This is a genomic window from Micromonospora olivasterospora (genome assembly GCF_007830265.1).
Taxonomy (GTDB): domain Bacteria; phylum Actinomycetota; class Actinomycetes; order Mycobacteriales; family Micromonosporaceae; genus Micromonospora; species Micromonospora olivasterospora.
Window position 1 is genome coordinate 1718050 of sequence record NZ_VLKE01000001.1, and the last position, 922746, is coordinate 2640795.

At 72.2% G+C, this 922746-nt stretch carries 796 protein-coding genes, 11 tRNA genes, 3 rRNA genes, 1 other RNA gene, 57 pseudogenes and 4 riboswitches (2 of these 872 cut by a window edge); of the genes and pseudogenes, 398 read left to right on the plus strand and 470 right to left on the minus strand.

The annotated features are described in order from the left end of the window. From rplD to JD77_RS07905, 26 genes are all read right to left on the minus strand, one after another. Nucleotides 1-335, minus strand: partial view of a 50S ribosomal protein L4 gene (gene rplD, locus JD77_RS07780; RefSeq protein ID WP_145773681.1) — the 5' portion only. It extends 316 nt beyond the left edge of the window; the window shows 335 of its 651 coding nt (coding positions 1-335); its start codon is at nt 333-335; the stop codon falls past the left edge of the window. Continuing rightward, nucleotides 332-997, minus strand: coding sequence for a 50S ribosomal protein L3 (rplC, locus tag JD77_RS07785; RefSeq protein ID WP_145773682.1), 666 nt, complete (start codon nt 995-997; stop codon nt 332-334). Before rplC ends, rplD begins: the two co-directional genes overlap by 4 nt. Nucleotides 998-1008: 11 nt before the next feature. Then, nucleotides 1009-1317: a 30S ribosomal protein S10 gene (gene rpsJ, locus JD77_RS07790; protein WP_007073037.1), complete on the minus strand. Its 309-nt coding sequence runs from the start codon at nt 1315-1317 to the stop codon at nt 1009-1011. 354 nt (nt 1318-1671) lie between these two features. After that, the gene (tuf, locus tag JD77_RS07795) at nt 1672-2865 is read right to left on the minus strand and encodes an elongation factor Tu (protein ID WP_145773683.1); all 1194 of its coding nucleotides are present in this window, start codon (nt 2863-2865) and stop codon (nt 1672-1674) included. A gap of 223 nt (nt 2866-3088) precedes the next feature. Further along, a complete protein-coding gene (gene fusA, locus JD77_RS07800) occupies nt 3089-5185 on the minus strand; it encodes an elongation factor G (RefSeq protein WP_145773684.1) in 2097 nt (698 codons plus the stop codon). Between the two features lie 76 nt (nt 5186-5261). Beyond that, nucleotides 5262-5732, minus strand: a complete 471-nt coding sequence (gene rpsG / locus JD77_RS07805) for a 30S ribosomal protein S7 (RefSeq protein ID WP_077938296.1) — start codon at nt 5730-5732, stop codon at nt 5262-5264. Nucleotide 5733: 1 nt separating this feature from the next. Continuing rightward, on the minus strand, nt 5734-6108 hold the full coding sequence (gene rpsL / locus JD77_RS07810) for a 30S ribosomal protein S12 (protein WP_014440718.1): 375 nt from the start codon (nt 6106-6108) through the stop codon (nt 5734-5736). A 536-nt stretch (nt 6109-6644) separates the two neighbouring features. After that, on the minus strand, nt 6645-7013 hold the full coding sequence (locus JD77_RS07815; protein ID WP_145777465.1) for a hypothetical protein: 369 nt from the start codon (nt 7011-7013) through the stop codon (nt 6645-6647). A 727-nt stretch (nt 7014-7740) separates the two neighbouring features. Then, a complete protein-coding gene (locus JD77_RS07820; protein WP_145773685.1) occupies nt 7741-8109 on the minus strand; it encodes a hypothetical protein in 369 nt (122 codons plus the stop codon). A gap of 117 nt (nt 8110-8226) precedes the next feature. Then, on the minus strand, nt 8227-12114 hold the full coding sequence (locus JD77_RS07825) for a DNA-directed RNA polymerase subunit beta' (protein WP_145773686.1): 3888 nt from the start codon (nt 12112-12114) through the stop codon (nt 8227-8229). A gap of 81 nt (nt 12115-12195) precedes the next feature. After that, the gene (gene rpoB, locus JD77_RS07830) at nt 12196-15627 is read right to left on the minus strand and encodes a DNA-directed RNA polymerase subunit beta (RefSeq protein ID WP_145773687.1); all 3432 of its coding nucleotides are present in this window, start codon (nt 15625-15627) and stop codon (nt 12196-12198) included. 571 nt (nt 15628-16198) lie between these two features. Beyond that, nucleotides 16199-16582, minus strand: a complete 384-nt coding sequence (gene rplL, locus JD77_RS07835) for a 50S ribosomal protein L7/L12 (protein WP_145773688.1) — start codon at nt 16580-16582, stop codon at nt 16199-16201. A gap of 53 nt (nt 16583-16635) precedes the next feature. Further along, nucleotides 16636-17181 (minus strand): 50S ribosomal protein L10, encoded by a 546-nt coding sequence (gene rplJ, locus JD77_RS07840; RefSeq protein ID WP_145773689.1) that lies wholly within the window; start codon nt 17179-17181, stop codon nt 16636-16638. Between the two features lie 353 nt (nt 17182-17534). Then, nucleotides 17535-18224, minus strand: coding sequence for a hypothetical protein (locus JD77_RS07845; protein WP_145773690.1), 690 nt, complete (start codon nt 18222-18224; stop codon nt 17535-17537). After that, on the minus strand, nt 18221-19150 hold the full coding sequence (locus JD77_RS07850) for an ABC transporter ATP-binding protein (protein ID WP_145773691.1): 930 nt from the start codon (nt 19148-19150) through the stop codon (nt 18221-18223). The genes JD77_RS07845 and JD77_RS07850 overlap by 4 nt, the downstream gene beginning before the upstream one ends. Nucleotides 19151-19227: 77 nt before the next feature. Further along, nucleotides 19228-19944: a 50S ribosomal protein L1 gene (gene rplA / locus JD77_RS07855; protein ID WP_145773692.1), complete on the minus strand. Its 717-nt coding sequence runs from the start codon at nt 19942-19944 to the stop codon at nt 19228-19230. Nucleotides 19945-20027: 83 nt separating this feature from the next. Then, the gene (gene rplK, locus JD77_RS07860) at nt 20028-20459 is read right to left on the minus strand and encodes a 50S ribosomal protein L11 (RefSeq protein ID WP_073828960.1); all 432 of its coding nucleotides are present in this window, start codon (nt 20457-20459) and stop codon (nt 20028-20030) included. 183 nt (nt 20460-20642) lie between these two features. Then, on the minus strand, nt 20643-21365 hold the full coding sequence (gene nusG / locus JD77_RS07865) for a transcription termination/antitermination protein NusG (RefSeq protein ID WP_145773693.1): 723 nt from the start codon (nt 21363-21365) through the stop codon (nt 20643-20645). A 38-nt stretch (nt 21366-21403) separates the two neighbouring features. Beyond that, the gene (gene secE, locus JD77_RS07870) at nt 21404-21793 is read right to left on the minus strand and encodes a preprotein translocase subunit SecE (RefSeq protein WP_145773694.1); all 390 of its coding nucleotides are present in this window, start codon (nt 21791-21793) and stop codon (nt 21404-21406) included. Between the two features lie 212 nt (nt 21794-22005). Then, a tRNA-Trp gene (locus JD77_RS07875) sits at nt 22006-22078 on the minus strand. Between the two features lie 126 nt (nt 22079-22204). Continuing rightward, nucleotides 22205-22597 carry a MaoC family dehydratase gene (locus JD77_RS07880; RefSeq protein WP_145773695.1) on the minus strand — a complete coding sequence of 131 codons (393 nt, stop codon included), beginning with the start codon at nt 22595-22597 and terminating at the stop codon, nt 22205-22207. Nucleotide 22598: 1 nt separating this feature from the next. Continuing rightward, nucleotides 22599-23045: a MaoC family dehydratase N-terminal domain-containing protein gene (locus JD77_RS07885; RefSeq protein ID WP_145773696.1), complete on the minus strand. Its 447-nt coding sequence runs from the start codon at nt 23043-23045 to the stop codon at nt 22599-22601. Nucleotides 23046-23165: 120 nt separating this feature from the next. After that, nucleotides 23166-23333 (minus strand): 50S ribosomal protein L33, encoded by a 168-nt coding sequence (gene rpmG, locus JD77_RS07890; RefSeq protein WP_007073056.1) that lies wholly within the window; start codon nt 23331-23333, stop codon nt 23166-23168. Between the two features lie 131 nt (nt 23334-23464). After that, nucleotides 23465-23537: transfer RNA gene (locus tag JD77_RS07895), tRNA-Met, on the minus strand. Nucleotides 23538-23562: 25 nt separating this feature from the next. Further along, nucleotides 23563-23635 (minus strand) — tRNA-Thr (locus JD77_RS07900). Nucleotides 23636-23739: 104 nt separating this feature from the next. Continuing rightward, nucleotides 23740-26292, minus strand: a complete 2553-nt coding sequence (locus JD77_RS07905) for a bifunctional diguanylate cyclase/phosphodiesterase (protein ID WP_145773697.1) — start codon at nt 26290-26292, stop codon at nt 23740-23742. Nucleotides 26293-27348: 1056 nt separating this feature from the next. On the opposite strand from JD77_RS07905, the gene JD77_RS07910 reads away from it, so the two are divergent. Then, nucleotides 27349-27870 carry a hypothetical protein gene (locus tag JD77_RS07910; protein WP_145773698.1) on the plus strand — a complete coding sequence of 174 codons (522 nt, stop codon included), beginning with the start codon at nt 27349-27351 and terminating at the stop codon, nt 27868-27870. 220 nt (nt 27871-28090) lie between these two features. Here JD77_RS07910 and JD77_RS07915 read toward each other — a convergent pair whose 3' ends face one another. Together JD77_RS07915 and JD77_RS34665 are read right to left on the minus strand one after the other, a co-directional pair. Continuing rightward, the gene (locus JD77_RS07915; RefSeq protein ID WP_145773699.1) at nt 28091-28366 is read right to left on the minus strand and encodes a hypothetical protein; all 276 of its coding nucleotides are present in this window, start codon (nt 28364-28366) and stop codon (nt 28091-28093) included. A gap of 153 nt (nt 28367-28519) precedes the next feature. After that, nucleotides 28520-28654, minus strand: a complete 135-nt coding sequence (locus JD77_RS34665) for a hypothetical protein (RefSeq protein WP_281292087.1) — start codon at nt 28652-28654, stop codon at nt 28520-28522. A 276-nt stretch (nt 28655-28930) separates the two neighbouring features. Between JD77_RS34665 and JD77_RS07920 the strand changes: the two genes are divergently transcribed. Beyond that, entirely contained in the window at nt 28931-29368 is a 438-nt protein-coding gene (locus tag JD77_RS07920; RefSeq protein WP_145773700.1) for a hypothetical protein, read from the plus strand. A 94-nt stretch (nt 29369-29462) separates the two neighbouring features. Here the strand turns inward: JD77_RS07920 and JD77_RS07925 are convergent, their stop codons facing one another. From JD77_RS07925 to JD77_RS07950, 6 genes are all read right to left on the minus strand, one after another. After that, nucleotides 29463-30023, minus strand: a complete 561-nt coding sequence (locus JD77_RS07925; protein ID WP_145773701.1) for a hypothetical protein — start codon at nt 30021-30023, stop codon at nt 29463-29465. 123 nt (nt 30024-30146) lie between these two features. Further along, entirely contained in the window at nt 30147-31412 is a 1266-nt protein-coding gene (locus JD77_RS07930; RefSeq protein WP_246140564.1) for a S1 family peptidase, read from the minus strand. Between the two features lie 209 nt (nt 31413-31621). After that, nucleotides 31622-32398 carry a glycosyltransferase family 2 protein gene (locus JD77_RS07935; protein WP_246140565.1) on the minus strand — a complete coding sequence of 259 codons (777 nt, stop codon included), beginning with the start codon at nt 32396-32398 and terminating at the stop codon, nt 31622-31624. Beyond that, nucleotides 32386-33267 carry a GntR family transcriptional regulator gene (locus tag JD77_RS07940; protein WP_246140566.1) on the minus strand — a complete coding sequence of 294 codons (882 nt, stop codon included), beginning with the start codon at nt 33265-33267 and terminating at the stop codon, nt 32386-32388. Before JD77_RS07940 ends, JD77_RS07935 begins: the two co-directional genes overlap by 13 nt. An 89-nt stretch (nt 33268-33356) precedes the next feature. Further along, on the minus strand, nt 33357-33701 hold the full coding sequence (locus tag JD77_RS07945; RefSeq protein ID WP_246140567.1) for a precorrin-4 C11-methyltransferase: 345 nt from the start codon (nt 33699-33701) through the stop codon (nt 33357-33359). Next, nucleotides 33694-33939 (minus strand): hypothetical protein, encoded by a 246-nt coding sequence (locus tag JD77_RS07950; RefSeq protein WP_246140568.1) that lies wholly within the window; start codon nt 33937-33939, stop codon nt 33694-33696. Before JD77_RS07950 ends, JD77_RS07945 begins: the two co-directional genes overlap by 8 nt. Nucleotides 33940-34071: 132 nt before the next feature. Between JD77_RS07950 and JD77_RS34670 the strand changes: the two genes are divergently transcribed. Together JD77_RS34670 and JD77_RS31945 are read left to right on the plus strand one after the other, a co-directional pair. After that, the gene (locus tag JD77_RS34670; protein ID WP_281292088.1) at nt 34072-34200 is read left to right on the plus strand and encodes a hypothetical protein; all 129 of its coding nucleotides are present in this window, start codon (nt 34072-34074) and stop codon (nt 34198-34200) included. A gap of 379 nt (nt 34201-34579) precedes the next feature. After that, on the plus strand, nt 34580-35017 hold the full coding sequence (locus JD77_RS31945) for a GntR family transcriptional regulator (RefSeq protein WP_170286394.1): 438 nt from the start codon (nt 34580-34582) through the stop codon (nt 35015-35017). 91 nt (nt 35018-35108) lie between these two features. Here the strand turns inward: JD77_RS31945 and JD77_RS07960 are convergent, their stop codons facing one another. The 3 genes from JD77_RS07960 to JD77_RS07970 form a co-directional block, all read right to left on the minus strand. Further along, the gene (locus JD77_RS07960) at nt 35109-35723 is read right to left on the minus strand and encodes a hypothetical protein (protein WP_145773704.1); all 615 of its coding nucleotides are present in this window, start codon (nt 35721-35723) and stop codon (nt 35109-35111) included. A gap of 53 nt (nt 35724-35776) precedes the next feature. Continuing rightward, nucleotides 35777-37432, minus strand: a complete 1656-nt coding sequence (locus JD77_RS07965; protein ID WP_145773705.1) for an RNA-directed DNA polymerase — start codon at nt 37430-37432, stop codon at nt 35777-35779. Nucleotides 37433-38144: 712 nt separating this feature from the next. Beyond that, nucleotides 38145-38228, minus strand: a tRNA-Tyr gene (locus JD77_RS07970). Nucleotides 38229-38377: 149 nt separating this feature from the next. Between JD77_RS07970 and JD77_RS07975 the strand changes: the two genes are divergently transcribed. Next, entirely contained in the window at nt 38378-38872 is a 495-nt protein-coding gene (locus tag JD77_RS07975; protein WP_145777470.1) for a YajQ family cyclic di-GMP-binding protein, read from the plus strand. Nucleotides 38873-39133: 261 nt separating this feature from the next. Here JD77_RS07975 and JD77_RS07980 read toward each other — a convergent pair whose 3' ends face one another. The 3 genes and pseudogenes from JD77_RS07980 to JD77_RS35065 form a co-directional block, all read right to left on the minus strand. Then, nucleotides 39134-39448, minus strand: coding sequence for a hypothetical protein (locus JD77_RS07980; RefSeq protein WP_145773706.1), 315 nt, complete (start codon nt 39446-39448; stop codon nt 39134-39136). A gap of 208 nt (nt 39449-39656) precedes the next feature. Next, nucleotides 39657-39875 (minus strand): hypothetical protein, encoded by a 219-nt coding sequence (locus JD77_RS07985; protein ID WP_145773707.1) that lies wholly within the window; start codon nt 39873-39875, stop codon nt 39657-39659. Next, nucleotides 39872-40219 (minus strand): annotated as a pseudogene (locus tag JD77_RS35065) (hypothetical protein); the annotation flags it as partial. The gene JD77_RS07985 and the pseudogene JD77_RS35065, both read right to left, overlap by 4 nt. A gap of 321 nt (nt 40220-40540) precedes the next feature. Between JD77_RS35065 and JD77_RS07995 the strand changes: the two are divergent. Then, a complete protein-coding gene (locus JD77_RS07995; RefSeq protein ID WP_145773709.1) occupies nt 40541-40765 on the plus strand; it encodes a winged helix-turn-helix domain-containing protein in 225 nt (74 codons plus the stop codon). A 993-nt stretch (nt 40766-41758) separates the two neighbouring features. Here the strand turns inward: JD77_RS07995 and JD77_RS08000 are convergent. From JD77_RS08000 to JD77_RS08035, 8 genes and pseudogenes are all read right to left on the minus strand, one after another. Further along, nucleotides 41759-43018, minus strand: a complete 1260-nt coding sequence (locus JD77_RS08000; RefSeq protein ID WP_145773710.1) for an MFS transporter — start codon at nt 43016-43018, stop codon at nt 41759-41761. Between the two features lie 172 nt (nt 43019-43190). After that, nucleotides 43191-44069: a zinc metalloprotease HtpX gene (gene htpX, locus JD77_RS08005; RefSeq protein ID WP_145773711.1), complete on the minus strand. Its 879-nt coding sequence runs from the start codon at nt 44067-44069 to the stop codon at nt 43191-43193. A gap of 209 nt (nt 44070-44278) precedes the next feature. Beyond that, a complete protein-coding gene (locus JD77_RS08010; RefSeq protein ID WP_145773712.1) occupies nt 44279-45769 on the minus strand; it encodes an NADH-quinone oxidoreductase subunit N in 1491 nt (496 codons plus the stop codon). Between the two features lie 85 nt (nt 45770-45854). Beyond that, nucleotides 45855-47357: a complex I subunit 4 family protein gene (locus JD77_RS08015; protein ID WP_145773713.1), complete on the minus strand. Its 1503-nt coding sequence runs from the start codon at nt 47355-47357 to the stop codon at nt 45855-45857. Between the two features lies 1 nt (nt 47358). After that, nucleotides 47359-49289: pseudogene (locus JD77_RS08020) on the minus strand (NADH-quinone oxidoreductase subunit 5 family protein). Further along, entirely contained in the window at nt 49286-49654 is a 369-nt protein-coding gene (gene nuoK, locus JD77_RS08025; protein ID WP_145773714.1) for an NADH-quinone oxidoreductase subunit NuoK, read from the minus strand. Before nuoK ends, JD77_RS08020 begins: the two are co-directional and overlap by 4 nt. Next, a complete protein-coding gene (locus JD77_RS08030; RefSeq protein WP_145773715.1) occupies nt 49651-50175 on the minus strand; it encodes an NADH-quinone oxidoreductase subunit J family protein in 525 nt (174 codons plus the stop codon). The genes nuoK and JD77_RS08030 overlap by 4 nt, the downstream gene beginning before the upstream one ends. Beyond that, on the minus strand, nt 50172-50795 hold the full coding sequence (locus JD77_RS08035; protein ID WP_145773716.1) for a NuoI/complex I 23 kDa subunit family protein: 624 nt from the start codon (nt 50793-50795) through the stop codon (nt 50172-50174). Before JD77_RS08035 ends, JD77_RS08030 begins: the two co-directional genes overlap by 4 nt. Nucleotides 50796-51004: 209 nt before the next feature. On the opposite strand from JD77_RS08035, the gene JD77_RS08040 reads away from it, so the two are divergent. Then, on the plus strand, nt 51005-52042 hold the full coding sequence (locus JD77_RS08040; protein ID WP_145773717.1) for a glutathione S-transferase family protein: 1038 nt from the start codon (nt 51005-51007) through the stop codon (nt 52040-52042). A gap of 141 nt (nt 52043-52183) precedes the next feature. Next, nucleotides 52184-53428, plus strand: a complete 1245-nt coding sequence (locus JD77_RS08045) for a S8 family peptidase (RefSeq protein WP_145773718.1) — start codon at nt 52184-52186, stop codon at nt 53426-53428. 58 nt (nt 53429-53486) lie between these two features. Here the strand turns inward: JD77_RS08045 and nuoH are convergent, their stop codons facing one another. Genes nuoH through JD77_RS08065 form a run of 4 tightly spaced genes read right to left on the minus strand, consistent with a single transcriptional unit; the run spans nt 53487 to nt 55827 of the window. Next, the gene (gene nuoH, locus JD77_RS08050; RefSeq protein ID WP_145773719.1) at nt 53487-54449 is read right to left on the minus strand and encodes an NADH-quinone oxidoreductase subunit NuoH; all 963 of its coding nucleotides are present in this window, start codon (nt 54447-54449) and stop codon (nt 53487-53489) included. Continuing rightward, entirely contained in the window at nt 54449-55186 is a 738-nt protein-coding gene (locus JD77_RS08055; protein WP_145773720.1) for an NADH-quinone oxidoreductase subunit C, read from the minus strand. Before JD77_RS08055 ends, nuoH begins: the two co-directional genes overlap by 1 nt. A 39-nt stretch (nt 55187-55225) precedes the next feature. Then, nucleotides 55226-55417, minus strand: coding sequence for a hypothetical protein (locus JD77_RS08060; protein ID WP_145773721.1), 192 nt, complete (start codon nt 55415-55417; stop codon nt 55226-55228). 44 nt (nt 55418-55461) lie between these two features. Further along, on the minus strand, nt 55462-55827 hold the full coding sequence (locus JD77_RS08065; protein WP_145773722.1) for a hypothetical protein: 366 nt from the start codon (nt 55825-55827) through the stop codon (nt 55462-55464). A 162-nt stretch (nt 55828-55989) separates the two neighbouring features. Between JD77_RS08065 and JD77_RS08070 the strand changes: the two genes are divergently transcribed. After that, nucleotides 55990-57036, plus strand: a complete 1047-nt coding sequence (locus JD77_RS08070; RefSeq protein WP_145773723.1) for a glucose 1-dehydrogenase — start codon at nt 55990-55992, stop codon at nt 57034-57036. 58 nt (nt 57037-57094) lie between these two features. Here the strand turns inward: JD77_RS08070 and JD77_RS08075 are convergent, their stop codons facing one another. Both JD77_RS08075 and JD77_RS08080 read right to left on the minus strand, forming a co-directional pair. Continuing rightward, on the minus strand, nt 57095-58411 hold the full coding sequence (locus tag JD77_RS08075) for a DUF2252 domain-containing protein (RefSeq protein ID WP_145773724.1): 1317 nt from the start codon (nt 58409-58411) through the stop codon (nt 57095-57097). A gap of 214 nt (nt 58412-58625) precedes the next feature. Continuing rightward, nucleotides 58626-59207, minus strand: a complete 582-nt coding sequence (locus JD77_RS08080) for an NADH-quinone oxidoreductase subunit B (protein ID WP_145773725.1) — start codon at nt 59205-59207, stop codon at nt 58626-58628. Between the two features lie 210 nt (nt 59208-59417). On the opposite strand from JD77_RS08080, the gene JD77_RS08085 reads away from it, so the two are divergent. Genes JD77_RS08085 through JD77_RS08095 form a run of 3 tightly spaced genes read left to right on the plus strand, consistent with a single transcriptional unit; the run spans nt 59418 to nt 61886 of the window. Continuing rightward, entirely contained in the window at nt 59418-60344 is a 927-nt protein-coding gene (locus JD77_RS08085; protein ID WP_145773726.1) for a hypothetical protein, read from the plus strand. Between the two features lie 5 nt (nt 60345-60349). Continuing rightward, nucleotides 60350-61000 carry an RNA polymerase sigma factor gene (locus tag JD77_RS08090; protein ID WP_145773727.1) on the plus strand — a complete coding sequence of 217 codons (651 nt, stop codon included), beginning with the start codon at nt 60350-60352 and terminating at the stop codon, nt 60998-61000. 1 nt (nt 61001) lies between these two features. Beyond that, the gene (locus tag JD77_RS08095; RefSeq protein WP_145773728.1) at nt 61002-61886 is read left to right on the plus strand and encodes a hypothetical protein; all 885 of its coding nucleotides are present in this window, start codon (nt 61002-61004) and stop codon (nt 61884-61886) included. A 16-nt stretch (nt 61887-61902) separates the two neighbouring features. Here JD77_RS08095 and JD77_RS08100 read toward each other — a convergent pair. Then, nucleotides 61903-62751 (minus strand): annotated as a pseudogene (locus JD77_RS08100) (aspartate aminotransferase family protein); the annotation flags it as partial. Nucleotides 62752-62796: 45 nt separating this feature from the next. Next, nucleotides 62797-63111 (minus strand): MGMT family protein, encoded by a 315-nt coding sequence (locus JD77_RS08105; RefSeq protein WP_145773729.1) that lies wholly within the window; start codon nt 63109-63111, stop codon nt 62797-62799. Nucleotides 63112-63172: 61 nt separating this feature from the next. On the opposite strand from JD77_RS08105, the gene proB reads away from it, so the two are divergent. Beyond that, nucleotides 63173-64282, plus strand: a complete 1110-nt coding sequence (gene proB / locus JD77_RS08110) for a glutamate 5-kinase (RefSeq protein ID WP_387226876.1) — start codon at nt 63173-63175, stop codon at nt 64280-64282. Nucleotides 64283-64294: 12 nt separating this feature from the next. After that, on the plus strand, nt 64295-65536 hold the full coding sequence (locus JD77_RS08115; RefSeq protein WP_145773731.1) for a glutamate-5-semialdehyde dehydrogenase: 1242 nt from the start codon (nt 64295-64297) through the stop codon (nt 65534-65536). Between the two features lie 78 nt (nt 65537-65614). On the opposite strand, the pseudogene JD77_RS08120 reads toward JD77_RS08115, so the two are convergent. From JD77_RS08120 to JD77_RS08150, 7 genes and pseudogenes are all read right to left on the minus strand, one after another. Then, nucleotides 65615-65914 (minus strand): annotated as a pseudogene (locus JD77_RS08120) (chymotrypsin family serine protease); the annotation flags it as partial. Between the two features lie 147 nt (nt 65915-66061). Then, nucleotides 66062-66978: pseudogene (locus tag JD77_RS08125) on the minus strand (prenyltransferase/squalene oxidase repeat-containing protein). A gap of 7 nt (nt 66979-66985) precedes the next feature. Continuing rightward, entirely contained in the window at nt 66986-68167 is a 1182-nt protein-coding gene (gene moeZ / locus JD77_RS08130; RefSeq protein WP_145773732.1) for an adenylyltransferase/sulfurtransferase MoeZ, read from the minus strand. 107 nt (nt 68168-68274) lie between these two features. Next, on the minus strand, nt 68275-69099 hold the full coding sequence (locus tag JD77_RS08135) for a DUF3152 domain-containing protein (protein WP_145773733.1): 825 nt from the start codon (nt 69097-69099) through the stop codon (nt 68275-68277). An 84-nt stretch (nt 69100-69183) separates the two neighbouring features. Then, entirely contained in the window at nt 69184-70086 is a 903-nt protein-coding gene (locus tag JD77_RS08140; protein ID WP_145773734.1) for a DUF3152 domain-containing protein, read from the minus strand. A gap of 5 nt (nt 70087-70091) precedes the next feature. Next, nucleotides 70092-71096, minus strand: a complete 1005-nt coding sequence (locus tag JD77_RS08145; RefSeq protein WP_145773735.1) for an alpha/beta fold hydrolase — start codon at nt 71094-71096, stop codon at nt 70092-70094. A gap of 26 nt (nt 71097-71122) precedes the next feature. Continuing rightward, nucleotides 71123-72991, minus strand: a complete 1869-nt coding sequence (locus JD77_RS08150; protein WP_145773736.1) for a hypothetical protein — start codon at nt 72989-72991, stop codon at nt 71123-71125. Between the two features lie 976 nt (nt 72992-73967). On the opposite strand from JD77_RS08150, the gene JD77_RS08155 reads away from it, so the two are divergent. Next, a complete protein-coding gene (locus tag JD77_RS08155) occupies nt 73968-74606 on the plus strand; it encodes a TetR/AcrR family transcriptional regulator (protein WP_145773737.1) in 639 nt (212 codons plus the stop codon). Between the two features lie 65 nt (nt 74607-74671). Beyond that, the gene (locus JD77_RS08160) at nt 74672-74899 is read left to right on the plus strand and encodes a DUF3107 domain-containing protein (protein WP_145773738.1); all 228 of its coding nucleotides are present in this window, start codon (nt 74672-74674) and stop codon (nt 74897-74899) included. Between the two features lie 4 nt (nt 74900-74903). On the opposite strand, the gene JD77_RS08165 is transcribed toward JD77_RS08160, so the two are convergent. After that, nucleotides 74904-76361: a transposase gene (locus tag JD77_RS08165; protein ID WP_145773578.1), complete on the minus strand. Its 1458-nt coding sequence runs from the start codon at nt 76359-76361 to the stop codon at nt 74904-74906. A 470-nt stretch (nt 76362-76831) separates the two neighbouring features. Further along, nucleotides 76832-77485, minus strand: coding sequence for a ferritin-like fold-containing protein (locus JD77_RS08170; protein WP_145773739.1), 654 nt, complete (start codon nt 77483-77485; stop codon nt 76832-76834). Nucleotides 77486-77812: 327 nt separating this feature from the next. Here JD77_RS08170 and JD77_RS08175 point away from each other — a divergent pair, with 327 nt between their 5' ends. Beyond that, on the plus strand, nt 77813-79450 hold the full coding sequence (locus tag JD77_RS08175; RefSeq protein ID WP_145773740.1) for a DEAD/DEAH box helicase: 1638 nt from the start codon (nt 77813-77815) through the stop codon (nt 79448-79450). Between the two features lie 373 nt (nt 79451-79823). After that, entirely contained in the window at nt 79824-80240 is a 417-nt protein-coding gene (locus JD77_RS08185) for a helix-turn-helix domain-containing protein (protein WP_145773741.1), read from the plus strand. Between the two features lie 16 nt (nt 80241-80256). Here JD77_RS08185 and JD77_RS08190 read toward each other — a convergent pair whose 3' ends face one another. The 3 genes from JD77_RS08190 to JD77_RS08200 form a co-directional block, all read right to left on the minus strand. Beyond that, on the minus strand, nt 80257-81246 hold the full coding sequence (locus tag JD77_RS08190) for a hypothetical protein (protein WP_387227439.1): 990 nt from the start codon (nt 81244-81246) through the stop codon (nt 80257-80259). Between the two features lie 154 nt (nt 81247-81400). After that, a complete protein-coding gene (locus tag JD77_RS08195) occupies nt 81401-83554 on the minus strand; it encodes a RecQ family ATP-dependent DNA helicase (RefSeq protein WP_145773742.1) in 2154 nt (717 codons plus the stop codon). A gap of 35 nt (nt 83555-83589) precedes the next feature. Then, nucleotides 83590-83844, minus strand: coding sequence for an AfsR/SARP family transcriptional regulator (locus JD77_RS08200; RefSeq protein ID WP_211372508.1), 255 nt, complete (start codon nt 83842-83844; stop codon nt 83590-83592). 143 nt (nt 83845-83987) lie between these two features. On the opposite strand from JD77_RS08200, the gene JD77_RS08205 reads away from it, so the two are divergent. Then, nucleotides 83988-84803, plus strand: coding sequence for a hypothetical protein (locus JD77_RS08205; RefSeq protein ID WP_145773743.1), 816 nt, complete (start codon nt 83988-83990; stop codon nt 84801-84803). A 139-nt stretch (nt 84804-84942) separates the two neighbouring features. Here the strand turns inward: JD77_RS08205 and JD77_RS08210 are convergent. The 3 genes and pseudogenes from JD77_RS08210 to JD77_RS08220 all read right to left on the minus strand — a co-directional run. Next, a pseudogene (locus tag JD77_RS08210) lies at nt 84943-85212 on the minus strand (branched-chain amino acid ABC transporter permease); the annotation flags it as partial. A 2-nt stretch (nt 85213-85214) separates the two neighbouring features. Beyond that, nucleotides 85215-85811, minus strand: a pseudogene (locus JD77_RS08215) (ABC transporter substrate-binding protein); the annotation flags it as partial. A 133-nt stretch (nt 85812-85944) separates the two neighbouring features. Further along, nucleotides 85945-87084: a glycerophosphodiester phosphodiesterase gene (locus JD77_RS08220; protein ID WP_145773744.1), complete on the minus strand. Its 1140-nt coding sequence runs from the start codon at nt 87082-87084 to the stop codon at nt 85945-85947. 140 nt (nt 87085-87224) lie between these two features. Between JD77_RS08220 and JD77_RS08225 the strand changes: the two genes are divergently transcribed. Both JD77_RS08225 and JD77_RS08230 read left to right on the plus strand, forming a co-directional pair. Continuing rightward, nucleotides 87225-88559, plus strand: a complete 1335-nt coding sequence (locus tag JD77_RS08225) for a TrkH family potassium uptake protein (protein WP_145773745.1) — start codon at nt 87225-87227, stop codon at nt 88557-88559. Then, entirely contained in the window at nt 88549-89217 is a 669-nt protein-coding gene (locus tag JD77_RS08230; protein WP_145773746.1) for a potassium channel family protein, read from the plus strand. The genes JD77_RS08225 and JD77_RS08230 overlap by 11 nt, the downstream gene beginning before the upstream one ends. Nucleotides 89218-89323: 106 nt before the next feature. Here the strand turns inward: JD77_RS08230 and JD77_RS08235 are convergent, their stop codons facing one another. From JD77_RS08235 to JD77_RS08265, 7 genes are all read right to left on the minus strand, one after another. Next, on the minus strand, nt 89324-90970 hold the full coding sequence (locus JD77_RS08235; protein ID WP_145773747.1) for a serine/threonine-protein kinase: 1647 nt from the start codon (nt 90968-90970) through the stop codon (nt 89324-89326). Nucleotides 90971-91041: 71 nt separating this feature from the next. After that, nucleotides 91042-92586 carry a fused MFS/spermidine synthase gene (locus JD77_RS08240; RefSeq protein ID WP_145773748.1) on the minus strand — a complete coding sequence of 515 codons (1545 nt, stop codon included), beginning with the start codon at nt 92584-92586 and terminating at the stop codon, nt 91042-91044. A gap of 36 nt (nt 92587-92622) precedes the next feature. After that, nucleotides 92623-93636: a coiled-coil domain-containing protein gene (locus tag JD77_RS08245; RefSeq protein ID WP_145773749.1), complete on the minus strand. Its 1014-nt coding sequence runs from the start codon at nt 93634-93636 to the stop codon at nt 92623-92625. A 204-nt stretch (nt 93637-93840) separates the two neighbouring features. Next, nucleotides 93841-94650, minus strand: coding sequence for an inositol monophosphatase family protein (locus JD77_RS08250; RefSeq protein ID WP_145773750.1), 810 nt, complete (start codon nt 94648-94650; stop codon nt 93841-93843). Next, entirely contained in the window at nt 94643-95095 is a 453-nt protein-coding gene (locus JD77_RS08255) for a response regulator (RefSeq protein WP_145773751.1), read from the minus strand. Before JD77_RS08255 ends, JD77_RS08250 begins: the two co-directional genes overlap by 8 nt. Nucleotides 95096-95108: 13 nt before the next feature. Further along, nucleotides 95109-96860, minus strand: a complete 1752-nt coding sequence (locus tag JD77_RS08260; RefSeq protein WP_246140571.1) for a sensor histidine kinase — start codon at nt 96858-96860, stop codon at nt 95109-95111. Further along, complete coding sequence (locus tag JD77_RS08265) at nt 96857-98101, minus strand: PP2C family protein-serine/threonine phosphatase (protein WP_246140572.1); 1245 nt, start codon at nt 98099-98101, stop codon at nt 96857-96859. Before JD77_RS08265 ends, JD77_RS08260 begins: the two co-directional genes overlap by 4 nt. Before the next feature lie 224 nt (nt 98102-98325). Between JD77_RS08265 and JD77_RS31955 the strand changes: the two genes are divergently transcribed. Both JD77_RS31955 and JD77_RS08270 read left to right on the plus strand, forming a co-directional pair. Then, entirely contained in the window at nt 98326-98694 is a 369-nt protein-coding gene (locus JD77_RS31955) for a hypothetical protein (RefSeq protein WP_170286306.1), read from the plus strand. Continuing rightward, nucleotides 98613-98849, plus strand: coding sequence for a hypothetical protein (locus tag JD77_RS08270; protein WP_145777474.1), 237 nt, complete (start codon nt 98613-98615; stop codon nt 98847-98849). The genes JD77_RS31955 and JD77_RS08270 overlap by 82 nt, the downstream gene beginning before the upstream one ends. 67 nt (nt 98850-98916) lie before the next feature. Here JD77_RS08270 and JD77_RS08275 read toward each other — a convergent pair whose 3' ends face one another. The 3 genes from JD77_RS08275 to JD77_RS08285 form a co-directional block, all read right to left on the minus strand. Continuing rightward, nucleotides 98917-99171 carry a Smr/MutS family protein gene (locus JD77_RS08275; protein WP_013736060.1) on the minus strand — a complete coding sequence of 85 codons (255 nt, stop codon included), beginning with the start codon at nt 99169-99171 and terminating at the stop codon, nt 98917-98919. Between the two features lie 102 nt (nt 99172-99273). Beyond that, a complete protein-coding gene (locus tag JD77_RS08280) occupies nt 99274-99642 on the minus strand; it encodes a tetratricopeptide repeat protein (RefSeq protein ID WP_145773753.1) in 369 nt (122 codons plus the stop codon). A 77-nt stretch (nt 99643-99719) separates the two neighbouring features. Then, nucleotides 99720-100466 carry an ROK family protein gene (locus JD77_RS08285; protein WP_145773754.1) on the minus strand — a complete coding sequence of 249 codons (747 nt, stop codon included), beginning with the start codon at nt 100464-100466 and terminating at the stop codon, nt 99720-99722. Nucleotides 100467-100550: 84 nt separating this feature from the next. Here JD77_RS08285 and JD77_RS08290 point away from each other — a divergent pair, with 84 nt between their 5' ends. From JD77_RS08290 to JD77_RS08300, 3 genes and pseudogenes are all read left to right on the plus strand, one after another. Then, on the plus strand, nt 100551-102188 hold the full coding sequence (locus tag JD77_RS08290) for an ABC-F family ATP-binding cassette domain-containing protein (RefSeq protein ID WP_145773755.1): 1638 nt from the start codon (nt 100551-100553) through the stop codon (nt 102186-102188). 39 nt (nt 102189-102227) lie between these two features. Continuing rightward, nucleotides 102228-102545 carry a hypothetical protein gene (locus tag JD77_RS08295; protein WP_145773756.1) on the plus strand — a complete coding sequence of 106 codons (318 nt, stop codon included), beginning with the start codon at nt 102228-102230 and terminating at the stop codon, nt 102543-102545. A gap of 64 nt (nt 102546-102609) precedes the next feature. Further along, nucleotides 102610-103334: pseudogene (locus JD77_RS08300) on the plus strand (methyltransferase domain-containing protein). A gap of 23 nt (nt 103335-103357) precedes the next feature. Here JD77_RS08300 and JD77_RS08305 read toward each other — a convergent pair. Beyond that, nucleotides 103358-104361 (minus strand): annotated as a pseudogene (locus JD77_RS08305) (LacI family DNA-binding transcriptional regulator). Nucleotides 104362-104510: 149 nt separating this feature from the next. Here JD77_RS08305 and arfA point away from each other — a divergent pair. The 5 genes and pseudogenes from arfA (at nt 104511) to JD77_RS08330 (ending at nt 110124) form a co-directional block, all read left to right on the plus strand. Beyond that, a pseudogene (gene arfA / locus JD77_RS08310) lies at nt 104511-105978 on the plus strand (arabinosylfuranosidase ArfA). A gap of 230 nt (nt 105979-106208) precedes the next feature. Further along, nucleotides 106209-106658, plus strand: coding sequence for a carbohydrate ABC transporter permease (locus JD77_RS08315; RefSeq protein WP_281292170.1), 450 nt, complete (start codon nt 106209-106211; stop codon nt 106656-106658). A 10-nt stretch (nt 106659-106668) separates the two neighbouring features. Continuing rightward, entirely contained in the window at nt 106669-107274 is a 606-nt protein-coding gene (locus JD77_RS08320) for a carbohydrate ABC transporter permease (protein ID WP_145773757.1), read from the plus strand. Further along, nucleotides 107271-108299 (plus strand): glycoside hydrolase family 43 protein, encoded by a 1029-nt coding sequence (locus tag JD77_RS08325; RefSeq protein ID WP_145773758.1) that lies wholly within the window; start codon nt 107271-107273, stop codon nt 108297-108299. The genes JD77_RS08320 and JD77_RS08325 overlap by 4 nt, the downstream gene beginning before the upstream one ends. A 163-nt stretch (nt 108300-108462) precedes the next feature. Then, nucleotides 108463-110124 carry a glycoside hydrolase family 10-like protein gene (locus tag JD77_RS08330; RefSeq protein WP_145773759.1) on the plus strand — a complete coding sequence of 554 codons (1662 nt, stop codon included), beginning with the start codon at nt 108463-108465 and terminating at the stop codon, nt 110122-110124. Nucleotides 110125-110331: 207 nt separating this feature from the next. Here the strand turns inward: JD77_RS08330 and JD77_RS08335 are convergent, their stop codons facing one another. Both JD77_RS08335 and JD77_RS08340 read right to left on the minus strand, forming a co-directional pair. After that, on the minus strand, nt 110332-113166 hold the full coding sequence (locus JD77_RS08335; RefSeq protein WP_145773760.1) for an ATP-binding protein: 2835 nt from the start codon (nt 113164-113166) through the stop codon (nt 110332-110334). A 141-nt stretch (nt 113167-113307) separates the two neighbouring features. Beyond that, nucleotides 113308-113523, minus strand: coding sequence for an FmdB family zinc ribbon protein (locus tag JD77_RS08340; protein ID WP_145773761.1), 216 nt, complete (start codon nt 113521-113523; stop codon nt 113308-113310). Between the two features lie 56 nt (nt 113524-113579). Here JD77_RS08340 and JD77_RS08345 point away from each other — a divergent pair, with 56 nt between their 5' ends. Further along, nucleotides 113580-114953, plus strand: a complete 1374-nt coding sequence (locus JD77_RS08345; protein ID WP_145777475.1) for a lytic murein transglycosylase — start codon at nt 113580-113582, stop codon at nt 114951-114953. A gap of 72 nt (nt 114954-115025) precedes the next feature. After that, entirely contained in the window at nt 115026-116042 is a 1017-nt protein-coding gene (locus JD77_RS08350; RefSeq protein WP_145777476.1) for a GNAT family N-acetyltransferase, read from the plus strand. A gap of 45 nt (nt 116043-116087) precedes the next feature. On the opposite strand, the gene hemB is transcribed toward JD77_RS08350, so the two are convergent. Genes hemB through JD77_RS08375 form a run of 5 tightly spaced genes read right to left on the minus strand, consistent with a single transcriptional unit; the run spans nt 116088 to nt 121764 of the window. Next, nucleotides 116088-117071 (minus strand): porphobilinogen synthase, encoded by a 984-nt coding sequence (gene hemB / locus JD77_RS08355; RefSeq protein ID WP_145773762.1) that lies wholly within the window; start codon nt 117069-117071, stop codon nt 116088-116090. A 13-nt stretch (nt 117072-117084) separates the two neighbouring features. Further along, nucleotides 117085-118665 (minus strand): bifunctional uroporphyrinogen-III C-methyltransferase/uroporphyrinogen-III synthase, encoded by a 1581-nt coding sequence (locus JD77_RS08360; protein ID WP_145773763.1) that lies wholly within the window; start codon nt 118663-118665, stop codon nt 117085-117087. Continuing rightward, nucleotides 118662-119657: a hydroxymethylbilane synthase gene (gene hemC / locus JD77_RS08365; protein WP_145773764.1), complete on the minus strand. Its 996-nt coding sequence runs from the start codon at nt 119655-119657 to the stop codon at nt 118662-118664. Before hemC ends, JD77_RS08360 begins: the two co-directional genes overlap by 4 nt. Then, on the minus strand, nt 119654-120997 hold the full coding sequence (locus JD77_RS08370) for a glutamyl-tRNA reductase (protein ID WP_145773765.1): 1344 nt from the start codon (nt 120995-120997) through the stop codon (nt 119654-119656). Before JD77_RS08370 ends, hemC begins: the two co-directional genes overlap by 4 nt. Next, entirely contained in the window at nt 120994-121764 is a 771-nt protein-coding gene (locus JD77_RS08375; protein ID WP_145773766.1) for a redox-sensing transcriptional repressor Rex, read from the minus strand. The genes JD77_RS08370 and JD77_RS08375 overlap by 4 nt, the downstream gene beginning before the upstream one ends. Nucleotides 121765-122120: 356 nt before the next feature. On the opposite strand from JD77_RS08375, the gene JD77_RS08380 reads away from it, so the two are divergent. Both JD77_RS08380 and JD77_RS08385 read left to right on the plus strand, forming a co-directional pair. Further along, the gene (locus JD77_RS08380) at nt 122121-123416 is read left to right on the plus strand and encodes a sensor histidine kinase (RefSeq protein WP_145773767.1); all 1296 of its coding nucleotides are present in this window, start codon (nt 122121-122123) and stop codon (nt 123414-123416) included. 44 nt (nt 123417-123460) lie between these two features. After that, nucleotides 123461-124117, plus strand: coding sequence for a response regulator (locus JD77_RS08385; RefSeq protein WP_145777477.1), 657 nt, complete (start codon nt 123461-123463; stop codon nt 124115-124117). Here JD77_RS08385 and JD77_RS08390 read toward each other — a convergent pair. The 4 genes from JD77_RS08390 to JD77_RS35075 form a co-directional block, all read right to left on the minus strand. Then, complete coding sequence (locus tag JD77_RS08390; protein ID WP_145773768.1) at nt 124102-124773, minus strand: HAD family hydrolase; 672 nt, start codon at nt 124771-124773, stop codon at nt 124102-124104. The genes JD77_RS08385 and JD77_RS08390 overlap by 16 nt on opposite strands. 82 nt (nt 124774-124855) lie before the next feature. Then, nucleotides 124856-125110 (minus strand): glutaredoxin family protein, encoded by a 255-nt coding sequence (locus JD77_RS08395; protein ID WP_145773769.1) that lies wholly within the window; start codon nt 125108-125110, stop codon nt 124856-124858. Continuing rightward, on the minus strand, nt 125100-125771 hold the full coding sequence (locus JD77_RS35070) for an AMP-binding enzyme (RefSeq protein ID WP_342799640.1): 672 nt from the start codon (nt 125769-125771) through the stop codon (nt 125100-125102). The genes JD77_RS08395 and JD77_RS35070 overlap by 11 nt, the downstream gene beginning before the upstream one ends. A gap of 14 nt (nt 125772-125785) precedes the next feature. Further along, complete coding sequence (locus tag JD77_RS35075) at nt 125786-126487, minus strand: AMP-binding protein (protein WP_342799641.1); 702 nt, start codon at nt 126485-126487, stop codon at nt 125786-125788. A gap of 694 nt (nt 126488-127181) precedes the next feature. Between JD77_RS35075 and JD77_RS08405 the strand changes: the two genes are divergently transcribed. The 3 genes from JD77_RS08405 to JD77_RS08415 all read left to right on the plus strand — a co-directional run bounded on the left by JD77_RS08405 (nt 127182) and on the right by JD77_RS08415 (nt 130381). Further along, nucleotides 127182-128126, plus strand: a complete 945-nt coding sequence (locus JD77_RS08405; RefSeq protein WP_145773770.1) for an ECF subfamily RNA polymerase sigma factor, BldN family — start codon at nt 127182-127184, stop codon at nt 128124-128126. Between the two features lie 388 nt (nt 128127-128514). Then, complete coding sequence (locus tag JD77_RS08410) at nt 128515-129399, plus strand: DUF5667 domain-containing protein (RefSeq protein WP_145773771.1); 885 nt, start codon at nt 128515-128517, stop codon at nt 129397-129399. Nucleotides 129400-129511: 112 nt separating this feature from the next. Then, the gene (locus tag JD77_RS08415) at nt 129512-130381 is read left to right on the plus strand and encodes an HAD family hydrolase (protein WP_145773772.1); all 870 of its coding nucleotides are present in this window, start codon (nt 129512-129514) and stop codon (nt 130379-130381) included. A gap of 40 nt (nt 130382-130421) precedes the next feature. On the opposite strand, the gene JD77_RS08420 is transcribed toward JD77_RS08415, so the two are convergent. The 8 genes from JD77_RS08420 to JD77_RS08455 all read right to left on the minus strand — a co-directional run bounded on the left by JD77_RS08420 (nt 130422) and on the right by JD77_RS08455 (nt 137914). Beyond that, nucleotides 130422-131279: a lysophospholipid acyltransferase family protein gene (locus tag JD77_RS08420; protein ID WP_145777478.1), complete on the minus strand. Its 858-nt coding sequence runs from the start codon at nt 131277-131279 to the stop codon at nt 130422-130424. A gap of 191 nt (nt 131280-131470) precedes the next feature. Further along, entirely contained in the window at nt 131471-132544 is a 1074-nt protein-coding gene (locus JD77_RS08425; RefSeq protein ID WP_145773773.1) for an NAD-dependent epimerase/dehydratase family protein, read from the minus strand. Nucleotides 132545-132659: 115 nt separating this feature from the next. Then, the gene (locus tag JD77_RS08430) at nt 132660-132761 is read right to left on the minus strand and encodes a 30S ribosomal protein bS22 (protein ID WP_007465623.1); all 102 of its coding nucleotides are present in this window, start codon (nt 132759-132761) and stop codon (nt 132660-132662) included. A 220-nt stretch (nt 132762-132981) separates the two neighbouring features. Beyond that, complete coding sequence (locus JD77_RS08435) at nt 132982-133191, minus strand: helix-turn-helix domain-containing protein (RefSeq protein WP_145773774.1); 210 nt, start codon at nt 133189-133191, stop codon at nt 132982-132984. A gap of 222 nt (nt 133192-133413) precedes the next feature. Further along, nucleotides 133414-134598 carry an ABC transporter permease gene (locus tag JD77_RS08440; protein WP_145773775.1) on the minus strand — a complete coding sequence of 395 codons (1185 nt, stop codon included), beginning with the start codon at nt 134596-134598 and terminating at the stop codon, nt 133414-133416. Further along, the gene (locus JD77_RS08445) at nt 134595-135524 is read right to left on the minus strand and encodes an ABC transporter ATP-binding protein (RefSeq protein WP_145773776.1); all 930 of its coding nucleotides are present in this window, start codon (nt 135522-135524) and stop codon (nt 134595-134597) included. The genes JD77_RS08440 and JD77_RS08445 overlap by 4 nt, the downstream gene beginning before the upstream one ends. Beyond that, entirely contained in the window at nt 135521-136963 is a 1443-nt protein-coding gene (locus tag JD77_RS08450) for an efflux RND transporter periplasmic adaptor subunit (RefSeq protein WP_145773777.1), read from the minus strand. The genes JD77_RS08445 and JD77_RS08450 overlap by 4 nt, the downstream gene beginning before the upstream one ends. Nucleotides 136964-136993: 30 nt before the next feature. Next, a complete protein-coding gene (locus JD77_RS08455) occupies nt 136994-137914 on the minus strand; it encodes a proline dehydrogenase family protein (RefSeq protein ID WP_145773778.1) in 921 nt (306 codons plus the stop codon). Between the two features lie 99 nt (nt 137915-138013). Here JD77_RS08455 and JD77_RS08460 point away from each other — a divergent pair, with 99 nt between their 5' ends. From JD77_RS08460 to JD77_RS08470, 3 genes are read left to right on the plus strand one after another with little or no spacing between them, the layout of a single operon-like run. Then, nucleotides 138014-138289, plus strand: a complete 276-nt coding sequence (locus JD77_RS08460; protein ID WP_246140573.1) for a hypothetical protein — start codon at nt 138014-138016, stop codon at nt 138287-138289. 1 nt (nt 138290) lies between these two features. Then, nucleotides 138291-139457 carry a glutathionylspermidine synthase family protein gene (locus JD77_RS08465; RefSeq protein WP_145773779.1) on the plus strand — a complete coding sequence of 389 codons (1167 nt, stop codon included), beginning with the start codon at nt 138291-138293 and terminating at the stop codon, nt 139455-139457. 19 nt (nt 139458-139476) lie between these two features. Then, nucleotides 139477-140046 carry a CGNR zinc finger domain-containing protein gene (locus JD77_RS08470; RefSeq protein WP_145773780.1) on the plus strand — a complete coding sequence of 190 codons (570 nt, stop codon included), beginning with the start codon at nt 139477-139479 and terminating at the stop codon, nt 140044-140046. 39 nt (nt 140047-140085) lie between these two features. Here JD77_RS08470 and JD77_RS08475 read toward each other — a convergent pair whose 3' ends face one another. Continuing rightward, nucleotides 140086-140892, minus strand: a complete 807-nt coding sequence (locus JD77_RS08475) for a sugar phosphate isomerase/epimerase family protein (RefSeq protein ID WP_211372510.1) — start codon at nt 140890-140892, stop codon at nt 140086-140088. 72 nt (nt 140893-140964) lie between these two features. Then, the gene (locus JD77_RS08480; protein WP_145773782.1) at nt 140965-141909 is read right to left on the minus strand and encodes a Ppx/GppA phosphatase family protein; all 945 of its coding nucleotides are present in this window, start codon (nt 141907-141909) and stop codon (nt 140965-140967) included. Between the two features lie 74 nt (nt 141910-141983). Here JD77_RS08480 and JD77_RS08485 point away from each other — a divergent pair, with 74 nt between their 5' ends. Beyond that, entirely contained in the window at nt 141984-142793 is an 810-nt protein-coding gene (locus tag JD77_RS08485) for a DUF3109 family protein (protein WP_145773783.1), read from the plus strand. 5 nt (nt 142794-142798) lie between these two features. On the opposite strand, the gene rraA is transcribed toward JD77_RS08485, so the two are convergent. The 6 genes from rraA to JD77_RS08515 are packed head-to-tail and all read right to left on the minus strand — an operon-like array spanning nt 142799 to nt 148073. Continuing rightward, a complete protein-coding gene (gene rraA / locus JD77_RS08490) occupies nt 142799-143278 on the minus strand; it encodes a ribonuclease E activity regulator RraA (protein ID WP_145773784.1) in 480 nt (159 codons plus the stop codon). Nucleotides 143279-143289: 11 nt separating this feature from the next. Continuing rightward, nucleotides 143290-144495, minus strand: a complete 1206-nt coding sequence (locus JD77_RS08495) for an MFS transporter (protein ID WP_211372511.1) — start codon at nt 144493-144495, stop codon at nt 143290-143292. Beyond that, nucleotides 144496-144888 (minus strand): universal stress protein, encoded by a 393-nt coding sequence (locus JD77_RS08500; RefSeq protein ID WP_145773785.1) that lies wholly within the window; start codon nt 144886-144888, stop codon nt 144496-144498. It lies immediately after the preceding gene. A gap of 55 nt (nt 144889-144943) precedes the next feature. Then, complete coding sequence (locus JD77_RS08505) at nt 144944-146446, minus strand: tripartite tricarboxylate transporter permease (RefSeq protein ID WP_145773786.1); 1503 nt, start codon at nt 146444-146446, stop codon at nt 144944-144946. Beyond that, the gene (locus JD77_RS08510) at nt 146446-147063 is read right to left on the minus strand and encodes a tripartite tricarboxylate transporter TctB family protein (protein ID WP_246140574.1); all 618 of its coding nucleotides are present in this window, start codon (nt 147061-147063) and stop codon (nt 146446-146448) included. Before JD77_RS08510 ends, JD77_RS08505 begins: the two co-directional genes overlap by 1 nt. 5 nt (nt 147064-147068) lie before the next feature. After that, nucleotides 147069-148073, minus strand: a complete 1005-nt coding sequence (locus JD77_RS08515) for a Bug family tripartite tricarboxylate transporter substrate binding protein (protein ID WP_145773788.1) — start codon at nt 148071-148073, stop codon at nt 147069-147071. Between the two features lie 99 nt (nt 148074-148172). On the opposite strand from JD77_RS08515, the gene JD77_RS08520 reads away from it, so the two are divergent. The 3 genes from JD77_RS08520 (at nt 148173) to JD77_RS08535 (ending at nt 151604) form a co-directional block, all read left to right on the plus strand. Next, nucleotides 148173-149828: a sensor histidine kinase gene (locus tag JD77_RS08520; RefSeq protein ID WP_145773789.1), complete on the plus strand. Its 1656-nt coding sequence runs from the start codon at nt 148173-148175 to the stop codon at nt 149826-149828. After that, nucleotides 149825-150499 (plus strand): response regulator, encoded by a 675-nt coding sequence (locus JD77_RS08525; RefSeq protein WP_145773790.1) that lies wholly within the window; start codon nt 149825-149827, stop codon nt 150497-150499. The genes JD77_RS08520 and JD77_RS08525 overlap by 4 nt, the downstream gene beginning before the upstream one ends. Before the next feature lie 247 nt (nt 150500-150746). Further along, on the plus strand, nt 150747-151604 hold the full coding sequence (locus JD77_RS08535) for an NADPH-dependent F420 reductase (RefSeq protein WP_246140575.1): 858 nt from the start codon (nt 150747-150749) through the stop codon (nt 151602-151604). A 56-nt stretch (nt 151605-151660) separates the two neighbouring features. Here JD77_RS08535 and JD77_RS08540 read toward each other — a convergent pair whose 3' ends face one another. The 3 genes from JD77_RS08540 to JD77_RS08550 all read right to left on the minus strand — a co-directional run bounded on the left by JD77_RS08540 (nt 151661) and on the right by JD77_RS08550 (nt 154663). Then, nucleotides 151661-152254 (minus strand): hypothetical protein, encoded by a 594-nt coding sequence (locus JD77_RS08540; RefSeq protein ID WP_145777481.1) that lies wholly within the window; start codon nt 152252-152254, stop codon nt 151661-151663. A gap of 413 nt (nt 152255-152667) precedes the next feature. Further along, nucleotides 152668-153351, minus strand: coding sequence for a response regulator transcription factor (locus JD77_RS08545; RefSeq protein WP_145773792.1), 684 nt, complete (start codon nt 153349-153351; stop codon nt 152668-152670). Between the two features lie 34 nt (nt 153352-153385). Continuing rightward, on the minus strand, nt 153386-154663 hold the full coding sequence (locus tag JD77_RS08550) for a sensor histidine kinase (protein ID WP_211372513.1): 1278 nt from the start codon (nt 154661-154663) through the stop codon (nt 153386-153388). A 213-nt stretch (nt 154664-154876) separates the two neighbouring features. On the opposite strand from JD77_RS08550, the gene phoU reads away from it, so the two are divergent. Then, nucleotides 154877-155530, plus strand: coding sequence for a phosphate signaling complex protein PhoU (phoU, locus tag JD77_RS08555; RefSeq protein WP_145773793.1), 654 nt, complete (start codon nt 154877-154879; stop codon nt 155528-155530). Between the two features lie 48 nt (nt 155531-155578). On the opposite strand, the gene JD77_RS08560 is transcribed toward phoU, so the two are convergent. Then, nucleotides 155579-156346: a phosphoglyceromutase gene (locus tag JD77_RS08560; RefSeq protein WP_145773794.1), complete on the minus strand. Its 768-nt coding sequence runs from the start codon at nt 156344-156346 to the stop codon at nt 155579-155581. Nucleotides 156347-156495: 149 nt separating this feature from the next. On the opposite strand from JD77_RS08560, the gene JD77_RS08565 reads away from it, so the two are divergent. Further along, a complete protein-coding gene (locus JD77_RS08565; protein ID WP_145773795.1) occupies nt 156496-157878 on the plus strand; it encodes an MDR family MFS transporter in 1383 nt (460 codons plus the stop codon). Between the two features lie 617 nt (nt 157879-158495). Here the strand turns inward: JD77_RS08565 and JD77_RS35080 are convergent. The 3 genes from JD77_RS35080 to mshA all read right to left on the minus strand — a co-directional run bounded on the left by JD77_RS35080 (nt 158496) and on the right by mshA (nt 161617). Further along, a complete protein-coding gene (locus tag JD77_RS35080) occupies nt 158496-159374 on the minus strand; it encodes a hypothetical protein (RefSeq protein ID WP_387227485.1) in 879 nt (292 codons plus the stop codon). Between the two features lie 289 nt (nt 159375-159663). After that, the gene (locus tag JD77_RS08575; protein WP_145773796.1) at nt 159664-160215 is read right to left on the minus strand and encodes a type III secretion system chaperone family protein; all 552 of its coding nucleotides are present in this window, start codon (nt 160213-160215) and stop codon (nt 159664-159666) included. Nucleotides 160216-160252: 37 nt separating this feature from the next. Continuing rightward, complete coding sequence (gene mshA, locus JD77_RS08580) at nt 160253-161617, minus strand: D-inositol-3-phosphate glycosyltransferase (RefSeq protein ID WP_145773797.1); 1365 nt, start codon at nt 161615-161617, stop codon at nt 160253-160255. A gap of 202 nt (nt 161618-161819) precedes the next feature. Between mshA and JD77_RS08585 the strand changes: the two genes are divergently transcribed. From JD77_RS08585 to JD77_RS08595, 3 genes are all read left to right on the plus strand, one after another. Next, nucleotides 161820-162584 carry an SDR family oxidoreductase gene (locus JD77_RS08585; protein WP_145773798.1) on the plus strand — a complete coding sequence of 255 codons (765 nt, stop codon included), beginning with the start codon at nt 161820-161822 and terminating at the stop codon, nt 162582-162584. Further along, complete coding sequence (locus tag JD77_RS08590) at nt 162584-163363, plus strand: class I SAM-dependent methyltransferase (RefSeq protein WP_170286395.1); 780 nt, start codon at nt 162584-162586, stop codon at nt 163361-163363. Before JD77_RS08585 ends, JD77_RS08590 begins: the two co-directional genes overlap by 1 nt. A gap of 303 nt (nt 163364-163666) precedes the next feature. After that, on the plus strand, nt 163667-164989 hold the full coding sequence (locus JD77_RS08595; RefSeq protein ID WP_145773799.1) for an IS110 family RNA-guided transposase: 1323 nt from the start codon (nt 163667-163669) through the stop codon (nt 164987-164989). 163 nt (nt 164990-165152) lie between these two features. Here JD77_RS08595 and JD77_RS08600 read toward each other — a convergent pair whose 3' ends face one another. Continuing rightward, nucleotides 165153-166244 carry a UDP-N-acetylmuramate dehydrogenase gene (locus JD77_RS08600; protein ID WP_170286396.1) on the minus strand — a complete coding sequence of 364 codons (1092 nt, stop codon included), beginning with the start codon at nt 166242-166244 and terminating at the stop codon, nt 165153-165155. Nucleotides 166245-166312: 68 nt separating this feature from the next. On the opposite strand from JD77_RS08600, the gene JD77_RS08605 reads away from it, so the two are divergent. The 5 genes and pseudogenes from JD77_RS08605 to JD77_RS08625 all read left to right on the plus strand — a co-directional run. Next, nucleotides 166313-167071, plus strand: coding sequence for a maleylpyruvate isomerase family mycothiol-dependent enzyme (locus JD77_RS08605; RefSeq protein WP_145773801.1), 759 nt, complete (start codon nt 166313-166315; stop codon nt 167069-167071). Nucleotides 167072-167166: 95 nt separating this feature from the next. Beyond that, nucleotides 167167-168528 carry a GH1 family beta-glucosidase gene (locus tag JD77_RS08610; protein WP_145773802.1) on the plus strand — a complete coding sequence of 454 codons (1362 nt, stop codon included), beginning with the start codon at nt 167167-167169 and terminating at the stop codon, nt 168526-168528. Between the two features lie 19 nt (nt 168529-168547). Then, a complete protein-coding gene (locus JD77_RS08615) occupies nt 168548-169555 on the plus strand; it encodes a LacI family DNA-binding transcriptional regulator (protein ID WP_145773803.1) in 1008 nt (335 codons plus the stop codon). 43 nt (nt 169556-169598) lie between these two features. Beyond that, nucleotides 169599-170045, plus strand: a complete 447-nt coding sequence (locus tag JD77_RS08620; protein WP_145773804.1) for a RidA family protein — start codon at nt 169599-169601, stop codon at nt 170043-170045. Between the two features lie 50 nt (nt 170046-170095). Then, nucleotides 170096-170308 (plus strand): annotated as a pseudogene (locus tag JD77_RS08625) (GNAT family N-acetyltransferase); the annotation flags it as partial. A 7-nt stretch (nt 170309-170315) separates the two neighbouring features. Here JD77_RS08625 and JD77_RS08630 read toward each other — a convergent pair. The 3 genes from JD77_RS08630 to JD77_RS08640 form a co-directional block, all read right to left on the minus strand. Next, nucleotides 170316-170876 (minus strand): hypothetical protein, encoded by a 561-nt coding sequence (locus JD77_RS08630; RefSeq protein WP_145773805.1) that lies wholly within the window; start codon nt 170874-170876, stop codon nt 170316-170318. Between the two features lie 190 nt (nt 170877-171066). After that, nucleotides 171067-171579 (minus strand): O-acetyl-ADP-ribose deacetylase, encoded by a 513-nt coding sequence (locus tag JD77_RS08635; RefSeq protein ID WP_145773806.1) that lies wholly within the window; start codon nt 171577-171579, stop codon nt 171067-171069. Nucleotide 171580: 1 nt separating this feature from the next. Next, nucleotides 171581-172384 (minus strand): EI24 domain-containing protein, encoded by an 804-nt coding sequence (locus tag JD77_RS08640; RefSeq protein WP_145773807.1) that lies wholly within the window; start codon nt 172382-172384, stop codon nt 171581-171583. Between the two features lie 51 nt (nt 172385-172435). Here JD77_RS08640 and JD77_RS08645 point away from each other — a divergent pair, with 51 nt between their 5' ends. Beyond that, entirely contained in the window at nt 172436-173422 is a 987-nt protein-coding gene (locus tag JD77_RS08645) for a helix-turn-helix transcriptional regulator (protein ID WP_145773808.1), read from the plus strand. Between the two features lie 63 nt (nt 173423-173485). Here JD77_RS08645 and JD77_RS08650 read toward each other — a convergent pair whose 3' ends face one another. Next, nucleotides 173486-174403: an SDR family oxidoreductase gene (locus tag JD77_RS08650; protein WP_145773809.1), complete on the minus strand. Its 918-nt coding sequence runs from the start codon at nt 174401-174403 to the stop codon at nt 173486-173488. A gap of 77 nt (nt 174404-174480) precedes the next feature. Here JD77_RS08650 and JD77_RS08655 point away from each other — a divergent pair, with 77 nt between their 5' ends. Beyond that, entirely contained in the window at nt 174481-175167 is a 687-nt protein-coding gene (locus JD77_RS08655; RefSeq protein WP_145773810.1) for a nucleotidyltransferase domain-containing protein, read from the plus strand. Between the two features lie 14 nt (nt 175168-175181). Here the strand turns inward: JD77_RS08655 and JD77_RS08660 are convergent, their stop codons facing one another. Then, a complete protein-coding gene (locus JD77_RS08660; RefSeq protein WP_145773811.1) occupies nt 175182-175631 on the minus strand; it encodes a VOC family protein in 450 nt (149 codons plus the stop codon). Between the two features lie 70 nt (nt 175632-175701). Between JD77_RS08660 and JD77_RS08665 the strand changes: the two genes are divergently transcribed. Together JD77_RS08665 and JD77_RS08670 are read left to right on the plus strand one after the other, a co-directional pair. Next, complete coding sequence (locus JD77_RS08665; protein WP_211372514.1) at nt 175702-176328, plus strand: CGNR zinc finger domain-containing protein; 627 nt, start codon at nt 175702-175704, stop codon at nt 176326-176328. 170 nt (nt 176329-176498) lie between these two features. Next, nucleotides 176499-177401, plus strand: coding sequence for a GNAT family N-acetyltransferase (locus JD77_RS08670; RefSeq protein WP_145773813.1), 903 nt, complete (start codon nt 176499-176501; stop codon nt 177399-177401). Nucleotides 177402-177501: 100 nt separating this feature from the next. On the opposite strand, the pseudogene JD77_RS08675 reads toward JD77_RS08670, so the two are convergent. The 8 genes and pseudogenes from JD77_RS08675 to JD77_RS08710 all read right to left on the minus strand — a co-directional run bounded on the left by JD77_RS08675 (nt 177502) and on the right by JD77_RS08710 (nt 184022). Then, nucleotides 177502-178388 (minus strand): annotated as a pseudogene (locus JD77_RS08675) (alpha/beta fold hydrolase). Beyond that, nucleotides 178385-178702, minus strand: a complete 318-nt coding sequence (locus JD77_RS08680) for a DUF2516 family protein (RefSeq protein ID WP_145773815.1) — start codon at nt 178700-178702, stop codon at nt 178385-178387. Before JD77_RS08680 ends, JD77_RS08675 begins: the two are co-directional and overlap by 4 nt. Before the next feature lie 80 nt (nt 178703-178782). Further along, nucleotides 178783-179595, minus strand: a complete 813-nt coding sequence (locus tag JD77_RS08685) for a hypothetical protein (RefSeq protein ID WP_387228822.1) — start codon at nt 179593-179595, stop codon at nt 178783-178785. Further along, the gene (locus JD77_RS08690) at nt 179595-180245 is read right to left on the minus strand and encodes a helix-turn-helix domain-containing protein (RefSeq protein ID WP_145773817.1); all 651 of its coding nucleotides are present in this window, start codon (nt 180243-180245) and stop codon (nt 179595-179597) included. The genes JD77_RS08685 and JD77_RS08690 overlap by 1 nt, the downstream gene beginning before the upstream one ends. A 231-nt stretch (nt 180246-180476) precedes the next feature. Continuing rightward, nucleotides 180477-181436, minus strand: coding sequence for an asparaginase (locus tag JD77_RS08695; protein WP_145773818.1), 960 nt, complete (start codon nt 181434-181436; stop codon nt 180477-180479). A gap of 145 nt (nt 181437-181581) precedes the next feature. Continuing rightward, nucleotides 181582-182427, minus strand: a complete 846-nt coding sequence (locus JD77_RS08700; protein ID WP_145773819.1) for a beta-keto acid cleavage family enzyme — start codon at nt 182425-182427, stop codon at nt 181582-181584. Between the two features lie 57 nt (nt 182428-182484). Next, a complete protein-coding gene (gene ygfZ, locus JD77_RS08705; RefSeq protein WP_145773820.1) occupies nt 182485-183597 on the minus strand; it encodes a CAF17-like 4Fe-4S cluster assembly/insertion protein YgfZ in 1113 nt (370 codons plus the stop codon). After that, nucleotides 183594-184022, minus strand: coding sequence for a Fur family transcriptional regulator (locus tag JD77_RS08710; RefSeq protein WP_145773821.1), 429 nt, complete (start codon nt 184020-184022; stop codon nt 183594-183596). The genes ygfZ and JD77_RS08710 overlap by 4 nt, the downstream gene beginning before the upstream one ends. Before the next feature lie 310 nt (nt 184023-184332). On the opposite strand from JD77_RS08710, the gene JD77_RS08715 reads away from it, so the two are divergent. Continuing rightward, nucleotides 184333-185199, plus strand: coding sequence for an aminotransferase class IV (locus JD77_RS08715; RefSeq protein WP_145773822.1), 867 nt, complete (start codon nt 184333-184335; stop codon nt 185197-185199). 118 nt (nt 185200-185317) lie between these two features. On the opposite strand, the gene JD77_RS08720 is transcribed toward JD77_RS08715, so the two are convergent. Together JD77_RS08720 and mtfM are read right to left on the minus strand one after the other, a co-directional pair. Further along, complete coding sequence (locus JD77_RS08720) at nt 185318-185911, minus strand: heme-binding beta-barrel domain-containing protein (protein ID WP_145773823.1); 594 nt, start codon at nt 185909-185911, stop codon at nt 185318-185320. A 279-nt stretch (nt 185912-186190) separates the two neighbouring features. After that, nucleotides 186191-186295, minus strand: coding sequence for a small membrane protein MtfM (gene mtfM / locus JD77_RS34675; protein ID WP_281292090.1), 105 nt, complete (start codon nt 186293-186295; stop codon nt 186191-186193). A 12-nt stretch (nt 186296-186307) separates the two neighbouring features. Between mtfM and JD77_RS08725 the strand changes: the two genes are divergently transcribed. Continuing rightward, the gene (locus JD77_RS08725; RefSeq protein WP_145773824.1) at nt 186308-186682 is read left to right on the plus strand and encodes a DsrE family protein; all 375 of its coding nucleotides are present in this window, start codon (nt 186308-186310) and stop codon (nt 186680-186682) included. Between the two features lie 176 nt (nt 186683-186858). Here the strand turns inward: JD77_RS08725 and JD77_RS08730 are convergent, their stop codons facing one another. The 6 genes from JD77_RS08730 to JD77_RS08750 all read right to left on the minus strand — a co-directional run bounded on the left by JD77_RS08730 (nt 186859) and on the right by JD77_RS08750 (nt 191256). Further along, complete coding sequence (locus tag JD77_RS08730) at nt 186859-187662, minus strand: hypothetical protein (RefSeq protein WP_246140576.1); 804 nt, start codon at nt 187660-187662, stop codon at nt 186859-186861. A 76-nt stretch (nt 187663-187738) separates the two neighbouring features. Next, nucleotides 187739-188062 (minus strand): DUF1416 domain-containing protein, encoded by a 324-nt coding sequence (locus JD77_RS08735; RefSeq protein WP_145773825.1) that lies wholly within the window; start codon nt 188060-188062, stop codon nt 187739-187741. 1 nt (nt 188063) lies between these two features. Next, nucleotides 188064-188912 carry a sulfurtransferase gene (locus JD77_RS08740; RefSeq protein ID WP_145773826.1) on the minus strand — a complete coding sequence of 283 codons (849 nt, stop codon included), beginning with the start codon at nt 188910-188912 and terminating at the stop codon, nt 188064-188066. Nucleotides 188913-189109: 197 nt separating this feature from the next. Beyond that, nucleotides 189110-189187: an Ms5788A family Cys-rich leader peptide gene (locus tag JD77_RS35085; protein ID WP_311202345.1), complete on the minus strand. Its 78-nt coding sequence runs from the start codon at nt 189185-189187 to the stop codon at nt 189110-189112. A 125-nt stretch (nt 189188-189312) separates the two neighbouring features. Next, the gene (locus tag JD77_RS08745; protein WP_145773827.1) at nt 189313-190101 is read right to left on the minus strand and encodes an LmeA family phospholipid-binding protein; all 789 of its coding nucleotides are present in this window, start codon (nt 190099-190101) and stop codon (nt 189313-189315) included. A 96-nt stretch (nt 190102-190197) separates the two neighbouring features. Further along, nucleotides 190198-191256, minus strand: a complete 1059-nt coding sequence (locus JD77_RS08750; RefSeq protein WP_145773828.1) for a hypothetical protein — start codon at nt 191254-191256, stop codon at nt 190198-190200. 252 nt (nt 191257-191508) lie between these two features. On the opposite strand from JD77_RS08750, the gene JD77_RS08755 reads away from it, so the two are divergent. The 7 genes from JD77_RS08755 (at nt 191509) to pstB (ending at nt 198791) form a co-directional block, all read left to right on the plus strand. Beyond that, complete coding sequence (locus tag JD77_RS08755) at nt 191509-192222, plus strand: winged helix-turn-helix transcriptional regulator (protein ID WP_145773829.1); 714 nt, start codon at nt 191509-191511, stop codon at nt 192220-192222. Nucleotides 192223-192451: 229 nt separating this feature from the next. After that, on the plus strand, nt 192452-193315 hold the full coding sequence (locus tag JD77_RS08760; RefSeq protein ID WP_145773830.1) for a polysaccharide deacetylase family protein: 864 nt from the start codon (nt 192452-192454) through the stop codon (nt 193313-193315). A gap of 67 nt (nt 193316-193382) precedes the next feature. Further along, nucleotides 193383-194309 carry a mycothiol synthase gene (mshD, locus tag JD77_RS08765; RefSeq protein ID WP_145773831.1) on the plus strand — a complete coding sequence of 309 codons (927 nt, stop codon included), beginning with the start codon at nt 193383-193385 and terminating at the stop codon, nt 194307-194309. 357 nt (nt 194310-194666) lie between these two features. Further along, nucleotides 194667-195773, plus strand: a complete 1107-nt coding sequence (gene pstS, locus JD77_RS08770) for a phosphate ABC transporter substrate-binding protein PstS (protein WP_145773832.1) — start codon at nt 194667-194669, stop codon at nt 195771-195773. Nucleotides 195774-195820: 47 nt separating this feature from the next. Continuing rightward, a complete protein-coding gene (pstC, locus tag JD77_RS08775) occupies nt 195821-196912 on the plus strand; it encodes a phosphate ABC transporter permease subunit PstC (protein ID WP_145773833.1) in 1092 nt (363 codons plus the stop codon). Beyond that, the gene (pstA, locus tag JD77_RS08780) at nt 196909-197994 is read left to right on the plus strand and encodes a phosphate ABC transporter permease PstA (protein ID WP_145773834.1); all 1086 of its coding nucleotides are present in this window, start codon (nt 196909-196911) and stop codon (nt 197992-197994) included. Before pstC ends, pstA begins: the two co-directional genes overlap by 4 nt. Nucleotides 197995-198014: 20 nt before the next feature. After that, nucleotides 198015-198791, plus strand: coding sequence for a phosphate ABC transporter ATP-binding protein PstB (gene pstB, locus JD77_RS08785; RefSeq protein ID WP_145773835.1), 777 nt, complete (start codon nt 198015-198017; stop codon nt 198789-198791). Nucleotides 198792-198875: 84 nt separating this feature from the next. Here pstB and JD77_RS08790 read toward each other — a convergent pair whose 3' ends face one another. Next, the gene (locus JD77_RS08790) at nt 198876-199184 is read right to left on the minus strand and encodes a hypothetical protein (protein WP_246140577.1); all 309 of its coding nucleotides are present in this window, start codon (nt 199182-199184) and stop codon (nt 198876-198878) included. 101 nt (nt 199185-199285) lie between these two features. After that, entirely contained in the window at nt 199286-199669 is a 384-nt protein-coding gene (locus JD77_RS08795) for a DivIVA domain-containing protein (RefSeq protein WP_145773836.1), read from the minus strand. A gap of 244 nt (nt 199670-199913) precedes the next feature. Between JD77_RS08795 and JD77_RS08800 the strand changes: the two genes are divergently transcribed. Continuing rightward, nucleotides 199914-200105: a hypothetical protein gene (locus tag JD77_RS08800; RefSeq protein WP_145773837.1), complete on the plus strand. Its 192-nt coding sequence runs from the start codon at nt 199914-199916 to the stop codon at nt 200103-200105. 102 nt (nt 200106-200207) lie between these two features. Here the strand turns inward: JD77_RS08800 and JD77_RS08805 are convergent, their stop codons facing one another. Then, nucleotides 200208-201614 carry an IS4 family transposase gene (locus JD77_RS08805; RefSeq protein WP_145773838.1) on the minus strand — a complete coding sequence of 469 codons (1407 nt, stop codon included), beginning with the start codon at nt 201612-201614 and terminating at the stop codon, nt 200208-200210. A gap of 343 nt (nt 201615-201957) precedes the next feature. On the opposite strand from JD77_RS08805, the gene JD77_RS08810 reads away from it, so the two are divergent. Both JD77_RS08810 and JD77_RS08815 read left to right on the plus strand, forming a co-directional pair. Then, entirely contained in the window at nt 201958-202287 is a 330-nt protein-coding gene (locus JD77_RS08810) for an EamA family transporter (protein ID WP_145773839.1), read from the plus strand. Nucleotides 202288-203282: 995 nt separating this feature from the next. Further along, nucleotides 203283-211085, plus strand: coding sequence for a hypothetical protein (locus JD77_RS08815; protein ID WP_145773840.1), 7803 nt, complete (start codon nt 203283-203285; stop codon nt 211083-211085). A gap of 526 nt (nt 211086-211611) precedes the next feature. Here JD77_RS08815 and JD77_RS08820 read toward each other — a convergent pair. The 3 genes from JD77_RS08820 to JD77_RS08830 form a co-directional block, all read right to left on the minus strand. Then, the gene (locus JD77_RS08820) at nt 211612-212328 is read right to left on the minus strand and encodes a DUF5753 domain-containing protein (RefSeq protein WP_281292091.1); all 717 of its coding nucleotides are present in this window, start codon (nt 212326-212328) and stop codon (nt 211612-211614) included. A gap of 57 nt (nt 212329-212385) precedes the next feature. Continuing rightward, complete coding sequence (locus tag JD77_RS32775; RefSeq protein WP_211372515.1) at nt 212386-213330, minus strand: exo-alpha-sialidase; 945 nt, start codon at nt 213328-213330, stop codon at nt 212386-212388. Nucleotides 213331-213706: 376 nt separating this feature from the next. Then, nucleotides 213707-214216: a VOC family protein gene (locus tag JD77_RS08830; RefSeq protein ID WP_145773842.1), complete on the minus strand. Its 510-nt coding sequence runs from the start codon at nt 214214-214216 to the stop codon at nt 213707-213709. 100 nt (nt 214217-214316) lie between these two features. Here JD77_RS08830 and JD77_RS08835 point away from each other — a divergent pair, with 100 nt between their 5' ends. Both JD77_RS08835 and JD77_RS08840 read left to right on the plus strand, forming a co-directional pair. After that, complete coding sequence (locus tag JD77_RS08835) at nt 214317-214847, plus strand: SigE family RNA polymerase sigma factor (RefSeq protein ID WP_246140578.1); 531 nt, start codon at nt 214317-214319, stop codon at nt 214845-214847. Beyond that, a complete protein-coding gene (locus tag JD77_RS08840; protein WP_145773844.1) occupies nt 214844-216286 on the plus strand; it encodes a hypothetical protein in 1443 nt (480 codons plus the stop codon). Before JD77_RS08835 ends, JD77_RS08840 begins: the two co-directional genes overlap by 4 nt. 277 nt (nt 216287-216563) lie before the next feature. Here JD77_RS08840 and JD77_RS08845 read toward each other — a convergent pair whose 3' ends face one another. From JD77_RS08845 to JD77_RS08855, 3 genes are all read right to left on the minus strand, one after another. After that, nucleotides 216564-216752 carry a hypothetical protein gene (locus JD77_RS08845; RefSeq protein ID WP_145773845.1) on the minus strand — a complete coding sequence of 63 codons (189 nt, stop codon included), beginning with the start codon at nt 216750-216752 and terminating at the stop codon, nt 216564-216566. 331 nt (nt 216753-217083) lie between these two features. Then, complete coding sequence (locus JD77_RS08850) at nt 217084-217509, minus strand: MarR family winged helix-turn-helix transcriptional regulator (protein ID WP_145773846.1); 426 nt, start codon at nt 217507-217509, stop codon at nt 217084-217086. A 104-nt stretch (nt 217510-217613) separates the two neighbouring features. Further along, nucleotides 217614-218447, minus strand: coding sequence for an NUDIX hydrolase (locus JD77_RS08855; RefSeq protein WP_145773847.1), 834 nt, complete (start codon nt 218445-218447; stop codon nt 217614-217616). 276 nt (nt 218448-218723) lie between these two features. Between JD77_RS08855 and JD77_RS08860 the strand changes: the two genes are divergently transcribed. The 4 genes from JD77_RS08860 (at nt 218724) to JD77_RS08875 (ending at nt 223309) form a co-directional block, all read left to right on the plus strand. After that, nucleotides 218724-220145 carry a family 2B encapsulin nanocompartment shell protein gene (locus JD77_RS08860; protein ID WP_145773848.1) on the plus strand — a complete coding sequence of 474 codons (1422 nt, stop codon included), beginning with the start codon at nt 218724-218726 and terminating at the stop codon, nt 220143-220145. Between the two features lie 23 nt (nt 220146-220168). Next, nucleotides 220169-221371, plus strand: a complete 1203-nt coding sequence (locus tag JD77_RS08865) for a family 2 encapsulin nanocompartment cargo protein terpene cyclase (protein WP_246140579.1) — start codon at nt 220169-220171, stop codon at nt 221369-221371. A 5-nt stretch (nt 221372-221376) separates the two neighbouring features. Beyond that, nucleotides 221377-222243, plus strand: coding sequence for a geranyl diphosphate 2-C-methyltransferase (locus tag JD77_RS08870; RefSeq protein ID WP_145773849.1), 867 nt, complete (start codon nt 221377-221379; stop codon nt 222241-222243). Nucleotides 222244-222340: 97 nt separating this feature from the next. Then, nucleotides 222341-223309 (plus strand): Gfo/Idh/MocA family protein, encoded by a 969-nt coding sequence (locus tag JD77_RS08875; protein WP_145773850.1) that lies wholly within the window; start codon nt 222341-222343, stop codon nt 223307-223309. 43 nt (nt 223310-223352) lie between these two features. On the opposite strand, the gene JD77_RS08880 is transcribed toward JD77_RS08875, so the two are convergent. The 3 genes from JD77_RS08880 to JD77_RS08890 form a co-directional block, all read right to left on the minus strand. Continuing rightward, the gene (locus tag JD77_RS08880; protein ID WP_145777488.1) at nt 223353-224360 is read right to left on the minus strand and encodes an inorganic phosphate transporter; all 1008 of its coding nucleotides are present in this window, start codon (nt 224358-224360) and stop codon (nt 223353-223355) included. A 10-nt stretch (nt 224361-224370) separates the two neighbouring features. Then, nucleotides 224371-224997, minus strand: coding sequence for a DUF47 domain-containing protein (locus JD77_RS08885; protein WP_145773851.1), 627 nt, complete (start codon nt 224995-224997; stop codon nt 224371-224373). 118 nt (nt 224998-225115) lie between these two features. Next, on the minus strand, nt 225116-226066 hold the full coding sequence (locus tag JD77_RS08890; RefSeq protein ID WP_211372789.1) for a PPK2 family polyphosphate kinase: 951 nt from the start codon (nt 226064-226066) through the stop codon (nt 225116-225118). A 217-nt stretch (nt 226067-226283) separates the two neighbouring features. On the opposite strand from JD77_RS08890, the pseudogene JD77_RS35090 reads away from it, so the two are divergent. Both JD77_RS35090 and JD77_RS35095 read left to right on the plus strand, forming a co-directional pair. After that, a pseudogene (locus JD77_RS35090) lies at nt 226284-226673 on the plus strand (sigma factor); the annotation flags it as partial. A gap of 113 nt (nt 226674-226786) precedes the next feature. Continuing rightward, nucleotides 226787-227185: a nuclear transport factor 2 family protein gene (locus JD77_RS35095; RefSeq protein ID WP_342799643.1), complete on the plus strand. Its 399-nt coding sequence runs from the start codon at nt 226787-226789 to the stop codon at nt 227183-227185. A 46-nt stretch (nt 227186-227231) separates the two neighbouring features. Here JD77_RS35095 and JD77_RS08900 read toward each other — a convergent pair whose 3' ends face one another. Further along, nucleotides 227232-227738, minus strand: a complete 507-nt coding sequence (locus JD77_RS08900; protein ID WP_145773853.1) for a DUF402 domain-containing protein — start codon at nt 227736-227738, stop codon at nt 227232-227234. A 127-nt stretch (nt 227739-227865) separates the two neighbouring features. On the opposite strand from JD77_RS08900, the gene JD77_RS08905 reads away from it, so the two are divergent. Continuing rightward, complete coding sequence (locus JD77_RS08905) at nt 227866-230028, plus strand: ATP-dependent DNA helicase (RefSeq protein WP_145773854.1); 2163 nt, start codon at nt 227866-227868, stop codon at nt 230026-230028. Between the two features lie 25 nt (nt 230029-230053). Here the strand turns inward: JD77_RS08905 and JD77_RS08910 are convergent, their stop codons facing one another. Further along, entirely contained in the window at nt 230054-231433 is a 1380-nt protein-coding gene (locus JD77_RS08910) for an AI-2E family transporter (protein ID WP_145773855.1), read from the minus strand. Nucleotides 231434-231517: 84 nt separating this feature from the next. Between JD77_RS08910 and JD77_RS08915 the strand changes: the two genes are divergently transcribed. Continuing rightward, the gene (locus tag JD77_RS08915) at nt 231518-231865 is read left to right on the plus strand and encodes a GroES family chaperonin (RefSeq protein WP_145773856.1); all 348 of its coding nucleotides are present in this window, start codon (nt 231518-231520) and stop codon (nt 231863-231865) included. 105 nt (nt 231866-231970) lie between these two features. Then, entirely contained in the window at nt 231971-232126 is a 156-nt protein-coding gene (locus JD77_RS31960; protein ID WP_170286307.1) for a hypothetical protein, read from the plus strand. Between the two features lie 63 nt (nt 232127-232189). Here the strand turns inward: JD77_RS31960 and JD77_RS08920 are convergent, their stop codons facing one another. Next, nucleotides 232190-233641: a PrsW family intramembrane metalloprotease gene (locus JD77_RS08920; protein ID WP_170286397.1), complete on the minus strand. Its 1452-nt coding sequence runs from the start codon at nt 233639-233641 to the stop codon at nt 232190-232192. A gap of 66 nt (nt 233642-233707) precedes the next feature. Further along, nucleotides 233708-233827: riboswitch (SAM riboswitch) on the plus strand. Between the two features lie 47 nt (nt 233828-233874). On the opposite strand from JD77_RS08920, the gene JD77_RS08925 reads away from it, so the two are divergent. Continuing rightward, nucleotides 233875-235134, plus strand: a complete 1260-nt coding sequence (locus JD77_RS08925) for an aminotransferase class V-fold PLP-dependent enzyme (protein ID WP_145773858.1) — start codon at nt 233875-233877, stop codon at nt 235132-235134. A gap of 4 nt (nt 235135-235138) precedes the next feature. Here JD77_RS08925 and JD77_RS08930 read toward each other — a convergent pair whose 3' ends face one another. Further along, the gene (locus JD77_RS08930) at nt 235139-236392 is read right to left on the minus strand and encodes an FUSC family protein (RefSeq protein ID WP_145773859.1); all 1254 of its coding nucleotides are present in this window, start codon (nt 236390-236392) and stop codon (nt 235139-235141) included. A 61-nt stretch (nt 236393-236453) separates the two neighbouring features. On the opposite strand from JD77_RS08930, the gene JD77_RS08935 reads away from it, so the two are divergent. After that, the gene (locus tag JD77_RS08935) at nt 236454-237089 is read left to right on the plus strand and encodes an HD domain-containing protein (RefSeq protein ID WP_145773860.1); all 636 of its coding nucleotides are present in this window, start codon (nt 236454-236456) and stop codon (nt 237087-237089) included. A 161-nt stretch (nt 237090-237250) separates the two neighbouring features. Here the strand turns inward: JD77_RS08935 and JD77_RS08945 are convergent, their stop codons facing one another. After that, nucleotides 237251-237517 carry a DUF4031 domain-containing protein gene (locus tag JD77_RS08945; RefSeq protein ID WP_145773861.1) on the minus strand — a complete coding sequence of 89 codons (267 nt, stop codon included), beginning with the start codon at nt 237515-237517 and terminating at the stop codon, nt 237251-237253. Between the two features lie 35 nt (nt 237518-237552). Between JD77_RS08945 and JD77_RS08950 the strand changes: the two genes are divergently transcribed. Next, nucleotides 237553-238953, plus strand: coding sequence for an FAD-binding oxidoreductase (locus JD77_RS08950; protein WP_145773862.1), 1401 nt, complete (start codon nt 237553-237555; stop codon nt 238951-238953). Nucleotides 238954-239093: 140 nt separating this feature from the next. Here the strand turns inward: JD77_RS08950 and JD77_RS08955 are convergent, their stop codons facing one another. Next, nucleotides 239094-240905: a glycerol-3-phosphate dehydrogenase/oxidase gene (locus JD77_RS08955; RefSeq protein ID WP_145777489.1), complete on the minus strand. Its 1812-nt coding sequence runs from the start codon at nt 240903-240905 to the stop codon at nt 239094-239096. Between the two features lie 78 nt (nt 240906-240983). Here JD77_RS08955 and JD77_RS08960 point away from each other — a divergent pair, with 78 nt between their 5' ends. From JD77_RS08960 to JD77_RS08970, 3 genes are all read left to right on the plus strand, one after another. Continuing rightward, the gene (locus tag JD77_RS08960; RefSeq protein ID WP_145773863.1) at nt 240984-243503 is read left to right on the plus strand and encodes a S8 family serine peptidase; all 2520 of its coding nucleotides are present in this window, start codon (nt 240984-240986) and stop codon (nt 243501-243503) included. 46 nt (nt 243504-243549) lie between these two features. Next, nucleotides 243550-244530 carry a GNAT family N-acetyltransferase gene (locus JD77_RS08965; RefSeq protein ID WP_145773864.1) on the plus strand — a complete coding sequence of 327 codons (981 nt, stop codon included), beginning with the start codon at nt 243550-243552 and terminating at the stop codon, nt 244528-244530. A 69-nt stretch (nt 244531-244599) separates the two neighbouring features. Then, entirely contained in the window at nt 244600-244845 is a 246-nt protein-coding gene (locus tag JD77_RS08970) for a hypothetical protein (protein WP_170286398.1), read from the plus strand. Nucleotides 244846-244945: 100 nt separating this feature from the next. Here the strand turns inward: JD77_RS08970 and groL are convergent, their stop codons facing one another. From groL to JD77_RS08985, 3 genes are all read right to left on the minus strand, one after another. After that, a complete protein-coding gene (groL, locus tag JD77_RS08975; protein ID WP_145773865.1) occupies nt 244946-246568 on the minus strand; it encodes a chaperonin GroEL in 1623 nt (540 codons plus the stop codon). A gap of 316 nt (nt 246569-246884) precedes the next feature. Further along, the gene (locus JD77_RS08980; RefSeq protein ID WP_145773866.1) at nt 246885-247649 is read right to left on the minus strand and encodes a hypothetical protein; all 765 of its coding nucleotides are present in this window, start codon (nt 247647-247649) and stop codon (nt 246885-246887) included. 480 nt (nt 247650-248129) lie between these two features. Continuing rightward, nucleotides 248130-248333 carry a cold-shock protein gene (locus JD77_RS08985; protein WP_007073263.1) on the minus strand — a complete coding sequence of 68 codons (204 nt, stop codon included), beginning with the start codon at nt 248331-248333 and terminating at the stop codon, nt 248130-248132. A 218-nt stretch (nt 248334-248551) separates the two neighbouring features. Here JD77_RS08985 and JD77_RS08990 point away from each other — a divergent pair, with 218 nt between their 5' ends. Beyond that, nucleotides 248552-249019, plus strand: coding sequence for a GNAT family N-acetyltransferase (locus JD77_RS08990; protein WP_145773867.1), 468 nt, complete (start codon nt 248552-248554; stop codon nt 249017-249019). 97 nt (nt 249020-249116) lie between these two features. Here the strand turns inward: JD77_RS08990 and paaN are convergent, their stop codons facing one another. From paaN to JD77_RS09020, 6 genes are all read right to left on the minus strand, one after another. Beyond that, nucleotides 249117-250790, minus strand: coding sequence for a phenylacetic acid degradation protein PaaN (paaN, locus tag JD77_RS08995; protein WP_211372516.1), 1674 nt, complete (start codon nt 250788-250790; stop codon nt 249117-249119). A gap of 52 nt (nt 250791-250842) precedes the next feature. After that, nucleotides 250843-251862: a GNAT family N-acetyltransferase gene (locus JD77_RS09000; protein ID WP_145773869.1), complete on the minus strand. Its 1020-nt coding sequence runs from the start codon at nt 251860-251862 to the stop codon at nt 250843-250845. Nucleotides 251863-252282: 420 nt separating this feature from the next. After that, a complete protein-coding gene (gene thrC, locus JD77_RS09005) occupies nt 252283-253569 on the minus strand; it encodes a threonine synthase (RefSeq protein ID WP_145773870.1) in 1287 nt (428 codons plus the stop codon). A gap of 11 nt (nt 253570-253580) precedes the next feature. Continuing rightward, nucleotides 253581-253712: riboswitch (SAM riboswitch) on the minus strand. A 150-nt stretch (nt 253713-253862) separates the two neighbouring features. After that, nucleotides 253863-254297, minus strand: coding sequence for a DoxX family protein (locus JD77_RS09010; protein WP_145773871.1), 435 nt, complete (start codon nt 254295-254297; stop codon nt 253863-253865). A 108-nt stretch (nt 254298-254405) separates the two neighbouring features. Beyond that, the gene (locus tag JD77_RS09015) at nt 254406-255278 is read right to left on the minus strand and encodes an ABC transporter permease (RefSeq protein ID WP_145773872.1); all 873 of its coding nucleotides are present in this window, start codon (nt 255276-255278) and stop codon (nt 254406-254408) included. Beyond that, nucleotides 255278-258148, minus strand: a complete 2871-nt coding sequence (locus JD77_RS09020) for an alpha/beta fold hydrolase (RefSeq protein WP_145773873.1) — start codon at nt 258146-258148, stop codon at nt 255278-255280. Before JD77_RS09020 ends, JD77_RS09015 begins: the two co-directional genes overlap by 1 nt. Before the next feature lie 138 nt (nt 258149-258286). On the opposite strand from JD77_RS09020, the gene JD77_RS09025 reads away from it, so the two are divergent. Further along, nucleotides 258287-260590, plus strand: a complete 2304-nt coding sequence (locus tag JD77_RS09025; protein ID WP_145773874.1) for an AAA family ATPase — start codon at nt 258287-258289, stop codon at nt 260588-260590. A gap of 15 nt (nt 260591-260605) precedes the next feature. Here the strand turns inward: JD77_RS09025 and JD77_RS09030 are convergent, their stop codons facing one another. The 17 genes from JD77_RS09030 to JD77_RS09105 all read right to left on the minus strand — a co-directional run bounded on the left by JD77_RS09030 (nt 260606) and on the right by JD77_RS09105 (nt 271605). Further along, the gene (locus tag JD77_RS09030) at nt 260606-260965 is read right to left on the minus strand and encodes a gas vesicle protein K (protein ID WP_145773875.1); all 360 of its coding nucleotides are present in this window, start codon (nt 260963-260965) and stop codon (nt 260606-260608) included. Beyond that, a complete protein-coding gene (locus JD77_RS09035) occupies nt 260962-261222 on the minus strand; it encodes a gas vesicle protein (RefSeq protein ID WP_145773876.1) in 261 nt (86 codons plus the stop codon). The genes JD77_RS09030 and JD77_RS09035 overlap by 4 nt, the downstream gene beginning before the upstream one ends. Next, a complete protein-coding gene (locus JD77_RS34680; RefSeq protein ID WP_281292171.1) occupies nt 261219-261644 on the minus strand; it encodes a GvpL/GvpF family gas vesicle protein in 426 nt (141 codons plus the stop codon). Before JD77_RS34680 ends, JD77_RS09035 begins: the two co-directional genes overlap by 4 nt. After that, on the minus strand, nt 261536-262078 hold the full coding sequence (locus JD77_RS34685) for a GvpL/GvpF family gas vesicle protein (RefSeq protein WP_211372517.1): 543 nt from the start codon (nt 262076-262078) through the stop codon (nt 261536-261538). The genes JD77_RS34680 and JD77_RS34685 overlap by 109 nt, the downstream gene beginning before the upstream one ends. Next, entirely contained in the window at nt 262062-262433 is a 372-nt protein-coding gene (gene gvpJ / locus JD77_RS09045; protein ID WP_145773877.1) for a gas vesicle protein GvpJ, read from the minus strand. The genes JD77_RS34685 and gvpJ (JD77_RS09045) overlap by 17 nt, the downstream gene beginning before the upstream one ends. Before the next feature lies 1 nt (nt 262434). After that, a complete protein-coding gene (gene gvpO, locus JD77_RS09050) occupies nt 262435-262782 on the minus strand; it encodes a gas vesicle protein GvpO (protein WP_145773878.1) in 348 nt (115 codons plus the stop codon). Nucleotides 262783-262787: 5 nt separating this feature from the next. Beyond that, entirely contained in the window at nt 262788-263147 is a 360-nt protein-coding gene (locus tag JD77_RS09055) for a gas vesicle protein GvpG (RefSeq protein ID WP_145773879.1), read from the minus strand. Nucleotides 263148-263150: 3 nt separating this feature from the next. After that, nucleotides 263151-263906, minus strand: coding sequence for a GvpL/GvpF family gas vesicle protein (locus JD77_RS09060; RefSeq protein ID WP_145773880.1), 756 nt, complete (start codon nt 263904-263906; stop codon nt 263151-263153). Nucleotide 263907: 1 nt separating this feature from the next. Beyond that, nucleotides 263908-264345: a gas vesicle protein GvpJ gene (gene gvpJ / locus JD77_RS35445; protein WP_145773881.1), complete on the minus strand. Its 438-nt coding sequence runs from the start codon at nt 264343-264345 to the stop codon at nt 263908-263910. A 3-nt stretch (nt 264346-264348) separates the two neighbouring features. Then, nucleotides 264349-265593, minus strand: coding sequence for an SRPBCC family protein (locus JD77_RS09070; RefSeq protein WP_246140581.1), 1245 nt, complete (start codon nt 265591-265593; stop codon nt 264349-264351). Between the two features lie 2 nt (nt 265594-265595). After that, nucleotides 265596-266099 carry a hypothetical protein gene (locus JD77_RS09075; protein ID WP_211372518.1) on the minus strand — a complete coding sequence of 168 codons (504 nt, stop codon included), beginning with the start codon at nt 266097-266099 and terminating at the stop codon, nt 265596-265598. A 289-nt stretch (nt 266100-266388) separates the two neighbouring features. Next, nucleotides 266389-266898 carry a GNAT family N-acetyltransferase gene (locus JD77_RS09080; protein WP_145773882.1) on the minus strand — a complete coding sequence of 170 codons (510 nt, stop codon included), beginning with the start codon at nt 266896-266898 and terminating at the stop codon, nt 266389-266391. Nucleotides 266899-267056: 158 nt separating this feature from the next. Continuing rightward, nucleotides 267057-267848 (minus strand): hypothetical protein, encoded by a 792-nt coding sequence (locus JD77_RS09085; RefSeq protein ID WP_246140582.1) that lies wholly within the window; start codon nt 267846-267848, stop codon nt 267057-267059. A gap of 235 nt (nt 267849-268083) precedes the next feature. Beyond that, nucleotides 268084-268605 carry a DUF3263 domain-containing protein gene (locus JD77_RS09090; RefSeq protein WP_425463560.1) on the minus strand — a complete coding sequence of 174 codons (522 nt, stop codon included), beginning with the start codon at nt 268603-268605 and terminating at the stop codon, nt 268084-268086. Nucleotides 268606-268697: 92 nt separating this feature from the next. Further along, on the minus strand, nt 268698-269717 hold the full coding sequence (locus tag JD77_RS09095; protein WP_145773883.1) for an ABC transporter permease subunit: 1020 nt from the start codon (nt 269715-269717) through the stop codon (nt 268698-268700). After that, complete coding sequence (locus JD77_RS09100; protein ID WP_145773884.1) at nt 269714-270724, minus strand: ATP-binding cassette domain-containing protein; 1011 nt, start codon at nt 270722-270724, stop codon at nt 269714-269716. The genes JD77_RS09095 and JD77_RS09100 overlap by 4 nt, the downstream gene beginning before the upstream one ends. A gap of 95 nt (nt 270725-270819) precedes the next feature. Next, on the minus strand, nt 270820-271605 hold the full coding sequence (locus JD77_RS09105; RefSeq protein ID WP_145773885.1) for a DeoR/GlpR family DNA-binding transcription regulator: 786 nt from the start codon (nt 271603-271605) through the stop codon (nt 270820-270822). A 199-nt stretch (nt 271606-271804) separates the two neighbouring features. Here JD77_RS09105 and JD77_RS09110 point away from each other — a divergent pair, with 199 nt between their 5' ends. From JD77_RS09110 to nagA, 3 genes are read left to right on the plus strand one after another with little or no spacing between them, the layout of a single operon-like run. Continuing rightward, on the plus strand, nt 271805-272734 hold the full coding sequence (locus JD77_RS09110; RefSeq protein WP_145773886.1) for an SIS domain-containing protein: 930 nt from the start codon (nt 271805-271807) through the stop codon (nt 272732-272734). Beyond that, complete coding sequence (locus JD77_RS09115; protein ID WP_145773887.1) at nt 272731-273666, plus strand: ROK family protein; 936 nt, start codon at nt 272731-272733, stop codon at nt 273664-273666. Before JD77_RS09110 ends, JD77_RS09115 begins: the two co-directional genes overlap by 4 nt. After that, complete coding sequence (gene nagA, locus JD77_RS09120; protein WP_145773888.1) at nt 273666-274775, plus strand: N-acetylglucosamine-6-phosphate deacetylase; 1110 nt, start codon at nt 273666-273668, stop codon at nt 274773-274775. The genes JD77_RS09115 and nagA overlap by 1 nt, the downstream gene beginning before the upstream one ends. Before the next feature lie 35 nt (nt 274776-274810). Here the strand turns inward: nagA and JD77_RS09125 are convergent, their stop codons facing one another. Then, entirely contained in the window at nt 274811-276034 is a 1224-nt protein-coding gene (locus JD77_RS09125) for a DUF4032 domain-containing protein (protein WP_145773889.1), read from the minus strand. Nucleotides 276035-276112: 78 nt separating this feature from the next. On the opposite strand from JD77_RS09125, the gene JD77_RS09130 reads away from it, so the two are divergent. Together JD77_RS09130 and JD77_RS09135 are read left to right on the plus strand one after the other, a co-directional pair. Continuing rightward, nucleotides 276113-276871: a phosphatase PAP2 family protein gene (locus JD77_RS09130; protein WP_145773890.1), complete on the plus strand. Its 759-nt coding sequence runs from the start codon at nt 276113-276115 to the stop codon at nt 276869-276871. A gap of 10 nt (nt 276872-276881) precedes the next feature. Then, a complete protein-coding gene (locus JD77_RS09135; protein ID WP_145773891.1) occupies nt 276882-278126 on the plus strand; it encodes an APC family permease in 1245 nt (414 codons plus the stop codon). 46 nt (nt 278127-278172) lie between these two features. Here JD77_RS09135 and JD77_RS09140 read toward each other — a convergent pair whose 3' ends face one another. After that, the gene (locus JD77_RS09140; protein ID WP_211372519.1) at nt 278173-279969 is read right to left on the minus strand and encodes an NAD-binding protein; all 1797 of its coding nucleotides are present in this window, start codon (nt 279967-279969) and stop codon (nt 278173-278175) included. Nucleotides 279970-280054: 85 nt separating this feature from the next. Here JD77_RS09140 and JD77_RS09145 point away from each other — a divergent pair, with 85 nt between their 5' ends. The 3 genes from JD77_RS09145 (at nt 280055) to JD77_RS09155 (ending at nt 282895) form a co-directional block, all read left to right on the plus strand. Continuing rightward, a complete protein-coding gene (locus JD77_RS09145; RefSeq protein ID WP_145773892.1) occupies nt 280055-280534 on the plus strand; it encodes an MSMEG_6728 family protein in 480 nt (159 codons plus the stop codon). Nucleotides 280535-280538: 4 nt separating this feature from the next. Continuing rightward, a complete protein-coding gene (locus JD77_RS09150) occupies nt 280539-282068 on the plus strand; it encodes an FAD-dependent oxidoreductase (protein WP_145773893.1) in 1530 nt (509 codons plus the stop codon). 383 nt (nt 282069-282451) lie between these two features. Continuing rightward, nucleotides 282452-282895: an HNH endonuclease gene (locus JD77_RS09155; protein WP_145773894.1), complete on the plus strand. Its 444-nt coding sequence runs from the start codon at nt 282452-282454 to the stop codon at nt 282893-282895. 149 nt (nt 282896-283044) lie between these two features. Here the strand turns inward: JD77_RS09155 and JD77_RS09160 are convergent, their stop codons facing one another. Together JD77_RS09160 and JD77_RS09165 are read right to left on the minus strand one after the other, a co-directional pair. Then, nucleotides 283045-283815 (minus strand): enoyl-CoA hydratase/isomerase family protein, encoded by a 771-nt coding sequence (locus JD77_RS09160; RefSeq protein ID WP_145773895.1) that lies wholly within the window; start codon nt 283813-283815, stop codon nt 283045-283047. 129 nt (nt 283816-283944) lie between these two features. Then, on the minus strand, nt 283945-286338 hold the full coding sequence (locus tag JD77_RS09165; protein ID WP_145773896.1) for a M4 family metallopeptidase: 2394 nt from the start codon (nt 286336-286338) through the stop codon (nt 283945-283947). 166 nt (nt 286339-286504) lie between these two features. On the opposite strand from JD77_RS09165, the gene JD77_RS09170 reads away from it, so the two are divergent. Further along, entirely contained in the window at nt 286505-287071 is a 567-nt protein-coding gene (locus JD77_RS09170) for an RAD23 family protein (RefSeq protein ID WP_145773897.1), read from the plus strand. Between the two features lie 102 nt (nt 287072-287173). On the opposite strand, the gene JD77_RS09175 is transcribed toward JD77_RS09170, so the two are convergent. The 4 genes from JD77_RS09175 to JD77_RS09190 all read right to left on the minus strand — a co-directional run bounded on the left by JD77_RS09175 (nt 287174) and on the right by JD77_RS09190 (nt 288914). Beyond that, nucleotides 287174-287602 carry an ASCH domain-containing protein gene (locus JD77_RS09175; RefSeq protein WP_145777493.1) on the minus strand — a complete coding sequence of 143 codons (429 nt, stop codon included), beginning with the start codon at nt 287600-287602 and terminating at the stop codon, nt 287174-287176. 120 nt (nt 287603-287722) lie between these two features. After that, nucleotides 287723-288142, minus strand: coding sequence for a VOC family protein (locus tag JD77_RS09180; protein WP_145773898.1), 420 nt, complete (start codon nt 288140-288142; stop codon nt 287723-287725). Between the two features lie 35 nt (nt 288143-288177). After that, complete coding sequence (locus JD77_RS09185; RefSeq protein WP_145773899.1) at nt 288178-288576, minus strand: helix-turn-helix domain-containing protein; 399 nt, start codon at nt 288574-288576, stop codon at nt 288178-288180. A gap of 261 nt (nt 288577-288837) precedes the next feature. Further along, nucleotides 288838-288914, minus strand: a tRNA-Thr gene (locus JD77_RS09190). A 363-nt stretch (nt 288915-289277) separates the two neighbouring features. Here JD77_RS09190 and JD77_RS09195 point away from each other — a divergent pair. Next, nucleotides 289278-290369 (plus strand): ABC transporter ATP-binding protein, encoded by a 1092-nt coding sequence (locus tag JD77_RS09195; protein WP_145773900.1) that lies wholly within the window; start codon nt 289278-289280, stop codon nt 290367-290369. Nucleotides 290370-290442: 73 nt separating this feature from the next. Here JD77_RS09195 and rlmB read toward each other — a convergent pair. Together rlmB and cysS are read right to left on the minus strand one after the other, a co-directional pair. Continuing rightward, nucleotides 290443-291578, minus strand: a pseudogene (gene rlmB / locus JD77_RS09200) (23S rRNA (guanosine(2251)-2'-O)-methyltransferase RlmB). Next, nucleotides 291578-292993 (minus strand): cysteine--tRNA ligase, encoded by a 1416-nt coding sequence (gene cysS, locus JD77_RS09205; protein WP_145773901.1) that lies wholly within the window; start codon nt 292991-292993, stop codon nt 291578-291580. Before cysS ends, rlmB begins: the two are co-directional and overlap by 1 nt. 120 nt (nt 292994-293113) lie before the next feature. Here cysS and JD77_RS09210 point away from each other — a divergent pair, with 120 nt between their 5' ends. From JD77_RS09210 to JD77_RS09220, 3 genes and pseudogenes are all read left to right on the plus strand, one after another. Further along, a complete protein-coding gene (locus tag JD77_RS09210; protein WP_145773902.1) occupies nt 293114-293779 on the plus strand; it encodes an IclR family transcriptional regulator in 666 nt (221 codons plus the stop codon). A gap of 239 nt (nt 293780-294018) precedes the next feature. Next, nucleotides 294019-295338, plus strand: a complete 1320-nt coding sequence (locus JD77_RS09215) for a DUF559 domain-containing protein (RefSeq protein ID WP_145773903.1) — start codon at nt 294019-294021, stop codon at nt 295336-295338. A gap of 503 nt (nt 295339-295841) precedes the next feature. After that, a pseudogene (locus tag JD77_RS09220) lies at nt 295842-296663 on the plus strand (IS5 family transposase); the annotation flags it as partial. A 275-nt stretch (nt 296664-296938) separates the two neighbouring features. Here JD77_RS09220 and JD77_RS09225 read toward each other — a convergent pair. Next, entirely contained in the window at nt 296939-297913 is a 975-nt protein-coding gene (locus JD77_RS09225) for an EamA family transporter (RefSeq protein ID WP_145773904.1), read from the minus strand. Nucleotides 297914-297991: 78 nt separating this feature from the next. Here JD77_RS09225 and JD77_RS09230 point away from each other — a divergent pair, with 78 nt between their 5' ends. Then, nucleotides 297992-298537, plus strand: a complete 546-nt coding sequence (locus JD77_RS09230; RefSeq protein WP_145773905.1) for a CGNR zinc finger domain-containing protein — start codon at nt 297992-297994, stop codon at nt 298535-298537. 25 nt (nt 298538-298562) lie between these two features. Here JD77_RS09230 and JD77_RS09235 read toward each other — a convergent pair whose 3' ends face one another. Next, nucleotides 298563-299171: a GNAT family N-acetyltransferase gene (locus JD77_RS09235; protein ID WP_246140583.1), complete on the minus strand. Its 609-nt coding sequence runs from the start codon at nt 299169-299171 to the stop codon at nt 298563-298565. 125 nt (nt 299172-299296) lie between these two features. Next, the gene (locus JD77_RS09240; protein ID WP_211372520.1) at nt 299297-300706 is read right to left on the minus strand and encodes a class II fumarate hydratase; all 1410 of its coding nucleotides are present in this window, start codon (nt 300704-300706) and stop codon (nt 299297-299299) included. Nucleotides 300707-300825: 119 nt separating this feature from the next. On the opposite strand from JD77_RS09240, the gene JD77_RS09245 reads away from it, so the two are divergent. Further along, the gene (locus JD77_RS09245) at nt 300826-301320 is read left to right on the plus strand and encodes a hypothetical protein (protein ID WP_145773908.1); all 495 of its coding nucleotides are present in this window, start codon (nt 300826-300828) and stop codon (nt 301318-301320) included. Nucleotides 301321-301409: 89 nt separating this feature from the next. Here JD77_RS09245 and JD77_RS09250 read toward each other — a convergent pair whose 3' ends face one another. Further along, nucleotides 301410-301745 carry a hypothetical protein gene (locus JD77_RS09250; protein ID WP_145773909.1) on the minus strand — a complete coding sequence of 112 codons (336 nt, stop codon included), beginning with the start codon at nt 301743-301745 and terminating at the stop codon, nt 301410-301412. 17 nt (nt 301746-301762) lie between these two features. Between JD77_RS09250 and JD77_RS09255 the strand changes: the two genes are divergently transcribed. After that, nucleotides 301763-302110 carry a hypothetical protein gene (locus JD77_RS09255; RefSeq protein ID WP_145773910.1) on the plus strand — a complete coding sequence of 116 codons (348 nt, stop codon included), beginning with the start codon at nt 301763-301765 and terminating at the stop codon, nt 302108-302110. A gap of 72 nt (nt 302111-302182) precedes the next feature. Here the strand turns inward: JD77_RS09255 and JD77_RS09260 are convergent, their stop codons facing one another. The 3 genes from JD77_RS09260 to JD77_RS09270 form a co-directional block, all read right to left on the minus strand. Continuing rightward, nucleotides 302183-303850, minus strand: coding sequence for a fumarate hydratase (locus tag JD77_RS09260; protein WP_145773911.1), 1668 nt, complete (start codon nt 303848-303850; stop codon nt 302183-302185). Nucleotides 303851-303955: 105 nt separating this feature from the next. After that, nucleotides 303956-305416: an outer membrane protein assembly factor BamB family protein gene (locus JD77_RS09265; protein WP_387228747.1), complete on the minus strand. Its 1461-nt coding sequence runs from the start codon at nt 305414-305416 to the stop codon at nt 303956-303958. 118 nt (nt 305417-305534) lie between these two features. After that, nucleotides 305535-306023, minus strand: coding sequence for an Lrp/AsnC family transcriptional regulator (locus JD77_RS09270; RefSeq protein WP_145773912.1), 489 nt, complete (start codon nt 306021-306023; stop codon nt 305535-305537). 138 nt (nt 306024-306161) lie between these two features. Between JD77_RS09270 and hppD the strand changes: the two genes are divergently transcribed. The 4 genes and pseudogenes from hppD (at nt 306162) to hisC (ending at nt 310153) form a co-directional block, all read left to right on the plus strand. Next, a complete protein-coding gene (gene hppD / locus JD77_RS09275; protein ID WP_145773913.1) occupies nt 306162-307367 on the plus strand; it encodes a 4-hydroxyphenylpyruvate dioxygenase in 1206 nt (401 codons plus the stop codon). Nucleotides 307368-307378: 11 nt separating this feature from the next. Further along, nucleotides 307379-308074, plus strand: a complete 696-nt coding sequence (locus tag JD77_RS09280) for an RDD family protein (RefSeq protein WP_145773914.1) — start codon at nt 307379-307381, stop codon at nt 308072-308074. Then, nucleotides 308071-309053: pseudogene (locus tag JD77_RS09285) on the plus strand (RDD family protein). The gene JD77_RS09280 and the pseudogene JD77_RS09285 overlap by 4 nt, the downstream one beginning before the upstream one ends. Then, nucleotides 309050-310153 carry a histidinol-phosphate transaminase gene (gene hisC / locus JD77_RS09290; RefSeq protein ID WP_145773915.1) on the plus strand — a complete coding sequence of 368 codons (1104 nt, stop codon included), beginning with the start codon at nt 309050-309052 and terminating at the stop codon, nt 310151-310153. Before JD77_RS09285 ends, hisC begins: the two are co-directional and overlap by 4 nt. 55 nt (nt 310154-310208) lie before the next feature. Here hisC and JD77_RS09295 read toward each other — a convergent pair whose 3' ends face one another. The 8 genes and pseudogenes from JD77_RS09295 to JD77_RS09330 form a co-directional block, all read right to left on the minus strand. Continuing rightward, nucleotides 310209-310910 (minus strand): COG1361 family protein, encoded by a 702-nt coding sequence (locus JD77_RS09295; RefSeq protein ID WP_145773916.1) that lies wholly within the window; start codon nt 310908-310910, stop codon nt 310209-310211. 440 nt (nt 310911-311350) lie between these two features. Then, nucleotides 311351-311890, minus strand: coding sequence for a hypothetical protein (locus tag JD77_RS09300; RefSeq protein WP_145773917.1), 540 nt, complete (start codon nt 311888-311890; stop codon nt 311351-311353). Between the two features lie 60 nt (nt 311891-311950). Next, nucleotides 311951-312418: a hypothetical protein gene (locus JD77_RS09305; RefSeq protein WP_145773918.1), complete on the minus strand. Its 468-nt coding sequence runs from the start codon at nt 312416-312418 to the stop codon at nt 311951-311953. Nucleotides 312419-312532: 114 nt separating this feature from the next. Next, nucleotides 312533-313786 (minus strand): outer membrane protein assembly factor BamB family protein, encoded by a 1254-nt coding sequence (locus tag JD77_RS09310; RefSeq protein WP_145773919.1) that lies wholly within the window; start codon nt 313784-313786, stop codon nt 312533-312535. A 75-nt stretch (nt 313787-313861) separates the two neighbouring features. Then, on the minus strand, nt 313862-314344 hold the full coding sequence (locus JD77_RS09315) for an SRPBCC family protein (protein WP_145773920.1): 483 nt from the start codon (nt 314342-314344) through the stop codon (nt 313862-313864). A gap of 82 nt (nt 314345-314426) precedes the next feature. Next, nucleotides 314427-314624, minus strand: a complete 198-nt coding sequence (locus JD77_RS09320) for a DUF397 domain-containing protein (protein WP_145773921.1) — start codon at nt 314622-314624, stop codon at nt 314427-314429. Between the two features lie 62 nt (nt 314625-314686). Continuing rightward, nucleotides 314687-315885 (minus strand): annotated as a pseudogene (gene fahA, locus JD77_RS09325) (fumarylacetoacetase). Further along, nucleotides 315882-316733, minus strand: a complete 852-nt coding sequence (locus JD77_RS09330; RefSeq protein WP_145773922.1) for a hypothetical protein — start codon at nt 316731-316733, stop codon at nt 315882-315884. Before JD77_RS09330 ends, fahA begins: the two are co-directional and overlap by 4 nt. A 94-nt stretch (nt 316734-316827) precedes the next feature. Between JD77_RS09330 and JD77_RS09335 the strand changes: the two genes are divergently transcribed. Both JD77_RS09335 and JD77_RS34690 read left to right on the plus strand, forming a co-directional pair. Beyond that, nucleotides 316828-318024 (plus strand): homogentisate 1,2-dioxygenase, encoded by a 1197-nt coding sequence (locus JD77_RS09335; RefSeq protein ID WP_145777495.1) that lies wholly within the window; start codon nt 316828-316830, stop codon nt 318022-318024. Between the two features lie 468 nt (nt 318025-318492). Further along, nucleotides 318493-318615, plus strand: a complete 123-nt coding sequence (locus tag JD77_RS34690) for a hypothetical protein (RefSeq protein ID WP_281292092.1) — start codon at nt 318493-318495, stop codon at nt 318613-318615. A gap of 10 nt (nt 318616-318625) precedes the next feature. On the opposite strand, the gene JD77_RS09340 is transcribed toward JD77_RS34690, so the two are convergent. From JD77_RS09340 to JD77_RS09355, 4 genes are all read right to left on the minus strand, one after another. Next, nucleotides 318626-319639: a tetratricopeptide repeat protein gene (locus JD77_RS09340; protein WP_145773923.1), complete on the minus strand. Its 1014-nt coding sequence runs from the start codon at nt 319637-319639 to the stop codon at nt 318626-318628. Nucleotides 319640-319656: 17 nt separating this feature from the next. Continuing rightward, nucleotides 319657-320136 (minus strand): 2-C-methyl-D-erythritol 2,4-cyclodiphosphate synthase, encoded by a 480-nt coding sequence (ispF, locus tag JD77_RS09345; protein WP_145773924.1) that lies wholly within the window; start codon nt 320134-320136, stop codon nt 319657-319659. A 106-nt stretch (nt 320137-320242) separates the two neighbouring features. Continuing rightward, nucleotides 320243-320947: a 2-C-methyl-D-erythritol 4-phosphate cytidylyltransferase gene (gene ispD / locus JD77_RS09350; protein WP_145773925.1), complete on the minus strand. Its 705-nt coding sequence runs from the start codon at nt 320945-320947 to the stop codon at nt 320243-320245. Nucleotides 320948-321001: 54 nt separating this feature from the next. Then, nucleotides 321002-321487 (minus strand): CarD family transcriptional regulator, encoded by a 486-nt coding sequence (locus JD77_RS09355; RefSeq protein ID WP_007073334.1) that lies wholly within the window; start codon nt 321485-321487, stop codon nt 321002-321004. A 328-nt stretch (nt 321488-321815) separates the two neighbouring features. Between JD77_RS09355 and JD77_RS09360 the strand changes: the two genes are divergently transcribed. Next, the gene (locus JD77_RS09360) at nt 321816-322547 is read left to right on the plus strand and encodes a hypothetical protein (protein ID WP_145773926.1); all 732 of its coding nucleotides are present in this window, start codon (nt 321816-321818) and stop codon (nt 322545-322547) included. Between the two features lie 300 nt (nt 322548-322847). On the opposite strand, the gene JD77_RS09365 is transcribed toward JD77_RS09360, so the two are convergent. The 3 genes from JD77_RS09365 to JD77_RS09375 all read right to left on the minus strand — a co-directional run bounded on the left by JD77_RS09365 (nt 322848) and on the right by JD77_RS09375 (nt 325973). Next, the gene (locus tag JD77_RS09365; protein WP_145773927.1) at nt 322848-323897 is read right to left on the minus strand and encodes a type III polyketide synthase; all 1050 of its coding nucleotides are present in this window, start codon (nt 323895-323897) and stop codon (nt 322848-322850) included. An 88-nt stretch (nt 323898-323985) separates the two neighbouring features. After that, nucleotides 323986-325152, minus strand: a complete 1167-nt coding sequence (locus JD77_RS09370; RefSeq protein WP_145773928.1) for an acyl-CoA dehydrogenase family protein — start codon at nt 325150-325152, stop codon at nt 323986-323988. 44 nt (nt 325153-325196) lie between these two features. Beyond that, entirely contained in the window at nt 325197-325973 is a 777-nt protein-coding gene (locus tag JD77_RS09375; protein ID WP_387228735.1) for a class I SAM-dependent methyltransferase, read from the minus strand. Nucleotides 325974-326018: 45 nt separating this feature from the next. Between JD77_RS09375 and JD77_RS09380 the strand changes: the two genes are divergently transcribed. The 4 genes from JD77_RS09380 to disA all read left to right on the plus strand — a co-directional run bounded on the left by JD77_RS09380 (nt 326019) and on the right by disA (nt 330662). Continuing rightward, a complete protein-coding gene (locus JD77_RS09380; protein ID WP_145773929.1) occupies nt 326019-326861 on the plus strand; it encodes a UbiA family prenyltransferase in 843 nt (280 codons plus the stop codon). 138 nt (nt 326862-326999) lie between these two features. Further along, nucleotides 327000-327797, plus strand: a complete 798-nt coding sequence (locus JD77_RS09385; RefSeq protein ID WP_145773930.1) for a hypothetical protein — start codon at nt 327000-327002, stop codon at nt 327795-327797. A gap of 88 nt (nt 327798-327885) precedes the next feature. Continuing rightward, nucleotides 327886-329334, plus strand: a complete 1449-nt coding sequence (gene radA, locus JD77_RS09390; RefSeq protein ID WP_145773931.1) for a DNA repair protein RadA — start codon at nt 327886-327888, stop codon at nt 329332-329334. 143 nt (nt 329335-329477) lie between these two features. Then, nucleotides 329478-330662 carry a DNA integrity scanning diadenylate cyclase DisA gene (disA, locus tag JD77_RS09395; RefSeq protein ID WP_145773932.1) on the plus strand — a complete coding sequence of 395 codons (1185 nt, stop codon included), beginning with the start codon at nt 329478-329480 and terminating at the stop codon, nt 330660-330662. A 30-nt stretch (nt 330663-330692) separates the two neighbouring features. On the opposite strand, the gene JD77_RS09400 is transcribed toward disA, so the two are convergent. The 3 genes from JD77_RS09400 to JD77_RS09410 form a co-directional block, all read right to left on the minus strand. Then, complete coding sequence (locus tag JD77_RS09400) at nt 330693-331409, minus strand: hypothetical protein (RefSeq protein ID WP_145773933.1); 717 nt, start codon at nt 331407-331409, stop codon at nt 330693-330695. 249 nt (nt 331410-331658) lie between these two features. After that, a complete protein-coding gene (locus JD77_RS09405; RefSeq protein ID WP_145773934.1) occupies nt 331659-332219 on the minus strand; it encodes a peptide deformylase in 561 nt (186 codons plus the stop codon). Beyond that, complete coding sequence (locus tag JD77_RS09410; RefSeq protein WP_145773935.1) at nt 332216-332728, minus strand: glycine cleavage system transcriptional repressor; 513 nt, start codon at nt 332726-332728, stop codon at nt 332216-332218. Before JD77_RS09410 ends, JD77_RS09405 begins: the two co-directional genes overlap by 4 nt. 96 nt (nt 332729-332824) lie before the next feature. On the opposite strand from JD77_RS09410, the gene JD77_RS09415 reads away from it, so the two are divergent. Together JD77_RS09415 and JD77_RS09420 are read left to right on the plus strand one after the other, a co-directional pair. Continuing rightward, nucleotides 332825-333754: an HhH-GPD family protein gene (locus tag JD77_RS09415; RefSeq protein WP_145773936.1), complete on the plus strand. Its 930-nt coding sequence runs from the start codon at nt 332825-332827 to the stop codon at nt 333752-333754. Between the two features lie 269 nt (nt 333755-334023). Then, complete coding sequence (locus JD77_RS09420) at nt 334024-335346, plus strand: IS110 family RNA-guided transposase (RefSeq protein ID WP_145773015.1); 1323 nt, start codon at nt 334024-334026, stop codon at nt 335344-335346. A gap of 181 nt (nt 335347-335527) precedes the next feature. On the opposite strand, the gene JD77_RS09425 is transcribed toward JD77_RS09420, so the two are convergent. The 3 genes from JD77_RS09425 to lysS all read right to left on the minus strand — a co-directional run bounded on the left by JD77_RS09425 (nt 335528) and on the right by lysS (nt 340697). After that, nucleotides 335528-338059: an ATP-dependent Clp protease ATP-binding subunit gene (locus tag JD77_RS09425; protein ID WP_145773937.1), complete on the minus strand. Its 2532-nt coding sequence runs from the start codon at nt 338057-338059 to the stop codon at nt 335528-335530. 662 nt (nt 338060-338721) lie between these two features. Next, nucleotides 338722-339072: a histone-like nucleoid-structuring protein Lsr2 gene (locus JD77_RS09430; RefSeq protein WP_170286399.1), complete on the minus strand. Its 351-nt coding sequence runs from the start codon at nt 339070-339072 to the stop codon at nt 338722-338724. 116 nt (nt 339073-339188) lie between these two features. Beyond that, nucleotides 339189-340697, minus strand: a complete 1509-nt coding sequence (lysS, locus tag JD77_RS09435; RefSeq protein WP_145773939.1) for a lysine--tRNA ligase — start codon at nt 340695-340697, stop codon at nt 339189-339191. A 90-nt stretch (nt 340698-340787) separates the two neighbouring features. On the opposite strand from lysS, the gene JD77_RS09440 reads away from it, so the two are divergent. Then, nucleotides 340788-341528, plus strand: a complete 741-nt coding sequence (locus JD77_RS09440) for a class I SAM-dependent methyltransferase (RefSeq protein WP_145773940.1) — start codon at nt 340788-340790, stop codon at nt 341526-341528. A gap of 14 nt (nt 341529-341542) precedes the next feature. Here the strand turns inward: JD77_RS09440 and JD77_RS09445 are convergent, their stop codons facing one another. The 7 genes from JD77_RS09445 to JD77_RS09475 all read right to left on the minus strand — a co-directional run bounded on the left by JD77_RS09445 (nt 341543) and on the right by JD77_RS09475 (nt 348428). Further along, nucleotides 341543-342301: a type III pantothenate kinase gene (locus JD77_RS09445; RefSeq protein WP_145773941.1), complete on the minus strand. Its 759-nt coding sequence runs from the start codon at nt 342299-342301 to the stop codon at nt 341543-341545. Between the two features lie 27 nt (nt 342302-342328). Next, a complete protein-coding gene (nadC, locus tag JD77_RS09450) occupies nt 342329-343315 on the minus strand; it encodes a carboxylating nicotinate-nucleotide diphosphorylase (RefSeq protein ID WP_145773942.1) in 987 nt (328 codons plus the stop codon). Nucleotides 343316-343358: 43 nt separating this feature from the next. After that, a complete protein-coding gene (locus tag JD77_RS09455) occupies nt 343359-345050 on the minus strand; it encodes an L-aspartate oxidase (protein WP_145773943.1) in 1692 nt (563 codons plus the stop codon). An 80-nt stretch (nt 345051-345130) separates the two neighbouring features. After that, nucleotides 345131-346030, minus strand: coding sequence for a septum formation family protein (locus JD77_RS09460; RefSeq protein ID WP_145773944.1), 900 nt, complete (start codon nt 346028-346030; stop codon nt 345131-345133). 125 nt (nt 346031-346155) lie between these two features. After that, on the minus strand, nt 346156-346581 hold the full coding sequence (gene panD, locus JD77_RS09465) for an aspartate 1-decarboxylase (protein WP_145773945.1): 426 nt from the start codon (nt 346579-346581) through the stop codon (nt 346156-346158). Between the two features lie 21 nt (nt 346582-346602). Then, entirely contained in the window at nt 346603-347451 is an 849-nt protein-coding gene (gene panC, locus JD77_RS09470; RefSeq protein WP_145773946.1) for a pantoate--beta-alanine ligase, read from the minus strand. Continuing rightward, nucleotides 347448-348428, minus strand: a complete 981-nt coding sequence (locus JD77_RS09475; protein WP_145773947.1) for a Rossmann-like and DUF2520 domain-containing protein — start codon at nt 348426-348428, stop codon at nt 347448-347450. The genes panC and JD77_RS09475 overlap by 4 nt, the downstream gene beginning before the upstream one ends. 188 nt (nt 348429-348616) lie before the next feature. On the opposite strand from JD77_RS09475, the gene JD77_RS09480 reads away from it, so the two are divergent. Then, the gene (locus tag JD77_RS09480) at nt 348617-349744 is read left to right on the plus strand and encodes an SAM-dependent methyltransferase (RefSeq protein ID WP_145773948.1); all 1128 of its coding nucleotides are present in this window, start codon (nt 348617-348619) and stop codon (nt 349742-349744) included. Next, nucleotides 349741-350910, plus strand: a complete 1170-nt coding sequence (locus tag JD77_RS09485) for an NADH-quinone oxidoreductase subunit D (protein ID WP_211372521.1) — start codon at nt 349741-349743, stop codon at nt 350908-350910. Before JD77_RS09480 ends, JD77_RS09485 begins: the two co-directional genes overlap by 4 nt. Nucleotides 350911-350955: 45 nt before the next feature. Here the strand turns inward: JD77_RS09485 and JD77_RS09490 are convergent, their stop codons facing one another. From JD77_RS09490 to JD77_RS09505, 4 genes are all read right to left on the minus strand, one after another. After that, nucleotides 350956-352749 (minus strand): hypothetical protein, encoded by a 1794-nt coding sequence (locus JD77_RS09490; protein WP_145773950.1) that lies wholly within the window; start codon nt 352747-352749, stop codon nt 350956-350958. 131 nt (nt 352750-352880) lie between these two features. Continuing rightward, nucleotides 352881-353885: a glycine betaine ABC transporter substrate-binding protein gene (locus JD77_RS09495; RefSeq protein WP_145773951.1), complete on the minus strand. Its 1005-nt coding sequence runs from the start codon at nt 353883-353885 to the stop codon at nt 352881-352883. A 180-nt stretch (nt 353886-354065) separates the two neighbouring features. Next, the gene (locus tag JD77_RS09500) at nt 354066-354788 is read right to left on the minus strand and encodes an ABC transporter permease (protein WP_145773952.1); all 723 of its coding nucleotides are present in this window, start codon (nt 354786-354788) and stop codon (nt 354066-354068) included. After that, nucleotides 354785-355471 carry an ABC transporter permease gene (locus JD77_RS09505; RefSeq protein ID WP_145773953.1) on the minus strand — a complete coding sequence of 229 codons (687 nt, stop codon included), beginning with the start codon at nt 355469-355471 and terminating at the stop codon, nt 354785-354787. The genes JD77_RS09500 and JD77_RS09505 overlap by 4 nt, the downstream gene beginning before the upstream one ends. A gap of 26 nt (nt 355472-355497) precedes the next feature. Between JD77_RS09505 and JD77_RS09510 the strand changes: the two genes are divergently transcribed. Continuing rightward, nucleotides 355498-356487 carry an ABC transporter ATP-binding protein gene (locus JD77_RS09510; RefSeq protein WP_145777497.1) on the plus strand — a complete coding sequence of 330 codons (990 nt, stop codon included), beginning with the start codon at nt 355498-355500 and terminating at the stop codon, nt 356485-356487. A gap of 24 nt (nt 356488-356511) precedes the next feature. Here the strand turns inward: JD77_RS09510 and JD77_RS09515 are convergent, their stop codons facing one another. From JD77_RS09515 to folP, 7 genes and pseudogenes are all read right to left on the minus strand, one after another. Beyond that, nucleotides 356512-357000, minus strand: coding sequence for a hypothetical protein (locus tag JD77_RS09515; RefSeq protein ID WP_145773954.1), 489 nt, complete (start codon nt 356998-357000; stop codon nt 356512-356514). A 65-nt stretch (nt 357001-357065) separates the two neighbouring features. Further along, a complete protein-coding gene (locus tag JD77_RS09520; protein WP_145773955.1) occupies nt 357066-357374 on the minus strand; it encodes a hypothetical protein in 309 nt (102 codons plus the stop codon). Between the two features lie 57 nt (nt 357375-357431). Then, complete coding sequence (locus JD77_RS09525) at nt 357432-358649, minus strand: ABC transporter permease (protein WP_145773956.1); 1218 nt, start codon at nt 358647-358649, stop codon at nt 357432-357434. Between the two features lie 119 nt (nt 358650-358768). Then, the gene (locus JD77_RS09530) at nt 358769-359305 is read right to left on the minus strand and encodes a DUF3180 domain-containing protein (RefSeq protein ID WP_145773957.1); all 537 of its coding nucleotides are present in this window, start codon (nt 359303-359305) and stop codon (nt 358769-358771) included. Between the two features lie 19 nt (nt 359306-359324). Next, nucleotides 359325-359851, minus strand: a pseudogene (gene folK, locus JD77_RS09535) (2-amino-4-hydroxy-6-hydroxymethyldihydropteridine diphosphokinase). Between the two features lie 98 nt (nt 359852-359949). Beyond that, nucleotides 359950-360303: pseudogene (gene folB, locus JD77_RS09540) on the minus strand (dihydroneopterin aldolase); the annotation flags it as partial. Further along, nucleotides 360300-361279 (minus strand): annotated as a pseudogene (folP, locus tag JD77_RS09545) (dihydropteroate synthase). The pseudogenes folP and folB, both read right to left, overlap by 4 nt. Nucleotides 361280-361633: 354 nt before the next feature. Between folP and JD77_RS09550 the strand changes: the two are divergent. The 7 genes and pseudogenes from JD77_RS09550 (at nt 361634) to JD77_RS09580 (ending at nt 370002) form a co-directional block, all read left to right on the plus strand. Further along, complete coding sequence (locus JD77_RS09550) at nt 361634-361948, plus strand: hypothetical protein (RefSeq protein ID WP_145777499.1); 315 nt, start codon at nt 361634-361636, stop codon at nt 361946-361948. A 12-nt stretch (nt 361949-361960) separates the two neighbouring features. After that, nucleotides 361961-362323 (plus strand): hypothetical protein, encoded by a 363-nt coding sequence (locus JD77_RS09555; RefSeq protein WP_145773959.1) that lies wholly within the window; start codon nt 361961-361963, stop codon nt 362321-362323. Between the two features lie 175 nt (nt 362324-362498). Next, nucleotides 362499-365721: pseudogene (locus JD77_RS09560) on the plus strand (ATP-binding protein); the annotation flags it as partial. 1 nt (nt 365722) lies between these two features. Then, nucleotides 365723-367681 carry an MFS transporter gene (locus JD77_RS09565; protein ID WP_145773960.1) on the plus strand — a complete coding sequence of 653 codons (1959 nt, stop codon included), beginning with the start codon at nt 365723-365725 and terminating at the stop codon, nt 367679-367681. Nucleotides 367682-367687: 6 nt separating this feature from the next. Beyond that, nucleotides 367688-368236: a hypothetical protein gene (locus tag JD77_RS09570; RefSeq protein WP_145773961.1), complete on the plus strand. Its 549-nt coding sequence runs from the start codon at nt 367688-367690 to the stop codon at nt 368234-368236. Next, the gene (locus tag JD77_RS09575; RefSeq protein ID WP_145773962.1) at nt 368233-369390 is read left to right on the plus strand and encodes a M23 family metallopeptidase; all 1158 of its coding nucleotides are present in this window, start codon (nt 368233-368235) and stop codon (nt 369388-369390) included. The genes JD77_RS09570 and JD77_RS09575 overlap by 4 nt, the downstream gene beginning before the upstream one ends. Before the next feature lie 12 nt (nt 369391-369402). Beyond that, the gene (locus JD77_RS09580; protein WP_145773963.1) at nt 369403-370002 is read left to right on the plus strand and encodes a hypothetical protein; all 600 of its coding nucleotides are present in this window, start codon (nt 369403-369405) and stop codon (nt 370000-370002) included. A 6-nt stretch (nt 370003-370008) separates the two neighbouring features. Here the strand turns inward: JD77_RS09580 and JD77_RS09585 are convergent, their stop codons facing one another. Continuing rightward, a complete protein-coding gene (locus JD77_RS09585; RefSeq protein ID WP_145777500.1) occupies nt 370009-370566 on the minus strand; it encodes a hypothetical protein in 558 nt (185 codons plus the stop codon). A gap of 216 nt (nt 370567-370782) precedes the next feature. Between JD77_RS09585 and JD77_RS09590 the strand changes: the two genes are divergently transcribed. Further along, complete coding sequence (locus tag JD77_RS09590) at nt 370783-373500, plus strand: FtsK/SpoIIIE domain-containing protein (protein ID WP_145773964.1); 2718 nt, start codon at nt 370783-370785, stop codon at nt 373498-373500. Beyond that, the gene (locus tag JD77_RS33470; protein WP_246140585.1) at nt 373494-374594 is read left to right on the plus strand and encodes a hypothetical protein; all 1101 of its coding nucleotides are present in this window, start codon (nt 373494-373496) and stop codon (nt 374592-374594) included. The genes JD77_RS09590 and JD77_RS33470 overlap by 7 nt, the downstream gene beginning before the upstream one ends. A 100-nt stretch (nt 374595-374694) precedes the next feature. On the opposite strand, the gene folE is transcribed toward JD77_RS33470, so the two are convergent. The 4 genes from folE to JD77_RS31970 all read right to left on the minus strand — a co-directional run bounded on the left by folE (nt 374695) and on the right by JD77_RS31970 (nt 378663). Then, on the minus strand, nt 374695-375369 hold the full coding sequence (folE, locus tag JD77_RS09600; RefSeq protein ID WP_211372522.1) for a GTP cyclohydrolase I FolE: 675 nt from the start codon (nt 375367-375369) through the stop codon (nt 374695-374697). 23 nt (nt 375370-375392) lie between these two features. After that, nucleotides 375393-377402: an ATP-dependent zinc metalloprotease FtsH gene (gene ftsH, locus JD77_RS09605; protein WP_145773965.1), complete on the minus strand. Its 2010-nt coding sequence runs from the start codon at nt 377400-377402 to the stop codon at nt 375393-375395. Between the two features lie 446 nt (nt 377403-377848). Further along, nucleotides 377849-378424: a hypoxanthine phosphoribosyltransferase gene (hpt, locus tag JD77_RS09610; protein WP_130329642.1), complete on the minus strand. Its 576-nt coding sequence runs from the start codon at nt 378422-378424 to the stop codon at nt 377849-377851. Between the two features lie 101 nt (nt 378425-378525). Then, a complete protein-coding gene (locus JD77_RS31970) occupies nt 378526-378663 on the minus strand; it encodes a hypothetical protein (RefSeq protein ID WP_170286400.1) in 138 nt (45 codons plus the stop codon). A gap of 151 nt (nt 378664-378814) precedes the next feature. Between JD77_RS31970 and JD77_RS09615 the strand changes: the two genes are divergently transcribed. Next, complete coding sequence (locus tag JD77_RS09615) at nt 378815-379780, plus strand: GlxA family transcriptional regulator (protein WP_145773966.1); 966 nt, start codon at nt 378815-378817, stop codon at nt 379778-379780. Nucleotides 379781-379808: 28 nt separating this feature from the next. Here the strand turns inward: JD77_RS09615 and JD77_RS09620 are convergent, their stop codons facing one another. The 4 genes and pseudogenes from JD77_RS09620 to dacB form a co-directional block, all read right to left on the minus strand. Continuing rightward, entirely contained in the window at nt 379809-380396 is a 588-nt protein-coding gene (locus JD77_RS09620; protein ID WP_145773967.1) for a gamma-glutamyltransferase, read from the minus strand. Between the two features lie 18 nt (nt 380397-380414). Then, entirely contained in the window at nt 380415-381593 is a 1179-nt protein-coding gene (tilS, locus tag JD77_RS09625; protein ID WP_145773968.1) for a tRNA lysidine(34) synthetase TilS, read from the minus strand. A gap of 10 nt (nt 381594-381603) precedes the next feature. Beyond that, nucleotides 381604-382671 (minus strand): zinc-dependent metalloprotease, encoded by a 1068-nt coding sequence (locus JD77_RS09630; RefSeq protein ID WP_145773969.1) that lies wholly within the window; start codon nt 382669-382671, stop codon nt 381604-381606. Nucleotides 382672-382763: 92 nt separating this feature from the next. After that, nucleotides 382764-384193, minus strand: a pseudogene (dacB, locus tag JD77_RS35105) (D-alanyl-D-alanine carboxypeptidase/D-alanyl-D-alanine endopeptidase). 493 nt (nt 384194-384686) lie between these two features. Between dacB and JD77_RS09640 the strand changes: the two are divergent. Next, nucleotides 384687-385193, plus strand: a complete 507-nt coding sequence (locus JD77_RS09640) for an inorganic diphosphatase (RefSeq protein ID WP_145773970.1) — start codon at nt 384687-384689, stop codon at nt 385191-385193. A gap of 98 nt (nt 385194-385291) precedes the next feature. Here JD77_RS09640 and eccD read toward each other — a convergent pair whose 3' ends face one another. Beyond that, nucleotides 385292-386692, minus strand: a complete 1401-nt coding sequence (gene eccD / locus JD77_RS09645) for a type VII secretion integral membrane protein EccD (protein WP_145773971.1) — start codon at nt 386690-386692, stop codon at nt 385292-385294. 100 nt (nt 386693-386792) lie between these two features. Between eccD and eccCa the strand changes: the two are divergent. The 4 genes and pseudogenes from eccCa to JD77_RS09665 all read left to right on the plus strand — a co-directional run bounded on the left by eccCa (nt 386793) and on the right by JD77_RS09665 (nt 393849). Beyond that, nucleotides 386793-390774 (plus strand): annotated as a pseudogene (gene eccCa / locus JD77_RS09650) (type VII secretion protein EccCa). 74 nt (nt 390775-390848) lie between these two features. After that, nucleotides 390849-392212, plus strand: a pseudogene (mycP, locus tag JD77_RS09655) (type VII secretion-associated serine protease mycosin). A gap of 68 nt (nt 392213-392280) precedes the next feature. After that, nucleotides 392281-393093: a phosphatase PAP2 family protein gene (locus JD77_RS09660; protein WP_145773972.1), complete on the plus strand. Its 813-nt coding sequence runs from the start codon at nt 392281-392283 to the stop codon at nt 393091-393093. 30 nt (nt 393094-393123) lie between these two features. Beyond that, nucleotides 393124-393849 carry a phosphatase PAP2 family protein gene (locus JD77_RS09665; RefSeq protein WP_145773973.1) on the plus strand — a complete coding sequence of 242 codons (726 nt, stop codon included), beginning with the start codon at nt 393124-393126 and terminating at the stop codon, nt 393847-393849. 18 nt (nt 393850-393867) lie between these two features. Here JD77_RS09665 and JD77_RS09670 read toward each other — a convergent pair whose 3' ends face one another. The 6 genes from JD77_RS09670 to JD77_RS09695 form a co-directional block, all read right to left on the minus strand. Continuing rightward, the gene (locus JD77_RS09670; RefSeq protein WP_145773974.1) at nt 393868-395046 is read right to left on the minus strand and encodes a MarP family serine protease; all 1179 of its coding nucleotides are present in this window, start codon (nt 395044-395046) and stop codon (nt 393868-393870) included. 55 nt (nt 395047-395101) lie between these two features. After that, nucleotides 395102-395800: an NUDIX hydrolase gene (locus JD77_RS09675; protein ID WP_145773975.1), complete on the minus strand. Its 699-nt coding sequence runs from the start codon at nt 395798-395800 to the stop codon at nt 395102-395104. After that, a complete protein-coding gene (locus tag JD77_RS09680) occupies nt 395797-396537 on the minus strand; it encodes a TlpA family protein disulfide reductase (protein WP_246140588.1) in 741 nt (246 codons plus the stop codon). The genes JD77_RS09675 and JD77_RS09680 overlap by 4 nt, the downstream gene beginning before the upstream one ends. Continuing rightward, nucleotides 396534-397322, minus strand: coding sequence for an endonuclease III (gene nth, locus JD77_RS09685; RefSeq protein WP_145773976.1), 789 nt, complete (start codon nt 397320-397322; stop codon nt 396534-396536). The genes JD77_RS09680 and nth overlap by 4 nt, the downstream gene beginning before the upstream one ends. Before the next feature lie 62 nt (nt 397323-397384). Then, nucleotides 397385-398551, minus strand: a complete 1167-nt coding sequence (locus tag JD77_RS09690; protein ID WP_145773977.1) for a CapA family protein — start codon at nt 398549-398551, stop codon at nt 397385-397387. A gap of 56 nt (nt 398552-398607) precedes the next feature. Continuing rightward, on the minus strand, nt 398608-399270 hold the full coding sequence (locus JD77_RS09695; RefSeq protein WP_145773978.1) for an adenosylcobinamide amidohydrolase: 663 nt from the start codon (nt 399268-399270) through the stop codon (nt 398608-398610). A 151-nt stretch (nt 399271-399421) separates the two neighbouring features. Here JD77_RS09695 and JD77_RS09700 point away from each other — a divergent pair, with 151 nt between their 5' ends. The 3 genes and pseudogenes from JD77_RS09700 to JD77_RS09710 form a co-directional block, all read left to right on the plus strand. Continuing rightward, nucleotides 399422-400099 carry a Crp/Fnr family transcriptional regulator gene (locus JD77_RS09700; RefSeq protein ID WP_088981720.1) on the plus strand — a complete coding sequence of 226 codons (678 nt, stop codon included), beginning with the start codon at nt 399422-399424 and terminating at the stop codon, nt 400097-400099. Between the two features lie 81 nt (nt 400100-400180). After that, nucleotides 400181-400855, plus strand: coding sequence for a metallophosphoesterase family protein (locus JD77_RS09705; protein ID WP_145773979.1), 675 nt, complete (start codon nt 400181-400183; stop codon nt 400853-400855). Between the two features lie 469 nt (nt 400856-401324). Then, a pseudogene (locus tag JD77_RS09710) lies at nt 401325-401618 on the plus strand (acyl-CoA dehydrogenase family protein); the annotation flags it as partial. Here the strand turns inward: JD77_RS09710 and JD77_RS09715 are convergent. Both JD77_RS09715 and JD77_RS09720 read right to left on the minus strand, forming a co-directional pair. After that, the gene (locus JD77_RS09715; protein WP_145773980.1) at nt 401572-402660 is read right to left on the minus strand and encodes a hypothetical protein; all 1089 of its coding nucleotides are present in this window, start codon (nt 402658-402660) and stop codon (nt 401572-401574) included. The pseudogene JD77_RS09710 and the gene JD77_RS09715 sit on opposite strands and share 47 nt — an antisense overlap. After that, nucleotides 402657-403598 (minus strand): transporter substrate-binding domain-containing protein, encoded by a 942-nt coding sequence (locus JD77_RS09720; RefSeq protein ID WP_145773981.1) that lies wholly within the window; start codon nt 403596-403598, stop codon nt 402657-402659. Before JD77_RS09720 ends, JD77_RS09715 begins: the two co-directional genes overlap by 4 nt. Before the next feature lie 194 nt (nt 403599-403792). Between JD77_RS09720 and JD77_RS09725 the strand changes: the two genes are divergently transcribed. Beyond that, a complete protein-coding gene (locus tag JD77_RS09725; protein WP_145773982.1) occupies nt 403793-404137 on the plus strand; it encodes a hypothetical protein in 345 nt (114 codons plus the stop codon). On the opposite strand, the gene JD77_RS09730 is transcribed toward JD77_RS09725, so the two are convergent. From JD77_RS09730 to JD77_RS09760, 7 genes are all read right to left on the minus strand, one after another. Further along, complete coding sequence (locus JD77_RS09730; protein ID WP_145773983.1) at nt 404124-405611, minus strand: serine/threonine-protein kinase; 1488 nt, start codon at nt 405609-405611, stop codon at nt 404124-404126. The genes JD77_RS09725 and JD77_RS09730 overlap by 14 nt on opposite strands. 30 nt (nt 405612-405641) lie before the next feature. Beyond that, a complete protein-coding gene (locus tag JD77_RS09735; RefSeq protein WP_145773984.1) occupies nt 405642-406079 on the minus strand; it encodes a hypothetical protein in 438 nt (145 codons plus the stop codon). Between the two features lie 103 nt (nt 406080-406182). Then, nucleotides 406183-409803, minus strand: a complete 3621-nt coding sequence (locus tag JD77_RS09740) for an adenylate/guanylate cyclase domain-containing protein (protein ID WP_145773985.1) — start codon at nt 409801-409803, stop codon at nt 406183-406185. Further along, the gene (locus JD77_RS09745) at nt 409800-410597 is read right to left on the minus strand and encodes an MBL fold metallo-hydrolase (RefSeq protein ID WP_145773986.1); all 798 of its coding nucleotides are present in this window, start codon (nt 410595-410597) and stop codon (nt 409800-409802) included. The genes JD77_RS09740 and JD77_RS09745 overlap by 4 nt, the downstream gene beginning before the upstream one ends. Before the next feature lie 120 nt (nt 410598-410717). Continuing rightward, nucleotides 410718-411179 carry a RidA family protein gene (locus tag JD77_RS09750; RefSeq protein ID WP_145773987.1) on the minus strand — a complete coding sequence of 154 codons (462 nt, stop codon included), beginning with the start codon at nt 411177-411179 and terminating at the stop codon, nt 410718-410720. A 5-nt stretch (nt 411180-411184) separates the two neighbouring features. Continuing rightward, nucleotides 411185-411340, minus strand: coding sequence for a Sp36 family protein (gene sp36 / locus JD77_RS09755; protein ID WP_013736319.1), 156 nt, complete (start codon nt 411338-411340; stop codon nt 411185-411187). A gap of 81 nt (nt 411341-411421) precedes the next feature. After that, nucleotides 411422-411877, minus strand: coding sequence for a hypothetical protein (locus JD77_RS09760; protein ID WP_145773988.1), 456 nt, complete (start codon nt 411875-411877; stop codon nt 411422-411424). A 677-nt stretch (nt 411878-412554) separates the two neighbouring features. On the opposite strand from JD77_RS09760, the pseudogene JD77_RS09765 reads away from it, so the two are divergent. The 3 genes and pseudogenes from JD77_RS09765 to bagB all read left to right on the plus strand — a co-directional run. Further along, a pseudogene (locus tag JD77_RS09765) lies at nt 412555-413130 on the plus strand (Rv0361 family membrane protein); the annotation flags it as partial. A gap of 81 nt (nt 413131-413211) precedes the next feature. After that, nucleotides 413212-414189, plus strand: a complete 978-nt coding sequence (gene bagA / locus JD77_RS09770; RefSeq protein ID WP_145773989.1) for an ATPase BagA — start codon at nt 413212-413214, stop codon at nt 414187-414189. A gap of 53 nt (nt 414190-414242) precedes the next feature. Next, nucleotides 414243-415394 (plus strand): ArsA family ATPase, encoded by a 1152-nt coding sequence (bagB, locus tag JD77_RS09775; RefSeq protein ID WP_211372524.1) that lies wholly within the window; start codon nt 414243-414245, stop codon nt 415392-415394. A gap of 6 nt (nt 415395-415400) precedes the next feature. Here the strand turns inward: bagB and JD77_RS09780 are convergent, their stop codons facing one another. Beyond that, entirely contained in the window at nt 415401-415721 is a 321-nt protein-coding gene (locus JD77_RS09780; RefSeq protein WP_145773991.1) for a WhiB family transcriptional regulator, read from the minus strand. Between the two features lie 400 nt (nt 415722-416121). Here JD77_RS09780 and JD77_RS09785 point away from each other — a divergent pair, with 400 nt between their 5' ends. Beyond that, the gene (locus JD77_RS09785) at nt 416122-418575 is read left to right on the plus strand and encodes a penicillin-binding protein (protein WP_145773992.1); all 2454 of its coding nucleotides are present in this window, start codon (nt 416122-416124) and stop codon (nt 418573-418575) included. A gap of 77 nt (nt 418576-418652) precedes the next feature. Here the strand turns inward: JD77_RS09785 and JD77_RS09790 are convergent, their stop codons facing one another. Then, nucleotides 418653-419108, minus strand: a complete 456-nt coding sequence (locus JD77_RS09790) for a GatB/YqeY domain-containing protein (protein WP_145773993.1) — start codon at nt 419106-419108, stop codon at nt 418653-418655. 25 nt (nt 419109-419133) lie between these two features. Between JD77_RS09790 and JD77_RS09795 the strand changes: the two genes are divergently transcribed. Together JD77_RS09795 and JD77_RS09800 are read left to right on the plus strand one after the other, a co-directional pair. Beyond that, nucleotides 419134-420027 (plus strand): metallophosphoesterase, encoded by an 894-nt coding sequence (locus tag JD77_RS09795; RefSeq protein ID WP_145773994.1) that lies wholly within the window; start codon nt 419134-419136, stop codon nt 420025-420027. Between the two features lie 205 nt (nt 420028-420232). Then, a tRNA-Pro gene (locus JD77_RS09800) sits at nt 420233-420309 on the plus strand. Nucleotides 420310-420390: 81 nt separating this feature from the next. Here the strand turns inward: JD77_RS09800 and JD77_RS09805 are convergent. The 3 genes and pseudogenes from JD77_RS09805 to JD77_RS35110 form a co-directional block, all read right to left on the minus strand. Continuing rightward, nucleotides 420391-421776 carry a toll/interleukin-1 receptor domain-containing protein gene (locus tag JD77_RS09805; protein ID WP_170286401.1) on the minus strand — a complete coding sequence of 462 codons (1386 nt, stop codon included), beginning with the start codon at nt 421774-421776 and terminating at the stop codon, nt 420391-420393. Nucleotides 421777-421858: 82 nt separating this feature from the next. After that, a complete protein-coding gene (locus tag JD77_RS09810; protein WP_246140589.1) occupies nt 421859-424288 on the minus strand; it encodes an ATP-binding protein in 2430 nt (809 codons plus the stop codon). A 163-nt stretch (nt 424289-424451) separates the two neighbouring features. Then, a pseudogene (locus tag JD77_RS35110) lies at nt 424452-424682 on the minus strand (HNH endonuclease); the annotation flags it as partial. Nucleotides 424683-424946: 264 nt separating this feature from the next. On the opposite strand from JD77_RS35110, the gene JD77_RS33485 reads away from it, so the two are divergent. Then, nucleotides 424947-425210: a hypothetical protein gene (locus JD77_RS33485; RefSeq protein ID WP_246140590.1), complete on the plus strand. Its 264-nt coding sequence runs from the start codon at nt 424947-424949 to the stop codon at nt 425208-425210. Continuing rightward, nucleotides 425207-425821, plus strand: coding sequence for an MFS transporter (locus JD77_RS33490; RefSeq protein ID WP_246140591.1), 615 nt, complete (start codon nt 425207-425209; stop codon nt 425819-425821). Before JD77_RS33485 ends, JD77_RS33490 begins: the two co-directional genes overlap by 4 nt. A 57-nt stretch (nt 425822-425878) precedes the next feature. On the opposite strand, the gene JD77_RS09825 is transcribed toward JD77_RS33490, so the two are convergent. Both JD77_RS09825 and JD77_RS09830 read right to left on the minus strand, forming a co-directional pair. Then, nucleotides 425879-427588 carry a bifunctional metallophosphatase/5'-nucleotidase gene (locus JD77_RS09825; RefSeq protein ID WP_145773995.1) on the minus strand — a complete coding sequence of 570 codons (1710 nt, stop codon included), beginning with the start codon at nt 427586-427588 and terminating at the stop codon, nt 425879-425881. A gap of 593 nt (nt 427589-428181) precedes the next feature. Continuing rightward, nucleotides 428182-429042, minus strand: coding sequence for a phosphodiesterase (locus JD77_RS09830; protein WP_246140592.1), 861 nt, complete (start codon nt 429040-429042; stop codon nt 428182-428184). 123 nt (nt 429043-429165) lie between these two features. Between JD77_RS09830 and JD77_RS09835 the strand changes: the two genes are divergently transcribed. Continuing rightward, nucleotides 429166-430587, plus strand: coding sequence for a GGDEF domain-containing protein (locus JD77_RS09835; RefSeq protein ID WP_145777505.1), 1422 nt, complete (start codon nt 429166-429168; stop codon nt 430585-430587). A 176-nt stretch (nt 430588-430763) separates the two neighbouring features. Here the strand turns inward: JD77_RS09835 and JD77_RS09840 are convergent. Both JD77_RS09840 and JD77_RS09845 read right to left on the minus strand, forming a co-directional pair. Further along, nucleotides 430764-431822, minus strand: a pseudogene (locus JD77_RS09840) (aspartate-semialdehyde dehydrogenase); the annotation flags it as partial. A gap of 4 nt (nt 431823-431826) precedes the next feature. Further along, complete coding sequence (locus JD77_RS09845; protein ID WP_145773996.1) at nt 431827-433092, minus strand: aspartate kinase; 1266 nt, start codon at nt 433090-433092, stop codon at nt 431827-431829. Nucleotides 433093-433778: 686 nt separating this feature from the next. Between JD77_RS09845 and JD77_RS09850 the strand changes: the two genes are divergently transcribed. Then, entirely contained in the window at nt 433779-434570 is a 792-nt protein-coding gene (locus tag JD77_RS09850; protein WP_246140593.1) for a hypothetical protein, read from the plus strand. Nucleotides 434571-434860: 290 nt separating this feature from the next. After that, nucleotides 434861-436612, plus strand: coding sequence for a 2-isopropylmalate synthase (gene leuA, locus JD77_RS09855; protein ID WP_145773997.1), 1752 nt, complete (start codon nt 434861-434863; stop codon nt 436610-436612). Nucleotides 436613-436653: 41 nt separating this feature from the next. Here the strand turns inward: leuA and JD77_RS09860 are convergent, their stop codons facing one another. Beyond that, nucleotides 436654-438105, minus strand: a complete 1452-nt coding sequence (locus JD77_RS09860; RefSeq protein WP_145777507.1) for an MFS transporter — start codon at nt 438103-438105, stop codon at nt 436654-436656. 136 nt (nt 438106-438241) lie between these two features. Here JD77_RS09860 and JD77_RS09865 point away from each other — a divergent pair, with 136 nt between their 5' ends. Together JD77_RS09865 and JD77_RS09870 are read left to right on the plus strand one after the other, a co-directional pair. After that, the gene (locus tag JD77_RS09865; RefSeq protein WP_145773998.1) at nt 438242-438898 is read left to right on the plus strand and encodes an HNH endonuclease family protein; all 657 of its coding nucleotides are present in this window, start codon (nt 438242-438244) and stop codon (nt 438896-438898) included. Next, on the plus strand, nt 438880-439356 hold the full coding sequence (locus JD77_RS09870) for a hypothetical protein (protein ID WP_145773999.1): 477 nt from the start codon (nt 438880-438882) through the stop codon (nt 439354-439356). Before JD77_RS09865 ends, JD77_RS09870 begins: the two co-directional genes overlap by 19 nt. A gap of 49 nt (nt 439357-439405) precedes the next feature. On the opposite strand, the gene JD77_RS09875 is transcribed toward JD77_RS09870, so the two are convergent. From JD77_RS09875 to ffs, 9 genes are all read right to left on the minus strand, one after another. After that, complete coding sequence (locus JD77_RS09875) at nt 439406-440509, minus strand: ABC transporter ATP-binding protein (protein ID WP_145774000.1); 1104 nt, start codon at nt 440507-440509, stop codon at nt 439406-439408. Beyond that, entirely contained in the window at nt 440506-441621 is a 1116-nt protein-coding gene (locus JD77_RS09880; protein ID WP_145774001.1) for an ABC transporter ATP-binding protein, read from the minus strand. The genes JD77_RS09875 and JD77_RS09880 overlap by 4 nt, the downstream gene beginning before the upstream one ends. A gap of 120 nt (nt 441622-441741) precedes the next feature. Beyond that, on the minus strand, nt 441742-442704 hold the full coding sequence (locus JD77_RS09885) for an ABC transporter permease (RefSeq protein WP_145774002.1): 963 nt from the start codon (nt 442702-442704) through the stop codon (nt 441742-441744). Further along, a complete protein-coding gene (locus JD77_RS09890) occupies nt 442701-443705 on the minus strand; it encodes an ABC transporter permease (RefSeq protein ID WP_145774003.1) in 1005 nt (334 codons plus the stop codon). The genes JD77_RS09885 and JD77_RS09890 overlap by 4 nt, the downstream gene beginning before the upstream one ends. A 79-nt stretch (nt 443706-443784) precedes the next feature. Next, nucleotides 443785-445449 carry an ABC transporter substrate-binding protein gene (locus JD77_RS09895; protein WP_145774004.1) on the minus strand — a complete coding sequence of 555 codons (1665 nt, stop codon included), beginning with the start codon at nt 445447-445449 and terminating at the stop codon, nt 443785-443787. A 333-nt stretch (nt 445450-445782) separates the two neighbouring features. Then, nucleotides 445783-446376 (minus strand): recombination mediator RecR, encoded by a 594-nt coding sequence (gene recR / locus JD77_RS09900; RefSeq protein ID WP_145774005.1) that lies wholly within the window; start codon nt 446374-446376, stop codon nt 445783-445785. A gap of 12 nt (nt 446377-446388) precedes the next feature. Continuing rightward, nucleotides 446389-446697 carry a YbaB/EbfC family nucleoid-associated protein gene (locus JD77_RS09905; RefSeq protein ID WP_246140594.1) on the minus strand — a complete coding sequence of 103 codons (309 nt, stop codon included), beginning with the start codon at nt 446695-446697 and terminating at the stop codon, nt 446389-446391. A 356-nt stretch (nt 446698-447053) separates the two neighbouring features. Next, entirely contained in the window at nt 447054-449699 is a 2646-nt protein-coding gene (locus JD77_RS09910) for a DNA polymerase III subunit gamma and tau (RefSeq protein ID WP_246140595.1), read from the minus strand. A gap of 107 nt (nt 449700-449806) precedes the next feature. Next, an RNA gene (ffs, locus tag JD77_RS09915) (signal recognition particle sRNA small type) lies at nt 449807-449896 on the minus strand. 82 nt (nt 449897-449978) lie between these two features. Here ffs and JD77_RS09920 point away from each other — a divergent pair. From JD77_RS09920 to JD77_RS09950, 7 genes are all read left to right on the plus strand, one after another. Next, nucleotides 449979-450063, plus strand: a tRNA-Ser gene (locus tag JD77_RS09920). A 577-nt stretch (nt 450064-450640) separates the two neighbouring features. Continuing rightward, a complete protein-coding gene (locus JD77_RS09925; RefSeq protein ID WP_145774007.1) occupies nt 450641-451648 on the plus strand; it encodes a helix-turn-helix domain-containing protein in 1008 nt (335 codons plus the stop codon). A gap of 172 nt (nt 451649-451820) precedes the next feature. Then, nucleotides 451821-452066 (plus strand): hypothetical protein, encoded by a 246-nt coding sequence (locus JD77_RS09930; RefSeq protein WP_145774008.1) that lies wholly within the window; start codon nt 451821-451823, stop codon nt 452064-452066. Further along, a complete protein-coding gene (locus JD77_RS09935; protein ID WP_145774009.1) occupies nt 452063-452260 on the plus strand; it encodes a hypothetical protein in 198 nt (65 codons plus the stop codon). The genes JD77_RS09930 and JD77_RS09935 overlap by 4 nt, the downstream gene beginning before the upstream one ends. Nucleotides 452261-452322: 62 nt before the next feature. Further along, nucleotides 452323-452538, plus strand: coding sequence for a hypothetical protein (locus tag JD77_RS09940; RefSeq protein ID WP_145774010.1), 216 nt, complete (start codon nt 452323-452325; stop codon nt 452536-452538). Between the two features lie 2 nt (nt 452539-452540). Beyond that, nucleotides 452541-452798 carry a hypothetical protein gene (locus JD77_RS09945; RefSeq protein ID WP_145774011.1) on the plus strand — a complete coding sequence of 86 codons (258 nt, stop codon included), beginning with the start codon at nt 452541-452543 and terminating at the stop codon, nt 452796-452798. Nucleotides 452799-452892: 94 nt separating this feature from the next. Further along, the gene (locus tag JD77_RS09950; RefSeq protein WP_145774012.1) at nt 452893-453411 is read left to right on the plus strand and encodes a hypothetical protein; all 519 of its coding nucleotides are present in this window, start codon (nt 452893-452895) and stop codon (nt 453409-453411) included. A 390-nt stretch (nt 453412-453801) separates the two neighbouring features. On the opposite strand, the pseudogene JD77_RS35450 reads toward JD77_RS09950, so the two are convergent. Next, nucleotides 453802-454173, minus strand: a pseudogene (locus tag JD77_RS35450) (MFS transporter); the annotation flags it as partial. A gap of 372 nt (nt 454174-454545) precedes the next feature. Between JD77_RS35450 and JD77_RS09960 the strand changes: the two are divergent. The 3 genes from JD77_RS09960 to JD77_RS09970 all read left to right on the plus strand — a co-directional run bounded on the left by JD77_RS09960 (nt 454546) and on the right by JD77_RS09970 (nt 456086). Next, nucleotides 454546-455160 (plus strand): hypothetical protein, encoded by a 615-nt coding sequence (locus tag JD77_RS09960; RefSeq protein ID WP_145774014.1) that lies wholly within the window; start codon nt 454546-454548, stop codon nt 455158-455160. Between the two features lie 32 nt (nt 455161-455192). After that, on the plus strand, nt 455193-455687 hold the full coding sequence (locus tag JD77_RS09965) for a hypothetical protein (protein WP_387226798.1): 495 nt from the start codon (nt 455193-455195) through the stop codon (nt 455685-455687). Nucleotides 455688-455801: 114 nt separating this feature from the next. After that, a complete protein-coding gene (locus JD77_RS09970) occupies nt 455802-456086 on the plus strand; it encodes a hypothetical protein (RefSeq protein ID WP_145774016.1) in 285 nt (94 codons plus the stop codon). A gap of 11 nt (nt 456087-456097) precedes the next feature. Here JD77_RS09970 and JD77_RS09975 read toward each other — a convergent pair whose 3' ends face one another. The 3 genes from JD77_RS09975 to JD77_RS09985 form a co-directional block, all read right to left on the minus strand. Continuing rightward, the gene (locus JD77_RS09975; protein ID WP_145772620.1) at nt 456098-457342 is read right to left on the minus strand and encodes an IS110 family RNA-guided transposase; all 1245 of its coding nucleotides are present in this window, start codon (nt 457340-457342) and stop codon (nt 456098-456100) included. Nucleotides 457343-457727: 385 nt separating this feature from the next. Beyond that, nucleotides 457728-459389 (minus strand): FG-GAP repeat protein, encoded by a 1662-nt coding sequence (locus JD77_RS09980; protein ID WP_246140596.1) that lies wholly within the window; start codon nt 459387-459389, stop codon nt 457728-457730. Nucleotides 459390-459617: 228 nt separating this feature from the next. Further along, nucleotides 459618-459704, minus strand: a tRNA-Ser gene (locus JD77_RS09985). A gap of 75 nt (nt 459705-459779) precedes the next feature. Here JD77_RS09985 and deoD point away from each other — a divergent pair. Next, nucleotides 459780-460487 carry a purine-nucleoside phosphorylase gene (gene deoD / locus JD77_RS09990; RefSeq protein WP_145774018.1) on the plus strand — a complete coding sequence of 236 codons (708 nt, stop codon included), beginning with the start codon at nt 459780-459782 and terminating at the stop codon, nt 460485-460487. Nucleotides 460488-460577: 90 nt separating this feature from the next. Here deoD and JD77_RS32795 read toward each other — a convergent pair whose 3' ends face one another. The 4 genes from JD77_RS32795 to JD77_RS10005 all read right to left on the minus strand — a co-directional run bounded on the left by JD77_RS32795 (nt 460578) and on the right by JD77_RS10005 (nt 462605). Next, nucleotides 460578-461039 carry a nucleoside deaminase gene (locus tag JD77_RS32795; RefSeq protein WP_211372790.1) on the minus strand — a complete coding sequence of 154 codons (462 nt, stop codon included), beginning with the start codon at nt 461037-461039 and terminating at the stop codon, nt 460578-460580. A 238-nt stretch (nt 461040-461277) separates the two neighbouring features. Further along, nucleotides 461278-461808 (minus strand): tRNA adenosine deaminase-associated protein, encoded by a 531-nt coding sequence (locus JD77_RS10000; RefSeq protein ID WP_145774020.1) that lies wholly within the window; start codon nt 461806-461808, stop codon nt 461278-461280. Between the two features lie 136 nt (nt 461809-461944). Beyond that, a complete protein-coding gene (locus JD77_RS31975; RefSeq protein ID WP_170286402.1) occupies nt 461945-462121 on the minus strand; it encodes a hypothetical protein in 177 nt (58 codons plus the stop codon). Nucleotides 462122-462218: 97 nt separating this feature from the next. Then, a complete protein-coding gene (locus tag JD77_RS10005) occupies nt 462219-462605 on the minus strand; it encodes a hypothetical protein (RefSeq protein ID WP_145774021.1) in 387 nt (128 codons plus the stop codon). 80 nt (nt 462606-462685) lie between these two features. Between JD77_RS10005 and JD77_RS10010 the strand changes: the two genes are divergently transcribed. Both JD77_RS10010 and JD77_RS10015 read left to right on the plus strand, forming a co-directional pair. Further along, nucleotides 462686-463462 carry a M23 family metallopeptidase gene (locus JD77_RS10010; protein WP_145774022.1) on the plus strand — a complete coding sequence of 259 codons (777 nt, stop codon included), beginning with the start codon at nt 462686-462688 and terminating at the stop codon, nt 463460-463462. A gap of 86 nt (nt 463463-463548) precedes the next feature. Beyond that, on the plus strand, nt 463549-464613 hold the full coding sequence (locus JD77_RS10015) for a PHP domain-containing protein (protein WP_145774023.1): 1065 nt from the start codon (nt 463549-463551) through the stop codon (nt 464611-464613). Nucleotides 464614-464658: 45 nt separating this feature from the next. Here JD77_RS10015 and JD77_RS10020 read toward each other — a convergent pair. Beyond that, nucleotides 464659-465250: pseudogene (locus JD77_RS10020) on the minus strand (DMT family transporter). Between the two features lie 156 nt (nt 465251-465406). Between JD77_RS10020 and JD77_RS10025 the strand changes: the two are divergent. Next, complete coding sequence (locus JD77_RS10025; protein ID WP_145774024.1) at nt 465407-467077, plus strand: DUF885 domain-containing protein; 1671 nt, start codon at nt 465407-465409, stop codon at nt 467075-467077. Here JD77_RS10025 and nudC read toward each other — a convergent pair. After that, entirely contained in the window at nt 466998-467987 is a 990-nt protein-coding gene (nudC, locus tag JD77_RS10030) for an NAD(+) diphosphatase (protein WP_145774025.1), read from the minus strand. The two genes, JD77_RS10025 and nudC, sit on opposite strands and share 80 nt — an antisense overlap. 151 nt (nt 467988-468138) lie before the next feature. Between nudC and JD77_RS10035 the strand changes: the two genes are divergently transcribed. Then, nucleotides 468139-469977, plus strand: a complete 1839-nt coding sequence (locus JD77_RS10035; protein ID WP_170286403.1) for a VanW family protein — start codon at nt 468139-468141, stop codon at nt 469975-469977. 392 nt (nt 469978-470369) lie between these two features. Here the strand turns inward: JD77_RS10035 and rrf are convergent. The 4 genes from rrf to JD77_RS10055 form a co-directional block, all read right to left on the minus strand. Beyond that, nucleotides 470370-470486: ribosomal RNA gene (gene rrf, locus JD77_RS10040) — 5S ribosomal RNA — on the minus strand. A gap of 85 nt (nt 470487-470571) precedes the next feature. Then, nucleotides 470572-473683: ribosomal RNA gene (locus tag JD77_RS10045) — 23S ribosomal RNA — on the minus strand. 368 nt (nt 473684-474051) lie between these two features. After that, nucleotides 474052-475567: ribosomal RNA gene (locus tag JD77_RS10050) — 16S ribosomal RNA — on the minus strand. Together the 16S, 23S and 5S rRNA genes form the textbook arrangement of a ribosomal RNA operon. Nucleotides 475568-476232: 665 nt before the next feature. Beyond that, nucleotides 476233-476574, minus strand: coding sequence for an SCO4848 family membrane protein (locus JD77_RS10055; RefSeq protein WP_342799644.1), 342 nt, complete (start codon nt 476572-476574; stop codon nt 476233-476235). Nucleotides 476575-476705: 131 nt separating this feature from the next. On the opposite strand from JD77_RS10055, the gene JD77_RS10060 reads away from it, so the two are divergent. From JD77_RS10060 to JD77_RS10075, 4 genes and pseudogenes are all read left to right on the plus strand, one after another. Further along, the gene (locus JD77_RS10060) at nt 476706-476885 is read left to right on the plus strand and encodes a hypothetical protein (protein ID WP_145777508.1); all 180 of its coding nucleotides are present in this window, start codon (nt 476706-476708) and stop codon (nt 476883-476885) included. Between the two features lie 95 nt (nt 476886-476980). After that, entirely contained in the window at nt 476981-478039 is a 1059-nt protein-coding gene (gene trpS / locus JD77_RS10065) for a tryptophan--tRNA ligase (protein ID WP_145774028.1), read from the plus strand. A 343-nt stretch (nt 478040-478382) separates the two neighbouring features. After that, a pseudogene (locus JD77_RS10070) lies at nt 478383-478691 on the plus strand (DALR anticodon-binding domain-containing protein); the annotation flags it as partial. A 127-nt stretch (nt 478692-478818) separates the two neighbouring features. Then, nucleotides 478819-479343 carry a DUF6244 family protein gene (locus JD77_RS10075; RefSeq protein ID WP_145774030.1) on the plus strand — a complete coding sequence of 175 codons (525 nt, stop codon included), beginning with the start codon at nt 478819-478821 and terminating at the stop codon, nt 479341-479343. 124 nt (nt 479344-479467) lie between these two features. Here JD77_RS10075 and JD77_RS10080 read toward each other — a convergent pair whose 3' ends face one another. Beyond that, on the minus strand, nt 479468-479791 hold the full coding sequence (locus JD77_RS10080; RefSeq protein WP_211372887.1) for a hypothetical protein: 324 nt from the start codon (nt 479789-479791) through the stop codon (nt 479468-479470). Here JD77_RS10080 and JD77_RS10085 point away from each other — a divergent pair. The 6 genes from JD77_RS10085 (at nt 479780) to JD77_RS10110 (ending at nt 485253) form a co-directional block, all read left to right on the plus strand. Continuing rightward, nucleotides 479780-480523: a GNAT family N-acetyltransferase gene (locus JD77_RS10085; RefSeq protein ID WP_170286404.1), complete on the plus strand. Its 744-nt coding sequence runs from the start codon at nt 479780-479782 to the stop codon at nt 480521-480523. The two genes, JD77_RS10080 and JD77_RS10085, sit on opposite strands and share 12 nt — an antisense overlap. A gap of 138 nt (nt 480524-480661) precedes the next feature. Further along, nucleotides 480662-480898: a preprotein translocase YidC gene (locus tag JD77_RS10090; RefSeq protein ID WP_145774033.1), complete on the plus strand. Its 237-nt coding sequence runs from the start codon at nt 480662-480664 to the stop codon at nt 480896-480898. A 398-nt stretch (nt 480899-481296) separates the two neighbouring features. Beyond that, nucleotides 481297-483891 carry a sensor histidine kinase gene (locus JD77_RS10095; RefSeq protein ID WP_246140597.1) on the plus strand — a complete coding sequence of 865 codons (2595 nt, stop codon included), beginning with the start codon at nt 481297-481299 and terminating at the stop codon, nt 483889-483891. Then, nucleotides 483888-484319 (plus strand): roadblock/LC7 domain-containing protein, encoded by a 432-nt coding sequence (locus tag JD77_RS10100; protein ID WP_145774034.1) that lies wholly within the window; start codon nt 483888-483890, stop codon nt 484317-484319. The genes JD77_RS10095 and JD77_RS10100 overlap by 4 nt, the downstream gene beginning before the upstream one ends. Beyond that, a complete protein-coding gene (locus JD77_RS10105) occupies nt 484316-484681 on the plus strand; it encodes a DUF742 domain-containing protein (protein ID WP_145774035.1) in 366 nt (121 codons plus the stop codon). The genes JD77_RS10100 and JD77_RS10105 overlap by 4 nt, the downstream gene beginning before the upstream one ends. 11 nt (nt 484682-484692) lie before the next feature. Further along, the gene (locus JD77_RS10110) at nt 484693-485253 is read left to right on the plus strand and encodes a GTP-binding protein (protein ID WP_170286405.1); all 561 of its coding nucleotides are present in this window, start codon (nt 484693-484695) and stop codon (nt 485251-485253) included. A 79-nt stretch (nt 485254-485332) separates the two neighbouring features. On the opposite strand, the gene JD77_RS10115 is transcribed toward JD77_RS10110, so the two are convergent. Both JD77_RS10115 and JD77_RS10120 read right to left on the minus strand, forming a co-directional pair. Further along, nucleotides 485333-486748, minus strand: a complete 1416-nt coding sequence (locus tag JD77_RS10115) for a tryptophanase (RefSeq protein WP_145774036.1) — start codon at nt 486746-486748, stop codon at nt 485333-485335. A gap of 24 nt (nt 486749-486772) precedes the next feature. After that, nucleotides 486773-487903 (minus strand): DMATS family aromatic prenyltransferase, encoded by a 1131-nt coding sequence (locus tag JD77_RS10120; RefSeq protein WP_145774037.1) that lies wholly within the window; start codon nt 487901-487903, stop codon nt 486773-486775. A gap of 336 nt (nt 487904-488239) precedes the next feature. Here JD77_RS10120 and JD77_RS10125 point away from each other — a divergent pair, with 336 nt between their 5' ends. Together JD77_RS10125 and JD77_RS10130 are read left to right on the plus strand one after the other, a co-directional pair. Beyond that, nucleotides 488240-489397 (plus strand): tRNA-ribosyltransferase family protein, encoded by a 1158-nt coding sequence (locus tag JD77_RS10125; RefSeq protein ID WP_145774038.1) that lies wholly within the window; start codon nt 488240-488242, stop codon nt 489395-489397. Between the two features lie 8 nt (nt 489398-489405). Next, entirely contained in the window at nt 489406-490215 is an 810-nt protein-coding gene (locus JD77_RS10130; RefSeq protein WP_170286406.1) for a class I SAM-dependent methyltransferase, read from the plus strand. A 340-nt stretch (nt 490216-490555) separates the two neighbouring features. Here JD77_RS10130 and JD77_RS35455 read toward each other — a convergent pair whose 3' ends face one another. Continuing rightward, the gene (locus tag JD77_RS35455) at nt 490556-490879 is read right to left on the minus strand and encodes a class I SAM-dependent methyltransferase (protein WP_145774040.1); all 324 of its coding nucleotides are present in this window, start codon (nt 490877-490879) and stop codon (nt 490556-490558) included. Between the two features lie 154 nt (nt 490880-491033). On the opposite strand from JD77_RS35455, the gene queF reads away from it, so the two are divergent. The 5 genes from queF (at nt 491034) to queD (ending at nt 494019) form a co-directional block, all read left to right on the plus strand. After that, nucleotides 491034-491405: a preQ(1) synthase gene (gene queF / locus JD77_RS10140; RefSeq protein ID WP_145774041.1), complete on the plus strand. Its 372-nt coding sequence runs from the start codon at nt 491034-491036 to the stop codon at nt 491403-491405. 578 nt (nt 491406-491983) lie between these two features. Next, nucleotides 491984-492157: a hypothetical protein gene (locus JD77_RS31980; protein ID WP_170286407.1), complete on the plus strand. Its 174-nt coding sequence runs from the start codon at nt 491984-491986 to the stop codon at nt 492155-492157. Nucleotides 492158-492316: 159 nt separating this feature from the next. Next, a complete protein-coding gene (gene queC / locus JD77_RS10145) occupies nt 492317-493018 on the plus strand; it encodes a 7-cyano-7-deazaguanine synthase QueC (protein WP_145774042.1) in 702 nt (233 codons plus the stop codon). Between the two features lie 6 nt (nt 493019-493024). Continuing rightward, nucleotides 493025-493663: a 7-carboxy-7-deazaguanine synthase gene (gene queE, locus JD77_RS10150; RefSeq protein WP_145774043.1), complete on the plus strand. Its 639-nt coding sequence runs from the start codon at nt 493025-493027 to the stop codon at nt 493661-493663. Then, nucleotides 493663-494019, plus strand: coding sequence for a 6-carboxytetrahydropterin synthase QueD (gene queD, locus JD77_RS10155; protein WP_145774044.1), 357 nt, complete (start codon nt 493663-493665; stop codon nt 494017-494019). Before queE ends, queD begins: the two co-directional genes overlap by 1 nt. A gap of 32 nt (nt 494020-494051) precedes the next feature. Here the strand turns inward: queD and rsmI are convergent, their stop codons facing one another. From rsmI to JD77_RS33495, 3 genes are all read right to left on the minus strand, one after another. Beyond that, complete coding sequence (rsmI, locus tag JD77_RS10160) at nt 494052-494888, minus strand: 16S rRNA (cytidine(1402)-2'-O)-methyltransferase (RefSeq protein ID WP_170286408.1); 837 nt, start codon at nt 494886-494888, stop codon at nt 494052-494054. 215 nt (nt 494889-495103) lie between these two features. Further along, nucleotides 495104-495985, minus strand: a complete 882-nt coding sequence (fmrO, locus tag JD77_RS10165; RefSeq protein ID WP_425463590.1) for a 16S rRNA (guanine(1405)-N(7))-methyltransferase — start codon at nt 495983-495985, stop codon at nt 495104-495106. A 37-nt stretch (nt 495986-496022) separates the two neighbouring features. Further along, entirely contained in the window at nt 496023-496535 is a 513-nt protein-coding gene (locus JD77_RS33495) for a class I SAM-dependent methyltransferase (protein WP_145774046.1), read from the minus strand. A gap of 139 nt (nt 496536-496674) precedes the next feature. On the opposite strand from JD77_RS33495, the gene JD77_RS10175 reads away from it, so the two are divergent. Beyond that, nucleotides 496675-497652, plus strand: coding sequence for a radical SAM protein (locus JD77_RS10175; RefSeq protein ID WP_145774047.1), 978 nt, complete (start codon nt 496675-496677; stop codon nt 497650-497652). A 72-nt stretch (nt 497653-497724) separates the two neighbouring features. On the opposite strand, the gene JD77_RS10180 is transcribed toward JD77_RS10175, so the two are convergent. The 4 genes from JD77_RS10180 to JD77_RS10195 are packed head-to-tail and all read right to left on the minus strand — an operon-like array spanning nt 497725 to nt 501004. Continuing rightward, nucleotides 497725-498570 (minus strand): inositol monophosphatase family protein, encoded by an 846-nt coding sequence (locus tag JD77_RS10180; RefSeq protein ID WP_170286409.1) that lies wholly within the window; start codon nt 498568-498570, stop codon nt 497725-497727. A gap of 8 nt (nt 498571-498578) precedes the next feature. After that, on the minus strand, nt 498579-499421 hold the full coding sequence (locus JD77_RS10185) for a class I SAM-dependent methyltransferase (RefSeq protein ID WP_170286410.1): 843 nt from the start codon (nt 499419-499421) through the stop codon (nt 498579-498581). Beyond that, entirely contained in the window at nt 499418-500479 is a 1062-nt protein-coding gene (locus tag JD77_RS10190) for a Gfo/Idh/MocA family oxidoreductase (RefSeq protein ID WP_145774049.1), read from the minus strand. Before JD77_RS10190 ends, JD77_RS10185 begins: the two co-directional genes overlap by 4 nt. 57 nt (nt 500480-500536) lie before the next feature. Next, nucleotides 500537-501004, minus strand: coding sequence for a carboxymuconolactone decarboxylase family protein (locus JD77_RS10195; RefSeq protein ID WP_145777512.1), 468 nt, complete (start codon nt 501002-501004; stop codon nt 500537-500539). Nucleotides 501005-501789: 785 nt separating this feature from the next. Between JD77_RS10195 and JD77_RS10200 the strand changes: the two genes are divergently transcribed. From JD77_RS10200 to JD77_RS10255, 12 genes are all read left to right on the plus strand, one after another. Continuing rightward, complete coding sequence (locus JD77_RS10200) at nt 501790-503238, plus strand: NAD(P)/FAD-dependent oxidoreductase (RefSeq protein WP_170286411.1); 1449 nt, start codon at nt 501790-501792, stop codon at nt 503236-503238. Between the two features lie 49 nt (nt 503239-503287). After that, the gene (locus JD77_RS10205; protein ID WP_145774051.1) at nt 503288-505120 is read left to right on the plus strand and encodes a B12-binding domain-containing radical SAM protein; all 1833 of its coding nucleotides are present in this window, start codon (nt 503288-503290) and stop codon (nt 505118-505120) included. After that, nucleotides 505117-506445 carry an aminotransferase class III-fold pyridoxal phosphate-dependent enzyme gene (locus JD77_RS10210; protein ID WP_145774052.1) on the plus strand — a complete coding sequence of 443 codons (1329 nt, stop codon included), beginning with the start codon at nt 505117-505119 and terminating at the stop codon, nt 506443-506445. Before JD77_RS10205 ends, JD77_RS10210 begins: the two co-directional genes overlap by 4 nt. Before the next feature lies 1 nt (nt 506446). Beyond that, nucleotides 506447-507271 (plus strand): APH(3') family aminoglycoside O-phosphotransferase, encoded by an 825-nt coding sequence (locus tag JD77_RS10215; protein ID WP_170286412.1) that lies wholly within the window; start codon nt 506447-506449, stop codon nt 507269-507271. Beyond that, a complete protein-coding gene (locus JD77_RS10220) occupies nt 507271-508179 on the plus strand; it encodes a PIG-L deacetylase family protein (protein WP_145774054.1) in 909 nt (302 codons plus the stop codon). The genes JD77_RS10215 and JD77_RS10220 overlap by 1 nt, the downstream gene beginning before the upstream one ends. Next, entirely contained in the window at nt 508173-509312 is a 1140-nt protein-coding gene (locus JD77_RS10225; RefSeq protein WP_145774055.1) for a radical SAM protein, read from the plus strand. Before JD77_RS10220 ends, JD77_RS10225 begins: the two co-directional genes overlap by 7 nt. Nucleotides 509313-509319: 7 nt before the next feature. Next, the gene (locus tag JD77_RS10230; protein WP_145774056.1) at nt 509320-510072 is read left to right on the plus strand and encodes a TylF/MycF/NovP-related O-methyltransferase; all 753 of its coding nucleotides are present in this window, start codon (nt 509320-509322) and stop codon (nt 510070-510072) included. After that, the gene (locus tag JD77_RS10235) at nt 510069-511130 is read left to right on the plus strand and encodes a zinc-dependent alcohol dehydrogenase (RefSeq protein WP_145774057.1); all 1062 of its coding nucleotides are present in this window, start codon (nt 510069-510071) and stop codon (nt 511128-511130) included. Before JD77_RS10230 ends, JD77_RS10235 begins: the two co-directional genes overlap by 4 nt. Beyond that, nucleotides 511127-512398: a DegT/DnrJ/EryC1/StrS family aminotransferase gene (locus tag JD77_RS10240; RefSeq protein ID WP_145774058.1), complete on the plus strand. Its 1272-nt coding sequence runs from the start codon at nt 511127-511129 to the stop codon at nt 512396-512398. Before JD77_RS10235 ends, JD77_RS10240 begins: the two co-directional genes overlap by 4 nt. Beyond that, on the plus strand, nt 512385-513692 hold the full coding sequence (locus tag JD77_RS10245) for a glycosyltransferase family 4 protein (RefSeq protein ID WP_145774059.1): 1308 nt from the start codon (nt 512385-512387) through the stop codon (nt 513690-513692). Before JD77_RS10240 ends, JD77_RS10245 begins: the two co-directional genes overlap by 14 nt. A gap of 125 nt (nt 513693-513817) precedes the next feature. After that, the gene (locus JD77_RS10250) at nt 513818-515251 is read left to right on the plus strand and encodes a hypothetical protein (protein ID WP_145774060.1); all 1434 of its coding nucleotides are present in this window, start codon (nt 513818-513820) and stop codon (nt 515249-515251) included. After that, nucleotides 515248-516195, plus strand: coding sequence for a hypothetical protein (locus JD77_RS10255; RefSeq protein ID WP_145774061.1), 948 nt, complete (start codon nt 515248-515250; stop codon nt 516193-516195). The genes JD77_RS10250 and JD77_RS10255 overlap by 4 nt, the downstream gene beginning before the upstream one ends. Here the strand turns inward: JD77_RS10255 and JD77_RS10260 are convergent. From JD77_RS10260 to JD77_RS10275, 4 genes are all read right to left on the minus strand, one after another. Next, nucleotides 516125-517801, minus strand: coding sequence for an FAD-dependent oxidoreductase (locus JD77_RS10260; protein WP_170286413.1), 1677 nt, complete (start codon nt 517799-517801; stop codon nt 516125-516127). The genes JD77_RS10255 and JD77_RS10260 overlap by 71 nt on opposite strands. A 92-nt stretch (nt 517802-517893) precedes the next feature. Then, on the minus strand, nt 517894-521292 hold the full coding sequence (locus tag JD77_RS10265) for an MFS transporter (RefSeq protein ID WP_145774063.1): 3399 nt from the start codon (nt 521290-521292) through the stop codon (nt 517894-517896). Beyond that, nucleotides 521289-523259 carry a hypothetical protein gene (locus tag JD77_RS10270; RefSeq protein ID WP_211372526.1) on the minus strand — a complete coding sequence of 657 codons (1971 nt, stop codon included), beginning with the start codon at nt 523257-523259 and terminating at the stop codon, nt 521289-521291. Before JD77_RS10270 ends, JD77_RS10265 begins: the two co-directional genes overlap by 4 nt. Before the next feature lie 374 nt (nt 523260-523633). Further along, nucleotides 523634-524956 (minus strand): cation:proton antiporter, encoded by a 1323-nt coding sequence (locus JD77_RS10275; protein ID WP_145774064.1) that lies wholly within the window; start codon nt 524954-524956, stop codon nt 523634-523636. A 500-nt stretch (nt 524957-525456) separates the two neighbouring features. Between JD77_RS10275 and JD77_RS10280 the strand changes: the two are divergent. Together JD77_RS10280 and JD77_RS10285 are read left to right on the plus strand one after the other, a co-directional pair. Further along, nucleotides 525457-526376: pseudogene (locus JD77_RS10280) on the plus strand (IS630 family transposase). Between the two features lie 193 nt (nt 526377-526569). Next, nucleotides 526570-528162 carry a mucoidy inhibitor MuiA family protein gene (locus JD77_RS10285; protein ID WP_211372527.1) on the plus strand — a complete coding sequence of 531 codons (1593 nt, stop codon included), beginning with the start codon at nt 526570-526572 and terminating at the stop codon, nt 528160-528162. 55 nt (nt 528163-528217) lie between these two features. Here the strand turns inward: JD77_RS10285 and JD77_RS10290 are convergent, their stop codons facing one another. Then, entirely contained in the window at nt 528218-529054 is an 837-nt protein-coding gene (locus tag JD77_RS10290; protein ID WP_145774066.1) for a Vgb family protein, read from the minus strand. Between the two features lie 150 nt (nt 529055-529204). Between JD77_RS10290 and JD77_RS10295 the strand changes: the two genes are divergently transcribed. Next, complete coding sequence (locus tag JD77_RS10295) at nt 529205-529786, plus strand: TetR/AcrR family transcriptional regulator (protein ID WP_145774067.1); 582 nt, start codon at nt 529205-529207, stop codon at nt 529784-529786. Between the two features lie 516 nt (nt 529787-530302). After that, on the plus strand, nt 530303-530710 hold the full coding sequence (locus JD77_RS10300) for a hypothetical protein (protein ID WP_145774068.1): 408 nt from the start codon (nt 530303-530305) through the stop codon (nt 530708-530710). Nucleotides 530711-530896: 186 nt separating this feature from the next. Here the strand turns inward: JD77_RS10300 and JD77_RS10305 are convergent, their stop codons facing one another. Further along, a complete protein-coding gene (locus JD77_RS10305; RefSeq protein WP_145774069.1) occupies nt 530897-531400 on the minus strand; it encodes a cytochrome P450 family protein in 504 nt (167 codons plus the stop codon). A 157-nt stretch (nt 531401-531557) separates the two neighbouring features. Here JD77_RS10305 and JD77_RS10310 point away from each other — a divergent pair, with 157 nt between their 5' ends. Then, the gene (locus JD77_RS10310) at nt 531558-532862 is read left to right on the plus strand and encodes an IS1380 family transposase (protein ID WP_211372528.1); all 1305 of its coding nucleotides are present in this window, start codon (nt 531558-531560) and stop codon (nt 532860-532862) included. Nucleotides 532863-533292: 430 nt separating this feature from the next. Next, a complete protein-coding gene (locus JD77_RS10315) occupies nt 533293-533721 on the plus strand; it encodes a hypothetical protein (protein WP_145774070.1) in 429 nt (142 codons plus the stop codon). A 97-nt stretch (nt 533722-533818) separates the two neighbouring features. Here the strand turns inward: JD77_RS10315 and JD77_RS10320 are convergent, their stop codons facing one another. Further along, nucleotides 533819-534649, minus strand: coding sequence for a PIG-L family deacetylase (locus JD77_RS10320; protein ID WP_145774071.1), 831 nt, complete (start codon nt 534647-534649; stop codon nt 533819-533821). Between the two features lie 91 nt (nt 534650-534740). Between JD77_RS10320 and JD77_RS10325 the strand changes: the two genes are divergently transcribed. Together JD77_RS10325 and JD77_RS10330 are read left to right on the plus strand one after the other, a co-directional pair. After that, entirely contained in the window at nt 534741-535436 is a 696-nt protein-coding gene (locus JD77_RS10325) for a hypothetical protein (protein WP_246140600.1), read from the plus strand. Between the two features lie 184 nt (nt 535437-535620). Then, complete coding sequence (locus JD77_RS10330; protein WP_170286414.1) at nt 535621-536838, plus strand: low temperature requirement protein A; 1218 nt, start codon at nt 535621-535623, stop codon at nt 536836-536838. A gap of 4 nt (nt 536839-536842) precedes the next feature. Here the strand turns inward: JD77_RS10330 and JD77_RS10335 are convergent, their stop codons facing one another. Both JD77_RS10335 and JD77_RS10340 read right to left on the minus strand, forming a co-directional pair. Next, nucleotides 536843-538549, minus strand: a complete 1707-nt coding sequence (locus tag JD77_RS10335; protein WP_246140601.1) for a vWA domain-containing protein — start codon at nt 538547-538549, stop codon at nt 536843-536845. Between the two features lie 147 nt (nt 538550-538696). After that, a complete protein-coding gene (locus tag JD77_RS10340; RefSeq protein WP_145774075.1) occupies nt 538697-539989 on the minus strand; it encodes a serine/threonine-protein kinase in 1293 nt (430 codons plus the stop codon). Nucleotides 539990-540256: 267 nt separating this feature from the next. Between JD77_RS10340 and JD77_RS10345 the strand changes: the two genes are divergently transcribed. The 8 genes from JD77_RS10345 to JD77_RS10380 all read left to right on the plus strand — a co-directional run bounded on the left by JD77_RS10345 (nt 540257) and on the right by JD77_RS10380 (nt 547755). Beyond that, the gene (locus JD77_RS10345) at nt 540257-540958 is read left to right on the plus strand and encodes an alpha/beta hydrolase (protein WP_246140602.1); all 702 of its coding nucleotides are present in this window, start codon (nt 540257-540259) and stop codon (nt 540956-540958) included. 274 nt (nt 540959-541232) lie between these two features. Further along, the gene (locus tag JD77_RS10350; RefSeq protein ID WP_145774076.1) at nt 541233-541529 is read left to right on the plus strand and encodes a GYD domain-containing protein; all 297 of its coding nucleotides are present in this window, start codon (nt 541233-541235) and stop codon (nt 541527-541529) included. 145 nt (nt 541530-541674) lie between these two features. Further along, entirely contained in the window at nt 541675-542241 is a 567-nt protein-coding gene (locus JD77_RS10355) for a sigma-70 family RNA polymerase sigma factor (RefSeq protein WP_145774077.1), read from the plus strand. A gap of 81 nt (nt 542242-542322) precedes the next feature. After that, entirely contained in the window at nt 542323-543081 is a 759-nt protein-coding gene (locus tag JD77_RS10360; RefSeq protein ID WP_145774078.1) for a zf-HC2 domain-containing protein, read from the plus strand. A 110-nt stretch (nt 543082-543191) separates the two neighbouring features. Continuing rightward, nucleotides 543192-543773, plus strand: coding sequence for a copper chaperone PCu(A)C (locus tag JD77_RS10365; RefSeq protein WP_145774079.1), 582 nt, complete (start codon nt 543192-543194; stop codon nt 543771-543773). Continuing rightward, nucleotides 543770-544990 carry a Dyp-type peroxidase gene (locus JD77_RS10370; RefSeq protein ID WP_145774080.1) on the plus strand — a complete coding sequence of 407 codons (1221 nt, stop codon included), beginning with the start codon at nt 543770-543772 and terminating at the stop codon, nt 544988-544990. The genes JD77_RS10365 and JD77_RS10370 overlap by 4 nt, the downstream gene beginning before the upstream one ends. A 32-nt stretch (nt 544991-545022) precedes the next feature. Further along, on the plus strand, nt 545023-545631 hold the full coding sequence (locus tag JD77_RS10375; protein WP_145774081.1) for a copper resistance CopC family protein: 609 nt from the start codon (nt 545023-545025) through the stop codon (nt 545629-545631). 192 nt (nt 545632-545823) lie between these two features. Then, nucleotides 545824-547755, plus strand: coding sequence for a bifunctional copper resistance protein CopD/cytochrome c oxidase assembly protein (locus JD77_RS10380; protein ID WP_145774082.1), 1932 nt, complete (start codon nt 545824-545826; stop codon nt 547753-547755). Here JD77_RS10380 and JD77_RS31985 read toward each other — a convergent pair. The 5 genes from JD77_RS31985 to JD77_RS10400 all read right to left on the minus strand — a co-directional run bounded on the left by JD77_RS31985 (nt 547742) and on the right by JD77_RS10400 (nt 551725). After that, complete coding sequence (locus JD77_RS31985; RefSeq protein WP_170286415.1) at nt 547742-547882, minus strand: hypothetical protein; 141 nt, start codon at nt 547880-547882, stop codon at nt 547742-547744. The two genes, JD77_RS10380 and JD77_RS31985, sit on opposite strands and share 14 nt — an antisense overlap. Before the next feature lie 149 nt (nt 547883-548031). After that, complete coding sequence (gene mraY, locus JD77_RS10385) at nt 548032-549135, minus strand: phospho-N-acetylmuramoyl-pentapeptide-transferase (protein WP_145774083.1); 1104 nt, start codon at nt 549133-549135, stop codon at nt 548032-548034. Between the two features lie 218 nt (nt 549136-549353). Then, nucleotides 549354-550046, minus strand: a complete 693-nt coding sequence (locus JD77_RS10390; protein ID WP_145774084.1) for a GntR family transcriptional regulator — start codon at nt 550044-550046, stop codon at nt 549354-549356. Nucleotides 550047-550077: 31 nt separating this feature from the next. Continuing rightward, nucleotides 550078-550812, minus strand: coding sequence for an N-acetylmannosamine-6-phosphate 2-epimerase (locus JD77_RS10395; RefSeq protein ID WP_211372529.1), 735 nt, complete (start codon nt 550810-550812; stop codon nt 550078-550080). After that, a complete protein-coding gene (locus tag JD77_RS10400) occupies nt 550805-551725 on the minus strand; it encodes an N-acetylglucosamine kinase (protein ID WP_170286416.1) in 921 nt (306 codons plus the stop codon). The genes JD77_RS10395 and JD77_RS10400 overlap by 8 nt, the downstream gene beginning before the upstream one ends. A gap of 164 nt (nt 551726-551889) precedes the next feature. Here JD77_RS10400 and JD77_RS10405 point away from each other — a divergent pair, with 164 nt between their 5' ends. Genes JD77_RS10405 through JD77_RS10420 form a run of 4 tightly spaced genes read left to right on the plus strand, consistent with a single transcriptional unit; the run spans nt 551890 to nt 555976 of the window. Further along, nucleotides 551890-553170 carry an ABC transporter substrate-binding protein gene (locus tag JD77_RS10405; RefSeq protein WP_170286417.1) on the plus strand — a complete coding sequence of 427 codons (1281 nt, stop codon included), beginning with the start codon at nt 551890-551892 and terminating at the stop codon, nt 553168-553170. A gap of 36 nt (nt 553171-553206) precedes the next feature. Continuing rightward, entirely contained in the window at nt 553207-554163 is a 957-nt protein-coding gene (locus JD77_RS10410) for a carbohydrate ABC transporter permease (protein WP_145774087.1), read from the plus strand. Continuing rightward, nucleotides 554160-554975 (plus strand): carbohydrate ABC transporter permease, encoded by an 816-nt coding sequence (locus JD77_RS10415; RefSeq protein WP_145774088.1) that lies wholly within the window; start codon nt 554160-554162, stop codon nt 554973-554975. Before JD77_RS10410 ends, JD77_RS10415 begins: the two co-directional genes overlap by 4 nt. Before the next feature lie 32 nt (nt 554976-555007). Next, on the plus strand, nt 555008-555976 hold the full coding sequence (locus JD77_RS10420; protein ID WP_170286418.1) for a Gfo/Idh/MocA family protein: 969 nt from the start codon (nt 555008-555010) through the stop codon (nt 555974-555976). Nucleotides 555977-556641: 665 nt separating this feature from the next. Here the strand turns inward: JD77_RS10420 and JD77_RS10425 are convergent. Beyond that, a complete protein-coding gene (locus JD77_RS10425) occupies nt 556642-557328 on the minus strand; it encodes a hypothetical protein (RefSeq protein ID WP_145774090.1) in 687 nt (228 codons plus the stop codon). A 503-nt stretch (nt 557329-557831) separates the two neighbouring features. Continuing rightward, nucleotides 557832-558134, minus strand: coding sequence for a MerR family transcriptional regulator (locus JD77_RS10430; RefSeq protein ID WP_145774091.1), 303 nt, complete (start codon nt 558132-558134; stop codon nt 557832-557834). Between the two features lie 1135 nt (nt 558135-559269). Here JD77_RS10430 and JD77_RS10435 point away from each other — a divergent pair. The 8 genes from JD77_RS10435 (at nt 559270) to manA (ending at nt 567333) form a co-directional block, all read left to right on the plus strand. After that, on the plus strand, nt 559270-560283 hold the full coding sequence (locus tag JD77_RS10435) for an SIS domain-containing protein (protein ID WP_145774092.1): 1014 nt from the start codon (nt 559270-559272) through the stop codon (nt 560281-560283). 66 nt (nt 560284-560349) lie between these two features. After that, nucleotides 560350-561378 carry a substrate-binding domain-containing protein gene (locus JD77_RS10440; RefSeq protein ID WP_246140603.1) on the plus strand — a complete coding sequence of 343 codons (1029 nt, stop codon included), beginning with the start codon at nt 560350-560352 and terminating at the stop codon, nt 561376-561378. Between the two features lie 58 nt (nt 561379-561436). Then, on the plus strand, nt 561437-562474 hold the full coding sequence (locus JD77_RS10445; protein ID WP_145774094.1) for an ABC transporter permease: 1038 nt from the start codon (nt 561437-561439) through the stop codon (nt 562472-562474). Continuing rightward, entirely contained in the window at nt 562471-563247 is a 777-nt protein-coding gene (locus JD77_RS10450; protein ID WP_145774095.1) for an ATP-binding cassette domain-containing protein, read from the plus strand. Before JD77_RS10445 ends, JD77_RS10450 begins: the two co-directional genes overlap by 4 nt. Continuing rightward, a complete protein-coding gene (locus tag JD77_RS10455; RefSeq protein ID WP_145774096.1) occupies nt 563244-564053 on the plus strand; it encodes a PfkB family carbohydrate kinase in 810 nt (269 codons plus the stop codon). Before JD77_RS10450 ends, JD77_RS10455 begins: the two co-directional genes overlap by 4 nt. Further along, nucleotides 564050-565408, plus strand: a complete 1359-nt coding sequence (locus JD77_RS10460) for a M20 family metallopeptidase (protein WP_170286419.1) — start codon at nt 564050-564052, stop codon at nt 565406-565408. Before JD77_RS10455 ends, JD77_RS10460 begins: the two co-directional genes overlap by 4 nt. Before the next feature lie 50 nt (nt 565409-565458). Further along, the gene (locus tag JD77_RS10465) at nt 565459-566205 is read left to right on the plus strand and encodes a GntR family transcriptional regulator (protein ID WP_211372530.1); all 747 of its coding nucleotides are present in this window, start codon (nt 565459-565461) and stop codon (nt 566203-566205) included. Between the two features lie 36 nt (nt 566206-566241). After that, nucleotides 566242-567333, plus strand: coding sequence for a mannose-6-phosphate isomerase, class I (gene manA, locus JD77_RS33500; RefSeq protein ID WP_246140604.1), 1092 nt, complete (start codon nt 566242-566244; stop codon nt 567331-567333). Between the two features lie 10 nt (nt 567334-567343). On the opposite strand, the pseudogene JD77_RS33505 reads toward manA, so the two are convergent. After that, nucleotides 567344-567739, minus strand: a pseudogene (locus tag JD77_RS33505) (L-dopachrome tautomerase-related protein); the annotation flags it as partial. Between the two features lie 152 nt (nt 567740-567891). Then, nucleotides 567892-568608 carry a histidine phosphatase family protein gene (locus JD77_RS10480; protein ID WP_246140605.1) on the minus strand — a complete coding sequence of 239 codons (717 nt, stop codon included), beginning with the start codon at nt 568606-568608 and terminating at the stop codon, nt 567892-567894. A gap of 112 nt (nt 568609-568720) precedes the next feature. Between JD77_RS10480 and JD77_RS10485 the strand changes: the two genes are divergently transcribed. From JD77_RS10485 to JD77_RS10500, 4 genes are all read left to right on the plus strand, one after another. Next, complete coding sequence (locus JD77_RS10485; protein ID WP_145774100.1) at nt 568721-568939, plus strand: CbtB domain-containing protein; 219 nt, start codon at nt 568721-568723, stop codon at nt 568937-568939. Between the two features lie 17 nt (nt 568940-568956). Then, complete coding sequence (locus tag JD77_RS10490; protein WP_145774101.1) at nt 568957-569736, plus strand: CbtA family protein; 780 nt, start codon at nt 568957-568959, stop codon at nt 569734-569736. A gap of 276 nt (nt 569737-570012) precedes the next feature. Beyond that, a protein-coding gene (locus JD77_RS10495) for an IS5 family transposase (protein ID WP_425463561.1) occupies nt 570013-570923 on the plus strand; the annotation gives its coding sequence in 2 pieces (ribosomal slippage) (nt 570013-570351 and nt 570354-570923; 909 coding nt in all). 128 nt (nt 570924-571051) lie between these two features. Beyond that, nucleotides 571052-572500 carry an IS4 family transposase gene (locus JD77_RS10500; protein WP_170286341.1) on the plus strand — a complete coding sequence of 483 codons (1449 nt, stop codon included), beginning with the start codon at nt 571052-571054 and terminating at the stop codon, nt 572498-572500. A gap of 16 nt (nt 572501-572516) precedes the next feature. On the opposite strand, the gene JD77_RS10505 is transcribed toward JD77_RS10500, so the two are convergent. The 8 genes and pseudogenes from JD77_RS10505 to JD77_RS33510 all read right to left on the minus strand — a co-directional run. Continuing rightward, nucleotides 572517-573722 carry a cytochrome P450 gene (locus JD77_RS10505; protein WP_145774102.1) on the minus strand — a complete coding sequence of 402 codons (1206 nt, stop codon included), beginning with the start codon at nt 573720-573722 and terminating at the stop codon, nt 572517-572519. Beyond that, entirely contained in the window at nt 573719-574801 is a 1083-nt protein-coding gene (locus JD77_RS10510; protein WP_145774103.1) for a fatty acid desaturase, read from the minus strand. Before JD77_RS10510 ends, JD77_RS10505 begins: the two co-directional genes overlap by 4 nt. Further along, nucleotides 574788-575084 carry an acyl carrier protein gene (locus JD77_RS10515; protein WP_145774104.1) on the minus strand — a complete coding sequence of 99 codons (297 nt, stop codon included), beginning with the start codon at nt 575082-575084 and terminating at the stop codon, nt 574788-574790. Before JD77_RS10515 ends, JD77_RS10510 begins: the two co-directional genes overlap by 14 nt. Nucleotides 575085-575086: 2 nt before the next feature. Then, nucleotides 575087-576010: an acyl-CoA desaturase gene (locus tag JD77_RS10520; protein WP_145774105.1), complete on the minus strand. Its 924-nt coding sequence runs from the start codon at nt 576008-576010 to the stop codon at nt 575087-575089. Further along, complete coding sequence (locus tag JD77_RS10525) at nt 575997-576806, minus strand: acyl-CoA desaturase (RefSeq protein ID WP_145774106.1); 810 nt, start codon at nt 576804-576806, stop codon at nt 575997-575999. The genes JD77_RS10520 and JD77_RS10525 overlap by 14 nt, the downstream gene beginning before the upstream one ends. Nucleotides 576807-576865: 59 nt before the next feature. After that, nucleotides 576866-578407, minus strand: coding sequence for a fatty acyl-AMP ligase (locus tag JD77_RS10530; protein ID WP_145774107.1), 1542 nt, complete (start codon nt 578405-578407; stop codon nt 576866-576868). Between the two features lie 733 nt (nt 578408-579140). Next, nucleotides 579141-580583, minus strand: coding sequence for an amino acid permease (locus tag JD77_RS10535; RefSeq protein WP_145774108.1), 1443 nt, complete (start codon nt 580581-580583; stop codon nt 579141-579143). A gap of 336 nt (nt 580584-580919) precedes the next feature. After that, nucleotides 580920-581600: pseudogene (locus tag JD77_RS33510) on the minus strand (amylo-alpha-1,6-glucosidase); the annotation flags it as partial. Between JD77_RS33510 and JD77_RS10545 the strand changes: the two are divergent. Next, nucleotides 581584-581823: a CbtA family protein gene (locus JD77_RS10545; protein WP_145774109.1), complete on the plus strand. Its 240-nt coding sequence runs from the start codon at nt 581584-581586 to the stop codon at nt 581821-581823. The pseudogene JD77_RS33510 and the gene JD77_RS10545 overlap by 17 nt on opposite strands. Nucleotides 581824-582779: 956 nt before the next feature. On the opposite strand, the gene JD77_RS10550 is transcribed toward JD77_RS10545, so the two are convergent. The 3 genes from JD77_RS10550 to JD77_RS10560 form a co-directional block, all read right to left on the minus strand. Next, nucleotides 582780-583049, minus strand: coding sequence for a superoxide dismutase (locus JD77_RS10550; protein ID WP_145774110.1), 270 nt, complete (start codon nt 583047-583049; stop codon nt 582780-582782). After that, entirely contained in the window at nt 583046-583660 is a 615-nt protein-coding gene (locus JD77_RS10555) for a superoxide dismutase (RefSeq protein WP_145774111.1), read from the minus strand. Before JD77_RS10555 ends, JD77_RS10550 begins: the two co-directional genes overlap by 4 nt. A gap of 448 nt (nt 583661-584108) precedes the next feature. After that, on the minus strand, nt 584109-584333 hold the full coding sequence (locus tag JD77_RS10560) for a hypothetical protein (protein WP_145774112.1): 225 nt from the start codon (nt 584331-584333) through the stop codon (nt 584109-584111). Nucleotides 584334-584461: 128 nt separating this feature from the next. Continuing rightward, nucleotides 584462-584679: riboswitch (cobalamin riboswitch) on the plus strand. Nucleotides 584680-584803: 124 nt separating this feature from the next. Between JD77_RS10560 and JD77_RS10565 the strand changes: the two genes are divergently transcribed. Together JD77_RS10565 and JD77_RS10570 are read left to right on the plus strand one after the other, a co-directional pair. Then, entirely contained in the window at nt 584804-587191 is a 2388-nt protein-coding gene (locus tag JD77_RS10565; RefSeq protein ID WP_145774113.1) for a ribonucleoside-diphosphate reductase subunit alpha, read from the plus strand. 44 nt (nt 587192-587235) lie between these two features. Further along, nucleotides 587236-588231: a ribonucleotide-diphosphate reductase subunit beta gene (locus JD77_RS10570; protein ID WP_387228936.1), complete on the plus strand. Its 996-nt coding sequence runs from the start codon at nt 587236-587238 to the stop codon at nt 588229-588231. On the opposite strand, the gene JD77_RS10575 is transcribed toward JD77_RS10570, so the two are convergent. Beyond that, a complete protein-coding gene (locus JD77_RS10575) occupies nt 588209-588499 on the minus strand; it encodes a hypothetical protein (protein ID WP_145774115.1) in 291 nt (96 codons plus the stop codon). The two genes, JD77_RS10570 and JD77_RS10575, sit on opposite strands and share 23 nt — an antisense overlap. Nucleotides 588500-588654: 155 nt before the next feature. Here JD77_RS10575 and JD77_RS10580 point away from each other — a divergent pair, with 155 nt between their 5' ends. After that, entirely contained in the window at nt 588655-589188 is a 534-nt protein-coding gene (locus JD77_RS10580) for a reverse transcriptase domain-containing protein (RefSeq protein WP_246140606.1), read from the plus strand. Between the two features lie 466 nt (nt 589189-589654). Here JD77_RS10580 and JD77_RS10585 read toward each other — a convergent pair whose 3' ends face one another. From JD77_RS10585 to JD77_RS10610, 6 genes are all read right to left on the minus strand, one after another. Further along, entirely contained in the window at nt 589655-590440 is a 786-nt protein-coding gene (locus JD77_RS10585; RefSeq protein ID WP_145774116.1) for an ABC transporter ATP-binding protein, read from the minus strand. Continuing rightward, entirely contained in the window at nt 590437-591441 is a 1005-nt protein-coding gene (locus JD77_RS10590) for a FecCD family ABC transporter permease (protein ID WP_145774117.1), read from the minus strand. Before JD77_RS10590 ends, JD77_RS10585 begins: the two co-directional genes overlap by 4 nt. After that, on the minus strand, nt 591441-592388 hold the full coding sequence (locus JD77_RS10595) for a FecCD family ABC transporter permease (RefSeq protein ID WP_246140607.1): 948 nt from the start codon (nt 592386-592388) through the stop codon (nt 591441-591443). The genes JD77_RS10590 and JD77_RS10595 overlap by 1 nt, the downstream gene beginning before the upstream one ends. Before the next feature lie 41 nt (nt 592389-592429). Next, nucleotides 592430-593467, minus strand: a complete 1038-nt coding sequence (locus JD77_RS10600) for an ABC transporter substrate-binding protein (RefSeq protein ID WP_246140608.1) — start codon at nt 593465-593467, stop codon at nt 592430-592432. A gap of 30 nt (nt 593468-593497) precedes the next feature. Further along, nucleotides 593498-593680: riboswitch (cobalamin riboswitch) on the minus strand. A 463-nt stretch (nt 593681-594143) separates the two neighbouring features. Next, complete coding sequence (locus JD77_RS10605; RefSeq protein ID WP_145774119.1) at nt 594144-594392, minus strand: hypothetical protein; 249 nt, start codon at nt 594390-594392, stop codon at nt 594144-594146. Nucleotides 594393-594561: 169 nt separating this feature from the next. Then, nucleotides 594562-604557: a hypothetical protein gene (locus JD77_RS10610; RefSeq protein WP_145774120.1), complete on the minus strand. Its 9996-nt coding sequence runs from the start codon at nt 604555-604557 to the stop codon at nt 594562-594564. A gap of 598 nt (nt 604558-605155) precedes the next feature. Between JD77_RS10610 and JD77_RS10615 the strand changes: the two genes are divergently transcribed. After that, complete coding sequence (locus JD77_RS10615; RefSeq protein WP_145774121.1) at nt 605156-605467, plus strand: cation transporting ATPase C-terminal domain-containing protein; 312 nt, start codon at nt 605156-605158, stop codon at nt 605465-605467. A 195-nt stretch (nt 605468-605662) separates the two neighbouring features. Here JD77_RS10615 and JD77_RS10620 read toward each other — a convergent pair whose 3' ends face one another. The 10 genes and pseudogenes from JD77_RS10620 to JD77_RS10665 form a co-directional block, all read right to left on the minus strand. After that, on the minus strand, nt 605663-606820 hold the full coding sequence (locus JD77_RS10620) for an IS4 family transposase (RefSeq protein ID WP_246140609.1): 1158 nt from the start codon (nt 606818-606820) through the stop codon (nt 605663-605665). Nucleotides 606821-607153: 333 nt separating this feature from the next. Further along, nucleotides 607154-607309 carry a hypothetical protein gene (locus JD77_RS31990; protein ID WP_170286420.1) on the minus strand — a complete coding sequence of 52 codons (156 nt, stop codon included), beginning with the start codon at nt 607307-607309 and terminating at the stop codon, nt 607154-607156. Between the two features lie 94 nt (nt 607310-607403). Next, on the minus strand, nt 607404-607592 hold the full coding sequence (locus JD77_RS10625; protein WP_145774122.1) for a hypothetical protein: 189 nt from the start codon (nt 607590-607592) through the stop codon (nt 607404-607406). Nucleotides 607593-607760: 168 nt separating this feature from the next. Further along, nucleotides 607761-608582 (minus strand): annotated as a pseudogene (locus JD77_RS10630) (IS5 family transposase); the annotation flags it as partial. Nucleotides 608583-609110: 528 nt separating this feature from the next. Then, nucleotides 609111-609476, minus strand: coding sequence for a hypothetical protein (locus tag JD77_RS10640; RefSeq protein ID WP_145774123.1), 366 nt, complete (start codon nt 609474-609476; stop codon nt 609111-609113). A 120-nt stretch (nt 609477-609596) separates the two neighbouring features. After that, on the minus strand, nt 609597-610322 hold the full coding sequence (npdG, locus tag JD77_RS10645; RefSeq protein WP_145774124.1) for an NADPH-dependent F420 reductase: 726 nt from the start codon (nt 610320-610322) through the stop codon (nt 609597-609599). A 29-nt stretch (nt 610323-610351) separates the two neighbouring features. Beyond that, complete coding sequence (locus JD77_RS10650; RefSeq protein ID WP_145774125.1) at nt 610352-611761, minus strand: NAD-dependent succinate-semialdehyde dehydrogenase; 1410 nt, start codon at nt 611759-611761, stop codon at nt 610352-610354. A gap of 81 nt (nt 611762-611842) precedes the next feature. Then, complete coding sequence (locus JD77_RS10655; protein ID WP_145774126.1) at nt 611843-612583, minus strand: transglutaminase-like domain-containing protein; 741 nt, start codon at nt 612581-612583, stop codon at nt 611843-611845. A 34-nt stretch (nt 612584-612617) separates the two neighbouring features. Then, nucleotides 612618-613676, minus strand: coding sequence for a TIGR03619 family F420-dependent LLM class oxidoreductase (locus JD77_RS10660; protein WP_145774127.1), 1059 nt, complete (start codon nt 613674-613676; stop codon nt 612618-612620). Then, nucleotides 613673-614503, minus strand: a complete 831-nt coding sequence (locus tag JD77_RS10665; protein ID WP_145774128.1) for an Rv0792c family HTH-type transcriptional regulator — start codon at nt 614501-614503, stop codon at nt 613673-613675. The genes JD77_RS10660 and JD77_RS10665 overlap by 4 nt, the downstream gene beginning before the upstream one ends. 142 nt (nt 614504-614645) lie before the next feature. Between JD77_RS10665 and JD77_RS10670 the strand changes: the two genes are divergently transcribed. The 4 genes and pseudogenes from JD77_RS10670 to JD77_RS10685 form a co-directional block, all read left to right on the plus strand. Then, nucleotides 614646-614957, plus strand: coding sequence for a putative quinol monooxygenase (locus tag JD77_RS10670; protein ID WP_145774129.1), 312 nt, complete (start codon nt 614646-614648; stop codon nt 614955-614957). Nucleotides 614958-614997: 40 nt separating this feature from the next. Then, nucleotides 614998-616359 (plus strand): MFS transporter, encoded by a 1362-nt coding sequence (locus JD77_RS10675; RefSeq protein ID WP_145774130.1) that lies wholly within the window; start codon nt 614998-615000, stop codon nt 616357-616359. Nucleotides 616360-616877: 518 nt separating this feature from the next. Continuing rightward, nucleotides 616878-617411, plus strand: a complete 534-nt coding sequence (locus JD77_RS10680) for a hypothetical protein (RefSeq protein ID WP_211372531.1) — start codon at nt 616878-616880, stop codon at nt 617409-617411. A gap of 58 nt (nt 617412-617469) precedes the next feature. Continuing rightward, a pseudogene (locus JD77_RS10685) lies at nt 617470-617754 on the plus strand (transposase); the annotation flags it as partial. Between the two features lie 395 nt (nt 617755-618149). Here JD77_RS10685 and JD77_RS10690 read toward each other — a convergent pair. From JD77_RS10690 to JD77_RS10700, 3 genes and pseudogenes are all read right to left on the minus strand, one after another. Then, nucleotides 618150-618782 (minus strand): annotated as a pseudogene (locus JD77_RS10690) (transposase); the annotation flags it as partial. 30 nt (nt 618783-618812) lie between these two features. After that, a complete protein-coding gene (locus JD77_RS10695; protein ID WP_145774131.1) occupies nt 618813-626600 on the minus strand; it encodes a hypothetical protein in 7788 nt (2595 codons plus the stop codon). After that, a complete protein-coding gene (locus tag JD77_RS10700; protein WP_145774132.1) occupies nt 626507-628504 on the minus strand; it encodes a hypothetical protein in 1998 nt (665 codons plus the stop codon). Before JD77_RS10700 ends, JD77_RS10695 begins: the two co-directional genes overlap by 94 nt. Before the next feature lie 634 nt (nt 628505-629138). Between JD77_RS10700 and JD77_RS10705 the strand changes: the two genes are divergently transcribed. Together JD77_RS10705 and JD77_RS10710 are read left to right on the plus strand one after the other, a co-directional pair. Beyond that, nucleotides 629139-629486: a cation-translocating P-type ATPase C-terminal domain-containing protein gene (locus JD77_RS10705; protein ID WP_281292173.1), complete on the plus strand. Its 348-nt coding sequence runs from the start codon at nt 629139-629141 to the stop codon at nt 629484-629486. Between the two features lie 162 nt (nt 629487-629648). After that, a complete protein-coding gene (locus JD77_RS10710) occupies nt 629649-630992 on the plus strand; it encodes an IS701 family transposase (protein ID WP_246140610.1) in 1344 nt (447 codons plus the stop codon). Between the two features lie 26 nt (nt 630993-631018). Here JD77_RS10710 and JD77_RS10715 read toward each other — a convergent pair. Then, nucleotides 631019-631819 (minus strand): annotated as a pseudogene (locus tag JD77_RS10715) (IS701 family transposase); the annotation flags it as partial. A gap of 115 nt (nt 631820-631934) precedes the next feature. On the opposite strand from JD77_RS10715, the gene JD77_RS10720 reads away from it, so the two are divergent. Further along, the gene (locus tag JD77_RS10720) at nt 631935-633341 is read left to right on the plus strand and encodes an IS4 family transposase (protein ID WP_145774135.1); all 1407 of its coding nucleotides are present in this window, start codon (nt 631935-631937) and stop codon (nt 633339-633341) included. A gap of 10 nt (nt 633342-633351) precedes the next feature. Here the strand turns inward: JD77_RS10720 and JD77_RS10725 are convergent. Continuing rightward, a pseudogene (locus JD77_RS10725) lies at nt 633352-633828 on the minus strand (IS701 family transposase); the annotation flags it as partial. A 441-nt stretch (nt 633829-634269) separates the two neighbouring features. Between JD77_RS10725 and JD77_RS10730 the strand changes: the two are divergent. The 4 genes from JD77_RS10730 to JD77_RS10745 all read left to right on the plus strand — a co-directional run bounded on the left by JD77_RS10730 (nt 634270) and on the right by JD77_RS10745 (nt 638542). Then, on the plus strand, nt 634270-635511 hold the full coding sequence (locus tag JD77_RS10730; protein ID WP_145773316.1) for an IS256 family transposase: 1242 nt from the start codon (nt 634270-634272) through the stop codon (nt 635509-635511). Continuing rightward, nucleotides 635508-635708 carry a hypothetical protein gene (locus tag JD77_RS10735; protein WP_145773317.1) on the plus strand — a complete coding sequence of 67 codons (201 nt, stop codon included), beginning with the start codon at nt 635508-635510 and terminating at the stop codon, nt 635706-635708. The genes JD77_RS10730 and JD77_RS10735 overlap by 4 nt, the downstream gene beginning before the upstream one ends. 257 nt (nt 635709-635965) lie before the next feature. Continuing rightward, nucleotides 635966-637147, plus strand: coding sequence for a low temperature requirement protein A (locus JD77_RS10740; RefSeq protein WP_145774136.1), 1182 nt, complete (start codon nt 635966-635968; stop codon nt 637145-637147). A 483-nt stretch (nt 637148-637630) separates the two neighbouring features. Then, nucleotides 637631-638542 (plus strand): hypothetical protein, encoded by a 912-nt coding sequence (locus JD77_RS10745; protein WP_145774137.1) that lies wholly within the window; start codon nt 637631-637633, stop codon nt 638540-638542. Between the two features lie 253 nt (nt 638543-638795). Here JD77_RS10745 and JD77_RS10750 read toward each other — a convergent pair. Then, nucleotides 638796-639571 (minus strand): annotated as a pseudogene (locus JD77_RS10750) (transposase family protein). Between the two features lie 789 nt (nt 639572-640360). Here JD77_RS10750 and JD77_RS32800 point away from each other — a divergent pair. Then, complete coding sequence (locus tag JD77_RS32800; protein WP_484213883.1) at nt 640361-640624, plus strand: hypothetical protein; 264 nt, start codon at nt 640361-640363, stop codon at nt 640622-640624. Nucleotides 640625-641210: 586 nt separating this feature from the next. On the opposite strand, the gene JD77_RS10760 is transcribed toward JD77_RS32800, so the two are convergent. The 5 genes and pseudogenes from JD77_RS10760 to JD77_RS10780 all read right to left on the minus strand — a co-directional run bounded on the left by JD77_RS10760 (nt 641211) and on the right by JD77_RS10780 (nt 645668). Next, on the minus strand, nt 641211-641426 hold the full coding sequence (locus tag JD77_RS10760; RefSeq protein WP_211372532.1) for a hypothetical protein: 216 nt from the start codon (nt 641424-641426) through the stop codon (nt 641211-641213). A gap of 469 nt (nt 641427-641895) precedes the next feature. Continuing rightward, nucleotides 641896-642610, minus strand: a pseudogene (locus JD77_RS10765) (IS6 family transposase). 105 nt (nt 642611-642715) lie between these two features. Continuing rightward, nucleotides 642716-644089, minus strand: a complete 1374-nt coding sequence (locus JD77_RS10770) for a DUF6880 family protein (RefSeq protein WP_145774138.1) — start codon at nt 644087-644089, stop codon at nt 642716-642718. Continuing rightward, nucleotides 644086-644460: a hypothetical protein gene (locus tag JD77_RS10775; protein ID WP_211372533.1), complete on the minus strand. Its 375-nt coding sequence runs from the start codon at nt 644458-644460 to the stop codon at nt 644086-644088. The genes JD77_RS10770 and JD77_RS10775 overlap by 4 nt, the downstream gene beginning before the upstream one ends. Beyond that, nucleotides 644457-645668 (minus strand): hypothetical protein, encoded by a 1212-nt coding sequence (locus tag JD77_RS10780; protein ID WP_145774139.1) that lies wholly within the window; start codon nt 645666-645668, stop codon nt 644457-644459. The genes JD77_RS10775 and JD77_RS10780 overlap by 4 nt, the downstream gene beginning before the upstream one ends. Before the next feature lie 88 nt (nt 645669-645756). On the opposite strand from JD77_RS10780, the gene JD77_RS10785 reads away from it, so the two are divergent. Then, on the plus strand, nt 645757-647478 hold the full coding sequence (locus JD77_RS10785) for a hypothetical protein (RefSeq protein WP_145774140.1): 1722 nt from the start codon (nt 645757-645759) through the stop codon (nt 647476-647478). A 72-nt stretch (nt 647479-647550) separates the two neighbouring features. Further along, nucleotides 647551-648144: a hypothetical protein gene (locus tag JD77_RS10790; protein ID WP_145774141.1), complete on the plus strand. Its 594-nt coding sequence runs from the start codon at nt 647551-647553 to the stop codon at nt 648142-648144. 88 nt (nt 648145-648232) lie between these two features. On the opposite strand, the gene JD77_RS10795 is transcribed toward JD77_RS10790, so the two are convergent. Both JD77_RS10795 and JD77_RS10800 read right to left on the minus strand, forming a co-directional pair. Further along, the gene (locus JD77_RS10795; RefSeq protein WP_145774142.1) at nt 648233-648493 is read right to left on the minus strand and encodes a hypothetical protein; all 261 of its coding nucleotides are present in this window, start codon (nt 648491-648493) and stop codon (nt 648233-648235) included. Between the two features lie 590 nt (nt 648494-649083). Then, complete coding sequence (locus JD77_RS10800) at nt 649084-649323, minus strand: hypothetical protein (RefSeq protein ID WP_145774143.1); 240 nt, start codon at nt 649321-649323, stop codon at nt 649084-649086. Nucleotides 649324-649460: 137 nt separating this feature from the next. Here JD77_RS10800 and JD77_RS10805 point away from each other — a divergent pair. Further along, a protein-coding gene (locus JD77_RS10805) for an IS5 family transposase (RefSeq protein WP_425463591.1) occupies nt 649461-650365 on the plus strand; the annotation gives its coding sequence in 2 pieces (ribosomal slippage) (nt 649461-649805 and nt 649808-650365; 903 coding nt in all). Between the two features lie 303 nt (nt 650366-650668). Here the strand turns inward: JD77_RS10805 and JD77_RS10810 are convergent. Genes JD77_RS10810 through JD77_RS10820 form a run of 3 tightly spaced genes read right to left on the minus strand, consistent with a single transcriptional unit; the run spans nt 650669 to nt 653461 of the window. Beyond that, nucleotides 650669-651205, minus strand: a complete 537-nt coding sequence (locus JD77_RS10810) for a NifU family protein (protein WP_145774144.1) — start codon at nt 651203-651205, stop codon at nt 650669-650671. Nucleotides 651206-651209: 4 nt separating this feature from the next. Further along, nucleotides 651210-653162: a ferrous iron transporter B gene (gene feoB, locus JD77_RS10815; RefSeq protein ID WP_145774145.1), complete on the minus strand. Its 1953-nt coding sequence runs from the start codon at nt 653160-653162 to the stop codon at nt 651210-651212. Further along, a complete protein-coding gene (locus JD77_RS10820) occupies nt 653159-653461 on the minus strand; it encodes a FeoA family protein (RefSeq protein WP_246140611.1) in 303 nt (100 codons plus the stop codon). Before JD77_RS10820 ends, feoB begins: the two co-directional genes overlap by 4 nt. Nucleotides 653462-653956: 495 nt before the next feature. Here JD77_RS10820 and JD77_RS10825 point away from each other — a divergent pair, with 495 nt between their 5' ends. From JD77_RS10825 to JD77_RS10845, 5 genes are all read left to right on the plus strand, one after another. Then, nucleotides 653957-654634: a response regulator transcription factor gene (locus JD77_RS10825; RefSeq protein ID WP_145777522.1), complete on the plus strand. Its 678-nt coding sequence runs from the start codon at nt 653957-653959 to the stop codon at nt 654632-654634. Further along, nucleotides 654631-656013: a sensor histidine kinase gene (locus JD77_RS10830; RefSeq protein WP_145774146.1), complete on the plus strand. Its 1383-nt coding sequence runs from the start codon at nt 654631-654633 to the stop codon at nt 656011-656013. Before JD77_RS10825 ends, JD77_RS10830 begins: the two co-directional genes overlap by 4 nt. A 104-nt stretch (nt 656014-656117) precedes the next feature. Next, a complete protein-coding gene (locus tag JD77_RS10835) occupies nt 656118-656657 on the plus strand; it encodes a phosphatase PAP2 family protein (protein ID WP_145774147.1) in 540 nt (179 codons plus the stop codon). A 30-nt stretch (nt 656658-656687) separates the two neighbouring features. Further along, nucleotides 656688-657374 (plus strand): DedA family protein, encoded by a 687-nt coding sequence (locus tag JD77_RS10840; protein ID WP_145774148.1) that lies wholly within the window; start codon nt 656688-656690, stop codon nt 657372-657374. Between the two features lie 33 nt (nt 657375-657407). Continuing rightward, on the plus strand, nt 657408-658157 hold the full coding sequence (locus tag JD77_RS10845) for an ABC transporter permease (protein ID WP_246140612.1): 750 nt from the start codon (nt 657408-657410) through the stop codon (nt 658155-658157). Between the two features lie 201 nt (nt 658158-658358). Here JD77_RS10845 and JD77_RS10850 read toward each other — a convergent pair whose 3' ends face one another. After that, complete coding sequence (locus JD77_RS10850) at nt 658359-659585, minus strand: COG4705 family protein (RefSeq protein ID WP_145774149.1); 1227 nt, start codon at nt 659583-659585, stop codon at nt 658359-658361. A 404-nt stretch (nt 659586-659989) separates the two neighbouring features. Here JD77_RS10850 and JD77_RS10855 point away from each other — a divergent pair, with 404 nt between their 5' ends. Continuing rightward, nucleotides 659990-661348, plus strand: a complete 1359-nt coding sequence (locus JD77_RS10855) for a tyrosine-type recombinase/integrase (RefSeq protein ID WP_246140613.1) — start codon at nt 659990-659992, stop codon at nt 661346-661348. A gap of 475 nt (nt 661349-661823) precedes the next feature. Here the strand turns inward: JD77_RS10855 and JD77_RS35115 are convergent. Continuing rightward, a pseudogene (locus tag JD77_RS35115) lies at nt 661824-662662 on the minus strand (IS630 family transposase); the annotation flags it as partial. Between the two features lie 170 nt (nt 662663-662832). Here JD77_RS35115 and JD77_RS10865 point away from each other — a divergent pair. The 3 genes and pseudogenes from JD77_RS10865 (at nt 662833) to JD77_RS10875 (ending at nt 666794) form a co-directional block, all read left to right on the plus strand. Continuing rightward, nucleotides 662833-663743 (plus strand): IS5 family transposase gene (locus JD77_RS10865; RefSeq protein WP_425463562.1). Its coding sequence is split into 2 segments (ribosomal slippage): nt 662833-663231 and nt 663234-663743, totalling 909 coding nucleotides; the frame shifts between segments, so codons are not numbered across the junction. 376 nt (nt 663744-664119) lie between these two features. Beyond that, complete coding sequence (locus JD77_RS10870) at nt 664120-666072, plus strand: ATP-binding protein (protein WP_145774150.1); 1953 nt, start codon at nt 664120-664122, stop codon at nt 666070-666072. Nucleotides 666073-666162: 90 nt separating this feature from the next. Then, nucleotides 666163-666794 (plus strand): annotated as a pseudogene (locus tag JD77_RS10875) (IS6 family transposase). 92 nt (nt 666795-666886) lie between these two features. Here JD77_RS10875 and JD77_RS31995 read toward each other — a convergent pair. Both JD77_RS31995 and JD77_RS32000 read right to left on the minus strand, forming a co-directional pair. Continuing rightward, on the minus strand, nt 666887-667996 hold the full coding sequence (locus JD77_RS31995) for an ImmA/IrrE family metallo-endopeptidase (RefSeq protein WP_170286422.1): 1110 nt from the start codon (nt 667994-667996) through the stop codon (nt 666887-666889). Beyond that, the gene (locus JD77_RS32000) at nt 667993-668691 is read right to left on the minus strand and encodes a hypothetical protein (RefSeq protein ID WP_170286423.1); all 699 of its coding nucleotides are present in this window, start codon (nt 668689-668691) and stop codon (nt 667993-667995) included. Before JD77_RS32000 ends, JD77_RS31995 begins: the two co-directional genes overlap by 4 nt. A gap of 324 nt (nt 668692-669015) precedes the next feature. On the opposite strand from JD77_RS32000, the gene JD77_RS10890 reads away from it, so the two are divergent. The 7 genes and pseudogenes from JD77_RS10890 to JD77_RS34695 all read left to right on the plus strand — a co-directional run bounded on the left by JD77_RS10890 (nt 669016) and on the right by JD77_RS34695 (nt 679444). Then, complete coding sequence (locus JD77_RS10890) at nt 669016-670137, plus strand: DNA cytosine methyltransferase (protein ID WP_246140616.1); 1122 nt, start codon at nt 669016-669018, stop codon at nt 670135-670137. After that, nucleotides 670134-672008, plus strand: a complete 1875-nt coding sequence (locus JD77_RS10895) for a P-loop NTPase family protein (RefSeq protein ID WP_145774152.1) — start codon at nt 670134-670136, stop codon at nt 672006-672008. Before JD77_RS10890 ends, JD77_RS10895 begins: the two co-directional genes overlap by 4 nt. Beyond that, entirely contained in the window at nt 672008-673555 is a 1548-nt protein-coding gene (locus JD77_RS10900; protein WP_145774153.1) for a BAR domain-containing protein, read from the plus strand. The genes JD77_RS10895 and JD77_RS10900 overlap by 1 nt, the downstream gene beginning before the upstream one ends. A 41-nt stretch (nt 673556-673596) precedes the next feature. Beyond that, nucleotides 673597-678435 (plus strand): helicase HerA-like domain-containing protein, encoded by a 4839-nt coding sequence (locus tag JD77_RS10905; RefSeq protein WP_246140617.1) that lies wholly within the window; start codon nt 673597-673599, stop codon nt 678433-678435. Beyond that, nucleotides 678432-678968: a very short patch repair endonuclease gene (locus JD77_RS10910; protein ID WP_145774155.1), complete on the plus strand. Its 537-nt coding sequence runs from the start codon at nt 678432-678434 to the stop codon at nt 678966-678968. The genes JD77_RS10905 and JD77_RS10910 overlap by 4 nt, the downstream gene beginning before the upstream one ends. A 64-nt stretch (nt 678969-679032) precedes the next feature. Then, a pseudogene (locus tag JD77_RS10915) lies at nt 679033-679218 on the plus strand (IS256 family transposase); the annotation flags it as partial. A 103-nt stretch (nt 679219-679321) separates the two neighbouring features. After that, entirely contained in the window at nt 679322-679444 is a 123-nt protein-coding gene (locus JD77_RS34695) for a hypothetical protein (RefSeq protein ID WP_281292094.1), read from the plus strand. Between the two features lie 313 nt (nt 679445-679757). On the opposite strand, the gene JD77_RS10920 is transcribed toward JD77_RS34695, so the two are convergent. Both JD77_RS10920 and JD77_RS10925 read right to left on the minus strand, forming a co-directional pair. Then, a complete protein-coding gene (locus tag JD77_RS10920; RefSeq protein WP_246140619.1) occupies nt 679758-682325 on the minus strand; it encodes a type I restriction endonuclease subunit R in 2568 nt (855 codons plus the stop codon). Between the two features lie 10 nt (nt 682326-682335). Next, the gene (locus tag JD77_RS10925; RefSeq protein ID WP_246140620.1) at nt 682336-683391 is read right to left on the minus strand and encodes a type I restriction-modification system subunit M; all 1056 of its coding nucleotides are present in this window, start codon (nt 683389-683391) and stop codon (nt 682336-682338) included. Nucleotides 683392-683696: 305 nt separating this feature from the next. Between JD77_RS10925 and JD77_RS10930 the strand changes: the two genes are divergently transcribed. Then, nucleotides 683697-684629: a hypothetical protein gene (locus JD77_RS10930; RefSeq protein WP_145774156.1), complete on the plus strand. Its 933-nt coding sequence runs from the start codon at nt 683697-683699 to the stop codon at nt 684627-684629. A 169-nt stretch (nt 684630-684798) separates the two neighbouring features. Here the strand turns inward: JD77_RS10930 and JD77_RS10935 are convergent, their stop codons facing one another. Genes JD77_RS10935 through JD77_RS10945 form a run of 3 tightly spaced genes read right to left on the minus strand, consistent with a single transcriptional unit; the run spans nt 684799 to nt 686218 of the window. Then, complete coding sequence (locus tag JD77_RS10935) at nt 684799-685215, minus strand: Imm1 family immunity protein (protein WP_145774157.1); 417 nt, start codon at nt 685213-685215, stop codon at nt 684799-684801. After that, on the minus strand, nt 685212-685694 hold the full coding sequence (locus tag JD77_RS10940) for a DddA-like double-stranded DNA deaminase toxin (protein ID WP_145774158.1): 483 nt from the start codon (nt 685692-685694) through the stop codon (nt 685212-685214). Before JD77_RS10940 ends, JD77_RS10935 begins: the two co-directional genes overlap by 4 nt. Then, complete coding sequence (locus JD77_RS10945) at nt 685691-686218, minus strand: DUF6244 family protein (protein WP_145774159.1); 528 nt, start codon at nt 686216-686218, stop codon at nt 685691-685693. Before JD77_RS10945 ends, JD77_RS10940 begins: the two co-directional genes overlap by 4 nt. 645 nt (nt 686219-686863) lie before the next feature. On the opposite strand from JD77_RS10945, the gene lexA reads away from it, so the two are divergent. Both lexA and istA (JD77_RS10955) read left to right on the plus strand, forming a co-directional pair. After that, nucleotides 686864-687646: a transcriptional repressor LexA gene (gene lexA / locus JD77_RS10950; protein ID WP_145774160.1), complete on the plus strand. Its 783-nt coding sequence runs from the start codon at nt 686864-686866 to the stop codon at nt 687644-687646. A 285-nt stretch (nt 687647-687931) separates the two neighbouring features. After that, nucleotides 687932-688723, plus strand: coding sequence for an IS21 family transposase (gene istA, locus JD77_RS10955; RefSeq protein WP_246140622.1), 792 nt, complete (start codon nt 687932-687934; stop codon nt 688721-688723). Here istA (JD77_RS10955) and JD77_RS10960 read toward each other — a convergent pair. Next, on the minus strand, nt 688712-690118 hold the full coding sequence (locus tag JD77_RS10960; RefSeq protein ID WP_145773096.1) for an IS4 family transposase: 1407 nt from the start codon (nt 690116-690118) through the stop codon (nt 688712-688714). The two genes, istA (JD77_RS10955) and JD77_RS10960, sit on opposite strands and share 12 nt — an antisense overlap. A gap of 113 nt (nt 690119-690231) precedes the next feature. Between JD77_RS10960 and JD77_RS10965 the strand changes: the two genes are divergently transcribed. Genes JD77_RS10965 through JD77_RS10975 form a run of 3 tightly spaced genes read left to right on the plus strand, consistent with a single transcriptional unit; the run spans nt 690232 to nt 691915 of the window. After that, nucleotides 690232-690897 (plus strand): Mu transposase domain-containing protein, encoded by a 666-nt coding sequence (locus JD77_RS10965; RefSeq protein WP_246140623.1) that lies wholly within the window; start codon nt 690232-690234, stop codon nt 690895-690897. After that, nucleotides 690894-691655 (plus strand): IS21-like element helper ATPase IstB, encoded by a 762-nt coding sequence (gene istB, locus JD77_RS10970; RefSeq protein ID WP_013289162.1) that lies wholly within the window; start codon nt 690894-690896, stop codon nt 691653-691655. The genes JD77_RS10965 and istB (JD77_RS10970) overlap by 4 nt, the downstream gene beginning before the upstream one ends. Then, on the plus strand, nt 691655-691915 hold the full coding sequence (locus JD77_RS10975; RefSeq protein ID WP_145774161.1) for a hypothetical protein: 261 nt from the start codon (nt 691655-691657) through the stop codon (nt 691913-691915). The genes istB (JD77_RS10970) and JD77_RS10975 overlap by 1 nt, the downstream gene beginning before the upstream one ends. A 143-nt stretch (nt 691916-692058) precedes the next feature. On the opposite strand, the gene JD77_RS10980 is transcribed toward JD77_RS10975, so the two are convergent. From JD77_RS10980 to JD77_RS32805, 4 genes and pseudogenes are all read right to left on the minus strand, one after another. Continuing rightward, on the minus strand, nt 692059-693375 hold the full coding sequence (locus JD77_RS10980; protein ID WP_145774162.1) for an ISL3 family transposase: 1317 nt from the start codon (nt 693373-693375) through the stop codon (nt 692059-692061). 189 nt (nt 693376-693564) lie between these two features. After that, nucleotides 693565-693708: a hypothetical protein gene (locus tag JD77_RS10985; RefSeq protein WP_211372888.1), complete on the minus strand. Its 144-nt coding sequence runs from the start codon at nt 693706-693708 to the stop codon at nt 693565-693567. Between the two features lie 100 nt (nt 693709-693808). After that, nucleotides 693809-693907, minus strand: a pseudogene (locus tag JD77_RS33525) (recombinase family protein); the annotation flags it as partial. 327 nt (nt 693908-694234) lie between these two features. Next, complete coding sequence (locus JD77_RS32805; RefSeq protein WP_211372534.1) at nt 694235-702130, minus strand: hypothetical protein; 7896 nt, start codon at nt 702128-702130, stop codon at nt 694235-694237. Nucleotides 702131-702218: 88 nt separating this feature from the next. Between JD77_RS32805 and JD77_RS11005 the strand changes: the two genes are divergently transcribed. The 6 genes and pseudogenes from JD77_RS11005 to JD77_RS33530 all read left to right on the plus strand — a co-directional run. Next, a complete protein-coding gene (locus JD77_RS11005; protein ID WP_145774163.1) occupies nt 702219-702401 on the plus strand; it encodes a hypothetical protein in 183 nt (60 codons plus the stop codon). 371 nt (nt 702402-702772) lie between these two features. After that, the gene (locus tag JD77_RS11010) at nt 702773-703909 is read left to right on the plus strand and encodes a D-arabinono-1,4-lactone oxidase (protein ID WP_281292174.1); all 1137 of its coding nucleotides are present in this window, start codon (nt 702773-702775) and stop codon (nt 703907-703909) included. Nucleotides 703910-703961: 52 nt separating this feature from the next. Then, nucleotides 703962-706061, plus strand: a complete 2100-nt coding sequence (ligA, locus tag JD77_RS11015) for an NAD-dependent DNA ligase LigA (RefSeq protein WP_145774165.1) — start codon at nt 703962-703964, stop codon at nt 706059-706061. Between the two features lie 13 nt (nt 706062-706074). Beyond that, nucleotides 706075-706167 (plus strand): annotated as a pseudogene (locus tag JD77_RS35460) (IS5 family transposase); the annotation flags it as partial. A gap of 468 nt (nt 706168-706635) precedes the next feature. After that, nucleotides 706636-707115 (plus strand): GNAT family N-acetyltransferase, encoded by a 480-nt coding sequence (locus JD77_RS11030; protein WP_145774167.1) that lies wholly within the window; start codon nt 706636-706638, stop codon nt 707113-707115. 397 nt (nt 707116-707512) lie between these two features. Continuing rightward, nucleotides 707513-707674: pseudogene (locus JD77_RS33530) on the plus strand (helix-turn-helix domain-containing protein); the annotation flags it as partial. Between the two features lie 341 nt (nt 707675-708015). On the opposite strand, the gene JD77_RS11040 reads toward JD77_RS33530, so the two are convergent. The 10 genes and pseudogenes from JD77_RS11040 to JD77_RS11085 all read right to left on the minus strand — a co-directional run bounded on the left by JD77_RS11040 (nt 708016) and on the right by JD77_RS11085 (nt 718403). Continuing rightward, a complete protein-coding gene (locus JD77_RS11040; protein WP_145774168.1) occupies nt 708016-709590 on the minus strand; it encodes an ISL3 family transposase in 1575 nt (524 codons plus the stop codon). Nucleotides 709591-709615: 25 nt separating this feature from the next. After that, nucleotides 709616-710134, minus strand: coding sequence for a hypothetical protein (locus tag JD77_RS32010; protein ID WP_170286425.1), 519 nt, complete (start codon nt 710132-710134; stop codon nt 709616-709618). A gap of 156 nt (nt 710135-710290) precedes the next feature. After that, the gene (locus JD77_RS11050; RefSeq protein WP_145774169.1) at nt 710291-711112 is read right to left on the minus strand and encodes an alpha/beta fold hydrolase; all 822 of its coding nucleotides are present in this window, start codon (nt 711110-711112) and stop codon (nt 710291-710293) included. Nucleotides 711113-711550: 438 nt separating this feature from the next. After that, nucleotides 711551-712342 carry an IS21-like element helper ATPase IstB gene (gene istB, locus JD77_RS11055; protein ID WP_145774170.1) on the minus strand — a complete coding sequence of 264 codons (792 nt, stop codon included), beginning with the start codon at nt 712340-712342 and terminating at the stop codon, nt 711551-711553. Then, entirely contained in the window at nt 712339-712590 is a 252-nt protein-coding gene (locus tag JD77_RS11060) for a hypothetical protein (RefSeq protein WP_145774171.1), read from the minus strand. Before JD77_RS11060 ends, istB (JD77_RS11055) begins: the two co-directional genes overlap by 4 nt. After that, nucleotides 712587-714070: pseudogene (gene istA, locus JD77_RS11065) on the minus strand (IS21 family transposase). Before istA (JD77_RS11065) ends, JD77_RS11060 begins: the two are co-directional and overlap by 4 nt. Before the next feature lie 223 nt (nt 714071-714293). Continuing rightward, a complete protein-coding gene (locus JD77_RS11070; protein WP_145774168.1) occupies nt 714294-715868 on the minus strand; it encodes an ISL3 family transposase in 1575 nt (524 codons plus the stop codon). Between the two features lie 103 nt (nt 715869-715971). Then, complete coding sequence (gene msrA / locus JD77_RS11075) at nt 715972-716547, minus strand: peptide-methionine (S)-S-oxide reductase MsrA (RefSeq protein ID WP_145774172.1); 576 nt, start codon at nt 716545-716547, stop codon at nt 715972-715974. Then, the gene (msrB, locus tag JD77_RS11080; RefSeq protein ID WP_145774173.1) at nt 716544-717008 is read right to left on the minus strand and encodes a peptide-methionine (R)-S-oxide reductase MsrB; all 465 of its coding nucleotides are present in this window, start codon (nt 717006-717008) and stop codon (nt 716544-716546) included. The genes msrA and msrB overlap by 4 nt, the downstream gene beginning before the upstream one ends. A gap of 225 nt (nt 717009-717233) precedes the next feature. Beyond that, entirely contained in the window at nt 717234-718403 is a 1170-nt protein-coding gene (locus JD77_RS11085) for a low temperature requirement protein A (RefSeq protein WP_170286426.1), read from the minus strand. 384 nt (nt 718404-718787) lie between these two features. On the opposite strand from JD77_RS11085, the gene JD77_RS11090 reads away from it, so the two are divergent. From JD77_RS11090 to JD77_RS11105, 4 genes are all read left to right on the plus strand, one after another. Beyond that, nucleotides 718788-720014, plus strand: a complete 1227-nt coding sequence (locus tag JD77_RS11090; RefSeq protein ID WP_246140625.1) for an epoxide hydrolase family protein — start codon at nt 718788-718790, stop codon at nt 720012-720014. A 167-nt stretch (nt 720015-720181) separates the two neighbouring features. Continuing rightward, a complete protein-coding gene (locus tag JD77_RS11095) occupies nt 720182-720961 on the plus strand; it encodes an alpha/beta fold hydrolase (protein WP_246140626.1) in 780 nt (259 codons plus the stop codon). 260 nt (nt 720962-721221) lie between these two features. Next, nucleotides 721222-722040, plus strand: coding sequence for an alpha/beta hydrolase (locus JD77_RS11100; RefSeq protein ID WP_145774177.1), 819 nt, complete (start codon nt 721222-721224; stop codon nt 722038-722040). A gap of 421 nt (nt 722041-722461) precedes the next feature. Then, on the plus strand, nt 722462-722908 hold the full coding sequence (locus tag JD77_RS11105) for a VOC family protein (RefSeq protein ID WP_145774178.1): 447 nt from the start codon (nt 722462-722464) through the stop codon (nt 722906-722908). Between the two features lie 537 nt (nt 722909-723445). Here JD77_RS11105 and JD77_RS11110 read toward each other — a convergent pair. Next, a tRNA-Arg gene (locus JD77_RS11110) sits at nt 723446-723518 on the minus strand. Between the two features lie 36 nt (nt 723519-723554). Continuing rightward, nucleotides 723555-723645: transfer RNA gene (locus tag JD77_RS11115), tRNA-Ser, on the minus strand. Nucleotides 723646-724498: 853 nt separating this feature from the next. Between JD77_RS11115 and JD77_RS11120 the strand changes: the two genes are divergently transcribed. Further along, entirely contained in the window at nt 724499-725533 is a 1035-nt protein-coding gene (locus JD77_RS11120) for a hypothetical protein (protein WP_246140627.1), read from the plus strand. A gap of 79 nt (nt 725534-725612) precedes the next feature. Here JD77_RS11120 and JD77_RS11125 read toward each other — a convergent pair whose 3' ends face one another. Then, on the minus strand, nt 725613-726389 hold the full coding sequence (locus JD77_RS11125; protein ID WP_145774179.1) for a CPBP family intramembrane glutamic endopeptidase: 777 nt from the start codon (nt 726387-726389) through the stop codon (nt 725613-725615). Nucleotides 726390-726680: 291 nt separating this feature from the next. Between JD77_RS11125 and JD77_RS11130 the strand changes: the two genes are divergently transcribed. Continuing rightward, complete coding sequence (locus tag JD77_RS11130) at nt 726681-727799, plus strand: globin domain-containing protein (RefSeq protein ID WP_145774180.1); 1119 nt, start codon at nt 726681-726683, stop codon at nt 727797-727799. Between the two features lie 97 nt (nt 727800-727896). On the opposite strand, the gene JD77_RS11135 is transcribed toward JD77_RS11130, so the two are convergent. Next, the gene (locus JD77_RS11135; protein WP_145774181.1) at nt 727897-729426 is read right to left on the minus strand and encodes a peptide deformylase; all 1530 of its coding nucleotides are present in this window, start codon (nt 729424-729426) and stop codon (nt 727897-727899) included. 348 nt (nt 729427-729774) lie between these two features. Between JD77_RS11135 and JD77_RS11140 the strand changes: the two genes are divergently transcribed. Next, on the plus strand, nt 729775-730560 hold the full coding sequence (locus JD77_RS11140; RefSeq protein WP_145777525.1) for an IucA/IucC family C-terminal-domain containing protein: 786 nt from the start codon (nt 729775-729777) through the stop codon (nt 730558-730560). A gap of 93 nt (nt 730561-730653) precedes the next feature. Here the strand turns inward: JD77_RS11140 and JD77_RS11145 are convergent, their stop codons facing one another. Next, entirely contained in the window at nt 730654-732495 is a 1842-nt protein-coding gene (locus JD77_RS11145) for a DUF6311 domain-containing protein (RefSeq protein WP_246140628.1), read from the minus strand. 210 nt (nt 732496-732705) lie between these two features. Here JD77_RS11145 and JD77_RS11150 point away from each other — a divergent pair, with 210 nt between their 5' ends. After that, on the plus strand, nt 732706-733416 hold the full coding sequence (locus JD77_RS11150; protein ID WP_145774182.1) for a class I SAM-dependent methyltransferase: 711 nt from the start codon (nt 732706-732708) through the stop codon (nt 733414-733416). A 24-nt stretch (nt 733417-733440) separates the two neighbouring features. On the opposite strand, the gene JD77_RS11155 is transcribed toward JD77_RS11150, so the two are convergent. Next, complete coding sequence (locus JD77_RS11155) at nt 733441-733974, minus strand: YbhB/YbcL family Raf kinase inhibitor-like protein (protein WP_145774183.1); 534 nt, start codon at nt 733972-733974, stop codon at nt 733441-733443. 317 nt (nt 733975-734291) lie between these two features. Here JD77_RS11155 and JD77_RS11160 point away from each other — a divergent pair. Both JD77_RS11160 and JD77_RS11165 read left to right on the plus strand, forming a co-directional pair. Further along, a pseudogene (locus tag JD77_RS11160) lies at nt 734292-735032 on the plus strand (class I SAM-dependent methyltransferase); the annotation flags it as partial. Nucleotides 735033-735630: 598 nt separating this feature from the next. Then, on the plus strand, nt 735631-736716 hold the full coding sequence (locus JD77_RS11165; protein ID WP_145774184.1) for a hypothetical protein: 1086 nt from the start codon (nt 735631-735633) through the stop codon (nt 736714-736716). A gap of 9 nt (nt 736717-736725) precedes the next feature. Here the strand turns inward: JD77_RS11165 and JD77_RS11170 are convergent, their stop codons facing one another. From JD77_RS11170 to JD77_RS11180, 3 genes are read right to left on the minus strand one after another with little or no spacing between them, the layout of a single operon-like run. Next, the gene (locus tag JD77_RS11170; protein WP_145774185.1) at nt 736726-737235 is read right to left on the minus strand and encodes a hypothetical protein; all 510 of its coding nucleotides are present in this window, start codon (nt 737233-737235) and stop codon (nt 736726-736728) included. Nucleotides 737236-737253: 18 nt separating this feature from the next. Continuing rightward, the gene (locus JD77_RS11175; protein ID WP_145774186.1) at nt 737254-737949 is read right to left on the minus strand and encodes an HAD family hydrolase; all 696 of its coding nucleotides are present in this window, start codon (nt 737947-737949) and stop codon (nt 737254-737256) included. After that, nucleotides 737946-738812 carry a GntR family transcriptional regulator gene (locus JD77_RS11180; RefSeq protein WP_145774187.1) on the minus strand — a complete coding sequence of 289 codons (867 nt, stop codon included), beginning with the start codon at nt 738810-738812 and terminating at the stop codon, nt 737946-737948. Before JD77_RS11180 ends, JD77_RS11175 begins: the two co-directional genes overlap by 4 nt. Nucleotides 738813-739211: 399 nt before the next feature. Here JD77_RS11180 and JD77_RS11185 point away from each other — a divergent pair, with 399 nt between their 5' ends. The 16 genes from JD77_RS11185 to JD77_RS11255 all read left to right on the plus strand — a co-directional run bounded on the left by JD77_RS11185 (nt 739212) and on the right by JD77_RS11255 (nt 751230). Next, the gene (locus tag JD77_RS11185; RefSeq protein ID WP_145774188.1) at nt 739212-739460 is read left to right on the plus strand and encodes a DUF6284 family protein; all 249 of its coding nucleotides are present in this window, start codon (nt 739212-739214) and stop codon (nt 739458-739460) included. Next, the gene (locus JD77_RS11190; protein WP_145774189.1) at nt 739460-739834 is read left to right on the plus strand and encodes an RRQRL motif-containing zinc-binding protein; all 375 of its coding nucleotides are present in this window, start codon (nt 739460-739462) and stop codon (nt 739832-739834) included. Before JD77_RS11185 ends, JD77_RS11190 begins: the two co-directional genes overlap by 1 nt. Beyond that, complete coding sequence (locus JD77_RS11195) at nt 739831-740508, plus strand: NUDIX domain-containing protein (protein WP_145774190.1); 678 nt, start codon at nt 739831-739833, stop codon at nt 740506-740508. Before JD77_RS11190 ends, JD77_RS11195 begins: the two co-directional genes overlap by 4 nt. Then, entirely contained in the window at nt 740505-740681 is a 177-nt protein-coding gene (locus JD77_RS32015; protein ID WP_170286427.1) for a hypothetical protein, read from the plus strand. Before JD77_RS11195 ends, JD77_RS32015 begins: the two co-directional genes overlap by 4 nt. Then, on the plus strand, nt 740681-740902 hold the full coding sequence (locus JD77_RS11200; protein ID WP_145774191.1) for a hypothetical protein: 222 nt from the start codon (nt 740681-740683) through the stop codon (nt 740900-740902). The genes JD77_RS32015 and JD77_RS11200 overlap by 1 nt, the downstream gene beginning before the upstream one ends. Before the next feature lie 18 nt (nt 740903-740920). Next, nucleotides 740921-741853 (plus strand): conjugal transfer protein TraI, encoded by a 933-nt coding sequence (locus tag JD77_RS11205; RefSeq protein ID WP_145774192.1) that lies wholly within the window; start codon nt 740921-740923, stop codon nt 741851-741853. 92 nt (nt 741854-741945) lie between these two features. Beyond that, nucleotides 741946-742413, plus strand: a complete 468-nt coding sequence (locus JD77_RS11210; RefSeq protein WP_145774193.1) for a DUF3307 domain-containing protein — start codon at nt 741946-741948, stop codon at nt 742411-742413. A gap of 27 nt (nt 742414-742440) precedes the next feature. Next, complete coding sequence (locus JD77_RS32020; protein WP_170286428.1) at nt 742441-742611, plus strand: hypothetical protein; 171 nt, start codon at nt 742441-742443, stop codon at nt 742609-742611. A 97-nt stretch (nt 742612-742708) separates the two neighbouring features. Continuing rightward, nucleotides 742709-744916 (plus strand): P-loop NTPase family protein, encoded by a 2208-nt coding sequence (locus tag JD77_RS11220; RefSeq protein ID WP_145774195.1) that lies wholly within the window; start codon nt 742709-742711, stop codon nt 744914-744916. Nucleotides 744917-745057: 141 nt separating this feature from the next. Continuing rightward, a complete protein-coding gene (locus JD77_RS11225) occupies nt 745058-745309 on the plus strand; it encodes a hypothetical protein (protein ID WP_145774196.1) in 252 nt (83 codons plus the stop codon). Continuing rightward, complete coding sequence (locus JD77_RS11230) at nt 745306-745608, plus strand: hypothetical protein (protein ID WP_145774197.1); 303 nt, start codon at nt 745306-745308, stop codon at nt 745606-745608. The genes JD77_RS11225 and JD77_RS11230 overlap by 4 nt, the downstream gene beginning before the upstream one ends. 146 nt (nt 745609-745754) lie before the next feature. Continuing rightward, complete coding sequence (locus tag JD77_RS11235; protein ID WP_170286633.1) at nt 745755-746702, plus strand: bifunctional DNA primase/polymerase; 948 nt, start codon at nt 745755-745757, stop codon at nt 746700-746702. After that, the gene (locus tag JD77_RS32025; RefSeq protein ID WP_170286429.1) at nt 746699-747475 is read left to right on the plus strand and encodes a DUF6884 domain-containing protein; all 777 of its coding nucleotides are present in this window, start codon (nt 746699-746701) and stop codon (nt 747473-747475) included. The genes JD77_RS11235 and JD77_RS32025 overlap by 4 nt, the downstream gene beginning before the upstream one ends. Continuing rightward, nucleotides 747472-749070 carry a YfjI family protein gene (locus JD77_RS11245; protein WP_145774199.1) on the plus strand — a complete coding sequence of 533 codons (1599 nt, stop codon included), beginning with the start codon at nt 747472-747474 and terminating at the stop codon, nt 749068-749070. Before JD77_RS32025 ends, JD77_RS11245 begins: the two co-directional genes overlap by 4 nt. Before the next feature lie 532 nt (nt 749071-749602). Next, nucleotides 749603-749809: a helix-turn-helix transcriptional regulator gene (locus tag JD77_RS11250; protein ID WP_145774200.1), complete on the plus strand. Its 207-nt coding sequence runs from the start codon at nt 749603-749605 to the stop codon at nt 749807-749809. Beyond that, on the plus strand, nt 749806-751230 hold the full coding sequence (locus tag JD77_RS11255; RefSeq protein ID WP_211372536.1) for a tyrosine-type recombinase/integrase: 1425 nt from the start codon (nt 749806-749808) through the stop codon (nt 751228-751230). Before JD77_RS11250 ends, JD77_RS11255 begins: the two co-directional genes overlap by 4 nt. Nucleotides 751231-751338: 108 nt before the next feature. On the opposite strand, the gene JD77_RS11260 is transcribed toward JD77_RS11255, so the two are convergent. Beyond that, nucleotides 751339-751425, minus strand: a tRNA-Ser gene (locus JD77_RS11260). A gap of 156 nt (nt 751426-751581) precedes the next feature. Between JD77_RS11260 and JD77_RS34700 the strand changes: the two genes are divergently transcribed. Beyond that, entirely contained in the window at nt 751582-751704 is a 123-nt protein-coding gene (locus JD77_RS34700) for a hypothetical protein (protein WP_281292095.1), read from the plus strand. A gap of 9 nt (nt 751705-751713) precedes the next feature. Then, nucleotides 751714-752691, plus strand: coding sequence for an NAD(P)H-quinone oxidoreductase (locus JD77_RS11265; protein WP_145774201.1), 978 nt, complete (start codon nt 751714-751716; stop codon nt 752689-752691). 2 nt (nt 752692-752693) lie between these two features. Here JD77_RS11265 and soxR read toward each other — a convergent pair whose 3' ends face one another. Next, nucleotides 752694-753143, minus strand: a complete 450-nt coding sequence (gene soxR, locus JD77_RS11270; protein WP_145774202.1) for a redox-sensitive transcriptional activator SoxR — start codon at nt 753141-753143, stop codon at nt 752694-752696. A 139-nt stretch (nt 753144-753282) separates the two neighbouring features. Here soxR and JD77_RS11275 point away from each other — a divergent pair, with 139 nt between their 5' ends. Next, a complete protein-coding gene (locus JD77_RS11275; RefSeq protein ID WP_145774203.1) occupies nt 753283-753942 on the plus strand; it encodes a transketolase in 660 nt (219 codons plus the stop codon). Further along, nucleotides 753942-754832, plus strand: a complete 891-nt coding sequence (locus JD77_RS11280; protein WP_145777528.1) for a transketolase family protein — start codon at nt 753942-753944, stop codon at nt 754830-754832. The genes JD77_RS11275 and JD77_RS11280 overlap by 1 nt, the downstream gene beginning before the upstream one ends. Nucleotides 754833-754839: 7 nt before the next feature. On the opposite strand, the gene JD77_RS11285 is transcribed toward JD77_RS11280, so the two are convergent. Beyond that, complete coding sequence (locus JD77_RS11285; protein WP_145777529.1) at nt 754840-755532, minus strand: glycosyltransferase family 2 protein; 693 nt, start codon at nt 755530-755532, stop codon at nt 754840-754842. 122 nt (nt 755533-755654) lie between these two features. Between JD77_RS11285 and JD77_RS11290 the strand changes: the two genes are divergently transcribed. Both JD77_RS11290 and JD77_RS11295 read left to right on the plus strand, forming a co-directional pair. Next, complete coding sequence (locus JD77_RS11290) at nt 755655-757778, plus strand: hypothetical protein (protein WP_145774204.1); 2124 nt, start codon at nt 755655-755657, stop codon at nt 757776-757778. Between the two features lie 227 nt (nt 757779-758005). Next, the gene (locus JD77_RS11295; RefSeq protein ID WP_145774205.1) at nt 758006-759604 is read left to right on the plus strand and encodes a ricin-type beta-trefoil lectin domain protein; all 1599 of its coding nucleotides are present in this window, start codon (nt 758006-758008) and stop codon (nt 759602-759604) included. 83 nt (nt 759605-759687) lie between these two features. On the opposite strand, the gene JD77_RS11300 is transcribed toward JD77_RS11295, so the two are convergent. From JD77_RS11300 to JD77_RS11320, 5 genes are all read right to left on the minus strand, one after another. Beyond that, a complete protein-coding gene (locus tag JD77_RS11300; RefSeq protein ID WP_145774206.1) occupies nt 759688-760284 on the minus strand; it encodes a hypothetical protein in 597 nt (198 codons plus the stop codon). A 56-nt stretch (nt 760285-760340) separates the two neighbouring features. Further along, nucleotides 760341-761843: a sensor histidine kinase gene (locus tag JD77_RS11305; protein ID WP_145774207.1), complete on the minus strand. Its 1503-nt coding sequence runs from the start codon at nt 761841-761843 to the stop codon at nt 760341-760343. Then, nucleotides 761836-762531, minus strand: coding sequence for a response regulator transcription factor (locus tag JD77_RS11310; RefSeq protein WP_145774208.1), 696 nt, complete (start codon nt 762529-762531; stop codon nt 761836-761838). The genes JD77_RS11305 and JD77_RS11310 overlap by 8 nt, the downstream gene beginning before the upstream one ends. 109 nt (nt 762532-762640) lie before the next feature. After that, nucleotides 762641-763150, minus strand: a complete 510-nt coding sequence (locus JD77_RS11315) for a hypothetical protein (protein WP_145777530.1) — start codon at nt 763148-763150, stop codon at nt 762641-762643. Nucleotides 763151-763262: 112 nt separating this feature from the next. After that, nucleotides 763263-764435, minus strand: coding sequence for a thiolase family protein (locus tag JD77_RS11320; RefSeq protein ID WP_145774209.1), 1173 nt, complete (start codon nt 764433-764435; stop codon nt 763263-763265). A 116-nt stretch (nt 764436-764551) separates the two neighbouring features. Between JD77_RS11320 and JD77_RS11325 the strand changes: the two genes are divergently transcribed. Then, nucleotides 764552-764995 carry a PH domain-containing protein gene (locus tag JD77_RS11325; protein ID WP_145774210.1) on the plus strand — a complete coding sequence of 148 codons (444 nt, stop codon included), beginning with the start codon at nt 764552-764554 and terminating at the stop codon, nt 764993-764995. Between the two features lie 59 nt (nt 764996-765054). On the opposite strand, the gene JD77_RS11330 is transcribed toward JD77_RS11325, so the two are convergent. Both JD77_RS11330 and JD77_RS11335 read right to left on the minus strand, forming a co-directional pair. Then, nucleotides 765055-765966, minus strand: a complete 912-nt coding sequence (locus JD77_RS11330) for a rhomboid family intramembrane serine protease (protein WP_145774211.1) — start codon at nt 765964-765966, stop codon at nt 765055-765057. A gap of 64 nt (nt 765967-766030) precedes the next feature. Next, complete coding sequence (locus tag JD77_RS11335; RefSeq protein WP_145774212.1) at nt 766031-766561, minus strand: peptidylprolyl isomerase; 531 nt, start codon at nt 766559-766561, stop codon at nt 766031-766033. An 84-nt stretch (nt 766562-766645) separates the two neighbouring features. Here JD77_RS11335 and JD77_RS11340 point away from each other — a divergent pair, with 84 nt between their 5' ends. Continuing rightward, complete coding sequence (locus tag JD77_RS11340) at nt 766646-767527, plus strand: hypothetical protein (RefSeq protein WP_145774213.1); 882 nt, start codon at nt 766646-766648, stop codon at nt 767525-767527. Nucleotides 767528-767614: 87 nt separating this feature from the next. Here JD77_RS11340 and corA read toward each other — a convergent pair whose 3' ends face one another. Next, nucleotides 767615-768757: a magnesium/cobalt transporter CorA gene (gene corA, locus JD77_RS11345; protein ID WP_145774214.1), complete on the minus strand. Its 1143-nt coding sequence runs from the start codon at nt 768755-768757 to the stop codon at nt 767615-767617. 417 nt (nt 768758-769174) lie between these two features. Next, the gene (locus JD77_RS11350; RefSeq protein ID WP_145774215.1) at nt 769175-770269 is read right to left on the minus strand and encodes an aminotransferase-like domain-containing protein; all 1095 of its coding nucleotides are present in this window, start codon (nt 770267-770269) and stop codon (nt 769175-769177) included. A 203-nt stretch (nt 770270-770472) separates the two neighbouring features. Here JD77_RS11350 and JD77_RS11355 point away from each other — a divergent pair, with 203 nt between their 5' ends. Further along, nucleotides 770473-771291 carry a 3'(2'),5'-bisphosphate nucleotidase CysQ gene (locus tag JD77_RS11355; protein WP_145774216.1) on the plus strand — a complete coding sequence of 273 codons (819 nt, stop codon included), beginning with the start codon at nt 770473-770475 and terminating at the stop codon, nt 771289-771291. A 122-nt stretch (nt 771292-771413) separates the two neighbouring features. Next, entirely contained in the window at nt 771414-772550 is a 1137-nt protein-coding gene (locus JD77_RS11360) for a glycoside hydrolase family 26 protein (protein ID WP_145774217.1), read from the plus strand. Between the two features lie 3 nt (nt 772551-772553). Here JD77_RS11360 and JD77_RS11365 read toward each other — a convergent pair whose 3' ends face one another. From JD77_RS11365 to JD77_RS11380, 4 genes are read right to left on the minus strand one after another with little or no spacing between them, the layout of a single operon-like run. Beyond that, entirely contained in the window at nt 772554-773480 is a 927-nt protein-coding gene (locus JD77_RS11365; RefSeq protein WP_145774218.1) for a glycosyltransferase family 2 protein, read from the minus strand. Continuing rightward, nucleotides 773477-774442, minus strand: a complete 966-nt coding sequence (locus JD77_RS11370) for a sulfotransferase family protein (RefSeq protein ID WP_145774219.1) — start codon at nt 774440-774442, stop codon at nt 773477-773479. Before JD77_RS11370 ends, JD77_RS11365 begins: the two co-directional genes overlap by 4 nt. After that, nucleotides 774430-774966: a glycosyltransferase gene (locus tag JD77_RS11375; RefSeq protein ID WP_145774220.1), complete on the minus strand. Its 537-nt coding sequence runs from the start codon at nt 774964-774966 to the stop codon at nt 774430-774432. Before JD77_RS11375 ends, JD77_RS11370 begins: the two co-directional genes overlap by 13 nt. A gap of 56 nt (nt 774967-775022) precedes the next feature. Further along, complete coding sequence (locus JD77_RS11380; RefSeq protein WP_145777531.1) at nt 775023-775463, minus strand: glycosyltransferase family protein; 441 nt, start codon at nt 775461-775463, stop codon at nt 775023-775025. A 240-nt stretch (nt 775464-775703) separates the two neighbouring features. On the opposite strand from JD77_RS11380, the gene JD77_RS11385 reads away from it, so the two are divergent. After that, the gene (locus JD77_RS11385) at nt 775704-776684 is read left to right on the plus strand and encodes a sulfotransferase family protein (RefSeq protein WP_145774221.1); all 981 of its coding nucleotides are present in this window, start codon (nt 775704-775706) and stop codon (nt 776682-776684) included. Nucleotides 776685-776691: 7 nt separating this feature from the next. On the opposite strand, the gene JD77_RS11390 is transcribed toward JD77_RS11385, so the two are convergent. Beyond that, complete coding sequence (locus JD77_RS11390) at nt 776692-777624, minus strand: core-2/I-branching beta-1,6-N-acetylglucosaminyltransferase family protein (protein ID WP_145774222.1); 933 nt, start codon at nt 777622-777624, stop codon at nt 776692-776694. Between the two features lie 226 nt (nt 777625-777850). On the opposite strand from JD77_RS11390, the gene JD77_RS11395 reads away from it, so the two are divergent. The 11 genes from JD77_RS11395 to JD77_RS11445 all read left to right on the plus strand — a co-directional run bounded on the left by JD77_RS11395 (nt 777851) and on the right by JD77_RS11445 (nt 791737). Continuing rightward, nucleotides 777851-779638, plus strand: coding sequence for a lipopolysaccharide biosynthesis protein (locus tag JD77_RS11395; protein WP_246140629.1), 1788 nt, complete (start codon nt 777851-777853; stop codon nt 779636-779638). Then, nucleotides 779635-780627, plus strand: a complete 993-nt coding sequence (locus JD77_RS11400; protein ID WP_145774224.1) for a DUF3048 domain-containing protein — start codon at nt 779635-779637, stop codon at nt 780625-780627. Before JD77_RS11395 ends, JD77_RS11400 begins: the two co-directional genes overlap by 4 nt. Beyond that, entirely contained in the window at nt 780624-782105 is a 1482-nt protein-coding gene (locus tag JD77_RS11405) for an O-antigen ligase family protein (protein WP_211372537.1), read from the plus strand. The genes JD77_RS11400 and JD77_RS11405 overlap by 4 nt, the downstream gene beginning before the upstream one ends. Then, a complete protein-coding gene (locus tag JD77_RS11410; protein ID WP_246140630.1) occupies nt 782105-783334 on the plus strand; it encodes a hypothetical protein in 1230 nt (409 codons plus the stop codon). The genes JD77_RS11405 and JD77_RS11410 overlap by 1 nt, the downstream gene beginning before the upstream one ends. Then, nucleotides 783331-784191, plus strand: coding sequence for a sulfotransferase family protein (locus JD77_RS11415; protein ID WP_145774225.1), 861 nt, complete (start codon nt 783331-783333; stop codon nt 784189-784191). Before JD77_RS11410 ends, JD77_RS11415 begins: the two co-directional genes overlap by 4 nt. Beyond that, entirely contained in the window at nt 784179-785714 is a 1536-nt protein-coding gene (locus tag JD77_RS11420) for a lipopolysaccharide biosynthesis protein (protein WP_246140631.1), read from the plus strand. The genes JD77_RS11415 and JD77_RS11420 overlap by 13 nt, the downstream gene beginning before the upstream one ends. A gap of 69 nt (nt 785715-785783) precedes the next feature. Then, nucleotides 785784-786818, plus strand: a complete 1035-nt coding sequence (locus JD77_RS11425; RefSeq protein WP_170286431.1) for a glycoside hydrolase family 26 protein — start codon at nt 785784-785786, stop codon at nt 786816-786818. A 249-nt stretch (nt 786819-787067) separates the two neighbouring features. Next, nucleotides 787068-789098, plus strand: a complete 2031-nt coding sequence (locus JD77_RS11430; protein WP_145774227.1) for a hypothetical protein — start codon at nt 787068-787070, stop codon at nt 789096-789098. Between the two features lie 152 nt (nt 789099-789250). Then, a complete protein-coding gene (locus JD77_RS11435) occupies nt 789251-789982 on the plus strand; it encodes a phosphocholine cytidylyltransferase family protein (protein WP_145774228.1) in 732 nt (243 codons plus the stop codon). Beyond that, nucleotides 789970-791037: an iron-containing alcohol dehydrogenase family protein gene (locus JD77_RS11440; RefSeq protein WP_145774229.1), complete on the plus strand. Its 1068-nt coding sequence runs from the start codon at nt 789970-789972 to the stop codon at nt 791035-791037. Before JD77_RS11435 ends, JD77_RS11440 begins: the two co-directional genes overlap by 13 nt. Continuing rightward, nucleotides 791012-791737: a CDP-alcohol phosphatidyltransferase family protein gene (locus JD77_RS11445; RefSeq protein WP_145774230.1), complete on the plus strand. Its 726-nt coding sequence runs from the start codon at nt 791012-791014 to the stop codon at nt 791735-791737. The genes JD77_RS11440 and JD77_RS11445 overlap by 26 nt, the downstream gene beginning before the upstream one ends. Before the next feature lie 68 nt (nt 791738-791805). On the opposite strand, the gene JD77_RS11450 is transcribed toward JD77_RS11445, so the two are convergent. Further along, the gene (locus tag JD77_RS11450) at nt 791806-793071 is read right to left on the minus strand and encodes a glycosyltransferase (protein WP_145774231.1); all 1266 of its coding nucleotides are present in this window, start codon (nt 793069-793071) and stop codon (nt 791806-791808) included. A 24-nt stretch (nt 793072-793095) separates the two neighbouring features. Here JD77_RS11450 and JD77_RS11455 point away from each other — a divergent pair, with 24 nt between their 5' ends. The 4 genes from JD77_RS11455 to JD77_RS11470 all read left to right on the plus strand — a co-directional run bounded on the left by JD77_RS11455 (nt 793096) and on the right by JD77_RS11470 (nt 797806). Further along, nucleotides 793096-793956, plus strand: coding sequence for an Fpg/Nei family DNA glycosylase (locus tag JD77_RS11455; protein ID WP_145774232.1), 861 nt, complete (start codon nt 793096-793098; stop codon nt 793954-793956). A 263-nt stretch (nt 793957-794219) separates the two neighbouring features. Then, nucleotides 794220-795785 (plus strand): sugar transferase, encoded by a 1566-nt coding sequence (locus tag JD77_RS11460; RefSeq protein ID WP_211372538.1) that lies wholly within the window; start codon nt 794220-794222, stop codon nt 795783-795785. 33 nt (nt 795786-795818) lie between these two features. Further along, nucleotides 795819-797042 (plus strand): sensor histidine kinase, encoded by a 1224-nt coding sequence (locus tag JD77_RS11465; protein WP_145774234.1) that lies wholly within the window; start codon nt 795819-795821, stop codon nt 797040-797042. After that, nucleotides 797039-797806 (plus strand): LytR/AlgR family response regulator transcription factor, encoded by a 768-nt coding sequence (locus JD77_RS11470; RefSeq protein WP_145774235.1) that lies wholly within the window; start codon nt 797039-797041, stop codon nt 797804-797806. Before JD77_RS11465 ends, JD77_RS11470 begins: the two co-directional genes overlap by 4 nt. A gap of 36 nt (nt 797807-797842) precedes the next feature. On the opposite strand, the gene JD77_RS11475 is transcribed toward JD77_RS11470, so the two are convergent. Further along, nucleotides 797843-799081, minus strand: coding sequence for a WD40/YVTN/BNR-like repeat-containing protein (locus JD77_RS11475; protein WP_145774236.1), 1239 nt, complete (start codon nt 799079-799081; stop codon nt 797843-797845). Further along, nucleotides 799068-799595 carry a sigma-70 family RNA polymerase sigma factor gene (locus tag JD77_RS11480; RefSeq protein WP_387226304.1) on the minus strand — a complete coding sequence of 176 codons (528 nt, stop codon included), beginning with the start codon at nt 799593-799595 and terminating at the stop codon, nt 799068-799070. Before JD77_RS11480 ends, JD77_RS11475 begins: the two co-directional genes overlap by 14 nt. Nucleotides 799596-799792: 197 nt before the next feature. On the opposite strand from JD77_RS11480, the gene JD77_RS11485 reads away from it, so the two are divergent. The 7 genes from JD77_RS11485 (at nt 799793) to JD77_RS11515 (ending at nt 808319) form a co-directional block, all read left to right on the plus strand. Beyond that, entirely contained in the window at nt 799793-800470 is a 678-nt protein-coding gene (locus JD77_RS11485; RefSeq protein ID WP_145774237.1) for a response regulator transcription factor, read from the plus strand. Then, a complete protein-coding gene (locus JD77_RS11490; protein WP_145774238.1) occupies nt 800467-801525 on the plus strand; it encodes a HAMP domain-containing sensor histidine kinase in 1059 nt (352 codons plus the stop codon). Before JD77_RS11485 ends, JD77_RS11490 begins: the two co-directional genes overlap by 4 nt. Before the next feature lie 370 nt (nt 801526-801895). Continuing rightward, nucleotides 801896-803506 (plus strand): DUF4153 domain-containing protein, encoded by a 1611-nt coding sequence (locus tag JD77_RS11495; RefSeq protein WP_246140632.1) that lies wholly within the window; start codon nt 801896-801898, stop codon nt 803504-803506. A 158-nt stretch (nt 803507-803664) separates the two neighbouring features. Then, on the plus strand, nt 803665-804015 hold the full coding sequence (locus JD77_RS11500; protein ID WP_145777536.1) for a DUF485 domain-containing protein: 351 nt from the start codon (nt 803665-803667) through the stop codon (nt 804013-804015). A 1-nt stretch (nt 804016) separates the two neighbouring features. Then, the gene (locus tag JD77_RS11505) at nt 804017-805657 is read left to right on the plus strand and encodes a sodium/solute symporter (protein WP_145774239.1); all 1641 of its coding nucleotides are present in this window, start codon (nt 804017-804019) and stop codon (nt 805655-805657) included. Nucleotides 805658-805854: 197 nt separating this feature from the next. After that, complete coding sequence (locus JD77_RS11510) at nt 805855-806619, plus strand: ABC transporter ATP-binding protein (protein ID WP_145774240.1); 765 nt, start codon at nt 805855-805857, stop codon at nt 806617-806619. Further along, nucleotides 806604-808319 carry an ABC transporter permease gene (locus tag JD77_RS11515; protein WP_387226299.1) on the plus strand — a complete coding sequence of 572 codons (1716 nt, stop codon included), beginning with the start codon at nt 806604-806606 and terminating at the stop codon, nt 808317-808319. Before JD77_RS11510 ends, JD77_RS11515 begins: the two co-directional genes overlap by 16 nt. A 122-nt stretch (nt 808320-808441) precedes the next feature. Here JD77_RS11515 and JD77_RS11520 read toward each other — a convergent pair whose 3' ends face one another. Further along, nucleotides 808442-808849, minus strand: a complete 408-nt coding sequence (locus JD77_RS11520) for an HAD family hydrolase (protein WP_145774241.1) — start codon at nt 808847-808849, stop codon at nt 808442-808444. Nucleotides 808850-808856: 7 nt separating this feature from the next. Next, nucleotides 808857-809111 carry a hypothetical protein gene (locus JD77_RS11525; RefSeq protein WP_145774242.1) on the minus strand — a complete coding sequence of 85 codons (255 nt, stop codon included), beginning with the start codon at nt 809109-809111 and terminating at the stop codon, nt 808857-808859. 111 nt (nt 809112-809222) lie between these two features. On the opposite strand from JD77_RS11525, the gene JD77_RS11530 reads away from it, so the two are divergent. Further along, nucleotides 809223-809717 (plus strand): SRPBCC family protein, encoded by a 495-nt coding sequence (locus tag JD77_RS11530; RefSeq protein ID WP_145774243.1) that lies wholly within the window; start codon nt 809223-809225, stop codon nt 809715-809717. Between the two features lie 75 nt (nt 809718-809792). On the opposite strand, the gene JD77_RS11535 is transcribed toward JD77_RS11530, so the two are convergent. Both JD77_RS11535 and JD77_RS11540 read right to left on the minus strand, forming a co-directional pair. Next, the gene (locus JD77_RS11535; RefSeq protein WP_145774244.1) at nt 809793-809990 is read right to left on the minus strand and encodes a DUF397 domain-containing protein; all 198 of its coding nucleotides are present in this window, start codon (nt 809988-809990) and stop codon (nt 809793-809795) included. Further along, nucleotides 809987-810772, minus strand: a complete 786-nt coding sequence (locus tag JD77_RS11540; protein WP_145774245.1) for a helix-turn-helix domain-containing protein — start codon at nt 810770-810772, stop codon at nt 809987-809989. Before JD77_RS11540 ends, JD77_RS11535 begins: the two co-directional genes overlap by 4 nt. Nucleotides 810773-811213: 441 nt before the next feature. Between JD77_RS11540 and JD77_RS35120 the strand changes: the two genes are divergently transcribed. From JD77_RS35120 to JD77_RS11600, 12 genes and pseudogenes are all read left to right on the plus strand, one after another. After that, nucleotides 811214-812098, plus strand: a complete 885-nt coding sequence (locus JD77_RS35120) for a flavin reductase family protein (RefSeq protein WP_145774246.1) — start codon at nt 811214-811216, stop codon at nt 812096-812098. 293 nt (nt 812099-812391) lie between these two features. Next, nucleotides 812392-812773: pseudogene (locus tag JD77_RS11550) on the plus strand (DUF485 domain-containing protein). Continuing rightward, entirely contained in the window at nt 812751-814424 is a 1674-nt protein-coding gene (locus JD77_RS11555; RefSeq protein ID WP_145774247.1) for a solute symporter family protein, read from the plus strand. Before JD77_RS11550 ends, JD77_RS11555 begins: the two are co-directional and overlap by 23 nt. Nucleotides 814425-814547: 123 nt before the next feature. Then, nucleotides 814548-815525, plus strand: coding sequence for an NAD-dependent epimerase/dehydratase family protein (locus JD77_RS11560; RefSeq protein ID WP_145774248.1), 978 nt, complete (start codon nt 814548-814550; stop codon nt 815523-815525). Between the two features lie 66 nt (nt 815526-815591). Beyond that, complete coding sequence (locus JD77_RS11565; protein ID WP_145774249.1) at nt 815592-816821, plus strand: LCP family protein; 1230 nt, start codon at nt 815592-815594, stop codon at nt 816819-816821. A 212-nt stretch (nt 816822-817033) separates the two neighbouring features. Then, nucleotides 817034-818209 (plus strand): LCP family protein, encoded by a 1176-nt coding sequence (locus tag JD77_RS11570; protein ID WP_145774250.1) that lies wholly within the window; start codon nt 817034-817036, stop codon nt 818207-818209. A gap of 222 nt (nt 818210-818431) precedes the next feature. Next, nucleotides 818432-819373: an LCP family protein gene (locus JD77_RS11575; protein WP_145774251.1), complete on the plus strand. Its 942-nt coding sequence runs from the start codon at nt 818432-818434 to the stop codon at nt 819371-819373. Between the two features lie 86 nt (nt 819374-819459). Then, the gene (locus tag JD77_RS11580; protein WP_387226361.1) at nt 819460-819771 is read left to right on the plus strand and encodes a rhodanese-like domain-containing protein; all 312 of its coding nucleotides are present in this window, start codon (nt 819460-819462) and stop codon (nt 819769-819771) included. Between the two features lie 13 nt (nt 819772-819784). Next, entirely contained in the window at nt 819785-820576 is a 792-nt protein-coding gene (locus JD77_RS11585; RefSeq protein WP_145774254.1) for a glycerophosphodiester phosphodiesterase, read from the plus strand. Between the two features lie 247 nt (nt 820577-820823). Then, nucleotides 820824-822278, plus strand: coding sequence for a PAS domain-containing sensor histidine kinase (locus JD77_RS11590; protein ID WP_145777538.1), 1455 nt, complete (start codon nt 820824-820826; stop codon nt 822276-822278). Nucleotides 822279-822324: 46 nt separating this feature from the next. Next, nucleotides 822325-822774, plus strand: coding sequence for an ATP-binding protein (locus JD77_RS11595; protein ID WP_145774255.1), 450 nt, complete (start codon nt 822325-822327; stop codon nt 822772-822774). A 69-nt stretch (nt 822775-822843) separates the two neighbouring features. Then, on the plus strand, nt 822844-823728 hold the full coding sequence (locus JD77_RS11600) for a DUF5926 family protein (RefSeq protein WP_145774256.1): 885 nt from the start codon (nt 822844-822846) through the stop codon (nt 823726-823728). A 56-nt stretch (nt 823729-823784) separates the two neighbouring features. Here the strand turns inward: JD77_RS11600 and JD77_RS11605 are convergent, their stop codons facing one another. Further along, nucleotides 823785-824993, minus strand: coding sequence for an arginine deiminase (locus JD77_RS11605; RefSeq protein ID WP_145774257.1), 1209 nt, complete (start codon nt 824991-824993; stop codon nt 823785-823787). Between the two features lie 164 nt (nt 824994-825157). On the opposite strand from JD77_RS11605, the gene JD77_RS11610 reads away from it, so the two are divergent. The 5 genes and pseudogenes from JD77_RS11610 to pheA all read left to right on the plus strand — a co-directional run bounded on the left by JD77_RS11610 (nt 825158) and on the right by pheA (nt 828637). Then, on the plus strand, nt 825158-825898 hold the full coding sequence (locus tag JD77_RS11610; RefSeq protein WP_145774258.1) for a hypothetical protein: 741 nt from the start codon (nt 825158-825160) through the stop codon (nt 825896-825898). A 177-nt stretch (nt 825899-826075) separates the two neighbouring features. Continuing rightward, nucleotides 826076-826534: a hypothetical protein gene (locus tag JD77_RS11615; RefSeq protein WP_145774260.1), complete on the plus strand. Its 459-nt coding sequence runs from the start codon at nt 826076-826078 to the stop codon at nt 826532-826534. Between the two features lie 93 nt (nt 826535-826627). Beyond that, nucleotides 826628-827011 carry an ACT domain-containing protein gene (locus tag JD77_RS11620; RefSeq protein ID WP_145774261.1) on the plus strand — a complete coding sequence of 128 codons (384 nt, stop codon included), beginning with the start codon at nt 826628-826630 and terminating at the stop codon, nt 827009-827011. Between the two features lie 163 nt (nt 827012-827174). After that, on the plus strand, nt 827175-827672 hold the full coding sequence (locus JD77_RS11625) for a hypothetical protein (RefSeq protein ID WP_145777539.1): 498 nt from the start codon (nt 827175-827177) through the stop codon (nt 827670-827672). 9 nt (nt 827673-827681) lie between these two features. Continuing rightward, a pseudogene (gene pheA / locus JD77_RS11630) lies at nt 827682-828637 on the plus strand (prephenate dehydratase). 99 nt (nt 828638-828736) lie between these two features. Here pheA and JD77_RS11635 read toward each other — a convergent pair. From JD77_RS11635 to JD77_RS11645, 3 genes and pseudogenes are all read right to left on the minus strand, one after another. Next, complete coding sequence (locus JD77_RS11635) at nt 828737-829456, minus strand: AIM24 family protein (RefSeq protein WP_145774262.1); 720 nt, start codon at nt 829454-829456, stop codon at nt 828737-828739. Between the two features lie 91 nt (nt 829457-829547). Continuing rightward, nucleotides 829548-829895, minus strand: a complete 348-nt coding sequence (locus JD77_RS11640; RefSeq protein WP_211372800.1) for a metallopeptidase family protein — start codon at nt 829893-829895, stop codon at nt 829548-829550. Between the two features lie 137 nt (nt 829896-830032). Beyond that, nucleotides 830033-830463, minus strand: a pseudogene (locus JD77_RS11645) (OsmC family protein). Nucleotides 830464-830606: 143 nt separating this feature from the next. Here JD77_RS11645 and JD77_RS11650 point away from each other — a divergent pair. From JD77_RS11650 to JD77_RS11660, 3 genes are all read left to right on the plus strand, one after another. Further along, the gene (locus JD77_RS11650) at nt 830607-831398 is read left to right on the plus strand and encodes a hypothetical protein (RefSeq protein ID WP_145774264.1); all 792 of its coding nucleotides are present in this window, start codon (nt 830607-830609) and stop codon (nt 831396-831398) included. Nucleotides 831399-831567: 169 nt separating this feature from the next. Further along, nucleotides 831568-832389 carry an HAD family hydrolase gene (locus JD77_RS11655; protein ID WP_145774265.1) on the plus strand — a complete coding sequence of 274 codons (822 nt, stop codon included), beginning with the start codon at nt 831568-831570 and terminating at the stop codon, nt 832387-832389. Next, complete coding sequence (locus JD77_RS11660; protein WP_145774267.1) at nt 832389-833201, plus strand: HAD family hydrolase; 813 nt, start codon at nt 832389-832391, stop codon at nt 833199-833201. Before JD77_RS11655 ends, JD77_RS11660 begins: the two co-directional genes overlap by 1 nt. Nucleotides 833202-833240: 39 nt before the next feature. Here JD77_RS11660 and JD77_RS11665 read toward each other — a convergent pair whose 3' ends face one another. Further along, a complete protein-coding gene (locus JD77_RS11665; protein ID WP_145774268.1) occupies nt 833241-833843 on the minus strand; it encodes a bacterial proteasome activator family protein in 603 nt (200 codons plus the stop codon). A 73-nt stretch (nt 833844-833916) separates the two neighbouring features. Here JD77_RS11665 and JD77_RS11670 point away from each other — a divergent pair, with 73 nt between their 5' ends. Both JD77_RS11670 and JD77_RS11675 read left to right on the plus strand, forming a co-directional pair. After that, nucleotides 833917-834702 (plus strand): alpha/beta hydrolase family protein, encoded by a 786-nt coding sequence (locus tag JD77_RS11670; RefSeq protein WP_145774269.1) that lies wholly within the window; start codon nt 833917-833919, stop codon nt 834700-834702. Between the two features lie 89 nt (nt 834703-834791). Next, nucleotides 834792-835993: pseudogene (locus JD77_RS11675) on the plus strand (ABC transporter substrate-binding protein). A gap of 125 nt (nt 835994-836118) precedes the next feature. On the opposite strand, the gene ddaH reads toward JD77_RS11675, so the two are convergent. Continuing rightward, nucleotides 836119-836952, minus strand: coding sequence for a dimethylargininase (gene ddaH, locus JD77_RS11680; RefSeq protein WP_342799645.1), 834 nt, complete (start codon nt 836950-836952; stop codon nt 836119-836121). A 59-nt stretch (nt 836953-837011) separates the two neighbouring features. On the opposite strand from ddaH, the gene JD77_RS11685 reads away from it, so the two are divergent. Next, nucleotides 837012-837470, plus strand: coding sequence for an Lrp/AsnC family transcriptional regulator (locus JD77_RS11685; RefSeq protein WP_145774270.1), 459 nt, complete (start codon nt 837012-837014; stop codon nt 837468-837470). A 102-nt stretch (nt 837471-837572) separates the two neighbouring features. Next, nucleotides 837573-839474, plus strand: a complete 1902-nt coding sequence (locus JD77_RS11690; RefSeq protein ID WP_145774271.1) for a beta-propeller domain-containing protein — start codon at nt 837573-837575, stop codon at nt 839472-839474. A gap of 139 nt (nt 839475-839613) precedes the next feature. On the opposite strand, the gene JD77_RS11695 is transcribed toward JD77_RS11690, so the two are convergent. The 3 genes and pseudogenes from JD77_RS11695 to mobA all read right to left on the minus strand — a co-directional run bounded on the left by JD77_RS11695 (nt 839614) and on the right by mobA (nt 841864). Next, entirely contained in the window at nt 839614-840711 is a 1098-nt protein-coding gene (locus JD77_RS11695; RefSeq protein WP_145774272.1) for a T3SS (YopN, CesT) and YbjN peptide-binding chaperone 1, read from the minus strand. A gap of 165 nt (nt 840712-840876) precedes the next feature. Then, nucleotides 840877-841130, minus strand: a pseudogene (locus JD77_RS11700) (DUF6457 domain-containing protein). Beyond that, a complete protein-coding gene (gene mobA, locus JD77_RS11705) occupies nt 841127-841864 on the minus strand; it encodes a molybdenum cofactor guanylyltransferase (protein ID WP_387226357.1) in 738 nt (245 codons plus the stop codon). The pseudogene JD77_RS11700 and the gene mobA overlap by 4 nt, the downstream one beginning before the upstream one ends. A gap of 407 nt (nt 841865-842271) precedes the next feature. On the opposite strand from mobA, the gene JD77_RS11710 reads away from it, so the two are divergent. Further along, nucleotides 842272-845175, plus strand: a complete 2904-nt coding sequence (locus JD77_RS11710) for an ATP-binding protein (protein WP_145774274.1) — start codon at nt 842272-842274, stop codon at nt 845173-845175. A gap of 1 nt (nt 845176) precedes the next feature. On the opposite strand, the gene JD77_RS11715 is transcribed toward JD77_RS11710, so the two are convergent. The 4 genes from JD77_RS11715 to JD77_RS32815 all read right to left on the minus strand — a co-directional run bounded on the left by JD77_RS11715 (nt 845177) and on the right by JD77_RS32815 (nt 849349). Next, nucleotides 845177-845710: a flavin reductase family protein gene (locus JD77_RS11715; RefSeq protein WP_145777542.1), complete on the minus strand. Its 534-nt coding sequence runs from the start codon at nt 845708-845710 to the stop codon at nt 845177-845179. Continuing rightward, nucleotides 845707-847827, minus strand: a complete 2121-nt coding sequence (locus JD77_RS11720; protein ID WP_145774275.1) for a tetratricopeptide repeat protein — start codon at nt 847825-847827, stop codon at nt 845707-845709. The genes JD77_RS11715 and JD77_RS11720 overlap by 4 nt, the downstream gene beginning before the upstream one ends. Nucleotides 847828-847917: 90 nt before the next feature. Further along, entirely contained in the window at nt 847918-849108 is a 1191-nt protein-coding gene (locus JD77_RS11725) for a hypothetical protein (protein WP_145774297.1), read from the minus strand. Between the two features lie 70 nt (nt 849109-849178). Then, nucleotides 849179-849349, minus strand: a complete 171-nt coding sequence (locus JD77_RS32815; protein WP_211372540.1) for a hypothetical protein — start codon at nt 849347-849349, stop codon at nt 849179-849181. A 94-nt stretch (nt 849350-849443) separates the two neighbouring features. On the opposite strand from JD77_RS32815, the gene JD77_RS11730 reads away from it, so the two are divergent. Together JD77_RS11730 and fdhD are read left to right on the plus strand one after the other, a co-directional pair. Beyond that, nucleotides 849444-850121 (plus strand): flavoprotein, encoded by a 678-nt coding sequence (locus JD77_RS11730; RefSeq protein WP_246140635.1) that lies wholly within the window; start codon nt 849444-849446, stop codon nt 850119-850121. A gap of 82 nt (nt 850122-850203) precedes the next feature. Beyond that, the gene (gene fdhD / locus JD77_RS11735; protein WP_145774300.1) at nt 850204-851067 is read left to right on the plus strand and encodes a formate dehydrogenase accessory sulfurtransferase FdhD; all 864 of its coding nucleotides are present in this window, start codon (nt 850204-850206) and stop codon (nt 851065-851067) included. Between the two features lie 419 nt (nt 851068-851486). On the opposite strand, the gene JD77_RS11740 is transcribed toward fdhD, so the two are convergent. Then, entirely contained in the window at nt 851487-852542 is a 1056-nt protein-coding gene (locus JD77_RS11740; RefSeq protein WP_145774302.1) for a DUF4192 domain-containing protein, read from the minus strand. 175 nt (nt 852543-852717) lie between these two features. Here JD77_RS11740 and JD77_RS11745 point away from each other — a divergent pair, with 175 nt between their 5' ends. The 5 genes and pseudogenes from JD77_RS11745 to JD77_RS11765 all read left to right on the plus strand — a co-directional run bounded on the left by JD77_RS11745 (nt 852718) and on the right by JD77_RS11765 (nt 859454). After that, complete coding sequence (locus JD77_RS11745) at nt 852718-853632, plus strand: fructosamine kinase family protein (protein WP_145774304.1); 915 nt, start codon at nt 852718-852720, stop codon at nt 853630-853632. After that, nucleotides 853629-854642: a GTP 3',8-cyclase MoaA gene (moaA, locus tag JD77_RS11750; RefSeq protein ID WP_145774306.1), complete on the plus strand. Its 1014-nt coding sequence runs from the start codon at nt 853629-853631 to the stop codon at nt 854640-854642. Before JD77_RS11745 ends, moaA begins: the two co-directional genes overlap by 4 nt. After that, nucleotides 854639-854886: pseudogene (locus JD77_RS11755) on the plus strand (MoaD/ThiS family protein). The gene moaA and the pseudogene JD77_RS11755 overlap by 4 nt, the downstream one beginning before the upstream one ends. Nucleotides 854887-854900: 14 nt before the next feature. Next, nucleotides 854901-856142, plus strand: coding sequence for a metallophosphoesterase (locus JD77_RS11760; RefSeq protein WP_145774308.1), 1242 nt, complete (start codon nt 854901-854903; stop codon nt 856140-856142). Nucleotides 856143-856266: 124 nt separating this feature from the next. Next, nucleotides 856267-859454, plus strand: a pseudogene (locus tag JD77_RS11765) (UvrD-helicase domain-containing protein). Nucleotides 859455-859597: 143 nt separating this feature from the next. Here JD77_RS11765 and JD77_RS11770 read toward each other — a convergent pair. The 4 genes from JD77_RS11770 to JD77_RS33545 all read right to left on the minus strand — a co-directional run bounded on the left by JD77_RS11770 (nt 859598) and on the right by JD77_RS33545 (nt 862966). Then, nucleotides 859598-860920, minus strand: a complete 1323-nt coding sequence (locus JD77_RS11770) for an IS110 family RNA-guided transposase (protein WP_145773799.1) — start codon at nt 860918-860920, stop codon at nt 859598-859600. Nucleotides 860921-861280: 360 nt separating this feature from the next. Then, nucleotides 861281-861961, minus strand: coding sequence for a prepilin peptidase (locus JD77_RS11775; protein WP_145774311.1), 681 nt, complete (start codon nt 861959-861961; stop codon nt 861281-861283). A gap of 10 nt (nt 861962-861971) precedes the next feature. Beyond that, nucleotides 861972-862373 carry an EamA family transporter gene (locus JD77_RS33540; protein WP_246140636.1) on the minus strand — a complete coding sequence of 134 codons (402 nt, stop codon included), beginning with the start codon at nt 862371-862373 and terminating at the stop codon, nt 861972-861974. Further along, entirely contained in the window at nt 862334-862966 is a 633-nt protein-coding gene (locus JD77_RS33545; protein ID WP_246140637.1) for an EamA family transporter, read from the minus strand. Before JD77_RS33545 ends, JD77_RS33540 begins: the two co-directional genes overlap by 40 nt. A 458-nt stretch (nt 862967-863424) precedes the next feature. Here JD77_RS33545 and JD77_RS32820 point away from each other — a divergent pair, with 458 nt between their 5' ends. The 3 genes from JD77_RS32820 to JD77_RS11800 all read left to right on the plus strand — a co-directional run bounded on the left by JD77_RS32820 (nt 863425) and on the right by JD77_RS11800 (nt 866217). Continuing rightward, nucleotides 863425-863889, plus strand: coding sequence for an LppU/SCO3897 family protein (locus JD77_RS32820; RefSeq protein ID WP_145777543.1), 465 nt, complete (start codon nt 863425-863427; stop codon nt 863887-863889). 504 nt (nt 863890-864393) lie between these two features. Next, complete coding sequence (locus JD77_RS35125) at nt 864394-864810, plus strand: LppU/SCO3897 family protein (RefSeq protein ID WP_145777544.1); 417 nt, start codon at nt 864394-864396, stop codon at nt 864808-864810. A 171-nt stretch (nt 864811-864981) separates the two neighbouring features. Beyond that, a complete protein-coding gene (locus JD77_RS11800) occupies nt 864982-866217 on the plus strand; it encodes an ATP-binding protein (RefSeq protein WP_145774313.1) in 1236 nt (411 codons plus the stop codon). A gap of 24 nt (nt 866218-866241) precedes the next feature. On the opposite strand, the gene JD77_RS11805 is transcribed toward JD77_RS11800, so the two are convergent. Beyond that, nucleotides 866242-866787 carry a GNAT family N-acetyltransferase gene (locus JD77_RS11805; protein ID WP_145774315.1) on the minus strand — a complete coding sequence of 182 codons (546 nt, stop codon included), beginning with the start codon at nt 866785-866787 and terminating at the stop codon, nt 866242-866244. Between the two features lie 147 nt (nt 866788-866934). Here JD77_RS11805 and JD77_RS11810 point away from each other — a divergent pair, with 147 nt between their 5' ends. Further along, the gene (locus tag JD77_RS11810; RefSeq protein WP_145774316.1) at nt 866935-867480 is read left to right on the plus strand and encodes a DoxX family protein; all 546 of its coding nucleotides are present in this window, start codon (nt 866935-866937) and stop codon (nt 867478-867480) included. A gap of 214 nt (nt 867481-867694) precedes the next feature. Beyond that, nucleotides 867695-869140, plus strand: a complete 1446-nt coding sequence (locus tag JD77_RS11815) for a glycosyltransferase 87 family protein (RefSeq protein WP_145774318.1) — start codon at nt 867695-867697, stop codon at nt 869138-869140. 96 nt (nt 869141-869236) lie between these two features. On the opposite strand, the gene JD77_RS11820 is transcribed toward JD77_RS11815, so the two are convergent. From JD77_RS11820 to moaC, 4 genes are all read right to left on the minus strand, one after another. Beyond that, nucleotides 869237-869647 carry a molybdenum cofactor biosynthesis protein MoaE gene (locus tag JD77_RS11820; RefSeq protein ID WP_145777545.1) on the minus strand — a complete coding sequence of 137 codons (411 nt, stop codon included), beginning with the start codon at nt 869645-869647 and terminating at the stop codon, nt 869237-869239. 101 nt (nt 869648-869748) lie between these two features. Then, nucleotides 869749-871008 carry a molybdopterin molybdotransferase MoeA gene (locus JD77_RS11825; RefSeq protein WP_145774321.1) on the minus strand — a complete coding sequence of 420 codons (1260 nt, stop codon included), beginning with the start codon at nt 871006-871008 and terminating at the stop codon, nt 869749-869751. A 205-nt stretch (nt 871009-871213) separates the two neighbouring features. Next, the gene (locus tag JD77_RS11830) at nt 871214-871684 is read right to left on the minus strand and encodes a MogA/MoaB family molybdenum cofactor biosynthesis protein (protein ID WP_145774323.1); all 471 of its coding nucleotides are present in this window, start codon (nt 871682-871684) and stop codon (nt 871214-871216) included. Beyond that, nucleotides 871681-872172 (minus strand): cyclic pyranopterin monophosphate synthase MoaC, encoded by a 492-nt coding sequence (moaC, locus tag JD77_RS11835; RefSeq protein ID WP_145774325.1) that lies wholly within the window; start codon nt 872170-872172, stop codon nt 871681-871683. Before moaC ends, JD77_RS11830 begins: the two co-directional genes overlap by 4 nt. Nucleotides 872173-873010: 838 nt before the next feature. Between moaC and JD77_RS11840 the strand changes: the two genes are divergently transcribed. The 5 genes from JD77_RS11840 (at nt 873011) to JD77_RS11860 (ending at nt 878541) form a co-directional block, all read left to right on the plus strand. Then, complete coding sequence (locus JD77_RS11840) at nt 873011-875542, plus strand: putative bifunctional diguanylate cyclase/phosphodiesterase (RefSeq protein WP_211372542.1); 2532 nt, start codon at nt 873011-873013, stop codon at nt 875540-875542. Then, on the plus strand, nt 875539-876831 hold the full coding sequence (locus JD77_RS11845; protein WP_145774327.1) for a glycosyltransferase 87 family protein: 1293 nt from the start codon (nt 875539-875541) through the stop codon (nt 876829-876831). The genes JD77_RS11840 and JD77_RS11845 overlap by 4 nt, the downstream gene beginning before the upstream one ends. A 59-nt stretch (nt 876832-876890) precedes the next feature. Further along, nucleotides 876891-877523, plus strand: coding sequence for a phosphoribosyltransferase (locus JD77_RS11850; RefSeq protein ID WP_145774328.1), 633 nt, complete (start codon nt 876891-876893; stop codon nt 877521-877523). Between the two features lie 22 nt (nt 877524-877545). Next, nucleotides 877546-877956, plus strand: coding sequence for a TFIIB-type zinc ribbon-containing protein (locus tag JD77_RS11855; RefSeq protein ID WP_145774330.1), 411 nt, complete (start codon nt 877546-877548; stop codon nt 877954-877956). 210 nt (nt 877957-878166) lie between these two features. Continuing rightward, nucleotides 878167-878541, plus strand: a complete 375-nt coding sequence (locus JD77_RS11860; RefSeq protein WP_246140638.1) for a hypothetical protein — start codon at nt 878167-878169, stop codon at nt 878539-878541. Nucleotides 878542-878553: 12 nt separating this feature from the next. Here JD77_RS11860 and JD77_RS11865 read toward each other — a convergent pair whose 3' ends face one another. From JD77_RS11865 to rpsF, 5 genes are all read right to left on the minus strand, one after another. Further along, the gene (locus tag JD77_RS11865; protein ID WP_342799681.1) at nt 878554-882741 is read right to left on the minus strand and encodes a replicative DNA helicase; all 4188 of its coding nucleotides are present in this window, start codon (nt 882739-882741) and stop codon (nt 878554-878556) included. A 751-nt stretch (nt 882742-883492) separates the two neighbouring features. Then, complete coding sequence (gene rplI / locus JD77_RS11870; RefSeq protein WP_145774334.1) at nt 883493-883939, minus strand: 50S ribosomal protein L9; 447 nt, start codon at nt 883937-883939, stop codon at nt 883493-883495. A gap of 14 nt (nt 883940-883953) precedes the next feature. After that, a complete protein-coding gene (gene rpsR, locus JD77_RS11875) occupies nt 883954-884193 on the minus strand; it encodes a 30S ribosomal protein S18 (protein WP_007073789.1) in 240 nt (79 codons plus the stop codon). 41 nt (nt 884194-884234) lie between these two features. After that, nucleotides 884235-884762 carry a single-stranded DNA-binding protein gene (locus JD77_RS11880; RefSeq protein ID WP_176731587.1) on the minus strand — a complete coding sequence of 176 codons (528 nt, stop codon included), beginning with the start codon at nt 884760-884762 and terminating at the stop codon, nt 884235-884237. Nucleotides 884763-884840: 78 nt separating this feature from the next. Then, nucleotides 884841-885131, minus strand: coding sequence for a 30S ribosomal protein S6 (gene rpsF, locus JD77_RS11885; protein ID WP_076468436.1), 291 nt, complete (start codon nt 885129-885131; stop codon nt 884841-884843). A 655-nt stretch (nt 885132-885786) separates the two neighbouring features. Between rpsF and JD77_RS11890 the strand changes: the two genes are divergently transcribed. Together JD77_RS11890 and JD77_RS11895 are read left to right on the plus strand one after the other, a co-directional pair. Continuing rightward, on the plus strand, nt 885787-886578 hold the full coding sequence (locus JD77_RS11890; RefSeq protein WP_145774336.1) for a deoxyribonuclease IV: 792 nt from the start codon (nt 885787-885789) through the stop codon (nt 886576-886578). Next, the gene (locus tag JD77_RS11895) at nt 886575-888713 is read left to right on the plus strand and encodes a hypothetical protein (RefSeq protein ID WP_145774337.1); all 2139 of its coding nucleotides are present in this window, start codon (nt 886575-886577) and stop codon (nt 888711-888713) included. The genes JD77_RS11890 and JD77_RS11895 overlap by 4 nt, the downstream gene beginning before the upstream one ends. 51 nt (nt 888714-888764) lie before the next feature. Here JD77_RS11895 and JD77_RS11900 read toward each other — a convergent pair whose 3' ends face one another. The 3 genes from JD77_RS11900 to JD77_RS11910 form a co-directional block, all read right to left on the minus strand. Continuing rightward, on the minus strand, nt 888765-890306 hold the full coding sequence (locus JD77_RS11900) for a glycosyltransferase family 87 protein (protein WP_145774339.1): 1542 nt from the start codon (nt 890304-890306) through the stop codon (nt 888765-888767). A gap of 117 nt (nt 890307-890423) precedes the next feature. Further along, the gene (locus JD77_RS11905; protein WP_145774341.1) at nt 890424-893318 is read right to left on the minus strand and encodes a transglycosylase domain-containing protein; all 2895 of its coding nucleotides are present in this window, start codon (nt 893316-893318) and stop codon (nt 890424-890426) included. A 191-nt stretch (nt 893319-893509) separates the two neighbouring features. Then, nucleotides 893510-893983, minus strand: coding sequence for a DUF5318 domain-containing protein (locus JD77_RS11910; protein WP_145774344.1), 474 nt, complete (start codon nt 893981-893983; stop codon nt 893510-893512). 175 nt (nt 893984-894158) lie between these two features. On the opposite strand from JD77_RS11910, the gene JD77_RS11915 reads away from it, so the two are divergent. Beyond that, the gene (locus tag JD77_RS11915; RefSeq protein WP_145774346.1) at nt 894159-894794 is read left to right on the plus strand and encodes a PadR family transcriptional regulator; all 636 of its coding nucleotides are present in this window, start codon (nt 894159-894161) and stop codon (nt 894792-894794) included. 24 nt (nt 894795-894818) lie between these two features. After that, nucleotides 894819-895898 (plus strand): inositol-3-phosphate synthase, encoded by a 1080-nt coding sequence (locus JD77_RS11920; RefSeq protein WP_145774348.1) that lies wholly within the window; start codon nt 894819-894821, stop codon nt 895896-895898. Nucleotides 895899-895975: 77 nt separating this feature from the next. Here the strand turns inward: JD77_RS11920 and JD77_RS11925 are convergent, their stop codons facing one another. Together JD77_RS11925 and JD77_RS34710 are read right to left on the minus strand one after the other, a co-directional pair. After that, on the minus strand, nt 895976-896455 hold the full coding sequence (locus JD77_RS11925) for a methylated-DNA--[protein]-cysteine S-methyltransferase (protein WP_145774350.1): 480 nt from the start codon (nt 896453-896455) through the stop codon (nt 895976-895978). A gap of 7 nt (nt 896456-896462) precedes the next feature. Continuing rightward, nucleotides 896463-896594, minus strand: a complete 132-nt coding sequence (locus tag JD77_RS34710; RefSeq protein WP_281292097.1) for a hypothetical protein — start codon at nt 896592-896594, stop codon at nt 896463-896465. A gap of 69 nt (nt 896595-896663) precedes the next feature. Here JD77_RS34710 and JD77_RS11930 point away from each other — a divergent pair, with 69 nt between their 5' ends. Together JD77_RS11930 and JD77_RS11935 are read left to right on the plus strand one after the other, a co-directional pair. Further along, on the plus strand, nt 896664-897176 hold the full coding sequence (locus JD77_RS11930; protein ID WP_145774353.1) for an NfeD family protein: 513 nt from the start codon (nt 896664-896666) through the stop codon (nt 897174-897176). Between the two features lie 26 nt (nt 897177-897202). After that, nucleotides 897203-898699: a flotillin family protein gene (locus tag JD77_RS11935; RefSeq protein WP_145774355.1), complete on the plus strand. Its 1497-nt coding sequence runs from the start codon at nt 897203-897205 to the stop codon at nt 898697-898699. Between the two features lie 67 nt (nt 898700-898766). Here JD77_RS11935 and JD77_RS11940 read toward each other — a convergent pair whose 3' ends face one another. Next, nucleotides 898767-900227 (minus strand): CCA tRNA nucleotidyltransferase, encoded by a 1461-nt coding sequence (locus tag JD77_RS11940; RefSeq protein ID WP_145774357.1) that lies wholly within the window; start codon nt 900225-900227, stop codon nt 898767-898769. Nucleotides 900228-900523: 296 nt separating this feature from the next. On the opposite strand from JD77_RS11940, the gene murJ reads away from it, so the two are divergent. The 7 genes from murJ to JD77_RS11975 all read left to right on the plus strand — a co-directional run bounded on the left by murJ (nt 900524) and on the right by JD77_RS11975 (nt 908978). Beyond that, nucleotides 900524-902095, plus strand: a complete 1572-nt coding sequence (gene murJ / locus JD77_RS11945) for a murein biosynthesis integral membrane protein MurJ (RefSeq protein ID WP_387226984.1) — start codon at nt 900524-900526, stop codon at nt 902093-902095. Nucleotides 902096-902543: 448 nt separating this feature from the next. Next, nucleotides 902544-904148, plus strand: a complete 1605-nt coding sequence (locus tag JD77_RS11950; protein ID WP_145774360.1) for a protein kinase family protein — start codon at nt 902544-902546, stop codon at nt 904146-904148. 43 nt (nt 904149-904191) lie between these two features. Then, the gene (sigM, locus tag JD77_RS11955; protein ID WP_145774363.1) at nt 904192-904971 is read left to right on the plus strand and encodes an RNA polymerase sigma factor SigM; all 780 of its coding nucleotides are present in this window, start codon (nt 904192-904194) and stop codon (nt 904969-904971) included. After that, nucleotides 904968-905984 carry a hypothetical protein gene (locus tag JD77_RS11960; protein ID WP_145774364.1) on the plus strand — a complete coding sequence of 339 codons (1017 nt, stop codon included), beginning with the start codon at nt 904968-904970 and terminating at the stop codon, nt 905982-905984. Before sigM ends, JD77_RS11960 begins: the two co-directional genes overlap by 4 nt. A 245-nt stretch (nt 905985-906229) precedes the next feature. Continuing rightward, nucleotides 906230-907183 carry a thioredoxin-disulfide reductase gene (trxB, locus tag JD77_RS11965; RefSeq protein ID WP_145774366.1) on the plus strand — a complete coding sequence of 318 codons (954 nt, stop codon included), beginning with the start codon at nt 906230-906232 and terminating at the stop codon, nt 907181-907183. 63 nt (nt 907184-907246) lie between these two features. Further along, a complete protein-coding gene (trxA, locus tag JD77_RS11970; RefSeq protein ID WP_145774368.1) occupies nt 907247-907570 on the plus strand; it encodes a thioredoxin in 324 nt (107 codons plus the stop codon). 217 nt (nt 907571-907787) lie between these two features. Beyond that, on the plus strand, nt 907788-908978 hold the full coding sequence (locus JD77_RS11975) for an N-acetylmuramoyl-L-alanine amidase (RefSeq protein WP_145774369.1): 1191 nt from the start codon (nt 907788-907790) through the stop codon (nt 908976-908978). 103 nt (nt 908979-909081) lie between these two features. Here the strand turns inward: JD77_RS11975 and JD77_RS11980 are convergent, their stop codons facing one another. Further along, nucleotides 909082-909747 (minus strand): GNAT family N-acetyltransferase, encoded by a 666-nt coding sequence (locus JD77_RS11980; protein WP_145774371.1) that lies wholly within the window; start codon nt 909745-909747, stop codon nt 909082-909084. 364 nt (nt 909748-910111) lie between these two features. Between JD77_RS11980 and JD77_RS11985 the strand changes: the two genes are divergently transcribed. Together JD77_RS11985 and JD77_RS11990 are read left to right on the plus strand one after the other, a co-directional pair. After that, complete coding sequence (locus JD77_RS11985) at nt 910112-911425, plus strand: aminotransferase-like domain-containing protein (protein WP_145774374.1); 1314 nt, start codon at nt 910112-910114, stop codon at nt 911423-911425. A gap of 8 nt (nt 911426-911433) precedes the next feature. Then, nucleotides 911434-912429: a D-alanine--D-alanine ligase family protein gene (locus JD77_RS11990; protein WP_145774377.1), complete on the plus strand. Its 996-nt coding sequence runs from the start codon at nt 911434-911436 to the stop codon at nt 912427-912429. 413 nt (nt 912430-912842) lie between these two features. Here JD77_RS11990 and JD77_RS11995 read toward each other — a convergent pair. Beyond that, a pseudogene (locus JD77_RS11995) lies at nt 912843-913442 on the minus strand (hypothetical protein); the annotation flags it as partial. A 2207-nt stretch (nt 913443-915649) separates the two neighbouring features. Between JD77_RS11995 and JD77_RS12000 the strand changes: the two are divergent. Beyond that, nucleotides 915650-916162, plus strand: a complete 513-nt coding sequence (locus tag JD77_RS12000; RefSeq protein ID WP_145774378.1) for a DinB family protein — start codon at nt 915650-915652, stop codon at nt 916160-916162. Between the two features lie 32 nt (nt 916163-916194). Here JD77_RS12000 and JD77_RS12005 read toward each other — a convergent pair whose 3' ends face one another. The 8 genes from JD77_RS12005 to rnpA all read right to left on the minus strand — a co-directional run. Next, on the minus strand, nt 916195-916536 hold the full coding sequence (locus tag JD77_RS12005; RefSeq protein ID WP_281292175.1) for a transposase: 342 nt from the start codon (nt 916534-916536) through the stop codon (nt 916195-916197). Nucleotides 916537-916900: 364 nt separating this feature from the next. Continuing rightward, nucleotides 916901-917917 carry a ParB/RepB/Spo0J family partition protein gene (locus JD77_RS12010; protein ID WP_145774380.1) on the minus strand — a complete coding sequence of 339 codons (1017 nt, stop codon included), beginning with the start codon at nt 917915-917917 and terminating at the stop codon, nt 916901-916903. A gap of 27 nt (nt 917918-917944) precedes the next feature. Next, complete coding sequence (locus tag JD77_RS35130; RefSeq protein ID WP_425463592.1) at nt 917945-918964, minus strand: ParA family protein; 1020 nt, start codon at nt 918962-918964, stop codon at nt 917945-917947. A gap of 606 nt (nt 918965-919570) precedes the next feature. Then, the gene (gene rsmG, locus JD77_RS12020; RefSeq protein ID WP_246140639.1) at nt 919571-920395 is read right to left on the minus strand and encodes a 16S rRNA (guanine(527)-N(7))-methyltransferase RsmG; all 825 of its coding nucleotides are present in this window, start codon (nt 920393-920395) and stop codon (nt 919571-919573) included. 4 nt (nt 920396-920399) lie between these two features. After that, nucleotides 920400-921005, minus strand: a complete 606-nt coding sequence (locus JD77_RS12025) for a Jag family protein (RefSeq protein WP_145774382.1) — start codon at nt 921003-921005, stop codon at nt 920400-920402. A gap of 218 nt (nt 921006-921223) precedes the next feature. Then, the gene (yidC, locus tag JD77_RS12030) at nt 921224-922216 is read right to left on the minus strand and encodes a membrane protein insertase YidC (RefSeq protein WP_145774384.1); all 993 of its coding nucleotides are present in this window, start codon (nt 922214-922216) and stop codon (nt 921224-921226) included. Next, nucleotides 922217-922450 carry a membrane protein insertion efficiency factor YidD gene (gene yidD, locus JD77_RS12035; protein ID WP_211372802.1) on the minus strand — a complete coding sequence of 78 codons (234 nt, stop codon included), beginning with the start codon at nt 922448-922450 and terminating at the stop codon, nt 922217-922219. A gap of 50 nt (nt 922451-922500) precedes the next feature. Further along, nucleotides 922501-922746: the 3' portion of a ribonuclease P protein component gene (rnpA, locus tag JD77_RS12040; RefSeq protein ID WP_145774389.1), read on the minus strand. 159 nt of this gene lie beyond the right edge of the window; 246 of the gene's 405 nt are visible here — the last part of the coding sequence; its start codon lies off the right edge, out of view — the gene reads right to left on this strand; its stop codon occupies nt 922501-922503.

The window sequence follows — 922746 nt, forward strand, 5'->3', positions numbered from 1 at the left end:
CCACGCAGGGCGGCGGCCTTCATCTTCTTCGGGGTCCGCTGGCTGTAGTCGCGCGGCACCGGGCCGTGGACCACGCCACCGCCGGCGAACTGCGGCGCGCGGATCGAGCCCTGCCGGGCACGACCGGTGCCCTTCTGCTTGTACGGCTTCTTGCCGCCGCCGGCGACCTCGCCGCGGGTCTTCGTCTTGTGCGTGCCCTGGCGCGCAGCCGCGAGCTGGGCCACCACGACCTGGTGCATCAGCGCGACGTTGGCCTGGACGTCGAACACGTCGGCCGGAAGCTCGACGGAGCCGCTCTTGGCGCCTTCGACGCTGAGGACGTCAACGGTGGTCACTTGGCCACACCGCCCTTCTTCGCCTTGGTCTTGGCCGCGGTACGGACCAGGACCAGCGCGCCCTTGGGACCGGGGATGGCACCACGGACGAGCAGGAGGTTGTTCTCGGTGTCGACCGCTTGGACGGTCAGGTTCTGGACGGTGTAGCGCACGCCACCCATCCGGCCCGCCATCCGGGTGCCCTTGAAGACGCGACCCGGGGTGGCGCAGGCGCCGATCGAGCCCGGCGAGCGGTGCTTGCGCTCGACACCGTGGCTGGCGCGCAGACCGTGGAAGCCGTGCCGCTTCATCGGGCCGGCGTAGCCCTTGCCCTTGGTCTTGCCGGTGACGTCGATGCTGACGCCGGCCGGGAACTCCTCGACCGTGACCTCCTGGCCCGGCGAGTAGTCCGCGGCGTCCGTGGTCCGCAGCTCGACGATGTGCCGGCGCGGCGCCACGTCGGCCTTCGCGTAGTGCCCGCTGACCGGCTTCTTCACCTTGCGCGGGTCGATCGTGCCGTACGCCAGCTGGATCGCGGAGTAACCGTCCTTCTCGGCGCTACGAACCTGGCTCACGACGCACGGGCCGGCCTGCACCACGGTCACGGGGACAACGCGGTTGTTGTCCCAGACCTGGGTCATGCCGAGCTTTGCGCCCAGGATCCCCTTGACTTGCCTGTCCATTTGTCCGGTCCCTACAGCTTGATCTCGATGTCGACGCCAGCCGGCAGGTCGAGGCGCATGAGCGAGTCGACCGTCTTGGGGGTCGGGTCGATGATGTCGATCAGCCGCTTGTGCGTGCGCATCTCGAAGTGCTCGCGCGAGTCCTTGTACTTGTGCGGCGAGCGGATAACGCAGAAACGGTTGATCTCCGTGGGCAGCGGCACCGGGCCAGCGACCTGCGCCCCGGTACGCGTCACCGTCTCGACGATCTTCCGAGCCGAGGAGTCGACGACCTCGTGGTCATAGGCCTTGAGCCGGATGCGGATCTTCTGTCCCGCCATGGTGGCTTCTGTTCCTTCTCTCGATGCCGCTGTGTTGCGGGCGCCTGCGCCGGCTGGCACAGGCCCACTTCCGCCGACCCCCGCGGTCGGGCGTGTCGCGCCCGTGGAACGGGCTCCGCCCCGGAGTCCCAGAGCTTTACCGACCACGCGGTGGGTCAGGGCGCCGATCGCGTGACCGCGACCCGGACGCCGTGCGAGGGTGGCTGGCCGCCAGGGGCAGGCCAACCACCCTACGCGCGACCGTTCTACGACCCGGAGGTCCAGCAGATGCCGGACGCGGGCGGCGAACTGTCGTTACGCAACCTGACTAGTATGCCGCACGACCCGCGGCAACGCTAATCGGGGTTACCGAACTCACTTGATGATCTTGGTGACGCGACCCGCGCCGACCGTACGGCCACCCTCCCGGATCGCGAACTTGAGGTTCTCCTCCATCGCGATGGGCTGGATCAGCTTCACGGTCATCGTGGTGTTGTCGCCCGGCATGACCATCTCGGTGCCCTCGGGCAGCGTGACGACGCCGGTGACGTCCGTGGTCCGGAAGTAGAACTGCGGACGGTAGTTCTGGAAGAACGGGGTGTGCCGGCCGCCCTCCTCCTTGGAGAGGATGTAGACCGTCGCCTCGAACTCCGTGTGCGGGGTGCTGGTGCCCGGCTTGACGACCACCATGCCGCGCTCGACGTCCTCGCGCTTGATGCCACGCAGCAGCAGACCGACGTTCTCACCCGCGCGGGCCTCGTCGAGCAGCTTGCGGAACATCTCGATGCCGGTGCAGACCGTCTTCTGCGACTTCTCGCGGATACCGACGATCTCCACCTCCTCGTTCGGCTTGAGGATGCCGCGCTCCGCGCGGCCGGTGACGACGGTGCCACGACCGGTGATCGTGAAGACGTCCTCGATCGGCATGAGGAACGGCTTCTCGGTCTCGCGCTCCGGCTGCGGGATCGCGGTGTCGACGGCGTTCATCAGGTCCAGGAGCTTGCTGGTCCACTCCGGGTCACCCTCGAGGGCCTTCAGCGCCGAGACCCGGACGACCGGCAGGTCGTCACCCGGGTACTCCTGCGCCGACAGCAGCTCACGGACCTCGAGCTCGACGAGCTCCAGGAGCTCCTCGTCGTCGACCATGTCGCTCTTGTTGAGCGCCACGACGATGTACGGCACGCCGACCTGGCGGGCCAGCAGCACGTGCTCGCGGGTCTGCGGCATCGGGCCGTCGGTCGCCGCGACCACCAGGATCGCGCCGTCCATCTGGGCGGCACCGGTGATCATGTTCTTGATGTAGTCGGCGTGACCGGGGCAGTCGACGTGCGCGTAGTGCCGCGCCTCGGTCTGGTACTCGACGTGCGCGATGGAGATGGTGATACCGCGGGCCTTCTCCTCCGGCGCCTTGTCGATCTCGTCGAACGGCGTGTACGGGTTCAGGTCCGGGAACTGGTCGTGCAGGACCTTGGTGATGGCCGCCGTCAGCGTCGTCTTACCGTGGTCGATGTGACCAATGGTGCCGATGTTGACGTGCGGCTTAGTCCGCTCGAACTTCGCCTTCGCCACTGGTGTCCTCCTGTGGACTTTCTTGGTTCGTTCGCCCCGGCGCGCCGGTCGGCGCTTAGGACTCTGTCGACAGCCTTTCCGACCTGACGGCCGGAGAGCCTTTGTGGGTTCTGCGGCGGTGAAGCCTACAGGCCCGGTCTCACGCAACCCGACCGAGGTGGCCGCGGGCGAGGAGCCCTCCCCCGCGACCCACCTCGAACCATCGGATCAACTCAGGTGAGCGTCACTCACCAGTCGCCTTGGCGATGATCTCCTTCGCCACCGAGGCCGGAACCTCGGCGTACGAGTCGAACTGCATGCTGTAGCTAGCCCGGCCCTGGGTCTTCGACCGCAGGTCGCCGACGTAGCCGAACATCTCCGACAACGGCACCAGAGCCCGGACGATGCGAGCGCCGTGACGCTCCTCCATCGCCTGGATGATGCCCCGCCGGGAGTTGAGGTCGCCGATGACGTCACCCATGTTCTCCTCAGGAGTGGTGACCTCAACGGCCATCATCGGCTCGAGCAGCGCCGGGTCGGCCTTGCGGGCCGCCTCCTTCAGCGCCATCGAGCCGGCGATCTTGAACGCCATCTCGGACGAGTCGACCTCGTGGTACTGACCGTCCACCAGCGTCAGCTTCACGCCGACCAGCGGGAAGCCCGCCAGGATGCCGTACTGCATGGCGTCCTGGGCGCCCGCGTCCACCGAGGGGATGAACTCCCTGGGGATACGGCCACCGGTGACGGCGTTGGCGAACTCGTACGTCGGCGAGTCGTTGTCCAGCGGCAGCGGCTCCAGGGTGATGATGACCCGGGCGTACTGGCCGGAACCACCGGTCTGCTTCTTGTGGGTGAACTCGACCTTCTCCACCTTGCGGCGGATGGTCTCGCGGTACGCCACCTGCGGCTTGCCGATGTTCGCCTCGACGTTGAACTCGCGGCGCATCCGGTCGACCAGGATGTCCAGGTGGAGCTCGCCCATGCCGGAGATGACCGTCTGGCCGGTCTCCTCGTCCAGCTTGACGCGGAAGGTCGGGTCCTCCTCGGCCAGCCGCTGGATGGCGGTGCTGAGCTTCTCCTGGTCGGCCTTGGTCTTCGGCTCGATGGCGACCTCGATGACCGGCTCCGGGAAGGTCATCGACTCCAGGATGACCGGGTTGGCCGGGTCGCACAGCGTGTCACCGGTGGTGGTCTGCTTCAGACCCTGGACCGCGATGATGTCGCCAGCCTTGGCGGAGCTGCGCTCCTCCCGCTTGTTGGCGTGCATCTGGTAGATCTTGCCGATCCGCTCCTTGCGGTCCTTGGTGGAGTTGACCACCTGGGACCCCGACTCGACCACGCCGGAGTAGACCCGGACGTAGGTGAGCTTGCCGAGGTGCTTGTCGGTCTGGATCTTGAAGGCCAGACCGGAGAACGGCTCGGAGGTCGACGGCTTCCGCTGCATCGGGGTCTCGCCGTCGGTCGCGGTGCCCTCGATCGCCGGGATGTCCAGCGGCGACGGCAGGTAGTCGACCACGGCGTCGAGCATCGGCTGGACGCCCTTGTTCTTGAACGCGGAGCCGCAGAGAACCGGGTTGGCCTTGCTGGCGATCGTGGCACGCCGGATGGCGGCCTTGATCTCCTCGACGGAGATCTCCTCGCCCTCCAGGTACTTCTCCATCACCGCGTCGTCGACGTCGGCCAGGGTCTCCATCAGCTTCTCGCGCCACTCGGCGGCGGTGTCGGCGAGGTCGGCCGGGATCTCCTCGATCGCGTAGTCCTCACCCTTCTGGGTCTCCCCGCGCCAGGTGAGGGCGCGCATGCCGATCAGGTCGACGACGCCGATGTGGTCGGCCTCGGTCCCGATCGGGATCTGGAGCACCAGCGGGGTGGCGTTGAGCCGGTCGATCATCATCTGGACGCAGCGGAAGAAGTCCGCGCCGGTCCGGTCGAGCTTGTTGACGAAGCACATCCGCGGGACGTTGTACTTGTCCGCCTGACGCCAGACGTTCTCCGTCTGCGGCTCCACGCCGGCGACGCCGTCGTAGACCGCGACCGCACCGTCCAGCACCCGCAGCGACCGCTCGACCTCGACCGTGAAGTCGACGTGGCCGGGCGTGTCGATGATCTGGATCGTGTGGCCCTTCCACTCACACTTGGTGGCAGCGGAGGTGATGGTGATACCACGCTCCTGCTCCTGCTCCATCCAGTCCATGACGGCAGCGCCCTCGTGGACCTCACCGATCTTGTACGTGATACCGGTGTAGAACAGGATCCGCTCGGTGGTCGTGGTCTTACCGGCATCGATGTGCGCCATGATGCCGATGTTGCGTACGTTGGCGAGCGCGTCTGCGGCGGCCACTTCAATCCCTACTTATCGTCGTCTCGACACAACTGGTTGCGGTTCCGGCGCCGCGCTCGGCGCCGGAACCAGGGTGTTACCAGCGGTAGTGCGCGAAGGCCTTGTTGGACTCGGCCATCTTGTGGGTGTCCTCGCGCCGCTTGACGGCGGCACCGAGGCCGTTGCTGGCGTCCAGCAGCTCGTTCATCAGCCGCTCGATCATGGTCTTCTCGCGCCGGGCGCGGGAGTAGGTGACCAGCCAGCGCAGGCCCAGGGTCGTCGCCCGGGCCGGACGGACCTCGACCGGCACCTGGTAGGTGGCGCCACCGACGCGGCGGCTGCGCACCTCGAGGGTCGGCTTGACGTTGTCCATCGCCCGCTTGAGGGTGACGACCGGGTCGGTGCCGGACTTCTCGCGGCAGCCCTCGAGGGCCGCGTACACGATGCGCTCGGCGAGCTGGCGCTTGCCGCGCAGCAGGATCTTGTTCACGAGCTGGGTGACCAGCGGCGAGTTGTACACCGGGTCAGCGACCAGCGGCTTCCGCGGAGCGGGTCCCTTGCGCGGCATCTCAGCTCTTCTCCTTCTTCGCGCCGTAGCGGCTGCGCGCCTGCTTGCGGTTGCGGACGCCCTGGGTGTCCAGCGAGCCGCGAACGATCTTGTACCGCACGCCGGGGAGGTCCTTCACACGGCCGCCGCGGACGAGCACGATCGAGTGCTCCTGCAGGTTGTGACCCACGCCCGGGATGTAGGCGGTCACCTCGATCTGGCTGCTGAGCTTGACACGAGCGACCTTGCGCAGCGCCGAGTTCGGCTTCTTGGGGGTGGTGGTGTACACACGGGTGCACACGCCGCGCCGCTGAGGGGAACCCTTCAGCGCCGGGGTCTTGGTCTTACTCGTCTTCGCCTGGCGGCCCTTGCGGACCAGCTGCTGGATCGTGGGCACCGGGTTTCTCCGCTCCCTTCGGCCGCCGAAGCGACCGCGCCGTCTGCCGTAGCCGACCGGGTGGTCGACCCTCCTACATTCCGGCCAGGGCCACCTTGCGGAGGTCCCGGCACCCGCGGTCGGGCGTGTCGCCCGGCTCACGGTTCCGGCGCCGTCGCTCGCGCGCGCACCGGGTTTCTGTCACCGGCGCGCGATCGCCGCGCACCGGGTCTTTGACTCTGTCGTGTCGCCGCGCGATCACCGGATCAACCGGGTCCAGCGCACGCACGAGTTGCCCGGGCAAGCCCGGGCACGAGGGGAAAGAGTACCTATCACAGCCGCACAGGTCAAAACGGAGAGGCCCCGGAGATCAGCGTCACCGCCCTGCCGGCCGAACCGTCGCGCCTGCCCACCCGCGATGGGCACCTACGGCAACAAGTGTAACGGCTCTCCCGCGATCCGGCCCGTCACCCCCGCGCGGACCAGATCTCGTCCGCCGGACCTACCCGCCGCCGGGCGAGGGCCGGTCGGTGTCGGGCCTGCCGCCGCCTCTGCGGTCACCCCACTCCCAGCAGCAGCGCCAGCCCCAGCCCGACCAGGCTGAGCACCAGCCCGGCCGCCCCGCAGCTGATCCCCGCCACCGCCAGCCCCCGGCCCGTGAAGCGCACCGCGGGCGGGGGCGCCGGCCGGCGGATCTGCCGCATGCCGAGCAAACCCGCCACGACCGCCCCCGCACCGACCAGCACGCCGAGCACGGTGAACACTCCGGCGGCCCAGACGCCCGCGGAGCCGGCCGCCGCACCGAAGCAGATCGCCAGGACGGACACGAGGATCGAGGCGATCCCGGCGACCAGCGACCCGACGGCGAGCCCGGACGTGACCGGGGGGACGTCGAGGTGCACCACGCCGAAAGGCGTGCCGGGCACCGGCTCGACCCGCTTCGGCGGCCGCGGGGCGTCCCGCGGCGGCGGGGGAACCCGCCCCCAGCTCGCGCCCGGTCCGCCCCAGGCGCCGACCGGCGGTTGCCCGGGGTGCCCCGGGTGCGCGCCGGCTGGCTGCCCCGGCCAGGCCGCCGGCCCCGGGTACGCCCCGGCCGGATGCGCGTACCCGCCGGGCTGCGGGCCGGGGTGCGGCACGCCCAGGTACGGCCCCGGCCCCGGGTACGGCCCCTGACCGACCGCCGGAAACTGACCCACCGACGGCGCGGCGCCGGGCTGCGGCGCGGACCCGGGCTGCGCAAAGGAACCGGCGGGGGAATCGGGACTCCCGGCCGGCGCGGGCGGCGCCCCGGCCGGCTGCGAGGCCGACGGCTCCGCTGGTGCGGACCGCTCGGCCGGTGCCGACGGGGGCGCGGACGGCGGGGAGACCGGTGGCGGGGCGTACTCCACGGAGGCGACCTCCGGAGGGACGCTGGCCGGGGACCCCGCCTCGGGCGTGGGCCTGGCCCACGGGCTCTCCCCCGGTGCCGGCGTGGGGACCGCCGGTTCAGGGGGCGCGGCGGGTCGCTCCGCCGGGTCGCCCGAGGGCGGCGCCGGTTCCGTCACGTGGGCCTCCTGTCGCCGGTCGGTGTCCACCGTCGCGCGACGGACACGGGCCAGGCTACCGCCGCCGGCCCGAGTCGGTGGGTGCGCGTGCGGGCATTCCCCGGCACGGTCAGTCCACGTTCGGGGCGTAGTCGTGCCCGTACGGATCCCCGGCGAGCCGGACCACGCCGACCACCACCGCCACGACCAGCGCCGTCGCGACCAGGACGAGCCCGGCCCAGGCGAGTCGCTCACCCCGGCGCAGCCAGTCCGCCCCGGTGAGGAAGCCCCCCGACGCGTACGCCTCCCGGCGGGCCTGCCGGGACAGCACGAGCGCGAGCGTTGCCGGCACCACCCCGCCGACGAAGAGCCCGGTGAGCGCGCCCATCAGGCCGAGGGCGAAGACCGCGCGGGCCTTGCTGGAGCGGACGGGGTCGGGGTCGAGCGGGTGGCGCGCCCCCTGCTGCGCGACGGGCACCTGCCCGGGTGCGGTCGTCATGCCCCCATCATGCCCGGCCCCGCCGGGAAGCCCAGCCCGCTACCGCCATCTGGCGGTGTCGGGCCGGAAACGCGACGAGACCCCCGACAGGTGCCGGGGGTCTCGTCGTTTTCTGCCTTAGCGGTACGACCCGAAGTCGAAGTCGTCCAGCGGAACCGCCTGCCCGCTGGCCGGCCCGAAGCCGTAGTCGGTCTCCGGGTACCCGGTCATCGAGTAGACCTTGGCCTTCGCCTCCTCGGTCGGCTCGACCCGGACGTTGCGGTACTTGCTGATGCCCGTACCGGCCGGGATGAGCTTACCGATGATCACGTTCTCCTTGAGGCCGATCAGCGAGTCGCTGCGGGCGTGGATCGCCGCGTCCGTCAGCACCCGGGTGGTCTCCTGGAAGGAGGCCGCCGACAGCCAGGAGTCCGTGGCCAGCGAGGCCTTGGTGATACCCATCAGCACCGGACGGCCGGCGGCGGGCTCGCCGCCCTCGGACACGAGCCGGCGGTTCTCCGACTCGAACAGCGCCCGGTCGACCAGCACGCCCGGCAGGAACTCGGTCGAGCCGGAGTCGATGACCGTCACCCGCTTGAGCATCTGGCGGATGATGATCTCGATGTGCTTGTCGTGGATGAGCACGCCCTGCGAGCGGTAGACCTCCTGGACCTCCTGGGTCAGGTGGACCTGGACCGCGCGCGGGCCGAGGATGCGCAGCAGCTCGTGCGGGTCGATGGTGCCCTCGGTGAGCTTCTCGCCGACCTCGACGTGGTCCCCGTCGTGGGCCCGCAGCCGGACCCGCTTGGAGATCTTGTCGTAGACGATCTCGTCGCTGCCGTCGTCCGGCACCACGATGATCTTCCGCGAGCGCTCGCCGTCCTCGATCCGGATGCGGCCCGGGGTGTCGGCGATGGGCGCCTTACCCTTCGGGACCCGGGCCTCGAAGATCTCCTGGACACGCGGCAGACCCTGGGTGATGTCCTCACCCGCGACGCCACCGGTGTGGAACGTACGCATCGTCAGCTGCGTACCAGGCTCACCGATCGACTGGGCGGCGATGATGCCGACCGCCTCGCCGACGTCGACGGTCTTGCCGGTCGGCAGCGAGCGGCCGTAGCACGCCCCGCAGACGCCCAGCTTGGACTCACAGGTGAGCACGCTGCGCACCCGCACCGTCTCCACCCCGGCGGCGACGATCTTGTCGACCAGGATGGAGTTGACGTCCTGGCCCCGCTCGGCGACGACGGTGCCGTCCGGCCCCTTGATGTCGTCGGCCAGGGTCCGGGCGTGCACGCTGGTCTCCGCGTGCTCGTGGACGTACAGCTTGCCGTCGCGCCGCTCGCCGATCTGCATCGGGATGGCCCGGTCGGTGCCGCAGTCCTCCTCGCGGATGATGACGTCCTGCGAGACGTCCACCAGACGACGGGTCAGGTAACCCGAGTCGGCGGTCCGCAGCGCGGTGTCGGCGAGACCCTTGCGGGCACCGTGCGTGGAGATGAAGTACTCCAGCACGGACAGACCCTCCCGGTAGCTGGCCTTGATCGGCCGCGGGATGATCTCACCCTTCGGGTTGGCCACCAGACCACGGATCGCGGCGATCTGGCGGAGCTGGAGCAGGTTACCGCGGGCACCCGAGTTGATCATCTTCCACAGCGGGTTCTCCTGCGGCAGCGCGGTGTCCATCTCCTTGGCGACCTCGTTGGTCGCGTTGGTCCAGATGGAGATCAGCTCGCTGCGGCGCTCCTCGGCGGTGATCAGACCGCGCTGGTACTGGCGGTCGATCTTGTCGGCTTCCTTCTCGTACCGCTCGAGGATCTCCCGCTTGCGCGGCGGAGCGATGACGTCCTCCATGCCGATCGTCACGCCGGACCAGGTGGCCCAGTGGAAGCCGGCCTCCTTGAGCCCGTCCAGGGTGGCCGCGAGGGCCACCTTGGGGAAGCGCTCGGCGAGGTCGTTGACGATCGCGGAGAGCTGACCCTTGCGGATCTCGTAGTTCACGAAGCGGTAGCCCGGCGGCAGCGTCTCGTTGAACAGGACCCGACCGAGCGTGGTCTCGACGGTCACCGGGGCGCCCTCGACCCAGTCCTCCGGCGCGACCCACGGCTCGGCGTTGGCACCGTTGTCGACCCCGACCAGCCCGCGCAGGCGGATCTTCACCGGCGCCTGCAGGTGCAGCTCGCCGCTGTCGAAGGCCATCCGCGCCTCGGCGTCCGAGCTGAACGCCCGGCCCTCACCCCTGCCACCCGGGGTGAGGTGGGTGAGGTGGTACAGACCGATGACCATGTCCTGGGTGGGCATGGTGACCGGCTTGCCGTCGGCCGGCTTGAGGATGTTGTTCGACGACAGCATCAGGATCCGCGCCTCGGCCTGGGCCTCGGCGGACAGCGGCACGTGCACCGCCATCTGGTCACCGTCGAAGTCGGCGTTGAACGCGGTGCAGACCAGCGGGTGGATCTGGATGGCCTTGCCCTCGACCAGCTGCGGCTCGAAGGCCTGGATGCCCAGACGGTGCAGGGTCGGCGCGCGGTTCAGCAGCACCGGGTGCTCGCCGATGACCTCTTCCAGCACGTCCCACACGACCGGCCGCTGCCGCTCGACCATCCGCTTGGCGGACTTGATGTTCTGCGCGTGGTTCAGGTCGACCAGCCGCTTCATCACGAACGGCTTGAACAGCTCCAGCGCCATCTGCTTGGGCAGGCCGCACTGGTGCAGCTTGAGCTTCGGGCCGACCACGATGACCGAACGGCCGGAGTAGTCGACGCGCTTGCCCAGCAGGTTCTGCCGGAACCGGCCCTGCTTGCCCTTGAGCATGTCGGACAGCGACTTCAGCGGACGGTTACCCGGGCCGGTGACCGGCCGGCCCCGACGGCCGTTGTCGAACAGCGCGTCGACGGCCTCCTGGAGCATCCGCTTCTCGTTGTTGACGATGATCTCGGGCGCGCCGAGGTCGATCAGCCGCTTGAGGCGGTTGTTCCGGTTGATCACCCGGCGGTACAGGTCGTTCAGGTCGCTGGTCGCGAAGCGGCCACCGTCGAGCTGCACCATCGGGCGCAGGTCCGGCGGGATGACCGGGACGCAGTCCAGCACCATGCCGAGCGGCGAGTTGCGGGTGTTCAGGAACGCCGCCACGACCTTGAGCCGCTTGAGCGCCCGGATCTTCCGCTGGCCCTTGCCCGTACGGATGGTCTCGCGCAGGCTCTCGGCCTCGGCGTCGAGGTCCATGTTCTGGACCAGCGCCTTGATGGCCTCGGCGCCCATGCCGCCGGTGAAGTACTCGCCGAACCGGTCGCGCAGCTCCCGGTAGAGCAGCTCGTCGGTGACCAACTGCTTCGGATCCAGCTTGCGGAAGGTGTCGAGCACCTCGTCCAGACGGTCGATCTCGCGCTGGGCCCGGTCGCGGATCTGGCGCATCTCGCGCTCTCCGCCCTCCTTGACCTTGCGCCGGACGTCCGCCTTGGCACCCTCGGCCTCCAGCTCGGCCAGGTCGGCCTCGAGCTTGGCGGCCCGCTTCTCGATCTCCGAGTCGCGGCTGTTCTCGGCCTGCCGCTTCTCGGCCAGGATCTCGTTCTCGATCGTCGACAGGTCGCGGTGGCGCGCCTCGACGTCCACGCTCGTCACGACGTACGAGGCGAAGTAGATGATCTTCTCGAGGTCCTTGGGGGCGAGGTCCAGCAGGTAGCCCAGCCGGCTCGGGACGCCCTTGAAGTACCAGATGTGCGTCACCGGGGCGGCCAGCTCGATGTGGCCCATCCGCTCGCGCCGGACCTTGGAGCGGGTCACCTCGACGCCGCAGCGCTCGCAGATGATGCCCTTGAACCGAACCCGCTTGTACTTACCGCAGTAGCACTCCCAGTCCCGCTGCGGACCGAAGATCTTCTCGCAGAAGAGCCCGTCCTTTTCCGGCTTGAGGGTGCGGTAGTTGATCGTCTCAGGCTTCTTGACCTCGCCGTGGGACCACTGACGGATGTCGTCGGCGGTGGCGAGGCCGATCCGCAGCTCGTCGAAGAAGTTGACGTCGAGCACTATGTCCCCTATGTCGTCGTCTGTACTGCTTAGCTATCGGGCGGGGTCGGGAGCCGGCGAACCGGCCCCCGACTGCCCACCTCAGACCTCTTCGACCGAGCTCGGCTCGCGCCGGGACAGGTCGATGCCCAGCTCCTCGGCGGCCCGGAACACCTCGTCGTCGGTCTCGCGCATCTCGAGGGCGACCCCGTCGCTGGAGAGCACCTCGACGTTGAGGCACAGCGACTGGAGCTCCTTGAGCAGCACCTTGAACGACTCCGGGATGCCCGGCTCCGGGATGTTCTCGCCCTTGACGATCGCCTCGTAGACCTTGACCCGGCCCAGGACGTCGTCGGACTTGATCGTCAGCAGCTCCTGCAGGGCGTACGCGGCGCCGTACGCCTGCATCGCCCAGCACTCCATCTCACCGAAGCGCTGGCCACCGAACTGCGCCTTACCACCCAGCGGCTGCTGCGTGATCATCGAGTACGGGCCGGTCGACCGAGCGTGGATCTTGTCGTCGACCAGGTGGTTGAGCTTCAGGATGTAGATGTAGCCGACCGCGATCGGGTCCGGCAGCGGCTCGCCGGAGCGGCCGTCGAACAGCTGCGCCTTGCCGCTGGAGCCGATCAGCTGCTTGCCGTCCCGGTTGGGCAGGGTCGACGCGAGCAGACCGGAGATCTCCTCCTCGCGGGCGCCGTCGAAGACCGGCGTCGCCACATTGGTGTCCGGCTCGGACTCGTGCGCCTCGATGGAGCGCAGCTGGCGCTTCCACTCGGCGTCGTCGCCCTCGACCTTCCACCCCGTCTTGGCCACCCAGCCGAGGTGCGTCTCCAGCACCTGGCCGATGTTCATCCGGGACGGCACACCCAGCGGGTTCAGCACGATGTCGACCGGGGTGCCGTCCTCCAGGAACGGCATGTCCTCGATCGGCAGGATCTTCGAGATGACGCCCTTGTTGCCGTGCCGGCCGGCGAGCTTGTCGCCGTCCTGGATCTTCCGCTTCTGAGCCACGTAGACCCGGACCAGCTCGTTGACGCCCGGGGGCAGCTCGTCGCCGTCCTCGCGGGAGAACGTCCGCACGCCGATGACCGTGCCGGTCTCGCCGTGCGGCACCTTCAGCGAGGTGTCCCGGACCTCGCGCGCCTTCTCACCGAAGATCGCGCGGAGCAGCCGCTCCTCCGGGGTCAGCTCGGTCTCACCCTTCGGCGTGACCTTGCCGACCAGGATGTCACCGGGGACGACCTCGGCGCCGATCCGGATGATGCCGCGCTCGTCGAGGTCGGCGAGCATCTCCTCGCTGACGTTCGGGATGTCGCGGGTGATCTCCTCCGGGCCGAGCTTGGTGTCCCGCGCGTCGACCTCGTGCTCCTCGATGTGGATCGAGGTGAGCACGTCCTGCTGCACGAGGCGCTGCGACAGGATGATCGCGTCCTCGTAGTTGTGGCCCTCCCAGGTCATGAACGCCACGAGCAGGTTGCGCCCGAGCGCCATCTCGCCCTCGTCGGTGCACGGCCCGTCGGCGATGACCTGGCCGGCCTCGACGCGGTCGCCCTCGAAGACCACCGGCTTCTGGTTGACGCAGGAGCCGGCGTTGGAGCGGCGGAACTTGTGCAGCAGGTACGTCCGGCGGTGGCCGTCGTCCTGGTGGACGGTGATGTAGTCGGCGCACAGGTCCTCGATCACGCCGCCCACCTCGGCGACGACCACGTCACCGGCGTCGACGGCGGCCCGGTACTCCATGCCGGTGCCGACCAGCGGCGACTCCGCCTTGACCAGCGGCACCGCCTGGCGCTGCATGTTCGCGCCCATGAGCGCGCGGTTGGCGTCGTCGTGCTCGAGGAACGGGATCATCGCGGTCGCGACGGAGGTCATCTGCCGCGGCGAGACGTCCATGTAGTCCACGGCCTCCGGCGCCACGTCCTCAGTTTCGCCGCCCTTACGGCGGACCAGGACGCGCTCCTCGGCGAACGTACCGTCGGACTTCAGCGGGGCGTTGGCCTGCGCCTTGACGAACCGGTCCTCCTCGTCCGCGGTCAGGTAGTCGATCTGGTCGGTGACCCGACCCTCGACGACCTTCCGGTACGGCGTCTCGATGAAGCCGAACGGATTGACCCGGGCGAAGGTGGACAGCGCGCCGATCAGACCGATGTTCGGGCCTTCCGGCGTCTCGATCGGGCACATCCGGCCGTAGTGGGACGGGTGCACGTCGCGGACCTCGAAGCCGGCCCGCTCGCGGGACAGACCGCCCGGGCCGAGCGCGCTCAGCCGGCGCCGGTGGGTCAGGCCCGCCAGCGGGTTGGTCTGGTCCATGAACTGGGACAGCTGCGACGTGCCGAAGAACTCCTTGATCGCCGCCACCACCGGGCGGATGTTGATCAGGGTCTGCGGCGTGATCGCCTCGACGTCCTGCGTGGTCATCCGCTCGCGGACGACGCGCTCCATCCGGGACAGGCCGACCCGGACCTGGTTCTGGATCAGCTCGCCCACCGTACGCAGGCGGCGGTTGCCGAAGTGGTCGATGTCGTCGGCCTCGTAGCCCTCCTCGCCGGCGTGCAGCCGGCAGAGGTACTCGACGGTGGCGACGATGTCGTCCTCGGTCAGCGTGCCGGTGGTGATCGGCACGTCGAGCTCGAGCTTCTTGTTGAACTTGTACCGACCGACCTTGGCGACGTCGTACCGCTTCGGGTTGAAGAAGAGGTTGTCGAGCAGGGTCTGGGCGTTCTCGCGGGTCGGCGGCTCGCCCGGACGGAGCTTGCGGTAGATGTCGAGCAGGGCCTCGTCCTGGCCGGCGATGTGGTCCTTCTCGAGCGTGGTCATCATCAGCTCGGACCAGCCGAACTTCTCGCGGATCCGGTCGGCCGACCAGCCGATGGCCTTCAGCAGCACCGTGACGGCCTGCCGACGCTTGCGGTCGATGCGAACGCCGACCGTGTCGCGCTTGTCGATGTCGAACTCCAGCCAGGCACCCCGGCTCGGGATGACCTTGACGCTGGAGAGGTCGCGGTCGGAGGTCTTGTCCGGCTGCTTGTCGAAGTAGACGCCCGGGGACCGGACGAGCTGGCTGACGACGACCCGCTCGGTGCCGTTGATGATGAACGTGCCCTTGGGCGTCATCATCGGGAAGTCACCCATGAACACCGTCTGGCTCTTGATCTCGCCGGTGGTGTTGTTGGTGAACTCCGCCGTCACGAACAGCGGGGCGCAGTAGGTAAGGTCCTTCTCCTTGCACTCCTCGATCGAGGCCTTGACCTCGTCGAAGCGCGGAGCCGAGAAGGAGAGCGACATGGTGCCGGAGAAGTCCTCAATGGGACTGATCTCGTCGAGGATCTCCGCGAGACCCGAGCGTGCGTGCGGGTCGTCCACCGACCGGCCCTGCCAAGCCTCGTTGCCGACGAGCCAGTCGAAGGACTCGTTCTGGATGGCGAGGAGGTTGGGGACCTCGAGGTGTTCGGTGATCCTGCCGAAAGAGACTCGGCGGGGCGCGAAAGCGCTCGACGTACGACTGGTCTTCGCAGGGCGGGAAGCTGCCAAGATGCGTCCTTCCGAGGACCGGTGCTGCAGAACGGCTGGTACGCGTGCACTCCAATGACCCCACCAGAAATATCCATAAACGGACATTTCCGAGCAGGGGTCAAGTCGGAAGGCAGCGCAAACTAGCAGTGTAGCCGAGAGGCTAACCGCTGTCCAGCCCGCCCCGCAGGTCGTCGCGGAACGTGCCTCGGGGCCCCTCGAACGGGGCCGCACCGGGCCGCTCGGAACGCGGCGAGCCTACGGACCGCCCGGGTGCGACGGAGGGTGGCACCGCCGCTGCCATTACCCGAGTGGTGGCCGTTGCAAGCGCGGAAGGTCTTGCTGGTGTCAGCGTGCCTGGCGGCCCGGGGCCACGTCAAGGGCCCGTCTCGTCCGGGCCCGTGTTTCCCGCTCCCGGGCGACCGGCCCGGTCCGCCACGCCGCCCGACACGCGGCGTCGATGCCCTGCTCACGCCGCTGCTGCGCGTGCCCACCAGCAACACGGCGGGCGACGACCCGTTCCCGGATCGTCGCCCGCCGCCACGCGGTGTGCCCTGGCTCACGCGAGCCGGACACGCGCCTGGTCCCTCGATTACTTGAGGGTGACCTTGGCGCCCTCGCCCTCGAGCTTGGCCTTGGCCTTCTCGGCGGTCTCCTTGTTGACCTTCTCCAGGACCGGCTTCGGCGCGGCCTCGACCAGGTCCTTGGCCTCCTTCAGGCCCAGGCCGGTCAGCTCGCGCACGACCTTGATGACCTGGATCTTCTTGCCACCGTCGGCGTCGAGGACGACGTCGAACTCGTCCTTCTCCTCCTCGACCGGCGCGGCGGCGGCGGCCGGGGCACCCGCGGCCACGGCGACCGGGGCGGCGGCGGTGACCTCGAAGGTCTCCTCGAACTGCTTCACGAACTCGGAGAGCTCGATCAGCGTCATCTCCTTGAACGCGTCGAGCAGCTCGTCGGTGCTGAGCTTCGCCATGTCTGGCGTCCTTTCCTGAATGCTTGACTAGGTATGTGGTGCGCCGCGGGGCCTCAGGCCGCCTCGGCGCCCTCCTTCTCGCGCTTGTCCTGCAGGGCGGCCGCCAGGCGGGCGGTCTTCGACAGCGGGGCCTGGAACAGGGCCGCGGCCTTGCTCAGGTTGCCCTTCATCGCGCCGGCCAGCTTGGCCAGCAGCACCTCACGGGACTCCAGGTCGGCGAGCTTCGTGACCTCGGCCGCGGAAATGGCCTTGCCCTCGAAGACGCCGCCCTTGATGACGAGCTTCGGGTTGGCCTTCGCGAAGTCGCGAAGCCCCTTCGCCGCCTCGACGACGTCGCCCGAAACGAAAGTCAGCGCGGTAGGACCGGTGAACAGCTCGTCGAGGCCGGAGATGCCCGCCTCGGTCGCGGCACGCTTCGCCAGCGTGTTCTTCGCGACCGTGTAGGTGGTCTCCTTGCCGAGCGAGCGCCGCAGCTGGGTGAGCTGGGCAACCGTCAGGCCACGGTACTCGGTGAGGACCGCCGCGCCCGCGTTGCGGAAGCTCTCGGTCAGCTCAGCGACGGCCGTGGCCTTGTCGGCCCGGATCGGCTTGTCCGCCATGTCCCTCCTCTCTCGTTGCTCCAGGCTGGTCCACCGGGAAGCCGACGGGCTTCGGCGGTTGCGGAGGGACCACGACAACGAGAAAGCCCCGGCGCAGGGCGCACGGGGCGAGGGCCGGCCGGACTCACCGCAGTCGGCGGACCACGGAAACACAGCCGCTTTTCGCTTGCCGCCCTGCGCGGGTCGCCCGTCGAAGCGGGACCTTCGACCGTGCCGGGGCACGGTGACCAGCGGTCTCTGGGTGGTACTTCGCGACAAGGCTACGCCACACCTGCAGCAAGGGCCAAATCGCCCCCGCGTGCTCCCGGTCACGTGGCCCGACGGCACGAGCCCGCCGCCGGACCGGGCGGACGTCAGGCCCGGGCCCGGCGGCGCCAGACGTAGCCGGCCAGGACCACCGCGCTCCACGCCACCGCCCAGGCGCTGAGCAGGGCCACGGCCGCCGCGGACGGGCCCTCGGCGGCGGCCCGGGCGGTCGGCATGACCGGAGGCGCCAGCCAGGGCGCCACCGAGCCGGAGAGGCCGAGAACCACGGCGCCCACCGCACCGAGCGCCAGCACGGCCACGGCGTACCCCGCGCTGCCCGTGACGGCGCGGCTGGCCAGCGCGCCGAGGGCCACCGCGGCGGGCAGGGCGAGCAGGTGTGCCCAGAGCCCGAGCGCCACCCCGACGACCACGGACCGGTCCCCCGGCCCGGTCGGGCCGGCCAACCCGCCGACCAGCCACGGGAACGCCAGTGCCACAGCCACCGTGCCCAACCCCGCCGCGGCCGCCGCGAGCAGCCCCGCGGCCCGCTCCCGCGCCGGGCCGACGGCCACCACGGCCAGCCGGCGCTGCACGTCCGGCTCGACGTCGAGCAGGATCCTGGTCTGCCAGGCCAGCACCGGGAAGAGCACCACCGCCGACACGCCGTAGGCCTCCCCCGGCTCGGCCCGGCCGCCGCCGTAGAGGACGCCGAGGGCCAGCAGGCCGGCCAGCAGCGGGGCGACGGCCCGCCCGGTGCGTAGGAAGCCGGCCAGTCGCATCCGGACCAGCCCGCTCACCGGCGCGCCCGCCCGGGCTCGGCGGCCCGCACCGCCGCGCCCTGCTCGTCGGTCGGCGGCACCGACCCACCCCCAACCTCGACGGAGTCGACGATCGGGGCAGAGCCGGCGGCCGAAGCAGTGTCGACGGCCAGGGCAGAGCCGACGGCCGGATGCTCCCCGGGCGGGACCGGGGCGTCGGGCGGGGCGGCGTCGGAGCGTACCCGTAGGACGTGGTGGCCGTCGGCGCGCAACCGGGCGACGGCGTGGGCGACCCGCGCGGCCGGGACCGCGATCTCCACGACCGCCAGCGGCCCGCCCGGCCCGGCGGACGGCCCCTCCGCGGTGACGGTGCCGTCGGAGACCGTCCAGCGGGCGGCACGGGGCAGCCGGACGGTCTCCCCCCGGTGGTCGCTGATCAGAACCGACCCGCCGGCTGCCAGCACCTCGTCGATCAGGGCGGGGACCAGCTCGCGGGCGGCCGCATCCAGCCCCTCCCAGGGCTCGTCGAGGACGAGCAGGCCCGGCCGACGCAGCATCGCCTGGGCCAGGCCGACCTTCTGGGCGGTGCCCTTGGACAGCTCGGGCAGCCGCACGTCGCGGAACCCGGTCAGGCCCAGCCGCTCGACCCAGCGGTCGGCCGCCGGGCCGGCCTCGGCGGGGCCCAGGCCGGCGACCCGGGCCATCCCGGTGAGGTAACGGCGCACCGTGAACGGCTGGTCAGCCGGGAACCGCTCCGGCACCCAGCCGACGCGCCGCGGGCGGTCGACGACCCGGCCCCGGGTCGGCCGGAGCACCCCGGCCGCGAGCTGGAGCAGCGTCGACTTGCCGACGCCGTTGCGGCCGAGCACCACCGCCGCCTCGCCCGGGCCGATGCCCACGCTCGTCGCCCGCAGCACCCACGGGCCGCGCCGGTGGTAGCGCAGCCAGACATCCTCACACCGCATGCCGCGAGCCTGCCACAGCGGACGAACGAACGGGGCCCCGCCACGAGTCGTGGCGGGGCCCGTCGAGGCAGCCGTGCTCAGCCCTCGGCCGAGCCCTCCTGGAGGTTCTTCACCACGTTCGGGTCGACCGGCACGCCCGGGCCCATCGTGGTGGTGAGGGTGACCTTCTTCAGGTACTTGCCCTTCGCGGCCGACGGCTTGGCCCGCAGCACCTCGTCGAGGACCGCCGCGTAGTTGTCGACCAGCTGGGACTCGGAGAACGAGGCCTTGCCGATGATCAGGTGCAGGTTGGAGTGCTTGTCCACCCGGAAGGTGATCTTACCGCCCTTGATGTCCGAGACGGCCTTGGCGACGTCCATGGTCACCGTGCCGGTCTTCGGGTTCGGCATGAGACCGCGCGGGCCCAGGATCCGCGCGATCCGGCCGATCTTGGCCATCTGGTCCGGCGTGGCGATCGCCGCGTCGAAGTCGAGCCAGCCGCCCTGGATCCGGGCGACGAGCTCGTCGGTGCCCACCTCGTCCGCACCGGCGGCCGCGGCCTCCTCGGCCTTCGCGCCGGCGGCGAAGACGATCACGCGGGCGGTCTTACCGGTGCCGTGCGGCAGGTTGACCGTGCCGCGGACCATCTGGTCCGCCTTACGGGGGTCGACGCCGAGGCGCATCGCGACCTCGACCGTGGCGTCGAACTTGACGGAGGTGGTCTCCTTGGCCAGCTTGACGGCCTCGGCGGGGGTGTAGAGCTTCGACCGGTCGATGACCTCGGCGGCCTTGCGGTAGCTCTTGCTGCGCTGCATTTCTCGATTACTCCTGTGGTCTCTGGCGGGCCGCGGCGTCCGCGCGCCCTCCCACGAACGGGTCCGGTCTCGGGTGGGCGACGTCAGTCGGCGACGGTCAGGCCCATCGACCGGGCGGTGCCGGCGATGATCTTCTCAGCCTGCTCGATGTCGTTGGCGTTGAGGTCGGCCATCTTCTTCTCGGCGATCTCCCGCAGCTGGGCGCGGGTGACACTGCCGACCTTCTCCTTGTGCGGGACGCCGGAGCCCTTCTGCACGCCGGCGGCCTTGATCAGCAGCCGGGCGGCGGGCGGGGTCTTCAGCACGAAGGTGAAGGTGCGGTCCTCGTACACGCTGATCTCGGCGGGGACGATGTCGCCCCGCTGGGACTCGGTCTGCGCGTTGTAGGACTTGCAGAACTCCATGATGTTCACGCCGTGCTGACCGAGCGCGGGGCCGACCGGCGGCGCCGGGGTGGCCTGGCCCGCCGGCAGCTGAAGCGTGAACGTCTTGACGAGCTTCTTCTTCGGAGGCATGTCTCTTCCTGGGGCTTGGAACTGGGAAATGTGCCGGCCGCGGACGCGCACGGTCAGCGCGATGCGACAGCGGCGACGTTCTAGGGTAGCGCAGCGTTCCGCCGCCTCCTTCCGCGAGGTCGGTGGAGGGCGGAACGAGTTCGCCGGCGGGGGCTCGCAGCCCACCGCCGGCGAGCCGGTACGTCAGATCTTGGCGACCTGGTTGAAGTTCAGCTCCACCGGAGTCTCCCGGCCGAAGATCGACACCAGCACCTTGAGCTTCTGCTGGTCGGCGTTGATCTCACTGATGGTCGCCGGCAGCGAGGCGAACGCGCCGTCGGTGACGGTGACCGAGTCGCCGACCTCGAAGTCGAGGACCTTGACCTCGGGCTTCGCCTTCTTCTGCTCGGTCTCGACCGCCGGGGCCAGCCACTTGAGCACCTCGTCGAGGCTCAGCGGCGCCGGGCGGTCGGCCCGGTCGGTCGCCCCCACGAAGCCGGTGACCCCCGGGGTGTTGCGCACGCAGGAGTACGACTCGGCCGTCAGCTCCATCCGGACCAGGATGTAGCCCGGGAAGACCTTGGCCTGGACCTGGGACCGCTTGCCGTTCTTGACCTCGACCTCTTCCCGGGTCGGCACCTCGACCTGGTAGATGTAGTCCTCCATGTCGAGGGACGTGATCCGGGTCTCGAGGTTGGTCTTGACCTTGTTCTCGTAGCCGGCGTACGAGTGCACCACGTACCAGTCGCCAGGCGCGTAGCGCAGCTTCTGGCGCAGCTCCGCCACCGGGTCGTAGTCCTCGTCCGGGGCAGGCTCGGTGGTCGGAAAGTCCGGCTCGCTGGCGGCCTCGACCGACTCGTCACTGGCCGCCGTCGCCACCGTGGACTGCTCGTCCGTGGTCTCGGCGGTCTCGTCGTACTCAGGCACGCTCGCTCACTTCCGTCACTATCGGCTAAGTCAGCCGGTCAGCTGGGGTTGCCGAAGACGAACAGCACGCCCTTTGCGAAGGCGTAGTCCAGGCCGGCCACGATCGTCAGCATCACGGCGACGAAGGTGACCACCACAGCCGTGTAGGTCAGCAACTCCTTGCGGGTCGGCCAGATGACCTTACGCAGCTCGGCGACGACCTCGCGGAAGAACCGCCCGATGCGGGCGAAGAGGCCCACCCGGTCGGTGTCCTTGCGGGTCTTCTTGTCGTCAGCCGACTCGGCCTTGGCCCGCGCCCGGGTGGCCGTACCGCCCCGGGAGACCGGCTCCTCCGCGTCGGTGGCGTCGTCGGCGGCCACGTCGTCGACGGTCTCGTCGTTCAGACGGTCGTCGCCGGCGTCCTCGCTGCGCCGCTTGCTCTCGGCCACTTCGCCCTCCGTCGCGGGAAATCGGGTCGCACACCGGTGCGGTGCGCGCGGCGCTGGTCACGCCGGCCGGACCAACCGTCCCGCGACGGGCCGCGGCCGGCGGATCGACGGACGGGCCCGATTGCCTCGGAACCACCCCGCCGATGCCACCACCACGGGCCGAACGCCGCCGGTTGGCGGCGCGACCCACGGGAACGGTCAGGCCTGAGGCGCAGGGGTGACAGGACTTGAACCTGCAGCCTGCGGTTTTGGAGACCGCTGCTCTGCCAATTGAGCTACACCCCTGTGCGGCACGCTCACCCGACCCGGCCAGCCAGCACCGGGCGGGGTCACTTGCCCCACGGCGGACCAGTGTACGGGTAGCGACGCCACTTTCCCAACCGGTCTGCCATCTCGCGTGGCGGAGCCCCGTCAGCGGGGCGTCCGGATCACCGCCCGGGCCTGCGAGAGCACCTTCTCCCCCCGGCACGTCGCGGTGATGTCGAGCCTGGTCAGGCCCTCCCCCGTGACCTCCTTGACCCTGGCGGTCACCTCGATCTCCGTGCCGGCGTCGTCGTCGGGGACGACCACCGGGCGGGTGAACCGGACCCCGTAGTCGACCACGGCGTCGGGCGCCCCGGCCCACTCGGCGACCGCCCGACCGACGAGGGCCATGGTGAACATCCCGTGCGCGATCACCCCGGGCAGGCCCACCTTCGTCGCGAACCGGTCGCTCCAGTGGATCGGGTTGAAGTCGCCCGAGGCGCCCGCGTAGCGGACCAGGTCGGCCCGGGTGACCCGGAAGGTCTTGGTGGGCAGCTCCATCTCAGGCCTCCCCGCGTACGACGAGCTTGGACCAGACGGTGACGACCGGCTCGCCGGCCGGCGTCCTGACGTCGGTGCGGGTCGTGAGGAAGTCGTGCCCGCCCCGGTGGTTGATGTCCTCGATGGTGTTCACGCAGACCAGTTCGTCCCCGGCCACCACCGGCCGGGCGTACGCGAAGCGCTGGTCCCCGTGGACCACCCGGCTGTAGTCCATGCCGAGGGCGGGATCCTCGATGATCTGCTGGCTGGCGGCCATGGTGACCACCACCGGGAAGGTCGGCGGGGCGACCACGTCCGGGTGCCCCAGCGCCCGGGCGGCGTCGGGGTCGTGGTGCGCCGGATCGGTGGCGCCGACGGCGGTGGCGAACTCGCGGATCTTTTCTCGGCCCACCTGGTAGGGGGCGGTCGGCGGATAGGTCCGGCCGACGAAGGACGGGTCCAAGGGCATGCCCGAGAACCTACACGGAAAGCGCGAAAGCCGACCCGGCGCGGACGGGCGGCCAAGGCCGCGCCATCCGTTGCCGGATCGGCGATCGAGGGTCGTGCTGCCGGCTCGCGCCGGCGATGGTCAGCGGGTCTCGCGGTGGACCGTGTGCCGCCCGTCCCGGGGGCAGAACTTCTTCAGCTCGATGCGGTCCGGGTCGTTGCGGCGGTTCTTGCGCGTGATGTAGTTGCGCTCCTTGCACTCCACACACGCCAAAGTGATCTTCGGCCGGACATCGGTCGCCTTCGCCACGGCGGAGTGCCTTCCTCGCTCAGTCAACAACTACGGCGCCACAGCGTACGCGCTGCTGACGCGGACATGCAAAGTGGGCGCCTGGGGCGCCCCTTCCACCGCCCACCGGAAGCGAGCCCGGAGGACGAGAGTAGCGGTGGCCGGACTTGAACCGGCGACACAGCGATTATGAGCCGCTTGCTCTGCCATCTGAGCTACACCGCCGTGGCGGGTCCAGCCGGACCCTTTGAGCCCCCTTACGGAATCGAACCGTAGACCTTCTCCTTACCATGGAGACGCTCTGCCGACTGAGCTAAGGGGGCCTGCGCGATCAACACCGTGGCCGCGCAGAGGTAAGAGTACACGGCCCGGCCCCGGAGGTGAAATCGGATCCCCCCGCACCCGGGGGGACCGCCGTTACCGCAGGTCAGAGCAGAATCGTGGAGCGATCCGGGACCACCCGCAGCCGAGGGTGCTCCACGCCGCCGGCCGCCTCGGGCTCCGCCTGGGCCCCGAACCAGGCCTCCAACCGCTCGTACGGCAGCGGCCGGCTGAACAGGAAGCCCTGGCCGATCTCGCAGCCGATGTCCTGGAGCAACTCCAGGGTCAACTCGCTCTCCACGCCCTCGGCCACCACGGCCAGGCCGAACTGCTGCGAGAGAGTCACCACCGCGTTGACGATGGCCAGGTCCCCCGGGTCGGTCGCCATGCCCTGCACGAACGACCGGTCGACCTTGACCTCGTGCACGGGCAGCCGCCGCAGGTACGCCAGTGACGAGGAGCCGGTGCCGAAGTCGTCCACGGAGAGCCGTACGCCGAGGTCGCGCAACCGGCGCAGGGCCGGGATGGGGCGGTCCGTGCCGTCCAGCACCCCGCCCTCACGGATCTCGAAGGTGAGCCGCTGCGGCGGCACCCCGTACGCGTCGAGCAGCTCGCGTACCTGGTCGGGGAAGTGCGGGTCGGTGAGCGTACGCGCGGAGAGGTTGACCGCGACGGCGAGCGGCTGCTGGGCGTGGCTCCAGTCCCGGCTGCGCCGCAGCCCCTCCCGGAGCACCACCTCCGTGAGCCGACCGAGCAGACCGGTGTGCTCCGCCACCGCGACGAAGTCCTCGGGGGCGACCTGGCCGTGCGCGGGGTGCTCCCACCGGGCCAGGCACTCCACCCCGACGAGGCGGCGGTCGCGCAGGGTCACCTTGGGCTGGAAGTAGACCTCCAGCTCGCCCTCGTCCAAGGCGCGGCGCAGGTCGCCGGCGAGGCCGAGCCTGCGCAGCGACCGGGACTCCAGGGCCGGGCTGAACAGATGGACGCTGCCCGGCATGGTCTTCGCCGCCATCGCGGCGAGGTCGACCCGTTGCAGCAGGGTGGCGGCGTCGCTGCCGTGGTCCGGGTGCACGGCCACCCCGACGGCCGTGTCCACGTCCAGGGTGAGCGCGTCGAAGACCATCTCGGCGCGGATCTCCTCCCGCAGCCGCGTGGCCAGCGCAAGCGCCGCATCGGCGTTCTCCAGCCGGAGGGTGACCAGGAACTCGTCGCCGCCGGCCCGGCCGACCAGGGCCGAGGACGGCGCGGACGAACGCAGTCGGTCGGCGACCTCGGCGAGGACCTGGTCCCCGGCGGCGTGGCCGAGTGACTCGTTGACCTGACGCAGCCCGTCGACGTCGAACAGCAGGACCGCGACGACCTCGCCCGGTGCCCGGATCTTGACGGCCTCGTCGAGCGCGCCGGTGATCCGCCGCCGGTTGGGCAGCTTGGTCAGCGTGTCGTGGTACGCGTCGTGGCGCAGCCGGTCGACCAGCCGGGAATTCTCCAGGGCCACCGCCGCGTGCGCGGCCACCGTCTCGAACACCGGCACGTCGGACGGCGTGAAGTGACCCACATCACTGAGCCGGTTGACGACCTCCAGGGTGCCGATCACGGCCTCCCCGGAACGCAGCGGCACGATGATCGCGTCCTTGGCGGTGGCCTGCCGCAGCACCGCCAACCCCTCCCGGTCGCCCCCGAGCCGGGCGCCGAGCGCCAGCGTCTGGCGCTGCCGCACGGCACGCTCCCGCAGGGCCGCCGGGATCAGGGAGAAGTCGAGCAGGCCGCGGCCGTCCACCCGGGCGGTCAGCAGCACCTCGGGGTGCCGACCCTGAACGGGCAGCCACAGGGTGGCGTACTCGGCCTGCATCAGCGAGCGGACCCGGCCGAGCAGCGCGTCCGGCAGCGTGCCGTCCTGGCCGCTGCTGGTCATCGCCTGGGTCAGCTCGTAGATGTCGGCGAGAGTGCGGTGCTGGCGCAGGAACTGGGCGTACGCCCGGTAGACCGCGGCGAGGGTCACCGCGAGCGCCCCGAGCAGCAGCATCGACCAGTAGGTGGTGGACAGCGCGAGCAGGGTGATCAGTCCCACCGCCACGTTCACCCCGGCCGCCAGCAGCGGCACGACGGAGGTGCGGATCACCTCCATCCCTGCCTGCCAGCCCTGGAGCAGGGTGATCACGCCTACCACCGCGGCGAGCGTGACCAGGGTGATGGTGCTGACGGCGGCGAAAAGGATGCCCCAGGTGCCGGGCCCGACGCCCCGGATCGGCGGCAGGGCCAGCAGGACCAGCCCGGCGAGCGAGGTCGCGGCGGCCGAACGGGCGACGTTGAAGGCGAACTTGGCCGGGCCGAGCCGGTGTCGGAACTGGGTGATCAGGGCGGCCAGGGTGGCCACCAGCACCAGGGTCAGCGGCGGCAGGTAATACAGTGCCAGGACCAGCGGGATCTCGGTGATCGTCGCCGACAGCGTCTGCCGCCGGATGATGAAGCTCAGCACCGGCAGCTGGGCCGCGACCAGGGCCACCAGGAACAGCACGGCCAAGCCCCAGTCGCCGTACGGCTCTCGCTCGACCAGTGCGATCAGCAGGCAGCAGATGACAGCCAGGAGCGCGAGTGGCCCGGTGATCAGCCAGGCGAGATCGGTCCCCCGCCGTCGTAGGGCTGCCTCACGGCTCGTCATCCTGCTCCCTTGTCGTCACGAGCGGAACTTCACGCCGACGCCTGGCAGCCCCCGCCGTCGCCAAGGCGACGGCGGGTGTCACATGAATTGCGAAGGACCTAGTGCCACTCGAACTCGAGACTCTTCGAGTCGCCTGCGTCCGGGCCCCCGGCGGCGCCCAGGGCACCGATCGCAAGGGCGAAGAGCATCAAGGTCATGCCGAGTAGCCGACCCAGCTTTTGAGTTGGCATCTGGGGTGCTCCTGTCATGAAACGGGCAGCGCGGGGGGCGTGAAGATTCCATGATGGTGCCACACGCGCCGAGGGCAACAAAGCCCTCGGCGCGCCGGCTCAGTCTGGATGGCAGCAAGTCCGACCGATCGGCAGAACGCCCTGCCTGGCGGGGTGATACCCGCGCAGTCCGCACCGGCCGCACCCCGGTGCAGTTGGCGAACACTCGGACTTTCGGCGTCAATGGTTGATTTTTCCTGACTGCCCCCTGAATCAACGAACGGGCCCGGATCGGCCCGGAACGCTCTGCCTCGCTCTGACTACCAGAGCGGCCTTTCCCACCGCTAGCCATCTATCGAAGAATTTAACTACGGTGCACCTCCGCCGTCGTCCGGGGAATTCGCGTATACCCCGTCGGGCACCGGAGGGGACGAGATGGCCAAAACGATCGGCCGGGAAGTGGAGGCGGCCGATCGTCGTACGCGTCACGCATCGACGCCCGGCGAGACTCGGCGCCGGCGGCAGGAGGCCCGCAACGTACCCGGGCGGAATCCCGTCGCCTCCAGCCTCCATCCGTGGAGAACCGGCCCGAACTTCAGGCTCTCATCTCGGCTGCCGTTCCGGCCGGACGCGGGAGGCACCCGGACCTCGTTTGGCCGCCTCGTTACAACCGGGGGCGATCTGCGCCTGAATGCGATGGCGGTCTGCGTGGCCTGCGGCACGACGTGACCGGCTGCGCGACCGAGGGCCATCCGACTGCACCGCCGACGGCCGACGTCCACCACCAGAGCCCACCGCCCCGGGACAACTCCGCGACATCGCCCCCGGGCCGTCAGATCATGTATCGATGACCAGTGGAGACGCGCTAGCCAGCCTCCGGGAGGCCGCCACCCTGTGGAGCGTCGGTTCCGCCCCCGCGACTGATGTGATCGACGCTGCCTGCGCCTGCCTGGTCGCAGGCGTAGACAGCCCGACCCTCCGCATCCTGGCCGGCATCTCGCCCACCCCCGGTAGCGAGAGTGACGAGCTGCGCCGCTGGCTGCGAGACGCACTGGAGGAACTCTCGTTGGCGTACTACCGGGAAGGAAGCCGGGAGGCCGACGAGGAAGGCCTCCGGATCATGGCCGGACGGCTGCTCGCCAAAAGCATCACCGCTCGCGACCTCACGTCCTGGGCATACGGCTTCATCACCTACGACGGAACTCCCCTGGCCCGGGAACTCATCGACCTTGAGAACACGTACGACTACCTTGACGCCGTCCACGAAGGGCGGCAGTACAGCGATACCGCGGCCACTGATGTCGACACGTGCGTGATCGCCGAAGCACGGCGTCTGCTCGGCGACACCAACACAGCCGAGAACGGCTGACCGGCGGACTCTCATCCGAGCGCGGCGCCGACTCCTTCCTGCCGGCATCAGTTCCGGAGCACAATTTGCTGAGCTTCCCGCCGTTCTTCGTCAGCAGGCACGAGTTGGAAACGCACCTCGACGAGAAACCGTCGACAATCAGCCAACTATCGGGCGGCACCGGCCCAGCGGAGGCGACAAGCAAGCCCGGCTGACTCGCCATCGCCGCCCATTCTGCGGATCAACCCGCCTCTGGGACCTCGACGTCAACCTCCATAATTCGCAAGCGGACGCCGGTGACGTTCTGCTCCACCATCTGCTTCAACGCCTGAGCGTTTTCCAGGGAGTCCAGCATCACGAGAACATGCATGACCTCCGGATCGGTGTCGTCCGCTCCCCACCAGCCCCGAACGAACCCCGGACTCTGCCGAGTGACCTCCGCCATGTGCTTGAGCCGGGCCGACCGCTCTCCGGCATCCGTCGAGAGGCCACGCTGCTCTCCGATCACCATCCACATGCGGCTGACGTTACAGGGGTGGCGCGTTCCCACCGGTCGGTCGTGTCGCCAGCCGGGTCACCGAGCGTCATCACGGTCAGCCGCAGAGGTCGAGCGGGGTTGATCCCAACGACAGGTGTACGACACAGCCAGCGGGCAGCGAGGCCCATGGGGTTAGCGTTCGTCTCTTCCTAGGCGCGCGAACTCATCGAGGGAAGCCTTCTTCTGCACCTCGCCGTTCTTCGCGCTGTCGGTGATCAGGACCGATCCGAGCTGCAGGCCGGCCGGATCAGCGAGCCGGAAGGTCACCGAATGGGAGGTGAAGCTGTTGCTGCTGGCGATGCCTCGCAGTCGAAAAGCCTCGCACCGCCCCGCAGAGCCATCGCTCAACCTCCAGCTTGTTAACTTGTCTGCCAAATTCAGACTCCAAGGTAAACGGCACTTGGCAGACAAGTCAACAAGCTTGGTGGGTGTCTCTTCAGTGAGTCTTAGACGAAGGGGGATGTGGACCTGCCCGGAAGGTGTCTCCCGGCGTCTACCGCTCTCCGCCGGTACCAAGCCTCTGCACTGGGTAAGTCGGCCGTTATGCCAGGTCATCAGAGATCAGTAGACGAGGAGCACTCACGTCCGGCGGGGGTCGACGACAGGACCATCGAGGCGCTGGGCGAACTGAGCAAGGCGCTGGAGACAATCCACCGGGTACGCGGTCACCTGTACTCGGCGCACCAGCTCGTCGGCGGCGCGGATCTGACCCTCGACCGGGTGGTAAAGCTGCTCCGTGAGGCAGGGCACGACGAGGTGGCCGGCCGGATCGAGCACGAACTGTTAGGGCGCAACGTGCTACCCGGCCGGTGGACGTTCCAGATCGTGGAGGAGTTCGACGACGGCTACTACGCCGCGTTCCAGGAGATCGAGCGGGACGCGCGGGAGAAGCTAGCCGGTGGTCGCCGGCACATCTACGAGGCCGAGATGAAGCAACGGCGGCGCACCCACGGCATGCCGGGGCACGAACCTACGCCGTAGCAGTGATCGGCAGTCCGTTGGGAAGCATCGAGGCCAAGGCGTACGCTCTGGCCTCGATGATCTTCAGTGTTGTGCGCCGGGCAGCGTGGTCGTGTCACTCGTTCCAGCGCACACCCCAGTATGCGGTGACCTTCCGGAGGTCTCCGCCGTACCTGCTCGCGCCTTCCCGCATCCAGCCGCAGTCAATTAGGCGCACCGATACGGAGCGCTGCTGGGGATAGCCGAAGACGATCGCGTGTTCGATGTTCTGCCCGAGCAGACACATCTCGTTCTGTAGTGGAGCGGTCGGCAGGTTATTCAGGTACGCGGAAAGGTCATCGACATGCTGGGTGAGCTTCCTGCTGGCGTCTAACCGTAGCGGGACCGCACTGTCGTACCGGTAGGTGCAGAGAAAAGCCTCGGTAGCCCCCGTCGGCACCAGATCAGCTTTGCCGCCGGACGGCGACGAGTGCTCGTCCCAGGCGTCAGGGCAACGAGCAGGACCAGCCTCGGTGTTGTCAATGGACGCCGCTTGGACCTGCGCTCGCACCGGATCCTCATTCTCGTACAGCAGAGCGAAGGCCGAGCCGAGGAAGACCACGGCCAAGACCATCGCGGCTATCGTGACGCGTCGCCGCGTGAGCGGGAGTCCTGCATTGCCGGCCATCTGCGCCACCGAGGACCACCCTTCATCGATTCTTACGCCATTGACATCATAGGGCACCTCATGGCCTCGACTCGGGGAAGCAGCCACCGGGACCACCGCTGCTTGATGGCCCCGGTGGGCTTTGAAGGGCCTTCAGGAAGTCGACGAGTTGGTGTTGGGGTAGGCCCCATAGACTCGGATGACGTCCGCCCAGTCCTGGAAGTACATAGTCGTACCCCCGCCGCCGGACACGATGCCCTTCGCTCGCACGCCGGTGCCGTCGAGCGTGAAGACGGGACCGCCGCTGTCTCCGCCCTGCGCTGGGGTGGAACCGTTCACCTGCGTGCTCTTGATCAGGCCGTAGATGGTGTAGTCGCAGTCACCGTCGGAGTCGGGCGCATTGCAGCTGACTCGAAGGTCGGTCGAACTCTGCTGCTTGATGCCGCAGACCGTGCCGCTTTTCATGCCGGACTGGCACACCAACTCGTTCGCCGCCCAGTACCCCCAGCTGCGGACCGCCTTGGTCGTTGATGTGGTGGCCGAGCCGTCAAAGATCAGATACCAGCCGGGCGCATTGATCAACAGTAGGTCAGAGCGCCAATCGTCGTCATACACCGGACCCATCTCTTTGAAGGTCCCGCCGTACGTGCCCTGGTACGCATCGTCCGGCGGAGTGGCACAGTGCCCAGCGCTCAGGACGTAGCTGCGTCCGCCGGCGTGTACGCCGAATCCTGTCGTGCAGCTCATTCGGTGATCAAGTCCTCGCCAGGACTCCCAACGACCGCCTCCGTTCCATGGTGAGGTGTCGTTGAGCCGGCTGGCGAGAAGGCTGAGCGGCTCGACTGCGTCCGTCACCTGTACCGGTACGTCCACCTGGGCCTCCGCGAGGATCTGCTCGACGGAGGCTTCCGAACTTTCGGACTGAATCAGGGCAGCTGGTTCACCATGAGTTACCTCCGGCCCGCGCGTGATCTGGAGACCGCTGCCATCGGGGGCGTAGCTGATCGACTGGATGTCACTACCGCCGTGCAGGTCAATGGCAGCGTGGATCTTTCTGCCAGCAGCATGCAACTCTGCCTCGGAATTGGTGGCAGCCTTGACCCTGACGAGACCGAACGCCCGCCCGGCGTCCAGCGCGGCGGACATGTCGGGGGTCAGTGCCCCCTTCCAGTACAGGGTGAGGCCGCCATCCTCGTACGCCAATCCAGCGAATCCGGAGTCCGGAGTCTGCACCTGGACGTCCCAGATCGCGGTTACCGCAGGTTGGAGCGCGTTCTGCCACCGCATCTCCGCCAAGAGCGCCGGGTCAAGATTATCGGTGGACTGTGGATCCTCGCTGCTGGCACTGGGGCTGGTCGGCGCGGCACTGGCCGCCATAGGTCCGGCCAGCAGCCCCGGCACTACAACAAGGGCCGCCATCGCTGCTGCTAGCGGTGCACGTGTCACGGACAGACGAGAGGGACTGACAGTGGGCATTCTGCTCCTCTGAGCTTCGATAAAGTAGGCGCAGAGTATCGGTGCAGCTACTCCAATGATGCCCGTCGTCCCATATCAATCGATCACGCTGTTTTCGGGCGAACTACTACAATCCAGTCGTTCATGCCGACGGAAACAGCCGGGGCACGTGGCTACGCCGTAGCTCCAAGCGGCAAGCCGTTCGGGATCATCGAGGCCAGGGCGGTGGCTCTGGCCTCGATGATCCTCATTCGCGCCTGGTACTCGGCCGGTTCACGGTGCGCGGCCTGGCTGGTGACCTGGCCGGGCCACTTGCGGTAGAGCAGGCCGTACTCCCGGGTGAAGTAGCCCTCGCTGACCGCGTTGGCGGCGAGCAGAAGGCCGGTGTCCTCCGAGGCGGGCAGGGCCATCCAGCCGCCCAGGGCGAAGACGAGATCCCGCCGCAGGCACAGGGTCGCCGGGTGCACGGATGCGCGGTACTCGTTGGCTTGCCAGAACGACAGGACCGCGCCGCGGGCGATCACCCCGCCGGCCGGGTCCTTGTCCCAGCCAGCGGTTGACCCGTCGGGCAGCAGGTCGAGTACCCGCGAGGTGGTCCAGCCGATCTGCGGGTGTGCGGTGAACGCGGCGATGTCCCGGGCGAGCGCGCCGGGGGTCAGCTGGTCGTCGGCGTCCAGGACCTTTATGAGGTCCCCGGACACCCGGGACAAGGCCAAGGTGCGAGCCACACCAGGCCCACCGGGACGGCCGATGCCGAGACTGATCCGAGGATCATCGGGCAGCGCGTCGACCAGGGCGCCGGTCTGCCCGTCCTCCTGGACGAGCCACTGCCAGTCCCACCCGTCGGGCATCTCCTGCTTGAGCAACGACGCGTAAGCGCCAGCGAGGTGCCCGATGCTGGGCGCGTGGACTGGAGTGATGACCGAGACGATCTGCGTCAAGTTTTCCACCGTTGGAGTTTGTGGGAGTACACAAGCTCTGTGCGGTCACCCGGCATCACCGCATCGGCGACCTCGACGACGCGGCCCGTGGTGTCGACCGAGGTCTTCCGCACGGTGAGCACCGAGACGCCCGGGTCGATGTCCAGCAGCTCGGCCTCATCAGGTGACGGCGGCCGGGCCCGAACCACGTCGTCGATCCGGTCCAGCTCGATGCCCAGCGTGTGGAGCTGGTGCTGCGTACCGCCGGGCCATGGTTCTTTGCTCTCGTCGAGCAGGTCCGGGTTCGCAGCCACCAGGTCGTACGGCAGGTAGGAGTACGACAGCGTCAGCGGCGGGTTCTCGTGGCGGGAGGACGTCCAGTAGACCCGGCGCAGCAGCGGCGTACCCGGCTCGACCTGCAAGGCCGCCGCCATCTCCTCGTCCGCGTCGACGCGGGTGTACTCGGCGTGGAACTTGAGGTCGTCGACGGTCAGGCCGGTGTCGTGCTCGATGGCGCCGGTCTTCAACCGCTCAGCCTCGTCGAGCAGGACCCGATCTTTCTCCCACTGGTACCGCTCGGTGTTGCGACGGCGTACCCGCTGGCGGGGTGCCCGCACGTAGGTGCCGCGCCCCTGCTCGGCCCGGACGAGGCCCCATTCCCGAAGCTGCCGGATCGCGTTGCGCACGCTGGTCCGGGACAGGCCGGACGTGTCGGCCAGCTCGGTTTCGCTCGGCATCAGCGTGCCGGGCGCCAGCTCACCGCTCATGATTTTCGCCCGCAACTCCTCCGCGAGTTGCAGGTAGCGTGGGCGCCAGTCCCGGCCATGCACACCGGTCACCGTACCCCCTAGACGTTCCAACGTCTGCCAGGTGGTCCCGCCGGCGGGCCGCTCGGGCACCGCGGGGACCGTTATCCCTGATCGCGGCGACCGGGTACGACGTGGGCCGGCGGTACGAGGTGCGGCCATGCCCTGACGGCTGTTGGTGTTCACCGGTTCTCTCCCTTCCGTCCGCGCCAACTCGCCGGTGCTCGCATCGCCTGCCGCGCCTCGGTCAGTTCCTCGATGAGCCGGGTCAACTGCGCTTCCGACAGGAGCACGGCCTGTGTCGCGCCGTACCGGGTGGTGTCGAGCTTGACGGCCAGGTCCCGGCGTGCGAATCGGTCGATGAGCAGTTGGACGCTGATCCAGCCGGTCCGCTCCCGGCCGATGGTGGCCATGAAGCCGCGGTGCATCGGGTCGTTCGGTCCGCAGCCCCGGCACCACGCCGGGCAACCGGCCGGCGCAGTCGACGCCGCCTGCCGACTCTCGGCCATGACCTCGCCCTCAGTCATCGCCGGCCTCGTGGTCGCCGCGCGCTTGCACCAGCAAAGCGCCCAGCCGCTCGACCAGTTGAGCAGCCTGCGACATGGAAAGCTCGGCCCAGGCGTTCCCGCCGCGGCACGTCGCGTGAACCGCGATCAGGGGCGCCTGGGCGTCGGCACCGATGAGGTAGGTGACGACCGTGCCGCTCGTCCGGGTGTCACCGAATCGGTAGATCGGGCCGCGATGGCGGCGGGCCATGTGCGTCATGAGCGGGGGCACGAGGTGGCCGCAGCGGTCCGGGGTGCACCAGTCCGGGTGGCTCGTGACCGCGGCCGGTTTGCTCGTCCGCCTCATCGCTGCCACCGCCCACCGTTGCCCCGGTAGGACTGCGCCAGCGTCATGAGCGGCGCGTACCGCATCGCGGGCAGTTCGCGCGTCGGCGCGGCAGACCACCAGTACGCCGGCGCGACAGAGTTCGTCGGACGCCGAACCGGCGAAACGCTGCTGCTGGCAGCCCGGGCCGGCTGACGCCTCCGGGACCACCAGGACGAGAACCAGCCGCGCCGACGATGAGAGCCAGACATCGCACCTCCACAGGTAGGCGGGGACCGGTGGCCAGCCACGGGGGAAGGTGGCCGGCCACCGGCCGGATGAAGGCACGGCGCACCGTCCGACGCAGACGGGTCGGGTATCGCCGAGCCAACTTTGTCCGCGCGGCTACCGCAACCGGTCCGACAGGACGCCGCGCGTCAGATGCGGCCAGGGCCGGCATGGCACCACCCCTGATACAAGCCGTCACTCTGGCCGCACACCCGGAAACGTACCTACAAGTGGACGTGTTGTCCATACGCCGAAACGGGTCATCTGGTTGGCACTTGGTAACACAAGTGCCAGGTACGGTGAGCGGGTGCCCACCCCGCACTACGGACAGCCCCGCTATCGCGTCATCGCGGACGAACTGAGGAAACGCATCGAGAGCGGCGCCATCCCGCCCGGAGCCCTCTTGCCAGCCGAAAGCGTGCTCACCGCCGAGTTCCGAGCCAGTCGCGGCACAATCCGGCAGGCCATCGCTGTTCTTCGAGAAAACGGGTTAGCAACCACCGAACACGGTAGAGGCACTTTCGCAAACGTTTACCCCAGCGACGACACTTCGGGCGGCCGACCCAACGGATTAGAAACCAGGCAACGCGAGGTTATTGCCGGTGCGGAGCTTGCAGCTCTGTTCGGCATCGAGGTTGGAACGGCACTAATCGAGCATGAGAGTGTCATGCGGAAGGGAAAACAAGTAGATACGGTTACCCGAGCCTATCGGCTCCGTCCACCTAGTCAAAATGCTGAGCCTTAGGGCGCATGCTCAGACTTCATCGTGTCGCCCACCCGCATCTGCAAATCCTCACGGCAGCCGTGCAAGCAGGGGCCATCCGCCCGTTAGGCGCTTACGCGGATACCTGGAAGCCAACCATGGCGTCTACCAGATCGTTCACGAGCTCTACGCCTGCTCGCCCAGAAACCGCGAACGCGATCTCGTCCAGACTGCTCCTGAAGAGCCTGGCCCGGCGGGGATTGTAAAGACTAATCTCATCCACCGTCTGGTTGGACGCATACTTCATAGCACAATAAATCAGCACCTGGCGCAAATCAGTTCCTCGGAATGGGCGCGCAACCGTCTTGACCTCAATGAGGTGATCCCCATCCGCCATGTCACCAAAAGCCGAACTCACTACCCCGCAGCCAGGAACGGGGTAAAAGTAGACTGGCCCATGCAGCGTTCCCGCAAGCCTCAACAGATTCTGCTGAATCAGCACAACCTCAAGTCTCTCCGACTCGGCTAGCGGGACATCGCCGAACTGACCACGCGGCAGCAGCGATATCAAATCGCTAGCAGCCCGTTCCGCGGCTTCGTCGTGTTCAAAGAGGGGCGCGTCGACTGCAGCGCGACGAAAAGCAGTTTCTGCAATCACGGCGCTCCTGCGGCCGTCGTGATTTAAGCGCACGGGCCTACCAAAAGGTGACTCGTTCTCATTGATCCAGCGAACGACCTGCTCCATCATAGGCGCATGCTGTCGCCAGATAGAGCCTTGAAGCGAGAATCGGCGAACGGAAATCATACGGGGATCATCCATCCAGGGCTGTTAAAACGATCAGCCGCCCATTTTTGGACAATATCATCGAAAGACCCAACCTCGGGCTTATTCGAGCGCCGCCAATGGCTTCCTTCATCGCCTAACGCATAGCTCGCAACTCTAAACGCCCGCTTAACCCAGGCGTGATCCGTGCCGAAGGAATGCTTCCTCTCACTGAGCCAATACCTTACGTTCCACCTCGCCAGTGCAAGCACAATATCACGCTGAATGTTGGGTGCGGACTTCATCCCATATCCATGGAACGAACTATAGGTTCGGATTAACATCCTTTCATTAAGGCTGTTCCGTCCAGCAGCGAGCACCCTGACGATATAGGCAAGGTTGAGGTCGTTCTTCGCGATGTAATGCTCCGCCTCTACCAGCCCTCTCACCGTCGCCTGAATCTCATCCACCGCGTCTCGATCGTCGATGTCATCGATACACTGACGAACGGCAAGCATAACCTGAGGGATGATAGGGGCAAGCGTCTCTACATTCTCCAAAAGCGATATGATCGCTTGGATCCGGCTTTCCTCATCCATATACCTCAAGGCGCCAACCAGCTTCCTCGTCAGGCTAACATGGATGCGGCCCTTCGTTATCTCGTCTCGCAGCAAGCTCAATACATCGAACTCGGATATCTGGGCCATCATGCGTTCGTAGTCGTCGACGGCAGTCGTAGAGTACGGGTCGAAGTGCAGCCGGAGTCCGAGGAATTTGCCAGCGCTGGCAGAATCCCCCTGCTGCTGCGACTCCATGATGAGTTGATACTCCGCCGACGTCATAATCCGCGTTTTGGCCTTCTGAAGGGAAAACCCCTCGTTTCTCATCAACTTCTCGGAAAGCATTCCGATGCATCGGTGGGCTGACTGCAAATCGTTGACGAAGAAGCGATAGTCGTCTGCATATCGGCAGAACTGTCCCGCATGAGCCTCAGCCAGCAGCAGCCTATCTACCTGATTAAGGACCAATTCCGACAGCAATCTCGCCGCATTCCCCCCGACCGGAAGCCCATAGGAGGTTCCGCCACTTAGCTTGGTGAGTATCGAGATGATCTGCTTAGAGCGTTCCTTGCTCGGATCGTCGATATCCCGTAAGGCGTTCTCAAGTCGGTGGTGGTAGATCCGGGAGTAGAAGTCGGCAATATCTACGCTGACGACATATGCGTGCCTAAGGGCTAGCTCATTGCATCTATCTTGGAACGACTTCCACCCGTCCAGCTTGAACATGCCTAGGCTGGGATCAGGCTCGTAGCGGTAGGAGAAAACTGTCTGCTCCTCAGGGCTGATCCGCGAGTCCTCGATGGCAGGAGCGAGTGACTCTACCACTCCGAGGAGGTAGGCGTTCCAGAGGGGATCTATTTGGGTGGTCCACCTGTAGCCGGCGTAGCCTACTGGAGCCAAAGATGAATGGCTGGTAATGGGCGAACGCGCCAAACTTCCCTGGAAATCCGCGGCTATACCCTCCAAAAGATCAACGATTGATTCTCGACAGTCATGGAAGACGTGGTTTTCGAAAGGAAACGGGAAGACATCCGTATCGCCTTTAGTGGCAACGTTCGCAACAGCTCGCGCAAGGGCCACGCGCTCAATCAGGGGCATTAGAACCTCGAATATCTTTCCCGTCGGACCGACCAAGATAACCCGAGCCCCACGGGAATATCAAGTGGATATCCGGCAAGCGCAAGGCTTCCCGGGTTCCTTTTGGGAGCTTCGCCTGATAGATCTGTTACGTCCAATAGTCGAGTGACGCCACCTATAATCTTTTGTGGATCCAGCAGCAGCGAGATTCAGTTACCAAAGGCGCCACACCAGGCAGATGACCATGCCCGAACCCCATCCTCTGGACTGCCGAATTGCTCTAGTCATGATCAAGGCACCGCGCTTCGCGCGGTGCAGGGGCGGTGAGCCCGGCCGGCGGCAAGCCGCCCCGGCCGCCTCCGGCGCCGGGGCGGTCAGCCACCGACAGCCGCCGGGTACCCGCCCCGCCCTGACCGAGAGAAGGCCGCGATCACGCCAGGCGGTACGGAAGCCGAACGGGTCGGCCTGGTCGCGGCTCGGGGCTTCCGGCTGCCGCGCCAGTCCAACCCCGGGACTGGCTTGCCCCCGGCCTGTCTCCCGCAGCCACCGCGGGCCGCCAGGCAAGCCTCTCAGCCGGCCCGTACGCCCGCGCCAGGCAGCCACCCACCCCGATCCTGGGCAGCGAGCACCAGGCCGTCAGAAGCATGATCGACCCGCCCACGATCTGCCCACAGCGAGTCGTAGAGGACTGGACCCAGCCGGACTCGGCGAGATCAACGACAACGGCCCCCGATCAGCATTCCTGCTGGTCAGGGGCCGTTCTCGCACCTGGTGGCGGGTAGAGGATTCGAACCTCTGTAGCTTTCGCGACGGATTTACAGTCCGCTCCCATTGGCCGCTCGGGCAACCCGCCAGGGCGTCGCCGCCTCGGCGTACCGCGGCAGCGGAGCCAAGGATAGCGGCTGCTCCCCGGCCCCGCGCAACCGGGTACCGTCAGAGGGTCGTACCGCTGGTCAGTGGACGACGCGTACGTGCAGACCGCCGGACAGCAGGAGCATGAGTATGGCAGCGAACCCGTCGTTCGACATCGTGAGCAAGGTCGACCGCCAGGAGGTCGACAACGCCCTCCGCCAGGCGGAGAAGGAGCTCGCGACGCGGTTCGACTTCCGGGGGACCGGCGCGGAGATCTCCTGGTCGGGCGAGGAGGCGATCAGCCTCCAGGCGGAGACCGAGGAGCGGGTCCGGGCCGCCCTGGACGTCTTCAAGGAGAAGCTGGTCAAGCGGAACATCTCGCTCAAGTCGCTGGACGCCGGTGACGCCCGTCCCTCGGGCAAGGTGTTCAAGATCGATGCCAAGGTGATCCAGGGCATCGACTCGGACAAGGCCAAGGCGATCAGCAAGAAGATCCGTGAGGAGGGGCCGAAGGGCGTCCAGGCCCAGATCCAGGGCGACCAGCTCCGGGTCACGGGCAAGAAGAAGGACGACCTCCAGGCCGTCATCGCCCTGCTGAAGGGCGAGGACTTCGGCGTCGCCCTTCAGTTCACCAACTACAGGTAGGGCGGCCTGGGCCGGCCCGCTCAGCGGGCTGGCCACGCCTTGTTACCTGGGCATACGTCGTCACCAGTGGTCGTCGTTGGTTGCTCGCGATCGGCCTCCGACGGCCTGGTGACGGCCTGGGCGTGGCCCTCGTCGACCCCTTGCCCCCCAGCCAACGATCCGAGCAAGCCGACCTGCGATAACAAGCGGCCACGCTGGCGCTTCCGTCCACCGTGGTCCATCGGCGTCCTGCCTTGTTCGTCACGGTCGTCACTCAGTTAGTCACTCGGGCACCTGGGCGACGGGATGTGCTGCAAGGCAGACCTCGCACCGGACGATCGCAGGCGGTATCGGTTTGGCCCATGAATCGCGTGCCGTGAACGCTTGGCTCTCGGCCGGGATGCAGCCCGGCCGCCGGGCCAACTGTCCCGCATGGGCACGCATCCGCCCGCTGCCCTCGAAGTAGAGGTTGCTGTAGTCATCGCGAATCGGCCCATGATCGTGGGTGCGTGCTACCAAGGGATCGACGACCTCAAACCAGGTGACCAGACAACCAGAGTCAACGAGCGGACGCGCCCCTTCATCGTCGGGCTCCATGCGGCGGTGACCTCCCTGGCGTGAAAGACCCACCACTGACCATACGCAGTCGGCAGCGACAATCATGCTGACCGCTTCGGTGTGAACTCTCGGCGGAGCGGTCTGATCAGGTGTCGTCCGAGGCGAACCGGCCTGCTGCGGGCCGTCTCGGTCCGGTGCGGTTGCCACCGTTGCTGTACTCCGCTGCTGTACTGCTGGCGTCAGCTCCTCACCGCAGCCAGCCCAGGAAGCGGCGATGCAGGGCGCCGGCGGGCGCCCACGTCAGATCCTCTGCGGCGCGGGCGAACTGCGCGCCCATGTACAACGCGAGGGACATCGGCGCATCCGCGTACTCCGCTTGCAGTTCCTGCCGGCGGGTCCGGCAGGGCCAGGGCGCGCCGCAGCCGCCGCAGCTCCAGATCGGCAGCACCGGGCCATGGGTGGTCACGCCCGCACCCCAAGGTAGCGCGCCATGATCGTCCGGGCCTGCCGGCTGGTCGCCCACTCCACCTGCCAACACGGGTACGGCACCAGCCGCGACCACCACGCTCGGCAGCCGACGCACATCCCGTCGAGCCCTCGGAACTGTACGGCGAGGATCGCCCGCTCTTGGTCGTCGTTCACCTGGCCTCCCCGTCCGGCCAGTGGCCACGGTTGATCGGGATCCGGTGCCGGGCACGGCAGGGCAGGTCGGCACCGCAGCGGCAGACCCGGCGCCACCTTCGCCAGCACCACACCGGCCGGTGCCGCCGGGCGAGGGTCAGAGCGACCGCCAAGACGTACTCGTCGTACGAGACACGCCGCACCGGGCTCCCTACCGTGTCATCGGAGCTGGCCATCTCGGCGTTCTCGGAAACTGGTGCCGCGACGCCGGAGCCAAATGGGCTGGTCATGCTGCCTCCCGCCGGTTCCCGAACGGTGCCGTGGGTGCCCGGTCGATCGTGATTCGGAGCTGGGCACCCACGGCAGGGCACCCGGCCGCCAAGCTGGGTAGCCCCACGAGCAACTTAGGACGCAATGTGCGCAGAGTCAACAGCTCATGACACATGGCGTTGTAGGTGGGGCCTGACCTGTGATCTGCTTGGACCAGCCGCCAAGCTGGGAGCACCACCAATGTCTGAAGCTGCCTACCTGCAAGTTGCTCGGGACATCCGCGAGCAGATCAGCTCCGGCCACCTGAAGCCGGGCGACAAACTGCCGTCCTTCGCCGCCCTGTGCGAGCACTACAAGGTCAGCAACACCGTCATCCGAGCCGCAATGCTTCTACTCAAAGCCGAGAGGCTCATCGACGGCCGGCAGGGTAAGGGCGTGTACGTCTCGGACCCGCTCCCCGAGTAGGAGCAGCAGAGCAGCCCGACCACAGCAGGCCCGGCCTTCCAGCACGAGCGACACCGGGCCTGATGCCTCGATCTCGCGCTTGTAAGTCCTGGGCGCTCTGTCCGGTATCGTCCGCGCACGTCTCTGACGTCGGGCGTTGATCCGCCGCCGGCTGGCTTCGGCTCACGCTGTTCTGCCCTGTTGCTGTCACCGTTGCTGTCGACAGCAACAGGGCCGACCGCTTCGGTGTGAACGCGGTCGCGGGCCACCGTTGGATGTCCTCGGATGCCGTTCTGCCTTGTACGGGCTGCTCTCCTGCCCTGTGTCGTCTGCTATCGGTCGATGCTGTTGCTCTCGCTGTCTCCTGGCTGCCTCAATCCGCCGTCTGCCGGTTGGCGTTGCGCAGGCGCCGGACACCACCGCGCAACAGCCAACCGCCGCCGTAGCACAGTGGGAATGCCAACCAGGACGGCCGCCATGACCAGCTCTTCGTCCACGAGTACAGTCCAATGCCGAATCCAGCGGCAGCCGCCAACGCGCCCGCCACTGCCAGTAGGAGATGAGCGAGACGCCGCCGACGCATGCCGGCAGTAGACCACGATCCCGCAAGGCCGGCCCAGAGACAGCCCAGGCACCGTCAGTTTGGAAGGTGCCTTGACTTCCAGACAAATCGTTGCAGCGACGCTGGTAGTGAAGTCTGTCGCAGGCTTAGGCCGTGATGGGCCGGGCTGGTAGAGGCCGTTGCTGACCCTTGTTGACCGTCTCGGCGGGCACGCAACGGGCACGGTGTCGACTTGTCACGCCCCAGTTCACCAACTACCGCTGGGACGCGCTCAGCGCGAGAAGATCAGGTACAGGACCAGGGTCACCAGCGCGCTGATCAGGATCGAGCCGAGGCAGCCGACACGGTTCGAGAAGAAGACGAACATGCCCGCCCGCGTACCCGTCGCAAGCGGCCCGCAATCAGGCCACGACGGCCGGCGAACACCGGTTCCGCCAGCCCGGTCGCCGCCGTCAGGCGGCGACGGTCTGCTCGACGCGTACCGCCGCGGTCTCCGCCCGGGCGATCGGCCCAGCGGGGAGCGCGGCGACCACGGCCCCGACGGCGACCGCCGCGCCGGCGAACAGGAACGCCCACGGCACCCCGCCCGCGTGGTCCACGATCAGCCCGGCGACCGCGCCGCCCGCGGCGCTGGCGGCCACGGACATCGTCACCACCCAGGTGTACGCCTCGTTCAGCATCCCGGCCGGGGCGATCCGCCCGACCAGGGTGTTCTCCAGGGTCAGCGCGGGCGCGATGGTGGCCCCGCCGACGACCAGCGCGACGCCGAGCGCCGCCGGGGCGGGCATCACCGCGAAGACGGCGAAGCTGGCGGCCACCGCGGCGAGCAGCCAGGCGAACTGCCGGGTCATGTTCGCGGCCGGCTTGCGGACGCCGAACCAGAGGCCGCCGACGGCACTGCCGATCCCCCAGACCGCCAGGAGCACGCCGGCGAGACTCTCCGGATCCCCGGTGGGTTGGTTTCCGGCGAACGCGGGCACGGTGACCCCGGCGGCGCCGAACGCGATTCCGATGCACGCGACGCAGAGCAGCAGGGCCGGGAAGCCGCCCGCACGAAGCGGGCCGAGGCCCCTGGCGTCGTGTTCGCGCGGGTGTGGCCGCCAGCCGCGCATGGCCCGGCCGAGCGCGACGGCGGTGGTGCCGACCAGGGTGACCACGGCAGAGCCGACCAGGGCCGCCGTCGCGTCGGCGAACAGGACGAAACCGGCCACCAGCAGCGGGCCGAGCACGAAGACGACCTCGAACAGGGAGGTTTCCGCCGCGAGGGCGGTGTTGCGCAGGTGGTACCGGTCGGAGGCGGGGCCGGTGAGGTCGTTCCAGGCGCCCCGGATCGCGGCGGTGAGCGGCGGGTACGTGGCGCCGGCGACCGCGGCGGCGAGGTAGGTCAGGGCGAGGCCGCCGGCGCCGGAGCGGCTCGCCCAGAGCAGCCCGAACAGGGCCAGCGGGTGGGCGACGGCGGTGGCCAGCAGCACCGGGGAGGGGCCGACCCGGTCGGCGATCCGACCGGCGACGGGGCTGAGGGCGGCACCGGCGAGGGCGTAGAGGCCGCCCGCGACCGCCGCGAGGGAGTACCGCCCCGTCACCTCCTCCACCAGGAGCAGCAGCGCCAGCGACGTCATGCCGATCCCGAGCCGGCCGACGATGCCGAGGACCAACAGCATCGGGGCGCCGGGAATCCGCCACACGCCCAGATACTGGCGCAGTGCGGCCACGGTGAACCTCCACGGGATGTAATGAGCGCGGGACGTTTCGACCCTAACGCCACCCCTCGTGCCCCGTGAACCGGTTATGGCGGGTGTCCCGTGGCGTACACGACGATCCGCGTACACGCCGATCCGCCCTTGTCCGGCGGACCGGGCACGGGCGGATCGGCGATCGGGTGGGTCAGCGCTGGAACTGCACGGGGCCGGCGCTGGCGGCCATCCGCTCCAGCCGGGCGACCCGCTCCTCCATCCGCGGGTGGGTGGAGAACATGGCGGCGATGCCGCCGCCCCGCCGGAACGGGTTGTCGATCATCAGGTGGGCGGTGCTGGTGAGCTGTCCCTGCGGGGCCAGCGGGCGTGCCTGCGTGCCGAGGTGGATCTTCCGCAGGGCGCTGGCCAGGGCCAGCGGGTCGCGGGTGAGCCGGGCGCCCGACTCGTCGGCCTGGAACTCCCGGCTGCGGCTGATCGCCAGCTGGATGATCGTGGCTGCGATCGGGCCGAGGATCAGCGTGAGCAGCAGCACCGCCGGGTTCGGCCCGTCCTCGTCGTCGGAGCTGCTCAGCGGGATGAACCAGGCGATGTTCGCCAGCATGGTGATGATGCCGGCGAGACCGGCCGCCACGCTGGAGATGAGGATGTCGCGGTTGTAGACGTGCGACAGTTCGTGCCCGATCACCCCGCGCAGCTCGCGGTAGTCGAGGATCTGGGTGATGCCCTGGGTCACGCAGACCGCCGCGTTGCGCGGGTTCCGGCCCGTGGCGAACGCGTTGGGCTGCGAGGTGGGGCTGACGTACAGGCGGGGCATGGGCTGCCGCGCCTCGGTGGCCAGCTCGCGGACCATCCGGTACAGCTCGGGGAACTGCGCCTCGCTGACCGGTTGCGCCCCCATGGAGCGCAGCGCGAGCTTGTCGGAGTAGAAGTAGGTGACGCCGTTCATCAGCAACGAGGCGACGACGGCGATGACGAGTCCGCCGCTCCCGCCGAACCAGTAGCCGACCGCGAGGATCAGCGAGGTCAACAGGCCGAGCAGCGCTGCGGTCTTGAGACGGTTGTGATGCACGATCGCTCCTTCGGTGCGCGGACCGCGCCGGGTCCGCCGACCGGTTCAACACACCGGTACCCGTCAACCATCCGGCTCATGGCTGGGAAATGCCTGGCAGCGGCTGTGAGTTGGCTGAACGCCCGGGCGGGCCCGACGCTGCCTCGCAGACCCAGGCGCCCCGGCCCGCCGGGCGTCAGCGCCGCCCAGGTCGAGCACCGGGCCGGGCGTCAGCGGCCGGCCAGGTCGAGTACCAGTTGCGGGGCGAGGCCCACCGCGACGGCGACCACCGTGGCGACGGCGAGCGTGACGGCGACCGCGCGGGCGGGCGGCCGCTGGCCGGCCCGGTCGCCGCCGGGCGCGGGCGCGTCGGCGGCTGGGGCGTACAGGAGGGCGGCCAGCCGCAGGTAGTAGGCCAGGCCGAGCACGGCGTTGACCGCCACCACCAGGGCGAGCCAGCCCGCTCCCCCGTCGAGCAGGGCCCGCACCACGGTCACCTTGGCGAACAGCCCGGCCAGCCCCGGCGGGAGGCCGGCGAGGCCGGTCAGGGCCAGCGCGAACGCCGCGCCCACCCAGGGCCGCCGCCGGGCCGCGCCGCGGAGGTCGTCGAGGGTGCCGCCGTCGGCGTCCGCCGGCCGCAACGCCACCACCGCGGCGAAGGCTGCCAGCTCCAGCAGTACGAAGAAGGCGGCGTACGCGACGGCGGCGGCGTACGCGGCCGCGCGGGCGTCCCCGGCCCGCCCGGCGGCCATCGCCAGCGCGCCGAGCGGGGCCAGGATGTAGCCGGCCTGGGCCACCGACGACCAGGCGAGCAGCCGGACCGTCCGGCGCTGGCGCAGCGCGACCAGGTTGCCGACGGTCATCGTCAGCACGGCGACCAGGGCCAGCACCGGGCCGGTCGTGGCCGGCGGAAGGGCGTGCTCGACCACAGCGAGCAGGGCGACCACCCCGCCGAGCTTCGAGGCGGTGGACAGGTACGCGGCCACGGGCAGCGGCGCGCCGTCGTACGTGGCGGGGGCCCAGGCGTGGAAGGGCACGGCGGCCACCTTGAACGCCAGCCCGAGCAGCACCAGCGCGACGGCGGCGGTGGTCAGCGGCACGTCCAGCAGCGCCGGCCGCTCGGTCAGCGCCGCGCCGACCCGGCCCAGGTGCAGGCCGCCCGTGACCGCGTAGAGCAGCGCCGCGCCGAGCAGGGTGAGGGCGGTGGCGACCACGCTCACCACGAAGAAGGTGACGGCGGCCTCGGCGCTGGCCAGGCTGCCCCGGCGCAGGCCGACCAGCACGTACAGCGGCAGGGTCAGCGTCTCCAGCGCCACGATCAGGGTGATCAGGTCCCCGGCCGCGCCGAGCACCACCCCGCCGGTCATGGAGCAGGCGAGCAGGAAGCAGTACTCCCCCACCGGCGTCCGGCCGGCCCGCAGCAGCGGCCCGGACAGCGCGAGCACGCCGAGCGTGAGTAGCGCGAACAGCGCCCCGACAAGGGCCGCCCGGCCGCCGAAGACGTACGAGCAGTCGCCGCCGACGCAGAACGTGCTGCGCCCGTCGCCCGCGCCCACCCAGGCGGCGCCGGCCGCCGTGGCGACCGCGCCGGCGGCCGCCACCGCCACCGTCGCGGCGGCCCGGGCCACCAGCAGGTCGGCCAGCAGCACCAGGACCGCCGTGCCGGCGGCCAGGTACGCCGGAAGCAGCGCCACGTTGTCGACGCTCTGCACGAGGCTCATCGGTTCCCCATGGTTTCAGTTGACCCGCTCACCGGGCCACCTGCGCTCGCGACTGCGGGGCTCCGCTCCGCTGCACTCCTCGCGCTCACCGGACCACCTCTACCAAGGCGGCCACCGGGCCGGACGCCACGCCGAGCACCAGGGTCGGGGCGAGCCCGACGGCGAGGGCGAGCAGCACCAGCGGGGCCCACGCGGTCAGTTCCGCGCCGGCGAGGCCGGGCGCGAGCCGGCCGACCGCCGGGCTGGGCCGGCCGTGGGTGATCCGGCGCAGCAGCCGCAGGAAGTACGCGGCGGTCAGCGCGCCGCCGACCGCGGCCAGCACGCCGAGGACGGTCCAGAACGCGCCGCCCCGCTCGACCGCGGCGACCACCGCGAACGCCTCGCCCCAGAACCCGGCGAGCCCGGGCAGGCCGAGCGAGGCGACGGCGGCGAAGCCGAGCAGCCCGGCGAGCCGGGGCGCGGTCTCCCGCAGCCCGGACAGCTCGGCCAGCGACCCGGTGCCCGTCCTGTCCTTCACGGCCCCGGCCAGGAAGAACAGCAGCCCGGTGATCACCCCGTGGGCGATGTTGCCGATCAACGCGGCCTCGACGCCGGTGGCGGTGAGCGTGGCCACCCCGAGCAGCACGAATCCCATGTGCCCGACGCTGGAGTATGCGATGAGCCGCTTCAGCTCGTCCTGGGCCAGGCAGACCAGGGCGCCGACGAGGACGGCGGCGACGGCGAGCACCCCGAGCACGGGGGCGGCCCAGCGGGCGCCCTCCGGGGCCACCCCGACCGCCACCCGGATCAGGCCGTACGTGCCCATCTTGAGCAGCACGCCGGCGAGCACCACGCTGCCGACGGTGGGCGCCTGGGTGTGCGCGTCGGGCAGCCAGGAGTGCAGTGGCCACAGCGGGCTCTTCACCGCGAACGCCAGCCCGAGCAGGGTGAACGCGGCGAGCTGCGTGCCCCGGGACAGGCCGGCCCCGCCGGTCAGGGCGACGATGTCGGCGGTGCCGGCGGCGGCCACCACCACGTACACGCCGACCAGCAGCAACACCGAGCCGAACAGCGTGTAGAGGACGAACTTCCGGGCCGCCCGCCGCCGGTCGGCGCCGCCCCAGCCGGCGATGATCGCGTACATCGGCAGCAGGACGACCTCGAAGAAGAGGAAGAACAGCACCAGGTCGAGGGCGAGGAACGTGCCGAGGATGCCGACCTCGACCACCAGCAGCAGCGCCACCAGCGCCCGGCCGCTGCCGCCGTCGGGCACCTTCCACAGCGTGTACGCGCAGCAGAGCAGCGTGAGCAGGGCCGTCAGCACCACCAGCGGGTACGAGATGCCGTCGACCCCGACGTGGAAGCGCAGGTCGAGGCCGGGTACCCAGGGCAGGTCGAGCTGGTGCCAGGGCCGCACCGCCGGCGGGGGCCCGTACGTCGTCCAGCCCCGGTCGCCGGCGGCCAGGGCCAGGGCGGCCAGCAGGGTGAGGGCGGCGACCACGGTGCCGACCAGGCGGGCCGCCCGGTCCCGGGGCACCGCCGCGACCACGGCCGCGCCGGCCGCCGGCAGCGCCGGCACGGCGACGAGCAGTACCTGTCCGAACGTCATGTCACCAGCCTCCGAGCAGCACGGCGGCGAGCCCGATCAGCAGCGCGCCGGCCAGCACCCCGGCCGCCGCCCGGGGCAGCGCGGCCCGGTGCAGCCCGGCCAGGGCCCCGCCGAGGCCCCGGGCGGCGCGCCCGCTGCCCTCCACGGCCCCGTCGACGACCCGCTCGTCCCCGGCGCGCACGACGCGGGCCAGGGCGGTCACCGGGCGTACCACCAGGGCGCGCTGGACGTCGTCGAACCGGAACCCGGCGGCGAACACCGGCCCCAGCGCGCCCAGCGCGGCCGCCGGGTCGGCGGCCTGGTCCCGGCGCCAACCCGCCCAGGCCAGGGCGGCGCCGGCGGCCAGCAGGGCCAGCGGCAGCAGCACCCCCGGGCCGAGGTGGGCGAGGTCGTGCCCGAACCCGGTCAGCTCCCCCTCGGTGGCGGGGGCGAGGAGCCGGTCGGTGAACGGGGGCAGGAACGCGGCCAGGCCGAGCAGCGCCGCGGGGACGGCCAGCAGCAGCACCGGCCAGCGCATCGGTGCGGGCGGGTCGTGCGGACGGACCAGCGGCATCCGGGGCTCGCCGAGGAAGGCGCGCAGCAGGAGCCGGGCGGCGTACCAGGCGGTGACGGCGACGCCGAGCAGCCCGGCCAGCCAGACCAGCCAGGCCACCCACGCGGCGGCCGGGCCGGCCCCGTCCAGGGCGGCGGCCCCGGCGGCGGCGAGCACGCCGTCCTTGCTCCAGAAGCCGGACAGCGGGGGCACGCCGGCCAGCGCGCCGAGGCCGACCACGGTGGCCCAGAAGGTCACCGGCATGGCCGTACGCAGCCCGCCCATCCGGGACATCAGCGTGGTGCCGACGGCGTGGATCACCGCCCCGGCGGCGAGGAACAGCAGCGCCTTGAACGCGGCGTGGCTGAGCAGGTGGAACAGGGCGGCGGTCGGCGCGCCGACGGCGAGCGCACCGGTCATGTACCCGATCTGGGAGACCGTCGACCAGGCGAGCACCCGCTTGATGTCGTCCTGGGCGGTGGCGGCGAACGCGCCGAGCAGCAGGGTGACCGCGGCCATCACCCCGAGCACGGCGAGTGCCGCCGGGGCCCGCTCGAAGAGCGGGAAGAGCCGGGCGACCGCGTACACGCCGGCGGCGACCATGGTGGCGGCGTGGATCAGCGCCGAGACGGGGGTCGGGCCGGCCATCGCGTCCGGGAGCCAGGTGTGCAGCGGGAACTGGGCGCTCTTGCCGGCCACCCCGGCGAGCAGCAGCAGGCACGCGGCGGTGAGCGTGCCGGTGGCGTGGTCGTGGGCGAGCACGTCGGCGATCCGGAAGCTGCCCGCCGAGACGCCGAGCAGGGCGATGCCGAGCAGGAAGCCGACGTCGCCGACGCGGGTGACCAGGAACGCCTTCAGCGCGGCGGCCGGCGCCTCGGGCAGCCGGCGGTCGTGGGCGATGAGCAGGTACGAGCAGAGGCCCATCACCTCCCAGCCGACCAGCAGCATGATCAGGTCCCCGGCGACCACGACCAGCAGCATCGCGGCGGTGAACAGGCTGATCTGCGCCGCGTAGGGGGGATAGCGGTGGTCGACCTCGACGTCGTCGTGCGGGCCGCGCCGCAGGTAGGCGACCGAGTAGACCTGCACCGCGAGGGCGACCGCGGCCACCGCCACGGCGACCAGCGCGGCGGCGCCGTCGAGGCGGACGCCGAGGGTCACCCGCAGCCCGCCCAGCTCCACCCAGGTGGTCGAGGTCTCCACCGGGTGGTCGACGAGGGCGAGCAGGGCTACCGCGACCAGCAGCGCGCCGGCCGCGCCGGCCACGCCGAGCGCGACCGCGGCCCGCCGGGCGCGGTCCCGCCGACGGCGGCGCCGCGCGGGGACGGCGGCAGCAACAGCCCGGTCAGGCCCACCACCAGGGGTACGACGGGCAGCAGCGGCCCGAGCACGCCGGTCACCGGGCCACCTCCCCGCCGGCCGCGCCCGCCCGGGTCTCCTCGGGGCGCTCGTCGACCGCCGGCTCGGTCAGCGGCACCTCGTCGACGGCGACGCTGGCCCGCAGCCGGTAGAGCTGGAGCACGATCGCCAGCCCGACGCCGATCTCGGCGGCGGCGAGGACGATCACGAAGAGGGCGAAGACCTGGCCGGCGTGGGGCAGCTGCGCCCGGACGGTCGTGTCGGCGGTGACCAGGACCAGGTTGACCGCGTTGAGCATCAGCTCGACGGCCATCAGGACGAGCACCGCGTTGCGGCGGCGCAGCACGCCGTAGACGCCGAGGCCGAACAGCAGGGCGGCGGTGACGTACGGGATGACGGGTCTCACCGCGACCGCCCGTCCTGCCCGGCGTGGCGGCCGATGTCGGGCCGGGAGAGCACGATCGCCCCGACGAGGGCGGCCAGCAGCAGCACCGACAGCACCTCGAACGGCAGCACCCAGGACCCGAAGACCTGCTCGCCGAGGCGCTCGGCGGTGCCCGGCTCGGGCAGCGCGACCCGGTACCAGCCGAACGCGTCGACCATCAGCCCGGTCAGCCCCAGCCCGACCCCGCCGCCGATCAGGGCGGCCGGCCAGCCCGGACGGTCCAGGTCGTCGGACGCGCCGATCGGGGCCCGGGTCAGCATCACCGCGAACAGCAGCAGCACCACCACGGCGCCCACGTAGATCAGCACCTGGACCCAGGCCACCAGCTCGGCGGTGAGCACCAGGTAGATCCCGGCCAGCGCGCCGAGGCAGACCACCAGGTACAGGCCGGCGCGGACCAGGTGCCGCGTGGTGACCACCAGCGTCCCCGCGCCGACGGCCACCGCGCCGAGGGCGAGCAGGAGCACGTCCGCCCCGGTCATGACGCCGGGCCCCGGTCCGGGGCGGCGCCGGGCTCCGGGCGTACCCGGGAAGGGGCCGGACGCGCGGCGGGGCCCGCGGCCTTGCGGGCGGCGGTGGTCTCCTCCTTCGAGGGTTCGCCGTGCGGGTCGTGGGCCGGCGGCGGCGGGACGGTGCCCATCCACTCCCCGAGGTGGTCCTTGTCGTGCAGCAGGTCCCGGATGTCGTACTCGGCGTACTCGAACTCCGGCGACCAGTACAGCGCGTCGAAGGGGCACACCTCGACGCAGATGCCGCAGTACATGCAGAGCGAGAAGTCGATGTCGAACCGGTCGAGCACGTTGCGCTGGCGGGGGCGGGCGGCGCCGGGCACCGCCACCTCCTCCTTGTGCGAGTCGATGTAGATGCACCAGTCCGGGCACTCGCGGGCGCAGAGCATGCAGACCGTGCAGTTCTCCTCCAGCAGCGCGATGACGCCGCGGGAGCGGGGTGGCAGCGCGGGGGCGACGTCCGGGTACTGCTGGGTGGTGGCGCGGCGGGTCATCGTCCGCAGCGTGACCGCCAGCCCCTTCACCAGCCCCTGGCCCGGGACACTCCGCTCACTCGCGGGTGTCGCCTCGCTGCGCTCACTCATGCCGCCCATCCTGCCCTGTGGCCCCGGCGCGCGCGACCACCACCCGGCGGCGGGCGCGTGGGGCCTCCGGGCTCAGGCCGGCGGCAGCAGCTCGACGCCGAGCTGCTGGAGGAGCTGGAACAGCTCGTTACAGCTCCACGAGGGGCGGCGGGCCGGCCGCGCGGCGGAGGATCGGCCAAGATGGAGCGGGAGACCTCGGGCGGACGCAGGGAGGCGACGTGGGCGACGAGGCAGGCGCGACGACCGGTGGCAAGTACGTCGAGCCGGGCGGGGAGTTCACGCGCGACCAGCGGTACATCGCCACGCGGATCACCGCGGACGGGCGGGACGGCTGGCCGGTCGAGCCCGGCCGGTATCGGCTGGCAGTCAGCCGCGCCTGCCCCTGGGCCAGCCGCCTGATCATCGTGCGCCGGCTGCTCGGCCTGGAGGACGCCCTCTCGATGGCCGTCGCCGGCCCCACCCACGACGCCCGGAGCTGGACGTTCGACCTGGACCCGGGCGGGCGGGACCCGGTGCTCGGCATCGAGCGGCTGGGTGCGGCGTACCACGCGCGCTTCCCCGGGTACGACCGGGGCATCACGGTGCCGGCGATCGTGGACGTGCCGAGCGGGCAGGTGGTCACCAACGACTACGGTCCGATGAGCCTGGACCTGTCGAGCGAGTGGACGGCGTACCACCGGCCGGGGGCGCCCGAGCTGTACCCGGAGCGGCTGCGTGACGAGATCGACGAGGTCAACGCCCTGGTTTTCAGGGACGTCAACAACGGCGTCTACCGGTGCGGGTTCGCCGGCAGCCAGGAGGCGTACGAGCAGGCGTACCACCGGCTGTTCGACCGGCTGGACTGGCTCAGTGAGCGGCTGTCCGGCCGGCGGTACCTGGTCGGCGACACGATCACCGAGGCGGACGTGCGGCTGTTCACCACGCTGGTCCGCTTCGACCCGGTCTACCACGGGCACTTCAAGTGCAACCGGAACAAGCTGACCGAGTTGCCGGTGCTCTGGGCGTACGCCCGGGACCTGTTCCAGACCCCCGGCTTCGGCGACACGGTCGACTTCGACCACATCAAGCGGCACTACTACGAGGTGCACCGGGACATCAATCCGACCGGGGTGGTGCCGCTCGGCCCGGACCTGTCGGGCTGGCTCACCCCGCACGGCCGTGAGGCGCTCGGCGGCCGCCCGTTCGGCGACGGCACGCCGCCCCCGCCGCCCCCGCCCGCCGAACGGCTGGACCCCGCACACACCCCGCTGGGCTGAGGGTCCCGCCCACATCAATCGACACACTCCGCTGGTTATTGCTTTATTCAATCGAAGCTGATCGAATTATGGGGATCCGTGCCGCCGGTCCCCGGGGGGCCGCCGCCGGACACCACAGTCCACAGTGGAGGAGGTGCTACCTTGCGGAAGTCAGGTGGCAGGACCGTACGCCTCGGCGTACTGGCCGGCGTGATCGCCGGTGCGCTCGTCACCACCGTCGGGGCCCCGTCAGCGGCCTCGACCGCGGCGGGGCCGGGCCGGCCCGCGCCCGCGCCGTTGCGGGCGGGTGGGCCGGAGACCGCGCCGGACCGGTACCTCGTGGTGCTCTCCGACACCCCGGCCGGCGCCGACCGCGCCGCACGGACCGCGCGGGCGGCCAGCATCGCCGAACAGGCCGGCGGCACCGTGCTGACCCGCTACGCGCGGGTCCTCGACGGGTACGCCGCCCACCTGCCCCCGGCCGCCCTCGCCGCGGTCCGCGCCGATCCCGCCGTGGCGTACGTCGAGCGGGACAGCCGCGTCCGGGGCGGCGGCGACGTGTCGACGCAGGCCACGCAGGTCAACCCGCCGTCGTGGGGGTTGGACCGCATCGACCAGCGCAACCTGCCGCTGAACAGCACCTTCGGATACACCACGACCGGTGCCGGCGTCACCGTCTACGTGGTCGACTCCGGCATCCGGGCCAGCCACGTCGACTTCGGCGGGCGCGCCAGCGGGGTCTACGACGCGGTCGGCGACGGCAACGGCACCAACGACTGCCACGGTCACGGTACGCACGTCGCCGGCACCGTCGGCGGCGCGACGTACGGCGTCGCCAAGGCCGTGACCATCAGGGCGGTGCGGGTGCTCATGTGCGACAACACCGGCTGGACGTCCGACCTGATCGAGGGCATGGACTGGATCGCCGTCAACCACGCCCCCGTCTCGGTGGCAAAATTCAGCCTCCAGGGCTACGGCACCGCCCCCAACACCGCCGCGCAGAACCTGATCAACTCGGGCGTGCAGGCGGTCTTCATCGCCGGCAACTTCAACACCGACGCCTGCACGAACGGCCCACGCTCCGCCCAGGGCATCACCGTCGCCGCGACCGACAGCGCGGACAACCGGGCGTCGTTCTCCAGCTACGGTACGTGCGTCGACGTCTTCGCCCCCGGCGTGAACATCACCTCCGCCGGCATCGCCTCGAACACCGCGGTCGCCTCCGGCTGGTCGGGCACCTCCATGGCCGCCCCGCACGTCACCGGCTGGCTGGCGCGCTACCGGCAGCAGTTCCCGAACAACACGATGGCGCAGGCCAAGAGCGCGTTGATCACCGCCGCCACCACCGGCGTGGTGAAGAACCCGGGCCCCGGCTCGCCGAACCGCCTGCTCTACGCCGCCCCGTGACCGAGCCGCCCGGCCGACCGAGCCGGGCCAGGAGGGGCCCCCGACCGGGGGCCCCTCCTCACATCGCCACGCGGACGGCGGCCGTGAGGACGAGCTGGCCGAGGGAGAGCGGGACGAGGACCAGCCAGCAGAGGCGCTGGAGCTGGTCCTCGCGCAGCCGGGGATACGCCACCCGGAGCCAGATGATCACGAACGCGACGGCGAAGACCTTGAGCAGGGTCCACAGCCAGCCGAGCTGCGCGTCCGCGAACGGGCCCTGCCAGCCGCCGAGGAAGAGCACGGTGGTCAGCGCCGCGATGACCACGATGCCGACGTACTCGGCGAGCAGGAAGAACGCGAAGCGCAGGCCCGTGTACTCGGTCATGTACCCGAACACCAGCTCGGAGTCGGCGACCGGCATGTCGAACGGGGGCCGCCGGATCTCGGCCAGCCCGGCGACGAAGAACACGACCATCGCGGGCGCCTGCCAGAGCAGCCACCAGGGCTCCCACGCCTCGACGATGCCGGGGAGACTCAGCGTGCCGGCCGCCATCGCCACCGACGCGGCGGCCAGCACCAGCGGCAGCTCGTAGCCGAGCAGCTGGGCCGCCCCGCGCAGCCCGCCGAGCAGGCTGTACTTGTTGGCCGACGCCCAGGCGGACATGAGCACCGCCACCACGCCCACCCCGACGACCGCGAGGACGAAGAACAGCCCGATGTCCAGCGGCTGCCCGACCAGGTCGCCGGGCCCGAGCGGGATCACCAGCAGGGCGAGCAGGTACGGGACCAGGGCCACCACGGGGGCGAGCCGGAAGACGGCGCGGTCCGCCTCGCGCGGGGTGACGTCCTCCTTCTGCACGAACTTGAGCCCGTCGGCGACGAGCTGCGCCCAGCCGTGGAAGCCGCCCGCGTACATCGGGCCGAGCCGGCCCTGCATGTGCGCCATCACCTTGTGCTCGGTCTGCCCCACGATCAGCGGCAGGGTGAGGAAGGCGACCAGCACCCCGGCCACCCGGAGGACCAGTTCCAACCAGGCGGGCATCAGGGCGTACCTCCGGTGTCGTCGTCCGACGGGGTCGCCAGCCCGGGCGCGCCGGGCGGCCGCCGGACGGGGCGGTCCCGGGCCGGGCGGGCCGGGGTGCCACCGCGCGGACCCTCGCCGACCCCGGCCGCGCCGGCCGGCGTGGGCGTCGCGCCCCACTCGCCGGGCGCGGGCACGCCGGGCGGGCGGATCGGGCGGCGGCCGCCGCCGGCCTCGGACTCGCCCGGCTCCTTGGCGCCCGGCCACGGCTTGGCCACCCGGGAGGCGAGCACGAACTCCTTGCGCAGCGGATGCCCCTCGAACTCCGGCGGCAGCAGCAGCGGCGCCAGGTTCGGGTGGCCGTCGAAGCGGACGCCGAACATCTCGTACGTCTCCCGCTCGTGCCAGGCGGCACCGGGGAAGACGTCCACCACCGAGGGCACGCTCGGCGCCTCCCGGGGCACCCGGGTGCGCAGCAGCACCCCGTGCCGGTGGCCCGTCGACCACAGGTGGGCGACCACGTCGAACCCGTCGGCCAGCTCGTCCACCGCCGACAGCCAGTCGAAGAAGTCACAGGCCAGCTCGGCGTCGTCGCGCGCAGCGCGCAGCGCGTCCCGCCAGGCGCCCGGGGGTACGTCGACCGTCGCGCGGGCGTACGCCTGGCCGCCCGAGCACCCCACGGTCACCGCGTCCTCGGCCAACCCGGCCGTTCGCGTCAGCACCGTCCGCGCCCGCTCGGCGACCTCTTCCGGCGTCATGCCCGCGATCCTACGGGTCGACCCGTCCGACGGCCGGTGTCAGGACGACGGACAGCTGACGCGCTGGAACAGGACGCCGGTGTTGGCCTGGCCCCGCCACACCGGATTCAGCTTCAACGGGAGGGCGGGGGGCTGCCACGCCACGAAGAAGTCCAGCCTCCCCCGGTAGCGCCGGCTCTCCGGGTTGGTCGTCAGTTCGCCGTTGAGGAAGTCGCCGACGACACGCTGCACGGACGGGCGGTGGATCAACTGCCCGTGGAGGCCGTACACCTCGATCAGCCGACCAGGCGAAGCGCCGGTAGGCCGCGCCACCAGTCGGCCACGACGCCGCCGCGCGCCAGCATCGGTGCCAGGATCAGCACGGGCACGAGTTCCAGGAACAGGAACCAGGCCAGCGCGAACCGGGAGGCGGCCACCGCGACCGCCGCCCAGGGCAGAAGGACCACGGCGACGAAAACGGCGAACAGCAGGCTGCGCCCGACGAGCCGGCGCAGCGGCGGCCGGGGAACATCCCCGGGCCAGGCGAGCGCGACGCACCCGGTGCAGAGCAGCCCGCGTACGACGACCGCGGCGACCAGTTCCGCCGCGAAGCTGAACCAACTGTCGTGGTAGACCAGCACCCAACGCAGGTCGTGGAACATGCCGAACGGCCAGGCGGCGCTGGACTGGGGCGCGATGGACCGGGTCCGTAGGAAGTGGCCGGGTACCCGCCTCTTCGCCGAGCATGCAGCCGCCGATCGACCGGCCGCACGGGCGTGGCGGTTTCGGCCCGGCGACGGCACCGGCCGGGGAAGAATTGGCCGGTGCGCGCTGTCACCGTCACACCCGGTAACCCGAAGTCGCTGCGCTGCGCCGCGGACTGGCCGGAGCCGGCCACGGACGAGGGCGCGGTCCTGGTCGAGGCGCTCGCGGTGGGCATCTGCGGCACCGACCACGAGATCATCGCCGGGCACTACGGCGAGGCCCCGCCGGGGGTGAAGGACCTGGTGCTGGGCCACGAGTCGCTGGGCCGGGTGCTGGAGGATCCCAGCGGCACCCTGCAACCGGGCGACCTGGTGGCGGGCATCGTCCGGCACCCCGATCCCGTGCCCTGCCCGAACTGCGCCGTCGGCGAGTGGGACATGTGCCGCAACGGGCGGTACACCGAGCACGGCATCAAGGCGCTGCCCGGCTTCGCCCGGGACCGCTGGCGGGTGCAGCCCCAGTTCGCTGTCGGCCTCGACCCGGCGCTGGCCCGGGTCGGCATGCTGCTCGAACCGACCAGCGTGGTGGCCAAGGCGTGGGACCACATCGAGCGGATCGGGAACCGGGCGGAGTGGCAGCCGCAGACGGTGCTGGTGACCGGGGCGGGCCCGATCGGCCTGCTGGCCGCGCTGCTGGCCGTCCAGCGGGGGCTGGCCGTGCACGTCCTCGACCGGGCCACCTCGGGGCCGAAGCCGGACCTGGTCCGGGCGCTCGGCGCGACGTACCACGCGGTACCGGTCAACGAGCTGGACTTCGAGCCGGACGTGGTGGTGGAGTGCACGGGCGCGCCGGTGGTGGTGCTGGACGTGATGTGCAAGGCGGGCATCAACGGCATCGTCTGCCTGACCGGGGTCTCCAGCGGCGGCCGGAAGATCGACTTCGACGCCGGCTCGCTCAACCGGGCCCTGGTGCTGGAGAACAACGTGGTCTTCGGCTCGGTGAACGCCAACCGCCGGCACTGGGACATGGCCGCCGAGGCCCTGGCCCGGGCCGACCGGTCGTGGCTGGAGTCGCTGATCACCCGACGCGTGCCGGTGGGGGCGTACGCCGAGGCGTACACCCCCCAGCCGGACGACATCAAGGTGGTGCTCGACTTCGCCGCGTGAGCCGACGGGCGGTGGCCCGCGGCAGCGCGGCGGGCGGCGGAGCGGCCCGGGCGGGGGGTCAGATTCCGGGCAGCCGGCCGTTGCGGAACAGGTCGACGAAGAGCTGGTGGTCCTCGCGGGCCCGCAGGCCGTACGCGTGGGCGAACTCGACCAGGTGCGCGACGAACCCGTCGGGGTCGGCGTCCACCGCGGCGACGATCGCCTCCTCCGTGGAGTAGTCGACCAGGTCGTGGCTGGACTCGTCGTCGGCCACCGAGTGCATCCGGGCCACGGCCCGGCCCAGGTCGGCCAGCACCCCGGCCAGCTCCTCCGGCTCGTTGACGTCCGACCAGTCCAGGTCGGCCGCGTACGGGGAGACCTCGGCGACGAGCTGGCCGGCCCCGTCCAGCTCGGTGAAGCCCAGCCACGGGTCGGCGTGCGCCTGCAGCGCCCGCTGCGACTCGGCCGTCCGGTGCCCCTGGTGCCGGAAGTACGCGCGGACCCGCTCGTCGTCGACGTACCGGGCCACGGCCGGGACCTGGGCCTGCTTCATGTAGATGACGACGTCGTTCTCCAGCGCCTGGGTGTGCCCCTCCAGCAGCAGGTTGTACGACGGCAGCCCGGCCGAGCCGATGCCCACGCCCTTGCGCAGCACGACGTCCTTGATGTGCGCCTCCACCGGACGCAGCCGGGCGGAGGACTCGGGCAGGGTGCCGAGGTAGTCCTGGAAGGCGGCGCACACCCGGTCGCGGGTGTCGGCGTCGATCTCGTACACGCCGTCGCCGAGGGAGAACCGGCGCTCGTAGTTGTCGATCGTGGTCTGCGCGGCCAGCAGGTCGACCCGGGTGTTGAGCCGGGCCTGCTGGAGCACCCGGCGCAGCACCCCGTCGGCGTTGTCGAGGGTGATCGAGCCGATGGCGTCGTCCCCGCCGGCGGCGATGGCCCGCAGCTCGGTCAGGTACGACCCGGCGAACCCGGTGACCAGGTCGCTGATCGCCCGGTCGGAGAGCGCCTTGGCGTACCCGAGCAGGGCCACGCTGGCGGCGAAGCGCTTCAGGTCCCACGTGAACGGCCCGACGTACGCCTCGTCGAAGTCGTTGACGTTGAACACGAGCTGCCCGGAGGCGTTCATGTACGTGCCGAAGTTCTCCGCGTGCAGGTCGCCGTGGATCCACACCCGGCTGGTGTGCTCGTCCAGGAACGCCTCGTCGGCGAAGTCGCCGCGCTGGTCGGCGTAGAAAAGCGAGGCGCTGCCCCGGTAGAAGGCGAACGGCGACGCGGCCATCTTGCGAAACTTGCGGCGGAACGCCGCCGGGTCGAGCGCCATCGACGCACCGAACTCCTCGGTGAACACGTCGACGATGAAGGCGGAACGCGTGTCCGCGAACTGGGTCATGGCCGCAGGCTAGTCTCGGCGCGCCACGGGCTCGGCCCTGGCCGCCCCGCCGGTGAAGCCAATTAGATTGGCGGACGAGCCGGCGCAGCCCAGACGCATGGGAGCTGCGGGCCATTCTTGGACAGTTGCCGTTCGGCTGGAACGGGAACTGTCCAAGAATCGGAGCTGCGACGAAAGCCGTCGACCAGCACAGACGGCAGAACGTCGGCCCTGACTAGGGGTGGGCGCTGGTCGGCGGACGTACCGGTGGGGCGGTGAGCGATTCCACCGGGCGGGGCGGCTGCCCACCGGCGACGTCGGCCGGCGAGACGAGCGGGTCCGGTCGGGCCACCCCGCCGACGCCGGACCGCTCGGCGGCGATCTTCTCCTGCAGGCGCAGGATGCCGTGCAGCAGCGCCTCCGGCCGGGGCGGGCAGCCGGGCACGTACACGTCGACGGGGATGAGCTGGTCGACGCCCTTGGTCACCGAGTACGAGTCCCAGTACGGGCCGCCGCAGTTGGAGCAGGCGCCGAACGAGATGACGTACTTCGGCTCGGGCATCTGGTCGTACAGCCGCTTGATCGCCGGGGCCATCTTGTCGGTGACCGTGCCGGAGACCACCATCAGGTCGGCCTGGCGGGGGCCGTGGGCGAACGGGATCACGCCGAGCCGCATGAAGTCGTGCCGGCCCATGCTGGTGGCGATGAACTCGATCGCGCAGCAGGCCAGGCCGAAGTTGAACACCCAGAGCGAGTAGCGGCGGCCCCAGTTCAGCACGAACCGGATCGGCTCCCCCAGCACTGCCGGCAGCTGCACGACCGTCCCCTTTCCGCGCCCCGCCCAGTCAACCACAAGCCCGCGTCCGCCGGCACCGGCCGCCGGAGGGGGCGGCGGGCAGGGCGACGGGACTGTCGGCTAGGCGCCAGACTCGCGCCGCAACCGTCCCGGGGGGCATCGAGTGTCATTCCCGTAACCCCGCCGGCGGCACGGGGTCACCGGCGGGCACGGGGATTCGGAGGAACAGACATGACCAGGACCATCACCCGTCGGCTCGTGGCCGGCTTCTTGGGCGCGGGGCTCGGCCTGCTCGGCGCGGCGCCCGCCGCGCAGGCCACCGCGCCGGGCGACACGTCCGTGTCGGTCGGCCGGCTGGTGCTCGACCCCACCGACCGGGGGTACGCCGGCCGCCTGCCGGTGACGGTCACCTACCGGGGGTCGGCGGCGGCCGACCTGGAACTGACGGTCACCGAGCCGGTGCCCGGGGCGTTCGCCGGGTTGACGCCGACCGGCATGTGTTTCACCGGCAGCCCGACCCCGGTGCGCAAGATCTACTGCACGGTGCCCGGAGGCGCCCTCCAGCCGGGCGAGCGGCGCCGGTTCACCGTCGACTTCCGGGTGCTGACCAGCCCGCGGGCCCACGCGATGTCCGCGACCGGCGGTCGGGTGACGGTCGGCGCCGCGAACGGGACCCCGGCCGACGACGCCAGCGACTTCCCGACGCTGTTCCGCTCGACCACCGGTTCGCTGGACGATCCCCGGCCGTACGTCTGGGACACGCTGACCGACGCGTCACTGGCGGTCGGATCCGCCGTCCTGGCCCGGCAGGGGGACGGAACCTGGCTGGGCCGGCTGCCGGTGACCGTACGGGCGGCCGGCGACGCGGCGCACGACGCGTGGCTGGAGCCGACGCTGCCCGCCGGGGTCAGCCTGGCCGGCATCGAGCCGACGGCGGTCTGCGGCAGCAGCTGCGAGGTGGCCGGCGGGCGGTTCATGGAGGGCGAGGAGCGCACGGTCGCGCTGCTGCTCCGGGCACCCGCCGAGGTCACGCCGGGTGACCTCGGCACGGGCTCGGTGCGGCTGGTCGCCACGTTCGGCTGGGGTGACGAGCTGGTCGACGTCGACCCGGCCGACAACACGGCCGCCTTCGGCGTCACCGCGGTCCCGGCCGGCTGACGACGATGACGCAGACGGATGCGCGGCCGTGGGTTGCCCCACGGCCGCGCACCCCCGCCCCGGCCGATGCGGGCATCCCGCGACGAGCACTGACGATCGAGGTGAGCAGCACGGTGCGGGAAGACGCCGGTCCGGGCTTCGACGAGGTGTACCGCCGGCACTTCCAGCCGCTGGTGGTGCAGCTCTACACGTTCGTCGGGGACCTGGGGGAAGCCCAGGACCTGGTGCAGGAGGCGTTCAGCCGGGCCTGGCCACGCTGGCACCGGATCAGCCGCTACGACGACCCGGTGGGGTGGGTCCGCCGGGTGGCCTGGAACGCCGCGGCCAGCCGGTGGCGCCGACTGCGTACGGCACGGCTGTTCCAGCAACGGCAGCGGCTGGAGTCGGTGGACGGCCCCGGCCCGGACCGGGTGGCGCTGGCCGCCGCCCTCCGGGCGCTCCCCGCCGACCAGCGACGCGCGGTGGTGCTGTTCTACATCGCCGAGCTCAGCGTCAACGAGATCGCCGAGGACTGCGGCGTGGCGCCCGGCACGGTCAAGTCCTGGCTGCACCGCGCCCGGACCACGCTGGCGGCGCGGCTCGACGAGCACGATCCTCAGCGACGGGACGGCGGCCGGCCCGGGACGTCCCACGCGGCCCGAAGGACGGTGGACTGAGATGGACCGTCGACACCAGGAAGCGGACCGGCTGGCGAGTGCCTTCGCCGACCTGCGCGCCGCGAGCCTTTCGCGGGTCGGCGAGCCCGACCCGGACGAGCCGCGCCGCCGGGCGTACCGCCGGCGGCGTAGCCGGGCCGTCGTCCCGGGCGTCGCGGCGGCGGTCGTCGCCGTGGCCGGAGCCGTCGGGCTCGTCGGCACCGGCACTCCGCCGCCCCGGACCTCCGGCACCGACGACTCTCCCGCCACCGAGCTCCCTTCGGCCTGGCCGAGCACCGGATCGACCACCCCCGCGCCGGGCCCGTCGGCCACCCAGAGCCAGGTTCCCTCGGCGACGCCCGGGAGCCCGTTCTCCCCGTCGCCGGCACCGACGCCGACGACCGCCGCCCCGACGCCGTCCGCTTCCCGCCCGAGCGGTACGCCGTCGGCGACCTCGACCCGCTACCTCGACCTGTCGATCACGGCACCGCGGTCGGTGACCCTGCAACCGTCCGGCGACGCGTACGCCGGTTGGCTCGACGTCACCATGGCCAACGCCGGCACCCGGACGTACGACAGCGGCGACCTGATCGTGGTGCTGCCGGTGGAGGCGACGATCGATTTGAACGGCACCGGGATCGGCGGCTGCTTCCACCAGGGGCAGGACGACGACACGAAGACGATGTTCTGCACGGGAGACGGGCGGATACCCGCGGGCGGCTCGCGGTCGTACCGGATCGGGGTGCGGGTGGACATCGCACCGGGCGGCCCGGCCCGCACGCTGTCCGGCCTCGCGCTGACGGTCCGCGCGAACGTCGACGGCGGGTTCCCCGCCGACCGCACCCCGGGCGACAACACCGCCCGGACGGACCTGGAACTGCCGGGCCGGGTGACCCGTTCCGGGTGACGCGGGACGCCGGTACTCACCAGACCGGGCGTTGCAGCAGGCCGACGAACTCGGCCAGCAGCCGCTCCCGCAGGGCCGGCGGGGCGGCGTTCAGCAGCGCGTTCACGGGGGCCATCCGGTCCGGCGCGCCGCCCGCGCCGGGCCCGCCCGGCCCCGGCCGGGCCAGGCCGAGGCCGGCGGCGAGGCCGGCGACCAGCTCCGGGGTGAGGGCGTCCGGGGTGAGCGAGGCCGCGCGGGCGGCCAGCTCCCCGGGCAGCTCCACCGGGCCGGCCGCCCGGGCCGCCGCCACCGCCTCGGCCAGGTCCGCGCGGAACTCCGCCACCCCGGGGGCCACCGCGGCGGTCACGGTGAGATGCACGCTGGCCGGCAGGCCGGCGTACGCGAGCTGCGGCTGGGTGTGCCAACCGCGCGCGGTCAGCTCGTCCACCAGCACGAACAGGTCGAGCCCCGGGTCGGCGGAGGTGAGGCAGACCACGGTCGACTCGGGCTCGACGAGCAGCCGCAGCCCGTCCGTACCCCGCACGGCGTCGGCGAGCCCCGCCACCGCGTCCCGGGTCGACGCGGCCAGCCGCAGGTAGCCGTCCTCGCCGAGGTGGCGCAGGGTGGCGTACGCGGCGGCGATCGGACCGCCGGACCGGGTGGCGGCGATCACCGGGTTGACCATGGTGTACCCGGGCCAGTCGGCGTACGCGAAGTACTGGGGGGCGCGCAGCGCCGGGTCGCGGTGCAGCAGCACCGAGACGCCCTTCGGGGCGTACGCGTACTTGTGCAGGTCCACGGAGATCGAGGTGACCCCGGCGACGGCGAAGTCGAACGGCGGCACGGGCGCGCCGAGCCGGCGCAGCCAGGGCAGCGTCCAGCCGCCCAGACCCGTCCATGGCGCCGAATGCTACTCACGCTGTGGGTGAGGTCACACCCCCTCGTTCGGGGACCAACCGGCTGCCGACATGTCCACCCCGGACGGGCGCAGCGGGCAGCCCTCCGCGCGCAGCCGGGCCCGCGCCTCGACCTCGTGCCCGGGTGGCAGCCGGCCGCCCGCGGTCACCACCCGGTGCCACGGCACCCCGCCGCCGTGCCGGGCCATGATCGACCCGACCAGCCGCGCCGACGCCCGGCCCGAGCGCTCGGCGAGCGCGTCGGCGACCGCCCCGTACGACATCACCCGGCCCGGCGGGATGCGCTCGACGAGCCGCAGCACAGCCTCGACGTACTCCTCAGGTGTCATGATCTGCCACGATATGGGATCACCGACGGGCCCGGCAGACCCGAGCGAGCAGAATGGGCGGGTGCGCGAAGCAGTCACCTCAGCCCGGAGGATCGTCGTCAAGGTCGGCTCGTCCTCGCTGACCACCGCGGCCGGGAGACTGGACGACGCGCGGGTCGACACGCTGGTCGACACGCTCGCCGCGCTCGCCGCCGACGGCCGCGAGGTGGTGCTGGTCTCGTCCGGGGCCATCGCCGCCGGGCTCGCACCGCTCGGGCTCCGGCGGCGCCCGCGCGACCTGGCCACCCAGCAGGCCGCCGCCAGCGTCGGCCAGGGCCTGCTGATCGGCCGGTACGCGGCCGGCTTCGCCCGGCACCAGCTGACGGTGGGGCAGGTGCTGCTCACCGTCGACGACGTGACCCGACGGGCGCACTACCGCAACGCGTACCGGACCCTGCGCAAGCTGCTCGACCTGCGGGCCGTGCCGATCGTCAACGAGAACGACACGGTGGCCACCGAGGAGATCCGCTTCGGCGACAACGACCGGCTCGCCGCCCTGGTGGCCGCGCTGGTGCACGCCGACCTGCTGGTGCTCCTGTCCGACGTCGACGCGCTGTGGACCGGCGACCCGGCCCGGCCGGGCTCCACCCGGATCGCCGAGGTCCACGACGAGCGGGACCTGGCCGGGGTCGAGGTGGGCGGCGCGGGCCGCGCCGGGGTGGGCACCGGCGGCATGGTCACCAAGGTCGAGGCGGCCCGGATCGCGACCGGGTTCGGCATCCCGGTGGTGCTGACCGCCGCGTCCCTGGCCGCCGGGGCGCTGGCCGGCGAGGCCGTCGGCACCCTGTTCCACCCCGAGCGGCGGCGGCCGGCCGCCCGGCTCTTCTGGCTGGCGCACGCCACCACGCCCCGCGGCCGGCTGCACCTCGACGACGGCGCGGTCGCGGCGGTGGTACGCCGGCGCAAGTCCCTGCTGCCGGCCGGCATCACCGCCGTGGACGGGGCGTTCACCGCGGGCGACCCGGTCGACCTGGTCGACGCCGGGGGCGCGCCGGTCGCCCGGGGACTGGTCAACTACGACGCGGTGGAGCTGCCCGGGCTGCTCGGCCGCTCGACGGGCGAGCTGGCGGTGGCCCTCGGCCCCGCGTACGAACGTGAGGTCGTCCACCGCGACGACCTGGTACTGCTATAGGAGGAGTGCAGGATGAGCGTGGTGGAGCAGGCGCGCCGGGCGCGGGACGCGGCGGAGGCGCTGGCCGTGGCCACCCGTACGGTCAAGGACGCCGCGCTGGTGGCGATGGCCGACGCGCTCGTGGCGCGTACCCCGGAGATCCTCGCCGCGAACGCGACGGACCTGGCCGCCGGGCGCGAGGCCGGGCTGAGCGCGGCCGTGCTGGACCGGCTCGCCCTCGACGCGGGCCGGGTGGCCGGCATCGCCGACGCGCTGCGCCAGATGGCCGCGCTGCCCGACCCGGTGGGCGAGGTGGTCCGCGGCTCGACCCTGCCCAACGGGCTGGAGCTGCGGCAGGTCCGGGTGCCGTTCGGGGTGGTCGGCATCATCTACGAGGCCCGCCCGAACGTGACCGTGGACGCCGCCGGGATCTGCCTGAAGTCCGGCAACGCGGCGCTGCTGCGCGGCTCCTCCTCGGCGGCGAACTCCAACGCCGCGCTGGTGGCGGTGCTGCGGGACGCGGTCGCCTCGGCCGGCCTGCCGGCGGACGCGGTGCAGCTGCTCGACGCCACCTCCCGCGACTCGGTCAAGGAGCTGATGCGCGCCCGGGGGCTGGTGGACGTGCTGATCCCGCGCGGCGGGGCGTCGCTGATCCGCACGGTGGTCGAGGAGTCGACCGTGCCGGTGATCGAGACGGGGGTGGGCAACTGCCACGTGTACGTCGACGCCGCCGCCGACGTGGCCAAGGCCGTCGCGATCACCCTGAACGCCAAGACGCAGCGCCTGTCGACCTGCAACACGGCCGAGTCGCTGCTGGTGCACGCGGGCGTCGCGGACGCCTTCCTGCCGCCGGTGCTGGCGGCGTTCGCCGGGGCCGGGGTGACGGTGCACGGCGACGCCCGGGTGGCGGCGTACTCGGACGCGGTGGTGCCGGCCACCGAAGAGGACTTCGCCACGGAGTACCTGTCGGCCGACATCTCGGTCGCCGTGGTCGACTCGCTCGACGCGGCGATCACCCACATCCGCCGGTACGGCACCGGCCACACCGAGGCCATCGTCACCGACTCGGCCGGCGCGGCCCGGGAGTTCGTGGCCCGGGTCGACGCGGCGGCGGTCATGGTCAACGCCTCGACCCGTTTCACGGACGGCGGCGAGTTCGGGTTCGGCGCGGAAATCGGCATCTCCACCCAGAAGCTGCACGCCCGGGGCCCGATGGGCCTGCCCGAGCTGACCTCCACGAAGTACGTGGTGACCGGCGACGGCCACCTGCGCTGACCGGGGCGGGGCCGGTACGACGAGGACCCGCACCCCGTGGGTACGGGTCCTCGCTGCGCCGGCCGGGCCGGCGGTGGATCAGTAGACGGTCACGCCGTACGCGCTGGCCGCCTCGGTGACGGGCTGGAAGAAGGTGGTGCCGCCGGTCCTGCAGTTACCGCTGCCGCCGGAGGTGATGCCGATCGCCTTCGTCCCGTCGTACAGCGCGTTCGCGGCGGTGAAGCCGCCGGGGTGGCTCAGCGCCGCGTTGTCGTAGCGGACCAGGGCGTAGTCGTTGCCCGGGAAGCTGGACCCGGCGGTCGGGCCGATGAGCGTGGTCTGGCTGGAGTTGGCGTACCAGGTGCTGACCACGTCGCCGCAGTGCCCGGCGGTGAGGAAAGGCCGCCGGTTGCGTCGGCGTCCCTGCCGCGCCGTCGAGGTCGAGACTCGGGGGGGCGCACCTCGGCGGACACTGTAGCGGAGGATCTACCGTGTTCGACTCGTGCGCAAGGCTTGGTCGTCCATGGACCTGCGTTGACCCGGGAGTCAGCGGCAGGCGCGGATCGCGGCGAGGGTCGTGTGCACGTCGAACTGGGGCCCGTCGTCGCTCTCCCAGCCGCCGTCGCTGCGCTGGGTCTCGGCCAGCCGGCGACGCGCGGCGACCAGCGTCCAGTGCTGCCCGCCCATGCCGACGCGGCACAGGGTTGCCGCCAGCCAGGCGGCGTTGGCCGGGGACAGCTGCGGCATCCGGTCGGCGAGCACCACCTGGATCCGGGCCGACTCGTAGAACATCTCCTGCCGGTGCAGCACCGCCGCGCTCAGCCAGCCCGTGGCCAGGTACGACGGCCAGGTCCCGTCCGGGTGCAGCCGGCCGGCGAGCGCCTGGGCGGCGACGTGCACGACGCCCGCGTACGCGCCGCCGACCCGGTGGTCCAGCGGCCCGGCGGCCCGCGCGTCCAGGCCCGCGACGGTCAGCCAGAAACCGGCGTTGGCGGTCAGGTAGAGACGGGCCTCCTCGTCGCCCGGCCGGGCCCACTCCGGCGCGGCGGGAGCGAGGGCCGGATCCTCCTCCCAGCCGCCGTCGGCGTGCTGGCGGGCGGCCAGCCAGTCCAGCGCCCGGCGAGCGGCCGGTCGGCCAAGGGCGCCGAGGTCGTCCAGCTCCGCGAGCCGGAAGCAGGTGGCGTCTACCGAGGCGACGTCGTCGCCCCAGACCGCCGGCCAGCCGCCGCCGGGCAGCTCGCCGGCCTCGACGCTGTCGAGCAGTTCCGGCGTCGGTGCGGCGCCCGCGCGCAGCCAGGAGAGCCGGGCGCGGTCCACCGCGTCGCCGTGCGCCATTACGAAGCCGATCGCGGCGTCCAAGTCGACCACGCGGTCACGCTACCGGCGCAAACGCGTTCCCACCTCGGATGGTCGGACGACCGACAACCGCGAAAAGGGGCCCCTCCGCGCCGGAAGGGCCCCATCCTTCGCTCAGTAGGCGGGCAGCGACGGATCGACCTGCTTGATCCAGGACAGGACGCCGCCCTGGACGTGCACCGCGTCCCGGAAGCCGGCCGCCTTGACGGCGGCGAGCGCCTCGGCCGAGCGGACGCCGGACTTGCAGTGCAGCACGATCTGCCGGTCCTGCGGCAGCCGGGACAGCGCCTCGCCGGAGATGATCTCGCCCTTGGGGATCAGCGTGGCGCCGGGGATGCGGACGATCTCGTACTCGGCGGGCTCGCGGACGTCGACCAGGAAGATGTCCTTGCCCGCGTCCTGCCACTCCCTGAGCTCCAGTGCGGTGATGGTCGCGTCGACCACCGCCTCCTGGGCCTCCTCGGAGACGGCGCCGCAGAAGTCCTCGTAGTCCTCCAGCAGGTCGGTGACCGTCGGGTTCTCGCCGCAGAGGGCGCAGTTCGGGTCCTTGCGTACCTTGATCTTGCGGTACGTCATCTCCAGGGCGTCGTAGACCATGAGCCGGCCGACCAGCGGCTCGCCGATGCCGGCGAGCAGCTTGATCGCCTCGTTCACCTGGATCGAGCCGATCGACGCGCAGAGCACGCCGAGCACGCCGCCCTCCGCGCAGGAGGGGACCATGCCGGGCGGCGGGGGCTCCGGGTAGAGGCAGCGGTAGCAGGGGCCGTGCTCGGCCCAGAACACCGACGCCTGGCCGTCGAACCGGTAGATCGACCCCCAGACGTACGGCTTGCCGAGCAGCACCGCCGCGTCGTTGACCATGTACCGCGTGGCGAAGTTGTCGGTGCCGTCGACGATCAGGTCGTACTGGGAGAAGATCTCCCGGACGTTGTCCCGGTCCAGCGCGGTGTTGTGGATCTCGACGTTGACCAGCGGGTTGATCTCGCGGATCGACGCGGCGGCGGACTCGGCCTTGGACCGGCCCACGTCGGAGACGCCGTGGATGATCTGGCGCTGGAGGTTCGACTCGTCGACGGTGTCGAAGTCGATGATGCCGAGCGTCCCCACGCCGGCGGCGGCCAGGTACAACAGGGCCGGCGAGCCGAGGCCGCCGGCACCGACACACAGCACCCGGGCGTTCTTCAGCCGCTTCTGCCCCTCGACCCCCACGTCGGGGATGATCAGGTGGCGCGAGTAGCGGCGGATCTCGTCTACGGTCAGCTCGGCGGCGGGCTCGACGAGCGGGGGCAACGACACGGTGGACTCCCCGGGACGACGGACGGTGACGCGCCATTGTCACCCGCCGCGGGGCCTGTCGGCCATGAGCAGTGACACGTCGCCCGACATGCGGGAGCGGGAATAACTCAGACCCCGTCGACCGGCTCGCCCTCGTACCGCGATCCGTCCAGGTAGGGCCAGGGGTTGGCGACGCAGCCGTCCAGCCCGTACGTCTGCTGCTGCATCACCGGCGCGGGCGCCCCCGGCCGGGGGCAGGCCTGGTGCACCTCGCCGAGCTCGTGGCCCACCTCGTGGTTGACCACGTACCTCCGGTAGACGTCCAGCGGGGCGCCGTAGTCGGGGACGGCCTCCATCCAGCGAGCCAGGTTGATGATCACCTGGCCGGGCAGCCGGCAGGAGGTGTACCCGTCCGTGGCCAGCCCGCCCAGCGCGCACATCCGCTCCGAGGTGGCCGGGGTGGCCAGGTAGACCGTGAAGTCGGCCGCCGGGTCGGCCACCCGCTGCACCCGCAGCTCGCCCGAGGCGATCCAGCTGCGCGGGTCGCTGAGCACCTCGTCGACCGTGGCCGCGAACGCGTCCGCGTCCTGCCCGGTGCCGTCCTCGACGGCCACCCGGTAGCGGCGCAGCGGCCCGCCGCCGCCCCGGACCGGCGACTCTCCCTCCGCCGTGGCGAACCGGCCGGCCCCGCTGCTCGGCCAGCCGCGCGGCGTCGCCCGGCCGGCCGCTCCGCCCGGGTCGTCCGGGCCGGTCCGACGCGCGACGTGGGTCGCGTCGGGGCCGGCCGGGCCGGGTGCCGCCCCGCCGCCGAGGAGCAGGGCCGCGGCGGCGACCACCGCCGCCAGCGCGGCGAGGCCGCCGAGCAGGGTACGCGCACCCGGGCGCCGCGACCGGGCACCGTCCGGAGTCGGACGGGCCGAGCCGGACGGCCCGGGTGGGGAGGAGACGCTCATGCCCTCAGGGTGCCAGGCGAACCGGGCGCATTCGGGCCGTTCCGGCGCGTACCGTGAAAATCACTCGGATTGGCGGCGTACCGGTCAGAGCGGCGGACCGGCGTACCGACGGCCGTCCAGGTACGGCCACGGGTTGGCCACGCAGCCGTTGAGGAACAGCGTCTGCTGCATCATCACCGGCGCCGGCCGGCCCCGCTTCGGGCAGCGCTCGTGCCGGTGCCCCAACTGGTGCCCCACCTCGTGGTTCACCACGTACATCCGGTAGACCGCCAGCGGCACCTTCGCCGACACGTAGTGCGGCACCGAGGCCCGCCACCGGTCCAGGTTGATGATCACCTTCCCCGGGGCGCGGCACGAGGTGTACGGCCGACCGCCGACGCGGATGTCCACGCCGCCCGCTGCGCACATCCGGCCCGCCGTGCGGGCGGTGGCGAGGTAGACCGTGAAGTCGTAGCGGGCGTCCCCGGGCACCCGCTGCAACCGCAGCCGGCCGCTGTCCACCCAGCTCCCCGGCCCGGCCAGCGCCTCCTCCACCGCCGTGCCGAAGGCGTGCACGTCCTCCTCCGAGCCCTCCTCGACGGCCACCCGGTAGTGCTGCAGCGTCCCCGCCCGGCCCAGCACCTCCCCGGCCCGGTCGTCGTACCGGAAGCTACCCTGCCCGGCCGAGGGCACCGGGCCGGGCAGCCGGAGCACCGGCGCCGCCTCGACCGGGTCGGGGCTCGCCGATGGCGACGCGGCGGCCACGGTCGGCTCCGGTGCCGGGTCGCCGAACTGGTCCGCCGCGGCCACCACCTCGCGGTCGGCCGGCGGCCCCTCCGACGCCCCGACGTCCAGCGCTGGCCGGGCCAGCAGCAGCGCACCGCCGGCCAGGAGGCTCGCGGCCAGCGCGACCAACGGGCACACGGACCGGCGCCGCCGCCGGGCGGCCCGGGTGGTCGGGTGGTAGGTGGCCGTCGGGAAGCGGTGACGGGGGCGGGGCGCGGACATCCCGGTCAGCCTGCCACGTCGGGCCGCACGGCGCTGTCCTCCGTTACGGCGAGCCGCGCGACGCCGTCCCGCGGCTCGGCCAGCAGCGCCAGCACCGCCCGGGCCACCGTGCGGGGCACCTCGAGTTGGGCCACGTGCCCGACCCCGCCGAGCATCAGCAGCCGGCTGTCCGGGATGACCCGGGCGGCCTGCGGGGCCACCCGCACGTCGACCAGCCGGTCGTGCGTACCGCCGATCACCAGCGTCGGCGCGCGCACCGCCGCGGCGAGCCGCCACAGCGACCCGGCCCCGGGCAGGTACGCGCGCAGGAAGCTGGAGACCAGGCCCCGGAACGTACGGACGTACGCGGCGGCGTGGTGGGCCGTCTCGTAACGCACCCGGATCTCCTCCAGCGCCTCCAGCCGGCGCTGCTCGCTGATCCGGGACAGGTCGGCCACGCAGGACTCCATCACCTGCTGCGCCATCACCTCCGGGTCGAGCCGGGCCAGTCGCCAGGCGGCCAGGCGCTCGCCCCGGGGCACCGCCAGCAGCGGCAGCATCCGGCCCTGCAACGAGCGGCGGAAGTCGAGGAACGGCAACGCCGGGGAGATCAGCGTCAGGGTGCGGACGAGGTCGGGGCGCAGCGCCGCCACCCGTACGGAGACCGCCCCGCCCAGCGAGTTGCCGAACAGGTGCACCGGCCCCCGGCCGGAGTGCTCGATCCAGCGCACCACCCGGTCGGCGAAGGCCGGGACCGTGTACCGCTGCCCCGGCTCGCTGCGCCCGAACCCCGGCAGGTCGATGGCCTGGCCGTCGAGCCGGCCGGCGAGCAGCCCGGCCAGGTCGGTCCAGTTCTGCGACGACCCGCCGAGCCCGTGCACGTAGAGCGCCGGCTCCGCCTCCGGGGCGGTGGCCGGGGTGTCCCGGACGTAGGTGACCGTGCCGTCGAGGCGCACCTCCCGGCCCGGCCACGGCGGCGGACAACCGTGCTCCGGGAGGAGGTGCTCCGGCCCGAGGGTGGCGCGCTTCATGCTCTCAGTCTGCCCGCCGCCGTACGTCAGGCGAGCAGCGCTTCCAGCCGCCGGTTGACCGCCGCCAGGGTGGCCCGGACGACCGCCTGCCGCGGGTCCCCGGCGACCAGCGCCGACCCGGCGAGCTGCTCGACCCAGCCGTCGCAGACCAGCAGCACCACGACGGTCGCCACCTCGCAGTTTCCGAACGGCACCACCGCCGCGTGGTCCACGAAGCACCGCCCCCGGTCGGCCTCCCGCTCCCCGCCGCGCAGCAGCTGGTCCACCGCCGCCGCGGCGGCGACCGCGCAGAGCCGCAGCACGTAGCCGTCGACCGCCGGCCCGGTGGCGTACCCGGCGGCGTTCTCCGTCCCGGCGAGGAGGCGCACCTCCACGTTGGCGTCCAGGCCGTACGTGCTCACCTGGACGTGGTCGATCACCACACGGGGCCCCGGCACCCCGCCGGTGTCCAGCGGTCGCGACGGCGCGGCCTCCGTCATGGTCAGCTGCGCGCCGGAGTACGAGGCGGCGAGCGTCGCGGGGCTGCCGGTGGCGGCTCCGGCCGGGGCGGACGCGGCGGCCGGCGGAACCTGGCCGGCCTCGTCCACGGCCGACCGGCCCCGCTGCATGGTCGTCTGGCGACGCCGGCGCGGCGGGTCCCCCGCCGGGTCGGCCCGGCGCTCGGCCCGGGTCGGCGCGTCGGCGCCCGCACGCCCCTCCCGGCTCCCCGTCCGGGCCTCCGGCCCCCGGTTGTCGGCGCGCGCCTCGGCGGCACGGCGACGCACGGGCGGGGGCGGGCCGCTGGGCAGCCCGGGGACGTTCTGCGGGGCGGCGGCCAGCCCCATCCGCTCCTGGAGCATGCGGGCGACGATCCGGCTCACCTCGGCCGGGTCCGCACCGTCGGCGAGGTCGAGCCGGAGGCTGTGCGCGCCGGCCGGCGTGCGCCGCAGCGAGGCGTCCCGCACCCCGGCCACGCCCCGGACGGCGTCGAGGATCGCGTTGACGTCGAAGCCCTCGGGCCGCTCCTGCGGCGGGGCGGGCTCGTCGTCGCGTCGTAGATGGGTGGCGATGCGGGCGAGTTGGGGGGTCTCGGCGTGGGGCTCCACGGCTGACGGCTCCGGCACGACGGGCACGTCCGGCTCGGCGGGGACGCGCTGCGGCAACACCGCCTGGTCCGGGCCCCGCCGCTGGTCCTCCCGCACGGGGGTGGCCGGGGGTGCCGGGTCGGGCGCGGAGCGGCGGGCCGCGTAGGGGGGCGCGCTCGTCGGGGCGGGCGTGGGGAAGCTGCGGTCGGGCCGCCCGATCCCGCTGGTGGCGGGTCCGGCGGCCGGCCCGGCACCCGCCACGGTCGGTGGGCTGCCGGGAAGGTCGGCGGGCGGCGGGTCCCCGGGAAACCGGGGCAGGCGGAACGGCCGCGCGGACCGTACCTCGGCCGGGTCCACGGCCGCGGTGGGCGGGTCGTCGGCCGGGGCGGACGCGGGGTGTCCCCCGGCCCAGGCCGACCGGTCGACCGGCTCCGGGGCGGGCTGGGCGGCCGGGTCGTACGCGGGGCGCGGCTCGGGCTCGGAGCGGTTGACGTCGGGACGGTTGACGTCGTACGGCCGGGGGGCCTCGGCGCGCAGCGGCTGGTAGGGCCGCGGCGACTCGTCCCGCGCCGGCTCGTACCCCCGGGTCGGCTCGGGCTCGTACCCCCGGGTCGGCTCGGGCTCGTACCCCCGGGTCGGCTCCGGGCCCAGCCGGCGGTCCGGTCCTCGCGGGACCGGCGGCCCGCCGGCTCGTCGTCCTCCCGGGACCGGCGACCGACCGGTGCGCTGTCCTCGCGGGACCGGCGACCGGTTGGTGCACTCTCCTCGCGCGACCACGGCGGCGCCCAGCCCCCGCCCCAGCTCGGTCGGTTCCAGTCGGGGCCGGCCCAACCCGGCTCGGGCGGCGTCCCGCGCTCGTCGGCGCGGTCCGCGGCGGCGGGCGGGTACCCGGCGCGGTCCTCCCCCGGCGGGCGGGACGGGCGGTCGTCGAGCGAGGGGTACGCGGACTCGGCGGGCGGGCGAACGTGGGGATCCGGCTCGTCGGGCGGAAGGCGATCCGCCCAGCCGGACGTGGGGACGGCGGACGCCGCGGGGCCCGGGCCGGACCGATCGGCGACGGAAGCGTGCAGGCCGGGCGGCACCTCGAAGCCGGACGCGGCGGTGCCGACCGGCGGCACCTGCATCGCCGGGGGCGCGGACGACGGGACGCCCGGATCCGACCAGCGGCCGGCGCGGGGCGCCGGCGGTTCCTCCGAGGCGTGTCGGGCGGAACCGCCGTCCGGCTCGGCGGCGCCGTGCTGGCCGGCCGAACGCTCCATGGCCGGGGCGGGCCGCTGCGCCGGGACCGCCAACCGGTCGCTGTCGGTCTCGCGCACCGGCGGCGCGCTCACCGGGGCCTGGCGGACCACCGGCGGCTCCTCCCCGGCGCGACGCACGTCGGGACCGTGCGAGTGGCCGTTGACCCGGCTCGGCGGCTCCGCGTCGGGAGCCGGCAGCGGGGCGGGCAGGTCGCCGTGGCGCGGCGACGAGGCGGCCCAGCCGGAGGCCCCCTCGGCCCGGCGCCACGGCAGGCCCTCCCGCGACCCGGCGCCGTCACCGGACCAACCGGCCGCCGCGGGCGCCCACCCGTTGCCGGAACGGGCCAGGTCATCCTGCTGACCCGTCCCGTCGCCGTGCTCTCCCGGGGTGGCGGCACCGGGTTGCCCTGTTTCACTCACCACGCGCTCCTTGGTCGCCCCCGCTGAGGCTACCGTGTGGTGACAGTGGCGATAAGTTACAGCGGCGGGCCAATTCCGGCCGGGGTCCACGGGCGCCGACCGGTTCGGGGGAAAAGTGCCGGCTCGTACGAACAAACTCGGAGGTTCCCATGACGGCTGTGGGGAACGGCGCTCACACCGCCGGCCGGCCCACGCGCCTGCCCCGCTCGGCGCGGCGCAAGCAGCTGCTCGCGGCGGCGCAGGAGGTGTTCGTCGCGCAGGGCTACCACGCTGCGGCGATGGACGACATCGCCGAGCGGGCGGGGGTCTCCAAGCCGGTGCTCTACCAGCACTTCCCGGGCAAGATGGAGCTCTACCTGGCGCTGCTCGACACGCACTGCGACGCGATCGTGGCCAAGGTCCACGACGCGATGCGCGGCACCAACGACAACAAGGAGCGGGTGAGCGCGTCGGTCCGCGCATACTTCGACTTCGTCGACCACGAGAGCGAGGCGTTCCGCCTGGTCTTCGAGTCCGACCTGCGCAACGATCCGGCCGTCCGGCAGCGGGTGGAGCGGGTCGAGCAGGGCTGCATCGCGGCGATCACCGACACGATCATCTCCGACACCGGGGTCAGCCGGGCGCACGCCGAGCTGCTCGCCTCCGGCCTGGTCGGGGCGGCGGAGACGGCGGCGCAGTTCTGGCTGGCCGAGGGTCGGCAGGTGCCCAAGGCCGACGCCGAGGCGCTGGTCGCCGCCCTGTCCTGGCGCGGCATCGCGAGCTTCCCGCTGCAGGGTGAGTCAGCCTGAACATCCGGCCCCGAGATCGGATAGCCTTCCCACGGCGGCTTTTTCGCCCCAGTTGAGGAGGCACCGTGGAGGTCAAGATCGGCGTGCAGTACGCGCCGCGCGAGCTGGTTCTGGAGAGCGCGCAGTCGCCGGCCGAGATCGAGCAGATCGTGACCGACGCCCTCGCCAAGGGGGAGGGGACGCTCTCCCTCACGGACGAGAAGGGCCGTCGGGTCCTCGTGCCGGTCGGCAAGGTCGCGTACGTCGAGATCGCCGAGGCGTCGCCGCGGGCGGTCGGGTTCACCGTCCGCTGATTCCCTATCGAGGATCGGTTGTCAAGAGGGCGGGTTGCTTGACGGTCCGTGACGGTGTCGCGGAGGATTCGGGTGGGGAAGGTCGCCTCGTTCGTACGCTTCGAGCGTCTTTTTGATCATGTCCCGTGAGGGCTTGGTGAGGGGCCTTCCCCGCCCTGCGCTTGGTGCTGCGCCGCCTGCGGCGGATCTCCTCGGTCACGGTCCACTGCTGCGCGATGATCTGTTTCGCCTGCTGTGGGGTGACCGGCGTGCCGTCGACGTCGCAGATCACGTACGGCATGCGGCGGCGCATCACGGTCCAGAGCCGTTCGGCGAGCCGGGCCGCGACCACACAGCTGGCTTTGAGGTGTTCGGCACCGCGTTCGACCATCTGCTGGTGGTAGATGCGCGCGAGCTGCGGGTCCTGCTTGCGAGCCCAGTCCGCGGCCCGGATCAGAGTGGCCCGGGCCAGCCGGGAGCCGGCCTTGGACATCGGCTGGCCCTTGCGGTCGGTGTCACCGGTCTCTGACGCGCGCGGCGCCAGCCCGAGGTATGACTTGAAGTGCGCCGCGGTGGGGAACCGGGTGGCGTCACCGATGACCGCGGTCATCGCCGGTCCGCCGACCTCGGCCAGGCCGGGCAGGCTACGGGCCAGCTGCATCGGGTCGACCCACCGGTAACAGGTCTCCCGTTCGGCCGCGTGCGCGGCCAGCTCGGTGGTGATGGCGCGTAGTAGCCGCACCTCGGTGGCGATCTCGGCGGCCAGGTCGGTGAACGCGACCGCCGGGTGATCACCGTAGAGGTCGACCGCCGCTTGGGCGGCGACCAGCCACTGCTCGGCGCGCGCCGCGCCCTGGTGGTTGTGGGACGCCTTGACGATCAGCGCGGTCAGCCGGGCCCGGCCCAGCCGCAGCAGGGCACGCGGGTCGGCGTAGCGTTCCAGCACCGCCAGGTCGGCCTTGCCCAGATCACCGGTCAGCGGGGTGCACGGCATCACCTGCCGGACCAGGTCCTTGATCCGCACCTTGTGCTCGGACGCGGCCATGGTCAGCCGGTCACACGCGCGCACCCGCCGGTCCAACGCCGCCGCTGCCGCATCCGGCAGTTCGAGGGGCCGTAGCCCGTCCGGGTCGATCAACGGCAAGCGGGCCAGGGTGTCCGCGTCAATGCCGTTGGACTTCGCATGCCGCGACAGGAACCGGCGCAGATCCGCCGCCTTCGCACTCGACACCCGGAACACCAGGTGCCCCCGAGCGGTGAAGAACACCGCGATCGGCAGCCACGCCGGCCCGGTCGGCTCGATCACCACCTCCAACCGCGTGCCCGGCGCCGCCCCGGCCAACGCCGCGGACTCGATCATCGACAAGCTGTCCACCGTCGGCTCGCACCGCCGCCGGCACACCTCCCGTCCGGCCTCGTCACGCACCCGTACCGTGTGCGCCGACGCGATCCCCAAATCGATACCGACCAACCTGCGCTGCATCTACCGCCTCCCCGGACACGTACACCAGCTACCACTCCGGCGATCCGCGCAGGTCAACACCGCACGACAGCCACGGTCCCAAGGAGGCAGAGCAGTCCGACGACGGCTCCCACTCATGTGCTGCAACCGGACCCGGCCTCGCAGGGCCGGCCCACTTCCCTCATCCGGGACATCCGTGGCCAGACCAGCGGTAGCAATCAGCGGTACGAGGCTCTCCCTCAGACCCCAACTCGTCGCCACCCACCGGACCAACCGGGATGCTCATCCAATCCCAGGACCACCGGGCTGATCAAGCACCGGAGTTCCTTACATGACCCGTCCGGTTCCGGGGGCGGGTGGGCCGAGACGCACCCGCCCCGGCACCGCGCCGGCCCGGTCGGTCGCCTGGCACGGCGACGACCACCAACCTGCCCGCTGCCGGCCGGGCACCGGCGACCTGGGCACCGGCGTCGACCCACTGGGGCCGACGGTCAGTTGTTCAGGCCGACCGCGGTCATCCGCTCGGTGTGCACGGCGGTCAACCGCCCGAACAGCTCCTGCGCATCCACCCGGCCGCCCTGCGCGACGAGCGCCGTGAGCGCGCCCCGGTCGGCCGCGGCGACCCGCCCGGCCTGGGACAGCGCCTCCCCGACCAGCCGTCGGGCCCACATCGACAGCCGGTTCGCCGCCCGCGGGTCCGCCTGGAGCGCGGCCCTGAACTCCGCCGCGGCGAACTCGGCGTACCGGGACTCGTGCAGCACGTCCAGGACCAGCCGCCGGTCCGGCTCGTCGAGCCCGCCGGCGATCTCCCGCAGGAAGTCGTCGCTGATCCCGTCACCGACGTACGCCTTGGTGACCGCCTCCAGCCAGTCCTTCGGCTCGGTCGAGTCGTGGTACGCCTGCAACGGCTCGACGTACGGCGCCATCGCCTCCTCTGGAGGCACGCCCAGCGCGGCGAGCCGGCCGGCGAGGCGCCGGAAGGTGCCGATCTCGGCGGCGGCCATCTCGCTGAGAACGGCCCGGCGGCGCAGGTCGGGCGCGAGCCGGGCGTCGGCGGCCAGCCGGTCGAAGGCGAGCAGCTGGCCAAAGGCCACCAGACCGAGCAGGTCGACCACGGCGGGGCGGTGCGCGTGGGGGTCGGACACGAGCGCAGGCTACCGCCCGGGCGCGCGGCGCAGGGGCCCCGGAGGGCCGACGCCGGCGAGTGACGCAAGTCACAGGGGCTGACCCCGGTCGACGGCACCCATCCCTGGAACAGGAACGACACCCGGACGGTTCAGGTAGTATGTAGCAGTTGCCGTGGGCCACCGACCTGGTCGAAGTACCCGATCCGATCGAGGTCCCGCCCATGGCGCGCGTGCGGCCCGGCCCGGCCCGGCGATCCCCGCCCCCCGACCGTGTGGCCCGCGCCATTACCGACCGCGCCCTGAGGACAGAAGGGGCGCACCACGAGAGGGCACCCCTAAATCCATATGAGCGAGCAGATTTTCGATCCCACAGAGGGCCAGGCGCTGGCCCCGACCGCTCCGGTCCGTCCGGAGGCTCCCACCTTCGCCGCGCTCGGCGCCCGGCCCGAGACCGTCGAGGCGCTGGCCGCGGCCGGCATCACCCGCGCCTTCGCCATCCAGGAGTACGCGCTCCCGATCGCGCTGCGCGGCAGCGACCTGATCGGCCAGGCGCCGACCGGCACCGGCAAGACCCTCGGCTTCGGCGTACCGCTGCTGGAGCGGGTCTTCGCCCCGTCCGAGGGCGGCGACGGCCTGCCCCAGGCACTGGTCGTCGTCCCCACCCGAGAGCTGGGCCTCCAGGTGGCCAAGGACCTGGACACCGCCGGCCGGACCCGGGGCGTCCGGGTGCTGCCGATCTACGGCGGCGTCGCGTACGAGCCGCAGATCGAGGCCCTGCGCCGAGGCGTCGAGATCCTGGTCGGCACGCCGGGCCGGCTGCTCGACCTGGCCAAGCAGAAGCACCTGCGGCTCGACCGGGTGCACGCGCTGGTCCTGGACGAGGCCGACCGCATGCTCGACCTGGGCTTCCTCGACGACGTCGAGAAGATCCTGGCGATGCTGCCGGAGGACCGGCAGACCATGCTGTTCTCGGCGACCATGCCGGACCCGATCGTCGCGCTGTCCCGGCGCTTCCTGCGCCGGCCGGTGACGATCCACGCCGGGCACACCGCCGAGACCGGCCCGTCGCCGCAGACCACGCAGCTGGTCTACCGGACCCACTCGATGAACAAGGCGGAGATCGTCGCCCGCATCCTGCAGGCGCAGGGCCGCGGCCTCACGATGATCTTCACCCGGACGAAGCGGGCCGCCGACCGGCTGGCCGAGGACCTCGACTTCCGGGGCTTCGCGGTGGCCGCGGTGCACGGCGACCTGGGCCAGGGCGCCCGGGAGCGGGCGCTGCGCGCGTTCCGGGCCGGCAAGATCGACACCCTGGTCGCCACCGACGTGGCCGCCCGCGGCATCGACGTCGGCGGCGTCACCCACGTCATCAACTACGACTGCCCGGAGGACCAGGACACCTACACGCACCGGATCGGTCGCACCGGCCGGGCCGGCGCCACGGGCGTCGCGGTGACCTTCGTCGACTGGGACGACATGCCCCGCTGGCGGATCATCGACAAGACGCTGGGCCTGGACATGCCCGAGCCGCCGGAGACGTACCACACGTCGGCGCACCTCTACACCGACCTGGACATCTCCCGCGACATCACCGGCACGCTGCCGACGGCGGAGCGTACCCGGGCGGGGCTGGCGGCCGAGGTCGAGGAGGACCTCGGCGGCCGTTCCCGGCACGGCGAGGGCGGCGGCCGGGGCTCCCGGCGCGGCACGCGCCGCCGGGGCCGGTCCGGCGACGTCGCCGGGCCGGACGCCGAGACGCCGGCCGAGGCGACCGAGGGCACCCGCACGCCGCGCCGCCGGCGCCGCCGCCTGGCCGGCGAGGTCGTGGCCGGCTCGCCGGCCACGGTGATCCCCACCGAGCCCGCCGCGAGCAAGCCGGTCGCGGTCACCGCCGAGGGCGAGCCGGCGAAGCCGCGCCGCCGCCGGCGCCGCCGCGGTGGCGGGTCCGGCGCCGGTACGCCCGTCGAGGCGACCGCCGACTGACCCCGCACCACACGTCGACATCCCCCGTCCCGGGCAGCCCCGGCGCGGGGGATGTCCCGTCTCCGGGGCCCGACGGGACGCTCAGCGGCGGTCGCCGTTGCCGCCCCGGGTGGTGAACCGCTCGGCGTCGGGGGACACCGTCGGGAAGGGCACGACCTTGCCCGGGGTCTCCGCGCCGAGGGCCCCGCCCGTGTTGCCGGCCGCGGCGAAGGCGTTCCAGGAGATGTCGACCAGCAGCCGCCTCAGCTCGGCGTGCCGGATCGCCCGCTCACCGGCGGGGCGGCCGGCACGGGCGGGACGGCTGGTCGCTTGCGCCCGCCGCCCGTGGTACTACGCTCGAAGGCACCCGACCGGGAAGGAAAGCCCCGCAGGGATGAGTCCGTCAGAGGTTTCGCCACAGATGGCCTTCGCGCGATTCGTGCGGCGCGCCATCGACGACGCCCGCGAGGAGCGCGGCTGGACCGTCAGCGACCTGGCGGCGCACACGGGGGTGGGCCGGTCCACGGTCTTCCGGTGGCTGGCCGGCGACTGGCAGGACTACCCCGAGCTGGCCAAGGTGCGCGGCTTCTGCACCGCCCTCGACCTGCCGGTGGCGGCGGCTTTCCGGGCGCTCGGCCTGCCCGACGCCGGCCCGGCCCCGCGTCGGCCCGCCGACGAGACGCCCGTCGAGGCCGACGTCCGGGTCATCCTTCAGCGACTGGCCGATCCGAGGGTGCCGGCCGAGGAGAAGCACCACATCCGCGACCTGCTGCGATACCTGGCCCGCCGGCCGATTCGCCGCGCCGGCTGACCCGCGCCGGGGCCGGTCAGGGCACGGCGAGCGTGAACTCGGCCGTCCGTACCACCCCGCCGACCTGGAAGTCCAGGTAGAGCCGGTAGCGGCCCGGCCCCGGCACGGTCAGCTGGAACGTGACCCCCTCCCCGGGCGGCCCCGCCTCCGGGTGGACGTGCAGGTAGCCCAGGTCCCCCTCGCGCAGCGCCACCAGGTGCCCGTACGCGCCCAGGTAGCGCTCCAGCGTCGGCACGGAGTCGCCGGCGCGGATCTGGAAGCGCAGCGGCCGGGTGACGCCGATCCGGGGCTCGCCGGACCAGCTCACCGTGAACCCGTCCGCGGTCGCCGTCGCGGCGGGCGCGGGCAGGGGCCGGGGCGCGTACCCGCCGGGGACGGCCAGGTCGACGCCGAGGGTGAGCGCGGTCTGGCCGCCGTCGTCGCCGACCACGGTGAAGTCCGCGTACGCCCGCCAGGCGCCCGGCTGCGGCAGGGTCAGCGGCACGGACCAGGTGCCGTCGGCCGCCATCGTGGGGTGCAGGTGCTGGTAGCCGGTGAGGTCCCGGCGCACCACGATCAGGTGCATCGGCTTGTCGTGCACGACCGCGAACCGGGTCACCGGCCGGCCCTGGACGTCGCGGACCTGCAACCGGAACTCGCCCGGCCGCCCGGCGGCGAAGCCCTCGGACAGCGGGGTCAGCGTCCAGCCCCCGGTGCTGACGGCGAGACCGCCGACGTCGGTCGCGCCGCCCCCGCCCACGGAGACGCCGTGCTCGTGCGCCCCGGTGCCCGGCGCGTGCGTGTGGTCGTCGGCCGCCACGGCCAGCCGCGCGGGGTCGGCCGGCGACGGGCTGAGCCGCCCGAGCCCGAACCCGAGCAGGACGGCGAGCACCAGCCCGCCCACCACCAGCGCGAGCCGCAGCGTGCCGCGGTCCACCAGCAACCCGCCCGCGCCCGGCGCGGGAGCCCCGTCCGGCTCGCGGACCACGCCCTGGGCGGGGGCCTCCGGCGCCGACGGGTCAGGCACGGCCGCCGCCCTGCTGATCGGTCATGGGCACACGGTACCGCCGGACCGCCCGCTGGCCGGGCCACGACGGCGGACCGTGGCGGCGGTCGCAATCCGCCCGCCCCGGGAACTTTCCCGGCCTCCCGTGCCGGACCTGGACGAGCGGCCGGGCGGGTCAGCCGGCCACGGCCAGGGCGAGCGGAAGCACGTCGGGCGCGCCGGCCCGGCGCAGCAGCCGGGCCACCATGGTCAGCGTCCAGCCGGTGTCGACCAGGTCGTCGACGAGCAGCACCGGGCCGTCGAGCCCGGCGAGGGCGTCGGCCAGCTCGTCCGGCAGGGCGAAGGCGTCGTGCAGCGCGCGTACCCGCTGGGCGCTGTTGCCGCGCGGCCCACCGGGCCCCGCCCCGCCTGTCGGAACGACCCGCCCGAGCAGCGGCAACCGGCCGACGGCGGCGATCCGCGCGGCGAGCGAGCCGACCAGCTCGGGCCGCCGCCGGGAGCCGACCGCGACCACGCCGACGGGACGGCGCGGCCAGGGGTCGTCGCTGTGCGCCCACGCCTTGAGCACCTCGACCACCGCCGCCGCCACGTCGTCGGGAAGTGCCGCGTCGGTCGCGTCCGGACCGACCAGCTCGCGCAGCCGGCCACCCCAGCCCAGGTCGGACAGCCGTCCCACGGCCCGTCCGGCCAGCGCCTGCTCCGCCGGAGGGATGCGCCCCTTCAGCGGTACGCCCACCGCCTCCAGCCCCGTCGGCCACAGCTTCTTCGGCGCGATCTGGACCCCGGGCCGGCCCAGGTACGCCTGCGCGGCGGCGAGCGCCGGCCCGGACACGTCCGCCGAGAACAGAGGACCGGCGCAGCGGTCGCACCGGCCGCAGTCGCCCGCCCCGGCGTCGTCCAGGCACTCGCGCAGGTACCGCATCCGGCAGTCGGGCGTGGTCGCGTACTCCCGCATGGCCTGCTGCTCGGCGGTGCGCGCCTGCGCGACGCGGCGCAGCCGGGCCTCGTCGTAGCGCCAGGGCTCGCCCGTGGCGAGCCAGCCGCCCCGCACCCGGCGCACCGCGCCGTCGACGTCGAGCACCTTGAGCATCAGCTCCAGCCGGGCCCGGCGCAGGTCGACGATCGGTTCGAGGGCCTGGGTGGACAGCGGCCGGTCGGTGTGCAGGGCGGCCAACACGGCGCGGACCTGTTCCTCCGGCGGGAAGGCGAGCGAGGCGAAGTACCGCCAGATCGCCGCGTCCTCCGCGCCGGGCAGGAGCAGCACCTCGGCGTGCTCGACCGCCCGGCCGGCCCGGCCGACCTGCTGGTAGTACGCGATCGGCGACGGTGGGGCGCCGAGGTGTACGACGAAGCCGAGGTCGGGCTTGTCGAAGCCCATGCCCAGCGCGCTCGTGGCCACGAGCGCCTTGATCTTGTTATCCAGCAGGTCCTGCTCGGCGGCCCGCCGGTCGGCGTCCTCGGCCTGTCCGGTGTACGAGGCGACGGCGTACCCCCGGGAGCGCAGGAACTCGGCGGTCTCCCCCGCCCCGGCGACGGTCAGCGTGTAGATGATGCCCGAGCCGGGCAGCCGGTCCAGGTGGTCGGCGAGCCAGCCCAGCCGGTGCGCCGGGCTGGGCAGGTCGAGTACGCCGAGCCGCAGCGACTCGCGGTCCAGGCTGCCGCGCAGCACCAGGGCGTCCCCCAGTTGCTCGGCGACGTCCTGGGTGACCCGGGCGTTGGCGGTGGCGGTGGTGGCGAGCACCGGGGTCCGCTCGGGCAGGTTGCCGAGGAAGGTACGCAGCCGCCGGTAGTCGGGGCGGAAGTCGTGCCCCCAGTCCGAGACGCAGTGCGCCTCGTCGACGACCAGCAGGCCGGTGGTCGCCGCCAGCCTCGGCAGCACGGCGTCCCGGAAGTCCGGGTTGTTGAGCCGCTCCGGGCTGATCAGCAGGACGTCCACCGCCCCGGCGTGGATCTCGGCGGTGATCTCGTCCCACTCCTCCAGGTTGGCCGAGTTGATGGTGCGGGCCCGGATGCCGGCCCGGGCCGCCGCCTCCACCTGGTTGCGCATCAGCGCGAGCAACGGCGACACGATCACGGTCGGGCCGGCGGGGCCATCGCTTCCACCGGCCGGCCCGGCACCCCCGGCTCGCTCCCGCAGCAGCGCGGTGGCCACGAAGTAGACGGCGGACTTGCCCCAGCCGGTGCGCTGCACGCACAGCACCCGGCGCCGGTCGACCACGAGCGCCTCGATCGCCCGCCACTGGTCCTCCCGGAGCCTGGCGTGCTCGCCGGCCAGCCGGCGCAGCACCGCCTCGGCCCGCTCCCGCACCGCCGCCCGATCCTGGCTCATCCGGCATTTCTACCAGGCGCCGGCGGGCCCGCCGGTCACGAGCCGACGGGGGCCGGCGGCAGGAAGATCAGGATGTCGCGGAGATGGTCGGTCACCGCCTGCGGGCCGTTCGCCGGCGGGTCCTCCGGCCAGACGGCGTCGATGATCTGCCCGGTCGGCACCGGGCGGCCCGCGGAGAGCAGCAGGACGGCCAGCACCGCGCGTTGCTTGCCGGGGCCGATGTCGATCTCCTGGTCGCCGTGCCAGGCCCGCTGGTGACCGAGAATCTCGAAGCGCAGCGTTGCCGACATGCGAATTTCCGCTCCTGACACCCCCGGTCGAGCCGGCGGCAGCCGCACGGCAGTCGGACGGCAGCATAGCGGCAGCGATTCGGCAGGGGCTGCCCACAGCATCGTCTCCGGCAACCGCCAGACGTGCGAGAAAGAGATCTGCCATGACACAGCACACCCGTACCGCCGGGCGCCTCCGCCGGGTCGTCGCCAGCACCGCCGCCGCCCTGGCCGCGACCGTCCTCGTCGCGGGGTGCGCGACGGGGTCCGATCCGGTTGCACCGGCCACGGGGGCCGCGCCGACGCCGAAGGACGCGTTGCTCGCCGCCGTCCCCGAGGACACGGACGGGAGGTTCCGCTTCGCTGGCAAGGATTCCGACACCGACCTCTCCGGCCTGGTCGACCCCGCCGCGAAGGGGGTGGAGCTGACCATGGCCGTCAAGGATGCCGAGTTGGGCCTCACCACCCGGATGACGTTCCGGGTCGTGTCGGAGCAGGTCTGGATGAAGGTGAAGTTCACCGGCGGGGAGGGCCTGACCGGCCTGCCGAAGCTGCCGGACCGCTGGCTGGAGCTGGACCGCGCCAAGCTCACCGACGCCGAGGCCGCGCCGGTCTGGGACGGCGCGGACGTGGGCAACGCGGGTCCGCTGATCGAGGCCGCGACGGCGGTCGAGGAGAAGGGCGACCGGAAGTACGCCGGCACGATCGACCTGACCGCCGGCGCGGCGGCCGAGGTGCTGGAGGCCGAGCAGATGACGGCGCTCGGCGCGGCGGCGAAGGCGGTGCCCTTCACGGCCGAGGTGGGGCCGGACGGCAACCTCAGCCGGCTGACCCTCCAGGTGCCGGCCGCCGGGGAGCGCAAGGCGTACGCGTACGTCGTGGAGTACAGCGACTACGGCAGCGCGCCACAGGTGACCGCCCCCACGGGCGCCGCCGCCCAGAAGGCCCCGAAGGCCGCGTACGACCTGCTCAACGGCTGACCGAGGGGGCGCTCGGGGCGGGGCGCGGCCACACGGGGGTCCGCGCCCCGCCCCCGTTCCCTCCCGCCTCCCTCGTTGATCAAGAGGTTTGCGTCAGCCTGCGCGAGCAGAGTGACGCAAACCTCTTGATCAACACGGCTCAGCGGCGGCTGGGGAGGGCGCGGAGCAACGGGGCCAGGCGGGACCGCAGGCTGGCCAGGCCGCCGGGGAAGAAGTACACCGCCAGGATGAAGACCGTGCCCAGGACGAACAGGGGCTGGCTCAGCGGGCGGCTGAGGATCGCCGGCAGGCTCTCCACCGCGTCGCTGGTGCCGAAGGCGGTGAGGCGATGGTCCAGGTACATGTAGAGGATGCCGCCGAGCACCGGTCCCCACCGGGTGCCCGGCCCGCCGAGCACCACCATGACCAGCCGCCCTGCTGGTCGAGGGTCTGCCACATCGCGGGGGCGGTGGTGCCGGCCCAGGCGACGAAGAGCAGGTCGGGCTTGGCGGCCTTGATCTGGCTGGCGAACGGGGTGAACTCCGTGGCGCTGGCCGGCGCGCGGACGCTGCTCACGGTCGCCCCGGCGCCGCCGATGACGGCCTTCACGGCCGCCTCGTTGGCGTCACCGAACGCGCCGTCCTGGGCGAAGACGACCACCTTCTTGCCGGTCGGGTCGCCGATGAACGACTTCGCGGTCACCACGTCCTGGTAGGACTGCCGCCCGGAGCGGAAGGTGTACCTGTTCGCGGCGGTCACCGCGTCGGTCGCGGCCGGTCCGGAGATGAACAGGACCTTGTTCTGGGCGGCGATCGGGGCCACCTGCAGGGCCACGCCCGACGAGGTCGAGCCGGCGATGATCTTCGCGCCCTTGCCGATCAGGTCCTTGGCCGCGGAGACCGCCTTGGCCGGGTCGCCCGCGTCGTCGACCTCGGTGACCTCGATCTTCCGGTCGCCGACCTTGCCCGTGCCGTTGGTGGCGAAGTCCAGGCCGGCCTTGAACCCTTCGATGTACCCAGCTCCCTTGCCCCCACCCCCGCCCCAGTCCGGCGATCAAGAGGTTTGCGTCGTCCCTGGGGCCGGAACCTGACGCAAAGCTCTTGATCGCCGGCCCCGGACGGCGGGCCGGGCGGGCCGGCGAGGGGTGCGGAATCAGGTCTGGTCAGCGGGCGGGCAGGCCGGCGCGGGCGGCGACGGCGGTGTCCGGGTGGTCGGAGAAGACGCCGTCGAGGCCGAGGCCCAGGAACAGCTCGTACTCGGCGGTGACGTCGCCGCGGGCGTTCGGGTCGGCGCCGATGCGGAAGTCGGCCGGCAGGAACTGGTTCTCCGCCCGGAACGTCCAGGCGTGCACGACCAGCCCGGCCCGGTGGGCGTCCCGGACCAGGGTCGTCGGCGCGAGCAGCTTCCCGGCGGCGTCCCGGGGGACGATCAGGTTCTTGTGCGCGCCCACCCCGTCGGCGTAGGAGGCGATCCACCTCAGGCCGGCGGCCGAGGCCAGGTCCGCGTAGGTGCGGGGGTCGCCCGCGACGGTGAAGTCGTACGGCCGGCCCGAGGCGTCCATCAGCTGGGCGAGCTTGACGTCGATCATCTTGTCCAGCTTGCGCAGGTTGGCCGTCTCGAAGGACTGGATGATCACCGGGTCGTTGCGGTGGGTCAGCCTGTTGGCCCGCAGCACCGTGACCAGCGGCTCCTCCAGCGGCAGCCCGATCGAGGCGAAGTAGCTGGGGTGCTTGGTCTCCGGGTAGATGCCGATGGCCCGGCCCCTGTTCCGGCTCTCGGCGCGGGCCAGGTCGATGACCTCCTGGAGGGTGGGCACCTCGAAGCGGCCGTCGAAGGCGGTGTTGGCCACCCGCACCTGCGGCAGCCGCTCCTGCGCGCGCAGCGTCTTCAGCTCGGCCAGGGTGAAGTCCTCGGTGAACCAGCCGGTCACCGCCACCCCGTCGATGGTCTTCGTCGCCCTGCGGGCGGCGAACTCCGGGCGGGCGGCCACGTCGGTCGTACCGGAGATCTCGTTCTCGTGCCGGGCGACGAGCTGTCCGTCCTTCGTCGAGACCAGGTCCGGCTCGATGTAGTCGGCGCCCATCCGGATGGCCAGCCGGTACGCCTCCAGCGTGTGCTCCGGCCGGTAGCCGCTGGCGCCCCGGTGGGCGATCACGAGCGGCCGGTCGGTGGCCCGGGACCGCTCGGGGCCGGGCTGCGGGTCGGCCGAGGCGCTCACGGCCGGCGCCACCACGGCCGGCGCCACCACGGCCGCCGCGAGCAGCGCGCCGGCCAGGCCGAAAGCGGAAAGGGTACGTCGCAACGCCGTCTCCTGTCGTCGAGGGATGGCGCTCAGCAGACCGGGTCCGGTTGACGGCCAGTTGGTCGCGGACTGACCGGGAGGTGAATCTCCGGGATGGGCGTTTCGGCACCCAGGCTCGGCCGGAAAAGGAAGATTGTTCCGTGCGCCGGTTTCTTCGTCATCCCGTGCGGCTGGTGCCGTTCGGCTTCCTGGCGGCGATCCTGCTCGGCACCGGCCTGCTCATGCTGCCGGCCGCGACGAGCACGCACCGGTTCACCCCGCTGTCCACCGCCCTGTTCACGGCGACGTCGGCGGTCTCGGTGACCGGCATGGCGATCAACGACACCCCGAACTACTGGAACGGCTTCGGGCTGGTGATGATCACCGTGCTCACCCAGGTCGGCGGCCTGGGCATCCTCACCGGCGCCGCCCTGGTCGGCCTGGCGGTGTCCCGCCGGCTGGGCCTGCGCAACCGGCTGCTGGTGCAGGCGGAGACCGTCGAGTTCGGCATCGGCGACGTCGGCTGGCTGCTGGTCCGGATCGCGGGCACCGTACTGGCCTGCGAGGCGGTGATGACGGCGATCCTCACCGGGCGGCTCTGGTGGACGTACGACTACCCGCCCGGGCGCGCGCTCTGGTACGGCGTGTTCCACGCCGTGCAGGCGTTCAACAACGGCGGCTTCGCCCTCTACTCCGACGGGCTGCGCGGCTTCGCGCGGGACCCCTGGATCTCGCTGCCGCTGGCGCTGGGCGCGATCGTCGGCGGCCTGGGCTTCCCGGCGCTGTTCGAGGCGGTACGCCGGTGGCGGCGGCCGGGCACGTGGCAGATCGCCACCAAGCTGACCGTCTGGGGCACCGTGGTACTGCTGGGGGCCGGATTCGTCTACCTGCTGTTCGCCGAGTGGGGCAACCCGCGCACCCTCGGCACGTACGACGTGGCCGGGACAGCGCTGGCCGCGTTCGCCCAGGTCGCGCTGAGCCGGACGGGCGGCTTCGACGTGATCGGCGTGGCGCAACTGAGCCAGGTGAGCTACCTGCTGCTCATCGTGCTGATGTTCATCGGGGGTGGCTCAGCCAGCACGGCCGGCGGGATCAAGGTCTCGACGTTCTTCCTGCTCGCCTTCGTGATGTGGGCCGAGCTGCGCGGCGAGCCGGACGTCACGGTGGGCCGGCGCCGGGTCGCCGAGTCCAGCCAGCGCCAGGCGCTGACCGTGGCGCTGCTCAGCGTGGCGCTGGTCGCCACCGGCACGCTCGGGGTCGTCCTGCTCACCCCCGGAGTGCGCTACTACCAGGCGCTCTTCGAGGTGACCTCGGCGTTCAGCACCACCGGGCTGACGATCGGGCTCGTCCAGCAACTGCCCGAGCCCGGCGTGTACCTGATGACCCTCCTGATGTACATCGGCCGGGTCGGGCCGCTCACCCTCGGGTCGGCGATCGCGTTGAACACCCGGCGACGGCTGTACCGCTACCCGAAGGAGCAACCCATTGTCGGCTAGGCGCGGAAGCGATAACGGGATCGTGGTGATCGGGCTCGGCCGTTTCGGCTCCCACCTGGCGGGGTCGCTGATCCACCTCGGCCACGAGGTGCTGGGCATGGACCGCGACGCCGAGCGCGTGCAGCGGTGGTCGTCCCGGCTCGACCGGGTGGCCCAGACGGACCCCACCGAGGAGGGGGCGCTGCGCCAGCTCGGGGTGGCCGACTTCCCGCGGGCGGTGGTCGCCATCGGCGCCTCGGTCGAGGCGAGCGTACTGACCGTGCTGGCCCTGGCCGAGCTGGGCCTGCCGCAGATCTGGGCGCGGGCGACCTCGGAGAAGCACGCGAAGATCCTGGACTCCGTCGGCGCCCATCACGTGATCTTTCCCGAGGCGGAGACGGGCGAACGGGTGGCGCACCTGATCGTCAGCAAGATGCTGGACTTCATCGAGTTCGGCGACGACTTCGCCATCGCCAAGGTACGGGTGCCGCCGCCCCTGGTCGGGCGGTCGCTGCGCGACCTGGCGCCGGCCGACCGCTTCGGGGTGCAGGTGGTGGGGGCGAAGCTGCCCGGCGAGCGGTTCCGGTACGCGGGCCCGGACATGGTGCTCGCCGACGGGAGCGTGCTGATCGTGGAGGGGAGCATCGCCCAGGTGCAGCGCTTCGCGGCGCTGGCCTGAGCCGAACCGAGCCAGCCCGAGCCGAACCGAGCCAGCCCGAGCCGAACTGAGCCCGGTCAGTCGCGCTTGTGCTTGCCCTTACCCTTGCCGGCCTCCTTTCCTTTCGTCACTGTGCTTTTCCCTTGTCACCGCCACCGGATCCCTTACCCTTCCCGGACTTGCCCGACTTGCCTGACTTGGCCTCGCCGTTCGACCCGCCCTTGCCGGCGGAGCCGCCGGCCTTCACGGTGGTGGTCTTCTTCGGGGCGGGTGCCGGCGGGGCCTTGGCGGGCGGCGGAGCGGTCGTCGGCATCGAGCCGGCCACCCCGGAGACCTGCACCCCGCAGGTGGCGCCGCCGAGGCGGAACTCCACCGGCAGCGGGTTCGCGCCCGTGTACGTGCCGGTCAGCGCGACCTTCTGGGACGCGCCGGGCGCCAGCGCGCCCGGCTGGGCGGCCGGTCGCACCTCGACGGTGCGGCCCTGCTGGCGTACCGCCGGGTCGGCCTTCGTGACGGTCTGCCGGCCGGGGAAGGTGAAGCTCATCGTCCAGTCGCGCAGCTCCCGGTCGCCGGTGTTGGTCAGGGTCAGCTCGGCGGTGAAGTCCTTGCCGGAGTCCCTGCGCAGCGCGTAGTCCACCGCGCACGGGGCCGGTTCCGGCAGCCCGATCCGGGCCTCGACGGGCCGCTCCACCCCGCCGCTGGCCGGGCTGCGGGAGGTCACGCCCCACATCGCCGCAGTCACCGCGACCAGGCCGGCCGCCGCCATGCCCGCCTCGACGGTGCGTCGCCGGGTCACCCGCCGGCCCCGGGTACGGCCGGAGAACGGCAGCGCGTCGGTGTCCGACGACCAGGGCAGGATCGTGGTGCCGGCGTTGGCCAGGACGGCCGGATCGAGCGTGTGCGGGCCCGGGGCCGGCGACACCGGCATGATCGCGAGTATCCCGGCGGCCTCGGCGAGGGTACGGGCCACCTCGGCGGTGACGGGGCGGTCCTCGGGCCGCTTGGCCAGGCAGCGGCGGACCAACCCGGCGATCTCGCCGGGGAGCCCCGGCACCTCGGGCATCGGCTCGGGGTCGTTGTACATGTGCGCGCGGAGCATCTGGGTGGTGGTGCTGGCCTGCCAGGGCAGCCGCCCGACGAGCATCCGGTACAGCAGCAGGCCGACGGCGTACACGTCGGTGGCGGGGCTGACCTGGCCGTTGTCCAGCCGCTCGGGGGCCAGGTACGCGGGCGTGCCGAGCAGCGCCCCGTCCGGGCCCTTCTCGCTCTCCCCCGCCAGCGCCGAGATGCCGAAGTCGACCACCTTCACGCCGGTCGACGTGAGCATGACGTTGCCCGGGGTCACGTCCCGGTGCACGACGCCCCGGGCGTGCGCGGTGGCCAGCGCCGAGGCCACCTCGGCGCCGATCGTCACCGCCTCCCGCCACGGCAGCGTCCCGCCCCTGCCCAGCCGGGCGCTCAGCGAGCCGCCGTCGAGCAGCTCCATGACGACGTACGGCACGGTCAGCCCGCCCTGCTCGGACTCGCCGTAGTCGTACACGTTGGTGATGTTGGGGTGGCACAGCCGCGCCGCGGCCTGCGCCTCGATCCGGATCCGGTGCCGGAACGCCTTGTCGCTGGCCAGCCGGGAGGCGAGCACCTTCACCGCCACCTGCCGGCCGAGCACCTCGTCGTACCCCCGCCACACGACGGACATGCCGCCCGCGCCCAGCTGCTCGATAAGCCGGTACCGCTCACCGAGCAGTTGCGTGTCCTTACCCACCCCACCGCCCATGGTCGGAGTTGTTGCCCGGGCCGCCCGTTCCTACACCTCGGCGGTCAGAATCGGTCAGTGAAGTCACCCGTTCAGGCGGTGGCGAGCAGCTGGTCCACCGGGGCGTAGTCGTCGGTGAGCACCAGCGCGTCCCCGACGAAGGCGGCCAGCGCGTCCCCGGAGAGCAGGGCGGCCGGCTCGGGCAGCGCCACCACCCGCTGCCCCAGCGCCTCCAGCGGCAGCGGCGCGTCGGAGGCGACGACGAGGAAGTTGGCCCCCCGCTCGCCCGCGATGGCGGCCGGCGGCGCGACCAGCGCGACGTGCCGGAACGCGGCGGCGACGGTGGCCAGCTCGCTGCGGACGAACCGGCCGGGCGGGTAGTCGATGACGTTCTGCACGTACGTCCCGCCGGGGCGGAGCACCCGGTTGATCTCGGCGGCCATCTCCCGCGTCGCCAGGTGCCAGGGCACCACGAGGTGCCCGAAGGCGTCCCCGACCACCAGGTCACGGCTGTCGGTGGCCTCCTCGCCGAGCAGCACCCGGGCGTCGCCGACGACCGCCCGCAGCTCCGGCCCGGTGCGCACGCCCAGCTCCCGGCGGTCCAGTTCGACAAGCCCGCCGTCGATCTCGAAGACCAGGTTGTCGGTGCCGGGCCGGGTGGCGGTCAGGTACCGGGGCATCGTGAAGCCGCCGCCGCCCAGGTGCACGGCGTCCAGCCGCCGCCCGGCCGGGGCGGCCACGTCGGCCGCCGCGCCGATCCACTGCGTGTACGCGTACTCCAGGTGGGTCGGGTCCGCCAGGTCCACGTACGAGTGCTGGGCGGAGTTCAGCAGCAGCCTCCGCCCGCTCGGCCGGTCGGGGTCGGCCTCGACGCGCGCGCAGTGGTACGCCGTCTCCACGTCGCACGGGTTCGGGGCGAGGATGGCCAGCCCCGTCCCGGCCATGCCGAGCACGGCGAGGGCGGCCCGGGTCCGGGCCGGGCCGGGCCGCCCCCGCCGGGGCAGGTACGCACCCAGCGCCACCCCGGTGACGACGAGCAGTGCCGCCACGGCGAGCACGATGGCGCTGCTGGGCAGCGCCGCGACCAGCACGAACCCGGTCAGCAGGGTGGCCGTGATGCCGCCGAGGGTGCCGATCCCGGAGAGCCGGCCGACCACCTGCCCGGTGCGGCGCAGGTCGGCGAGCTGGAGCTTCACCACCAGCGGGGTGACCGCCGCGAGCAGCGCCGCCGGCACGAACACGGCGAGCGCGGTGAGCAGCAGCACGGCGCTGGCCGCCCCGCCACGCAGCACCTCGCCGGCGTACCGGACGACCGGAAGGGTGACCGCGGTGGCGATGCCGGCGAGCACCAGCACGGGCGCGATCAGGGTACGCGGGTCCCGCCGGTCGGCCAGCCAGCCGCCGGTCCACGCCCCGTACGCGATGGCCGCGAGGGCGATGCCGATGACCGAGCTGGTCACCTGGAGGGTGACCCCGACGTACGGGCCGACGAGGCGCAGCGAGACGGTCTCCAGCACCAGCACCGCACCGCTGGAGAGGAAGACCAGGAACGCGGCGAGCCCGTTGGGCAACGCGCGGACGGGCGGCGGCGCGGGCCGCGGCGACTCGGTAGCGATGTCGGGCGATGAGCTGCTCACCGACGCGATGGTACGCAGCGGACCGGGCCGGCCGGGTCAGTACATCGAGAGGTGAACGTGGTTCGTGTGGTCGGCGGCCGGGCTGCCGCTGCCGCTGTACGCCCGCCAACCGGTGTTCGGCATCCAGATCTGCCGATACCAGATCACGTAGAGCACCCCGAGCCGGCTGGCGTTGTTCTTGAAGTAGTTCGCCAGGCTGTCGCCGTACGCCTTGTCCCCGCCCGTCGCCGTCTCGTCCTTGAAGCCGTTGGTGGCGGCGGAGAAGTCGCAGGCCCGGCCCTTGGGATGCTCGCCGCTGCCGCCGCTGCGGTAGCAGGAGACGTACCGCTTGTAACCGGCGGCCTTGGCCTGCTGGAGCGCGTGCAGGGTACGGGGGGTGATGCAGCCGGAGGTGGTGGGGTCGTTCACCGAGCAGGACTCGGACGGCCAGGACCCGTCGGAGTTGCGCGGGGCCGGCCGGGCCGAGGCGGAGCCGCCGCTGAACCCGGAGCCGGCGCCGGAGCTGACGGCGGCGAGCGCCTTCTCGGCGTCCCGCTTCTTCTTGGCCAGCACCGCGAGCTGCTTCTGCTGCTCGCGGACCTCGATGTCAATGGCGATCTTGGCCTGGCTGGCCTCGGTCCGGGCATCGGTCAGCTCGCGCAGCTTGCGGCCGTCCCGCTGGGCCATCACGTCCAGCTCCGCGGCGCGGTGCAGGAACGCCTCCGGCGAGGCGCTCTGGATCAGCAGCGCCGGCACGCTCATCCGCCCCAGCCGGTACGACTGCGCGGCAACCTCGCCGACCTGCGCGGTCAGCCCCACCAGCCGCTCCTCGACCGTCTTCAGCTGGCCGGCCAGCGTCTGCTGCCGGCGCTTGGAGTTGTCGAGCTTCGCCTTGGCCTCGATGTGCCCCTTGGCGGCGGCCTCCAGCGCCTCGCGGAGCTGCTTGCTGCCGCCCTCGTTGGGCTCGGCGGAGGCGGGCGCCGCCGCGAGGCCGAGCACCAGCGCCACGGCGACGAGCAGCGCGGTCAGCGGCCGGGCGCCGAGCCGCCGGATGAGGCTGATCCTGGACACTCCTGCGGTCCCTCCCCTCGGCCCCCGGCCCCGATCGTCCATGGCACGGCGGCGTCCCCGCCGGCGCCGGACGGCGGCCTGCTGGCGGAGACCGCCGGTCAGGATACCGGACGGAATGCTAGCCGCCATGCCCCGTGACCCGGCGCGACGCTGACATCGACGCACAGTCGCCAGCCGGTCGGGTCAGCCGCCGCCCGCCCTTCGTCAGGTCGTCAACAGCGCCTCGTGGACCTCGGCCCAGACCCGCTCGTTCGCCGCGACCAGCAGCCCGTCGCCCTCCTCGGCGGGGTGGTACTCCCCGCCGTCGAACCGCCGGGCCACCCCGCCCGCCTCGCGGACCAGCAGCACCCCGGGGGCGTGGTCCCAGGGCAGGGTGTGCCAGAACAGCAGGAACTGCTGGTCGCCGGCCAGCAGGTCCAGGTACTCCCGGCCGGCGCAGTGCTGCCCCGCGAGCAGCTCGCCGATCCGCCTTCCGCCGGCCTCGGCGGCCCGGCGGGCCGCGGGCGGCAGGAACCGGGTCATCGCGGTGCCGCGCAGCTCGCCCAGCGGCGGCACCCGGTCACCTGTCCGCACCGGCCGGCCGGCCAGCAGCGCGCCCTCCCCCACGCGCCCGACGCCCAGCGTCTCCGCCAGCGGGTCGAGCACCCACCCCGCGACCGGCTCGCCCTCGGTGAGCAGCGCGACCATCAGCACGAACGGCCGCCGTCCGGCGGCGAAGTTGGCGGTGCCGTCGACCGGGTCCACCACCCACACGTCCCCGGTCCCGCGCAGGTGGCGCAGCAGGCCCGGGTCCTGCGCGACCGCCTCCTCGCCGACCACCACCGAGCCGGGGCGCAGCCGCCGCAGCCCGGCGCCGATCAGCTCCTCGGCCCGCCGGTCCGCGACGGTGACCAGGTCGCCCGGCCCCTTCTCGGCGACGTCGGCGTCGTCCAGCCGGCGGAACAGCGGCAGCACCGCCTCGGCCGCGGCCCGGTGCAGCAGCTCGGCAACGTCGTCCAGCAGGGTGTCAGGCACGCGGCGGCAGCTTCACCACGCTGACGAAGAACTCGTCGATCTGCCGGACCACCGAGATGAACTGCTCGAAGTCGACCGGCTTGGTGACGTACGCGTTCGCGTGCAACTGGTAGCTGCGCAGGATGTCCTCGTCGGCCCGGGACGTGGTGAGCACCACCACGGGGATGCGGCAGAGCTCCTCGTCCTCCTTGATCTCCGCCAGCACCTCCCGGCCGTCCCGGCGGGGCAGGTTCAGGTCGAGCAGGATCAGGTCGGGCAGGACGGCATCCGCGTACCGGCCCTCCCGGCGCAGGTACGCCAGCGCCTCGGCACCGTCGGAGACGACGGTCAGCCGGTTGCGGAGCTTGTGCTCCTCGAACGCCTCCTGGGTCATCAGGACGTCGCCCGGGTCGTCCTCCACCAGCAGGACCTCGATCGGGCTCCTGCCGTCCGCCGGCGAGGTCATGCCACCGTCTCCTTCACGTCACCCGCGCTGTCGCTGTCCGGGGACCCGTCGGCCCCCTCCTCCGCCCGGGCCCGGCCTGCCGGGGCGGCTCGGCCCCGGTCGCGCCGTCCCCGGTCGGCTCCGTACCGTCGCCCGGCTCGTGATCCGCCGCTTCCTCGGCCGCCCGTGCCGCTGCCTCCGCCGCCTCGACATCCTCGGGCAGGGCCGGCAGGGTGAACCGGATCGTGGTGCCCTCGATGGTCTCGGTGTCCACCCAGACCCGGCCGTCGTGGTACTCGACGATCTTCTTGGCGATCGCCAGGCCGATGCCGGTGCCCGGGTACGCGTCCTTGGAGTGCAGCCGCTGGAAGATCACGAAGATCTTGTCGGCGAACTCCGGCTCGATCCCGATGCCGTTGTCCCGGCAGCTGATCTCCCACTCGTCGCCGACCAGCCGGGCGGAGACGTGCACCCGGGGCGGGACGTCGGCGCGGCGGAACTTGACCGAGTTGCTGACCAGGTTGGCCAGCAGGTTGGTCAGCAGCGGCTCCTCGCCGCGGATCACCGGCAGTTCGTCCCAGGTCAGCTCGGCGTCGGCGTACTGCCGGGCGGACTCGGTCTGGCCGGCCACGTCGCCCATCACCCGATTCAGGTCGACCTCGGTGAACCCGGTGGTGAGCCGGCCGATCCGGGAGAACGCCAGCAGGTCGTTGATCAGGCGCTGCATCCGCTGCGCACCGTCCACGGCGAAGGCGATGTACTGGTCGGCCCGCTCGTCGAGCCGCCCCGCGTACCGGCGCTGGAGCAGCTGGCAGAAGCTGGCCACCTTGCGCAGCGGTTCCTGGAGGTCGTGCGAGGCGACGTACGCGAACTGCTCCAGGTCCCGGTTGGAGCGGGTCAGCTCCTCGGCCTGCTTCTGGAGCTGGCCGTTGACCCACTCGATGCTTTCCCGGGCCTCGCGGACCTCGGTCAGGTCCTTGGCGATCTTCTGGCGCATCGCGTCCACGTCGCCGGCGAGCTGCTGGAGCTCCGGTGGGCCGGCCCCGGTGATCCGGTGCTGGTAGTCGCCCTCGGCGACCTCGCGGACCTGCTCGGCGAGGCGGGTGAGCGGCCGCACCACGATCCGGTCCAGCGAGACCAGCAGCACCCCGCCGGCGACCACCACCACCAGCGCCGCCACGATCAGCAGCACCACCAGCAGGGTGCTCGTGCGGTAGATGGCGGCGGCGCCCTTGTCCCGCTCGTCGAGGATGCCCTCCTGGAGGTCGGCCAGCGACCCGCGGATCGCCTCGAAGCGCTTGGCGGTCTCGTCGGTGATCAGCGCCCGCCCCGCCCCCGTGCCGTCCTCGGCGGTCGTCCGGATCACCGGCTCGGCGACCGTGGCGCGCCACTGCGCCGCCTGGGCCCTGACCGTGTCGAGCTTCGGAACCAGGGCCGGGTACGCGCTGATCAGGCCGCCCATCGACCGGTACAGCGCCTGCTCCCGCGCGCTGCCCTGGGTGTACGGCTCCAGCTCCCGCTGGTCGCCGGTCAGCGCGTACCCGCGGATCGCCGTCTCCTGGTCGACCAGCACGTTGAGCAGTTCCTGCGACTGATCGCGCAGCGGGCCCGTGCGGTCCAGCACTGCGTGGGTATGCTCCCGGTTCTGCGCCGCCACCGTGATCTCGGCCGCCACCAGGGCGCCGAGCAGCACGCTGACGACGGCCAGCAGCCTCACGACCCGGCGGCGCAGCGTCCAGTTGTCGGGCTGCGGCGTCACCGCCCACCGCCCCGGCTGAACGGTCACCGGCCACCGCCCCGCGTGACCAGCAGCATGGCCACGTCGTCGGCGAGCGGGCCGCCGTTGGCCTGCTCCGCCCGCCCGACCAGCCAGCCAGGCAATTCAGCCAGCGGCACGGCGGCGGTGGCCGGGTCGTGCAGCAGCGCGGCCAGGCCGGGCACGTCGAGCCGCTCGTCGCCGTCGCCCACCCGGCCCTCGATCAGTCCGTCCGTGTACATCAGCAGGGACCAGTCATCCGTGTCGAACTCCAGGTCGAAGGCCACCGGCCGGCGCGGCCGGACGCCGAGCAGCAGGCCGGCCGGCGCCGGCACGGGCGCGACCCTACCCCCGCTGAGCAGCAGCGGCGGCGGATGCCCGGCGAGCCGCACGGTCGCCGCGTTGCGGGTCAGGTCGAGCCTGGCGCTCGCCACTGTGGCGAAGATCTCCTGCAGCCGCCGCTCGCTCATCAGCACCTGCTCCAGGGCGGGCAGCACCTCGTCGTCGGGCACCCCGGCAAGCACCAGCGCCCGCCAGGCGACCCGCAGCTCGACGCCGAGCGCCGCCTCGTCCACCCCGTGGCCGCACACGTCGCCGACGATCAGGTCGACCCGGTCCGGCCGGGTCTGCACCACGTCGTAGAAGTCCCCACCGATCAGCGCGGCGTGCCGGCCGGGTCGGTAGAGCGTGTGCACGGCGATCTCGTCGGTCGACATCAGCGGCTGGGGCAGCAGACCCCGCTCCAGGCGGGCCGACTCGGCCTGGCGCAACTCCACCTCGCGCAGCCGCCGGGCGTTCTCGTCGGCCCGCTTGCGTTCCACCGCGTACCGCAGCGCCCGGGCCAGCAGCACGCCGTCGACCTGGCCCTTGACCAGGTAGTCCTGTGCGCCCTCGGCGACCGCGGCGATGCCCAGGTGCTCGTCGGAGCGGCCGGTCAGCACGCAGACCGCGGCGCCCGCGGCCATCTCCAGCACCCGGCGCAGCCCGTCCAGCCCCTGGGCGTCGGGCAGGCCGAGGTCGAGCAGGACGCAGTCCACGCCCGCCACCCGCTGCCGCGCCTCCCGCAGGCTGGTCGCGACCAGCAGGTCGATCGTCGAGTTGGTCTCGGCGAGCAACTCGCCGACCAGGAACGCGTCGCCCTCGTCGTCCTCGACCAGCAGCACCCGCAGCCGCTCCCCGGGCGGCAGCACGGGGTGGGCCCCGAAGCCGCCGGCCGGGTGCGGCACGACGGAGGAACCGGCCGGGCCGGTCCCCCGGTTCGGCCGGGTCACCGCCGCGAGGCGCGGGAGTTCGCTGGTGATGTCGGGCTCCTTCCGAGTGCCCTGCTGATCCTGTATCAGACAACGGTCGCACACAAACCGACGGGCCCGGCGCGGGCGGCACGCCCGGCTCACCGCCTGGCAACTAACAAAAAGTACAGCGTCCGGGGGTGACCCGCTCCCGGCCGCAACGGGCAGGATGGTGCCCACCTCGCCTCCATCCCCGAGGAGTCCCCGTGGGCGCACCACCCCCCACCCGCGCCGCCGACCGGGCGCTGGCCCGGCCGCGCCGACGGCCGCTCGCCGCCCTCGCCGCGCTCGCCGCCCTGCTCGCCGTCGCCGCCACCGCCTCGTACGACCTGGGCACCCCCGACCCGCGCCCGGCCGACGCGCCCGTGGGCGAGTTCAGCGCCGGCCGGGCGTACCAGAACGTGCGGGCGCTGGCGACCCGGCCGCACCCGGCGGGCAGCCCGGCCAACGAGCAGGTACGCGCCCACGTCGAGGGCGTGCTGCGCGACCCGACCTGCTCCGGGCACGGATCTTCGCCCGCACCGCCGCCCGGGTCCTCGCCCGACTCAGCGCCCGCGTCGAACCCGGCGGGGTGACCGTGTCGGCCGAGGACGAGCAGCACGTACGCCACTGGGTCTTCTGCGACCGACTCCTACCCGGCGGCGGCCGGTGCGCCCTGCCGGTCGACCACAGCGCGCCCTGCTCACGGCGGCTCAAAATCCGCACAACTTCAGGGAAACTGTCCCCTTGAACGGGCGAGATGGCGACATCTTCCCTGAAGTTGCTGGGCCGGCCATCGGATCGGGAGGACAGCGGCATTACTTCCAGCGGAAGTGGACGAAGAGGCGGCCGAAGTTCTTCGAGTCCTTCTCCACCCGGTGGTAGAGCTGCTTGACGTCCTTCTGGTCGAGGAACCGCAGCACCCGCTTCTTGAGCTGCCCGGAGCCCTTGCCGGGGATGATCTCGACGAGGGTGGCCTTCTTCGCCACCGCCTCGTCCATGATTCCGCGCAGCGCGCGGTCGATGTCGTGGCCCTTGTTGAAGATGTCGTGCAGGTCCAGCTTGAGCTTCATGCCGCCTCCACCACCTGCTCAGAGTCCATGGCAGCCCATGCTAGGCGGTCCACCGCCGGGCCGGCCGACCCGCGCCACCGCGCGGGCCGGCCCAGCTCCGTCTCAATGGCCGTTGCCGACCCGGCCCTGCACCCGGCGCAGCGCCTCCGCGTAGTCGGCGTTCGTCGAGTGCATCGCCGCCGCGATGCGCAGGTGCCGCAGCGCGTCCGCCGGACGGTTCAGCCGCTCCAGCGTACGGCCGAGCACGTGGTGCGCGTAGTGGTCGCTGGGGTCGCGGGCCACCAGCTCCCGCAGCTGCTCCTCGGCGCGGTTGAGCTGGGCGGACTGGAAGTACGCCCGGGCCAGCAACTGCCGTACGGAGGAGTTGGAGGGCTCCGCCTCGATGATCGGCTCCAGCAGCCGGGCCGCCCCGGAAGGGTCGCCCATCTCGAAGTACATGGTCGCCCGTCGGTACTCCGCCAGAAGATCCATGGAGCCACCTCCTCGTCTCGCGCCGGCACTGATCCGACGCTGACACAACACCGCGCGGGCCGCGAGTGTTCCTTCGCCTACCGCAGCTCCCAGGCGCGGACGCCGCCGACGATGCCGGCGCTGTTGGGCACCACCACCACGTCGTCGCCCATCCGCGCCAACTGCTCCGGGCGGATCAGCCGGGAGTTGCCCCCGCCCAGGTAGAGCCGGTCCCAGCGGAACACCGGCCGCAGCCCCTCCACTGCCTGCCGCACCCGGCGGGACCAGAACGCGTCCCCGAGCCGGCGGCGCTCCGGCTCCCCCACGAACTTGTCGTACGTCGTGTTCCAGCGCACCGGCGCGTGCGACAGCTCCAGGTGCGGGGCGAGCACGCCACCGTCGAACAGGGCGCTGCCCAGCCCGGTGCCCAGGGTGAGCACCAGCTCCAGCCCGGTGCCGGCGACCACCCCGGCGCCGTGCACCTCGGCGTCGTTGAGCACCAGCGCGGGCAGCCCGAACGCCTCCGCGACGGCGGTGCGCGCGTCGTACCCGGACCACTCGGCGAGCAGGTCTGGGTCGACCCTGCTACGCGGCCCGGAGCGGGTCACGTAGTGCGGGGTGGCCACCACCACGCCGTGCCGGATCATGCCGGGCATCCCCACGGTCACCCGGTCGGCCGGGGGCAACTGCGCCCCGAGGTCCACCAGCGTCTTGACGAACAGCTCCGGCGGCAGGGGGTACGGCGTGGGCACCCGCAACGGCCGCGCCCGCATCGTCCCCGCCTCGTCGAGCACGCACGCCTTGATCCCGCCGCCGCCACAGTCGATCGCCAGTGTCGTCACCACGCCCGTGAGTGTGCCTCGCGGTCGGGTGGGAAGCGCGACCGCTCGGCGGAATCCGGTGGACGCGGCGGATAGGCTCGGCGTTCGATGAGCGCCACGTTGGTTGTCAAGGATCTCGCCGCCGGGCACGGCGACAAACTGCTGTTCTCCGGGCTCGACCTGGTGGTCGCCCCCGGGGATGTCGTCGGGCTGGTCGGGGCGAACGGGGCCGGCAAGTCGACGCTGCTGCGTACCCTCGCCGGGCTGCTGCCCGTCGAGGCCGGCGGCGTCACGCTGAGCCCGCCCACCGCGACGGTCGGGCACCTGCCGCAGGAGCCGGAGCGCCGGCCGGGCGAGACGGTACGGGGCTTCCTGGCCCGGCGCACCGGGGTGGCGGCGGCGCAGGCGGCGCTGGACGCGGCGACCGAGGCGCTCAGCGCCGGGGCGGCCGGCGCCGACGACGCGTACGCGGACGCGCTGGAGCGCTGGCTCGACCTCGGCGGGGCCGACCTGGACGAGCGCGCGGAGCAGGTGGCCGCCGAGCTGGGCCTCACCGTCGACCTGGACCACCCGATGACCGGCCTCTCCGGCGGCCAGGCGGCCCGGGCCGGGCTGGCCTCGCTGCTGCTGAGCCGGTACGACGTCTTCCTCCTCGACGAGCCCACCAACGACCTCGACCTGGCCGGGCTGGACCGGCTGGAGCGCTTCGTCACCGGGCTGCGGGCCGGGACCGTGCTGGTCAGCCACGACCGGGAGTTCCTGACCCGGACGGTGACCCGGGTGCTGGAGCTGGACCTGCACCAGCAGCAGGTGCGCCACTACGGCGGCGGCTACGCGGCGTACCTGGAGGAGCGGGAGGTGGCCCGCCGCCAGGCCCGCGCCGAGTACGAGGAGTACGCCGATACCCGCGCCGGCCTGGAGGCGCGCGCCCGCACGCAGCGCGCCTGGATGGAGAAGGGCGTGCGCAACGCCCGGCGCAAGGCCAGCGACCCGGACAAGAACGTCAAACACTTCCGCGGCGAGACCTCGGAGAAGCAGGCGGCGAAGGCCCGGCAGACGGATCGGCTGATCGAGCGGCTGGAGGTGGTCGAGGAGCCGCGCAAGGAGTGGGAGCTGCGAATGGAGATCGCCGCCGCGCCCCGCGCCGGCGCCGTCGTGGCCTCGCTCCGCGACGCCGTGGTACGCCGGGGCGGCTTCACCCTCGGTCCGGTGCACCTCCAGATCGACTGGGCCGACCGGGTGGCGATCACCGGGGCGAACGGCTCGGGCAAGACGACCCTGCTCGCCGCCCTGCTGGGGCGGCTGCCGCTGGACACCGGGCACGCCGCGCTCGGCCCCGGCGTGGTGGTCGGCGAGGTGGACCAGGTCCGGGGGCTGTTCCTCGGCGACCAGCCGCTGCTGGACGCGTTCCGGCTGGCCGTACCCGACATGTCGCCGGCGGACGCGCGGACCCTGCTGGCCAAGTTCGGCCTGCGGGCGGATCATGTGCTGCGGCCGGCGGCGTCGCTGTCCCCGGGCGAGCGGACCCGGGCGGCGCTGGCGCTGCTACAGGGGCGCGGGGTGAACCTGCTGGTGCTGGACGAGCCGACCAACCACCTCGACCTGCCGGCCATCGAGCAGCTGGAGTCGGCGCTGGCCAACTACCCCGGGACGCTGCTGCTGGTGACCCACGACCGGCGGATGCTGGCGGCGACCGAGACGACCCGCCGGCTGCACGTGGACGCGGGGCGGGTCGCCGAGGAGTGACGACGTGCCGGCGGGCGCCGACGGGGTGACAATGACTCCATGCTCAAGTGGGAGTACGCGCTGTTGGTGCGCCGCCGCCAGGCGGCCAGCACCGACGTCGGTTGGGAGATCGTCTTCATCTGGTACGGCCCAGACGGCTCGATGGTCGACGTCACCCCGTACGGCGACACGGCGCTGGCCCATCTGAACCGGGCCGGCGATCAGGGCTGGGAGCTGGTCTCGATGAGCGAGGACCCGTCCCTGCCGGGTAACAGCGAGCTGCACCGGTACCACCTCAAGCGGCCGAAGACGACGGTCGCGCCGCCCCGGCAGCGCATCCGGGGCGCCGGCCGCACCGCACGCCGCCTCCCCCGCTGAGGTGTTCCTCCGGCGCGGGCATAGCGGCCGCGGGAGCGGGTAACGGGCGCACCGGAGGTGGCCCATGGTCGCGCTGGCCCTGACGCCGCCCTCGGCCGAGCGGCTGCGGGCGGTCGACGACTTCCTCGCCGAGGCGTGGGCGGACCAGGCGTCGCACGACGACCGGTTGCGCGACCTCGCGGTCCAGGTGCGCTTCGACCGGGGGTCGCCCACCTGACCGGCGAGGTCGCCGACGCCGGCCAGCTCCGGCTGGTCCGGGACCGGGTCGGCCGGCTCGCCGGGGTGTACGCGGTGTGGAGCCGGATCCGGGTGGCCGGCCGGGACCCGGTCGTGGTGGACCTGGGCTGCGGCGGGACCAAGCAGTACCCGGGCAATCTGGGGCTGGACCTCCTCCCCGCGCCCGGGGTGGACGCCGTGGCCGACCTGTCCGGCTCGCTGCCGCTGGCCGACGACTCGGTGGACGTGCTGTTCGCGGTGCACATCCTGGAGCACCTGATCGACTTCCTGCCGCTGGTGGACGAGTGCCACCGGGTGCTCCGGCCGGGCGGCGTGCTGCACGTGATGAGCCCCTGGTGGGGGCACGTGAACGCGGTCGCGGACCCGACCCACGTCCGGCTGCTGGACGTCCAGACGGTCAAGGGCGTCTGCCTCCAGCGGCCGCCGGGCACGCCGCGCTGGTACCCGCTGCACGCCGGTTGCGACGGCGCCAGCATCTTCGCGGACCTGACCCCGCTGGCGCCGGACGCCCCCCAGCCCACCCCGTCCCACCTGGCTCGCTTCTTCACCTGACCCACTCGTGGCGGCGGGCCCCGTCAGGCGGTGGTGCTCTCGCGGGGGGTGAGGCGGTAGGGGGCCGAGAGTTCCCTCGGGGGGCCTGGCGGTCGCCGTCGAGGCGGTTGGCGAGCAGTTCGACCGCCAGGCGCGCGATCCGCTCCTTGTCGGGGGCGATGGTGGTCAGGGTGGGGATCGAGAAGCGGCCGTCCTCGATGTCGTCGAAGCCGGCCACGGCCACGTCCGCGGGGACGCGCAGCCCCGCCTCGTGCAGCGTGCGCAGGGCGCCGAGGGCGAGGGTGTCGTTGAAGCAGAAGACGGCGTCGGGGCGTACGCCGGTGGCGAGCAGGTCGCGCATGGCGGCGGCACCGTCCGCGCGGTGCCAGGCCTGCGCGGACGCGACGAGTCGCTCGTCGTACCCGATGCCGGCGTCGTCGAGGGCGGCGGCGTAGCCGGCCAGCCGGAGCCGGGCGCTGGCGCCCTCGGGGGTGCGCTGCGCGCCGATCGCGGCGATCCGGCGGCGACCCAGGGAGATCAGGTGAGCGGTGATCTCCCTGGCGGCGGCCACGTTGTCGATCACCACATGGTCGGCCTGGCCGTGGTCGACGCGCTCGCCGAGCAGCACCATCGGGGTGCCGTCCAGGCCGGCCAGGTCCTCGGCGGTGAGCGCCAGCGGGCTGAAGATCAGCCCGTCGATGAGGTGGTCGCCGATGCCGGTGGCGGCCTTGCGCTCCTGCTCGCGCCCGCCGCCGGTCTGGTCGATGAGCACCGTCCAGCCCAGCCCGGCGGCGGCGGTGACGACGTGCCGGGCCAGCTCCGCGAAGTACGGGATGTCCAGCTCGGGCACGGCCAGCGCGATCACGCCGGTGCGCCCCTTGCGCAGGTTGCGGGCGGAGAGGTTGGGCCGGTAGTTCAGCTCGGCGATCGCCCGCTCCACCCGGGCCCGGGTGTCCGGACGTACGTGCTGGTAGCCGTTGACCACGTTGGAGACGGTCTTCACCGAGACGCCGGCGCGCTCCGCCACGTCCTTCAGCCTGTGTCGCACTCGCGTCCTCCCCGCTGGCCTGCCGGCACTTTACCGTGCCGGGACTGCCTCTTTACAACGTTGGTTACAACGTTGTAGAAACCTGGGGACACGGGGTGACGGCGGCCACTCGGAGCCCCGGACCGACGCGCCGAGGAAAGGTGGCCCCCTTGCGGACCGCGCAGCTCACCATCGACCCCGCCCTCGCGATCGGGCCGGCCGACCGCCGGCTCTTCGGCTCCTTCGTCGAGCACATGGGCCGCTGCGTGTACGGCGGGGTCTACGAGCCGGGCCACCCCACCGCCGACCCGCTCGGCCTGCGCGGCGACGTACTGGAGCTGACGCGGGAGCTGGGCGTGACCGTGGTGCGCTACCCCGGCGGGAACTTCGTCCCCGGCTACCGCTGGGAGGACGGCGTCGGCCCGGTCGGCGACCGGCCCCGCCGCCTCGACCTGGCCTGGAAGACGGTCGAGACCAACGCGTTCGGGCTGGACGAGTTCATGACCTGGGCCGCCGCGGCCGGGGTCGAGCCGATGATGACGGTCAACCTCGGCACCCGGGGCGTGCAGGAGGCCTGCGACCTGCTGGAGTACGCCAACCACCCCGGCGGCACCCGGCTGTCCGACCTGCGCCGCAAGCACGGCGCGGAGCAGCCGTACGGGGTGCGGTTGTGGTGCCTCGGCAACGAGTTGGACGGCCCGTGGCAGGTCGGCCACAAGACCGCGCACGAGTACGGCCGGCTCGCCGCCGAGACGGCCCGGGCGATGAAGCGGCTCGACCCGTCGATCAGCCTGGTCGCCTGCGGCAGCTCCAACCGGGGGATGCCGACGTTCGCCTCCTGGGAGGCGACGGTGCTGGAGCACACCTACGAGCACGTCGACTACATCTCCGCGCACACCTACTACGACCCGTCCGACGGCGACCGGGCCAGTGGCGACGGCCGACCACGTGGCCGCGAAGCAGCGACACCGCCGCAGGCTGAAGATCTCCTTCGACGAGTGGAACGTCTGGTACCAGTCCCGCCTCCAGGCCGACCTGGACCGGCGCGGCTGGGTCGAGGCGCCCGCCCTGATCGAGGACGACTTCACCGCCGTCGACGCGGTCGTCGTCGGCGACCTGTTGATCACGTTGCTGCGGCACGCCGACCGGGTCGGGGTCGCCTGCCAGGCGCAGCTGGCCAACGTCATCGCCCCGATCCGCACCCGCACCGGCGGGCCGGCCTGGCGGCAGAGCATCTTCCACCCGTTCGCCCTCACCGCCCGGTACGCCCGCGGCACCGTGCTGCGCACCGAGCCGGTCTGCCCGACGTACGAGACCAGCCGGTACGGCGACGTGCCGGTGCTGGACACGGTGGCCGTGCACGACGCGGAGAGCGGCGCGCTGACCGTCCTCGCGGTCAACCGCGGCCCCGCCGACCTCCCCGTCGACCTGGACCTTCGCGGTCTGCCGGGCCTGTCCGCCGCCGTCCACACCACCCTCGCCGCCGGCGACGACCCGACTGCGACGAACACCGAGGCCGAGCCCGAGCGGGTGACGCCCCGGGAGCTGGCCACCCCCACCGTCGACGGCGGCCGGTGCTCCGTGCGCCTGCCGGCGGTCTCCTGGAACCTGCTGCGCTTCGCGCCCGCCGGAGGGTGACGGCGCGCGTCCGTGGCGCCGCGGCACCCGGCGGACCGGCTTCCGAACAGGCACACTCATCCCGTCCCCCAAGGAGTGATCCACGATGATGCACAGCGAAATGAGCCGGCGCCGTCTGCTCGGCCTCGGCGTCGGGCTCGGAGCCGCCGCCACGTTGACCCTCGCCGGGTGCGGCGTTCCTGCTCGACGCCAACCTGGGCCTGGTCAACCGGCTGCTCGGGGCGGTCGGGCTGCCGGCGGACACCCCGTGGGTCACCGACGTGCCGTGGGCGTGGGTCTCGCTGGTCGGGGTGACCGTCTGGTGGACCTCCGGCTTCAACGCCGTCATCTACCTGGCCGGCCTCCAGGACATCCCGGCCGAGCTGTACGAGGCGGCGCGGATCGACGGCGCGGACGTCTGGGACCGGTTCCGCCACGTCACGCTGCCCGGGCTGCGCCCGGTGCTGCTGTTCGTGCTGACCACCACGATCCTCGCCTCGGCGAACGTCTTCGGCCAGTCGTACCTGATCACCCTCGGCGCGCCCGGCGAGCAGACCCGCACGGTGGTCTGGCGGATCGTGGACGAGGGGCTGCGGTACGACGACGCCGGGCAGGCCGCCGCGATGAGCATCGTCTTCGCGCTGGCGCTGGCCGTGGTCAGCGTCGTGAACTTCCGCCTCCTGCGCTACCGGGAAGACTGAGGGGACGACCATGACGACTGCCCGCCGCGCCGGCCGCTACGCGGTCCTGGTGTTCCTGGCCCTGGCGTTCCTGGTTCCGCTGGTCTGGATGATTCTGACGTCGCTGAAGACGTACGGCGGGGCGCAGCGGATCCCGCCGGACTGGCTGCCGAACCCGTTCTCCGGGTACGGCTACGAGCGGATCCTGAACAACGCCGAGAGCCCCGTGCTGCGCTGGTTCCTCAACAGCATGCTGGCCGCCACGCTGCACACGCTGCTGTCCCTGGCCACCGCGTCGGCGGGCGAACTGGAGGAGGCGGCCGTCCTCGACGGGGCCAACCACTGGCAGATCTTCACCCGGGTGCTGCTCCCGCTGTCGCAGCCGGCCCTGGCCACGCTCGCGGTGCTGTCGTTCCTCACCAACTGGAACGACTTCCTCTGGCCGGTCTACGTGCTGTTCAGCCCGGAGCAGCTGACCCTGCCGCCGGGGCTGGGCCTGCTCCAGCGCGCGTACAACACCGACTACCCGGTGGTGATGGCGGGCGCGGTGCTGGCCAGCGTGCCGGTGCTGCTGCTGTTCGTTCTCGCCCAGCGGCACATCATCCAGGGCGTCTCGCGCAGCGGGCTGAAGGGATGACGGCCCGCTCGTGGCGGCGCGCTGCGACCGCCCGCGCCGCCGCACCGCTCGCCGCCGCGCTGCTGCTGGCCGCCGGCTGCGCCGGCCCGACGACCCCTTCGGCCCCCCGGAGCGACGCCCGCATGTTCACCAACCCCGTGGTACGCACCAACGCCCCCGACCCGCAGGCGATCCGGGTCGGACAGACCTGGTATTTGTTCCACACCAACGGCGGCGGGCGCAACGTACCCGTGCTCACCTCCCCCGACCTGGTCGACTGGGCCGAGGCCGGGGACGCGCTGCCGGAGCTGCCGGGCTGGGCAAACAGGGGAAAGACGTGGGCCCCGGAGGCGATCCAGCTCGCCCCGGGCCACTTCGTGCTGTACTACACCGCGGCCGGGCGAGAGGCCGGCCGGCAGTGCGTCGGGCGGGCGGTGGCGAGCGCGCCGGAGGGGCCGTACCGGGACGACTCGGCGACCCCGCTCGTGTGCCAGGCGGAGCTGGGCGGGTCGATCGACGCCAGCCCGTACCGGGACGACGACGGCAGCCTCTGGCTGCTGTGGAAGAACGACGGCAACGCCGTCAGGATGGACACCTGGATCTGGGTGCAGCGCCTCTCGGCCGACGGGCTGCGGCTGGTCGGCGAGCCGACGCCGCTGCTGACGCAGACCGAGCCGTGGGAGGGCGCGCTGGTCGAGGGCCCGTTCTTCCACCGCCGGGACGGCCGGCTGTACCTCTTCTTCGCCGCGAACGCGTACAACCGGAAGGTGTACGCCGAGGGGTACGCGGTCTGCGAGTCGCCCACCGGGCCGTGCGTCAAGGCCGCCGAGAACCCGATCCTGCGCAGCAACGCGGTCGCGTCCGGCCCCGGGCACGCCTCGATGGTCGTCAAGGACGGCCGGACGTGGCTGCTGTACCACGCCTGGCCGCCCGGGCAGGAGGGCACGAGGGACCCGGGGCGCCAGGTCTGGCTGGACGAGGTCACCTGGGTCGACGGCCGGCCGGTCGTCCACGGCCCGACGGGCAGTCCCCAGCCGCGCCCGTAGGGGTGGTGGGAGGGGCGGATCTTGCGAGAACACTTGCGCCGCCCCCGCCCGGTGTGAAAATTTCCTACCAGCGACTGACGGCCTGCGGCGAATCTTGCCGGATATGCCCCGGTGTCGGTCGCCTCCCCCTGCCACGCCGAGCCCCAACGAAGGGACGCACCGGATGAAGGCAACTCGGCTCAGAGCCGCCGGGCTGGCCGTAGCCCTGCTCGGCGCGCTCGTCGCCGCCTCCCCCACCGCCGCCAGCGCGGCGGAGACCGACGCGACCGCGACCGCCACCACCTGCACGACGAACCCGGCCACGCCCAAACGGCAGTTCCGGGCCCTGTGGATCGCGTCGGTGACGAACATCGACTGGCCCACCAAGGCGTCGCAGACCGCACCCGACCAGATCGCCAAGCAGAAGGCGGAGTACCTGGCCTGGCTCGACCTGGCCCAGCGGCTCAACCACAACGCCGTCGTGGTCCAGGTCCGCCCCACCGCCGACGCGTTCTGGCCCTCGCCGTACGAGCCGTGGTCGGAGTACCTGACCGGCGTGCGCGGGCAGGACCCGGGCTGGGACCCGCTGGCCTTCGTCGTCGAGGAGGCGCACAAGCGGAACCTGGAGTTCCACGCCTGGATGAACCCGTACCGGGTCTCGATGCCGGCCCCGGGCGGTGCCGGCGCGGACATCTCGAAGCTGGCGCCGAACCACCCGGCCCGGCAGCACCCGGACTGGGTCTTCGCGTACCCGCCGGCCGGCGTCGCCGGCAGCCGGCTCTACTACAACCCCGGCATCCCGGAGGTCCGCGAGTTCGTCCAGACCGCGATGCTGGACGCCGTCGAGCGGTACGACGTCGACGGCGTGCACTTCGACGACTACTTCTACCCCTACCCGAGCGGCACGCACCAGGTGCCGGACGACGCGACCTTCGCGGCGTACAACCGGGGCTTCACCAACAAGGCCGACTGGCGGCGGGACAACATCAACCTGCTGGTCCAGGAGATGAACGCCAAGATCAAGGCGATCAAGCCGTGGGTGAAGTTCGGTGTCAGCCCGTTCGGCATCTGGCGCAACAAGTCGGCCGACCCGCTGGGCTCGGACACCACCGGCAGCCAGTCGTACGACATCATCTCCGCCGACACCCGTAAGTGGATCAAGGAGGAGAGGATCGACTACGTCGTGCCGCAGCTGTACTGGTACATCGGGCAGTACCCGGCGGCCGACTACGCCCGCCTGGTGCCCTGGTGGGCCGAGCAGGTGCGCGGCACCAACGTCCAGCTCTACATCGGCCAGGCCGACTACAAGAGCGGCGACCCCGCCTACGGGTCGTTCTGGATGAACCCGCGCGAGCTGTCGGACCACCTGACGCTCAACCGGTCGTACCCGGAGGTGCTCGGCAACGTGCACTTCTCGGCCGTCCAGGTGCGGGCGAACCGGCTCGGGGCCACCGACATCTACGCCGCCGAGCACTACTCCCGCCCGGCCCTGGTGCCGGCGATGCCGCACCTGCCCGCCAAGCCACTGCTGGCGCCCGTGGTCACCGGCGCCGAGCGGCAGGACGACGGCGTACGGCTGAGCTGGCGTCAGCCCGCCGACGGCAAGGGGCCGTTCGGCACGGCCACCTCGTACGCGATCTACCGGGTCGACGGGAACGGCGCGGCCGCGCCCTGCGACCTGGCCGACGCGTCCCACCTGGTCGCCACGGTCCGGGCCACCCCCGACGCCGTGCAGTCCTGGGTGGACACCACCGCCGGGGCGGGCCAGCGGTACACGTACCACGTGACCGCGGTCGACCGGCTGTACAACGAGAGCCCGGTCAGCCCGCCGCGCTTCGTGCGCTGACGGCACCGCGAATGCCCCGGGGCGCTGCCCGCGTCCCGGGGCATTCGTCTGTCTCGACTCGGACCGGTGACCCACCGGGCCCCTCGCACCGCCCACCCCCGCGGAGGTCCGCGCCGCCAAGATCAAGGCCGACGCCGAGCGCCGCGCCGCCGCCTGACCGGCAGGACGGGGCCCTGCGGTAGGGCAGGGCCCCGTCAACGGGCCGGCTCAGGCCCGCTCCGTGCGGCCCGCCGGCCGCCGGCCCGGCTCCGCGTGCCGGCGGGGGGTGGGTGCCCCGGTCGCGCCGAACCGCACCGAGTCCGCGCCCAGGTCCGGGTGCTCCACCCCCAGCGCCATCGCCGCCGCCTCCTCCAGGCCCAGCTCGCTGCCCTCGCCGTACGCGACGTCGAAGGCCGCGTCGCCCAGCGCGCCGCGCAGCTCCGCCTGCTGCTCCGCCCAGTACGCGCCGTAGATGCCGGGCGTGGAGCGCAGGCTCGCCCGCGTCGCCTGGGCCGCGCCGAACAGCCGCGCGGCGGTGAGCGGGTCGCCCCCTTCGGCGCAGCGCACCGCGACCGCGTTGAGCGTGTCACAGGCCCGCCGGTGGAAGCCGTGGGTCATCCGGGAGCGCAGCGCGACCAGCAGATGCTCGTGCGCCGCCACGAGGTCGCCCCGGGCCAGCGCCACCATGCCGAGCAGCATGTCCACGGACCGGCGGCCCCGTTCCGCCGGGCGGGACGCCTCGACCGGCCGCGCCGCGCCGAGCAGCTCCGCCGCCTCCGCCAGCGCGCCCCGCCGCCACAGCAGCTCGGCGAGGCGAAGCACGGCGAACAGCGCGTCGGACGCCACGTCCCGCTCGCGCGCCCAGTCGATGACCTCCCGGCAGACGCGCTCGGCCTCGGCGAACTGTCCCATGTCGATCAGCGGGGCGGCGCGCCCCGCCAGCACCCGGGCCAGCAGGCCCGCGTCGCCGGCCTGCCGGGCCACCGCCTCCGCCTGCTGGGAGAAGCGCAGCTCCTCGGTGAACTCGCCGTCCGCCCCGGCGTGCAGCGAGTGCATGTGGTACGCCGCGGCCAGCTCGGCGTCCGGAATGGACTCCCCGGTCTCGGCGATCCGGCCGTAGAGCCGGAACAGCCAGAGCCGCCCCTCCCGGGCCAGCCCGCGCTCCCGCCACCACTGGTCCAGCGCGCCGGCCACCCGCAGCCCGGCGCGCGCGCTGCCGCCGGTGACACACCAGCGCAGGGCGGCACGCAGCTCCTTGGCCAGCGGGTCGAGGGCGTACAGGGAGAGAGTGGCCGGGCTGCCGTCCGGCCCCAGCTGGGCGCGCGCCAGCGCGTGCGTGGCCCAGGCGAGGTGCCGGTCCCGGGCCGCCCGCTCCTCGCCCGCCTGCACCAGCCGGCGGGCCGCGTACGCCCGGATCGGATCGAGCATCCGGTAGGTGCTGCCCGACGCGTGCGGTTCGGCCAGGATCATCGACTTGTCCACGAGCACGGACAGCGGGTCGAGCGGGTCGTCGTCGAGCAGCCACTCCACGGTCGGCAGGTCGACCGGCCCGGCGAAGACCGCCAGCCAGCGCAGCAGCCGCGCCGCCCGCGCCCCCAACGTCCGGTACGACCACGTGACCGTGGCCTGCATGGTGAGGTGCCGCTCCGCGGCCGGGCGCTGCGCCGACCGGTCGGCCCCGGCGGGCGGGGCGTCCCCCGAGGACGACCCCACCCCGTCGAGCGGGTCCCGCGGGTCGCCCGTCCAGCCGCCCCCGGGCGCCGGCCCAAGGTCCTGCCGGCCCGCGTCCAGGGTGCCGAGGACGTCGTCGAGGCGTTCCGCGAGCTGCCCGACGGAGAGCACCCGCAGCCGCGCGGCGGCCAGCTCGATGGCGAGCGGCAGGCCGTCCAGCCGCCGCACCACCCGCCGCACGTCGGCCGACTCGGCCGGGTCCGGCGGCCGCCCGCCCCGGGCCGCCGCCGTCCGGTCCAGCAGCAGCGCCACGGCGTCGCTCTCCGCGCCGTCCGGCCGGGGCTCCACCGACAGCGGCGGGATCCGCCACACCACCTCCCCCGGCAGGCCGAAGGACTCGCGGCTGGTGGCCAGCACCCGCACGCCACCACCGCCGGCGAGCAGCCGGGAGATCACCTGCGCCGACGCGGCCGGCTGGGCGTCGCAGGTGTCCAGCAGGACCAGCATCCGGCGCACGGCGGCGTACTCGACGAGGGTGTCCACCATGGGCCGACCCGGCTCCGGGCGCAGCCCGAGCACGGCGGCGACCGCGAACGCCACGAGCCCCGGGTCGGTCACCGCGGCGACGTCGACGAACCAGATCCCGTCGGGGTACTCCTCGACCAGCCCGGCGGCCAGCTCGACGGCCAGCCGGGTCTTGCCGGCCCCGCCCGCGCCGAGCACGGTGACCAGGCGGTGGCGCTGCACCAGCCGGCGCAGCTCGGCCCGCTCGGCCTCCCGGCCGACGAACGAGGTGACCTGGGTCGGCAGGTTGTGCGCCGTCGCGTCGGCGGTACGCGGGCGCGGGAACTGCCGTTCCAGGCCGGGCGCGACGAGTTGGAACAGCCGCTCCCGGTCGTCGAAGCCGCGCAGCCGGTGCAGGCCGAGGTCGAGCAGGGACGCGCCCTCCGGCAGCGAGGCGGCGTGCCGCGCGGTGGCCGCCGAGCAGAGCACCTGCCCGCCGTGCGCCGCGGCCGCGATCCGGGCGGCGCGGTGCACCTCGGCGCTGGCGTACTCGCCGTCGCGCGGCTCGGCCCAGCCCGTGTGCAGTCCCATCCGGACCCTGGGCGCGGCCTCCGGGGCCGGCCACTCGTGGGTCGCCAGCGCCCGCTGCGCGGTCAGACAGGCGGTCAGCGCCGCGGCGGCGTCCGGGAACGCGATGAAGAACGAGTCGCCCTCGGTCAGCAGCTCCGCGCCCCGGGTGCCGGCCAGGGTGCGGCGCAGCAGGCGGCGGTGCTCCCGCAGCACCGGGCGGTAACCCGGACCGAGCATCTGGGCCAGGCGCGTCGAACCCTCGATGTCGGTGAACACGAAGGTCACCCAACCCGTCGGGAGGTGGATCCCTGGCGACATGCGTCGAACCTCCGCCCCGTGACGTTCGATACATGCTGCACTATGTTCGCGCGATCACGCATCGTGAGAACGGCCGGGCAGGCTCCGACCCGAGGGTGCCAGTGGTGGCCGACCTCGGTCAGGCGGCGGTGCGGGCGCCGGTCAGCAGCCGCAGCCGCCGCCGCAACAGCCCCCGCCGGACGGGGCCGGGGCGGTGGCGCCCGGGCCACCGCGACCGGTCACGGCCACCGTGGACAGCAGCTTGACCGTGTCGGCGTGCCCCTGGGGGCAGGGCGCTGGCTCGCCGGCCCGCGCCATGGGGCGGTTGACCTCGAAGGTGTCGCCGCAGGCGCGGCAGCGGAACTCGTACCGGGGCATGCCACAAGGGTACGACCGGTCCTGACGCGGGAGGGGACATGGGCGATACTCGACGGGTGGTGGACGGCGAGGAGAGTGCGACGGTTCGGCCCCTGCGACCGGCCACGCCGCCCGCGGAGCCGGGCGGCGGCCCGGCGTATCCCCGGCTGCCCCGCCCCCGCCGGCCGTGGTTGAGGCCGGAGGAACCGACCGAGGCGCCCACCCCGGCCGACGGGCCGGGCGCCGCCGAGGCAGCGAAGCCCGACGCCACCGCCGCGACCACGACGGCCGCCGACAAGCCCGGCCCGGCCGACAAGCCGGGCCCGGCCGACAAGCCGGGCGACGCCGGCAAAGCCGAGAAGGCCGGCGACGCCGACAAGGCCGGCGACGCCGACAAGGCCGGCGACGCCGACAAGGCCGGCGAGGCCGGCAGCGCCAAGACGGACGCCGCCGGGGAGGAGGAGGCCGGCGACGCCGGGGGCACCGCGGCGGGCGACGCCGAGAGCGAGAAGCAGGCCGAGGGCGAGAAGCAGGCCGGTGGCCGGCGGCGCCGGGTGCCGTTCTCCCACGCCGTACGACTGCCTCCGCCGCGGCAGGCGGTGGCGGCCGCCGCGCGCGCCACCCGTGCCTGGTCGCGCCGCCCGGGCGGGCGGCTCACGCTGTCCGGGCTGTTCCTGCTCGCCCTCGTCGGGGCGACCGCGGCCGCCGGGGCGCTCGTGGTGCCGGCCACCGCGCCGAAGTCCCGCGCCGTCCCGGTCGACGCCAGCGCCAGCGCGCCGGGGGTCGGCACGGCCGCCCCGCAGGGCGGCGCCCTTCCCGGGGTCTCCGGCACCCCGGTGCCGCCCGGGCTGCCCGGCGTGCCGGCGGCAACCGGCCGGCCCGCGGACGCCCTCGCCGCCTGGGCCCAGCAGACCGGCGCGAAGGTGGGCATCTCGCCCGTCGCGATGCAGGCGTACGGCTACGCCGAGCTGGTGCTCGCCGAGACCAACCGCAGCTGCCAGCTCAGCTGGACCACCCTCGCCGCGATCGGGTATGTCGAGTCCCGGCACGGGCAGGCCAACGGCGCCACCCTCGGGCCGGACGGCCGGGCGCTGCCGGAGATCATCGGCGACCCACTCGACGGCAGGGGCGGCCGGTCGCTGATCAGGGACACCGACCGGGGGCTGTACGACCGCGACACGACGTACGACCGGGCGATCGGGCCGATGCAGTTCATCCCGACCACCTGGCAGGAGATCGGGGCCGACGCGGACAACGACGGCCGCAAGGACCCGCACGACCTCGACGACGCCGCCCTGGCCGCCGGCAACTACCTGTGCAAGGGCGGCCGGAACATGACCATCCCCGGCGACTGGTGGGGCGCCATTCTGTCGTACAACGACGTGCGTCGGTACGCGCAGGACGTCTTCGACAAGGCCAACGAGTACGGGGCGGCCAGCCGGCGTACGTGACGTGATCGTCCGCGTACATTAGAGAACTGGACACTTCCCCCAAGCTGCCGTTGACGGCAAGCTAGACGGGTGATGGTTCGCGAGTGGGATCCCCGGACCGCCTCGTCCGCCGAGATCGCGTCGCTACTGGGCACGCTGAACGCGGTGTTCGCGGCCGACCTCCCGCAGGATCCGCCCTGGCGGGAGAGTTCGCTGCGGGAATACCTCTCCGAGGTGATGCCCGGCGAGCGGCGGATCTCCTGGGTGGCCCAGGCCGAGCCGAGCGCAGGAGGCCAGCCCGGCGCGATCCTCGGCCACGTCCACGTGCTCATGCTCGGCGACATCGGCGTCCTGGAGGTGCTCGTCCACCCGTCGGTGCGCCGCGGGGGCCTGGGCCGGGACCTGGTCCGGTTGGCCGCCCGCCGCGTCTACCAGGAGGGCTTCCAGTCCATCGGCGTGGAGGTCGTCGGCGAGACCCCGGCCGTGGCGTTCTACGAGGCGCTCGGCTTCAGCCGGGAGTACGTGGAGACGCGCAGCGTGCTGGACCTGTCCGCGGTGGACTGGGCGGCGCTGGGGGAGATGGCCACGGGCGTCGGCGCGGGCTACCACGTCGAGTTCTGCCCGGGCAGCCCGCCGGACCACCTGATCGAGGCGTACGCGCGGGCGAAGGCCGAGGTACGCGACCTCGGCGACGGCGAGCTGCGCCCCAGCTCGTACGACCCGGAGCGGCTGCGGGACAGCCTCGACACGCTGCACCGCCGGGGCATGAAGCCGTACATCGTGCTCGCCATCCACGACCGGACCGGCGAGGTGGCCGGGCTGACCGAGCTGGTCGTGCCGGCGCAGCACCCGACCCGGGCCGACCAGTACGACACGATCGTGGTGCAGGACCACCGGGGCTACGGCATCGACCGGGCGATCAAGGCGCGAATGCTGCTGGAGCTGCGCTCGGCCGAGCCGGAGCTGACCGAGGTGCAGACATGGAACGCCCAGGCCAACGAGGCGATGCTCAAGGTCAACGCCGAGCTGGGCTACCGCCCCGACCGGGAGTGGTGCGAATACAGCGTGGACGTGGCGGAGCTGGTGCACCGCCTGGACGCCGGCCGCTGACCGGCGGACGTGCGGCCGGTCCCGCCCGGGCGCGGGCGGGACCGGTCAGTAGCGCTCGCGCAGGAGTTGGGCGGCCTCGACCGCCCAGTACGTGAGGATGATCTGGGCGCCGGCGCGGCGGATGGAGGTGAGCGTCTCCAGCACGGCCCGCTCCCGGTCGATCCAGCCGTTCGCGGCGGCCGCCTCGACCATCGCGTACTCGCCGGAGACCTGGTACGCGGCCACCGGGACGTCCACCGCGGCCCGCACGGCCGCCACCACGTCGAGGTAGGGCAGGGCCGGCTTGACCATCACCATGTCGGCGCCCTCGGCCACGTCCAGCTCGACCTCGCGCAGGGACTCCCGCAGGTTCGCCGGGTCCTGCTGGTAGGTGCGCCGGTCGCCCTCCAGCGCCGACTCCACCGCGTCCCGGAACGGACCGTAGAACGCCGAGGCGTACTTCACGGCGTACGCGAGCACGGCGACGTCGGTGTGGCCGGCGGCGTCGAGGGCCCGTCGGACGACCCCGACCTGACCGTCCATCATTCCGGACGGCCCGACGACGTGGACCCCCGCGGCGGCCTGGGCGACCGCCATCTCGGCGTACTCGGCCAGGGTGGCGTCGTTGTCCACGCCGCCGTCGGGGGTGAGCAGCCCGCAGTGCCCGTGCGAGGTGAACTCGTCCAGGCAGAGGTCGCTCATGATCACGGTGGCGTCGCCGACCTCGGCGACCACGTCCCGGATGGCGACGTTGAGAATGCCGTTCGGGTCGAGGCCGCCGGAGCCGCGCTCGTCGCGCGACGCCGGCACCCCGAACAGCATGATCCCGCCCACGCCGGCCTGCACCGCCTCCACGGCCGCCTTGCGCAGCGAGTCCCGGGAGTGCTGGAGCACCCCCGGCAGCGAGGCGATCTGCCGCGGCTCGGTCAGCCCCTCCTTGACGAACATCGGCACGACCAGCTCGGCCGGGTCGACGCGGGTCTCGGTGACCAGCCGCCGCACGGCCGCGTTGCGACGCAGCCGGCGGGGCCGGATCTCGGGGTACGGCACGGGAAGCCTCCTGTCAGCGGAACCTGAGGGCGGTCGGGCCCTGCACCTTCGAGCCCCGGCGCTGCTTGGCCGGCATGGCGGCGAGCTTCTCGCGCAGCTCGACGGCGTAGGCGGCGAGCGCCTCCACCAGGTCGGCCACCGAGGCGTGCTGCGGCTGCACGTCGACGCGCAGACCGAACTCCGTCGCCGTCTCCGCCGTCTTCGGCCCGATGACGGCGACGACGGTGCGCTGGTGCGGCTTCCCGGCGATGCCGACCAGGTTCCGCACCGTGGAGGACGACGTGAACAGCACGGCGTCGAACCCGCCCGACTTGATCGCGTCCCGGATCTCGGCGGGCGGCGGGGCGGCCCGGACCGTCCGGTACGCGGTCACGTCGTCGACCTCCCAGCCGCGCTCGGTGAGCCCGGCGGCGAGGGTCTCGGTGGCGATGTCGGCGCGCGGCAGGAGCACCCGGCCGACCGGGTCGAGGATCTCGTCGTGCGGCGAGAACTCGGCCAGCAGCCCCTCGGAGGACTGCTCGCCGGACGGGATCAGCTCCGGCTGGATGCCGAACGCCCGGACGGCGTCCGCGGTGGCCTCGCCGATGCAGGCGATCTTGACGCCGCCGAAGTGCCGGGCGTCCAGGCCGTGCTCGGCGAACTTCTCCCAGACCGCCCGTACGGCGTTGACCGAGGTGAAGACCACCCAGGCGTACCGGCCGTCGACCAGGCCCTTGACCGCCCGCTCCATCTGGGCGGGGGTACGCGGCGGCTCGACCGCGATCGTCGGCACCTCGCACGGGATCGCCCCGTACGCCCGCAGCCGGGCGCTCATCACGCCGGCCTGCTCCTTGGTCCGGGGGACGAGCACCTTCCAGCCGTACAGCGGCCGGTTCTCCCACCAGCTCAGCTTGTCCCGCTCGCCGACGCCCGCGCCGACGGTGAGCACGACCCGGCCGGTGAAGCCGAGCGCCGCCGCGACGAAGGAGTCCACGGTCGACGTGGTCGTGTACTGGGTCTCCCCCGTGCCGTCGCCGGTCACGCCGACGGCGGTGGTGCCGTCCACCCCGGCGGCGAGCAGCCCGTCGCGCACGGCGGCCAGGTCGCCGGCGTCCACGGCGATCGCGAGCGAGCCCCGGCTGACGGCCGCGGCCAGCGCCTCGAAGTCCAGCGTGGTGACGTCCTCGACGTCGGCGGCGGTACGCACGCCGGGCAGCGGCAGGCCCGCGTACGTGGCCACGCCCTCGGCCTGGCTGATGCCCGGGACCACCTCGAAGTGCGCGGCGGTACGCGCGACCGCCTGTACCTCCTTGACCACCGACTCGTGGCCGAACGGATCGCCGGCGACCAGGTGCACCGCGTTCTGGCCGGACCGGGCGGCCGAGATCAGCACCTTCGCCACATCCCCCGGCACGCCCTCGGCGGGGGTGAACTCGGCTTCGGGCTTGGCCTGCGCACGGACGGCGTCGAGCAGCGACTCGGGGATCCCCCGGTCGTACACCACCTGGTCGGCGTCGACCAGGGCGTCGTGCGCCCGGCGGGTCAGCAGGCCCGGGTCGCCGGGACCGGCCCCGACGAACGCGATGCGGCCTACGGGCTTACGGGTGCGGGTCATTCTGTGCTCCCAATGTGCTGGGTCCCCGGGCCGGCGTGTCCTTCTTGGCCGAGGATCGAGTCGGCGCCGAGTTCGAGGAGTTCGGCGGCGAGTGCCTTGCCGATCTCCGCCGCGTCGGCGGGCGTTCCGGTGCGGGACAGCCGGAGGTCTCGGGTACCGTCCGGGCTGATCACCGCCCCGCGCAGGTAAATCTCCTGAACAACATCGCCTTCGGCGCCCGAGCCGGCCGGCTCGCCTTCGGCGACGATGGCGTAGGCGGCGACCGGTGCGCTGCACCCGGCCTCCAGGGTGGCCAGCAACGCCCGTTCCGCGGTGACCGCGGCCCGGGACGGTGCGTGATCGAGCACCGCGAGCAGCTCGACCAGGTCGGCGTCGTCGCTCCGGCACTCCACGGCCAGCGCGCCCTGGGCGGGCGCGGGCAGCATGAGCATCGGGTCGAGCGTCTCGGTGATCACGTCGAGCCGACCGATCCGGGCCAACCCGGCCCGGGCCAGGACGACCGCGTCGAGGTCGGCGTCCGGGCCGAGCACCCGCGCCAGGCGGGTGTCCACGTTGCCCCGGATCGGGGTGACCTCCAGCCGCATCCCGAGCGCGTGCAGCTGCGCGATGCGGCGCAGCGCGCCGGTGCCGACCAGGGCGCCGGACGGCAGCTCGGCGAGCGTCAGCCCGTCCCTGGCGACCAGCGCGTCGCGCGGGTCCTGCCGGGTCGGCACGGCCGCGATGTGCAGCCCGGGAGCCGCGGCGGTGGGCAGATCCTTGTAGGAGTGCACCGCGAAGTCGATGGTCCGGGCGGCCAGGGCGTCGCGCAGCGCGGAGACGAACACGCCGACGCCGAGCCGGTGCACGGGGGCCGTCGAGCGGTCGCCGGCGGTGACCACCTCGACCAGTTCGATCTCGCGGCCGGTCGCGGCCGTGAGCGCGGCGGCGACCTGGCCGGACTGGGCCATCGCCAGCGCGCTGCCCCGGGTGCCGAGGCGCAGGGGGGCGGTCATCTCTCACCTCCGGGGTACGGGGTGGTGTCGGTGTCGACCACGTCGGGGACGGTGTCGACCGGGGACGTCTGCGGAACCTGGAGGCCGAACAGCTCGCGCAGCAGCGCGGCGTACTGGTCGCCGCCCGGCTCGGCGGCGAGCTGGCGGACCCGCACGGTGGGCTGGTGCAGCAGCCGCTGCACCACCCGGTGCACCGTCCGGGCGACCTCCGCGCGCTGCCCCTCGGTGAGGTCGGGGCGGCGCTGGGCCAGCCGGCGCAGCTCGGCGCTGACCACGTCCTCGGCCCGGCCGCGCAGCGCGGCCACGGTCGGGGCCACGTCGGCGCCGCGCAGCCAGGTGAGGAAGGAGTCGACCTCGGCGGTCACGATCCGCTCGACGGCGGCCGCGTCGGTGGCGGCGGGCTCGTCGGCGAGCAGCGCCGCCATCCGGGCGATGTCGATCACCTCGACACCGTCCAGCTCCGCCACGCCCGCCGCCACGTCGCGCGGGACGGCGAGGTCGAGCAGGACCAACGGACCCCGCCCGGGGTCACGGCCGGCGAGCCCGCGGGCCACCACCTCGCGGGTGAGGACCGGTTCGGTGCTCGCCGTGGCGGCCACTACGATGTCCACTGTGGAGAGCACGTCGGTCAGCTCGGCCATCGGCGCCGCGCTGGCTCCGTACGACTCGGCCAGCCGCACGGCCCGGTCGGTCCCCCGGTTGGTCACGGTGAGCGGCCCCGCGCCGCGCCGGGAGAGCGTCGCCACGCCCAGCGCGCCCATCGCGCCGGCCCCGACCACCAGGGCGGGACGGCCGGCGAGGTCGCCGTCGAGCAGCGCGGCGGCCAGGTCGAGCGCGGCGGTGACCACGCTCTGGCCGGCCCGGTCGATGCCGGTCTCCGCGTGCGCCCGCTTCCCCACCCGCAGCGCCTGCTGCATCAGCTCGTGCAGCAGCCGGCCGGCGGCGTCGGCCCCGGCGGCCCAGTGGTACGCGTCACGGAGCTGGCCGAGGATCTGCGCCTCGCCGACGACCATCGAGTCCAGCCCGGCGGCGACCCGGAAGACGTGGTCGACGGCGGCGGCGTCGTAATGCACGTAGAGGTGGTTGGCCAGGGCGGCCGGTGGTGTCCCGGCGTGCTCGCCGAGGACGGCGCAGATGTCGCCGAGCCCGCCGTGGAAGCCGGACACGGCGGCGTAGACCTCCACCCGGTTGCAGGTGGAGACCAGCACCGCCTCGCTCACGTACGGCCGGGCGATCAGGCGGTCCAGGGTGCGGGTGAGGTCGGCGGGGGCGACCGCCAGCTGCTCCAGGGCGGCGACCGGAGCGGTGCGGTAGGACGTGCCGACGACGAGGAGTTTCACGTGCCGGTCGCCTCCTGGGTGTCGGTGTCCGCGAGCCCGCCGGGCAGGGCGGTGAGGGCGGACCCGCCGGTGGCGGGCAACGCGGTCAGCGACGCCTTGCGGTGCTCGTGGAAGGACAGGATCTGCAGCTCGATGGCGAGGTCGACCTTGCGCACGTCGACGCCCTCCGGCACCGAGAGTACGCACGGCGCGAAGTTGAGGATGCTTGTCACGCCGACCTCGACCAGCTGGTCGGCGACGGCCTGGGCGGCGCCGGCCGGGGTGGCGATCACGCCGATCGCGATCGACTCCGCGGCGGCGATCCGGGGCAGCTCGTCGACGTGCCGGACGACCAGGCCGTTGATCTCCTCGCCCACCCGGGACGGGTCCGCGTCGAGCAGGGCGGCGATCCGGAAGCCGCGGCTGGCGAAGCCGTCGTAGCCGGCCAGGGCGTGACCGAGGTTACCCACGCCGACGAGGGCGACGGCCCGCCGCTGGGTGAGGCCGAGCACGAACTCGATCTGATCGATCAGCAGGGCCACGTCGTAGCCGACGCCACGGGTGCCGTACGAGCCGAGGTGGGACAGGTCCTTGCGGAGCTTCGCGGAGTTCACCCCGGCGGCGCTGGCCAGGCCCTCGCTGGAGATCGTCTCGTCGCCGGACTCGGCGAGGTTGTGCAGGGCGCGAAGGTACTCGGGGAGCCGCGCGACGGTCGCCTCGGGCAGGTCCGGAAGCGCCGGTACGGCACCGGCGCGACCGGGCGCGCCAGGGTGACGGTGCTGACTCATGAGACTCCGTGCGGTGCGATCCTCGGCCAGCTCCAGCGGCCGGCCGTGTCGGGACTCCCACTGGCGACCGAGATTGCCGGCTGTGCTAGCAGGACGCGTCGGAATCACAGAGTAGGCGCTTGTGAAGAGACGCACAAATCGCGATCTTGAAGACCGTCGACCCGTCGCCACCTGCCACTCCGTCCCACAAGATCGTTCGGCGGACCCCTGCGCCGCCGCGCGCCGATTATTGCTCAATCCCGACTTCCTTCACCAATCACACGCCCCGTCGACCCGCGTCCGGTAGGGCTGGCACTACCAGGAATGGGTGGGCGGCGGGATGGGACGCGGGAACCCGGCTGCCTAGCCTCGGACCCATGACCGCCGTCACCGTGGGCGATCCGCCCGCCACCACGCCCAGCGCCTCCCGCCAGCTGCTCCGCGACTCGGGATACGCCCTGCTCGGCTTCCCCCTGGCCCTGGCCAGCTTCGTGGTGCTGCTGGTGGGACTGGCGCTCGGCGTGGGGCTGGTGGTGACGGTGATCGGCCTCCCGGTGCTCGCCGGGACCCTGTTCGTCGCCCGCGGCCTGGCCGACGTCGAACGACTGCGGCTGCCCGCCGTGCTCCGGCAGGACCGGGTACGCCCCGACTACCGCCGCCCCGAAGCGGGCGCCGGCCCCTGGCGGCGGGTCCTCACGCCGATCCGCGACGCGCAGTCCTGGCTCGACCTGGCCCACGGGATCCTCAAGCTCCCCGTGGCCATCGTCACCTTCGTGGTGACCGTCACCTGGTGGGCCGCGGCGGTCGCCGGCACCCTCTACTGGGCGTACGACTGGGCCATCCCGAACCCGCCCGACAACGAGGGGCTGAGCGAACTGCTCGGCCTGGGCGACTCGGCCGGCGCCCGGATCGGCCTGCACTGCGCGATCGGCGTGTTCTTCCTGATCACCCTGCCGCTCGTGGTCCGGGGTTGCGCACTGTTCCAGGCCGCCCTCGCCCGCGCCCTGCTCACCGGGGTGGCCGAGATGCGCAGCCGGATCACCGTGCTGGAGGAGCAGAAGCGGGCGGCGGTCTCCGCCGAGGCGACGGCGCTGCGCCGGCTGGAGCGGGACATCCACGACGGCCCGCAGCAGCGCCTCGTCCGGCTGGCCATGGACCTGAGCCGGGCCCGCCACCAGCTCGCCACCGACCCGGAGGCCGCCGGCCGGACGCTGGACGAGGCGGTCACCCAGACCCGGGAGACGCTGGCCGAGCTGCGCGCCCTCTCCCGGGGCATCGCCCCGCCGATCCTGGTCGACCGCGGGTTGCCCAGCGCCCTGGCCGCCCTCGCCGGGCGCGGGCTGATCCCGGTGGAGCTGCGGGTCGACCCCCGGCTGGAGGCCACGGACCGCCGGCTGGACCCGGCGGTGGAGAGCACCGCGTACTTCGTGGTCGCCGAGGCGCTGACGAACGTCGCCAAGCACAGCGGGGCCACGGAGTGCGCGGTCGCCGTGACCCGGCACGAGCGCCGGCTGGAGGTCAGCGTGACCGACGACGGGCACGGCGGCGCGCACCTGGCCAAGGGGCACGGGCTGGCCGGGATCGCCGACCGGGTCCGGGCGGCCGGCGGCCGGCTGGAGGTGCTCAGCCCGGCCGGCGGGCCGACCGAGGTGCGCGCGGACCTCCCGCTGTGACCGGCGGCGCTCCGGACGAGGACGGCGTGGTAGACACACCGACCATGCGGGTGGTGATCGCGGATGACGCCGTGCTGCTCCGGGAGGGGCTGGTCCGGCTGCTGACGGAACGGGGGCACCAGGTGGTGGCCGCCGTCGGCGACGGGGACGCGCTGGTCGAGGCGGTGCTCGCGCACCGGCCGGACGTGTCGGTCGTGGACGTGCGGATGCCGCCCTCGCACACCGACGAGGGGCTGCGCGCGGCGGTGGAGGCCCGCCGGCTCGTCCCCCGTACCCCGGTGCTGGTGCTGTCCCAGTACGTCGAGGTGTCGTACGCCGACGACCTGCTGGCGACCACCGGCGGGGCCGGCGGCGGCGGGATCGGCTACCTGCTCAAGGACCGGGTGGCGGCGATCGACGAGTTCCTGGACGCGTTGGCCCGGGTGGCCGCCGGCGGCACCGTGCTCGACCCGGAGGTGGTGGGCCAGTTGCTCGTCCGGCGGCGGCGTGACGACCCGCTGCGCGAGCTGACCCCGCGCGAGCGGGAGGTGCTGGCCCTGATGGCGGAGGGGCACTCCAACACGGCCATCGCCCGGGTCCTGGTGGTCACCGACGGGGCGGTGGAGAAGCACGTCCGCAACATCTTCACGAAGCTGGACCTGCCGCCGGACACCACCCAGCACCGCCGCGTCCTGGCCGTCCTGGCCTACCTGCGCTCCTGACCGCCGCAGGGGAGGGTGGCGGCCAGGGTGACCGCCTCCGTGAGGGTGTCCGCGACCGGGTGGCCGGAGGCGCGCAGCCGGTCCGGGTCGGTGAAGCCGCCGGTGTAGAGGACGGCCCGGCCGCCGACCGACAGGGCGGCGTCGGCGTCGTCGAGCGAGTCCCCGATCAGCACCACCTCGCGGCCGTCCACCCCCAGCTCGGCGAGGTGGCGCACCAGCGACTCGGCCTTGCGGTCGCCACCGACCGTGGCGCGCAGGCCGTCCACCCGGGTGAACCGGGCCGCCAGGCCGTAGGTGTGCACGGCCGGGACCAGCTCCTCGTGGAACCACATGGACAGCAGCGACTGGCTGCCGGGCCACGCGGCCATCGCCACCGTCGCGTCGTCGGCCAGCGCGCAGGTGGTCAGCCCGTCCCGGTACGCGTCGTGGAAGATCCGGTCCAGCCGGCCGAACTCCTCGGCGTCGACGGCCCGCGCCAGCACCTCGGCGTAGTAGTCGGCGACCGGCCGGCGGAACCGCACCCGGTGCTCGTCCGCGCTCACGCTCGGCCCGCCCACGCTGGCGAACGCGGTGTTGGTGGCGGCCACCACCAGGCTGAGGTCGTTGAGCAGGGTGCCGTTCCAGTCCCACACGAGGTGGGGGCGCGCAGGGGTCATGGGCAGCACCATAAGGCCCCGCCCGCGCGCCGCCGGGCATGGGGCGTACCCCATGCCGCGCGACGCCGCCGCGCGGAGGCGCTCAGAGCTGGGGGGTCGTCAGGTCCCGCAGCAGCCGGTCCTCCTCCACCCGCCAGTAGCCGTGCTCCTTGCCGTCGAGCAGCACCACCGGCAGCCGGTCGCCGTACTCGCGCTCCAGCTCGACGTCGTCGGTCACGTCCCACTCCACCCACCGGTCCCCGGTGACCGCCACCACCCGGTCGAGCGCCGCCTTGGCGTCCTCGCAGAGGTGGCAACCGGGGCGGGTGATCAGGGTGAGCCGGGCGTCAGTGGCCATCGGATACCTCCGTGCTGGTGTCGGCCGGGAACGGCACCGACCTGAGCTGGGTCTTGCGCACCTTCCCGATCGCCGAGTACGGCAGCGTGTCGACGAACTCGACGGCGGTCGGGCACTTGAACCGGGCCAGGTTACGGGCGCAGTGGGCGAGCAGTTCCTCGCCGGTGACCGGACGCCCCGGCGCCGGCACCACGTACGCCCGGACAGTCTCCCCGGTCCGCGGGTGCGGCACACCCAGTACGGCCGACTCGGCCACCCCGGGATGCGCGCCGAGTACCAGCTCGACCTCGTGCGGGTAGACGTTGAAGCCGTTGACCAGGATCAGCTCGCCGAGCCGGTCGACCAGGAACAGGTCCCCGTCCGCGTCCGCGTACGCGACATCGCCCGTGGCCCACCAGCCGTCCGCGTCCGGGTCGCCCCGGCCGTCGGGCCAGTACCCGGCGAACAGGTTCGCCCCGCGCACCACGATCTCGCCGGGGTCGGTGCCGGGCGTGGCGTCGACCGCCAGGTCCAGCTCGTCGGCGTCGTCGTCCGGCTCGGCCACCCCGTCGCGCCACAACTCGGCCCCGTCCGCGTCGACCAGGCGCAGCTCGACGCCGGGCAGCGGGCGGCCGATCGAGCCGGCCTTCGGCGCCCCGCCGACCAGGGTGGAGGTGAGCACCGGGGCGGTCTCGGTCAGGCGTACCCGACGTGCACCGCGCGGCCGGTCGCCTCGGTGAAACGCGCGGCGACGGCGGGCTCCAGCGGGGCCGCGCCGGGTGACGCCACGTCCTCGGCCAGCAGCCCGGTCGCGCCGTGGTGGACGACCGCGCCCAGCCCCGAGTTCAGCCCGTACGCGTGGAACAGCGGCAGGGCCAGCAGCACGGTGTCGTCGGGCCCGACCACCGGCGGGGAGATCCGGTCCACCTGCGCGTGGTTGGCGGCGAGCGCCCGGTGCGACAGCATCGCCCCCTTCGGCCGCCCCTCGGTGCCCGAGGTGTAGAGCAGCGTGGCGAGGTCGTCGCCGCCGTGTCGCGGGAACTCACCGCCGCCGGCGCCCGTGGCCGGCACGCCGTCGCCCGCGTCTGCGGTGGGAGGGGCGGCGTGCACCGCGGCGAGCGCGGGCAACTCCCCGGCGTCGGCGACCAGGTCGCGGACCCGGTCGGTGCAGATCAGCACGGTGGTGCCGGAGTCGGCCAGGACGTGCCGCAGCTCCGGGCCGGTGAAGCCGTGGTTGACCGGCACCGCGACCAGGCCGGCGCGCAGCGCGGCCAGGAAGCTGACCACGAAGTCGGGCGTGTTGGGCAGGGCGATCGCGACCCGGGCCGGGTGCCCCGTGTCGCCGGCCGGCGGGACCGGCGGCGGCCCGGCGTCCGCCGGTGGCGCCTCGCCCGTCACGGAGGGTGTGCGGGCTCCCGGCCCGGCCGTGGCGGCCAGGGCGCGCGCGACCGCGGTGACGGCGGCGTCCAGTCGGGACCAGGTCAGGGTCGTGTCCCGCCAGTGCAGCGCGGGGCGGTCGCCGCCCGGCGCAGCCGGTCGGCGAGGTTCGGGGCGGAGCTGTCAGCTGCGTCCTGCACGGTCGCTGAGTCTGGCACAGCGCCGGGCCGCCGACCATGCCCGAGCGCGCCGCAGCCGGGGACGGACCGGCCGCGCGGCGCGCCGCCACGCGGCTGGACCTTCCCGCCGCGGGCACGCCCTCACTCCCCCGGCAGGCCGGCCGAGGGACCCGGATCAGCGCCCTGACCTGGGCCTGGCCCCTAACCATTCGCCGCGCCGAAAGTCAATCGCACGCGACGGACAACCGGTCCGCCATCGGTGCGACGGAGCGGGAAATACTTCCGCTCTGTGTAACGGACTTGCCACGCGCGGGTGACGTTGGCCCTATCATCACTCGGGTCGGCTCACCCCATTTGCCGTGAGTCGACACCCCTCAGCCCGAGGAGGCCCCCGTGCCTGTGAGCGCATTGGACCAGCACCTCAAGGGGATCTGCCGCACGTCGGCACGTCCCGGACGAGCCCTGCCCGACCACCGTGGACGCGCCCGCACCGCGGCGTCCCGGCGGCCGGCGTCGCACGGGACCGGGGAGGCACGGTGACCAGCTACGGCTACGCTGAGCGACTGAACGGGCTGACGGCGGCCGCCCGGGCCGCCCTCAACGAACGGCTCGCCGCCCGCGGCCCGGCCGACGACGCGTCGAGGCTGGCGGTCCGCGGGGACGGAACGTCCCGGCGGCTGCGCAACCGGCCGCACCACAACGAGGCCCCGCCCCGTCCGGCCGCGCCCGGCGGCAACGGCGGCCGGGTCGCGCTGCCCGCCCGGCCGACCATGCCGGCGCAGGGCCGGCGCAGCGCCGACACGCCGCCGGCCACCGATCCGTCCACGACGGAGACGGCGGTGCTGCCGGCGGTGCCGGCCGCCGCGGCGACGGGCGGCGGGCAGACCGGCTACCCCAGCCGCCCCGACCCCTCCGACCCGGCGACCGAGGTCTGGGCCCTCGTCGAGCGCGCCCAGGCCGGCGAGGCCGAGGCGTTCGGCCTGATCTACGACCGGTACGTCGACACCGTCTTCCGGTTCGTCTACTTCCGGGTCGGCAACCGCCAGCTGGCCGAGGACCTCACGTCGGACACCTTCCTGCGCGCCCTCAAGCGGATCGGCAGTTTCACCTGGCAGGGCCGGGACCTCGGCGCCTGGCTGGTCACGATCGCCCGGAACCTGGTCGCCGACCACTTCAAGTCCGGCCGCTACCGACTGGAGGTGACCACCGGCGACGTGTTGGACGCCGACCGCGAGGACCGCGGGCCGGAGGGCAGCCCGGAGGCCGCGGTGGTCGAGCACATCACCAACGTCGCCCTGCTCACCGCCGTCAAGCAGCTCAACCCGGAGCAGCAGGAGTGCATCGTGCTGCGGTTCCTCCAGGGCTTCTCGGTGGCCGAGACCGCCCGGACGATGGGCAAGAACGAGGGCGCGATCAAGGCGTTGCAGTACCGCGCGGTTCGGGCGCTGGCCCGGCTGTTGCCCGACGGCTTCCAACCCTGACCCGCGGCCGGCCGGCCTCGCGCCGGCCGGCCGCGGTCACCGTCCATCCGGTGCGGTCCAGCCCGGCCCGGCCCGCCGCGACGATCGCCCGACCCTGCGCCGCCCTCGGAGAGTCCGCTGCGGACCGTGCGCCCGCCAGGCCAGCCACGCTCAGCAAGCCGTGACGGCGATCACTCTTCGTGATTTCGGCTCCGCCGGCCCCGTAACCCGTGCCCGGCGCGGAGCGTTGCTCCGGGTGCGACCGGTGGTTGCCCCGGCATCTCCCGGGCCCCACGGTCCGGACAGCGCGCCCGGCCACGGCCCCTTGCCCGCGTCGGCGCACGCTCGCACCGGTCGCTGGTGACGACAGCGGCCGACCGGCCGTGACCAGCGAGAGGAGGTGCCTGCGGTGGACAGCGACCTCTTCTCCCGCCGGCGCGCCGAGCGCTTCGCGCAGCTTCTCGACGAAGCCAACGGCGGCCGGCGTCACCACGTCCGGTCCCGGGCCGACGACCAGCTCGCCGCGCTCGTCGCGGTCGCCCGGCAGGTCAGCGCCGATCCCCCGACCGTGGAGGTGGACCCGGGCTTCCGCACCGGGCTGCGCGCGATGCTCCTCGCCACGGCCGAACGGGAGGGCATCGGCGCCCCGGCGGCGGGCCAGCCCGAGCCGGCCGGCCAGCGCAGCGCCGTCGGCGCCGGCCAGCGGGGCTTCCTCCCGGCGGTGACCGCCCGCCGGGCTCGGGCCCGGGGCGCCATCCTGATCGGGGTGGCCGCCGGGGCCATCGCCGTCTCCGGCATCTCCGCCGCCAGCGAGAACGCCGTGCCGGGCGACGCCCTGTACGGGATGAAGCGGTCGACGGAACGAGCCCAGCTCGCGCTGGCCAGCTCGGATCTCAGCCGGGGGCAGCTCTTCCTCGACTTCGCCCGTACCCGGCTCGGCGAGGCCGACGTGCTGCGCGGGGACCGGCTCGGCTTCGCGGCCGTCCTGGACGACATGGACTCCGACACCCGCCAGGGCGTACGCCTGCTGACCACGACGGCCGTGCAGCGTGCCGATCCCGCCGGCCTGGACGCGGTGGACACGTTCCTCGCCGGACAGCGCCGGGCGGTCGGCGGCCTGATCGACGGCGCCGGTCGGGCGGAGCGCGAGCGGGTCCGAGGCTCGCTGGCCCTGCTCGAGGCGATCCGCGAGCGCTCGGACGCCCTGCGGGCCGCCATCGGCTGCGGGCTGCCCGCCCCGGCGGCCAGCGACGCGCTCGGACCGACCCCCGGCACCTGCCCCGGCGATCGCTGAGCGGCCCTCCTCCTTCTCGGTCACACTTCCCCGTCGGCCCGCCCCGGGCGCGGCCAGGTCCGGCTACCCTCGCGGGAGGCACGACTCGGGGTCGTCGAGCGAGGGAGGTCGCGTGGCCCGCACCCGAAAGGTCACGGTCAGCGTCGACGCCCACGGTCACACCGCCGGCTGGGCGGAGGCCGACGCGACCCCGGCCGCTCCCGACCCGGACGCCGCGGCCTTCTTCGACGTGGACAACACGATGATGCAGGGCGCGTCGATCTACTGGTTCGCCCGGGGGCTCGCCGCCCGCAACTACTTCACCACGGGCGACCTGGCTCGCTTCGCCTGGCAGCAGCTGCGCTTCCGGGTCCTCGCCACCGAGCACGCCGGGGACATGTCGCAGGCCAAGGAGGCCGCCCTCGCGTTCATCGAGGGCTGGCGGGTCGACGACGTGGAACGACTCGCCGAGGAGATCTTCGACGAGCTGATGGCCCCACGAATCTGGGCCGGCACCCGCCGGCTGGCGCAGCGCCACCTGAACGCCGGGGAGCGGGTCTGGTTGGTCAGCGCCGCCCCCGTGGAGATCGGCCGGGTGATCGCGTCCCGGCTCGGGTTGACCGGGGCGATCGGCACGGTGGCCGAGGTGGTCGACGGGGCGTACACGGGGCGGCTGGTCGGCGACCTGATGCACGGGCCGGCCAAGGCAGAGGCGGTCACCCAGCTCGCCGCCGTCGAGGGGCTGGACCTGTCCCGCTGCGTCGCCTACAGCGACTCCGCGAACGACCTGCCGATGCTTTCCACGGTCGGGCGGGCGGTCGCGGTCAACCCGGACGCCGCCCTGCTGCGGCAGGCGCGGCAGCGGGGTTGGGAGGTGCGGGACTTCCGCACGGGCCGGCGGGCCGTCAGGATCGCCGTGCCGTCGACGGCCGCGGCCGGGCTGGTCGCCGGCGCGGTCACCGCCGGGCTCGCGCTGCAACGCCGCCGAGCGCTGAGCCGGTAGCCGGGGCCTGCGGCGCCGGGGATCGGTGGCGCCCCAGCGGTCAGGGGCCGAACGGGTCCGGGCGGCGTTCGAGCAGGCTGTGCAGGGTCTGCTGGATGGTCTCCCGCACCTGGTCGGCCAGGTTGAACACGACCAGCGGGTCGTCGGCCGAGTCGGTCAGGTGCGCGGTCGGGATCGGCGGGCAGAACTCGATCAGCCACTTGCTCGGCAGCGGCACCAGGCCCAGCGGCCCCAGCCACGGGAACGTCGGCGTCACGGGGAAATACGGAAGTTTGAGCAGCCGCGCCAGCGGCTTGATGTCGGCGAGCATCGGATAGATCTCCTCGCCGCCGACGATGGCGACCGGCACGATCGGGGTGCCGGTGCGCAGCGCGGCCGAGACGAAGCCGCCCCGGCCGAAGCGTTGCAGCTTGTAGCGGTCGGCGTAGAGCTTGCCGACGCCCTTGAACCCCTCGGGGAAGACGCCGACCAGTTCGCCGGAGCGCAGCAGCCGCTCCGCGTCCGGGTTGCAGGCGACCGTGGCGCCGGTCTTGCGGGCGATCTCGGACATCACCGGCATCCGGAACACCAGGTCGGCGCCGAGCAGCCGCAGGTAGCGGCGGGCCGGGTGCTGGTCGTGCAGGGCGGCGGAGAGGATCAGCGCGTCCAGCGCCACCGTGCCCGAGTGGTTGCCGACCACCAGCCCGGCGCCGTCCGCCGGGACGTGTTCCAGGCCGGTGACCTCGGTGCGGAACCAGTCCCGGTAGAGCAGCCGCAGCAGCGGGTGGAACACGCTGTCGGTCAATTCCGGGTCGAAGCCGAACTCGTCCACCTCGTAGTCGCCGCTCAGCCGGCGGCGCAGGAACGCCAGCCCGGACGCCACCCGGCGGTCCCACACGTCGCCGGGCCGGTCCGGCACGGCCGGCTCGCGCGGGCCGGGCTCCGCCGGCCGCTCCGGCGCCGGGCTCGGCTCGGGAGCGTCGCCCGCGGCCTGCGGGGCGGGGTGATGGCCGTTGCGCCGCGCCGGCTCCGCGTCCGGCCCGGCCACGGTCAGCGGTACGTCGTACCGGCCGCCGGCCCCGGCGCGCCCGCGCTCCTCGTCCGACCCGCTCACCGCTGCTCCCGCACGGCCGCACGCACCTGGCGGATGCCGTCGAGGACAGCCTGCTCGGCGGCGGCCAACCGGCTCCGGGTCAGCACGGCACGGCCGGAGTGGGCGTGGATGAACTCGTCGAAGGCGGCGACGGTGGAGCGGGGTGTGAAGCCGAACTCCCGCTCCAGCGCGCCGATGTCGACCACCCGCCCGTGCACGAACAGGTCGACCTGGTCCAGGCCGTAGCGGCCGAAGCCGAGGCTGCGGGCCAGCGCGACGGCCCCGGACAGGCCCGGTTCGAGCACCGGTACGCCCACCCGGCCGGCCCGCCGGATCGCCTGGGACAGCGAGAGCACCCCCGGGCCGGCGACGTTGTACGTCCCCGGATGCTCCTCCGCGACGGACCGGTGCAGCACCTCCAACGCGTCGTCGAAGTGGACGAACTGCAAGCGGGGGTCGCGCCCGAGGACCGTCGGCACGACGGGTTGGGCGAAGTAGCGGGTCAGCGTGGTGTCGGCGGTGGAGCCGATGAACGGGGCGAACCGCAGCACGGTGGCCGTGACGTCGGGGCGACGGCGGCGGAAGCCGCGGACGTACCCCTCGATGTCGAGAATGTCACGGCCGAAGCCGCCGCGCGGCACCTCGCGCGGCTCGGTCTCCTCGGTGAAGACCGCCGGGTCGCGGAACGACGCGCCGTACGCGGCGGTCGACGAGCGGACGACGAGCTTGCGCAGCCGGGGCGCCCGCTGGCAGGCGGCGAGCAACTGCATGGTGCCGATGACGTTCTGCTCCTTCATCGCCGCGCGCCCGCCCTGCTGCGGGTCGGGGGCGGTGACGAGGGCGAGGTGGACCACGGCGTCGACGTCGAGGTCGGCGAGGAGGCCGCCGAGCGAGCCGAGGTCGATCCGGATCCGCTCGACCCGGTCGAGCAGGCCGGCGAGCTCGGGGTTGGGGGCCGCCGGGTCGACGCCGATCACCCGCTCGATCCGCGCGTCGGCGGCGAGCCGGGCGGCGACGTGCGCCCCGAGGTAGCGACCGACCCCGGTGACGACGACCACCCCCGGGGCACCTGGGGTGCCACCGGGGGTCATGTCGCGCACCTACCTCGACAGGCGGGATCGAGCCGGGACGACCACGGCCTGATCACCTGAGCCTCCGAGGGTCGACAGTGGCAGGTGGCGGGGTGCCGGGCGGACCCGGCCCCGGTCACTTGCCGAGACGGCGACGCTGGACGCGGGTCTTGCGCAGCAGCTTGCGGTGCTTCTTCTTAGCCATGCGCTTGCGGCGCTTCTTGACCACCGAGCCCATACGACAGCCTTTCGATGCAACGTGCGGGGCGGACCGGGTGACACCACGCCGTGGCGTCGACGACCGCTTGCGGACAACGGACCGGACCAGCTGGCGGGCGGCGGGCGCACCGGTGTGCGGTCACGGTCGGAGTACCAGGGTAGCGGCAGAGCGTCGGCGCGACCAACGCGCCCCCGCCGATGCCCGTTACGTCGCACTCGGCGGGTTCGTCGGCCCGGGGTCAGGCGGTCTCCTGAAAGGCGCCGCGCAGATACTCGTGGACCGCGTGCTCGGGCACCCGGAACGACCGGCCGACCCGCACGGCGGTCAGCTCGCCGCTGTGCACCAGGCGGTAGACCGTCATCTTCGACACCCGCATGACCGCCGCCACCTCGGCGACGGTCAGGAACTTGACCTCCGACAGCCGACCGTCGGACTGCGACCCGGCCATGGCTCACCGACCCCATCCCATGCCCGGCGCGTGCCCCCGGACAGGGACTCCCGCCCCGACGGGCTACGCGCGTGTTACCAGTACGGTAGCGGGACGGTTGTGACCGGCGCGATCCCTTCGTGCAACTGATCATGCTTCGATGGGTGATTCCACGCTCGTGACCTGGGAACATCCGCCCGGTTGCGCCGGGTGTCTTAATTACCCGGCGTGGCCAGGCCCCGTTCACTCGGCGCGCAGCGCCACCACCGGGTCCAGCCGGCCGGCCCGCTGGGCGGGCACCACCCCGAACACGATGCCGACCGTCGCCGAAACGCCGAACGCGAGCGCCAGCGACCACCAGGTGACCGCCGCCGGGACCGGGGACAGGGCCGCCACCAGCAGCGCCGCGCCCACGCCCAGCGCCATGCCGGTCACCCCGCCGACCGTGGTCAGCAGCACCGCCTCCAGCAGGAACTGCACGCCGATGTCGCGCGGCCGGGCGCCGACCGCCTTGCGCAGGCCGATCTCCCGGGTCCGTTCCCGGACCGAGACGAGCATGATGTTGGAGACGCCGACCCCGCCGACCAGCAGCGAGATCCCGGCGATGGCGGCCAGCACGCCGGTGAGCACCCCGAGGATGTCGCCGAGCACCCCGAGGATCTGCTGCTGGGTGACGGCGCTGAACTCGGCGTCCGGGTGTCGCCGGGTCAACTCGGCGACGATCCGGTCGCCCAGCTCGCCGATCCGTTCCCGGTCCGGGGCCTTGACGGCGATGCCGTCGATCCGCTGCGTGCCGTAGAGCCGGTGCGCGGCCGTGACCGGGATGTGCACCTCGTCGTCCCGGTCGACGCCGAGGCTCTGGCCCAGGGAGGCGAACACGCCGATCACCCGGAACCGCACCCCGGCGATGGCCACCTGCTGGCCGATCGGGTCCCGGTCGGGAAACAGGGCGGCCGCCACGGCGGCGCCGAGCACCGCGACCCGGCGGCTGGTGGCCACGTCGGAGGCGGTGAGGTAGGCGCCCCGGCCGACCGGGCGGGTGAACACCCGCGGGGTGGTCTCCAGCACCCCCTGGACGGTGGTGAAGTCGGCGCGGTTGCCGGCCCGGACCGTCTCGCCGGAGGCGACGGTGACGGCCACCCGGCCCGGGTCGCCGACCACCCGCCCCACCGCGTCCACGTCCGCGAGCGACAGCCGGGACACCGCCGGGGCGGCCCCGAAGTCGAGCCGCCCGGGTACCACCACCAGCAGGTTGGAGCCAAGGCCCTCGACCTGCTGCTCGACCTCCCGCTTCGCGCCCGTGCCGACGGCCACCAGCACGACCACCGAGGCCACCCCGATGATCACCCCGAGCATGGTGAGGGCGCTGCGCATCCGGTTGGCACGCAGCGCGTCCCACGCCACCCGCCACGCCTCGGCCACCCTCACGACGCCACCCCGGCGGGGTCGCCGCCCTCGCCCGGGGCGGACGGCGCGTCGGCGGGGTCGCGGTGGCGCGGAAGGCGCCCGGTGGCTCCGGCGGCGCCACCGGAGCCACCGGGCGGGCGCCCCGGGCCGCTTCCGGACGCGGACCGGGGCTCCGCGCTGGGAGCGGGCACCAGTGTGTCAGGTCCCCCGTCCGCGCCCGACGGCGGTCGATCATGAATTGTGTCGTCCGAGACCACGACCCCGTCCCGCACGGCGATCCGGCGGCGGGCCCGGGCGGCCACCTCCTGGTCGTGGGTCACCATCACCAGCGCCACCCCGGCCTCGGCGTTCAGCTCCTCCAGCAGGGCCAGCACCGCCTCGCCGGTGGCGCTGTCCAGGTTGCCCGTGGGCTCGTCGGCCAGCAGCACCGCCGGGTCGGTGACCAGCGCGCGGGCAATCGCCACCCGCTGCTGCTCGCCGCCCGAGAGCTGGTTGGGCCGGTGCTCCAGCCGGTGGCCCAGGCCCACCCGGCCCAGCACGGCCGCCGCCCGCTGGCGCCGCTGCCGGGCGCCGACGCCCCGGTAGACCAGCGGCAGCGCCACGTTGTCCACCGCCGAGGTGCGCGGCAGCAGGTGGAACGCCTGGAAGACGAAGCCGATGGTCCGGTTGCGCAGCGCCGCCAGCTCGGGGGCGGAGAGCGCGCCGACGTCCCGGCCGCCGATCACCAGCCGGCCGCCGGTCGGCCGGTCCAGCCCGCCGAGCAGGTGCATCAGGGTGGACTTGCCGGAGCCGGACGGCCCTACCACGGCCACGTACTCGCCGGGCGCGATGGTGAGCGACACGCCGCGCAGGGCCGGCACGGAGACGCCGTCCAGCTCGTACGTACGCGAGACGTCGACCGCCTCGATCGCCGGACGGGTCCCGTCGGGTTCCGCGACCCCGCTCACCGCACCTCCTGGCCGGCGCGGACCTGGTCGGTGCCGCGCACCACCACCCGCTCGCCGGCCGCCACCCCGTCGACGATCTGCACCAGATCCTGCCCCTGGACGCCCACCGTCACCGCCGCCCGCGCGGCGTGGCCGTCCCGGACCACCCAGACCGCGTCCCGGCCGTCGGCGGAGAACACCGCCGAGGCGGGGACGGTCACCGCGTCGGCCGCCTCCCGGACCCGCAGGTGAACGACGGCGTTCATGCCGGGCCGGGGCGTGGGGGCGGCTCCTTCTCCGGGCTCGGTCCTGGTTTCGGTCCCGGCTTCGGCCCCGGTCCCGCCGAACCGGCCGGCGCCGAGGGCCAGCCGCACCCGGTACGAGACGCCACCGCGCGCCGAGGTCGTCGGCAGCACGTCCACCGAGCGGACCGTCGCGTCGTACGTCGCGCCGGTCACCGCGTCCAACTCGACCGTGGCGACGAGGCCGGGGCGGACCAGAAGAATGTCGGTCTCGTCCACCTCGGCGAGCAGGCCCAGCGCGCCGGTGTCCACGATGGTCAGCACCGGCGTACCGGCGGTCACCCGGCCGCCGGCGGACACGGCGTCGTCCACGCCCGGCGGCGGGCCGCCCTGGGCGGGGGCGAGCACGGACGGGTCGATCCCGGCCGCCGCGCCGCCGGACTGGCCGAGCAGCCCCGCCAGGGCCTCGGGCGGGAGGCCGGAGGAGGCCCGGGTGCCGCCGGGCTGCACCACCCCGGCGATCGGGGCGCGCAGCGTCAACGCGTCGACGGCCGCCTTCGCCAGGTCGTACGCCTGCTGGGCCTGGACCCGCTGCGCGGCGGACAACGCGCCGACCGCGGAGTTCAGCCCGCCGATCCCCCGCCGCACCGCCCGGACGGCCTCGTCGGCGGCGCGCGCGGCGGCGGCGTACTGCTTCCGGGCGCTGCGGACCTGGGCCAGCAACGCGTCGCGCACCCTCGGGTCGCTGATCTTCTCGGCGGCGGCCTGCGCCCCGTCGAACGCCTCGGCGGCGGCCCGGTCGGTGCCCCGCCGGCTGCCGCCCAGGTCGCCGACGGAGATCCCGCCCCCGGCCCGCCTCGCGGCGGCCAGCGCCTCCCGGGCCTGGCGGAGCCGGTCCCGCGCGGACGGCGAGTCGACGACGGCGAGCACCTGGCCGCGCCTCACCCGCTGCCCGGGCTGGACGCGCAGGCTGGCCAGGGTGCCGTCGGCGGGGGCGGTGAGCGTGGCGGCGGCCCGGGCGGTGACGGTCGCCGGGGCGTCGATCACCTCGGCGACCGTGGACCGCTGCGCGGTCGCCGCGGCGACCGGGGGCTCCTCGTCGCCGCAGGAGGCGGCGGTGGTGGCGGTGAGGACGGTGACGGCGATCAGGGCGGTGAGCAGGCGGGGCCGCGTGGCTGCGCGCAGCCGCGGCTGGTCGGTGCGGCGCACCGCATCGATGCTATGAGGGCGCCGCCACCGGCACCAGGGCTACTTCTTCGACATCAGCGCCCGGCCGAAGAAGGCCAGGTTGGCGGGGCGCTCGGCGAGGCGGCGCATCAGGTAGCCGTACCAGTCGGTGCCGTACGGCAGGTAGACCCGCACGGTGTAGCCCTCGCCGACCAGCCGGGTCTGCTCCTCCGGCCGGAGGCCGTACAGCATCTGGAACTCGAACCGGTCCGGCCCCCGGTCGAACCAGCGGGCCCGGTCCTCGCCGATGGCGATCAGGCGCGGGTCGTGGGTGGCCAGCATCGGGTACCCGTCGCCGGACATCAGGATGTTCATGCACCGGACGTACGACTTGTCCACCTCGCGGGCGGACTGGTACGCCACGGACTCCGGCTCCCGGTACGCGCCCTTGCACAGCCGCACCCGCGACCCGGCGGTGGCCAACTCGCGGCAGTCGGACTCGGTCCGGCGCAGGTACGCCTGGAGCACCGCCCCGGTCGCCGGGTGGTCCTTGCGCAGCTTGGCCAGGATGTCCAGCGTCGAGTCGGTGGTGGTGTGGTCCTCCATGTCCAGGGTGACCGTGGTGCCCGCCTCGCCCGCCGCCGTGCAGATCGCCCGCACGTTGTCGTACGCGAGCTGCTCGTCGAACAGCTGGCCGAGCGCGGAGAGCTTCACGCTGATCTCGGCGGCCGGGGTGAGCCCCGCGGCGGAGAGCAGCCGCAGCAGGTTCAGGTACTCGTCCCGGGTGGCGGTGGCCTGCTCGGGGGTGACGGTGTCCTCGCCGAGGTTGTCGAGGGCGACCGCGAGACCGTCGTCGACGAGCTCGCGGGTCGCGCGCAACGCGTCGTCGGTGCCGGCTCCGGCGACGAACCGGCGGACGACGTCCCGGGTGAAGGGGGCCGTCGCGATGAGCCGCTCGACCTGGGATGACCGGGAGGCGGCGAGGATGACGGAACGGAGCATGAGCCGAGCGTAACGCCCGGACGCGTCCCCGCGCCGGGGGGCGGCGGCGCTCACGAGCCCGGGGCGGCGGGCGTGGCGTCCGTCCGCTACAACGATGTCGTGGAACGACACCCCCGACGCCGGCTCCGCTCGGCAACCGTGCAGCTCGGCGCGATGACCGCCCTGGCGCTCGCCCTCTCCGGCTGCAACATGACATCCGACGACGACGATGACGACGACTGCGCGCTCGGCCCGGCCGGCGGCGGCGGGACCGTCGCGCTGGCGATGCGGGTGCCCGCCGTCGGCGACGCCCCGCGCACCGAACAGCGGCCGGCCGCCACGGTCGTGCCCGAGCGCGGCGGTTTCGGCACCCACCTCGCCTCCTGCGGGGGCTGACGTGCGGCGCGAGGCGGTCACCCCGCGCCCCGACTGGGACGCCACCGTCCGCTCGCAGGGGCTGGTGTACATCGACACCGAGCTGCCCGACGGCGGGGTGATGTCGTACTGGGACGAGACGGCGGCGTACGCGTTCGAGCTGGACGAGGTGCTCCGGCTGGAGGAGGCGACCGAGGAACTGCACCGGATGTCGCTCGCCGCCGCCGCGCACGTCGTCGCCCGCGACCGGTACGCCGAGTTCGGCATCCCGGCCTGGGCGGCCGACGCGGTGGCCCAGTCGCTGCGCGAGGAGCCGCCGACCCTCTACGGCCGCTTCGACCTCTGGTACGACGGGAGCTGGCCCCCCAAGCTGCTGGAGTACAACGCCGACACCCCCACCTCGCTGGTCGAGGCGAGCATCGTGCAGTGGTACTGGCTGGAGGAGACCCGCCCGGAGGCGGACCAGTGGAACAGCCTGCACGAGCGCCTCGTCGCCGCCTGGGCGAGGATCGGCCGGGACCTGCACGAGAAGCAGGTGCACGTGGTCTGGTCGAACGAGGAGGAGTCCGGCGAGGACCAGATCACCGCCGGCTACCTGGCCGAGACGGCCCGACAGGCGGGGCTCCCCGCCGAGCTGCTGCCGATCCAGCGCATCGGCTGGGACGGCCGGCGCTTCGTCGACGCCGCCGACCGGCCCGTCACCACCTGCTTCAAGCTCTACCCCTGGGAGTGGATGCTGGCCGAGCCGTACGGGCCGCTGGCGCTGGACCCGGGCACCCCGACCACCTGGATCGAGCCGGCCTGGAAGCTGCTGCTGTCGAACAAGGCGCTGCTGGCGGTGCTCTGGGAGCTGTACCCCGGGCACGAGTACCTGCTGCCGGCGTACCTGGACTCGCCGCGCGGGATGACCGAGTACGTGGCCAAGCCGCTGCTCGGCCGGGAGGGCGCCTCGGTGCGGATCGTCACCGACGGCCGGGAGATCACCAACCCGGGCATCTACGGTGAGGAGGGCTTCTGTTACCAGGAGTTCCGGGCCCTGCCGGAGTTCGCCGGCAACCGGGCGGTGCTGGGCAGCTGGATCGTCGACGGCGAGTCGGCCGGCGCGGGGGTGCGGGAGAGCCCGAACCTGATCACCGACGGCTACGCGCGGTTCCTGCCGCACTACATCGACGCGCCGCGAATCCCCTGAGTCGTCTACGGTTGAGGGCGTGAACTTCGACGCGTACGCCCGGACCGGCGTCGACCTGGTCAACGCCCGGCTGGACGACCTCGACGACCTGCAGGCCCTCATTCCCGACGAGAGCGCGTGGATGCGCGCCGAGGTGGCGGAGCGGGACCTGGCGATCTTCCGGCGCGCGCAGAAGCGCCTGCGCGACGTCTTCGAGTACGGCACATCGGGCCGGGACACCGAGGCGGTGGCCGAGCTGAACGCGCTGCTGGAGGCGTACCCGGTGCAGCCGCGCATCTCCGGGCACGACTCCAGCGACTGGCACATGCACGTGACCAGCCGGGGCGCGTCGGTCAGCTCGGAATACCTGGCCGGCGCCGTGTGGGGCCTGTCGGTCTGGCTCTGCGAGTACGGCAGCGCCCGGTTCGGGGTGTGCGCCGACGAGCGCTGCGGCAACGTCTACCTGGACACCTCGTCCAACTGCTGCCGGCGGTTCTGCTCGGAACGCTGCGCCACCCGCTCGCACGTGGCCGCGCACCGCGCCCGCAAGCGCGCGGCCGTGGGCGAGCAGGCCGCCGCCCCGGCCGACTCGCTGACCCCGGTCAGCTGATCCCGCCCGCCCGGTCGGCGCTCGGGCGCGAACCGGCGCTCAGGCGTCGACCGGGGACGGGGCGGTGAGGTGGGCGCGGGCGAACTCCAGGGCCTCGCGCAGGTCGGCCTCGCGCACGGCGCGGCTCCTGGCGCCCCGGGTGGTCACCTCGACCGCCACCGAGCCGGTGAAGCCGCGCCCGGCCAGCGAGCGCAGCAGCTCGCCGCAGGGCTGGGTGCCCCGCCCGGGCACCAGGTGCTCGTCGCGCCCCTCGCCGGTGCCGTCGCCCAGGTGGACGTGGGCCAGGCGGTCGCCCATCCGGTCGGCCATCTCGATGGAGTCGGTGTGCGACGCCGCGCAGTGCGACAGGTCGAGGGTGTACGCCGGGTAGCCCGTCTCGGTCGGGTCCCACCCCGGGACGTACGGGACGAACTGCCGGCCGGCCATCCGCACCGGGTACATGTTCTCCACCGCGAAGCGCAGCCCGGGGAACTGCCCGGCGATCCGGTCCAGCCCCTCGGCGAAGTTGCGGGCGTAGTCGCGCTGCCAGGTGAACGGCGGGTGCACCACCACGGTGGGCGCCTCGAGGGTCTCGGCCAGCTCGGCCGCCCTGCGCAGCCGCTCCCACGGGTCGGGGCTCCACACCCGCTGGGTGACCAGCAGGCAGGGCGCGTGGACGGAGAGCACCGGCACGTCGTAGTGCCTGGCCAGCCCGCGCAGCGCGCCGGCGTCCTGGCTGACCGCGTCCGTCCAGACCATCACCTCGACGCCGTCGTAGCCGACCGCCGCTGCCATCTGGAACGCCGCCGCGGTGCGCTCAGGGAAGACCGAGGACGTGGACAGGAGAACCGGGACGCGGGAAGTCACACCTGCCAGGGTAGCCCGCCCCCGTTGCGGCATCGTGACGAGCAGTCGCAAAACCCCCGTAACGCCGCTGGGTCACATCGACCCGAGCTGATCCAGCCGGCGCAGGATGACCCCCTCGCGCAGCGCCCAGGGGCAGATGTCCAGCGACGCCAGGTCGAGCCGGCGCATGACCGCCTCGGCGACCAGCGCCCCGGCCAGCAGCTGGTGGGCGCGCCCGGCGCTCACCCCCTCCAGCTCCGGCAGCTGCCGGGGCGGGATGTGCCGGACGAAGCCGAGCACCTGCCGCAGGCCGTCGCGGGTGAGGCTGCGCCGGGCCCAGAGCCCCGCCCGGGACGGGGCCGCCCCGGCGAGCCGGGCCAGCGTGCGGAACGTCTTCGAGGTGGCGACCGGCCGCTCCCAGCCCACGTCGGCCATCTTCCCGACCACCGGGTCGAGCAGTTCGTCGACGTACTCCCGCAGCTCCTCGACGGCCTCGGGCGGCGGGGGCACGGCGCTGGCCGGGTCGATCCGGAGCCGGTCCCGGCTCAGCCGCCCGGCGCCGAGCGGCAGCGACACGGCGACGTCCGGCTCCTCGTCGATGCCGGCCGCGATCTCCAGCGACCCGCCGCCGATGTCCAGCGCCAGCAGCCGCCCCGCCGACCAGCCGAACCACCGCCGGACCGCGAGGAACGTCATCCGCGCCTCGTCCGCGCCGGAGAGCACCTCCAGCCGTACGCCGGTCTCCTCGCGCACCCGGGCCAGCACCTCACCCGCGTTGGTGGCGTCGCGCACGGCGGACGTGGCGAACGCGAGCAGGTCGTCGACGGCCAGGCCGGTGGCCGCCTCCCGGGCCGCGGCGATCGCCCTGACCAGGCCCTCCGCGCCCGCCTCGGTGAGCGCCCCGGCCGGGCCGATCTGCTCGGCCAGCCGGAGCACCACCTTCTCCGAGTGCGCCGGCCACGGGTGCGCCCCGGGGTGGGCGTCGACCACCAGCAGGTGCACCGTGTTGGAACCGACGTCGAGGACTCCCAGTCGCATGGTGACGACACTAGGGCCTGGCCGGATGGGCGGCTCGCCGGTGGGAACCCGGCACCGGGCGTACGCTGGGCCGGGTGACGGGCCAGATGGAGCTGCGGGTGCTGGTGGACGACCCCGACGATCCGCGCAGCCGCGAGGTGGAGCTGGACTTCCCGCGGGAGTGGATCGAGTTCGTCGACCCGGCCGACGCGAAGCACGTCGTCCGGGCGGACCTGACCTGGCTGTTGTCCCGCTGGACGTGCCTGTTCGGGAAGGGCTGCCACGGCATCATCGCCGGCCGGGCGGCGGACGGCTGCTGCTCGCACGGTGCGTTCTTCACCGACTCGGACGACGAGAAGCGGGTCCGGGCCGCGGTGAAGCGGCTCACCCCGCAGACCTGGCAGCACTACCGGCGCGGGTTCAGAAACTGGACCGAGAACGACACCGTCGACGGCAAGACCCCGGCCCGGCGCACGGCCACCCGGGACGCCGACTCCCCGTGCGTCTTCCTCAACGACGCCGACTTCCCGGGCGGGGGCGGCTGCGCCCTGCACGCCCAGGCGCTGCGCGACGGGGCGCACCCGCTGGAATACAAGCCGGACGTGTGCTGGCAGCTGCCGATCCGGCGGGACCAGGATTGGCAGAAAAGGCCGGACAACACGAAGGTGCTGGTCTCCACGCTGTCGGAGTTCGACCGGCGGGGTTGGGGGGCCGGCGGGCACGACCTGGACTGGTGGTGCACCTCGTCGACGGACGCGCACGTCGGCGCCGAGCCGATGTACGTCTCGTACGGCCCGGAGCTGACGGCGCTGATCGGCGCGCCCGCGTACGAGGAGCTGGCCGCCCTGTGCGCGGCCCGGCTGCGCCAGGGCCAGGTCGCCCCCCACCCCGCCACCGAGGGCTGACTGCCCTACGCCCGCGCGGGCAGGACGACGATGCCGTCGTCGTCGCTGTAGACCTCCGCGCCGGGCGCGAAGACGCAGCTGCCGAAGAACACCGGCACGTCCCGCTCGCCGGCACCGGTCTTGCCGCTCTTGCGCGGATTCGAGCCGAGCGCCTTGATGCCGATGGGCAGCGTCCGCAGGGCGGCGACGTCGCGGACCGCGCCGTTGATCACCACGCCCGCCCAGCCGTTCTCCGCCGCGGCCCCGGCGATGAGGTCGCCCATCAGGGCGGTGTGCAGCGAGCCGCCGCCGTCCACCACCAGGACCCGGCCCTCCCCCGATTCGGAGACGATCGACTTCACCAGGGCGTTGTCCTCGAAGCAACGCACGGTCACGGCCGGCCCGCCGAAGGCCCGGACGGCGCCGAACTGGCGCAGTTGGGCGTCGCACGAGCCGAGAACGTCGCCGTACCGGTCGTAGAGGTCGGCGGTCGAGGGCGTGTCCATGGTGGGTCCTTTCAGTCAGGGTCGGTTTCGGGATCCGCGGGCGGCGAACGGTGCAGGCCGGTGGCGGCGACCGCCGCGCCGGCCAGCCCCGCCGCGGTGCAGGCGAGCACCCCGGCCGCCCCGGCGCCGGCCGCCAGGACGCCGGCGGCGCTGGGGATCAGCACCTGGCCGAGCCGGTTGCCGGTGAGCCGCAGGGACATCGCCCGGCCGCGCAGCCCGGGCGGCGCCACCTCGGCGAGGAACGACATGGTCAGCGGCTGGCCGGCACCGAGCCCGAGGCCGGCGACAGTGACGACCACGGCCATCGCCCAGAACGGCAGCGGCGGCAGCAGCAGCGCGAGGCCGGCGGCGGAGAGGGCGACGGTGCCGACGAGCAACGCGCGCCGGCCGACCAGCGCGACCAGCCGGCCGAGCCCCAGCCGGGACGCCATCGACGCGACCGCGCGCAGCCCGAGCAGCAGGCCGATCGAGCCGGCGGCGATGCCCCGTTCGGCGCCGAGGGCGGGCAGGTAGACCAGGGTGATGTCGACCGCCGCCAGGACGACGCAGCTGACCGTGAGGGCGCGCACCAGCCCGGGCTGGCGGAGCAGGTCGCGCATCCCGCCGGCGCCCGGCCCGGCGGCGGCCCGGTGGTGCCCGGACGGGCGGAGGAACGCGGCGGCCACCAGCAGCGGCAGGGCGAGCGCGGCGGCGCCGAGGAAGATCGCCCGGGTGTCGGGGATCGGGCGGTCCCCGCCGAAGACCACGATCAGGCCGGGGCCGAGCGCCTGGCCCAGGGACGCGGCGAAGGTGTAGTAGCCGAACGCGGCGTCGTACCGGTCGGCCGGGGTGCGGTTGGCCACCAGCGCCTGCTGGGCCACCACCGCGCAGAGGTGGGCGGTGCCGAGCAGCATAGTGGCCACCACCAGGCCGGCCACGGAGCCGGCGAGCAGCACGAAGCCGACGCCGGCGGCGGCGAGCAGGGCCGACCCGGCGAGCGCCACCCGGCGCTCGCCGAACCGGTCGACGGCGTGCCCGGAGGGCACGGCCAGCACCAGCGGTACGACGGCGAAGCTGGCCCCGAGCACGCCCAGCCAGGCCCCTGGCACGTCCAGCTCCAACGCCCGGTACGCGGACGCCGGCCGGAGCATGAAGGTGACCGCCTGCACCACGATCGTGTGCGTGAGCAGCAGCGCGGTCTGGGCGCGTCCGGGGACCCTCGGGCCACCGGACGCCACTCAGTCCACCTTCACCGCGAGCACCGGGCAGGGCACCCGGAGCAGGATCTCCTGCGCGGCCGACCCCATGATCAGCTTGCCCACCGGGGTGCGGTGCCGGATGCCGATCACCACCAGCGAGACGTCCTCCGCCTCGACGATGTCGACGATCTCCTCGGCGGCGTCCCGGCCCCGTACGAGCTGCCGGACGCTGTGCGGCACCCCGGCGGCGGTCAGCTCGCGGGTCACCCGGTCCAGGTCGTGCTCCTGGGCCAGACGCGGGTCAACGTACGCGTCGCCGCGCGAGGTGTTCACCACCAGCACCGGCTCGTCCCGGAACCGCGCCTGCTCGATCGCCGCCCGCAGGGCTGCCTCACCGAGCGCCGAGGGCACATACCCCACCAACACCGTCACAGCGCCACCTCGATTCGCGACTGCGGGGCTCGCAAGATCGGCTCACTCCGCGCGCTCACGCTGTCACCATCCTCTGCCGAAGGGGACGTACCACGAACCGGCGGAGCAGCGGCCAGAGCAGCGCGATCGCGATCGTGGCGTAGATCAGCCAGGACACCCATCCGCCGATCAGGCCGTGCAACTCGCCGCCGGAGAGCTGCAGCGCCCGCCGGCCCTGCAACTCGGCGCGCGGGCCGAGGATGAGGCCCACGATCAACGGCAGTACCGGCAGGCCGAAGCGGCGCATGCCGAAGCCGAGCAGGCCGAGGGTGAGCAGCAGGAACAGGTCGAACGGCTGGGCGTTGACCGCGTACGCGCCCATCGTGGCGAAGAAGATGATCCCGGCGTAGAGGTACGGGCGCGGAATCCGCAGCAGGCGCGCCCAGGCCGGGGCGAGCGGCAGGTTGAGCACCAGCAGCAGCAGGTTGCCGACGAAGAGACTGGCGATCAGTGTCCAGACGAGGGTGGACTCCCGCGTGAACAGCAGCGGGCCGGGCTGGATGCCGTACTGCTGGAAGGCGGCCAGCATCACCGCGGCGGTGGCGTTGGTGGGCAGGCCGATGGCCAGCATCGGCACCAGGGTGCCGGCGGCGGAGGCGTTGTTGGCCGCCTCCGGCCCGGCGACGCCCTCGATCGCGCCCCGGCCGAACTCGTCCTTGTGCTTGGAGAGCTTCTTCTCCGTCGCGTACGACAGGAAGGTGGGGATCTCCGCCCCGCCCGCCGGCAACGCGCCGAACGGGAACCCGTACGCGGTGCCCCGCAGCCACGGCTTCCACGACCGCTTCCAGTCCTGCTTGCCCATCCACGGCTGGCCGACCGGGATCACCTCGCCCGCCTTGCGGCGCAGGTGCGCGGCGATCCACAGCGCCTCGCCCACGGCGAAGATGCCGACCGCCACCACGACCACGTCGATGCCGTCGGCGAGCTGCGGGATGCCGAAGGTGAGCCGCTGCTGACCGGTCTGGTCGATCCCGATCACGCCGATGACGAGACCGATCAGCAGCGAGGCGAAGCCGCGCACCCGGGACGCGCCGAGCACCGCGGTCACCGCGATGAACGACAGCAGCATCAGCGCCAGGTAGTCCGGCGCACCGAGGCTGACCGCGAACGCCACCACCGGCGGCATGACCAGGACGAGCGCCAGGGTGGCGATGGTGCCGGCGACGAACGAGCCGATCGCGGCGGTGGCCAGCGCCTGGGCGGCCCGGCCCGCCTTCGCCATCTTGTTGCCCTCGATCGCGGTCACCACCGACGACGACTCGCCCGGGGTGTTGAGCAGGATCGAGGTGGTCGAGCCGCCGTACATGCCGCCGTAGAAGATGCCGGCGAACATGATGAACGCCTGGGTGGGCTCCATCCCGTAGGTGACCGGCAGCAGCAGCGCCACCGTCATCGCCGGACCGATGCCCGGCAGCACGCCGACGGCGGTGCCGATGGTCACGCCGAGCAGCGCGATCAGCAGGTTCATCGGGGTCACCACGTTGGCGAACCCGTCGAGCAGATTGCCCAGGTTGTCCATCACAGGATCCCTTGCAGTACGCCGGCGGGCAGGTTGACCCCGAGCCCGATGGCGAACGTGTAGAACGTGACCAGCGACAGCGCGACGGCGATCAGCAGGTTCCGGACGTAGTGGCGGTTGCCCAGCGCGTACGCGGAGCCCCAGAAGAGGATCGTCCCGCTGATCACCCAGCCGAGCCGGTCGATGAGCACGGCGTTGACCAGGAACGCGCCGATCAGCAGCAGCACCGTCCGCCAGTCGATCGGGGTGGTCAGGTCGACGTCCTCGCCGGCCTCCGGCTCACCGACGCCGCCCCGGAACACGTCCACCGCGTAGATCGCCGCGACGACGAGCAGCAGCACGCCGAGCAGGATCGGCACCGGCTTCGGGCCGATCGGGTCGGCCGCGTTCACCGCGTGCCCGATGCGCGTCGCCTCGACGATGACGAAGCCGCCGAGCAGGGCCAGGAACGCGCAGACGCCGTACTGGGCGCGGTCGGGGTGCCGGGCCGGCTCGGTCGCCACCGCCGGTTCCGGGGAGCCGGCCGGCGGCACGTCGTCCGCCGCCGGCCGGTCCGGCTCAACTTCGGGGTACGGCCGGGGCGGCGCGTCGCCGCCCCGACCCGAACCGGTCGTCATGCCGGTCATGCCAGCCCGAGCTGCTTGAGCAGTTCGGCCACCGTCTTGTCCTGCTCGGTGAGGAACGCGCCGAAGGCGTCACCGGTGACGAAGGCGTCGGTCCAGCCGCGCTTGGCCAGTTCGGCCTTCCACTCGGCGGAGTCGTGCATCTTCGTCAGCACGTCGATCCACACCTTCTTGTCGGCGTCGCTGATGCCGGGGGGCGCCACGATCCCGCGCCAGTTGGTGAACACCAGGTCGATGCCGGACGCCTTCAGCGTCGGGACGTCCTTGAGCGCGTCGATCGGGGCCTCGCTGGTCACCGCGAGGACGCGGATCTGGCCGGCCTCGACCTGGTCGAGGAACTCGCCGAAGCCGCTGGCGCCGAAGGCCACCTTGTTGCCGAGCAGGGCCGGCAGCAGCTCGCCGCCGCCGTCGTACGAGACGAAGTTGACCTGGCGGGGGTCGATGCCGACGGTCTTGGCGAGCTGCATCGGCAGCAGGTGGTCCGGGCCGCCGGGCGACGAGCCGCCGCCGACCGCGATCTTCTTGGGGTCGGCCTTCCAGGCCGCGACCAGGTCGCCGATGGTCTTGTACGGCGAGTCCTTCGGCACCACGATGGCGCCGGCCTCCTCGATCAGCTTGGCCAGCGGGGTGGTCTGGGTCAGCGTGGCCGCCGACTTCGAGGTGTACGAGGCACCGACGACGCCCAGGCCCATCTGCATGGCCAGCTTGCCGTTGCCCTTCTCGTTCACCGTCCGCTGGAGGCCCACGGTGCCGCCCGCGCCCGGCAGGTTGAACACCTGCACGCCGGTGGCGATCTTCGCGTCCTCCATCACCTTCGCGGCGGTCCGGGCGGTGGTGTCGTACCCGCCGCCCGGGGTGTTGGGAACCATGATCCGCAGCCCGGCGACCGGCTTGCCGTCGCCGGCGCCGTCATTGCTCTTGTCGGCGGTGGCGCCGCAGCCGCCGAGGGCGATCGCCGCGGCGGCGGCAACACCCATGACCAGCGCGTTTCTCCGAGTTGCCATCTTGTTTCTCTTCCGTTTCGGTGGGGTCCGGCGGCAAGATAGTGGCCTCCCGGCAGGCCCCACGTCTGCCTTCTGTTCCCAGCGGAAGTTGAGGTCTTTGTGGTCGCGGTCACGTCCCGGCGCCGTACGCTCGCCGGGCAGCTGCTCGTCCTCCAGCTCGCGATCATCGTCGTGGTGCTGGTGGCGGTGGCGGCCGTGTCGCTGGCCCAGTCCGCGGCGACCTTCAACCGGATCGAGGGGCGCCGGGTCGCCGCCCTCGGCGAGCAGCTCGCCGTGAGCCCGCTGCTGCGCGAGCGGCTCGGTCAGCCGGGCGCCGGGGAGATCATCGCCCCGTTGGTGCAGACCACCGCGACCCAGTCCAGCGTCACCTCGGTGACCGTGGCGGACCACCGGGGCCGGGTGATCAGCTCGACCGATCCGACCCTGGTGGGGAGCCCGCTGGTGCTCGGCGACCCGGACGTGACGCGGGGGCGGGGCTGGTCCGGCGAGCTGGAGATCGGCGGCTCCCGGGAGCTGGTGGCGCAGGTGCCGGTGCTCGGCGCCGACCCGGACAGGAAAAACGTCGGCCGGTACCTGGGCGTGGTGGTCGTCGGTGAGGCGTCGCCGACCTGGTCGGAACGGCTGGTCGGGGCCTCGTCCTACCTCCTGACCTACCTGGGCATCGCCAGCGGGCTCGGGGTGGTCGGGTCGTGGCTGCTGGCCCGGCGGATCAAGCGGCAGACCCTGGGCCTGGAGCCGCGCGAGATCGCCGGGCTGGCCGAGCACCGGGAGGCGCTGCTGCACGGCATCGCCGAGGGCGTGATCGCGCTCGACCCGCATCACCGCGTCACCCTGGTGAACGCGGTCGGCCGCCGGCTGCTCGACCTGCCCGAGGACTGTATCGGCCGCAGCCTCGCCGACCTGCGGATCTCCGGGCGACTGCGAGACGTGCTGGCCGGCACGGGCGGCCCGGAGGCCCGCGACGAGGTGGTCGTCCGTGGTGGCCGGGTGCTGGTGATGAACCGGATGACGGTGGTCAAGGACGGCCGCCGGCTCGGCTCGGTGACCACCCTGCGGGACCGCACCGAGCTGGCCCGGCTGGAACAGGAGCTGGGCTCGTTCCGGAGCACCACGGAACTGCTGCGCGCGCAGACCCACGAGTTCGCCAACCAGCTGCACACCATCTCCGGGCTGATCCAGATCGGCGAGCACGACGAGGTGGTCCGGTACGTCGACGCGCTGAGCCAGCACCGGGCGTCGCTGGACCTCACCGTCACCAGCCGGATCCACGACACGGCGGTCGCCGCGCTGCTCATGGCCAAGTCGGCGGTCGCCGCCGAGCGTCGGGTGGAGCTGCGGATCTCGGAGCGGACCGGGCTGGACCGGCTGCCGCCGGAGCTGTCGGCGGACGTCGCCACCGTGCTCGGCAACCTGGTGGACAATGCGGTCGAGGCGGTGGCGGGCGCCCGGGAGGCGGGCGGCGATCCGGCGGAGCGCCCCGCCTGGGTGGAGGTCGAGCTGCGCCAGGACGCCTCGTCGGTCGAGATCGTGGTCCGGGACTCCGGGCCGGGGGTCGCCCCCGAACTGGCCCAGGAGGTGTTCACCCACGGCTTCACCACGAAGGCCGCGCAGGGCGGCGAACGCGGCATCGGGCTGGCGCTCACCCGGCTGGTGTGCAAGCGCCGGGGCGGCGAGGTGGCGGTGCGCAACACCGAGGAGGGCGCGATGTTCACCGCCCGGATGTCGGCGTCCGCCGCGTTGGAGGGGGTCCGATGATCGACGTACTGGTCGTCGACGACGACTTCATGGTCGCCCGCATCCACCGGGGGTTCGTCGAGCGCCTCCCTGGCTTCCGGGTGGTCGGCACGGCGAGCACCGGCGAGCAGGCGATCGCGGCGGTGGACGAGCTCCGTCCCGACCTGGTGCTGCTCGACCTCTACCTGCCGGACATGTTCGGCCTGGACGTGGTGACCCGACTGCGCGCGGCCCGGCACGACTGCGACATCCTGGTGATCAGCGCGGCACGGGAAGCCGAGGCGGTCCGGCGCTCGGTCCGCTACGGCGCGGTCAACTACCTGCTCAAGCCCTTCCACTTCGACGAGCTGCGGACCCGGCTGGAGCAGTACGCGGGCCGGCGCACCGCCTTGCGCGCCGCCGTCGTCAGCGACCAGGCCGACGTCGACCGGGTGCTGTCCCGCACCGCCGCGCACATCCCCACCTCGGCGCTGCCCCGCGGCCTCAGCCCGGAGACCGCCGAGCTGGTGGAACGCGCCCTGCGTGAGCACTCCGGCACGCTCTCGGCCGCCGAGTGCGCCGACCGGGTCGGCATCTCCCGGGTCAGCGCGCGCCGCTACCTGGAGCACTTCTCTGACACGGGGCGGGCCGAGGTGACGCTGAAGTACGGCGTGGCCGGCCGCCCCGAGCGCCGCTACGCCTGGGTGGCCTGATCGACCAACGCGCGGGCGCTGCGCTTGGCCGCCTCGGCCAGCGCGGGATCGCCGTCGAGCACCCCGCCGGCCAGGCCGCCGTCGAGCAGCAGGGTGAGCTGGCGGGCCAGCAGCGCCGGATCGGCCCCCCGGCCCTCCGGGCCAGGTCGGTCACCCAGGCCCGGACCAGGTTCTTGTGTTCGACCGTACGGGCGTGGACCGGGCTGCCGGCGGGCGACTCGGCGGCGGTGTTGATGAAGGCGCAGCCGTGGTAGCCCTCCCGACGGCAGGCGCCGGCGAGCGCGTCGAACATGCCGACGAGCTGCTCGCGCGGGTCGTCGCCGGTGTCCCGGGCGGCGGCCCGCAGCGCCCCGAACCACGCCTGGTCGACCTTGTCGAGGTACGCCAGCACCAGGTCGTCCTTGCTCGGGAAGTGCTTGTAGAGGGGCGCCCACCGAGGACGGGATTCGACATGCGCATCGCAGTACTGGGCACCGGCATGGTCGGACGGGCGATCGCCGCACGGGCGGCGGAGCTGGGGCATGAGGTCACCGTCGGCACCCGCGACGTGGCGGCGACCCGGGCCGGCGACTGGGCCGACTGGGCGGCCTCCCACCCCCGCGTCGGCCTGGCCGGCCACGCCGACGCCACCCGCGGGTCCGAGTTGGTGGTGAACGCGACCAGCGGCGCGGGCTCGCTTACCGCGCTCGCGGCGGCCGGCGAGGAGAACCTGGCCGGCAAGGTCCTGCTGGACATCGCCAACCCGCTCGACTTCGGCAACGGCTTCCCGCCCACCCTGTCGGTGCTCAACGACGACTCGCTGGGCGAGCGGATCCAGCGGGCCTTTCCGCGCACCCGGGTGGTGAAGGCCCTCAACACGCTCACCGCAGACTTGATGACCCACCCGCGGCAGCTCGCGGACGGGGACCACAGCGTGTTCGTCTGCGGCGACGACCCGGACGCCAAGAAGACGGTCGCCGAACTGCTCGCCGACTTCGGCCACACCGACGTGATCGACCTAAGCGACATCACCACCGCCCGCGGCACCGAGATGCTGCTGCCGCTCTGGCTGCGCCTCTACGGCAAGCTCGGCACCGGCATCTTCAACATCAAGGTCGTTCGCTGACGCCGCTGGCCGGCACCCGTGTGGGGGTGCCGGCCGGCGGCTGTTCGTTATGCGGGTCAGCTGTTCCAGTACTGGGCGACCAGGTCGGCGGCCTGCTGCTCCCACTGCGCGTACGCGTCCGGGTACGCCGACACCTGCACCGTCTGCGCGGCCTCGGTCAGCGGCATGTCCTGCCACCCGTCGACCTGCCGCAGACCCTTCAGGAACGCGGTCGTCGAGTACTCCGGGTCGGTGATCTGCTCCGGGGTGCCCCAACCCGACGACGGCCGCTGCTGGAACAGGCCCAGCGAGTCGTGGTCGTTGGCGTCACCCAGGTGCCCCAGGTTCTCCAGCTTCGACTCCTGCAGGCTGGTGGCAATCGAGATCACCGCCGCCCGCTCCGGCAGACCGGCCTTCTTCGTCGCCGCGATGATCGCCTTCGCGTTCGCGGTCTGCTCGTCGTTCAGGGCGATACGCGACTGCTGGCCCTGCACACCGTGCGGGATCAGCTTGCCGCTGTCGGGCTTGTCGGCCTGCACCACGGCAACCGGCTTCGCCTCGACCGGCGAGGCGGTGGTGGTGCTCGTGGCGTGCAGCGGACCAGCGGCCAGCCCACCGGCGAACGCCAGACCAGCAACACCGAGAACGCTCTTACGCAGCATCGTGTTCATCATGATCAAAGCTCCATTCGGGGGTCGGCGCACACCGCCAAGGGGGCCGGGCAGGCGTGCGCAAGCACCGTCAGGCGCTCGAAAGCTCGAAAGGGGGAAGAGTTTCCGGCCGGTGCGACCGCGGGGCAGGGGGTGCCTCGTCACGGGCGCCGGGACCGCGGGGCAGGGGGTGCCTCGTCACGGGCGCCGGGACCATGTACAACGACCGGCGGCCCGCCATCATTCCCGGGGGCCCGGGTCACCCCAACCCGTGGGGCGCCCTCCTCGGCCGTGCACCCGTGTTCAACGCCCCCACCCCGGCCGATTCCGCCCCCACGATGCCGGGTCGGGTGGTCCACCCCATGTCGGCGACATGGCGGCATCCGCAGGGCTCGGACACCGCCATGTCGCCGACACCGAGTTGATCAAGCCCGTCACGGCTCGAACTTGTAGCCCAGCCCCCGGACGGTGACGATGAAGCGCGGCGCGGACGGCTCCGGCTCGATCTTCGAGCGCAGCCGCTTGACGTGCACGTCCAGCGTCTTGGTGTCGCCGACGTAGTCCGCGCCCCAGACCCGGTCGATCAACTGCCCCCGGGTGAGCACCCGGCCGGCGTTGCGCAGCAGCAGCTCCAGCAGCTCGAACTCCTTCAGCGGCAACTGGACGGCGGCTCCGTCGACCGTGACGACGTGCCGCTCGATGTCCATCCGCACGGGGCCGGCGGCGAGGGTCGGCGCGCCCGGCTCGGCGGCCTCGACGCTCTGCCGGCGCAGCACGGCCCGGATCCGGGCGACCAGCTCGCGGGGCGAGTACGGCTTGGTCACGTAGTCGTCCGCCCCGATCTCCAGGCCGACCACCTTGTCGATCTCGCTGTCCCGCGCGGTGACCATGATGATCGGCACGTGCGAGCGCTGGCGGAGCTGCCGGCACACCTCGGTGCCGGACATCTCGGGCAGCATCAGGTCGAGCAGCACGATGTCGGCGCCGGCCCGGTCGAACTCGGTGAGGGCGGACGGGCCGGTGGCCGCGACCGAGACCTCGAAACCCTCCTTGCGGAGCATGTACGACAGGGCGTCGGAGAACGACTCCTCGTCCTCGACCACCAGAACGCGGCTCAACACATTTCCTTTCATTGCGGTCAGGGTTCCGGAGTCAGGCCGGACCGGCCTCGATCCCACCGGACGACGGTGTCGGCGGGAGGGCGTCCGGCGGAAGTGCGGGCAGCCGGAGGGTGAACGTCGACCCACCACCAAGAGTGCTCGACACCTCGACCCGTCCGCCATGGTTGCTCGCGATGTGTTTGACGATCGCCAGGCCCAGCCCGGTGCCCCCCGTCGCCCGGGAACGGGCCTGGTCTGCGCGGTAGAACCGCTCGAAGATCCGTTCGAGGTCCGTCGGCGCGATGCCGATCCCCTGGTCGGCGACGGCGATCTTGACGTGGTCGTCGTCGGCCCGGGCGGTGATCCGGACCATGGTGTCCTCGCCCGAGTAGTTGACGGCGTTCTCGACCAGGTTCGCCACGGCCGTGGCGATCTGGGTGTCGCTGCCGTACACGGTCAGGCCGCGCTCCCCCTCGGTCACCACCTCGACCCGGCGGGCCGCCGCGGTGGTGCGCGTACGGTCGACGGCCTCGGCGACGACCCAGTCCACGGCGACCGGCTCCGGCACGGGCTGCGGCTCGGCCCCCTGGAGCCGGGTCAACTCCAGCAACTCCTGCACCAGCCGACCCAGGCGGGTCGACTCGTGCTGGATGCGTTCGGCGAACCGGCGCGCGGCGACCAGGTCCGCGGAGAGGTCGGGGGCCGCGCCGGCCGGCTCGGTGGCGTCCAGCAGCGCCTCGGCGAGCAGTTGCAGCGCGCCGATCGGTGTCTTCAGCTCGTGGCTGACGTTGGCCACGAAGTCCCGGCGTACCCGGGCCAGCCGGTGCGCCTCGGTGACGTCGGCGGCCTCCACGGCGACGCACCCGCCGCCGATCGCCATCGCCCGCAGGTGGACGCCGAGCGGGTCGGGGCCGACGTTGTCGCGGCCGCGCGGCAGGTCCAGCTCGATCTCGCGCCGCACGCCGGTCCGCCGCACCTGCCCCGCGAGGGTACGGATGAGCGGGTGCGCGGCCACCGAGCCGGGCGTCGGTCCGGTGCGGAGCAGGCCCATCGCCCGGGCGGCCGGGTTGACGAGGACGGGCACGTCGTCGGGCCCGAGCACCACGACGCCCGCCCGCAGCGAGTCAACCGTCCTGCGGCCGAGGCCGGAAAGCTGGGCCTGCTGATCGTCGACCACTGCGGGCCTCCCCCTGGTCCCGAGCCGGAGTCCGGTCCCGCCCGCGCTGGGGGCACGGCGTCGCCACGCCCGCACGAGGGAGGGCAGCAGCGACCCGACGGCCAGCCCGGCCACCAGGGCCAGGACCACCGCCACCGTCACCGCCCACTCCACGCGGCGATCGTATGGTCATCGTTCATCTTGGCTCCGCCCAGAAGGGGACGAACCACCCTCGCTTTCGGCAATGTTCACTCACCCGTCCCGCGTCGTTCACCACCGTTCACCTCTGGTCACCTCCCCCGGCCTACGGTTGGTCGCGCACCTGCTCAACCACCGCGCCGGGTCCCGACCACCGGGTCCGGCGGCCACCGACCACAGGACGTGATGATGCGCGACGAGTTCCGGGCCGACCTGCACACCGTCAGCCAGCTGCTGGTGGACATGGCGGAGGGGGTCCGCGCGGCGATGCGCGAGGCGACCCGCGCCCTGCTGACCGCCGACCGCCAGGCCGCCGAGACCGTGATCGAACGGGACGCCGAGATCGACGACCTGTACCGGCACGTCGAGGAGCGGGTCTGCGACCTGCTCGCCCGGCAGGCCCCGGTCGCCTCCGACCTACGGGCGATGATCACCGCCCTGCACGTCGCCGCCGATCTGGAACGGATGGGCGACCTGGCCGACCACGTGGCCAAGACGGCTCTGCGCCGGCACCCGTCGCCGGCCGTCCCGGCGGAGCTGCGGCCGGTCTTCACCGACATGGCGGGAATCGCGGACCGGATGGCGGTGAAGATCGGCTCGGTGCTGGCCAAGCCGGACGCCGACCTCGCCGCCGAGCTGGACCGCGACGACGACACCATGGACGACCTGCACAAGAGCCTGTTCGGGGTGCTGCTCGGCGACGACTGGCCGTACGGGGTGGAGACGGCGATCGACGCCACCCTGCTCGGCCGCTTCTACGAGCGGTTCGCCGACCACGCGGTGAACTGCGGTGAGCACGTGGTCTACCTGATCACCGGGCAGGCCGCCCCGTCGGCGGGCTGAGCACCCGAGGCGAGGGCCCCCCGCCGCGGCGGGGGGCCCTCGGTCGCGTCAGCGGCCCTGGTTGGCGACCGCGGCGGCGGCCTTCTTGGCGGCGGCCGGGTCGAGGTACGTCCCGCCCAGGGTGAGCGGGCGTAGGTGCGGGTCCAGGTCGTAGCGCAGCGGGATCCCGGTCGGGATGTTCAGCTTGGCGATCGCGTCGTCGCTGATCTGGTCGAGGTGCTTGACCAGGGCGCGCAGCGAGTTGCCGTGCGCGGCGACCAGCACCGTCCGGCCGGCCAGGATGTCGGGCACGATCGAGTCGTACCAGTAGGGCAGCATCCGCTCGACGACGTCCTTCAGGCACTCGGTACGCGGCATCAGCTCCGTCGGCAGCAGCGCGTACCGGGGGTCGCCCACCTGCGACCACTCGTCGTTGTCGTCGATGGGCGGCGGCGGGGTGTCGTACGATCGGCGCCAGAGCATGAACTGCTCCTCGCCGTACTCGTCGAGGGTCTGCTTCTTGTTCTTGCCCTGCAGGGCGCCGTAGTGCCGCTCGTTGAGCCGCCACGACCGGCGCACCGCGATCCAGTGCCGGTCGGCGGCGCTCAGCGCCAGTTCGGCCGTGCGGATCGCCCGGCGCAGCACGCTCGTGTGCACCACGTCCGGCAGCAGGTTGTGCTCGCGCATCAGCGCGCCGCCGCGCCGTGCCTCGTCCTCCCCCTTCTCGGTCAGGTCGACGTCGACCCAGCCGGTGAAGAGGTTCTTGGCGTTCCAGTCGCTCTCGCCGTGCCGCAACAGGACCAGCGTCCCCACGGTGGGCCCCTCGCTCGCAGTCATGCCGATCATCCTGCCGCACGCCGCGCCGGGACACGCGGGGACCGGCGGTGACGACCACCACGTGGAAAAGCCGGTGACCGGCGTTCCCGCCCGACACTAGTTTGTAAGGCGCTACAAATAGATCGGTCATTACCGAAGCGGGGGCGGACGTGCGCACGACGCAGGGTTGGTTCCGGGACACCACCGGCGGCTTACCGAGGACGTTCTGGTACCTGTGGACGGGCACCCTGATCAACCGGCTCGGCTCGTTCGTCCTGGTCTTCCTGGCCATCTACCTGACGCAGGAGCGCGGCTTCGACGAGCTCCAGGCCGGCATGGTGCTCGGCCTGTGGGGCGTCGGCGGGGCGGTCGGCACCACGCTGGGCGGGACGCTCACCGACCGGTGGGGCCGGCGGCCGACGCTGCTCACCGCCCACCTCGGCGCGGCGAGCATGATGCTCACCCTGGGCTTCGCCCGGGACCTCTGGGCGGTCGCGGTCGGGGCGCTGCTGCTCGGCCTGTTCGCCGAGGCGGCCCGCCCGGCGTTCGGCGCCATGATGATCGACGTGGTGCCGGAGCGGGACCGGCTGCGCGCGTTCTCGCTCAACTACTGGGCCATCAACCTCGGCTTCGCCAGCGCGGCGATCCTCGCCGGGCTCGCCGCCGAGGCCAGCTACCTGCTGCTCTTCGTGGTCGACGCGGGCACCACCGTGGTCACCGCCGCGGTCATCTTCCTGAAGGTGCCGGAGACCCGGGCCGTGGCCGTGGCCGCGCCGGGCGGCGCCGGGGCGGGGCGGCCCCGCGGCGCGCTGCGCACCATCGTCACCGACCGGGTCTACCTGGGCTTCGTGGCGCTCAACCTGCTCGGCGCGCTGGTCTTCCTCCAGCACATCTCGATGCTGCCGATCGCGATGGGCGAGGACGGGCTCGCCCCGACCACGTACGGGACGGTCATCGCGCTCAACGGGGTGCTGATCGTGGCCGGGCAGCTCTTCGTCCCGCGGCTGATCCGGGGGCGCAGCCGCTCGCACGTGCTCGCCCTGGCCGCCCTGGTGATGGGCGTCGGCTTCGGCCTGACCGCGTTCGCCGACGCCGCCTGGCTCTACGCGATGACCGTGCTGATCTGGACCGTCGGCGAGATGCTCAACTCGCCGTCCAACTCCACCCTGATCGCGGAGCTCTCCCCCGCCGCCCTGCGCGGCCGGTACCAGGGCGTGTTCTCGCTGTCCTGGCAGATCGCCGGGGCGAGCGCCCCGATCCTCGGCGGCCTGGTCCGCCAGCAGGCCGGCAACGCGACGCTCTGGCTGGGCTGCGCCGCGATCGGCGCCCTCATCGCCGTCGCGCACCTGGTCTCCGGGCCGGCCCGGGAGCGGCGCGCCGTCGCGCTGCGCCCGCCGGCCGCGCCGGTCGGCGAGGTGCGGCCCCCGGCGCCGCAGCCGGCCGAGGCCGCGGCCACCGCGCCCGCCGAGCCGATCGAGCCGGCCGCCGAGGGGTACGCCCCGGACGCCACCGACCCCGGCCGGCGCCCGGTCGCCCCGGTCGGGGCGCGGTGACCGGCGACACGCTGGCGCTCCCTACCGTCGGCGCCGGCACGGTTCCCAAACCTAACTGGAGGTCGGGGTGCAGGCCCTGCGGCGCTGGTGGCACGACACCTGGTCACCTGCTCGCCGGGCCGCCCCGGCAGCGCCGCGTCGCGGCCCTGCGCCGGGCCGCCACAGCGGGCCCAGCCCGCCGCGCAGCCGGTCGCTCACCGATGAGCCCGCCGCGCAGCCGGTCGCTAACCGATGAGCTCCCTGGACAAGGCAAAGCGCCCACCTCGACCCGTGGGCCGTGATGGGCGCTCGCATCGTGCCCCGGCGGCGGCGGGCGACACTCACCCCCGTAAGCGTCGCCCGCTCGCGCCGCCGGTCCAACGGGCGGCACCGTCCCCCAACGGTGGGCTCCACCCGTCCCCCACGCCTCACCCGTGCACGGATCTGATCGATCCGCCGCTCCCCCGAACGTTTCCGAGCGTGGCGCGGTGCAATAAAGTTTATTCGCCCTGATTGCGGATTCAACCTGGATCGGCTGTCTCGCCGGTCACAACACCGCCGTCCGATACCGGCCTTCCGCTTCGTCGGGCTCGTTGTTGGCCAACAGCGTCTACCCGCTCGCCATTCCCGCAAACACGTCAGGCGTCCTCGCGATGCGGGGCCTCCGTACGGAAGAAGTTGCTCTGCCGGCCGTCGCGCATCTGCTCCTGGTAGATGAGGTTCACCGCGCGCTCGTCGAACGTCCGGAACCAGTCGTCCCAGCTGACCTCCCGGACCCGGCTGCTCTCCCGGTAGCCCGGCATGTTGAACGTCAGGACGCCCGGCCGGCCTTCCCGCTCGGTGCCGGCGATCGTGGCCGGGCGAGCGTTGCGCTCCTGCGCCCAGCGCCGGATCACGTCGTGGTTGGTCGTCACCAGGCTGCGCCCCGGACGCTCCGGCCGGTCCTCGAGGGAGGTGATCACCTGAGACGAGCGCACCGACCGGGAAGACGCCGGGCCGGTCCTGGTGCCGGTCCGCGCGCCTGGCCCGGTCGCCGCCTTCCGCGCCGGCGCGGCAGCCGCCCGTTGGCCGCGTCCCCCCGTCGTCGCCTTCGCCGCCGCGGCCCTCTTCGCCGGGGCTGCCTTCCTGGCGGGGGCCTTCTTCGCCGCCGTCTTCCTCGTGGGTGGCGCCTTCTTCGCCGCCGCCTTCCTGGTTGGCGCCTTCTTCGCGGCAGCGGTCTTCGCCGCCGCCTTCCTCGCGGGCGCCGTCTTCGCCGCCGTCTTCCTCGCGGGCGCCTTCTTCGCCGGGGCCGCCCGCTTCGCCGCGGCCTTCTTCGCAGGCGCCTTCTTCGCGGGAGCCGCCTTCTTGGCCGCCGCCTTGCGCGCGGGGGCCGGCGCCGCCTTCGCGCGCGCCGTCGTCGTCTTCCGGGCGCCCCCGGCGGCCTTCCGCGCGCCGGCCGCGGCCTTCTTGCCGGGCGCCCGGCCCGCCGGCCCGGTCGCGCCCCGCGCCGCGCCTCCCGCCCGGCCCTCGGCGCGCAGCGTCCGGGCCAGGGTCTTCACCAGTTCCGGCTTGCGCAGGGCGGAGATCCCGGAGACGCCCCGCCGCCGCAACTGGCCACGGATGTCGTCCACCCTCATCCGGGAGATCTCCGACTCGGAGATCTGCGGGGTGCTCGGCGTCTGGTTGCCCGCCTGCCGCTTGGTCGCGGTCGCAGTCCCGCCGCGACCTGAGCTGTTCCGCTGAGCCATGGGACGCTCACGCTCCTCGACAGTCCGTCCTCGGCGCGCGGTCGGTCCCAGTGCCGCACCGCGCGGTGCGGCATACCCGTCAGGACGGCTCCGAACCTCCATCCGGTGACTTACCTGCCGCCGCTGCCCCCGAGGCGGACGAGGGCTCGAAGAGATGGGCGAACGCGGCGAGATTGGCCGTCGACTCGCCACGGCTGACCCGCCACTCCCACTCCCGCCGGATGGCGGTGCCGAAGCCGATCTCCAGCATGGTGTCGAAGGACTCGTCGGCGTACGTCAGCACGGCGCCGAGCAGGCGGTCCAGTTCGTCCTCGTCCAGCCCGGCTAGGTTGACGCGGCCGGTCAGGTAGACGTCGCCCACGGCGTCGATCGAGAAGGACACCCCGTACATCCGGGCGTTGCGCCGCAACAGCCAGGCCCACAGCTCCTCGCGCCGCTCGTCCGGCTGGCGCATCACGAACGCCTCGATCCGCAGCGCGTGCTCGCCGACGATCAGGTTGCAGACCGTCTTCAGCTTGTGCGTGCCCGGCAGGGTGACCGCGTACGACGCCTCGCCCGTCGACTCGGCGGCGAGCTCCCGCTCGGCGCAGACCGACTCGACCAGGGCGGCCACTTCGCTCTTCCGGCTCATCCGGCCCACTCTACGAGCGCGCCCCTCCGCGCACCCCTCACCAGGAGCAGGTGAGGGCCGGGTCGCCGGCGAGGCTGCTGGCCAGCCGGCCCCGGTACTCGGCGATCGCCTCGCCGTACACCCCGAGCAGGCGGGTCACCGTGCGGTCCCAGGAGAAGTTGCGGGCGTGCAGCTGCGCGCCCCGGCCCAGCGCGGCCCGGCGGGCCCGGTCGGGCAGCAGCCGCGCCAGCGTACGGGCCCAGTCGACCGGGTCGTGGCCGTCGATGAGCACGCCGCTGACCTGGTCCTGGACGGCGGTGACCAAACCACCGACGGCGGCGGCCAGCACCGGGGTGCCGCACGCCTGGGCCTCCAACGCGACCAGCCCGAACGACTCGTTGTGCGACGGCACCGCGACCAGGTCGGCGGCCCGGTACACGGCCGGCAGGTCGTCGCCGGTGCACGGCGGCAGGAAGCGCACCCGGTCCGCGACGCCGAGCGAGGCGGCCAGCTCGATCAGGGCGGTGGGCCGGTCGAGCCCACTGCCGCTGGGGCCGCCGACGATCACCACGGTCAGCTCCTCGGTGAGCCGGGGATCGCGCTCGCGCAGGGCGGCGGCGGCGCGGATCAGCACGTCGGGCGCCTTCAGGGGCTGGATGCGGCCCACGAAGGCCACCACGTACCCCCCGGTGGGCAGCCCCAGCCGGCGGCGGGCGGCCAGCGCCGCCGCGTGCCGGTCCCCGGCGGCGGGGCGGAACCGGTCCAGGTCCACGCCGGGCTCGACCACGGCGACCCGGGCCGGGTCGGCGTCGTACCGGTGCAGCAGGTCGCGGGCCTCGACCCGGGTGTTGGCGACCAGCCGGTCGGCCTCGGCCACCACCTGCTCCTCGCCGATCACCCGGGCCTTCGGCTCGGGCCGGTCGCCGGCGGCGAGCTGTGCGTTCTTCACCTTGGCCAGGGTGTGCGCGGTGTGCACCAGCGGCACTCCCCAGCGCTCCTTGGCCAGCCAGCCGACCTGCCCCGAGAGCCAGTAGTGGGAGTGGATCAGGTCGTAGTGGCCCGGCGCGCGGGCCGCCTCGGCGCGCAGCACCCCGGCCGTGAACGCGCAGAGCTGCGCGGGCAGCTCCTCCTTGGTCAGCCCTTCGAGCGGGCCGGCGGTGACGTGCCGGACGTGCACGCCCGGGGCCATCTCGACCACCGGCGGCAGGTCGCCGGAGGTGGCCCGGGTGAAGATCTCCACCTCGACGTCGGCCTCGGCCAGCCGCCGGGCGACCTCCAGGATGTAGACGTTCATGCCGCCCGCGTCGCCCGTCCCGGGCTGGTGCAGGGGCGAGGTGTGCACCGAGAGGGTGGCGATGCGCCGTGGCCGCGGCCACGGCCGGGCGCCCCGCTGACGACCGACACCGGTGTGCAATTCCGCCACGTCCGCTCCCTCTGTCACGGTTGCTGCCGTCCCGCACGACCGGCGCTCTCTCGGTCAACTCGCGCGCCGGATGTCATCTTCCCCATCGGGCACGGGAAATGCGTGCGGGCGCCCCCCGGGCGTGACGGACCTCATCACGGTCGCCGCCCGCCGGGCAGGTCCCGGGGGCGAGGGGTCGGCCCACCCGGGCGACAATGGTCCGATGACCTCCGTCGCGATCGTCACCGGCGCGTCCAGCGGGATCGGCGCCGCCACCGCCCGCCGGCTGGCCGCCGAGGGATTCCACGTGCTCGCCGCCGCCCGCCGCACCGACCGGCTCGCCGAGCTGGTCGCCAAAATCGAGGCGGCCGGCGGCGCCGCCACCGCCGTCGAGTGCGACGTGACCTCGGACGGGTCGGTGGCGCGCCTGGCCGAGGCCGCCGCGGCCGCCCCCGGGCCGGTCACGCTGCTGGTCAACAACGCCGGCGGCGCGCGGGGGCTCGACCCGGTGGAGTCCGGCTCGGTGGGCGACTGGCAGTGGATGTACGACGTCAACGTGCTCGGCACGCTGCGGGTCACCCAGGCGCTGCTGCCCGCGCTGGAGGCGTCGGGTGCCGGGACGATCGTGATCGTCTCCTCCACGGCGGGCTTCGTCGTGTACGAGGGCGGGGGCGGCTACAGCGCCGCCAAGCACGCCCAGACCGCTGTCGCCGGCACGCTGCGCCTGGAGCTGTGCGGCCGGCCGGTCCGGGTGGTCGAGATCGACCCGGGCATGGTGAAGACCGAGGAGTTCGGGGTGGTCCGCTTCGACGGCGACGCCGAGCGGGCGTCGGCCGTCTACGCCGGGGTCGCCGAGCCGCTGGTCGCCGAGGACGTCGCGGACTGCATCGCGTGGTGCGCCACCCGCCCGCACCACGTCAACGTCGACCGGCTCGTGGTGCGCCCGCTGGCCCAGGCCGCCCAGCACAAGGTGCACCGGGTGACCTGATGAAGCCGCAGGGCGTCGTCACGCGCGGGACGACGAATCCCAACCGCCTGCGCCGGGTGGACAACTGGATCGTCGAGACCTGCGGCGACCGGCTGCGGTCCGCGCCGGACCCGCTGGTGGTGGACCTGGGCTACGGCGGCACCCCGGTCACCGCCGTGGAGCTGCGGGCCCGGCTCGCGGCCGGGGTCCGCGCCGACGTACGGGTCGTCGGGCTGGAGATCGATCCGGTACGCGTGGCCGCCGCCCAGCCCGCCGCCGACCCGCCGGGGCTCACCTTCGCCCGGGGCGGGTTCGAGCTGGCCGGGCTGCGCCCGGCGCTGGTCCGCGCGGGCAACGTGCTCCGCCAGTACGACGAGGGCGAGGTCGCGGCCGCCTGGCGGACGATCACGGAGCGGCTGGCCCCGGGCGGGCTGCTGGTGGAGGGCACCTGCGACGAGCTCGGCCGCCTCGGCGGGTGGCTGCTGATCGACGCGGACGGCCCTCGCACGCTCACCCTGGCCGCGAAGCTCACCACCCTGACGAGTCCCGCCGAGCTGGCCGAGCGGCTGCCGAAGGCGCTGATCCACCGCAACGTCCCCGGCGAGCCCGTCCACGACCTGATCCGCGTCCTGGACGACGCCTGGCGCGCCGCCGCCCCGTACGCGCCCTTCGGCCCGAGACAGCGCTGGCTGCGCACGCTCGCAACGGTCCGCGACGCGGGCTGGCCGCTCCTGGGCGGCCCCCGCCGCTGGCGCCACGGCGAGCTCACGGTCCCCTGGTCCACGGTCGCCCCCCGCTAGCTCCCGCGATCTTGCACTTTGTGCCCCCGGTTCGGGGCTTTCATCCCTTATGTCGGGGCGGAAACTGCAAGTCACCCGGTCTTTTCGGGACGCCTCGCAGGCGTGAAAATGGTGGACAGGTCGCCCGCCGACGCCGATCGATCTTGGTCTAGTTGAGGCCGTCTGCAAGTCTGGCGCCGGGGCCCGGACTCTTGTGGGTCACGCACTGTTGCTTCGAGCACGCCGGTCAGATTTTCGGTTCCCGACCGAGGCCCCCGGGCGACCTACCCACTGGTCGATCACGGTGAGGAGGGACGCGGGCGGATGCGCGGGTTACCCGAAGAGATCCCGGACGCTGACAGCGAGAAGGTCTGGGAGCGGGTGTGTGCGGTCGATGTGGCCAAGGAGTCGGGGATGGTGTGTACCCGGCTACCCGCCGCGGGTGGGCGGCGGGTGAGCCGGGTGTGGCAGGTGACGGCGACCACGAACGCGGTCAGTGACCTTGCCGCCGATCTGGTGGCGGCGGGGGTGGAGAAGGTCACCGTGGAAAGCACGTCGGACTACTGGCGGATCTGGTTCTACCTGTTCGAGGCAGCCGGGTTGGACGTGCAGTTGGTCAACGCCCGTGACGTCAAGAACGTGCCCGGGCGGCCGAAGACCGACAAGCTGGACGCGGTGTGGTTGGCCAAGCTCACCGAGAAGGGCCTGTTGCGGCCCTCGTTCGTGCCTGCGGCTCCGGTGCGGGTGTTGCGTGACTACACCCGGATGCGGGTGGATCTGGTCCGGGACCGGACCCGCTACTGGTCGAGGTTGGAGAAACTGCTTGAAGACGCCCTGATCAAGGTGTCGTCGGTGGCCTCCACCCTGCGGACGGTGTCGACGCGGGACATGGTTGAGGCGTTGATCGCCGGTCAACGTGATCCGGCGACCCTCGCCTCGCTGGCCCACGGAGCGCTGCGCCGCAAACGCAACGCCCTCATCGAGGCACTCACCGGCCGCTTCGACGACCATCACGGCGAGTTGGCCCGGATCCTGCTCGACCAGATCGACCGCCTCGACACCGAGATCGCGAAACTCACCACACGGATCGGGCAGATACTCGACGACATCGACCCACCGTCCCAGCCGGGCGGCGGCGACGGCGACACCCCGGCGCCAGACGCCCGGCGGCGCCTGGCCGAGATCCCGGGCATCAGCACCGAGTCCGCGCAACTGATCATCGCCGAGATCGGTCTGGACATGACACGGTTCCCCACCGCGGCGCACCTGGTGTCCTGGGCGAAGCTGTGTCCGCGCACCATCCAGTCCGGTACCAGCCTCACCGCGGGCAAGACAGGCAAAGGCAATCCGTACCTCAAAGGCGCCCTCGGTATGGCCGCAGCCACCGTCGCCCGCGGCAAGGGAACGTTCCTGTCCGAACGCTACCGGCGTCTGGTCACACGTCGAGGCAGAGGCAAGGCCAAGGTCGCCGTCGCCCGCTCCATCCTCGTGATCATCTGGCACCTGCTCAACGACCCAACCGCCCGTTACCACGATCTCGGCGCCGACTTCCACGAACGCCGTATCAACACCACCCGGAAGATCAACAGCCTGGTCCGGCAACTCGAAGCCCTCGGCCACACCGTCACCCTGCAACCGACAACCTGACCCCACACCCCCACCCCGCCCGGGCTGGCCATCAACACCGGGCCAGCCCACCGCGCCCAAAACCCGTCGTGGTACAGGTCATTTACCGGTCAGATCGCGGAGAAGGGAGGGGTGGGAGGGTGGGGAGGGGTGGGGAGGGGGTGGGGAGGGGGTGGGGAGGGGGTCAGATGGTGCAGTTGATCAGGACTGGTTCCGGGTGGAGGGTCACGCCGAAGCGGGCGTGGACGCCGTCGCGGATGTCGCGGGCCAGGGAGACCAGGGCGGCCGTGCTGGCCGTGCCGCTGCGGTTGGTGAGGGCCAGGGTGTGCTTGCTGGAGATGGCGACGCCCTCCGGGCCGGGGTGGCCCTTGGCGAAGCCCGCGTTCTCGATCAGCCAGGCCGCGCTGAGCTTCACCGTGTCGCCGGGACCCGGCCAGTGCGGCACCTTCTCCAGGTCGGCGACCCGCCCGCGGAACAGCTCGTACGACTCCCGGTCCAGCACAGGGTTGGTGAAGAACGAGCCCACCGACCGGGTGTCCGGGTCGGCCGGGTCGAGCACCATGCCCTTGCCGGCCCGCAGCCGCAGCACGGTGGCCCGGGCGTCCGCCAGGGGCACCCGGTCGCCCACCTCGCCGCCGAGCGTGCGGGCCAACTCGGCGTAGCGGACGGGGCCGGACAGCGGCGAGCGGGCCAGCCGGAAGTCGACCGACAGCACCACCCAGCGGTCGGCGTACTTGAAGATGCTGGACCGGTACGCGAACCCGCAGTCGGCCGCGTCGATCCGGCCCACCGTGCCGTCGGTCCGGTCGTACACCTGGACGCCGGTGATCGTCTCGGCGACCTCCTGGCCGTACGCGCCGACGTTCTGGATCGGGGTGGCGCCGGCCGAGCCGGGGATGCCGGACAGGCACTCCAGCCCGGACCAGCCGTTGGCGACCGTCGCGGCGACCAGGTCGTCCCAGGGCTCGCCCGCCTCGACCCGTACGGTGACCGTCTCGGCGTCCTCGGCGACCGCGCGCAGCCCCCGGGACCGCACCAGGACGACGGTGCCGGGGAAACCGACGTCACCGACGACCACGTTGCTGCCCCCGGCGAGGATCAGCACCTCCTCGTCCCGCAGGCGCGCCTCCTGCACCTTTTGTACGATCTCCTCGGCGCTGGCAGCGGTCTCGAGCCGCCCGGCGGCGCCACCGAGGCGCAGCGTGGTGTAACCAGCAAGCGACATGGAGCGTTCCGCGTGGCTTTCGGCGGCGGGCTGGGCACTAACGTCTGGCACGCCTTTCACCCTAGGCTGAGGGAGAGCCGCGGCACCTACTGGTGGCCCGGTCGCCCGGGAGGATCGCGATGAGCAGACTGCACGGCACGAAGGACTTCTGGATCGGCGCGCTCCGGGCGGAGGGTCCCGTGTTCGCCGCCGCCGTCGCGGAGGCGCCTCCGGAAACACCCGTGCTCTCCTGCCCCGGCTGGACGGTCGCCGACCTGGCGCTGCACCTCGGCGGCGTCTACCACTGGGTCCACTCGTTCGCCGGCTCCGGCGCGACCACCCCGCCGGACCGCCGAGGGCTGGCCGAGCCGCCCGCCGGCGTCAGCCCGCTGGAGTTCTGGCAGCAGGGGTACGACCGGCTGATGGCCCTCCTCGACGGGCTGGACCCGGAGGCGCCGGCGTGGAACTGGGCGCCGCAGCCGAAGAAGGCGGTCTTCTGGCCGCGCCGGATGGCCCACGAGACGGCCGTGCACCGCTGGGACGCCCAGCTCGCCGTCGCCGCCGGCGAGCCGATCGAGGCGAAGCTCGCCGCCGACGGGGTGAGCGAGGTGCTGGACACCTGGCTCCCGGCCGGCCGGCGGACGACCGGCGGGCAGTGGCACGGGGTGGTGCACCTCAGCGCGCCGGACGCGGCCCAGGACTGGTACCTGCGGCTGCGCGGCGAGGGCGTCGCGCTGCTGGACACCGCCACCATCCTCGACCACGACGAGCACCACGCCCGGGTCGAGGTCACCGGCACCGCCAGCGACCTGCTGCTGGCCCTCTGGGGCCGGATCAGCTTCGACACCCTCGGCGTGAGCGGCGACCGCGGCCTGCTCGACGGCCTGCGCACCGGCTGACGCCGCCCGTCCGGCCCGGCCGGCGACGCGGGTGTCGACAGGGCCCCTGCCCTACCGAAGGCGTTGACAGGGGCCCTTCCTTCCTGGAGGGGTGCGTGAGCGAGCTTCGATTTCCCGACGGGTTCGTCTGGGGCGCGGCCACGGCGGCGTACCAGATCGAGGGCGCGGCCCGCGACGACGGTCGCGGCCCGTCCATCTGGGACACCTTCAGCCGTACGCCCGGCAGGGTGTTCGCCGGTCACACCGGCGACGTCGCCTGCGACCACTACCACCGGTACGCCGACGACGTCGCCCTGATGGCCGAGCTGGGGCTGAGGGCGTACCGGTTCTCGATCGCCTGGCCCCGGATCCAGCCGGACGGCACCGGCCCGGTCAACCCGCGCGGCCTGGACTTCTACGACCGGCTGACCGACGCGCTGCTGGCGCGGGGGATCGACCCCGTCGTCACGCTGTACCACTGGGACCTGCCGCAGGCCCTCGGTGACCGGGGCGGCTGGACCGCCCGGGAGACCGCCGAGCACTTCGCCACGTACGCCACGGCGGTGTACGCCCGGCTCGGCGACCGCGTCCGCACCTGGACCACGCTCAACGAGCCGTGGTGCTCGGCCTACCTCGGGTACGGCAGCGGCGTGCACGCTCCCGGCGAGTCCGGCGCCGGGGCGGCCTTCACCGCCGTACACCATCTGCTGCTCGCCCACGGCCTGGCGGCCCGGGCGCTGCGCGCGGCCGGCGCGGAGGTCGTCGGGATCACCCTGAACCCGGCCGACGTGCGCCCGGCGGACCAGGACAGCGCGGCGGACGCCGCCGCCGTCCGGCTGGTCGACGGGCTGCAGAACCGGGTCTTCCTGGACCCGCTGACCGGCGCCGGCTACCCGGACGACGTGCTGGAGCACGTGAGCCGGCTGGTCGAGCCGACGTTCGTCCGGGACGGTGACGAGAAGACGATCGCCGCCCCGATCGACCTGCTCGGGATCAACTACTACACGCCGACGTACGTCGCGGGACGCCCGGACGGGTCCGGCGACGCCGCGTTCCCCGGCACCGAGCGGGCGGTGGAGTTCCTGCCGCCGGCCGGGCCGCTGACCGACATGGGCTGGATGGTCGAGCCCGCCGGGCTCACCCGGCTGCTGGTGCGGATCGCCACCGACTACCCGGGCCTGCCCATGCTGATCACCGAGAACGGCGCGGCGTTCCCCGACGCGCCGGGGGCGGAGGGCGTCGACGACGCCGACCGGATCGCCTACCTCGACGGGCACCTGCGGGCCGCGCACGAGGCGATCGCCCGGGGCGTGGATCTGCGCGGCTATCTCGTATGGTCGTTGCTGGACAACTTCGAGTGGGCCGAGGGGTACCGCAAGCGGTTCGGGATCGTCCACGTCGACTACCTGACCCAGCGGCGCACGCCGAAGTCCAGCGCCCGGTGGTACCAGGAGGTGATCTCCCGGAACGGGCTGTGACGAGGTGGTGAGCACGGGGATGACGACGGCGCAGCGGCCGACCCTGGAGGCGGTGGCCCGGCTCGCCGGGGTGTCCCGGGCGACCGTCTCCCGCGTGGTGAACGGCTCGACCACCGTCGCGGAGCCGATCCAGGAGGCGGTCCGCCGGGCGGTGGCCGAGCTGGGGTACGTGCCGAACCTGGCCGCCCGCACCCTGGTCACCCAGCGGACCGACTCGTTCGCCCTGGTGCTGCCCGAGGCGGCCACCCGGGTCTTCTCCGACGACCAGGTGTTCCCGGGCATCATCCGCGGCGTCGGCCAGGAGTTGGAGGCGGCCGACAAGCAGCTCGTGCTGATGCTCGCCGGCTCGCCGGCCGGGCACGCGCGGGTGGAGCGGTACACGAGCGGGCGGCACGTCGACGGGGTGCTGTTCGCCTCGCTGCACGGGGCCGACCCGCTGCCCGGCAAGCTGGCCCGGCTGGGTATCCCCGTCGTGTGCAGCGGTCGACCGCTGGACGGCGCCGAGGTGCCCTACGTGGACGTCGACCACGTCGGCGGGGTCGCCCGGGCGGTGCGGTACCTGATCGACAGCGGCCGGCGGCGGATCGCCACCATGGCGGGCCCCCAGGACATGGTCGCCGGCATCGAGCGGCTGGTCGGGTACCGGGAGACGGTCGCCGCGGCCGGGCTGCCGGAGCTGGTCGCGTACGGCGACTTCACCCGGGAGTCCGGCACGGCGGCGATGCGGCAACTGCTCGCCGAGCACCCGGGGCTGGACGCCGTGTTCGCCGCGTCGGACCTGATGGCGCACGCCGCCCTGCGGGCCCTGCGCGAGGCGGGGCGGCACGTGCCGGACGACGTGGCGGTGGTCGGGTTCGACGACATCGAGACGGCCGCCTACACCGAGCCGCCGCTGACCACGATCCGGCAGCCGATCGTGGAGCTGGGTCGGGCGATGACCCGGCAACTGCTCCGGATCGCGGCGGGCGAGACGGTCGAGCAGGCGCTCCTGCTGCCGACGGAGCTGGTGGTCCGCGACTCCGCGTAAATGGCGTCGCGGCGGGGCCGCCACGGCGGCTAGCGTCGCGCGGATGAGCGATCCCGTGGCGCTGGTGCGCGTACCCGAGTTGTCCGATGTCGCCGAGTACGCCTACGCCGCGACGGTCGCCCCGCCCGCGCGGCTGGTGTTCACCGCCGGGGCGTGCCCGCTGGACGCCGAGGGTCGTACGGTGGCGCCGGGCGACCCGGCGGCGCAGGCCCGGCAGGTGATGGCCAACCTGGAAACCGCGCTCGCCGCGGCCGGGGCCCGCCTCGCCGGCGTCGTGAAGACCACCGTGTACGTGGCGTCCGGCCGGCGGGCCGACCTGGTGGCGGTCTGGGAGGTGGTCCGGGACGCGTTCGGCGACCATGACCCGCCCAGCACCCTGCTCGGGGTGGCCGTGCTCGGCTACCCCGACCAACTCGTTGAGGTGGAGGCGGTCGCCGCCGTCCGCGACCCGGAGCCGCCCCGGACATCGACGCTGGGGTCGGACCGGTGATCCGCGCCGCCCGGCCCGCGGACGCGCCCGCCGTGGTGGCGCTGCGGGCGATGTGGTCGGACTACACCGCCACCGTCCCCGAACATCGGGGCCGAGGGCTCGCCCGCCTGGCGAAGACGGTCGCCCTGCACCGGGCCGCCGCCGGGGGCGTCCGCGTCGCGTACACCTCGAACGACGCGGCGAACGCGCCGATGCTGGCGATCAACGAAGCGCTCGGATACCTGCCGGTCGCCAGCCAGTGGTCCTGCCTGCGGGGCGGGTGACCGACGCTCAGGCCGCGCGGGCGGGGCAGAGGCCGGCGAGCACGAAGTGGTCGGCCTGGCCGGCGATCGTCGCCGTCGCGCCCAGCAGGGTCCAGCCGGCGGGCACGCCAACCCACGCCACGCTGGCGCCCCGGTCGTCCGCGAGCACGCCGCCCTCGCTGGGCAGCGCCAGGGCCACCGGGCTCCCGTCCGGGGTGGCGAACAGGGGCGTCACGGCGAGGAACCGGGCCGTGGCGCCGTCGGCGGGCAGGCCGAACGCCCAGATGTCCTCGCCGGGCAGGGGCCCGCCACCCAGGCCCGGCGAGCAGAACGCCTCGCGTGTCCCCGCCCGCGCCGGCACCTGGCCGCGGCTGATCTCGATCAGGGTACGGGGGCCGGGCGGCGGCCACGCGGACGCCGTGGCGGCAGCGGACGACGTGGCAGCGGCGCCCGACGTGGCAGCGGCGCCCGACGTGGGCGACGCGGCGACGCGGGCCGCCGCGGGCGCCGGCCGCGGCTCGCCCCGGACCAGGCCGGCTGCCCCGAGTACGGCCAACGAGGCCGCCGTCGTCCGGACGGCCCGCGTCACCCGCGCCACTGTCACTTCGAGCACCCCATTGCCCAACCTATGCCCGATATAAGGCGTTTCGCCCCATTCTCTCGCACCATCCCACCTCGCACAGCCCGAACGCCCCGCAACTTCCGGGAAGATGCTGCATGCGCCGGCCGGCAGGGCAGCATCCTCCCGGAAGTTGTCCACGCGCCAGCGGCGCGGCCCGTCATGCCGAGATGAGTCGGCGGGCCACCCCGTACGCCGGGGTTCCGAAGAGGACCAGGCGGGCCTCCGTGACGCCCGAGGGGGACGCGGTCCGCAGCACGGCGAGCGCCTGGCGTACGGCGTCGGAGACCGGCCAGCCGTACACTCCGGCCGAGATCAGCGGGAAGGCCACGGTGGCCGCGCCCAGCCCGTCGGCGACGGCGAGGCTGTTCGTGTAGCAGTCGCGCAGCAGCGCCGACCGGTCCTCGGTGGACGAGTACACGGGGCCGACCGTGTGCACCACCCAGCTGGCCGGCAGGTCGCCGGCGGTGGTGGCGACCGCCTGCCCGGTCGGCAGCCCCCGGCCGTACCGGGACGCGCGCAGCGCCCGGCACTCGGCCAGGATGGCCGGCCCGCCGCGCCGGTGGATCGCGCCGTCCACTCCCCCGCCCCCGAGCAGCGACGAGTTGGCCGCGTTGACGATCGCGTCGACCCGCTGGGCGGTGATGTCCCCCTCGACCAAAGTGATCTCCATGTCAGCGCCCCTGGACGGATTCGATGGACTGGCCGAGCGACCGGCGGGCGAGCAGCGTGGCGCCGGCCACCGCGGCCGGCATGACCAGCACCGCCCCGAGCGGGACGAGGAAGCAGACGAAGACGGCGACGCCGAAGCCGAGGGTGGTGGGCCGGTCCGCCTTCAGCAGCGCGCGGCGCTCCGGCAGCCGCATCCCGCGCCGGTAGAACGGCGCCCCGGCCAGCTCCAACGCGAGGAACCAGCCGCCGATCGCCGCCCCGATCACCGGCACGACCGTCTGACCGACCACCGGGATGAAGCCCGCCACGAAGAGCGGGATGCCGACCAGCGCCGAGATCGCGACGAGCCGCAGCGAGTCGGCGACGCTGCGCCGCAGCGACGCCCAGAAGGGCACGTCGACCTCGCCCGGGGTGCCGCCGTGCCGGTCGTCCACCCGCTCCGAGATCTTCTCGTAGAACGGGTCGCCGATGGCCAGGGTGACCGCGGTGAAGGTGAGCACCCCGAGCAGCCCGCCGAGCCCGAGGAAGGCCAGCCCGGCGGCCACCCGCACCAGGCTGCGTACGGTGGTCGGCCAGTCGTCGGCGAACGGCGTGACCAGCGCGGCCAGGTCGTCCACGAAGTAGACCAGGGTGGCGAACGCCCCCACGAACAGCACCCCGGAGATCAGCGCCGGGACGACGCCGAGCAGCATCAGGCCGGGGCTGCGGACGTACAGGCCGATGCCGCGCAGCAGCAGCCCGACCCCGGCGAAGAACCGACGTACGGCGCTGGTGACGGGCGCGGCGAGGCCGTTGGCGGTGTCCACGACCGCAGAGCCTAATCGCCGCGGGCCAACCCGGCCGGACACAATGGGCGGGTGCGGGCGTCGCGGTTGATCTCGTTGGTGCTGCTGCTCCAGTCCCGGGAGACGATGACGGCCGCCGAGCTGGCCCGGGAGCTGGAGGTCTCCGAGCGGACGGTGTACCGGGACGTGCTGGCGCTGTCCGCCGCCGGGGTGCCGGTGTACGCCGACCGGGGCCGGGCCGGCGGCTACCGGCTGCTCGGCGGGTACCGGACCCGACTGACCGGGCTCACCCGGGACGAGGCGGAGGCGCTGTTCCTGGCCGGGCTGCCCGGGCCGGCCGGCGACATGGGGCTCGCCGACGCGGCCGCCTCGGCCGAGCTGAAGGTGCTGGCCGCGCTGCCGCCCGCGCTGCGCGACGCCCCGGCCCGCGCGGGGCAGCGGTTCCACCTGGACGTGCCGGGCTGGTTCCGGGACGCGACGCCACCGCCCTGGCTGGCCGAGCTGGCCCGCGCGGTCTGGCGGGACCGGGTGGTCGAGCTGCGCTACCGGCGCGGCGAGCGGGAGGTCACCCGGCGGGTCGAGCCGTACGGGCTGGTACTCAAGAGCGGCGTCTGGTATCTGGCGGGCCGGGTCGACGGCGGGATGCGCACCTACCGGGTCGACCGGGTGGTCGAGGTGGCGGCGGGCGAGGAGTCGTTCGACCGGGACGACGCCTTCGACCTGGGCGGGTACTGGCGGGAGCAGGCCGAGGCGTTCCTGCGGAGCATGCTCCGGGCCGAGGTCACCGTCCGGCTCAGCCCCGCCGGCCTGCGCGCGCTGCGCTGGGCGGCGGAGGCCCCTTTCGCGTACGCCGAGGCGGCGCACGCCGCCGGCGAGCCCGACGGGGACGGCTGGGTGGTCACCCGGCTGCCGGTGGAGTCCGTGGAGGTGGCGTACGGCCTGATGCTGCGGCTCGGGCCGGAGGCGGAGGTGCTCGACCCGCCGGAGCTGCGGGGGCGGATGGCCCACGCGGCCGCCCGGCTCGCCGCGCGGTACGGCGAACCGGACGGCGCGGCGTGACGGGCGGCGCGGCGTGACGGGCGGCGCGGCGTGACGGGCGGCGCGGCGTGACGGGCCGATGCGTCAGCGGTAGCCGGTGACGTCGGCCGGCCGGCCTGCCTCGACGACCTCCACGATGTACCGGAAGCCGTCCGGCTGGCTGCCGTCGAGGTCGGTGAAGCCGTACACCCGGGCCAGTTCGCCGCTGGACAGGGATTTGCCGTTCCAGCGGGCCCGGTCGGGGTCGGCGGCGAGCGCGGCGACGGCCCGCCCGACGTACGCCGGGGTCTCCGAGATGAGGAAGTGCGGGTCCTTGGCCGCGCCGTCGCGCCAGTTCTCCTCGGTGACCCCGAAGTGCTCCAGCATCGACTCCGACCGGATCCAGCCCGGGGTGAGGGCCACGGCCGTGCCGCCGTGCGGCTCCAGCTCGTGGGCCTGGGTGAAGGCGAGCCGGTTCACGCAGGTCTTGGCCAGGTCGTAGAAGACCGACAGCCGGTAGTGGCTGTCGTTGTACTCCCGCGTGCCGTCGCCGACCTCCACCACCAGGCCGCCGCGGTTGCGGATCAGCAGCGGCAGGGCGAAGTGGCTGGTGATGACATGGGTGTCGACCGCCAGCCGCAGGGTGCGGAAGCCGGCCTCCAGCGGCTGCTCCCACACGGGCTTCTCCCAGGTGATCAGCGGATCGCTGCCCCAGATGTCGTTGACCAGCACGTCCAGCCGGCCCTGCTCTGCGTCGATGCGGGCGACCAGGTCGCGGACCTGCTCGGGGACGAGGTGGTCGACCCGTACGGCGATGCCGGCGCCGCCGGCCGCGGTGACCAGTTCGGCGGTCTCCTCGATGGTCTCGGGCCGATCCATCTCGGACCGGCCTGCCCGGCTGCTGCGCCCGGTGGCGTAGACGGTCGCCCCGGCCGCGCCGAGCTGCACCGCGATCTGCCGGCCGGCGCCCCGCGTCGCCCCGGCGACGAGCGCGATCTTCCCTGTCAGGGGTTTCGTCGTCATGCGGCCGACCCTGCCAGCAATACCTGACAGCCGAAGTCCGGTTTCGCGGACGCGTGTCCTGCGTCATGCTCACCGGCATGCGCCTGCTGCTCTCCGGCATCGTCGGCTCGGTCGCGTACGGGCTGGCCGGCCCCGGCTCGGACGTCGACCGGATCGGGGTGTTCGCCGCCCCGACGACCGCCTTCCACGGCCTGCACCCGCCCCGGGAGTCGATGGTCACCACCGACCCCGACGTCACCCTGCACGAGTGCGGGAAGTACGCGCGCCTCGCGCTGAGCGGCAACCCGACGGCGACCGAGCTGATGTGGCTCCCGGACGACTGCTACGAGACCCGGACGGAGCTCGGCGAGCGGCTGATCGCCGTCCGGTCGGCGTTCCTCAGCGCGCCCCGCGTCCGGGACGCCTACCTCGGGTACGCCACGCAGCAGTTCCGCAAGCTGACGACCCGGGACGCCAGCGTCGGCGGCCGGCGGCGCTCGGCGAAGCACGCCCGGCACCTGGCTCGGCTGCTGCACCAGGGACGGCTGCTCTACGCGACCGGCCAGTTGGAGATCCGGCTGGTTGACCCGCGGTGGTTCCGGGACTTCGGGGAGCGGGTCGCCAGCGGCGCGCTGGACGAGGCGGAGGCGCTGGTCGCGGCGGCCGAGCGGGACTTCGACCGGATCCGCACGCCGCTGCCGGACCGGCCCGACGAGGAGACCGTGGAGCGCTGGCTGCTCGACGTGCGGGCCGCCCACCTGCCGCCGGAGCCGGCCCGGCGCTGAGGGTCCGGGCCCGCTCACTGCACGTCGAACTCGTTCCCCTCCGGGTCCGCCATGGTGGTGTGCACGCTGCCCCACTCCGCGACCTCCCGCAGCACGGTCGCGCCCAGCGACTCCAGCCGTTTCACCTCGGCCTCCCGGCCGTCCGCGCCGACGTGCAGGTCGAGGTGGAGCCGGTTCTTGACCTGCTTCGGCTCGGGCACGGCCTGGAAGAGCAGCCGTCGGCCGAGTCCCCTGCCTTCGGCCGGCTCGACCGGGTCCTCCGGGTGCCGGACCGCCGCCAGGTCGCGCCACGCCCTCCGGCCGTCGACCTCGACGTACATCTCCGGCGGCACCGTGCCCGTGGCGGCCAGCCGGTCGATGAGCGCGCTGTGGTCCTCGACCAGGTAGCCCAGCGCCTCGGCCCAGAACCGGGCGAGCCGGATCGGGTCCGCGCAGTCGACCACGAGCTTCCACTCCCGTGCCATGACGTCCTCCGTCGCCTGTCGGCGGACCGCCCCGCGCGCCCCGCACTCCGTAACCACTTATAGTAGTTACGTGGCCGACGTCGCAACCGGGCTCACCCTGACCTCGCCCGACGGCACCCGCTACCACTTCGACCCGGGAGCCCTCTGCCTGGAGTTCCTCACCACCGGCGGTCCGGGCCCGCTGGCCCGGCACGAGATCCTGCACCGACCGGCGGACCTCGCCGCCTGGCTGGCGCTGTCCCGGCTGCGCCTCGACCCGGGCCGCGTCGCCGTACGCCCCGGCGAGCTGGCGAACGCCCGACGGCTGCGGGACGCGCTGTGGCGCCTGGCCTGCGCGCGCACCGGCGGGCGACCGCCGACCGACCGGCCCGCCGACTTCGACGCCACGGCCGCCGACCTGGCCACGCTCAACGAGGCCGCCGCCGCGGCGCCCCTGGTCCCCGAGCTGACCCCCGAGGGAACCCGGCGGTGGGTGCTCCCGGCCCGCGCCGGCCAGGCCCTCGCGGCCATCGCCCAAGACGCGGTGGACCTGTTCGGCGGCCCGTACGCCGACCGGATCCGGGAGTGCTCCGGTCACGACTGCTACCTGGTCTTCGTGGACACCTCGCGGCCCGGCCGGCGCCGCTGGTGCGCGATGGAGCGGTGCGGCAACCGGCACAAGGTCCGGTCGCTGCGCGCCCGCCGGGCGGCCGACTGAGCCACCGGGAAATTCCCGTGCCGGCGCGGCGCTCGTCGGCTACCCTCGGCGGGCGTCCTCGACGACTCCAGGGAGGTGAGCACCGTGTCCGTCACGACATTCCTGTGCTCCCACCCGGCCACGAGGACGCGGGCGTCCTGACGGGAGCACCCGCATCCCGGAAGGAACCCATGACCGACCTGGTCATCCGCCCGCTCGTCGCGGGCGAGGAGAAGCTGTTCGACTCCCTGTCCGGCCCCGGCCTCGTCGGCCGCGCCGCGTTCGGTGAGACGTACCTCGACATGGCCGCCAGCGGCCAGTACCGCCCCGAGTGGAGCTGGATCGCGCTGCGCGACGGTGCCGTCGTGGCCCGCGCGGCCTGGTGGGGCGGGCCGGACGACGACCACCCGCTGGCGCTCGACTGGTTCGACTTCACCGACGCCGACGCGGCGGTCCGGCTGCTCCGCGCCGCGCCGCTGCGGGCCGAGTACTCGATCTCGCTACCCGTCGGCTGGCGCACCGACCCGGCAATCCGCGCCCAGGCCGAGGCCCGGATCGCCGCCGCCACCGACGCCGGCATGTCCGTGCTGGTGTGGCGGTACCGGTACCGCTGGACCCCGGACCGCGGGCTGCCCGACCGCCCCGGCCGGCTGGAGTTCCGCCCGGAACCGGACGACGCGGTCGTGCTGGACGTGCTCCGCCGCATCGGCGAGGGCAGCCTGGACGCCCACACGCGGCACGTCGCCGAGACGTCCGGCCCGGATGCCGCGGCACGGGAGGAGCTGGACCTGTTGCGCTGGTTGCCCAGCCCGCGCGACTGGTGGCGGCTCGCCTGGACGCCGGACGGGAAGCTGGTCGGCCTGACCGTGCCGGCCCGCAACCACAGCGTCCCGATCGTCGGCTTCGTCGGCGTGGTGCCCGAGCAACGGGGGCACGGTTACGCGTACGACCTGCTGGTCGAGGCGACCCACCTGCTGGTCGAGGCCGGTGCGACGGAGGTCGTCGCAGCCACCGACCAGACCAACCACCCGATGGCCGCCACCTTCGGACGGGCCGGCTATCCGGTCGAACGGGAACGCGTCGACCTGGTCTGAGCGACGACCGGCCTGAGCGCGGCTCCCGGCGTGCGAGCCGCGCTCAGGCCCTCAGCCGCACGCGCACCCGGGCGGTCGGCCCGCCCCTGCGCTCCACGCGTCACCCGTTGAGGAACCCGGAGATCCGCTCCCGCAGGTCGGCGCGTTCCGTCCAGAGCACGCCCGGGCGGTCGTACACGTGCAGGGTGGCCCGCGGCAGGGCGGCGGCGAGCTGCTCGGCGACCTCGACGGGGTGCAGGTCGTCGCCCGCGCACGCGAGCACCAGGGCGGGGGCGGTCACCGCCGCCAGCGCCGCCCCGTCCGGCAGGGCCACCTGGTCCGGCAGGGTGACCAGGCCCGACGCGAGGCCGTCGCGGAGCAACTGGTCGAGCCGCTGCCGCAGGTACGCCCAGCCGGCTGGGGTGTTGCGCACCGAGGGCGGCAGCTCGTACGAGACGACCTCGGCGACGGCGGAGGCGTCCCCGCTGCCCACCGCGTCGAGCAGGTCGGTGATCCGGTCCCGGGCGGCCCGGCCGCGCGGGCGGTCGAGCACCGCCGGCACGAAGAACACCAGCCGCTCGAAGCGTTCCGGGCTCTCGGCGAGCAGCCGGCAGAGGGCGCCCGCGCCCAGGCTGGCCCCGAACGCCCGGGTGGCCCCTTCGAGGTCGGCGACGGCGCGCAGGTCTCGGGCCAGGTCGAGGTAGCTCCACGGGCCGGGCGGCGAGTCGGAGCGCCCGTGCCCACGGAACTGGAAGAAGACCTTGCGGCCGGTGACCCCGCTGCCGAACGGGCGGGTGGTGGCGATGCCGCTGCCCAGCCCGTGCGCGAACACCGTCACCGGGTCGCCGGCGCCGGTGACCAGCCGCTCCAGCCGTACGCCGTGCGGGGTCGCGACCAGCTCGGTCTCCGGCTCCGGCAACGCGGGGCGGCCGGTACGCGGGCGCCCGGGCCGGGGCCCCAGGTCCGCGGCCCGCCGTCGGGCGGCGGTGGCCAGCGGAACCCTTTCACCAGGACGATCCCCGGCCGTCGTGCAGGTCCCGCAGCCCCACCCGCACGTCGAGCAGGTAGATGAGGGCGGCGGCGACGCCGATCAGCCCGAAGATGTTCAGCACGTTCCGGGTCAGCAGGGTGAGCACCAGGCAGACGGCGAGGATGGCGATCCATCCGCCCTTGGGCAGGGTGCCGATCGCCGAGAACGCCTCACCCCGCTGGATGATCGCGTGCACCAGGGCGACCCCCTCGATGACGAGGGCGAACACCAGCAGCAGCGTGGTGATCCAGTACTGGACCTGGAAGGCGAAGATCGGCGCGGCGTTGGCCATGCCGGCAAGCTTATGCCGACGACCCCGGATCCGTCCTCCAGGACGCATCCAGGGCCGTCGTCGGCACGGGCCGGATTGGACTACTCGGCCGCCGGCCGGGTGCGCCGGGTCTTCGGCAGCTTGGCCGACGGGGTCTCGCCGTCCGCCGGCTTGGCGCTCTTCGCGGCCGACCGGCCGGCCGTCGTCCGGGTCGCGGTCGCCTTGGTGGCGGTGGCCGTGGTCGCCCGGGTGCGCGGGGTCCTGGCGGCGGCCGGCTTGGCCTCGGCGACCTCGGCCACGTCGGCCGGGGTCGGGACCTCGGTCGCGGCGGTCTTCGCCACCGCCACGGCGGCGTCGCCGGTCGGAGCCGGGGCGGCCGCCGGGGTCGGCGCGGCGGTCAGGCCGGCCTCGGTCGCCTCGATGTCGGTGTTGACCGTGTCAGCGGCCTCCAGCACGCCGGCGCCGACGACCCGCTCGCCCCGGGCCACCAGCAGCGCGTACGCGGCCAGGGCCCGCTCCTGGGCGGCCTGCGCGCCGGCCACGACGGCGGCGGCGTTGCGGGCGGCCAGCTCGCGCAGCCGGTCGGGGTCGGCGACCTCGCGCAGGCGGTTGACGTCGGCCACCGCGCGCAGCTTGTTCAGGTCGGCCGCCTCGCGGAGCCGGTTCAGCTCGGCCGGGACGGACCCGCCGCGCAGGTCGGCGGCGGCCTGGTTCGCCGTGCGCAGGGTCTCGGTGGCCTTCTGGCGCAGCTCGAAGCCGGTCACGACGGCCTTGCCGCCCCACTCGGCGACGACCTTGCCGCCCAGGTCGGTGACCACCTCCGGCAGCCTGCGGAGCTGTTCGATCGCCAGGTCGCCGGCGCCGGCGGCGGCATAGAGCGGGGCCGGGATGCGGTTGGTCTTCGGCTGGGTCATCACTTCTCCTCTTCGACCGCCGCGGCGGTCTTCCGGGCCGCCTCCGCGGCGGCCTCCCTCGCGGTGGTGCCGCTGCCGGGCGCGGGCGCCGGGCCCGCCTCGGTGACGGCAACGGATTCCAGTACGGCCTCGGTGGGGCTGCCGTCCGGGCCGGTGGGCCCGGTGGCGGCCGGGTTGACCGTGGCGGGTGCCTCCGGCGCGGTGCCGGGCGTGGCCGCGGCCGGCGTTTCGGGCCGGGCGGCGGCGCCGCTCGTTGCGGCGTCGGCGGCTGCCTCGGCCGCCTCGGCGGCCGCTGTCGCCTCGGCGAGCCGCGCGTTCTCCCGCCGGAACGTCTCGTAGATCTGGCTGAGCGACTGCTTCTGGGCCATCGTCAGGTCGGGGTCGACCGCGATCGCCGCCAGCACGCCCTGCCCCTCCTTGTCGTCGAGCAGGCCGGCCCGCAGGTACATCGCGGGGGTGGAGACCCGCAGCGCGCTCGCGAGCTGCTGCAACACCTCCGCGCTCGGCTTGCGCAGGCCGCGCTCGATCTGACTCAGGTACGGGTTGCTGACGCCCGCCTGCTCGGCGAGCTGCCGCAGCGAGATCTTGGCGTTGCGGCGTAGGTCGCGAATGAACCCGCCGATGTCGGGTAGGTCCTTGGAGCTGGCCATGCTTAGACCGTAACCCCCGCCGCTAACAACTGCAAGCGGAATGCTTGCCATAGTTAGCGGCGTCTCACCAGGCTGTCGCAGCCGGCCTGTCCGGTCCGTACCGTCCCTCGTGACGAAGATCGAGGTCAACGGCGCCACCCTGGCGTACGACGAGGCCGGCAGCGGGAACCCGGTCGCGCCGCTGCACGCTGCTCGACTTCCTCAAGTAGGAGGAGGACCCCCTCCTTCACCTCACCAGGCGGGGCGGACCGACCCGACCGGTACGCCGCCGCCGAGCAGCGGCTGCTCGGCGTACTCGTCGAGGACCGGCGCCTGGACGCCCAGCCGGCGCAGCGCGGAAACCAGGACCGGCATCCGGGCCCGCCCCGCCCCATCGTCGATCTTCAGCGCGACCGCGCCGACGCCCGGCAGCGCGGCGGCGATGACGCCCTCCGCGCCGATCTTCGCCAGCACGCCGGGCAGCCCGCGCATCAGCCGGGTGTCCTCCGCCCAGGTGCCGCCGACGATCTCCGGGTGGGCCCGCATGGCGTCCGCGACGGTCCGCTCCACGGAGCCCGGCTCGCCGGACACCAGCCGCAGGTACGCCCGGGCCAGCCCGGTGAGCGGGACGGCGAGCACGGGGGCGCCGCAGCCGTCCACCCCGACCGCCGACACCTCCTCGCCGCAGAACTCCTCGACCGTCGCCCGCAGCCGCACCTGCAGCGGGTGCTCCGGCCGCCAGTAGCCGTCGAGCGGCCAGCCCGCCGCCACGCAGGTGAGCAGCATGCCCGTGTGCTTGCCGGAGCAGTTCATCTGCGCCCGGGTCGGCCCGCCGCCGGCCCGCAGCACCGCGTCGCGGGCCAACTCGCCGGCGGGCAGGTCGGGCGGGCAGTGCAGGGCCGACTCGTCCAGCCCGGCGGCGGCCAGCAGCGCGGCGACCCGGGCCAGGTGGAACTCCTCCCCGGCGTGGCTGGCCGACACCAGCGCCACGTCGGCCGGGTCGGTCAGCGACAGCCCGGCGCGCAGCATCCCGATCGCCTGCATCGGCTTGCTGGACGAGCGGGGGAAAATCCCGGACCGCACGTCACCGGCGGTGGCCACGGGCTCGCCCGCCGCGTCGAGCACCACCACCGAGCCGCGGTGCAGGCCCTCCACGAACCCGGAGCGGACCACCTCGGCGAGCGGGACGCCGCCCTCGTACGTCGTTGTCACGACGTGGACGGTACCGACGCGTCGGGGCGGCGCCGAACGGGGGTGACCAGGTCGGTTACCCGTGCGGCGACAGGGGTCCGGGGCCGAGGTGGTGCTTACCTCCGGGCCGGCACCGCCCGCCAACCGCGAGCGGGACCGGACAGGCTCACACCACCGTCGTCCGCTGGATCCCGAGCAGCTCACGGGCCTCGGCGGCGGTCAGCGGCGGGCGCTGGGCGAGCTGGGCGAAGCCGACCGCCCGGGCGATCAGCTGCATGTTCGACTCGACCGGCTGACCCTTCGCGTACGTGATGGTGTCCTCCATGCCGACCCGCAGGTGCCCGCCGGCCGACAGGGACGCCAGCAGCACCGGGAGGGTGGTGCGGCCGACGCCGGTGGCCGAGAAGGTGGTGCCCTCCGGCAGGTCCCGCAGCGCCTGGTGCGCGGCGACCAGCGCCTGCGTGGTGCCCGGCATGCCGCCCGGCACGCCCATCACGAAGTCGACGTGCACGTGCCCGCCGTACGGCAGCCCGTACTTGCCGAGCAGGCGCTGGAGGGAGGTCAGGTGTCCGAGGTCGAAGATCTCGTACTCGGGCACGATGCCGCGTTCCTGCATCCGGGTGTGCAGGTCGACGATGAACTCCCAGCGGTTGAGGAAGACGTCGTCGCCGAAGTTGACCGTGCCCATGGTGCAGGAGGCCATGTCCGGCCCCGCGTCCAGCACGGCCAGCCGGTCGGCCTCCGGGTCGGTCACCGCGCCACCGGAGGAGAGCTGCACGATCAGGTCCGTGCCCTCACGCAGCGCCGCCACGGTCTCCCGCAGCCGGCCCTGGTCGAGGGTCGGCTTCGCCTCGTCGTCGCGGATGTGGACGTGGATCACGGCCGCGCCGAGCGCCTCGCACTCCTTCGCCGTCAGCAGCAGCTCGGCGAGGGTGACCGGCAGCGCCGGCACATCCGCCTTGGCCGACTCCGCGCCGGTGGGGGCAACCGTGATCAACGTCCCTGTCGTCATGCCGGCGATCCTAGACGCCCCGGCCGGGTCGGGGCGGACACCGCGTCCGGCGGCCCGCTACCCCACGTCGATGGCGGCGGCGGTCTCGCCGACGAGCAGGCGGGCGTCGTCGGGGACGTTGCGCTTCACCACCGCCAGGGCGATCTGGCCCAGCTCGTGGTGCTGCACGGCGGTACCGACGAAGCCGACCGCCCGGTCGTCCAGGGTCACCGGCGTGCCGGCCGCCGGCGGCTGGTCGGTGGTCACGCCGTCCAGGTGCAGCAGTACGAGGCGACGCGGGGGCCTGCCCATGTTGTGCACCCGGGCCACGGTCTCCTGGCCGCGGTAGCAGCCCTTGTCCAGGTGCACCGCCGGGCCGATCAGCTCCACCTCGGCGGGGATGGTCCGGTGGTCGGTGTCCACCCCGACCCTGGCCCGCCGGGCGGCCACCCGGACCGCCTCGTACGCCCACAACCCGGCCACCGGCACGCCCGCGTCGCGCAGCCGGGCGACCACGTCGGCCATGGCCGGCCGGGGCACCAGCAGGTCCACGCCCAGCGGGCCCCGGCGGGCCCACCCGCCGCCGGGCAGCGGCGCGACCGCGTACCGGACGGTGGGCCGGGCCGGCAGCTCGCCGGAGCGGAACTTCGGGCCGGGGACCGCGAGCGCGTCGGGCTCGGCCAGCCCGGTCACGCCGAGGGTGCCGAGCGCGCCGGTCGCCTCCGGCCCGACCAGCGAGAGCAGGGCCTGCTCGGCGGTCGCGTCGCGCGGCTCGACCCGGCTGAAGAAACGCATCTTCTCCAGGTACGCCAGCAGGCCGTCGGTGGCCCCCGGCTCGGTGTCGAGCCAGGTGGTGACGCCGTCCTCGGCGACCATCGCGTGCTGCTCGACGTGCCCGTGCGGAGAGAGCACCAGCAGCTCCGTGCCCTCGCCGGCCCGCAGCGTGGCCAGGTGCTGGGTGGTCAGGGTGTGCAGCCAGCCGATCCGCTCCTCGCCGGACACCGCGACCACGCCCCGGTGCGACCGGTCGACCAGGCCGACGGCGGTGTCCAGGATGCGCTGCTCCCGCAGCGGGTCGCCGTAGTGGGCGGCGACCCCGCGTACGCCGGCGGCCCGGTGCTCCGGGTCGGGCTGGTCCCGGGTCGCCTCGTCGATCGCCTCGACGGCCACCGCTCCCGCGATGTCGATCATTTCTGCTCCCCGTCCTCGCAGCTCCCGCAGACGCCGAACAGCGCCACGTGCCCGATGTCCACCCGGAACCCCCGCTGCTCGGCCAACTGGTCGGCCAGCGGCCGCAGCAGCTCCGGATCGATCTCGTCGATCGCGCCGCACTCCCGGCACACCAGGTGGACGTGCTGGTGCTCGCCGGCGGCGTGGTAGGTGGGCGCGCCGTGCGAGAGATGGGTGTGGGTGACCAGGCCGAGGCGTTCCAGCAGCTCCAGCGTCCGATAGATGGTGGTGATGTTGACCCCGGCGGCGACCTCGCGGACCGCGCTGTGCACCTGCTCCGGTGTGGCGTGCCCCAGATCCAGCACCGCCTGGAGGATCAGCTGCCGCTGTGCCGTGAGCCGCAGCCCACGGGCGCGGAGCACTTCCGCGAGGGAGGATTCGGACACCCTCCGATCATAGTTCGACCGCCACCCCGCCCCACCCCCGCGACCACCCACCCACCCCACCCCACCCCACCCCACCGCCACCCCACCCCACCCCACCGCCCCTCGCCCCGCCCCACCCCACCCCGCCCCGGCGCGGCGATCAAGAGGTTTGCGTCACCCAAGCGCCCACCTCCCGACGCAAACCTCTTGGTCACCGCGCTGGGCCGAGGCCGAGGCGGGCGCGCGCAGGCCGGTCGGGGGCGCTCGCGGCCGGGCGGGGTCGGCGGGTTGGCGTGTGCCGGGCCGAGTTCCGGCGTTAGGCTTCGCGGTCGTGGTGGCGGCCAGGATCGCGGTGCTCGGGCGGGGCCTGCTGTCCGCGGGAGAGCCGACCCTGCGCGGCGACGACCTGGGCGTACTCCAGGGGGATGGGCTGTTCGAGACCATGCACCTGCGTGGCGGGCGGCCCTGGCTGCGCGACGAGCACCTCGCCCGGCTGGCCCGGGGGGCCACCCGGATCGACCTGTCGCTGCCGCCGACCGGCGTGCTCGTCGAGCTGCTGGCGACCACCTGCGCGGGCTGGCCCGCCGACGTCGAGGGCGCGCTGCGGCTGGTCTGCACCCGGGGCCCGGAGGGCGCGCGGGCCCCCTCCGTCTACGCCACGCTGACCGAGGTGCCGGCCGCCGCCCGGCGGGCCCGCCGGGCCGGGATCGCCGTGGCGACCCTGCCGCTGGGCGTGGCCGCCCACGCCCGCGCCGCTCTGGACTGGCTGCCGGTCGGGATCAAGTCGACGTCGTACGCGGTCAGCGCCGCCGCCCGCCGCTGGGCCGCCACGCACGGTGTGGACGACGTGCTGTGGATCTCCACCGACGGGTACGCCCTGGAGGGGCCCACGGCGAACGTGGTCTGGCTGACCGGCCGCACCCTGTGCACCGTGCCGCCGGCCGCGACCGGGATCCTGCCCGGGGTGACCGCGGCCTGGCTGCTCGAGCGGGCGGGCGAGCTGGGCCTCGACGCGGCGGAACGGATGGTCACGCCGGCCGAGCTGCGCGCCGCCGAGGGCGTCTGGTTCACCTCGTCGGTCCGCGGCCTGGCCCCGGTGCACACCCTGGACGGCACCCCCCTGCGCCCCGCCCCCCAGACGCCGGCCCTCCAATCCCTCCTGGCGTTCCCGCTCCCCGCCGAGGAGGAGCCGGGTTGACCAAGAAGTTTGCGTCAGGAAGAACGGGGTCCGCTGACGCAAACTTCTTGATCGCCGAGGCGAGGGGGCGGAGGCGGCGAGGGGGGCGGGAGGAGGCGAGGAGGGGAGGGGCGGCGGGTTAGCCGGCTACGCGGGTCAGGCGGGCGGAGAGGTGTGGGCTGAGGGGCTGGCCGACGGCGGCCATCTCCTGGGCGTAGAGCAGGGCGCCCTCGACGATGCCGAAGAGACGGTGGCCCGCGCTGACCGCCTTCGCGGTCGACGTACGCACCACCGCGTCCGTCACGAACTCGAGCTGGGTGCCCTTGCGCTTGCCGATGTGCAGCTCCATGACGCCGGTGGGCGTGGTCATCAGCGCCTCCAGCTCGTCGGTGGCCCGCTCGCCCGCCAGCACCGGCCGCCACCAGCCGACCTCACGGCCGGCGGGGCGCACCGGCCGGCTCTGCTCGTCGAGGATCCAGGCCCGCGACTCGTAGAACAGGAACGGCCGGCCGTCGTGGCTGATCCGGATCTCCTGCGCGTAGTCGAAGTCCTCGATCGTCGGATAGCCGCCCCGGCCCCGGCCCCGCCACACCCCGACGTACGGCAGCAGACCGTCCAGTGTGGGGTGCAGCTTCGGGCCCACGCGCAGGTCGTGGCTCTCCTCGTACGGGTACGGCCCGACCGGGGGCGCGTTCAGCCACGGCGGCGGCGCAAGCGGGTTGTCCTCGCTCACCAGATCATCTCCGTTCGCGACTGCGGGGCTCGCAAACCCGGCTCACTCCTCGCGCTCACCAGATCATCTCCGTTCGCGACTGCGGGGCTCGCAAACCCGGCTCACTCCTCGCGCTCACCAGATCATCTTCGTTCGCGACTGCGGGGCTCGCAAACCCGGCTCACTCCTCGCGCTCACCAGATCATCTTCGTTCGCGACTGCGGGGCTCGCAAACCCGGCTCACTCCTCGCGCTCACCAGATCATCTTCGTTCGCGGCTGCGGGGCTCGCAGGACAGGGCTCACCAGCGACCTCTCGAAATCTTGACTGCCAGATAGACCAGGCCACCGGCGAGCGCGCCCAGGCCGGCGACCAGCAGGCTGACGAACCCGATCTCGGTAACCATCCGGGCCATCCTATGCTGGGCGGCATGGCCCGCACTCTCGTCGTCAAGGCCACCGCAGGAGCCGATGCCCCGGAGCGGTGCGCCCAGGCGTTCACGGTGGCGGCCGCCGCGGCGGCCGCCGGGGTGGACGTCTCGCTCTGGCTCACCGGGGAGTCGACCTGGTTCGCGCTGCCGGGCCGGGCGCAGGAGTTCGAGCTGCCGCACTCCGCGCCGCTGGCCGAACTGCTGCACGTCATCATGGCGACGGGCAAGGTCACCGCCTGCACCCAGTGCGCCGCCCGGCGGGACATCGGCCCGGGGGACGTCCTGCCGGGCGTACGGATCGCCGGGGCCGCCGTGTTCGTCGAGGAGGCCATGGCCGACGGGGCGCAGGCGTTGGTCTACTGACCGCCGCGCCTCCACGCCGCGTCGGCCCGCCGAACGGGAGACGCCGCGTCGGCCGGCCGAACGGGAGACGCCGCGCCGGCCCGTCGAACGGGAGACGCCGGTCAGCCGGCGCCGAACGAGGTCCGCCGGACGAGGTCAGCCGGCGCAGCCGGTCGTGGCGGTCAGCTCCCCGCCGGTCAGGGCCACCGTCGCCGCGCCCTGGCGGTAGGCGTACACCTCGGGGACGTCGAGGAGGACGGCGCCGGCGGCGACCGCGGCGAGCGCGCGGGCCGGATCCGCCGGGACCGGGTCGAGCGTGACGCGGGTCGTGCGGGCCGAGCCGCCCCCGGGGCACGGCGCGGCGACCGCCTGGGAGGCGGGCGCGGCCGGGTTGCCCAGGGCGCGCAGCGCGGCGGCGAGCGCGTCCGCCTCCGGGCCGCCCTGTCCTGCGGGCGGGCGGTAGCCGTCGCCGACGGGCGGCACCCGGTGCGCACGGTGAGCCGGACCCGGCCGTCGCCGGCCGGCCGCCCGGCGACCGCCACGAACTCCCCGGCGTCGGCGCGCAGCCGGGGGCCCTCGTCGCTCACCAGGACGCCGGCGCGCCAGGCCGCCGGGAGTCGGTCGGCGACGTGCTCCAGCACCGCCCGGGGCTCGTCGGCACCGGTCATCACCTCGACGGCCCGCTCCAGCGTCGCGCCGTCCAGCAACGGGGTGACCCGGCAGCCGGACGCGACCCGGTCCGGCGCGAGCGTGACCACCCGTCCCCCGGCCGCGGCGACCAGTTCGCCGACCGCCCAGTCGGCCACCGGGCCGGCCTGGGCCAGGGTGCGCTGCTCGCGCACGGTGGGACCGTCGGTGCGCACCGACACCCAGGTGAGCGCGGCGAGCAGCACCGCCCAGGCCACGGTCGCGGCGAGCAGCCAGCGGGACCTGCGGCGGGTGGGCGTCGGCTCGGACGGACCGGTCGGCGGGGCATGGCCCGCGTGGACAGCACCACTCACCCGCTCATCGTGTCACGTCACGCATACGGGCCGGTCACCCCGTGGGGGCGACCGGCCCGTCGATGCGCGGCGTGGCTCAGGCGACCGTGACGGCCACCTCGTTGATCCCGCGCGCGGCGGTGACGACGGTGTCGCCGTTGCCGTGCCGGGACAGCGCCCGCAGCGTCCAGTTGCCGGGCGCGGCGAAGAACCGGAACTGGCCGGCAGGCGAGGTCACCACCTCGGCGGTGAACTCGCCGGTCGAGTCGAGCAGCCGGACGTACGCGCCCGGAACCAGCTCGCCGGCCTCGGACCGGACGACGCCGGTGATGACGGTTTCCTTCTCCAGGTCAAGGCTGGCGGGCAGCGGCGCGGCCTGGTCGGGCGCGGCGCAGCTGGCGGCGGCGGTCGGAGCTGTCATCTCAGGCCTCCCCAGGCTCGTCGCCGAGCGCGACCGGCACGCCGACGAGCGAGCCGTACTCGGTCCAGGAACCGTCGTAGTTTTTCACGTTCTGGTGGCCGAGCAGCTCCTGCAGCACGAACCAGGTGTGCGAGGAGCGCTCGCCGATGCGGCAGTAGGCGATGGTTTCCTTGCCGTCGTCGAGGCCGGCGTCGGCGTAGATCTTGCGCAGCTCGTCGTCGGACTTGAAGGTGCCGTCCTCGTTGGCCGCCTTGGACCACGGCACGCTGATCGCGGTCGGCACGTGGCCGGCGCGCTGCGCCTGCTCCTGCGGCAGGTGGGCGGGGGCGAGCAGCCGGCCGGCGTACTCGTCGGGGCTGCGCACGTCGACCAGGTTCTTGGCGCCGATCGCGGCGACGACGTCGTCCCGGAAGGCGCGGATCGAGGTGTCCGGCTCCTGCGCGACGTACTGCGTCTTCGGGCGCTCCACCTTGTCGGTGACCAGCGGGCGGGCGTCCAGCTCCCACTTCTTGCGGCCGCCGTCGAGCAGCTTGACGTCGCGGTGGCCGTACAGCTTGAAGTACCAGTACGCGTACGCGGCGAACCAGTTGTTGTTGCCGCCGTACAGGATGACGGCGTCGTCGTTGGCGATGCCCCGCTCGGACAGCAGCGCCTCGAACTGGCTCTTGTTGACGAAGTCCCGGCGCACCGGGTCCTGCAGGTCGGTCTTCCAGTCGAGCTTGATCGCACCGGCGATGTGCCCGGTGTCGTACGCCGAGGTGTCCTCGTCGACCTCGACGAAGACGACACCCGGGGCGTCGAGGTTCTTCTCGGCCCACTCGGCCGAGACGAGTGCGGTGTCGCGACTCATCGAATCACTCCCTGGTGAGGATGGACGGTGAGCCTGCGCGCGGAGATCGAAATGCGTGATTGTCGCACCACACGCGGGCCCTGGTTTAGGACGGGATCACGGGTTCGTGCGACGGCGCCGCTGCCGGGCGTTCAAGGACCGGAGGGTACGCGACCCTGTGGCCGGTGGCCGCTGGGCGGCCGAGGACAGCCCCGCCGTCAGATGACGGGGCGACACAGGCAGGTGGCCACGCGGCACAGGTCGACCGCGCGCCGTTTGGTGAGGAGCGTCCCCATGAGCAGGGAGCCTACCAGCCGTCCCGGAGAGTGCCACCGACCCGACCAGCATCCGGGACGCCCGTTCGGGCAGGGCCGACCAGGTACGCCGATCGGGTACGCCGGTCAGCCCGCCGATACGCCGGTCAGCCCGCCGAGTTGATCGGTACGTCCTTCGCCCCCACGGTCACCTCGAGCCCCCGCGGCAGCGGCTTGACCTCACGCACCTTCAGGTGCAGGGGCAGGTCCTGCAGCGGCACGTCGATCGAGATGCTCCGCGCGTAGTTGTTCAGCAGGGTGCGGGCCAGCGGCACCTGGGGCAGCCCCTCGGCGTCCAGGTCGGCGAAGCGCAGCGACACCTGGCCCTCCTTGCCGACGGTCACCTCGGCCGTACCGGTGACGGTGAGCTTCTGGCCGAGGACGTCCACGGGCGCGGTCACGGCGAGCTTGCCGTCCCGCTCGTTGAGGGTCAGCCCCGGCCGGTCGAGGAGCTTGGCGAGGCTGTCGTACGCGATGACGCCCCTGCCGTCGACCGTCTCGGCGACCACGTCCCCCTGCCGGGTGCGCAGGGTCTCCAGCGAGGCCCGGACGTCGCGCGCGTCGACGTTCAGCTCGGGCAGGCTGAGCGCGTCGCCCTCCACCGAGGCCCGCACGTCGCGCAGCCCGATGGAGATCCGCTCGTACCTCCCGTCGAGGACCTGGGTCAGGAAGGGGAAGCCGCCGACCTCGACGCTGGGCGCGGCGGACTGCGCGTCCTGCCTGGCGACCTCCTGGCGGACCTGCTCGGCGATGGCCCGCTCGGCCATCCCGGCCGCCACGCGGTCGGCCACCGCGAGGAGCCCGACCAGGACCAGCAGCAGCACCACGAGCGTGATGAGCACCTTGCGCCCGCGCCGCCGGGGACGCTCCTCGTACGCCGGGTGGGCCTCGGCCACGCCGCCTCCTTCTCTCGCGCCGGTGCCGCCGTCCGCGGCGCACCGGTCAATACCCGAGGGGTACGGATCCCAACCGCCGTCCGGGCCGGCCGGCGGTCACAGGAACAGTACGCACATCGCGTACGCCGCCGGCGCGGCCAGCGCGAAGCCCCCGAGCGGGCCCTGCATGTGCCGGGCGATCCACATCGTCGGCGGCTCGCCCGCCATCAGCCGGCCCGCCTCGGCGTACCCGACGGCGAGATCGGCCAGGACGGCGGTGGCGGCGGTGACCAGGCCGACCAGGGCGCCGCTGGTGGGCGTGAAGCTGACCAGGTAGCTGCCGAGGACGGCGCTGGCCAGCGTGCCGACCATCGCGCCGACGACGACGCCCGCCGCGCCCCGCGGCACCTGCGGCGCGAGCCGGGGCCAGGGCAGCACCGCGTCGGTGAGCCGGGCGACGGTGAGCGCGACGCCGGCGGCGGTGAGGCAGATGGTGATCGCCTGGGTGCCGGCCGGTACGCGGCCGAGCACGATCAGGGTGCCGAACGACACCACGCCGACCACGATCAGCAGGGTGCTGCCGAGCGAGTCGGTGACCCGGACCCGGTCGACCCGGCGGAACAACTGCCCGAGGACGCCGAGCAGGAAGCCGCCGGCGGCCAGGTAGCCGAGGGGGGCCAGGCCGGCGACGTCGGACTGCACCGCGGCCGTGTCGGCGGCGGCGGCGACCACGGCGCTGACCCCGGCGACCACCAGCAGCGCGGGCGGGCGGATCGCCATCGTCCAGGCGAGGACGAAGAGCAGTTGCACGCCGAAGATGACGAACGCGAACGGCAGCCGGTGCCCCGGCCCGGCGGTCTGCGCGCCGAGCACCAGGCCGACGCCGAGCAGCGCGGCGAACCCGGCGACGGTGAGCGAGAGCGGCCGGCGCACCTCGACCGGCTCGATCTCCTCCTCGTCGTCCGCTCCGTCAAGCGACTCGTCGTCGGGCCGCCAACCGGAGTCGTCGCCCCGGCCGCGCAGCCGTCGGGGGCCGCGTCGGCGCGGTCGGGGCCGGTCGTCGTCGACGTCCGGGCCGGTGCGCGGCGCCGGTGGGTGCGCACGACCGGACGGCCCCGGGCGCGCGTCGTCGGCCCACGGGTCCCGGCCGGCCTCGGGGGAGGTCGAGGGATACACGCCCCGATCGTGCCAGACCCCGGCGCCGGCGCGGTGGTCGCGGTTTCGGCAACGTTAAAATCTGCCGCGCGAGCGGGCACAATACTGGCAAAGGGGAAATCACGCCAGGGTGCGCTCGGGGCCATCCGTTACGCTCGACCCGTTACCCGCCCGTCAGCGACGCCGGGACCACGCAAGTTCTCAGCGCCACTCCCCGCCGGGAGTGTCGCTGGTCGCGCGCGGCCGAGGCCGCCCGGGACGGGAGGTGATCGTGTGGAGATCCTGCTGTTGGTGACCGCGCGCGCGGGCACAGCATCGGCGGTGCTGCCGGCACTCGACCTGCTGCCGCACTCGGTGCGCACCGCGCCGCGCGACGTCCGCACCCTGGTCGCCGGCCCCACCCCGGACGCCGTACTGGTCGACGCCCGGTCCGAGCTGAGCGAGGCCCGGGCCACCTGCCGGATGCTGCACGCCACCGGGCTCGGGGTGCCGCTGGTCGCGGTGGTCACCGAGGCCGGCCTGATCGCGCTCAACGCCGACTGGGGCGTCGACGACGTGATCCTCGCCGGCGCCGGCCCGGCCGAGGTGGAGGCCCGGCTCCGGCTCGCGGTCGGCCGGCTCAACAACGCCACGGCCGGGGCCGGCGGCGCGATCCGGGCCGGCGAGCTGACCATCGACCCGGACACGTACGCCGCGCGGCTGAAGGGCCGCCCGCTCGACCTGACGTACAAGGAGTTCGAGCTGCTGAAGTTCCTCGCGCAGCACCCGGGCCGGGTGTTCACCCGGGACCAACTGCTGCGTGAGGTCTGGGGGTACGACTACTTCGGCGGCACCCGGACGGTGGACGTGCACGTCCGGCGGCTGCGGGCGAAGCTCGGCTCCGAGTACGAGTCGATGATCGGCACTGTCCGGCAGGTCGGCTACAAGTTCGTCGTGCCGCCGTCGCGGTCGCTGCCGGACTCTGAGGCCGCCCCGCTGCCCGTCTGAGTCCTCCGCTCCCCACCGGCCCCGGGTCTTCCGATCCCGGCCGGCCCGCCGGCTTTCCGCTCGCCGGACCGCCCCCTCCTCGTTCGGGCGAAGTGTTTTCGCATGCCCTTTTTACCCAACTCGTCGCTTCTACGCTGACTGTCGGGTTGATGGATGAAAGGGCGAGGGTGCGTGCCATGAACACGGGGGCGAAGAAGGGCAAGTTCAGAGACCGGAAGGGCGGTGTCCGATGACGGGCACCGGGAGGGACAGACGTTTCGTCGCGATCGCCACCCTCGTGGTGGCCGCACTGCTCGGGTCCGCGTACGCGGTCGGCCGGAGCCTGGTGCCGGAACCGACCGGCACCTCGGCGCGGACGCCCGCGTCCACCGAACAGCCGCCCACGGACGGCACCGACCGGAGCCCGGGTCGCGGGGACACGGCCGGCTCCCCCACTCCCAGCGCCAGCGCGAGCGGGGCGGAGATCCCTGGGTTGGAGACCGCCATGGACGGGCCGTTCGGGACCCAGGTCACCACCGGCTCCACGAACGTGGCGCTCACCTTCGACGACGGGCCGGACCCGCAGTACACGCCGCAGGTCCTGGAGCTGCTGCGGCAGTTCCGCGTCAAGGCCACGTTCTGCGTGGTCGGCGAGATGGCCCAGGGCCATCCCGACCTGGTCCGGGCGATCGTGAGCGAGGGGCACACCCTCTGCAACCACTCGTGGAACCACGACGTCGAGCTGGGCCAGCGGTCCCCCGCCACGATCCGGGACGACCTGCAGCGCACCAACGCCGCGATCCGGGAGGCGGTGCCGAACGCCCGCGTCGCGTACTACCGGCAGCCCGGCGGGGCGTGGACGGAGCCGGTGGTGTCGGTGGCCGACGAACTGGGGCTGGTCCCGCTGCACTGGAGCGTCGACCCCACGGACTGGGAGATGCCGGGCGCGAGCGTCATCGCCTCGTTCGTCGCGGCCAACACCCAGCCCGGCGCGATCGTCCTGATGCACGACGCGGGCGGCGACCGACAGGGCACGGTCAACGCGCTGCAGACCATCCTGCCGGACCTGACCAGCCGGTTCCAGCTGGCGGCGCTTCCGGCGGGCACCACGTGAACGGCCGGGTGGTCGCCGGCGACGGCACCACCCGGGCGTCCGGCCCCGCGCCCGTTACGGTTACGGGGTGAGCAGCGCCGAGCCGACGACCGACCGGGTGACCCGGACCCACGTGCTGACCCCGGCCGAGGCGGCCGACGTGCTGACCCTGGCCCGGGCGGCCGGCGACGCCGACGGGGCCGACCCGTTCGACGAGCACACCCTGCTCCGGCTGCGCGACCCCGAGGCGCCGGCCGTCCACCTGACCGCCCGCGGGCCGGACGGAACGCTGACCGGGTACGCCCACCTGGACACGACCGACCCGGGCGCCGGCGTCGGGGTGGAACTGGCCGTCCGCCCCGGACACCGGCGGCAGGGCACGGGCCGCGCGCTGGCCCGGGGCGTACTGGCCACCGCCTCGGGTCCGCTGCGCGCCTGGGCGCACGGCGACCACCCGTCGGCCGCCGCCCTCGCCGTCGACCTGGGCTTCGCCCGGGCGCGGGTGCTCTGGCAGCTGCGCCGCCCGCTGACCGCCCCACTGCCCGAGCCGCGCCTGCCGGACGGGGTGGCGCTGCGCGCGTTCGTCCCCGGGGCGGACGACGCCGCCTGGCTCGCGCTCAACGCCCGGGCCTTCGCCAGCCACCCCGAGCAGGGCCGCTGGACCGAGGTCGACCTGCGGGTACGCCTCGGGGAGCCCTGGTTCGACCCGGCCGGCTTCCTGCTCGCCGAGGAGTCGGCCACCGGCCGTCTGCTGGGCTTCCACTGGACCAAGGTGCACGAGCGGCCCGGCTCGGCCCGGATCGGCGAGGTCTACGTGCTCGGGGTGGACCCGGCGGCGCACGGCGGCGGGCTGGGCCGGGCGCTCACCGCCGCCGGGCTTGCGTACCTGCGGGACCGGCGCGGGCTGGACCGCGCGATGCTCTACGTCGACGAGTCCAACACGGCGGCGGTCGCGCTCTACGAGCGGCTCGGGTTCGCCCGTTGGTCCGCCCACGTCAACTACCGGCTGGGCTGAGTCACCTCCGGCGCCGCCGTCACCGTCCGTAGCCGCTGCCGGCCGGGCGGGGAGCCCCTCCCGGCCGGCCCGGACGGCCGACGCCATTGTCACGGGGACATCACGCGGGCGCCTCGGCGCGATAACGAGCCGCCGGAAAAATCGCACTATTAAGGATAGTGGGCTCCGAGTTCACTTATTGGAAAACCCATCCTCAGCCCACGGCCATCTGCCCGGCCGCACCTGTTCACCCCGCGTTCACTTCCGACCGGCGAACCGGCTACCTGGCGCTCCTACCTTTCAGATCAGCCGGGAAGCGCCGGCTCCCCCCGGGGCCCCGATCCGGGCGCCGGTCCAGACGTGAAGGGAATCCCTCAGGTGAAGCTCCAGCGGCACGGCACTATCGCCTGCCTCGCTCTTACTGCGGTGCTCGGTCTCAGTGCATGCGGCTCGGACAACAACGAGCCCGCCACCGGCGCCTCGGCCTCCGGGTCGGCCGCCGCGGCCGACTGCGCCACCGGCACCCTGAACGCTCAGGGCTCGTCCGCCCAGAAGAACGCCATGGACGAGTGGATCAAGGCGCACCAGCAGAAGTGCAGCGGCGCCAAGATCAACTACGAGCCGTCCGGCTCGGGCGCCGGCATCCAGGCGTTCATCGCCGGCACCGCCGACTTCGCCGGTTCCGACTCCGCCCTCAAGCCGGAGGAGCAACCGCAGGCGGACGCCAAGTGCACCGACGGCAAGGCCATCCACCTGCCGATGGTGATCGGCCCGGTGGCCATCGCCTACAACCTCGACGGCGTGGACAACCTCCAGCTCAAGCCGGCCACCCTGGCGAAGATCTTCGCCGGCAAGGTCACCAAGTGGGACGACCCGGCGATCAAGGCCGACAACCCCGGCGTCACCCTGCCGTCGACCGCGATCAACGCCGTGCACCGCGCGGACTCCTCCGGCACCACCGACAACTTCACCAACTTCCTGTCGAAGACCGCCGAGGCGGACTGGACGTTCGGCAAGGCCAAGGAGTGGAAGGCCCCGGGCGGCACCGGCGCCAACAAGTCCGACGGCGTGGCCAGCGCCATCAAGGGCCAGGCCGGCACCATCGGCTACGTCGAGTGGTCGTACGCCGAGAACGGCGGCCTGAAGATGGCCAAGGTCGCCAACGGCGCGGGCGAGTTCGTCGCGCTGACCGCCGAGTCGGCCGGCAAGACCATCGCCGGCGCCAAGGTCGAGGGCCAGGGCGACGACCTGAAGATGTCGATCGACTACAACACCAAGGAGGCCGGGGCCTACCCGATCGTCCTGGTGACGTACGAGATCGTCTGCGGCAAGGGCCTCGCCGCCGACAAGCTGCCGCTGGTCAAGGGCTTCCTGGCCCACGCCGCCAGCACCGAGGGTCAGGCGGCCCTGACCGAGCTGGGCTACGCCCCGCTGCCGGACTCGGTGCGCACCAAGGTCGAGTCCGCGGTCAAGAACCTCTCCTGACCTAGGACTCCACACCACCACCAATCTCAATCGAAGCGAGCGAGCAGATGGGTGAAACCCCTCACCGCTCGGCCGACGCCGGCACCGGCGGGACCCGCGTGGCCTCAGGCCAGGAGCGGCCCGCCGGTGCCTCGGCGCGTGTGGCCGAGTCACCAGTCAGCACCCGTACGCCGGGCGGGGACGGCCTCGGCGGTGGCGGCGCGCTGCCCCGGGCCCGGGCCTTCGGCGCGGAGCGCGCGTTCCGGGGTCTGACCCTGGCCGCCGGCACCGCCGTCCTGGTGATCATCGCCGCCATCGCGGTCTTCCTGATCGCCAAGGCGGTGCCGGCCCTGCGCGCCAACACCGAGAACTTCTGGACCTTCGAGGGCTGGTTCCCGAACGACGCCCAGCCGAAGTTCGGCATCGGCGCACTCGCCTTCGGCACCGTGCTCAGCGCCGCGCTGGCCCTGCTGATTGCGGTGCCGGTAGCCATGGGCATTGCGCTCTACCTGTCCCACTACGCGCCCCGCCGGCTGGGCACCGCGCTCGGCTTCCTGATCGACCTGCTCGCCGCCGTGCCGAGCGTGGTGTTCGGGCTCTGGGGCCGGGACATCTTCATCAACCCGGTCCGGGACTTCTCGGCCTGGCTGAACACCTACTTCGGCTGGATCCCGATCTTCGGCGGGGACGGACCGTTCGGCAAGTCCGTGCTGCTCGGCGCGCTGGTACTGGCGATCATGGTGCTGCCGATCATCACCTCGCTCTCCCGCGAGGTGTTCCTCCAGACCCCGACCGCCAACGAGGAGGCGGCGCTCGCGCTCGGCGCGACCCGGTGGGAGATGATCCGCACCGCCGTCCTCCCGTACGGCCGACCCGGCATCGTCGCCGCGGTGATGCTCGGCCTGGGCCGCGCGCTCGGCGAAACCATCGCGCTGGCGATGACCCTCGGCATCACCTTCAACATCTCGTTCAACCTGATCGAGAGCGGCGGCAACACCATCGCCGCCAACATCGCCAACACGTTCGGCGAGGCCAACGCCACCGGGCGGGGCGCGCTGATCGCCTCCGGCCTGGTGCTGTTCACCATCACGCTGATCGTCAACATCACCGCGCGGGCGATCATCTACCGCCGCCGGGAGTTCACGGAGTCGGCCGCATGACCACTGTCGCCAACCACCGCACCCGGCCGCCGGCCCAACCGGACACGCTCCGGGCCAGGCGGCTCCCCCGGTACGCCGCCCCGGCGATCGCCCTGGCGGCCGTCGCGGTCGCCGCCGCCGTCGTGTACGGCACGGGCATCGGCGGCCCGGTGCTCACCGTCGTCGTCGCCGCGCTGCTCTACCTGGCCGGCCTCTTCGCCGCCAGCAACGCGGTCGAGGGACGCCGGGCGGCCCGCAACCGCACCTGGAGCGCCCTGATCCACTCCGCGTTCGTGCTGGCCGTGCTGCCGCTGGCCTCCGTGGTCTGGACGCTGGTCAGCAAGGGCGTCGAGCGCCTCGACGGCAACTTCTTCGGCACCTCGATGAACAACATCGGGGCGCGCGACGCGAACGGCGGCGCGTACCACGCGATCGTCGGGACGCTGGAGCAGGTCGGCATCGCCACGCTGATCACCGTCCCGCTCGGCATCCTGTGCGCCATCTACGTGGTCGAGTACGGCCGCGGCCGGTTCGCGTTCGCGATCCGGTTCTTCGTCGACGTGATGACCGGCATCCCGTCCATCGTCGCCGGCCTGTTCGTGCTGGCGTTCTGGGTGCTGATCGTCTCGCCGGTGTTCAACGACGGGCGGCCCGGCTTCTCCGGGTTCGCCGCCGCGCTCGCGCTGAGCGTGCTCATGCTGCCCACCGTGGTCCGCTCCACCGAGGAGATGCTGCGTCTCGTCCCGGCGCCGCTGCGCGAGGGGGCGTACGCCCTCGGCGTGCCGAAGTGGAAGACCATCCTGCGGATCGTGCTGCCCACCGCGCTGCCGGGCATCGTGACGGGTGTGATGCTCGCCATCGCCCGGGCGGCCGGCGAGACGGCCCCGGTGCTGCTCGTCGCCGGCGGCGGCGCGGCGATCAACTTCAACCCGTTCGAGAACAACCAGTCGTCGCTGGCCCTCTTCGTCTACCAGCAGGCCGGCGACGCCTCGAAGTACGCCCCGGCGCGGGCGTGGACCGCGGCGCTGACCCTGGTCGCCCTCGTGCTGATCCTGACGGTCGCGGCGAAGCTGCTGGCCCGTCGCAACCGGCTCGGCCGATGAACCCCGGAGGTACCACCACCATGGCAAAGCGCATCGAGGCCACGAACGTCACCGCCTACTACGGGGGCTTCAAGGCGATCGAGAACATCAGCATGACCGTCGAGCCGAAGACGGTGACCGCCCTGATCGGGCCGTCCGGCTGCGGCAAGTCGACGTTCCTGCGCTCGATCAACCGGATGCACGAGGTGCTGCCCGGCGCCCGGGTCGAGGGCAACCTGACCATCGACGACCAGGACATCTACGACCGGGACGTGGACGTCACCGCCGTCCGCCGGATGATCGGCATGGTCTTCCAGCGGCCCAACCCGTTCCCCACCATGAGCATCTTCGAGAACGTGGTGGCCGGGCTGCGGCTCAACGGCGTACGCAAGAAGTCGATTCTGGAGGATGCGGCCGAGAAGGCGCTGCGCTCGGCGAACCTCTGGGACGAGGTGAAGGACCGCCTCGGCAAGCCGGGCGCCGGCCTGTCCGGCGGTCAGCAGCAGCGGCTGTGCATCGCGCGCACCATCGCGGTCGAGCCGCAGGTGGTGCTGATGGACGAGCCGTGCTCGGCGCTCGACCCGATCTCCACGCTGGCCATCGAGGACCTGATGTTCCAGCTCAAGGACAAGTTCACGATCGTCATCGTCACGCACAACATGCAGCAGGCCGCCCGCGTCTCCGACCGCACGGCCTTCTTCTCGATCGAGAAGACGGGCGACCCCGGCCGCCTCATCGAGTACGACAACACCCAGAAGATCTTCAGCAACCCCAGCGTCAAGAAGACCGAGGACTACATCACGGGCCGCTTCGGCTGAGGTGCAAGGAAGTACAGGGAGTGCAAGGAAGGGCCCCTTCTTATCGCTTTTCGCATAGGAAGGGACCCTTCTCGACATGCCCGGTCATCGAGGGAGCCGCCGGGCGCAGGGCCCGTCGTGGTCCGGCCGGAGCAGGCAGCGGCGGCCGTTGGCGAGGTGCCGCGGGCAGAAGGCCGGATGTCGTACCGCTGGCTGGTCGGCCTCGCAGACGGTCGCGTCGTCGCATTCGACCAGGTTGTGGAAGCTGAGCGAGCGGGCGATCACGCGGGCGACCCGTACGGCCGTGGTCAGGTCGTCGGCCGCGACCGGCAGCTGGATGAGGTACCGGTGACGGGTCGCCGGGCGTCCGACCTCCCCGCTGCCGCGCATCGCCGCCGTGTCACTGCCGTTCACCGGGTGTCGCCTCTCTGTTGGCCTGGTGGGTCTGGAAGGGGCGGGCCCGTCCCACGGCCGGCTACGGACGGACCCGCCCCGCCCTGCCACCGCAGCTTCCATCAGCGGTACGGCAGCAGGGCTGGTCCGGGTGCGGGAGCCGGCCGGTAGCCGGCAGGGCGCTGGTTCGCATTCCGCAGCAGGTCACGGGCCTGCGCCTGCTCGGACTGCCACCGGCGGAGGGCGTCCTTGATTCGATGGGTCTCCCCGCGGGCCCGCTCGGCCGCCCGCTGGGCGTCGGCCAGTTCGGCGGCGACCCGGTCGAGGAAGGTCAGCACCTCGTCGGGATCGAGGCCGCGCCGCCCGAGGCGGGTGCGGCCGAACCGGCGGGTCCGCACATCGGCCGGCCGCAGGGGTACGCACGACGCGGACCGGTACGCGGTCCCGCCGGCTCGTTCCGGTACGGCGGAACGACGGCCGAGCAGCCGCTCGACGAGCTGCCTCATGGAGATCCTGCCTTTCGACGTCTGCCAGGGAGAGGGCGGCCCGCCCCTGAGTTGCCGCCCAGGGACGGGACCGCCTGCCGGACCGGCCAGGGGAACGGCGGCACGGCAGGGGGTTGAAGCCAACACGTTGCCGCCGGCCGCAGCCACAGACCCGCAGCACCCTTTCAATGTGCACGGTACACCATACAGGGGCACATTCAAGCTCCGTGCACCTTGCAAGGACAGGGCTGCCTACCGTCAAGCCATGGATTTGGTTGCCCTGTCTGACATCGCCAAGATGCTTGGCAACGTGTCCCGGACCCGGGCGACCGAGATCACCAACCGGAAGGGCTTCCCCGATCCCGTGGCCACGGTCGCCAATGGTCGGCTGCGCATCTGGCTACGGGCCGATGTCGATCGCTGGATCCGGGAGCACCGCCCACATCAGGCAGACTGAGCAGTGCTCCAGGTCGGGAGGTCGCAGCGTGCCACGTCAGCCGCTGCGCGTGATGGGAACCGCCGAGATCGCGGAGTACCTCGGAGTGCAACACCGTTGCGTTTAGCGCCGTGAGCGGGAGGCAAGCCCCTTTTCGAAGATTGTGATGTCGGCGTGGAAGGTGTAGGTCTGCGTGGTTGCGGGGTGCTGTCCGGCGTTCGGGCTGTACTTGCTGGTCGGGTTCTTGCGGGAGCGGGCCTTGATTCGAGGGCGGCGCCAGGCGGGTAGGAGGTCGGCCAGCGCGGCGTGGCCTATCGTGCCGAGGAGGTCGGTTGAGCTGCCGGGAAGGATTCCGCTGGCGGTGGTGATCGTGTCGGCGGCGGCGTCGATGAGGACGGTGAAGCTGATCCGGTCCATGTCCAGGCCGGGCTGGGTGCAGGTGGCGTCTGCTGCCGCGCGGATGAGGGCCTGGTAGGCGGTGAGCAGGGCGTACACCTCCTGCTCGATCCCGGGGATGCTGCGGGAGCGCAGGACGCGGCCGTCGAGCATGGTCGCTTTGATCGAGAAATACGTGGTTTCGGCCTGCCAGCGTTCGTGGTAGAGGTCCACGAGTTCGTGGGCGGGGTAGCGGGTGTGGTCTGTCAGGCTGGTGATCAGCCGCCACTGCTCGCGCCGCAGGCTGCCGTCGGCCAGTGTGACGGTGACCTGCGCTTCGATGACCCGCACCAGGATGAGAGCGGGTAGGCTGCCGTAGCCGATGCGGGCCAGGTAGGAGCCGTCGGGTAGGCGACGCTGGATGGTCGGGCAGCGGCGGGCGGATGAGCGGACCAGGAACTGCGCGCCGGTGGCGCCGACGTCGCGCAGGAATTCCGCGGCGTCGAAGCCGGCGTCGGCCAGCAGCAGCATCGTGCGGTCCAGGACGCCCAGAAGCCGCTGCGCGTAAGCCAGTTCGCCTTCTGTTTCGGGGCCGAAGGCCGCGGCGAGCAGGGCGCGGGTCCCGCACTCGATCATCACGAGCAGCCGTAGCAGCGGGTAGCCGAACTCCAGCTTGTCTCCTACGCGTGTGGGGTAGCGCCAGGTGACCTGTTCCTCGTCGGGCACGTGCAGGTGGGTGCCGTCGATGGCCACGGTACGCAGGCCCCGGTAGAACACGCCGGGCTGGCCGAGCAGACCGACGGCACCGGCCAGGGTCTCGAACAGGCGCCGTAGCGGCGCTACTCCGACCCGGCGGCGAGCGCGTGACAGTGAGGAGATACTCGGCCGCGTCAGGCACAAGCCGGCCAGGGCCGCGGTCAGCTTCCCCCACGTCGCTCGGTAGGAACAGCGGTCGAGCAGGGCGAGTGCGAGGACGAAGTACACCACGACCCGAGACGGCAGCAGCCGCAGCCGCTTCTCGCGTGTCCCGGTTTCTTCCAGCACCGCGTCGACCAGGTCGAAGTCGATGATCTGGGTCAACTCGCCCAGATGTCCGGGCGCGTGCACACCCCCGGCTACCTCGATCGACCGGGTGATGACAGACTTCTCCTGCAACGGGACTCCTGAGGCATGATCTTCTTGCTCGACACAAGTTGATCTATCAGAAGTCCCGTTCGCGTCTTCAAAGTCCCCCTTGACTCATCCGCCGATCGCCAAACGCAACGGCGTTGCCTCGGAGTGTCCCGGCAGTGGGTGGAGGTTCTGAGCAAACGTCGGGACTTCCCCGAGCCGGCAGCGGTTCTGAAGGCCGGCCGAATCTGGCGGACGGAGGACATCGAGCACTGGGCGACCGAGCACCGGCCGCAATCCGAACCCGACGAGCCCGCGTAGGGGTCTACAAAAAGATCAGTGGTTGAAGACTGACCAGCAGGGCCCCACTCGGGCGGGTGCCGCCCGAATGATTGCCCTGGCTCTGCTCTGGGGCTCCAGCTTCCTGTGGATCAAGCTGGCCCTGCGCGGCTTCAACCCCGTTCAGATCGTCTTCGCCCGCCTCCTGCTCGGCTTCGTGGTCCTGACACCGCTGGCCCTGTCCCGCGGCCTGCGATTTCCCAAAGGCCGGGCCACCTGGGCGCACCTGTTCGTCGCCGCGCTGGTCTCCAACGCCGTTCCGTACGTGCTGTTCGTCGCCGTTCTCCTGGGCTGGCTGGCTCTCGGCGAGGCCGTCACGCCCGCGATCCTGGCCGGCATCACCCTGGTCCTCCTCGGCGTCGCCCTCACCAGAAGTTGAAGCACCGGCCGAGTGCCGGCCGCTGCCGACGCACGCTCATGCCGAGAAGCGGATGTTCGATATGCGAGCGCGTTACCCCGCTTCGACGGCCTACCGGTCCTGGCCTGGGGCGGGGCCGGTGGTCCGCTACAGTCCGCCCGTGTCGACCGACGAGTTGCTGCTTACCCATCCCCGACTCGCCCGCACCTAGACATCTGCACCTCGGTCGACGGCGCTCGCCTGCTGCGCCGCCCGCCCGTGCGACCGCCGTCGTCGTACAGAGCGCCGCTGCTCGCCCCGGCCGAGGCCGAGACGGCCGCGCAGCATTTGGAGGACCTGGCCGACCTGGCCGACTCCGGCTACCGGCCGCCGCGCGGCCGACCCGCTACAGCCGGGCGGCCCGCCGTCTGCGGCACATCGTCGACGTCGACGCCGGCCCTGGCCGCTGAGTACCTGACCGCCGGAGACCAGGAGCTGCCGCTGACCGTGGGGGGAGCTGCTCGCCCTGTTGCACATCCAGGAGCCGGCCGGCGCAGGTCCGGCGACCCCGCCGGCACGTGGCCGCGCGGGCCTGCGAGCGGGCCGGCGGAGACACCGGCGCGGTCTGGATGGACATCGCCGGTTGACCTGCGCTGTGAGCCGGTGTGGGTCAGGGGTCAGGCCCCGCGGGGCCCGGCGTGGGGTGTGGATGTGTGGTGACGCACGTGTGGGCGGGATGGCTGGCGTCGCCGGTGTCGACTACCGTCACTTTACGGTGAGGGGTGCGTGGCTCTCGGCGATCAACACTGCCGGTGGTGGTGGGCGTCGGCCGGGTCGTGGGGCGAGGTGTGGGGGTTTTGGCCGCCGGGTGGGCGACGGGGTGGTGAGGTTGTCGCCGGCGAGGTGGTCGGGGGCTGGGGTGGGCGGCCTGCGGGGCTGGCTGATCCGTACTGGGTGTCCTTGGTTCGGGGGCGGGGAAGGAGCGTTGCGCGTTGGTCGCCGCCGCTTTTTCGACTGTTGAGCTCAGTGAGAGTTCGTTGCGGGTTTTAGAAGGGTTCACCGGGGTGCGGGTGTCCCGGGCGAGGTTGCCGTTGTTGTGGGATGACATCGGCACGCTGGAGTTGCTGGCGTATCGGGTGCGTACGGTGCTGGGTCCGTTGCTGGAGCAGACGGTCAGGGCGGTCCGGCAGGCGGGGGAGGGTGAGGCCTTCGACCGGTTCGTGGCGCAGACCGTTCCGTTCGTGGGGAAGATGGCCGAGACGGCCGATCTGATGCTCGCCGTGGTGGAGGCGGAGAAGAAGTTCTTCCTGGAGACGGAGGCCGGCAAGCGTACGACGGTGGCGATGTTCTCCTTCATGCAGGCCGAGTTCGCCGCCGCGGCCGCGATGTGGTTCTGGAATCCGGTGGGGGCGGCGGCGCACGTCGCTCAGGCGCGGACGGTCATCCAGGTGGTCCTGCGGTCGGCGTTGGTGCGGTCGGCGGCGAGTAGCACGGCGATGCAGATGTTGTTCATGCCGGGTTCCGCGCTGCTGGCCGAGGTGTCGATGATGACCGATGGTTTGCAGTCGGGGGTGAACTGGTCGGCGGTCGGTAAGCAGGCGGCGTTCGCGGGGGCGGTGGCGTTCCTGAGCACGGCGGGCGGGCCGGCGTTGGGCAAGGTCGCTGGCGTTGTCGCCGGCGCGGTCGGCAAACTCGGCCTGTCGGACAGCACCAGAATGCTGTTGACCGATCTGTTGACGCGGCCGGTGTTGGAGACCGGCACGGAGGGGCTGTTCGGTATCGGTGCCAGCTTGATGGTCGACGGGTACTGGGACACCGGCAATCTCGGTGCCGATCTTCTGTCCGGGGCGATTTCGGGGGCGGGCGGGTCGACCGCGAGCGGCCTCGGGATCGTCGTGAGTCGCGCCATGATGCAGCCCCGGGTGCAGATGCCTCGCCCCGACTTCACGTGGGATGGTAGGCCGGTCCTGCCGGTGGGGCCGACACCGGTTGGTGGGGACACATTCAAGGGGTACCGGGCTGGGGTCGATGATCCGAAGCCTGTGGTGGACGGCGGGCAGTCCCCGCCGCCGCCCCCGCCTGCGCTGCCGGCATCGAACATGCCCGCGCCGAGTCTGGACCTGCCCGCGCCGCGCCTGGACCTGTCGGTGCCGTCGTGGTCGGTGCCGAGCCTGTCGGTGCCGGTTGCGCCGGCGCCGCAGTGGGTTGTGGCAGCGGGTGGGCCGGTGGTCGAGCGGTGGTATCGGTTCCAGCAGGATCTGGTGGATCGTTACGGTGGGTTGCTGGCCGGGGTGGCTCGGGCGGGCGAGAGCATGGCCGCGCTCGCCGTGCCGGTCGAGGGGGTTTTCGCCGGGTGGGTCGAGGCCCGGCGGGGTGATCGGGTTGTTGCGGCTTTCCTGTCCGCGGTCGGTCTGCCCGCTGCCGCGCTGACCGAGGGGTTTCTGACGGGTGTTCGGCAGCGGGCGGTGGCCCGGATGGTCGAGGCGTTGGCGCCCGCGGGTGGGCAGGTCCCGGCCGAGGTGCGGTCGGAGCAGGTGGTCGCCGGGCTGCCGGCGGCGTTCGACCGGCAGGCGCTGCGCTCGATCGCGCACCTGGCCGTCCAACACCACATCGACCAGCACCTCGCCGCCGGCCTACCCACAGGCCCCGGCACGCCGACAGGCCCCGGCACGCCGTCGGCCGCTGGCGTGCCGGGGGGCGCTGGGGCGGTGGCGCCGTCCGCCGCCGTGCTCGATGCGGTCGTGGGCGGCGTGCGGAGCCAGGTGGACCGAAGGGTCGATGCGATCCTCGGTGCCCCCGCCGTGCTGCCGGCCGTGCTGCCCGCTGTGGTGGCCGGTCCCGACGCCGCGCAGGTGGCCGCCGTGGCGGACGCGGTCCGGCAGGTGGTCATCGACCTGCCCGCCCGTTTCTCGGCCGCGGCCGTTACCGGCGTCACCGGACCGGCCGCCGATGTGGCTACCATCGACGTTCCGGAAAGCGGGCGTACCGGCGCGCCGACAGTGCCGGTAACGCCCGAGCAGCACACCGCGGCGGCGGCCGGTCTGGCGCGGGCCCAGTTCACCGCGCTGGCCCACCGGTACGGCCTGGATCCGGCCGGTCACGACATCCTCGCCGGGTCGTTCCAACAGGAATGGAAGCACCGGTACCAGCAGGTCCTCGCCGAGGCCGCCGGCAGCGCCACGCCCGGCACGGCGGGGACGCCTGGCACCCCGGACGCGGCCAGCGCCGGTAGTACAGTGCCGGCTGGCGCCGCCTCCCGCGCTGATGGCACGCCGATCCACCACAACGCCACCGCCAGTGACAGCGCCAGCGCCAGCGACAGCGACAGCGCCAGTGGCAGTGGCAGTGGCAGTGGCAGTGGCAGTGACAGTGGCATGTCTGTTTCCAGCGACGACGTGTTCAGCAACCTCGACACCACCGACACCATGTCGATCAGTGATGTGTCCTTGCCGGACGAGTCGCTTGGCGGGGTGCCTGGCAAGCACGGCCTCAGCGACGCGGGTTCGTTCAGCGACGGGGATTCGTGGCGGGATGTGTCGTTGCGGGACGGGCTGGTCAGTGGCGGCCCCGGCAGGCACGGCGAGCCGGCTGTCGCGGCAACCGGGCAGGCCGTTGCGGCAACCGGGCAGGCCGTCGGGATGTTCGAGTCCGGGCAGCGGGTCGCCGACTGGGCCGCTGCGGAGCAGGTGCGTCCCGGCAGCGGTGACCTGTGGTGGTGCGTGGCGGCCACTCTCGATGTGTTCCACACCGTGTACAAGCGGTTGGGCAACCGGGCGGTGTTCGACGACCGGATCATCGGACCGGATGGCCGGCTCGCGCCCACCATGGGCTGGCCGCAACTGATGGAGATCCTCGACACGGTACCCGAGCGTGTCGCCCACCCCGACGGGGTCGCGGGAGAAGACGTGCTGGCCGCGTTGCGGACGGCGCCGGGGTCGATGGTCGTGGTCAGGGCCGCGCCACCGAACGAACCGCAGCACGTGTTCGCCCTACACAGCCAGCCACAGGATTCCGGGCCGCCGAGGATCCAGGTGCGGGACCCTCTGCTGCCCGGCGCCGCCGACCGACCCGAGCCGGACGACCCGATACGTGATCCGTGGCTGCGACACCTGTTCGCATCCAGCACCCGGGTGGCCGCGTTCGACCGGAACGGTCGACCCGCCACCATCACCGACCTGCTCGGCCAGACCACCGGCCACCCGCAACCGACAACCACGACCGACACCGACACCAGCGCGTTCCTGCTCGCCTCCACCAGCCCGCCACGCGGCCCGTCCCACGCGATGCTCACCACCTCCACCGACCCGGCCGACTCTCCAGGCGGACTGCCATCCGATCCAGCGGGCAACGGCGATCCGTCTGGCCTGGCGTCTGGTGATCAGGAATTCCAGAACGTATGGGACCCGGATCTGGATGGGATGGATCTGGACACACCAAAGCTCGACGAGTGGGGGCCGCCGCAGGACACCGAACAGGTCCAGTCCCCGCTGTCCGGAATGCCAGGGGTGGATGTCGCGTGGGTGCCGTTGGGTGTGGGGGACAACGCGACCGTGGCGGTCCCGCAACAGCGGGATGCGGGAGACCACGACCCGTCTTATCTTGACCCGAGACTTCTTGACCCGGCATTCGTGGAGGATCTGTGGATGCCGTACCTGGACCCGGACCCGGACCTGGGTGTGGGTCTAGGTCCGGGAGGGGTGGAACTGTCGGCGCTGCCGCCCGGCTGGGGGTGGACGCCACCGGACGGCACCGAACAGGTCGATTCTTTGTACCCGCCGTCTGGGGTTGTGCCGGAGGTGGATGTCGCGTGGGCGCCGTCGGTGGTAGGGGACGACGTGACCGCGCCGGACGATCGGGACACGGAAGATCACAACCTGTCTTCTCTTGACCCGGCGCTTCTTCTGGATGGTGTGGATGGGGTTGGCCGGCCGGTGTTGGAGTTCGCGGTGCCGGCTGATGGGTATTGCGTGTTGTCGGCGTTCGTTGTCGCTGATCCGGTGTGGGTGCGGGACGTGTTGGCGCAGGCAGGGGTGCTGCCGGCGGATCTGTATGAGTGGCTGTCCGGTCCTGAGCGGGTGCGCGTCAGTGTGGGGTGGATGGCTGGTGAGGTGCCGGCCGGGTCTGAGTTGGCGCGGGTGAACGAGTTGTTGCAGGCCCGTGTCGGGTCGTACCTGGACATTTGTTTCGGGTGGTTGCCGGCCGATGTGGTGATGCAGCGGCGGCATCTGCCGCAGGGGCAGCCGTGGCGGCAGGTGCGGGAGCTCAGCGATGGGCAGGTGTTGGCGCGGCTGATGGAACGTGTCGGCGACCAGGGCGTTTCGGTGGGCGGTGTTGTCACCGAGGCTGGTTTCCTGGATGCGGGGCGGATCGGGCAGCGGTATGACGAGGCGCGTGCGGAGTTGATCGGGTTAAAGCAAAATCCAGGCGCGGTGACGGATGTGCCGCAGGAGCAGTTGGACTTCGTCAATGGGCGTGGCCGGGGTTTCCCGGTGGCGTTGTTGGCGCCGGATCGGGCCCGTGACTATCTGGTCCACGTGTTGAGCACGTCTGACGGGCCGCTCGAGGCGGACGAGTTTGCCGAGGTCGTCGACACGGTGGCGGATTGGGACCGCCGGTGGGCGGAGCCGGGTGGGGAGTTCCTGCTGCCGTTGCTGGCCCACGCCACCGGTAGCCGGATCACCGTTTGGCAGCGCACGGGGCGGGGGGCGAGCCCGGTGGCGGTGTTCGGGCCGCGGGACGGCCGGCGGGTCACCTTGTACTACGTCGCGGCCGACCCGGCGAACCCCACCCACTACAACCACTACAACGCCGCTGTTCCCGCTGCTGTCCCGTTACCGTCCGCGCCGGCCGAGCTGCCGCGGTCAGACGAGTGGGACGAGTTGTTCACGCGATTCTCCGGCGTGATGGGGCTGCCAGGTGCTGAGGATGTGCGCCGTGGTCTGCAGGCGGAGTTCGACCTCATCATCGACAGAACCAACTTCGCTGAAGAGAACGGCCTGTCCCCGGAGGACGTTCACCGGCTGCGGCAGGCCTTGGACACGCGCGGGACGTCCGTTCCCCACCTCAAGGGGGCGCTGCTACGCCTGATGTCCGAGGTGTACGAGGTCAACATCACCCTGGCCTCGGCCGCGTCGGGATTCCACGACAACGATGGTTTCGCACCCGGGTATCCCAGGATGGTCGCACTGGGCCACCCCGACACTCAGATCACGTCCGGCCCGGCATCTCCGCACACGCGATCCACACCGATCCGTACCGGCCAATCGGCAAGCCCGCACCCCACACCACAGCCGCCCCCAGCGGCCTCCACCACCAAGGCGCCACTACCAGAACCGCCAGATCACGTGGTCACTTGGCGGCCCGGCACGGACGGGCCTCAAACCTTCCGCGATTACATGGCAGAGCTGGAAGGAAAGGGTGAACTCCCCGACCGGGTATCCCTGCCCAAAAAGAAAAATGGGTCGTTTGGGCCGGGGATGGCCGTATGGGTGAAAGCCTGGGCACAGGGACTGCAGGGTAAGACCGCCCCCGACGGCCACCCCTACACCCAGGATGAGGTAGCCACACTATCCGGCAAACTGATCGACCAGACATCGGTCGGGAATTATTGGCGGGAGGCGGCGCCGCCGCTGCCCCCACCACCAGATCACGTGGTCACCTGGCGGCCCAGCAAGGACGGGCCCGCCACCCTCCGCGAATACCTGAAGACGCTGGAAGAAAAGGGTGAACTCCCCGACGGCGCATCCCTGCCCAAAAAGAAAAATGGGAAGTTTGGGCCGGGGATGGCCGTATGGGTGAAAGCCTGGGCACAGGGACTGCAGGGTAAGACCGCCCCCGACGGCCACCCCTACACCCTGGATGTGGTAGCCGAACTATCCGGCAACCTGATCAACCAAAAATCGGTCGGGAGATATTGGCGGGAGGCGGCGCCGCCGCTGCCCCCACCACCAGATCACGTGGTCACCTGGCGGCCCGGCAAGGACGGGCCCGCCACCCTCCGCGAATACCTGAAGACGCTGGAACAAAAGGGTGAACTCCCCGACCGGGTATCCCTGACCCCCGACAGAAAGGGGAGGCTGGGGCCGGGGATGGCCGTATGGGTGAAAGCCTGGGCACAGGGACTGCAGGGTAAGACCGCCCCCGACGGCCACCCCTACACCCAGGATGCGGTAGCCACACTATCCGGCAAACTGATCACCCACGTATCGGTCGGGAAATATTGGCGGGAGGCGGCGCCGCCGCTGCCCCCACCACCAGATCACGTGGTCACCTGGCGGCCCAGCAAGGACGGGCCCGCCACCCTCCGCGAATACCTGAAGACGCTGAAAGAAAAGGGTGAACTCCCCGACCCGGTATCCCTGACCCCCGACAAACAGGGGAAGCTGGGGCCGGGGATGGTCGTATGGGTGAAAGCCTGGGCACAGGGACTACAGGGTAAGACCGCCCCCGACGGCCACCCCTACACCCTGAATGTGGTAGCCGAACTATCCGGCAACCTGATCAACCAAAAATCGGTCGGGAGATATTGGCGGGAGGCGGCGCCGCTGCCCCCACCACCAGATCACGTGGTCACCTGGCGGCCCGGCAAGGACGGGCCCGCCACCCTCCGCGAATACCTGAAGACGATGGAAGAAAAGGGTGAACTCCCCGACCCGGTATCCCTGACCCCCGACAGAAAGGGGAGGCTGGGGCCGGGGATGGCCGCATGGGTGAAAGCCTGGGCACAGGGACTACAGGGTAAGACCGCCCCCGACGGCCACCCCTACACCCAGGATGAGGTAGCCACGCTATCCGGCAAACTGATCACCCACGTATCGGTCGGGAATTATTGGCGGGAGGCGGCGCCGCCGCTGCCCCCACCACCAGATCACGTGGTCACCTGGCGGCCCAGCAAGGACGAGCCCGCCACCCTCCGCGAATACCTGAAGACGATGGAAGAAAAGGGTGAACTCCCCGACCGGGTATCCCTGACCCCCGACAAACAGGGGAGGCTGGGGCCGGGGATGGCCGCATGGGTGAAAGCCTGGGCACAGGGACTACAGGGTAAGACCGCCCCCGACGGCCACCCCTACACCCAGGATGCGGTAGCCACACTATCCGGCAAACTGATCACCCAGGTATCGGTCGGGAAATATTGGCGGGAGGCGGCGCCGCCGCTGCCCCCACCACCAGATCACGTGGTCACCTGGCGGCCCAGCAAGGACGAGCCCGCCACCCTCCGCGAATACCTGAAGACGATGGAAGAAAAGGGTGAACTCCCCGACCGGGCATCCCTGACCCCCGACAAACAGGGGAAGCTGGGGCCGGGAATGGCCGCATGGGTGAAAGCCTGGGCACAGGGACTACAGGGTAAGACCGCCCCCGACGGCCACCCCTACACCCAGGATGCGGTAGCCACACTATCCGGCAAACTGATCGACCAGACATCGGTCGGGAATTATTGGCGGGAGGCGGCGCCGCCGCTGCCCCCACCACCAGATCACGTGGTCACCTGGCGGCCCAGCAAGGACGGGCCCGCCACCCTCCGCGAATACCTGAAGACGCTGGAAGAAAAGGGTGAACTCCCCGACCGGGTATCCCTGACCCCCGACAGAAATGGGAAGCTGGGGCCGGGAATGGCCGCATGGGTGAAAGCCTGGGCACAGGGACTACAGGGTAAGACCACCCCCGACGGCCACCCCTACACCCAGAAGGAGGTAGCCAAACTATCCGGCAAACTGATCACCCAAGAATCGGTCAGGAATCATTGGCGGGAGGCGGCGCCGCCGCTCCCTCCACCGCCACCCGGAACGGGTCAAGGTCTCGAGTTGCCGTTTGATTTACACCTTCTGCGTTATTAGTTCTCGAGTTTCACGGGCCTTAGGGGTTTCCTAACGCTCATGTCACCGGGGATCATTTGGTTGATATTTAGGGCGTGGGGTCGAGTGTCTGGCCGGGCACCCAGCATTCGTCCCGGATGTCTGTGTCGGCAAAGGACCATTTGACGACAGGTGCGCAACGGAGTCAATGGATCACTCCCGACCACGGGAATCCGACCCGCCGATCCAATGCAGGCCGATCCGAGTCGACGACAGCGTTTGATGACAGCCCCGGTTCGCTGGCACGTTGACGGCCCGCGCGAGCCAGCTTGTCGACGCGCGGGCGGCGGGGCAGGTGGCCGTGGGTCGGCCACCACGGCGCGCAGCGCGTCGAGGCTGACCACTTGTGATGGCCGCCGGTAGCGATAGGGTGGCCAACGGCAATCCGGACAAAAACGGCCCCCGCTGGGGGCCGTTCCTGCCGTATCTCTCGGGCGTCCTTCGGAAGCGAGTGCGGCCCGAAGGTTGCCGAGTAGCCTCCACGCAGATGCCCCCGCCCGATTGGGCGTCAGACGCCTCGGAGGCTCTGGATGGCTCGGATGATGAGCTGCCGGGCAGGCTCGTCGAACACCGCCTCGGCGTTGAGTCGGTCCATCGCGTGAGCGTAGGCCTCGGCCTCGTCACCGTGATGCATCGTCTCCCCGATGAACGTCTCCACGACGGCCAGGTCGTCGAACAGGATGAAGCCGTTCTGGGGTGCGGTCGGCAGGTACACCCCGAAGGGAATGATCCCGAACTGGAGGTTGGGCATCCCGGCGAGCGCCAGCAGACGGTCGAGCTGGGCGAGCTGAACCTCGGCCGGGCAGAGCAGCAGCCGCAGGGCCGCCTCGGTGACGACGAACTCGAACCGCTTCGAGGTGTCGTAGAGGATTTGGTGGCGGCGTACCCGTTCCGCTGTGGCGGCAGCGATCTCTTGTTCGTCGGCCCCATGGAGGCCGACGCCTTCCTGGATGCGGTGCCGGGCGTACTCCGCAGTCTGCAACAGCCCAGGGATGTAGACGATCTCGGCATTGCGAATCACTCTGGCGTTCCGAGCAAGGTCGTCATAGTTGCGTGGCCGGGGTGCTCGCCGTGGTTGGTTGGCGCCCGCGTGCGCGGCGCATCCTGGCAAAGCCCTCGTCGAGGGTGATTGTGTGGGTACCCGATCACCCTCGACGCGGACTTCATGCCGGTGCGCCCATCGAGCACGGGGAGTTACGGATATTACTCCCGCAAGCCGCTCCACTTCTGTGCATCGATGACAGGCAGGGGAGGTCGGCGGGGTATGGGATGCAGGACCGGTTCAGTTGCGGTGCGCGCTGTACAGCTGGTTGTTGAATACGGCCAGGCCCAGCCCAGCAGCCGTGTAACGGTGCGGGAGCATCGGGGTGTCCGGGATCCACTTGGTGCCGTCGAAGGACGTGTAGCAGACGGTGGGATTGTCGCCACCGCGGTGCACGCAGTACAGCTTGCTGTTGAAAACGGCCAGCGCTGGCGTAGTGGCCGTGTAAGTGTTGGGGATCGGAGCGTCCGCGCTCCAGCTGATGCCGTCGAAGGTCATATAGCGAAGGTTGGGACCATCGCTGGGGAGGAAGGCGCAGTACAACTGATTGTTGAATACGGCCAGGCCCGGCCCAACAGCCGTGTAACGGTTGGGGGCGATCGGGGTGTCCGTGCTCCACTTGGTACCGTCGAAGGACGTGTACCAGAGGAACCCATCGTTGCCACCGCGGTGCACGCAGTACAGCTTGCTGTTGAAAACGGCCAGCGCCGGTTCAGCAGCCGCCTGAGTGTTGGGGATCGGAGCGTCCGCGCTCCAGCTGGTGCCGTCGAAGGTCATGTACCGAAGGTTGAGGTCATCGCTGGTGCGGAAGACGCAGTACAACTTGTTGTTGAAAACAGCCAGGCCCGGCCCACCAGCCGAGTCGCGGTTGGGGACGATCCGGGTGTCCGTGCTCCACTTGGTGCCGTCGAAGGACGTGTACCAGAGGTAGTCAAGAGCCGCTTCGTTGCCACCGCGGTGCACGCAGTACAGCTTGCTGTTGAAAACGGCCAGCGCCGGCACAGCGGCCGTCTGGCTGTTGGGGATCGGAGCGGCCACGCTCCAGCTGGTGCCGTCGAACGATCCGTACTGGAGATCCTGGTCGGCCATCGGATACTTCAGCCCCTCTTCGGTCGAAAAGATAACGGCGTGGGATTCCCATATCTGCCACGAGATCGGTGTTGAAAGCAGTTGCGTGGCACCCATGCAGGGCCTGATCCGTACCCGGTTTTCGCAGAACCTCCTCGCAGAACATGATTCGACGGGTTCGGTCGGACTCCAGGACGGCCCCTCCGACAACCGAGCGTGACAGCTAGAACGATAAGCGCCCAGATTGGGGGAGCGCCAGGGATGCTGACTGGGTGACCGGTTTCTGACTCCATTCTTGACTTCAATGAAGTTAACAAATCAAGCTCCGCCTATCGGACTTGCCCGCAGCCTCCACAACCAGAGACCGGGACCAATGCCGCGTAACCAGAGGCAAAGCAAGGCTAGTTGCTCTTCGTTTGACCTGGTGAGGTGTGTGCTCGCGGGTCGACCCAGGGGTGGACAGGCGCGGCCTTCCTAAGCCGACGATGAATGTTCATACGCCGTTCATTGTCTCCGAAGAAAAGCCGTACGTGTCAGTCTCCATCGGCAGCGCCTGGACGGCCGCCTGCTGGCCTGTCCGAGCGGCCGGGTCGGGGCTGGCCGGCTGCGGGGACGCCTCGTAGGAGATGAACTCGAGCAGGCTTCCATCAGGATCGCGAAAGTAGACGCTTGCCCCTGTCCCGCCGGCACCGAACCGCCGAACAGGTCCTGTTTCCACCTCGACATTGTGTTGTCGCAGGTGTGCCACCGCCTCCTCGATCGGCCCCTCCCAGACGAAGCAGATGTCACTGTTCCCCGGGCGAACGGGGAGACGGGCAACGTTGTCCGCAAGGTCGACACCCGGCCCATGAACGTTCAACTGGTTGGGGCCGACTCGGAACGCAACGCGGTCGCCGCCAACGCTGATCACCTCAGCACCGACGACATCGCGATAGAAGTCGGTGGAGACCCGCCAATCCGAGACAGCGATGACGGCGTGGTCCAGCCGGGTCACGGGCACCATCTCACGACCCTACGGTTTCCCACTCAACCCCGGACGTCGCTGGTCGCGTCTCACTCTGCATCCGCTCGTGAACGCGAGACGGACGCGACCTGGAGGTGGCGTGAGTCGCTACGAGGACGACGAACAGTTCCGGCTGTTTGTACAACGACAGTGGGGGAGGCTGTTCCGAACGGCCTACCTGCTGACCGGCGACCGGGGGACAGCCGAGGACCTGGTGCAGTCGGCGTTGGAGAAGACCCATCGGCGCTGGGGGCGGGTACTGCGCAGGGATGCGCCCGAGGTCTACGTACGCCGGGTGATGGTCAACACGGCGATCTCCTGGCGGCGTCGGCGGCGGCCGCTGGAGGTGCCGCTGCTGACCTCCGACAGCGCGTCGATGCCGGACGCGTACGCGCAGGTGGAGGAGCGGCAACTGCTCCTCACCGCGCTGCGTCGGTTGCCGCCCAGAACCCAGGCGGTTCTGGTGCTGCGCTACTTCGAGGACCTCAGCGAGGCGGACACCGCCAGGGTTCTCGGCTGCTCCGTCGGCTCGGTGAAGAGCCAGGCGTCGCGCGGGTTGGCCCGGCTGCGGGTCGAGTTCGCCCCACCCGCCCCTCAGTCCCCGGTACGGCTCCAGGAGGAACCGGCATGACCGAGAGCTTCGCGCATTCGACGCTCAGTCCCGCGCTGTGGCAGGCCGCGCACGGTGTCGACGTACCTGAGGACCCGTGGCCGGGGTTCGCCCGGCGCGAGCGACGGCACCGGCGCACGCGGCTGATCCGGACGGCGGTGGCCGCCGCGGTCATGGCCGCGCTCGTCGGGGTCCAGACCAACGTGGTGCCCCTCCCCGGCTGGGCGCCCGGCATCGCGGTCGCCGCCGCCCCGACGGCGCTGCTCGACGCGCCGCCCCGGGGCGCACTGGCCGGCGACCATGCCTGGCTGGACACGCTGCGGGCGCGAATCAGCACCGATCCGTCGATGAGCACCGACACCTCGTTGGGTGGCTCGAACCCGGACGGCTTCTGGAAGGTCGGCGATCGCGACCGGATTCGTTTGCTCTACGGCAGTGACCAGCCGGGCCACCGGGTCGCGCTGGTCGCGGTGCCGCTGCGGTTCGGCCTACTGACCAAGGAGGCGCTGGTCTGGTACGTGGGTCCGGCCGGGGCCAGCGCCCAACAGATGCGCTACGCCGGCCACAGCGAGGGCGTCGACGACCCGGTGATGACCCTGATGCAGGCCGGCCCCGACCGGGGCGGATTCGCGGTTGTCGTCGGGCCCGCCGAATCCACCGTGATGATCAGTGGCGACCCTCGGTACACGCCGAGGGGAACCCTGGAGTACCAGGACCTCGCCAGGGCGGACGGCAGCGGCGTCGGGATCGCCGTCCTGCCCCCCGCGCCGCTCCAGCACGAACCCGTCGTTCGGGTCAGCCGCGACGACCACGTGCTCTACCAGGGCGGCCTGGGCGGCGGCCCGTACGCCGGGATCGGCCCGACCGGACCGGAGATGGACATCCTGCTCACCGCCGCCCGACGGGGCGACCGAGGTACGCCGCTGGACGACGCCAACCTGCGCAACTTCGTCGAATCGACACTCCTCGACAGTCGCCTCCCGGCTGCCGGGACGACGGTACGGATGCGTTGGTCGGGCAGCGAGCACGGCCAGTCCGCCGCGCTGCTCACCGTGCAGCCCGCCGGCGGCGGGGTGATCGCGTACGCCATGCACGGCGACAACCGAACCGGCTGGTGGACCGACCTGCGGCTGCTGCTGCCGGCCGAGGGCGCCGACCAGCGACCAATCGGCTGGCGGATCCGGGCCGACGACAGCACCCGCACGCCGACGGACCAGGTGCGGGTGATCGCCCCGCCGGACGCGGCCCGCGTCACGGTCACGGTCGGCGGCGCACCCCCGGCCACGGTCACCCTCGACGCGTCGAACGCCGGCACCACCCGGGTACCGCCGGACCAGCCGGCCACCCTCACCGCGTACTCCACCGACGGCAGCGTCCTCGGAACCACTCCGTTGCCGCCGGTCGAGGCCAACATGTCGGGCCTGCCGGGCGACAGCCCGGCTACCCGGGTGACCCCCTGACGAACCGCAAGCGTGGCCGAGCCGCCCGAAGACGGCTCGGCCACGCCGAGCAGGTTCATAACCGGGGCGGCCCGCTCCCCCAACCGCCCAGGTCGGCCAGTCTCGGAACCCACGGCTTGATCCGGTGCGCACATCTGCCGCAGACCGATCGGCGCGTAGCGTCACCGCCGGCCGATCAAGACGGGCGTGCGGTCGTGCCGAAGGTGGTGCATTCGATCGCGACAGTTCGAGGTGCTCGCGGACGTTCAAGACCGCTCTGGCGCGACCGTGGTGACCGTTAGTTGTCGATGTCGAGCAGGAACGTGGTCAGTGCCGCGGCGACCTCGGTCTCGCCTCGGTGGTGGGGTCCGAAGTGGTTCAGTTTCGGGAAGGTGAGTACCCGCGACGAGGGGAGCACCTCGGCGAGCCGGGCCGTGGAGGGGCCGACGTGCGCCAGGTCGCTCCGGCCGCCGGTCATCAGCAGCACGTCGACGGATACCTCGCGGTAGTGGGGGTAGCTGTTGTCGAGCCGGCCGACCTCCGCATGCTCGTGTAGGGCCGGCTCGAGCAGCTCGACGACCTTCGCCCGCTTTTCGCCGGGAAGGCCAGCCGCAGGATGGCGGCCATCAGCCAGCGGGGGTTGCGGCGTGCCGCGCTCGGGCCGGTGGCGATGGAGAACGTGGCGAACGCGTCGATCGGACGGCCTCGGGCCAGAAGCCGGCGGGCCGGTGGGATCCAGTCGGTGGGAATCAGGCCGTCGGCATGGCGAAACTCCTCACGGTGATCCGAGTGGGTGTTGTGGCGCGTCCGCCGGTGTCTCAGCCGCCGCCCAGGGCGGCGTTCAGCCGTCGGGTGTACGCGAGGTAGGTGTCGAACGGCACGCCGCTGGACTCGACCAGCTCGGTGAGCCGTCCGATCAGCTCGGTGCCCGCCCGCTCGACCAGCTCCCGGCCGGCGTCGGTGAGGGCGATCCGGCGCCGGTTGCCGCCGGCCGGGTCCGGTGTCACGGTGAGCAGCCCGGTGCCGGCGAGGGCGGCGATCATGCGGCTGATCGAGGGCTCGGTCACCGCCAGGCTGTCGGCCAGCGCCCGCTGGGTGCATGCCTCCAGCTCGCCGACCGTGACCAGGACCATGAACCGCCGGTACGACATGCCGTGGTCGGCTCGCAGGATGCGGTCACCGGCACGCTCTAGGCGGGACACCAGCGTGTGTAGCTCCAGCCCGAGGTTGTTCGGATGGTTCATGGGCAGTATCTTAGAACTATAAGTTAGGAATGCAAGTTTCTATCGACGGGAGGGCCACGAGATGGCACAGTCTTCTGCTGACGGAGTGATCACCGGACCCAACGTCAGTCCAGCACGAACCGGGGTGCGCCGCCCTCCGGCAGGTCGAGGCGCGGGGTGATCGGCGTGGCGGCATCGCGCAGCGCTGCCGCCCGGGCCACCCCGGCCAGGTCACCGGCGGCAGCCACCTGGGCCAGCGTGACCAGGGTCGGCGGCAGCATGGTCAGCTCGCCGGCCGCCGCCCGGGCCAGGGCGTCCGCCGGGCGGATCCACACCGTGTGGTCGGCCTCCCCGGAGACGTCCCGGGTCCGCTGCCCCTCAGGCAGCAGGGCCACGAAAAAGTACGTGTCGAAGCGGCGCGGCTCGAATTCCGGCGTGATCCACCGGCTCCACGGCAGCAGCAGGTCCGACCGGACGGTGAGCCCCCGCTCGGCGAGCAGGTCGGCGAAGCCCCGCCGACGCGCCTCCAGGTCCTGCCGCGCGGCCTCCCAGCCGTCGTCGCTGACGTCGCCCACCACCGTGTGCGCGTCCGGGCCGGCCAGCAGCACCCCGGCCTCCTCGAAGACCTCCCGAGCCGCGGCGCAGACGACCGCCTGCGCCGCGTCCGTGGCCACGCCCAGGCGCTCCCCCCAGATCGCCGGCCCGGGGCCGGCCCAGTCGACGTGGGCCTGGGAGTCGGAGGCGTCCACCCCGCCGCCCGGGAACGCGTACACCCCGCCGAAGGCCATCGCGGCGACGCGGCGGATGACGTACACCTCGAAGTCGGCGCCGGCCGGGCGCAGCAGCAGCACCGTCGCCGCGACCCGCGGGGGCGCCGGCGTGCCGCCCTCGGCCGCGAACCGCCCGGCGTGCTCGACCAGCGCCGGCGGGGCGGGGAAGCCGTCGGCGAAGATCGTCACCCCGCAAGCCTAGTCCAGGAAGTGCCCGTCGATCGCGGGCGTCACCGGACCCATTTTTCGGCCCCCGGCACTGCCCCCCGCCGGGCCGCAGGCCGCTGAGCAGCAACGTCTCAAATTACGACGATCACTGTTCTAACAGGTGAAACCATAGTGGATCGCAAATATCGCGGTATGTAGCGTCGCGGTCACTGATCGCGCCGGCGCCGGTCCCTCGCCTCTCCCGTCAGGCGTCGCTCGTCCATTGTCGGCAGCCCATGTTTCCGAAAGGGGTCAATCATGCTCAGTTCACTCACCTCAGACACCGTCGGAGACGGGCACACACAGATCAGCCTGAGCACGGCGGCCGCCCGCAACCTCGCGACCACCACCAAGTCCGTGCCGCAGATGCAGGAGATCAGCTCCCGCTGGCTGCTGCGCAACCTGCCCTGGGTACAGGTCTCCGCGGGCACGTACCGCGTGAACCGGCGACTCAGCTACCGGATCGGCGACGGCCGCGTCTCCTTTGTCAGCACCGGCGCGGACATCCAGGTGGTACCCCCGGAGCTCTGCGAACTCGCGCTGCTGCGCAACTTCGGCGACGAGTCCGTGCTGCGCGGCCTCGCCGGCCGGTTCACCCGCCGGGACTTCGAGCCCGGTCAGGTCATCGCCCGGTCGGGGACGGCGGCCGACCACCTCTACCTCATCGTGCACGGCAAGGTCGCAAAGCACGGTACCGGGGCGTACGGCGACCCCGTCCAGATCGGCGTGCTGGCCGACGGCGAGTTCTTCGGTGACCAGACACTCCTCGACCCGGACGCGACCTGGGAGCACAGCGTCCGGGCGCTGACCTCGGTGACCACCCTGGCGCTGCCCAAGCAGGCATTCACCCAACTGCTCGCGGACTCGCCGTCCCTACGGGAGCACGTCGAGCGGTTCCGGCTCGCGGCGAGCCTGCCCCAGAACAGGCACGGCGAGGCGGCGATCGAGATAGCGGCCGGGCACACGGGCGAGCCGACGCTGGCCGGCACCTTCGTGGACTACGAGCTCGCTCCCCGCGAGTACGAGCTGGCCGTGGCGCAGACCGTGCTGCGGGTGCACACCCGCGTCGCCGACCTCTACAACGAGCCGATGAACCAGCTCGAACAGCAGCTGCGGCTGACCGTCGAGGCGCTGCGCGAGCGGCAGGAGCACGAACTGGTCAACAACACCGACTTCGGTCTGCTGCACAACGCCGACCACCGGCAGCGCATCCACACGCGGACCGGCCCGCCGACCCCGGACGACCTCGACGAACTGCTCACCATGCGGCGCGGGACGCGACTCTTCCTGGCCCACCCGAAGGCCATCGCGGCGTTCGGCCGGGAATGCACCCGGCGGGGCATCTACCCCGATCCGGTGGAGGTCGACGGCCACCGCGTACCGGCCTGGCGCGGGGTGCCCATCTTCCCCTGCGGCAAGATCCCGATCTCCGGCGCGCACACCACCTCCATCCTGGCGATGCGGACGGGCGAGGACGACCAGGGCGTGGTCGGCCTGCACCAGACCGGGATCCCGGACGAGTACCAGCCGAGCCTCTCCGTGCGGTTCATGGGCATCAACGACCAGGCGATCATGTCGTACCTGGTGAGCGCCTACTTCTCGGTGGCCGTACTGGTGCCGGACGCCCTCGGCGTGCTGGAGGACGTGCAGCTGTCGCACTACGGCGACCAGGCGGCCTAGTGTCTCCGCGGTCCCTGACACCAGTGTCCGCCGCCGACGCCCTGAGCGGCTTCGCCGCCGACGCCCTGAGCGGCTTCGCCGCCGACGCCCTGAGCGGCTTCGCCGCCGCGATCCTGGCCGCCACCGGCCGGGCCCCCTCGGCGGAGCTGTCGCAGGTCGCCGCCGGCCCGACGGCGCTCGACCGGCTCACCGACAGCACCGGCCTGGGCAGATCCGCGTTCCGCATCCCCCGGTCGCCGATGCTGCCACCCCCGACCGACGACGGGGTGCCGGAGCTGTTCTGTCCCGGCCCGGTCCGGGACGACCCGGCGCTGGGCGAGACGGTCAACGACGGGATCGTGGAGTGGGCCGGGCAGGTCGGCATCTACCCCGGGCAGCTCGACCGGCTCCGGGCGTACAACTTCGGCCGCCTGATCATGCTCACCCACCCCGCCACCAACGACCCGGACCGGCTGCTCGCGGCGGCGAAATGCGTCGTCGCCGAGTGGGCGACCGACGACTACGTCGTGGACGAGGTCAGCCTCGGCGCGGACCCGGCCGTGGTCGGGTCCCGCCTGGCCAAGCTCCACGCGGTGGTCGACCCGGCCCGCCTTCCGGCCAGGTACGCGCCGCAGCTCGACGCGTACCGGCGGGACGAGCCCATCGCCACCGCCTTCCGCAGCGCCATGGAACACCTGGCCCGCTACACCACGGTGGCGCAGCTGGGCAGGTTCCAGCACCAGCTGGGCATCCTCTTCCTCGCGTGGAACCAGGAGGCGGACTGGCACGTCAACGGACGTACCCCGCCGGTGTGGGAGTACCTGGTGCAGCGGCACCTGAACAACTTTCTCCCGCCGATGGTCCTCGTCGACGCGGTCGCCGGCTACGAGCTCTCCCCCGACGAATTCTTCGACCCCCGGGTACGCCGTGCGTACACCACCGCCGCGCTGGCGAACGTGCTGCTGAACGACATCCATTCCGGCACATGCGAGTCGGACACCGACTTCAACCTGCCCCGAGTGATCTCCATCGAGGAGGGGTGCTCCCTCCGTGACGCGGTCACCCGGACCGTGGAGATCCACAACGAGCTGATGCACGCGTTCGTGGCCGACGCCGCGACGCTCAGCCTCATCGGCTCGCCCAACCTGCGGCGGTTCCTGGCCGACATCTGGGCCTGGCTCGGCGGCAGCCGCGAATGGCACGCGACCACCTCTCGCTACCACGGCGAAGCGACCACAAGGAGTTGAAGGGCATGACCATGCAGACGTCCACCATCGGCAAGCCGGTGTTGCGCACTCCGTACCAGCGTTCGGTCGCGGCGTACTGGAACACCAACCAGAACGACCCGGTCAACCTCAAGCTCGGGGAGATCGACGGCATCTACCACCACCACTACGGCGTCGGCGACTACGACCCCGCCGTGCTCGACGGCCCAAAGGAGACCCGCGACGAACGCGTCATCGCCGAGCTGCACCGGCTGGAGACGGCGCAGGCGAACGTCCTCCTCGACCACCTGGGCGACATCGCGCCGACGGACCGGCTGCTGGACGCCGGCTCCGGCCGTGGTGGCACCAGCCTCATGGCCCACCAGCGATTCGGCTGCCACGTCGACGGAGTGTCCATCTCCGAGTACCAGGTCGGGTTCGCCAACGAGCAGGCCGCCGTCCACGGCGTCGCCGACCAGGTCGCGTTCCACTTCCGCAACATGTTGGACACCGGCTTCGACAACGGGCGGTACCAGGCCGTCTGGACCAACGAGACGACCATGTACGTCGACCTCTTCGAGCTGTACGGGGAGTTCGCCCGGCTGCTGCCGTTCGGCGGACGGTACGTCTGCATCACCGGCTGCGCGAACGACGTGACCGGTGGTCGCTCGAAGGCGGTGAGCCGGATCGACGAGCACTACACCTGCAACATCCACCGGAGGAGCCAGTACTTCGCGGCGCTCGCCGCCAACCGGCTCGCACCGATCAACGTCGTCGACCTCACGGCCGCGACCATCCCGTACTGGGAGCTGCGGGCCAAGTCGTCGGTGGCGACGGGGATCGAGGAGGCGTTCCTCACCGCGTACCGCGAGGGTTCCTTCCACTACCTGCTCATCGTCGCCGACCGGATCTGACGCCTGATCGGGGATGACTCTCGGCTGCCGGCCGCGCCCCCGTCGGCGCGGCCGGCGGGGCGCGTGCGGTGCCGACGCGGGCCGGTAACGTACCGACATGACGCGTTGGGGCATCCTGGCCACCGGCAACATCGCCGGCCGCTTCGCCGAGGACCTGCGGCTGGTGCCGGGGGCAGAACTGGTCGCGGCCGGCTCGCGTACGCCCGAGAGCGCGCGGCGGTTCGCCGAGCGGCACGGGGCGCGGCGCGCGTACGGCTCCTGGGCGGAGCTGGCCGCCGACGACGAGGTGGGCGCGATCTACGTGGCCACCCCGCACGCGGCGCACCACGAGGCGGCCATGACCTGCCTGGCCGCCGGCCGGGCGGTGCTGGTGGAGAAGCCGTGCACCCTCGACCTGGCGACCAGCACCGAGCTGGTCGAGACGGCCCGCGCCCGCGACGTCTTCCTCATGGAGGCGATGTGGATGCGGACCAACCCGCTCGTCCTGCGGCTCGCGGAGCTGGTCGCGGACGGCGCGATCGGGGAGATCACGAGCGTGCAGGCCGACTTCGGGGTGGCCGGGCCGTTCCCGCCGGAGCACCGGATGCGGGCCCGGGCCCTCGGCGGCGGCGCCCTGCTCGACCTGGGCGTCTACCCGGTCAGCCTGGCCCACCTGCTGCTCGGCGTGCCGCAGCACGTCGGTTCGTGGGCGCGGCTCGGCCCGGAGGGGGTGGACGAGAACACCGGCATCGTCCTCGGCTACGGCTCGGGGGCGGTGGCCACGCTGAGCTGCGGCATGGTCGGGGAGACCCCGCGGGTCGCCGCGATCACCGGCACGGCCGGCCGGATCGACCTGCCCGCGCCGTTCTTCCGGCCGCCCTCGGCGACGCTGCGCCGGGCCGGCGCCGCCCCGGAGACGATTCCCGCCGACCTGACCGGCGGCGGCTACCAGTACGAGGCGGCCGAGGTGCAGCGCTGCCTCGCCGAGGGGCTGCGCGAGAGCCGGCTGGTGCCGCACTCCGCCACCCTGGAGGTGATGGCCCTGCTCGACACCGTCCGCGCCCAGATCGGCGTGCACTACCCGTGAGACGGGAAAGGGCCCCCTCGCGGGGGCCCTTTCCGACGAGGAGTCAGCCGAAGAGCGGCCGGACCACCAGGTACGTGAGACAGGCGATCAGCGCCGACGCCGGGAACGTGATGATCCACGCGATCACGATGTTGCCGGCGACGTTCCAGCGGACCGCGGAGAGCCGCTTCGTCGCGCCCACCCCCATGATCGCCGAGGTGATGGTGTGGGTGGTGGAGATCGGCGCCTTGAGCACCAGGGCGTTGAAGTAGAGCACCGCGCTGGCCACCGTCTCGGCGGCGAAGCCCTCCGGCGGGCCAAGATCGATGATCTTGCGGCCAAGGGTGCGGATGATCCGCCAGCCGCCGGCGTACGTGCCTGCGGCGAGCATGGCCGCCGAGGTCCAGAACACCCACCCGGGGATGTGGGTCTTGTCACTCTGGAAGCCGCCGGTGTAGAGGGCGAGGACCACGATGCCCATGGTCTTCGCGGCGTCCTGCATGCCGTGGCCGACCGACATCGCCGCCGCCGAGGCGGTCTGCGCCCAGCGGAAGCCGCGGTTCAGCCGGCCCGGCTGGCCCTTCCGGAACAGCCAGAGGATCGCCAGCATCACCAGGTAGCCCAGCACCAGGCCGACGATGGGCGAGAGCACCATCGGGATGAGGACCTTCTCGCCGATGTTGGCCCACTGCACCACGCCGCCGGCCGCCAGCAGGGTCGCCCCGACCAGGCCGCCGAAGAGCGCGTGGGAGGAGGACGAGGGCAGGCCGAAGTACCAGGTGATCAGGTTCCAGGCGATGGCCCCCAGCACCCCGGCGAAGACCACCCCCAGGCTCGCCACCCCCGTTGGCAGGGTGACCAGGCCGTCGCCGACGGTCTTGGCGACCCCGGCGCCGAAGTGCGCGCCGACGAAGTTGCCCACCGCGGCCAGGGCGAGCGCGACCCGGGGGGTGAGGGCGCGCGTCGAGACGCTGGTGGCGATGGCGTTGGCGGCGTCGTGGAAGCCGTTGGTGTAGTCGAACGCCAGGGCCACCACGATCACCGCCAGCACGGCGAGGAGTTCGGGTGTCAGTGACACAGGATCAGGACTCCTTGACCGCGATGGTCTCGACGGTGTTGGCCACGTGCTCGAAGGCGTCGCACGCCGCCTCCAACTCGTCCGCGACCTCCTTCATCTTGAGCACGGTCAGGGCGTCGTACTCGCCGGAGAAGAGGCGGACCAGCAGCATCCGGTACGCCTGGTCGCCGTCGTTCTCCAGCCGGTTGCACTCGATCCAGTAGTCCTCGAGGTCCTTCATCGACCGCAGCCGCGGCATCGCCTCGGCGGTCAGCTTGGCCTGCTGGTCGAGCACGTTGACCAGCTCGTGCAGCTCGCGCGGGAGCGCCGGGAGCTTCGTCAGGCCGTACAGGTAGAGCAGGTTGCCCACGGCCTCCAGGTGGTCCATCACGTCGTCGAGCAGCGAGCCCAGACGGTAGATGTCCTCCCGGTCGAACGGGGTGATGAAGGTAGAGTTGATCTTCTTGTACAGCTCGTGGGTGATCTGGTCGCTGTCGTGCTCGACCTCGGTGAGCCGCTCGCTCACCGACTGCACGTCGACACCCGGCAGGGCCAGCTCGTTCAGCAGCTCGGTGCCCCGTACCAGGTTCTGCGCCGCCCTGGTGAAGAGCTCGTAGAAGGCGCCCTCGGTGGGGCGGAAGGAAAACTTCACAGCCTGGACCTCGTCGTGTCGGTGGAAGGGTGGCGGACGCCCCGGGAACGCGTGCAGTGGGAATGCTAGGAGGCGACTCAAGCGCTCAGTCGCCGGCCCACCCCCGGTCAGCCGCCATTTACTGGCCGTTCACCTGCCGTTCACCTGGACCCGGTCGGTCGCCCCGCAACCGCCGCCGTTCCGCCGCCACGTCGAAGTCGGCGGGCGGATACCCCAGATGCAGGGCGTCGAACGTCTCCCGCAGCAGGTGGGCGACCGCCCAGTCCCGGTACCACTTCCGGTCCGCCGGGACCACGTACCAGGGCGCGGCGTCGGTGCCGCACCGCGCCAGCGCCTCGCCGTACGCGGCCTGGTAGTCGTCCCACCGGGCCCGGGAGTCCAGGTCGCCCGGGTTGTACTTCCAGTGCTTGCGCGGGTCGGTCAGCCGCTCCAGCAGCCGCTCCCCCTGCTCGGCGTACGAGATGTGCAGCATCACCTTCACCAGGGTCACCCCCGCGTCGACCAGCTCCCGCTCGAAGGCGTTGATCTCGTCGTACCGGGCGCGCCAGGTGGCCTCCGGCACCAGCGACTCCACCCGGGCGATCAGCACGTCCTCGTAGTGCGACCGGTTGAAGATCCCGACGTACCCGGGCGGGGGCAGGGCCCGGCGGATCCGCCACAGGAAGTCGTGCCGCAGCTCTTCGGGCGTGGGCGGGCCGAACGAGCGGATGTGCAGGCCGAGGGGGTTCATCGCGCCGGCCACCCGCTTGATCGTGCCGTCCTTGCCGCCGCAGTCCATGGCCTGGAGCACCAGCAGCAGCCGGCGCGGCGCGCCCGGCTCCAGGCCGGCCCGGCGGTCGGCCGGGGCGCCGGTGGGGGCGGTCCGGCCGGCGGCGCGCTGGGCGGCGGCGTACAGCATCTCCTGCTGGGGGCCCAGCCCCGCGCCGAGCAGGTCGAGCTGCCACCGCGCCCACGCCCTGCGCGCGGCGCCGCGGCCGGCCGCGGCGGGCAGCCCGGGGGTGGACCGGGGATCGACCGCACCCAGGTCGACCGGCGTACCCGCCGGGGACACCCGTAACAGGTCCCGCATCGTCCCGCCCACCGGCGGAACGATCTCCGTCTCGTCGACTGCGCCCATTCCCCGATCTTCACCCGGCTTGCCCGCGCCCGCCTCTTGAGCGGATCTCAAGATCCGTGTCACGTTTGGGGGACGACGCGCGTCCCCTGGGGGACGGGAGGGGTGTGGCGTGGATCTGGTGGCGGAGTTCGAGGCGGAACGCGGGCGGCTGACCGCCCTGGCGTACCGGATGCTGGGCAGCCGGAGCGAGGCCGAGGACGCGGTGCAGGAGACCTGGCTGCGGTACGCGGGCGCGCTCGCCGACCCGGCGGCCCGGGCGCAGGTCGGCAACCTCGGCGGCTGGCTGACCACGACGTGCGGCCGGATCTGCCTGGACGTGCTCCGCTCGGCGCGGGTGCGCCGGGAGACGTACCCCGGGGAGTGGCTGCCCGAGCCGCTGGTCGGCCCGTACTCTCCCGGGCCGGCCGCCGACGGGTTCGCCCCCGATCCGGCCGAGCGGGCGGTACGCGCCGACCAGCTCGGCACCGCGCTGCTGGTGGTGCTGGAGCGGCTCAGCGCGGAGCAGCGGGTGGCGCTGGTGCTGCACGACGTGTTCGCGGTGCCGTTCGACGAGATCGCCGAGGTGCTGGGCACGACGACGGTGGCCGCCCGACAGCTCGCCTCCCGGGCCCGCAAGGCGGTCGACGCGCCCGACGCCCCCGGCACACCGCCGACCTGGCCGAGCAGCGGCGGGTGCTGGAGGCCTTCGTGGCGGCGACCCGCTCGGGGGAGCTGGCCGAGCTGGTCCGGGTGCTCGCCCCGGACGTGGTGCTGGTCGGCGACAGCGGCGGGCACTTCCCGGCCGCCCGGCGCCCCGTCACCGGCGCCGACAAGGTCGGCAAGCTCCTCCTCGGCCTGTTCCGCCAGGCGGGCCGCTACGTCCAGCCGCTGCGGGCCCGGCCGGCGCTGGTGGACGGGTCGCTCGGGTTGCAGCTGGAGACCGTCCACCCCGACGGCCGGCCGCTGCGGCAGGTCATCGCGTTCACCGTTCACGGGGGGCGGATCACCGGCATCTTCAACCAGCTCAACCCGGAGAAGATGGCCCGCGTGCCGGCCCTGGCCGAGACCGACACCTGGCCGCCACGCTGGTGACGCCCGCGCCGGCCGCGACCGGGCGTCGGCGCCCCGGCGGGCGGGCTCAGACCACCAGGGCCAGCCACTTCCGGTACGACGTGGCGAACGGCTCGGTGCCGTCGCCGAGCGCGACGAACAGCCGCCGGGCGGCGGCCTCCGCCTCGGCCACGACGTCGTCGGGGTAGCCGAACCGCTCCCGGTGCTCGGCGAACTCGTCCTCGTCGCGCAGCTCGACGTTGCCGGTCGCCCGGCGGCGCACCACGTCCAGGTCGAGGTCGATCAGGTGGACGGTGTCGTCGCCCTCCCAGCGGGCGGGGGTGGTGATGTCGCAGTAGACCTCGCTGGTGCGCGGCGGCGGGTTGAACATCCCGGTCCACCAGGCCGCCCGAGGGACCAGCAGCACGAACGGGATCTGCTCGACCGAGGGCCGGCCGTGGTAGACCGACTCGGTGCCGGCGGGCACGCCGAGCCAGACGCCGAGGTCGTCCTCGGCCAGCCGCCGGGCGAGGTAGTCGCGGTGGGCGCTGCCGTCGTACTTGCGGTAGATCACACGGACCACGTCGCTCGGCATGAGTCCCCACCCTAGTCGATACCGGCCACTCGTCGCGCGGGGAAAGTTACGGGGCGCTGCCGTACCGTGACACCGCCACGCCGGGCGGGGCGCCCCGGGTGTCGGCGGCGGCGGGTACCGTCGCACGGTGACTCCGCCGCGCACCGCCACCGGTCCCGTCCCCCGCAGCACCGCCCGGCGGCGCGGCAACCGGCCCAGCGGCGTGGAGCTGCTCGCCGCCGCGGTCGGCGCGGTCCCCGGCGGGGCGGCCCGCCCCGGCCAGCAGCAGATGACCACCGCCATCGAGGAGTGCGTCGCCTCGGGCGACCACCTGCTGGTGCAGGCGGGCACGGGCACCGGCAAGTCGCTGGCGTACCTCGCGCCGGCGCTGACCGTCGACGGGCCGGTGGTGGTCTCCACCGCGACCCTGGCGTTGCAGTCCCAGCTGGTCGACCACGACCTGCCCCGGCTCGCCGACGCGGTGCGGCCGCTGCTCGGCCGCCGGCCCACGTACGCGGTGCTCAAGGGGCGGCACCACTACCTCTGCCTGGCCCGGCTGGACGGCTCCACAGAGGACGAGCCGCAGGACGGCCTCTTCGACGCGCCGGGCTCCGGGAGCGGCGGGAAGTGGCTCGGCGAGGCGGGCCGGCTCGGCAAGCAGATCCAGCGGCTGCGCGACTGGGCGATGGAGACCGAGACGGGCGACCGTGACGAGCTGGACCCGGGCGTCGACGACCAGGTGTGGCGGGTGGTGTCCATGCCGGCACGGGAGTGCGTCGGGGCGGCCCGCTGTCCGTTCGGCGCGGAGTGCTTCGCCGAGGCGTCCCGGGCACGGGCCCGGGAGGCCGACATCGTGGTCACCAACCACAGCCTGCTCGCCGTCGACATGCTCGCCGGCCGGCACATCGTGCCGCCGCACAAGCTGCTGATCGTGGACGAGGCGCACGAGCTGGCCGACCGGGTCTCCTCCGCCGCGCAGGCCGAGCTGGTGCCGGAGCTGATCGACCGGTCGGCCCGCCGGGCCCGCCCGCTGCTGCGCCCGGAGGTCGCCGAGCGGCTCACCGAGGCCGGCGACGCCCTCGCCGTCGGGCTGGCCGAGGCGCCCGCCGGCCGGCTCACCGCCGGGCTGCCGGGGCCGCTGCGCGAGGCGTGCACGCTGCTCGACGGGGCCACCCGGGCCGCCCTCGACGCTATCGGCGAGGCGAAGGCCGACGACCCGGACCCGGTCCGCAAACAGCAGGCCAAGGCGGTGCTGGACGAGCTGTCCACGACCGCCCAGCGGCTGCTGGAGGAGGCCGACCACGACGTCGCCTGGGTCGAGAAGCCGGACAACGGCAGTCGAAGGGCGCTCGTGGTCGCCCCGTTGTCGGTCGCCGGCACCCTCTCCGCCCACCTGTACGACGAGCGCACCGTCGTCGCCACCTCGGCGACGCTGACGCTCGGCGGCCGGTTCGACACGGTGGCCCGGGCACTGGGGCTGGAGGCGCCGCCGGTCGACCCGCCGTCCCCGGCCGCCGCCGCCCTGGCCGCCGCCACCGCGTCCGGCGGGTCGAGCGGCGCGGCGGCCGGTGGGAAGGCCGGCCCGGCCGCGGCCGGGCCGGGCGAAGGGCCCGCCGGCACCGCCCCGGCCACCGAGGGGCCCGGCTGGCGATCCCTCGACGTCGGGTCGCCGTTCGACTACGCCCGGCAGGGCATCCTGTACGTCGCCGCGCACCTGCCCCGCCCCAGCGTCTCCGGGCTGCCCGAGGCGGCCGGCGAGGAACTGCTCTCGCTGGTCGGCGCGCTGGGTGGGCGTACCCTCGGTCTCTTCTCCTCACGACGGGCCGCGCAGCAGGCGGCGGAGCTGCTGCGGGCGCGCACCGAGCTGCCGGTGCTGCTGCAGGGCGAGGAGTCGCTGCCGATCCTGGTGCGCAAGTTCCGCGAGGAGAGGTCGAGCTGCCTGTTCGGGGTGATGTCGCTCTGGCAGGGGGTCGACGTGCCCGGCGACTCCTGCCAGCTCGTGGTGATCGACCGGCTGCCGTTCCCGCGCCCCGACGAGCCGCTCGCCGCGGCCCGGGCCGCGGCCGTGGACGCCGGCGGCGGCTCCGGGTTCGCCGCGGTGAGCGTGCCGATCGCCGCCGTACGGCTCGCCCAGGGGGTGGGCCGGCTGATCCGGGCCACCGGGGACAAGGGCGTGGTCGCGGTGCTCGACTCCCGGCTGGAGACCGCCCGCGGCTACGGGCCGTTCCTGCGCCGCTCGCTGCCCCCGTTCTGGTACACCACCCGGCCGGAGGTCGTCCGCGGCGCCCTGGAGCGGCTCGCCCAGTCGTGACCCGGCGGCTACGGCGGGCGTCGCGTCAGGGGGCCTTGGCGGCGACCACCACGGCGTCCGGCGGCGTGTCCGGCACGGTGCGCGCGGCGAGCCGGCGGACGGCGGTGTTGAGCACCGCGATCAGCGGCACCGAGACCAGCGCCCCGGTGATGCCGGCGAGCACGACGCCGCCGGCGATGCCGATGATCACGGCGAGCGGGTGGATGGCCACCGCCCGACCCATGATCAGTGGCTGGAGCACGTGCCCCTCGACCTGCTGCACGCCGATCACCACGCCCAGGATGATCAGGGCGGTGACGGGGCCGCTGTCGACCAGCGCGACGAGCACCGCCACGCCGCCGGAGAGCGCCGCCCCGACGATCGGGATGAACGCCCCGAGGAACACCAGCGCCGCCAGCGGGAACGCGAACGGGATGTCGAAGATCACCAGGAAGATGCCGATGCCGACGGCGTCGATGAAGGCGACCAGCACCGTGGCCCGCACGTAGGCCACCAGGGTCTCCCAGGACGCCCGGCCGGCGTCGTCGACCTTCCACCGGGCGGCCACCGGCAGCAGCCGGACCAGGAAGCGCCAGATGCTGTTGCCGTCACGCAGGAAGAAGAACGTGGCGAACAGCACCAGCACCATGCCGGTCAGCACCTCGGCGAGGGTGGCGGCCGTGGCGATCGCCCCGCTGGTCAGGTTGTTGGTGTTCTCGTTGATCCAGTTCTGTGCCTCGTCGATGTACCGGTTGAGCTGGTTGTCCGAGAGGTGCAGCGGGCCCGTCTTGAGCCAGTCCTGGATCTGCCGCACGCCCTGGGACGCGTTCTTGCTCAGCTCCGGCACGCCCTTGATGAACTCGCTGACCACCAGGGTCAGCGTGCCGACGACGGCGGCCAGGCCGCCCACCAGCACCACCCCGGTCGCCAGGGAGCGGGGGAAGCGCGCCCGGAGCAGCCAGCCCACGGCCGGCGCCAGCAGCGCCGAGAGCAGCAGCGCGACGGCCAGCGGAATGATTACGACCCGGATGGTGCCGACGATCCTCAGCAGCGCCCACGCCACGGCCCCGATGACGATGAGCCGCCAGGACCAGGCGGCGGCGATCCGCAGGCCGTGCGGCACGTCCGCGTCGTCGCGGCTGGAGGTGGAGGCGTGCACCGCCGCCGGGGGCTGGGCGCCGGCCACCACGGCCGACGGCGGAGCCACCGGCCCGGGCGAGGCCGGCGAGGCCACCCCGCCCTCCTCCGGCCCGCCCGCGCCCACCGGGTCCGGACGGCCGCGCCGCACCGACTCCCGTCCGGGCCCGAACGCGCGGCGGAGCCGTCCGACCACCCGCTCCAAGCGGCTCAAGCGCACCTCCCGCATCAGGTAACCCGCCCGACCCGGACGACAGGGGGGCCAGCATACGTTTCCCGGCACCACCATAGGCCGGTTCCGCCACAGATGCCTCCGACCGTCACCGCGCAACCACCGGCGGGCCCGCCCGAGCCGACGGGGTACGGTTCCGTCGTGACCGCCGACAAGAATCTCGACTCCGGCCTGCCGATCCGCCTGCTGCACGACCGGGTGCTGGTGCGGACGGAGGGGAGCGAGGGTGAGCGCCGCTCCACCGCGGGCATCGTGATCCCGGCGACCGCCGCCGTGGGCAAACGCCTGGCCTGGGCAACCGCGGTGGGCGTGGGCCCGCACGTACGCTCGATCGTCTCCGGCGACCGGGTGCTCTTCGACCCGGACGACCGGTCGGAGGTGGAACTGCACGGCCGGGGGTACGTCCTGCTGCGCGAGCGGGACGTGCACGCGGTCGCCGCCGAGCGGGTCGAGACGGAGGCCTCCGGCTCCACCGGCCTGTATCTGTAAACACCCCTGCCCCGGGTCCGTCCCGGCTTCCGCCGTCGTTTGCGCGTGTCGGCGGCGGGAAGCCAGGCACGTCCGACGCCCTGGGGAGGGACCATGCCGGTATTCGTGAAGAAGCTGCTCGCCTGGGGAAGCGTCGCTTTTCTGATCTACTTCATGGCGTTCCGGCCCGAGGGCGCGGCGCAGATGGTCAAGGCGATCGGGGCGGGCCTGATGGCGATGGCGCAGGGCCTCGGCGACTTCCTCACCAGCCTGATGACCTGACCGGGGCCGGTCAGGTCGCCCGCCGGCGCGCGGGCCGGCCGGTGCGCGCGCCGGCCGGGCCGGTCAGGGGCGACCCGACGGCCAGGGGGCGGCCGGCCCGGGGCCGTACCAGCCCGGCGGCCCGTAGCCGGTCGGGTGGGCGGGCGGCGGTGGCGGCGCGAGCACCACGGGGATCGGCACGACCGGGTCCTCCGGGGCGTCGACCGGCCGCTGCGACCCGTCCGGGAACCGCAGGTGGTAGCGCTGGCCGTCCCAGCGCCCGACCGGGGCCTGCGGGTCACGGCCGACGAAGAACGACCGGTACGCGGTGATCGCGTCCAGCAGCTCCCGTTCCTCCCGCGCCGTCCGTTCCCGGTCGGCCTGGCTGCGGTCCAGTCCCCGGCGCATCCCGTCCCGCAGCAGGGCGAGGCGGGTGGCCGAGAACTGGTATCCGCGCATCGCCTTCACCCCGGCGTCCCCGGCCACCCGCCGCGCCCAGGTACGGGCGGCGTGCCGCCGGCCGAGGCTGCCCAGCGCCGCCACCTCGGGCGGGGTGAGCCAGCCGGCCCGCACGTAGTCCGGCAGGGTGCGCTCGGTCAGCCGCCCCTCCCAGCCGCGCAGCCACACGGCCAGGCCGACCATGCCGAAGAAGATCGGCACCATCACACCGAGATACCCGTACAGGGCGATCACCGCCTGCCCGGTGGCCTGGGCCAGCGACGGCAGCAGGTTCCAGGTGCCGTGCAGCATCATCGCCACCAGCAGCCCGGCGATCGGGGCGAGGAACCGGACGCGCCGGTCGGCCGTACGGGCGGCGATGCCCAGCCCCACCCCGGTCATCGAGGTGAACAGCGGGTGGGCGAACCCGAACAGCAGGATCCGCACGATGAAGATGGCGATGACCTGCTGGGCCCCGGTCGCCGGGCCGTACTCGTCGACGCCGGAGCGGTAGCCGTAACCGCCGAGGTAGAGGATGTTCTCCACCATCGCGAAGCCGACCGCCGACAGCCCGCAGTAGACCAGGCCGTCGGTGATCCCCGACCACTCCCGGCGGCGGAAGACCAGCAGCAGGATCGGCCCGAGCGCCTTGGTCAGCTCCTCGATGAACGGGGCGACCAGCACCCCGGTGAGCGCGGCGGGCAGGTGCCAGTCGGCGAACCGGGCGGCGAAGAACTCGTTGACGGTCAGCGAGGCGGCGGTGGAGACGAACGCCCCCCAGGCGAAGCAGAAGACCAGGTACTTCAGCGGCTCCGGCTCGTACCGGTCGAGCCAGAGGAAGGCGGCGACCAGCACCGGCACCGGCAGGATGGCGGCGAGCACGCCGACGAGGAGCGCCTCCGGGCCGAGGTTCGAGCCGAGCACGAACAGCATGTAGACCGCGCAGGCCGCGATCAGCAGCACCACCAGGCCCAGCACCAGGATCCGCCGCCAGCCCAGCCGGCGCGGCGGCATCCTGTCGGCCCCGCCGGGCGGCGACGGGACGGGGGGCGCGGTCCACGGCGAGGCGGCGCCGCCGCCGGACGGAGTGTCGGCCATCCCGTCAGCGTAGTCACCCCCGACCGCCGGGTCCGGCCGCATCCGCCCGGCGGTATGCTGCCGGCAGGTCACGAGCGCCAGCGTGAAGCCCCGGCTTGCTGGCCGGCAACCCTCGTCAAGTTCGCGGTGGGGTGCCCCGGGTGATGACCGGGCCCAGCCCCGTCCGGCGCTGGGCAAGCGCGGACCCCGTCCCGGTGCCCACCCCGGGGTCCCCGGACCTCGGAGGTAGGCCAGTGCCCGTCACCCTCGTATCCCCGCTGCCCCCGCTGCCGGCGCGGACCGCCCGGCCGCTCGACGTGCTCGGCGTGCCGGGCCAGGTCAACCTCGACCACGCCGCCAGCGCGCCGTGCGCGCGGGCCGCGGCCGACGCCGTGGCCGAGCTCCTGCCCTGGTACGCGAGCGTGCACCGCGGCGCCGGGGCGCTGTCGCGGCGCTGCACGCTGGAGTACGAGCGGGCGCGGCAGACGGTCGGGGACTTCTTCGGCGCCCGCGCGGGCGACCACGTGGTCTTCACCCGCAACACCACGGACGCGCTGAACCTGCTGGCCCGGGCCCTGCCCCCCGGGACCACGGTGGTCACCTTCGCCGGGGAGCACCACGCCAACCTGCTGCCCTGGCCGCGCGGCTCGGTGCGGCTGCCGGTGCCGGCCGCCGCGGGCGAGGCGGTCCGCGCCCTGGACGCCGCCCTGACCGAGCTGCGCCGGGGCACGCGGGCCGACCCGCCGGTGCTGGTCGCGGTGACCGGGGCGAGCAACGTGACCGGGGAGCGCTGGCCGGTGGCCGAGCTGGCCCTGGTGGCCCGCCGGCACGGCGCCCGGATCGCGGTCGACGCCGCCCAGCTCGCCCCGCACGCCCCGGTCGACGTGGCCGCGCTGGGCGTGGACTACCTGGCCGCCTCCGGGCACAAGCTGTACGCGCCGTTCGGGGCGGGGGTGCTGCTCGGCCGGGGCGACTGGCTCGACGCGGCCCCGCCCTACCTGGCGGGAGGCGGCGCCACCAGCCACGTCGGCGCGGCCACCCACGAGGTGCGCTGGGCCACCGGCCCGGCCCGGCACGAGGGCGGTACGCCCAACCTGCTCGGCGCGGTCGCCCTGGCGGCGGTGTGCGCGGCGCTGGCCGACGCGGACCGGGCCGAACTGCACGCCCACGAGCAGGCGCTGCTGGCCCGGCTTCGGGACGGCCTGGCCGCCCTGCCGCACGCGGTGGAGCTGCGCACCTTCGGCCCGGACGCGCCGCGGGTCGGCATCGTGTCGTTCGTCGTGGCCGGCCGGGACTCGGCCGAGGTGGCGGCGGAGCTGGCCGCGCGGCACGACATCGGGGTCCGCGACGGGCTGTTCTGCGCCCACCCGCTGGCCCGGCGGCTGCTCGCCGAGGCCGCCGCCCGCAGCGGTCGCGCCGACCTGCCGCCGACCGCCCTGCGGGCCAGCCTCGGGCTGGGCAGCACGACCGACGACGTGGACCGCCTGCTCGCCGCCCTCGCCGAGCTCCCGTGACCGCTCAGCCGAGGGCCGGTGCGGTGGGGGGCTGCGGGCCGGGCCTGCCCTCGGGCGCGCCCTCCTCCCGCTCCGGCCTGCCGAACGCCTGGCGGACCAGCCGGTTCGCCTCCTCCTGCTCGATGCCGGAGGCGACCATCAGGTCGCTGGCGGTCGTCCGCACCTGGGCGATCACCACGCTGCCCGAGAAGCCCACCCCCTGCCCGTACGCCCGGCCGGCCTCGCTGACGGCGCGCAGGGACCGCTCCCGGGCCCGCTGCGGCTCCGCCCCGACGGAGAACTCGTGCCGAAGCAGCCGGACGGACTCGGCGAGGTGGTTCACGGCGTCGGGCATCGAATCCGGCACCGGTTCCTCGTCCTCGATCAGGGTCACCGAACGCCGGATGAGCGTGCCGCTGTTGCGCATCGCCCGGTCGATCGGGTCCGCCGCCTCCGCGTAGTGGGTCAGCTCGCTGCGCCGGTGCCAGCGGGCCGGGGAGAGGATGGTCGTCTCCTTGGCGCCCTCGATGGCCTCCGTGAAGGTGGCCAGTTCCTCCTTGTTCTCCCGGAGCCGTTCCAGCGCGCGCTGGGCGCGGCCGCGGTCCTGTTCGCGCAGGGCCTGGGCCGCGTTGTCGAGCTGGTCGGCGAGCAGGTCCAGCGCCGGCCGGGCGGCCCGATTGATCACGCGCAGCGGGTTCAACGGCAGCAGGATCGCCGTCACCACCAGCGCGATGCCGCCGCCGACGGCGGCGTCGACGAAGCGCGGGATCTCCAGGTTCTGCGTGGAGGGGCTGAGCGTGACGATCAGCACGGCGGTGGCGGCGGCCTGGATGACGACGGCCACGCTGCCACCGAAGAAGATGGTCAACAGGATGGAGGCGGTCACCACGAGCCCGAGCTGCCAACTGCCGGTACCGAGGAAGTAGACCAGCCCGTCACCGAGGAACACCCCGACCGCCACCCCGACGATCAGCTCGACGGTCCGGCGCAGCCGCTGGCCGATCGAGGCGGCCAGGGTGCCGACGGCCGAGATCGGGGCGAAGACCGGCTGCGCGTTGTTCAGGATGTAGTGGGACACCAGGTAGGCCAGGGCGGCGGCCAGCCCGGCCTGGACGGCGAGGCCGACCGACATCCGGACGCGGTGCAGCCGGTCGTGCAGGGTGTCCCGGCCCCGGTTCCGCAGGTACGTCATGCCCTCGGCGATTCGCGCCGTATCGATGTCCTTGCCGTCGCGCTCCGAGGCGCGCCGCAGCAACGAAGGTCGCCGGTCCCGGGCCATGGCGGGGACTACCCGTACCGGAGGGGGTGAATCCTCGCGCGGGTGCGGCACACTCGGGCGGGTGACGGAGCTGATCGACCGGTGGCGGGCGGCGGCGCGGGGCGCGGGCGCGACCGACGGGCCGCTGCTGACCGAGGCCGGGGAAAGCCTGCTGACCCGCTGGCGGGAGCCCCACCGGCACTACCACACCCCCCGGCACCTGACCGCCGTGCTCGACGTCGTCGACGCGTACGCGGGCCTGGCCGACCGGCCGGACCTGGTCCGGCTCGCCGCCTGGTGCCACGACGCGGTCTACGACCCCCGCGCCCCGGGTGACGCCAACGAGCGGGACAGCGCCGACCTGGCCACGACGCTCCTGGCCGACCTGGGCCTGCCGGCGGGGGCGGTGGCCGAGGTACGCCGGCTGGTGCTGCTGACCGCCGGGCACGCGACCGCCGCCGGGGACGCCGACGGTGCGCTGCTCTGCGACGCGGACCTGGCCGTGCTGGCCGGCCCGCCCGAGGAGTACGACCGGTACGCGGCCGCCGTCCGCCGGGAGTACGCGCACGTGCCGGACCCGGACTTCCGCGCTGGCCGGGCCCGGGTGCTGCGGAACCTGCTGGCCCTGCCGGCCCTCTACCGCCTCCCCCCGCTGGCCACCACCTGGGCCCCCCGAGCCAGATCCAACCTGACCCGCGAACTAACCCACCTCACCTAACCCCCCACCCCACCCCGCGCCCCCACCCCACCCCCACCCCCACCCCCACCCCCACCCCCACCCCCACCCCACCCCCACCCCCGCGATCTTGCACTTTTGGCCCCGACAAAAGTGTCCAACCGGGACAAAGTGAGGGCACAAAGTGCAAGATCGGCGAGTGTCTAGGGGCGGGGGCGGGGGCGGGGGCGGGGGAGGTTCGCCGCGCGGAGCAGGCGGACCAGGTCACCGCTCGGCACCACCCTCGCGCCGAGCCACACCGCCATGGCGTACCGCTCCGCGGGGATGTCGTAGTGGTCCCGGTCGAAGGCCCGCCGGGGCGCGCCGAGCGCCTCGGCGAAGGCGTGCAGCTCGGCGTACGAGACGTAGCTGATCAGGTGGGACCAGAGCCGTCCACGCGCCGGCCAGGCGGGTCGGTCCAGGTACAGCATGGCCGCCAAGATAGCCGCCCGTTAGCCTCTTCCGCATGGCCGGAACCCCCCTCCTCGATGACCTGCGCGCCGTGCTCGGCGACGCCGCCGTCCTGACCGATCCGGACCTGCTCCGCATGCACGAGCGGGACGAGGCCGACCTGTGCGCCTCGGGCACCCCGCTGGTGGTGGTCCGCCCGCGCAGCACCGAGGAGGTGGCCGCCGTGGTGCGGGCGGCGGCGCGGCACGGCGTACCGGTGGTGCCGCAGGGGGCGCGGACCGGGCTGGCCGGCGCGGCGAACGCGGTGGACGGCGCGGTGGTGCTGAGCACCGTGGCAATGGACGCGATCCTGGAGATCGACCCGGTCAGCCGGATCGCGGTGGTCCAGCCCGGCGTGGTGAACGCGACCCTGGCCGGGGCGGTCCGCAGGCAGGGGCTGTACTACCCGCCGGACCCGGGCTCCTGGGAGTCGTCCACCATCGGCGGCAACGTCTCCACCAACGCGGGCGGCATGTGCTGCGTCAAGTACGGCGTGACCACCGAGTACGTGCTCGGCCTGGAGGTGGTGCTCGCCTCCGGCGAGGTGCTGCGCACCGGCCGCCGCACCGCCAAGGGCGTCGCCGGGTACGACCTCACCCGGCTCTTCGTCGGCTCCGAGGGCACCCTCGGCGTGATCACCGAGATCACGGTCGCGCTGCGGCCGGCGCCGGAGGAGTCGCTGACCCTCGTCGCGGTCTTCGACTCGACGGCCGAGGCCGGTACGGCGGTGGCGGAGATCGCCGCCCGGGGGCTCACCCCGAGCCTGCTGGAACTGCTCGACCGGACGCACCTGGGGGCGATCGAGGCGTACCAGCCGATGGGGCTGCGCACGGACGCGCAGGCGCTGCTGCTCGCCGCCGTGGACACCGGGTCCCGGGCGGCCGAGGACCTGGCCCGGCTCGCCGAGGTCTGCGAGTCCGCCGGCGCGGACGAGGTGTACGCGGCCACCGACGCGGTGGAGGCGGCGGCGCTGTTGCAGGCCCGCCGGCTGGCCCACCCGGCGATGGAGAAGTTCGCCGCCGACGCGTACCCGGGCGGCAACGGCGGGCTGGTCATCGACGACGTGGCGGTGCCGCGGGGCTCGCTCGCCGCGCTGCTCGACGGGGTGGCCCGGATCGCCGAGGAGTGCGCCGTGCCGATCGGGGTGGTCGGGCACGCTGGCGACGGCAACATGCACCCGAACATCGTGGTCGACCGGGCCGACCCGGCCAGCCTGGAACGCGGCCGGCGGGCCTTCGACGAGATCATGCGGCTCGGCCTGGAGCTGGGCGGCACCTGCACCGGCGAGCACGGGGTGGGGCTGCTCAAGCGGGACTGGCTGGCCCGGGAGATCGGGCCCGTCGGGGTACGGGTGCACCAGGCGATCAAGGCGGCGCTGGACCCGGCGGGGCTGTTCAACCCCGGCAAGGTGCTCTGAGCGACACGCGACGAGCGGCCACCGCGGGCCGGGGACCGGCGGGACCGGTCAGCGCGACGAGCGGCCACCGCGGGCCGGGGACCGGCGGGACCGGTCAGCGCGACGAGCGGCCACCCCGGGCCGGGGACCGGCGGGACCGCTCAGCGCGACGACGGCAGGGCGGGGTCGCCGTCCGCGCCCCGGTCCGCCGCGAAGCCCCGCACGTCGGGGGCGCCGAGCCGGGCCGCGTCGGCGGCGGCGTCGTCCGGCATCAACTGGGACTGCCGCTCCGCCTCCACCCGGGCCCGGTAGTGCGCGACCTCCCGCGCCCGGGTCGCGGCGTCCCAGCCGAGCACCGCACCCATCAGCTCCGCGGCGTGCTCCGCCGACTCCAGCCCGCGGTGGGCGGTCTCGAAGGAGATCCGGGTACGCCGGGTCAGCACGTCCTCCAGGTGCAGGGCCCCCTCCGCGCGGGCCGCGTACGTCACCTCGGCCGCCAGATACTCCGGCGCCCCGGCCAGCGGGGACGCGAGCAGCGGGTCCGCCTCGACCAGCGCCAGCAGGTCGAGGGTGAGGGTGCCGTACCGCTCCAGCAGGTGCTCGACCACCCCGACCGGCACCCCGTGCCGCCGGGCCAGGTCGGCCCGGTCCCGCCACATCGCGGCGTACCCGTCGGCGCCGAGCAGCGGCAGGTCGGCCGTGCGGGACGGGCGCACCCCGCCGAGCCGGCGGGCCGCCCGGTCGACCACGTCGGAGGCCATCACCCGGTACGTCGTGTACTTGCCCCCGGCGACCAGCAGCAGCCCGAGCATCGGCTCGACCACGGCGTGCTCCCGGGACAGCTTGGAGGTGGAGTCGGCCTCGCCGGACAGCAGCGGCCGGAGCCCCGCGTACACGCCCTCGATGTCGGCGGTGGTGAGCGGCCGGTCGAGCACGGTGTTGACCTGCTCCAGCAGGTATGCGATGTCGCGCGCCGACGCGGCCGGGTGCGACCGGTCGAGTCGCCAGTCGGTGTCGGTGGTGCCGATGATCCAGTGCCCGCCCCACGGGATCACGAAGAGCACGCTGGTGGCGGTGCGCAGGATCAGCCCCGCCTCGCCGGTGATCGCCGAGCGGGGCACCACGAGGTGCACCCCCTTGGACGCCCGGACCCGCAACCCCGGGCGCAGCCCGACGTCGTTGAGCATCCGGGACATGTCGTCGCTCCACACCCCGGTCGCGGCGATGACGGTGCGGGCGCGTACTTCGAACTCGGCGTCGGGCGAGCCGGCTGGCGCCTCCAGGTCTCGGACGCGGATTCCGGTCACCTCCCGGGCCTGCCGGATCAGCCCCACGGCGCGGGCGCTGTTGACCACGGTCGCGCCGAGGCTGGCCGCCGTGCGGGCCAGGGTGACCACCAGCCGGGCGTCGTCGACCTGCCCGTCGTAGTAGCGGATCGCCCCGGCCAGGATGTCGGCGCGCAGGCTGGGGAAGACCCGCCGCGCGCCCTCCCGGGTCAGGTGCCGGTGCAGCGGCATCCCCCGCCCGCCCCCGAACAGCCCGGCGAACGCGTCGTACGTCGCCACGCCAAGGCCGTAGTAGGAGCGGCGGAACACCCGGCCCGGCAACTCCCGGGCACCCCGGCCGGCGGGCAGCGGGACGAGGATCGGCACGGGCCGGACCAGGTGCGGGGCGAGCCGGGTGGCGAGCAGCCCCCGCTCGGTCAGCGCCTCGTGGACCAGGTGGAACTCCAACTGCTCCAGGTAGCGCAGGCCGCCGTGGATGAGCTTGCTGGACCGGCTGGACGTGCCGGCGGCGTAGTCCCGGGCCTCGACCAGGGCCACCTTGAGCCCCCGGGAGGCGGCGTCCAGGGCCGCTCCGGCGCCGGTGACGCCACCGCCGATGACCAGGACGTCGAACCGCTCGGCGCGCAGTCGCCGCAGGTCGGCGGCGCGGCGCGCCGGGGAGAGCTGACCGGCTACGGCTCGGGACACGTTCGGGTCACGCACCCGTCCACCGTAACCGTCGCGGCCGCCGGACGGGAGGTCGCGAACCCGCCGTACTGTCTGGGAATGGAGGTCGGCCCCCCACCCCCGCCCGGTCGTCCCGTCCCGCCGCCGGTGCCGGGCCCGCCGCCGGACCGCCCCGGCCCCTGGCCGGTGGTGGCGGCCGTGCTGGCCGGCTGCTGGACGGTCGCGGTCACCGTCCCGACCGAACTGGTCGGCTGGCTGGTCGACCAGACCCTGCTGGCCGCCGGGCTGGACCGGGCGGTCTGGCTGTGGCCGGCGGTCGCCCTGGCCACCGTCGTGCTGGCCGGCGTCCCGGTGCTGCTGCTCGCCCTGCTGCCCCGCGCCGGGGCGGTCCGGGCCGCCGGGTGGGCCTGGCTCGCCGGGCTGCTCGCCTTCGGGGCGCTCGCCCTGCTGCGCGCGCTCCCGCCGGTGCACCACGAGGGCTACCTGGCCGCGCTGGCCGCGACCGCCGCCCTGCTCGCCGTGGCGTTCGGCCGGCTGTCGCGAAGGCAGCCCCCGGTGCCGCAGCGGGCCCCGGGCGGTCCGCCGCCGCCGTCTTCCGTCAACGGGCCGCCGGCGTCGGCCGCCGCCGGAGGCGTTGGCCGGGTGGGCAAGCCGTTCCCGCGGCCCGCCCCGGCGACCCTGCTGGCGGTGGCCGCCGGGCTGGCCACGCTGCTGCCCTGGGCCCGGGTCGGCGCGCTCGGCGGGCTGCTGGAGACCCTGCTGGCGGCGGCAGCGGCGGCCGCCGTCGGCCTCCTCGCCGGGGCCGTGCTCGACGCCCGGTTCTGGTCGTGCTTCGCGGTCGGCCGCCCGCCGCGTCCGGCCCGGCTGGTGCTGGTCGGCGGCCTGGTCGCCGGGGTGGCGCTGCTGCTGGTCGCGGCCGGCGTCGGTCAGTCCGGGGCGCAACTGCCCGCGCTGCTCACGCTGCCGCCGCTCGGCTTCGCCCTGGCCGCTCTCCAGACCCCGGCCGCCCGGGAGGACGGTCCGGTCGGACCTGCCCCGGCGCGCTGGCTGGTCGGGCTCGCGGCGTTCGGGCCGCTGGCGTTCGCCGACCCCGAGGAGATCACCCTCCTCCTGGCCACCGACCGGGACGTGCCGTTCTGGGTGGCGGTCGGCGCCGCCGTCGGGCTCGCGGTGGCCGTGGTCCTGGCGGTCGCGTACGGCGTGCTGCTGGCCCGCCCGCGCGGCCGGACGCCCGACCGGCGGGTGGCGGCGGCGACCGCCGCGGTCCTGCTCGCCGCGGTGGCGGCGGTGTACGCCGTCCCCGGCCAGCCGGGCCTGCACGGGGAGCGGCTGCTGGTGGTGCTGCGCGAGCAGGCCGACCTGAGCGGCGTCCCCGCGGGCCCGCCCGGTCGGGTTGGCCGGGACGCCCGGGCCCGGGAGGTCTACCGGCGGCTGGTCGCGACGGCCGAGCGCACCCAGGCCGGCCTGCGCCGCGACCTGTCCCGGCTGGGGCTGCGCCCGAGGCCGTACTACCTGGTGAACGCGGTCGAGGTGGACGGCGGGCCGGGCGTGCGGGCTTGGCTGTCCCGGCGGCCCGAGGTGGGCCGGGTGCTGGTGAGTCAGCGGCTGCGCCCGCTCCCGGCGCCCGCCCCCACCAAGCGGGGTACGGAGCCCGCCCCGGCGGGGCCGACCTGGAACGTCTCGCTCATCGGCGCCGACCGGGTCTGGTCGCAACTGGGCGTGACCGGGGCCGGCGTCGTGGTCGGCAGCTCGGACTCCGGGGTGGACGGCCGGCACCCGGCGCTGGCCGACGGCTTCCGGGGCGGGGACGACTCCTGGTACGACCCGTGGTCGCACACGCGCACACCCACCGACCGAGGCGGACACGGCACGCACACCACGGGCAGTGCGGTCGGGCGGGGCGGCGTCGGGGTGGCTCCGGGGGCGAGCTGGGTCGGCTGCGTCAACCTGGCCCGCAACCTGGGCAGCCCGGCCCGCTACCTGGACTGCCTGCAGTTCATGCTGGCCCCGTTCCCGGCCGGCGGCGATCCGTTCACCGACGGGCGCCCCGAGCGGGGCCCGCAGGTGCTGACGAACTCGTGGGGCTGCCCGTCGATCGAGGGCTGCGATCCGGGGGCGCTGCGGGCGGCCACGGCCGCCCTGGACGCGGCCGGCGTGTTCGTGGTGGCGGCGGCCGGCAACACCGGGCCGTACTGCGGGTCGATCGAGGACCCGCCGGCGACGTACCCGGACGTGTTCACGGTCGGCGCGGTGGACCGGCAGCGCCGGGTCGCCACGTTCTCCAGCCGCGGGCCGGTGCCCGGCGCGGCGAAGCCGGACGTGGTCGCCCCGGGCGCGGGGGTGCTCTCCGCGATGCCGGGCGGCGGGTACGCCGTCCTGGACGGCACCTCGATGGCGACCCCGCACGTCGCCGGGGTGGTGGCGCTGATGTGGTCGGCGAACCCGGCCCTGGTCGGTGACCTGGACCGCACCCGCCGCATCCTGCGCGAGACGGCCGTCCCCGCCGAGGCGACGTACCGCTCCCGGAACCCGTCCGACGCCTGCGACGGCGACGCGAACATCACCGGGGCGGGCGTCGTCGACGCGTACGCCGCCGTGCGCGCCGCCCGCGCGCAGTGAAAGGGCGGGTGCCCGCCCCGGCGGCGATGGCCTAGGGTCGGCGACCATGGACGCGGAGACGATCGTCGCCGAGCTGGCCACCGACGCGCTGCCCGACGTGGTGGCCCTGTGCCGGCAAGCGCTGGACCTGCCCGAGGACGCGGCCGAGGCGGCGGAGATCGTCGACACCCTGCACACCCGCGCCCGCGCGGACCGGACGGTGCTGGCGCTGGGCGCGTACCGGGGGGCGGACCTGGTCGGGGTGCTGCTCGGCTCGCTGTCCGTCCGGGAGCCGGGCATCGGGCACGTCGACCTGGTGGCGGTGGCCCCGGACCAGCGCCGACGGGGCGTCGGCCGGGCGCTGCTCGACCGGGCCGAGCGGGTCCTGGCGGAGCGGGGCGCGGTGGAGGTGCTGCTGGCCGGCAACCCCCCGTACTACGCCTGGCCGGGAATCGACGTGCGGTACACGCCCGCGGTCTGCGCGGCGCTGGCGCTGGGCTACACGCAGGACCGGACGGCCCTGAACATGACGGCCGACCTGTCGTACGACGAGTCGCCGGCGCTGCGAGCGACGGAGCCGGCGGAGCGGCGGCTGGCCGACCGGGGCGTCACGGTACGGCGCGCGGAGCCGGGGGACCTGCCGGCGCTGGCGGCGTTCGCCCGGTCCACGTTCGGCGGCGCCTGGGACGCGGAACTGGCCGGCTCGGTGGGCCGGCCGGCCGCGGGGGTGCACCTGGCCGAGCGCGCCGGCCCGATCCTGGGCTTCGCCGCCTACGGCTCGTCCCGGCCGACCTGGTTCGGGCCGATGGGCACCGCGCCCGAGGCGGAGGGCTCGGGGATCGGCGGGGTGCTGCTGCGCCGCTGCCTGCGCGACCAGCGGGACGGAGGGGCCGAATCGGCCCAGATCGGCTGGGTCGGGCCGGTGCGCTTCTATTCGGGCAGTGCGGGGGCCCGGATCGGACGCGTCTTCTTCCTGTACCGCAAGGCGCTCGGGACGGTGACGGCCGGACCGGGAGGGCCGACGCCAGAGAGCGCAAACGGGATATAGATCCGAATAATCCCGTTCGACCCCGTGCCGTATCGACGGCCCCTACCGTTCCCGGTAGAGGAGGCAGTCATGACCACGGACGACGACCAGACCGACGACGTGCAGCCCGTCACCTGGGCGCCGGTCGACGAGCTCCCCGGGCAACTACCGTTCGACCGGTTGGACTACGGCGACGCCGAGCAGCTGGCCGAGATGGCGGGAGCAGGCGCGCCGGTGGCCGAGGAGCCACTCGCCCTGGTGGACGAGCCGGTCCGCATCCAGCAGCCGTACGACCCGGCGCGGAAGCGCCGCAACCAGCGGCCCCTGCCGACGTAGGGCCCGGCCGGTCTTCCCGCGACGGCGGCGACGGTACGGAGATGACGAAGGGGGCGGACCGCGTCAGCGGCCCGCCCCCTTCGGCGTTGGTGAACTGGACTCAGAAGTCCATGTCCCCGCCACCCGGGCCAGCCGGGGCGGCCGGGGTCTTCTCCGGCTTGTCGGCGACGACGGCCTCGGTGGTCAGGAACAGCGCGGCGATCGACGAGGCGTTCAGCAGCGCCGACCGGGTCACCTTGGCCGGGTCGATGATGCCCGCGGCCAGCAGGTCCACGTACTCGCCGTTGGCGGCGTTGAGGCCGTGGCCCGCCTCCAGGTTGCGGACGTGCTCGACGACGACGCCACCCTCGAGGCCGGCGTTGACGGCGATCTGCCGCAGCGGGGCGTCCAGCGCGATCTTGACGATCTGCGCGCCGGTCGCCTCGTCGCCGGTCAGGTCCAGCTTGTCGAAGGCGGTCTTGCCGGCCTGCACCAGCGCGACGCCACCACCCGGGACGATGCCCTCCTCGACGGCGGCCTTCGCGTTGCGCACCGCGTCCTCGATGCGGTGCTTGCGCTCCTTCAGCTCGACCTCGGTGGCCGCGCCGACCTTGATCACCGCAACACCGCCGGCCAGCTTGGCCAGACGCTCCTGCAGCTTCTCCCGGTCGTAGTCGGAGTCGCTCTTCTCGATCTCGGCCCGGATCTGGTTCACCCGGCCCTGGATCTGCTCGGCGTCGCCGGCACCGTCGACGATGGTGGTCTCGTCCTTGGTCACCACGACCTTGCGGGCGCGGCCCAGCATGTCGAGGCCGACGGCGTCGAGCTTGAGGCCGACCTCCTCGCTGATGACCTGGCCACCGGTGAGGATGGCGATGTCGGCGAGCATGGCCTTGCGGCGGTCACCGAAGCCCGGCGCCTTGACGGCAACCGACTTGAAGGTGCCCCGGACCTTGTTGACGACCAGGGTCGCCAGGGCCTCGCCCTCGATGTCCTCGGCGATGATCAGCAGCGGCTTGCCGCTCTGCATGACCTTCTCCAGGATCGGGAGCAGGTCCTTCACCGACGAGATCTTGCTGTTGACGATCAGGAGGTACGGGTCGTCGAAGACGGCCTCCATACGCTCCGGGTCGGTCATGAAGTACGCGGAGATGTAGCCCTTGTCGAAGCGCATGCCCTCGGTGAGCTCGAGCTCCAGGCCGAAGGTGTTGCTCTCCTCGACGGTGATGACGCCTTCCTTGCCGACCTTGTCCATCGCCTCGGCGATGATCTCGCCGACGCTGGTGTCACCGGCCGAGATGGAGGCGGTGGAGGCGATCTGCTCCTTGGTCTCCACGTCCTTGGCGAGCTTGAGCAGCTCCTCCGAGACGCTGGCCACGGCGGCCTCGATGCCCCGCTTCAGGGCCATCGGGTTGGCGCCGGCGGCCACGTTGCGCAGGCCCTCACGAACCAGGGCCTGGGCCAGGACGGTCGCCGTCGTCGTGCCGTCACCGGCCACGTCGTCGGTCTTCTTCGCGACCTCCTTGACCAGCTCGGCGCCGATCTTCTCGTACGGGTCCTCGAGCTCGATCTCCTTGGCGATGCTCACACCATCGTTGGTGATGGTGGGGGCGCCCCACTTCTTCTCGAGCACGACGTTGCGGCCCTTGGGGCCGAGGGTCACCTTCACGGCGTCGGCGAGCTGGTTCATGCCCCGCTCGAGGCCGCGGCGAGCCTCCTCGTCGAACGCGATCATCTTGGCCATACGGCGTTGTCCTCCTGGACACTCACGGGCCACCCGAGTGTTGTGCCCCGGATGGGCCGCCTGGTGTACGCACCTTGGGACGTCGCCACCTGGCGACGACGACGTCCTTCGGCCGGGCCGGATAGCCCGCGACGACCGGCCATGTGCCGCCCGGCGGTCACCCACCGGGAGGCCGTGACCCCACCGCCCCGACCATTGGCACTCGCCGTATGCGAGTGCCAATGACTTGTTTAGCACTCTGCCCTGCCGAGTGCAAGCACGATGGGCCAGTCGGGCCGGCCCGGCGCGGCCCGACCAGCGCAACCGATCCGGGCGGTCAGCCGAGTTCACCCGCCAGCCGGGTGGCCGTCACCGGACCCTCGCAGGCCCGCTGCTCGGCGTACGTCACGACGAGGCCGACAAGGTGGACCAGGCCGTACGGGAGCGTGATCACGGCGGCCACCACCGCGTACGCGACGTCCCACCCGCTGAAGCTGGCCGCGTCGGCGGGATCGCCGAGCAGCACGCCCGCGACCTGTACCGGGGCCAGGACCAGCGAGAACACGGACGCCGCGAGCCTGACCAGCGCGATCCGCCCGAGCACCGGCCCGAGGCGGGCGTGGAACATCTCACGGGCCCGGCCCAGCGGGGCGCCGCGCTCGAAGAGCAGCACCGGGCCGAACAGGCCCAGCGCGACCATCGCGTACAGGCCGGGCAGGTAGCACAGGACCAGCCCGACCGCCACCAACAGGCCGTAGACCAGGGTCCAGCCCCACAGCGCCGGGGCGCGGCGCAGGCCGTACGGGAGGGCGGCGCCGACCGGGGCGGGCTGGCCGGCCGCCTGGCGCGCGATCACCCAGCTGCCGGCCGCCCAGCCGACCGCCTGGACGAGCGCGAGCAGGCAGACGAGACCGAGCATGGCGGCGAGAAGGACGCCGAAATCGGCGAGGTACCCATCGGGCAGCGGGGCCGGCGGCGCGCCCGGCGCCGTGGGCTCCAGCGGCGGCGGGTAGAGCGGCACCACCGCGAGCAGCAGCGCGAGCGTCGGCAGGGAGTGGGTGAGCAGCAGGACGACGGTGAACTGCCGCCAGCTGCGGCGCACCGCGCCCGCGCAGCGCGCCCGCGCAGCGCGAGAACCAGCCGCTCAGGCCCTGCCCGGGCGGTGTGACGAGCGGGTCGGCCGGGTCGTACCCGGGCGGCGGCCAGGGCGCGGTACCCGGCGGGTAGCCCGGCGGCACGGCACCCGGGTGCGACGGGTACACGGGCAGTCCGGCGCACGGGCCCGGACCGGCGGCCGGCCGGGGAGCCGTCCACGCGCCCGAGCCATCCGTCCGTTCGAGCGCGGCCGGGTCCCAGTTCGTGGTCTGGCCGAACTCGCCCGGGTCCCAGGACCCGGGGGCAGGTCGGTCGGGTACGGGCGGCTGCGACATGAACCCTCCTCAGCGGCGACGCCGGAACGGCTCATGATCCTGCCTGGGCCCGGCCCGAATCCGCTGCCCCGTTTGGGGTGGACGGGAGCGGCGGGCCCCCGGGAACGTGGTCGGGGCCCGCCACGTGCGCGGGCCCCGGAACCGGTCGAGGGTCAGGCGACGACGCGGACCCGCTCGGCCTGCGGGCCCTTCTGCCCCTGGGCGATCTCGAACTCCACCCGCTGCCCGTCGTCCAGCGCCTTGTAGCCGTCCATCTCGATGGCGGAGAAGTGTACGAATACGTCCTGACCGCCGTCGACGGCGATGAAGCCGTAGCCCTTCTCGGCGTTGAACCACTTCACGGTGCCCTGTGCCACGGTGCACTTCCTTAACGTCGCGCGGCCTTTCACAACCCTCGGGACACCGGCCCAACCGGCAGCCCCGGACCACCGGTTCCGGTGTCGACGACGACCACGAAATCAGTGACCGAAATCGCACGGTACACGAGCGGTGACAGCAGCGCACGATCCCAAAACGGGCAATATCGGACCGACCCCAACCCGGCACAACATAGGCGATCGTCACTGCGATAGGCATGCGGGATGACAGCAGGTCCCCGCCGGCCGCCGGCGGCCGCACCGGGCCGGCCGGTACGGCAGCGACGGCCACGGTACGCCGCGTGACGCCCCAGGACGCGGCCCGGATGCGCGCGCTGCGGCTGGAGACCCTCGCCGGCGCCCCCGCGGGCCCGCGTACGGCCGCCGGCCGGCTCGTCGGCCGCGCCGGCGGCACCGTCGCGCCGAACGACCCCGGACTGACCGTCATCTACGCCGTCTACGTCACGCCGTCCTGGCGCGGCACCGGCCTGCTCGCCGAGCTGATCGAGGGGGTGGCCGCCTGGTCCCGCGCGTGCGGGCGGCCGGAGCTGATGCCCGAGGTGGTGGTGGGCAACGACCGGGCCTACCGGGCGTACCGGCGGCTGGGCTTCGTCGACACCGGGGTACGGGTGCCGCACCCGAAGTTCCCCGCGCTGCGCGAGCTGCAGATGCGCCGCCCGGCGTGAGCGCGCGGGTCACGGTGCTGGAGGCCGAGGTCGGCGGGGCCCGGTCGGCCCGTCGAGCGGGCCCCCTCCCACCCGGAAGGGGGCCCGTCCGCACACGTCAGGCGTGGCGGCGGCTCTGGACGACCCGGAACCGGTTCGCCACGTACGCGCCGTCGGTCAGCGCCGCGTTCGCCGCCGGGTTGGCGCCGCTGCCGTGGAAGTCGGAGAACGCCGCCGACTGGTTGACGAAGACGCCGCCGGTCAGGTTGCAGGACAGGTGGACCCCGACGTCGATCGCGACCGCCTCGGCCGCGTCCAGCACCGCCTCGTCGGTCGAGTAGACGCCCGCGGTCAGCGCGCCCTTCTCGCCGACGGTGGCCCGCATGATCTCCAGGCTGTGCGCCGTGGAGTCGGTGGCGATGGCGAACGAGATCGGCCCGAACCACTCCCGGGAGTAGGTCGCGGTGTCGTCGGCGGTCAGCTTGACGATGGTCGGCGTCCGCACCACCGCCCCGGGGAACGCCGGATGCTCGACCGTACGCGACTCCAGCACCGTCTCGCCGACCCTGGCGACCTCGTCGAGGCGCTCCAGCACGCTGTCGTTGACGATCGCGCCGGTCAGCTCGACGCCCCGGGCGGGGTCGGCGGTGAGCTTGCCGACCGCCGCGGCGATCCCCGCAACCACCTCGTCGAAGCTCCTGTGCCCCTGGTCGGTGTCGATCCCGGCCCGGGGGATCAGCAGGTTCTGCGACGTGGTGCACATCTGGCCGCTGTACAGCGTCAGCGTGAAGCCGAGGTTGCGGCACATCCCGGCGAAGTCGTCGGTGGAGTCGATCACCACCGTGTTCAGGCCGGCCTTCTCGGTGAAGACCGAGGCCTGCCGCGCGTTGGCCTCGAGCCACTCGCCGTACTCGGTGGAGCCGGTGAAGTCGACGACCTTCACGGCCGGATGCAGCGCGAGCGTCGTGGCCAGCTTCTCGCCGGGGGCCTCGGGCGCGAGCAGCACCAGGTTCGGGTCGAAGCCCGCCTCGGCGAGCACCTCGCGGGCGTACCGCACGGTGATCGCCAGCGGCAGCACCGCGAGCGGATGCGGCTTGACGATCACCGGGTTCCCGGTGACCAGCGAGGCGAACAGCCCGGGGTACGAGTTCCAGGTCGGAAACGTGTTGCAGCCGATGACCAGCGCCACCCCGCGCGGCACCACGTGGAAAGTCTTGGTCATCCGCAGCGGGTCGCCCTTGCCGACGGCCTTCTCCCAGCCGGCCGTCCCCGGGTGCCGGGTCATCTCCGCGTACGCGTAGGCGATCGCCTCCAGCGCCCGGTCCAGCGCGTGGGCGCCGCCGGCCTGGAAGGCCATCACGAAGGCCTGGCCGCTGGTGAACTGCACGGCGTTGGCGAGCTCGAAGACGTGCCCGTGCAACCGGGCCAGGATCTCCAGGCAGACGCCCGCCCGACCCTGCGGGCCGGCGGCGCGCCAGGCCGGCAGCGCGGCGGAGGCGGCGGCCACCAGCTCGTCGGCGGCGGCGTGCGGGTAGCGCACGTTCAGCTCCAGCCCGAACGGGCTCGCCTCCGTGGCGACCCGGTCGCCCGAGCCCGGCTGGTCGAGGGGGAAGTCGCCGTTCAGGTACGCCTCGAAGGCGGCCTTGCCCTCGGCGGCGGCGGTCTCGCCGTACACCCGTGGGCTGGGCGACTCCGGGTAGGCGGACCAGTACCCGCGCTCCGTGATGGCGGTCAACGCACGGGTGAGGGTGTCGGCGTGCCTGGCGTAGAGGGGGTGCGGGGTCTCCGTCATGCCCGCCATCATGCAACAGGAACCCCCGCGATCAGTAGGGCCGTGTCACAACTCAGATCGTCAGCTGCCAGTCGGTCCAACCGTCGACCGGGCGGTAGCCGAGCCGCTCGTTAATGGCGATCATGCGGGCGTTGGCCGCCGCGTTGAAGGTGTCGACAGCCCGCAACTCCGGCTCGTGGGCGAGCGCGTACCGCAGGTTTTCGATCTTGGTGAGCAGCCCGAGTCGGCGCCCCCGGTGGTCGGGGTCGACGATGGTGATCCGCTGGAACGCGTGCCACGGGGCACTCGCGCCGACGTCCAGCAGCGTCCAGGCGACCAGCCGGCCGGACGCGACGTGCACCGCCCCCTGGTGGTAGCGGCGCCGTCCCCGGGCGTCCAGCGCCCGTTCCGTGCCCCGCAGCCGCTCGACGTCGATGTTCTCCGGCTCCCACTCCAGGTCGCCCAGCGGCATGTCGGCGACCAGCCGGCCGTCGAGGTAGGCGACGTCCGCCTCGTACTCCACCGGGGTGTGGCCGTACCAGCGCACGACCCGGTAGCCGGCGGCGCGGGACCGGGCGTCGGCCAGTAGCCCGTCGAGCGCGGCCTGGTCGAGGCGGGTCGGGTCGAGCCGGCGGCGGACCTCGGCGAGCGCGGGCCGCGCGCCCGCCGCGGCGGCGAACGCCCCGCCGGCCCCGTGCCGCTCCGGGCCGCCGGGCAGGGCGGACACCGCCGGGGCGTACACCCGCTTGCGCCCCCGCTCGCGCAGCAGGCGCACGCAGTGCCCGTGCAGCGCCCGGCCGACACCGCGCCGCCGGTGCGCCGGGTGCACGGCCAGGTCGAGGCTGGCATTGTCGGTGTTGTCGAGCCGCGGCAGGTCGAGGCGGAGGTATCCGGCCGGTACGCCGTCGAGCCGGGCGAGCGCCGCCACGACCTCGATGCCCGGCATCGGGTGCCGGATCGCGGCCTCGAACCGCCGCCGGCACAGCGGCGGGAAGTCCGGCACGTCCGCCGCGTCGGTCGCCGCCCTGATCCGGTACGCCTCGTCGATGGCGGCCTGGTCGGCCCGGTCGATCGGCGCGATGTCGATACCCATGCGCCGAGCGTTACCCGGAGAAGACGATCGGGCCAGCGAATTTCTCGCCGGCCCGATCGGACGCTGGTCGGGAGGGACGATCGCACAACGCCTCCGGCGTTGGGTCGTAAGAACTTGAAAAGTCTCCGGCGAAACGCCCTCCCGCACGGAGCATCTTCCGCCCGTCCGGTTCCTGCCGTCAAGTCCTTACCGGCAGGTTTTTGGCACCGAACGCGAAAAGCCCGTTACCCAACGGATCCGCCCATCCCCCACCCCAACAGCTCCGCGATCTTGCACTTTCAGCCCCGACATACAGCACGAATACCGCGAATCGAGGGCCGCAAGTGCAAGATCGCCGTGGCGGGGGGTGGGGGTGGGGGTGGGGGGGTGGGGGTGCGGGGTGGGGGTGGGGGTGGGGGTGGGGGTGGGGTGGGGGTGGGGTTAGGTCAGGAGGCCGGCGTCGCGGGCGGCGCGGAGGGACGGCCTGATCCGGTGGGTCGGGCCGGCCTCGCCGGCTACCGCGTCGAGGGTCTTCAGGCCCTCGCCGGTGTTGAAGACGACGGTCTCCGCCGCCGGGTCGAGCCGGCCGGACTCGACGAGCTTGCGCAGCACCGCGACGGTCACCCCGCCCGCGGTCTCGGCGAAGACGCCGGTCGTCCGGGCCAGCAGGCGGATGCCCGCGCGGATCTCGTCGTCGTCGGCGTACTCCATCCACCCGCCGGTACGCCGGACGGCCTCCAGGGCGTACAGGCCGGCGGCCGGGTCGCCGATGTTCAGCGACTTGGCGATGCCGGTGGGCTTGACCGGGGTGATGGTGTCGCTGCCGGCGTGCAGGGCGGTGGCGATCGGGTTGCAGCCGGCGGACTGGGCGCCGAACACCTTCCAGCCGCCGGCCGGCGCCTCGACCAGCCCGATCTCGACCAGCTCACTGAACGCCTTGTCGACCTTCGTGAGCAGTTCCCCGCTGGCCATCGGGATGACCACCTGGGCCGGGATGCGCCAGCCGAGTTGCTCGGCCACCTCGTACCCGAGGGTCTTGGAGCCCTCGGCGTAGTACGGCCGGACGTTGACGTTGACGAACGCCGTGTCCTCGAACTCGTCGGTCTCCACCAGCTCGCCGCAGAGCCGGTTCACGTCGTCGTACGAGCCGTCGATGGCGACCAGGTCGCCGCCGTAGACGGCGGTGGTGACGATCTTGCCCTGCTCCAGGTCGCTGGGGACGAACACGACGGACGGGACGCCGGCACGGGCGGCGTGCGCGGCGACGGAGTTTGCCAGGTTGCCCGTGGACGCGCACGCGAACCGGGTGAAGCCGAGCGCCCGGGCCGCGGTGAGCGCCACCGAGACGACCCGGTCCTTGAAGGAGTGGGTGGGGTTGGCGCTGTCGTCCTTGACCCAGAGCGGGGCGGTGATGCCCAGCTCGGCGGCCAGGTGCGGGGCCGCGACCAGCGGGGTCAGCCCCGGGTCGAGGGTGACCCGGGCGGCCGGGTCCTGGCCGGCCGGGAGCAGGGCGGCGTACCGCCACAGGTTGTCGGGGCCGGCCTCGATCTGCTCGCGGGTGACCCGGGCCAGGGCGGCGGGGTCGTAGTCGACCTCGAGCGGGCCGAAACACTCGTAGCAGGCGTGCTGCGCGGCGAGCGGGTAGCGGGCCTGACAGGCCCGGCAGACCAGGGCGCGGGCGGGGCTGGCGGTGGTGTCGATGCCGGACGCGGCGAGGGTCGACGTCATGTCGAGGAGTCCTCTCATCTTTCCCCACATCGCACCCTGCGGCGGGGACGGAATTGGCACCTGCCCGCGCCGCTCGTCGTCGAGCGCGTGGGTGGTTGCCGGGGCGTCGTCGGGCCGTATCCCTCAGCCCCTCTGGATGAGGTATGCAGTTGTGCCGTCGAGTCTACGACGCGGCCCCCGGCCTCCGCCCGCCTTCCCACCCTGTGAGCCGGGATTCGCACGACTTCGGGGAGGTAGTGGCCTCGTCGCCGGCTGAGGCCACTACCTCCCGGAAGTTGTCGTCGCGGGGCGGGTCAGCGGGCGGGCGCGGGGCTGGGGACGGTCGGGGCGGCGCGCCGCCCCCGCAGGGTGTCGAGCGCCCAGCCACCGGGGCCGAGCACCGCCACGAGCACGAACGACCAGCAGAACAGCGCCGCGAGTTCGCCGCCGTTGCGCAGCGGCAGCAGCCCGTCCGGCTGGTGCACCACGAAGTACGCGTACGCCATGGAGCCGGAGGCGACGAGCGCGGCGGGCCGGGTGAGGAGCCCGACCAGCACCAGCGCGCCGCAGACGGCCTGGATCAGGGCCGCCCACCAGCCCGGCCACTGCCCGACCGGCACCGCCTGTCCGGTCCCCCGGGCGCCGCCGAAGACGCCGAACAGCGACGACAGGCCGTGGAACAGGAACAGCAGCCCGACGACCATGCGGAACAGCGACAGCACCGGCGGACCGAACCGATCGACTCTCATCTGGCAACCTCCGAGCAAGTAGTTGACTACGCAAGGATGCCCTATGCATTTGAGAGAATCGATAGACAGCCCGTTACGGTAATGTTTCCTGATGGGGTGCCCGTTCGGTCAGCTCGTGATGTCCTTGCGCGTGAACCGCCAGTACGCCAGCGACCAGAACAGCGTGGCGTAGCTGATCGCAGAGATGCAGCCGCGTACCACGTCGTCCGTCTGCATCGGCGTCGACAGCAGCCCGAGCCAGGCGCTGCTGTAATGGGTCGGCAGGAAGGCGCGCAGCCCGCCGAGCGCGGTGATCTGGTCCAGGATGCTGGAGAGGATCCAGAGCAGCACCGCCCCGCCGACCGCCCCGAGAGCCGCGTCCGTGAGCACCGAGAGCAGGAACGCCAGCCCGGCCACCGCCAGCAGGACGACCGCCAGGTAGCCGAGCACCGCCAGCAGCCGCAGCAGCCCCTCGCCCGGCTCCAACTGGGCCGCGACCTGGCTGCGCAGCGGCTCCCAGCCGTACCGGAGGGTGCCGGCGGCCAGGGCGGTGCCGGCGAGCAGCACCAGGGCCAGCCCCGCGTACGCGAGCGCGACCAGCAGCTTCACCGTCAGCAGCCGGGCCCGGGGCACCGGCACGGCGAGCAGGTACCGCAGGCTGCCCCAGCTCGCCTCGCTCGCCACCGTGTCCCCGAAGAACAGCGCCACCACCACGACCAGCAGGAACGACGCCGACACCAGCAGCGAGAACAGGGTGAAGTTCAGCCCGCCCGAGGTGGCCAGGTCGGACATGCTGGAGAACTCGCCCCGGCCGCCGCGGTCGTCGTCGCCGGAGTCGAACTGGAACGCGACCAGGATGATCAGCGGCAGCAGCACCATGAACCCGAGCGCGAGCTGGGTACGCCGCCGGGACGCCTGCCTGCGGAACTCCGCCCCGAACGGCAGGGTGGCCGACGGGCGGTAGCCGGCCGCCGCGCCCACCGTGGAAGACGACTGTGCCATCACCGGTCCCCGCTTCCCCGAGAGTTCTCGCCCACCAGGGCGAGGAACGCGTCCTCCAGGCGGCGCCGCGGCACCACCCGGTCCACCCCGATCCCGGCCCGGACCAGCTCGGCCACCACCTCGCTGCGCGCGGTGCCGTTGGTGTCCACCACCAGGTGCCCCGCGGAGTCCGGCAGCACCCGGACCCCGTCGAGCCGGCCCAGCACCGTCCGCGCCGCGTCCGGGTCGGTCACGTCGAACAGCACGCTCGGCGACTCGCCGACGATCTCCTCCACCGGGCCGGACGCCACGATCCGCCCCTTGTTGACCACCACGGCGTGGGTGCAGGTCTGCTCCACCTCGGCGAGCAGGTGGCTGGAGACGAGCACCGCCCGGCCGTCGGTGGCGTAGCGCTGGAGCACCCGGCGCATCTCGGCGATCTGCGGCGGGTCCAGGCCGTCCGTCGGCTCGTCGAGCACCAGCAGCTCGGGCAGGCCGAGCATGGCCTGGGCGATGGCCAGCCGCTGCCGCATCCCGTGGCTGTACTTGCGCGTCTTCCGGCGCACCGAGTCGCCCAGCCCGGCGATCGCCAGCGCCTCGTCGAAGTGCGCGTCCTCCCACGGTCGCCCGGTGGCCCGCCAGTACGCCCTCAGGTTGTCCAGCCCGGACAGGTGCGGCAGGAACCCGGGCCCCTCGACCAGCGCGCCGATCCGCGACAGCACCGGCGAGCCGGGCACCAGTCGCCGGCCGAAGACGTAGATCTCCCCCGCGGTCGGCTGGGTCAGCCCCATCAGCACCCGCAGCGTGGTGGTCTTGCCCGCGCCGTTCGGCCCGAGCAGGCCGACCACCTGGCCGGGGTGCACCTCGAAGTCGACGTTCGACACGGCGACGAAGCCGTCCGCGTACTCCTTGCGGAGCTGCCGGACGGCGAGCGGGGTGTCCGCGTACGCCGGATGCACCGAGCTGTCCTGCCGGCGGTGCCGGCGGCGGACGACCAGGACGACCACCGCGAGTCCGACCGCGATCGCGGCGAGCAGGCCGGCGAGCACCCAGCGCCAGACGGTGGCCGTGGTGGGGATCGGCTCGCCGGCCACCGTGGGCAGCACGACCGGGCCGTCGCCGGCCGCGACCGTGTAGACGACCGGCTCGGCCGGCGTGGCGTACGCCTGGTCGGAGCTGGCCACCACCACCCGCAGCCGGTGCCCGGCCTCGATCCGGCGGACGATCGCCGGCAGGGTCACCGTCACCGGCGCCGCCGCGCCGATCCGCTCGGGCAGGCCGGTCAGCCGGACCGGGGCGACCAGCCCGTTCGGCAGGGTCGCCGCGCCGGACGGGTCGACGTCGTAGAGCTTCACGAAGAGCACCGCCTCGCCGGTGGGCGACGCCGCCCGCAGCGAGACCGTCGGCGCGCCGGCCACGTCGACCGCCTCGGGCAGCGGCGCGGACTCGAACCGGGCGTGCTGGCCGGGGATGTCGCCGGCGACGCCGTCGAGCAGCGAGCCGAGCGCGCCCGCGAACGGCACCGCCGAGATCGCCGCCGGGTTGCCGTTCGGCGGGTTCGCGACCGGCTGGGCCGGGCCGGCCACCGCGACCTGGTGGCGGTCGTCGCCGGTGAGGCCGGGGTAGTCGCGGGTGCGGTAGCCGGTGGCGACCAGACCGCGGTTCAGCGCGTCGAAACCGGCGATCCGGGAGTACGTGAAGTCCCCGCCCGGCGCGGCCCCCTCGCCCCGGACGTAGTGGTCGAGCCACTGGGCGGTCAGGAACCGCACCCGGTCGGAGTCGTTGGCCGGCCCCTCGCCGCCGTCGTGGCCGCCGGTGAACCAGGCCACCCGGACGGGCGTCCCGTTGGCGGCGATGCCGCGGGCGTTGGCGTCGGCCTCGCCCAGCGGGAAGAGGGTGTCCGCCTCGCCCTGCACGAGCAGGGTGGGCGCCTTGATCCGATCGAGGACGCCGGCCGGGCTGGAGCGGCGCAGCAGGTCCACCGCCGCCTGGTCGGCCCGGCCGGTGGTGGCGATCCGCAGGTATGCGGCGCAGACGTCGGCGGCGAACCGGCCACAGGACGGGTCGGCCGCGCCGGTCGGGGCGCGCCCCGACCGGGTGCCCGGCCCCGCGCCAGGACCCGGGCTCGGGGGGCCGGCGGACGCGGGGGCGCCTTCCGGCTGGGCGGCCGAGCCGCCGGAGAGCCCGGCCGGGCCCGAGCCGGCGTTGCCGCCGCCGCCGAAGAAGATGCCGGCCCAGCCCTTCTTGAACACGCCCTCGGTGGCGGGCTTCCCGGTGCTCTCCGGCAGGAACGCGCGGGACAGGTCGTTCCAGGTGATCATCGGGACGATCGCGTCGACCCGCCGGTCCTGGGCGGCGAGCAGCAGCGCCAGACCGCCGCCGTACGAGCCGCCGACCACGCCCACCCGGGGGTCACCGCCGGCGTCCGTACGCACCTCGGGGCGGGCGGCCAGCCAGTCCAGCAGCCGCTGGGCGTCCCGGACCTCGTGGTCCGGGCTGTCCAGGTGGATCTGGCCGCCGCTGCGGCCGAAGCCGCGCGCCGTCCACGTGAGCACCGCGTACCCCCGGGCGGCCAGGTCCTCCGCGTCCGAGCGGACCGAGTCCTTGGTGCCGCCGAAGCCGTGCGCGAGCAGCACGGCCGGCACCCGGTGGCCGGCCGAGGCGCCCTCCGGCAGGTAGAACGTGGTGTCCAGGTCGACCGGCTCGTCGCCGGCCGGCCCCGAGCGCACGGTGAGCAGGGCGGACTCGGTGCGGAAGCCGGCCCGCTCCGGCCGGGCCGCCCACAGCGCGGCGGCGGCCACCAGCGCGACCACCACCGCCCCGGCGACGATCCGGCGGCGGCGGGTGGCCAGGGTCCGCCGGACCCGCGCGGCCGACAACGGCGATCTCATGCGGCAACGGTACGGCCCCGTTCCTGACCGTTGGCTGAGATCCTCCGTACGTCCGGCCGGCCCTCCCGGGCCGACCGGCGGTTACGCGGCAGGCGTTGACAAGGCCCTTCCTTCCCCCGGGCGGCTACCCTCGGGCGGGTGGCCGAGCCCGAGCTGACCCTGACCGCCAGCCTGCGACCCGCCGCGCTGGACGCCCGGCGCGGCGTGGTGCGGCTGCACCCGGAGGTGCTGACCGCGCTGGCGCTGCGCCCCGGCGACCCGGTCCGGCTGACCGGCCGGCGGGTGACGGCCGGGATCGTCGCGCCGGCCGCGGTGACCGCGAGCACGGCCCTGCTCTACGCCGACGACCTGCTGCTGGGCAACCTCGGCGTCCGAGACGGCGGGCAGGTGACGGTGCGCCGGGCGCCGGTGACCGCCGCGCGCCGGGTGACGCTGACCGGGCCGGTGCAGGTGGTCGCGGCGGTCTCCCCGGAGATGCTCCGGCTCGCGCTGCTCGGCAAGGTGGTCACGGCCGGGGACGACGTCTCCCTGCTGCCGCAGGACGTGCTGCCGGACGCCTCGGCGCGCACCCTCATCGAGGGCGCCCGGCGCAGCCTGTCCAGCACCGTCGGGTACGCGTGGACGAGCACGCTGCTCACCGTGGCCGGCGCCGAGCCGGACGTCGGCGCGCTGGTCACCATGGACACCGTCGTCGGCTGGGAGCACGGGCCGCAGACACGGACAAGCGCCCCGCCGGACGCGTCCGGGGTGGCCCGCACGGCGTGGTCCCCGGGTACCTGGACCGGGGCGGGCGGCACCGTCGGGCCCGCCGCCGTGCCGGCCGGAGCCGGGCTGGCCGGGCCCGGTACCGCCCCGGCCGAGCTGGAGGGGCCCGACGGCGCGCCGACCGTCGACGAGCTGCCCGGGCTGCGCGCCCAGGCCGAGGAGCTGACCGAGCTGCTGGACCTCGGGTTCCACCACCGCGACGTGCTGGACCGGCTGGGCACCGGCGTGTCGCTCGGCGTGCTGGTCGCCGGGCCGGCCGGGTCGGGCAAGTCCGCCCTGGTCCGGGCGGTGGCGGCCCGGGTGGGTGCCGGCGTCCGCCCGCTGTGGGGGCCCGAGCTGGCCGCGCTCACCGACGACGCGGCGGCGCGCCGGCTGCGGGCCGCCGCCGACGCCGTACCCGGCGACGGGCCGGCGGTGCTGCTGGTCACCGACGTGGAGGCGCTGGCCCCCGCCGAGAGCCCCGGACCGCTGGCCGCCGTGTTCCGTCAGGTGGTCGCCGCGACCGTCCGGGCCGGGGCGGCGGTGGTCTGCACGACCAGCCGCCCCGAACAGGTCGACCCGGCGCTGCGCGGGCCGGACCTGCTCTCCCTGCGGATCACCGTGCCGCTGCCCGACCAGGCGCTGCGCCGGGAGCAGTTGACCGTGCTGACCCGGCAGGTGCCGCTGGCCGGGGACGTCCGGCTCGACGAGGTGGCCGGGCGTACGCCCGGGTTCGTCGCCGCCGACCTGGCCGCGCTCGTCCGGGAGGCCGGGGTGCGGGCGGCGCTGCGACAGAAGGCGGCCGAGGGGCCGACGGTGGCGATGGCCGACTTCGCCGCCGCCCTGGAGGTGGTCCGGCCGACCAGCATGGCGGCGTCCACGCTGGAGCTGGCCGACGTCACCCTCGACGACGTCGGGGACATGGCGGAGGTCAAGGAGACGCTGACCGAGTCGGTGCTCTGGCCGCTGACCTACCCGGACACCTTCGCCCGCCTCGGGGTGCGCCCGCCGCGCGGGGTGCTGCTGTACGGGCCGCCCGGCTGCGGCAAGACGTACCTGGTCACGGCGTTGGCCGGGTCCGGGCGGGCGAACGTGCTCTCGGTGAAGGGCGCGGAGCTGCTGTCCAAGTGGGTCGGCGAGAGCGAACGGGCGGTCCGGGAGCTGTTCCGCCGCGCCCGGGAGGCCGCGCCCACGCTGGTCTTCCTCGACGAGGTGGACGCGCTCGCCCCGGTACGCGGCCAGGCCAGCGACGGCGGCACCACCGACCGCGTCGTCGCCGCCCTGCTCACCGAGCTGGACGGGGTGGAGACGCTGCGCAACGTCGTGGTGGTCGGCGCGACGAACCGCCCCGACCTGGTGGACCCGGCGCTGCTGCGCCCCGGCCGGCTGGAGCGGCTGGTCTACGTGCCGCCGCCCGACGGGGCGGCCCGGGCCGAGATCCTGCGGGCCGCCGCCCGCAACGTCCCGCTGGCCGACGACGTGGACCTCGCCGCGCTCGGCGACGGACTGGACGGCTTCTCGGCGGCCGACTGCGCGGCGCTGGTCCGGGAGGCGGCGCTCGCCGCGATGCGCGAGTCGCTGAGCGCGTCCACGGTCACCGCCGCGCACGTCGCGGCGGCCCGGCGCCGGGTACGCCCGTCGCTCGACCCGGCGCAGGTGGCGTGGCTGGCCGCGTACGCGGAGGCGCGGGCCGGCTGACCGGAACCCGGCCGGCTACAGCAGCGGGCCCAGCGGGCCGAGGTCGAGGTTGAGGTCTTCCGGGGCCAGGCCGAAGTGCTCCCGCAGCGCGGTCATCTGCTCCTCCAGCGCCATCAGGGTGACGCCGATCCGCTCCACCTCGTCCTCGGTGAGGTCGCCGAGGTCGACCCGGCGCAGCGCCTGGCGCTCCATCAGCTGGCGCAGCAGCTCGATCACGGTGAGCACGAGGCTGGCCAGCCCCCGCTCGACGGAGTCCCGGTCCACCGCGAGCCGCCGGTCCAGGGGCCGTACCCGGGGCGCCCGCCAGTCCGGCTCGCCCAGCGCGGCGGCCAGCTCGGCCGCCTCGTCCCGGCGCTGCGGGATCGGCCCGGTCATGCCGCGCCCCGGTCGGCGACGGGGGCCTCCGGGCCGGGCCCGACCGCCTCCCGCAGCTCGGGCGGGGTGAGCGCGCCGACCGAGGCGATCAGCGCCCGCAGCGAGATCCGGACCAGGTCGACCCCGGCGATGGCGAGGGTGATGTCCCCGGTGACCACCACGCCGGCGGCGAGCACCCGGTCGAGCAGGTCGACCAGCGCCACCGGCCGGTACGCCAGCGGGTCGTCGGCGCTGTTCGGGGCGAGGCTCGTGGTCACCGCGCCGCCTCCCGGAGCGTCCGCGCCGGCTCCGGCGGGTGCTCCTCCGCGAACGAGTACGCCGGCCAGGGGCCGGTCAGCTCCAGGCGCACCTCGGGGTGGCGTCCGGCGAGCGCGGCGACCAGCGCCGTGAAGCCGCTCAGCGTGGCCGAGTCCACCAGGTACGCCCCGTTGAGCACCATCGGGGTGGGCGCGCCGGAGAGCCGCCGGTCCTGCGGGGCGTGCCGGTGGGCGGCCACGGCGTACGCGGCGAGCGCCTCGTGCACCGTCGCGGCGGCCTCGGCGGCGGCCCGCTGCCCCTCGTCCCGGGCGGTCAGCTCGGCCCGGCGCCGCCGCAGGTACGCCGCCCCGGCCCCGCCGGACGCCGTACCGCCGGGGCGCCGGCGGGCGCGGACGGGGGGTTGGCGGCCGGGCCGACGTATCCCTTGACCCCCCACTCGGTGCGGCCGGTGAGCCGGTCGAGGGTGGCGGCCAGCCCGGCCCCGCGCTCGGCGAGCAGCCGGCCGACGCCGCCCTCGTCGCGATAGACGGTGGCGAGTCGGGCCGGGACCACCGCGCCGGCCCGGGCCAACGCGGCCACCACCTCGTGGTGCGTCCGCGCGGCCCGCTCCAGCCAGGTCAGGTCCTCCAGGTTCCGGCGCAGCGGCTCCTCGCCGTACTCGGTCAGCGGCGCGGCGCTGACCACCGCGACGAGGCCGACGCCGGGGACCGCGCGGACGGGCCCGCCGCCCATCCCGGTGATGCCGCCCAGGAGGGTCGGCTCGGCCGCCCGGACCACCCCGTGCAGCCAGCACCCGGCGTCGGCCCCGGACGCCACCGGCCCGGCGCCGGCCGGCGGTTCAGCCGTCGAACTCATCTCGCTCCTCCCTCTCCGCCGCCCGCCGCGCGACCCGGGGCCGCCGGCTGGCCTCCACCTCCTCCGGGTCCCGGGGACCCGGCTCGACCGGCGGGCGGGCCCGCGAGCTGAGCCACGGGTCGTGCTCCCACCAGTCGATGCCGACCTGACGCGCGGTGTCGACCGAGGCGATGACCAGGCGCAGCTTCAGGGTCAGCAGCTCGATGTCGAGCAGGCTCACCCGGATGTCGCCGGCGATCACGATCCCCCGGTCCAGGACCCGTTCGAGGATGTCGCCGAGGTTCGCCGGCTCGTGGCCGGCCGGCAGCACCTGGCCGGAGTTCTGCACCACGGTGGGTATCCGCCCGCTGGTCATGTCAGCCCACCTCCCCCTTGCCGCGCGGGTAGCGGCGCACCCGCCGGTACCCGAGCAGTTCGCCCTCGACGTCGAGGTCCACCTCGTACAGCCCGAGCAGGTCGGTCGAGGCGGGGACGCGGTGATCCTCGATCACCTCGACGCCCACCCGCCAGCCGTCCGACGTGGCCTCCAGCGAGGTGGTGCCCTGCACGTCCCGGTCGGTCAGCGCGGCGATGACGCGCAGCCCCTCGCGGGCCGCCTCGACGGCCGACAGCGGCTCGACGTACTCCTCTTCCTCGTCGTCGTACCGGTCGTCGTCGGGCTCCGCCGGGCCGCGCCGGCGTTCCCGGTCCCGTCCCTGGGTCATCGCGCTCACCTCCCTCGGCGTGGCTGCCCGCCGCGCCGCCGCTCGCCGTCGCGGGCCGGCCGCCGGGCGACGGGCGCGGCGGCGGTGTGCCGCCGCTCGCCGTCGCCGGTCCCCCGCCGCTCACCGGCGGGCGCGGGGCGGCGCACGCCGGTGAGCCGGTCGAGGACCTGCTGCTGGGCCCGGTCCCGCTCCCGCTCGGTGATCTCGCCGGCCGCCGCGGCCCGGTCCAGCTCCTCCAGCTCGCGCCGGATGTTCGCGGGGTTCCGCTGCCGGGACTCGGCCTCCTGGGCGATCACCTTCACCACCGCGGTCAGCCCGCGCACGGGGGCGTACGGGAGGGTCAGCAGCGTCCACAGGATGTCCACGCCTCACCCCACCAGCTGGTGGGCGTCGACGAAGTCGTACGGGGCGTGCGGGCCGAGCAGGCGCAGCCGGAGCAGTCCCCCGCGTTCCTCGGCGTACTTCTCCAGCGCGTCGACGAAGTCGTCGGCGCGGTCGGCCTCAACCAGGAACGCGAGGTGCACGGCGTCCAGCTCGCTGCTCGGGGCCCGGGCGGCGCTGTCCACCACCAGCGCCGCCACGGCGTCCAGGACCTTCCGGTTCTCCGCCTCGCGGCGCAGCTCCACGCCCTGGCTGATGATCTCGCCGAGCCGGATGCGCTCGGCTCGGGTGGCCTCCTCCGGCTGCCCGCGTACCTGCCGGGCCAGGTCGGCGGCGGCCGGATCGTCCGCCAGCACGTCGGCGACCAGCTCCCGCTCCTCGTAGCGGCCGTGCACGACGAACTCGGCCCGGCCCTCGAACTCGTCGAGGGCGGCGGCGAACCGGTCGTGGTGGGCCTCCAGCAGGTCCGCCACCGCGTCCGGCCCGGTGACCACCGTGCCGAAACGCACCGGCAGCACCGGCGCCACCGCCGCCGTACCGTCCAGCAGCTCCTGGTACGCCGTCAGGTCCGCCGGCCGGCCCAGCGGCTCCTCCAGCCCCACCTCGCTGACCAGCGCGGCCAGCTCGCCGTGCCGGATCGCCGCCACCTCGCCCGGCGGGTCGCCGACCCCCTGGGCGTCCGGGGTCGGCTCGACGTCGGACGGCACGATGCCGTAGACGAACAGCCCGGTCTCCTCCGCCATCTCAACGCTCCTCGTCCCGGCGCCGGCGCGACCGCTCGCGCCCGCCACCCTCGTGTCCGCCGTCCTCGCCGGTCCCGCCGACTACCTCGCGGACCGCGTCGCCGATCGCCCCGACCGTCTTGCCGAGCCCGGCGGCGGCCTTGGCCTTGCCGACGGACCTGGTGGTGTCCCCGATGAGGTCCGGCAGCCCCTTCTGGTTCTTCGGGGTGATGTCGAGCCGGTCGACCGCCTGCGCGAACCGCAGGTACGTGTCGACGCCCGCGATGACCACCCGGGCGTTGATCTCCAACAGTTGGATGCCGACCACGGCCACCGACACCTGGGCGTCGATCACCACGCCCTTGTCGAGCACGGTCTCCACCACGTCGGCCAGGCTCGTGCCCGAGCCCTGGCGCTCCAGTGCACCGCCGGCCTGTCCGCCGGTCGTCGCGACAGTCATTCCTCACGCTCCTCTCGCTTGCGCCGGACCACGGGTCGCCGCGGCGGCTCGGGGGATCGACGGACGACCGGGCGGGGGCGCTCCGGCTCCTCGCGCGGCTGGGGCGGCGGGCCCGCTCCGGCTGCCGCCGGCGGGCGGCGGGGGCTCCTCCTCCGGCTCCTCCTCGTAGCCCTCGTCGTACGCCTCGTACTCCTCGTCGTACTCGTCGTGCTCCTCCTGCTGGGGACGGCGACGCTCGGGCGGACGACGGCGGCCGCGGGCCGCGGGCCGCCGCTGTTCGCGCTCCTCCTCCGGCTCCTCCTCGGGTTCCGCCCGCGGTTCCTCGGGCCGGCCCCGCCCCGCGGGCCGCCGTCCCTGCCCCCGCGCGCGTTCCTCGCCCTCGCGTTCCTCGCCCTCGCGTTCCTGCTTGCGCTCCTCGCGCACGGCGGTCTCGTGGTCGCGCACCACGCGGGAGTCCTCGATCTCGCCGCGCCAGCCCTCCACCGCGTCCGGGTCGAGGACCGTCCTGGTCATCACGTGCCGCACGAAGTGCTTCAGCTCCAGCCGCACCCGGCGGCCCTGGGCCCGCCAGAGGTTGCCGGTGTGCTCGAAGAGGCCCTGTGGGTGGTACTCCAGGACGACGAGGATGCGGGTCAGGTCCGGGGCCAGTTCGTGGAAGCTGACAGTGCCGTCGACGGAGCCCTTCTCGCCCTTCGACCGCCAGTGGATCAGCCGGTCCGGGACCTGCCGGACGATCGTCGACTCCCAGGTCCGGTGCGACCAGAACACCCGGGCCTTCCAGGTCAGCTTCTCGTCGCTCACCGCCTCGGCGGACTCGACCTTCTTCATGAAGCTCGGGAAGTCGCCGAACCGCGTCCACTGGTTGTAGGCGACCCGCACCGGCACGCCCACCTCGATGGACTCGACGATGTTGGTGACCTTGAGCTTCTTCTTCCCGCCCCGGCCGCCCCTGCCGCCACCGAGAGCCGACATCAGCTTCTCCTTACCGCCGGCCAGGCCGGCATGGAACATCGCCTTCACCGGGGAGTCGCCCTCGGCGAGCCGCTGGGCGCCCGTCGCGGCGGCGATCAGGCCCGGGCCGCCGCCCTGGCGGGCGTACTCGCCGAGCCGCCCGGTCGCGCCGGTGACCTTCTCGGTCACCACGGACACGGCGCGCTCGCCGATCGCCGAGGCCAGGTTGCGCAGCTCGCCGCCGAGCTGGTCGCGGGCCTGGTCGACCAGGCCGCCGGGCTTGCGGTTCTCGGGCATGGTCACCGCCTCCGTCGGTGGGGGGTGGGCTCGGGCGCCTCGTCGTCCGGCTCCGACCGGTCCACCGGCTCGTCGTCCCGGTCCTCGTCCCAGTCGGCGTCGTCCCGGTCGGCGTCGTCCCGGTCCGTCTCGTCTCGGTCCCTCTCGTCTCGGTCCCTCTCGTCTCGGTCCCTCTCGTCGCGCCGGCCGACGCCCGCCGACCGGCGGCGCAGGGCGTCCGCGCCGCTGCGCAGGCTGCCGCTCAGGGCGTCGATGCCGCTGCTGGCGGCCGTCGTCACGGCGGTCCTGCCGGCCGAGGCGAGCGGGCCGCCGAGGCGGCCGAGGTTGCTCAACTGAGGGGACGACTCGAGGAGTTCCTGGCCGTACCGCAGGAGCCCGCCCGGGTTCCGGCTGGCCCGGCCGATCGCCACGGCGGCGGCCAGCGTGAGCGCTCTACCGAGTTTTTTCCGGCGGCCGAGGAGATATCCGAGGCCCACCGCGAGTCCGAATCGAACCTCGCTCTTCATCGTTTCTCCTTAGCTCCCCGGCCCGGAGACACCCATTGGAGAAAGGCCGGATACCAACTGCCGGGGATCAGCACTCAATGACCTCTACCTGGGCGTCCCGCTTCATCGGACCCGGCCGGCAGTACCCCGCGCCATATCTGCGAAACATCCGCGCTCCCCGGGCGCGGCAAGCGGTGCACGAGATTCGGAAGCCGGCGAGACTACATCGCAGCCGGCCACAAAACAGGCACGGGCCCCAGACGGAATAGCGTGGACCATAACGCCCACGAGAATTCGGGGAAGGTTTACGCTAAAGAGCCGGCGGAATGGCGTCGAGGCAGATTTCCGCAAAAACCGCGTCGCCGTCCTCGCGTAACTTGGCGCCACATCTCCGCAACGCCGAGACGGCCCCGGCGTTGTCGCGGGTGGTGCTCGCCACGACCGTGCGCATTCCGGCCGCCGCGGCGAGGTTCAGCAGCTCGCGCAGGGCGGCGCCGCCGATCCCCTGCCCCCGGGCGGAGCGCCCCAGCCAGATGCCGGTCTCCACCGTCCCCGGCTCGGGGCAGCGGGTCATCCGGATCATCCCCAGCACCTCGCCGCCGACGAGGATCGCGTACATGCGGGTGCGGGTCGGGCCGTCGAAGCCCGCGAAGCCGCTGCGGTAGTAGTCCCGGAACGCCTCCCGGCGCGCGAGCGACCAACCCGCCGGTGCCTCCACCGGAGGCATCACGTCGTCCGGCTCGGCCTCGGCGACGGCGACGGAGAGCAACGGCTCCAGATTCCGCTCGTCCACCGGTTCCAGCCGTACCGCACCTGCCACGTGCCGCAGTCTGCCGTCCGCATCCGCCCGAGTCCACCCCTTTGCCCCCGCGCCACCGGTCCGGCGGCGGGTTTGGGCCGGTCGGACGGGGTCGGGTGGTCCGCCTCACCGGGTGCCGCCGCCGCCCGGCCGCACCGCCTCGCACCGCACGGCCGGGCTCACGCGGGCGCGAACTCGCAGAGCACGACCGACGCGTCGTCCGTGGCCTTCTGCCGGCGCAGCCGGTCGGGCCGGTCGCGTTCGGCGGCGCGGACCAGGCCGATCAGCGCCTCCGGCCCCTCGGCGGTCACCAGGTCCAGCAGGCCGGCCCAGTCCAGGAGCCCGAACTGCTCCACCGCGCCGGAGGCGCCGTCGGTGAGCAGGGCAGCCCGGCGCAGTCCGGCCGGCCCGCGCAGCGACACCGTCCCGGTGACCGCGTGGTACGCGGCGTCCGGGTCCGCCGCGGCGACCCAGTAGCCGTGCGTGCGGTTCATCCGCTCCCGCTGCACCGCCACGGCCCGCCGGAAGCGGGTGGCGGGGTCGTCCGCGTCGCCGGCCGGCACGCTCGCCGCCATCCGGCGCAGGTCAGCCATCGCGGTCGCCAGCCGGTCGTCGGAGATCACGTCCACCCGGCCGCCGACGTCGAGCACGAGCGGGCTGTCGCAGAGCACCAGCCAGTCCGCCTCCTCGCCGCTCTCCCGCAGCAGACAGACGGTGGCCGAGGGCGTACCGGGGTGGTCGAGGTCGCACCTGCTGCCGTGGTCGGCCCGGACCGCGAGGATCGCCGCCGCGAGGTTGCTCATCAGGGTGGCCGCGGGGCGGGCGGCCACGGCCAGCCCGATCCGGGCGGCGAGGTGCCGGACGTACCAGACTGGGCCGTGCACGCAGCCGGTGTCGAAGCCCTCCGGCACGGTCGCGCCGTCGAGCACGCCGACCAGCGGCCCGTACCGGAAGACCAGATCCTCGTTCACCGCGCGGCCGGTGGCCGGCGCGGACGCCGACCGGACCCGCATCATCGGCCCCGCCGACCCGGCCCGGGTCCCGGGCGCGGCCGCGGCCTCCGCCGTCGCCACCGGCCCGCGCGCGGCCCCGCCCGGCCGGGCACCCCCGGCGGTACGCCCCCTGTGCTGCCGCCATGCTCCGCTCCCTCCGTCGCGGGCCGGCTACCCCGCCGCGCGGGGGACATGCCGGTACGGGACCGGCGGCTCAGCGGCGCCGGTTGCGCGCCCGCGAGGTACGCAGCCGGCGCAGCCGGGCGACCAGCACCGGCTCGGCGGCCAGCGCGGCCGGATTGTCCAGCAGCGCGTTGAGCAGCTGGTAGTAGCGCGTGGCGGAGAGCGCGAAGGTGTCCCGGATCGCCTGCTCCTTGGCGCCGGCGTGCCGCCACCACTGCCGTTCGAAGGCGAGGATCTTCCGCTCCCGCTCGGTCAGGCCGTCCGTACCGCCGGCCGGCGCGGCCGGCCCGTCCCCGGCGGCCGCCCCAGGCCCGGAAGCGGGCGCCGGGGTCGCCGCCTCGGGGGCGGAGCGGGGCGGGGGAACGGTGGGGCCGCGCCCTCGCGGGCGCCTGCGCCCGCACGCCCGCCGGAGCCGGACGGCTCGGGCCGGTCGGTGGCGGCCGGGGAGACGTCGGCAGGCGGCATGGCGCTCCTCACGCGGGCGTGCGAAGGGCCGGCAGGACGCGCCGACCGGGGGGAATCCCAGCCTAACCAGGGTCGACCAGGACCGCATCGGACGCGCGGTCCGGCGGCGGACGCGCGGCGGCCCCGCTCCCCGGGCCCGGTCGGCGAAACCGGGCGGACGGGAGCGGGGCCGCTCGACCGTCAGGCGATGTCGCGCCGACGCATGGTCACCAGCGCCGCGCCGAGGGCCAGCACCAGTCCCACGGTGAGCAGGATCGCGGAGTGCTGCCAGGTCAGCTCCAGGGTGTCCGGCTTGCACTCGCCGCCGTAGGAGATCGTGTTGCAGGACTGCCAGTTCTCCAGGGTCACCTTCTGGTCCATCCAGGCCAGCCCGTACGTCGGCAGCAGCCACGCCTCGACGAAAGGCGTCCCCGCCATCGACAGCACGATGCCGAGCCCGAACTGGCCGACCACGACGAGCCCGATCGCCCCGCCGAGGGCCATCGCGGTGTGCCGGCCGAGCGAGGCGAGCGCGAACCCGATCGTCGTGGCGACGGCGATCAGCGCCAGCCCGCGCAGCCCGGTCAGCGCGAACGACTGCCACACCCCGGAGGTCGTTTTCGCGGTGGTGCCGCGCAGCGTCCCGATCAGCCAGAATCCGGCCGTCCAGAGCACCGCGGCGGGCAGGGTCACGGCGAGCAGGCCGCTCAGCAGCGCCGCGAGCTTGGTCAGCAGCACCCTGAGCCGCTGTGGCCGCCACAGCAGCAGGTTCATCATCCCGCCGGAGCTCCACTCGGCACCGACGTAGGAGGCGCCGACCACGAACCCGACCAGCGCCAGGATCGCGGTGAACGCGGTGATCGTGTCGCCGAAGCTGGCGCGGAAGTCGAACGTCGACGGCAGGAACCACCGCGCCTCGACGCTCTCCGGCGGCGGCGGGCTGATCATCTCGCAGTCCGGCGGGTACCGGCCGTCCTGCGCCTGCCCGGACGCCTTGGCCTGCTCGCAGGCCGTCCGCTCCTGCTGCGCCCAGCGCACCTGCTCCTGGTACTGCTGCTGGGCCTGGCGCTGCGCCTCGGCCTGCTCGGCCGGGCCGATCTTGTGGTTGGTGAGGAAGATCCCGACCAGCACCACCCCGAGCACCAGCAGGCCCAGCAGTGTCATCCAGCGGGCGAAGCGCCGCTTGCCGAGCCGGCGCAGCTCCGTGCGATAGAGGCTCACACGCCCCACCCTCCTCCGGCGACGCTGGGCTGGCCCCCGTCGCCCACCTTCGTGGACTCGTCGACCTGGCGGTGCTGCCCGGGGACCGGGGCGGTTGCGGTCAGCTCCAGGAAGACGCTCTCCAGGTCGACCGTGACCGGCACCAGTTCGCTGACGTACAGGCCGTTCTCGGCGAGGAGCCGGGTCACGGCGGCCGGCTTGTCGACGCCGGCGAGCACCAGGTGGTCGGGCTGGGCGGTCACCTGGACGCCGGCCCGGGTCAGCGCGTCGGCCGCGGCGGCCAGGTCGGCGACCGCCTCCAGGCGGACCCGTACGGAGCCCTGAGAGTGCGCGGCGAGCACCTGCTCGACCGGGCCGAAGGCGACCCGCCGGCCGAGCGAGATGATCGTGACCGAGTCGCAGATGAGCTGGATCTCGCCGAGGATGTGGCTGGAGAGCACCACCGTCATCCCGGACGCGGCCAGGTCCCGCATCAGGGTGCGCATCTCCCGGATGCCGCCCGGGTCCAGGCCGTTGGCGGGCTCGTCGAGGATGAGCAGCTTCGGGTCCTTGAGCAGGGCCGAGGCGACGGCGAGCCGCTGCTTCATGCCCAGCGAGTACGTCTTGACCCGCTCCTTGGCCCGGTCCCGCAGGCCGACCAGTTCCAGCACCTCCTCGACGCGGGCCTGCGGCACCCCGCCCGCCCCGGCGAGCAGCGAGAGGGTGTCGCGGGCGGAGAAGTGCGGGAAGAACTGGGGGCTCTCCACGATGGCGCCCACCCGGCCGACCACGGCGGGCAGGGCGTCCGGCACCTCCTGCCCGAGGATCGCCATCCGGCCGGCGTTGGGCCGGATCAGGCCGAGCAGCGTACGCAGCGTGGTGGTCTTGCCGGAGCCGTTGGGCCCCAGGAAGCCGTGCACCTGCCCCTGCTCGACGAGCATGTCGAAGCCGTCGAGGGCGTGTCGTACGCCCCGGCGGCGGCTCCTGTACGTCTTACGTAGACCTTCTATCTCCAGGACAGCCGGCAAGGCTGTACCTCCCCCCGATGAGTGTCGGTGACGAGGCACACCATACGCGGTATACATCGGACCGCAATACCGGGTATACACGGCGGGCGTGTCGCTCAGGCGCAGATGACGTGGACGCCCGCCGCGCGGAAGGCGGCGACGACCTCCGGGGCGGCGCCGGCGTCGGTGACCAGGGTCTCCACCCGGTCGACGGGGCAGATCCGGGCGAAGGCGTGACCGCCCAGCTTGGACGAGTCCGCGATGACCACCACCCGCTTCGCCCGGGCCACCATGAGGCTGTTCATCGCCGCCTCGCCCTCGTGGTGCGCGGCGGCGCCGAGCTGCGGGTCGATCGCGTCCACGCCGAGCAGGGCCACGTCCAGGGTGACCTCGCGCAGCAGCGCCCCGCCCAGCGGGCCGACCAGCTCGAACGACTTGGGCCGGACGACGCCGCCGGCCACCACCACCTTCATCCGGGACCGGACCAGCAGCTCGTTGGCGATGTTCAGCGCGTTGGTGACCACGGTGAGCTGGGCGCCCTCGGCGCTGGTGTTCAGGTCGGGCCGGACGGCCAGGGCCCGGGCCACCTCCGTGCTGGTGGTGCCGCCGTTGAGGCCGACCACGGTGCCCGGCGAGACCAGCGCCGCGGCGGCGGCGCCGATCCGCTGCTTCTCGGCCGAGTGCTTGGCCGTCTTGTAGCGCAGCGGCAGGTCGTACGACACGCCGTTGGCGACCGCCCCGCCCCTCGTACGGGTGATCATCTGCTGCTGGGCGAGCTGGTCGAAGTCGCGCCGGATGGTGGCCTGGGAGACGTCCAGCCGCTCCGCGGCCTCCTCGACGGTCACCCGTCCGCTGTCGGTCAGCATCTCCAGCAGCGCGTTCCATCGGGCGTACCGGTCCACCGCGGGGGCCTCCACTGACTCTGCACGAACGGTGATTGATTGCGTGCACAGTAGTGCGCGAAACTGCGAAGGCGCAAAACTCCGGCCTGCGCGATCCGGGAGCCTGTTGCCAGGGCCCCTCCGGTTCGCGCAGAATGACGCGCGAAAGACGGCCCTAACGCGCCGTATCGCGCAGACCCTCCCCCGGCGAGGAGTTCTCATGGCTTTCGTCCACGCGGAGATCGCGAGTCAACCCGACTGTTGGCGGGAGGCGGCGCTGCTGGCCCCCACGGTCGCCGAGCACCTGCCGCGCCCCGGAGAGCGGGTCGCCGTCGTCGGTTGCGGCACGTCGTGGTTCATGGCGACGGCGTACGCCGGGCTGCGCGAGGCCGCCGGCCAGGGCGAGACCGACGCCTTCCAGGCGTCCGAGTTCCCGGCCGGCCGCCGCTACGACCGGCTCGTCGCGATCACCCGCTCCGGCACCACCACCGAGGTGCTGGACCTGCTCGCCGCGCTGCGCGGCCAGCTCCCCACCACCGTCGTCGTCGGCGATCCGGCCTCCCGCGCCGTGGCGCTGGCGTCCGCCGCGGTCACCATGCCGTTCGCCGACGAGCGCGCGGTCGTGCAGACCCGGTTCGCCACCACCGCGCTGGCCCTGCTCCGCGCCCACCTCGGCGACAACCTCGTCGCGCTCTCCGCCGACGCCGAGGTGGCCGTCCGGGCGCCGCTGCCGATCGACCCGGCCCGGATCGAGCAGGTCACCTTCCTCGGCCGGGGCTGGACCGTCGGGCTGGCCCAGGAGGCGGCGCTGAAGTGCCGCGAGGCGGCCACCTTCTGGGCCGAGGCGTACCCGGCGATGGACTACCGGCACGGCCCCATCTCCGTGGCCGCACCGGGCCGGCTGGTCTGGGCGTTCGGCGGGATCCCCGACGGGCTGCCCGAGGACGTCGCCGCCACCGGCGCCGCCTTCGTGCACAGCCGCACCCACGGCTGCCGCACGGTGCTGACGAGCTGGGCGGCCGGGCGTACGCCGCTGGACCCGATGGCCGACCTCATCCTCGCCCAGCGCTTCGCCGTCGAGCTGGCCACCAGCCGCGGCCTCGACCCGGACGCACCGCGACACCTGGCCCGCTCCGTGGTACTGGCGTGAGCCGAGCGCACGTCGTCGTCGCGCTGGACGTCGGCGGCACGGGGATGAAGTGCGCCCTGGTCCGCCCGGACGGCAGCACCCTGCACACCGAACGGCACCCGACCGACGCGGGTCGCGGCCCGGACGCCGTGGTCGACACCATCCTGGAGGTCGCCGAGGGGCTGGCCGGCAAGGCGCGGGCCGACGGGCTCGACCCGGTCGCGCTGGGCATCGCGGTGCCGGGCGTCGTCGACTCCGCCCGCGGGGTGGCCGTCTGGTCGGCGAACGCGGGCTTCCGGGACGTACCGCTGCGGGACCTGGCGGTGGCGCGGCTCGGGCTGCCGACGGCGCTCGGCCACGACGTGCGCGTCGGTGGCCTGGCCGAGGCGCGGCTCGGCGCGGGCCGGGGCACCGGACACGTCCTCTTCGTCGCGATCGGCACCGGGATCGCCGCCGCACACGTCGTCGCCGGGTCGGCCGCCGTCGGCGCGCACGGCGCCGCCGGGGAGCTCGGCCACATCCTGGTACGCCCCGACGGGCCGCGCTGCGGCTGCGGGCGCCCCGGCTGCCTGGAGGCGGTGTCCTCAGCCGCCGCGATCGCCCGCCGGTACGCGGAGCTGGCCGGCGCGTCGGCCTCCGCCGCCGAGGTGGCCCAGCGGGCCGCCGACGGGGAGCCGACGGCCGACCGGGTGTGGCGGGAGGCGATCGAGGGGCTGGCGGACGGGCTGGCCAGCGCGCAGGCCCTCTTCGACGTCGAGCGCGTCGTGATCGGCGGCGGCCTGGCCCAGGCCGGCCCCCTCCTGTTCGAGCCGCTGCGGGCGGCGCTGCGCGAGCGGATGACCTTCCACCGGGAGCCGGCCCTGGCCGCGGCGGCCCTCGGCGACGAGGCCGGCTGCCTCGGCGCCGCGCTGCTCGCCCTGGACGCGATCGACCTCGACAACTGGAGACACTGATGACCCTGCGGGTGAGCGGCAAGGTGGTGACCCCGACCGGCGTCGTTCGGCAGGGCTGCGTGGAACTGGAGGACGACCGGATCACCGCGGTCGCCGAGTACCCGGCGGCGCGCGACGGCCACTGGGTCGTCCCCGGCTTCGTGGACATGCACACCCACGGCGGCGGCGGGCACACCTTCACCACCGGCGACGCCGACTCGGCCCGCGCGGCTGCGGCGTTCCACCTCCGGCACGGCACCACCACGCTGCTGGCGAGCCTGGTCAGCTCCCCGTTCGAGCTGATGCGCGACGCCACGGCGGCGTTCCGGCCGCTGGTCGCCGAGGGAGTGCTGGCCGGCGTCCACTTCGAGGGGCCGTACCTGTCCGCCGCCCGCTGCGGGGCGCAGAACCCGGAGTTCCTGCGCGACCCGTCCACGGAGGAGCTGGCCGCCCTGGTCGAGCTGGGCGAGGGAGCCGTCCGCATGGTCACCCTGGCTCCCGAGCGGGACGGCGCACTGGAGGCGATCAGGCTGCTCACCGCCCACCGCGTGGTCGCCGCGGTCGGGCACACCGACGCCACGTACGACCAGACGCGCGCCGCCGTGGCGGCCGGCGCGAGCGTCGGCACCCACCTGTTCAACGGCATGCGCCCGGTACACCACCGCGAGCCCGGCCCCGTGGTGGCCCTGCTGGACGCCCCGAACGTCGTGTGCGAGCTGGTGGCCGACGGGGTGCACCTGCACGACGGGACGCTGACCTTCGTCACCTCGACCGCGGGACCGGAGCGGGCCGCCCTGATCACCGACGCGATGGCCGCCGCCGGGATGCCCGACGGCGAGTACGAGCTGGGCGGCCAGGCCGTCACCGTGGCCGACGGGGTGGCCCGCCTCGCCCGCGACGGCGCGATCGCCGGCAGCACCCTCACCATGGACGCCGCACTCCGGCACGCCGTGCATGCCGGCATCCCGATGGCCGACGCCTGCCTGATGGTCGCCACCACTCCCGCCCGCGCGATCGGCCTCGGCGACCGGCTCGGCGCGCTCCAGGTCGGGCTCCGCGCCGACCTGGTCGTCCTCGACGACGACCTCAACGTACTCCGGGTGATGCGCGGCGGCGCCTGGGTGGAGTGACACCAGCGACGTCGCCGCGTGGGCCGGCGGCGCCGTCAGTCGGCCGGGTGCACCTCGACGCCGAGGACGGCCTGCTCGTCCGGGCGGTGCACCAGCACGTCCGACAGGAACGACTGCACCGCGGGGCCCATGCCGACGTCCCGGCCGGCCTTCTCCGACAGCAGCCACTTGTGCTCGATGAGCTGGGTGAACAGCTCCTGCGGCTCCAGCTTGCGGCGCAGGTGCGCCGGCACCGCCCGGACCACCGGCTCGAAGACCTCGGTGAGCCAGCGGTGCGCCGCCTGCTGCTCGTCGGTCAGGTCGCTCTCGGCCCGGTAGGCGTCCAGGTCGTTGAGGAGCTTGCGGGCCTGGTTCTCCTCGGCGTCGAGGCCGGTGAGTCGGAGCAGCCGGCGGCTGTGGTAGCCGGCGTCGACCACCTTCGGCCGGACCAGGTAGCGGCCGTCGGAGACGGTCGACATGGCCACCTCGGCCACGTCGAAGCCCAGCTCGTTGAGGCGGCGGATCCGGCGCTCGATGTCGTGCCGGGCGTCCCGCTCGACCTGCTGCTCGTACGTGACCTCGTGCCAGAGCCGCTCGTAGCGCTGCACGACCTCCTCGCAGACCACCTCCGGGTCGATCGACTCGTGCAGCAGGCCCGCGGCCTGGAGGTCCAGCGCCTCACCGAAGATGTTGACCCGCGCGATCTCCACGTCCTCGCCCCGCTGGCCGTTGGAGAGGGAGGTGCGCAGGGCCCCGGTCTCGGCGTCGACGAGATACGCGGCGAACGCGCCGGCGTCCCGCCGAAACAGGGTGTTCGACAGCGAGCAGTCACCCCAGAAGAAGCCGGTCAGGTGCATCCGGACCAGCAGCACCGCCAGCGCGTCGAGCAGCCGGCCCATCGTCTCCGGGCGCAGCGTCTGGGAGAACAGCGCCCGGTACGGCAGGGAGAACTGGAGGTGCCGGGTGATCAGCACCGGGTCGAGCGGCTCCCCGTCGTCGGTCTGCCGGTCGGCGACGATGGCCACCGCCTCCACCGCGGGGAAGTCGATCCGCTCCAGCGCGCGGAGCAGGTCGTACTCCCGTTCGGCGACCCGCTCGCCGGTCTCCTTCACCGCGTACACGTACCCGCCGAGGCGGACGAACCGGACGATGTGCCGGGAGATGCCCTGCGGCAGCGCCACCAGGTGCTCGGCAGGCCACTCCTCCAGCGGGGTCGACCAGGGCAGGTCGAGCAGCGCCGGGTCCACGAGGGCAGAGGTGATCCGCACGTCGACAAGCATGACGGCTGGTTCCGCCGAGCGCCTCCCATCGTGGCTCGCCCCACAGCCCGCCGGTCGCGGGGCCGGTAGCGTGGTCGGGTGCAGAAGACCAGGACCGTACGGCTGCGGCCGGTGCGCCCGGCCGGCTGGTGGTTCGACGCGCTGCTGCTCGCCGGCTTCGCCGCGATCACCCTCGCCCTGGCCGAGGGAGCGCTGCTCGGCCTCGACCTAGCGGTGAGCCGGTGGGCCTTCGCCCACGACCCGGCGCCGCTCTACTGGGCCGCCCGGATGTTCAACCTGCTCGGGCAGGGCGGCTGGCTGCTCATGCCGGTGTCCGGGGCGCTGGCGGCGGCCGTCGCGTGGCGGCAGCACTCCGTCCGGCCGCTGCTGCCGCTGGCCGGGGCGTTCGTGCTGCTGTACCTGACCGTCGGACCGTTGAAGCTGTGGACCGACCGGGCCGCCCCGAGCGCCACCGTGAAGAAGCCGTTCCTGCCGCCCGCCCAGGCGGTACGGATCTTCAACGAGCAACTGCCCGCCGACGCGTACTCGATGTCGTACCCGTCGGGGCACGTCGCGAACGCGATCGTCTGGTACGGGGTGATCGCCGTGCTGCTCGCCGCGCTGACCGCCGGACGGCTGCACCCGGCCGCGTACCGGCTGGTCCGGTTCGCACCGCCGGCGATCCTGCTGGTCACCACCACCTACCTGAACTTCCACTGGCTCACCGACGGGCTGGCCGCGCTGCTGCTCGGGCTGTTCCTCGACCGGCTGCTGCACCGGGTGCCCTGGGACGACCTGCCGCTGCCCCGCCGGCTGGGCGGCTGGGATCGTCCCGCGCTGTTCACCTCGACCCTCTAGGGTCCGGTCTGTGGAAGGGTTGACGCGGCGGTTGGGCGTACCCGATGCGGTGGTCGTGGGTCTGGGGTCGATGCTCGGCGCGGGCGTCTTCGTGGTCTTCGCGCCGGCGACCGCGGCGGCCGGCGGGCCCGGACTGCTCGTCGCGCTCGCCGTCGCCGGCCTCGTCGCCTTCTGCAACGCGACCAGCTCGGCCCGGCTGGCGGTCCGCTACCCCGAGTCCGGCGGCACGTACGTCTACGGTCGCGAACGCCTCGGCCCGTTCGCCGGCTTCCTCGCCGGCTGGGGATTCGTGGTCGGCAAGACGGCGAGCTGCGCGGCGATGGCGCTGACCATCGGGGCGTACCTGTGGCCCGGGCGGGCCCGGCTCGTCGCGGTGGCCGCGGTGGTCGCGGTGACCGCCGTGAACCTGCGCGGCATCGGCAAGACCGCGACGGCCACGAAGGTCCTGGTCGGCGTGGTGCTGGCCGTGCTCGCCCTGGTCGCGACGACCGGCCTGGTCGGCGGCGGGTTCACCCCGGCCCGGCTCGGCGGCCCCGGCGATGTCGGGGCGCACGGCGTGCTCGCCGCCGCCGGGCTGCTGTTCTTCGCGTTCGCCGGGTACGCCCGGATCGCCACCCTCGGCGAGGAGGTACGCGACCCGGAGCGCACGATCCCCCGGGCGGTGCCGCTGGCGCTCGGCGTCGTGCTGGCGATCTACCTGGTGCTGGCGGTGGTCGCGCTCGGCGTGCTCGGGGCCGACCGGCTGGCCGGGTCGGCCGCGCCGCTGGCCGACGTGGTGACCGCCGCCGGGCTGCCCGGCCTGGCCTGGGTGGTCCGCGCCGGGGCGACCGTCGCGGTGACCGGCGTGCTGCTCTCGCTGCTCGCCGGGGTCGGCCGGACGGCGCTGGCGATGGCCCGCCGCCGGGACCTGCCGCACGCGCTGGCCGCCGTCGACGCCGTGCACCGGGTGCCGCGCCGGGCGGAGCTGGCGGTGGCCGCGGTGGTGGCGCTGGTGGTCGCGGCCGGCGACGTACGCGGGGCGATCGGCTTCTCCAGCTGCACCGTGCTGGTCTACTACGCGATCACCAACGCGGCGGCGCTCACCCTGGGCCGGGACCCGGCACGGCGGCTGCCCGTGCGGCTGCTCGCCGCGCTGGGGCTGGTCGGCTGCGTGACGCTCGCGGTGAGCCTGCCGGCGGCCAGCGTCCTCGCCGGCGCCGGCGTGCTCGCCCTCGGCGCCGCCTGGTACGCGCTGCGCCGCCGCCTCGGCCGCTGACCGGGTGACGCCGCCCCGGGGCGGTCGGCGCCGGCCGAGCCTCCGCTCACTGCTCGCCGGCCCTCGGCAGGGGCGCGCCACCCGGGGCGTCGGGCAGGTGGGCAGGCGGGGACGGGGCGGTCTCGCGGAGCAGCGCGGTCAGCCCGGCCCGGCGGGCCACCACGGTCAGCCGGTCCCCCGCCGTGATCACCAGGCGGGGGTCGCCGAACCAGTCCGCCTTCTGCCCGGCGCGGGCGTGCGCGAGCAGGCGTACCGCGCCGGGGCGGGCCACGGCGGCGAGCGGGCGCCCGTCCAGCGGCGACCCGGCGGCCACCGACACCTCCGTGACCAGCAGCGCGTGCCGGCGCACCGGGATGGTGGCGATCACCGCCCGGTCGAGCAGCGCGGCGGCGAACGACGGCGCGGCCAGGTACGACACGCTGCGCGAGATGCCGATGCCGAACGCCCTCTGGACGCGCTCGGCGAAGTCGCCGTCGAACAGGCGCAGCACCACCCGCAGGTCCGGGTTGAACCCCCGGGCGTTCAGCGCCGCGCGGAGGTTGGCCCCGTCGTCGGTGGAGACCACGACCAGGGCCTGGCAGGTCTCCACGGAGGCGGACCGCAGGGTCGCCTCCAGCGCCGCGTCGCCGACCACCAGCGGCACGCCGATCCGGTGCGCCAGCGCGGCGCCGCGCGCCTCCGGGTTCTTGTCGATGGCCACCACCTCGACGCCGAAGTCGTGCAGCTGGGCCATCACCCGGGTGCCGATGTTGCCGAGGCCGACCACCACGATGTGCCCGGACCGGTGCGGCTGGAGCCGGCCGGTGTGCAGGGCCAGCCGGGCGTTGACGATGCCGTCGACCACCACGGCGGTGATCAGCGGGATCAGCGCGAGCCCGGCCAGGTTCAGCACCACCTGCATGATCTGCGCGGCGACCGGCTTGTCGAGGTTCGGGTCCTCGCCGGTGAGCGTGGTGACCAGGGTGAGGTAGAGCGCGTCGGCCCAGCCGACGTGCGCGGCCCGGGCGTTGAGCCAGCCCAGCACGGTGATGACGGCGAGCAGCACCAGCACCGCGACGCCGACCTTGCGGGTGGCGAAGCTGCGGACCGCCCGCAGCAGCACCGCGACCGGCCGGCGGCGCCGCCTGGCCCGGGCCAGGCGGCGGGCGGCCCGCCTGGTGCCGGGCGACTGGCCGGTCGGCTCGGCGAGCACCAGGTCGGCGGTGGACTCGTCGGCGGGCAGCAGGTGGACGCGCGCCGGATCGCTGGTGTCGGCGACCCCGCAGACCACGTCCTGCGGGCGCACGTCGGCGCGGCGGGCGACGTAGAGGGTCCGCCCGGCGTGCCGGAAGTGGGTCAGGTCGACCTCGCCGAGCGCGGCGGCCACGAACGCGGGGGCCGCCATCGACGCGTCGGAGAGCACCGCCGAGTCGGGGAAGAGCTGCCGCAGGCCGTTGGCCAGGCTGGTGTTGAACATCCGCACGACCAGGCGCAGCCGGGGCTCGACCTCCTGGGCGCAGAGCGCGGCGTGCATGTTGCCCACGTCGTCCTGGTGCAGCAGGGCCAGCCCGTCGGCGCCGGCCAGCCCGGCCCGCCGGAACGTCGCCTCGTCGAGCCGGTCCGCCCGGACCACCTGGACGCCGTCGAGATCCCGGCCGTCCGGGCCGTCCGAGCGGCGGCGCTCCGGCACCACCAGCGTGATCCGTACGGGGCCGGACTCCAGCTCGGTGGCGAGCAGCGCCTTCACCACCCAGTACGCCAGCGGGTCGGACCCGCAGACGACGTAGTGGGGACGGTGTTCCCCGTTCATCCGTAGCCGCCAGCCCGTCGCGCGGCGTGCCCGGTCGCGCAGCGGCTCCCCCATGCGCCGAATGGTAGTCAAGGGCCGAAAGCCGGCGCAGCCCCACGATCAGGAACCTACCGGGTACGGCGGCGGGTAGAACGGTGGCATGCAGACGTTCCTGCCGTACCCGGACTTCCTGGCCAGCGCCCGGAGCCTGGACCAGAAGCGGCTCGGCAAGCAGCGGGTGGAGGCCATCCAGGTGCTGCGGGGGCTGACGTGGCCGACGTACGGCTGGCGCAACCACCCGGCGGTCAGGATGTGGGCCGGGTACGAGGAGGCACTGGTCCGGTACGGGCTGGACGTCTGCGCGGTCTGGTGCGAGCCCGGCCGGGCCGACACCTGCGCGACGACCCTGACCACCGACCTCGCCGCCGCCTGCGGCGTCGCCACGGTACGCACCCAGCCGGAGCTGGCCGAGGCCGGCGAGCTGCCGCCCTGGCTGGGCCGCGAGGACCTGCACCGCAGCCACCGCTCCTCCCTGCTGCGCAAGGATCCCGAGCACTACGGGCGGCTGTTCGGCGACGTACCGCCCGACCTGGAGTACGTCTGGCCCGCCTCGGACCGCCCCCGCCGCTGCCCGGCGTGACCGGATGGACGTGTCGCGGATCGTCGGCCGCCTCGTCGGCGTACGACAGCACGTGGTGGACCCGGGCGGCGGTGGTGCGCCCCGCGTGCCGGAACCGGTCGCGGCCCTGGTGGTCGGCGGCGGGATCGCCGGCATGTCGGCGGCCGTGGTGCTCGCCGAGCGCGGGGTGAGCGTGACGGTGCTGGAGGCGGCCGCGACGCTCGGCGGCCGGCTGGGCGCGTGGCCGGAGACACTGGCCGACGGCACGCCGCAGGCGGTCGAGCACGGCTTCCACGCGTTCTTCCGGCAGTACTACAACTGGCGCTCGATCCTGCGCCGGGGGGACCCCCGGCTGGGCTTCCTGCGGCCGGTCCCCGGCTACCCGGTCGTGTCGGCGCGGTGGCCGGAGGAGGAGTTCGGCCGGCTGCCGCCTGCCCCGCCGGCGAACCTGCTCGCCCTGCTGCTGCGCAGCCCCAGCGTGCGCCCGCGCGACCTGCGCGCGATGGACCGGGACGCCGCGCTGCCGCTGCTCGCCTACCACCCCGTGCGCACGTACGCGGAGCTGGACGGCGTCACCGCGGAGGAACTGCTCGACTCGTTGCGGCTGCCGGACCGGGCCCGGGCGATGCTCTTCGAGGTCTTCGCGCACTCGTTCTTCAACCACGAGGCGGAGATGTCGGCCGCCGAACTGGTCGCCCAGTTCCACTTCTACCTGCTGGGCAACCCGGAGGGGCTGGCCTTCGACTGCCCGGACGAGGACCACGCCACCGCGATCTGGCGGCCGCTGGCCCGGTACGTGGAGGGGCGCGGCGGGCGGGTGCTCACCGGGGCCGCCGCCGGCCGGGTGGAGCGGGGCCCGGACGGCTGGCGGGTGACCACGGCCGACGGCGCCTCGTACGCGGCCCGGCACCTGGTGCTCGCCGTCGACCCGCCCGCGCTGGCCGCGCTCGTTGCGGGCTCCCCCGGGCTGGCCGGTGCCGCGCCGCGACTGGTGGCGCGGATGCCCGCGTTCGGCGTGCCCGGCCCGCCGTACGCGGTGGCGCGGTACTGGTGCGACGGGGACGTCGACGCCGGCCGGGCGGTGTTCAGCGGGGTGTCCCGGCAGCCGACCCTGGACTCGGTGACCCTGTACCACCGGCTGGAGCGCGAGGCCCGCCGCTGGGCGGAGCGCGCCGGCGGTGCGGTGGTCGAGCTGCACGCGTACGCCTGCGAGCCGGACGTGCCGGCCGACGAGTTGGCCCGGCGGATGTGGGGCGAGCTGGCCGTGCTCTGGCCGGAGGCGGCCCGGCTGCGGATCCGGGAGCTGCGGGCCCGGGTGGCGGCCCAGGCCCCGGCGTTCGGCCCGGGCAGCCACGCGGGGCGGCCGGGGGTACGCACCGAGGCCGCAGGGCTCTACCTGGCCGGCGACGGAATCCGGACGGATTTCCCGAGCGCGCTGATGGAGCGGGCGGCGGCGACCGGGATCGTCGCCGCGAACCACATCCTGCGGGCCGCGGGCGCGGCGGCGGAGCCCGTCCGCTCGGTCCGCCCCCGCGGCCTGCTCGCCCGACGATGACCCGGCGGGCGTCACTTACCCGCGATCTTGCACTTGCTGCCCCGATAAAAGGCAGCAAATCACTCATATCGGGGGCCGGAAGTGCAAGATCGCGGGGACCGTGGGCGGGCTGCGGCGGATCGAAATGCGTTGCCCGCCTCGCGCTCGCCGACCTACCGTGATCGCGCAAGGTCAACCAGTACGCCGGGAGCAGGCCATGCCGTTGTCGCACGTCACGAGCGTGCCGTCGATGCTGCCCGTCGACGGTTGCCGATCCGAAGGTCCCCGGGGCGGGTGGCCCGACTGACGCGTGCCCGCACGCGTCGAGCCGCCCGTCCACCGTCGGACCGGGCGGCTCGTCGCTGTCCGGCCCGTGCCACCGTCGAGCTTGGAGGGAGAACCCGGTGGAAGCCGTACTCGTCGTCAACGCCGACCTCGGCCCGCTGCACCGGGTCACGGTCCAGCACGCGATCCGGATGCTCTGCCGCCGGGTCGCCGAGATCCACGAGGCCGAGCCGGACCAGGTGATCGGGGTCTTCCCGATGCCCCGGGTGGTCCGCCTCGTCCGGTACGTGGTGACCCGCTGGCGGTTCGGCGCCGGCCCGGCCTGGTCCCGGGCGGGGGTGTTGCGCCGCGACGGCGGGTGCTGCGCGTACTGCGGCGGGCCGGCCAGCACGATCGACCACATCCTGCCCCGTTCCCGCGGCGGCCGGAACACCTGGCGGAACACCACCGCCGCCTGCTACGGCTGCAACCAGCGCAAGGGCGACCTGACGCCGGCCGAGGCGGGCATGCCGCTGCGGAGCGAGCCGGTCATACCGGGCTGGGCGTCGCTGGCCGGGCGGTGACGGGCCGGCCGGCGGGCATCGGGGGACCGCGTCGGGAGTACGTCCCGACGCGGCGCCCGCCGGCCCCAGCCGTCTCGTCCGCCAGCGACGACGGCGACCAGGCCAGGGCCAGGCCAGGCCAGGCCAGGCCAGGCCAGGTCAGGCCACCGTCAGCCGGCGGGCGGGGTCCAGCGGAACACGGGCGGCCGGCGCTCGTTGGCCGCCGCCACCCCCTCGCGGGACTCGCCGCTGTCCCGCGCCCTGCGGTGCCACCAGGCGACCCGGGCCGGCCCGGCCCGGTCGTCGATGATTTCCTTCGCTGCGGCGATGCTGAGCCGCGAGCGCCCCGCGATCGTGGCGGTGAGCGCGTCCACCCGGGCGGCGAGCCCGTCGGGCGGCAGCACCTCGTCGACCAGGCCGATCCGCAGCGCCCGCTCGGCGTCGACCAGCTCGGCGGTGAAGAGCAGGTGCTTCGCGGCGGACGGGCCGACCAGCCGGGCCAGCCGCCGGGTGGCCGGCGCGGGGTACACCAGGCCCAGCCGGGCCGGCGGTACGCCGAACCGGGCGTCGGCGGCGGCGATCCGCAGGTCGCAGGCCACCGCGAGCTGGCAGCCGCCCCCGACGCAGGCGCCCTCGATCGCGGCCAGGGTCGGCCGGTTGCACGCGGCGAGCCGCTCCTCGGCCGCGACGGCGATGCTGGCGTCCCCGGCGGCCAGCAGCTCGTCGAGGTCCCCGAGGTCGGCGCCGGCGCAGAAGGTGCCGCCGGCGCCGGTGAGCACCAGCGCGCGGACACGCTCGTCCGCCTCCAGCCGGTCCAGCAGCACCGGCAGCTGCCGCCACATCGCCGGGGTCATGGCATTGCGCCGGCCCGGGTGGGAGATCACGATCCTGGCCACCGGCCCGGCCGTCTCCACGGTCAGCTCCGCGTCCGACACCGTCACCGCCCCTTCGCCTCGCCCGCCCCTCGGCCCGGCGCGGGAGCGCGCCGGCCGGTGCGGCGACCATAGCGGCGCGGGCCCGGCGACCACCCGCGTGGGGTGGCCGCCGGGCCCGCCGGCGGTACGGCTACGTCAGGAGACGTCGACCGCCGTGTCATCGACGACGAAGGAGGTCTGCAGCGAGGCGTCCTCCGTGCCGGTGAACTTCAGGGTGACGGTCTGGCCCGCGTACGCGGCCAGGGAGAACGACTTCTGGCTGTACCCGGCGGCCTTGTTCAGGTTCGAGTACGTGGCCAGGGTCGCCAGCACCGTCCCGGACGAGTTGAGCACCTGCACCCGCAGCGTGTCGTACGCCACGGTCGTGGTGGTCTCGGCCGAGTCGATGTGCAGCCAGAAGCTGAAGTTGTACGAGGAGCAGCCGGCCGGCAGGCTCACGGACTGGGAGACCGTGTCGGTGTGGCTGACGCCGTAGCCGTCCATCCAGGCGTTCCAGGTGCCGGTGCGCGGCGGCTGACCACCGCTGCCGTTCTGGCCGATGACGCCGGAGCTGGCCGTCCAGACCGTGTTGCCGGACTCGAAGCCGGGGTTGCCGAGCTTCTGGCCCGGGCTGGTGCAGCCGCCGGTGCCGTTGACGGTCAGCGAGTAGGTCGCCGTGCGGTTGCCCGAGGTGGCCGCGCCGGTGACCGTGACGGTGTAGGTGCCCGGCGCGGTGCTGGCCGAGGTGCTGATGGTCAGGGTGGACGAGCCGCCCGAGGTCACCGAGGCCGGGCTGAACGACGCGGACGCGCCGGCCGGCAGGCCCGACGCGGAGAACGTCACGGTCTGCGCGGAGCCGCTGGTGGTCGCGGTCGACACGGTGGTGGAGACGGCGCTGCCCGGATTCACCGAACCGGAGGTCGGCGACAGCGTCACGGAGAAGTCGTTGCCGGTCGGCGAGCAGGGCGCGTCGTTGCCGGCCACGTTCACCGCGGTCCACGCCGCCTGGACGGCCTTGTACTCGACCGAGCAGCTGCCGTACAGGTCGGTCGCCGCGCGCAGAATGTACGCCCGGGCGGTGTTGGCCGGGTTGGTGGTGTTGACGTACGACGTGCTGGAGGTGAAGTACACGTCGAGCGCGCGGTACCAGATCTTCTCCGCCTTGGCCCGACCGATGCCGGTCACCGCGGGGGCGGAGCCGCAGAGCGGCGAGGTGCCGTACGCGGTGGAGCCGGTGCCCTCGGCGAGGTTGAAGAAGAAGTGGTTGCCCGGGCCGGAGGAGTAGTGCACGTCGACGTTCTTGGTGCTGGTCGACCAGCAGGTGTGCGACGCGCCGTCCAGGCCGGGGTTGTACATGTAGCGCAGCGGCGTGCCGTTGCCGTTGATGTTGATCTTCTCACCGATCTGGTAGTCGCCCGGGTCGGCGCTGGTGTTGGCGTAGAACTCGACCGCGGTGCCGAAGATGTCGCTGGTGGCCTCGTTGAGACCGCCGGACTCGCCGGAGTAGGCCAGGCCGGAAAGGGCCTCGGTGACGCCGTGTCCCATCTCGTGGCCGGCCACGTCCAGGGCGACCAGCGGGCGGGAGTTGCTCGCGCCGTCACCGTACGTCATCTGGGAGTCGTCCCAGAAGGCGTTGACGTAGTTGTTGCCGTAGTGCACCCGGCTCGGCACGCCGGCGCCGTTGCCGAAGATGCCGTTGCGGCCGTGCACGAGCTTGAAGTAGTCGAACGTCTTGGCGGCGCCGAAGTGGGCGTCGACGGCGGCGGACTGCCGGTTGGAGTTGGCGCCGGTGCCCCAGACGTTGTCGGCGTCGGTGAACGTGGTGCAGGTCGACGTGCCGTTGTTCATGTCGCAGGTGCGGCCGTTGCCGTGCGACGGGTCGACCATCTGGTACGTGCTGCCGGAGAGCGTCGTGTCGACGCTGACCGTGCCGGAGTAGATGCTGTTGCCGGTGCCGGCGACCGACTCGATCTCGTCGTAGGAGCCGATGACCCTGCCGGTGACCGCGTCGGTGACGACGTGCAGGCGCGAGGGCGTCTGCTTGTCGGCCTGCCAGCCGGAGGCGACGGTCTCCCAGGCCAGCCGGCCCTTGCCGGTGCTGGCGTCGACGAAGAGCTCCGGGGCACCCACCTCGGTGAGCGAGCCGGAGAACTCCTGGCGGGCGGCCTCCTTGGCCTTCGCGGCGGAGACCTTCGGGGTGGTGCTGAGGGCCAGTGGTGCCGCGAGACCCACCGAGGAGCCGGCGTAGGCGCCGTCCGCCGCGGTGTGGATGACGAAGTCACCACCGTAGACGCGCAGCCCGTGGTAGGTCCGGGTGTACTTGGTGTGGGACGCGCCGTTGGCGTCCACCTTCGTGCGGACGGCCTGGTACGCCTCTCCGCTGGCGCCCTGTACGGCGCCGGGGTTGCTGCGGAGGATCGACTCGGCGCGGGCCGCGGGCGAGGAGTCCGGGGCTGCGGCGGTGGGCGCTACCGCCTGCGCCGTTGTGGCGCCGGTCAGCAGGCCGCCGGTCAGCAGTGCTGCACCGGCAGCGGCGAGGGTTCTCTTCACGTGCCCTCCTGACAAGGAATGTGTGACGGGGGTAATCACACATATAGATATAGGCATGCATCCAGGAAAAGAGAAGGGGGAAGACGGTTCCCGATATCAACACTGGCCGTTCGGTGGAGGAGCCGCAGGTGAGGAACCGGGCGGAGTCCGGACACGTCCGACGGGCATGAGCCCCATCCGCGCGCACCTGGCCCCGATCGCCGCGCTGATCATGGCGCTGAGCGGGTGCTCGGCGGCCCAGCCCGGCCCGCCCACGCCACCACCCTCGACACCCGTGGCGTCACCCCGCGTCACCACCACCGGCAGCCCCGCCACGCCCAGCGCCGGGGCGCCCACCACGCCCGCCCCCGGTACACCATCGGCGAGCACGCCCGCGGACAGCCCCTCGACCGCCGCCGTCCGGGTGGTCCTCCGCCGCTCCGGCGGCATCGCCGGACAGCACCGGACGGTCACCGTGGAGCGGGACGGCCGGTGGACGGCCGTGGACCACACCGGTGCCCGGCGCAGCGGCCGGCTGGACGCGGCCGACCTCGACCGGCTACGGCGACTCGCCGCCGATCCCGGGCTGAGGAACGTTGCCAGCCCGAAGCCGGACGGCCACTGCGCCGACGCCTTCGCCTACCGGCTCACCGTCGGCGCGACCGTGGTGAACTGGCTCGACTGCCCGACCGCGGGCGCGCCGCCCCGGGCCGCGTCGGCGCTTGCCGGCCTCATCGAGGAGACCACCGGCTGACCCGCCACCGCCCCGGCCGGGACGGGCGCCGCACGCGGGACCGGCCGCCGATCGCACGAAGCGCACCGACGGCCGGAACGGAGGCGTGTCGCGTGCCCGGGGTCAGAGTCGCCGCACCAGCCGGAACCGCTCGGCGACCGCCAGCGTGTCGTCGTCCACCGTGAACTCCGGGTCGCCCACGTAGCCGCGGTAGTCGGGGCCGTGCCAGTACTCCTCGTGGCCCGCCCGCCAGGCGGCGACCGAGTCGCACCCCTCGCCCTCGTCCCGCGCGTGGTCGAGGTCGACGACACCGAGCCGGAGCACGCGTACGTCGGTCACCTCGATCACCGCGACCGGGCGGTCGGCGGAGTCGACCACCACCGAGCGGTCGCCGACCGCCGGCAGCGGCTCGCCGTCCCGCGCATAGTCGTCGAGCAGGCCGGTGGTGGACGTCTTGTCCCCGGAGAGCACGGCCGCGACCAACTGGTCGCGCAGCGGCCCCGGGAAGGCGAAATAGCACGTCGGCAGGTCGGGGGTGGCCGGCGTCGTCACGAGCGCACCCCAGTCCGCGTCCACCCGCTCGCACACCCGATATTCGTCACCTCGCACGGGTAGGGAGGCGCGATGGTGACCCGCGCCTCCCTGGACCCCTCGTTGCCGTGCCGCCGCCCGTCAGGCCCGCGAAAACATCTGGCCGATGCGGATCTTGTTGCCGAACGGGTCCCGGATGCCGAAGTCGATGCCGTACGGCCGCTCGGTCGGCTCGTCGTAGACGTCGACGCCCTTCGCCACCAGTTCCTCGTACGTCTTCTGGGCGTCGTCGGTGGTCATGAAGAGGTGGCCGCCCAGCGCGCCCTTCGTGAGCAGCTCGCGGACCTGCTCCGCGGTGGCCGGGTCGAGGGCCGGCGGGCCCGGCTTCTCCAGCAGGATCTCGCGCTCCGGGTCGCCGGGCAGGTTCACCGTGAGCCAGCGCATGAAGCCGAGGTCCGCGTCGGTGTTGACTTCCATGCCGAGCTTGCCGACGTAGAAGTCGAGGGCCTCGTCCTGGTCGAGCACGTAGATCTGGGAGCGGGAGATCGCGTTCATCGTCATGCCCTAAACGCTAGGACACCGCCCTGACCTGCCGCTTATCCAAAACTGCTCGGTCGCATCCACGCCTTCACGAAGCACGACGGCACGTTCGCCGGGACCTTGCGCCGGCGGTACTCCGTCGGGGACTCCCCGACGATCTGGCGGAACGTCCGGCTGAAGGTGCCGAGGCTGCTGAAGCCCACCGCGAAGCAGATGTCGGTGATGTCCCGGTCGGTCTGCGTCAGCAGGTACATGGCCCGCTCGACCCGGCGCCGCTGGAGGTAGCGGTGCGGGGTCTCGCCGAAGGTGGCGCGGAAGGTGCGGATGAAGTGCGCCTCGGAGACATGCGCGATCCGGGCCAGCGCGGGGATGTCCAGGGGTTCGGCGTACGCCCGGTCCATGGCGTCCCGGGCGCGCAGCATCGCGCGGTTGGACTCCTCGACCGCCCGGCTCATCCCGCTCCCGTCCGCCCCGCTTCTGCCCACACCACGCTACCGCCCGGCTCTCCGGCCACGGCGGCGCCTCACGATCACCTACCATGTGGCCCCATGCGCCCGCCATGGAGCAGCGGCTGCGGTCGATGCCGAGCGTCAAGGGGGTGACCCTCGAAGGCCGCGGCCGGCGCGGCGGGCGACCGCCCCGAGCCCGGCTCCTGTCGGCGTCGCCGTCACCCCGTCGGCTCGCGGCGTCGCCCGTCGCGGGCCGCCTGATGGAGTTGGAGCCCCCGGCCGGGATCGAACCGGCGACATCTCGCTTACAAGGCGAGTGCTCTGGCCAGCTGAGCTACAGGGGCGCGTCGTTCGTGGCCAGCATAAGCGACGCAGGCCGGAAGATCCGCCTCGGCAGGCCCTCCGAGCACGGAAAACGCCGTTTTGCCTACCCCTTGCCGGCCATTCGTCGCCCGTCCGGCCGATCGGCGCGGAGATTGATGCCCGGCTGTGCCTGACTGACCGGAATGCCCATGCCGTCCGTCCCACCCCATGCTCCCCGTCTTGGCAGGTCACGAAAAGCCGTTTACCGTGCAGTGACACGGACGACATCCGGCTGCCGTGAAGCTGCCCGGGCTGCCGTCCGATGACCGGCGTCACACGGCGCCGGTCGCTCCTTCACTCGGATCGTCCGGCACGTTCCTGCCGGTGAAAGGAAGCGCTCCAGCATGGCCACGGTCACCTACGCGAAGGCGTCCCGGATCTACGCGGGCACCGAGCGTCCCGCAGTCAACCAGCTCGACCTCCAGATCGGCGACGGGGAGTTCCTCGTCCTGGTCGGCCCCTCCGGTTGCGGCAAGTCCACCAGCCTGCGCATGCTCGCCGGTCTGGAGGACGTCGACGACGGCGCGATCTACATCGACGACCGGGACGTCACCCACCTGCCGCCGAAGGCCCGCGACATCGCGATGGTCTTCCAGAACTACGCCCTCTACCCGCACATGTCGGTGTACGAGAACATGGCGTTCGCCCTGAAGCTGCGCAAGACCCCCAAGGACGAGATCGACCGGCGGGTCAAGGAGGCGGCCGGCCTGCTCCAGCTCGAGGAGTTCCTCAACCGCAAGCCGAAGGCCCTCTCGGGCGGTCAGCGCCAGCGGGTCGCGATGGGCCGGGCGATCGTCCGCGAGCCGCAGGTCTTCCTCATGGACGAGCCGCTGTCGAACCTCGACGCCAAGCTCCGCGTGCAGACCCGTACCCAGATCGCGTCGCTCCAGGCCAAGCTGGGCATCACCACGGTCTACGTCACCCACGACCAGGTCGAGGCCATGACCATGGGGCACCGGGTGGCGGTCATGCTCGACGGCAACCTCCAGCAGGTGGACACCCCCCGGGCCCTCTACGACACCCCGGCCAACGTGTTCGTCGCCGGGTTCATGGGCTCCCCCGCCATGAACATCAAGACGGTGCCGCTGACCGAGAATGGCGCCGAGTTCGCCGAGATGAACATCCCGCTGACCCGCGAGCAGGCCGAGGCGGCCCGCGCCGAGGGCAGCGACGGCAAGGTGACCATCGGCTTCCGCCCGGAGGACTGCGACCTGGTCAGCCCGACCGAGGGCGGCATGCCGGTCGTGGTCGAGCTGGTCGAGGACCTGGGCTCGGACGCCAACATCTACGGCCACGCCGCGCTGGCGGGCCAGAACGAGCGGTTCGTGGTCCGCACCGACCGCCGCAGCATGCCGAACATGGGCGACACCGTGTTCGTCAAGCCGCGCGCCGACCGTACCCACGTCTTCCACGCCGGCACCGGCAACCGGATCTGACGTACGCGCGGAAAGGGGCGGCCCGCCGGCCGGCGGGCCGCCCCTTTCGCCGTTCCCGGGTGGCGCGGCCGGGTCACGCCTCCGCGGCGCGCCGGCGGGCCACCTCGGCGAGGGTGACGGCGGCGGCGACGCTGGCGTTGAGCGACTCCACGTCGGAGACCATCGGGATGCGCACGGTCAGGTCACAGGTCTCCCCGACCAGCCGGGACAGCCCGCGCCCCTCGGAGCCCACCACGACGACCAGCGGGCCCACCGCCGCCTCCAGGTCGTACAGGTCGGTGCCGCCGTCGGCGTCCAGCCCCACGACCGTGAAGCCGGCGTCCCGGCAGGCCTTCAGCGACCGGGTCAGGTTGGTGACCTGGGCGACGGGCACCCGCGCCGCCGCGCCGGCGCTGGTGCGCCAGGCGGTCGCCGTGATCCCGGCCGCCCGCCGCTCCGGTACGAAGACACCCTGCGCGCCGAAGGCGGCGGCGGACCGGATCACCGCGCCGAGGTTCCGCGGGTCGGTCACGCCGTCCAGCGCGACCAGCAGCGGGCAGGGGTGCTCCAGCGCCGCCGCCGCCATGTCCTCGAACGGCTCGTACGCGAACGGCGGCACCTGGAGGCCGATGCCCTGGTGCAGCACGCCGCCGGTCATTCGGTCCAGCTCGGCCCGGCTGACCTCCAGGATCGCGATGCCCCGGTCGGCCGCGGTGCGGACGATCTCGTTGACCCGGTCATCGATGCCGATACCCTGGGCGGTGTAGAGCGCGGTGGCCGGCACCTGGGCGCGCAGCGCCTCCAGCACCGGGTTGCGCCCGACCAGCAGCTCGGGGCTGTCCTTTGCCGGATTGGACCTGCGGCCAGGTGCGACGCGGGGACCCGTGCGGCCGGTCGGCTTGCCGCCCCGGCCAGCGGCGGCCCCACCCCGGCCAGCGGCGGGGCGCCCCGCCCGCCGCCCTTTCCCCAGGTGGTGTCCTTGCTGCCCGGCTGGCCGATCTTGGCCGCGCGCCCCTCCTCGGCCGCCGCCCGGCGCTCCTTTTCCTGCTTCCAGGCGGTGCGCTGGGGCAGCTTCTCGGTGCCCGAGTACGCCTTGTGCCAGGGCCGCTCGTCGGCCGGCAGCGTCTTGCCCCGGCCCGCGAGAGCGCCCCGGTTTTTGCCGCCGGAGCCCTTGGGGGCGCCCGCCTTCGGCGTCAGTCGCCGGCCACGGCGCTGCGAGTTGCCGGCCATCAGTCCTGCTCTCCAATAGTCCAACGGGGGCCCTGCGGGGTGTCCTCGACCACCACGCCCGCCTGCTTGAGCTGGTCGCGGACCGCGTCCGCGGCGGCCCAGTCCTTGCGGGCCCGGGCCTGCGCGCGCTGCTCCAGGGCGAGCGCGACCAGCGAGTCCACCACGTCCCGCAGGTCGCCGGCCCGGCCGCCGCCGGTCCATACGGCGTCGAGGGGGTCGACCCCGAGGATACCCAGCATCGCGCGAACGTCGGCGAGCGCGGTGCGGACGGTCACATCGTCGCCGGCGGTCAGGGCGGTGTTGCCGTCCCGGATCGTCTCGTGCAGCACGGCGAGCGCCGCCGAGGTGTTGAGGTCGTCGTCCATCGCGGCGACGAAGCCGGGCGGCAGCGTGCCGAGCTGACCGCCGCCGACCCGCTCGGCCGCCCGCTGCACGAACCCCTCGATGCGCCGGTACGCCACCGCGGCCTCGCGCAGCGCGTCCTCAGAGTAGTCGATGCGGGAGCGGTAGTGCGCGGCGGCGTAGTAGTAGCGCAGCTCCACCGGGCGCACCCCGAGCGAGTCGACGTACGCCAGGTCGAGGGCGTTGCCGAGGGACTTGCCCATCTTGGTGCCGGCGATGCTGAGCAAACCGTGGTGCACCCAGTAGCGGGCGAACGGCAGCCCGGCGGCCTGCGACTGGGCGATCTCGTTCTCGTGGTGCGGGAAGGTCAGGTCGAGCCCGCCGCCGTGGATGTCGAACTCCGCGCCCAGGTAGCGCCAGCACATCGCCGAGCACTCGATGTGCCAGCCGGGCCGCCCGCGCCCCCACGGCGACGGCCAGTACGCATCGGCCGGCTCGTCGGGCTTGACGCCCTTCCACAGCGCGAAGTCGCGCGGGTCGCGCTTGCCCCGCTCCGGGGTGTCGTCGGCCGGCTGCATGGCGTCCGGCGACTGACCCGACAGCGACCCGTACGCGGGCCAGGAGGCCACGTCGAAGTAGACGTCGCCGGAGCCGTCGGTGGCCGGGTAGGCGTGCCCGGTATCGATCAGCCTCGCGATCAGCTCGTGCATCTCCAGGATGTGCCCGGTGGCCCGCGGCTCGTACGTCGGCGGAAGCACGTTCAGCGCCCGGTACGAGGCGGCCAGCGCCTGCTCGTTGGCGTACGCGATCGACCAGAAGGGACGGCCCTGGTCCATCGCCCGGACCAGGATCTTGTCGTCGATGTCGGTGAGGTTGCGGATGAAGGTGACCTCGAAGCCCGAGGCCAGCAACCAGCGGCGCAGCACGTCGTAGTTGACACCGGAGCGAAGGTGACCGATGTGTGGGGGCGCCTGGAGGGTGAGGCCACACAGGTAGACCCCCACCTTGCCGGCTTCCCGCGGGACGAAGTCCCGCACCGATCGGGTGGCGGTGTCATACAGGCGTAGCGTCACCGTACAAGGGTAGCCGCCCGCGCTTGCCCGGGTCGCCCGGAGCCGGGCCGTGCGCCGCCCCCGCGGCGCGCCCGGGCCGGGGCGGCCGGGAAGTCGGAGTCGGGCCGTACGCTGCCCCTCGTGGACGAGGCGGGACGGCCGGACGCGACGGCGCGCGCGGGCGAGACGGCCCAGACCCTGGACCGTGGGCTGCGACTGCTGCACCTGGTCGCCGACGCGCCGGGCGGGCTCACCGTGACCGAGGCGGCGCACCGGCTGGGCATCGGCCGGGCCGCCGTGTACCGGTTGGCCGGCGCGCTGAGCGGGCACGGCATGGTGCGGCGGGACGCCGACGGTCGGCTGCGCCTCGGCGCGGGCGTGCTGCACCTGGCCCGGCGGGCCCAACCGCTGCTCGCCGAGGGGGCGCTGCCGGCGCTGCGCCGGCTGGCCGAGCAGGCCGGGGCGACCGCGCACCTGACCGTGGTGGAGGGCGGCGAGGGGGTCGCCCTGGCGGTGGTGGAGCCGAGCTGGACGTCGTTCCACGTCGCGTACCGGACGGGAACACGGCACCCGCTGGAGCGCGGGGCGGCCGGACGGGCGATCCTCGCCGGGCGGGCGGGCTCGGGCGGCCCGGTGAACACGACGGGCGAGCTGCAGCCTGGGGCGTACGGGGTGGCCGCGCCGGTGCTCGGCGTACCGGGACTGGAGGCGAGCGTCGGGGTGGTGGCGCTGGCGCCGCTGGACGTCGCCCAGGTAGGCGCCCTCGTGACCGCCGCCGCCACCGACATCGCCACCGCCCTCGCCTAGCCGACGCTCGCCACCGCCCTCGCCCTCGCCCTCGCCTAGCCGACGCTCGCAGCCGGCGCCGCATGTCGGCGACATCGCGGTATCCGGCCGCCCGGGTCAGCCCCACGTCGCCGACATCGCGTCGCCTCTACCACATCCGGCGCCGGTCGGGGTGGTTGTCCACAGGGAGGCGGCGAGGCGGTGCCGACGGTTGTCCACAGGGGTGTCGCGGTGGGTCGCGGGGCGGTGACGCTGTGGACATGCCCCCACAACCTCACCGACCCGGCGCGCTGGAGTGGCAGGTCTTCCGCGGCTCGGAGGCCGTCCGCTCCAGGCTGCTCACCCGGCACCAGCTCCGTGGCGCCTCCTGGCTGCGCGTGCGCCACGACGTGTACGCCGACGTCCGCCTGCGCCGCGATCATGGGCTGGCCTGTCGCGCCGCCACGCTGCGGCTGCCGCCCGAGGCGGTGCTCGCCGGCCCCTCGGCGGCCTACCTGCACGGCGTCGAGCACGCCGCGTCGTTCGCCGACGACGTGCACGTGCTCGTTTCGAGGTCGGCACGGGTCGACTCCCAGCCCGGCATCCGCGTCCACACGCTCGGCGCGGACCTCCCGATCCCGACGACCGCCGGCGCGGGCGCGGCAACCATCGCCGGCGCGGGCGCAGCAGCCGTCGTCGGCACGGGCGCAGCAGCCGTCGTCGGCGCGGGCGCGGCAACCGCCGGCACGGGCGCAGCAACCATCGCGGGCGCAGCAGCCGTCGTCGGCGCGGGCGCGGCAACCGCCGGCACGGGCGCAGCAACCATCGCGGGCGCGGGCGCAGCAGCCGTCGTCGGCGCGGGCGCGGCAACCGCCGGCACAGGCGCAGCAACCATCGCGGGCGCGGGCGCAGCAACCATCGCGGGCGCGGGCGCAGCAGCCATCGTCGGCGCGGGCGCGGCAACCGCCGGCACAGGCAACCCGTCGGCGGGCGTCGGCGCGAGCCCGGGTGGCCTGCCGGCCGAGCCGGATCCGGCACCGGACTGCCCCTGCATGGTCGCCGACGACGCCGACGGGTTGCCGCGAAGTCAGCCGGCACAGGCCGCCTGGGAGACGGCGGTGTGGCTGGAGCCCGTCCGGGCCGTGGCGATCGTCGACACCCTGCTCGGCAGGGGCCTGACGACCCGGGCCGCCCTGGCGGCGATCGCCGACCACAACGCGGACCGGCCGGGCGGGCGGCGCGCCCAGTGGGTGTTCGGGCTCGCCGACGCTGGTGCCCAGTCACCGCCGGAGTCGTACCTTCGGGTCCGGCTCGTCCTGGCGGGTCTGCCCCGCCCGGTCACCCAGCACCCGGTGCGGCTGGCGTCCGGCCTGGTCCTGCACCCCGACCTGGCGTGGCCCGGCCTTCGGGTCGCGGTCGAGTACGACGGGCACTGGCACGCCGACGCCGAGCAACTGCACCGCGACCGGCAGCGACTCAACCACCTCGTCGCGGCGGGCTGGGTGGTGCTGCACGTGACCAGCCGGCGGCTTCACCAGGATTTCCCGGCCGTGGTCCGCGAGGTGCGCGCCGCGCTGGTGGCCCGTGGCTGGCGGCGCTGACCCGACGGAGGGGCACCTCGGCGCCGCCACCGCACGGCTCGGATCGCCGGCACCCCGCCACATTCCCGACATGGCGCAGGCCGGGCCGCCCGGATACCGCCATGTCGCCGACATGGCGCGGACCGACGCACCCGAACCCCGCCACGTCGCCGACATCGCGCGGACCGCGCACCCGAACCCCGCCACGTCGCCGACGCAGGCCGCCCGACATCGCGCAGGCCAACGCACCCGGATACCGCCATGTCGCCGACATGGCGCGGACCGACGCACCCGAACCCCGCCACCGCCGACGCAGGCCACCCGACATCGCGCAGGCCACCGCACCCCGATACCGCCATGCGCCGACATCGCGCGGACCGACGCACCCGAACCCCGCCACGTCGCCGACATCGCGCGCTCGCCTCAGAGACCGTCGGGTAACCAGCTCCGAGCGTTCTGTTACGGGGAGACACGTCGATGCCAGGTGCTCGACAAATAGATCATCCCCGCCATGATCGCGTTGTGTGCGCAACTGCAACTGTGGCGGGGATGACGCCCGTTCATGCTATCCGTCGAGCTTGACCGATGCGATGTGGGCGATCCTCGCGCCCTTGATGCCGGTACGCGACCTGCGTAAAGGCGGCCGGCCGCGCAAGTGGGGAGATCGGCTGATCCTGGATTCGATCTTCTATGTGCTGCGGTCGGGCTGTCCGTGGCGGATGATGCCGCGGGATCTGGCGCCACCGGACGCGGCACATCGCTGGTTCACGACGTGGCGGAAGAACGGAACGTGGGACGCGATCCACGACGAGCTTCGCCGGCAGGTGCGGGTAGCGGCCGGTCGTGAGCCGGAGCCGACAGCGGCGGTGCTGGACGCCCAGTCCATCAAATCCAGTGAGGGCGGCGAATGCCGTGGGTTCGACATGGGCAAGAAGACCACCGGCCGCAAGCGGCACCTGGTCGTGGACACGATGGGGCTGATCCTGGTCGTGATGGTCACCTCCGCCTCGGTCAACGACCGTCCCGGTGGCCGGCGGATCCTGGCGCGGCTGGCCGAGGCGTTCACCACCATCGCCCTCGTGTGGGCCGACGGCGGCTACGCCAACAGCATCGACTCCACTCTGCTGACCTGGGCGAAAGAGCAGCTCGGCATCCTGGTGGAGATCGTCAAGCGCAACGACGACGTCAAGGGCTTCAAGGTCCTACCGCGCCGGTGGGTGGTAGAGAGGACGCTGGGTTGGCTGGTCCGTAACCGACGCCTGGCCCGGGACTACGAACGGCTGACCGTCAACTCAGAGGCCATGATCAAGGTAGCGATGATTCGACTCATGACGATACGCCTGGCCGGTCAAACGATCCGCTGGGCCAACGCCACCGAGCGCGAAGCCGCCCAACGCATCAACGTCGAGCGACTTCTCGCCACGTAGTCACCCGGTTACCCGACGGTCTCTCAGGCGGGGCGTGCGGGGCGGGCGGGGCGGGCGGGCGGGGCTGGCGGGGCGGGCGGGCGGGCGGGCGGCGCGGCGGCGCGCGGGCCGGGCGGGGCGGCGCGCGGGCGGGGCGGGCGGCGCGCGGGCGGGGCGGGCGGCGCGCTGGCGGGGCGGGGCGGGGCAGGGGACCGTCAGCGGTCAGCGGCGAGCGCGGGCTCGGCTGGGCGCTCGGCGAGCCGGCCGGCGGTCCGCGCCGCGCGCAACTCGTCGAGGCGGACCACGGCGACCCCCGCGACGATCAGCGCCCCGCCGAGCAGTTGCACGACGGCCGGCAGCTCGCCCAGCACGAGCCAGGCGATCAGCACCGCGAACATCACCTCGGCCAGCCCGACGAACGACGACAGTCGGGCGCCGAGGATCCGGGCGCCGGCGATGCCCGTCAGGTACGCGACCACGGCGGCGACCAGCGCCAGGCCGGCGATGGGGACCAGCCAGCTGGTGCGCTGCCCGGCGAAGGTGACGTCGCCGAAGGCGGCCCGCAGCGGCAGCACCCCGACCAGGCCGAGCAGGAGCAGGACGGCCGCGCCGACGGCCATGCCGGCGCTGGCCATTGTCACCGAGGGTAGTCCGTCGTCGAGCCGGCCGGCGATCACGAAGTATCCGGCCAGGCCGACGGCGGCGCCCAGCCCCCAGAGCACTCCGACCGGGTCGAGGCGGCCGGCGCCGGTCAGGTCCAGCACGAGGGCGAGCCCGGCGAGGGCCGCCGCCGAGCCGGCCACGGTGAGCCGGCGCGGTCGCTGGCCGTGGACCAGCCACGTCCAGCCGACCACCAGGACGATGCCCAGGTACTCCAGCAGCAGCGCCACCCCGACGGGAAGGTAGCGGACGGCGTTGAAGAAGCACGCCTGCGCCGCGGCGACGCCGAGCAGCCCGAAGACCCCGATCGGGAGGAGGTTGCGGCGCAGCACGCCCATCCGGCCGCGCACGGCGAGCACCGCCGGCAGCGCGAGCACCAGGGCGGCGATGCCGACGCGGGCGACGACGGCGGCCTCCGCCGACCAGCCCGCCTCGATCAGCGACCGGGCGAAGGTGCCCGAGGTGGCGAACGTGACGGCCGACAGCAACGCCAGGCCGAGACCTGCGCCGGCGGCGGGTCGTGGACGCATCGGCTCTCCTCGGGGTACGTCACAAGCAAAGTATCCTTATGCTGATGACGCTAGGCCGGCCGAGTGACAGGAGTCAAGTTGCTCTTCGCTCATGACACCGAGTGCGGGCTGATCGCGGCCGCCGCCCTCGTCAACACCGCGAGCGCCCAGGGAGACGGGCTGCCGGACGTGGCCGCCCTGGACGCGTTCGTCACCGCGCAGGGCTGGACCGGCCGGCACGAGCAGACCGAGGCGGAGCTGCGGTCCGTCCGGGAACTGCGGCCCCGGCTGCGCCGGGTCTGGTACGCCGACACCGACGAGATCGTGACCATCGTCAACGCCCTGCTCCACGAGGCCGGGGCGCTGCCGCAACTGATCCGGCACGACGACGAGCCGTACCATCTGCACGCCGTGCCGAGGGACGCGCCGCTGGCCACCCGGATGGCGGTCGAGGCCGCGATGGCCCTGGCCGACCTCGTACGCAGCGGCGAGCTGAGCCGACTGCGCCGCTGCGCCCACCCGCACTGTGACAACGTGCTGGTCGACCTGTCGAAGAACCGGTCCCGGCGGTTCTGCGACACCGGCTGCGGCAACCGTGCCGCCGTCACCGCCTACCGCGCCCGCAAGGCCGCCGCGCGCTCCTGACCGGGCACCGGCGACAACGCCCGCTCTACCGGCCCGGGTCGCCGGCCCTCCACTCCGCGCGCAGGAGCTCGTACTCGACCTCACCGTGCTCCGTGCCCGGGATCGGGTCGTCCCAGTCGAGATGGAACGTGCGCACATTCCGTAGGCCCGCCTTCTCCATCACCCGGCGGGACGCGGCGTTGGCCGCCATCGTCTCCGCCCAGACCCGCCGCAGGCCGAGGGTGGCGAACGCGTACCGGACCAGCGCCACCGAGCCCTCCGTGGCCAGGCCCCTGCCCCACGCCGCCCGGCGCAGCCGGTAGCCCAGCTCGGCCTGCGTACCGTCGCCGTCGGCCGGCGCGTCGAGGGCGAACCAGCCGACGAAGTCCCCGCCCGCCCGGTCGACGGCCGCCCAGCGGCCCAGCCCGGGGTGGCGGTCGTAGCCGCTCAGCAGCCGGGGCAGCACCTCGTCCCGGACCGCCTCGGCCGGGGTCGGCCGGCCGCCGGTCAGGAACCGCATGACCGCCGGGTCCGAGTCGAGCTCGACCAGGGCGTCGGCGTCCGTCGGGGCGAACCGGCGCAGCCGCAGCCGGTCGGTCTCCAGCAGCACGGTCGCACCGGCGCCGGGGCCGGCGGTGCCTACGATGTCAGCCACGGCGTGGATCATCCTGGCGCCCGGCCTGGCGGTCGAGCGGTTATCGGCACCGGCAGCGGCCGGCGGAGACGTTCCGGGCCCTACGCACGTCGGGCCAGGTGCCGGACACGCCCTCTCCGGCTCGGTCAGGGGTGGGTCATCCGGAGCAGGTCGAGCGCCTCGTCCAGCTGATCGGCGCTGAGCTTGCCGTTCGCGACGTGGCCCCGCTCGATCACCACGTCCCGGATCGCCGCCTCCCTGGCCAGCGCCTCCTTCGCGATCGAGGCGGCCTCGTCGTACCCGAGGTAACGGTTGAGGGGGGTGACGATCGACGGCGAGCCCTCGGCGTACGCCAGGCAGACGTCCGCGTTCGCGACCAGGCCGGCCACGCAGCGGTCGGCGAGCAGGCGGCTCGACGCGGCCAGCAGCTTGATCGACTCCAGCAGGTTGCGGGCCATCACCGGGAGCATGACGTTCAGCTCGAAGTCACCCTGCGACCCGGCGAAGCCGACCGCCGCGTCGTTGCCGACGACCTGGGCGCAGACCTGCCGGACGGCCTCGGCGACGACCGGGTTCACCTTGCCGGGCATGATCGACGAGCCGGGCTGGAGGTCGGGGATGCGCAGCTCGCGCAGGCCTGCCCGGGGGCCGGAGCCCATCCAGCGAATGTCGTTGGCGATCTTGTACAGGCCGACCGCGATGGTGCGCAGCTGCCCGGAGGCCTCCACCAGCGCGTCCCGGGCGCCCTGCGCCTCGAAGTGGTTGCGCGCCTCGGTCAGCGGCAGCCCGGTGGACTCGCGCAGTCGGGCGATGACCGCCGCGGCGAAGCCGATCGGGGTGTTGATGCCGGTGCCCACGGCCGTCCCGCCCAACGGCAGCTCGGCCAGCCGGGGCAGGGTCGCCTCCAGCCGCTCGACGCCGTAGCGGACCTGGGCGGCGTACCCGCCGAACTCCTGGCCGAGGGTGACCGGCGTGGCGTCCATGAGGTGGGTACGTCCCGCCTTGACCACAGTCTCGAACTCGGCCGACTTTTCCTCCAGCGCCCCGGCCAGGTGCTTCAGGGAGGGGATCAGGTCCTCCACCACGAACTGCGTCGCGGCCAGGTGGATCGAGGACGGGAAGACGTCGTTGCTGGACTGCGAGGCGTTGACGTCGTCGTTCGGGTGCACGTCCCGGCCCAGCTCACGGCTGGCCAGCGTCGCGATCACCTCGTTGGCGTTCATGTTGGACGAGGTGCCCGAGCCGGTCTGGAAGACGTCGATCGGGAACTGGTCGTCGTAACCGCCGGCGGCCACGTGCGCGGCGGCGGCGGCGATCGCGGCGGCGACGTCCGCGTCGATCACGCCCAGCTCGCCGTTGACCAGCGCCGCCGCGCCCTTGATCTGGGCGAGGGCCTTGATCTGCGCCGGCTCGATCCCTCGACCCGAGATCGGGAAGTTCTGCACCGCGCGCTGGCTCTGCGCCCGCCACAGCGCCTCGGCGGGCACCTCCACCTCGCCCATCGAGTCGCGTTCGATCCGGTAGCCCGTCGCCTCTGGAGTCGTCACGCGTACCATCCTGCCCCGCCCGCGGCCGGCCCGCAGATGATCGCGGGACGCCGAAAAATCGACGAACGCAAAGGTCGAGAAAGTTAAGATCGCAGAACTCTTGACCACCGGACCGGAGGAATCAGAACTTGACGTACACAAACGGGGGTAACCGCGGCCGGCGCACGCCCGCGCCACGCCGCGTCCTGGCCACGGGCCTCGCCGCCCTGCTGACCACCGCGGGGGCGCTCGCCGTCGCCGCGTCGCCCGCCGCGGCCGGTCCGGTGCGGTGGGTGCCGCCGAGCAGCGTGAGCTACGCGGATGCCAGGCAGCCAAACGTCGCCTTCCCCGCCGCCACGGACGTCCCGGTCGGGACGTGGGAGGCGGACGGGGTGAAGACGACCCTCCGGGCCTACTTCACGTTCGACCTGACGCCCTACCGAGGCAGGCAGGTCATCAGCGCCGAGTTCTTGGCCGCCGAGGGCGCGGTCGCCGACTGCGACAAGCCGCGCGAGTTGGAGCTGTGGCGTACGGACCCGCCCGCCGCGACCCCGCCTGGAACAGTGCACCCGCGTTGCGCGAGAAGCTCGGGAACCTCGGGCCGGCGGCGCCCTGCTCGGCCGGACGCCTGGAGCTGGCGGTGACCGACGTCGTACGGCAGGCGGTCGCCGACGGGGCGGGACTCGCTCACCCTGATGGCCCGGATCGAGGGCGACCACGAGGAGAGCAAGCACTACGGGCGGCGGCTCTCGACGTTCGGCGTCTCGCTGCTGACCAACGCCGCCCCCGACGTGCCTGCCAGCGTGAGCATCGAGAGCCGCCCGTGCACGGACGGGCAGGCGATCTCCACCGCCACGCCGACCCTCTCCACCTGGCTCACGGACCCGGACGCGGACCCGGCGTCGGCGGAACTGGTGGCGGCCACCTTCGCCTGGTGGCCCGTCGACCGGCCCACCGAACGGACCGAGTCGACGTCCTCGAAGGAGGCGGCTCCCACGGTCTTCTCGTACCGGTTCCCCGACGGCTCGCTGGTCGACGGCGACCGCCGGGTACGGCGAGCCGCGGACACTGACCTTCTCCCCTCGGATGGAGAACGTGGTCGAGTACACGTACCGGCTGAACGGCGGGCCGGAGCAGACCGTGGCGGCGGCGGCCGACGGCACGGCCACCGTCACGGTCACCTCGACCCAGGTGCCCGCCGGCACGCCCGGCACGTTCGTCTTCGGGCCGGGGATGCCCGGGGTGACGGAGCACGTCTACTCGTTCGACGGCCGTCCCGCGCAGACGGTCGCGGCGGGCGCCGACGGCGCGGCGGCGGTGACCTACACGCCGACGACCGCGGGGCTGCACCGGGTCACCGTCTACTCGCGGACCGGCGACGGGACGGTGTCGGAGACCTTCAGCGGCACGTACCTCGCCGCCCGGGCCGCCTGACAGGTCACCGGGACGCACGACTGAGCGGCGGGCCGGCCGGGGCCGCACCTCCGGCCGGCCCGCCGTCGCGTCTCAGCGGCGGCCGACGGTGAGCACCGGCTTGGTGACCTCGGCGAAGAAGTCGTTGCCCTTGTCGTCGACGACGATGAAGGCCGGGAAGTCCTCCACCTCGATCTTCCAGACCGCCTCCATGCCCAGCTCCGGGTATTCCAGGACCTCGACGTGCTTGATGCAGTCCTGGGCCAGCCGCGCGGCGGGGCCACCGATGGAGCCGAGGTAGAAGCCGCCGTACTGCTGGCAGGCGCGGGTGACCTGGGCCGACCGGTTGCCCTTGGCCAGCATCACCATCGAGCCGCCGGCGGCCTGGAACTTCTCCACGTAGGCGTCCATCCGGCCGGCGGTGGTGGGGCCGAACGAGCCGGAGGCGTACCCCTCGGGGGTCTTCGCCGGGCCGGCGTAGTAGACGGCGTGGTCGCGCAGGTACTGCGGCATCGGCTCGCCCGCGTCCAGCCGCTCGGCGATTTTGGCGTGGGCGATGTCCCGGGCCACGACCAGCGGGCCGGTCAGGGACAGCCGGGTCTTCACCGGGTACTTGGACAGCTCGGCGCGGATCTCGTCCATCGGCCGGTTCAGGTCGACCCGGACGACCTCGGACGCGTCGAGCTGCGCCTCGGTGACGTCGGGCAGGTACCGCGCCGGGTCGGTTTCGAGGCGTTCCAGCCACACGCCCGACGGGGTGATCTTCGCAACCGCCTGCCGGTCCGCCGAGCAGGAGACGGCGATCGCCACCGGGCAGGACGCGCCGTGCCGGGGCAGCCGGACCACCCGCACGTCGTGGCAAAAGTAACGGCCGCCGAACTGCGCCCCGATGCCGAAGTCGCGGGTCAGCTCCAGCACCTCGGCCTCCAGCTCCAGGTCCCGGAAGCCGTGGGCGGTCATCGAGCCGGAGGTGGGCAGCGCGTCCAGGTACTTGGCGGAGGCGTACTTGGCGGTCTTCAGCGCGTACTCGGCCGAGGTGCCGCCGATGACGATGGCCAGGTGGTATGGCGGGCAGGCCGACGTGCCGATCAGCCGCAGCTTCTCCTCCAGGAACTGCATCATCCGCGTCGGGTTCAGCAGCGCCTTGGTCTCCTGGTAGAGGTACGACTTGTTCGCCGAGCCGCCGCCCTTGGCCATGAAGAGGAACTTGTACGCGTCCGGGTGCCCGTCCGGGTCCTCGGCGTAGATCTCCACCTGCGCGGGCAGGTTGCTGCCGGTGTTCCGCTCCTCCCACATGGTCAGCGGGGCGAGCTGCGAGTATCGCAGGTTCAGCCGCGTGTACGCCTGCCAGACGCCGCGCGAGATCGCCTCGGCGTCGCCGCCGTCGGTCAGCACGTGCCGCCCGCGCTTGCCCATCACGATGGCGGTGCCGGTGTCCTGGCACATCGGCAGCACCCCGCCGGCCGCGATGTTCGCGTTGCGCAGCAGGTCGAGGGCGACGAACCGGTCGTTCGGCGAGGCCGCCGGGTCGTCGATGATCGCCCGGAGCTGGGCCAGGTGGGCCGGGCGGAGGAAGTGGGCGATGTCGTGCATCGCCTCGGCGGTCAGCGCGGTCAGTGCGGCCGGCTCCACCGTGAGGAACCGGCGACCCCCCGGGCCGTTGACGACGTCGACGCCCTCGTCGGTGATCAGCCGATACTCGGTCTGGTCCGGGCCGGTCGGCAGCAAGGGGGCGTAGGAGAACGCGGCGGCACTGCTCATGAGCGGAAAGCCTAGGGCAGGCCGGTCGATCGTTGGCACCCACCGGGCGCGTCGTGGGACCACGCTCTCACCCCACCGCGCCCGCCACGCGTGCCGCACCGGGGCTCAGCCGTCCTTGCCCCGCTCCGGGCACAGCTCCCGCTTCGGCCCGCACGCGCCGCCGTCGTCGTCCGGGGCGCCGCCGGTGCTGCCCGGGCCGGGGCCACCAGGGGCGCCGGAGTCGCCGGCCGGCGGTTGCGCCGGCCCGGCCGCTCCCGCGCCGAAGCGGACGTACCCGATCTCGCGGCCCTCTCCGATGATCATGCCCGCGGGGCCGACGGCCAGGGCGTTCGCCGAGGTCCGCAGCACCACCAGCTCCCTTCCGGTACGCGGGTCCAGCGCCACCAGCCGGTTCGGCTTCTCGTCGGTCAGCACCGCCGCGTACGGGGTGAGCGCCGCGCCGCTCTTCCCGCCGGCGGGGCGGGTCCACCGGGTCCGGTCGGCGCCGAGCTCCCGGGCCAGGATCGAGCGCCGGTCGGCGGACCGGACCAGCGCGTACCGGTCGTCGACCGCGATCAGCCGTTCGCCCTCGGCGTTGACCTGGAGCAGCCGGCCGTCGTACCCGTCGAGCACCGCCTCCCGGCCGTTCGACCCGACGCCGACGAGCACGTTCCGCGCGCCCTGCGGGTCCTCCCGCTGTGCGCAGCCGGCGCTGTCGGCGGTGCGCAGGTTGATCCCGGTGCGCCGCCACACCTGCCTGCCGTTGGTCGGGTCGTGGGCAGTGAGGGTGAACTGGCACGCGCCGTCCTCGGACACCGCCCGGATGCGCAGCATCCGGCCGCCGACGACCGCCAGGCGCTCGTCCCGGCCCGGCTCGACGTCCTGGAGCACCCGGCCGGTCGCCGTGTCCACGACGTGCACCCGGCCGTCCACGGGGAAGCCGAGCAGCGGGGGCACCGACTCGGGGCCGGCCGCGCCGCCGTCGATCCGGGAGGCGGTGAGCCGGCGGGTGCCGAGCAGGCCCGGGTTGTCGGCGAAGAGGCCGGTGCTGACGCCGGGCAGGAACGCCGTCCACCGCGGCGACGTGCCGCGCGGATCCCAGGCGCGCAGGGTGCAGTCGGTCGCCGCGACGCAGCGGGCGTCGAGCAGCAGGTTCCGGTACGTCCAGACGCCCACCGCGTCGTCGTCGCGGCGGCGCACCGCCCCGGTGGCGGGGTCGAGCAGCTCGTACCCCTTGCTCAGGAGCTTGCCCACGGCGACGACCGGGTCGCCGTCGCCGCCGGCCACGGCGGACCAGTCGGCCTTGCGGTCCCAGAGCTGTACGCCGGTGGCGAGGCTGCGCGCCTCCACCCGGGTGCGCTGCTCGACGATGACCGTGTTGCCGGCGATGGTGACGCTCTTCGGGGTGCCGCCGATCCGCTGCTGCCAGACCACGTCCGGCTCGGAGATGGGCGTGCTCCGGTTGACCCGGTCCCAGATGCCGGGCCACGGGTTCCACACTCCGGCGGCCGCGAGGACGATCACCGTGACGAGGCCGAGCAGCAGCCAGCCACGCACGCCGAAGCCCCTCCGGTTCACACGGGACACGGTAACGACGATCACCAGCGTCCCGGGCGCCCCGGCGGCCGTGTCGCGGCGCTTTCTCCGCGCGGCGTCGTGTTGATAGGGGTCGCTGCGCCACCGGAGGCGTCGGGAAGGGCCTTGCTCAGCCGGTGGCGGCGGAGCGGGCCAGAGGCAGGACGCGGTACGGGATCTGCTCGGCGAGGGCGATGATCGTCGAGGCCCGGCGGATGCCCTCGTACGAGACGATCTGGTCGATCACCCGCTGCAGGTCGGTGTTCGAGCGGGCCACGATGCGGCAGAGCAGATCGCTGGAGCCGGTGATGGTATGCGCCTCCAGCACCTCCGGGATCGCCGCGAGGTGCCGGGTGACCTGGTCGTGACCGTGCCGCTGGCTGATCTCCAGCGTGACGAAGCTGGTCACCCCGAAGCCGATCGCGGCGGGCGAGACGTCCGGCCCGAACCCGGCGATCACGCCCCGGTCGACGAGCTTGTCGAGCCGGGCCTGGACGGTGCCGCGGGCCACCCCGAGCCGCCGCGAGCACTCCAGCACCCCGATCCGAGGCTCCTCGGCGAGCAACGTGAGGAGTCGTGCATCAAGGTCATCGAGCTGTACAGTTTGTACGGCATTCATGGGTGGGCACGGTACCGAATGCGCAACCTGACCAGCAAACAGGCCAACTGTTGCCCAACCCGCCGGGGGCGGCGATTCTCGCCACATCAGCAACCCACGGCGGCCCGCGCGGCCGGCCGGTACGCAAGGGAGGCCACCGTGACCCAGGCGATCGACCGACCCCAGTCGACCGAGGACGTCGACGTCGACCGGCTCGTCGGTGCCGTCGACCACGACATCAGCCGCGACCCGTTCCCCGTCAGGGGCCTCGACCACATCCGTTTCCTGGTCGGCAACGCCAAGCAGGCGGCGCACTACTACTCCACCGCGTTCGGCATGACCTGCGTGGCGTACCGGGGGCCCGAGCAGGGCTACCGCGACCACGCCGAGTACGTGCTGACCAGCGGTTCGACCCGGTTCGTGCTGACCGGCGCGGTCCGCCCCGACGCCCCGGGCGCCGAACACGTCACGAAGCACAGCGACGGTGTCTCCGACATCGCGCTGGAGGTGCCCGACGTCGACGCGGCGTACGCGCACGCCACCGCGCAGGGCGCGACCGGCCTGGTCCAGCCGCACGACGTCACCGACGGGCACGGCACCGTCCGGGTGGCGGCCATCGCCACGTACGGCGACACCCGGCACACCCTGGTCGACCGCTCCCGCTACCCGGGCCCGTTCCTGCCCGGCTTCGTCGCCCGCGGCCCGATCGTGGACCGGCAGCCGATGATCGACGCCGGCCTCCAGCCCAAGCGCTTCTTCCAGGCGGTCGACCACGTCGTCGGCAACGTCGAGCTCGGCCGGATGGACGAGTGGGTGGAGTTCTACAAGCGGGTCATGGGCTTCACCAACATGGCGGAGTTCATCGGCGACGACATCGCCACCGACTACTCGGCCCTGATGAGCAAGGTCGTCGCGAACGGCACCCGCCGGGTGAAGTTCCCGCTCAACGAGCCGGCGATCGCCCGCAAGAAGTCGCAGATCGACGAGTACCTGGAGTTCTACCAGGGCCCGGGCGCCCAGCACATCGCCGTGGCGACCAACGACATCCTGGCCAGCGTCGACGCGATGCGGGCCGCCGGCGTCGAGTTCCTGGACACCCCGGACTCGTACTACGACGACCCGGAGCTGCGCGCCCGGATCGGCAACGTGCGGGTGCCGATCGAGGAGCTGAAGTCCCGCAAGATCCTGGTCGACCGGGACGAGGACGGCTACCTGCTCCAGATCTTCACCAAGCCGGTGCAGGACCGCCCGACGGTCTTCTTCGAGCTGATCGAGCGGCACGGCTCGCTCGGCTTCGGCAAGGGCAACTTCAAGGCCCTGTTCGAGGCCATCGAGCGCGAGCAGGACAAGCGCGGAAACCTGTAACACTGTCGGGCGTGACGCACCCTCCGACGTACCCGACGCCGCCGGCCGGTGGGCAGCCGCCCGCCGGCCCCACCCCCCTGCGGCACGCCGTGCCCGCGCAGCACGCCCCCTCGCCGTACGCCGGGACGCCGGCCCACCCCTCGCCCCCGCCCGGGTACCCGCCGCACCCCGGGTGGGTCCCTCCGCCGCTCGCGCCGAACGGCCAGCCGCTGGCGAGCTTCGCCGACCGGTTGTTGGCGCTGCTCGTCGACGCCGCGATCATCGTGGCGGTCTCCATGGTCGTCGTTCTGCCGGCGGCGTTCGCCTTCACCCTGTGGATGATGAGCGGCCTGACCGCGAGCGCGGCGGACGGCAGATACATCACGCCGGACCTCTTCGGGGACTTCCTGCTCCCGTTGCTCGCGTTGGAGGCCGGGATCTTCCTGTTCACCCTCGGCGTCACCTACGTCTTCCACGTGGAGATGATGTTCAAGACCGGCCAGACGGTGGGCAAGCGGATGATGAAGCTCCGCGTGGTGCCCCTCGACCCGGCCCTGCCGCTCGGGCGGAAGGCCGCCGCCAAGCGCTGGCTCGCCCACCAGGTCGGCGGATCGTTCATTCCCGGCTTCAGCTACGTCGACGGGCTCTGGCAACTGTGGGACAAGCCCTGGCAGCAGTGCCTCCACGACAAGTTCGCCCGCACCGTCGTCGTTAAGGTTGCTCCGTGAGTGTGCAGCCAGGCTGGTACGTCGACCCCGCCGACCCGGAGACCAGGCGGTACTGGGACGGTGAGGGCTGGATCGGCGCGCCGATCCCGGTCGACGCCACCCCGCCGGAGGGGCCACCCCCGGTCGAGCCTCCTCCACCCCCGGTGGTCAGCCCGGCCGCCCCGGCGGGGCAGCCCACCGCCCCGCCCCGCCGGCCGGCCCGTTCCCCGGCCCGCAGCCGGGCCCTCCGCCCGGCCCCGGCGCGCACCCCGGCCCCGGGTACGGGCCGCCGGCCGGGTACGGGCAGCAGGGGCCGCCGCCCGGGTACGGCCACCCGCAGGGGCCGCCGCCCGGCTGGCCGTACCCCACCTGGCCGGTGCGCCCGCCGCAGCCGCGCCCGCACGGGCTGCCGCTGGCCGGCTACGGCGCCCGGCTGGTCGCCCGACTGATCGATCTCGGCGTCGTGTTCCTGCTCAACGTGGTGGTCAACGGCTGGTTCGTCTGGCGGTACGTGGAGGAGTTCACGCCGTACTTCCGCGAGGTGTTCCGCCGGGGGCTCGCCAACAACCCGTCCACCGAGGGGCTGCCCCAGCCCGGCGAGCAGGCCGGCGGCCTCCAGGTCGCCATCCTGCTCATCGCCACCGCGCTCTGGTTCGCGTACGAGGTGCCGGCGATGGCGGGCAACGGGCAGACCCTCGGCAAGCGGCTGATGGGCATCCGGGCCGTGCCGGTGGAGGCCGACCAGCCGCTCGGCTTCGGCCGGGCGCTACGCCGGTGGAGCACCCTGGGCCTGCCCACCCTGCTCTGGTACTGCTGTGGCCTCGGCCTGCTGCTCCAGCTCGTGGACGCGGCGTCGCCGCTGTTCGACCAGCCGCTGCGCCAGGCGCTGCACGACAAGCGCGCGCAGACGGTCGTGGTGCGGCTCCCCCACGCTCCCGGTGCCGGCACCGGCACCGCCACCCCGCACGACCCCGCCAACCCTCCGGGAGACACCCCATGACCGACACCGGACGCCACGAGCCGCCGCTGCGGCTGACCCGCGCCGACCTCGACGCCCTGCCGAACTACGTCCCCGGGCGCAGCCCGGCGGACCTGGCCCGCGAGCTGGGGCTGCCCGAGGCGATCAAGCTGGCCAGCAACGAGGTGCCGTACGGCCCGCTGCCCGGGGTGGTGGAGGCGGTCGCCGAGGCCGTCACCGCGTCGCACCGCTACCCCGACATGGGCGTGGTCGCGCTCCGGGAGGCGCTCGCCGAGCGGTACGGCGTCGACGCCGGCCGGATCGCCACGGGCTGCGGGTCCGTGGCGCTGGCCGAGCACCTGGTCCGGGCGACGTGCCTGCCCGGCGACGAGCTGCTCTACTCGTGGCGCTCCTTCGAGGCGTACCCGATCATCGCGGCGACCAGTGGCGCGACCAGCGTGCGGGTGCCCAACGACGCCGGGCACGGGCACGACCTCGCGGCGATGGCCGCCGCCGTGACCGACCGGACCCGGATGATCCTGGTCTGCAACCCGAACAACCCGACCGGCACGGCGCTGCGCCGGGCGGAGCTGGACCGCTTCCTCGACACGGTGCCGGACGACGTCCTGGTGGTGATCGACGAGGCGTACCGGGAGTTCGTCACCGACCCGGAGGTGCCGGACGGCCTGACCTACTCCGACCGGCCGAACGTCGCCGTGCTGCGCACCCTGTCCAAGGCGTGGGGGCTGGCGGGCCTGCGGATCGGCTGGCTGGTCGCCGCCCCCGAGGTGGCCGCCGCCGTGCGCAAGGTGGTCACCCCGTTCTCCACCAGCATGGCCGCCCAGGCCGGGGCGCTCGCCGCGCTGGCGCAGGCCGACGAGGTGCAGCGCCGCTGCGCGCTGGTGGTCGCCGAGCGGGACCGGGTCACGGACGCGCTGCGCAAGCTCGTCCCGGACGTGCCGTCCAGCCAGGCGAACTTCGTCTGGCTGCCGCTGGGCGAGCGGGCCGTCGAGTTCGGCCGGGCGTGCGAGGCGCGCGGCGTGATCGTGCGGCCGTTCCCCGGAGACGGCGTCCGGGTCACCATCGGCACGCCGGCCGAGAACGACGCCTTCCTCGCCGCCGCCGAGTCCGCCCTGGCATGAGAGGGGGGCCTCTTCCTGACGCCTGGCGTTGCGAAGGGGCCCCTCTCGACGGCCCTCACGCCGCCGGCATGGCGGCCCGGAGCCGGGTGCGCCGGCGGTACGCGTACGCGCCGAACAGGGCCAGCACCAGGCCGGACGCGACGAACCCCCCGGTGAGCGCCTGGGACGACGGGTCCGCCCCGCCGGCGACGACCGGCGCCCCGCCGAAGGTGACCGTGCCGGAGGTGCTGCGCTTCGTCCAGCCGCTGGCCAGGTCGAGCTTCGCCGCCCAGGGGCCGTCGGGCAGCCGGCGGTCCAGCGGCACCCGCACGGTGGTGGCGTCGCCCGGGGCGAGCGTGCTCGCCTCGGCCCGCACCGGCCCGACCGACAGCCCGCCGGGCCCGTCGGAGAGCCACAGCTCGCCGGCCAGGTCCAGGGCGCGCCGCCCGGTGTTGCGCACCTCGGCGCTGACCACCGGGGAGCCGTCGGCGTCCCGGCTGCCGCCGAGCGGCCCGATGTCGAAGCTCGACGGCGGCTCGCCGCCCGGCCCGACCGACAGGTAGACCCGGACGCCGGCGCGGCCGACCTGGCGCACGCTCTGCCCGTCGACGCCGGCCATCTCCGCCCAGACGACCGCGTACCGCTCGCCCGCGGAGGCCCGCTCCGGCACGGCGATCGTCACCGGGAGCACCGCCTCCTCGTCCGGCGCCGGCTCCACCTCGGCGCGGTCGACGCGGATCCAGCTGCTCAGCTCGTTCTCCGTGCGCCCGGGGGGCAAAGGTGAAGCCGTCCCCGGTCACCTCGGCCGCCGCCGCGTACACGGCGATCCTCCGGCGGATCTCCGAGGCGTTCTTGACCACGATGCGCCGCTTGATCGTCGTACCCGGGTGGACGTGGTCGACGACGTACTTGTGCGCCCGGCTGTCGTCCCTGCGGTCCAGCGGGGCGTCGAGCAGCCGAACGCCGACCGTGGCGGCCGGGCCGCTCGGCTGGGCGCTCGGCGTCCCGCTCGGGGCGGGCGTGGGCCGCTTCCCGTCCCGGCGGATCTCTGTGACGTCGGACCGCGCGGGCAGGGCGAGGCCGGCCGCCGGTGCGGGGCCGGGAGCCACCGCGCCGAGAGCGGCCGGCGCGGGGCCGGCCGCCCGCGCGGGATCGGCAGGCGCCGGCACCCCGGCCGCGACCACCACGGTCGCGGCCAGGGCGCGGGCGAGGGCCCGGTCACGCCACCGAATGGGTGATCACCCCCGTGTACGTGCCGCCGACCGCGCCGGCCGGGATCGTGACGATCAGGGTCGGGTTCCACGTCGCGGTGTTGTTGCCGCTGCCGGATGTCTTGGAGAAGGCGGTCCGGGGGACGTTGAGCGTCACGGCGCTGCCGGCGGTGGGCTGGCCCGGCACGAAGGTACCGGTGCCGGTGGTGGCGACGGCCGGGCCCGACCAGTACGACACCAGGTTCGGCAGGATCGTCTCGGGCCCCGTGCCGCCGCCGGTGGTGAACGACGTGCTGCTCACGGTGGTGACCCAGGTGGCCGACAACGCCGCCCGGCTGTCGGTGACCGTGACGTTGCCGAGTTGACCGCTGTCCGTCGAGCCGGAGAAGTTGGCCCCGAGGTTGACCGACGCGGGGACGCTGATGTCCAGGTTCGCGGTGGAGACGGTGAAGGTGACGACGGTGTCGCCGGAGGGCGCGGCGGCTGCGGGCGACGCCACGGCGAGCACGGCGGCTCCGGCGACCAGGGCAAGAAGTGGCTTCCTCATGACCACGACCCTAGAAACACATTCCTCCCTCGAATCAGGCAAAAGGCCCAAATCATCCCTTTAGGCGACGGAGTGGGTGATGGTGCCCCGGTAGGTGCCCGCGACGATGCCGGACGGGACGGCGATCCGCAGGGTGGGAGCCCAGCTCACGGTGTTGTTCCCGTTCCCCGCGGTCTTGCTGAACGCCACCCGGGCGGCGTCGAGGGGGACCGCCTGCGCCGAGGTGGGCTGCCCCGGCACGAGGGTGCCGCCTCCCGTGCTCCGCACCGCCTGCCCGGACCAGTACGACACCTGACCGTTCGCGATGGTGCGACCCGCACCCCCCGCGCCGGTGACGAAGGCGGTCGCGGTGACGGTGGTGACCCAGGTGTTGGGATTGACCGGCCCGCGGAAGTCCTCCACCGTGACCGTGCCGAGACTCCCGTTGAGGACACCCCCGGTGAAGGCGGAGCCGAGGCTGACGGACGCCGGCACGGTGATGTTCACCCCCTCGGTCCGGGCCAGCACCGTGGCCGGACGGCCGGCCACCCCGTCCAGCGGGGCGCGCCACCGAGGAGCAGCAGAGGACCGAGCACGGCCGGAAGCACACGCACGGGTGAGACTATAGGGGCCAATGTCCGTTTTGTCGAAAGTGTGCGCGGCTCAGGTGGCCGCCAGCACCACCGGTTCGGACATGAGGAAGTAGCGCTGGTCGTCCGCGTCCGGGTCGACCGGCTCGCGGAGCCGCTCCACCGCCACGTAGCCGTCCGCCGCGTACGCGAGGCCGGGCGCCCAGCCCAGCCCGTCCCGGCCCACCGTGAGCGGGAAGCGGGAGCGCTGCGCACCGGTCGCCGGGTCGAGGGTGACCAGGTCGTTCCCGTCGGTGAGCAGGTGCACCCGGCCGGGCTGGGCGGCCAGGATCCGGACCGGCCCGAGATCGCCCCTGCGCCACAGCTCCTCGCCGGTCCGGACGGACCGCGCGGTCAGCACCCCTTCGGTCACCCCGACGACCCGCTCGCCGGCCAGCTCGGACCCGGCCCCGTCGAGGCCCGGCGCGGCGACGGGCGGGCCCGCGCCGACGAGCCAACCCCGGGCCGGCGCGTCGGCCGGGCCGGCGGCGCGCAGGCCCCGGCACCGGGAGCGGTGGCTCACGCAGCCGACCAGGGTGGCGGACAGCTCCGCGGTGCCGCCCGGGGGCTGCCAGCGGGCCGTCGGCGTGCCGGTCGACACGTCGCGGTACTCGACGGCGGGCTGGCCGGCGCAGCGGTCGACCGCCACGAACTGCCCGGCCGCCGTGGTGCCCACGTCGGCGCGGCACCGGTCGTCCACACCGGCCGACCAGAGCTGCCGGCCGTCCGCCAACGCGAAGCCACGCACCCCGCGCCGCCCGGAGACCACCAGCACCGCCCGGCCGTCGGCGGACCGGGCGAGGAAGAGCCCCGGCGGGTCCCAGACGGTCCCGGCCCCGGTGCGCCGGGCGGCCGGGTGGTCGACGGGCGCCGGGCCGTCGGCCCGCCAGGCGACCCGTCCGGTACGCGCGTCCAGCGCCACCAGCTTCCCGTCCGACCAGTGGCTGACGACGGTGGTGCCCTCGGCCACCACCCCGCTCAACCGGGCCGGCCAGCGCCGGTACGACCAGTACGGGCTGGTGCGGTAGCGGCCGTCGGCGGGCTGGTCGGCGTACACCTGGCGGGCGGCCGTGTAGACGCGGAGCCGGCCGTCCACGATCAGCGGGGCCACCGGCAGCCGGCCCACCACCCCGCCGGCCGGGTTGACCGCCGACGGATAGCCGGCCCGGGCGACCGTCTCGACCTCGGCGGGAGCCAGCACCCGGTGCACGACGACCGCGACCGCCCCGACGCCGAGCAGCGCCGCGACCACCGCCGCGACCCCGCGCCGCCCCTTCGGGAACCCCATGCCGCACCTCCGTCCGGCACCCTACCGAGACAGACCCCGGTGGCCCCTGTCAGGTCGCGCGCCCGGCCCGGTGGCTCAGGCCGCCGCCGCGGCAGCCGGGGGCCGGACGGCGCGGGCGAGGTCGGCGAGGTCGCGGCGGAACGCGCCCTCGACCGCGCGGGCGGCCAGGCCGCCGAAGAGCAGGGCGAGGACCCGGCCGTAGGGGGCGGTGGGCAGCGCCTCCTGCCGCACGGTCACGGCGGTGCACGCCCGACCGCGCCGTCGCACCGGGCGCAGGGTCCAGGTCGTCCGGTAGTCCACGCCGACGCCGGGCGAGCTGAGCACCAGCCGCCGGGCCGGGACGGCCTCCACCACGACGAACTCCTCCGCGTGGGCGGCCCCGTCGGGCCGGATGCGGGTCTCCCGCCACGCGGTGCCGGGGGCGAGCCGGCCCGCCGCGAGCAGCTCGACCCCGCGGACCGTGGAGAGCCAGTCGACGCGGACCGGCAGGTCGACCAGCAGCCGCCAGAGCTCGACGGCCGGCGCCTCGATGATCTGGGTGACCGCGACCGTCGCCATGAGCACCTCCCGTGTCCCTCACGGTACGGAAGGTGAGGGCGCTGCGGGACCCCATTTTTCGCCGGCGGCGGGCCGGCCCGGGTCAGGCCCGGAACCCCCCGACCCGGACCGCCTCGACGAAGGCCGTCCAGCCCGCGGGGCGCACGGCCAGCGCCGGGCCGGACGGGTCCTTGGAGTCGCGTACGTTCCCCAGGGCGACCCGCGGCGCCGCGGCGTCGCCGGCGGACGCCCGCCGCGCGCGGTGCGGCGACGGGACCCGGGACGGTCGACGCGGCTGCACCCGACCCCGGTCGCACAGCGGGTGCGACCGCGGTCCGGGTTGCGGGGAGGCTCCGGCCGAGGTCAGCGGGCCGGACGGATGGTGCCGGTGACCTCGCCCAGGGCGATGGTGGTGCCGTCCGGTCCGGGCGCGGTGGCGGTGATGGTGACGGTGTCGCCGTCCTCCAGGAACGTGCGGGTCTCGCCGCCGCCGACCTTGACCGGCTCGGCGCCGCCCCAGGTCAGCTCCAGGAACGAGCCGACCTGGCCACGCTCGGGGCCGGAGACGGTGCCGGAGGCGTACAGGTCGCCGGTGCGCAGGGACGCGCCGTTGACGGTGAGGTGGGCCAACTGCTGGGCAGGTGTCCAGTACATGGTGGCGAACGGCGGCTCGCTGACCCGCTCACCGTTCCACTCCACGGCCAGCCGCAGGTCCAGCCCCAGGTGCGGCACGTCGTGCAGGTACTCCGCGACCGGCGGGTCCTGGTGGGGCGCGGGCACGAACGCGTCGGCGAGGGCGTCCAGGGGCGTCACCCAGGCCGACACCGAGGTGGCGAACGACTTGCCGAGGAACGGGCCGAGCGGCTGGTACTCCCAGGCCTGGATGTCCCGGGCGGACCAGTCGTTGACCAGCACCACCCCGAAGACATGGTCGGCGAAGTCGGCCACCGGGACCCGGCCGCCCAGCGCGCTCGGCACTCCGACGACGAAGCCGACCTCGGCCTCGATGTCGAGGCGTACGGACGGGCCGCAGACCGGCCCCTGCGGGGTGGCCCGCTGCCCGATGGGGCGGACGACCGGCGTGCCGGAGACCACCACCGTGCCGGCGCGGCCGTGGTAGCCGATCGGCAGGTGCTTCCAGTTCGGCAGCAGGGGCGGCTGGCCGGGGCGGAAGATCTGCCCGACGTTCGTCGCGTGGTGCTCGGAGGAGTAGAAGTCGACGTAGTCGGCGACCTCGAACGGCAGCAGCAGCGCGGCGTCGGTCAGCGGCACCAGCAGCGGCTCCACCGCGGGCCGGTGCGCCTCGTCGGTGAGTAGCTCGGTGACCCGCCGCCGGACGGCGGTCCACTGCGGGCGGCCCAGCGCCATGAACGCGTTGAGGGTGGGCCGGCGCAGCGCGCCCCGGCCAGCACCAGCTCCGCCGCCTCGGCGCCGGCCAGGTCCAGCACGAACTCGCCGATCCGCACCCCGATCCGGGGTTCGCCGCCGCCGGACCGGAACACCCCGTACGGCAGGTTGCGCACCCCGTACGCCGACCCGTCGGCACCCGTCACCCAGGTCATTCCTCGCCCCCGTTCACCAGCCCAAGCCGGATCAGATCGGTCAGTGGTTCCACGATGCTGCACGAGCCGAACCCGACCCAGAGTGGGCGGACGGCGTCCCGGGCCGCCCGCGCCCGCTCGACCAGCCGCGCCGGGTCGGTCGCGGCGAGCATGGTCGCCACCTCGTCCACCTCGGCGCCGTCGACGGCGGTGAGCGTGGCGACGAGCACGTTGCCGAAGCCGTGGTGGGTGAAGCCGGTCTCCGGCTCCAGGTGCCGGACGGCGTGGTGCAGCCCGGCGGTCAGCTTGAACGGCAGCTCCCGGTCCCGGCAGGCGCTGATCACGGCGGCCAGCTCGACCGGGGTCGGGAACAGCTCGGCGGCCAGCCCCCCGGTGCGGAACTTGGCGGCGATCGGCACGCCGGCGGCGCGGGCGGCGGCGAGCGCGTCCAGCGCCCCCATCAGCCCGAACGCGAGCGGCACCTCGGCGTACGCCCGCAGGCCGGTGGAGCGGGCGAAGGCGACCAGCGCGGCCAGGCCGGGCTGCGGATCCTCGCCGCGCTTGGCCACGGCCACCTCGACCTGCCGAATGTCGATCCGGGGGTCGGCCCCGGCGCGCACCTCGTAGAGCCGGTCCAGCGGGATGTCGGCGACCACCCCGACGGCGATCCGCTCGTCGGCGCCGAGCAGTCCGGCGAGGGCGGGCAGCGCCGAGGCGGGGACGAGCAGCGGCCCGACCAGGTCGGCGTACCAGGAGCCGCGGTGCCGGCGGTGCGCGGCGACCGCGTCGGGCAGCGTCGCGCTGCCGGGCGGGAAGACGGCGGCGTCGTCGACGAGGCCGGCGAGGAGGCGGGGCACCTGCGTTGACACGGAACAAGAACTTACGGGACGCTACAAGGAACGGACAACATCGTCCGATTATCGGACGCGGATGGCCGGTGAACGGGACGAATCGGGAGGCGACATGCCGTACTACCGCAGCGTCGGCGAGGTGCCCCGGAAGCGGCACACGCAGTTCCGCCAGCCCGACGGCACCCTGTACGCCGAGGAGCTGATGGGCCAGGAGGGCTTCTCCTCCGACTCGTCCCTGCTCTACCACCGCCACGCCCCGACCGCGATCGTCGCCGCCGAGGAGTACCGCCCGCCGGCGTTCACCCGGGCGCCGAACCTGCCGCTCAAGCCCCGCCACCTGCACACGCACAAGCTCGACGGCGGTACCGCCGACCCGATCCTCGGCCGGCGGTACCTGCTCGCCAACGACGACGTCCGGATCGCGTACGTGCTGGCCGACCAGCCGTCCCCGCTGTTCCGCGACGCCACCGGCGACCACTGCCTCTACGTGGAGTCGGGCACGATGCGGGTGGAGTCGCCGTTCGGCGTCCTCGACGCGGTGGCCGGCGACTACGTCATCATCCCCACCTCGGCCATCCACCGGCTCGTGCCGACCGGCGACGAGCCGGTCCGGCTGCTGGCCATCGAGGCGGCCGGGCACGTCGGCCCGCCCAAGCGCTACCTGTCGGTCCGGGGTCAGTTCCTGGAGCACTCGCCGTACTGCGAGCGGGACGTCCGGGGACCGGACGCGCCGCTGCTGGTCGACGGCGAGGACGTCGAGGTGCTGGTCCGCCACCGGTCCCGGGCTGGAAGCCCGGGTGGCAGCGGCACAGCTTGGACGCGTCACATCTACGCCAACCACCCGTTCGACGTGGTCGGCTGGGACGGGCACCTCTACCCGTGGGCGTTCTCCATCCACGACTTCGAGCCGATCACCGGCCGGATCCACCAGCCACCGCCGGTGCACCAGACGTTCCAGGGCCCGAACTTCGTCGTCTGCTCGTTCGTGCCGCGCAAGGTGGACTACCACCCGGACGCCATCCCGGTGCCGTACAACCACCACAACGTCGACTCCGACGAGATGCTGTTCTACACGGGCGGCAACTACGAGGCCCGGCGCGGCTCCGGCATCGAGCAGGGCTCCATCTCGCTGCACCCGTCCGGGTTCACGCACGGCCCCCAGCCGGGCGCGGCCGAGCGGGCGATCGGCGCCGAGTTCTTCGACGAGCTGGCGGTCATGGTCGACACGTTCCGGCCGCTGGACCTCTGCGACGCCGCGGGCGAGTGCGAGGACCCGGGGTACGCCTGGACCTGGGCGCGCCGGACCTAGCCGACCGGTGCCCGGCGGGTCGAATTCGGTGGACCGGACCGACCGGTGTCGGCCATCGTGACCGGATGAGCCGGGACGGTATGTCGGACGCCGAGCGGCGGGTCTGGGCGGCGCTGCCGAGCAGCGTACGCGAGGCACTGGACGCCCTGCCGGCCTCGGACCTGACCACGCTCCTGCTCTCCCTGGCCCGCACGCGGGCCGCGCGGGCGCGACCGGCGAAGGTGCTGCGCCGCTGGCGGGACGACCGTTTCGTACGCCTGGCCGACGGCGACCCGCGCGCGGCGGCGACCGTGCAGGCGCGGCTGTGGGACCTGCTGCCCCCCGGGGTGGAGGGTGTGGAACTCTCCCCGGTCGTGCCGTTGGGCACCTGCGCGGCGGTCACCCCGGCCGGCCAGAACCGGATCGTCACCGGGATGCGCCCGGTGGAGGTCGTCAGCGACCCCACCAACGCGGATTCTCGCGCGGCTGGTGCCGTCCGCCGCGCCACGGCTGCGGTTCACCGTCCTCGACTCCCCCGTGGTGCGGGAACGCATCGCCGACACGGTCCTGCCCGCCCTCGCCGCCGACGCGACCGACGCCCGTCCCGGCTGAGGCCCCGGCCTCAGCGCACGGTACGGGAGAACACCGCCAGCTCCGCCACGGCGGTGACGACGATCGCCAGGACCAGCGGCCACGGCGTACCCACGGCCGCGTACAGCAGCAGGAGGACAGGCGCGGCGGCCACCGCGTACACGGCGAGCGCCAGCGACCGGTCCGAACGGAACAGCTCCGGCAGGACGGTACGGGTCAACCCCGGCACCCGGGCCGCCAGCAGCCAGCCCACCACCGCCCCGCTGAGCGCCACCAGCACCGCGAGGAACCGGGACGGCCCGGACGCCCCGGCTGCCGCGACCGCCACCAGGACGGTGCCGACCAGCGACCAGCCCGCGCCGTACAGCACGAGCCGGCGCACGTCGTCGGAGACGCTCCGGCGCGGGTCGGGGACCGGCACGGGGACGACCGGGACGGTCTCCGACAGCTCCGCCAACGCCTCGGCGTACCGGCGCCGTTCCAGCCGGACGACGCCCGGCTCGTCGGCCGCGCCGGTCAGCTCCGGGTCGAGCCGCAGCGCCTCCCGGTACGCCCGCTCGGCCAGGTCGTACAGGCGCAGGCGGGCGGCGACGAGGCCGAGGACCAGGTGCGCCTGCGGCTCCTCCGGGGCCAGCTCCACGCCCCGCCAGGCGGCGTTGAGGGCGGGCTGCCCGTTGCGCGCGCCGGAGAGGATCGCCGCCGCGCTGCGCTGGGCGTACGGGTCGTCGGGGCCGGTGGCCAGCAACCGCTCGGCGGTGCGGGCGGACTCGGCGTACTCGCCCAGGTCGGCCAGCGCGAGCCCGCGCACGACGAGCGGGCCGGCCGTGTCCGGGGCGACGGTCAGCGCCGCCTCGGCGGCGGCCCGGGCCTCGTCGGGCCGGCCGGCGGCGAGGTGTACCCGGGCGAGCGTGGTCAGCGCGGTCGGGTTCGCCGGTTCCAGGGCGAGCGCGAAACCCACCTCGCCGGCGGCCTCGTCGTACCGGCCCAGGTCGGCCAGGAGCTGGGCCCGCTGGAGGTGGCCCTCGGCGGTGGCGTCGCTCGACATGCCGCGCACCCCTCCAGCTAGGCGGGGACCGGGTAGACCAGTGCGACCGCGATTCCGGCCAGCCCTTCCCCTCGGCCGGTGAAGCCCAGGCCGTCGGTGGTGGCCGCGGAGACACTGACCGGGGCACCGACCGCCTCCGACAGCACCGCCTCGGCCTCGGCCCGGCGCGGCCCGATCTTCGGCCGCTTGCCGACCACCTGCACCGACACGTTGCCGATCTGGAAGCCGGCCGCGCGGACCCGGCGGGCGGTCTCGGTGAGCAGCGCGACGCCGGGGGCGCCCGCCCACTCCGGCTCGGCCACCCCGAAGTTCGACCCGAGGTCGCCGAGACCCGCGGCGGAGAGCAGGGCGTTGCAGGCCGCGTGGGCGGCCACGTCCGCGTCCGAGTGGCCGGCCAGGCCGTCCTGGTCGGGCCAGTGCAGGCCGGCCACCCAGCAGGGCCGGCCGGGCGCGAAGGCGTGCACGTCCGTGGCGACGGCCACCCGAGGAACGATCATGACCCGAGGGTACGCCCGGATCAGTGGCGACCTGAAGGGGCTGACGATCGACATCGCGGAGGCGGCGCTGCCCCGGCTGCGGCGTTGTGCGAGGGGCGGCGCGGCGCTACTCCGGCTGCGGCGCCGAGCGGAGCAGGTGCTCGGCCAGCGCCAGGTCGAAGGGCCGGGTGACCTTGAGGGCGTACTCCGACCCGGGGACGCAGACCACCGGCACGCCCTGCTTCTCCACGAGGCCGGCGTCGTCGGTGAGCGCGTCGGCGGCCGCGGCGTGGGCGGCGGCCAGCACTGGGCGGCGGAAGCCCTGCGGGGTCTGCACGGCCCGCAGGGCGGACCGGTCGACGGTGCCGAGGACCAGCTCGCCCGCGCCGACCTCCTTGATCGTGTCGACCACCGGCAGCACGGGGATCACGGCGTCGTGCCCGGAGCGGACCGCCGCGGCGACCGCCTCGACCAGGTCGGGCGGGGTCAGCGCGCGGGCCGCGTCGTGGACCAGGACGATCTCCGGGCCGGCGGGCACGGCCGCGAGCGCGGCCGCCACGGACGCCTGCCGTTCCGCGCCGCCGGGGACGACCAGCGCCGGGGCGACCGGGGCGAGCAGTCGGCGGACCGCCTCGACCTCGGCCGCCGGGGCGGCCACCACGATCGTGTGCACGGACGGGGCGGCGGCGATCCGGCGTACGGCGTGCACCAGCAACGGCTCACCGGCGAGCACGCGCAGGGCCTTGGGTGCGCCCGGGCCGAGGCGTACCCCCGCGCCGGCCGCAGGGACGAGGACCGCGACGTCACCGCGCGGATTGAGCTGCGCGGTCACGTCGCGGTCCTCGGGTTTCTTTGCTTTGGGGCGGGTACGAGAGTGCTGTGGGAACTAGGCCTCGGTCAGCACCTTGTCGAGCAGCGTCTCCGCCTCGTCCTTGGTGCTCTTCTCGGCCAGCGCGACCTCGCCGACGAGAATGTCGCGGGCCTTGGCGAGCATGCGCTTCTCGCCAGCGGACAGCCCCCGCTCCCGCTCCCGGCGCCACAGGTCGCGGACGACCTCGGCCACCTTCAGCGGGTTGCCGGAGGCCAGCTTCTCCAGATTCGCCTTGTAACGCCGCGACCAGTTGGTCGGCTCCTCGGTGTGCGGAGCCCGGAGGACGTCGAAGACCTTACCCAGGCCCTCCTCGCCGACCACCTCGCGCACACCCACGATCTCGGCGTTCTCAGCGGGCACCCGGACCGTCAGGTCACCCTGCGCAACCCTCAGGACGAGGTACTGCTTGGGCTCGCCCTTGATGACCCGAGTCTCGATTGCCTCGATGAGTGCGGCCCCGTGGTGGGGGTAAACAACGGTCTCGCCGACACTGAAAACCATAGGTTCGAAACCCCTTTCGCTGTGTCTAGGGTAACACGCTCAGGCACCGATGTCCCACCGCTGTCCTGACCGTTGGCGCAGCTCAGGGGCCCTGTGAGAGGTATTTCTTCCGCTTGACAGGCGGCCAAGCCGATGGTTCGAACACGCTCCGTGATGGCCGTATGACAACCCGGCACGGGTGATCGGGGCGTGGATTTCTCGGGCGATGCGCTCGTCCCATGGTATCCCGCTCGGGCCGACCGCGCCCAGGTGTAGCGGGAGGAGCCGACGGTGCGGGACGCTAAAGGCGAACCGCTGTCCGCGCGCCGAGACGGTTCGAGGGGGTCCGATGGGCATGCCTGACGCAGACGGCTCCGGCCCCACCGACGGCCTCCCCGGCCTGCCGCCGGAGTGGGGCCGGGTGGTCGTGCCGGACGACGCGTCCGCGCTGGCCGAGGAGGCCGAGCAGGTCCGGCGCGAGCTGCGCCGACGGGCCGGCCGGACCCGGTGGCGTGGCCGGCTCGGCCTGGCGCCCCGCCCGGACGGGCGGCTCCCGCTCGGCCTGCCGCTGCTCGTCGTCCTGGTGGCGGTGCTCGCCACCGTCGCCGGGCTGTTCGCCGTCACCTGGCCCCGCCCGCCGCGCACCCCCGACCGGCCGACCGTCGAGCCGTACCCGACGCCGACCGACCTGACCGGCCGGCCGCTGCCCGCACTGGAGCTGATCGACGCCGAGAACGCGGCCGTCTCGCTGCGCGCGTCGCTCCCCGCGATGATCATCCTGGTGGACGCGTGCGCCTGCCCGCAGCGCGTGGCCGAGGCCGCCGCGCTCGCGCCGCCGGGGGTGACCGTGGTCACCGTGACCGGCGGCCGTACGGTCGATCCCACCACCGCCTCCGTCCCGCCGCCCGTCCGCGCGCTCGCCGACCCGGCCGGCGGCCTGCGGGCGTTCCTGCGCCTGCCGCCGCGGCCCGACACGGCGCCCGCCCTCCTGGTCGACCGCGGCGGGGCCGTGCTGCGCGTGGTGCCGGAGCTGCGCTCCGCCGAGGACTACCGCGCCGATCTGTCCCGTCTCGCCGCCTGATATCGCACGGGCGGGCGGCACCATGTCGGCGACGTGGGGGTGTCCGAACGTCACGGATGCCGCCAGGTCGGCGACACGGAGTGGATCATCCGGCTTAGGGAAACACGGTGGAGCAGGTGCGGGCCGCCGCGGGCGGCCACGACCCGGCGCTGCGCAGGCAGGCCGGGCGACAGCGTCAGCCGGGCCCGCCAGACCGTCCGGCTGAACTGCCCCGCGCCGCCGTGCGGGTCCCGCCGCCGGTCCCGCAGTACGGCGCGACAGGGCAGCAGGGCCCGCCGCGGTGGCCACGGCCCGCCGTCCTCAGCCCTGGCGGTCCAGCAGTGCCGCGTACAGGGTCAGGCCGGGGCCGAACGCGAGCATCATGACCCGCCCCGGTGGCCGCGCCGCGCGCAGCAGCCGGTCGAGGATCAGCAGCACCGTCGGCGAGGAGCAGTTGCCGTGCTCGTCCAGCGTCGCCCGGGACGCGGCCAGCCCTTCCGCCGGCAGGGCCAGCTCGCGTTCCACCACGTTGAGGATGCGCGGGCCGCCCGGGTGCACCGCCCAGCCGTCCACGTCGGCGGGGACCGCGCCGTGCCGGGCCAGCAGGTCGTCCACCAGGCCACGGACGTGCGCGGAGAGCACCTGCGGCACCTTCGGCGACAGCCCCATCCGGAAGCCGGTGTCGGTGACGTCCCAGGTCATGTGGTCGGCGGTCGACGTGTCGGTGACCGAGGTGACCTCGCGCAGCGCGTACCCCCGGCCGTCGGGGACGACGACGGCGGCGACGGCGGCGTCGGAGAAGAGCGCGTGGGAGACGATCTGCTGGGTGTCCACCCGCGCCGTGGCGGGCTGGATGTGCAGGCTGGTCAGCTCCGCGCAGAGCAGCAGCGCGGGACGCCCCCGGGCGGTGACGAAGTCGCCCGCCGCCCCGAGCCCCGGCAGGGCGGCATAGCAGCCCATGTGCCCGACGAACATGCGCTGGGTGTCCGGGGCCATGCCCAGGTCGCGGGCGAGCAGGATGTCCAGCCCAGGCGTGGCGTACCCGGTGCACGAGCAGACCACGAACAGCCCGACGTCTCCGGCGGCCAGGCCGGCGGCCGTCAACGCCCGGCCGACCGCCTCCTTGCCCAGCGGCAGCGCCTCGACCTGGTAGCGCCGCATCCGGCGCTCGGTCGGCCAGTCCGAGACGTCCTCCAGCAGGGGATTGACCGCCGCCTGGCGCCGGCTCACGCCCGAGTTGGCGAAGATCCGCTGGGCCAGCGCCCGGGTGGCGCCGGCGAAGTGCCGGGAAAAGAAGCTCTCCCAGAGCTCGTCCTGCGCCGCAGCCGGCGGCTGCGCCACGCCCAGGCCCGCGATCACCGGTACGGCCACGTCCCCCACCTCTCGTCCGCCAGCCCTCTTCACCACGTCGCATTCCGTTCGCGCTGCGGGACGGGCAACCGCGGCCCGTTCCTCGCACTCACCAACGAGGGGCGGTGCCGTCGCGGTCCGGGTCCCCGCCCAACGCGGCGACGCCCAGCCAGTCCGCGCACACGTCCGAGGTGGCCGGGTGCAGCGAGCCGCACCGGGCGTCCCGGTAGAGCCGCTCCAGCGGGTGGCCCCGGCGGGTCGCCGAGGTGCCCGCGGCCTCCAGCATGGACGCTGCCACCTCCGCCGCGGTGGTGCCGGCGAGCAGCTTGGCGCGCCACACCCAGCGGTTGGTCTCCGCGTCCCCGGGCGCCTCGTCGACCCGGCGGGCGGCCTCGGCGACCGCCAGTCCGGACGCCGCCACCGCCGCGTCGGCGCGGCCCAGGCGGGCCCGGACCGCCGGCAGGCCGGCGAGGTTGCGGACGTTCGCGTGCTCCGCCGCCGCGTCGACGGCGGCCCGGGCCACCCCGACGTAGACCGCCGCGTAGCTGGCCACCAGCCAGTGCGGCATGAGCTGGGCGACCACCAGGGCCAACCCTTCCACGCCGCCGAGCAGCCGGTCCGCTGGCACGGTCACGTCCAGGTGCAGGTCGTGCGAGGAGGTGGCGCGCATGCCGAGCGAGTCCCAGGTCGGCTCGACCGTCAGCCCGTCGCCGGCCGGCACCAGGAACTGGGAGACCAGCGACGGGTCGGCGGCGCTGCGGGCGGCCACCAGGTAGCCGTCGGCGTGCCCGGCGCCGGAGCAGAACGTCTTGCTGCCCTTGAGCCGGAAGCCGCCGTCCACCGGCTCGTACACCGTGCTGAGCTGGGAGAGCCGGGCGCCCGCGCCGCGCTCGCTCATCGCCACCGCGTACCAGGCGCCGTCGGCCGCCGCGCGCAGCAGCCGGTCCCGGGCGGCCAGCGCCTCGTCCGGCACGCCGAGGGCCCCGGCCAGCTCCTCCGTGACCGCGCCGAGCGCGCCGGTGACCGAGGCGTGCATGTTGAACACGAGCGCGGTCGCGCCGTTGCCCCTGGCCAGCTCGGTGGCCACGGCGGCGTACCCGGCGAAGGTCGCCCCCGAGCCCCCCAGCTCCGGCGGCACCATCAGCCCGAACAGCCCGGCGTCGCGCAGGTCCCGGAAGTCCTCGACCGGGAACGTGCCGTCCCGGTCGTGCTCCGCCGCCCGGGCGGCGAAACGCGGCGCCAACCGGCGGGCCGCCTCCAGCGCGTGCACAGTCATACCGTCCCCTCTCGGCGTCCCCTGACGTTCCCGCCCCGGCCCGGCTACCCGCGCCGGACGCCGCGCCCCTGGTAGAGCACCGCGGTGGACCAGGTGGGCTTGATCTCCGGCGCCGGCCCGGCCGGCGTCGACTGTGGACCTCGGCGGCCGGCGGCGCGCGCCCGGCGGACGAGCCAGCGCAGCGTGCCGCGTAGCCCCGGGCGCACGCCCCGGACCCGCAGGTCCACGCCGTGCCGGGCGCACTCGGCGATCAACTGCCGGTGGTCCACGAACAACCGTGGGTCGTGGATGCCCCGGGGCACGGTCGGCAGCCGCTCGCCGATCTCGACTGCCAGGAGCCGGCAGAGGACGGTGTCGTTGAGGGTGTCCAGCACCAGCAGGCCCCCCGGCCGCAGCAGCCGGCACGCCTCGGCGACCGCCCGCCGCCAGTCGGGGACGTGCTCCAGCACCTCCCCGGCGGCCACCACGTCGGCGCAGCCGTCGGCCAGCGGCACGGCGGTGGCGTCGGCGTTGACCACGGTCACCCCGTGCTCGGCGGCCTGGGCCAGCGCGGAGCGGGTGAGGTCCACCCCGACGTGCCGGTAGCCCTTCCCGGTCAGGTGGGGAGCGAGCAGCCCGGCGCCGCAGCCCAGGTCGACCAGCAGCGCGCCGGGACGCGGGGCCGGCGGCACCAGCGCCGCCCGGGCCCGGGCGAGCCAGTGCAGCATGGCGAAGACCCCGTCCGGGCGCCACCACTCGTCGGCCAGGTCGTCGTACTGCCGCGGATCGTTCGGCGGCAGCACGCGGCCACCGGCGGACACCGGGGACGAACCCTCTCCCATTGCACGAGCGTGGCACGACTGGGCGGTAACGGCCAGACTTCCCTTATGTCGACGATGGTGTTAGGGCTGGTCAGGGCGAGCCACCCGGAGCCCGCCGCGGCCGTCACCGCGGTCGCCGGGCTGCTCGCCTGGGGCGTGGGGCACCGCCCGGCCGGGGTCGCCGCGGTGACCCTCACCGTGCTGGCCAGCCAGCTCGCGGTCGGCTGGTCCAACGACCACCAGGACGCCGACCGCGACGCCGCGGTGGGGCGTACCGACAAGCCGGTGGCCGCGGGCACGGTGAGCCGGCGGGCGGTCGGCCTGGCCACGCGGGCCGCCACCCTGGTCACGGTCGTGCTCGCGGCGGCGGCCACCAACCGCGCGGCAGCGCTCTGCGCGGCCGCCGGTCTGGTCTCCGCGCTGTTCTACAACTGGCCGCTGAAGTCGACACCGGCCTCCGTGCTGCCGTACGCGGTGTCGTTCGGCAGCCTGCCCGCCTTCGTGGTGCTGGCCCTGCCCGGCGCGCCCGTCCCGCCCGCCTGGCTGGTGGCCGCCGCCGCCCTGCTCGGCGCCGGCGCGCACTTCGCCAACGTGCTGCCGGACCTGGCCGACGACGCCCGGACCGGGGTGCGCGGGCTGCCGCACCGGCTCGGCGCGACCGGCAGCCGGCTGGCCGCCGCCGCGCTGCTGCTGGCGGCGACCGGCACGCTGGTCGTCGGGCCGCCCGGGCCGCCGTCGTGGGCCGGCCTGTCGGCCCTCGCGGCGGCCGCCGTGGTGCCGCCCCTGACCTGGTACGTCACCAGCCGCGTGGGTGGGGCCGGCGTACGGGGGGTGGCGGCGTTCCGGGCGGTGCTGCTGGTGGCCCTGATCGACGTGGTGCTGCTGGTGGCGAGCGGCCGGGTCGTCTGACGCCGCCCCGGGCAGGTGGTGGTGCCGGGTCGCCGTCCGGGCCTCGATCAGCCCCAACTACCCTGGATCCCGGTCTGCGCGGGTATGGCCACCGCGCCCGGGAACAGCCGGGTGGGGATCGTGACGAGGAGGACCGACGTGACGCGCTCGATCAGGGGACCCCGGCGGGCGGCCCTGCTGCTGGCCGGCACGGCCGCGGCGACCGGCCTGCTGCTCTCCGGCTGCGGGTCCGGGCAGATTGCCGAGACCGCCGTCAAGCAACCGTCGGTGCAGGGCGTCAACGTCCAGACCCCGGACAACGAGCTCAAGGTGCGCGGCCTGTACGTCGAGTACCCGGGCCCGACCGGCTACCAGGCCGGGGCGAACGCCGCGCTCAACGCCGTCATCTACAACGACTCGACGGAGGCGGTGACGCTGACGGTCACCACGGACAGCGCCCGCGAGGTCGTCGTCTCCAGCGGCTCGGCCAGCCCGTCGGCCCCGGCCGGCGCGTCGCCGTCCGAGCACGCGTCGCCGTCGGAGCACGCCTCGCCGTCGGAGCACGCCTCGCCGTCCGCGTCGGCCAGCCCGTCCGAGAGCGCGGCGCCGTCCGAGTCGGCCAGCCCGTCCGAGAGCGGCTCGCCGTCGCCGGCGCCCTCGGAGAGCCCGGCCGCGCCGGCCGGCGAGCCGGCCCGGATCGAGATCCCGGCCAACAGCTACGTCCAGCTCAACGTCCAGGGCGGCCGGTTCCTCCAGCTCGTCGGGCTGAACGAGCGGCGGCTCGTCGGCGAGTCGGTCAACCTGGTCTTCGACTTCGGCAACGGCAGGACGATCAGCGCGGCCGCGGCGATCGGCGTCCCCCTGACCCCGGGCGCGCCGGCCTCCCCGATCATCGAGCGCGAGGGCGGGCACGGCGCGGAGGGCGGCACCGAGGCCGGCTCCGGCGGGCACGGCTGACCCGCACCCCCGACCGTCGACCGAACCGCCGGCGTGGCACCCGCCACGCCGGCGGTTCTTCGTCGTACGGGAACGCTAGCGTCCTGGTGTGACGACGTCCCGATCGACCTCCTCCCGGGCCACCCCGCGCGGCGCGGGCCGGGCCGCGCGCGAGCCCCGCCCGGCCTACGAGTGCGACGCCTGCGGTCACCAGCCCCCGAAGTGGGTGGGGCGCTGCCCCGAGTGCGGCGAGTGGGGCTCGGTGGTCGAGTGCACGGTGACCGGCCCGACGGTCTCCGGGCGGGTGGTCAGCTCCCGGATGCCGGCCGAGCCGGCCCGCCCGATCGCCACCATCAGCGCCGCCCCGGCGCGGGCCCGGCCCACCGGCGTCAGCGAGCTCGACCGGGTGCTCGGCGGCGGGTTGGTGCCCGGCGCGGTGGTGCTGCTGGCCGGCGAGCCGGGGGTCGGCAAGTCCACGCTGCTGCTCGACGTGGCCCAGCAGTGGGCGGCCAACGCCGGCAGCCCGTCGCTGGTGGTCAGCGGGGAGGAGTCGGTCAGCCAGGTGCGGCTGCGCGCCGAGCGGATGGGCGCCCTGCACGACCAGCTCTGGCTGGCCGCCGAGAGCGACCTGGGCGCCGTCCTCGGCCACCTCGACGCGGTCAAGCCGGGGCTGCTGGTGCTCGACTCGGTGCAGACCATCTCCATGGTCGGCACGGAGGGGGTGCCCGGCGGGGTGACCCAGGTGCGGGCGGTCACCGCCGCACTGGTGGCGGTGGCCAAGGAGCGCGGCATCGCCACGGTGCTGGTGGGGCACGTGACGAAGGACGGCCAGGTGGCCGGCCCCCGGGTGCTGGAGCACCTGGTCGACGTGGTGCTGCACTTCGAGGGCGACAAGCACTCCTCGCTGCGGATGGTGCGCGGCGTGAAGAACCGGTTCGGGGCCGCCGACGAGGTCGGCTGCTTCGAGATGCACGAGGGGGGCATCAGCAGCCTCGCCGACCCGTCCGGCCTGTTCCTCACCCGCTACTCCGAGCCGGTGCCCGGCACCTGCGTGACGGTGGCGATGGAGGGGCGGCGCGCCCTGGTCACCGAGGTCCAGGCGCTGATCGGGGCGACGGTCGCCGGCTCGCCCCGGCGTACGGTCTCGGGGCTGGACGGCGCGCGGCTCGCGATGGTGCTGGCGGTCCTCCAGCGGCGCACCGAGCGGCTGACCCTGCACGACCGGGAGGTCTTCGCGGCCACCGTCGGCGGCATCCGGGTGGTGGAGCCGGCGGCGGACCTGGCCGTCGCCCTCGCGGTGGCGTCCGGCGGCCTCAACCTGGCCCTCGACCCGCACCTCGTCGCGATCGGCGAGGTGGGGCTGACCGGCGAGGTGCGGCGGGTCGGCGCGGTGCCGCGTCGGCTGGCCGAGGCGGCCCGACTGGGCTTCCGGGTGGCCCTGGTCCCGCCCGGGTGCGGCCCCGCGAAAGCGGGCGCCGGCCCGGAGAACATGCGGGTGATGGAGGTCACGGATTTGCGTACGGCCCTGCAGTGTGCCGCCCGCGCTTCGGTGGAGTGACCGATGGTGGTCGTCGAGCGGGATCGCCCATACCATACCGGACAAGGCCGGCGGACCCGCCCGGCCCGATCATCGGGTCGCATCGTGACACATCACAGTAACCGCGACAGCACCCACCGCACGGCAGTCCGTAGACTGTGCCCGTGCCGATCGACCGCGATGCCAGCAGAACCGCAGGCGCGACACCCCATGCCCGCACCGGCGCCGTGGGCTCGCCCGCCCGTCCGATCAGCGTCAGCGTGACCGGGAGCATCGGCGGCGCGGGCGGCGACCCGCTGCGGGCCAACCTCGCGCTGATGGCGCCGGGCACGGCGCTCCGCGACGGCCTGGAGCGGATCCTGCGCGGGCGGACGGGGGCGCTGATCGTCCTCGGCTACGACAAGGTCGTCGAGCAGATCTGCACCGGCGGCTTCCCGCTCGACGTCGAGTTCTCCGCGACCCGCGTGCGCGAGCTGTGCAAGATGGACGGCGCGGTCGTGCTGTCCAGCGACGGCACCCGGATCGTCCGGGCGGCCGTGCACCTGATGCCGGACCCGTCCATCCCCACCGAGGAGTCCGGCACCCGGCACCGCACCGCCGAGCGGGTGGCCCGGCAGACGGGCTACCCCGTCATCTCGGTCAGCCAGTCCATGCGGATCATCAGCCTCTACGTCAACGGCCAGCGGCACGTGCTGGACGACTCTGCGGCCATCCTGTCCCGGGCCAACCAGGCCCTGGCGACCCTGGAGCGCTACAAGCTGCGCCTGGACGAGGTCTCCGGCACCCTTTCCGCACTGGAGATCGAGGACCTGGTCACCGTCCGGGACGCGGTCGCGGTGGTGCAGCGGCTGGAGATGGTCCGCCGGATCGCCGACGAGATCGCCGGGTACGTGGTGGAGCTGGGCACCGACGGCCGGCTGCTCGCCCTTCAGCTCGACGAGCTGATGGCCGGCGTCGACGCCGACCGCACCCTGGTCATCCGGGACTACCTGCCCAGCGGCCGCAAGCCGCGCACGCTGGACGAGGCGCTGGTGGAGCTGGACCTGCTCGGCGCCACCGAGCTGATCGACCTGGTGTCGGTCGCCAAGGCGATCGGCTACCCGTCGGCCTCCGACGCGCTGGACGCGGCCGTCAGCCCGCGCGGCTTCCGGCTGCTGGCCAAGGTGCCCCGGCTGCCGGTGGCGATCGTCGACCGGCTGGTGGTGCACTTCGGCAGCCTCCAGCGGCTGCTCGGCGCCACGGTGGAGGATCTGCAGGCGGTGGAGGGGGTCGGCGACGCCCGCGCCCGCGGCGTCCGGGAGGGGTTGTCCCGGCTCGCCGAGGCGTCCATCCTGGAGCGTTACGTCTGACCGGCCGGGCGGGCCACGGGGCCCCGCCGGTCAGTTCGTGATGGTGAGCTTGACCGGCTCGCTCAGCTTGGTGTCGACCCGCCCGAAGACCTGGTACGTCCCGGCCGGCACGAAGTCACCGCTGGCGACCCCGTTCGCGCACTTGCTGCTGTACTTTCCGTTCCAGTCCACCTGGTACGACCGCTCGAAGCTGGGCGTGAACGACTGCACATCGGAGCCCTTGGCGTTGCCGCAGGTATCGGAGGACCACACCTTCTCCGCGCCCGACTTGATGTACAGCTCCTGCATGTCCGCGCCGACGTCCCGGCTGCACGTGCGGTCCGACCTGTTCTTGATCTTCAGTTGCAGGCCGACCACGGTGCCCCGCTGGGCCCTCGCGGGCAGCGGCACCGGGGTCACGGAGATCTCCACGTCGGTACACGTGCTGCCGTCCGCCGCGGGGACGGCCGGCGCGGCGTTCTCGCCCGGCCCGGACGACGGCTCGCCGGAGCCGTCCGCGCCGCCGGCGGGCGGCGCGCCGGTCTGCGGAGCCAGCACCGAGGCGCTCGGGTCCGGCGACGCGGACTGGCCGGCGTCGGGCGTCACCGCGGTGGTCGGTGTCGTCTGGGCCTGCGGCGTGGTGCCGCCGTTGCCCGTCCTGCTGCACGAGTAGAGCAGGACAATCAGGAAGAGAAGCCCCGCTCCGAGCACGACGACGCGACGCCGCCAGTACACGGCGGGGGGCAGGGGGCCGACGGTCAGACGCATGATGCCCCCACCGTAGCGGCGCGACGCGCGCTCGTCCGGCGCGACGCGCCGAGCCGCCCTCCGCTCACCCCCGCAACCCTCCACTCACGACACACGCGGCCCGCGGCCCGGTGGGCGGCGACGTCCCGGCCACGGGCCCGGCCGACGGACCTGCGGACGGTGCGGGCGTGACGGCCGACCCGGTGCAGCACCGCCGCCAGGGTCTCCGCCGCACCGCCCGCTTTCCGGCCGGCGGACGGCGCGGCGGCGTCACAGGTAGACCTTGCGCTGGTAGATCGCGTGCGCGCCGGCCACCCGGTCCAGGAAGAGCAGCCCGGCGCAGTGGTCGATCTCGTGCTGCAACGCCCGCGCCTCGAACCCGTCCGTGACCAGCCGCACCGGCGCCCCCGTGCCCGGCAGCGCCCCCTCGACCACCAGCCGGCTGGCCCGCTTGACGTCCCCGGTGAGGTCGGGCACGGACATGCACCCCTCCCTGCCCGCCTTCCACCGGCTCGCCTCCACGACCCGCGCGTTGCACAGCACGAAGGTCCCGTGCACGGTGACCGCCTTCGGGTGGCCGGTGACGTCCACGGCGAACACCTGGGCACCGACCCCCACCTGGGGGGCGGCGAGGCCCACGCAGCCCGGCGAGACCCGCATCGTGGCGACCAGGTCGGCGGCGAGCTGAACCACCTCGGCGGAGGTGGGGTCCACCTCCGGCCCGGGGCGGCTGAGCACCGGGTCGGGCGCGGCGACCACCGGGCGCACCTCGCCGGGCACGCCGAGCGCGTCGGGGGCCCAGCCGCCGAGGCCCGTGTACTCGCCTGTCACAGCAGGTCCGGGTCGGCCGGGCGGAGGCTGACGCCGACGCCCAACTCCGCCGCCGTACGCGTCAACCTGCCGGCCACCTCGTCGCTGCTCCCCGGCGGCAGCTCGACCTCGGCGACCACCACGTACAGGGAGCCGGTGAGCCGGGTGCTCAGGTCGGTGACGTTGCCGCCGGCGTCGGCCAGCACGCGGGTCATCGCCGCGACGATGCCCATTCGGTCCGCGCCGTGTACCGCGAGCACGTACGGCTCGCCGGTCAGCGGGGTCGCGCCGTCGGGGGTGACCGCCCGTACGGTGGCCAGGAGTTGGCCGTCGGCGGCGAGCGGGGCCAGGGCGGCCTCGACCTCGGCGGTGGCCGGGCCCACGCAGATGAGGGTCATCGCGAAGTGGCCCCGCAGCCGGGTCATGGTCGAGTCGGTGAGGTTCGCGCCGAGCCGGGCGAGCACCTCGGCGACGTCGGCGACGATGCCCGGCCGGTCCCGGCCGATGACGGTGATCGCGAGCTCGTTCATCCGGGCATTCTGCCCGATCCGGCCCGCGACCCGGCGTCGCCCCGCCCGGCCCGCCCAACCTGCGGGAACCTCGACCGTGACATGATCGGCGACGCCATGTCTGAGCCCACCTTCGCGGCCCTCGTCAGCCGCTGGTACGAGAAGAACGCCCGCGACCTGCCGTGGCGCGAGCCCGGCGTCGGCGCGTGGGCGATCCTGGTCAGCGAGGTCATGCTCCAGCAGACGCCGGTGGCACGGGTGCTCCCGGCCTGGACCGCGTGGCTGGAGCGGTGGCCGACGCCCGCCGCGCTGGCCGCGGACACGCCGGCCGAGGCGATTCGGATGTGGGGGCGGCTGGGCTATCCCCGCCGGGCGGTGCGGCTACGCGAGTGCGCCGTGGCGATCGTGGAGCGACACGGCGGGGAGGTTCCGGACCGGCTGGACCAACTGCTGGCGCTGCCGGGGGTGGGCACCTACACGGCCCGGGCGGTGGCCGCGTTCGCGTACGGGCAGCGGCACCCGGTGGTCGACACCAACGTGCGGCGGGTGGTCTGCCGGGCGATCGCCGGCGAGCCGGACGCCGGTCCGGCCACCCGCCCGGCCGACCTGGTGGCCTGCGAGGAACTGCTGCCGGAGGAGCCTGCCGAGGCGGCCCTGGCGAGCGCCGCGTTCATGGAACTCGGGGCGGTGGTCTGCACCGCCCGGTCACCGCGCTGCGCGGTGTGCCCCGTGGAGGCGGTCTGCGCGTGGCGGGCGTCCGGCCAGGAGGCGCCGGCCGGCCCGACGCGACGCCCGCAGCGGTACGCGGGCACCGACCGCCAGGTACGCGGGCTGCTGCTGGCCGTGCTGCGGGAGGCCACCGGCCCGGTGCCGCACCAGCGGCTCGACCAGGTGTGGGCCGACGACGTGCAACGGTCCCGGGCCCTGGCCGGGCTGGTGCAGGACGGCTTGGTCGAGGCGGCCGGCGCCTCGTCGTTCCGCCTGACCGGCGACGGCCCGCCCGCACCGACATTCCCCGCGATCTTGCACTTTCGGCCCTCGGTATAGGGTGGTTTGCCGGATTTGCCGGGGCCGCAAGTGCAAGTCACCCGGTCTTTTCGGGACGCCTCGCAGGCGTGAAAATGGTGGACAGGTCGCCCGCCGACGCCGATCGATCTTGGTCTAGTTGAGGCCGTCTGCAAGTCTGGCGCCGGGGCCCGGACTCTTGTGGGTCACGCACTGTTGCTTCGAGCACGCCGGTCAGATTTTCGGTTCCCGACCGAGGCCCCCGGGCGACCTACCCACTGGTCGATCACGGTGAGGAGGGACGCGGGCGGATGCGCGGGTTACCCGAAGAGATCCCGGACGCTGACAGCGAGAAGGTCTGGGAGCGGGTGTGTGCGGTCGATGTGGCCAAGGAGTCGGGGATGGTGTGTACCCGGCTACCCGCCGCGGGTGGGCGGCGGGTGAGCCGGGTGTGGCAGGTGACGGCGACCACGAACGCGGTCAGTGACCTTGCCGCCGATCTGGTGGCGGCGGGGGTGGAGAAGGTCACCGTGGAAAGCACGTCGGACTACTGGCGGATCTGGTTCTACCTGTTCGAGGCAGCCGGGTTGGACGTGCAGTTGGTCAACGCCCGTGACGTCAAGAACGTGCCCGGGCGGCCGAAGACCGACAAGCTGGACGCGGTGTGGTTGGCCAAGCTCACCGAGAAGGGCCTGTTGCGGCCCTCGTTCGTGCCTGCGGCTCCGGTGCGGGTGTTGCGTGACTACACCCGGATGCGGGTGGATCTGGTCCGGGACCGGACCCGCTACTGGTCGAGGTTGGAGAAACTGCTTGAAGACGCCCTGATCAAGGTGTCGTCGGTGGCCTCCACCCTGCGGACGGTGTCGACGCGGGACATGGTTGAGGCGTTGATCGCCGGTCAACGTGATCCGGCGACCCTCGCCTCGCTGGCCCACGGAGCGCTGCGCCGCAAACGCAACGCCCTCATCGAGGCACTCACCGGCCGCTTCGACGACCATCACGGCGAGTTGGCCCGGATCCTGCTCGACCAGATCGACCGCCTCGACACCGAGATCGCGAAACTCACCACACGGATCGGGCAGATACTCGACGACATCGACCCACCGTCCCAGCCGGGCGGCGGCGACGGCGACACCCCGGCGCCAGACGCCCGGCGGCGCCTGGCCGAGATCCCGGGCATCAGCACCGAGTCCGCGCAACTGATCATCGCCGAGATCGGTCTGGACATGACACGGTTCCCCACCGCGGCGCACCTGGTGTCCTGGGCGAAGCTGTGTCCGCGCACCATCCAGTCCGGTACCAGCCTCACCGCGGGCAAGACAGGCAAAGGCAATCCGTACCTCAAAGGCGCCCTCGGTATGGCCGCAGCCACCGTCGCCCGCGGCAAGGGAACGTTCCTGTCCGAACGCTACCGGCGTCTGGTCACACGTCGAGGCAAAGGCAAGGCCAAGGTCGCCGTCGCCCGCTCCATCCTCGTGATCATCTGGCACCTGCTCAACGACCCAACCGCCCGTTACCACGATCTCGGCGCCGACTTCCACGAACGCCGTATCAACACCACCCGGAAGATCAACAGCCTGGTCCGGCAACTCGAAGCCCTCGGCCACACCGTCACCCTGCAACCGACAACCTGACCCCACACCCCCACCCCGCCCGGGCTGGCCATCAACACCGGGCCAGCCCACCGCGCCCAAAACCCGTCGTGGTACAGGTCATTTACCGGTCAGATCGCGGAGGGTTGGCGGGCATGGGAGGCGGCAAGGCGACGGCCCCGGTGGCTCTCGCCAGCCGGGGCCGTCGCCCTGTCGTTCGTCTTTACTCGTCGGCTCCTGTGGTGGCGGCGCCGCCGAGGTCGGCGGGGACGGCGTCCGGTACGTCGACCGGTTTGTCGGCTCCGCGGAAGACGAGTGTGGACTTGTCGGTGTTGTTGGGGTCGCCTTCGCAGTCGACGACGACGATCTGTCCGGGGGTCAGTTCGTTGAACAGGATCCGTTCGGACAGGTTGTCCTCGATGTCACGCTGGATCGTGCGGCGCAGCGGCCGGGCGCCGAGGACGGGGTCGAAGCCCTTCGTGGCGAGATACTTCTTCGCGTTGTCGGTCAGCTCGAGGCCCATGTCCTTGTTCCGCAGCTGGGTCTCGATCCGGGCGATCATGATGTCGACGATCGACAGGATCTCGGTCTGACGCAGCTGGTGGAACACGATCGTGTCATCGATACGGTTCAGGAACTCCGGCCGGAAGTGCTGCTTGAGCTCGTCGTTGACCTTCTGCTTCATCCGGTCGTAGTTCGACTCCTGGTCCTCCGACGCCTGGAAGCCCAACGACACGGCCTTGGCCACATCCCGGGTGCCCAGGTTCGTGGTCAGGATGATCACCGTGTTCTTGAAGTCCACGATCCGTCCCTGACCGTCGGTGAGCCGACCGTCCTCCAGGATCTGCAGCAGCGTGTTGAACACATCCGGGTGGGCCTTCTCGATCTCGTCGAACAGCACCACCGAGAACGGACGCCGGCGCACCTTCTCCGTCAGCTGCCCACCCTCGTCGTAGCCGACGTACCCGGGAGGCGCACCCACCAGGCGGGACACCGTGTACCGGTCGTGGAACTCCGACATGTCCAACTGGATCAACGCGTCCTCCGAGCCGAACAGGAACTCGGCGAGCGCCTTGGACAACTCGGTCTTACCCACACCCGACGGGCCGGCGAAGATGAACGACCCCGACGGCCGCTTCGGGTCCTTCAACCCGGCACGCGTACGACGGATCGCCTTCGACACGGCCTTGACCGCGTCCTCCTGACCGATGACCCGCTTGTGCAGCTCGTCTTCCATCCGCAGCAGCCGAGAGGTCTCCTCCTCGGTCAGCTTGTACACCGGGATACCGGTCCAGTTACCCAGCACCTCGGCGATCTGCTCGTCGTCAACCTCACTGACGACGTCCAGGTCGCCGGCCTTCCACTCCTTCTCCCGCTGCGCCTTCTGACCCAGCAACTGCTTCTCCTTGTCCCGCAACTGGGCGGCACGCTCGAAGTCCTGCGCGTCGATCGCGGACTCCTTGTCCCGACGCACCTGCGCGATCCGCTCGTCGAAGTCCCGCAGGTCCGGCGGAGCGGTCATCCGGCGGATCCGCATCCGCGCACCCGCCTCGTCGATCAGGTCGATCGCCTTGTCCGGCAGGAACCGATCCGAGATGTACCGGTCGGCCAGCGTGGCGGCGGCCACCAGCGCGGCGTCGGTGATCGACACCCGGTGGTGCGCCTCGTACCGGTCCCGCAAACCCTTCAAAATCTCGATCGTGTGGGCCAACGACGGCTCACCCACCTGGATCGGCTGGAACCGCCGCTCCAACGCCGCGTCCTTCTCCAGGTGCTTGCGGTACTCATCCAGGGTCGTCGCGCCGATGGTCTGCAACTCGCCGCGGGCCAGCATCGGCTTCAGGATGCTCGCCGCGTCGATCGCACCCTCCGCGGCACCCGCACCCACCAGGGTGTGGATCTCGTCGATGAACAGGATGATGTCGCCGCGGGTGCGGATCTCCTTGAGGACCTTCTTCAGGCGCTCCTCGAAGTCACCGCGGTAGCGGGAACCGGCCACGAGGGCACCCAGGTCGAGGGTGTAGAGCTGCTTGTCCTTCAGCGTCTCGGGCACCTCACCCTTGATGATCTTCTGGGACAGGCCCTCCACTACGGCGGTCTTACCGACGCCGGGCTCGCCGATCAGCACGGGGTTGTTCTTCGTGCGGCGGGACAGCACCTGCATGACCCGCTCGATCTCCTTCTCCCGCCCGATCACCGGGTCGAGCTTGCCCTCCCGGGCAGCCTGGGTCAGGTTCCGACCGAACTGGTCCAGCACCAGGCTGGTCGACGGGGCGGCCTCACCCGTCGCGGTACCCGCCGCCGCCGGCTCCTTACCCTGATAGCCGGAGAGCAACTGGATCACCTGCTGCCGCACCCGGTTCAGGTCCGCACCGAGCTTCACGAGAACCTGCGCGGCGACGCCCTCACCCTCACGGATCAGACCGAGCAGGATGTGCTCCGTGCCGATGTAGTTGTGCCCCAGCTGCAACGCCTCACGCAGCGACAGCTCCAACACCTTCTTCGCCCGCGGCGTGAACGGAATATGCCCGCTCGGCGCCTGCTGGCCCTGGCCGATGATCTCCTCGACCTGCTGACGCACACCCTCCAACGAGATGCCGAGGCTCTCCAGGGCCTTGGCCGCCACGCCCTCACCCTCATGGATCAGGCCCAACAGGATGTGCTCCGTACCGATGTAGTTGTGGTTGAGCATCCGGGCCTCTTCCTGGGCCAGGACGACAACCCGTCGCGCTCGGTCGGTGAACCGCTCGAACATGCCCTCGTGCTCCTCACGTGCCGTGCGCCTTGATGGGTCAGATCTCGGCGGGGCCGGTGCGCGGACGTCCGGGATGGGCGTCCGTGCCTCCTTACTCTATCGTCGCGGACCGACTCCGCTGAGGTCGTGTGTCCTCGGCGGAAGGCGGGTACGCGTCGTTACAGACAACCGTCCGCGCTCAGGAGGTGTTCCGGTACCTCCTGCTGTACGCGCAGAGCGAAATTCGGGATCGCCGGTGAGCCGGCCCGCTGGGGGCCCGGGACTCCTCCGCCACGGCCGGGCCCTCGCCGGGCCGGGCGGACCGCAATCCACAGGCTGTGGACAGAATCTCCACCGGCTGTGGACAACGCCGACGACGGCCGGGTTCTTCCCGCCCGGGCCGCTCGGTATGGGCGGCCGAGCCCTCGTCCTGACCGGCGGGGCCGATGGCGGCCCGGAGGCCGATAACCGACACACAGGCCGATGCCGCCTGCTGGACAGGGGTCAGCCGGCGGCTGCTGGCGGCACACAGGCCGATGCCGGCACGGAGGACCCCGGACACGGCGACGCCGGCCCGGAGATGTGCTCCGGGCCGGCGTCCGTGTCGCCCGTGTCGGGTCTGTCCCCGGGATCGCCCTACGCGCTCAGGCGGCGGGCGGAAACCCAGGCCGACGGCCGTCGGGTCAGCGACCGGCCTTCGAGTGGTACTCGTCGACGATCTCCTGGGGGATCCGGCCCCGGTCGGAAATCTCCCGGCCTTCCTTCTTGGCCCACTCACGGATCGCCTTGTTCTGCTCGCGGTCGGCGGTGGCACCACCCCGGCCGCGCGCGGCCCGGCCACCCACCACCACGCCGCCCCGGCCCACCTTGGCGCCGGCGCCGACGTACGGCGCGAAAACCTCGCGCAATTTCTCGGCGTTGGCGCTGGAGAGGTCGATCTCGTACTGAACACCGTCGAGCGCGAACTTGACGGTCTCGTCAGCGTCCCCGCCGTCCAGGTCATCGACCAGCTTGTGAATGATTTGCTTGGCCACGTCCCACATTCCTTTCGAGCAGGGTGTACCTGCACCAATCTGAGAGCACAATAACCCGCCCGATGCTTGTCACGTCAATAGGACGCGGTATCCGCCCGCCCGTGGGGGCCGGGTGGCTACTCCGGCCGGACCAACGGGAAGAGGATGGTTTCCCGAATTCCGAGCCCCGTGAGGGCCATCAACAGGCGGTCGATTCCCATTCCCATGCCCCCGGACGGCGGCATTCCGTACTCGATGGCCCGGAGAAAGTCCTCGTCCAGCCGCATCGCCTCGTCGTCGCCGCGGGCGGCGAGCTGCGCCTGGGCGACCAGCCGTTCGCGCTGCACGACCGGGTCGACCAGCTCCGAGTACGCCGTGCCCAGCTCGAACCCGAGCACGTAGAGGTCCCACTTTTCGGCCAGCCCCGGCTCGCTGCGGTGGCCGCGGGTCAGCGGGCTCGTCTCCTCCGGGTAGTCCCGGACGAACGTGGGCTCCTGCAGCCCCGGCACGACCAGTTCCTCGAACAACTCCTCGGCCAGCTTGCCCGGCCCCCACTTGGGGTCCACGGCCAGCCCGACCTTGTCGGCGTACTCGACGAGGCGGGCGCGCTCCGTGCGGACGGTGACCTCCTCGCCGAGCGCCTCGGAAAGGACACCGAACAGTGTGACCGACCGCCACTCCCCGCCCAGATCGAACTCCCGGCCATCCGCGTGCGTCACCACCGTCGATCCGCCGACGGCGATGGCGGCCTGCTGCACGAGATTACGGGTGAGCACCGCCATGGTGTCGTAGTCCGCGTACGCCTGGTACGCCTCCAGCATCGCGAACTCCGGCGAGTGCGAAGAGTCGACCCCCTCATTACGGAAGTTGCGGTTGATCTCGAAGACCCGGTCGACACCGCCGACGACGGCGCGCTTGAGAAACAGTTCCGGCGCGATTCGCAGATACAGATCGGTGTCCAACGCATTGCTGTGGGTCACGAATGGCCGGGCCGCCGCGCCGCCGTGCAGCAGCTGGAGCATCGGGGTTTCCACCTCGATGAAGCCCTCCCCGTGCATCGTGTCGCGCAGGGAGCGCACGGCCGCGGCGCGGGTGCGTACCATCTGCCGCGCCTGGGGCCGGACGACGAGGTCGACGTACCGCTGCCGGACGCGTGCCTCCTCGCTGAGCGGCTTGTGCGCCACGGGCAGCGGGCGCAGCGCCTTCGCCGTCACCGTCCACTCGTCGGCCAGCACCGACAGCTCGCCCCGGCGGCTGGTGATCACCTCGCCGGTCACCCCGACGTGGTCGCCGAGGTCGACCAGGCGCTTCCAGTCCTCCAGGCGCGTCGCGCCCACCCGGTCCAGCGAGAGCATCGCCTGCAGTTCGGTGCCGTCGCCGTCCCGCAGCGTGGCGAAGCAGAGCTTGCCGGTGTTGCGTACGAAGATGACCCGGCCGGTGACCGCGACCCGGTCGCCGGTGGCCGTGTCCGTGGGCAGCTCGGCGTACTTCTCGCGGACCTGCGCCAGGGTGCTGGTCCGGGGGTATCCGACGGGGTACGGCTCCACGCCCTCGGCGAGCATCCGGTCCCGCTTCTCCCGGCGGACCTTCATCTGCTCGGGAAGGTCGTCGGCGGGGTCGACTGGCACCACGTTCTGCTCGGTCACGGCACGCTTCCTCAGCTAAGGATTTCGGCGGGGTCAGCCCCCGAGCGTACTCAAGCCACCCGCGGGCCGTTACGCGATAACCTGCCCGGCATGACCCACCCCACTCAGGCGCTCTCGTTCGGCGCGGCGGCCGCCGACTACGACCGCTTCCGCCCGCGGTATCCGGAGGCGGCGGTACGGTGGGCGCTCGACGGGCTCGACGCGCCCGTCCGCGTGGTCGACCTCGGCGCCGGCACCGGCATCCTGTCCCGTGCCCTGCTCGCCCTCGGCCACGAGGTGGTGCCGGTCGAGCCAGACCCGGGGATGCGCGCCCAGCTCGCCGCCGCGACGCCCGGCGTGACCGCGCTCGCGGGCAGCGCCGAGTCGGTGCCCCTCCCCGACGGCGCCGCCGACGCCGTGCTGGTCGGCCAGGCGTACCACTGGTTCGACCGGGAGCCGACGCACCGCGAGATCGCCCGGGTGCTCCGGCCCGGCGGGGTGTTCGCCCCGATCTGGAACACCCGGGACGAGCGGGTCGCCTGGGTGGCCGAGCTGAGTCGCATCGCCCACCTCGACGACAACGCGGGCGACGTGACCGAGAGGTACGGCGAGTTCGGCCCGGCCTTCGAGGCGGCGGAGCTGGGCGAGTTCGGCCACGCGACCGTGCTGACCCCGGACGAGGTGGTCGGGATGCTGCACACCCGCTCGTACTGGCTGACCGCGTCCCGCCAGGAGCAGGACCGGATCGACCGGGAGCTGTGGGATCTCTTCGCCACCCAGCCCGACGTGGCCGGGCGGGCGACGGTCGAGCTGCCGTACCGGACGGTGGTGTTCCGCGCCCGGCGCCGGTGACCCGGAAGGGCCCGTCACACGTTGCGCTCGTACACCATGCGGAGCCCGATCAGGGTGATCATCGGCTCGTGGTGGGTGATGGTGGAGCACTCGCCGATGACCAGCGAGGCCAGCCCGCCGGTCGCGATCACCGCCTTCACCCCGCCCAGTTCCTCGGTCATCCGCTCGACGATCCGGTCGACCTGCCCGGCGAAGCCGAAGTACAGGCCGGACTGGAGGCACTCGACGGTGTTCTTGCCGATCACCGAGCGCGGTTTGGCCGCCTCCACCTTGCGCAGCTGGGCGGCGCGCGCCGCGAGGGCGTCGAAGGAGATCTCGATGCCCGGGGCGAACGCCCCGCCGAGGAACTCGCCCCGACCGCTGATCACGTCGAAGTTCGTGGTGGTGCCGAAGTCGACGACGATCGACGGGCCGCCGAACAGGGTGTACGCGGCCAGGGTGTTCACCACCCGGTCGGCGCCCACCTCCTTCGGGTTGTCGATCGCGAGCTGCACGCCCGTACGCACCCCCGGCTCGACGACCACGCTCGGCAGGTCGGCGTAGTAGCGGGCCAGCATCGTACGCAGCGAGCGCAGCGCGGCCGGCACGGTCGAGCAGGCGGCCACCCCGGTGATCTCCACGGCGTCACCGGCGAGCAGCCCCCGGAACATCAGGCCCAGCTCGTCCGCCGTGGAGCGGGCGTCGGTCTTGATCCGCCAGGAGTGCACCAGCTTGTCGCCGTCGAAGGTCGCCAGCACGGTGTTGGTGTTTCCGATGTCGATGCAGAGCAGCACGCCCGCAGCCTAGACGCCGGCCGCCCCTCATTCCGTCCGCAGGTCCAGTGCGATGTCCAGGATCGGCGATGAGTGGGTCAGCGCCCCCACCGACAGGTAGTCCACGCCCGTCGCCGCGTACGCCGCGGCCACGTCCAGGGTGAGCCCGCCGGTCGCCTCCAGCTCGGCCCGCTCCCCCACCGCGGCGACCACCGTCTTCAGCGTGGCCGGGGACATGTTGTCCAGCAGCAGGAAGTCCGCGCCGGCCTCGACCGCCTCCACCGCCTCGGCCAGCGTGTCCACCTCCACCTGCACCGGCACGTCGGGGAACGTCTCCCGGACCCGGCGGTAGGCCGCCGCCACGCCCCCGGCGGCGAACTTGTGGTTGTCCTTGATCATGGCGACGTCGTGCAGACCCATCCGCTTGTTGGTGCCGCCGCCGGCCCGGACCGCGTACTTCTCCAGCGCCCGCAGCCCCGGGGTGGTCTTGCGGGTGTCCAGCACCATCGCCTTGGTGCCGGCCAGCGCGTCCGCCCAGGCCCGGGTGTGGGTGGCCACCCCGGACATCCGGCAGAGCAGGTTGAGCGCGGTCCGCTCGGCGGTGAGCAGCAGCCGGGTCGGCCCGGTGACCGTGGCGAGCACGTCGCCGCGGGCCACCCGCTGGCCGTCGCGGGCCACCAGCGACACCTCGACCGCGGCGCCGGGTGCCGCGTCGACCGGGCCGGCCGCCGGCTGCGGCCCGCCCGTCGTCACGTCGGTCGCGCCCGCCTCGGCGCCGCCGGAGCCGGCCGGGAAGCCGGTCACCTCGCCGACCAGCTCGAACACCGCCGCGGCGACGGCCAGCCCGGCCACCACCCCGTCGACGCGGGCCACCAGGTCGGCCGTGTCGGTCTGGGCGGCCGGGATCGTGGCGACGCTGGTGACGTCGAGGAAGTCCGGGCCAAGGTCCTCCGCCAACGCCGCGACGATCACCCCGCGCACCTGTGCCGGGTCCAGCCCGCCGGCCCGCAACGCCTGCTCCGTCGACTCCCTCATGGATGACTCCTCATTTCGCCGCCGTGGGGCCCGCAGAACCGGCTCATGCCCCCTCCCACCGTGAGGTCAGCCTGCCCTGCGCCCCGATCGCCCCGACGATGTGGCCCAGCCACCGCTCGTCGGCCGTCGGGAAGTCCTCCCGCCAGTGGCAGCCCCGCGTCTCCCGGCGGGCGTACGCGGCCGCCACCAGCGCCGACGCGACGGTGACCAGGTTCGTCGCCTCCCAGTCCGCGGTACGCGGGGTGCCCCGGCCCTCGCCCAGTTCGCCGAGGGTGTGCGCGGCGGCGGCGAGCGTGTCCGCCGAGCGGAGCACCCCGGCGCCCCGGGTCATCGCCCGTTGCAGCACCGGCGTGCCCCCGGCCGGCACCACCCAGCCGGCACCGCCGACCCAGGCGCCCGTGGGCGCCGGGCGGGCCTGCTCGGGCAGGCCGGTGGCCACGTCCTCGGCGATCCGGCGGGAGAAGACCAGCCCCTCCAGCAGCGAGTTGCTGGCCAGCCGGTTCGCGCCGTGGACGCCCGTGCAGGCCACCTCGCCGCAGGCGTACAGGCCGGGGATGGAGGTGCGGCCGCGCAGGTCCGTACGGACGCCGCCGGAGGCGTAGTGGGCGGCCGGGGCCACCGGGATCAGGTCGGCGGCCGGGTCCACGCCGATGGCGAGGCAGGACGCGACGATGGTGGGAAAACGCCCGGCCAGGTAGTCCCCGCCGAGGTGCCGGGCGTCGAGGTACACGTGGTCCGCGCCGGTGGCCAGCAGCACCCGGTGGATGCCCTTGGCCACCACATCCCGGGGGGCCAGCTCGGCCAGCTCGTGCTGGCCGACCATGAACCGCTTGCCGTCCCCGTCGACCAGGTACGCCCCCTCGCCGCGCAACGCCTCGGAGACCAGCGGCTGCTGCGCCCTACCGGCCCCGGGCACGCCCGCGCCCGGCGGGGTGATCAGGGCGGTCGGGTGGAACTGGACGAACTCCACGTCGGTGACGTCCGCGCCGGCCCGCATGGCCAGGGCTACCCCGTCGCCGGTGGAGACCGCCGGGTTGGTGGTGGCGGAGAAGATCTGGCCCATCCCGCCGGTGGCGAGCACCACGGCGCGGGCCAGGATCGCGCCGACGCCGTCCTCGCTGCCCTCGCCGAGCACGTGCAGCGTGATCCCGCAGGCCGGGCCGAGCCCACCCGGGCCGTCGCCGGGGGCGCGCAGCAGGTCCAGCACGAGGGCGTGCTCGACCAGGCGGATCCACGGGTCGCGGCAGACGGCCGCGTGCAGGGCCCGCTGCACCTCCGCGCCGGTGGCGTCGCCGCCCGCGTGCACGATGCGGTCCGCCCGGTGCCCGCCCTCCCGGGTGAGCATGAGCGAACGGTCCGGGTTGCGGTCGAACTGCGCGCCGATCCGCATCAGCTCCCGCAGCCGGGTCGGCCCCTCCTCCACCAGCACCCGTACGGCGGCCGGGTCGCAGAGCCCGACGCCGGCGATCTCGGTGTCCGAGGCGTGCGCGGCCGGCGTGTCCGCCGGGTCGAGCACCGCGGCGATGCCGCCCTGCGCCCAGCGGGTCGAGCCGTCGTCGATGTTGACCTTCGTGACCACGGTGACGTGCAGGCCGGTCTCGCGCAAATGCAGCGCGGCGGTCAACCCGGCCACCCCGGAGCCGACCACGACCACGTCCGTCGTCTCCACCCAGCCGGGCGCGGGCGCGGCCAGCAGCGACGGCAGGGCGGGCAGGCCAACTGTCGGAACGTCCATGAGCACAGTCAACCCGAAGGATTCTCGCTCCGCGCAGCGGGGGCGGGACGAGTGGTTTGGGCTACGGGACGCGACCAGGGTCACTTCGTCCGGACGGGGAGCCCCGCCGGACCGGCGCCCCGGAGCGAGGCGGTGACCGTACGGTCGCTGAGCCACAGGTAGCAGCGGACGCCCCGGTCGCCGACCCGCCAGCGGCCGGCCCCCGGCGGGCGGACCACCACGCCGCTGCGGAAGCGCAGGTCGTCGTCGTCCGGCACGCCGACGTAGCGGGCGAGGACCGAACGGCAGCCGGCGTACAGCGGAATCCAGTCGGCGTCCCGGGCCGGGTACGGCTTGTCCGGTGCCTTCCACACCCCGACGAACTCGGCGTCGTGCCGGGTCCCGCACGCCACCGGCACCAGCGCCTGCGGCCCCCGTCCGGCGTCGGCGGCGGTGCGGTGGCAGCCCAGCCGCAGCGGTGAGGCGGGCGCCTTCAGGGTGTCCCGGAGGCTGCCGGTGCGACTCACCACCTTGGCTCCCGCCTCGACCGTGTCGACCTCGACCAGGTCGCAGCGGTACCACCGGGCGCCGGACGCCCACCCCACCGGCGACGGCAGCGCCACCGCCAGCCGCAGCCGGCCGGCCCGCCAGTCGTCCCCGACGTACCCGCTGGCCTGCGCGTCGCAGTCGGCGAACGCGGACCGCAGCTCGGCCGAGTCGGCGGCGGGCGGCCCGCCCCGGCCGGCCCGGAAGACCCCCACGTGCACGGTCTCCACCCGGTGCGCGACGGCGCACTCCACCGGCTCGTACGCCGCCAGGGTGACCACGTCGGTGAAGTCGGCGACCTGGCACACCCCGGCCGCCGGGACGAACGGCCCGGCGGGCGGCGGGACGGCCCAGTCGTCGGTCAGGTCGCCGTCGATTCCCGCGGCGGCGCCGCACCCGGCCAGGGGCGCCACCGCGACCAGGGCCGCGAACACAGCGGTCAGCGCACGGCGCATCGGGCCTCCCCAGCCACCAGCTTCCGACGGTGACCCAAGGGTAACCAGAGATGACCGTCCGGTGACAGACCGCGCAGGCGGGCGAAATCCGCCCCGCCTGGTCGGCGGGCGCCGGCTCCGCCGGGTCAGCCGACGACAGCGAGCGGGCTGGGGGTCGGATCGCCCGCCGTCCCGGGCGCGACCGCGGCCGGGTCCGCGCCCAGGTCGATCACCTTGTTGCCGGCGTCGACGTGCACCACCCGCGGCCGGTACGTCCGCGCCTCCGCGTCGTCCAGCTGCCCATACGCGATAAGGATGACCAGGTCGCCGGGGTGCACGAGGTGCGCGGCGGCGCCGTTGATGCCGATCACGCCGCTGCCCCGCTCACCCGGGATCACGTACGTCTCCAGCCGGGCCCCGTTGGTGACGTCCACGATCGCCACCTGCTCGCCCGGCAGCAGGTCGGCGGCGTCGAGCAGGTCCTGGTCGACGGTCACCGAGCCGACGTAGTGCAGGTCGGCCTGGGTCACCGTGGCCCGATGGATCTTGGACTTGAGCATGGTGCGGTACATGGGGTGCCCTTCAGGGAGAAGTCAGGAACGTGGGGCGAGCCGGATCGCCGCGTTGTCGATGAGCCGGGTGTTGCCGACCCAGGCCGCGACCAGCAGCCGGGCCGGGCCGGAGACCGGGCCGGGCTCCAGGTCCGGGTCGGTCAGCACGAGGTAGTCGAGCCGGGCGCCGGGCGCGCCCGCGCCGAACGCCCGGTGGGCGCCGGCCAGCACCTCGCCTGCGTCGTGCCCCCGGTCGGCGGCCTCCGCGCCGGCCCGCAGCGCGGCCGACAGGCTCAGCGCCGCCTTTCGCTCGTCGGGCGAGAGGTAGCGGTTGCGGCTGGACAGGGCCAGCCCGTCCGGCTCGCGGACGGTCGGCACGCCGACCACCCGCACCGGCACGTCGAGGTCCCGGGCCATCCGCCGGACCAGGGTCAGCTGCTGGTAGTCCTTCTCGCCGAAGAGGGTCAGGTCGGGGCGGGTGAGCTGGAGCAACTTCAGCACCACGGTCAGCACCCCGTGGAAGAAGCCGGGCCGGCTCTGCCCCTCCAGGTCCTCGCCGAGCGGACCCGGGTCGACCCGCACCCGGGGCTGGCCCTCCGGGTACATCTCCTCGCGGCTCGGCGCGAACACCACGTCGGCCCCGGCCCGCCGGCAGATCGCCAGGTCCTCGGCGAGGGTGCGCGGGTACCGGTCGAAGTCCTCGTTCGGGCCGAACTGGAGCGGGTTGACGAAGATCGTGACCAGCACGTGGTCGGCCTGCTCCCGGGCGGCGCGCAGCAGCGTCTCGTGCCCGGCGTGCAGCGCGCCCATCGTCATCACCACGCCGAGCGAGCCGGTCATGGCCGCGCGTGCCTTCGCGAGGTCCTCGCGGGTCCGCACCAACTCCGTCACGCTCTACTCACCTCTCGGTAGGTCCCACCCAGCACGTCCAGCAGCGCCACGGCGTCCGCCGGTCGCAGCCGGCCAGCGGCGATGGCCCGGTCCGCTGCCCGTCTGGCCAACGCCAGGTAGGGGGGCACGGATTCCGGCGCGGTCGCGGCCAGGCGCTCCAGGTGCCGGCGTACGGTGCCCGCGTCGCCCCGGGAGACGGGGCCGGTCAGCGCGTCGTCACCGAGCCGCAGGGCGTTCTCCAGCGCCGCCCGCAGCAGCGGGGCGAGCACCTTCTCCGGCTGGGTCACCCCGGCGTCGCGCAGCCGGTCGGCCGCCTCGTTGACCAGGGTCACCAGGTGGTTCGCGCCGTGCGCCAGCGCCGCGTGGTACAGCGGGCGGTCGGTCTCGCCCACCCACTCGGGCACCCCGCCGAAGTCGACGACCAGCCGGGCGGCGAGCGGGCGCAGCTCCGCCGGTGCGGTCACCCCGTACGAGATGCCGGCGAGCCGGTCGAGGTCGTCCGGCGTACCGGTGAAGGTCATCGCCGGGTGCAGGGCCAGCGGACGGGCCCCGACGGCGACGGCCGGGGCGAGGACGCCCAGCCCGTGCGCGCCGGAGGTGTGCGCGACCACCTGGCCGGGGCGCAGCGCGCCGGCCTCGGCGAGGCCGGCCACCACCCCGGCGAGCGCGTCGTCGGGTACGGCGATCAGCAGCAGGTCGGCGGCGGCCCGGGCCACCTCGGCGGCGGGACCGTTCCGGGCCTCCGGTAGCAGGAGGGCGAGCCGGGCGGCGGAGGCTCCCGAGCCGCCGGAGGCGGCGACCACCCGGTGGCCGGCGGCGGCGAGCGCGGCGCCCAGCACGGCGCCGACGCGGCCGGCGCCGACGACGCCGACGGTGAGTACGCGGGGAGGGGAGGTCGGGGCGCCGGTGACGGCGCCGCCCGGCGGTGCGGCGGCCCCGGACGGGGCGGCCGGACGCGGGCGCGACGGTGCGCTCATGGCGACGATCCAGTCCTCTAGGGGGTACCGGTCGATGGCAAGTATGCGCCGCAGGCACGGAACCCGAACAAGAATGTGTGAAAGCCGTCACCAGTGCCGCGACCGGGCGGCCCCGACCGGCGCGCGGCTGCCTGCCCGCCGGACGTAGGGTCGGCACGGTGCCAGTCCCCCGAACGAGGAACGAACTGATGCCGATCGGTTGGCGGGAGTCCATGCACCGCGCGCTGTACGGGCCGGACGGGTTCTTCGTGTCCGCCGGCGGGCCTGCCGACCACTTCCGGACGAGCGTGCACGCCTCCCCCGTGTTCGCCACGGCGCTGTTCCGCCTGCTGGAGCGGATCGACGCGGCCCTCGGCTCGCCGCCCGTGCTCGACCTGGTGGACGTCGGCGCCGGACGCGGGGAACTGCTGCGGGCGCTGGTCGCGCTCGCCGGCCTGCGCGGTTCCGGGGAGCCCCTGCCGCTCGCCCGCCGCCTGCGCGTGACGGCCGTCGAGCTCGCCCCCCGGCCGGCGGACCTGCCCCCGGGCGTCGGCTGGGTCGCCGAGGTGCCGGCGGGGATCACCGGGCTGCTGCTGGCCACCGAGTGGCTGGACAACGTGCCCCTCGACGTGGCCGTGCCCGCCGAGGACGGCTGGCGGTACGTGCTGGTCGACCCCGCCACCGGCGAGGAGGCGCTGGGCGCCGGGGTGAGCGCGGCCGACGCCGACTGGCTGGCCCGGTGGTGGCCCCCCGCCCCCACCCAGCACTCGTCGATCAGGAGCTCTGCGTCCGCCGGGGAGCCGGAGTCAGACGCAAACCTCTTGATCGACAGGGCGGGCTGCAGGGCGGGCGACAGGGCAGGCGGCCAGGCGGGCGGCAGGGCCGAGATCGGGCGGACCCGGGACGAGGCGTGGGCCCGGGCCGTCGGGCAGCTCGATCGGGGACTTGCCGTGGCCGTGGACTACGGGCACCTGAGGGAGGACCGGCCGATCGGCGGGACGCTGACCGGGTACCGGGGTGGCCGACAGGTGCCCGCCGTACCCGACGGGTCCTGCGACGTCACGGCGCACGTCGCGTTCGACTCCGTCGCCGCCGCCGGGACGGCGGTCGCCGGGGCGGCGTACACGCTGGTGAGCCAGCGCGAGGCGCTGCGGGCGCTCGGGGCCGACGGCGGGCGACCGCCGCTGAGCCTGGCCGCGACCGACCCGGCCGGGTACGTGCGGGCGCTGGCCGCCGCGTCGGCGGTGGCCGAGCTGACCGACCCGGCCGGCCTCGGCGGGCACCGGTGGCTGCTGCAACCGGTCGGCGTCGTCGTCGATCCGCTCATGGCACGATGACGGGCATGACCACGGAGGCCGGGGACCTGCGCGAGCTGACCGTCGGCACCGGTGCCGGCGGGGAGCAGCTCGGCACAGACATGGTGGTCAACATCGGCCCGCAGCACCCGTCGACGCACGGCGTGCTGCGGCTGCGGCTGGTCCTCGACGGGGAGCGGGTGGTCAGCGCCGAGCCGATCGTCGGGTACATGCACCGGGGCGCGGAGAAGCTGTTCGAGGTGCGCGACTACCGGCAGATCATCGTGCTCGCCAACCGGCACGACTGGCTGTCGGCGTTCTCCAGCGAGTTGGGCGTGGTGCTCGCCGTGGAGCGGCTGATGGGCATGGAGGTGCCGGAGCGGGCGGTCTGGCTGCGGATGGCGCTGGCCGAGCTGAACCGCGTGCTCAACCACCTGATGTTCCTCGGCTCGTACCCGCTGGAGATCGGCGCGATCACGCCGGTGTTCTACGCGTTCCGGGAGCGGGAGACCCTGCAGACGGTGCTCGAGGAGGCCTCCGGGGGCCGGGTCCACTACATGTACAACCGGGTCGGCGGGCTCAAGGAGGAGGTGCCGGCCGGCTGGACGCGGCGGGCCCGGGCCGCCATCGGCGAGGTACGCCGCCGCCTGCCGGACCTGGACAACCTCATCCGGCGCAACGACATCTTCCTGGCCCGTACGGTCGGGGTGGGCGTGCTGACCGCCGCCGACGCCGCCGCGTTCGGCGCGTCCGGGCCGGTCGCCCGGGCCTCCGGGCTCGACCTGGACCTGCGCCGGGACGAGCCGTACCTGGCCTACGACCAGCTCGACGTGCCGGTGGTGACCCGCACCGCCGGCGACTGCCACGCCCGCTTCGAGGTGCTGCTCGACCAGGTGTACGTCTCGCTGGATCTCGCCGAGCGGTGCCTGGAGCGGGTGGACCGGCTCACCGGGCCGGTGAACACCCGGCTGCCGAAGGTGGTCAAGGCCCCCGAGGGGCACACCTACGCCTGGACCGAGAACCCGCTCGGCATCAACGGCTACTACCTGGTGTCCCGGGGCGAGAAGACCCCGTGGCGGCTCAAGCTGCGCACGGCGTCGTACGCGAACGTGCAGGCGCTGGCCACCCTGCTCCCCGGCTGCCTGGTGCCGGACCTGATCGCCATCCTCGGCTCGATGTTCTTCGTGGTCGGGGACATCGACAAGTAGCCCGTCGGCCTTCCCCGACGGCGGCGACGATCCCGGGCTCGGCGGTCAACGCCAGCGGTCGGATGAGCGGCCGCCGGCGCGCGGCAGGTCGTCGCGCGGCGGATAGCCGTACCGCTCCTCGTCGGCGCGCTGGTGCCGGCTCGGCCGGGCCGGCTCCGGCTCGCGCCACCGGTCCCCCGAGCGGGTGCCGCGCCGCGCCGGCTGCCGCCACTCGGTCGGCACCGGCTCGCCGCCGGCGGGCAACGCCGGCGCGGCGGCGTCGGGCAGCGCCCGCCGATCCCGCCAGCCCCCGTCGCCCCACTCGGCGCCGGCGTCCGGCTCGTCGTGACGGCCGCGCTCCCAGTCGGCGTCGTGACGCCCGCGCTCCCAGTCGGCGTCGTGACGCCCGCGCTCCCAGTCGGCGTCCGGATCGTCGTGGCGCCCGCGTGCCTGGCCGGCGTCCGGCCAGGCACCCACCCGGTCCTCGCCGGGCCAGCGACCGGCCTCCTCCCGGCCCTGCCACGGCTCGCCCGGGTCCTGCCGGGAATCGCCGTGGCGGACCGCGGCCCAGCGGTCCTCCACCCGGTACGCCGTCCCGGCGGCATCCGCGTGCGCGGCCGCCCGGCGCTCGCCGACCCGGACCTCCCGGCCGCGCTCGTCCTCGCGTACCTCGGCCCAGCGGTCCCCGGCATGCGCCTCCGACCACTGCCCGCGCCCGGCAATCTCCCCGGCCGGGTACGGCCGCGCGCGCCCGGCCGGCGCCTCCTGAGCCGGATACGGGCGGGCACGCCCCGCGGCGGCCTCCCCGGCCCGGTACGACCGGGCGCCCTCCGTGCCGCCCTCCTCGACGGGGTCTCCCGTGGCCGCTTCCGCGGCGGGGTACGGCCGGGCACGCCCGGCGGTGCCAGCCCGCCCCGGCTCGTCGCGGCGGCCCGTCCGGCCCGGCTCACCGCGCTGGCCCGTCCAGCCCGGCTCGTGGCCGGCGGGCTGCCCCGGCCAGCGGTCTTCCGGAAGCGGCTCGGGGCGGTCGTGCGGGTCGGCGTAGCCGGCCCACGGGGACTCGTCCGGCTCGGGCGTCGTCGGGCCGCCCCACGACCGCTCCTCCGGCGCCGGGGAGCAGCCGCCGAGGTGGCCCGCCCCCGGGTCCGGCCCGTCCACCACGGTGTGTCGGGTGGTGACGTCCACGGTCTCGGTGTGCCGCACCACGGGACGGGCAGCGCGGCCCGCGTCCGGCGGCGCGAACCGGGGGTCCGGGTCGGCCGGGCGGGCCGCGCCGTACACGCCGGACCGGGCGGGATCGGGCTGGTCGTAGCGGGGGTTCGGCCGCGGGCGGCGGCCCGGCGCCTCGTCGTCCTCGCGGGCCACCCTGGCCCGGCCGGACGGCACGTCGTCGCCGACCCGGGCGCGGCCCGCGTCGTCGTACCCCTCGGAGGAGGCCAGCGGGGCGCGGCCCGCGCCGGCCGGCTCCGCGGGCGGGGGCGCCGGTTCTCCGCCGATCTCGCTCGCCGCGGCGTCGAGCCGGCGGCGCAGCGCGGCGACCTGCTCCTCGGCCCGCTGCGACGCGTCGAGCGCCTGGTCGCCGCGTTGGGTTACCGCGACGATCTCGCCGTGCAACTCCCGGCGCACCTGTTCGATCTCGTCCCGAAGCTCCTCCACCTCGACGGCACCGTCGGGGCGCAGCGCGATGGACAGGCCGATCAGCACGATGGCGACGATGGCCAGCACGGCGGCGAGCCGGAGCAGACCGTTGCCGTCGGCGACCAGCAGGATCAGCGCCGCCACCGGGGCGAACGCCACGCCGGTCCAGAAGAGCGCGGACAGCAGTCGGGGGTCACGCCTGTCGATGGCGGAGGCGGGCATGGGTGTGCAGCCTACCGAGAGTTGCGGCCGCGGGGAACGGGGGCGCGACTCTCTGATCAGCAGCGGTTGCCGACTGTTCACCGAGTAACGGTCACCGGCGGCTCAGCGCCGCCGGCGACCGGCACCCGGTGTCAGCTCGCCGCGAGGGCGCCGTCGCTGGAAAGGACCAGGCCGACGCTGGCGCTCCCCGTCTTCAGCGCGTTCTTGGTCTGCGGGCCGCCGGCGTCCAGCGAGCTGAACGAGCCGGCCTTGAAGTCGTAGACCTGGACGAGCCCGGCCTGGCACTTCGGGCGCTGCGGGCACTCCGGCGGACCGGCCAGCACGGTGGCGCTGCCGGAGCACTTGGCGGCCAGCTCGGAGAGCGTGCTCACCCCGTACTTGTCGGCGAAGGCCTTCGTGACGGCGAAGGCGTTCTGGTCCTGTGCGGCGGACGGCGTCCCGAAGACGATGCCGGCCTTCTCGCCCGCGGCCTTGAGCGCCGCGACCGTCTTCTCCAGCTCCGGCGAGGAGACCGCCGGGGCGTCCTTGCCGTTGGTCTTGGTGTTGAGGAACTCCGCCATGGTCGCCGCGTACTCCGGGACGACCTGGATCTCTCCCTTTTCCAGGGCCGGCTCGTAGAGCTCCCGGTTGCCGATCTGCTGCACCTTGACCTGGTATCCGGCGGCGGTGAGCGTGATCCTGTACAGCTCGGCCAGGGTCTGGCTCTCGGTGAAGTTGCCGGCGCCGACCACGATCGTGCCGCCGGGGCCCTTGGCCACGCCCTGGGTGAGGTTGTTGGCCGCGGCGAACTCCTCGGCGGCGACCTTGGACGTCTTGCGGTCGACGTCGACGGCCTTGTTGAGCCCGATCAGCTTCGGGGTGTCCAGCGCCGCGGAGACCTTGTCCAGCGCCGCGAGCAGCTCCGGTTTGGCCACCTTGGCGTTGACCGCCGGGAGGATGTTGTCGGTGTTCTGGAGCTTCTTGTCGTCGGCCAGGACGACCAGCTGGTCGCCGGCCACGGGGGCGCAGCCCGCCCCCGAGGCGGCCTGCTGGGGCGCCTCGGTGCCGGACGAACCGGCCTCACCGCAGCCGGTGAGGACCCCGGCCGCGGCGAGGGCACCGATCGCGCCGATCGCCAGCCGTGTACGTGCGCGCATCTATAGAGCCCGCCTTCCGTGTCCCGGCGCGACCCGTCCGGGCCGGCCGCGTGTCCGACGGGCGATCCAGTGTGTTCAATCGCCCGTGATCTTTACACCCAACATCCTGCACGGCGGGACCGACAACTCAAGGCCGCCATTGTCACCAGATCGTCACACCGGCCGCGTACGGGTGGCGGCTCAGCTCCCGGCGACGGCGGCGGCACGCCGGCTCGCCCGGCTCCGGGCCGGACGCAACGAGCGCGGCGTGACCAGGCGCTCGACCAGGGCGAGCACCAGCTCGACCAGCATCGCCAGCCCGCCCACCAGCACGCCGCCGGCGATGATCTGCCCGCCGCCGGCGGCGATGTCCAGCCCGAAGCCGGCCCGGATGATCTGGCCGAGCCCGCCGCCGTTGACGAACGAGGCCAACGCGGCGGTCGCCACCACCTGCACGGCCGCGGTGCGGAAGCCGGCGGCCAGGTACGGCACGGCCAGGGGCAGCTCCACCCGGCGCAGCACCTGCCCGCCGGAGAGCCCCATCCCGCGCGCCGCGTCCCTGGCCTCGGGGTCGGCCTGGCGCACCCCCGTGTACGCGTTGGCCAGCAGCGGCGGCACCGCGAAGACCGCGAGCGCGACCACCACCGAGGGGCGGCCGAAGCCGAGGAAGGTCAGCGGCAGGATGGTCAGCAGCGCGAGGGTCGGCACGGCCAGAGTGACGTTGGACACCAGCACGACCAGCCCGCCGCCCCGGCCGGTGTGCCCGAGCCACAGGCCGAGCGGCCAGGCCACCAGGCAGCCGAGCAGCACGGCGGCCGCCGACATGCCCAGGTGCTCGCCGAGCCGGTCCAGGACGCCGCCCGGGTTGGTCCAGTTCAGCGGGTCGTTGAGCCAGCGCACCGCCTCGCCGACGGGGTTGCTCATCGACTCCTCCCGCGCAGCCAGGGGGTGACCGCCCTGCCCAGCCCGGCCAGGAGCAGGTCGAGGGCCAGGGCGAGCAGGACGCAGAGCAGCGTGCCGGTCATGATCTCGGCCTTGTAGAAGTTGTTCTGGAAGCCGGCGAAGATGAGCTGGCCGAGCCCGCCCCGGCCGACCACCACCCCGACTGTGACCAGCGCCACGGTCGACACCGTGGCCAGGCGCAGCCCGGTCAGCACGCCAGGCAGGGCCAGCGGCAGCTCGACCCGGAACAGCCGCCCCCAGCGGCCGTACCCCATCCCCTCGGCGGCCTCCCGGACCTCGGGGGGCACCTGGGCGAGCCCGGCGAGCGCGTTGCGGACGATCATCAGCAACGCGTACAGCACCACCACGCTGAGCACGGTCAACGCCCCGATACCCAGGTACGGCGCGAGGAAGGCGAACAGCGCCAGCGACGGGATCGTGTAGAGCACCCCGGTGAGTGCGAGAATCGGGCCGGCGAGCGAGCGGTACCAGTGGGCCGCCACGGCCAGCGGCAGGGCCACCAGCGCGGCGATCAGCACGGCCCGCGCGGTCAGCCAGGCGTGGTCGCGCAGCGCGGCGAGGATCGTGTCAGAGTTGTCCCGCACGTACTGCCAGGAGAACCACGGGTTACCCGGGTCGGCCCGGTAGCTCAGGCGGAAGGACATGCGTGGACGTTACCTCGGAGACCCCGATCTCCGCCGAACCCGACGGCGCCCACCCGCGTGCGGCGTCGATCACGCTGGAGGGCGTCGGCAAGCGGTACCCGGACGGCACCGAGGCGGTCCGGGAGCTGAGCCTGGAGGTCAGGGCCGGCGAGCTGACCGTGCTCATCGGCCCGTCCGGCTGCGGGAAGTCGACCGTGCTTCGGATGATCAACCGGCTGGTCGAGCCGACCGGCGGCCGGATCCTGCTCGGCGACGAGGACGTGACGCGGGTCGATCCGGTCGCGCTGCGTCGCCGGATCGGGTACGTGATCCAGAACGTCGGGCTCTTCCCCCACCAGACCGTCCTCGCCAACGTCGGCACCGTGCCCCGGCTGCTCGGCTGGTCGCGGGACCGGGTGCGCCGCCGCTCCGCGGAGCTGCTGGAGCTGGTCGGGCTCGACCCGAAGCAGTTCGGGCGGCGCTACCCGCACGAGCTGTCGGGCGGGCAGCGCCAGCGGGTCGGGGTGGCCCGCGCGCTCGCCGCCGACCCGGTGGTGCTGCTGATGGACGAGCCGTTCTCGGCCGTCGACCCGATCGTACGGACCCGGCTGCAGGAGGAGTTCCTCCGGCTCCAGGCCGACGTGCGCAAGACCATCGTGCTGGTCACCCACGACCTGGACGAGGCGGTCCGGCTCGGCGACCGGATCGCCGTACTCTCCGAGGGCGGCCGGCTGGAGCAGTACGACAGCCCCGCGGCCGTGCTCGGCGCGCCCGCGTCGGGGTTCGTCCGGCAGTTCGTGGGCGCGGACCGGGGCATCCGGGCGCTGGCGGTGACCCCGGTCACCGCGGAAGCACTGGATCCGGCGCCCGCCGACCCGGCCGGGCTGCCGGAGGTGGCGCTGGGCTCCTCGGCGTACGACGCGCTGGCCGTGATGCTCACCTCGGGGGCGGACCGGGTGCTGGTCACCGCCGGCGGGCGGCCCGCGGGGCTGCTCACCCGGGAACGCGCGCTCGCCCCCGCCCAGCGCCAGGGCTGAGCGGGGCGCCCCGGGGACGACCGGTCAGGCGCGGCCGCCGAGGCTGGCCGTGCCGATGATCCAGCCGGAGAGGAAGCCGTAACTGGCCCCGGCGCCGGCGGCCTGCAACGCCTTGAGCAGCGACGGGTCCGGCCCGAGCAGCGTGCCGAGCAGCGCGGCCAGGCCGGCGGCCAGCACGTACGCGCCCCAGCCGGAGAAGAACTGGCTGAGGCCACCCTGCACGCGGGCGACCTGCGCGGCGGGCAGTACGTAGAGCAGGGCCGCGGCGAGGACCACCAGCAGGATGGCCCGCAGGTCGGTGGCGAGCACCCCCGAGTCGCCGGAGCCGAGCCGCCAGGCGGGCCAGGCGAGCAGCCGCAGGAACCAGCCGCCCGTCGAGTTCGGGTCGGTGGAACCCTCGGCCCAGCCGACGTACAGGGGACTGCCGCAGACGGCGACGAGCACGAGCACCGCCAGCGTGCCGGTGCCGGCGGCCGTCCCGTACCGGCTGACGGCGCCGTTGGTGAGAGCCATGCGGCGCCCAGTTCCCGGCGCGCCCCGGCGGGCAAACCTGCGAACCACCACGGTCGGCGCCCGGTTCAGCGCTGCATCAGGTAGTCGACGAACTTTGCCCGCAGCAGCGGCGCCGACTCCTCGTAGCCGTGGCCGGTGAGCTCCCGCCACAGCGCCGCCGCCTCGTCGACGGTCGGACCGACCGAGTTCGGCGCGCCGTCCAGCGCCGCGGCCTCGTCGGCGTTCGGCAGGTGCCGCAGGACCGACCAGAAGAACCCGACGTCGCGGCGCTCCCGGGCCAGGGCGAACGCCCGCTCCCGCAGTTCCTCGGTGGACAGCGCGTCGAGCTCGTCGAACGTGTTCCCGCCCGGACCGGTGGAAGATGTCTCGGTCATTCGCCGAGCCTAACCGGCGAGATCACCACCGGCAGGCCGGACGCGGGCGCGCCGGCCTCAGCGGTCCCCGCCGTCCCAGCGGGGCGGGCGGGTCTCCCACCGGGACGCCTGCCACGGATCGGTGGGGGTGTCGTCGGTGCGGACGGGCAGCGCGGGCGGCCAGTCGTCCATCGGCGCCAGCCGGGGCACCGACCAGCCGGAGCTGATGCTGGGGTCGGCGGCACCCAGCGGCTCCGGGTCGGCGCCCACCACGTAGGGCCGCCCGTACGCCTCCACCAGCCGGGTGACCAGCAAACCGACGCCGAGCGCCGCGCCGCCGACCGCCCACCGGCTCACCACCCAGCCCCGGGTGTCCGCCCAGGCGAGCAGGACGCCGATCAGGCTCACCGCGAGCAGGGTGCCGAACATTCCGCCCCGCCGGCCGTACGCGCTGGTGCCGGCGAGCAGCGCCGCGCCGACGCCCAGCACCGTCCAGTCCAGGCCGGCCGTGGGGGCGACCGCTCCCTCGCCGTTGGTGGCGATGAGGACGCCGGCCAGCGCGGCGAGCACGGTGGACACGACGCAGGCGAGCGTGCTGACCGTCGCCGCCACCGCGCCGCGCCGCCGGGCCGGGTCGACCACGGGCCGGAACCGGCCGACCAGCCGGCGCACCGGGCGGATCGCCCCGAACAGCCCGCCGAGGACCGCCACGGCGGCGAAGCCGGCGAAGAGGTAGAACGCGCTGCCCCGGGGGTCGTACCCGCTCTGCACCAGGACGGGCGCGGCGCGGCGCTCGATGTACACCACCACCCCGGCGGCCCCGGCCAGGCTGGCCGCCCAGCCCGGCACGTGCAGGACGGCCACCGCGAGCCCCAGGGCCAGGCCGCCCAGTGCGGCCGCCGCCGCGACCTGGCCGAGCGCCGGGCCGATCCCCCGGTCGCCCTGCTCGGCGAGGTGCAGCGCGGCGGCCACCGCCACCGGTCCGATCGCCAGGTTCACCGCGGCGGTCCGCAGGCTCACCCCGGCGGCCAGGGCGAGCAGCCCCAGCGCCACCACGTCGACCAGCAGGATCCGCAGGCCGGGCTCACGCAGTACGGCCGGGTCGGCCTGCCAGAGCAGCCAGGCCAGCACGGCCAGGCCGGCGGCCAGCGCCACCTCCCAGGCGACGTGCACGGCGAGCCGGTCCCGCCCAGGCTCGCCGTGGTCCGGGTCGTCGAAGACGTTCTCCAGCACCGCCGCGGGCACCCCCGACGAGGGCTCCACCGGGGCGTGCCGCCCCGGATCGTCGTACCCCATGACGCGCGCCCTCCCCAGGTCACGGCCGCAGGGTCCGTCCCGGGCGGATCGGCGGCGGCCGTTGCTCACCGGTCGCCAGGCACGGTACCCGCGCGCCGCTGCGCGCGTAACCCCCGTGATCAGCGCTGGCCGGGTCGGCTCTCCCGCTGGTCGGGCTCGCGCTCGTCCTCCGGCCGCTCCGGCACGCGGCAGGACCGCTCCAGCCACAGGGCGGCGGCCACCAGCGCGAGCGAGGCGAGCAGGCTCGACGCGGCCGCCGGGCGGTCCGCCGCGGCGGCCTGGGTCGGCTCGATGACCAGCCACCCCGTCAGCCCGGCGGAGAAACCGGCGAAGATCGCCCCCGCCAGGGCCGACGCCTTCGCCAGCACCACGAACCGGGCCACCATCAGCGGGTTGACCGGTTCGCGGCCCGGCCGGCGCTCGATCCGGCCCCGGGTGTTCACCGCGGCGTACCCCTCGAGCACGGCCAGCACGGCGAGGGTGATCACCGGCAGCCAGGGCAACCGGGGGAACTCCCGGTACAGGCTGCTGATCAGCAGCCAGGCCACGGCAGCGGCCGCCAGACCGGCGACGACCAGGGTGGAGATCCTGGTGGGGCCCATCCTGAACCGGTCGGGATCCGTGCCACGCGGGGGTGGGGACTGCGCCTGCGTCATGCCGGCCGACTCCACTGGCTCATGCCGACGACTCTAACGCCAGATCGGGCCGCGGGCTCAGTTCCAGCGCGTCGCCGGCCACCGGTTCGGCGTTCAGCAGATCCGTCAGCCAGCCGTGGCCGGGCAGCCGTCCGTACGGCTGGATGTCGATCCACGGCCGCAGCACGAAGGCCCGCAGGTGGGCCCGGGGGTGCGGCAGGATCAGCTCCGGGTCGTCCCGGAGCACCGGCTCGCCGGCGTCGTCCCACACGGCGACGACGTCGACGTCCAGGGTGCGGGGCCGAACCGGCGGGCGGGGTCGCGCTCCCGCCCGGCCCGGCGCTCGGCGGCCCGGGCCCGCTCCAGCCAGTCCTCGGGGGCCGCCGCCGGGTCCTCGACCAGGACCACCGCGTTCAGGTACGCCGGCTGGTCGGCGTCGCCCCACGGCGGGGTCTCGTAGACGCCGGAGACCAGCAGCACGGCGTCGCCGAGCCCGGCCACGGCCGACCGGAGGTGTGCGTGCCGGTCCCCGAGGTTGCTGCCGAGGGAGAACAGGGCACGGGTCACCAGGCTCCCCCGTCCCGCGCCGCCGGCCCCGGCGCCCCGGATTGCGCTGGCGACTCCGGCGCCCCGGTTCCCGCGCCCGACGCGGGCGCCTCGGCCCGGGCGCGGGTCATGGTGACCGCGACGTCGGTGAACGCGTGCGGGACCGGGGCCTCGGGCTTGTGCACCGTGACCGTCGCGCGCGTCACCCGCGGGTCGGCCAGGCAGATCCCCAGGAGCCGGTCGGCGAGCGTCTCGATCAGGTTGACGGGTTCCCCCGTCACCACCGCCACCAGCCGCTCCGCCAGTTCCCCGTAGTGCACGGTGTCGGTCACCTCGTCGGAGCGGGCGGCCGGCGCGAGGTCCAGTTCGAGGACCGCGTCGACCACGAACTCCTGGCCCTGCTCGCGCTCGAAGTCGTAGACGCCGTGCCGGCCGTGCGCCCGCAGGCCGGTCAGCGTGATCCGGTCGGTCACCGGTCCTCCCCCTTCTCCGTCGTCCGGCCGGTCTCCGCCGCTCGGCCCGGCTCCGTCGTCCTGGCCGGCTCCGCTGTCCTGGCCGGCTCCGTCGTCCTGGCCGGCTCCGTCGCTCGGCCCGGCTCCGCCGTCGGGGCGGCGACGAGCCGTGGGCTGCCGCTGGCCCGCCAGACGGCCAGCGCGTCGACGGTGCCGAGGACGTCGTGCACACGTACCCCCCAGGCGCCCGCCGCCACGGCGAGCAGGCTCGTGGCGGCGGTGGCCGCCTCCCGGCCGCCGGTCGGCCGGGGGCGCCCGTCGGCGTCGGCCAGCAGCAGGCCCAGGTACGACTTGCGGCTGGACGCGAAAAGCAGCGGGAAGCCGAGCTCCAGCAGCTCGGGCAGGCGGGCGCTGAGCTGCCAGTTGTGCTCGGCGGTCTTGGCGAAGCCGAGGCCGGGGTCGATCACGATCCGGTCGGCGGCCACGCCGGCGGCCAGGGCCGCGTCGATCCGCTGGGCCAGCTCGGTCTTCACGTCGACGACCACGTCGGTGTAGGTGGCCAGCTCGCGCATCCCGCGCGAGTGCCCCCGCCAGTGCATCAGCACCCACGGGCAGCCGGCGTCGCGGACCACCCGGGCCATGTCCGGGTCAGCCAGGCCACCGGAGACGTCGTTGACGACGGCGGCCCCGGCCGCGAGCGCCTCCTCCGCCACCCGGGCCCGGGTGGTGTCGATGCTGGCCGTGACCCCGGCCGCGGCCAGTTCCCGGATCACCGGCAGCACCCGGGCCGCCTCGGTCGCCGCGTCCACCCGGTCGGCGCCGGGACGGGTCGACTCGCCCCCCACGTCCACCAGGTGCGCGCCCTCGGCCCGCAGTCGCACCCCGTGTGCGACGGCCGCGTCGAGATCGGCGTACCGGCCGCCGTCGGAGAAGGAGTCGGGCGTGACGTTCAGGATGCCCATCACCACCGGGCCGTGCGCCGTACCAGATCGGTCACGACTGCACCGTACCGGTCTGGCCTGCGGCTTTCGGCGCCCAGGTCGGAACGTCCCGCGGCAGCCCTGACATGCGAATTGGAACAGGTGTACGATCGGTCGCCTGGGCTGTTCCGGGACGAGTCTTCGCGGCTTGTCGCAAAGGGGGGCGGCCCGTACCCTTTGGAATTGCCCAGCAGCGAGATGGCGAAGCCTGGAGGGAGGGCCGAAGCGGGAAATATCCCCCCAAAGCTCACCACCCTCTGTGGTGGGCGCCAAACGCAGGGTTGCCAACCTTGCGCAGAGTGAGCACCATCCCGCCCAGGCTTGCCTACTGCACCGCCGCGGCTCCGCCGGCCGCGATTGGGGAGGTTCCAGTGATCGCCATCGAGCTCATGGAGACGACGTCGTCCGGCGTCGCCCACGCGCTCCACGCCCTGGCGTCGACTCCACTCGCCGAGCCGGCGCCCAAGGGCATCGACACCAACGGGGTCGTCACGTTCTTCGCGAGCAAGATCGCCCCGATCCTGCTCGCCGTACTCGGCGTCATCTTCATCGGCCGCGCCAGCCGGGGCGAGATCTCCAAGGTCCTGACGAGCTCCGCCATCGCGATCGTCGGCCTGGCCTTCATCGCGGGAGCGGCCACACTCTTCTTCATCGGCGACTACCTAATCGACCTGATCTTCGAATAGGCGCGGGCAGAGATGCGACTGCGGACCGACGACGACATCTACCGGGCCCGCCTGGTCTATCTCGGGCCGCCCGGGTACACCCTGCCCGTCCACCTGCCCTACGCCCAGTACGGCGTGTTCATGCTGCTCGTGCCCCTCTACATGTTCATCCACTGGCTGTTCACGCTGAAGGTCGAGCTGTTCCCGGCCTGGGAGATCGCGCTCGCCATCGTGAGCACCTCGTTCATCTTCCGGCACGTCGACCCGGACCGGCCGGCGCGCATGGTGATCCGCACCGCGCTGACCGACTGGCGACGGACCCGGGAGCCGGCGGCCGAGCAGCGCGACCCGCGCCTGGTGGCGAGCCGGATCAGGATCCGGGAGGAACTGGCATGACCGGGCGTACCCCGACCGGGCGGCAACGACGGCACTCGGGTGAGGCGGTGGCATGAGTCGCTCTTCCACGCCGGGCTCCCCGGCCGGACGTCAGGCCACTCCGCACGGTAACCGCGCGCGCTCGTTCGACTACCCTTCGAGCGAGGAGTTCGACGAGGCCGCCCTCGACCCGGCACTGGCCACCACGCCCGGGCACGGCCGGGTCGGGGTCTTCCAGGCGCCGCGGCCCGCTCCCGGGCGCGGCACGCCGACCACCCCGGAGGCCCCCGCCCCGACGGTCCCCGACAGCGCCGACATCGACTCACCGTTCCTCGACCTCTTCGGGGGCGCGCGTCCCGGCGCGTCCCGGCCGGCGCTCCCCGCGCCGCCCCGGCGGGCCGGCCGGGAGCATCCCGCGATCCCCCACCAGCAGCCCCCGGCCCTGGAGCCGCCGGCCGCGCCGCGGGCCCTGGAGCAGCCGGCCGCGCCGCCGGCCCGTAACCGCGTCCCCCAGCAGCCGGGCGACCGGCTGCCCGCGGTACGCCCGCCCGCCCAGCCGGACCTGCCGCCCCCGCCGGTGGCCGACCCGCCCGTCGACGACGAGACGTACGGCTGGCGCGACGTCGAGCCGCGCGCCGCCAACTTCGCCAGCAGCGCGCCGCCCGCGCCCCGGGAGCCCGGGCGCTCCGTCCGCCGGGACGCGGGCCGGACCGGTCCGCCCGTCCCGCCCCCGAGGCCGCACCGCCCCGGTGAGCCGCGAGGTCACGCCGCCCCGACAGCGGACCGTCGAGCGTCGGGAGCAGCCCGGCAGGCCGACCAAGCCGGCGGAGCTCACCAGACCCGCCAAGCCGGTACGGCCGCCGAAGATCAAGTTCGGGGACCGCGACCCGTCGGTCGAGCTGGCCATCACCGAGATCGCCGGGCACCTCACCTTCACCCCGAACACCGTCACCGCCTGGTACTGGCTGCCCGAGGTGCGCTGGGCGTTCCGGCCGGACGCCGAGCGGGAGGCCCTGCTCTCCGCGATCTCGGAGCAGTACGCCGGCCTGGCCGGCTTCCGGCTGCACCTGCGCCGCACCACCCGCCCCTTCCCGGCCGACGAGTGGGCCCGCACCATCGACGCGCACACCCCGACACCGCTGCCGGACGTACCGGACACCCCCGGCTGGGGCGACCACCTGGTGGCCGCCCAGCGGCACCTGCTCTCGGTGAACCACGCGGAGGGGCAGACGTACCTCGGGGTCACGTTCGCCCGGCGCTCGCTCGGCGACTCGCTCACCGAGCGGCTGCTGCGTACCTTCGGCCGGGGCGTCGCCGGGAGCGAGCGGCGCAAGCTCGGCCGCACGGTCGAGCAGTTCGACGAGGTGCTGGGCGCGTTCGGCATGCGCGGCCGGCGGGTGAGCGCGCAGGAGCTGGAGTGGCTGCTGTACCGCTCCGTCGCGCTCTGCATGGCGCCGCCCGGCGCGCTGTCCCCCATGACCAACGGCCGGTGGGAGCGTGGCGACCTGCTCGCCCTCACCGAGCAGGTCGAGCGGTACCGCACCCCGTACGGGTCGACGGTCAAGCTGGTCAACCGGATGACCGGCGAGGAACGGCATGTGGCCGTGCTCGCGGTCGGCCGCATGGAGCCGCTGGAGATCCCCGAGCGGCACGAGCCCTGGCTGCACTTCCACGAGCGGCTGCCCTGGCCCATGGAGATCTCCACCCGGGTCGACATCCTCGGCTCCGGCGACTCCTTCCGTAACCTGGAGCACCGGCTGCGGATGATCCGCTCCCAACAGCTCGACTACGCCGAGCACGGCATCGACGCCCCGCCGGAGCTGGAGCGGCTGGCCAAGCGAGCCCTGGTGATCGGTGACGAGATGACCACCGGGCTGCCGGTCGACTCCGCCCGCGCGCACGGCTGGCACCGCATCGCCGTGGGCGGCCGTACCCGGGAGGAGTGCCTGGAGCGGGCGCGCCGGCTGATCCAGCTCTACTCCCGGGAGCTGCGCATCTCGCTGCAGCACCCGAAGAACCAGGACTGGCTGGCTCGGGAGTTCATTCCCGGCGAGCCGGTCGCCAACACCGGTTACGTCCGGCGGATGCCCGTACACCTGCTCGCCGCCGCGCTGCCGCAGGCCGCCTCCACGGTCGGCGACCGGCGTGGCGACCTCATCGGGCGCACCGCCGGCACCTGCCGCCGCCCGGTCTTCCTCGACCTGCACTTCCCGATGGAGGTGCGGGAGCGCTCCGGCCTGGCGGTCTTCGTCGCCGAGCCCGGCGGCGGCAAGTCCACCCTGCTGGGCGCGCTCGGCTACCTGGCCGCCCGGCGCGGGGTGCAGGTGACCCTGCTCGACCCGTCCGGCCCGCTCGCCCGGCTGTGCGACATGCCGGAGCTGCGGCCGTACGCGCGGGTGCTCAACCTGACCGGCTCCGAGCAGGGGACGCTGGCCCCGTACGCGCTGATCCCGACCCCGCTGCGTAGCGAGTTCGGCGCCGGCGCGGCCGGGGACCGGGAGTTCGAGATCGCGGTCTCCAACGCCCGGGCCGAACGCCGGATGCTGGTCCAGGACATCTGCATGATGCTGGTGCCGCCGCAGGTCGCCCGGGAGGCGTCCACCGCCACCCTGTTCCGGCACGCCGTACGCCAGGTGCCGGCCGAGGAGGTGTCCACCCTGGACGACGTGGTCGCCTGCCTCCAGGGGCTGGACGACGACGCCGGCCGGGAGCTGGCCAACCTGCTGCTGGACACGGCCGAGATGCCGCTGGCGATGCTCTTCTTCGGCCGGCCGCCGGAGGGACTGCTCGGCGCGGACGCGGCGCTGACCGTGATCACCATGGCCGGCCTGCGGCTGCCCGACCTGAAGATCGAACGCGAGTACTGGTCGGCAGAGGAGGCGCTCGCGCTGCCCATGCTGCACACGGCCCACCGGCTAGCCGTGCGCCGCTGCTACGGCGGCTCGATGTCGTCGCGCAAGCTCGTCGGTCTGGACGAGGCGCACTTCATGGAGGGCTGGCGCTCCGGCCGATCGTTCCTGGTCCGACTCGCCCGCGACTCCCGCAAGTGGAACCTGGCCGCGCTCGTGGCCTCGCAGAATCCCCGCGACATCCTCGGCCTCGACGTGCAGAACCTGGTCTCCACCGTCTTCGTCGGCCGGATCGCGGAGGACAGCGAGATCGCGTCGGAGGCGTTGCGGCTGCTCCGAGTACCGGTCGACGACGGGTACGAGGCCACCCTCGCCTCGCTGTCCACAGCGGACGCCACCTCGGCCGCCCGGCTCGGCTTCCGCGAGTTCGTCATGCGCGACGTCGACGGGCGGGTGCAGAAGGTCCGGGTGGACGTGTCGTACGTCGACGGTCTGCTGGAGCACCTGGACACCACGCCCACCGCGGTCGCCGGGCAACTGCCGACCGCTCTGCCGGACCTGGAGGCGTGACATGGCGAGGGCCCGGGCACGGATAGCGGCATTTCTGCTCGCGATCGGCGTACTCGCCGGGGCCACCGTCGCCTGGCCGGTGGTGGGCGGCCCGCCCGCGTACGCGGCGGCACCGGTCACGCAGGCGCAGGCGCGAGCGGACCTGTGCAGCACCCAGGAGTGGCAGGCCGACTTCCGTACCTGCGTCGGGAAGCTGACCGAGGTCAGCAAGAGCGAGGTGCAATGCCGTAACGCCCCGGTCCCCGCGGCTCCGGACTCCGGGCTGGCCGGCTGGTTCGCGGGCCGCCCCGACGCTGCCAAGCTGCCTGGCCCGAAGGGCCTCTACAGCGACTACGGGTACGCCGGATACAGCTACCCCACGTACGACATCCCGGGCGGCTGCGCCTCGTCAGTGCTCCACCCGGACTACAAGTTCACCACCACGGTGGCCAACGGGGAGTTCATGATCGCTACGGCGATCATCGGCGCCTCGAACGCCCTGCGGGAGCGGGCGTGGAACCCTCGGTCGATGTGGGGCTGGGCCGACCCCCTGGTCGAGACGGCGACGAAGGCCGTCTACCAGAAGGTCTTCAGCGTCTTCGGCATCATCACGCTCTGCGTGGTGGGTCTCTACCTGCTCTGGCGGTCTCGCCAATCGGACATGAGCAACGCGATGACCACTGCCGGCTGGGCCTTGGTCGTGATGGTCGCGGTGACGGCTTTGGCGGCGTGGCCGGTCAAGTCCGCCAACATCGCCGACGGCACGCTCGTGACGACCCTCGGTGTCGTCCACGACGCTGTCGGTCCGGCTTCCAGGAATATCCCGCCCGATAAATGCGCTTTGCCCAACCCGGATGCATGTGTCGACAAGCGCCCACCGGCCGTTCGGGCTAGCGACACCGCTACCGAGGCGATGCTTTATCGCAACTGGCTGCGCGGGGTGCTCGGCTCGGCGGACAGTGAGACCGCCAAAAAGTACGGTCCGGCGCTCTACGACGCGAAGTCGCTGTCCTGGGAGGAGGCCGAAAAGCTCCGGGCCAACCCGAGGACCCGCGAGGCCACCATCGACGCCAAACAGCAGCAGTGGGCCCGGGTCGCAGCGCAGATCAAGGAGGAGGACCCGGAGGCGTACGAATATCTCCAGGGCGTCCGGGACATGGACCGAGTCGGCTCCGGTTTCATCGCGGTGCTGGCCGCGCTGCTGTTCGCGATGTTCGACCTGACTGCTTCCCTGTTGGTCCTCCTGGGCTTCCTGATCTTCCGGTGGGCAGTGATCGCGGCACCCATCCTGGGCACGGTCGGCCTGCTGCGCCCGGCGAGCGCCGGGCTGCGGCGGCTCGCCAACGCCGTTGTGGCGGCGGTCTTCAACATCGCGATCTTCGGCACCGGCGCCGCCATCTACCTCTTCGCGGTGGACCTGATCATGAGCACCGCCACCCTGCCCGGTTGGCTGCAGGTGGTGCTGGTCTGGCTGTGTGGGGTGGTCGGCTGGCTGCTACTGCGCCCATACCGGCGGATCACCCAGCTCGGCGGCAAGGACAACAGCGAGGCGGTCAGCTCGGCCGGTTCATGGCACCGCCGATTCTTCCGGGACATGCGCACGGCGGCGCGGCTCGACCTGGCCGAGCCCGGAGGCACCGCCGAGCCAGCCCTGGCCCGCCGCAGGGGCATCAAGCTGGAGCCAAGCACCCTCCGGCCCGAAGCCCGGGGGGAGGATCCCAGCCAGTCCGGCGCAGCCACCGCCCAGGCGAGCGAGCGGCAGCGGGCCGACGGCCGGGAGTACCGGGACGAGGCGACCGCACCGGAACAGACCACCGCCGGGCGTCCCACCGCACCGAAGCCGCGCCGTCGCCAACCGGCGGCGTGGGCCGAACCGGACGTGCCCGAGGAAAGCCCGTCCTTCGTCATCTACCGCCCCGGTTCGGCCGAGCCCGCCGCACCTCGTCCCGCCGCGCCCCGAATCCGCACCGAGGCCCGGTGACAGGCAATGCGGCGGGCGGTGGAGTTCCTGGTCACCAGGTTGTTGCGGTCCCGGCTGGGCATCGCCTTGGCGATCGCCGTCCTGGTCTTCGGCGTGATCGGCGCGGCCCGGCTGGTCTCGGGTCCCGTGGACCCCGAAGCCGGGCTCAGCGGCCGGCCGAGCCAGCCGATCACCACCGTCGCCCCGGAAGCCGGTGACGACGGAGTGGTCGGCAGCACCGCACCCCCGTCGCCCGTGACCCGGCCCGGCGCGCTGACACCCGAGCAGATCGCCGACCGGTTCATCGCCGCCTGGCTGGGAGGTCGTGGCGGCAGCTCCGACGAGTGGCACACCAGGCTGCGGCCGCTGTCCACACCGGAGCTGACCGAGAAACTGTCCGGCGCCGACCCGGCGGGCGTCCCGGCACAGCGGACGACCGGCAAACCGAGCCTCCGCCCACGGACGGAGAGCTTCGTCGAGGTGCTGGTCCCGCTCGACTCGGGGCAGCTCCGCCTCGAACTCGTGGCCCCCGACGGGCAGTGGCTGGTCGACGCGGTGGACTGGGAGCGGACATGAACGATCACGGACGGGAGGCGGGAGCCCCGGCCCGCCGTCGGCAGTTGCGTCTCGGCGCCCTGGCCGCAGCACTGACCGCCGCCCTGACGCTGCTCTGCTGCACCGGCGGCACGGCGGCGTTCTTCCTCACCGAGCTCAGCGGCGGCGCGGACGACTCGTCCGCGGAGTCCCTTTCCAGTTGCGGCCAGCGGCACGAGGTGAACGTCTCCGGGACCATGCCGCGCGTCGCCCAGTACGGCGACGGGCAGATCCGCAACGCCGCGGTGATCATCAAGGTCGGCTCGGACATGAAGGTCCCGCCGCGTGGCTGGGTGATCGCCGTCGCCACCGCCATGCAGGAGTCCGCCCTGCGCAACCTTCCCCACCTGGGGAGTCAAAACGACCACGACTCGGTTGGCCTTTTCCAGCAACGCCCGAGCCAGGGCTGGGGCTCGCCGGAGCAGCTGCAAGATCCGGCCTACGCCTCTCGCAAGTTCTACGAGAAGCTGGTCAAGATCCCCGACTGGGAACGGATGCCGCTGACCAGGGCCGCCCAGAAGGTGCAGGTCAGCGCGTTCCCGGACGCCTACGCTAAGCACGAGGAGCTGGCCAGCAAGATCGTCGACGCGTTGGCGGGCGGGGCCGCCCGGACGGTGCAGATCTCCCAGCGCAGCATCTGCAACGCGGCCGCGCGGGGCCAGATCGCCGCCTCCGGTTGGACGGCACCCATCCCGGGCGGCGTTGGCTCCGGATTCCGGACGGCGCAGCGGCCGAGCCACAACGGCGTAGACATCGCCGCGCCGAAGCACACGCTGATCCGCGCCGCAGCCACCGGCCGGGTGCTGGTCGCCCGCTGCGACCCGGACCACAGCGGTCGGAAGAGCTGCGACGTGGACGGTTGGCCGAACAAGGGCGGATGCGGCTGGTTCGTCGACATGCTGCACGCCGGCGGCTACATCACCCGGTACTGCCACATGATTGTCAAGCCGAGGGTCGCCCCCGGGCAACTGGTCACGGCCGGCGAGGTGATCGGGGAGGTCGGCACGAGCGGCAACTCTTCCGGCCCCCACCTGCACTTCGAAGTACACCGCGACGGAGACCGGTCCAGTGCCGGCGCCATCGACCCGGTGCCGTTCATGCGCGACCGCGGCGCGCCCCTGAACGAGAAGGCATGAGGCATCCAGCGCATGACCGGGCCACTTCCCGATCCCTTCGCGGGACAGCCCGACTGGGCGCCCCGCCCACCCCGCCCGATCGAGATCATGCCGGCGAGCGGCCGGATCGAGCTGCGCGGGCGGCGGGTCCTGGTCGGGCTGCCCGGGTTCGGCTGGCGCGGGGACCTGCGGGCGGACGAGCGGGTGGTGCAGAACAGTCGCACGTACGTGCCCGTCATCCCCGAACACGAGTGGTACCGGGCCGAGTCCGAGCAGGTCGAGGTGTTCGCGCCGCTCGTCCCAGTCGAGCGAGTGTGGGTGGAGACGCTAGGGGAGGTACGGAGCGCCACAGCCAGCGGCGGTTCGAGCGTCAACCTGGTGTCCCTGGACGCACCCACCCACCGGGCACCGACGCCGGTGTTCGAGACCGACGCCGTGAGCGGACGTCGGGTCGTGCACATGGCGGACTCCGGCGAGCAACGAGACCTGCGGGCCGTGACGGAGACCTACTCGGGCGCGGAGGGGGATATCTGCGTCCGCGTCACGCCGGAACTGGAGTGGTACCGGTGGGCCTGGCGCGGCCAGCCACCCACCACCCTGGAGGTCCCGGTCCACCTGCTCTGGATCGAGTGAAACGGTTCAGCTGACGGATGTCCCGTCGCATACTCTCCAACCGTCATCGGCGCGAGTGGTGCTGAACTGCCACGGCTGCCGATCGCTCTGCGACACGCCGTCGACAGATGCGGAGAAGATAAGGTCGACCTGAACGCGGGCGGCATCGCCCTGCTCCTGTAAGTCGAGCTTGCCCCAGCTCACGAAGATCGTCGTCGCGAATCGGGCCTCCCGCGCAACGAGCTCGCCACGTAGGCCACTGACCGCTTCTAGGGTGGCTTTCGTACAGGTGAACTGCTTCGCCTTAACGTCGTTGCGCTCGACGAGAAAAGCGCGCAGGTAGTTGTCGACCACGACGTCGGGGGCGCTGCGGTCCGGGGTCGTGGCGCGGTCGTACCAGACGAACGCGGCGACGACGCCGCCAAGGAGGAGCAGGGCGGCCACCCCGGCGACCACGGTGAGTGCGGTCCACAGCCGGCGCGGCGGGCGGACGGGTGCCGGTGCCAGAGGCTGGGGCGCCAACTGGTCCGGCGGGGTCCGCTGCGCCGGTACGCGGGACACCTGGGAACCGGCGGGGGGCTGCACTGATTCCACCCCCTGAGGCTATCGGCTGGACGCCTCGTACCCAATGCCCGGAACCGGCCGATCGCGACGCCGGCAGAGGACCAGGCCCGGCACACCCGAGGCGGGCCGGTCGGTGCCGGTAATCACCCGGCGCACCGCCGTGCCGCATCCCGGGGGACGGGCGGGACCTGGGATACCGTCACTGCTCGGGGAGGTTGCCAGCCTCGGGACGAGGGGGTGGACGCGGTGGCCGGTTCCAGAGCACGTACGAACCGCGCCGCTGCCCTGCACAGGCGGGCGGAGGCGACCACCGCCGCCGCGACGAGCATCTTGGACGAGACCCGACCCGCGCCCGCCGACCAGCGCCGCCAGTACGAGTTGGCGGACCGGCTGCGGTCGGCCGCGGCGCTGCTGGCGCCGGGTTGGGCCGGGGCAGCACTGGGGACGATCACCGGCGACGTTCCCTCGGGCGAGGGCCTGCCGTCGTTCGTTCGGGTCGGCACGGCCGCGCCGCTGGAGGACGCGCGTTTCCCGGCTCTGGTGCCACTGCTCGGCACGGGGCACCTGGCGATCGACGCCGACGCCCGTGATCCCCGGGTGGCCGGGCTGCTGCGAGCCCTCCTGCTGCGCCTGCTCGCCGCGACGCCCACCGGCTGCCTGCTGGTCCGCGCCGTGGACGCCACCCGATCCGACAACGGCGCGACGCCGGTTACGGCGCCGGGTGCCCGTACCGGTTTGGTGTCCGGCGCCGCCGCGAACCCGCGTACCGGCCCGACGCCCCGCACCGCCCAGGGCACGCGTGGCGACCCGACTGCCGGCGCCGGCCCGGACGCGGACGGCGGCACGTTCGCGCGGTTCGCGGCGCTGGCCGACGCGGGCCTGTTGCCGCCGCCCGCGGTGGATGTCGCGGGGCTGCGGGCGGTGCTGACCGAGGCGGAGCAGTGGGTGGCCCCGGGGACGGGACGACCGCGCCACCACGACCGGACGCTGCTGCTGGTGATCGCCGCACTGCCGGAGCTGACCGGGGCGAGCGACCTGGGGCGGATCGAGGCGCTGGCCGAGCAGGGACCGGCCGCCGGGCTGCACCTCGTCGTCGCCGGCTGGCCCCCGTCCGGCCCGTACGCGACCCGTCCCCCGCTGCCGCTGGCCACCGCACTGGCCCTGCGCAACGCGTACGCGCTGCTGGGCGACCCGCCCGGAACCTCGTTCGCCAGCCCCGGCGCGGCGCCGCCCGGCGGGCTGAACTCGCCCGTCTTCGTCGACGACGATCCGCCCCCGGAACTGGTCGAGGCCGTCTGCCGGCGGCTCGTTGAGGAGGTCGAGGCGGGCTCCCGGCTCAACCTGACCGATCTGTTGCCCGACCCGGACGAGCCGCTGTGGACGGCCAGCTCGGCCGAGGGCATCTCCACCACGGTCGGCGACGCCGGTGGCCGGCCGGTCAACGTCGGCTTCACGGAGCTGACCCCGCACTGGTTGGTCAGCGGACGGTCCGGCGAGGGCAGGTCGGCGTTCCTCACCAACGTGCTGCTGGGCCTCGCCGCCCGGTACGGCCCGACCGAACTGGCGCTGCACCTGGCAGACCTGGGCGACGGCGAGTCGTTCGCCGAGTTCCTCCAGACCGCCCGGGACCGCTCCTGGATTCCGCAGGTGCGTTCGGCCGGAATGGCGGCAGATCGGGAGTACGTGCTAAATCTGCTCGACGAGCTCGCGGCGGAGGCCCGTCGCCGCGAGGAGGCCGGGCAGCGGGCGGGCGGGCAGCGATTCACCGCCCTGCGGGAGCACCAGGACCTGCCGCGGGTGGTCTGCGTGATCGACAATCTCGCGCTGCTCTTCGCCGAGCGGGATCTGGTGGCGGTCGAGGCGGCGGCCCGGCTCGACACCGTCGCCCGCTCGGGCCGCGCGTACGGGATCCACCTGGTCCTCGCCGGAGAGGGTGACCTCGGTGTGGCCGGCGGGCCGACGACCCGCGACTCGCTGCCCGGGCAGTTCCCGGTGCGGGTGGCGCTGGCCGGCGGCGCGGTGTTGGAGCCGAGCAACGACGCCGCGGCCGGGCTGCCGGTGGGCAGCGCGGTGGTGAACACCGCGGGTGGGCTCGGCGGGCCCCGGGGCGCGACCCGCGGCCACGAGCGGACGGTCCGGTTCCCCGACCCGCAGGGCACGCCGGAAGGTATCCGGGAGCTGCGGCAACGGCTCTGGACGGCCCGCCCCGAGCGCTCGGCCCCGCCCGCAGTTTTCGCGGGCTGGGCGCGTCCGCAGCTGTGCAACGATCCCCGTTACCGCGCGGCCTTCGCCGGGCGGTCCAGCAATCCGGCGGCGCTGCTCGGCCGGGCCGTGGACCTGCCTCGGTCGACGGTGGCGGTGCCGCTCGGCCCGGTCGCCGGCCGCAACCTGGCCGTTCTCGGGCCGACCGCGGAGGCCGCCGCCCTGCTGGCGACCGCGGTCCGCAGCGTCGCCGCGCACCATGCTCCGGGCACCGGGCGGTTCGTGGTGGCGGCTCTGGCCGCCGACGCGGCTCCGGTGGCCGGCGCGCTCGCCGCGGACCTCGCCGGGCAGCACCGGGTGGACCGGGTGGACCTGCCGGGGCTGCTCGCGGCGCTGGACGCGGACGAACCCGGCTATCTGGTGGCCTTCGGGCTGGACGGGCCGGCGCCGGAGGAACTGCCCGCGGACCGGCTCCGGAGCCTGCTGCGGGATGGTCCGCCCGCTGGCCGGCACCTGCTCGGCTGGTGGCGTACGGTGCCGCCGTTCGCGGCGGCGGTCACCCAGCCGGAGCAGCAGGTCGGCAAGCTCGCCGCCGTGGTGGCGGTCGACGTGCCGGGGGCGCAGCTCGCGACGCTGTTCGGGCACCCGGTGCAGTGGCGGCCCCGGCGGGGCAGGGCGCTGCTCTGGGACGGTACCGCGGAGTCGGGCACCGTCTTCGTGCCGTTCGCGGAGCCCGGGGAGGAGGAGTGCTGAGCCCGGAACCTGCCCGCGCCGCCGCGCCGCCCGCGACCGGCCCGCTACGGCAGCGGGGCGCTGGCCGCTCCGTTCCCCCGCCGCCCCTCCCCGCCGAGCCCGGGGGCGGAGCGGGCGCCGCAGGCAGCCCGGGCGCCGGGGCGGGGGCGGGTGCCGAGGCCGCCTGGACGGCGTACGTGGCCGCGGCCCGCCAGCTCGACGGCGTGCGCCGGGGAGCGGCGGCCGCCGCGACGGAGCAGGCCCGGGCGGTACAGGCGGCTCGCGAGGAGTTGACCGGCGTACGCGAGCGGCTCGCCCCACAGCGGTCCCGGCTGCGTGAGTTGGGCGTACCGCCGATGGCGTTGGTGCCGACGCCGCCGGAGCTGTCGGAGGCGGCCCGGACGATGGCCGGCGGGCCGACGGCGGTGCTCGCGGCGCTGCGCGCGGCCCGGGGCTGGGCCGACGCGGCGGACGGGGTACTGGCCGCGCGGGCCCGGCTCCGTCCGGGCACCTGGCCGCCGCGGGCCCGCAACCTGCTCGTGTACGGGCCGCTGGCGTTGGTCGTACCCCTGCTCCAGTTGGCGCTGCACACGGCGGCCGACTCCGGCGCGGCGAGCGTGGCCGCGTTGCTCTTCGGCCTGCCGATGCCCGCGGTCGCATTCGTCGCTGGTTGGATCGGCGTCGGCCGGCTGTTCGGCGGGGGCTCCCGGGCGGGCCTCGAGGGCCCGGCGCCGGCCGAGCCGCCCGGCGCCGGGGCGGGCGGGCCAGCCGAGACGGACAGCGCAAACGGGGCGAGCAGCGCGGGTGGAGCGGACAGCGCGGGCGGAGCGGGCAGCGCGGGCGGAGCGGACAGCGCGGGCGGAGCGGACAGCGCGACCGGAGCGGGCAGCGCGGGCGGGGCCGGCGACACAGCCGTGGCCGGCGAGCCGGCGTCCGGCGCCGAGGGGCGGACGGGCAGGGCCGCCTCGATCACCGGTACGCGGGGCCACACCGCGCCCGCTCTCGCCACGGCCGGCGGGACGCTGGACCGGACGCCCCGCTGGGGGGCGCTGGTGTGCCTCGTCCCAGCGGTACTGACCACGGCCGGGATCGTCCTGTCGATGCTCGGCGGCTGACCGCGCCCAGCGGTGGCGCGCCCGGGGCCTCGCCGCCGGAGACGAAGACGCCGGGCCGGGCGGCTGCCCGACCCGGCGGTTTCCGGGATGGTCCCGCCGGTCAGCGGGGGATGATCAGGGCCATCGCCTCGGCCCGGGACTTCGGATCGCGCTGGAGCGTGCCCCGTACCGCCGAGGTGATGGTCTTCGCCCCGGCCTTCTGGATGCCGCGCATCGCCATGCACATGTGCTCGCACTCCAGCACGACCACGACGCCGCGCGGGGCCAGCCGGTCCATGAGCAGGTCGGCGATCTGCGAGGTGAGCCGCTCCTGCACCTGCGGGCGGCGGGCGAAGACCTCGACGAGCCGGGCCAGCTTGGACAGCCCGGTGATCCGGCCGTCGGGCCCGGGAATGTAGCCGATGTGCGCGCTGCCCCGGAACGGGAGGAGGTGGTGCTCGCAGAGGCTCATCACGTCGATGTCCCGGACGAGCACCAACTCCTCGTGGTTGGCCTCGAAGGTGGTGCTGAGCACCTGCGCCGGGTCGACCCGCAGCCCGGCGAACAGCTCGGCGTACGCGCGGGCCACCCGGGCCGGGGTCTTGACGAGCCCGTCGCGGTCGGGGTCCTCCCCGACCGCGATCAGGATCTCGCGAACGGCCTTCTCGATCCGGGCCAGGTCGACGGACTCCTCCACCGGGCGCCCGGTCAGCCTGCCGTTGACCAGGCGCGCGGCCAGATAGTCCAACTCGTCAATGTCGGGCTCGGTGGACGAGGCGGCGAGCGCCCCGTCCACCTGCCCGGCTGTCGATTCCGTGCTCAGTGCGTACCGTCCGAGTTGTTGGGGCTGCCGCCGCTGACGGACGCGCCGTCGGCCTGGGCCTGCGCCTTGAGGGCGTCCTTCTCCGCCGGCGTGAGCACCGGGGGCTCGGTGGACGGCTGGCGCTTGCCGAAGCCGTTGTACGGGGCCATCGGCGGGCGCTTCACCACCCGGCCGCAGATCCGGGCCATGTCGGCGGTGGAGAGGGTCTCCTTCTCGATCAGCTCCAGGACGATGTTGTCCAGGACGTCCCGGTACTCGACCAGGATCTCCCAGGCCTCGTCGTGGGCCAGCTCGATCAGCGCCCGCATCTCGGCGTCGATCTCGGCGGCCACCGCGTCGGAGTAGTCCCGCTCGTGGCCCATGTTGCGGCCGAGGAACGGCTCGTCGCCGCTGGTGCCGTACTTGATCGCGCCCAGCTTGGAGCTCATGCCGTACTGGGTGATCATCGCGCGGGCCAGCTGGGTGGCCTTCTCGATGTCGTTGCCGGCGCCGGTGGTCGGCTCGTGGAACACGAGCTCCTCGGCGGCCCGCCCGCCCAGCGCGTACGCCAGGGTGTCGACCATCTCCGCGCGGGTCTGGGTGTACTTGTCCTCCGTCGGCAGGACCAGGGTGTGGCCCAGCGAACGGCCGCGGGACAGGATGGTCACCTTGTGCACCGGCGCGGCGTGCGGCAGCGCCCAGGCGACCAGCGCGTGCCCACCCTCGTGGTACGCCGTGATCTTCTTCTCCTGGTCGCTCATCACCCGGGTCCGGCGCTGCGGACCGGCGATCACCCGGTCGATCGACTCCTCCAGGGAGTCGTTGGTGATCGCCCGCTGGTCCTTGCGGGCGGTGAGCAGCGCGGCCTCGTTGATCACGTTGGCCAGGTCGGCGCCGCTGAAGCCCGGGGTGCGCCGGGCCACGGAGTCGAGGTCGACGTCGGGGGTGAACGGCTTGCCCTTGGCGTGCACCCGCAGGATGGCCTTGCGGCCCTCCATGTCGGGGGCGTCCACCGGGATCTGCCGGTCGAACCGGCCCGGGCGCAGCAGCGCCGGGTCGAGGATGTCCGGCCGGTTGGTGGCGGCGATCAGGATGACGCCGCCCTTGGTGTCGAAGCCGTCCATCTCGACGAGCAGCTGGTTGAGCGTCTGCTCGCGCTCGTCGTGACCGCCGCCCATGCCGGCGCCGCGGTGGCGGCCGACGGCGTCGATCTCGTCGACGAAGACGATCGCCGGGGCGTTCGACTTGGCCTGCTCGAAGAGGTCCCGGACCCGGCTGGCGCCGACGCCGACGAACATCTCGACGAAGTCCGAGCCGGAGATCGAGTAGAACGGCACCCCGGCCTCGCCGGCGACGGCGCGGGCGAGCAGGGTCTTGCCCGTTCCGGGCGGGCCGAACAGCAGCACGCCCTTCGGGATCTTGGCGCCCAGGGCCTGGTACTTCGCCGGGTTCTGCAGGAAGTCCTTGATCTCCTGCAACTCCTCGACGGCCTCGTCGGCGCCCGCGACGTCCGCGAAGGTGGTCTTCGGCGTGTCCTTGGTGATCATCTTGGCCTTGGACTTGCCGAAGTTGAGCACCCGGGAGCCGCCGCCCTGCATCTGCGACATGAAGAACAGCAGCAGCAGCACGAGCAGCGCGATGGGCAGCAGGTTGACCAGCAGGCTCACCCAGACGCTGTCGCTCGACACCTTGGTGTCGGCCGGTCCGGTGACCCGGTTGGCCGCCTTGGCCTGCAGGACCTCGTTCCAGATCTGCTCGCCGGCCTGGTACGGGAACTGCGCCTCGATCCGGTCGGTCGTGGTGTCGTCGAACTTGGTCTTGCTTTCCAGGTCGAGCTGGAGCGTCTGCTCCTTGTCCTGGTAGACCGCCTTCTTGATCTTTGCGGTGTGCAGCTGGTCGAGCGCAACGGACGTGTCCACCCGGTGGTAGCTGGGACCAGCGGTGAACAGTTGACTGAGCACAACGGCGCCGAGGATGACCAGGATGATCCAGACCACCGGTCGGCGGAAGAAACGCGTACGTTCCATACTGTCGTCGGGCGAAGAACGCCCGCATCCTCCTGATCGACGTCCTGACCGTCTTCATTGGCTGTCGCCGCCGTGGCGGCGGCCGGAGCCGCCGTGCGGGCCGGCCTCGACCCCGGGCGCGTCACTGCCGCGCCACGGTCATTCGACGGTACACCGTGTGCGCGAGATGTGAGCTTGCGAGCCCAGCAGTTACGCGCACGGCGAACCGGGACGGCCGGCGTGCCGGGAGCTCCGCACCCGACCATCCGACCGCCCGGTCACGCGGTTCGAGGGGTCGGGCGTGGAGAGAGCCTCCACGGCACCAGCCCCTACGGTAGTCCGGTTCGCTGAGAGCGCGCTGAACGTCCGCTTGACGAGAGCCGGCGCGAGCCGCGTCCAGCCTGCTCGCGGCCGCACCGGCCGGGGTCACGGACGCGCCGGTCGCGCTCACGGCCGTGTCGTCCGGCTCACGCGCGTGCGTAGACCTCGGGCTTGAGCACGCCCACGTAGGGCAGCTCGCGGTAGCGCTCGCCGAAGTCGAGGCCGTAACCGACGACGAACTCGGTCGGGATGTCGAACCCGACGTACTTCACCGGCACCTGCACCTTGACCGCGTCCGGCTTGCGGAACAGGGCGACGACCTCGACGCTGGCGGCCGACCGGGACTCCAGGTAGCGCAGCAGCCAGGACAGGGTCAGCCCGGAGTCGACGATGTCCTCGACGACCACCACGTGCCGGCCGGCGATGTCCCGGTCCAGGTCCTTGAGGATCCGCACCACGCCCGAGGAGGTGGTGCCCTGACCGTACGAGGAGACGGCCATGAACTCCAGCTCGGCGGGCGGGCCCTGCCGCCCGAGCGCCCGCGCGAAGTCGGCCATGAACATGACCGCGCCCTTGAGCACGCAGACGAGCAGGAGGCCGTCCTCGACGTGCGCATAGTCCGCCGAGATCTGCTTGGCCAGCTCCGCGGTCTTCTCGCGGATCTGCGCCTCCGAAATGATCACGTGGTCGATGTCGGCGTCGTACCAGGAGCCGTCAGCCATGGCTCCTAGCCTGCCGTACGCCGGATGCCCCCTGTCGGCGGGGCCGCCCCTTTCGGCGCGTCCCCGCCCCGGATTTTTCAGCACGAACGGCGTGAATCGGGTCAGCAGGTGCGGGACCGCCATCGCCGACCCTCCTCGGTGGGTTTCCAGTCCGCCGAGTCCCTGGTGTCGGCGGCGAGGCCGGCCGCCGAGGCGGCGGCGAGAAGAAGCAGGAAGAGCAGGAGCAGCAGGAGTTCCATGGCGGCGCTCGCTTTCGCGTTGTTTTCTACGGTTTTCGCCGCCGGTGCGCACCGGACTGCACCCAGTCTGCGCGGCATCCTGACCGCCGGACAGTGGCAGCAATGCCAGAGGGCATCGATTTTCTGCCAGTCGTCGGGTTACCCTCGTCACATGCTGCGCTCGGTCGCCGTCCTCGCCCTGGACCAGGTCGCCGCGTTCGAGCTGGGGGTGCTCGCCGAGGTCTTCGGCACCGACCGCACGGCCGACGGCTTCCCCGGCTACCGGTTCGACGTCTGCACCGTCGACGGCGGCCCGGTGCGGACCAACTCCGGGTTCCACCTCACCCCGCACTCCGACCTCGGGCCGATCGAGGACGCCGACCTGGTGGCCGTACCCGCCCACGGGAGCAACGATGCCGCCACGCCACCGCCGGTCCTGGACGCGCTGCGCCGGGCCGCCGCCCGGGGCGCGTACGTGATGAGCGTCTGCTCCGGCGCGTTCGTGCTCGGCGAGGCCGGCCTGCTCGACGACCGGGAGTGCACCACCCACTGGCGGCACGTCGACGAACTGCAGCGCCGCACCCCCCGGGCGCGGGTGTGCTGCAACTCACTCTACGTGGCCGACGGCCGGCTGCTCACCAGCGCGGGCACGGCGGCCGGCATCGACGCCTGCCTGCACCTGGTACGCCAGGAGCACGGCTCGGCCACCGCGACCCGGCTGGCCCGCCGGATGGTCGTCCCGCCGCACCGTGACGGCGGCCAGTCCCAGTACGTCGAGGCGCCCATCCCGAAGGCCCCCGAGGCGCCGACACTGGAGCCGGTGCTCGCCTGGCTGATGGGGCGGCTGGACCGGCCGGTGACCGTGGACGAGCTGGCCGCCCGGGCGGGAATGTCGCCGCGCACCTTCGCCCGCCGGTTCCGCGCCGAGACGGGGACCACCCCGCACGACTGGCTGACCAACCAGCGGGTCCTGCTGGCCCGGCGGCTGCTGGAGGAGACCGGGCTGAGCGTGGAGAGCGTCGCCGGCCGGGCCGGCTTCGGCGACGCGGCGGCGCTGCGGCACCACTTCACCCGCCGGGTCGGCACCACCCCGAACGCCTACCGGACCACCTTCCGCGACCGCGTCGGCGCCCACTGAAAGCCTCGACCCGACCCGGCAGCTCGGGTCAGCAGCCGACGGCGGCGCCGTCCACCCGGGGCTCGGTGCCTGCCACGTAGCCGCCCGCCGGCGACCGCCACACCGCCTGCCCGTACCCGAAGACCGAGGGCTCGTCGGCGACGGTGACCTCGTGCCCCCGGGCGCGCAGCCCCGCGACCAGCCCGGGCTCGGCCGCCAGCTCCGGCTCGACGAGCAGCGACCGGCCGGCGTGCCAGAACCAGCGCGGGGCGGCCAGCGCGGCCTGCGGATCAAGCCCGCCGTCGAGGGTCGCCGAGACGAGCTGGACGTGCCCCTGCGGCTGCATGTGCCCGCCCATCACCCCGAACGGGCCGACGGGCTCGCCGTCGCGCGTCAGGAAGCCGGGGATGATCGTGTGGTACCGCGAGCGCGGCCAGGCCGGCCGCGGCGGCCAGGGGGTGGCTCGTGGCCACCGCGCCGTTCGGGGCGTGGAGCGGCTGTCGGGGGTGCGCCATCCGCCATGTCTACCGCGCGGCACACCGGGAGGGGAGCCCGCGCCGGCACGAACCCCGCGATGTCGGCGACGTGGCGGGGTTCCAGCCCCGGCGACGCCACCATGTCGGCGACGTGGCGGCATTCCAACCCCGGCGGGGCGCTACCGCCCGTCGTCGGCGACCAGCCGGCCGGCGCGGCGGGCCACCTGGATCCCGCCGGGGAGGTGGGCGGCCCCCTGCCCGCGCCAGTCGGTGACCAGGGCGTCGAGGGCGACGACGTGCCGGTGCGACAGTGCGGCGGGCGACGCGCCGAGTTCCCGGGCCCAGGCGTGCAGCACCCGGGACCGGACCGCCGGCGCCAACCCGGCCAGCGCCACGACCGAGAGCCCGCCCCCGTGGGCTCGCACCCCTGCCGGCAGGCCGCTGCCGGCCAGCGGCGCCGACGCCGGACGGACCAGTCTCCCGAGGGCGTCCGACGGTGGGACGGGCACCGCATCGCGTCCGCCGTCGCCGCCCGAGCCGTCGATCACCTCGTCACCAGCCAGGGCGGCCAGATTCCCGAGGGCATCCGACGGCGGGACCGGTGCCGCGTCACCCGCCAGGGCGGCGGCGGCCAGATCGTCGAGGGCGGCGGCATCGGCGGCCACCAGCCGGGCGGTGCGCGCCAGGTTGTCCACCACCCCGGGGCCGAGCGCCCGGACCAGCGCGGGCAGCGCTTCGGCGCGGACCCGGGCGCGGGCGTACGAGGGGTCGGTGTTGTGCGGGTCCTCCCACGGCGTCAGCCCGAGCGCCGCACACGCCTTGCGGGTCTGCTCCCGGCCGACGTCGAGCAGGGGGCGCAGCAGCGGCACCCCGGCCAGGTCCCGCCGGGGCGGCATCCCGGCCAGCCCGCGCGGGCCGGCGCCCCGGGCGAGCGCGAGCAGCACCGTCTCCGCCTGGTCGTCCCGGGTGTGCCCGGTGAGCAGCGCGGCGGCCCCGTGCCGCCGGGCCGCCTCGGCCAGCGCCTGGTAGCGAGCCTGGCGGGCGGCCGCCTCCGGGCCGCCCGGGCGGCCGGCGACCTCGACGCGTACCGCCTCGACCGGCGCGAACCCGGTCGCCGCGGCCCAGGCCGCGACATCGGCGGCCCGCCGGTCCGAGCCGGCCTGGAGGCCGTGGTCGACGGTGACCAGGCCCGCCCGGCGGCCGAGCCGGGGCGCGACGAACGCGGTGGCGGCGGCCAGGGCGAGCGAGTCGGCCCCGCCCGAGCAGGCGACGAGCACCGGGCCGTCCCCGGTCAGCCCGGTCAGCGCCCGGCGGACGGCGGCCCGCAGCGCGGCGACCGGCGGGGCGAGCGCGGCCATCGGCGTACGGTCAGCCGACGGTCGGGGTGGCGCCGGTGGGCCCGTGCACCCGGGCCACCCAGGCGTCCGGGTCGCCCAACTCCTCCAGCCGGGGCAGGGTGAGCGGCGAGCCGAAGATCTTGTTGAAGCCGTCCATGCCGACCCGCTCGACGACGCCGTGGACGAACTTGCGGCCCTCGGCGTACTGGCGCATCTTGACCTCGATGCCGAGCAACCGGCGGACCGCCTTCTCGAGCGGGTTGCCCGCCTCCCGGCGCCGGTTGAACGCGGCCCGGATGCGCTCGACGCTCGGGATCACCTGCGGCCCGACGCCGTCCATCACGAACTCGGCGTGCCCCTCCAGCAGCGTCATCAGCGCGGTGAGCCGATCCAGCACGGCCCGCTGGGCGGGGGTCTGCACGAGATCCAGCACGCTGGTCCGGCTCTCCGGATCCCGGATGGCGTCCGAGAGGGTGCCGACGCCCCGGCGCAGCCGCTCCAGCAGGTGCTCGCCGCCCTGCGAGGCGTCCACGAACGCCTGCACCTCGCCGAGGAAGTACGCCCGCACCCAGGGCACGGCGGTGAACTGCGTCCGGTGGGTCACCTCGTGCAGGCAGACCCAGAGCCGGAAGTCGCGCGGGTCGGCCTCCAGCTTCCGCTCGACCTCGACGATGTTCGGGGCGACCAGCAGCAGCTGGCCCGGGTCACCGGAGAAGACCTCGTACTGGCCGAGGACCCGGCCGGAGAGGTACGCCAGCACGGTGCCCGCCTGCGCCCCGGTCAGCCGGGAGCCGATCGCCTCGGTGAGCGGGCCGGGCCGCTTGTCGCCGGAGAGCCGGCTGACCAGCGGGCCGATGACCTCGCGCAGGCCGGCGATGTTGGCCGCCGCCCAGTCCCGCCGGTCCACCACCCGCACGGGCGGGTGCGCGACCTGGGAACGCAGCCCCGTGTAGTCGGCCACGTGCCCGGCCGCCTCGTCGGTGAGCCGCCGCAGCTCGGAAACCACCTCGGTGGCCTCCGCGTACGACACCCGGGGCCCCGACTTACCCAGCGCCCCCGCGGTCGCGGCGGCCAGATCCCAGTCCACGAACTGCGCCATGGACCCACCGTACCCGCGTCGGAACACCCCGGCCGCCGACGATCAGGCGCATACCGCCCGCAACCGCCACCAACCGGCCGCGAGGGCGGCGGTCAGCGGCAGCCGCAGCCGGCGAGGGCGGAGGCGATGCGGTCGAGGGCCTGGCGCGTCTCGTCCGTGGTGCCGGCGGGGGCCTGGTCGGTGAGCACGGCGAAGCTGAGCAGCCGGCCGTCCCTGGTGGTGACGAGCCCGGCGATGGCGTGGACGCCGGTCAGCGTCCCGGTCTTCGCCCGCACCACACCGGCCCCGGCCTTCGTCTCCGTCGCCTGGTACCGCCCGTCCAGGGTGCCGGACCAGGCGGCGACCGGCAGGCCGCCGAAGACGGCGGCCAACTCCGGGTGGCTGCCGTTGCCGGCCAGCGCGATCAGGTCGGTCAGCAGGGACGGGCTGATCCGGTTGTTCCGGGACAGCCCGCTGGCGTCGGAGAGGCTGATCTCGTCGGCCGGCAGGCCCAGCTCGCCGATCACGGCGTCCATCGCCGCCGCGCCGCCCGCGAACGACCCCGGCTGGTTGCGGGCCAGCGCCACCTGCCGGGCCAGCGCCTCGGCGATCACGTTGTCGGAATCGCTGATCATGATGTCGACCAGCCGGATCAGCGGCAGCGACTCCACCCGGCCCAACTCGGCGCCGGGCGTGGCGGCGCCGGCCGGGCCCCGTTGGTCGCGGGCGCCTTGCCCCGCTTCACCTCGGCGGCGTCCCCCGAGAGCCCGAGCAGCCTGGCGAACGCACGCCCGGCGGTCAGGTCCGGCTGCGGCGACCGCTCGGCCCACCCGTGCGAGTCGTCGAAGTTCTTCCGGGCATCCTCCGGGTCCGTGCGCGCGCCGTCCGTCATCAGCGCGGTGATCGCCGCGCCGAAGCCACCGGTCGGGATGTCGGAGTCCCAACCCGGCCCGTACACGGGGCCGGGGAAGAGCGAGGAGTCGACGGTGACCTTGGTCGGCTCCGCGCCGCCGAGGGCGTGCTTCACCTGCTCGGCCAGGTCGTCGAGGCGGGCGGCGCCCGGGTAGAAGCCGTCGCCGTCCACCGCCAGGGTGGGATCGCCGCCACCCACGAGCACCACCTCGCCGGGCGCGGCGCCGGCCACCGCCCGCGTCGGGATGCGGTAGCTGGGGCCCCGGGCGGCCAGCACGGTCACCGCGGTCGCCAGCTTGGTCACCGAGGCGGGCACCGTGCCGTCGTCACCGCCCCGGGTGTAGAGGGAGTCGCCGTTCGCCACGTCCGCCACCGACACGTTGACCCGGTCGCCCAGCTCGGGGGCCCGGACCAGGGGGTCGAGCGCGGCGCGTACCCCGTCGGGGGTGGGCGCCGGCGCGGCCGGGTCCGCGGCGGCGAGCACCGGCACGGGGGCGGGCTCCGCGGCGTCGGCGGTCGCCTTCGGGTCAGCGCCGCCCCCGCCGAGCCAGCCGGCCACCGGGCCGGGCCGGACCACGGCCAGCCCGGCCCCGACCAGGGCGAGCAGCAGCACCACGGCCAGTACGGCCAGCGGGAGCCGGCGGCGCCGTCGGGCGGGCGCCGGGGGAGGCCGGGCGGCGGCCCGGCCTGGGGAACGGCCGACGTCGGGGGCGGGACGTCCACCGGGATGCGCGAGGAGGCGGTGAGGTCGGCGGCCGCCGGGCTGGTCGGGGCCGCCACGGGGGCGGCGGCGGCAGGTCGCCCGGCGCGGTCAGGGCACCGCCCGCGGACGCCGCGGCGGCCGGATCGGGCGTACGGGGCAGATGCGCCCCGGGCACCGGAAACCGGCCGTTGACGCGTCCGGACGGCGAGCGCCCGTTCTGCCGTCCGTCAAGACCCTCCGGGCGGTAGTGTGAATCTTCCCTCCCCACGGCCCCCTCCTCCCCGTGCGGAAACAGCTTGGGTGACACTACTTCGGTCCGAACACTATGCGGCGGCCGGAGCCCGCGGGTGCATTCACCCGTACGGGGGGCGGCGTCACTGGTTTCCGTTAGCCAGCGTGGGCAAACGAGGGAGCGTGGGAAATGGATTTCGACGTCACGGTTGAGATCCCCAAGGGTCACCGGAACAAGTACGAGGTGGACCACGTGACCGGTCGCATCCGGCTGGACCGCACCCTCTTCACGTCCACCCAGTACCCGGCGGACTACGGGTTCATCGAGGGCACCCTGGGCGAGGACGGCGACCCGTTGGACGCTCTCGTGCTGGTCCCCGAGCCCACCTTCCCGGGCTGCCTCATCCGCTGCCGCACCATCGGCATGTTCCGGATGACCGACGAGAAGGGCGGCGACGACAAGGTCCTCTGCGTGCCCTACGAGGACCCGCGCCAGGAGCACCTGCGCGACATCCACCACCTGGGCGAGTTCGACCGGCTGGAGATCCAGCACTTCTTCGAGGTGTACAAGGACCTGGAGCCGGGCAAGTCGGTCGAGGGCGCGACCTGGGTCGGCCGGGTCGAGGCCGAGGCCGAGATCCGGGCGTCCTACCAGCGCGCCAAGGAGGCCGAGGAGCGCGGCGAGTCCGCGCACTGAACCCAGCGGGAGCGCGGCGAGTCCGCGCACTGAACCCAGCGGGAGCGCGGCGAGTCCGCGCACTGAAACCAAACGACGTCGACGGGCCCGGGGGCCGCTCAGCCGAGCAGCCCCCGGGCCCGTTCGTACAGGTCGAGCACCGCGCAGGCGACCGGCACGACGGCCACCACCAGCGCGGTGTCGGCCAGGTCGGCCGCCCGACCGACGTACGGGGAGACGGGCCGCCGGGCGTACGCGGTGCCGGCCGCCACGGCGGTCAGGGCCACGGCCGCCCCGCCGGCGGCCAGCAGCAGCCGGTCGGTCGGCCCGGAGCCCGCGGCGAGCACCCCGCCCAGCAGGGCGTACCCGGCCAGCCCGGCGGCCACGGCGGGCACCCGCTGGCGCACCGCCACGAAGAGCCGGGAGCGCAGCAGCAGCACGGCGGAGGCGACCGCCACGAGCAGCCGGCCCGCCGTTCCGCCCACCGTGGCGAGCACCGCCGCCGCCCCGGCCACCAGCACGGCGTGCCCGAGCAGCATGCCCGTGAGCATCTCCTCGGTCCGGGCCACCGCCGCGTGCACCCGGGCCCGGTCCGGCAGGTCCCGCGCCGCCGCCGCCCCGGGCGACGCGTCCCCGGGCAGGGTGATCGGCGGCAGCGGCAGCTTGCCCAGCCGGATGGCAACCAGTGGCAGCGCGCCCAGCGCGAACACCAGGGCGGACAGCAACACCGCCGCGGCGCCCTCCGGTGGCAGCGCCAGCGCGCCCAGGGCGGCGAGGGCGGCACTCGCCCCGACGGTCGCGCCGGCGACGAAGACCCGGACCCGGCTGGCCACGCCGAGCAGGCCGAGCACCGCCGCCAGCAGCAGCGCGACCGCGCCGGCCAGCAGCTCGGGGGCGCCCAGCCAGGGCAGCGCCCGCAGCGGGCCCACCGGGTCGCCGGAGCTGACGGCCAGGGCGCCGGCCACGGCGGCGTACGGCAGGGCGTAGCCGCCGAGGGTCGCGCCGGCCGCGCCGTCGCCGTACGCCCGGGAGGCGGCCGTGCCGGCGAGGGTGAGCAGCAGCGCCACCGCGACCGCGACGGGCCAGCCGGCCCGGTACCCGGGCCCGGCGGCGAGCACGGCGAGCAGCCCGACGGCGAGCGGCACCCCCGCACCGGCCAGCGCGGCGGCCCGGGTGGCGGTCGGGGACCAGGCCGCGCCCCGCCGGCGGGCGCCGTCGACGATCGCCTCGACCACGTCGTCGTACTCCAGCTCCGGCCACTCGGCGCGGGCCGGCACCAGGTGCAGGACCTCGCCGTCGCGGACGCCCTGCGGCAGCAGCGCCTGGGCGGTCAGCAGCGCGCCGCCGTCGGCCCGCCGCAGCAGCCAGCCCCCGTGCCGCTCCCCGTCGTCGGCGAGCCCCTCCCCCGCGTGCCGCAGCACCTCCGGCAGTAGTTCGGCCAGCGGCACCTGCTCAGGCAGGGCGATGTCCACCCGCCGTCGGGGGGCGCTGATCGTGACGCGGGCGAGCCCGGTTGCCATCGGTCTGTCTCCATGTCGAACGGAATGGGTGCGGCGCGGACGACAGGACTTTACCTACGATGAGCCAGGCTCGGGTTACCGAGCGCTGTGGGGAGGCCGAGTGTCCACTGTCGTCGTCAAGCGACCGCCCCGGCGTCCGGCGCCGGAGATCCCGGTGGGTGAGCTGCCCGTCGACGCGCCGCCGGAGATCCCCGCCGTCACCGGCGGGCGCTGGCAGCAGGCGCTGATGGTGCTGCCAATGCTCGGCGGAACGGTGGCCATGGCGATGATGTTCGGCCGCGGCGGCGGGGCGTACTCGTACGTGGTCGGCGGCATGTTCGGGCTCTCCTCGCTGGCGATGCTGGTGACCTCGTGGGGCAGCGCGTCCGGCACGCCGAAGAAGTCGGAGATGATGGCCGCCCGGCGCGAGTACCTGCGGCACCTCACCGGGCTGCGCCGCCGGGTCCGGCAGGCCGCCGGGCAGCAGCGGGCGGGGCTCTGCTACCGCCACCCGGACCCCGGCCGGCTCTGGTCGACGGTCGACAGCCACCGGGTCTGGGAGCGCCGCCCGACCGACCCGGACTTCGCGGTGGTCCGGGTGGGCGTCGGGCCGCAGACGCTGGCCACCCCGCTCGTGCCCCCGGTCACCCGCCCGCTCGAGGAGTTGGAGCCGATGACCGCCGACGCGCTGCGTCGGTTCCTCGACGCGTACTCGGTCGTGCCCGACCTGCCGGTGGCGCTGTCGCTGCGCAGCTTCGCCCGGGTGTACGTCCGGGGCGAGCCGGCCCGGCACGACGCGGACGGTACGGTCCGGGCCGGCACCGGGTCGCCCGACGCGCAGGCGCTGGCCCGGGCGGTGCTCACCCAGCTCGCGGTGTTCCACGCCCCCGACGAGCTGCTGATCGCGGTCTGCGCCGGCCCGGAACGGCGGCCGCTGTGGGAGTGGGTCAAGTGGCTGCCCCACGCCCAGCACCCCACCCGCTCCGACGCCCTCGGTACCGTCCGCCTGGTCACCAGCTCCGCGGTGGAGCTGGAAGGGCTCCTCGACGAGGTGCTGGCCACCCGGTCCCGGTTCAGCCCGGCCGGCCCCGCCACCGACGGCCCGCACGTCGTCGTGGTGCTCGACGGCGGAGACCTCACCGGCGCGACCGACCTGACCGGCGACGGCGGCATCGACGCGGTCACCGTCGTCGACCTGGACACCCCGCCGCCCCGCCTGCTCGACCGGTACGCCCTCCTGCTCGACCTACGCGGCGGCCGGCTGTACTCGCACTCCGCCGACGGGGTCGCCGAGGTCGGCGTCCCCGACCGGCTGGCGCCGGCCGACGCCGAGGCGGTCGCCCGACGGTTGGCCCCGCTGCGGCTCGCCACCGCCGTACGCGGGCCGGACGCCCCGGTCAACGCCGAGCTGGGCCTGCCCGAGCTGCTGGGCGTGGGCGACCCGGGGAACTTCACCGCCGAGCAGGGCTGGGCGCCCCGCTCGGCGCGGGACCGGCTGCGGGTGCCGATCGGGGTGGGCACCGACGGTGGCGCGATCGAGCTGGACCTCAAGGAGTCCGCGCAGGACGGGATGGGCCCGCACGGCCTGCTGATCGGGGCGACCGGCTCCGGCAAGTCCGAGCTGCTGCGCACCCTGGTGCTCGGGCTGGCCGCCACGCACAGCTCCGAGCAGCTCAACTTCGTGCTGGTCGACTTCAAGGGCGGGGCAACGTTCGCCCCCTTCGAACGGCTGCCGCACACCGCCGCGGTGATCACCAACCTGGCCGACGCGCTGCCCCTGGTCGACCGGATGGTCGACGCGATCAACGGCGAGCTGGTGCGCCGCCAGGAGCTGCTGCGCCGGGCCGGCAACTTCGCCAGCCTGCGGGACTACGAGCGGGCCCGGGCGGCCGGCGCCCCGCTGGCCCCACTGCCGTCGCTGCTGCTGATCTGCGACGAGTTCTCCGAGCTGCTGTCGGCCAAGCCGGACTTCATCGACCTGTTCGTGCAGATCGGCCGCCTCGGGCGGTCGCTCGGCGTGCACCTGCTGCTGGCGTCGCAACGGCTGGAGGAGGGGCGGCTGCGCGGGCTGGACACGCACCTGTCGTACCGGATCGGGCTGCGCACCTTCTCGGCGCTGGAGTCCCGGACGGTGCTCGGGGTGCCCGACGCCCACGAGTTGCCCCGCTCGCCCGGCCACGGCTACCTGCGCTTCGGCACCGACCCGCTGGTCCGCTTCAGGCCGCGTACGTCTCCGGGGCGCTGCGCCGTGCCGGCGGCGCGGCGGGTGCCGGCGGGCCGGCGCGCCGCGGCTGCTCGCCTTCTCCACGCACGTCGTGCCGGTGCCGGAGCCGGCCGCCCCGGCCCCGCCTCCCGCCGAGGAGGAGACCGGCGCGGAGAGCCTGCTCGACGCGCTGGTGGGCCGGCTGGCCGGGCAGGGCCCGCCGGCGCACCAGGTGTGGCTGCCGCCGCTGGACGAGGCACCGACCCTGGACGAGCTGCTCGGGCCGGTCGGCGCCGACCCGGCCCGCGGGCTGACCGTCGCCAACCCGGAGCTGCACGGCGCCCTCCAGGTGCCGGTGGCCGTCGTCGACAAGCCGTTCGAGCAGCGTCGGGACCTGCTCTGGCTGACCCTCGGCGGGTCGGCCGGGCACGTCGGGGTGGTCGGCGGCCCGCAGAGCGGCAAGTCCGGCCTGCTGCGCACGCTGGTCTGCGCGCTGGCGCTCACCCACACCCCGGCCGAGGCGCAGGTCTACTGCCTGGACTTCGGCGGCGGCGGGCTCGGCGCGCTGCGCGACCTGCCGCACGTCGGCGGGGTGAGCGGCCGGACCGATCCGACCGCCGTCCGGCGCACGGTCGGCGAGCTGGTCGGCCTGCTCGCCGACCGGGAGCGGCGCTTCGCCGAGCTGGGGGTGGACTCGATGGGCGCGTACCGGCAGCGACGCGCCGCCCTCGCCGCCGCCGGGCAGCAGGCCACCGACCCGTTCGGCGACGCGTTCCTGGTGGTGGACGGCTGGGACGCCCTGCGCAAGGAGTTCGAGGACCTGGAACCCCTGGTCACCGAGCTGGCCAACCGGGGCCTGTCGTACGGGGTGCACGTGGTGGCCAGCGCCCACCGCTGGATGGACTTCCGTCCGGCGGTCCGGGACCTGTTCGGCTCCCGCCTGGAGCTGCGCCTGGGCGACCCGACCGACTCGCTGCTGGTGCGCCGGAACGTCGCGGCGAGCGTGCCGGAACAGACGCCGGGTCGGGGCATCACGGCCGAGAGCCAGCACTTCCTCGCCGCGCTGCCCCGCCTGGCCGGGCTGGGCGGGGAGACCGGCGACCTGGTCAAGGCGGTCGCCGCGGCGTGGGCCGGCCCGGCCGCGCCCGCCGTCCGGCTGCTCCCGCCCGTGCTGCCGTACGCGGAGCTGGACCTGACCGCGTCGGCGGGGCTGGCGCTGCCGATCGGGATCGCCGAGGCCGACCTGCGGCCGGTGGCGCTGGACTTCGCCGCCGAGCCGCACCTGTTGGTCTTCGGCGACGCCGAGTGTGGCAAGTCGTCGTTCCTGCGGGCACTGGCCACCACCATCGTCGGCCGGTTCACGCCCAAGCAGGCCCGGGTGATCCTGGTGGACTACCGGCGCAGCCTGCTCGGTGCCGTCGAGACGGACCACCAGATCGGGTACGGCATCGACGCCGCCCACACCACCGCCCTGGCCGAGTCGGCCGCCGGGTACATGCAACTCCGGCTCCCCGGCGGGGACATCACGCCGGCGCAACTGCGGGAGCGGTCCTGGTGGTCGGGGCCGGAGCTGTTCGTGCTGGTCGACGACTACGACCTGGTCGCCAGCGCCCCGGTCAACCCGCTGCGGGCGCTGGAGGAGTACCTGCCCCAGGCCCGGGACATCGGGCTACACCTGGTGCTGGCCCGGCGGGCCGGCGGCGCCACCCGCGGGTACGACCAGTTCCTGCAGCGGCTCAAGGAGCTGTCCACGCCGGGGCTGGTGATGGCCGGCAGCCCCGAGGAGGGGCCGCTGGTCGGCCAGGTCCGGCCCGGCGCGCTGCCCCCGGGCCGGGCCCGGCTGGTGACCCGGCGCGAGGGCGTACGGCTGGTACAGCTCGCGTACCTTCCTCCGCAGTAGACGTTGTCCCCGGTTCGCCCCGTGGCGGACGGGAAAACCGGTAATCTCCGAGCAGCATGTGTCGGTGGTGAGGAATGGCTGGGGATGTGACTGGGGTTCGGCGCGGCCGCCCGCCGACGGGGCGGCGGTTCACCGGCCGGGCACTGCTCGGCGCGACGGTGGTCGCGGTGTCGGTCGCCGGTTCGGTGCCGCCGCCGGTCCATGCCGCCGCGCCCCGCCCCGCCGACCGCGCGCCGGTCGCCGCGGCGCCGGCGCTGTCGGCGCTGCCGGCATCCTGGTGGGCCGCGCCGGTCGACACGACGGCCCGCGCCGACGAGATCCGCGACGAGCAGTGGCAGCTCGACGAGCTGCGGGCGGCGACCGCCTGGCAGCACTCGACCGGGCGCGGTGTCACGGTTGCCGTGATCGACTCCGGAGTGGACGGCTCGCACCCGGACCTCGCCGGCCAGGTGCTGCCCGGCATCGACCTGGTCGGCGGCGGCGAGGGGGCCGACCCGGTCGGGCACGGCACCACCGTGGCCGGCCTGATCGCCGGGCGCCGCGACGACAAGCGGGGCGTGGTCGGGCTAGCCCCGGACGCCAGGATCCTGCCGGTGCGCGTCCTCGACGACGAGAACCGGTACGACGACGCGATCATCGTCGCCAAGGGCGTGCGCTGGGCGGTCGACAACGGCGCCCGGGTGATCAACCTGTCCCTCGGCGGCAGCGGCGACAGCCCCGCCCTGGCGGCCGCGCTGGACTACGCGTTCGCCCGCGACGTGGTGGTTGTCGCCTGCACCGGCAACCTGGCCACCTCCTCCGACGCCCGGGTCTGGTACCCGGCGCGCGAGCCGGGCGTCATCGCGGTCGCCGGCCTGGAGCGCGCCAGCGACGACCTCTGGCTCGGCTCGGTCACGGGTCGGGCCACCGTCCTCACCGCCCCGGCGACCGGCCTGGTCGGCGCCCGGCCCGGCGGATACTGGCGGGTGCAGGGCACCAGCTTCGCGTCCCCGCTGGTCGCCGCGACGGCCGCCCTGGTCCGGGCGCGCTGGCCGCAGTTGTCGGCCGGCGAGGTGGTCAACCGCCTGATCAGCACCGCCCGTGACCTCGGCCCCGCCGGCCGCGACGACAGCTTCGGGTACGGGCTGGTCGACCCGGTCGCCGCGCTCACCACCGACGTGCCGGCCGTGGGGCGCAACCCCCTCGACGACCAGTCCTCCCCCGGCGTGGTCGGCTTCGGCCCGGCCCCCGGCACCGCCCCGGACGGCCGGCTGGCCGGCGCGGGCAGCCCGCCCCCGACCTGGCCGCCGCTGGGCAGCACACCGGCTGGACGGCGCGGCCGGCCGGCGGCGGGCACGACTCCGGCCGGGAACGGCTGTGGGCGGGGACGGTGTTCTTCGTCGCCGTCCTCACCGGGACCGCGCTGATGGTTCGGCGCCTGCGTCGGTGGGGCCACTGACCGGCCCCCGTCGGCCCCGTCGCAGCCGCCCGGCCTGATCGGGTGCTGGGCGGGGTAGGGATGGGGGCATGAACGAATCAGGTCGCCGCGTCGAGGTGTCGACACGCCCGTCGTGGCCGGCCCGCCGGCTCGACCCCGACGCGTCCCTGGGGCTGCGGCTCACGCTCGCCGCCAGCGCGGCCTTCCTCATCCTGGTGCCGTTCGCCCTGCTCGCCGTGCTGGTGGTCGGATCCTGGCCGCCGCTGCACCGGCTGGACGCCGCGGTGACGCACGCCCTGCACGGGTACGCCCTCGGCCATCCGGCGTGGGTGCGCTTCATGACCGTGTGGACGAACGTCTTCGGCCCCGGCCCGCTGCGGCTGGCCACACTCGCGGTGGTGGTCTGGCTGTTCCACCGGGGCGCGCGACGGCTGGCCGGGTGGGTGGTCACCACGATGGTCGTCGGTGGCCTGCTCGGGCCGCTGCTCAAGCTGCTGGTCGGCCGCCACCGGCCGGATCTGCTCGACCCGGTGGCCTCGGCCGCCGGCTACGCGTTCCCCTCCGGGCACGCGCTGAACGCCACCCTGGCCGCCGGGGTGCTGCTGCTGGTCCTCCTCCCGTACACCCGGGGGCGCCCCGCCTCGCGGCGGGCGCTGTGGGCCGGTACCGTGCTGCTCGCGGGGCTGACCGGGCTGAGCCGGGTGGCGCTGGGCGTGCACTGGACCAGCGACGTGGTCGGCGGCTGGCTGCTCGGCGCGGCGACCGTGGCCGCGACGGCCGCGGCCTTCCGCACCTGGCGGGCCCGGACGGGCCGGCGGCCGGGGCACCTGGTCACGGAGGGCGTCGAGCCCGAACTGGCCGACCGGGGCGAGCCGCACCGGCCGGACGACGGCCGAGCGTAGCTCGGCGCGGGCCGGGGTAATGGGCGGGCCATGTCCGATTTCACGGTTGGGGCGCTGCGGCGGGTGGTGCTGCCGGTGGCTCTGCTGCTGTCGGCCATGGTGCTGCTGGGGGTCCTCGTCACCCGGGTGCTCGACCGGACGTGGCCGTTCACGGTGGAGGACGCGGTCAACCGCGAGCTGGCCGCCGACCGGACCGAGGGCTGGAACAACGTCTCGCTGGTGTTCAGCACCCTGGCCAGCACGCAGCTGATCGTCGTGGTCACCGTGCTGGTGGCCCTGGTGCTCTATCTGGTGCTGCGCCGCTGGCGGGAGCCCGTCTTCCTGTGCGCGGCGGTCAGCGCCCAGGCGCTGGTCTTCCTGTTGACCACGCTCGCCATCGACCGGCGTCGCCCGGCGGTCGAGCACATGGACGTCTCCCCGCCCACCTCCAGCTTCCCGTCCGGACACACGTCGGCGGCGGTGGCGCTCTACGTCGGCATCGCGGTGCTGCTCGCGGCTCGGGCGAGGGGCACCCGGGCGAAGGTCGCCTGGTGGTCCTTCCTGCTGCTGGTGCCGGTCGGCGTCGCGCTCACCCGGATGTACCGGGGCATGCACCACCCGAGCGACGTGGTCGCGTCGTTCCTCAACGGCGGCACCTGCGTGGTGATCATGGCGCGGGCCGTGCTGGACCGCGGGGTGCGGTGGGGGCGGCAGAAGCTGGCCACCGTCACGGGCCAGGCCGATGCAGCGGCCCGCGCCACCACTCCCGCCTCCTGAACCCGGCTCGGGGGTCGGTCAGGTGCACTTGCCGGTGCCGACGGCGCGGGTCCGCTCGGCGCCGGCGAGGGCCACCGGACGGGCCTCGGCGGCGGTCACCGCGAAGCCCGTGTGCGGGTCGTCCGCCGCCGCCGCGAAGATCACCCCGAGCACCAGCCCGTTCGAGGAGAGCAGCGGGCCACCGGAGTTGCCGCTGCGGACCCACGCCCGGATCGTGTAGATCTCCCGGGTGACGTCACCGGAGGAGTAGATGTCCGGTCCGGTGATCCGGTCGACGTCCCGGACCCGGGCCGACTGCGCGTTGTACGGACCGTCCAGCGGGAAGCCCAGCACGATCGCGTCCGCCCCGCTGCTCGCGTTGCCGGCGGCGAAGCGCAGCGACGGGCCGGGCAGCCCCGGCACCCGGAGCACGGCGAGGTCGCGGTCCGGGTCGTAGACCACCACGTCGCCGTCGTACCGGTCGCCGTCGAGTTCCACCGACACCGAGCGGGTGCCGGCGACGACGTGCGCGTTGGTCATCACCCGGTCGTCGGCGTACACGAAGCCGGAGCCCTCGATGCGGCGCGCGCAGCTCGGCGCGGAGCCCAGCACCTTGACGACCGAGCTCCGGCCGTTGGCCACCACCTCCGAGCCGGCGAGCGCCGGGTCCGGCGGGTCGACCTGCCGGGCGCGGGTCGGCGCGAGGTCGCCGAAGACGTCGGGGAAGCCGTTGGTGTCGACGGTGTCCCGCAGCGCGTTCGAGAGCTGTTTGGCCCGCTCGGGCATCACCTCGTCGACCACGGTCAGCAGGGCGCTGTTGCGCACCGAGGCGGCGAGCCAGGGCAGCGACGACGAACCGAGCGGCACCACCACCAGCCAGGCGGCCAGCAGGACGGCGACCGCCGAGACGAACACTCCGCCCACGTCGTCGGCGTGTCTGCCGATCTCACTGGTGATCGTCTTTCGCAGATGGGAGCCGACCCAGCCGGCCAGCGCCTGCCCCACCACCGCGAGCCCGAAGACGGCGGCCAGGGAGACCAGCACGCGCGTGCCGGGTTCGGCGAACTGCCGGGCCAGCAGCGGTCCGGTCTGGAGGCCCACGAGGACGCCCAGGAAGAAACCGGACAACGACAGCAGCCCGACCACGAAGCCCTGGTGGTATCCGCTGATCGCGAACACGAGCATGAGCAGGAGCAGGACGACATCCACGGCGGACACGGGTCAAGGGTACGGGCAGAGCGCACGGCTGACCGTCGGTCGCGGAACGTGACGGTCAGGTCAGCGGGCCGGCCATCTCGTCGACGGCGTCCGTGCCGGCCGACGGCGCTGGGGCGGCCCCGGTCGGCGGCAGGTCGACGACGCGGTCGCGCGGCCACGGGCGGGCCCAGCCGCCCATCTCCAGCAGGGTGGAGAGCACCCCGGCGGTGAAGCCCCAGACCAGCATGCCCCGGACGGAGAAGGCCGGGCCGATCCAGCCGCTCGGGTGGCGTACCCGCATCCGGTTGTCCGGGTCGACCAGCTCGTCGATCGGCAGGCGGGCGACGTGCGCGACCTCGGCCGGCTCCCGGGGGCGCACCGGGTGCGGCCGGTGCCACCAGCCGAGCACCGGGGTCACCACGAAGTCGCTGACCGGGATCCACAGCTTCGGCAGCTCGGCGAGCACGGTCACGCTGGCCGGGTCGAGGTCGACCTCCTCGTTCGCCTCGCGCAGCGCGGTGGCGGCGGCGTCGGCGTCGCCCGGGTCCGCCGCCCCGCCGGGGAACGCCGGCTGCCCGGCGTGGTTGCGCAGGGTGGCGGCGCGCTGCAGGATCAGCACGTCCGGGCCGGCCCCCGCCTCCTCGCCGAGCAGAACCAGCACGGCGCTCTCCCGCCCGCCGCTGGCCGGGGTGGCGATGCGGGTGAAGTCCTCGGCACGGGCGGTGCCGAGCCGGGCCAGCAGCGGGTCCAGCCACGGCGGCGGCCGACGGCTCAAGATCCCACCGCCACGCCCAGGTGCTCGCGGACGAGGGCGGCCAGGCGAGCGTCGTCCAGCGCGCCCGAGGTGTCCACGTGCCGGATCCGCCCGTCGCCGTCGACCAGCACGGTCAGCGGGACGGCGTTGCGTTCGAGCCCGCGCCGCAGGCTCTCCCCCTGGTCGAACAGGACCGGGAAGCGGATGCCGAAGTCCTCGCCGATCGACTGGGCGGCGTCCCGGGTGTCGCGGGTGTTCACGCCGATCACCTGGAGGCGCCCTGCCGCGCGCTCGCTGAGCCGCTGGAACGCGGGCAGCTCCTTGCGGCAGGGCGGGCACCAGGACGCCCAGAGGTTGATCACCGCCGGCCCCCGGATGTCGCGCAGCGCGACCGGCTCTCCGCCGGTGAAGCATGGCAGCGCCAGCTCGGGCAGCATCGCGCCGGCCGGCGCGGCGCCGGACGCCGTCCCGGCCGGACCGGGCGCGTCCGAACCCGCGGGCGCGGCCGAAGCGGAACCCGCGGGCGCGGCCGAAGCGGAACCCGCGGGCGCGGCCGAAGCGGAACCCGCGGGCGCGGCCGAAGCGGATCCTGCGGGCGCGGCCGAGGCCGGCGGCGCGGTCAGGTCCGCGCAGGGGCCGAACGGCGACGGCCGGGTGTTCTTCCGGGCCGCGCTGGGCGACGGCTCCTCCGCGGTGGCGGTGCAGGCGGCGGCGAGCAGGGCCACCGGCAGGAGCAGTGCGGCGAGGCGACGCTTCACGGCACCTCCGCCAGGATCGCCTGCTGCGGCACGAGCGCCGGGTCGACGCCCGCGGCCGCGGCCAGGTCGCGGGCCCGGGGGCCCTTGAGCAGCTTCGCGGCCACAGCCGCCTCGGTCGGCCCGGTCCCGTACGACGGGCAGAGCTTCGCCAGCGTGCACGCGCCGCAGGCCGGCTTGCGGGCGTGGCAGACCCGCCGGCCGTGGAAGATGATCCGGTGCGACAGCATCGTCCAGTCGCGCTTCGGGAACATCGCGCCGACCGCGTGCTCGATCTTGACCGGGTCGGTCTCGGCGGTCAGCCGCCAGCGGTGCACGAGCCGCTGGAAGTGGGTGTCGACGGTGATGCCGGGGACGTCGAAGGCGTTGCCGAGGATGACGTTGGCGGTCTTGCGGCCGATCCCGGGCAGCGTCACCAGGTCGACCAGCTTCCCCGGCACCCGCCCGTCGTACCGCTCGACGAGCGCCTGGCCCAGCCTGATCAGCGAGTTGGTCTTGTTCCGGTAGAAGCCGGTCGGCCGGATCAGCTCCTCCAGCTCCGCCCGGTCCGCCCCCGCGTAGTCCGCCGCCGTCGGGTAGCGGGCGAACAGCTTCGGGGTGACCTCGTTGACCTTCTTGTCAGTGCACTGCGCGGAGAGGATCGTGGCGACGGCCAGCTCCAGCGGGCTGGAGTGGTCGAGTTCACAGTGCGCGTCCGGGTGGGTCTCGGCCAGCACCCGGCCGACCTTCCGCGCGCGTCGGGTGCGCCCGAGGTCGGTCTCGGTGGCTCGGGAGGGACTGGTGGTCACGACGGCCAGCCTACGTCGGCCGGCCCGTGGGCCGGCCGGCCCGTGGGCCGGCCGACCCACGCCTACCCCTGCGTGATCCGGCCCCGGTCGTCGAAGCGGGCGCCGGTCTCCGGGAAGTCGCTGCGGCCGAGCTCCCGGACCAGGCCGAGGCCCCGGTCGTCCGGGTCCATGGTCGGCTTGCCGATCGAGTTCATGTACGTCGAGGTGAACGACCCCCCGGCCCAGCTGCCGTCGGGCTTGAGCGACACCTTGAGGACGCCGCCCCAGCCGAGCCGGCCGTTACCGCTCAGCTGGTTGCCGCCGCCGGCGAAGTTGCCGAGGCTGTACGCGATCAGCCGGCCCTTGTAGAACTCCATGCCGCGCAGCACGTGCGGGCCGTGCCCGACGATCAGGTCCGCCCCAGCGTCGATCATGGCGTGCGAGAACTTCATCGGGTCGCCCCGGTTCTCGCCCAGGAACATCTCGGTGCCGGGCCGCACCCGGGTCTTCTCGGCGCCCTCGCCGCCCATGTGCACCTGCACGACGACGATGTCCGCCATCGTGGCCGCCTTCTTGATCACTTCCTGGGCGGAAGCGATGTCGACGAGGCTGTTCGACCAGACGTACGACGAGAAGCCCGCCACCGCGACCTTGACGCCCTCGACCTCGACGACCGTGATCTGGTCGGGCGCGCCGGTGTGCCGCAGGTCGTACTTCTCCAGCGCGCGCTGGGTGTTCTGGTAGCCCTTCGGCCCGTAGTCGTAGCCGTGGTTGTTGGCCTGGTTGAGCAGCATGAAGCCGGCGTCGCGCAGGTGGGCGGCGTACTCCGGCGGGGCCCGGAACTGGAAGCAGCGGGTCGAGTTGGCGCCGCACTTGCCGGTGCCGGTGTCGACCGTCAGCGGCTCCTCCAGGTTTCCCATCACCAGGTCGGCCTCGAGCGCGTTCTTGACGGAGTCGAAGAAGCCCCTGCCCCCGTTGGGCGGGAGCCGGTTCGGGGCGTTTCCCATGATGATGTCGCCGGTGGCCGAGAGCGAGATGCTCTTCGCCTCGGCCTTCGGCGTGGTCGCGCCGGGGGTCGGGGAGCCGGTGGCGCCCGTCTTGCCGGTGGCGCCGCCCTCCGCCCCCGACTGCCAGACGGGGCCGTCGTCGGGGCCGGCGCAGCCGGTGGTGAGCAGCGCGGTGAGCAGGACGCCGAGCGCGAGCACGAGGCGGTGGCGCGGGCGGTTTCCGGAGCGGGCGGAAGCGGACATCGACCGCGACGCTACCGGCTGGGCGGCGCGTGGACGAGAACCGATCGGTCGGGAATTCATCGCGCCCACCGGTCCGACCACGGGACGACGGTGCCGGCCCCGCCGGCCAGCACGGCGGCGTACACGGCCCGGGCCAGCGGCGCGCCCCAGGTCGAGCGTGGCCCGCCGTACGCCGCCGGCGGACCGTCGGCCGGGCAGAGGACGGCGACCGCGTCGGTGGGGGTGCCGGTGGCGACCAGGCCCAGCTCACGGATCGCCTGGGCCTTCGCCTCGGTCGCGGTGGCCACGGCGTTGACCAGCGCCGCGTCGCCGAGCCGGGCGGGCACCTGGACCACGAGGTTGACCGTGCCGACGGGGTACCCGGCCGGCTCGGGCTCGCAGGCGGCGGCCTGCACCGGGGTGCCCAGCCCGACAGTCGCCCAGACGCGCACGCCGCCGTCGACACGGGCGACCACCTCGGCGACGTCGACCCCGGTCAGCAGGCCGACGCCGGGCCCGTCCAGGCCCAGCTGGTCGGCCAGTTCGGCCAGGTGCGCGGCCGGGTCGTCCCGGTGGTACGACATCGGCACTGTCGCGTTGACCGCCCAGTTCCGTACGCCGATCCCGCCGCCGAGCGGCGCGGAGCTGACCGCGAGCAGCGGCCGGTCGGGGCGCCAGACGAGCAGCGGGACGTCCCGCCCGTCCTCGCGGCGGCTGGTCAGGATGGGCTCGGTCAGCACGCGGCCGACCCTATGTCCCGGCCCCTCGGCACGGGCGTGCAGGTCCGGGGGGCGGCGGGGATCAGGGGTGCACTCTGATTACCGCTCACGTGCGCCTAGACTGGCCACGCGCGAGGGATCAGCGGACGGCATGCGCAGGCGGAGGTGCGGGATGGACGAGGTACTGGCTCGCAGCGGGATCTTCCAGGGCGTCGACCCGGAGGCTGCCGAGGCGCTCGCCAAGGAGATGGAGACGCTCGAGGTCCGCAAGGGCGAGGTCGTGTTCAACGAGGGCGAGCCCGGCGACAGTCTCTACATCCTCCTGTCCGGCAAGATCAAGGTCGGCCGCCGGGCGGCGGACGGCCGGCAGAACCTGATCGCCGTGATGGGCCCGTCCGACATGGTCGGCGAGTTGTCGCTCTTCGACCCCGGGCCGCGTACGGCGACCGCCACGGCGGTGACCGACACCCGGCTGGTCCGGCTGCGTAAGCAGGCGCTGCGGCCGTGGCTGAACAACCGGCCGGAGATCGCCGAGCAGCTGCTCCGGGTGCTGGCCCGCCGGCTGCGCCGGACGAACGACTCGCTGGCCGACCTGATCTTCACCGACGTGCCCGGCCGGGTCGCGAAGAACCTGCTCCAGATGGCCGGCCGGTTCGGCACCCGGGACGGTGGCGTGCTCCGGGTGACCCACGACCTCACCCAGGAGGAGATCGCCCAGCTCGTCGGCGCCTCCCGCGAGACGGTCAACAAGGCGCTGGCCGACTTCGCCTCCCGCGGCTGGCTGCGGCTGGACGGCAAGAGCATCATCATCCTCGACCCGGAGCGCCTGGCCCGCCGCGCCCGCGTCTGAGCCCCGCGTCCGAGCCCGGCCGCGCTCTGCCCGGCGCAGAAACGCTGGACGGGCCCGGCCGGCGGGCAGGACGGTGGGGCCATGCTGGAACGTGTCGCCGTCCTCTCCGACAGCCACGGTGCGCTGCCCGCGCTGGAGGCCGTACTGGCCGAGCCGGACGTGGCCGCCGCCGACCTGATCGTGCTCACCGGCGACATCGCCGCCGGCCCGCAGCCGGTCGAGGTGCTGGACCTCCTCGCCGACCTTGGCGACCGCGCCTGCTGGGTGGGCGGCAACGCCGACCGGGAGCTGGTCGAGGCGCGGGTTGGGAAGCCGTGTGGGATCGAGGTCACCCTGTCGGTGGCCGGGCTGGGGGACGTCCTCTTCTGCCACGCCACCCCCCGCGACGACGAGGAGGTGGTCCTCGTCGACACCCGGATGCCCCGGTGGGCGGAGGTCTTCGCCGACCTCCCGGCGGAGGTCACCACGGTGGTCTGCGGCCACACCCACATGCCGTTCACCCGGCTGGTCGACCGCCGCCTGGTGGTGAACCCGGGCAGCATCGGCATGCCGTACGGCGGGGCGGGCGCGTGGTGGGCGCTGCTCGGGCCCGGGGTGCAGCTGCGGCGTACCCCCTTCGACGTGGACGCGGCGTGCGCCCGGGTGGCGGCGGAGTCGGCGTACCCCGACGCCGCCGCCTGGGCCGACGAGTACCTGCGCTCCCGGCACAGCGACGCCGACGCGCTGGCCGTCTTCGGCCCCCGCGACGGCCGCTGAACCTGCCGGCGGGGGCCGGCCGCCGTGCTCGACCGTGCCTTACTCGGACGCTGTGGACCTGCCCCGTCCACGCTCCCACCTGAGGGGCAGGGCGCGCCGGACCTGCGACTTGGGGCGCGGCGAGCCGAGGGGTGGCCCCGTCCGCGGCTGCCCCGTCTGTGCGGGCAGCTCCACAGCGCCGCCGACAGCCACCCGCACCCCCGGCCGGGCCGGGCCGGGGCGGGCGGCGGGCGACCACGACCGTCGTGGCGGCCCGGGCCGGGTATCCCGGGGTGCCCAGCTGCACCACTACCCCACCAGGGCGGCCCTGGTCACCGCCGCCGTCACGCACCTGACCGAGCGCCGGGCGGCGGAGCTGCGCACCGAGGCGGAGGCCCTGCCCGCCGGCCCGCAGCGGCTCGACCGGGTGATCGACCTGCTCGGCGCGGCGTTCACGGGCCCGCTGTTCGTCGCGGCGCTGGAGCTTTGGGTCGCGGTGGAACTGGCCCGCCTGATGATCTACAAGGCGGCGAGCCTGTACGACGCCGGGCGGGACCTGGAGGCCGGGGTCTCCGCCAACATGGCCAAGTACGCCGCCGGCGAGGCCGCGGCGCTGGCCGTCGACACCGCCGTGCAGGCGCTGGGCGGGGCCGGCATGACCACCGAGTACGGCGTGGCCACCCTGCTGGGCGGGGTACGCGCCGGCCGGATCGCCCCGGTCAGCCGCGAGATGATCCTCAACTTCGTCGCCCAGCACGTCCTGGACCTGGAGAAGTCGTACTAGGCGGTGGTGCGGCAGCCGGCGTCGATGCGGTGCACGGGGCGTACCCGCCGACCCAACGCCTCCAGCAGCGAGTCCTCCACGTGGAAGTCGTGGACGCGCAGCCGGTGCCGGGGCAGCTCCTCCTCGCTCGGGCAGAGGACCTGGCCCTGCACCTGGTCGATCGGCACGTACCGGACGCCGCCGCGCTCCTGGAGGAGCACCATGTTGACGTCGTCCACGACCACCACGTGCCCGCGGACGTCCTCGGTGACGCCGGGGCCGTTTCCACGGTGGTGACGGTCAGCGGCAGCACCGGCGTGGTGATCACCGGCAGCGCCGCCCAGACCAGCATGGCGAGCACGGCGGCCTCGGTGATCGAGGCGAGCGGCCGGATCACCGCCCCGGGCAGCGGACCGGCGATGGCGAGCGCCAGCACCGGCGGCGCGAGGAGCAGCGCCAGGACCAGGTGCTCCCCCTGGCGCCAGGCGTCCAGCAGGGTCGGCGCCAGGAGGAAGAGGTACCCGCCGAGCAGGGCGGCGACGATCAGCACCCGGGCCGGCATCAACTCGTGCAGCCGCTCCGGGCGGAGCTGGAACGCGGCGACGAACGCGGGCAGCAGCAGCGGAAGGTAGAGCAGCCGCCAGGTGACCAGCGCCAGCAGGAAGCTCGCCACCACGAACCAGGCCGGGGTGATGTCCGCCCAGCGGGCGAACAGCGGGCGGCGGTGCCCCGGCAGCCGGTCGACGCTGACCCCGAGCACCGCGCCGAGGGCGAAGACGGCGACGAGGCCGGTGGAGAGCAGCCGGGCGGCCGTGGTGAGGAACCCGGCGAGCAGGTTGACCGGCCCGACGTTGGCGACCAGCAGGAGGGTGGTCTGGAGCTCGCCGCCGGCCTCCACGCCGAGCCGGAGCACCGAGAAGACGGCGGGCACGCCGACCACCGCCGTCCAGAACGACTGGCTGGCCCGCGCCCTGCGCTCGTCCGGCGTCGGCGTCGGAACGGTCCGGGGCGCTGGCGGGCCGGCGTCGACGTCGCTGCCAGCGGTGGCCGCCGGGACGGTCATCGCCGGGGCGCCTTGTCGTCGAAGTCGACCAGCTCCGGCACGTCCAGTGGCTGCGGCTGGCTCTTCGGGACCTTGAGCCACGGCCCGAGGGTCCGGTGGTACGCGGTCAGCCACGGGCTGCTCAGCCCCTGACGCCCCTGGAGGTAGCTCTTGTTCAGGAAGAACGCCACCAGGTCGCGCAGCGCCGGGTCGCCGATCGGCACCCCGACGCCCAGCAGCTCGCTGGTGCCGAAGGGCATGTCGACGATGAGCAGGTCCTTCGGATGCTGGGAGAGGAAGCCGGCAAGGATCGTCTCGTCCGAGCTGACCGCGTCGTAGCGCCCCTCCATGATGCCCTGCACGCAGTCGCCGACGTCCTTCACCACGGACGCCTGGATCTGGTGGTTCCGCAGCTCGGCCTGGGTGGTCGAGCCGCCGCTGGTGCAGACCCTGATCTCCTTGTTCTGGAGGTCCTCGATGGTGCGGACCCTGTCCCGCAGCCGGACCGGGATCATCGTCTCCTGGGTGGTCACGAAGTAGGGCCCCGCGAAGGTGACCTGCGTCTCGCGCTGCTCCGTCATCGAGAAGCTGGAGACCACCATGTCGACCGTGCCCCCCTGGAGGGCGGGGATGCGGTCCTCGGTGGCCAGCGACACCCACTCGATCCGCTGGTCGCCCTCGAAGCCCAACTGGGCGGCGAGGTACCGGGCGATCTCGATGTCGAAGCCGACGTGGGCGCCGCCGCTCAGCTCGCCCATCAGCGGCTCGGTGGTGGACACCCCGATGCGGATCTTCGGCTGGCCGTAGACGTTCGACTCGCGCAGCTTCTCCGCCACGGACGGGAGCTTCGGGGGCTGCCGGCTGTCGCACCCGGCGGCAGCGGCGAGGGTCAGGGTTAGGGCGACCGCCGCGGTGGTGGCGACGGACCGGATCCGGGACCGGGTGAGGAACTGGCTCATCGGTGACCTCGCTGACCAATGCACCTGCGGAAGACCGAGAGTAGCGGTTCCCGTCCATCCTCGTGGTCACCGGGCGGTCGCGCCGGTCGTTTGTGGACGATAGGTGGAGCGCGCCGTGGCCCGGGGGTACGGCGGACGCCCCGCGGGTCCCGTTTGGTCGGTTGGCCGGTTGACAGGCGCGCCATCCTTGACGGGTGATTCGAATCCCTCGGCCAACCGCACTCGCGGTGGCGGTCGCCACGTCGCTGGCGGCGGCAGCCCTGGTCGCGGCGCTGCTCTCGTGGCGCCCGAGCAGCATGGTCAGCGTGGTCCTCGCCCTGCTCTGCGTCCTGCTCGCGATGATCGCCGGAGTGGCGGCGACGGACGTCCGGCAGCGCCGCGAGGAGGGCCGCTCGGGCGCCGACTCCGAGCCGGCGCAGTGGCCGGGCCGGCCGGCCAGCGGCGGCGTGGACGCCGACACGCTGGAGGCGCTGGACAGCCGGGACGCGCTGCGCGCGGTCGAGGAGCGCCGCCGGGCGAGCGGGCTCAGCGACCGGTGAGGGTCGGCTCGTACAGCCGGTCGACCCCGCGCCCGGCCAGGCAACGGTAGGTCCGCTCCGGGTCGGACTCCGTCGGCGGCAGGACCTCCAGGTGCCAGCCGCTGGTGTACGGGATTCCGCTGGTCAGCCGGAACGTCACGGGGTTGCAGACCTGGCGCACCGCAGGGTCGGCGGTCACCTCGTCGTGCCGCGCCCCGACCAGTGCGGCGGGCAGCTCACCCTCGGCGTACGTCTCCCAGGTGTGTCGGCCGTCGCAGGGCAGCCGAGGCGCCTCGGCCCGGCTGCCGCGTACCCGCATCGGACCGAAGCACTCCAGGTCGGCCGTGCAGAACGCGCCCGCCGGCAGGGCCTTCGCCCCCGGTGAGCCGGCAATGCACCCCGGCAGCGTTCCCCAGCCGCCGGCCGGGGACGTGGCCGCCGTGCTGACCACCGGCTCACCCGTCGGCGTGGCCGGTGCGCCGCCCGCGACCCAGGCGCCGGCGCTGGCCGAGGCGGCCAGGGCGAGCGCGCCGGCTCCGCCGAGGAACCACCGCCGCCGCCACCGCCGGCGGGGGCTCGGCACGGTGGGGTGGGCGTGGCCGGCGGAGGCCGGGCCGCCCGCGGACGGACCGCCCGAGACGGGGGCGCCGCTGACCGGCGCGCTCACCGGGTCCAGCGGCAGGGCGGCGAGCAGGCCGCGCAGCTCCACTGCGGACGGCCGCTCCCCCGGGTCGTTCGACATGCCCGCCCGGAGCACGTCGATCAGCTCCTCGGGCACCCCGGGGAGCCCGGGGATCGGCTGGTGGAACATCTCCAGGACGGTGACCAGGCTGGGGTTGCGCTCGGACTGCCAGCGCGGCGGGCGGCCGTACATCACCGCGTAGAGGGTGGCGCAGAGGGCGTACACGTCCACGGCGGGCGACGGCGGGCTGTGGTTGAACATCTCCGGCGGCGCGTACGCCGGGGTCAGCACCTCCAGGGTCACCGACGCGTCGCGCACCTCGGCCAGCACGGCGAGCCCGAAGTCCGCCAGCACCGCCGGATTGAAGTGGGAGTACAGGATGTTGGCGGGCTTGACGTCGCGGTGCAGCACGCCGTTCGCGTGCGAGTGGGCCAGCGCGTCGGCGATCTTCACCCCGAGGTCGCGGGTCTCCGCCGGGCCCAGGGGCGAGGTGCGCATCCGCTCGGCGTACGACCCGTCGCAGAGCTCCATGATCAGGTACGGGTGCCGGTCGACGGTGACCCCGACGTCGAAGAGGTCCACCACGTGTGGGTGGGACGACATCTTCCCGGCCGCCCGCGCCTCGCGCAGGAACCTGGCCTGGTCGCGCTCGTTGTCGAGCGTGCGGTTCTCGACCTTGACCGCCACCTCACGCCCGACGGAGATCTGGGTGGCTCGGTAGACGGTGGCGTAGCCTCCCCGGGCAAAAACCTCCAGATCGGTCAGACCGGGCACGATAGGCAGCCGCAGGGCGCCGGGCGGGGTGTCGGTCACGGCTCGAAAATACCCAATCGCCCCGGGGACTCAGTTGTCCGCACTCGCCGGCGGGCCCGCCGGGGCCGCGGCGCCGCGGGCGTCCCAGCGCAGCGCGAGGGCCGTGGCCAGCGCCCCGACGCCCTCCCAGGCGGCCACCGCCAGGAACCGGGCCGGCGCCACCTCGGCCAGCACCACGATGATGAAGACGACGAACGTGACCAACCGGAAGAAGACCGTGAACCGGTAGAAGGGCCGCCACTCGGTGGCCGTCGCCAGCAGGTAGTAGACGCCCATGTTGAACGACGCCATGGCGGACGCGGTCAGGAACGTGCCCGTGTAGTCGCCGGCCGCGCGGCTCTCCGGCACCTCGAAGCCGAGCATCCGCAGCTGCGCCTCGGGCCAGAGCAGCCCGAGCGCGCCCAGCAACAGCGCGAGGACGCCGAAGACCCCGATCGTCCAGCCGGCGCTGGAGCGCGGCAGCCTCATCACGTCCTCCCCGTGGCCGGCACGGGGCCGCCGCAGCGGACGCCGTGTGGACCTGACACGGTATCGGCTGCGAAGGATGTCCGCATCGGCGGAACCGGCAGATTCAGGACGCCGCCGCGCCCTCGGCCGGGTCGGCCATCGCCGCCAGTCGGGCCCGCAGCGCGTCCGCCGCCGCCCGCTCGCTGCGCTGCTCCGTCGCGTACGCCAGCCGGACGGCCTCGTCGGCGCTGGCCAGCGCCTCGGCGGGGCGACCGCAGGCGGCCAGCGCCTCGGCCAGCACGCTCGCCGCGATCACCTGGCTGCGCACGTCCTCGGCCGGGGCGGCGACCGCCCGCCGGGCCCAGTCGAGGGCCTGCTCGCGCTGGCCGTGCGCGAGCAGCGCGTCGGCGTAGCGGGCCATGGTCTGGCGGCGGGAGACGAGCATCGACGGCGAGTTGGCGGCTCCGGTGGCCACCGGAGCCAGCAGGCCGACGGCGGTGGCCGGGTCACCGGCGGCCAGCCTGGCGGTGGCCAGCAGCACCCGGGGGCCCACCTGCACGGGCGCCTGCGGATTGTGCGGCTCGACGGCCGTCAGCACCGTGCGGGCCGCCTGCTCGGCCGTCTCGTGGTCGCCCATGTCCAGCGCCACGAAGCCGCACAGCGTGCCGGCCATCCCGGCGAGCAGCGGGTGCGAGGTCCGCGCGGCGTACGACAGCGCGTCGGTGAGCAGGTCGGCGGCGTGCGCCGGCTCGCCGAGCCCCCGGGCGACCACTCCGCGCACCACCAGGGCGAAGCCCTGCCCCCAGTCGTCGGAGACCTCGGCGAAGTCCCGGTACGCCCGGCGGGCCGCCCGGTCGGCCTCGGCCAGTTCGCCCAGCTCGGCCGTGGCGAACGCCTCGACCGCGCGCAGCGTGCCGACCGCCCACGCCTCGCCCACCCGCTCGCCGAACGGCAGGAACACCCGCGCCAGCCGGCACGCCTCCCGCAGCCGGCCGGCGAGCAGCCGGGCGAACGCGGTGGTGCCGCGCAGCCACGCCCGCCCGTACGGGTCCTTCAGCTCGGCGAAGAGGCGGGCGGCGCGGCCGAGCACGGCGTCCGTGCCGGCGAAGTCGCCCCGGGTGGTGGTGACCCAGGCGAGGTTCTGCAGCGACCAGGCCTGCCCGCGCCGATCCTCCGAGGTGAGGCTGACCTGGTACGACGCCGCGAGCCGGCTGCTCGCCTGGCTCAGCCGGCCGGCGACGAAGTCGGCCATGCCGAGCCGGCGCATCGCCGAGGCGCGCAGGTTCGGCAGCTCGCCGGCCGTGGCCACCTGCAACGCCTCCTGCCAGCAGGCCGTCGCCCGGGCCTGGTCGCCGAGAGTCTGGTGGGCCTGGCCCGCCAGCAGCAGGGCGCTGGCCTGGGTGCCCGCCTCGTCCCCCGCGTTGGCGGCGATCTTCTCGGCGTACGCGAGCGCGTCGGCGGCCCGGCCGACCTGGAGCAGCGCGCGGGCGTGCAGCACCCGCAGCGCCGCCGGGACCGAGCCCCGGGCCAGCTCGGCGGCGCGCTCCGCGTACTCGACCGCGACGGCCGGCTCCCCGGCCTGCAGCGAGCGGCGGGCGGCCCGACCCAGCGCGGCCACGCCCAGCGGGCCGACCGTGCGGGCCGGCGCGTCCGGGCGCAGCTTCACGGCGTCGGCGAGCGCGGCGGCCCGCTCGACGTGCTCGGCGACGAACGCGTCCCGGGCCGCGTCGGTGAACCCGCCCGGGGCGGCCGGCTCGCCCGGCGCGCCGGGCGCCGCCCAGCGGGCCAGGGCGGCGTGCCGCTCGGCCAGCTCGGCCTTGCTCACACCGGAGTACGCGGCCTCCCGCATCAGCGGGGTGGCGAAGGAGTACCCGGACCGGGTGCGGTGCAGCATCCGGCGTTGCAGCAGCTCCTCGACGGCCCGTTCGAGCTCGACGGCCACCACCGCGGCGGGCCGGCCGTCCCGCCCGGCGCGCTGCTCCCGCAGCGCCGCAAGCGCCCCGCCGGGGACGGTGTCGCCGACCACGGCGGCGTCCCGCAGCACCGACCGGGCCTCCGGTGGCAGCGCGTCGATGCGCGCCGCGAGCACGGCGGCGAGGTCCCGGGAGAGCAGCCGGCTGCCGAGCGAGCCGGGCGCGAGCCGCCAGTTGCCGCCGGCCGGCCCGCCCCGCTCCGGGCCGACGGTCAGCGCGCCCCGCTCCATCAGCAGGGTGACCAGCTCGGCCAGGTAGAACGGGTTGCCCTGGGCGGTGGCGAGCAGCCGGTCGGCGTCGGCCTGGGGCAGCTTCCCGCCCGCGAGGTAGCTGGTGAGCAGCCGGGCCGCGTCGGCGCCGCGCAGCGGGGGCAGCGCGTGCACCTCGGCCTCCGAGAGCCGGGTCAGCGCCCCGGCGGTGCGGACCAGCTCGGGGCGGCCGAGCAGCAGCACCAGCACCGGGCCGGCGAGCTGGTTGAGGGTCAGCGCGAGCGCCTTGATCGTCTCGGCGGTGGCGTCGTGCAGGTCGTCGACGACGATCACCAGTGGCGCCTCGGCGGCCATGGCGGTGAGCAGGCCGGCCACGGCGTTCGGCACGGCCTCCGCGTCGGCGGGCTGTCCGGCGGCGGCCCACTCGCCCTGGTCGGCCGGGCCGCCGCCGGCCAGCTCGGCGTACCCGAGCAGGGCCAGGAGCTGGTCGGTGGCCACCGGCGCGGGATCGTCGCGCAGCCGGGCCAGGCGCTGGTTGAGCCGGCGCAGGCGCTCCTCGACGGCCGGCCGGGTCAGCGCGGTCGCCGGGTCGTTGGGCAGGCCGACGGCGGCCCGGACCAGGTCGGCGAGCGGGGCGAGCCGGCGGCGCTCGCCGAACGCGGCGCAGCGCACCGAGAGCACCCGGGCGCCGGAGTGCGCGGCGTACCGGCCGGCACCGACGTCGTAGCCGGCGGCGAGCCGCTCCACCTCGGCGGCGAACCGGGACTTGCCGATCCCCGCCTCGGCGGTCATCAGCAGCACCCGGGGCTCCCCCCGGTCGATCACCTCGGCGAGCCGGCCGGCGACCCGGCCGATCTCGGTCTCCCGGCCGACGAACGGCGCCTCGTCGCCGAGGCCCGACCGGGTGCCCGGGGCGTCCAGCAGCCCCAGCAGCTCGTACGCCTCGACCGGCTCGCGCTTGCCCTTGAGCCGCAGCGGGCGCAGCGCCCGCCAGGAGGCCACGTGCCGGGTGGCCGCTGAGGTGCGGGCGCCCGCGTAGACCGCGCCGACGGCGGCGGCGTCGGCGAGCCGCGCGGCGGTGTTCACCGTGTCGCCGATGACCGTGTACTCGATCGCCGCCTGGATGCCCGCGATCACGTCCCCGGTGTTCAGCCCGACCCGCAGGCCCAGCGGCGCGCCGCCGCCGCGCTCGTCGTCGAGCACCCGGCGTACCGCGCGCTGCATGGACAGCGCGGCCCGGACGGCTCGCTCGGCGTCGTCCTCGTGCGCGACCGGCGCGCCGAAGACCGCCATGATCCCGTCGCCGGTGAGCTTGTCGACGTGCCCGCCGAACGTCTTCACCGCACCGGCGAGGGCGGCGAGCACCCGGTCGGTGACCGCGCCGACCCGCTCCGGGTCGAGGTCCTCCGACCAGGAGGTGAAGTCGGACAGGTCGCCGAAGAGCACGGTGACCACCCGCCGCTCGGCGGCGGGCAGGGTGGCGGCGGCCGGCAGGGCCGCGCCGCAGCTGTGGCAGAACCGGGCACCGGGCACGGCGACCGTGCCGCACACCGGGCAGGTCACGGCTGCTCCACCCCGAGGTACTCCAGCTGGGCCCGGACGGACCACTCGGCCGCCCACCAGAGCGAGCGGTCCACGTCCGCGTACACCTTGGCCACCACCTCGCCGGCGGTGGTCGCGCCCTCGGCGACGGCCTGCCGTACCTGGTCGAGGCGCGCCCGGCGGTGGGCCAGGTAGAACTCGGCGGCGACGCCGCAGTCGGTCAGCGCGGGGCCGTGCCCGGGCAGCGCCGGCACCCCCCGGTACGTCGACAGCAGCTCCAGACTGGCCAGGTAGTCGCCGAGGTGCCCGTCGGGGTGGGCCACCACGGTGGTGCCCCGCCCCAGGATCGTGTCGCCGGTCAGCACCACCCGCTCGTCGCCGCACCCGACCAGGAAGCAGGCAGAGTCGGCGGTGTGCCCGGGAGCGGGGAGCACGGTGACGGCGAGGCCGCCCTCGTCGAGCGCGGCGCCCGGGCCGAGCGGCGCGCCGCCGTGGCAGTGCGCGGGGTCGACGGCCCGGACGGGCGCGCCGCCGAGCAGCTCACGCAGCCGGGGCGAGCCCTCCGTGTGGTCCGGGTGCCCGTGGGTGATCAGCACGGCGGCGACTGGGCCGTGCGCCGCGATCGCGGCCAGGTGGCCGTCGTGGGCGGGGCCCGGATCGACCACGACCGCCGGCTCGCCGGGCCCCGACCGCAGCACCCAGGTGTTGGTGCCGTCGAGCGTCATCGGCCCCGGGTTCGGCGCGCGCAGCAGCGAAACCCACCCCGGCAGCTGATCAGCCAGCGCCGCCACCGCCGCAGTGATGTGCCCGGTCATGCCAGCGATCGTACGACCCCGACCGCCACTCCCCGCGATCTTGCAGTTGCGGCCCCGGATATGTGCCCGTTCACGGCTTTCGCCCGGGCCGAAACCGCAAGATCGCGGGGGCGGGACGGGTCAGGCGACCTCGACGATCAGCTCGACCTCCACCGGGGCGTCGAGGGGGAGCTCCGTGACGCCGACCGCGGAGCGGGCGTGCCGGCCGGCCTCGCCGAAGACGGCCCCGAACAGGTCGGACGCGCCGTTGATCACGGCCGGCTGGCCGGTGAACCCTGGCGCGCTGGCGACGAAGCCGGTCACCTTGACGATCTTGACGACGCTCTCCAGGCCGACCAGCGCGTCGACGGCGGCGAGGGCGTTCAGCGCGCACCGGGCGGCCAGGTCCTTGGCCTGCTCGGCGGAGACCCCGGCGCCCACCTTGCCGGTGGCCAGCAGTTTGCCCTGCGCCATGGGCAGCTGGCCGGAGACGTAGACGTGCTGCCCGGACTGGACGGCCGGCACGTAGCTGGCCACCGGGGGCACCACCTCGGGCAGCTCGAGCCCGAGCTCGGCGAGCTTGGCGTGCGGTCCGTTGCTCATACCGCTCACGCCTTCGGCCGCTTGAGGTACGCGACGAGCTGCTCCGGGTTGGGGCCGGGGACCACGGAGACGAGTTCCCAGCCGTCCTCACCCCAGTTGTCGAGGATCTGCTTGGTCGCGTGGACCAGCAGCGGGACGGTGGCGTATTCCCACTTCTGCATCGGTGCAGGGCTCCCTAGGAGGCGACGAGTTACCGCGCACAGCCTACGATCCGGCACCCGCCGCCCGACGCGGCACGCCGCTCACCGGCCGCTCGGCGGCTCCCCGCAGGCTCCCTCGTGGTCGTACGGCTGGGGGCAGCGGGAGCGGTCCGGCAACAGCAGGTCGCAGAAGACCCGGTGCCGGTTGTTCTGGTCGTCGGCGGTCGAGACGGTGGTCTCCCCGGCGTCCAGCTCGCGCAGGAAGCCCAGCGAGACCGCGACCGTGCCGGCCAGCGCGGTGGCCGCCGCCAGGTCCGCGACCCGGACCGGCAGGTGGATGACGTACCCGGGCCCCTCGTCGTCCCGGGGCCGCTCGGCCGGCCGGCCGAGCACGCGCAGCGGCTCGCCGGGGTCGGCGAACCGCCGGTACGGCCGCTCGTTGACCGGGTACGGCCGCTCGGCGGCCGGCCCCTCCCCGGCGGCCGCGGCGGGCCCGCCGCGGCGGGCGTCGCCGAGGGGCGGGATCTGGGCTCGGGAGATGTTGTCCGTGTCGCGCATGCACTACCTCCGGGCCTCTCGCCTGATCGGGGTCGTCATCCGGCTCGGACGACCCGTCCGATTCGGCCCCGCACACCGGCCACGAACGTAGGACCCGATCCGGACCGGATCAAACAGGCCACGCACGAAGGGTCACTGTAAGTCACATATGCGACACATCTCCGGTCGGGCAGCCGACCGCGCCGGACGCGCTCCCATGGTCACCGCCCGGCACGGCCGCCCCGGGGACCCACCCTGGCAGCGGTTCACCGCTACCCTTCCGGTCGAGGAAGGCGCGTACCATCCGCCCGCCTTCGCCCGACCAGCCCGTCGCGTCCGATGCGGACGTCGACGCGCCGCACCCCCGGGGGACCGACATGACCCAACCACCCAACGGCGGCACCACCGGATCGCCCGGCGACCCGCCCACCGGCGACCGCGCCCCGGGACCGCTCGGCGGCCCGGTTCCCCCGGCCCGCCCGGCGCTCCCGCCGGCGGCCCGGTCAGCCCCGGACCGGCGGCCCGGGCACCGGCGGCAACCCGCTCGGCCCCGGGCCGCACGGCGCCCCCGGCCCGATCGCCACGCCGCCGCCCGTGGGGCCGTTCGCCGCGCCGCAGCCGGGCGTGCCGTACCCGGGCGTCCCCCAGCCCGGTTACCCACAGGCGGGCCTTCCGCAGCCCGGTCATCCCCAGGCGGGCGCCCCTCAACCCGGCTACCCACACGCGGGCGCCCCCCAGCCCGGTCATCCCCAGGCGGGCCCTCCGCAGCCCGGCGCTCCCGGAGCCGCGCCCCGCCGGGATACCCGCCGTACCCGGCGCCGGCCCAGCCCAGGAAGAAGCGCGGCGTGCTGATCGCCTCGATCGTGCTCGCCGTGGCCGTCCTGCTGTGCGGCGGTGGTGGCCTGGCCGCGTTCCTGACCCTGCGCAACGTCGAGAGCGGCGAGGGCGCGAAGGAGCCGACGGCCGCGGTGGAGAACTTCCTCACCGCCGTCTACCAGCAGCGGGACGCGAAGAAGGCCGCGAGCCAGGTCTGCTCCGCCGCGCGGGACGACAAGGAGATCGCCGCGAAGGTGGCCGAGGTCAAGCGGTACGCCGAGGAGTACGAGAACCCCCGGTTCCGGTGGACCAGCCCGAAGCTGGAGAACCAGACCGGCGAGCGGGCCACCGTCACCACCAAGGTGACCATGACCACCTCGGACGAGAAGCTGACCGAGCAGGACCTGCGCTTCACGGTCGTGCAGACGACCGGCTGGTGGGTCTGCGAGGTCGCCTGACGCGGGTGGGGCCGCCGCGCCCGGCGTGACCGGCCGTGGCGGTCGCCGTCACCGGTGCGGCCGGGTGGATAGGCTCGACGGGTGCGAGCAGCTGAGCGGCCGGCCGACCCGGCCGGTACGGAGTGGGCCGCCCGGCTCCACGTGGTGACCGGCAAGGGCGGCACGGGCAAGACCAGCGTGGCGGCGGCGCTGGCGCTGGCGCTGGCCGCCGGCGGCCGGCGCACCCTGCTGGTCGAGGTCGAGGGGCGGCAGGGCATCGCCCAACTCTTCGGCACCGATCCACTGCCGTACGAGGAGCGGCACCTCACCGACGCCCCCGGCGGCGGCGAGGTGCGGGCCCTGGCGGTGGACGCCGAGGAGGCCCTGCTGGAGTACCTCGACATGTTCTACAAGCTCGGCGCGGCGGGCCGGGCGCTGCGCAAGTTCGGCGCGATCGACTTCGCCACCACCATCGCCCCCGGCCTGCGGGACGTGCTGCTCACCGGCAAGGTCAAGGAGGCCACCACCCGCACGACCGGCCAGCGCCGGGTGTACGACGCCGTGGTCCTCGACGCGCCGCCGACCGGCCGGATCGGTCGGTTCCTCAACGTGACCGCGGAGACGGCACGGCTGGCCAAGATCGGCCCGATCAAGACGCAGAGCGAGGGTGTCGCCGCGCTGCTGCGCTCCCCGATGACCGCCGTGCACGTGGTGACGCTGCTGGAGGAGATGCCCGTCCAGGAGACGGTGGACGCGATCGCCGAGCTGACCCGGTTCGGCTTCCCGGTGGGACAGCTGATCGTCAACGCGGCCCGGCCGCCGCTGCCGGCGGGACGGGCGGTCGGCACGGCCGAGCTGCGGCGCGGGCTCCTCGCGGCCGGCCTGCCGGCGGACCGGGCGACCGTCGCCGGGCTCGCCGAGGAGGCGCGTGACCAGCTCATCCGCCGGGAGCTGGAGGACTCGCTCCGGGCCGACCTGGTGGAGCTGGGGCTGCCGCTGACCGAGCTGCCCCTGCTGCCCGACGGGGTGGACCGGGCCGGCCTGGAGACGCTGGCGCGGGTACTCGTCCGGGCGGATTGACTCACACTGGCGCCGGCACGGCGCAGCGAGCCCCGAGAGCCCGATACGCTCGATTGGTGCCTTCCGAAGACGCGGCGCCCCAGCTGGACGTCGACCAGATCCTCGCCGACCCCGGCGTGCGGATCGTGGTGTGCTGCGGGGCGGGCGGAGTGGGCAAGACGACCACCGCCGCGGCGCTGGCGCTGCGGGCCGCCGAGCGGCACGGCCGCCGTACGGTGGTGCTCACGATCGACCCGGCCCGCCGGCTGGCCCAGTCGCTCGGCCTCACCGAGCTGGACAACACCCCCCGGCAGGTCAAGGGCATCGACGCCGAGGCCAGCGGCGGCGAGTTGCACGCCATGATGCTCGACATGAAGCGCACCTTCGACGACGTGGTGCTCCAGCACACCGACCCGGCGAAGGCCGCCGAGATCTTCGCCAACCCCTTCTACCAGGCCATGAGCTCGACCTTCGCCGGCACGCAGGAGTACATGGCGATGGAGAAGCTCGGGCAGTTGCACGCGCGGGGCGAGTGGGACCTGATCGTGGTGGACACCCCGCCGTCCCGCTCGGCGCTGGACTTCCTCGACGCGCCGGCCCGGCTCTCGCGGTTCCTCGACGGGCGGATGCTGCGGCTGCTGCTGGCCCCGGCGCGCAGCGGGGGCCGGAGCATGTTCAGCCTCGTCACCGCCAGCTTCGGCATGTTCTCGCGGGTCGTCCAGAAGGTGCTGGGCGCACAGCTGCTCACCGACCTGTCCGGCTTCGTGGCCGCGCTGGATTCGATGTTCGGCGGCTTCCGGCAGCGCGCCGAGCAGACGTACCGCATCCTCCAGGCGCGGGAGACGGCGTTCCTGCTGGTCGCGGCGCCGGAGCCGGACGCGGTCCGGGAGGCGGCCTACTTCGCGGGCCGGCTCCGGGAGGAGCGGATGCCGCTGGCCGGCCTGGTGCTCAACCGGGTGCACCGGCCGACGGTGGGGTCGCTGGACGCGGCGGAGAGCCTGGCCGCCGCGCAGCGGCTGGCCGACCTCGGCGGGCACGAGGGGACGGTCGACGTGCTGCGGGCCCACGCCGCGCTGGCGCAGCAGGCGGTACGCGAGCGGCGGGTGGCGGCCCGGTTCACCGAGGCGTTCCCGCAGGTGCCGTCGGTGTCGGTGACGGCGCAGCCCGCCGACGTGCACGACGTCGACGGGCTGCGGACGATCGGCGCGGCGATCAGCCGGTCGTGACCGGCGTCAGCCGGTCGTGACCAGGACCTTGTCCTTGCCGGGCTTGTTGTCCTTGGCGTTCTTCTTCATGGCCGCCTCGAACATCTTCCGCCAGCTGGCGACCTGGGGGTGACGGCGCAGCAGGGCCCGGCGCTCCCGCTCGGTCATGCCGCCCCACACCCCGAACTCGATCCGGTTGTCGAGCGCGTCGGCCAGGCACTCGTACCGAACTGGGCAGCTCCGGCAGATCCGCTTCGCCACATTCTGTTCAGCGCCTTGTACGAACAGCGCGTCCGGGTCTCCGTTCTGACACGCCGCCAGCGACGGCCAGTCAGTGATCATGCCCATGTGTACACGTCCCCCCTTGCAGTACCTACCGACTTCGCGCGACCAGCCGTCGATTCCCCCCGGTCGTCCGCCCGGCCTCCCCAGGGCGGCACGGACGACCCGCGGCTCAGTCGCCGCCATCATCATGCTCTGTAGTCGGCTGATTACGCAACGTTGTCGGCGAAATCCATCATTACGGACACTCCCGGCTTCCCGGGCCCTCGGCCCCCGTCTACCCGGCCGGAGTACGTGAAAACGCTGCGCGTCTCCACCGATCGGTGGAGACTCGGCGCCAGGTTCACGCAACCACGCACCGGGGTTCGTGCGTTTAGCACAACGAGGTCGGCGCGCGCAGGAAATGGGGAAAGTACGCCGCAGCGCCCCTCCTGACCTGTTCGCGTACCCTGTCGAGGTGACCTGGATGCGGAAACGTGACCACAATGTGCTGACCAACGCCGCATCGCTGCTCGTCTGTGGCCTGCTGGCCGGCGTGGTGGTCGCGGCGGCGGCCTTCCCCGCGGTGGCGATGTCCGGGCTGGCCGCGAAAGCCGGAGCCGAGACCTTCGGGGCACTGCCCAAGGAGCTGATGGTGGCCCGCGCGCCGCAGATCAGCTATCTGGTCGCGTCGGACGGCAAGACGACGCTCGCGGCGATGTACGACGAGAACCGACGCGACGTGAAGCTGTCCGACATCTCGCCGTACATGCAGAAGGCGATCATCGCCGCCGAGGACCACGACTTCTACAAGCACAACGGCGTCGACCTCAACGGCGTCGCCCGCGCGTTCGTCAACAACCAGTCCGGCGCCAGCTCCCAGCAGGGCGCGTCGACGCTGACCATGCAGTACGTCCGGCTGGCCATCGCGTACTCGGCCACCCACCCGGCGGACGTGGTCGCCGCGACCGAGGACACCAGCGCCCGCAAGCTGCGCGAGATGCGGCTGGCCCTCCAGGTCGACAAGGAGTTCTCGAAGGACGAGATCCTCAACCGCTACCTGAACCTCGCCTCCTTCGGCAACGGCGCGTACGGCATCTACGCCGCCAGCCAGGTCTACTTCGGCAAGCCGCCGAGCAAGCTGAACATTTCCGAGGCCGCGCTGCTCGCGGGCATGGTGAAGGCGCCCAGCACCAACGACCCGACCACCAAGACCGGCTACCCGCTCGCCCTCGACCGGCGCAACTACGTCATCGAGAACATGGTGAAGACCGGCGCCATCACCAAGGAGGAGGGCGAGGCGGCCAAGGCCACCACGCTGGTCGTGAAGGACAAGACCACCCCGAACGGCTGCGTCGCCACCAACAAGAAGGAGTGGGGCTTCTTCTGCGACTACTTCTACCGCTGGTGGCTGCAGCAGGAGACGTTCGGCTCGACGACGTACGACCGGGAGCGGCGGCTCAAGAGCGGCGGCTACACCATCACCACCACCCTCGATCCGCAGGCGCAGAACGCGGGCGACAAGGCCGTGCGCAAGAACCTCGGGGTCAACAGCAAGGCGGCCCGGATGGTCGCGGTCGTCGAGCCGGGCACGGGCCGGGTCCGGGCGCTGTCGGTCAACCGGAACTTCAAGATCGACGACCCGAAGCACCCGCAGAACAAGGTCTCCACGGATCCGAAGAAGGCCAAGCGGGGCATCCGCGGCAACGTTCCCAACACCGTGATCCCGCTGCTCACCGGCGGCGGTGACATCAAGGGCTACCAGGCCGGCTCGACCTTCAAGATCTTCACCATCGTGGCCGCGCTGGAGAAGGGCATCCCGCTCAGCTACACGATCAACTCGCCGAAGCAGTTCAAGTCCGAGTACATCATCGACAGCGGCAACCCCGCGGCCTGCCAGGGCACGCACTTCTACTGCCCGACCAACTCCAACGAATCGATGGCCGGCGTGCACAACATGTGGAGTGCGTTCGGCCGGTCGGTGAACACCTACTTCGTCCCGCTCCAGCAACAGGTGGGCGCCGAGAACGTGATCAAGGCGGCGCAGAAGCTGGGCATCCAGTTCCGGGACAGCGACGACGCCAAGCGGGCCACCAAGGATGGCGGCGCGAACCAGTGGGGCGCCTTCACCCTGGGCGTCTCGCTCACCACCCCGCTCGACCTCGCCAACGCGTACGCCACCCTGGCGGCGGACGGCAAGTACTGCGAGCCGATCCCGGTACAGAAGATCGTCGGCCCGGACGGCAAGTCCCTCGACGTGGCCAACCCACGCTGCGAGCAGCGAATCAGCACCCAGGTCGCCCGTGCGGCCGTGGACGCCGCCCGCTGCCCCGTCGGCGACCGTTCCTCCACCTCCAAGTGCACCGGCGCCACCGCCGGCCAGGCGCGGGGGATCGTCGGCAAGCCGGTGGCCGGCAAGTCCGGCACCACCGACTCCGAGAAGACCTCATCCCTGGTCGTGATGACCAAGCAGTACTCGGTGGCCGGCATCCAGGCCGACCCGGACTGGCCGCAGACCAACCAGAAGATGGGCCACAACGAGGCGACGGGCATCAACCCGCCGGTGTGGGAGACGCTGCGCGACGCCATGAAGGGCAAGCCCGGCATCCAGTTCACGCCGCCCAGCGGCAAGATCATGGAGGGCGACCAGCGCCCCATCCCCGACGTGAAGTGCGTGGACATCGAGGCCGCGAAGTCCCGGCTCAAGGGCGCCGGCTTCGAGCCCGTGGTCTCCTCGAACCGGGTCCCGTCGAGCTGCGCCGCCGGCAAGGCCGCCGGAACCAGCCCGAGCGGCCGCACCATCAAGGGCGGCGTGGTGACCATCGAGGTCAGCAGCGGCGGCAGCAAGCCGGTCAACCCACCGACCAACGACGGCACCGGCGATTTGCCCGGGACCGGAAACGGGAACGGGAACGGCGGCCGCCCGGGTCGCCCGGGCTGACCGATCGAGCCATCCGCGAACGGGCGGGCACCCCTTCCGGGGTGCCCGCCCGTTCGGTTACGGCGTCGTCGAGAGCGTCAGAGGCCGAGCTGGCGGCGTACCTCGGCGGCGACCCGGCCACCCTCGGCCCGGCCGGCCACCGCGGCCTGGGCCGCCCTCATCGCCGGGCCCATCTGCGCCTTGCCGCTGAACCCGCCCGCGGCGAGCGCCCCCGCGACCAGCTCGGCCAGCTCGTCGTCGGAGAGCTGCTTCGGCAGGTAGCGCTCCAGCACGTCGCCCTCGGCGGTCTCCTTCGCGGCCTGCTCGGCGCGGCCCGCGTCGGCGAACGCGGTGGCGGCCTCGCGCCGCTTCTTCGCCTCCTTGGTCAACACGGCCAGCACCTCGTCGTCGTTGAGCTCGCGCTTCTCCTTGCCGGCGACCTCGGCGTTGCCGACGGCCGCGAGGGCCATCCGCAGCGTGGAGGTGGTCAGCTCGTCGCGTGCCTTGAGGGCGGCGCGCATGTCGGCGGTCAGGCGGTCCTTCAGCGTGCTCATGGACGGTCAAACTACCCTGAACGCCATGCGAAAGCGCACACTATTCCGGCTCACGGCGGGGACCGCCGCGGTCGGCGCGGCCACCCTGGCGTACGCGTCGCTCGTCGAGCGCAACATGTTCACCCTGCGCCGGTTCGACGTGCCGGTGCTGCCGGCCGACACCGAGCCACTGCGCGTCCTGCACCTGTCGGACCTGCACATGACGCCCGGACAGCGGCGCAAGCAGGAGTGGGTGGCGTCGCTGGCAGCGCTGGACCCGGACCTGGTGGTGGTCACCGGCGACAACATGGCCGGCCCCGGGGCGGTACCGGGCGTGCTGCGGGCCCTGCAACCGCTGCTCGACCTTCCCGGCGCGTTCGTGTTCGGCTCCAACGACTACACCGGGCCGGTGCTGAAGAACCCGTTCAGCTACTTCCTGCCGGACCGGGAGTACCGGGAGGGGGTGGAGCTGCCGTACGAGGAACTCCGGGAGGTCTTCGCGGGCTCCGGCTGGGCCGACCTCAACAACGCCCGGACGACCCTCAAGGCCGGCGGACGGCTGGTCGAGCTGGTCGGGGTCGACGACCCGCACATCGAGCGGGACGACTACCCCTCCGTCGCCGGCCCGGTCTCCGCCTCCACCGACCTGTCGATCGGGGTGGCGCACTCGCCGGAGCCGGCCGTGCTCGACCAGATGGCCGCCGACGGGTTCGCCCTGCTGCTGGCCGGCCACACCCACGGCGGCCAGGTCTGCGTGCCCGGCGTCGGGGCGCTGGTGACCAACTGCGGCCTGCCCCGGTCGATGGCCAAGGGTCTGCACCGCTGGCCGGGCTCCGACTCCTGGCTGCACGTCTCGGCCGGCCTGGGCACCCACCCGACCGCGCCGGTCCGGTTCGCCTGCCGGCCGGAGGCGAGCATTCTCACCCTGATCCCGCGCTGAGCCGCCGCCCCTCACCCCGCCCGCGCGCTCCGGCCGGGGGAGGTGTGACGTGAGCCGCCTCTGGAGTTGCCCCGGCTGCGCTACCGGCGCTCGGGGCGAGGGTCCCGCGCCGGCCCGCGCGCCTGCGCGGCCGGGCCCGGCGCGGCGGGAGGGGGTACCGAGTTTGACCCTCGGGGTCGGTGGGCTACTATTTCTCAGCACGCCTCGGGGTGTGGCGCAGTTTGGTAGCGCGCTTCGTTCGGGACGAAGAGGTCGTCGGTTCAAATCCGGCCACCCCGACCAGAGGTACGGCCAGGCCAGGGTCGGTTTCCTGAGAAGGAAACCGGCCCTGACTCGTCTGCCGGAAGTGCCCCCGGGAGACCGCTACCCCTGCCACAGCCGGGCCGTCTGGTCGTTGCCGGCGGTGGCGACGGTGCGCCCGTCCGGGCTGAACGCGACCGTCTGCACCGGGCCGGCGTGACCGGTGAGGGTGGCGGTGTGCGTCGGCCGGGCCGGATCGGCCACGTCCCACAACCGCGCCGTGTCGTTGCCGGCGGTGGCGAGGGTACGCCCGTCCGGGCTGAACGCCACCGACAACACCTTGCCGGTGTGCTCGGTCAGGGTGGCGGTGTGCGTCGGCCGGGCGGGATCGGACACATCCCACAACCGAGCCGTCTTGTCGAAGCTGGCGGTGGCGAAGGTGCGCCCGTCCGGACTGAACGCCACCGACCCCATCGGGGCGGCGTGACCGGTGAAAGTGGCGGTGAGCACCGGCCGGGCGGGATCGGACACCTCCCAGAATCGAACCACCTTGTCGAAGGCGACGGTCGCGAGGGTGCGCCCGTCCGGACTGAACGCCACCGATGCCACCCAGCCCTTGTGATCGGCGAGCGTGGCGGTGAGCACCGGCCGGGTCGGATCGGACACATCCCACAACCGCGCCGTCTTGTCGAAGCTGGCGGTGGCGAGGATGCGCCCGTCCGGGCTGAGCGCCATCCCTGCCACGCCCTTGGTGTGACCGGTGACGGTCGCGGTGAGCGCCGGCCGGGCGGCGCCGGCCACGTTCCACAACCGGGCCACCTTGTCCTGGCAGGTGACAGCGAGGGTGCGCCCGTCCGGGCCGAACACCACCGACCCCATCACGGTCAGCCAGTAGATCCCCCACGGCCTGTCGGGGCGGCCGGCGAGAGTGGCGGCGAGCGCCGGCTGGGCGGAGTCGGCCAGGTCCCACAACCGGGCGGTCCTGTCCCGGCCGGTGGTGGCCAGGGTGCGCCCGTCCGGGCTGAACGCCACCGATATCACCGTGCCGACGTGGCCGGTGAGAGTCGCGAGGGGCGTACCGGGTGTTCCTCGACGCGCCACCGGGGTCGGCGCGGGCTGAGACGCTGGCGACGCCGCGGACGCGGCCAGCCGCCGCACGTAGTCGGCGGAGGGCATCCGTCCACCGGTGACGTCCTCGTACCGCACGTCGCCGAGGCGGAGGAACGGCTCGCCCGCCAGCAGCAGCGGCAGGATCGGCCTACCCAGCTTCTCCGCCCGGTCGATCGCCCGCTCCACCCCCGGCGACGCCTCCGCTGCCGGCGTCATCACCACCACGAGCGCGGCGCAGGAGTCGACGCGTTCCTCGAAGCCGTCACCCTCCCGCTCCTCACCGACGATCCCCTGGTCGAACCGGACCGCCACGCCAGAGGCTTCCAGATGGGCAGCCAGCCGCTCCACGTACGCGCTGTCGGAGGCATGGCTGCAACTGATGAACACGTGATCGCCCACCCCGGCAATCTACCGAAGGACATCGATCTAGTGGGATCAGCCGGAAAGACCAGGAAGCCCACGGGGCCAGGAGTTCGTGGCGCTACACCGGCGCGGACGGCGTCCCGTCGAGCCGGGCCCGGACCTGCGCGGCGTCCGGGTGACCGAGCCGGTCGAGCACGTCGAGGGCGCGCCGCCAGGCGGTACGGGCGGACCGGGGCTCACCCGCGGCGTCGTGGCTGTCGCCGAGGTGCGTCAGCGTCGTGGCCTCGTAGTAGCGCTCGCCGACCTCGTGCCACAGCGCGAGCGCGTGCTCGTAGCAGTCGATGGCGTCGCGGTGCCGGCCGAGCTGGTGGTGGGCGTAGCCGAGGCTGTCCCACGCATGGGCCTCCCAGTACCGGTTCCCCGTCCGCTGCTGCTGAGCCAGGGCCCGCTCGCAGTAGTCGAGCGCGCGCCGGTGGTCGCCGAGTTGGATGTGGTACCAGCCGATGTTGTTGAGCGCGTTGGCCTGGCCCTGGGCGTGGCCGGCGGCCTCGAACAGGCGGTGGGCCCGTTGCGCGTGGTCGAGGGCCCGCCGGTGGTCGCCCCGGCGCTCGGCGAGGATGCCGAGGTTCAGCTCGGTGCGGCCGCCGCCGACCCGGTCGCCGAGTTCGGCGTACAGGCACAGGGACCGCTCGAGGTGGTCGCGGGCGTCGTCGTACGCGCCGAGGCGCAGGCAGGCGATGGCGCGGTTCCGGTGGGCGCGGGCCTGGCCGTCGCGGTCGCCCGCCCCGGTGGCGGCGCGCAGCGCCAGCTCCTGTGCCGTGGACTGGTCCTGCCAGGCACCCACCCGGTCGAGGTACGTGTTGACGCTCCACGCGAGCTGCCAGGCGTGGGTCGGCAGGCCGCTGTCGGCGGCCAGGGCGATCGCGGCGAGCAGCGCCCGGTGCTCGGCGGCGAGCCACTCCCACGCCTCGTCCCGGTCCCGCAGCGCGGGGATCGCGACCCCGGGCTGCGCCACCGGCAGGTCGATCTCGTCGCGGTGCCGGTGGAGCAGCATGTCCGCGGCGTAGGCGGTGTGCAGGTAGTGGTCGAGCAGCCGGTGCAGCGCGGCCCGGCGGCGCTCGTCGGAGTCGGTGGCCTCGGCCTGCTCGACGGCGTACGCGCGCAGCAGGTCGTGCAGGGCGTACCGGCCGGGGGTGTGCTCGGCGAGCAGGTTCGCCCGGGCCAGGTCCGCCAGCGGCCGGCGCACCTCGGCGACGGGAAGGGCCGCGAGGCTGGCGGCGGCCGGGACGGAGACGCCCGGGCCGGGGTGCGTTCCGAGCAGCCGGAACAGGTCGGCGGCCGCCGGGTCCAGGCCCCGGTACGACCAGGAGAGGACGGCGCGGACGTCGGTGGCCGCCTCTCCGCCGCTGAACCCGTCGAGGCTCCCCCACGCGCCCGCCAACTCGTCGGCGAGTCGGGCGAGACCGAAGTCCGGATACGTGGCGGCCCGCGCGGCCACGATGGCCAGCGCGAGCGGAAGCCCGGCCGCCGCGGCCACGATGCGGTCCACCGCGGCCGGCTCGGCCGCGACCCGGTCCGCGCCCAGCCGGCGGGACAGCAGCTCGCGGGCCTCCGCCGGGGACAGGAGGTCCAACAGGAGCGGGCGGGCGCCCTCGGCGGTGACCAGTCCCGGCAGCTGGTTGCGGCTGGTCACCAGGACCAGGCACCCGGGCGTGCTGGGCAGCAGCGGGCGCACCTGGTCGGCGTCCCGGGCGTTGTCCAGGACCACGAGCATCCGCCGGTCGACCAGCAGGCTCCGGTACAGCGCGGCCTGCGCGGCCAGCCCCGCGGGGATGCGCCCCGGAGGCACCGCGAGGGCCTCCAGGAAGCCGGCGACCGCCTCGGCGGGGCTCAGGGCCGGCGCTTCGGGGTCGAACCCGCGCAGGTTGACGTAGAGCTGCCCGTCCGGGAACCGGTCGGCCACCTGGTGGGCCCAGTGCACGGCGAGGGCCGTCTTGCCGACTCCGGCCGTCCCGCCGATGGTCGAGATCAGCACCGTGCCCGGGGCCCGGCCGGCTCGGCGAGCAGCGCGGTCAGGGCGGCGAGCTGCGCCGACCGCCCGGCGAAGTGTCGTACGGCCGCCGGCAGCTGGCGGGGCACGACGGGCTCGGGCCAGGCGGCCGGCCGCACGGCGGACCCCGCGGGCCTGCCGGCCCAGTTCGGCGCGGGCGGCGGCGGCGAGCCGGTCGCCGGCCCGCGCCGCGTCCGCCGCCCGCAGCATCCGCCAGTACGCCGGCTCCCACCGGGCCGGGTCCGCCAGCTCGGCGGGCAGCCGGGCACCGGACCGCCCGGCGTACGCGGCGCAGGCGGCCACGTACGCGGTGACGAAGTCCCAGTCGGGCAGCGACTTGGCGTTGAGCTTGTCGCTGAGGGTGGAGCGGGCCAACGGCTGACCCAGCCCGGCGGCGACCGCCACCAGTGCGTTCAGCGACGGCCCACCGGCCAGCTGCCGCAGCCGCCGCAGCTCGTCGACGAACCGCAGCAGCGCCTCCCGACCGGCCTCCGCCACACCACACCCTCCTTGGCATCGGGACGTGCTTCGAAGAGTCGGAGCCAGGATAGCCCGCATCGACGACGCACGATTGCTCTTGTCGGCGCGTCGCGGCGCTCGGCGGCCGGGGCAGCCCGCGCCGCCGACCCGACAGTTGCGCCGGGCCGGCGGCGCGCGGCGCTCAGAACGCGTAGGTGACCGAGATGGTGCTGTTCGGGCAGGAGTTCGCCCAACTGGTCAGGGCGTTCTTCTCGGCGGTGTCGACGGTCAGCCGCCAGCGGATCTTGATGGCCACCCACTCGTTGACGTAGCGGCAACGGGCGCCGCTGTACGAGGGCGTCCAGGTGGCCGGGGCCTGGTCGCCCTTGGCCTGGTTGACGTTGTCGGTGACGGCGACCAGCGGGCGGGAGTCGCCGAGGTCGTTCGCGTACGACTGGCGGCGGCTGGTGGACCAGTTGCGGGCGCCGGAGTCCCCTGCCGTTCCTGTTCATCTAGCTGACCGACGTACGGGGCCTCACCGACACCCGCGCCGGCCTGGTGATCGGCTGGTACGGCGCGGTCACCCTCGCGCTGTCCCCGCTGGGCGGGACGCTGATCGACCGGTTCGGCGCCCGCCGGGTGGTGCTGCCCTGTCACCATCCTCGCCTCGCTGACCGACCCGGGCGAGCGGCAGCGGGTGTACGGGCTGAACTTCGCCCTGCTCAACCTCGGCATCGGGGTGGGCGGGCTGATCTCGGGCGCGATCGTGGACATCGCCCGCCCGACGACGTTCCAGCTGATCTACGTCCTCGACGCGGTGAGCTACCTGACCCCGGCCCTGATCCTGCTGACCCTGCCCGGGTCGGTCACCGGCTCGCCGACGCCGCGGCGGGCGGGCCGGCGGCGTCGCGCGGGGGCTATCTCGCCGTGCTGCGCGACCGTCCCTTCCGCCGTCTGGTGATCTTCGGTCTCGTGCTCACCACCTGCGGGTACGCCCAGATCGAGGTGGGCTTCACGGCGTACGCGGTCCGGGTGGCCGAGGTGAGCCCGCGGGTGGTTGCCTGGGCGCTGGCCGGCAACACGGTGATGATCGTGCTGGCCCAACTGCTGGTGATCAAGCGGCTGGAGGGGCGCAGCCGCACCGGCGCGCTGGCCCTGGTCGGGGCCGTCTTCGCGGGCGCCTGGCTCACCCTCGGCGCGGCCGGCCTCGTCGGCAACGGGGACGCGCTGCTCGCCGCGCTCGGGGTGGTGGCCCGCTCGGCGATCTTCGGCTTCGGCGAGACGATGCTGTCGCCGGTGATGCCCGCGCTGACCAACGCGCTGGCCACGGACGAGCTGCGCGGCCGGTACAACGCGATGAGTTCGATGATCTCCGGGATCAGCGGCGTGATCGGCCCGGTGACCGCCGGTCCGCTGATCGGCGCGGCCGACGGGATGGTCTGGGTCGCGTTCGTGGCCGGCGGCTGCCTGGTGGCCTCGCTGCTCGCCCTCTCCCTGCGCGGCCTGCTCACCCCGGCCCAGGACGGCCGGCCGCTCGCCGCCCCGCCGGCCCCCGTCCCGGCGAACTCCTGAGCCGCGTCGGGCCCCGGAGCGTGCGCTCCGGGGCCCGACCCGCGCCGGTGACGGCCGTCAGGCGGCCGGCACCTCGGCGGTGGTGCGGATCCGGTCGAGGGCCGGGGCCGAGACCGGGGACTGCGCGGTCAGGTACGCCACGAAGGCGTCCAGGTCGATCATGCCGGTGACCTGGTTCGTGCCGCCGGTGAGGACGCTGAACCCGTCACCGCCGCCGGACAGGAAGTTGTTCACCGTGACCCGGTAGGTGGCGCTGTCGACGACGGCCGTACCGCCGAGCGTCAGGCTGCCCCGGACCACCCGGGTGCCGGCGCACGGGGTGGCCGCGGGCGCGGTGGTGCCGTTCGGGTCGACCGTGTAGCGCACGGTCGCGGACGGGTAGAGCGTGCGGTTGGTGACGAACTGCTGCTCCAGCAGGCAGTAGAGCTGCGCGCCGGTCAGGTCGAGCGTCACCAGGTTGTTGGCGAACGGCTGGACCGTGAACGCCTCCTCGTAGGTGACGACGCCGGCGTCCAGGTCGGCCCGGACCCCGCCCGGGTTCATGAACGCGGCGACCGCGCCCTGCTCGTTGTCGGTGGCGGCGAGCTGCGCGTCGGCGATCAGGTTGCCCAGCGCCGACTCGCCCATGGACGTACCGAAGAGGGTCTCCTGGGTCCGGGTGATCGCCGCGGTGGTCTGGCCCACCTCCTTGGTGGCGACCGGGCCGAGGGCGGTCTTGTACCGGCCGATCAGCGCGGTCTGCGCCGGGTCCTTGGCGACGTCCCGGGTGACCACGACGTTGTTCGCCGAGGCGGTGAGCACGTCACCCGTACGCCGGTCGATCTGGAGGTCGATGTCGGTGACCAGGCGGCCGAAGGAGCTGGCGCTGGTGACCAGCTTGGCGTTGATCTCGCAGTTGTACGCCTGGTGGGTGTGCCCGCTGACGACGACGTCGATCGACGGGTCCATCCGGTTGGCGATGTCGACGATCGGGCCGGTGAACCCGGTGCAGTCGTTGATGCCGCCGCCGGCCGCCTGCTGGCCGCCCTCGTGCAGCAGCACGACGATGGTCTCCACGCCCTGGGCGCGCAGGATGCGGGCGTACCTGTTGGCGGTGTCCGCCTCGTCGGCGAAGGTGAGGCCGGCGACGCCGTCCTGGCTGACGATCTGCGGGGTGCCCTCCAGGGTCATGCCGATGAAGCCGACCTTGACGCCCTGGACCTTCTTGATCGCGTACGGCGGCAGCAGCGGCTGGCCGGTGGCGGTCTTGAAGGCGTTCGCGGAGAGGTACTGGAAGCCGGCGCCCGCGTACGGGGTGCCGTCGGCGCAGCCGTCGACCGGGTGGCAGCCACCGTTCTGGATGCGCAGCAGCTCGTTGGCGCCCTCGTCGAACTCGTGGTTGCCGACGCTGGCGAAGTCCAGCCCGGCCATGGAGAGCGCCTCGATGGTCGGCTCGTCGTGGAACGCTGCCGACAGCAGCGGGGACGCGCCGATCAGGTCACCGGCGGCGACCGTGATGGTGTTCTCGTCCTCCCTGGCCGCCTGCCGCAGCGCGGCGAGCTGGGTGGCCAGGTACTCGACACCGCCGGCCGGCTGCCCGGCGATGGTACCGCTGGAGCCGCTCGGCGGCTCCAGGTTGCCGTGGAAGTCGTTGATGGCGAGCAGCTTGACGTCGACCGGCTTCGGACCGGCCTCCGCCTGGCTCGGGTTGACGGCGACCGTGCTCAGCGCGGCCGCGGCGAGTGCGGTCAGGCCGACGGCGGCCCGACGCATCCCGGGGACGGACATGGAACTCCTCGTGAGGTTCGGCATGGGGCGCGGCCGGGCGCGGGTCGGCCCGGCGACCCTGCTGCGTGCCGTGACAGGGGTCGATCGCTCGGAGCGCGGCGGTCGGGGGTCGCCGCTGTCCTCACGGACAGCGTCTCATCTTCCGCGGTCCAGGTCGACGGGGGGAAGCCCATCACAACCGCCGGTACGGCGGATGGCCCGGACCGGGCGGCTCGACCGCCCTCGCGTGACGGAGAGGTGAACGTGCCGGGTGATCCGGCGCGTGCCGTCCGGTGCCGCACGCCGGCCCAGGGGCGCCGGCTCCCGGTGCGAGGAGCCGACGCCGGCTCCCGGGACGGTGGGCTGCCGGTCCTGGCGGTACCGGCGCGGAGCTGGCCTGAGGCTATCGATGTCGCAGGGCGATTGTGGAGAGCGGGATCTCTGCGTCGGCAAGTACCGACCGCCTGGCCGACCGGTCGCGGCCGAACCGGCGACCGGATCGCGGCGAACAGCGCGGAACGACGTCCGTACCGCGGGACGGACACGGCCCGTCGACGGAGCACCGCAACCGAAAGCGGGTGGTGCGCGGCCTCCCGCGACGCCACCCCGGCCGGTCAGAACCCGCCGGTCAGACCGGCCGCGTGGCTGACCTGCACGGTGTGCGTGGCGCAGCCGGCCTCCGTGACGAGGTGCAGCAGGAACGCGGTCGGTTCGAGGACGTACCCCAGCCGCTCCCCGGCGTCGAGGGTCAGCGACGACTGCCGCCAGGTGCTCGGCGCGGTGGTCAGCACTGTGCCGGCGAAGTCGACCGTGACCGCCCGGTGCACGTGCCCGGCCAGCACCCGGACGACGTGCGGGTGGGCCGCGACCACCTTCGCCAGGTCGTCGCCGTCGAGCAGCCGGATGCCGTCCAGGAACGGCAGGCCCACCGGGGCGGGCGGGTGGTGCAGGCAGACCACGGCGGGTAGCCGCGGCCGGCGGGCCAGCACCTCGTCCAGCCAGGCGAGCTGCTCGGCGCCGAGCCGGCCCGCACCGTCCTCGCCGACCGTGAGGGAGTCGAGCACCACGAGGGTGGCGTCCGGCCGCTCCACCGCGTAGTGCGCGGAGTAGCCGCCGGCCAGGCACGGCGTCCCGCCGAAGGTGTCCAGCAGCGACTCCCGGTCGTCGTGGTTGCCGGCGACCAGGTGCACCGGCACCGGGAACCGGCCGATCACGTCGCGCAGCGCGACGTACTCGTCGGGGCGGCCGTGCTCGGTCAGGTCGCCGGTGATTACGACGTGGTCCGGTCGGGGGGTCAGGCCGAGCACCCGGCCCAGCGCCCGGTGCAGCCCGGCGGCCGGCTCCGCGGCGAGCGGACCGGTGGTCAGGTGGGTGTCGCTGAGCTGGGCGATGAGCATCGCGTCCTCCAGGTCGACCGGCACGTCCCAGGCTATCGCCGGGCGGGCGCGTCGGGTGATGCCCTGTGCACAGGCCACGTCCACAGCCTGTGGATAGCACATGTGTACGACCATCATGATCTTGATAAATGGGCACTGAGCTGCGGTGAGTACGCTTGATCGGACGACTCCGCCCCTCCCCTCCCCTGGAACGACGTGCGCGTGGATCACAACCGGGTCATCCGGGACGTGACGGTCCGCCTACCGATGGCGTCGACCGCCGCGGAGGCGTGCCAGTGGACCGTCACGGCGCTCGCCCGGTACGCGCCGGCCACCATCACCGTCCTGCTCCAGGTGGCCGACCGGCTCCGCTGTGTGGCCGCCACCGGCGCCTGGCAGGTCTTCTCGACCGTTCCGCCGAAGACCGGCATCGTCGGGCGGGTGTACGCCTCCGGCGCGGGCGCCACCGTTCCCGACGTCGCCGAGGACCCCGACTACCTCCCGGTACGCCCCGACGTCACCTCCGAGGTCTGCGTGCCGGTGCTCGACCCCGCCGGCCGCCCGCTCGGGGTGCTGGACCTGCAGTGGAGCGGGCCGGTCGAGCTGGGCCCGTGGCGGGAGACCGCCGAGCGGGTGGCCGCCCACCTCGGCGCCCGGATCATGGCCCTCGGCGGCCCGCCGGCCGAGAGCCGCAGCGAGAAGCTGCTGCGCCACGCCGCCGCGCTGACCGCCGCTCCCACCGCGGCGGACCTGAGTACCGCGGCGATCCGCGCCGCCCGCGAGGTCTCCACCCTCGGTGCGGCCGTACTGGTGCTGGCGGACGGGTCGGGTCCCCGGCTGAGCGAGCCGGCGGACTCGCCGGGCGAGCTGGAGTCGCGCATCCGGGCCGCGCTGACCGAGGCGGGCGGGCCGGCCCTCGGCCTGATGATCAGCCGGGCGCACCGACACGGCGCGGGGTACACGCTCGGAGAGGCGGGACACCCGCCGACGGAGGAGTACCGGCCCCTCGCCGACGCGGGGGGGCGGACCCTGGTGGCGGTGCCGGTGGGTCCGCCGGAGGGCGGCGGCGTGCTGCTGGTCGCCGACGAGCGCCTGCTGCGGCCCGACCCGACCACGGTCAACCTCATGGAGCTGCTCGCCGGGCAGGCGTGGACCTGCCTGGACCGGCTGAGTACCCTGGCGCGGCTGCGCGAGCAGGCCAGCTCCGACCCGTTGACCGGGCTGCGGCACACGGGCGCGTTCGAGCAGCGGATCGCCCGCGCCACGCCGGGGCGTACGGCGCTGCTCGCGATCGACGTGGACGGCTTCAAGACCGTCAACGACACGTACGGCCACCAGGCCGGCGACCGGCTGCTGGTCGGCCTGGCCCGGGCACTGGAGGCGGCGCTGCGCCAGGGCGACGAGCTGTACCGGACCGGCGGGGACGAGTTCGTCGCGGTGATCGAGGTGAACCGCCCCGAGGAGGCGGTCCGGATCGCCGAGCGGCTGACCGAGGCGGCCCGGCGCACCGGCCGCACGATCAGCGTCGGCATCGCCCTGCCCCGGTCGGGCGAGCTACCGAAGCAGACGCTCCAGCGCGCCGACCAGGCCCTCTACGCGGCCAAACGCCAGGGCCGAGACGCCGTCCGCCTGTCCGCCGCCTGACGCGCCCCCGACTCTCCCCGCGATCTTGCATTTCCTGCCCCGACATATGGCCCCATAAGGGGCATAACAGGGGCCGAAAGTGCAAGATCGCCGCGGGCGGGGGGTGGGGCGGGGGCCGGGTGGGGGGTGGGGGGTGGGGGGGTGGGGGGTGGGGGGTGGGGTGGGGCGGGTGGGCTAGGGCGGGGGAGGTCTCTGGCTAGGAGTTCGGCGATCTGGGCCGTGTTCAGGGCGGCGCCCTTGCGGAGGTTGTCGCCCGTGACGAAGAGGTCCAGGGCGCGCGGGTCGTCGACGGCGCGGCGGAGGCGGCCGACCCACGACGGGTCGGTGCCGACGGCGTCGATCGGCATCGGGAACTCCCCGGCGGCCGGATCGTCGACCAGGATCACGCCCGGGGCGTTGCGCAGCACCTCGCGGGCGCCCTCGGCGTCCACCTCGGTGGCGAAGACCGCGTGCACGGCCACCGAGTGCCCGGTCACCACCGGCACCCGGACGCACGTCGCGGAGACCTTCAGATCGGGCAGACCGAGAATCTTGCGCGACTCGTTGCGCAGCTTCAGCTCCTCGGACGACCAGCCGCCGTCGCCGAGCGAGCCGGCCCAGGGCACCACGTTGAGCGCCAGCGGGGCCGGGAACGGGCCCAGCTCGTCGCCGACCGCCTGCCGTACGTCGCCCGGACGGGAGCCGAGCACCCGGTCCCCGGCGATCTTGCCGAGCTGGGAGTGCAGGGCGTCCACCCCGGCCTGCCCCGCGCCGGAGGCCGCCTGGTAAGAGGCGAGCACCAGCTCACGGAGGCCGTACTCGCGGTGCAGCGGGGCGACGGCCACGATCATCGCGAGGGTGGTGCAGTTGGCGTTGGCGATGATCCCCTTCGGCCGGTTGCGCACCTGCTCCGGGTTGATCTCGGGGACGACCAGCGGGACGTCCCGGTCCATCCGGAAGGCCCCGGAGTTGTCCACCGCGACCGCGCCCCGGCCGACCGCGATCGGCGCCCACTCGGCGGAGACCTCGTCGGGCACGTCGAACATCGCGACGTCGACGCCGTCGAACGCCTCCGGGGTGAGCGCGCCCACGGTCAGCTCCTCGCCCCGGCAGCGCACCCGCCGCCCCACCGACCGCTCGGACGCGAGCAGCCGGATCTCGCCCCAGACGTTGGCCCGGGACGAGAGCAGCTCGCACATCACGGTGCCGACGGCACCGGTCGCCCCGACCACGGCGAGGGTGGGCAGCGACGACACCGCGCTACCGCCCGGTGCCCGCGTAGACCACGGCCTCGGACTCGCCGCCCAGCTCGAAGGCGTCGTGGATGGCCCGGACCGCCTTGTCGAGGTCGGTGTCGCGGCACACCACGGAGACCCGGATCTCGGAGGTGGAGATCATCTCGATGTTGACCCCGGCGGCGCCGAGGGCGGCGAAGAAGCCGGCCGCCACGCCCGGGTGCGACCGCATCCCGGCGCCGATCAGGGACACCTTGCCGACGTGGTCGTCGTACAGCAGGCCCTTGAACTTGACCGACTCCTGGATCTTGCTCAGCGCCGCCATCGCGGTGGGACCGTCGGTCTTCGGCAGGGTGAACGAGATGTCGGTGCGGCCGGTGCCCTCGGTGGAGACGTTCTGCACGATCATGTCGATGTTGATCTCGGCACCGGCCACGGTGTCGAAGATCCGCGCGGCGGCACCCGGCTCGTCGGGCACCCCGACGATGGTGATCTTCGCCTCGCTGCGGTCGTGGGCGACCCCGGTGATCAGCGCCTGTTCCACGGAAAGGTCCTCCATCGATCCGGTGACCATCGTGCCGGTGTTGGTCGAGTATGACGAACGGACGTGGATCGGCAACCCCGCACGCCGGGCGTACTCCACGCTGCGCAGGTGCAGCACCTTTGCGCCGCAGGCCGCCAGTTCCAGCATCTCCTCGTACGTGATGTGCTTGATGTGCCGGGCGTTGGGCACGATCCGGGGGTCGGCGGTGAACACGCCGTCGACGTCGGTGTAGATCTCGCAGACGTCGGCGTCCAGCGCTGCGGCCAGCGCCACGGCCGTGGTGTCCGAGCCGCCCCGGCCCAGGGTGGTGACGTCCTTGGTGTCCTGCGAGACCCCCTGGAAGCCGGCCACGATGACCACCGCACCCTCGTCGAGCGCGCCCTTGAGCCGCCCCGGGGTCACGTCGATGATCCGCGCCTTGCCGTGCACCGAGGTGGTGATCACACCGGCCTGCGAGCCGGTGAACGACCGGGCCTCGTACCCGAGGTTGTGGATGGCCATGGCGAGCAGCGCCATGGAGATCCGCTCCCCGGCGGTGAGCAGCATGTCCAGCTCGCGGCCCGGCGGCAGCGGGCTGACCTGGTTCGCCAGGTCGAGCAGCTCGTCGGTGGTGTCGCCCATGGCCGACACGACCACCACCACGTCGTCGCCGGCCTTGCGGGCGGCGACGATCCGCTCGGCCACCCGCTTGATCCGCTCGGCGTTTGCGACGGAGGACCCGCCGTACTTCTGCACCACGAGTGCCACGACGGTGCACTCCCTCCCCAGCGTCCCTGAGCGTGCCGACGCCGCCGGGATCCGGCCCGGCGGCGCGTGTCAGACCACCTCAGGGTATCCGGCGGCCGGCGCGCCGGGGTCGGGTGATCCCACGATCCGGCCCCGGCGGACCGCGCCCGCCGCCGCCCCACCAGCCCTCCCGGGGTACGCGCGACGGCCCCGGCGGGTCCGCGGCCCGCCCCACGGAGCAATGCTCGGGCGCTGCGCGACCCGCCCCACGGAGCAATGCTCGGGCGCTGCGCGACCCGCCCCACGGAGCAACGCTCGGGCGCTGCGCGACCCGCCCCACGGAGCAACGCTCGGGCGCTGCGCGACCCGCCCCACGGAGCAACGCTCGGGCGCTGCGCGACCCGCCCCACGGAGCAACGCTCGGGCGCTGCGCGACCCGCCCCACGGAGCAACGCTCGGGCGCTGCGCGACCCGCCCCACGGAGCAACGCTCGGGCGCTGCGCGACCCGCCCCACGGAGCAACGCTCGGGAGCCACGCGACCCGCCCCACGGAGCCGTGCCCGGGTGCCACGCGACCCGCCGCGCGGAGCCGTTCCGACGGCCGCGCGACGCGCCGCAGCAGCCGGTGCCGACGGGTATGCAACACGCCGCACGGGCGGATCGTCGCGGGGCCCACCGGCGGTGCCGGCGCACCGCAGAATGACCCGGTGCATCCCCACCTCCGCGTGGCCCGGCGCCTGACCGGCGTCCTCGCGCTCACCCTTCCGGCCCTGCTCGCCGCCTGCGCCGACGGCCCACCGGCCGGGCCGGCCCCGACGCCTTCCGGCGACCCCACGCCCGCCGCCATTGACGCGGCGCGGAACGAGCTGGCCGCCCTGGCCGCGGCGGCCCGGGACCGGCACTTCACCGCCCGCTACGCCCTGTCCGGGGTCGACGGCCCCGACCGCTCGATCGTGGTGACCCGGGCCGACGACGGCACCTGGCGGGTCGACGTCCCGGGCGGGGCGCTCGGCGGTACCGCCGACATCGCGCTCGTCGCCACCGGCGACGGGCTCTTCCAGTGCGGCCTGCCGTCCGCCGGGCGGCCGGAGCCGGCGAGCTGCGTACGCCTGGGCGGCCGGACGGACGCCGTTCCGCGCCACCTGGACCCCTGGGTGCAGCACCCGTTCACGGACTGGCTGGAGGTGCTCACCGACCGGCGGGCCCCGCTCGCGGTCTCCCCGGCCAGGCCGCCCGCAGGGGCGACCGGCGCCTGCTACTCCGTCGACTCGACCTCGGCGTCGCTGACCGCTCCGCTGGGCGTCGGGATCTACTGCTACGCCCCGGACGGCACCCCGACCGCCGTGCGCACCGCCTCGGGGACCCTGACGCTGTCCGGGCCCGCCGGTCCCGCGCCGGCCTCCGTACGGCTGGCCGGGCCGGTCACCGACGCCGATCCGCTCGGCAGGGCCGCACCGAGTCCGGACGGCTCGACCCCCGCGGGCACGGGTACGGGGTGACCGTGGGCGCCCGCTCCGAGCCGTCCACCTCGGGAGATGCGATATCGGTCTCATATTCCGGACCCGCCTTCCCGCCCCTCACCTGATCACGTAGTGTCACCTTGTCATGTGGCGGGCGCACCTCCTCCTTGGTCGCCGCGACGGGGCCTGATCGGCCGGCACCCCGTCGCGGAGTCGAACCGCGCCGTCCAGCACATCCGAACTTTCGATCGGCACCGCCCGCCGCCTCGGCAGCGTCGCCGAAACCTTCCGATTGCTGACGCCACATGTTTCAGGGGGAACAGTCCGCCATGGCTCAACCAGCCACCGACGTCGAGACCGATCCGATCGCCCGGCAGCGCTCCAGCCGGATGCCGTACCGCCGCTACCAGCCGTACCAGCAGCAGTTCCGGATCGACCTGCCGGACCGCACCTGGCCGACCCGGCACGTCGAGGCCGCGCCGCGCTGGTGCGCGGTCGACCTGCGCGACGGCAACCAGGCGCTGATCGACCCGATGTCCCCGGAGCGCAAGCGCCGGATGTTCCAGCTGCTGGTGCAGATGGGCTACAAGGAGATCGAGGTCGGCTTCCCGTCGGCGAGCCAGACCGACTACGACTTCGTCCGGCAGTTGATCGAGCAGGACATGATCCCGGAGGACGTGACGATCCAGGTGCTCACCCAGTGCCGGGAGCACCTGATCGACCGGACCTTCGAGTCGCTGCGCGGCGCCCGACGGGCGATCGTGCACTTCTACAACTCGACCTCCACCCTCCAGCGGCGGGTGGTCTTCGGGCTGGACCGGGACGGCATCGCCGACATCGCCACCACCGGCGCCCGGCTCTGCCAGAAGTACGCGGAGATCCACACCCCGGACACGGACATCCACTACGAGTACTCCCCCGAGTCGTACACGGGCACGGAGCTGGAGTACGCGCTGGAGGTCTGCGCCAAGGTCATCGAGGTGGTCGACCCGACCCCGGCGCGGAAGCTGATCGTGAACCTGCCGGCGACCGTCGAGATGGCCACGCCGAACGTGTACGCCGACTCGATCGAGTGGATGCACCGGCACCTGCCCCGGCGGGACAGCCTGGTGCTCAGCCTGCACCCGCACAACGACCGGGGCACCGGGGTGGCCGCCGCCGAGCTGGGCCTGCTGGCCGGCGCCGACCGGATCGAGGGCTGCCTGTTCGGCAACGGCGAGCGCACCGGCAACGTCGACCTGGTGACGCTGGGGCTGAACCTCTTCTCCCAGGGCATCGACCCGATGATCGACTTCTCGAACATCGACGAGGTGAAGCGGGCGGTCGAATACTGCAACCAGCTCCCGGTGCACGAGCGGCACCCGTACGCGGGTGACCTGGTCTACACGGCGTTCTCCGGGTCGCACCAGGACGCGATCAAGAAGGGCTTCGACGCCCTGCACGCCGACGCCGCCGCGGCCGGCGTACCGGTCGACGAGTTCGCCTGGGCCGTGCCCTACCTGCCGATCGACCCGAAGGACCTGGGCCGCACCTACGAGGCGGTCATCCGGGTCAACTCGCAGTCCGGCAAGGGCGGCGTCGCGTACATCATGAAATCCGAGCACCAGCTCGACCTGCCGCGCCGGCTCCAGATCGAGTTCTCCGGTGTGGTCCAGCAGGTCACCGACCACGACGGCGGCGAGGTCGAGCCGGGCACCATGTGGGGCATCTTCGCCCGCAACTACCTCGTCGACCACCAGCCCGACCCGTTCGTCGCCCTGACCGGCTACGTGATCGGCACCGCCGACGGCAAGGTCGAGTTCGAGGCGCAGGTGGCCCTCGGCGGGGAGAGCCGGTCGCTGACCGCGGTCGGCAACGGCCCGATCGACGCGTACGTCAACGCGCTCCAGGCGGTCGGCGTGGCCGTACGGGTGCTCGACTACCACGAGCACGCGCTCTCCTCCGGCGGGGACGCACAGGCCGCCGCGTACGTCGAGTGCGAGGTGGACGGCCGTACGGTCTGGGGCGTCGGAACGGACGCGAACATCGTCACCGCCTCGATCAAGGCGGTCACCAGCGCCGTCAACCGCGCCCACGCCTGACGTCGCGCGCAGGGGCCCCGCGTTCGTGGGGCCCCTGCGGCTCATTCGTCCGGCGGGGTCGAGGCCGGCAGCGAGGGACAGGGCTGGGAGCCCGCCGCCCTGCGCGCCGGTCGGTGGATCAACAACCCCGCCAGCGCCGCCCCGACGAGCAGCAGGACCGCGCACCACAGCATCGCCCCGCGGAACGCCTCGCTCAGCGCCGCCTTCTGCTCGTACCCGGTGCCCCTGAGGCCAACGGCCAGCGGCAGCGCGGCCACCGCCAGCAGGCCGCCGGCCCGGGAGGCGGCGTTGTTGAAGCCGCTGGCCACCCCGGCGAACCGGTCCGCGACGGCGGCCAGGACCGAGGCGGTCAGCGGCGCCACGACCAGGGTCAGGCCGAGGCCGAACAGGGCCACCCCGGGCAGCACGTCCGTCCAGTACGACGCGCCCGGCCGGACCCGGCGCAGCAGCAGCAGGCCGACTGCGGCGACGACCGGGCCGACGGTCAGCGGCAGCCGGGGGCCGATCCGGGCGGACAGCGCCCCGGCGCGGGACGACCCGACGAGCAGCAGCAGCGTCATCGGCACGGTGGCCAGGCCGGTGAGCAGGGCCGACCAGCCCACCACGTTCTGCAGGTACACGGCGAGGAAGAAGGTGAAGCCGCCCAGCGCCGCGTACACCACCACGGTGAAGACGTTCAGCACCGAGAAGAGCCGGCTGTGGAACAGGCCCGTGGGGAGCATGGCGCTGTCCCCCCGGCGGCGCTCCACCAGCACGAAGGCGACGATCGCGAGCACGCCGACCAGCGCCGACACCAGCACCGCCGGCGAGCCGGGGCCGCGGGCGGGAGCGTCGATCAGGGCGTACGTCACGCCGCCCAGGCCCAGCGCGCCGAGCAGGGCGCCCAGCACGTCGAATCGCCGCCCGGCCCCCTTGCGGGAGACGTCCTCGTCCCGGCTCTCCGGCACCCAGCGCAGCGCGGCGAGCACCACCGGGACGGCCAGTGGCACGTTGAGGAAGAAGATCCACCGCCAGGAGAAAGTGTCGATCAGCCAGCCGCCGACGAACGGGCCGAGCGCGGTGGAGACCCCCGCGAGGCCCGACCAGGTGCCGATCGCCCGGCCCCGGTCGTCCGGGTGGAAGCTGGACTGGATCACCGACAGCGAGCCCGGCGTGAGCAACGCGCCCCCGGCCCCCTGCAGGACGCGGGCCGCGATCAGCCACGAGGTGCCCTGGGCCAGGCCGCAGAGCACCGACGCGGCGGTGAACCAGACGACCCCGAGCAGGAAGACCCGCCGCCGCCCGAACCGGTCGCCGAGCGCCCCGCCGAGCAGCACGAACGCCGCCAGCATGAGCAGGTAGCCATTGATCGTCCACTGGAGATCGGCCACGGTCGCCCCGAGGTCGGCGCCGAGCCGGGGCAGGGCGACGTTGACCACCGTGGTGTCCAGGAAGACCATGCCGGAGGCGAGGATCGCGGCGAGCAGCGTTCCCCGGCCGGCGGGGGTGCCCATCCGGAGCGCGGGCGCGGGTTCGGTCACGGGTATCCATCCTGCCCGGGTCGATTTGCCGGACGCCACGAATCACGGAAACGCCCTCGGGGTACTGTGCGCAATCGCCGGAAGCCCGCAAGCTGGAGGGGTGTCGTCTGTGCGTACCAGATCAGGACGTCGCGCGGCCGGGGCGGCCGTGCTCGCCGCGGCGCTCGCGGTCGTCGCGGCCGGTTGCGCGCCGGTCGAGGAGCCGGAGGCCCCGCCGGGCGGCGGCGGCAACGTCGGCGAGAAGCTCGACCAGCTGACGGTGGCGAGCGCCGGCTCGATGCGGGGCTACAGCCGGAACCGCTTCCCGCACTGGCGGGACACCGGCAAGAACTGCGACGTGCGGGACAGCGTGCTGAAGCGCGACGGCCGGGACATCCGGCTCTCCGGCTGCAACGTGGTCGCCGGGCGGTGGGAGAGCGTGTACGACGGCCGCGTCCTCACCGACCCCTCCGGCGTGGACATCGACCACACCGTCCCGCTGGCCAACGCGTGGCGCTCCGGCGCCGACGAGTGGGACGACCAGAAGCGGGGCGACTTCGCCAACGATCTCACGAGACCGCAGCTCATCGCGGTTTCCGCCTCCTCCAACCGGGCAAAGGGTGACCAGGACCCGTCCCAGTGGAAGCCGGCGAACCGGTCGTACTGGTGCCAGTACGCCGAGAACTGGGTGACGGTCAAGCACCACTGGCGGCTGACGGTGACCAGCGCCGAGAAGGCCGCCCTGACCGACATGCTGGAGGGCTGCACATGGGCGAGCAAGCCGTGACCGGGCGATCCGGGGGCACGACGGCCGGGATGGAGGCGGACGGGGCCCCGCGCGCTCCGGCCGACGTCCCTGGGGCGGGGATGTCCGCCGACGCGGGCCCGGTCAGCGCCACGGCGGCCCCGCCGGGAGCGGCGACCCCTCCAGGGGCGGCGGCCCCGTCGGGAGCGGCTGCGGCCCCTCCGGGAGCGGCGGCCCCTCCGGGGGCGGCGGCGCAGAGCCGCACCGCGGACATCGTGCCCGGCCCCGGCGGGGTGATGACCGACGAGGTCGGCGTGGTCACCGGCGAGCTGACCCTGCGCACGGAGTACGCCGACGGCCAGGTCATCCTGCGGGTGCAGTACCGGGAGGCCGACGAGTGGTACGCGGTCACCGGCGGGCGGGCCCCGCTGGCCGACCCGGCCGGGCTGGACGCGGTGCACACCATCGCGGTCGGCCTGCTCAACCGACCGGAGGGCTGACGCGCCCCAGGTGCCGAGAGGGCCCCTTGCCCGGCAAAGGGGCCCTCTCTCACACGTACGAGCCGGGCTCGTTGGGGGCGGAGACGACCGCCGGGGCCTCGCCCTCGTCCTCGGGCCGGACGAGCTGGGCGCTGACCTTGTGCGGGCGCAGGTCGCCGCTGGCGATCTGCTCGGCCCAGTGGCAGGCCACCCGGCTGCCGCCGATCTCCCGCAGCGCCGGCCGCTCGTCCGAGCAGCGCGTCGGCTGGGCCCACGGGCAGCGGGTGTGGAACCGGCAGCCCGCCGGCGGGTTGGCCGGCGAGGGCAGGTCACCGGCGAGCAGGATCCGCTCCCGCCGGTCCTCCACGTCCGGGTCCGGCACCGGCACCGCCGACATCAGCGCCCGCGTGTACGGGTGCAGCGGCTCCCGGTAGAGCCGGTCGCTCGGCGCCTCCTCGACCAGCGCCCCCAGGTACATCACCCCGACCACGTCGGAGATGTGCTTGACCACGGCGAGGTCGTGCGCGATCACCAGGTACGTCAGGCCGAGATTGTCCTGCAGCTCGTCGAGCAGGTTGACCACCTGCGCCTGGATCGAGACGTCCAGGGCGGAGACGGGCTCGTCGGCGACGATCAGCTCGGGGCCCAGCACCAGGGCGCGGGCGATGCCGATGCGCTGCCGCTGGCCGCCGGAGAACTCGTGCGGGTACCGGGACAGCGCCCACCGGGGCAGCCCGACCGCGTCCAGCGTCTCGCCGATGATCCGCCGGCGCTCGTTCCGGTCGGCCCCGATGCCGTGGGTCTGCAACCCCTCGGTCAGGATCGACTCGACGTTCTGCCGGGGGTCCAGGCTCGACATCGGGTCCTGGAAGATCATCTGCATCCGGCGACGCATGGTGCGCAGCTTTCCGGCCGGCAGCCTGGTCAGTTCGGCGCCGTCGAACCGGATCTCGCCGCCGGTGGGCGGGGTGAGTTGGAGCAGCGCCCGGCCGAGCGTGGACTTGCCGCAGCCGGACTCGCCGACCAGCCCGTACGTGCGCCCACGCGGGATGCTCAGGTCGACCCCGTCGACCGCCTTGACGTGCCCGACCACCCGGTCGAGGAACACCCCCCGCTTGATGGGGAAGTGCACCTTCAGGTCGCGGACCTCGACGAGGATGTCGCTCTCGGTCACGGCTTCTCCTCCTCGCGCGGGGCCGGCACCGGGCCCGCGGTCGCGTCGCCGGCGGCCGGTTCCGGCGCCCCGGCCGAGCCGGTGTCGACCCGGGCTGCGCTGCGGGCCGCCGCCGCGGCCTGCGGAGGCACGGTGCCGGGGATCGGGGCCGGGTTCACGCACCGGTAGCTGCGGCCGTCGTGGGTGAGCACCAGCTCGGGCGGCTCCCCCACGCACTCGTCGAGGCGACGGGCACAGCGCGGGGCGAACGCGCAGCCGTCCGGCCACGCCAGCAGGTCGCGGACCGAGCCGGGAATGGGGTTGAGGCGCTCGCCGCGCCCCGCGTCCAGGCGCGGCACCGAGCCGAGCAGGCCCACGGTGTACGGATGGCGCGGCTCGCGGAACAGCGGGCGGCGGCGGGCCGTCTCGACCACCCGGCCGGCGTACAGCACGTTGATCGTGTCGCACATGCCGGCGACCACGCCCAGGTCGTGGGTAATCATCACGAGCGCGGTGCCGGAGTCCCGGACCAGCTCCTTGAGCAGCTCCAGGATTTGCGCCTGGATGGTGACGTCCAGCGCGGTGGTCGGCTCGTCGGCGATCAGCAGCCGGGGCCGGCAGGCCACCGCCATGGCGATCAGGGCGCGCTGGCGCATCCCACCGGAGAGCTGGTGCGGGTACTCCTTGAGCCGGCGGGTCGGGTCGGGGATGCCGACCCGGTCGAGTAGCTGGGCGGCCTCCTTGCGGGCCGCCTCGCCTTTCAGCCCCCGGTGCCGGGTCAGCACCTCGGTGACCTGCAACCCGATCGGGATCACGGGGTTCAGCGAGGACAGCGGGTCCTGGAAGATCATCGCGACGTCCCGGCCGCGGATGTCCCGGCGGGACCGGTCGTCGAGCTGAAGCAGGTCGGTGCCGTCGAAGACGGCCTTGCCGCCGACGCGGGTGCCGGGCTGCTTCGGCAGCAGGCCCATGATCGCCAGCGAGGTGACGCTCTTGCCGCAGCCGGACTCGCCGACCAGCCCGACGACCTCACCCGAGTCGACGGAGAAGGAGACGCCGTCCACGGCGTGCACGGTGCGCTGGCCGCGCCGGGCGAACGTGACGGAGAGGTCGTCCACTTCGAGCAGCGCCATTACCGGCCTTCCGTTCGCGACTGCGGGGCTCGCAGGCTCGCTCCTCGCGCTTCACAGCGGCCCTCCGTTCGCGACTGCGGGGCTCGCAAGCTCGCTCCTCGCGCTTCACACATGCCTGACCTACTTCCGCAGCTTCGGGTCGAGGGCCTCGCGCATCGCCTCGCCGAGCAGGGTGAAGCCGAGCGCGGTGACGATGATGGCGAGGGCGGGCAGGATGGCCAGCCGGGGCGCGGCGTCGAGGTAGCGCTGCGCGTCGGCGAGCATGACCCCCCACTCGGGGATGGACGCGTCGTTGTTGCCGAGGCCGAGGAAGGACAGCGCCGCCGCCTCGATGATCGCGGTGGCCAGGGTCAGCGTGGCCTGGACGATCACCGGGGCGAGCGAGTTCGGCACCACGTGGGTCAGCGCGATCTTCGGCTTCTTCACGCCGAGCGACGTCGCGGCGAGCACGTAGTCGCTGTTGGCCTGGGAGATCATCGAGCCGCGCAGCAGCCGGGCGAAGACCGGCACGGAGACCACACCGACCGCGATCATCACGGTGGTCAGGCCGGCACCGAGCAGCGCGGCGACGCTGATCGCCAGCAGCAGGCTCGGCATGGCCAGCAGCATGTCGACGAAGCGCATCAGGGCGTTGTCGACCGCCCGGCCCCACTTGCCGCCGAGGCCGGCGGCGGCGCCGGCGACCCCGCCGATCACCGAGCCGACGGCCAGACCGATCAGGGTGGAGACCACGCCGACCAGCAGGGTCTGCCGGGCGCCGACGATCATCCGGCTGAACTCGTCGCGTCCGATGTGGTCGACGCCGAACCAGTTCTCCGCCCGGGGGCCGGGGAAGTAGCCGATGTTGTCCCGGATCTCGCCCTTCCAGAGCTGGGCGTCCGCCGGGTGCGGGACGAGGAACGGGCCGACGATCGCAACGAGCAGGAACAGGCCCAGGATGACCGCGCCGACGATGGCGGCGGGGTTGCGCCGCAGCCGGCGGAACGCCTCCTGCCAGAGGCTCACGCCGCGTTCGTCGTCACGGGCGGCCAGCTCGGCGAGCCGGTCGATCTTCTCGCGCTTCTTGCCGGTGACGGCCGTCATCGCACCCTCACCCTCGGGTCGATCACGCTGTAGGAGAGGTCCACCAGGAGGTTCACCAGCACGTACACCACCGCGATGATCAGGATGAAGCCCATCAGCACGGGGTAGTCGCGCTGGCTGATCGCGTCCGCGACGAACGCCCCGATGCCGCTGAAGGCGAAGACGGTCTCGGTCAGCACCGCGCCGGAGAGCAGCAGGCCGGTCTGCAGACCGATGGAGGTGACCACGGGCAGCATGGCGTTGCGCAGCACGTGCCGGCGGCGGACGGTCCGCTCGGTGAGGCCCTTGGCCTCGGCGGTGCGGACGAAGTCCTCGTTGAGGACCTCCAGCACGCTGGCTCGGGTGATCCGGACGATGATCGCCAGGGGGATGCTGGCCAGCGCGATACCAGGGAGTATCAGGTGCCACAGCGCGTCGGCGGCGGCGTCCCACTCCCGGGTCATCAGCCCGTCGAGGACGAAGAAGTTCGTGATGCGGGTCGCGCCGATGGTCGGGTCCTGCCGGCCGCTGGACGGGAACCAGCCCAGGTTCTCCGAGAAGATCGCCTTGAGCACGTACGCCAGGAAAAAGACCGGGATGCAGACCCCGAGGAGCGAGCCGCCGACGGAGAGGTGGTCCAGCAGCCGGCCCCGGCGGCGGGCGGCCAGGTAGCCCAGCGGGATGCCGATCCCGATCGCGATCAGCATGGCCATGACGGTCAGCTCGACCGTGCCGGGGAAGCGCTCGAAGAACTCGGTGACGACCGGGCGCTTGGTCGAGGTCGAGGTGCCCAGGTCCAGCTGGACCAGCCGCCGGACGAAGCGGCCGTACTGAATCAGGATCGGCTCGTCGAGGCCGAGGTTGCGCCGGATCGCGGCGCGCATCTCCGGAGTGCCGCGCTCACCGAGGATGGCGGTCTCGGGGCCGCCCGGCAGCCTGCGCAGCCAGATGAACAGCAGGAGGGAGAGCCCGATCAGCGTCGGTATCAGCTGGAGCAGGCGTCTGACGATGAACCGGAACACGGTGGCCTCGAAGGGGGTGCGGAGGGGTGCGGGCGGGCGCCGTGGTCACGGCACCCGCCCGCTTGCCCTTGCCGTCAGGTCAGGACTTGAACTCTGCGGTGGCGTACCGCTCGTCGGTGAGCGGGCTCGCCTTGATCCCGGTCACGTCCTTGGCGAACACGATCGCCGGCGGCGAGTGCGAGACCGGCACACCCGGCAGGAAGTCCATGATGGCCTTGTTCAGGGCCTTGTACTTCTCCACCCGGGCCGCCGGGTCGGCGGTGGTGTCGGCGTCCTTGAACTGCGCGAAGAGCTCGGGGTTGTTGAAGCCCCACTCGTCCTTCTGCCGGTCGAAGAAGGTGCCGATGAAGTTGTAGGCGTCGCCGTAGTCACCGGTCCAGCCGAGGAAGTGGATGTCGTGCTTGTTGCCGGAGGTGGTGGCGTTCAGGTAGTCCGGGCTCCACTTCAGCGGGATGGCCTGGACGTTGATGCCCACGGCCTTCAGGTCCGCCGACAGCAGCTCGAAGATGTCCTTCGGGTTCGGCATGTACGGCCGGGTGACCTCGGTCGGGTAGTGGAACCGCAGGGTCAGGTTCGACGCACCGGCCTCGGCCAGCAGCTGCTTGGCCTTCTCCGGGTTGTAGTCGTACTTGGTGACGTCCGGGTTGAAGCCCTCGACGGTGTCCGGCAGGAAGTTCAGCGCGACCTTGGCGCCCGGGGGCAGCTTCGAGTCGACCAGCGCCTGGCGGTTCAACGCGTACGCGATCGCCTGGCGGACCTTGATGTCGGCGAGCTTCGGGTTCCCCTTCTGGTTGATCGCCAGGTAGAGGATGTTGAAGGCCGGGCGGGTGAGGACGTTGAAGCCCTCCTTCTTCAGCGGGTCGACGTCGGCCGGGCCGACCAGGTCGTACCCCTGGATGTCGCCGGAGCGCAGCGCCTGCTTGCGGGCGTTCTCGTCCGAGATGGTCTTGTAGATGATGGTCTTCAGCTTGGCCTTGTTGCCGTAGTAGTCGTCGTTGCGCTCGATGGTGAGCGTCTTGTTGGCGACGTCCCAGGACTTGAACTTGAACGGGCCGGTGCCGGTCGGGTGCTCCATCGCGTACGACGGGTACTTGATGTCCTCGGCGGTGCCGCCGACGTTGCTGGCGTCGTACTGCTGCAGCGCCTTCGGGCTGTGGATGGAGAACGACGGCAGCATCAGCGCGGCCGGGATCTTGCTGGAGACCCGGGTGAACGCCAGATCCACAGTGGTGGCGTCCTTGGCCGTGCAGGACTTGAAGAGGCTTGGCGGCAGCGCCTCGTCCTCGTTCTTGGCGAAGCCACCCATGACGTCCTGCCAGTACGGGGTCACGTCCGGGCTCTGCATGAGACCCTTGGCGTTGTACCACCGGTCGAAGTTGGCGCAGACGGCCTCGGCGTTGAAGTCCGCGCCGTCGTGGAACTTCACTCCGGAGCGGAGCTTGAAGGTCCAGGTGGTGCCGGCGGCGTCCGGGGTCCAGGACTCGGCCAGGCCCGGGGTGACCTTGGTGCCACCCTCTTCGGGCCGGACCAGGGTCTCGAAGACCTGACGCGCGAAGCGCAGCGACTCGCCGTCGCTGGCGAGGCTGGGGTCGAGGACCTTCGGGTCGCCGGCGACGCCGAAGACCAGGGTGTCCTTCTTGCTACCGCTGGAACCTTCTTCGCGGTTGCTCTCGGCGCAGCCTGCTACCGCGAGGGCCGCGACCGCGACGGCCGCTACAGCGACCTTCGGCCTGGGTGCACGCATGGGTGCTTCACCTCGTCCTTGGGGGTACGGACAACGTGGTGACAGGGTCACCGATGGCGGTGACCTTAGCCCCCGTTCGGACCGTCCGGGAACCATCGATGAACGGGTTGGTATCGGATCGTGTCCCAGCGGCAACACCACCGACGATTCGAAGGTCGGTGACCTGCGTAGTGGAAGATCCGAAAGCGCGATGCCAAACTGTTACATCGCCTCGTTCGTTGCCACCACCAGGTGTCAGATCACCGACCGGACGCGGCCGGGGCCGGGGCGGCGGTGACGGCCGGCGCCGGGCGGCCGGCCCGTCCGGCCCTCGTCGCATGCCTCCCCGAGGGGTCAGACCGCCCGGCGTCCCTCGAACGCGCGGCCGAGGGTGATCTCGTCGGCGTACTCCAGGTCGCCGCCGACCGGCAGGCCGCTGGCCAGCCGGGTCACCGCGATCCCCATCGGCTTGACCATCAGGGCCAGGTACGTCGCGGTCGCCTCGCCCTCGGTGTTCGGGTCGGTGGCGAGGATCAACTCGCGGACCGTCCCGCCGCCGAGCCGGGCCATCAGCTCCCGGATGCGCAGATTGTCCGGCCCGATCCCCTCCAGCGGGTTGATCGCGCCGCCGAGCACGTGGTAGCGGCCCCGGAACTCGCCGGTCCGCTCGATCGCCACCACGTCCTTCGGCTCCTCGACCACGCAGAGCACCTCGTCGGTGCGGCGCGGGTCGCGGCAGATCCGGCACTGCTCGGACTCGGCGACGTTGTAGCAGCTGGTGCAGAAGCGCACCAGATCCTTGACCTTGCGCAGCGCGCCGGCCAGCCGGTTGACGTCGGCCGGATCCGCGGACAGGACGTGGAAGGCGATCCGCTGGGCGCTCTTCGGGCCGACGCCCGGCAGCCGCCCCAGCTCGTCGATCAGGTCCTGGATGGCACCCTCGTACATCTGTCGGCCGGCTCAGAAACCGGGCAGGCCGAGGCCGCCCATGCCGCCCGCGACCGGGCCCATCTTCTTCTCGGTCAGTTCCCGCGCCGCCTCGGCGGCGTTGTGCACGGCCGCGACGACCAGGTCCTCCAGGGTCTCCACGTCCTCCGGGTCGACCGCCTTCGGGTCGATCCGGATCGCCTTGAGCTCGCCCGTGCCGGCGACGGTCGCGGTGACGAGGCCCCCGCCCGCCGTGCCGGTCAGCTCCGCCTCGGCCAGCTCGGCCTGCGCCTTGGCGATCTGCTGCTGCATCTTCTGCGCCTGCTTCAGCATCTGCTGCATGTTCGGCTGTCCACCTGGGCGCACGGATGGCTCCTTCTCGCACTCGTCTGCTCGGCCGCGCCCAGCCTAGTCGGCACACGACCCGTTCCGCGGCACGGGCGACGCCCCGATGTCGGCGGCATGGGGCCATCCGCGGTTCCCGGGTGCGCCGTGATCGACTCCATGTCGGCGACGTGGGGTGTCCGAGCCACGCGGATGCCGCCATGTCGCCGACACCGAGTGGATCAATCCGCCCGACCGCGCCCATTCGCGTCGGATGTCCGTCCTCGGGGGCGCGGCCGGGTTGTCAGCGGGCGTCCACCTCGTCGATCTTCTCGGCCCCGAAGACCTCCCGGAGCAGCCGCACCGCCTGCTCCTCACTCGACTGCCGGGCGGTCCGCTCGTCGATCACCTCGTCCAGCGGCTCGTCGCCCGGGTCGAAGCCCTCGTAGGTCGGCGTCGTCGGGGTCGCCGGCGCCGTCGGCCCCGGACGTCCCGCGCCGGGCAGCGGCCCGTCGTAGTCCGGGTCGTACGGCGGCTCGCCGGCCCAGTCGGCCTCCGCGGTCCTGCGCGCCGCGTCCGCGTTCCTCCGGGCCCCGTTCTCGGTACGCGGGCCGCGGCCGGCCGCGGCGGCCCGCGCGGCGGCGAGGCCGCTGCTGACCGGTCTCCCTCCGACACCGCCGCCGCTGCCGCCGGCGCCGCCAGCCGGACTGGCGGCCGGTGCCGGGCCCGCCGTCGCGGCGGAGCCGGCCGGGGCGGTGACCGGAGCCGCCGCGGCGGCCGGCCCGGCCGCCCTCGGGGGCCCGACCGACGCCGGGGGCACGACCGACGCCGGGGCGGCGGAGCCCGGGCGGGCCGGCTCCGGCCATTCCTCGTCCTGGGCAGTGCTCGCGGTGGGAGCCGCCCCGCCGGGGCGGGCCGGCTCGGGCCAGTCGTCGTCCGCGTCGCCCGAACCGCCCGGCGTGCCACCCGACCGGGCCGCCCCGGTGCCGCCACGGCCCGCCGGGCCGGCAGAGGGGCGGGCGGGCGCGGAGGCTCCCTGGGCGGAGGCACCCGGAGCCGCGGTGGCCGGGGGCGTGGCGGCCGGAGCCGCGGTGGCCGGGGGCGTGACGGCCGGGGGCGTGGCGGCCGGGGGCGTGGCGGCCGGGGGCGTGGCGGCCGGGGCGTGGCGGCCGGGGCGTGGCGGCCGGGGCGTGGCGGCCGGGGCGTGGCGGCCGGGGCGCCTGGCGAGCCGGCGCGGGGGCCGCCGGCCGGGGACCGCCGCCCAGCGCGACGCCGCCCCGCTCGCCGGAGACCTCGCAGCGGATCTGCCAGCGCCCGCCCAACTCCTCGTAGAGCGCGTCGGTGAGCACCGCGGCGTGGTCGGACATCATCTTGGCCAGCACCGTCGACTTGACCGTCAGCACCAGCGTGTCGCCGTCCAACTCCCGGACGACCGCGTCGCGCATCAGCGCCGCGATCCGCTTGTTGGTCCGGTTGACCTTGCCGACCACCTCCGGCCAGGCCCGGCGCACCGCGACCGCGTCCAGCGCGCCCGGCGTCTCGCTGCCGGGGCGGGGCGGCTCGGGGGTGACCGGGTCGGGCATGACCGCCTCCGGCGGGACCTCCCGCCGGGGCGCGACCGGGGCCGCCTGGGCCGGAGCACTGGACGGCGGCGGGTCACCCGCCGGGGCGGCGGACGCCGCCGCCGGCGCGACAGGCGCGGCAGCCGCCGCAGGCGGGGTGGCGGGCTCCGGGCGTACCGGGACCGGCGGGGCGACCGGCGCGGAGCCGGCGGAGGGCGGGGCGACCGGCGCGGAGCCGGCGGAGGGCGGAGCGACCGGCGCGGGGTCGACGGCGGCCGGCGGCGGCTCGGCGCCACCCAGCGTGAGCCGGCGCTCCATCCGCTCCAGGCGCTGGAGCAGGCCGCCGGTCGAGTCGTCCGCGCCGGGCAGCAGCATCCGGGCGCAGATCAGCTCCAGCAGCAGCCTCGGCGCGGTGGTGCCGCGCATCTCGACCAGGCCGTTGTGCACGATGTCGGCGCACCGGGACAGGGTGCCCGGCCCCAGCCGCGCCGCCTGGGCGGTCATCCGCTCGATCTGGTCGGCCGGGCCGTCGATCAGGCCCTTCTCGGCGGCGTCCGGCACCTGCTGGAGGACGATCAGGTCGCGCAGCCGCTCCAGCAGGTCGGAGGCGAACCGGCGCGGGTCGTGCCCGGCCTCGGCGACCCGGTCGACGGTGGCGTACGCGGCGGCCCCGTCCCCGGCGGCCAGCGCGTCGCACATCTCGTCGATCAGCGCGGAGTCGGTGACGCCGAGCAGCGCGGCGGCCCGGGCGTAGCTGACCCCCTCGGGCCCGGCGCCGGCGATGAGCTGGTCGAGCACGGAGAGGCTGTCCCGGGCGCTGCCGCCACCGGCGCGCACCACGAGGGGGAAGACCGCCGGCTCGACCGTGACCCCCTCGGCCTCGCAGAGCTGCTCCAGGTACGGCCGGAGCACCTTCGGCGGCATCAGCCGGAACGGGTAGTGGTGGGTCCGCGACTTGATCGTGCCGAGGACCTTCTCCGGCTCGGTCGTCGCGAAGATGAACTTGACGTACTCCGGCGGCTCCTCGACCAGCTTCAGCAGGGCGTTGAAGCCGGCCGACGAGACCATGTGCGCCTCGTCGATGACGTAGATCTTGAACCGACTGCGGGCCGGCGCGAAGAACGCCTTCTCGCGCAACTCCCGGGCGTCGTCGACGCCGCCGTGGCTGGCCGCGTCGATCTCGATGACGTCGATCGAGCCGGCCCCGTCGGTGGCCAGCGAGCGGCAGGACTCGCACTGGCCGCACGGCTCGGGGGTGGGGCCCTGCTCGCAGTTCAGCGAGCGGGCGAGAATGCGGGCGCTGGAGGTCTTGCCGCAGCCGCGCGGGCCGGAGAAGAGGTACGCGTGGTTGAGCCGCCCGCTGCGCAGCGCCTGCGACAGCGGCTCGGTGACGTGCTCCTGCCCGATGACCTCGGCGAACGTACGCGGCCGGTACTTGCGGTAGAGGGCCAGTGTCACCCGTCCCGCCTCCTCTCGACCGAGCCATTCTGCGCCGGTCAGGCGCGGGTGACCACCCACCACCCCGTGACCGGACAGGCAGGGAGACTACCGGGCACCAGAGACAAAAAGGCCTCCCGTGCACCCGGCAGAGCTCGCTTATCCTTGCTGCCTTCCGGCCCTGGGGAGGTTCACGAGGTACCGCCGCACGGGAGGTGCCACCCAGCCTACCCGACGTTCCGTGGATCTTCAGGGGGTGGTGGGGTAACCGCCGCGCCGGGTACCTGTATCCTGGCTCGCGGAGGATTCGCCTAGAGGCCTAGGGCGCACGCTTGGAAAGCGTGTTGGGTTCACACCCTCACGAGTTCGAATCTCGTATCCTCCGCTCTGAGCAGCACAGGCGATAAGGCCGGCCCGCGGGGACCGGCCCTCTGTCGTCTCCGGGGTTACTCCCGTCCTCATCAGTTGTTGATTCACGCCCCCGCCGATCTTGGATCGGCTCCCACCACCAGCCAACCGCGCACCGGCATAAGCAATTGTCGATGCCTGCGTGCGCGCCCGCTCACTCACTCTCCGGAGATGCGCATGCGGGGCGTACGGCTGCCAGTCTCGCGCGCGTGCAGTCGCCGCGGCGCTGATCGCATCGGTCGCGTCTCTCGCGCGACTCCATCGACCCTGACACCCGGCAGGCCGTGAGCTGGTGTGAGCCCCAGCCACGACGCCAACGACGAGGGCTCCGGAACCATGCGGGGACTCGCAACTTCAGGAAAGTTGTGGCCTCGAAGCGCCGTTGAGGCCACAACTTCCCTGAAGTTGCTCCTCGGCCCCCGCCGCCCCACGCGCGCCACGCCGCACTTCCCATTTGCAGACCCACCGACCGGCCAGCCGACGGTACCGTCGACAGTGGCCCGGCCGGGTAATGCCGGCAAGGCCGCTGCCCAGTCCTCTCCCTGGGAGATCCCATGCCGGCCCGTATCCGTACCGCCGTAGACCAACGATTCCCCGCCGAACTGGCCCGACTACGCCGCGAGCGCGGCATGTCGCTGCGCGACCTGGCCAGACGCGTCCACTACAGCAAGAGCTACCTGCACGATCTTGAGGTCGGTCGTATCCGGCCGACGTGCGACGTCGCCGGCCACCTCGACGACACCTTGCAGGCCAACGGGACGCTCACAGCAATGGTCGCCGAAACGCCGGCCGTGACCACACCCGACGACGATCAGCGGATCGCGTACGCGATTGCGCAACCGACCCGGCTGGACGCCGCGACCGTTCGCCTGCTCGCGGACGTGCTGGCTGCGCAGCGACGCCTTGACGACGCCATCGCGGCACCAGTGATGCTGCCGTCGGCCGTGCCACAGTGGCGCACCATGCAGGATCTGGCCGCGCGAGCCCGGGGCCCGCACGCACCCGAACTGCAAGCCATTGCCGCAGAGTGGACACAGTTCGTGGGCTGGCTGCACGCTGAAGCGCGCAACGACGCCGAGGCGGTACGGGTGCTGATCGAGGCCGCCGACGAAGCCGACGCGGTCGACAGCGGCCCGCTCGCCGCGCAGGTGGAAAACTTCCGCGGCTACCTCGAACGCCAGCGCGGCAACCCTCGCGGCATCGTGCGGCACTTCCTCGCCGCGTACCACACTCCAGGATCGTCCGCCCTGCAACGGGTCGGCGACGCGGTGCAGGCCGCGCACGGATACGCCCTGCTTGGTGATCGGGCTGCCGCCGAACGCCTGCTCGGTGAGGCAAGCGATCTCACTGAGGCCGCCGAGTCTGAGTCCCCGCCGGCCGCCGCGTACTGGCTGACGCCGACTTTCTCCCGGATGGGTCTCGGGCTGGCGTACCTGGCGCTCGGCGACAAGGCCACCGCAGCGGACAACCTCCGCGCCGGCTTGCAGGGCCTGCCGGACGATCAGCGCGACGCCGAGTGGACGACGGAGTACCGGCAAGCCTTGACGGTCGCCGCCGCCTGATCTGTCTGCGGACAGGTGTGGACAGGTGGCGGACGCTGCACACCTGCCCTGGACGCATTCCGTAACCGCACGATGCTCGTGGGTGGCGGCGGTGTCCAGTCATTGACCCGAACGATGTATGCGAGCACCGTCGCCGCCCTCCCCCGGTTACGAGGATGAGGGAGGCGATCTGGTGGCGATCTGGTCCGAGGTGCGCAACATCGTGCGGTGGCTGCTGCGGCGGTCCGACCCGCCCCCGCCGCCCGGGACCGGCCAGCGTCACCAGGCCGCCGAGCAGGCAGCCGCCCGGCAGCGGCTCCTCGACCAGGCACAGCGGGCGCGGGACACCCGCTGGTACTGCGAGCCGACGCAGATCGTCCCGACCGTGCGGATGACCCTGGGCCAGCTCACCTGCTACGGAACGAGGACCGAGCGGTGAGCCGGGTCGAGGACCGCATGAACCCGAACGACGTGCTGTTCGTCGCCAGCCTCGTCGTCGGCGACCACGACGCCGGCCGGCCCTGCCAGCGGTGCACCGAGCAGGGCTGCGACCAGCTCGCCTGGGCGAGGTCCCTGGTCGACCTGGCCGCCGCCAACATGGCGCAGTTCCGGGCGCTGGTGGGGTCATGGTGACAGCAGGGGTGGTCCGCTGGGAACGGCCACCCCCGCCGGCTCGACGCGGCAACAACGCACTCATGACCGGGGCCGCCCGGCGCGCGGCTGCCGAGCTGCGCGAGCAGCCCGAGGCGTGGGGTGTGGTCGTGGAGGGCGCGGGGGCGCGGGTGCTGGTGACCCGGATCCGGCAGGGCCTGGACCTGGCGTGGCAGCCGGCCGGCGCGTACGAGGCGGTCTGCCGGACCGTCGACGGGCGGATCACCATCTACGCCCGCTACGTCGGCCTGGAGGAGTGACGGTGGAGATCAGGCTCCCGGCCGACACCCGGCTGTCCCTGCGCGCCGGCGAGTGGGCCACGCACGGCGGGCAGCTCGGCACGACGTACCTGGATCTGCGGGTCGTCGATGTCGGCGGCGAGCCGACCGACGTGCCCGGCTGGGTGCGGGTCCGCGGCCACGGCCTGGAGTGCCGGTGGGCTTCGGTCGACTGCCCGGAGCCGTGGTGCATCGAGATCACGGCGCGCAGCGAGGCCCTCTACGACGCGGCGAACCGGTAGGCCGGCGTGCGTCGGAGCCGAGCACCGCCGCCCCGCCGGTAGACTGACCCGGCCCGTGAGCTGCCACGATCCCCGACAGATCAGGAGAGCATCCGTGCAGGTAACCCAGGCCCTGGACATCATGGAAGCCCTCTTCCGGGCCGCCGAGCACCCGGACGTCACCGCCGTCGAGCGGTACGGCCGAGACGCACAGCCCGGCGGCCAGTCGCCCCCGGGCGTCAAGGTGCTGCACCGGTCGGGGTCCGCCGCGATGCTGTGGGCCGCGCTGCCGCCGCGTGATGTCACGCCGGTGCCGCTGCCCAGCGAGCCGCTGCCGCCGAAGTGGCGTGCGGCTCGCATCCTCGTGCTCGCCCACCAGCTGCTCGACGTCGCACGGCCGGACGCCATCCGGTCGTGGGAGCTGTGCCGGCAGGCCGGCGTCGAGTCACCGGTCGCCGCCGCCCTGCGCATCACCGCCAGTGACGGGTCCGCGATCTACCTGCGCGCGACCTCGGCGTCCGGCTCGGCGGCCGAGCCCGAGACCGACCCCTACCCGGACTACCAGATCCCCCAAGGAGTCCGTGAATGGCACCTCAAAGTCAGTGCTCCGTCTGCGGAGCCCGTGTCGGCGTAGCCTGCGGCGGGTCCTGCCCGCCGCACCAGGCGATAGGTAGCCGTGGCACCTGCCCCGGCACCGGCCGAGCAACCGTGTAGCAGCACGCGGCCCCGCTCCCGCCGCCAATGGGAGCGGGGCCGCATTGTTGAGTACCGCTGACCATCGGGCCAAGCACACACCTGCTCGACCCGCAACGCTTCCTGATCGCCTGCTGCTCAAGGGAGACGACACGCGGGCGGGACTGTCGCCGGGCAGCAGACGATCAACAGGCTCCCCGGCCCGACTCGACGGGGGCGGCAAGCACTCCACCCGACGGCGACCGCCTCGCGCGCCGCCCCCGCGCAGCGCCCAGCCGGAGAGCACCACGGCGACCAGCGCCGCGGCCAGCAGGATCGCCGGGTGGCCGGCCAGCGCCAGCAGGCTCGCGCCGGTCGCCACGGCGACCGTGCCGAGGCCGAAGGTGAGCATGTTGACCGTGGCGGAGACCCGACCGACCAGCGCGCCCGGCGTCTCCCGCTGCACCGCGCTCCAGACGGTGACGAGCGCCAGCGGCACGCCGAGCCCGACCGCCAGGCTGCCGGCGACCACCGCGGTGAGCGAGGGCGCGGCCCGCAGCGCCAGGCCGGCGGCGAACACCGCGACCGCCGCGGCCATCACCCGCCGGTCGCCGAGGCGACGCAGCAGCGCCCCGGTGGCCAGGCCGCCGACCAGGGAACCCACGCCCTGGACGGTGGCGAGCACACCGTTGAACTCCGGCGGCCGGTGGAGGCCGGCATCCACGACGGCGTACCCGACGGCCCCGCGGAGTCCACCAGCAGCAGTGCCGGAAGCAGGCCCGCCATCACGGCGTGCAGGGCGATCAGCAGCGGGCGGCGGCGGACCCGGTCGGCGAGCACGCCGATCAGCGGGGCGATCAGGGCCGGCCCGGGCGCCGGAGTCGGCGGGCCTGACGACCGACGCCGAGCTGTGGGTCTCCCCGGCGGACTGGGCGGCCGCCCGGCAACGCCTGCACGCGATCCTGACCGAGCTGCACGACGCGGCGCGCCCCCCGCACGCCCCCGGTACGGTCCGGGTGGGCGCGACGGTGCTGGCCTTCGAGATGACGGACCCGGCGCAGCCCGACTGACGTCACCCACCCGCCCGAGAGGTCCGATGAGTTACCAGCTCAGCGCGGTCGTCGCCGACGTCGAGTTGCTCCGCGAGCAGACCGCCGACCTGGACCACGCGGTCCTGGCCGCGTTGCGCCAGGACTTCGCGCTGCTGCCGCTCACCCCGCAGTTGGTCGAGGAACTGACCGGCGCGCTGCCGGACTTCGCCGTCGGGAAGCCGAGCCCCGAGCAACCGTTCGAGCTGGTGCTCTCGCCGGCCCTGACCGGGTTGCTGGCGCGGTGGTCCCGGCAGGGGCCGGTGGCGTACCTGGAGGCGGAGTTCTCCGGCGGCCTCGGGCGGCAGGCGTCGATGGTCTGGCTGGGCGGCGCCGTGAGCTGGGGGCCGCACTTCGACGACGTGCTCGACGCCCCGCGCGAACGGTGGCCGCTCAACGCGGCGCTGGTCCGCATCGGCGCGGAGCCGGGCCGGTGGATCGACCCGTTCGCCGAGCTGGGCCTGCACCTGGAGCGGAACACCGCCGGGTGGCTGGCGCACGGCCGGCGCGGGCTGTCCGCCGACTACTGGGACGACCTGGCCGAGGAGTGGGAAAACCGGCAATCCGCCGATCGGCAGCAACCTGAGCGCCCCGGTCCCGTTGTGGACTGGGGGATTCCATGAAGTTGCGACAATTCGGATTCATCGCGGCGCTGCTGACCGCCGCGTCCATCGCCGGCAGCGGCGTACGTCCACACCGGCCGGTCGACGACGCGAGACCAGCCGGCAACGACCAGGTAATGGACCTCAACGGCCTGCCCGACGTCGAGTTCGGCGACACCGAGCAGGACCTGACCCGCCGAGGGCTGTTGCAGGCGGGGGTCGAGGCGTGCGGCCTGACGCTCGCGGGCCACGCGGCGGCGAGCCCGGTCTTCGTCGACGACCGGCTGGTGCTGCTCTGGGTCGACGACTCCTTCCGCACGCCGGAGGGGATCACCGTCGGCACCCCGGTCGCCGAGGTCCAGGCCCGCTACCGGACGACGCACCGGCTCGTCGCCCCACAGGGGACGCACCGCTTCGACGGGCTGCTGGCCGCCAGCGGTGACCGCGCGTACCTCTTCCTGCACGACGGCGGCACGGTCCGGAAAGTCATCGTCGGGTACGCCGACTGGGCCCGCCGCCTCTTCGACGAGGGCCACGGCCCCTGTTGACGACGGAACGGACCCGACGAGAACCTTGTTGTCGGTGATCGACCACCATGGAATGATTCCCCCGCCCGCACAGGTCGTGCGGGATGCTTCACGGGGAGTGCGGCCGGCGCCACGGTGACCACCGGGGCCGACCGGTTCGCCGTCTGCTTCTCGATCCCGGCGGACCAGCGCGGGGCCGGGGAGTCGATCACCTGGAAGCGGACCGCCGGCAGCGGTGACGCCCGGATGTCGGTCTTCGATGCCAGCGGCATCCGCTACTGCGGGCCCACCGGGTACGCCGTCGAGCGGACGATCACCTGCTCCCTGCCCGCCGGCCCGGTCACGGTGCTGCTGGAGGCCGACTCGGTCGACGCGGCGTACCAGCTCACCCACCGGGACGCGAGCCTCCCGGCCGCGTGAGTTGCCCTGTGTCAAGCCGCCACTTGATGATCTTGTTTGAGCAGGTGTTGGAGGGCTCGGTGGCGGTCCGGGTCGTAGGGGGTGTTGGTGGTCCAGCATTTCCAGATGATGTCCAGCCAGGCGCGGGCCAGGATACGGACCGCGTGGGGATGGTCGTGGCCGCGGGCTCGGGCTCGTTGGTAGAGGTCGGCGGCCCAGGGGTTGGCGTGGCGGCTGTCGCCGGCGAAGTCGCAGACGGCGTCGCGCAGTTGTTTGTCCACGGCCCAGCGGAAGGTCACGATGCGGACTTTGCCGGATTCGCGGGTCGAGGGTGCGACGCCGGCGAGGCAGGCCAGGGACGCTGGGGTGGGGAACCGGCCGCGGGCGTCGCCGATCTCGGCGAGCAGCCGGGCGGCGCGGACGGTGCCGGAGCGGGGCAGGCTGGTGAAGATGTCCCGGTCGGGGTGCAGGTCGAGGGCTTCGGTGATCTGCTGGTTCAGGGTGTCGATCTGGGCCACGATGGCGGCCAGGGTGGCGAGGTAGGCGCGGGTGATGCCGGCCAGGGTCTGTCCGTAGTCGCCGGTGGCGCCGCGAGGCGCGGCGTTGATGCGGGTGTGCAGCACGGCTGGGTCGGTGCGGCCGCAGTAGCTCACGCTCTTCAGCCAGGCGGCCAGGCGCTTGGGCGACAGCCAGTCCAGGGCGTCCTGGGTGGTGAACCGGGTCAGGAACTGCCGGCTGATCGACGAGTCGATCTCGTTGAACAGCTCGACGGTGGCCGGCAGCGCCGTGGCCAGGTGGGCGCGCAGCTGGTTGGCGACCGCGATGCGGTGGGCGACCAGGTCTTTGCGAGCGCGGCACAGCTTGCGCAGCCCGGTGGTTGTCTCGCTGTCCAGCACGAGCGGGGTCAGCCGGCGCCGGTCGGTGCGGACGGTGTCGGCCAGGACGTAGGCGTCGAACCGGTCGTCCTTGTTCCCGGCCGAGCCGTACCGTCGGCGCAGTGCCTTGACCTGCGAGGGTGGGATCACGTACACGGTCGCCTCGGCGGCCAGCAACGCATCTACGATCGGCCCGTCCGGGCGTTCGATGCCGACCGCGTCCACCCGATGCCGGTCGAGCAGGTCGATCAGCCGTCTCAGGCCGGTCCTGGTGTATTTCAGCGTCAGCCGCTCCAACGGCTCACCGTCGGCGTCGACCACGCAGACCGCGTAGTCGTCCTTGGCCCAGTCCACCCCGGCCGAGTTCCCTCGCGCCGACGCGGCGGTGTCGGTCACACTCATAGTTGCCTCTCCGCTGCGCTACCAGTGGGGAAGCACCTGGCGGTTCCGGGACACCACTGCCGGTCGCTCATTGAGCGGCGCTCGATGGCGCATAGCCCTGTTGCCAGTCGGGGTGTCCCGGGCCGCCGGGCCTCGCAGAACTCACGCTGGACCTCGAAGGTCGAGCGAGCTGGGCGATGGCCCGACGGTCACCGGTGCACTCGAACCAACGTCAGCTCGAGTGAGACAAGGGTGCACCAATGAGCCACGGCGGGCCGGCCCTGCCGGGGCCGGCCCGCCGACCATGCCCTACACGTGACAACGCCCGGCCGGTCCGTGATGGACCCGACCGGGCGTTGCCATCTGGCAGGGTTGCGTTCGTCCCGGTCCTGCGGACCGCGGCGGCTCAGTACACCGGGCCTCCGCCCTGCGGCCCGGCGACCTGCAAGCCGTACCGCTTGGGCCAGAAGCGGTCGGTGCGCAGGGTCGCACCGCTCCACGAGGTGGACTGCGGCACAAGCCCGCCGGTGGAACCGTGGAACACGGTCATGGCCCCGGACGCGTACCCGCGAATGTCGTCGGGCACCTCTTCCCCGTAGGACCCCACGACGGCGTCCAGCCCGCCGCTTCCGTCGAGGTTCAGCAGTGCGACGGAGCCACCGAACTTGTCCCCGCGCTCCGCCGCGTCCGGGACGACCGGGTGGTTCTGGTCGAATCCCTGGGCGCCGCTGCCGGTCAGCCCGGCGGCGGAACCCTTGAGCAGGACGACCGTGCCGGCCTCGGCCGTCGAGCCGATGGCCTCGCCGGGCGCGCCGACCAGCACGTCCGCCTTGCCGTCGCCGGTCACGTCGCCGACCGCGAGCGTCGCGCCGAAGCGGTCGTCGTCCTCGGGGTCGCCCGGCACACCGGCCGTGCGCTGCGTGACGACCTTCACGGCGCTGCTGGACAGGCCACCGGACCGGCCGGTGAAGGCCGCGACGAGACCAGCGTTGATGTGCGGGGTCTGGGCACCGGGCACCCCGGCGATCACCTCGCCCAGCCCGTCGCCGTTCACGTCGCCGACCGCGAGAGTTCCACCCAGGTACCAGGCGATGGTGTCGGGATGGCCGGTCGCCTCGTAGATGGCCGCACCGGTGACGGAGGTCGCACCGCTGAACGACACCCCGCTCGCCGAGCCCCACATCAGCGTGACCATGCCGCTGCCGTACCAGCTCGTGCCCTCGTTCTCCCGCGGCGCGCCGATGACCAGGTCGGCGTACCGGTCGCTGTTGACCCTCCCGATCGCGAGCCCGGAGCCGAAGTGGTCGTTGCGCTCGGCCGCGCCGGGCACCGCGGCCTGGTCCTGGTGCAACTGCCGGGCGCCGGTCGCGGTGAGGCCACCCGAGCCACCGAAGAGGACGGTGACCGCGCCGGCCTCTGTCTTGGTGCCGATCGACTCCCAGAACGCGCCGATCGCGAGATCGTCGCGGCCGTCCCCGTTGATGTCGCCGGCCGCGAGCGCTGCCCCGAACGAGTCGTTGGTCTCCGACTCGTCGGGAACGCCCGGCGAACCCTGGTTGAAGTGGCTCGCCGAGTCGACCACGAGACCCGTCCTGCTGCCCGGGACGATCCAGACCCCGCCGCCGTGAATCCTGTTGCGCGGATCGACCTCGTCCGAGTCACCGATCGCCAGGTCGTCGTAGCCGTCGCCGTTGAAGTCACCCGCCGCGAGTGCCGCGCCGAAGCAGCTACAGCCGCCCTCCACCGGCGGCAGAACGCCCATGAAGTAGTCGACCTGCGGGGCGGACGAGTACCGCACGACGACCACGCCGGTCGGGTAGTGGGGCAGGTTGGGGTCGAAGGGGTCGCCGGTGACCGCGACGTCGTCGACACCGTCGCCGTCGAAGTCGGAACGGGTGACACCCGTCCCCGGCGCTGGGCGGGTACCGATCCTCTTCACCGGAACGCCCTTTGTCGCCACCCGCTGGTACTGCAGGACGACCCCCTCCCGGGTGATCGTCCGGAAGTCGTCGGCCGCCTCCGCCGGGGCGCTGATCCCCAAACCGGCCAGGACGGCCAGGACCGACACACTCACAGTCTTCCGACGCACAGAACCCCCGTTCGTTGTTGGCGCTCCGACACGATAGAGGGGTTGATCGATAGCCGTAACCGGATGAACGGGCACGCTGAACGACGAACGGGCGGCGCGGTCCATCGAACGGTCGGCCTGGCCGCGCAGCAGGACCCGAACCGAGACCGGAAGCGGAACGCCCGGCCGATCCTCACGGACCTGCCGGGCGTTCTCGCGTTCCCCGAGCGGTGGCGGCGGGATTTGAACCCGCGGAGGGCGTAAACCCTCACACGCTTTCGAGGCGTGCTCCTTAGGCCACTCGGACACACCACCGCCGAGTAGGGTACAGCACGCCGGGCGTGGACGCCGAACCGGTACGTCGCCAGCCGGCCTGGCAGGATCGTCGGCATGAGTACGCACATCGGCGCGAAGCCGGGAGAGATCGCCGAACGGGTCCTGATGCCGGGCGACCCCCTGCGGGCCAAGTGGATCGCGGAGACCTACCTCGAGGACGCCAAGTGCTACTCGACGGTCCGGGGAATGCTGGGCTTCACCGGCCGCTGGAACGGCGTCGAGGTGTCCGTCCAGGGCTCCGGCATGGGCATGCCGTCCGCCTCCATCTACGCGCACGAGCTGATCAACGAGTACGGCGTGCAGAGCCTCATCCGGGTCGGCTCCTGCGGCGCCCTGAGCGAGGACCTCCAACTGCGGGACGTCGTGGCCGCGATCGGCTCGTCCACCGACTCGAACATGAACCGGATGCGCTTCGACGGGCTGATCGACTACGCCCCGGTCGCCGACTTCGGGCTGCTGCGTACGTCCGTCGAGGTGGCCGAGCGGCGGGGCGTCAGCATGCGGGTCGGGCCGATCCTGGCGGCCGACGCCTTCTACACCGACCGGCCGGACCTCTACGACACCCTCGCGGACTACGGCGTGCTGGCCGTGGAGATGGAGTCCGCGGCGCTCTACACGATCGCCGCCCGGTTCAAGGCGCGCGCGCTGACCATCCTGACGGTCAGCGACCACATCAAGACCGGCGAGAAGACGACGGCGCAGGAGCGCGAGCAGACCTTCTCCCAGATGGTCGAGATCGGCCTGGACACGATCGTCGCCTGATGCCCGCCGCGCCGCGCCCGCCGAGCCCGCCGAGCCCGCCGGGCGCGACGGTCCGGAGCGTCGACCGGGCCCCTTCCGGTGCGAGCTGCGTCAGGAAGGGGCCTTGTCCTTGAAGAACGCGCGGAGCAGGACGGCGCTCTCGGCCTCCAGGACGCCGCCGTAGGCCTCCGGCCGGTGGTTGAGCCGGCGGTCGCGGACGACGTCCCACAGCGACCCGACGGCGCCGGTCTTCGGCTCCCAGGCGGCGAAGACGACGGTGGAGACCCGGGCCAGCACCAGCGCCCCGGCACACATCGTGCAGGGTTCGAGGGTCACGACCAGGGTGCAGCCGTCGAGCCGCCACCGGCCCAGCCGCTCGGCGGCCCGCCGCAGGGCCAGCACCTCGGCGTGCGCGGTCGGATCCTGGGTCAGCTCCCGCTCGTTGCGCCCGATCGCCAGCTCGGCGCCGTCCGGGCCGTACAGGACCGCGCCGACGGGGATGTCGTCCGCGCCGGCCGGGCCGTCGGCGGGGAGGTCGGGGCCGGTGACGGCGACCTCCAGGGCGCGGCGCATCCAGAGTTCGTACCGCTGCCGCCGCCCCGCGCCGGTCGGGTCGACCAGGCCCTCGTCTGCGCCCGGCCCGGCCCGGCCGACCGCACCGGGCGTCGGCTGCCCGGGCCGGAGCCCTTCCAGGGCGGGGTCCGTCGCGTCGGCCGGCTCGGCGCCGCCGGTCCAGCCCGCGGCGGAGCGCGCCGCGCCGACCCAGCCGCCGGTGCCGGCGCCCGCCGGACCGCCGTCGCCCGCCGACCGGTCAGACGCCACGCAGTTCCTCGACCTCGTCGGCGCAGCCGAGCACCTGGCAGATCTCGGCGGTCACGTCCGCCGGCAGCATGCCCTCGTGCGCGCAGAGGTTGAGCAGCCGCTGCGGCGAGACGCCAAGGTCGGCGAGGATGTCCGCCTCGCCCACCGGGTCGGCCTCCGGGTCCACGGCCGGCTGCTCGCCGTCCTCGTCGCCCCCGGCGGCGCTCGGCCGCGCCTCCTCGGTGTCGTCGAACCCGGTGACCGACGTCTTCAGGTCGCCGACCAGCAGGGCGCCGAGCCGGGACTCCTCGGCGTACGCGGAGTCCGAGCCGAAGACGCGCAGGTCCTCGCCCTCGTCGAGCCGCAGGATGACCAGGTACGCGTCGTCGGCCTCGACGAAGAGCAGCGACAGGTCGGCGTCCGGGTCGACGTCGCGGAGCCGGTCGGCGACCTCGTCGACGTCGGCGGCGCCCCGCAGGTTCACCTCGGCGGCGGTCCAGCCGCCGTCGTCGCGCACCACGGCGGCAGCGAAGTACGACACGGTCCCCCCAAATTGGCCTCGGCGCAGCACGCCGACTCGTTACGCGTGCACGTTATCCGGTCGGGTCGGCAGGCGACCGGTCAACGCCCCGAAGGGCCGGTCGGATCCTGTGGAAAGTGTGGTCGGCCGGGGCCGGTCAGCCCGCGAGGCGGCGCCGGGTGGCGATGAGCTGCCGCAACTGCTCGGTGCGGGCGCGCCGCGGCCGCTCCCGCTCGCGTACCGCTCGGGCTCCCGCCAGCTCGGCGAGGATCTGGAGGCGGCGGCGGCTCCGGTCGGGGTCGAGCCGCGGGGTGGTCCAGGTGGTCCAGGCCATACCGCCGAGCGTGCGCCGTCCGCGCGGGTACGTCAAGCCGGGCTTCACTGCGCAGCCGAGCGACGACCGAGGGTGTTCGCCCAGGCCGGGCGGCCTTTTACCACAGGGGCCAGTCGCCGCTGGCGGCCCATCGGACGGCGACCACCGCGGCGGCGATGCTCCAGCCGCCGGCGGTGACGATCGCGACGCCCGTGGCGACCCCCCGGTCGCCGAACCGCACCAGCGCCAGGGCGGCCAGCCAGGCCAGCCCGCCGGCCAGGACGGTCCACCAGGCGTACCCGGAGACGTCGCGGCCGAGCAGGCCGAACAGCACGAGCCAGGCGGCGGCGAGGGCGCCGCCGGCGGCGACCCCGGCTCCCGTGACCGGGTGCGGTTCCCGCCACGTCGGCCGCGACGGCGGGCCGGAGGGGAAGAGCCCGGAGGGGGTACGCGCGCCGGGGCTGCCCGGCTGCGGCTGGCCGGGGAGGGCGGGCTGCCAGGCCATCGGCGTCACTCCTTTCCGCACCGCGGTCCGCGCCGGGCGGACCGTTCGTCCCACCGTAGCCGTTCTGTCAGGATGATCGGATGGCCTCGCGTCCCACCCGTCGCCGCCGCCCGCGCGCGGCGTACCCGGTCCTGCTGCTGCTCGCGCCGGTGCTGGCCGCCGGCTGCGGCGCGCCGCCGCCGGCCGCGGCGCCCGGCGGCGGCTGGGTGGGCACGCCCGGCCCGACCGGCGCCGGGCAGCCGGCCACGACGGGCGCAACGCCCGCCGCGCCGACCGCCACCCCGCCGACCGCCGCGCCGTCGCCCGCGCCGACCCGCGCCGGCCTGCGGCACGTCTTCCCGGTACGCGCCGGCAACGTCGACTACCACCCCACCCACTCCGCGTACCCGGGAACGGACATCTTCGCCGACTGCGGCGAGCCCGTGGTGGCGGTGACCGACGGGACGGTCCTGGAGGTGAGTCGGGTGGACCGGTTCGACCGGCGGGGGCCGTTCGGGCCGTACAACGGGGGCCTGTCCGTGTCCCTGCTCGGCGACGACGGCGTGCGCTACTACGGCTCGCACCTGAGCGTCATCGCCTCCGGTGTGGACGCCGGCGTCCGGGTCCGGGCCGGCCAGCAGCTCGGCAAGGTGGGCCGGACGGGGAACGCCAACAACGTCTGCCACCTGCACTTCGGCATCTCGCCGGCCTGCCGCGGCCACGACGACTGGTGGATCCGGCGCGGGGTGGTCTGGCCGGCCCGGTACCTCGACTCGTGGCGCCGGGGCGGCAACCGGGAGCCGGCCGCCGAGGTCGCCGCGTGGCACCGCAGGCACGGCTGCCCGAAGGCGCCGGCGACGACCGGCGGGGCCGGCTGACCCGACGCGCCGGAGGGGCCGGCTGACCCGCCGCCGCGCCGTCGGTCGTACCCCGGCCGGCGGCGTGGGCGCGTAGGTTGCAGGGCATGAGCCCCCGCGACCCGATCGCCGACCTGCGCCGCATCGCGTTCCTGCTCGAACGGGCCAACGAGGCCACCTACCGGGTGCGGGCCTTCCGGTCGGCGGCGAAGGCCCTGGCCGTCCTGCCGGACGGGGAGGTCGCCGAGCGGGTGCGCACGGGGAAGCTCACCGAGTTGTCCGGGGTCGGCGACGTGACGGCCCGCTGCGTCGCCGAGTCGCTGGCCGGCGAGGAGCCCGTGTACCTGCGCCGGCTGCTCGCCACCGAGGGCAGCGACCTGGACACGGAGGCCACGGCGCTGCGCACGGCGCTGCGCGGGGACTGCCACACCCACTCCGACTGGTCCGACGGCGGCTCGCCGATCGAGGAGATGGCGCTCGCGGCGGTCGAGCTCGGCCACGAGTACGTGGTGCTGACCGACCACTCGCCCCGGCTCACCGTGGCCCGGGGCCTGACCGCCGCCCGGTTGCGCAAACAGCTCGACCACGTGGCGAAGGTCAACGAGGCGCTGCCCGAGGGCTTCCGCATCCTCACCGGGATCGAGGTGGACATCCTCGCCGACGGCTCGCTGGACCAGGACGAGGAGCTGCTCGCCCGCCTCGACGTGGTGGTCGGCTCGGTGCACAGCGGCCTGAACGACGAGCGGGCAAAGATGACCCGGCGGATGCTGACGGCCATCGCCAACCCGCACCTGGACATCCTCGGCCACTGCACCGGCCGGATGGTGTCGTCCCGCCCCGTCGGGGTGAGTGGCCCCGGCGACCGGGGGCACCGGGCGCGGACACGCAAGGAGAGCGACTTCGACGCCGACGCGGTCTTCGCCGCCTGCGCAGAGCACGACGTAGCCGTCGAGATCAACTCCCGCCCGGAGCGGCAGGACCCGCCGAAGCGACTGATCCGGCTCGCCCTGGAGGCGGGCTGCCGCTTCGCGGTCAACACGGACGCGCACGCGCCCGGGCAGCTCGACTGGCAGCGCTTCGGCTGCGAGCGGGCGGCGCGCTGCGGCGTACCCGCCGACCGGGTGGTCAACACCTGGCCGGCGGAGCAGCTGCTGGAGTGGGCGCGCGGCTGAGCGCCGGGGGGCGGCCGGTGGACTGCCCGCGCAGGTGACGAACCGTCAGCGGGGCGCGGCGGGTTCGGCGGCCGGCAGCACCGGGACGCCCGCGCCGGCCCGGCGCCGGCCCAGCAGGCCCTGCGTCACGGCGACCCCGGCCAGGACGACCAGCGCGCCGACGGGCTGGTCGCCAGTTCAGCCGCTCGTCGAGCGCCAGCGCGCCGATGAGCACCGCGAAGACGGGGATCAGGTAGGTGACCGTGGACGCGGTGCTCGCGCCGGCCACCCGGATGTTCCGCATGTTGATCACGAAGGCCAGGCCGGTACCGAGCGCCCCGAGCGCGAGCACGCTGGCCAGCACCCCTGCCGAGAGGCGGGCCGGCGCCGGCGGCGCCCCGGCCACGAGCGGCGCGACCACGAAGAGGTGGGCCCAGACCCGGGGCTCGCGGGGCAGCCGGTCGCGCAGCACCAGCAGCACGACGAGCAGCGTGAGCGCCCCGGCGGTGACCCGGTAGAGGGTGAGGTGCAGCGGGTGCAGCTCCCGCACGCCGACGTTGATGAAGAGCAAGCTGGAGCCCCAGATCGCGGCGAGCGCGACGAAGCCCGGCAGCCAGCTGCGCAGCGCCGGCTTGTCAGGAGTGAGGTGCGCATTCACTCCTGACACTTTGCCGGAGGGGTACGACGGGGTCTCGCGCTTTCCGGCCACCGCGCCCTCCGTCACAGAAGCCGTTCACGTCGACTTCGACCTGCTGCCCTGAACACGGCAAACACGCTCGACAGCCGGGGCGGGACGGTCGCGTAGGGTCACCCTGTGGGACGAATCGATGACCTCGCCGACCGGTACGTCGCCGACTGGGCGCCGCTGAGCCCGACCGGCGCGACCTACGTCGGCATCTCCGGATACGACGACCAGCTGGACGACCTGTCGCCGGAGGGCTACGCGGCCCGGGCCGAGCTGGCCCGGCGTACCCTCGCGCAGCTCGACGTGACCGAACCCGACTCCGAGTCGGAGCGCACCGCCAAGGAGGCGATGCAGGAGCGCCTCGGCCTGGACCTCGCCCGGTACGAGGCCGGCGAGACGACCAGCGAGGTCAACGTGATCGCCAGCGGCCTGCACGACCTGCGCATGGTGTTCGACCTGATGCCGACCGAGGGCGCCGACGCGCAGGCCAGTTTCGCCGCCCGGCTCAACAGGTTCGCCAGCGCCCTTGAGGGCTACAAGACGACGCTGCGCGAGGCGGCTGCCGCCGGCCGGGTCAGCTCCAGGGCGCAGCTGATCGAGGTCGCCAAGCAGTGCGACACCTGGACGGACCCGAACGGCGACAACTTCTTCCACGGACTGGTCGAGCGGCTGGGCGCGGAGGGCACGCTGGACGCCGACCTGCGCCGGGGCGCCGCGGCGGCCACCGCCGCGACGGCCGGGTTCGGCCAGTTCCTCCGGGACGAACTGGCGCCGATCGGGCGGGACAAGCAGGCCGCCGGCCGGGAGCGGTACGAGCTGGCCTCGCAGTACTTCCTCGGCGCCAAGGTCGATCTCGACGAGACGTACGCCTGGGGGTTCGCGGAGCTGGCCCGGCTGGAGAGCGAGATGCGCGCGGTGGCCGCCCGGATCGTCGGGCCGGGCGCCACGGTCGACGAGGCGGTGGCGGCGCTGGACGCCGACCCGGCCCGCACGATCCAGGGCAAGGAGGCGTTCCGGGACTGGATGCAGGCGCTGGCCGACAAGGCGATCAGCGAACTGCACGGCACCCACTTCGACATCCCGGAGCAGGTGCGCCGGATCGAGTGCTGCCTCGCCCCGACCAGCGACGGCGGGATCTACTACACCGGCCCGAGCGAGGACTTCTCCCGCCCCGGCCGGATGTGGTGGGCGGTGCCACAGGGCGTCACCGACTTCTCCACCTGGCGGGAGGTGACCACCGTCTACCACGAGGGCGTCCCGGGTCATCACCTCCAGGTCGCGCAGACCGCCGTCCGGGCCGACCTGCTCAACCGCTGGCAGCGGCTGCTGTGCTGGGTGTCCGGGCACGGCGAGGGCTGGGCGCTCTACTCCGAGCGGCTGATGGACGAGCTGGGCTACCTGGAGGACCCGGGCGACAAGCTCGGCATGCTCGACGGGCAGGCGTTCCGGGCGGCCCGGGTGATCGTCGACATCGGCATGCACCTGGAGCTGGAGATCCCCAAGGACAACCCGTTCGGCTTCCACCCGGGCGAGCGGTGGACGCCGGAACTGGGTTGGGAGTTCATGCGGGCGCACTGCCGGGTGCCGGACGAGAACCTGCGGTTCGAGCTGAACCGCTACCTCGGCTGGCCGGGACAGGCCCCCTCGTACAAGGTGGGCGAGCGGATCTGGCTCCAGGCCCGGGAGGACGCGAAGGCCCGCAAGGGCGCCGACTTCGACCTCAGGGAGTTCCACCGGCGGGCGCTCGACCTGGGCTCGCTGGGGCTCGACCCGCTGCGCCGGGCGCTGGCCCGGATCTGACGACGACTGGGGCCGGGGGCCGGTCGATCGAGTCGACCCGCCCCAGCGGCTTTCCCGCCGCCACCCGTTCGCGCAACTCGTCCCGGGTGAACCAGCGCGCCTCCAGCAGCTCCACGCCGTCCACCCGCACCTCCTCGGAGCTTGCGGTGGCTCGGAAACCGACCATCAGGCCGGCCGGGAACGGCCACGCCTGCGAGCCCCGGTACGACAGGTCCGTCACCGTCACCCCGGCCTCCTCGGCCATCTCCCGCCGCACGGCGTCCTCCAGGCTCTCGCCCACCTCGACGAACCCGGCCAGCGTCGAGTACGACCCCTCCGGGGCGCGGCCGTGCCGCGCCAGCAGGCAACGCGCCGGCGGGTTGGGCGCCTCCACCAGCACGATGATCGCCGGCTCGATCCGGGGGAACAGCAGCCGCCCGCAGTCCGGCCCGGCGCATGCCCGTACGTGCCCGCCGTCGCGCGCGACCGTCGCCGCGCCGCAGGCACCACAGTGGCGCTGCTGGCGGTGCCAGTGCAGCAGCCCCCGCGCGTACGCCTGGGCGGCCGCCTCGGCCGGACCCAACCGGCCCGCCAGGGCGCGCACGTCCCGCGCGGCGGCGGCCCCGGCGAGGCGCAGCGCGTCGGGCTCCGCGTGGCCGGACAGGTCGGCGGCGAACACGGCCCCGCCGTCGTCGGCCAGACCGAGGAAGACCACCTCGTCGGCAACCCCGCTGATCTCCGCCGCGGTCGCCCCGGTCAACCCGACCGGCGCGTCGTCGGCCGAGACCAGGCAGCGGTCCCGCCACAGCGCCAGCAGCACGCTGCCCGTCCCGGCCAGCCGCTCCGAGAGCCACTCCGGGTCCCCGCGCAGCGCGCCCGCCCGGTCCAACCATCCGCCGCCGTACGCCAGCGTCCGCTCGTCCGTCCGCACCCGCACACCGTGCCACGACGGGCCGCCCGCCCGCACGCCGGCGCCCCGCCCGCGTACCGCGGGCCCCGACACGCTGCCCGGGCACGGCCTTGGCGCAGACTGTCGATCGGCTCGCCCGTTGGTTACGGTAGGTGTCTTTGGGACCCGCCCCATGTGGTACGTACCGATCGAGGTTGCTGTGACTCTGTACGGCGATACACGACCGCCCGCCGACGACCGGCCCACCGTCAAGGTGACCGCGGTGAGCTGGCCGGGTGACGAGCCGGAGACAGCCGCCGCAGCCGCCCCGGACGCCGGCCCCCGACGCCGCCCCCGCCGGCTACGCGTCCTGCTCGCCGTCGGCTCCGCCGCGGTCGTCCTCGGGGCGGTCGCCGGCGCCGGCGCGTACGCATACGCCGGCGACGTGCCACGCGGCACCACTGTGCTCGGCGCCGAACTGGGCGGTCGCAGCCGCGCCGAGGCGGTACGCGAACTGCGCGCCGAGCTGACGCGGTCCGGCGCGTTGAACGCCCCGCTCCGGGTCGTCGTCGGCGAGAAGAACGTCGAGCTCAAGCCCGCCGACGTGGGGCTGGCGGTCGACGTCGAGGCGACCGTCGACGCGGCGGCGAAGGCGTCGGCGCACCCGGTGAGCCGCCTCGTCGGGTCCCGGGCGGTCGCCCCGGTGGTGACCGTCGACGCGGCCCGGCTCGACGCGGCCCTGCACAGGGCGGCGGGGGACCAGACCCGGGAATGGACGGTGCCGGCGATCATCTTCACCGGCACCACCCCGAAGCCGGTGCACCCGAAGCCCGGGCTCGCGCTGGACCGGGAACGCACGGCCCAGGTCGTCCGCGTCGGCTGGCTCTCCGGCCGGCCGGTGACCGTCCCGCTGGTGGAGCGCGCGCCGGCGACCACCAGCGAGGAGGTGGACCGGCTCGTCGCCGAACTGGCTCGCCCGGCCGTCGCCGCCCCCGTCACGCTCCGTACGCCGAAGGGCTCGGTCACCATTCCGCCCGCCGCCATCGCCCGGAGCCTGCGCTTCGCGGCCGACGACGCGGGCAGGCTCACGCCCAGGATCGACGTGAAGCGGCTGCGCACCTCCCTCGACAGCCGGTTGGACGCCCTCGAGGTCGAGCCCCGCGACGCCCGAATGACGATCGTCGACGGGAAGCCGAAGGCGGTGGAGGGTCACCCGGGCCAGCAGCTCGACGCCGCCGCGCTGAGCCGGGACCTGCTCGCCGTGCTGCCCCGTACCGCCGACCGGACGGTCACCGGCCAGCTCAAGGAGACGCAGCCGAAGCTCACCACCGAGAAGCTGGCCAGCCTCGGGATCAAGGAACGAGTCTCCCGCTTCACCACCCACTTCACCGGCGGGCTCTCCTCGCCGCGCAGCCAGAACATCGCGCAGATCGCCAAGGAGGTCGACGGCGCGGTGGTGCTGCCCGGGGAGACGTTCTCCCTCAACGGTCACACGGGCGAGCGCGGCTACGCCCAGGGGTACCGGGACGCGCCCGTGATCCTCGACGGCAAGCTCGTCCCGGGCGTCGGCGGCGGGACCTCCCAGTTCACCACCACGCTGTTCAACGCCACGTACTACGCCGGCCTGGAGGATGTCGAGCACAAGCCGCACTCGTACTGGTTCAGCCGGTACCCCCCGGTGATCGAGTCCACGATCTTCTGGCCGAGCCTCGACTTCAAGTTCCGCAACAACACCCCGCACGGCGTGCTCATCGACACCTCGTACACCTCCAGCTCGGTCACCGTGTCGATCTGGAGCACGAAGATCTACGACAGCGTCAAGACCGAGTACGGGCCGCGCCGCGACATCACCAAGCCGAAGACGATCCACCTGACGCCCGGGCCGTCCTGCATCCCCAGCAACGGCATCGACGGCTTCACCCAGGACGCGTTCCGGGTCATCAAGAAGGACGGCAAGGTGGTCAAGCGGGAGAAGTTCAGCTGGCGTTATCTGGCTGAGCCCCGCTACGTCTGCGGCCCGGCCCAGAGCTGAGGCCGGTCCCCGGGACCCCGATGCCCCCGCCGGCCACGTCGCCAGCGGGGGCGTTCCATCGGGTACGCCGGGGCGGACCCGGCGCGTTCCCCCGAGCCCTTCCAGTCACCGCCGCGGGCGCCCGTCCAGATGCCGGCGGCGGGGAGAAGCCCAGGGCGTCCACCGGGTCCGTCACGGCGTGCTTCGCCACGGCGTGCTCCGCCTCGGCGTGCTTCGCCACGGCGTGCTCCGCCTCGGCGTCATCGCCGGGCCGTTGGCGGCGCGATTCGGCTGGCCCGGCCCAGCGGAGCCCTCGTCAGGGCGGGCGGTCCGCGCATGTGGCCGAGCTCCCGAAAATGGGGCGGAAATGCGTTCAGGGCCACCCCGGATGGGGTGGCCCTGAACGAAAGAATGTCCGGCGGTGTCCTACTCTCCCACACCCTCCCGAGTGCAGTACCATCGGCGCTGGAGGGCTTAGCTTCCGGGTTCGGAATGTAACCGGGCGTTTCCCCTCCGCCATGACCGCCGTAACACTATCGACATATCAAACAACACCAAAAACATGGTCTGCTGTTCGCTTGTCGGGAATCACACAGTGGACGCGTAGCACCTTTGATAATCAAGTCCTCGGCCTATTAGTACCGGTCAACTCAACCCGTTACCGAGCTTACATCTCCGGCCTATCAACCCAGTCGTCTAGCTGGGGGCCTTACCCCCTCAAAGAGGGGTGGGATACCTCATCTTGAAGCAGGCTTCCCGCTTAGATGCTTTCAGCGGTTATCCCTTCCGAACGTAGCCAACCAGCCGTGCCCCTGGCGGGACAACTGGCACACCAGAGGTTCGTCCGTCCCGGTCCTCTCGTACTAGGGACAGCCCTTCTCAAGTATCCTACGCGCACGGCGGATAGGGACCGAACTGTCTCACGACGTTCTAAACCCAGCTCGCGTACCGCTTTAATGGGCGAACAGCCCAACCCTTGGGACCTGCTACAGCCCCAGGATGCGACGAGCCGACATCGAGGTGCCAAACCATCCCGTCGATATGGACTCTTGGGGAAGATCAGCCTGTTATCCCCGGGGTACCTTTTATCCGTTGAGCGACACCGCTTCCACATGCCAGTGCCGGATCACTAGTCCCGACTTTCGTCCCTGCTCGACCCGTCAGTCTCACAGTCAAGCTCCCTTGTGCACTTGCACTCAACACCTGATTGCCAACCAGGCTGAGGGAACCTTTGGGCGCCTCCGTTACCCTTTAGGAGGCAACCGCCCCAGTTAAACTACCCACCAGACACTGTCCCTGAACCGGATAACGGTCCGAAGTTAGATACCCAAATCAACCAGAGTGGTATTTCAACAATGCCTCCACCCATACTGGCGTATGGACTTCACCGGCTCCCACCTATCCTACACAAGCTAATTCAGATACCAATGTCAAGCTATAGTAAAGGTCCCGGGGTCTTTCCGTCCTGCCGCGCGTAACGAGCATCTTTACTCGTAATGCAATTTCGCCGGGCCTGTGGTTGAGACAGTGGGGAAGTCGTTACGCCATTCGTGCAGGTCGGAACTTACCCGACAAGGAATTTCGCTACCTTAGGATGGTTATAGTTACCACCGCCGTTTACTGGCGCTTAAGTTCTCCGCTTCGCCCCAAAAGGAGCTAACAGGTCCCCTTAACGTTCCAGCACCGGGCAGGCGTCAGTCCATATACATCGAATTACTTCTTCGCATGGACCTGTGTTTTTAGTAAACAGTCGCTTCCCCCTGCTCTCTGCGGCCATACAACGCTCCACCCGCAAGGGGCTTCACGTCTCCGGCCCCCCTTCTCCCTAAGTTACGGGGGCAATTTGCCGAGTTCCTTAACCACAGTTCGCCCGATCGCCTCGGTATTCTCTACCTGACCACCTGTGTCGGTTTGGGGTACGGGCCGCTCAGAACTCGCTAGAGGCTTTTCTCGGCAGCATAGGATCACTGACTTCACCTGAATCGGCTCGGCATCACGTCTCAGCCCACATGTGCTGCGGATTTGCCTACAGCACGGCCTACACGCTTACCCCGGCACAACCACCGGCCGGGCTCAGCTACCTTCCTGCGTCACCCCATCGCTTGACTACTACCCACCAGGATCCCACGCTCCCCACCCTCAACCCGAAGGTCTTGGATGGCTTGGGTGGTTAGCACAGCAAGGTTCATCAGGGACGCTCTTTCGCGGGTACGGGAATATCAACCCGTTGTCCATCGACTACGCCTCTCGGCCTCGCCTTAGGTCCCGACTCACCCAGGGCGGATTAGCCTGGCCCTGGAACCCTTGGTCATCCGGCGGAAGGGTTTCTCACCCTTCATTCGCTACTCATGCCTGCATTCTCACTCGTGCCGCGTCCACGACTAGGTCACCCCGTCGCTTCACCCCCGGCACGACGCTCCCCTACCCATCCACACACCTGCACCAGATATCAAGACCTGGCGAAGTAAAAATGTGAATGCCACAGCTTCGGCGGTGTGCTTGAGCCCCGCTACATTGTCGGCGCGGAACCACTTGACCAGTGAGCTATTACGCACTCTTTAAAGGGTGGCTGCTTCTAAGCCAACCTCCTGGTTGTCTATGCGACCCCACATCCTTTTCCACTTAGCACACGCTTAGGGGCCTTAGCTGGTGATCTGGGCTGTTTCCCTCTCGACTACGAAGCTTATCCCCCGCAGTCTCACTGCCGCGCTCTCACTTACCGGCATTCGGAGTTTGGCTGATTTCGGTAAGCTTGTGGGCCCCCTAGACCATCCAGTGCTCTACCTCCGGCAAGAAACACGCGACGCTGCACCTAAATGCATTTCGGGGAGAACCAGCTATCACGGAGTTTGATTGGCCTTTCACCCCTAACCACAGGTCATCCCCCAACTTTTCAACGTTGGTGGGTTCGGCCCTCCACGCGGTCTTACCCGCGCTTCAGCCTGCCCATGGCTAGATCACTCCGCTTCGGGTCTAGAGCATGCGACTCAAACGCCCTATTCAGACTCGCTTTCGCTACGGCTCCCCCACACGGGTTAACCTCGCCACATGCCACTAACTCGCAGGCTCATTCTTCAAAAGGCACGCCGTCACCCCGCAAGGCTCCGACGGATTGTAGGCGAACGGTTTCAGGTACTATTTCACTCCCCTCCCGGGGTACTTTTCACCATTCCCTCACGGTACTCGTCCGCTATCGGTCACCAGGAAGTATTTAGGCTTACCAGGTGGTCCTGGCAGATTCACGGCAGATTACAGGAGTCCGCCGCTACTCGGGAACACCCACAGAAGACCAGCCACTTTCACCTACCGGACTCTCACCGCCTACGGTCAGCCTTCCCAGACTGTTCGGCTAGCAACTGGCTTTGTAACTCCTCAGGTGGTTGTCAGCCCACCTCGCAGGGTCCCACAACCCCGACCACGCAACCCCTGACAGGTATCACACGCAACCGGTTTAGCCTACATCCGCTTTCGCTCGCCACTACTCACGGAATCACATGTTGTTTTCTCTTCCTACGGGTACTGAGATGTTTCACTTCCCCGCGTTCCCCCCATACACCCTATGTGTTCAGGTGCAGGTGACATCACATGACTGATGCCAGGTTTCCCCATTCGGACACCCTGGGATCACAGCTCGGTTGACAGCTCCCCCAGGCCTATCGCGGCCTCCCACGTCCTTCATCGGCTCCTGGTGCCAAGGCATCCACCGTTCGCCCTTGACAACTTGACCACAAAGATGCTCGCGTCCACTGTGCAATTCTCAACAAACGACCAACCCACAACCCACAGCCCCACACCAGCCCGACACACGTCGACGGTATGCGAGACCAGGCCATGCCTGGCAGCCCCCAGAACTCACGTCCTGGCCAAGGCTCCGAAAGAAACAACCCACGGTTGTTCCTTCAGGACCCAACAGGGTGCTATCCATCCTCCCCAGCCGCACCACAACCAACCGTTCCACACCACCGAAGTGGCCGTACCAGGCGTCGTAGCCGTTGCCAGGATCGAACTCACCAGTGTCTCCGCCATCGAGCACCCCGACCCGACATTCGCAGGTCGCTGGCTCCATACCGTCCTTCGACGGATGGTGCTCCTTAGAAAGGAGGTGATCCAGCCGCACCTTCCGGTACGGCTACCTTGTTACGACTTCGTCCCAATCGCCAGCCCCACCTTCGACGGCTCCCTCCCTTACGGGTTGGGCCACCGGCTTCGGGTGTTGCCGACTTTCGTGACGTGACGGGCGGTGTGTACAAGGCCCGGGAACGTATTCACCGCAGCGTTGCTGATCTGCGATTACTAGCGACTCCGACTTCACGGGGTCGAGTTGCAGACCCCGATCCGAACTGAGACCGGCTTTTTGGGATTCGCTCCACCTCACGGTATCGCAGCCCATTGTACCGGCCATTGTAGCATGCGTGAAGCCCTGGACATAAGGGGCATGATGACTTGACGTCATCCCCACCTTCCTCCGAGTTGACCCCGGCAGTCTTCGATGAGTCCCCGCCATAACGCGCTGGCAACATCGAACGAGGGTTGCGCTCGTTGCGGGACTTAACCCAACATCTCACGACACGAGCTGACGACAGCCATGCACCACCTGTCACCGGCCCCGAAGGACCCCCCATCTCTGGAGGATTTCCGGCGATGTCAAACCCAGGTAAGGTTCTTCGCGTTGCATCGAATTAATCCGCATGCTCCGCCGCTTGTGCGGGCCCCCGTCAATTCCTTTGAGTTTTAGCCTTGCGGCCGTACTCCCCAGGCGGGGCGCTTAATGCGTTAGCTGCGGCACAGGGAACCGGAGAGGCCCCCCACACCTAGCGCCCAACGTTTACAGCGTGGACTACCAGGGTATCTAATCCTGTTCGCTCCCCACGCTTTCGCTCCTCAGCGTCAGTATCGGCCCAGAGACCCGCCTTCGCCACCGGTGTTCCTCCTGATATCTGCGCATTTCACCGCTACACCAGGAATTCCAGTCTCCCCTACCGAACTCTAGCCTGCCCGTATCGACTGCAGGCCCGCAGTTGAGCCGCGGGTTTTCACAGTCGACGCGACAAGCCGCCTACGAGCTCTTTACGCCCAATAAATCCGGACAACGCTCGCGCCCTACGTCTTACCGCGGCTGCTGGCACGTAGTTGGCCGGCGCTTCTTCTGCAGGTACCGTCACTTGCGCTTCGTCCCTGCTGAAAGAGGTTTACAACCCGAAGGCCGTCATCCCTCACGCGGCGTCGCTGCATCAGGCTTTCGCCCATTGTGCAATATTCCCCACTGCTGCCTCCCGTAGGAGTCTGGGCCGTGTCTCAGTCCCAGTGTGGCCGGTCGCCCTCTCAGGCCGGCTACCCGTCGTCGCCTTGGTAGGCCATCACCCCACCAACAAGCTGATAGGCCGCGAGCCCATCCCAGGCCGAAAAACTTTCCACCACCAGCCATGCGGCCAGCAGTAATATTCGGTATTAGCCCCCGTTTCCGAGGGTTATCCCAAAGCCTAGGGCAGGTTGCTCACGTGTTACTCACCCGTTCGCCGCTCGAGTACCCCGAAGGGCCTTTCCGCTCGACTTGCATGTGTTAAGCACGCCGCCAGCGTTCGTCCTGAGCCAGGATCAAACTCTCCAACAAAAACTTGGAAAATCATCCTGACAACAAAAATGTTGCCAAAGGAATCCACACCAGCCGAACCAAAGCTCGACCAGCGCGGGGGTAAATCATAATTGGCACTGGCTTATCAAGCACCCTGTTGAGTTCTCAAAGAACAACCACACACCAACCAGCAACCCCCCATCAGGAGGACCACCAGCCGGGGCATCTCGTCCCGCACCCGCCGCTCCCGCGCCGGGCACTTTTACTACGTTAGCTCACCGTCTCGGCCGTGTCAAACCGTGTATCCCGGTCTGTCATGCTTTGTACGGGTACCGCGCCGACGACCGCGCGCAGTGGCGAACCGCTGTCGTGATCATCGGATTTGGCAGGCCGGCCGCTGCGGTGTCCCGCTAGCGCGCCCGGGGCCCTGCCGGCCGTCAAGCTTACCCGGTCGGCTTCGCCGCTCCAAATCCACCTCGCGGCAGATCCGGGGGCACCGCCCGGTCCGGCTCCGGCGGTGTGCAACCCGCCCGACCCGGAAGTCGTTCCCGCGCTCCGACCTTCAGGGCTTTCGCCCCGTTTCGTCCGTTCCGCGCTGGCAGAGAGAAAGTTACGCGTCCCGGAGTTGATCGTCAAATCCGGAGGTGGCGTCCCGCGTCACACCCTCCACCCGTCGACATATCCCCAGGTCAGAGTCGACCCGGTCAGCCACGACGCCGTCCGGCGGCCCGCAGACCGAGGATCCCGAGGACGGCCACCGCGGTGCCGATGGCCAGGGACGCCACGATCAGCAGGGCGTGCACCCACAGGAAACCCGTCGGCGCTCCCTCGCCCGAGACCCCGCTCGCCCACGAACGCGGATCGTCCCAGATCGCAAGGCCGAACCGGGGCCAGATCAGCCAGGTCCAGACGCCGACCCCGACCAGGAAGAGGGCCCATCCACGTGACAGCACCATGACTGGCGAGTATGCCAGCGGCGTCGGCGCGAACGTCGGGGCGACCGGCACCGGGCGAAGCTCGCCGCCGCAGGTCAGGGCCTCGTGCACCCGCGCATGCGACCCACAGTGCGGACCGTAGCCCGGCCCGGGCCGGCCGAGGGCCGGATGCGCGGTCTTTCCGGGTGCGAGGCGTGCGGACCGGCTCACCGGACCGGGCCGCGGGTGGTTACGGTGGGGGCATGGTCCGGCTGTACATCTGTGCGCCCGAGGCCGTCGACCCGGTCGACGGCCGTTCGGCGAGCGCCGTGCCGGCCACGCCGACCCGCTCCGGCGACGGCCGTGAGCGGATCCTGGACGTCCTGCGTGCCGGCGGGCTGCGGTTCCGCGACGGCGGGCGATGGCGCCCGGCTCTGGTCTGACGAGCCGATCCACCTGACCTCAGGGGCGTGTCCGCCCGGGTCAGCGCGCGCCCGCGCGTCTTCCACCGCTTCCCGGCACAGAAAGGCGTACCACCATGTCCGCAGTACGGATGCTCACCGGCGACCGGCCGACCGGGCGGCTGCACCTCGGCCACTACGTCGGCAGCATCGCCAACCGGGTGCGACTGCACCAGCGGTACGAGAGCTTCTTCATCATCGCCGACCTGCACATGCTGACCACCCGCAACACCCGCGAGGACATCGACCGGGTCTCCCACAACGCCCGCGAGATGGTGACCGACATCCTCGCCGCCGGGGTGGACCCGGCCCGGGCGACGTTCTACCTGCAGTCGGCCATCCCCGAGGTCGGCGACCTGAACACCCTGTTCCAGAACCTGGTGACCGTGCCCCGCCTGGAGCGGGTGCCCTCGCTGAAGGACATGGCGCGCGCCGCCGGGAAGGACGAGATGCCGTACGGGCTGCTCGGCTACCCCGTCCTCCAGGCGGCCGACATCCTCTGCGTCAAGGGGCAGGTGGTGCCGGTGGGAAAGGACAACGCGCCGCACGTCGAGGTGACGCGGGAGATCGCCCGCCGGTTCAACCACCTGTACGGGGAGGTCTTCCCCGTACCGGAGATGATCGCCTCGGAGACGCCGACGCTGGTCGGCACGGACGGCCAGAGCAAGATGAGCAAGAGCCTGGGCAACGCGATCTCGCTCTCCGACGACGCGGAGACCGTCCGCCGGGCCGTGATGGGCATGTACACCGACCCGAACCGGGTGCGCGCCGACGTCCCGGGCATGGTGGAGGGGAATCCCGTCTTCACCTACCACGACGTGTTCAACCCGGACCGGGCGCAGGTCGCCGACCTCAAGGAGCGGTACCGGGCCGGTCGGGTGGGTGACGTGGAGGTCAAGGAGAAGCTGGCGGTGGCGCTGAACCGGTTCCTGGACCCGATCCGGGAGCGCCGGGCGCGGTTCGAGGCGGACCGCGGCATGGTCGACCAGCTCATCGTCGACGGGACGGAGCGGACCCGGGCCGAGGTGCGGCGCACCCTCGTCGAGGTCCGCCGGGCGATGGGGCTGACCGGCGCGTACCAGCAGGTCCGGCGGCGGGCGGAGCGGGCCCGGCGGGCCACCGCCGCGCCGGCCTGAGCCACTGGTACGGCGGCCTCCGAGGGGCGCGCCGACCGGCCCGGAACGGCGTGGCCCGCTCCCGGTCCGGTCGGCTACGCTCCCGGCGTGACCAGCTGCGGCAACCACGCCACCGCCGACGCGCTCCAGGGCGTCCCGGCCGGGTCGGTGCGCCGCGAGCGACGCCGGGCTCGTTCGAGCCCCCGTCGACCCTGAGCTGACACACGTCCTCCTGCGACCGGCGGATCGAGCCGCCGGTCCCGCCCGATCGACACCTCGGTCCGTCCGGACTCCTTCCGGCGACCCGCCCGACGCGGGTCCGAGCGAGATCGGCGTACCCATGGATCTGGAGAAGTTGCTGGCCGACCGGCTGGCGCCCGCGTTCGCGACGGTGACCGGCGGTCCGGTCGACCCGGTGGAGCGGGCACTGGTGTTCGCGCTGCTCGGGTTCGCTCCGGTGGTGGCGGAGGTGGAGCGGACCCTGGCGTTCCATTCCCTGGCCGGCCACCTGTACCGGGTCGCCACGGCGTTCAGCGCGTTCTACGAGCGCTGCCCGGTGCTGCGCGCGGAGGAGCCGGTGCGCGGCGGGCGGTTGCTGCTGTGCGGGCTGACCGCGCGGGTGCTCCGGCAGGGCCTGCGCCTGCTCGGCATCCGCACCCCGGAACGGATGTGATCCCCCGGCCCGCCGAGGCGTCCGTGGGAGCCCGCGCGCGTCCCCGCGCGGCTGGCACCCGTCCGGTCCGCCGGCCCGGTAGGTTCAGCCGGCACCATTCCGTTCGTGGATCGGGGGAGGCGGCCCGGTGTCGCACGTCGAGAAGATCACCGGTGAGCTGCGCGCGCTGACGACCGGCGTCGAGCGGGCGCAGGGGCTGGCCGCCGCCGCCCACCAGCAGGCGCAGGAGGTGGCGCTGCGGGCCGCCGGAGCCGGCTTCGCCGCCGTGGCCGCCGGCGTGGCCCGGGTGCAGGGCGCGATCTCCGAGATCCAGGGTGGCCTGGGCGGGTTGGGCACGTCGATCGGCGCGGCGACGAAGGCCACCGCCACGATTCCTCACCAGGCGACGCCGCAGGAGACGATCACCGGGCTGGCGCCGGTGCGGGATGCCGTCGACGGCGCCCGCGACGCCACCGCCAGGACGATCGCCCAGGTCGGCGAGGCCCAACGGCTCGCCACCCTGACCCTGCAGGGTGGGCAGCCCGGCCCGCTGCTGTCGGGGCTGGAGAGCGTCAGGCAGGTCCTGACGCTGGTGCTCCAGCGGACCGGCGCGGCCCGGCAGGCCGTGGAGGCCGCGCTCGCCGAGGCGCGCCGCCTGGGATCGGGCGCCTGACCGGGGCGGGCCGGCTTCGACCAGCCCGCCCCGGCAACCGGCGACGAGGCCCGGCGCCGACCTGCCCACCGCCGCCACAGGCAGGAAACCGCGGCGACGAGGCCCGGCGTCGCCGGCCCGACCGTCAGGCGTGGCCCACGAAGCGCCACTCGCCGTCGTCCCAGTGCTCCTGCACGTCGGAGCGGAGCAGCGGCGCCACGCGCCGGTAGGCCTCGCTGAGCTGAAGCTGCTGCACGCTCGCGAGCAGCGGCACCCCGGAGCCCCCGCGCAGCGGATGGGTCAGCCGGACGCGCAGCTGGCGCAGCGGCAGCAGCCACCTGCGGTCCAGCTCCGGCGAGAGCGCGGCGCAGGCTCCTCGGCCTCGCGAACTACCTTTGTTGCCATGCCGCTCGACGCCGATCCGGACGACCAGCGAAGCGACGGGCGCCACCGCGTCGTGCTGCTCCACGCGGCCGGCGACGGCGCGCCGCTCGCCCGCGTACACCTGGAACCCGACGCCGCCCAGGTGCGACCGTTCCCCGGGGTACCTCCGCAGCGGGTGGCCGCCGAGGCCCGCCGGGACCTCGCCGGACTGCGGCTCGACACGCCGGACGAGCCGCTGGTGGCCGCCCTGGTGGCCGGCGGGCTACGAATGCACCGGGCCGCCACCGAACTGCGCCACGACCTGGCGGACCTGCCGATGCCGGCCCCGTTGCCTTCCGGCTGGTCCCTCGCCACGCCCGGCTGGGACGACGACCTGCACGACGCGCTCGTGGCGGCGTACGGGCCGGGACACCCCGACGGTGCCTGGCGCGACGACCACACGGCCCAGGTGCGGGCGATGTTCGACGACGGCGGCCCCGTCCCGCCGCTGCTGCCCGCCTCGGCGCGCGTAGTCGGTCCGGACGGACGGAGCGCCGGCCACGTCCTGTCCACCGGCCCCGCCCCCGACCGGCCCTACGGCTGGGTGGTCAACCTCGGCGTGGCGCCGCGCGCCCAGGGCCGGGGACTCGGCCGGGCCCTGCTCACCCACGCCCTGTACGGCACCCGAACCGCGGACCTCCCCGCGCTCGCCCTCCAGGTCGCCGACGGAAACTCCGCCCGCCGGCTGTACGACGCTGCCGGGTTCCGGCCGGTCAGCCGGATGTTCTCCGTACGGCTACCGGCTTCGGCGGACCTGCCGGACAGGCCAGCGTCCTGAGGCTCGGCCCACGTCCAACATCGCCCGGCGAGGGCTGCCGCCATCGCGACGAGCGGGCCGCGGGGTCGGGTTTCGGTCGGGTTTCGGTCGCGGTGGACGGGGTAGCCAGCGCCGGTACGGCGGCGACGGGAGGCGACCGTGGGATACCAGGCGCGTTACGGTGAACTGCCGGTCGACCCGGAGCACGCCGAGGACGAGGACGAGCAGGCCCGGCTCGTGCAGGTCGAGGCGGACACCGACGTCCCGGCCCCGGACGACACCGACGCGCGGCCGGACCTGGTCACCGAGGACGACGGATCCGGCGTGGCCGGCGGCTCGTCCGGCAGCAGCAGCGGCGGATCGGGAATGCCCGGACACCCCGACGCGGCCCGCTGATTTCCCGCCCGCCTCCCCCTGGGCGTCTGACGAACTGCGCCCGGTCGCGCCGTCGGCCGGTCCACCCGTCCGGCCCACGTAGTCGCTGCCGGCGGCGGTCCACAGGAGACCGGGCGAACCCGCCCTGACCAGTGCAGACGATAGGCCCCAATCCGTCTCCGGCTAGGTCGGGTAGTGCTAGACCGGACAGACCGGTAGGGTTGCGCCCACATCGCCGTCGGCCGGCAGAGCCCGGCCGCTGGTGCCTTGTGGGCTGCCCATGATTGGAATTCAACTTGGCGCACGAACAGGCCGACCGCGAAAGCAGGCACCGTGATTCGGACGAACACGGCCAGCCAACGGCGTCGAACCCGCGCCGGGGTCAACAGCAGTCCATCAAACGGCGCGTCATCAGGCTCGTGCTCATCCCCAGTGTCGTCGCACTGGTCATGTGGCTCGTCGCGTCCGGATACCTTATCTTCCAGGGCTTCTACAACCGCGAGGTCGCCAACAGCGTCCGCCAGGTGTCGATCCCGGCGGTGTCCGCGCTGGCCTCGCTCCAGCAGGAACGGCGGCTGAGCGTCGCCTACCTCGCGCAGCCGTCGAGGGACCTGCAGAAGCTGCTCGACCGGCGGCAGCAGACGGACCAGCGGATCGCGGCGATGCGCAGCGCGGCCGACTCGGCGTTGGGCAACGCTCCGCAGTCCATCGCGACGCAGTGGAGGACGCTGGCGGGCCACCTGGACGAGCTACCGGGCGTACGGAGCACCATCGACGCCCGGTCCGCCGACCAGCAGGGCGTGTACGACTTCTACAACGACCTGCTCGACGCCGCGACCGGGCTCTTCGACACCCAGGCCCGGATCGTCCCCGACGTCACCGCGGCCCAGGGCGGCATCGCGGCGACCGAGACCTTCCGCGCCAGCGACCTGATGTCCCGGGCCGGATCGAAGATCGACGGCGCGTTCGGCTCCCGCTCGTTCGGCCAGCAGGACTACCTCGAGTTCGTGAGCCTGGTGGGCGCCTACCACGCCGGCCTCGCCAACGTCGCCCCGCACCTGCAGGCGGATGTGCGCAGGCGCCACGAGGGGATCACGGCGGGCAGCCCCTGGAAGCAGTTGGTCGCCGCGGAGAACGCGCTCATCGCCGGCGGCCCGTGGCGGGACGGGATGCCGCGCGCGCTGCCGTTCACGAGGGCCGAGTGGGACACGCTCACGCAGCAGGTCTCCGACGACCTGATCAACCTGACCGTCGAGCAGGCCGACAAGGTCTCGGCGGAGACCCTCCGCACGGGCAACGGGCAGCTGCTGACCGCGTCCCTGGGCAGCCTCCTGGCGCTGTCCGTCGCCGTCGCCGCGATCCTGTGGGCGATCCGCCAGTCGCGGATCCTGGTCGACCGCGCGCTCTCCGTCCGCCTGGCGCAGTTGGGTAGGGACGCCGCCGCGATGGTGGACGAGCGGCTGCCGGCCATGATGGAACGCCTCCGGCGGCGCGAGAAGGTCGACGTCGCGGTCGAGCTTCCGATGCAGGACTACGGCAGCGACGAGATCGGCCAGGTCGCGCAGGTCATCAACAGGTCGCTGCAGGCCGCCGCAGGCGCGGCCGTCGACGAGGCGAAGACCCGGGCCGCCGGTGTCGCCATGCTGATGGGCGTCGCCCGCCGCCCGCAACGACCCCTCCAGCGGGGCCTGAAGGTCATCGAGGACCTGCAGATCCGGATCGGCGACGAGGAGCTGTTGACGGAGCTGTTCGACATCAACCACCAGCTCACCCAGACCCGGCGCTTCCTGGAGAACCTGGTCATCCTGGCCGGTGGCCAGATCGGCCGGCGTTTCCAGAACCCCGTCCCGGTACGCCGCGTGATGCTGGCGGCGTTCGCCGAGGCCCAGCACTACCAGCGGATCACCCTGCGCAACGCGCCCGACGTGGCGATCGTGGGGCCGGCGGTCGCCGGGACCATCCACCTCCTTGCCGAGCTGCTGGACAACGCGCTCGCGTTCTCCTCGCCAGAGACGACGGTCTGGGTGACCTGCGTCGAGGTCAAGAACGGCGTCGCGGTCGAGATCGAGGACGCCGGCGTGGGCATGAAGCCGGAGTCCCTGGAGCGCGCGAACGAGCTGCTGGCCACCGCGCCCACGCCGGACGTGACGGCGCTGAAGGACGGCGCGCAGGTCGGTCTGCACGTTGTCGCGGAGCTGGCCAAGCGGGAGGGCATCCAGGTGAGCCTCCGCGCGTCGGCGTACGGCGGCCTGCTCGCGATCGTGCTCCTGCCGGACCGCGTGCTCGCCACCGACCCGGTGACCTCCGACCTGGAGCGTACGGCCCCCGGCATCAGGCTGCCCGTGGCCGCCGCGCCGGTCGCCGCGCCGCCCCGCGCGGGTCACCCGGGTGGGCGGCCCGTCGCCGGCGCCGGCGGGGTCACGACGGCCGTTCCGACCCAGTCGGCCCGGCCGCTGGTCCGGCCCCAGACCGACCGACCGCACCGCGTGGGGGGCATGATGAGCGACTCCCAACCGACCAACGGCACCGCGGCCATCCCTTCCTGGCAGCTGGACTCCCCCGTCCCGCTCGGCCTCGGCAGCGGCGCGCCCACGGCCGGCAGCGGCTTCGGCAACGGTCTCGGCCACAGCACGCCCACGGCCGGCAACGGTCTCGGCCACAGCACGCCCACGGCCGGCAACGGCAACGGCAGGCACACGCTCGGCGGCAACGGCACGGCCGGCCCGGGCGGGAGTTCACCCACTCTCGGCGGCTCGGCCGCCCTGGGCAACGGCGCCCCCGGCCAGCGGAACCCCGCCCGGCCGCCCCTGCCCCACCGGCAACCGCAACAGCACCTGGTGCCCGAGCTGCGCGACGACGACGTGCCAGGACGCGCCCCCCGGACGGCGGAACCAGCCAGGTCGCCGGAGGAGGCCCGGGCGCGGTTCGCCAGGTACCAACAGGCCTGGGCGGCCGGCCGGGCAGCGGGCACCGACGAATCGGCAACCAGAGACGATCAAGGCAGGAAAGCGTGACCAACTCGACACCTCAGACCGATCTGACCTGGATCCTGGACGATCTCGTGGAGGTCCCCGACGTCGTCTACGCACTCGTCCTGTCCACCGACGGGCTGATCGTCCAGAAGTCCACGTCGCTGGCGCAGGACGCCGGTGAGCTGCTGGCGGCCGGCGCGTCGTCGCTGTACAGCGTGGCGGCCGGTATGGGTCGCCGCTTCGACAGCGGGCCGGTGCAGCAGGTCATCATCGAGTACCGGGGCCGCACCCTGTTCGTCGCCGCCGCCGGCCAGAACGCGCGGCTGGCCGTGCTGTGCGAGCAGTCGGTCGACATGGGCACGGTCGCCTACGAGATGAGCCGGCTGGTGACCCGCATCGGCGAGTACCTCGGCTCGGAGGCCCGACCGCCCGTCCTGCCGCTCAGCGAGTCCGTCGGGCTACGACCATGACGTACGACGTGTGGGACGGCGACGACGAGGCGGAGGCCGGGCGGCTCGTTCCCCTGTACATCCTGGTCAACGGCCGGACGAGTCCACGCAACAGCAACCTGGACCTGGCCACCCAGGTCATCGCGCTGCCCGCCGACACCACACGTTTGGAGTTGGAGTACCGGGAGATCGTCAGCCGCTGCGCCACCTGGATCTCCATTGCCGAGATCGGCGCCTACCTGCACAGACCGCTGACCATCACCAAGGTGATGGTCGACGTGCTGGTCGAGCAGGGGTTCCTGGACATCGGATCCCCGGCGCAGCAGAAGATCGCGGATCGTCGGCTGCTGGAAACCGTTCTCGCCGGCCTGCAGCGGCTCTAGAAGAGGGACTGGTGTACGTGGATCGGAAATCGGTCAAGGTCGTTGTGGCGGGCGGCTTCGGCACCGGCAAGACCACCTTGGTCGGATCGGTCAGTGAGATCCCGCCGTTGGTCACGGAGGAGGTCCTGACCCAGGCCAGCGTCGGCGTGGACGACATCACGGGCATCGAGGGCAAGGCGAGCACGACCGTCGCCCTGGACTTCGGGCGCATCACCATCGCCCCGGACGTCGTGCTCTACCTGTTCGGCACGCCGGGGCAGGACCGGTTCTGGTTCATCTGGGACGAGCTCGCGCAGGGCGCGGTGGGCGCGATCGTGCTGGTCGACACGAGGAGGCTCGGGACGAGCTTCCCCGCCATCGACTACTTCGAGCGGCGGGGCATCCCCTTCCTGGTCGCCGTCAACCGGTTCCACAGCGAGTGCCTGTACAGCGCCGACGAGATCCGGGCGGCGCTGGAGCTGGACCCGGCCGTACCGCTGCTCTGGTGCGACGCCCGGGACCGGGAGTCCAGCAAGCAGGCGCTGATCGAGCTGGTCCGGCACGCCCTGTCGCGCCTGGCGGTCGGCGCCTGACGAGGCGGGGGCCCGCACGGGGACGTCCCCGGCTCCGCTGCGCCGACGGTGGCGCGGGGAGCCGGGGACGTCGTGGCGCTCAGCCGTAGCTGGCCACGGACCTGCCCGCCGCCGGCGGCAGCGGCTCCAACCGCACCTTGAAGTGGCGCAGCAGGGGCGGCGCCGAGACGATCCGGTACCCGCTGACCTGCTCGGGGTCCTTCGCGATGTCGGCGAGGACGGCGGCCACGTACTCCAGGTGCGTGTCGGTGTAGACCCGGCGCGGGATCGCCAGCCGCACCAGCTCGAAGGGAGCGGGAGTGAGCAGCCGGTGGTGCTCGTCCATCTCGCCCAGGTAGAGCGATCCCAGCTCGGCGCAGCGGATCCCGCCGTCGAGGAAGAGCTGGCAGCCCAGGGCGTGCCCGGGGAACTCCCGCGGGGACAGGTGCGGCAGCAGCCGGCCGGCGTTGAGGTACAGGGCGTGGATGCCCGCCGGTCGGACGGTGTCGACGCCCACGTCGTCGAGCAGCTCGGCCAGCCGTTCGGTGGACGCGGCACGGGCGCGCAGGTACGCGGGATCGACCACCTCGCGCAGCCCCTGGGTGAGCCGTTCGAGGTCGTGGCCGGCGAGCCCGCCGTAGGTGGAGAATCCCTCGGTCGCGATCAGGTTCGCCTCGCACGCGGCGTGCAACTCGTCGTCGCGGAGCCCGATGAACCCGCCGATGGCCGCCAGGCCGTCCTTCTTCAGGCTCACCACGCAGCCGTCGGCGAGCTGGAACGCGCGGGTGGCGATCTGCCGCGGGGTCCACGTCCCGTAGCCCGCTTCCCGCTGGTTGACCAGCCAGGCGTTCTCGGCGAAGCGCGCCGCGTCCAGGAAGAACGGCACGCGGTGGCGCCGGCACAGCTCCCGTACGGCCGCGAGGTTGGCCATGGAGACCGGCTGCGCGCCGAGGCCGTTGTTGGTGATGGTCATCAGCACCAGGCCGACCCGGTGCCCCTCGGGCCCGGCAAGGGTGCGTTCGAGCGCGGCCAGGTCGATGTTGCCCTTGAACGGTTCGTCGCTGTCGAGGTCGGCCGCCTCGTTGCACGGGAGGTCCCGTGGTTCCGCCCCGGCGAGCAGGACGTTCGCGTGGGTGGTGTCGAAGTGGGTGTTGCTGATGCAGATCTGGCCGGGCTTCAGCAGGCTGCCGAACAGGACCCGCTCGCCGGCCCGGCCCTGGTGGACCGGCAGGATCCGCGGGTATCCGGTGAGGTCGCGCACCTCGTCCCGGAACCGGAACCACGATCGCGCGCCGGCGTACGACTCGTCGCCGAGCGCGGCGGCCGCCTCCTGCGCCGCCGACGTCGCGCCGGTGCCGGAATCGGACAGCAGGTCGATGGTGATCTGGTCGGCGCGCAGGTTGAACGGGTTGTATCCGGCATCCGCGAGCGCCCGCCGGCGTTCCTCCGCGGTGAGGAAGGGGATCGGTTCGACGACCTTGATCCGGTACGGCGGCAGGGCCTTTCGCACGTCCATCGGGCAACTCGCTCCTCGCGGGGGTCAGGGTCGGGTACGGCCGACCGGAGCCGGCGACACGTCGCGGCCGGCGGGCATCCGCCGCGGACGCGGCGGGCTCACCCGGTACGCCTCGGCCGACAGGTAGACGGTCACACCCGGCCGGGGCGCGCCCAGCCGCAGCGAGACGTGCGCGATCAGTCCGACGCCGTCGCGGAGCGGCCGGGGCGTCACGGCGGCGATCGCCCGGTCCAGCCCGTCGGTGTCGAACCCGTAGCGGACCAGCAACGCCGCGACCCGGTCGCGGGCCTCCTGGTCGTCGGTGACGTAGCTGCGGATGGGCACGTAGATGCTGTAGCCGACCGGCCGGTCGGCGCCCTCCGTGAAGGTGTAGCTGCCCACGAGCGGGCGGCCGTCGAAGCGGCGCGTGCCGCCGCCGGCCACCACGCAGAACTCCTCGATCTCCGCCACGTCGACGCCGTCGACCACGCTGGCCGCCCGCGTCACGTCCCAGACCTCGGCCTCGTGGTGGGTCAGGTAGAGCTTGACCCGGGCCTGCGGCCCGTCGTGCAGATCGACGGCGAAGAACGTCAGCCGGTCGCCGCGGCCCAGCTCCCCCGGCCGGACGCCGTGGTCGAGCAGCGCCCGGTACGACGCGCCGAGCCCGAGCCGGTGCAGGGCCTCGGACACCAGGGCGGGCGACCGCTCGACCCCCTTGACCTCCGGGTTGAGGTAGACCTTGAACTCGGGTCGCCGGCTGCTGCGGAAGACCAGCGAGCACCACATGGCGAAGTCGCCCTGCGGATCATCGGTGGCGAACAGATCCCGCACCGAGTCCAGCCGGGACGTCGACAGGCCGGCCCGGCGGGCCTGCGCGTCGAGGAAGCCGCGCGTGGCGGACAGGTTGGCCAGCGGGCCGGGCGGCGATCCCAGCGTCTCACCCAGGATCCGCAACGTCGGGGGCTCCGCCTCGTTGAAGGCGATGGAGAACTCGACCGGCGTATGGTCGTCGGAGACGCCGGACGGCCAGGCCGGCGGTTCGTACAGTGGACGCGGGCCGACGGGGCCGAGCAGGCCCGCCAACAGGTTCCGAGGTTCGACAGGATCGGCCCCGGCAACCTCGCACAGGCGCGCCAACTGACCGTCCAGGTGGTCAGAGACGGACAAGCCGGCCATTCATTCTCCCCCTCGGCGATTCAGGCCCGGAAAAACGAGACTTTAGTGATCATGTCGCAAAAAGGTCAACATCGATCACGGTCTGTCACTACATGAGCGGACGGAAGGCCGGAGAAGGCCACCGTAGGTAACAATTCCCATCGGCAGACATCCTTCGGGCACCGAGGCGGCACCGTCCGCTCGGACGGGCACCGGTCGCGCCCCCTCGGATCACCGCGGCAGCAGGAAGTCGCCGGCCGCGGCGGCCCGGCGCAGCCCGACCGGCGGTGGGGCCCGCGCCGCCCGGACAAGTATCCTGAAGCGTCCATCCCGCCCCTGCCGAGGAGCTGCCATCCCATGACGCCCGCGGACCGATCCGCCCCGGCGGGCCCGTCGCTGGACACCGCGCACGGATCGGTGGCCCTGCCGACCTTCCTTCCCGACGCCACCCGGGCCTCGGTCCGGGCGGTCGACACGCTGGACCTGGCCACGGTGGGGATCCAGGCGGTCATGGTCAACGCGATGCACCTGGCCCAGCGCCCGGGGTTGCGTACGGTCAAGCGGGCCGGCGGCCTGCACCGCTTCATGGCCTGGGACGGTGTGATCGTCTCCGATTCCGGCGGGTTCCAGGTGCTTTCCCTGCTCCGTAAGCAGGGCAAGACCGGGGCGATCCGGTCCGGCGGGGTGACCTTCCAGGAGTCGCCGAGCGCGAAGAAGATCGTGCTCACCCCGGAGAAGGTCATGGAGTGGCAGTTCGGTCTCCGCTCCGACGTGGTGGTCGCCCTGGACGACTGCACCGGCCCGGAGGACTCCCCGGCCGAGCAGTTCGCCTCGACCGAGCGGACCATCCGCTGGTTCCGCCAGGCGCGGGAGGCGTACGACCTCCAGTGCCGCCAGCGACGCTCGGCGGAACCGCCGCTGCTGGTCGGGGTGGTGCAGGGCGGCACCGACCCGGAGCTGCGGCAACGCTGCGTGGACGCGCTGGTCGAGTCGGGGGCGCAGGGGTTCGGGTTCGGCGGCTGGCCGCTCAGCGCCGAGGGGAAGCTGGAACGGGAGATGTTCGCGCTGCTCGCCCGGATCACCCCGCAGGACGCGCCGCTGTTCGCCCTTGGGGTGGGCCGCCCGGAGCACCTGGTCACGCTCTGCGAGCTGGACACCCGGTGGGTCTTCGACTGCACCATCCCGACCCGGGACGCCCGGCACGGCCGGCTCTACGCGTTCGTGCCGGACATCGCCGACCGGCTGCTGACGCCGGACCGGGCCTTCTACCAGAACGTCTACATCCTGGACGAGGAGAACTCCTGGAAGGACGAGCCGATCTGCGCGACCTGCGACTGTCCGACCTGCCGTCGGTACAGCCGTAGCTACCTGCACCACCTGTTCCGGGTGAAGGACGGCCTCGCGGACCGGCTCGCGACCATGCACAACCTGCGCTTCTACACCCGCCTCCTGGAGATGATCAAGGGCGGTCGGATGGCCCGGCCGACCCTGCGCGAGCCGATCCGGCTGGGGTGAGGCGACCGGTGACGACGTCCCCGCCCGCCGTCGAGAAGGTCCTCGCCCGGCTCACCGCCGCCGCCAAGTACCGGAACGTGCACCCGGAGACCATCGCCGACCTGGTCCGATGGGAGGCGCGGGCCACCGGTGACCCGGCCGAACTGGAGCGCCTGGTCCGGGCCCGGCTGCACAAGGTGGCCGCCCTGCACCTGCTCACCGCGCGGCCCGCCGCGCTGCGCAAGGCGCTGGACCGGGCCGACCTCGCCGACCCGGGGGCCCGGCGGGAGTGGTGCCGGCAGGTGCTGGCCGGTCACTTCTCCTCGGCCGAGCGCCTGCCCGACCTGGACGCCTTCTACCCGGCCCTGTTCGGGCTGGTGCCGCCGCCGCGTACGGTGGCCGACCTCGCCTGCGCGCTGAACCCGTTCAGCCTGCCGTGGCTGCGGGACGTGACCGACGCCCGGTACGTCGGCTACGACTTCAACTCGTCGTTCGTCGCGCTGGGCAACGCCTTCCTCGCCCGCGCCTGCCCCGAGAGCGAGGTCCGGCACGGGGACGTGCTCAGCGGCGACCACGAGGTGACCGCGGACCTGGCGCTGCTGCTGAAGACGTACCACTGCATGGAGGGACGCAGGCCCGGTGCGGGCCTGGCGCTCGTCGACCGGCTGGCGTGCCGGCACGTGGTGGTGTCGTTCCCGACCCGCGCCATGAACGGCCGGGCGGCGGTCTTCGTCCCCCGGCACCTGGAGGAGCTGGCCGAGCTGGCCCGCGACCGGGGTTGGAGCTGGTCGCGGGTCACGCTCGACACCGAGGACCTGGTGGCGATCGGCAAGGGCTGACGCCGGCGGAGGGCCGGGCCGGCCCCCGCCGGGGTCGCCGGTCAGTCCTCCCAGAGGCGCTCGACGATCGCCGTGGTTTCCTCCCGGGTTCGAGCCGAATGATCTGCTCGTCGGGGCGCAGCCGGAGGGCCTCCTCCGGCTGGGACTCGATGATCAGGCCGCCGAGCCCGCCGGGCGCGTCGTCGGCGGTGTAGTAGTCGGTGATCGCGGCGGTGGAGAAGGGGCCGGGGCCGACACCGTCCACGGTGGTGGCGTCCCGGCGGAGCACCCGGACGGCCTTCAGCCCGGCGAAGAGGCGCAGCCCGGCCTTGCGGGCCGGGTCGAGGAAGACGGTGGAGAGCTATTTTTGGACGATGTAAATCAGCTCGTTGCCGATCTCCAGTCGGTGAATTCGGCACGACCGCTCTTTGGCCTGCAACTCAAAACTCTGTGAGTAGTTCTGCGACATGCCCTTCGATTGCCGCCCAAGCGACCTGGTCGGGAGGGTTGCCACAACAATTGGTGAGTTGACAATGTCAATAACTTCCCATCCGCCACCGCGTTGTTGAGTGTCCAGACAGGGGGGGCGTCTTGAGCAATAGCGTGACGTCGGCCGGCTCGTCAAGGCGACTGGCCGGCGATCCGGGAGCGGTACGGCGAGCGGATCTCCCCAACCGCGTTCCACCTCCCGGTCGCGGAGCGGATAGCATGGGACGAGGCGGTATGATCCACCACCCCCTGCTGTCCATGGAGCCGGAAGACGTCCAGGACGTGTTGGATGCGGTGGTCAAGGTCCGAGACGATCTGGGGAGCGACGAAGCGGAGCCTATGATCGGTCCATGGCTCTGACGAAGCTCGGTCGGGCGAACACCCCGCCCGACCGATCCCTCGAAACCTTCCCGATCGGCGACAGCTCGCAGGAGATCACCATCGACTGCCGGGAGTTCACCTGCCGCTGCCCCATCACCGGGCAGCCGGACTGGGCGACGATCCGGATCGACTACCGCCCCGGGGACCGGGGAGTGGAGACGAAGAGTCTCAAGCTCTACCTGGAGACCTTCCGGGACGAGGGGATCTTCCACGAGCACCTGGCGACGAAGATGCGTGACGACCTGGTGGCCACTCTCGAGCCGGTCTTCCTGAAGGTCACGGTCAACTTCAACGTCCGGGGCGGCATCGCGCTCGCCGCGTCGAGCACGTACGAGCGCTGACCCCGGCCGATACGACCCGGACAGACGGCGGCGGCCCAGTAACCACTGACCGTCGCCGTTCCCGTCGTCCTCCGTCCGCGGTCAGGCTGGTGCCCGCATCCAGCCCTCCACACGCTTTGTGAGATGCACTCCGGACACATAGCGCCCTGCCTAGTGCACGCTCCGGCATTCCGGCCTGGCCGCGCTGAGGCGCCAGCAGTCCGCGTAACACGTCGGGGGGTGGCGGTAGGCATCACGAGACAATCGTCGTGCCGCGTCTCGTAAACGCTGTTCCGCACTGCCGCCGTCGCGCGGTGTTGGCGGGTTCGGGCACCGGCCAGGGGGTGATACGCCGCGAGCGGTGGCTGGTCTGCGCAACCGGGACCTGCGACACCTCTTTCCGTTCACCTATGCCGCGCCCTGGCTGCGGTGCTCCGGCCGTCCCTGGCCGTCGCACCGCTCACCACCAGGGCCGGTCGCCGTCCCGCCCGGCCGGGCGGAGCGGTGCCTCGCACTTGGCGGGGCGCCGGCTTCCGGCCTCTACCGGCGTCCGTGCCAAAAGAGCCGAGGAACCCAGATGGATTCCGTACACTCCGACCTTGGTGCTGATGGCCCTCGTCACCACGGCCATGGCGGTGCCGCTGCTGCCCAACGGCCTGCCCCGGGTCCCGGGGAACCTCTTTACCATGCCGGCGACCGCCAGGCCGTTCGATTCGGCAGCGGCGGCCCGACCCGAGCCGGCGGAGCAGCCCGTCAAGGCCGGCAAGTCCTGACCCGGGGGCGGCGGTGGCGTCCGGCCACCGTCGCCCCCGGCCGACCCGGTGTGTCGCCCACCGCAGCCCGTCGCCCTCGGCCGGCCTTCACCTGAACCATGAGTAGGCTTAACCGCCGGCACGACGCCGTGCCGGCGAGGTGAAGGGGGGTGTTGGCGCATGCCGACGGAGAAGCGCAAGGCTGTGGTGCTGCTCAGCGGCGGGCTCGACTCCGCCACGGTGCTCGCCATGGCGGTGCACGAGGGGTACGAGGCCCACGCCCTGAGCTTCCGCTACGGCCAGCGGCACACCGTCGAGCTGAAGGCCGCCGCCCGGGTGGCCAAGGCGCTCGGCGCGACCCGGCACGTCGTCGCCGACATCGACCTGCGCGTCTTCGGGGGCTCGGCGCTGACCGACGACTCGCTCGCCGTCCCGCACCACGCCAGCGCCGACGAGTTGGGCGGCGACATCCCGGTCACCTACGTGCCGGCCCGCAACACGATCTTCCTGTCGTTCGCTCTGGCCTGGGCGGAGACCCTCGACGCGTCCGACATCTTCATCGGGGTGAGCGCGCTCGACTACAGCGGCTACCCGGACTGCCGCCCGGAGTACATCGCCGCCTACGAGGCGATGGCGAACCTGGCCACCAAGGCCGGTGTCGAGGGGCGGCAGCGGCTGCGCATCCACACCCCGCTGATCCAGCTGACCAAGGCCGAGACCATCCGCCGGGGGCTGGAGCTGGGCGTCGACTACGCCTGGACGCACAGCTGTTACGACCCGGTCGACGGCCGGGCCTGCGGCACCTGCGACTCCTGCCTGCTGCGGGGGCGCGGCTTCGCCGAACTCGGGCTGACCGACCCCGCCCTGTCCGCTGGCGGGTGACGCCCCGTGTACCGGGTCAAGGAGATCTTCTACACCCTGCAGGGTGAGGGCAGCCACGCCGGCCGACCGGCGGTGTTCTGCCGCTTCACGAGCTGCAACCTCTGGACCGGGCGGGAGGAGGAGCGGCACCGGGCGATCTGCCAGTTCTGCGACACCGACTTCGTCGGCACGGACGGCCCCGGCGGGGGCCGCTTCGCCACCGCAGCCGAGCTGGCCGCAGCGGTCGTCGCCGCCTGGCGGGGCGAGGACCACCCGCGCAGCCGCCCATACGTGGTGTGCACCGGCGGCGAGCCACTGTTACAACTCGACGAGGCGGCCGTACGGGCCCTGCACGACGCGGGCTTCGAGGTCGCGGTGGAGACCAACGGCACCCGCCCCGCGCCGCCCGGCATCGACTGGGTCTGCGTCAGCCCCAAGGCGGGCGCGGACCTGGTGCTCACCCGTGGCGACGACCTGAAGCTCGTCTACCCGCAGCCGGGTGCCGAGCCGGCCCGCTTCGAGGGCCTGGACTTCGCGCACTTCATGCTGCAGCCGATGGACGGCCCCGACCGGGTCGCCAACACCGAAGCCGCGGTGCGGTACTGCCTGGAGCACCCGCAGTGGCGATTGAGCCTGCAGACCCATAAGTACATAGGAATCGCCTGATGGAGATCTTCCGGGAGTTCACCTTCGAGGCCGCGCACCGGCTGCCGAACGTGCCCGAGGGGCACAAGTGCGCCCGGCTGCACGGTCACTCGTACCGGGTGACGGTGCACGTCAGCGGCGACGTCGACCCGCACAGCGGCTGGGTGATGGACTTCGGCGACCTCAAGAAGGCGGTCGAGCCGATCCGCGACCGGCTCGACCACCACTACCTGAACGAGGTGCCGGGGCTGGAGAACCCGACCAGCGAAGTGCTGGCCCGCTGGATCTGGGACCGGCTGGCCGGGTCGCTGCCGCTGTCGGCGGTGGGAGTCCGGGAGACCTGCACCTCTGGCTGCGTCTACCGCGGCGACCGCTGACCCGTTCGGGCGGCAGGGCGGCCTCGGGCAGGTCAGCTGTTCCCGAGGGGACCCGACCGTTCGGTGGCCAGCCGCACCTGCTCGTACACCCAGTTGCGCGGTAGCCCGGTCACCTCCCGGACCACCTCGCGGATTAGCCGGGCCTCGGCACCGTGGCGCACCAGCGTCTCGGTGAGGCGCGCGGCCAGGGCGCGGTCCTCGTCCGCATGCGCCTCGGGGGAACCGGCGACGACCACCGTGAACTGCCCCCGGACCACCTGCTCCACACGGAGCCGGGCGGTCAGTTCGTTGAGCCGGCCGCGGAGGAACTCCTCGTCGTCCTTGGTCAGGTTGCGGGCCAGCGCCGCCGGCCGGTCACCGAGCACCGCGGCGAGGTCGGCCAACATCGCGACGATCCGGTGGGGTGCCTCGAAGAAGATCAGCGTGGCCGGTGTCGACCGCAGGGCGGTCAGCGCAGCCCGGCGCGCCGCCTCCTTCCGGGGCAGGAACCCGACGTAGTGGAACTGGTGGTTGGGCATCCCGGAACCGATCAGCGCGGTCACCGAGGCGGTCGCGCCCGGCAGCGGCCGGACCGGCACGTCGGCCTCGACCGCAGCCGCTACCAGCCGGTAGCCCGGATCGTTGACCAGAGGAGTCCCGGCGTCGGAGACGAGCGCGACGTCCGTGCCCTCCCGGAGCAGACCCAGCAACTGCCGGCTGCGGGACTCCTCGTTGTGGTCGTGGTAGCTCACCAGGCGGGCGTCGATCTCCAGGGACTGGAACAGCCGGTAGGTGTGCCGCGTGTCTTCCGAGGCCACGACGCCGACCCGGCGCAGCACCTCGATGGCCCGGAGAGTGATGTCCCCGGGGTTGCCGATGGGGGTGGGCACCAGGTAGAGGGTGCCGGAACCGGCCTCGTCTGCCTGCCGCGTTCCGTCCGCCCTTGCCACCCCGTCGCCCCCCCGTGTCGTCCGGGCCAACTGTATCGAAGCCACCGGCAGGGGCCGTCCGGGTACCCGTCGGCGGCCCTCAGGACCCGGCGGTCCTGGATTCAGGCCGGCCGCCGCCGGCGCCCACGAGGGTGAGGACGGCCTGCCGGGCCCGCCTACCCCGTCGGGTCCACCCGATCGGCGTCGGGTCGCGCGGTGGCCGGCACGTCGACGACCGGACGGGTGGCGCCCGGCTCCGCCGCGCCCTCCGCCGGAGCGGGGCGTCCGGCGGTACCGGCCAACGGCACGAGGTGGTACAGCGCCTCGGTGCCGAACGCCGCCTCGTCGACGACCTCGTATCCGGTACCGTGCACCGCCCGTTGGACGATCGCGTCGGGGTCGTCGGCGTACCCGCGCCGCCCGGACAGGCTGCGCCGGGGCAGGCTCACCACGACGTGACGGCAGTCGAGCGCGGCTATGAGCCGCTGCGCGGCACCGCCGCGCTGCTGCTCCACGGTGGTGAGGGTCTTGAGCACGAGCGCGACGTCGACCCCCGCCGCCGGCACCGCCGCGACCAGGTCGACGGCGGCGGCGTTGACCCGGACCGGGTAAACCGTGCCCAGAGCGCGCAACGCCTCGGCCATGGTCCGGTCCACGTCGTAGCAGGCGTAGGTGGCGCCGGGAGCGAGCGCCATCCACGGCACGGCCAGCGGGTTGAGGCCGCAGGCCAGGTCGATCACGGAGGATGCCGGGCCGCACCACTGGGCGACGCGCTCGTAGAACGGCTCCAGCCAGTCGACCCGTTCCGCCGAGGAGGCGTGTGCCCGCATCGCCTCCCGGCCCGCCTCCTTCGGCTCCGCTCCGGCGGCGATCTTCGCGACGCAGGCGGCGACCGCCTGCGCCGGCGTGCCCGCGACGAATGCGCCGAATGCCTGGTGCAGCTTCCGTTTGGCGTACTTGACCGCTTGGCCGCGGTCGCGGAATCGCTCCGCCGCCTCCTGCGCCAGGCGCTCGACGAACGCCGGGTCCAGGTTGCGGTACTTCGCCGCGGCGAGCACCTGTCGGGCCACCTCAGCGGCCAGGTCTACCCGCGTCTCAGTGCTCCGTGCCACCGCGCTCCTTGTCGACGTCCACGAACTCCTCGGTGCTCAGCCGGGCCCGGCGCACCGCCCACCCCCGCTCGTCGGCGAGGCGCGACAGCGCGTCGTTGTGGGGGCGGGTGAACACCGCGGCCCGGCCATTCATGACGCGCAGCGGGAACGACACCACCACCTTGTTGGCCGCGACCTCGGCGACGAGGCGCAGCCCCGCGCCGGACAGCCGGTCCTCCACGCAATGGTACGTCTTGAGCAGCAGCGCCCCGTCGGCGGTGATCGGGTCCCGTGTGACCAGCATGTCACAGTGGCGGACCTCGGCCGCGTGGTCGATCCGCTCCGCAAACGCGCCGGTCGCCCCGCGAGTGCCCGGTTGAAGTCGTAGCCGACGTACGGCATAGCAAAGTGGCCCCGCCAGCCCGCCGGACCGGCGATCACGTCGGTTGACGTCATCGAGAATTTCCGACAGGAAATACGACCGGACATGGACACGGGCGCGTCGCCACGAGACGATATGAGGACCCGCCCGAGCGGCGGGGGCGAGTCGGGCCGTCCCCGAAACGAGCCGAGCCGAGCCGGCAGCCGCGAATTTCCGGCCACCGCTTTCGGAGAATGACCCACCAGGCTCCGCGAATTACGCAAAGGAGACCGCTGTGACCGCCGAGGGTGTGCCGATCTGGGACCGCTTCCCCAGCCACCAGCGCCTGTGTGTCAACTTCACCCTGACCTGCAACATCGCCTGCGACCACTGCATCGTCGAGTCAAGCCCCCGGCGCCGGGAGCGCCTTAGCACGGACGAAGTCCGGGCGACCCTTTCCGAGGCATGGGAAAACGGCCGCCGGCATGTGACGTTCAGCGGCGGTGAAGTGTTTCTGTATCCCCGCGAGATGCGCGAGGTGATCACGTGGGCACGGGAGCTGGGATACGTCGTCGATGTCGAGTCCAACGCATTTTGGGCACGGTCGGACGAATTGGCGCGGGAGAAGCTCACGCCATTTGTGGAGGCCGGCATCTCCGGTCTCGCTTTGAGCGCCGACATCTACCACATGAAGTACTTCCCGGTGGAGCGGCCGATCACCGCGGCCCGTACCGCGCGGTCGTTCGGACTGGCGACGGAGATTCAGTTCTGCCGCTCGCATCACCGCGAACGCGACGAGGAGATCATCGCCGCACTCGCCGCGGCCGGTGAGCCCTACGTGGTGCTCGAGCTGCTGGACCGGGGGCGCGCCCGGGAGATGCTGCAGGTGTGGCGCGGGCACCGGGTCGAGGAGCTGTCGGAGTGCGATGACCTCACCACCACGCTCCACGCCACCGGCGACGTCTACGCCTGCTGCCAGCTCGACATCGGGGTCGACCAGATGAAGCGCACGCCGGTCTTCCTCGGCTCGATCCGCTCCGCCGACTCGGACGCGGCGGCCCGCGACCGCCGGGAGCAGCTGGTGCGCGCCTTCTACGACCCGGAATCGCCGATCTACTTCCGTACCATGGTCCGGCAGCACCCACTGTTCCAGCCGTTGGACGAGGAGTCGTTCTCCAACATCTGCACGTTCTGCATGCGGGCCCTGAGCGATCCGGCCCGGGTGGCGGCGCTGGAGGAGCTGCTGCACGCAGCGCCGACCGCGGCATCCTGAGCGAGCCGGACGGCGGTGCGGCAGCGGGCCGCACCGCTGCCGGTGGCGCGTCGCGTTCCCGGCCGCGCACGGTCAGGGGCGCCGGAGCACCGGCAGTGCGGTCGTGCTGGTGTGCCGCACCACCGTCGCATGCACACTCGGCGAACCGGCCACGATGTGCCCGGTGTCCAGCCAGCGGCCGGGGTCACCCTCCCAGTCGGTCACCACGCCGCCCGCCTCGCGGACCAGCAGGGCCCCGGCGGCCACGTCCCACGGGCCGAGGTCGAGCTCGAAGAAGGCGTCGAACACCCCGCACGCCACCCACGCCAGGTCAAGGCTGGCCCCGGCCGGCCGACGCACGTCCTCGACAGCCGGCAGCAGGCGGCCCAGCAGGTCGAGGTAGGCGCCCATCGCCTCGGGGCGCTTCACCGGCAGACCGGTCGAACACACCGCTCGCGCGGCCGGGCGGGTGCCGACCGCGATCGGCCGGCCGTTGCGCAGGGCCCCGCCGCCGGCCACAGCCGTGAAGGTCTCGCCCCACATCGGTGCGTGCACGACGCCGACGACGGGCCGCCCCTCGTGCACGAGCGCGATCGACACCCCTACCGACGGATAGCCGCGCAGGAAGTTGGTCGTACCGTCCAGCGGGTCGACCACCCAGCACAGCGTTCCCAGCACACCACCGGACTCCTCGCCGACGAACGGCACCTGTTCAGGCGCGTGCCGGTGCAGGTAGTCGTGGATGAGGTCCTCGGCGGCCCGGTCCACCTCGGTGACGTAGTCGCGCGGACCCTTGTCCTCGACGACGGTGCGGCCCTCGTGAAACGCGGTCCGCACGACCCTGCCGGCGGCGCGGGCCGCCCGCACCGCGGCGCGGAGAAACCCGTCCAGCGGCAGTGCCCGGGACTCCCGTAACGGCAGGATCTGCTCGGTGGTCACTGCGCCTCCTATTCGATGGGCTGACGGAGCACCAGCAGGACGTCCCGGGCGCCGACCCGGGTGGGCCTGCCGCGTCGGGCCGTCCAGGTGGCCGCCAGCTCGGCCGGGGTCACCTCGCGCAGGTGCTGCGGATCGAACGCGGGCAGCCGCAGCTCGTAGTCGAGATGGTGCGAGGCCCGCGCCTCCACCAGGTCGAGTCCGCTGTGCAGGACGGCCTCGACGTAGTCCTCGAAGAACAGCCGGTTGACCGTGGCGCTGTCGTACACGTGCCACACCAGCAGGTCGGCGAGGTCGTCCGGCAGCGCGGTGCCCAGCAGCTGCCGCAACTCGGCCCGGTCGTAGGCCAGATGCGCCCACGGAGGCAGCAGCGTGTCCTGCCAGAAGAGCAGGTCGCGGCCCTCGTACGAGACGTATTCGAGCTGGTGGCCGTCGACAGCGCTCCAGATCGGGCCGAAGTGAGCGTAGAGCAGGCCGCCGGGGCGCAGCACCCGCCGTACCTGAGCCAGGGTCGCGGTGACGTCGATGAACTGGAAGGCGTTGCTGGAGAACACGGCGTCGGCGGACGCGTCGGGCAGCGGCATGTCCTCGGCCCGCGCCCGTACCACCTCGGTGCGGCCGGACGGGCCGGCCCCGGCGGGCCGGTTCGGATCGACCGACGTCCACCGGCCGACACCGTGCAGCTCCGCGAGGTTCTCGGACAGCGAGCCGCCGATCTCCACGACGTGGGCGCCAGCGAGCGGCACCCGCGCGGCGAAGTCGGCAAAGACCGCGTCCTCGGACAGGGCAAGGCCACCGGTCGCCGCCGTGAGCGCCGTGGCGCCTGCCCCGGCCGCCGGGGCGGGCGCGTTCACGCGGCCGCCGTCCCCACCGGCACGACCGGCGCTATCTCGTTGCCGACCTCGGCCAGGAGTACCGGACGCCGCTCGCGGCGCGACGTGGCGGCCGCCTCGGCGATGAGCAGCGCCTGCAACGCATCGTCGACGGTACAGTGGCCGAACAGCCCGGTGGACGATCCAGCCGTCGACGCCGCGACCAGGCCGAGGAAGGCCGCCACCTCCGCGCGGTAGGCAGCCGCGAAGCGGTCCAGGAACCCCGACCAGGCCGCCGCGGCGAACGGTGGCGCGTCCGGCTCGACGGAGCGCAGCGGCACCCTGGTGTCGAGCCCGACCGCCAGCGTCGCACTGCTGCCCGCCAGCTCCATCCGCACGTCGTAGCCGGCCCCGTTGTAGCGCGACGCCTGCATCGTGGCCAGGGTGCCGTCGTCGAGGGTCAGCACGGCCACGGCCTCGTCGGCGTCCCCCGCGGCACCGATGTAGCCGGCGCCACGGTTGGCGCCGGTCGCGTAGACCTCGACCACCTCGCGCCCGCTGATCCAGCGCAGCACGTCGAAGTCGTGGATCTGGCAGTCCCGGTGGATACCCCCGGAGACGGCCACGTAGGCCGCCGGCGGCGGCTCCGGGTCGGCGGTCACCAGATGCATGCGCCGGAGCTGTCCGACGGCGCCGGAGCGCACCGCCTCATAGCCGCGCAGGTAGCCGGGGTCGAAGCGGCGCTGGAAGGCGACCTGCACCGGCGTGCCGATCTCGCGCACCTGCGCGGCGACCCGGCGGGCGGTGGCCAGGTCAGCGAAGACGGGCTTCTCGCACAGCACGGGGATGCCCCGCGCGGCGAAGCGTACGACCAGGTCGGCGTGCGTGTGCGTCGGCGTGGCGACCACCACGGCGTCCGGTGCATCGTCCAGCAGCGCATCGACGCTGTCCGCGACGTGGCCGCCGACCGCCTCGGCCACCCGCCGTCCGCGATCCGGGTCGGCGTCGACCACGTCGACCCGGCGCACGCGCGGGTCGCCGGCCAGCGACTGGGCGTGCACCGCGCCGATCCGCCCCGCACCAATCAGACCGACCCGCATGTCAGACCTGCCCGGCCGGTGACTGGTCACTGTGGGGGCTCATCGCGGCGGCTCCACTCACGCCACGGGCCACGGGTGGGCGGTACCGGCGATGCGGTTCCACACGTTGATGACCGCGATCGACCACAGCAGCTCCGCCAGCTCGGTCTCGGTGAAGTGGGCACCGACCTCGGCCCACAGCTCGTCGGTGACCGGCGCCTGGTTCACGAGGGTCACCGCCTCGGTCAGCAGCAGCGCGGCGCGCTCGCGGTCGGAGAAGAACGGCGCCTCCCGCCACGTCATCAGCGTCGCCAGCTGCTGCGGCGTGGCGCCGTGCTCGCTGGCGGCCTGCGTGTGCGCGTTGACGCAGAACGCGCATCCGTTGAGCTGCGACGCCCGCGTGCGGGCCAGCTCGAGCAGCCCCTGGTCGAGGCTCACCTTGTCGGCGGCCCCGTCGAGGGCCTCCATCGCCTGCATGATGTGCGGCGCGAGACGGTCGACTCGCAATCGGAATTTCGAGACGCCGGAAGAGTTGGCAGCGGCCATCGTCACTCCTGTCTGCACGCCAAAGGGCGTGCCGGTATTGCGAATATCTTCTCTGCCCACACAGAAATTGCGCGACGCATCGTTGCGTGTCAGACAACACGGCAACCCGACTCCGCGCCCCCCGCTCCGCCTAGACGCTCTTTCTACTGGAACACCGCCGCCCGGCGCAAGGCCGCCGGATGTGTGTAAAAAGCCAGACACTCGCCGGCGACGGTTCGGAACGCATTCCTGCCGCTCACGCACACAATGACCCGCACTGCGGGCAGCTATGAGGTCGCTGCCGCCGCCGGGGCCCGAGGCTACCACCGCCGTACAACCCGGACGGCTACCTCGGACACCCTCCACCGGCTCGCCCGGCAGCGCCCACCGCAGCCGGGACCAGCTTCGACAATTCCCTTTGAGCTGCTGAAACAGGCGCAGTGAGGGATGCCGCCCGTCGATGCCACCCGCAGCTCCAGGCGCCTACCCATCGACCGAACGGACATCGATTCCGCCAGGACCGGTCGGACACGCTAGCGCGTTCGTCCCTCCAACCCACGGCGAACCGCCGGTTTTTGCTCCATTTGCCGCCACTCGCGTCAATCCGCTGCGCAACCCGGAAGCCTAATCTTGGGCGCAATCCAGGGGTGGTTGCGCCGGTTGCGCTGGGGTAGCATCCTTGCCCAGTATCGGCATCATAATTGTTTTCCGATCACCGCCAACGGGTTCGATCGCGAACCCAGGAAAACAACTACGGCGCCGCCGGAGTTGGCACGCAAGGTCCTGCGATCGAGATGGTAATTGACGTGGTTGATGCTGCCCCAAATTACGACGTGGTCGTCGCCGGTAACGGCGCACTCGGGTTGTCGCTCGGACTGGTCCTGGCGCGGCGGGGCCTGCGGGTGGCGGTGGTCGGCCGGGCCGACCGGCCCTACGCCGCCTCCGCCGCCGCCGGTGCCATGAACGGGTGCTTCGGCGAGGTCACCCCGCACCTGCTGCGCAGCGAGCACGGCCGGTTGAAGCTGGCCATGGACTACCAGGCGACCGGCCGGTGGGACGCCTGGGAGCAGGGTCTGCTGGAGGAGTCCGACGAGACCGCGATCCGCACGGCGAACGGCACCGTGGTCATCCTGAACACCGTCGGCGTCCACGAGATCGACACGGAGGGCTTCCGGGCCATCCGCGCGGCGCTCGACGAGTACAAGGAGCCCTACGAGGACCTCGACCCGGCCGAGGTGCCGTGGCTGCACCCGGCGCCGACCGCCCGGCCGCTGCACGCGATGTTCATCCCGGGCGAGCACGCGGTCGACGCCCCGGCGCTGCTCCGGGCGCTCTCCGCGGCGTTCACCCGCAACGGCGGCACGCTCGTCGACGACCTCGTCGGCGAGGTGCTGCTGGTCGGTGGTCGTGCCGTCGGCGTACGGCTCACCAGCGGTACGACCCTGTCCGCCGGCCACGTCGCCCTGGCGACCGGCGCGGCCACCACGAAGCTGCTGGACTGCCTGCCCGAGGACGTCCGCCACCGGATCCCCGCCATCGTCGCTGGCCGCGGGGTGGCCCTCATGGTGCGCACGACGGACGGCGTCGTTCCGGAGTCGGTGATCCGCACCCCCAACCGGGCGTTCGCCTGCGGGCTGCACGTGGTGCCGCGCCGCGACGGGCTGATCTACCTGGGCGCCACCAACGAGGTGGAGTCGCAGCTCGGTACGACGGCCGCGATCGGCGAGCTGAACCTGCTGCTCAGCGGCACCAGCCAGATGCACGACGACCTGGTGAACGCCTGGGTGGAGCGGATCATGGTGGGCAACCGTCCGGTCCCGCTGGACGGCTTCCCGCTGCTGGGCTCGGTCGGAGTCGAGGGTCTGTGGCTCATGACCGGCACGTACCGCGACGGCTTGCACCAGTCGCCGCTGCTGGCCGCGGACATGGCGGCACGGATCCTCGGGGAACCGCACGACAGCGAGCTGGACGTCTTCACGCCGGTACGCCCGCCGATCGAGGCGATGACGCGCGAGGAGTCCCTCGAGATGGCCGTGCGGCACACCCTGGGCAGCGGTTACGAGCACGAGTGGCGGCTGCCGGACGACTGGCCGCCGATGATCGAGAAGCACTTCCGGGCCGCGTTCGGCCGAACGCTGGAACAGGTCGATCCGGAGTTCGTCCCGCCGCCGGAGATGTTCATCTTCGCCGACGAATCCATCCACGCCGCGCTGCGCACGTACTACGAGGCGCACCGGGGCGCGTCCGGACGGTAGAGCCAATGTCGGAAGGGGTTCAAGTGTGTCGACCAGGACGGATACCGGCGTGACACGAGTGCTGCTGATCAAGCCGCCCATTCGCGCGTGCATGATCGAGATCGGCCGGCACATGCCGATCGGGCTCGCCTACCTCGCCGCCCAGCTGCGCAACAGCGGCATGGAAGTCGACATCTTCGATTCCCTGGCGTTCAGCGAAGACAACCATGTCGTGCCACCGTCGCAGTACACGGACATCGACCGGGCGAAGGTGGCGGCGCACCCGCGCTGGGACCACCTGGTGCACTGGGGCGCCGACTGGGCGCGTGTCGAGCAGGTGCTGCGGCGCGGTTATGACGTGGTGGGCGTGTCATGCATGTTCACGCCCTACTACGAGCCGGCGTACGAGCTGGGCCGGCTGGCCAAGCAGATCCTGCCGCAGGCGCGGGTGATCCTCGGCGGGCAGCACCCGACGGTGGCGCATCCGCACGCGCTGGCCGAGGAGGCGTTCGACGCGCTGGTGCTCGGTGAGGCCGAGGCCAACGTGGTAGAGATCGTCGAGGCGCTCGCCGCCGGGCGCAGCCTGCGCGGCATGCCGGGTCTCACGTTCCGCTGCGGCACCGGGCTCTGCGACTGCCCGCGCCCGTCGGGGGTGCACCTGCAGCCGCGAGCCGAGTTCCTCCAGGACCTCGACGGCCTGGCGCTGCCCGCCGTCGACCTGCTCGACATGGGGAGCTACGACGAGACCGCCACGCTGATCACGAGCCGTGGTTGTCCGTTCTCCTGTTCGTTCTGCACGGTGCACGCCACCGTCGGCAAGAAGTTCCGCGCCCGCGCACCGGAGAACGTGGTCGACGAGATCGAGCACTACGTGACCGAGCACGGTATCCGGCGGTTTTTCATCGAGGACGACAACTTCACCTTCGACATCGCCCGCGTGCACGAGATCTGCCGGGCCATCACGCGTCGCGGCCTCGACGTGGAGCTGCACCTGCCCAATGGCATGACAGTGGTGAAGCTGGACAAACCGCTCGTCGACGACATGGCCGCCGCCGGCTTCCAGAGCCTGTTCCTGGGCTTGGAGACGACCGACGTCAAGCGGCTACGCCAGATCCGCAAGGGCTTCACCTCACTGGAGAAGGTCAACGCGGGGGCCGGCCTGTTCACCGACCACGGCATCACCGTCGGGGCATCGCTCATCGTGGGGCTGCTCGGGCAGACCCCGGCCGAGGTCGCCCGCGACTCGATCAACTTGATGCTCGCCGGCATCCGGTTCTGGACCAACCCGTTCTACCCGATCCCGGGCTCGCCGGACTTCCAGCAGTGCCTCGCCAACGGGCTCATCACGCACGACACCGAGCTGGCGCTCTACGACCAGTTCAACTTCGCGATCGGCTCCGACCACCTGTCCCCGGCGGAGCTGTACTGGTCCGTCGTCATCACGCAGGCCATGGCGCACTGGCCGGACTACGTGCTGGAAGGCGCGCGAGTCCGGCGTGAGCGCGGGACGGTCGGCCTCGACGAGGCGCTGCAGCGGCTGCTCGCCCACAGCGACAGCCTGTTCGGCCCGAACGGTGAGCTGGAGGTGCCGGCGGTGCCGGCGTCGATCGACGGCAACGTCGTGCACGGCCACCCGGAGGGCTGCTTCCACGCGGCGCAGCGCATCAGCCCGCAGCGACTGCCCGGCGAGGTCTGCACCTTCACCGGTGACGTCTTCGCCGCCGCAGTGAGCCTCTACACCGGCGTGGCGTACCGCTCCGACCAGCTACCGCGCAGCCTCGGGGACGGGTGCGCCTTCGCCCTCGACAACGCCAACGTGGACAGCGACTTCGGCGGCGTCCACAAGACCGTCCTCGACGAGCTGGACGACGCCATGATGACGACCGAGACGGAGAACGTATGAAAAACCTGGAGACCATCGACCGGGCGCGGCGGGTCACCGCGGCCGAGCAGTACGACATCGGCACCCGGTTTCCCTCAGTGTTCGTCAAGGCGCAGGGGTCCTGGATGGAGGACGTCGAGGGACGGCGCGTCCTCGACGTGACCGCCGCGAGCGGTGCGCTGCTGCTGGGCAACCGGCACCCGGCCGTGGTCGAGGCGATCACCCGGTACATCGCCGAGCACGGCACCGTGTTCGCCAGCACGCTGTCGCTCCCGCGCATCGAGCTGGCCGAGCGGCTTTGCGAGCGCTACCCGGCCGGCGAGAAGGCGGTGTTCAGCAAGAGCGGCTCGGAGGCCACGACCGCCGCGATCCGGATGGCGCGCGCCGCCAGCGGTCGGGACATCATCGTGACCTCCGGCTACCACGGCTGGCACGACTGGCACCTGTCCTACCTCAACATCGGGTACAACCCCGGGACGCGTATCGCCTGCTACGGCTACAACGAGACGGCGCTGCGCCGGATGCTGCACGAGTTCGCCGGCGAGATCGCCGCGGTGATCGTGACGCCCGAGCCGGCGTGGTTCGACGAGGCGTACTACCGCCGCGTGTCGCAGCTGTGCGCGGAGCACGGCGTATACTTCATCATCGACGAGGTCATCACGGCGTTCCGGTACGGCCATCGGGGGCTCAACGGCACCGGCGAGGTGCCAGCCGACGCCATCACGATGAGCAAGGGCCTGGGCAACGGCCACTCCATCTCAGCCGTCGTCGGGCGCCGCGAGATCCTCGACGCCTACGACAAGGCCGGTGTCGCCGGCACCTACACGCGGGAGGTGCCGCCGATGGCGGCCGCCCTGGCGGTGCTGGACGTCACCGAGGACGGCTCGGTGCACGAGCACACCCAGCGGATGGGTGCGACGCTGCGCGACGGGATGCGCGACATCCTGGCCGCCGTGGGAATCCCGGCGTTCGTCAACGGGCCGCCGATGATGTTCGACGTCGTCGTGCCGTCCGAGCAGCTGTCGTGGGACATCTACCGAGCCGCCTACGACCACGGCGCCTACTTCGAAGACAGCGGCACGCACATGGTGACGGCGGCGTTCGGCCAGGCCGAGGTCGACCACGCGCTGGAGGCGTTCGAGAAGGGTGCGCGCGAGATCGCCAGGATCACCTCGTTCGACTTCGACGCGCTGCCGGAGTCGCGGCTGCACCAGTTCGCCTCGGAGGCGTTCGGCGGGGCGCTGCACGACGACGAGGCCGTCCTGCGCCGTATCGACGACACCGTGCATGCCATCGCCAACCGCGACCCGGCGCTGGCCCGCCTCCTCGACCCGTCCTGCGGCTGAGATGTTCCCACCATCCCGGCCGCCGGCCGCCCTCGCCGGCCGTCTGCGGCTCGACGGGGCGTGGACGCATGTGGCAAGCCGCTCGTACGGCACGGTGATCCACCGGGTCGACGGCCGGCGCCACGCGTTCTACGTCAAGACGACGCCGCCGCGGCGCGACAACGACCTGCGGTTCCACCCGGGCAGCGAAGCCGAGCGTCTGCAGTGGCTCGCTGCCCGGGGCTTCCCGGTCGCCGAGGTGGTCGACGTGGGCGGTGACGACGAGCTGATGTGGCTGGTCACCACGGCCGTCGAGGGCCGCTCGGCGGCTGGGCCGTGGGCGACGCACGAGCGGCCCGTGGTGCTCGACGTCGTCGCCGACGTGGTCCGCGCGCTGCACGAGCTGCCGTTGACCGACTGCCCCTTCGACCGGACGCTGGCGGTGACCTTGCCGCTGGCCCGGCTGGCGGCCGAGATGGGCTGGATAGATCTCGACGACCTCGACCCGCAGCACCGCGGGTGGTCGGCGCGGCAGTTGCTCGACGAGCTGACGGCCACGCCGCCTCCCGCGGTCGAGGACCTGGTCGTTTGCCACGGAGACCCGTGCCTGGACAACTTCCTCGTCGCGCCGGACACGCTCGCGCTCACCGGCATCCTCGACGTGGGCCGGCTCGGGGCGGCCGACCGCTGGAAGGACCTGGCCATCGCCGTGCGCGACGTGACCGAGCAGTGTGCTGACGAAGGGGACGAAGGGCAGGCCGCCGCCGCGCGGTTCCTGGCGCGGTACGGCGCCCGCCCCGACGCAGGAAAAGACCGTTTCTACCGCCTTCTGGACGAGTTCGTCTGATGAGCACAGCCCAATCCCTCGACCACCCGGTCCCCGGCGCCCTGCGGCTCCCCCGGCCGGCCAAGGTGCTGCTGGTGTCCCCGCACCCCGACGACATCGCGTGGTCGCTGGGCGGCACGGTGGCGCGCGTCGCGGCGGCCGGGGCGGCGATGTCGGCGCTGACGGTGTTCGGCCGCACCAGCTACGCACCCGGGTCGGCGGCCCACGGCACGAGCGCGGCCATCGCGGTACGCGCCCGGGAGGACGTCATGTGGGCCACCGCGACCGGCGTGCGCCTGCACCGCGGCGACCTGCCCGACGCGAGCCTGCGCGGCTACGACGACGACACCGAGATGGGAGCGCAGCCCGAGCCGGCGATCGTGTCGGAGGTGGCCGACCGACTCACCCCCGTGCTGCGCGCGGCCCGCCCGGACCTGCTGCTCGTGCCGCTGGCCGTACGCGGGCACGTCGACCACCTGGCCGCCCGATCGGCCGCCGAGTACGTGGCGGCGGCCGAGGCGCCGGACTGCGCGCTGCTCTACTACGAGGACCTGCCCTACGCCGCCGGCGTGGACCACTCGCACACCGAGCACCCGGTGCTGGTCGACGTCGCGGGTTACCACGCCCAGCGCGAAGCGGGTGTGCTCTGCTACCCCTCGCAGGAGCCACACCTCATCCTGCCGATCATCGCCGCACACACGTCCGTGACGGGCGGCGAACGGCTGTGGGGCGCCACCGCCTCGGCCGCTCAGCGCCTCGCCGAGCTTCTCGCCGCCGCACCGCAGTCCGACCAACAGCCCGACCAACGGCCCGCCGAGCGCGGCTCAGGGCACCGGCCGCGCCGCGCGCCGGTCGTCGTCCACGCCTCGGCGCCGGCGGACCAGACCGCAGATTCGCCGCTCCGCAGAATGGAGTCCCAACCATGGTGACACAGTCACTACCGGTCATTCCGCTGACGATCCCGACGGTGCCGCGCCATGTCACGGCGTTCGTGAACTGGGCGTGCAACCTGACCTGCCGGGAATGCTGGATGTACGGCGACTCGGCGGCGGAGAGCACCTGGCTCCCCGAGGTCAAGCGCGACCAGATGAGCATCGAGATGTGGACGGCGCTGGTCGACGAGTTGGCCGCCGGCAACCGGGAGAAGGTGTACCTGACGATCATGGGCGGCGAGCCGCTCATGCATCGCGACGTCGTCGAGCTCATCCGCATCGCGAAGACCCGGATGCCGAACAGCAACCTCGACATGAGCACCAACGCCACGTTGCTGCCCCGCTTCGCGGACGACATCGTGGCCGCAGGCATCGACGACGTGTACATCTCGATCGACGGGCCCAGCCCGGAGGTGAACGACCCGATCCGCGGGCGCGACGCGTTCGAGCGGGCCGTCGCCGGGCTGCGCTCGCTGCAGGACGCCAAGGCACGGGCCGGCCACGGCCCGAACATCGCCCTGAACTTCGTGGTCACCGGCATGAACTACACGCACCTGGTCGACATGGTGCGCCTGTGCGAGCAGCTCGGCGTGGAGGAGATCACGGTCGGGCTGTCGAGCTTCTTCACCCGCGAGGAGGGCCACGCGTCGCGGGCCGCTTTCGAGGCGGTGACCGGCCGACCCTTCCTGTCCTGGGCCGGCTACTGCAACGAGCACCAGCACGCCGACCTCGTCCCGGAGCGGCTGGAGGAGCTGCTCGACGAGGCCGATCGGCTCAGCAACGGGGTCCGCGTGCTGGTGGCCCCGACCCGCTACACCAACCGCGAGAAGAGCCGGTTCTTCGCGAAGGACTGGCGCCGGATCGTGCGGGAGACAACCTGCGTCAAGCTGTGGGCGCAGACCACGGTGCTGCCCAATGGGCAGATCATCAGCTGCACCACGTTCGCCGACACGGTCATGGGCTCCATCCGCGACCAGTCCCTGAGCGAGGTGTTCCACGGCGACAGCTACACCCGGATGCGCGAGATGATCCGCGAAGGCCTGCAGCCCATCTGCCACCGCTGCTGCGAGCTCAACATGGACATCGACGTCGATCCTGCCCTCTACGACTCCGCCACTGTGAAGGGGTGAGTTCGAAATTCGTACGTCCGAGCAAGTCACCAACGCCACGTATCTCGATCAGCGGCGGGCCGCAAAGGTCTACGGCGACGCTTTCCGCACCGTATTCGAGTACGTCTACGGCTGCCACATCCCCGGCAGCGTCGCCGAGTTCGGCTGCTTCGAGGGGTTCAGTTCGCTGCTGCTGGCGGACCTGATCGTCGAGTTCGACGCGGAGACCGACTTCTACGCCACGCTGCACCCACGCCACCTCTACGTCTACGACTCCTTCGCCGGGTTCCCCAAGAGCACCAACAACGTCGACTCGATCTCCTACGAGGTGGTCGACACGGGGTACTGGCGGGAGAGCGAGGATGCCTCCCCGCCGGGCACGGAGGAGATGCTGCGGCGGGAGTTCACCCGCCGCTTCGGCGACAGCGGCTGGACCATCGTGCGAGGCATGTACGAGCAGTCGCTGGTGTCCGACCCGCTGCAGCGGGAGGTCGCCATCGCCAACCTCGACTGCGACCTGTACGTCTCGAGCGTCCAGGTGCTCGACCACCTGCTGGGCAACCGGCTGCTGCCCGACGGTGCCGTCCTCCTGCTCGACGACTACAACTGCAACCGGGCGAACCCGCGTTTCGGGATGCGACGGGCGATGCGGGAGTGCTTCGCCCGCACCGACGGGTTCTACGACTACAGCGAGTTCCTGAGTTACGGCTGGCACGGCCGCGCGTTCTTCGTGCACCGGCTCGGCGACAGCCCGAACCCGGACGCCGAGGTGGGCGCATGAACGAGCAGGACATGCTCGCTCTCGTGGTGCGGGGGCCCAAGGAGCACGCCGTCGAGCGCGTGTCCCGTCCGGTCCCCGCCCCCGGCGAAGCGCTGGTGGCGGTCACGGACGTGGCGATGTGCGGCACCGACCTGCGGCTGCTGCGCGGGACGCTGCACGACGCGGAGTACCCGGTGATCCCCGGGCACGAGTGGGCCGGTCGAGTTGTCGCGGCGCCGACCCGGCCGGAGCTGGTGGGCCGGGCGGTCGTGGCGGACAACATCCTGCCGTGCCGGGCCTGCCCGCAGTGCGCGGCGGGCCGGTTCAACCTCTGCACGGCCTGCGACGAGCTGGGCTTCACCCGGCCGGGGGCGTTCGCGCAGCTGCTCGCCATCCCGGCGGAGCAGCTCGAGCCGCTTCCGGAGCAGTTGTCCGGCGCGGAGGGCTGCCTCCTGGAGCCGCTGGGCGTGGCGCTGCACGCCTGCGAGCGCGGCCCCGACGTGCGGGGCCGGCTGGTGGGGGTCGTCGGCGGCGGAACGATCGGGCTGCTCGTGGCGCAGCTGGCCGCGTCGGCCGGGGCGGCGCGGGTGAGCGTCGTCGACCCGGTGGCGGCCCGGCGACAGCTGGCCACCACGCTCGGGCTGGACGCGCGGGCGGCCCTGAGCGACTGGGACGATGAGCAGCCCGAGGTCGTGTTCGACAGCACCGGCGTGGCCGACGTCTTCCCGGCCGGGCTGCGGGCCACCCGCCCGGGCGGCGCCTACGTGCTGGTCGGCTACTCGGGTGAGGAGGCAACCCGCTTCGAGCCCAGCACGGTCATGCTGCGCGAGCTCACGGTGTACGGCGTGCTGTCCGGCCAGGGACAGTTACGCCGCGCGCTGGCCGCGGCCACGTCGGGCGCGGTGCGGCTGGCGCCGCTGGTGAGCGAGCCGCTGCCGCTGAGCCAGTACCGGGCGGTCCTCGACGACACCGGCGAGGACGCACCGCTGCGTCGGTTCTTCGTGCTTGACCCGATCACCGAGGAGACCTCGGGCATCACCAACGCCCCGCCAGTACCGCAGGAAGGTGGACGTTCATGAGCGCACTCGCTCTCGCCGGGGGCACCCCGGTACGCCAGGACCGGTCGTGGCCGGCGTGGCCGCAGTACGACCAGGCGACCGAGCAGGAGCTGATCGCCGCCCTGCGCTCCCGCCGCTGGGCGATCAGCTGGCCCAGCGACGGCACCCAGGCACGGGAGCGGCGTTTCGCCGACAAGTTCGCCCGCTACAACGGCGTGCCGTACTGCGTCAGCGTCGACCACGGATCGAGCGCCCTGCTCGTCGCGCTGGAGGCACTGAACATCGGTCCCGGCGACGAGGTCATCGTGCCGGACATGACGTGGGTCGCGCCGGTCACTGCGGTGCTGCGCGTCGGCGCGCTGCCGGTGCTGGTCGACTCCGACCCGCGCACTGGCTGCATCACCCCGGACACCATCCGTGCCGGGATGAGTGACCGCACGCGCGCCGTCATCGTGGTGCACCTGGCGTGCACGGTCGCGGACCTCGACGGCATCACCGCGCTCACCACGGAGGCGGGCATCCCGCTGATCGAGGACTGCGCGCAGGCACACGGCGCCCGGTGGCGCGGCCGTGCCGTGGGCACCCACGGCACGGTGGGCGTATTCAGTTTCCAGAACGGCAAGGTGCTCACCGGCGGTGAGGGTGGCGCGGTCATCACGGCCGACGAGGGCATCTACCGGCGGGTCCAGCAGCTCCGTGCGGACTCGCGCTGCTACCCCGAGGGTGGCCCGGTCGCCGGCCGGATGGAACTGATCGAGGCCGGCGAGATCATGGGCACGAACTACTGCATGTCGGAGCTGTCCGCGGCGATCCTGCTCGATCAGTTGCCCCGGCTCGACGCGCAGCACCAGCATCGGGAGAAGGTCGCGGGCGAGTTGGAGCGGGGCCTGGCCGAGCTGGGCGGGTTCGCGCCGGTACCGCTGCCGGAGCAGGCCGACGCCCGGTCGATCTACGAATACGGCATCCAGGTGGAGCCGGGCACCTTCGGCGCGGCCCCGCTGAGCCGGGTGGCCGAGGCGCTCACCGCCGAGCTGGGCATGACGTGGTACCCGGCCGACGCACCGCTGCACCGCAGCATCATGCTGCGACCGCAAACCAAACGGCGCTTCGCCACGCTGTGGGACGATCACGGCCGGGAACGGGCCCTCGGCCGGGACTTCAGCGGCGCCGAACGGTACTGCGACACGACCCTGCTGTTCCACCACTCGCTGCTGCTCGGTGACTCCGCCGACGTCAACGACATCGTCCGGGCGCTGGAGAAGGTGCGCGCGCACCATGCCGAGCTCTGACCCGGCCGTTATGCACGTGCTACGGCTGACGCCGTACTACTACCTCGCGGGTCGCGAGCTGACCCACCGGGAGCTGCAGTACGAGCCGATCGGCGGCATGCAGGTGCAGATCATGCAGACCACCGAGCAGCTGTCCGAGCTGGGGATCCGCCAGACGGTGGTGTTCCCCCAGCGGCCGGGCATGCCCCGCACCGTGCAGCTCGACGCGCGCACCAGCTTCGAGCTGCTGTCACCGCCGGTGGCGCCGATCCCCACTCGGTCGAAGGGCTACGTGGGGCTGCTGGTGTCGTGGGGGCTGGCGCTCGTCGCCTGGTGCGTCAGGCAGCGGCTGCGGGGGCAGCACCGGCAGTACTCGGTGATCCACATGCACTGCAGCGAGCTGCCCTGGACGTTCCTGTTCGCGGTGCTCGCCCGGTGGCTGCTGCGCCGGCCGCTCGCGCTGACGGTGCACTGCAGCGCCCTGGTGACGTTCCATCCGGAGACGCTGGCGGGCCGGCTGCTCATCGGGCCGGCCCGGTTCTTCGAGCGGGTCGCGATACGCCGGGCGGAGGCGGTGGTGGTGCTGACGCAGCGGGTCCGCGACGCCTACGTCGGGCTGGGCCTCACCGACGCCGAGCGGGTCCACGTGGTGCCGGACGGGGTGCGGCTGGCCGACTTCCGTCCGGACCGCGCCGCCCCGGCCGGAACCGCCGAGGCCGAGTCCGAGCCGATCGTGCTCTACTGCGGACGCTTCGCACCGGAGAAGGGCTGGGCCGACTACGTCGACGCGGCCGGGCTCCTGGTCGCCGAGGGTACCGACGCGCGGTTCGTCATGTGCGGCGACGGCAACGAGCTGGCGCGGTGCCGGGTCCAGCTGCGGCGACTGGGCATCGAGGACCGGGTGGAGCTGCTGGGCCACCTGGACCGGCCGGACATCGCCCGGACGATGCGCCGCGCCGCCGTGGTGGTGATCCCGTCCCGGCACGAGGAGATGGGCGGCACCGTCCTGGAGGCGCTCACCGCAGGCCGGCCGGTGGTCGTCACCGACGTGGGCGGGCTGCCCACCGTCGTCGGGCACGGCGCCGCCGGGCTCATCGTGCCGCCGTGCGACCCGCCCGCCCTTGCCGCGGCGATCCGCCAGTGCCTGGCCTCGCCGGAGCTGGCGGAGCGGCTCGGCCAGGCCGGGATGCAGCGCGCCGCGGGCTACGACCTGGAGAGCGTCACGCGGCGGCTGCTGGATGTCTACGCCGCCGTCGCCGGTGCGGCGGCGCAGGCCCAGCAGGCAACGCCGGCCGCCGGGGTGCGCGCCGGCTGACCCGACGACCTGGGCCGCGGCCCGCGTCGCGCATGCCGGCGATGCGGGCCGCGGTGCGCGACAGCGCTGCAACAGCCCGGCAGAGGGTACGAAAAGGACGCGGGAGGAAACGCGTGGAGATGTCGATGCGGCAGCAGCCGGACCTGGTGGTGCTCGGCGGCGGCGGCGCGGGCGCGATGGCAATGCTGTGGACGCTCGCGGCGGGGCGGCGCGCCGTGGGCGTGCCCGGCGCCGACCCGCCCAGCGACCCGCTGCTCGGGCCGGGCGCCACGTGGTGTCTCCCGGCCGGCGTGCACCGACACCTGGAGCTGCTCGACCGGCTCTTGCTCCGCCGCTACGGCCCCGACGGCGTGCCGGCCCGCGCGGACGGCTCCCGCTGGCGGCTCGCCGACGCGCTGCGCCCGACCGATCCTGCTCTGGCGGGCGGCGCCGTCGAGGTACGCGAGGAATGGACGGACGGGGAGTCACGGGCGACCGTCACCGCCACCTGGCCGGCAGTACTGCGCGTGCCCGCCACCGAACTGCTCGCCGAGCTGTGGGGCTACCTGGCCGCGGTGGAGGCGACGGACCGTCACGCCGGGCGGGCGCCCCGGGTGCGGGTGCTGTCCGGGCACGCCGTGGCCGGACAGTCCATGGCGGGGCGGGTGCGGCTCACCGCGCCGGACGGAGCCACGGTCGACCTCGGCGACTCGGAGCTGGTGCTGCTCGACGACCACCCCGCCGGGGCCGCCGCCCGGGCCTGTGGCGTCACGGCCGCGCCACTCGTCGTGGACCACGGCGACGGGCGGGGCCCTACCCTGGCCCGCGCGCACCTGGTCGTGGGTGCCCTGGATACTTCGGTGGGTGACCTGTGCCGCCGCCGGGTCGCGCCCGCGTTCGATGAGGACCACGACGAGTACCGGGTGCGGCAGGTCGCTGTGGGCCGCGGCCCGACCGGCATGCCCGCCTGGCTGGCGGTGCAGGTGCCCGAGTACCACGTCTTCGACCCGGTCGAGGCGGGGCTGGTGCCGCCCGGCACCCCGCCCGACTCCCCTGACCACCTCGACGCGGTCCGGCTGTTGGTACGCCGGCTGTTCGTGACGGCCGCGGCGGAGCTGCTGCAACGGCCGGAGGCGGCGCTGGACGGCGCGATTCGCGGCGGCCCGGACCGGCCCCGCCTCGTGTCGGCGACGGCCTGGCGCCCGGTCGGCCCACCCTCGGACGGCGCCGGCCAGCTCATCGCGGTGGGTGACACGGTGGGCGGCGGGCATCCGCTGCATCCGCTGCGCCCCGTCACCGGTCCGTTCCGCCACGGCCACCGGGTCCGCCGCTACTGGCGGCGACGCGCGGCGGGCACCGGGGCGGGGGAAGCCGCGCTCGCCCTGGCCGTCGAGGTGGCGGCCGACACCGCCGAGTGGATCAACGCCAGCATTTCCGACTTCGCCGAGCCACCGCAGTTCCACTTCAACGCCGACTGCTTCGCCGAGCTCGCCTACGCCCGGGCGCACCGGGAGCACTTCGCGGCGCTGGAGGCCGGGCGGCCGGCGCACCCGGCACTGCTCGACGGGGTGCCGCGATGACCGGCACCGTGCCGGCATCGGCCGGCACGCGCTGTGCGGCGCACCCGGACACCGACGCGGTGGTGGCCGCGCCCGGCGACTTCTACCGTCGCTGGGTCACCGACAACCCGCTGCTCGGCGAGCGGCGGGCACTGCTGGCGCGATGGCTGGACGACCCGACGCCGCGGGAGGAGATCGCCGAGGCGCTCGGGCTGCCGCTGGGGGCGCTGCTGCGCGCCTTCAACGACACGGCCCCGCTCGACGCGCCGGTGCCGTTCCGCTACCGGGGCGTCCGGTTCGCCGTCACCGGCATGGCGGGGGTGTGCGACGACATCGTCGGCGACCGGTTCCCCCGCTTCGGCACGCCGGTGACGCTGCGCTGCCACCTCGCGGAGCCGAACCTGCTGCCGCAGGCGATGTTCGAGGCGGCCGATTGGAACTTCATGGACGCCGACCGCCCCGGGTTCCTCGGCTACGCCTACGGGGTGCGGGAGGGCGACACGCTTTACCTGGCCGGCATGCAGAGCGACCTGGCCGCCCGGTACAGCTATCTGTTCCAGGGCCGCGGCGAGGGCACCGACGTGCGGATCGGGGACGAGGTGGCGTTCCAGCCGACCGAAGAGCTGGTTGCCCGGTTCGGCGACTACGTGCCGGTGCTGCGGCGTACCTTCCAGCGGTACTGGATAGACGTGCTGCTCGGCGCTGTGGCCGCGTGGGCAGCCACCGAGCCGGCGCTGCGCACGCTGGGCCTGCTGTGGTTCGACCTGGAGCCGCAGGAGGACGCGCACGGGCACCTGGTGAACCGGGTGTACCGGCAGCTGCCACAGCGGCTCGCCGCCGACGTGCGGCACGTGCACGCCGACGGACGGTGCCACAGCTACCGGACAGCGCCGCTCAGCCGTGTGGCAGCGTTGCTGGGGGAGCGCTGGAGCGCTGGGCCGGCACCACAACCGTCGGCGGGCTGACCACCTCGCCGACGGGGGTCGCCGGGGCGCCGAACCGGTCGACGAGCAGGCGTTGTGCCACTCGCAGCGCCACCGCCTGGATGGTCAGCGTCGGGTTGACCGCGCCGGGGAACGGCAGCAGCGCACCGTCGGCGACGTAGACGTTGTCGGCGTCGTGCAGCCGCCCGTTCGGGTCCGTGACGCTGGTGGCCGGGTCGGTGCCCATTCGACAGGTGCCGTGCAGGTGGCCGCTGCCCAGTTCCCAGCCGGACGGCTCGCGTACCACCACGCTGCACCCACTTGCGCGCAACAGCTCCTCGCCGCGGCGCAGCATGTACTCCAGCCTGGCCAGGTCCCGTGGGTGCGCCTGGTAATCCATGACGATGTCGGTGACGCCGTGACAGTCGGTGCCGGTGCCCAGCCGCACCCGGTTGGTCGGCTGCGGCTCGTCGGGCACCAGCGCCTCGATGCGCAGCAGCTGCTCGTTGGTACGCACCCGGTACGTGCGCTCGGGCCGTACCTCGTAGAGCACGCCGCCGAGCCCGCCCGGGGCGGCGGGGTCCTCGTAGAAGTCGGTGATGGCGGCCGTGGATACTGGGCCGAGGCCCATGACCTCGCTGCGCGGCGGCTCGTCGCTGCCCCGGTGCCCGTAGCCCACGAGGTACTCGCTGAGCTTGAAACACAGGCCTCGACCGACCAGGTCGTGGGAGTTGCCCAGCCCGCGCGGGTGTCGTTCGGTGGTGGAACGCAGCAGCAGCGCCGCGCTCTGTACCGCGTTGCCGCAGACGACGAACTGGCGGGCGCGGAACTCGTACCAGCGGCCCGTGTCGACCCTCACGCAGCGCAGCGCGCGGGCGTCGTGGCGCTCGTCGCCGAGGAGCGCGACGGCCTTGAGGCCGGCGAACAGCCGGGCACCGGCGCGCAGCGCGGGGGTGAGGAAACGGTTGACCGCATCGCCCTTCGCGCCCACGGGGCAGGTACGCGAGATGCACGGCGCGTCGGCCACGCAGCCGTGGTGGCCTCGGTAGGCGTCGGTGAGCACGCCCAGCGGCGTGGGGAACGGGTGCCAACCGAGCGCCTTGGCGGCCCGGGCGATCACGGCGCCCTCGGGCGAGGTGGGCACCGGCACGAGCGGGTACGGCGCGGAGCGTGCCGGGATGCCGGGGTCGGCCCCGGCGAGCCCGGCCACGCCGATGATGTCCTCGACGGCCGTGTAGTAGGGCTCCAGCTCGTCGAAGTCCCATGGCCACCGCAGCGGCAGGTCGGCCTGTCCGAGCACCCGCTCAGGGTCGAAGTCGATGGGGCGGTGGCGGAACAGCACGCCGCCGTAGAAGACGGTGCCGCCGCCGACGTTGCAGGTGGTCCACGGCGAGCCGACCTTGCCCCACGTGCCGTTGGACTGGCGCACCCAGGCCGATTCGGCGGCGGCGAGGATGTCGTCGTAGCTGGTGTCGGCGGTGACGTGGCCGCCCTGCTCGACGACGGCGACGGAGAGGCCGGCGCGGCTCAGCAGCCACGCGACGGTCGCGCCGGCCGCGCCGCTGCCGACCACACACACGTCGTATTCCGTGCGCACGTCGCCGTCGGTCGGTTCGGGACCGTACCTCGCGTCGGTGCTCGTCGTCACGCCGTCCTCCGATGCTCGCGCGGCCGCCCGCGGCGCCATGGCCGCGGGCGGTGGTGCCGGCGGCGGACCGGGGTCCGCCGCCGGCGTGTTGATCACATCCGTGTTGCGCCAGCCATATCGTCCGCTGCCATTTCGTTGGTCGCCATGGCATCGGATGACATGCCGCCCGACCCGCCGGTGCGAGTCATCGAACCGGATGCCATGGAAGTGGCCGCCGGCTCCGTGCGCAGCGCGGGCGGGACCGGGTCGATAGGCGGCAGGCCGTATGCGTAGATCCGGCCGGTACGCAGTTGGATCCTGCTCCACTCGTCCGGGTAGCGCTGCGGCACGATCGAGCGGCGGTAGCGGGTCGCCTCGGCGAGGGCCCGCTGCCGCTCCCGCTCCTGCGGCTCCGCGACGGTCGCCCGCGGCGTCGGCCGGGCGAACAGCTCGGCGCTGTGCGCCAGCCAGTCGTCCGTGTCGGCCTTGATCTCGTCGGCCAACTGCCGGATCGCCGTGCGCTCGTCCGTGCCGGCGTCGACGGCCTGCCAGAAGCGCAGCACCCGCCAGGCATGACCGACGATGCCGGTCATCACCCCGCCGCTGTGCACGAAGTGCCCGTTGCCGAACGAGTCGCCCGCCACCACGCCGTTCGGTGCGACGAGGGCGTCCTGCCCGACCCGCTCGGCGATGGTGAACAGCTTCGGCCCGTAGGAGAGCTGGTTGCGCTCCATTTCCGCGCGCGGGATCTCGGTGATGAGCGAGACCTGGTCGAGGAAGTACTGCCGCAGCAGCAACTGGTGCCCGGCGAAGAACCGCTTGGAGCCCTTCGGCGTGCCCGGCGGCACCAGCCCGGCCAGGATCGGGTCGAAGGTCCTGTACTCAGGAACCTCGGCCAGGACCCAACCGATCTGCGCGTCGCCCTCGTGGCCGATGGCAACCTGGCGCACCCAGTACTCGTTGCCCGCGGCGTCGAAGTCGGAGGCCACCCGGTGCCGGATCCGGTCGGCGAGGTAGATGTCGACGTTGCCGGCCAGGTAATCGGTCTCGGCCGGAACGGCGCCGCGCCCGTCGCCGTGGTCGATGAGCACCGGCTGCTGCCGGAACCCCAGCCGGCGGGCGTCGCGGCTGTCCAGTCCCTGCGCGATCATGAACAGGCGCGGGGTACCCAGATCGATGACCCGACTGTTGGGCACCCGGACCCGGCGGAAGCTGCCCTTGTAGTCGAGCTCGCGCACCGCCTCGACCCGGACGCGGACCCGACCGTCCGGCCCCACGACGAAGCCCTCCTCGGTGTGGGCCCGCCGCCGCGGCAGCATCCGCCGCCACCCCGAAGGCTCGTTCTCGTCCACCGCGACCGCCCGGTGGTAGTTCAGGATGCGCACCCGCGGCGGCACACCGCGCGCCAGGTCCATCGCCTCGATGCCCTCGAGGTAGCGGCGCAGTACCACCAGCAGCTCCTCGGCGCCGACCTGGAAGGCCGACGGGCTGTCGAGCACCTCGCGCATCGGACGACCTTGCAGGGCCGGGTCGACCTGCGTGGGCGCCACGATCGGCTCCGGCATCGACACCTCGCGGTGCGGCCGGCCGTCGCGGAACCGGTCGTCGATGTGCTCGTGGTAGCGGGCGATGCCACCGATGTGCGAGTCGGCGGCGAAGCCGGTGATGATCTCGTCGCCGCGCACCGAGCCCGGGTCGGTGTAGGACGTGTAGAAGCAGTCGGCCAGCTTGAGCAGCACCCCGTCGCCACGGCGGGGGACGCCCTCCTCGCCGTAGCGCTCCAGCATCATGCGGTCGATCAGGGCGAGGTGGTGGTACACGTCCTCGCACACCGTCCAGCGCATGACCGACACGTAGGGCGAACCACGCAGCTCCACACCGACGGCGCGGCGGCCCATGGCCACCGACCACAGCATGGACATCATGCCGGTGCCACCCATCCCGAGGGTGAGGAAGTCGGGGTCGGTGACCCCCACGTCGTCCTGGTCGCTGTCCTGCCGGGTACGCGCCTCGTCGAGCACGTTGGGCGCGCTCCGCGGCACCGCCGGCTGCACCACCAGCAGCGTGAGCACGATGCCGGCCGCGGCGAAGCCCGCGCCGACCAGAAACGCCAGGTGGTACCCGGCGGTCAACGCTTCGACGGTCGGGCGGCCGTCACCCAGCAGGCCACCGGTGTGGTGGGCGGCCAGGGTGGCCAGGACCGCGAGCCCGATCGCCGGGCCGAACTGCTGAGTGGTGTTGACCAGGCCGGAACGCAGGCCCCGGTCGCTGGTGGTGGCGTCGGCGAGCACGATGGTGAGCGCCGCCGGGTAGCCCACCCCGGCGCCGACGCCGAGCAGCAGCATCGCCGGCAGCACGTCGGTGAAGTAGTCACCGTCGGCCGGGACCCGGCTCAGCAGCAGCAGGCCCGCGGTGATGCACAGCAGGCCGGGCAGCAGCACCGTACGCGCGTCGACCTTCTTCATGAGCTTCGGCGCGACCTTGATCGAGCAGATGGCCACGACGGTCGCGGTCGGCACGAAGGCAAAGCCCACCTCGAGCACGCTGAGCGCCAGCACCTGCTGCAGGTAGAGCGCGCCGAGGAAGAACATGCCGCTCATCCCGGCGACCATGAGCGCCTGGACCAGGTTCGCCGCCGACACGTTGCGCGCTCGGAAGATCGACAGTGGGACCAGCGGGTTGCTGGCGAGGGCCTGCCGCACGAGGAACGCCACGAGCAGCAGCACCGACACGCCGGTCAGCACCCAGGTACGAACGGCGCTGCCCTCCGTACCGGAGGTCTGCACGATCGTGTAGACGGCGAGCATGAGGCAGGCGGTGATGAGTACGGCGCCGAGCGCGTCGATGCCGCGCTCCCCCGCCTCCCGCTCGTCGTCGAGCAGCCGGTACCCGAGCACGATGGCCGCTGCGCCGATCGGCAGGTTGACGAAGAACACCCAGTTCCAGCCGAGCGCCTCGGTGATGGCAGCGCCGCCGATGAGCCCGAGCGCGGCACCGACCGAGGAGACCAGCGAATACAGGCCGATCGCCTTGGCCTGCTCCCCCGGCTTGGGGAACATCGCCACGACGATGCTCAGCACGACGGCGGCGGCCAACGCGCCGCCGACGCCCTGCGCGAACCGGGCGGCGATGAGCATTCCCCCGCTCTGCGCCAGCCCGCAGGCCAGCGACGCGGCGGTGAACAGCGCCATGCCACCGATGAACAGCCGTTTCGGCCCGATGAGGTCGCCGAGCCGGCCGGCGAACAGCTGCAGTCCGCCAAACGGGATGACGTAGGCGTTGACGACCCAGGACAGCTCCGAGGCGGAGAAGTCCAGGTCCTTGGCGAGGAACGGCAGGGCGACGTTGACCACCGAAGTGTCGATCACGATGGCGAGCGCGCCCGCGCAGACCACGAGCAGCGCCAGCTGCCGTTCTCGCAGGGAGCGGTAGCGGCCGACGATGAGCCGCCGGGGCTGGACCGTCTCGGCGAGGCTGCCGAACGAGTCGCCCTTCGGTTGCCCGAGCTTCATCGGCTTGTTACCTCCATGTCGGCCAGCATCGCGCCGTCGTCGGCCATCCCGTCGCCCGTCGTGCCGTTGCCCGTCGTGCCGTTGCCCGTCATGCCGTCGCCACCCATGCAGGCGGTCGCCTTGGCGTCCATCGGCATCATGTCCGGACCACGCAGGTCGGGGTGGGTGTCCTGGATCGGCGGCAACGCCAAGGCGTGCATGCGGCCGCTGCGCACCAGCAGCCGTCGCCAGTCCGACGGGTCCAGCGGGACGAGCGAGTGGCGGTGCCGGCGGGTGGCGTCGATGGTGCTGGCGCGCGCCGCCGAGTCACGACCGGTCGCCTTCTCGATCTTGGCGATCCGCTCGGCGCCGAAGTTGATCGGCACGGCCTGGCTGAACTCCTGGGCGCTGACGTGGAACCACCAGTCCGTGTCCTGCTTGATGCCGTCGGCGAGCTCGCGCACGGCCACGTCGTGCTCGACGCCGGCGTCGATCGCCTCCCAGTACTTCAGCACCCGGTAGGCGTGCCCGATCATGCCGGTAATCGCCCCGCCGCTGGTGAGGAAATGCCCGTTGCCGAACGTGTCACCGCCCACGACCCCGTTGACCGCCACGCGGGCGTCGACGCCGGCCTTCTCCACGAGGCTGAACAGCTTCGGCCCGTAGGGCAACTGGACCTTCTCCAGCTCTGCGACCGGCATCTCGGTGATCAGCGATACCTGCTCCAGGTAGTACTCGCGCATGAGGTGCTGGACGCCGGCCCGGTATTCGTTGGACTTGCGGTGGGTGCCGGGCGGCACGAGCCCCGCGAGGATCGGGTCGAAGGTCTTGTAGTCGGGCACCTGCACCAGGATCCACCCGACCTCGGCGTCGTCCTCGTGGCCGACGGCGATCTGGCGGACCCAGTACTCGTTGCCCTCCTTGTCGAAGTCGGAGGCGATGCGGCGGCGCAGCCGCCCGTCGACGAGGATCTCCAGCAGCCCGGCGAGGTAGTCGGCCTGGGCGACGACGGCGCCACGCCCGTCGTGGTGGTCGACCTTGACGTCCTCCTGCTTGAAGCCGAGCCGTTCCGCGTCGCTGCTGTTGAACCCCTGGGCGATCATGAACAGCTTCGGCACGCCGAGGTCGATGGTCTTGCTACCCGGCACGCGGACCCGGCGGAACTTGCCGTTGTAGTCCAACTCGCGCACGGCCTCGATCTGGATGCGCTTGCGCCCGTCGGGGCAGTTGACGAACCCTTCCTCGCGGCGGAGCCAGCTGAGGTAGCCGGCGTCCTCGTCGGTGCCGGTGGACACCACCCGGTGCGAGGTGAACAGGCGCACCCGCGGGGTGACACCGCGCTCGAGGTCCATCTGCTCAATCATCTCGAGGTAGCGGCGCATGAGCACCATGACCTCGGACGCGGCGCACTGGAACGTCGACGGACCCTCCAGCGCCTCCAGCGCCGTGCGGCCCACCTTGGACACGTCGGGCTTGTCCGGGGGCGCCGGCGGCTCCAGGACGGTGACGACGCGGTTGGGCTTGCCCTCCTGCCAGCGGTCGTCGATGAACTCGGTGTAGAAGATGCGGCCGCCGATGTGCGACGGTTCGCCGATGAGGGTGTCGAGGAAGCCCGTCACCACCTCGTCGGCGGTGACCGCGCCGGCGGCGGTGCCCGGGTCGTAGAAGCACTCGGCGAGGCGGAACAACTTGCCGTCGCCGCGGTGGGGGAGGTTCTCCTCGCCGTAACGCTCCAGCATCAGCTTGTCGATGAGGCCCCAGTGGTGGAACAGGTCCTCGCGGATGTTCCAGTGGACGCCCAGCGACGGGTCGCCGCGCATCTCCACGCCCACCACTCGCCGGCCGAGGGCCAGCGACCACAACATTGCCATCATGTTCGTCGCGCCCAGGCCGAGCGCGAGGAAGTCCGGGTCCTTGACCCCGTCGAGGTTCTCCTCCGGGGCGGCACCGTCGCGGGTGCCGTCGAGCGTGGCCCACTTCTGGCGCACACGTTGATTCCGAACACGCAGGAAGTCGAGAGTCATGCGCTCCTCCAGTAACACAACCGGGATGGTTGTGAAGAGCGCGGAGCGTGCAGCCGCCACCAGACCACCGTCAGGAAGGGCGCGGAGCGCGAAGCCGCCAAGCCGGTCCGCTCATTCACCAGGTGCAGATTAACACCTTAGCATCGTGGCGCACCAACGCCACGGGAATTTCATCGGGACAATTAGGGTGATGCTGTAACTAAGCGTATGACATGCCCTCTGAGCCGGGAAGACAGCATTCCCCGACACAGCCGGGGACGATACCGCAACCCGTTGTTGTCGAATTGTTGTCCGGAACCGCCGAACGGACGGATCCGCAGCACGCTATTTGGCAACAGCTATTCGACGGTCCTCTCCGTCACTTTCGGCCCATGGACATCACCTGAACGGCCGACCCGTCGGCGGGCGACCAGTTCGGGCGCCTTCGGCGCCGGGTCGCGCCGTGCCAGCAGGGTCAGCAACGGCCCGGTCGCCGCGGTCGTCAGCAGCGCCATGAGGACGAACACCGTGTACAGCCGGCCGTTGACGAACCCGGCCTGCAGCCCGACGTTGAGCACCACCAACTCGGTGAGCCCACGCGTGTTGAGCATGACCCCGATGTTCGTCGACTCGCGCCACGACAACCCCGACACCCGGGCGGCCAGCGACCCGCCGCCCAGCTTGCCGGCCGTGGCCGCGACGCAGATCACCACGAGCAGCCCCAGGTCCGCGGCGTGTAGCGCACCCAGGTCGGTCGACAGGCCCGACACCACGAAGAAGACCGGCAGCAGCACGCTGCCCGCCTTTTCCACGGCGGTCAGCAGCGCCGGATCCGGGTGCCCCGTCTCGCCTCGCGGCATGATCAGCCCGGCGATGAATGCACCGAGGATGACGTGCAGGCCCATGGCCCCGGTCGCCCAGGCCGAGGCCATCGCGAACGTCGCGGCAACCGGCAGCAGCGAGGCAGCCGACCGGCCCGACGCGAGGGCCTGACGGCGCAGCCAACCCAGCGCCGGCCGGGCCACCACGACCATCACCAGCAGGTACGCCAACAGCAGGAGCAGGGTCACCGACCACGGGCGCTGGCCACCGACCTTGCCGTGCAGCATCGCGGCGGTCAGCGCCAGCCAACCCAGCGCATCGATGACCCCGGCCGAGGTCAGGGCAACGACCCCGGTCATCGCGCCGGCCAGCCCGCGCTCGTTGATGATGCCGGCCAGCACCGGCACCGCCGTGATCGACAGTGCGACGGCCACGTAGAGCACGAATGCCCCGTGCGGCACCTCTGGCGTGCCGGTCGCGGCGTACCAGTCGGCGAAGGCGACCGTGGAGCCGGCGCCGAGCAGCATCGGCACCACGAACGCGGCCGCGGCGACCAGCGGGACGGCCTGCACCCGTTGACGCAGCAGCCCCCGGTTGAGCTCGTAACCGACGTAGAACAGGAACAGCACCAGCGCCAACTGGGCGACCACCGTGAGGTAGGGCCGGATCGCCATCGGGAACAGCGCCTTGCCGAGGTCCCCCGGCAGCTGACCCAGGACGCTGGGGCCGAGGGCGATGCCGGCAAACATCTGACCGATGACGGCCGGTTGGCCGAGCCGTCGGGCGACGAGCCCGAGCAGGTAACTGAGGGCGGTGATCACGGCGACCGCGAGCACCACCTGAACGACGGTTGCCTCCATTTCAGCAGCCCCGCAACGCTTTTCGCCGCATCACCACTGTCCCTTGCGTAGTAGGTAGTCCGACTTTGATTCTTCGAAACACCATGGGTTACTCCAAAGTGCCGAGGTCACGGCCCGCCCGGACCGTGACGGGCGTACAAGCCCGTGCACTCTACATCGGCGCGCCATCGTCCTTTGTCTAAATATTTCGGTGTTTGCCCGACTCTTGTTTGCCGTTACGAAGGCGCTCCGCCAGCACATTTTCACCTCGCACACGGCACGTGGCGTCCATCCGGGCGATCCGCGGCGACCTCAGAAGCCGGCGGCATTCCCGCCGAAACGAGGTAGCAGCCTGCCACACGGGGCGTGGGACACCGCCCGTACGCCCAGACAGGCGAGCCCCGGTAGCCCGACGGTGACGGACGTCGGCGGACAACGCCGGCGGGGATCCACAGGAGAGCCGCCATCGGCGCTCCGGCTCATAGCGTGCTGAGTCGTTAGTTCGTTGGTAGATTGTGGGTATGGGTGATGGCCGTGGTCCGAAGCTGGCGCCGCTGGAGTTGACCGCCGAGGAGCGGGAGGCGTTGCGGGGGCTGGCGCGGCGGCCGAAGACGGCGCAGGCGTTGGCGATGCGGGCGCGGATCGTGCTGGCGTGCGCGGAGGGCCTGTCCAACAGCGAGGTGTCTCGCCGGCTTGGGGTGTCGCTGCCGACGGTCGGCAAGTGGCGTAAGCGGTTCGTGGCCGATCGGGTGGACGGGCTGCGCGACGAGCGGCGTCCGGGTGCGCCACGGAAGATCGGCGACGCCCAGGTCGAGGCGGTGATCACGAAGACGCTCGAAGAGCCGCCACCCAATCAGGACGGTCACTGGTCGACCCGGTCGATGGCCGCGGCGGTGGGGCTGAACCAGACCGCGGTGTCGCGGATCTGGCGGGCGTTCGGCCTCAAACCGCACCAGGTTCAGAGTTGGAAGCTGTCGACCGACCCGCTGTTCATCGACAAGGTCCGCGACATCGTCGGGTTGTACCTGAACCCGCCCGAGGCCGCCATGGTCCTCGCCGTGGACGAGAAGTCGCAGATCCAGGCCCTCGACCGGACCGCGCCGATGCTGCCGATGATGCCCGGTGTCCCGGGCCGGGTGACCCACGACTACGTCCGCCACGGCACCACCAGCCTGTTCGCCGCCCTCGACGTGGCCACCGGCAGGGTGATCGGTCAGACCCAGCGCAAACACCGCCACCAGAGGTTCCTGCGTTTCCTGCGCACCATCGACCGGGCAACCCCGCCCGAGCTGGAGTTGTCGCCGCGCTGGAAGCCGACGTCACCGCCTGGATCGAGGCGTGGAACGCCGACCCGAAACCGTTCGTGTGGACCAAGACGGCAGACGACATCCTCGAAACGATCGCAGCATACTGCCAACGAATTGACGACTCAGCACACTAGCACCGCGCGGCCTACAGGCGCCGGAGCCCGATAGTGGCACCGCCGCCCGGGCGATCAGCTTGGGCGCTGGTCCCCGGGGGCTTCCGTCGGTCGCCGCCCGGCCGGCGGCGGGCCCCGTGCCTCACCCCGCATGCCCTCCGACCCCACCCGCCAGCGTCCCGGACACGGGCACGGCTCAACTACCCTCGCCGCCGTGAACACAGCGGAGATCGAAGCACCCATCGTCGGCGTCACCGTCTACCCGGACCGGGCCCGGATCACCCGTCGGGGCAGCACCCGGTTGACCGCCGGTGAGCACCGGGTACGTGTCGCACCGCTCCCACTGGGCCTGCGCCGAGACTCGATCCGGGTCGGTGGCCGAGGTGCGGCAACCGTGCTCGGCGTGGACGTGACGACCTGGCGGCAGGCCCGCAGCACCGACGGGCAGATCAGCGGCCTGGAGCAGCGGCGCCGCGAACTGGCCGACGAACTGGCCGAGGTCGACGACGCGGACGCGATCGAGGAGCAGCGGGGGCAGTTCCTCGCCCGGCTGGCCGAACGGGCCGGTGGCACGTACGCGCGCGCCCTGGCCTCCGGCGACGCGGCCCCGACCGACGTGGCCGCCTTCACCGACTCGGTGGCCGGTCAACTCGCCGACTCCCGCGGCCGGCGGCGCGGCCTGGCCCGGCGGCGCACCGACCTGGCCGAGGAACTGGCGGTCGTCGAGCGCCACCTCGCCGCCGCGAACGGTAAGCGGGAGCCGGACCGGCTGGCCGCCGAGGTGACCGTCTCGGTGGACGCCGACGACGCCGAACTGGACCTGGAACTGACCTACCTGGTGGACGGGGCACGCTGGCAGCCCACCTACGACCTGCGGCTGGTCGACGACACCATGACCGTCACCTGGTTCGGGCTGGTCAGCCAGGACACCGGGGAGGACTGGCCGGAGTGCGAACTCCAGCTCTCGACCGCCCGGCCGGCGGCGGCGACCGCCGTACCCGAACTGTCGCCCTGGTATCTCGACCGGCTCCGGCCGGCGCCGCCGGTGCCGGTCCCGGCGGCGGCCTCGTTCGCCGGGATGCCGCCGCCCCCGGCGCCCGGCGCGGCGCCGGCCGCCGCCGGTGGCGCGGCCCGGTCCGGCCCGCCACGCCCGAGAATGCGGGAGAACGTCGCCGAGGTCGAGCAGGGAATCACCGCGGCCACCTACCGCCCGGCCCGCCCGGTGGCGGTACCGGCCGACGGCAGCGCGCACCGGGCCACCATCGCCGTGCTGGAACTGCCGGCCCGGCTGGACCACGTGACCGTGCCGGTCCGCACCGCCGAGGCGCACCTGCGCGCCACCGTCCGTAACACGTCGGCGCACACGCTGCTCCCGGGCCCGGCGGCGGTGTTCCACGGCGCCGACTTCGTCGCGGCCACCCGGCTGCCGATCTGGGCACCGGGCGAGGAGACCGAGCTGGCGCTCGGGGTGGACGACCGGCTGCGGGTGGAACGGAAGCTGAGCCGGCGCTCCGAAACCAAGGCCACGCTCGGCTCGACCCGGCGGCGAGAGGTGGAGTACAGGATCAGCGTCGCCAACCACACCCCGCGACCGGCGACGGTCGAGGTACGCGACCAACTGCCGGTGTCCCGCGACGACGGGGTGCTCGTGCGGGAGACCACCCTCGTGCCACCGCCGGCCGAACGTACCGAGTTGGGGGAGCTGACCTGGCGGCTGCGGCTCGGGCCGGGGGAGAGCGGCGAGATCGCCATGGGATTCCGGGTGGAACTCGCCAAGGGGGTCGAGTTGACCGGCTGGCGGGAGTAGGTGTAGGGAAAGCGCCAGGTCAACGGCGACGACCGGAGTTCGGCGGGGCGCGGGGTCAGCACCCCGCCGAGATGAGCGCGCCCGACTCCATCGCGACCCAGATCCTGCCGTCCGGCCCGACCGTCAGGCCGTGCGGTTCCGCGCCCGCGAGCGGGTACTCCTCGATCGTGCCGCCGGTGGTGATGCGCCCCAGCTTTCCGGTGCCCCACTCCGTGAACCAGAGGGCGCCGTCGGGGCCGGCCACGATGCCGTGCGGTCGCGCCGCCCGGTCCGGCAACGGGTATTCGGTGACGGCCCCGGCACCGTCGATGCGGCCGACCTGGCCGGCGCCGATCTCCACGAACCACATCGCCCGGTCCGGGCCGGCGCAGATGCCCACCGGTGCCGCGGCTCTGGTGGGCAGCGGATGGATCGTGACCTCGCCCTCCGCCGTGACGCGGCCGATCGCGTTGCCCTGGTTGAGGGTGAACCAGAGCGCCTCGTCGGGCCCCGACGCGATCGCCGACGGCATCGCGTTCCTCGTGGGGAGGTCGACGAAGCGCATCTCGCCGGCCGGATCGATCCGGCCGATCCGGTCACCCTCGAGCTGGGTGAACCACATCGCCCCGTCCGGACCGGCGGCAATGCCGTACGGTGCGGCGACGTCGAACGAGCGGACCCTCCCGTCCGCGGTGATCCGCCCGACCCGGCCGCCGGCGTACTCGGTGAACCACATCGCCCCGTCGTGCCCTGCGGTGATCATCGTGGGCTGGCCGTCAGCCGGATCCAGCGGGAAGACCGTGGGCTCACCGCCCGGTACGACCCGCCCGATCTGCCCCTGCCGTACCAGGGTGAACCACAGGGCGCCGTCGGGCCCGGTGGTGACGCCGTACGGCGAACCGTTGATCAACATGTCCGACCCCCCAGGGCGAGCGACAGGTGTTGGTGGGCTCGTCGAGCAGCAGGATCTCCGGCGAGCTGTGCGGCCAGGGCGGAACGTCAATCGCAACTCATGTTGCGTTAAGCTAGCGCGACGGGCGGCCTGACGCAACTGGAGGAGACTTTGGAGAAGCGCCCGGGGGGACGCAGCGCCCGCGTACGCGACGCCGTACGCCAAGCCACCCTCGTCGAACTGGCCGAACACGGCTACCACGGCCTCACCGTGGACAACGTGGCAACCCGGTCCGGTGTTCACAAGACGACCGTCTACCGGCGCTGGACGAACGCCGAAGGGCTGATCGCCGACGCACTGGAACTCGCCCGGGACGAACCGTGGCCCGTGCCCGACACCGGTTGCGTCCAGGAGGACCTGCGGGAGATCGTCCGGCTGGTACTGCGTGGCTTCACCGATCCCGTCGAAGGCCCGATCGCCAGCGCATTCGTGGCAGCCGCCGTACAGAGCAGCGGCGCGGCTCGCGCACTGCACGATTTCTTCGTCGCGCGCCTCGACCAGGCCTCGGCCGTGGTACGCCGGGCCGTCGAACGCGGCGAGTTACCCGCCCCCACGGATGTCGGCGACGTGGTCAGGATGGCCGTAGCGCCCGTCTACTACCGGCTCTTCATCACCCGGGAGCCGGTGACCGAGCGCGACGCCGAACGAGCCGCCGACGCTGCCGTCGCAGCGGCCCGCGCCGGGGCCGTCTAGTCAGCCACGCGTCAACGAGGGCGTGTATCGAGCGCGGGCATCGACCATCAACCGTCCTGTGGGCGGCCGGGGCAAGAGGTGACGTCAGGATGCCTCGGCAAGGACGCGAGGGCATCGTGTCTCCCGCCCTCGTCGCACGGTAGATCGACAGGCTGGACCAGCTACCGCTGATCTGTCGGCAGTAGACGGCATACGCACTCCCGTCCCCCTCCCGGTCGGCTTCCTTCCAGGCGCTGATACCCAGCATGAGCAGCGGAAAGCTCAGAACCAACAACACGAACCCGGAGCTTCGGTTGGACATCTGCCCCCCAGGGCGACTCGCGACCGCCTTCGATGGTCCCAGGCCGCTGCAACCGCCGGCTGGTCCTCGACCCACCGCCGGCCTACCCCGTCGACGCTCTCAGCCACTTCCGCCACCCATGCCTGTGTACGCCGGGGCACCGTCCGGCACGCATAACAGCCGCCGACATGGGCATTCGCCGGTCGGCCTGAGGTGAATGCGAGGAAGGGAAAGGCATGACTGCATCGAATCCGTCGGCGGGCGGTTCCGCGAACCGCCCGATCCATCCCATGGGACGAAGCAGGGGCGAAACCGGCGCAGCGGCGAAGACCAGCACGGCAGCCACGTTCGCACTGGTATTCGGTGTTTCGGCACTGATCTGCGTGCTGACCGCCATCCTGGCCCCAGCCGGACTGGTGCTCGGGATCATCGGCATCGTCCTCGGCATCATCGGACTCCGCATGACCCGTCGCCCCGGCGTCACCGGTCGCGGCGTCGACATCGGCGGTCTCGTCCTCAGCGTCATAGCGGTCGGGCTCGCCCTCGCTTTCGCCGCCGGCCTCACCACCTTCCTCAACAACGAAGGCGCGGTGAGCCGCCTCGAACGTCGCGTCCAGGACCTCCGCCACGACCTGCCACGCTGACCTCGCCCGCGCCCAAGCCTCCCCCGACGTTGGATGGCGCGGGGCCCCTCACAGCAGGCGCGAATCAGCGGCACGGCAGCCCGAGCGCCCTCATCAAGGATGGCCGATTCGAGACTGATGACCACCCGGCTGCCCGCGGGCACTGGTACACCGTCGACCTTGGTGTCCTTCTGACGGCGTTGCGCATCACCCACCGGATGGCGGTGCAGTGCCGCAGGCCCTCCTCGCGTACCCGGTCCACGAGAAGGCGGTCGGCCAGGACCGCTTCCCAGCGGGTCCGCTCGGCCAGCAGTCACCCGCAACGTGGGCGGCCATCTCCAGAGCCAACCGGGACGCGCGTGCCCGGTCCCCGTCGGGGATGCCGATGAGTCGCGCGATGACCGCCGAGGTGAGCGGCAACGCCACCTCGCCGACGAGGTCCGCCGGTCCGCCGTCCGGCAGCGTGTCGAGCAGATCCTCGACAAGTTCTCTGATCCAGGGCGCCGCGTCGGTCATCGACGCTCGCTGGAACGCCGGACGCAGGACACCGCGCAGGAACGTATGCTCGGGCGGATCGCTCTGTGTGATGAGCGACGGCGCCTCGCCGTTGCCACTGTCCAGGATGAAGTTGCCGGCGTTGTCGAGCGCCTCGTTGTCGAGGAGGGCCTCGCGCCCCGCTGTGGGTCGATACGAGCAGGAGACCGGGAGCAAGCTCCACCACGGGGCACCCTGAGGCTCGATGCGCTGCGAGACCGGCCCGGGCCTGCGGGTACGAGTCCTCCAAGAGGGGGCAGTAGGCCGCATCCACCGTGTTACCTGGTCCGATCTCCGGGTCGGGTCCGGATGCGGGGATTCCGAACGTCACCGATTGAACAAGGTTCTGCCCCGCGGCGAGGGCCCGGGCTGGTGGGATCGCGGAACGGTCCTGGTATCGCTGGCGGTGGCGATCGTGCTCGGCGCGACCAGCATGTCCGATATCGCGCTGCTCGCTCATCAGGGGCTGGTGTTCGGTGATCCGCCGTCGGAGGCGACCGTCCGGCGGGCCCTGGCCGGGCTCGACGAGACCGCGCTGAAACGGATCGGGAAAGCGCGGGCGAAGGTCCGCGCCCACGTGTGGGCGCTGCTCGCCCGCCGGCCGCAGGGATTCCCGTGGCTGACCGTCGCCGGGAAACTCCTTTCCGGGTGGGTGGTCATCGATCTGGACGCCACCCTGATCACCGCCCACTCGCCCAAGCAGGGCGCGGCGGCCACCTTCAAGAAGGGCTTCGGCTTCCACCCGCTCGGCGCGTGGTGTGCCAACACCGCGGAATGCCTGGCCATGCTGCTGAGGCCCGGCAACAGCGGGTCGAACACGGTCACCGACCACATCCGGGTCCTCGGCGACGCGATCGCCCAACTGCCGGTCGCCTACCGGCGCAAGATCCTCATCCGCGTCGACGGCGCCGGCGCCACTCACGAGCTGCTCGAACACCTCCAGCAGATGAACCGGTTGTGGCGCAGCGTGCGCTTCACCGTCGGCTGGAGCATCACCGCGGCCGACGAGACCGCGATCGAACAACTACCCGCCGGCGCCTGGTCTGACAGCCTCACCCAGGACGGCTGCGCCACCGACACCGCGCACGTCGCCGAACTGACCGGCCTCAACCCGCGCCTGCACGCCTGGACCGGCACACTACGGCTACTCGCACGACGCACGAAACCCTCCGCCCGGCACACCAAGAACCTCACCGACCTGGAGAAACGCACCGGCTGGCGCTACGCCATCGTCGCCACCAACATCACCCGCATCGCCGGGATGCCCGGCTCCCACCAGCCGCAATGGCTCGACGCACTGCACCGGGCGCACGCCGGGGTGGAAGACCGGGTACGCACGAACAAGGCCATGGGCCTGCGTAACCTGCCCTCGAAAGCCTGGACCGTCAACCGCGGATGGGTCCTCACGGCCAACATCGCCGCCGACCTGACCGCCTGGACCCGGCTACTCGGCCTACACGACCAACCCGACCTCGCCCACGCCGAACCCGACACCCTGCGCTACCGGCTGCTGCACCTACCCGCGAAACTGGCCACCCACGCCCGCCGCCGCGTCCTGTCCATCCCCGACACCTGGCCCTGGGCCGAAGCGTTCGCCCTCTGCTGGCAACGCCTCACCCTGCTACCACCGGCCACCTGACCACCCGCCCCTGCCTCTACCAGCAGAAAGGCCATTCCCCCGGGACCCGGAGACCCCGCGCGCCCACAGCGCCACGTGGCTGATCAACACCCACCACAGACGGACAAAACGGTCAAGCCAAGACGCTCAGGCGGGCAGCAAAGCCCTCTGACGAATCGAGGTCAAGGCTTCCACGTGACGGGGATTTTCCTAGGGCGCGACAGTCGATACCCGACGGTCCTTTCGATCGACTGGCTGCGCGCGGTCCACAAACAGAACCCCACTCGACCGCTGTCGTCTGGCGCCATCCCAGGTGAACGATATGCCTCACTTGGACTTTCATGAACCAGGCCACCGGATGGATCCGTTTTCCCGTAGACGGACGCGATAGCGCATCTCAGGCGCAAGTGATCCGCGGCAATGTCCCACTTCAAGGCCCCAGGAGGCCCAGATGACAGCTTTGACTCGCACGCGCAAGGCGTGGCGACCAGTCCTGATCGGCGCCCTGGCCCTGGCAGGGATGGCCACCACCGCGACGCCGGCAAGTGCGGCGACCACCAACCGCACCGGACTCTGCAACAAGTCGACGACCTACTCGTCGACCCTGGAGTTCCCCTCGTCGCCCATGAGGTCCCCCTCGCGTGGCGCCGCCGCCCAGGGCCTGCCGGCGGGTGAGGGGTTCTCCAGCCCCTTGGTCGCGCCCGGCAAGTGTTGGAGCATCGAACTGCGCGCCGGCAGCACTCAGACTGTCCAGGTGTATGCCCACAGGAACGGCTCGACCGTCCGCATCGGCTCGTGGACGATCAAGACGGGCGCGCACAACGTGTTCCGGACCTACGGCACGATCTGCTCGCCCTCCCTCACGTATCGCACTAGCTGACGGCCGAAATCGCCCCGCGCGCCCTTCGTGGACGCGCGGGGCCGGGGCGAAATCGCGTACTACACCCGACTCGGCCCTGACCGCCATGCGTGCTCGGTCAACGCAGTCCGGCGAACAGGTCGTCCTCGGGCGTCGGCGAATCCGTGGTGTCGCGGACCCGGACAAAGGTCTCCACGCCCATCAGCTCGGTGAATCGTTCCTGACCGAGTTGCAGGAAGAAGATGTTCTCGGCCTGACTGGCGTGCGCGGCCAACGATTCGAACTTCTGCGCGCCGTAGGCGCTCGTGTCCACCCAGGTGGTGATCTCGTCATCGGGCAGGCCGAGCTGCGGCATATCCTCCGACGGCCCGTCCGGCTCCGGAAACTCGACGCCAATCTCCTTCATGACGCGGCCGAACTCCTGAAACGCGCTGCGCGGCACGGTGGTCCAGTACACCTTTGCGGGGATGTCCGTCCGCTCGACGGCGGCCATCGTGATGCGGTGCGCCTGGATGTGGTCCGGATGGCCGTAGAAGCCGTTTTCGTCATAGGTGACGACGACGTCCGGCCGATAGCGCCGAATCAACTCGGTCAACCGGTCGGCCGCCTCGGCCACCGGCGTGTTCCAGAACGAGCCGGGCGCGTCGTTGGCCGCCCAACCCATCATCCCGGAGTCGGCATAGCCGAGCGTCTCCAGGTGCGTGACCTTCAGCGCCTCGCAACTGGCCGCCAACTCGGCCCGGCGCATCGCTGCCACGGCCTCCGGGTCGTGCCCCGGGTCGCCCGGTTTGACCCCGCCGGGCCCATCGCCGCACTGCCCGTCCGTGCAGGTCACGAGCACCGTCGTGATCCCCTCCGCCGCGTACCGGGCGAGGATGCCGCCAGTGCTGGTCGCCTCGTCGTCGGGGTGCGCGTGCACCGCCATCAAGGTCAGAGATCGCTCAGCCACCCCACCACCATACGATGGACGTCCGACGCACTAGCATTGCCGCGGTCCGCGACGGCGGCTGAATCGAGGCGAGATGCGTTGGCTCCGGCAGTTGCTGGGTAGCAGGCGAGTCCAGCTCGATCCGGGGCGGCAGCAGGCACTGCTGCGGGACGTCCGGCACGGGTACGGCACCCACTCGCAGGTCCGGTTTCCGGAACAGGTCGAAGCGATCACTCGGATCTTGAACGACGACGACGGCCTGGTGGTGGCGGCCCGGATCGTGAGCGAAGCAGCCGACGAGGCCCACGCGGACCTACAGGCCCAAGCCCAGGACGTACACCGACGGACGGGCCGGCGGCTCCTGGTGCACCGCCGTAACTACCGGCCGCTGTGGAAGGAGGCCGGACCGGCGCTGCGGTGGCCCCTGTTCGCGCTGCCGTGCGGCTTCCACCCGTACGCGCAGGTGGCCGCCGCCGTCGTGGTGGTCGGCAACCGGGCGCGCCGGCTCGGCCAGGTGACCGACCCGAACCTGCTCCTGACCCGCGTGTTCGAGGTGCTCGACGTCACCACCGTCGGCTTGGAGTACGGTCAGATACGGGTGGACACCGATGCCGCGGCCCTGGCCGAGCGACTCATCTCGACCGCCGGGCAGGTTCTCGTGGCCATCGACGACCCGCCCCGGCTGCCGCCCCCGGTCCGCGAGGTGATGCGCCGCAACAACACCCTCGATGTCCACGACCCAACCGGTCCCCGAGTGGTCGGCAAGATCAATCTGGGCGCGAGGATGCGGGAGACTCTCCTGGTCTGAAACGCCGCGGCGGGACTCACCGGGGCGGGAGCCCGCCAACACGATCCCGTAGCGCAAGAGAGCTACCGGCGGCATCCTGCTCGGGCCCGGAGACATCGACGGTCACCGGTGTGGGCCCTCTCCTGCGGCTGTACATCACAGAAGGCGCCGGTGAGCCGCGGTCGTACGGGCGACCATGAACGGTATGGGGGATCGGGAAGGCGGTGGACAGGGTCAGGACCTGTTGCAACGTCGCGAGGACGTGCGGCAGGCAAACTTCCTGGAACTGTTCGTCGATCTGGTGCTGGTGTTCGCCCTGGCCGGGGTGGTAGCCCGGGTCGCGCGGGACATCGTCAGTCAAGACGTTGTCATCCGGTGGCGGTCAATGGCCTACCTACTGGTGCTGTCGCTGCCGCTGATCTGGGTGTGGACCACGACCGCGCAGGTCACCAGCTGGTTCGACCCCCGCCGTCCCAAGATCCAGTGGATCGTCCTGGCCAGCGCCTTCGGGATGCTGGTCATGGCGTCATCAGTGCCGCACGCGTTCGTCGGCCGCGGGTGGGCGTTCGTCCTGCCGTACGTGATCCTGCAGTGCGTTCGGCCGCTCGTCCTGATGCCCGCGCTACGCGGACACCCCCTGCGGCAGCTCTACCTCCGGTCGGTGCTGTGGTTCGCGGCCTCGGCGGTGATCTGGTTCGCCGGCGTCACCGTCAGCGGCGGCGCCCGGGCCGCCGTGTGGGGAACCGCCGTGGCCGTGGACATCATCGCCGCACAGCTGCGCTGGCCGGTACCAGGGATGGCCCGACCGCGGGTCAGCGCGTGGGCCATGGAAAGCACCCATCATCTCCCCGAGCGCTACCAGCAATTCCTGATGATCGCCCTCGGGGAGACCGTGCTCGCCGTCGGCATCAGTTTTGCCGGGCAACGAGACACTCCGCTGGCCTTCACGGTACTGGTGGTGGCGTACCTGTCGATCGTGCTGATGTGGCGCATCTACTTCTACCGCTCCGGCCAGGTCCTCGCCGAAGCCGTCGCCGCCGCGGAAGACAAGTACGGCGCCGGCCGCGCCACCGGCACCGCCCACATCCTCATGGTGCTCGGCATCCTCGCCACCGCCGTCGGATTCGATATCATATTGACACATCCGGGCGGCTCGCCCGAGCCGCTGTGGCTCGTTGCGAGCCTCGGTGGCCCGGCACTGTTCCTCTACGGCCGCATCCGCCTGGAGCGCGTCGTGTTCAACCGGCTCTCCCTCCGCCGCGTCATCGCCATCGCCACCCTCGCGGTCACCGCCATCCCCCTGTACTTCGTCCCGCCGCTGGCCGCCGCGATCGTGGCCGCGCTCGTACTACTCGCCGTCGCCCTCGCCGACGCCCGCCATGCCGCCGGCCGTCCCCCCGAGGCCCCCTCCCCGGCGCACTAGCCAACTAGAAACTACTGACCAGCTTGACGAATGCGTCGTCGATCTTCGCCGGGTCGCGGGCGTCGAACGCCTTGCCCGCAGACGTCTTGGCGATCCGGTCCAGCGTCCCGAAATCGGACTGCTCATCGAAGGCGATGCAGAAAATCTTGACCGGTCGTTCCGGATCCAACGTGACGTCCTTGAGCAACTGGGCGAGATTGTTGTCCTTGTTGTACTCGTTCTTGCCGTCGGTCAGCACGACCACCGCGTTGATCCGGGACTGGTCGTAGTGGTCGAGCATGTGACGGTGTGCCGCCCGTACGGTGGCGTACAGAGCGGTGCCGCCCTCGACATGGAGATTGTTGATCTCATTGGTGAGCGCCTCCTGGTCGAACGCCGACAGCCGGACCTCCTCGCTGTACGGCGACTTCGGCCGCTGTTTCGTCTCGGACGAAAACGACCAGAGCGCGACCTGGTCCTCGGAGTTCAAGAGGCCAAAGCCCTTGGCGGCGGCCCTGGTCGCCACCTGGAACCTGGTCCGGTCACCGATCTTTGCGTTCATCGAACCGGACGTGTCGACGGCCACGAGGATGTTCGCCTTCTTGCGCAGCGTGCCCCAGCCCGCGAGGATCGCCTTGACCACGGTGGGATCCGGCGGGTCGAAGTAGGTGAGATCTTGGGCCCCGCGCCCGCCGACGGAGGCGACCAGCGGGCCGGACGCGTTCCGCTCGTGATCGCGGAACCCGAGCCGGCCGAAGCTCCGCTGCTGCGGCGACTCCTGGAGGAACGCCAGGAAGTCGGCAGCGGCGGCACGTTGCTCCGGGCTGGCCGAGGGGAGGACCACGTACGGGTGGTCGAGGTTGAACGTGCCCTCCTTCGGATACACCGCGACCAGCGGGACCCTCGGCTTCTCGCCCCGGGTCGGGCTCAGTTCCCCCTCGTTGTACTGGTAGACCAACTCCTCCTGCGTCACCACCGCGCTCATGTCGGTCTGGGCCGCCGTGCCGGCGCCGAGCAGGTCCGCCTCGGCGCGGTCCTTCAGCAGATCCACGATGTCGTCGCTGTAGTGGGACACATTGGCCTCGATGCGGCGGACGAACTGGGTCACCGCCGGATTCGCGAGGTCGCTCTCGGTAAGGTCGCTGGCCCGGTTGATGGCGGCGTAGTACGTCGCGATCGTGGCCGCCAGCCCAGAGGTGGACAGGTACGGGTTGACCTTGCCGAAGGTGAACCGCCCCCACTCGGGGCGACCGAAGGTGGCCCAGCCCGTGCGCCCGGACAAGCCCAGGATCTCACCCCAGCCGAGTGGGCCCTGCTGTTGGAGCAGCTTTCCCTTCGGTTGCGGCATGGCGATGACCAGCGGGCTGTTCGCGATCGACGGGTACCGGCCGGGGGTCTGCGCTGGGCGCCCGGCGGCCTCGTCCAGCAACTTCAGCTGCCCGGTCCACAGGGTCGACGTCGGCATCCACACCTGCGGCCGTGGCAGGTTGGGCTGCTTGACTGCCCAGTCGCCGGCCAGCGCGTCCATCGTCGCACCAGAGGTGAGGCCATGTACGGTCACCACGGCGCACCGGTCGCCGACCCGCCGATCGCTCTTGTTGTAGCGTTCTGCCAGCTCGCCGAGCAGCACGTCCTTCTCGGTCGACGAGCTGACCTCCAGCGGCGTGCACCCGACATCGGCCGCCGGCTGGACGATCAGGTAGGCCGCCGTGACGACCGCGACTCCGGCCACGATGGCCGCGGTGTACGGCAACCACGGCCGGGCAGTCGGTCGACCTGAAACCATGTGGTCCCTCCAGGGTGTCGGCTGACGGCGTCGACTTCAGCCGCCAGCCCGGCCGAGCCGCGGGGTGCGGACCGACCGGATCGTGTTCGTGGGTCAGGGCCCCTCGCGGAGCACGGTCGTGGCCTGGTCGACTGTCGACGCCTCCGGGGGATCCGGCTCGGTGCTTGGAGCCAACGCGGCGCCGACCAGCAGGCGGACGACGTACACCACGACGAAGGTCACCGCGCCGGTGAGTGCCGCGGCGTCGACCGCCGTCGACGCGACGTAGCCGGACGCCATGCCGACCGCACCGAGGAAGATCGCGATCGAGATCCCCCACGGGTCGCCGGACTCCCGACGGAGCCGAGCCGGCCAGGGGCCCCGCCGTACCGGGGCGATGGGCTCGCTGTCCTCGCGCCGCGTCGGGGCGTCGGCCACGCGCGTGACCGGCGGGTGCTGGGGGATGTCGGGCAGGCTTGGCCTGGCCGCATGGCCCAGGGGCGGGGATCCGGGCGCCGGGTACGACGGCGCCGGTGCGGTGGCGGCTTCGTTGCCCTGCTTGAGGACGGTCTCCAGCAGCAGGTCCGTCGAGGGCCGCGCGGTGTGCCCGAGCAGCCGCAGCAGGACCTGTTCGGCGTTCGGCCGGGCATCCTGGTCCTTCTCCAGACACTGCCGGATCAGGTCGTCCAGCGCGTCGGAGAGGCCATGCAGGTCCGGTGGCTCGTGCAGGACGCGGTTCATCACCGCGACGATCGAATCGTTGCCGAACGGTGGCCGGCCCGCTGCGGCGAAGGCGATGGTCGCCGCCCAGGCGAACACGTCACAGGCCGGACCCACCCGGTGGTTGTGGAACCGCTCCGGTGCCATGTACGGCGCGGTTCCCATGACCTGCCTGGTCATCGTCTCGGTGACGTCGAGTGCGCGCGCGATGCCGAAGTCGATCACGCGTGGGCCGTCCCGCCCGAGAATGACGTTGTCCGGTTTCAGGTCGCGATGGACCACGTCGGACTGGTGGATCGCGGTCAACGCGGTGGCGGTGCCAACGGCCAGTCGGTGCAACGCGTTCCCGGAGATCGGGCCCCGCTCACGGACGTGCCGCTGCAGGGTCGGGCCCTCGATGAACTCGCTGACCACGTACGGTGGGTCCGCGTCGACATCGGCGAACAGGATCTGAGCCGTACAGAAGGGGGCGACCCGTCGCGCGGCGGCGATCTCCTTCGCGAACTGAGACTTGATCCGGGGGCTCTGGCGCAGGTCAACATTGATCATTTTGACCGCCACCCGGTTACCGTTCCCGTCCATGCCCAGGTAGACGGTGCCCTGGCCGCCCGCCCCCAGCCGCCCGATCAACTGGTACGGCCCCGCCGTGCGTGGATCATGCGAACTCAGCGGCGTGGTACCCGGCATCGCTGCCCCCTGTCAGCCCGGCCATTGTGACTCCATCGAAACCGTTGACGAGCCGCGCCGATGCGACGGACGACACGGGTATGGTGTCACGCCTCCGCCAGCACGAAAACCCGCCTCACCTCCCGCCGGTCGAGTAGCGGTTCCGGTCGAGTAGGACTGCCCGGTTCCCGGGCCCGAGCCCTGGGCCGTCGAGCGCCAACTCGACGGCCCAGGAAGAAGAAGCATCACCCTCGCCCACCGGGCGAGTCTCAGCGCAACGCTCCTTCAGTGAAGGGACAGCATTTCATGCTGTGGAAAGGCAACCCGCCCCGACGACGGGTGCCGGCCCGGCCCGGCACCTGGGGGACGGCGCTCGCGACGGTCGGCATTGTGGTGGTCGGCATGGTGACGGCTGACACGACCCCCTCCGCCGCGAGCGCGACGACAGCCCAGACGCCAGCCATCGACTGGCGGCCGTGCGCCCAGGACGCCGACGCCCAGTGCGGCACCCTGTCGGTGCCGATCGACTGGGACCACCCGAAGGGACCAAGGTTCGACCTGGCGCTGGCCCGCCGTCCTGCGAAGGAGCCAGCCGCCCGGGTGGGAACCCTCGTCTTCGGCCCCGGCGGGCCCGGAGACTCCGGCGTGAGCCGCGTGGTGAACGGCATCAGCCGATTCAGTCCCGAGATCCAGCGCCGGTTCGACATTGTCAGCTTCGACCCACGCGGAGTCGGCGCCAGCAGCCCGGTCCGCTGCTCTACTGATCTGCTCAACCAGCGACCCGCCACCGGGTACAACTGGGCCACGAACGTAGCCCGACAACTCGGCCGACGCGGAGTGCTTCTCACCTACCTGGGCGCCGGCCACGGCATCTACAACGCCACGGAGTGCACGAGGGGGACGCTCGACCGTTACCTGATCGACCTGGCCGTGCCCGCCCCGGGCACCAACTGCCCAGCCGCCGAGCCCGTGCCGACCACCGCCGGATAGTCGAGGGATGACGGATCTGGTCGGGGCTTGAACCACAGACCTCGCCGCATTTCGATCTTCGACCCGCGCCGACCGCGTCGCGCCAGCTCAGGCGCCAGCCCCGACCTTGACACGGGCCCTATAAAGCGATGGCTGGGCCTGGCTCGCCGGGGCGCGGGACCGCCACCCTGTGATCGCGCGCACCGCTCAATCTGGTGCGCACTTGATGCAGGTTTCGGTCATTATGCCCAGAATCGGCCTTTACGATGAGGTCTCTTCATGGAGGTGAAGGACCATGCCGACGTATGTCGCCTTGCTGAACTGGACCGATCAGGGGATCCGAGGCTACAAGGACACCGCGAAGCGCGCCGAGGCCTTCGCCGCAGCGACCCAGAATCTCGGGGCGAAGCTCCTGAAGATTTACTGGACCGTCGGTCCGTACGACCTCGTGGCCGTCGTCGAGGCGCCCGACGACGAAACCGCCGCCGCGGCGCTCCTGCAGCTCGGCGGAGCGGGCAACGTCCGTACCGCGACCCTGCGGGCCTTCGATCCGGAGGAGATGGATCGCATCATCGCCAAAACCGCTGGCTAGGGCCTTCCACACGCTGCCTACGACAGGTGGGGCGTGCGGCACCTACGGCAGCCCCGGCGGTGCCGTACTCTGGCACGGAACTACTACAGGTCGTCGTTTTTGAAGGCGAGCGGCTGCGTGGCGGGTCCGACGCGGAGGTATCAGGGTGACTGATGACGCGGATATCACCCTGTGGGCGCTAGCGGCGGGCCGCGGTGACCGGGACGCGGCGGCCCGGTTTGTCGGGGCGACTCAGCACTCCGTGCGTCGTTTCCTTGCCGCGTTGATCTCTCCAGCGGAGGCCGACGACCTGGCGCAGGAAACCTATCTGCGGGCGATGCGGTCGCTGCCGTCGTTCGCCGCACGCTCGTCGGCGCTGACGTGGCTGCTCGTTATCGCCCGGCGGGTCGCTGTCGACCATGTCCGCACGGCATCGGTCCGGCCCCGCACGGTGCCGATGTCGGACTCCTTCGACATCCCCGATGCCTCGCGTAGCGGGTTCGATCGGCAGGTGGTGTTGGAGCGCCTGATCGCGGCGTTGCCTGCGGACCGGCGGGAGGCGTTCGTCGCCACGCAGGTCCTGGGGCTGTCCTACGCGGAGGCGGCGGAGGTGTGCGGTTGCCCGGTCGGGACGATCCGCTCCCGGGTGGCCCGGGCCCGCGCGGACCTCGTTGGCTCGGTGAACTCCCAGCCGGTCGGTCGGCGGCGGGAGCCGGGCGATTCCGCGGGCTGAGCTGGGCCCGACCTGCTGCGGAGTGACCCGGAACGCACCGCGTGTGGGAACCAGTCGGGCTGCGGCCGCGACTACCGGTACGTGGGGTGTGAGCAGTGGCGTGAGATTCTGTCGGCACAACTGGACGGTGAGGCGACCGCCGCCGAGCAGGTCGGGGCCGACGCGCACCTTGACGAGTGCGCCGGCTGCCGCAGCTGGCTGGACCAGGCCGCGGCGATAACGCGGCGTGCCCGGCTGACCGTCACCGCCCCGGGGCCGGATCTGTCCGACACGATCCTCGCCCTGCCGCCTGGGGCCGCACCCTCCCGCTGCGGTCTCCGGAAGCGGGTCATGCTCACCCTGCGGGGCCTGCTGGGACTCCTCGGCGCCCTGCAACTGGTGCTCGGGCTGGCGCAGGTCGGCCGGGGGCCGGCCGGTGGGCACAATCACGCGGGTGTGCTCGGCTCGGGGCATCTGTGGCACGAGTCGGCGGCGTGGAACGTGGCGGTCGGCGCCGGGTTCCTGTTCGTGGCGGCGCGGCGCACCCGGCCGACGGGGCTGGTGCCCATGTTGAGCGCGTTCGTGGGCACGTTGGTGCTGCTGTCGGTCAACGACCTGCTGACCGGGCGGGTCGACACGACCCGGCTGGTCAGCCACGGCTTCCTCCTCGCCGGGTACGCGATCGTGGTGGCGCTGTCGTGGTCGCGGCTGCGGCCCGACGGCCCGCAGGCGCGGGGGCGGGGCGACCGTCCGGGCTGGCGACTGAGCGTCGACGAGCCAACGGAACCGGCACCGGCCCAGCTCCGGCTGCTCCCGCCGCACCCGGGTACGGCGCAAACCCGCGACCGCCGGGTGGCCTGAGCCCACCGCCCCACCCAGGGCTGGGATATAAATCACGTTCGTCCCGGAACTTTCCATTTGTCGGGGTCGACCAATCACCCGACGGAATCAATCAGCGAAGGGGACCACCCATGCCCCGCACCACCGCCGCCAGCGCCCGTCGTCGCCCGGCAACCCTGCTCGCCGCTGCCGCGGCCTCCCTCGCGGTCGGCGTCGCCGGCTGCGGCTCGTCGGACGGGCCGCCAGCGCAGCCGAGCCCGTCGGCGTCGGTGTCCTCAAGCGCCGCACAAGGGGTCCTCGGTATCCGGGACCCGTGGGTGAAGGCCGCCGACAAGGGCATGACCGCGGCGTTCGGCACCCTCGTGAACGACGGCGACACCGACGTGACCATCACCGCCGCCACCACCGACGTCTCGCCCATGGAGCTGCACGAGATGACCATGAAGGACGGGAAGATGGTCATGCAGCCCAAGCAGGGCGGCATCATGATCAAGGCGCACAGCAGCACGACGCTGCAGCCCGGTGGCGAGCACCTGATGCTGATGGGCCTGAAGCAGCCGGTGAAGGCCGGCGACGAGCTGACCTTCGCCCTCACCTTCGCCGACGGCCGTACGCAGACGTTCACCGCCGTGGCCAAGCCGTTCACCGGCGCGCAGGAGACCTACTCCCCCGGCCACGACCAGCCGACGCCGAGCATGAGCCCGGCGGCATGACTCCCCCCACTCGCCCGGTGAGCAGGCGTGGCCTGCTCACCGGCGGCGCCCTGACTGCGGGTGCGCTCGCCGGCGCCGCCGCCGTCACCGCCGCCCGCCCCGACGACCCGAAAGCCCGGCCCGCGGACGCGGTGCCGATCGCCGAGGTCGGCACCGCGGTCGAGCCGTTCCACGGGGCACGGCAGGCCGGCGTCGCCACCGACCCGCAGGCGCACGCGGCGTTCGTCGCGTTCACCCTCAACCCTGGCACGGACCGGGCCGCGTTGGGTCGGATGTTGCGCCTGCTGTCCGACGACGCCGCCGGGCTCACCCAGGGCCGCCCGGCGCTGGCCGACACCGAGCCCGAGCTCGGCCTGCTGCCCGCCCGGCTGACTGTCACCTTCGGCTTCGGTCCCGGCCTCTACGCCGCCGCCGGTCTCGCCGACCGGCGGCCACCGTCGGTGGCAGACCTACCGCCGTTTCGGATCGATCGGCTCCAGCCCCGCTGGTCCGGTGGGGACCTGCTGCTGCAGATCTGCGCCGACGACCCGCTCACCGTCGCCCACGCCCAACGCGTTCTGATCAAGGACAGCCGCCCGTTCGCCACTGTCCGTTGGGTGCAGCAGGGCTTCCGCCGCGCCGCAGGCACCGAACCCGGCCGCACCCAGCGGAACCTGTTCGGCCAACTGGACGGCACCGCCAACCCCAAGCCGGGCGGGCCGCTCGAGACCGCCGTGTGGGTGCCCGACGGACCGGCCTGGCTGCGGGACAGCACCACCCTGGTCGTCCGCCGGATCAGCATGAACCTGGAAACCTGGGACCTGCTCGGCCGCGCCGACCGGGAACTCGCCGTCGGCCGGCGCCTCGACACCGGCGCCCCGCTCACCGGCAGCGCCGAGCACGATCAGCCCGACTTCGCCGCCACCGACCCCGGCGGGCTCACCGTCATCCCCGACTTCTCCCACCTCAGCCGCTCGCACGTCACCGACGGCCGGATGAGGATCCTGCGCCGCCCCTACAACTACGACGGCACCCCCACGCCCGAGGGGCACGCCGACAGCGGGCTGATCTTCACCTCGTACCAGGCCGACGTCACCCGACAGTTCCTGCCCATCCAGCAACGGCTGGCCGAACGTGACCTGCTCAACGAATGGACCACTCCGATCGGCTCCGCCGTCTTCGCCATCCCACCCGGCTGCCCCGACGGCGGCTGGGTCGGCCAGCAGCTACTCGGCTGACCACCATCAACCAAAGGGAAGAACCGCCAGTCATGCCCACTCGAATCCGCTGGCTGAGCTGCGCCGGCCTCGTCGTCGCCGTGCTGGCCGCCATGGCGGTGCTGCTGGCGCCGGCCACGCCCGCCGCCGCGCACAACAGCCTGCAAGCGGCCGACCCGGCCCGGGACGCTCGTCTCTCCGCCCCGCCGACGGAGATCACCCTGAAATTCCTGCAGAAGCTGGATCCGGCCTTCACCACCATCGTGCTCAGCGACGCCAGCCAGCGGAAGGTCCCCACCAGCGAACCTGCCGTGAGCGGGGCCACGGGCACGGTGACGATCCGCCAGCCGTTGGCCAACGGCGGCTACACCGTCGCCTACCGGGTCGTCTCCGCCGACGGGCACCCCGTGCAGGGCTCGTACTCCTTCACCGTGGCCGACCCCGCCGCCAGCGCCAACGCCCCGACCGCCAGTGCCACCCCGGGCCTGGCCGCCTCTGCCGCCAACACCGGCGCCGGCTCGCCCGCCTCGGTCAGCCCGGCGGCCTCGGCCCGCCGCTCCGACGGCTTCGGCCCGATCCTGCTGGTGGCCGGCGGGGTCGCCGTCGCGGCCGTCGTCGCCGGGGCCGCGCTGGTGCTGCGTCGCCGCCGCGTGACCTCCTGACCGAGACCGCGCGGGCTCCGTGTATTGGTTTCGCCTGCCCTCCACCTGATAGGGGCGATTGACGTGCCAGAAATCCGTTCGGGCCAGGATCGCCCGCACCGTGTCCCGGAAGGCCCTCGCGCCATCCGGACGTCGGCCGGAGACGACCAAGCCCTAGAGACGCCCGGCGCAAGGATCCACCCCATCGGCCGGATGGGCTCGATCATGGTTCCGGTCGCGGCTGCGGTGTCGGCCGGGGCGGCACTCGTGTTCGCCTTGCGAGCCGGCGGGGCGCTCGCGGCCGCGATACCCGGCCTGCCGGATCCAGGACCGGTCACCACCTGGGCGATGCCCCTGGTCCGACTGCTCGCCGACGCGCTCGCCACGCTGACCGTAGGCATGCTGGTCACGGCGGCGTTCCTGCTACCCGGGGACGGGCCGAGCGTCTCCCCGCACGGCTGGCTGCTGCTGCGTCGCGCCGGTGCGCTGTCCGCAGGGTGGGCGGTCGCCGCCCTGGCGCTGATCGTACTGACGGTCTCGGACCTGCTGGGTGTCCCGCCGCAGCGGCTCGGCGCGGCCACCGTCAACAGCTTCGCGTCGTCGATCTCCCAGGGACGGGCCCTGCTGCTACAGGCCGGGCTGGCCCTGACCGTGGCGGCGCTGGCCCGGGTGGGCGTGTCCCGCGGGCTCGCCGCCACAGCGGCGGTGCTGGCGCTGATCGCGGTGGCGCCGCCGGCGTTCACCGGACACGCGGCGGGGGCCGGCAACCACCAGATCGCGGTCAGTAGCCTCGTCGTGCACGTGCTGGCGGCGGTGCTGTGGATCGGCGGCCTGGCCGCTCTGCTGATGGTCCGCCGCAGCCGGCACCTCGCCGACGCCGCCAGCCGGTACAGCCGCCTCGCCCTGGGCTGTTTCGCCGCCGTCGCGGTCAGCGGGCTCACCAACGCCGCAGTGCGCCTGGGCACCCTGGACCAGCTCTGGCAGACCCGGTACGGGTGGCTGGTGGGCGGCAAGCTCGTCGCGCTGGTGATCCTCGGCGCGGTCGGCGTCGCGCACCGGTCCCGGGCCCTGCCGGCCCTGCGCGCCGGCCGGCGTGGGGCGTTCGCCCGGCTGGCCGCCGGGGAACTGGTCGTGTTCGCCACCACGCTGGGGCTTGCTGTGGCGCTGTCGCGCAGCCCCACTCCGGTGGCGGGCAACCCCGCCGACGCCGACCCGCTGACCGAGCTGCTCGGCTTCCCGATGCCCGCCGCCCCCACCCCGGGCAACCTGCTCGGCCAGCCCCTGCCGGACCTGTTCTTCCTCACCCTCACCGCCTGCGGCGCCGCCGGCTACCTTGCCGGCGTACGGCGGCTGCGCCGGGCAGGGCACCGCTGGCCGATCGCCCGGACCGCCAGCTGGCTCGCCGGCCTGCTGCTGCTCGCCGCGTTCACCGGCCTCGGCGTCGCCCGCTACGCGTACGCGCTGTTCAGCGTCCACATGGCGCAACACATGGTGCTGTCCATGCTGGTGCCGATCCTGCTCGTCGGCGGCGCCCCGATCACCCTCGCGCTGCGCGCCCTGCGCCGCCCGGCCGACCCGCAGGTCCGTGGCGCCCGGGAGTGGCTCCTGCTCACCCTGCACAGCCGGCCCACGAAGCTGCTCACCCACCCACTGGTCGCGCTCGGCGTCTACACCGGCAGCCTCTTCGGGCTGTACTTCAGTGACCTGCTCGGCACGCTGATGCGCTCCCACCTCGGCCACCTCGCCATGCTGGTGCACTTCGTGGTGTCCGGCTACCTGCTGCTCTGGGTGCTCATCGGCGTCGACCCGGGCCGGCCGAGGGTCCCCCACCCGATCCTGGTGCTCATTCACCTGGCGGCGATGATGGCCCACGGGTTCTTCGGCCTGGTGCTCATGCAGACCACCACCGTCATCGCCCCGGACTGGTACACCGCCGTCCACCCCGCCTGGGCCCCGTCACTGCTGGTGGACCAGAACCTGGGCGCGGGCATCGCCTGGGCGTTCGGAGAGATCCCCGCCGCCGTCGTCATGATCCTGCTCGTACGCCAGTGGATCCGCGCCGACCAGCGGGAGCAGGCCCGTCTCGACCGCGCCGCCGACCGCGCCGAGGCCACCGCAGTCACCGCCCCGCTCAGGCCACGCTGATCGTGTACTGCGCGGTGTGCCCTTTCTCGTCGACCTGGAAGTCGAAGAACGCCCGGTACCGGCCGGTGCTCGGCGCGGTCAACCAGAACTTGACCGCCCCGTCGGCCAGATCCTGCTCCGGGTGCACGTGCACGAACCTGGGCCGCGTTTCCGCAGGTCAGGCTCTTGTGATCTCGCGCGCCCGCGATGCTGCTGCCAGACGCCGGCACCCCGGTGGGAACCAGGCTGCCCGGCGGATCACCGTCGGTGGCACGACACAGGCTTGTCGCGTGGCGTCTATCCAACGACCGCCAAGAAGTCCGAGTAGAACAGGCCCAGGCCGGCCGCCACACAGACGCCGGCCACGATCCAAAACCGGACCACAATATTGACCTCGCTCCATCCGGCCAACTCGAAGTGGTGGTGCAACGGCACCATCCGGAAGACACGTCTACCGGTGGTCCGGAACGAGACGATCTGGATCACCCAGGTCGTCGTGATGATGACGAAGAGCCCGCCGATCATGATCGAAAGCAGCGTCGTGCGGGTTGCCACCGCGAGCCCGCCGATCAGGGCGCCGAGCCCGAGCGAGCCCACGTCACCCATGAAGATCCGCGCCGGGGACGTGTTCCACCACAGGAAGCCCACGCACGCGCCGGCCGCCGCCGCCGCGATCATGGCGATCTCCAGAGGGTCCCGGACCTGATAGCAGTAGTCGGTCACGCGGGCGTACGCGTCGTCGGCGCACCAGTGCCGGTACTGCCAGAACCCGATCAGTGCGTACGCGCTGAGCACCAGGATCGACGCGCCGGTGGCCAGGCCGTCGAGGCCGTCGGTGAGGTTCACGCCGTTCGACATCGCCATGATCACGAAGACGATGACCAGGACCGCGCCGACCTTGCCGACGTTCAGCCAGCTGATGTCGCGGATGAGCGAGATGTGCTCGCTGGCCACGGTCTGGCCGTCCCTGCTCGGCACGTAGAGCGCGGCGATGCCGAACCCGCCGCCGACGAGCGCCTGGCCGAGCAGCTTGCCTCTGGCGGACAGTCCGTCGGAGTTGCGCCGGCGCACCTTGAGGAGGTCGTCGAAGAAGCCGACCGCGCCGCAGAAGACGAACAGCCCGAGCAGCACCAGGGCCGTCATGGTCGGCCGCTCCTGCGCGATCTGCCGCTCGGGCAGGGTGGTCAGGGCGATATGCCCGGCGACGTAGGCGAAGACGGTCGCCACAATGAAGACGACGCCGCCCATCGTGGGCGTGCCCTTCTTGCCCTGGTTGCTGGCGAGGCCGATGGATCGGATCGGCTGGCCGGCCTTGAGGGCGGTGAAGACGCGAATCGCCACCGGCGTGCCGAAAAGGGAGATGATGAACGCGACCGCGGCCGCGACGATGACCGCCCTCACGGGCGAACCTCCACGAGATCCGGATTTCTCACGGCGTCCCCACCGAGCTTCCGGATCGGCGCCTGACGTATCGACCTGAGCAGGCCGTGTAGATAATCCTCAGCGAAGTCATCGATCACGAGACACGAGCTTGCCACCCGACGGCGAGCGGAACACCCCTGGACCTCACAGCGCGTGGTTCGTAACTCGCCGACACGCACCGACGACGATCTCGCAGGCTAGCTCACCCCGACGATGAGCTCGTAGCGGTCGCCGCGGTAGATGGAGATGGTGTCCTCGACGATCAGGCCGTCGGTCTGCTTGCTGCTCGACCTGGCCTTGATGCAGGGGATGGCTTGCGGGTCGATGCCGAGCAGCTTGGCCTCCTCGGCGCTGGCCATGACTGCGGTGATCCGCAGCTCGGCGCGCGACAGCTCGACGTCGAACCGCTTCCGGAGCAGCTCGTAGAGCGAGCCCTCGAGGTTGAGGCCGAGGATGCCCGGGAACTGATCGGCCCGCAGCACCGAGTATTCGAGGCAGAGCGGGGTGCCGTCGCCGAAGCGCAGCCGGGTCAGGCTGATGACCTGCTCGCCCTCCTCGATCTCCAGCCGTTCGGCCACCTCCTTGCCGGCCCGGTTGAGGCCGGCCGAGAGGACCTCCGTGCGGGCGGACATCCCGGCGGCGCGCATCGACTCGGTGAAGGAGGCGAGCACGAACTTCGAGACCGTGGGCTGGGCCACGAAGGTGCCCCGGCCACGGATGCCGATGACGCGCTTAGCGTCGATCAGGACCTGCAGCGCGCGGCGTACGGTCATCGCCGAGACGTCGAAGTCCTTGGCGAGTTGCTGTTCGCTCGGCAGCCGCTCCCCGGGGGTCATGTCGGCGATCCGCTGGGACAGGTCCTGCAACACGGCTTCGTACTTCGCGGGCATGGCCTCTCCGGTCAGGTCCTCCAGGAATTCCTCAGACTAGTCGGCGTGGGCCCACGAGCGATTCACGGAACTCGTTTGCGGCCCGGACCATGTCGCCGGCGAGCGCGTACGCATCGGTGACCGCGCGGCCGACCACTACGACGGCCGCGCCGGCCCCGAACGCGGCGACGATGTCGCCGGGCGTCGCGAATCGGCCCTCGGCGATGACCGGCAGGCCCCAGTTCGCCTCGACCAGCCGCCGGATGACGGCAACATTGGGCCCGCCCGGCCGTACGTCCTCGGCGCTCGCCGGAACCAGGGTGGTGCCGAGGTAGTCCACGCCCGCGTCGACGGCGCCCTTGGCCTCCTCGGAGCCGGACAGGTCGGCCATCACCTTCAACCCGCGCCTTTTGGCGTGGGCGACCACCTCGGCCAGCGTCTCACCGCCGGGCCGGGGTCGCGGTGTGGCATCCAGCGCGACCAGCTCGGCGCCCGCGTCTGCCACCGTGTCGACGTCGGCCTTGGTGGGAGTGATGTAGACGTCGCTGCCCGCGTACCAGTGCTTGCGGATGCCGATGACAGGCAGCGAGCAGACCGCCCGGATGGCGGCGATGTCCGCTCCGCCTTCCGCGCGGATGCCGACGGCGCCTGCCTTCTGCGCCGCGAGGGCCAGCCGCGCCATGACGTGACTGTCGCGCAGTGGGCTACTCTCGGGTGCCTGGCAGGAGATGACGACGCCGTGGGCCCCCGGCTCGTTGAACGGCATGCTGCTGTCCCCTTCATCCATGGTGATATTCGGCAACCAGGGCCGATTCGTGTAGCGCTCTGCCGGCGCCGGGCAGGTGGCGTGCACCGTCCAGCGCCGTGCCTTGCGGGGTGACCCGGCACGCCTGCGGGAACCGCTGTGCCACGGCCGTCGTCAGGGCCGGTTCCAGCAGGTCACCGGCCTCGGCTATCCGACCGGTCAGCGACCAGGTCAGTTCCGGGCCGAGGTTCGCACCATCGGCCGCCGCGCATACCGCGTTCGCGATGTGCGCGGCCGCAGCGCGCCAGACGCCGAGGGCGATCTCGTCGCCCGCTCGGGCCGCCGTCGCGACCTCGACCGCGAAGGAGGCGACGACGGCGATCGGTGCTGCGGCGCAGGCTACTTTTCCGGGTACGTCGTCCACGTCGCCGAATTGCTCGCGCAGCCGCTCAAGGAGTGCCGAGGAGCCGCCCGTACGCCCGTCGCGTGCGGAGAGGGCGGCGATGATGCCCTCCCGGCCGATCCAGAAGCCCGCGCCCTTGTCGCCGATCAGCGGGCCGACGCCGTCGACGCGGGCGACCCCTTGACTTCCGGCGCCCAGGGCCACGAGACCGGTGCCGACAGCGGCGAGCACGCCCGGCTCGCCGGCGAAGGCGCCCAGGTGCGAGGTGACCGCGTCGTCCGCGAGGTAGAGGTGGCGTACGCCGGCGGCCGCGTGCAGCCGGGCGCCGAGTTTCTCCAGCGGCGGGATGCGGCCGTGCAGGCCCGTGCTGCCGCCGGCGGCCGTGTCGAAGGCATCCACCGGCGAGCGCGAGGCCGCAGATTCAACAACTCGGGCAATGTGCCCTTCCGGGCTGCCACCCGCCGAGAAGCCCTCGATTTCGCCTTCCCAGAGCACCTTCTCGGAGTCCGAAACCCGGGCGCGGGAGCGCGTCTGCCCCACGTCGAACGACAACTGCATCCTCCGCGTCACCCCCTTTCGCCAGCTAGTGCACGGTGCTACCGTACGGCTCTCTATGGTACATGTAAAACCCTAGGGTTGAGCCCGTCGAGTGAATGAGGAGTCTGCGGATGGGCAAGGGATCGATCACACGCCGGCGCCTGACGCGCCTTGCCGGAATGGCCATCGCGACGACGGTCGGCCTGAGCGGCGCCGCCTGTTCCACCAGCGGCCAGTCCTCCGGCGGTGACGGCAAGACCATCACCGTGCTGGCCGAGGACATCTCGTACACGGACAACATCAAGGCACTGCTGCCGCAGTTCGAGAAGGAAACCGGGATCTCGGTCAAAATCGAAACCGTCCCGTACACCGACCAGGCCTCGAAGATCCTGCTCAACTTCTCCCAGAAGTCCAGCGCGTACGACGTGGTCTTCACCGACAACGTCTACGGCACGGGTTACTACGACTCCAAGTACGTCGAGGACCTGAGCAAGTACGAGCAGTCCGCCACCAGCTACAACAGCTTCGACAAGTTCTACCCGCCCTACATCAAGCCGATGACCAAGGACTCCGTCACCTTCGGCCTGCCGGTCTACGGGGAGAGCACCTGGCTGATGTACCGCAAGGACCTCTTCGAGCAGTACGGCATCGCCAAGGCGCCCACCACCATGGAGGAACTGCTGGCCGACGCCAAGACGATCACCGAGAAGTCGGGCGGCAAGGTCGCCGGCATCACCCTGCGCGGTGCCAACGGCATCCAGAGCGTCTACCCCTGGTCGGGCTTCCTGCGCGCGTTCGGCGGCGACTACTACGGTGCCGACGGCAAGATCGCGGTGAACTCGCCACAGGCCGTGCAGGCCACCGCCTTCTGGGCCGACCTGCTCAAGAAGTACGGCGTCAAGGGCGTCGGCAACTTCGACTGGGAGCAGAACCGCATCGCCTTCACCCAGGGCAAGGCGGCCATGACGATCGACGCCACCGCGAACGGCCCGTACAACGAGGACACCAAGGCCTCCGTGGTCGCGGGCAAGGTCGGCTACGCCGCCGTCCCGTACGCGATCGCCAACCCGCCCGCCACCGGCAACACGAACAACTCACTTAACGTCCACGCGCTGTACCTGAGTTCGTTCAGCAAGAACAAGGATGCCGCCTACAAGTTCATGGCGTGGGCGACGAGCGAGCCCGTGCAGGCGAACGCCGTGAAGACCACCGAATCGGTCGGCGTGACCCTGACCGCCGTGCTGCAGGGCGCCGACTACAGGGCCAAGTACGGCCCGTTCCAGGACGCCGTGCTCAAGCAACTGGAGACGGGCAACGTCAACTACCTGCCCAGCGGCCAGTCGGCCAACACCATCATCACCCGCGTGGGGCAGTCGCTGTCGCAGGTGCTGGCAGGCGAGCAGACCGCCCAGGCGGCCATGGACGCAGCGCAGAAGGACCTTTCGGCCCAGCTCAAGTAGCCGCAGTTCCCAGCAAGGTCGAAGGGAGTACCCGTCATGCCGGCCGCCACGGCAAGCAAAGCGCCCCCGGCGCAGCACCAACCGACGTCGCGAACCGGTCGGCGTAACGCCAGGGCCCGGCTGGCGCGGGCCTCGTTGCTCGTGCCGGCCGCGGTCGTGGCCCTCCCGCTGCTGGTCATCATCCTGATCCAGGGCTTCCGGCTGGTCACCCACGCCGAGAACCTGATCCAGCCCGGGTCGGAGAACCTCTGGGTGGGCCTCGGCAACTTTCGCCGCGCGTTCACCGACCCGACCCTGCTCAGCTCGATCCGGGTGACCGTGATCTACACGGTCGCCGGAGTCGCGCTAGAGATGATCATCGGGGTCGGCATCGCCCTGCTGCTCAACGGCCGCATCCCCGGTAAAGGGGTGCTGCGCGCGCTGATCCTGATCCCGATGGTGCTGACCCCGGTGGTCGCCGGCCTGATGTGGCGGCTGCTGCTCGACCCCACCTCGGGCTTCATCAACTATCTGCTCGGGGCCGTCGGACTCGGCTCGGACCACGCGTTCCTCGCCGATCCGCACACCGCGCTGCCGGCGGTCATCCTGGTCGAGGTCTGGCAGAACACCCCGTTCGTCGTCATCATCGTGCTGGCCGGGCTGGAGTCGCTCGACCCGGCTCCGTTCGAGGCGGCCCAACTGGACGGGGCCTCCGGCTGGCGGCTGATCCGGCACGTCACGCTGCCGATGCTCGCCCCCGTGCTGTCGATCGTGGTGATGCTGCGGGTCATCGACAGTGTAAAGACCTTCGCGATCATCAATGCGATGACCCAGGGCGGCCCAGGCACCTCCACGCTGGCGATCAGCAACTACGTCTACCGGGTGGGCTTCCAGACGTTCGACATCGGCTACTCGACGACCCTCGGATTCCTGGTCTCGCTCGCCATGCTCGTCCTGCTCTTCCCCACCGCCACCCGCCTCATGGGCCTCCGCATCCGGAAGGGGCGCCGATGAAACGGTCCGTCAAGAACGCGGTCGTCTACCTGTTCGTCCTCTGGTGCGTGGCACCGATCCTCTGGCTGATCAGCACCTCGCTCAAGAGCGACGTCGACGCCTTCAGCCCGCAGTACGTGTGGTTCTTCACTCCCGACTTCAGCAGCTACCGGGAGGCCTGGGTCGACGGCGCCATGGGGTCCGCGATGGTCAACAGCGCCACGGTCGCCGTGGTCAGCAGCGTGCTGGGCATCGTCGCGGGGCTGCCGCTGGCGTACCTGATCACGCAGGTCTGGCCGCAGCAGTCGGCCGGCGCCGCGCGCCTGGCCCTGGCCACCCTGCTACTGACGACTGTGCCGCCGGTGCTGAGCCTGACGCCGTTCTACCGCACGTTCTTCCACGTCGGGCTGACCGGCAACGTGGTGGGCCTGACCATCGTCCACACGTTCTACGCCACGCTGCTCGCGGTGCTCATCTTCCGGTCGTTCCTCGTCAACTTCCCGCTGGAGATCCGCGAGGCGGCGCTGCTGGACGGCCTCGGCGAGTGGGCCACGCTGTTCCGTACCGTGCTGCCGAACGCGTGGGGCGGCCTGTTCGCAACGTTCGTGCTGGCGCTGATCCAGTCCTGGAACGAGTTCCTCTACGCCCTGGTGCTCACCAGCGGCGGCACCCAGACCGCGCCGGTCACGATCGCCGGCTTCCTCAGCTTCTTCGGCACCAACTGGGCACGACTCACCGCGGCCGGCGTCATCGGCGCGCTGCCGATCGTCGTGTTCGCGATTCTCGTGCGCAAGCACATGGCACGCGGCCTGTCGTTCGGCGGCGTGAAGTGACCATACAAGGAGAGACAATGCTGCGTGTCGGTGTGATCGGCCTCGGCGCGATCGGACGCGAACACCTGGACATCTACCGCAACCTGCCCGGCGTACAGCTCACCGCGGTCGCCGACGCCCGCTTCCCCGGATCGGACGAGTTCGGCGTCCCGAGCTTCGGCTCCACCGACGCGCTGCTGGGCTCCGGCCTGGTCGACGCGGTCAGCCTGTGCACCCCGGACGATATCCACTACCAGGACTCGCTGTCCATCCTCGAGGCCGGCGTGCACCTGCTGCTGGAGAAGCCGGTCTCGACCAGCGCCGAGGAGGCCGAAAACCTGGTCAAGGCCGCCGAGTCGAGCGGCCTGACCGTGATGCCCGGCCACACGCTGCGCTTCGAACCCAAGTACCTGACCGCCCACCGCCTGGTCGAATCCGGCCACATCGGCGACGTGGTCCACGGCTACGTACGCCGCAACAACAAGACCTCCGTCGCCGACCGCGTCAAGGGCCGCACGTCGGTCACGTTTTTCCTCGGCATTCACGACATCGACGCCGTCACCTGGGTCGCCGGCCGCCGCGTCACCGCCGTACAGGCAATGGAAACGACGCAGCGCACCTCCGACGGCGGCCAAGCCGTCGCGGTCACCGCCAACCTGCGCCTGGACAACGGTGGGATCATCCAGCTCGAGGCCGCCTGGGGCCTGCCGGACGACTTCCCCACCGACATCGACGCCCGCCTGCGCCTGGTCGCCGATCGGGGCGAACTGTCCATCGACATCCACGAGCAGGGGATGCGGGCCTTCGGCGACACGCTCGGCTACCCGGTGCCGGTCGCGGCTTCCATGTACGGCAAGACCCAAGGCGCCCTGCACGAGGAGCTCGACGCCTTCGTCCGGGCCGTGCGCGGCGAAATCCCGCTGCCGATCACGATGCGCGAGGGGGCGGACGCCGTCCACGTTGCTACCGCGATCGACAAAGCAATCCGGACGGGCTCGGTCGAAGAGGTCACCTATCGTTAGCTTCCCTTGGGGTGCCCGCATGCCCTCGGTCCCGGCCGCAATCCGTACCGGGTTTCACAACGTGTCCGTCTCGTCCCCGGGGGTCGTCGTCGACCTCGTCGAGAAGGTACGCGATGCGGCCGGGTGGCAAGCACGGCGTCGGCCTGCGAGGAATCCTGACCGCGGAAGGTCGGGTAAGTGCGCGGCGAAGTTCGCATCCACGTGTGCCAGGTACACCGAACGGGTCCGCCCCAGCGCTGTCGTCGATCCTGCCGACCAGGTCCAGGGCCGCTGCCCGGCGCGGCCGTGGACGGCGAGGCGCTGTGCGGCGCTCGCATCGCCACCGGTCCGGTGTTCCTGGTCGCGGCGATCGGGCGCGGCACCGGTGTGATCCTGGAACAGCGCCAGGTCCGCCCCGAAACTGCGGGCCTACCTGCGCTGGCACAACGCCAACGCCCGCCACCCCGACCTAGACCCATCCGAACACCGCCGAACGGGCCGAAATGCAGGGAATGCTCGTCGGACGAGCAGCCACACCTCCACAAGGGATGAGTGAGCAAAGAGCCTGACCGGCGTTTTCCCTTGGAACGGCAGCGCCCCCATCGACGCATCATCCGGCGAACAGGTACGACACCGACTCTCTCTTCATGCCCGGACATCGACCCCTGACATCGGCACCACTCGTCCTAGTCGAGTTCCGGAAGCGTGGCCTTGCCGTTGTCAACGAAGGCGAAGGTCGTGTCCGGCCCCTCGTCACCCGCCGGCTGGGCCACCAGACCGCTGCTGGCGATGGTCCGCAGGTGGACACCGCCCTCGCCACGGATCTCGTACGTCGGGCGGCCCTGCTTGTCCGTGGCCCGCATCCGCTCCAGCGTGAAGAGCTGCCCGGCAGTAGACGTGTCGCAACCGGCCGCCACGACGGTGGTCGGGCTGGTGCCGTTGTCCCGCAGGCCCATGCAGAAGGACTCACCGCCGCTGCCGGCCTTCGCCGTCTTGATCTGATGCCGGCCGCCGCCCGCCGGGTCGAGGACGAACAGGGAGTACTCCGCCGACCCTTCGGTCAGGTTGAGCCGCCCCTTGTCGTCGACGGCCAGGATCGACTCGGACGAACCGACCGGTGCGATGACGACCTGACGTTCACCCCGCAGGATGGCCCCGTCTCCATTGCCACCACCTCCCGTCGTTGGCGAACCGGTGGTCGCCGACGGCGTGGCCTGCGGGTCGCCGGCCGGGACGCTTGACGTCGGGCCGGTCGACGCCGCCGGCGGGTTTTCGTCCGGGTCGGCGGCGCAGGCCTGCTGGGTCAGCAGCAGACCCGCGCAGAGCGCCGCCATCCTGCCGCCACGGATAAATTGGTCGGTCGAACCCTGCATCTGTGGTGCCTCCTCGATCAGCGGGAGCCGCCTGGTTCAACGGCACGTCGTCGGACATTCCGTACGTGTATTCAACGGTTCCAAACCCGGTGGAGTTCATCCACCAGCCGATTCCCGCAGACCCCGCGTCGTCGACGGCGATACCCGCGCGTCGCGTCGCACGGTCGGGCGGGACATGCCGCACGGGATCTTTCGTTGCGGGGCCGGTGAGCTCTGCTCATCTTTCATGGTCATCACCTCCACGTACCCGCCCCCTGGCGGGATCATCACCGGATGATGTGGCCACGGTTCGGCGGTCGGCTGGTCGATCGCCGGCGCGTGTGGCGGGTGCGTGGGGTGTTGGGAGCAGGCGGGGCGCTGGAGAGAATGCCGGGCCGCGCCCCGTTCGACGGCGGTGTCGGTGCGGGGATCCCCGCTGGAAACGACAGACGGTCCCTGCCTGGACCAGGCCGGGACCGTGTGGCGGTTCGCGTCGCCTCGGCGTTGCCACCGGGCGGCGGTGGTCAGTGGGTGGGGTGGGATTGGTTGTGTCGCCGGGCTTCGGCGAGTTGGTCTTCGAGGATGATGATGCGGCAGGCGGCCGCCATGTCGGTGCCCTGCTCGCACATCTGGTGGGCGCGGGCGGCCAAGCGTAGCTGACTGCGGGAGTAGCGACGGTGGCCGCCGGCGGAGCGGTGCGGGTCGATCAGTCCCGCCTCACCGAGCCGGCGCAGGAAGTCCTGCGAGCAGCCGACGATGTCCGCGGCGCGGCCCATCGTGTAGGCGGGGTAGTTGTCGTCGTCCAGCATGTCATCGGGTTGGCCCATGCCACCTCCAGAACGAGGGCCCCGGCGCGGGAAGCGCCGGGGCCCAGGGTTTACGGGTCAGAAACACCATCACCGACCAGAGTGTCGGTTTGTCATGTCCGCGCCGGGCCAGACAGCCTCGGGTGCGGGGATCGCATAAGCGTGACCGGAGAACCACCTCTCGTTCGATGGAAACTGCGGTGTCCGCGTCCGGCCCGTTACCTGCGGCCGGCGGCGGGCGATCCAACGGTGTACGGCCCTCCCTTTCCTCTGTCTTCCTTGTCTCGAACTGTGCCTGTTGTCCGCCGGTGCCGGGCCCACAGGCCGCGGCACCGGCGGACCGGTACTGCTCGCGGGGGAGCCCTGAAACCTGACGCTTGGCCCCACCGCGCCGGTGCGCCCGGGCGCAACTTCACACCCGGGGTACTTCCGTACTACTTCAACTTCCACTTGCGTACTGGTCGTGCCGAGCGGGAGCCGCGTGAACCTGGCCCCTGCTCCATCGCCCGTCGTGGGCGGCGGTTCCGTCGGCGTCTTTGTTGAACCTCGCACTCAACGGTAGCTAGCTTAGTCGGGAGCGGCAAGGATGTCTAGCGGTCGACACATAGATTTTCTGGTCGACGCGTCCCCGGTTCCGCACCGGAGCCCGCAGGTCGACCGGCAGTGGCTGCGGCGCAGCGAAGTCGGGCGTGTTGTCGGCTTCGATGCTCCAGCCGTGGCGGTGTGCAGGTGCAGGCCGAGGAGCCGGCTGAGGACCGCGACACCATGCAGATCGCCGGGATCAACGAGTGGCTGCGACCGACTTCGACACAGGCCCTACCGCACTGAACAACACCCAAACACATGCGCACGGGACGAATGGCCCACGCCTACGACAGCCCTCCAGGCATGCGCTGGGCAACCTCGTCGTTGCGGAGCAAATCTCCAGCCCTGGGGCCACCATCCGTAACGGAACGTTGCCTACCTGTCAGCTCCCGATACGAGCTCGTTCACACTCTTGACACCGTCGTCAGACAACACAAAACTATCGTCCATCGACTTGCCAAGTCATCAGACAACCGAGGTCGGTGATGCGTTGCAAGTCAGGGACAACAGGGCGGAAGCCCGATCGCTCAGCGCGAGCACCGCGCGTTCCGCACGAAAGTGAGCCAGAGCTTTGCTGAACTTCGACGAAGACCGTTTCGTGGCCATCCAGGCGTCCGCGGTCGCCCTGGCCGAGTCGATCGACGCCCTCGTCGGCCGGCTGCTGAACGCGGGCGCCCAGAATCTCTTCTTCCTCGGCGCCGGCGGCGCCGGTGTCCTCATGCAACCGGCGGCGCAGCTCATGCAGCGTGAGTCGGCGTTCCCCACGTTCCTCGAGAACGCGGCTGAGCTGCTGGCCGTGGACTCGAAGAACCTGGGCCCGCAGTCCATCGTCGTCATCCCCTCGCTGTCGGGCACGACCAAGGAGGCCCTGGCAATCAGCGAGTTCGCTCAGAAGCGGGGCGCCACGGTCGTCGCGCTGACGGGGAACGACGAGTCCCCGCTGGCGAAGGCGGCCGATCACAACTTCACCGTCCGGGCCGCCGACGACACCTCGTCCGAGTCCTTCTATCTGCAGTCGCTGCTGATCGCCCTCTCGATCCAGAAGCACCGCGGCGAGCGGGAGGACTACGCCGAGCTGGTGAGCGGACTGAAGTCACTGCCGGGCCACCTGCTCGAGATCAAGCGCGCGTTCGAGGATCGCGCCGCCGAGCTGGCCATCCAGTTCGCCGACGAGCGCTACCACATCTTCACCGGGGCCGGCCCGTCCTGGACCGAGTCGTGGTACTTCGCCACCTGCATCCTGGAGGAGATGCAGTGGATCCGGACGCGTCCGGTGCACGCCTCGGACTTCTTCCACGGAACGCTGGAGCTCGTCGAGAAGGGCGTCAGCGTCTTCCTACTCAAGGGGGAAGGCCCCACCCGTGAGCTCGCCGAGCGGGTCGAGCGCTTCGTCCCGACCGTGACCGACACGTTCACCGTCATCGACACAGCCGACTTCGCGATGCCCGGCGTCGGCGCCGGACTGCGCGCCCTCGTAAGCCACGTCGTGCACGCGACCGTTCTCGAGCGCTTCAGCGCGCACCTCGAGAAGGTCCGCAACCACCCTCTGACGACCCGTCGGTACTACCGCCGCATCGACTACTGACCCAGATAAGGACCCCCCATGGTTAATCGGAAGGCCCTCGCCGCCTCCAGCGCGGTGCTCCTCATGATGGGCCTCGCGGCCTGCTCGTCGGACAGCGGCTCCTCAGCCGGTGGTGACAACAAGAAGGTGTCGGTCTCACTGATCATCAAGACCCAGGGCACCTCCTTCTTCAAGAAGATGGCCGACGGCGCCACGAAGGCCTCGCAGGACCTGGGCGTGCACCTGACCGTCGCCGCCGGCAAGGTGGATGGCGACGAGGACACCCAGATCCAGGCCATCGAGAACGCCATCTCCCGCGGCGATCAGGGCATCCTCATCACCCCGAACGGGCCGGGAGTCTTCGACGCCATCGCCAAGGCGCGGGATGCCGGCGTGAAGGTCATCGCTCTCGACACGGTGCCGGACCCGGCGTCGCTGGTCGACACGACTTACGCCACCGACAACTTCGAGGCGGGCCGCCTGGTCGGCGAGTGGACGGCGAAGAAGCTCAACGGCAAGGACGCCACCATCGCCCTTCTCGACCTGTTCGGCGACAAGGTGCTGACCGTGGACTACGCCCGGGACCAGGGGTTCCTCACCGGAATGGGAATCGACGTAGCCGACCCCAAGGTCAACGGCGACGAGGCCAAGACCGGCAACTACACGGGCGGCAAGGGCGGCAAGTACACCATCGTCGGCAACCTGCCGACGAAGGGCACCGAGGACGGCGGCCGCACCGCGACCGAGACGCTGCTCAGCAAGAACCCGAACATCAACGTCATCTACGGCATCAATGAGCCGGCCTCGTACGGCGGCTATCAGGCGCTGAAGGCGGCGGGCAAGACCGAGGGCCTGATCACGGTCTCGATTGACGGCGCCTGCGACGGCGTGAACTACGTCAAGGACGGCATCCTGCAGGCCACCGCCCAGCAGTACCCGCTGAAGATGGCGGAAATGGGCGTCAAGGCCATCCACGACCTGGTGGTCAACGGCACGGAACCGAAGTCGGACGAGGGCAAGGACTTTGTCAGCACCGGCGTCAACCTCGTGACCGAAGACCCTCAGGACGGCGTGAAGAGCATCGACGCGACCGAGGGCCTCAAGGATTGTTTCTGACGGCTGGAGGGCGGGGGTGCGCGAGCACCCCCGCCCGGCACAGTTCTGGAGAACTCAGATGACCAACACGGTACCGCCGCCGACCGCGGCACCAGATCTGTCTTCGGCCTTTCTCGACCGCTCGACGCCTCTTTCTCGCGTGCGCGATCTGCTACACCGGCATCCCGCCATCAGCCCCGCCGTCGTCCTCGTCGTCTCGGTGCTCGTGTTCGGACTGCTCAACGACCGCTTCCTGGCTCCGGCCAACCTTTCCCTGATCACCCAGCAGGTCGCCGTCGTCGGCACCCTCGCGATCGCACAGACCCTGGTCATCCTGACCGCGGGGATCGATCTCTCGGTCGGCGCGGCCATGATCCTGGCCGCCATGGTCATGGCTCAGTCGGCGTCGTCCACCGGTGTCCCGCCGACGCTCAGCCTGGTGCTCGGGCTCCTCGCCGGCACCGCCGCGGGCGGCCTGAACGGGCTTCTCGTGACCCGCCTCAAGCTTCCGCCGTTCATCGTGACACTGGGGACGCTGAGCATCTTCACCGCTCTGACACTGCTCTACACCAGCGGCAACACGGTGCGCGGCTCGCAGTTGTCCGACACGCTCACCCTCACCGGCAACACTCTCCCGGTGCTCGGCATCAAGGTCAGCGTCGGCGTGCTCATCATGCTCGCCCTCTACATCCTGATCGCGTACGTCTTGAACCGGACGGCGTGGGGACGGCACGTCTATGCCGTGGGCGACGACAAGGAAGCCGCGCGGCTCTCGGGTATCCGCGTGGACCGGGTGCTCGCCTCGGTCTACCTCGTCGCCGGGGCGATCATCGCGGTCACCGCGTGGATCCAGATCGGGCGTACCAACGCGGCCAGCCCGAACTCCGGCATCGACCTCAACCTGGACTCCATCACGGCGGTCGTCATCGGTGGGACGAGCCTGTTCGGTGGCCGGGGCGCCATCTGGGGCACGCTGCTGGGCGCCCTCATCGTCGGTGTGTTCCGCAACGGTTTGGCGCTCGCCGGCCTCGACGTCCTCTATCAGACCCTGACGGTCGGAGTCCTGGTGATCGTGGCCGTGGCAGTCGACCAGTGGATCCGGAAGGCGAAGTCATGACGGTCGAGACAGTTGCCGGCAAGCCCGTCCTCGAGGCACGGGACCTGGTCAAGACGTACGGACGGGTGGTCGGCCTCGACGGAGTCGGGCTCCAGCTCTTCCCGGGTGAGATCCTCGCCGTGGTCGGCGACAACGGCGCCGGCAAATCCACGCTGATCAAGTGCCTGACCGGTGCGGAGATCCCGACCTCGGGTGAGCTGTTCATCAACGGCTCGCCGGTCAGTTTCAAGCGGCCCCAGGACGCGCGGGACGCGGGGCTGGAGACGGTCTACCAGACGCTGGCGGTCTCCCCGACGCTCGACGTCGCCTCCAACCTCTTCCTCGGGCGGGAGATCCGGCGCAAGGGCTTCGCAGGGACGATGTTGCGGGCCCTCGACGTCAAGGGAATGCGCGAGCGGGCTCGGGCCGAATTGGCCGAGTTGGGAATCTCGACGCTGCAAGACGTGACCGTGCCGGTCGAGAATCTCTCCGGTGGCCAGCGTCAGGCCGTCGCGGTGGCCCGGGCCGCGGCCTTCGGATCGAAAATCGTCGTGCTGGACGAGCCGACCGCCGCGCTCGGGGTGCGCGAGTCCAACCAGGTGCTCCAGCTGATCAGAACTTTGCGCGACCGGGGCACCGCGGTCATTCTGATCAGCCACAACATGCCCCAGGTGTTCGAGGTCGCCGACCGCATCCACATTCAGCGCCTGGGGAAGTGCGCCGGCACCATCACCCCGCAGAGCCACTCGATGACCGACGCCGTCGCGATCATGACCGGAGCACAGACCTTATGAGCACCGGACGACAGCCCTGGGTCGCGGTCGTCGGCGACAACTGCGTGGACCGCTACCGGGGCAGCGAGGACCGCGACTACTCCGGGGGCAACGCCTTCAACGTGGCGGTTCAGCTCGCCCGGGCCGGAGTGGCGGTGCGCTACTTCGGCGCGGTGGGCACCGACGCCCTGCAAGCGGTCATCCGGTCCGGGCTCGAGGTCAACGGGATCTCCACCGACGACCTCACCGTGCTCGACGGACCCACGGCGGTCACGGAGATCAGCGTCGCCGCCAACGGCGACCGCATCTTCGACCGGGAGGACTTCGGCGTGACCGCGGACTATTTCCCCACGGAGGCGCAGCTCGATCAGATCGCCGAGGCCGTCTGGGTGCACATCGGCATGCTGCCGGAGGCGACCCGGCTGCGGAAGGCGCTGGCCGGCCGGATCACCGTCAGCCAGGACTGCGCGGTCGCCACCGGGCTGACCGACCTCGATGTCGCGTTCCTCTCGGCCGGTGAGACCGGCGACGCCCGCGAACTCGCCGCCGGCGCGGCCGCCGCCGGAGTGGGAGTGGTCGTCGCGACGCGCGGCGCCGAGGGCTCGGTCTGTCTCAGCGGGGACCGCTGGTACGAGCAGGCCGCCCTACCGGCGATCATCGTCGACACCACCGGCGCCGGCGACAGCTTCATCGCCGGCTTCATCGCGGCCCGCCTCAGCCGCCGATCCCTGCCCGAGGCGCTGGAGACGGGCGCCCGCTTCGCGGCGGCCGCCTGCGCCTACCGCTCGGGCTGGCCCCACCTGCCACTGGACAAGGAGTCACGGTGAACGACCTTGACGGCACCCTGGCGGCGATCGACGCCTCGATCGCCGCCTCCGCCGGCGACGCCGAACAGCTGCTCGTCGACCTCGTCGCCTGCCGCAGCGTCAACCCGTTGCAGCCCGGCGTCGACGCAGCGGATTACGAGGGCGGGGAACGCCGCGCCAACCAGGTCCTGGCCGAGGCATTGCGTCCCCTGGGTTTCGACCTCAACTGGGTCGAGGAGGCCGAGGGCAGGCCCAACCTGGTCGCCGTGCGGCCCGGCCGCGGCGGCGGTCGCTCCCTGGCGCTGAACGGGCACATCGACACCGTGGCCCCGCAGCAGGGCCGCTTCGACGACCCCTGGAAAGCGGTCGTCGAGGACGGCTACCTGTACGGGCTCGGCGCCACTGACATGAAGGCCGGGCACGCGGCCATGTGGCTCGCCGCCAAGGCCCTCCGGGACACCGGCGTCACGCTGGCCGGAGACCTGCACATCCATTCTGTGGTCGGCGAAGAGACGATGAGCCACGAAATCGGCACAACCGCTGTGCTGAAAGCCGGCTACACGGTGGACGCTGCTCTGGTGCCGGAGCCCACGTCGCCGGAGCCACGGGTTCTTGACATCTCCAACGTCGCGGCGGGCAACTACCTCTTCTCGCTGACCGTTCGCGGCAAGTCGGCGCACTGGGCCGCGCGTAATCTCGCCATCCGGGCCGGCGGCTCGGGCGACGCGATCGGCGTCAACGCCATCGACAAGGCGGTCTACGTCTACCACGCCATGCGCCAACTCGAGGAGCAGTGGGCCTTCAGCAAGGCGCATCCGGCCTTCCCGCCGGGCGCCTTCATCATTCATCCCGGTGTCCTGCGCGCGGACGTCGGCGTCGAGGCGGCGCCGTTCTTCCCCGACCGGGCGCGCATCGACTACCTGCTGTCCTTCCCGCCCGGGAACACCTCCGAGCAGATCCGCGCGGAGATCGAGCACCACATCCGTACGGCCTCGGAGCTCGACCCGTGGCTGCGCGAGCACCCGGTCGAGTTCACCTGGACCGACACCTGGCCCCCGGCCTACACCGACCCCGACAGCGAGTTCGTCCGCCAGATGATGGCGGAGCGGACGCGTCTGGCGAGTGCCGACGCGAGGGTCAATCCGCTGGCCGCGCCGGTCACGGCCGCAGCGCAGTCCGACGCCAACTTCTACGAGGCCATGGGGATCCCGGCCCTGGTGTGCGGGCCCGGCGACGTCCGTCGTGCTCATGCGGCCGACGAGCGCGTGCTGCTTGGGAACATCGCCCTGTCCGCTGCCTTCCTCGCCCGCGCCGCGCTGGCCTGGTGCAACAGCCAGCAGCAGTCTTCAAACGGCCGGCTCGGCCACCGAACGTAAAGTGGCCCATGCCTGCTTCCCCGTAGCCGCGCTCTGACGAGGAGAGAACCTTGACGTCCCCAGCCGGCGCTGTCCCCGCCAAACGCTCGACCATGGCTCCCCAGCTCAAAGAAGCAATCCGCCAGCTCATCACCCAGGACGAGATGGGGCCGGGCGATCAGCTGCCCACCGAACCCGAGCTGTCAGAACACTTCGGAGTCTCCCGCAACAAGATCCGGGAAGCGTTGAAGCTGCTGGAGCAGGACGGATTGGTCACCGCCATCCAGGGACGAGGTCGGTTCGTGTCGGCCCTGGGTTCACTGCCGATCGAGCGGCCGGTGAACGTCTACGAGAGCATCACCGCGTTGCTGCAGGGACTCGGCTACAAGGTCACCAATGTGGTGCTGAGCGTGGAAGAGGGAACCGCGGACGCCCGGGTCGCCCGCGAGCTGCAACTGAACGAGGGCGACCCGGTCATCCGGCTCGTGCGCCTGAGGCTCGGCGACGACCAGCCCATGGTCTTCAGCATCAACATCGTCCGGCGGGACGCACTGCCCGGCCCGCTGAAGTTCCGCAACTGGGGCGCGTCCGTCACCAAGAGCCTGGAAGGGCACGGGCACTACATCGCCTTCTCGATCGCCCGGCTGTCCGCCGCGAACCTCCCGGCCGAGTACTCGGAGGCCTACGATCTGGCCCGGTACGACCCCTGGCTGCTGGTCGAGGAGACCTGTGTGACCCGCGAGGGCAAACGGCTGCTGTACGCCATCGACTACCACCGCAGCAGCGAGATCGCCTTCAACGTCGTCCGCCGCCGCTAGCCCGGTCACCCCCCAACAATCTGGAAGGACACGGCAGTGCAACGCATCCTTGGTGTCGCCCGGCACTACGACTGGGGATCGCCGACCGCCATCCCCGCGTTCCTGGGCGATCCGCCCGATCCTGAACGGCCGGTGGCCGAGGTATGGTTCGGGGCCCACGAGGACGCGCCCAGTCCCGTTGCCGGCAGTGACCAGACCCTTCTCGACGTGGTCGGCAACCGGCTTCCGTTTCTGGTGAAGCTGCTCGCCCCGGGTCGTTCCGTCTCGTTGCAGGTGCACCCCGAGCCGCACCTGGCCGAGGCCGGCTTCCGCGAGGACGAGGCGTCGGGCATTCCGCGGGACGATCCCCGGCGGCGGTTCAAGGACCCGGTCCACAAGCCCGAGATGGTTTTCGCCCTGACGCCGTTCACCGGCCTGGTCGGCTTTCGCCCCGTCGCCGAATGCGTTCGCGACCTCGACCGGCTCGACGCGGACCTCGCTCGCCGCATGCGGGCCGAGCTCACCGGCCCGGGACCCGATGGCGACCGACGGCGCCGCGCGTTGCAGACCGCCCTGGACGCATCCGCCGACGAGGTGAAGGGATTCGGCGGCGAGATTCCGTGGCTGGCCGACCTCGCCGAGCAATACCCCGGGGACCCCGGAGTCGCCGCCGCCGTCCTGCTGCGCCGGTTCGTCCTGGCGCCCGGGGAGGCGGTCTTCGTGCCCTCCGGCATGATTCACGCCTATTCCTCGGGCCTGGCACTGGAAGTCATGGCCAACTCCGACACGGTTCTGCGGGCCGGGCTGACGACCAAACTCGTCGACGTGGACGCGCTCATGCGGTGTGTCGATTTCGACAGCGAAGCGGCCGTCGAGGTTTCGCGGCACCACAGCGCAGGACGGCTTTATTCCCCTGCGGTGACGGAATTCGCGCTTCTGGACGCCACGGCGGCGAGCCCGGAGCCCGTGCCGATCTCCTTGGCCGGACAGCAGATCGCCCTCTGTGTCGAAGGGCCGGTCGAACTCATCGACGGCGCGAACCGGCTCGAGCTCGGCCCGGGCCAGGCCGCCTACCTGGCCGACGCGAAAGGCCTGTCGATGCGGGGGCCGGGCCGTCTCGTGCTGGCCGGTCCCGGCCGCGAATCCTGATCCGGCCGGAATCGTCGGTCTCCAGGCCGTCGGAGCCGCCGCCCTTGTCACCCTCGTCCGCCACCGTGGCGGCGACCAGGTCCTCGGTGAGGTCGCGGTCGGCGAGCGCGTCGGTGGCGACGCTGTACCAGCGGCGGGAGGCGAGGGGACAGTAGTGCAGCCGGGAGCCGTCGGCGGAGATGGCGATCCCGTCCGACCCCATCGACAGCGGCTTCGGCGCTCCGTCGGCCGGGCGTTCCAGGAACGGCCGTCCCTCGACGCTGGGCCGGTAGGTGGACAGCGGCTCGGCCTTGGTGGACGGGTGGTCGTGCAGCCGCCGCCAGGACGCGCCGCTGGCCAGGTCGACCACGACGATCCCGTTCGGCCCGGAGTCCGAGGAGTCGGTGATGTAGGCCATCCCCGCGTCACCCCCTGGCCGCCGTCGCTGAGCCTATCGACGCCAGCGGACCCGGCGTGATTCGACCAGCGGTGCTGACGGGCCGCACCTCTCAGCCCAGGCGGCCTGCGAACGGGGCGAGCTCTTTCGGGCTAGTCATCGCGGCGATGCGCCGGCCCGGGTCAGCGTAACGGGCTTGCGGTCGCGCGTAGGGTCCAGCGTCCGGCACCGCCGCGCAGCACCGTCTTCGTGAGCGGAGCGATGTCGATCCGCCAGAACGACGCGGGGGTGGCGGCGATCGCGTTGACGACAAGCGCGCGGATCACCATGGGGTGCGTGACCGCGATGACCGTACGGCCCTTGTCCGGCACCGCGCGTAACCAGCCACCCGTCCGGTCGAGCAGGTCGTGGAGGGACTCGCCGCCGTGTGGTGCGGCCGCCGGGTCGGTGAGCCAGGCCGCGACAGCGTTCGGTTCGTCGGCGGCGACGTCGTCCAGGGTGCGGCCGGCCCACCGGCCGAGTTCGCCGTCACGCAGCCCTTCGTCGACGGCTGGAGTCAGCCCGAGCGCGGTGGCGGTCTGCGTACAGCGCAACGCCGGGCCGCAGCGCACATCGTCGGCGCGGGGCAGCGCACCAGCCAGCGCGGTGGCATCCGCCAGACCGTGCGCGTCGAGTGGCTCGTCTCGTGGGAAGGCAGGGGACCGGGTCGCTGCGGTGGGTGCGTGGCTGATCAGGATCAGGCGATTACTCACGCTGATCGCCCCCTTCTTCAGGACCCAATCCACAATGAGAAGGTCATCGATATCAATCGTGCCCGTGATATTGACACCGCGACGTTGCCGCCCGTAGCGTCCAGGCCACAGCGTGACGGTGGGAGGAAGCCGGTGCAATCCCGGCACGGTCGCGCCACTGTAACCAGCCCGACGGGTGCCTCACCTGACCGGCTGGGAGTCAGACCCTCCACCGTCACGGAAACCGCTAGGGGACGCGTGATCCCAGGAGGTCCTTGTCATGGCCGACATGTCGCTGCCCGCTCCCACCGCCGCGCCCGCACCGGTCGCCATACCGCTGCGGCAGATCCTGCCCTGGGCGGCCTTCGCCGCGGTGATCGCGCTCGTACTGCTCTACTTCGTCGGCGTCGAACAGGGTGTCCTGTCCGTGTTCGCCGGCGAGACGGTGCACGAGTTCGTGCACGACGGACGCCACCTGCTCGGCTTCCCCTGCCACTGAACGCGGCGAGGACCCTCATGCTGTCCACCCGCTCGCTTCTCGTCCGCGGCATGCTCGTCGGCCTCGCCGCCGGTGCCGCCGCCTACCTGTTCGCAACCGTCTTCGGTGAGGGCCCCGTCGGGCAGGCCATCGACTTCGAGTCCGCCCAGGCCGCCGCCCACACGCATGCCGCTGCCGCCGCCCACCCGCACGGCGAAGCCAGCGAACCCGAGCTGGTCAGCCGCACCGTGCAGAGCACGGTCGGTCTGGCCACTGCCGCCCTGGTGTACGGGGTCGCGCTCGGCGGTCTGTTCGCGCTCGCCTTCGCCATCGCGTACGGCCGGATCGGGCGCTTCAACCCCCGGGCGACCGCCGCGCTCGTCGCGCTCGGCGGCTTCGTGACCGTCGCGCTCGTACCGTTCCTCAAATATCCGGCCAACCCACCGGCCACCGGCAACCCGGACACCCTCGGGCAACGAACCGGCCTGTACTTCCTCATGATCGTGATCGCGGTCGGCACCGGGCTCCTCGCCGTCAACCTCGGACGCTGGCTCAACCCGAGGTACGGCGCCTGGACCGCGACCCTCATGGCGATCGCCGCGTACGTCGTCCTCATCGGGGTCATCCAGACCGCACTGCCCACGATCAGCGAGGTACCCGACGGCTTCCCCGCCCTCGTGCTCTGGAAGTTCCGGCTCGCCTCACTCGGCACCCAGCTCGTCACCTGGACCACCCTCGGGCTGCTCTTCGGCGCGCTCACCGAACGCAGCCTCCGCACCCGGTCCGCCCCGGCCGCCCGTCCGACGGTCACCGCCTGACGACATCGGCGTCGGTATCGCGAACAAACAGCGGAACGCTCAGCTCGGTGTCCGCCCCAAGCGCCAAGCAGCCAGGGGCGGACACCTTGGCACAGTCAAGGATGCGGCGGGCCGGAAAAGCAGTTCCCACCGAGTTGGCCGGCGGGCCGTAAACACGGTCGACGAGCACACAACAGCTACTACGTGACCGGCCACAGGTAGCCACCTCGCCAGAGGCGACAGGGACTAGGGCGTGTCTCGTGGATCTTCGGGGCGGGTTTTGGTAGATAGATTGGCGTGTCTCGACGGCATGAGTTGACCGATGACGAGTGGGCGCTTCTGGCGCCGTTGCTGCCAGCGGATCCGCCGCGTGGGGGCCGATGGCGTGACCATCGGACGACGGTCTCGGGGATCTTGTACCGGGAACGTACCGGGATTCCGTGGCGTGACCTGCCGGAGCGGTTCGGTCCGTGGAAGACGGTCTACCAGCGCAAACGCAGGTGGGCGATGGACGGGACCTGGTCGCGGATCTGCGCGGCGTTGCGGATCGACTGCGACGCCGAGGAAGGCGACGAGTGGACGGTCGGGGTGGACACCTCCTCGATCCGGGCGCACCAGCACGCGGCGGGTGCTCGGCACGCCCCAGCGGCGGATCACCCAAAAAGGGGGAAGCCGCAAGGGACGAAAAGGGCGGAAGGGAAGCCCTCGGCCGGTCCCGTGGCGGGTTGACCACCAAGCTGCACCTGGCCGCTGACCGGCGTTGCCGTCCGATCGCGCGGCACACCACGTGCGGGCAGCGGGCCGACTGCACCGGCTTCACGCAGGTCATGGCCGCTATCCGGATTCCCCGCCGGGTCGGCCGGCCGCGTACCCGTCCCGGGCATGTCCTGGCTGACAAGGCGTACAGCTCGAAGGCTATCCGTTCTCACTTACGCCGTCGCGGCATCAAGGCCACGATCCCGATCAAGGCCGATCAGGCGGCCAACCGTCGCGAGAAGGGATCTCGCGGCGGCCGGCCACCGAACTTCGACCGGGAGCGCTACAAGCAGCGCAACACCGCTGAGCGGGCGTTCAACAAGCTCAAGCAGTTCCGGGCGGTCGCGACCAGGTACGACAAGCGCGACTACATGTACCAGGCCACCGTCGACATCGCCACGATGAAGATCTGGCTACGTGACCTCACCCAAGATCGACGAGACACGGCCTAGGCTCAAGGCCGGGTAGTTAGGCGGCGGGCGTGGCTGTCAAGCCGATGGGCCCGGGGGCGGTAAAAGCAACGGAACTCCGGTAGAACTGGCGGTCGACCAAGATCCACCGTTTCTGCCCGGGAGTTCCGTTGCCGGATCATTCTGCCCTGTCCCGCACTGTGGCCGCCATCACCCGCACTGTCCGGGTCGCGGCGGGAGTGTTCGCCCCGGGCCATCTCGGGGAACTCACCTCGATCGTGCCCTTTGAACTCGTCGATGCGGTGCTGGCCGAGACCGGTACGGTGCAGGCAAGACTACGGAACCTGCCGTCCCGGGTCGGGGTGTACTTCGTGCTGGCGATGTGCCTGTTCCCGGAGGTCGGCTACCGGCGGGTCTGGGCCAAGATGATCGCCGGGCTGGTGGGGCTGGTCGTGGTCGTCCCATCGGGTAAAGGGCTACGTGACCTGCGCCGCCGCGTCGGTCCCGCTCCGGTGAAGGCCCTCTTCGAGGTCCTCGCCGGGCCTCTCGCGCAGCCACACACTCCCGGGGTGCGGTTCGGCCGCTATCGCACGGTGTCCTTCGACGGTTGTACCTCCCAACGCACCGCCGACACCGCCCGCAACCGTGCCTGGCTCGGCAAACGCACCGGAAACGGCTACCCGGCGGTGGAGTTGATGACGCTGGTCGAGACCGGCACCCGCGGCATGCTCGGTGCGGTGTTCGGACCGACCGCCGAGGGCGAGACCAGCTACGCCAGCAAACTGCTGCATCTGCTGGATGCCGGCATGCTCGTGCTGTGGGACAAGGGCTTCGACTCCAACATGTTCCTGACCGCGGTCGCCGGCACCGGCGCCCAATTCCTGGGCCGGCTGCGCGGCAACCGCCGCCTGCCGGTCCTGGCCCGCCTCGACGACGGCTCATACCTGAGCGTCCTCAACCACGTCCCCGTCCGGGTCATCGACGCCACCGTCACCGTCACCTGCGCCGACGCCACCACCTACACCGGCGTCTACCGCCTCGTCACCTCCCTGCGCGACCCCCGCCGGCACCCGGCACACCGCCTGGTCGAGCTCTATCACCAGCGCTGGGAACACGAATCGGCGTACTACGCCCTGCGCCACACCATCCTGCACGGACGAATCCTGCGCTCCGGCGACCCGACCGGCATCCAGCAGGAACTGTGGGCACTGCTGACCGTCTACCAGGCGCTGCGCACCGCGATGGTCCACGCCACCGAAACCCGGCCCGGGACCGACCCCGACCGGGCCAGCTTCACCATCGCCCTGCACACCGCCCGGGAACAACTCACCAACGCCGCCGACGTCCTGCCCGAGAACACCGACCTCACCGGCGCTATCGGCCGCGCCGTCCTCGCTGAACTCCTCCCACCACGCCGAGCACGCACCAGCACCCGCCGCGTCAAATCACCACTGTCCCGCTACGCCAAACACCCACCCGGCAGACCCACCACCAACCAGAAGATCACCAACCTCGCCATCACCATCCACGACGACACCACCGAACCACTCCCACCACCCACACCATCCCCACCCCGCAAACCCCGCAAACCCCGCTTGACAGCAGCCGCAACGCCCTAACTACCCGGCCTTGGGCCTAACCCTCGAGGTTGACGACCAGGTCGGCCAGGCCGCGTTGCACGAGCTGCTCCCGATAGGACGGCTCGGACGCTAGGGACATCGCGGGAAAGCGCCCGAGCAGCTCGGCGAGCGCGACGTCGACCAGCAGCTTGGCGAAGCTCGCGCCCAGGCAGTAATGGGTGCCGAGCCCGAAGGCCAGCGGCGCGTTGTCCAATCGGCCGACGTCGAACTCGTCCTGCCGCCCGAACCGTCGAGGATCCCGGTTCGCCGCCGCCAGGGTGAGCAGAACCCGTGAGCCGGCTGCGATGTGGACGCCGCCGAGCTCGAGGTCGCGGGCGGCGACGCGGGTCAGCATGTGGATGGCGGGGTCGATGCGCACGGCCTCGGTGATGAAATTCGACAGCGTTCCCGGGTCCGCGACCAGGTCATGGGCGGGCAGGCGCCGGGAGACGACGAGCTGGACGGCGTTGCCGATGACGTCGCTCGGTGTCTGCGTGCCGGCGATGAGGAACAGGACCAGGCTGGCGACGAGCTCCTCCTCGGAGATCGCGCCGGTGGCCTCGCCGTCCCGGACCATGGTGCCGGTGAGGTCGTCCGAGGGGTGCCGCCGCCGGTGCCGGATCAGCTCGCGGAAATAGTCCGTGAGCACGTCCATGCCCGCGTCGGCGGCGACCAGCTCGTCCCGGGTGAGGATGGGCTCGAACGCCGTTGTGCAGGCGAGTACGGGTACGCGCAGGGCGTCCCGGTCGCTCGAGGGTATGCCGAGCAGGTCGCCGGTCACCGCCATCGTGAACGGATACGTGTACGTCGCCACCAGGTCGACGCGTCCCGACAGGTCGGCGATCAGCGTCCTGGCGTGGTCGACGGCGGCCGGCCGAAGGCGCGCGACCTGCCGCGGCGAGTAGGCGTCCCCGGCGAACCGGCGCAGCCGTCCGTGGTCGGGCTCGTTGCTGAACATCATGATCTTGGTGAAGCACTGCCAGGTGGAGTGCGCGAGCAGACCGGTACGCAGGTGCGCGTCCGCGTCGGTGACCAGCAGGTCGCGGTGGCGCAGCGCGGCCGCGCACTCGTCGTACCCGAGGACCATGACCAGCTCTGGCCCGAGCCGGAAGGCAGGCCCGAGCGGCCACAACGCGTCATACAACGGGTAGGGGTCCCGTTTGCCCTCGCTGGTGAACAGCCTCGCCAGCGCCTCACTCGGTCCCATTCCGACCAGCGTCACGAACCGCTCCCCCCGGGTGGCACCGGCGCTCCGGAGAACGTCTCGTAGAAGCCGTTCCGAGCGTCGTACAGGTGCAGGTTCCGCAGGATCCGCCACAGGCTGAGCGGGCGCAGCCTCTCCTCGCGCACCATGCCGGGATAGGCGTCCCGCAGGGCGGCCTGGGCGTGGGGCAGGTTATAGAACGGCACCGCCGGAGCCACGTGATGTGCGGTGTGTACCGCGATGTTGTGGGTCAGGAAGTTGAGGAACCGCGGATAGATGAAGTCGGTGGTGAGCAGCAGCCGACCGGCGTTTCGGGTCCAGTGCTCGGAGGTGAGGAACGGCAGGTCGCTGGCGCTGTGGTGCATCAGAGTGGTGGCGCTGAACCACAGGTGGATCGCGAGCCACGGCACGAGGAAGCAGACGACGAACCCGTGCCATCCCGCCAGCACGAACAGGCCCGCGACCAGGAGCAGGCCGGCCGGGGCGGTGAAGGCGATGGACCGGCGTACCTCACGGGCCGTCGACGCCTTCGGGAAGAAGCCGGGACGGAACCCCGACACCAGCCAGTAACGGATGCTGCCACCCCAGAACGCCCACGTACGCGTCGCCGAGTACATGGCCCGCTCCCACCACTGCATCCGGGCGTACATCTGCGCCGGTACCGGACGCCAGTCGGTGTCGAGCTCGAGGTTGTTCGTGTGGGCGTGATGCATGTTGTGCACGTGCCGCCACGATTGGTACGGGTACAGCAGCGGCAGCAGCGCCACGTGCCCGACATAGGTGTTGAGCCGCCGCGAACGGGAGAAGGACCCGTGTCCGCAGTCGTGCGCGATGCAATGCAGACCCCAGCCGCCCAGTCCGGCCAGGGCCCAGAGCGGCGGGTAGAGGTACCAGTGCGGTGCGATCACGATCCCGGCAATCGAAACGGCGTACAGGGAAAGGCTGACGCCAAATCCGAGCAGGCCCCGACTGGTACGGGGGGCGAAAAGCGCCCTGGGTATCGCGGTCGTCAGATTCTCGCCCTCGAGCCGGCGGGACTTCTCCATGAAGTGGTGGAAGTCCGCCCCGGGCGAGGTGGGCACGCTAACCGCCGGCATGGGCCAGCATTCCTTGCGACTCGAGGTGTTCCACCACAGCGTCGATCGATCCGTGGTCGAACAGCAGCGCGGGCGAGAGGCGCTGCTCCACGAGATGTTCGAGCTGCCCGGTCAGCGTGATTCCCGCGCGCGAGTCGAGACCGTAGTCCTCGAAGTTCTTGGCGGTGTCGATCTCCTCGGCCGGCACGCCGACCCGCTCGGCGACGTAGTTCGTCAGCCAGGTCCGCAGCGTGTCCGCGGTCAACGGGCCCTGCGGTTTCTTCACCTTCTTGAAGAAGGCCATCGTCAATCTCCCATCCGTCGGCGCGCGACCGTCGTCGCGCTCGGCTCGTGCAGGTCCCAGGCGAGGCGCAGCCGGCCGAGCCCGGCGATGAGCCAGCCACTGAGGTCGGGCTCCCACCACCGCACGGCGTGCCGGTACGAGCCGGGGAACGCGTGGTGGTTGTTCTGCAGCCCCTCGCCCATGGTCACCACGGCGACCCACCAGTTGTTCGTGCTCTGGTCGCGGGTGGCGAAGGGCCGGCTGCCGAATGCGTGGCAGATCGAGCCGACGCACCAGGCCGCCTGGTTCGCGACGAAGATGCGCGCCAGGCCGCCGAACACCAGCGCGGTCCCCGCGGCCTCGAGGCTCCCGCCGACCACGAGCCCGACCGCGGTGGGCAGGGCGAGGCCGAGCAGCACCCAGGCGGGATACATCCGGTGATGGGCCACGAGCCGCCGATCGTGCAGGACGTCGGGCGCGAAGACGGACCACTTCGAGTTCTCTTCGCTGAGCATCCACGGCATGTGTGCGTACCAAAGGCCTCGTGCCCTTGCCTTCAAGTCCGTGCCGTGGAGGTTGGGCGAGTGCGGGTCGCCCTCCTGGTCGGCGAACTTGTGGTGCCGTCGATGCGTGGCGACCCAGAAGAGCAGTGGACCCTGGGCGGCCATCGAACCGGCCACCATGAGGACGTCGCGCACCCACGGCCGCGTCTTGAACGCACGGTGGGCGATGAGCCGGTGCAGGCCGATCGTGACGCCGCCGAGATGTACGAGGTACATGACGCCGAACAGGATCAGGTCGAGGGCGGTGACGTGGCCGGTCACGAGCAGCCAGACCGCTACGGCCGTACCGATCAGCGGCAGTGTCATGGTGGTGAGCGCGGAAAACCGTTTGATCCGCAGGCTCTGCGGGTCGAGCCGGACGATGCCCGCCTCAGCCAAGTTCATGCTCCTCCTCCCTCGCTTTTCCCGCGCGGTATCGCACGTCGTGTGCGAGGCCGAGCTTCTCGAACACCCGGATCACGCTTCCGGTCAGGTCCAGCTGCCAGAAGCTCTGGCGGTTGTGGGCGATCGACGGCTGCGCGTGGTGGTTGTTGTGCCAGGAGCCGCCGACGGTGATCGGCGCGAGCCCGGCGATGTTGCCGCTGCCGTCTCGCGTCGGATGCGGCCGGTTGCCGATCAGGTGCCCGAGCGAGTTCACGGTCCAGGTGACGTGGTCGAGCACGAACATGCGGGCGAACCCGCCCCACAGCAGCCCCGCGAGGGCGTCGACTGGGCGGCCGGTGACCGCGAAGGCACCCAGAGCCGGCAGGACGAGCCCGGCACCTACCCACCAGGCGTAGTAGCGGTCGATCGTCATCACCCGCCGGTCGTGCAGCAGGTCGGTGACCCGGCGGTCCCAGCCGGTCTGGTCCACCGTGAACAGCCAGCCCATGTGGCCGTGCCAGAAGCCGGCCAGCGCACCGGCCAGACCCGGACCCCGCGGCCTCGGCGAATGCGGGTCGCCGTCACGGTCGGCGAAGGCGTGATGCTTGCGGTGCACCGAGACCCAGAACAGAATCGTCCCCTGCGCCGCCATGCTCCCGGCGCCTCCCAGCGCGGCGGTCAGGACCGGCCCAGCCCTGAAGGACCGATGCGTGAAGAAGCGGTGCAGGCCGCCCTCGACGCCGATCGAGGTCACGAGGTACATGCCGGTGAAGACCGCGAGGTGCCACCAGTGGAAGCCGCTGAGGACCTCGAGCACGATCGCGCCTGCGAAGCCCGCGGTCGAGAGCAGGACGTGGAGGTACGCCCACCGGCGCATCATCGGGTGCCCGCCGACAGGTACTCCTCGCGGGTATGCCGGCGGCGTGGCTTGCCACTGGTGGTCATCGCGATGGCGCCGGGCCGTACGAGCCGTACGTCCGAGGGCCTTACGCCGTGGTCCGCCGTGACCGCCGCGACGATGCGGCCCTCGAGCTGTGCGAGTTCGTCGGCGCGTCTGACCTCGGCCATGACCACCAGCCTCTCCTCGGTCGGGCCGGGCACTGAGAAGGCGACCGCCCGGCGGATCCGCGCGTCGGTCGCGAGGACGGACCGCTCGATGTCGTGCGGGTAGAGGTTTCGTCCCGCGATGATGACGAGATCGCTGAGCCGGCCGGTGACGAACAGCTCGCCTCCGCGCAGATAGCCCAGATCCCCGGTGCGCAGAATCCCCGCCTCGAACGTCCGGGCCGTCAGCTCCGGCCTCTGGTAGTAGCCGGCCGCGACTCCGGGCCCGGACACCCGGATCTCCCCGACCTCGCCCTCAGGAAGAGCGCGTCCGGACTCGGGCTCGACAATGCGTAACTGAACGTCGCTCGCCGGGCGGCCACAGCTGACCACCTCGGTCCCGTCGAGGCGCTCGAACCGGAGCGGATCGCCTTCGGCCCGGGCGGTCACCATCAGGGTCGCCTCGGCCAGCCCGTAACAAGGGATCAACGCGGCGGGGTTGAAGCCGTACGGCTCGAAGCGTTCCTGGAAGCGGCGCAGCGCGGCGGGTGAGATGGGCTCCGAACCACAGAAGAGGTGCCGCAGGCTCGACAGGCCGACCGCGTCTTCCGCGTCGCACATCTCGAGGGCGAAGTTGGGCGCGACCGAGATCGTGGCCCGATAGTCCGAGACCGCCTGTAGCCACCGGGACGGTCGCTGCACGAAGTGCCCGGGCGACATCATCACCAACGGCCAGCCTCCGTACAGCGCCAGCATGAGGGTCCCGATCATCCCCATGTCGTGATAGGGAGGCAGCCAGGAAACCCCTACCCGGTCCGGGTCCTCACCGATCCGCACCGAGATCGAGCGACAGTTGCTCACCAGATTGGCGTGGGTGAGCGCGATGGCCTTCGGATCGTCCGTCGACCCTGAGGTGTACTGCAGAACGGCCGGTGCGGACGGTGGCTCATCCGGGACGCGGCGGGCAGGCTCCGACCTTCCGACCGGCGCGACGATGACCGGTACGCCGAGATCCGCCACCGCCTCGCACGACTCCGCGATCACCACACACGGGGCACAGTCGCCGACGATCGCGGAAACGCGCCGGGTCGTCCGCCGCGACGCCGGCGGATAGGCGGGTACGGCCGTAGCGCCGGCCAGCAGCACCCCGAAGAGCGCAGCCACGTAGTCAAGCCCCGGCGGCAACGCCAGTACAACTCGCGTCCCGGGCTCCACAAACCGGGCAACCGCCGAAGCCCGCTCGTACAGCTCAGCATAGCTCCAGCTCACGGCGCTACCACTCGTACCGTCAACCAAAAACCGGTAGGCAACCCGAGCCGGCTCCTCCGCGGCCCGGGCAGCCAAGATCCCCGGCAACCATCCAGCCGCGGCCATGGTCCTCCCTCTCCCCGTTATGGAGACGCGTGCTCAAGAGTATCGACTGATACCGACGTTGCTGCCCAGCGCGAACCGGGGGTTGAGGAACATCGGAACGAAAGTCACGCAGCTTCCCCCTCTTCATAGTCGACTTTGGCGTTTGTGCTGATTTAGGTTTTTTGTGGGGCCCGGGTGTATTACGACTTGGTGCGCGAAAACTGAGCTAACCGCTTCGATCATGAGAGTGGTTGGCGGGAAGATCACGATCGGGCGCTGTTACGTTGGCGGATCGGTGGACACGCCGAGCCGCGCCACCGGGCACTGTCAGATGGCTCGGGCCAGTTCCCGTAGACGCGGCGGCCACCCGCAGACCGGGCGGGGCGTCAGCGGCGAGTTCGTAGTGTCCGCGTCGGAGATTACCGCTCGACCAGCGACTCCTCCACATCCCGGCACGAGAGGTTGAACCGCCAGATACCAACGGACCGCCAGCACGATCACCTCGGGCGGGAACCGGAACCCGACGAACGCCGACGCAGGCGGAGACCAGGACCGGACACGAGTCGACGACCTCACCGATCCAGCAGACCACACCCGGCAAACCGGAGTCGATCATGCTTTCGCCCGGCGCAACAGACCCCGATCAGGTTGCAGAGACCCGAGCTGCCACCCACCGCTCACCCGAAGACGGGAGCCGGACAACGCCGTGTCGGGCCACTCCAGGGGTGTTCTGTCAGCCGGCGCTCGACGGCGACTACCCCAGGTCGTTTCCAGCATGGCGAGGGCTGCTGTTCAGCTTGGAGCGGCGGTAGCCGTACAGGGCGTAGATGACTATGCCGAGGAGGAACCAAGCGGCGAAGCGGAGCCACGTCACGGGGTTGAGGAAGGTGACCAGGCAGATCGAGAAGAGCGCCCCGAGCGCCGGGACCACCGGCATCCCGGGCAGCCGGAACGTTCGCGGCGCGTCCGGACGGCGGTAGCGCAGCACGATCACCGCGATGCAGACCACCACGAACGCGAGCAGGATGCCGATGTTGGTCAGCTCGGCGGCCCGCCGGATCGGCAGGAAGCCAGCGAGCAGCGCCGAGCCGGTCCCGACGATCCAGGTGATCCGGGTCGGGACTCGGCGGACCGGGTGAAGGTTGGCGAACCAGGCCGGTAGCAGGCCGTCGCGGCTCATTGAGAGCCAGACCCGGCTGACCCCGAGCATGTAGGTGAACATCACCGTCAGGATCCCGATGATCGCCCCGACCGCGACGACACTGGCCAGCCCGGACAGCCCCGCCGCGGCGAACGCCGAGGAGAAGCCGCTTTCCGGGTCGATGTCCCGGTAGTTCTGCATGCCGGTGAGGACCAGCGTGGCAAGCACGTACAGCACCATCGAGATGACCAGCGACCAGATGATCGCCTGTGGTACATGCCGACGTGCCTCCCGCGACTCCTCCGCGGCGGTGCTCAACGCGTCGTACCCGAAGACGGCGAAGAAGACCGTGGCGGCGCCGGTGATCGTGCCGCCGACCCCGTACGGGAAGAACGGTGAGTAGTTCCCGGCCTTCACGTAGAAGAAGCCGACCGCGATCACCAGCAGCACCACGCCGACCTTCAGCCCGACCACGATGGCCTCGATCCGCGCCGCCGTCTTGATCCCGCGGTTCAACAGGTACGCGATCAGCAGGCAGAGCAGCATCGCGAACAGGTCGACCACGTGTCCGTCGCCGGTGCCCGGTGCCCCCAGCATCCAGGCCGGCAGGTTGACGCCCAGCTCCCCGACGAGGAAGCCGAGGTAGCCGGAGATGCCGATGGCTACCACGGCCACGATCGCGGTGTACTCCAGCAGCAGGTCCCAACCGATGAACCAGCCGACCAGCTCACCGAGGACCGCGTAGCCGTAGGTGTAGGCAGAGCCGGCCTTCGGGATCATGCCCGCGAACTCGGCGTACGACAGTGCCGCCGCCGCGCTGGCCAGGCCCGCGATCAGGAACGACACCAGGACGGCCGGGCCGGCGGTCTGGTTGGCGACCGCCCCGGCCAGGGCGAAGATGCCGGCGCCGATGATGCCGCCGACCCCGATCGCGGTGAGCTGCCACAGTCCGAGCGAGCGGGACAGCCCCTCCTCGGTCTCCTCGGTAAGTTCCTCGACCGGCTTGCGCCGGAAGATCGGCGGCAGACCTTCACTCGCTGCTCCCTTCTGGTGCATGCCGCTTTCCTCTCCCGCGTTGAAGCCGGACGACCTACCACGTTGGCCGTTGACGCCCCAACTCAGCAACGAGAGGAGCTGCATTCGGATGCGGTGTGTTGCCCCTGCCCGCCGACACACGACGCATGCAAATGCTTTTAGCTATGCAGGCAACGTTCGATCCATACGATTGCCCTCCGGGCTCATAGTCCTTTGGAGCCGGGAGGGAAGGAGCGAGCAAATAAGCTGCACGGGTGTCTTCCGGATTTCCGGGGGCGCCCTATCCAATCTCAAGCGCGGTGGGCAGTCAGCCGGTGCTGCATGCGGTGCTCGACACCCGCATAGTTGATACCAATGGATCTCAAGGCGATCGACTCCGGCGGGTAGAACTGGTGCGAATGTCAGGCGAGCGTCGCGGGGCTCCATTCCAAGCATCGTTCGAAGCAGGAGTAAGGGCGCGCCCGTGGACCAGGCTTGCGGGCTGCAGGCCGTGGGATACTCCACGGGATAGTTGGTTAGCGAGCGGTCGTATCCGGCGAAGGCCTCCGGGAGGCGCCCATTAAAGTATTTCGCTGCCGTAAACATGCCTTCGGCGATCGCTGCGGCCTCGGCGTCGAAGCAGTACCGGCGCAGCCCCCATGCGATTACTGAGTTATCGAACGGCCATACGGTTCCGACGTGGTATCCGATGGGATTGTAGCGAGCCTCTCCCTCGGCCAACGATCGTACGCCCCAGCCGTTGAACAGGCGCTTTCCCATTAGATGCTGAACGAGTTGCGGAGCTTTCTCCTCATCGACGGTGCCGCTCCACAACAAGTTGCCGATATTCGAATGACAGGATGCTCAGCTGGCGCCCGCCGGGATCTTTCCATTTCTAGCTCTTTGACCAGCGCTTCATCCCCAGTCCAGAGTTCGTATTCATCAAGGAAAATTGCGAACAGGGGGTGCGTCCACGAATCCATAGTATGGCCCGTGCGGTTGTTCCTCGAAGGCCGCCGTCTCGCCGTATCGCACCTCATGCATGATTTTTCCTGGCTCGACCGCCCCATCTATCTGGCGGAACATCCAGCCCACGTCGAGCCGCACGATCACCGAGGTACCCGACGGCTTCCCCGCCCTCGTGCTCTGGAAGTTCCGGCTCGCCTCACTCGGCACCCAGCTCGTCACCTGGACCACCCTCGGGCTGCTCTTCGGCGCGCTCACCGAACGCAGCCTCCGCACCCGGTCCGCCCCGGCCGCCCGTCCGACGGTCACCGCCTGAGACAGCGGGCGTCGGTATCGCCGGCCATCGCACCACGGCGCAGCACCGTCGTTGCCGGGAACGAGCGGTGGGACGTCAGCCCGACTGGTGTCCGCCCCTGTGCGCCACGCACTCAGGGGGCGGACACTGCGGCGTTGTCGACTTGATCCCGTACGGTGCCGCGCCTGTGACGCCGCACGACCATGCGGGTCCACGCGCTGAGCCCGCTGATCCGGTCGGCCAGCCAGAACGGCGGCAAGGAATCTCCGCCGCGAACGACACGGGGACCCGGGCCGCTTGAAGTAGGCCGCCCCGTCGACCACCCAGACCCGACCGTCACGTACGGCCGGCAGGTCCGCCCAACCGGGCCGAGCTATGCCGCGGACAGCTCGTCCAAGGTCCGGTCGGCCGTAGCGCCACACGGGCCGAAACCACCAGGTCGGGGCTAGGTCCGCGATCGCGGACCGCTCGTGGGGACGGCGCGCAGAAGCGGCGAACCGTGCAGCGTCAACGTGTGGACGCGGAACTGGCCGTCGGGATCGCCGAGATCCACGACGCCTCGCCGCCTGCGGCAGCCCGCCGGTTCAGGAAGGGCTGGCGAGTCGGCTGATCGCCCGCCGGCGCCCGATTCGCGCTCGTCCATGCGGGGCGTAGTACGCGGCTGCCGTGCAGCGCTGCCGTTACGCTTACCGACCGCCGCCGCACTTAGTTGAGCGCTGCCAGGTTCCGGGGCGCCCCTGCTCGGCTTCGTCGTGATCGGCGCGGTCGCCTGCCGACGCCATCGAGTCATGCTGATCTCGCCGGCCTGCGCCGGCGGGGCGACGTGTCGGCTGTCCGGCCGCCGCGCGTCACGGACGGCCGGACAGCTGCTCCGCTACTCGCGCACGGTGCCGGCAGAGAAAGCACCGCTGGCTGCCGAGACAATCACCGCCGGGAAGGGACGGCCACCCGACTTCGCGCGTTTGGCCGATGCCCACTCAGGCCGTATGCGGGTGTGCCGTCTCTGCCACAACCAGGGCCAGCTCCCGCACCACCTCTTGCAGGGATTGGCCGGTCTGCGCGCCGACCAGGCTCAGCGCGAGGTCCGCGAGCAGGTAGAAGCCAAGGGTCCGGGCTTGCTCGGACTCGAATGAGGCGAGGAGTTCCTCCGCGCCCGCAAGGTCACCGCAGCGCTTCGCAGCGATGACCCCGGCCGCACGTTGAACGAGGTCTGCCGCGACAGGGACCGAGTCCGCCGCTCCGGTCACAGCTTCGGTGCCGCGGCGCGGGCGGCATCGAAGCGGGCGGTGACGTCGGCCCAGTTCACCAGGTCCCACAGCCGGTCCACGTAGTCCGGACGCACGTTGCGGTACTGCAGGTAGTACGCGTGCTCCCAGGCGTCGAACACCAGCAGCGGAGTGGCGCCCTGCCCGACGTTGCCGTGGTGGTCGTACACCTGCTCCACGATCAGCCGCTGGCCCAGCGGTTCCCATGCCAGCACGCCCCACCCAGAGCCCTGCACGCTCTTGGTCGCCGCCGAGAGTTGCCCGGCCATGCCGTCGAACGAGCCGAAGTGCTCGTCGATTGCTGCGGCCAGCTCCCCGCCTGGGCGGTCGCCGCCGTCCGGGGACAGGTTGTTCCAGAAGATCGAGTGCAGCACATGCCCGGACAGGTTGAACGCGAACGTCTTCTCCAGCCCGACCAACGCCGCGAAGTCGCCCTTCTCCCGGGCCTCAGCCAGCTGCTCCAGGGCATCGTTGCTGCCCTTCACATAAGCCGCGTGGTGCTTGCTGTGGTGCAGCTCCAGGATCTCGCCGGACATCGCCGGCTCCAAGGCGCCGTAGTCGTACGGCATGTCGGGCAGCGTGTAGACGCCCACCAGCGGCTCCTCATCTCGCGGTCCAGGGTGCGAGCGGACGGATGCCCCAGCAAAGGTCCGGATCATCGCAAGCCGAGGCACCCGTCCGCTAATACCACTCTCTCGTAGTTGCCAGCTATTTGCAACAAGCTCCCTGACTGTCGTCCGGATCCCGCCGTCGCCCCGCCGCTGCCGTCCCGGGCACCTTGGGCGATCCGAACGTTCTCCACACTCGCCGCCAACCTCATCGGGACCGACTCGCCATGGAAGGCCACGCGACCGGAGACGAAAGTCATGAGCAGTCACTGAAATGTGATCTTCAGGCGTGTGGTTGCCGGGACACCACCGGCAGCTGACTGGAGAGGCTCTGCCACAAGCTGGTAGGACGTAGATGTCCCAGATGCCGTCGGGCAGAAGGACGACGCCCCGCCGCCGGTCACCGGCACGGTACGCCTGCGCGCGGCTGTGGTCATGGCATCAGCGCCGGGTGCATGATGCTGAGTTGACTGACCTTCGCCGGGTCGCGGTGATCGAAGAACAGCAGCAGTGGCTGCGCCTCGACGACGGTCAACTGCGCGAGGTCCCGGACCTGCGGCGGGTGACCACCGGCTTGCTCTGCCGCCCGCGCGCTGTCAGCCCTCCTGCCGCACGCGGGCATTGCATAGGTTCGACAACTATCGCCGTAAAGATCCACGCCCGGGCAGGACCAACATGCCCGGAGTGGTTCTCGTGCACCCTCCGCGCAAATGAGCGTGACCGGTGAGACGATCCTGACACGTGGACACGACATCTGGTGTTGCCCATTCGGTGGCGGCCACATATATGGTGTTCGGCGCAGCTGGTTCGGCCGGGTCCGAGTGGTGCGGTCGAGGCAAGAGGGAACCCGGTGCGAGTCCGGGACTGCCCCGCAGCGGTGAGTGGGAACGACCGCCGTCATCAAGCACTGGGCCCGGCCGGGCCTGGGAAGCGACGGCTAGTAGACGACCGGCGGCCCCGGTCAGGCCCGCGAGTCCGAAGACCTGCCAGCGCGCCGCACGTGCCGCGTGCGGCGGTCGGAGGCCGCGCGGGACGGCCGACGCCAGCAACCGGCCCGGCTCTGCCGCCGGGTCCGTTGGCGTTCACTCGCGCGTCCGAGGGCTATCGGCGACAGCGCGAGGAGAGATCATGACAGACGTGCAGGAGCTCGCGTCCGGTTCGGGCGCGGAGCATCGCCGGGCGGGGATGCGGGTCCGCAGGGGTACCGGTGACACCGAACTGGTGGACGTCAACAAGATTGCCGGGGCGGTCGAGCGGTGGGTGGCCGACCTGGACGAGGTGGACCCGCTGCGGGTGGCCACGAAGACGGTCAGCGGGCTGTATGACGGGGCGACCACCGCCGAGTTGGACAAGCTGTTGATCCAGACGGCAGCGGAGTTGATCGGTGAGGAGCCGCAGTACTCCAGGCTGGCGGCGCGGTTGCTGGCTGCGTCCGTGGACAAGGAGGTCCGCGGGCATGGTGTGGCGAGCTTCAGCCAGTCCATCCGGTGTGCCCACGGCTTGGGTTTGATCGGCGATGGCACCGCCGCGTTCGTGGCCCGTAACGCGGGCACGTTTGACGACGCGGTGGACCCGGCTGGTGATCTGCGCTTCGAGTACTTCGGCCTGCGTACGGTGGCCGACCGGTACCTGCTGCGTCACCCCGAGTCTCGGCTGGTGGTGGAGACGCCGCAGTACTGGCTGCTGCGGGTGGCCTGCGGGTTGTCGCAGACGCCGGCCGAGGCGATCGGGTTCTACCGGCTGATGTCGTCGCTGGCGTACCTGCCGAGTTCTCCGACGCTGTTCAACTCGGGGACCCGGCACACGCAGATGTCGTCGTGTTTCCTGGTCGACTCTCCCCGTGACGAGTTGGACTCAATCTACGAGCGGTACCACCAGGTCGCGAAGTTGTCGAAGTTCTCCGGCGGCATCGGCATCGCCTGGTCGCGGGTGCGCGGTCGGGGCGCGCTGATCCGCGGCACGAACGGCCGGTCGAACGGCATCGTGCCGTTCCTGAAGACGCTCGACGCGGGCGTGGCGGCGGTCAACCAGGGTGGCCGGCGTAAGGGCGCGGCCTGCGTCTACCTGGAGCCGTGGCACCCGGACATCGAGGAGTTCCTGGAGTTGCGGGACAACACCGGCGAGGAGTCCCGTCGTACGCACAACCTGAACCTGGCCAACTGGGTCCCGGACGAGTTCATGCGCCGCGTCGAGGCAGACGAGGAGTGGTCGCTGATCGACCCGTCCGACGCGCCCGAGTTGCCCGACCTGTACGGGGAGGAGTTCGATGCCGCCTACCGGGTCGCGGAGAAAAAGGCCGTCCGGACGGTCAAGGCTCGAGACCTGTACGGGCGGATGATGCGCACTCTGGCGCAGACCGGCAACGGGTGGATGACGTTCAAGGATCCGTCGAACCGGCTGTCCAACCAGACCGGGGCGCCGGGCAACGTGATCCACCTGTCCAACCTGTGCACCGAGATCCTCGAGGTCAACAGCGACACCGAGACCGCGGTGTGCAACCTCGGCTCGATCAACCTGGGCGCCCACGTCACGGTCGACGGGGTCGACTGGGAGAAGCTGCGGGCGACCGTACGTACCGCGGTGGTGTTCCTCGACCGGGTGATCGACATCAACTACTACCCGGCCGAGCAGGCAGCGGTGTCGAACCCGCGCTGGCGGCCGGTCGGGCTCGGACTGATGGGCCTGCAGGACGCGTTCTTCGCCCTACGCCTGCCGTTCGACTCGGCCGAGGCCAGGCACCTGTCGACCCGGGTGCAGGAGGAGGTCTTCCTGACCGCCCTGGAAACCTCGGCGGGGCTCGCCGAGCGGTTCGGCCCTCATCCCGCGTACGTCGAGACCCGCGCCGCCCGCGGTGAGCTGCACCCGGACCTGTGGGGCGCGGCACCCGTGCAGCAGGAGCGGTGGGAGGGGCTGCGTTCGGCGATCGCGTCGCACGGCCTGCGCAACTCGCTGCTGGTCGCGATCGCTCCGACCGCCACGATCGCCTCGATCGCCGGCTGCTACGAGTGCACCGAGCCGCAGGTGTCCAACCTGTTCAAGCGCGAAACCATGTCCGGTGAGTTCCTCCAGGTCAACACCTACCTTGTCGGTGAGCTGAAGGCGCGCGGACTGTGGACGCCGGCGATCAGAGACCAGATCAAGCGCGCCGAGGGATCGGTGCAGGGCATCACGGAACTGCCCGTCGAGGTGCGGGAGGTGTTCCGCACCGCGTGGGAGCTTCCGCAGCGGGCGCTGATCGACCTGGCCGCCGCCCGAGCGCCGTACGTCGACCAGTCGCAATCGCTGAACCTGTTCATGAGCGCGCCGACCATCGGCAAGCTGTCGTCGATGTACTTCTACGCCTGGAAGTCCGGGCTGAAGACCACCTACTACCTGCGTTCCCGTCCGGCGACGCGGATCCAGCAGGCCACCGTCGCCGTCACCGCCGCCGCGGTGGTGCCCACCGTCGTCGGTTCGAGCGCCGACGCAGTGGCCTGCTCCCTCGAGAACCCCGAGAGCTGCGAGGCTTGCCAGTGACCACCGTCCCCGAATCCCGCGCCGCCAGCACCGGCGAGCGGCACATGCTGCTCGATCCCGGCATGGACCTGACCCTGCGCCCGATGCGCTACCCGCACTTCTTCGACCGGTTCAAGGACGCCATCCGTAACACCTGGACTGTCGAGGAGGTCGACCTGCACTCCGACCTCGCCGACCTGGCCAGGCTTTCGCCCGCCGAGCAGCACCTGGTGTCCCGGCTCGTCGCGTTCTTCGCCACCGGGGACACCATCGTCGCCAACAATCTGGTGCTCAATCTCTACCAGCACGTCAACTCCCCGGAAGGCCGGCTCTACCTGTCCCGGCAACTGTTCGAAGAGGCCGTGCACGTGCAGTTCTACCTGAACCTGCTCGACACGTATGTCCCGGATGAGAAGGAGCGGTTCGCGGCGTTCGCCGCCATCGAGAACATCCCGTCCATCCGACGCAAGGCCGAGTTCTGCTTCCGCTGGATCGACTCCGTCTTCGCGCTGCGCGAGCTGCGGACCCGCGAGGACCGCCGGGCGTTTTTGCTCAACCTGGTCTGCTTCGCCGCGTGTATCGAGGGGTTGTTCTTCTACGGCGCCTTCGCCTACGTCTACTTCCTGCGGTCCCGGGGCCTGCTGAACGGGCTCGCCTCCGGCACCAACTGGGTGTTCCGTGACGAGTCCATGCACATGGCGTTCGCTTTCGACGTCGTCGAAACCGTCCGCCGCGAGGAGCCGGACCTGTTCGACGACGAGATGACCCGCCAGGTACGCGAGATGCTGGCCGAAGCGGTGGAGTGCGAGGCCCAGTTCGCCGAGGACCTCCTCGAACAGGGTGTATCCGGGCTCTCCCTGGCCGAGATGCGCCAGTACCTGCAGCACGTGGCCGACCGTCGGCTCGCCCAACTCGGCATCGCACCGCTCTACGGCTCGACGAACCCGTTCCCGTTCATGGACCTGCAGGATGTGCAGGAGCTGTCAAACTTCTTCGAGCGGCGGGTGTCGGCCTACCAGGTCGGGGTGACCGGGAGCGTCACCTTCGACGACGACTTCTGACCACCGGTCGAGCCACGCCCGGGCCATGCAGGACCGAGTTGAGACGCTCGCATACACAGTCGGCCGGGTCCGCCTCGGCGAGGATCGCCTCGATCCGCGCCAGGCGGGCCCGTGTCTGACGCACCTCGTGCTCCAGCCGGGTCGCCCGTGCGGCGCTCGCGCCGACCTGCCGGCGTGAGGCGTCCAGGCGATCGAAGTCCTCCGGCCGTATGGCCACCCAGTCGGAGCCGTCCACGACCACCGCGATCCTGTCGATCTTCCGACCCATCCGTCACCTTCTCGTCGCGCGGGGACTCTCCTGCTGCGGCGTCCTGGTCCCTCAGGGCGGACGCGCCGACCACAACCGCTCAAGGACCAACACGATAGACAACGGCGTTGGCTAGTTCTGTCCACTTTGGGCGGCGCGCCGGACGAGGAGGCCTGGTGCACCCGGCCGGGATTGCCCTACGCGGCCCAACGCGGCTGGTCCGTTACGCCGACGACTTCGTGGGCCTGGTCCACGGAACCCGGGACCACACGGCCGCAGTGCGCAAGGACGTCGCCGCCGTGCTCGCTCCGCTTGGCCTGCGCCTGTCGCCGACCAAGACGCGGATCGTGCACATGAGCGACGGGCTCGACTTCCTCGGCTTCCACATCCAGTGGCAGCGCAAGCGAGGCTCGAACCGCTGGCACGTGCACACGTTCATCGCCGCCCGGCCGATCCGGTCATTGAAGGCGAACATCCGAGCACTGACCCGCAGGACATCACAGCAGGACCTGAGAACCGTGCTGACCAGGCTCAACCAGGTCACGCACGGCTGGGCCAAAGGCCCTCCGCAAACAGTTCACCACGCCGACCGGCAGGTGGCTGCCCATCACCGCGGACGGGACCGCGCACCAACCGATAGCGGCCACCCCGGTGACCCGCTACCGGCAACGCACAATCCCCACCCCTGGCCCACACCCGACAACGCCTGACGACAGCAACCGTGGAGAGCCCGTTGCGCGGAGACGCGCACGGCGGGTTCGGCGAGCGGCCTGGAGAAACGGACCAGCGGCAACGCGGCACCGCACTCCAGGCCGACTCAACTAGCGAGTCCCTGACCAGCTGCCCAGGCCCGGTCTCGGTGAACGGCCGATCGTCGTCGGCGTCGAGCGATCCGGGTTGCAGCTACGGTGCCGATCCGACATTCCCGGGCGGAGGAACACCGCCTCGATCATCATCGCCGTCGTCGGGGCTCCGCCCCTGCGGGGAGTCGGTGGCTGGCCGGGATGGCACCTGCCCCCGCGGCCGCTCCATCCGCATCACGCCATACCCGACGCGCGAGACCGTACGGCCGACCGGCCTTCAAGCGCCTCCGGAACGGGAAGTCATGCACTGTCTGCCGCGGCGGTGGATTCGACTGCCATGTTGCAGCCGACGCCCACCCGTTGGCGACGATCATCATGAGGTGGTCCGTGGTTCCGGCAGGACGAGGGGCGTTCCGGTCGTGGGGTCGGTGATGATGCGAGCGCGTACGCCGAACACCGCCTCGACCAGTTGCGCGTCCACGACGTCGGCGGGCGGCCCCTGGGCGATCACAGCGCCGTCGCGCATCGCGACGATTTCGTGGGCGTAGCGGCAGGCCATGTTGAGGTCGTGCAGGACGGCGACGACCGTGCGGCCGGCGGCGTTGAGGTTGCTGAGCAGGTCCAGGACCTCCAGCTGATGGGCAAGATCGAGGAACGTGGTCGGCTCGTCGAGCAGGAGCAGGTCGGTGTCCTGGGCGAGCACCAGGGCGATCCAGACGCGTTGGCGCTGGCCTCCGGACAGCTCGTCGACGGGACGGCCGGCCAGCTCGGTGACGCCGGTGGCGGCCAGGGCGGCGGTCACGGCCTGTTCGTCGCCGGCCGACCACTGCCGCAGCCACTTCTGGTGCGGGTGTCGGCCTCGGGCGACCAGGTCGCTCACGGTGATGCCGTCCGGGGCGATGGGCTGCTGCGGCAGCACGCCGATGCGGCCGGCGACCTCGCGTGTCGGCAGCCGGTGGATGTCGCGGCCGTCGAGCAGAACCGTTCCGGACGCCGACGGCATGAGCCGGGCGAGGCCGCGCAGCAGCGTCGACTTGCCGCAGGCGTTGGGACCGACCACGGCGGTGATCTTTCCTGGAGCGATCTGGAGGTCGAGGCCGGCCACCACGGTGCGGCCGTCGTAGGCGAGGCGCAGTCCGGTGGCACGCAGGTCGGTCATCCTGTTCTCCCGATCCGGTTGGCTCTGGCCAGCAGCCAGATGAGCAAGGGGGCGCCGAGCACGGTGGTGAGCACGCCGACGGGCAGTTCGGCCGGGGCGAGAACCCGGCGGGCGGCCAGGTCCGCGCAGGCCAGCAGCGCGGCGCCGACCGCGGCCGAGGTGACCAGCGCGAGGCCACGCTCGCGGACCAGGCGGCGGGCCAGTTGCGGCGCGGCCAGCGCGACGAAGGCGATCGGCCCGGCCGCCGCGGTGGCCACTGCCGCGAGAGCGACGGCCGTGGCCAGCAGCGCGACCCGGGCCGGCTCGGCCCGGGTGCCCAGGGCGAGAGCGAGGTCGTCGCCGAGCTCCAGGGCCCGTAGCGATGCCGCCAGCCGCAACGCCACCGGCAGCAGCACCGCGACCGCGAGCAGCACGGGCAGCACGTGGCCCCAGGACCGGCCGGCGAGGCTGCCGGAGAGCCAGATCGCGGCCTGCTCGGCGGTGTAGACGTTGGCGGTGTTGAGCAGGTACGCGGTCACCGAGGTGAGCATCGCGGTGATCCCGATGCCGACCAGTACGAGCCGGTAGCCGGTGACACCGCGACGCCAGGACAGCAGATAGATCCCCACCGCGGTCGCGAGCGCGCCGGTGAGGGCGCCGGACGCGACCGTGACCGGGCCGGCCGCGACGATCACCACGAGGAAGACCGCCGCGGCTCCGGCGCCCGCGTTGATGCCGATGATGTCCGGGCTGGCGAGGGGGTTGCGCACGACGCGTTGCACGATCGCCCCGGACAGGCCGAACGCGGCGCCGACGGCGATCGCGGCGAGCGCGCGGGGCAGCCGCAGTTCGAGGATCACGTAGGCGCTGCGGCGGGTCGAGCCGTCCCCGCCGGTCAGGACCGTGAGCACGTCGGAGATCGGCAGCGGGTAGTCGCCCATGGTCAGTGAGGCCACCATCGCGACCACGGCGATGACCAGAGCGACCAGGCTGACCACGGCGGCTCGCCGGTCGGCGCGCATCACAGCTCGGCCAGCCTGCGACGGCGTACCAGGGCGATGAAGAACGGCGCGCCGGCGATCGCCGTGACGATGCCGGCCTGCAGTTCCTGCGGCTCGGCGACGACGCGGCCGAGCACGTCGGCGGCGAGCAGCACGACCGGCGCCAGCACCGCCGCGTAGGGAAGCAGCCAGCGGTGGCCCGGGCCGGTCAGGGCGCGGGCCATGTGCGGCACCGTCAGCCCGACGAACGCGATCGGCCCGGCGAGGGCCACCGCGGTGCCGGCGAGCAGCACCACGGCGAGGGCCGCGGTGGCCCGGCCGGCGGCCAGGCGCTGCCCGAGCGAACGAGCCATGTCGTCGCCGAGCGCGATCGCGTCCAGCGCCCGCACCGACATCGCCGCCAGCAGCGCCCCGGTGGCCAGGAACGGCAACGCCGTGCCGATGACCGAGATGTCCGCCGCGGTCAGCGCCCCGACCGACCAGTACCGGTAGGAGTTGAACGTGTTGATGTCCAGCAACGTCAGCGCCGTGGTCAGCCCACCGAGCAGCGCGGTCGCGGCAGCACCCGCGAGCGCCAGTTTCACCGGGGTGGCGCCGCCGCGGCCCAGCGAGCTCAGCGCGTACACGCCGGCGCCGGCCAGCGCCGCACCGGCGAACGAGAACCACACCCAGCCGCCGAAGGTGTGCACCCCGAACACCGAGATCCCCAACACCACACCGAGCGCGGCGCCGGCGTTGACGCCGAGCACCTCCGGTCCGGCGAGGGCGTTGCGGGTCAGGCCCTGCAGCAGGGCGCCGGCCACGCCGAGGGCTGCGCCGGCGGAAACCCCGACGAGGGTACGGGGTACGCGCAGGTACTCCACGATCCGCTGCGCGTCGGAGCCGTCCGGGTGCAGCCAGGTACCGGCGACCGTACTCATGCTGATCGTCTCGTTGCCGATCAGCAGGGAACCGAGGACCGCCGCCACGAGTACGACGACGGCCCCGGCCAGACCGGCAGCCCGAGCGTTCAGAACTTCTCCGGGTGCAGCAGCTTTGCCAGATTCGCCACCGCGTCGGCGTTGCGCACTCCCGGTGTGATCTCGGCGAACGTCACCGCGTAAATCCGGTTGTCACGGATCGCGGGCACGTTCGCCAGCGCGGGGTCGGACTTGAGCCCGTCGATGACCCCCTGCGCGCCGTCCGGGCCGACGTCGGCCCCGCAGCAGGCCGGGATCACGATGACGTCGGGCTTGCGCTTGATCAGCTCCTCGGTGCCGATCCGGGCGAGCCGGCCGGGCACGTCGTCGAACACCTGAATGCCGCCGGCCTTCTCGATGATCGTGGTGGCGACGTCCTCGCTGCCGAAAACCCGCAGCTCACCGCCGCCCGGCCGGTTCAGCATCGCGACTGTCGGCCGCTTCACCCCGGCGAGTTCGCTCTCGACGCCGGCGACGGTCTGCTTCATCTTCGTGACAAGAGCCTCGGCCTGCGTCGTCGTGCCGAGAACACGGCCGAGGTCGGTGAGGTCGCCGTAGACGCTGTCAAGCGAGACGTCGTTGTCGGCCAGGGATTTCTGCCCCTCGCCGTCGGCGGTCGGGCAGTACTGGGTGAACAGGTACGAGCCGATGCCGATCTTGTTCAGTTCGGCGCGGGTGCCGAGTCCCTCGGTGGTGAAGGCCCCGGTGAACCCGGAGACCACGAAGTCCGGGTCGAGGCGCAGCACCTCCTCGCGGCTCGGATACTCCTCCGGGTAGTAGGTCGGCTCCTGCTGGTCCGGGTGGAACTGCGCGGCATATTCGGGCAGCAGCGGATTGTCCAGGTAGGCGGCGCCGACCAGCTTGTCGCCGGCGCCGAGGGCGTACACCGCCTCGATCCCATTGTGGAAGGCCGCGAAAATCTTGGTGGGCGGGGCGCCGGCCGGCACGGCGACACCGCAGTTGGTGACGGCGGTCGCGCCGCTCCCGGCGGTCACCTCGGGTTCGGTGTCGCTGCCGGAACAGCCGGCGAGGGCGACGATGAGAACGGACAGCGGCGCGGTGATGCGCCAAGGCATGGGGAACCGCACAGCGGGACCGCCTTCCAGCACCTCGTGGACGGGTCGAAGCGTGCCGTGGCCGGTCTCCTGGCTGACGGGACAAGCAACCACCGGCCGGCCTTCCTAGGCGCAAATGCCCAGTGACCTCGCGAACGACGAGGGCCAGCGGTCTCCCGATCACAGTGGCGAGGGCCGCGCCGGCATCACACCGGCTTCCCGAACACCACGGCGCCCACACGATAACCGCTCACCTCCGGCCAGGAACCGCTGCGGGGTGCCGGGGGTGGGGATCGACGCACCGAACCCGCCCGCCGCCGCGTGGCCGGCACAAACCAGAAACGCCCCGGGAGAGGATCTCCCGGGGCGTTTCTGATGCATCCGATCAGCTTGTTGTTTAACCCTTCTGATCTCGTCGTTCGGCGATGGTGAGGGCGCGTTTCACGGTCTTCCCGACGTCGTAGCTGGGTGCGGGCTGTCGGTTCTTCCCCATGGACAAGCCCGTACGACGCCGACTACGACTCAGCGGGGTGATCAACGAGTACCACCGGGCGGCCTGAAATGATCTTCAAAATGCCAGGTCAAAGCCACTGAACGAGTTTCGGCACGGTGCAGGCTGCGGCGTAGCCGAGGCGTCGCAGCCGGGCGCCCAATCGTGCGGAGCTCAGCGACGTGCCGGGAGCGGCGCCGGGGAACAGCCACCGGTTAGCTAGCGGACGAGGTTTTCGGCACCCGCAGGGGCCTCCGTGGTGCGTATCTCGATGATGCCGGCGACCCAACGGGTTCCCCTGGGACCGCCGACCCGGATCACGGCGACCGCGGCGAGCTGGTATCCCGGTGCGCCGTTACCGTCAGCCGATTCGATGGGGGTACCGAACCGGATGATCTCGCGCCATATGTCGAACCCAGGCCCGAGATCCCGAGCGACCTGCGCGATCGGCTTGCCGGTCTCCCGCACGATCCGCACCGTGCCCTCGCGGAACTTTCTATCGAACCGCTTTCTCGTTTCAGCCATGACCGTCTGTCCCCTTGGGTTTGGTCTCCACGCTGACGGGGGAACCTCACCCGACGATGATGATCTTCCCCGCAGCGGAGCCGCCGCCGAACGGGACAACGCCGGGGCCCTGTCAGGTCGATGGGGGCGCGGTGTCGGGTTCCTGTTTGATGGGTTTGGTGGGGTTGATGGGTGGGAAATTCTCTTCCTTGTCGTAGTAGTGAGGGCCGTAGTCGGCGATGACGATGCGATGGGGGTTGATAACGAGGTTGAATAGGTTGTTCAGACCGAAAAGCACCATGATTTCTTGTCGGCGGATTCTGTTGTTGTTGTCGGGGATCCTGACGGTGAATTGCAGGTACACCGAGTTGGTGCGGTAGATGTCGGGTTCCCTGGTGTCGGGTTTGAGTGCGGTGTTGGCGAAAACAATGGAGTTTGCGAAGCCTTCGGCGCTCATGGCGATGGTGCGCTTGACTCGGCGTGGAGCCACAAGTCGCCGACCGCGAGACCGACGACCACGAACTCCGTAGGAAGGACGGGAGGTTTCGAGGCTAATCGAATAGGATGGGTACAGCCGGTAGTCTCGTTCCCAGGCCGCCATTCGTCGCTGATTCTCGAGTACGGCGCCGGGGTACACGCCGAGCAATTCCAGAAGGAAGCGTTGCACGAAGGCATCCTCCAGGGCCAATCCCAACCTGCCTTCGAGTACGTCGGGTCCGCGTTCGTGAGGCTCCAGGAGGTCTGCGGTCATGCGGAGGACTTTGACTCGTGGGTTTTCCAATGATTCGCCGAGGACCAGTCGGCGGATCTCCGCTGCGACCATCCGCTCGAGCAGGGGCCACAGGCGCTCCAACTCCTCGTCCGGTACGTGGGGTAGCCGGGGATCGTTCGGGTTTCTGGCGATGCCACTCAGGAACTGTTTGTCCGAGTCCATGCTGGCGGTGATGCGGTCGACGTTGGCACGCACGACGGGGTGCACCTGGCCGTTCTCGTCGGCGAAGGGCGCATAGACCCGTCCGCGCGGGTCGTCATCGTCGCGCCAGGGAAAGGCGTCGTCCATTGCCGGGTCTGGTTCGATGTTGTGGGTGATCTCTCGCATCAACACGACTTCTTGTTCGGCTGACACCTCGTCGGGGTCGGTCCAGATGACCTCGGTCCGTCCCTGATCGAGGCGATGCCGCTCCAGTGGTGTGGTGCGTGGTTCCGGGTTCGGTTGGTCGGGCTCGGGCCGCGAGCTGATGGTGGCCGTCAGTTGGGAATGCGACGAGGTCTGCGCTGCCGGCTGCCCCTGACCGACCTGCGCCCGCCACGGCGGGGGGTCGACCGGCGCGGCCGTCGCAGGGGAAGCCCCGGCGCCCTGTCGACCGTCGTGGACCGCGGCCGCGTTGTAGTGGTTGACGATGGTCGGATTGTGCGGGTCGGCCGCGACGTGGTACAGGTCGACCGGCCGGCCGGCGGCCGGACCGTACTCGTCGCTCATCTTCGGTGGCGCCCCCCACCCGGATTCCCGCCAGATGGTGACCCGGCGGCCGGTCGCGTGGGCCAGCAGAGGGCCGAGAAACTCCCCGACCGGGGCGCCCCACTGCTGTTTCCAGTTGTCCACCGCCGCTCGGACCACCGCCAGCTCGTCGGGTTCGAGCTGACGGTCGGACTGGCTCAACACGACGACCAAGAAGTCACGGGCCGTGCCCGGTTCCAGGACGTCCACCGGGAAGCCCTGGCCGTGCCGGTTGAGGAAGTCCAGTTGCCGCTGCGGCGCGTCCGTCGCCTCGCCGAGGCCCAGCGGCCCGCCGGACAGCATCGCCGCGGCACGCACCGCCTGGTACCGGTGCGCGATCACGGCCGCAGGCAGCATGCCGGCTTCGGTGACGTAAGGGCTGTCAAGGTAACGCAGCCAATCCAGCACCTGCTGGTGGTCGTTCAGGGCCGCCACCTGCCGTACACGCTCTTCGCGGAAGTTGATCCGCTGCCTGGTCACATCGGTGGGCAACCGCCCGGCGTTGCTGTCCAGGTACCCCCGGACGTGGCCCTGCAACAGCGCGCTCACCTGCGCGAGCGGGGACTCACGGGGCACCTCCGAGCCGACCAGCCCCACCGCGCTGGCACGCACCCGGCCGGGATCGGACAGGAACTGGTACAAGTCCACGGGCAGGTGCGGGTGCAGCACGTCACGGACCCAGATCGGATCGGTGGCGATGAAGGCGTACAGCATGCAGTACCCGTCAGCCGGCACCGGCAACATCGGATCCGGACCGGCCACCGACGCGACGGCCGGCCGCTGCAAAGACACCAACGACGACCTGTCCACCACAACATCCCAGAACGCGCCGGCTGGTCTCTGCGTAGCGCCAGCCTCGCCGGCCGCCTGCGGCCAACCCTCCAGCGGCTGCGGCTGCGGCTGCGGCGCGGGGGCGGCCGTCGGAGTCCGCACTGCCGGTTGCCCCCGGTCGACCTGCGCGCTCGCCACCCCCGGCCGCTGCTGGCCCTGCGCCGGAATCCCGACCACCGGACGGGCCCACGACCCGGCGACCGGTGGGATCGCGTCGTCCGTGTTGGGTCCGGGGACAGCTACCGCGTCGTCCTGCGCCGCCCGGTATGCCACGCCCACGGATCCGGTTGACGCGGGTATCACCGCGGCGGCGTTGTCGCTGGACCCACCGGTCAGCTGCGGCGGGTCCCCCGCCGTCCGCCCGCCCGCATTCACGGGCTGGTATTCGTAGGTCTTCAGCCTCTTCAGGTCGTTCTCGGTGGGGGCCGGGTCCAGCCACCGCCAGAACGGGCCACCCTTCCGGTCCTTTAGCCTCCCGACCATGATCAACGCGGCCGGCTCACCCTCAGGCCGCCGGTCCGTGCGGTAACCGAACCAGACCGTCGCCTTCTCGCCCACAGCGCCAGTACCTACAAAAGGCCTTCTGTTGCTCACCGTGAACGGCAGCTGCGCTCGCGGGCTGACCGGGACGCTTTTGATGTACCCACCGGTTATCTGCGGCGGGTACCCCGCCGTCCACTCGTCCGCATGCACAGTCTTGCTCTTGTAGTCCTTCAGCCTGTCCAGGTCGGCGCGGGTGGGGGCCGGGTCCAGCCACCGCCAGAACGGGCCACCCTTCCGGTCCTTCAGCCTCCCGACCTTGATCAACGCGGCCGGCTCACCCTCAGGCCGCCGGTCCGTGCGGTAACCGAACCAGACCGTCGCATCCTGGCCCGCAGCCTCCGGACCGGCAAAAGGCCTTTTTTTGCTCACCGTGAACGGGAGCTGCGCTCGCGGGTTGAGCTGGACGCTTTTGGTATACCCGCCGGTCAGCTGCGGCGGGTCCCCCGCCGTCCACCCGGCCGCGCGCACGGCCTGGCTCTTGTAGGTCTTCAGCCTGTCCAGGTCGGCTGGGGTGGGGGCCGGGTCCAGCCACCGCCAGAACGGGCCGCCGCCGTCATCGTCCTTCTGGCCCCCCAGGCTCGCGACCTCGATCAACGCGGCCAGCTCACCCTCAGGCCGCCGGTCCGTGCGGTAACCGAACCGAACCGTCGCCCTCCGGCCCGCAGCGGCCGCACCGACAAACGGTCTCTTGTCGTTCAGCTTGAACGGCAGCGTGTTACGGGTGATCTCGACCGTTTTGTCGTAACCGCCGGTCAGCTGCGGCGCGCTCCCCTCCGTCCACCCGTCCACACCCACGGTCCGGGGCTCGTGGGTCCGCAGCGTGCCCAGGTCCTCCTCGGTGCGGGCCGATTCCAGCCACCGCCAGAACGGGCCTCCGTCCCGGTCGTTCAGGCTCTCGACCTCGATCAAAGCGGCCGGCTCACCCACATGCGACTCGTCCGTGCGGTAACCGAACAAGACCCTCACCTCCTGGCCCGCAGCCGCACTGAAAACCGGCCTCTTGCCGCCCACCTCGAACGGCAGCCGCCCTTCCGGGCCGAGCTTGATTGTTTTGGTGTCCCCGCCAGTCAGTTGCGGCGCGTTTTCCTCCGTCCACACCTCCGAATACACAGTCCGGGGCGCGTAGGTCTGCAGCCTGTCCAGGTCCTCTTTGGCGGGGGCCGGGTCCAGCCACCGCCAGAACGGGCCTCCGTCCCGGTCGTTCAGGCGCCCGACCTTGACCAACGCGGCCGGCTCACCCACATGCGACTCGTCCGTGCGGTAACCGAACAAAACCCTCACCTCCTGGCCCGCAGCGGCCGCACCGACAAACTGCCTCTTGCCGCCCACCTCGACCGGCAGCCGCCCTGCCGAGAGCTGGAGGGTTGCGGTGCCCCCGCCGGTCAGCTGCGGGGGTTCCCCCTCCGTCCACTCGCCCGCATGCACGGTCTGGGGCTCGTAGGTCCGCAGCTTGTCCAGGTCGTCCTCGGTGCGGGCCGATTCCAGCCACCGCCAGAACGGGCCTCCGTCCTGGTCCTTCTGGCCCCCCAGGCTCGCGACCTCGATCAACGCGGCCGGCTCACCCTCAGGCCGCCGGTCCGTGCGGTAACCGAACCAAACCCTCACCTCCTGGCCCGCAGCCGCACTGAAAGTCGGCCTCCTGCCGCCCACCTCGAACGGCAGCCGCCCATCCGGGCCGAGCTTGAGCGTTCTGGTGTTCCCGCCGGTCAACTGCGGCGGGTCCCCCGTCGTCCACCCGTCAATCCAGTCGGTCTTCAGCCTGTCCAGGTCCCCCTTGGTGGGAGCCGGGTTCAGCCACCGCCAGAACGAGTCGCCCGTCCGGCCCTCTAGGCGCTTGATTTTGATCAACGCGGCCGGCTCACCCGCATGCGGCTCGTCCGTGCGGTAACCGAGCGCGAGCGTCGCATCCTTGTTCGCAAACTCCTTACCGACAGACTGCCTCTTGCCGCCCACCTTTAACCGCAGCCGCCCTCGCCGGTCGAGCTCGACCGTTTTGTCGTACCCGCCGGTCAGCTGCGGCGGGTCACCCGCCGTCCACTCGCCCGCATACACGGTCCGGGGCTCGTCGGTCCGCAGCCTGTCCAGGTCCTTTTCGGTGGGGGCCCGGTCCAGCCACCGCCAGAACGGGCCGCCGTCCCGGCCGTCCAGCTCTTCGACCTCGACCAACGCGGCCAGCTCACGCCCATCCGGCCGGTCCGTGCGGTAACCGAGCCAGACCCTCGCCGTCCGGTCCGCAGCCTCCGCACCGGCACCCGGCCTCTTGCCGTTCAGCTTGAACGGCAGCTGCCCGTCCTGGTTGAGCTCGACCGTTTTGTCGTACCCGCCGGTCAGCTGCGGCAGGCCCCTCTCCCCCCTCTCCGTCCACTCGTCCGCAAGCACGGTCTGGGGCTGGTAGGTCCGCAGCCTGTCCAGGTCCTTTTCGGTGGGGGCCCGGTCCAGCCACTGCCAGAACGGGCCACCCGTCCGGCCCTCTAGGCTCCCGAGCTTGATCAACGCGGCCGGCTCACCCGCATGCGGCCCGTCCGTGCCGTAACCGAGCACGAGCGTCGCATCCTTGTTCGCAGCGGTGTCACCGAAATACGGCCTCTTGCCGCCCACCGTGAACGGCAGCCGCCCTCGCGGGTCGAGCGGAACCTTTTTGGTGTACCCGTCGGTTAGCTGCGGCGGGTCCCCCTCCGTCCACCCGTCCGCATGCACAATCCGGGGCTCGTAGGTCCGCAGCTTGTCCAGGCCCCTTTCGGTGAGGGCCGGGTCCAGCCACTGCCAGTACGAGCCGCCCTCTCGCTCCTCTGGACTCCCGAGCTTGATCACCGCGGCCGGCTCACCCGCACGCGGCCCATCCGCGCGGTAACCGAACCAGAGCGTCGCCTCCTGGCCCGCATACGGTCTGAAAATCGGCCTCTTGCCGTCAACCTCGAACGGCAGCCGCCCATCCGGGCCGAGTCTGACCGTTTTGGTGTCCCCGCGGGTCAGGGGCGGCGGGTCCTCCACCGTCGACTCGTCCGCCACCTCAGCTGGGAGTCCTGCCCGATCACCTGCGTCCTGGACCATCGACTCGGAGCCGAACCCACCGGAGTCGGGCCCGCCGTGCGCTGCCGCCGGTCCCCGGCCCGCAGACCGGCGCAGGCGCCCCTGACCCGTGCCGGCACCAGCAGGGCCAGCACCCTGATCGTGCCTGACGGTCTCGCTGCCGGACACCGCGAAATTGATCCCGAACGCCTCCGAGACCAGGTGCGGCAAGACATGCGTCAAGCCGGGCACAGAGCTCCCCCTGGAATCCAACGCCTGCCGCAACACCTCCAAGGAAGGACTGGACAACTGCAGACGCTGCCGGAAATCCGTACGCTGAACGATCCGGTCAAGCTCGATGGCCAGATAGTGGCGGACATCATCAACCTCCACCGTCGCCAGACCGAGCGTCTCCGCCACCTGGCCCCCCGCCCTGTCCAGCACCCGCTGGAAGAAGCCATCCCACGCCCGGGATGCCACGATCTCGGGCGGGGCCAGGGCCGTCGTCACCGGCGGTGGCACCGGCGTCCGCGGCTCGGCGTCCACCTCCATCACAACAACCCGCCCGGCGCCGGTCGGTGGCTCACCACCGCCGGGATTCAACCGCGCGTCAGAAACCCCCGACCCGTAACCGGGGAATCCTGGTGGCACGGCGTAACCATCGCCGTCCGACAGCTGCCCGCCCGCATCAGAGCCGACGTCAGCCGGGGGGTGCCACTCCATCGCCGCCGGCCGGCCCGGCAACGAATCAGAGACCGGGTCCGACGACCCCGAGACCGACTCGGGCGGCCGAGCCGGCCGGTCGGACGGCTGCCAGGGGAAGCCGGCCGGTTCGGGGGAGGTGGCGTCCGCCTGCATGGCTTGGGACGGGCCGCGGGGTGGGGTGGTGGAGGCGAGCAGGATGGCGCTGGGGTCGATGCTGGTCGTGGTGGTGGGCTGCGGGTGTGCGGTGGTGCGGTCGGGAAGGAGGCTGGTGATGGTGGTGGGTCGTCCGGTGTTGTCGAACGCGGCGAGTCGGGTGCTCGATGCGAACAGGTGCCGCAGCCACGGGTCGGTGGTCGGGTCGGGTGGTTCGGGTCGGTCCTCGGCGCCGGGCACCAGGCCGTCGCGCACCTTGATGGTCGGTGGTCCGGATGGTTGTGGTTGGCTGTGGAGGGCGAACACGTGTTGTGGTTCGTTGGGTGGTGCGACCCTGACCACGACCATCGAGCCCGGTGCCGCCCGTAGGGCGGCGAGTACGTCCTGTGGTGTGACTCCGTCGGGCCAGCCGTCGGGGTGGGCGACGCGTTCGGGTGTCGCGTCGAGGATGTCCAGGAGTTGCGGCCAGCTCGTGGTGGGGGCGAGTCGGCCGTCGGGTCCGAGGATCCGATCGTCGGATACCGTCCGGTTGCCGGGCCGTCCGTAGGCGGTGGTGTAGGCGTCGAGGGTGGCCTGGACGCACCACCACCACGGGTCGCGGCTGTCGGGGGCCACCGGTGTCTGATCGATCCAGTCGGCGACCCGCCGCGCGGACTCGGCCGCCGCGGCCGGCCCGGTCGCCGCGACCGCCGGTTCCGGTGCAGCGCTGGCCGGCTCGCCGCGTCCGACCGGGTCACCACCGACCGAGTCACCCAACGAGGACACGTCACCGAACGGATCCCTGTCCCCGCTGTCGCGCCCGACCGGGTCGCCGCTGATCGGCTCGTCCAGTGAGGAGAGGTCACTGACCGTGAAGGTGCCGTTGGGCCTGCCATCGCGGCTGAACACGTCATCGCCGGAGGCGGACAGGTCACTGACCGATGTCCTGTCGCTGGTGTGGTCGTGGTTCGGCGTGCCGTCGGTGCGGGGGGCAGCACCACCCGGCGCCGTAGTACGGGCACCGGCCGCAGCCGGCGTGCCCGGAGTGCCCGGCGCACCCGGCGCGCTGGGCGTGCCCGGCACGCTGGGCACAGCCGGCACGCTGGGGGTGGCGGGCGTGGCGTGGCCGGTGGCCTGGGCGAGTACCTGGTGGTATCCGTTGACCCAGTCCCGTCGGAAGGATCCGGCGAGGGTGTCGTGGTTGGCCGGGGCGACGTCGTACTTGCGGGCCAGGGCGGTGAACTGATCTTCTGCGTGGCTGGTCGCTGCTGCGGTGTGCTGCTCGGGAGTCACCGGCAGCGTCGGCAGGTCGGTACGCCGGTGTGCCGGGGTGTCCGTGCCGGATGCGGTGGTGTCCGGTGCGGTGGTGTCGGGGATGGCCGCGGCCGTGACACGGGCCGGCAGGTCGGTGACCGCCTGCCGGACCACGTCCGCCACGGCGCTCACCTGCGCGGCGTCGGGCCTGACCACCGCAGCCGACGGCACGGCGGGCGGCACGGCCAGTGGTGCGGTCAGTGGTGCGGCGGGTAGCGGAGTGGCGCCGAGGATCGCGTCGAGGCTCCGGTCCACGTGGACCCGCACGTCCCGCTCGACCGCGGCGCGCACGACCTCCGACGGCGGTGCCGCCGCCCCGGAACCCCCCGGCACGCCAGCCACCCCCGGCACGCCAGCGCCCCCCGGCGGGACGACGCCCCCTGGCAGGGGGACGGTCGCCGGTGTGCCCGTGGTGAAGTACTGGTCGAGGTGATGCCCGACGGCCAGGTGCGCGATCGAGCGCAACGCCTGCCGGTCGAACTCCCCGGGCAGCGCCGCGACAACCTGCTCCGGACGTACCGCCGCCGGGATCTGCCCGCCCGCCGGGACCTGCCCCGCGAGGGTTTCGGTGATCCGGGCGACCGCCCGGTCCCGGACACCGAACAGGAACTGGTCGGTCAGGGCGGTGGCGGGCAGACCGACCTGAGACAGGAAAACGGGCACGGCCGGATCACCCTGCCGGGCGTCGGCCCACTCGGTGAACACCCGCTCGACCGGCACCGGAAGCCCGGCCAGGAACTGCCGCGCCTGCCCCGTCCCGGCCAACAACCCGCCATAGCGGTCCGCCAGTTCCTGCTGGAACCGATGCCACTGCTCCACCACCGGCCCACCCGCTGCCGCGACCCACGCCGGCACCGGCGCAGCCGGCATCGACAGGTTCGACACCGACCACGACGGCACCGACAGATCCAGGTGCGGCACCGACAGGTCCAGGTGCGGCGCGGGCAGGTCCAGGTGCGGCGCGGGCAGGTCCAGCGCCGGCGTGGGCAGGTTCGACGCCGGCAGCAGCGGCACGGGCGGGGGCGGCGGGGCCTGCCCGCCGGTCACCACAGGCTTCGGATCGTCGACCCCAGCCTCGTACCCCGCGGACGTGTCCCCACCCACCGGTGTCGGCCCCACCGGCAGGACCGGCCTACCGTCCGACGTGAGACCGATGTGAGGCACCCGCACCCGGGGCTGCACCACGGCGCGACTCACGACGAGCCCGAACCCGCTCGCGGCCGCCCCGCCCGCCCCCGAAATCGCCCCGGACAGAAGGTCCGCACCGAGATTAGTGGGGTCCCACTTCTGATCGACCATCAAGCTGGCGCCGATACCGAACAGCCCCTCCCCGAGGGTCTCCGTCACCGGCCGCGTCAGCACATCGGTCAGCAGATGCTTGGTGGTGTCCGACACGCCCAGCTTGCCGACCGCGCCCGCGACGACGCCAGCGGCCCTGCCCAACGCCGGCCCGCCCACCGTGGTCAGGAACGCCACCGCCCCCGCGAACGCCGCCTGCTTACCGACCGTCGACCAGTTCACCCCCGGCTGCAGACCATCGGTCATCATCGACACCTCGGCCAGCAGCGCAGAACCCGGCATGAACAACATCTGCATCGCCGTGCCACTCGCCGCCGACCGCACCAACGCCGACCGCAGGATCGCCTGAATGATCGTCCGCGTCTGCGCGATGTGCGCCGCCGCCCCCACCGGATTCCAGAACCACATCGCCGCGGCGACAGCGAACTCGGCAACCATGAAGTTGAACATGGCCAACGCCGTACGCTTGCCGACCTCCGTCTCCACGAAGAACTTCTTCTCCGCCTCGACCACGGCGAGCATCAGGTCGGCCGTCTCGGCCATCTTCCTCACAAACGGAGCGGTCTGCGCCACGAACCGGTCGAAGGCCTCACCCTCCCCCGCCTGCCGGACCGCCCTGATCGTCTGCTCCAGCAACGGACCCAGCACCGTACGCACCCGAAGCGCCAGCATTTCCAGCGTGCCGATGTCATCCCGCAACAACGGCAGCTCCGCCCGGGACACCCTCATCCCGGTGAACGCTTCCAAAGCCCGCAACCAGCTCTCGTCGAGCTCAAGGGTCGGAACGGCGGCGGCCAACGCGCAACGCTCCTTCCCCGCCCCGGATCAGCCGCGCCGACCGCCGCTCATATCCGGAACCACCTCAGCGCCGGCCCCCTCCGTGGCGACCCCGATTACGGTGATGGAGGCCCTGCTCACCGCCCACAGGCCGACCGGCGAGATCGCCCACACGGGCGTCAAAAGCCCCGGCCCAGGCCACCCGGCGGCGGCACATCGAGCGCACGAACGCCCGACACAACGCCCTCAACCCGCTACAACGCTGCCACGAACGCAAAGAAGACGTGGCCAACGCTCACTTCAACCTCGCCGACGCCATCGTCACCATCCGTAGCCTCATCCGTCAGGCATGGTTCTTGTACCGGTGGAACACCCGCTCCACCCGCCGACCATGAAGGCCACCCGCCTGCGCGGCCGCTCAGCCAGTTGGCCGAAGAGGCCGAGCGCGATGCTGCCCCAGCAACTCCACCCGCTGCGCCAGCCTCGTTGAAGGGCACCTCTTCACTCATAACGCCGCCCGCATCTCGGCCCGCAGTCCCTCGTCGCCCGACACGCTCACCCTTACCTCCTCTGCTATCTCACGGCCGGGCCGTAGCAACGGGTTCATTGCGGCAATACGTTGTTCAACGGCCCCGGCAGCGTCCGTCCCCGCCCCATCGTCGCCTGCCAGATCGGCACCGCCCTCGCCGCCCGCACCGAACGGGCCCCGCTCCGCTCCATCGGCCTGGCGACCAACCGCCTCCTGCTTCGGGGAATCGCGTTCGAACTCGCCTTCGCCGCCACCATCGTCACCGTGCCGCCGCTACAGACGATCTTCGGCACCGCCCCGCCCGACCCCCTGATGCTCGCCATCCTGATCACCTTCCCGATACTCGTGTGGGCACCGGACGAGCTACGGCGAGCGTTACTACGCCGCGCCGGACGCCGCTGACGTCAGCTCGCTGTGGCTTCGCAGCGGCGACGGACAGCCGGGAAACATCGCCAGCACTAGCCCCAACGTCGCTCGGTTAAGGTCCGGCGGGTGTTTCGCAATGGTTTGTGATGATGTCGGTCGCGATGGTGGCTTTGTAGCTATGCCGGTCTACGTTGGGTCCGCGGGCTTGGTACTTGGAGTTTGAGCGTTTGATCATCCGGGTTTCACCCGGATCCGGCGGTCGGGTAGCAGGTGGGCCAGGACCGCGCGGCCGATGGCGCCGACCAGGTCGATGACGGTGTCGGCGATGACGCCGGTGGCGTTGGTGATCTGGTCGCGGGCGGTGTGCAGGGCGGTGGTGAAGCTGGCTCGGTCGGGGTTGGTGGCGGGCTGGCTGTCGGTGGCATCGGTCATGGCGGTGCGGAGGGCCTGGTAGACGGTGAGCAGGGCGTAGATCTCCTGGTCGACGCCGTCGGGGGTGCGTGCGCGTAGGACCCGGCCGCCGAGGATGCTGGATTTGATCTCCAGGTAGGCGGTTTCGATTTCCCATCTGCGGTGATACAGCTTTATCAATTCGCCGGCGGGGTGGGTGTGCGGGTCGAGCAGGGTGGTGATCAGCCGGTAGCCGCTGGTGCGGGTGCCGTCGCTGGTTCTGATGGTGATCTGGGCGTCGATGACCCGCACGCGCAGGGTGCCGATGGTCGATAGCCATGAGCCGTCGCGGTAGCGGGTGATCACGGGTAGGCGGCGGCCGTTCTTGCAGCGGATCAGCAGGTCGGCCTTGGTCGCGGCGAGGGTGGTGATGAGGTCGGCGGCGGCGTAGTTGCGGTCGGCCAGTAGCAGCATCCCGGCCCGCAGGCTACGGGCCAGGGTGTGGGCCTGGTCGAGTTCACCGGTGCTGATCGGGCCGAACACGGCGTCGATGATCGAGCGGGTGCCGCAGGTCAGCAGGACACTCAGCCGCAGGGCCGGGTAGCCGGCCCCGCCGTGGTTACCCCGTTGTTTGCGGTAACGGGCCCGGACCGCCTCGGCGTCGGCTACCGACATCGTGGTCCCGTCGATCGCGGCCACCAGCAGCCCCCGCCAGCGCACGGCGTGGTTCGCCGTGGTGACCGCCGGGCCGCGGAGCAGGTCGAACAACGCCCGCAGCGGCGCAGACCCGAGCCGCTGCCGTGCCTCACGTAACGTCCCCGAGGACGGCTCGGCCAGGTCCAGCCCGGCCAGACCGGCGGTCAGTTTCCGCCACACCTGCCCGTAGCCGAGTTCGGCGAACAGGCAACCCGCCAGGACGAGATAGACCACCACCCGGGCCGGCAGCAGTCGGATCCGCTGCTGCGTACGGCGGGTCGCCGCGAGGATCTCATCGACCATCTCGAAAGGTATGAACTGGGTCAACTCACCCAGATGACCCGGTGCGAACACCCCCGCGGCTACCCTCACCGTACGGGTTATGGCAATCTGATCGACCAAAGCGGAGTTCCTGGTCTCGAGGGTGTCTTGGAGTGACTCACCTCAATACCGGAACTCCGCTTCTGTTTGCCTGAGCGACACACCCCTCGACAGCCGCCACAACGCCTTAACCGAGCGACGTTGGCACTAGCCCGGGGAGGACGGCGACAATCTGGAGACAGCCCGCAAAATCCATCAACTGCATCCCCGGCCGCCGGTCCGGCCCAGATCACGACGGGCCCGCCGTGTGGCCGGCTACAAGTTCAGCGGGGCCGAGCAGATCCGCCCCCCGTACTGAGCCACCCCTGTGTTCCCCAGGCGGATGGCGAGATCCACCTCACCGATCATCCCGACCAGGAGGTGAGAGTCGTCCATCGCCGGCAGCCGCTGCATGAATCCGGCCTTGACCATCCTTCTCCTCCTGGTCGCCGAGCTAAAGATCGTGGGCATCGACGGCGTCGGATAGCACCGCACCAGCGACGGCAGTTCATCCCGTACCCGGGACTTATGAAGACATCCGGCCAGCCGTCCGACGGGCCGGCTGGGCCAGGCGCCGCAGTTCGTCGGCGAGCCGGCCCGGCAGGGCCGCGACCGTCGCGGCCCGGCGTTCCAGCTCGGCGTCCGTCACGGTCCGCAGTCCGGCGCGGCACCGGTCCAGCACCGCGGTCACGTCCAGGGCGGTCGGGGTCGTCATCCCGTCACCCCCAGCACCCGCACCAAGGCCTGTGCCGTGCCACAACTCGTCGCACATGCTGTGAGAGACCGTCGGGTAACCGGGTGACTACGTGGCGAGAAGTCGCTCGACGTTGATGCGTTGGGCGGCTTCGCGCTCGGTGGCGTTGGCCCAGCGGATCGTTTGACCGGCCAGGCGTATCGTCATGAGTCGAATCATCGCTACCTTGATCATGGCCTCTGAGTTGACGGTCAGCCGTTCGTAGTCCCGGGCCAGGCGTCGGTTACGGACCAGCCAACCCAGCGTCCTCTCTACCACCCACCGGCGCGGTAGGACCTTGAAGCCCTTGACGTCGTCGTTGCGCTTGACGATCTCCACCAGGATGCCGAGCTGCTCTTTCGCCCAGGTCAGCAGAGTGGAGTCGATGCTGTTGGCGTAGCCGCCGTCGGCCCACACGAGGGCGATGGTGGTGAACGCCTCGGCCAGCCGCGCCAGGATCCGCCGGCCACCGGGACGGTCGTTGACCGAGGCGGAGGTGACCATCACGACCAGGATCAGCCCCATCGTGTCCACGACCAGGTGCCGCTTGCGGCCGGTGGTCTTCTTGCCCATGTCGAACCCACGGCATTCGCCGCCCTCACTGGATTTGATGGACTGGGCGTCCAGCACCGCCGCTGTCGGCTCCGGCTCACGACCGGCCGCTACCCGCACCTGCCGGCGAAGCTCGTCGTGGATCGCGTCCCACGTTCCGTTCTTCCGCCACGTCGTGAACCAGCGATGTGCCGCGTCCGGTGGCGCCAGATCCCGCGGCATCATCCGCCACGGACAGCCCGACCGCAGCACATAGAAGATCGAATCCAGGATCAGCCGATCTCCCCACTTGCGCGGCCGGCCGCCTTTACGCAGGTCGCGTACCGGCATCAAGGGCGCGAGGATCGCCCACATCGCATCGGTCAAGCTCGACGGATAGCATGAACGGGCGTCATCCCCGCCACAGTTGCAGTTGCGCACACAACGCGATCATGGCGGGGATGATCTATTTGTCGAGCACCTGGCATCGACGTGTCTCCCCGTAACAGAACGCTCGGAGCTGGTTACCCGACGGTCTCTGAGCCGGGAGTTCTCGGCTCGGGCTGATGATCTCTGGTATGACCGTGCGGATGCTGTACCTGGGAATGATCAGCCTGTTCAGCGGACTGGGGTTGTTGATCCGGGGCGACAGGGCGTTGCTGGTCGAGGTTCTCGCGCTGCGGCATGAGGTAGCGGTGCTCCGCCGGCAGGTTCCCGGCCGGCCGCGGCTGTCCTGGCCGGACCGGGCGATCCTGTCCGCCCTGGCCCACCCTGCTGCCCCGCCGGATACGGGAACATCGGATCGTCACCCCGGCCACGTTGCTGAACTGGCACCGCCGCCTGGTACGACGCCACTGGACCTACCCCAACCGACCCGGCCGACCACCAGTCAGCGACGAGATTCAGGACATGGTGCCACGGCTGGCCGGCGAGAACCCGCGATGGGGACACCGCAGAATCCAAGGCGAACTACGGCGGCTCGGCCATCGGATCGGAGCGGGCACGATCTGACGGATCCTGGCCGGCTGGCGGGTCGGCCCGCCGCCCCGCCAGCCAGACACCAACTGGCGCACCTTCCTGCGCAACCAGGCCACTGGCCTTCTGTCCATCGACTTCTTTCACCTCGACACGATCCTGCTGCCGCGCCTGTACGCGCTGGTGGTCATGGAGGTGTCCACCCGACGGGTCCACCTTCTTGGCGTCACCGCGCACCCCACTGGGCAGTGGGTGGTCCAGCAGGCCCGTAACCTCGCTACGGAGCTGGGCGAGCGTGCCAACCCGTTCCGGTTTCTCATCCGCGACCGCGACGGCAAGTACACCGCCGCCTTCGATCACTGCGGGGCTTCATTCACTCAGCGTCCGATGACGCGCTGCATCCGTACCTTGACCGTCAGGCGCCGGCGACGTGCACCACCTGACGATCATGGTTGTCCCCCTTTCGGCGGGACGCAGGGATTACGCGGGACGGCCGAGGCTCGAGTTCGCCGATGTCACGGGCAGTCCGGTGAGCCGGATTCCGGCGTGCGTCTTGTAGCGCCGGTTGACACCGACCAACAAGGCGGTGATCCGTTCACAGACACCGCTCATGTCCAGGGGGCCGCAGTCGACCGCGCGTAATCCGTGGATGCTTTCGATGAGACCAGCTGCGACAGCCTTGTCGGCGCTCTTGTCGCCGCAGATCAACACGTCCTCGTCGAGGCGCTGTCCGAGGTCCTGCAGGACGGCGGCGCTGACCGTCTGCATCGCGGAGATGACCGAGACGCCGGCCGGGAGCAGGTCTTGGGCCTGCTCGGCAGCTGAGCCCGCCCACGGCGTGATGGGCCGAAGGCCTCGGCGCCCTGGCGCCATCGGCGCGGTCGTGTCGATCAGCAGCTGCCCGGGCTGGATGACCTTGGCGAGCGACCGCAGAGTCTCGACGTGGGCGCTGAACGGGACCGCGATGACGACGACTGGCGCTCCATCGATCATCACGGCGTTCTCACCGCCGGACGCTCGTGGTAGCTGCGCAGCAACGGCCTGCGCGGCGTCCGCGCGGCGAGAACCGATGCGGACATCGATACCGGCGTGCGCCCACCGCCTCGCGAGTCCGAGCCCGAGGGCACCGGTGCCGCCGACGATGGCGACGGTGCCGACGCGCTGGGACGACTCGTCGAGCCGTGGCGCGGGCTGAGGGGATGTCATGGGAGCTCCTTCGATCTCGGCCTGGTGGTTCATTCGCTGAGCGGGTGGTCTTGGCCGTTCTGCGCAGGCCCGACCCAGACGCTCTTGACGTTGGTGAACTGCCGGATCCCGAAGACACCCAGCTCACGCCCGTAGCCGCTGCGCTTGACGCCGCCGAAGGGCAGGCGCGGGTCGGACGCGACGATGCCGTTGACGAACACGGCGCCTGCGTCGATGCGGGGCACGAGGAACTCCGCGCGGTCGAGGTCTGACGTCCACAGGGCCGCACCGAGACCGAACTCGGTGGCGTTGGCGATGTCGACGGCGTCGAGCGCGTCCTTCGCCCGGACGACCGCGGCGACCGGTCCGAAGGTCTCCTCAGCCGCCACGGCCATCTCGGGCGTGACGTTGTCGAGAACGGCGGGCCGGAAGTAGAAGCCCGGTCCCTCCGGCACCGTGCCGCCGGTGACGATCCTGGCGCCCGCTGAGACGCTGCGGCGCACCTGGTCGAGCACGTCCGCGCGGATGCTCGCCCTGGCCAACGGGCCGATCCGCACGTCGCGGTCGAAGGGGTCGCCGACGGTCAGCGCGGCGACGCCTGCGGCGAACGCTTCGGTGAACTCCTCGACGACCGCGTCCTCGACGATGAAACGCTTGCCAGAGATGCAGCTCTGCCCGGCGTTGAGCATCCGCGCCGTGACGGCGGCGGCCGCGGCGGCGGGGATGTCGGCGTCCGCGAGGACGATGAATGGGTCGGAGCCGCCGAGCTCGAGCACCTGCGGCTTGAGGTGCGCGGCGGCTATGGCCGCGACCTGCGCGCCGACCTCGGTCGAGCCGGTGAGGGTCAGGGCGTGGACGCGGTCGTCGGCGACGAGGCTCGGCACGGCATCCGGTCCGACCAGCAGCGTGGTGAACAGCCCGGTCGGGCAGCCCGCCTGCTCCCAGATTTCGGCGATCGCGAGGGCACAGCGCGGGACGTTCGACGCGTGCTTCAGCACGGCGCCGTTGCCCGCGAGCAGCGCGGGCGGCGCGAACCGGAACACCTGCCACAGTGGAAAGTTCCACGGCATCACGGCGAGCACCAGACCCAGCGGGTCGTAGGCGATGTGGCTGCGCGTGGCGGCGGTCTCGACCGACTCGCGGGCGAGCATCGCCGGACCGTGCTCCGCGTAGTACTCGCAGCACCAGGCGGACTTTTCGACCTCGGCTTCCGCCTCGGCGATGGGTTTGCCCATCTCCTGGGTGATCAGCGTGGCGAGCCTGTCCCGGTCGGCGCGCATGATGGCGGCGGCGCGATGGAGGTGCTCCGCGCGGACCTCGATCGGAGTGGACCGCCACTGGGCGGCCGCGCCGGCCGCCCGGGCGAGGGCCGCCTCGATCTGGTCCGGGGTGTGCGGGTCGAAGCGACCCAGGACTTCTTCGGTCGCGGGGTTGACGGAGGTGATCTGACGAACGGACATGGTGGTGTCCTTCTCGGGTCAACGGGGAACGCGGCGGAATCACGGTGGCGCGACCTGGACGCCGCGCCACCGGGGGGAAGATCAGGCGACGGCCTGACGGCTGACGAGCTCGGGGTCCGGCCCGCTCCACAGCACGTCGTCGGCGGCGACGCGCTCGTGCGCGGCGGTCGACTCGAGCGCGTCGAGCACCTCGCGGGCCACGCGCAGGTACCAGTCCGCGACCTCGGCGGGGTAGTCGGCGTAGCTGCCGTTCTCCCGCAGCACCGGGCCCTCGACGGTGGGGATGTCGGTGTGGCCGTCGTAGTCAACCGCGTACGGCTTGCCGAGCTTGGAGGCGGTGGGCGCGTCGATCGTGGCGTCGAGCTTGACCCACCGGCCGTCGACGAACGCCTCTCCGAGCGAGTGCCACGGCAGCGGGCGCCCGACCGGCCCGCCCCACAGCACGCGGACCTCGGGCGAGAGGAACTCCATCTCGGGGGCGTCCAGCGCCTGGAAGGCGACGCGCGCCGGGATGCCGGCGGCGCGGGCCAGCGCGACGAACGAGCTGGCCTTGCCCATGCAGAACGCAACGCCGTTCTCGAGGACGTCGCTGGCCGCCGTCTGCCCCGTCGCGAGGTAGCGGAACGAGGCGAGGATGTCGTAGGGCAGGTCACGGACATAGTGGTAGATGCGGCCCAGACGCTCGACGTCGGTCGTGGCGCCCTCGGTGATCCGGCGGGCAGTCTCGACGACGGTCGGGTGGTCGGAGTCGATGTACTTGGTCGGGCGGAGGTACTCCTCACCAGCGGTCTCGGTCGACCGGGAGGTCACGTCGGAGGTCATCGTGCGGCTCGCTTTCAGCAGGTGTGTGCGGAGGTCAGGCGGGGCTGGGGGCGCGGGAGGTGTCGAGGTGCGGAAGGATCTGCTCGCCCACCACGTCGAGGTAGTCGGAGTCGGCCACGTCCGGAATCGTGAACAGGAAGTGGTTGACCCCAGCAGCCTGGTACTCGCGAATCCGCTCGAGGCAGGCGTCGGCAGAGCCGGTGATGAGACCGCTTTCCGGGATCGACTTGAACCGCGCGCGCAGCTGCTGCTGGACCGTGGGCGACGCGGTGGGTGCGAGCAGCGTCGTCACCGACAGTTCGAGGGTCGAGGGATCACGGTCGATCGCCTCGCACTCCCGATCGAGCAGCGCCCGGCGCTCAGCGCACTTCTCGGCGGGCCACCACCGGACGTTGACGCCGTTCGCGTGCCGGACAGCGATGCGGTTGACCCGCAGCCCCTCGCCGCCGATCCACAGCGGCGGGTGTGGCTTCTGGACGGGCGGCGGGTCGCAGATCGCACCGTCGATCGTGTAGAAGTCGCCGCTGAATCGGGGGTTGGCCTCGGTCCAGACGCTGCGCATCACCTGCAGCGACTCGGCGAGCGCCGAGACGCGGTCGCCGGTCGACGGGAACGGGATCCCGTACGCCTCGAACTCCTGCTGGAACCAGCCTGCCCCCAGCCCCAGGTCCACGCGCCCGCCCGAGATCACGTCGAGGGTCGCGGCCATCTTGGCGAGGACGGCGGGATAGCGGTACGAGTTGCACAGCACGCTGGTGCCCAGCCGCAGCGAGGTCGTGTCACGCGACAGCGCCGACAGCGCCGTCCAGCACTCCAGGAGCGGGATCGACGACGGACCCTGCGCCGCCGGCGCGTCGCCGTTCGCGTCGTCGGTGATCCCGGCGTCGCGGACGTAGTCGTCGGGGCTGAGGGTCAGGAAGTGGTCGCACAGCCACACCGAGTCGAACCCGTGGGACTCCGCCGTCTGCGCGACGCGGGTCATGTCCGGGTAGTTGCCCACGGACAGGCCGCGGATGGTGAGGGCGAGGATCAGCCCGACGTGCGGGCCGTCCCTGCCGGGGTGCCCTGGCGTGCCGGGATCGGCGTTAATCATGGACGCAACCTTTCTGTTCTCTCTGTCATGCCGACCGTCTCGTTCGCGATGACGCGGGGAAGCGTCACCGAGAAGCCGTAGCGTTCCGGCCGGTAGTGGAAGACCACGACCTCCAGCGGCCGGTTGTCGTGGTCGAAGCTGACGCGATCGAGGACGAGGACCGGTGCGCCCTCGTCGATGCCCAGCGCCGTCGCGACGTCCGCGGACGCGCCTGCGGCGTGGATCTCGTGCCGGGCCTCCGCGATGCGCGTGCCCAGCCGCTGCTCCCACATCGTGTAGGTGGTCTCGGTGGCCGGTTCGGCCGAACGCAACGGCTCGGCGGCATCGAGCACCCGGGGCGGGAGGTGGATCGTCACCAACGCCACGGGCTGCTCACCGTCGCCGTAGCGGCGGCGGATGGTGAGCACCTCACGCTCCCCCAGCGTCCGCGCGACGTACGCCGACGCGGGCTCGACTCCGAAGCTCATGACCTCGATCTGCGGCGTGACACCGCGGTCGAGCAGCACCTCCGTGATCGTGCGGACCCCGGACGACAACTCCTGGTCCAGTGGTTCGGACACGAACGTGCCCAGCCCTTGCTTGCGCACGACCCAGCCCTGACTCTCGAGGGCGCCCACTGCGGCGCGGACGGTGACCCGACTCAGACCGGACTGCGCGATCAGCTCCTTCTCCGTGGGCAGCCGTGCGCCCGGGGGCAGTTGCTGCTTGATGATCAACGCCTTGATCTGTTCGGCCAGCTGTGCCGTAGCCGAGGTTCGACCGCGCTGGATCCGCAGGTCAGCGTCCGTCAGGTCGAGGCGCGGTTCGGAGTCTTCAGGGGATGTCATACCCGCCGTGCCTCCGACATGCCTGCGAGATCAGGCGCCGGGTGGGCTGCCTGCGTTTCCTTGACAACGATCACAAGACGTTTTATAACGTATTACCCGTAGGGACGCAAGAGGCGCCCCGCCGTAACCGACTGGAGACGTCATGGCCGACGAGAACCCTGTGACCGTGATCGCCCGCTTCACCCCGACGCCCGAGAGTGCCGGCCGACTGCAGGCACTGCTCGAGGGGATGGTGGCTCCGACGCGCGCCGAGGCGGGCTGCCACTTCTACAACCTGTTCGTCGCCCAGGGAGACGATGCAGAGTTCGTGCTCCTCGAGTGCTACGAGGACTCCTCTGCACTAGAGGCTCACCGCGCGTCGACGCACTACAAGAACTACCGCGCCCAGCTGCCGGACTTGCTTGCGTCGCCGATCAGCGTCACCGTTCTTGCCCCGGTCGACGCGCTCACCTGACCACCCCCGATGTCGAGTCTTCAGCTCAAAGGAGAGCACTGTGTCCGACTTGGAGAGCGACGTACCGCCGCTTGACACCCGCGATCGACCCGTGACCCTGCGTAGCATCGACAACACCAGCCGCCAGGCACTCGTAGCGTCGTGGCTCGGATGGACATTCGACGGGTTCGAGACCTACGCACTCGTCCTCGCGGGTTCGGCAGCTGTCACCAGCCTGGGGACCAGCGGCCAGCTCCAACGGCTTCCCGCTTACGTCGGCGCACTGGTCGCCGCGACGCTCCTGGGCTGGGCCCTAGGCGGGATCGTCGCCGGCTTCGCCGCCGACTACCTCGGCCGTCGACGTACCCTGATGATCTCAATTCTCTGGTATGCGGTGTTCACAGGCCTGACCGCGTTCGCGCCCGACTACTGGTGGCTACTGGCCTTGCGCTTCGTCACCGGCATGGGCCTGGGCGCCGAGTGGGGCAGCGCGACGGCCCTCATCGGCGAACTGTGGCCCGACCGCTCCCGCGGACGGGCAGCCGCCGTACTGCAGTCCGGGTTCGGGGTCGGCGCCGTGCTCGCGGCCCTGACCTGGTTTCTCCTTCAGCCGGTGGGAACCGAGGCCTGGCGGTATCTGTTCCTCGTCGGCGCTCTGCCCGCACTGATCGTGCTCTACGTGCGCCGAACGGTCCACGACCCGGAGATGTGGACAGAGATCCGCGACCGCAGGCGCAAGGCCAAGGCCACCGCGGCAGGCGGTGGACAGGTCAGCCCGGCGGACCGAGAGCTCCTGCGGTCTACGTTCACGTCGGTGTTCAGCCAGCCGCACCTGCGTCGCCGGGCTCTACGCCTTCTCCTGATCACCGTGGTGTCGGTCATCGGCCTCTACAGCGTGTCGGCCTGGATCCCGCAGTACGTCGGCCAGCTCGCGAAGAACATGGGACTGCCCGCCGGCGCGTGGGCCGCGAACGCGGGCCTGGTGTTCAATGCCGCGTCCGTGCCGGGATACCTACTGTTGGGCTACCTTGCCGACAAGTGGGGCCGCAAACCCACCATGCTCGTCTACTACGCGGGTTCGGCGTTGATCCTGCCGATCTTCTTCTTCGCCGTTTCGACGCCGGGGGTTGCCCTCGTCGCCGCAGGCGTCGCCGGGTTCTTCATCCTGGGGCAGTTCGCGTGGATGCCGATCTACATGCCTGAGCTGTTCCCCACGGCGGGACGGGCGACCGCGATCTCGACAGTGTTCAACTCTGCCCGGATCGCAGGCTCGCTCGTCACGCTCGCCGCCGGTCTGCTCATCAGCCTGCTCGGGAGCATCTCGACGGCGGCGACGACGATCGGTGTGGCGTCCTACGTGATCGCACTCGGCCTGATCTGGTTCGTCGGACCGGAGACCAAAGGACAGCCTCTCCCCCGCTGAGCCCACCGTCTCACCCGCGACGCCTTGGGCACAGGCGTAGCTCTCAGCCCGGAATCAACGGTAACGCTGGTCAACTGGTCGTCGGCACGAGCGGCCCCGCCATCCTGCGGGACCAGCTCTGACCAGCGTTGTCGTTGGTTTTGCGCCGATTACTACCGGGAGGCCAACTTGCTCCGTGCGCAGCAGGACGGCGGAGCACGGAGGTGGCCACGCACCCGGGCGGCCCGGACCACGGCGGCGGCCAGCGTGGTCCTGGTCGACGTCAACCGCACCGGGGCCGCGGGCCAACAACGTCCTCCGGTTACCTGGACGTGTACGGTGCCAATACCTGTCGCACCTGCAGTGAGCTGGGGCTTCATGGGAATGAGGCACCTTCGTGGTCATGGTTTTCCAGCTGATCTATCTGGTCGCGATCCGCCTGTCCGACGCTCTGCTCCTCGCGGCTCGCAGCGACCGCGCGGTGCTCGCGGAGCCGCTGGCCCGCCGCCTGCCCCGCGCGGTCCCGCATCCACCGGATCGTGACCCCGGCGACTCTGCTGGCCTGGCACCGCCGGCTGGTCCAACGCGGCTGGACCTACCCCCACTGCGGCGGCCAACCACCCGGCAGCGACGAGATCCGCGAGCTCATCCGCCGGATGGCCCGGGACAACCCCCGCTGGGACCACAAGAGAATTCAGGGCGAGATGCTCGGACTGGGCCACCGCGTCGGCCTCGGCACCATCCGCCGAATCCTGGCCCGTGGCCGCCTCGCCCCCGCACCCCGCCAGACCGACACGTCTTGGCGAACGTTCCTGCGCGCCCAGGCCACCGGTCTGCTGGCCACCGACTTCTTCCACGTCGATACCGTGTGGCTGCGCCGGCTGTACGTGCTGGTCGTCATGGAGATCGCCACCCGCCGGGTACACCTGCTCGGCGTGACCGAGCACCCGACCCAGGCATGGGTGACCCAGCAGGCCCGCAACCTGCTCATGGACCTCGGAGAACGCACCAACGACTTCCGGTTCCTAATCCGCGACCGCGACACCATCAACGAGTACCATCGAGCCGCCTGAACGAATCCTTGAACCCGCTGGTCAGCAGCCGGAATCTAGTTTTGGCACCGTACAGGCGCGGAAGTCGATGCAGCCGATGGCGGAACGCCTCGGCGTCGATCATCAGCAGTTGCAGCAGTTCATCACGTCCTCGACGTGGGACTACACGGCGGTGCGGGCGAACGTGGCACGGTGGGCGGTCGACGCGATCGACCCGGCCGCGTACTTTATCGACGACTCGGGCTTCCCGAAGGACGGCACCGCCTCGCCGTGTGTGGCCCGCCAGTACTCGGGCACCCTGGGCAAGACCTGCAACGGACCAGTCGACTCCATCGCCGTCCGCGTCACCCCGCACTCGGCCAGCCAGGATCCCATCGCCAACAGGTCCGCGTAAAACGTGCGGAACGTGCGGGTCTTCTCCCGCCGGACCGGCCGCCGCGGATCCGGTGTCCGTACCGTCACCGTGACTTGCTTCTTATGCACGTCGATCCCCGCGACATGCGTATACAACACGTCCAAACAGCCGCCTCCGTCCCGATCACCAGCCAGGGACGATGCCGCTCGCAGAGCCCGTCATAGACTCATGACACTGAGACACGTGCACGGGAAGGCAACAACCTGGGGTACCAGGGACGGGCTCCCACACCATTCTTGGTTTCAGGCACCACGAGGGCACCAAGCGCAACCGGCGACGGCGAGCGACACCGCCGACCGAGTTTCACCTACCTGTGGGTGGCCCCGCCAGGGGCCATGGTTTTCTTGGTTGATCGCGAAGACTCGGGAGGGGAACCGACCGAAGCCGGTGTCCTTACCTGTACGGATGCGGTCCTCCACCGGGGCGTGAGCGCGGTGGCGGGCTTCGAGGTACTTCAGCAACCCGCCGCCGATCGGGGTGTCCGTCGCGGTGACCTGGTGGCGCATGCCTTCGATGGTGTCGAACAGGGTCAGCTGCGCGCCGGGGTGGGGGCGTTCACGCCGGACGATGAACCGGGTGCCGGGCGGGTAGGCGGCCCGCCAGCCGCCCGGCAGCAGACCGGTGATCTCGCAGATCTCGGCCCCGTCACGCAGGTCACCCTCGGCGTCGAGGGCGCCGACCCAGGCGGTGACGGCGCGGATCGCCTCCCGGACCGGTTCGGTGATCGCCACCCCGACGGAGAACCGGACGTCGATGCCGTGTTCACGCAGACCGCGGATGTGGGCGAGGAACCCCTGCGTGCAGCCGGCCGAGTCCGAGCGGACCAGGACCGGCGTGCCGTGCCGGTGGACGTCGGGGATCTGCGCGAGGGCCCGGTCGAGCACGAGGATGCGGTCGGCGGTCGTGTTCGACCCAGCCCGCCCCTGCCGCAGCAGCCCGGACAACGCCTCACGGGTGCCGTCGAGGAAGCAGAACAGGATGAGTCGGCCTGGGGCGCGGTGCCGGTGTTACCACTGGTCCGTTTCCCCAGGCCGCTCACCGAACCCGCCGTCGGGCGTGGTGTCGGGTTCTTGTTTGATGGGTGGGAAATTCTTCTCCGCGTCTTCCCCCTTGAAATAGAGAGGACCGTAGTCGGGGATGACGATGCGACAGGGGTTGATGTCACGGTCAAACAGGTTGTCCAGAGCGAACAATATCTTGATCGGTTGTCGGCGGATGTCGTTGTTGTTGTCGGGGATCCTGATGGTGAATTGCAGGAACACCGCGTTGGTGCGGTAGGTGTCGGGTTCCAGGGTGCCGGGTTTGAGTGCGGTGTTGGCGAAAGCAATGGAGTTTGCGAAGCCTTCGGCGCTCATGAAAATGTCGCGCTTGCGTTGTCGTGGAGGCACAAGTCGCCGACCGCGAGACCGACGGCTATCGGCGAGAGGGCGGGAGGTTTCGACGTTCATCGTATAGGATGGGTACAGCCGGTAGGTTTGTTTCCAGACTGCTTCTCGTTGCTGATCTTCGAATACGGCGCCGAGGTACGGGCCGAGCATTTCCATGAGGAACCGCCGCACGAAGGCGTCGTCCAGGACCAATCCCAACCTGCCTTCGAGTTTGTCGTGTCCGCGTTCGTGATCCTTCAGGTGGTCTTTGGTCATGGGGAGGACTTTGACTCGCGGGTTTTCCAATGATTCGCCGAGGACCAGTCGGCGCACCTCCGCTGCGACCATCTGCTCGAGCAGGGGCCACAGGCGCTCCAACTCCTCGTCCGGTACGCGGGGTAGCCGGGGGTCTTCCGGGTTGTTGGCGATGTTCTTCAAGGTCTGTTTGCCCGAGTCCATGCTGGCGGTGATGCGGTCGGCGTTGGCGCGGACGACGGGGTGCACCTGGCCGTTCTCGTCGGCGAAGGGCGCATAGACCCGTCCGCGCGGGTCGTCATCGTCACGCCAGGGAAAGGCGTCGTCCATTCCCGGGACTGGTTGGACGCTGTCTGTGATCTCTCGCATCAGCACAACGTCTTGTTCGGCTGACACTTCCTCGGGCGTGGCCCAGATAATCTCGGTCCGTACCTTATCGAGGTGACGCCGCTCCAGCGGTGTGGTGCGTGGTTCCGGGTTTTCTGGTTGGTCGGGGTGGGGCCGCGACCTGATGGTGGCCGTCAGTCGGGGAGGCGACGAGGTCCGCGCTGCCGGCGGCCCCTGACCGACCTGCGCCCGCCGCGGCGGGGTGTCGACCGGCGCGGACGTCGCAGGGGAAGCCCCGGCGCCCTGTCGACCGTCATGGACCGCGGCCGCGTTGTAGTGGTTGACGACGGTCGGATTGTTCGGGTCGGCCGCGACGTGGTACAGGTCGACCGGCCGGCCGGCGGCCGGACCGTACTCGGCGCTCACCATCGGTGGCGCCCCCCACCCGGATTCCCGCCAGATGGTGACCCGGCGGCCGGTCGCGTGGGCCAGCAGCGGGCCGAAGAACTCCCCGACCGGGGCGCCCCACTGCTGTTTCCAGTTGTCCACCGCCGCTCGGACCACCGCCAGCTCGTCGGGTTCGAGCTGACGGTCGGACTGGCTCAACACGACGACCAAGAAGTCACGGGCCGCGCCCGGTTCCAGGACGTCCACCGGGAAGCCCTGGCCGTGCCGGTTGAGGAAGTCCAGTTGCCGCTGCGGCGCGTCCGTCGCCGCGCCGAGACCCAGCGGCCCGCCGGACAGCATCGCCTCGGCACGCACCGCCTGGTACCGGTGCGCGATCACGGCCGCAGGCAGCATGCCCGCTTCGGTGACGTAAGGGCTGTCAAGATAACGCAACCAATCCAGCACCTGCTGGTCGTCGCGCAGGGCCGCCACCTGCCGCACACGCTCTTCCCGGAAGTTGATCCGCTGCCTGGTCACATCCGCGGGCAACCGCCCGGCGTTACTGTCCAGGTACCCCCGGACGTGGGCCTGCAACAGCGCGCTCACCCGCGCGAGCGGGGACTCGCGGGGCACCTCCGAGCCGACCAGCCCCACCGCGCTGGTACGCACCCGACCGGGATCGGACAGGAACTGGTACAAGTCCACGGAAAGGCGCGGATGCAGCACATCACGCACCCAGATCGGATCGGTGGCGATGAAGGCGTACAGCATGCAGTACCCGTCAGCCGGCACCGGCAACATCGGATCCGGACCGGCCACCGACGCGACGGCCGGCCGCTGCACAGACACCAACGACGACCTGTCCACCGCAACATCCCAGAACGCGTCGGCTGGTCTCTGCGTAACGCCAGCCTCGCCGGCCGCCCGCGGCCAACCCTCCAGCGGCTGCGGCTGCGGCTGCGGCTGCTGCGGCTGCGGCTGCGGCGCGGGGGCGGGGGCGGGGGCGGCCGTCGGAGTCCGCACTACCGGTTGCCCCCGGTCGACCTGCACGCTCGCCACCCCCGGCCGCTGCTGGCCCTGCGCCGGACTCCCGACCACCGGACGGGCCCACGACCCGGCGACCGGCGGGATCGGGCCGTCCGTGTTGGATCCGGGGACATCTACCGCGTCGTCCCGCGCCGCCTGATATGCCATGCCCACGGATCCGGTTGACGCGGGTGCCACCGCGGCGGCGACATCGCTGGACCCACCGGTCAGCTCCGGCGGGTCCCCCGCCGTCCCCCCGCCCGCATTCACGGGCTGGTACTCGTAGGTCCGCAGCCTGTCCAGGTCCTTCTGGGTGGGGGCCGGGTCCAGCCACCGCCAGAACGGGCCTCGGTTCCGGCGATCCAGGCTCTCGACCTTGATCCACGCGGCCGGCTCACCCTCAGGCGACCCGTCCGTGCGGCGGCGGCCGAACCAGACCGTCGCCTCCCGGCCCGCAGCGACCACACCGACATGCGGCGTCTTGCCGTCCACCGTGATCGTCAGCCGCCCTCGCCGGTCGACCTGGACCTCTTTGGTGTACCCGCCGGTCAGCTGCCGCGGGCTCCCTTCCGTCCACCCGTCCGCATACACGGTCTGGGGCTTATAGGTCTTCAGCCTCTTCAGGTCGTTCTCGGTGGGGGCCGGGTCCAGCCACCGCCAGAACGGGCCGCCGTCCCGGTCGTTCAGGCTCTCGACCTTGATCCACGCGGCCGGCTCACCCTCAGGCAACCCGTCCGTGCGACCGAACCAGACCGTCGCCATCTGGCCCGCAGCGGCCACACCAGCACCCGGCGCCTTGCCGCTCACCGTGATCGGCAGCCGCCCTCGCCCGTCGACCTGGACCTCTTTGGTGTACCCGCCGGTCAGCTGCGGCGGGCTCCCCGCCGTCCACTCGCCCGCACGCTCGGTCGCGCTCTTGTAGTTCTTCAGCTTCTTCAGGTCGTTCTCGGTGGGGGCCGGGTCCAGCCACCGCCAGAACGGGCCGCCCTTCCGGTCGTTCAGGCTCTCGACCTTGATCCACGCAGCCGGCTCACCCTCAGGCAACCCGCCCGCGCGGCCGAACCAGACCGTCGCCATCTGGCCCGCAGCGGCCACACCGGCATCCGGCTTCTTGCCGCGCAGCCAGATCGGCAGCCGCCCTCGCCCGTTGAGCGGAACCTTTTTGGTGTACCCGCCGGTCAGCTGCGGCGGGTCGTCCGCCGTCCACTCGGCCGCATGCACGGTCTGGGGCTTATAGGTCTCCAGCTTCTTCAGGTCGTTCTCGGTGGGGGCCGGGTCCAGCCACCGCCAGAACGGGCTGCCGTCCCGGTCGTTCAGGCTCTCGACCTTGATCCACGCGGCCGGCTCACCCTCAGGCGACCCGTCCGTGCGACCGAACCAGACCGTCGCCATCTGGCCCGCAGCGGCCACACCAGCACCCGGCTTCTTGCCGCTCACCGTGATCGTCAGCTGCCCTCGCTCGTTGAGCCGAACCTCTTTGGTGTACCCGCCGGTCAGCTGCGGCGGGTCCCCCGCCGTCCACTCGCCCGCATGCACGGTCTGGGGCGTGTAGGTCTCCAGCCTCTTCAGGTCGTTCTCGGTGGGGGCCGGGTCCAGCCACCGCCAGAACGGGCCGCCGTCCCGGTCGTTCAGGCTCTCGACCTTGATCCACGCGGCCGGCTCACCCTCAGGCAACCCGTCCGTGCGACCGAACCAGACCGTCGCCATCTGGCCCGCAGCGGCCACACCAGCAACCGGCGCCTTGCCGCTCACCGTGATCGTCAGCCGCCCTCGCCCGTCGACCTGGACCTCTTTGGTGTACCCGCCGGTCAGCTGCGGCGGGTCCCCCGCCGTCCACTCGGCCGCATGCACGGTCTGGGGCGTGTAGGTCTCCAGCTTCTTCAGGTCGTTCTCAGTGGGGGCCGGGTCCAGCCACCGCCAGAACGGGCCGCCGTCCCGGTCGTTCAGGCTCTCGACCTTGATCCACGCGGCCGGCTCACCCTCAGGCAACCCGTCCGTGCGACCGAACCAGACCGTCGCCATCTGGCCCGCAGCGGCCACACCAGCACCCGGCTTCTTGCCGCTCACCCTGATCGTCAGCTGCCCTCGCCCGTCGACCTGGACCTCTTTGGTGTACCCGCCGGTCAGCTGCGGCGGGTCCCCCGCCGTCCACTCGGCCGCATGCACGGTCTGGGGCTTATAGGTCTTCAGCCTCTTCAGGTCGTTCTCGGTGGGGGCCGGGTCCAGCCACCGCCAGAACGGGCCGCCGTCCCGGTCGTTCAGGCTCTCGACCTTGATCCACGCGGCCGGCTCACCCTCAGGCAACCCGTCCGTGCGACCGAACCAGACCGTCGCCATCTGGCCCGCAGCGGCCACACCAGCAACCGGCGCCTTGCCGCCCACCCTGATCGTCAGCCGCCCTCGCCCGTCGACCTGGACCTCTTTGGTGTACCCGCCGGTCAGCTGCCGCGGGCTCCCTTCCGTCCACCCGTCCGCATACACGGTCTGGGGCTTGTAGGTCTTCAGCCTCTTCAGGTCGTTCTCGGTGGGGGCCGGGTCCAGCCACCGCCAGAACGGGCCGCCGTCCCGGTCGTTCAGGCTCTCGACCTTGATCCACGCGGCCGGCTCACCCTCAGGCAACCCGTCCGTGCGACCGAACCAGACCGTCGCCATCTGGCCCGCAGCGGCCACACCAGCAACCGACTTCTTGCCGCCCACCGTGATCGTCAGCCGCCCATCCCCGTTGAGCCGAACCTCTTTGGTGTACCCGCCGGTCAGCTGCGGCGGGTTCCCCGCCGTCCACCCGGCTGCCACATCAGCTGGGAGTCTTGCCCGAGCGCCTGCGTCCTGGACCATCGACTCGGAGCCGAACCCACCGGAGTCGGGCCCGCCGTGCGCTGCCGCCGGTCCCCGGCCCGCAGACCGGCGCAGGCGCCCCTGACCCGTGCCGGCACCAGCAGGGCCAGCACCCTGATCGTGCCTGACGGTCTCGCTGCCGGACACCGCGAAATTGATCCCGAACGCCTCCAGGACCAGGTGCGGCAACATCTGCGTCAGGCCGGGCACAGACCTCTCCCTGGAATCCAACGCCTGCCGCAACACCTCCAAGGAAGGACTGGACAACTGCAGACGCTGCCGGAGATCCGTACGCTGAACGATCCGGTCAAGCTCGATGGCCAGATAGTGGCGGACATCATCAACCTCCACCGTCGCCAGACCGAGCGTCTCCGCCACCTGGCCCCCCGCCCTGTCCAGCACCCGCTGGAAGAAGCCATCCCACGCCCGGGATGCCACGATCTCGGGCGGGGCCAGGGCCGTCGTCACCGGCGGTGGCACCGGCGTCCGCGGCTCGGCGTCCACCTCCATCACAACAACCCGCCCGGCGCCGGTCGGTGGCTCACCACCGCCGGGATTCAACCGCGCGTCAGAAACCCCCGACCCGTAACCGGGGAATCCTGGTGGCACGGCGTAACCATCGCCGTCCGACAGCTGCCCGCCCGCATCAGAGCCGACGTCAGCCGGGGGGTGCCACTCCATCGCCGCCGGCCGGCCCGGCAACGAATCAGAGACCGGGTCCGACGACCCCGAGCCCGACTCGGGCGGCCGAGCCGGCCGGTCGGACGGCTGCCAGGGGAAGCCGGCCGGTTCGGGGGAGGTGGCGTCCGCCTGCATGGCTTGGGACGGGCCGCGGGGTGGGGTGGTGGAGGCGAGCAGGATGGCGCTGGGGTCGATGCTGGTCGTGGTGGTGGGCTGCGGGTGTGCGGTGGTGCGGTCGGGAAGGAGGCTGGTGATGGTGGTGGGTCGTCCGGTGCTGTCGAACGCGGCGAGTCGGGTGCTCGACGCGAACAGGTGCCGCAGCCACGGGTCGGTGGTCGGGTCGGGTGGTTCGGGTCGGTCCTCGGCGCCGGGCACCAGGCCGTCGCGCACCTTGATGGTCGGTGGTCCGGATGGTTGTGGTTGGCTGTGGAGGGCGAACACGTGTTGTGGTTCGTTGGGTGGTGCGACCCTGACCACGACCATCGAGCCCGGTGCCGCCCGTAGGGCGGCGAGTACGTCCTGTGGTGTGACTCCGTCGGGCCAGCCGTCGGGGTGGGCGACGCGTTCGGGTGTCGCGTCGAGGATGTCCAGGAGTTGCGGCCAGCTCGTGGTGGGGGCGAGTCGGCCGTCGGGTCCGAGGATCCGATCGTCGGATACCGTCCGGTTGCCGGGCCGTCCGTAGGCGGTGGTGTAGGCGTCGAGGGTGGCCTGGACGCACCACCACCACGGGTCGCGGCTGTCGGGGGCCACCGGTGTCTGATCGATCCAGTCGGCGACCCGCCGCGCGGACTCGGCCGCCGCGGCCGGCCCGGTCGCCGCGACCGCCGGTTCCGGTGCCGTGCTGGCCGGCTCGCCGCGTCCGACCGGGTCACCACCGACCGAGTCACCCAACGAGGACACGTCACCGAACGGATCCCTGTCCCCGCTGTCGCGCCCGACCGGGTCGCCGCTGATCAACCCGTCCCGCGAAGCGGCGTCACCGAACGAGTTCGTGTCCCAGAAATCGCGCCTGGCCGGGTCACCATCGACCGAGTCGGCCGACGAGGACACGTCACTGAACGGATCCGGGTCCCCGCTGTCGGGCTTGGCCGGGTCGCGGCTGATCGGCTCGTCCAGTGAGGAGAGGTCACTGACCGTGAAGGTGTCGTTGGGCCTGCCATCGCGGCTGAACACGTCATCGCCGGAGGCGGACAGGTCACTGACCGATGTCCTGTCGCTGGTGTGGTCGTGGTTCGGCGTGCCGTCGGTGCGGGGGGCAGCACCACCCGGCGCCGTAGTACGGGCACCGGCCGCAGCCGGCGTGCCCGGAGTGCCCGGCGCACCCGGCGCGCTGGGCGTGCCCGGCACGCTGGGCACAGCCGGCACGCTGGGGGTGGCGGGCGTGGCGTGGCCGGTGGCCTGGGCGAGTACCTGGTGGTATCCGTTGACCCAGTCCTGTCGGAAGGATCCGGCGAGGGTGTCGTGGCTGGCCGGTTCGACGCCGTACTCGCGGGCCAGGGCGGTGAACTGGGTTTCCGCCTGGCTGGTCGCTGCCGCGGTGTGCTGCTCGGGAGTCACCGACGCCAGCGGCGCGTCGGTACGCCGGTGTGCCGGGGTGTCCGTGCCGGATGCGGTGGTGTCCGGTGCGGTGGTGTCGGGGATGGCCGCGGCCGTGACACGGGCCGGCAGGTCGGTGACCGCCTGCCGGACCACGTCCGCCACGGCGCTCACCTGCGCGGCGTCGGGCCTGACCGCGGCAGCCGACGGCACGGCGGGCGGCACGGCGGGCGGCACGGCGGGCGGCACGGTCAGTGGCACGGTCAGTGGTGCGGTCAGTGGTGCGGTCAGTGGTGCGGCGGGTAGTGGAGTGGCGCCGAGGATCGCGTCGAGGCTCCGCTCCACGTGGGCCCGCACCTCCCGCTCGACCGCGGCGCGCACGACCTCCGACGGCGGTGTCGCCGCCCCGGCGCCCCCCGGCACGCCAGCGCCCCCGGCGGGACGACGCCGCCTGGCGGGATGACGCCGCCTGGCGGGATGACGCCGCCTGGCAGGGGGGCGGTGGCCGGTGTGCCCGTGGTGAAGTACTGGTCGAGGTGGTGCCCGACGGCCAGGTGCGCGATCGAACGCAACGCCTGCCGGTCGAACTCCCCGGGCAGCGCCGCGACAACCTGCTCCGGGCGTACCGCCGCCGGGACCTGCCCGCCCGCCGGGACCTGCCCCGCGAGGGTTTCGGTGACCTGGGCGACCGCCCGGTCCCGGACACCGAACAGGAACTGGTCGGTCAGGGCGGTGGCGGGCAGACCGACCTGAGACAGGAAAACGGGCACGGCCGGGTCGTTCTGCCGGGCGTCGGCCCACTCGGTGAACACCCGCTCGACCGGCACCGGAAGCCCGGCCAGGAACTGCCGCGCCGGCCCCGTCCCGGCCAACAACCCACCGTAGCGGTCCGCCAGATCCTGCTGGAACCGCTGCCACTGCTCCACCACCGGCCCACCCGCTGCCGCGACCCACGCCGGCACCGGCGCAGCCGGCATCGACAGGTTCGACACCGACCACGACGGCACCGACAGGTCCAGGTGCGGCGCGGGCAGGTCCAGGTGCGGCGCGGGCAGGTCCAGGTGCGGCGCGGGCAGGTCCAGGTGCGGCGCGGGCAGGTCCAGGTGCGGCGCGGGCAGGTCCAGGTGCGGCGCGGGCAGGTCCAGGTGCGGCGCGGGCAGGTCCAGCTTCGGCGTGGGCAGGTTCGAAGCCGGCCGCGGCGCCGGGGTGGGCGGCGGGGCCTGCCCGCCGGTCACCACAGGCTTCGGATCGTCGACCCCAGCCTCGTACCCCGCGGACGTGTCCCCACCCACCGGTGTCGGCCCCACCGGCAGGACCGGCCTACCGTCCGGCGTGAACGCGAGGTGAGGCACCTGCGCCCGAGGCTGCATCACGGCGCGACTCACGACGAACCCGAGGCCGCTCGCGGCCGCCCCGCCCGCCCCCGAAATCGCCCCGGACAGAAGATCCGCACCAAGATTACCGGGGTCCCAGTACCCATCGACCATCAAGCTGGCGCCGATACCGAACAGCCCCTCCCCGAGGGTCTCCGTCACCGGCCGCGACAGCACATCGGTCAGCAGATGCTTGGTGGTGTCCGACACGCCCAGCTTGCCGACCGCGCCCGCGACGACGCCAGCGACCCTGCCCAACGCCGGCCCGCCCACCGTGGTCAGGAACGCCACCGCCCCCGCGAACGCCGCCTGCTTACCGACCGTCGACCAGTTCACCCCCGGCTGCAGACCATCGGTCATCATCGACACCTCGGCCAGCAGCGCAGAACCCGGCATGAACAACATCTGCATCGCCGTGCCACTCGCCGCCGACCGCACCAACGCCGACCGCAGGATCGCCTGAATGATCGTCCGCGTCTGCGCGATGTGCGCCGCCGCCCCCACCGGGTTCCAGAACCACATCGCCGCGGCGACGGCGAACTCGGCAATCATGAAGTTGAACATGGCCAACGCCGTACGCTTGCCGACCTCCGTCTCCACGAAGAACTTCTTCTCCGCATCGACCACGGCGAGCATCAGGTCGGCCGTCTCGGCCATCTTCCTCACAAACGGAGCGGTCTGCGCCACGAACCGGTCGAAGGCCTCACCCTCCCCCGCCTGCCGGACCGCCCTGATCGTCTGCTCCAGCAACGGACCCAGCACCGTACGCACCCGAAGCGCCAGCATTTCCAGCGTGCCGATGTCATCCCGCAACAACGGCAGCTCCGCCCGGGACACCCTCATCCCGGTGAACGCTTCCAAAGCCCGCAACCAGCTCTCACTGAGCTCAAGGGTCGGAACGGCGGCGGCCAACGCGCAACGCTCCTTCCCCGCCCCGGATCAGCCGCGCTGACCGCCGCTCATATCCGGAACCACATCAGCGCCGGCCCCCTCCGTGGCGACCCCGATTACGGTGACGGAGGCCCTGCTCACCGCCCACAGGCCGACCGGCGAGATCGCCCACACGGGCGTCAAAAGCCCCGACCCAGGCCACCCGGCGGCGGCACATCGAGCGCACGAACGCCCGACACAACGCCCTCAACCCGCTACAACGCTGCCACGAACGCAAAGAAGACGTGGCCAACGCTCACTTCAACCTCGCCGATGCCATCGTCACCATCCGTAGCCTCATCCGTCAGGCATGGTTCTTGTACCGGTGGAACACCCGCTCCACCCGCCGACCATGAAGGCCACCCGCCTGCGCGGCCGCTCAGCCAGTTGACCGAAGATGCCGAGCACGATGCTGCCCCAGCAACTCCACCCGCTGCGCCAGCCTCGTTGAAGGGCACCTCTTCACTCATAACGCCGCCCGCATCTCGGCCCGCAGTCCCTCGTCGCCCGACACGCTCACCCTTACCTCCTCTGCTATCTCACGGCCGGGCCGTAGCAACGGGTTCATTGCGGCAATACACTGTTCAACGGCCCCGGCAGCATCCGTCCCCGCCCCATCGTCGCGTGCCAGATCGGCACCGCCCTCGCCGCCCGCACCGAACGGGCCCCGCTCCGCTCCATCGGCCTGGCGACCAACCGCCTCCTGCTTCGGGGAATCGCGTTCGAACTCGCCTTCGCCGCCACCATCGTCACCGTGCCGCCGCTACAGACGATCTTCGGCACCACCCCGCCCGACCCCCTGATGCTCGCCATCCTGATCACCTTCCCCATACTCCTATGGGCATCCGGCGACGGACAGCCGGGAAACATCGCCAGCACTAGTAGTGCTTTGTTAGGTTGTGTCGTCGAATGGGCGGTTGCAGGTGTGGCAAGCGCCGGCCATGACGACGAGCAGTTGTTGTAGCTCGCGTACTACGGCGTAGTACGGCAGCCGCCATTGGTGGTCTGACCTCGCGGGACGCGGTGGGGGCGTGCAACGTGGACGCAGCCGCCTGTCGATCATGTGTTTGTGAGGACTACAAGATCGAAGGCGGCTGCGGTTGCCAGGGTAGCGGCTGGGCGCGCGGTGCGGGAACGGGCCGGGCTGTTGCAGCGGCTGCGGTCGTGCTTCGCCCGAACGCAGACGTGGCAGCACGCGGGAAGGTACATATCGGCGCTGGTCAGCCAGGTGCCGAAGCGCAACGGGTGGACCATCGCCGAGCAGGTCGGGGACGCCACGCCGGACCGCACGCAGCGGCTGCTGAACCGGGCGGTGTGGGACACGACGGCCGCGATGAGCCAGGTCCGGCGGTTCGCCGCTGCGGGTCTGGACGAGGCGGCGCGCCGTCGGCGGCGGCGTGGCCTGGTCGTCGGCGCGTTGGACGAGACGGGCCAGCCCAAGCAGGGCAAGGCGACGTGCGGGGTGAAGCGGCAGTACATGGGGTGCGCGGGCCGGGTCGCGAACGGGATCAACACGGTGCACCTGTCCTACGTTCGGGAGAAGACAGGGCACGCGTTGATCGGGGCGCGTCAGTGGATCCCGGCCGAGCACATCACCGACCCCCGGGCCTCGGCCGGTATGGGACTGCCGCCGGAGGTGGAGTTCCGCACCAAGGGCCAGCTGGCCATCGATATCTGTGCTGATGCGTTCGCCGACGGCCTGGTATTCGACTTCGCCTGCGGCGACGAGGTGTACGGCAACTGCACACAACTACGGGAGTTCTTCGAGCAGCACGGGCAGGCGTACGTGCTGCGGGTCGCTGCCACCTTCATGATCGACCTGCCCTCCGAAGCGAAACTGACCTGCGCACAGGCCGTCACGCTGCTGGTCAAGGACAAGCGTCGGTGGGAGGTCCGCTCGGCCGGTACCGGGTCGAAGGGACAGCGCTGGTATGCCTGGGCGTGGATCGCCACCGCCTCGCCCCGCCATCATCTGCTCATCCGCCGTCACCTGCGCAGCGGTGAACTGGCCTTCCACTACTGCCATGTGCCCGAGGGGCAGATCCTGACCAAGACGAGGCTGATCCGCGCTGCCGGGCTGCGCTGGCCGGTCGAGGAAGATTTCGAGTTCAGCAAGGACCACTTCGGCCTGGATCAGTGCCAAGCGAGGCTCTACACCGCGATCCAGCGGCACACCGTGCTGGTCATGGCCGCCCTCGCGGTCTGCGCGGTCACCGCCGCCCACCTCGCCGACCGCACCGACACCCAGGCACCGCCGCCAAGCACACCGGACCAGCCGCCGCCACCCGAGCCCGGAATGATCCCGCTGACCGTCCCCGAGGTCAAACGACTACTCGCCAACGCCCTCCAGCATCCGAAACCACCCGGCCACGCCACGCACTGGCTCAACTGGCGACGCCGTCACCAGGCCCGCGCCCGCTGGTTCCACCAACGCACACGGCTGAACCGGGACTACACCCTGGTCAGCTAGCAACTGGCGGCTGCCGTAGTAGAGGGTCAGGCCGGCGCATCCGCTTTTGGGTCCAGGCGTAGCAGGGTGCAGAAGGCTTGGGCGAGCACGGTGAGGGTGACGTGGCGATGCCAGCCGGTGAAGCTGCGGCCTTCGAAGTGGTCGATGCCCAGGCCTGTCTTGAGTTCGCGGTAGTCGTGTTCGACCCGCCAGCGGATCTTTCCGAGTCGGACCAGTGTCTTGAGTGATGTGCGTGGCTGCATGTTGGACAGCCAGTACTTGACTGGCTCGTCGGCGCCGGGTGGCCATTCGGCGATCAACCAGCATTCGGGCAGGCTGCCGTCGCCGCCGCGGGGGATGTCCCGGTTCGCGGGGCGGATGCGTAGCCGTAGGAAGTGCGGACGCATCGCCGCGGTCGGGTTCGTTGTGCTGCGCCGGCTGCCGCGCCGCCAGGTGACCTGCCGTGCGGTGCCGCGGCCCGCGGCCAGGACCAGGTCCTTGAGGGTGACCGGCGGGTCGGGGTAGGCCGGGCGGGGTGGGCGGCCCCGTCCGGAGTGGGCCGCGGTGACCGGGACCGCGTCGGCGGGGTGGGCGGTGGCGGTCGGGTCGACCTGGACCACGTAGCGCAGGCCACGTTCGGCCAGGCCGAGCCGGAACAGGGTGCAGTCGCCGTAGCCGGAGTCCGCGGCGACCGGCAGTCTCGGCAGCCCCCACTGGTCGATCATCTGGTCGAGCATGTCCAGCGCGAGGCGCCATTTCTCCCGGTGCCGCACATCGTCGGGCAGGCGGGCCCGGCCCCGCCGAGCCCGCACCGCCGCGGCCCGGTCGGGATCGGCGAACATGGTGTCAACGCCGTTGCGTTTGGCGATCGGCGGATGAGTCAAGGAGGGCTTTGAAGACGCGAACGGGACTTCTGATAGATCAACTTGTGTCGAGCAAGAAGATCATGCCTCAGGAGTCCCGTTGCAGGAGAAGTCTGTCATCACCCGGTCGATCGAGGTAGCCGGGGGTGTGCACGCGCCCGGACATCTGGGCGAGTTGACCCAGATCATCGACTTCGACCTGGTCGACGCGGTGCTGGAAGAAACCGGGACACGCGAGAAGCGGCTGCGGCTGCTGCCGTCTCGGGTCGTGGTGTACTTCGTCCTCGCACTCGCCCTGCTCGAACGCTGTTCCTACCGAGCGACCTGGGGGAAGCTGACCGCGGCCCTGGCCGGCTTGTGCCTGACGCGGCCGAGTACCTCCTCACTGTCACGCGCTCGCCGCCGGGTCGGAGTAGCACCGCTACGGCGCCTGTTCGAGACCCTGGCCGGTGCCGTCGGTCTGCTCGGCCAGCCCGGCGTGTTCTACCGGGGCCTGCGTACCGTGGCCATCGACGGCACCCACCTGCACGTGCCCGACGAGGAGCAGGTCACCTGGCGCTACCCCACACGCGTAGGAGACAAGCTGGAGTTCGGCTACCCGCTGCTACGGCTGCTCGTGGTGATCGAGTGCGGGACCCGCGCCCTGCTCGCCGCGGCCTTCGGCCCCGAAACAGAAGGCGAACTGGCGTACGCGCAGCGGCTTCTGGGCGTCCTGGACCGCACGATGCTGCTGCTGGCCGACGCCGGCTTCGACGCCGCGGAATTCCTGCGCGACGTCGAAGCCGGCGGCGCGCAGTTCCTGGTCCGCTCATCCGCCCGCCGCTGCCCGACCATCCAGCGTCGCCTACCCGACGGCTCCTACCTGGCCCGCATCGGCTACGGCAGCCTACCCGCTCTCATCCTGGTGCGGGTCATCGAAGCACAGGTCACCGTCACACTGGCCGACGGCAGCCTGCGGCGCGAGCAGTGGCGGCTGATCACCAGCCTGACAGACCACACCCGCTACCCCGCCCACGAACTCGTGGACCTCTACCACGAACGCTGGCAGGCCGAAACCACGTACTTCTCGATCAAAGCGACCATGCTCGACGGCCGCGTCCTGCGCTCCCGCAGCATCCCCGGGATCGAGCAGGAGGTGTACGCCCTGCTCACCGCCTACCAGGCCCTCATCCGCGCGGCAGCAGACGCCACCTGCACCCAGCCCGGCCTGGACATGGACCGGATCAGCTTCACCATCCTCATCGACGCCGCCGCCGACACGATCACCACCGCCAGCGGAATCCTTCCCGGCAGCTCAACCGACCTCCTCGGCACGATAGGCCACGCCGCGCTGGCCGACCTCCTACCCGCCTGGCGCCGCCCTCGAATCAAGGCCCGCTCCCGCAAGAACCCGACCAGCAAGTACAGCCCGAACGCCGGACAGCACCCCGCAACCACGCAGACCTACACCTTCCACGCCGACATCACAATCTTCGAAAAGGGGCTTGCCTCCCGCTCACGGCGCTAAACGCAACGGTGTTGACCATGGTGTCGTCCCACGATCGCGGACAGAACAACCGCCAGTTCGCGGCCACCGACGCGGTGTCGGTGACCGCCTGGACGCTTACCCCGATCTGACAGTTGCCGGTCTTGCCCAGGGTGCCCGAGTACTGGCGGGCCACACACGGCGAGGCGGTGCCGTCCTTCGGGAAGCCCGAGTCGTCGATCACGTACGCGGCCGGGTCGATCGCGTCGACCGCCCACCGTGCCACGTTCGCCCGCACCGCCGTGTAGTCCCACGTCGAGGACGTGATGAACTGCTGCAACTGCTGATGATCGACGCCGAGGCGTTCCGCCATCGGCTGCATCGACTTCCGCGCCCCATCGGTGAGCAGGCCACGCATGTACAACTCGCCCTTGACCCGCTGATCCGAACGCCGAACCGCACCATCCAACATCGCCGCGGTGAACTCGACCAGCCGCGGACGCACCTTCTCGACCTGCTCCGGAGTCACACCACCAAGCCAAACACCAACCACAATCGGCAGCTACGCGACACGCCGTGAACCTAACAAAGCACTACTACCACCCGTCCGATTAAAGCCTCCTCAGTCCGTCCACGTCCGGCCGGGTTCTGGCTGGTCCAGGCGCTGACTGCGGCCGGCATCTTCGATCGTCGATAACGGGCGGGTCTTCCGACAGCCATGAAATCCGGCTGCGTCCCGGTACGTCTGTGCCAGTTCCCCGACGTCCGAGCAGCCACCGAGCAGCCACCCACCCGACAACCACCGGCGAGGCTGCGAGTCCACCTTCGGCCGGGCTTCGTTGAGTGGCGTCCCTGATAGTGGTGTAACGCGGTTGGCGTGATCGCCGGACAGCCTGTCCGGCATAGAGCGCGGCCATCGCGTGATCTTTCGAGTGAACCTTCGACAGCACTCTCGAAAGGGACTACCGCGATGACCGCACCTCACATCATCGACCCTGCCGGCCTGCTGGGCCAGGCACTGACCGACGCGTCACCGGATCTGATGCGGCACCTGCTGTCCACGGTGATCAACTCTCTGCTGTCGGCGGAGGCCGACGCGGTCTGCGGCGCCGAGTACGGCATCGCCTCGCCGGAACGGATCAACTCCCGCAACGGCTACCGGCACCGCGAGCTCGACACCCGCATCGGCACGATCGACGTGGCCATCCCGAAACTGCGGTCGGGCTCCTACTTCCCCGAGTGGCTGCTCGAACGGCGTAAGCGGGCCGAGGCCGCGCTGGTCAGTGTGGTCGCGACCTGCTACCTGCTCGGCGTCTCCACCCGACGCATGGACAAACTCGTACAGTCGCTGGGCATCACCAGCCTGTCCAAGTCACAGGTCTCGCGGATGGCCGCCGACCTGGACGCCCAGGTCGCGGCGTTCCGCACCCGGCCGCTGAGCGAGTCGGGGCCGTTCACGTTCGTGGCCGCCGACGCGCTGACCATGAAGGTCCGCGAGCAGGGCCGGGTCGTCAACGCGGTCGTGCTGGTCGCGACCGGCGTCAACGCCGACGGCCACCGCGAGGTCCTCGGCGTCAAGGTCGCCACAAGCGAGACCAAGCAGGCATGGAACGCGTTCTTCGCCGACATGGTCGCCCGCGGCCTGACCGGCACCCTGCTGGTCACCAGCGACGCCCACGCCGGCCTGGTCGACGCGATCGCCGCGAACCTGCCCGGCGCGTCCTGGCAGAGGTGCCGCACGCACTACGCCGCGAACCTGATGGCGGTGTGTCCGAAGTCCGCGTGGCCGGCGGTCAAGACCGTGCTGCACTCGGTCTACGACCAGGTCGACGCCGCTACGGTCCACGCCCAGTTCGACAAACTCCTCGACTCGGTCAGCAGGTCGCTGCCGGCCGTGGCCGCCCACCTCGACGACGCCCGCGCCGACCTGCTCGCCTTCACCGGCTTCCCGCAACAGATCTGGCGCCAGATCTGGTCGAACAACCCCAACGAACGACTCAACAAGGAGATCCGCCGCCGCACCGACGTCGTCGGGATCTTCCCCGACCGCGACGCCGTCATCCGCCTCGTCGGTGCCGTCCTTGCCGAACAACACGACGAATGGACCGAAGGCCGCCGCTACTTCGCCCTCGACATCCTCGCCAAGGCCCGCGAGACCGCCAGAACCACCACGACGAGTCCGGACCTGCCCCAACTGGAGACCGCAGCATGACCGACGTGACCGGCGACCACACCATCCCCACCCCGGCCGAACGCAAGAAGCTCAACGCCGCCCTGGCCGCCACCGGCACCGAGACCGGCTTCTGGGACGGCCACGGCCGTCCCGCAGCCTGGCCCGACGACATCGACCGCTGGCAACCCGAAACCAACGAACCCGCCCCTGAGCAGCCCGGAACACAACCCTTCTAACCAGTACAACTCGAAAGATCAGCCGTTACACCACTTCCAGGGGCTTGACCGCTCGTTGGCGTACGTAGTTGGCCAGTCGGCCCGGACGAGGGGTCAGGATGATCACCATCAGCTGCGACCACGCAGCGGTATGGTCTGCCTTGGAGGCGAGCACCGTTGGTGGCCTCCGTGACCTGCTAACCGGATGTGCCGGCATTGGGCACCGGTGCGGCGAGCGCGGCCGGCTGCGGGTCAGCCGGCGTTAGGTGACCATACGGATGCCGCACACCTTCGAGCGCTACCTGCGGGCTCCCGAACATCCGCAGCAGGCGACCTTCCTGGAGCTCTTCTTCGACCTGGCGTACATCTTCGCGTTCACCCGCATCTCGGGGCGCCTGGTCGACGACCTCGACCTGATCAACGCCGCGCAGACGCTGGTGCTGCTGCTCGCGATCTTCTGGGTCTGGACCTTCACCGCCTGGTCGACCAACTTCTTCAACCCGGAGCGGGTCCAGATCCAGCTCCTCGTCATCGCGAGCATGTTCGGCACCGTCGTGCTGACGATCGCGGTGCCCGGCGCGTTCGAGGCGCGGGGGCTGCTGTTCGCGGGCACCTACCTGCTCATTCACATCGCCCGCTCGCTCACCCTGCGGTACCTGCTGCGCGGCCACGAGCTGCAGCACGTCCCCTACCTGGTGCTCTCCTGGTTCGGCCTATCCGCCGTACCCTGGATCGTCGGCGCGTTCGCGCCGAGCCCGGTCCGACTGGCGCTGTGGGCGCTGGCGATCGCCATCGACTACCTGGGCGGGATCCTGCTCTGGCCGACCCCGAAACTCGGCCGGATGCGGGAGTCGCAGTGGGCGTTCGCCCCGGAGCATCTGGCCGAGCGGTACCGGCAGTTCTTCAACATCTCGCTGGGCGAAACGATCCTGGTCCTCGGTGCCACCTTCATCGCCGCCAAGGCGACGTTCCTCCGGACCGGCGCCCTGATAGCCGCCTTCGCCACCACGGCGCTGATCTGGCGGATCTACTTCTACCAGGCGGCGCACACGCTGGCCGACACCCTCAAATCGTCGAACCAACCAAACCGGCTCGGCCGGGCAGCGGCGGACGCCCACCTGATCATGGTGGCCGGAGTCGTCGTCACCTCGGTCAGCTACCGGGCCGTCATCGACGGACCGAACGGGCACACGCCAATCTCGTGGCTCCTGGTCATCCTCGGCGGACCGGCACTGTTCCTCGCCGGCCGCGCCCGCTTCGAGTACACCGTGTACGCCGGCGTGTCCCCGACCCGGCCGATCGGGGTGCTGGTGCTGGGAGCTCTCGTGGCACCCCTGCTCCTCGCGCCGCCGCTGGTGGCCGCCGCCGCGGTGGTCGTCGTGCTGACCGGCATCGCGCTGGCCGACGCGCTGCGCGTCCGGCATCGGCCGCCAGCCCAACCCTCCCCGCCGCCCCATTGAGTGTGTCCAGACCTTCGCCCTCGCCGCTCGTTCGGAGAGGATGAGCAGGTTGGACGAGCCCGGCTCCCTGCTGCTCTCGTCTCCGTCGAGCCGACACGGCAACTGTCCGCACGCTGGAGAGGGCGGCCCGGGAAGGTGCCATCGACGGCTTCGTCGGAGGCGAAGAAGCCCGGGCAGCTTGGTCCCGGTGTGGGGTCTTGACGATGACGTAGCCGTCGGGGTTGCCCGCGGGGGCGATTGCCGTAGCGACGGAAGACAGCAGCTCCGTCGACCAGCGACAGAGACCAGGCTTGCTCGGGAGGGCTGGCTCTGATATTCAGAGAGAGCTGGTTACGCGGCTGGGGTCGAACCCCAGCAGGCAGCCTTAATCTCTCCCGGGCAACGGCGTCGTGGACGTACCTCGACGTGCAGCCCTGAAATGCACTCTCTCGCTCGCGGGGCGCGCGCTACTTGCGTGTGCCCGCTCGTCCGAAGGACTCCCAGATGAAGACGGTCTATCACGGCTTCCTGCCGCAGCACACCGCGAGCACCCACCGAGTGTTCGCCGTCGTCGACCACGGCGGCGGGGAAACGGTGGAGGCCTTGGCCACGTTCCCCACCGCGGAGCGGGCCGACACGATCGCGGACCTGCTGAACCTCTTGACCGCTGGGCACCCGCCGGAGCGGACCCATGACCGGCTACTGGCAGCGCTCGACGCCGAGCCAGGCCCGGTCCGCGCCTCGGTCACCTCAATCCTCGATACCCTCAGCCACAACAAGCACGCTCTGGCCGCCCACCTGCGGCGCCGAACGGCTGCGGGCATCGCCAGCTTCTCGGTCAGCGGCTGCCCGTCAGGTGGGTGCGGCACCTGCACGACATGCAGCGAGGGGTGCCTCGACTGCCCTGCCTGCGATAGCGGTGAATGCGATACCTGCATGGCGCCCGTAATCACGCCGCGGACCGCGCTGCTGCTGCACGCCACAGCGGAGATCTTCAGCGACGAGGTCCGCATGACCGCGAAGGACCCCGACGGCTGGTATGACTTCCCGCCGTTCGTCCAGCACCTGTCCCCCGAGGCGGCGAACCGGTTCCGGACCGCGTTTCTCAACCTGGCCGCTGACCTCGCCCACGGCATCGAGCCCCACCCACGCACCAACGCCGAAGAGATCGCACTGCACCTAATGACCGACCGCGCCAACGTCATACTCGAACTCGGCACCTTCGACGACGAACTGGAGCGGCTGCCCGAATCGACCGCCGACTACGACTGGGAGGGCATCCTGGATGTGCTCTTCCAAGACGACGACTACGCCGGGCTGATGGCCCACCGGGGCAAGCTGCCCGCCAAGACGGTCGTCAGCATGTTCGAACGGTTCGACAACATGCCCGAGCGTCCGCACGCGGCGGCGCCGTGACGGCCCCCAGTAGGGGTCCTGCACTGGCGCGGTGTACCAGGGGCACGATGCGCTGCCTCCTCGAACTGGTCGGCCCGCAATGCGGCTGGGCCGGCAGACGCGCCAGGACCTTACATACAGTTCGTGCGGCGCCGACGCCGACGTCCCAGCGCCGATCTTCGTCGTTGTACCAGCCTTCTACATACTGGAAGATCGCCTAGCTAAAGGATGTCTCGTAACTGGGTGAAGGCGTTGCCTGGCAACGGTGCCGGTGTCACCCGGCGAGGATGATGTTGTGGAGATGGGCGATGCCGGAAGCGGTGTCGGCCAATGTGTTGGCGGCGCGGCGGTAGTCGCGCAGGATCTTGAACGTCTTCATGCGGGCCAGGGCGTGTTCGACCTGGGCGCGGACGGTGCGGTGTTGCTTGTTCAGGTCGGTCTTCCAGTCGGGTAGCTCGCTGCCGTCGGTGGGTTTGCGGTACGGGATGATCACCTCGGGGTTGCCGCGGTAGGCGCCGTCAGCCGTGACCGGCCGTCCGGCCAGTTCCTGGTCGATGCCGCTGGTGCGGTAGACGATGGTGTCGTTGCGGTTGCCGGGTTGAGGGTCGCCGAGGGCGACGACGAGGCGGGTGTGGGCGTCGATGGCGACCTGCAGGTTGGTGCTGTAGCGGTAGTTCTTGCTCGGGGGGGGCGATGGTCCCGGGTCGGGACCAGAGTGCCGTCGACGATGGTGATCTGGTCGACCCGACGCCGGCGTCCCGGCGTCAGAGCGAGCAGGGGGCCGACGGTGTCGATGACCCGATGCGCGACGGAGTGCGACACCCCGAACAGCGGGCCGATCTGCCGCATCGTCAGGTTCGTACGCCAGTACGCGGCCGCCAGCAGCACACGGTCGGCGAGGTCGAGCGACCACTGCCGTCCCGGCCGACCGTCGGCGATGGCGTCACCGCCACGCTCGGCGACCAGCCGGACCAGCCTGCGGAACTGGACGGGCTGCAGCCCGGTAAACGGGAAGATCCACTCCGGGCGGGCCGCTGAGATCACCTGCACCCCGACATGATCCACCATGGACCTGGCACCGAGTTACGAGACGTCCTTTAGCGGGCGGGCACGGATGGTCAGGGCTGCCGGTTCAGCAGTTCGATCTTGAGAGTGGCGAAGAACGACTCGACGACGGTGTTGTCCCAGCGCTGCTCGCGCCGGCTCAGCGACAGTCGGATACTGCGGCGATTGGCGAGGCGGGATTACTGGGTGCTGGTCTTGACAGCCGCGATCGGAATGGAGGATCAGCCCCAGGCGGGTCGGCGGGGCGGCGATGGTGACGGTTCGCCGCGTGCGTGGGCAGATGCCGCGCAATCCCGGCAGTACGCATCAGCCGGGCACCGCGTTTGCGGCCGCGGCGGACTCTGCTGCCGAATTCGTGACACGCCGTCGGGATCGTTCTGGCTGGCTGGTTCTGGGGTGATGATCTCTGTTCGCGGTCGTGTTCTCCTCGTTGGCGGCCGCGGGATGGGGGTGTACGGGTGTCGATGCAGCCGCGGTCGCGGGTGGAGATTCCGGAGCAGACGGTGCTGGTGGCCCGGGCGGCGTTCCCGCAGGGCAGCGTGGCGATGTTTGCCCGTGACGAGCTGGGTGAGGTGTTCGCCGATGAACAGTTCGCTGCCGCGTTCGGCGTTCGGGGCGCCCCAGCCGAGTCCCCGGGTGTGCTGGCGTTAGTGACCGCCCTGCAGTACGCGGAGAACCTGACCGACCGGCAAGCCGCGCAGATGGTGGCCCGGGGCCATCGACTGGAAGTACGCCCTCGCGCTGGAACTGACCGATCCCGGGTTCGATGCCAGCGTGTTGAGCAAGTTCCGGGCCCGGCTGGTCGAACACGGCCTGGAGGAACAGGTCTTCATCAGGATGCTCGCGGTGCTGGCCGACAAGGGCCTGGTCAGTGCCGGCGGTAAGCAGCGCACCGATTCCACCCACGTGATCAGCGCGGTCCGCGACCTCAACCGTCTGGAACTGGCCGGCGAGTCGGTACCTCAACCCATCTGGGAGGAACGAACGTGTCGCCTCGATCGAAGCTGTCTCTCTTGCGGGGGAACATCTGAGCAGTAATCAGAGGGTCGAGCCGACCGGGTCTCCTCCAGTGCGCAACAAGCCAAGGCCGCCACCTGCGGAAACAGGTGCACCGCCTTCTTGGCTTTCCATTTTTCGCATCCATGGGTCCCATCTGATGGGATTGGCTGCTCCGTGGCTGCTCGGCTGTCGGAAGTCGCCCGAGGGGTGCGACTGCAGGGAAAACCGCCCCTGACCTGCGCAAACGTGGGCCACAACCGTGACCCACACGTGACCCAGGCGAAAGCAGGGAACATAGCCGGTTGGCTATATTCCCTGCTCAAGTGGTGCGCCCGAAGGACTCGAACCCCTAACCTTCTGATCCGTAGTCACATGTTTCAATGTGACTACGGAGAAGGTCTCCATTCGTCCGAACCCGTCCAACAGAGTCCGGCCGCAACCTGCCAAGTCCTAGCAGGTCCGGGCGCTATATCGCTCATGGTGGATTTCCAAGAGCCTTTGTGAGTAAGAGCTTCGTACGGGGCAGTCCCTACACGTCGGCGACAGTTCGCCGGCGTCCGAGCAGCCACGGAGCAACCATCATGACATACCCCGGCGACTTCCACCACCAGAGATGGCAACACGATCAACGGCGCTGTTGCGTTGGCGGCTCGGTGGACACGCCGAGCCGCGTCACCGGGCACTGTCGGATGGCTCGGGCCAGTTCCGTAAACGCGGCGGCCACCCGCAGACCGGGCTGGACGTCAGCGGCGAGTTCGTAGTGTCCGCGTCGGAGGTTCTGAACGAAGGCATGGCCGGCGATGATCGTCTGCGCGGTGCGGTCGGTGCGGAGTCCGCGCATCGGTCTGAAGCCTGTGGCACCTGCCGAGACCTCACCGGGTTCCTGTCGCAGCAGGGGCCCAGAAGCAGGGGGCAGCCTGATCCGGGAGGTGCCGGTGAGGGCGGGAGCAGCCCCGACGATGTAGCGGGGGCGTGGTACTGCCAGACGCGTCGGCCGCGCTAGCGAGGTGGAAAGGGATAGCGATCGCGAACGAAGGTCTGATCCCCCGTGATTCGAAAACGACCCTGAACCTGGCGGATGTGGGTCGATGCAGTGCTGGGCGGGCTTCAGTTGGTGGCCCGTCCGCTTCCTGGCCGTCCAGTCTGTGCGGTCAGGGAGACCACGAGGAAGGCCTGCGGCGTACTCGTGGTGATGCTGCCGGGGTAAAGCTCGATCCCGACCCCACCCAACGGTGGCCAGTGAACGTGGGAAGCGGGCGCTGTTGCGTTGGCGGATCGGTGGGCACGCCGAGCCGCGTCACCGGGCACTGTCAGATGGCTCGGGCCAGTTCCGTAAACGCGGCGGCCACCCACAGACCGGGCGGGACGTCAGCGGCGAGTTCGTTGTGTCCTCGTCGGAGGTTCTGAACGAAGGCATGGCCGGCGATGACGTTTGCGCGGTGCGGTCGGTGCGGAGTCCGCGTATCGGTCTGAGCCTGTGCTTGAGCTGGCTGTGGTCGGCCTCGATCGGATTGTTGGCGTGTCGTTCGATGTGGTGCCACGCCGACGGGACCAGGTCGTCGCGCACCCTCGGATAGACCGGGTTCGCGTCGGTGACAACCTCGCCGGGCGTGACCTTCAGCGTGGTCGGCGCCCGGTGAAAACCGCCGGGCCGCTGCGGCGTCCCGACGGGCCGAGACGAGCAGGTCGATGACCTGACCATGCTGGTCCACGGTTGTACGCGTACCGCCACACCCCGTTGACCTTGACGTTGGTCTCGTCCACGAACCAACGGTCACCAGGTGAGTGACGAGCGAAGCGAGCGGCGTCGGCCAACAGCGGGGTGAACCGCCGCACCCGCCGGTAGACCGTAACGTGATCCACCTCGACACCCCGCTCGACCAGTAACTCCTCCACATCCCGGTACGAGAGGTCGAACCGCAGATACCAACGGACCGCCAGCACGATCACCTCGGGCGGGAACCGGAACCCGACGAACGCCGACGCAGGCGGAGACCAGGACCGGACACGAGTCGACGACCTCACCGGCCCAGCAGACCACACCCGGCAAGCCGGAGTCGATCATGCTTTCGCCCAATGCAACAGATCCCTGCCGGTGGAAGGCGTGTAGCGCGTTCGGCGCCGAGTTGATCATTCGGAGACATGTCGACCCCAGCGGGCCTTCGCCTGATCGGGGAAGGACGGCTGTGGGGTCGGGTCGGTTCCGGTCACCACCGCATCGAAGCCTGGCAGGAAGCTCGTCTTGCGGCCGTGCTGCGCATACACCTCATCGACGACCTGCTGCCACTGGTCTGGCTGGTCTGCCTGCTGGTAGCAGCGCTTGGCGTGGTCGAAGTACCGCAGCGCGGCGCCGTAGTACTTGCTCGTGCCGGCCTCCAGGATACGCATGCCCGCGGCCCGCCAGATCCGGGCGGCCTCACCGGGGTGGCCCGGTTCCAGCGCGGTACCGGCCTGTTCTGCCGCGTGGTGGCCGACGCCCTCCCATGAGCTGTCGGAGGTGCGGGCGGCCAGTTGCCCGAGGCGTCCAGTCTCGTCGGTGTGCAGCAGCAGCTCGATCACCGCGGGCAGGTAGCGGTCGCCGTCCAGCGCCTCGGTGATGGCTCGGTCGTGCCAGCCGGGGCGCTCAGCGTGCGGGACGAACGTCATCAGGTGGTCGTAGGAGTACCGGTCGGGGTGCTTGCGGTAGTCGGCCCAGGCCGTCTCCAGCGCCTGATCGCCGTGACCCAGGTCGGCCAGGAGCCGCGGCTTGAGCTCGGTGAGGCTGTGCGCGGCGAAGGACGGGTACGGCCGCTCGGCGTCGAGTTGCAGGCCACGCTCCACCCAGGCCAGCGCCTGGGCCGGGTCGCCCCGGGAGACCAGCAGGTTCGCGACCGTGAGGCAGTCGTCGGCGGTCAGGCCCGTGCGTTCGGCGAGTTCGACGTACGCGTCGAGGTCTCCTCCGGCGGCATACAGCGACCGCAGCACCTCGGCCCACCGTGTCGTCTCGGCCCGTCGCCGGCGCGCGTCCCGGTCGGCTTGGTCCGACCCGACGGAGGCCGGAGTTGCCTGATCGGCGGCCTCGAACCGGCTGCGGATCTGGTCGATGAACGCCGCGAGGCCGGCCTCGTCGAAGACGGTGGCGATCTGGTGTTCCAGCCGGTGGCAGAAGCCGTACTGGTCGTCGTCCATCCAGGCCAGCAGCCGGGCCGTAGTCTGCTGCGGGGACGCCTGCGCGGCCTGGCGGGCGGTGATCCAGCCGCTGATCAGGCTCTGGGCGAACATGCCGAAGCTGCCGCTGGAGTCGTCGACCTCCTCGGCCTTCTCGTAGCACCCGGCCAGGAACGTCTCGTACAGGGTGGCAGCCCGTTCGGCATCGTCGGCGACGAGCTGGCCGACGGTCGCCGTGACCTGTTCGAGGCCGTCGACGAACCGGAAGCAGCCGCGGTCGGACACGAACCGGCCCGGGTCGAGGGCGTGTTCGATCTCGGCTTCCACGGGATCCGGGTGGTTGCTCTTGGTGCTCACCGGGACCTCCGGCGGGAACGGGTGCTGGCCGGCTCGGGTTCGGCGCGGGCCGCGTGGAAGCCCGAGTCGTCGCCGAGGTGGAAGAAGATCCGCCCGTCGAGCGTGCCGTCGTCGGCGAGGCTTGCCCAGCCACGACCGGTGACCTGGTCGCCCTCGTCGCTGCCCTCCCAGGTGAACTCGACGCAGGGCCGCCCGTCGCGGGTCGTCTCGCGGCAGTCCATCCACCCATCGACGACGATGAACCCGAACCGCCCGGTCCGGTCGCGGTCGAACTCGATGAACGCGGGCGCCACCAGGTCGATGGCGTCGGTGTCCCACAACTCCATCGATACGATCCGCCACCGGCCGGTGAAGTCCGCCATGCTCGTCATCCGAGTCCCTCCACGTCGCTGCGAGGTCGTAGGAATGCCCGTTGACGGTTGCTCAGCGGGGTGACGCCGGGTAGCGGAGTTCGGTCGAAGAAACCCGCCTTGTACCGCCGCAGCAGCGCCTCGCCGTCGCGCTGCCAGGTGAAGCGGGGCTTGCCCAACAGCCGGGCGAAGACCCGGCCGGCCCGGTCGGGATCCTGCTCGGCCAGCCTGCGTAGCGCGATCGGGGGAAGGGTCTGGCTCTTGAGGTACCCGCTGACCGCCTCCCGGTAGCGGCGACCGGTGATCAGGGCTGGGTCGGCGAACACCTCCTGTATGAGCCGGTACTCCGGCAGGAACCACAGCCCGTCGACCTCGTCGAACATGACGCCGACGGTCTCGGCCTGTTCAAGATCGGGTGATATCGACATCCGGGGTACCGAGGGTGGCTGCTCTTCGTCGGGGGCGTCCTGGGACGCCGGTCTGTGGAGAGCACTGATCCGGGTGGCGTGGTGGTTCCAGAACCCGGCCATCCGGTCGGCGAGTTCGTGCCCGGTGACGATGGCCAGGTCGGCACCGAAGAACTCGATGAAGTGCCCGCGGAGCCGGTGGTGAAGCTCCCAGCCGAGGGCGATCTTGTCCGGGTTGCGGAACACCGCGGCCGGGCAGGTGTTGGCCATCTCGGCCGCGGCCCGGCACATCTCGCGGCGAGCTTCGAGCGGTGCGGCGTTGAGCGCCCCGGACAGCAGCCAGTCCTCGCCGAGCGGCACCAATCTGGCCCACAGGATCGTTTCGGGGGTGAGCTGTTCGAGCAACTGCGGACCCGCGTTGGAGCGAACCCGGTAGGTGAGTTCGTCGGCCAGGTTGACCATGACGGCGGCGTCGCCGTCATGACGTTCGACCTCGAAGATGCCCTCCACGACCGTCACCCAGCAGCGAAGCATGGCGCGTTCGGCCTCCGGCAGGTCGGGCCGGGACGCGATGAACTGTTCCACGACCGTACGGCCGTCGCCGGAACGGTGTTCCAGCACGAAGCGGTCCAGGAAGTTGATGTAGTCGACCTGGTTGCCGGGCTTGGCTGTGCCGAACCGGTTGGCGTAGGCCGAACGGAACTCGCCGGTGAAGCGTTGGCTCTGCCCGAAGGCGACGAGTGCCGCCTTCAACGGCGCGCTGCGGTGGAGCAGATCGTCGGCGGCTGCGGTGACGGAGGGGCCCGGGATGCCCTGGTTCACCTGGCGATTCTGTCAGAGCGCTCGATGTGTCCTCGTGGCCGGTGGGTCGGCTGCCGGTCGCGGCGCGCCGCATGGCATGCTCGCCCGGATGGGCGGACGAGAGGGCAGCCGACGTGCCAGCCGCCGAGGGCTGCCGGCGCAGCGCCCCGGTCGGGGTAGCCCCGGCAGGCGGCTGCGCGTTCCCGAGGCGCGCGCGGCGTACGCCGCCGCGATTGCCGACAGCGCCGCGTTGCTGGCGGCTGCGGACGCGTTGGACGCCGAGGTCTGGGTGGCTTCCAACATCTCGGCGATGCGCAGCGATGTGCCGACCGACGAGGTGTTCACCGTGCTGCTGCTGGACCTCATCGACGAGGCCGAGCGAGACGGCCGTGCCGGCTGCGCGGTCCTGCTGACGGCGATCGCGGCGGTGGGTCCCCGCGAGGTCGCCGGGGCAGCTGGTGCGGCGGCCGGCCGGGTGACCGGCCGGGCCGGCAGGCGTCATGGCGCCACCGCCGCGGCCGAGGCGCCGCTGCCGCCCTGGACCGGCCTGCTGGGCAAAGCCACGGTCGGGCAGTGCTGGCTGTGGACCGACGAGTTCGGCGAGTGCAGCCAGGTGTTCTGCGAGTTCGCGCACGCGGACGGCCACCGCAGGCACGGGCTCACCGTCACGATCGACCTGGCATTCCACGGCGTGGTGTCGGCGATCGCCATGGTGTCCCAGCCGGCCAACCTCGATCGGACCATCGCGGATCTGCGACGCGGGAAGCCCGGCCGTGGCCGGGTCGAGTCGATCGGCGCGCAGCGGGCCCGCAGCCTGGTCCTGGCGGCGATCGAGACATCGCGTGCCCGAGAACGCCCGACGCTGCGCAGCGGGCCGGAGCCGGACGAACTGTGCTACGCCTACCTGCCGCTGCTGACCTGCCGGATGCTCGGCATTTCCGCCGGCGAGCCGGCGTCCCAGGCACCGTCGGCGCAGGCGGCACCCGCCACGCTGGCCGAAGCGTGGCCGGCCAGCCGCCGTACCGAGCTGGTCGAGGCATTCCTTGCCGCGCACCCGCACGGGTGGAGCCACCCGGCGACGGACCGAATGTTCGTCGAACGCGTCGTGGACGCGAGCGTCGAGGTGCTCGGGTTTCCACCCGACCGGATCGGGCCGATCACCGCCACCAGGCTGTTCGGCGAGGTCCTACCGCGTACCTTGATCGCCCCGAAGGTGGTCCTGCGCAGCGCCCGGAGGGTGGCCAAGGCGTGGGTCGCCTGGGTTGCCGCGTCCGGGGAGCTGTCGTGGCGGGCCCGGCTGCGCCTGCGGCGGCGGATGGTCCTGGTTCAGGTGATGTTCGAGCGGATAAGCAGCGACCGGCGGGTCAACCCGCACTTCCCCTATGTGGCTGATCTACCGGCTCACCGGGCGGGTGGCGACGACATCCAGACGACGCTGGACCGGCGCTGGTTCGCGGTACCAGAACCCGGGCACCGCGGTGGGATCACGTTCGAGCGCCCCGGCCCCAGGCGACGCGGGTCGTCGACCACGATCGACGTCGACGACTACGACGCGGCCGACCCCTCGCACCGCAAGGCACTCACGACGATCGAACAGGCGTTGCACGGCACCGGGCCGGACGTCATGCCAGCCTGCGTCACAGTCGTCGAGCAACTGTGGGCCGACGAGCCGGCTCAGGTCTGGCAGGCCGCCGGACGGTTGAGCGCGACCGGGGTACCCCGGCAGCAGGTGATCAGGCGGCTGGCGCAAGTGTGGCAACACTGCGACGCCGCGGACCCGGCAGCGTACGCCGCCGCCCTGGAATCCGTCGGCCGGCCGGTCACCCGGTGACGCCACAGCGAACATCACCGCCTGCCCTTCCTGGACCGAAGCGGACGTACCCGTGAACTGGATGGGAGCCCGATGTCCGACGACCTGACCCTGTTCGACCTGCCCGCGCCGCAGCCGTCGCCAGCCGCCAGCCGCTCCGATCGGGGCCGGGCCGGATACCGGTACGCCCGGAGCGTGACCGCCGAGGTGACGGTGCAGCGCATCCCGCTCCTGCTCGACACCGCCGTCCAAGCGTTCGACGACGGCACGATGATCGACATCGGCGAAGTCGACGCCGACGACGAGGCGCCGGACACCCGGGAACAGATCGGCAGTGACCCGGCCGCGGCACTGGGCTGGCTGCTCGACCCGACCGACGGGATGTGGCCGCTACTGGAGACCGGCTCCGCCACGGTGCGCGAGGTCGACATCGACACCTCCGAGGTGTCACCCGCGCGGTACCAGGTGCGCTGGACGGTGACGATCCAACTCCGCGACGTTGTCGCGTTCCGCCGGGTCGCGACGGACGCCTGCCCGGCCGAGGACATCGCGGCACGTGCCGAGATCGCGGAGAGCCTGGCGGCGGCGTGGCAGCGGGCCGCCCCACCGTTCGCCCCGCTGCACCGCATTCCCGGCATCACCTGGTCACCGGTCGAAGCGATCGTCGCGCACGTGCCCGCCCGCTGAGGCCGGGCCCCCCGGTAGGCCGCTGTGGGGCCCACGGCGTCCGAGTCAGACCTCACCAGCAGGAGGGCCGCGGCGCGTCCCAGTGGGGTCAGCGCCTCCACGTACACATCCGGCGGGCCGCCGAGGCGCAGCGGCCGAAGCGGACCAACACGCCGACGGCGGCGCGGACATCCCGGTCGTTGCACGGCCGCCAGGTGTCCCGGTGGGCGGCCGAGACGTCGGCGACCCGAACGCCGCGGCTGACCGCGTGCCAACCCCACCGGCACACCCGGTCCGATCCGGCCGGGCAGTCGTGCCCGGAGAGTCCATGCAACATCGCCCGGATGCCGTCGGCGAAGTGGACGCGCAACAGCGACTCACCCCACGTGGGCGGGCAGGCAGAGCGCCGGCCCGAGCGCCCGAGCGTGGCGACATCCGCTCCCACAGCGACACCGGTCGCTCCAGCAGCACGGCGTTCTTCTGCACGGCGACCAGCTTGCCGCCGGTGAACCGCACCAGCCGCGCCGCCTTGGCCCACGCGCAGGTGGTGTTCAGCTCGGGCAGCTCCTCGGTGCTGGTGGTGCGGTGCACCCGACCATGGACCACCGGATCGATGACGTCACCGGTGTCCAGCGCCGGCACGAACTCGCGGGCCTGCGCCAGGGTCAGCCGCCCGGTCTGGGTCACCTGGCGTCCCGGGCCGACCCTGCGGGTGAACGCCGCCACCCGGGTCGCCCACTGGGAGACCGCGGCGTCGCCCGTATCCGTCCCCGGGTGGGGGACGGCCATGCTCCTTCTCCTCGTGTCACCCGAACCGGTCCACCGCGCCCGACCTGCGGCAGCGGTACCTCGTTGCCCTCGGCTGCCTGCGCGGCACCACCGCGGGCAGCGCCGTCCGTGCCGACTTCGCCTCCGAAGCCGCCAGGCACTCGCTGCACGAGACCAGGAACCGCACTGAACTCAGCGCCGTCGGCGCGGAAGATTCTCGGGAGGCTCGCCGCCGCGAGGGAGCCGGTTGTCCTCGCCACGACTCCGACGCGACCACCAGATCAGCTGCAAGACCCGGAAAGCAGCATCACGACGCGACGGACGCTTGGACAGCGCGGAGATCAACGCCAGAACGGCGACCAGCAACAAGTACCCGCCGGGAAGGACCAGCGCCCACCCGGTAACGCCGGGCAGAGAGGCCAGGAACGCCACGACAACTCCGTCAGCTGCTCAAACTCCTCCGCACTGACGGGGCGGCTCACCGCAGACATGGACGAACAGGATCGCCCGGCCATTAAGGCCAGTTAGGGCGTGTCTAGTGGATCTTCGGGGCGGGTTTTGGTAGATAGATTGGCGTGTCTCGACGGCATGAGTTGACCGATGACGAGTGGGCGCTTCTGGCGCCGTTGCTGCCAGCGGATCCGCCGCGTGGGGGCCGATGGCGTGACCATCGGACGACGGTCTCGGGGATCTTGTACCGGGAACGTACCGGGATTCCGTGGCGTGACCTGCCGGAGCGGTTCGGTCCGTGGAAGACGGTCTACCAGCGCAAACGCAGGTGGGCGATGGACGGCACCTGGTCGCGGATCTGCGCGGCGTTGCGGATCGACTGCGACGCGGAGGAAGGCGACGAGTGGACGGTCGGAGTGGACACCTCCTCGATCCGGGCACACCAGCACGCGGCGGGTGCGCGGCACGCCCCGGCGGCGGATCACCCGAAAAGGGGGAAGCCGCAAGGGACGAAAAGGGCGGAAGGGAAGCCCTCGGCCGGTCCCGTGGCGGGTTGACCACCAAGCTGCACCTGGCCGCTGACCGGCGTTGCCGTCCGATCGCCCGGCACACCACGTGCGGGCAGCGGGCCGACTGTACCGGCTTCACGCAGGTCATGGCCGCCATCCGGATCCCGCGTCGGGTCGGCCGGCCGCGTACCCGTCCCGGGCATGTCCTGGCTGACAAGGCGTACAGCTCGAAGGCTATCCGTTCTCACTTACGCCGCCGCGGCATCAAGGCCACGATCCCGATCAAGGCCGATCAGGCGGCCAACCGTCGCGAGAAGGGATCCCGCGGCGGCCGGCCACCGAACTTCGACCGGGAGCGCTACAAGCAGCGCAACACCGCTGAGCGGGCGTTCAACAAGCTCAAGCAGTTCCGGGCGGTCGCGACCAGGTACGACAAGCGCGACTACATGTACCAGGCCACCGTCGACATCGCCACGATGAAGATCTGGCTACGTGACCTCACCCGAGATCGATGAGACACGGCCTAGTCCTATTCAGTTAGGCCCGGCTTCTCGGCTACCGGATGCCATCCATATCTGCGTGCCGTGCCGCGGCCACGAACCGCGCGCCGGCCTCGAAGCCGGAACAGGCGAACACGACCATGATGCCAGCCACAGACCGGCACCTGCCACCTCTCCCACCCGCCGGACACCCACCGCCATCGGCATCCGCGAATACCCAGGCGAAGGACAGTCCGCAAGGATCACCCCGCAGAGTGACTGCCAACGGCGGCGCGAGCCTCTGGCCAGCCTGCACCTGACGCTTGAGCCAGGCATGGGTCAGCGGCGGTGCGGGTCAGCGGTGACTGCGCGCAGCTGAGGGTGGCTGCGACGAAGCCGGTCTTCCAGCCCCTGGCGCAGGGTGGTGCGGGCGGCGGGGCAGCCGTGGCAGGCGCCGGCGAGCGTGACGGTGACGGTGCCGTCGCGCACGTCGACGAGCTCGATGTGCCCACCGTGGGAGCGAGCGAGGTCGCCGACGGGCCCGTCGAGCAACTCCTGGGCGGCGACTCGCAGCGGCCCGTCGTCCGGCTCGCCGCGGACGTCGGCCGGGGTCCAGCCGGACGGGTCGGCGAGAGCAGTGTGCAGCGCCGTACGGACGCGGGCGCCGTCGCGGGACCACTGCCGACCGGGGTGCAGTGTGGTGACGATCGCCGTGGGATCGACGCGGACCTTAGCGAGGGTGCCGTCCTCGCGTAACGCTGCGAGTGGAGCCGGCAGGGCGGCGGCGACGCCGGTGAAGGGCAGCACCCCGGCCGGGGTGATCCAGCGCAGCTGCTCGGGGTGATCTGCGACGGGCTGGGGGTGGATGGGGATCATGACCTCAGCCCGCCAGGAGTGCGGTGATGGTCCTGGCGACGTACGCCATGATCCAGGCCAGCGCGGTCAGGTAGCCGAACGCGATCAGGGGCCACTTCCAGCCGCCGGTCTCCCGGCGGATGATGCCGACCGTGGCCATGCACTGCAACGCGAAGGCGAAGTAGACCAGCAGCGCCGCGATGGTCGGGGCGGTGAACAGCGGTTGCCCGGCGTGCGGCCCGTGGGTGTATTTCATCGCCTTGAGGGCCTTGGCCGGTTCGTCGGGGTTCTCCGCGGCAGCGACCTGGCCGAGGGTGGCGACGAAGGTCTCCCGGGCCGACTGCGCCGACAGCACGCCGATGTTGATCCGCCAGTCGAAGCCGAGGGGGTCGAAGACCGGCGCGACGAGGTGGCCCAGGCCGGCGGCGTAGCTGTGGTCGGCGACGTAGGCGGAGACCGCCGTGTCGTTGCCCGGGTCCACGCCGTGAGCGCGCAGGTCGGCGCTCGAGTGCAGGGGCAGGTTCAGCAGCAGCCACAGGCTGACGGTGGTAACCGCGATGATCGTGGTGCACTTGCGCAGGAACGACCTGGCCGAGTCGCCGACCGCGATCAGCACCGAGCGGGCCGAGGGGATCCGGTACGGGGGCATCTCCATGTAGAACGGCAGCAGCGGGCCGCTGCGGTCGCCGAGTTTCTTGAACACCCAGGCGGCGGTCATGGCCGAGACCGCGCCGAGCAGGTACATGCCGAACATGACCAGCCCCTGCGCTCCGAACGGCCCCCACCGGGCGGACGGGTCAACCAGCAGGCCGATCAGCAGCACGTACACCGGCAGCCGCGCGGAGCAGGTCATCAGCGGCGCCGCCATCATGGTGGCCAGGCGGTCCTTGGCCGACGGCAGGGTGCGGGTGGCCATGATGCCCGGGATCGCGCAGGCGAACGAGGACAGCAGCGCCACGAACGCGCGCCCCTCCAGGCCGGCGCGGGCCATCACCCGGTCCATCAGGAACGCGGCGCGCGACATGTAGCCGACGCCCTCGAGCAGGGAGATCAGCAGGAACAGCAGCATGATCTGCGGCACGAAGACGAGCACCGCGCCGACGCCGCCGATGACGGCGTCGCCGAGCAGTCCGGCCAGCCAGGGGTTGCTGATGTGGGTGGTCACCAGCCCGGACAGCCACCCGAAGAACGTCTCCACGTAGCCCTGCAGGGGCGCGGCGAGAGTGAACACCGTCTGGAAGAAGGCCACCATCACGGCGAGGAACACGATCGTGCCCCACAGCGGGTGCAGCAGCACCGCGTCGACGCGCTGGGTGACGCGGTGACGTTCCGGGGCCCGGTAACGGGCGAAGCTCAACACCGACTCCGCCCAGGCGTCCGCCTCGGCCGGGTCGTCAGGTGGCGGCAGGGCCGGCGTCGGCCACGTCGGCCACCGCACGATCTGCTCGCGCAGCTCGTCGATGCCCTGCCCGCGGTTACCGAGCACCCGCACCACCGGCACACCCAGCGCCTGCTGCAACGCCGACAGGTCCACCTGGCCCTGCCGTACGGTCATCTCGTCGGTGAAGGTCACCACCAGGCAGGTGGGCAGGCCGCGGCGCAGCACCTGCGCGACGAACCGCAGGGACCGGCGCAGCGTGGTGGCGTCCACCACGACCAGCAGCGCATCCGGCGGCGCCTCGCCGTCGAGGCGGCCGTCGAGCACGTCGACCATGATCTGCTCGTCCGGGCTGATCGGGTCAAGGCTGTAGGTGCCCGGCAGATCCTCGATCAGGTACCGCCGGTCGCCCGCCTGCAGGGTGCCGACGAATCGGGACACCGTCACACCGGGGTAGTTGCCCGTCTTGGCGTGCAGACCGGTCAGCGCGTTGAAGATGCTTGTCTTACCGGCGTTCGGGCTGCCCGCCAGGGCCAGGCGGGGCAGAGCCGTGTCAACGGCGCCACCCCCGGCCCCGGTGTGGCAACCGGCGTCCGTCACCGTGCGTCCCGGATCAGCACGTGCGCGGCCTGCGCGCGGCGCAGGCACAGGTCATAGTCCTTGACCCGATACACCACCGGATCCCGCAGCGGCGCGCGACGCACGACCTGCACCAGCGTGCCGGCGGTGAACCCGAGGTCCGCGAGCCGGTGGGCCGTCGAAGGCGGCGCCCCATCGGCCAGGCCCACGATCGTGGCCCCGCTACCCGGGGGCAGGTCGGACAGCCGACCCGCTGACCCGGTGGACGCCGCGGCGTCACTGACCACGGCCTCGGGCTGGGCGAGCGCAGGAGTTCTCACTGACACATGCTCACCATAAGGTAAGGCTCGCCTCACCTGCTACCGGGCGTTGCGGGCAGGGTAAACGGAGGCGACGACGGGTTCGGCGATCATCCTGCCGCCGAGCGAGGGTGTTCGCCGCCGGCACGGCGATGATCAGCGATAGCGCGCAACCCCTGCGGCGGCCACCGCCTCAGCCTCTTCTCCGCTCGGGGCAACCACCCTTCGGCCATGACCTCTCCCATCGGGCTGGGCCTGGATGTGATCGGCACCCCAGCCGCGCCCTCCCCCTGGCGGTTGCGCTTGTCGCGTGGCTGCGGGCCCGCCGGTGTGTACCTTGGCCGTCCCGGTCGGCGGCCGTCGTAGTCGGCGTCGTCCCGGGCGGACGGGGCTGCCGCGGTGACACCGTCCTCCTCTGGCACGGCTCGCGCTGACCCACCTGTCCGCGTCATCATCGAGGGCGACGCGCCCACGACGCTGGACGCGGAGGATGAGATGCCGGAGGGGGTGGGCGGGGTGCGGGTGCTGGTCGTCGAGGACGAGGCCGCCCTGGCGCAGGTGCTGCGCGCCGGCCTGACGGACGAGGGTTTCGCCGTGGATGTGCAGCACACCGGGACCGACGGGCTGTGGGCGGCCACCGAGAACCCGTACGACGTGATCGTGCTGGACATCATGCTGCCGGGCCTGAACGGCTACGAGGTGTGCCGGCGGCTGCGGTCGGCGGGCGTGTGGACGCCGGTGTTGATGTTGACCGCGAAGGACGGGGAGTACGACCAGGCGGACGCCTTCGACCTCGGGGCCGACGACTACCTGGTCAAGCCGTTCTCGTTCGTGGTGCTGGTGGCCCGGCTGCGGGCTCTGGTGCGCCGGGGCGCGCCGGCCCGGCCGGTCGTGCTGACCGCCGGGGACCTGACCGTGGATCCGGCCCGACGGCTGGTCAGCCGGGCCGGCCAGGCCGTCCGGGTCACCGCCCGGGAGTTCGCGCTGCTGGAGTTCCTGATGCGCCACCGCGGTGACGTGGTGTCCAAACGGCAGATCATCGACAACGTCTGGGACGCCCACTTCGACGGCGACCCCAACATCGTCGAGGTGTACGTCGGCTACCTCCGCCGCAAGATCGACCAGCCGTTCGGGCGCCGGGCGATCCAGACCGAGCGGGGCATGGGCTACCGCCTGGCAGCCGACGGCGGATGACCATGCTCGTCCGGTGGGCCAGACGGCACCTGGGGGTACGGCTGCGGTCGGCGCTGGCCGCCGCCGTTGTCGTGGGGGCAGCCTTCGCCGTCGGCGCGGTGGCGTTCGTCTACCTCGCCCGCGTGGATCTCGCCGGCAACATGGATGCCGCGGCGAGGCAACGGGCGGCCGAGGTGGTCGCGGCGGTGGCCGCCGGCGACCAGGAGGCGCTCGGCCAGACGCTGAAGCCCAGCCCGGGAGAACAGACGTTGGTGCAGGTCCTCGACCCCTCGGGGCGGGTCGAGGCGGCCTCGGCCGTGCTGGGCGACGCCGCGCCCTTGTCGCCGCTGCGGCCCCGGCCCGGTCAGCTGCTGGGCGAGCAGCGGCTGCTGCCGTTCGCCGACGAGGACCCCTTCCGGATCGCGGCCGTTGGGGTGGCCACCGGCTCGGGCACCCGCACGGTGCTGGTGGCGCAGTCGCTGCGGCCGGTCAACGAGAGCACCGAGGCGGTCGCGGCGATCCTGGCCGCCGGACTGGCGCCCATGCTGCTGGTGGTCGGCGCGGCCGTCTTCTGGTTCGTCGGACGATCCCTGCGCCCGGTCGAGGCGATCCGCCGGCGGGTCGCCGGCATCACCGCCCGTGACCTGCACGCCCGGGTGCCCGTGCCGGCCGCCCGAGATGAGGTCGCGGCGCTCGCCGAGACGATGAACCGGATGCTCGAGCGCCTGGAGACCGCCGCGGCGAGCCAGCGCCGCTTCGTCGCCGACGCCAGCCACGAACTGCGCAGCCCTCTGGCCACCCTGCGCGCCGGCCTCGACCGCCTGGCGCTGACACGCCCGCCCGACGTCCACCACGACCTGGTCGAGCTGCTGCGCCGCGAGACCAGCCGGCTCGGCGACCTCGTCGCCGACCTGCTCCTGCTCGCCCGCATCGACGAGCGCGGCGCCGCCCGCCGCTGCGACGACGTCGACCTCGACGATCTCGCCTACACCGAGCAGGAACGGCTCGCCGCGCACCACCCGGAGCTGGCCGTCCGGGCCGACCTCGCCCCGGTTCGGGTGACCGGAGACGCCCACGATCTGGGTCGGGCGTTGCGGAATCTGGCGGACAACGCCGCCCGGCACGCCCGTACCCGGGTGATCCTGCGCGTGTCGGTGCGTGACGGCTGGGGGTGCGTCGAGGTCACCGACGACGGACCCGGCGTCCCGGAGGCTGACCGGGAGCGCATCTTCGACCGGTTCGTCCGTCTGGACGACAGCCGCGCGCGCTCTGAAGGCGGCAGCGGCCTGGGCCTCGCCATTACCCGGGAGGTGATCGCGGCGCACGGCGGGCGCGTGGAGGTCATGCCTGGTCCTGACATGACCGTCCGGATCCTCCTGCCCCGCAACGGCGACGTCTGACACGACTGAAGCCCCGCTCCGGCCGCTTCAGGCTCCTCTCAGGTGGCGGGCGGCAGCCTGACACCAGGCGGGTCCGAAGGGCGGCCGGCTGTCACGGGGGAGCCATGAACTATCACCTGTTCCAGATTGTCAACGACACAGCCGGCCGCAGTGACCTCGTCGACGACGTCTTCGAATGGTCGGCGGTGTGGCTGATCTACGTGCTCGCCGCCACCGCGGCCGTCCCGGTCCTGGCTCACCTGCGGCACGGGCGCGCCGCCCTGGTGCGCGTCGTGGCGTCTCTCGGGCTGGCCTTCGCCGTCGGGCAGGCCGTCGCCGCGCTCAGCACCGAGGTGCGGCCCTTCCAGACCCATGCCGTGCATCAGTTGATCCCGCATGCCGCCGGAGCGTCGTTGCCCAGCGACCATGCCACCGCGGCGTTCGCGGTGGCGTTCGCCGTCGGGGCGTTGCTGTCCCGTCGATGGGGGGTAGCGCTGAGCGTGCTGGCCACCATCATCGGCTTCGCCCGCGTCTGGACCGGCGTGCACTATCCCGGCGACATCCTTGCCGGCGCGCTCATCGCCGCCGCGGCAGTCGCCACCATCGGCATCGTCGGCCGCGTCTACGACCGCCGTACCCGCCGCCGCCTCGACACCACCGCCTGAGCACACCCCGCCCCCTCGGAGGTTCCCGCCATGTCCACGCCTCAAGCGCTGCTCGCCGCCGGCCCCAGCTTCATCGACCCGGAATGGCTGATCTCCACCTTCGGGCTGATCGGGATCCTCGCGATCGTCTTCGCCGAGTCCGGGGTGCTCATCGGGTTGTTCCTGCCCGGCGACTCGCTGCTGTTCACCGCCGGCCTGCTCGTCGCCGACGGCCGCTACCTGCATCAGCCGCTCTGGCTGGTCTGCCTCCTCGTCGCCGTCGCCGCCGTGGTTGGCGACCAGGTCGGCTACCTGTTCGGCAAACGGGTCGGCCCGAGCCTGTTCCGTCGCCCCAACTCTCGGCTGTTCAAGCAGGAGAACGTGCACCGGGCCAACGCCTTCTTCGCCCGCTACGGCGCCCGCTCGATCGTGCTGGCCCGCTTCGTGCCGGTCGTGCGGACCTTCACGCCCGTCATCGCCGGGGTGAGCCGAATGCACTATCGCACCTTCGTCACCTACAACATTATCGGTGGCGTTCTCTGGGGCACCGGCGTCACCGTGCTCGGCTACTTCCTCGGACAGATCAGCTTCGTCAAAACGAACATCGAGCTCATCCTGATCGCCATCGTGCTCATCTCCGTCGTGCCGATCGGCATCCAGTTCCTGCGCTCTCGCCGCCGTTCGGCAACCACCGCCGCCGACGCGACGGCGTCCAACAGCGCATCCGGCACCAACTGAACAACCCGTCGGCGCCGAGGCGACACTGGCCGGGTGACCTCGACGATGCTGGTGCTCGGGCCGAAACTCGCCGTCGCGCTCGTGCTGCTGACCGCCGCCGCAGCCGCCGTCGCCACCGTCGGACGGCTCGGGCACGGCCGGCAGATCGCAATCGCCGCCGGCCGCGCCGCGCTGCAACTGGCCGCCGTGTCACTGGTGATCACCGCGATCGTCGGCTCGCTGTGGGCCACCGGGGCGTTCGTCCTGCTCATGTGCGCGGTCGCCGCCGGCACCTCCGGTCGACGGATCACCGGCGGCCCGTACGGCTGGTGGGCGGGAGTCCCGATCGCCACCGCCAGCCTGAGCGTCGTCGCCGCGCTGCTCCTGGCAGGTCTGGTGCCCCTACGCGGCATCGCGATCATCCCGATCGCCGGCATCCTGACCGGCGGCGCCATGACCGCCACCAGCCTGGCCGGGCGGCGCTTCAACGACGACCTCCGCGACCGGCGCGGCGAGGTCCAAGCCGCCCTCGCGCTGGGCCTGCTGCCCCGCGACGCCGCGCTGCTCGTCTGCCGCCCCGCCGCGAGCCAGGCACTCGTCCCCGCCCTGGACCAGACCCGCACCGTCGGCCTGGTCACCCTCCCCGGCACCTTCGTGGGCGTCCTCCTCGGCGGCGCCAGTCCCCTTACGGCGGGGATAACCCAACTGTTCGTTCTCGTCGGTCTCCTCACTGTCGAAGCCACCGCCATCGTCGTCACCATCGAGGTGATGGCCCGGGGACGTCTACGCCCGCGATCACCGTGAACCCAGCGAAACGCTCGGCCTTACGCCTGCCCCGCACCCGCATTCGCGGCAGCGACGGTGACGGCGACCTGTCCTGATTCCCACCCCGGTCGGTACCGCTTGACGCTCGGCTCCCGCGCGTCACTGCCGACCAGGTCGCTCGGATCCACCTACACCGCCTCGCCCCTGGCCGCCAGCTCAACAGTCGAGCCGGGATGGGAGTCAGCTGATGCCGTCGAACTGATTCAGGGTCGTCATCAGGGTGTCCACCGCCGAGGCGCAGTCGCCCCGCACCGGACGCGACGCCCGCAGAGCCGTCAGGACCGCATCGATCTGGTCGTCGAGTTGGTGCCATCTCGCCGAATCGCGCGGCTTGAGCCCCGCCTCGGCGTCGTCCCAGGCCACCTCGAGATCCTTCGCCCGGGCCTTCCCGCCCACCAGGTCGTTCTTGGCGACCTTCTCCTTGATGTCGGTGACGATCACCGTGAACTCGCCCAGGTTGCCCAGCTTCGTGGTCGGATGAGCTTTCCGCGGGAGGGCGGCGTGGGCGCTGGCCGGGGCGCCGGCCTGTGCGGTCGCCACGGGCGCAGGCTCGGCGGTCGGCGTCGTGTCCGCGGCCGGCCGCAGCACCCACCCGAGCAGCGCGACAGCGACCACGGCCCCGCCGGCCCACAGGTAGTCCTGCCGGTAGCCGCCCAGCGGCCCCCCACCCTTTACCGCCACCCCATGACGCGTGACCAGAACCTGTTCACGGATGACGAGGACCACGATCGTGCCGAAGAACAGCCCACTGGTCACGCTCGCACCCAGCCCCAGACCGCCGAATTCCTTGTCCTGCGTCAACAGGTCACCGAGCGAGGCGCCGAGCGGGCGGGTGAGCACGTAGGCGATCCAGAACGTCAGCACCTGTCCGGCGCCCAGCCGGTAGGCAACCCACGTCGCCAGAATCAGGCCCCCGAAGATCAGCACCCCGTTGCGGAACCCCAGGCTGAGTGCCTCGGTGGCGAGGTCACCGGCGGCGGTACCGAGCGCGAACGTGGTGAGGATCGCGCCCCAATAGAACGCCTCTCGGCGCGGAGTGTCGATGGAGGTGATGGCGAGAGTGCGCTCCTGGCGATACCAGACGGCGAACACGACCGCGAGGATCACCATGAAGACGGCGGTGCTCAGATACAGGCTCACGCCCAGCGCATCGGTGAAGAAGTCCGTTAGCTGCGTGCCGACGATGCTCACCAACACCACACACAACCAATAGATCCACGGCGTGCATGCGCGGGTGCGGAACTGGATGACAAGCGCGACGACGAGCACCGCGATCATGACCGCGTCGGTAACGGCAGGTCCGAGACCGACGTTCACGGTCAGATAGTCCGCGAACGTCTCTCCGATCGTCGTCGACAACACCTTGATGACCCAGAACGTCGCAGTGATCGCCGGGACTTTCGTCAACCACCCGCGCGTAGCTCGTGACCGGTCGATGGCAATGGACACAACTCTCCCCTTCGTCGAGGACTGCGGCGAGCAGCATCGGCCACCGGCCCTGAGACCACGCTGAAAGGCTCCTCGAGCGATCCGTCCACCGCGGCCTCTGCGTTCGCGGCGACCGGGCCGGCAGGTTCGACCAGCCGGCACCCGCCATCCGACGCGACAGCGCGATGATCGCGACGGAGCCGGGATGTCCGAGACGGGCACTGCCGGCAACACGGCCCGCTGATTCGGCTCGTCGACGGTCGAGTGCGTCGTGTCCGGCCGATCGCCCGTCCCACCGTTGAGCGCTGTCAACCTCACCTGGTCCTTGGCACGGGCGTCACCGGCTCGCACACTCAGGCCAAAGACCGTGAGGGGGACATGTCATGGCCGGTACGGGCAAGATCTATAAGCGGTGCGGCTGCCGCGACGCCGTCAGCAGCAAACGGCTCGAGCAGCACTGCCCGCGCCTGTCGGAGCGCGGGCACGGCAGCTGGTACTTCGACTGCTCCGCCGCCGACGCGTTCGGCGGCCCGGCGCGCGCACGCCGCGGCGGCTTCCCGTCGAAGGCCGCCGCGGGCCGGGCCCGGGACGAATGGCTGACCCGCACCGGCGAAGCGCGCACCGCGCGGGGATGGACCCTGGAGCGGTGGCTGCGGTACTGGCTGTCCACCCGCACAAAGATCCGGCCAACCACCAAGGCCGCGTACACCCGCGACGTCGAACAGTTCCTCATCCCCCACCTGGGCAGGATCACGCTCGAGGACCTCAACATCCGCCGCATCCGCAAGGGCTTCGACGAGATCGCGCAGAGCACCAACGGCCGGGGCCAGCCGCAGACCCCCTCGTGCCTGCACCACCTGCGCACCACCCTGCGGGCAGCGCTCAACCTCGCCGTCCGTGACGGACTGCTCGAGGCCAACCCGATCCGCCACCTCGAACTGCCGTCCTACCGCAAGCCCCACGCCCAGGTCTGGACCCCGGCGCGCGTCGCGGAGTGGCGGGCAACCGGCCGGCACCCGGCGGTCGCGGTGTGGACAGCGCCGTACCTCGCCGCGTTCCTCGACGCGGTCACCGCCGACCGGCTGTTCGCCCTGTGGTGGCTCATCGCCCTGCGCGGCCTGCGCCGCGGCGAAGCGTGCGGCCTGCGCTGGTCCGACATCGACCTCGACCACGGCGTGCTGTTCATCGTCCGCAACCGCGCCACCGTCGGCTACCACGTCATCGAAGGCGAACCGAAGTCCGCCGCCGGCATGCGCGCCGTCGCCCTCGACAAGCACACCGTGGCCGTGCTCCGCGAGCACCTGCGCCGCCAACACCTCAACCAGGCCGCCCGCACGGTTGCGGGCAAACCCTGCTACGACAGCGGCTACGTGTTCATCCGCCCCGACGGCAGGCCCCTGCACCCCCAGTACGCCACCCGACACTTCGCCCGACTCGTCAAACGAGCCGACCTGCCACCGATCCGGCTGCACGACCTGCGCCACGGCGCGGCGTCCCTCGCCCACGAAGCCGGCGCCGACCTCAAAACCGTGCAAGACCTCCTCGGCCACGCCAGCATCCTCACCACCGCCGACACCTACACCACCGTCTTGCCGCCTGCCCAGCGCCACTGCGCCGAAGCCACCGCCCGACTCGTCCTAGCCGCAGCCCGACGCACCCGCGAGAGAATCAGGAAGACAGCCGGCCGCAACCGCCCTGCCCGGCGCCCACACAACAAGCGCCGCACCGCGAAGAAGCGGTAGCTCACCCACAAAACGGCAGGTCAACGAGCCACGTCTACCAGTTCGATTACAGAGAGTGACGGTGCATTCATGACACCCGCGCGACACCCACCATCCAGATGGGACGATCAACAAAAAACGCCTGACCGCGTTTCCGCAGGCCAGACGCTTTCTGATCTTGTGCGCCCGAAGGGACTCGAACCCCTAACCTTCTGATCCGTAGCGCAGGTCCGGGCGCTATATCGCTCATGGTGGATTTCCAAGAGCCTTTGTGAGTAAGAGCTTCGTACGGGGCAGTCCCTACACGTCGGCGACAGTTCGCCGGCGTCCGAGCAGCCACGGAGCAACCATCATGACATACCCCGGCGACTTCCACTACCAGAGATGGCAACACGATCAACTCACGCTGCTGCCATTCGATGAGCGGTTACTGTAGCGACCCGACTCGTATCCTAACCTCATCGGCCAAGCCCAGCCGGCCTTCCCCGCCTCGCAACTGAGGGCTGTACCTGGCTCCCTCGATCAACAGAAGCCGAGGGTGCTCAGCCAGCCACCGTTTGGTGATGCCACTGTGGTGGGTGGTGCCGTTATCGCAGATCACCGCCACGATCGGAGCCTCGGGGTAGGCCGCCAGCAGCATGTCGAGGAAGTAGCAGAACACCACCGACACGTTCTTGACCGAAACATGGTAGTGCCAGGCCCCGGTGGCCAGGTTGACCGCGCCGTGCAGGGTGCGACGCAGGTTGGTGCCGGGGGTCAGGACGTGGTGGCGGATACCTCGGGGCATCCAACAGGCACGCACCCGGGCGAGCAGGTCGAGGTGCGTCTCGTCCTCAGCGAGGACGACCGCCCCGGCGGGCAGGGCCTCGATCTGCGCACGGATGTCCGCGCAGATCGTGTCGTGGTGGGGATCGCCACGGGCGATCAGGCGGGGTCGGCACCAGCGTGCCTGTTCACGGAGCCGGCGATAGACGGTGCGCAGGCTCAGCGGTGGGCGGCCCAACGCCCGCCAGATCCGGGCGGTGGTCCACGCCTTCGGCGTGCCAAGCAGGGAACGGATGCGGGCACCGAGACCGGGACTACCCAGCCGAGGCCGCCCGGAGCGGGGCCGGTCGGCAGCCCATCGAGTCCTTCCAGATCGTGGCGGATGATCCATCGCCGGACGGTGGCCGGGTCGTAGTGCAGCAGGGCGCCGATCTCGCTGGCGGGCATCCCACCAGCGGACAGCAGGATCATCACCGCGCGGGTGGCGACCCGCCACTGCCGGTGCAGGGCGTCCACGATTTGGTGGTACTGCTCGTCGGGCAGGTTGGCGTACACGTGCGGGGGGCGCATACTGGCGAAGACCTCGTCGGGCTGATCTTGTGTGGAAACTCGATCAAACCCCCGACGAGTCTTCATGTTGGTACCACGCCAACTCGGGCGAGTTACGGACAAAACTTCCGGCAACCCGCTTAGGGCGTGTCTCGTGGATCTTCGGGGCGGGTTTTGCTAGATAGATTGGCGTGTCTCGACGACATGAGCTGACCGATGACGAGTGGGCGCTTCTGGCGCCGTTGCTGCCAGCGGATCCGCCACGTGGGGGCCGGTGGCGTGACCATCGGACGACGGTCTCGGGGATCTTGTATCGGGAACGTACCGGGATTCCGTGGCGTGACCTGCCGGAGCGGTTCGGTCCGTGGAAGACGGTCTACCAGCGCAAACGCAGGTGGGCGATGGACGGGACCTGGTCGCGGATCTGCGCGGCGTTGCGGATCGACTGCGACGCCGAGGAAGGCGACGAGTGGACGGTCGGGGTGGACACCTCCTCGATCCGGGCGCACCAGCACGCGGCGGGTGCTCGGCACGCCCCGGCGGCTGATCACCCGAAAAGGGGGAAGCCGCAAGGGACGAAAAGGGCGGAAGGGAAGCCCTCGGCCGGTCCCGTGGCGGATTGACCACCAAGCTGCACCTGGCCGCTGACCGTCGTTGCCGTCCGATCGCCCGGCACACCACGTGCGGGCAGCGGGCCGACTGCACCGGCTTCACGCAGGTCATGGCCGCTATCCGGATTCCCCGCCGGGTCGGCCGGCCGCGTACCCGTCCCGGGCATGTCCTGGCTGACAAGGCGTACAGCTCGAAGGCCATCCGTTCTCACCTACGCCGCCGCGGCATCAAGGCCACGATCCCGATCAAGGCCGATCAGGCGGCCAACCGCCGCAAGAAGGGATCCCGCGGCGGCCGGCCACCGACCTTCGACCGGGAGCGCTACAAGCAGCGCAACACCGCCGAGCGGGCGTTCAACAAGCTCAAGCAGTTCCGGGCGGTCGCGACCAGGTACGACAAGCGCGACTACATGTACCAGGCCACCGTCGACATCGCCACGATGAAGATCTGGCTACGCGACCTCGCCCAAGATCGACGAGACACGGCCTAGCACCTGACCACTGACACGATCAGACGTCGCGGAGCGCCGAACCGAAGCGCTAGACCACCGGTCTCTTCCTGCCGGTGGTCTTCGCTTGTGACGACCTCCAACTCGGACTGCGAAGCTCGCCCCCATCGCTAGACGCCCGCAGGCGTCAGCCTGAGGACAGGATCGCGGTGGTTGGTCGCGCTGCGCATGGTGCGCAGGAGCGCCAGCAGGCCGTCGGCCAAGCGGCCTATGTCACGGCAGAGCTGAACAGGCAGAACGAATCGTGAGGTCGGCAGGAGTGGGTCGACCTCCGACTGACAAGAACCCGACAGTAGGCGTTCGTAAGATCCTCTACTCTGAGCGTTCGCCTGCACTCGGACAGCGACGGGGGTAACCGATGGCAGAGATTCTTCTTTCAGTCGGTGAGCCCAAGATTAGGCAGTTCCAAAACAAGAAGCAGATCGCCGCGATAGCCGAACTTGTTTGGAATGCGCTGGATGCCAACGCGACGTATGTGGAAGTTGAACTCGAACGCACCTTGACTGGTGCGGTCGATCGAATTTTGGTTAGCGACAACGGCGAAGGCATCACCCCTGAGCAGGCTCAGGAATCCTTCCGTGAATACGGCGACACCTGGAAGTCGAGTCGCACTCACACTAGCGGACATCAACGCATTCTCCACGGACAGAATGGCGAGGGGCGTCTGTACGCCTTTTCGCTGGGAGAGCATCTCACGTGGACTTCGATAGCGAAGGTCGATGGCCGCAATGTGCAAACCCGTATCACCGTCAGCCGCAACCGGCCAACGGTCTGGAACATTGGTGATCCGGTCGAGACAACCGAAAGCACAGGGACCAAGGTCGCCATTACCGTGCCTCAGGGTAAGCGGCACCGGGCTCTAGAAAGCTCAGAAGCGCCGGACAATCTGGCTGCAAGGCTTGCGTTCTACCTGAGGGCGTACCCCGGGATCAAGGTCGTGTACGACGGAGTGATCCTCGATCCGGAAAACATCATTCAGGACATCGTTGACCTCCGTCTAGACCTGCCTCCGGAGTATGTTTCCGAAGCGCCACCGATCGTGACATTTGTAGAGTGGAAGACTCGCATAACCGATCGGAAGATGCTCATCTGCAATGCGGAGGGGATTGCGCTCGCTGAGTACGGGGAAGACTGGCATGACGCTGTAGTTTCTTTCACTCCTTACCTGCGTTGGCGCGGCTTCAGCGACATGACCGCTGACGGCATTCATATGTTAACTATGAGCCACGCACCTTTGCTGTACGCCGCTGAGCAGGCAGTTCGAAAGCATGTATCAAGGCGGCGGAGCGAGATTTCTAGTCAGGTCGTCGAGCAGTTGAAGACCGAGGGTCTGTACCCGTACGACTTGACGGAAACGAGTCCTACTCAGATGGTCGAGCGCCAAACGTTCGACCTCGTCGTTACGGTGGCACGTACCGCTCTGCCGCCACGTGGGGCGCCCCGCCAGCTCTCCGTTAACCTGATTCAGGCTGCACTCGAACGAGATCCCAGCGATCTTCATGGCATCCTTGATCGTGTTCTATCCCTAAGTCCTGAAGAGCGATCGCATCTAGGCCGTCTCATTGACGACACCCAACTGTCGAGCATCATCAGCGCGACGAACACGATCATCGACCGGCTCAATTTCATCGGAGGGTTGCGCAAGCTGCTCGCAGATCCGCAACTTCGCCGTGAGTTGAGGGAGGTCGACCAACTCCATCCGATGATCGCCAAGAACTTGTGGCTCTTCGGCGAAGAGTGGACACTTGCTCGCACGGAGGTTGGGTTGACCTCGGTGCTTCGAGAGTATCTCCACAACCTAGGTGAAGCGGTTACCCTCGAAAACGAACTTGAAAGAGTGGCGCGTGAAGATGGGCGCAGCGGTCGGGTCGATATTCTGCTATTTCGAGGCATAGGCGACGAGCGACACAACGAACGGCTTGTTGTGGAACTCAAGCGCCCAACGGTCAAGGTGGGTCGGACCGAGCTGGATCAGGTGAAGTCGTACGCTAGAGCGATTGTGGATGACCCGCAGTATCGCGGTGTAAAGTGTAAGTGGAAGTTCATTCTCGCAACTTATGACTACGACGAAGCGATTAACCGCGATATCCGCCAGCGCGACAAACCTCCGGGACTAGCTGACGACCAGGAGGAGTACGAGCTGTGGGTCTATAGCTGGGGTGAACTACTGGACGCCGCGGAGCGCAAGCTGTTCTTCTTCCGCAAACAGCTTGAATACGAGGCCACCGATGAGCGTGTGACGCGCTATCTCCGGGAGAGTTATCAGGAGTACATTCCTGAAACGCTCCATGCGCCGTCCGCCCAGGAGTAGGTCGAGGGCCCCCGCGCCCAGTACCGAGCACCCGCAGACGACCCCCCCCCCCCCCCCCCTCGGGGTGGAGGGAGTGCGTGTCGCAGGCTCGTGCTGGCGGTCCGTTGGTATCTGCGGTTCGACCTCTCGTACCGGGATGTAAAGGAGTTGCTGGTCGAGCGGGGGTCGAGGTGGATCACGTAACGGTCTACCGGCGGGTGCAGCGGTTCACCCCGCTGTGGGCCGACGCCGCTCGCTTCGCTCGTCACTCACCTGGCGACCGTTGGTTCGTGGACGAAACCTACGTCAAGGTCAACGGGATGTGGCGGTACGTGTACCGAACCGTGGACCAGCATGGTCAGGTCATCGACGTGCTCGTCTCGGCCCGTCGGGACGCCGCAGCGGCCCGGCGGTACTTCCACCGGGCGCTGACCACGCGGAAGGTCACGCCCCGGCGAGGTTGTCACCGACGCGAACCCGGTCTGTCCGAGGGTGCTCGACGACCTGGTCCCGTCGGCGTGGCACCACATCGAACGACACGCCGACAATCCGATCGAGGCCGACCACAGCCAGCTCAAGCACAGGCTCCGACCGATGCGCGGACTCCGCACCGACCGCACCGCGGAAACGATCATCGCCGGCCACGCCTTCGTTCAGAACCTCCGACGCGTACCCTACGAACTCGCCGCCCGCCCGGTCTGCGGGTGGCCGCCGCGTTCACAGAACTGGCCCGAGCCATCTGACAGTGCCCGGTGACGCGGCTCGGCGTGCCCACCGATCCGCCAACGCAACAGCGCCAGCCCACGTGTGCGGGGAGGCACTTCGCGACCTCGAGCTACGCCTCGACTATGACTCGCGGAGCAGCTTCCGAGCCTGCGGACAGGACTACCTGGAGCAGGTCGGCTGACATGCCGGCCTGCCGCGCTACGGAGGTCAGAGTGTGCTGCTGTTCAGCGAGAACAGCAGCTGCCTTGCCTAAGAGTGAGGGCTGTTCGCGGGGGCCCAGTTCTGCGGGCTCCGGGTAGCCCCACTCGGCGAGCTTGTTCATGGCGCGCCGGTATGTGTAGTCGCTGTAGACGCCCATGGCGTGGCCTCGGTACACGAGCGCCTTGAGCGAGAGGCCCCAACGGCGTTTGGTCTTCCGGAGCTGCTCGAAGTCGAGTCGGGCGGGAAGCTCGTCTCGGAGCTGGCTGTCTGGCGCGAGGATCTGGGAGCCGAAGGCTGTCGCTTCCCGTTCGAGGATCTGGGAGCCGGGTTCGGCGTCGTGGTGCAGCAGCAGGTGAGCCAGCTCGTGGGCCGCGTCCATGCGGGAGCGAGCCTTGTCGTTCTTGCTCGGGTTGAGGAATACGAACGGTCGCGTTCCGTACCAGTGGGAGAAGGCGTCAACCTGTTCCGAGACGTCCGGCAGCGTGAGCACGACGACTCCGGTCGCCTCAAGCAGGCGGACCATGTGAGGCACAGGTTCGTCGCCCAGACCGAGGGCGTGGCGGGTGGCCACTGCTGCCGTTTCGAGGTCGCGGCTGCAGGCGTCCTCCGGGAGATCAATCGATGGCAGACGAAGTACCGGTAGCTCTAGGTGCTGTTCGATGGCGTCAACGACGCGCCACGCGATTTGACCGAATGCAAGGGCTTGATCCCGCTCAGCCTGCGTAGTGGTGCGCAGGCTGCGGAAGTGCGGGTGTCCTGCTGTGGCCGGGGCGGGTATGCCGGTGGCGAAGAACCGGACCGGGACGGCGAGGGCGAGGGCGAGGCGGGCCAGCGTCGCGGGTGCCGGGCGGGACTGCGCCAGCTCGTACTGGCTCACTGCAGCAGCAGTGACACCCACTTGGCGGGCCAACTCCTTCTTGCGGATCCGTCGCCACTGCCGCGCGAGCGTCAGCGCGTGCGGCTGAAATGCCGCTGCTGCCAGCGCCGGCGCTTCTGCCCGCTCGCGGGCGGCCGTCACGCGAGCGCTGACAGCGGGACGCCGTCGCCGCGTCGCTTCGGGCGGACCAGTATGTCGAGGTCCGGGATCGGCACTTCGCCGGGAAGTGCAGGGTCTGGGACGGTCGGGCCGTCGCCGGCCTGTGCAAGCACCGAGTGAGCCGGCTGGCCGAGCCAGAGCTGCACTTGGAACCAGGGCGATCCGCCGTCGCGGTTGTCGCGCGGCAGCCCGAGATATGCCAGCGCTTCGCCGGTGTCGATATCGCCGGCGTGCGCGATGCGCACGTGGCGCCTGCGGGGAACTACTCCGGTGAAAGCCTCGGGGAACTGCTCCTCGTCGTCGAGAGCAAGCTGGCCGCCTCGGCTGTTCTCCACGGCCCCGCCTAGCCGTGCTTCGCTGCCCTCCCAGCGGATCGACTCGACGCTCGCGCCGGCACCGCCCTGCAGGGAGTACAACCGCACGATGTAGCCGGCGCAGAGGATCTCCAACGAGTTGTCTTCGATCCGGGCGTCCACGCCCGGGAGCCCGGCGAACTGCGCGGCTCCCAGGTTCGTCAGGTTGCGCCAGACCGTGGTCCCGAAGCTCATGGCATCGTCGCCCAGGTCTGGCTCGTGCCGGTCCGCTGCCCTCCAGTACACCTGCCGGATTAGGTCTGCCAGGGGAGCGAGGACACCGTTCTTGCCGAGGGTCGCGACGGCTTCGCTCAGGTGGTCCACGGACGGAAACATAGCAGGTGCTCCAGTTGATGTTGCGGAAGTAAAGTCCGCGGCATGCCAAGCCGAGTCCGTCAGGGGCTCTCTGCGGCCCGTTCCTGGTCGCTGCACAGAGGACGGTCGCAGCGCGTAGACTGCGTGCGGGCCGGCCCGCCTTCTGTCGGAGGCTGCCGATATGGTGCACCCCATGCTCAGGAAGACCCCGCAATACGCGACCTCTATGTTCGTCGACAGATACCGATGGACTGCTGCAGGCAGTGGGCGCTCCGTTGGGTCGGGCGGCTGGCTCTGATGGCGCGGCCAACTGGTCGCTACGCTGCGGTTTCCATGTTCTCCGGCTGTGGCGGCATGGACCTCGGCGCCGAGCAAACCAAGCGCGTAGGCGTCGTCTGGGCCAATGACATCGAGCCATGGGCCGTGGAGACGTACAGGCGAAACCTGGGACGGCACATCGTTGCCGAGGATATTGCCGAGCTCGACGTGCCGGAGGTGCCCTGCGACATCCTGCTCGCCGGGCCGCCGTGCCAGGACTACTCCACGCTGTGGAACCACGATGGGCTGAAGACCGCGCGGGGCAACCTGTTCCGCCACGTCGCGCGTTTCCTGGACGGGCTGCGTCCTGCGGCGTTCGTGCTCGAGAACGTGCCTGGCTTGCTCTCCGCCAACCACGGGGCGGCGTGGACTCTCGTCAGGCACGCCCTGCGTTCGCCGTCGAGCTTCGTGAGTGGCCCAAGGAACGGGCCAGGGGTGCGGTACGACCTGTCTGCGCAGGTTATCGACATGGCGGACCTGGGCGTTCCGCAGCACCGAGAGCGCCTCATTGTCGTGGGGGTGCGCCGGGACCTCAAGGTCCGCCCGCCGATCATTCCGGACACGTATGCCGGGCGACACGTGACAGTCGCCGATGCGCTCGACAGAAGTCCGCTTCCCGACGACGCGCCGAACCACGAGCGCGGGCTCGACGGCCCCGAGGTAATCAAGAGGCTCGAGCTCATTCCACCAGGGGCGAACTACGGCGTCATCCCGGAAGGGCACCCGTCTGCGGTCAAGGGGCTGATCAGCCACGTTTACCGGCGGCTGGACCCGGACAAGCCGGCGTACACCATGATCGCGGGCGGCGGCGGGGGAACACACGGCTACCACCACGTCGAGCCGCGGCGGCTGAGCAACCGCGAGAAAGCGCGGCTGCAGGGTTTCCCCGACGACTTCGTCTTCGAACACGGGACTGTGCGCAACCGGGCGTCGGCGTACGCTCGCGTCCGCCGGCAGATCGGCAACGCGGTCCCGCCTCCGGCGGCCAGGGAGATCGTCGACGCGCTGACGCAAGTCCTGCTGTCGGCAGGCGTGCCGACGCGCAAGGCAGCCGAGCTGTCCGCAGCGCGCCGGCTGGCAAGCCGTACCACCCCCCATCGCGAGCGCCAAGCCGAGAGGAAGGCAGCCGGCCAGTGACAGACCCCCGAGACCTGCCGGACGAACTGCCCGTTGTCGCCGCCCTGAGGTCGCTGTCGGTTTTCAGCGCCGACCAGGCGGGTGCCTATCGTGAGCACTTCCAGCGCCTCGCCGAGGCGCTCGGTGCTGACGTGCCCACCCGCCTGGCGCAGCACGTTGCCGCGTGGGCCGAATCCGGGCAAGCTGGGGCCGTCGTGTTGACCGGCAACGCCGGCACGGGCAAAACTGCAGTGGCAGAGACGTACTGCCACGCTGTGGGTGGCGACCTTCCCGCAGGTGACGACCTGCATCAGGTCGCCGAGGGCCGCTGGGTGGTCAAGGACCTCTCAGGACTGCCGGACGACGCAGCGCGGCGCTCGACGCTCCAGGCGGTCCTCAACGGCCTGGAGACAGGATCGGACCAGTACCTGGTGTGCGCAAACGAGGGCGTCCTGCGCGACGCGCTCGACATCCTCGACCACGACGGCCTCGCCTCGGCCCTGGAGCAGGCGCTGCGCAGCGGGGCTGCCGAGGTCGGCAAGCTAGTGGTGGTCAACGTCAACCGCCAACGCCCGACAGCGCCCGGGCTGTGGGACGCCCTGCTGGACTTCCTCGTGCGCGAAGAGCTGTGGTCCGGCTGCGACGGCTGCCCGTTCGACCTCGGCATCTGCCCCATGCGCAGCAACGCCGACGCGCTGCGGAATCCGCGCGTGCGCGAGCAGCTGCGGACCCTGGTCCGCCTCGGCGCTGGCGAAGCCGTGCCGACGATCCGGGAGGTCTTGTCGGTGCTCGCCTGGGCGGTCGTCGGTGACCGGACTTGCAAGCACGTCAAGACAGCGGCGCGGGACATGGAAAGGGCCGCCTTCACCGCCACCGACGGTTACTTCACCCGAGTGGTGGGCGGAGGGCTCACTCTCGAAGCGATCGAGCGCTCACCGCTGATGTCGGGGATGCGCACCGCGCAGCTGGGGCACGTCAGCGACTTGGAAATCGACGGCTGGCTGCGGGACACCACCGGGTCACCCGACGAGGTTCGGCTGCTCGCCGGCGACCCTTCGCTGCTCGATGACGGGCCCGACGGCAGCCTCGCCCTGGCTGGGAGCCGCTCGCCGCTGGACAGGGTGCGGACGAAGCAAGGGACCATGACGTTCCACCACCTCGGTGAGCTCGTCAGTACCAGCGAAGACCCGACGAAGGTCGACGACGGGTTGGACGCGCTCGTGTCCGGAGACAGGGACAGCAACGCGCCCGCCCAGGTGCTGTGGCGCCAGCGCCTGTACTTCGAGGCGAGCCAGGCGTTGGGCAGCGCAGACGTCGCGTCGAGGCGGCTGCTGGGGTATCGCTACGTGGCAGACCTCGTCCGCTTGGCGCAGAAGGCCGCCCGCATCGAGGATGTCGTCCTCGAAATTTCAGAGCTGGTCCGTGGCCTCAACTTCCTCGTCACCGGGTTCTCCAGCCCGAACGAGGGGCTCGTCGTGCCGGACCCCGCGTGCCTGTTTGCCCGCGACCCCGGCTCCTTCCGGCCGGCGCGACCGTCGCTGGTGTACGGGCTCGTGCCGCTGGAGCGGCTGTCGGTGCGAGTCCCTGACCGCGGGCTCGTGGAGCGGCTGCTCGACGTCGACCACGTCGACGTCGAGCTTGCCATGAACGGTCGCGACGACCTGTCCTTGCGGATTCGGCCAAAAATGTACGAGGCCATCCGCGAGGCTGCCGACTTTCAGGGACCCGTCGGGCAGGGCGTCGCCGAGATGAACGACCTGCGCGGCTTCTACAGCCGCCTCGCCTCGGCGGAGGTCGCGGGCGATGCCATTCGAGTCGCCGACCCCGACTCCGACCCGCCGGCCCTGGTCAAGGTCAACTTGCCGTACTTCGCGACTTCCCGGAGGGCGTAGTGCTCCTCGACAACCGGAACCTCACCCCCGGGCGGGTCGCACAAGTCTTGTTCGGCTTGGACCCCGACCGGGACGAGCGGGCTCCGCAGCTGTGTGCGGAGACCCTGCTCACCCTCGCCCAGAACCGATACCGCGCCCCGGCCCGCACCGACGATCTTCGCAGCCCCAAGCGGCAGCGATTCGCGCTCCGCAGCTTGGCGCTCGCCACCAACTTCCTGGCGGGCAGGGAGGGCCGCGCGGGCGAGGACAACATGACGCCGCACCTGTACGGCAAGATCCTCGCCTCGGGTTCCGACGTCCGCAACAGCGCGAACCTTGCGCTGGCCCAGAGCGCCCTGCAGGGTCTCGTCGACCCCGACACGCAGCGGGGCCAGCCGGGGGCATGGCTGCTGCGGCCCTTCCACGAGTCGCTGCTCTGGTACGACGCGCGCAAGGCGCCGAGCCGCCCAGACTGGACGGTGCGCAAGGTATACATGCGCGGCAGCGGGATCACTCTCGCTCGGCTGCTCCTCGCCCCGACGGACCCGAAGGCGGCCGAGCAGGGCGCGTCTGCGGTCTCCGCCATACAAGCGGCTCTGACGGGGCCGAGCCCGCTGGCAGACATCAGCCGTCGTCTGGAGTCGGCACTGCAGACCGACGTGCCGTTCACCACCAAGACGCCGGACACCGAAGACGACGAGAAAGCCGCCTGGGAGCGGGGCGAGGACGAGCTGCTGCAGCCCCTCGCGTCCAGCCTGTGCCGCCACGCCGAGGGGGTGATGTGCCAGGGCGGCGCCAGCGGGCCGGCCAAGCTGTGGCAGCTGCGCACGATCCTCGCGCTGGACCTGGCGGTGCACGCCCTGCGGGTGGCCTGGGACACCACCTCGACACCCGAGGAAGACCGTTTCCTCCTGCTGAGCTTCGGCGGGGGACCGCGTGCGCAGGACCGGATCCGGCAGCGGTCGGAGGAGTCGTACCGTCGGGCCCGGATCCGGCTCAACGAGGCAACCATCTCCACAGTCGCCCGCATCATGCGCCAGCTGGTCGAGAGGAAGACGGTCGTGTGGGCCGACGAGTTCGAAAATCGGCGCAACAAGCTTGACGGGGAGAAGGGCCCGGACGGGCTGCTGCACCAGCTCACCAAGCTGACTGCCCGCAGCTCCGACGACGACTACCTGCGGCTGGCGCGCACGTCGGTGGAAAGCGCGAACTACGGACGGGCGGAAGACGGGTTCCGGGTCCTTCTGGAGTCGGTAGGGCTAGTCGCCGGCACCCGCTACCGCTACCTGACGGCTACCCCCGACCTGCTGGCTGCCCTCGTGGGCGCGCTGTCGAGCCGGATGCCCATGCCCAGCAACGAGTTCTTCGCAGCAGTGCGACAGGAGTGGGGACTGGTGATCAACCAAGAGTCAGCGGCGTCGACGAGCCTGCGCGGCCAGGTCGACGGCGCTGGCCTCGAACGCAACGCCCGCCGCGCTGAGAGACTGATGACCGAGGCAGGACTGGCTCTCAGCCTGTCCGATCGCACCACCGTGGTGGGCGAACGCGCGCAGAGGCGGCCCAAGTGAGTCAGAGGCTCGGCGGCGCCTTGGCCGCCCACATCAGAGGCATGAGGGGCACCTCGAAGTTCGTCCTCGTCGAGGGCGTCCCGACCAGCCTCGCTCTAGGTATGGCTACGGCTTGGACCGAGGAGCTCCCGCCGCTGGCCGTGGTTTCCGACTCGCCCCGCCGCTTCGGCATCCACGCGCTGACGGGCTCCGGAACGGGGCTGCGCAACCGTTACCCGCAGGGAATCGTGCTAGTCCTTTGCGAAGGGCTGCAGGTCCCGGACCGCAGCGGCCTTAACCTCTTCGAGAACGTGTCGCCCGGCGTGCTCCTGGAATCCCCCGAAGGTCTGGTCACGATAGCCCGCCAAGAACCGGCAGCAAGCCTCGACGGCCCGGTGCGAGCGGTGCGAGAAGCCATCACCCGCGTGGGCAGCGCCCACAAGCCGAGTGCCGCCCAAGTGGCGGCATACTTCGACCGGGTCGCCGCTGGCGAGGACCCGCTGAAGTGCCTGCCCTACCTGGGTGCCTTCGCTGACACCGCCACTGGCGACAGGGTCGACGCCGACCGGATCGGCGACAACCTCGCCCTGGCCGCCCGCCGCACCAGCGACGACGTCCTGCGGCCGACTGCCTACACCGAGATTCGGCGGCGCGCCGAGACGGTCCTGGGCCGGCGGCCCAGGCTGCGAAACGAGCCCTCGGAGGCTTCGGCCGCTGCAGCGGCGGTGATGACGATGCTGCAGTCTGGGAGCGAGCAACTGCTGCAGGAACTGGAGTTCGACGAGGCCCGCGAGATCCTCGAACAGCGCACTAAGGACCTCGCGGACGTCGCACTGCAGGCGCTGGTCGACTACCAGCGGCGGCACGAGGACGAGCGGATTTCGCTGCTGCCTTGGCCTAGGTACCACTCGCGCACTGAGGAACTGCGCCGCTCAGCCCAGCAACGAGACGCCGCGCGGGACCTGCTCGACCTCGACGAAGCCCAGGCACACGGCATCTTCGACAGGCAGACCAGGATCAAGCTCGAAAAGCTGCTGCGCGACAGGGCCATCAGCGGCAGCAACCCGTCTTGCCCCGAGAGCGCCCTGATCAGGGCGCTGCAGCAGCTCGGTGGGCCGTTAAAGCGCATCAGCCTCCTCAGCCCGAAGCCACCAGCAGAGAACGCGAAGGCGAACCGCAGCGGCGCGGTGCGGATCATCACCCTCGGCTGTGCACGGCTTCGGCTGGGCGGATTGATGCGCCGGCTCGAGAGCCGGGGGGTAGAGGTCGACGGCCTCCTCCTCCAGCCGGCTGACACCGACAAGACTATCGAGGCATCGTTCCACGACGCTGACCTCGCGTCGGGAGAGCTCGCCCTGTTGCAGCTGCGGCTCTATGCCTCTGACGGCACTACCGTCCAGGTCGACTGGCGGCCCGACCTCGACGACGCCGCGCTGCTGCGGGCCGCGCTGCTGTTCGCCGAGGAGACCGCCCTCACCTTGGCGACTTCAGAGGAACCGACCCTTTCGTCGTTCTGCAGCGACGAGGCACCGAGCGCGCAACCGGTATCGAGCGAGCTCAAGCCGCTCGCGCACGAGCTACGCGAGCTGGCACGGCTCTCGCTTCAGGAAGGGCTCAACCCCCAGCCCCTGCGAAGGTGGGCTGCCAGCTGGGCCACCGCCAGCAACGAACGGGCGCCCGGCGTTGAGGCCGAGTCGGCGGAGGCACTCTCGCTGGCGGGCGCGGTCGCAGGCCGGGCCCACTGTGTGGCCCTCACCGGCTTCGCGCCCCTGAAGGCCGAGTGGCTCGCCCAGTACCTCGACGCGCTGTGGTCTCTGCTTGACGCCGCCGCTGGAACGGCTGAGGACAAGCCTGTGGCCGCGACAGCCGCCGGCATCGCCCGCGCGACGGCCACGCACCACCCCGCACACGTCCGTGCCTGCCTGCGGGACAAAGCCATGCTGCCCACCAGCGAGGGCCGGCTGTGGAGCCTCTACGGCGGAACCAACACCCGCGACGAAAGCGGTTACGCCGGCGCAGCGCTCACCTCGGTCGTCGTCCGGCTGCTCACGCTGCAGCCCGAGGCCGCCGGTCATCTGCGCTGCCTCGCCTACGGCCCAGGTGCAGCGGACCTCCTCGTCTCGCAGGCGGTCAAGCTCATCGGCCGCAGGACCGGCCGCGGCACGGTCGCAAAGATCGAGGTGTTCTGCATCGGAGAAGAGCCCAGCGACCGGCCACACTGGCGGACGCTCGCGCGCGCTGACGAGGAACTGCGCGACAGCCGCGACGTGCTGGAGCTGCGCTACCTCGACAGCCTCGCCCGTGCCCGGGATGTCCTGCAGCAGCCCGGGTCCCCGAACCCGGCGGTGCACCTCGCGCTGGTAACCGGCATCAGCGACGGCGGCAACCGGCTCCAGATCGAGTTTCCCGAGGTACCAGCTCCGCGAGAGGACTCTGAGGTCCTCTTTGCTCCCAGAACCTCCCAGCGGCCAGGCAAGGAACGGCGCATGCTCCTGATGCCGCCCGCGACGACGCAGGCCGGCATAACCTGGCTGAAGCTGCAGGCAGCCGTGGACGAATCCTGGCCGGAAGAAGGCGAGAAGATCCCGGTCCCGGAGGTCCGCACCGGAGCCATGGACATCGCCGAGCAGCTGCGGAAGGTTCACGACCTCGCGCTCTGGGTGGCCACCCTCGACCGCTATGCCACCCGCGACAGTCTCGAGCAGGCCCTCGGTGCCGACCGCATCGCCATCCTGCACCAGGAGCGCCGCCTCGGTGGCGACAGCCCGCTGTCCCTGGTGCTGAGCCAGAAGTCGGGCGGCCCCGCCGACCGCGCCATCGGCCGCAGCCTCCGGGCGGCCAACATCGTCGCCGACCGAGACGTTGCCTTCAGCGTCGGAACAGACCTCCGCAAGGTCGCCAGCCAAGGCTACGGAATCCTGGCTCTCGAGGCCGCCACCAGCGGCACAGGCATCAACGAACTCGTCGGCCACGTCGTGGCCTTCTCGCTGCTCGCCCGCACCACCACGCCCTGGCCCCTGCCGCCCGGGTGCCGCGTCCTGCTCGTCAGCCTCGACGAGTACCGGCACTGGTTCCCCGGCCGCCGCGCGGACCTGCTCGCGATCGCACTCGACCCCTGCGAGGAAGGGGTCCACGTCGCGGCCATCGAGGTGAAGGCGAGGCGCAGCGACGAAGCCGACGCCGCTGCCGGCGCGCTCGACCAGCTCAACCAGACGCTCGCCGCCACGAGGTGGGCCGCCTACCCGGAGCCCGGCTCGATCCACAGCCGCCTGTGGCTCAACCGCATTGCGGAGGCCGCCTACTCGGTCGCCCGCGAGTCGCGCTTCAAGCTCGACGCGGGTGAACTGGCGGCGCTCGAAGCGTTCCGCACCGGCACCGGCACTCTCGAATGGGCGGGCGTGGGCCTGGTATTCGGTCCAAACGTGGAAGTGTCCGACAAGTACTACCCGAGGGAGGTGGCCAGCGACATCGTCCCAGTAGTGCTGCACAACATCAAACTCACCGAGGAACTGCTGCTCGAAGCCGCCCGGGTGCGTATCACGGACTTGAGGACCGTCGAGGCCGAGCGCCCGCCTCTCAAAGGCGGACGCACGCGACGCAGGCCCGAGGCCAAGCCCGCAGAGCAGGCGCAGCCAGCAACCGCCGCTAGCCCGGACGACGAACCGCCCCAGCCTGCCCGATCTGCGCCAGGCGAGACAGCGGCTGCCGTCGCGAGCGGCCAACCTACTGGCCCAGAGCAAACCAGCACTGCCGAGCCGGCCCTAGCCGAGGAACCCCACAAGCAGTCGCAGCCTGCAGCAGCTGCCGCAGAACCAGCTGCGTTCCGTGCCCCGATCCTGGGCTGGGACGCCACCACCGGCGAGGAAGTGCGCTGGCATCCGGCCGGCCCGGAGCAGGGTGTCCTGCAGAACGGCCACATGGAAGTCTGGGGCAGCTCGGGAATGGGCAAGACGCAGTTCACGATGAGCCTGCTCGCACAGCTCGCCCACCACAGCGGAAGCAAGTTCGGCATCGCCGACTTCAAGAACGACTATAGCGACGAGACCGGCTTCCCCCATCTGGCCGGCGCGACGTTCCTCGACCTCTGGAACGACGGCGCCCCGTACAACCCCCTCGCGCTCGACGACTTCACCGACCGCTCGGTCGACACCGCCGTCATCGAGCTGCGAGACACCGTCGAAGTCGCCACCAAATCGTTCACCCGGATCGGCGTCAGGCAGCGCGGCAAGCTGGAGAAGGCGTTGCGAAGCGCCTATGCGACCGGCCGAAAGGAGGGCCGCTGGCCGACACTCCGGCTGCTAGACGACGAGCTCGACGACGACCTGAAGGGGGTCATCGGCGACCTCACCCGCAACGAACTGTTCCGCGAGGGCCCCCCGCTCGGCGAGGTCATCGACCAGAACGTCGTCTTCGGGCTGAGCCGCATCCCAGGCAACGGTCAGACGACTGTCCTGGCCGCCGGGTTCATCCTCTCGGCCCTGCTCCTGCGAGTGCAGTCGCTGCCGCCCGTGCCAAACTCCGTCCGCTATATCGCGGTGGTGGACGAAGCCCACCGGGTCGCCGCCTTCAAGGCCGTCGATACCATGATCCGGGAAGGCCGTTCGAAGGGGCTAGGCGTCGTGCTCGCCACTCAGCAGCCCGGAGACCTGCCCGATGTGGTCGCCACCAACGCCCAGACCAAGGTGTGCTTCCGCCTGCCAGACGCCACCGTCGCAGCCTCAGCAGCCCGCAAGCTCAACCCGAACGACACGCGGCTAGCCGAACAGATCCGCACACTGGGCAAAGGCGAGGCCCTGGTCAGCTTCGGCGGAACCAAGCCGCGCCTGCTGCGCATGGCACAGGCATACCGCGACCGCCGCGATCTTGAACTCCCCGACGAGGACGCCACAACCACGCGATGAAACCGCGCCAAGGGCGTCCTGTCACCGCACGTCGAACACCGCGCAGCGACACGTCCGCGTACTCCTGGGCAAGCACCCCAGAAGTACGCGGACGGATGCAACGGCAGCAGACCCGCGACACTCAACCCGAACTCGCAATACGACGACTGCTACACGCGACCGGACTGCGGTACCGGGTCGATGCCGCCCCTGTGCCGGCGCTCCGTCGCCGAGCTGACATCGTCTTTGGCCCAGCCCGTGTCGCCGTCTTCGTCGACGGGTGCTTCTGGCACGGGTGCCCGCACCACGGCAGCAGAAACACAAAGGCCAACACCGCCTACTGGTCCGACAAGATAGCGCGCAACCGGGCACGCGACGCTTCCACCGACGAGCTACTGACGAACGATGGTTGGCTCGCCATCCGCGTATGGGAACATGAAGACCCGCAAGAGGCAGCAGAAGAGCAATGCTCGAAACCTGTGGATGAGCGCCGTGGGGGCGTACTCTTCCGGCGAGTTCCACGTCCAAGGAATCGAGTAGAGCCCGCGCGCTAACGCGGGTCGGGAAGGTACGCCCGTGCTTACCGTAGTCAACCCGGAAGAGCCCACGCCATCGGCGGTGCCGCAACTGGCCGCGCCCGGCGGGTCGTTGATCGACGAGATCGTGCGTGATGGTGCGCGACGGATGCTGGCCGCGGCGTTGGAGGCCGAGGTCGCCGCGTACATCGCCGCGCACGCCGACGAGCTCGACGCCGACGGCCGCAGGATGGTGGTACGCAACGGCCACGCCCGGCCGCGTCGTGTACCTGGGCGATAACGTCCGCGTTCTTGAGTGGTCCGTTGCAGACTGCAGCCCACGTGCAGGTGGCATCGGTCGAGCGGCGGGTGGCCGACCCGACGGATACCGCGTGAAAGAAGCGGACGAGCGCCTCGGCGACGTGGTGCCGGAGAGCAAGTGCGTCGAGCGCACGCTGCCGTTCCCGGTCACGTCGACCAACCCGCATAACGCCCGATATGTCGCGGATCCCTAGGGCGGCGGCGAAGCCGGACTCGAGGTCTGACGTGGAATCGAGGGTGTCTGGCTGGGGTACCTCGAGGAGCGAGGCAATGCGGGAAACGAAGAATGCGAACGGTCGTGACGTGAAGAAGTCGTCGTCCAAGGCGCGTGCCTGCTCGACAGTGAGGTGCGGCCCCTGAGGCTTAGTGAACATGTACCGAGTGTCACCTCAACCCGCCAGGAGGTACAGCGATTACCAGCGATCGAGGAAGTGTGCCTAAAAGTCGATCTGCCGCGCCACGAAGTGATCTGCCGCGACTACTCGGCCGAGCAACACCATGCATTCGTCAGTCAACGAGGTAGTGGGCTTCGATGTAGGCGACGGTGGAGTCATACGGCTCTCCCACCGGCTTCAACATGTACCGGCGGAAGACCGCGGCGGTGGCGCGGCGGACACCTCGGTTGCGGGCTTCTGCGTTGTCCCATGATTGGGCGAGGGTTCGGGTGACGACCTGATCGATCTCCTCGGCCAGGTTCCGCTCGGTGACGGTGAGGCCGGGCGGTGCGTGGTCGTGGATGATCCGCGACAGGACGCCCACGTGGTCGTCGTCGAGCACGACGATGGCTTCGTCGGGGTGCTTTTCGGCGTTCACGATGGCGCGGGCGATCCGGAGTGCTTCGGACAGGAAGTCCAGGGCGTCCTGGGCGTTCTGAATGATCCGGTCCCGCAGCAGCCTGATCCGTTCTGCGAGGGCGGTGTACTTCGCGGACCCTGGGTCGACGCCCTTCTCGAGGGCGGCCTTGATGCGGTCCAGGATCTCCGCCGCGGACGGCGGCGCCTTGTCCTCGCCGTCGTCCTTGTCGGGATTGGGGCGGACGAGGGTCATCAGCTCTTTGAGGATTGCGATGCCCTGGGCGTCCAGGACGAGGGGCTCTTCCTGGGAGGTGACGACGGTGAAGGAGTGGACGTGGGCGTTGATGATCTCAAGGACCATCGGTCCCAGCTCGGCCAGCCGTTCCTTCCTCTCCTCGTCGGAGGACTTCTTGAACAGGGTGGTGTACACGGACCCGAACAGCCCGAACCCGTCCCGGTACTTGGCGATCCGCTTGTCGGTGTTGATGAGCGGGTACAGGCGGGCCAGGAGCCGGTAGTCCTTGGCGAACACCTCGGCGGCGCCGGGGTTGGCGTCCAGGAAGACGTTGATGGCCCGCACGGACTCGTATCCGTGGACCGTGAGGTCCAGGTCGTCCACGTCCGCGAGGAGGTCTTCGATGCGGGCGAAGGTGGTGCGGAACTCGGCGACCAGCTCGGACGGGTCGGTGACGAACCCGCCGCCCTTCTTGCCTGCCCCCTCCGAGGTGGGGTCGACGACGGCCCGCTGGACCTCTTCGGCCAGGCCGATGTAGTCCACGACCACGCCGGAGGTCTTCACGAATCCGGTCGGGGACACCCAGGTGCGGTTCGGGCGGGTGATCGTCTGGAACAGGGTGTGGGCCTTCAGTGGCTTGTCCAGGTAGAGAACGCCCTCGTTGGGGGCGTCGAACCCCACCATCAGTTTCGCGGTTACCACCAGGAAGCACAGCGGGTCGTCCGGGGTGAGGAACCGCCGCTTCTGCTCCTCCTCCTCGTTCTCCGAGAGCTGGAACGGCCGCATGGCGGGGTCTTCGTCCTTCGAGTTCGAGACGGAGATGTTCACCTCGGCGGTGATCCGGTCGTGCTTCCCGACCTCGGCGAGTACCTGTGACGCTTCGAAGCCGGCCAGCAGCTCGTTAATCTTGTCCGTGTATGCCACGGCCAGCTCGCGGTTGTAGGCGACGACCTGGGCTTTGAGGCCGTTGCGGTAGGCGCCGGCCAGGTAGTGGTCCACGATGTCTTGGCAGACCGTGTGGATGCGGTCGGGGTTGGCGAACACCGAGGTGAGGCGTCCGAACTTGCGGGACAGGGTTTCACGATCGGGGTCGTCGAGGTCGAAGTCGTCGGCGAACTGGTCGAACTCGGCCTGCAACTCCTGGTCGTTCATTTCGAAGGAGACCGGGTGCGGGTCCAGCATGACTGGGACGGTTGCCTCGTCCCGCAGAGACCGGGACACCGAGTATCGGTGCAGCACCCTGCCCGGGTCGGTCTCCTCGCCGAAGAGGGCAAAGGTGTCGGTGGCGAGGTTCCTGATGGGGGTGCCGGTCATGCCGAAGAACTTCGCGTGCGGCAGTGCTGTGCGCATTTGCCCGGCCAGGGACTTTGACTTGTCGGACTGGGTGCGGTGTGCCTCGTCGACCAGCACGATGATGTTGTCCCGGGTCGACAGGTTCTTGCCGGCGTCGGCGAACTTGTGGACGGTCGTGGAGATGACGCCGCGTACGTCGTTGGCCAGCAGGGAACGCAACTCCTGGCTGGTGGCGGGTTGATGGAAGTAGGCGTCTCCCATGGCGGAGGTGAACACGCCGGAGGTCTGGCGGACGAGCTGGGTTCGGTCCGAGAGCAGGATGATCGTGGGTGACTCGGTGCGGGTGTCGGCCAGCAGCAGTGAGGCGGCGAACACCATCAGCAGGGTCTTCCCGCTGCCTTGGTGGTGCCAGATCAGGCCCCTCTGGCCGCCGGTTAGGACGCGTTCGTGAATGAGGTGGGCGGCTTCCCTTTGGGGGTAGCGGGGCAGGTACTTCTTGTCCACCCCGCCTCCAGAGGTGTCGAAGAGGGCGAAGTTGGCGAGCATGTCCAGGACGGTTGCCGGGTTGAGCAGCAGCTGCACGGATCGCTGCACGTCGGCCTGGCCGGACAGGTTCTCGTCGTCGCCGGTGGACCGGAACGGCTGCCACAGGTTCAGGGGCGCGCCAACGGCGCCGAATCGCAGCTTTAGCCCGTCGGAGGCGACCGCGAAGACGTTGGGGGTGAAGAACCACGGGTACTCGTTGGCGTACACGTCGTTGATCTCAGAGGACGCCGTTAGGCAGGACGACGCCAGCGCGCCCCTTCTTCGGGTCCATGCTGGCGATCATGTGCTGCACGAACGCCCAGTCCGCCGACGACTGCGGAGCGACACCGCCGATGGCGCGAGGGTCCTTGGTCCAGGGCTTCCACTTCAGGCTGTAGGGCGGGTTGGCGACGATCACGTCGAATTGCGCGAGCGACCCGTCCGGCTTTTTGAAGCGCGGGTCCTTCAGGGTGTCGCCGACCTCGACCTGGAACTGGGTGAGGTTGTGCATGAAGAGGTTCATGCGTGCCACACCCGCGGTGTCCGCTACGGCCTCCTGCCCGTACAGGCGGAGCGTGTAGCCACGCCCGCCGTGGGCCTTCAGGAGGTTCGCGGAGGCGATGAGCATGCCGCCCGACCCGCAGGTCGGGTCGTACACCGACTCGAAGCTCTTGGGGGCTAGAACTTCGACGATTAGCTCGACGACCTCGCGCGGGGTGAAGAACTGACCGGCGCGGGTGCCGGACCCGTCAGAGAACCGCTTCAGCAGGTACTCGTACGCCCCACCGAGCACGTCGTGGGACATGTTGCCCTCGTGCATCTTTGGGGTGCGGTCCATCGCCTGCATGACCGCCGCCAACACTTCCCCCGACAGCACCTCTTCAGAGGTCCAGGTCATGGACCCGAACAGGCGGGAGAACTTGTCAGGGTTGGCTGTCTCGATGGCTTGCAGGGAGGCACGGACCCGCTGGCCGAGGCCGGGCTGGGTGATGGTAGCGAGAATGGACGACCAGGAGGCACGACGCTGCTGGACGGTGCCGGGATGGATGAACGGGATCTCGAACGACTGGTAGTCGCGGTACTCGATCTCGTGGGCTTCCTCGGCGGAGAGGCCGCCCAGGCCCTCGTTGTCGGCCAGGAACTCCTGGTGGCGGTGCTCCCAGGTATCCGACAGGTACTTCCAGAACATCAGCGGGAAGACGACCGAGGAGTATTGCGCTTCAGGCATCGCCACGCGCAGCTCGTCGGCGGCGTCCCACAACCGGTTCTCGATCTCCTGCTGGGTCACTGCCATCAGTCGTGGTGTCCTTGCTCGTCAAAGGGTGGCGACCCGAAGGCCGAAGTGTTCCTGCTGGCCAGCCTATTTCGGGCGTGCCCGACATGTACACGCCGGGCGTGTCCTGCCGGGTGAACACACGCGGCGCATTTTATCCCCGTGCGGACGACTCACCAACGAGGCACCGAGCATCCGCCATCGCAGCAGGCGACCACTACCCCGCTGCCAAGATCTCGCTCAAGGCACCGGGAGCGGCACCGGGAACCGCGATGGCTCGTGTCCGATAGAGGCGGTTGGATCCGGGGCGTACTATCCTCCGTCGCATGGCCCAGCAACCCCGCCGAGTCAAGGTAAGCGCCGATGTGATCGTCGAGGTCACAGACGAGGCAGCCCTCGAAAGGGCGGTCCTGGACGACGTAGATGCCAGCGAATTCTCCGTTGAGCCGGGACAGAGCCTCGCGGACGTTCGCGCCGAGGTCCGGCGCGACATTCAGGGTGATCTGGCCGCTGCCGTCGAGTGGATCGCCGACCCCGCCGGCATCATTCTCGACAGGCCCGGCGTGCAGGTCGCCGTTTCGACCCAGACCGCCGTCGAGGTTGACAAGTCCGGCTTCGAACTCGACACGAAGCCGGACTTCGCCAAGCTCTTCCCGCTGTGCCACTGCGGGCGGGATAGTTGTGACGCCTGCTCTGGGTTCCAGCTGACACCGCGGACCGCAGCGGTGCTTTGGACAGTCGCGCAGATCCTCGCCGACCACGGCTACGACGATGTGCAACTGCACGGTGATGAGCCGATTACCGACGGAGGCGAGTGGAGGGTCTTCGGGGATTACCCGCGGATCACGTGGCGGCAGGATGCGGTGTGGCGCAGGCAGGCCGCTCGGGCGTTCGACGACCTGGCCGAGGATCTCGAAGCTGGCAGAGAGCCTCAGCCCACGTGTCCGGGCGAGGAGATGGCCTTCCACCTGATGCTTCAGGCCGCGCAGGCGGCACTTGCCGACGGGTGGGGGCCGTCGGGCGATCTGCTGGCGCGGCTGCCGGAGCACGCGGACGACTACGACTGGGACATGGTCTCCGAGGTGCTTCTGCAGGACGACGACATTCTGCACCTGTTCGACGTGCACCTGGATGGCATCGAGGATCCGGAAACGGAGCAAAACCGGTATATGGGAATCGGTGACTACCGGCCTGATGCGTGGTTCCGCCCCTTCTTGAACGTGACGCCGCGGGACGGCCGCCGCGCCTTTCGAAGGTGAGCGGATGCGGGCCGTCGCGTAACGCCCGACAAAGCAAGGTCGGACTTGGTAGCGACCGGTGCGGCACATATGTATTCAACGGGTCGTGGTCGATGTGGCGGCCAGGGGACGTTTCCCTGCCGGATGTGAAGGCCTCGCCGTTGAGCAGGCCAACGTCGGGCGGGTGCTGTTACTCCGCAACAGTGGGCACATGAGGCGCCTCGCCTCCTGTCTTGAGATAGGTGGCTGCGATCTGTATGGCCGTTTCGGGCCGGATCCGCAGGTGCTCGGCGGGGTACTCGGTGGGTACGCCGCCGAGGTCGAAGCTGAGGCCCCCGCTCGGGGACTGGACTGTTGGATCGGTGAGGTAGCCGCCGTCGTCGGCGATGTGTACCGCGAAGGCGTGAGTGGGGTGGCCGAGCCCGATCTGCAGGCCTGGTGGCAGCTCATCAGGGTCGTCGGTCGTGTCGCTGAAGATGGTGATTGCGACGGGCTCGGCAGCCTCGTGGATCTCGTGGAGGAGTGCCTCTAGGGCGGCGGGGTCGGTCAGGTCGGCCTCGTGGTTGTCGCGGTGGTCGCCTCGGTCGTATGCCCACGTCACCTTCATGCGATTGCCTTTCCGTTGCCTGTGTAGGTACGCCAGAGACGTACCTGCCCGTCATCGTCGCGTACGTACACGGTCAGCTGCGCGCCGGCCGGTAGCAGCCGGGAGAGGATCTTCTCGCAGCCGTAGGGCTCGTAGTCGCACGGCGGGTTGTTGGTCAGCACGACCGCGTGCATGACCTGGTCGCGGCGCATCCGGGCGGCGAGCTTGGCCTCGAGGTGGTCGGTCGTGGTGGCGATGAGCTTGTAGGCCGGCTTGAGGTCAGCGGCGGCGTCCGGGTCGCGGCCAGATCTCATTGGTATCCGCTCGCCGTTGATCAACGCCACGCCGGACGTGGGGTCCTTCGCTCGTCGTCGAGGCAGGTCGCGGGCGGCGTCCGCCAGCCAACTGGGGAGCTGCTCCGATGCGGCCGGTTCTTGGTTTGGGCTCGCGGTGGTGTCGCGCGTGGTGGGCGGTCGGCTGACGCCGCCGCCCGTGGTCAATTTCCCAGCTCACCGACCTGCCGGGCCTGCGCCAGCGCCGCCTCTACATGCTGCCGTGCCTCGCCTCCCCGTGTCCTGATGGTCGCGAGGCTCTGGCCGAGTTGCTGCAGGCGGGCCAGTGTTGGGCCCGGCTGGCCTCCCTGCAGCGTCGCTGCGACGAGCCGCCGGGCTTCCTCGATCCCGCCTGCCGCCGCCGAAAGTCCGCCATCGGCGGAGGAGAGGGCGGCCAGCAGTGGCGTGAGCGCGCTGATGATTTCCTGGGGTGACGGCTGCTGCGGCACCGCGGCGACCGAGCGTGACGCCTCGCCCAGGACTCCGCCGGCCGTCGTCAGCCGGGTGCGGACCTGCCCGACCAGCTCGCGTACCCCAGCCAGCCCCACCACGATGCCCGCGAAGCCCGCCGCGACAGCCCGGCCGGCGATCTGCTCGACGGCGTCGTCGACCCTGGCAGCTTCCTGCTGCGCCGCGCCCACACCCGCGGCCATCGCCTGCAGATCACCACGGATGCTGTCGGTCAGCAGCACGGACCCATCCCTCACTCTGGCGGCTCTTACACCTCACGAACGGTGACAGCCTAAAGATCGCGCTCGATCCGGCACAACCGGCCGAGGCCCGCAGGAACGAGCCGCTCCTGGACGACGCTGTCTGCGCCGAGCCGACGTCCCCGTGGTGCCGGAGCCGACACACCAACAGCACCTGTCGGAGCCCGGCCAACCAACGGGTCTCGGCCACCGCCGGCCAGCATCCGCTTCAAGCCAAGAAAGCAGCCCAGCTCACCCAATCGGGCACGTCCAGGCCGCCCACTCGACCTGTTGCCGGCGAACCGACGCACCCATACAGTTACGGATCACCGGCCAGAGCGGCTCCCCCCGTGGTCGCTCTGACCGGCCTGGTCGGGCACCGGGCAAAAGCGCAGCAGCACCTGGCCGCGTAGCTCAGGATTGGTCCGCGTGGAACCAGACCAGGCGGTTCTTCTCCGAAGACGCCTCTGCTCGGACGCTTCGCCCGTTCACTCAATCGATCCCGCACGGAACACCATCCATTGGGCACAGTCGTGCTTGGAGGGCCAAGTTCAGCCAATGCGGCGACGAGCATGGTGTCCCAGTCGCTGCCGACGTAGGCGAAGGGGTTCACGGTCCTCGTCATCCATGCGTCCGACGGAGTCGACGATGACATCACGTAGCGCAGGTTGTCGGGTGCTGTCCCTCCGCGCGTCGGGCGCGACACGGCAGGCGGCTCACGGCGCCCGCGGAACTCGGCCGATTAGCACAAATGATCGAATCGCAGGGTATTGTGATGGAGTGACCGTGCCCAACGCGCTCCCCGATCCGCCTGCGTTGTCCTATCGGCAGCAGCAGATCCTCGCGATGATCCGAGAATGGGTCGAGCAGCATGGCTACCCGCCGACGGTGCGGGAGATCGGCAAGGCGGTTGGTCTCGGTTCTCCCTCGTCGGTCGCACATCAGCTGAAGGCCCTGGAACGACACGGTGTACTCCATCGGATACCGGGCGGCCCACGTGCCGTCGACGCCCGCCCGCTGGCCACTGGCGACACACCACCCAGCTCCGACGCCCACCGCGGGACACCGGTCCCCCTGCTGGGAGCCATCGCCGCCGGCACACCGATCCTCGCCGAGGAGCACGTCGAGGAGGTCCTTTCCCTGCCCGTCGAGTTGGTCGGCCGGGGCACCCTGTTCGCGCTGCGTGTGCGCGGGGACTCGATGATCGAGGCAGGCATCGCGCACGGGGATGTCATCGTCGTGCGCCAACAGTCGGTGGCCGACAACGGCAACATCGTGGCCGCCATGATCGATGGGGAGGCCACCGTGAAGGAGTACCGAATGCACGACGGCCTTGTCGAGCTCGTCCCTCGCAACCCGGCCTATCCGGTGATCACTAGCAACGATGCAACGATCCTCGGCAAGGTCGTGTGCGTGCTTCATCGCCTGTGAGTGCCTCTTCTCCCTCAACGGCAAACGGCGGACCTGCGGATCCTCGCCAGCCTTGAAGTCGCCCTCGGCGCGAAGCTGATGGGCGTGGGCGTGTCGGCGGCTACGCACAACTTGACTCAGCCAACCCACGTCGCCGATAGCTGTCGGGGTACGGCCTGGAGTGCAGAGCTAAGTACAGCTGATCTTGCAGAGGTGCGCACTGTTTGTCCGTCGTCAGCGGGTGACTGAGGGTGAGGCTGCTCGGGTCGTGATCGGGCAGACGTGGGGCGGCTGGCGATGGGAGCGATGGATGAGCAGCGGTGGCTGGATGTGCGCCGGTTCCGGGCGTTGCACGAGGCTGGTGCGAGTGTCTCGGAGATCGCTCGTGAGACGGGCCTGAACTGGCGGACGGTGAAGAAGTACCTGGCTGCTGGTAGCGGCGAGGTGGTGCCGCCGGTTCGGGCGCGGCCGGCTCGGGGGCAGTTGATCGACGTGTTCGCGCACGTGGTCGATGCGTGGCTGCGGGCGGAGTTGCTGCTCAAGGGCACGGTGATCCATGAACGCCTTGTCGAGCAGTACGGGTTCACCGGCAACTATCAGCGGGTGAAGCTGTATCTGCAGCAGGCCCGGCCGCGGATCGCTGCGGAGTTGGGGATCAGTCCGGATCAGCTGGCCGGGCTGCACCGCCGGTTCGAGGTCGTTCCGGGCGCCCAGGCGCAGGTGGACTGGGGCGACGAAGGCGGCATCCTGGCCCATGTCGGGATCCCGAAGGTGTACTCGTTTCACATGGTGCTGTCGTACTCGCGGGACCCGTTCTGCTGTTTCACCACCAGCCGGGACCTGGCCGCGTTCTGGGAGTGTCACCGGCGGGCGTTCGCGCACTTCGGCGGGGTTCCCGGGGCGATCGTCTACGACCGGACCAAGACCGTGGTCCGCCGGCATGTCGCCCCGGGCCAGGCGGTGCCGCTGCACCCGGAAGCGGTCGCGTTCGCCGGGCACTACGACTTCGACATCGATGTGCTGGCCGCCTATCGGCCGACCGGCAAAGGGCGGGTCGAACGGCAGGTCACCACAACACCGTTGCGTTTAGCGCCGTGAGCGGGAGGCAAGCCCCTTTTCGAAGATTGTGATGTCGGCGTGGAAGGTGTAGGTCTGCGTGGTTGCGGGGTGCTGTCCGGCGTTCGGGCTGTACTTGCTGGTCGGGTTCTTGCGGGAGCGGGCCTTGATTCGAGGGCGGCGCCAGGCGGGTAGGAGGTCGGCCAGCGCGGCGTGGCCTATCGTGCCGAGGAGGTCGGTTGAGCTGCCGGGAAGGATTCCGCTGGCGGTGGTGATCGTGTCGGCGGCGGCGTCGATGAGGACGGTGAAGCTGATCCGGTCCATGTCCAGGCCGGGCTGGGTGCAGGTGGCGTCTGCTGCCGCGCGGATGAGGGCCTGGTAGGCGGTGAGCAGGGCGTACACCTCCTGCTCGATCCCGGGGATGCTGCGGGAGCGCAGGACGCGGCCGTCGAGCATGGTCGCTTTGATCGAGAAATACGTGGTTTCGGCCTGCCAGCGTTCGTGGTAGAGGTCCACGAGTTCGTGGGCGGGGTAGCGGGTGTGGTCTGTCAGGCTGGTGATCAGCCGCCACTGCTCGCGCCGCAGGCTGCCGTCGGCCAGTGTGACGGTGACCTGCGCTTCGATGACCCGCACCAGGATGAGAGCGGGTAGGCTGCCGTAGCCGATGCGGGCCAGGTAGGAGCCGTCGGGTAGGCGACGCTGGATGGTCGGGCAGCGGCGGGCGGATGAGCGGACCAGGAACTGCGCGCCGGTGGCGCCGACGTCGCGCAGGAATTCCGCGGCGTCGAAGCCGGCGTCGGCCAGCAGCAGCATCGTGCGGTCCAGGACGCCCAGAAGCCGCCGCGCGTAAGCCAGTTCGCCTTCTGTTTCGGGGCCGAAGGCCGCGGCGAGCAGGGCGCGGGTCCCACACTCGATCACCACGAGCAGCCGTAGCAGCGGGTAGCCGAACTCCAGCTTGTCTCCTACGCGTTTGGGGTAGCGCCAGGTGACCCGTTCCTCGTCGGGCACGTGCAGGTGGGTGCCGTCGATGGCCACGGTACGCAGGCCCCGGTAGAACACGCCGGGCTGGCCGAGCAGACCGACGGCACCGGCCAGGGTCTCGAACAGGCGCCGTAGCGGCGCTACTCCGACCCGGCGGCGAGCGCGTGACAGTGAGGAGATACTCGGCCGCGTCAGGCACAAGCCGGCCAGGGCCGCGGTCAGCTTCCCCCACGTCGCTCGGTAGGAACAGCGGTCGAGCAGGGCGAGTGCGAGGACGAAGTACACCACGACCCGAGACGGCAGCAGCCGCAGCCGCTTCTCGCGTGTCCCGGTTTCTTCCAGCACCGCGTCGACCAGGTCGAAGTCGATGATCTGGGTCAACTCGCCCAGATGTCCGGGCGCGTGCACACCCCCGGCTACCTCGATCGACCGGGTGATGACAGACTTCTCCTGCAACGGGACTCCTGAGGCATGATCTTCTTGCTCGACACAAGTTGATCTATCAGAAGTCCCGTTCGCGTCTTCAAAGTCCCCCTTGACTCATCCGCCGATCGCCAAACGCAACGGCGTTGCAGGTCACCATCATCCGCGATCATGTCCTGGCCGGGCGGGCGTTCTCGTCGCTGGCCGAACTCGACGCCACGTTCATGGCCTGGGTGCCACAGCGGCGGGCCGTAAGGCATCGCACCCACGGCGAGATCATCGGCGTGCGGGCGGTCCGCGACCACGCCGCGCTGCGACCGATCCCCGCCCGGCCGTATGTGGTCGCCGACCGGCATCTGCGGCACGTCGGCAAGGACTGCCTGGTCGCCTACGCCGGCAACCTCTACTCCGTGCCGGCCCGACGGGTCCGCCACCGCCAACTCGTGGAGATTCGGGCGACCGCCGCCACGATCACTATTCACGCCATCGTGCCCGGTCTGGACGGCACCACGCTGCTGGCCACGCACCAGCGGGCCGTGGGCCGCGGCGCCCGCGTGGTCGACGAGAGCCACTGGGACGGTCTGCCCGACGGACACACCCGGGCCGTCACCATCGGCGACCCCGACAGCGGGCAGTCGACCGCACGCCGACCGGCCCGTCACGACGGCGGCCAGGGGCCGCTGCAAGCCCTGCTCAACCGGGCCGCCGCCGCCCAGATCGCCGTCGAGGCCCGGCCGCTGTCGGTCTATGAGCAGATCGCTGCGGCCAGCCCGTTCACCAACCGCCCACACCTGAAGGACGTCTCGAAGTGAGTGAGCTGGTCACCAACCGCATCCACGCCAGCGCCACCAAACTCGGCCTGCCTCACCTGGCCAAGACGCTGCGGGAACTCACCGGCCGGGCCGACACCGAAGCCATGGGCTACCTGGAGTTCCTCGACCTCGTCCTGGAAGAGGAACTCGCCGTCCGCGACGAACGCCGCTTCCGCGCCGGGCTACGCCTGTCGAAGCTGCCGCACCACAAGACCCTCGACGACTACGACTTCAGCTTCCAACCCGACCTGGACCCCCGCAAGGTCCGTGACCTCGCGACCCTCGCATTCGTGCAGGCCAAGGCCAACGTCGCTCTCCTCGGCCCACCCGGCGTCGGCAAGACCCACATCGCCGTGTCCCTCGCGGTCGCCGCCTGCCGAGCCGGATTCACCGTCTACTTCACCACCCTCGACGACATGGTCCGCCACCTCACCGCCGCCGACGCGATCGGCCGCCTGGCCCGCAAGCTGCAAACCTACCTACGCCCCACCGTCCTGGTCATCGACGAAGTGGGCTACCAACCCCTCGAACGACCCGAGGCCAACCTCGTCTTCCAAGTGATCTCGAAACGCTACGAGAAGGGCTCCACCCTGCTGACCTCGAACAAAGGCTTCGGCGAATGGGGCCAAGTCTTCGGCGACGAGGTCCTGGCCACCGCCATCCTCGACCGGCTCCTGCACCACTGCGACGTCGTCCCCATCAACGGCCCCAGCTACCGACTCAAGAACCGCCTCACCGCCATCGAGAACGTCGCCTGATGCCCACCCCGGCCACCCCGGACGACCCCGCAGCCACCAGCGACACCAACCGCGGCGACCTGCTGCAACTCCTGCTCCAGATCTGCGAGGACTTCCTCGCCCGCACCACTCCGGCGACCCACCACGAGGTCGACACCCTCCTACGCGCCCGCGGCATCACCGGCGGACCCGGATGGCTGATCGACATGCTCGGCCTCACCCGCCTGCGCCTGCAAGACGCAACCCACCGTGACGAACAAGGCGCCCACCGCGACACCTGACCTCTGCAAGATCAGCCGTACTCACCTCTGCACTCCAACGAGTACCCCGACAATAGCGGGCGAGCCTGCTTGAGTGACGGGCCGCCGGTGGAGGCTGCGTGACGCTCCAGACCCCGGGAGCAAGGCATCATGGCTCTTCGAAGTTAGACGGGGTTGAGGTGTCCGCGGTGGCGGCGGGTGGTGGCGGCACGGGTGCGTAGGCGCTGGTTTTCGGGGTTGCGGAAGCCGTAGGCGTCGCGGGCGATCGTCTTGATGACGCGGTTGGTGCCCTCGCTGCCAGCGTTGGTGATTCCGGTATGCAGGAAGGCGAGGATTTGCGGCCACCAGGTCTCGATGGTGGTGGCGAGGCGCTGCAGTTCGGGCAGGTCCGTGGTGGCGCAGCGGGTGTAAAAGCGGTGCAGCAGTCGGCTGATGGCTTCCCGGTCGGGGTGGGTGCGGGCGGTCGCGAGCAGGTCGAGCAGGTCTTCTTTGGCGTTCCATGCGGCCAGGATCGGTGCGCCGATGCGGGTGGGTAGGGCGGTGAGGGTGTCGACCAGACGGTCGACGTGCCGGGCATGCATCCGGGCCGCTGAGCGGGTCAGGCGGTTGCGCAGCTGCCATTCGGGGTCGCTGGCCCGGCCACGGCGGCCCCGATGGGTAGCGGTCATCCGGCGGCGGACCTCGGTGACGGCCCGGTTGGCCAGTTGCACGACGTGGAAGTGGTCCACCACCAGGATCGCGTGGGGCAGGGCCTCGCGGACGGCGGCCTTGAACACGGTGCACATGTCGATCGCGACCGCCTCGATCTGTTTGCGCCAGGCGGCGGGACGTTGCCGCAGCCAGTCGGTCACCGCACTGCTGGTACGACCCTCGATCTGGGCGAGAAGCCCTTGCCCGTCGGTCAGATCACAGAACCCGACGTGCCACCGGTCGGCGGTCGTGGTCCACGACTGCGTGGCCTCGTCGAACGTCCACCGGGGCTTGCCGCGGCGGACCTCATCGATGCCCAGCACGGTGACGGGATCGGGCTCGTCCGGTAGCACCTGCTCGGCGTGGGCGGTGAACGCTGCCGCGACCACCGGCCAGGACAGGCCGTGATCGCGGGCGGCCTGCACGATCGTGCGGCCGGCGTCGGCGACGGCTGCCCCGGCGGCCTGCCGTAACCGTGCGGTCAGCCGGGCTCTTGCCGGAACCTGCGCCACGTGTTCGGTGAACGTCCGGCGCGGGCAGCCGGCCTGGTCACAGTGCCAGCGGCGTTTACGCCACCGCAACCGCGTCGCTCGGCCGGCCACGGGCAGGTCCCGTGGCCGGGTCGTCACCCATCCCTTGACCCGTTGTGCTCGCACACCGCAGTCCGGGCAGCATCGCGCCTGCTCATCGGCGGTAGACAAGCCGACCACCGGGACGCCGTCAGAATCCAGCTCGACCCGATCGGCAGCCAGCCCGTCCAGGCCCAGCAGCCGGGTCGTATCGTTGACCATGCTCGCAGCTCTTCACATGTGACCATCCGAACCAGACACTCAGATGATCACCGACGGGCTGCGAGCCCCTCACGCTCAGGTCGGCTCATCCGCGAACCCCGCTCAACTTCGAAGAGCCGGTACTGGCCGGCGGTCTGGCGTCGGTAGCCGGAGTGGGCCGCCGACGCCAAGCCGCCGCGGGGCCTTGGGTCACTGGCCAACAACCATTACCGACAGCAGGGCACCGGCCAGCAGGTACGGGCCGAATGGGATGTCGGGCCGGCGGTTCAGCGCCAGGCGGGTCAGCGCTTCGGGAACGGCAAACGCGTAGGGCAGCAGAGCGCCCAGGAGCACCGCGGACCAGCCGAGAGGTCCCAGAGCCGCGCCGAGCAACGCGGCAGCGGGCCAGCTCCCGGAACCCGGCACGCTCCAGCGCCGGGATCTTGGACGAGGTGGCCGGGTCGCTGAACATCCGCGCCCCGGCCTCGGCGGTGAGCCCGGCCTCGTCAAGCAGGTGGGTCTGCCGCTGGGTGCTCTGCTCGTCGGTCGACACCCGCGTGTAGACCAACTCCGTCGTTGCCTGTCCTGTTCATCCGATCGTCGCCGACACCGCTGATCCAACTGTCATCAAACGCTGTCGTCAACTCGGATCGGCCCGCATTGGATCGGCGGGTCGGATTCCCGTGGTCGGGAGTGATCCATTGACTCCGTTCCGCACCTGTCGTCAAATGGTCCTCTGCCGACAGACACATCCGGGACGGATGCTGGGTGCTCGGCCAGACACTCAAACCGCCCGCCCTAAAGATCAACTACAGTAAATGATCTCCGGTGGCATGAGCGTTAGGAAACCCCTAAGGCCCGTGAAACTCAAGAACTAAAACTAAAGCAGAAGGTGTAAATCAAATGGCAACTCGAGACCTTGACCCGTTCCGGGTGGCGGTGGAGGGAGCGACGGCGCCGCCTCCCGCCAATATTTCCCGACCGATGTCTTGTCGATCAGGTTGCCGGATAGTTCGGCTACCTCCGTCTGGGTGTAGGGGTGGCCGTCGGGGGCGGTCTTACCCTGCAGTCCCTGTGCCCAGGCTTTCACCCATGCGGCCATCCCCGGCCCCAGCCTCCCATTTCTGTCGGGGGTCAGGGATACCCGGTCGGGGAGTTCACCCTTTTCTTCCAGCGTCTTCAGGTATGCGCGGAGGGTGGCGGGCCCGTCCTTGCCGGGCCGCCATGTGACCACGTGATCTGGTGGTGGGGGCAGCGGCGGCGCCGCCTCCCGCCAATATTTCCCGACCGATGTCTTGTCGATCATTTTGCCGGATAGTTCGGCTACCGCATCCTGGGTGTAGGGGTGGCCGTCGGGGGTGGTCTTACCCTGTAGTCCCTGTGCCCAGGCTTTCACCCATGCGGCCATCCCCGGCCCCAGCCTCCCATTTCTGTCGGGGGTCAGGGATACCCGGTCGGGGAGTTCACCCTTTTCTTCCATCGTCTTCAGGTATGCGCGGAGGGTGGCGGGCCCATCCGTGCCGGGCCGCCAAGTGACCACGTGATCTGGCGGTGGGGGCAGCGACGGCGCCGCCTCCCGCCAACATTTCCCGACCAATGTCTTGTCGATCAGGTTGCCGGATAGTTCGGCTACCTCATCCAGGGTGTAGGGGTGGCCGTCGGGGGCGGGCTTACCCTGCAGTCCCTGTGCCCAGGCTTTCACCCATGCGGCCATCCCCGGCCCCAGCCTCCCCTGCCTGTCGGGGGTCAGGGATACCCGGTCGGGGAGTTCACCCTTTTCTTCCAGCGTCTTCAGGTATGCGCGGAGATTGGCGGGCCCGCCCTTGCTGGGCCGCCAAGTGACCACGTGATCTGGTGGTGGGGGCAGCGACGGCGCCGCCTCCCGCCAATATTTCCCGACCGATGTCTTGTCGATCAGGTTGCCGGATAGTTCGGCTACCTTCTTATGGGTGTAGGGGTGGCCGTTGGGGGTGGTCTTACCCTGTAGTCCCTGTGCCCAGGCTTTCACCCATGCGGCCATCCCCGGCCCCAGCCTCCCCTTTCTGTCGGGGGTCAGGGATACCCGGTCGGGTAGTTCACCCTTTTCTTCCAGCGTCTTCAGGTATGCGTGGAGAGTGGCGGGCCCGTCCTTGCCGGGCCGCCATGTGACCACGTGATCTGGTGGTGGGGGCAACGGCGCCGCCGCCTCCCGCCAATAATTCCCGACCGATTCTTGGGCGATCAGTTTGCCGGATAGTTCGGCTACTTCCCTCTGGGTGTAGGGGTGGCCGTCGGGGGCGGTCTTACCCTGCAGTCCCTGTGCCCAGGCTTTCACCCATGCGGCCATCCCCGGCCCCGACTTCCCATTTTTCTTCTTGGGCAGGGATACCCCGTCGGGGAGTTCACCCTTTTCTTCCAGCCCCTTCAGGTATTCGCGGAGGGTGGCGGGCCCATCCTTGCCGGGCCGCCAAGTGACCACGTGATCTGGTGGTGGGGGCAACGGCGCCGCCGCCTCCCGCCAATAATTCCAGACCGATACATGGTTGATCAGTTTGCCGGATAGTTCGGCTACTTCCCTCTGGGTGTAGGGGTGGCCGTCGGGGGCGGTCTTACCCTGCAGTCCCTGTGCCCAGGCTTTCACCCATGCGGCCATCCCCGGCCCCAACTTCCCATTCTTCTTCTTGGGCAGGGATACCCCGTCGGGGAGTTCACCCTTTTCTTCCAGCCCCTTCAGGTATTCGCGGAGGGTGGCGGGCCCATCCTTGCCGGGCCGCCAAGTGACCACGTGATCTGGTGGTGGGGGCAGCGACGGCGCCGCCTCCCGCCAATATTTCCCGACCGATGCCTGGTTGATCAGTTTGTCGGATAGTTCGGCTACCTCCGTCTGGGTGTAGGGGTGGCCGTCGGGGGCGGTCTTACCCTGCAGTCCCTGTGCCCAGGCTTTCACCCAAACGGCCATCCCGGGCCCCAGCTTCCCCTGTTTGTCGGGGGTCAGGGATACCCGGTCGGGGAGTTCACCCTTTTCTTCCAGCGTCTTCAGGTATTCGCGGAGGGTGGCGGGCCCGTCCTTGCCGGGCCGCCAAGTGACCACGTGATCTGGTGGTGGGGGCAGCGACGGCGCCGCCTCCCGCCAATAATTCCCGACCGATTCATGGGTGATCAGGTTGCCGGATAGTTCGGCTACCGCATCCTGGGTGTAGGGGTGGCCGTCGGGGGCGGTCTTACCCTGCAGTCCCTGTGCCCAGGATTTCACCCATGCGGCCATCCCCCGCCCCAACTTTTTCTTTTTGGGCAGGGATACCCCGTCGGGGAGTTTACCCTTTTCTTCCAGCTCCGCCATGTAATCGCGGAAGGTTTGAGGCCCGTCCTCGCCGGGCCGCCACGTGACCACGTGATCTGGCGGTTCTGGTAGTGGCGCCTTGGTGGTGGAGGCCGCTGGGGGCGGCTGTGGTGTGGGGTGCGAGGTTGCCGATTGGCCGGTACGGATCGGTATGGATCGCGTGTGCGGAGATGCCGGGCCGGACGTGATCCGAGTGTCGGGGTGGCCCAGTGCGACCATCCTGGGATACCCGGGTGCGAAACCATAGTTGTCGTGGAACCCCGACGCGGCCGAGGCCAGGGTGATGTTGACCTCGTACACCTCGGACATCAGGCGTAGCAGCGCCCCCTTGAGGTGGGGAACGGACGTCCCGCGCGTGTCCAGGGCCTGCCGCAGCGTCGCCACGTCCGCCGGGGACAGGCCGTTCTCCTCAGCGAAGTCGGTTCTGTCGATGATGAGGCCGAACTCCGCCTGCAGACTACGGCGCACATCCTCAGCTCCTGGCAGCCCCATCACGCCGGAGAATCGCGTGAACAACTCGTCCCACTCGTCTGACCGCGGCAGCTCGGCCGGCGCGGACGGTAACGGGACAGCAGCGGGAACAGCGGCGTTGTAGTGGTTGTAGTGGGTGGGGTTCGCCGGGTCGGCCGCAACGTAGTACAGGTCGACCCGCCGGCCGTCCAGCGGCCCGAACACCGCCACCGGGCTCACCCCCCGCCCCGTGCGCTGCCAAACGGTGATCCGGCTACCGGTGGCGTGGGCCAGCAACGGCAGCAGGAACTCCCCACCCGGCCCGGCCCACCGGCGGTCCCAGTTGGCCACCGTGTCGACGACCTCGGCAAACTCGTCAGCCTCGAGCGGCCCGTCGGACGTGCTCAGCACCTGGACCAGATAGTCACGGGCCCGATCCGGCGCCAACAACGCCACCTGAAAACCCCGGCCACGCCCGTTGACGAAGTCCAACTGCTCCTGCGGCACATCCGTCACCGGACCGGGATCGAGCCACAACCCGATCAACTCCGCACGCGCCTCGTCATACCGCTGCCCGATCCGCCCCGCATCCAGGAAAGCCGCCTCGGTGACAACACCGCCCGCCGAGACGCCCTGGTCGCCGACACGTTCCATCAGCCGCGCCAACACCTGCCCATCGCTGAGCTCCCGCACCTGCCGCCACGGCTGCCCCTGCGGCAGATGCCGCCGCTGCATCACCACATCGGCCGGCAACCCCCCGAAACGGGTGTCCAGGTACGACAGGACATGGGCCTGCAACAACTCGTTCACCCGCGCCAACTCAGACCCGGCCGGCACCGCACCAGCCATCCGCCCCACACTGACGCGCACCCCGTCAGCAGAGGAGAGCCACTCATACAGATCCGCCGGCAGCACCCCTGCCTGCGCCAATACGTCCCGCACCCACACCGGATCAGCGACAACGACCGCCGACAACACGCAATACCCATCAGCCGGCACCGGGAACTCCAACACCGGCCGGCCAACCCCATCCACACCATCCAGATCCAGAACCAGATCCGGGTCCAGAACCAGGTCCAGGTCCGGGTCCAGAACAAGATCCGGGTCCAGATCCGCATCCGGGTCCGGGCCCGGGGCCGGGTCCGGCATCGATAGATCCTGGGTGAATGCCGGGTTAAGAAGCGCCGGGTCAAGAGAAGACAGGTTGTGATCTTCCGTATCCCGATCGTCCGGCGCGGTCACGTCGTCCCCCACCACCGACGGCGCCCACGCGACATCCACCTCCGGCACCCCAGACGGCGGGTACAAAGAATCGACCTGTTCGGTGCCGTCCGGTGGCGTCCACCCCCAGCCGGGCGGCAGCGCCGACAGTTCCACCCCTCCCGGACCTAGACCCACACCCAGGTCCGGGTCCAGGTCCAGGTCCAGGTACGGCATCCACAGATCCTCCACGAATGCCGGGTCAAGAAGTCTCGGGTCAAGATGAAACGGGTCGTGGTCTCCCGCATCCCGCTGTTGCGGGACCGCCACGGTCGCGTTGTCCCCCACACCCAACGGCACCCACGCGACATCCACCCCTGGCATTCCGGACAGCGGGGACTGGACCTGTTCGATGTCCTGCAGCGGCCCCCACTCAACGAGCTCTGGTGTGTCCAGATCCATCCCATCCAGATCCGGGTCCCATACGTTCAGGAATTCCTGATCACCAGACGCCAGGCCAGGACCAGGCGGATCGCCGTTGCCCGCTGGACCGGATGGCAGTCCGCCTGGAGAGTCGGCCGGGCCGGTGGAGGTGGTGAACATCGCGTGGGACGGGCCGCGTGGCGGGCTGGTGGAGGCGAGCAGGAACGCGCTGGTGTCGGTGCCGGTGTCGGTCGTGGTTGTCGGTTGCGGATGGCCGGTGGTCTGGCCGAGCAGGTCGGTGATGGTGGCGGGCCGACCGTTCCCGTCGAACGCGGCCACCCGGGTGCTGGATGCGAACAGGTGCCGCAGCCACGGATCACGTATCGGATCGTCCGGCTCGGGCCGGTCGACGGCGCCGGGCAGCAGAGGGTCCCGCACCCGGATCCTCGGCGGCCCGGATCTTTGTGGCTGGCTGTGGAGGGCGAACACGTGCTGCGGTTCGTTCGGTGGCGCGGCCCTGACCACCACCATCGACCCCGGCACCGCCCGCAACGCGGCCAGCACGTCCCCTCCCGCGACCCCGTCCGGGTGGGGGGCGACACGCTCGGGCACCGCGTCGAGGACCTCCAACAGTTGCGGCCAGCCCATGGTGGGCGCGAGCCGGCCGTCCGGTCCGATGATCCGGTCGTCGAACACCGCCCGGTTGCCCAACCGCTTGTACACGGTGTGGAACACATCGAGAGTGGCCGCCACGCACCACCACAGGTCACCGCTGCCGGGACGCACCTGCTCCGCAGCGGCCCAGTTAGCGACCCGCTGCCCGGACTCGAACATCCCGACGGCCTGCCCGGTTGCCGCAACGGCCTGCCCGGTTGCCGCAACGGCCTGCCCGGTTGCCGCGACAGCCGGCTCGCCGTGTCTGCCGGGGCCGCCACTGACCGGTTCATCCCGCGACGAAGCCGCGTCGCTGAGACCGTGCTTACCCGGCACCCCACCAAGCGACTCGTCCGGCGAGGACACGTCACTGATCGACATTGTGTCGCTGGTGTCGAGGTTGCTGAACACGTCATCGCTGGCGACAGACATGCCACTGTCACGGCCGCTGTCACTGTCGTTGGCGGTGGCGTTGTGGTGGATCGGCGTGTCATCGGCGCGGGAGGCAGCGCCAGCCGGCACCGTGCTACGGGCGCTGGCCGCCTCCGGCGTCCCAGCCGTGCCGGGCGTGCCGGGGGTGCCGGGGGTGGCGCTGCCGGCGGCCTGGGCGAGGACCTGGTGGTATCCGTTGACCCAGTCCCGTTGGAAGGATTCGGCGAGGCGGTCGTGGCGGGCCGGCTTGACGCCGTACTGGTGGGCCAGGCCGGTGAACTGCTCTACTGCCTGGCTGGTCGCTGCTGCGGTGTGCTGCTCGGGCGTTATCGGCACGGTCGGCGCGCCGACGCGCCCGCTTTCTGCAACGCCGACGGTAGCCCAGTTGGCGGCCGGTGCGGGGGCGCCGGGGATGGCCGCGGCCGAGAAACGGGCGGGCAGGTCGACGACCGCCTGCCGGACCACGTTCGCCACGGCACTCACCTGCGCGGCGTCGGGACCGGCCACCACAGCGGGCAGCACGGCCGGCAGGACGGCGGGGGCACCGAGGATCGCATTGAGGCTTCGGTCCACCCGGTCCCGCACGGCGCTCTTGACCGCCTCGATCGCGGCGGCGGACGGCACCGCCGCCCCGGCACCTGCCGGCACGCCGGCACCTGTCGGCGTGCCAACGGCCCACGACGTGCCAGCGGCCGTCGGTAGGCCGGCGGCGAGGTACCGGCCGATGTGGTGTTCGGCGGCCAGGTGCGCGATCGCGCGCAACGCCTGCCGGTCGAACGCCGCCGGCAGCCCGGCGACAACCTGCTGCGCCCGCACCTCGGCCGGGATCTGCTCACCCGCGGACGCCAACGCCTCGGCCATCCGGGCCACCGCCCGCTGCCGGACACCCGTCAGATACCCCTCGGTCAGCGCGGCAGCGGGCAGACCGACCGCGGACAGGAAACCCGCAACAACCCGATCACCCCGCCGGGCGTCGACCCACCCGGCGAAAACCCCCTCGACCGGCACGGCAAGCGCGGCCATGCTCTTGCCCGCCCGAGCCACCCCGGCCAGCAACCCACCGTAGCGGTCCACCAGATCCTGCTGGAACTGTTGCCACCGCTCGACCACCGGCCCACCGGCTGCCACGACCCACTGCGGCGCAGGCGCGGCCGGCACCGACAGGCTCGGCACCGACCACGACGGCACCGACAGGTCCAGGCGCGGCGTGGGCAGGTCCAGACTCGACGTGGGCATGTTCGAAGCCGGCAGCGGCGGCGCGGGCGGCGGCGGGGCCTGCCCGCCGGTCACCACAGGCTTCGGATCGTCGACCCCAGGCTGGTACGCCGTGAATGTGTCTCCACCAACCGGTGTCGACGCCACCGGCAGGACCGGCTTACCGTCGGGCGTGAAGTCGGTGCGAGGCATCTGCACCCGGGGCCCATTCATGGCGCGACTCACGACGAGCCCGAGCCCGCTCGCGGCCGACCCGCCCGCCCCCGACAGCGCCCCGGACAGAAGATCGGCACCGAGATTGCTCGGGTCCCAGTACCCATCGACCATCAAGCTGGCACCAATACCGAACAGCCCCTCCGTGCCGGTCTCCAACACCGGCCGCGTCAACAGATCGGTCAACAAAATCTTGGTCGTGTCCGACAGGCCGAGTTTGCTGACCGCGCCGGCGACAGCGCCAGCGGCCCTGCCCAACGCCGGCCCGCCCACCGTGCCCAGCAACGCCACCGCCCCCGCGTACGCCGCCTGCTTACCGACCGCCGACCAGTTCACCCCCGACTGCAAACCATCGGTCATCATCGACACCTGCGCCAACAACGCAGAACCCGGCATGAACAACATCTGCATCGCCGTGCCACTCGCCGCCGAACGCACCAACGCCGAACGCAGGACCACCTGAATGATCGTCCGCGCCTCCGCCAGGTGCGCCGCCGCCCCCACCGGATTCCAGAACCACATCGCGGCCGCGGCGGCGAACTCGGCCTGCATGAAGGAGAACATCGCCACCGTCGTACGCTTGCCGGTCTCCGTCTCCAGGAAGAACTTCTTCTCCGCCTCCACCACGGCGAGCATCAGATCGGCCGTCTCGGCCATCTTCCCCACGAACGGAACGGTCTGCGCCACGAACCGGTCGAAGGCCTCACCCTCCCCCGCCCCCCGGACCGCCCTGACCGTCTGCTCCAGCAACGGACCCAGCACCGTACGCACCCGATGCGCCAGCATCTCCAGCGTGCCAATGTCATCCCACAACAACGGCAGCCCCGCCCGGGACACCCGCACCCCGGTGAACCCTTCCAAAACCCGCAACGAACTCTCACTGAGCTCAACAGTCGAAAAAGCGGCGGCGACCAACGCGCAACGCTCCCTCTCCGCCCCCGAACCAAGGACACCCAGCGTGGATCAGCCAGCCGCGCAGACCGCCCACCCCAGCCCCGACCATCTCCTCGGCGACGACCTCGGCACCGTCGCCCGCCCGGCGGCCGAGACCCCAACTCCTCGCCCCACGATGCGACCGACGCCCTCCACCGCCACCGACGGTGTTGATCGCCGAGAGCTACGCACCATCACCGTAGAGTGACGGTAGTCGACATCGGCGACACCAGCCATCCCCGCCCACACGTGGGCCACCACACATCCGCACCCCGCGCCGGGCCCCGGCGGCGTGTCACGCGAGAACTGGCTCCATGCGATTCACGGTCAGGAGTCCCTCCTGCCGTGACCGAGCTGATCCACCTCGGCTTGCGATCACGCGCGGCTTACCTTGAGGTTCCCCCGGTAGCTCGACGACTACGCCGCCTCGACACCTCTTCGTCGAGCATTGCCAGGCGCCACGAGGCCAGCATTCGGACAGTTCTGATATCCCACATCGCCAGCAACCTTCCCGGCCGCGGAGTCGGTGCGCTGCGTGGTGAGAACCTGTACGTCACCGGAGACACGCTGCTCGAAGACGTGTGGCGGGCGTTCGACAGCCACGGTCTGGAGCCGGCCGCATGTCCGCCAGTGATCACGAGCCAGACGGTCGCTGGCGCGCTCGCCACCGGCACCCACGCACAGGGTCTGTCCAGCGGCACCTTCTCCGACTGCGTGGCCGCCGTCGAGTTCATGGACGGGACTGGCACCCTGCACCGGCTCACCCCAGCTGACGCCGAGTTCGACGCGGCCGTGCTCAACCTCGGGTGCCTCGGCGTGGTCGTCGGCCTGGAACTTCGCGGTCGACCGGCAAAGGAGTTGCACTGCACCCGTTTCACCGCCTCGGAGGACAGCCTGCCCGAGCGCTACGCCGCCTGGAACCGCGAATCCGTGGCCGCCAAGAGCTGGTGGTTCACCGAGCACCAGGTCGCGCACACCTGGGTCGCCGACGACGACAGCTGGGCACCTACGGCCTCCGAGGCCCAAGGTCCGGCTGACCTGGACCGCATCGTGACCCGCACCCGCCGCCAACTGATGGCCGACATCGGCGACGGCCAGGGTCGGACGCCGGCCGCCCAGACGCTGGAGAAGTTCCTCGGCGCGAGGGACTCCAAGGGGACACTCCACGAGATCTTCAGGAACGGCATCCCGGCCCCGCAGCTGAACATGGAGATCGCCGTTCCCCTGGACGCCGTCCCCCGGGCGTACGCCGGTCTCAAGGAACTCCTGCGCGCCTCTCCCTACAAGCTGCACTACCCCGTTATCCTGCGCACCACCGGCCCAGCCCGCGGCCACCTGAGTCCCACGCTGGCAGTCCCGGCCACCTATTTCGGCTTCGTGTCCTACATGACCGCCGTCGGGTCGATCACCACCGCGCGTCCCTTGTTCGATGACATCCAGCGCCTGCTCTACGGTCTGGGCGGCAGGCCGCACTGGGGAAAGTACTTCACTCCAGAACTGCTGCCCGCCTCCAACACCGACGGCTTCCACCGGTTCCGGCGCGCTCTCAGCAGGTTCGACCCACACCGACGCTTCGAGAACGACACCTTCTACCGCACGCTCGGGCTCTCCCCGGCACGACCCGGAACTGCTGGATCGGCGCCGTTGCGCCGCACCCGCCTGCCGGGCCAGCGGACGGAGCCCCGCCCGACTGCGCCTACCCGACACCAGGGGTAATCACACCAGCGCTACCGCCACGTTGTCAGTGGCAGTCAGGAGAATGGGCGGCATGACGCAGCCTTCCACAGCGGCGCCCGCTGTCGACCTTACTGATGAGGCCGCCTACCTTGAAGCCGTCGCGCAGGCGCGGAAGGCCGCCGATGCCTACTACGGCTCCGGCGAATCAGGCCTGGACGACGAGACCTACGATCGGCTGCTACGCGGTATCACCGCCTGGGAGGACGCGCACCCCGGGCAGATCGCGGCCGATTCCCCATCCCAGCAGGTCGCGGCAGGAGTGACCGCTGGCGACGTCGAGCACACCGTTGCGATGCTCAGCCTGGGAAACGTCTTCTCCGACGAGGAGCTGACGGCGTGGGCCGTCTCGCTGGAGCGGCGGCTGGGCGGAGCGGTGGCAGGCTGGGCGGTGGAGCCCAAGCTCGACGGTGTGGCCCTGGCAGCCCGCTACCGCGAGGGTCGACTGGTTCAACTGGTCACCCGGGGCGACGGGACGACCGGGGAGGACGTGTCCCACGCGATCGGGGACATCATCGGCCTGTCCATGACCTTGACCGAACCGGTCACGATCGAAGTGCGAGGCGAAGTCCTCATGACCGAGGAACAGTTTTCCGCCGCAAACGAGCTGCGCACCGCGCACGGCGCTACGGCCTTCGCCAACCGCCGCAACGCCTCCTCGGGCTCACTGCGCGCCAAGGACCGGGCCTACAGAATCGGGCAGACCTTCCTGGCCTACACCGCACTAACCGACCCCGGACACACGGACGACCCCGCCCTCGCCGGACTCACCCACACCCAGCTCGTCGCCCGCCTGGCCGCTCTCGGACTGGGGACGACGGCCGACACCCCGCTCGCCACCCGGGCCTACGCGACCCTTGACCAGGTCGTGGACCGGGTGCACGAGATCGGCGCACTGCGCGCGCAGCTCGACATCGAACTCGACGGTGCCGTGATCAAGGCCGACAGCCCCGCCGACCAGATCCGGGCCGGAATGGGCTCCCGCACCCCGCACTGGGCCACCGCCTTCAAGTTCCCGGCCGCCCAGAAGATCACCGTGCTGTGCGCCGTGGAGTGGAGCGTGGGACGCACCGGCGTGATCGCCCCACGCGCCGTCCTCGACCCCGTGGACGTCGCCGGCACCACCATCACCTACGCCACTCTGCACAACCCGGCCGACATCGCCCGCCGCGGCCTGATGCTCGGAGACCACGTCATCGTCTACCGAGCCGGCGAAGTCATCCCCCGCGTCGAAGGCGCGGTCGCCGGCCTCCGCACCGGCAACGAGCGGCCCATCGACTTCCCCGACCTCTGCCCGCGCTGCGGCTCCGGCATCGACCGCAGCCAGGAGCGCTGGCGCTGCGCGCGGGGACGCGCCTGCGGCCAGAAAGAGGCGATCCGGTACGCCGTCGCCCGCGACGCGCTCGACATCGACGGCCTCGGCGAGAAGATCATCGTGCAACTCGTCGACAAGGGGTTGATCGAGGACTTCGCGGACCTGTTCACCCTCACCCGCGATCAGCTGCTCACCCTGGACCGCATGGGGGCCAAGAGCGCCGACAACCTCATGGCCGCCATCAAGGCCGCCAAGACCAAACCCCTTAATCGCGTCTTCTGCGCCCTCGGCGTCCTGGGCACCGGCCGTTCCATGTCGCTGCGCATCGCCGCGCACTTCGGCTCCATGCAGGCCATCCGAGACGCCGATGCCGTCGCTCTAGGGCAGGTCCACGGCATCGGGAACGAGAAGGCCCCAGTGATCGTAGAGGAACTGGCCGACCTTGCCCCGGTCATCGACAAGCTCGTCGCCGCAGGTGTGAATATGAACCAGCCCGGCTTCGTTCCCTCTGCCCCCACAGATGCCGAGGCCGATGCGGAGACGTCCGCCCAAAAGGCGAAGAACGAGCTGCCATTGGCGGGGATGACCGTGGTGGTAACCGGCGCGATGACCGGGCCCCTCTCGGACCGATCCCGGACTGAGATGACCGAACTGATCGCCAAGGCCGGGGGACGCGCGTCCTCAAGCGTCTCTGCCCGCACCCACCTCGTCGTCGCCGGAGAGAACGCCGGCAGCAAGCTCGACAGGGCCCAGGCATTGGGCATCGAAACCATCACACCCGAGGAACTCGCCCAGCGCCTCGCTGGCCATCTGGCGTGAATAGGGGTGAATGACCGTCTATGGCTACTTCACCGCATGGAGCAGCGCCGACATCTTCACCCAGCTCAACTACCAACTCACCGGACTGGCCCGCGCCCTGGTGGGCGCCCGGGTTTACGGTGCCCACCAGGGGTGGTGTCCCGGCCGTGGCTTGGTGGTCAGGCGGGGCAAGACCTCAATAGCTCGGGTTTTTGGCTAGCTCGTTGGCGTAGGCGCGCGCGTCGATGGCGTCCAGGACGGCCAGTTCGGCGTTGTCATCGACGTGCCCGAGGCCGGTTGGTCCAAGACTGGGTCCAGGACATGGAACTCGCGGGAGTCGACGGCTTCGCCATCACCACGAACATCGACCTGGGCATAGCCGGCTTCCACCCTCTCGACCAGGCACAACTCATCAGGTCGTGGACCAAACTTCCGGTCGCGGTCTCCGGCGGCTTCGAACCAACCGACGTCGAAGCCAGCAGACGACGCTCTGGGACATCCTCGTCGTCGGTCGCGGAGTCACCGACTCCCTGGACCCCGCCGTCGCCGCGCGGGACCTCGCCGCATCGATCGCGCTCACCGAAGGAAACCGCTCATGATCATCACCCCGCTCACCGTCGACCGGATCCCCGACCTCGAGAAACTGCTGGCACTGGGAGAGCCGTACATCAGGCTGCGTGGCTCATCGGACTACTGGCTGTACGCCACGCTGTTCGCCAACACCTGCCCACTCGCCATCACCGACGGACAGGTCGTCGGCAGCGTGATCGCCTTCCGAAGCCAGGTCGACCCGTCAGAGATCTACCTGCAGGACGTGATGACGCACCCCAACCACCGCCGCATAGGAATCACGCGGGCGCTCGTAGAAGACGTTCACCGCCAAGGCTCCCTCTGGGGATGCCAGCGCCTCTTCCTCACATCGGAACCCGACAACCACGCCGCGCACAAAGCCTGGCTCGCCATGGACTTCAGCAACGTTCCCGGAGACACCACGGAGCAGGGCGTGTCCGTGATCTACAACTACAAGGGGCCAGGGAAACACCGCGCTGTATATGAGCGACAGATCGGCGCCTAGCATCAAGCAACCCGCGCAAACCATCGCCAGCAGTCCCCCATCGCGCTGCGAGCCGGTGATCAAACTCAGGTTGGATCAGGAGGCCGATTCCTTCGGCGTCGGAATCGACAGGGCCGAGCGAGAGTTCCAGGGACGAGATGCGCCACTGGTACACCCACCGCGACCTGCTCGATGTCCCGGCGAGACCGTCATCCCCGGGACCAGCACTCTCGAACAGACCGTCATCACGATCCTGCACGCCAGCGGCCTAATACTGCAACGGGGTCGCGGCGCGTGAACGACGCGCGCAGCCACGACCGCGCGGTAGGGTAACCATTCGCATCGAAGGCCGCCTCTTACGGTGTTCGTCCCCTACGCAACGCCGACCGAGGCGCGATGGCCCGGGGAGGCGACGGCGATGGCAGACCCACACGAGGTGAGCGAGGCGTGGCGCGCGCTCGGCCAGCAGTTGGCCGGGTACCGCAAGGCAGCCGGCTACACCCAGCACTCACTGGCGCCCAGGGTGCTCAGCGGTCGCAGCACGATCGCGAACACCGAAGTCGGACGGCAGCACCCGGACCGAGCCTTCTGGAGACGCTGTGATGAGGTCCTCGACACCAACGGCGCACTCACAGCCGCGTATGACCAGGTCGCTGCCCTCCAGCAGCGGTACCGGCGGGCCAGGGGAACGGCAGCCTTCACCACTGCGCTGACCGAGGCGGACACGGCCCTGGTGTCCGGCGCACACGGCGGTCCCGCAGGCGAGACGGATATCGTGATGGCTGTGGCAGACGGGCGAGGCCGACAGGTTCAGGTCAGCTGCCGTGCGCTCCTGCAGGCGGTCCCCGGCGGTGTGGTGGCGTGTCAACGGCCAATCAGACTTGGCTCTGGCACGGTCTTGATGATCGCGGATGGTCGATCTCAGTCGGCGAGCAGGATGCGGCGGCGGAGTAGGTCGTGGTTTGCGCGGCCGTACATTTGCCGTTTGAGCATTTTGATGCGGTTGACGGCGCCTTCGACAGCGCCTGAGCTCCATACCATGCTCAGGCCGGCCTTGACCGCGTCCCAGTCCTTGCGCAGTCCGCTGGCGAATGAGCGGATCTCGGCGATTTTGCCCTGTTCGGCCTGCTCGACCCACGCGGTCAGGCGTTCGCCGCCGCGGGTGCGCACGAGGTCGGTGAATCCGCGGGCCAGGTCACGGATGGCGGCCAAATCGGGACACAGGTCGCACAGCCGCTCCAGTTCCGCTTGGTGTTCGTCGGTGAGCTTGTCGACAGGGCGCATGATCCAGCCGGTGATGTCCCGGGTTGGCGGGGCCGGTGGCGGCACCGGTGCTGGTTCGTTGCGGCCGCGGATGCTGATCAGGTAGCGGCGCAGCGTCCGCTCGCCACCTTTGTAGCCACGCGCCCGGATTTCGGCCAGGAGCTGGTTGGTGCCGGGGACTCCTTCGGCGCAGCGTTGCTGCAGGTAGGGCTTGAACGGGTCGAGGATGCTATCCCGGGCGGTGCCGTTCGGGCCGAGCAGCGTCTCGGGATCGGCGGCGTCGGCGTAGCGGCGCACGGTCTTGGGATCCAACCCCAGCCGGCGGGCGATCGTATACACGCCCAGGCCCTGCTCGCGTAGGGCGTGGACCTCGGCGTGCCGGGCCCGGGTGCGCTGCACCCGTAGCCCGTCGGGCGCCGCCGGCACGGCGGCCGGGGTGGGGTTGGCCTGAGCCGGTGCCTCGGGCGGGGGTTGCAGGCAGCGGCGGTGATGGGCGACGGCCTTGTTCACCGCGTCGGACAGGTTGTGCAGCAGGTGCCAGCGATCTGCCACTTGGATGGCGGCGGGCGCGCCGCGGGCGGCGCCTTCGGCGTAGCAGCCGGCCCGGTCCCGGCAGATCACCTCGATCCCGGGATGGGCGTTGAGCCAGGCGGCCAGGGAGTCGGCGGACCGGTCATCGAGCACGTCGATCACCTGGTGGGTGGCCATGTTGACCAGCACCGTGCCGTACGTGTGGCCACGGCGCCAGGCGAAGTCGTCGACGCCCAACACGACCGGCGCAGGTGTGGGCGGCTCGGGCAGGGCGCGGACCAGGCGCAGCAACGTCATCCGGCCCACCTGCGGCCCGAGACGGCCGGTCAGCCGGGCGCCGGCCCGGCCGCCCAACGCCAGGGCAACGGCCTCCAGCATCCGGCGGGCCAGGGCGCTGTGGCGGCCGTGTCGCACGGTCAGCCCGTCGACCTGCTCGGCGAAGACCCTGCGCACGCAGCCGGCGAAGGTGCAGAAGAAGCGCCGTACCCGCAGGTGGAGCACGGTCTCCCGGCCCGCGACCGCACCGTCGAGCAGCCGCCGCTCATACCGGCTATGCACCCGCCGCGACACGCTGGAGCAGGCCGGGCATCTGGCCGCGGCGCTGTTGGTCTCGGCATGGACCCGCACCGTCGAGCCCTTGGCCAACACGTTCGTGATCCGCAGCCCGGCCAGGTGCGGGAAGAAGACCGCTAGAAGCTCCACTATAGACACAAAGCAGGATCTACCATCAACGATCCGCGATCACCAAGACCGTGCCAGAGCCAAGAAAATCCTCGACCTCGGGCCGGTAGTACGCCGGACTCCCCGAAACCCGACCCATGATCGGCGGGAAGTCCTCGCGCTGCGCCCACTGGCGCACCGCCTCCCGGCTGACCTTTCCGCCAGCCATCTGCGCGATCTCGGCAAGGCCTACCAGCGGCGGGTTCTTGACATCGAACGTCGCCGCAGCCATGTCGCTGTAGGTGCCCACATGGAACTTTGCCAGCATCGGCGGCCGGCCCTCGCCGCCGTGTCGACTGGCCGTAAACCCGGCCAACGCGTAGGCCTGCCGACGGGCGGCGTCGACCGCCTGAAACAGGTTCGCGCCTTCCACCTCGAAGCAGGCGATCACCGCGCTCCCCGAGGACAGCGTCGTCGACAGCGGCTTCACCGCCGCGCAGCTCGGCGCGCTGGACCAGCGGAACGACGGCAAGGCCGCCAACAAGGGTGAGTTCGACAAGCTGAGCAAGCCGTACTCGGACGCCAAGCCCGGAAAGCTCGCCTACATGGTCGAGTACAAGCAGTTGCACGGCCTGAGCTAAGGCCGAGACAGTGGTCGCGGCGGGCGTCGAGCGGGTCATGCTCGACGCCCGCCAGCGCTCCGGGCAACGAGGCACAGGGATCGGGACAGCTATGGCCTCGGTCAACTCCTCAGGAACGCGAGCAGATCACCGTTGACCTGGTCCTGGAGGGTGGACGTGATGCCGTGCGGCGCGCCCGGGTAGTAGATGTCCTTGGCGTTCGCGATGAGCTGGGCGGTCTTCCTCGCCGAGTCTTTGACCGGGACTATCTGGTCGTCCTCGCCGTGCAGCACCAGGGTGGGGATGTCGAACTTGGCGAGATCGTCGCGGAAGTCGGTCTCGGAGAAGGCCTTGATGCTCTCGTAAGCGTTCAACAGGCCGGCCTGCATGCTCCACAGCCAGAACTGGTCGAGGATCCCCTTCGAGACCTTCGCCCCCTGCCGGTTGGCGCCGTAGAACATCTGCGCCAGGTCCTGGTAGAACTGCGATCGGTCCTTCATCAGGTTGGCGCGCATCTCGTCGAAGACGGCGATGGGTAGGCCCTCGGGGTTGTCCGGCGTCTGCACCATGATCGGCGGCACGGCGGAGATAAGGACGGCTTTGGCGACCCGTCTCGTCCCGTGGCGGCCGATGTAGCGCGCGACCTCACCACCGCCGGTCGAGTGCCCGATCAGTGTGACGTCGGTGAGGTCGAGCGCCTCGATGACCGCCGCGAGGTCGTCTGCGTAGCCGTTCATGTCGTTACCGCCGGAGGCCTGGCTTGACCGGCCGTGACCACGGCGGTCGTGCGCGACGACCCGGAAACCGTTCTGCATGAGGAAGAGCATCTGGCCGTCCCACGCGTCCGCGTTCAGCGGCCAGCCATGGGAGAAAATGACAACGGGGCCCGCACCCCAGTCCTTGTAATAGATCTCGGTGCCGTCCTTGGCGGTGATGTAGCTCATGCCGCTGTCCTTCCGATTCGTCCCCGTCGGGCATGCCGGCCGGACCGGCCGGTACCGCAGAACCGCCGAAGAGTCGCGAGAGAGGTGCAGTAGCTCGCGCCCGTGATGTCGGCTTTACCCGATTTTAGGCGGCAGCGCGTAACCCATGGGCCCGGATCGGGCGAACACGGGAAGGACTCCACGAGCCGCGTCAACCGACGCGCAGCGATGCACCCTACCTCGGCCTCTCGACCCGTCCGGGATCAGCGCGGACGTGCTGCACCGAGCTTGTAAGCGGGCAGTCAGGCCGTGTCAAAAGATCCGGAACAGGTACGCAATGATCTAGGTCTCGCTCCCTGTCAAGGGTCAGGACGAAGTCCTGTCCGATGGCCTTGAGCTCTCCTTGTGGGCGGACAGCAGAAATCCATGCTGGTGGTCAGGTGATCTCCGTGTGGGTGGTCAGGTCAGGGCGTGTACCCCTTTGCCGGTGAGGGCTTGTTGCAGCCGGTGGGAGTCGCCTTGGGTGGTGATCAGGTGGGCGTGGTGCAGCAACCTGTCGACCGTGGCGGTGGCGAGGGTTTTGGGCATGAGGGTGTCGAAGCCGGAGGGGTGGATGTTGCTGGTCACGGCGATGGAGCGGCGTTCGTAGGCGGCGTCGACGATGCGGTAGAACGCTTCGGCGGCGTCTTGCCCGGCGGGCAGCATGCCGATGTCATCGACCACGATCAGATCGGCACGGCAGATCCGGGTGACGGTGCGGGCGGTCGAGCCGTCGGCTTTGGCCCGGCTGATCGTGCCGGTCAACGTTTCGAGGGTGAACCAGGCCACCCGCAGGTCGGCCTCGATCGCGGCGTGGGCGAGGGCTTCGACGAAGTGTGATTTCCCGGTGCCGGACGGGCCGGACACGGCAAGGTTCTCCGCCCGGCCGATCCATTCCAGAGTTGCCAGGGCCTGCTGGGTGGCCGCGGGGATCGACGAGTCGTCGGGTCGCCAGGTGGTCAGGGTCTTGCCGGTCGGGAAGTTCGCGGTCTTGCGGCGCATCCTTCGGGTGGCGGCGTCGCGGCCGATGACCTCCTCGTTGATCAGCACGCGGAGGACTTCGGCGGGGTCCCAGCGTTGAGCCTTCGCGGTGGCGATGACATCCGGTGCGGCGGCGCGCAGGTAGGGCAGCCGCATCCGGCGCAGGAGCTTGTCCAGGTCGTCGGGCAGGGCCGGTGCCGAACGGGCCGGCGTCGGGGTGGGGCGGGTCATCGGGTGGTGGCCTTCCGGAGTCGGCGGTGCAGGGTCGTGGCGTTGTGTCCGACGAGGGCGGCCAGGCCGGCCGCGGCGAGGTGGCCGTGGCCGCTGCCGTCGAGGAAACCGGCCAGGTCTGCTCGGACGTCGTCGTCGGCGTGCAGGAGGCAGTCCTCGATGAGGTCGAGCAGGCGGGCCAGATCGGCGGCCTCGTCCGGGTCGAGGACCACACCCTGATCGGCTGTTGCGGCGGGTGTGTCGGTCATCGGCCGAACCTCTCCCAGGAGGCGGTGCCGGGCTGCGCGGAGTAGGTTTCGTCGGCGCGGACCAGGTCACCGGGCTCGCCTCGAGTGGCGAGGTGGTCCAGGATCGCGCCGAGATCCGCGTCGTCGAACCGGCCGGCCGCGGCGGCCAGGCCGAGGGCCTGGTCGACGCGGGTGGCATCGAGGATGGTGGCGAACTCGACCGCGCGGGCCATCTTCGCCCGGACCCGGCTGGTGCCGGTCGCAGCGGCCTCGACCAGCCATGCATGGGCGCCGTCACCGATGGAAAGGAAGTCGGCCTCGGCTTTGCTGCGGGCCCGTGGCCGCGGTGGGCGCGGGTGGTTGCCGCCGGGGTGGTGCGGGTAGTGCTCGTCGAGGATGCGCGGGTTGCCTGGGGTGGACCGTGGGTGTCGGGCGATCTCGGCGGTGCCCGTGTTCGTCATGGCGACGATGACCAGTTCCTCACCGACGGTGCGGCACCACACCCTCGTGCCGACGTGCCCGGGCGGCGTCGAGTAGCGCACCGACCCGACCCGGACTGTCTGGTCGTCGTTGACCAGACGTTCCTCACCCAACGCGGCGGTGTGCGGGTCGGCCGGCAGCACGTGCAGGTGGCCCCGTTCGATGGCGAGGCGGTCGACCGGCGCCGCACCGGTCTCCCGATGGATACGGGCGTTGATGTGCTCACACCACTGCTCACACGCCGCAACGAGATCGGCGAACGTGCTGTAGGCGCCGCGCGTAGGTTGGTCTCGGTGGGCACCAGATCGGCCTTGGCGACCCGCACGGTGGCCTCGACGCCGCCCTTGGACTCCGGGTCGAATGGCTCACACGAGTGCACCGTCGCCCCGTAATGCCGGCCCGCCGCGACCACGGTCGGATGCCGGACCGCGACCCCGGCGACGTGCTCGACGGTGACCGTCTTCGCGTTGTCGCCCAACAGATACGCCGGCACCCCACCGAGGCGGCGCAGCGTCGCGTCCAGACAGGCGATCAAGCTACCCATCGTCTGATCGAAGACCGGGATCACCACCCGGAACCGCGACCAGGCCAGCCACGCACAGAACAGATACGTCTTCCGCCCGTCGATCCGCGGACCGTCACCCCAGTCGAACTGCAACCACAACCCAGGCTCGGGCACCCACGGCCGATACGTGCGCCGCCGCCCGGCCCGCCACGCGATCTTCGCCTCCCGGACCGCCCGCCTCGTAGTGCGCTCGGTGCCGGTGAACCCCATCGCGATCAGGCGTTCATGCACCTTGTCCGCGCGGATCTTTGCCTTCGAGGCGTCGACCAGCTCTTCCACCTTCGGCAGGAACGCGTCGATCAGCTTCGGTCGCGGCGCTGTCCGGGCCAGCAGCGGATCCCCGCCACCCGCGTCGCGCAACGCCACGTACCGGCGCACCGTTTTCGGGTCACACCCAGCCAACTGCGCCGCGGAATGCGCACAACGAGTCGCATCGTACGACTCCAAGATTTCCATGATCTCCCTGTCAGACTTGGTCACGGTCTCTCCGGTCCGGGTGGGTTGCGAAGGTCAGCAACCAGCAGCCAACCGGCCGGAGAGATCCACTTTCACGTGCCCGAGACGGAGATCACCTGACCGCCCAGCAGGATTTCTGCTGTCCGCGAGCAGGGACTCAACTGTCCGCCAACAAGGATTTTTCCGGCTCTGGCACGGTCTTGATGATCGCGGATGGTCGATCTCAGTCGGCGAGCAGGATGCGGCGGCGGAGTAGGTCGTGGTTTGCGCGGCCGTACATTTGCCGTTTGAGCATTTTGATGCGGTTGACGGCGCCTTCGACAGCGCCTGAGCTCCATACCATGCTCAGGCCGGCCTTGACCGCGTCCCAGTCCTTGCGCAGTCCGCTGGCGAATGAGCGGATCTCGGCGATTTTGCCCTGTTCGGCCTGCTCGACCCACGCGGTCAGGCGTTCGCCGCCGCGGGTGCGCACGAGGTCGGTGAATCCGCGGGCCAGGTCACGGATGGCGGCCAAATCGGGACACAGGTCGCACAGCCGCTCCAGTTCCGCTTGGTGTTCGTCGGTGAGCTTGTCGACAGGGCGCATGATCCAGCCGGTGATGTCCCGGGTTGGCGGGGCCGGTGGCGGCACCGGTGCTGGTTCGTTGCGGCCGCGGATGCTGATCAGGTAGCGGCGCAGCGTCCGCTCGCCACCTTTGTAGCCACGCGCCCGGATTTCGGCCAGGAGCTGGTTGGTGCCGGGGACTCCTTCGGCGCAGCGTTGCTGCAGGTAGGGCTTGAACGGGTCGAGGATGCTATCCCGGGCGGTGCCGTTCGGGCCGAGCAGCGTCTCGGGATCGGCGGCGTCGGCGTAGCGGCGCACGGTCTTGGGATCCAACCCCAGCCGGCGGGCGATCGTATACACGCCCAGGCCCTGCTCGCGTAGGGCGTGGACCTCGGCGTGCCGGGCCCGGGTGCGCTGCACCCGTAGCCCGTCGGGCGCCGCCGGCACGGCGGCCGGGGTGGGGTTGGCCTGAGCCGGTGCCTCGGGCGGGGGTTGCAGGCAGCGGCGGTGATGGGCGACGGCCTTGTTCACCGCGTCGGACAGGTTGTGCAGCAGGTGCCAGCGATCTGCCACTTGGATGGCGGCGGGCGCGCCGCGGGCGGCGCCTTCGGCGTAGCAGCCGGCCCGGTCCCGGCAGATCACCTCGATCCCGGGATGGGCGTTGAGCCAGGCGGCCAGGGAGTCGGCGGACCGGTCATCGAGCACGTCGATCACCTGGTGGGTGGCCATGTTGACCAGCACCGTGCCGTACGTGTGGCCACGGCGCCAGGCGAAGTCGTCGACGCCCAACACGACCGGCGCAGGTGTGGGCGGCTCGGGCAGGGCGCGGACCAGGCGCAGCAACGTCATCCGGCCCACCTGCGGCCCGAGACGGCCGGTCAGCCGGGCGCCGGCCCGGCCGCCCAACGCCAGGGCAACGGCCTCCAGCATCCGGCGGGCCAGGGCGCTGTGGCGGCCGTGTCGCACGGTCAGCCCGTCGACCTGCTCGGCGAAGACCCTGCGCACGCAGCCGGCGAAGGTGCAGAAGAAGCGCCGTACCCGCAGGTGGAGCACGGTCTCCCGGCCCGCGACCGCACCGTCGAGCAGCCGCCGCTCATACCGGCTATGCACCCGCCGCGACACGCTGGAGCAGGCCGGGCATCTGGCCGCGGCGCTGTTGGTCTCGGCATGGACCCGCACCGTCGAGCCCTTGGCCAACACGTTCGTGATCCGCAGCCCGGCCAGGTGCGGGAAGAAGACCGCTAGAAGCTCCACTATAGACACAAAGCAGGATCTACCATCAACGATCCGCGATCACCAAGACCGTGCCAGAGCCATTTTTCCGCGTCCGCTAGCACTCCCCGGTGAACAACCTGTTCTACCTGGTAGATCCACCCGTCGGCAGCTTCCCGGCAGGGGCGTCTACACCTACCCGCGCGCTAACTCGCGTTCTCGTTGCGAGGGGGAAGCTTCCAGTTCGGCCGGACGTAGTGGCACGTGTAACCCCCGGGATTTCGCTCCTGGTAGTCCTGGTGTTCCGGCTCGGCCTCAAGGGGCCAGCGGGGGTGACCTCGGTGACCACCTTGCCCGGCCACAGGCCGGAGGCGTCGACGTCGGCGATCGTCTCTTCGGCGACCTTTCGCTGCTGCTCGTCGCAATAGAAGATGGCCGACCGGTAGCTGGTTCCCACGTCGTTGCCCTGGCGATTCTTCGTTGTCGGGTCGTGGGCCTGGAAGAAGAACTCGAGAAGCTCTCGGTAGGCCAGTTTCGCGGGGTCGAAGACGACCTCGACCGCCTCGGCGTGAGATCCATGGTTCCGATACGTCGCGTTCGGCACGTCTCCGCCGGTGTATCCGACCCTGGTGTCGACTACGCCCGGGTGTTTCCGGATGAGGTCTTCCATGCCCCAGAAGCAGCCGCCGGCCAGGATCGCCTTCGCAGTCGTCCCGGTCATCGTCGCTCCCCGTCCGGGTGCTCGAAAATTCTGCGGTACTCGCCGTAGCCTTCACGCTCGAGGTCGTCGCGTGGGATGAACCGGAGCGCCGCCGAGTTCATGCAGTAACGAAGTCCGCCAGTTTCTGGGGGACCGTCGTCGAACACGTGGCCCACGTGGCTGTCCCCGTGCGCCGACCGGACCTCGGTGCCGAACATGGCGTGGCTCGACTCTCGGACCTCGACCACGTTCTCCGATTCGATCGGCCTGGTGAAGGTCGGCCAGCCGGTGCCGCTGTCGTACTTATTGACGGAAGCGAACAGCGGTTCACCCGACACGATGTCGACGTAGATCCCCGGCTCCTCGTTGTCCCAGTAGGCGTTGTCGAAGGCCGGCTCCGTCCCCGCCTCCTGAGTGACTCGGTATTGCTCCGGCGACAGCCGAGAAACTGCCTCGGGGCTCTTGCGGTACTCGTGTGACACCGTTCTTCCCCTCCAGGGGTCGGCAAGAATGCTCAGGGTCTACACACGCCTGCCCGAGTGCGTACCCCGCCTAGAATCGACTAACCACGGGGCTGGTAAGCGGACCACGGCCAGGCATATGCGAGGCCCTATTAAGCCCCCCGACTAAGCCCCTTGGGCGCAATGGGTCGAACAGGGCTGAGCGGGCAGTCGTTCGGGCGGGCGCCACCGATACCGCAGGAAGACTCATCGATAGCCTTTAGTGGCCTTGACGATCTGCGGGCTGACCACGATCGCGTACCCGACGAGAATCGCCGAGGTGAGCCCGAGCAGCAGGCCAGGTTCGGTGACCACCAGCGTCACCACGATGGCCAGCGTGATTCCCACCAGGCCAACGATGAACCGGCGCCGGGGCATGCGACCGAGAGCGAAGCGGTGCAGACCCAACCCGCACAGCATCCACGTGACGATCGACCCGCCCAGCACGAATCGCGCGTTGACCGGCATCTGACGCGACTGACCGATCTCGTACACCACAACGCCCAGCGCCCATCCCAGGAAGAGCACGGCCGCGCCAGCGGGTGAGTGGAGATAGGCGTAGCCCTGACCGCTGCCCAACTGCGGCACGGCGAGCCTGCTGTTCACGTAGGTGGTGTAAATCCACCAGATGCTGGCGGGCAGAAGGAAGGCCGCAACGGCGGCGGCCACCACGCGGGCGGGCGGGTGGGCGGTGGGTACCGCGTCACGCAGGTTGGTCAGCGTGGCGCCGAGCAGAATGATGGTGAACTGTCCCAGCCGTTCAGGCAGGTGGGTGCTGTGTACGGGATGGCGGCGCAGCCAGCGGCGGCCGAGCCACGGGGTGAGCAGCTCAACAGCCAGGGCGGTGATCCACACTGCCGGTCGTACGGTCGGGGAGATGGCCAGTGACCCAGCCCAGAGCAACCACCCGGTACCGAATCCGGTGAGATAGACGGCGACCAGATCCCAGGCGGACCGGTCGGCTGCGAGGACTCGCAGGTACATCAGGAGCAGACAGCCACGCACGATCAGGTACCCGACCGGCAGCAGCAGCCCGGAGGGGGCCTGCTGCACGCCGAAGGTAATGGCGCCAGCACCAACCGTCGCAGCCAGCACGAGCAGTCGGTGCAGAGTGTCGTCCGGGTCGTAGCGGGTGTCGTAGAAAGACTGGCCGATCCATGACCACTGAATGAGCACGTAAAGCACGATGGCAACGGCGAGTTCTTGCACACTCGGCGATGCCCGGATGTCCAACCGCGCGGTCACGCCCAGCAGGGCCAGGACGAATACCAGATCGAAGAAGAGTTCAAGCCAGGTGGCATGCCGCTCTTCGTTCAGCTCCGGCCCGCCGGGGTAGCGTAGCCCCAGCAGACCCACAGTACGGGACAGCCGGGCCAACCTGCCACCTCCGGCCAATCGCCCACCCCCACGCCGTCACTACCATTGGTAATCATTACCTAACGGGTCGTGCCACCGCGCCGAGACCCGCCCTGCTGCACCGGTTCCTGCCGCGGCTGAGCCACCGAGTTGCGCAGCGTCTCGTGGTCGACACCCGACTCCGGGGCCCACGTCCCGAATCGTTGCGGCAGGAAACGAGCACCAGGCCGGCATTGCCGCAGCGCTCGACGGCACAGGCGCCCGATCCAGCGGTCCCCCCGTCGGGCTGCCGGACAAATCCGGTACCCACCCGTCTCGGCTCGGCTCGCCGAACTCATGCGACAACCAGGTGTAGGCCCCGATCGAGGTGGTACTCGGATGCCCTGGCGAGGAGCGGAGGCCCGTGTGGCTGTCAAGACCGAAGAGCGGGTGGGCATCGCAGGTGTCCGGCCGTTCACGATTGAGGTCCCCGAGGCGGAACTCGAGGCGCTGCGCGCGCGCATCAGGGCCACGCGCTGGCCCGAGAGGCAGACCGTCGATGATCAGTCGCAGGGCGTACCGCTCGAAACAAGCCAGGCGCTCGCGCGCTATTGGGAGAAGGAGTACGACTGGCGCAAGGTCGAGGCGAGGCTGAATGCACTACCGAACTTCATCACCGAGATCGACGGGCTCGGCATCCACTTCATCCACGTCCGATCGAAACACGAAGACGCCCTGCCGCTCATCGTCACACACGGCTGGCCCGGCTCGGTCATCGAGCAGCTGAAGATCATCGGTCCGCTCACCGATCCCACGGCACACGGCGCGAGCGCGTCGGACGCCTTCCATCTGGTGATCCCGTCCCTGCCGGGCTACGGGTTCTCCGGCAAGCCGACCACGCCAGGCTGGGGCCCGGAACACATCGCACGCGCCTGGATCGAACTGATGAAGCGCCTCGGCTACACCCGATTCGTCGCCCAAGGCGGCGACTGGGGCGCGCTCATCACCGACCTCATCGGCCTGCAGGCGCCTCCGGAACTGCTCGGCATTCACACCAACATGCCTGGGACGGTTCCCCCCGACATCGATGCACTGATCCAGTCCGACATCACCGGGATAAACAAGGCACTCAGCAAGCTGCCCTCCGACCTCTCCGAAGAGGAGAAGCGCGCCTGCGGGCAGCTCGACTTCTTCTGGAAGCATGGAGCGTACGCCCTCGTGATGGGGACGCGCCCCGAGACGTTGACTGGACTCGCGGACTCGCCCATCGCATTGGCGAGCTTCATGCTGGACCATGACGCAGCCAGCCTGGAGCTGATCTGCCGAGCCTTCGCCGGCCAACCCGGTGGCCTCACCCGGGACGACATCCTCGACAACATCACCCTCTACTGGCTGACAAACACGGGCGTTTCTGCGGCTCGTCTCTACGCGGAGAACAAGCTGTCCTTCTTGTCCGCGAAAGGCGTCTCCGTCCCGACCGCCGTGAGCGTCTTCCCCGACGAGCTCTATCAGGCGCCGCGCAGCTGGGCGGAGCGGGCGTACTCCAATCTCATCCACTACAACCGGCTCGACCGGGGCGGGCACTTCGCGGCCTGGGAACAACCGCAGCTCCTCGCCGAAGAGCTTCGTGCCGGTTTCCGGCCGCTCCGCTAGCCGAGGCGATTCGGGCATGCCGACCGTGGTGTCGGGTACGCGGAACGGACTGACGACTGCGAGGGGGAGGCATGGACGGCGCACGGATCCCACCCGGATTCACGGAACAGACGGCCCGGGTCGGCCAGATCACGATCAATTACGTACGGGGTGGTCAGGGTGGGACATTGGTCCTGCTGCACGGCTATCCGCAGACGTGGTTCATGTGGCGCAAGGTTCTGCCGGAGCTTGCCAAGCGGTACACCGTCATCGCGCCCGACCTGCGCGGCGCTGGCCGCAGCGACGCCCCGGCAAGCGGATACGACAAGAAGACCCTCGCCCGGGACGTACACGACTTACTCGCCCAACTCGGGCTCGAACGAGACATCTGCCTGGTTGGCCACGACATCGGCACCATGGTCGCGTACGCGTACGCCGCCGCCTATGGCGATCAGGTGAGCAAGCTCGTCCTCACCGAGGCGCCCATCCCGGACCAGGGCCTGTATCAGGCTCCGTCGCTCACTCCGAGCGGGCCGGGCCTGTGGAATTTCGGGTTCTTCAGCCTCCCGAACGGCCTTCCGGAGCAGATCGTGGCCGGCCGGGAAGAGCTCTGGGTGGATCGGTTCACCGACTCGATGGAGGTGCAGAAGACCGCCATCGGCGCGGACGAGGTCGCGGAGTACGCCCGGTACCTTCAGGACGACGCCCACCTGCGGGCGAGCTTCGAATATTTTCGCGCCCTTCCACAGGACGTCGCCGACAACGCCGAGTACGCCAAGACGAAACTCGCCATGCCGGTGCTCGCCCTCGGCGCCCAGGCGAGCCTAGGGGACGCCGTATCCCAACAGGCCGCCCATTACGCCTCCAGCGTGAGCGGCGGCGTCATCGAGAACTGCGGCCATTGGATCTTCGAGGAACGGCCCGCCGAACTCACGAGCCAACTGCTGGAGTTCCTCCAACCGGCCTGACCTGACCCGTTCATAGCCGTGATGCAGGCCCAAGCCCGCGAACAGGGACGCTACCTCGGCGGCCGGCCACCAACGCGTCCGGGCGTACACGTCGCTTCCGCTTCCGGGTGATGTGCGGACGGCTAGGATTTCATGGAAGCGACCGGCGACCCGGAGGCGGCGCAGAGCGTGCGCCGGCGGGCCGCGACTGCCTCCCTGCGGCGTGAGGTTGCCGCTGTCCGAGGGTTCCGACGATTGCTGCAGCCCTCGGAAGGAGCATCATGAGCGAGCCGACGACGAATGCCCTGCCGATCGTGCTGATCCATGGGCTGTGGATGACTGCCCGAAGCTGGGACTGCTGGGTGGAGCACTACCGGGCGAAGGGCCATGAGGTCTTCGTGCCGACGTACCCGGGATTCGAGATCGAGGTAGAGGCGTTGCGGGAAAGACCCGAGGTCATCGCCGAGGCCTCGGTTCCCGCAACGCTCGACCATCTCAGCGAGGTGGTCGAGAGCCTGGACCGTCCGCCGATCATCATGGGCCACTCCTTCGGGGGGACCTTCACCCAACTCTTGGTGAACCGCGGGTTGGGTGCCGCCGCGGTGGTGATCGACTCGGCGCCACCCGAGGGCGTGCGGGTGAACCCGCCGGCCCAGATCAAGTCCCTGTTCCCAGTCCTCAAGAACCCGGCCAACCGGCACCGCGCGGTGGGCTTCACCAAGGAGCAGTTCCACTATGCCTTCGCCAACACGGTCAGCAGGGAGGAATCCGACGCCGCGTACGACCGCCTCCACATCCCGGCGCCCGGCAACTGGGTCTGGACCTATGGCCTGACAGCCAACTGGAAGCCGGGGCACCAGGAGACCTGGGTCGACTACGACCTGGACGATCGTGCTCCGTTGTTGTTCATCATTGGCGGCAAAGACCACCTGATGCCGCCCTCGGTGATCCGCTCGAACGCGAAGAAATACCGCAACTCCGAGGCGACGACTGAGATCTACGAGTTTCCGGACCGCTCACACTTCACCGGCGTCGAGCCTGGCTGGGAGCAGGTGGCCGACTACGCGCTCGAGTGGGCGACGAGCCACGCGCGAACGTGAAAGGGCTGACCAACCGCAGACAGCGGCGAGCTGTGGTCCCGTCCGGCAAGCGCCGTGCCCGCACTCGGGCTGGGATGCCACGTATTGCGGGTGCCTCACGCCCAGGTTTGGCGACGGCTCCTTCGTGGCATCGCCGGGTCAACCCACGCTGACCGAGCCTCTGCAGTTCAGGGCCGGCCATGGTGACGGACGACAAGACCATGCCTCAATGACGGACGGGGCGGCCCGGGACTCGTGGATACGGGCCGCCCCCTTCACATCCTTGAAGATAAGGAGTCGACCTCGCGGGAGATCGCAGGGATCAGACGGCCGCCCGCGGGACCCATAGGTGTCAGGGTTGGGTGAGACCAGCGGTACAGAGCAAGCAAGCCAGAGCCCGTGGACGACCCGTGGGCGCGACCTCGCGAAGTAAGGTCGAGAGATGGCGCCCGTGACTCGACTGGACCACACAGTCATTGCTGTCTCGGATTGGCGGGTCTCCACCGACTTCTATCGGGATGTCGTCGGCGCTGAGGTGATCGGCGTTGGCGGCGACCGCGTCGCGTTCCGAGTCGGCCCCAACCAGTTGAACGTTCACGGGCCGGGTGTCGACCTTTCGGACAATGTTGCCCGTCTCCCCGTTCGCCCGGGCAACAGTGACATCTGCTTCGTCTGGGCGGGGCCGATCGAGGAGGCGGTGGCACACCTCCGACGACACAATGTCGAGGTGGAAACAGGACCTGTTCGGCGATTCGGTGCCGGCGGGACAGGGACAAGCGTCTACTTTCGCGATCCTGATGGAAGCCTGCTCGAGTTCATTTCCTACGAGGCGCCCCCGCGGCGGGTCAGCCCCGACCCTGCCGACGCCGACATTATCGTCGACGCGTGAAAACTGATCCACTTTTCAGCCGTCGTTGACCGACATGCCAGCAGGCGACCATCTGGGCGTAGCCGATGCCCCGCGCTCGTAACGGACCACCTCTCCGCGCAGAAGGCCGCAGGCCCGAACCTGGCTCAGCATGATCAGATATCCGCTCATCGGCACAGCGGGCGCGCGGCCGGCGGCAGATCCAGACGACCGGCGCGACCTCGCCGAAGTGGTTCTCTGCACCGACCGCCGACCCTGAGCAGCGCAACCGACATGGATTGTTCAGCCGAGAGGTACGCGACGGCGGGCCGAAACCGCAGGGACCTCAGAAAGGCAGCCCGACGCCCACCACAGCATCGACAACCGATGATCAATTCAGTGATCATCGACCCCAGCCGCCCGCCGGCCCGGACCGGACGCACCCGAAACCCACCGGACTGGGCCAGACGGAGGGGATGCTCGTCGGACGAGCAGCCACCGAGCAGCCACACGTCTACAAGGGACGGAAAAGCAAAGAGCCTGACCCACGTTTCCGCAGGTCAGGCTCTTTTGATCTTGTGCGCCCGAAGGGACTCGAACCCCTAACCTTCTGATCCGTAGTCAGATGCTCTATCCGTTGAGCTACGGGCGCTTGTTGCTCGGCCAGTCTACACACCCGGCTTTCGCGCGGAGACTCCGGGATTCGAACCCGGGAGGGGCTTTAAGACCCCAACCGCATTAGCAGTGCGGCGCCATAGACCAGACTAGGCGAAGTCTCCCCGGTGGCCCGTAGACCACCGGGCCCGAGGATACAGCCCCGGACCCGCCCGGAGCAAAGCGACTATCGGTACGCCGCCCCGTCGACCTCCGTGGGCCGGCCAGCCAGGTCCGGTCCGCCCAAGCGGGTAAGGCGGCGCTCGCGCTGTGCGGGCCGCCGATCCGGACTACGCTCCATCGACATGGACGAGCAGCCGCCGAGCGTCCCGCCCCGCCGCGAGCCTGCTGAGGCGCGCCGACGCCGTTCCGCCCGCCCGACTTTCACACCCCCCATCCTGCCCGACCCCGCTCCGGCGCCCGCCGAGGAGACGACTTCGCGGGACGAGCCGCCGCGGCCTCGCCGGGCCAGGGTGGCTCCCGCGGTGCTGTTCCAGCCGCCGGAACCGGGCCACCCGGTGTCCCCGGCACCACCCGGCCGGGCGGCGCTCGACCCAGCCGCCTCGGCCGACCCAGCCGCCTCGGCCGACCCAGCCGCCTCGGCCGACCCAGCCAACCTCGCTATCCCAGCGGCCCCGGCGGACCCAACCAACCTGGCCAACCCAGCAGACCCAACCGCTCCGGCGGACCCAGCGGCCCCTGCCGACGCCGCGATCCGGCGGCCGCCCACCGGCTCCGGAATGATCGAGCGCTCCGACGGCGGCCAGTTGCCCGAAGCGCCGGCACCGGCACCGGCACCGGCGGAGCTCACGGCCGCGAAAAGTGATCAGGCACACGGTGGGGCGATGGCGGGGACGCCAGCTCTGGCCGTACCGGCGCGACCCGACGGCGAGGCGCCGGACGGCCGGGGTGACTCTGCACCCGGCTCGCCTGAGATGGAGGTCACTGACGCCGGTCGGGCTCGCCGGAGGGCGACGGATGCCGATGGAGGAGGCCGCGGCGACCACGCCGGGCCGGAAGACCGCAACACCGCGGAAGACCTCCGACTCGGCGAGTGTCGCAGCCGCCCAGAAAACCGCCCCGCAAAAGACCGCCGCGCCGCGAAAGACCGCCGGTGCTGCCCGGCCGAAGAAGGCCGCCGCCGAGAAGGCCGCCGCCGGGTCGGAGCTGACCCGCGGGCCCGCCGCCGGGAGGGAGTCGGTGCTCCGGCCCCTCGCTGAGGCGGAGCCGAGCGCCCCGCCCGTCGCCGCGCACACGGGGGTTGCCCCCGAGCCCCCGACCTGGCCTCTGGCCGCCCCGCAGGGCGATGCCGCGGCGCAAGCAACTGGTCGAACCCCGGCTGCCCCGTCGGCGCGTACCCCCGGACAGGATCTGCGGTCGACGGCCGCGCGCGTGCTCGACCACCACCCCGGGTTCGCCCCGGAGCTGCTCGCCTTGGCGGCGGTACGGGCGCTCGGGCCGTCCGCGCGCGACTGGGTCGCGTGGCACCTGGCCGCGTACCCGGATGCCACGGCGGACGGCCTCGCCCGGCTCGCCACCCGGCGGTTCGTGCGGCTGGCGGGGGCGGGCGGGGCGGGCGCCGCGCTCGCCGGGGTGCTGGCGCCGGTGGCTGAGCTGGCGGCCGTGCTCTGGACGCAGGCCAACCTGGTGCTGCACCTGGCGGCCGCGTACGGCCGGGACCCGCTGGACCGTGACCGGGCGGTGGAGCTGCTGGTGCTGACCCGGGTGCACCCGGACGCGGAGAGCGCCCGGTCGGCGCTGGGGGTGGCGGGGCGGCGAGCGGCCCCGGAGAGCAGCCTTGGCCACGGGCGGTCGAGGCGGCTTGGCGGCTGGCCGCGCCGTTGGCGGCGCAGGCCGGCGGCTGGCTGGGGCTCCGGCTGGCGTCGCGGCTGGTGCCGGGGCGGCGGCGCTGGCCGCGGCGGCGGGGACTCCGCCGCCGCCGCGCGGCTGGCCGCCCGGGCGGTCGCCGCCTACCGGCCGTCCCCGGCCCGGTCCATCGGACAGGCGGGGTGATCGACTCCATGTCGGCGACATGGCGGTGTCCCGGCCGGCCGGTTGCCGCCATGCCGGCGACATTGTGGCAAGCGAGCTGTCAGAGCCAGCCGAACCAGGACTTCGGCAGCAGGGCGTAGCCGACGAAGGCCACGATGTCGAGCAGGGTGTGCGCGACGATCAGGGGCATCACCCGGCGGGTGCGCAGGTAGAACAGGCCGAACACCACACCCATCACGGCGTTGCCCACGAACGCCCCGAAGCCCTGGTAAAGGTGGTAGGAGCCGCGCAGCAGGGCGCTCGCGGTGAGCACCGCCCCGACCCGCCAGCCGAGCTGCCGCAGGCGGGTGACCAGGTAGCCGACCACGATCACCTCCTCCAGGACGGCGTTCTGCGCGGCGGCGAGGATCAGCACCGGCACGGCCCACCAGACGTCCGGCAGGCCGGCCGGGACCACGGTGGCGTTGACGCCGAGCTGGGCGGCGGCCCAGAACAGCGCGAGGCCCGGCAGGCCGATCAGCGCCGCGAGGCCGGCGCCGCGGGCCAGGTCCGTCCCGGGCCGGCGGAAGTCCACCCCGAGGGTCCGCGCCGGGTCGCCGGGGTCCCGCGCCAGCAGGTGTACGGCGAGCAGCACCGGCAGCAGGGCGAACCCGATGCCGAGCAGCTGGTACGTCAGGTCCAGCCAGGGGCGGCTCGGCGAATGGGAGGTGTTCAGGGCGGCGGTCTGCTTGGACAGCGGCCCCTCCGCGGTCAGCTTCGCGATGATCGACACCACGGCGTACACCGCCGACTTCCCGAGCGAGAGCCCGAGTACCAGCAGCGTCTCCGTGCCGAGGACCCGGCGGGACACCGGGCGGGTGAGCTCCTCAACGGTCACCGCACCACTGTGCCCGACCAGACGGCCGCCCGGACACGACCGCCCGCATGCCGTCCGTGAGACCTGACCGGCTCGCGGTGCCCGGACACAACCGCCTCACGCTGCCCCAAGCACACCCGCCTCACGCTGCCCCAAGCACGACCGCCTCACGGCGCCGCGCAACACGACAGCCTCACGCCGCGCAACACGACCGACGGGCGACGTGAGGCGGTCGCACACTCTGTGCGACCGGCGCACACGCTGCGTGGACATTCTGTGGGTGCCCGATGCACCGGCAGGAGGAGGAAACCCGTGGACAACTTCGCGCGGTTGCTGAAGGAGAGCTGGGCCCTGGTCGAGGGAAACCGGGAGCAGATGGGCGAGTACTTCTACGCCCGGCTGTTCCGCCTGGATCCCGCCCTGCGCCAGCTCTTTCCGGCCGACATGGCCGGCCAGGGCAACCGCCACCTGGACGCGATCGTCACGGCGATCCAGGCGGTGGACGACGTCGAGAGCTTCGAGGAGTACCTGCGGTCCCTCGGGCGGGACCACCGGAAGTACCACGTCGACGCGGGCCACTACGAGACCGCGGGGATCGCGCTGCTGGACGCGCTGCGCAGCACGGCCGGGGACGGCTGGAACCTGGAGTACGACCAGGCGTGGCGGGACACGCACGCGACGATCGTCGAGAGGATGCTGGCCGGGGCGGAGGCGGACGAGAACCCCCCGTTCTGGCACGCCGAGGTGCTGACCCACGAGCGGTACGGCCCGGACACCGCCGTGCTGACCGTCCGGGCCCTCCAGTATCCGCTGCGCTGGCGGGCCGGGCAGTACGTGAGCGTCGAGGCGCCCCGGCACCTGCCCCGGGTGTGGCGGACGTACTCGGTGGCGAACGCGCCGAACGACGACAACGTCCTGGAGTTCCACGTCCGGACGCCGCCGGGGGCGGGCTGGCTCTCCGGGGTGCTGGTCCGCCGGACGAAGCCCGGTGACCTGCTCCGGGTGGCCGCGCCGATGGGGTCGATGACGGTGGACCGCGCCTCGGAGCGGGACATCCTCTGCGTGGCGGGCGGGGTCGGGCTGGCCCCGATCAAGGGGCTGATCGAGGAGCTGACGACCTGGAACAGGACCCGCTGGGTGCACGTCTTCTACGGCGACCGGCGGGCCGAGGACCTGTACGGGCTGCCGGGCCTGCGGGAGCTGGTGGCCGCCCATCCCTGGCTGTCGGTGACGCCGGCGTGCAGCCAGGACCCGGACTTCGAGGGCGAACAGGGCGACATCGCCGGCGTCGTCGGCCGGTACGGTCCCTGGACCAATCACGACTGCTACGTGTCCGGCTCGGCGCGGGTCGTCCGGAGCACGTTGCGGGCACTCGCCGGGGACGACGTCGCGCCGCCGCACATCCGGTACGACACCTTCGGCGAGTTGTAGCGGCATCCAGCGGGGCCCGAGAGGCTTTCCTCCCCCCAAGAACCGGGTCGCGTGCCCCTGCCCCCTTGGGCACGCGACCTGGTTCCCCGGCGTTCCGTCAGTACCGCCAGGGGCTGCCGGTCTCGCGATACTCCTCGACCGGGACCAGCGGCACGCCCGGGGTCATCCGGTCGACGTACAGCCTCCCGTCGAGGTGGTCGATCTCGTGCGCCACCAGCCGGGCCATGGCGAACTCGAAGGCGGTGATGACCCGGCCGCCGTCCCAGTGGGCGTGCTCGACGCCGATCCGCAGCGGCCGGGGCACCAGGCCCCGCTGGTCGAAGAAGGAGAGGCAGCCCTCGTACTGCTCGTCGGCGTCGGGCGACGACTCGACGACGCGGGGGTTGAGCAGCACCACGGGCTCGGCCGCGCGGTCGGGCGGGCGTACGACGGCGGCGGCCCAGGGGAGGCCGAGCTGTGGGGCGGCGATGCCGACGCCCTTGCTGAACGGGTGCAGCTCGTCGAGGCGGACCAGCGCCGCGCAGAGCCGGTCGACGACCTCGCGGGCGGTCGCCTCGTCGGCGGGCAGGTCGAACCGGCGGCTGGGCTGGCGCAGCAGGTCGGCGCCGCGTTGGACGATGCCGAGGGCGCGCATCCGGTCGCTGGCCCGGGCCCGCCCGCCGGCGGCCGGCCCGCCGGGGTCGGACTCGGGCGGGCGGCTGCGGTACCGCCACTGCAACCGGTAGCGGGCGTTGAGCGGCGGGTCGTCGGTGCCCCAGTCGAAGAGCACCCGGCCGTCGCGTTCGGCGCGGCTGACCGGGCGGCGCAGCGGCCCCTCCTCCGCGGAGAGCGACGTCTCGACCCCCCAGACCTGGGGGTCCAGCTCCGCGGGGAGGTCCAGCCGGACCGCCAGGCGCCGGGTGGGCAGGCGTACGGCCCGCTGGAACCAAGGGCCCCACTTGTCCCGGCCGACGCGGTACGCGTACTCGATGGTGACGCGGTCGCCTGGGTAGAGCGGGAACCGGCCCTCGTCGTTCTCGAAGAGCAGCCAGATCTCCTTGAACGCGTCCCGGTCGTGCTTGGCCCGCCAGTGCATGGGCTCGGGGTCGCCGCCGTCGTCCCGGTACGCCCGCAGTTGCAGCTCGGCGAACGTGAGTGGGTGCTCCCGGTGGTGCCGGTTGGAGCGGCCCGGGTCGTTGGGGTACCGGTCGACGGCGACCCGGACGAGGTAGCGGGTGACGGGCTCGGTGCCGGCGTTGTACAGCTCGCGGCGGATGACGCACCGGTAGCTGTCGTCGACGTAGGTGAGGGTGGCCTGCTCGCGTTCCACGATCAGGCCGGTTCCCGGTGGCATCCACTGGCCGGGGGCGGGGTGGTCGCGGTAGGGCGGCGTGGTGCGGCGGTGGCGCAGCTCGTCGTACTCCCGGAAGCGCTGCCAGATCGCGCCGCCGGCCTCCAGGACGGCCTCCGCCCGGCGGGCGAAGTCCTCCGTCGGGCGGTGCCGTCGCCCCTCGACGTGGCTGACGTACGACGGGTCGAAGCCCATCATCGTCGCCAACTGTTTCTTGGACAGCCCCCGCTGGGTCCGGTGCCGGGCGAGCTCGGCAGCGAACGAGTCGGCGGCCCGCTCGATGGGGGAGGTCGTCATGAGCTTCCTCAACGCCGGGGAATACCAGTTTCACGTTCAGTAAGCGAACGCGCACAGAATTGGCACCTTCTCGACACTCGCCTTGACGACAATTCACCGAAAGGCATCAATGCGACCAGCCGCCCGCCAGCCACCCGCCGTTTCCCGCACCCGCCACCGGGTAGTACGCGGGCGCGGCCGGTCGGAAGGTGCGGGCAGGACCGACGCGACGCCGCCGCGCGTACGGAGTGACCCACGCCTCCCCCCACGCACCGAGGTGAGGCTTTCCTTACCTGGCGAGCGGCGCTTAGGCTAGCCTTAGCTCACGGTCCGGACGTTCGGTGGAAGGAGATGCTGGTGACGGCGGTGATGCCCGGGCGGACGACCGCCACGACGCCGCTCGCCCCGGTGACCGCCACCATGCGCGCGATGTTCGGCACCGACGACGTGCCCGGCCTCGCGCCCGGCCTCCTGGTGACCGACGACCGGTTCCGTTGGGCGCCGGCCAGCACGCTGGTCGACGGCACCCGGCTGCCGGAACTGCTGCACGCCGCCACCCTGCGCTGGGGCGGCATGCCGCACGCCTGCGCCGCCCTGGCCTGGAAGTCGTACAGCTACTGGGTGGCCCTGCCGGCCGTGCTCGGCTGGGCGGCGGCCCGCCGGGTCCCCCTGCTCGACCCTGCCGACGTGTTGCTCCACTTCGAGGACCACCGCCCGCTGGTGACCGTCGGCCTGCGCCGCTCGACCACGGTCGCGGTGCTCCCGAACGACCCGCTGGCGCTGGCCGGGCTCCCCGAGGTCCGGGTCGTCGCCGACGAGGCCGCGCTGCTGGCCGCGCTGCGCGGCTCCCTGCTCGACGCCCACCTCGCCCCGATGATCGCCGCGATCCAGGCCGAGGTCCGCATCGGCGGGCGTACGCTGCTGGGCTCGGTCGCCTCGGGCATCGCGCACGGCGTGCTGCGCGCGACCGACGCGCTGCCCGGCTCCGCGGCCCGGCACGTCGAGACGCTGCTCGGGGCGCTCGACCTCGCGGACCTGGTCGAGCTGGTGCCGGGGCCGACCGGCGAGCCGACGGTCCAGCGGCGCACCTGCTGTCTCGCCTTCACCCTGCCCACGCCGAAGGTCTGCCAGGGCTGCTGCCTGCGCTCGGCCTGACCCGGCGCCGGCCTCCCCGCGCCGTCGGCGACCCCGTCGCGGAGTTCCCGCCCGAGACACACCGGTGCCCGGCCCTGCCCTCGGACCTCGCGCTCAGTCGGTCAGCGGACGCACGTCCCACAGCCAGACGCCGCCGGTGTACGTCGGCGTGACGCCGGTCAGTTCCGTCATCCCGCGGCGCAGCGCCTCGGCGTGCTCGTGCGGGCCGAGCACGACCACCCCCGCCCGCCAGTACCGCAGGTCGTCGACGGCGGCCACCCGCGCCTGGGGCGTGATCGGCGGCACGGCCCCGGTGCGCCGGATCGTGTTGAAGAAGCTGCTGGTGGGGCGCGGCGGGGCGGTGAACAGGGCGATCCGCCCCTCCGGCGCGTCGGGCCGGGTGTCGGGGCCGAGGAAGTAACCCCGGGCGAGCGGCATGTCGAGTCCGGTCGCCGCGGACCAGCGCAGCGGGTCGACGTAGTCGTTGTCGGGCAGCGGCAGGCTGACCACGCTGCGCCCGCCGGTCACGTACGGGCGCCAGGCACCGGAGGTGACGAAGCGGGGCACGGGGTCGAGGCGTACCGAGGGCAGCGGGGTCGGAAACGCGGGCAGCAGCGCCATGGTCAGCACGGTGGCGGTGGCGAAGCGGATCTGCGGCCGGGCGGCCGGGTGCTCCCGGGCGAGCCGGCGGGCGCGTTCGGCGCCGAGCGCGAGCAGCACCCCGACGACCGGGGTGATCGCCAGCGCCCACCGGGTGGGCACCACCGAGTGCAGGATCGGCAGGTTCTCCAGCGCCGCCCAGGGGCCCGGCACGCCGGTCGCCCGCCCCTCGAACTGGATCTCCCGGCCGAGGGAGAGGACGGCGAAGAGCAGGCCGACCGCGGCGAGCCCGAGCACCGCGGGGCTGCGCCGCAGCCACCACACCAGCGCGCCGACGAGGACGACCAGGGGCCAGCCGAGGAAGCCGTTCTCCTCGGTGGGGTTCTTCACCAGGTGCCGGGTGACGCGAGCGTCCCCGGCGACCGACTCGCGGGCGAAGGCGGAAAACGAGGCGAGGTCGGTGCGGTAGCCGCGGATCAGCCGGGACAGCCCCTCGTACGCGCCGGGCGCGAAGAACTGCACGTACAGGGGGTACGCCAGCAGGGCCCCCGAGACCGCGGCGGCCACCCCGAGGCCCGCGAGGAAGGGCCGGGCCCGGCGCCGGACATCCGGCCGGTGCAGGGCCAGCGCGGCGATCACCACCCCGAGCCCGATCGCCGCCATCAGCAGGATCTCCAGGTTGACGAAGGCCTGCCAGACGATGACCAGTCCGAGCAGCACGCCGTTGCGCAGCCACCGGCCGCCGTCGGGCAGCCGCAGGGTGCGCCAGACGATCAGGGGCACCACGAACTGGCTGACGATGTTGGGGTGGGCGTTCGCGTGCGAGACCATCGCGGGCGCGAACGCGCAGAAGCCCGCGCCGAGCCAGGCGGGCGCCCGGGACCCGACCAGCACCCGGGAGAGCAGGAAGTACCAGGCGGTCGCGGTGGCGATCAGGCCACCGGTGAGAAAGACCAGGAATGCGGTACGCGGCCCGAACAGGACGGTGACCGGCGTCATTGGCAGCGAAATGGATAATACGGACGTGTTGGCCATGAGATTCACACCGTCCGGCACGTTCATCCGGTCCGAGGCGAACGGATAGGCGAAATCGGTGACGACGCGGGCACCGTGCGCCATCATCCACTCGAAGAGCGCCTGGTCCGACCTGTTGTCGCGCACCCCGGCGGCGGGATCCACCCAGAACCGGGCGGTCACCCAGAAGCCCAGCAGCACGAAGCTGAGCACGGCCGCGGCGTCCACCCACCGGCCGCGACGGGACGCCGCGGCGCCGGCCCGCCCACCGCGGGACGCACCCACGGGGCCCGTGCCGTCCCCCGCGGTCTCGCCGGCGCCGCCCGGTTGGGGAGTAGTCATGACAATTCGTAGCGTAGTCAGGGAATCGCGCCGGCGTGGCACGTTTCTGGGGACTGGCGTAGTATGTGCCGGGTTCGCCGACCGCCGAGCTCGTGCCCACCCCCGACGACAATTCGGCTCCCACAGTGTTCCAATTTGCCGCCGTCCCCATCGGATGGTTCACTCTGTCGGTCCCGGGTCAGGTCGAGTCACACCGTGAGGAATCGACGCATGGCAGAAATCACTGGGGATCAGCGTGTCCAGGCGGAGGTCCTGGAGGGCCTCGCCACCGCGGTCAACCACCGCAGGTGGTTCGTGGAGCTGGCCGTCCCGTACCTCGGTGACAACCCCATCGAGATCGGCAGCGGGCTGGGCGACTACGCCCTGGAGTGGGCCGCGCGCCTGCCCCGGATCACCGCCACCGAGGCCGACCCCGACCGGCTGGTCGCGCTGAAGGAGCGCCTCGCCGACGAGCCGAACATCGAGGTCCGGCAGATGCTGCTGCCGCACTCCGAGCGCGGCGACCACAGCGCCGCGGTGTCGTACAACGTGCTGGAGCACATCGAGGACCACGTGGGCGCCCTGCGCAGCATGCGCGACCTGGTCCGGCCCGGCGGCGCCGTGGTGATCATCGTGCCGGCGTTCCAGTTCGCGATGAGCCCGGCCGACATCGCCACCGGGCACGTCCGCCGCTACACGAAGAAGACCCTGGCCGCCGCGATGACCGAGGCCGGCCTGACGGTGGAGAAGATCCACTACGCGAACGCGCTCGGCCTGATCGGCTACTTCATGGCGACCAAGGTCTTCCGGCTGATGCCGAAGGAGGGCCCGATGGTGAAGGTCTACGACACCCTCGTGCTCCCGGCCACGAAGGCCGCCGAGCAGCTCGTCCGGCCCCCGTTCGGCCAGTCCGTCTTCGCGGTCGCCCGCGTCCCGTCGTAGCCCCCGCCGGCGGGCCCCCCGGTATCACTCCTTGATTTGGTACGTGGGGCGGATGGCCGACCGGGCGAGGGTGTGGAACGCCAGGTTGAAACCGACGGCCGCCGGGGAGGCGCTCGGCGGGATGTCGAGGCGGTCGACGTCCACCGCGTGTACGGCGAAGACGTACCGGTGCGGGCGGTCGCCGGCCGGCGGAGCGGCGCCGCCGTACCCGGTGTCGCCGTAGTCGTTGCGGACGCTGAACGCGCCGCCGAGCTCGCTCTCCTTGACTCCGCGGGGCAGCTCGGTCACCGACGTGGGTACGTTGACGAGCGCCCAGTGCCAGAAGCCGCTGCCGGTCGGCGCGTCCGGGTCGAAGCAGGTCACCACGAAGCTCTTCGTCTCGGCGGGGAAGTCCGACCAGGCCAGGTGGGGCGAGACGTTGCCGCCGCCGACGCTGCCGTGCGCGTACCGCGCGTCCATCGGTTCGCCGTTGGGCACGTCGTCACTGCTCAGGGTGAACGACGGAACGGTCGGCAGCAGCTCGTACGGGTCGGGGGCGATCGGGCGTTCCAGGGTCATCAGGGCGGCTTCCTTTCGGTCGGCGCGGTTTCCTGCGCACCTTCTTACCCCGCCGCGCCCCGCGCGTCGCGCCGGACGCGCGATCTTCGCGGCGGTCCGGCCGACCGCCGACGGAGCCGACCGCTGAGGACGGGGCGACGGCGCCTGGTCGCCGCCGGTACAGTGCCGCAGCATGGGCGCGATCAGGCCGTGGCACGTCGTTCTGCTTCTCTGCTGCCTCGTCACCTCGGCGGCGCTGCTCGGCGGCCTCGCCTGGTACGTGACGAGCCGGCGAAACCGCCACTAGCGTGATACCGCAGGGAGGCGGCGACATGTCCGGCGCGCAGCTGTACGACACCATCGGAGCCACTTACACCGTGACGCGGCGCACCGAGCCACGGATCGCCGCACAGGTCTGGGCCGCGCTCGGCGACGCGCGGACGGTACTGAATGTCGGGGCTGGTACCGGTTCCTACGAGCCCGCCGACCGCGACGTCACCGCGGTGGAACCGTCGGCGCTCATGCGGGCGCAGCGCCCCGCAGGCGCAGCGCCGTGCGTGGCTGCCGCTGCGGAGAGCCTTCCGTTCGAGGACCAGTCCTTCGACGCAGCGATGGCATTTGCCACCATCCATCACTGGCAGGACCCGATCGCGGGCCTGCGCGAGATGCGGCGCGTCGCTCGTCGCGTGGTGGTGTTCACGCACGAGACCAGTGACACCGGATGGCTCCGCCGGTTCTGGCTAACGCGCGACTACCTTCCTGAAGTCGCGGACATCCTCGTCGGCCGGCCTTCGCTGACCGAGCTGGCCGGCGCGATCGGAGCCCGCGTGGAGCCGGTGCTCATCCCGTGGGACTGCGCTGACGGCTTCTTCGAGGCCTACTGGCGCCGGCCCGAGGCGTACCTGGACGAGAACGTCCGTCGCGGGGTATCGGTCTGGGCCAGAGTCGGGCCGGACGCCGAGCGGAGGGCAGTGCACAGCCTCCGTGCCGACCTCGCCTCAGGTCGGTGGGCAGAACGCAATCGCGACCTCGTCGATCTCGAGGCAGCAGAGCTTGGCCTCCGCCTGCTTGTCGCCTGAAGCCGCCACATCGACCGGCGCCGAAACTTCGCCGCCCATGTGCCGCGGCGAGCGAGCCTCAGCTACCCGTGACGAGACGGAGAGGCTGATTCGCTAGCACAAGATTCGCCCCTGACCGGCGTTCGCACTGGTCAGGGGCGTTTTTGCTGTTCGGGTGAGCGGAGGGTGTGGGATTCGAACCCACGAAGACATCGCTGCCTTACCGGTTTTCAAGACCACGAAGCTCACGGCGCTGACCTGCTGTTAGGCGAGCCCTCGCCCACCCGGCGACACAGATACGACACGAGCCTGGGCGACATGGAAGGACAGCCCATAGGACTCGACGGCCACTGAACGCCTCGCCTGCGACCTTGCGCCGGCCGTGTACAGGGCCGTGCGAAGAGGACCGGCTTCCGTGGATGGCGAACACAGCCGACTGGCGCCTGTGACGTCCTCAGTCAGAGGTCCCGCCCGCACGCTTTCCAAGTCTGTCGTCTAGCGTTCCCCGAGTGTCGTAGCGGAACTTTTGAAGCTTTCACGGCATAGGCAAGATTTGCTGTTAAAACCGTCGATATCGGCCAAGCTCCGGCAAGGCTCCGTTTGACGGTAAGATGCTCCAGTGGATGAGCTTTCTTTTGGTGTCGGCTGCCTACAGTTCGAAACACCCTCCAGCGCCAACGACCAAGCCGCATGGGAAAGAAAGGTACGGCGCGCACTAGAGGCAATTCCGAGCGTCCGAGACGTCGAGATAGACTTCCCCGGCGCGGACGATTTTCCACGCATCGAGCGCCGAGGCCCGCTATTCTTTTCCCCTCATCCCACCAGCGGAATGCTGCGGTTCAGGGTAGTTATCCCCAAGCGAATCCACAAGGAAGTAATGCCATTCGCAGTTGGGGATCATTCGGAGAATTTTACGGTATTAACCTGGTATTGGTCACATTTCCCGGTAACCTTTGTAATTGAGGATCAGCCTTCTCCCTCGGCCGATGCAACGAACGTGGCGATTGTGCGAGAATTTCTGCGTCGAGAAATCAAGCGGCTAGGCGATGATGCGGAGGGAGTTAGGCTTGCATGCCTAGGACCAAGCCCCTTTCACGCAAACTTCCGACTAGCCCCCAGCGCTAGCCCGATTCCAGACGATGGGCTTTCCATACAAAAGGAGGCCCGGTCGTATCCAACCATCGTAATTCACTACGATACCAATCGCTTCAAGGCGGGCAGCGAAGCTTTCGCACAGTTCGTAAAGATGACAGTTGAACAGTTTAGCTACTTTTATTACGAAGTCAAGCTGCGCAATCAGCGAGTGAGGAAATCGCAGGAGGTAACCGAATTGGCCGCGCAATTGATCGCGCTCCATCGGACGCCCGGCCTGCGAGGCTGGTGGGTCAGGGCCACGCGAGCTGGTCGCCTCTCTCGTGAACTCACACTCTATGCGATCAGTTACGAATTCGATTTCGCCAGACAGCAACGAGAAGTAAAGCAGTACGTTGAAGACCTCTACGAGCGCTCGACCGTCAAGGTCCTGCGCCCCTGGCTTGAGGCAGAGATTGATGATGACGACTCCAGCGCCGACCTTAAGACTAGCCGCGAAACTGCCGAGTTGTTGGAGCCCAGACGTCTTCGAGAGGCGAACATGCTGCTTGTCATAGTCGTCGCCGCGCTTTCTGCGTTCCTGGGCGCTGCCGCCAAGGCCCTGATCGGATAGAACTCACCTTCAGGCAACAGCAATTGTCACCACGATAGCCACCACGGCCGCCACGGCGCTAACCGCCGTGAGCCACAGCATCGAATAGTGGCGACGATCTTTTTCGGCTTTCTCCCGTGCCGCAGCTCGCGTCAGGTTGGACAAGCGCACTGAGTAAGGGTTCGGCCGCTTCAACAAGTAGGTAAGCCTCGAAGGCTGCGGAATTCGATCGAGCGTCTTAAAGAACTCGGCGAGCCTGCGACGGTCTTGATACTCCAAGGGAAGGTTGAAGTACAAACGACCCGCATTTAAATCGACAGCGAATTTGAAGGGAACTTCTAAGCGAACAACCGAATGTAGGTCGACGTCTTTCAGAGGAACGTCCCGTAGATAGGTCGACTGATGCCGGTACTGCACATTCAGCTTGCCAACACCACCGCCCCCCTGGCCTACAGTTTCGCTATACAACCGCTCAACGTCGTCGCGGTAGAGCACAACGCCATCGATCCAAATCTGCTCATTGGGTACGACCAAGGGCATCGCCTAATACCTCCCCGACTAGGTGCCCGACATCGCGATCAGGATACTCGCAATGTCACCCATGCTGGTAATTACGACATGCGCACCGGCGGAGCGAAAGGCAGCGACCTTGGTAGGACGGTTGGCGTAGCCAATGACCTTAACTCCCGCCGCATACGCCCCCTCGATATCTGACAGCGAGTCGCCGACAAGGACACAACGTTCGGGACGTTCCCGCAGGGCACGAACGGCCTGCAATATCGGATCAGGGTGAGGCTTCATACGCTCTGGCTTCGCGTAGGCGCGTCCGACCACCGGAGATACGTACCCAGCAAGCCGGCGTGCTGCCAGGTACGCGGCCACCGCACCGGCAGAGTTGTTGCTGACGACGGCCACCGGTAACCCGGCCTGCCGGGCGGCCACGATGACTTCCCGGCCGTACAGCGTCGGTTCGGCAGTCTCGGCGGCCCGGCGCTCGGCAGCGCAGAGCGCATCCTCTACCGCCTCCGTAGCGCCCTGGTCGCCGGTCGCCCCGGTGCGACGGAGCACCTCAAGCGGGTCCGGCTCGCTGGCGAGATCTGGCGACACGTCGACGCCGTGTCGCCGCAGGACGTCGACCAGCTCGGCGGCAACCTGCGGCGCCGGGTAGCGGGCGAAGATGCTGCACACCGGCCCGTCGAAGTCGAGCAGCACCGCGCCGACTCCGGCGAGCAGTCGGCCGAGGTCGGCGGTCATCCGTCGTACCGGTAGGCGATGGTCGACCACACCGAGTCGAACCACTGGCGGGAAGCTTCCACGAACTGCGTGCCGTGGGACGTGTCGTCGTCGGTCACCGCGTAGTGGAACAGCGGCACGTCTTTGCCCATCAGGTCGTAAATCGCCATGGGCTCACCCTTGATCGAGACGGTGCGCTCCACGACCGGGTAGAAGCCGTAGAAGACTTCCTCGCCGTTCAAGATGTAAAGCTTGAACAGCGGGGACGCTCGGTGCATCCGTACCTCAATGTTGGCCGAGCGGATCAGGCCGAGGTCGCCCAGCTCGGTGACCTGATCGATGATGCCGTCCGCCGCTCGGCGGGTGATCCGGTCGGCGCGTTCGCGTACGGCCGGGTCGTCGGCCTGCGTCTCGGCTCGTGCGGGCAGCGCCATCGCGACGGTCATGTCGGAGATCAGGACTCGCACGGCGATCGTCTCCGGCGCGAGGCGGCCCACCCGCACCTTGTCGAGCGCTTCGGCGAGCGCGTTACGCAGCGTCTCGCCGGAGAACCCCGCGAAGTCGATGGTCACGTGGGGCCGCTCAAACGCGGCTTCAATGTGCGGGCGCAGCCCAACGGCCCGCTGTGTCTGCGCGCGGACGAACGCACCGCTTCCCTGCCGGGACACGATCAGCCGCTCTGCCCGGAGTAGGTCTAGTGCCCGCTTGACCGTCTCCCGCGCCACGCCGTAGCGCGCGGCGAGTTCGGGCTGCGACGGCAGCTTGTCGCCGGGGGCAAGCCGGCGCGTAAGGATGGCCGCCCGCAACTTGTTCGCGATCTGCTGCGAGGCCTGTTTGGGGTCGTCGGGATCTAGCTGACCGAGGAAATCGAGGTTGTCGCTCACCCGCCCACGGTAGCTCTGACTAGCCAAGTTAGGAAAGTTCCGCACTTCGCCTTGACCTGACTAGCCATGCGCATCTACCTTCATCTCATCGCGCCTGGCTAGCCAGGTACGACAAGCCGGCCGGACGGCCCGGGGAACGGCGGCACGTCGTTGCCGTACGCCCATGGGCCGCCGGATCAGGTCGTTCATTGACCAACTCCACAGCGACAGGAACAAGCGCGCGTGATGCCGTGAGCGGCATTCCCTGCATTGAGCCACCTGGTGGTCGACCCCGGTAGGTCCCGGGCGAGCGGGGCGAGCGGAGCGGATAGCGCGCGCTGCACAGCACGACCTCGGGGCGCGGCCACGGCTGCGCCCTGGGGCTTCCCCCGCTTCGTCAACCTGTCCCGGAGGTTTCCCGTGAGGAAGCGTCTCGCCCTCGTCACCGCCGAGCCGACCGCTGCCGACCTGGCCGCGATCGAGGCGGAGTGGCCGCTGATCGCGGCCGAACTCGACCTGTTGGACGCCGAAATCAGGCTCATCTACGCCGAGGACCACGGCGGCCCGACCGTGCTGGACTGGCGGCGGCTGCGCCGGGCCGAGGCCGGTGTTACCCGCGCCGCCGCCGAGCTGGCCGACCGCACCGCCGACCCGCGCCGCGTCGCCTGATGTCGCGCATCCGCGCCGCCTACTGGGATCCGGACGGGGCGCGGTACGGCATCCCCACCTACTGGTGGCGAGGTGCCCCGCCCGGCTACGCCACCCGCCGGCAACTGCGCGCCGCTGGCCTACGGCCCGGTGGTCAGCCGATCGCCGCCCAAGTGCTGTGGCGCGGTGTCGGCGGTACCCGCGCCGCTTACCTGTACCGGGTCGACCTGGCCCGGCCGAAGCGCACCGCCACCCCCGCCCAACGCGCCGCCATCGGCAAGGCGTTGGCCGCCCGCCGGAAGTGCCCGACCTGCGGCACGGTCCGGCCCTACTACATCCCGCGCTCGCTGGGCGAATGCCTCGCGTGCGCCTACCCGCTGGAGGACGCAGCATGAGCGCGCACACCTTCACCCACCCATCCGTCCTGGCCGGCATCGCGGCCGGGGCGAGTTGGGCCGACCCGGAGATGGTCCCGACCCGTATCGACTGGGCGCGGCGGCAGGCCCGCGCCGCGATCCCGTTCGACGTGATCGATGGTCGGCCGGTCAACCCCTGCGAGCGGACCGCCGTCCGCTACGGCCGTAACGAACTCGGCCACTGGGGCGAGCAGCTTTGCGCGGATGCCCTGGTCATCGCCACGGACGCCATCGGCCATCGGTACGTCTTGATGGTCGAGCGTGGCGATGGGCACGGATGGGCGCTGCCCGGCGGCTACGTCGACCCGGGTGAGGACCCGACCGACGCGGCAGTACGCGAGTTGGCCGAGGAAACCGGCCTGACCGTGAATCCCACGGACCCGTGGGTGACGACGCTGCCGGCCCGGTACGTGCCCGACCCCCGCGCCTCCGATGAGGCGTGGATGGTCACCGTCGCGACCCGCTTCGACCTCGGCACGTTCCCCGACTGGTCGCAGATGCCGAAGGTGACGGGCGCGGACGACGCCCGGCGGGCCGCCTGGGTCTTCGCCGACACCTACTTCGAGTTGCGCCGCGAGCTGGCCTGCACCTACGCCGGCACCGTCTTCCGCGCCCACCGGGCGCTGCTGGCCGACGTGTTGGCGGCCCGGTGAGCGAGCACCCGCCCAAGCGCACCCGCCGGCCCTGGTCGACCAGCCCCGACGTGTTCCACAGCAACGGCCGTGACGGCTTCACCGGCGACGCCAAGGGCGGCCGGACGCGCGGCGTCAGCGAACACCGCCCCTATCCCACCCCCCGCCCCGCCAACCGGAAGGACACCCACTGATGGGCCTGTTCAGCAAGAAACCGAAGTCCGAGCCGACCAGCTACAAGCCGATACCCAGCAACGCCCGCACGGTCACGCAGTGGCAGCAGTGGGAAGCCGCCAGAGGGTGCGTCGCCTGCGAAAAGAAGGGCTGCCACCGGATGAACCACTCCTACTCGATGTGCACCAGGTGCGGAAGCGCCTACTGCAACGGCGACGCCTGCCCCGGCCGCCGCCGCTGACACCAGAGAGGACCCGAGATGACCGTCCCCACCGCCCCGGAGCCGGACGAGACGCAGCGGGGGATCGCCGAGCTTGAGCGCTACCTGTCCGAGGTGGCACCGGCCAAGCCGGAACGCGACGGCGAGCCCAGTAGCCCCGGCGGGGAAACTCGCCGCGTCCGCCAGTTGCGCGCCGAGGTCAGCGAGGCGCACCTCCTGGCCGAGCTGCAAGACGACGACACCCCGTTGATGCTCGACACCCGCCGCGTCCGCCGTCGCCGCCGGGCCGCGTACGAGGCGGCGCGGCTGCACGAGCTGGCGCAGAGCCCCGTTATGCGGGCGTGGCAGGCGGCGCGGTTCCGCCGGCTGCTCGTGACGGCCGCGATGGTGTCGCTGGCGTTGGCGCTGGCGTGGTCGACCGCCGGTGTTCAGGCGTTCGCCGCCGACAGCGCCGCCCCGTGGTCGCCCGCGTGGCTGTTCGCGTGGTTCGTCGAGCCGTTCATGTCGCTGGCGCTGCTGGTCGTGGTCGGTGCCCGCGCCTACATGGGCACCCGTGGGCAGCCCATCAAGTCGCAAACCCTCACCCGCATCGAGCGGCTGTTCCTCGCGTTGACGCTCGGCATGAACGCGTGGCCGTACCTGCCGTGGGTGGCCGATGAGTTCGTGTTCTCCCGGCTGGTGCTGCACCTGCTCGGCCCGATCGTCGCGGTCGCTGTCGTGACCGCCCTGCCGATCATCCTGGCCGCGTTCGCTGGCCTCGATCACGGCGGGCCGACTTCCCTTACTGGCCTTACGTACAGGCAAAACACGCCCACTGGTCGGGCCGATGTGGCCGCCCTGGTGGCTCAGGCGCGGCAGTTGATCGACGCCGGCACCCTGCCCGGCGAGCCGTCCGCGAACGCCCTACAGCGGGCGCTGCACTGCGGCATGGACGCCGCGCGGCAGGTACGCGACGAGTTGCGCAACCGCTAACCCCGCCCGGCGGCGCGGCCACCTGGCTACCAACCTGCGCCGCGCCGCCGGCCCTCAACCCCTCAGCCAACAGACCTCGGGAGAGACCACCTATGTTCGCAGATCCGACGGGCGTCCACGCTGCCGCGTTCGCCGCCGTGTTCGCCGCCCTCTACGTCGCCCATCAGGTAGCCGATCACTGGGTGCAAACCCAGCATCAGGCCGACTGCAAGGGCCTGCCCGGCTGGCCGGGCCGCATCGCCTGCGCCGCCCACGTCGCCACCTACACCCTCACCGCCCTGGTCGCCCTGGCCGCCCTGATCCTGGCAACCGGGCTGCGGCTGGACCCGTGGGGCGTCACGGTCGGGCTGACCGTCTCAGCGGTGTCGCACTACATCGCCGACCGCCGCACCCCGCTACGGCGCATCGCTGACGCCCTCGGCGCGGGCCGCTTCTACACCCTCGGCACGCCCCGCCCCGGCCACGACGACAACCCCTCACTCGGCACCGGGGCCTACGCACTCGACCAGTCATGGCACATCGCGTTCCTGTTCGCCGCCGCCCTGTTCTGCGCCGCCTGACCGCCACGACACAAGGAGAAATCACCCGTGAGCACCCTCATCTGCCACGACTGCGGCAACTACAGCGTCTGGCGCAACGCCCGCCAGGACCGCAACGGCAACCAGAGCGCCACCTGCGGCGACTGCGGCGCGACCGTCACCAGCAGCGGCGGCACCTCCATGGGCACCGTCACCGGCGGCATGCGCCAGACCCGCTAACCCCCTGCCCGGCGGCGCGGCCCACGGCCTGGACAACCCGGCCGCGCCGCCGGCCCCCTACCCGACCCGCATCGGATCAGTTGGAGGAACACCCATCATGACTTCCCCCCGAGACGACGACCGTTTCGACTGGCAGGCCGCCGAGGCAGACCTCACCATCGGCCCCGACGCCGAGGTGGTCGACCTGGCCGCCGCCCGCCGCCGCAAGCCCGACGCGCGGTCGTTCGCCGTCGACCTGGACGATGAGGCGGACGACCTGGACGACGACGTGCCGCCGCCGGTGGACCCGCCCGCGGTTTCCGAGCCGTCCGGCATGGCGGCGGTGCTGGCAGGCCGGTCGGCGATGCGGCGGCCGATCGTGCCGCCGTGGCTGCGCTCGCGTTCCGAACTGGTCACCGCCGGCCGGTGGGCGCTGTCGCACGTCGCCCACGTCAGCCTGTACCACCTGACCCGCATCCCGAAGTACGCCGCCCGCCTGACGTGGCGTGCCCCGTTCGGCATCGCCCGCCTGATCGGGGCGACCGTGCGGTGGGCGACCGACGCGGAGGGCATCCCCGTCCGGCTCGCCGCCGTCCGCCGCGAGGATGCCGAGCTGTACCTGAAACTCTCCCGGCAGCGGGACGCGCGGGTCCGGTGGCGAGGCATGGTCGTGGCGGCGGTGCTGCTGCTCGGCCTGCCCACGGTCGCGGTGCTGGCGGTGTTGGCCGGGTCGTGGCAGCGGTGGCTGATGCTCGCCGCCGCCGTCGCCGTGTTCGGCCTGGCCGGGTCACCGAAGGACAAGCCGCTACTCGACGTGGCGGCGGTGACGCCCAGGGCGCGGCGGCTGTCCGCCGACGTGGTGACGCGGGCGTTCCTGGCCGCTGGGCTGTGCAAGCCCGATGACCCGATCACGTTCCCGATGCCGATCATGCGTGACGGTCCGGGGTGGCGGGCCGTGGTCGACCTGCCGTTCGGGGTCACCGCCGACAAGGCCGTGAAGCGGCGCACCGACCTGGCCGCCGGCCTGGACCTGGATGAGGTGCAGGTGTGGCCGGAGCGGGTACGCGGCACCGCCGGGTCGGCCCGCCGGCTGTCGCTGTGGGTCGCTGATGAAGACCCCTACGCCAAGTCGTCCGGGCTGTGGCCGCTGATCGACAAGGGCACCGTCGACATTTTCGCTCCGTTCCCGTTCGGTGAGGATCAGCGTGGCCGGGCCGTGCCGCTGCTGCTGATGTTCACGTCGCTGCTGGTCGGCGCGATTCCGCGCATGGGTAAGACGTTCGCCGCCCGCCTGCCGGTGCTGGCCGCCGCCCTGGACGCCAGCGTGGAGCTGCACATCTACGACGGTAAGGGTGGGCAGGACTGGCGGGCGTTCGAGCGCATCGCCCACCGTGCCGGGTTCGGTGTCCGCGATGACGTGGTCGCCGCCCTGGTCGATGACCTGCGGACGCTGGTGGCGGACATGAACCGTCGTTACGACACCATCGCGACCCTGCCCCCGGACCTGTGCCCAGAGTCAAAGGTGACCCGGCAGATTGCCGACAAGCGGTCGTTGAAGCTGTGGCCGGTGCTCGTGGCGATCGATGAGTTCCAGCGGTACTCGGGGCACCCGGAACACGGCAAGGAGATCGTGGAGTTGCTGACCGAGCTGTGCAAGGTCGGCCCGTCCGTCGGCATCATCATCCTGCTGGCCACGCAGAAGCCGGACGGCAAGGCCGTGCCGACCGACCTGCGCGACAACATCGGTACCCGCTTCGCGCTGAAGACCATGACGTGGCAGTCATCCGAGGCGGTGTTGGGTGCCGGGTCGTACCCGGCCGGCTACGACTCGTCCCGCTTCCAGCGCGCTCACAAGGGCGTGGGCATCCTGCTCGGCGCGGACGACTCCGGCGCGGTGGAAGAGGCCGTGACCGTGCGGACGAAGTTCGCCAAGACCGAGCACGTCGAGAAGGTCATTGCCCGCGCTTACGCGCTGCGGGAAGCGGCCGGCACGCTGACCGGGTACGCGGTCGGGCAGGCCCCCGAGACGGTCGGCGGCCCGGCGGACACGCTGTTGGACGACATCCTGACCGTCGTGCCGGCCGCCGAGCCGAAGGTGTGGTCCGAAACCGTCGTCGCCCGGCTGGCCGAGCTGCGGCCCGAGGTCTACGGCGGGTGGGAGCCGGCGCAACTCGCGGCGGCGCTCAAGCCGTACCGGGTGCCGGTCGGCCGGCAGGTGTGGGGCACCGACCCGGCCACCGGCAAGGGAGCCAACCGCAAGGGCATCCACCGCGACGACATCACCACCGCCGTAACCGAGCGTGACCGGAAGCGGAAAGCCGGATAGCCCATCACGGGCCGCTAGGTCTAGCGCCTAGACCCGCTAGACCTAGCGGCACCGCTAGCCCCCCACATCAACCCCCATCAGGACGCTAGCGACCTAGCGCCCTACCTGCTCTGCACCCTGAAACCGCCCGTGGAGGCACTTGTGGACTCCCGCACCATGATCGCTAGCCTGCCCTGCCTCGCCCTAGTCATTGTCACGCTCGGTTACCTCGGGCTGTGCGTGGTTTCGCCGTTCGGGCGCTGCCGCGCCTGCCACGCCACCGGCCGTACGCGCTCCCGGCTCGGCCGCATCCGCCGTGACTGCCGGCACTGCGCGGGCACCGGACTGCGGTTGCGCGTCGGCCGGCACGTCATCAACCACCTGCACGACGAGTACGAAGCGGCCAAGCGATGAACCGCCGCACCGGCTGCGCCGGTCACACCGACTGGTGCGCCCGTGGCCACCGCTGCAACCTCGGCGAACACCGCAGCGAGGAAATCGTGGTCGACCTGCCCGGCCGAGCCCGCGCCGTGCTGGTCCGGGTCCGCACCACCGCCGGGCGGGAGCACGCCGAGGTGCGCGTACGCGTCGCCCTGGCCCCCGGTCAGATCGCGGCCCGCCGGCAACTGGTCGGACTGCTCGGCGACCTGCGGCACACCGTCACCCGGGCCGCCATCGCCGCCCGGCCCCGACCGAGGCGGGGCGGGCGGTGACCGGCGGGCGGTGCGGCCACTGGATTGGCACCGCCGGCCGCTACTGCCACAGCCCGGACAACCTGCGTCCCTACCTGCAAGGGCTGCGCTGCCCGGCTCACACGCCCTCGGCGGTGGCCGGGCGGCCCGAACCCCCGTCGACACCGATTCACGCCCCGACCTCACCGGAAGGGAGACACGACGTGTCTACCGATGACCTGCTCGCCGCCGCGCTCGCCCAGGCCGCACGCGGCTGGCACGTTTTTCCGCTGCGCCCCGACGACAAGCGCCCCGCGTTCCCCGACCACAGCGCGGACGACTGCACCGGCCGTGACCCGCGCTGCCGCGCCGCTGGCCGGCACCTCGGGTGGGAACCCCGCGCTACCTGCGACCTGGACCGCATCCGGCGGGCGTGGTCGGCCCGCCCTTACGGCATCGGGCTCGCGTGCGGCCCGTCCCGGCTCGTGGTGGTCGACCTGGACACCCCGAAGGACCCGGCCGAGGTGGGCGGGTGTGACGGCCTGGCCGTGCTCGCTGACCTGGCCGCCGCCAACCGGGGCGGCATCGACGCTACCTACACCGTGACCACCGGGCGGGGCGGCACCCACCTCTACTACCGGCACCCCGACGCCGGGCCGGCACTGCGCAACACCGCCGGCGCCCTCGGCCCGATGGTCGACACCCGCGCCCACGGCGGCTACGTCGTCGCTGCCGGCAGCACCGTCGCCGGTCGTCCGTATGTGGTCGACCTGGACACCGACCCGGCCCCGCTGCCCGACTGGCTCGCCGCCCTGCTGGCACCCGCGCCGCTGCCGCCGCAACGGCCGGTCATGGTCGCCCTGCCCGGCGGGCGGGAACGCGCCTACGTCCGGGCCGCCGTCGAGCGGGAGTGCGCGCGGGTGACCGACGCCCCGGACCACCACAACGACAACCTCTATCGGGCGTCGGTGGCCCTCGGTCAGCTTGTCGCGGGTGGTGCGCTGTCCGCCGATGAGGCGTCTACTGCGCTGGAACACGCGGGGATTTCCGCCGGGCTGCGGCACCGGGCGGTGCTGCGGACCATCGCATCCGGGTTCAAGGCCGGCGCCGCTCGTCCCCGGCAGGTGGCCGCGTGACCCGGCCCGGCGACAACCGCAGTTGTCACCGCGCGCCCCAGCTCCACGCGGCAACCGGTCACGTCGCCGACCACGCCGCCACGCTGGCCGCCGCCCGCACACCCTCGGAAGCCCTCGCCGCCCTGGCCGCACTCGACGCGGCGTGCCGGGAAGCGCGGGAGTGGCTTGCGGTCGATCTGGTGCTCATCGACGGGTGGTCGTACGCCGACGTAGGCCGGGCGCTGGGCACCACCCGGCAGGCAGCTTGCAAGGCATACGCCGACGCGGTGAACACGCGGATGCGCCGCAGCGTGGTGGGCCGGGACGACGCCGTGGTGGTCGTGCCGTGCGGTAGCGCGAAGCTCGACCGTCCCGCACCCGCCGGCCTGATGTACACCGGCAGCTACCACCGGGCGTGCCGCCGCGCCGCCGACCGGCTCGGCGGGCGGCTGGTCATCCTGTCCGCCCGCTACGGGCTACTCGACCCCGACACCGTGATTGAGCCCTACGACCTGCGCATGGGCCAACCCGGCACGGTCGGCGTGCCGACGCTGCGCGCACAGGCTCGCCGGCTGGGCATCGACGTGGCCGGCAGCGTGACCGTGCTGGCCGGCCGCGAGTACGCCGACGCGGTGTCGGCAGTGTGGCCGCACGCTGTCCGGCCGCTGGATGGCACGCGCGGGATGCCCGAGCAGATGGCGGTGCTGGCCGAGCTGGCACGCACGCCGACAACCCCGGTTGTCACCAGCCCCCGTTTCCCCGCTTCGTTCATGGAAGGACGTGCTGCCGCATGACGCCCGCCCGTCTGCACCTGGTCACCGACCACCCGCAAGCCACCGGCGAGGAAACCGCGGGCGGCCCGCTGTGGGATGTTCCAGTGCCCTTGACCGGCCCCACCGCCGCGCCGCCGCCGTTCCCGGTCGACGTGTTCCCCCGTTGGCTGGCCGACATGGTGACCGGCGTCGCCCGGTTCACCGCCACCGACCCGGCCATGGCCGGAACCCTCGCCGTCGCCGTGCTGTCCGCGTGCGCGGGTGGCCGGTTGGAGGTGGAGCCGGTGGCCGGGTGGCGGGAGCCGGTGAACGTGTTCGCCGCCGTCATCGCCGGCCCTGGCGAGCGCAAGTCACCCGTTCACCGGACCATGACGGCACCGCTGTTCGCGGCGCAGTCGACACTCGCCGAGGCGATGCGACCGAGGATCGCCGAGGCCGCCGCGCTACGCGACATCGCCGACCGGCAAGCCGAACAGGCCAAAGCCCAAGCAGCGAAGGCCACCGACCCCGGCAAGCGCGACGACGCCGCCGCCGAAGCCGTGGCCGCCGCCATCGCCGCCGAAGCCATCACCGTGCCGACCCTGCCCCGGCTGATCGTGGACGACGCCACCCCCGAAGCCCTTATCGGCCTGATGGCCGCCAACGGCGGACGCATGGCGATCATCAGCGATGAGGGCGGCATCTTCGACACCCTCGCCGGCCGCTACTCCGGCACCCCGAACCTCGACCCCTACCTGAAAGGCCACGCGGGACAGCCGATGAGCAACGAGCGGCAGACCCGCGAAGGTGCCTCGGTCGACAAGCCCGCGCTGACCGTGTGCGTGATGGCGCAACCGGTCGTGCTGCGCAAGTTCGGCGGAAACGCCGACCTCGCCGGTCGTGGCCTGCCGGCCCGGTTCCTGTTCGCGCTTCCGCGCTCGCTGGCCGGATACCGGCCCGTGGACACACCACCGGTCCCGGAGCAGGTGGCCGCCGGCTACCGGCACCACGTACACGGCCTGGCCGCCACCCTCGCCGAGTGGGAAGACCCGGCCGTGGTCACCCTCACCGAAGAGGCCGGAAAGGTGCGCCGCGCCGCCGCCGAGCAGGTCGAGGCGGAACTACGGCCCGGCGGGAGCCTCTACGACGTGCGCGAATGGGGCAACAAGCTCTCCGGTGCCACCCTCCGGTTGGCCGGGTTGCTGCACGTCGCCCACCACCCAACCGACGCATGGCGACGGCCCATCGACGCCGACCGAATGGCCGACGCCGTGCGGCTCGCGGAGTTCTTCGCCGCCCACTACCGGGCCGCCATCGCCACCATCGGCACCGACACCGCAGCGGAAAACGCCCGATACGTGCTCGGCGTACTCACCGCCAAGGGCATGACCACCTTCACCCGCCGCGAACTACACCGCCGGGTGTCCCGCCGCCTGCCCAAGTCCGACGAGGTGTCGGCGGTGCTCGCCGAACTGGCCGCCCTCGGGTGGGTCCGACAGGGGCCGGACGGCCGGTACGAGCTGCACCCCCGCGCCGTCGCCGAGGACCCCGGAAGCGTTGACACGCTGACACCCGCCCCCGACGGCGACATATCCGCAGGTCAGCATGGTCGGGAAGGTGTCAACGGGGCGCGTTGACAGCCGTCGACAGGCGTTGACACCCCCACCGCCGGCCCGCCCGGTGTCAACGGGTGTCAACGCCTGTCAACGGGGGGCGTTGACACCCCGGCACCCACTCTCACCTGCGGAAACGCTCGTGTGTCGGCCGATTGTCAACGTGTCAACGCTTCCCGGCCTCTCCCGGCCGCGCCCGACCCGCCGCCCCCACCGCCGGCACCTCGGAACGACCCGCTGAGAGCCACCGAGACGGTTTCGCCCTACGCCTTACACCGGGCCGCCTCTGATCTTGGCTCTACGACACTCTCAGCGGGTCGTTGTATGCCCTTCTGTGGCGATGCCTCCCCGATCCTCCGCAAGTAACCCGCATCGACTGAAAGGCCCTCAGCGTGCGAATCAGGCTCCATGGCACCCCTGCTGAAACAGCCGCAGCGCTCGCCGCCATCGCCCAAGTGCTGCACATCCGCCAGGTCAGCCGGCCCTACCCCGACCGCCGATCCCCGATGTTCCAGCGCATCTACCTCGACGCCACCCCGAGGAAGGACGCCCGCCGATGACCACCCGCCGCACCCCGACCGGCAACCTGCTCACCCTCGCCGAAGTCCTGGACGAACTCCGCGTACCCCGGTCGACCTTCTTCCGCTGGAAGGCCACCGGCCGCGCACCCCGAACCATCAAGTACCCGAACGGCAGCCTGTACGTCCGCCGTCGCGACCTGGACGCCTGGCTTACCGATCACGAGGAAGAGGCAGCCGCTTGAGCAGCTACAGCGTGCGAATCCACGCGATCCTGGCCAACGAACTGTCCGGCAAGAAGAAGTCCTACACGGTTCGATGGAAGGTCGCTGATAAGCCGTTTCGGAAGACGTTCGCCACCCGCGCACTGGCCGAGAGCTTCCGATCAAAGCTGGTCGTGGCGCAGCGCGAGGGAACCGCGTTCGATGAGAAGAACGGGCTACCCGAACCGATGGCCCGAGAGCTGACCAGCCGTAATTGGTACGACCTCGCCATCGCTTTCGTGGACATGAAGTGGCCGCGCGCCGCAGCCACCCAGCGCAAGAGCATCGCTGACGCCCTCACCACGGTTACGCCCGCCCTGCTCGCCACATCGCGCGGAGCGCCGGCCGAAGCGGATATCCGCCACGCGCTCTACGTCTGGATATTCAACAAGTTGCAGCGCGACCGCGACAACGGCGTGCCGCCCGAGCGCATCGCACCGGTTGTCCGGTGGCTCGGCGCGAACACACTGCCACTGGCGGAGGTGGCAAACCCGGCCACCATTAGAAAAGCGCTCGACTTGCTGACGACTCGGATTGACGGACGACCGGCCGCCGCAAATACCGTCGCGAGGAAACGCGCAGTCTTCTACAGCGCGTTGAAGTACGCCGTGGAACTGCGTTATCTCGACGCCCACCCGATGGACTTCATCCAGTGGCGAGCGCCGAAGAACACCGATCAGGTCGACCGAAAGGTGGTAGTCAACCCAAAACAAGCCCGTGCGCTGCTCACGGCGGTCGGCCAACGCGATCCACACTTGGAAGGCTTTTTCGCCTGCATGTACTTCGCCGCCCTCCGGCCGTCTGAGGTGATCCACCTACGCGCCGATGAATGCGAGCTACCCGAGCAGGGATGGGGGTGGCTTCACCTCAGCGGCTCCACACAGCAGGTTGGCGAGGATTGGAGCGACAGCGGCGAATCGCTGGAAGATCGCGAGTTGAAGCACCGGGCGAAGAAGGCGACCCGCGACGTGCCGGCCTGCCCGGAACTGGTTCGCATCCTGCGGCACCACCTACGGACGCACTGCCGGGACGCCAACGGCCGCATGTTCAACGCCGCTGGCGCTCGCGTCGCTCCGGTGTCCAAGAGCACGTATCTACGCGCATGGCGACAAGCGCGGGAGGCTGCGCTGACGCCAGTTCAGCAGCGGTCGCCACTGGCGCACCGGCCATACGACCTGCGGCACGCTGCCGTGTCGCTCTGGCTCAACGCCGGCGTGCCGGCTACCCAGGTCGCCCAGTGGGCCGGGCACAGCGTGCATGTGCTGTTGAAGGTCTACGCGTCGTGCATCGACGGACAGGACGAGGCGGCGCGGAAGCGAATCGAGGGAGCGTTGGGCACCGAGCAGCCGGAAGTGGCCGAGAGCGAGCCGGAGACGCCGACACGTATACGACACGACCAGTGAGACGCGACGGCCCCGAGCGGGACGAAGTGAGACTGATTCACCATCCATAGACACGCCCCCTGACCGGCGTTCGCGCTGGTCAGGGGGCGTTTTTGCTGTTCGGGTGAGCGGAGGGTGTGGGATTCGAACCCACGAAGACATCGCTGCCTTACCGGTTTTCAAGACCAGCGCCATCGGCCACTAGGCGAACCCTCCCGGCGCACGCCCCGAGGGACGCGACCGCTGCCTAGTCTGCCAGAAGCCGACCAGTAACCGAGCCCGCGTCCCATCGTTGGCGCCGGGATGACGGATCGTGGGACACCCCGACCGTCGTGCTGGTCACCGGGCTCATGGGCCATCGGCAGATCCACAGTGGCCGAGCTGCTGGCCCGCGCGATGCCCCGCTCGATGCACCTGCATGGCGGCCCGGCGCGCCCCGACCAGACGGTGGAGGAGATCCTGGCCCGGGCGTGGACGGCGGGGCGGGTCGGGTAAGACTGGTCCATGCGTGCGATCACGATTCCGGAACCCGGCGGACCCGAGGCGCTCGTCTGGGCGGAGGTGCCCGATCCCCAGCCCGGCCCCGGCGAGGTGGTCGTGGACGTGCGGGCCAGCGCGGTCAACCGCGCCGACCTGCTGCAACGCCAGGGGCACTACTCGCCCCCGCCGGGCGCGTCGCCGTACCCCGGTCTGGAGTGCTCGGGGGTGATCAGCGCGATCGGGCCGGACGTGGCGGGGTGGGCGGTCGGCCAGGAGGTCTGCGCGCTGCTGGCCGGCGGCGGCTACGCCGAGCGGGTGGCCGTGCCCGCCGGGCAACTGCTGCCGGTGCCGGACGGCGTCGGCCTGGTCGACGCGGCGGCGCTGCCCGAGGTGGCCTGCACGGTCTGGTCGAACGTGGTGCGGCTGGCGGGGCTCGCGACGGGCGAGACCCTGCTGGTGCACGGCGGCGGCAGCGGGATCGGCACGTTCGCCGTCCAGCTCGGCACGGCACTCGGCGCGACGGTGGTGGTGACCGCGCGGGCGGCGAAGCACGAGCGACTGCGCGAGCTGGGCGCCGCGCACACGATCGACTACGGGGAGCAGGACTTCGTCGAGGAGCTGCGACGGGTCACCGACGGCCGGGGCGCGGACGTCATCCTCGACATCATGGGCGCGGCGTACCTGGCCCGGAACGTGGCGGCCCTGGCCACCGGCGGCCGGCTCGTGGTGATCGGCATGCAGGGCGGCCGCAAGGCGGAGCTGGATCTCGGCGCGCTGCTCGCCAAGCGGGCCTCGGTGGCGGCCACCGCGCTGCGGTCGCGGCCGCTGGCGGAGAAGGCGGCGATCGTGGCGGGCGTACGCGAGCAGGTCTGGCCGCTGGTGTCGGCGGGCGCGGTGCGGCCGGTGGTCGACCGGCGGCTGCCGATGGCCGAGGCCGCCGAGGCGCACCGGCTGGTCGAGTCCAACGCGCACCTCGGCAAGGTGCTGCTCACGGTCGGCTGACCTCAGTCAGGGTCGCCGTTGGGCAACATCAGGCGGGCGCCGGGCCCCTCGCCCGACAGCTTGTCCTCCGGGTTGTACAGGGTGCAGCGCTGCAGGGACAGGCAGCCGCAGCCGATGCAGGAGTCGAGATCGTCGCGGAGCTTGGACAGCAGCCGGATCTTCTCGTCCAGCCGGGCCCGCCAGGCGGTGGAGAGCCTGGCCCAGTCGGCCGCGGTCGGGGTGCGGGAGGCGGGCAGGGAGTCGAGCGCCTCGCGGATCTCCTCCAGCGAGATGCCGACCTGCTGCGAGATCCGCACGAACGCCACCCGGCGCAGCTCGCTGCGGGCGTACCGGCGCTGGTTGCCGCCGGTGCGCTCGGCGTGGATCAGGCCGAGGCGCTCGTAGTAGCGCAGCGCCGAGGGCGCGACGCCGCTGCGGGCGGCGAGCTGCCCGATCGTGAGTGACTCCTGCATCAGGTTCGCCTTGAGTTGAAGTGGACTTCAACTTGCAGGCTAGCCGCATGACCATCATGCCCGCCACCGCCCCGGCCCTCACCGGCGGTCCGCCCCCTCGCCCGCCGGCCCGCCGGCCCCTCCGGCCCAGGTCGCGCCGCTGATCGAGCGGGTCCGCGCCGGGCGGGAGTTCGGCGCCAACGTGTACTCCACGGTCGACGTGCTCTGGGTGCTCTACGACCGGGTGCTGCGGATCACCCCGGAGACCGCCGACGACCCCGACCGGGACCGGTTCCTGCTCTCCAAGGGGCACGCCGTCGCCGGCTACTACGCCGTGCTGGCCGCCAAGGGCTTCGTACCCGTCGAGTGGCTGGACGACCAGGGCGGCCCGGACAGCCGGCTCGGCGACCATCCGGACCGGCTGCTGGTGCCGGGGGTGGAGATCGGCTCCGGATCGCTGGGCCACGGCCTCGGCCTGGGCGTGGGCACCGCGCTCGGGCTGCGGGCCCAGGGCCTGCTGACCCCCCGGGTGTACGTCCTGCTCGGCGACGCCGAGCTGGACGAGGGCTCCAACCACGAGGCGATCGCGTACGCGGGCGCGGTCGGGCTGGCGAACCTGACCGCCGTGGTGATCGACAACGGCTCGGCCACCCACGGCTGGCCGGGCGGCGGCGCGGCGGCCCGGTTCGCCGTCAACGGATGGACCGCCGCGACGGTGGACGGGCGAGACCACGACGCCCTGCACGCCGCCCTCACCGGGCAGGACGGGAACCGGCCGCACGCGGTCGTCGCGGTCGTACGGGACGGGGAGCGAGCATGATGCGGGAAGCATTCGTCGACGCCACGACGGCGCTGCTGGCCGAGATGCCGCGCACCGCGCTGGTGCTCGCCGACATCTCGGCGGCCTCGTTCGCCCCGGCCGCCGAGCGGCACCCCGACCGGGTGCTGAACGTCGGCATCCGGGAGCAGCTGATGGTGGGGGTGGCGGGCGGGCTCGCCCTGACCGGGCTGCGCCCGGTGGTGCACAGCTACGCGCCGTTCCTCGTCGAGCGGGCGTACGAGCAGATCAAGCTCGACCTCGACCACCAGGGGGCCGGCGCGGTGCTGGTCAGCGTCGGGGCGTCGTACGACCGGGCCGCCGCCGGCCGCACCCACCTCTCGCCGGCCGACGTCGCCCTGATCGACACCCTGCACGGCTGGACGGTGCACGTGCCCGGCCACGCCGACGAGGTGCCCGCCCTGCTCCGGGCGGCGGTCGACGGCGACGGGCCCGCGTACGTGCGGCTGTCGACGCAGGCCAACGCCCGGCCGCGCGGCGGCGACGGCGCGCTGGACGTGGTGCGGGACGCGGGGCCGGGGGCGCCGCTGCTGGTCGCGGTGGGACCTACGCTGGACGCGGCGCTCGCGGCGGTCGCGGGACTTCCGGTGACGGTGGCGTACACGCATCGGCCCCGGCCGTTCGACATCGCCGGGCTGCGGGCGCTCGCGGGCGCCGAGGTGATCCTGGTCGAGCCCTACCTCGCGGGCACGTCCGCGCGGGTGGTGGGCGACGCGCTGGCGGACCGGCCGCATCGGCTGCTCGCGCTGGGGGTGGGGCGGGAGGAGCTGCGGCGGTACGGCTCCGCGGAGGACCACACCCGCTGGCACGGGCTGGACGCGGCGGGCCTGCGGCGCTCGGTCGGCGCCCTCCTGGCCTCGCCGCGCGGCTGAGCGGAGGTCAGTCGGGACGGCGGCGGGTGCGCTCCCGGCCGAGGATCCAGAGCGCCTCGACGCCGTCCTTCCAGGTGATCTTCTTGCCCTCCTCGCGGCCCCGCGCGCGGTAGCTGATCGGCACCTCGTACGGGCGGATGCGCCGGCGCAGCAGCTTGCCGGTCACCTCCGCCTCCATCCCGAAGCCGCGGGAGCGGATGTCGAGGGAGCGGTAGAGGGCGACCGGCATCAGTTTGAAGCAGGTCTCCAGGTCGCCGATGTAGGAGTTGAAGAGGATGTTGGCCGCCATGGTGACGCCCTTGTTGCCCATCACGTACCAGAAGCTGTACGCGCTGTGGCTGCCGAAGGTGCGATTGCCGTAGACCACGGTGGCGCGGCCGTCGAGCACCGGGTCGAGCAGCTTCGGGATGTCCTGCGGGTCGTATTCCAGGTCGGCGTCGAGGATGACCATGTACTCGCCCTCGGCGTTGTCGACCGCCGTCTTGATGGCCGCGCCCTTGCCAGCGTTGCGCTGGTGGGTGATCACGCGCAGCCGCGCGTCGTCCGCCCGGCCGAGGATCTCGGCCGTCCCGTCCCGGCTGCCGTCGTCGACCACGACCAGCTCGATCTCGCACGGGTAGTCGACCGCCAATGCCTGCTTGAGGGCATCCGCGATGCGTTCTTCCTCGTTGTAGACCGGCATGAGGATCGAGAGCTTCACGGAAATCTCCACGGTGGCGACGACACGTCATACCTAGCCTAGCCTGGCAGGTCAGCGCGGGGGGTTCGCCACCGCCGGGCATCGCCGCCGCGTCCTCAGCCGCATGGTGAATACTTCGCGCCATGTCGGCAGCCGGCTCCCTGCTCGTGGCGGCCCCACCCGCCGCCGTCGTGTCGTTCGTCGTGGCGCTGCGCCCCCGCGCGGCGGACGCGATCGCTCCGCTGCGGCTGGCCGTGCTGCGGGCCGCGGTGGTCACCGGCGCGTTCGCGGTGCTGACGGTGGAGCTGCTCGGCGCACTGCGCCTGCTGACCCTGCCCGCGTTCGCGGCGGCCTGGCTCCTGCTGCTCGCCGTCGCGGTGCTGGCGGCCGGGTGGCGGCTGCGGCGCGACGGCACGTCCGTGGCCGGCTTGGCGGCCGCCGTCCGCGCGCGCCGCGCCGGGCTGGCCCATTCCTGGCGTACGGCCGGACGCGGGGAGCGCCTGCTGCTCGGCACGGTCGGCGGGCTGGTGCTGGTCGAGCTGCTGATCGCCCTGCTCGCCGAGCCGAACAACTTCGACTCCCAGACCTACCACCTGCCGAAGGTGGAGCACTGGGTGGCCCAGCGGAGCCTGGAGTTCTGGCCGACGGCGATCCACCGGCAGGTGACCATCCCGCCCGGCGCGGAGTACCTGCTGCTGCACCTGCGGCTGTTCACCGGCGGGGACGGGCTGCACAACCTGGTCCAGTGGGCCGCCGGGGTGGGCTGCCTGCTGCTGGCCACGCGGATCGCCGCCCAGGTCGGCGGCGGCCGGCGGGCCCAGGCGCTCACCGCGTTCGTGCTGGCCACCACGCCGATGGTGGCGCTCCAGGCGACCAGCACCCAGACCGACCTGGTCTGCGCCGCGTGGGTGGCCTGCGTCGCGACCCTGGCGCTGGACGGGCTGCGCCGGCGGGCCGGCGTCGGCACCCTGCTGCTGCTCGGCGCGGCGACCGGGTTGACGGCCGTGACGAAGACGAGCGGGCTGATCGCGGTCGGGCCGCTGCTGCTGCTCTGGGGCATCGGCCAGCTCCGGCTGGCCCACCTGGGGATCGGCCAGGTAACGGCGGCGGCCGTGGCGGACGGGTCAAGGCCCGGCGGTAGGGCGCGGCGGGCCGGGGCGGGGCCGTCGGGGGCTTCCGGGGTCCTCCGGGCCGGTGCCGGTTCGGTGCTGGTGCTGCTGGTCGCCCTGGTGGTGGTCGGCCCGTTCCTGGCCCGCGTGCAGGCGGAGTTCGGCCACCCGCTGGGACCGCCGCGGCTGCGCGAGTCGATCCCGACGGAGCGGCACGACCCCGCGTCCGTGCTGGTCAACGCGCTGCGCATCGGGCACACCGCGCTGGACACCCCGCTCGCGCCGGTGCGCTCCGGCACCGCCGAGGCGATCATGGGCGGCGCCCGGGCGATCGGGGTGGACCCGCAGGACCGGGCGATCACGTTCGGTCGGGAGAACTTCCCGGTGCCGGCCTGGTACCCGGACGAGGACCGGGTGGCGTTCCCGCTGGCCGGCGCGCTGGTGCTGGTCGGGGCGGCGCTGGCGGTGGCCCGCCCGGGCCGGGTCAGCCCGGCGGCGGCCGGCGCGCTGCGCGCGTACGCGGTCGTGGTGGTGACCGCCGTGGCGCTGCACACCGCGATGATCAAATGGCAGCCGTGGGGCAACCGGCTGCTGCTCTACGCCCTGGTCCTGGCGGCCCCGCTGGCCGGGCTCTGGCTGGACGCGCTGTTCCGCCGCCGGCTCGCCCCGGTCCCGGGACCGGGCTCGGCGGGGCGGCGGTCCGTGGCGGCCGGGCTGGCGGTGACCGTGCTCGCCACGTCCGCGCTGGCCGGGGTCCTCGCGCTGTCGTACGGCTTCCCGCGCCGCCTGGTCGGGGCCGGCTCGGTCTTCACCACCTCGGAGTGGGACACCCGCTTCCTGCGCCGGCCGCAGTGGGCGGAGGAGTTCCGCTGGGCGGCCGACGCCGTCCGGGCCTCCGGCGCCCGGCGGGTCGGGTTGGTGCAGCAGAACGACAACTGGGAGTACCCATGGTGGCTGCTCCTGCGGGACGCCGACGGCGGCTCGCCGGATCTGGCGGCGCTCCAGTCGGTGCTGCCGGACCGCCCGCCGGCCGACCCGGCCTCGGTGGACGCGATCGTCTGCACCGGCAGCCGGAAGGCGTGCGCGGAGCTCGTGCCGGCCGGCTGGGCGCTGGAATGGCGCGGCTACGTCGGCTACGCCCTCCCGCCCCGCGGCTGACGCCGCCCCGCCGCTGACGCCGCCCACCTCCGGGTGGCACAACTTCCTGGAAGTTGTGCCCTCCGTCGCCGGTCGAGGGGACAACTTCCACGAACTTGCGCGGATCTTGGTCCGGGGCGCGCCCGAGTTCGCGCCCGCTATCGAGACGTATTCACATATATCGACGTAGGCGTTACCGTCTGGTAACTCGGTCGACGTCCCGCGATCGAGTGGAAGGAGTGCGTCTGATGTCTGGTCCCCCCGCCAGGCGCGCCCGGCGGTCCCGGCGACGGAGCCTGGCCGTCGTCCTCGCCACCGCGCTCGTCCTGCCGATGCTCGCCGGGCCGGCCACCCCCGCCGCCGCGGCCGACCGACCGCCCGTCCAACCGCTCCCCGCCAACCTCGAAGCCGTCCGCGCCACCGAGGCCACCGCCCTGTACGGCAGCCCCGAGCTCCGGCCGATCGAGCAGCGGCGCACGTCGCTGGTCACCATGGGCGACAGCGAGATCTCCGGCGAGGGGGTCGGCAACTACGTCCCCGGCACCCACCAGCCGGGCAACTGGTGCGACCGGTCGTACGACCAGGCCGTGTTCCGTACCGGCATCGTGTCCGACACGCAGTACAACCTGGCGTGCTCCGGGGCCACGCCGTGGAACCTGGTGGCCGGTGGCCCGACCCAGCACGACGAGCTGAACCAGGGCGACTACCTGGCGATCAAAGCCCGCAACACGCGCGTCAGGCTGATCTGGGTGGTCGTCGGCGCCAACGGCGACGGCACGATCCAGTTCGGCCCGGTGGCCACCGACTGCGCACTGCGGCGGGTGTTCTTCATGGGCACCTGCTGGCCGACGTACACCGACCAGTGGACCGTCCGCACCGACGGCAGCCGGCAGGCCGTCGAGGAGGCGCTCACCTCGATCCGGCAGACCATGACCAACGCCGGCTACCTGCGCTCGGACTACGAGCTGGTGCTGATGTCGTACCCGAGCCCCGCCAGCCCGGACGTCGAGGACAACCCGAACTTCCCGGGCTGGTACTCGGGCGGCTGCCTGCTCTACCTGGCCGACACGGCGTTCGCCCGGAACAAGGCGGTGCCGCTGTTCGAGTCGGCGCTGCGCGCCGCCGCCGCCAACACCGGCACCCGCTACCTGGACGCCAGCCGGCTCTTCCACGGCCACGAGGTGTGCACCGACAACACCTCGGTACGGGGCCTCTACATCGAACTCGGCATCTGGGACGAGAACGCGGCCCGCCAGTCGTTCCACCCCAACTTCCGGGGCCACGGCATGTTCGCCCAGTGCATCACCCAGTTCTGGAACTCCGGGCAGCAGCAGGCGACCTGCGTCGACCCGGCCAGCACCGGCGCCGGCGTCCTGTACAGCGGGCTCATGGAGTTCCGGCAACTGCGCAACCTGGCCACCGGCACCTGCGTCGACGGCAAGGGGTACGACTCCCGAAACGGCACCGTCCAGCAGTCGTACGCCTGCCACGGCGGCCGTAACCAGGGCTTCTGGTACGACCCGACGCGCCAGTCGCTGCACTCGGAACTGTCGCACGACCGCTGCCTCGACGTGTCGGGTGGTTCGCTGACCGCCAACACCACGGTCAACATCCACGACTGCCACGGCGGCGCCAACCAGAAGTTCGTGTTCGCCGGCAACCAGCTCAAGCCGGCCGGCGCGGCCAACCTCTGCGTGGCGTTCGACAGCCCGTTGCTGGGCACGCCCCGGCTGCGGCTGGCCACCTGCTCGACCAGCAGCCGGCAGCAGTGGTCGTTCGAGTCGCGCAGCTTCGCCAACCCGGTCGGCTACGGCCACGACGACTTCATCGGCTCGCGCGTCTACTGACCAGCGCCGGGGCTGACCCGGCTGGCCGGGGTCGTGTCGGCAGGTCCCCTGGAAACGCCAGGCGTTGCCGGGGGACCTGCCCTTCACCTGATCAGGACGAGGCGGGCCGTTGCGGTGTCGCCGTTCTTGGCGCCGGCCACCCCGACCGTCGTGCCGACCTTGACCGCGCTCGGCTGGATCGTCGTACGCCGCTCGACCACCCGGAGGTTCTCGCCGAAGGCCCAGGTCATGGTGAAGCCGTCGGTCGACTTCACGGTCATCGAGTCGCCGTCGATCGCGGTCACCTCGCCGCGCTGGACGGCCACCGTCCGCGTACCGCCGTCCTTCGTCCGCACGACCGCCTCGCCGTGCAGCGTGCCGCGGCGCAGCAGCACCCGGGCCCGGTGGCGCTTGCGCCACTCCTCGGCCCGCTCGCCCCGCCTCGCCTTCTCCCCCGCGCTCGGCGACGGCTCGCCCGAGGCGGCGGGCGCGGGCGCGGCGACCCGCTCCAGGTCCAGGTCACCGGGGTCGAAGCCCAGCGCGGCCAACGCCTGGCCGTCCTCGCCCAGCGCGGCGGACACCTCGACCGCGGCCTCCTGCCGGCCGGCTTCGGTCACCTCGGCCGGGCCGCACCCGGCCACGCCGAACGCGAGCGCCGCGAGCAGCGCGCTGGTGCCGGCGACGAGTCCGTGACGTGCCATGAGTCTCCCTTTCCGTCGGTTGGTCCCCAGCGTCGCGCGTCGGGGCTCAGGCGAGGTCAGCGTGATGTTCGGGTCAGGTAAGGATCCGCCGGCAGCCGGACGGTGAACGCCGCCCCGCCCTCCGGTGCGTGCCCGGCGGCGATCTCCCCGCCGAGCCGGCGGACCAGTCCCGCGGCGAGCGCCAGGCCGAGCCCGCTGCCGACCTTGCGCACCCCCCGGTAACGCTGGTGCAGCGCGCCGCGCTCGAACGCCACCGCCAGGTCGTCGTCGGTGAAGCCCGGGCCGCCGTCGCGCACCTCCAGCACGCCGCCGGCGGCCGGACCGGAACCGGCCGGCCGGGCCGCGAGCACCACCGGCGCCCCCGGCGGTACGACCCGCAGCGCGTTCTCCAGCAGCCCGTCGACCACCTGCCGGATCCGCCCCGGATCGGTGTAGGCCGGCACGGGCCGGTCGGCGATCTCCGTGCGGAACGGCACCCCGACGGCGGCGCACCGGCCCGCCCAGGTCCGCTCCGCGTCCGCCGCCAGCCGGGCCAGGTCGACGGGCACCGGCTCCAGCGGGAAGTCGGCGGCCTCCAGCCGGGCCAGCGCGAGCAGGTCGCGGACCAGCCGGTCCAGGTGCTCGGCCTCGGCCAGCATGGTCCGCCCGGTGTCCGGGGCCTCGTCCGCGCCGACCACCCCGTCGGCGAGCGCCTCGGCGTACCCGCGGATCGCGGTGAGCGGCGTGCGCAGCTCGTGCGATACGGAGAGCAGGAACTCCCGCTGCCGCCCCTCGCTGGTGGCCAGCGCGGCGGCCAGCCCGTTCAGCGCGAGCGCCAGCTCGGCGACCTCGTCGGGCGGCTCGACCGGCACCCGGACCGACCGGTCGCCGGCGCTGAGCCGGGCGGCGGCGGTGGCGGCGGTGCGGATCGGGCGGGCCAGCCGGCGGGCCAGCAGCGATCCGGCGGCCAGCCCGGCGGCGAGTCCGGCGAGCAGCGGCAGCCAGAGGCTCAGCAGGACCCTGCCCCACAGCCCGGGGGTGGCCGGGCGGGTGAGCACGACGCCGTCCCCGCCGGGCAGCGCCCGCCCCTCGACCAGGGCGCGCTTGCCGGCCACCAGCCGTCGACCGGAGACGTTGCGCCCCTCGGCGACCCGGTTCACGACCTGGCGGGGCAGTCCTGCGCGGTCGACCGCGCCGGCCCGGACGACGTACACGTCGACGTTCTGCGCCCGGAGCTGGCGGATCAGCCGGTCGCCGGCGGCGTCCCGCTGCCGTACCGACCGGACGCGCAGCACGTCGGCGGCGAGCCGGGCCTGCGCGGCGAGGGCGTCCTGGTCGCGCCGCTCCGCCCCGCGCACCGCGAGCGGCACCGCCACGAGCGCGGTGACCAGCACCGAGACGAGCGCCACGGCGCAGGTGACCAGCACCGCCCGCGCGGTGAGCGTACGGCCGGGACGGCGGCCCGGCGACGCGGTCGGACGGGCGCCGATCACCGGCAGCGCGACGGTCGGCTGAGCCGGGACGGGCGTCTCCGGCGAGGCCGCCCCGGGCCCGTCCGCGGGCGGCGGGTGCTCAACCATCGGCGGCGTACCCGACGCCCCGGTGGGTGCGGATCACCCCGGCCGCCGCGCCCAGCTTGGCCCGGACCTGCGCGACGTGCACGTCCACGGTACGGGTGCCGGCGTGTGCGGCGTACCCCCAGACGCCGGCCAGCAGTTCCTCGCGCGTGAACACCCGGCCGGGGCGGGCCATCAGGTGGGCGAGCAGGTCGAACTCCGTGGAGGTGAGCTGGACCGGGGCACCGGCCACGGCCACCGTCCGGCGGGTCGGGTCGAGGGTCACCGGGCCGACCACCCGGCTCCGCTCGGCGGTCTCGGGCGCGCCGGCCGCGCGGCGGAGCACGGCGCGGACCCGGGCGACCAACTCGCGCGGGCTGAACGGCTTGGTCACGTAGTCGTCGGCGCCGAGTTCCAGGCCGACGATCCGGTCCACCTCGTCGTCCCGGGCGGTGAGGAAGATGACGGGCGTCCAGTCGCCGGCCGCGCGCAGCCGCCGGCAGATCTCGGTGCCGGCGAGGCCCGGCAGGGCGATGTCGAGCACGCAGGCCACCGGGCGCAGCCGGCGGGCGGCGGCCAGGCCGGCGTCGCCGTCGCGCTCGCGGTGTACGCCGAAGCCGTCCCGGGCCAGGTAGAGCCGGACCAGGTCGGCGATGGCCGGCTCGTCCTCGACGAGGAGGATCAGCCCGCGCCCGGGTGCGTCGACGGTCACCGCCCCATGATTGCCGACCGGCGCCGACGCGGAACGTCGGGCGTGTTCGAATCAGGTAAGGATCGGTGCCGGCTCAGTGCATGGTCGGGCTCAGTGCATGATCGCGGGCTCAGTGCACCACGACGGGCCGGGGCGCGCCGGCACGCGGGCCGGCCGACAGGTCCCCGATCGTGGCGACGAGCCGCTCGCGCGGCGTCCGCAGCCGGGTACGGAACGCGTGGTGCAGCAGCGTGTCGAGCTGCCACACCTGCTTCGGGTGCTGGGTGCGGATGAGGAACCGCTCCCGCACCCCGTCGATGGCGGTGGCGGCCAACTCCACCCCGGGCAGCCGGGGGTCGGGGCTCCACGTGACGTCGCTGAGCTCGCGCAACTCGGCGTTGAGGTGCAGGCGCAGCCGGTGCAGCACCCGGGACTGCCGGGTGACCACGAGCCGCCGGTGGGTGAGCAGCAGCAGGTACTCGCCGACCGGCCGCTCGGGGCGGCTGCACCGGGTGACCAGAACCGTGGCGTCGCCGGAGCCCACGCACCGGCGGAAGATCGGCATGTGACGGCTGGCGGTCTGCACCGCCAGCCCGGTCTCGGCGGCCGCGGGGAGGAACGTTCGGGAGAAGACGTCCATGACCTGCCCAACGACCGCCGACGGCGACGTGATATGGGTCACCGCCGGGTTGCGGAACTTCCACGCCCTTGAGTCGCACTCCCGGTCCGTTTTGGTGTAAGGAGAGGCCCGGTCAGAGCAGCTCGAGGATGGTGGCGTTGGCCATGCCGCCGCCCTCACACATGGTCTGGAGGCCGTAGCGGATGCCGTTGTCCCGCATGTGCTGGAGCATCGTGGTCATGATCCGCGCGCCCGACGCGCCGAGCGGGTGGCCGAGCGCGATGGCGCCGCCGCGCGGGTTCAGCCGCTCCGGGTCCGCCTCCGTCTCAGCCAGCCAGGCCAGCGGGACCGGGGCGAACGCCTCGTTCACCTCGTACACCCCGATCTCCTCGATACCCAGCCCCGCGCGGCGCAGCGCCTTCGCGGTTGCCGGGATGGGGGCGGTGAGCATGGCGACCGGGTCGTCGGCGGCGACCACGGCGGTGTGCACCCGGGCCAGCGGACGCAGGCCGTGCCGGCTGGCCCAGTCGGACGTGGTCACGGCGAGCGCCGCCGCGCCGTCGGAGATCTGGGACGCGGAGCCGGCGGTGACGACGCCGTCCGGACGGAACGGGGTGGCCAGCTCGCCGAGCTTCTCCAGCGAGGTGTCCCGGCGGATGCTCTCGTCCACGGCGAACTTGCCCCCGTCGGGCAGGACCACCGGGGCCAGCTCCGGGTCGAACGCGCCCGCGTCCTGGGCGGCGGCTGCCTTGACGTGGCTGGCCAGGGCGTACTCGTCGAGCTGGGCGCGGGAGAAGCGCCAGCGGGCCGCGATCAGCTCGGCGCCGACGCCCTGGTTGAACGGCAGCGGAGCACCTTCCGCGACGCCCTCGACGCCGCGGTAGCGGTCGAGGATCTGGTCGCTGAACGGCATCGCGTCGCCGACGCTGGAGCCCATCGGCACCCGGGTCATCGACTCGACGCCACCGGCCACCACCAGGTCGGCCTGACCGGACAGGACGGTGGCTGCGGCGAAGTGCACGGACTGCTGGCTCGACCCGCACTGCCGGTCCAGCGTGGTGCCGGGGACCGACTCGGGCCAGCCGGCGGCGAGCACGGCGTTTCGGGCGACGTTCCAGGCCTGCTCGGCGACCTGGGACACGCAGCCCCAGATCACGTCGTCGACCTGCTCGGGGTCGATCCCGGTGCGCTCGGCGAGGGCGCGCAGGACGTGGGCCGAGAGATCGACCGGGTGCACGCCGGCGAGGCTGCCCTTGCGCCGCCCGACCGGGGTTCGTACCGCACCGACGATGACCGCGTCACTCATGTTTACTCCCCGGTAACTTGGCTGCCCCGATACTACGTCCTACCCGGTCCCCTCGTCCGCCCCGCGTCCGGTCCTGCGGACCCGCGAGGCTCGGGCGGGTCGGGCATGCTTTACCGGTGCGAGCAGAGCTGGATCCGGAGTCGTCGGCGGTGCAGTGGCGGGTGCCGCGCGCCCTGCCCGCCCTGAAGCTGGCCGGCGCTGCGGCCCTGGTCGCGCTCGGGCTGCTCTTCGCCGAGGGCGACCAGGTGCGGCTCGTGCTGGCGGGGCTGGCCGCCGCCGCGCTGGCCGGCTGGGCGCTACGCGACCTGTTGGCGCCGGTGCGGCTCGCCGTCGATCCGGCGGGGATCACGGTGGTCAGCGGGTTCGCCGGCCGCCGGCGGCTCGACTGGGGCTCGGTCGAGGCGATCACGGTGGACCGCCGGCCCCGGCTGGGTCTGACCACCGAGGTCCTGGAGATCGACACGGGCGACTCGCTGCACCTGTTCGGCCGATACGACCTGGATGCCCCGCCGGGCGAGGTGGCCGAGGCGCTGCGCGCGGCCCGCCCGGGGCCGCGCTGACCGGGCCCCACCCGGTCTGGCCGGCGGCGCGGGGCGGATACCCGTCGGGGCTGCGCCGGTCAGCCGACCAGCATCGCCGTGCGGACGAGCGCCAGGCCGAGCAGCGCCACGACCACGACCGCGCCGCCGGCGAGCTGGAACAGCCCGCGCCGGGACCTGGGGGCGTACGCCAGCGCGAGGGCCAGCACCCCGCCGGTGACCAGGCCGCCGAGGTGACCCGGGACGGAGATGCCCGGCACGGTCAGGGTGAAGACGAGGTTGATCACCAGGATCGGCAGGACGGACGAGATGCTCCGCCCCATTCGGCGCTCGATCACGATCAGCGCGGCGAAGAGGCCGAAGATGGCGGTCGACGCCCCGGCCGTGGTGCCGTTCTCGGGACTGAACAGGTAGGCGGCCACGTTCCCGCCGAGCCCGGCGACCAGGTACAGGGCGAGGAAGCGCAGCGGACCGAGGTTGGCCTCCAGCGACCGGCCGAGCACCCAGAGCGCCCACATGTTGAGCAGCAGGTGCACCACGCCGTAGTGCAGGAACATCGCGGTGACCAGGCGGTACCACTCGCCGTGCGCGATGCCGTGCACGCTGCCGTCCGGGAAGAGGGCCTGGCCGAGCACCGAGCCCCAGTCGGTCAGCGGGGTGCTGCCGCCCATCAGGCCACCGAAGCCCGCGCCGCCGGCCGCCGCGTCCCCGCCCCGGTCGGAGGCGATGGAGAGGATCATCAGCAGGACGTTCAGCGCGATGAGGGTCTTGGTGACGTAGCCGAGGCGGCCGGCCGCACCGCCACCGAAGGCGGTACGCGCCGGCCGCACGCTACGGCGTCCCTCGTTCACGCACTCGGGGCACTGGTGCCCGACGGAGGCGTCCCGCATGCAGTCCGGGCAGATCGGCCGGTCGCAGCGGGTGCACCGGATGTACGTCTCCCGGCCGGGGTGCCGGTAGCAGGCCGGGGTGGTCGGCGGGGACTCACTCACGGCCGCTGCCTCCCGGTGCCGGCGGGGCGCTCAGTCATGCGAGCAAAGGTACCTCGCGGGCGCGTCAGGCCGGGTTGCGCTCGATCTCGACGCGCTCGATGACGACGTCCTGCAGCGGACGGTCGCTCGGGCCGGTCGGGGTGTTGGCGATCGAGTCCACCACCTTCGCCGACGCCTCGTCGGCCACCTGGCCGAAGATGGTGTGCCGGTTGTTGAGGTGCGGCGTCGGCGCGACCGTGATGAAGAACTGCGAGCCGTTGGTGCCCGGCCCGGCGTTCGCCATGGCGAGCAGGTACGGCCGGTCGAAGCGCAGGTCCGGGTGGAACTCGTCGGCGAACTTGTAGCCGGGGCCGCCACGGCCGGTGCCGGTCGGGTCGCCCATCTGGATCATGAAGCCGCTGATCACCCGGTGCGAGATGGTGCCGTCGTAGTACGGCCCCTTGCCCGGCTGACCCGTACGCGGGTCGATGTACTCCTGGTTGCCCTCGGCCAGGTCCACGAAGTTGCGGACCGTCTTCGGGGCGTGGTTGGGAAAGAGCTCCAGCCTGATCGGGCCAGCGTTGGTGTGCAGTGTGGCGTAGACAGCCTCGCCCACGGGTACTCCTCACTCGTTGGTCAGTTCCATGCGGATCCTCCCATGTGCCCGTTCTGGCAGTGCGGAGGCATCCGAAGGTGGAGGATGACGGAGGAACAACTCCCAGGAGGTGGGACCGTGTTTGGAATCGGGCGGCGCAAGACCCGGGGGCAGTTGGCCAGGGCCGAGCTGAACCTGGGCATCGGTCACCTGCGGCAGGCGGCAACGTACGCGGCGAAGGGTGCCGGCGCCACGGTCGGCCCGCGGGTCCAGGCGGCCCGGAGCGTCGTCGCGCCGACCGCCGTCATGGTGCGCGACCGGGCGTCGAACGGCCTCGCGTCGACGGCCGCGGCGCTCGCTCCGCTGGCCCTGGCCGTGCGCAACGCGCAGGCCGAGGCCGCCGGTCGGGCCACCGCGGGCAGGAGGGCCGCCGCCGCGAAGCAGGCCGCGGTGACCCGGAAGGCCAAGGCCAGGAACCTCAAGGCCGGGAAGCGGAAGTCGCGGCGGGGCGGCCGAATGATGACGGGCCTGTTCGCCGCCGGGGCGGTCGCCGGGCTGGCCGGCGCGATGGCGATGCGCCGCCGCCGCGAGCGGCAGGAGTGGACCGAGTACGACCCGACCGTCGCGATCGAGCCGGCGCGCGACGAGGTGGACACCCTGGTCGTGCAGACCCCGTCGGCCAACGGCGACAGGCCCGGGGCACCCACCGGGTCGAGCGGCTCCCCGGCCGCGAGCGGCCCGGCCGGAGGCTCCGCGGCCGCGAGCGGCCCGGACGGCGGCGCCCGGCCGGCCGGTGCCGGCAGCTCGGCGGTGGCGGGCGGCGACGGTGCCTCCACCACGAAGCCGGGCGGCAAGCCGACCGCGCGGCCGACCGACAAGGTCCCCTCGGTCGCGGAGGGCGCCCGGGACGCCTCGGGCCGCCCGGCCGACGACCTCGGCAAGGCGCTGGGCAAGCAGGACCAGACCCGGTCCGGCGGCCGGCGCTGACCGCCGGAACAGCGCCGGGAGCGCGGCGACGACCACTACCCGCGGTGGAGAAGGTTCCTTCTCCACCGCGGGCGTCGAGCAGGGCCCCTACAGCCAGCCGTTGCGGCGGAGCCAGCGGTAGAGGGTGAGCGAGACGGCCAGCATCAGGGCGAGGACGACCGGATAGCCGTACGTCATCTTCAGCTCGGGCATGTTCTCGAAGTTCATGCCGTAGATGCCGGCGATCGCGGTCCAGACCGCGGCGATAGCCGCCCAGGACGCGATCTTGCGCATGTCGTTGTTCTGGTCGACGGTGACCTGCGCCAGCCGCGCCTGGAGGATCGAGTTGAGCAGGTCGTCGTACGAGTTGACCTGCTCGACGGTGCGGCTGAGGTGGTCCTGCACGTCCCGGAAGTAGCGCCGCACCTCCTCCGGGACCTGCCGGTTGACCTCGGCGGTGAGAGTCAGCAGCGGCCGTTGCAGCGGCACCACCGCCCGCTTGAACTCGACCAGTTCCCGCTTCATCTGGTAGATCCGCTGGATCCGACCGCTGCTCTGCCGGTCGAACACGTCGGCCTCCAGCACGTCCAGGTCGTCCTCCAGCCGGTCGGCCACCTCCAGGTAGAGGTCGACGACGCGGTCGGTGATGGCGTACGCCACCGCCCACGGGCCGTGCGCCAGCAGCTCGTGCCTGGCCTCCAGGTCGGCCCGGACGGGAGAGAGCCGGCAGGCGTCGCCGTGCCGGACGCTGATCAGGAAGTGCGGGCCGATGAAGAGCATCACCTGTCCGGTCTCGACGACCTCCGAGTTCTCGGTCAGCTCGGCGTGCTCGCAGTATCGCGCGGTGCGCAGCACGAGGAAACTGACGTCGCCGAAGCGCTCCAGCTTGGGCCGCTGCTGGGCCTTGACCGCGTCCTCGACGGCCAGTTCGTGCAGGCCGAAGGTCGCGGCGATCTCGGTCATCTCGGCCAGCTCGGGCTCGTGCAGGCCGAGCCAGACGAATCCGTTCCGGCTGCGGGCGACGGCGAGCGCCTCGGCGTAGTGGCACTCGCCGGGCTGCCGCCTGCCCTTGACGTAGAGCCCGCAGTCCACGACGGCGCTGCGGCCGGGACCGGCCGGCTCGGGGGTGCGCTGGCTGCCGTCGGCGTTCAGGATGCGGGTCATGGCCCGGACTGGCGCCCAGGCCCGGGGCTTGATCACCCGCCCCCCGTCCGGCGACGCGTCCCGGCTCCGCTCCACCCGGTCCGTCATGGCGACCCCCTTCCCGCGCTGCGCGTGGCGGCCCCATGCCGCGCGTTGCAGGGTACGCCCGCCGCGCGCGGCCCTGCCGGCATCGCGCTCGGACAGGCCGGGCCGACGGTCGACCGGGCGGTTGGCGCCGCGCGGACCGCGTCGGGCCGGGACCCGTTCGGTCTGCTGGTTGGCGCCGGGCGGGCCGGGCCGCGTCGGGGGGTGAGGGGGCGACACGGCCCACCCGGCGCCCTTTGGGGGCGGGGGTTGTGCTGAGCGCGCCGCTGGTCACCGGCGGCCGGGGTGGGCACCCGCATCGGGGCAGGTCGGCCCGGCGGCCGAGGTGAGTGGCGCTCGCAGCATTGTGGGCCGCCGGCCGGCCGGGCGGGAGCCCTGAGCCGGCCAGCATCGCCATTCTGTCGGAAATCCGACAGGAAATCAGCCCCGGACGGCTTCCATCGCCTCCGCCAGCCGCCGTACGCCCTCGTCGATCCGGTCAGCCGTGACCGCCGAGAAGGCCAGCCGGAGCGCGTGCCTGCCGCCGTCGAGGACGAAGTCGCTGCCCTTGACGACCGCGACGCCCCGCTCGGCGGCGGCCGGGGTGAGCCGGTCGACATCCACGTCCTCCGGCAGCTCCACCCAGAGGAAGTAGCCGCCGTCCGGCTCCACGAACCGCGCCTGCGGGATGTGCCGGCGCAGCGACTCGGCGAGCACCCGGGCCCGCTCGCCCAGCGCCGTGCTGACCGTCTCGATCGAGCGGGCGATGTCGCCGGAGACGCAGAACTGGTGCACGATCGCCTCGGAGACCATGCCCGGGGAGATGTAGAGGCTCGTGGCCTTCCTCGCGATCTCGGCGATCAGGTCCGCCGGCCCGACCAGGTAGCCGACCCGCACGCCGGGGCAGACCGTCTTGGTGAAGCTGGAGGCGTGCACCACGAGGCCACGGGTGTCCAGCGAGAGCATCGACGGCAGCGGCTCGCCCCGGAACCGGATGTCGGCGTACGGGTCGTCCTCGAAGATCGTGAAGTCGTACTCGGCGGCCAGGTCGAGCAGCTCCCGCCGCTTCTCCAGCGACAGGGTGACCCCGGCCGGGTTCTGGTAGTTCGGGATGACGTGCGCGAGCCGGGGCCGGACCCCAGACTCCAGCAGCTTGCGCAGCTCGGCGGTGTCGAGGCCGTCGGGTTGGATCGACACGCCGTGGATCTCGCCGCCCATCCGCTGCAGGTTCAGCAGGGTCCGGTCGTACGTCGGGCGCTCGACCACGACCGCGTCGCCGGGGCGTACGAGGTGGTCGAAGAGGAATGCGTCGGCCTGGAGCGAACCGTTGGTGACCAGCACCTGGGCGGGCTCGACGCCGTGCTTCTCGGCGATCCACCTCCGCAGGGGCGGGTATCCGACGGAGGTGCCGTACGCCGTGATCCCGGCGGGGTCGGCGTCGAAGGCGCGGACGGCGGCGGCCTTGAGCCCCTCGATATCCACGATGTCCAGCGAGGGAGCCCCACGGGCGAACGAGATCAGCTGCTCGGCGGTCATGCGGACGAGCCTAGGGCCTGGCCGGGGCGGTCCGGCCGGCATACACGCCAAGTTCAACATGCGGGCAGCCGATCGGCGGGGGTCGGCGGCGGCGCAGCTGAACGGCGCTTCCGTTTGTCGGCAATCGGACCGGTGTCTGGCCATGTCCCGACAGCCCCCGAAGGATGGAGCGCTGGTGACGCCGAAGAAGTGATGAGGTTCACGTGATCGAGGACGGGACGGGCCGCCGCGACGACCAGGCATTCGCCGAGTGGCTGGCCGGGCGTGCCGGCGCCGCGCTGACGGCGCTGCGCGAGACGCAGGGCTTCGCCGACCCGGCGGCGCTCAAGGACGCCGGCGACAAGGTCTCCCACGACCTGATGACGACGGCGCTGGCCCGCTGGCGGCCGGCCGACGCGGTGCTCTCCGAGGAGCAGGCGGACAGCCGGCGGGCCTGGGCCGGCGGAAACAGGCCGGCCCGGCTCGACGCGGACCGGGTCTGGATCATCGACCCCCTGGACGGCACCCGGGAGTTCTCCGAGTCCGGCCGCACCGACTGGGCGGTGCACGTGGCGCTCTGGCAGCGCTCCGCCGCGCCGGACGGTGCGCTGGTCGCCGGCGCGGTCGGCATGCCGGCCCGGACCACCCAGCACGGCGAGCCGCTGGTCCTCGGCACCCGGGAGCCCGCCGCGCCCCCGGTCGACGGGCCGCTGCGGATCGCGGTCAGCCGCACCCGCCCGCCCGCGTTCGTCAGCGAGCTGGTCGCCGGGATCGGCGCCCGGGCGGTGCCGATGGGCTCGGCCGGAGTGAAGGTCTGCGCGGTGGTGACGGGCGAGGTCGACGCGTACGTGCACGCCGGGGGCCAGTACGAGTGGGACTCGGCCGCCCCGGTCGCGGTCGCCCTCGGCACCGGCATGCACGCCTCCCGGATCGACGGCTCGCCGCTGCGCTACAACCGGGACGACCCCCGCCTTCCGGACCTGTTGGTCTGCCGGCCGGAGCACGCGGACACCCTACTGGCGGCCATTGACCGCTACCGTTGACCCGCCGGTCCGGCGCCGCCGCCGCGCTGGCGCACCACGGCCGATGATCGGTCGTTGCAGTAGCAGAGCCCACCGGGTCGGTCCGACCGGCGGGCCTGACGCCGCCCGAGCCGAGGAGTGTCATGAGTCCCGGCCCCACCGCCGCACCCACCAGCGCCCCCGCGCCGGCCGCCCCCGGCCCGTCCCCACGTCGCCGGTCGGGCCGCTGGTGGCTGCTGCCGGTGGCCGCCGGGGTGGTGGTGCTGAACGTCACCGTCGCCCTGGCCACCAACGGCGACCTGCCCGGCCAGCCGGCCCCGGTGGCCACCGACGCCAGCCACGACGCGGGCCTCGGCCCGGCGGCGCCGGGCGCCCGGCCGACCCCGAGCGGGTCCCAGGGCTTCGGCAGCAACCCGAGCCCGTCCGTCTCGTCCAGCCCGAGCGCCAGCGGCGGCGCGTCGTCCGGCGGGTTCCCGGGTGGCCGCAACACCCTGCCGGGGGCCGGCATCCACCTGCTCGACGGGGAGAGCTTCGCGGCCGCGCTGGCCCGCTCCGACCGGGCGTACGGGCCGCTGCGCATGGTCCGGGTCTTCTACCCCGGCCTGCCGCCGACCTGGCGCGGCAGCCGCGCGGACGTCGCCGGCCGGACCGTGGTGGTCTCGTTCAAGGCCGCCCCGGCGGAGGTGGCGGCCGGGCGGCACGACTCCCGGCTGTCCGCCTGGTTCGCCTCGGTCCCCCGCGACCTGGACGTCTACTGGTCGTACTTCCACGAGCCGGAGGACGACATCGCCCGGGGCGCGTACACGGCCGCCCAGTACCGGGCGGCGTGGCAGCGGCTCGCCCGCCTCGCCGACCAGGCCGGCAACGGCCGGCTGCGGTCCACCCTGATCCTGATGTGCTGGACGCTGAACCCCCGCTCCGGGCGCACCTTCGAGCACTACTGGCCGGGCGGCGACGCCGTCGACGTGCTCGGCTGGGACTGCTACAACAGCGGCGGCAAGTACGGCCGCTACACCGCCCCCGAGCAGGTGTTCGGGCCGATGATCGCGAAGTCGCGGGCGCTGAGCAAGCCCTGGGGGCTCGCCGAGACCGGCAGCCTGCGGATCCCCGGGGACGCCGGCGCCGGGCGGGCCGCCTGGATCCGGGCGATGAGCCGGTACCTCGACGCCCAGCGCCCGCTGTGGGTGGCGTACTACGACTACCAGGTCCCGGACGGCGACTTCCGGCTCACCGACGCGCCGAGCCGGGAGGCGTGGCGGGCCTGGTGCGCCGCCGCCTGAGGCTCAGATCCCCCGGCCGCGCTTGTGCAGCGTACGCAGGACGCGGTCGGGGTCGACGGCCCGGCTGGCCACGGCCAGGGCCAGGTACGCGCGCGGCTCCCGGGGGTTACGGGACAGCGTGCGCCGGGCCCACCGGACGGCCTCCCCCCGGTTGCCCAGCGCCGCCTGGGCGAAGGCGATCTGCCCGCTGACCCGCGCCTCGCCGTGCGGCACCGTGGCGAACTCCGGGTACCGGCCGAGCAGCCACTGCAACGCGGTCGAGATCGTCTCCCAGCGCTGCGCGAAGTACGACCGCTTGTGCCAGCGCACCGTCACGTACGGCTCGGCCAGGTTGACCAGCGGAGCGTGCCGGGCGGCCCGGAGCAGGAACTCGTAGTCCTCCGCGTAGCTGCCCGGGATCTCCTCGTCGACCAGCCCGATCCCGTCGAGCAGGGCGTCCCGCCGGATCAGGAAGGTGGACGGGTGCAGCTCGGTGTGCCGGTCCCGCAGCAGGGCGGCCAGCGGCACCCGGCTCACCGGCAGCACCCGGTCGACCTGGCGGCCGTCGTAGTCGACCCGGATGCCGCAGCTCACGAACGAGCCGTCGGGCGCGGCGTCGAGGGCGGCCACCTGCGCGGCGAGCTTGCCGGGCAGCCACTCGTCGTCGTCGTCGCAGAACGCCACCAGCTCGCCGGTCGCCGCCAGGATTCCCGTGTTGCGGGCGCCGGCCAGGCCCGGGGCGCGCTCGTTGACCAGGACGGTGACCCGGGGGTCGTCGGCCAGCGAGCGGTCCGGCTCGGACTGGTCGTAGACGACCACCACGTCGACCGGGCCGGGGTGGTCCTGGCCGAGGATCGCGTCGAGGGCCTTGCGCAGCAGCTCCGGGCGGTCCCGGGTGGGGACCACCGCGGTCACCGACGGGGCGCCGGTGCTGGTCGTCGGCTCGGTCATCGTGCCTCCGTGGAACCGGGCCGGCCGAGGCCGACGTATCCGTACCGCAGCCGCAGCGGCAGCGTCGCGGCGCTCACCACCGCCCGGCTGCGCGACGGCAGGGCCGTCCGCCAGGCGTCGTCCTGCCGCACCCGCAGCGGCCCCGAGTTGAACCGCAGCGGGTTCCCGGCGATGCTGTGCGCCCTTCGCAGCGGTGGGGGCGACGGGTCCAGCACCCGCAGCGCGCCGGGGTCGTCGGCCAGGCCGGCGAAGCGGCGGACCCGGGCGACCGTGCCGCGCGGGTCGGCGGTGAAGTCCTCGTAGCGCAGCCGGACCACCGGGGCGCGGGTGGCGAGCAGGTGGAACGCCGCGTTCTGCGCCGTCCACAGCTTGCTCACGGTGACCGGGGAGAAGGTGGGCATGTACGCCTCGGCGTCGACCACCTCGGGCCGGCGCACCTGCTTCGCCCACGAGTACGCCACGGCCCGGCTGTCCCGGACCAGGTGCACCACCCGCAGGTCGAGGTCGTCCGCCCAGCGCAGGGCGAACGCCGTCGAGGCGTGCTTGCTGGAGTCGACGACGGTCTGCGCGCCGGTCACGGCCATCGCGGCGGCGTAGATCCGGGTGTAGAGGTCGGCGTACCGGCGCACCTGGTCGAGCTGCCCGGCCGACAGCTCGCCCCGGGCCAGCCGGGGGATGTGCCGGGTCCGGTCGACGGCGTCCTTCAGCGCGAGCACCTCGGCGCGGTCGACCGCCGACCAGCCGCCGAAGGCGTGCTCCCCGACCCGCTGCCAGAAGTCGCAGGCCGAGAAGCGCTCCCCGCAGCCGCACCGCTCGTCGCCGCCGAGCGCCCGCTCCCACAGGTGCACCACCTCGCCGACGGCGCAGACGTCGGGGTGCTGGGCCAGGACCAGTTCGAGCAGGGTGGAGCCGCTGCGGCCCAGCCCGCCCACGAACAGCACCCGGGCGCTCACCCCCACCACCGCCGCTGCCTCGGCACCCGCCGGCCACAGACCAGGTCCTCCACGATCCGGCCGACCGCCGTCGCGGCCGCCACCCGGGGGTCGGGCCGGTCCGGATCGGCGGTCAGGGCGTACGCCTGCGGGTCGGCGACGCCCTTGTCCAGCGCCTCGACCAGGTCCGCCTCCGACTCGACCAGCCGGACCATCCCGGCCGCGCCGAGCCGGCGCGCGAAGAGCTGCTGATGGTTGTCGACGTGCTCGTCGTGGGCCGGGTCCCGGGGCACCACGATCGGCAGGTGCTCGTGCCGGCGCGCCTCGGTGATGGTGGCCGGGCCGCCGTGACAGACCACGAGATCCGCCTCGGTCATCGCCCGCTGGAGCTCCTCGTGGGCCAGGAACGGCACCGCGTCGGGCAGCCGGGGGGCGCGGCTGCGCCCGTACTGGACGACGAGCCGGACCTCGGGGACGCTGCCCGCCAGGCCGGCGTGCCAGCGCTCCAGCCACTCGACGAGCCGGTCGAACCGGTGCACGTCGGTGCCGACCATGGCGAGAACGGTGCGCTGCTCCGGCGAGGCCGCGCGCGGGCGGGGAATCGGCGGGGTCACAGAAGGTTTCCCACCACGGTCGACTTCGGGTACAGCCGGCGCTGCTCCTCCCACTGCACGAGCATCGCGGAGAGGAAGGGCCGGCACAGTCGGGCGGAGAGCGTCGGGGTGTCGATCCGGTCGTACACCTCGATGTAGACGGTGGGGATGCGGCGCAGCCGGGCCACCACCACGAACGGGACGGCGACACCCGCCCCGGTGGTGACCACCGCGGCCACCTCCCGCCCGCGGAACACCCGGACCGCGAGCCAGAGGTTGCGCAGGAGGTTCTTCACGTTCCGGGTGGTCGGGTGGTGCGCCCAGACCACGTCCTCGCCGTCGAGCAGCGAGCGGGCGTCCGGGGTGTCGAAGGTGACCCAGGAGCGGGACCGGTCGCGGTACCACGGCTCGAGCGCCACCAGCTGGGCGAGATGCCCGCCGCTGGAGCCGACGAGCATCACTTCACCAGAATCCACGTCCACCCGCCTCCCACGGCCCCCGGTCACCGCCCCGACCGGTCACCGGGGACGGTCGAGCGACGCCGCCACAATCTATCGACGCCCGACCGCGAACATAAATAGCTCTCCCCATCATCGGGACTGTCGGATGGTTGGCTGCGGACCCTTCCGCCAATCCCCGGCTCCGTCCGTCGCACCTAGACTGCCGCTGGAGATCGCAGCCGACGAGAGGGATCGCGCATGACCGGCCAGGTGTCCGAGGCAGAGCAGGCCGGCGGCGAGTCGAGCACCGCCCCCGTCACCGTCCTCTACGTCTGCGGCATGCCGCGCAGCGGGTCCACGCTGCTCGACCTGATGCTCGGCCAGTTCGTCGGGCACTGCGACGTCGGCGAGCTGTTCTACCTGTGGCAGTCCGGCGTCGAGCGGAACTTCCGGTGCGCCTGCGGGGAGCACTTCGACGCCTGCCCGTTCTGGGGCGAGGTCGGCCGGCGGGCGTACGGCGGGTGGTCGCGGATCGACGTGGCCGACGTACGGGCGCTGCAACGCCGGGTGGACGCGACGGCGCGACTGCCGCTGATCCTGAACCCCGGCCTGTCCCCGGCCTTCCGGCGCGACCTGGACCGCTACACCGAGCTGCTCAGCCGGCTCTACCGGGCGGTGGCGGAGGTGTCCGGGGCGCAGGTGGTGGTCGACTCGACCAAGCGCCCGTCGCTGGCGTACATCCTGGCCCGGGCCCCCGAGATCGACCTGCGGCTGGTGCACGTCCTGCGCGACCCGCGCGGGGTCGCGTACTCCTGGAGCCAGGTGGTCGAGCTGCCCGAGGGGACCTCGGCGAAGGGCCGGATGAACCAGCGCTCGGCGCGGCTGACCGCCCGGCGCTGGGTCACGGTCAACGCGATGGTTGCCGCCCTCGCCCGGTCGGGGGTGCCCAGGGTCGTCGTCCGGTACGAGGACCTGGTCCGCGACCCGCGCGGCGAGCTGGGCCGGATCGCCGCGCTCACCGCCGACGTGACCGGCGTGGTGGACCCGCTCGCGTTCCTGCGGGACAACGAGTTCGAGCAGGCCGGCTCGCACGCGGTGGCCGGCGGGCGGATCCGGATGCGCACCGGCGCGATCAGCCTGTCGCTGGACGAGAAGTGGCGCCGCGAGTACGCCCCGGGCCGCCGCCGGCTGGTCGGCGCGATGACCTGGCCGCTGCGCCGCCGCTACGGCTACCGCTGACGGGCCCTCACCGTCCCGCGGCGGCGGCCAGGTGGGCGTCGAGCGTGTCGAGCAGCTCCGGGGCGGCCTCGTAGTCGAACTTGCGGGCGAAGTGCGCCCGGCTGGCCAGCGCGCGGGGCAGGTCCTCGGCGGTGAGCGACTTCGGGTGGTTGAAGGTGCTGTCGCGGAAGTCGAAGTAGCGCTTGCAGTCGGGCACCAGGTTGAACCGGTCCGTGCTGCACACGATGGTCTGGAAGACCGCCTCGACCGGGGACAGGCAGCGGCGGAAGTAGGCCACCACGTCGGGCCGCCGGTCGAAGTACTCCCGCAGGTAGGCCACCACGGGCCAGCTCAGCGACGAGAACGCCGACCCGCCGTGCAGCCGCAGGTCGGGCCCGAACGGGGTACGCGCCCGGCGGCCGACCGCCAGCCCGTACGACACGTGCACCCGGACCAGCGGCTGCACCCGGTTGACCGCCTGGATCGGGCGGAGCAGCCGCTTGCCGCGCGAGCTGAGCGGGAGCAGCCGGCGGTGCTGGAAGTGGTACCTGGAGTGGACCCGGCTGCGCGGCCAGTGGCTCTCCGGCCCGTATGCGTCCCAGTACTCCATGAACCCGTCCGCGCCCGAGCCGACCAGCTCCGCCTCACACTGCCCGAGCGGCCGGATCGGGTAGTCCTGTCCGGTGATGTTCACCAGCCAGTCGACCCGTACGCCCTCGGCGTTCAGCCAGTCCACTGCCGCCATGTAGCGGTCCACGTGGCTGAAGTCACCGTAGCCGCCCTCATGTGTCTGAATCACGACATCCGGCAGGGAACGCAGCTCGGTGAGGTCCAACGGCGTGCCGTTGACGTCGTGGCTGATGTGGACGACGCAGCCAGGGCTGTACCGCTTGACCGCGTGGACCAGCCGGTTCACCTGCTCGGGGGACCGGTGGCTCTGGATGTGGTAGCAAAACCGCACCCGCCCATCCTGCCCGGCCGGGGAAACGGTGAGAACCCGGCTGCCGGACCGGTGGGAAGCGGACCTTTCGTCCGCTTCCCCTGACCGGGCGGATCAGGGAGACTCAAGTTTCCGCCGTGGTGAACTGGTCCACGGCCGACTGGACGGTCCGGTCCAAAGGGAGCGACACAGCCCGATGCCCTCGCCTCACCACGCCGATCTGCGCGACTCAGACGGTCCCACGCTGATGGCCTACCTCGAGTGGCTCCGCCGCCGGTGGTGGATCCTCGCGGTGGCCGCGCTGCTCGGCGCGGGCGCCGGCCTGCTGGTCAGCCAGGTGCAGACCCGCACCTACGTCTCGACCACGTCCCTGCTGGTCCGCCAGGTCGGCCCGGACGCCAACCCGGGCACCAAGGTCAACCTCGACACCGAGGCGCAGGTGGTCCGCTCCCTGGTGGTCGCCGAACGGGCCGAGGCCCTGCTGAAGAGCGGCACCTCGACCGAGGACCTGGTCCGCTCCCTGTCGGTCACCGTGCCGCCGAACAGCCAGGTGCTGCAGATCGTGTACGAGGCGGAGAGCCCGCAGGCGGCGCAGGCCGGGTCGCACGCGTTCGCCCAGGCGTACCTGGACCTGCGGCTGGCGACCGCCACCCGCTCGGTGGAGAACGAGACGACCGCGCTCAGGCAGCAGATCGCCGAGACCAACAAGCAGCTCGCCGCCGTGGCGGGCAAGATCGCCGGCACCCCCGCCAACTCCGTCGAGCGGGCGCGGGCAGAGGCCGACCGGAACGTGCTGACCAACCAGCTCGCCAGCCTCAACAGCAGGCTGAGTCCGCTGCTGAGCACCGCGCTGGACCCGGGCGAGATCATTTCGGACGCCGCGCTGCCCCGGAAGCCCAGCTCGCCGAACACCACCCTGAACCTGGCCTCCGGGATCGGCGCCGGACTGCTGTTCGGCATCGTCGTCGCCCTGGTGCTGGACCGGCTGGACACCCGCGTCCGGCGCGGCCGGGACGTCTCCGACCGGCTCGGCCTGCCGATGCTGCTGGAGCTGCCGGCCCGCCCGGCCGACCTGACCATCCTCCCGGCGGCCCACGCGGTCTCCCGGGAGCTGGGCCGGCTGCGCAACGTGCTGCTGTCCACCCTTCCCGAGCCGCGGCCCGGGAAGGGCCGGCTGCTGCTGCTCACCGACACCTCCCCCGGGCCGGCGGCCGGCTTCGTGGTCGGCAACCTCGCCGCCGCGTACGCCCGCACGGGCGCGCAGGTCGCGGTCGTGACCACCAAGCCGGACTCCCCGCTGGGCGCGATGCTGGGCAACCCGAAGCCCCGGCACACCCTCGCCGACGTGCTGCGCCACGACGTCTCGGCGCTCACCGCGCTCACCCCGGCCCCCAGCCTGAGCCAGCTGCGGGTACTGCTCCCCGGCGCCCTCGACACCGAGGTGGAGCTGCCGGTCGCCACCATGCTGGAGGTCCTCGGCCAGTTGGCCGCCCGCTTCGACCACGTCCTGATCGAGACGGCCCAGCCGACCGCCGCCGTGGAGGCGCAGGCACTGGCCCGGCACGTCGACGGGGTGATCCTGGTGATCGAGGGCGGGCAGACCCGGAGCAGCGAGATCACCACCGCCATGCACCAGTTCGAGCAGGTCGACGCGCCGGTGCTCGGCTCGGTGCTGGCTCCCCGGCTGCCCGCCCCGGCCCCCGGCGCCCCGGCGGCGCGGCGCGAGGGCCCGCCGTCGCCCCGGCCGCGGCCCGCGCCGAACGGCCGACCCCAGTCCGGCGCGCCGAACATCGAGACCACCATGATCCTGCCCCGCCCCGCCGCCGGCACGCGCGAGGCCGGCCCGGCTTCGGCCCCCCGCCCCACGGCACCGACCGCAGGCTCCGCCCCGACCGGCCACGTCACCGCACCGGTCGCCGGAAAGCCGACGAACCAGCCGAAGGCGGGGGGCGTGTACCGCTCCGTGCGGGACACCGACGGCAGGGAGCCCGGCCGGTACTCGATGAGCCGCGACGCGTTCGAGGACCGGGAGTGAACCGCCGGCGGGCCCTGGGAGCGACGGTGGTCGCGGTGCTCGTCGCCGTGGCCGGGGCAGGCTGCACGGAGGGGCAGCCGCCCGGGGCGACGAACCTGGTCGACCCCGGCTCCCCGGCGCCCCAGCCCAACCCCACCCCCATTCTGCCCCCGGCCCCCCTGTCCGGGAAGCCCGTAGCCGAGACGGTTGCCAGCCGCCAGGCGGTCGTCGTGCCGGTACGGGTGACCGCCCGGACCACGCCCGTCGGGCTGGCTGAGGCCGACCTCGTCTACCAGGAGTTCGCCGAGTCGGAGAGCCTGCACCTGACCGCCGTCTACCAGTCCCAGGACGCCGCCCGGGTGGGGCCGGTGGCCGAGATCCGCCCGGTCGACATCCGCACGGTCGGCGTGCTGCACCCGTTCATCGGGTACACCGGCGGGCCGACCGGCTTCCTCGACCAGCTCGCCGCGGCCGGGCTGCCGGGGGCGACCCCGGCGCGACGCAAGGCCGCGTTCCCGTCCGGCCAGGCGTCCACCGCCGCGCTGCGGCAGGCCGCCCCGACCGGCGGCGTGGCGCCGACGCCGGTCTTCGACCACGCCGACTCGGGCACGCCCCTGGCCAGCCAGGGCGTCACCCCGGCCAGCCGGCTCACCGTCGCCGCTCCGGGCCACCCGACGCAGACGTGGACGTACGACGCCGCCAGCTCGACGTGGCGCGGGAAGATCGGCAAGACGACCGTGAGCACCGCGTCCGTGGTGGTGCTCACGACGGAGTACCGCACCCTGAACGTCCGCAAGCCCAGCCCGCGCTCGCTGCCGGGGGCCAAGGTCTACGGCTCCGGCACGGCCGTGGTCGTGTCCGGCCCGTCCAGCGTGTCCGCGACGTGGCGCAAGCCGGGGCAGCGGCTGGTCTGCAACGTCATCGACCCGGGCGGCTACCAGGTGCGGCTGCAGCCCGGAACGGCCTGGGTGATCTACGCCCCCGAGACCGCCCGGGTCAACGTGGCATGAGCACCGTCGCCCCGCTCCGGCCCACGCCGGGGCCGGAGCCGGCTGGACGGCACCCGGCCGGCCCGGCGTACGCCCCGCCGGCCGAGGCCCGACGTCGCTGGTCGATGCGGCTGCCCGCCGCCTGGCCGGTGACCGCGCTGTTCGTGCTCTACCCGCTCTGGTGGGCGCTCGGCCTGCCCTCGTTCATCTTCGCCATCCTGGCGGTTCCGATGGCCGTGCAGCTCTTCCGGCGCGGCAACGTCCGGGTGCCCCCCGGCTTCGGGCTGTGGCTGATCCTGCTGGCCTGGGTCGTCCTGTCCGGGCTGATGCTCGACATCACCGCCCCCAACACGCTCACCCCGAACGGGTTCGGCCGGTACATCGGCTGGGGCATCCGGGCGATGAACTACACGGCGCTGACCGTGACCATGCTCTACGTGCTGAACCTGAGCGAGCGGGAGCTGCCCCGGAAGCGGCTGCTGCGGCTGTTCGGGTTCATGGCCGTGATCACCGTGATCGGCGGGTACGTCGGCGCGCTGATGCCGCAGCTGAAGTTCGTCGCGCCGCTCAACTACCTCCTCCCCGGCGTGATCGCCAAGGAGCCGTTCGTCCACCGGCTCATGCACGTCGAGGTGGCCCAGGTGCAGGAGGTGCTCGCCGGGGAGGCCAGCTCGCCCCGCCCGGCCGCGCCATTCGAGTACACGAACACCTGGGGCGAGAACCTGGCCATCCTGCTGATCTGGTTCATCGTCGCCTGGGTGGTGCTCGGCCGTGGGACGCGCCGGCTGTTCGGGTACGCGGTGGTGCTCGCCTCCCTCTTCCCGATCGTCTACTCCCTCAACCGAGGGCTGTGGATCGGGCTGGTCATCGGCGCGGTGTACGTGGCGCTGCGGCTGGCGCTGCGCGGGCGGATCGTCGTCCTGGTCGGGCTGTCGCTGGCCACCGCGCTCGTCGGGGTGGCCGTGCTGGCCTCGCCGCTGGGCACGCTGCTCGACGAGCGGATGTCCAACGGGCACAGCGACGACATCCGGGCCACGCTGTCCAGCGGCGCCGTGGCGGCGGCAAACCACTCCCCGGTGCTCGGCTACGGCGGCAACCGCGCCCTGATCGGCAGCAACCGGTCGATCGCGATCGGCAAGTCGGCCGACTGCCGCCAGTGCGGCAACCGGGAGCTGGGCAGCAACGGCCAGCTGTGGAACCTGCTCGTCGGCCAGGGCTACGTCGGGGCGTTCTGCTACAGCGCCTTCTTCCTGTGGTGCCTGTGGCGGTTCCGCCACGACCACACCCCGATCGGCATCGCCGGCAGCCTGGTGCTGATCCTGATGCTGTTCTTCCAGTTCCTCTACGGCTCGCTGAACACCACCCTGGCGTACGGGCTGATCAGCGTCGCGCTGCTCGCCCGCAACGATCTTCACCTGCGCGCGCAGCGCCGCGAGGCACGGCTCGCCGCCGCCGAGGCGGCCGGCCCGCGCGCCCTGACCGAACGGCGGACGCGCTGATGCTCACCCCGCCCCCCGGCGCCGACGCGCGCGGCGCGTATCTGCCCGAGCTGGCCGGCCTGGTCTGGCCGGCGCCGAGCCGACCGGCCCTGCGGCGCGGTGGCCGGGCCGGGTTCGCGGTGGTCCCGTCGGCGGCCCGGCCCCGGCTGCTGGTTCCGGTCGGCTCCCGCCGGGCGGCGGCCAGCGCCGTCCGGCACTCCACCGAGGCCCAGGGGGCGAAGGCCCGGCTGCGCCGCGCGGTGCTGGCGACGGCGTTCCGCACCGGGCTGGGCGGGCTCGCCTTCCGGGACCGGCTGGTGGTCGACGGGGCCGACGGCGCGCTCGACGCGCACCTGGCCGCCGTGCTCGGCCGGCCGGCGCTGCTGAGCATCCACATCGGCCCGGCGCGGGCCAACCGCAAGCCGGTGGTCCAGCTCCTCGACGACGCCGGCGCCCCGATCGGGTACGCCAAGCTCGGCGTCGACCCGCTGACCCGCGCCCTGGTCGACGCCGAGGCGGCGGCGCTGGCCCGGCTGGCGACGCTCGACCTGCCCGGCGTGGAGGTCGCCGAGGTGCTGCACCACGGCGCCTGGGACGGGCACGCCCTGCTGGTGCAGAGCGCCCTGCCGGTGGGACTGCCCCGGGCCGCGCCGCCGCGGGCCGCCGAGGCGGAACGGGCCGCCATGGTCGCGGTCAGCCGCTGCCTCGGCGTCGACCGCCGGCCGTACGCGGACAGCCCGCACGCCCGGCGGCTCGCCGACGAACTGACGGCACTCGGTGACCGGCCCGAGGCGGCCCGGCTGCGCGCCGCGCTGGCCGTGGTCCGCCGCCTCGACCCGGTGCTCGACCTGGGCGCCTGGCACGGGGACTGGAACGGCGGCAACAGCGCGACCCTGGCCGACGGCCGGACGCTGGTCTGGGACTGGGAGCGGTTCGCCGGCGACGTGCCGGTCGGCTTCGACGCCCTGCACCGCCAGGTGCAGACGGCGATCACCCGGGCCGGCGTCGAGCCCCGGACGGCGGCGGGCCGGCTCATCGCCGGGGCGGGCGAGGCGCTCGCCCCGTTCGGGCAGCCCGCCGGGGTCGCCGACCTGGTCGCGGTGCTCTATCTGGTGGAGCTGGGCGCGCGCTACCTGCGCGACCGGCAGGCCGAGGCGGGGGCCCGGCTGGGACACGTGGCCGCCTGGCTGTTGCCGGCGGTCGAGGATCACCTGGCCGGCCGGCCGGGCGCGGGAGGGATGACGAAGTGACGCTGGTCAAGACACAGGCGCGCCGCGCGGTGCGGTCGGTGAGCCGGACGTACGGGCGGTGGACGTCCGGGTCCCGGCTCGCGCCCGACTTCCTCATCGTGGGCGCCCAGCGCTGCGGCACGACCTCCCTGTTCAAAACCCTGTCCCAGCACCCCGGAGTGCTGCCGGCGAATTACCAGAAGGGCGTGCACTACTTCGACGTCGCCTACGACCGGGGGATGGACTGGTACCTCGGGCACTTCCCGACGGTGCGGCGGGCCGAGGCCGTCCGGGACCGGATCGGGGTGCGCGCGGTGACCGGCGAGTCGAGCCCGTACTACATGTTCCACCCGCTGGCCGGGGAGCGGATCGCGAAGGACCTGCCCGAGGTCCGGGTGCTGGTGCTGCTGCGCGACCCGGTGGAGCGGGCGTACTCGGCGCACGCGCACGAGCGGGCCCGGGGCTTCGAGACGGCGAGCTTCGAGCGGGCCCTGGAGCTGGAGCCGGAGCGGATCGCCGGGGAGCGGGAGCGGCTGCTCGCCGACCCGACCGCGGACAGCCACCACTACCAGCACAACGCGTACCTGACCCGGGGTCAGTACGTCGAGCAGCTCGAACGGCTGGAGTCGAGCTTCGGCCGGGAGCGGCTGCACGTGATCGACGCCGACGACTTCTTCGCCGAGCCCCGGCCGGCGTTTGACGCGGTCTGCGACTTCCTCGGCCTGCCGCGCTGGGCCGACATCTCGTTCGGCAAGCACAACGCGCGCTCCCGCTCGCCGATGAACCCGGCGCTGCGCGCGCGGCTGGAGGAGCACTTCGCCCCGTACGACGAGCGGTTGAGCGCCTGGTGGGGACGCGTGCCGTCGTGGCGACGGTAGCGCCGGCCCGGGCGGACGCCGCCGAGCTGGGCGGGGCGGCCCGGCACGGGGTGGCCAACCTGCTCGGCGTCGCCGTCGCCGCGGTCGCCGGGTTCGGCCTGAACATCGTCGTCACCCGCGGCTGGTCCATGTCGGAGGCGGGCCTCTTCTTCGCCGCCACCAGCGCCTTCATGATCGCGTACGCGGCCGCCCGGCTGGGCACCGGCGTCGGCTCGGTGTACTTCATCAGCCGGTACCGCACCCTCGGGCAGCCCGAGCGGATCCGGGCGTCGGTGCTGGTGGGGCTGCTGCCCGTGGTGCTCGTCGGCACGGCGATCGCGGTGGCCGGCTGGTGGGCCGCGCCGCGGATCGTCGCGCTGACCTTCACCGAGCCGGTGCCCGGCGCCGTCCGGGCCCTGCGCGCGCTGCTGCTGTTCGTGCCGGTCGCCGCGCTCTGCGACTTCGCGCTGGCCGCCTGCCGGGGGTTCGGCAAGATGCGGCCCCTGCTGCTGGTCGAGCGGCTCGGCCGGACCGGGCTGCAACTGGCCGGCGTCGGCCTGGCCGCCCTGCTCGGCCTCACGGCCACCACCGCGCTGCCGCTGGCCTGGGCCCTGCCGTACCTGCCCGCGGCCCTGCTCGGCACGGTCTGGCTGGCCCGGCTGGTGCGCCGGGCCGAGCGGGCCACCGAGGCCCCGCCCGTCCCGCTGCGGGAGGAGTTCGGCCCGTACTGGCGCTACAGCGGCCCGCGGGCGCTCAGCGGGCTGGCCCAGATGGCGGTGCAGCGCCTCGACATCGTGCTGCTCGGCGCGCTGCGCGGGCTCGCCGACGCGGCGCTCTACACCGCGGCCACCCGGTTCCTGGCGCTCGGGCAGCTCTCCGGGCAGGCGCTGTCCACCGCCGTGCAGCACCGGCTGGCCACGCACCTGGTCCGCGACGACCGGGCCGCCGCGGGCCGGCTCTACCAGGCCGCGACCGGCTGGCTGGTGCTGCTGGCCTGGCCGGCGTACCTGCTCTTCGCGGTCTTCGCGGGGCCCATGCTGCACCTGTTCGGCGACGGGTACGCCGCCGGTCAGCGGATCACCGTCTTCCTCTCCCTGGTCATGCTCGTGGCGACCGGTTGCGGCATGGTCGACACGGTGCTGAACATGGCGGGCCGCACATCCTGGACGTTCTACAACGCGCTGGCCGGCACGGTGGTCAACGTGGTGCTGAACGTGCTGCTCATCCCCCGCTTCGGGGTCATGGGGGCGGCCGCCGCCTGGTCGGCGTCCATCCTGTTGACCAACCTGGTGCCGCTGGCCCAGCTCCACCACGCGTACCGGCTGCACCCGTTCGGCCGGGGCACGCTCACGGCGGCGGGGCTCGCGCTGGCCTGTTTCGGCGTACCCGCGCTGCTCGCCCGGACCCTGCTGGACGCCGGGCCGCTCACGCTCGCGGTGCTGGCCGCGGTCGGTGCCGCCGGCTACGCCGGGGCGGTCTGGCGGCTGCGTCGGGTGCTGCAGCTCGACGCGCTGCGGGCGCTGCGCCGCAGCCGGGGGCGCTGAGGTTCGTTCACGGAACACGTCCACCACCGGCCGTTGTCGGTGGCCATCAGCACGGGGAGGTACGCAACGATGAGGCGGGTCCGCACGATGGCCCTCGCGCTCGGTTCGGCGCTGGCCGTGGCCGGGTGTTCCGAGCCGGCCCCGGCACCGCCGCCGGCCGCGGCCAGCTCCGCGCCGCCGGCGGTGAGCCCCCGCCCGGCGGGCGGCCTGAGCACCACCGGCCGTGGCCCGGACCTGCCCGAGCGGGGCGCCTGGCTGGGCGCCTGGGTGAAGGCGGACTGGCAGACCCCGGACGGCCGGGTCGACGCGCTGGACGCCTTCGCCGAGCAGACCGGCGGCACGATCACGCTGGCGCACATGTTCCACGAGTGGGGGGACGACTTCCCCGGCCCGACGGAGCACGCGTTCCAGGCCAGCGGACGGCTACAGATGATTTCCTGGTCCGGCGCCGACACCCGGTCCATCCGCGACGGTGTGTACGACCAGCTGATCCGGCAGCGGGCCGAGAAGATCAAGCAGTTCGGGGTCCCGCTGCTGTTGCGCTGGCGCTGGGAGATGGACCGGCCCAACCTGGCCCAGAGCGTCCACTCGCCGGAGGACTACGTCGCGGCGTGGAAGCGCATCAGGGGCATCTTCACCGAGGTCGGCGCCACCAACGCGGCCTTCGTGTGGTGCCCCCACGTCCAGGGTTTCGTCAACAGCACGCGCAACGCGGCGGCGTACTACCCGGGCGACGACCAGGTCGACTGGCTCTGCACCGACGTGTACCCGGGGCGGGAGTTCGAGGGCTTCGCCGCGCAGATGGACACGTTCATGGCGTTCGCCGCGAAGCGGCCCCGGCCGGTGGTGATCGGCGAGTTCGGCGTCACCACCGAGGGCGCTCCCGGCCAGCGCGGCGGGTGGCTGCGCGAGGCCGGCGAGTACGTCAAACGGCACCCGCAGATCAAGGCCGTGGTCTACTTCGCGGCCAAGCAGACGAAGAAGCCCGCGTACGACAGCACCTTCGACGCCGACCCGGAGGGGCTGGCGGCGTTCCGGGAGCTGGCCGCCGACCCGTGGTTCGCGGCACCGCCCCCGCCGGTTCCGCCGCTCGGCCCGCGGTGAGACCCGGGCGCGCCGGCCGGACGGCCGGTGTCCCCGTCCGATCGCCCGAGCCCGGGCCGTCCGACCTCCGGGAGGATGTACGGACACAAGGGAGTCGGCGGGGTGGACACCGCGCGTAGACTGCGACGTGGTTTCCTGACACTCGTGTCCCCGGCCGCACGCCTCCGCGGCCGGCGGTCAGCCGACCGGTTCGCCTCCGGTCGCTGAAGGCATTCCACATCGTTCTCCGTCGTCTCTCCGGAGTTGTCCGTGGTCCATTCTCCCGTGCTCCGCCGCCGGCCTCTCACGGCTCTGACCTGCGCCGCGCTCACCGTCACAGGCGTCCTCGCCGCCACCCCGACGTCGGCCGCCCCCGGGCACACCACCGTGGTCGCCGCAGCCCCCTCCGCCCTCACCCCGGACATCGTCGACGGCACCGTCTTCGCCATCCACGACGCCGGCAGCAAGGTGATCGTCGGCGGTTCGTTCACCGGCGCGCGGAACCGGAACTCGACCGTCACGATCGCCCGCAAGTACGTGCTGGCCTTCGACAAGGCCACCGGCGCGGTGGACACCGCGTTCGCCCCGCAGGTCGACGGCGAGGTCCTCGACATCGTCGCCGGCCCCACCGCCGGGACGGTCTACCTCGCCGGCAAGTTCAACACCGTCGGCACCACCAGCCGCCGCAAGCTCGCCCTGCTCAACGTGAGCAACGGCAGCCTCGTCACCAGCTTCCCCAACGTGGCGTTCGACGGCCTGATCAACGACGTCGAGAAGGTGGGCAGCCGGCTGCTGGTGGGTGGCATCTTCACCAAGACCGGCACGCTCACGCGCAACGGGCTGGCCTCGCTGAACGCCTCCACCGGCGTGGTGGACAGCTACCTCACCGCCAGCCTGACCGAGAACCACAACTACCGTCCCACGGAGACCGGCGGCGCGAAGGCCGGCGTCGGGGCCGAGAAGCTGGCCGTCTCACCCGACGGCACCCAGCTCGTGGTGATCGGCAACTTCAAGAAGGCCGACGGGGCGCCGCACGACCAGATCGTCCGGCTCACCCTCGGCAGCACCGCGGCGACCGTCTCCACCTGGAACACCACTCGCTACCAGGACCGGTGCAAGTGGACAATGTTCGACTCGTACGTGCGGGACGTGAGCTTCTCCCCCGACGGGAAGTACTTCGTGGTCGCCAACACCGGCGGACCGTACGCCGGGACACTCTGCGACGCGGTGGCCCGCTGGGAGACCTCGTCCACCGGCAGCACGGTCCAACCCACCTGGATCAACTACAGCGGCGGCGACACGTTCCTCTCCGTCGGCATCACCGAGCGGGCCGTCTACGTCGGCGGCCACTTCCGCTGGCTGAACAACACCGGCGCCAGCAACTCGGCGTACCCCGGCGCGGTGGCCCGCCCCAGCATCGCCGCGCTCGACCCGCTCAACGGCCTGCCGCTGTCCTGGAACCCGGGCCGGCACCCGCGCGGGTACGGCGTGGCCGAGCTGCTGGTCACCCCGGCCGGCCTCTGGCTCGGCTCGGACCAGCCCTGGATCGGCAACTTCAAGTACCGCCGCGAGCGGATCGCGTTCTTCCCGCTGACCGGCGGTGCCACCCCGCACTCCACGACCACGGCCGCCCTGCCGGGCAACGTCTACCTCGCCGGGTTCAGCTACGGAACGGTCGACGCGGTGCGCACCCGGACGTACGACGGGGTGGGCGCGGTGGGCGCCGCCGCGACGGTCACCAGCACCGACGGCACCGCCTGGTCGACCGTCCGGGGCGGCTTCTGGGTCGGCGGCACGCTGTTCTACGGGATGAACGGCGCGCTGTGGCGACGCACCTTCAACGGCACCACCTTCGGCACGGCGACGAAGGTCGACCCGTACCACGACGCGCTCTGGGACACCGTGGTGACCGGCTCCGGGCCGTCGGGGCAGACGTACGCGGGGTCGACGGTCAGCTTCTACCCGGAGATCGCGAACGTGACCGGCATGTTCTACAGCAACGGCCGGCTCTACTACACGCTCAGCGGCTCCAGCGCCCTGTACTGGCGCTGGTTCAGCCCGGACAGCGGCACGGTCGGGGCGGACAGGTTCACCGTCGCCGGCTCGACCGGCTTCGCCGACTCCGCCGGGGTGTTCGTCTCGGGCTCCAGCCTCTACCTGGTCAACCGCCTCACCGGCAACCTCTCGTCGACCGGCTGGGTCAACGGGGCGCCGTCGGGCACCTGGACGGTGCGCAGCGGCCCGGCGCTCGACTCGGTCGACTGGCGGGCCAAGGCGATCTTCACCGGTCCCGCACTCTGACGCGGCAGCTCGATGGCCCGGCCCCCCGCGCGGGGGCCGGGCCATCGCCTTCCCGGCCGAACGCCGGGCGGGCCACCGGTTGACGGCGGGCCCGATCTTCCGCGGCGCTATCCTCCACCGGTGACCCAGAGTCGTACGAGGGAGGACTCAGCATGATCGGGATGGTGCTCGCGGCCGGAGCGGGACGCCGGCTGCGCCCGTACACCGACACCCTGCCCAAGGCGCTGGTGCCGGTGGACGGCGACACCACCATCCTCGACATCGCGCTGCACAACCTCGCCGAGGTCGGGCTGACCGAGGTCGTGGTCGTCGTCGGGTACGCCGCCGAGGCGGTCCGCGAACGGCAGGACGCGCTGGAGAAGCGCCACGGCGTGCGGATCACCCTGGTACACAACGACCGGGCCGAGGAGTGGAACAACGCGTACTCGCTGTGGCTGGCCCGCGAGCACTTCGCCCGGGGCGTGCTGCTGGTCAACGGCGACACCGTGCACCCGGTGAGCGTGGAGAAGACGCTGCTGGCCGAGCGCGGGCCGGCCATCCTGCTCGCGGTCGACACGATCAAGGTGCTGGCCGAGGAGGAGATGAAGGCCACCTTCGACGCCGCCGGCCAGCTCACCCGGATCACCAAGCTGATGGACCCGGCCGAGGCGTACGGGGAGTACATCGGGGCGACGCTGATCGAGCCGCAGGCGGCCGACGCGCTCGCCGACGCGCTGGAGGCGACCTGGCGCCGCGACCCGAACCTCTACTACGAGGACGGCTACCAGGAGTTCGCCGACCGGGGCGGGGAGGTGCGGGCGGCGCCCATCGGGGACGTCTCGTGGGTCGAGGTCGACAACCACGCCGACCTGGCCCGCGCCCGGGAGATCGCGTGCCGCTACTAGCCCGGACGGTCCTCACCCCGCTGCACATCGACGTACGGCGGGGCGCGGTGGCCGATCTCGCCGCGATCCTCGCCGACGGTCGGATCTCCGCCGGGGGCGACGTCGCGGTGGTGGTCGGTCCGGGGCAGGGCGAGCAGATCGCCGAGCTGATCCGCCCGTCGCTGCGCTCGGCGGACGTGTTCACCGTGACCGGGGGCACGCTCGACGCCGCCGACGACCTGGGCGCCAAGCTGCGCGACCGGTCGTACGACGCGGTGGTCGGCATCGGCGGCGGCAAGACCATCGACGTGGCGAAGTACGCCGCCACCCGGCGCGGCCTGCCCATGGTCACCGTGGCGACCGGCCTGGCCAACGACGGAATCGCCTCCCCGGTGGCCAGCCTGATCACCGACGGGATCAAGGGCTCGTACGGGGTGCACATCCCGATCGCCGTGATCGTGGACCTGGACTTCGTGGAGGCCGGCCCGGAGCGGCACAACCGGGCCGGGATCGGCGACGTGGTCAGCAACATCAGCGCGCTGGCCGACTGGGAGCTGGCCCGGCAGGTCCGCGGCGAGCCGGTCGACGGGCTGGCCGCCTCGCTGGCCCGGATGGGCGCCGAGGCGGTGCTCGCCCACCAGGGCGACATGAGCGACGACGGGTTCGTCACCGTGCTGGCCGAGGCGCTGATCTCCACCGGCCTCGCGATGGCGGTCTGCGGCACCAGCCGCCCGGCCAGCGGCGGCTGCCACGAGATCATGCACGCCGTCGACGCGCTCTACCCGGGCACCGCCTCGCACGGCGAGTTGGCCGGGCTCGGCGCGCTCTTCTGCACCTTTCTGCGCGGCGACGAGCGCCGGTTCGTGGAGATGTCGGCCTGCCTGGCCCGGCACGGCCTGCCCCGGCTGCCCGCCGAGGTCGAGCTGACCGACGACCAGTTCGTGGCGGCGGTGCAGTTCGCGCCGGCCACCCGGCCGGACCGCTACACGATCCTCGAACACCTCGCGATGTCGCCTTCCGAGACGCGGGAGCGGCTGGCAGACTACGCCGGTGCACTCCGCGACCACCTTGGCTGAGCCGTCCCGCCCCTCCGTCGCCGACTTCCACCGGGTGAACCGGGGCGGCGGCCTGTTCAGTGAGTCGGTCAGCCAGTGGTTGGGAGCGGCGTTCGCGCTGGTCGCGCAGCGGCTCGGGCTGCGCCCCACCGCCCTGTCGATGACCAACCTGGTGCTCGGCCTGGCCACCTCGCTGACCGTGGTGGTCCTCGCCGGCCCGGTCGCCGCGGGGGACGCACCGGCCTGGGTGGTCGGGCTGGTCGCGCTGGTCGGCTGGCAGGTCGCGTACGCCCTGGACTGCGCCGACGGGCAGCTGGCCCGGGTGACCGGGCAGGGCAACCCCGCCGGTGCCCGGGTCGACGTGCTCTGCGACGTGGCCGCCCAGATCGCCCTGGTGGCCGCGCTGGCCGCCACGGCCGTGGCCCAGCACCCGTCGACGCCGACCTGGCTGGTCGCGGTCTTCGCCGGCACGTGGATGGTCAACCTGGTGACCTCGGTGATGCAGGCCGGCCCGAACGCGGCCAGCATGGTCACCTCGACCAGCCTGCCGGTCCGGCTGGTCAAGCTGGTCCGCGACTACGGCGCGGTGATCTTCGGCGCCGCCCTGGTGCTGCTGTTCGCCCCGGCCCTCACCCTCTGGGTGATCGTGGCGTTCACGGTCGTCAACGGCGGCTTCCTCCTGGCCAGCATCGCCTTCTCGGCCCGCGCCTCCCTCCGCTGACCCCGCGCCCCGCGCAGGGGCCGCAGAGAACGCGCGCGGGAGCATCCGCGAAGAGCAGAGACGGTCGGTCAGCGGCGGGCGGTGGCGGCGAGGTCGGCGTAGACGTCGATGAGGCGCTTCGTGACCACGTCGGGGTGGAAGGTGCGCTCGTAGCGGGCGCGGGCGGCCGGCGCCAGCCGCGCCGCCTCGGCGCGGGCCACCGACAGGGCGGCGGCCAGGGCGGCCGGCTCCGGCGGCACGACCCAGCCCGTCTCGCCCGTCACCACGCCGGTCGGCAGGGGCACCCGGCCCGCCCCCGGGGCGGCGGAGGCGACGGCGGCCGGGCCGGTGCCGGCGGGCTCCCGGGGGGCGTCCGCGCCCACCAGGTACGGGATGCCGCCGAGGGCGGTGCCGAGCACCGGCCGGCCGCTCGCCAGCGCCTCGATGATCACGGTGGGCAGCACGTCGTGCCAGGTGGAGGCGGCCACGACCACCGCGCTGGCCTCGATCGCCGCGCGCACCCCGGCGCGGTCCAGCGGCCCGAGGAAGGTCACGTCGGCGCGCTCGGCCGCGGCGGCCTCGGCCAGCGGCCGCAGCTCGCCGTCGCCGGCGATCCGCAGCGGACCGAGCGCGCCGTCCGGGTGCCGCCGCCAGGCGTCCAGCAGCAGGCCGAGCCCCTTCTCCGGGGTGAGCCGTCCCATGAACAGGAAGCCGTCGCCGAGCGGCGCCGGGCGCCCGGGGTCCGGGATGCCGTTGGGCTTCACCACGATGCGTTCGGCGGGCACGCCGTAGTCGCGCAGGTGGTCGGCGACCGCCGAGGTGAGCGCGATGTAGCGGTCCACCGAGTGCCAGGTGCCCCGGTGCACGGCCAGCGTGGTGGCCATGAGGGCGCTCTGCGCCCGGGACCCCCGGTAGCAGCGGTGCACGATCGCCGGCACGCCGAGCGCCCGACCCCGGCAGTCCTGGCAGATCATCCCGTCGCGGAAGTACAGGCCGGAGGAGCAGACCTGCCGGTAGTTGTGCACGGTCTGCACCACCGGCACGCCGTGCCTGTGCGCGGTCCGCACCACCCAGGGCGAGAGCAGCGGGTACGGGTTGTGCAGGTGCAGCACGTCCGGGCGGTGCTCGGTGATCAGCCGGCTCAGCTCCTGCTGGGCGCGCGGGGCGTAGATCGGGGACAGCGGCAGCAGCGCCTTGGCCGTCTTCGGCAGGCTGGGGATCTCGTCGGAGCTGCGCAGGAACGGCAGCACCTCCATCCCGGCGGCGGTGAGCTGGGCGATCTCCGCGTCGACGATGGTGTTCTCGCCGGACGGCTGGGCCTCCCGGTACCGGTTGTGCGCCACCACGATTCTCACGGGCAGAAAGGCTACCGTGGGCTGATGCCAGAGCTACCGGAGGTGGAAGCGCTCGCCGGCTACCTGCGCGAGCGCGCGGTGGGGCGGCGCGTCGACCGGGTCGAGGTCGCCGCGATCAGCGCCCTGAAGACGTACGACCCGGCGCCCGCCGCCGTGTCGGGTCGCGCGGTGACCGACGCCCGGCGGCACGGCAAGTTCCTCGACGTGGTCTTCGACGGCGACCTGCACCTCGTGGTGCATCTGGCCCGGGCCGGCTGGCTGCACTACCGGGAGTCGTTCCCCTCCACCGCCCCGCTTCGTCCCGGCAAGGGGCCGATCGCCCTGCGGGTCCGGCTCGACGACGGCTCCGGATTCGACCTGACGGAGGCGGGCACCCAGAAGAAGCTGGCCGCGTACCTGGTCGCCGACCCGGCGCAGGTGCCCGGGGTGGCCAAGCTCGGCCCGGACGCGCTCGCCGCCGACCTGCCCACCTTCGCCGAGCGGATCCGCGGCCGCCGGGGCCAGGTCAAGGGCGTGCTGACCGACCAGGCGGTGCTGGCCGGGGTGGGCAACGCGTACTCGGACGAGATCCTGCACGCGGCAAGGCTGTCGCCGTTCGCGCTCACCGACCGGCTGACCGACGCTCAGGTGGCCGCCCTGCACGAGGCGACCCGGCGGGTGCTCGGGGACGCGGTGACCCGGTCGCTGGGGCAGAAGGCGGCCGAGCTGAAGGGGGAGAAGCGCTCCGGGCTGACCGTGCACGCCCGGACCGGGCTGCCCTGTCCGGTCTGCGGGGACACGGTGCGCGAGGTGTCGTTCGCCGACTCCAGCCTCCAGTACTGCCCGACGTGCCAGACCGGCGGCAAGCCGTTGGCTGACCGACGGTTGTCGCGACTCGTACGGTGAGTAACGCCACTCGGGGACTACCGAGCGGAATGACCCATCGCGTGCCGATCATCCCGCTCGACGCCTCTACCCCGACCCTCATCCATCGGTATAGTGGCTCGGTCCCCGGCTTTCGCACCTGAGGTGGAGCCGGCCGGATCCCAGCGGCTACACGGGCCCCCGTCCCTCGGGTCGGCGTCCGGTGCGGGTTCCGCGTGGGAAACTGAACGGTGGGCGACCCGGGCCCTCACTGCGAGTGAGCGGCACGCGTCATGCGGGAGGACATGGGTGAGGTGACGACAAGCCTCCAGCGCCCGGTAACCAACACAGGCCGGAGCAAACACGTGCGGCACGTCGACAGCTTCGAGATCCAGCCGCCGACACCGCCGTCGCACAACGGCGTACCCCGGTCGGCCTGGGCTCGCGCCCGCCGACGCGTCTCCCGCTGGCACCGTCCCTACACCGCGGCCCTGCTGCTGCTCGACTCGGGCGCGGCGGCGTTGGCCAGCTTCCTGGCCATCCAGATCTTCCAGCAGGCGGCGTCGGGCTTCAGCAGCGCACACGAGTCGTGGTTCTACACGGTCGCGTTCGTCCTGCTCCCGCTCGGCTGGTTGATCATCCTGTGGGGCAACCGGGCGTACGACCGGCGATACCTCGGCCTCGGGCCGGACGAGTTCAAACGGGTGATCCGGGGCGGGGTGGCCGTCGCCGCCACCGTCTCCTTCATCGCGTTCGCCCTCAAGGCCGACCTCTCCCGGTGGACGGTCGGCTTCGCGCTGCTCGGCGCGCTGCTGCTGATCCTGCTCGGGCGGATGCTGGCGCGGCTGACCCTGCACCTGATCCGCCGCCGGGCCGGCCAGGCCGGGCACCGGATGGTCCTCGTGGGCACCCTGCCGGAGTGCCTGGAGGTCTACGCGGCGGTCACCCGCAACCCGAGCGCCGGGCTGGTGCCGGTGGCCATCCACATCACCGACGGGTACGCGGCGGCCCGCGGCATGGACACCCCCGTTCCCGTGTACGCGGGCCGGGACGTGCTCGCCCTCGTCCGCGAGGTCGGCGGCGACACGATCGCGGTCTGCGGCTCGGCCAGCGCCGAGCCGGGCGAGTTGCGCCGGCTGGCCTGGCAACTGGAGGGCTCCGGCGTCGACCTGGTGGTCGCCCCGCAGCTCACGGACATCGCCGGCCCCCGGGTGCACATCCGCCCGATCGAGGGCCTGCCGCTGCTGCACGTCGAGGAGCCGACCCTGTCGGGCCCGGCGCTGCTGGCCAAGAACCTGATGGACCGGGTCGCCGCCGGCCTCGGCCTGGTGCTGCTGATCCCGGTGTTCGTCGCGATCGCCGTTGCCATCCGGCTCTCCGACCGCGGCCCGGTCTTCTTCCGCCAGCCCCGCGTCGGCCACGAGGGGCGCACCTTCCGGGTGTGGAAGTTCCGCACCATGTACGTCGACGCCGAGGATCGGCTGGCCAGCCTGGTCGACCAGAACGAGACCGACGGCATGCTGTTCAAGATGAAGCAGGACCCGCGGGTCTTCCCGGTGGGCCGCTTCCTGCGGGCCTCCTCGCTCGACGAGCTGCCCCAGCTGATCAACGTGCTCAAGGGCGAGATGTCCCTGGTCGGGCCGCGCCCGCTGCCGGCCGACGACGGCGACTTCCTCGGCGACGTGCGCCGCCGGCTCCTGGTCCGGCCCGGCATGACCGGCCTGTGGCAGGTCTCCGGCCGCTCCGACCTGTCCTGGGACGAGGCGGTCCGGCTGGACCTCTACTACGTCGACAACTGGTCGCTCGCGTACGACCTGAGCATCCTGTGGCGCACGGTGGGCGTGGTGCTGGCCCGCAAGGGCGCGTACTAGCGCACGGAGGGCCGCAGCCGTCAGGATCGCTGCGTGGCAGGCAACCTCTCCGCCGTCGTCGGCGTGGTCTCGCTCGGCACGGCACTGGCCGCGGCGCTGTACGCGGTCGCCCGGCTGCGCGCCCGACGGGGCATCGCCACGGCGACCCAGCGGGCCACGTACGAGGTGCTGCACACCGCCGGGCTGGCCGCCGAGCCCCTGCGCGCGGGGCTGACGGAGGCGGGCGCGGCGAAGGCCGTACGCCACCTGCGGGCCCTGGTGGGGGCGGCCGGGCTGGCCCTGACGGACCGGGACCGGCTGCTCGCCCTCGACGGGCGCGGCGGGCACCACGCCGACCAGCTGCTCGCGGCGGCCCAGCGGGCGACGGCGGGCGGGCGGTCGACGGTGCTGGGGGAGTCGGAGCTGCACTGCGACCGGGTCGACTGCCCGGTCCGCGGGGCGGTGGTGGCCCCGCTGCGCGCCGACGGCCGGGTGGTCGGGGCGCTGGTCGCCGTCGCGGACGGTCCCCCCGCCCCGGGGTTGGTCCAGGCCACCCTGGAGACCGCGCACTGGGCCGGCAACCAGCTCGCCCTGGCCGAGCTGGACCGCTCCCGCGAGCGGCTGGCCCGCGCCGAGGTACGCGCGCTGCGCGCCCAGATCAGCCCGCACTTCATCTACAACGCGCTGACGGCGATCGGCTCGTTCGTCCGCACCGACCCGGAGCGGGCCCGGGAGCTGATCCTGGAGTTCGCCGAGTTCACCCGGTACTCCTTCCGGGCGCACGGGGAGTTCACCACGCTGGCCGAGGAGCTGCGCTCGATCGACCGCTACCTGACCATCGAGCGGGCCCGGTTCGGCGACCGGCTCCAGGTGCGACTCCAGATCGCCCCGGAGGTGCTGCCGGTGACGCTGCCGTTCCTCTGCCTCCAGCCGCTGGTGGAGAACGCGGTCCGGCACGGGTTGTCACGCAAGCCCGGCACCGGCATGGTGAGCATCGAGGCCCGGGACGCGGGCGCGGAGTGCCACATCACGGTGGAGGACGACGGAGTGGGCATGGACCCGACGACGCTGACCGCCGGCATCGCCGAGCTGGCCGGCGCCGGCAGCGACCCGACCGACGACGCGGGCCAGCACGTCGGCCTCTCGAACGTCGACGAGCGGCTGCGCTCGGCGTTCGGGGACCGGTTCGGCCTGGTCGTCGAGACGGGGCTCGGCTCCGGTACGCGGGTGAGCCTGCGGGTGCCGAAGTTCCACCCCGGCGTACGGGCCGGTTCGTGAGCGTGACTCCGCCCGGCTTCCTCCGGGTGCTGGCGGTGGACGACGAGCCGCCGGCGCTGGACGAGCTGGCGTACCACCTGCGGGCCGACCCCCGGGTGGCCCGGCTGCACACGGCGGGGGACGCGACCGAGGCGCTGCGGGTACTCCGCGACGGCGACGTGGACGTGGTCTTCCTGGACATCCGGATGCCCGGGCTGGACGGCATGGAGCTGGCCCGGGTGCTGCGCCGGTTCGCCCGGCCCCCGGCGATCGTCTTCGTCACCGCGTACGACGACGGCGCGGCGGACGCCTTCGACCTGGGCGCCACCGACTACGTGCGCAAGCCGGTGCGGGCCGAGCGGCTGGCCGAGTCGCTGCGCCGGGTGATCGGCTCCCGGGTGGTGCCGTCGCACCCGGCGGCCCTGGCCCGCGCGGAGGAGGACCCGACGATCCCCGTCGAGCTGGCCGGCACCACCCGGATGCTGCCGCGCTCGGCGGTGCGCTGGGTCGAGGCGCAGGGCGACTACGCCCGGCTGCACACCGCCGACGGCTCGCACCTGGTCCGGGTGTCGCTGGCCACCCTGGCGGAGCGCTGGGCGGACGCCGGTTTCGTCCGCATCCACCGCTCGTACCTGGTGCAGCTGAAGCTGATCGCCGAGCTGCGACTGGTCAACTCCGGGTACGTGGTGGTGGTCGACTCCACCGAGCTGCCGGTGAGCCGCCGGCACACCCGGGAGCTGAAGGACAAGCTGGTCCGGGCGGCGAAGCAGGACTGGAACCGCTGACCGGGCCGGCTGCGGTGTCATCGGGACGGCGACCCGTCACGGCAGCCGCAGGGGAGCCCAGGTCGTGCCGTCCCGGCTCACCTGAGCCGTCGCCGTCCCGGCCACGGCGTCACCCGGCTCGGTCAGCCAGGCCAGCCCGGGGCTGGATCCTGCGATGCCACCCTGGGTGACGACCGCGCTCCGGGTGAAGTGGCGTCCACCGTCCCGGCTGACGTAGAAGAAGGCAGCACTGGCGTCGTGGGTCCGGTCTCCGACGAGGAGTGACCCGTCCCGCCCGACGGTGAAGGGCCGAACAATAGTGTTGGTGGGTAGGTCGGTGCCCATCTCCGTCCAGGTACGCCCCCCGTCCAGGGTGTGCAGGAGCAGCGCGGAGCCCGAGGACCGAGGCCGGTCCGGGGCGCTCGTGCGGGGCAGGGCCAGCAGGTACGCCTCGCTCGCGCTGACCCCCGCGACCGCAACCGTCCACGCGCCGTCCGGTTCCCCGGCGGTACGCCAGGTAGCACCCCTGTCCACGCTGCGCGCGATCCGCGGCGATTCATCGGCCGATTCGGAATGGTAGGTGACCCAGATCGTCCCGTCCGGGCTGGCCTGGACGCTGAACGGCCGCTGGGACGACGGTGGTTCGCCACTGAGCCGGAACACGTCCCCGGTCTGGGGGTCGACGGCCAACGGCCCGGAAAGCGCGTGGCAGCCCGCCTGGCAGGAAACAAGCAGCGCCGTCCGCGGGAACGCCGGCACCTCGATCATCGCGTCGGTGGCGTCGCGCCACGTCTGCCCACCGTCGGTGGAGAGAACGCGGTGGCCGTCGAACTCCACCAGGTAGCTCCGCTCACCCAGCACGGTGTATCCCACGGTCGACGGATTCCTCTCTGGGCCGTCGGCCTGCTGGCGGCAGGGTGCCTCGGACCGGGCCGGACGAAAGTCCGTCCAGTGCCGCCCGCCGTCGCTGGTCGAGGAAAAACGGATGTCGCACCGGTCGTCCCCCCGGACCTGGACGGCGACAGCCTTGTCCTCGGACAACACGAAGAGCTCGCTGACCGGGCTGTTGATCGGGGTGGGCAGGACTCCGTCTGGGCTGAAGCTGCCGCCTGCCGTCCGGTAACCGCCGAACGGCACGGACGCCGCCCCGGCCAGAGAGACAACCGCAGCCAGGGCGATCCCGGCCCGGTGCCGCCGGCGGGAACGGGCGGCGGAGCGAAGCGCTGCCAGTGGTGGCTGCCGGACGGCGTCGGCGACGATCTCGGGGTCGAACCCGGGGAACTCACGAGCGGACATCGATCCTCCCGGTGCGATTGGTGTCGGTGAGGTCGGATTCGGTGAGGAGTTCCGCGAGCGCCCGCCGGCCCCGCGACAGGCGGGACTTGACCGTCCCGGCGGAGACACCCAGGGTCGCCGCGACCTCGTCCACCGGCAGGTCGACCAGGTAGTGCAGGGCCAGGGCGTACCGCTGCCCCTCGGGGAGCCTGCGGAGCGCGGCCAGCAGCGCGAGGTGCTCCGGCGCGGTGTCCGCGACGACCGGCGGCGGGCCGATCCGGCGCAGCAGCCCGTCCAGCACCCGCCGCCGCCGGTGCCGGCTGCGGGCGACGTTCACCGCCACCCGCCGCAGCCAGGCCTCGGGGTTGTCCAGCCCCGCGAACCGCCGGGGCGCGGCGAGCGCCCGGGTGAACGCCTCCTGCACCGCCTCCTGCGCCTCGCTGAGATCGCCGGTCACCGCGTACAGCTGGACCACCAGTCGCCGGAAACAGCCGGCGTACAGCTCGCTGATCAGGTCGCCCTCGGACACCGTCACCTTCTCTCTTCCCTCTTCCACTCCTGGGCGGGGAGGAAGGTTCCGACGAACGGGCCGTCGTTGTCTACAACGATCCGCCTGAACGCGGCTACCCACAGCGTTGTCCACCGGGTTATCCACAGGTGTGGAGAGTTCTCCACAGGTTGTTCACAACGCACCCCACTGATCTCCACGGCCGCTGCCTACAGTTCCTTCCCATGAAGGAGCGCAGGGTGCTGGTGGTCGAGGACGAGCGGACGATCGCCGAGTCGGTCGCCACCCGGCTACGGGCCGAGGGCTTCGCCGTAGAGATCGCCGCGGACGGGCCCGCCGCCGTAACCCGGTTCCGGGCGTGGCAGCCCGATCTGGTCGTCCTCGACGTGATGCTGCCCGGGTTCGACGGGCTGGAGGTGTGCCGGCGCATCCAGGCCGACCGCCCGGTGCCCGTCCTCATGCTCACCGCCCGGGACGACGAGACGGACCTGCTGGTCGGGCTCGCCGTCGGCGCGGACGACTACCTCACCAAGCCGTTCTCGATGCGCGAGCTGGCCGCCCGGGTACACGTGCTGCTGCGCCGGGTCGAGCGGGCAGCCGCGGCGCCGCCCGCCACGGTGGCCCTCGGCGACGTGGAGATCAACCAGGCCGAGCGGCGGGTGCTGCGGGCCGGCGTCGAGGTGCACCTGACCCCGACCGAGTTCGACCTGCTGGTCCATTTCGCGGGCCGGCCACGTACGGTGCTGCCCCGGGAGCGGCTGCTCGCCGACGTGTGGGGCTGGGCCGACGGCTCCGGCACCCGTACGGTGGACAGCCACGTCAAGGCGCTGCGCCGCAAGCTCGGCGCCGACCTGATCCGCACGGTCCACGGCGTCGGCTACGCGCTGGAGGTGCAGCCGTGATCGAGCGCCTGGTCACCTGGCTGAACCGGGTGCTGCCGCGGCCGCTGGACCCGGTCCGCTCGATCAAGGCGAAGCTCGGCCTCCTGCTGGTCGCCTCGGGGGCGGCGGGGATGGGCTACTTCTGGTACGCCATCGGCTGGCTGCCGCCGATGACCTCGGCGACCGCGATCGGCGTGGCGCTGCTCACCTCGCAGGTGCTGGCGCACGGGATGACCTCCCCGCTGCGGGAGATGACGGCGGCGGCCGGGGCGATGGCCCGGGGCGACTACTCCCGGCGGGTCCGGGCCACCTCTCGCGACGAGGTGGGCGAGCTGGCCCAGGCGTTCAACAAGATGGCCGCCGACCTGGCCGCGGCCGACCAGCGCCGGCGCGAACTGATCGCGAACGTCTCGCACGAGCTGCGTACGCCCATCACGGCGTTGCAGGGTGTCCTGGAGAACCTGGTCGACGGCGTCGCCCCGACCGAGCCGGCCGCGCTGCGGGCCGCGCTGGCCCAGACCGAGCGGCTCGGCCATCTCGTCGGCGACCTTCTCGACCTGTCCCGCCTGGACGCCGGCGTGGTGCCGCTGCGCCGGACGAGCATCGACCTGGGCGACTTCCTTGAGGATGCGGTGGAGCAGGCGGCGGCGACCGCCGCCGGGGTCGGGCGGGACGTCCGGTTCCGGCTCCGCCCGCTGCCGGCTCCGCTGACCGTGTACGCGGACCCGTCGCGGCTGCACCAGGTCTTCGCCAACCTGCTCGACAACGCCGCCCGGCACAGTCCCGCCGGTGGAACCGTGCTGCTCGGCGCGGAGGAGCGGGCCGGCCAGCTGCACGTCGAGGTGAACGATGAGGGCGAGGGCATCCCGGTCGCCGAGCGATCCCGGGTGTTCGAGCGGTTCACCCGGGGCGACCGGTCCGGCGGCGGCGGGACAGGGCTCGGCCTGGCGATCGCGCGCTGGGTGGTCGAGCTGCACGGGGGAAGCATCGCCGTCCTCGACCCCCATCCGTCGGCGGCCGGTCCCCACCTGGGCTGCCGCATCCGCGTCACCCTCCCGGTGACCGCCTCCGCCTGACCCTCTTCTTTCTGCGTTCCTTCCCCCCTTCGTGGTCCCTCCAGGAGTCGTCGTGCCCGAAAAAAGCGAAATGCCCGCAGCGGATGATCGCGGCAAGAGATCTTGGAACGAAACGGCCCCCGGGCCGGTCACGCCCCCGCAACATGTGCCGGTCACGGCGCCCCCGCCCGGCACGCAGGTCGCACCGCCGCCCGGCGGGCAGGTCGCACCGCCGCCCGGCACGCAGGTCGCACCCTGGCCCCTGGGACAGGCCGCGCCGGGGGTCGCCGGGCCGGTCGCCCCGGTGCCGTACCGGCCTGGGCCGCCGCCGCGCCGACCGTTTGGCTGGCAGCGCCGCTGGCCGGGGCCGACGGCGCCCGCCCGACCCGTCGTGCTCGGCGCGGTGGCCGTCGCCGCCGCAGTGGCGGCGTCCGTCGTCCCGCTCGACCGCCCCGGCCTCGGCTGGTTGCTGGCCGCGTTGACCGCCACCGCCGCCCTCGTCCCGGCATCTCGCACCGCCGCATCCGCCAAGACCGGCGCCGGGCCGGCCGGAACCGCATCGACCCGAACCGTCCCGGACAAGACCCCGCCGACCGGAACCACACCCACCGGCACCACCCCGGACAAGACCCCGCCGGCCGCTGCGGCGTCCTCCGGCGGGCGCAGTGCGGAGAAGGGCGACAGCCCAGCCGCCGTCCGTCCCGACGCCACGGGGGCGCCGGGCCGGACGGCGATCCGGCTGGTCTGGGCCGCCGCCACGGTCGCCCTCGTCTCCGTCGGGTACGTCCGGGCCGCCGGCTGGCTCTTCGTGCTCTGCCTGCTCGCCGCCCTGGTCACCGGCGCGCTCGCCGTGACGGGCGGCCGGACGCCGCTCGGCATGCTGGCGGCCGCCGTACTCACCCCGGCCGCCCCGTTCCGGGCGCTCCCATGGGCGAAGCGCGGACTGCCCCGCTCCGGCCCCGCCGCGTCCGCGGTCAAGCGTGGGCTGGCCACCGTCGCCGCCTCGGTGGGCCTGCTGGTGGTCTTCGGCCTGCTGCTCTCCTCGGCCGACGCGGTCTTCGCCGACCTGCTCGCCAGCGCGCTGCCCGAGGTCTCCGGGGGCGGGACGGTCGGCTGGCTCTTCCGCTTCGGGCTGGTCGGCGCCGGCCTGCTCGGCGGGGCGTACCTGCTGGCCGCGCCGGCCGACCTGGACGGGCTGCGGGTGACCCCGGCCCGGCCCGTACGGCGGCTGGAGTGGGCGGTCCCGCTGGCCCTGCTCGACGCGCTCTTCGCCGCGTTCGTGCTGGTACAGCTCACCGTGCTGTTCGGCGGCTCCGGTCACGTGCTGCGCACCGCCGACCTCAGCTACGCCGAGTACGCCCGCAGCGGTTTCTGGCAGCTCCTCGCGGTCTCCGCGCTCACCCTGCTCGTGCTCGCCGGGGCGGGCCGCTGGGCGCCCCGGTCCACCCGGGTCGACCGGCTGCTGATCCGGTTCCTGCTCGGTACGCTCACCGCGCTCAGCCTGGTCGTCGTCGCCTCGGCGCTGTACCGGATGCAGGTCTACGCCGACGCGTACGGGGCGACCCGGCTGCGGCTGGTCGTGGCGACCGCCGAGCTGTGGCTCGGGGTGCTCTTCCTGCTGGTCGGGGCGGCGATCGTACGGCTGCGCGCCGGCTGGCTGCCCGGGCTGGTCGTGGGCACGGCGGTGCTCGCCCTGCTCGGCCTCGCGGCGGTGAACCCGGACGGGCTGATCGCCGAGCGCAACGTCGACCGGTACCGGCAGATCGGCCGGATCGACGTGCAGTACCTCTCCCTGCTCTCCGCCGACGCCGTTCCGGCGCTGGCCCGGCTGCCGGAGCCGATGCGCACCTGCGCCCTGCGGCACATCGCGGCCACGCTGCCGGACGACGGGCTCGGGACGGCGAACCTGGGCCGGGCCGCGGCCGGGAGGCTGCTCCGCCCGGCGCTGATGGCGGCGAGCCCGCAGGACTGTCCCGTACCCCCGCCGCGGCGGACCTGGTGACCCGCCCTTGACAATCCCGCCGATCGGGCGAGACTGCCGGGGTGGCCGCATCCGAGGAGTCCGTACCGGCGCCCCGGACGCCGGCCCCGGCCGCCGGACGGGCGCCGGCTCCGCCCGGGGCCTCGGCCGCCGGACGGGCGGCGGCCGGGCGGACCCGGATCGTGCTGGCCGAGGTTTCCCGCCGGGACACCGGCGTCGACCGCACGCGCGCCGAGCTGGCCCAGCAGACGCAGGTCGGCGAGGCGCTGGTCCGCGGCCTCGTCCGGGCCCAGCTCGCCTTGGCGCTGCGGCTGAGCCTGGTGGTCGCGATCGGGCTCGGCGGCCTGCCGTGGCTGTTCGCCATCGCGCCCTCGGTGGGCCGGGTGACCGTGTTCGGGGTGAACCTGCCCTGGCTGCTGCTCGGGGTGGTGGCCTTCCCGTTCCTGATCGCCGTGGGCTGGGCGTACGTGCGGCTGGCGGAGCGCAACGAGCAGGACTTCACCGACCTGGTCCAGCGGCCGGAGCGCTGAGATGCACAACGGGTACGTCGTCCCGGCGATCGTCGCCGTCACCCTGGCCACTCTCGGGATCGGCTTCTACGGGCTGCGGCTGGCCCGGACCACCTCCGATTTCCTGGTCGCCTCCCGGGCGGTCAGCCCGACCTGGAACGCCGCCGCGATCGGCGGGGAGTACCTGTCGGCGGCGTCGTTCCTGGGCGTGGCCGGCCTGATCCTCAAGTACGGCGTGGACGTGCTCTGGTATCCGGTCGGCTTCGCCGCCGGCTACCTGGCACTGCTGCTCTTCGTGGCCGCCCCGCTGCGCCGCTCCGGCGCGTTCACCCTGCCGGACTTCTGCGAGGTGCGGCTCGGCTCGCGCCGGCTGCGTACCCTGGCCACCGCCTTCGTGATCTTCATCGGGTGGCTGTACCTGGTGCCGCAACTCCAGGGGGCGGGGCTGACGCTGACCACGGTGACCGGTTCGCCGTACCCGGTGGGGGCGCTGGTGGTGGCCGGGGTGGTCACGGCGAACGTGGCGCTGGGCGGGATGCGGGCGGTCACGTTCGTCCAGGCGTTCCAGTACTGGCTGAAGCTCACCGCGCTCGCCGTACCCGCGATCTTCCTGATCCTGCAGTGGCAGGCCGACGGCCGCCCGGCGGTGACCCCGCCCGACGGGCCGGCGTTCCGCACCGCGACCACCGTCGTGGTCGAGCACCGCGCGACCCTCACCCTCGGCGACGGCGAGATCCGGGAGGTACGCCCCGGCGACCGCCTCGACTTCGCCGCCGGCGACCCGGTGCCGCGGGTCTCCGGTACGGCCACCGACGCCGCCGACTGGCTGCTGCCGAGCGCCGCCGGGGACGACGACCGGGGGCTGTTCGCCACGTACTCGCTGATCCTGGCGACGTTCCTCGGCACGATGGGCCTGCCGCACGTGCTCGTACGGTTCTACACCAACCCGGACGGCGCGGCGGCCCGGCGCACCACCCTGGTCGTGCTGGCCCTGGTCGGCGCGTTCTACCTGCTGCCCACCCTGTACGGCGTGCTGGGCCGGATCTACACCCCGCAGCTGCTGGTCACCGGGCAGACCGACGCGGCGGTGGTGCTGCTGCCCGGGGCGGCGCTGGGGGACGGGACGACCGGCCGGCTGCTGGCCGCCCTCGTCTCCGCCGGGGCGTTCGCGGCGTTCCTGTCCACGTCGTCCGGGCTGCTCACCAGCGTCGCCGGGGTGATCTCCACCGACGTGCTCGGGCACGGCTCGGTGCGCGGCTTCCGGATCGCCACGCTGATCGCGGGCGGGGTCCCGGCGGTGCTCGCACTGAACGTCTCCGGGATGGACGTCTCGCAGGTCGTCGGGCTGGCGTTCGCGGTCGCCGCGTCCAGCTTCTGCCCGCTGCTGGTGCTCGGCATCTGGTGGCGGGGGCTCACCGACGTGGGAGCGGCCGCCGGGGTGCTGGTCGGCGGCGGCGCGGCGGTCGGCGCGGTGCTGCTCACGGCGCTGGGCGCGCCGCTGACCGGCTGGCCGGCCACGCTCACCGCGCAGCCGGCCGCCTGGACCGTTCCCCTCGCGTTCACCGTCATGGTGGCGGTGTCGGTGGCGACCCGCCGCCGGCTCCCCGCCGACGTCGGGGCGACGATGCTCCGCCTGCACGCCCCCGAGGCGCTCCGTTTGTAGGGTGGCCGCCGATGGTGACTACGGGGCGCGGACGCCGGCCTGACGACCCGCGTCGATCATGGGTTGGCTGGACGAATTGTCGGGCTCGTTGCGACGAACTCCATGATCGGCGCGGCAGGGCAGATACGTCTGGGGGATGACGGCGGATCGTCCTGCGGCGGGAGCGGGTGCGGGCCACGGGCCGATACGGTCGGGGCATGACTGGTGAGCACCCCGCTCTGGCGCTGCGTGGCCTGGCCAAGCGGTTCGACGGCAAGGTCGCGGTGGCCGGCGTCGACCTCGACGTCCCGGCCGGATCGTTCTACGGCCTGCTCGGCCCGAACGGGGCCGGCAAGACGACCACGCTGTCCATGGCGGTCGGGCTGCTGCGGCCGGACGCCGGGGGCGCCTGGGTGCTCGGGCACGACGTGTGGGCCGACCCGGTCCGCGCGAAGCATCTCTTCGGGGTCATGCCCGACGGCGTGCGGCTGTTCGACCGGCTCAGCGGGGCGGAGCTGCTGGCGTACCACGGTCTGCTGCGCGGCATGGACCCGGCGGTGGTCGACCAGCGGGCGGCGGAGCTGCTCGACGTGCTCGCCCTCGGCGACGCCGGCCGGACGCTCGTGGTCGACTACTCGGCCGGCATGAAGAAGAAGCTCGGCCTGGCCTGCGCCCTGCTGCACGGCCCCCGGCTGCTGGTGCTCGACGAGCCGTTCGAGGCGGTCGACCCGGTGTCGGCGGCGCTGATCCGCGACATCCTGCAGCGGTACGTCGCCGGCGGCGGGACGGTGATCTTCTCCAGCCACGTCATGGCGGTCGTGGAGCGGCTCTGCTCGCACGTCGCGATCCTCGCCGAGGGCACGCTCAAGCGGGTCGGCACCCTGGCCGAGGTGCGCGGGGACCGCTCGCTGGAGGACGTCTTCGTCGAGGTGGTCGGCGGGCGGACCGCGACGGGCGAGGAGCTGGCGTGGCTGTCGCGGTGAACGCACCCGGCCTCGATCCGCAGCCGGCGCCGCCGGTCGGGCCGGCGCGGGCCGTCTCCGCCCGGCACTTCGTCCGGCTCAAGCTGAGAGTGCTGCGCAACAACTTCCGCGGGCAGGGCTGGCGGATCGCCCTGTACGTGCTCGGCGTGCTGTTCGGGCTCTGGTTCGCCGGCACCGGCTTCCTCCTGCTGGCCGCGCCCGGGCTGGCCGACGAGCCCCGGTACGCGACGATGGTCGGGGCGTTCGGCGGGGGCCTGCTGGTGCTCGGCTGGCTGCTGCTGCCGCTGGTCTTCTTCGGCGTGGACGAGACGCTCGACCCGGCCCGGTTCGCCCTGCTGCCGCTGTCCCGCCGCACCCTGGTCCGGGGCCTGTTCGCCGCCGCGCTGGTCAGCGTCCCCGTGCTGACGGTGCTGGTCGCCACGGCCGGCCTGGTGCTCAGCGCGGCGCTGCTCGGCGGGTGGGCGGCGGCCGTGGTCGCCGCCGTCGGGGTGGTCGCCGGGCTGCTGCTCTGCGTCGCGGCAAGCCGCGCGGTGACCAGCGCCTTCGCCACCATGCTCCGCTCGCGCCGGGTACGCGACCTCGCGGCCGTGCTGCTCGCGGTGCTCGCCGCGCTGCTCGGCCCGGTGCAGCTCGCGCTGACGGCCGCCCTCCGGCAGGCGGACTGGGATCGGTTCGCCGGGGCGGCCCGCGTGGTCGGCTGGACGCCGTTCGGCGCGCCGTGGACGGTCGGCTTCGACGCGGCCGAGGGGCGGCTCTGGGCCGTACCGGTGAAGCTGCTGGTCACCGCGCTGGCCGTCGGGGCGCTGCTGGCCTGGTGGTCCCGGTCGCTGGAGTCGGCGATGGTCGGGGCGGCCAGCGCGGGACGGGCCAAGGAGCGGCGCGGCCCGGCCGGCGGGGCGGTCGCGCAGCTCTTCCCCGGCGCGGTCGGCTGGCTGCGGCGGGACCGGTTCGGCGCGCTGGTGGCCCGGGAGTGCCGCTACTGGTGGCGGGACGCCCGGCGGCGGGCCAACCTGATCACCATCGCGGTCGTCGGCATCTTCGTGCCCGTGATGGTCAACTTCGGCGGTTCTACCTTCGCCACCGAGGACGGCCCGCGGTTCACCGCCGACGCGTCCTCCCCGGTGCTGGTCAGCCTCTCGATGGTCTTCGTCGGGGTGCTCGCCTCGGTCACCCTGGCCAACCAGTTCGGCCTGGACGGCAGCGCGTACGCGGCGAACGTGGTCGCCGGGGTGCCCGGCCGACTGGAGCTGCGCGCCCGGATGGCCGCGTTCTCGGTGTACGTGGTGCCGCTGCTGGCGCTCGCCGCCGTCGTCCTGGCGGTGCTGCTGCGCCGGCCGGACTGGCTGGGCGTGATGGCCGGCGGCCTGCTCGCCTCCTACGGGGCGGGGCTGGCGATCAACGCGTACGTCTCCGTGCTGGCGCCGTACTCGCTGCCGGAGACGAGCAACCCGTTCGCCATGAACACCGGCGCCGGGGTGGCGAAGAGCTTCCTCACCCTGCTGTCCATGGTCGCCTCGGCGGTCGCCGCCGTGCCGATCGTCGTCGCGGCGGCGCTGCTGGGCGACGCCTGGCTGTGGCTGGCCGCGCCGGTCGGTGTGGCGTACGGGCTGGGCGCGGCGCTGCTCGGGGCGTACATGGCGGGGGACGTGCTCGACCGGCGCGCGCCGGACCTCCTGACGGCGGTGACGCCGCGCCGCTGACGGCGCGCCCTCTCAGCGCGCCCCCATGTCGGCGACATGGCGGTATCCGCACCACCCCGACCCCGCCATGTCGCCGACATGCAGGCGACCCTCCACCTCGGCGCAGGCATGGTCCGGTGGACTCAGCTCGCCGGGCCAGTCCTGGCCTCGTCCAGCCCTGTGCGGCGAATCTTGCCGAGCTGGTTGTCGGCCTGACCGTTCGTCACGATCGCGATCCGCCAACCCCGCTGCCGCAGCGTAGTCAACAGGCTCAGCACCCCCGTACGGCAGCTCACCAGTTCCGGCATCCGGCGCCGGTACTCCCTCCACAGGCGGTCGGCCGACGCGGCGAGACCAAAGCGCTGCCGCACCTCGCCGAAGAACCAGTCGCGCGGCACGGAGCCGTCCCGGTCGGTGGCGAGCAGCCAGGCGAGAGCGTCTTCCGGGAGGTCGTGCTCCGCGCAGAACCCGGCCGCCCAACGCTGGAACGCCTCGCTCCTGTCGACCAACGTGTTGTCGAGATCGAAAAGCGCCAGTCGCTGCACGATCATCGAGGTCTCACCGGCGTCGCATGAAGGCGTACACGAGGTCGCTGCGGTTGACGCTGGTAACGTTGACCAACTCCCACCCGTAGTGCGACAGGTACTCGACGGCTTCCATCAGCTGCGTCACGCCGCTGCTCGTGAACCCGGGACGGGCGACCAGGGCGAGGTGCCGGTGGGGGTACGTACGCAGGTCCACCTCGTTGCGGAGCAGGGCGTCCGCGTTGGCGATGCGGGTCTGGGCGAGTGGCTGCGGGGTGAACGGAGACATGCCCGCACGGTAGATCGCCCGCGCACGATCGCCGGCCACGGTCGCCGCGCACGATCGCCGGGCGCGGGCAGAGGACGCGGGCGGCTTGGCCGGCGGCTGCACAATGGGCCGGTGCCCGTCGTCGAAGCGCTAGCGACCGTCCCGGTGCCGCCCGAGTTGGCCTTCGCGGTGTCGCAGACCGTCGCGCCGGTCCGCTACCGCTGGGACCCCTTCGTACGGGAGCAGCACTTCAAGGGCGGCGCCACGCGCCCGGGCAAGGGGGTCCGCACCTTCACCCGGTCCCGGCACGGCCTGACCATGGTCAGCGAGTACGTCTCGTTCGCGCCGCCGAGCCACGTGGGCATGAAGATGGTCCAGGGCCCGTGGTTCTTCGAGATGTTCGCGGGCGGGTGGCGGTTCGCGGCCGGCCCCGAAGCGGGTACGACGATCGCGACCTGGCGATACAGCTTCCGCTGCCGGCCCGCGTTCCTGCGTCCGGTCACCGAGCGGGTCGGGGTGTGGCTGCTGGGGCGGGACATCCGCCGCCGGATCGCCGGGTACGCCGCCGGCTGCATCGACCCCGAGGTTCTCGCCGCCGCCCGCCGCTCGTTGTCGGCGGGCGACTGAGGCTCGATCGTCTGCTGGAAACGCAGACCGAAGCGGCGTGTCGTTCTGCCTCAGCAGCAGACGATCAAGGCGGCCTCAGCTGCTTCGATCCTCGCCTCGGGTCAGCCCGACGAAGCGGCGCCAGGAGTCGGGGCGGAAGGTCAGCACCGGGCCGGACCGATCCTTGCTGTCCCGCACCAGCACCACCCCGGGCACATTGCCCGCCACCTCGACGCAGTTGCCCGTATCGTGCGAGCGGGTGGACGTGCGCCAGCGGGGAACAACATCGATCATGGCGTTACCTTCAGCTTGTTGATCAGATCCACTGATGCGCGCTGCGAAAGCGCCTCACCTAACAGACTCTCCCACTTGCGCAGCATCGTGCCAATCCACTCGGGATAGTCCACGATCTGCCCGCGAGCCGCGTTGTCGAGGCAAAGCATGCCCTCGTTACCTGGGAGTTCCGCGATCACGAAGCCGCCGCCAAGCGAGACGTGCGCACCGACATCGAGCGGGAGGACGTGCAGACTGATGTGGGATACCTCGGCGACCTCCATCAACCGACCGAGTTGGCGGTCCATCGCAGCCGGTCCCCCAATCGACCGGCGCAGGGCGCTCTCGTCGATGACGAAAACGCACTCCGGCGGATCTTTTCGGTGCAATACCTGCTGCCGGCTCATACGTTGAGCGAGGCGTTGCTCCACCTCCTCGCCGCGCTGCAGGCCCCCGGCCGAAAAAATCGCTCTGGCGTACTCCTCTGTCTGAAGCAGGCCGGGGACCAGGCAGGGCTCGAAGTTTCGCAGCCGGACCGCTCTCTCCTCGTGGTCCCGCCAGCCGGTGAACCACAGATGAGAGCGATCAGTCTCGGGTTCTTCGAGCAGGCCGGCCAGTAGTCCGCCGGTGCCCAGGGCCTCGTCGGCGGCGATGGCGAACTCCATCGTGGGCCGGCGGCGGCCGGTCTCGATCGCCGCCACCGTGGACGGACTCCACCTGATCAGGTTCGCCAGCCCCTCCTGCGACACCTCGGCCCCGGCCCGGGCGGCCTTCAACGCCCTGATCCACTTCTCGTAGTTCATCGCTTACCTCTCCGGTAAGTACGCGACCGCGCTGCGTAGTAAGCCCTGGCATCCTCCCCTGTTCGACGCTTCGAGTCCAGGGTGGAGGGCACGCGGCCCGGCCGGTGGAGGCGACGACCCGGCGGCCGGTCCTGCGCGGGCCGCCCCGGTCACTCCCCCTGGGCGGGGCGGCCCCTCTACCGAAGGAGGCCACCATGTTCTCGCTGCTCCGTCGACTCCGCCGGCGTAACGCCGCCGCGCACGCGTACCGGACAGCGGTGCCGCCGGCCCGCCGGAACCCCGCGCCGGACTGGGCGTCGTGGCCGACCGTGGCGTACCCGCAGCCGGGCCGGGCGGGCTGGCTCACTCCGGCGCAGACCTGGCGGGCGAACGGTGGCCGCTCGCCGTCAGCGAACCCGGCGGGGCAACCGCGCGGTGAGCCGACACGTCCCGCACACGGCGATGCGCCCACTCTGGCGCTGCCGCGCCTGCGGCGCGCCGTGGCCCTGCCAGCCGGCGCGGCTGGGTCTGCTGGTGGAGTACCGGGGACAGCGGACGGCCCTGCTGGTGTACCTGGCCGGGCTGATGGCCGAGGCGGGTGACCAGCTCGCGCAACTCGGGGGGCACGCCCGCCCGGCCGACCTGCACGACCGCTTCCTCGGCTGGGCGCGCGCCCGGTCGACGCCCGATGGGCTTGATCGTTGGCGGAAGAACCACCCGAACGCGGCGTGTCACTCCCGCCCAGGCGTCAACCTCCCGGAGGCGCCGGGCGACGCGCAGCCGAGCGGCGAATCCCGCGTCGCCAGCCGGGTCACAATGTTTCACGTGAATCATGAGCCGGGTGCCGAGATCCACCACACCGATCCGTTCGCCGTACCTCTGGGGCAGAAGTCCCCGGCGCGGCGGCTGCGGGGGCGCCTCGCGGCGCCGGTGACGCTCTGGACGGCGCCCGGCCCGGCCGGGCTGACAGTGTCGTCCACACTGGTCGCCGAGGGCGAGCCGGACCGGCTGCTCGGGCTGGTCGACGCCGAGTCGGACCTGTGGGCGGCGGTGGAGGAGGCGGGGCGGTTCGCGGTCGCGCCGCTGGGCCCGCCGCACCGGCAGCTCGCCGACCGGTTCGCCGGGCTGTTCCCGTCGCCGGGCGGCCTGTTCGCCACCGGGTCGTGGACCGACACGGAGTACGGGCCGGTCCCGGCGGACGCGGGCGGCTGGGCGGGCTGCCGGCTGGACTCCGCCCGCGAGTACGGCTGGGCGCTGCTCGTCGAGGCCACGATCGAGGCGGTCGACCTGTCGGAGGAAACGGCGCCCCTCCTGCACTACCGGGGGCGCTACCGCGAGCTGACGTGATCGGCGCCGTGTCGGCGACATGGCGGTGACCGGGGACCGTCGATCCCGCCATGTCGCCGACATGACGTCGGCACGGCGGCGGCGCGCGGCACGGCGACGCGGCGGCGGCGCCGGCGGCGCCGGCGCGCGGCGGCGGCCCGCGCCGGTCACCGGAGTGACCTGGGTCACTCGGCGCAGTCAAGGGACCGTTCGGCGCAGGGGGTGACCGGGCTCCATCTGGACCTTCCCGGGCGAGGGGCGCGGTTCCTACCGTGCGCGAAAACCCCCTCGCCTGTGAAGGTGGTGATCCACAGATGTCCACGGACACACCCGCGCCGGACACTCCGGCGCCGGCCGAGTCCGCCGCCGAGCGGTACCTCGCCGTGCAGCGGTCGGACGAGTTCGCGGGGCTGCGTCGCGCGCTGCGCGGCTTCATCTTCCCGATGACCGTCGCGTTCTTCCTCTGGTACGCGCTCTACGTGATCCTCTCCGCGTACGCGCGGGACTTCATGGGCGCGAAGCTGTTCGGCAGCAACATCAACGTCGCCCTGGTCTTCGGCCTGCTCCAGTTCGTCTCGACGTTCCTGATCGCCTGGCTGTACTCCCGGTTCGCCGATCGGCGGATCGACCCGGTCGCCGACCGCATCCGCGCCGAGATGGGGGGAGGTGACCGATGAACACGGTCCTCGCGGCTGAGGCGGGCGGCAGCACCGCCCGGAACCTGACCATCACGCTCTTCCTGGTCTTCGTGGCGATCACGCTCGCAATCACGATCTGGGCCAGCCGGCAGACCAAGACCGCCACCGACTTCTACGCGGGCGGCCGGTCGTTCTCCGGCTTCCAGAACGGCATGGCGATCGGCGGCGACTACATGTCGGCGGCGTCGTTCCTCGGCATCGCCGGCATCATCGCCCTGTACGGCTACGACGGCTTCCTGTACTCGATCGGCTTCCTCGTCGCCTGGCTGGTGGCGCTGCTGCTCGTCGCCGAACTGCTGCGCAACTCCGGCCGGTACACGATGGCGGACGTGCTGGCGTTCCGGATGCGCCAGCGCCCGGTGCGTACGGCGGCGGCGGTCTCCACGATCACCGTGTCGATCTTCTACCTGCTGGCCCAGATGGTCGGCGCGGGCGCGCTGGTGGCGCTGCTGCTCGGCATCAAGCCGGGCACCACCTTCCTCGGCATGGACGCCGACACGGCGAAGGCCGCCACGATCATCATGGTCGGCGCCCTGATGATCATCTACGTCACCGTGGGCGGCATGAAGGGCACCACGTACGTCCAGATCGTCAAGGCGTTCCTGCTGATGTCCGGCGCGCTGCTGATGACCCTGCTGGTGCTGGCGAAGTACAAGTTCAACCTGTCGTCGCTGCTCGGCGACGCCGCCGCGTCCTCCGGCAAGGGCAGCGCCTTCCTCGAACCGGGCCTGCGGTACGGCGTCGAGGTCGCCGGCAACGCCACGCAGACCTTCTACAACAAGATGGACCTGCTCTCGCTGGGCATCGCCCTGGTGCTCGGCACGGCCGGCCTGCCGCACATCCTGATCCGCTTCTACACCGTCCCGACGGCCAAGGCGGCCCGCAAGAGCGTGCTCTGGGCGATCGGCATCATCGGCGCGTTCTACCTGCTCACCCTGGCGCTGGGCTTCGGCGCGGCGGCGCTGGTGGGCGGCAAGGAGATCGTCGCGCAGGACAAGGCCGGCAACACGGCCGCGCCGCAGCTCGCCGAGGCGCTCGGCAACGACTTCCTCGGCGGGAACCTGGGCGGGGCGACCCTGCTCGCGATCATCGCCGCGGTCGCCTTCGCCACCATCCTCGCCGTGGTCGCCGGCCTGACGCTCGCCTCGTCGTCCAGCCTGGCGCACGACTTCTACGCCAACGTGGTGAAGAAGGGCCAGGCGTCGGAGCGTCAGGAGGTGACCGTCGCCCGGGTCTCCGCGCTGGTCATCGGGGCGGTGGCGATCGCGTTGTCGATCTACGCGCAGAGCCTGAACGTGGCCTTCCTGGTGGCGCTGGCCTTCGCGGTGGCCGCCTCGGGCAACCTGCCGGCGATCCTCTACAGCCTGTTCTGGAAGCGGTTCAACACCTCCGGCGCGGTGTGGGCGATCTACGGCGGCCTGCTCTCCGCGGTGATCCTGGTGTTCTTCTCGCCGGTCGTCTCCGGGGCGCCGACCTCGATGTTCCCCGAGCACGACTGGCACTGGTTCCCGCTGTCCAACCCGGGCATCCTCTCCATCCCGTTCGGCTTCCTGTGCGGCTGGATCGGCACGGTGATCTCGAAGGAGCACGACGAGGAGAAGTACGCCGAGCTGGAGGTGCGCTCGCTCACCGGAGCCGGCGCGCACTGACCCGAGCCCGCCCGGCGCCGCACCTGCCGGGCAGGTGGAGGGCCCCCCGCCGCGCGGCGGGGGGCCTGCCCACATCTCGTACCCACACGGCCGATGGCAGGTCGGCTGAGTAGGCTGGCCGGCATGAAGGTAGCTCCGCGCTTCGGCTCCGGCCACCGGGTCCTCGTCACCGGCGGCGCCGGCTTCGTGCCGTCGCACCTGGTGGACTCCCTCATCGCCCGCGGCTGCACGGTGGTGGTGCTCGACAACTTCGTCACCGGGTCCAAGGACAACGTCGCCCACCTGCTGGAGAAGCCGACCTTCACCCTGGTCGAGGCGGACGTCTCGGACGGGCTGCCGAGCCACCACCCGGCGCTGGCCGAGCGCTTCGACGCCATCCTGCACATGGCCTCCCCGGCCAGCCCCACCGACTTCGAGAAGCTGCCGGTGGAGATCCTCCGGGTCGGCTCGGTGGCCACCCTGCACCTGCTGGACCGCGCGCTCGCCGACGGCGCCCGGTTCCTGTTGGCGTCCACCTCCGAGGCGTACGGGGACCCGAAGGAGCACCCGCAGCGGGAGACGTACTGGGGCAACGTCAACCCGATCGGCATCCGCAGTGTCTACGACGAGGCCAAGCGCTTCTCCGAGGCGGCCACCATGGCCTACCACCGCAGCCACGGGCTGGACGCGGCGATCGTACGGATCTTCAACACGTACGGCCCGCGGATGCGGCCGGACGACGGCCGGGCCATTCCGACCTTCATCTCGCAGGCGCTGCGCGGCGCGCCGATCACGGTGCACGGCACGGGCAACCAGACCCGGTCCATCTGCTACGTGGCGGACCTGGTGCGCGGCATCCTGCTGCTGCTCGACTCGACCGAGACGGGGCCGATCAACTGCGGCACCGAGCACGAGCTGAGCATGCGGCAACTGGCCGAGTTGATCGTGTCGCTCTCCGACAGCAGGTCGGAGGTGACCTATGTCACCCGCGCCGCGGACGATCCGGAGATGCGCCGCCCCGACCTCACCCTCGCCCGCGAGCTGCTGGGCTACGAGCCGATGGTCGCGCCCGAAGACGGCCTGCGACGCACGATCGAGTACTTCCGCGAGCGGCTAGGGTAACCCGACGCGCGCGGCGGCGCTTCCGCTGCACGGCGGGACTCGACGGGGCTACGTACTCTCGGTTACATGTCAGCGACCACTCCCGCCGGTGCTTCCCTCCCCCACCTGCACCGCAGCTCCGGGCGCGCCTCGGTGCCCGGCCAGGGCTCGCCGGGCCGCACCCGCACGGCTGAGGCCCAGTGGCGTCCCTCGCGCGACGACCGGCCGCGCTCCGGCGGGCCGGGCGGCCCGTCGGGACCGGGCGGCCCCGGCGGCCCGCGTGACCCCGGCGGGTCGGGCCGGCCCGGTCCGCGGCCGCGGTGGGGCCGGATCGGCCTGGTGGCCGGCGTGGCGGTGCTGGTGCTCGCGCTGCTCGGCGGGGCCGGCGCCTGGCTCTACGCCCGCAACCTCAACGACGACCTGGCGCGCACCGACCCGTTCTCCGAGCTGACCGGCGGGCGGCCGGCCAAGCAGGTGGACGGCGCGCTGAACATCCTGCTGGTCGGCAGCGACTCCCGGGACCCGGACGCCCCGGTGGACCAGAAGAGCCAGTGGCGGGCCGACACGATCATCGTCATGCACATCCCGGCGGACCACAAGGAGGCGTATCTGGTCTCGATTCCCCGGGACCTGTACGTGCCGATCCCCGAGAACGCCCAGGCGGAGTGCGGCTCCGGGCAGCACCACAAGATCAACGCCGCGTTCGCGTTCGGGGGCCTGCCGCTGGCGGTCAAGACGGTGGAGTGCGTCACCGACGTCCGCATCGACCACGTGATGGCGATCGACTTCGCCGGATTCAAGGAGGTCACGGACGCCCTCGGCGGCGTCGACCTGAAGGTGGAGCGGACCATCACCTCGATTCACAAGCCGTACCGGACGTTCACCAAGGGCACCAATCACATGAACGGCGCCGAGGCGCTGGACTGGATCCGGCAGCGCAAGCAGTTCCCGGACGGCGACTTCGCGCGGATGCGCCACCAGCAGGAGTTCCTGCGGGCGCTGATGGACAAGGCGGCCAGCAGCGGGACGCTGAGCAATCCGGGCAAGCTGAACGCGTTCCTCCAGTCGGTCACGAAGGCGGTCACGGTGGACGAGGGCTTCTCGGTGATCGACATGGCGCTCCAGTTCCGCAACCTGCGCGGGGAGAACCTGACGTTCGTCACCAGCCCGAACCTCGGCGGCCAGATGGTCGACGGCGAGTCCGTGGTGGTCTCCGACCGGGAGAAGGCGCTGGCCATGTACCGGGCCATGTCGGCGGACACCATGGCGGACTGGGTGAAGGCCAACCAGCCGGCCGGTGCGGGCAGCGAAAACTGAGCCGTCACTTCGACGGGCGTCATCGCCGGTCGGCGGTCGGATACCTTTCCTCAGGGCTCCAACCGCCGACCGGTCGCATTCACCTGGACGTTCGGGCGATTGCCGTCGGCGACGACCCAAGAAGACGAAAAATGCCCGGCTGACGAACTCGCCATGACGGGAAGCGGTACGTACAGTTGTGCCGCCCCCCGACCACGCGAGCTGGAGCACGTATGCCGGTTCAAGCCAGCCGTCGCCCCTCGTCACTGGAGCCCGCCGACGCGTTCCCCTCGCAGCGCTCCAGCGGCGGCCGGCGACCCCGCGGCACCGCGAAGAAGCACATTCGCCGCAAGGACCCCCTCTGGGCCCGCCTCACCCTGATCTTCGGCGCGGTCCTGATGCTGAGCAGCGGCGTCGCCATCGTCGGCACCAAGGTGCTGATCAACCAGGCGACCAAGAACATCGCCCAGGGCAACCTGCTCGGCGACGCCGGAAAGTCGAGCGCCGAGGGCGGCAAGAACCTCGACGGCCCGGTCGACATGCTGCTGCTCGGCGTGGACGCCCGCGAGCGCTGGGCCCCCGACGACGTCCGGTCGGACAGCATCATCGTGCTGCACATTCCCGCCTCGCACGACCAGGCGTACCTGATCTCGATCCCGCGCGACACCCAGGCGGAGATCCCGGGCCACGGAATCGACAAGATCAACGCAGCGTTCCAGTACGGCGCCCAGAACGGGGGCGGCTGGGAGGGCGGTGCCCAGCTCATGGCCAAGACGATCAAGAAGATGACCGGGGTCAGCTTCGACGGAGCGGCGATCATCAACTTCGGCGGCTTCAAGAAGATCATCGACACCCTGGGCAGCGTGCGGATCTGCGTCAGTCAGGAGGTGGCGTCGCACCACATGTCGTACGTCGACGGTAAGCCGATGTGGAACGCCGACGCGAAGAAGACCGGCAAGGAGATGACCCCGGTGGTGCACAAGAAGGGCTGCCGGGAGATGGAGGGCTGGGCGGCGCTGGACTACTCCCGGCAGCGCTACGGCCTGGACGGCGGCGACTACGACCGCCAGCAGAACCAGCAACAGCTGATCAAGGCGATGGCGAAGAAGGCGACCGAGGACGGGACGCTGACCAACCCGGTGAAGCTCAACGAGCTGATGAAGGCGGCCGGCAAGGCCCTCGTCCTGGACGTCGGCGGGGTGTCGATCGCCGACTTCATCTTCACCATGCGCGGGGTCACCGGCAACGACCTCACCATGCTTCGCACCAACGGCGGCAAGTTCAACTCCACCGCCGACGGCAAGGAAGTGCTGAGCCCGCTGACCATGCAGATGTTCCAGGCGGTCAGGGACGACAAGCTGGCCGAGTTCGTGTACGCGAACCCGAGCGTCCTGTCGACCCGGAAGTAGCCCGACGAGGCCGCTCCCACCGTCCGGCCCGCGTCAATCCCGGGCGGCCGGCCTGCCCGAAAGCCGCCCGGGGCGCGGAGGCCTCCCCGTAGCCTGACGTGAGGGGGTCTCACGTATGGGCGCGGGGAGGACGTCACGGCCAGGTCAGGGCGAACCGGACGGGACCGAGGCGGGCGCGCGCTCCGGTGGAGCCGGACCCTGCTCGGGGTCGGCCTGGCCCTGGTGCTGCTGGCCGGCGCCGCGGTGGCCGCGATCGAGATCCTCCACCGACGCTACGACGGCGCGGTGGCCCGGGGGACGCTGCTCGACCCGAGCGCGCGGCGCGACCGGACGGACCTCGACGGCACGCTCAACTACCTGCTCGTCGGGTCGGACCGCCGCCCCGGGGAGAGCGGGCCGGACCAGCGGTCGGACACCATCCTGCTGGTGCACGTACCGGCCGGCACGAAACGGGCGTACCTGATCTCCGTACCCCGGGACCTGCTGGTCAGCATCCCGCCGGCGCCGAACGGGTACGGCGGCGGCAGCGACAAGATCAACTCCGCGTACGAGCACGGCGGGGGCGGCGAGGCCGGCGTCCGGCTGCTCTCGGCCACCCTCGCCCGGCTCACCGGCCTGCGCTTCGACGGGGCGGCGCTGGTCGACTTCGCCGGGCTGCGGCAGGTCGTCGACCTGCTCGGCGGGATCCGCATGTGCGTCGACACCCCGGTCCGCTCGATCCACACCGGGCGCCTCTTCGAGCCCGGCTGCCAGCAGATGGACGGCACCCGGGCGCTGGACTACGTCCGCCAGCGGTACGACCTCCCCGACGGCGACTACGGCCGGCAGCGCCACCAGCAGCAACTGCTCCGGGCCATGCTGGACCGGGCCGGCGAGACGAACCTGCGCGACGACCCGGTACGCCTGGACCGGCTGATCCGGGCGGTCGGCGCGTCACTGACCGTCGACACCAACGGCGTACCCCTGCAGGACCTGGCGCTGACGCTCCGCGGCCTACCCCCGGACGGGCTGACCGGGGTGCAGATCCCCTCCCACCCCGAGACCATCGACGAGGTGTCGTACGTGGTGCTGGACGACGGGGGCGACCAGCTCTTCGCGGCGGTCCGGGGCACCCGCGTGCCCGGATGGGTCACGGCCAACCCCCGCTGGGTCACCCGGCTCTGACCGCGAGACGGGCTCCCGCGTACCCACGGCGGCGCCGCGAGGATCTAGGCTTGGTAGCCGTGTTCGGAGGACCCCAGATTCCCAGCATTCCCGTGACCGAGATCAGCGACGACACCTACCTGCTCGACGTCCGCGAGGATGCCGAGTGGGCCGCCGGGCACGCCCCCGGCGCCCACCACCTGCCGATGATGGAGCTGCCCGGACGGCTGGCGGAGGTGCCGAAGGACCGGGACGTGGCCGTCATCTGCCGCTCCGGGGGCCGGTCGGCGCACGTCGTGGCGCACCTGGTGCAGAACGGGTGGGACCAGGTGCGCAACGTCGACGGCGGGATGTACGAGTGGGCGGCGGCCGGGCGGCCCGTGATCGGCGAGGACGGGCAGCCGGGCCAGGTCGTCTGAGACGGCCCGGCAGATGGGTGACCCCCTCGTCTTCGCGCACCGCGGCTCCTCGGCCGATCTGCCGGAGCACACCCTCGCCGCCTACCTGCGGGCCCTCGACGAGGGCGCCGACGGGCTGGAGTGCGACGTCCGGCTGACCCGCGACGGTCACCTGGTGTGCGTACACGACCGGCGGCTGGACCGCACCAGCAACGGCACCGGGCTGGTCAGCGCGCGCACGCTCGCGGAGCTGGAGGCGCTGGACTTCGGCTCCTGGCATCCCGGCTGCGCCCCGGCGGACGGCGACGAGCCGCCCGACGAGTCGCACACCCGCCTGCTCACCCTGGAGCGGCTGCTCGACGCCGTACTGGCCGCCGGCCGGCCGGTCCGGCTGTTGATCGAGACGAAGCACCCCTCCCGGTACGGCGGGAACGTGGAGCGCCGACTGGTGACGATGCTGCGCCGGTACGGGCTGGCCGAGCCGGGGCCGGACGACCCCGTCCGGGTGACCGTGATGTCGTTCTCGCCGCTGGCGGTACGCCGGGTCCACGACCTGGCCCCGGCGCTGCCCACGGTGCTGCTGCTGGAGGTGCTGCCGGGCTGGCTGCGGCTCGGCCGGCTGCCGTTCGGTGCCCGGATCGCCGGGCCCGGGATCGCCCTGGTCCGGGCCCGCCCGCAGCTCGTGCCCGCACTGCGGGCCGCCGGCAACCAGGTGTACGTCTGGACGGTCAACGAGCCGGCCGACCTGGAGCTGGTGCTCGACGCCGGGGTCGACGGGATCATCACCGACCGGCCCGCCCAGGCGCTGGCCCGGCTGGCCCGGTGAGCGGGGCGACGGGGTGGAGGTGCGAGACCAGGCGCCCGGCCGGCACCGCTCACCCGACACCGCGCACGCCCCGGGCCGCCCACCCGGCCAGCACCGCTCCGCGGACGACAGGCAGGTCTCGGCCCACCCGTCCGGCCAGCACCGCGCGGTGGACGTCGCGCAGTTCCCGGCCCGCCCGTCCGGGCGGCACCGCGAGCGTGATCGGCCGGGGGTGTCGGCGAGCCGGCCGGCGCGGCACACTCGGGACATGCCGGAGCGCCCCGACCCCGCCGCTCTCATCGCCGGTCACGCCGTCGTGATCGACATGATCGACTCGGGTGGTGCGGGACTTCCGGCCCTGGCCCGGCTGCTGGAGGTGGTCGGGCCGGCGATCGGGGCGGCCGGCACCGTGTTCGTGGAGTTCACCTCGACCGGCGGCCGGGTCGTCGCCGCGACGGGGAGCGCGGAGTGGGCCGTCGGCCGCCCGGTCTCGCCCACCGATCCGGCCACCGTCCGCCTGCTCGCCGGCCCCCGCGTACGCGAGGTCGACGTGGCCCGGCTTCCCGGCCCGTTCGCGGACGAGCTGGCGGGCCACGGGCTGCGGCGGATGGTGGTCGCCCGGGCCGAGATCGGCGGGGTCACGGTCGGCAGCCTGCACGCGTTCTACCCGGACGGGGACGACTCGTCCGGCGCGGGGCGGCACGAGATGGTCGGGTACGTCGCCTCCTGCATCGCCCAGATCTACGGCGACCAGACCGGCCCGCCGGCGCACGGCGACGGCCCCGTGGTGGCGGCACTGGCCGACGGGCTGGCGGTGGCCGACCGGGACGGCCAGGTCCGGCTCTGGAATCCGGCCGCCGCCCGGGTCACCGGCCGGTCGGCCGCCGAGGCGCTGAACCGTCCGCTGCCGTTCCCGCTGCCGGAGCCCGGCCAGGGCCTCGACCACCGGCTGCCGGACGGGCGGTGGGTACGGATCACGTCGGGAGAGGTGCCGGGCCCCGCCACGCTCCGGGTGGTCACCCTCCGGGACATCACCGAACAGCAACTGCGCGACGAGGACCGCGACCTGTTCGTCGCGGTCACCAGCCACGCGCTGCGCACCCCGGTCACCGTCATCAAGGGGTACGCGGACACCCTCACCGACCACTGGGACTCGCTGACCGAGGCCGACCGGCGGGAGGCCGCCCGGATCATCGGGCAGCGGACCAACGAACTGGCCCGGCTGGTCGACCGGCTGCTCACCTCGGCCACCGACCAGCGCCCCGGCGAGCCGCCCGCGCCGTTCGACCTCGGGGACGCGCTGCGGTCGGCCGTCGCCGACCTGCCCGCCGACCTTCGCCGCCGGATCGTCCTCGACGTGCCCGCCGACCTGCCCAGGGCGCTCGGGGACCGGCAGAGCATCGCCACCGTGCTGATCGAGCTGGGCACCAACGCCGACAAGTACTCCCCGCCGGACTCCCCGATCGAGCTCGCCGCCACGATCACCGGACAGTACGTCTCGTTCCGGGTCAGCGACCGGGGGATCGGCATCCGACCGGAGCACGTCGAGCGGGCGTTCGAACGGTTCTGGCAGGGGGAGACCGGCGGCCGGCGCGGCTACCCGGGCGCCGGTCTCGGCCTGTACCTCGTCCGCCGGATCGTCGAACAGCAGAATGGATGGGTGTCGCTCCGGCCGAGGCCCGGTGGCGGTACGGTCGCAGAGGTGCGGCTGCCGTGCCGGTGACCGCCGGCGAGCAGGGCGACTCCGCGCGGGCGAGATAGGAGCGGCGGTGGCGACAGGGCCGGTCGAGCGTTCGTGGTGCGTCGTCGTGCCGCACCACGCCACCGGTGCGCGGCTTGCCCGGCACCGGCTCGCCCGCGAGCTGGCCGGCCTGGTCCCCCCGGTCCTGCTGGCCGACCTGGTGGCCGTCCTGGCCGAGCTGGTCGGCAACGCGGTCCGGCACGCCGACCCGCTTCCCGGCGGGGTGGTCCGGGTGGCCTGGCGGCTGCGCCCGGTGTCCGGCGGGCAGGCGGTCCAGCTCCGGGTCACCGACGGCGGGGCGGCGGCCGGTCCCCGGCTGCGGGCCACGGACCCGGACGCCGCCGACGGCAGGGGCCTGCACATCGTCGCCGGCCTGGCCAGCCGGTGGGGTGTCGACCGGGACGGGCTGGGCCAGAGCGTCTGGGCGGAGTTCGACGCCGCCCACGCCGGCCAGCCGGACCTGGTCGTCGCGGGCTGACCGGCGATCGTTGGCCGGAAAGCGTATCGTCCCCACGCCGTCCGGCTTCGGCCTCTAGGCTGTCTCGCCGTGAGCAAGCGTCGAAAGAGCCAGCGGGCCGCCGAAGCCACTCCCAAGCGGGAGAAGGTGCGTGATGTCTTCGTGCCCCGCCCGTTCGAGGGGTTGACCGACGAGCCCGAGTGGATCGCCCTGCGCGAGCTGGTCCCGGCGGCGTCCGCGCCGCTGCGGCTCGCCCCCGCGCTGGTCGAGGAGTACGGCGACCGGCAGGTGACCCTGGCGACCGTGCTGCCGATGGCCGCCCCGGCGATGATCAAGCCGGACGGGCAGGTGTTCGTCGGGCTCCAGCGCCACCAGCAGTCCGGCGACGTCTCCCGGGACCTGGCCGACGCCCTGATCTGCGCGCTGCGTACCGAGCCGGGCAGGTCGGTGTCCGTGCCGCCGCTGCCGGGGCCCGGCCCCCGGCTCCAGGACATCCTGGTGGACGGGCCGCTGGAGATCACGATGCACGACGGGTTCGAGTTCTGGCTGGACCCGGGCGCCGCCGACGACGCGACCGTCCAGGCGTCGCTGGAGCGGGCCAACGCCGCGATCTACCCGACCGTACGGCTCGCCGCCGCCCGCGCCGCGTACTGGTGCCAGGTGCCCGAGAAGGCGCACGTGCGCTGGGTGCTCCCCGACGACGAGGACGCCGCACTGGACGCGCTGGCCCGGCTGAGCGCGGCCGGCACGCTGACCCTGGGCGCCGACACCCGCTTCGCCGGCATGTTCCGCGCGCACGGCCGCCTGGCACCGGTCTGGGACCTGCCCGAGGACGTGCCTGCCGCCGACTGGGAGGAGCCGGTGACGGAGTTCGCCAAGCGGTACGCCGAGGCGCTGGAGGACAGGGAGCCGCTGGACGCGGCTGCCCGGCGGGCACGGCAGGGGCTGCTCGGTCGGCAGCTCACCCTCCGCTGACCCGCTCCCGTCAGGAGGGCCTCCTGATGGCGCCAGGCGCCAGGAGGGGGCCCTCCTCACCGCTTCAGCGGCTCGCGGACCAGCGGGCAGGACATGCACCGGGGGCCGCCGCGGCCGGAGCCCAGCTCGGAGCCGGCGATCGGGATGACCTCGATGCCCGCCCGCTCCAGCTGGGCGTTGGTCTGGGTGTTGCGCTCGTACCCGACGCAGAGTCGGGGGGCGAGGGCGAGGGTGTTGTTGCCGTCGTCCCACTGTTCCCGCTCGGCGGTCACCGGGTCGAGGCCGGTGTCGATGACGCGGAGCCGGTCGAGGTCCATCGCGTCGGCTGCGGCGCGCAGGAACGGCGCGGGCCCGTCCACCTGGGGCTCGCCGTCCGGGTCGGCGATCATCGTGTACGCGGACAGCGTGTTCGCGATGTTCGGGTACATCAGCACGGCGTCGACGTCGACCATGGTGCAGACCGTGTCGAGGTGCATGGTGGCCCGCTCCTGGGCGATCGGCACCACGAGGATCGTGTGCGCCAGCCCGGCGGCGAAGACCTGCCGGGCGAGGCGCTCCGCCCCGGCGGGGGTCGTCCGCTCGCCCACCCCGACCGCCAGCACGCCGGGGGCGAGCAGCAGCACGTCCCCGCCCTCCAGGTGCTCCAGCTCCGGCCCGTAGACGAACTCGGTGCCGGCGAAGCGCGGATGATACCGGTAGATGGCGTGGGTGATGGTGCTCTCCCGGCGGCGGGCGGGCATGGCCAGGCTGGTCACCCCGACCCGGTCGCCGATCCACAGTGCGGAGTCGCGCGTGAACAGCAGGTTGGGCAACGGGTCGATGACGAAGTCGTGCCGGTCCATCAGGGCGTAGACCAGCCCGCCGGGCCGCTCCTGGCTGACCCGCAGCTCCTCGTGCGCGAGGCCGGCGATGAGCACGCCGGCCAGGGCGACCGGGTCGAGGTAGCTGAGGTGGTCGGCGACCCGGCGACGCAGGGCGTCGCCGAGCCGGGGCGAGCGCAGCACCTGCTCGGTCAGCTCGGCGCGGGCCTCGGTGACGGCGAGGGTCTCGGCGAGCAGGGTGGCGAGGTACAGCACCTCCACCCCGCGTTCGCGCAGCGCCGCGGCGAACGCGTCGTGCTCCTCCTGCGCGCGCCCCACCCATGGGATAGCGTCAAAGAGCAAGGAGTCGTTGTTCCGGGGGGTGAGTCGGGCCAGCTCCGGGCCCGGCCGGTGCAGCAGCACCGTGCCGAGTCTGCCGACCTCGCTGTCCACGTAGTGGGTCACCCGCCCAAGCGTAGGGCAGGGATTGGCGGCATCCGGTAAAACCTCTGTGGATGAATATGGCATTCATCCACACTCACTCCGACCCTCCGACTTGCCGGGCACCCGGTCTGTCAACGTAGGGTAGTGAGAGGATAACTTCGAGGGACCTTTTGCCGGAGGTCGCGATGACTGTCTTTCCCGCACGCCGCGTCGCACCCACCGCTCGGGCACTGCCGCCCATAGCGGTGCCGCAGCCCCGGGCCGAGGCGCCGGGGGCGCTGGAGCCCGTACGCCCGAACCCACTGGAGTGGGCTCGCCGCCGGCGCGCCGAGCGGGGCGCCCGCCGGTTGGAGGCGGCCGGGGCGCGGGCGCTCAGCCGCCTCGACCACCTCGGGCCGGCCTGGCACATCATCGAGTGGCCCCGCACCGACGCCGTGGAGCTCCTCCTCGACCAGACCCAGGACGACCGGGCGGGCTTCCTCGCCATCGGCCCCAGCGGGCTGTACGCGGTGACGATCGCCGACCACGGCAGAGCCCGTGTGCTGGTGGCTGGCGACGTCGTCCAGATCAACGGCAAACGACCGGCCTATGTGGCCGAGGCCCGAAGGGACGCCAAGCGAGCGGCCAAGGCCCTGTCCGACGCGGTGGGGCTGCCGATCCCGGTGGCGCCGGTGCTGACCTTCGTCGGCTCCGGCGTCATCAGTGTGTACGGCCTGCCGAAGGACTGCCTGATGGCCACCCACCGCGAGCTGGACCGCCTGCTCGTGGCCGGTGGCAACCGGATCAGCCCCACGACGGCCGAGAAGCTCGCCCGGGTGGCGCAGCACCCCTCCACCTGGATGAACGGCACGTACCGTCCAGCGGGCGACTACCGGTGGTACGACGCGGGCCGAACGGCGGCTGACAAGCCGGCCAACCGCCGGTAACGTCTCCGGCGACGCCACGCGTTCCGGTCAGTACCCAGAGCATCAACCGGCCCGCGCCGTCGCCGGCCGCCCAGGTCAGGGCAACCGATGACCGCCGCTCGGTGGTGCCGGTGCGGCCAGCGGTCGCCGCGTCGACCGGCTAGCGTGGACAGACAGTCGGTGCATATAGGAGGTGCGGTGGCCCACGTCGAACTCTCGCTCTCGGAAGTGTTCGTGCCCGCCGCCCGGACACTGCCGGAGCAGGAGTCCGACAACTTCGGCCAGTGGTCCGTCACCGTCTCCCGAGCAACCGAGCCCTGCCTGCTCATCGACGCCGACACCCGGGTCGTCGCCGTCTCGACGTCCGGCTGCGAGCTGCTCTGCCTCGGCTGCCCGGAGGACGTGATCGGCCTGCCGCTGCTCGACGGCTGCCTGCGCCTGCTCGATTTCACCGCCCACCGGGGTGAGCTGACCGAGCAGGAGACCGACAAGATCCCGCCGTTGCTCGCCCTGCACTCCGGCCGCCTCGCGCGCGGTCTGCTACGGGTGCAGGCCACGGCGGCGGGCTGCTCCGACCCGACCGTGGACGCCATCTCCACGCCGGTGCTGACGGGCGGCCAGGTCGCCGGGTCGCTCACCTTCTTCGCCGAGGTCTGATCCGCCCATCGCCGCCTTGACCTGCACAAATGTGGCCTTCGCCGCACCTTCTGGAGGTGGGGCGCCGGGCCGCTCAGGCCGTAAGGTGCCATCATGCTCGATGTCGCTCTGCTGCCGGGGGAGTACGCGGTGTGCCGGCTGACCGCCGACGCCGCCCTCCGGCCGGCCCTCTGGGGCGAGCTGGGCGACGGCGAGGTGGTGAGCGTGAGCTGGTCCGCCGACGGGATCTCGGTGATCTGCCCGGCCACCCGTGCCCCGGCCGAGGTCGAGACCGACTGGCGGTGCCTGCGGGTCGTCGGGCCGGTCGGCCTGGCGGTGACGGGCACCCTCGCCGCGCTGGTCGACCCGCTGGCTCAGGCCCGGGTCAACGCGGTGGCGTTCTCCACCTACGACACCGACCACGTGCTCGTGCCGGCCGTACGGTTGGACGAGGCGACGGCCGCACTGCGCCGCGCCGGCCACCGCGTCCTCGACTGACGGGCACCGGCGGCCACGTCGCTGCCCTTCACCCCCACGCCGGCAACTTCTACGATGGGCTCGGCCATCCGGCCACAACGACGTTCTCCGATGCAAGGATCGGCTCGTGCCGCCCACCGCCCCACACCGCTCCGCGACCCGCCGGCCGCCCGCGACGGTCAGGCTGCTGACCGTCGTGTCCCTCGCCGCCGTCGCGCTCGCCGGCTGCGGGGTGCCCCCGGAACTCCGCCAGCCGGCCCAGCTGCCGAGCCCCGGGGCGGACGCCTCGCCCACCCCGGCACCGTCCACCCCGCCGACGGCCACGCCGCCCCCGCTCGCACCGCCGACCACCGCGGCCCCCGACCTGGTCGCCACCGAGTGCCGCAACGGCCCCTCGGGCGACCGGGTGGTGGCGCTGCTGCGGGGCACCGCCGGGGTGCTGCCCAGGTCGGCTCAGGTGCGGGTGCGCAGGGGCCCGCTCTGCGCCGGGGACTGGCAGTACACCGTGCTGCGCGTGACCGGACACGAGGAGCTCCAGGTGGTCACCCGGCGCCGGCCGGGCGCGCTGGAGCTGGTGACCGCCGGCACCGACGTCTGCACGATCGAGGTACGGGTGGCCGGGCCGGGCGGCATCCGGGCGCTCGCCTGCGACGGCGGGGCGGCCGGCGTACCGGGTGCGTAGGCTGACGGTATGCCGGGAACACCGCCCACCCGCTTCGTCTACCTCGGCCCCGAGGGCACCTTCGCCGAACAGGCGCTGCGCACCGTGCCCGCCGCCGAGCACGGCACCCGCACGCCCGCGCGCAGCGTCGGCGAGGCGCTGGAGAGCGTACGGGCCGGGGACGCCGACGCCGCCCTCGTGCCCATGGAGAACTCGATCGGCGGCGCCGTCGGGGTGACCCTCGACGAGCTGGCCGAGGGGGAACCCCTGGTGATCACCCGGGAGGTGATCCTGCCGGTCGAGTTCGTGCTCGGCGCCCGGCCGGGGACGCCGCTGGCGGCGGTCCGCTCGGTGGCCGCGCACCCGCAGGCGTCCACCCAGTGCCGGGGCTGGCTGCACACGTACCTCCCCGACGCCGTGGTGGTCGACGTGCTGTCCAACGGGGCCGCCGCCGCGGGCGCGGCCGCCGGCGAGTACGACGCGGCGATCTGCGCCCCGGTCGGGGCGGCCCGGCATCGGCTGGCCGTGCTGGCCGACAAGATCGCCGACCACCCGGACGCGGTGACCCGGTTCGCCCTGCTGTCCCGGCCCGGCCCGCCCCCGCCCCCCACCGGGGACGACGTGACGTCGCTGGCCGTGTACATCGCCCACGACCGGGTGGGTGCCCTGCTGTCGGTGCTGATGGAGCTGGCCGTACGCGGGGTCAACCTGACCCGGATCGAGTCCCGCCCGACGGGCGAGGCGCTCGGCCGGTACGTCTTCTTCCTCGACTGCACCGGGCACGTCGCCGACGTCCGGCTCGGGGAGGCGCTGCAGGGTCTGCGCCGGGTCTGCGCGGACGTGCGCTTCCTCGGGTCGTACCCCCGGCACCGCTGGGCTGAGGGGGCGGGCGAGCGACCCGTCCCCCGCCCGCCGGCCTGTCGGACACCGACTACGCCGACGCGGCGGCCTGGCTGGCCCGGCTACGCGCCGGCGAGCTGAGCTGACGTCGGCCGCCCGTGCCCGGAGCGGCGGGCGCCCGGGTCCGGCGGCGAGCTGAGCCGCGCACCCGGGGCGCCCCGGTGGCCGGAGCGCCCCGCCGCTGGTCAGCTCAGGAGGCCACCGAGCAGACCGCCCTGCTGTTGCTGGTCACCGCTGCCCCTCATCGGCGGCTCCTCCGAGGGCTGCACCACCACGAAGCCCTGCCCAGCGAAGCTCATCGTGAACGCCTCGCCCGTGGAGCGGCCGAGCAGCGTGCCCAGGCCGAGTTGCTCGGCGCGGTGGTAGCCGGTCTGGAGGTTGGCCGACCAGCAGACGGCGGCCTGCGGGTCCACGTACGTGGGAGCGTCGACGTTGAGCACCACCGGGGTGCCCTTGGTCGTGATCGCGATCCGGCCGTAGCCGGTGAACACGCAGTTGAACAGGCCGGACGCGGCCATGCCGGCGCCGCCGACCATGCGGACGTCGTACTGGAGGGTGGAGTCGAAGGCCAGCACGCTGGAGCCGTTGATGGAAAGGGCGTCGCCCGGTTCCAGGTCGATGATGTGTACGTCCTTGGCCAGCTCGGCGAGGAAGACGTCGCCGCGGCCGGTGAGCTTCATCAGCGGGACGCCCTCGCCGGTGAGCTTCTGCTTGATGAACTTGCCCAGCCCGCCGGAGCCGAGCGCCTGGAACTGCACCTGCCCCTGGTAGGCGACCATCGACCCGACGCGGGCCATCGCCTCGCCGTTGAGCTCGATCTTCAACATCTTGGAGTTCTGCAGCCGCATGCCGGGCTGGGCGGACTCCTTCTCCAGGTTCTCTGCCGAGAACAGCGCGCTGCGCATCGAGGTGCCTCCTGACGGGGTATGTGCCTGTCCGGAGGGTAGGCGACGACCGCAACGGGGCACATCACCCAAAGCGACGCCCGGGACAGACTCAGGCCCAGCCCAGGTCGTGCAGTCGGTCGTCGTCGATGCCGAAGTGGTGGGCGATCTCGTGCACCACCGTCACGGCCACCTCGTCGACGACGTCCTCCTCGCTGTCGCAGATCCGCAGGATGGGACGGCGGTAGATGAGGATGCGGTCGGGCAGGACCCCGGCGTAGTCCCAGCCACGCTCGGTGAGGGCGTGCCCCTCGTAGAGGCCGAGCAGGTCGTCGTCGCCGGGGGGTGGGTCGTCCTCGACCAGGATCACCACGTTGCTCATCAGCCCGAGCAGCTCCTCGGGCACCTCGTCGAGGGCCTCGCCCACCAGTTCCTCGAAGCGCTCCCGGCTCATCTCCACCGCCACGCCACCCATTCTCGCCGACCCGAGCCGCCGCCCGTACCCCAAGATCCACGGAGGGCGCGGAAACCTCCGGGCGGCGCGGCCGGGACGCGTGGCGCCCGCGCGGAGTGGACGCGTCCACTCCGCGCGGGCGCTCAGGAGGCGAGGCGGGCGGTGAGGCTGATCTGGGCGCCCGGGGAGAGCAGCCGCGAGATCGGGCAGTTCTCCTTGGCCGTCTCGGCCAGCTTGGTGAACTGGGCCTCGTCCAGGCCCGGGCCTGGCCGACCGTCTCCAGGTCGATCCTGGTCACGGTCATGCCCGCGTCGGTCTTGTCGAAGTGCACCTTGGCGGTGGTCTCGACGGAGGTGCCCGTGGCGCCCGCGTCGGCGAGCTGCTTGGACAGCGCCATCGAGAAGCAGGCGGCGTGGGCGGCCCCGATCAACTCCTCGGGATTGGTCCCCTCGCCCTCCTCGAACCGCGACTTGAACGAGTAGTTCCCCTGGAGCCCGCCCTTGCCGGTACGGACCGTGCCGGAGCCCTCGGCGAGATCGCCCTGCCAGCGTGCGGAAGCGGTACGGATAGGCATGCCCCGACGCTATCCGAAAGGCGGTCGCCGAGCGACCGACCGCAGCCGAATCCATCCACGGAAGCCCAGACCGCACGAGCCGGCCGACGGCTGCCGCCTGTGTCATGATTCGGCCAGGCCCGCGAGCGGCGGAGAGGTGGCCCATGTCCCAGGATCTCCCCATCCCCCGGCAGGACGACCGGTCCCCGGACGGAGCGGCCGTCGTGGAGTGGGGCGGCGCGGAGCCGACACCACCGGGCCGGGCGGGTCAGGCGCTGGCCGGGCTGACGCGGGACCACCGGTTCCCCCTGGTGCCCGCCGGCCTCGGCGCGGTGGCCGCGTTCGCCTCGCTGGCCGGGGAGTGGCTGGTGATGACGGTGCCGAACAGCGGCCCCGAGGGGAACAGCCTGCGGGTGCCGTTCGGGGTGTCCGACCTGGGCGGGTTCGGGACGACCTACCTGGTCGGACTCATCGGGCTGGTCGCGGCGGTGGCCCTCGCCCTGCGCGGGACGGCCGCCGCGCGGCGGAACGCCCGGGTGGCCGGCCTCGCGCTGGCCGCGGCCGTGCTCGGCCTCCTGATCGCCACGACGTCCACGCTCGACGACGCGGGTAAGCGGGCGCTGTTCTACACGTCCGAGGGCGGCTTCATAGTCGAGTACGGCCGGGGGCTGGGGATGGCCTTCGTGGCGTGCGCGCTGCTGGCGGCCGCGCTCCACCTCGCCGGCCGGCTCGACGCCCCGGGCGACGCCACGACGGGACAGGGCGCCCCCGGGAGCGACGCGCCCGGGGGTGACGGTTCGTCCGCCGACGGGACCGGGCCCGGTCGGGAGCCGGGCCGGGCCTGGCACCGGCGACGCGGGGCGGGCCGGTCGCGGGCCGACGACCTGCCGCCCGCGCCGGCCGACCTCACCGTCCAGCCGACGACGCCCTTCGCCCGCCCCGAGCCGCCGCGCTGACCCGGTCGGGGGAGACACGCGCCCGCCGCCCTCCGTTGGCGCCCGATTCGCCGGGAAGCCATGGCTGCGGCCTGTTCGGCGAGGTACGGTTGCTGCCCGCCGTCCTGCCGGTCGAGGCACCGACGACCGAGGAGCGGCTGGTACGACGGCGGCGGGCGAAGGAGGAACGATGACCCGCCCGGGGCTGCCCAAGCTGATCGCCACCGACCTCGACGGCACGTTGGTCCGCACCGACGAGACCGTCTCCGCGTACACCCACGGGGTGCTCGACCGGGTGCGGGCCGCCGGCATTCCGGTGGTCGGGGCGACCGGTCGCGGGCCCCGGCTCACCGAGCTGACCCGCAACGACATCCGCGCCGCGGACTACCTGGTGATGGCCGGCGGCGGCCGGGTGGTCGACCAGAGCGACCCGGCCGGGCCGGTGGTGCTGCGCGACGAACGGCTGGCCGGCGAGGTGCTGGCCCGACTGCTGGCCGACCTGGAGGCCGAGGTCGGCCCGCTGACCGTGATGGTCGAGGCGTCCGACGAGCACGACGCCCCGCTGTGGGGCGACCACGACCCGAGCTGGCCGTACCCGGACCGGTGGGAGGCCCGCACCCGCGACGAGTGCCTGGCCGGCAACGTGATCAAGGCGTTCGCGCGGACGGCCGACCACCACGTGGACGTCCTGCTGGAGACCGCCCGTCGGATCGTCCCGCCGGAGGTCGCCACGCTCACCCAGGCCGGGCTCGGCTTCGTCGAGATCTGCCCGCCGGGGGTGGACAAGGCGTCCGGGCTGAGCGTGGTGGCGCAGCGGCTCGGGGTCGACCCGGCCGAGGTGCTGGTCTTCGGGGACATGCCCAACGACCTGCCGATGTTCGAGTGGGCCGGCTGGGCCCGGGTGGCCGTGGCGAACGCGCACCCGCTGGTCCGGGCCGCCGCCGACGAGGTGACCCTGCGCAACGACGACGACGGCGTCGCGATCTACCTGGACCGACTACTCTCCCGGTGATGGGAGAGACGCCACGGCTGGTAGCCAGCGACATCGACGGCACGCTGCTCGACGACGAGCGGACGATCAGCCCGCGCACCCGGGACGTGCTGGCCCGGCTGGCCGCGCGCGGCACGCCGGTCGTGCTGGTCACCGGCCGTCCCATCCGCTGGCTCGAGCTGGTGTACGAGCAGCTGACCGAGCCGCTGCCGGCGATCTGCGCGAACGGCGCGGTGGTGTACGACCCGGCCACCGACGAGGTGCTGCGGGCCGACCCGCTGGCGCCGGACCTACTCGCCGAGGTGGCCCGCCGGCTGCGTGCCGAGGTGCCCGGAGTGAGCTTCGCGGTGGAGATCGTGGACAGCCGCGAGATGCGGCACGAGGCGCACTACCCGCTGCGCTGGGACGCCGACACCGACCTGATCAGGGCGATCGAGTCGCCGGAGGAGCTGCACTCGGCGCCTGCGGTGAAGCTGCTGGCCCGGGCCGGCGAGCAGGATCCGGACGCGTTCGTCCAGGTGGTGGCCGGGGCGCTGCGCGGGCTTGCCGAGGCGACCCACTCATCGTACTCGGGGCTGGTGGAGATCTCGGCGGCGGGCGTCACGAAGGCGGCGGGCCTGGCCTGGTACTGCGCCCGGCTCGGGGTGGACGAGCGGGACGTGCTGGCGTTCGGGGACATGCCGAACGACGTGCCGATGCTGACCTGGGCCGGGCGCGGGGTGGCGGTGGCCAACGCGCACCCCGCCGTCCTGGAGATCGCCGACGAGGTCACGGCGGCGAACTCGGAGGACGGCGTGGCGGCGTACCTGGAAAAGGTCTTCGGGGTGGGGTGAGCCGGCCGGGCCGGTCGGCGGCCCGGCCGGCCCGACCCGTCAGAGGTACTGGCCGGTCCCGTGGCCCTCGCCGCCCTGCGGCTGGCCCATGCCCGGCATGCCCGGGATCATCCCGCCCGGGCCGCTGGGCAGCGCGGCGCGGCCGGAGCGCATCTGCTCCAGCTGCACCCGCGCGGCCATCTGCTGGGCGACCAGCGCCGCCTGAATGCCGTGGAACAGCCCCTCCAGCCAGCCGACGAGCTGGGCGTGCGCGATGCGCAGCTCGCTCTCGCTGGGCGCCTTGTCCTCGGTGAAGGGCAGCGAGATGCGCTCCAGCTCCTCGCGGAGCTCGGGGGCCAGGCCCTCCTTCAGCTCGACGATCGACCGCTCGTGGATCTCCCGCATCCGGTGCCGGCTGGCGTCGTCCAGCGGCGCCGCCTTGACCTCCTCCAGCAACTGCTTGATCATGCTGCCGATCCGCATCACCTTGGCCGGCTGCTCGACCAGGCGGGTCGGGTCCTCGCCCGCGCCCTCGTCGGTCTGCACCGTGCCGACGGGCCGGCCGTCCGGGCCGACCACCACCACGGTGCCGGAGTGACCGGTGCCGTCGTGGCCCGGCTCGTCGTTGTGTCCAGCGGAATGCGCTTCGGTCATGCGTTCCATCTTGGCGCAGCGGGTGCGGCCGACGCTCGCCGGGACGGGTAAGGATGGGCCGGAGCACGCTACGGTCGCTCGCATGTCCGCCGATCCGCGCGCCGTACTCAGCCGCCCCGCCCCGCCCCCGGACGCCACGGTGGCGTACGGCGGGCACCCGGACCAGATCGCCGACCTGCGCTGCCCGGCGGGCGACGGACCGGCGCGACCGCTCGTCGTCGTCGTGCACGGCGGGTTCTGGCGGGCCGAGTACGACCGCACCCACACGGGTCCGCTCGCGGCCGCCCTGGCGGCGCTCGGCCACCCGGTGGCCCAGTTGGAGTACCGGCGGACCGGGCAGCCGGGCGGCGGGTGGCCGAACACGCTGACCGACGTGCTGGCCGGGGTGGCGGCGCTGCCCGGGCTGGCCGGTCCGGTGCTGGGCGACCGGATCCTCTCCGGCCCGCCGCTGCTCGTCGGCCACTCGGCCGGCGGCCACCTCGCGCTGTACGCCGCGGCGTCCGCCCCGCCCACCGTCGGCGGGGTGTTGGCCCTGGCCCCGGTCGCCGACCTGGTCGAGGCGTACCGGCTGGACCTGGACTCCGGCGCGGTGGCCGCGCTGCTCGGCGGCGGTCCGGAGGAGCACCCCGAGCGATACGCCGCCGCCGACCCTCGCGCCCTGGTGAACGGAGCGACACCTACGGTGATCGTGCACGGTCTGCTGGACCGTCAGGTGCCGGTGGCCTTGAGCCGCTCGTACGTCGCGGCGGCGCGGGCGGCGGGCAGCCCGACGCGCCTGATCGAGCTGGCGGAATGCGAGCACTTCGGGCTAATCGATCCGGAGTCGGCCGCCTGGCCGACGGTGGTCGATACGCTGCGGTCCTTTTGAGTAATTACGGAGCATTGACGCAGCGTCGCCTGACCGGGTAGGAACGCCGAGGGGCGTATCTGCCCTGCTCAGCTCCCGGAAGGAACGCGGTGTCCCAGATGAACCGTAGGCGGGCACTCCAGCTGCTGGCCGCTCTCGGTACCACCGGCCTGACCGCGGCGTGCGGCGAAGCCGGCGACGACGGTTCCGCCCCGGCGGGCAGCCCCATCAAAATCGGTCTGATCGCACCGCAGTCCGGCGGCTACCAGGCCATCGGTGAGGAGATCGTCAACGGCTTCCAGCTCTACCTGAGCCTCCACGGCCAACGCCTCGGCGGCCACCCGGTGACCCTGCTGACCGCCGACGAGGGCGACAGCGCGAAGACCGGCACCGCTGCCGTGGAGAGCCTGCTGAGGCAGGGGGCGTTGGCCCTGACCGGGGTGGTCGACTCGGCCGTGATGGTGGGCATCCGGGACACCGTCGAGAAGGCCCGCGTGCCGCTCATCGGCTCCAACGCCTCGCCCAAGAGCCTGCAGAGCGTCGTCTACATCTGGCGCACCTCGTACGTGCTGGACGAGCCGGGGCGGGCGCTCGGCCCGTACCTGGCGCAGAAGCTGAGCGCGGGCAGCAGGGTCGCGATCATCGCGCCGGACACCCTCGGCAGCCGGGACGTGATCGAGGGCCTCAAGGGGCAGTTCGGTACGGCGGGGTCGGCCGACCCGCGCCTCTCCGCCCCGGTGGTCTGGACCAATCCCACAGTTTCGCCGGGGAGCACCACCTACACCGCCGACATCCGCGAGGCGCTGAGCCGGAAGCCGGACGCCGTCTTCTGCCACTTCGCCGGCGCGGCGGCGGCGCAGTTCCTCAAGCAGCTCTACCGGGAGGGGTACCGGGGCCCGATCTACGCCCCCGGGTTCCTCACCGAGGGCACCGTGCTCGGCGACGCACCGGAGGCGGAGGTGAGCAACGTCGTCACCGCCCTGAACTACTCCGCCGACCTGAACAACACCGCCAACCGCATCTTCGCCTCGGCGTACCGGAAGAACCACAACGCGTCCCCACCACGTACGCCATGGCCTCGTACGACGCGGCGCAGGTGCTGGACAAGGCGATCCGGCTGGCCGGGTCGAACCCGACGGCGCAGCAGGTGAACCTGGCGCTGGGCAAGATCGGCCAGATCGACAGCCCGCGCGGGGCGTGGCAGTTCAACCAGCCGCGCACCCCGCAGCAGAAGTGGTACCTGCGCAGGGTGCAGCGGGACGGCCGGCTGCTCTCCAACGTGCTGATCAACGAGCTGGCCACGCTGGGCTGACCCTGGCCGGGAACACGGGGGCCTGACCCGGGCCGGGAACGCGGGGCTGACCCCGGGCCGGGAACGCGGACGGACCGGCCCTCCGCGGGGAGGGACCGGCCCGTGCCGTCAGGTGACCCGCGGGGTCAGTGGCGCAGCTCGGCGATGCAGCACTTCACGCTGCCGCCGCCCTTCTTCAGCTCGGCCAGCTCGACCGGCACCGGGTTGTACCCGGCGGCCTTGAACCTGCCGGCGAGCCGGGTCGCCTCGCTGTTGAGGACCACGTTCAGCCCGTCGCTGACCAGGTTCAGGCCGAAGGCCAGGGCGTCCGCGTCGTCGGCGATCACCGCGTCCGGGAAGAGCTGCGCGAGGACCTTCTGGCTGGCCGCCGAGAAGGCGCCCGGGTAGTAGACGACGTTCGCGTCGTCGATCGAGGCCAGCGCGACGTCCAGGTGGTAGAAGCGCGGGTCGACCAGGCGCAGCGACACCACGGGGCGGCCCAGCGCCTCCTGCGCCTCCGCGTGCGCCGGCAGCTCGGTACGGAAGCCGTGGCCCGCGAGGATCAGCCCGCCGTGCGCCTCCGGCAGGTACGCGAAGTCGCCCTCGCCCTCGTTGGTCTCGTTCGAGGCGATGAACCGCCAGCCGCACTGCTCGTAGAAGGCCCGGTGGACGGCTGCCTCGGCGGCCCGCTGCTCGTGCTTGAACCGGGCGCCGTAGACCGTCCCGTCCACCACGAACGCCCCGTTGGCGGCGTACACCATGTCGGGCAGCCCGGCCTGGGGCGTCAGCAGGTGCACGTCGTGGCCGAGACCGACCAGCGTCTCGCGCAGCCGGTCCCACTGCTTGACCGCCAGGTCCGCGTCGACGGGCGTGGTGACGTCCATCCACGGGTTGATCGCGTACTCGACGGCGAAATGCGCGGGCGAGCACATGAGATATGTCCGCTTTCGCGGGACTCGCTGCTGGTTCACGGTGACCAAGAGTAGGTACGGTACAACTTTGGTAACAGCCACAACCGTTGCTTCCCGAAGGCGGAACGTTGCAGATAGACGCGGTAGACCAGCGAATCATTGCGTTGCTCGTGGCCGACGCCCGGGCGTCGTACGCCGACATCGGCAGCCGCGTCTCGCTGTCCGCCCCCGCGGTCAAGCGCCGGGTCGACCGGCTGCGCGCCGCGGGCGTGATCCGGGGATTCACGGCGGTCGTCGACCCGGCCGCGGTCGGCTGGACGACGGAGGCGTTCGTGGAGCTGTTCTGCGCCGGGCGGACCACCCCGGCCCAGATCGGGGTGGCCGCCCGCCGGCACCCGGAGGTCGTCGGGGCGTACACCGTCTCGGGGGAGGCGGACGCGCTGGTCCACCTGAGGGCGGCGGACATCGCCCACCTGGAGGAGGCGCTGGAGCGGCTGCGGGCGGAGCCGTTCGTCACCTCGACCCGGAGCACCATCGTGCTCTCCCGCCTGGTCGAGTCCCCCGGCGTCGGCCCGTCCACCGTCTGACGCGGCCCACCCCCACGATGCCGGCGGCTCCCGCCCGCGCGGTGCCCCACCTCCGGGGCGCAGCCCGGGAACCGGAACCGGACGGCCGGCGTCGAAGCGGGCATGACACGGGCGACAGTCACCGCCGCGGCCGGCACGCTGGTCGCGTTGACCCTGCTGGCCGGGAGCGCGGCCGGGCTGCCGCACCACGCGGCGGAGCCGCCCTGGGCACCCCCGGTGGGGGCCGTCCGGCTGGTGTCCTTCGACTCGTGCGCCGACGCGCTGGCGCGGCTGCGGGCGGCGGCCGCCGAGTCGGTCAGCCCGTGGGGCCTCGTGCCCGAGGCGGTCGACCTGCTGGGCGGGCCCGTCCCCGCGATGGGCGATGTGCGGAGATCGCGCGCGGACGCGTCGGCCGGGCAGGCCGCGCCGGCGGAGCACTCGACCACGAACAACCACGAGCCGGACGCCGACGAGCCGGACCTGGTCAAGACCGACGGTCGGCGGATCGTCACCGTCACCGGCGGCGTGCTGCGGGTGACGGACCCGGCGACGCGGCGGATCACGGGCCGGCTGGACCTGGCCGCGGGTGACGACCCCGGGTTGCCCACCAACTGGCCGGCCGCGACCCTGCTGCTGCACGGCGACCGGGCGCTGGTGCTGGTCCGGTCGGCGCCGCGGATCCCGCTCGTGGGCGGGAGACGGCCGGTCGACGAGGGGGAGCCCGGCCCGCGGCTGCTGCTGGTGGACCTGACCGGGTCGCCGACGCTCGTCGGGACGTACCGGATCGACGGGAGCCTGCTCGACGCGCGGCTGACCGGCGCGACGGCCCGGGTGGTGGTCCGCTCGCACCCCCGGCTGGTCTTCCCGTACCGGCAGGAGGGCACCGACGAGGAACGGCTGGCGGCGAACCGGGCGGTGATCGCCGACGCCGACCTCGACGCCTGGCTGCCGGCGTACGAGTGGACCGAGGGTGACCGGCGCGGAGCGGGCCGGGTGGGCTGCGACCGGCTGAGCGCGACCGCCGACAGCACCGGCACGTCGCTACTCACCGTGCTCAGCTTCGACCTCACGACCGGGCACCTCGGCGACGGCGACCCGGTGAGCGTCGCCGCCGACGCGGACACCGTCTACGGGACGGCCCGCAGCCTCTACCTGGCCGGCGTGCGCGAGCGCGCCGGACGGCCCTGGCGGACCGGCTGGGTCCCCTCGGCCGGGCCGGCGGCCACCGCGATCTACCAGTTCGACACCGCCGCGCCGGGCCGGCCCCGCTACCTGGCCGCCGGCACCGTGCCGGGCACGCTCGTCAACCAGTACGCGCTGTCGGAGTGGCAGGGCCGGCTCCGGGTGGCCACCACCAGCGGCGACAGCTTCGGTCCGCGGCCGGCGACCGAGTCCGCCGTGTACGTGCTGACCCGCCGCGACGGCACCCTGACCCGCACCGGGGCGGTCACCGGGCTCGGCCGGGGCGAGCGGATCCACTCGGTGCGCTTCCTCGGCGCCACCGGGTACGTGGTGACCTTCCGGCAGACCGACCCGCTCTACTCGCTCGACCTGACGAACCCGGCCGCGCCCCGGGTCACCGGGGAGCTGAAGATCACCGGGTACTCGGCGTACCTGCACCCGGTGGGCGAGGGCCGGCTGCTCGGGGTGGGCCAGGAGGCGAACGACCAGGGACGGGTGCAGGGCCTCCAGGTCTCCCTGTTCGACGTGGCGGACCCGGCCCGGCCCGCCCGGCTGGCCCGGTACCACGTGCCGGGGGCCGCGTCGACGGTCGAGTTCGACCCGCACGCGTTCCTGTACGACGCCGGGACCGGCCTGGTGGCGCTGCCGGTCGACAACGCGCTGCGCCTGCTGCGGCTCACCGGCTCGTCCGTCGCGGAGGTCGGCCGGGTCGCGCACACAGGCGGCGCTCCGGTCACCCGGTCGCTGCTGGTCGGCGGCGTCCTGTGGACCGTCTCCGACGCCGGCCTGCGCGCCAGCGACCCGGCCGGCGCCGCCGAGCTGGCCTGGCTGCCGACAACCTGACCTGACTCACCCTCCCCCGGCGGGTGGGGCCCGGACTCGGGTCCCACCCGCCCTCGACCGCACGGGCCGTCGAGGGCGTCGGCGGGACGCCGGGCGCGGGTGGGTGAGATCCCCCGCAGGCGTTGCGAAGGGCCCTTCCTTACAGGTACATGCCGGTGCGGTGCTCGCCCTGGTCCCGCCGGCCCGGCTTGTCGCCCTCGCCGAAGAAGCGCCTCCCGCCGAACTCGCCGTGCAGCCGGTCGTCGAGCTCGTCGGCGAGGCCGGTCATCACCTGCACCGCGAGCATCAGGTGGCCCGCCTGGAAGTTGCGGCCGAACACCGGGATGGACGCCCACACCGTGTCGTCGGCGCAGTAGAGCCGGCCGATCGGCATCCGGTTGGTCAGCTCGGAGAGCTTCACGTAGAGCCGCTCGGTGGGCTCGACCTCGGTGAGCACCGGCGAGAAGACGTCGACCAGGGGCGGATTGTCGCGGACCCGGACGAACACCATGGCGGACCCGGCCCGGATGTTGATGTCCCCGTCCGAGTCGACCTGCAACTGGTCGGCGTTGGACTTGAGCATGGTGGAGACGACCGTCCTGACCCGCTCCGCCAGGTCCAGCACGTCGCCCTCCACCGCCTGCGCGGCGGCCAACGCCTCGTCGAGGTCGGCCTCGGCCGTGCGGTCCGTGCCGAACTCCCCGCGCGCGGTGCCCAGCGCCTCCACGGCCACGGGCTCGCCCTCGGCGTCCTGAATTAGGTAGACCAGGAACGCCGGGTGCGGCGCGCCGTACACGTCGCGCAGGGTGCGGGAGAGCAGGGCGGCGATCCGGGTCGCCTCGGCGGTCTCGCCCGCCAGGCCGAAGTGCTCGCCGGAGCCGGCGAGCACCCCGGGCGGGGACCAGCCCAGCGCGACCATGTCGGCCACGGCGGCCCGGTCCAGCCGGTAGCCCTGCGGAAGCGTCGCGTTACCGACCGCCCGGGCCGAGAGCCGGCCGGAGTCCGCGATGTCCACGCTGATCGAGTAGACGGCATCGCCGGTGCCGGAGGCGGTCGGGTCGAGGGTCAACTCGACGTGGGACCCGGCGGGCAGCTCGCGCAGCCGGTCGGCGAGGGCCCGGGCGAACTCCCGCCAAGCCTCCGCCACCTTCGCCCGCAGGTCAGCCGTGCTCGGCTCGTCGAGCAGGATCGGCTCGAACTGCTCGGACGCGCCGCCGGGCGGGCCTCCGGCGGGGGTCGAGGGGTGGCCTACCGACATGATCGCCTCCGTCCGTCCCGATCACCCTACCCAGCCACCCGGGGGACCGAATCAGGCCCGGACGGCGATGGGACAGCGGGCCCGGAACGGGCCGCCGGACCCGCTCCGGCCGGAGATCCCGCCGGCCGGCTCGACCTCGGTCGGTGGGCGGGGCCCAGCTCGACCTCAGTCGGAGGGCGGGCCGCCCAGCTCGACCGGCCAGGCGCCGGCCAGCTCGCCGAGGCGGGCGGCGGCCGCCGTCGGCTCGGCCCCCGTCCCACGGCCAGGCCGAGCAGGTACGCGGTGACCGGGGCGCCCGGTCGCAGCACCTGGTGGGCGACGTCCCTGGCCAGGTCGAGCACGACCGGCACCGGCACCTCGGACGGGTCGAGGCCCAGCTCGGCGCAGGCCGCCGTGACCCACTCGTCCATCACCGTCATCGCGTCCACTCCTCCGCCCGGCGTACGTCCTCGTCAGTGTCGCAGTCGAACCAGGGCGGCGGGCCGCCGCCGGGCCAGCGCACGTCGCGAACGGCGAGGCCGCCGAGCAGCGCCCGCAGCGACGCGCCGTCCACCGAGCCACCCCGCGCGGCCGCGAGCCGGTCCACGGCGGCCCGCAGCGCGGGCACCCGCCAGACGCCGCACAGGGTCTGCCGCCGTCCCTCGTCGTCGACGTAGCAGGCGCCGTCCACGCCCGGTTCGGCGAGCCGGTCCCGCAGCGCACCGATCGCGGGGGCGGTCAGGAGGGGCAGGTCGCCGGCCAGCACGGCGACGACGGTCGTACCCGGGGGGAGCAGAGTCAGGCCGGCGGCGAGGGCCGCGACCGGGCCTCCGCCGGGCGGGCGTTCCCTGGTCGACCGGACGCCCTCGGGCACCGGCCCGGGCGGCCCGACCAGCACCCGGAGGTCGGCGTCGGCCACCGCGTCCAGCACCCGGTCGCGCATCGGCCGGCCGCCGACCCGGAGGGCCGGCTTGTCCGCGCCGCCCATCCGACGGGCAGCCCCGCCCGCCAACACGACCGCCGCGTAGCCCGTCACCCGGCCACGGTACCGCCGGCCCCGACACGTGCCCGCCACCGTCTCCCGGCGATGCGTCGGCGTCGCCCCCGCCGAGCGGACCGGGCGGTCGGGCCGTCCCGCCCGCCGCGAACCCGGCGGATCTTGGTTTCGCGCGATGGGAACGATTCGCGGCTCCGGCGAATCGCCATTTTCGCCGCGATTCAGCGGCTCTGCTTTCCGGCGACCCGAAGTCGAACATCCATCCCGCCGGCCACCCCGGGCAAAGGCAGTGACAAGGGCGTCCGCCCGCCGACCCCCGAGGCAGGACGGCCCAGCCACGCCGGACGCCGAAGCCGGCTAAGGCCGACATCTATGGATAAAACCTATCACCTAGCGCACCTACTCGACCACGTCGGGTGCGATGGCTTTAAAATTCAAGACTATGAATTTCCCGTAATTCTTTTTACAGTGACGGCGCCGGGACGGCCAGCCTCGATTCCCCGTGGCGCCTGTCGGATACGCGTTACAACGGTTCGGGGCGCGCAGGTGGTCCCATTCTTGTCGCGACGGACAGGAAGGTGCGCATGCCCGAAGAAGACAATTTCCCACTGCCCGTGCTGGTCGGCCGTGACCGGGAACGGGACATCCTGTACGAGGGGCTGAGCCAGGCCCGCCACGGGCACGGCGGATGCGTCATCGTGGTCGGCGGGGACGGGACGGGCAAGTCCCGCCTGGTGCGGGAGGCCGTCCGCCGGGCACGGCACGGCGGCATGTCGGTGCTGCTGGGGCGGACGGGCAGCACGGGCCCCGCCGTGCGGCTCCGCCCCCTCACCGAGGCGCTGGCCCACCTGTTCCGCACGGAGCCCATCCTGGAACATCCCAGCCTGCGCCCCTACCGGTCCGCCCTGGGCGGGCTCATCCCGGAGTACCGGTCCCCCGGCGCCCCACCCGTGCCGGCGTCGCCGGTGCTCCTCGGCGAGGCGGTGCTGCGGCTGCTGTCGGTCACGGGCGCCGACCGCGGCTGCCTGCTCGCCCTGGAGGACCTGCACGACGCCGACCCCGGGACCCTCGCCGTGGTGGAATACCTCGCCGACAACGTCGCCGGCCAGGGCACCCTGCTGCTCGCCACCGTTCGGCAGGGCCCCGGGTCGGCATGGGATCTGGCGCAGGCGCTCAGCCGGCGGTGCAGCGGCACCCTCCTGCCGCTGCACCCGCTCGACCCGCCGGCCGTGCGCCTGCTCGCGGCGTCCCGACTCGGCCTCGCCCCCGAGCACGTACCGGAGCCGGTCGTGGACCGGCTCTGCCGGGACAGCGCGGGCAACCCGTTCCTCGCCGGAGAACTGGTGCGCGCCATGCTGGACAGCGGCACCCTCGTCCTCGATCCGAGCGGATGCCGGCTGGTGGACGAGGTACGTACCGAGGTGCCGTCGGCGGTCCGGCACACCGTCGCCGGTCAGGCCACGCGGCTCGGACCCGCCGGACGCCAACTGCTCACCGCCGCTGCCGTGATCGGCGAGCGGTTCCCGGTCTCGGTGCTCGGGCAGGCCCTGCGGCTGGACCGCGACGACCTGCTCCGACACGTACGCGCGGCGGTCACCGCGGGGCTGATCGCCCCCGGCGGCGACGACCACGACTGGTACGCCTTCCGCAACCCGACGACCGCGGTCGCGCTGCTCGGCCTGCTCACCCCCGCCGACCAGGCCGCCCTCGCGCAGCGGTCGGCCGAGGCGGTACACGAGCTGCACCCCGACCTGCCGGGGGAATGGTGCGCGTTCGCCGCCCGCCTCGCCGGCCGCGCCGGGGACGTGCCGGAGGCCGCCCGGCTGCTCGTCCTCGCCGGCCGCCGGGCGCTCAACGCGGGACGGCTGTGGGCGGCTACCGAGACCCTGGAGCGGGCATGGGAGCTGGCGGAGACGTCCCTCGACGGCCCGCTCCGCGTCGACGTGCTGCACGAGCTGCTGTGCGCGCTCGTGGAGAGCGGCGATGCCGGGCGCGGGCTGCGGCTCCTCGACAGCCTCGACGACCTGTGCCACCCGGCCGTCCCGCCCGAGCGGCTGGCCGCGGTGCACGTCCAGTTCGCCCGGCTCGCCTGCCTCGCGGGCCGGCGGGCCGATGCCGTCGTACAGCTCGAGGCCGCCCGGGCGGTGCTCGGCCCCGACGCCCACGGACGGCAGACGGCGCACGTCGACGCCGTCGCGGCCCACCTCGCGGTGGACACCCCGGAGCAGGCCGCCCGGCTCGCCGACCGGGCGGTGGACGAGGCCGAGCGCGCCGGGCTGCCGGCGGTCGCCTGCCTCGGCTGGCAGGCCCGCGGCGTGCTGGCCAGCCGGCGGGAGACCGACGAGGCGCAGGCGTGCTTCTTCCGGATGCGGCAGCTGGCCGACCGCCACCACCTCCCGCTGTGGCGCGCCCGCGCCACGGCGCTGCTCGCCGAGCAGCGGTGGCTGCTGACGGGGGACGCCGACGCCCTGGTCCGCAGCGCCGAACGAACCCGGCGGATCGGCGCGCAGACGCTGCGCCACACGGTCGGCTCCCTGCTCGCCTGGGACCAGGCCCTGCGCGGCCGGTACGCCGAGGCCGAACGCCTCGTCACCGAGAGCGCGGCCGAGGCGCAGCGGCTGGGGCTGCACGACGCGGTCGCGCGATCGATCCTGGTGCGCGCGATCTGCGCCGGGCACCAGGGCCGGCGGCGCGAGGTGGACGAGGCGCTGGCCGAGCTACGGCACGCCGGCGGGACCGGATCGCCGTACGCGGCGCTCGTGCACGGTATGGCGTACGCGGTGTGCGCGCTGCTGGAGGAGGACCCGGACCGGGCGCGTGACGAGCTGGCCCGGGCCGCCCGGTGCGACAGCCAGCGGGCCGCCCCGTACCCGCTGGCCGGGGAGCACGGGCTCGGGTTGCTGCTCGACGTGCTGCGCGGCGAGGCGGACTGGCGCCGCTGCCGCGAGGTGGGCGAAAGCGGCCCGGGCCGGCTGCGCTGGAACCGGCAGTTCGGGTTGCTGGCCGAGGCCGTCCTGCTCGGCAGGCAGGGCAGGCGGGAGCAGGCGGAGGCAGCCGTGACGGCGGTGCGGCGGGGGCCGCACCCGGTGGCGGTCCACCTCGGCCTGCGCCTGGTCGCCGAGGCCGCGCGGACGGACCGCTGGGGAGAGCCGGTCGACTGGCTGCGGCAGGCGGAGGAGTACTTCCGCCAGGCCGGGCTCCCGACTCCGGCCCGCGCCTGCCGGGCCGAGCTGCGCCGCTCCGGCGTGGTGGTGCCCCACCGCCGCGACACGAGCCGGGTCCCGCCGCCGCTGCGGCTGAAGGGGGTGACCGAACGGGAGTACGAGGTCCTGGAACTCATGGCGGACTGGTCGGACAACCGCAGCATCGCCAGCGAGCTGTTCATCTCGCCGCGCACCGTGGAGAAGCACGTCGCGAGCCTGATCGCGAAGACCGAGCAGGCGAACCGGGCGGCGCTCAGTCGCTACGCCGCCCGGTTCCGGCAGTAGGTCAGCCCGGACTGACGGCCCGGTAGCCGCCGCCGAAGAAGACCGCCGGCTCGGCGCCGGGCCGCGCCTGGCACCAGTACGGCGCGCCGAGCACCAGCGCGTGGTCGGCCACCCCGATCACCTGGGTCACCGTGCACACCGCGACGGCCATCGCCCCGTCCAGCAGCGGCAACCCGTCCCGGATACGGTGGGGCACCCCGGCGAAGCGGTTCGGGATCGGGGCGGCGAACTGGTCGGCCAGCTGGCACTGCCGCCGGTCCAGCAGGTTGACCGCGAACGCCCCCTCGGCGGTGACGGCGGCCAGCGTACGGCTCGCCCGGCCCAGCGAGACGAGCAGCAGCGGCGGACGCAGCGACACCGAGGTGAACGCGTTCACCGTGCAGCCGACCGGTCGCCCGTCGACGTGGCTGGTGACCACGGCCACGCCCGTGGCCCAGTTCCGCATGAACTCCCGCAGCACCGGGCCGCTCACCCCACCGGGCCGGGTCGGGTCGGCGGGCGTCGTCGAGTCCCTGGGCGAGGCGGTGGTGGTCATCGCGCGCCGGCCAGGTCCAGTTGCTCGGCCGCGCTGGCCGCCTCGTCGGCCCGGCTGGCGTCGGCGTCCCCGAGTTCCGCGTGGCAGCGGGCCCGCCGGCTCAGCAGCTCGCCCCGGTCGGCCCCGGGCAGGTCCAGCGCGCGGCTGTAGTCGGCCACCGCGTCGGCCCACCGGCCGGCCGCCTCGTGGACGAAGCCCCGGTTGTACAGCAGGTCCGGGTTGTCGGGCGTGCTGGCCAGCGCCGTGGTCAGGTCGGCGACCGCCGTCGCGTGATCCCCGCCGTCGAAGGCGAGCGCGGCCCGGCTGGCCAGCGCGGCGACCAGTCCCGGATCGGCACGCAACGCCGCGTCGAAGTGCCGCCGCGCCTCGTCGCCCTCGTCGTCCGCGAGCGCGAGCACGCCACGCAGGTGCAGCAGGCGGGCGTCGTCCGGGTGCCGCAGCAGCCCCTCGTCCAGGTGCGGGCGGGCGTCGTCGACCAACCCCTCGTCGAGCAGCAGGCTGACCAGGTTCACCCGGGCGTCGATCTGGTCGGGCTCCAGCTCGACGACGTAGCCGAAGTCGGCCACCGCGCCGGCCAGGTCGCCCAGCTCGGCCTTGATGTCCGCCCGGTTGTAGTACAGCTCGTAGAACGGCGGGGACAGGCTGATCGCGGTGTCGCAGTCCGCGATCGCGCCCGTCAGGTCGCCCAGCCGCCGCCGCACGTCCGCCCGGTCGAAGTAGTAGTCGGCGTAGTTCGGGTCCAGCTCGATCACCTTGGTGAGGTCGGCCAGCGCCTCGTCCAGCCGGCCGAGCGCGAGGTACGCCTTGCCCCGGTTGTGCACCAGCACCGACCGGTGCAGCCGGTGCTTGTCGCCGGGCAGCTCCCGGTCGAGCCGCTGCAGTCCCTCGTCGACGAGCCGCAGCGCCGCGGGCAGCCGGCCCAGCCGCATCTCGATCAGCGCCAGCCCGTTGTTCTGGAACACCGAGTGGAACGCCCGCTTCTGCGGGTCGGGCAGCAGCGAGGCGAGCGCGATCGAGTTGTTGATGTAGCCCCGGGCCAGGTGGTGGTCCTTCAACCCGTCCGGGTGGAAGCGGGTGTAGAGCATCGCCAGCGCGTACCCGGTGGACATCTGCAGCTCCGGGTCCGAGTACCGGCTGCGCAGATCCAGGTAGGTCGGCTCGGCCTCCACGGTGCGCCCGAGCACCACCATGGCCGAGCTGGCCCGGGTGCTCAACAGCCAGAACCGCTCCATCTGGGTGTCCGGGTCCACGATGGCCCGGCCGCGGGTCCCGTAGTCGATCACCGCGTGGTAGTAGCCCATCGCGCCGCAGTGCCGGGCCGCCTCGTACAGCGCCTCCGCGCCGGCCCCGGCCGGGTCGCTGCCGCGCTCCAGGTGCCAGGGGATCGCGCCCAGTTCCAGGCTCCACTCGCCGCGCTCGCGCAGCAGCGCGGCACGGGCGTCGTGCAGGGCCACCCGCACCTCCGGGGCGGCCTGCTCGTACGCCGCCAGCTCCGCCGGGTCGGTGGACGTGCCGTCCGCGTCGACGTACGCCCGCAGCAGCTCGTCGGGGCCGCGGCCGGCGGCGGGGCCGGGCCGGTGCGCATCCGGCAGCCGGATCGCGTACCGGTCGAGCGCGGCGGTCAACTCGGGCTCCAGGGACCCGCCGCCGGTGCCGATGAGGACCCCGATCCGCTCCGGTCGGGCGCGGCGCAGGAAGATGGCGAGGAACTCCTGATCCGTCGGGTCCGCCTCGTCCACCCGGTCGAACGCCAGCCGCAGCGGCAGCCGGCCGGCACGGGTGGCGTACCCGGCGAGGAACTCGGTCGCCCCGTGAGCCAGCCGGCGGGTCCGGTTGGCCGGGTAGATCCGGGTCCGCTCCTCCGGCACGGCGAGCGAGGTCAGGGTCTCGGGCGCGGCGTCGATCGCGCCGCGCAGCTCCGGCGCGGCGGAGAGGATCTCGGTCAGGTAGCCCCGGACGAGGTCGGGCCAGCGCTCGTACGCCTCCGGCACGACCAGCCGCAGCACGCTGCCCAGGCCGGTGTACGGGCCACGCAGGCCCCGGTGGGAGTCGACCGCGAAATCGGCCCGCTCGCCGTCGGCCGGTGAGGGCCCGACCCGCCATTGGTGTGCAGTCATGCCGTTGCTCCTCGGTTCGGGATGGATCTGGCGGCGCGGTGGCCGTGGTGTGGTGGTCGTGGTGGGACGGGCCGCCGGACGCTGAGGCGGTCAGCCGGCGGGGGCGGGGCTCGGGGTCGCGGCGCGCCGGCGCCGGGTACGCCCGGCCAGCAGCGGCAGCAGCACGATCTCGAAGACGACGAGCAGGAGGGAGGCGACCGAGTCCCAGAAGCCGGGCCCGGTGGGGGTGCCGTTCGCGAGGGCGGTGCAGACCCGGGTGCCGAACTCCCAGATCAGCGGTGCGGTCCAGAGCGCGACGGTGACCAGCAGCACCCCGACGCCGGCGCAGGTGATCAGCGCGAACCAGGGCGCGAGCTGCCGGTCGCGCGGCGACCAGTCGCCGTCGGCCCAGTCGGACCGGCGCACCCACGGCAGCCAGCGGAACCTGTCGCGCAGGTACGCCCGGCTCACCTCGTCCAGGTTCGTGCAGCCCAGCGCGGTCGTTGCGACGTAGTACATGTCCGTGCGCAGGAAGACGTAGAACTGCCAGGACATACGCAGCAGCACGGTGTAGGCCACCGCGAGCGCGAGCCGTCCCGGCCAGGACAACCCGCCGGACAGGTCGGCCGCGGCGGCGAGCACGAGCGCGCCGAAGAGCACCGCGTCGGCCAGCAGCCCGGCCAGCATCGGCAGGTAACGCTGCCGCGCCGGCACGGTGAGCAGGGCGTCCAGCTCGGTCTCGACCACCGCGTAGTAGAGCCGGCGGCCGACCCGCATCCGCGTGGGCAGGCCGAGCCGGCGGGCCGCGAGCAGGTGGTACCACTCGTGCCACAGGATGGCCGGCGACTGGCAGAGGGCCAGGCCCAGCTGCACGGCGAGCAGGGACGGCACGAAGAACACGTTGCCGGCCTGCGGGCGCAGCTCCGGCCGGCTCACCATGGCGACCGCGGCGGCGGCGATGATCAGGGCGTACGCGGCCCAGGCGAGCGGGGAGAAGGCGGCCCTGCCGAGCCGGCGGAAGCGGACCTTCGGGGGCGCGGCCAGGGGTTCCCCCTCGGCGCGGACGAACCCCAGCTCGCGCATCGCGTCCACGAAGTCCGCCATGTCGACGGACTCGCCGTAGGTGCGCCGGTACCACTGCTCGGCGTCGGCGAGCGGCATTCCGTCGGCGAGGCGGCGCAGCAGCGCCACGCCGTCCTCCGGCAGCACGGCGAAGGAGGCGGCGTCGACGCGGCCGACCGTGATGCCGTCCCGCTCCTGGACGTACGTGAGCGGGTGGAACTCCAGGCGGGTGGTTGACATCGGTCCCCCTTCGCGGTGACGGCCGGTGACGGCCGCCCCGGCGCCGGAGACGCCGGGGCGGCCGGACCGGTCAGCAGCAGTCCGTGCAGTACAGCGGCGCAGACGTGGTGAGCTTGATGGAACCGGTCTTGCGGATCGTGATCTTCTTCATGACGTTCACCTCCTCGGACGGCGTCGTGGGGGGTGGCTGGCCGGCCTGGGCCTGGGGAAGAACCTGCCAGGCCGGCGGGCCGTGCGGCATGGGGAGCGACCCCCAAACTCCGGGCGGCCCGGGCCGCCGAAGATGGGGCCGTTCCCCCATGTCCGTGACCGGCCCGTCACGCCACGCTGTCGCCATGCGAGATGACGCGCTTTCGGTGATCGTCTGCGGTTCCAGCGCCGCGATGGCCACCTCGGGGTACCTGTCCTGGCTACGTCAGGAGATCGACCTGCCGCTGCGGGTGCTGCTCACGGCGAGCGCCGAGCGCTTCGTGCAGCCGCAGGTGGCCGCCTGGTACGCCGACGAGGTCTACACCAGCGCCGACCCCACCCTGAATCCGACGGAGTTCGCGAAGCGTTCCCTGGGGATCGTGGTCCTGCCGGCCACGGCGAACACGCTCGCCGCGGCGGCCCTCGGGCTGGCCGGCAACCCGGCGCAGACCGCGCTGCTGGCCAGCGACCGCCCGGCGATCTTCTTTCCCAGCATGAACCGCTCGATGTGGGTCAAGCGGGTCACCCAGCGGCACGTCGAGGCACTGCGCGACGAGGGCCACACCGTGGTGGAGCCACAGGAGCGGGTCATCTTCGAGCTGTGGCAGCGGGAGAACGCCGTCGGCATCGCCATGCCGCCGCCGGACGCCGTGGCCGAGCTGATCGTCAGCTGGCTGGAGACGACCCTGTCCGCCGGGGCCGAGGCCGCCGGGGCCGAGGCCGCCGAGGCCGAGGCCGCCGAGGCCGGGGCCGCCGAGGCCGAGACCGCGACCGGCGGGGTCGAGGGGGTCGAGGGGTCCGTCGGCCGCGCCGCCACCGCCTGACTCCCCCCCGGCCCTTCCGTACGGGAGGCCACCGGCGGCGGTCGCCGGTGTGCGGGGTGGGCCGTTCGGGCAGGATGGCGGGATGGGACGGGCGACGGACCGAAGGAGCGTGCTCCGGGTCGACCTCGACGTGACGGCGGACGGGCGGGCCGCGGTACGCCGGCCGGACACCCTCGCGGTGGAGGAGCCGCTGGAGATCCGCGTCGGGCCGGGCGGCCCCGGTCGGCGACGCCCGCTCGCGGTGACCATGCGCACGCCCGGCGACGACCTGGACCTGGCGATCGGGTTCCTGCTGACCGAGGGGCTGATCCGCTCCGACGCCGACGTGCACACCGCCCAGCTCTGCGCGGGCGCGGAGACGCCGAACACGTACAACGTGGTGGACGTGGTGCTCGCCCCCGGCGTGCCCGAGCCGACGACCGACCCGGCCCGGAACTTCTACACCACCAGCTCGTGCGGCGTCTGCGGCAAGGCCAGCATCGACGCCGTGCGAACCCGCTCGCCCTTCGCCGTCGCCGACGACCCGCTCGCCGTGCCGGCGGCGCTGCTGGCCGAGCTGCCGGACCGGCTGCGGGCGGCCCAGCGCGCCTTCGACCGCACCGGTGGGCTGCACGCGGCCGGGCTGTTCACCGCCGACGGGGAACTGGTGGCGTTGCGCGAGGACGTCGGCCGGCACAACGCCGTGGACAAGCTGGTCGGCTGGGCGGTGCGCCAGCGCCGGCTGCCGCTGGCCGGGCACCTGCTGCTGGTCTCCGGCCGGGCGAGCTTCGAGCTGACCCAGAAGGCGTGGATGGCGGGGATACCGCTGCTCGCGGCCGTGTCCGCGCCGAGCACCCTGGCGACGGACCTCGCGGAGGAGGCGGGGATGACCCTGGTCGGCTTCCTGCGCGGCCGCACGATGAACGTCTACACGGGAGCCCAGCGGGTGACCGTCGACCGCGCCTGACCGGCCCCCGGCGCCGACCTGACCGGCTCCCGGCGGGATCTGGCCGAGCTCCCGGCGCGACCTGGCCGAGCTCCCGGCGGGATCTGGCCGCGGTCGGCCGACCGGTCACGTGATCGACTCCGTGTCGCCGACATCGCGGCATCGACGACGGCGTGACCACCCCATGTCGCCGACATGGCGCGGGCAGCGCCCGACAGCGCGCGCGGGCAGCGCCCGACAGCGCGCGCGGGCAGCGCCCGACAGCGCGCGCGGGCAGCGCCCGACAGCGCGCGCGGGCAGCGCCCGACAGCGCGCGCGGGCAGCGCCCGACAGCGCGCGCGGGCAGCGCCCGACAGCGCGCGCGGGCAGCGCCCGACAGCGCGCGCGGGCAGCGCCCGACAGCGCGCGCGGGCAGCGCCTGGCGGGACGCGCCGCCCCGGTCAGGTGGGACGGCGGGGCCCGCGGGGGCGGCGGCGTCTCGGGCGCAGCACGGCGGGCGCGTTGACCGCCGGCCAGCCGTCCAGCCGCGACGGCGGCACCCCGCCGCGGAGCAGCTCGTCGAGGAGCAGCGCGAGCGAGTAGCCCGGATGCGCCGACAGGACGCGCTCCAGCGCCACGGCCGCCAGCGCGCCCTGCCCCGCCCGCCACGCGGCGAACGCGAGCAGGCAGCCCGGCGCCGCGATCAGCTCCGGGGCGGCGCGGCGGAACACGTCCGTCCAGAGGGCGATGTCGGCGTCCCGCCCGTCGGTGCGTTCCCACGCGTGGTCGCGGATCGGCAGGTGGGTCAGGAGCAGCGTCAGCCAGGCGACCTCGTCGTCGGGGAGCCGGTCGCCCCGGCGGTGCTGACGCAGGGCGGCGCGGACGGCGGCGACTCCCGCCCGACGCAGGGTGCGCCCGCCGATCAGGTCGGCGGCGGGCGCCCCGGCCAGCAGGGCGTCCCGGCGGCGCTCGGCGCGGGCGACCGCCGCGCGCATGGCCGGTGCGGCCGGGCCGCCGAGCGGGGCCACCTGCGCGGTCAGGGCCGCCCGGTCGGGTAGCGCCACCTGTCCGGCGAACACGGCCGCCGCGCTGACCTCGCTGGCCCCGACGTCGTACGGGGTGCCCTCGGCGGGACAGCAGGCGGGCTCGGCGCACAGGTACGACCAGTAGCGCCCGTCGGTCACGCGCAGCGCGTCGAGCACGGCCAGGCCGGCGGCGGCCAGCGACCCGCGTACCGCGTCGACCGCGGGGGTGACCCGGGCCGCCTCGCCGTACCCGAGCACGGTGGCGGACTCGGCGCCCTGCCGCGCGATCACGCCGGCCAGGTGGACGGCCGGGTCGAGCGGGTCGGCGTCCGGGCCGGGTAGGTCGGTCCGGGCGGCGAAGACGATCCGCGGGCCCCGCAGCGCGACCACCACCACACTGTCGGCGGGATGGAAGCCGAGCAGGTACGGCACGGCGGCGATCAGGTCGGCGGGCGAGCGGACGGCGAGCCGGGGGCGGTCGGTCGGGGTCATGGGGGCAGCCTGGGCCGCCTCGACCCGCCCCGGCAGGCCCTGTGGACGACACGCGGGTTATCCACAGCTACGGAGAGTATCGACGCAGGTCAGCGCGGATCGCCGACCGACGGAAAGGCGCTCCGGCAGCGCGGGGCGCCCGCCGGTGTGGCACCGCACCGGCTACCTTGCGCTCATGGACCTGGCGTACCTGCGGGCGCACCCGGAGCACCTGCCGACGTTCCTCACCCACCAGCGGATCAGAGAGACGCCGGTCTCCGGCGGCAGCATCTGCACCGCGTCCCGGCTGACCCTGGACGACGGGCACTCCGTCTTCGCCAAGTCCTGGCCGGAGGGGTCCGCGCGGCCGGTGCCGGCCGACTTCTTCGTCACCGAGGCGGCCGGGCTGCGCTGGCTGCGGGAGGCCGGCGGGGCACCCGTACCGGAGGTGGTGGTGGCGCTGCCGGAGCTGCTGGCGCTCGACTGGGTGGAGCCCGGCGAGCCGACGCCCGAGGCCGCCGAGCGGTTCGGCCGCGAGCTGGCGGCGACGCACCGCGCCGGGGCACCCGTCTTCGGCGCCGGGTGGACCGGCTTCATCGGCGCGCTCCCGCAGGACAACACCCCCGACCCGGGCCCCTGGTCGGGCTGGTTCGCCCGGGCGCGGCTCGCGCCGTACCTGCGGATGTCGGTCGACAACGGCGCGCTCGGCGCCACCGAGGCCGCCCTGGTCGAGGAGGTCGTGGACCGGATCGGCGAGTTCGGCGGCGACGAGCCGCCGGCGCGGGTGCACGGCGACCTGTGGCCGGGCAACCTGCTGTGGGGGGCGGACGACCGGGTGTGGCTGGCCGACCCGGCGGCGCACGGCGGCCACCGGGAGACGGACCTGGCCCTGTTGACGCTGTTCGGCGGCCCGCCGCACGCCGACCGGATCCTGGCCGCCTACCGGGAGGCGTGGCCGCTGGCCGACGGGTGGCGGGAGCGGGTGCCGCTGCACCAGCTCCACCTGCTGCTGGTGCACGCGGCTCTGTTCGGCGCGGCGTACCGCGAAGCGGTCGGCAACGCCGCCCACACCGCGCTGCGCGGGGTCGACCGCGCTACGGTCGAACGGTGACCGCCGCGCCACCGACTGACGGCGTCCTCGTCGACCGGTACGGCCGCGTCGCCCGGGACCTCCGCGTCTCGCTGACCGACAAGTGCAACCTGCGCTGCACGTACTGCATGCCGGCCGAGGGGCTGCCCTGGCTGGCCGGGCCGCAGCTGCTCGACGACCGGGAGATCGTGCGGCTGGTCCGGGTGGCGGTGGAGCGGCTCGGGGTGACCGAGGTGCGGTTCACCGGCGGCGAACCGCTGATCCGCCGGGGGCTGGTCGGGATCGTCGCCGCCGTCGCCGCGCTGGAGCCCCGGCCCCGGATCTCGGTGACCACCAACGGCATCGGGCTCGACCGGCTGGCGCCCGCGCTGCGGGCCGCCGGGCTGGACCGGGTGAACGTTTCGCTGGACACCCTCGACCCGGAGCGGTTCGCCCGGCTGACCCGGCGGGACCGGCTGGCCGACGTGCTCGCCGGGCTGGCCGGGGCCGCCGCCGCCGGGCTCGCCCCGGTCAAGGTCAACAGCGTGCTGATGCGCGGGGTGAACGACGACGAGGCGCCCGCGCTGGTCCGCTTCGCGCTGGCGCACGGCTACGAGCCGCGGTTCATCGAGCAGATGCCGCTGGACGCCCAGCACGGCTGGGACCGCGGCAGCATGGTCACCGCCGAGGAGATCCTCGCCGCGCTGCGTGCCGCGTTCGAGCTGACCCCCGATTCGACCGAGCGGGGCGCCGCGCCGGCCGAGACGTGGCTGGTCGACGGCGGGCCGGCCCGGGTGGGCGTGATCGGCAGCGTGACCCGCCCGTTCTGCGGCGACTGCGACCGCACCCGGCTGACCGCCGACGGTCAGGTCCGGGCCTGCCTGTTCGCCACGGAGGAGAGCGACCTGCGGGGTGCGCTGCGGGCCGGGGCCGGCGACGACGAACTGGCGGCGCGGTGGCGTACGGCGATGTGGGGCAAGCGGGCCGGGCACGGCATCGACGATCCCGCGTTCCTTCAGCCGGCCCGCCCGATGTCGGCGATCGGGGGTTGAGCGTGCTGACCGTCCGCTACTTCGCCGGGGCGCGGGCCGCCGCCGGCACGGCCGAGGAGACCGTGCCCGCCGGCCGCTGCCTGGACGAACTGGTCGGCGAGCTGGCCGAACGGCACGGCGAGCGGCTCGCCGCCGTACTGCGGGTGGCGAGCTTCCTCGTGGACGGCGTCGCCTGTCATGATCGTGGGACACCGCTGCCGGCCGGGGCCACGATCGACGTGCTGCCCCGTTCGCGGGCGGCTGAGGGAGGATCCGGTGATGGCGGCTGTGGTGTCCGTGGTCGTGGTGCTCCTCGTCCTCGGCCTGATCCACTTCTACCTGTGGAAGCGGCTGGTCCGGGACACCACGGGCCCCGGCCGGTGGCGCCGGGTCGGCGCCGTCGCCGCCGTGGTCCTGGGGCTGCTCATCCCCGCGACCCTGGCCAGCGTCCGGTCGAGTTGGTACTGGCTGTCCTGGCCGGGGTACGTGTGGCTCGCGCTGATGTTCTACCTGCTGGTCGTACTCGTCGTGCTCGAGGTGCCGATGCTGGTCACGCGGCGGGTGCTGCGCCGCCGGGTGGCGGCCGCCGAGCCGACCGCCGCCGCGCCCGAGCCGGTGCTGGTGGGCGCCGCCGGCCCGGCGGATCCGCCGGCGGCCGCGGCCGTGGACCAGCCCGACCATGATCCCGCCCGCCGGCTGCTGCTGGCCCGCGGTGCGGCGATCTTCGCGGGCCTCACGGCCGCCGGCATCACCGGGTACGGGGTACGCAACGCGCTGGGCCCGCCGCGGCTGGACCGGGTGCAGATCCCGCTGGCGAAGCTGCCCCGGGGCATGGACGGCCTGCGCATCGCCACCGTCTCCGACATCCACCTCGGGCCGTTCCGCGGCCGGGCGCACACCGAGCGGATCGTCGCGATGATCAACCGGCTCGACGCCGATTTCGTCGCGGTCGTCGGCGACCTGGTGGACGGCTCGGTCGCCGAGCTGGGCGAGGCGGCGGCGCCGCTGCGCGATCTGCGTTCCCGCTACGGCAGCTTCTTCGTCACCGGCAACCACGAGTACTACTCCGGCGTCGAGGAGTGGGTGCCGGAGGTGGACCGCCTCGGGCTGCGCGTGCTCCAGAACGTCCGGCAGGAGATCCGTACGCCGGGCGGCGTGCTCGACCTCGCCGGGGTGAACGACGTGAGCGCCGCCGGCACGGGGCTGGCCGCCCCCGCCGACTACGCCGCCGCGCTCGGCGACCGGGACCCGAGCCGGCCCGTGGTACTGCTGGCCCACCAGCCGATCGCCGCTGTGGAGGCGGCGAAGTTCGGCGTCGACCTGCAACTGTCCGGCCACACCCACGGCGGCCAGATCGTCCCGTTCAACCTGGTGGTGGCGATGCAGCAGCCGGTGGTCTCCGGCCTGGGCGAGGTGGACGGCACGAAGGTCTACGTGACCAACGGGGCGGGCTTCTGGGGCCCGCCGGTCCGCGTGGGCGCGAACCCCCAGATCACCCTGGTCGAGCTCCGCACCCCCTGACGGGCCGGGCGGGACCGGTCCGCGCATAGCGGCGGGGGGCCCGGCGTGTCCAGAGATGGATTGCTCAGGTCACGCGTACGCGTGGCGGGAGGCGGCGCGTCAGGGCGGCGTGGCAGGATGCGGCGTGCCTCCGTTCAGCGCCGCACCCCCCGGTGGCCCCTCGCCGTTCGTCGCGGACCTGCACATCCACTCGAAGTACTCGCGCGCGTGCAGTCGCGACCTGACCCTGCCGAACCTGGGCTGGTGGGCCCGGCGCAAGGGCATCGGCGTGCTCGGCACCGGCGACTTCACCCACCCCGCCTGGTACGACCACCTGCGCCAGACGCTGCACCCGGCCGAGCCGGGCCTGTACCGGCTCAGCCCCGAGGCGGAGCGCGACATCGCCCGCCGGCTGCCGCCCCGGCTGGCGAGCGAGGCGGAGGCGGACCCGGTCCGGTTCATGCTCAGCGTCGAGATCTCCACCATCTACAAGCGGGACGACCGTACCCGCAAGGTGCACCACCTGGTCTACCTGCCCGACCTGGACGCGGTGGAACGCTTCAACGCCGCCCTCGGCCGGATCGGCAACATCGCCTCCGACGGCCGACCCATCCTCGGCCTCGACTCCCGGGACCTGCTGGAGATCACCCTGGAGTCCAGCCCGGACGGCTACCTCGTGCCCGCGCACATCTGGACGCCGTGGTTCTCGGCGCTGGGCTCGAAGTCCGGCTTCGACGCGATCGCCGACTGCTACGCCGACCTCGCCGAGCACGTCTTCGCCGTGGAGACCGGGCTCTCCTCCGACCCCGAGATGAACTGGCGGGTCGGCAGCCTGGACCGCTACCAGCTCGTCTCCAACTCGGACGCCCACTCCCCGCCGGCGCTGGCCCGCGAGGCGACCATCTTCGCCACCGGCCGGGACTACTTCGCCATCCGCGAGGCGCTGCGCACCGGCGACGGGCTGGCCGGGACGATCGAGTTCTTCCCGGAGGAGGGGAAGTACCACGCTGACGGGCACCGCCTCTGCGGCGTCAACTGGTCCCCCGAGCGCACTCGCGCGGCCGGCGGGCGCTGCCCGGAGTGCGGCAAGCCGCTCACCGTCGGCGTGCTCAGCCGGGTGGAGGAGCTGGCCGACCGGCCCGAGGGGCACCGCCCCGCGCACGCCCGGGGGTCACCCACCTGGTGCCACTGGCCGAGATCCTCGGCGAGATCCACAAGGTGGGTCCCCGGTCGAAAAAGGTCGAGGGGAAGCTCAACGACCTGGTCGCGGCGCTCGGCCCCGAACTGGAGATCCTGACCCGCGCCCCGCTCGACGAGCTCGGCCGGGTCGGCGGGAAGCTGCTCGCCGAGGGCATCGGGCGGCTGCGGCGCGGCGACGTACGCCGCGTCCCCGGCTACGACGGCGAGTACGGGGTGATCACCCTGTTCGACCCGGACGAGCTGGGCGGTACGGCGGCGGGGCCGCAGGCGGAGACGCTGTTCGACGTACCCGTGCCGGCGCAGCGGGCCCCGGAGCCGGCGGCGCGGGCCAAGGCCCGGCGCCCGGCGGCGGCGAAGGCCGAGCCGAAGCGCAAGGCCGCCCCGCCGCCCCCGCCGATCGCGCCGCAGCCGTCGCCGCACGAGCCGTTCGAGCCGATGCTCGCCGGGATGGAGGAGGTCGGCACCGGGCTGCTGGACCGGCTGGACGCCATGCAGCGGGTGGCCGCCTCCGCCCCGGGCGGGCCGCTGCTGATCGTCGCCGGCCCCGGCACCGGCAAGACCCGCACCCTGACGCACCGGATCGCGTACCTGTGCGCCGAGCTGAACGTCTTCCCCGAGCGCTGCCTGGCGATCACCTTCACCCGGCGGGCCGCCGAGGAGCTGCGCCACCGCCTCGACGGGCTGCTCGGACCGGTGGCCGAGGACATCACCGTCGGCACGTTCCACTCGCTGGGGCTGACCATCCTGCGGGAGAACGCGGGGACGGCCGGGCTGCCGGACGACTTCCGGATCGCCGACGACGCGGACCGCGCGGCGGCCCGGGACGAGGCCGGCGACGATCAGGCCGGCTACACGGCGCTGCTGCGCAAGCGGGACCTCGTCGACCTCGACGAACTGCTCACCCTGCCGGTGGAGCTGCTGCGCGCCGACCCGAAGCTGGTCGACCGGTACCGGGACCGGTGGCGGTGGATCTTCGTCGACGAGTACCAGGACGTCGACGCAATCCAGTACGAGCTGCTGCGGCTGCTCAGCCCCGCCGACGGCAACCTCTGCGCGATCGGCGACCCCGACCAGGCGATCTACTCGTTCCGCGGCGCGGACGTCGGCTACTTCCTGCGCTTCTCGCAGGACTTCACCGACGCCCGGCTGGTGCGGCTGAACCGCAACTACCGCTCGTCGGCGCCGATCCTGGCCGCCGCCGTGCAGGCCATCGCGCCGTCGTCGCTGGTACGGGGCCGCCGGCTCGACCCGGCCCGGCTCGACCCGGAGGCCCCGCTGGTCGGCCGGTACGCCGCGGCGACCGTCGCCGACGAGGCCGACTTCGTCGTACACACCGTCGACGAGCTGGTCGGCGGCCTGTCCCACCGGTCGCTGGATTCGGGGCGGATCGACGGCCGGTCGACGAACCTGTCGTTCTCCGACATCGCCGTGCTGTACCGGACGGACTCGCAGGCCGCCCCGATCGTGGACGCCCTGGCCCGGGCGAACGTCCCGGTGCAGAAGCGCTCGCACGACCGGCTGCGGGACCGGCCCGGGGTGGCCGCGATCGCCCGCGAGCTGCGGCACGCCGACGGCCTCGGCGGCGGGCTTCCCGCCCGGGTCCGGCTCGCCGGCCAGGTGGTGGCCGACCGGTTCGCCGCCCCCACGCTGGACGGCTCCGGCACCGTACGCCCCGAGGAGGTCCGGGCGGCCGTGGACCTGCTCACCCCGCTGGCCCGGCGCTGCGGCGACGACCTGGGGCTGTTCCTGTCCCAGCTCGCCACCGGGGCGGAGGTGGACGCCCTCGACCCGCGCGCCGAGGCGGTCACCCTGCTCACCCTGCACGCCGCGAAGGGGCTGGAGTTCCCCGTGGTCTTCCTGGTCGGCTGCGAGGACGGCCTGCTCCCGCTGCGCTGGCCCGGCACCACCCCGGACGACGACGCGATCGCCGAGGAACGCCGGCTCTTCTTCGTCGGCCTCACCCGGGCGCAGGACCGCCTCTACGTCAGCCACGCCGCCCGGCGCAGCCGGCACGGCACCGAGCGCGACTGCCGCCCGTCCCCCTTCCTGGACGTGATCGACCCGGGCCTGTTCGAGCGCCTCGGCGATACGGAACCCCGCCGCCCCAAGGACCGCCAACTCCGCCTGCTGTGACAGGACGCGGGGCGGCGGTAGCCGCGCGCGATGCGGTAGCCGCGCGCGATCTGACCGGTAAATGACCTGTACCACGACGGGTTTTGGGGGCGGTGGGCTGGCCCGGTGTTGATGGCCAGCCCGGGCGGGGTGGGGGTGTGGGGTCAGGTTGTCGGTTGCAGGGTGACGGTGTGGCCGAGGGCTTCGAGTTGCCGGACCAGGCTGTTGATCTTCCGGGTGGTGTTGATACGGCGTTCGTGGAAGTCGGCGCCGAGATCGTGGTAACGGGCGGTTGGGTCGTTGAGCAGGTGCCAGATGATCACGAGGATGGAGCGGGCGACGGCGACCTTGGCCTTGCCTCTGCCTCGACGTGTGACCAGACGCCGGTAGCGTTCGGACAGGAACGTTCCCTTGCCGCGGGCGACGGTGGCTGCGGCCATACCGAGGGCGCCTTTGAGGTACGGATTGCCTTTGCCTGTCTTGCCCGCGGTGAGGCTGGTACCGGACTGGATGGTGCGCGGACACAGCTTCGCCCAGGACACCAGGTGCGCCGCGGTGGGGAACCGTGTCATGTCCAGACCGATCTCGGCGATGATCAGTTGCGCGGACTCGGTGCTGATGCCCGGGATCTCGGCCAGGCGCCGCCGGGCGTCTGGCGCCGGGGTGTCGCCGTCGCCGCCGCCCGGCTGGGACGGTGGGTCGATGTCGTCGAGTATCTGCCCGATCCGTGTGGTGAGTTTCGCGATCTCGGTGTCGAGGCGGTCGATCTGGTCGAGCAGGATCCGGGCCAACTCGCCGTGATGGTCGTCGAAGCGGCCGGTGAGTGCCTCGATGAGGGCGTTGCGTTTGCGGCGCAGCGCTCCGTGGGCCAGCGAGGCGAGGGTCGCCGGATCACGTTGACCGGCGATCAACGCCTCAACCATGTCCCGCGTCGACACCGTCCGCAGGGTGGAGGCCACCGACGACACCTTGATCAGGGCGTCTTCAAGCAGTTTCTCCAACCTCGACCAGTAGCGGGTCCGGTCCCGGACCAGATCCACCCGCATCCGGGTGTAGTCACGCAACACCCGCACCGGAGCCGCAGGCACGAACGAGGGCCGCAACAGGCCCTTCTCGGTGAGCTTGGCCAACCACACCGCGTCCAGCTTGTCGGTCTTCGGCCGCCCGGGCACGTTCTTGACGTCACGGGCGTTGACCAACTGCACGTCCAACCCGGCTGCCTCGAACAGGTAGAACCAGATCCGCCAGTAGTCCGACGTGCTTTCCACGGTGACCTTCTCCACCCCCGCCGCCACCAGATCGGCGGCAAGGTCACTGACCGCGTTCGTGGTCGCCGTCACCTGCCACACCCGGCTCACCCGCCGCCCACCCGCGGCGGGTAGCCGGGTACACACCATCCCCGACTCCTTGGCCACATCGACCGCACACACCCGCTCCCAGACCTTCTCGCTGTCAGCGTCCGGGATCTCTTCGGGTAACCCGCGCATCCGCCCGCGTCCCTCCTCACCGTGATCGACCAGTGGGTAGGTCGCCCGGGGGCCTCGGTCGGGAACCGAAAATCTGACCGGCGTGCTCGAAGCAACAGTGCGTGACCCACAAGAGTCCGGGCCCCGGCGCCAGACTTGCAGACGGCCTCAACTAGACCAAGATCGATCGGCGTCGGCGGGCGACCTGTCCACCATTTTCACGCCTGCGAGGCGTCCCGAAAAGACCGGGTGACTTGCAGTTACCGCCCCGACACATCCGCACGAATGGGACAAGACGAGGGCCGAAAGTGCAAGATCGCGGGGCGGGGGGTGGGGGGCGGGGGGCGCGGGCGGGGCGGGGGGGTGGGGTGGGGGGTGGGGTCAGGCGAGCAGGGCGGCCAGCCAGGCGCCTGCCAGGAGGGCCGGCCCGAGGGGCAGGAGGGTGTCTCGGCGGACCCGGCGGGCGGCCAGCAGGGCGAGCACGGCGAGCCCGTGCAGGACGTGCGGCAGGGCCAGCCCGGCCAGCAGGGTCGGCCAGCCCAGCCAGCCGAGCGGCAGCCCCAGCACGGCGGCGAGCTTCACGTCGCCGAACCCGAGCCGCGAGCCCGGCAGCAGCGCCAGCAGCGAATACCCGGCGAACGACAGCGCCGCCCCGGCCAGCGGCGCGAGGAGCCGGTCCGGCCGGCCGGCGATGCCCGCCGCCGCTCCCAGGCCGACCACGGCGGCCAGCGCGGCGGCGCCGACCAGCCGGTCCGGCAGCCGCAGGCAGGCCAGGTCGACCACGGCGAGCACCAGCCCGATCGCGGCCACCGCCAGGAACGCCGGCAGCGCCGGGCCGGCGCCCGGCGCGACGCCGAGGCCCGCGAAGACGACGGCCCCGGCCACCGCCGTCACCCGGGCCGCCGGCAGGTGCCGGTCGCCGGGGGTGAACCGCCGGGCCAGCCACGGTACGGCGGCGCCGGCCGCCCCGCCGAGCGCCCCGACCGCGGGCAACCACGGGTGCGCGGCAAGGTCGGCCAACGGGCCGGCCGACGCGACGAGGATCAGCGGGCCGGCGGGCACCGGCCGGACGTTACCGGCGGGTCTCCCCGGCCGCCGCCCCGGTTGGCCGTCCGGGGCGTTCGGTGCTGACCACCAGCGCCACCCCGGTGACGATGACCGCCCCGCCGAGCAGCACCTGGGCCGTGACCGGCTCGGCGGCCAGCAGCGCGCCGAGCGCCACCGCGACCGCCGGGTTCACGTACGCGTACGTGGCGACCAGGGAGATCGGCGCGTGGTGCAGCAGCCAGACGTACGCGGTGAAGGCGATCAGCGAGCCGGCGACCATCAGGTACGCCAGGGCCAGCCAGGACCGGCCGGTGACCGCCGCCGGGTCGAAGTTCCGCAGCTCGCCCCGGCAGGCGGCGAGCACGGTCAGCGCCGCGGCCCCGGCGATCATCTCGTACACCGTGGCGACGAAGGGGTCGGCGGGCATCCGCAGGCGCCCGGAGAGGAGCGACCCGACCGACCAGCAGGCGGCCCCGCGACCACGGTCAGCGCCCCCACCAGGGGCACGGCCGCCGACCCGCCGGGGGGCAGCACCAGCAGGACCAGGCCGAGGAAGCCGACGCTCACGCCGGCGAACGTCCAGAACCGGGGCCGGTCCCCGGTGGCCGCCCGGAGCAGGACGACCAGCAGGGGAACGATGGCGACGAGCAGCGCGGCGACGCCGGAGGGCACCGCCGTCCCGGGCGGGCCGGACTCGGCGAGCACCACCAGTCCGTTGCCGCCGGCCAGCAGCAGCACCCCGACCAGCGCGGCCGAGGCGAGCTGACGCCGGTCGACGCGCAGCGCGCCAGGCCCCCGGCGTACCCGCAGGACGAGCCCGAGCACGGCGGCGGCCGCGGCGAACCGGAGGCCGGCCGAGGCGAGCGCGGGCAGCGACTCCACCGCGACCTGGATGGCCAGGTAGGTCGAGCCCCACAGGACGTACACGACAGCCAGCGCCGTCCAGATCAGCGCTGGCCGGGCCGACGGTCGCCCGGCCGGAGGGGCGGGTGGGCCGGACGGGTCAGCGGGCGAGATCACGGACGGGAAAGATGAGCTCATCGGTGGACCACGCTACGGTGACCTGGGCGTCGGCGTCCCACATCGGTGGCCGGCCTCACCACCTGGGCAGGAGGCGGCGCATGTCGAACTACGGACCACCGGGCTCGGGCCCCGGGCCGTGGCCGGGACGACGGCCCGAAGAGGGGTACGGCCACCCGACCCCACCCTGGCCGGGACAGCGACCGGACGACGGGTACGCCCAACCGAACGCGCCCCGGCCGGAACAGCGGCCCCACGAGGGATACCGCGACCCGGGCCCGCCCTGGCCCGGCGACCGGGGGGCGCCGCAGCGGGCGTACCCGCCCCGCCAGCCCGCGCACGACCCGGGGCACACCGAGGCGTACCCGCCGTACTCCGGCGCCCGGTACGCCGACGACCCGTACGGCGCCGCGCCGCACCAGCGGTTCGCGGCCGGGCAGCCGTATCCCGAGGAGCCGGTGCCGGAGCGCCCGCGCGGCCGGGGCCCGCTGATCGCCGTGCTGGCCACCCTGGCGGTGCTGCTGGCCGGCGGGTCGGTGGCGTGGTATCTGCTCGGCCGGGACGACACGTCCCCGGCGGCGGGCCCGGCCCTGCCGGGCACCGACGCCGTGCCGGAGGACACCGAGGACGCCTCCACGGCCGCCACGCCGACCGCCGCCGCGCCCGAGTCGTCGGCTGACCCCCGGTTCGCCAAGGTCGGGCAGTGCGTCCGCAACGACGGGCCCGCGGGCGGCAAGCCCAAGCTGCTCATCGCCCCGTGCGCGCCGAAGACGTACGAGGTGCTGCGCCGCTTCGACGGCCAGACCAGCGGCGAGAAGGACGCCGAGGCGAAGTGTGCCAAGGTGGAGGGCTACACCAACTGGTACTTCTTCGACAGCCAACTGGACACCCTCGACTTCGTGCTCTGCCTCAAGCTCCGCTGACCGACCGCTCGTCGATCGCCACACCCCTGGGAAAGAGATGTCTTCATACGGACCACCCGGCTCCGGCTCGCCCGACGACCCGTACGCCCGGCCGCCAGGCGGTGCCGGCGACGGCCCGGTCGATCCGACCCTGCCGCAATGGGGCCCACCGCCTGCCGGCGGCGCCGAGCCCCGACCGCCCCGCTGTGGAACCAGCCGCCCGGTGGCGCGTACCCGCCGCCCCCGCCGCCCGCCGGTAACCAGCCGCCGGCCCCCGGTTACCCGCCGCCCCCGCCGGGCGGCGGCCGGCCCGGCGGCTACCCGGCCCCGACGAGCAGTCAGCCGGGCGGGTACCCGCCGCCCGGGACGTACCCGCCCGCCGGCCCCGCGGGCACCGCTCCCGGCGGTGCCGTGCCGCCTCCCGGGCAGCCCGCGCCGGCCGGGCCGTGGGGTCCGCCGCCGCCACCCGGGTACGGGCCCGGGCCGGTCGCCCCGCCCGCCAAGAGGAACGGCCGGCGGGTCGGTCTGATCATCGCCCTGGTGGTCCTGCTGCTGCTCTGCCCCTGCCTCGGCCTGGCCGGCTGGGGGATCTACCGGGCGGCCGACGTGGCCGACAGTTCGGCGCCGCCGGCGAGCACCTCCCCGGTCCCGGTCGAGCCGAGCGACGAGCCGACGGCGGCCCCGACCACGGCAAAGCCGAGCCCGAGCGAGGACGACGACGACTTCGCCAAGGGCGACTGCGTGGTCAACGACGGCACGGACGACGACGCGGAGTTGCGCAAGGTGCCGTGCGGGCCGGGCACGTACGAGATCCTGCTGCGCATCCCGGCGACCTCGGACGGCGACCGCTGCGAGACGCTGGCACCCAAGTCGACCGCCAACTACGTGCACGACAACTCGGTCGACTTCCTGGACTACGTGCTCTGCCTCAAGAAGCGCTGACAGTTCCGGATAGCCGAAACTAGGGCTGTCTAGCATCCACGCTAGACAGCCCTAGTTTCGCCTCGACGGCCCGACGCTCCGGCGGCTGGACGGCCGCCGCCGGCGACACGCCGGTAGCCCCGTCTACGGATGTCTAGCCTGGCAGCTAGACGGCCCGATACTGTGCGATTCGTGGATCCGGTCCGCAACCCGTACGCCCCGGGCGCCGGCCAGCGCCCGCCCGAACTCGCCGGGCGGGCGCGGGAACTGGACGTCTTCGACGTGGTGCTGGAGCGCATCGCGCGCGGCCGCCCGGAACGCAGCCTGATGCTCACCGGCCTGCGCGGCGTCGGGAAGACCGTGCTGCTCAACACCCTCCGCTCGCAGGCCATCGGGCGGCTCTGGGGCAGCGGCAAGATCGAGGCCCGGCCGGACCAGTCGCTGCGCCGCCCGATCGCGGCGGCCCTGCACATGGCGGTCCGCGAGTTGGCCCCCCGACACCGGGCCCCGGACCGGATCGAGGCGTTCCTCGGGGTGCTGAAGGCGTTCGCCCAGCGGTCCGCGCCGACCGGGCGGGCCGGTGCCGCCCCGAGGCTGCGCGACCGCTGGCAGCCCGGCATCGACGTGCCGGCGGCCACCGGCCGCGCCGACTCCGGGGACATCGAGATCGACCTGGTCGAGCTGCTCAGCGACGCCGCCGCCGTGGCCGGCGACGTCGGCACCGGCATCGCCATCTTCATCGACGAGATGCAGGATCTCGGCGCCGAGGACGTCTCGGCGCTCTGCGCCGCCTGCCACGAGCTGTCCCAGCTCGGCGCCCCGCTGATCGTCGTCGGCGCCGGCCTGCCGCACCTGCCGGCCGTGCTCAGCGCGGCCAAGTCGTACTCCGAGCGGCTGTTCCGCTACCAGCGCATCGACCGGCTCGACCGGATCGCCGCGGACCAGGCGCTCTGCGCGCCGGCCGAGCGCGAGGAGGTCGAGTACGAGCCGAAGGCCCTCGACCTGCTCTACGAGAAGTCCGGGGGCTACCCCTACTTCGTCCAGGCGTACGGCAAGGCCACCTGGGACCATGCGCCGCGCTCCCCGATCACCGCCGCGGACGTCCGGGTGGCTGCCCCGGAGGCGGAGGCCGAACTGGCCGTCGGATTCTTCGGTTCCCGCTTCGAGCGGGCCACCCCGGCCGAACGCGAGTACATGCGGGCGATGGCCACGCTGTCCCTGGTGGAGGGGGACGCCGGCGGCCGGGACGACATGGACGCCGCGGTACCCACCGCCGAGATCGCCCGTTCGCTGGGACGCAAGCCGGCCAGCCTCTCCCCGGCGCGGGACGCGTTGATCAAGAAAGGGCTGATCTACTCCGGGGAGCGCGGCACGGTGGCGTTCACCGTCCCACACTTCGGCCGGTACCTGCGCACCCAGCCCGCCTGACCGCCGGGCTGCCCGGCCGCGGCGTCACACCTTGGACCAGGGCGAAGGGAAGAGCACCTCGCCGCGCGGCGCCAGGCCCTCGCCGCCGGTGCTGGCCGGCAGGACCAGCGCCTGCCAGGGATCGCCCAGGCCGGACCAGGGGCTGGTCAGCCCAAGCCGGTCGGCGCGGGTGAAGCCGAAGCGCCGGTAGAAGGCGGGGGACCCCAGCACCACCACCAGCCGCTCGCCCAACTCCGTGGCCGCGTCCAGGCCTGCCTGCACCACCGCCGTGCCGTGCCCGATCCGCTGCCGGTGCGGCGCGACCGCCACCGGGCCGAGGGCCAGGGCCGGGGCGTTCCCGTCGTCGCCCCGTACCCGGACCCGGGTCAGCAGGGCGTACCCGACGACCTCCCCGCCGTACTCGGCGACCATGGCCAGCTCGGCGATCCACGCGTCGGTGCCGCGCAGCTCCTCGACCAGCCCCACCTCCGGCGGCGCCAGCACGTCGGGGCGGGCGAAGGCCGCGGCCAGCACCCGACCGACCGGACCGGTGTCGGCCGGGTCCTCCGGGCGGAGCCGTAGCGTGGTCACCCGGGCGAGGTTACCGCCCGGAGCGGTTCCACCAGCGACGGTCGCCGAGATCGGCGTGGCGGTCGAGCCCGGTCCGACGTCCATGTCGGCCGGTCGGATCGCGCCGTTGCGGGGGTAGACGACCGGACGAGAGGGTATGACTGGTTTATGCAACCCGTGCGCTCCCTCGCCCGCGTCATGTTGAGCGGCATCTTCGTGGTCAGCGGCGCCCGCAACCTCCAGAACCCCGGCCGGCTGGTGCCGGCCGCGAAGCCTGTCACCGACCGGCTCACCCCGTTGATCCAGCAGGTCGTCCCCAGCCTGCCCACCGACGCCGAGAAGCTGATCCGGGTCAACGCCGCCACCCACGTCGTCGGCGGCCTGCTGCTGGCCAGCGGCAGGTGCACCAGGGCGGCGGCCCTGGTGCTCGCCGGCACACTGATCCCGACCACCGCCGCGGCCCATCCCTTCTGGAGCAACGACGACCCGGCACAGCGGGCACAGAACCAGGTCCACTTCCTGAAGAACCTCGGGCTCTTCGGCGGGCTGCTCCTCGCCGCCGCCGACACCGGGGGCAGGCCCGGGCTGCGGTGGCGCGCCGGTCACCGGATCGACCACTCGCGACGCTCCGTGCAGCGCGCGGTCCGCACCGCCCGCCGCGAGGCCCGGATCGCCGTACGCTCGGCGGCGACCGCCCGCCGCCTGCCCGGCTGACCTGCGGCTCTTCACCCCCTCCCCGCCCCCGCCCCCGGCAACACCGCGAATTACCTGAACCACCCGCTAGGCGTTAACGCGGTGGAAATGTCAAAAACATGTGTGGGATCGGACACGGTCGCATAACGCGGGAGGCATCAACGTGAGGCGCCGTTCTAGGCTCCCTGCTGGACCTGGACGGGTAGGACGACCTTGGTACGGGGGTGGCCACGCCATGCCGGCGACCGTCGGACGACGGATGGACCGCCTCGCCCCGGTCCGCCGCATGACCCGTGGCCTCGACCGCAGGACGGCCGTGCGCGCCGGGGTCGTGGCCACCGTCGCCTACGCCGCGTGGCTCGCCATCGGCACCTTCGGCCGACCGTACAACTTCTTCGACATGAAGATCTACCACGGCGCTGTGGTGTGGTGGGCGAGCGGCCACGAGCTGTACGACTTCATCGCTCCCTCCACCACGCTCGGCTTCACGTACCCGCCGTTCGGGGGCCTGGTCATGCTGCCCATGGCGCTCGTCCCGGTCGAGGTCGCCGGGTGGCTGAACGCGCTGGCCAGCATCGCCGCCCTGGCGCTGGTCCTGGCCGCGCTGCTGCGGCCGATCGTCGACCGGCTCGGCTGGCCGCTGTGGTTCACCGTCGGCATCGCGACCCCGATGGCGGTGGCCATCGAGCCGGGCCGGGAGACCCTCGGGTACGGGCAGGTCAACCTGCTGCTCTTCGCGCTGGTCATGGCCGACCTCGTCGGGCTGCGCTGGCGGGCGCGCCGCGGCACCCGGTTCGACCCGTCCGACGGGCCGCTGCGCCGCTTCGTGTTCGGCGGCGTCTGGGCCGGGGCCGGCATCGGCCTGGCCACCGCCGTCAAGCTGACCCCGGCGCTGTTCATCGCGTACCTGGTGATCACCCGGCAGTGGCGGGCGGCGGCCACGGCGGTCGGCACCGCGGTCGGCGTCACCCTCGCCGGCTTCGTCCTCGTCGGCACCGAGTCGCGGACGTACTTCGGCGGCGTGCTCTGGCAGACCGAGCGGGTCGGCGCGGCCGACATGACCCCGAACCAGTCGCTGGCCGGCCTGCTGGCCCGCCTGTACGACTCGATCGAGACGCCCGGCCTGCTCTGGCTGTCGTTCTCGGTGCTGGTCCTGGCGCTGGGGCTGTCCCGGGCCGCCAGCGCCCGCGGGGACGGTGACGAGCTGACCGCGTTCACCCTGGTCGGGCTCACCGGCAACGTGATCAGCCCGATCTCCTGGTCGCACCATCTCGTGTGGGTGATCCCGGCGATCATCGTGCTCGCCGACGCCGCCGTACGTCGCCGGGAGGCGAGCCGCGGCCTGATGCCGCGGGCCGGCCAGGCGCCCCCGTACGGGGGGCTGCCGGGGGTCAACGGCCTGCGCCCGCCGATCTGGTACCCGACGCTGACCGGGCTCCGGCACGGCGTGGCGGCGGTCGGGCTCTACCTGCTGTTTCTCGTCTCGCCCATCTGGCCGTACGAACACCAACTCCCCGAGGTGTCGCACTACCAGGACGGCCTCTTCGGGGCGCTCATGGAGAACTCGCTGGCCCTGGCGCTGATCGTGCTGGTCGCCGCGCTGCCCTGGCGGCCGGGCGCCGAGCCGGCCTTCTACGCCGACCGGCTGGGCCGCACCGCCCCGGCGTACGCCCGCCGCTGACCGGCGCCGGCACGCGGAGGCCGGAGCGGCTGTGGAACGCCCCGCGGGCCAGGGCGGCGAGCCCCTCCTCGACGCGCCGGCGCGACGCGGCGGCGGTCAGGGGCAGTTGACCCACTCCTCCGTGCCGTCGACGAAGACCTGCCGCTTCCAGATCGGCAGCCGGGCCTTCACCTCGTCGACCAGCCGGGCGCAGGCGGCGAACGCGGCGGCCCGGTGCGCGGTGCTCACGGCCGCGACCAGGGCAACGTCGCCGATCCCGAGCGGGCCGACGCGGTGCGACACCGCGACCGCGTAGACGTCGGGGTCGGCGGCCACCTCGGCGGCCACCTCGCGGAGCACCTCGGCGGCGCTCGGGTGGCCCTCGTACTCCAGGCTGGTCACCGCGCGGCCGTGGTCGTGGTCGCGGACCACACCCTGGAACGACACCACCGCGCCGGCCCGCCGATCGGCGACCGCCGCCTCGTGCGCGGCCAGGTCCAGCGGCTCCTCCGTCACCGTGCCGAACACCGTCGCCGCGCCCGTCCCGGCGGCGGGTGGGGCGGGCGGGACGCCGGCCTCCCCGGGGGTTGCCGTGACCACGCCCGCCGCTTCCGGGGTCTGGGCGCCCGTCACCACGCCCGCTCCCCGGGCAGGAGGGGCAGCGGCACGACCGGCACGCGGGCGCCCGGCTCGCCGGTGGTGCCGGGGCGAACGACCGCGAACCCGTCCGCGCCCGCGAGCCCACGCAGCATGGCCGAGCCGACGTGGCGTACGGGGTGCGCGGTGCCGGCCACCCGGTCCAGCCGGACCAGGGCCAGGTGCGTGTAGTCGCCCCGCCCCGGCACCGGCTCGGCGAGCGCGGCGTGCGGCAGCACCGGCTGCGGCCGGCCCGCCAGGCCGGCGAGCAGCGGCGCGACCAGCGACACGAGGGCGACGATCGCCGACTGCGGGTTGCCGGGGAGGCCGGCGACGAAGCGGGTCCGGCCCTCCGGGCCGGTGAGCCGGGCGAGCAGCATCGGAAATCCGGGACGGACCGCGACCGTGTTGACCACGTACTCCGCGCCGAGTTCCGCGAGCGCGGGGTGCAGGTGGTCGACCGGCCCGTGCATGGTCCCGCCCGTCGTGCAGACCAGGTCGGCGTCGGCCAGCGCCGTCCGCAGCGCTCCGACGTGCGCCGGCAGCGTGTCCGCCACCGGTCCGGTCACGTCGGCCGGGCGCACCTCGCAGCCGTACCGGCGCAGCCAGGCCGGGACGGCGGGGCCGAGAGCGTCCCGGACCCGGCCGGCGGCCGGCGGGCCCGAGGTCAGCAGCTCGTCGCCGAAGACCAGCAGCGCCGCGCGGGGCGCGCGACGCACCCGCAGGGTGTCGTGCCCGCAGGAGGCGGCCAGGCCGATCAGCGCCGGGTCGACCGGGGTGCCGGCCGGGAGCAGTTCCTCACCGGCGTACGCCTCCTCGCCCGGTCGCCGCCACTCCGGCTGCGGTCGGGGCCTGCCCGTGATCCGGCCGTCCGCCGTCCGGGTGGACTCCTCGACCCGCACGATCGCGGTGACCCCCTCGGGCACCATCGCGCCGGTGGCGATCTCGGCCGTCGTGCCGTCCTCGGCGAGCGGCGGCGGGCTGTTGCCGGCCAGCACCCGGCCGACGATCCGCCACGGCCCCTCGCCGCGCACGGCCCAGCCGTCCACGCTGCTGGTGGGGAAGGCGGGCAGGTCGGTGCGGGGCGCCAACGGCTCGGCGAGGGTGAGTCCGTCGGCGTCGGCCAGCGGCCGGTCGACGGCGGGCAGCGCGGCGGCGAGGCCGGCGGCGTACGCCCGCTCACGGGCCTCCGCCCAGTCCGTCACCGGCAGTGCGGCGACCTGCTCCGCGGCGGACGCGGTCTCCGTGCTCACCGGCGCGATCCTCCCGTTCGCGACCGCGGGGCGACTCCCCGCGTCCACCGGCCGAGCCTATCGCCGGACGGCCCGCCGCGGCGGGTCAGCTGGTCGCCGCCGCGGGGCTGGTCGAGGACGTGGGACAGAGGCGGCCGGCCGCCGCGCCGGCTCGCTCGTCCGCGCCGCGTGCCGGCCAGGGTCGGGGGCGAAACAACCTGCCGGGTCAATGGTCGCCACCGCCCAGCTGGTCGACGGCGTGGGCCAGGATCGGGCCGAGCACGGCGAGGCCGTCGCGGGCGCCGCCGGTCGAGCCGGGCAGGTTGACCACCAGCATCCGGCCGATCACGCCGGCGACGCCCCGGGACAGCGCCGCCGCGGGCACCCTGTCCCGGCTGTGCGCCCGGATCGCCTCGGCGATGCCGGGAATCTCGTAGTGCAGCAGCTCGCGGGTGACGTCCGGGGTCCGGTCGGTGGGGGTGATCCCCGTGCCGCCGCTGGTCAGCACCACGTCGATCCCGTCGGCCTGGGCGGCCCGCAGCGCCGCGCCGACCGGCTCGCCGTCGGGCACCACCACCGGCTCGTCCACCTGGCAGCCCAGCTCGCGCAGCCCCGCCGCCAGCAGCGGGCCGCTGGTGTCGGCGTAGATGCCGGCGGAGGCGCGGTTGGAGGCGACCACCACCCGGGCGCGAATCACGGCCGGTCCTCCGGCCGCAGCCACCGACCGGTCTTGCCGCCCTCCTTGCGGAGCACCCGTACGGCGTCGACCGACGCCGCCGGGTCCACCGCCTTCACCATGTCGACCAGGGCGAGCCCGGCGACCGCCACGGCGGTGAGGGCTTCCATCTCCACCCCCGTCCGGTCGGCGGTGCGCGCCGTGGCCGTGATCTCGACGGTGTCCTCGGTCAGCGTCAGGTCGACGGCCACCCCGTGCAGCGCGATCGGGTGGCAGAGCGGGATCAGGTCGGGCGTGCGCTTCGCGCCCATGATGCCGGCCAGCCGACCGACGGCGAGCGCGTCGCCCTTGGGCAGCCCGTCCCGCCGAAGCAGGTCGATGACCTGGGGCGTGGTACGCAGCCGGCCGGCGGCCACCGCGAGCCGGCCGGAGACCTCCTTGGCGGAGACGTCGACCATGCGGGCGGAGCCGGCCGCGTCGACGTGGGTGAGCTGCGCGGGTTCGGTCACGGCGGCGAGCCTATCGTCCGGCTGCGACGCTCGCCGGCTTCCCGGTGTCCGCTTGGTCACGTGGGTCGGGGGTGCCAGGGGCGACGGCGCCGGGGAAATGCACCGAGGGCGGCCTGCGGCGGCCCGCACGTGCCCCCGCGACGTGCGGAGGCGGGTAGGGCGGGGTGAGTCCGAGGTGGTTGAGGGCTCCGCACTCGACCGGGCCGCCGTACTCCTTGGCGAGTTCGAGCGCCAATTCGTGCTGGCGTCTCGACTCCGGACCTCCGTGCCGCCTTGTGAGAAAAGGCTAACGAAGACGAAACAAAGACGAATTCTATGCGAATTGGCCGCGAACCAGTGGTATGCCCGGCATACCAACACAACCCCGAGCAAAGCACTGCAAAAGTGCGGGCAAGACGGCGACCCGGGAACGTCAACAAGAAGCTACGACAATTCTCCGCTCCGTTAACGTCCGCACATCAAGAGATCCCGCCGCCACCGCCCGCAGCAGTTACCGGATGCTCTTGCTGGAGCCACACCCCAACCACTTCGATAATCATCGCAGGAGTTCACACAGGCCTGGCGTTGAGTTTTCGCGCGGGAACGGTAGGTAACAGAGCGGCCTAGTCTTGCCGCATACTGCGCATATGGACATGGAATGCCCCGAAGGCGGTCGAAAGGTCATAACATCTGCGCGTCGGCCAAGCCGGGCAGGCGTCGGCCTCGAAGATCCTCAGACGGAAGGTGGCAGCCATGAAGGCTCACGACTGGCTCTGATCGAGCCCTTCACCCGAGGCCTGACCGGCCGTAAAGTCCGAGACACGTACTGCCAGGAATGGGCTGCGGCAGAGGATGAGACGTGACTCGGACCGCCAACAACGACAGTGAGACCGATCGGCGGCTACTGCTGCTTGTCGGTCTCGTCGTGTTCACCGCCGCGGTGGCGCTCTTTCTGAGCATTCGTTCCCTCGGGCTCCGAAGTGCGCCGAGTACCCACGATCTCGCCACGGCGGCGACGGTCACCTTCCTCGTTGCCGTCGGAGCGACCGTCAACGTCCGGGTCCGCATCCGGGCCACGACCCACGGCATCTCCTGGACCGAGGTCGCGGCAGTGATCGGGCTCGCGGTGGCGCCCGTGCCCTGGGTGATCCTCGCGACCGGCCTCGGCGTCGGGATAGCCCGTGGGATCGTCCGCGTGGCACCCATCAAGCTCGCCTTCGGGGTGGCGAAGGACACCGTGACCGCCGCGGCCGGAGGACTCGTGCTGCTGCTGGCCGGCTGGGCCTGGCCGACGACCGGGTCCCTCAGTCACGCGGTGCTGACCCTCGTCGCGGCGTACCTGGTCGTGGTGGTGCTGGACGAGGCGCTGACCTTCCCGGTCATCGCCCTCGCCACCAGGACCCGGGTACGGGAACTGTTCACCGAGCACTACGACCTGCGCATCGCGAGCGCCATCGCCAGGTTCCTGGTGATCACGTCCACCCTGCTGATCCTCAACCACAACCCCAGCTTCCTCATCGTCGTGCCGCCGCTGGTGTTGAGCCTGCACCTCGCCTATTCCAGTCGGGTCCGCAACCGGGCGGAACGGGACGCGTGGCAGCGGCTGGCGCGCACCACGGACGCGCTCAACGTCGTCGACCTCGACAAGGTCCTCACCACCGCCGTCACCCAGGCCGCCGAGCTCTTCTCCGCCGACGAGGTCGAGATCGCCCTGCGCGAGGGCGGGCGGACGGTCCGCGGCGCCGCCGGCACCCTCACGTACGACGGCCCGGCCGAGCGGACCAGCACCGTGGACGGGTCGGTGATCGAGGTACGCCTGGAGGGGCACGACCGCACCGTCGACCTCGGCGCGCTCCGGCTGCGCTTCCGCGGCCCGGTCCAGCTCTCCGAGCGGGAGCAGTACACCCTGCGTACCTTCGCCTCGGCGCTCTGCACGGCGGTCCGGAACGCCCAGGCGTACGCCGAACTGGCCCGCGTCGCCGGGGAACACGCGTACGCGGCCACCCACGACGCCCTGACCGGGCTGGCGAACCGCCGGCACCTGCTGGAGCAGGGCGGCGAGCAGCTCGACGCCCGACGTTCCGACGGGATCACCGCGCTGGTGCTCGTCGACCTCAACCACTTCAAGGAGGTCAACGACACCCTCGGCCACGCCGCCGGGGACCGGGTCCTCACCCAGGTCGCCGACCGGTTGTGCGGCGCGGCCCGGTCAGGCGACCTGGTGGCCCGCCTGGGCGGCGACGAGTTCGCCGTGCTGCTGCGCGGCCTGCCCGCCCCGGCGGTGGCCGCCCACCGGGCGGAGGCCCTGCTCGCCGCGCTGCACGAGCCGCTCGACGTCGACGGCATGCGGATCAGCGTGGAGGCCAGCGGCGGCATCGCCGTCGCCCCGGCCAGCGGCGGTATGCCCGAGCTGCTGCGCCGCGCCGACGTGGCGATGTACCAGGCGAAGCGCGCCGGCCAGCGGATCTCCACGTACGCCCCGACGCGGGACACCGCCGACCTCGGCCGGCTGACCCTCGGCGGCGAGGTGCCCCGGGCCGTCGCCGACCACGAGTTCACCGTCAACTTCCAACCGATCGTCGACCTCGGCACCGGCGAGGTGACCGGCGCGGAGGCGCTGGCCCGGTGGCGCCACCCGGTCCACGGCCTGATCGACCCGCTGCGCTTCCTGGAGGCGGTGGAGCGTTCCGGCCTGCTCCCGGCGTTCGCCGAGGCAATCCTCGACCAGGCGCTGATCGCGGCGGGCAGCTGGCGCAAGGCCGGCTTCGACCTGCCCGTGGCGGTCAACGTGTCGCCGCGCAGCCTGCTCGACGCCCGTTTCCCCGGCTCCGTACTGGCCCGGCTGCGCGCCCACGACCTGCCGCCCGACCGGCTCATCCTCGAACTGACCGAGACGCTGGCGCTCAGCCAGCTCGACATCGTCGACCGGGTGCTCAGCCGGCTGCGCGACGAGGGCGTACGCCTGGCCCTGGACGACTTCGGCACCGGCTACTCCTCGCTCTCCCTGCTCTCCCGAATCCCCGTGCACGAGCTGAAGATCGACCGCGGCTTCGTGGCGGCGATGGAGGGTTCGGCCGAGGCCGCCGCGGTCATCCGGTCCACGCTCGACCTCGGCCGCGGCCTCGACCTCGTCGTGGTCGCCGAGGGCGTGGAGAGCGAGCCGCAGCGCCGCGCGCTCTGGGACCTGGGCTGCGTCGCCGGGCAGGGTCACCTGTTCGGGCGCCCCGTACCGGCCGGATCGCTGCTCTCGGCCCTGCGGCGCGGCTTCGGCGGGCGTCCCGGCACGCTGGCGCCGCCGCTGCAGGGCGCGGGCGAGGTGGTCCGCCTCCCGGCCGGCCGGCGCCAGGCCGGGCGGAGTCGCGGGGATCGTCTGCCACACTTGCCCGCGTGACCGCCGCCGTCGACCGCACCTCCCGTACGCCCGGCACCTGGCGGCGGGTCGACGCCGCCGCTGGCGGCCTCGGCCTGGACCTGGGCCTGTACGCCGTCTCCGCCGCGTTCGCCGCGGTCACCGCCGGCACCTCGACGCTGCTGCCGCACCGCGCCTGGGGAGCCGTCGCGGCGGTCGGCTATCTCCTCGCCGCGCTCGCCGTCGCCGCCCAACTGGCCGCCCGCCGCCGGGGCCCCGGCTCGGCGCTCGCCGGGCTGCCGGCCCGCTGGGCGGTCACCGGCTTCGCCTGGGCCACCACCGCCCTGCTGCCCCTGGTCTGGCAGGGCGCGCAGCGGGCGGCCGGCCGCACCGACCGGGCGCAGGAGGAGGTGGTCGTCGTCGAGCACGCCGCCGCCCGGCTGGTCGAGACCGGCACCCCGTACCTCGGGCACGACGCGATCGCCGCGCTCCCCGCCGACGAGCGGCTGCTCGCCTACAACCCGTACCAGCCGGGGATGGCGCTGTTCGGCCTGCCCCGCGCCCTCGCGGACGGCTGGTGGACCGACGCGCGGGTGTGGTTCGCGGTGGGCACCGCCGTCGCCCTCGCGCTGGCCGTGCGCGCCCTGCGCTCCGCGTCCGCGGCCGGCAGCGCCCCGCAGCCGGCGGTCCTGCGCGGCGTGCAGGCCGCGACCGTACTGCCCGTCTGCGCCCTCACCCTGGCCACCGGCGGCGACGACCTGCCCGTGCTCGCTCTGTGCCTGCTGGCCCTGGCCCTCGCCGCCGCCGGCCGCCCCGGCCGGGCGGGCCTCGCGATCGGGGCCGCCGGCGCGCTGAAGCTCTTCGCCTGGCCGGTCGCGCTCGTGCTGATCGCCTGGGCGGCGACCCGTCGGTCCGCGGTACGGCTCGCCGTCGGCGCGCTCGGGCTGCCGGCGCTCGCCCTGGTCCCGGCCCTGCTCGTCGACCGCGACGCGCTGGTCGAGAACGTGCTGCGCTTCCCCCTCGGCCACGGCCTGGTCACCAGCCCGGCGCAGTCCCCCTTCCCCGGGCACCTGATCGCGACCGCGCTGCCCGCCGGCCGGGTCGTCGCCGCCGCACTGCTCGTCGCGGTCGGCGTCGGGATCGCCGTCCGGCTGCTGCGCCGCCCGCCCCGCACGGCCGTCACCACCGCCACCATCTGCGGGTACGGGCTACTCGCCGCGATCCTGCTGATGCCCTCGACCCGCTTCGGGTATCTGCTGTACCCGGTCGCCCTGCTGGCCTGGGCCCCCGCCCTGGTCGGCGGCGGTCGGCGCCCCGCCACGGCACCCTGAGCCGGCCGGTTCCCCGGACTGCCGGCGCGGCTCGGCCCGCAGGGCGTACACCTTTAGGCATGAGGATCTACCGCAACCGGGACGAAGCCGGCCGGGTGCTCGCCCACCGGCTCGCCGGACCGGCCGAACAGCCGGACGTCACCGTGCTCGGGCTGGTTCGCGGTGGGGTGCCGGTGGCCGAGGTCGTCGCCGAGCGGCTCGGCGCGCCCCTCGACGTGCTGGTGGTACGCAAGCTCGGCGTGCCCTGGGCACCCGAGGTGGCCTTCGGCGCGCTCGGCCCGAACGGCGTCCGGGTGCTCAACGAGATGGTGGCCGCCCGGCTCGAACCCGACGACGTCGCCGAGGTGCAGCGCCGCGAACAGGCGGAACTGGAGCGGCGGGAACGCCTGTACCGGGCCGGGCGACCCCCGCTGGAGCTGACCGGACGCACCGCCGTGGTCGTCGACGACGGCCTGGCCACGGGCGCCACCGCCCGCGCCGCCGTCGCCGTGGCCCGGCAACTGGGCGCCCGCCGGGTGGTGGTCGCGGTCCCCGTCGGCTCCCAGGAGGCGTTCGAGATGCTGTCCGCCGAGGCCGACGAGGTCGTCTGCGACCAGCGGCCCGTCGACTTCGGCGCGGTCAGCCAGTACTACGAGGACTTCCACGAGGTCTCCGACGCCGAGGTGACCGAGGCGCTTTCCCCGGCCGGGTGACGGCACCGGGTACCTTCGGGTAATGCAGCTCACCTGTCCCAAATGCCACGGAGACATGCGCCAGTACGAGCGCAGCGGAGTCGTCATCGACCAGTGCGGCGAGTGCCGGGGGATCTTCCTCGACCGCGGCGAACTGGAGAAGCTGTTCGAGGCGGAGGCAAACTGGAACCGCCAACAGGCGACGGCCGCCCCGACCTCGGCGCAGCCGGCCCACGCGCCCGGCGGGTACCCGCCGCCGCCCCCGCCACCGCCGCCCGCGCACCAGGCGCACCCGCCGCACCAGCCCGGCTACGGCGCGGTGCCCCCGCCCCCACCGCCGCCAACGCACGGCTACCCGCCCGCGCCCGCGCCCGCGTACGGCGGGCACTACGGGTACCACGGCCACTACCGCCGCAAGAAGCACCACGGCTTCCTCGGCGAACTGTTCGACTGAGCCGGTCAGGACCAGCGGCGGCCGGGCGGGTGTTGGTGGCCCGGTCCCGCGCCGGTCGCCGACCGTGGTTCTGGCCGCCGCTTGGCCCTGGCCTGCCCCTGACCTGGCCGCCGCCCGGCCCTGGCCTGGTCGCCGCTGGTCGCTGAGGGCGTCCCGGGCGGGTGGGCCGCCGATGTGCCGCGCGGGGCGGTTCGTGCGAGGCTGCGACACATGACGGCCGTCGACCAGCACGAGGCCTTGGCCCCCGCGGCCGTCCGGGCGGCCGGCGCGGCCGACCCGGCTGGCTTCGTCACCACCCAGGGGCACGTGCTGTGCGTGCCGGACCTGCTCGCCACGCTCACCACCGAGGCGGTCGTGCACCACCTCGATCTGGTGGTGGATCTCCCGGACGCCGTGCCGCCCGCCGAGCTGCCGGTCCGGGTCGCGGTGACCGCCTTGGCGGGCCTGCTCCCCGACGACGCGGTCCGCCCGGCCGACTGGGACGACCGCGAGTTCCTGCTGAAGGCCGCCGGCCGGGTGCCCCTGACGGATTCCGACCGGCTCGCGCTCGGCGATGCCGCCGGCTGGTTCCCGTTGATCGGCTGACAGCCCGTCGAGTCAGACGATGGCCATGTCGACGAAGCGGGACAGATGCAGTTGCGCGGCCACGGTGATGCTGTCCGTGGGCCCATTTCGGTGCTTGGCGACAATAAAATCCGCTTCACCCGCCCGCGGGGATTCCTTGTCGTAGTAGTCGTCCCGGTGCAGGAGGATCACCACGTCGGCGTCCTGCTCAATCGAATTGTGAGTCGCGATGCCGTTGGCGACGAAGTTGTGCTTGCCCAACACCGTAGCGTCATATACATCACGCTCGCCGATCGACTCGATCGAGATGACCTCATCCCAGAAAATGTCGTTCGTGGCCTGGAGTTCAAGGTCGGCAGAGTCCAGAGCCGCAGCGATCTTGGCAAGCCGGGTCCTGCTCGGTGCCTGCTTCCAGAGGGCGCTCCCACCGAATTCGGTGCCAATTGCCTCTGCGACCTCCCGATGACTCATACCCTGGTCAAGCAGGATCTCCCGAACCTTGGACCACACCTCCTTGGGGACCGTGTCCACGTTGGTGCTGCTCTTCTGTGACTCCAGCGCAGCCAGCAGCTCAGCGCAGTTGCCCGACCGCTCGCCATGAACCCCTATCTCACGCAGGAACCGAAGCTGGTCGTCCCGCCCCGAGATGTCCAGCGTGTATTGCGTGCGATAACGACCGACAGGTACAACCTTCAAACGGGCGGTGATGCCGTACCGCAGCAGAAGACGAGAGATGTCTTCGAGCATTCGTCGGCTAGCGGAAGAGAAGTAGATCCGACCGCCCCGGCCCGACTTGTTGGGACAGACCGACCCCTCGGTTGCCCACAGATGACGAAGGAAGATCGTGATCTGCTCCTTGGGCAGCCCGAAGACCCCCTGCGGCACGAACTTCTCGTGCGACCTGAGGCCGAACAATCCAAGCCCGTCCAGCCACTCGGCGACCGGGTTTCGCCGCCCTCGGGCCGACCGGTAGGGCGCGGGCAGCCGGAGGGTGGTCACGCGGGCAGCGGCACACTCATCCCGCACAGCCGAGACGCCGAAGTGCTTAGCCGCTTCCGCGACGGCCTGGAGATTCTCCTCGTCACAACTGGCGTACCGGATGGGCTGACGCCGGACGAATGAGCCGTCGCCCAGCAGATGGGCCAGCAGCACCACCTTTTCCTCGGCCCAGGGCCTGGTCATCAGTGGCGGAGGGACATGCCTCGGCGCCGCGATACGTGCCCCGGCAGCCAACTCTCCCAGCGGCAGCCAGCCCGCGAAGGTCAGGAAAGGATGGTTGGCTGTGGCATCGATCTGCTTCCCCGATGCCAGGGTCAACCGGAACACCTCGCGGCTGCCGCTCGGGAAGACGTGAGTCATGGTGCGCGGCGTGTAGCGAAGGCCCTCGTCGAGTGCCCAGACCGGGACGTCCCTGGCCTCGCTGGCAAGCAGTTCGCCGAGAGTCACCTCGGCGTTGTTGTCAGCGCGAAGAACCCGGGTCTCTGCGGTTAGGCACCCCGACTCACGCAGATCGGACAGTTGCGGTCGCTTGTCCGTACGCTGCTCCGGCCCACGGTTGAGCTGGCTTACCGCGATGACCGGGCACTCGACCTCCTTGGCCAGCAGCTTGAGGCCACGGGACAGGTCCGCCACTTCCTGCTGCCGGCTCTCGGTGCGCTTCGGCGACGTCATGAGCTGGAGATAGTCGACCACGATCAGCTTGAGGTCGTGCTTCTGCTTCAGCCGGCGCGCCTTGGCCCGGATCTCCATCAGGTTCATACTCGGCGTGTCGTCGACGAAGAGCGGCGCCTCGCTGATCTCGCCCATGCAGCGGGCAAGCTTGGTCCAGTCGTCGTCCGAGAGCTGCCCGCTGCGCAGCACGTGCAGCGGCACCCGGGCCTCGGCCGAGAGCAGTCGCATGACGATCTCGACCTTGCTCATCTCCAGCGAGAAGATCGCCGACGCCTGGTTTGCCCTGATGGCCGCGTTCCGAGCGAAGTCCATGCTCGCCGTGCTGTTGTGCGTCGGAATCATGGAACGACCGGCCAGGTAGAGGTGGTCCGGGTTGTCCACCGTCACGCAGCGGACCGGGACGCTCGGCACCGGCCGCACATCGACGATGTACCGGTGGCCGGTGCGGGCAACGGTGTCGGTGTGTCGCCGCTGCGCGTGAGCCTGACGCTTACGGGTCAACCAGAACACGTCGTCCGAAGTGCTGAAGTTGAGGTTGTACGCCACCGATGACTCCGGGCGGCGCCCCTTGACGGCCTTACGGGAAATGGAGCACCGGTAACCGAGGCTGACAACAAGTTCATGCACGTCGTCGGCTAGGCGGGCCGACGTGGTCGTGAACTGGACGCTGCCACTGTTGGTGGCGGTGCCGTCAGTGTCGAGAAGGCCGGCCAGCAACGCCCGCCGCTGGCCCTCGGATGAGCGCAGGTACGCCGGTGGAATGTGCTTGTTCCCGAGGACGCCTGCGGACCTTAGTAGGCCGGTGAAGGAGCCGCGTGCCGAACGGCAGGTCTGGCAACTCCGAGAAGCGCCCGACATGTACTTGAACGGCCTGCCGCAGAACGAACAGTGGGCGCGGGCTGAGGCGTCCACCAGACCTCTCGATTTCCCGCCGCACGACCTGCCACAGGCCCAAACGCCGGGGCCCTCGGGGGTGAACCGGGTACCGCAGACGACGCACTCGCGGTTCGCCAGCGGCGGAGCCTTCGGAAGCCTGATGCTGTAGCGGTACCGGGTTACGGAGGACTCCACGACATAGCCGTCCGATTCGATGAACGTCAGGATTTCGGGGTCCGCTGTGGTGAAGGACGACCCAGCAGTGGTTCCGTCCCCCAGCCACGCGCCGAGCGTATACGGCTCTACCGGCAGGTCTTGGGCCGGCAGCACCAGCGGCCGGGTGTTCTCGACGGCATGGTTGAGCCGCCCGTCGGTCGGGTGCCGCAGCGTCGCCGCAATGTGTTCGGTGGTCACCGCCCCGTCATGGTTTGCGGTCGTCTCGGCGTTCATCAGCCGGTTCACCCGGTCGAGCAGAGCACCGAACGGCGCGTGAGCCGAGTAGGCGTCGATGGTTCGCTGCCACGGCTGGCCGCGCCTGACGTACTCCCGCCGAACCTTCCCCGCCATGCCCACCTGGCGGCCTGCGCTGTGCAGGACGTTGCGGAATCGGTCGCCCGCGATCTCGACCGCTTCCCGGTAGGTGAGGAGCCGGTCGGGGGCGGCCATGACCGCGCGGTGTGCAGCGGCACCGCCGACCCGCGCGTCCTCGCTCCATTGGTGGGACGGTCGCGTCTCGGCGCGCTGGCGGCGTGAGGCGCGGGTGGTGGTTTTCCACAGATGCTCAGCGTCGGCGACGATGACGGAACCGTCGGAGAACTCGACCTCGTAGCAGGGGCGGTCGTGCACGACATCGAAAGCGTTGGTGATGGTGGTTGGTTGCCCGTCCGCGCCGAGAAGTTGGTCGCCCGCCTTGACTTCGCCCATGGTGGTCCAGCCGGTGGGCGTCGGCAGGGGCGTGTCGAGGGCCAGCGCCTTCCCGAGACCTGGCCTGCCTGCAACGATGATGAGTTGGCCGGGATGCAGGCCGTTGAGCAGCCGATCCAGGTCGGTGAAGCCGGTCGGCACGCCGGTCATCACGCCGCCCTGCGCGCCGACCGCCTCGATCTCGTCGAGGGTCGGCTGGAGCATGTCCGCGAGGATGGCGAAGTCCTCGCTGACCCGGCGCTCGGTGACCTCGTACACGGCCTGCTGCGCCAGGTCGACGACGTCGTCGACGTCCCGGCTTCCGCCGTTGCCGGTGCCGTATCCGAGCTGCACGATCTTGGTGCCGGCCTCGACCAGGCGGCGGAGCACCGCCCGCTCGCCCACGATGCGCGCGTAGTACGCGGCGTTCGCGGCGGTCGGCACGCTCGCGATCAGCGTGTGCAGGTAGGGGGCGCCGCCGATGCGGGCCAGGTCGCCGGAGTCGGCCAGGGCGGCGGCCACGGTGATCGGGTCGGCGGGCTCGCCCCGGCCGTAGATGTCGAGGATCGCGTCGAAGATGGTGGCGTGCGCCGGCCGGTAGAAGTCGTTCGACTTCAGGATCTCGACGACGTCGGCGATGGCGTCCTTGGACAGCAGCATGCCGCCGAGGACGCACTGCTCGGCGGCCACGTCCTGGGGCGGGGTCCGCTCGAACTGGGCGTCGCGTTGGACGGGGGCCGACGACTGGCCATCGCGCTGTTCCGTCCGCATGTCGTCGGTGACCGACACGGGTCCCCCCCTCCACTGCGTCGGCTTGCGTTACCGCTCGGCCTCCGGCAGCCGCCGCAGGTCGTCGTCCGCCGGGCGCGACTGCTTCCGATCGGACCGGTCGGGTCGATCGGGGGGTCATCGCACCGGCGGTCGAGAGGCAACCATACGGAACCCGACGTCAGGGACTCAACCGCAGCGGTGGACGAGCCTCGGGACAACCTGTGGACGCCGGTGGACAAGCATGTGCGCAGGGTGTGCACATGCTGTGGACAACTGTTGGGGAATTCCCGCCCGCAACGCAGTGAGCTGCAGAAACGCAATCCACAGCCTGTGGATGGCAGATTTCCGGCGAACTCGCTCAACTCTTCGTCCCGTCCATCTCCCGCAAACGGCCACACCTCGACGGCGCGTCGCCCTGTTCTGGTCGGGAAGGGTCACGCTCCGGCCGTGAACACCGGGGTCTGGGCTCGGGGAGGTCGGCCCGCGCGAGCGCCGGTCGGCAGCTCCGTAGGGGGACTCCGGCGACCAGGCCCGGTCGACGCGTACGGCGCGGGCGTCGCGTGGCCACCGCACGTCGAGCCGCCGCGGGCCGCGGCGCCCGGGCAACGAGAGCCGGTTCAGAGGCATCTTCCGCGGTGGGCGCGGGACGTCGGGCGACAGGGCTCGCATTTGTCCGGCCGCATCCGCTGGGCAAACAGACAGGGCCCGCACCGGCAAACCGGTGCGGGCCCTGTCTGTGGTGCTGCGGGTGTCAGCCCTTGACGACGTTCAGGTCGAACTTGGCGGTCACCTCGGGGTGCAGCTTGACGCTGACCGGGTGCGCGCCGAGCGACTTGATCTGGCCGGACAGCGCCAGCCGACGACGGTCCAGGGTCGGGCCCCCGGCCGCCTTGACGGCGTCGACGATCTCGGTCGGGGTGACCGAGCCGAAGAGCCGGCCGCCGTCGCCAGCGCGGGCCTTCAGGCTGACCTTGAGGCCCTCGAGCTGGGCCTTGACCTCGTTGGCGTGCCCGAGGTCGCGGATCTCGCGGGCCGCGCGGGCCCGCTTGATGACCGTGACCTGCTTCTCCGCGCCCTTGGTCCAGGCGATCGCGAAGCCCTGCGGCAGCAGGTAGTTACGGCCGTAGCCGTCCTTGACCTCGACGATGTCGCCCGGGGCACCGAGGCCGGACACCTCCTGAGTCAGGATGATCTTCATGTCGGTGCCTCCTCTCAGCGGGCCGTGGCCGTGTACGGCAGGAGCGCCATCTCGCGGGCGTTCTTGACCGCACGGGCGATCTGCCGCTGCTGCTGCGAGGTCACGCCGGTCACCCGCCGAGCGCGGATCTTGCCGCGGTCGGAGATGAACTTGCGCAGCAGCGCGGTGTCCTTGTAATCGATGTAGGTGATCCCGTCCTTGTCGAGCGGGTTCACCTTCTTCTTCGGCTTGCGAAGTGCCGCAGCCTTGGCCATTGCTCTTGCTCCTGGTTTGCGATCGCGGGCGCTCGGCGCCATTAGAACGGGGGCTCCTCGTCGAAGTTTCCGCCACCCGAACCACCGCGCGAGGGTGCCGGAGCGGCCGAGGCCCAGGGGTCGTCGAAGTTGCCTCCGCCGCCCTGGCCACCACCGCCGCCGAAGCCACCGCCACCGCCGCCGGAGCGGGACATCTTCTGCACCTTCGCCGTGGCGTAGCGCAGCGATGGGCCGATCTCGTCGACCTCGAGCTCGATGACGGTGCGCTTCTCACCCTCGCGGGTCTCGTACGACCGCTGACGCAGCCGGCCCGACACGATCACGCGGGCGCCGCGCTGCAGCGACTCGGCGACGTGCTCGGCGGCCTGCCGCCAGACGGTGCACGAGAGGAACAACGGCTCGCCGTCCTTCCACTCGCCGGACGCCTTGTCCATGAACCGGGGCGTCGAGGCGACCCGGAACTTGGCGACCGCGGCCCCGGAGGGGGTGAACCGCAACTCGGGGTCATCGGTCAGATTGCCGATGACCGTGATGGTGGTGTCTCCTGCCATGACCATCTCCTCGCGCACTCATCGTTCGCCGTACAGGCTCTCAGAGCCCTCTGACAGCGTCGATGAGGCTGGTCCGGGTGAACCGGGTGTGGATGCTTAGCGCATCTCCGGCCGGATGACCTTGGTGCGCAGCACGGACTCGTTGAGCCGCAGCTGACGGTCCAGCTCGGCTACCGCCGCGGGCGTCGCCTGCAGGTCGATAACGGCGTAGATGCCCTCGGCCTTCTTGTTGATTTCGTACGCGAGGCGCCGGCGGCCCCACACGTCGGTCTTCTCCACCGAGCCACCCGCGGTCCGGATCACGTTCAGGTACGTGTCGAGCGACGGGGCGACGGTGCGCTCCTCGAGGCTGGGGTCGAGGATCACCATGATCTCGTAATGACGCAAGACGTGCTCACCTCCTGTGGGCTAGCGGCCACGGTCCTTCCGTGGCAGGAGGTCGTGCGTCGTGGCCCGCTCCGGGGACGGGGGAACCCGGCCGGACGCGGACAACCGGACCAGGATACCCGGCCCTGACGATCATGCCCCGGCAGGTTCGCGGGGCCCCCGCGCAAGCGACGCCGGGGGCCCGGACCGACGGCGCGCGTCGGACCCGGGCCCCGGCCACGAGGCCGCGGGGCGTCCCGTCCGCATTCCTTGGGTGGGACCTGGGGAGGAACGACCACACCGATGAGGTTGGACCGGAGACGCCCCGCGGAGCTTTGTTGCGTTGTTATCTGACGGTACTACGGCTCTCGTCACATGTGGGCGAAAACGGAACTTTCCCCCGACATTCTGTGGCGATATCCCTGGGTGGTCGAGCGCCGGAAGGGCCCCCGCCGCGCCGGGCCGCGCGCCGGGCGTCCCGCCGCTCCGCCGGCCTGGGCCCGACGCGCGTCGTGGTCCGCGCGCCGAGAGCTGGCCGTCGATCCCACCCGGTCAACGACCGCGCCCGGCCCGCGGTGACGCCCGCCGGCCGCACCGGCTCGTCGCCGGATGGGGACACCCTCACCCGGCCCCACCGGCACACCGGGCGTCGGCCCCGGGACGTAGGCTCGCCTGCATGCGTATCGGAGCCCACGTCGATCCCGCCGACCCGCTGTCGGAGGCGGCCGCCCGGGCGGCCGAGGCCGTGCAGTTCTTCCTCTCCGACCCGCAGGGCTGGAAGGCCCCGACACCGCGGAAGGACGCCGAGCGGCTGCGCTCGGCCGAGGTCGACCTCTACGTCCACGCGCCGTACGTCATCAACGTGGCGACACTCAACAACCGGATCCGGATCCCGAGCCGCAAGCTGCTCCTCGGCCACGCCACCGCAGCCGCCGAGATCGGCGCGAAGGGCCTGATCGTGCACGGCGGCCACGTCAACGCGGGCGACGACCTGGCGATCGGGTTCGACAACTGGCGCAAGACGTTCGCGTACGCGGCGGACTCCGGCGGCTTCGCCCTGCCGGTGCTGATCGAGAACACCGCCGGCGGCGACAACGCCTGCGCCCGACGCCTCGACGCGCTGGCCCGGCTCTGGGACGCCGTCGGCGAGTACGAGGTGGGCTTCTGCCTGGACACCTGCCACGCCCACGCGGGCGGCGAGGAGCTGCTCGACCTGGTCGACCGGGTCAAGGCGATCACCGGGCGGATCGACCTGGTGCACGCCAACAACTCCAAGGACGGGTTCGGCTCGGGCCGGGACCGGCACGACAACCTCGCGGGCGGCACGATCGACCCGGATCTGGTGGTGGCCGTGATCCGGGCGGCGGGCGCGCCGGTGATCGTGGAGACCCCGGGCGGGGCGGACGGTCAGGGCGGCGACATCGCCTTCCTGCGCGAGCGGCTCGGGGTGGGGAGTTCGGCCGCATGACGACCGACCAGTCCGGCACGACCGGCAAGGAGACGGTCCAGCAACAGCCGGCCGCCCCGGCGGGTGAGGAGCCGGGGCCCCCCGGAGCCGCCGAGGGCGCCGACGGGGGGAGGACGCCCGGCGGGAGGACCGCCGAGACGGCGGCGGCCCGCACGGACGCCGCCGCGCCGAGGCCCGGGGTCGAGGAGGCCGCCGACGCCGCGAAGGCCACCGACGGCGAGCAGAGCGGCCCCGAGAAGACCGGCCCCGGTGGAGAGGACGCCGACGCCGGGAAGACCGGCGGTGACGGAAAGACCGGTAGCGGCAAGACCGCCGACGCCCGAAAGAGCGGCGATGGCGCGAAGGACACCGACGCGGACAAGGCGGATCCGTGGCAGGCGTTCGCCCCGACGCCCGAGCCCGTGCCCGGGCGGGTGCGTCGGGTGCTGCGCGCGGTGGGCCGGTTCCTCGTCCACGAGTGGACGCTGGCCGTGCTCGCCGCGCTGGCGCTGGCCGTCGCGCTCACCTGGCCGACGCTGCGCTACCCGCTCTACACGCTGCCGCAGGACTACTGGGACCCGAGCCTCCAGGCCTGGCAGATGGCCTGGTCGGGGCACATCCTGCTGACCGATCCGGCGCAGCTGTGGCACTCCAACACCTTCTTCCCCGAGCCGTGGAGCTTTGCCTTCTCGGACACGCTGCTGGGCTACGCGCCGGCCGGCATGATCGGGGCCGGCCCCGAGGCCGCGGTGCTGCGCTACAACATCATGTTCGTGCTGGCCCACGCGCTGGCGACGCTCGGCGCGTACGCGCTGGCGCGGCAGCTCGGCGCCGGCCGGGCTGGCGCGGCGGTGGCCGGGGCCAGCTACGCGTACGCCCCGTGGCTGCTCGCCCAGGCCGGGCACCTGCACGTGGTCTCCAACGGCGGCATTCCGCTGGCACTGGCGATGCTGGCCAGGGGCCACGGCTGGTCGCTGCGGCACGGCTACCGCCCGGAGCGGCGGCGCGCCGGCTGGGCGTACGCCGGGTGGCTCGTGGCGGCGTGGCAGCTCAGCCTGGGCTTCGGCGTCGGGTTGCCGTTCGCGTACGTCCTGGCGGGGGCGACGCTGGTCGCCACGGTGGTCTGGTTCGTCCGGCGCCGGCCGGTCCGGCGGCCGTTCGGGGCCCGGCTCGTCATCGCCGACGTGCTCGGCGCGGCGCTCTTCGCCGGGGTGGGCGGGCTGCTGGCCGTTCCCTACTTCAAGGTCGCCGAGCTGCACCCGAACGCGGCACGGACCCTCGACGACATCGGCGTCTACTCCCCGCCGTTCTCGGGCTTCTTCACCGCTCCCGCCGAGTCGCGGGTCTGGGGCAGCCTGCACGAGGGCGCCCGGGCGGCGCTGCCCTGGCACCCGGAGATGACCCTGCTGCCCGGCTTCGTGCTGTACGCGCTCGCCGCGGGCGGGCTGTTCTTCTCCGTCTGGCGGGTGCGGCACCGCCTGCTGCTGCTGGCCGGGGTGCTGGTGACCGCCGTACTCGCGATGGGCACCCGGTTCTTCGGCGGCACCTTCACGTACGGCCTGCTGTTCGAGTACCTGCCGGGGTGGAACGGGCTGCGCACCCCCGGCCGGATGATGCTATGGACGACGCTCCTGCTCGGCCTGCTCGCCGCCGGCGCGGTCAGCGCCTTCGCCGTCCGGGTACGCGAACTCGCCGCCGAGCGGGTGCCGCCGTGGCCCGGCCCGTGGCTGCGGCTGGCCACCGTGCTGCCGCTGCTGCTCGTGATCGCCGAGGGGCTGAACACGACGCCGCACCCGGTGGTGCCGGCCCAGCCCGCCGCGATGCGACTGGTGGACGGCCCGACGCTGGTGCTGCCGAGCAGCCAGAACCTCGACCAGCCGGTGATGCTCTGGTCGACCAGCCGGTTCCAGGACGTCGTCAACGGCGGCAGCGGCTTCACCCCCGTCCGGCAGGCCGAGATCCGTCAGGTCACCGAGACCTTCCCGAGCCAGGCCAGCGTCACCTACCTGCGCGATCTCGGCGTACGCAACGTGGTGCTGCTGCGGAACCAGATCGCCGGCACGCCGTGGGAGACGACGATCGACGCCCCGGTCGACACGCTCGGAATCACCCGCGAACAGATCGAGAACGCGGTGGTCTTCCACATCCCGCGGTGAGGACGTCCGGGGGGCCGACGGTCCCGGCGTGCCGGTCGCCGGTCCCCGCCGTCAGGCCGCCGGCACCGCCCCTCGCCGGACGGGCTCGGACGCTCGGGGGGCCGGCCTGGCCACTGCGCCGGCCGCCAGTTCCCGGAGGCGGAGGTACCAGGGCGCGTCCAAGGCACCGTCCAGCACCCCGCCGTCCGGGTCGTCGGCGTACGTGTGCCGCACGACGTCCCGCTCGGGCCGCAGGATGTCCCTGATCACCAGCACGCAGAGCAGCACCACCGTGCCGAGCCGCAACGACGACGCGAGGACGAAGACCCCCTCGGGAAAGACCGGCCGCCCGGTGGACGCGCCGAGCAACTCGCCGTAGAAGGCGGCGAAGTAGCAGACCTCGGCCAACTGCCAGGCGAGGAAGGCACCCCACCGGGGTCGGGCGAGCACCGCCAGCGGCAGCAGCCAGAGCACGAACTGCTGCGACCAGACCTTGCTGAAGATCAGGAACGCGGCGACCACCAGGAAACAGAGCTGGGCCAGTCGGGGCCGGCGGGGCGCCACCAGGACCAGCGCGGCCACGCCGAGGCACGCCAGGACGAAGAGGGCGTACGAGAGGTGGTTCAGGGCGGGAGTGTTGGCGTTCAGCCACTGGAACGGCCCCTGATCACCGGGCGCGCCGGTGTTCACCCTGCCGTCCAGGTACCGCCCGATGTACCAGAGGGTGCCCCAGTCGATCGGTCGGGTGGTGTTCAGCTCGAAGAAGCGGTCCCAGTTGTCGCGGTAGGAAACCGCCACCGGCAGGTTCACCGCCACCAGGGCGACCGCGGCGGTGCCCAGCGCGGTCAGCGCGGCACGGAGCTTGTTGGCCCGCAGCGCGAGCACCAGGATCGGCCCGAGCAGGAACAGCGGCCACATCTTCGCGGCGCCGGCCAACCCGAGCAGCACCCCGGCCACCGCCGGCCGGCGTCTCGCCCAGGCCGCGAGCCCGAAGGCGGCCAGCCCGATGGCGAGGAAGTCCCAGTTGACCGTGGCGGTCAGGAACAGCGCGGGCGCCAGCGCGAAGAGGGCGGCGTCCCAGGGCCGTCGCCGGCGCAGGGCGAGGATCACCGCGGCGGTGGCGACGGCGAGCGCGCTGAGGGTGAGCGCGTTCAGATTGTAGAACCACTGGCCCTGGTTGATCTGGGGATCCCGGCTGCCGAGGGCGTGCACCGGCAGGCCGAGCGCACCCATGAAGTAGCCGGTGAGCACCGGATATTCCACCGGGTGGTCCCGGTACGGGACCTTGCCCTCGTTGAGCCCCTCCGCGTAGTAGAGCGCCAGCACGTCGGTGTAGCACATCCGGGTGTACTGCGCGTTGTTCTGCCAGGCGCCGTCCTGGCAGGGCGACTTCTGCACCCAGTGCAGCGCGAGGGTCAGGCACGCCAGGGCCAGGACGATCCGGGCGGCCGTCCAGAACCGTCGGTCCCGGCCGGCGGGGCGGTCGAGGGCCACCGCGTGGTCGCCGACGGGGCCACCGATCGCCTCGGACGCGCCGCGGACGAATCCGTCGGAACGTGACGGGTGGTCGTTGCCCCCGGCGTCGTCGATGCCGGCCGTCGACTGGCTGCTCATGGAAATGCATCCTGCCGTACGTCGGCCGGCTGGACGAGCAGACGCCGCCCCATCAGTAACCGCGAACGGCGGCCGGACGCAGGGTCCGACCGCCGTTCGGGATGAGGCTGGGCGTCGCTAGTCCCGGGCGCGGGGCGCTGTGGTGGGCAGCAGCCCGCCGCCCTGCCCGCCGTCCCGGGGACCGGGCGGGTTGTCGGGGCCACCGGTTCCGCCGCCCGGGCCGCCCTGGTTGCCGCCCTGGTTGCCGCCGGGGTTGTTCGGGTTCTGCGGGCACCCGAAGATGTCCAGCGGCCCGCAGTTCCGTCCCGGCGTCGGCGGCGGCGGGGGCGGCTGGGTGCCGTTGCCGGCGTCCTGGTCACCCACGCCCGTGACCGACGGCAGGCTCTCCTTGTCCTTGCCGTCCAGCGCCGCGTTCATGTACCGCTGCCAGATGGCGCCCGGCAGCTTGGAGCCGCCGATGTCGTTGCCGTTCTTGTCGATGATCTCCGGCTTCTTCGGGTCCCGGCTGCCCACCCAGACGGCGGTGGCGAGCTGCGGGGTGTAGCCGACCATCCAGGCGTGGGCGTTGTGCCTGCTGTCGTACTTCTCCCAGGTGCCCGTCTTGGCCGCCACCTCCCGGCCGTTCTCCAGCGACCGGCCGTTCGGCGCGGCGATCTGCTTGAGGACGCCGGTGACCTCGTTCGCGACGTCCTTCCGGATGCGCTGCTGCGGGCTGAGCTTCTCGCCGTCGATGACCTTCCACTTGCCGGTGTCCTGGTCCTGCTGCTCGACCTTGAGCACGAAGTGGGCCTTGTTGTACTTGCCGTCGTTGGCGAGCGTGGCGAGGCCGTTGGCGTGGTCGAGCACGGTCACCGGGTACTGGCCGTAGCCGATCACGTGGTAGAAGGGCGCGGGCGCGACGTCCGCGCCCTTCTTCTTGGTCAGGTCGACCGCCTTCGGCGGGTTGTCGGAGGTGGTCCACATGGTGGTGATGCCCGCCTGCCGGGCCATGTCCACCACCTTGTCCGGCCCGATCTTCTCGCTGACGTGGAAGAACGGCACGTTGTACGACTGGATGGTCGAAGACTCCAACGTGCACCACTTGCCGCAGGTCTTGCTCACGTCCCGACCGGCGTTCTGCACCGGGTTCTTGAAGCCCTTCGGCTTGAACGGCGTGGCGTCCCAGTGCGACTTCACGGAGATGCCGGCGTTGATGGCGGCGGCCAGCGTGTAGACCTTGAACGACGAACCGGGGGGGTGGCCGCCGGTGATGTTGCCGCTGGCGTCGGTGTTCTTGCCGGCGTAGTCGAAGTCCGCGCCGCTGTCGCCGCCGTAGTAGGCCAGGACCCGGCCGTTCTTCGGGTCGATCGAGACCACCGCCGCCATCAGGTTCTTCGGCTGGTCGGCGAGCTCCGAGTTCTTCTTGGCCCGCATCGCGGTGTTCTCCGCGGCGGTCTGGAGCTTCGGGTCGATCGTGGTCTGGATCCGGTAGCCGCCGTCGCGCAGCGCGTCGACGCAGCTGATCTTTCCGGCCGCCCCGGAGTTGGTGCAGATGCCCATCTGCTCCATCTCCTCGCGGACGTAGTTGATGACATTGCCACGCGGGGTCTTCACGCCGAAGGCGGCCGAGCCGGCGTCCTTCGGGCTCAGCGTCTTCGGGTACTGGTCGTCGGTGGGCCGCTGCGGCCGGTTCGGCGCGTTGAGCCAGCCCTCGGCGACCATGCCGTCGAGCACGTACGTCCACCGCGCCTTGGCGTCGGTCGGGTTGACCGCCGGGTCGTACCCCTTGTGGGTCTCGCTCGCGACCGGCTGCTTGATCAGCGCGGCGAGCACGGCCGCCTGGGCGACGGTGAGCTTCTTGGTCGGTACCCCGAAGTAGGTCTGCGCCGCCGCCTCGATGCCGTACGCGCCGCGCCCGAAGTAGATCACGTTGAGGTAGTGCTCCATGATCTCGGGCTTGGAGTACTTGTCGTTCAGCTTGGAGGCGAGGATCGCCTCCTTCACCTTCCGGGCGTACGTGTCGTCCTTCAGGTTGTCGTAGGCGTTGCGGGCGTACTGCTGGGTGATGGTCGACGCGCCCTGCTTGTCGCCGCCGGTGAAGTTGTTCCAGGCGGCCCGGGCGATGCCCTTGTAGTCGACGCCGGAGTGCCGGTAGAAGTTCCGGTCCTCGGCGGCGGCCACCGCGTCCTGCACCCACTGCGGGATGTCGTCGATCTTGACGAGCTGGCGGTTCTGGGTGCCGAGCTTGGCCAGGACGGTCTTGTTGTCCTTGGCGTACACGGTGGTGGACAGCGGCATCGGCACCTGCTCGGGCAGGACGACCGTCGTGGAGTAGTAGGTGAAGCCGACGACGCCGATGCCGGCGAGCATGATGAACACCGCGAGGCTCGCGATCATCAGGTTGACCCGCCGGCGTTTCTTCGCCCGCGCGACGGCGTCCGGGTCGCCCGCGCCGCGGCGGCCGCCGCGGCCCGGCCCGGTCGGTCCGCCGGGTCCGCCCGGCCCGCCTGCACCGCCGCCGGGGACCGACGCCATCCCGGCCCGGCCCACGGAGGCCCGGCCGGCAGGCCCGCCCACGACCGCGGCGCCCACGCTCGCCCGGCCGGCGCCGACCGAGGCACGCCCGGCCGGCCCGCTGCCCGGCGCGGGCGACACGGGCACGGACGCCCGGCCCGCGCCGGCACGACCGGCCGCGGGCCCGCCCGGTGCCGGGGACACGGGCACGGACGCCCGGCCGGGGCCCGCGCGCCCGACCGAGGCGGAACCCACGGAAGCGGAACCCACCGACGCCGAGCCGGAGGCGCCGCGCGGCGGGACGGACGCGGAGCCGCCCACCGAGGCTCGGCCGCCGGCGGCGGCACCCCGGGGCGCGACGGAGGCACGGCCCGGTGGTGCCGCACCCTCTGCTGACCAGCCGCCGCGGGCGTCACCGCCCCGGTGGTAGGCGTCGGCCGCTCCCGCGCCCGGGTCGCCGTTGGCACCCGGGATCTGGGCCCGCCCACGCGAAGAGCTGGGATCGCCGTACGAGTTCATTCCTCACACCCTGCCGGTCGCGGTGGGACGCGGCTGCGTCGCCACCGGGTTGCCGTGAGCTGAAACACGCGATGTAGCCGCCCAGGCCCGCCGGGTCGGCCGCGCAGTCTCCGGACCATTTGGACTATTCACGTCAAAGAGCCGCCGGTCGTCCCGCCTCCTCCACCCCGGGCCAACCGAGTCAGCTGCGTTCACCGTTGCGCCTCTCGCCTCCGCCGAGCGGCCGAACCCGCGCCCGTGGCCGAGGCAGCCGGGCTTCCGGCCGCGTCCTGCTCCACTCCGCCCTCCGCGCCGCCGGCCAACCCGTCCCGGCCGAGCAGGAACTGCTCGACGAGATGGTTCCACTCACAGCCGAGGCACACCTCCACCACGAAGACCTGAAACTCACGCAGCGTCATCGCCAGGACGGACAGCTCGGCCAGGTTACGCGCCTGACCGGCGGACTGCTTGAGTTCGTCGCCGTAAATGTAGTGGACATGGACGAGGTTCTCGCTGCGGCAGATCGGGCAGCGCTCCTCGGTCGGCTCACCGTGGAACCGGGCGGCGTTCTTCAGGTACGGCGACGCGTCGCACACGTCGTGCGTGCTCACCCGACTGGTGAGGAGCTCGCGCAGCACCGCTCGCTTCCGGAGCGAGTAGTCGACGACCTGGCGCTGCGTACGCATGCCGAAGAGGGTACGCGGTCCGGCCCGACGAGGCGACCGCCGTCACATTCCGTAACCCCCGGGATCCGAAAACAGGGGTTTGCCTTGATCATGGGTGAACCGCTAACGTGCGATGTATCGGACCGATACATCGCGGAGGTTACCTCTCCGCGTCGGGGGTAAGAGGGGGTGGCCCGTGCTCGAGCTCGCCATCCTCGGTCTCCTGCAGGAGTCCCCGATGCACGGCTACGAGCTCCGCAAGGAGTTGGCGGCCAAGTTGGGCGCGATCCGGGCGGCGATCAGCTACGGCTCGCTCTACCCGACCCTGCGCCGGCTGCAGGCGGCGGGATGGATAACCGAAGCCGCCGAGACACCCGCGACCGCCGAGGAGGTTCCCGCGCTGACCAGCCGACGAGGTCGGGTGGTCTACAAAATCACCGCAGAGGGCAAGGAACGCTTCGCCCAACTGATCGCGCAGGCCGGTCCCGAGACGTACGACGACACCGGGTTCGGCGTGCACTTCGCGTTCTTCGCCCGCACGGACCAGGCGACCCGCCTCCGGATACTGGAGGGTCGCCGCCGCAAGATCGAGGAACGCCGCGAGGGGCTTCGCGACGTGCTGGCCCGCGCGGCCGAACGCCTCGACGCGTACACCCTGGAACTGCAACGCCACGGCCTCGATGCCTGTGAGCGTGAGGTCCGCTGGCTGGAGGAGCTCATCGCCAACGAGCGCTCCGGCCGGGCCCCGACGGCCCCCCAAGCCGGGACGGCCGGCGGCCGAGAAAACGAAAGCCCGCCTCCGCCTGGAGAGTCCAGGAAAGAGCGGCCGTGATGAAAGAAGAAGGAGGCAGACGCTATGGGCTCCGTCCGCGTCGCCATCGTCGGTGTGGGTAACTGCGCCTCGTCGCTCGTCCAGGGCGTGGAGTACTACCGGAACGCCGACCCGACCGACCGCGTCCCGGGTCTCATGCACGTCACCTTCGGCGACTACCACGTCTCGGACGTGGAGTTCGTCGCGGCGTTCGACGTGGACGCCAAGAAGGTGGGCATGGACCTCGCGGAGGCGATCGTCGCCAGCGAGAACAACACGATCAAGCTGTGCGACGTGCCGCCGACCGGCGTGAGCGTGCAGCGCGGCCCGACGTTCGACGGCCTGGGCCAGTACTACCGCGAGATCATCGAGGAGTCGGACGTCGCGCCGGTCGACGTGGCCCAGGCGCTGCGCGACGCCCAGGTCGACGTGGTCGTCTCCTACCTTCCCGTGGGCTCGGAGGAGGCCGACAAGTTCTACGCCCAGGCCGCGATCGACGCCGGCTGCGCGTTCGTCAACGCCCTGCCCGTTTTCATCGCCTCCGACCCGGTCTGGGCGAAGAAGTTCGAGGACGCGGGCCTGCCGATCGTCGGCGACGACATCAAGAGCCAGGTCGGCGCCACCATCGTGCACCGCGCGCTGGCGAAGCTGTTCGAGGACCGCGGCGTCGAGCTGCTGCGCACGTACCAGCTCAACTTCGGCGGCAACATGGACTTCATGAACATGCTGGAGCGCAACCGGCTGGTCTCGAAGAAGATCTCGAAGACCCAGTCGGTCACCTCCCAGATCCCGCACGAGATGAGCAAGAGCGACGTGCACATCGGCCCGTCGGACCACGTGCCGTGGCTGGACGACCGCAAGTGGGCGTACATCCGCCTGGAGGGCCGTTCCTTCGGTGACGCCCCGCTGAACGCGGAGCTGAAGCTCGAGGTGTGGGACTCGCCGAACTCGGCCGGCGTCATCATCGACGCGGTCCGGGCCGCGAAGATCGCCCTGGACCGGAAGATCGGCGGCCCGATCCTGTCGGCCTCGTCGTACTTCATGAAGTCCCCGCCCGTGCAGTACGCCGACCACGAGGCGCACGCCGCCGTCGAGGCGTTCATCGCCGGTGAGGTCGAGCGCTGACCCGCTGACCGCAGCACCGCCGTGGGCCGGGTCCGTCTGGACCCGGCCCACGGCATGTCAGCCGCGCGAATCGACCGTCAGGACCAGGCGCGGCGCAGCGCCACGCCCGCTTCCAACTCCAGCAGCGTCACCTTGCGCGGCAGTCCGCCGCCGAAGCCGACCAGCTTGCCGCCGGCCCCGACGATCCGGTGGCAGGGCACCAGCACCGGAATCGGGTTGCGGTTGCAGGCCACGCCGACCGCCCGGGCCGCACCCGGGTCCCCGACCGCCTTCGCCACCTCGCCGTAGGTCAGCGTCTCGCCGTACGGGATGCGGGTCATCTCCCGCCAGACCGCGCGCTCGAACTCCGAGCCCCGGCGCGCCACCACCGGCACCGTGAACCGGGTCAGCTCACCGGCGAAGTACGCCCGCAGCTCCGCCAGCGCCCGCCCGGACAGCTCGTCGACCGGGGTGTCGGCCGCCGTCTCCACCCGCCCGAAGTGCGCGCCGCACACTCCGTCGTCGTCGGTCGCCACGGAGAACTCGCCGATCGGGGAGTCGAGCACGGTCCAGCGCACCCGTCGATTATCCCTCCGGGTCCCGCCCGGCGATCGGCACCAGGGTCTCCCCGGCGAGGGGCCTGCCGGCCGCGTCGAGCGGGGTCACCGGGACGGCCTCGTCGGACTCCGCGACGACGGACACGGGGACCAGGAACACACGTCCGCCACCGGCGGTGTCCCCGGGAGCGCCGGCGGAGGCGTTGCGCGGCGTCGTTACCGTCGGGTCGTGGCCACGGGCACCCTCACCTTCCTCATCATCGGCGGCGCGGGCGTCGGCGTACTGGCGCTGGCCCTGCTCGGCACCGAGCTGCTCCAGTTCGGCCACGCCGACGTCGACGGGCCCGTGTCGGTCGAGGCGGTGGCCGGGTTCGCGGGCGCGTTCGGCTTCGGGGCGGCGATCGTCAACGAGTTGCTCGGCGGTCGTACCCCCGGGATGATCGCGGCGGCGGTGGCCGGCGGCGCGCTCGCGGCGGTGCCCACGGCGTGGCTGGCGGCCCGGCTCAGCCGGTCGGCGCGGAACATGCGCACCGACCCCACCCCGACCCGCAGCGACCTCGTCGGCGCGCTCGGCCTGGTCGTGACGCCGGTGCCCGTCGGCGGCTACGGCGAGGTACGCGTCCGCGTCGCCGGACAGCCGGTGAAGCTCAACGCCCGCGCCGACGAACCGATCGCCGTAGGCGCCCGGGTCTTCGTGGTGGAGGCCCTGAGCGAGACCAGCGTGCACGTCGAAACATACTGAGAACCCCCCGCAGAGACGGAAAATCCATGCCTCTCGTCATCGCCATCGGCGGCGCGATCCTCCTCGCCGTCGTCCTCGTCCTGTTCGTGCTCTCCCGGATCAAGGTCGCCGGGCCCAACGAGGCGTTCATCGTCACCGGGCGCAAGGGCCGGACCACCCAGACGGCGGACGGCGGTCGCTCGACCGACATGTCCGGCCAGAAGGTCGTCCTCGGCGCGTCGGTCTTCGTCCTGCCGGTGGTGCAGAAGCTCCAGTCGCTGGACCTGTCCAGCCGCCGGATCGACGTCGGGATCAAGGGCGCCGTGAGCAAGCAGGGCATCCGCACCGAACTGCACGGCGTGGCCATCGTCAAGGTCGGCGGCACCGAGGACGCCATCCGCGCCGCCGCCCAGCGCTTCCTGCACCAGCAGTCCGAGATCGACAACTTCACCCGGGAGGTGCTGGCCGGCGCGCTGCGCTCGATCGTCGGCCGGCTCACCGTCGAGGAGATCATCCGCGACCGGGCGGCGTTCGCCAGCGCGGTGGCCGAGGAGGCCGAGCACTCGATGACCAACCAGGGGCTGGTGCTCGACACGTTCCAGCTCCAGGACATCCTGGCCGAGGGGTCGTACCTGCAGGACCTGGGGCGGCCGGAGGCGGCGCGGGTCCTCAAGGACGCCTCGATCGCCGAGGCCCGGGCCCGGCAACAGGCCGAGCAGGAGCGGCTGCTGGCCGAGGGGGCCATCGCCGAGGCGAACCGGAACCTGGCGCTGAAGCAGGCCGCCATCCAGGCCGAGATCGACGCCGCCAAGGCGAAGTCGGCGGCGGCCGGGCCGCTCGCCCAGGCCGAGCGGGACCAGGCGATCCTCTCCGAGCAGCAGAAGGTGGCCGAGCGCAACGCCGAGCTGAAGCAGCGCCAGCTCGACACGGAGGTGCGCAAGCCCGCCGACGCGGCCCGGTACAAGGTCGAGCAGGAGGCCGAGGCGGCCCGCAACGCGGCGGTGCTCAACGCCGACGCCCAGCGGCAGGCCACGATCGCCGCCGCCCAGGCCGCCGCCGAACAGGCCCGGCTCACCGGTGAGGGCGAGCGGGCCCGGCGGGCCGCGCTGGCCGAGGCGAACGCGATCGAGGGCGCCAAGGAGGGCGAGGCCGAGCAGCGCCGGCGTACCGCCATCGCCGAGGCGGTCGAGCGGGAGGGCCAGGCCGAGGCCGCGGCCATCCTGGCGAAGGGCCAGGCGGAGGCCGAGGCGATGGCGCGCAAGGCCGACGCCTTCGCCGCGTACGGGGAGGCCGCGGTGCTGGACCTGCTGGTCCGGGTGCTGCCGCAGGTGGTCGAGGCGGCCAGCGCCCCGATCGGCGCGATCGACAAGATGACGGTGATCTCCACCGACGGCGCGTCGTCGCTGACGAAGTCGGTGGCTAGCAACGTGGCGCAGGGCCTCCAGCTCGGCACCGACCTGACGGGCATCGACCTGGCCGGCCTGCTCGCCAAGCTCGGCGCCGCCCAGCGCAACGGCGCCGCCCCGCCCGCCGTCGACGCCTGACGTGAGAAGAGGGCCCCTGTTCAGAGAGCTTGAGCAGGGGCCCTTCGCAATGCTCTCGGGGCCCGTCTCAGTCGGTCAGGCCCTGCTCGCGGGCCCAGCGGAGCAGCTCCGCCTCGGCCTCGTCGCGGTCCAGCGGGCCGCGCTCCAGGCGCAGCTCCTTCAGGTGCTTCCAGGCTTGCCCCACGACCGGCCCCGGCGGCACGCCGAGCAGCTCCATGATCGCGTTGCCGTCCAGGTCGGGGCGGACCCGGGCCAGGTCCTCCTCCGCCGCGATCCGGGCAATCCGCTCCTCCAGCGCGTCGTAGTCGGCGGCGAGCTGGGCGGCCTTGCGACGGTTGCGGGTGGTGCAGTCCGAGCGGGTCAGCTTGTGCAGCCGGGGCAGCAGGTCACCGGCGTCGGTGACGTACCGACGCACCGCCGAGTCGGTCCACTCGCCCCGGCCGTACCCGTAGAACCGCAGGTGCAGGCCGACCAGCTTGACCACCTGGGAGGTGACGTCCTTCGGATAGCGCAGGGCCTTCATCCGGGCCTTGGTCAGCCGGGCGCCGACCACCTCGTGGTGGTGGAAGCTGACCCGGCCGTCCGACCCGACCGCCTTGGTGGCCGGCTTGCCGACGTCGTGCATGAGCGCGGCCATCCGCAGGATGAAGTCGCAGCCGTCCGTCTCGTACGACACCGCGTTGCGGACGACCGTGAGGGTGTGCTCGTAGACGTCCTTGTGCTGGGCGTGCTCGTCGATCTCCAGCTTGAGCCCGATCAGCTCGGGCAGAATGCGGTCGGCCAGCCCGGTGTCGACCAGCAGCCGCAGCCCGGTGACCGGGTCGGCGCCGCAGAGCAGCTTGGTGAACTCGTCCCGGATCCGCTCGGCGGTGATCCGGTCCAGGTCGGCGGCCATCCGGGTCATCGCCTCGCGCACGTCGCGGTGCACGGCGAAACGCAGCTGGGCCGCGAAGCGGGCCGCCCGCAGCATCCGCAGCGGGTCGTCGCGGAACGACTCGGCGGGGGTGCCGGGGGTACGGATCACCTTCGCGGCGAGGTCGTCGAGCCCGCCGTGCGGGTCGGTGAACCGGTGCTCGGGCACGCTCACCGCCATCGCGTTGATGGTGAAGTCGCGCCGCCTGAGATCCTCGGTGAGGCTGGTGCCGTACTCGACGATCGGGTTGCGGCTCACCTGGTCGTACGCCTCGGCGCGGAACGTGGTGATCTCCAGCCGCAGCCCGTCGCGCTGGCAGCCGATGGTGCCGAACTCGCGTCCGGTCTCCCAGACCGACTCGGCCCAGCCGCGGACGATCCGCAGGGTCTGGTCGGGGTGGGCGTCGGTGCAGAAGTCGAGGTCCTCACCGAGCCGGCCGAGCAGCGCGTCGCGCACCGAGCCGCCCACCAGGTGCAGCTCGTGGCCGGCCTTGGCGAACCGGCGACCCAGTTCGTCGGCGACCGGGGAGACGCGGAGCAGTTCGGCGACGGCGTTGCGCTGGGCGGCGGTGAGTTCGCGGCGGTCGGCGGCGTGGGCAGCGGAGGACTCGGACATGGGATCGCCAGACTATCGGGCCCGTTCGGGAACTGGTCCGCCGGGCGCGGTTGACACCCGGGAGTTGACTAAGGTCTGGGGATGCGGGCCTGCGCCCGGCACCGACGTACCCCTGGAGGCTGGAGATGAGCGGCGGTCTCTACCGCAGCGCGAACGCCGCGCAGGGTCGTGGCCGGCCGCCGGGCGACGACGCCACCTTCATCTCGGCGGAGCCGCTGAACCAGCCCGCCGCGGAGGCCGTCGCGCCGCCGCAGGAGGTGGTCGCGGAGACCAGCGCCGCCGCCAACAGCGCGGTGATGGCCATCGGCAGCCTGGTCAGTCGGGGTACGGGCTTCATCCGCAACCTGATGATCGGCGCGGCGCTCGGCAACCTGATCGGCAACGTCTACACCACCGCCCAGTTCCTGCCGAACCAGGTGTACGAGTTCCTGCTCGGCGGGGTGCTGACCAGCGTGCTGGTCCCGGTGCTGGTGCGGCGGCGCAAGCTCGACCCGGACCGCGGCGAGGCGTACGCCCAGCGGCTGCTCACCCTCGGGGTGCTCACGCTCGCCGTGGCCGCGCTGATCGCGACCGCCTCGGCGTCGGTGCTGACGGCGATCTACGCCAGCGGCAAGGACAAGGCGTACGTCGACCTGGTCAACCACCTGTCCTACCTGATGCTGCCGATGCTGTTCTTCACGGGCCTCAGCGCGTTGGTCACCGCCGTGCTGAACACGCGGGGCCACTTCGCCGCGCCGATGTGGGCGCCGATCCTGAACAACCTGGTCGTCATCGGCACCTGCGGGCTCTACATCGCCACATTCGGCGCGAAGCCCCTTCAGCCGGACCAGATGGACGTCGGCCGGATCCTGCTGATCGGCGGCGGCACGCTGCTCGGCGTGGCGGTGCAGACCGCCGGGCTGCTGCCGGCGCTGCGCAAGGTCGGCTTCCGCTGGAAGTGGCGGTTCGACTTCGGCAGGCTGGGGCTGCGCGAGCTGGCCCACCTCGGCACCTGGATGTTCTGCTACGTGGCGGTCAACCAGGTCGGCCTGTTCGTGGTGGTCAACCTGCTGACCCGGGCGGCCGGCGAGAACAGCGCCGGCCTCCTGATCTACAACAACGTCTTCCTGCTGCTGATGATGGCGCACGGCATCATCGCCGTCTCGATCATCACCGCCCTGATGCCGCGGATGAGCGCGGCCGCCGCCGACGGTCGTTTCGCCGACGTGACCGCCGACCTGTCCCGCGGCACCCGGATGGTCACCGCGGTCCTGGCGCCGATCGCGGTCTGCTACGCCGTGCTGGCCGGCCCGATCTCCGTGGTGGTCTTCCGGTACGGCGCCTTCACCGGCGAGAACGCCCTGGCCACCTCGGTCGTGCTGCTGGCCGCCGCGGTGGGGCTGGTGCCGTTCGCGATCAGCCAGCTCTTCACGTTCGCGTTCTACGCGCTGCCGGACACCAAGACGCCGGCGATGATCAACATTCCGGTGGTGGCGCTGCGGGTGCTGCTGCAGGTCGGGCTCTACCTCGCGTTTTCGGCCACCTTCGCCGCTGCGGGGATGATGCTCGGCAACGCCATCTCGTACGTCGCGGCGGCGGTGGCCTCCGCCATGCTGCTGCGGCCGAGGGTCGGCCGGATCGGGCTGGGTCTGATCATGCGGACCATGGGCAAGGTGGTCGTGGCCGCGCTCGGGGCCGCCCTGGTCGGCCTGCTCGTGGTCAACCTGCTGCCCGGCGACCCGGGCCACCTGAGCTGGTTGGCCGCCGCCGTCCGGCTGGTCGTCGGCGGGGCGGTGATCGGGGGGACGTACCTGGGGCTGGCCATGGTGCTGCGGATCGGCGAGATCACCGAGGTGGTCGGGATGGTCCGTCGTCGCCTCGGCCGCTGACCGGTTTCCACGACGCGCCGGCCGTGCCATCCCAGTACGGAGAGTCACCCTGGATCACCAACGCTGGGGATGAGCCTGTGGATAACTCCGCGATTCGCCGCTCGGCGGCCGTACGGACCTGTGGACAACCATCCGTACGGCCGAGCATGGCGGGCCGTTCGGAGGGAAACCGATCGGCGCCGACCGGGCCGCCACACCGACTCGGCCCCTGCGACGACTACTTGCGGTCAACCTCTAGATTGGCTAGTACATGTGCCAGCAACGTGGCTGACAACGGTCGTAACCGGACGAGCGCCGCAAGTCCCGGCACCTCAGCCGGGTCCGGCGGGAAGATGACATGTCGGGGAGGCGGGCAACCCGGGTAAGGTCGCTCTGACGGGTACGGCTGACCCCGGCGCTCGCGTCGACCCTGTCAGCCGTTACCTGAAGAGGCAGAGCGGGAAGCCACATGCCCAGCAGCGCGGGTCCATCGATCGACACGATCACCGAGGGAGGACGGGTGACCCAGGTCGGCGAGGGTCAGGAGGCGGAGGAGAGCGCTCCGCCCGTCATGACCTTCGGTGCTCCCACGGCCGGTGAGATCCTCGCCGAGCGGTACGAACTGGTCGAGCACATCAACAACGACAGTGCGGGCCGGCTGGTCTGGCGCGGGGTCGACGTCGTGCTACGCCGTCCCGTCGCGGTCGTGCTGCGCTACCCGGGTGGCGACTCCGCCACCGAGATGCTGCAGGCGGCCGTCGCCGCCAGCCGCGTCATCCACCCCAACCTCGTCGGCGTCTACGACGCGATCGACGAGGGCGAGCGGGCGTACGTCGTCCGCGAGTGGGTCGACGGCCGGTCCCTGCGGGAGCTGGTGACCGACGGGCCGCTCGACCCGGGCCGGACGACCGCGATCGGCAATGCGGTGGCCAGCGCACTGGCCGCCGTACACGCCACGGGCATGGTGCACGGCAACGTCCACCCCGGCACAGTGATGATCAGCGACGAGGGCCGCGTGGTCCTCGCCGACGCCCGCACCGACGGCGCCGACAGCCAGCAGAACGACGTCCGGGCGATCGGCGGCATCCTCTACTTCGCGCTGACCGGGCACTGGCCGCATTCCGAGGCTCCGCTGCACGGCGCCAAGGCCGGACACGGCCGCGCCGCGATCCCGGACGCCGTACGCGACGGCAGCGGCACCATCGCGGCCCCCCGTCAGGTCCGGGCCGGCGTGCCGGCCTACCTCGACGACCTCACCATGGACCTCCTCGACGTGGGAGTCGCCCCGCCGCCGTCGGACGTGCTCACGGCCGAGCTCGCCCGGCTCGACATCCCCGTCGAGGACGACCACTACCTCGAGCCGACCGGCCCGCTACGGTTCGCCGCCGAGCCCGGCGACGAACCGTCGCCGCTGGCGTCGGTCGGCGGGCGCAAGGTGGCGATCGGGATCGCCGGCCTGCTGGCGGTCGCACTGGTCGGCCTGCTCATCGGGATCAGCGCGCTCGGCGGGGACGACAAGAACCCGCAGACCGAGCCGGTGGCCAAGCCGGCGACCAGCGGCCCGGCCACCGGGGCCCCGCCCCCGGCCCAGGTGCGCAAGCTGACCGTCGCCGACGTGCGGATCATCGATCCGGACAGCCAGCTCCGGGACGAGCTGGGCGGCGCCGAGAAGGTCATCGACGGCGACCAGGACAAGGGCTGGGAGACCGACACCTACACCCAGCCGAAGTTCGGCAACCGCAAGCGCGGCATGGGGATCTGGATCGACCTGGGCGAGCCGCACACGGTGAAGTCCGTGCAGGCCGAACTCTCCGCCACCGGGGCGTCCGCACAGCTCTTCGCGGGCACCATCGACCCGCCGCCCACCTCGGCGGGCGACAAGCAGCTGTTCAACAGCTACAAGAACAGCCCGATCGGGCAGCCCTTCGAGCAGCACGACGGCACGCGGATGACCTTCGACGGGTTCAACGCGGACGCGAAGTACCAGTACCTGCTGCTCTGGATCACCGAGCTGCCCGCGAACGACCGGGGCTTCCAGATCGGCGTCCAGGAGATCACGGTCCAGGGGTCGTGAAGCGGCGGCCGGGAACGGTGCGCCACACCGAGCGGGCGCGGTGATGGACGGCCACGGCGAGCAGACGACCGACGCGGCGGCGCGCGGCGTGGGCGGCGCACCGGTCGCCGTACCCACCGCCTCGCTGCCGGGTACGGCCCCGACCGACGCGGAGCTGCTGCGCGCCCACGCGGCGGGTGACCGGGACGCCTTCACCGAGCTGTTCCACCGGCACCGGGACCGGCTCTGGGCGGTGGCCCTGCGTACGGTCGGCGACCGCGAGGAGGCGGCGGACGCCCTCCAGGACGCGCTGCTCTCCGCCCACCGCGCGGCGGCCCGTTTCCGGGGCGACTCGGCCGTCACCACCTGGCTGCACCGGATCGTGGTGAACGCCTGCCTGGACCGGATCCGCCGCCGGCAGGCGCACCCGACCGTCCCGCTGCCGGATGGGACGCACGGCGCCGAGGGCGGTTCGTCGACCGGCGGCGTCGAGCCGGCCGCCCCGGCGCAGGACCACGACACCGCCCTGGTGGTCCGCCAGGCACTTGCCGAACTGCCCGTCGAGCAGCGGGCGGCGCTGGTCCTGGTCGACGTGCAGGGCTACCCGGTGGCCGAGGTGGCTCTGATCCTCGGCGTGGCGGAGGGGACGGTCAAGAGCCGCTGCGCCCGCGGGCGCGCCCGCCTCGCCCTCGCCCTCGGTCACCTACGCACCGACCACACCCCGGGCGCGCCGGAAGGGGGCCGGGACGTGCCCACCGTCACGCGCGGGAACCCCCGGCCCACGCAGGACGTCCGATCGGGGTCGGGACGCTCCCGGCGCGACGCCAACCAGGAGGAATCGTGACTGCCGGGGGGTTCAGGGAGGTCGACCACGACCTGCTCGCCGACTACCTCGGCGGCGCGCTGGACGGCACGCCGGACGAGGCGCTCGTGGCCCGGCTGGTCGAGCAGGACCCTGCCTGGGCCCACGCCCGCGACGCGCTCGCGCCCGCCGTGGCCCGGGTCTCCGACGACCTCGCCGCCTGGGCCCTGCCCGCCCCCGAGATGCCGCTGGCCGTGGCCGACCGGATCGCCGCAGCGCTGGCCGGTGCCGGCCCGGCGGCGGCCGGCGACGAGAATCCGGACATGGTCGACGGCACCGGGCGCGCGGCTGCGGCTGACGGGACGGACGAGGCAGATCGCCCGGCCGGGCGCGGCGCCCCGGCCACGGTGCCCGCACAGCCCGGCTCGCGCCGGGCACCCGGGGGAACGCGCCCGACCGCCGGGCGTGCCGCCGGCACCGGCCCGGGTCGGCGACCGCGACGCTGGGCCCGGCTCGCCGGTCCGGTGGCGCTGGCCGCGGCCTCGGTGGTCGCCGTGGGGTTCGGGATGAACCAGCTCGTGCGGACCGGCGCCCGGGAGGACGCGTCGACCCTCAGCGAACGCGCCGGAGCGGCGAACGCCGGCCCCCCGTTCCACACGACCGTCGCCCCGCTGCACAGCGGCGCGGACTGGACGCCTGAGGCCCTGACCGGCGGCCCGTTGACGATGGCCGGGCCGACCGGGTCGTTCAGCCCGGGGCCGGACCCGAAGGCGCCGCCGGCGGGCGACGTGGGAGGGCGACTCCCGGCCGTCGGCGGGCTGGACCGGATCGTCGGGCAGGACGCGCTGGCCGCCTGCCTCGCGGCGGTCAGCGCCGAGCACGGAGCCGGCCCGATCACCGTCGACCTGGTCGACTACGCCCGCTTCCAGGGCGCTCCGGCGCTGGTCGTACGCTTCGTCGACCCGGCAAGAGAACGGTGGGCCTGGGTGAGCGGCCCCGAGTGCGGCATACCGGGGTCCGGTGCCGACACGCGATACCACACACGGGTAGGGTGAGGTCCCGGTTCGCTCGCCGGCCGTCCTCAGGGCGACCAGCGGGGTGACCGGCCCGGCGGGGTCGACGCCGGGTGGTGCGAGGAACGTCCTTCCACGTGACGTGACCCACCGGATGACCGGCTCGGGAATCCCCACTTCGTACGATGACGTTCTGCAAGTCAGTAGTCGGCGTTCGTGCGGCGCCGGCACTCCGACCGGCATCGGTGCGCCCCGCCGATGGCGACCACACACATCGGGAGACGGCAGTGGACGAGGTCCGCAACCTGATCATCATCGGCTCCGGGCCGGCCGGTTACACGGCGGCGGTCTATGCCGCACGCGCCAACCTCAAGCCCCTGGTCATCGAGGGCGTTCAGTCCGGCGGTGCGCTGATGACGACCACCGAGGTGGAGAACTTCCCCGGCTTCGCGGACGGCATCCTCGGCCCCGAGTTGATGGACAACATGCGCAAGCAGGCCGAGCGGTTCGGTGCCGAGTTCCTCACCGACGACGTCGCCCGGGTCGAGTTGAAGGACACCGGCGAGGTGGGCTCGGACGCGGTCAGCACCGTCTGGGTCGGCGAGACCGCGTACCGGGCCAAGGCCGTCATCCTGGCCACCGGCTCGGCCTGGCGGCCGCTGGGCGTGCCGGGCGAGCAGGAGTACCTCGGCCACGGCGTCTCGTCCTGCGCGACCTGTGACGGCTTCTTCTTCCGCAACCAGCACATCGTGGTGGTCGGCGGCGGCGACTCGGCGATGGAGGAGGCCAGCTTCCTCACCCGGTTCGCCGACTCGGTGACCATCATCCACCGCCGCGACTCCTTCCGGGCCAGCAAGATCATGGCTGAACGGGCTTTGGGCAACGACAAAATCAAGGTCGAGTGGAACACGGTCGTCGAGGAGGTCCTCGGCGCCGACGGCAAGGTCTCCGGCGTACGGGTGCGCAACGTGCACACCGGGGAGAGCAAGGTCCTCGACGTGACCGGTGTCTTCGTGGCGATCGGCCACGACCCCCGCAGTGAACTGTTCCGCGGCCAGGTGGAACTGGACGACGAGGGGTACGTGAAGGTGCAGGCGCCGAGCAGCCGCACCAGCATCCCGGGCGTGTTCGCCGCCGGGGACGTGGTGGACCACACGTACCGGCAGGCGATCACTGCGGCCGGGACGGGCTGTGCGGCCGCCCTGGACGCCGAGCGCTTCATCGCCACGATCGCGGGCTGAGCCCCGGCGCGTGGCGCGCGAACGAGAGAAGAACGACAACCGAAGCCCCGGAGGAGGGTCATAGTGGGAGCGACAAAGGCGGTCACCGACGCCAGCTTCGCCACGGACGTGCTGAAGTCCGACAAGCCGGTACTCGTCGACTTCTGGGCCGAGTGGTGCGGGCCGTGCCGCAAGGTCTCGCCGCTGCTCGAGGAGATCGCCGGCGAGATGGGCGACCAGGTCACCATCGTCAAGCTCAACATCGACGAGAACCCGGAGACCGCCCGCGCCTACCGGGTGATGTCGGTGCCGACGCTGACCGTGTTCAAGAACGGCGAGCCGGTCCAGTCGATCGCCGGCGCCAAGCCGAAGGGCGAGCTGGTCAAGCTCATCCAGTCCGCGCTCTGACGCACGGAAGCGCGAAACCCCGCACCCGACGGTGCGGGGTTTCGCGTTTGCGGCCCCGACCTCGCCGGACACCGCCACCTCGGCCGGTCGAACCGCATAACCTCAACCGGGGGTGGCCGGCGGATCGGGCACGGCTCGCCCGGGTTGGCGTCCGACCGGGTCCCTTCTCCCGCGCCGCGGGGTGGGCGGCCGGCTTGCGTGCGGAAGGGGGTCGAGGGTGCGTACGATCCGCCCCGGCGACCGGGGACCGGCGGTGAACGAGATCCGCGCCGTCCTGACCGGCCTCGACCTGCTCACCGCCCGGCCCGGCGGTGACGAGTTCGACGCCGAGATCGAACGCGCGGTCCGGGCGTTCCAGCAGTCCCGGGGGCTCAGCGTCGACGGCCGGGTCGGCGCGGAGACCTGGCGGGCGCTGGACGCGGCGCGCTGGCGGCTCGGCGCGCGCACCCTCTACCACGCCGTGCCGGAGCCGCTGACCGGCGAGGACGTCCGGTCGCTCCAGGAACGCCTGCTCGAGATGGGGTACGACGTCGGCCGCGCCGACGCCATCTACGGCATCCGCACCTCCCGCGCGGTGGCCCAGTTCCAGCGGGAGATGGGGCTCATGCCGGACGGCACCTGCGGCCCACACACGATGGGGGCGTTGCGCCGCCTCGGACGCAAGGTCGTCGGCGGCCGGCCGCAGTGGCTGCGGGAGTCCGACGCCATCCGGCAGGCCGGCCCCACCCTGGTGGGGCGGACGGTGGTCATCGACCCGGGGCACGGCGGCACCGACCCCGGGGTCGTGGTGCCCGACGGTCCGCTGCGCTGGACGGAGGCGGACCTGGCGCACGACCTGGCCAGCCGACTGGAGGGACGGCTGGCCGCGGCGGGCGTGCGGGTGCAGCTGACCCGCGGACCGGCGTCGGGCAGCTGCCTGTCGGACGTGGAGCGGGCGCACCTTGCGAACTCGCTCGGCGCGGACGTGTTCATCTCGCTGCACACCGACGGCCACGTCAACCCGGCGGCGGATGGTGTGGCGACCTACCACTACGGCACGGACAACGGGGTGACCTCGGCGACGGGCGAGCGGCTGGCCGGGCTGGTGCAGCGGGAGATCGTGGCGCGGACGGGCCTGCGGGACTGCCGTACCCACGCCAAGTCCTGGGAGTTGCTGCGGCTGACCCGGATGCCGGCGGTCCGGGTGGAGGTGGGCTACCTGACGTCGCCGACGGACCGGGAACGCCTGGTCGACCCGCGATTCCGGGACCGGGTCGTCGAGGCCATCGTGGCGGCCGTCCAGCGGATGTACTTCCCGATCGAACGGGACGTGCCCACGGGCTCGATCGACGTCAGCGAACTGCGCGCGGCGATCGCCGCCGACCGGGTGGGCGTGGCGGAGCCGGGGCTGGTCCGGCGGGCGGGCTGATCCCGTCGGGTCTGCCCAGGCGGGGGTCGCCCCAGCTCGCCCCTGTCCAGCCTGCTCGGGTGAGCCCACCCACCCGCCGAGGACGCCCTCCTCGGCAGGTGGGTCAGCCGGCGGTGGACCGGGTCGCCGGTGCGGGCCTGACCGGCCGGAGCAGCGTCTCCGGACTCATCGAGCCGAGCAGCTTCTCCAGCGCGTACTCGACGTCGGACTTCCAGCTCAGTGCCGTGCGCAACTCCAGCCGCAGCCGGGGGTAGCGGGGGTGTGGGCGTACGGTCTTGAATCCCACCGAGAGGAAGTAGTCGGCTGGCGCGACGCAGGCGCCCGGACGCTCGCCGTCGTCGCCGAACTTCGCGTCACCGAACGCCTCGATCGCCTTGATCCCCCGCTTGGTGAGATCCCGGGCCACGCCCTGAACCAGCATCCGGCCCAGCCCACCGCCGGCGAAGGGGGCGACCACGTGCGCCGTCATCAGTAGCGCGGCGTCGGCGGAGACCGGGGAGGTCGGGAACGCCATCGAGCGCGGCACGTAGGCCGGCGGGGCGTACATGACGAAACCGGCCGGCATGCCGTCGACGTACGCGAGCTTGCCGCAGGAGCCCCACTCCAGCAGGGTCTGGGAGACCCATGCCTCCTTCTCCAGGCCGGGGTCACCCGCCGCGCAGGCGCGGTCGGCCGAAACCGGGTCAAGCTCCCAGTAGACGCACTGCCGGCACGGACGAGGCAGGTCTTCCAGGGTGTCGAGGGTCAAGCTGACCAGACGTCGCGACATTTGGCGCATCCCCACAATAGGCTCAGAGGGGCGACCAGCGCGGAACAACGCCGCCGCCTTTCGGTCCCCCCGACGAGCGATCGTACGCCGCGAGCCGACCGTACGGGAGGGGACGCGCGAACGCACCCGGAAGGGCAGCCGAACGGCCGGGTGGGCCCCGACCTCCGGGTCCGGGATGTGGACGCACGCCACCGCGCGAAGCCGCTGGTCAGGATCGCGGACTACGATCGGAGACCAGCGTCCCGAGTCGGACCGCCGGCCTACGCATCACGAGTGCGTCGCACTCCCGGTGATCGCCATGGTCTGCGGCCTCCTGGGTACCCCTGGTGGCGGGAGCCGCCCGACACGCGATCGAGGTGATGTCATGACCGGCACGACGCTCGACGACTACACCGACCGGTACGCCCGCCGTGTCCGGGGCATGACTGCCTCGGAGATCCGCGCGCTGTTCGCGGTGGCCAGCCGGCCCGAGGTGGTCTCCCTCGCCGGCGGGGCGCCGTACATCGCCGCGCTGCCGCTCGACGCGGTGGGCGAGATGCTCGGGCGGCTCGGCGCCGAGCACGGCATCACCACCCTCCAGTACGGGATCGGCCAGGGCACCCTGGAGCTGCGCGAGCGGATCTGCGAGGTGATGGCGCTCTCCGGCATCGACGCGTCCTGCGGCGCCTCCCCCGAGGACGTGGTGGTGACGGTCGGCGGGCAACAGGCGCTGGACCTGGTGGCCCGGCTGTTCCTCGACCCGGGTGACGTGGTGCTCGCCGAGGGGCCGACCTACGTCGGCGCACTCGGGGTGTTCCAGGCCGCCCAGGCCCAGGTGGTACACGTGCCGATGGACGACGAGGGGCTGATCCCGGAGGCGTTGGAGGCCGCCGTCGCCGAGCTGGCCCGTGCCGGCCGGCGGGTAAAGTTCCTGTACACCATCCCGACGTACCAGAACCCGACGGGCGTGACGCTCAACGAGGACCGGCGCGAGCGGGTCCTCGACATCTGCGAGCGCGCCGGCCTGCTGGTGGTGGAGGACGACCCGTACGGTCAGCTGGGCTTCGAGGGGGACGCGCCGCGCCCGCTGCGGGCCCGGCGCCGCGACGGAGTGTTCTACCTCGGCACGTTCTCCAAGACGTTCGCCCCGGGCCTGCGCGTGGGCTGGATCCTCGCCCCGCACGCCGTCCGCGACAAGCTGGTCATCGCGAGCGAGGCGCAGATCCTCTGCCCCAGCGGCTACGCCCAGGCGGCCGTCGCGACCTATCTCGGCACGATGCCCTGGCGGGAGCAGCTCAAGGTATACCGGGAGGTCTACCGCGAGCGCCGGGACGCCCTGCTCGCCGCGTTGGAGGACCTGATGCCGGAGGGCACCAGCTGGACCAGACCCGGCGGCGGCCTCTTCGTCTGGGCGACCCTGCCCGACGGGCTGGACTCGAAGGCGATGATGCCCCGTGCCATCGCGGCCCGGGTGGCGTACGTGCCGGGCACGGGTTTCTACGCGGACGGCAACGGCAGCGGACACATGCGGCTCAACTTCTCGTTCCCGACGCCCGAGCGGATCCGGGAGGGCGTGCGCCGGCTGGCCGGCGTGATGGAGCAGGACATCGCCACGCGACGGGTGTTCGGCGCGGTGGGGCTGCCCGACGGGCGGCGGGGGCGGGCCGGGTCGGACGCCCCGGGACCCGACTTGGCATGATTTCCGGCATGGCCGCGAACCCTGCCGAGCATTCCCTCACCGATCCTGCCGTGACCGACGAGCTGCACGTGCTGGTGCTCGCCGGCGGTCTGTCGTACGAGCGGGACGTCTCGCTCCGATCGGGCCGCCGGGTGCTCGACGCGCTTCGGGCCGTTGGAATGGACGCGGAGCTGCGGGACGCCGACGTCGCCCTGCTGCCGGCGCTGACCGCCGACCCGCCGGACGCGGTGGTGATCGCCCTGCACGGGGCGACCGGCGAGGACGGCTCGCTGCGCGGCGTGCTCGACCTCTGCGACGTCCCGTACGTCGGCTGCGACGCCCGGGCCTCCCGCCTCGCGTGGGACAAGCCTTCCGCGAAGGCGGTGCTCCGGGAGGCCGGCATCCCCACGCCGGACTGGGTGGCCCTGCCGCACGACCGCTTCTCCGAGCTGGGCGCCGTGGCTGTGCTGGACCGGATCGTGGACCGGCTGGGGCTGCCGCTGATGGTGAAGCCCGCGCAGGGCGGCTCCGGGCTGGGCGCCGCCGTGGTTCGGGATGCCGCGTCGCTTCCGGCCGCGATGGTCGGCTGCTTCGGGTACGACGCGACCGCGCTCGTCGAGCGGTACGTTTCCGGCATGGACGTGGCGGTCTCGGTGGTCGACCTGGGGGCCGGGCCGCAGGCGCTGCCGGCGGTGGAGATCGTTCCTCGCAACGGCGTGTACGACTACGCGGCCCGGTACACCGCCGGCCGGACCACCTGGCACGCCCCCGCCCGACTCGACCCCGAGGTGGCGAGCACGGTCGCGGAGGTGGCGGTGGCCGCGCACACCGCACTGGGGCTGCGGGACCTCTCCCGCGTGGACCTGATCGTCGACACGGACGGCCAGGCGCACGTGCTGGAGGTCAACGTGTCTCCAGGGATGACCGAGACCTCCCTGCTGCCCCTCGCGGTGCAGGCGGCCGGCCTGGACTTCGGCCGGGTCCTCGGGTCGCTGGTGACCCGAGCCGCGGCCCGCCGCGCCTGACAGCCCCGCCCCCCGGCTGAGGGGCACGGCGTTTCCGACCGCCCGGCGCGCCGCCACGTCCTGCGGGCGCCGCACCGGCAACCGGTGGGCTGCGCGCCGCCACCGATCGCCCCCACCGGCTGGTGCGCGGCGCGCCGCCAGTCCGGCCTCGTCCGGTGCCCCGGTCTCGTCCGCGCTTCGGTCTTGTCCGTGCCCCGCGGTCTTGTCCGTGCCTCTCGGCCTCGTCCGCGCTTCGGTCTTGTCCGTGCCCCGCGCTCTTGTCCGTGCCCCGGTCTTTGTCCGTGCCCCCGGTCGCCGCCGGCTCACCGCTCGACGGGCCCCTCCTCGTCGTCCGGTTCACCGGTCTCCGCGGCCGCCTCGATGACCCCGACGCCGTCCGCCGCCACGGTGCCGTTTTCCGGGTGCGACGGCGGTGCGCCCAGGCTGGACGGCGCCTGCCAGTGGATCCGGGGCGGCTCGGCCAACGGACGGCCGCCGAACTCGGCCAGCCAGGCGGCAACCAGGGCCAGGTTCTCCCGCCACTGCTCCTCGGAGATCGGCGGGAGGATCGAGTCCCACAGCGACAGGAACGTCCCCCGCAACTGGAGCCGCCCGTACGGCCGGGCGAGGAACCACAGGTGCAGGTGCGCCGAGCCATCACCCCACCGGTTCACATGGACCCGGGCGACGCCGTCGAGGGATCGGATGGCTCGTTCCAGCCGGACCGTCATCACGCCGAGTTCCGCAGCAAGGAGGTTGGGCAGGTCGCCGAGGTCGAGATGAGACCGGGCCTCCAGAATCAGCACCATCGGCAACCCGGTCGGTCGGTCCATGGCGCGAACCCGCCACCGCTCGCCGACCCAGATGTATGCCTCATCGGGCGCACCGCATGCGGTGCACTCCCGGTTCTCCTCGCCCTTGCGGGGAGGTTCCACCGAGACCGGATCGTCGAGCTTTTTGACGCGGATATCGCCCTCGAAGGGGAAGGAGGGCCAAGAGGTGAAGTCGGGGGCTGAGGGAGGGGTGTCGTGCACGACGCTGACCCTAACGGAGCGAACGACGGCTGTCCCTACCTGATTTTGTCCACCGCCGATTACTCCACCAGGGCAGTTCGGCTCGGCAACGGGGCCCCCAGGCGGTCACCGATCGCCGTTGTCCACACGTTATCCACAGGCCGCCGAGATTAGCAGTACCGCGCGTCATCCACAGGCTGACGCGGTGTTTCACGCGGGGTTTCACGTGAAACGAGGCGACCCTGTGGACAAGGGCTGTGGATAACCGAGGGGCATCTGGCTCGCCTTGTGCACAGCCGCGCCATGACACCGCTCTACTTGCCGAGGCTGACGGGATCGGCTCCTGAGCGTGCCGGGAACACCTGCTGAGCGTGGGCGGGTGCGGCTGCTGAGCGCGGTGACGCCCCCGTGGCCAGTAACAGGCCCAGCCGAGATCGCCTGCGCCCGTCTCCATCCTCTGTTCGGCAAGTCGCGCGACGACCACGTCGTTTCACGTGAAACCCAGGGGAACTGAGCGTCGGCGTCCTGCGTCACCGTGGAGCATCGTTCCCGCCCCGGCCTCCCGAACGCGGGCAATGCGAAGCGGGGATGCCCTCGAACATGTGCTGTGTCCCGGGCACTACGTCACTACCCGCCGCCGGTCAGTCGCCGGGGCTACCCCGGTAGGCAGCCCCTTGTGCCTAGCGCGCTTGAGGTCCGCGGCCGCTCGCGGTCGATCGAATCCACCCGGTTGGCCTCCGCCCCGGCGTTTGCGTCGAGGCTCTTGCCGAGCCGAAGCCGCCCCGGCCATACGCAGCGGCCCGCTCCCTCGCGTCGGCGTTTCGAGGCATGGGCGTCTCGGGCGGCTTTGCTCTCGTGCCGGGCTTCCGCTATCGACTTGCTGTGACCTTTGAGCAGGCCTCTGGCGGGTACGGCGCGGTGGAAATCCATGAGGGGCCGCAAAGGCGCGGGCAGGGTGCCCACGGCGCGGCGGCCCGGGTAAGGGTCCGGCAACGTACTGCTCCGAATTCCGCGCTGCGGATTTGTGGGTCGGACCTGGCGCTCTGGGTCGCGCTGCGGGCCGGCGTGTGAGCGCCATCCCAGGCCCGGCGCCCCCGGGTTCGCGGCGCGCCGGCACGCAGGAGCTAAGCCTCCCGCCGGCACCGCCGAGAACGCGGGACCCCGTTGGTCTGAGGGCCTTGCCGGGGCGGCCTCCTGAGCCACCTCCGCATCGGATTCCGCGTCCGACGGCCCGATCCCCTGCGGATGGCAGCTGAAGAGAAGAGGTTCGGCGCGGCGCTCGCCGAGGGAGCTGACCGCAATACGGAACCCCGAACAGCAATGACCGGGCTCCTCGGACTGGCGGGGCAATCGGGCTCGCGGCGTTGGCCCTCCAACAGGCGCTCGTTCGAGCCGTCCTCGTTCGGTGCCCGGGATGCCGGCGGCGGCCCCAGTGTCCGCGGGCGCTGTCGACGGCGGCTCGACGCCGGGAAGTCAACCGACGAGGCGACGTTCTACGTGAACCCACCGGTCTACAGCCAGCCGGTTTCACGTGAAACGGCAGTCATGGAGGTTTCCCAACAGCTCAAGAGCGGCGCCGAGCACGGATGGCCGCTACGCCTACGGCTCGGGCGCGGGGTGGGGAAGCCAGAGGCGGTTCCGTCGATCGTAGGGGTCCGCCAATGGCCGAAAGGGTCGACTGGTATCTGACCATGCACAGCGGTCGAGCGACGGTGACCTCAACGCGGTGGCGGAGGACGACTTCATGGTGAGGTTGAGCCGGGACGAGGCGTTGGCTGCTCTCGGACTGGCTTCACCGGAACGATGGGCACTGCCGACTTCGACCGGCTGGCCGATCGTGACCGCGCGGCGTCGTCACCGCTGGATCGCATCCGGGGCGCCGGAACCCTCGCTGGCAGCGGTGTTCTGGCCCGACTGCACCGTCCGGCTACGGAAGGCGAGGCGCCAGCCTTGGATGTGCTTGGGAAGGTGGGGCATCGGCCGGCTGGCGAGGCTTACGGCCCGGATGCACGAACCGGCTCGGCGTGGGCCGCGGTCCCGGCCGATGTGCTCTCGCCGCGGCCTCGGCGGCCGGCTTGCCCGCCAGCACGTCGCCGATGTTGTCGTCGGTGCGCGGACGCGGCGGCATCTCGCAGGCGGTGCCTCGCGGCTAGTGCCGCATCAGGCAACGTTCGCCCTGTAGAGAGGCCCTGCCTGCCGACGGTTCGGACGCTGGCGATAATCAACCGATGAGCGCCATCGATCGCCCTATGCCGCCCCTGAACGCCGACGAGCGCACGACGCTTGAAAGCTGGCTCGACTTTCACCGCGCCACACTGGCCATGAAGTGCGAGGGGCTGGACGATGAGCAGGCCGCCGTGGCGTCCGTGCCGCCGTCCGGCTTCACGTTGACCGGTCTGGTCCAGCACATGGCGGAGGTGGAGCGGAATTGGTTCCGTCGCGTGTTCGCCGGAGAGCAGGCTCCGCCTATCTACGACCCGCAGGCCGACCCGGATGGCCCCGACGGTGGTTTCGATTTAGCTGAGGGTGCCACCCTGAGTGAGGCCCTCGCCATCTGGCACGGGGAGATCGCCCGCGCCCGTGAAAACTGCGCCGAGCGTGCCCTGGCCGATACGGGTCGCTTCATGGAGCAGGACGTCAACCTTCGCTGGATCTACGTCCACATGATCGAGGAGTACGCCCGCCACAACGGCCACGCCGACCTGGTCCGGGAACGCATCGATGGCGCTACCGGCGTGTAGCGCCGGATCAGGCAGCGTTCGCCATGCCCGGATCAGGCAGCGTTCGCCATGCCGACGACGGCGCGTAGGCGCTGGTCGTCGGCATCGCGGTTCCGCCGGAGGATGTAGCGGCGGATCATGCAGCCCTGCTCCTTGTGGCTGGCGTGGTCGGTGCCGTCGAGGATGACGTAGCGCAGCGCCGTGAACTGGACCTCGATGCGGTTGAGCCAGGAGCTGTTGGTCGGGGTGTAGGCGATCTCGACGTTGTTCACCGCGGCCCAGGTGGCGACCCGCTGGCATCTCTTCGTGTTCAGGTGCGGGAAGAAGTTGTCGCAGACGATCGCGATGCGGACCTGCGGCGGGTAGCGGCTGCGCAGGTAGCGGCAGAACTCCAGGACCTGGACGGCGCGTCAGTTCCCAAGAGGGCAATCGTTGCCTGGTGCGGCACCAGAACATCGGAACGGCGTGCGTTGGCGTCCGCAGTACAGGTAGGCATGCAGTCACGGCTGAGAACGGTGCGGCTCGGGTAGTCGGCCCCTGCGACCATCAAAATCCGCAGGGCCATGGCCTCCGCCGAGTTGGCGCGGAACCACGCGTTGAAGGTGAGCGCAGTGCGACCCGCTTCCTGCACGGCTGAAGGCTGGCCACCCCACCCGTTTGCCGGTGGGTGGCTCCGCTCAACCTCGATGCCCCGAAAATGGAGCCGGCCGCGCGCCCTCTCGGGCGTGCGGCCGGCGGAAGCGGTAAGCGGTCAGCGGGTCAGCCCTCGGACTCCGGCTCCTCCTGGCCGACGCCGATGATGCCGACGATCCGCTCCAGGTCGTCGACGGTGGCGAACTCGATTGTGATCTTGCCCTTGCGCTGGCCGATGTCCACCTTCACCCGGGTGTCGAAACGGTCTGAGAGCCGGTTTGCGAGATCCCCGAGGGCGGGGGCGTGCGGCTTGGGACGGCGTTTCGCGGCCGGGGTCTTGGCCGGGACGTCCGCCAGCGCGAGCGCCACGATCTCCTCGGTCGCCCGTACGGTCAGCCCCTCTTTGACGATCCGCGCCGCCAGCTGCTCCTGTGCCTCTGCCTCGTCCAGGCTCAGCAGAGCGCGGGCGTGACCGGCGGAGAGCACCCCGGCGGCGACTCGGCGCTGCACCTGGGCGGGCAGGTTCAGCAGCCGGATCGTGTTGGAGATCTGGGGGCGGCTGCGGCCGATCCGGCGGGCCAGCTCCTCGTGCGTCGCGCCGAACTCTTCCAGGAGTTGCTGGTACGCGGCGCCCTCCTCCAGCGGGTTGAGGTTCGCCCGGTGGATGTTCTCCAGTAGCGCGTCCCGGAGCATCGCGTCGTCCCGCGTGTCCCGGACGATGGCGGGGATGCTCTCCCGGCCGACCGCCTGAGCCGCCCGCCACCGGCGCTCGCCCATGACGAGCTCGTACTTGTCGCCGTCGAGCGCGCGTACGACGATCGGCTGAAGAAACCCGACCTCCTGGATGGAGAGCTTCAGCTCCTCCAGGGCGTCCTCGTCGAAGACCTGCCGGGGCTGCTTCGGATTCGGCACGATTGCGTCGACCGGGATCTCCGCGAAGCGGGCGCCGGGCACCGGACTGAGCTGAGGCTCGGGCGGTGTCGCCACAGCCATGGCACTCACCGGCGCCGCGGCAGCGGGCGAGGCCGGTGGCTCGCCGACGGCATCAGGAGCGGCCGTCATCGTTCCGGCGGGTTGCACCGGCCCGGTGGGGATCAGCGCCCCGAGGCCCTTACCCAGACCGCCCCGAGGACGGTTCTTCATACGACGCCTCCCAGCGACTCGTCGGCACTACGCATTCCGGCTCACCGGCTCCTTGATGCCACGTTCGGCGATCTCCTGGGCGGCCTCGAAGTAGCTCGTCGCCCCCCGTGAACCGGGATCGTAGGTCATGACCGACTGGCCGTAGCTCGGCGCCTCGGAGACGCGGACGTTCCGCGGGATGACCGCCTGGAGCACCTTGTCGCCGAAGTGGTTCCGGACATCCTGCTCCACCGCGTCCGCCAACCGGGTACGCCGGTCGTACATCGTGAGCAGGATGGTCGAGACATCGAGACTCGGGTTGAGGTGCTGGCGGACCAGGTTGATGTTGTTGATGAGCTGATTCAGCCCCTCCAGGGCGTAGTACTCGCACTGGATCGGAATCAGCACCTCCTGCGCGGCCACCAACGCGTTCACGGTGAGCAGGCCGAGCGATGGCGGGCAGTCGATGAAGACGTAGTCGAAGTGGCCCGGGTAGGCGGCGATTGCCCGCGCCAGGCGGGACTCCCGTGCCACCACCGACACCAACTCAATCTCGGCGCCCGCCAAGTCGATCGTGGCCGGCACGCACCACAGGTTGGGGATGCCCTCGACGCCCTGGGCCACCTCCTCAAGCGGCACGGCGTTGATCAGGCAGTCGTAGACGTCCGGCACCCCGGTGTGGTGCGGGACGTTCAGCCCGGTCGACGCGTTGCCCTGCGGGTCGAGGTCGACCACGAGGACCCGGTTGCCGTGCAGGGCGAGCGCCACCGCCAGGTTCACCGTGGTCGTGGTCTTGCCCACGCCACCCTTCTGGTTGGCGACGCACATCACCCGGGTCCGTTCGGGACGGGGCATGGTCACCTCGCCACTGGGATTAAGGATCTGCACGGCGCGCATAGCCTCCATAGCCAACGGTGGGTCATCCTCTTCGCGCGTCGGGGTTTCACGTGAAACGTACGCGGCATCGGCGGAATCGGCCCCGCAGGAGCCGGCCTGCGGCGTGTCGGGGGGAGCGGCGTTGCCCGGGGCCGCGTCCGGCACCGAGTGTGGCGCGGGTTGCTGGGGCAGGGCCGCCGCAGCCGGACCAGCCGGCGACTCGAAACGAACGGGCTCCGCGGCGTTGCGGTGCGCCGCCCGCCGCCCCGCTCGGCCGCCGCGTCATCCAGCCGGCCAGGACTGCCGTAGAGCGCCCCGGAGTCGGCGGTCCAGGGGGAAGGGGCACCCGGGCCGGTCGACAACGCCTCGCGATGAACTACCGGATCGCTGCCGGCCGAACGTGACGTGGCATCCCGGGCGCTGGCCGTCCAGCCGTAGTGGTCGGTTTCACGTGAAACGGGGTCGGCTGCGGAGTGCCCTCCGGGGCCGGTCGCCCGTGGATCGTCGTACCTGCCGTCGTCATGCACCTGTCATCCCTACCCGCTCCGGATGGTCGGTCCGCACCCCGTCGTCCTGGCCACGCTCACTCGCACCACGGAGCCTACGGCCCGGCGGGAACGGCCGGGACCCGGTGGGGACCAGATGCCGCCCGCTCCACACTATCGACGCGCGGCCAGCCTACGGCGGACAGGCGCGGCCGGTCCACGTCGGGTTGTCGCGCCCTCGGGCAACCTCCTGCCGAACAACAGCCCGACCTGCGGCGGGACGCCGGCGGCGGCGGAGCGGTGTGGAAATATTTCAGCGGCGTCGGCCGCCACGGGAACGCTTCGACGCCGTCTGGACGCGCGGTGCGGCGACAACGCGCTCCCGGACGATCTCCACGACCGTGGCCGGCGGTTCGATCACGCCGACCCCGCAGCGGTGCACGGTCGGCTCGCCGCCGCCCAGCCTGGCCACCGCCTCCGCGTGCTCGGCGATCTCATCGGCGGCAGACGCGCCCTTCATGGCCACCACACGCCCACCTGGGGCCGCCAGCGGCAGGCACCAGGCGGAGAGCCGGTCGAGCGGAGCGACCGCCCGAGCGGTGACGATGCCCGCGGTCAGGGGTCCCATCCCGGCGGACCCGGCGGCCGCCTCCTCGGCCCGCCCCCGGAACACCCGGACCGTCTTCGTCAGCCCCAGGCCCTGAACCGCCTCCACGAGGAACGAGGTACGCCGGGCCAGCGGCTCGACAAGGGTCATGGCCAGGTCAGGGCGTGCGATGGCGAGCACCAGGCCCGGCAGACCGGCGCCCGAGCCGACGTCCAGCACGGACGCCCCCTCCGGAATCCGTTCCGCCACGGCCGCGCAGTTGAGCAGGTGCCGGTCCCAGATGCGGGGGGCCTCCCGGGGCCCGATCAGGCCGCGGACCACGCCGTCGGTCGCGAGCAGTTCCGCGTACGCGGCGGCCAGGTCGAGCCGGTCACCGAAGAGCGTACGGGCCGCCCCGGCCAGCTCGGGGGGAAGCGCCGCCGCGGTCGGGTCCGGGGCGTCCCCGGACCGCTCGGCCCGGACAGGCGACGGCCCGGGCGGCATGCCACCCGGGCCGGAGACGGCACCAGCCGTGCTGTCGTCGCGGTTCACCCGGTCAGTCCGCCACCGGCCGGACGACGATGCGCCGGTTCGGCTCGACGCCCTCGGACTCGCTCTCGACGCCGCTCATCGCGTTCACCACGTCGTGGACGCACTTGCGCTCGAACGCGGACATCGGCTCCAGTCGCACCGGCTCGCCGTACTCCTTGACCTTCTCCACGGCGTTCTTGGCAACGGCCGCGAGCTCCTTGCGGCGGTTGGCCCGGTACCCACCGACGTCGAGCAGCAGGCGGCTCGGGGTGCCGGTCTGCCGGAACACCGCCAGCCGGGCCAGCTCCTGGAGCGCCTCAAGGGTCGCGCCGCGCTGGCCGACCAGGTTCTGGAGCCGACCGCCGACCACCTCGACCACGGGGCGCCCACCGGACACCAACTCGTCGATGTCGCCGTCGTAGTCGAGGATGTCGAGGAGTCCCTCCACGTAGTCGGCCGCGATCTCGCTCTGTCGGAACAGCTCGCTCTCGGCCGGCACCTTCTTCTCCCGCGCGCCCGTGCCGGCCTCGGCCTCGTCGGCCTCCTCGGCCTCGATGTCCTCGGTGGCCGCGATCTGGGTGGGCTCCTCGTCCACGGACTGGTCAGCGCTGGGGATGCTGGTCTCGGTCACGGTCTCATCTCCGTACTCGCTCGGCCGGACCGTCGGGTCCGCTGGTTTCCCGGGGCCGGCGGGAAGTCGCCGGTGCCCACGGGCACGTCTGTACGGGCAGTTTCGCCCGTGACCGCGCTGGGCGCGGCGGTTCCGGCCCGGCGCCTGCCTGATGGGGCGGCTGCCAGAGGCCGTTCCGTCCGCCGCCGGTCGGGCCGGCGGCGGACGGGGGGACGAGTTCAGCCCTGCCGCTTGGCCGGGCGGCCCTTCTTCGGGTTGACCGGCTTGGCGCCCGGCTTCGGGGCGGCGACCTTCGGCGCGGACGGGGCCTGCTTGGCCGGCGCCTGGGCGGCCTTGCGGCCGAACAGGCCGCCGCTCTTGGCCGGCTGAACCGGACCGCGGCCCACACCGGCGCCCTTGGCGGGCGTGGTCACCAGCGGCGGGTACTTGCGCAGGACCCACTGCTGCTGGCCGAGCGTGAAGAGGTTGTTCGTGACCCAGTAGATGATCACACCGATCGGGAAGATCGAGCCGGACACGAGCAGCGACAGCGGGATGCCGTAAAGCATCAGGCGCTGCACCATCCGCTGCTGCGGGTCCTCGGCCCAGCCGGTCTTGAGGATCATCTGGCGGCTGGTGAGGTAGGTGGTGCCCATCATCACCAGGACCAGGATGCCGGCGATCACCTTCACGGTGGTGCCGTTGGCGCCGAGGTTGGTCAGCTCGTCGGCGGTCGAGCCGAACTTGCCGGCAATCGGGGCGGTGAACAGCTTCGCGTGGGAGGCGCTGTTGAACTGGTCGACGGCCCAGCCGTACAGGGTCTTCTTGTCCTCCTCCTTGAAGGGATTAAGTCGCTTCAGTACATGGAAGAGGCCGAGGAAGACCGGGATCTGGAGGAACATCGGAAGGCAGCCCATCAGCGGGTTGGCCTTTTCCTTCCGGTAGAGCTCCATCATCTCCTTCTGGAGCGTCTCCCGGTCACCCTTGTGCTTCTCCTGGAGCTCCTTGACCTTCGGCTGGAGCGCCTGCATGGCCCGCTGGGACTTGATCTGCTTGACGAAGACCGGGAACAGAATCACCCGAACGGTGACCACCAGGAAGACGATGGCCAGGATCCAGGAGAAGTTCGTCCCGATCACCGCCTCGGCGGGCACCCCGATGGCATCCCAGGCCGAGTGCCAGGTCAGCAGGATCCACGAGATCGCGTAGTAGATCCAGTCGAGGTTAAACACTCAGGCTCCAGTCACGTCGGCGCGGCGGCGGCCGCCCGGCTCTGGCACCGGGTCGTATCCACCTGGGTGAAAGGGGTGGCAGCGCAGCAGCCGCCAGACCGTCAGGCCGGCTCCCCGGATGGCGCCGTGCCGGGCCACCGCCTCGAGGGCGTACGCACTGCACGACGGGTAGAACCGACAGCGGGCCGGCAGCGCCGGGCTTATCCAACGACGGTACGCGACGATGGCCATCATCAGCACCCGGCCGCCGAGGCTCGCGGGCCGCGACGCGGCGGAACCTCCGCTCACCGGGGCCGCCGCGTCCGGGGGGACCGGGCCGCGGCGAGCGTGGCGTCGAGGTCCGCGCCCAGCCGCGCGTACGACGCCTCGGCCGCGGGCGGCAACGCGCGTACGACCAGGGTGCTGCCCGGTGGCAGGGCCGCCAGCCGCTCGCGGACCAGGTGCCGGAGCCGGCGCCGGACCGTGTTGCGGACGACGGCCGGGCCGACGGCCTTGGACACGACGAAGCCGGCGCGGGTCGGCGGGGAGGT

Excerpts from the sequence above, each read along its gene's own strand:
- rplC (WP_145773682.1), bottom strand. The coding sequence starts at position 997 with ATGGACAGGCAAGTCAAGGGGATCCTGGGCGCAAAGCTCGGCATGACC.
- rpsJ (WP_007073037.1), bottom strand. The coding sequence starts at position 1,317 with ATGGCGGGACAGAAGATCCGCATCCGGCTCAAGGCCTATGACCACGAG.
- rpsG (WP_077938296.1), bottom strand. The coding sequence starts at position 5,732 with ATGCCGCGCAAGGGACCCGCTCCGCGGAAGCCGCTGGTCGCTGACCCG.
- JD77_RS07820 (WP_145773685.1), bottom strand. The coding sequence starts at position 8,109 with ATGACGACCGCACCCGGGCAGGTGCCCGTCGCGCAGCAGGGGGCGCGC.
- rplL (WP_145773688.1), bottom strand. The coding sequence starts at position 16,582 with ATGGCGAAGCTCAGCACCGACGAGCTGCTCGACGCGTTCAAGGAGATG.
- rplJ (WP_145773689.1), bottom strand. The coding sequence starts at position 17,181 with ATGGCGGACAAGCCGATCCGGGCCGACAAGGCCACGGCCGTCGCTGAG.
- JD77_RS07850 (WP_145773691.1), bottom strand. The coding sequence starts at position 19,150 with ATGCGGTGTGAGGATGTCTGGCTGCGCTACCACCGGCGCGGCCCGTGG.
- rplA (WP_145773692.1), bottom strand. The coding sequence starts at position 19,944 with ATGCAGCGCAGCAAGAGCTACCGCAAGGCCGCCGAGGTCATCGACCGG.
- rplK (WP_073828960.1), bottom strand. The coding sequence starts at position 20,459 with ATGCCTCCGAAGAAGAAGCTCGTCAAGACGTTCACGCTTCAGCTGCCG.
- JD77_RS07880 (WP_145773695.1), bottom strand. The coding sequence starts at position 22,597 with ATGGAGCTGCCCACCAAGACCTTCCGGGTCACCCGGGCCGACCTGGTC.
- JD77_RS07885 (WP_145773696.1), bottom strand. The coding sequence starts at position 23,045 with ATGCCCTTGGACCCGTCCTTCGTCGGCCGGACCTATCCGCCGACCGCC.
- JD77_RS07905 (WP_145773697.1), bottom strand. The coding sequence starts at position 26,292 with ATGACGAGCCGTGAGGCAGCCCTACGACGGCGGGGGACCGATCTCGCC.
- JD77_RS07910 (WP_145773698.1), top strand. The coding sequence starts at position 27,349 with ATGACCAGTGGAGACGCGCTAGCCAGCCTCCGGGAGGCCGCCACCCTG.
- JD77_RS07915 (WP_145773699.1), bottom strand. The coding sequence starts at position 28,366 with ATGTGGATGGTGATCGGAGAGCAGCGTGGCCTCTCGACGGATGCCGGA.
- JD77_RS07920 (WP_145773700.1), top strand. The coding sequence starts at position 28,931 with ATGCCAGGTCATCAGAGATCAGTAGACGAGGAGCACTCACGTCCGGCG.
- JD77_RS07930 (WP_246140564.1), bottom strand. The coding sequence starts at position 31,412 with ATGGCGGCCCTTGTTGTAGTGCCGGGGCTGCTGGCCGGACCTATGGCG.
- JD77_RS07945 (WP_246140567.1), bottom strand. The coding sequence starts at position 33,701 with ATGACTGAGGGCGAGGTCATGGCCGAGAGTCGGCAGGCGGCGTCGACT.
- JD77_RS07950 (WP_246140568.1), bottom strand. The coding sequence starts at position 33,939 with ATGACGCACATGGCCCGCCGCCATCGCGGCCCGATCTACCGATTCGGT.
- JD77_RS34670 (WP_281292088.1), top strand. The coding sequence starts at position 34,072 with ATGAGCGGCGCGTACCGCATCGCGGGCAGTTCGCGCGTCGGCGCGGCA.
- JD77_RS07960 (WP_145773704.1), bottom strand. The coding sequence starts at position 35,723 with ATGATGGAGCAGGTCGTTCGCTGGATCAATGAGAACGAGTCACCTTTT.
- JD77_RS07975 (WP_145777470.1), top strand. The coding sequence starts at position 38,378 with ATGGCAGCGAACCCGTCGTTCGACATCGTGAGCAAGGTCGACCGCCAG.
- JD77_RS07980 (WP_145773706.1), bottom strand. The coding sequence starts at position 39,448 with ATGGAGCCCGACGATGAAGGGGCGCGTCCGCTCGTTGACTCTGGTTGT.
- JD77_RS07995 (WP_145773709.1), top strand. The coding sequence starts at position 40,541 with ATGTCTGAAGCTGCCTACCTGCAAGTTGCTCGGGACATCCGCGAGCAG.
- JD77_RS08010 (WP_145773712.1), bottom strand. The coding sequence starts at position 45,769 with ATGAGCCTCGTGCAGAGCGTCGACAACGTGGCGCTGCTTCCGGCGTAC.
- JD77_RS08015 (WP_145773713.1), bottom strand. The coding sequence starts at position 47,357 with ATGACGTTCGGACAGGTACTGCTCGTCGCCGTGCCGGCGCTGCCGGCG.
- JD77_RS08030 (WP_145773715.1), bottom strand. The coding sequence starts at position 50,175 with ATGACCGGGGCGGACGTGCTCCTGCTCGCCCTCGGCGCGGTGGCCGTC.
- JD77_RS08035 (WP_145773716.1), bottom strand. The coding sequence starts at position 50,795 with ATGGGCGGCATGAGTGAGCGCAGCGAGGCGACACCCGCGAGTGAGCGG.
- nuoH (WP_145773719.1), bottom strand. The coding sequence starts at position 54,449 with ATGCCCGCCTGGTTGGAACTGGTCCTCCGGGTGGCCGGGGTGCTGGTC.
- JD77_RS08055 (WP_145773720.1), bottom strand. The coding sequence starts at position 55,186 with ATGACGCCGGAAGAGGTCGCCGAGCGGGCGCGGACGGTGCTGACGCGA.
- JD77_RS08065 (WP_145773722.1), bottom strand. The coding sequence starts at position 55,827 with ATGTTCCACGACCTGCGTTGGGTGCTGGTCTACCACGACAGTTGGTTC.
- JD77_RS08075 (WP_145773724.1), bottom strand. The coding sequence starts at position 58,411 with ATGACCCAGTTCGCGGACACGCGTTCCGCCTTCATCGTCGACGTGTTC.
- JD77_RS08085 (WP_145773726.1), top strand. The coding sequence starts at position 59,418 with ATGACCAGGACCATCACCCGTCGGCTCGTGGCCGGCTTCTTGGGCGCG.
- JD77_RS08090 (WP_145773727.1), top strand. The coding sequence starts at position 60,350 with ATGACGCAGACGGATGCGCGGCCGTGGGTTGCCCCACGGCCGCGCACC.
- JD77_RS08095 (WP_145773728.1), top strand. The coding sequence starts at position 61,002 with ATGGACCGTCGACACCAGGAAGCGGACCGGCTGGCGAGTGCCTTCGCC.
- JD77_RS08105 (WP_145773729.1), bottom strand. The coding sequence starts at position 63,111 with ATGACACCTGAGGAGTACGTCGAGGCTGTGCTGCGGCTCGTCGAGCGC.
- JD77_RS08115 (WP_145773731.1), top strand. The coding sequence starts at position 64,295 with ATGAGCGTGGTGGAGCAGGCGCGCCGGGCGCGGGACGCGGCGGAGGCG.
- JD77_RS08135 (WP_145773733.1), bottom strand. The coding sequence starts at position 69,099 with ATGAGCGTCTCCTCCCCACCCGGGCCGTCCGGCTCGGCCCGTCCGACT.
- JD77_RS08140 (WP_145773734.1), bottom strand. The coding sequence starts at position 70,086 with ATGTCCGCGCCCCGCCCCCGTCACCGCTTCCCGACGGCCACCTACCAC.
- JD77_RS08145 (WP_145773735.1), bottom strand. The coding sequence starts at position 71,096 with ATGAAGCGCGCCACCCTCGGGCCGGAGCACCTCCTCCCGGAGCACGGT.
- JD77_RS08155 (WP_145773737.1), top strand. The coding sequence starts at position 73,968 with ATGACGGCTGTGGGGAACGGCGCTCACACCGCCGGCCGGCCCACGCGC.
- JD77_RS08165 (WP_145773578.1), bottom strand. The coding sequence starts at position 76,361 with ATGCAGCGCAGGTTGGTCGGTATCGATTTGGGGATCGCGTCGGCGCAC.
- JD77_RS08175 (WP_145773740.1), top strand. The coding sequence starts at position 77,813 with ATGAGCGAGCAGATTTTCGATCCCACAGAGGGCCAGGCGCTGGCCCCG.
- JD77_RS08185 (WP_145773741.1), top strand. The coding sequence starts at position 79,824 with ATGAGTCCGTCAGAGGTTTCGCCACAGATGGCCTTCGCGCGATTCGTG.
- JD77_RS08195 (WP_145773742.1), bottom strand. The coding sequence starts at position 83,554 with ATGAGCCAGGATCGGGCGGCGGTGCGGGAGCGGGCCGAGGCGGTGCTG.
- JD77_RS08200 (WP_211372508.1), bottom strand. The coding sequence starts at position 83,844 with ATGTCGGCAACGCTGCGCTTCGAGATTCTCGGTCACCAGCGGGCCTGG.
- JD77_RS08205 (WP_145773743.1), top strand. The coding sequence starts at position 83,988 with ATGACACAGCACACCCGTACCGCCGGGCGCCTCCGCCGGGTCGTCGCC.
- JD77_RS08235 (WP_145773747.1), bottom strand. The coding sequence starts at position 90,970 with ATGGGCGGTGGGGTGGGTAAGGACACGCAACTGCTCGGTGAGCGGTAC.
- JD77_RS08255 (WP_145773751.1), bottom strand. The coding sequence starts at position 95,095 with ATGACCTCGCCGGCGGACGGCAGGAGCCCGATCGAGGTCCTGCTGGTG.
- JD77_RS08275 (WP_013736060.1), bottom strand. The coding sequence starts at position 99,171 with ATGAAGCTCAAGCTGGACCTGCACGACATCTTCAACAAGGGCCACGAC.
- JD77_RS08280 (WP_145773753.1), bottom strand. The coding sequence starts at position 99,642 with ATGGATCTTCTGGCGGAGTACCGACGGGCGACCATGTACTTCGAGATG.
- JD77_RS08290 (WP_145773755.1), top strand. The coding sequence starts at position 100,551 with ATGAGCGCCACGTTGGTTGTCAAGGATCTCGCCGCCGGGCACGGCGAC.
- JD77_RS08295 (WP_145773756.1), top strand. The coding sequence starts at position 102,228 with ATGCTCAAGTGGGAGTACGCGCTGTTGGTGCGCCGCCGCCAGGCGGCC.
- JD77_RS08320 (WP_145773757.1), top strand. The coding sequence starts at position 106,669 with ATGACGACTGCCCGCCGCGCCGGCCGCTACGCGGTCCTGGTGTTCCTG.
- JD77_RS08325 (WP_145773758.1), top strand. The coding sequence starts at position 107,271 with ATGACGGCCCGCTCGTGGCGGCGCGCTGCGACCGCCCGCGCCGCCGCA.
- JD77_RS08330 (WP_145773759.1), top strand. The coding sequence starts at position 108,463 with ATGAAGGCAACTCGGCTCAGAGCCGCCGGGCTGGCCGTAGCCCTGCTC.
- JD77_RS08335 (WP_145773760.1), bottom strand. The coding sequence starts at position 113,166 with ATGTCGCCAGGGATCCACCTCCCGACGGGTTGGGTGACCTTCGTGTTC.
- JD77_RS08340 (WP_145773761.1), bottom strand. The coding sequence starts at position 113,523 with ATGCCCCGGTACGAGTTCCGCTGCCGCGCCTGCGGCGACACCTTCGAG.
- JD77_RS08350 (WP_145777476.1), top strand. The coding sequence starts at position 115,026 with ATGGTTCGCGAGTGGGATCCCCGGACCGCCTCGTCCGCCGAGATCGCG.
- JD77_RS08360 (WP_145773763.1), bottom strand. The coding sequence starts at position 118,665 with ATGACCCGCACCCGTAAGCCCGTAGGCCGCATCGCGTTCGTCGGGGCC.
- hemC (WP_145773764.1), bottom strand. The coding sequence starts at position 119,657 with ATGACCGCCCCCCTGCGCCTCGGCACCCGGGGCAGCGCGCTGGCGATG.
- JD77_RS08375 (WP_145773766.1), bottom strand. The coding sequence starts at position 121,764 with ATGAGTCAGCACCGTCACCCTGGCGCGCCCGGTCGCGCCGGTGCCGTA.
- JD77_RS08380 (WP_145773767.1), top strand. The coding sequence starts at position 122,121 with ATGACCGCCGTCACCGTGGGCGATCCGCCCGCCACCACGCCCAGCGCC.
- JD77_RS08385 (WP_145777477.1), top strand. The coding sequence starts at position 123,461 with ATGCGGGTGGTGATCGCGGATGACGCCGTGCTGCTCCGGGAGGGGCTG.
- JD77_RS08390 (WP_145773768.1), bottom strand. The coding sequence starts at position 124,773 with ATGACCCCTGCGCGCCCCCACCTCGTGTGGGACTGGAACGGCACCCTG.
- JD77_RS08395 (WP_145773769.1), bottom strand. The coding sequence starts at position 125,110 with ATGGCCACTGACGCCCGGCTCACCCTGATCACCCGCCCCGGTTGCCAC.
- JD77_RS08425 (WP_145773773.1), bottom strand. The coding sequence starts at position 132,544 with ATGACCCCCGGTGGCACCCCAGGTGCCCCGGGGGTGGTCGTCGTCACC.
- JD77_RS08430 (WP_007465623.1), bottom strand. The coding sequence starts at position 132,761 with ATGGGCTCGGTGGTCAAGAAGCGCCGCAAGCGCATGGCTAAGAAGAAG.
- JD77_RS08435 (WP_145773774.1), bottom strand. The coding sequence starts at position 133,191 with ATGGCCGGGTCGCAGTCCGACGGTCGGCTGTCGGAGGTCAAGTTCCTG.
- JD77_RS08455 (WP_145773778.1), bottom strand. The coding sequence starts at position 137,914 with ATGCTCCGTTCCGTCATCCTCGCCGCCTCCCGGTCATCCCAGGTCGAG.
- JD77_RS08480 (WP_145773782.1), bottom strand. The coding sequence starts at position 141,909 with ATGCGACTGGGAGTCCTCGACGTCGGTTCCAACACGGTGCACCTGCTG.
- rraA (WP_145773784.1), bottom strand. The coding sequence starts at position 143,278 with ATGGACACGCCCTCGACCGCCGACCTCTACGACCGGTACGGCGACGTT.
- JD77_RS08505 (WP_145773786.1), bottom strand. The coding sequence starts at position 146,446 with ATGGACAACCTGGGCAATCTGCTCGACGGGTTCGCCAACGTGGTGACC.
- JD77_RS08510 (WP_246140574.1), bottom strand. The coding sequence starts at position 147,063 with ATGACGACCGGTTCGGGTCGGGGCGGCGACGCGCCGCCCCGGCCGTAC.
- JD77_RS08515 (WP_145773788.1), bottom strand. The coding sequence starts at position 148,073 with ATGGCAACTCGGAGAAACGCGCTGGTCATGGGTGTTGCCGCCGCCGCG.
- JD77_RS08525 (WP_145773790.1), top strand. The coding sequence starts at position 149,825 with ATGATCGACGTACTGGTCGTCGACGACGACTTCATGGTCGCCCGCATC.
- JD77_RS08540 (WP_145777481.1), bottom strand. The coding sequence starts at position 152,254 with ATGAACACGATGCTGCGTAAGAGCGTTCTCGGTGTTGCTGGTCTGGCG.
- phoU (WP_145773793.1), top strand. The coding sequence starts at position 154,877 with ATGCGCGACGAGTTCCGGGCCGACCTGCACACCGTCAGCCAGCTGCTG.
- JD77_RS08560 (WP_145773794.1), bottom strand. The coding sequence starts at position 156,346 with ATGACTGCGAGCGAGGGGCCCACCGTGGGGACGCTGGTCCTGTTGCGG.
- JD77_RS08575 (WP_145773796.1), bottom strand. The coding sequence starts at position 160,215 with ATGAGCCGGAAGAGCGAAGTGGCCGCCCTGGTCGAGTCGGTCTGCGCC.
- JD77_RS08585 (WP_145773798.1), top strand. The coding sequence starts at position 161,820 with ATGACCTCCGTCGCGATCGTCACCGGCGCGTCCAGCGGGATCGGCGCC.
- JD77_RS08590 (WP_170286395.1), top strand. The coding sequence starts at position 162,584 with ATGAAGCCGCAGGGCGTCGTCACGCGCGGGACGACGAATCCCAACCGC.
- JD77_RS08595 (WP_145773799.1), top strand. The coding sequence starts at position 163,667 with ATGCGCGGGTTACCCGAAGAGATCCCGGACGCTGACAGCGAGAAGGTC.
- JD77_RS08605 (WP_145773801.1), top strand. The coding sequence starts at position 166,313 with ATGAGCAGACTGCACGGCACGAAGGACTTCTGGATCGGCGCGCTCCGG.
- JD77_RS08615 (WP_145773803.1), top strand. The coding sequence starts at position 168,548 with ATGACGACGGCGCAGCGGCCGACCCTGGAGGCGGTGGCCCGGCTCGCC.
- JD77_RS08620 (WP_145773804.1), top strand. The coding sequence starts at position 169,599 with ATGAGCGATCCCGTGGCGCTGGTGCGCGTACCCGAGTTGTCCGATGTC.
- JD77_RS08635 (WP_145773806.1), bottom strand. The coding sequence starts at position 171,579 with ATGGAGATCACTTTGGTCGAGGGGGACATCACCGCCCAGCGGGTCGAC.
- JD77_RS08650 (WP_145773809.1), bottom strand. The coding sequence starts at position 174,403 with ATGACGACGAAACCCCTGACAGGGAAGATCGCGCTCGTCGCCGGGGCG.
- JD77_RS08655 (WP_145773810.1), top strand. The coding sequence starts at position 174,481 with ATGCGCCTGCTGCTCTCCGGCATCGTCGGCTCGGTCGCGTACGGGCTG.
- JD77_RS08660 (WP_145773811.1), bottom strand. The coding sequence starts at position 175,631 with ATGGCACGGGAGTGGAAGCTCGTGGTCGACTGCGCGGACCCGATCCGG.
- JD77_RS08670 (WP_145773813.1), top strand. The coding sequence starts at position 176,499 with ATGACCGACCTGGTCATCCGCCCGCTCGTCGCGGGCGAGGAGAAGCTG.
- JD77_RS08680 (WP_145773815.1), bottom strand. The coding sequence starts at position 178,702 with ATGGCCAACGCCGCGCCGATCTTCGCCTTCCAGGTCCAGTACTGGATC.
- JD77_RS08685 (WP_387228822.1), bottom strand. The coding sequence starts at position 179,595 with ATGACCCAGCCGAAGACCAACCGCATCCCGGCCCCGCTCTATGCCGCC.
- JD77_RS08690 (WP_145773817.1), bottom strand. The coding sequence starts at position 180,245 with ATGGCCAGCTCCAAGGACCTACCCGACATCGGCGGGTTCATTCGCGAC.
- JD77_RS08700 (WP_145773819.1), bottom strand. The coding sequence starts at position 182,427 with ATGACGACAGGGACGTTGATCACGGTTGCCCCCACCGGCGCGGAGTCG.
- ygfZ (WP_145773820.1), bottom strand. The coding sequence starts at position 183,597 with ATGATCGACATCGCGGGAGCGGTGGCCGTCGAGGCGATCGACGAGGCG.
- mtfM (WP_281292090.1), bottom strand. The coding sequence starts at position 186,295 with ATGGTTACCGAGATCGGGTTCGTCAGCCTGCTGGTCGCCGGCCTGGGC.
- JD77_RS08725 (WP_145773824.1), top strand. The coding sequence starts at position 186,308 with ATGCTGGGCGGCATGGCCCGCACTCTCGTCGTCAAGGCCACCGCAGGA.
- JD77_RS08735 (WP_145773825.1), bottom strand. The coding sequence starts at position 188,062 with ATGACAGCTCCGACCGCCGCCGCCAGCTGCGCCGCGCCCGACCAGGCC.
- JD77_RS08740 (WP_145773826.1), bottom strand. The coding sequence starts at position 188,912 with ATGAGTCGCGACACCGCACTCGTCTCGGCCGAGTGGGCCGAGAAGAAC.
- JD77_RS35085 (WP_311202345.1), bottom strand. The coding sequence starts at position 189,187 with ATGGGGACGCTCCTCACCAAACGGCGCGCGGTCGACCTGTGCCGCGTG.
- JD77_RS08760 (WP_145773830.1), top strand. The coding sequence starts at position 192,452 with ATGACGGGCACCGGGAGGGACAGACGTTTCGTCGCGATCGCCACCCTC.
- pstC (WP_145773833.1), top strand. The coding sequence starts at position 195,821 with ATGGGTGAAACCCCTCACCGCTCGGCCGACGCCGGCACCGGCGGGACC.
- pstA (WP_145773834.1), top strand. The coding sequence starts at position 196,909 with ATGACCACTGTCGCCAACCACCGCACCCGGCCGCCGGCCCAACCGGAC.
- pstB (WP_145773835.1), top strand. The coding sequence starts at position 198,015 with ATGGCAAAGCGCATCGAGGCCACGAACGTCACCGCCTACTACGGGGGC.
- JD77_RS08795 (WP_145773836.1), bottom strand. The coding sequence starts at position 199,669 with ATGAGGCAGCTCGTCGAGCGGCTGCTCGGCCGTCGTTCCGCCGTACCG.
- JD77_RS08800 (WP_145773837.1), top strand. The coding sequence starts at position 199,914 with ATGGATTTGGTTGCCCTGTCTGACATCGCCAAGATGCTTGGCAACGTG.
- JD77_RS08810 (WP_145773839.1), top strand. The coding sequence starts at position 201,958 with ATGATTGCCCTGGCTCTGCTCTGGGGCTCCAGCTTCCTGTGGATCAAG.
- JD77_RS32775 (WP_211372515.1), bottom strand. The coding sequence starts at position 213,330 with ATGGGTGCCACGCAACTGCTTTCAACACCGATCTCGTGGCAGATATGG.
- JD77_RS08830 (WP_145773842.1), bottom strand. The coding sequence starts at position 214,216 with ATGGTGCCCGTGACCCGGCTGGACCACGCCGTCATCGCTGTCTCGGAT.
- JD77_RS08840 (WP_145773844.1), top strand. The coding sequence starts at position 214,844 with ATGACCGAGAGCTTCGCGCATTCGACGCTCAGTCCCGCGCTGTGGCAG.
- JD77_RS08850 (WP_145773846.1), bottom strand. The coding sequence starts at position 217,509 with ATGAACCATCCGAACAACCTCGGGCTGGAGCTACACACGCTGGTGTCC.
- JD77_RS08860 (WP_145773848.1), top strand. The coding sequence starts at position 218,724 with ATGCTCAGTTCACTCACCTCAGACACCGTCGGAGACGGGCACACACAG.
- JD77_RS08870 (WP_145773849.1), top strand. The coding sequence starts at position 221,377 with ATGACCATGCAGACGTCCACCATCGGCAAGCCGGTGTTGCGCACTCCG.
- JD77_RS08875 (WP_145773850.1), top strand. The coding sequence starts at position 222,341 with ATGACGCGTTGGGGCATCCTGGCCACCGGCAACATCGCCGGCCGCTTC.
- JD77_RS08890 (WP_211372789.1), bottom strand. The coding sequence starts at position 226,066 with ATGCGGGACCTGTTACGGGTGTCCCCGGCGGGTACGCCGGTCGACCTG.
- JD77_RS08900 (WP_145773853.1), bottom strand. The coding sequence starts at position 227,738 with ATGCCGAGCGACGTGGTCCGTGTGATCTACCGCAAGTACGACGGCAGC.
- JD77_RS08910 (WP_145773855.1), bottom strand. The coding sequence starts at position 231,433 with ATGGTGGTGCCGGGAAACGTATGCTGGCCCCCCTGTCGTCCGGGTCGG.
- JD77_RS08920 (WP_170286397.1), bottom strand. The coding sequence starts at position 233,641 with ATGGCCGACACTCCGTCCGGCGGCGGCGCCGCCTCGCCGTGGACCGCG.
- JD77_RS08930 (WP_145773859.1), bottom strand. The coding sequence starts at position 236,392 with ATGGCCCGGGACCGGCGACCTTCGTTGCTGCGGCGCGCCTCGGAGCGC.
- JD77_RS08945 (WP_145773861.1), bottom strand. The coding sequence starts at position 237,517 with ATGCTGTACCTGGACCGACCCGCCTGGCCGGCGCGTGGACGGCTCTGG.
- JD77_RS08950 (WP_145773862.1), top strand. The coding sequence starts at position 237,553 with ATGGCCGGAACCCCCCTCCTCGATGACCTGCGCGCCGTGCTCGGCGAC.
- JD77_RS08960 (WP_145773863.1), top strand. The coding sequence starts at position 240,984 with ATGGAGGTCGGCCCCCCACCCCCGCCCGGTCGTCCCGTCCCGCCGCCG.
- JD77_RS08965 (WP_145773864.1), top strand. The coding sequence starts at position 243,550 with ATGGACGCGGAGACGATCGTCGCCGAGCTGGCCACCGACGCGCTGCCC.
- JD77_RS08970 (WP_170286398.1), top strand. The coding sequence starts at position 244,600 with ATGACCACGGACGACGACCAGACCGACGACGTGCAGCCCGTCACCTGG.
- groL (WP_145773865.1), bottom strand. The coding sequence starts at position 246,568 with ATGGCCAAGATGATCGCGTTCGACGAGGAGGCTCGCCGCGGCCTCGAG.
- JD77_RS08990 (WP_145773867.1), top strand. The coding sequence starts at position 248,552 with ATGCGGGATGACAGCAGGTCCCCGCCGGCCGCCGGCGGCCGCACCGGG.
- paaN (WP_211372516.1), bottom strand. The coding sequence starts at position 250,790 with ATGACGGAGACCCCGCACCCCCTCTACGCCAGGCACGCCGACACCCTC.
- JD77_RS09000 (WP_145773869.1), bottom strand. The coding sequence starts at position 251,862 with ATGGGTATCGACATCGCGCCGATCGACCGGGCCGACCAGGCCGCCATC.
- thrC (WP_145773870.1), bottom strand. The coding sequence starts at position 253,569 with ATGACGTCGACCCTCGCCGCGTCCGGCATCGACACCACCGCCAGCCCC.
- JD77_RS09010 (WP_145773871.1), bottom strand. The coding sequence starts at position 254,297 with ATGAGAGTCGATCGGTTCGGTCCGCCGGTGCTGTCGCTGTTCCGCATG.
- JD77_RS09015 (WP_145773872.1), bottom strand. The coding sequence starts at position 255,278 with ATGGCACAGTCGTCTTCCACGGTGGGCGCGGCGGCCGGCTACCGCCCG.
- JD77_RS09020 (WP_145773873.1), bottom strand. The coding sequence starts at position 258,148 with ATGAGATCGCCGTTGTCGGCCGCGCGGGTCCGGCGGACCCTGGCCACC.
- JD77_RS09030 (WP_145773875.1), bottom strand. The coding sequence starts at position 260,965 with ATGACCGGGCCGATCCCGCAGCGCCGGGACGAGGCGGCCGAGCTGGCC.
- JD77_RS34685 (WP_211372517.1), bottom strand. The coding sequence starts at position 262,078 with ATGAGTTCGACGGCTGAACCGCCGGCCGGCGCCGGGCCGGTGGCGTCC.
- gvpJ (WP_145773877.1), bottom strand. The coding sequence starts at position 262,433 with ATGACCAGCGGGCGGATACCCACCGTGGTGCAGAACTCCGGCCAGGTG.
- gvpO (WP_145773878.1), bottom strand. The coding sequence starts at position 262,782 with ATGACCCAGGGACGGGACCGGGAACGCCGGCGCGGCCCGGCGGAGCCC.
- JD77_RS09060 (WP_145773880.1), bottom strand. The coding sequence starts at position 263,906 with ATGGCGGAGGAGACCGGGCTGTTCGTCTACGGCATCGTGCCGTCCGAC.
- gvpJ (WP_145773881.1), bottom strand. The coding sequence starts at position 264,345 with ATGACTGTCGCGACGACCGGCGGACAGGCCGGCGGTGCACTGGAGCGC.
- JD77_RS09070 (WP_246140581.1), bottom strand. The coding sequence starts at position 265,593 with ATGCCCGAGAACCGCAAGCCCGGCGGCCTGGTCGACCAGGCCCGCGAC.
- JD77_RS09075 (WP_211372518.1), bottom strand. The coding sequence starts at position 266,099 with ATGAAGAGCGAGGTTCGATTCGGACTCGCGGTGGGCCTCGGATATCTC.
- JD77_RS09090 (WP_425463560.1), bottom strand. The coding sequence starts at position 268,605 with ATGCGGTCCTGGTCGACCCTGGTTAGGCTGGGATTCCCCCCGGTCGGC.
- JD77_RS09110 (WP_145773886.1), top strand. The coding sequence starts at position 271,805 with ATGGCTTTCGTCCACGCGGAGATCGCGAGTCAACCCGACTGTTGGCGG.
- nagA (WP_145773888.1), top strand. The coding sequence starts at position 273,666 with ATGACCCTGCGGGTGAGCGGCAAGGTGGTGACCCCGACCGGCGTCGTT.
- JD77_RS09125 (WP_145773889.1), bottom strand. The coding sequence starts at position 276,034 with ATGCTTGTCGACGTGCGGATCACCTCTGCCCTCGTGGACCCGGCGCTG.
- JD77_RS09140 (WP_211372519.1), bottom strand. The coding sequence starts at position 279,969 with ATGGGGGAGCCGCTGCGCGACCGGGCACGCCGCGCGACGGGCTGGCGG.
- JD77_RS09145 (WP_145773892.1), top strand. The coding sequence starts at position 280,055 with ATGCAGACGTTCCTGCCGTACCCGGACTTCCTGGCCAGCGCCCGGAGC.
- JD77_RS09150 (WP_145773893.1), top strand. The coding sequence starts at position 280,539 with ATGGACGTGTCGCGGATCGTCGGCCGCCTCGTCGGCGTACGACAGCAC.
- JD77_RS09170 (WP_145773897.1), top strand. The coding sequence starts at position 286,505 with ATGAGCCCCATCCGCGCGCACCTGGCCCCGATCGCCGCGCTGATCATG.
- JD77_RS09180 (WP_145773898.1), bottom strand. The coding sequence starts at position 288,142 with ATGACGATGAACGCGATCTCCCGCTCCCAGATCTACGTGCTCGACCAG.
- JD77_RS09185 (WP_145773899.1), bottom strand. The coding sequence starts at position 288,576 with ATGAGCCGGGCGGTCGAGGAGTCCAACCGCGCGATGCTGCGCGCCCGG.
- JD77_RS09195 (WP_145773900.1), top strand. The coding sequence starts at position 289,278 with ATGGCCACGGTCACCTACGCGAAGGCGTCCCGGATCTACGCGGGCACC.
- JD77_RS09215 (WP_145773903.1), top strand. The coding sequence starts at position 294,019 with ATGCCCCCACAACCTCACCGACCCGGCGCGCTGGAGTGGCAGGTCTTC.
- JD77_RS09225 (WP_145773904.1), bottom strand. The coding sequence starts at position 297,913 with ATGCGTCCACGACCCGCCGCCGGCGCAGGTCTCGGCCTGGCGTTGCTG.
- JD77_RS09240 (WP_211372520.1), bottom strand. The coding sequence starts at position 300,706 with ATGGTACGCGTGACGACTCCAGAGGCGACGGGCTACCGGATCGAACGC.
- JD77_RS09255 (WP_145773910.1), top strand. The coding sequence starts at position 301,763 with ATGGAGAACGTGGTCGAGTACACGTACCGGCTGAACGGCGGGCCGGAG.
- JD77_RS09260 (WP_145773911.1), bottom strand. The coding sequence starts at position 303,850 with ATGAGCAGTGCCGCCGCGTTCTCCTACGCCCCCTTGCTGCCGACCGGC.
- JD77_RS09270 (WP_145773912.1), bottom strand. The coding sequence starts at position 306,023 with ATGAATGCCGTACAAACTGTACAGCTCGATGACCTTGATGCACGACTC.
- hisC (WP_145773915.1), top strand. The coding sequence starts at position 309,050 with ATGACCGACACCGGACGCCACGAGCCGCCGCTGCGGCTGACCCGCGCC.
- JD77_RS09300 (WP_145773917.1), bottom strand. The coding sequence starts at position 311,890 with ATGAGGAAGCCACTTCTTGCCCTGGTCGCCGGAGCCGCCGTGCTCGCC.
- JD77_RS09310 (WP_145773919.1), bottom strand. The coding sequence starts at position 313,786 with ATGGGGTTCCCGAAGGGGCGGCGCGGGGTCGCGGCGGTGGTCGCGGCG.
- JD77_RS09315 (WP_145773920.1), bottom strand. The coding sequence starts at position 314,344 with ATGGCGACGGTCGCGGTCACCCAGATCATCGAGGCGCCGGCCGTCGAG.
- JD77_RS09335 (WP_145777495.1), top strand. The coding sequence starts at position 316,828 with ATGCCGTACTACCGCAGCGTCGGCGAGGTGCCCCGGAAGCGGCACACG.
- JD77_RS09340 (WP_145773923.1), bottom strand. The coding sequence starts at position 319,639 with ATGTCGAGCGACGCCACCGCCGAGGGCCACCTCCAGCGGGCCCAGCTC.
- ispF (WP_145773924.1), bottom strand. The coding sequence starts at position 320,136 with ATGATCGTTCCTCGGGTGGCCGTCGCCACGGACGTGCACGCCTTCGCG.
- JD77_RS09355 (WP_007073334.1), bottom strand. The coding sequence starts at position 321,487 with ATGGTTTTCAGTGTCGGCGAGACCGTTGTTTACCCCCACCACGGGGCC.
- JD77_RS09360 (WP_145773926.1), top strand. The coding sequence starts at position 321,816 with ATGGGCATGCCTGACGCAGACGGCTCCGGCCCCACCGACGGCCTCCCC.
- JD77_RS09370 (WP_145773928.1), bottom strand. The coding sequence starts at position 325,152 with ATGACTGTGCACGCGCTGGAGGCGGCCCGCCGGTTGGCGCCGCGTTTC.
- JD77_RS09375 (WP_387228735.1), bottom strand. The coding sequence starts at position 325,973 with ATGGGAGAGGGTTCGTCCCCGGTGTCCGCCGGTGGCCGCGTGCTGCCG.
- JD77_RS09380 (WP_145773929.1), top strand. The coding sequence starts at position 326,019 with ATGTCGACGATGGTGTTAGGGCTGGTCAGGGCGAGCCACCCGGAGCCC.
- JD77_RS09400 (WP_145773933.1), bottom strand. The coding sequence starts at position 331,409 with ATGCGTCTGACCGTCGGCCCCCTGCCCCCCGCCGTGTACTGGCGGCGT.
- JD77_RS09410 (WP_145773935.1), bottom strand. The coding sequence starts at position 332,728 with ATGAACGAGCTCGCGATCACCGTCATCGGCCGGGACCGGCCGGGCATC.
- JD77_RS09415 (WP_145773936.1), top strand. The coding sequence starts at position 332,825 with ATGTCTGAGCCCACCTTCGCGGCCCTCGTCAGCCGCTGGTACGAGAAG.
- JD77_RS09420 (WP_145773015.1), top strand. The coding sequence starts at position 334,024 with ATGCGCGGGTTACCCGAAGAGATCCCGGACGCTGACAGCGAGAAGGTC.
- JD77_RS09425 (WP_145773937.1), bottom strand. The coding sequence starts at position 338,059 with ATGTTCGAGCGGTTCACCGACCGAGCGCGACGGGTTGTCGTCCTGGCC.
- JD77_RS09440 (WP_145773940.1), top strand. The coding sequence starts at position 340,788 with ATGACCCACCCCACTCAGGCGCTCTCGTTCGGCGCGGCGGCCGCCGAC.
- nadC (WP_145773942.1), bottom strand. The coding sequence starts at position 343,315 with ATGAGGGAGTCGACGGAGCAGGCGTTGCGGGCCGGCGGGCTGGACCCG.
- JD77_RS09455 (WP_145773943.1), bottom strand. The coding sequence starts at position 345,050 with ATGGACGTTCCGACAGTTGGCCTGCCCGCCCTGCCGTCGCTGCTGGCC.
- JD77_RS09460 (WP_145773944.1), bottom strand. The coding sequence starts at position 346,030 with ATGCGCCGTGCGCTGACCGCTGTGTTCGCGGCCCTGGTCGCGGTGGCG.
- panD (WP_145773945.1), bottom strand. The coding sequence starts at position 346,581 with ATGTACCGCACCATGCTCAAGTCCAAGATCCATCGGGCCACGGTGACC.
- JD77_RS09475 (WP_145773947.1), bottom strand. The coding sequence starts at position 348,428 with ATGAGCGCACCGTCGCGCCCGCGTCCGGCCGCCCCGTCCGGGGCCGCC.
- JD77_RS09480 (WP_145773948.1), top strand. The coding sequence starts at position 348,617 with ATGCCGATCGGTTGGCGGGAGTCCATGCACCGCGCGCTGTACGGGCCG.
- JD77_RS09485 (WP_211372521.1), top strand. The coding sequence starts at position 349,741 with ATGACGGGCATGACCACGGAGGCCGGGGACCTGCGCGAGCTGACCGTC.
- JD77_RS09490 (WP_145773950.1), bottom strand. The coding sequence starts at position 352,749 with ATGCCCGCCTCCGCCATCGACAGGCGTGACCCCCGACTGCTGTCCGCG.
- JD77_RS09495 (WP_145773951.1), bottom strand. The coding sequence starts at position 353,885 with ATGCGCGCACGTACACGGCTGGCGATCGGCGCGATCGGTGCCCTCGCC.
- JD77_RS09500 (WP_145773952.1), bottom strand. The coding sequence starts at position 354,788 with ATGAGCAACCCCGTCGGCGAGGCGGTGCGCTGGCTCAACGACCCGCTG.
- JD77_RS09505 (WP_145773953.1), bottom strand. The coding sequence starts at position 355,471 with ATGTCCTTCCGCCTGAGCTACCGGGCCGACCCGGGTAACCCGTGGTTC.
- JD77_RS09515 (WP_145773954.1), bottom strand. The coding sequence starts at position 357,000 with ATGGCTCTCACCAACGGCGCCGTCAGCCGGTACGGGACGGCCGCCGGC.
- JD77_RS09520 (WP_145773955.1), bottom strand. The coding sequence starts at position 357,374 with ATGACCGAGACATCTTCCACCGGTCCGGGCGGGAACACGTTCGACGAG.
- JD77_RS09525 (WP_145773956.1), bottom strand. The coding sequence starts at position 358,649 with ATGGGGTACGACGATCCGGGGCGGCACGCCCCGGTGGAGCCCTCGTCG.
- JD77_RS09530 (WP_145773957.1), bottom strand. The coding sequence starts at position 359,305 with ATGACGCAGGCGCAGTCCCCACCCCCGCGTGGCACGGATCCCGACCGG.
- JD77_RS09555 (WP_145773959.1), top strand. The coding sequence starts at position 361,961 with ATGCGACTGCGGACCGACGACGACATCTACCGGGCCCGCCTGGTCTAT.
- JD77_RS09565 (WP_145773960.1), top strand. The coding sequence starts at position 365,723 with ATGGCGAGGGCCCGGGCACGGATAGCGGCATTTCTGCTCGCGATCGGC.
- JD77_RS09570 (WP_145773961.1), top strand. The coding sequence starts at position 367,688 with ATGCGGCGGGCGGTGGAGTTCCTGGTCACCAGGTTGTTGCGGTCCCGG.
- JD77_RS09575 (WP_145773962.1), top strand. The coding sequence starts at position 368,233 with ATGAACGATCACGGACGGGAGGCGGGAGCCCCGGCCCGCCGTCGGCAG.
- JD77_RS09580 (WP_145773963.1), top strand. The coding sequence starts at position 369,403 with ATGACCGGGCCACTTCCCGATCCCTTCGCGGGACAGCCCGACTGGGCG.
- ftsH (WP_145773965.1), bottom strand. The coding sequence starts at position 377,402 with ATGGAACGTACGCGTTTCTTCCGCCGACCGGTGGTCTGGATCATCCTG.
- hpt (WP_130329642.1), bottom strand. The coding sequence starts at position 378,424 with ATGGCTGACGGCTCCTGGTACGACGCCGACATCGACCACGTGATCATT.
- JD77_RS31970 (WP_170286400.1), bottom strand. The coding sequence starts at position 378,663 with ATGGAACTCCTGCTGCTCCTGCTCTTCCTGCTTCTTCTCGCCGCCGCC.
- JD77_RS09615 (WP_145773966.1), top strand. The coding sequence starts at position 378,815 with ATGCTGCGCTCGGTCGCCGTCCTCGCCCTGGACCAGGTCGCCGCGTTC.
- JD77_RS09620 (WP_145773967.1), bottom strand. The coding sequence starts at position 380,396 with ATGCCGCCACGTCGCCGACATGGTGGCGTCGCCGGGGCTGGAACCCCG.
- tilS (WP_145773968.1), bottom strand. The coding sequence starts at position 381,593 with ATGGCCGCGCTCGCCCCGCCGGTCGCCGCGCTGCGGGCCGCCGTCCGC.
- JD77_RS09630 (WP_145773969.1), bottom strand. The coding sequence starts at position 382,671 with ATGGCGCAGTTCGTGGACTGGGATCTGGCCGCCGCGACCGCGGGGGCG.
- JD77_RS09640 (WP_145773970.1), top strand. The coding sequence starts at position 384,687 with ATGGATTTCGACGTCACGGTTGAGATCCCCAAGGGTCACCGGAACAAG.
- eccD (WP_145773971.1), bottom strand. The coding sequence starts at position 386,692 with ATGGCAACCGGGCTCGCCCGCGTCACGATCAGCGCCCCCCGACGGCGG.
- JD77_RS09660 (WP_145773972.1), top strand. The coding sequence starts at position 392,281 with ATGAACGAATCAGGTCGCCGCGTCGAGGTGTCGACACGCCCGTCGTGG.
- JD77_RS09665 (WP_145773973.1), top strand. The coding sequence starts at position 393,124 with ATGTCCGATTTCACGGTTGGGGCGCTGCGGCGGGTGGTGCTGCCGGTG.
- JD77_RS09690 (WP_145773977.1), bottom strand. The coding sequence starts at position 398,551 with ATGTCCGCTTCCGCCCGCTCCGGAAACCGCCCGCGCCACCGCCTCGTG.
- JD77_RS09700 (WP_088981720.1), top strand. The coding sequence starts at position 399,422 with ATGGACGAGGTACTGGCTCGCAGCGGGATCTTCCAGGGCGTCGACCCG.
- JD77_RS09705 (WP_145773979.1), top strand. The coding sequence starts at position 400,181 with ATGCTGGAACGTGTCGCCGTCCTCTCCGACAGCCACGGTGCGCTGCCC.
- JD77_RS09715 (WP_145773980.1), bottom strand. The coding sequence starts at position 402,660 with ATGACCGTCCCGGCGGCCACCGCTGGCAGCGACGTCGACGCCGGCCCG.
- JD77_RS09720 (WP_145773981.1), bottom strand. The coding sequence starts at position 403,598 with ATGAGCCAGTTCCTCACCCGGTCCCGGATCCGGTCCGTCGCCACCACC.
- JD77_RS09735 (WP_145773984.1), bottom strand. The coding sequence starts at position 406,079 with ATGAGGCTGCCGCGCTCCAGCGCCGGCTGGACGATCGGGGTCTTCGGC.
- JD77_RS09745 (WP_145773986.1), bottom strand. The coding sequence starts at position 410,597 with ATGACCGGGCACATCACTGCGGCGGTGGCGGCGCTGGCTGATCAGCTG.
- JD77_RS09750 (WP_145773987.1), bottom strand. The coding sequence starts at position 411,179 with ATGAGCAACGGACCGCACGCCAAGCTCGCCGAGCTCGGGCTCGAGCTG.
- sp36 (WP_013736319.1), bottom strand. The coding sequence starts at position 411,340 with ATGCAGAAGTGGGAATACGCCACCGTCCCGCTGCTGGTCCACGCGACC.
- JD77_RS09760 (WP_145773988.1), bottom strand. The coding sequence starts at position 411,877 with ATGCGCGACACGGACAACATCTCCCGAGCCCAGATCCCGCCCCTCGGC.
- JD77_RS09780 (WP_145773991.1), bottom strand. The coding sequence starts at position 415,721 with ATGGGCATGATCACTGACTGGCCGTCGCTGGCGGCGTGTCAGAACGGA.
- JD77_RS09785 (WP_145773992.1), top strand. The coding sequence starts at position 416,122 with ATGCGGAAACGTGACCACAATGTGCTGACCAACGCCGCATCGCTGCTC.
- JD77_RS09790 (WP_145773993.1), bottom strand. The coding sequence starts at position 419,108 with ATGAGCACGCTGAAGGACCGCCTGACCGCCGACATGCGCGCCGCCCTC.
- JD77_RS09795 (WP_145773994.1), top strand. The coding sequence starts at position 419,134 with ATGCGAAAGCGCACACTATTCCGGCTCACGGCGGGGACCGCCGCGGTC.
- JD77_RS09825 (WP_145773995.1), bottom strand. The coding sequence starts at position 427,588 with ATGTCCGTCCCCGGGATGCGTCGGGCCGCCGTCGGCCTGACCGCACTC.
- leuA (WP_145773997.1), top strand. The coding sequence starts at position 434,861 with ATGGCTCAACCAGCCACCGACGTCGAGACCGATCCGATCGCCCGGCAG.
- JD77_RS09860 (WP_145777507.1), bottom strand. The coding sequence starts at position 438,105 with ATGGGCACCCCCGCCGGCCGGGGAACGCTGCTCGCCGCGATCCTCGCC.
- JD77_RS09870 (WP_145773999.1), top strand. The coding sequence starts at position 438,880 with ATGGGCGAGCAAGCCGTGACCGGGCGATCCGGGGGCACGACGGCCGGG.
- JD77_RS09880 (WP_145774001.1), bottom strand. The coding sequence starts at position 441,621 with ATGGCGCTGCTCGAAGTGGACGACCTCTCCGTCACGTTCGCCCGGCGC.
- JD77_RS09885 (WP_145774002.1), bottom strand. The coding sequence starts at position 442,704 with ATGACGGCCGTCACCGGCAAGAAGCGCGAGAAGATCGACCGGCTCGCC.
- JD77_RS09895 (WP_145774004.1), bottom strand. The coding sequence starts at position 445,449 with ATGCGTGCACCCAGGCCGAAGGTCGCTGTAGCGGCCGTCGCGGTCGCG.
- recR (WP_145774005.1), bottom strand. The coding sequence starts at position 446,376 with ATGTACGAGGGTGCCATCCAGGACCTGATCGACGAGCTGGGGCGGCTG.
- JD77_RS09905 (WP_246140594.1), bottom strand. The coding sequence starts at position 446,697 with ATGCAGCAGATGCTGAAGCAGGCGCAGAAGATGCAGCAGCAGATCGCC.
- JD77_RS09925 (WP_145774007.1), top strand. The coding sequence starts at position 450,641 with ATGCCGGCCCGTATCCGTACCGCCGTAGACCAACGATTCCCCGCCGAA.
- JD77_RS09940 (WP_145774010.1), top strand. The coding sequence starts at position 452,323 with ATGACCGGGGCCGCCCGGCGCGCGGCTGCCGAGCTGCGCGAGCAGCCC.
- JD77_RS09960 (WP_145774014.1), top strand. The coding sequence starts at position 454,546 with ATGAGTTACCAGCTCAGCGCGGTCGTCGCCGACGTCGAGTTGCTCCGC.
- JD77_RS09975 (WP_145772620.1), bottom strand. The coding sequence starts at position 457,342 with ATGAGTGTGACCGACACCGCCGCGTCGGCGCGAGGGAACTCGGCCGGG.
- deoD (WP_145774018.1), top strand. The coding sequence starts at position 459,780 with ATGAGTACGCACATCGGCGCGAAGCCGGGAGAGATCGCCGAACGGGTC.
- JD77_RS32795 (WP_211372790.1), bottom strand. The coding sequence starts at position 461,039 with ATGCGCCGCGCCCTGGAGGTCGCCGTCACCGGCCCCGACCTCCCCGCC.
- JD77_RS31975 (WP_170286402.1), bottom strand. The coding sequence starts at position 462,121 with ATGGCCTGGACCACCTGGACCACCCCGCGGCTCGACCCCGACCGGAGC.
- JD77_RS10005 (WP_145774021.1), bottom strand. The coding sequence starts at position 462,605 with ATGGCCTGGCAGCCCGCCCTCCCCGGCCAGCCGCAGCCGGGCAGCCCC.
- JD77_RS10010 (WP_145774022.1), top strand. The coding sequence starts at position 462,686 with ATGGCCTCGCGTCCCACCCGTCGCCGCCGCCCGCGCGCGGCGTACCCG.
- JD77_RS10015 (WP_145774023.1), top strand. The coding sequence starts at position 463,549 with ATGAGCCCCCGCGACCCGATCGCCGACCTGCGCCGCATCGCGTTCCTG.
- JD77_RS10035 (WP_170286403.1), top strand. The coding sequence starts at position 468,139 with ATGTGGTACGTACCGATCGAGGTTGCTGTGACTCTGTACGGCGATACA.
- JD77_RS10060 (WP_145777508.1), top strand. The coding sequence starts at position 476,706 with ATGGTCCGGCTGTACATCTGTGCGCCCGAGGCCGTCGACCCGGTCGAC.
- trpS (WP_145774028.1), top strand. The coding sequence starts at position 476,981 with ATGTCCGCAGTACGGATGCTCACCGGCGACCGGCCGACCGGGCGGCTG.
- JD77_RS10105 (WP_145774035.1), top strand. The coding sequence starts at position 484,316 with ATGACGTACGACGTGTGGGACGGCGACGACGAGGCGGAGGCCGGGCGG.
- JD77_RS10115 (WP_145774036.1), bottom strand. The coding sequence starts at position 486,748 with ATGGACGTGCGAAAGGCCCTGCCGCCGTACCGGATCAAGGTCGTCGAA.
- JD77_RS10120 (WP_145774037.1), bottom strand. The coding sequence starts at position 487,903 with ATGGCCGGCTTGTCCGTCTCTGACCACCTGGACGGTCAGTTGGCGCGC.
- JD77_RS10125 (WP_145774038.1), top strand. The coding sequence starts at position 488,240 with ATGACGCCCGCGGACCGATCCGCCCCGGCGGGCCCGTCGCTGGACACC.
- queF (WP_145774041.1), top strand. The coding sequence starts at position 491,034 with ATGGCTCTGACGAAGCTCGGTCGGGCGAACACCCCGCCCGACCGATCC.
- queC (WP_145774042.1), top strand. The coding sequence starts at position 492,317 with ATGCCGACGGAGAAGCGCAAGGCTGTGGTGCTGCTCAGCGGCGGGCTC.
- queD (WP_145774044.1), top strand. The coding sequence starts at position 493,663 with ATGGAGATCTTCCGGGAGTTCACCTTCGAGGCCGCGCACCGGCTGCCG.
- JD77_RS10190 (WP_145774049.1), bottom strand. The coding sequence starts at position 500,479 with ATGCGGGTCGGTCTGATTGGTGCGGGGCGGATCGGCGCGGTGCACGCC.
- JD77_RS10195 (WP_145777512.1), bottom strand. The coding sequence starts at position 501,004 with ATGGCCGCTGCCAACTCTTCCGGCGTCTCGAAATTCCGATTGCGAGTC.
- JD77_RS10210 (WP_145774052.1), top strand. The coding sequence starts at position 505,117 with ATGAAAAACCTGGAGACCATCGACCGGGCGCGGCGGGTCACCGCGGCC.
- JD77_RS10215 (WP_170286412.1), top strand. The coding sequence starts at position 506,447 with ATGTTCCCACCATCCCGGCCGCCGGCCGCCCTCGCCGGCCGTCTGCGG.
- JD77_RS10220 (WP_145774054.1), top strand. The coding sequence starts at position 507,271 with ATGAGCACAGCCCAATCCCTCGACCACCCGGTCCCCGGCGCCCTGCGG.
- JD77_RS10225 (WP_145774055.1), top strand. The coding sequence starts at position 508,173 with ATGGTGACACAGTCACTACCGGTCATTCCGCTGACGATCCCGACGGTG.
- JD77_RS10235 (WP_145774057.1), top strand. The coding sequence starts at position 510,069 with ATGAACGAGCAGGACATGCTCGCTCTCGTGGTGCGGGGGCCCAAGGAG.
- JD77_RS10240 (WP_145774058.1), top strand. The coding sequence starts at position 511,127 with ATGAGCGCACTCGCTCTCGCCGGGGGCACCCCGGTACGCCAGGACCGG.
- JD77_RS10245 (WP_145774059.1), top strand. The coding sequence starts at position 512,385 with ATGCCGAGCTCTGACCCGGCCGTTATGCACGTGCTACGGCTGACGCCG.
- JD77_RS10250 (WP_145774060.1), top strand. The coding sequence starts at position 513,818 with ATGCGGCAGCAGCCGGACCTGGTGGTGCTCGGCGGCGGCGGCGCGGGC.
- JD77_RS10255 (WP_145774061.1), top strand. The coding sequence starts at position 515,248 with ATGACCGGCACCGTGCCGGCATCGGCCGGCACGCGCTGTGCGGCGCAC.
- JD77_RS10265 (WP_145774063.1), bottom strand. The coding sequence starts at position 521,292 with ATGAAGCTCGGGCAACCGAAGGGCGACTCGTTCGGCAGCCTCGCCGAG.
- JD77_RS10275 (WP_145774064.1), bottom strand. The coding sequence starts at position 524,956 with ATGGAGGCAACCGTCGTTCAGGTGGTGCTCGCGGTCGCCGTGATCACC.
- JD77_RS10290 (WP_145774066.1), bottom strand. The coding sequence starts at position 529,054 with ATGTTGATCAACGGTTCGCCGTACGGCGTCACCACCGGGCCCGACGGC.
- JD77_RS10300 (WP_145774068.1), top strand. The coding sequence starts at position 530,303 with ATGACTGCATCGAATCCGTCGGCGGGCGGTTCCGCGAACCGCCCGATC.
- JD77_RS10315 (WP_145774070.1), top strand. The coding sequence starts at position 533,293 with ATGACAGCTTTGACTCGCACGCGCAAGGCGTGGCGACCAGTCCTGATC.
- JD77_RS10330 (WP_170286414.1), top strand. The coding sequence starts at position 535,621 with ATGGGGGATCGGGAAGGCGGTGGACAGGGTCAGGACCTGTTGCAACGT.
- JD77_RS10340 (WP_145774075.1), bottom strand. The coding sequence starts at position 539,989 with ATGCCGGGTACCACGCCGCTGAGTTCGCATGATCCACGCACGGCGGGG.
- JD77_RS10350 (WP_145774076.1), top strand. The coding sequence starts at position 541,233 with ATGCCGACGTATGTCGCCTTGCTGAACTGGACCGATCAGGGGATCCGA.
- JD77_RS10365 (WP_145774079.1), top strand. The coding sequence starts at position 543,192 with ATGCCCCGCACCACCGCCGCCAGCGCCCGTCGTCGCCCGGCAACCCTG.
- JD77_RS10370 (WP_145774080.1), top strand. The coding sequence starts at position 543,770 with ATGACTCCCCCCACTCGCCCGGTGAGCAGGCGTGGCCTGCTCACCGGC.
- JD77_RS10375 (WP_145774081.1), top strand. The coding sequence starts at position 545,023 with ATGCCCACTCGAATCCGCTGGCTGAGCTGCGCCGGCCTCGTCGTCGCC.
- JD77_RS10380 (WP_145774082.1), top strand. The coding sequence starts at position 545,824 with ATGGGCTCGATCATGGTTCCGGTCGCGGCTGCGGTGTCGGCCGGGGCG.
- JD77_RS10390 (WP_145774084.1), bottom strand. The coding sequence starts at position 550,046 with ATGCCCGCGAAGTACGAAGCCGTGTTGCAGGACCTGTCCCAGCGGATC.
- JD77_RS10395 (WP_211372529.1), bottom strand. The coding sequence starts at position 550,812 with ATGGATGAAGGGGACAGCAGCATGCCGTTCAACGAGCCGGGGGCCCAC.
- JD77_RS10405 (WP_170286417.1), top strand. The coding sequence starts at position 551,890 with ATGGCCATCGCGACGACGGTCGGCCTGAGCGGCGCCGCCTGTTCCACC.
- JD77_RS10410 (WP_145774087.1), top strand. The coding sequence starts at position 553,207 with ATGCCGGCCGCCACGGCAAGCAAAGCGCCCCCGGCGCAGCACCAACCG.
- JD77_RS10415 (WP_145774088.1), top strand. The coding sequence starts at position 554,160 with ATGAAACGGTCCGTCAAGAACGCGGTCGTCTACCTGTTCGTCCTCTGG.
- JD77_RS10425 (WP_145774090.1), bottom strand. The coding sequence starts at position 557,328 with ATGCAGGGTTCGACCGACCAATTTATCCGTGGCGGCAGGATGGCGGCG.
- JD77_RS10430 (WP_145774091.1), bottom strand. The coding sequence starts at position 558,134 with ATGGGCCAACCCGATGACATGCTGGACGACGACAACTACCCCGCCTAC.
- JD77_RS10440 (WP_246140603.1), top strand. The coding sequence starts at position 560,350 with ATGGGCCTCGCGGCCTGCTCGTCGGACAGCGGCTCCTCAGCCGGTGGT.
- JD77_RS10445 (WP_145774094.1), top strand. The coding sequence starts at position 561,437 with ATGACCAACACGGTACCGCCGCCGACCGCGGCACCAGATCTGTCTTCG.
- JD77_RS10450 (WP_145774095.1), top strand. The coding sequence starts at position 562,471 with ATGACGGTCGAGACAGTTGCCGGCAAGCCCGTCCTCGAGGCACGGGAC.
- JD77_RS10455 (WP_145774096.1), top strand. The coding sequence starts at position 563,244 with ATGAGCACCGGACGACAGCCCTGGGTCGCGGTCGTCGGCGACAACTGC.
- JD77_RS10485 (WP_145774100.1), top strand. The coding sequence starts at position 568,721 with ATGGCCGACATGTCGCTGCCCGCTCCCACCGCCGCGCCCGCACCGGTC.
- JD77_RS10490 (WP_145774101.1), top strand. The coding sequence starts at position 568,957 with ATGCTGTCCACCCGCTCGCTTCTCGTCCGCGGCATGCTCGTCGGCCTC.
- JD77_RS10510 (WP_145774103.1), bottom strand. The coding sequence starts at position 574,801 with ATGCCGGCGGTTAGCGTGCCCACCTCGCCCGGGGCGGACTTCCACCAC.
- JD77_RS10515 (WP_145774104.1), bottom strand. The coding sequence starts at position 575,084 with ATGGCCTTCTTCAAGAAGGTGAAGAAACCGCAGGGCCCGTTGACCGCG.
- JD77_RS10520 (WP_145774105.1), bottom strand. The coding sequence starts at position 576,010 with ATGAACTTGGCTGAGGCGGGCATCGTCCGGCTCGACCCGCAGAGCCTG.
- JD77_RS10530 (WP_145774107.1), bottom strand. The coding sequence starts at position 578,407 with ATGGCCGCGGCTGGATGGTTGCCGGGGATCTTGGCTGCCCGGGCCGCG.
- JD77_RS10535 (WP_145774108.1), bottom strand. The coding sequence starts at position 580,583 with ATGCACCAGAAGGGAGCAGCGAGTGAAGGTCTGCCGCCGATCTTCCGG.
- JD77_RS10545 (WP_145774109.1), top strand. The coding sequence starts at position 581,584 with ATGATTTTTCCTGGCTCGACCGCCCCATCTATCTGGCGGAACATCCAG.
- JD77_RS10565 (WP_145774113.1), top strand. The coding sequence starts at position 584,804 with ATGACAGACGTGCAGGAGCTCGCGTCCGGTTCGGGCGCGGAGCATCGC.
- JD77_RS10570 (WP_387228936.1), top strand. The coding sequence starts at position 587,236 with ATGCTGCTCGATCCCGGCATGGACCTGACCCTGCGCCCGATGCGCTAC.
- JD77_RS10575 (WP_145774115.1), bottom strand. The coding sequence starts at position 588,499 with ATGGGTCGGAAGATCGACAGGATCGCGGTGGTCGTGGACGGCTCCGAC.
- JD77_RS10585 (WP_145774116.1), bottom strand. The coding sequence starts at position 590,440 with ATGACCGACCTGCGTGCCACCGGACTGCGCCTCGCCTACGACGGCCGC.
- JD77_RS10590 (WP_145774117.1), bottom strand. The coding sequence starts at position 591,441 with ATGCGCGCCGACCGGCGAGCCGCCGTGGTCAGCCTGGTCGCTCTGGTC.
- JD77_RS10620 (WP_246140609.1), bottom strand. The coding sequence starts at position 606,820 with ATGGTCGATGAGATCCTCGCGGCGACCCGCCGTACGCAGCAGCGGATC.
- JD77_RS31990 (WP_170286420.1), bottom strand. The coding sequence starts at position 607,309 with ATGGTCAAGGCCGGATTCATGCAGCGGCTGCCGGCGATGGACGACTCT.
- JD77_RS10625 (WP_145774122.1), bottom strand. The coding sequence starts at position 607,592 with ATGACGACCCCGACCGCCCTGGACGTGACCGCGGTGCTGGACCGGTGC.
- npdG (WP_145774124.1), bottom strand. The coding sequence starts at position 610,322 with ATGACATCCCCTCAGCCCGCGCCACGGCTCGACGAGTCGTCCCAGCGC.
- JD77_RS10650 (WP_145774125.1), bottom strand. The coding sequence starts at position 611,761 with ATGTCCGTTCGTCAGATCACCTCCGTCAACCCCGCGACCGAAGAAGTC.
- JD77_RS10655 (WP_145774126.1), bottom strand. The coding sequence starts at position 612,583 with ATGACCTCCGACGTGACCTCCCGGTCGACCGAGACCGCTGGTGAGGAG.
- JD77_RS10660 (WP_145774127.1), bottom strand. The coding sequence starts at position 613,676 with ATGATTAACGCCGATCCCGGCACGCCAGGGCACCCCGGCAGGGACGGC.
- JD77_RS10665 (WP_145774128.1), bottom strand. The coding sequence starts at position 614,503 with ATGACATCCCCTGAAGACTCCGAACCGCGCCTCGACCTGACGGACGCT.
- JD77_RS10670 (WP_145774129.1), top strand. The coding sequence starts at position 614,646 with ATGGCCGACGAGAACCCTGTGACCGTGATCGCCCGCTTCACCCCGACG.
- JD77_RS10730 (WP_145773316.1), top strand. The coding sequence starts at position 634,270 with ATGACCGCACCTCACATCATCGACCCTGCCGGCCTGCTGGGCCAGGCA.
- JD77_RS10735 (WP_145773317.1), top strand. The coding sequence starts at position 635,508 with ATGACCGACGTGACCGGCGACCACACCATCCCCACCCCGGCCGAACGC.
- JD77_RS10740 (WP_145774136.1), top strand. The coding sequence starts at position 635,966 with ATGCCGCACACCTTCGAGCGCTACCTGCGGGCTCCCGAACATCCGCAG.
- JD77_RS10745 (WP_145774137.1), top strand. The coding sequence starts at position 637,631 with ATGAAGACGGTCTATCACGGCTTCCTGCCGCAGCACACCGCGAGCACC.
- JD77_RS10760 (WP_211372532.1), bottom strand. The coding sequence starts at position 641,426 with ATGCGCGGACTCCGCACCGACCGCACCGCGCAGACGATCATCGCCGGC.
- JD77_RS10775 (WP_211372533.1), bottom strand. The coding sequence starts at position 644,460 with ATGACGAGCATGGCGGACTTCACCGGCCGGTGGCGGATCGTATCGATG.
- JD77_RS10785 (WP_145774140.1), top strand. The coding sequence starts at position 645,757 with ATGGGCGGACGAGAGGGCAGCCGACGTGCCAGCCGCCGAGGGCTGCCG.
- JD77_RS10790 (WP_145774141.1), top strand. The coding sequence starts at position 647,551 with ATGTCCGACGACCTGACCCTGTTCGACCTGCCCGCGCCGCAGCCGTCG.
- JD77_RS10810 (WP_145774144.1), bottom strand. The coding sequence starts at position 651,205 with ATGATCCCCATCCACCCCCAGCCCGTCGCAGATCACCCCGAGCAGCTG.
- JD77_RS10830 (WP_145774146.1), top strand. The coding sequence starts at position 654,631 with ATGACCATGCTCGTCCGGTGGGCCAGACGGCACCTGGGGGTACGGCTG.
- JD77_RS10835 (WP_145774147.1), top strand. The coding sequence starts at position 656,118 with ATGAACTATCACCTGTTCCAGATTGTCAACGACACAGCCGGCCGCAGT.
- JD77_RS10840 (WP_145774148.1), top strand. The coding sequence starts at position 656,688 with ATGTCCACGCCTCAAGCGCTGCTCGCCGCCGGCCCCAGCTTCATCGAC.
- JD77_RS10855 (WP_246140613.1), top strand. The coding sequence starts at position 659,990 with ATGGCCGGTACGGGCAAGATCTATAAGCGGTGCGGCTGCCGCGACGCC.
- JD77_RS10870 (WP_145774150.1), top strand. The coding sequence starts at position 664,120 with ATGGCAGAGATTCTTCTTTCAGTCGGTGAGCCCAAGATTAGGCAGTTC.
- JD77_RS10890 (WP_246140616.1), top strand. The coding sequence starts at position 669,016 with ATGTTCTCCGGCTGTGGCGGCATGGACCTCGGCGCCGAGCAAACCAAG.
- JD77_RS10905 (WP_246140617.1), top strand. The coding sequence starts at position 673,597 with ATGAGGGGCACCTCGAAGTTCGTCCTCGTCGAGGGCGTCCCGACCAGC.
- JD77_RS10910 (WP_145774155.1), top strand. The coding sequence starts at position 678,432 with ATGAAACCGCGCCAAGGGCGTCCTGTCACCGCACGTCGAACACCGCGC.
- JD77_RS10925 (WP_246140620.1), bottom strand. The coding sequence starts at position 683,391 with ATGGCAGTGACCCAGCAGGAGATCGAGAACCGGTTGTGGGACGCCGCC.
- JD77_RS10930 (WP_145774156.1), top strand. The coding sequence starts at position 683,697 with ATGGCCCAGCAACCCCGCCGAGTCAAGGTAAGCGCCGATGTGATCGTC.
- JD77_RS10935 (WP_145774157.1), bottom strand. The coding sequence starts at position 685,215 with ATGAAGGTGACGTGGGCATACGACCGAGGCGACCACCGCGACAACCAC.
- lexA (WP_145774160.1), top strand. The coding sequence starts at position 686,864 with ATGACATCACGTAGCGCAGGTTGTCGGGTGCTGTCCCTCCGCGCGTCG.
- istA (WP_246140622.1), top strand. The coding sequence starts at position 687,932 with ATGGATGAGCAGCGGTGGCTGGATGTGCGCCGGTTCCGGGCGTTGCAC.
- JD77_RS10975 (WP_145774161.1), top strand. The coding sequence starts at position 691,655 with ATGCCCACCCCGGCCACCCCGGACGACCCCGCAGCCACCAGCGACACC.
- JD77_RS10980 (WP_145774162.1), bottom strand. The coding sequence starts at position 693,375 with ATGGTCAACGATACGACCCGGCTGCTGGGCCTGGACGGGCTGGCTGCC.
- ligA (WP_145774165.1), top strand. The coding sequence starts at position 703,962 with ATGACGCAGCCTTCCACAGCGGCGCCCGCTGTCGACCTTACTGATGAG.
- JD77_RS11030 (WP_145774167.1), top strand. The coding sequence starts at position 706,636 with ATGATCATCACCCCGCTCACCGTCGACCGGATCCCCGACCTCGAGAAA.
- JD77_RS11050 (WP_145774169.1), bottom strand. The coding sequence starts at position 711,112 with ATGAGCTACATCACCGCCAAGGACGGCACCGAGATCTATTACAAGGAC.
- istB (WP_145774170.1), bottom strand. The coding sequence starts at position 712,342 with ATGACCCGCCCCACCCCGACGCCGGCCCGTTCGGCACCGGCCCTGCCC.
- JD77_RS11060 (WP_145774171.1), bottom strand. The coding sequence starts at position 712,590 with ATGACCGACACACCCGCCGCAACAGCCGATCAGGGTGTGGTCCTCGAC.
- msrA (WP_145774172.1), bottom strand. The coding sequence starts at position 716,547 with ATGACCGGGACGACTGCGAAGGCGATCCTGGCCGGCGGCTGCTTCTGG.
- JD77_RS11100 (WP_145774177.1), top strand. The coding sequence starts at position 721,222 with ATGAGCGAGCCGACGACGAATGCCCTGCCGATCGTGCTGATCCATGGG.
- JD77_RS11105 (WP_145774178.1), top strand. The coding sequence starts at position 722,462 with ATGGCGCCCGTGACTCGACTGGACCACACAGTCATTGCTGTCTCGGAT.
- JD77_RS11120 (WP_246140627.1), top strand. The coding sequence starts at position 724,499 with ATGCCGATGGAGGAGGCCGCGGCGACCACGCCGGGCCGGAAGACCGCA.
- JD77_RS11135 (WP_145774181.1), bottom strand. The coding sequence starts at position 729,426 with ATGACGACCTCCCCCATCGAGCGGGCCGCCGACTCGTTCGCTGCCGAG.
- JD77_RS11140 (WP_145777525.1), top strand. The coding sequence starts at position 729,775 with ATGCCCGGGCGGACGACCGCCACGACGCCGCTCGCCCCGGTGACCGCC.
- JD77_RS11145 (WP_246140628.1), bottom strand. The coding sequence starts at position 732,495 with ATGACTACTCCCCAACCGGGCGGCGCCGGCGAGACCGCGGGGGACGGC.
- JD77_RS11150 (WP_145774182.1), top strand. The coding sequence starts at position 732,706 with ATGGCAGAAATCACTGGGGATCAGCGTGTCCAGGCGGAGGTCCTGGAG.
- JD77_RS11155 (WP_145774183.1), bottom strand. The coding sequence starts at position 733,974 with ATGACCCTGGAACGCCCGATCGCCCCCGACCCGTACGAGCTGCTGCCG.
- JD77_RS11170 (WP_145774185.1), bottom strand. The coding sequence starts at position 737,235 with ATGCCCTTGGTCGTACCCAATGAGCAGATTTGGATCGATGGCGTTGTG.
- JD77_RS11175 (WP_145774186.1), bottom strand. The coding sequence starts at position 737,949 with ATGACCGCCGACCTCGGCCGACTGCTCGCCGGAGTCGGCGCGGTGCTG.
- JD77_RS11190 (WP_145774189.1), top strand. The coding sequence starts at position 739,460 with ATGTCGCGCATCCGCGCCGCCTACTGGGATCCGGACGGGGCGCGGTAC.
- JD77_RS11195 (WP_145774190.1), top strand. The coding sequence starts at position 739,831 with ATGAGCGCGCACACCTTCACCCACCCATCCGTCCTGGCCGGCATCGCG.
- JD77_RS11200 (WP_145774191.1), top strand. The coding sequence starts at position 740,681 with ATGGGCCTGTTCAGCAAGAAACCGAAGTCCGAGCCGACCAGCTACAAG.
- JD77_RS11205 (WP_145774192.1), top strand. The coding sequence starts at position 740,921 with ATGACCGTCCCCACCGCCCCGGAGCCGGACGAGACGCAGCGGGGGATC.
- JD77_RS11210 (WP_145774193.1), top strand. The coding sequence starts at position 741,946 with ATGTTCGCAGATCCGACGGGCGTCCACGCTGCCGCGTTCGCCGCCGTG.
- JD77_RS11220 (WP_145774195.1), top strand. The coding sequence starts at position 742,709 with ATGACTTCCCCCCGAGACGACGACCGTTTCGACTGGCAGGCCGCCGAG.
- JD77_RS11230 (WP_145774197.1), top strand. The coding sequence starts at position 745,306 with ATGAACCGCCGCACCGGCTGCGCCGGTCACACCGACTGGTGCGCCCGT.
- JD77_RS11245 (WP_145774199.1), top strand. The coding sequence starts at position 747,472 with ATGACGCCCGCCCGTCTGCACCTGGTCACCGACCACCCGCAAGCCACC.
- JD77_RS11250 (WP_145774200.1), top strand. The coding sequence starts at position 749,603 with ATGACCACCCGCCGCACCCCGACCGGCAACCTGCTCACCCTCGCCGAA.
- JD77_RS11265 (WP_145774201.1), top strand. The coding sequence starts at position 751,714 with ATGCGTGCGATCACGATTCCGGAACCCGGCGGACCCGAGGCGCTCGTC.
- soxR (WP_145774202.1), bottom strand. The coding sequence starts at position 753,143 with ATGCAGGAGTCACTCACGATCGGGCAGCTCGCCGCCCGCAGCGGCGTC.
- JD77_RS11280 (WP_145777528.1), top strand. The coding sequence starts at position 753,942 with ATGCGGGAAGCATTCGTCGACGCCACGACGGCGCTGCTGGCCGAGATG.
- JD77_RS11290 (WP_145774204.1), top strand. The coding sequence starts at position 755,655 with ATGTCGGCAGCCGGCTCCCTGCTCGTGGCGGCCCCACCCGCCGCCGTC.
- JD77_RS11295 (WP_145774205.1), top strand. The coding sequence starts at position 758,006 with ATGTCTGGTCCCCCCGCCAGGCGCGCCCGGCGGTCCCGGCGACGGAGC.
- JD77_RS11300 (WP_145774206.1), bottom strand. The coding sequence starts at position 760,284 with ATGGCACGTCACGGACTCGTCGCCGGCACCAGCGCGCTGCTCGCGGCG.
- JD77_RS11305 (WP_145774207.1), bottom strand. The coding sequence starts at position 761,843 with ATGGTTGAGCACCCGCCGCCCGCGGACGGGCCCGGGGCGGCCTCGCCG.
- JD77_RS11315 (WP_145777530.1), bottom strand. The coding sequence starts at position 763,150 with ATGGACGTCTTCTCCCGAACGTTCCTCCCCGCGGCCGCCGAGACCGGG.
- JD77_RS11320 (WP_145774209.1), bottom strand. The coding sequence starts at position 764,435 with ATGAGTGACGCGGTCATCGTCGGTGCGGTACGAACCCCGGTCGGGCGG.
- JD77_RS11340 (WP_145774213.1), top strand. The coding sequence starts at position 766,646 with ATGACGGAGGAACAACTCCCAGGAGGTGGGACCGTGTTTGGAATCGGG.
- corA (WP_145774214.1), bottom strand. The coding sequence starts at position 768,757 with ATGACGGACCGGGTGGAGCGGAGCCGGGACGCGTCGCCGGACGGGGGG.
- JD77_RS11350 (WP_145774215.1), bottom strand. The coding sequence starts at position 770,269 with ATGACCGCCGAGCAGCTGATCTCGTTCGCCCGTGGGGCTCCCTCGCTG.
- JD77_RS11360 (WP_145774217.1), top strand. The coding sequence starts at position 771,414 with ATGAGTCCCGGCCCCACCGCCGCACCCACCAGCGCCCCCGCGCCGGCC.
- JD77_RS11365 (WP_145774218.1), bottom strand. The coding sequence starts at position 773,480 with ATGACCGAGCCGACGACCAGCACCGGCGCCCCGTCGGTGACCGCGGTG.
- JD77_RS11375 (WP_145774220.1), bottom strand. The coding sequence starts at position 774,966 with ATGGTCGGCACCGACGTGCACCGGTTCGACCGGCTCGTCGAGTGGCTG.
- JD77_RS11380 (WP_145777531.1), bottom strand. The coding sequence starts at position 775,463 with ATGCTCGTCGGCTCCAGCGGCGGGCATCTCGCCCAGCTGGTGGCGCTC.
- JD77_RS11385 (WP_145774221.1), top strand. The coding sequence starts at position 775,704 with ATGACCGGCCAGGTGTCCGAGGCAGAGCAGGCCGGCGGCGAGTCGAGC.
- JD77_RS11395 (WP_246140629.1), top strand. The coding sequence starts at position 777,851 with ATGGCCTACCTCGAGTGGCTCCGCCGCCGGTGGTGGATCCTCGCGGTG.
- JD77_RS11405 (WP_211372537.1), top strand. The coding sequence starts at position 780,624 with ATGAGCACCGTCGCCCCGCTCCGGCCCACGCCGGGGCCGGAGCCGGCT.
- JD77_RS11410 (WP_246140630.1), top strand. The coding sequence starts at position 782,105 with ATGCTCACCCCGCCCCCCGGCGCCGACGCGCGCGGCGCGTATCTGCCC.
- JD77_RS11425 (WP_170286431.1), top strand. The coding sequence starts at position 785,784 with ATGAGGCGGGTCCGCACGATGGCCCTCGCGCTCGGTTCGGCGCTGGCC.
- JD77_RS11435 (WP_145774228.1), top strand. The coding sequence starts at position 789,251 with ATGATCGGGATGGTGCTCGCGGCCGGAGCGGGACGCCGGCTGCGCCCG.
- JD77_RS11455 (WP_145774232.1), top strand. The coding sequence starts at position 793,096 with ATGCCAGAGCTACCGGAGGTGGAAGCGCTCGCCGGCTACCTGCGCGAG.
- JD77_RS11460 (WP_211372538.1), top strand. The coding sequence starts at position 794,220 with ATGGGTGAGGTGACGACAAGCCTCCAGCGCCCGGTAACCAACACAGGC.
- JD77_RS11475 (WP_145774236.1), bottom strand. The coding sequence starts at position 799,081 with ATGTCCGCTCGTGAGTTCCCCGGGTTCGACCCCGAGATCGTCGCCGAC.
- JD77_RS11485 (WP_145774237.1), top strand. The coding sequence starts at position 799,793 with ATGAAGGAGCGCAGGGTGCTGGTGGTCGAGGACGAGCGGACGATCGCC.
- JD77_RS11505 (WP_145774239.1), top strand. The coding sequence starts at position 804,017 with ATGCACAACGGGTACGTCGTCCCGGCGATCGTCGCCGTCACCCTGGCC.
- JD77_RS11510 (WP_145774240.1), top strand. The coding sequence starts at position 805,855 with ATGACTGGTGAGCACCCCGCTCTGGCGCTGCGTGGCCTGGCCAAGCGG.
- JD77_RS11520 (WP_145774241.1), bottom strand. The coding sequence starts at position 808,849 with ATGATCGTGCAGCGACTGGCGCTTTTCGATCTCGACAACACGTTGGTC.
- JD77_RS11525 (WP_145774242.1), bottom strand. The coding sequence starts at position 809,111 with ATGTCTCCGTTCACCCCGCAGCCACTCGCCCAGACCCGCATCGCCAAC.
- JD77_RS11535 (WP_145774244.1), bottom strand. The coding sequence starts at position 809,990 with ATGATCGATGTTGTTCCCCGCTGGCGCACGTCCACCCGCTCGCACGAT.
- JD77_RS11540 (WP_145774245.1), bottom strand. The coding sequence starts at position 810,772 with ATGAACTACGAGAAGTGGATCAGGGCGTTGAAGGCCGCCCGGGCCGGG.
- JD77_RS35120 (WP_145774246.1), top strand. The coding sequence starts at position 811,214 with ATGCGCCCACTCTGGCGCTGCCGCGCCTGCGGCGCGCCGTGGCCCTGC.
- JD77_RS11555 (WP_145774247.1), top strand. The coding sequence starts at position 812,751 with ATGAACACGGTCCTCGCGGCTGAGGCGGGCGGCAGCACCGCCCGGAAC.
- JD77_RS11560 (WP_145774248.1), top strand. The coding sequence starts at position 814,548 with ATGAAGGTAGCTCCGCGCTTCGGCTCCGGCCACCGGGTCCTCGTCACC.
- JD77_RS11565 (WP_145774249.1), top strand. The coding sequence starts at position 815,592 with ATGTCAGCGACCACTCCCGCCGGTGCTTCCCTCCCCCACCTGCACCGC.
- JD77_RS11570 (WP_145774250.1), top strand. The coding sequence starts at position 817,034 with ATGCCGGTTCAAGCCAGCCGTCGCCCCTCGTCACTGGAGCCCGCCGAC.
- JD77_RS11585 (WP_145774254.1), top strand. The coding sequence starts at position 819,785 with ATGGGTGACCCCCTCGTCTTCGCGCACCGCGGCTCCTCGGCCGATCTG.
- JD77_RS11590 (WP_145777538.1), top strand. The coding sequence starts at position 820,824 with ATGCCGGAGCGCCCCGACCCCGCCGCTCTCATCGCCGGTCACGCCGTC.
- JD77_RS11610 (WP_145774258.1), top strand. The coding sequence starts at position 825,158 with ATGACTGTCTTTCCCGCACGCCGCGTCGCACCCACCGCTCGGGCACTG.
- JD77_RS11620 (WP_145774261.1), top strand. The coding sequence starts at position 826,628 with ATGCTCGATGTCGCTCTGCTGCCGGGGGAGTACGCGGTGTGCCGGCTG.
- JD77_RS11635 (WP_145774262.1), bottom strand. The coding sequence starts at position 829,456 with ATGCGCAGCGCGCTGTTCTCGGCAGAGAACCTGGAGAAGGAGTCCGCC.
- JD77_RS11650 (WP_145774264.1), top strand. The coding sequence starts at position 830,607 with ATGTCCCAGGATCTCCCCATCCCCCGGCAGGACGACCGGTCCCCGGAC.
- JD77_RS11655 (WP_145774265.1), top strand. The coding sequence starts at position 831,568 with ATGACCCGCCCGGGGCTGCCCAAGCTGATCGCCACCGACCTCGACGGC.
- JD77_RS11660 (WP_145774267.1), top strand. The coding sequence starts at position 832,389 with ATGGGAGAGACGCCACGGCTGGTAGCCAGCGACATCGACGGCACGCTG.
- JD77_RS11665 (WP_145774268.1), bottom strand. The coding sequence starts at position 833,843 with ATGGAACGCATGACCGAAGCGCATTCCGCTGGACACAACGACGAGCCG.
- JD77_RS11670 (WP_145774269.1), top strand. The coding sequence starts at position 833,917 with ATGTCCGCCGATCCGCGCGCCGTACTCAGCCGCCCCGCCCCGCCCCCG.
- JD77_RS11690 (WP_145774271.1), top strand. The coding sequence starts at position 837,573 with ATGACACGGGCGACAGTCACCGCCGCGGCCGGCACGCTGGTCGCGTTG.
- JD77_RS11695 (WP_145774272.1), bottom strand. The coding sequence starts at position 840,711 with ATGTCGGTAGGCCACCCCTCGACCCCCGCCGGAGGCCCGCCCGGCGGC.
- JD77_RS11710 (WP_145774274.1), top strand. The coding sequence starts at position 842,272 with ATGCCCGAAGAAGACAATTTCCCACTGCCCGTGCTGGTCGGCCGTGAC.
- JD77_RS11715 (WP_145777542.1), bottom strand. The coding sequence starts at position 845,710 with ATGACCACCACCGCCTCGCCCAGGGACTCGACGACGCCCGCCGACCCG.
- JD77_RS11720 (WP_145774275.1), bottom strand. The coding sequence starts at position 847,827 with ATGACTGCACACCAATGGCGGGTCGGGCCCTCACCGGCCGACGGCGAG.
- JD77_RS11725 (WP_145774297.1), bottom strand. The coding sequence starts at position 849,108 with ATGTCAACCACCCGCCTGGAGTTCCACCCGCTCACGTACGTCCAGGAG.
- JD77_RS32815 (WP_211372540.1), bottom strand. The coding sequence starts at position 849,349 with ATGCCGCACGGCCCGCCGGCCTGGCAGGTTCTTCCCCAGGCCCAGGCC.
- JD77_RS11730 (WP_246140635.1), top strand. The coding sequence starts at position 849,444 with ATGCGAGATGACGCGCTTTCGGTGATCGTCTGCGGTTCCAGCGCCGCG.
- fdhD (WP_145774300.1), top strand. The coding sequence starts at position 850,204 with ATGGGACGGGCGACGGACCGAAGGAGCGTGCTCCGGGTCGACCTCGAC.
- JD77_RS11740 (WP_145774302.1), bottom strand. The coding sequence starts at position 852,542 with ATGACCCCGACCGACCGCCCCCGGCTCGCCGTCCGCTCGCCCGCCGAC.
- JD77_RS11745 (WP_145774304.1), top strand. The coding sequence starts at position 852,718 with ATGGACCTGGCGTACCTGCGGGCGCACCCGGAGCACCTGCCGACGTTC.
- JD77_RS11760 (WP_145774308.1), top strand. The coding sequence starts at position 854,901 with ATGGCGGCTGTGGTGTCCGTGGTCGTGGTGCTCCTCGTCCTCGGCCTG.
- JD77_RS11770 (WP_145773799.1), bottom strand. The coding sequence starts at position 860,920 with ATGCGCGGGTTACCCGAAGAGATCCCGGACGCTGACAGCGAGAAGGTC.
- JD77_RS33540 (WP_246140636.1), bottom strand. The coding sequence starts at position 862,373 with ATGCCCGCCGACCCCTTCGTCGCCACGGTGTACGAGATGATCGCCGGG.
- JD77_RS11810 (WP_145774316.1), top strand. The coding sequence starts at position 866,935 with ATGCAACCCGTGCGCTCCCTCGCCCGCGTCATGTTGAGCGGCATCTTC.
- JD77_RS11815 (WP_145774318.1), top strand. The coding sequence starts at position 867,695 with ATGCCGGCGACCGTCGGACGACGGATGGACCGCCTCGCCCCGGTCCGC.
- JD77_RS11850 (WP_145774328.1), top strand. The coding sequence starts at position 876,891 with ATGAGGATCTACCGCAACCGGGACGAAGCCGGCCGGGTGCTCGCCCAC.
- JD77_RS11855 (WP_145774330.1), top strand. The coding sequence starts at position 877,546 with ATGCAGCTCACCTGTCCCAAATGCCACGGAGACATGCGCCAGTACGAG.
- JD77_RS11860 (WP_246140638.1), top strand. The coding sequence starts at position 878,167 with ATGACGGCCGTCGACCAGCACGAGGCCTTGGCCCCCGCGGCCGTCCGG.
- JD77_RS11865 (WP_342799681.1), bottom strand. The coding sequence starts at position 882,741 with ATGCGGACGGAACAGCGCGATGGCCAGTCGTCGGCCCCCGTCCAACGC.
- rplI (WP_145774334.1), bottom strand. The coding sequence starts at position 883,939 with ATGAAGATCATCCTGACTCAGGAGGTGTCCGGCCTCGGTGCCCCGGGC.
- rpsR (WP_007073789.1), bottom strand. The coding sequence starts at position 884,193 with ATGGCCAAGGCTGCGGCACTTCGCAAGCCGAAGAAGAAGGTGAACCCG.
- JD77_RS11890 (WP_145774336.1), top strand. The coding sequence starts at position 885,787 with ATGCGTATCGGAGCCCACGTCGATCCCGCCGACCCGCTGTCGGAGGCG.
- JD77_RS11895 (WP_145774337.1), top strand. The coding sequence starts at position 886,575 with ATGACGACCGACCAGTCCGGCACGACCGGCAAGGAGACGGTCCAGCAA.
- JD77_RS11900 (WP_145774339.1), bottom strand. The coding sequence starts at position 890,306 with ATGAGCAGCCAGTCGACGGCCGGCATCGACGACGCCGGGGGCAACGAC.
- JD77_RS11905 (WP_145774341.1), bottom strand. The coding sequence starts at position 893,318 with ATGAACTCGTACGGCGATCCCAGCTCTTCGCGTGGGCGGGCCCAGATC.
- JD77_RS11910 (WP_145774344.1), bottom strand. The coding sequence starts at position 893,983 with ATGCGTACGCAGCGCCAGGTCGTCGACTACTCGCTCCGGAAGCGAGCG.
- JD77_RS11920 (WP_145774348.1), top strand. The coding sequence starts at position 894,819 with ATGGGCTCCGTCCGCGTCGCCATCGTCGGTGTGGGTAACTGCGCCTCG.
- JD77_RS11935 (WP_145774355.1), top strand. The coding sequence starts at position 897,203 with ATGCCTCTCGTCATCGCCATCGGCGGCGCGATCCTCCTCGCCGTCGTC.
- JD77_RS11940 (WP_145774357.1), bottom strand. The coding sequence starts at position 900,227 with ATGTCCGAGTCCTCCGCTGCCCACGCCGCCGACCGCCGCGAACTCACC.
- murJ (WP_387226984.1), top strand. The coding sequence starts at position 900,524 with ATGGCCATCGGCAGCCTGGTCAGTCGGGGTACGGGCTTCATCCGCAAC.
- JD77_RS11950 (WP_145774360.1), top strand. The coding sequence starts at position 902,544 with ATGCCCAGCAGCGCGGGTCCATCGATCGACACGATCACCGAGGGAGGA.
- sigM (WP_145774363.1), top strand. The coding sequence starts at position 904,192 with ATGGACGGCCACGGCGAGCAGACGACCGACGCGGCGGCGCGCGGCGTG.
- JD77_RS11980 (WP_145774371.1), bottom strand. The coding sequence starts at position 909,747 with ATGTCGCGACGTCTGGTCAGCTTGACCCTCGACACCCTGGAAGACCTG.
- JD77_RS11985 (WP_145774374.1), top strand. The coding sequence starts at position 910,112 with ATGACCGGCACGACGCTCGACGACTACACCGACCGGTACGCCCGCCGT.
- JD77_RS11990 (WP_145774377.1), top strand. The coding sequence starts at position 911,434 with ATGGCCGCGAACCCTGCCGAGCATTCCCTCACCGATCCTGCCGTGACC.
- JD77_RS12000 (WP_145774378.1), top strand. The coding sequence starts at position 915,650 with ATGAGCGCCATCGATCGCCCTATGCCGCCCCTGAACGCCGACGAGCGC.
- JD77_RS12010 (WP_145774380.1), bottom strand. The coding sequence starts at position 917,917 with ATGAAGAACCGTCCTCGGGGCGGTCTGGGTAAGGGCCTCGGGGCGCTG.
- yidD (WP_211372802.1), bottom strand. The coding sequence starts at position 922,450 with ATGATGGCCATCGTCGCGTACCGTCGTTGGATAAGCCCGGCGCTGCCG.